The following is a 905,928-nucleotide window of genomic DNA, read 5'->3' as shown; positions in this document are numbered from 1 at the left end:
CTATCAGGCCAACAGTCCCGAGGTCGCCGTGGTGGTCGACCAGTTCTGGAACGACCCACGCGTGCAGCTCTTCGCGTTGCAGGACCGGATGCTGCGCGACCACATGCTCATGGGCGAGACGGCCCTGCAGATGCTCGTCGGTCCGCTGTCCGGGGTCACCCGGATCTCCCCGACCCCGGTCAGCCAGATCACCGACGTACGGCTCGCCGGCGGGAACCCGCTCTGGCCGGCGGAGCTCGTCTTCGGCGGCGGTGCCGGCGGAGGCCTGGCGCTGCCGGTCGTGGCGGTCAACGACTTGACCGGTCTGCGCGAGGGCAAGGTCATGTGGTGGCGGTCCTGGATGGCGTTGATGGACGACCTGCGCGGTGACCCGTTCCTCACCCCGATCCTGGACCACCTTGGCTCATACGACCAGGTGATCTCCAACCTGATCGACCGGACCGCCCTGGCCCGGTACCTCGTCTGGGACGTCACCGTCGAGGGCGACCAGACTGCCGTCGACGACTTCGTGAAGGCCCGGGGCGGGACACACGTCCCGCCGTCCGGGTCGGTCGAGGTCCACAACAAGTCCGTCAGCTGGGAGGCGAAGACCGCCCCGACCGGGGCGGACGAGGACTCCATCGCCGGCAAGAACGTGCTGACCCTCGTCGCCGGCGGCGCGGGCCTGGCGAAGACCTGGTTGGCCGAGCCGGACGGCGCGAACCGCGCCACCAGCTTGACGATGGCCGAGCCGGTGCGCCGCCGTGTCGGCGGGGTGCAGAAGCTGTGGCTCGGCTACCAGACCGAGTTGCTGCGCTTCGTCGTCGACCAGGCGGTGGCCGCGCGTCGGCTGCCGCAGATGGTCACCGCCCGCGACCCGCGCACCGGCCGGGAGTTCGCGATCCCGGCCGCGCAGTCGGTCACCGTCACCGGCCCGTCCATCAGCGCCTCCGACGCGGAGTTCACCGCCAAGATTCTCCTGAATTTGAGCACGGGCTTGGAGAAGCTCGTGCAGTCCGGGGTGCTGTCCAAGGAGGCCGCCCGGATCGCCGCGCGCAAGGCGTGGGAGGACTACATGGGCGTGCCGTACACGGCCGACCTGGACTCCCCGACCGCCGACCCGGGCGACGTCGCCACCGCCGTGGAGGAGAGCTGGCGCAGCACCGAGCGGGACAACTGGAACCCGCAGGATCACCCCCGCGACGATCGGGGCCGGTTCGCCGGGAAGTTCGGCGGGTTCGCCGCAGGCCTGGCCGACCGGCTGAAGCTGTCCGGCCGGATCTCCCTCGGCCTGGGCGAGTGGCTGATGGCCAGCGACCGGGCCCGGGGCATCGACCGGTCCGACGACATGCTCTTCGCAGTGATCGGTGGACCCGGCGGCCCGCGGCTGCGCCTCGGAGTGGTCTCGCCGGATGACGTCACCCGGTGGCGCGCCGGCGACGACGGCCGCACCGCCGAGTTCGGCCCCAACGGCTGGGACCGGCTCTACAACACCCTCGACGACGTCGACGACCGCGCGTCCCGGGGCGAACAGGTGTCGGGCATGGTGCTCGGTGAGGACTGGGGCGACGTCACGTACCGCGTCGACGACGACAACCGGTGGCGGCTGGCCCTCACCGTCCGCCCCAAGGGCGCGACCACCGACTGGTCGGCGTGGGTTGACTCGAAGGGCGGCGGCATCGTCTTCGAGCGGCCGCAGCTGCGCACGATGCTCACCCAGCTCCGGTCGCTGTGGACGGCCGCACGTCACCGCGGCGACCGGGAAGCGCGGGGCCGGCGCCGCGCCTATGACCCGGACCAGCCGCGCGACGACGACGGGAAGTGGACATCGGGGTACCAGGGGCGGCGACGCGGTCCCGACCCTGATGCGGGTCCGGCCGCCGCCACGCCTTCCGCCCAGCAGCTGATGGCCACCGCCGCTGGCGGCGACTACGACGCGTTGCAGAAGCAGTGGGCCACGGTCCTGGACGGCACGTACGCCGGTATCCGGGTCCGTACCAGCGGGGCCAGCGTCTTCCAGTGGAAGCCGGAAGGGTCCACCAGCCCGGTGGACGTGGCGGTGGGCAACGCCGACCTGATCAACGCCGACGGCGACAAGATCGGCACGGTCACCCGGGCCATCTCCCCGGACGGCGACGGCCAGCTGTACGCCGTGCACGCGTACCTGCAGATCGACGATCCGGACATGCAGGGCGGCGGGTTTGCCCGAGCCTTCAACGCTCACCTCGAACGGTGGTACCGGGAGGCCGGCATCGACCGGATTGAGCTGGAGGCCAACATCGACGTCGGCGGGTACGCCTGGGCCCGCTCCGGATACGACTTCAAGACCTCCACGGTCGCCATGAAGATCATGGGTCGGCTGGAGGACTATGTCGGCCGGGCCGAGCGGGGAGAGCTGGACATCCCCGCCGACCGCGTCGACGAGCAGATCGAGGCCGCCGAGGCCCTGCTGGAACGGACCCGCACCAGCGCGTTCGGCAGCGTCGACTACCCATCGGCGTACGAGGTGTCGCAGTTGGGTCGATGGCCCGGCGCGGGCCGTGAGGACGCGTGGATCGGGAAAGCTACGCTGCTGGGATCGAGCTGGGAGGCAGTGAAGCCGCTGTGAGCATGGACCCGGAGCGCCGCCGCCGTCTGGTCGCCCTCGGCGACTGGCACCGCGAGTGGGCCGACAAGCAGGACACCGCCGCCGCCTTCGACCCCTCGGGTCGACCGCCCGGCAGTGACTACAACCAGCACCACGTCGACGTCGACGCCACTGGCCCGGCGCAGGACGAATACCACACCAAGGCCCGCAAGATCATGGGCATCGACTCGTAGCACCCGCGCTCACCGCGCACCCACCGAACGCCTCTCGGCATTGCCGAGGGGCGTTCGTGCGTCCAGAGCACCAACCGAACTGGAGGACCCCATGTCCCTGACCCGCGAGCAGGCCGCGCAGGCCCTCGGCATGAAGACCCGCGAGGTCGTCGACGTTGTCCGCGACGGCGACGGCTACGTGGTGACCACCCACGACGGACAGCGCACGCCGGTGGCGCGGACCGGCGAGGTCGCCCGCCGGAGCCGGGTGAACGGAAACGACCGGACCACCCCCGCCGCCGGTACGCCGGTGACCCCGACCCCGACCCCGCCGCCGGCCGGTCCGGACTCGGCCGGGGCGGTGCCTGACGGCAGCGCCGCCGAGGTGATGACGTGGGTGGGCGTCGACGTCGACCGGGCCATCGTGGCCCTGGCCGTCGAGGAGGCCCGGGACAAGCCGCGATCCGGGCTGGTCGGCGACCTGCAGAAGGTCGTCCGCTCCGGCAGCGGGGAGTGACCGTCGCCGTCCGGGTCACCGAGGCGGCCCCGCCGGTGCCGGGCGGCTCGTGCATGGTCTGCCTCGACCTGGCCGACGACGTGGCCGCCGGCCTGGCGGTGCCGGGCGGGCTCCCCGCCGCCGAGCTGCACGTCACCCTCGCCTACCTCGGCAAGGCCCTCACCGACGCGCAGCGCGACCAGGTCGCCGCCATCACCGGTGAGGTCGCGGCCGCGCACCCGCCGCTGACCGGGCAGGTGGGTGGGCTCGGCCAGTTCCCGCCGGGTGATGACGGTGTGCCGGTGTGGTCGCCGGTCGACGTGCCGGGCCTGGCCGAGCTGCGTCACGACCTGGTCGCCCGACTGGCGGCCGCCGGCTTGCCGGTCAGCGGCGACCGGGGCTTCACCCCGCACATGACCCTGACCTACCTCGCCGACGGGGACACCCCGCCGGCACCGGTACCACCGACGACCGTGCGGTTCGACGCACTCACCTGGACGCACGGACCGGCCTGGACGGCGGTCCCGTTCGCCGCCCCGGCGGCGGACTCGAGGACGGAGAAACCAGCAGTGACCGAGAGCACCCACCGCGACCGGGTGCCCGGCCGAGTGATCGAGGCCAAGGGCGTCAACTCCGCCGGCGGCCGAGTCTTCCGGGTCCGGATCATCCGCGCCGGCGAAAGCAAGAACCGGCGCCGCTACCCGCACCAGGTGCTGGCGGCCGCCGCCCAGCTCTACGAGGGCGCCAAGGCGTACGACCACCACCGCACCGAGGACGAGCTGCGCAGCTCGACGATCGCCGGGCTGGTCGGCTCGTACCGCAACGTCGCGGTCGAGAGCGACGGCCTGTACGGCGATCTGCATTTGCTGCCCTCGGCGACGCACGCCGCCGAGGCCCTCGACGCCGCCCTGGCCGCGCAGGAGACCGGCCTGGAGCCCCTCGTCGGGATCAGCCACGACGTCCTCGCGACCTGGTCCACGCCGACCGGCGAGGGCGAGCAGCGCATGGAGGAAGCGACCTCCATCGTCCGCGTTTTCTCGGCGGACGTCGTCGCCGACCCGGCCGCCGGGGGCATGGCTACCCGGATGGTCGCCGGCGGCACCGACCGCACCACCGACACCCCGGGCGCACCGCCCGGTGGAGAGAGCAGGGAGTCCGACGTGACCGCACCACTGGATTCGGCCGCCGTGCTGGCCGCCCTCAAGGGCGCCAGCAGCGAGCAGCTCGCCGAGGTCGGCCTGGCCTGGGCCGGCCCGGCCGACACCACCGCCGGCACCGGTGCCGGCGGCACCACCGACACCGGCGGGACCGCGCCGGCCGCGGCCCCGCCGGCGAGCGGGGCGACGGAGAGCGTGCAGCGCAGCCTGGAAGCCGGCCAGCCGAAGACCAGCTTCCTGGGCCAGCTGATGATCCGGCACAAGGTCGAGGCCGCCGGCCTGCCGATCGCCGTGGTCGAGTCCGTGACCATGGCACTGCCCGAGCAGATCACCGAGAGCGTCGTCGACGCGCAGATCACCTCTATCAAGGCCGGTCTCGCCGTGGTCGAGCGCGCCGGCCTGGTGGGCACGGCCAGCATCGGCCCCGCCCAGGTCACCAAGGAGTCGGCCGAGAAGCGGGCCGCCGCGCTCGACAAGTTCTGGGACGGCGACTACACCGAGGGCTACAAGTCCCTCAAGGAGGCGTGGGCCGACATCACCGGCTACCGGCCGCAGGCATGGGGCGAGGACGTCAACCGGCGGATCCTGCGGGAGTGCTTCGGCGCCGGCTTCGACAGCGCGGTCCGGGGCAGCGAGTCGATGACGTCGGGGTCGTGGTCGCAGGTCCTGGGTGACAGCATCACCCGCCGGATGATCCGGCTGTACCGGCAGCCGGGCCTGCAGTCCTGGCGGAAGGTCGTCTCCGACATCGTCCCGGTCTCCGACTTCCGCGACCAGAAGCGCGTGCGGATCGGCGGGTACGGCACCCTGCCCGTGGTGAACGAGGGCGCCCCGTACCAGCCGCTGCAGTCCCCCGGGGACGAGGAGGCCGTCTACAAGGTGATCAAGCGGGGTGGGACCGACGACCTGACCCTGGAGATGATCGCCAACGACGACATCGGCGCGATCCGCAACATCCCCCGGCTGCTCGGCCTGGCCGCCGCCATCACGCTGTACCGGTTCGTGTGGGACCTGCTGCTGACCAACGTGGTCTGCACGTACGACTCCACCGCGCTGTTCCACACCAACCACGGCAACACCGACAACCCGCTGTCGCTCGGCTCCACCGGCCTGTCGACCGCCCGCCGGAAGATGCGCAAGCAGGCCGCCTACGGGGACACGACAAACATCCTGTCGATCACCCCGCAGCTGCTGATCGTCCCGCCGGAGCTGGAGGAGACCGCGTTCCAGCTCACCACCAGCGCGGTGGCGGTCACGTCCAACAGCGACGCGACGATCCCGAACATGCACCGGGGCCTGGACTTCGAGGTCCTGGACCACTGGGCGGACTCCAACGACTGGATCGCGGCCGCCGACCCGGCGATGGTCCCGATGATCGAGATGGGTTTCTACCAGGGCCGGCAGGAGCCGGAGCTGTTCACGCAGGCCGACCCGTCCACCGGAACGATGTTCAACGCGGACAAGTACACGTACAAGATTCGCCACACCTACTCCGGCACCCCGCTGGACCACCGCGGTTTCTACCGCGGCGCCAACGCCTGACCCCGCCCCGACGAGACGAACGGAGAACGACGTGGGTATCGAGTACCGCGAGCTGCGCGGCGACATGACGGTCAGCGCGCCGATCCCGCCCACGCTGGCCGGCACGGCCGTCGAGGTGCCGATCATCCGGTTGCCGTACGGGGCGCAGATCACCGGCGTCCTGTGGGTGCCCGGCGCGGCGATCACCGCCAACGGCTCCAACTTCTTCACCCTGACCGTCCGCAACCGGCAGGCCGGCGCGGGCACGGTGGTGGTGGCCACCCGGGCGTACAGCGCCGGCAACGGCGCGGCCAACACCCCGGAGACGCTGACCGTGTCCAGCACGGCGGCGGACCTGCAGCCGGCCGCCGGGGACGTGCTGACCGTGCACGTCACGCACACCGGCACCGGCCTGGCCGTCCCGGCCGGCCTGGTCCAGGTCACCTACCGGATCCGCTGATGGTCTCCGCCAGCGCGGTGGCCCTCACCGGCGACGACCAGCAGATCGCCACGGGACCGGCGATCTACCGGGGGTACGCGGTGCGCGCCACCACCGCGGCGGTGGTCCGGATCTGGGACGGCACCGAGGCCTCCGGCACGCTGCTCGATGTCGTCGCCCTGGACGTCGACGCCACCGCCGCCGGCTGGTACGGCGGCGGTGGCATCCGGGCCGGCACCGGCGTGCACGTCGAGGTCGTGTCCGGCACTGTCGAGGGGTCGGTGCGGATCGGATGAGCCTCATCCGGGTCGCCCGCACCGCCGCCGCGCCGCTCACCCATCTGTTCGGTGCCGGCGAGGAGCCGCTCGTCCCCGACGGCGAGGTGAGCGTCTCGGGTGCCGGACCGACCGGCGTGGTGTTCGCCGGCACCGCCACCCCCGACAACGGCGCGTACACCTACCAGATGCCCGGCCAGTCGCTGCTGCAGAGCATCGACGTGACCTGGACGGCCACCGTCGGCGGGACGACGGTCGTCGAGCACGACCAGGTCGAGATCGTCGGCGGGTTCCTGTTCACCTTGCGGCAGGCCCGCGACTCGGACGCGACCCTGCGGGACACGGTCAAGTACCCGACCACCGACCTGGTGCGCGTGCGCACCGAGGTCGAGCAGGAATGCGAGTGGATCTGCGACCAGGCGTGGGTGCCCCGGTACCGGCGGGTGGTGCTCGACGGCACCGGCACCCCCGACCTGGTCCTGCCCTCCGGCGGTGACCAGTGGCGGGCCGGGGTGCACATGCGCGGGGTCCGGGCCGTGCGGGCGGCGTCGATCGCGGCCCGGGTCGGGCAGGACCCGGTGCCGCTGACGCCCACCCAGCTGCAGGCCCTGGCGGTCCGCCCGGACGGGTCGCTGCGCCGCGTCGACGGGGCGGTGTGGACCGCCGGTGACGGCAACGTGGTCCTGGACTACGAGTACGGTGCCGACGCCCCGCCGGCCGACCTCGTCCGGGCCGCGCTCACCCGGCTCCGGGACCGGCTGAACTTCGACAAGAAGCAGGTCCCCGACCGGGCGGTGTCCTTCACCATCCAGGACCTGGGCACCTACCGCTTGAGCCTGCCGGACGCGTACCGGACCGGTCTGCCGGAGGTCGACGCCGCGTACGCCCGGTACTCCCGGCGGGTGTCCGACAGCACCGGCCCGGGTGGCCGGGCCGCGCCGGCGAGCCGGACCCTGGACTACAACCCGCAGTACCACTCGATCTTTCACGGTGGCCGCCGGTGAACCCCGAGGGGCTGCGCTGCAAGCGGGCGCTGTTCGACCGGCTGACCGCGCAGGCCGGGCCGGGTCTGCCGCTGGCCGGGGTGCAGGTGGCGTACGCCTGGCCCGGCGGCACCGCCCAGCGGGAGATGGTCTACGGCGGCGGGGTCCGGTTCACCCGCACCTCCGCCGGTCACAGCGGCACGGGGGAGCTGTGGCTGGAGACCGCCACGATCGGCCTCTACATCCGGGTGCGGACCCCGGGCGCGACGGTCGAGGAGACCGACGCCCGGGTGCAGGAGATCGCCGGAGCGGTCGAAGACCTGCTCGCCGCCGATCCGGAGCTGGCCGACGGCTTCACGTACTCGCAGATGTCCGGAGGCACCGCCGACTACGCCACCGACGACGAGGCCTCGGTCAGCGTCCTGGCGTACCAGGTGGCGTGTCAGTACTACCTCGACTGATCGGAAGGATCTTCTGTGGCAACCGTAGGAACGGGTGTCATCACCCGCGCGGCGTCGACGAGCGATCTGTCGCCGAACGCCGCCAGCGCGTCGGGGGACAAGTTCACCGCCGGCCACGACGTGTGGCTGTTTCTGGAGAACACCTCGGGTGCGCCGATCACCGTCACCGTGACCACCCCCGGCACCGTGCGCGGGCAGGCCATCGCCGACCTGACCATCAGCGTCCCGGCCGGCGGGTACGCCGTGCGCGGGCCCTGGCCGGCCGACACGTTCGGCGACGCCGGCGGGCTGGTGTCGTTGACCTACTCGACGCACACCGGCCTGTCCTTCGGCGCGTGGAAGGTCGGTGCGTGATGGCTCGCGCGAAGCTGACCGGCCCGCAGCCGGCCACCGACGAGCAGCACACCCCGCCGGCGGAGCCGGCCGTCGACGAGCAGCCGACCCCGACCGAGCCGCCGGCGGCTGCGCCGGTGGCCACCGAGCCGGGCTGCACGCACCCGCAGTGCGTGCTGGAGCACCCGCACGCCGGGCCGGCAGTCCTCGACACCCCGGCGGCCGTCGACGTCGACCAGGACCAGGCGCTGCGGCGGGTCGTCGACGCGCGGGCCGAGCTGGACGCCGCCACCGCGGCGGTGCTGCCCGCCGCCGGGTACGTCATCGCCACCGCCGCCCTGCACGTGCCCGGCGGTGCGCGGGCCCACGTGACCGGCGACCGGGTGCCGGTGGGCAACGTCGCCCGCAACGGGTGGGAGCACCTCGTGCGGCCGCCGGAGCCGGGCGAGTAGTGGCCTCGTCGGTCGAGGTCGTCGACGTCCACGTCGACCGGCACGAGGCCGCTCTGCTCGGTGACACCCCGGCCGCCGCTGACCTGGTCACCGACGTAGCCGAGGGCGTGGCGATGGACGCCCGCGCGCACGCGCTACGCCGCACCGGCCGGGGCGCGGCGTCGATCCAACCGTGGCCGGGCCGCGACGGACGCGGCCCGTACACCGACGTGTCCTGGGATCAAGATCACTTCTACATGTCGTTCCACGAGTTCGGCACGAGCATCCATCCGGCGCGGCCGGCGCTGGGGCCGGCGCTGGACCGCTACGTGCACCTGTGAGGAGAACAAGACCATGGTGAGTCCGAACAAGGGCCAGCTCGCGCTGGGCCCTGGGATCCTGCGAGAGGCCCCACTGGGCTCGCTGGAGCCCAGCGACCTGAGCACGCCGTGGGATCCGGCGTGGAACACGATGGGTTATACCAAGGACGGCTCGAAGATCAGCTACGAGCTGGACACCGGTGCGGTCGAGGTGGCCGAGGAGATCGACCCGATCCACATCGCCATCAATTCGAGGAAGTTGAAGGTCGCGTTCGCGCTGATGCAGCTCACCGCGACGAACCTGCGCACGGCGTGGAACGGCGGCACGATCACCGCCGGCACCGGCATCGTCATCTACGAGCCGCCGGAGCCGGGCGAGGAGGTCCGCCGGATGTTGGGCTTCGAGTCCAGCGACGGCACGGAGCGGTGGGTGTTTCGGGAGTGCCTGCAGGGCGGCAACGTCGAACTGGAGCGCAAGCGCGGTAGCGACGCCGCCAACATCGGCAACGAGTTCATGCTGGCCAAGCCGGCACCGACCATTCGCCCGTTCGCGGTGATCCTCGCGGCGCCGGCGAGGGCATGATGGGGCGCACCTACGTCAGCGCGGCCAAGCGGGCCGCCGCCACCCCGCCGCCGGCCGGGACGCTGGGCGAGGTTCTCGCCTGGGTCGACGGGCACACCGGTCGGGCCCGGCAGCTGCTCGCGCAGCTCGACGCGACGCCGGTCAACAGCGGCGACCAGGCGGCCGTGGCCGCCCGCAAGGAGCTGGTCGACGCCTTGCTCGCCGTCTTCCCGTCCTTCACTCTCGACGGTGAGACGTTCCGGGTGCTGGGCGAGCTGCAGCTGCTCGACCTGTGCGAGCTCATGCGCCTGAACAAGCGCGGGGTGAAGACCGTCGACCCGGTGGCCGTCGCCGCCCTGGCGGACTTCTTTCAGGGCGCGCTCGGTGCCGACGAGTACGAGCGGTTCCGCTCGTACTGCCGGGAACACGCGGTCGACCCGGATGTTCTCAGCGACATCATGGAGGGGGTCGCGGAGGACCTCACCGAGGTCCCTACGTCACGGCCCTCTCACTCTGTGGGTGGGCCGTCGAGTGCTGGCCATGGATCGAAGGTCGACTCGCCCTCGGCGCCGGCGCCGATGTCCTCGGACGGGTTCCAGGATTTTCTGCAGCGGCGTACCGAACCGGACCCGGGCCCACTGGGCATCTCGATGAGGGACCCGCAGCCGCCCCGGGAGTTCGTCTACTTCGGCTGACCGCGCGGGACGGTTTGCCGCTGCTGTACGGGCTGTGCGACGAGTGGACCGCCCGCCGGCACCTGCTCGCCGCGCTCAGCGGCGAACCGGACCCGCTCAACGACGCGCTCGACGTCGACCAGGACCACGACGGCGAGTCCGTCGACGAGCCGGCGGCGGCCGGCGGACCGTCTCCGGGGCGGCTCGCGGAGATCGCGGCGCTGTCGGCCGCGTGCGGCTGACCGGGAGCACACACAACTTCATAGGGGGTGTCCGTGGCGCGCACCATCGGGGAGGGCCTGGTCCGGGTCCGCCCGGACACCTCGCAGTTCGGCCCGGACGCGGAGCGGAGCATGGTCTCCGCCCTGCAGCGCACCGTGTCCCGGCTGGAGAGCGTGCTCAACCGGCTGGAGCCGATCGCGGCACGGGCCGGGCAGGCCGCCGGCCGCCGGTTCGCCTCCGGCGTCGACCGGGAGACGTCGCGGCTACGGCCGCTGCTGAACGGGCTGTTCCGGGTGTCCGGGGCGGCCGTGCTCGGCGGCGGCATGGCCTACGTAGCCGCGCAGGCCATCGCGTTGACCTCGGCGATCATCCCGGCGATCGGCACCATCCTCGGCCTGCCCGGGGCGGCGGTCACCGCGGCGGCCGGGCTCGGCGTGCTGGCGATCGCCACCCGAGGCCTCGGCGACGCACTCACCCAGGAGTCCGCCCGGGGCGGCGGCGCCGCGCAGGCTGGGGCGCGGGCGGTCGAGGCCGCCACCCGGGCGTACGAGGCCGCGCAGAAGCGCGTCGTGGCGGCTCAGCGCGACGCCACCCGCGCCGCCCGGGACCTGATCGAAGTACGGGAGGAAGAGGCCGAGCGGATCCGGCGCAACGCCCTCGATGTCGAGGGCGCCGCCCTGGCGGAGGAGGCTGCGGCCCGCCGCGTGAAGCAGGCGGAGACCGAGCTGGCGGCAGCCAAGGCCAAGAGCAAGCCAGACGCGGCCGAGATCGACGAGGCCGCGTTCGCCCTGAAAGAAGCCAACCACGCGCTCAAGGAGGCCAAGGCCCGGCACGAGGAACTCGCCGCAGAGCAGGCCGAGTCGGCGCGGGTCGGGGTCGAGGGCTCCGAGGCGGTGCAGGACGCCCTGGAGCGCCAGCGCGAGGCCGAGGCCGCCGTAGCCGAGGCCAAGAAGGAAGCCGCGGCCGCGCAGAAGGAGATCGCCCGCGCTGGCGAGTCCGCCGGTGGCGGCGGTGGCGTGTCCAAGGCGGCCGAGGCCTACGCCAAGCTCGCCCCGTCAGCGCAGGCCGTGGTCCGGGTGATCCGGGAGCTGCGGCCGGCGTGGGACCGGATGGCCCGGTCGGTGCAGCAACGGGTGTGGGCCGGCGTCGCCGGCGACGTCCGAGGCCTGTCCGACCGGTACCTGCCGGTCCTGACCAACCGTCTCGGCGACGTCGGCGGGGCGTGGAACACCGCGATCCGACAGAGCGCCAAGCTGGCCATGTCCAAGGGGTTCGTCCGCGACGTCGACACCACCCTGGGCAACGCCGCGGCGACGTCGGACCGGCTGGCGCGCGCGGTCGCGCCGGTCGTCTCCGGACTACGGCACATCGGGGTGGTCGGCTCGTCCGTGCTGCCCGGTCTCGCCGGCGACGCCCAGAACCTGGCCGAGCGGTTCGAGGCGTGGACCGCCCGCGCCCGCGAGTCCGGCCAGCTCGAACGCTGGCTACGCGGTGGCCTGGACGTGCTGCGGCAGCTCGGCACGATCGCCCTCAACGTCGGCGGCATCATCACCGCGATCTTCCGGGCCGGTGGTGCCGAGGCCGGCGGGGACATGCTCTCCGGCCTGGAAGCCGGCACCGCCCGACTACGCGCGTTCCTCAACAGCGCGGAGGGGCAGGAGCGGATCTCCACCGTCCTGAACGCCGTGCGCGACGTCGTCGAGGGCGTGGTGGCGTCGCTGCCCGCTCTCGTGTCCGGTGCGGAGACCCTCGCCCCGGCGCTGTCGCAGGCAGCCGGCGAGGGCGGCAGCTTCCGCGACACCCTGGCAGTCGGCGGCACCGTCGTCGGGTTCCTCGCTGACCACCTGGACACGCTGATCACGTTGCTGCCGTGGCTGGCTGCCGGGTTCGTGTTGGTCAAGGGCGCGCAGACCGCCGCGAACCTGGCAGCGGTGGCGATGGTCCCGATCAAGATCGCGGAGGTCGCCGCGAACTGGGGCCTGCGCGCCAGCATGAACGCGCACACCGCCGCGCTGGTGCAGAACACGGCAGTGACCCGGGCGGCCGCCGGCGCGCAGGCCGCCGAGACCGCCGCCACCAACGGGGGGATCATCGCCAAGGGTCGGGCGGTCGTGGCCACCACGGCGCAGCGGGTCGCCGCGGTTGCCGCGAACGTGGCCACCAAGGCCTGGGCCGCCGGTCAGTGGCTGCTCAACGCGGCCATGTCCGCGAACCCGCTGGGGCTCGTGCTGATCGCGATCGTCGCCCTCATCGCCGGGATCGTGCTGCTGTGGCGCAACAGCGAGACGTTCCGCACGATCGTCACCGCCGCGTTCAACGCGGTCTGGTCGGCGATCAAGTTCGTGTGGGACTGGGCGTCGGCGAACTGGCCGTTGCTGCTGGCGATCCTGACCGGCCCGATCGGCCTCGCGGTGCTGTTCATCGTCAAGCACTGGGACCAGATCAAGGCCTCGGCGGCCGCCATGTGGCGGTCGATCAGCGACGGCGCGACCAGCGCGAAAGACTGGATCGTCGGCAAATTCACCGCCGTCGTCTCGTTCTTCGACGGCCTGCCAGGCAAGATCGCCGCGAAGGCCCGGGGCCTGTTCGACGGCCCCGTCTCGGCGGCACGCGGCGGCATCAACATGATCATCGACGCCTGGAACCGGCTCGACTTCGGCATGTCGGTCCAGGTGCCCGACTGGGTGCCCGGGATCGGTGGGAAGGGCTTCTCCATCCCCGACCTGTTCCCGGACGTCCCGCGGCTGGCTGCGGGCGGTGTGGCGCGGGCCCGGCCGGGCGGGATCCTCGCCAACATCGCCGAGGGCGGCGAGGACGAGGCCGTCGCGCCGCTGTCCGCGCTCGCCGCGATGATCACCGCCGCCGTACGCGAGGCCGGCGGTGGTGGCCGTGGTGTCAACGTCGAAAAGCTCGAGGTCAAGGCGTTCACCGATCGGTTCTCGCTGCGTCAGGTCCAGGAGGAACTCGCCATGCACGGAGCACATTGATGGCGCTCAGCGAGGGCCAGGTGCAGCTGCGCGACCTGGTGATCGGACCGGGCACCCCGTACCGGTTCGTCAAGGGCAGCCACTTCAACCCCTTCAAACGCGACGTCCGGGCCGACCAGGGTGGTGCGCGGGCCTGGTCGGCCGGGTCGTGGTCCGGGGCGGAGTGGGCCGAGCAGGTGGCCATCGCCATGCGCCTGGTCGTGCTCGCCCGAGGCCCGGCCGAGTACGTCACCCTGATGTCCCGGCTGCTCGCCGCGTTCGCACCATCTGGTGGCGACGTCGATCTGCGGTTCGTCCTCGCCGGCGCCGAGTACCTGATGCGGGGCCGACCCCGCATGGTCGACCCGGAGTCCCGGCACCTCGACGGGCACACCTACGTCCAGGCCGCGTTCGTCGCGCTCGACCCGACGATCTACAGCGGCACCGAGCACGAGGTGCCGCTGAGCCTGCCGTCGACCGTCGGCGGGCTGACGGTGCCGCTGACCACGGCGGTGCTCGCCGCCGACGCGTTCGGCCGTACCGCGACGGACAGTTGGGGCACACCCGATGTCGGCCCGGCTTGGACGACGTCCGGTGGCGTGGCCGCCGACTACCAGGTGAGCGGTGGAGTCGGCACCCACCGCGTGGGCGCCGTCAACGCCTCCCGCTGGTCGATCCTCACCGGGGTCGCCGCCGCCGACGTCGAGATCAGGGGGGTTGTCTCCACCAACGCGTTGGCCAGCGGTGGCGGGCACTTCGAGGCCGTCGCCACCCGGTTCGCCGACCCGAACAACTGCTACCTGGCCCGGCTTGAGCTCGCGTCGAACCAGACGGTCATCCTGACGCTGCGCAAGAGGGTAGGCGGAACGGAGACGCAACTCGCCACCCACACCACCGGCCTGACCCACACGCCCGGCGGTAAATACACCGTGGTGCTGCAGACGGTCGGCCCTGTCGTGCGTGCCAGGGCCTGGCAGACCAGCGACCCGAACGTGTGGCACCTGCAGACAACCGACACGGACCTGACCGCAGCGGGTGCCGTGGCGATCAGATCGATCCTGTCCTCGACGAACACCAACCCCCTGCCGGTGACCGCGAGCTGGGACGACATCCAGGTCACCACGGTCGGCGGAGGTCTGACGGTGCCGGTCACCGTGGCGGCCGCCGTCACCTCCGGACGAGCGTCAATCACCAACACCGGCACCAAACCGGTCGGGCTGCGGATCCGCGTCGACGGGCCCGTGGTGGAGCCGCGGGCCTCGCTGCTGACACCGGACGGCACCGGCATCGTCCGGGTCTGGACGGACCTGACCGCCGGGCAGTGGCTGGACATCGACACCGCCGCCCGCACCGTCTACCTCAACGGCACCGCCAGCCGGCGGGGCGTCACGACCGTCACCGGGATCGGCTGGCCCGTCCTGCCACCCGGCACCCACGAGATCGCCTTCGACGCCTCCACCTACTCCGCCACCGCTACCGCCACCGTCCGCTGGCGTGACACCTGGCACTGAAAGGAACCTCATCATGGCCGATCCGCTGTGGATCAACGCGTCTGCCGGGTTACCGGCGTACTCCGCGAACGAACTGCGCCAGGCCATGGCGCTGGTGCTGGCCTACGGCGGCCGGGCGATGGGCGCCCGCGGCGGCGTCCGCCCGGGCGGCACTCAACTGCAGGTGTCCCTGGCCGGCAGCACCATCACCGTGCAGCCGGGTGTCGCGTGCGTCGACCCCGCGCTGACCAGCCCGCAGGGCCCGTACTGGGTGGCGCTGCCGGTCGCCGAGACCCCCGGACCGCTCGCGGCCGCCGACGCCACCAACCCGCGCAAGGACATCGTGATCCTGAGGGTGTACGACAACGACGAGGACTCCTCCGGGCTGCGCCTGGCCCGCTCGGAGTACCTCGTCGGTGTCGCCGCGGCGTCCCCGACGGAGCCGGCAGTCCCGGCCGGCGCGATTCGCCTGGCCACAATCGACGTGCCTGCCAGCCCCGGCGCGCCAGCGGTCACCGACCGGCGGCCGTTCGTCGTCGGGTCAGGCGGCATCCTGCCGGTGCGGGACCAGGCCGAACGCGACGCCCTGGCCCCGTACGGCGGGCTGCACGTGTGGCGGATGGACCTGCGGCGAGTCGAGGTCTACGACAGCGTCGGATGGCGCACGATCGCCGCGCAGACCCAGGTGTTCGCCACCGTGGGAGCGCCGCCGAGCGGCGGCGGGACCTGGTCCAAGCCGTTCGGCGCGCGCAGCGTGTGGGTGCGCTGCCAGGGCGGCGGCGGTGCCGGCGGCGGCGCGACCACGAACGCGGCCGGCGCGGCGTCCGTAGGCGGCGGCGGTGGTGGCGGCGCGTACGCCGAGGACATGATCGATGCTTCCACGCTGCCAGCCTCGGTGACCGTGACCGTCGGCGCGGGGGGTGCTGGTGGTGCTGGCGCAGCTGGTGGCACCGGTGGCACGTCCAGCTTCGCCACCTACGTCACCGCCCCCGGTGGAGCCGGTGGCCCCGTTCGCGCCACCTCGGCATCGTCGTTCGCCATCGAGGGCGGCGCCGGCGCGACCACCGGCACGGGCACCGTCTTCTGCGGCAGCGCTGGGGAGGGCGGCTGGGGAGAAGTGGCTCTCGGCTACAGCGGTGCCGGCGGCGCGTCGCACCTCGGCGGCGGTGGCCGCGGCTCCCGCACCGTCAACCAGCCGTCCTCCGTGTCGGGCACTGCGGGTAACCGCTACGGCGGTGGCGGCGGCGGAGCGGTTGTCGCCGGCACCGGCGCGGCCGCCGCCGGCGGCGCTGGCGGGCAGGGTGTCGTCATCGTCACCACCTACTTCTAGGAGCTGACGTGATCCTGTCCTGGCTCGGATGCGACCTGGTGACCGGCCGCATCGTCGAGGAACTGCCCGACCTGCGTCCCTCCGGCACCATCGCCAGCGTCCTGGGTGCCTACACCTCCGCCAGCTTCGCGCTACCGATTCCGCTGGCCGGGCACGGCGCCCCACCCCGCGACTGGCTCGGCGCGACCGAACCCGGCCGGTCGATGATCGTCGCGGTCCTGGGGGACACCCCGGTCTGGGCGGGGATCGTCCTGACCCGCCGTGGCGGCACCGGCGGCACCGTCGAGCTGGCCTGCGTCTCCCTGGAGGGATACCTGGACCGCCGCTACGTCCGTGACCACGAGTTCGTCCAGGTCGACGAGGCGCTCATCGCCGCGATCCTGGTCGACGACGCGAACATCGAGGGCATCAACCTGATCGTGGACGCGCCCGACACCGGCACCCTGCGGGACCGCACCTACCTCGACCAGGACGACAAGACCGTCTACTCCGCGTTGCGGGAGCTGATGGGCGTCATCGACGGCCCCGAGTGGACGATCCGGCTGGACTGGGCCGACGCCAGCCGGACGGCCGTGGTCGCGATCGTGCAGGTCCGCAAGCGCATCGGCTACGCCTCGTCCGAGCCGAACGCCATCTACACCACCGGCACCGCCAACGCGGTGCTGGCGTCGGCCGGCGCAGCCGAGGCCGCCTACACCTACAGCGAGGACTACACCTCCGGCAAGGGCGCCAACCACATCGTCGCCACATCCTCGGGCGAAGGCGACGCCCGCCCGCAGTCGACACCGGCCCGCGACGAGGATCTCTTCGCCGCAGGCTGGCCCCGCTGGGAGCACCGCTACAGCCCCTCGTCGTCAATCAGCGACATCTCGACCCTCGACGAGCACGCCCAGCAGGCACTGCTGCTGATGTCCCGAGGATCCCGCACCGTCACCATCACCGCCCGCGCCGACACCTACCCGCTGCTCGGCACCGACTGGAACGTGGGCGACGACATCGGATACGAGCTCACCGGCCACCGGCACCCGACCGGCCTCGTCGGCGTCGCCCGCGCCGTCGGGTGGGAACTGGACGCCACAGCCGGAACGGTCTCCCCGATCCTGCTCAACCCCGGAGAGGACCTCACCCAGTGATCCCATCCGACCAGATCCCCCCAGGCCAGGACTGGCTGGTCCGCCGTATCACCGACCTGGAACGGCAGGTCCGTGAACTGCTCGCCGGCCGCCGGCTGGCGTCGGCGAGCATCGGTGCCGGCGGCATCACCGTCAAGGGCGGAGAGGTCATCGTCGAGGCACCCGACGGCAGCATCATCGTCCGCCTCGGCCGAGTCCCGTTCGACACCGACACGAAACCGGGCCTGGTCGCCTACCGGTCCAGCGCTGAGGGCAGCGGCGTGGCCATGAGCCTCTTCGACGGCATCTGGGCCGTGTGGGACCGGCAGGGGCACATCGTCCTGTCCACCGACGAGGTCTCTGGGCAGGGCATCGCCCGTCCCTGGCTACCCGTCACCTGGGCCGGATCCGACTACACCCAGTGGCCTGGCACTACGGAATCCTCGTTCAGCCCGCTGGTGGAGACCGCCGTGCCCCGCCAACAGCCGCGCCTGTTCGTACGGCTGCGCCACACCACCGACGCGTCCGGCACCACCGGCGAGGTACGGCTGATGTGCGACGGCACCCAGCTTGGCCCCACCATCGCCGTCGGCTTCTCCGTGGGATTCACCGACATCGGACCGCTGCCGCTGCCAGCCGGCGACTTCGGCGAGATCCTCGGTATGAGCGTCGCCGGACGGCGCACCGCTGGCACGGGCGCCGTCCGGGCGATGGTCACCGCGTCGTGGACCCAGCAGTCCTAAGCCGGCGGTGACGGGCAGCGCGGGTTAATCCCGATCTCCTGCGGCAGGCACTGCATCGGCGGAGGCGGCGCCGTGGTCATCCGCGGCGGCGTCTCCGGGGCATCCGGCGTCGGCTCTTCCGTCGCCGCCGGCGGCGTGGTCGGCGGCGCGGTGGTCGGCTCGACCTCCGTCACGGTGCTCTTCCCGCTCTTCGTCACGGCCGCCGTCGACGACGTCGCCGACGGCGCGGGAGCCGTGGTGGCCACCGGCCCGGTCGCCGGCGTCGGGCTCCGCACCTCCGTGGTCGGCGCGACGTCGCCCTCATCCGACACGGTCCGCACCTGCTGAGCCGGCCGGTCGCCGCTCACCAACGACACCGCCGTCACCCCACCGATGACCCCGGCGGCCGCGAGCGCGACGAACCCGACAGCCAACTGCTTTCTCAGTCCATTCACGACGTTCAGTGTGCCCTACCCGAGCACGCCGACCGACCCGGCCCATCGACCCCTGACCAATACCCGACACCCACGCGACGGAGGAGAACCATGCCCGAGCCCGACCAGCCACGCATCGTCATCACCCCCGGCATCGACGAGGACCCGGACGAGATCAGCGGGGACGCCGTCGACGAGCGCGACGTCCTCGGCGAGTACGCCCCCCTCGCCGACCCGGCCGCACACCAGTACGGCAACGCCTGATGGCCCCGGCGTGGGCGCTGGTGGCGTGGATCATCCAGCTGCGGCGAGAGCTGGAGGAAATCGCGCCACGCCGAGACAAAACCAGCGACGGCACGATCGGCGACCAGGCACACCAGGACTCGAAGTCGGGGCACAACCCCGACGAGTCGGGCCGCTCGGAGCGCACGGACGCCGACAGCAAGAACGAGGTCAGAGCGTTCGACATCGACGCCGACCTCAACGTGCCCGGCCTAACGATGCAGATGCTCGTCGCGCACCTGGTCGGCCGGTGCCGAGCCGGCCTGGAACGCCGGCTGATCTACATCATCTACCGCGGCGTGATCTGGGCGGCGTCCTCCGGGTGGGAGGCCCGGACCTACGCCGGCAGCAACCCGCACAACGAGCACGCGCACCTGTCCGGACACCCGGACGGAGACGAAGACGGCCGCCCCTTCGGGCTTGCAGCACTCATGGAAGGAACGGCAATGACCCCCCAGCAATTCGTCAAGATCCTCCAGGACCCCACGGTGTCGAAGTTGATGCGCGCCCTGCCCTGGCAGTACACCGGCGGCGGCATCCCCGCTGGCCTGAGCACCCTCAACGTGCTCAACACGATCCTGTCCGGCGTGGCCGCCGACGACACCGACAAGGTGGTGGCCGAGATCCGCGCCCAGGGCGAGCAGACCCGACGCGAGACGCTCGCCTACCTCCAGCAGATCGCCCCGACCCTCGCCCAGGCCGTCGCCACGGAGCTGGGCCCCGAGGTCACCGCCACCGAGATCGGCGAGGCCCTCGCCCGCGAGTTCGCCCAGCTGCTCGGCCAGGCCGTCCCCGCCGCGAAGTAGGCCCTGTGGACACCGGCGTGCTGATCGCGGTGGTCACATCGGCTGGCGTGGTCGGTGCCGGTGCCACGGGCACCATCGTCGCGCACATCCTCGGCCGGCGGCTCCGCGCGGCGCAGATCAAGCAAACCGAGGCACAGGCCGAGCAGCTCAAGGTGCAGACCGCTCTCGTGAGGCAGGACATCTACCAGCAGCTCACCGATGATTTGCGGAACGAGTTGGCCCGCGTCAAGGCCGACCTAGACACCACCCGCGAATCGCTGCGAATCACCTCCGCCGAGGAAGAGCGGCTCCGCACCCGGGTGCTGGAACTGGAGTCCCGCGTCGCCGAGCTGGCCAGCGTCCGCGAAGAGAGGGACCGGCTCCGCATCGACCTGGCCGCCCGCGACGCCACGATCCAGGAGCTGCAGCGCCAGGTCGGCGACCTCAAGGTGCAGCTCGCCCTTACCAACAGCCCCACCACCTGATCGGAGGACCGATGGAGCCTACCCAAACCCGCCACCCGTGGCGGGCCACCGCCCGGACCGTGTTCGCCGCCGGCGTCGGCGCGCTGACCCTGCTGCCCACCGTGGCGGTCACCGCCGGCGTCGACACCGTCCCGGCCGTCGCCCAAAGCGTGACCGTCGCGGCCGCCGTCACCCGGGTGCTGGCGGTCCCCGGCGTCGATGCCTGGCTCCGTACGTACGTGCCGTGGCTCGCCGCCGCGCCGGCCCCATCGGCTGGCGACGACCGCACGTACTGACCGGCGTCCGAGCCGTGCCCCCGTCCTCCCACGGAAGGGCGGGGGCACGTCGTCGTGTTCGGACTACTTCGGCCCGGCGGCGCGCTTCCACCGGTTCGCGGTCGCCACGTGCACACCCGTCGCCTTCGCCAGGTCCCGGCCGAGCGGCGCGCGTCCGTGCTCGGCCACAAACCGGTCGTACGCCTCGGCCAGCCGAGCCGCCGTCCGGGGCGACACCGGCGGACGTCCGTCGCCGCCGGGCGCGTCGTCGAGGCCGGGTAACGGCGGCGCGTCGACCCTCTGCGCACCGGTCCGCGCATCCGGTGCATCCGTCTGCGCACAGTGCTGCGCAGCTTCCACCGGCGCAGGATGCGCAGCGGGCGCAGGGCGGCGCACGTGCGCAGGCTCGTGCGTCGCGTCAACGAGGTCCCACAACCCGCCCGCGCGCAGGTCGATCCACCGGCGTGGGTCGCGGTCGGCTGCCGCGATCCGGGCGGCGCCGGCACCGTACCGGTCACGGATGCCGCGCATCCTCTCGCGCACCTCGGCGCACGCCTGGATGTCCGGGTCGTCGAGGCTCACCGGCTCCGGCGTGGGCTCGGCTGGCGCAGCCTGGGCGCGCAAGTCCAGCCCGCGCAGCACGGCCAGGGCGGTGCGCAGCCGGCCGCCAGGCAGTGCGGCGAGGCGCGCGGCCCGCTCGGCGTGGTAGCCGGTCCACGCCTCGCGCGGGTCGCGCACGCTGTGCTCGATCGACCAGCGCTGCGCACGCCAGGTGCGGACAGGGAAGGCGCGCTTCCGCCGTCGGTCGAACGTTGCGCCGGTCTCGTCGCGCAGCTCCTGGCGCAGCAACTGCATGTCGTGTGCCCGGCGGGTGTGCAGGCCCCACAACCAGGGAGACAGCAACGACGCCATACCGCTGCCGACGGCGAACGGCGTTGGCGTCCAGCCCTCGTCGTCGAAATGGCTGTAGTTGACGACCGCCACCACGGCCGCGATGCCGTACGCGCGCCGGCGCATCGCCGCGGCGGTGCTCGGCGAGTCGTTGAGCAACGCGTCGTGCGCATGCCAGTTTACATAAAGCGAGATCGATTCCACGGTGGCGGCGTAGACGACCGCGACCAGCAGCCGCGCCAGCACCGGCCACGCCGCCGGCGTCCTGGTGAACCCATACGCTGCCTGACCACCGATGGCGGCGAGGTTGACCAGCAGCAGCGGCCCGACCGTGCGCACCACGCTGGCGAGCGCACGCCGGCGGGCACGGCGCTGCGCACGGGCCTTCGCCAGTGCCTTGCGCCTGCGCTTCTCGGCGCGGGCCCGATCGCGCTCGGCACGGCGTTCCTCGGCCCGGTCAGCGGCGGCCCGCTCACGCTGGAGCGCGTCGAGCTGGCGGGCCCGGTCGACGTCGGCGCGGACCTCGGCGGAGCGGGCGGCGGCGATCTCCTCGGCGGTCAGCCGGGGGCGGGTCAGCAGCTTCACCGCACGCCTCCGCCGTTCTGCTCGCCGCGGCACGGGCCGCAGTTGTGGAGGGGCTGCCCCTCGTGACCAGGCTTCTGGCACTTCGCCGTGCCGGTGGGCGGCGGGAGCGCAGCTCCTCGCCGCTCCGGGTACGACGGACGCTGAGACTCGGTCCTGGATCGCTTGAACTGCCACCAGGCCAGGCGGCCGTGCTCATCGCGAGGTGCGGACCCGGACCCCTTCCCCTTCAAACTCTCTTCACCACTTCGGGTGACAGCCAGGGTGGCACCCTCGGCGGCCGAATCTGACACCTCGGCGCGCTGGTTTGTCACCCCCGGGCCCGTGGTCGTCACCCCTCGGACGGCGGCGACGACGAGCCGGTACGTGCGGGTGGCGCGGCCGGCGACGTGGCGCCAGACGATCCGGCCGAGGTTGATGAGTCGGGCGATGGACCGTTGGACGGTGCGCTCGGAGCAGTCGGCGTACTCGGCGATCGTGGCGACCGACGGCCAGGCGTCGCCGGCCTTGTTCATGTGGGCGGCGATGGCGACCAGGACGCCGCGATCGGTCTTGCTGAGGCCCTTGCTGGCGAGCAGGGCCGCCTTGACGTGCTGGCTCACCGGGCACCCCCGGCGGTCAGCGCGGTGGCGACGGTCGGACGACCGAGGGCGGCGCTGGTCAGCAGGGCAGCCCGGAGCCCGGAGGCGGGGCCGGCGTAGCTGGCCACCCCACGCCGGGTCGGGGTGGTGTGCGCGCAGGAGCGCGCGTCAGCGATGATGTGCACGGGTCGACTCCTAGACAGTCGATCAAGGGCCCGGCCGGTGTTACCAGCACCGCGTCCGGGCCCGACTTGTTGTCGGGTGGGTGGGTCAGGCGTTACCGCTGCGCCGCAGCTCGCGCTCGATTCGGGCGTTCTCCCGGCGCAGCGCCTCCTCGACGTACGCGGTCATCGAGAACTTCTCACCGCGCAGCTCGGCGAGCTGGCGGCCGAGTTCCTCGGCGCGGTCCCAGGTGGCTCCGAGCCGGATGTTCCGCTTCGGCGTGACTCCGGTGGCCGGTCGGCCCCGACGCTTGGGCGGTTCCTGATCTCCCATGCCGAAACTGTACCACAAAAAACGTTCACCACAAGGCTTGCGTCGACACACTCGACCGCCCTATTATTGTGGTACACAAAGCGGCAAGGGTGAGGGGAAACGAGATGAGCAGGGACGAGATCAGCAACCGGATCGTCGAACTGTTGGTGCGCGGCCTCCGCTACCGGGACGCCCACATGCAGGCCCACCGGGAGGCCAACACCGCAGCCGCTAACGCCTGGCACGCCAGCCCCGCCGCCGAGTAGATCAACGGCCACCGCCCCCGCCGAGCTGGCGGGGGCGGTGCGGTGTCCGGGCCCGGACTGCCGGTGCCTGCCGACCGAGCCGCCCCACCGCCCCGCAGGTGTGGCCGGCGGCTGGAGGGTGACCGCGCCGACCTGGCCAGCGTGCCGGCCCCGCTTCCTCGAGGCAACCCGGCCGGGTCCGGTTGTGGATAACTTCCGACCTGTGGACAAGGCCCCACCGTCCGCCGCGCTGTGCTACCTGCCGGCGTAGACGTCCTCAAGGACCTCGCGAATCCGCGGAGCGAACTGCGCCGGCCGCACATGGTCGGCCGGCAGTTGCCCCACCGCCCTGATGACTGCGGACTCGACCTGCTCGCCGCTGTAGCCGTCCGGCAGCCGCAGGAACCACCGGTACCCGGTCGGCCGATCCGGGATACCGGCGTCACGCAGGTAGTCGTTGACCCCGTCGTCGATAACCTGCTGGTCCTCAGGGGACCGAGGCCGGACCGTCCGAGTGTCCCCGGCCGGGCCGGTGCACTCCTCGATGGTCATGTGGGGGAGACGGTCCGGGGACCGCACGAGCCGTCCTGCGCCACTCAACCACCCGATGAGGGCCCCCAGCCCGTTGTCGGTCAGCTCGTGGTAGCTGCCACCGGCGGGCGGGTCCGGCCAGGTGGGGACCTCGTCCCACCCGCTCATCGGGGTACCCGGCTGGCTGTTCACGCTGCCTCCCACGAGACGATGGGCCGGCGTCGACCGCGCCGACCCCGACCCATCATCCCAGCCCAGCCCGCCGATTAGGGGAAGTAACAGGGATTGGCGAGGTTGCTCGGGCACGTCCATTTCATCGTCCGCAGCGGCGCGGCGATGTAGAACGGGTACCCGGTGGGGATGAAGTTCGCGGTGACCTCAGCGAAGTAGGGGTTCGCGTTGTTCAGCTTGTTGCCAAGCACCGTGCCGGAGTTCCAGCGCCAGGTGCCGGCGCTGATGAGTGGCCCCCCGGCGTAGTGGTCACCGCAGTTGTTGTCCGGCAAGTTGTTCCGGTCCTCCCGGCACCGCACGTACACGTCGTTGAAGTCGAGGCTCGGCCCCGAATCCCAGATCAACGCGAGCCCGTGGTTGGCGTACCGGCCGTTCATGTTGGTGCGAATCACCAGGTCGTAGGTGCCGATCACGCCGGACTGGTTCCCGTACGCCGCGTTGCCCTTCGTCTCGGACGCACCCGAGTTGATCCAGCGACGGCAGATGCTCCCCGTCTCGCACCAGGTGTCCCAGTCGTCGGTCACGCCCTCGCCCGCCGTGGCGGCCGGCTCCGACGAGACGATCGGCTGTTCGATCGGCGTGTAGACGGGCGGTTGCGGCTCGCCCTGGTCATTCACGTCGACCTCCACCAGCATCTCGCTGGTGCAGGTCCAGATGTCCGCGCCTCGGCTCAACGCGAGACTGACACAAGCCTCGGGCTGCGGTTCGGTTGCCGGGGCCAGGCCGGCACTGGCGGGTGTAGGGGCGTGCAGGATGGCGATGGTCAGGGCGGCCAGTGCCGCTCCGATGGATCTGATGGCGCTCAAGTTGTCCTCCGTGACGGTGTGAACCGGGCTTGCTGCGCTGTGCCGGGTGGTGATCGCGGGTGAGCGGTACCGGACTCGGGGGGCCGCGGCACCGGTGGTCGCGGATGGCCGGCGTCATCGCGGCGCCCTCGACGAGTCAACCCGAGCCAGGTGGCGGCGCACCTTGCAGTCGGGCACCCGGCACACTCGGCACCGGCCGTCCCGGCCGGGCTGGTGGTACCGCACGGACAGCAGCAACCGGTTGCGGATCTGCGCCAGGGACAGGAACGGTGCGGTCATCACGCGACTCCCAGAGTGGTGGCCAGCCGGGTCACGGTCGGCGGGACGTCGGGGCAGCGCACCACCCTGGCCAGCACGTCCCGCGCGGCCGGCCGGTCCATCTCGGCCGGGGCGAGCCGGCCGGCGTCGACCAGGGCGCGACCAGCGGCGGCCGGATCGTCGGCTTGGAGGTAGGCGCGGGCGGCGTCGACGAGATGCCCGGCCCGGTGCTCGACTGGCAGGCACTGCCAGCCGTACTGCGTGGTCGCCTTCTCGTGCCAGGCGACCGCGTCACGTTCGCCCAGCTCGATCGCCGCCGTGACCCGGGCCAGGTCGACAGCCGTCGGCCCGAACGCGGTCCGGTGGTGGTCGTGGCCGTCGCCCACCCGGGCGGCCATGTCGGCGGCCTCGTCGATCAGCTCGACGGTGGTGCAGTCGTCCCCGTCGCGGGCGGCGGCCAGGGCGGCCTGTACCAGCAGCGTGCCGCAGAGGGACAGCTCGGGTGGAGTGCCGTACTCGATCACGGGCGGGGCGATCCGGTACGCGGCGGCCAGCACCGCCGACATCGCCGCCCGCCCCCGGCCGGCCGCGCGCAGGGCGTGGCCGAGCTGCACGGCCGCGGTGGCCACCAGCACCGGGTCGCCTGTGGCCACCGCCATGGCCCGGTCGGCGGCGAGCCACGCAAGGTCCGCCTCGCCGAGCTTTACCAGCAGGGAGGCGGTGATCCGGTACGCCTCCACCAGCGGCGCCCGGCCCGACACCGGACCGTGGGCGTGGGTGCGCTGCGCGGTGCCCAGCAGGTCCGGAAGCAGCGCGATCAGCTGGGGATACCGGGCACGCTGGTAGGTGATCCAGGCGTGCTCGACCCGGCCGGCCAGCTCGCCGGCGGGCACCACGGCGAGCGGCGCGCCCGGTCGGGCCAGCGCGACCTCGTACGTCGACAGCGCGGCCCGGATCCGGTCGACGGCGTCGACCCGCTCAGTGGCGCTGTCCGGCTGGGCGTCCCGGCCGAGCAGCACCGCGGTGTCGATGCGCAGGACGGCGGCGATGTCCTGGATGGTGGAGACCTTGTCGAGCGAGCGGACACCCCGCTCCACCTTATCGACCCAGCTCTTCGACTTGCCGAGCCTGTCGGCGAACACCTGCTGGGACATCTTGCGCCGCATGCGCCACTGGGCGACGCGCCGGCCGATGGGCAGTTCGTCAACGTCCACGGCGCCACCGCCGGTCGGGTACGGCCCGGGTCACGTCGTCAACGGGCACCCGGTCATCTTCGGCGAGTGCGAGGATCCGTTGCTTCGCCGCCTCACGTTCCGCCTGGTCGATCTGCTCGCCCCGGTTCGGTGCCGGGTTCTGCTGTGCGCCGTCCACCTGCGCCCCTCTGTGAGGGGGCGCGGCGGCGGGTGCTCTTGGAAGGACCGACCACCGCCGCGCCCGGCTGGCGGGCGCGACCGCGGCCATTACCACCGAAGCTGACGGAGATCGCCTGATCACGCCCTGTCACGGACGCTATCGGCGGTCAGGTGTAGTGGAGTGGGACAGGGCGTCCTAGTTGGACAGCAACCGGCCAGTCAGGCAGGTACCGGACGTCCTACCTAGGCACGCCCATGCGGTCGGCGAGGGCCGCCAGCCCGGGGAGCCGCTGCCGGTGCCGGCGCGGGAGCAGCTCGGCCACGATCGTGTGAGCGAGTGTCTGATGGAGCAGCAGCTCCGGCGTGAGTGCTTCGACCCGCCGGAGAGTGTCCACCGCGTCCTGGGATCGCCAGTCCATCGTCTGCGCCCACGCCACGTTGAGCAGGTACCGGGCGTGCATCGCGGTCGGAGCCGCCTCCGGGTGCTCCACCTGGTCGGCTAGCCGAATAGCGCGGCGCGGCTGGCCGCCCGAGACCGCCACGTCCACCGCCTTCATCCGAGCCACCGTCGGCCCGAACGCCCGGCCGACGTACCGCGTGGCCTGGTCGTGGCCCATCCGGGACGCCGCTGCGCCGACGAGGCCGAGTAGCTCGGTCGCCTCAGCCTGCCGCCCGGATCGGGCCACCGCTGTGGTGCCGTACCGGAGCAGCTCGCCCCACAGTGCAACCTGGTCGACGGATGACCGGGACAGCGTCGGCTCCACGGAGGCCGCAGCCGTAATCGCCACGTGTTCCGCCTCGGACCAGAGGCCCTGTCGGGACAGCACCCAGGACCGGGTGGCCTGTTGTGCGGCGTGGAGCAGGTGGTCCCCGCTGGCCTCGGCCGCGCGTCCGGCCTCAGTCAGCGCCAGATGGGCCAGGTCTTCATGCGCGAGGTGGGCGAGCAGGCTCCCAGTGAGCTGGAGGGCGCTGGCGAGCAGCGCGTGGTCGGCGGGCCGGCCGTCACGGGTGAGCGCGCGGGCCTGGTCGACACGGTCTGGCAGCTGTCGGGCGAGGTGCGCGTACCGCCCTGACCAGTACGCCGACCAGAGGTCGTCGATGGCGGCGGTCTGGGCTGCCCGGGTGGGCGGGTCCTGGTGGTCCGGGCGTAGACCGAGCACCGCCCGGCGGATCGCGCCGATCTCCCCGTCCTCCGCGCCGGCGGCCAGGCCGCGCGGCTTGCCGAGCAGCTCGGCGGGCGTGACGTCGAGCGCGTGAGCAAGCGCGGCCACGGACTCCAAGCGGGCGCTTTTCCTCTGGCCCTGCTCTAGCTTCGAGACCAGGTCGACGCTGACGCCGGCGGCGGCGGCCAGCTCGCGTTGCGACATGCCGCGTCTACCCCGGATCTTGGCGATCTGGCGGCCGAGACTGTCCATGGGGTTCCTCCCAGGTAGAGGGCTGGGCGGCGGCCCGCCGGCCTCTACCCCGGCGGGCCGCCACTTCGGACGGTACGTCGGAAAATCCGCTTGAGTGCAACGTCTTGGTGACCGTTTCGACCTGGTGGGCCGGGATCTCTTGCGCGATGCGTGAAATCAGTCAGCGGAGCGCGCTGCGAAGGGATTGCCAGTGATGTATCAGATTGATCACCGAGCGTGCGTCACTCCCGATCGTTGCGGCTTCGGTCCCGCAGCGGGTTTTCACGCTCTGTGTGTTCCATAGCGTGAAGATCGTGCATCGTCAACTAGTTGCGCGCTGGTCGAGGTGATGGCCCCCGCCAGTGGGGACGTGGCGGATCGGTACGGGTGTTTCAATGACTCACCGCTGTGAGTTGATCACTGTAAGGACTCATCCACCCAGGAGTGCGCCCATGCGTATCCATCCCTCCCCGCGTACCACAGGCATCGGCTGCATTGGAGCCGGCTGTCTGACTGCCGGCGTCACGGCCATCGAGGCAAGCCTCCTGGCCGCGATGGTGGCTGCCGCCCTCCTGCCAGTCGGCATGCTGCTCGTGGCTGTCGTCGATTCGTATGATCGCCGCCTTCGGGCGGTGCTGGACGAAGTGCGGCATCATCTCGGTGTGATCGACATGATGGCGGCGGACATTGAGGCAGACGAGGAGCGCCACGCCCTGGAGGTGAGGCAGGCATACCAGCGCGGAAGGGCCGAAGCCACTAGTCGGGCGCTGGTGGAGCAGGAGCGGGCGGTCCGTGAGGCCGAGGCGCGCGGCTACGTCGCCGGCGTCCGCAAGCGGTTGGCCGAGGTGTCCCGGATCCCTCGACGCTCGCGCCCGGGGCACCAGCGCGGCTGACTTCCCCTACCTGTCCCCTAAAGATCGTCAGGCCCGGTCCAAAGACCGGGCCTGACCTGCTTCAACGCTTACCAATCTCCAGCGGAGGATACGAGATTCGAACTCGTGAGGGTGTGAACCCAACACGCTTTCCAAGCGTGCGCCCTAGGCCTCTAGGCGAATCCTCCGTCGAACAGGATACAGGTCCCGTCCGGCTCGTTCACCCCACCACCCCCTGAAGATCGTCCGGGGGTCGGGTACGCTTGGTGCACCCCCCGTGCGGCGTGCATCTCGTGAACCTCCCCAGGGCCGGAAGGCAGCAAGGATAAGCGGGCTCTGACGGGTGCACGGGGGGCCTTTCTGTCTCCGGTGCCCGATAGCGTCTCCCTCCGATCGGCGTCCGGCCGGCGGGGTGGGTGGTCACCCGTGGCAGGCCGGCGCAGAATGGCTCGGTCGAGAGGAGGCGGGACGGGTGGCACTGGCGCTCTACCGCAAGTACCGGCCGCGCACGTTCGCGGAGGTCATCGGGCAGGAGCACGTGACCGAGCCGCTGTCGCAGGCGCTGCGCAGCGGTCGACTCAACCACGCGTACCTCTTCTCCGGCCCCCGGGGCTGCGGCAAGACCTCCAGCGCGCGGATCCTGGCCCGCTCGCTCAACTGCGAGCAGGGCCCCACCCCGGAGCCGTGCGGTCAGTGCGGCTCCTGCCGGTCGCTGACCAGCGACGGCGCCGGCTCGATCGACGTCATCGAGATCGACGCGGCCAGCCACGGCGGCGTGGACGACGCCCGCGAACTGCGCGAGAAGGCGTTCTTCGCCCCGGCCAACAGCCGCTTCAAGATCTACGTAATCGACGAGGCGCACATGGTCTCGTCGGCCGGCTTCAACGCCCTGCTCAAGCTGGTCGAGGAGCCCCCGGAGTACGTCAAGTTCATCTTCGCGACCACCGAGCCGGAGAAGGTCCTCGGCACGATCAAGTCGCGGACCCACCACTACCCGTTCCGGCTGATCCCGCCGAAGACGCTCCGGCCGTACCTGGAGCAGTTGTGCGAGTCGGAGGGGGTCACGGTCGACCCGGCGGTCTTCCCGCTGGTGGTGCGGGCCGGCGGTGGCAGCGCCCGGGACAGCCTCTCCGTGCTCGACCAGCTCATCGCCGGGGCGGGACCGGAGGGGGTCAGCTACGCCCGGGCCGCCGCCCTGCTCGGCGTCACCGACGCCGCGCTGATCGACGAGATGTGCGACGCCCTGGCGGCCGGGGACGGCGCGGCGGCGTACGCCACCGTCGACCGGGTGGCCGAGGCCGGGCACGACCCCCGTCGGTTCGCCTCGGACCTGCTCGAACGCCTCCGCGACCTGATCGTGCTCCAGCAGGTGCCGGACGCCGCCGACAAGGGCCTGATCGACGGCCCGGCCGACCAGATCGAGCGGATGACCGCCCAGGCCCAACGGCTCGGCCCGGCGACGCTGTCCCGATGTGCCGACATCGTGCACAACGGTCTGGTCGAGATGCGCGGCGCCACCGCCCCCCGGCTGCTGCTGGAGCTGATCTGCGCCCGGATGCTCCTGCCCGGTGTCGACGACTCCGCCGGTGGCCTGCTGCAACGCCTGGAGCGGATGGAACGCCGGCTCACCCTGGGTGTCCCCGCCTCCGGTCCGGCCGTCGACGTCGCGCCGGCCCACCCCGGGCCCACCGCGCCGGCCCGCCCGGAAGCCGCACCCGCCCCGGTGGCTCCGGTGACCGACCGGGGCGCACCTGCGCCGTCGCGGGGCACTGCTGCGGAACGCGTTCCGGCGGCTGGCGTCGACCGGGTGCCGACCACCGCCGCCCCTGAGCCGGCCGCGCCGCACCGGACGGTGCCACCGGAGGCGGTGATGCCGGATCCGGCCACCCCCGCCCCGCCTCGCCCCGACGCCCCGCCCTCCGGGACGGTCGACGCGGTCTCGGTCCGCCGGGTCTGGGGCGACGTCGTCGGCAAGGTCAACCGGAGCCACAAGAAGATCGCCGCGCTGATGCGCGACGCGGTCGTCCGTGACCTGGACGGTGACACCCTGGTGCTGACCGTGAAGTCGGCGGTCCTGGCCAGGATGTTGACCGACCACGCCCAGGTGATCGCCGACGCGCTCTACGAGGAACTGGGCGGACGCTGGCAGATCCGGTGCGAGGTGGCCGGTGAGCGGGGCGGTTCCCGGGCACCCGCCGCGCCGTCCCGGCCGGCTGCCGCACCGCCGCCCCCCGCCCGGCCCGCCGCGCCGCCACCGGCGGCCCGACCGGCTGCTCCGGAGCGGTCCGACGCGGCGTCACCCGCCCACCCCGCGGGGGCCGGCGGTGGGTCGGCGGCTGCTGCGGGACCTGGTGGCGACGACCGGGCCGAGGAGGACTGGCCGGAGCCGGCCCGCCCGGGTGGTGCCGCGCCCGGTGGGGCCGGGGACTGGCCGGAGCCCGCGCGTCCCGGTGGGACCGCCACGTCGCCGGACGCCCCGGCCGGGCGGCCCGAACCGGCCACCCCGGGTGGAACCGGCACGCCGCCGGCACCGTCCCGGACGACCGACGGCACCGCGCCGGCGGCCCGGTCCGCCGCGCCCGCGCCGACGCCCGCCGCACCGTCGGCTGGCGGCGCTCCGGTGAGCAGTGCGCTCGCCGCCGCGCGGGCCGCCGCAGCCGGACGGGGTACGCGCACCGAGGCACCGGCGCGGAAGACCGCGGACAGCGAGTTCGCCGGGGAGCCGCCCTACGATCCGGACTTCGACGGCCCGCTGCGCGGCGGCCGGGGGAGCGCGACGGCGGGCCGGGCGAACGGAACCGTCGGCCGGGGGGCGTCGGGGAGCGCCGTCGGGCAGCCGGCCGCCCCGAGCTTCGAGGGCTTCGATCCGGGGGACGAACCGCTCGACGACGTGATCGACGAGAAGACCGCCCGGCAGTCCAGTGAGGAGCAGGCGGTGCAGCTGCTCCGTGAGGTGTTCGGCGCGGAGAAGATCGACGAGGTCGACGCCCGGTAGGCGCGGCCCGCTAGGCCGTGTGTCATAAGTGCCCGTGGTCCTGGCTGTGAGGTAGATCGGCTGGGCGTGTCGGTGATCGATACGCGGTGAGGTCTCCGGTAGATGGGTTATCGACCAAGACAACCATCTGCACGGAGACCTCGTGGCCAGCGTAGCGGTGACGAGGCGGCACGACCTGACTGACGCGCAGTTTGCGGTGTTGGAGCCGCTGCTGCCCAGACCGAAGAAGGCAGGTCGACCGCCGAAGTGGAGCAAGCGGCAGCTCATTGACGGGATCAGGTGGCGGGTCCGCACGGGTGCGCCGTGGCGGGACGTGCCGGACTGCTACGGGCACTGGCGCACGGTGTACGGGCTGTACCGGCGCTGGCAGCGGGCCGGTGTGTGGGCGCGGATCCTGGCCGGGTTGCAGGGTAGGGCCGACGCGGTCGGGTTGATCACCTGGGACGTGAGCGTGGACTCCACGATCGCCCGGGCGCATCAGCACGCCGCCGGTGCCCGCCGGGACAGTCACACGCAGGTCGAGCCGCCGGGCGGCAGTGACGCCGTCGAGCCGGCCGATCACGCGCTGGGCCGCTCGCGTGGCGGTCTGACGACGAAGCTGCACCTGGCCTGCGAGCAGGGCCGCATGGTGCTGGCGTTTGTCATCACCGGTGGGCAGCGCGGCGACAGCCCGCAGTTCACCACGGTGCTGCACCGCATCCGGGTGCCTCGCCTCGGCGTCGGCCGACCCCGGTGCCGGCCGGACCGGGTCCTGGCCGACAAGGCGTACAGCAGCAAGGCCAACCGGAGCTACCTGCGCCGGCGCGGCATCGGCTGCGTCATCCCGGTCAAGGCCGACCAGGCCGCGAACCGACGCAAGAAGGGCTCGGCGGGTGGCCGTCCACCCGCCTTCGACCCCAGCGCATACCGGCAGCGTCACGCCGTGGAGTGCGGCATCAACCTGCTCAAACAGCACCGTGCCGTGGCCACCCGATACGACAAGCTCGCCGTGCGGTACGAAGCCACCGCCACCATCAGCATGATCGACATCTGGCTCCGACGCCTCGAACGGCACTTATGACACACGGCCTAGGGCAGCCAGGCGGGCAGGCCGTGCGGGTGGGCGTCGGCGAGCAGCCGTTCCGGCCGGTCGTCGAGCCGTACCCGCAGCTGGAAGCGGGCGGGGTCCGCCCGGCCCGGCTCGAACGACACGTGCGCGACCGGCGCGCCACCGCCGGCCAGCCGGTCGATCTCGGCGCTGACCCGCCGCCACTCGTCGGCCGGCACGTACTGCCGCATCACCGAGTGCCAGATCACGGTCAGCGTGCCCGGACGGGGATCGACACCGGCGAGGAAGTCGGCGGCACCGCTGGCCTCCACCCGCGCCGGTAGGCGTCCGGCCAGCTCCAGTGCGCCGGCCAGCCGCGTCGCGCGGGCGGTGTGCTCCGGCCAGAGGTACGCCCGCAGCGCGAGCGCGTCCGCCGGGTCGGCCGGGTCGAGCGGGTCGGGGTCGCAGCCCAGCCGTTCCACCACGGTCACCTCCGGGTACGCCCCGGCGGCGTCCCGGAGCCAGCCGGGCACCGGGCCCCGCCAGGCGTCGGGTAGCCGGACCGGGGAGTCGGCCGGTCCCCAGGCGAAGCCGTCCGCCTCCACCCGGAACCGGTCGGCGCGCAGGTTCAGCCCGCCGCTCGCGCCCAGCTCGACCAGGCGCACCGGCAGGGCGCCCCGCTCGCCGAGGGCGTACAGCAGACCGGTGAGCAGCAGGTTCGCCCGGCCGACCTCGTTGGTCTGCGGCGGGCGGCGCAGCCACTGCCGCAGCGGGCCCGGCGATCCGGCGACGATGTCCCGGAACGCCGCCCAGCAGGCGTCCGCGTCCCGGGGCCGGTACGCCCCACCGGCACTCGGGTAGTACCGGGCCAGCTCCGGGGCGGCCCCGGTGAGCACCAGGGCGTGCACCCCGCCGAGCAGGCGCACCGACACGAGCGCGTCAACGGGCGCGTCCTCGTACCCCCGGATGACGGTGGCGCACGGCCCGCCGGCCCGGACGTCGGCGGCAGCCCGGACGAGCAGGTCGGCGTAGAGCCCGGCGGCCATCCGCGCGCATGCGCGGGCCTGCTGTTCCATGGCTGCGGCGGCCTGCTCCCGGGACATCGGCGGGTCTCCTCTTGTCGACCTGGCGTGATGATCCTCCGGGACGCGCCGCGGGGCAAAGTACCGCGCGGGGCGACGCTGCTCACAGCGGTTAGGCTGGCGGCGGCCGAGTGGGACGAGTGCGAGAAGGAGCCATCCGTGCGCCCAGGTGGACAGCCGAACATGCAGCAGATGCTGAAGCAGGCGCAGAAGATGCAGCAGCAGATCGCCCAGGCCCAGGCCGAGCTGGCCGAGGCGGAGCTGACCGGCACTGCCGGCGGTGGCCTGGTCACCGCGACCGTCTCCGGCTCCGGTGAGCTCAAGGCGATCCGGATCGACCCGAAGGCGGTCGACCCGGAGGACGTGGAGACCCTGGAGGACCTCGTCGTCGCGGCCGTGCACAACGCCACCGAGGCCGCCCGGGAGCTGACCGAGCAGAAGATGGGCCCGGTCACCGGCGGCATGGGTGGCCTCGGCCTGCCCGGGTTCTGAGCCGCCGCGCATGTACGAGGGTGCCATCCAGGATCTGATCGACGAGCTGGGACGGCTGCCGGGCGTCGGCCCGAAGAGCGCCCAGCGGATCGCCTTCCATGTCCTCTCCGCGGACCCGGCCGACGTCAACCGGCTGGCCGGGGCGTTGCGGAAGGTCAAGGAGCTGGTGCGGTTCTGCACGAGCTGCTACAACGTCGCCGAGTCCGAGCAGTGCCGGATCTGCCGCGACCCGCGCCGTACCGACGAGGTGCTCTGCGTGGTCGAGGAGCCCAAGGACGTCGTGGCGATCGAGCGGACCGGTGAGTTCCGGGGCCGCTACCACGTGCTCGGCGGGGCGATCAACCCGCTGGAGGGGATCGGCCCCGACAACCTGCGTATCCGGGAGCTGCTGGCCCGGCTCGGCACCGGCACCGTCCGGGAGTTGATCCTCGCCACCGACCCGAACACGGAGGGTGAGGCGACCGCGACCTACCTCGCGCTGATGGTCAAGCCGATGGGTATCGCGGTGACCCGGTTGGCCAGCGGCCTCCCCGTCGGCGGTGACCTGGAGTACGCCGACGAGATCACCCTGGGGCGCGCGTTCGAGGGCCGTCGCGCCGTCTGAGACCGTCCGCCGTGGACCGGCGTCGCCCACCCCGGTGACGTCGGTCCACTGTGGCGGGACCGGTCCGTCCGGGTCTGACATGACCGGGATGGGCTCGACATTCGATGTAACAAATCCGCATAGGTGAACCGGGGCGAAACGCCACATTCCAGGGCGGAAAACCGGAGTATCCGGCGCGCGTCGCAGCGGTAAAGACACGATCCGGTACCAACAGCTTCGTCAATAGTTCCGGGGAAGTCCGAACGGCGGCTAAGGTCACCGCCATCGGTGACCCCTGTCACCAGGTTGTCCGTACCCCCTAGGACGAGGTGAAGCACCCATGCGTGCACCCAGGTCGAAGGCCGCGCTGGCGGCCGTCGCGGCCGCGGCCCTCGCGGTAGCAGGCTGCGCCGAGAGCGACCGCGGCGACGATTCCGGCGGTAGCAAGAAGGACACTCTCGTTTTCGGCGTCGCCGGAGACCCGAAGGTGCTCGAGCCCAGCTTTGCCAGCGACGGTGAGTCGCTGCGCATGGCGCGTCAGGTCTTCGAGACCCTGGTCCGTCCGGAGGAGGGCGGCACCAAGGTGACCCCCGGCCTGGCCGAGTCCTGGACCCCGGACGCGGCTGGCACGACCTGGACCTTCAAGCTCCGCTCTGGAGTGAAGTTCCATGACGGCACCGACTTCAACGCCGAGGCCGTCTGCGTCAACTTCAACCGCTGGTACAACTCCAAGGGTCTGATGCAGAGCCCGGACGTGACGCCGTACTGGCAGGACGTCATGGGCGGCTTTGCCAAGAACGAGGACCCGGAACTGCCGCCGAGCCTCTTCAAGTCCTGCACCGCCAAGGACGCCACCACGGTCGACCTGGCCTTCACCCGGGTCTCCAGCAAGATCCCGGCCGCCCTGATGCTGCCGTCGTTCTCCATGCACAGCCCCAAGGCGCTGGAGCAGTACGACGCGAGCAACGTCGGTGGCACCGCCGAGGACATCAAGTACCCCTCGTACGCGATGGAGCACCCGACCGGCACCGGTCCGTTCAAGTTCAAGTCCTGGGACGTCGCCAACAAGACGCTGACCCTGGAGCGCAACGAGGACTACGCCGGCAACAAGGCCAAGCTGAAGACCCTGATCTTCAAGACCATCTCCGACGAGAACGCGCGCAAGCAGGCGCTGCGCTCCGGCGACATCCAGGGCTACGACCTGGTCGGCCCGGCCGACGTCGAGCCGCTGAAGGGCGAGGGCTTCAACGTCCTGACCCGCCCGGCCTTCAACATCCTCTACCTGGCGATCAACCAGAAGGGGAACCCGAAGCTGGCCGACGTGAAGGTCCGGCAGGCCATCGCGCACGCCCTGAACCGGCAGGCGCTGGTCGACTCGAAGCTGCCCCCGGGCGCGAAGGTCGCGGAGAACTTCCTCCCGGACACCGTCGAGGGCTGGAACGGCAACGTCACCAAGTACGACTACAACCCGGAGAAGGCCAAGGCGCTGCTGGCCGAGGCGGGCGCGACGAACCTGACCCTGCGCTTCCACTACCCGACCGAGGTCACCCGGCCGTACATGCCGAACCCGAAGGACATCTTCGAGCTGCTCTCGGCGGACCTCCAGGCGGTCGGCATCACCGTCCAGCCGATCCCGCTGAAGTGGAGCCCGGACTACCTCAACGCCACCACCTCGGGCAGCGCGCACGACATCCACTTCCTCGGGTGGACCGGTGACTACGGCGACGCCTACAACTTCATCGGCACCTTCTTCGATCGGCCGAAGGACGACTGGGGCTTCACCAACAAGGCGCTGTTCGACAAGTTCCAGAAGGCCGACACCACCGTCGACATGGGCGCCCGGGTCGAGCTCTACAAGGAGCTGAACGCGGACATCATGACGTTCCTGCCGGGTGTGCCGATCTCGCACTCCCCGCCGGCGATCGTCTTCGGCAAGGACGTGACGGGCGTCAAGGCGAGCCCGCTCACCGACGAGCGGTACTCCACCGCCGAGTTCAAGTCCTGACCTGACGCAAGGAACGCGGGCGGGCGCTGGTCACAGCGCCCGCCCGCATCCCTCCGCACCCCTTCGAGGCCGCCGTGTTCCGGTTCATCGTCAGACGCCTGCTCCAGCTGATACCCACGCTGTTCGGGCTCTCCATCCTGCTCTTCATCTGGTTGCGCCGACTGCCCGGCGGTCCGGAGACCGCGATCCTCGGTGAGCGGGGCACACCCGAGATGCGCGCCGCGATCCGCCGCAACCTCGGTCTCGACGAGCCGATCCTGGTGCAGTACGGCACGTTCATCCGCCGCATGGTCCGGCTCGACCTCGGCACCTCGACCTCCACCAAGCGGGAGGTCACCACCGAGTTCCTCCAGCGCTTCCCCGGTACCGTCGAGCTGACCGTGATGGCCATGATCATCGCGATCGGCGTCGGCATCCCGCTGGGCTACCTGGCCGCCCGCCGTCGCGGCCGGCTCCTCGACCACCTGTCGGTCGGCGGCTCGCTGATCGGTATCTGCATCCCGGTCTTCTTCCTGGCCTACGTGCTCAAGGCGATCTTCGCGGAGAACCTGGGCTGGTTCCCCTCCAGCGGCCGGCAGGACCCGACCATCGAGGCGACCCGGATCACCAACTTCTTCGTCCTCGACGGACTGATGACCCGCGAGTGGGACGCCGCCGCGGACGCGCTCTGGCACCTGGTGCTCCCCGGTCTCGCGCTGGCGAGCATCCCGCTGGCCATCATCGTCCGGATCACCCGGGCCAGCGTCCTGGAGGTGCTCGGCGAGGACTTCGTCCGGACCGCCGAGGCCAAGGGCCTGACCGAGAACGTGGTCCGGCGGCGGCACGTGCTGCGTAACGCCATGCTCCCGGTGGCCACCTCGATCGGCCTGCTCGCCGGCGGTCTGCTCTCCGGTGCGGTGCTCACCGAGACCGTCTTCGCCTTCAGCGGCATCGGGGCGTTCGTCGCCGAGTCGATCAGCCAGCGCGACTACCCCGTACTCATGGGCTTCATCCTGATCATCGCGGTGGTGTACGTGCTGGTGAACCTGATAGTCGACCTCTCCTACAGCCTGATCGACCCGAGGGTGAGGGTGCGATGACCGTCACCACGGGCAAGAAGCGCGACAAGATCGACCGGCTCGCCGAACTCGCGGCCGTCCGCGACGACGAGCGTGGTGTCAGCCTCTGGCAGGAGGCGTTCCGGCGGCTGCGCCGCAACCCCGCCGCCATCGTCGGCGCGGTGATCCTGGCCCTCTTCGTCCTGGTCGCGGTCGTCGGGCCGTTCTTCGTGCCGTACGGGGCGACCGAGTCGATCGGCATCCGGGAGGGTGTGGTCAAGTCCGGGCAGGGCATCATCCCCGGCCCCTCCGGTGACCACTGGCTCGGCTACGACCACCAGGGTCGGGACGTGTTCAGCCGGATGGTCGTCGGCGCCCGGCAGACGTTGCTGGTCGGCGTGGTCTCCACGCTGATCGGGCTCGCGGTCGGCGCGCTGATCGGCGGCATCGCCGGGGCCTCCGCCGGCCTCGGCGGGCGCTGGGGCCGCTGGGTGGACAGCACCCTGATGCGCTTCGTCGACATGCTGCTGGCCCTGCCCAGCCTGCTGCTGGCGGTGAGCGTCGCCGCGCTGCTCGGGGCGAGCCTCACCACCGTGATGATCGCGGTCGGCGTGGTCTCGGTGCCGGTCTTCGCCCGGCTGCTGCGCGGCTCGATGATCTCCCAGTCCAACAGTGACTACGTGCTGGCGGCGACCTCCCTCGGGGTGAAGCGGTCGCGGATCGCGCTGACCCACGTGGTGCCGAACTCGCTCGCCCCGGTGATCGTCCAGGCCACGCTGACGCTGGCCACCGCGATCATCGAGGCCGCCGCACTCTCCTTCCTCGGCCTGGGCAACCCCGACTCGACGATCCCCGAGTGGGGGGTGATGCTCGCCGACGCGCAGCCGTACCTGGGCATCCGGCCGGCGCTGGCGATCTACCCGGCGGTCGGCATCATCGTCACCGCCCTCGGCTTCACCCTCCTCGGTGAGGCGATGCGCGAGGCACTCGACCCGAAGCTGCGGAAGTAGCGAGGTGGTTGACATGTGTGAAGCGCCGCGAGCCCCGCAGTCGCGAACGGGAGATCAATAATGGCACTGCTCGACGTGGACGACCTCAGCGTCACGTTCTCCCGTCGCGGCCAACGCACCGTGCACGCCGTCGACGGGGTCTCCTTCTCGGTCGACGCGGGCGAGGTGGTCGGCCTGGTCGGCGAGTCCGGCTGCGGCAAGAGCGTCACCTCGCTGGCGATCATGGGTCTGCTGCCGAAGCAGCGTGGCACCCGGATCGGTGGCAAGGCCGTCTTCGACGGCACCGACCTGATCCAGCTCGACGACCGGTCCCGGCGCGACATCCGGGGCCGGGACGTAGCGATGATCTTCCAGGACCCGCTCTCCTCGCTGAACCCGGTGATCCCGATCGGGCTCCAGGTGACCGAGGTGCTCACCCGGCACCGGGGCATGAAGGGGGACGCGGCGGCGAAGGAGGCCGCCGATCTGCTCGACCGGGTCGGCATCCCCGACCCGCGACGGCGGCTCAAGGAGTACCCGCACCAGCTCTCCGGCGGGATGCGTCAGCGTGCCCTGATCGCCATGGCGGTGGCCTGCAAGCCCCGGCTGCTGATCGCCGACGAGCCGACCACCGCCCTCGACGTGACGATCCAGGCGCAGATCCTGGAGTTGCTCAAGGAACTGGTCCGCGACTCGGGCACCGCACTGGTGATGATCACCCACGACCTCGGCGTGGTCGCCGGCATGTGCGACACGATCAACGTGCTCTACGGCGGTCGGGTGGTGGAGACCGCCCGCCGCCGGCCGCTGTTCGCCCAGCCCCGGCACCCGTACACGGTGGGTCTGCTCGGTTCGGTCCCGCGCCTGGACGCCGGGCGCGGCGAGCGTCTCACCCCCATCCCCGGCTCGGTCCGCGACCTGCTGCCCTGGCCGGATGGGTGCGCGTTCGCCCCACGCTGCGCCCGGCGGATCGACGCCTGCGTCGGGGAGCCGCCCGAGATGGTGCCGACCCACGACGGCCGTAGCTACCGTTGCGTCAACCCGGCCCCGCTGCCGGGCAGCGCACCGGCGGTGCCCGGCGACATCCGCCGCGAGGAGGACAAGGCGTGACCGAGAACGAGATCCTCGTCGAGGTACGCGACCTTAAGGTGCACTTCCCGATCACCAGGGGCGTGCTCTTCGACCGGGTGGTCGGCCACGTCAAGGCGGTCGACGGGGTCGACCTGGACATCCCCCGGGGCCGGACGTACGGGCTGGTGGGGGAGTCCGGCTGCGGCAAGTCCACGCTCGGTCGGGCGCTGCTCCAGCTCACCCCGCCCACCGGTGGCAAGGTGACCTTCGACGGCATCGACCTGACCCGGATGGCCCCGAACAAGCTGCGCGGCATGCGCCGCCGGATGCAGATGATCTTCCAGGATCCGATGTCGAGCCTGGATCCCCGGCAGAACGTCGAGTCGATCCTCACCGAGGGGCTGCACGCCCACGGCATCGGCGAGAGCCGGGACGAGCGCCGGCGGGTCATCAGCGAGACGCTGGACGCGGTGGGGCTGCCCCGGTGGGCGCTCTCCCGCTACCCGCACGAGTTCTCCGGTGGCCAGCGGCAGCGCATCGGCATCGCCCGGGCACTGGTGCTCGGTCCCGAGCTGATCGTCGCCGACGAGCCGGTCTCCGCCCTGGACGTCTCGATCCAGGCGCAGGTGGTGAACCTCCTCGACGAACTCCAGGACAACCTCGGCCTCACCTACCTGGTGATCGCGCACGACCTCGCGGTGGTGCGGCACATCTCCGACGTGGTGGGCGTGATGTACCTGGGCGCGCTGGTCGAGGAGGCGCCGAGCGACCGGCTCTACAGTGAGCCGCTGCACCCGTACACCCGGGCGCTGATGTCGGCGGTACCGGTGCCCGACCCGGACGTGGAGGACCGGCGGGAGCGGATCCTGCTCGCCGGTGACCTGCCCTCGCCGGCCAACCCGCCGTCCGGCTGCCGGTTCCACACCCGCTGTCCGTGGGCGCAGCCGACGCGGTGCGCCGAGGAACGTCCGGTGCTGCGGCAGATCGGCCGGAGCCGGGTCGCCTGCCACTGGGCGGAGCGGATCGCCAGTGGCGAGCTGCGCCCGCACCGGGTGGACGCCGAACTCGTCCGCCCGGCCGACGAGGGCGAGGCACCCGGGGTGGTCTCCGCTCCCACCGAGCCAGGCTCGTACGTGTGAGGCGGTGCTCGTACGTGTGAGGCGGTGCTCGGACGTGTGAGGCGGTGCTCGTACGTGTGAGGTGGTAGCAGGGGACCCTTGTTACCGTTTTCTGCGGAGGAAGGGTCCCCTGCAACCACCCGGCCGGCAAGCCGGCGGTGCGGCCGCGCAGCGCGTGACGGGCGAGTATTCAGCCCTCGGGTCGGTGGAGCAGCCCCACGGCGAGACCGTGCACGGCATCCAGCCCCGACACGTCCGGCAGCGCCACCCGGCCGCCGGTCACCGTGTACCACTCGTCGGCCTCCCGGTACTGCACCCGGAGGGTGACCTGACCGGCGGCGAACTCGGTGCGCAGGGTCAGCTCCCCGGTCACCACGCCCACCTCGTCGGTCATCACCCCGCCGGGGCCGGGCACGATGTCGGCGCTCCGGCTCTCCGGCGCACCACCCGCAGCCGCCGGGGCGGCGTCTGCCGCCTGAGCCGCCGGGACGGCGTCTGCCGCCGGAGCTCGGGTCGTCCCGTTCTCCGCCGGAACTGGTGGAGTCCCGTTCTCCGTCGTGGCCGCCGTCGTCCCGGCCTCGGTACCGGACCGCTCGCTCACACGCACTCCTCCAACATGTCCGCCAGGGCGGCCTTCTCGGCGCTGGTCACCGAGAGCTGCCAGTGGTGCTTGACCGTCACCCAGCTCTCGGCGTACTGGCACCAGTACGAACGGTTCGCCGGCTTCCACTGCGACGGGTCCTGGTCACCCTTTGCCCGGTTGGAGGAGGCCGAAACCGCGATGAGCTGCGGCCGGGTCAGGTCGTTGGCGAACTCGCCCCGCTGCGTGTCGTCCCACTCGGCCGCGCCCGAGCGCCACGCGTTCGCCAACGGCACCATGTGGTCGACGTCCACGTCGGACGGGTCGGTGAAGGCGCGGTTGTCGTACACGCTCTCCCAGCGGCCGGCGACCACGTTGCAGCCGGAGCGTTTGATGTCGCTGCCGTCCCGCTCGAGGACGCTGTCCCGGACGTCGCAGTTCTTGCCGGTGTCCCGCCAGTGCGGGAACCGTTCCCGGCTGTAGCCCCGCATCGAACCGGCCTTCGCCACGGTCAGGGTCTCCAGCTTCTCGCTGGCGTTGCCGCCGCTGCCGGGGGGCGGGGCGTCCGGTTCCGCCACGGTGCCGCAGCCGGCGGCGCCGAGAGCGAGCACCGCGACGAACGCGGTCGCCGCGAGGGCACGGGGTCCTGTTCTGGTACGTGGAGACGACACCCTTTTAGCTTGCGGGGTTTCCGGGGATCCGCACGGCAACGACGGTGCGGCTTCGGCGTTTCGTGGCAACTCTCATATCCGAGGAGGCAGATTGGAGACCTTGGCATCCTCCCCGCCCCGGAGGGCGGGGATCCTCCGGGCCGTCCCGGGGGTTCCTGCTTCGTCGCCGACCGCCCGTCCGGGAGGAGTCCCGTTGAGGTCCTACACCGGCTCCACAGGCAGCAGCCGCCAGAATGTCACGCGCCGCGTTGACGCCGCGGTCCTCCCAGCGCAGGGACACGACCCACCGCCCCGCGCTGTCGCGGGACACCGTCACGGTAAACGGGGTGAACTCGGCCGACACCCGCGAGCGCCCGTAGGAGGTTCCGTTGCCCTCCCTGGCCTGCTGGCCGGGGTACCCACGGGAGGGATTCGATGACCACCCCCACCCTGCGCACGGGCACTGCCGCCGGAAGGGGAACCCTGCTCGCCGCGATCCTCGCCTCCGGCATGGTCTTTCTGGACGCGACCGTGGTGAACGTGGCCCTGCCCCGGCTCGGTGAGGATCTCGGGGCGACCGTCGCCGATCTCCAATGGACGATAAACGGCTATGCGTTGATGCTGGCCGCGTTCGTCCTGCTCGGCGGGGCCCTCGGCGATCGCTTCGGACGCCGCAGGCTCTTCCTGTACGGCGTGGTCTGGTTCGCCGTCGCCTCGGCGCTCTGCGGCCTGGCCCAGGGCACCGGGTGGCTGGTCGTGGCCCGGATCCTCCAAGGGGCGGGTGGCGCGTTGCTCACCCCCGGCTCACTCTCGGTGCTCCAGGCGAGCTTCCATCCGGACGACCGGGGCCGGGCGATCGGCACCTGGGCCGGCCTCTCCGGCTTCTCCACCGCGCTCGGCCCGCTCGTCGGCGGATGGTTGATCGACACCCTCTCCTGGCGGTGGATCTTCCTGGTCAACGTGGTGCTCGCCGTGCCCCTGGTGCTGGTCGCGCTGCGGTGGATGCCGGAGAGCCGGGACGAGGACGTCTCCCGGCGCGGCGCGCCCGGAAAGCGCCACCGGTTCGACGTGCTCGGGGCGCTGCTCGGCGCGCTCGGCCTGGCCGGTGTCACGTACGCCCTGATCGACGCCCCCGGGCGTGGCCCGACCGCCGCGCCGGTACTGGGCGCGGCACTGGTGGGGGTGGTCGCCGCAGCGGCCTTCGTCCTCGTCGAGCGGCGACGCGGGGACGGGGCGATGCTCCCACCCACCCTGTTCCACAGCCGGCGCTTCACCGTGCTGAACGTGTTCACCGTGGCGGTGTACGCGGCGCTCGGTGGCTTCAGCTTCTTCCTCGCCGTCCACCTCCAGAACGTGGTCGGCTGGTCGGCGCTGCGGACCGGTCTGGCCACCCTGCCGCTGACCCTGCTGCTCCTGGTCGGCTCGGCGCGGGCCGGGGCGCTCGCCGGCCGGATCGGCCCCCGGCTGCCGTTGGCCGTCGGGCCGGTGCTCGCCGCCCTCGGTCTGCTGGTGCTGCGCGGGGTCGGGCCGGGTGCCTCGTACTGGACGGACGTGCTGCCCGGGGTGACCCTGTTCGGCCTGGGGCTCACCCTGGTCGTGGCGCCGCTGACCGCCTCGGTGCTGGCCGCGGTCGCCGACCGCTTCGCCGGGGTGGCCAGTGGCTTCAACAACGCCGCCTCCCGGGTCGGCGGGCTGCTGGCGGTGGCCGCGCTGCCGCTGCTGGTCGGCCTCTCCGGCACCGGCTACGAGCAGGCCGCCGAGCTGACCCATGCGTACCGGGGCGCACTGCTCTGGAGCGCGGGGCTGCTGGTGGCCGCCGCCCTGCTGGCCGGGCTCCTGCTGACCGGTGCCCCGGCCACCGGATCCGCCGCAGCCCCGGAGGGGAGGCGGGACTAGGTCCCGTCCCGCGGCATCCCGGCCGCCGGGGACGGGTGATGCCGAGCCCGACCACCGTGCTGGCGGGCCCCCGCGTGCTGGCGGGAGCCAGCCAGCAGCTCAGTGGCGGGCGCGGTTGACCGCGCCGGTCACCGCCTTCACCGAAGCGGTGACGATGTTCGCGTCCATGCCGACGCCCCAGACGGTCCGGCCGTCGACCTCGCACTCGACGTACGCGGCGGCCTGGGCGTCGCCACCGGAGGAGAGGGCGTGCTCGTGGTAGTCGAGCACACGCACCGCCACGCCGAGGGACTGCAACGCGTTGACGTACGCGTCGATCGGGCCGTTGCCGACCGCGGTCAGGGCCCGGCGCTCCCCGCCGAAGTCGACCTGCGCGGAGATCTCGACCTTGCCCTCGGTGGTGCCGATCGTGTAGTCGGCCAGAGCCACCACCGGCGCGGTCTGGTAGTCCACGAGGTAGTGGCCGGCGAAGATGTCCCACATCGTGGCAGGGTCGACTTCGCCACCGTCATGGTCGGTGACCTGCTGGACCACCCCGGAGAACTCGATCTGGAGCCGACGGGGCAGGTCGAGCTGGTGCTCGCTCTTCATGATGTACGCGACGCCGCCCTTGCCGGACTGCGAGTTGACCCGGATGACCGCCTCGTAGGTGCGGCCCAGGTCCTTCGGGTCGATCGGCAGGTACGGCACCGCCCAGGCGAAGTCGTCGACCGGCACTCCCGCCGCCGCCGCGTCCGCGTGCAGCGCGTCGAAGCCCTTCTTGATCGCGTCCTGGTGGGATCCGGAGAAGGCGGTGTAGACCAGGTCCCCGGCGTACGGGTGGCGCTCGTGCACCGGCAGCTGGTTGCAGTACTCGACGGCCCGCTTGATCTCGTCGATCCGGGAGAAGTCGATCTGCGGGTCGACGCCCTGCGAGAAGAGGTTCAGTCCCAGCGTCACCAGGTCGACGTTGCCGGTGCGCTCGCCGTTGCCGAAGAGGCAGCCCTCGACCCGGTCCGCGCCGGCCAGCAGGCCCAGTTCGGCGGCGGCCACGCCGGTGCCCCGGTCGTTGTGCGGGTGCAGGCTGAGCACCAGGCTGTCCCGCCGGGGCAGTCGGCGGTGCATCCACTCGATCGAGTCGGCGTACACGTTCGGGGTGGCCATCTCGACGGTGGCCGGCAGGTTGATGATCAGCGGTCGGGTCGGCGTCGGGTCGACCACCTCGATCACCGCCGCGCACACCTCCAGCGCGTATTCCAGTTCCGTGCCGGTGTACGACTCGGGGGAGTACTCGTAGAAGACGTCGGTGTCCGGGGTGTGGATCTCGGCGTACTTCCGGCAGAGCCGGGCGCCCTGCGTGGCGATGTCGGTGATGCCCGCCCGGTCCAGGCCGAACACCACCCGGCGCTGGAGCGTCGAGGTGGAGTTGTAGAAGTGCACGATCGCCCGCTTCGCGCCGCGCAGCGACTCGAAGGTCCGGTCGATCAGGTGTTCCCGGCACTGGGTGAGCACCTGGATGGTGACGTCGTCGGGAATCAGGTCCTGCTCGATGAGCTGCCGGACGAAGTCGTAGTCGGTCTGGCTCGCCGACGGGAAGCCGACCTCGATCTCCTTGTAGCCCATCTGGACCAGGAGCTGGAACATCCGACGCTTGCGCTCCGGGGACATCGGGTCGATCAGGGCCTGGTTGCCGTCGCGCAGGTCGACCGCGCACCAGCGCGGGGCGGCCTCGATGTGCCGACTCGGCCACTGCCGATCCGGCAGGTCGACCCGGAACTGCTGGTGGAACGGCTGGTAGCGGTGGTACGGCATGCGGCTGGGCTGCTGCCGGGCGATCGGGTCGGCGACGGTCGGGTCGGGGCCGGTCGGGTCGGTCGTGGCGGGGTCGACCGTCACCCGGTGCTCGGACTCGACGTCGTTGGTGCCTGCGGACTGGGCCATGGCGGAATGCTCCCGTTGATCATGTGACGTCAGCGTCGAAAGGTCGGCGACAGTGCCGACGAGCGGTGTCGGACCTGGATCGGTCCGGACGAATTCGGTGTGCTGGACGGCGCGCGTCAGACCCGCGACGAGGTGCCGGCCGGATGGGCCTCGTCGCGGCAAGGAAGGAGGAGGCTCGCCTGCCACATGATATTGGTGACCCTACGTGATCAGATCGGCTCGCGGAAATGACCTTCCGGACTTTGAGACGCAGCTGACAGCGCCAGCTCAGCCGAGCCTTCCCTGCCGCGTCACCCGCCCGAACGGAAGGGTGACAAGTCGTGGGCAACCGCACCCGTACCGTGATGGTTGCTCACGGTGTCGTGGTGGGTTCCGTGCCCGACTCGCCCGGGGTGGGGGCGGCGGCCTCGACCGGTTCGCCCTCGGTCACCGGGCCGGCCAACTGCACGGTCGCCGGGGCGGGACCGGGCGGGCCGGCCAACCGGAGCGTCCCGAGGGCCGTCCGGACGGCGGTCGGCGTGCCGTCCGTGTCGTAGCAGTAGATCCCCACGTCCAGCGGCGGATTCAGCGACGCCGAGGTGGACTCCACCGAGTAGCAGGTGCCGGTGGCACCGGGTAACGGCCGGCTGACCGAGACCGCGAGCGGAGCCTGGCGGTCGGTGAGGACGTCGAGCCAGTCGGTGAAGGGGTGCTGCACCCGGGGATCCAGACGCCGGGGGATCGTGTCGTCCGGGTCGCCGAGGCGTACGCAGCCGGCCGGCCCGGGGCGGGTCGCCGAGGGCAACGCGCATTGGAAGAACCCCTCGGCGGTGCTGACCAGCGCGACGTCCACCGTGCCGCCGAGCGCCCAACCCGGGACGTCGACCCGCCAACTGCCGTCGTTGGCGCTGGTCACGATGATCGTCCGGGTGGATCCGTCCTCGGCGGTGAGGGTGTACCGGGCGGTGAGGTGGCGGTCCTGCGCCGCTGCCGCGAGGGCGGCCAGGTCGTCGCGCGCGCCGTCCGCGCGGGCAGGTGTCGGGCTGCCCCCGGCGGGCTCGGGTGGTTCGGTCGGGGGCTCCTCCGAGGTGCAGCCCGCCAGGGAGACGCTGGTGGCGAGCAGGAGGGGGACGGCGAGCGCGAGCAGGACGGTCGGTCGGCGGCGCGCGGCGTGGAGGTGGACACCGGTAGGCACCCGCCCATTCTCCGGTCCTGCCCCGTCGTAGGGGACCCCGCAGGGCCATGGGGCGACGGCGTGTCGCGCGTGCGACCGATGTGGCGTGGGCCGCTCCCGGCCGGATCGTGGGATCACCTGACCTGCCGGAGAGGGCCGCCGGATACCCTGGGGAGGTCTGACCCGCGCCGCCGGCCACTCACCCGGCGGCGTCGGCACGCTCAGGGCTGCTGGGAGGGAGTGCGCCGTCGTGGCACTCGTGGTGCAGAAGTACGGCGGGTCCTCCGTCGCCAACGCGGAGCGGATCAAGCGGGTGGCCGAACGGATCGTCGCCGCGCGCAAGGCCGGCGACGACGTGGTCGTCGTGGTTTCCGCGATGGGGGACACCACCGATGAGTTGCTGGACCTGGCCAACCAGGTCAGTCCGCTCCCGCCGGGGCGGGAGCTGGACATGCTGCTGACCGCCGGGGAGCGGATCTCCATGGCACTGCTCGCCATGGCCATCCACAACCTCGGCTACGAAGCCCGCTCGTTCACCGGTTCGCAGGCCGGAGTGATCACCACCTCGGTGCACGGCAAGGCGCGGATCATCGACGTCACCCCGGGCCGGCTCAAGGGCGCGCTCGACGAGGGCGCGGTGGTGATCGTGGCCGGTTTCCAGGGCGTCTCCCAGGACACCAAGGACGTCACCACGCTCGGCCGGGGCGGCTCGGACACGACCGCCGTGGCGCTCGCCGCCGCACTCGCCGCCGACGTCTGCGAGATCTACACCGACGTCGACGGGGTCTACACCGCTGACCCGCGGATCGTGCCCAACGCCCGGCACATCACGCAGATCACGTACGAGGAGATGCTGGAACTGGCGGCCTGTGGGGCGAAGGTGCTCCACCTGCGCAGCGTGGAGTACGCCCGCCGGGCGGGGTTGCCGATCCATGTCCGTTCGTCATACTCGACCAATACCGGCACCATGGTCACCGGATCGATGGAGGACCTCTCTGTGGAGCAAGCACTGATCACCGGGGTCGCCCACGACCGCAGCGAGGCGAAGATCACTATCGTCGGGGTGCCGGACGAGCCGGGTGCGGCCGGCCGGATCTTCGACACCGTGGCCGGTGCCGAGATCAACATCGACATGATCGTGCAGAACGTCTCGACCGAGGGCACCGGGCGGACGGACATCTCGTTCACCCTGCCCAAGACGGACGGCCCGACCGCGATGGCCGCACTCAACAAGATCCAGGAGTCGGTCAAGTTCAAGGGCCTGCTCTACGACGACCACGTGGGCAAGGTGTCGCTGATCGGCGCGGGCATGCGCTCCCACCCGGGCGTCGCCGCCGGGTTCTTCGCCGCCCTCGGCGCGGCCGGGGTCAACATCGAAATGATCTCCACCTCCGAGATCCGGGTCTCCGTGGTCTGCCGGGACAGCGACCTCGACGTGGCCGTCCGGGCCATCCACGACACCTTCGAGCTCGGTGGCGAGGAAGAAGCCGTCGTGTACGCGGGAACGGGCCGGTAACGCCGATGGCGTCGCTGCCCACCCTCGCCGTGGTCGGGGCGACCGGTGCGGTCGGCACCGTGATGTGTGAACTGCTCTCGGCCCGCAAGAACGTCTGGGGCGAGATCCGGCTGATCGCCTCGGCGCGGTCCGCCGGGCGGCGGTTGCGCTGCCGGGGCGAGGAACTGGTCGTCCAGGCGTTGACGCCGGAGGCGTTCGACGGCGTCGACGTCGCCATGTTCGACGTGCCGGACGAGGTCTCCGCCGAGTGGGCACCGGTCGCGGTCAGCCGGGGCGCGGTCGCGGTCGACAACTCCGGGGCGTTCCGGATGGACCGCGACGTTCCGCTCGTGGTTCCCGAGATCAATCCGGAGCAGGTGCGGAACCGTCCCAAGGGGATCATCGCCAACGCGAACTGCACCACCCTCGCGATGATCGTCGCCGTCGCGCCGCTGCACCGTGAGTACGGCCTGCGCGAGCTGGTGCTCGCCTCGTACCAGGCGGTGTCGGGGGCGGGGCAGGCCGGCGTGGACACCCTGCACACCCAGCTCGGCAAGATCGCCGGGGACCGGGCGCTCGGCTCCCGTCCGGGCAACGTCCGCCAGGCGGTCGGGGACGAGCTGGGCCCGTTCCCCGCGCCGCTGGCGCTGAACGTGGTCCCCTGGGCCGGCTCGCTCGCCGACGGCGGCTGGTCGTCCGAGGAGATGAAGATCCGCAACGAGTCGCGCAAGATCCTCGGCCTGCCCGACCTCAAGGTCTCCGCCACCTGCGTACGGGTCCCGGTGGTGACCGGGCACTCGGTGGCCGTACACGCCGTCTTCGCCGCCGAGGTGGACGCCGAGGGTGCCCGCGAGGCGCTGCGCAACGCGCCCGGGGTGATCCTGGTCGACGATCCGGCCTCGGGTGAGTTCCCGATGCCGATCGACGCGGTCGGCACCGACCCCTCCTGGGTCGGCCGGATCCGTCGCGCCCTCGACGACCCCCGGGCCCTGGATCTCTTCGTCACCGGCGACAACCTGCGCAAGGGGGCCGCCCTGAACACCGCGCAGATCGCCGAGCTGCTCGCCGCTGAGTTCCGCACCCGCTGAGTTCCGCACCCGCTGAGTTCCGCACCCGCTCAGTTCCGCACCTGCTGAGCGGCGGCCGCCGCTCTGTCGGGTGGTAGCAGGGGACCCTTGTTACCGCTTTTTGATGAGCAGGGGTCCCCTGCTACCACCTCAGGCGTGCAGGTGCTCAGGCGTGCAGGTGCTCAGGTGCTCAGGCGGCGGCGAGTTGGACGCCGTCGCGCCCCCGGCGCTTGACCGCGTAGAGGGCCTGGTCGGCGCGGCGAAGCGTCGACTCGGGAGACTCCCCGCGCCGGGGCAGGGCGACCCCGACGCTGATCGTCCGGCCGATGCCCCGGGCCGCCTGGGCGAGCCGTTCGGCGATCCGGACCGCCTCGTCCGGACGGCTGACCTCGATCACCGCCACGAACTCGTCCCCGCCGACCCGGTACAGCTCGTCCCCCTGGCGCAGCGCGGCCTCCAGGGCCCGGGCGAGCCTGATCAGCACCCGGTCGCCCGCCTGGTGGCCGTACGTGTCGTTGACGCTCTTGAAACCGTCGACGTCGATCGCCAGCAGGGCGGTACGCCCCGGCGTGGCGGTGGCGATCCGCTCGCCGAACGGTCCCGTGTGCCGCAGCCCGGTGAGCGGGTCGGAGCTGGCCCGCTCGCGTAGCCGGGCCAGGGTGCGCAGCCGGTCCAGGCAGGTCCATGCCTGGCCGGCCAGCAACTCGATCAGGTTGACCGTGGTCGGGTCCGGCCGGAGCAGCCGTTCGTCGGCGACGAGCAGGACACCGCCGTCATCGGGCGGCCCGACCGGCGCGGTGATCAGCGTGCGGACCCCGGCCCGGGCCAGCGGCTGATGGTCCTCGACCGGCGGGTTTCCGGCCTCGCCCAGGGTGTAGCCGGCACCGTACCGGTGTGCCCGGCTCATCATGCGGCCCAGCGGCTCCGGACCCGCCTCGACCAGTTCGGCCCGCACCCGGTCCTCGAGGTCGCCCGGCGCGCGGGGCGGGGAACCTGCTCCCGGGGGAGCGTCATGCTCGTCCCGGCGCGGGTGGTCACGCCCGAGCCGGGGACCGTCCGGGCCGGGCAGGACCAGCACGGCCGCGGAGAGTGTGGAGACGTCCCGGGCCGCGTAGATCGCGGCGGTCGTCAGCTCCCACTCGGTGGGGGCGGCGGTCAGCGCGGCGGCGTGCCGGAGCATCTTCTCGCTGCGCGTCTCGGCCGGTGGACCGCCCAGTGCCACGATCCGCGCGCCGAGCCGGTTGGCGACCCGCTCGGCGGTCTCCCGCCACGGGCCCAGCTCCACCGGCTGGCACCACTGGAGGTCCAGCACGCCGAGCGGCTGGCCCGCCGGGCCGACCACCGGTACGCAGACCTCGGCGGTCACGTCCGGCCGGATGGGCAGGTAGTCCGGGTCGTCGGCGACCCGGGCCACGGTGACCCCGCTGCCCGAGGCGTAGACCCGGCCGACGATTCCGGCCTTCGGTGGCACGGTGGCGTAGACCTGCCAGGAGCCGGTCGCCGCGACGCAGCGCAGCCGGTCGTGGACCTGGAGCAGGACGGAGATGGTCGCCGGGGCGTACCGGGAGAGGGTGCTGACGGTCCACTGGCACGCCTCGACCGCGGTGGACGCCATCGGGAGGCGCACCGTGACGTCACGGATGACTCGGTCCAGGTCCACGGGGGCGTCGTTCCAGGTCGGGGGGCGGGTGAGCGGCCACGGGCCGTGCGACCAAGGGTACCCAGGAGGGGATGACCGCCCGGCTGCTCGTACACACGTTCTATCCACAGGCTGTGGACGCAGCCTGTGGACGCCGGCGGTGGTTACCGTGGGCGTACGGGGAGGTGTCGATGTCGTCGGACCTGGTGTGGTACGTCGCGTACGGCTCGAACCTGCACGCCGCCCGGCTCGGCTGCTACCTCGGCGGCGGGCGACCGCCCGGCGGGCTGCGGACGTACCCGGGATGCCGGGACCGGCGTCCGCCGCGCCGCAGCGTTCCGGTCCTCCTTGCCGGCGGGATCTACTTCACGGGCGAGTCGCGGGCCTGGACCGGTGGGATGGCCTTCTACGACCCGGAGCTGCCGGGCACGGTCGCCGCCCGGGCGTACCTCCTCACCGCCGGGCAGTTCGCCGACGTCGCCGCGCAGGAGATGTACCGCCCACCGGGCGCGGACCTGGCGCTGCTCGCCGCCGCCGTGAAACGGGGCGCGGTGGCGGTCGGTCCCGGCCGGTACGAGACCCTGGTCTGTGCCGGGGACCGGGAGGGGTACCCGCTGCTGACGTTCACCGCACCCGGGCGGGCCGGCGACGTCCCGTGGAACCCGCCCGCCGCGGCGTACCTCGGTGTGCTCGCCGCCGGGCTCGCCGAGTCGCACGGCTGGACCGCCGACCGGATCGTCGAGTACCTCGCGGCGCGACCCGGGGTGGCCGGCCACCGGGATCCGGCTGCCCTGGCCGGGACGGTCCGGTGCGCGACGGCCCGCCCCGGCGCCGGCCCGGTCCCACCGGCGGGCCCGCCATGGCCCGGCTGACCGTCGATGCCGTATCGTCGTTTCCTCGCGTGTCCACAGTCGACACACGTCGGCGACGTGGGCGCCATCGCACAGTCCGATGGCAGGAACCGCGTTGCGCGCGCGTACCGGCGGCGGGGGTGTTCCTGCCGGAATCACGGCGAGGATGCATCCACCTGCGCATTGTCCTGGGAATCGCGTACCCAAAACCGGTTCGCAAAGGTCGTCGGCGTGGTCACACCCGCCGCCCCGCCCCCTCTTTCCTGGCCGTCGACAGGCGCCCTGGCGGGGGTTTACCGGTGCCGACCTGCACGATCACCCTCAGTGCATAGGTGTGCGCCGATCACCTGTGTCATATGGGCCGTTCGGTTGCGGTTGATCAACCGCCTAGTTGTTAGTTGCCCTCGCAGCTTTCTTACTGTCCACGACTGGTATCACCATCGATAGCCTCAGGCATTCTCGCGGAAACGCGGGATCCCGTGCCGGCGGGAGCGTCGCCGGCCCTCGGAATGTGGGGGAATCGTGAACACCAGCCTGAACGACGAGAACCTTCCCATCAACAGGCGCATGCCTTCTGCGGGGCGTTGGGCGCTGCGCGACCTGGAAGCCCGCGACCAGCGGGACGCCGGCCGCTTCGGCCCGTCCGACGATGGCGGCGATCCCGTCATCGAGAACCCGGCCCGGCCGTACCGCGGCCCGGGCGGCAGCTACGCCTGCCGCTGACCTGGCGGAAGCCACCGCCGCGCCGGCTCTGACGGGAGGCCGGCGCGGCGGTCCCCACCCGAACCGGCGGTCACCGGAGGGGGAACCGCCGGTCACCCGAGGAGGAACCGGCGCAGTTCGACGGCGAGGTCGGCCGGAGGCACCTCGTGGTACCCGCCGGTCATGCTGAGCCGCCGGGCCCCGGGAACCGCATCGGCCGTGCGGTGGGCCGCCTCTCGTAGCCAGTCCGGGCTCGCCGTGCTGTCGACCACCAGGGTGGGCACCGTGACGGCGGCCAGCTCGTCCCGGGGAAGGGCACCGTCGGCGGTGATCGTGAGGTCGTACACCAGGGTGTGTGCCATCCGCTCCAGGAACGGCCAGCTCGGGTCGTTCCGCATGCCGGCCGCCTGTTCGGCCGACAACCCCACCGCCGAGGTCATGAAGAGTTCCACGGCCTCCGCGCGGCGGTCCGCCGCGATCAGCTCGGCCAGGGTGGTGGAGATGTCCGGTCGGGAACCGGCGTTCCCCTCCACCGCGAAGGGCGGCTCGAAGAGGGCGAGGCCGGTGACCGGCAGCCCCCGGGCGGTGGCCCGGGCGGCGAGGATCGCCCCCGACGAGAGCCCGTAGACGTACGCCGAGCCGCCGGCCGCCCCGATCAGTGCCGCGAGGTCGTCGACCTCCCGGTCGACCGCGTACGGCAGGGTGTCCCCGCTGTCGCCGCGCCCCCGACGGTCGTAGGCGTACGCGGTGAAGTGCGGTGCCAGGGCGGCGGCCAACGGCCGCGCGGTCGTCCGCTCGTTGAAGGCACCACCGACCAGGACGATCGGCGGCCCCTCCCCGGAGGTCTCGTAGGCGATCGTGGTGCCGTCGGCGGAGCGCACCGTCCGCACGGGCCGGTTCGTGGTGGTCACCCGCCCTTTCTACCGCGCCGGTACGACAACCGTCCGCGCCCGCCGCGCCGGCACCGCTCCCGCCGGCGTGCGGCAGCCCGCCGGTCGAGGGGGACAAGCCGGGGTCACCCGCCCGTCATGCCGGGACCGCCCGACCGACCGCCGGAGGTGGCCGAACGTATCCGTAGCTCCGCTGTACTCGACCGGTCGACCGATCGCGGCGCGGATGAGAGTCTGTCCCAACAGGACGGTGCTCCCAGTGCCACAACCTGCGAGCGACTACTGCAACGGTACGGATCAGGGCAGCCGGACAGCACCGCGACCGGCCCCACGCACCGATTCACGAGGAGTTCCATGTCCGTCTCCGGGATGCGCCGCCGGACCGCCCTCGGTCTGGCCGCGCTCACCGCGGCAGCGCTGAGCGCGGTCGCCGCGACCCCCACCCAGGCCCAGCCCGCCGGCCCGAAGCCGGTCGACGTCAAGCTGCTCGCCCTCAACGACTTCCACGGCAACCTCGAACCGCCGACCGGGTCCAGCGGCACCATCGCCGGACAGACCGCGGGCGGTGCCGAATTCCTGGCCACCTACCTCAAGCAGCTCAGCGAGGAGAGCAGGAAGCAGAAGAACACCATCACCGTCGCAGCCGGCGACCTGATCGGCGCGTCGCCGCTGCTCTCCGCCGCGTTCCACGACGAGCCGACCATCGAGGCGCTGTCCCTGGCCGGGCTCGACTACGCCAGCGTCGGCAACCACGAGTTCGACGAGGGCGCGGACGAGCTGCTCCGGATCCAGAACGGCGGCTGCCACCCGGTCGACGGCTGCGCCGACGGCACCCCGTACGAGGGGGCCGGCTTCCAGTACCTGTCGGCCAACGCCTTCACGACCGCCACCGGCCAGCCGCTGCTGGCGCCGTACGCCATCCACAAGGTCGACGGCGTCAAGATCGGCTTCATCGGCATGACGCTGGAGGGCACCCCCGACATCGTCAGCAAGGAGGGCGTCGCCGGCCTGACGTTCGCCGACGAGGCCCTGACCGCCAACCGGTACGCCGCCGAGCTGCGTCGCCGGGGCGTGGAGACCATCGTCGTGCTGCTGCACGAGGGCGGCAACCAGGCCGGTGCCGGTGGCATCAACGACTGCGTCGGCTTCACCGGCCCGGTCGTGGACATCGCCCAGCGGATGGACCCGTCGATCGACGTGATCGTCAGCGGCCACACCCACCAGGCGTACAACTGCCAGATCGCCGGCAAGCTGGTCACCAGCGCCAGCTCGTTCGGCCGGCTGGTCACCGACATCGACCTGAAGGTCGACCGGCGGACCGGCGACGTGCTCACCATGCAGGCGGAGAACGTGGTGGTCACCCGGGACGTCGCCAAGGATGCCGCGCAGACCGCGCTGATCACCCGCTACAAGGAGGTCCTCGGCCCGGTCGCCGGCCAGGTCGTCGGGAGCACCAGCGGTCCGCTGACCCGCGCCCAGGAGACCCTGTACGGGACGACGATGGGCGAGTCCACCATGGGCAACGTGATCGCCGACGCGCAGCTCGCCGCCACCGACAACGAGCAGAACGCGGTCGCCGCGTTCATGAACCCGGGCGGCGTCCGGGCCGACATCGACGCTGGTCAGGTCACGTACGAGGAGGCGTTCACGGTCCAGCCGTTCGCCAACAACCTGACCACGCTCGACCTGACCGGCGCGCAGCTCTACTGCCTGCTGGAGCAGCAGTTCACGGTCGGCCGCACGCTCTACCCGTCCGCGTCCGTCCGCTACGTCGTCGACCCGTCCGGCACCAGCGCGCCGGCCGGCGACCCGTGCGCCGGCAGCCGGGTCGTCCGGGGCAGCCTCACCATCGGCGGTACGGCGGTCGACACCGCCGCCACCTACCGGATCACGGTGAACAGCTTCCTGGCCGGCGGCGGCGACGGGTTCAGCGTCCTGCCGCAGGGCACCAACCGGGTCACCGGCATGATCGACCTGGACGCGCTGATCGCGTACCTGAAGGCGAACTCGCCGATCACCGCCCCGGCGCTGGACCGCATCTCGGTCGCCTGACTCTTCGTTCCACCAGACGGGCCCCGGAGCACCTGCTCCGGGGCCCGTCGCCCGTCCGCGTGCGGATCGGATCCTCACCAGACGCAGCCGAGTTCCTCACTGTCGTCGGCTGCGGGCCTGGCCTCGGAGAGGACGTGCTGGTAGTGGCGCGGTGAGGCGGCGTTCCAGGTCCGCCAGACCCGCTTCTGCCCCGGCGCGGTGCCGCACGTCATCAGCACCGCGTACGGGGTGCCCGTGAAGTCGCTGTCGACGGTGGGGGAGCCGGGCGGCACGGCCGAGTAGAACCCGTTCCGCGGTAGCCCCCGACACTGGGTGCCCCCCTTGGCGCAGGTGTAGTGGTAGACGAGGCGCGGGCTGGGGATCGCGGTGCCGACCGGGTACGCGGAGCCGTGCAGGACCGTTCCGACCGGAGCCCAGGGCGCGTACTGGACGGTCACGCGGGTGCCGAGCCGGGGCGTGCCGCCCGGCGGGTCCTGCGCGAGGACCACTCCGGGCGTGGGGTGCAGCACGGCGACCGGGTTGCACGCGAACCCGCTGGCGTTGATGGCGTTGCAGGCGGCGTCGGGGCCCTGCCCGCGGTAGTCCCCGAGGGGGCACTGGTCGCTGTAGTACGTCAACGTGATGCGGGTGCCCACGGGCAGCGGGTTGCCGGGAGCCGGGGCCTGACCGGACACCTCGCCGACCGCGTGGCCGGTCCCCCAGGCGCACTGCCCATCGGCCCGTACGCAGACGTGCCCCTGGGCCTCGATCGCCGACGGCCTGCTCCGGCGCGGCGCCGCCGCTGGCATCCTGGTCGCGCTCACCACCGACCGGTCCGGCTTCACGCACCGCCTCGGCAGTGCGGCGGCTACCCGGCTCGTCCTACGTCAGGCCGATCCCGACGACGTGGCGGTCTTCGGGGCCGACCCGCGCGCGATGCCGGGCACCATGCCGCCGGGGCGGGCGATGGCCGTACCGTCCGGGACGGAGGTGCAGCTCGCGATCCTCGCCCCCGACCCGAGCGGCGCGGCCCAGGCGGCGGCGGTGGAGGAGCTGGCCGGCCGGCTCGACGCCCGGCTGGGGGCGGCTCGACCCGCAGGTTCGCCCCCGGCGCGTCGACCGGCTCCCCACGTCGATCACCTCGGCCGAACTGGCCGGGTTGCGCGCCGCTGCGGTCCCCCGTACGCCAGCCACGTGCACCGTCGGCGCGGGCGGCAACGACCTGGGGCCGGTCGACGTCGACCTCGCGGACGCCGGTGCCGCCTTCCTGGTCGCCGGCCCACCGCGGTCCGGGCGCAGCACCGCGCTGGCGGCGATCGTGTCGTCGCTGGCCGGGCGCGGGACCGGCGGGTTCGGGGTGCTGCTCTGCTGCCCACGCCCGTCGCCCCTCATGGACCTGGTCGGCATGCCCGGCGTCGTCGGGGCGCTCTGCGGATCGCTGGACATGCAGATCGACGAGGCGCTCGCCGGTGCGCGTGGTCCCCTCGCGGTCGTGGTCGACGACGCCGAACGGCTCGGTGACGGCATCGCCGCCGACGTGCTCGACCGGTTCACCCGGACGGCACGGGACGACGGCAACCTCGTCGTCGCCGCCGGTACCACCCACGAGTTGGCGCTGCACAACTACCGGGGCTGGCTCGCCGCCGTGCGCCACGCTCGCACGGGCCTCCTGCTGAACCCGGCATCGTACGTGGACGGCGAGGTGCTGAGCGTGAAGCTCCCGCGCTCCACCAGCGGTGGCTGGCCACCCGGCCGCGCCCTCCTGGTGCAGCGGGGGCAGACCGTCGCGGTGCAGGTGCCACACGGGTAGTCACCCGGTCGGCGTCCAAAGAGCACCGGCCAACGTGCGCGGGGTTGGCGTCTCCCGGCTCCCGCGAGCCATACGCTGGCCCTAAGGCGCGGCCGCACCGGGTAGCGCCGGACCGATCGGAGGCAACGATGCGCAACACCGAGATGGCGAAGCTCGGCGGCCTCGTCGGCGAGTGGACGACGACGATTTCGGACGCCTGGTTCCTCGAACCGCCCGGCACCGAGGTGCCGGGCAACACCACCGTCACGTGGCTCGGGGAGTCGTTACTGGTCGTGCGGTCGGAGTTCGGCGGGAACGGCCAAGCGCATTCCGACATGAGTCTCGTCCTCGGACGCAGCGATGCGAACGATCGCTTCGTCGCGCTCTACCAGGACAACCGCGGCGTCTGCCGTGAGTTCGCGATGACCTTCGACGGCGGGCACTGGACGATGACCCGCCAGGATCCGGACTTCCACCAGCGTTTCGTCGCCGACGTCGAGCAGGACCGGATCCTCGGCCGTTGGGAGGCGTCCGAGGACGGGGGCGAGTCCTGGCGGAAGGACTTCGACCTCACGTTCACGCGCGCCTGAACGACGCGCCTGCCCCACTGCTTACTGCTCCTGGCCACTCAGTTGGTCACCCGGGACGCATTAGAGGGCATCCGTCGATCGGATGTGCCCTCTCACCTGGTCCGGGCGGCCGGGTTCGAACCGACGGCCTCTTCGTCCCGAACTGCCGGCGGGCCGGTCGGATCGGGTGTCATCCGAGGTCATCCGGCTTGCTGAGGCTCGTCCGGGTCGGGTGTGGTCGGCTCGGTTGCTGTACTCCGCTGCTGTACTTCCTCGGCGGTGCGGAGGACGTTGCGGGCGGCCGTCGCCACCGGGCAGCCTGCGGTTCGGCAGATCGGGCAGCGTCCGTCGGGTCCGGGTCGGTGGTGGCGGAGGATCGCTCGGGCGGTGAGGATCAACCGGTTGCGGATCTGCGCCAGGGACAGAAACGGCGCGGTCACCGCTCAGCCCACCCCGAGGGTGGCGGCGAGCTGGATGAGCGTCGCCGGGGCGGTGGGCTCTCTGGCGACCTGGGCGAGGATGTCTCGGCCGGCTGGTCGGTGGTGGATCTCGGCCGGCGCGATCCGGTCGGCCTCCATCAGGACTCGGCCGGCGTTGACCGGGTCGTCGGCTTGGAGGTACGCGCGGGCGGCGTCGATCAGGTGGGCGGCCCGATGTTCGGCGGGTAGCCACCGCCAGCCGTCCCGTGTGGTTGCCTTCTCGTGCCGGGCCGTAGCCTCGCGGGCTTCGCCCAACTCCATCGCTGTGGCGACCCGGGCCAGTTCCACGGCCGTTGGCCCGAATCCGGTGCGGTGGTGGTCATGCCCGTCGCCTACTCGGGCGGCCATGTCGGCGGCTTCGTCGATCAGGTCGGTAGCGGTGCGGTCGTCTCCGAGGCGGGCGGCGGCCAGGGCGGCCTGAATCAGCAGGGTTCCGCAGAGGGACAGCTCGGGTGGGGTGCCGTACTCGATCACGGGCGGCGCGATGCGGTACGCAGCGGCCAGCATCACTGACTTCGCCATCCTGGTTCGCCCTGACTCGCGCAGCACTTGGCCGAGCTGGACGGCAGCAGCAGCCACCAGCACCCGGTCACCCGTAGCGGCGATCATGGCCCGGTCGACGGCCAGCCACGCCACATCGGGGGCACCGAGCTTCACCAGCAGCGACGCCGTCACCCGGTACGCCTCTACCAGCGGCGCCCGCCCCGCCTCCGGATCGTGGGCGTGGGTGCGCTGCGCGTCGGCCACCAACTCCGGCACCAGGTCGATCACCTGCGGGTAGCGGGCGTGCTGGAAGGTCGTCCACACGTGCGCGGCCTCCCGCGTCAGCCTCTCGGCCGGCAGTACAGGTCGGCGGGCGGCCGGGCGCTCCAAGGCGATCTCGTACGCCGACAGAGCTACGCGGATCCGTTCCACACCCTCGACGCGTTCGACCAACCCCGCCGGCTGGGCGTCCCGACCGAGCAGTACCGCCGTGTCGATCCGCAGGACGGCGGCGATGTCCTGAAGCGTCGACACCTTGTCCAGCGACCGGACACCCCGCTCAACCTTGTCCACCCAACTCTTCGACTTACCCAGCCGATCGGCGAGCACCTGCTGAGAGAGCTTCCGTCGACCCCGCCAATACGCCACCCGCCGACCGACCGGCAGAAGATCAGTGCTGTCCACGACGCCACCGCCGGTCCGGTACGGCCCGGGTCGTCTCCTCGGCTGGTATTCGATCCGCCTCGGCCTGAGCGATGAGCCTTTGCCTTGCCGCTTCCCGTTCCGCCTGCTGGATCTGCTCGCCCCTGGGTTGGTCCGGAACGTCGCCGCTCATTCCCGCCTCCGCCGTAAGAGAGGGCGCGGCGACACTGCTCTTGGAAGGACCGATGCCGCCGCGCCCGGCTGTCGACGCAACCAGGCCCGGTTGTCACACCAGCCGCGCTGACCGCGTCTGGGATCTACTCTTGTGACCCCACGACTACGCTCGGAAGTGGCTCGATGCTTTCAGGACCTTTCACGGGGGCTCCGATGGATGACCTCGGCGCACAACTGAGGCAGGCTCGTACTGAGGCAGGCGCGACGCTGGCCTCCATCGCGGCCCGTACCTGCTACTCGGCTTCGCACCTGAGCAACGTCGAGTCGGGACGCCGGACCGCGACGCCGGACATCGTGCTCGCCTACGCGCGAGCGTTGGGAGACCCGGACGTGAGACGCAGGCACCTTCTCCAAGCCGCCACCATCGGCCCGATCGCCGCCAGCGAGCTGATCCGATCCGGCTTCACCGCCGCCCTCGCCGGCCGACGGGACAGCGAAGACCGCTGGCGTGACCGGGTCGACCAGTACGGCCGCGACTACATGGAGATCGGCGCGGACAGCCTTCAGACCAGGCTCGCCGGTGACCTCGTCGTCCTGCAACAGCAGCTGGACTCCCCGACGATGTGGGCGACCGCCGCCCGCGCACTCACCACCTACGGCAAGACGACCAAGGATCCGACCGAGGCGATCGGCTGGTACGACACCGCCCGGATCGCCGCCGACCGCTCCGACGACCTCGCTGTACGGGTCTGGGTACGCGGCCGGGCCGCCATCGCCCTAGCCTACGAAGGCGCAGCCCTACCCGTCGCCAAGCGGTACGCCGACGAAGCCATCGCCCTGTCCGACCGGCCATCCCTCGGACGCCTCCAAGCGTTGATGGCCCGCGCACACGTCGCCGCCGGACGAGGCGACATCACCGGAGCCATCGCCGCCGACGAAGACGCACGACGAGTCTTCGACCAGACTGCCTCACCAGACGGGGAGATCTCCGACGCCGCTGTACCCGCCTGGCGCATGGCCACCTTCCGGTCGATGCTCTACGCCCGACTCGGCATAACCCGCCCCGGCGAGCAGGCCCAGGCCGACGCCGACCGACTCCGACCGCCGTCACTGACCCGGTTCGCCACCCACGTCGAGCTACACCGCGCCCTTATGATGACCAAGTCCGGGGACCGATCCGGAGGACTCGCGTATGCCCGACGGGCCTGGGCAACACTGCCAGCAGACCGCCGCTCACAAACCCTCGGACTGGTGCTGCAAGAAGTCGAGAGAGCGGCACGCAAGCCAGCCTGACCCCCGCTGGGGGGATGCGGACACAAGTTGTCGGTCGCTGCCAGCTGGTGGCGGCCCACGTCAACGAGCAGGTGTCGAGCGTCGTTGGTTCACGTTCGAAGTCGGCCCGCCTCGATGCTCGCGCTGCCTTCTTGCTGCCTGACGCCTCGCTTACAACAACTCTCACCTCGTGCGAGCATGACCGCGCGTCTCCAATCTCTACGGCTGACCGACGACCCGCCCGAACGCCGACGCGAACCTGTCACCTTGATCTCCATATCTACCTTGACCTAGTGGGAAATGAGTGGTGGCAGCCAATTTCAGCGCTTGGTAGCGTGCTGGTCGCGCTCGTGGCCGTGCTCTCCTCTGCCGTGGTCGGTCTCCGCAGCGTGAAGCTGGCGGCAGAGCACGCAACCCAGGGCCGGCTGTGGGAGGAACGTGCGCAGTTGTACGTAGACCTACTCGCGGATCTCGACCGGATGTCTCGCCGAGTTGCCCGGATCCAAGAGGAAGCCACGGAGCTACCTGCCGACACCAGCGAGGCCGAACAGCGACTACTTTGGGCCCGCGCCGAAGCCTTCGCTTCGCTAGAGGTCCGCAAGTGTCTGGGTGAGGTGAACGAGAAGCTCGGCCTAGTTCTGGGCGCTCTGGCACGGGAGGTGACATCTCCTGAGAGCGAGCAAGCCTCCGTGCAGCGCCTTGCCGCAGTCTGGGACTTCGCCGACGCTCGGAATCAGTTTCGAGAGACAATCCGGACAGAACTGAACGGCCAGACCTCGATCTTGCATCGCCGCCGATCCGGACAGGGCCGCCAATGGCGGCAGCCCACTGAGCCATTCCGCGCAAGGGGCTGACTACTGGAGGTAGTCATGTTGTGCGGGTGTGCTCGATGTGGAGGATGACGAGGGCCGCGGCGACGATCTTTCCGATCCGCCATGGGTCCAGGCTGATGTTGCGTAGCGCCTTGAAGGTTGTCTTGAGCAGCGAGTTGCCGCGTTCGCCGATCGCGCGGACGCTGTTGTGGGCCTTGTTCAGCTGCTGTTGTGCCAGGGTGAGCTGGCCGCCTTTGGGTCTTTTGAACGCGACGGTGATCGTGTCGGACTCGCCCTCGTAGCCGAGGTCGCCGAGGGTGCGTAGGTCGTCGCCGGCGTTGGCCAGGGTCGGCAGGATCTCGGTGTGGGCGCGCAGCGCGGTGGTGTCATGTTCGCGGCCGGGCCGCACGGGCGAGGTCCAGATCGGCCAGCCGTCGCCGACGGTGACGACCTGGACGTTGCCGCCATGGTTGTCGTGTTTGCCGGACCACCAGAGGTCAACGCCGGGGGTGGGGCCTGGGGTGCGACACCGGTCGGTCTCGATCAGCATCCCGTCGATGTTGACGTGGCCGTGGCCGGCGGCTTTCGCGGCCAGCAGCGCTCCGTGCAGGCTCGGCGAGCGGGCCGCGAGCACGTCGATGCCTTCGTGGAGGTAGTCGTAGCCGGTTGACTTGCCGATGGCGTTGTCCTGGGCCAGTTGCCTCATCCGGGTGCCGTCCAGGAACCAGCGAAGGACCAGTATCGCCTGGTCTCGCACTGACAGTGAACGGGTGTTGGCGCGGGTGCCGCGCCGGACGCGTTCGTTCGTCAGCAGGTTGGCCAGAAAGCTCACGGTCTCCTCGCGTGCTGGCAGCACCGCGGTGTATGTGACACTCATCGTCGACGCAGAACCCTTATGAAGTTGATCTTTGGAAGGACCACCTTCATACCGGGGTTCTGCGTCTTCTCGTTGCACGACACCAGATCCGGCGTGTCACCGCCCCGGCCGACGGTCGGTTACCCAGCGCAACCCTTCGTTACGCGGAATGACTCACTGAGCAGGCAGGGAAGAATGCTGGTGACGCCAGGTAGCTGCCCTACTTGGCGTTGAACTGTTGCCGGGTGCCAGGCGAACCGGGCAAAGGATGCCCATCTATCACCTGAGCTGCGCAAGGCTAGGCATCGATTGTCACCGTTGGGCATCATTGGTCGACGTTCCACGGCCTGGCGACGGCCTAGACTTCTTGACCCCCAGGCAACCAACACGGGGCGCTGACCTGCGGCTCCGAAGCTGTGAGCTGCCAGGACGGTCTCGCAGCGTCCACGACAGTCCGTCGGTGTCCGTCCCGATCGTCACCCAAATAGTCACCCACCTGCGCTGGGAGACTGCAAGCGGACCGAAGGGGATTCGAACCCCCGGCGGGGCATGGCACGCCAGTGGCCCCACACGCTTCAAGCCGCCGCGCGTGCACGGCATTCGGCATCTCAGCGCTGCAATAACCCGGCTCTGCCACCGGTCCACCGACAGTCTGACCTGACACTGTCAGCTCGGGAATCGGTTTGATCTACACCGTGGGTAGCCGAACTGCATGACGATCGAGCACGGAGCGTTCATCTTGCGGCTGACAGGGCGGTTGCTGTGAGCCGGTGCTAACCCTTGCATCGGGCACGGCGGTCGCTTCGACTTGGACGCCGTACGTCCAACTCGTGTCCGGCTAATCATTAGCCCGATGCACTCCCGGCCGATTGACTAGACTGGCAAGAACAGCACGCGAGCCGGTCGGCGAGTCTCCAAAGACAGTCTTGTACAACCACTTCAGTGCAGACGTTGCGCCCAGTGAAGCGATAATCGCGGGAGTGAGAGGCACATTTGTCGCCTCCGCAGCACCGAAGGCCACCGCGCATCCGATCGACAGCTCGGCCACCTCTGTCGCCGACACTCCCCGCATCCTCGACGAGAGTTGTGTTTGCCGTTTCAACTCGTTCGCCCGAGGAATTAGCACATCACTCAGAATTTCGCGCGCCTCTAGCGCGAACCGCTTTTCCTCTCCGACGCTTGCCTCGATGGTTCGAATCGTATTGCGAAGGTCCGACCGCCACTCCTCAAACGATTCTTCATTAGTTCTAATATTCAGCAAGGTGGAAGTGTCTAGATTGCGAAAGAATGGCAGTGGCGCAGACGTCAGCGCTCTGTTAATTGCCATGTCGAAGTTTCTTCCGGGCAGTTGCCCAAGTTTCGCTTCGAACAGTCGCTGATCGGTGAGAGTCGTCGGAACGTATCTAGCGCCAAGAGTGTCCGCAATCGCAAGCGTGCGATTGAGAAAGTAGGAGGGGTCTTGCGCAACCGCCTTAATCTCGTCAGCCCCTCTCCATAGCCCAGAGTTAAGCTGGATCGGCGAAGCTCGAAACACGTCCGAAACCGCAGGAAGCTCGTCCATCGGATTGCGGGCAGATTCAACGAAATACGAGTCTCGCACGTCATGTCGAACAGCTGCCAAAATGGCCTGCTGACGCTGTCGCGCAATCTTCCAAGGCGCGACCGGGACAATCACACCCGAGCGGAAGAGTGGCGCAAGGTCCGCGCACACCGGAAGAAATGCCTCAAGAAGCGCACGTATTTCTCCATAATCTCTCGGGTCATTGCCTGCTAGCGCCAGCTGCATAACCTCCGATGAGCTGAACTCCCAACCATTCTTTGTCCTAGGTGGCGGAGGGAACAACAAATCGCCACGACGACGGTCTGCGCGAACGGCGAGGGGATCGTGAACAACAACGGATGGATAGTACAGCAAGGACGAAAAGAGATAGTCGCGCAGCTCCTGATTTAACCAAGCCGCAGCAACGCCCGTTCCGGAATAAAGCCGAAGACCCCCGCTGGGCATGGGGGTCGGCTCCCACGAATCATAGTAGTCATCAACATGGTCGAGGAATTCGTCTATTTCGATATCGGTGAGCGATTTGGCTCGCTCCGAAGACAAATCGCCTTGTAGGAAGTTCTCCATGACGTCGAGAACTGATACGTAATGCAACTTGTCTCCCCTCGTCAGGACCAACATCTAAAGCTACATCAGCGCGCCAGGCAGTCTCCGCGTGAGTGAGCGCCGCCCTTGCATTCAACAGCCCCTCGGCAACTCTCTGGTCACACATCCCGTCTGCTGTCGGCCCGCCATGTCAAGCGGGCCTTGACGCACGTACGGACGCTGCCGGAACAGACTGAGTCGGCTCTCGTGTCACGGACCGCGCCCCCGGCGGACACCGCCACAGTGGCGCAGTTGACCCAACCTCGCCCGGTACGGACCCGGCTCCCGGGGTCGGAGCTGGCCACCGGCGGCCACCCCTCCCCTCCCAGGTGAGCGGTTTGACCTGACCCTGAGCGGCTGTGAAGCCGGCTCCTGGACGACCGGCGTGCCGGCGTGCGGCCACCGCCCCCCATGCTTGGGGGCTTGCCGCGCGGACCCGGCGCACCCTTTCCTGCGCCACGCTGCTCAGGCGTGGCGCAGGGGCCGGCTGCCGGCGACGAACCTTGACCACTCTGCCCGCTATTCGGTCTGCTGCGGCCCCGGGCTCCCCGCTCTCCGCGCCAGCCGCCGGGCATCGGCGTGACGGCCGCAGAGCGACAGCGGCAGCGGCCGGCGCGCGCCCAGGCGGCGGTGCGTGCGGCCCGTCAAGGGCCGCCTTGATAGATGTACAGAAAGTCCTCCCACACCGGCCGGCAGCCGGCCGTCCGGACTCCCGGCTGCCGGATTCACGAGCGGTTGGCAGGACCGCTGCTACTCGGCCTCGGCCTGATAGCCGACGTGTGGTGACCCGGCCGCCGAGCGGACGGGGTAGCCCCACCGTCGCAGTGCCTGCGTCATCTTTGCCGCCCCGGCAGGATTCGCTGAGTGGATGTACACCACGCCGATATCGAACGGCTGGTCCTCGAACGCGGCTTGTTCCAGTACCTCGACGACCGGCCAGATGGTGTCGTCCTCGCCTAGGTCGTGGTCGAGCCACAGTTCGTCTAACCGCTGGCCGCGATACCGACCCAGAGCCTCGATTCCCGCCTTGCTCGTGCGCGCCACCTGCGCCACCCGGCCATCCGTGAACGAGCGCAGGTCGTCGACCAGCACGATTCGTCGGTGCTTCCCGGTCATCACGTCGCCATCCTTCGCGTCGCGGCCCAGCACCGCCACCGGGATTGGCACCGCCAGTCGATAGGCCATAGCCGGTTGACGTGTCAGTACCCGGTGCTACCGTGGTCTTCGTCGAGCACGCCAGTGCGGTTCTCTGGCCGGATCGCTGGTCTCGACTTCGGAGTTGCCGAGCGGCCTTCCTGCCGCTGGTGCGGGTTACGTCCCGCCGGCCCTCGATTGCACCGGCCGCTGTGCCGGTCCCGGAATCCGCTGAGCGGCCCAGCACGGCCTTTCCTGCCGTCCACGGTGGCCCGGATTCGCGTACCTCGACGGGTGGGGACCGCCTGCGGCGACCCACCGGATGCCGATGACCAGGCACCCCACCCGTCCCGGCATCACACCCACGATCCCCGAACCGGAAGGACGTTCCCCGATCGGCGGTCAGTGGCTCGGCCACGCTTCCGCCCTCCGGCGTCAGCCGCCCTCCACGGCGGTGCCAGGAGACACCACGAACACCACCGACGGACACCGCTCCGACAACCGGTGGCAGTTCGTACCCGTCCCCTGCCACCACCCCGAGGAGTGAACCGTGTCCACCCTGCTCGCTCTGCACCGCCCCGGCCTCGCCGCCGGGCGTGATGCCCAAGCCCTGCACCGTGCCAGCACGCCGGACTTCTTCGGCTGGTTGGAGCACACCCGCGCCGCCGCCGGCTGCACCCGCCCGGTACGCCTGACCGGCACCCTCAGCGCCGTCGAGCCCTGCACTGGCCGCCTGGTTGGAAAGCGGCACACCGACGAGTTGCCTGACCGGACGGTGTACAAGGCGTGCGGCAACCGCCGTGCCGCCCAGTGCCCCGACTGCGCCTGGGTCTACGCGGGCGACGCCTTCCAGGTCGTCCGCTGCGGCCTGACCGGCGGGAAGACCGTCTCCGCCACCGTCGCTGCGCATCCGGTCGTCTTCGCCACCTTCACCGCGCCGTCCTTCGGTCCGGTCCATCACCGGCACATCCCCCGGCACACCTGCACCAACCGGCGGCGCTGCGACTGCCGCCCGGCGCCCTGTCATGCCCGCCGCACTGTCGGCACCTGCCCGCATGGGCAGCCCGCGGCCTGCTTCGCCCGTCACGACGCCGATGATCCACAGCTTGGGCGGCCGTTGTGCCTGGACTGCTACGACCACGACCACCAGGTCGTGTGGAACGCCTTCTCCGGGGAGTTGTGGCGGCGCACCAAGCAGGCCATCGAACGTCACCTCGCCGTCCTGTGCCGGCGACGCGGCATCAGTCACGTCCAGGTCGTCACGAACTCCGGCAAGGTCCGCCGGGTGCCGCCGGTGCGGGTGTCGCACGGGAAGGTCGCCGAGATGCAGCGCCGGGGCGCGGTGCACTTCCACGTCCTGCTCCGCCTCGACGGCGTCGACCCCCACGACCTGCACGCCTTGGTCCCGCCGCCGGTCGGCATCACCGTCGACGACCTCGACGACGCCGTGCACGCCGCCGCCCGGCAGATCACCGTCACCACGCCTCCGCATCCCGACCGGCCGGAGGGCTGGTCGATCGCCTGGGGTGAGCAGGTCGACGTTCGTCGCATCGGTACCGGCGACGGGGATGTGACCGATGGGAAGGTCGCCGCCTACCTGGCCAAGTACGCCACGAAGTCCACCGAGGTCACCGGTCACTGCTCCACCCGACTCACCCCGGACACCATCGACGCCTACGCCGATCCGGAAGGCGACCACCTCGCCCGGCTCATCGACGCCTGCTGGCGACTCGGCCGCCCCACCCACACCCCGACCAGCAACACCGCCACCCCCACGGGCGTGCGTCAAGGCGACCTTGACAGCAGAGGGAACCCCTACGCCGGGTTGCGGCGCTGGGCGCACATGCTCGGCTACGGCGGCCACTTTCTCACCAAGGCCCGCCGCTACTCGGTCACCTTCGGCCTGCTCCGCGACACCCGCGCCACCTACCGCCGCACTGAGGACGACACCGCCGACACGATCACCGTCGGCACTCTGGCCTTCACCGGCTCCGGCTGGCTCACCAACGGGGATGCCCTGCTCGCCAACACCGCCGCCGCCCAACACCGCGAACGCAGCCGCATCGGCCGCGAGGAACTCGCCCACGAGACGTGGTCGGGGGTGGCGGCATGACCAGACACCTCACCCCGCGCTGGTACTCACCCACCGAGGTCGCCGTCCTGCTCGGCTTCGGCCTGTCCAAGGTCAAGATGAAGATCGCCACCGGCGAACTGCGCTCCATCAAGGACGGCAAGTACCGCCGCGTCCTCCCCGAATGGGTCGACGAGTACATCCGTGACCAGGTCGAACGGCAGGAGGCCGCCTGATGCCCGGACGCGCACGCGCCAACGGCGAAGGCTCGATCTTCCCCTACCGCAACGGCTTCGCCGCCTACGTCTGGGTCACCAAGCCGGACGGCAAACGCACCCGCAAGTACGTCTACGGCCAGACCCGTGACGCCGTCCACGACAAGTGGATCAAACTGCACCAGCAGGCCAAGGCCGGTCCGGTCGCCACCCGCGTGCCCACCCTCGGCGACTACCTGACGTACTGGCACCGAGAGGTCGTGCGGCCCAACCTCGCGCCGCTGACCTGCGCCACGTACGAGACGATCCTCCGGCTGTACGTGATCCCCGGCCTGGGCGGGAAGCGGCTCGACCGGCTCCAGGTGCGCGACGTACAGACCTGGATCAACGAGCTGGCCCGCACCTGCCAGTGCTGCGCCCAGGGCAAGGACGACCGCCGCCCTGAGCTGAGACGGCGATGCTGCGCGCTCGGCCGCTGCTGCGGCGACACGCCGTCCGCCCGCACCGTCAAGGACATCCGGGGGGTGCTGCGCTCGGCGCTCAACCACGCCGCCACCGAGGAACTGGTCACCCGCAACGCCGCCGCCCTGGTCAAGCTTCCACCGGTCCGCCGCCGTAGGGGCCGGGCCTGGAGCAGTGACGAGGCGCGTCGCTTCCTGGAGTCCGCACGGGTCGACCGGGATCCGCTGTACGCCGCGTACGTGCTGATCCTGGTCCTCGGCCTGCGCAAGGGCGAGGTGCTCGGCCTCACCGAGGACGCCGTCGACCTGGCGGCGGGGGAGTTGTCGATCGGCTGGCAGTTGCAGCGGGTCGGCGGCCAACTGCTGCACCGCGAGACCAAGACGCAGACCTCGGACGCCACGCTCCCACTTCCGGACATCTGCTCGGCGGCACTCGACCTGCGCCAGCAGGCGAGGAGAAACGACCGCGATCAGGCGGGCATCGCCTGGCAGGGCTCGCGGCTGCTGTTCACCACCCGCTACGGAACCCCCGTGGAGCCGCGCAACGTCAACCGTTCCTGGGACGCGCGCTGCGCCCGTGCCGGGGTCCGCAAGATCACCGTGCACGACGCCCGGCGTACCTGCGCGACGCTCCTCGTCGACCTGGACGTGCACCCGCGCGTCATCATGCAGGTGCTCCGGCACGCGGAGGTGTCGGTGACGATGGAGATCTACTCGCAGGCGTCCTCGGACGCCACCCGCGACGCACTCAAGCGCCTCGGTGAGAGCCTGCGCTGACCCACTGCTGTACTCGACTGCTGTACCAATGCACTGAGGGCACATCCGTCGATAGGATGTGCCCTCTTACCTGGTCGGGGTGGCCGGATTCGAACCGACGACCTCTTCGTCCCGAACGAAGCGCGCTACCAAGCTGCGCCACACCCCGAGGCGTGCGGACAAATACTAGCCCACCCGACCCGGGGATCAAACTCGGTACCCCCGCGCCGGCCCCGGCCTCTGAGCGGCGGCGACAGCGCGGGCATCGGCTCAGCGCGGGATCAGCGTGAGGATGCTCGCCTCCGGCGGGCAGGCGAACCGGATCGGGGCGGTCGGGTGGGTGCCCAGGCCGGCCGAGACGTGCAGCCAGGAGTCGGAGCCCGGCCAGCGGTGCAGGCCCTTCGCCATGGTGCGGGGCAGCTCGCAGTTGGTCACCAGCGCCCCGACCCCCGGTACGCAGACCTGCCCGCCGTGGGTGTGCCCGGCCAGCAGCAGGTCGAAGCCGTCGGCGGCCATCTCGTCCAGCACCCGGGGCTCGGGGGAGTGGGTCAGGCCGAGGGAGAGGTCGGCCTCCTCGGAGACCGCCCCGGCCACCAGCGAGTAGTCGTCCCGCTCGATGTGCGGGTCGTCGACCCCGACCAGTTCGACGAGCCGGCCACCGGCCTTGACCGTGGTACGGGCGTTGTTCAGGTCGGCCCAGCCGGCCCCGGTGAACACCGAGCGCAGTTCCTCGTAGGGGAGTGCGGCACCTTCGACGTACCCACGGTCGGGCAGGAAGTAGGTGAACGGGTTCTTCCAGACCGGCCCGGTGTAGTCGTTGGAGCCGAAGACGAAGGCACCGGGCAGGTCGAGCAGCGGCTGGAGGGCACGCAGCACACCGGGCACCGCTTCGGGGTGGGCCATGTTGTCCCCGGTCACCACCACCAGGTCCGGATCCAGGGCGGCCAGCGACGCCACCCAGCGCTGCTTGCGGTCCTGGTCAGGGGTCATGTGCAGGTCGGAGAGGTGCAGGATGCGCAGCGGTTCGGCGTCGGCCGGCAGCACCGGCACGTCGTACCGGCGGAGGGTGAACATGTTGCGCTCGACGAGCGAGGCGTACGCCAGGGTGGCCGCGCCGAGGGCGGCGGTGGCGGTCGCGAGCCGGAATAAGGTGCGCTTTCGCATGGCGTTCAGGGTAGTTTGACCGACCATGAGCACGCTTAAGGACCGCCTGACCGCCGACATGCGGGCCGCCCTGAAGGCCCGGGACGAGCTGACCACCTCCACCCTGCGGATGGCCCTCGCGGCCGTCGGCAACGCCGAGGTCGCGGGCAAGGCCAAGCGGGAGCTCTCCGACGACGAGGTGCTCGCCGTGCTGACCAAGGAGGCCAAGAAGCGCCGCGAGGCGGCGACCGCCTTCGCCGAGGCGGGTCGCACCGAGCAGGCCGGCAAGGAGACCGCCGAGGGCGAGGTGCTCGAGCGGTACCTGCCGAAGCAGCTCTCCGACGAGGAGTTGGCCGAGCTGGTCGGGGGCGCGCTTGCCGCGGGCGGGTTCGACGGTAAGGCCCAGATGGGCCCGGCCATGAAGGCAGCCCAGGCCGCGGTGGCCGGCCGCGCCGAGGGTGGCCGGGTGGCCGCCGAGGTACGCCGCCAGCTCGCCGTCTGACCGGTCGGTCGACGCCGGCCGGCCGTGACCGGCTCCCGAGCGGGTGGACCGGAACGACGAGGGCCCCTGCCGTCGCTGGTGTGCGACAGCAGGGGCCCTCGTCGTGTCCGACCGGTCAGCGGTTGGGACGGTCCGGGCCACCTCGGGGCGGACCGCCGGGCGGGGTGCCGCCGGGCGGCGTACCGCCGGGCGGCGTACCGCCGCCGTTGTCGCCCGGCGTGCCACCACCGTTGCCGTCGCTGAGCTGGATGGTGACCACGCCGCCCTTGATGGTGCGTCCCTCGGGGCTGGTGCCGGCGACGCTCCCCGCCGGGCAGCTCGACGAGATCTTGATGTCGCTGACCACGACCTCGAAGCCGGCACCCTTCAGCCGGTTGCGTGCGGTGTCGACGGACTCGCACCGGACGCGGGGAATGGAGCGCTGGTCACCGTTGATGATCTTGCCGCTCGGCGGCGTGAAGTTGATCCGGTCCTTGCCCTTCATCGCGTCGCGCAGCGTCTCGTACACCGGCGGGTTGATGCCGTCCTTCTCGCTGTGCTTCATCTTGACGTTGGTCTGCGGCCAGTCCGGGTCGGCCATGATGCCGGCCACCGCGTACTGCTTGGTCATCGCGACCAGCGAGGCGGTCTTCTCGGAGTCGGTGGTGCCGGACTTGCCGGCCACCGGCGCGTCGACGATGCCCTTGACGTTGCCTGCGGTGGCACCCGCGCAGCGGGAGGTCGACGAGCGGTCACCGACCGGGCAACGGGCGGCGTCGACGGCGGCGCGGGCCACCTCGGTGCTGATCCGCTGCTCGCAGCGCGGGTTGGCGATGTCCAGGGTCTTGCCGTCCGGGCCGGTGATCTTCTGCACCGGGATCGGCTCGCAGTACTTGCCGTCCGCGGCGAGGGTGGCGTACGCGTTCGCCAGCTCCAGCGGGGTGGTCTGCGAGACACCCAGGGTGAACGCACCCCACTGGTTCGCGGCCTGGTCGGTGGCGGCGAACGTGACGTCGTTGCTGGCCCGGAAGGTGATGCCGAGCTTCTGCGCCGCCTTGACCACGTTCTTCGCGCCGACCTGCTGCTGGAGCGGGACGAAGTAGGTGTTCACCGAGCGGCCGAAGGCGCTCCACATGTTGTGCGGGCCGGCCATGCTCTCCACCGAGTTGGTGGGGCAGTAGTTGTTCGTGCCCGGGCAGGCGGCCGGGGAGTTGCGCTCCACGATGTACTCGGACTTGAACTGCTTCGGCGCGTTGATCGTGTACTGGAGCGGGATGCCCTTCTCCAGCGCGGCCACGATGGTGAACATCTTGAACGTCGAGCCGGCCTGGTACCCGGTGATGCCGTCACCACCGCTGAGCAGCGGGTTCACCGTGTTCGGGTAGTTGCCACGCTTCTTGTTCTTGTTCCGCTGCACCGGGTCGCTGTGCGGCTTGTTCTGCGGCTTGTTCGGGTCGTCCAGTTTGTAGTTCCGGTTCACGGACAGCGCCCGGACCCGGCCGCTGCCCGGCTCGACCACGGCCACCATCGCGGCTTCCTTGCTGTTCACCGACTTGGCCTTGCGGACCGCCGTGTCCGCGCCCCGCTGGGCCTGAACGTCGAGGGTGGTGACGATGTTGTAGCCGCCGCTCTTGAGCCGCCGCTCCCGGTCGTACGTGGTGGAGCCGAACTCCTCCTGCTGGAGCCACCAGCGGTAGAAGTAGTCGCAGAAGAAGCCCCACTTGTTGTCCCGGGTCTGCACGCAGCCGTTCGGCGCCCGCTTCCCCTTGACGACCAGCTTGACCGCCTTGGCCTTCTCGCCCTCCTCCTTGGAGATGGCGCCGGTCTCCACCATGTTGTTGATCACATAGTTGCGGCGCTCGACGGCGAGCGGGTAGCCGCTCTTAGTGGTCGGGTCGAAGCTGGTCGGCGCCTTCACCATGCCGGCGAGCATCGCGGCCTCGTCGATGGTGAGCTTGGCCGGCGTCTTGTTGAAGTAGACCTGGCTGGCGGCGAAGACGCCGTACGCGCCGTTGCCGAAGGCCGCGATGTTGAGGTAGCGCTCCATGATCTCGTCCTTGGAGAACTTCTTCTCCACCTGGACGGCGTACTGCATCTCGCGGACCTTGCGGGCGGTGGTGTCCTCGGTTGCGGCCACCACGTCGGCCGGGTGGCTCGCCGAGTACGCGATCGCCAGTCGGACGTACTGCATGGTCAGCGTCGAGGCGCCCTGCTGGGAGGCTGCGCCGGAGCTGTTGTTGACGAACGCCCGGGCGACACCCTTGAAGTCGACGCCGTTGTGCTTGTAGAAGTCGTGGTCCTCGGCGGCGACGATGGCCTCCCGCATGACCTCCGCGACGTCCTTGAGCTTGACGTCGCGGCGGTTCTCGTCGTACATGGTCGCCAGCGGGGTCTTGTTGTCCGCGGCGAGCAGGTAGCTGATCTGCGGGGCCCGTTTGACGGTCAGGTCCGGCGGCAGCTTCCCGAGTGTCTCGGCGCCCGCCTTGGCGGCCAGCCCGGACATCGCCACGGCCGGGAACGCCGCAGCCGCCACCACCACCCCGGCCAGCAGGCCGCAGATCAGTAGCGATGCGGCGTTGGTCAGCAGATTGTGGTCACGTTTCCGCATCCAGGTCACCTCGACAGAGTACGTGAGTGGGGAGTGGGCGGCTCCGGGGCAGGTTTCCCCATTTCCTGCGTGCGCCGCCCTCGTTGTGCTAAACGCACGACCCCCGGTCCGGGGTTGCGCGGCGCGGCGGACGAGTGTCCCCGGAAGGCGGGGACACCGCAGGGTTTTCAGACGGTCGGCCGGGGTATGCGGCGGGCCGTAGCCCGAGACGCGCGAACTGTCCGAAATGATGGATTTGGCCGACAACGTTGCGTAATCGGACGACTACAGAGCATGATGGGGGCGGCGACAGCGCCAGATGTCGTCCGTGCCGCCTTGGGGAAGGTCGGGCGCGGATGACCGGGGGGAAATCCGGCTGACCCGCACGGAGTCGGTAGGTACTGCAAGGGGGGACGAGTACAGATGGGCATGATCACTGACTGGCCGTCGCTGGCGGCGTGTCAGAACGGAGACCCGGACGCACTGTTCGTACAGGGCGCTGAACAGAACGTGGCGAAGCGGATCTGCCGGAGCTGCCCAGTTCGGTACGAGTGCCTGGCCGACGCGCTCGACAACCGGATCGAGTTCGGCGTGTGGGGCGGCATGACGGAGCGGGAACGCCGTGCGCTGCTGCGCCGGCACCCCCAGGTGACGAGCTGGCGCAAGATGTTCGAGGCCGCCATGCGCAAGAACGCCAGGGAGAAGACGGGCAAGGACAAGATCCTGGTCAACGCGGGCTGACCCGCCGTCCGGTGCCGGCCGACCGGCGCCCGGCACCGGTCATGGACGGCTGATCGCCGCACCGATCGTCCGCAGCCCGTCGACGTCGTGCACGTCGGCGGGCTGCGCCGCGACCGCGACCGTCGGGACCGCCGGGAACGCCTCGGTGAAGGACGTCGCCACCTGCTGCTCGCGGACCGATTGCTGGAGCAGGGCGGCGTGGGCACGCAGCACGTCCACGGTGGCGTCGTGGCCACCCAGCTCCGCCAGCCGTTCCGCCGCGGCGAGGCTCTCCGTCGCGTCCGGAGTGGTCACTGCCGGCCGGTGCACCCGGTTGAGGACCAGCCCGGCCAGGGGCATCCGTTCCTCCCGCAGCCGCCCGGCGAAGTAGGCGGCCTCCCGGACCGCGTCCGGTTCCGGCGCCGCGACCAGCAGGAACGCCGTCTCCCGGGCCTGGAGGATCCGGTACGTCTGCTCCGCGCGCTGCCGGAAGCCCCCGAACATCGAGTCCAGTGCCGCGACGAACCCGGAGAGGTCGGTCAGCAGCTGCGCGCCGAGCACCTTCTGCACGACCTTCGAGAACATCCCGAACGAGGCGGTGACCAGGCTGAACATGCTCCGCCCCCCGGTGCGCGCCGGGGCGAGCAGCAGGCGCAGCATCCGGCCGTCGAGGAAGCGGGAGAGCCGGGCCGGCGCGTCGAGGAAGTCCAGCGCCGAGCGGGACGGCGGGGTGTCCACCACGATCAGGTCCCACTCGCCCCGGGCGTGGAGCTGCCCGAGCTTCTCCATCGCCATGTACTCCTGCGTGCCGGCGAAAGTCGAACTCATCGCCTGGTAGAAGGGGTTGGCGAAGATCTCCGCCGCCTTCGCCGGATCGGTGTGCTGGAGCACCACGTCGTCGAAGGTCCGCTTCATGTCCAGCATCATGGCGTGCAGCTCGCCGCCGCCGTCGGTGTCGATCCCCTTGACCTGGCGCGGAGTGTTGTCCAGCTCGGTCAGGCCGAGGGACTGGGCGAGCCGGCGGGCCGGGTCGATGGTGAGCACCACCGTACGACGGCGGTGTCGTTCCGCCGCCCGCAACGCGAGCGCCGCCGCGGTGGTCGTCTTCCCCACCCCGCCCGCGCCACAGCACACGACGATCCGCACGCCGGGGTCGGCGAGGATGTGGTCGACGTCCAGCAGCGGCGCCGCGTCTTCGGAAGGCACCAATCGAGCGTATCGGGCTCGTGCGGCTCTCCGCGCCGTGCCGGCGTCAGGTGTGAGTCAACCCGCCCTGACGAGCGCGGCGGCCAGCGCCTCCAGGCCGTCCCGGTCCACCCCCGTCGGGAGCAGCGGAAGCTCGACCAGTGGCCGGCCGATGTCGGTCAGCTCCGCGCGGAGCGTCTCCTCCAGCTCCCTCCGGACGGCCTGGTCGACCGCCTCGGTGTGCAGCCCGGCCACGGTGGCCCGGTCGGCCGGGAGCCCCGCGGCGAGCAGTCCCCGGCGTAGTTCGGCCTGGCTGGTCGCCCGACTGGCGGGCAGCGGGGGACGGGTCGCGTTGACGACGATCCGCCCCACCGGGAAACCGAACGAGGTCAGCTCGGCGACCGCGTCCAGCGTCTCCTGGACCGGCATCTCCTCCAGGAGCGTCACCACGTGCACCGCGGTGATCGGGGAGCGCAGCAGCGCGGCCACCCCCTCGCTCTGGGTCTTGATCGGTCCGACCTTGGCCAGCCGGGCGGTCTCCGCGGTGACGTTCAGGAACCGGCCGATCCGCCCGGTCGGCGGGGCGTCCAGCACCACCGCGTCGTACGTCCGGCGGTGCCCGGTGGTACGGGTGGTCGCCTCCTTGACCTTGCCGGTGAGCAGGACGTCCCGCAGACCGGGGGCGATGGTGGTGGCGAAGTCGATCGCGCCGAGCTTGCGCAGGGCACGTCCGGCGGCCCCGAGCTTGTAGAACATGTCGAGGTACTCCAGCAACGCCTCCTCGGCGTCCACCGCGAGTGCCCGGACCTCCCCACCGCCCGGCGCGTCGGTCAGGTGCCGCTCCTCGTACGGGAGCGGATCGGTGCCGAAGAGCTGCGCGATGCCCTGTCGCCCCTCCACCTCGACCAGCAGCGTGCGCCGGCCGTCCGCGGCCAGCCCCAGAGCCAGCGCCGCCGCCACGCTGGTCTTGCCCGTTCCGCCCTTGCCGGTCACCACGTGGAGGCGGGCCGGCCACCCGGGGCCGGCCGGATCGACCGCCTGCTCAGCTGCTCGCACCAGTCGAGCCTAACCACTGGTCGGGATCAGCCGACCTCGCAGACCCACCAGCCGGTCTCGCGGATCACGGTGAAGCGCAGCTCCTGTTCGGCGACCTTCTCGTCGGCGGTGGTCATGGTCACCTTGGTGGAGACGGTGGCCCGCTCCTCGGTCTGCTCGTCCACCTTCGGAGCGGTCCACCGGAACCGGGGCGTCTCGTGCTCGTCGACGTACTTCTTCACCTCCGCCACCTTGGCCTCGATCTTCTCCCGGTCGCGGGAGGAGGAGCAGACCAGCTCGGTCGCGCGAGTGGCGTTGCGGTCCTGGTAGACGGCGGTGAGGAACTTCTGTACCGCGGTCGTCGGCGCGTCCGCGCCCTCGGCGGAGTCGGCCCCGCGCAGCATGAAGAAGGCGGCGGCGCCACCGCCGCCGCAGAGCAGCAGGGCGACCACCACGACGATCGAGGCGATCAGCAGCCCGCGCTTCTTCCGGGGCGCGACCGGTGCCGGGTAACCGGGCGGGTAGGGGCCGCCGGCCGGGTAGGGGCCGCCGGCCGGTGCCGGGTAGCCGGGGGGCGGCGCCGGGAAGGACCCGTCCGCCGGGGGCACGGGTGCGCCGTACCCGGGCGGGGGCATCGGTGCGCCGGACACCGGCGGGGCTCCGTATCCGGGTGGCGGGGCCGGCGTGCCGGGCTGAGGCGGGTACCCCGGCGCGCCGCCGGGGTACGGGGCCGGGTTGGCCGTGCCGTACGGGGCGTCGGGCTGGGGCTGGCCGGCACCGAACGGCGGACCGCTCGGCGGCGGGAACGGGCCACCCTGCGGCGGTTGGGTCATCGTCTCCCCCGGGAGTGCGCTACACGGTCACCGGCGGCGGTGACGCTTCTGGCGGCGGGTCGGGAGCGCCGACCCGCCCGTGAGGGTAGCGGTCGCCGGGGCCGACGGGGGTCCCGGTGCGGTCGTCGCCGGGGGCTGATCCGCCCCGGCGTGGCCCGACCCGCCCGATGCCGGACGGCAGGCGCGGTCGCCTACCGGTGGGTAGGCCGGCGGCGGTATCCACAACCGGACCGTCGGGCTGTCGCATATATGACTGTCCGTGATGATCTGCGCGCGTCCGGTTGCCGACGGCGGATCCCGGGCCCTACGTTCGGGCCGACGCGGGGGAACGGGCCGGGCGGCGACGCCCGCCACGCAGACGGCACATCGGACAGGTACGACGCCCGGAGGCGGTTGCATGCGCGACGCGGAGAACACTCCCCGCACCCAGTTTCCCGACGGCGCCGCCAGGCCCGCGCGCCGGGGGGAGGTCGGGGATCCGGCGGTGGCGTCCCCGTGCAACGAGCGGCCGTACCGCCGGTCGTCCGACCAGCTCGAACCGCTGCGCCTGCGGGCCCGGCCGGTCGACCGTGCCCGGGACGACGACGAACCGGGGTACGTGATCCACCTGCCGGTCCGGGTGCTGGACCTGGCGACGGCCACCGCGCTGGCCGGTCGGGTCGCGGACTCCCTGGGCTTCCTGCCCGAGCTGGACGCCGGGGAGACCACCGTCTCCACGGCCGACGACCAGAACAACCGACGCCGGGTCTTCTGTGACCTGCTCCTGCCCGACCGGTCCCGCTGCCCCCAGCGCTACGGGCACCCGGGCCCCTGCGGGGAGGCGCCGCTGGCCCCGGAGCCGCGTCCCGTGCCCCGGCCGTCGACCGGGCCGTAGGCTGTCGGCGGAACATCCACCCCACGACAACGGGAGCCCGGCAACGATGCAGAAGTGGGAGTACGCCACCGTTCCGCTGCTGGTCCACGCGACCAAGCAGATCCTCGACAACTGGGGCGAGGACGGTTGGGAGCTCGTCTCGGTGATCCCGGGGCCGAACCCGGAGCAGCTCGTCGCCTACCTGAAGCGGCCCAAGGCATGACCGCCACGCCGTACGCCAAGCTCGCCGAGCTGGGGCTGGAGTTGCCCGAGGTGGCTCCTCCGGTGGCCAGCTACGTGCCGGCGGTGCAGTCCGGGCGGACCGTCTACGTCTCCGGGCAGCTGCCGATGGCCGAGGGGAAGCTCCTCGCCACCGGCAAGGTCGGTGCCGGGGTCTCCCCCGAGCAGGCGAAGGACCTCGCCCAGCGCTGCGCGCTGAACGCGCTCGCCGCGATCGAGGCGCTGGTCGGTCTGGAGAACGTGGTCAAGGTGGTGAAGCTGACCGGCTTCGTCGCCTCGGCCCCCGGCTTCACCGGTCAGCCCGGCGTGATCAACGGTGCCTCCGACCTGCTCGGCACGGTCTTCGGGGAGGCCGGTCGGCACGCCCGTAGCGCGGTCGGCGTGTCGGAGCTGCCGCTGGACGCCCCGGTCGAGGTCGACCTCATCGTCGAGGTCGCCTGACCGGTCCCGTTCGACGTGACCCCGCCCGGCGGGCTCCGGTCCGGCCGGGCGGGGTACGCGTCCCGCTGGCCGGAACGGCTTTCAAGATCGCGAGGAGTGGTCGGCCGGGTCGTACGATCGCAGCCATGACGGGGCACTTGACGACGCCGGCGGCCGCGCTGGCGGATGCGCTGCCGGACTGGGTGACGCTGCTACGCGCGCCGAACCCCGGCCCGATGACACTCGACGGCACCAACACCTGGCTGCTGCGCGCCCCGGGACGGGACGAGACGGTCGTGGTCGACCCCGGCCCCGCCGACGAGGAGCACCTGGCCCGGATCGCCGCCCACGCGCCGATCGGGTTCGTGTTGATCACCCACGGCCACCCGGACCACACCGACGGGTCCCGCCGCCTGGCCGAACTGCTCGGCGGGGTTCCGGTCCTCGCCGCCGACCCGGCGCACACCGTCGACGCCGAACCGCTCACCGAGCCGTGGGAGTCCTTCGGCGGCTCCGGTTTCCTGATCGACCTGGTCCCCACCCCCGGACACACCGCCGACTCGGTCTGCTTCCTCGTCGAGCACGAGGACGAGCGGGTCGTCCTCACCGGTGACACCATCCTCGGCCGGGGCACCACCGTGGTCGCCCACCCCGACGGTGATCTCGGCGAGTACCTGGTCAGCCTGGGGCGACTGTCGGCGTACCGGGGGGTGGTTGCCCTGCCGGGGCACGGCCCGGCGCTGGCCGACTGCGGCGCGGCCGCCGACTACTACCTCGCCCACCGGCGGGCCCGGCTCGACCAGGTCCGGGCCGCGGTCGCCGCCGGGGACACCACCGCCGCCGAGGTGGTCGCCCGGGTGTACGCGGACGTGGACCGCTCCCTGTGGTGGGCGGCCGAGTGGTCGGTCCGCGCCCAACTGGAGTACCTGGGGGTGACGCCCCGGGAATCCGGTGGCACAGAAGCGCGGTTGGACCAACCGTGACGTGCCCGGTGTGTGGAACCGTCGCCGTACCCGGTGCCCGGTTCTGTCACAACTGCGGGGCCGCGCTGCCGGCCGCCGCGACCCTGCCGGCGGCCGAGCGCCGGGTCGTCACCGTGCTCTTCGGTGACCTGTCCGACTTCACCTCCTGGTCGGAGGACCTCGACCCGGAGCGGGTCGGCGCGGTCACCGACCGGGTGCTCGCCGCGCTCGCCGGGGCGGTGAAGACGTTCGGCGGGCACGTCGACAAGCTGACCGGCGACGGCATCATGGCGGTCTTCGGCGCGCCGGTCGCCCACGAGGACGACGCCGAGCGGGCCGTGCGGGCCGCGCTCTCCATGCAACGGGCGGTCCGCCGGGTGCTCGACGACGAACGCGGTGGCGGTGCCCCGCTCGGCCTGCGGGTCGGGTTGAACACGGGGGACGTGATCGCCGGCATCCAGGCCGCCATCGAGTACACGGTCATCGGCGACACGGTGAACACGGCCGCCCGGTTGGCCGACGCCGCCGCCGTCGGCGCGGTGTACGCCGGGGCGCGCACCGCCGCCGCCACCCGGCACGTCGCCTCCTGGCGGGCGCTGCGCCCGCTGCGGTTGAAGGGCAAGCGCGAGCCGGTCGAGGCGTACGAACTGCTCGGGCTCCTGGACGCGCCGGGCACCCGCTCCGGGCTCGGCGACGAGGCCCCGTTCGTCGGCCGGGAGGCCGAGGTCGGTCGGATCGCCGGCCGGCTCGCCGAGGTGATCGACCGGGGCGAGCCGAGGGTGCTGCTGATGACCGCCGAGGCGGGCATCGGCAAGTCCCGGTTCGCCGCCGAGACCGAACGCCTCGCCGCCGGATACGACGTCGGTGCCGGCCGGTACGCCGCGCACACCGGCTCGCGGGTGCTCTCGGTACGCTGCGCGGCCTTCGGTGAGCGCCGCCGGCTCGCTCCCCTCGCCGACCTCGTGCGGGCCGCGGTGGGCCTGCCCGGCGACGCCGCGACCGCGGTGACCCGGGCCGCCGTGGAGGAGCGGCTGCGCCGCCTCGAACAGCGGCTCGCCCGGGTGCAGCCGGTGCCGCCGCCGCTCGCCACCGACCAGTTGCTGGCCCTGCTCGGTTACGTCGACCTGCCCGGTACGCACGGCGGGCCGACCGACGACGCCGAGTGGAACGCGAACAGCCCGCCGGACGCCGAGGCGGTGCCGACCGCCGTGGCGGGACTGCTCAGCGGCCTGGCCGCCGAGGCGCCTCTGGTGGTGGTCGTCGACGACCTGCACGACGCCACGCCGGAGACCATCCGGGCGCTCGGGGTCGCCCTGTCCCGGCTGGCCGGACCGGTGCTGGTGCTGCTGCTCGGCCGGCCCGAACTGGTCCGAACCGCCGGCACGTTGACCCGGCTCTCCGAGGCCGAGGTGCACGTGCTGCCCCCGCTGCGCGGCGCGGACGCCTCCCGGCTGCTCACCACCTACCTCGGCGGCGGGAAGCTGCCGCAGGCCGACGCCGACCGGTTGCTCGCCACCGCCCAGGGCAATCCGTTCTACCTGGCCGAACTGGTGACCCTGCTGATGGAGCGCGGGGCGCTGACCGCCGGGGCGGAGCGGGACGGCACCGGCGCGGCGACCTGGCGACTGGCCCCGGGCTCCCTCGGCAGCCGTCTGCTCTCCCGCGACCTCGCCGCCGTGCTGGCGGCCCGGATCGACGCGCTACCGGCCGAGGCCCGCTCGGTGCTGCGGGACGCGGCCGTGGTCGGCGACACCGTGCCCACGGGCACCCTGGAGGCGCTGCGTGAGCGGCGCACCGGGCGGGACGGACGGCCGGCCGCCGTGGTCGCGGTCGAGCTGGACCGGGCCGTGGAGGAACTGCTGCAACGCCGGATGCTGCACCGCACCCGGACCGGCTACTCCTTCGCCACCCCGTTGATGCGGGAGGCCGCCTACGCCGGGGTCAGCAAGGCGGACCTGGCCGACCGGCACGCCGCCCTCGCCCGCTGGGCCGCCCCGGCCGACAGCGCGGGCGGGCCGGTGCCGCCGGGCGGGTTCACCGAGGCAGCCCGGGACGAGTTCGTCGCCGAGCACGCCGAGCGGGCCAGCGCGCTCGCCGACGCGGTCGGGCTCCGTCCGGACGCGCCGGCCCGTACGGTGGCCCCGCTGGGCGTGGCCGCGCTGGACCGGGCCGCCCGTCGCTCGCTCGCCGCCGGGGAACCGGCGCTCGCCGTCGAGTACGCCGAACGCGCCGCCGAGCTGGCCCGGGACGGGCTGCCGGTGGCGGCCCGGGTGGTGCACGCCCGGGCGTTGCTCCAGGTCGGCCGGGCCGCCGACGCGCTGGCCTTCGCCGAGAAGATCGCGGCCAACGCCACCGACGACGGGGCGACCCGGGCCAACGCCCTGCTGCTGGCCGGGCAGGCGTACCAGAACCTCGGTGACCTGGGGCGGGCGGTGGCGAGCTGGCAGGAGGCGTTGCAGGTGGCCGCCGCCGCCGAGCTGCCCACGCTGCGCGCCTCGGCGATGCGCCGGCTCGGCATGGCCGACTTCGTCACCGGGCGGCTCGGGCAGGCCAGCAGCCGGCTCGCCGCCGCGTACCAGGTCAGCCTGGCCGCCCAGGACCCGCGTGGGCAGGCGTGGTCGTTGCAGAACCTCGCCTGGGTGACCACCACCCGGGGCGACTTCGCCGGCACCGACGCGGTGCTCGGCCGGGCCGCCCGGCTCTTCGCCGAGCTGAAGGACCCGTACGGGCGGGCCTGGCTGCGCGGCACGACGGCGTTCGCCCGGCTGCTCGCCGGCCGGCTGAACGAGGCGTACCGGCTGGCGCGGATCTTCCTGCCCTTCGGCGAGCGGATCGGCGAGGCGTGGGCGGTCGGCACGCTGCGGGCAGTCGAGGCGTTCGCCGCCGCCGAGCTGGGTGAGCTGGCCGAGGCGGACCGCTCGGCCCGGCGCGCGTACCGGGACTTCATCGCCGCCTCCGACGACTGGGGGCGCGGCTTCGCCCTGGTGGTGCGGGGTGCGATCGCCCGGGGCCTGGGCGAGCCGGAGCACGCGGCGGACCTGCTCTCCGACGCCCTCGACCACGCCGGGCGCACCACCCACCCGCTGCTCACCGGCATGGCCGGCACCCTGCGCGGCTTCGTCGCGCTGGACCTGGGCGACGGGGCGGCGGCCGAGCGGTACGCCCGCGCGGTGCTCACCGCCGTGGAGCCGCACAACCCGCAGGCGCCGGCCCAGGTGGCTCCCCGGGTGCTGCTGGCGATGGCCCGGTTGGCGGCCGGTGACCCGACCACGGCGGTGGGGCTGCTCGCCCCGGTGGCGACCGCCAGCAACACTCCGGCGCTGCTCATCTCCCGCCGGCAGACCCTGGCCCGGTACGCCTCGGCGCTGCTCGCCCTGGGCCAGCACGAGCAGGCGCTGGACTGGGCCCGCCGAGCGGTCGCCGCCCCGGCCGAGGACGTCCGCAGCCAGGTGGTCGCGGCGATGGTGCTCGCCGAGACGTCGAGCGCGTGCGGCCGTCCGGAGGAGGCGCTGGCCGCCGCCGAGGAGGCGGTCCGGTTGGCGTACGCCACGGAGCAGCGCAGCGAGCGGGCCGGCGCGGGGGCGCTGCGGGTCCGGCTGCTCGTGCCGGGTACGCCGGGCCCGGTCACCGGGACGCCGGCTCCGGCGACGGCGACTCCGGGTGCGCCGCCGGCGCCGGGCTCGGCCGGTTCGCCGGGATCTGCCGGTTCCGCCGATGACCGGAGGCTCCGCAGCGGCTAGCGTGGAGGGGCACAGCGGTGGTCCACAGCGACGGCCGTACCCACAGGAGGACCGTCATGAGGCTGCCGCGCTCCGCCGCCGGCTGGACCGTCGCGGTCTTCGGCGGGATGGCGCTGCTGAGCGGTGTGCTCGGGCTCCTCTGGCCGGCGGCCCTGCTCGGCCTGCTCGGTCTCGCCGCGCCGCCGATCCGGGCCTCCGGTGACCACACCGGCACCTTCGTGGTCGCGTCCTCCATGGCGGCGTTCAACATGGGGGTCTACTACCTCCTCGCCGCGGTCAGCGAGTGGCGCTCGTTCTTCCGGTTCACTGTGGTGTTCCGGCTGGTCACCGTCACGGTGTTCGTCCTCGTGGTGGTGGCGGAGATCGCCCCGGTCGGGTTCCTCGGGGTGGCCGCGTGGGAGGGCGTGGGAGCCCTGGCGACCGCGCTCGGGCTCCGCGCGGACGCCCGCCGGGACGCCGCCGGCCGCCCTGGCCGCTCCGGGGTGCCGTCCACCCTGGTCACCGGTGCGGGACTCTGAGCCGCCGGACGAGTTGGGTATTTTCGAGCTGTGACCGCCACCCCGCCCGGCGCCCTGCCGAAGCCAATCGTGCCCGGTCTGACTGATTTGCAGGTATTCGCCCGGGGTGGCTACGCCACCGTCTACCGTGCCGTCCAGATCTCCGTCGGGCGTGAGGTCGCGGTCAAGGTGGAGAACCGCACCCTGGACAGCGAGCGGGACCAGGCCCGCTTTCTGCGTGAGGCGCGGGCCGCCGGTCGGATGTCGTCCCACCCGCACGTGGTGGACCTCTTCGACGTCGGCGTCACCATCGACCAGCATCCGTATCTCATCATGGAGCTCTGCGACGGGTCGTACGCCGAGCGGATGCGGACCTCGCCCCTCGGCCCGGTCGAGGCGCGCGACCTCGGCGTCAAGATCGCGGACGCCCTGGCGCACTCGCACGCGGCCGGCGTGCTGCACCGCGACGTGAAGCCGGCCAACATCCTCCACTCGCACTTCAACTCGGCGGTGCTCGCCGACTTCGGGCTGGCCGTGCTGGCCGAGGTGCGCGACCCGACGGTCACCATGGAGGTGCTCACCCCGGCGTACGCGCCGCCGGAGATGTTCAACCACAGCCCGCCCTCGCCGGCCGTCGACGTCTACTCCCTCTGCGCCACCCTGTACGCGGTGATGCACGGCCGGCCGCCGCGCTGGCAGTCGGAGCGCAACCCGAGCCTGGTCACCGTACTGGAGATGTTCAACCATCCGATCCCGGGACTGCCCGAGGTGCCGGACGAGCTGGTCGAGGTGCTCCGGCTGGGCATGTCGAACGATCCGGCTGCCCGGCCCTCCGCGGTCGAGCTGCGTGGCCTGCTGGCCGGGCTGCCGCTGGGCACGACGGACCACCCGCACCACGGGGGGACCACCTTCGTCGGGCCCTGGCGGCACCCCGGCCCGGCCGAGCGCACCGGCGACGACCCGGCACGCGGGCACACCGGCCAGCCCACACCGCGTACCCCGATTGAGGAGAGCCACCCCACCGTGCCGGTGCCGGTGCGCCGCCGTCGGCGCTGGTTTCTCGGTGGGGCGGGCGTGCTCGCCCTGGTCGCGTCCGCGGGTGCCGGGGCCTGGGTGGCCGGCAGCGCCCGGACGCCGGACCCGTTGCCGTCCACGACCGCCGTCGCGGGCGTGCTCCCCGGCTGTGTGGACGGGGTCACCGAGCTGCCCACGGGTGGCCGCTGCGCCGACGAGTTGCAGTGCTTCGGCCCGGTCCGGATCCGCGGCACCCGGGGCCAGGCCGTCCGGGTCCGGTGTGACCGACGGCACACCTGGGAGAGCTACGCCGAGGGTGATCTCCCCGCCGAGCTGGTCGGCGCCGATCACGATGCGGTCAAAGCGGCCCCGTCGGTCCGGCAGGTCTGCAACCCCACGACCTTCCGGCTGACCAGCGGGCTGACCCAGGAAGACGGGTGGAAGCTGGAGGTGCTGCCGCCGGAGGACACCGACGCCGACCAGACGTACCGCTGTCTGGCCGGCCGTGGGGTCGACGGCCTGGCGATGCCGACCCTCAGCCTGCGCTGACGCGTCCGGTCGGTGCCGGCCCCCGGCTGGTGCGGTCAGCGGTCGCGGAGCCGGGTCCGTAGCGCCGCCACCATCATCGGATTGTCGAGGGTCTCCAGGGTGGGCGCGTCGATCCCGTGGAGGCCACCCGTGGCCTGCTGCGGGGGCGCGGCCGCGGTCGCCGGTCCGGTCGGCGGCTGGTGGCGCGCCGCGTCGACGGCGACCCCCGCGATCATCGCGAGCAGGACGACGAGGATGGCCAGCACCACGCCCAGGAAGTCGTCCCGGCGCAGGACGACCAGGGTGACCACGGCGGAGACCGCCGCGAGCACGGCGACCGCTGCCAGGATCCGGGCACGGGATCGGGATAGACGCGTCACCCGTCCAGCATCACCCGCCCGCCCGCGCTGTCAACCTCGGAGCCGTCCCCGGGCGGGTCGGACGCTCCCCGGATCCGCGCCGGTCGACGGCCGGTCACCCGGGGTGTCTGATTCGCGACTGGCGTCCATCGGGCCCGTCCGGAGCGGGTGCGGATTGGATTTGCCCGCTTACCCTGGGTGCCCTGCTGGTTCGATCCTTCGGGAGGCCGTCCATGAACATGCCGTCCCGACAGCAGCTCCGGGCGATCGCCACCGCGCTGGCGGTCACCCTGACGCTCTCCCTCGCGGCGGTCGCCGGTTGCGACAGCAGTCAGGAGCCGGAGTTCCCCTCCGTGCAGGAGAAACTGCGCGAGACACAGGTCCACGGCCAGCCGAAGCTGCGGATCGGAGTGGCGATCCTGGACCCGCTGCTGGACGAGGAGAAGAACGCCTTCGTCAACTTCGAGGCCAAGATCGCCCGGTACGTCGCCGCCTCGCTCGGCTACGAGGGGGACCAGCGCATCGACCTGGTGCCGCTGGCCACCGAGGACCGTATCCCCGCCCTCCAGAGCGGCCAGGTCGACCTGGTCGTCAGCAGCTTCTCGATGACCAGGGACCGGGAGAGTCAGGTCCTCTTCGCCGGTCCGTACTTCGTCACCACACAGGAGGTCCTGGTCCCGCTCCGGCTCAAGGACCGGGTCCGGACCATCGAGGACCTGCGTGACCCCGCGCTGCGGGTCTGCGCCAGCGGCGGATCGACCAGTGAGGCGGAACTGGAGGAACACGGCATCCGCCCCCGGGTGGTCAAGAACGTCTCCGACTGCGTCCGGGGCATCCGCGAGGGCCGGTACGACGTCGTCAGCTCCGACGAGGCCATCCTGGCCGGGTTCCGTTCCCAGTTCCCCACCGAGTTCCAGATCGTCGACATGCCCTTCGGCACCAGCGAGCGGATCGGCGTGGGAGTGCCGATCGGTGACCCGGCACTGCGCGACCTGGTCGCCTACTTTCTGGACAAGAGCTACCGACAGGGGCGCCGGGACGGCAGCAGTCCCTGGCTGACGGCGTACCACACGACGCTCGGCCCGTGGCTGAAGGCGGACCTGCCCCAGCCGCAGCCGTTGGACGTGCCGGACCTGGTGGACTTCGACGACAAGGCGCCGACGCGGTGAGCGGGGCCGGGCGGGACCGGGACGCCGGCCAGGCCGAGCGGCGGGACCGGGCGAGCCAGTCGTTCTGGACGCTCGTCGTCGGCGTACCGGCGGTCTTCTCGGTGCTGCGGCTCGCGGTGGAGGCCGGGGGTGAACTCCAGACCACGCTGCTGCTGGTGGCGAACGTCGGGCCGGTGAACCTGATCGCCGGCTTCCTCACCACCGCGGCCCAGCTGGTCTCCACCGTCCTGGTCGCCATCTTCGCCCTCGGTGCGGTCTTCGCCGTCAGCGCCGACGGGCCGGCCCCCGACGCCGACGGCCCCGTTCCGGCAGCCCGCCGGCCCCTCTTCGCCCGGTGGGCCGACATCACCCCGGCCTGGCTGGTGCTGACGAGCTTCCTGTTCGCCCTGGTCACCTGGGAGCTGCTCTACCTGCCCCTGCTGCTGCCCGCGGTCGCCGCCGCTTTCCAGATCACCCCGGAGCGGCTGCACGAGCGGCTGCTGCCCCGGCTGCTGCTCCTGACCGCCCTGCTGGCGGGGTACGGCTGGCTGACCCTGCCCACCGTGGCCGACGCCTGGGACCAGCGGGACGTGGTGGCGCTGCTGCTGCTCGGTGGGCCGCCGCTGCTCGCCTGCGCCGTCGCCGGACCGCTGCCCCGCGCGGTGCTCCGCCCGCTCGCCCCGGTCACCCAGGCCGCTGTGCTGGTCATCCTGGCCTGGGCCGCGCTGCCGGTGATCACCACTCCGGTGCTGCCGCTGACCGTCGTCACGATGAGTGCGACCGGGGGGAGCGAGGACGTGCGGGGGCACGTGGTGGCCGTCGACGACGTGCACATGACGATCCTGGAAGCCCGGGGCGGGGTGCGGTTCGTCCCGGTGGACCGGGTCGAGGCGCAGGTGCTCTGCCCGAACGAGGACGAGCTGCCCCGGCACCGGCTGCGGGCCCATGACTTCCACGTCGAGGACTCGCTGCTGGAGGGGCTGGGCCGGCGGGTACGGCCGGTGCACCGCATCGACGCCGCCTGCCGTACCCCGGGCTGACCGGTCGCGCCGCTCAGTACGACCGGTCCTGGCCGAGCACGTGCTGGGCCACGAAGTTGAGGATCATCTCCCGGCTGACCGGTGCGATCCGGCCGGCGCGGACCGCCCCGAGCAGGGTGGCGACGCCGTACTCGGTGGTCATGCCCGCCCCGCCGTGCACCTGGACGGCGGTGTCCACGGCGAGCGCCGCGGCCTCCCCGGCCGCGTACTTGGCCATGTTGGCGGAGATCCCGGCCTCGGAGTCCCGTCCGGCGTCGTAGAGGGTGGCCGCCTTGTAGATCATCAGTCGGGCCAGTTCCACCTGGATCGCCGCGTGCGCCAGCGGATGGGACACCCCCTGGTGCGCGCCGATGCTCCGCCCACCCCAGACCGCGCGGGTGGAGGTGTACTCCGAGGCGAGCTCGATCGCGTACCGACCGGTGCCGGCCCCCATCGCGGCGACGGTGATCCGCTCCGGGTTCAGGCCGGCGAAGAGCGCCGGCAGGCCGGCCTCGAGCGACCCGCCGACCAGCGCGTCGGCGGGCACCCGCACATCGTCGAGGTAGAGCAGGAACTGGTTCTCCGGGGAGACGATCTCCATGTCCAGCTTCGAGCGGGTCAGCCCGGCCGCGTCCGCCGGCACGACGAAGAGCGCCGGTTCGAGCCTCCCGGACCTGGCGTTCTCGGTCCGCGCCACCACCAGCACGTAGCCCGCCTCGTCGACGCCGGAGATGTAGCACTTGCGCCCCGAGAGCAGCCAGTCGTCGCCGTCGCGGCGGGCCACCGTACCGAGCCGGTGGAAGTTCGACCCGGCCTCCGGCTCGGTGATCGCGAAGACCACCTTCAACGAACCGTCGGCCAGTCCGGGCAGGAAACGCTCACGTTGCCCGTCGGTGCCGTGGCGGGCGATGACTGTGGCGGCGATGGCGGGGGAGACCACCAGCAGCAGCAGCGGGCAGCCGGCGGCGGCCAGTTCCTCGCAGACGATCGCCAGCTCGGTGATGCCACCGCCCCCGCCGCCGTACTCGGTGGGGATGTTGACCCCCAGGTAGCCGAGCCGGCCGGCCTCCTCCCACAGTTCGGTGGTGTGCTCGCCGGCCTTCGCCTTCGCCACGAAGTACCGGTGGCCGTACCGCCGGCCCAGCGCCCGGACGGCGTCGCGGAGCTGTTCCTGCTCGTCGGTGAGGTCGAAGTTCATCAGGCGTCCTCCTCGGTCGGATCGACCACGGCCAGCACGGCACCCGTCTCGACCTGCCCGCCGGTCGGCACCGGCAGGTCGGTGACGACGCCGTCGACCGGGGCGAGCACGGGGTGTTCGAGCTTCATCGCCTCCAGCGTCAGCAGCGGGTCACCGGCGGCGACCCGCGCACCGACCTCGACGTGCCGACGGGCGACCGTGCCGGGCAGCGGTGCCAGCAACGAGCCGGCCGCCAGCTCGGCGGTGGGCAGCGGGAGACGCGGCAGCCCGGTGAGGCTCGTCGCCCCGTCCGGGCCGTCCACGCAGACCTCCGACCCCACCCGGTGTACGCGGTACGTCCGCCGCTCCCCGTCGACGTCCAGCACGACCCGGTCGCCGGTGGCCCCGACGAGGGTGACGGACCGGTCGTCGGACGGGTCGGTGGACCACTCGGCGAGCCCGCCGGTGCGGTCCAGCCGGTACCGGACCTCGATCTCGCCGTCCGGCCCGGCAAAGCGGGTGACCTGGGGAAACGCCGCAACGTTCCGCCAACCGGACGGGAGGGAACCGAGCACCGGTGCATCGGCGCGGCGGGCGGCGGCCGAGGCGAGCGCGGCGGCGAGGGCGGTCAGCGGCAGCTCGGCGGCGGGCAGCAGCGGGACGAAGACCTCCGGGTGCCGGTCGAGGAAACCGGTGTCGACCTCGGCGGCGAGGAACTCCGGGCTGCGCAGCACCCGGACCAGCAGGTCGCGGTTGGTGGCCACCCCGTGCAGTTCGGCCCGCGCCAGTGCGCCGGCCAGCAGCCGGGCCGCCTGTGCGCGGGTCGGCCCCCAGGCGACGAGCTTCGTCAGCATCGAGTCGTAGTGCACGCCCACGGTGGAGCCGTCCGCCACGCCGGAGTCCAGCCGCAGACCCGGGCGCGTGAGGCCGCCGAACTCGACGGCCACCCCGGGCACGGCGAACCGGTGCAGGGTGCCGGTCGCCGGACGCCAGTCGCGCGGCGGGTCCTCGGCGCAGAGCCGTACCTCGATCGCGTGGCCGTCGACCGGTGGGGCCTGCGTGAACGGCAGCGGTTCGCCCTCGGCGACCAGCAGTTGCAGCCGGACGAGGTCCAGGCCGGTGGTGAGTTCGGTGACCGGGTGCTCGACCTGGAGACGGGTGTTCATCTCCAGGAAGAAGAACTCGCCGGTGGGGGCGAGCAGGAACTCCACCGTGCCCGCGCCGACGTAGCCGACCGTCCGCCCGGCGGCCACCGCGGCCTCGTGCAGCCGCTGCCGCAGTTCCGGCGGAAGGACTCCCGGGGCCTCCTCGACGAGCTTCTGGTGCCGACGCTGGATCGAGCACTCGCGTACGCCCTGCGCGGCGACCGTGCCGTGGGTGTCCCCGAAGATCTGCACCTCGACGTGGCGGCCACGTTCGACGTACCGCTCGACGAAGACCGTGCCGTCGCCGAACGCGCTGGCCGCCTCACGGCTCGCGGAGGCGACCGCCCCGGCGAGGCCGTCGGCGTCCCGGACGACACGCATGCCCCGCCCACCGCCGCCCGCGGACGCCTTGACCAGCACCGGGAAGTCGGTGACCTGGCCGGGGTCGGTCCAGGTCGGCAGCATCGGCACGCCAGCCGCCGCGAGCAGCGTCTTGGCCGCCACCTTGTCGCCCATCGCCGCGATGGCGGCGGCCGGTGGGCCGACCCAGGTCAGCCCGGCGTCGGCCACCGCCGCCGCGAAGTCGGCGTTCTCCGCGAGGAAGCCGTAGCCGGGGTGGACGGCGTCCGCGCCGCTGCGCCGGGCCGCGTCCAGGATCAGGTCGACCCGCAGGTACGTCTCGGCGGGTGTGTTGCCGGGCAGGCGTACCGCCCGGTCGGCCTCGCCCACGAAGGGCGCGTCGGCGTCCGCGTCGGAGTGCACGGCGACCGTCTCCACGCCGAGCGTCCGGCAGGTGGCGAAGATCCGGCGGGCGATCTCACCCCGGTTGGCCACGAGAAGTCTGGCGATCATCGGCAGCTGACCATGCCCTTCGTTCGCGACTGCGGGACTCCGCTTCGCTGCGTTCCTCGCGCTCACCGGAGTCACAACCGGAAGACGCCGAAGCCGTCCGCGCCCCGTACCGGTGCGCCGTGCACCGCCGACAGGCAGAGACCGAGGACGGTACGGGTGTCCCGGGGGTCGATGACCCCGTCGTCGTAGAGCCGGCCGGAGAGGAACAGCGCCCCGGACTGCGACTCGATCTGCTGCTCGACCATCATCCGCATCGCGGTGTCGGAGTCCTCGTCGTACTCGCGTCCCCGGGCCTCGGCGGCCTGCCGGGCCACGATGGACAGCACCCCGGCCAGCTGGGCCGGTCCCATCACCGCCGAGCGCGCGTTCGGCCAGGTGAACAGGAACCGTGGTTCGTACGCCCGCCCGCACATGCCGTAGTTCCCCGCGCCGTAGGACGCGCCCAGGTTGACCGTCAGGTGCGGCACGGTCGAGTTCGACACCGCATTGATCATCAGCGCGCCGTGCTTGATGATGCCGCGCTGCTCGTACTCGGTGCCGACCATGTAGCCGGTGGTGTTCTGGAGGAAGACCAGCGGGGTGTCGGTGGCGTTGGCGAGCTGGATGAACTGGGCCGCCTTCTGCGCCTCCTCGCTGAACAGCACGCCCCGGGCGTTGGCCAGCACGCCGACCGGGTACCCGTGCAGCTCGCCCCAGCCGGTGACCAGCGCGGTGCCGTAGGCCGGCTTGAACTCGTCGAACTCGCTGCCGTCCAGCATCCGTGCGAGGACCTCACGCGGGTCGAACGGCACCTTCAGGTCGGCGCTGACGATGCCGAGCAGCTCCTCCGGGTCGTACCGGGGTGGTGCGGGGTGCGGGGTGCGGGGCGGTGGGCCCTGCTTGCGCCAGTTGAGCCGGCGTACGCACCGCCGGGCCAGCCGGATGGCGTCCCGCTCGTCGGCGGCGAGGAAGTCGGCCAGCCCGGAACGGGTGGCGTGCATCACCGCCCCGCCCAGCGACTCGTCGTCGGCGTCCTCGCCGGTGGCCATCTTCACCAGTGGCGGCCCGGCCAGGTAGACCTGCGACCGGTCCCGGACCATGATCGTCTGGTCGGACATGCCCGGGATGTACGCCCCACCGGCGGTGGCGTTGCCGAAGACCACGCTGACCGTGGGGATCTTCGCGGCGCTGAGCCGGGTCAGGTCCCGGAACACCCGACCGCCCGGGATGAAGATCTCCGCCTGGGTGGGCAGGTCGGCCCCGGCCGACTCGACCAGGTTCACCATCGGCAGCCGGTTGGCCAGCGCGATCTCCCCGGCCCGCCGGGTCTTCCGCAACGACCACGGGTTGACCGCGCCACCGCGTACCGTCGGGTCGTTGGCGAGGATCAGGCACTCCACCCCCTCGACCACCCCGATGCCGGTCACCACGCTCGCCCCGACCGGGAAGTCCGTGCCGTACGCGGCCACCGGCGACAGCTCCAGGAACGGGCTGTCCGGGTCGAGCAGCAGCTCGATCCGCTCCCGGGGCAGGAGTTTGCCGCGCCGGTGGTGCCGGGCGACGTACTTCTCACCGCCGCCGGCCCGGGCGGCGTCCAGCGCCTCGTCCAGCTCGGCCAGCCGGGACAGCAGGGCCTCCCGGTTGGCCCGGTGGACTGCCGAGGTGGGATCGACGGTGCTGCGCAACGTGGTCACCGCCGGTCCTCCGCCCCGCCACGGACATCCGGCGGTGCCGACCGTGTCGTCCCCTCGGCCGGCAGCAGCTCCGCCGGCAGGTCCACGATCCGGGCCCGGAGCAGCTCACCGAGCGCCTTGGCCTGGGGGTCGAACCGGGTGGAGGCGGCCACCCCCTGGCCGAGCAGGCCCCGGATCACGAAGTTCACCGCGCGCAGGTCGGGCAGCTCGTACCGCTCGACGGTCAGCCCGGCGGTCTCCGGCAGCAACTCGCCGAGGCGTTCGACGGTCAGCCAGCCGCGCAGCCAGGCGTACGCCGGCTCGGAGCGCGCCCAGACCCCGAGGTTCGCGTCACCGCCCTTGTCGCCCGAGCGTGCCCCCACCAGCTTTCCGAGTGCCCCCCGCCTGAGGTGGTAGGAAGGGACCCCTACAGGTGATTTGTGCGCTGCCGGGGGCCCCTGCTCACACGTCAGCGGTGGGGGCGGGATCGGCACGCGTTCACCCGTGGGGAGCACGGCGACGTGGGCGACCGCGTCCTGCGGCACCGTGTCGGAGGTGAACACCCCGTACGGCGTCGCGTCGCCGGGCAGGGTGGTCAGCGTGCAGCCCGGGTAGGAGGCGAGGGCCAGTTCCACCGCGGCGGCCGAGAAGGCCCGCCCGGCCCGCGCCCGGTCGCCGTCCCGCAGGTGGACGTGCAGCAGCGCGCTCGCCGTCTCCGTGTCGTCCGCGTCGACGTGGTCGGTGCGGGCGAGCCGGAACTCCAGCCCCGCCGGCCCGACCGCCGCCTCGATCTGCTCGCGGACCAGCGCCGCCTTGGCCGGGACGTCCAGTCCGCAGAGGACGAAGGTCATCGAGTTGCGGAATCCGCCGAGGTTGTTGACGCCCACCTTCAGGGTGGCCGGCGGCGGGGTGCCCCGGGTGCCGCTGACCCGTACCCGGTCGGGACCATCCTGGTGCAGGGTCACCGTGTCGAGCCGGGTCACCACGTCCGGCCCGAGGTAGTCCGGCCCGCCGATCTCGTAGAGGAGTTGTGCGGTGACCGTCTCCACGGTGACCGCCCCGCCGGTGCCCGGGTGCTTGGTGATCACCGACGAGCCGTCCGGGTGCAGCTCGACGACGGGGAAGCCGGGACGCCGTCCGCCGTCCGGCAGCTCGGTGAAGAAGCTGAAGTTCCCGCCGGTCACCTGCGCCCCGCACTCGATCAGGTGCCCGGCGACGGTGGCCCCGGCGAGGGCGTCGAGGTCGTCCCGCCGCCACCCGAACCGGGCGATGCCCGGACCGACCACCAGGGAGGCGTCGGTGACCCGCCCGGTGACCACCACGTCCGCGCCCGCCTCCAGGCAGGCCGCGATGCCGAACGCGCCCAGGTACGCGTTCGCGGTGAGCGCGTCCGGCCGTGCCAGGGCGTCGCCCTCGACGTGTCCGACCCGGACGGTGAGACCGAGGCGGTCGGCGAGCGTCCCGATCGCGGCGGCCAGCCCGGCGGGATTGACGCCCCCGGCGTTGGTCACGATCCGTACGCCCCGCTCCAGCGCGGTGCCGAGGATGCCCTCCAGCTGCGTGAGGAACGTCTTCGCGTAGCCGAGGGAGGAGTCGCGCAGCCGGTCCCGGCCGAGGATCAACATGGACAGCTCGGCGAGGTAGTCGCCGGTGAGCACGTCGAGTTCGCCGCCGTCGAGCATCTCCCGCCAGGCGGTGGACCGATCACCGTAGAAGCCCGAGGCGTTGCCGATCCGGATCACGCGACCACCGTCGCGGGACGAACGGGCAGGTCCGACAGGACGACCATGGTTGCCTCCGGTCACGGGGTGAGCAGGGTGGCGAGCTGGCGTTTCCAGGTGTTCAGCAGGGCGGTGCGGCGGGCCGAGTCGTCGGTGAGCAGGTTGGCCACCCCGAGTCCCCGGAGCAGGTCGAGAGTGGCCTGCACCGCCTCGCGGACCCCGGGACGCCGTTCGTCGGCGTCGAGCAGCGCCACGGTGAGCCGGTGCATCTCCCGCCCGACCCGGGCCTCCAACGGCACCAGGGCCGCGCGTAGCTCCGGGTCGGTGCGGGCGGCCACCCAGAGTTCGAGGGCGGCGACGAAGAGCGGACCGGTGAAGGCGGCGGCGAGCATGTCGATCACCCGGTCGAACCGCCGGGGGCCGGCCGGCAGCGCCTCGGCCTCGGCGCGCAGTTCCGCCGCGCGACGCTCGGCCAGGTGGACCACGGCTGCGGTGACCAGGGCCGCCCGGGTGGGGTAGTGGTGCAGTTGGGCGCCCCGGGAGACCCCGGCGCGGGCGGCGACCACCGTGGTCGTGGTGCCGGACCAGCCGTACTCCACCAGGCAGTCGACGGTCGCCTCCAGTAGCCGCGCGCGGGTGGCACGGCTGCGCTCCTGCTGCGGGACGCGGCTCGGTGGGGCGGGCACGTCGCCAGCCTGCCGTCCGAGAAACAAACAGTCAAGCCTGACTTTTTTGGTCACCAGCGTTCGGCCGACGGGCGTGCGGGGACGGAGGCCCGGTGGGTGGAGCGCGGCGGGTGGCGGCCGGGAGCCGCTGCTGTCAGCGGCCGTCGCGGGGGCCGAAGACGGTCACCGCCTCGTCGTCGCGAAGGAATCGGGAGGGCCCACCGAGGGGCCCTCCCGGAAGACCTGGGTCAGACGCGTGCCCGGCGGGCGAGCCGCTCCGGGTCGAGGATGATGATGCTCTTGCCGTCCAGGCGCAGCCAGCCCCGGGACGCGAAGTCGGCCAGCGCCTTGTTGACCGTCTCCCGGGATGCGCCGACGAGCTGCGCGATCTCCTCCTGGGTGAGGTCGTGCGTCACCCGCAGCACGCCGCCGTCGCGGGTGCCGAACCGGCCGGCCATCTGGAGCAGGTTCTTGGCGACCCGGCCGGGCACGTCGGTGAAGATCAGGTCGGCCAGCGAGTCGTTCGTCCGCCGGAGCCGACGGGCCAGCACCCGGAGGAGCTGCTCGGCGATCTCGGGTCGGTTGTTCAGCCACGGCCGCAGCGCCTGCTTGCGCAGCCGGACCAGCCGGGTGTCGGTGACCGCGGTGGCCGTGGCCGTACGCGGACCCGGGTCGAAGAGCGACAACTCGCCGACCATGTCCGACGGACCCATCACCGCGATGAGGTTCTGTCGGCCGTCCGCGGCCCGCCGCCCCACCTTGATTTTGCCGGAAAGCAGGATGTAAAGGCTGTCGCCGGGCTCGCCCTCGTTGAAGACCACCTCGCCCTTGCGGACCTCGATAGTCTCCATCTCCTTGGCGAGCGCCTCGGCCGCCTCCGGGTCGACGCCCTGGAAGATCCCACTACGGGCCAGTACCTCGTCCATCGCGCACCTCCGCCTGCGCGTGCCGTCCGTCGGCTGGGTCCGCCGTCCGCTGATCCCGCGCGCGACGCCAGTCTAGGCGCACGTGAGCCGTTGTCAGAGGCGCACCCCTGGAAGTTGATCGTTGGACGGAACGAGATGGGCCTGATCAACGCCCATGATCCACCGATTCGACCCGGGGGGAGCGCTCCGCCGGGTGCCGGTCGTAGGGTCACCGGCGTGTTGAGCGAGCCCTTCCTGACCAGCCGGCCCGAGGACGGCCGGGACGTGCCACTGCTGTGCTGGCGCACCCACCGGCCGTTGTACGCGATCACGTCCGCCCCGCTCGGCGGAGGGATCGGGGTACGGCACTGGGTGGTCAACGCGACCGTGCCGATGACGTACCACCGGGACGACCCGGCCGACCACCTTGCCGGCCTGGCCCGCCAGCTCGACCTCGACGGACCCGGCGTCGGCCTGCTGACCGGCGTCGACGTCGCCGAGGTGGTGGCCCGCGCCGACGGTGGGGTCCGGGTCTGGGCGACGGTCGGGCTGGGCACCCCGGTCCAGGCCGCCGCCCCGGCGATCCCGGCCGCCGTGGAACCGGTCGGCACGGTCAACATCGTGGCCCTGGTGCCCGTCCGGCTCGGCGACGCCGCGCTGGTCAACGCCGTGGCCACCGCGACCGAGGCGAAGACCCAGGCGATCGTCGAACTGGGACTGCCGGCCACCGGCACCCCGACCGACGCGGTGACGGTGCTCTGTCCCACGGACGGCCCGGTCGATCCCTACGGCGGACCCCGCTCCCGTTGGGGTGCCCCGCTCGCCCGCGCGGTGCACGCGGCCGTGCTGGCCGGTGGCGCCCACGAGGTGGTGCCGTGGTCGGACCGGCTACGCCTGGAGGAGTCCCCCGGATCGGTGCTTTTCACCCGATCGGCCATCCCCGGCAGCGCTGCCGACCGGTAGGGTCCCGGACGATGTACGCCGCCGCCTCCTCAGACGCCCGCCGCCCACGCCGCCGCGCGGCCGCGCTGGGTGCGCTCCTCGTCCTGCTGGTCGCCGCCGGATGCGATTCGGCCGCGGAGAGCCCGGCCTGGCAGTCGCCGGAGGAGCGCACCGCCGCACCGGCTCCGGCGAGCCCGAGCGCGCCCCCGGCGGAGGAGGAGAACGTCATCTCGCTCTCCGCCACCGGCGACATCATCATGGGCAACGCGCCGGGCCGGCTGCCCCCCAACGGTGGCAAGGGCTTCTTCGACGGCGTCAGGACCGCGCTCGAGGCCGACCTGGTGATGGGCAACCTGGAGGAGCCGCTGACCGTCGACACCGGGACCGGCAAGTGCGGGGCGAACTCCACCCGCTGCTTCCAGTTCCGGGCCCCGCCGGAGTACGCCGCGCACCTCAAGGATGCCGGGTTCCACCTGCTCAACCAGGCCAACAACCACGGGTACGACTACGGCCCGGCCGGCTACGAGAACACCCAGAAGGCGCTGGAGAAGTACGACCTGAAGCATACCGGCGCGCCCGACCAGATCACCGTGGTCGACGTCAAGGGCGTCAAGGTCGCCGTCGCCGGCTTCTCGTCGTACGTCTGGTCGAACAGCCTGGTCGACATCGACGCCGCCGAGAAGGTGGTGCAGAAGGCGGCGACCATGGCCGACCTGGTCGTCGTGCAGGTGCACATGGGCGGCGAGGGGTCGGACAAGACCCGGGTGAAGCCGGGCACGGAGATGTTCCTCGGCGAGAACCGGGGCGACCCGGTCAAGTTCTCCCGCGCGATGATCGACGCCGGGGCGGACCTGATCGTCGGGCACGGCCCGCACGTGCTCCGGGCCATGGAGTTCTACCAGGGCCGGCTGATCGCCTACAGCCTCGGCAACTTCGCCGGGGGCGGCAAGTCGCTGAGCAACAACGGTCGGCTCGGCTGGGGTGGCGTGCTCAAGGTGTCGCTCACGGCGGACGGCACGTTCGTGGCGGGGTCGCTCGCCTCGACGTACATGAACGGGCTCGGCAAGCCGGTCCCCGACCCGGACGACCGGGGTCTCGGACTGGTCCGGACGCTCACCGGCCAGGACTTCCCGAAGACCGGGGCCCGGTTCGCCGCGGACGGGACGATCTCCGCCCCGGACGCCGGGTAGGCGGGACGGATGGTCGGCCCGGCGACGTAGGCTGGCCGGCGTGACCACCAGCTTTCCCAGCCTGTCCGAGACCGACCTGGGCCGGAAGCGGCGGGCCCGACGGATCGGCCGGGCGCTCACCGACGCCCACCCGGACGCGCACTGCGAACTCGACCACTCCACCGCGCTCGAACTGGCCGTCGCGACGATCCTCTCCGCCCAGTGCACGGACAAGCGGGTCAACGAGGTCACCCCGAAGCTCTTCGCCCGGTATCCCAGCGCGGCGGACTACGCCGGCGCCGACCGGACCGAGCTGGAGGAGCTGATCTGGCCGACCGGCTTCTTCCGGAACAAGACCGACTCCTTGATCAAGCTGGGTCAGGCCCTCGTCGAGCGGCACGACGGGCAGGTCCCCGGCACGTTGGCCGACCTGGTGACCCTGCCCGGGATCGGCCGCAAGACCGCCAATGTCATCCTCGGCAACGCCTTCGGGGTTCCCGGGATCACCGTCGACACGCACTTCCAGCGACTGGTGCACCGTTGGCGGCTCACCACCGAGACCGACCCGGTCAAGATCGAGCACGCGATCGGTGCGCTCTTCGAGAAGCGCGACTGGACCATGCTGTCGCACCGGGTGATCTTCCACGGGCGGCGGGTCTGCCATGCCCGCAAGCCCGCCTGCGGTGCCTGCACGTTGACGAAGCTCTGCCCGGCGTACGGGACCGGACCGACCGAGCCGGCCGCAGCGGCCACGTTGCTCAAGGGCCCCCGGGCACGGGACCTGGCGGCCGCCGCCGGGGTCGACCCCGAGCTGGTTCCCGCCCAGGCGGTCGTGGCGGAGGCGCCGTGAACCACCGCGTCGCCGCCGCTCTCCTGGCCCCGCTGCTGGCGGTCACCGGCTGCACCGCCGGGGAGGCCGACCGGACCGCCGCGTCGCCGGCCGCGTCCGGGGACTCACCCTTCGCCGACTGCGCCGCGCTGACCGCACCCCCCTCGGCTGCGCCCGCCGCGTCGACCGGCCCGACGGCGGCCACCTCGTCGGCCCCGGCCGCCGCGCCCACCACCTCGTCGGCCCCGGCCGCCGGGGGTTCGTCACCGGCCACCGTGTCGGGGGCGGGCCGAGGGCTGCCCGACCTGAGCTTCGCCTGCCTCACCGGGGGCGGCGAGGTCTCCCTGCGGGCGGTACGCGGACCAGCGGTGATCAACCTGTGGGCCTCCTGGTGCACGCCCTGTCGGAAGGAACTCCCCGCCTTCCAGCGTCTGCACGAGCGGATGGCCGGGCAGGTGCACGTGATCGGGGTGAACACCCGGGACGACCGGCCCCGGGCGGTCTCCGTCGGCGAGGACTTCGGCATCAGCTTCCCGACCCTGGTCGACACCGACCAGCGGTTGCAGCGGGAACTGGCGCCGAACGTCCTGCCGATCACCATTCTGGTGGACGCGCAGGGGCGGGTCCGGCACCAGGACGTCTCCGGCGCGCTCGACGACGCCCGCCTCGCCGACGTGGTCCGCCGCCACCTCGACCTGGACGTACCCGCATGACCCGTCCCCTTCCCCCGTGGATGGATCCGCTGCTCGCCCGGCTGGGCACGGCCCGCTCCGAGGACTTCACCCCGCTGCACACCCCGACCAGCGGCGGGCGGCAGAGCGCGGTGCTGGTGCTGCTCGCCGAGGAACCGGACGTCGGGCCGGACGTCCTCGTCCTGCAACGGGCCGCCACCCTGCGCAACCACGCCGGTCAGCCGGCCTTCCCCGGCGGGGCCGCCGATCCGGACGACGCCGACGCCACCGCGACCGCGCTGCGCGAGGCGAACGAGGAGGTCGGCCTCGACCCGGCCACCGTCACCGTCCTGGCCGAGCTGCCGAAACTCTGGATCCCGGTCAGCGACTTCGTGGTCACCCCCGTCCTCGGCTGGTGGCACCGGCCGCACCCGGTGCACCCCCGGGAGCCGGCCGAGGTCGCGCACGTCGCCCGACTTCCGGTCGCCGAGCTGGTCGACCCGGAGAACCGGATGCGGGTGCGCCATCCGAGCGGCTGGACGGGTCCGGCCTTCTCCGCCCGGGGCATGCTGGTCTGGGGGTTCACCGCAGGCGTGCTCGCCACCATCCTGGAGATGGGCGGCTGGGCCCGGCCCTGGCCCCGGAACCGGGTCCTCGACCTCCCGCCCGCCTCCGCCTCCCCGGCCCCCTCCGCCGGCACCGACCCCGCAGACGAGCTGGCCGGTCGCTGACCACGGCGGTCCGCTTCCGCGACGAGCGTCGTCGCCGCTGTCCGGTGCCCGTACGCTGAACGGGTGTCGGCCGTTGATCTCTTTTTGCTGCTGCTCATGCTCTTGTTCGCGATCAGCGGATACCGCCAGGGGTTCGTCATCGGGGCGCTCTCCTTCGCCGGCTTCTTCCTCGGGGCCCTGCTCGGTCTCCAGGTGGGTCCCCTGCTGGCGCAGCGATTCGCCGACAGCGCCGTCCGGGTGATCGTCGCGCTGGTCGCGGTGCTCGGACTGGCGGTGCTGGGTCAGACCCTCGCCGGCTGGCTCGGCTCGCACCTGCGTACGGCGATCACCAGCCGCGTCGGCCGCCGTGTCGACGACATCGGGGGCGCATTCGTCTCGCTCTTCGCGGTGATCATGGTGGCCTGGCTCGTCGCCGTTCCGCTCGGGTCGTCGTCGTTCCCCTGGCTGGCCTCCTCGGTCCGCAACAGCGCCCTGCTCACCGTGGCCGACCGGGTGATGCCGGACCAGGCCCAACGCTTCTCCGCCGCGCTGCGCGACACCGTGGACACCAACGGCTTCCCGGACGTCTTCGGTGACCTGGCACCCACCCGGGCCCGGCAGGTCGCACCCCCGGACCCGGCGCTCGCCGGCTCCCAGGTGGTCGCCAACGGCCAGCGTTCGGTGGTCAAGGTGCGGGGTTCCGCGCCGAGTTGCGGTCGCCGGATCGAGGGCTCCGGCTTCATCTACGCCGAGGACCGGGTGATGACCAACGCACACGTGGTCGCCGGCACCCGTGACGTCTCGGTGGAACGCAACGGCAAGCGGTACGACGGTCGCGTGGTGGTCTACGACCCGGATCGGGACCTGGCGGTGATCCACGTACCGGACCTGTCCGGTCCGGTCATGCGGTTCGCCACCGGCCGGGCAGCCAGCGGGGCGGACGCGATCGTCCTCGGATTCCCGCTGGACGGGCCGTACGACGCGCAGTCGGCCCGGGTGCGGGACGTCGACCGGATCACCGGCCCGGACATCTACTCCTCGGGGGACGTCACCCGGGAGGTCTACACGATCCGCGCGCTGGTGCGCAGCGGGAACTCCGGTGGTCCGCTGGTCGCGCCGAACGGCCTGGTGCTCGGGGTGATCTTCGCGGCGGCGGCGGACGACCCGAACACCGGGTTCGCGGTCACCGCCGAGGAGGCCCGCCCGGTGGCGTTGGCCGGTGCGGAGCGGACCCGCGCGGTCGACACCGGCGACTGCACCTGACCAAGTGCCCTACCTCGTCACCCGAGCCGGGGGAGGGGCGGTGGTCCACCCCTCCCCGGCTCCGGGTCGCGCGGGTCGCTCAGCCCAGGAACTTGTCCAGGGCGGCCTCGATGGCGCCGGTGTCCGGCGAGGCGTACGCCTTCATCGTGCTCTTGCTGTAGGTCACGAACGACGGGCAACGGACGGCCGGCGCGTTGATGGTGCCGCCGTCGCCGACCTTCTGCGCGGTCTTCGCCGCGTAGAAGGTGAGGGTGTACCGGGACGACACGTAGTCGATCGTGATGATCTTGTCCGAGCTGTCCTTGAGCTGGCACTTGCGGCCGGTGCCCTCGCTGCCCTCCTGGTACTTCAGGCAGCCCACGACGCTCACCTCGTCGAACTCGTCGCTCTTGGCGTAGTACGACTTGCCGTAGCCGGCGGAGCGGAGCATCCAGTTGCTCGGCCGGTCCACCGAGTTGTAGAAGGTGTACGCCTTGGAACCGGACGGGGTCGAGTACGCCTTGGCGTTGAGGATCGGGCTGCCCTCGCAGACCGCCTCGAAGTCGCTGGAGTACCGGGCGGTCACCGCGTTGTTGTTGTTCGGCGCGTCGTCGTCGGGCGTCTGCTCGGTCGACGGGGAGGCGCTCGGGTCGGTGTTGCCGCCGGGGGCCGAGGTGGCGGCCACCGGTGGAGTGGGGTCGTCGTCGTCACCGTTGGCGACGATGACGCCGACGCCGACACCGCAGAGCGCCAGCAGCGCCACCGTGGCGGCACCGATCCCGAGGCCGACCATCAGGCCCCGGTTCTTCTTCGGCGGCTGCACGGGGGCGGCGAACTGCGGCGGCGGATATCCGGGCTGCTGCTGGTAGCCGGGCTGACCGTACCCGTACGGGTCCGGCTGACCCGAGATCGGCTGACCGGGTGGCTGACCCCACGGCTGCCCGGAGACCGGCTGGCCCGGAGGCGGTCCCCACGGCTGCCCGGCGTTCGGATCGGACGGTCCTCCGTACGGAGGGTGACTGTCGCTCATCTTTGGCCCTTATCGCTGTCGGCGGTGCGCTGGCACCCGGATCACTGATCACGATAAACAGCGATGCAAATAGCCTGCTAACCGGCATCTCCTCTAGCTAGAGACCCGAAACAGCGAACTTAACGAACGTTCAGCAGAAAGTCGATCTGATTGCACGACAGTGGCTCAGCGTCATGATCACATCACGGCGACCGGTCGGGTGGGCCGCCGCGACGCTCCGGGCGACGGAACCGACGGGCCGCCAGGGCGGTCCCGGTGACCAGGATGACACCGAGGGCCACGCCACTCCACAGCCGTCCCGGGGCCACCTCCTCGGTGTCACCGGCCGCGCGGACCGTCCACCCGTCCCGTCGGGTGCCGGCGAGACCGAGCTGGTCGGCGTCGGTGCCGGACGTCTCGGCCGCGCCCGGTGCCCGCCCGAAGCCCACCTCGCCCGGAGAGGAGTGGTCGTCGAGCGGGTTGCGCGGCACCGTGGGGACGTCCCGGGTGAGCGCGGCGACCGGGTCGATCCGGCCGAAACCGAACCGGTCGTCCCGGCCGGCGGGGCCGAGGTCCCGAGCGGTGGTGATCAACCGGTTGACCACATCCCCGGCGGACATCTGCGGCCACCGGGCGCGTAGCAGCACGGCGGCGGCGGTCACCAGCGGAGCGGCGAAACTGGTCCCCTGCACCCGCCAGTAGCCGCCGGGCCGGGCCCCCACCAGCCCGGTCGCCGGGGCGGTCAGCACGGTCTCCGGGCCGGTGATCGAGCCGGACCAGAGGTCGGTGACGCCCCGTTCCAGACCAGCCACCGCGATCACCCCGGGCTCCCGGGCCGGGTACCAGACCCGGGTGCCGGAGGAGATTGCCAGGTTGCCGGTGCAGGCGATCACCACCACGTCGCGGGCGAAGGCGTAGTCCAGCGCCGCCGCCAGGGCCGCGCTGTCGCCGCCCCCACCCAGCGACAGGTTGATCACCCGTGCGCCGTTGTCGACCGCCCACCGGACGCCCTTGGCCACGACCAGCGCGTCGTCGTAGCGGTTCTCCTCGTCGAGCACCCGGATCGGCAGGACCTTCGCGTCCGGCGCGAGGCCGACCACTCCACGGTGGTCGTCCCGTCGGCCGGCGATCAGGGCCGCGACCGTGGTCCCGTGCCCCACCGGGTCCGGCTCGGCCGTCCCGTTCGGAGCAACCAGGTCGATCCCGGGAAGCACCTGGCCCACGAGGTCCGGATGCGTGGCGTCCACGCCGGAATCGATCACCGCGACGGTCACCCCACGCCCGGTGGACGTCCGCCAGGCCTTCTCCGCGTCGAGCACGTCGAGTTGCCACTGGTCGTCACGCACCTGGTCGGTACGGGCGGGGGCGCGGACCGGGTCGACGACGACGGGCCCGGGGCGCAGCGGCGTCCCGACCGCCGTGATCCCGCGGCCCGCCGGCAGCGCGGCGGCGTATCCGGCCGACGCGGCGTACCCGGCCGACGCGGCGGGCACGGTCGGTGGAAGCGGAACGGCGTGCGCGGGTGCCACGGTGAGCGGGACGGTCGTCGCGGCCAGGGCGAGCAGCGCACGACCGGCGAGCCGCCGGGCCCCGGTAGCGCATCGCCGCCGCACCGCAGTCACACCCTCAGCCCATTCGTCGTACCGGACACGTGATGGTCGGAGGTTACCCGTTTCCCGGTCCACTCCGACCCCTCTTCGCCGTAATCAGCGGCCCCGGTGGTCACATCGGAGGGAGGTACGCGAGTTGCACCAGCCGTACGCCCTCCCGACGGGTCACCAGCCGACCCCGTCCCGGTGGCAGCGGGCCGGGGCGGACCGGGCCGACCAACGCGCCCTCCTCCGGGCTGCCGGCCATCACCAGGCCGGCGGTGGACAGCTCCCGCAGCCGCTGGATGATCGGCTCGTACTGGGCCCGGGCCGCGCCGCCGGAGCGCCGCACCAGCACCAGGTGCAGCCCCACGTCCCGGGCCTGCGGGAGGTACTCCTCCAGGGCCCGCAACGGGTTCGCCGGACCGGTGGCGACCAGGTCGTAGTCGTCGACCAGCACGAACAGCTCCGGCCCGGACCACCAGGACCGGTCCCGCAGCTGCCCGGCGGTGACCTCCGGGCCGGGTATCCGGCGCTGCATGTAGCCGGCGACCGACTCGATCAGTTCGGCCGTGCCGGCCGCCGCGGTGCCGTAGCCGATCAGGTGGTCGGTCCCGATCGCGCCGAGCAGGCTGCGCCGGTAGTCGACCAGGATCACCCGGGCCTGCTCCGGGGTGAACCGGCGGGTGATCGACGTGGCCAGCGCGCGCAGGAACGACGACTTGCCGCACTCGGCGTCTCCGAAGACCACGAAGTGCGGCTCGGCGGCGAAGTCGAGCAGCACCGGGCGTAGGTCCGTCTCGGCGATGCCGACCGGCAGGCGCAGCCCGGTCGCCCCGGACAGGTCCAGCTCCGCATAGGACAGCACCGACGGGAGCAGCCGTACCGCCGGGGCGGCCGGACCGGCCCACGCTGCGGCGACCGCCTTCACCAGGTCGCCGGTGTCCCCGCCCGGGGCGGCCAGTCGCGGCACCGCGCCGAGGAAGTGCAGCCGTTCCGCGGTGATGCCCCGCCCCGGGGTGTTCTCCGGTACGTTCATCGCCGCCTGCCGGGCCACACCCGAGTCCGACGGGTCGCCGAGGCGCAATTCCAGCCGGGAACCGAACAGGTCCCGGATCGCCGGCCGGAAGTCCAGCCAGCGCAGCGCGGTCGCCACCACGTGCACGCCGTACGCCAGGCCCCGGCCGGCCAGGTCGGTGATCGGTCCCTCCAGGTCGTCGTACTCGCCGCGCAGGGTGGCCCAGCCGTCCACCACGAGGAAGACGTCGCCGAACGGGTCGGTCACCGGCTGCCCGGCGGCGGCCAGCGCCGCCCGCCGCTGCCGGTACGCGGCCATCGACTCCACGCCCAGCTCGGCGAAGCGCTGCTCCCGCCCGGCCAGCAGGGCGGCGACCTCCCCGACGGTACGGCGCACCGCGGTCGCCTCGGCGCGCCCGGCGACCCCGCCGACGTGCGGCAGGTCGCGCAGCGGGCCCAGCCCGCCGCCACCGAAGTCCAGGCAGTACACCTGCACCTCCCGCGGGGTGTGGGTAAGTGCGAGCGCGCAGATCAGCGTGCGCAGCAGACCGGACTTGCCACTGCGCGGCGCGCCGACCACCGCGACGTGCCCGGCCGCGCCGTCCAGCGCCAGCCAGAGCAGGTCACGACGCTGGTCGTACGGCTTGTCGACGAGGGCCACCGGCACCTGGAGCGCGCCGTGCAGCTCCGGGTTGCCGAAGGACAGGCCCCGCGCCGGGTCGACGCCGACCGGGCCGAGCAGGTCGTCCAAGGCCGGCGAGGTGTCCAGCGGGGGCAGCCACACCTGGTGGGCCGGGGGGCCCTGGCCGGTGATCCGGCCGACCAGCACGTCCAGCAGGGTCTCGCCGTCGTCCCGCTCCTCCTCGGCCGGTCGGGGCGACGGAACGGCCGGCTCCGGCACCGGGACGAGGTGGGTGGAGAAGGTGAGCAGCCGGGGCATGCCGGCGGTGCCGCGACCCGCGCCGCCACCGCGCCGACGGACCGCCCCGGAGACGTACGCGGCCCGGAACCGGACCAGCGGTTCGGTGCCGAAGCGGAGGAAACCGTGACCGGGGGAGCGAGGCAGCTCGTACGCGTCCGGTACGCCGAGCACCGTCCGGGACTCCAACGCGGAGAAGGTCCGCAACCCGATCCGGTACGACAGGTGGGTGTCCAGCCCGCGCAGCCGGCCCTCCTCCAGCCGCTGCGAGGCGAGCAGCAGGTGCACGCCGAGGGAGCGACCCAGCCGACCGATCTGCACGAACAGGTCGATGAAGTCCGGCTTGTGGAACAGCAGCTCGGAGAACTCGTCGCAGATCACCAGCAGGGACGGCAGCGGGGCGAGCGGCGTCCCCGCCGCGCGGGCCCGGTCGTAGTCCCGGAGGCTGGCGAAGTTCCCGGCCCGGCGCAGCAGTTCCTGGCGGCGGGTCAGTTCCCCGTTGAGCGCGTCGGCCATCCGGTCCACCAACGGGAGCGCGTCCTCCAGGTTGGTGATCACGGCGGCGGTGTGCGGCAGCCGGTCGAACGAGGCGAAGGTGGCCCCACCCTTGAAGTCGATCAGGACGAAGTTGAGCACCTCCGAGCTGTGCGTCGCGGCCAGCCCCAGCACCAGCGTGCGCAGCAGTTCCGACTTGCCGGAGCCGGTGGCGCCGATGAGCAGGCCGTGCGGGCCCATGCCGTCCTGTGCGGACTCCTTCAGGTCCAGCTCGATCGACCCGCCGTCGGTGCCGACGCCGATCGGCACCCGTAGCCGGTCTCGCGGGGCGCGGGGCGTCCAGCCCTGCTCGACCGAGAAGTTCTCCGGGTCACCGAGCCCGAGCAGCTCGGGCAGGCCCAGCTCGACCCGGACCGGCGCGTCCGACCCCTTGACCGTGGCCGCCAGCCGCAGCGGGGCGAGCCGGCGGGCCACCGCCTCGGCGTCGGTCGCCGGAAGCTGGTCGGCGGTGCCCACCTCGGCGTGCGTGTCGGCCGCGTACGAGTGCAGCCGCCCGTCACGTACCTCCAGCGCCAGGGTGCTCCGGTCGAGCAGGCGCGGTGGCGGGGTGTCCAGGTCGACCAGGGTGACCGCGTCGATGCCGCCGTCCGAGGTGAGGTGGGTGGCGCCGGTCAGGTCGGCGCCGTCGAGCACCACCACCACGTGCGGCCCGTCGGTGGCCGGTCCGGCCGGGCTGAACCGGGACCGGCTGCCGAGCACCTCGCCGAGGAGGTGTTCCAGGTCGGCTGCCGCGCTGGTGACCAGGCGCACCGGGCCGAGCGCGTCGGTCCGGGTGGGGTGGTGGGCGTGCGGCAGCCACTTGACCCACTCCCAGACGGCCCGCCGCTCCGGACCGGCGCAGACCGCGACGAGCAGCTCGTCCGGGGCGTGGAAGACCGCGAGCTGGGCCAGCATCGCCCGGGCCAGCGCCTGCGCCGACGGCGAGCCGGTCGCCCGGACTGCCGGATCACCGACGTCCCCGCGCAGGTGGACCCGGGCGAAGCTGCACAGCGAGAGGGCCACCGGCAGGTCCGGCACCACGGAGTACGCGTCGAGGAACCGGCGCAGCGCGCCCGCGGTCATCGGTTCCAGCTCCTCCAACGGCCGGGTGGTGGGCGGCCGCAGCGGGGTGGCCAGCGTCTGCGGCCCGACCGCGACCCGGACGACCGCGAAGTCCGAGTCGGTGGAACGGCGTTCCCAGACCCGGTGGCTGTCTACGGTGGACCAGAGCCGGGTCGGGTCGGGATGCCGGTAGTACAGGCCCGCGCGCTGCCGGCCGGCGGTGCGCCGGACCTGGCGGCGCAGCACGGAGAGGTGGCGCAGGTACTCCCGCCGGGCGGCCATCATCTCGGACCTCTTCGGGGTGCCGGCGGCGCTGCCCCAGGAGGTGACCAGCATGGCCAGCGAGGAGAGGCCGAACATGCCGCCGACCACGTACGAGTACGCCCCGCCACCCCGGCCGAACATCATCGCCATGGCCACCGTCCCGCCGAGCATCGGCAGGAGCATCAGCAGCTGCTGCCACCGGCCGCCGGTGACCTCGGGGATCTCCGGGGGCGCCTCGACCGGGAGCTCGCCGACCGGGATCTCCGGGGCCGGGCGTCGCGGCGGTCGCTTGATGACGACAGTGGACACTCATCCTCCCCATGCGCTCGGTAACCCGAGCCTGGCTCATGGTAGGTAAAGTGCTGCCGTCCGCGTGCGCCGGCTGACAGGGAGTGAGACGTCGATGACAACCGGGCTCGCCCGCGTCACGATCAGCGCGCCGCAGCGACGGTTGGACGTGGCGCTGCCGGAGCAGCTGCCGCTCGCCGAACTCCTTCCCGAGGTGCTCCGGCACGCCGGTGAAGGGCTCGCCGACGACGGTGAACGGCACGGCGGCTGGGTGCTGCGCCGCAGCGACGGGGCCGTCCTGGCGACCGGTCAGGCCCTGCACGCCCAGGGCGTCCGCGACGGCGAGGTGCTGCACCTCGTCCCGGCCCACGCACACTGGCCGGAGCTGGAGTACGACGACGTGGTGGAGGTGATCGCCGAGGGGGCGCGACGTCGGGGTGCCGCCTGGTCACCGGCCGCCACCCGGGTCGCCGCACTGTCCGGGGCCGGCGTGCCGCTCGCCGTCGGGCTGGTCGCGCTCGCCTCCGGCGGTCCGCACCACCCGGCGTACTGGCTGGTCGCGGCGGTGGTGGCCGTCCTGCTTGCGGTGGCCGGCGGCGTCGCCTCCCGGGCGTACGGGGACGCCACGGCGGGCGCCACCCTGGGCGGGTACGCCCTGCCGTACGCCTTCGCCGCCGCTGCGCTGCTGGTCAGCTCCGGCGACCCGGTGTCCCCGTTCGGCCCGCTGCGCTGGCTCGGCGCGCCCGAACTGCTGACCGGCTCGGTCGCGCTGCTCCTCGCCGCGGTGCTCGGCCTGTTCGGTGTCGCGGCCCGGCTGCGGGTCTTCGCCGCGGGCGCGACGGTCGGGCTGGCCGGCGCGGCCACCGCCCTGCTCGGCTTCGTCGTCGCCCCCGCCGGGGCCGCCGCCGTCCTGCTCAGCGTCCTGGTCCTCGCCGTCGGCGTGCTGCCCCTGCTCGCCATCCGCCTCGGCAAGGTGCCGCTCCCGCCGATCACCCTCCCGGTCGGGGCGGACACCGGTTCCCGTCCCGGCGTCCGCGACCTGCCGGACGCCGACCGGGTGCACGCGGCGGTGGCCCGCACCGAGGAGACGCTCACCGGCATGCTGCTCGGGCACGCGGTGCTGACCGTCGCCGCCGCGCTCGTGCTCACCGTGACCGGAGGGCTCGCCGGCCGGCTCCTGGTCGCCGTCGCCGGGGCGGTGCTGCTGCTGCGGGCACGCCTCTTCGTGGCGCTGCGGCAGCGGGTGCCCACCGTCGCCGCCGGACTGGCCGCCCTCGCGGTGCTGGGCGTCGCCCTGGTGGGCCGGGCCGCCCCGGTGACCCTGCTCGCGCTGGTCGCCGCCGGGGTGGTGCTCGCGCTGCTCACCGTGGTGGCCGGCACCACCTACGCGCAGCGTCCGGTCTCGCCGTACCTGGGTCGGGCGGCCGACCTCACCGACACGCTGCTGGTGGTCGCGGTGGTGCCGGTGGCCTGCGCGGTGCTCGACCTGTACGACCGGGCCCGGGGGCTGCTCGGCTGAGCGGCCCCCGGCCCGGTGTCACCGGATACGTCCGGTCACGGTCAGTGCGTGGCCTCGCCGCGCGCCACCGCCTCCTGGTGCCGCCGGTACGACGCCCGGATCTCCGCCTCGGCCTCGGTACGTCCCACCCAGGTCGCGCCCTCGACCGACTTGCCCGGCTCCAGGTCCTTGTAGACCTCGAAGAAGTGCTGGATCTCCAGCCGGTCGAACTCGCCCAGGTGGTGGATGTCGCGCAGGTGCTCCTGACGCGGGTCCTCGTAGGGCACGCAGAGGACCTTGTCGTCCCCGCCCTTCTCGTCGGTCATCCGGAACATGCCGATGGTGCGGCAGCGGATCAGGCAGCCCGGGAAGGTCGGCTCGGGCACCAGGACCAGGGCGTCCAGCGGGTCGCCGTCCTCACCCAGGGTGCCCTCGATGAAGCCGTAGTCCGCCGGGTACTGCGTGGACGTGAAGAGCGTGCGGTCCAGCCGGATCCGGCCGGTCGCGTGGTCCACCTCGTATTTGTTGCGGTGACCCTTGGGGATCTCAACCGTGACGTCGAAATCCATCTCACGCTCCCTACGTTTGCCGACGCTGGCTAACGAACAGTGACACCCCCGGACGGGGCGATGCGCACCCGCCGGCGTCGGGCGCCGCATAGTCTTCGGACCGAAGTAGTGTCGCCCAAGCCGTTTTTCGTGGGGGAGGAGGGGGCTGTGGGGAGGGAAGACTCACACTACCGCCCGGGAGGCGACCGTGCTCCGGGTCGTCCGGAGCGGGTCACCGGTCGGGTGGTGGTACCCGGAGCGCACGGTCCCGCGCAGGTGTCGCCCACGCCGGTCGACGATCGTCCCCGGGCGGACGCCCCCGGCACCGGGCGGCCGCCGCCCCCGGTCTACCGGCCGCCGGCCCGTCCCGCCGACACCACCCCTGCCGTGCACCCGGCCCGCCCCGCCGACCCGGCCCCTTCCGCGCACCCGGCCGTCCCGGTGGCCCCCGGTGTGCCGGCCGCGGCCGGATCCCCGCCGCCCGGCCCATCCGTCGCACCACCGACGGCTCCACAGGGCCCGCCGCCGGACGGCGCAACCACCCCGCGGCGGCGACGCACGCTGCTGACGGTGCTGGCGGCCGTCCTGCTGCTGGTCGTCGTCGGCACCGGGCTGGTCGTGGTCCGGCCCGGCCCGGTGGCCGGCTGGCTCGGCGGGGACGCCGGGCCGACGGCGGACGCCCGCGAACCCGAGGCCGCTCCCGTGCCCGTGCTGGGGCTGCCGTCCGGCACCGCTCCCGTCCCGACCCCGGAGGGGGTCCGGGCCGCGCTCGACCCGCTGGTCGGCGCAGCCGGCCTGGGCAGCCGGGTCAACGTCTCGGTCACCGACGTCACCACCGGCCAGGAGCTGTACGGCCGGGGCGCGGACGACGGCACCGTGCCCGCCTCGGTCACCAAGCTGGTCACCGGGGTGACCGTGCTGGCCGCGCGCGGCCCCGCATACCGGATCGGCACCCGGGCCGTGGCCGGCGCGACGCCGGGTGAGGTCGTGCTCGTCGGTGGGGGCGACCCTACGCTCGCCATCGACGCGAACGGCTTCTATCCCGGGGCGGCGCGCCTGGACGTCCTCGCCGAACAGGTGAAACAGGCCCTCGGCGGGACACCTCCCACCAAGGTGACGGTGGACTCGACGCTCTTCCCTGGCCCGGTCTACGAGCCGGGTTGGGACGCCGACATCCCCACCGGCGGGTACGGCGCGGCGATCACCGCCCTGATGACCGACGGGGCGCGCGTCGACCCGGACGCCGGGTCCAAGGGCGCCGAGCGGTACCGCACCCCCGACCTCACCGCCGGGCGGGCGTTCGCCCGGCTGCTCGGCCTGCCGGCCGGGACGAAGGTCGAGCGGGGCGGGGCCCCTGGTGGGGGCAGCGCCGGCCCCGCCGGGGCGCCCGCCCCCGGCACCGAGTTGGGCCGGGTCGAGTCGCCCCCGCTGATCCGGCTGGTCGACATCATGATCACCGACAGTGACAACGTGGTCGCCGAGGCGCTGGCCCGCCAGGTCGCCCTCGCCCGTAACCAGCCGGCGTCGTTCGTCGGAGCGGGTGCCGCGATGGACCAGGTGGCGGCCGAACTGGGGCTGCCCGCCGACGAACTCGCCCTGGCCGACGGGAGCGGGTTGTCGCGTACCAACCGGATCAGCCCGTCCCTGCTCACCGACCTGATCGCGCTCGCGGGCAACGGCACCCGACCCGAGCTGGCCGGCATCTTCGGCGGCCTGCCCGTGGGCGGCTGGTCGGGCACCCTCGACGACCGGTACGCCACGACGGCCACCCGGGCCGGCGCGGGCGTGGTGCGGGCCAAGACCGGGACGTTGACCGGGGTGCACGCGATCGCCGGGCTGGTCACCACCGCCGACGGCCGCCTGCTCAGCTTCGCGGTCCTCACCGACCGCACGCCTCCGACCACGCCGGACGCCACCCGGCTGGCCCTCGACCGGATCGGGGCGGCCCTGGCCGGCTGCGGCTGCCGCTGACCCCGCCCCCACCCACGACCGTTCCCGCCGCGGCACCCGCCCGGCGGGGACCTTCCCGTCGCCCGGCCCGGCCGGCGGCGACGCGAGCCGGGGTGGGGGTGTACCGGCGCGGGTACGGTGGGGTGCATGGCGCAGTTCGTGGACTGGGATCTGGCCGCCGCCACCGCGGGGGCACTGGGCAAGTCGGGGCCCCGGGTCTCGTACGCCGAGGCGACCGAGGTGGTGGGGGAGCTGCGGCGGCTGACCGACGAGGCGGCCGAACACGTGGCCGAGTACACCGGCCTGCGTGCGCAGGTCACGCACCCACCGGTGCGGGTGGTGGACCGCCGGGACTGGGCGGCCACCAACATCGCCGGACTGCGTGAGGTGATCACCCCGCTGGTCAGCCGACTCTCCGGCGACAAGCAGCCGGGCGCGCTCACCGAGGCAATCGGGTCGCGGCTGACCGGGGTGCAGGCCGGCGGTGTGCTGGCCTACCTCTCCGGCCGGGTGCTCGGCCAGTACGAGGTCTTCTCCGCCGACCCGGGCCAGCTGCTCCTGGTCGCCCCGAACATCGTCGAGGTCGAGCGGAAACTGGAGGCCGATCCGCGCGACTTCCGCCTCTGGGTCTGCCTGCACGAGGTGACCCACCGCACCCAGTTCACCGCCGTGCCGTGGATGCGGGCGTACTTCCTCGGCGAGGTCCAGGCCTTCGTCGACGCCTCCCAGGGCGGCGAACACCTGCTGGAACGGTTGCGACGGGGGATCGCCACCCTCTCTGACGCGATCAAGGACCCGGAGAGCCGGGCCAGCGTGCTGGACATCGTCCAGACGCCGGCCCAGCGTGCGGTGCTCGACCGGTTGACGGCGCTGATGACCCTGCTGGAAGGGCACGCCGAGTTCGTGATGGACGGCGTCGGCCCGGAGGTCATCCCGAGCGTGGAGCGGATCCGGGCCGGGTTCAACCGGCGCCGGGAGGCGGGCAACCCGCTGGAGAAGGCGATCCGCCGGCTGCTCGGGGTGGAGGTCAAGATGCGCCAGTACGCCGAGGGCCGCACGTTCGTGCACGGCGTGGTCGAACGGGTCGGCATGGCCGGCTTCAACCGGATCTTCAGCTCCCCGTTGACCCTGCCCCGTCTGGAGGAACTGGGCGACCCCGACGCCTGGGTGGCCCGGGTGCACGGTCCGGCCGGGCCGCTGCCGACGGTCTGATCCCGTCGGCCGTGGCCGTGCTCGCGCCGGCGGTAGCCGCGGTCCGGGTCGCCGTCCGGCGGGCACTGGTGGGCCTGCCGGGTTCCGGTCCGGTCCTGGTGGCCTGTTCGGGGGGTGCCGACTCGCTCGCCCTCGCCGCCGCCACCGCCTTCGTCGCACCCCGCCTGGGGCGCGCGGCCGGGCTGGTCACCGTCGACCACGGGCTCCAGACCGGCTCCGCCGAACGGGCCGCCGCCGTGGCCCGGTGGGCGGAACGGACCGGGCTCGGCCCGGTGGAGTCCGTCCGGGTGCGCGTCGCGGGCCGTCCCGGCGGTCCGGAGGCCGCCGCGCGGGAGGCCCGCTACCAGGCGTTGGCCGAGGCTGGTCGACGGTACGGCGCGAGCGCCCTGCTCACCGGTCACACCAGGGACGACCAGGCGGAGACGGTGCTGCTCGCCCTGGCCCGGGGCGCCGGGCCACGCGGCCTGGCCGGGATGCCACCCCGCCGGGACCTGTCCGGGGTGCCACTGCTGCGCCCGTTGCTGGACGTCAGCCGGGAGCAGACCCGCCGGGCGTGTGCGGCGCTCGGGCTCACGCCGTGGGAGGACCCGCACAACGTCGACCCGTCGTACGCCCGGGCCCGGGTCCGCAGTGACGTGCTGCCGGTGCTGGTCGCGGCGCTCGGCCCGGGGGTGCTGGACAACCTCGCCCGGACGGCCCGGCTGGTGGCCGCCGACACGGCCGTCCTCGACGACCTCGCCGCCGACGCGCTGGCCGCCGCCCGGGTGCCGACCGGCGGACCCGCCGGGGCCCGCGCGGAGGCGGGCGGGGACGGTCCGGGAGCGGGCGGGGCGGCCGGGGGCCGCCCGGACGGTGGCGGGCTGGTCGTGGCGGTGCTGGCCGGGCTCGCGCCCGCGGTCCGTACCCGGGTGCTGCACGCCTGGGCTCGCGAGGTGGGTGCCCCGGCGGCGGCGCTGTCGTACCGGCACGTCGCCGCGCTCGACGCGCTCGTCACCGACTGGCGTGGGCAGGGGGCCGTGCACCTGCCCGGCGCACTGCGGGTCACCCGCCGCGACGGGCACCTCGTACCGGCCTGACCTGCCCCTGCCCGACGCTGCCGGCTCTCAGTTGGTCAGAACGCGGTCCCGGAAGGTCGCCCGGTAGACCGCCGGGGTGGCCCCGACCCGGCGGGCGAAGTGGTGCCGCAGCGCGGCGGCGTCGCCGAACCCAACCTGCCCGGCCACCGCCTCCACGCTGAGCCGGGTCTCCTCCAGCAGCCGGCGGGCCAGCAGCACCCGCTGGTTGGTCAGCCAGTCGTGCGGGGTGGTGCCGGTCTCGGCGCGGAACCGCCGGGCGAAGGTACGGGCACTCATGCCGGCGCGTTCGGCCAGTTCCTCCACGGTCAGCGGTCGGTCCAGGTGCCCCATCAGCCAGGTGAGCACCGGTTCCAGGGTCGGTGCCTCCGGTGCCCTGGGGATCGGCGCCTCGACGTACTGCGCCTGCCCGCCGTCGCGGTGCGGCGGGACGACCATCCGGCGGGCGAGCCGGGTGGCCACCGCCGAGCCGTGCTCCTGCCGGACCAGGTGCAGGCAGGCGTCGATGCCGGCGGCGGTGCCCGCGCTGGTCAGCAGCGGACCGTCCTGCACGTAGAGCGCGTTGCACCGGACCCGGGCCAGGGGGTGGCGTTCCTGGAGGTCGTCGACGTACCGCCAGTGGGTCGTGCAGTCGCGGCCGTCGAGCAGTCCGGCCTGGCCGAGCACGAAGGCCCCGGAGCAGACGCTGAACACGTACGCGCCCCGGTCGGCGGCCCGACGCAGCGCGGCCAGCACCTCCGGTGGGACCTCCGCGTCGCTGGGGTGGGCCGGCACCGCGACCAGGTCGGCGTCGTCGACCGGCGCCAGGTCGGCCGACGGGAGCAGGGTGAACCCCGACGAGGTACGCACCGGAGCGCCGTCGACGCCGCACACGGCGAACCGGTAGCCGGGAAGACCGTCGGCCGTCCGGTCGGTGCCGAAGACCTCACAGAGCACACCCAGCTCGAACGGGGCGACGCGGTCCAGCGCGAGAACGGCGACGGTTCGCAGCATGTGACCAGGGTAACCGCAGGGGTGGCAGGAATTCGAGGTGCAGTGGCATCCCTGCCACTGTTCCTGATCCCTGGGCGGTCGCAGACTGGACCGGTCCGGTGCGCACCGGCGGCGGGAACGACGGACACCTCACGGAAAGCGAGCGCCGCCATGGAATTTCTCCTGCTCCTCCTCTTCCTCCTCGCCCTCACGGCCGGTTCGGCGCTCGGGATCACCGTCGACAGCCGGGACTCGGCCGACTGGAAACCGACCGAAGAGGGTCGCCGCTGGCGATCCCGGCCCTGCTGACGCTCCTGGTCGCCTGGGCTGCGGGGTCGGGGTGAGGGCCGGATCGGCCCAGTCGGACGGGTCGGACGGCGCCGGTGCCGGGGCGTCGGCGGGGACGCGCGAAAAGGGCGGCCCCGCCGACGGCGACCGAGCGGCGTACGGCAGGCTAGGGGGCATGGCTGACGGCTCCTGGTACGACGCCGACATCGACCACGTGATCATTTCCGAGGCGCAGATCCGCGAGAAGACCGCTGAGCTGGCCAAGCAGGTCTCGGCGGACTACGCCGACGTCGAGGACGGGCTGCTGCTGGTCTGCGTGCTCAAGGGCGCGGTCATGTTCATGGCCGACTTCGCCCGGGCGCTCGGGCGGCACGGTCCCCCCGCCGAGCTGGAGTTCATGGCCGTCTCCTCGTACGGCCAGGGCACCACCTCGTCCGGTGTGGTCCGGATCCTCAAGGACCTCGACCGCGACATCGCCGGCCGGCACGTGGTGGTGGTCGAGGACATCGTCGACTCCGGCCTCACCCTCTCCTGGCTGCTGCGCTACCTGGAGTCGCGTTCGGCCGCGAGCGTCGAGGTCGTGGCGCTGTTCCGCAAGCCCGACGCGGTCAAGGTCGAGGTTCCGGTGAAGTACGTCGGCTTCGACATCCCGACCGAGTTCGTCGTCGGCTACGGCCTCGACTTCGGCGAGCGTTACCGCGAGCTGCCCTACGTGGGCGTACTCAAGCCCCAGGTCTACGCCCGCTCCTGACCGTCCCGGGTCGGCCCCGCCCCGGTGGTCGACCCCGTCGCCGGTGGCCGCCGCCGCTGCCCGCAGCGCAGGCGATATCGGTGGACATCGAGTGGACGTACAGCGCGCTCCCAGGTATCGGGACTACCGTGGTGGTCCGGTGGCGTGGGAGCAGTCCCGCGACCGGGCCGTCGACCACCGGTCGGCGACCGGGAGCGGTGCCGACGTCACGCCGGCTCTCGCCCGGGACCCGGGTGGATGGTGAGGAGCTGACGGAGCCGTCGGTCACGCCGAGTCATGCCGGCGGTGCGCGACTGCGGCCCTCGCGAGCTCGCTCGTTGTCCGCACGGTGTACCGTCGAATGACCGCGACGCGGCGATTAGCGTCTCGGGGTCGAGGCCAGCCCGAAGAACGGCGGCTCCGGCCGCCGCCTCGGCGGCGAATAGCCATCAGACGGTCAGGACGTCGATCAGGAGGGTCCGGGCGCCTCGGCGCTCGACAACAGTATGGAACGTACGCGTTTCTTCCGCCGCCCGGTGGTCTGGATCATCCTGGTGATCGCCGGCGCGATTCTGCTCAGTCAGTTGTTCACCGGTGGCCCGAGCTACCACAAGGTCGACACGTCGGTCGCACTCGACCGGCTCAACACCGCGCAGATCGACAAGGTCGTCTTCCAGGACAAGGAGCAGACGCTCCGGATCGACCTGAAGGACAAGGCCAAGTTCGGTGACACCACCACCGACAAGATCGAGGCGCAGTTCCCGTACGAGGTCGGCGACCGCGTCTGGGAGCAGGTCCTCGCGGCCAAGGCGGCCAACCGGGTCACCGGTCCGGCCGACACCGAGGTGTCGTCGGACAGCGTCCTGGTCACCCTGCTGGTGAACCTGCTTCCGATCGCCCTGCTCGTGCTCCTGCTGCTGTTCTTCATGTCGCAGATGCAGGGTGGCGGCTCCCGGGTGCTCAACTTCGGCAAGTCCAAGGCGAAGATGATCACCAAGGACACCCCGAAGACCACGTTCGGGGACGTGGCCGGGGCCGAGGAGGCCGTCGAGGAGCTGCACGAGATCAAGGACTTCCTGCAGAACCCGACGAAGTACCAGGCCCTCGGTGCCAAGATCCCCAAGGGCGTGCTCCTGTTCGGGCCTCCCGGTACGGGTAAGACGCTGCTCGCCCGCGCCGTCGCCGGTGAGGCCGGGGTGCCGTTCTACTCGATCTCCGGTTCCGACTTCGTCGAGATGTTCGTCGGTGTCGGTGCCAGCCGCGTCCGTGACCTCTTCGAGCAGGCCAAGGCGAACGCCCCGGCGATCGTCTTCGTCGACGAGATCGACGCGGTCGGCCGGCACCGTGGTGCCGGCATGGGTGGCGGTCACGACGAACGCGAGCAGACGCTCAACCAGCTCCTCGTCGAGATGGACGGCTTCGACACCAAGGGCGGCGTCATCCTGATCGCCGCCACCAACCGGCCGGACATCCTCGACCCGGCACTGCTGCGTCCGGGCCGGTTCGACCGGCAGATCCCGGTGGACGCGCCCGACATGGAGGGACGCAAGGCGATCCTCCGGGTGCACGCCAAGGGCAAGCCCTTCACGCCCGACGTCGACCTCGACTCGGTCGCCCGCCGGACCCCCGGCTTCAGCGGCGCCGACCTGGCCAACGTCATCAACGAGGCCGCCCTGCTCACCGCGCGCAAGGAGGAGCGGGCGATCACGAACGACTCGCTCGAGGAGTCGATCGACCGGGTCATCGCCGGTCCGCAGCGGCGGACCCGGGTGATGGGCGACCAGGAGAAAAAGATCACCGCGTACCACGAGGGTGGGCACGCGCTGGTCGCCTGGGCGTTGCCGCACGCCGCTCCGGTGCACAAGGTGACGATCCTGTCCCGCGGCCGGACGCTGGGGCACACCCTGGTGCTGCCCACCGAAGACAAGTACACCCAGACCCGCGCCGAGATGATCGACACGCTCGCCTACGCACTCGGCGGCCGGGCTGCCGAGGAGCTGGTCTTCCACGAGCCGACCACCGGTGCCGGCAACGACATCGAGAAGGCCACCCAGCTCGCCCGCGCGATGATCACGCAGTACGGCATGAGTTCGAAGCTCGGTGCCATCAAGTACGGCACCAGTGGTGACGAGCCGTTCCTCGGGCGCAACATGGGCCACGAGCGGGACTACTCGGACGCGGTGGCCGCCGAGATCGACAGCGAGATGCGGGCACTGATCGAGCTGGCGCACGACGAGGCCTGGGAGATCCTGGTCGAGTACCGGGACGTCCTGGACGCCATGGTCCTCGAGCTGATCGAGAAGGAGACCCTCTCCACCGCCGACATGGCCCGGATCTGTCACCGGGTGGTGAAGCGTCCGCCGATGGCGCCGTACAACGGCTTCGGCAAGCGGCAGCCCTCCACCGAGCCGCCCGTGCTCACCCCCGCCGAGCAGGACGCGCTGAAGGCGCAGGCCGAGGCGGACGGTGTCCGGGCCGCGGTCGGCGGCGGCACCTCGCCGAACAACCTGGGCGCCTCCCCGAACAACCTCGGCACCGCCCCGCACAACCTCGGCGGCTCCGCGAACAGCTCGGACGGTACCCACTGAACCCGCGCGAACAGGCGGCCAGCCAGGACGATCCTGCGCTGGCCGCCTCGTCCACCGAGCCCGACGGTGACGAGGCACTGGACTACCTCGCCGCCCGCCTGATCAACGGCAAGCTCACCGGCCTCCCGGTGGAGAACGCCGTCGACCTCGGCCGGATCGAGAAGGCGGTACGCGAGATCCTGATCGCGGTCGGGGAGGACCCCGACCGCGACGGACTGCTCCAGACCCCCGCCCGGGTCGCCCGCGCGTACGCCGAACTCTTCGCCGGCCTCCGGGTCGACCCGAAGAAGGTGCTCACCACCACCTTCGAGGCCAACCACGAGGAGCTGGTGCTCGTCCGGGACATCGACGTGATGAGCCTCTGCGAGCACCACCTGCTCCCCTTCCGGGGCAGCGCGCACATCGGCTACATTCCCGGCCCGGACGGGCGGATCACCGGATTGTCGAAGCTGGCCCGGTTGGTCGAGGTCTTCGCCCGCAGGCCGCAGGTGCAGGAACGGCTCACCTCGCAGATCGCCGACCTGCTGATGGAGCGGCTCGCTCCGCGTGGCGTCATCGTGGTGCTCGAATGCGAGCACATGTGCATGGCGATGCGGGGCATCCAGAAGTCCGGCGCGGAGACGATCACCTCTGCGGTGCGCGGCACCCTCCAGCGCGACGCGAAGTCCCGCGCCGAGGCGATGGCCCTGATCATCCGCCGCTGACCGAGGGCCGCGCCACGACTCAACCGGTCAGCACGGCCACCAGGATCCCGGCGGTGCACAGCGCCGCCGGGACCCCGCACACCAGTACGCCGAAGCGGGGGGTGCGATCCAGTCGTCCGTCCGGACCCGGACGGAAGAAGCGGCCCACGCCCACCCAGCCCACCGCGAACGCCACCGCCGGCAGCACCAGGCCGAGCAGCACCGCCAGTGCGATCCGTGCCCCGGAACCGGTCAGCACGAGGACGACCTGGAGCAGCGGCCCCAGCACCGCCACCGGCCCGTAGACCAGAAGGTTCCGCAGCCGGTCCGGCCAGCCCTCCGGCCGGGAAGCGCGCCAGACCCCGACGACCGCCACCCACCCACGCGCGTCGAGCACGCCGTCGGCGGCGTCCGCGTACTCCCGGGCGGTCCGCAGCGCCGTCAGCACCGCCGCCGGCCCGGCCGCCATCGACCGGGCCGCAACCGTGACCTCGGGCGGGGACGGCACCAGCGCCATCGTCGGTACGCCCCGTTCGCGGAGGCGGGACTGCTGGGCCGCCAGGCGGGCCCGTACCACGGTCAGCTCCTCCCGGGCGGCCTGGACCGACCGGGCCTGCTCGCCCGCGGCGGTGGCCGCGCCACGTCGTACCCCGTCGAGCTGCCGCGCGGCGGCGAGATAGTCGGTCCACGCGGCGGCGACCGGATCGGAGGGGGGCGGCTCCTCCGGCGCGACCCGCTGCGTCGGCGTGCTCCTGACCTCGGTCATCCCGCTTCCCCGTCCCCGTCGGTGGCGAACGGGACCAGGACCGTGCCCGACCCGTCCGAGCCGTCCCAGAGCAGCGCCCGTCCGGGCCGGGGTGACCACTGCACCGGGCGCCCGACGATCGGTGTCAGCTGGTTGGCGGGCACGTCGACCACCACCACCGACGCCACCTTGCCGACCCCGTCATCCGGATCGAGCAGCGCACCGAAGGCCGACGCCGAACGCCACCAGCCCAGCACGTGCCGTCCGGTGGGTGGGCCGTCCCGCAGCAGGGCACGCAGCGGCCCGTCCGGCACCCCGCCCGGACCGTCCGCCCCGAACAGCACCAGGTAGCCGGGGTGCTCGTCGTCCAGGACGGCGAGCAGGCCGGACAGGTCGACCGTCTCGACGGTGTGTCGGGCGGCCAGCTCGGCGGCGAGAGCGGCGGCGACGTCCCCCGCGTTCCTGGTCAGCGCGGCGACGACGAACCGGGCGCTGCCCGACCCGTGGTGCGCGGCGACACTCCGGACAATGCTCGCCAGCAACGACGCGGACTCCGGGCCGGTGCCGAGGACCACCAGGTTGCGACCGGCCACCGGGACGAGCGGCACCGACACCGTCGAACGGGACACGTCCACCGCCCGACCGAGCAACGCGGCCGGCGTGCGGGCCCGCCCGGCCTCGGCGGCCCGGTAGCAGGGGTCGTTACGCAGCACCGGTCGGGCGTAACCGGCGAAGACCACGGGTGGGGACGACCCGGCGGGCCGGGCTGCCCAGAGGTCGCGCCGCAGCGCGGCGAGCGAGGCCGGATCGTCGAGCGGATCCGGGAAACGCACCATCCGCTCGTGCCCCCGGGTTGCCCCGCGCGGGCCGCCGAGCCCGCCCGCGGTGTTGACCACCGCGCTGCCCACCGCCAGACCGGCGGCGGCGTCGTTGGTCGGCTCGAGCACCGCGCCGCCGCCCGGTAACGCCACCCGTACCGGGAACTGGCCGAGCACGGAGTCCCGGGAGGCGGCTCCGGCGGCGAGACCGAGGTCACCCTCCCCGGCCAGGACCAGGTGGATCCCGTACGCCCGACCGGCGCGGGCCAGGGTCTCCAACCGTCCGGCCAGGTCGACGCCGAGCCGGTCACGCTGCCCCGGGCGGTGTCCGGGGCGGCCGTCCCGGAACAGCAGCGACACGTTGTCGATCACGCAGACGATCCGGGGCAGGGTTTGGTGCTGGCGCAGTTCGACGAAGCGCTGCCCACCGGCGCGGTGTCCGGCCTCCTCGCGCCGACGCAGTTCCGCTTCGAGGTGGCCGAAGAGTGACTGCACGTACTCCCGGTCGGCCGCGAGCGCGGCCGTCGCGACCTGCGGCACCCACGACCGGTCCCGCCGGGTCTGGAGAAACTCGGTGAACGACTCGCCGTCGGCCAGGTCCACCAGGTGCATGATCAGCTCGTCCGGTCCGTACCGGGCGGCCAGGCCGAACAGCACGTTGGTCAGGAAGTCCGCCCGTCCGCTGCCCGCCCGCCCGCTGATCAGCCAGTGCGGGGTCAGCTCGGTGAGGCCGAGGGTCACCGTCCGTCCGTCCGCGTCGCCTACCACCGTGGCGAGGCCGGTCGCGGAACTCGTCTCCCAGCGGGGCGCGTCGGCGGGGGGAAGGAGGGTGGCGAGTGTGAGCTGTGCACCGGCGGCCACCCGTCGGGCCAGCCGGCGGCAGACCGCCTCGACCAACCCGGCCGGCGGGTCGTCCTCGACGAGGACCGGAGAGTTCAGACCCGTCGGCGGATCCGCGCCGGGGCTGGCGAACGAGGTGCCGGGCGGGTCGCCCAGCAGGGCGTACGCGTTGCGGATCGCGATCTCCGTCGCGTGCGGCAGGGTCGCGGCCCCGGTGCGGCCCGCGTCCGGTGCGGTGGGGACGATGGCCGGGCCGGGTGCGCGGGACCGCGTCGTGCCGTCCCCGTTGGTGTTGGTGTTGGTGGCGCTCGCCAGCGGTGGGTGACCGGCCGCCGAGGGGGGCCAACCGGCGACGACCAGGTGCAGGCCGGCACGGTGGCCGCACCGCGCCAGTGCCTCGATCCGCGCCAGGTCGTGCGACTCGACTCCCGGCGGCAGTGCGGCGATCACCAGCAGCATGGTGCGGTCGTGCCGGCGTTGCCGGGCAGTACCGGAGGCCACCCACTGCTCGGCCTCGCTGAGCACCGCCCGCAGGCCGGCGGGATCCGTGGCGGGTGGTGGCAGCAGACCGGCATCGGCGAGCGGGGCGAAGCCGGCGAAGGTCTGGCTGGTCCGCTCCGCGACCGTTCCTGTGCCGCCGGAGTCGACCGGCGTCGGGATGCCACTGGAGCCACTCGGTGCTCGGGTACTGCCGCCGGCCGGGTCGACAGGCGCCGGGGCGCTGTCTCCTTCGGGCCCCGTCGACGCCCGGGCCCTGCCGTCGGCGGACTCGGTGGGTGCCGGGGGGCCGTCGTCGGCGGATCCGTCGGCCGTCGGTCCGGGCCCCCCGGTGACGCGCGGATCGGCCGTCGGCCCGGGTCGCCCCTCGGCGGGCGGGTGTGATGTCGCTCCGGGCGTTCCGGTGGCCAGCGTGTCCGCTGTGGCTGCGGTGGATGCCCTGGCCGACACGCGGGGCGGTGTTCCGGCAGGTGCCGTAGCCGACACGTGGGGCGGTGTGCCGGTGGCGCCGTCGACTGCGCGAACCAGTAGGGAACCGGCAGGCGAGGCAGCCAGCAGCCGGAGCAGAACGGCACGGAGGAGACCTGCGACGCGCGGGTCACTGACGTCGGTGTCGATGACCAGGTGGCCGGTGCCCGGCAGGGGCACCAGCGCGGGAAAACGCGCGTCGTCGAGCGGGGCGGCGGTACCGACCCGGACGAAAGGGGGCACCTCGTCACCGGGCGGTACGTCCGGGGTGAGCGAGTCCAGTGCGGCACCTGCCCAGCCTGGTGCCAACGCCTCCGCCGCCCGGCGGAGCCGGTCGGCCAGTTCGTACTGTCGACGTTGATCGGCGGGGACCGGACGGGTGTCGTCCAGGATGGTGGCGGCGGCGGCCGTGGTTGCGGCGGCCCGTCGGTGCAGGGCGGCGGCACGGCTGGCGGGCCCCTTGATGTTGGCCACCCGTCCACCTCTCTTCCCGAGGCCGGTCGAACCTCCCCGAGCAGAGACGGTATCCCAGGTCGGGGTGGCGGTCCGGGATGTGCGACGGCGGTGCGCGCAGCGAGATCGCGAACCGTGTCGATCCGGCGAAGCGGGACGAGTCAGGTGAAGATCGCCGGCTTCCGGGGCATTGGGTACGAGGCGTCCAGCCGATAGCCTCAGGGGGTGGAATCAGTGCAGCCCCCCGCCGGTTCCCAGGTGTCCCGCGTACCGGCGCAGCGGGCCCCGCAGGAGGATCTGGCGCCACCCCCGGCCCAGCCGGTTCCGGTGCCGCCGCGCCGTCGGCTGCGGACGGCCCTGACGGTGGCGGGTGTCGTACTTGCCGTGGTCTGTCTGAGCGCGGCCGTCACCGTCTACGTCCTCTACAGCCGCGCCAGCGCCCCGGACCGAACGTCGCCGGGAGTCGTAGTGGTGAACTACCTACAGGCATTTCTGGTCGACCGAAACGACGCACGAGCCAGGGAACACGCCTGTGAGGATTCTGCGGGCCTGGCTCCTATCGGGCGGTTCCGGGACCAGATTGTCAACCGTGAGCGAGAACTTGGAGTGACCTTCTCAATCAATGTCGAAGGGGTTGTTGTCTCCAAGGACGGACCCTCGGATGCGCTGGTGACAGCGGTGGTCAGGAGAAGCGCATCCATCGATGGTATCCAACAGAGCCTTACCGATGGGTGGCGCTTCGAGTTGCGGGAACATGACGGCTGGCGCGTCTGCCGCGCCGAGTTGTCCTGAACCGGTCTACTCGATCCAGAGCAGGTGGACGGGCACCTCGAGGGTGGTCGGGGGCAGGCCGCGCCAAGCCCAGCGGTACCAGTCCAGTTCGGCGGTCACCCGTACACAGATGTCCCAGTCAGGGCCGGAGTAAGGCTCGGTGACGGCGCGTAGATCACGGCGTTCGGCTGGACCGACCACGTGGACGACCCGTCGGCCCGTTACCGCATCGGCCTCGAAGACCGGAGTCGGCGGCCGACGCGACGGCCCATCCAGCGAGACCATGCGCGGTGTCGGGTCGCGTGGGGTATCGGCTGTGGGGCGGATTCCCAGGGTCTCCACCCAGACCCGTTCCACCGGAACCAGCGGCGCGAATACCTCCACCTGCTCGGACTCAGCTCGGTACCACTCGTTCTCGGGAATCACCGGAACGTACGTCCGACTGTTCTGCACCACCCGCTGATCGGCGCGGAGGTCCCCGCGCCACCCCGTGCCGGGCAGCCCGATCACGACCCGCCGTCCGCGTAGATCGACCAGCCCGGTAGCGGGCGCCAACCGGATCGGCCGGGGCGGAAGCGGGGCCCAGTCGGGTTGACCGGCGAAGGGGTCTGGGAGTGGACCGGTCATGGGACCCGACCCCTCACGCCGCGCCTTTCAGCGGGGCACCCCGCTCCTTCATGAACGGCACCGGGTTGATGGCGCCGCGACTGCTCCGGTCCTCGTTGACGTGCACCTCGTAGTGCAGGTGCGGACCGGAGGAGTTGCCGCTGCTGCCCACCTCCCCGATGACCTCGCCCGCCTCGACCATCTGCCCGGGAACGACGAGAGGCTTGTGGAGCATGTGGCAGTAACGGGTGATGTAGCCGCCGGCGTGCAGCATGTCGACGAACCAACCGCAGCCGCCCTTGTTCGGCCAGCCGTCCTCGTCGCAGCTGAGCCGCTCCCGGTTGTCGGGGTCGCACCTGGCGACCAGGACCCGTCCGCTGGCGGCAGCGCGGATCTTGGTCTCCTTGGGGGCGGCGATGTCCACGCCGTTGTGCTTGGGCCGCTCCGCAGTGCGGAATCCCGAACCGACCCCGCCGGGGATGGGCGCCGTCCAACCCGACGCGGCGATCTCACCGCCCGCCGCCGCATCGCAGACCTTCCTCCCGGAGATCTGGACCGTCCGGGCAGCTCCGCCGGCCAGCGCGTCCACGATCCTGCTGGCCAGTTCCTCGTGCTTGGCGTACGCGTCCGGGAAGGCGCTGATCTGTACCTTCTGGGCCGCCACCGTCAGCGGGAGCTGCTGCCAGTTGTCGACCTTGACCAGCTTCTCGTAGAACTTCCGGGCGGCGTAGGCGGGATCCATCCGCTGACGGACCGTGCCCCATCCGGCACGTTGCTGGAACAGGCCCAGCGAGTCGTGGTCCCAGCCGACCCCCTCATTGGGGATGTCGTTGGAACCCGCCACCGTACTGTTGGCCAGGTTCCGGAGCCCGGACTCCTGCATGGCGGTGGCGACGGCGATCACCCAGGCCCGTGGGGGTAGCTCCATGTCCTGTCCGACCTTGATGATGATGGCCGCGTTACGGAGCTGCCGCTCGCCGTACTCGGTGAACCGGGGCATGTCTCCGGTCACGTCGACGGTGTTCTCGGTACCACAGTTCAACGCCCCCGCATTGATCATCTGATCGGTCTCGCCACCGAGTTCGGTGAGGAAGAACGCGCCGGCTCCGCCCGTGCAGCAGAGCAACGCCATCGATGCGGTCAACGCTGCTGCCAGTGCCCCGACGCGCACCTGCCGTCGGGGCGAGGCCTTCCGGGTGGTGTCGCTCATTGGTGCACCCTTGTCTCACTCGAGCTGAGGTTGGTTCGAGTGCACCGGTGACCGTCGGGCCATCGCCCAGCTCGCTCGACCTTCGAGGTCCAGCATGAGTTCTGCGAGGCCCGGCGGCCCGGGACACCCCGACTGGCAACAGGGCTATGCGCCATCGAGCGCCGCTCAATGAGCGACCGGCAGTGGTGTCCCGGAACCGCCAGGTGCTTCCCCACTGGTAGCGCAGCGGAGAGGCAACTATGAGTGTGACCGACACCGCCGTGCCGGCGCGAGGCAACTCGGCCGGGGTGGACTGGGCCAAGGACGACTACGCGGTCTGCGTGGTCGACGCCGACGGTGAGCCGCTGGAGCGGCTGGCGCTGAAATACACCAGGACCGGCCTGAGACGGCTGATCGATCTGCTTGACCGGCATCGGGTGGACGCGGTCGGCATCGAACGTCCGGACGGGCCGATCGTAGATGCGTTGCTGGCCGCCGACACGACCGTGTACGTGATCCCACCCTCGCAGGTCAAGGCACTGCGCCGACGGTACGGCTCGGCCGGGAACAAGGACGACCGGTTTGACGCCTACGTCCTGGCCGACACCGTCCGCACCGACCGGCGCCGGCTGACCCCGCTCGTGCTGGACAGCGAGACAACCACCGGGCTGCGCAAGCTGTGCCGCGCTCGCAAAGACCTGGTCGCCCACCGCATCGCGGTCGCCAACCAGCTGCGCGCCCACCTGGCCACGACGCTGCCGGCCACTGTCGAGCTGTTCAACGAGATCGACTCGTCGATCAGCCGGCAGTTCCTGACCCGGTTCACCACCCAGGATGCCCTGGACTGGCTGTCGCCCAAGCGCCTGGCCGCCTGGCTGAAGAGCGCGAGCTACTGCGGCCGCACCGACCCAGCCGTGCTGCACGCCCGCATCAACGCCGCGCCTCGCGGCGCCACCGGAAACTACGGACAGACCCTGGCCGGCATCACCCGCGCCTACCTCGCCACCCTGGCCGCCATCGTGGCCCAGATCGACGCCCTGAACCAGCAGATCACCGAAGCCCTCGACCTGCACCCCGACCGGGACATCTTCACCAGCCTGCCCCGCTCCGGCACCGTCCGCGCCGCCCGGCTGCTCGCCGAGATCGGCGACGCCCGCGGCCGGTTCCCCACCCCGGCGTCCCTGGCCTGCCTCGCCGGCGTCGCACCCTCGACCCGCGAATCCGGCAAAGTCCGCATCGTGACCTTCCGCTGGGCCGTGGACAAACAACTGCGCGACGCCGTCTGCGACTTTGCCGGTGACAGCCGCCACGCCAACCCCTGGGCCGCCGACCTCTACCAACGAGCCCGAGCCCGCGGCCACGACCATCCCCACGCGGTCCGTATCCTGGCCCGCGCCTGGCTGGACATCATCTGGAAGTGCTGGACCACCAACACCCCCTACGACCCGGACCGCCACCGAGCCCTCCAACACCTGCTCAAACAAGATCATCAAGTGGCGGCTTGACACAGGGCAACTCATGCCCGCTCCCAGTCCACGACGTCAACCAGCCAGCGTCCCTCCGGTGCCACGAGTTCCAGCCGCAGCTGTCCGGTGTTTAGGGGAACCAGTGCCTCGACGAACGACTCGGTCCGTGGCCGGAGGGTGGTCGGACCGGTGGTCCGTTCCGCCGGTACTCCGGCCGGGTCCGCTCCGGTCAACTTCTCAACCAGAACGGGTGTGGCGAGCGGCCGGATCGTCGCCAGCCACTCCTCGCTGGTCATGTCGCGACCGCCGAGCCACGCTCTGACGAAACGGTCGGCGACTTCCTCCGGTCTCGGGGCGCCGGGGCGGGTGACCGGGGAGGGCGGTGCGGCCGTGGCGATCGCACCGTCGTCTCCCGCATTCGGGTCGACCGTGGTGATCGGCCGGTCCGGTCGGTTACTGAGCCCGGTGGACGGGTCGACCGGGCCGGAGACCAGCCGAGCCGCTCCGATTACCCCGAGAACCAGGATGCCGATGCCCAGCGCCACGCCGATTCGGGACCGGAGCACCCGGGTGAAAAGGAACTCGATCGCCCGTCGCACGTCCTCACCTCGCCTCGGTACGTACCCGAGGAGCCTGCGGGGTGGGAGCGGGGGTGCGCTCCGTCGAGCCGGGGCGGTAGATCACGAAGGAAGGGCTCTCCTCCGGCACGTCCGGCTCCGTCCAGGTGGTCTGTGCCCGGCGGGGACGCGGCGGCGTGGTGGTCCGCTCGGTACGACGCGGCTCGTCCCGGGCCACCGTCTCGTCCGCGCGTTCGCGACCGTCCGGGCGTTCCCGTGGTTCCGTTCCGGCGACCGCGAGGGTGTCGGTGCGCGTCGGGCCGTGCGCGGGGTCCTCCCGGCGTGACTCCGGCCGGAGCCGGGTCTGCTCGACCACTGCTCCCCGTTTCTGGCCCGGTGCCGAGTCCGCACGGTGGCCGGTCTCGGCCTCCTCCAGCCGGGCGGCCGTACGCATGTCCCGGAAGAACCGGCGATGCCAGGAACCACCGGGGCCGGACGCCTCGCCGCTCTCCTTCCCGCCGCCGAGTTGGGTGATCCGTCGGTACGGCCGCAGCAGCAGCCAGCCCACCACACCGCAGAGCCAGACCAGAACCACCTGGAGCCAGCCGGGCAGGGTGGGCGTGTTCATGATCAGGTCGACCGCGAAGAGATAGATGGCCGCGCCGGTGCCGAAGATGGCGATGTTGAACACCGCTGCGACGACAGCGTTGCCGAGACGTCGGAGACCCGCGCTCGCCGGACGCATCAGACCGATGGTGCCGAGGATCGGCGCCGCGATCACCGCCCACCGGAAGAGCAGGAAGCCGAGGAGGACCAGCAGGGAGGCGATCAGGTCGAACATGGCGAAGAGGGCGGCGGCGAGCACCGCGATGAAGCCCGCGCCCACCCGGTCCATGTCGCGGATCCCCTGGAGGTACTCGTAGGCCTCCGGGTCCTCCTTCTTGATCTGCTCAGCGACCTTCATCCATTGCTGCTTTTTGGCTTCGATGATTGAGGTGCGAGTGTCGGGGTTCGCCCGCATGGACTGGGCTTCCCCCCACGTCAGCGAGCGGGCGTCGTACAAGGCCGGTCCGTACTTCTTGGCCGTCTCGCTGTCTGCTGATCCGAGCAAACCTCGCAACCAGTTGCGGTAGAGCATCGTGTCAGTTGCGGTGTCACTGGCCCGCACGGCCGGTGAACGAAGATCCTTGCACCTGTTCGGATCGGGGTCGATGCAGCGTCCCGGAGCGGGTTCCTTCGATTGCGGCCCTACCGCGTCATGGACGACAGCCAGTGTCGTGACCAGGGTGCCGTCAGCGATACTGGCCGATTTCACCGGCCAGGCGGCCAGCGCGGTCACCGTCACCATTACCAGCAGCGCCCAACCGGCCGTGGTCATCGCGTTGCTCATGTCCGACTGTCGGGACCGCCAGAGCAGGTAGAGCCCGACCACGCAGAGGGTGACGATTCCGAAGACGCTGAACACCTTCTGGTAGACGGCCTTGGTGGCCTGTTCCACTAACGGGTCGGCCCAGCCCCACATGGCCTGTGGCCCCCAGGCCCGCTCCCGCAGAGCATTGGATGCTCCAATGATCGCTGTCGCGATCATGAACTCGCCGTTCGCAACCGTCGTGGTGAATTTGTAATCCGGGTGGAGGATGCTGGATGCACATCCGCCGTCCACGTCGTAGGTGGTGTAGCCGTAACCCGCGTAGCCGTACAGGCTGTAACGCCCGACTATGCCACTACCGGTATCAGCGCTTGGGGCACTGGCGAACCAGCCGGCCAGGCCAGCGTCGGGCGTGCCAGGTGTCGGTGGCGAGAGGCATTCCGCCCGTGCCTCGGTCACGTCCTGCAGCTTCGCTACGCAGGCGCGGAAGTCGGCCTGCCACTCCTGCGTGGTGCAGAGGTCGGCGCGGGCCTGGGCCGCCGGGGGTGGGGCCGCCGTCGCGCCGACCGCGGGCCAGACGATCGTGGCCATCGCGAGTACGCCGACGGCGAGGAGGAGTGCCGCGATCCGTGCCGGGGCCCTCGCCACCATGTCACGCCTCCAGGTCCGAGAGGATGCTCGGTAGGTTCGCGGCGTTCGTGGCGACCGCCGCAGGGGTGGTGTCGAGGTGCTCGAGCAGCCCGTCGACGTACGAGACGTCCACCCGGACCTTCTGCACCCGGCCGTCGACGTCGCGCATGACGAACTCCCGGAACCCGAGTCGGCTGGCCGACGACGCGTCGGCGGCCGACAGGGAGGCCAGAGTCGCCTCGTAGCCGTCGTTGACCGGCACCCGCAGCAGCCGGAGCGCCTCGGAGGCGATCTCGGCGTCCTCGGCGATCCGGCCCACGAAGACCGTGGAGACGAGGTTCTGCACGTCGAGTCCGAGGATGTCGCGTGGGTTCTGCGAGGCGACCAGCGCGGCGAGGTTCCACTTCCGGGAGTCGCGGGCCAGCCGGACCAGGAACGACCGGCCGGAGCGCCAGCCCTCCATGAAATGGGCCTCGTCCAGGCCGACCAGCTTCCGGGAGGACATGGAACCGCCGTAGCAGCGGCGGACCGCGAGCCGGTGGGCGGTGTGCAGCATCGGCAGGGCCAGCGACTCCTCGGCCGACCAGTACTCGCGCTCGATCTTGAGGTCGGGCAGGCGTAGCCCGGCCATGGTGATCACGGTGAGGGCGGCGTCCGCGCCGAGCAGCCCCTCCGGTGGCCGGCCGAAGAAGAGCAGCGCCAGCGGCATCTCGGCGGTGTCCAACAGGAGGTTGGCGAGTTCCTTGCCGGCGTCGTCGTCGAGCTGACCGAGGCAGGCGACCACGTCGTCCAGGGTGGACGTCTCCTCGGCCGGCACCTGGCGCACCGCGTGCCGGAACAGGGTGGCGGTGGAGGCCTCCCGGGCCACCTGGGGCGGCACCAGCATCATGCAGATGTCCTGCACCAGCATGCGCCGCTCGGCTCGGGCGTTGGTGACCGCGATCTCGAACTCCCGGTCGCCCGCCGGTCCGCTGACGAACTCCGTCCGCAGTGGGGTCGGGATGAGCGAGTACGGCGCGAGCGTGCCGTGCTCGGATCCGGTCAGGTTGAGCACCCGGGAGTACGGCCGCAGCTCGGGCATGTTGCACAACCGGGCCAGCGGGCCGGACGGGTCGAGCAGGGTCACCTGGACGCCCCGGCGGGCGGCCAGGTAGCCGAGCGCGCCCAGCAGGGTCGACTTGCCACCGCCCGGCTCGGCGACGAACACGGCCAGCCCGGAGCGTTCCCGTACCTCCATGGGGAAGTGCAGGTCGAGGAAGACCGGCCGGCGGCAGGTGCCGGCGGTCCGGCCGATCAGGTCGCCCCGACGGTCGCCGACCGTGGAGGCGGCCTGCGGCAGAGCGGCGGCGAGCAGGTTGACCGGCATCCGGCGGACGTACCCGGTGTTGGCGATCGGCTCGCCCGGGATGAACTCCCGGGCCAGCCAGTCCTGGTTCTTCGGGTGCTGAAGCGAGATGCGCAGCTCGCGCGAGTAGAGCTGGATGAGTCGGCGGGCCCGTTCCAGGCACTCCTCCCGGGTCCGGCCGCCGACGGCGATCCGGTGCCAGCCGTGGGCGCGGGCCGAGTCGACCGGCAGGCCGGTGGTCATCTCGTCACCGATCACCAGGGCCCGCTTGGCGAGTCGTTCCAGCTCGGGCGGGGCGTCGATGCCGTGCTCGGCGTAGTCGAGCTGTTGGGAGCGGATCATCCGCAGCCGGTGCTCCAGGTTCCGGAAGGAGTCGCCGGAGCCGAGGATGTCGACCCGGGTGGAGATCTCCATCGGCCAGGGCAGCCGCTCGTGGAAATGCAGCCACGGCTCGTGCTTCTCCGGGATCTCCAGCGGTTCCATCCGGCCGACCGCGAGCACGGCGACGTGCCGTTCCTCGCCGGTCATCCGGTTGACCAGCTTGACCGTGGAGCCGTACGGGGTGCGGTACCGCTCCACCTGCTCGGTCAGGGCGAGCAGATCACCGCGTTCCCAGTGTCCGTTGGTGACCGGGGACAGGGCCCCGGGCGGTGCCATGCAGAGCGCCACGGAGCGGTAGAGCAGCCACTCCAGTTCCTGGGCGGTGACGCGCCGGCCGCGCATGCCGAACGCGGCGAGCACCTCGTCGAACTGCTCGACGGTCCGGCCCAACTTGCGTCGCTCACCGTCGGCGGTGCCGCGGCCGAAGGCGCGCAGCAGGCGTTCGGTCAGCGAGTCGCCCAACGACCGGCGGGCGAAGGTCACCCCGAGGTACGTCTGCCCCTCGGCGTGGTTGACCGAGAGCAGGTGCCGTTGCGCGGCGACCAGGTGGTCGGCCCAGGCCGGGGTGCCGGGAACGTCCGGCAGGGGGTTGGACGTGTACGAGTCGATGGTGCGGGCCCACTCGTCGGCCGGGAACGGCCGGGTGGTGCGGCGCAGGTGGATCCGGAACCCGGCGAGGCCCGCGTACTGCTCGGAGATCGCCGAGAGCAGGGCCTCCCGCTCGGCGTCGGGACGGAACGCCCAGCGCACCTCGGGCAGCCAGTACCACGCGGTGACCGTGTTCGGGGTGAAGGTCAGGTGTCCGGCGATCTCGGTGATGGCCAGTTCGACGGAGGGGTCCCGGTCACCGAACTTGATCTTCGGCGGCCGGATCCGGGTCGGCCGGGTGGGCTTGGCCGACCTTTCGTGCTTCTCCCGCCGGCCCTCGACGGAACGCTGTCGGGGCGGGACCCGCCGGTGGCTCGACGGTGCCTCCCCGTCGGTGGCGTCCACCGGAGCGGCGGTCCGGGCCGGCTCTGCCGGTGGCCGGGCGACCGGCAGGCGTTCGGCCGGCTGCTCCGGTACGCGCGACAGCACCGCGGGCGGCTCGGGCTCGGTGAGCGCCGCCACCGGGGCGGTTGGTCCGGGCTCGGGAACCGGCACGGCCGGCGGAGCCGGTACGGGCATCTCGTCGACGGGTACGGCCCGGGTGGGGGGCGGCACCGGGAAAGCTCGGGGCGGCTCCGCGGCTGCCGGGGGAGTCCGGGGCGGCACCGGCTCCGCGGGCGGGGCGGCGGGCTGGTGCGGGATCGGCAGCGGATCGCGCCCGGGACGCCGCAGCGGGGTCAGGGGCTGCCGGGTTCCACCCGGCCGGGTGCCACCGAAGAGATCGAGGAACGGGGAGTCGATGTCCGGGCTCTCCGGGGCGGGACCCGCCGGGACGCTCTCCGGAGCCGGTGGCGTCGGCCGGCCCCGGACCGGCCGGGGGGCCTGGAAGACCCCGACCGCGCCGTGCCCGGGGGTGGTGGCCAGTGCCGGATCGATACTCACCTCGCCGGGCGGGTCGTCCTGAGGGTAGTCGAAGGAGCGCGCACGGTGACCGTGCGGGGCGGTCTGATGTCCAGCCGGGTGCTGCCCCGGCGTCGACGAGCGGTTCATTCGATCGCCTCACCCGGATCACTCGACCGTCTGTTCGGCGTACGCCCGGTCATGCCAGCTCCTCCCGGATCCTGATCCGGCTGCCGACCAGGCGCGGGTCGCGCAGTTCGGCCGCCGGCTCCCGGGTGCGCCGCCAGTCGGTCAGCGCGGTGCGGATCACCATCCGCGCCGGCCGGTCCGGATCGACGTGCCGGAAGATGAAAGAGGTCGTCACGATGGCGAGCGCGATCTCCCAGGCCGGGAAGAGCTCGACCTTCAGCGTGAACAACCAGTGAATGAACATGTAGAGGGGGACGAGCAGCATGAACAGGCCGTACTGTGCGTACGGCAGGTGAACGGGAAGGGTGTACCCGGGCGGGCCGAGGTAGACCAGGCGGGCCCGGTAGATGTCGTCGTCGGTGCGCAGCCGCATCTCGTGCCCGCGCCTATTCGAAGATCAGTTCGATCAGGTAGTCACCGACGAAGAAGAGCGTGGCGGCGCCGGCGATGAAGGCGAGCCCGACGATCGCGATGGCCGAACTGGTCAGCACCTTCGAGACCTCGCCCCGACTGGCCCGGCCGATGAAGATGACGCCCAGGACGGCGAGGAGGATGGGCGCGATCTTGCTAGCGAAGAAGGTGACGACACCGTCGGTGTCGATTCCCTTGGGGGCCGGCTCGGCGAGCGGGGTCGACGCCAGGGCGTGGACCATCGGGGCGACAGCTGTCGACACCGTGTCCACGAGCTCTGTGGCGATCACTGGAAACCTCCCCATGGCGCGGCCGGCGTAGCCGCTGCGGTACTCGGGTGAACCTGATGGGACTGTGTGGTCCGGCCGCGTCGTCGCTGACGCTGCGTCCGTGCTCCACCACGCTAAGTGGCAGGCTTTGGGCGGATTTCCCCGCTTTGGTCCTCCCTCCGGGCTTCGGTCGCCTCGGTGCCGAAGCAATTCCAAAGCGTACGGGCCGCCCCTCTTTGGAACAAGCGGCGAAGAGTATGCCCGCTTCGCACCTGTCGACCGATCGTACACGTGTTCCAATTCCCTCGTCATGGCCGTGTGGCCCGGGCCCGGCCCGCGCCCGGCTCACGGCGTGGCGGGTACGGTGCAGCGGTGACCGATCTGGTAGGGGCGGACGGCCCGGTGGTGATGGGCGTCCTGAACGTCACGCCCGACTCCTTCTCCGACGGCGGCCGGTACGCCGACGTCGACGCCGCCGTCCGGCACGGCGTGCGGCTGCACGCCACCGGCGCGCACCTGGTCGACGTGGGCGGCGAGTCGACCCGTCCCGGCGCGGACCGGGTCGACGCGGCGACCGAGACGGCCCGGGTGCTGCCGGTCGTCCGGGAACTCGCCGCCGCCGGGGTGCCGGTCAGCATCGACACCACCCGGGCCCGGGTCGCCGAGGCGGTGCTGGCCGCCGGTGCCGCCGTGGTCAACGACGTCTCCGGCGGCCTGGCCGACCCGGACATGGCAGGCGTGGTCCGGGACGCCGGCTGCCCCTGGGTGCTGATGCACTGGCGCGGCCACTCCCGGGGCATGGGCGACCTGGCCACCTACACCGACGTGGTGGCCGACGTCCGGGCCGAACTGGCCGGACGGGTCGAGGACGCGCTGCGGGCCGGGGTGGCGGCGGACCGGATCATCGTCGACCCCGGCCTCGGGTTCGCCAAGACGGCCGCCCACAACTGGGAACTCACCGCGCGCCTGCCCGAGCTGCTGAGCCTGGGTTTCCCACTGCTGTTCGGCGCGAGCCGGAAGTCGTACCTCGGTCGGCTGCTCGCCGGGCCGGACGGCGAACCCCGGCCGACCGGCGGCCGGGAGGCGGCGACCATCGCCACCAGCGTGCTCGCGGTGGCGGCCGGCGTTTGGGGGGTACGCGTGCACGACGTACGCGGCACGGTCGACGCGCTGGCCGTGTGGCAGGCCAGCGGTCGGCCCCGACTGGTCCCACCGGTGGGGCGCGGGTCGGACGGCACGAGCGCTCCGGAGCGCGGGGGAGAGGGAGCGGCATGAGCGACCGGATCACGCTGGCCGGGCTGCGGGCCCGGGGCCGGCACGGCGTCTACGACTTCGAGCGGGAGCAGGGGCAGGAGTTCGTGGTCGACGCCGTCCTCGAACTCGACCTCGCCCCGGCGGCCCGCTCCGACGCGGTGACCGACACCGTCCACTACGGCGAACTGGCCGGTCGGCTGGTCGCCGTGGTCACCGGCGAGCCGGTCAACCTGATCGAGACCCTCGCCGCCCGGCTGCTCGACGTCTGCCTGGCCGACCCCCGGGTCACCGCCGCCACGGTGACCGTGCACAAGCCCGAGGCGCCGGTGCCGCACACCTTCACCGACGTGGCGGTGACCATGACCCGGGTGCGTCCCCGGTGACCCGGGCCGTGCTCTCCCTGGGCAGCAACCTCGGCGACCGGCTGGCCCACCTGCGGGCCGCGGTGGCCCACCTCGGCGAGGCGGTCCGGGTGGTCTCCGGGGTCTACGAGACCCCGCCCTGGGGCGACACCGACCAGCCGGCGTACCTGAACGCGGTGCTGCTGGCGGAGGCCCCGACCGCCTCCGCCCGCGACTGGCTGGACCGGGCCCGGGACGCCGAGCGGGCGGCCGGGCGCCGTCGTGACCCGCAGCGCCGGTTCGGGCCCCGCACGCTGGACGTGGACGTGGTCGCCGTCTGGGACGACGCGGGCGAGCCGGTGCTCAGCGACGACCCCGAGCTGACCCTGCCCCACCCCCGCGCCCACCTGCGCGCGTTCGTGCTGCGCCCGTGGATCGACATCCAGCCCTACGGGCGGCTGCCGGGGCACGGCTGGCTCACCGACCTGCTCACCGCCGAGCCGGTCGCCGGGGACGCCCTGGAACTGCGTGCCCGACCGGAACTGACGTTAGAGTCGACGGCATGACCCAGCGGAGCCGGGCGGCATGACCGTGCCACAGTCCCCACCCCCGCGCGGGCCGGCCCCCGACCGGGACCGGATGGGCCCGACCCGACCCGCCACCCTGCTGGTGGCCGGGCTCGCCGCTGCCGCGCTGGCCTGGCTGCTGATCAGCTTCTTCTACGGCTCCCTGCCGGAGCTTCCCTGGCTGCCGGTGGTCACCCTGGCCGGGCTCGCCGTACTGGAGGGCTACGCGGCGGTCAACACCAGGGGACGGATCGAGCGCAGGCCCGGCCGGGACCCGGTCAACCCGCTCATGGTGGCCCGGTTCGTGGTGCTGGCGAAGGCGTCCGCGCTGGCCGGCGCGATCTTCGCCGGCTTCTACGCCGGACTGGCCGGTTGGCTCTTCGTGGAGAACACCCGCGCGGCGACCGAGGACCGGCCGGCTGCCCTGGCCGGGATTGCGGCCTCGTTGGCGCTGGTCGCGGCGGCTCTCTGGCTGGAACGCTCCTGCCGCGTGCCCGAGCGGCCGGACGACGAACGCGAGCCGGACGACCGGGAGAACCGGCACATCCATTGATCACGGGGTTACGTCTTCGCCCGGGCGCGGGTACGGTGCCTGCGACCGGATAGTCAAGGCCGACGCCGGTCCACGCGTTCCGGTACGCCCTGCGGCCGGGCCGGTCGGCCACCGTGGGAGGCGTGCGTCAATGGGGTACGACGAACCGGGCCGGGGTGAGTCCGTCGATCGGGACCGGTCCGGGCCGGCCACAACCGTCGTCCCCGAACCGCCGTGCGCGGCCGAGCCCGGCCCCGACCGGATCGCCGTGCACGTGGCCTGGGAGGTCGTCCTCGCAGGCGCGGTGGGCGTCCTCGGCCTGCTGCTCTGGCTCCAGGATCCGCAGGCCCTGCGCGGCGAGGGACTCCGCGAACTCCTCGTCGGCGTGGTCGGGCTCGGCCTGATCGCGCTCGCGGCCGGGCTGAGCCTGCGCACCGCCGCCCCGAACCTGGCGATCGGTCCGGCCGCGGTGGCCGCTGCCCTGCACTTCGCCGAGCAGGGCGACCGGGGGTTGACCGAGGCGGTCGTGCCGGCCGTGGTGACCGCCGCCCTCGGCGGGCTGGTCCTGGCGATGTTCGTGGCGCTGCTGCACGTGCCCGCCTGGGCGGCCAGCCTGGCCGCCGCGGCCGGGCTGGTGGTGTACATCGAGCGCCGGCAGGTTCCGGTGCTGGTCCAGGCCCACTACGACCCCCGGCACAGTGCCTTCCAACTCTTCGCCGGCTTCCTGGCGGTCGCCGTCCTCGGTGGCCTGTTCGGCGCGATCCGGTCGGTGCGCGGGCTGGTGGGCCGATTCCGGCCGGTCGAGGATCCGGCGCGGCGACGGGGAGTGGTCGCCGCCCTGGTCACCGGTGGCGCGCTGGTCGGGTCCACGGTGCTGGCGATGCTGGCCGGTGTGCTGCTCGCCGCGAACGGCGCCGACCGGGTCGTACCCGAACCCGGTCTGGACTGGACGGCACTCGGCGTCGGCATGGCCCTGCTCGGCGGGACGAGCGCGTTCGGCCGGCGCGGCGGGGTGAGCGGAACGATGCTGGTCGTCGTCCTGGCGGGTCTCTTCTTCGCGTACGTCGACGCGGTCGGCCACGAGATCAGCCGCTGGGCCGTGGCCGGGCCGGCGCTCGCGGTCGGCCTGGTCGTCACCCGAATGGTCGAGACGTACGGGCGAACACGGGCGGTGACCGAGGAGGGGGTCGAACCCGGCCCGGGCGGGGACCCCACGACCAGTTCGGGCTGGACCCTGCCGGGCCCGGGCACGGGTACGTACGGCAGTGCCTGGCCTCCAGTACTGCCGGCCCGCTCCACCGACGATCCGGTCGACCCGTGGGGGCGCTGGGACGGCGGGCGGGACCGGTGGCGCGGTGACCGTCGGTGACCCGACTCGATGCGCCGGTGCTGATCTCGCCGGTTAGGCTCGCCGCATGACCGAATCATCGTCGCCGGCTGCGGGCCGTTCCTTCGCCGAGTTGGACGCGCTCTCCACCGAGGAACTGCGTGAGCAGGCGTTCGCCCGGGCCAGGGAGCGCCGGGACGTCGCCTTCTTCTGGTCCGTCCTGCGGCACCTGCCCGATGCGGACGAGGCGGCGGTGCTCGACGGCGCGCCCAACTCGGTCGGGCCGACGATCGAGGAGGCGGCGGCGCTGTGGCGGGAGCTGACCGGCCACGGTTACGAGGAGTCCGCGCCGCTGCTGCGGGCCGCCTTCATCGACTACCTGATGAAGCACTGAGCCCACCCCGCCCGGTGAAGCGACCTGCCCTCAGGTTTGCCTTTCCCGGTCGACCGGGAACTGGTCGCGGCATGTCGTTGACCAGCCGATCCGGCCTCGACCGTCGCCGGAGCACCGCGACGGGCACCGGCACCCTCGCCGCGCTCGTCCTCGTCGCCGTCTGCGGCAGTCCCGCCTTCGGACGGTGGGCCGGGGAGAACACGGATCCGAACTCGGCCTCCGGCTGGTTCCTGCGCCTGCTCGCCTGGCCGAGCTGGCGATTCGACTCGGACCGTCCGGTGGAGACGCTCTTCACCGACGGGCTGCGGGCGCTGCTGCTGGTCGTGCTGGCCGCTACCCTGCTCTACCTGCTGCCGGGACCACAGACCGCGCCGGCGGCGGGACTGGTCAGTCAGCTTTTCTCCGGCTGGGGCGCGTACGTCTTCGCGGCCGGCTTCGCGGCACTGTTCAGTTCCCTGTTCGGGGCCGACTCGTCGCTGTTCACGGCGGTGCAGGCCGCCGGCACGGGGGCTGCGTACGGCTTCTTCGCCGGCTGGATCGTCGGCGTCGCCAGCCTCGGCGGCCGGGCCTGACCACGTTCCCGGCGGCCGGGCCTGACCACGGTGCCTGCGGCCGGGCCTGACCGCGGTCCCGACGGCCGGGCGGCCGGTCAGTGCTCCGGTCCGCCCAGGTCGAGCAGCTGCTGACGGCTCAGCACGCCGACCGGCCCCTCGTCGCCGACCACGACCACCCGGTCGGCGGCCGAGGTCAGCAGGACGGCCAGCGCGTCGTACGCCGAGCCGCCCAACCGGACCCGGGGCAGGTCCGCGCCGTCCTCGCCCGCCAGCGGGCGTAGCGTGCCGTGGGTGACCGGGGTGACCGCCAGCCGGCGGATGCCCCGGTCGGCCCCGACGAAGTCACGGACGAAGTCCGACGCCGGCCCGCCGAGCACCGCTGCCGGAGTGTCGTACTGCTCCAGCCGGCCGCCCTCGGAGAGCACCGCGATCCGGTCGCCGAGCCGGACGGCCTCGTCCAGGTCGTGGGTGACCAGCACGATGGTCTTGCGCACCTCGGCCTGCAACCGGAGGAACTCCTCCTGCAACCGAGTCCGCACGATCGGGTCCACGGCGGAGAACGGCTCGTCCATGAGCAGCACCACCGGGTCGGCGGCCAGCGCCCGGGCCACCCCGACCCGCTGCCGCTGCCCGCCGGAGAGTTCGTGCGGGTAGCGGTGGCCGAACTGCGCCGGGTCGAGCCCGACCAGCTCCAGCAACTCGTCGGTGCGGCGCCGGCTGCGCTCCTTGGACCAGCCGAGTAGCCGGGGCACGGTGCCGACGTTGGCGCGTACGGTCTGGTGCGGGAAGAGGCCGACGTTCTGGATCACGTAGCCGATCCGGCGGCGCAGTGCCACCGGGTCGACCCGGGTCACGTCGTCGTCGCCGAGGAGGACCCGACCGGAGGTCGGCTCGACCAGCCTGTTGATCATCCGGAGCACGGTCGACTTGCCGCAGCCCGAGGGGCCGATCAGCACCACGAGTTCGCCGGCCTGCACCTCCAGCCTCAGGTCGCGAACCGCCTCGGTGCCGTCCGGGTACCGCTTGCCGATCCCGTCCAGGGTGATCGACGCGGCACCGCCGGCCGGGTCGGTCGCGCGGTCGGCGACGGGCTCGGGGTCCGGGGTAACGTCCACGCATGTCCTTCCGCCTGAGCTACCGGGCCGATCCGGGTAACCCGTGGTTCTCCTGGCAGTACGTGCGGGACAACTCCGACACCATCGCCGCCGCGGTGGGGGAGCACGCCTCGCTGACCGCCCGCGCGGTGGTGATCGCCGCGCTGGTGGCCCTGCCACTGGCGGTGGCGGCGTACTGGTACCGGCCGCTCACCGGCCCGATTCTCGCACTCACCGGAGTGCTCTACACGATCCCGTCCCTGGCGCTGTTCGCCTTTCTCGCGCCGTACCTCGGGATCGGGGCGGTGACCGTACTCAGCGTGGTGGTGCTCTACGCGCTGCTGGTCATCGTGCGCAACGTGGTGGCCGGGCTCAACCAGGTGCCACCGGAGGTCCGGGAGGCCGCCCAGGGCATGGGGTACGGCCGCTGGGGGCGACTGTTCCGGGTGGAGCTGCCACTCGCGCTGCCCGGCATCCTCACCGGACTGCGACTCGCCACCGTCTCCACGGTCGCGCTGGTGACGGTGGGCGTGGTGGTCGGCCGGGGCGGGCTGGGCCAGCTGATCTTCGCCGGCTTCCAGAACAACTTCTACAAGGCACAGATCATGACCGGCACCCTGCTCTGCGTGCTGCTGGCGCTGGTGCTCGACCTGATGCTGGCCGGGGTCGGCCGGCTGCTCACCCCCTGGCTGCGGAGGACCATCCCATGAGCGCGATCGAGCAGGCGGTGCGCTGGCTCAACGACCCGCTCAACTGGACCAACCCGGGCGGTGTCCTGGACCGCCTCGGGGAGCATCTGACCATGTCGGCGGCGGCGGTCGTCCTCGGCTGCCTGGTGGCCTGGCCGATCGGCTTCTGGCTCGGGCACACCGCCCGGGGTGGTGGTGTGGTGGTGCTCGTCTCCAACGTGACGCTCGCCGTGCCGACGCTCGCCCTGCTGACCATCCTGCCGCTGACCTTCCTCGGCTTCGGACAGCCGGCGGTGGTGGTCGCGTTGGCCGTCTTCGCCGTGCCGCCGCTGCTGGCGAACGCGTACACCGGGATCCGGCAGGCCGATCCGGAGGCCCGTGACGCGGCCCGGGGCATGGGCTTCTCCGGCTGGCAGGTGCTGCGCCGGGTGGAGTTGCCGCTGGCGGTGCCGTACCTCGCGGCCGGGTTCCGCACCGCCGCCGTCCAGGTGGTCGCCACCGCCGCCCTGGCCTCCTTCGTCAACGGCGGCGGGCTGGGCCAGATCATCCGGGCCGGCTTCGGGCTGGACATCGCGGCCGGTGGCGGGCAGATCGTCGCCGGCGGCGTGCTGGTGGCCGGACTGGCGATCCTGGTCGAGCTGCTCCTGGCCCTGGTCGAACGGCTGGTCACCCCGCGCCCGCTGCGCCGGGCCCGTCGCCGGGCCGGCGGCCGTGCGGCGAGCGCCGTGGCCGGGGGCTGACCCCGCCTCGACGACCTCGGATCGGTCGATGGGTGACGATCCGGTGACAAAATCCGCCGCGCGGGTTGTCCCTCCGCCTCCGAAAGTGTTTCGTGGGACTTCTGCGAGTGAGCCTCGCGTGAATCCGCGAGGATGTCTCGTGGGGTTCCCGCGAGTGGGTGACTCGGGGGGGAAGACACACGGGCGGCAGGAGATCGCCCGTCGGACACGCGGCCGGCCCGGACGGGTCGCGCCGGGACACAGGAGGCGGGCTGATGATGCGCGCACGTACTCGACTGGCGATCGGCGCGGTGGGTGTGTTCGCCGCGGCCGGGTTCCTCACCGGTTGCGGTGACGCCGGTTCCTCCGGCACCGAAGCCCCGGAGGCGGGGGCCTCCGGGGCGGGCTGCGCCCCGGTCGCCGGTGACCAGTTGGTCGTCCTCGATGACGACAAGTTGCTCCAGAACACCGACAACGTCCTTCCGGCGATCAACGCGAAGGCGGCGAACCCGCAGCTCGTCGCCGCGCTCGACAAGGTCTCGGCGGCGCTGGACACGCCGAAGCTGATCGCCTTGAACAAGGCCGTCGACGTGGACCGCAAGACCCCCAAGGCGGCGGCCGAGGAGTTCGCCACGGCGAACAACCTCACCGAGGGCATCGCCAAGGGGCCGGGCGGCTCGATCGTGGTCGGGGCGGCCAACTTCAGCGAGAACCAGATCCTCGGCGAGCTGTACCGGATCGTGCTGACCGCTGCCGGGTACCAGGTGAAGGTGCAGCAGATCGGCAGCCGGGAGCTGTACGAGCCGGCCCTGGAGAAGGGCGAGATCCAGGTCGTCCCGGAGTACGCGGCGACCCTGGCGGAGTTCCTCAACACCAAGGCCAACGGCAAGGACGCCCAGCCGATCTCCTCGCCGGACCTGGCGAAGACCGTCGCTGCGCTCAAGGCCGTCGGGGAGAAGGCCGGCCTGACCTTCGGGACGCCCTCGGCCGCCCAGGACCAGAACGCCTTCGCCGTCACCAAGGCGTTCTCCGACAAGTACGGCGTGACCACCCTCACCCAGCTCGCGGAGAAGTGCTCGGGTGCCGACACGGTGCTCGCCGGTCCGCCGGAGTGCCCGCAGCGGCCGAAGTGCCAGGTCGGCCTGGTCGAGGTCTACAACTTCAAAGCCGGCTCGTTCAGCTCTCTGGACGCGGCCGGCCCGCAGACCAAGAACGCCCTGAAGACCGGCGCCGCCAGTGTGGGCCTGGTCCTCTCCTCCGACGGGGCGCTCGCGGGAAGCTGAGTCCACCCGCGCGCCGGCCGCCCGGCACGCGGATCCGTGCCATCGGCCGACGGTGCCCGGTTTCGGGTGCCGTCGGCCTTTTTCGTCCCGGGATCACTCGGTAGGCTGCACACCCATGCCTGCTCCGGTCTCCCTGGACGACAAGCCCGCCGCGTCGCGGCTGACCCTCCTGTTCCGGGCCGGCCTGGCGGTCGCCGCGCTCGCGGCGTTGCTGCTGCTGGTGGCCGACGGCAACGGCCTGCTGCGCGTCGCCGCCGTGCTGGCGATCGTCGCCGTGGCCATGATCAATACTCCGGTCGCGCTCCGCCCGGACACCGCCGCCGAGGTGCGGCAGCTCGCCGACGAGATCGACGAGTTGCGGGCCGAACTCGCCGCCGTCGCCCACTCCGCCCGTCCGGCCGCCGATCCGGCCCGTTGGCCCGTCGAGCCGGCGGCGGCCCGGAACGACGAGGCACCGGCCGCCGGGCAGCCCCGGGCGGGGCGGGCGAGGGTGCCGGTGGCCGGGACCGTACCGGTCCGGCCCGCCGCCGACGAGCCGGAGCTGGAGGACGCGGGACCGGTCCACGGCCCGCGCCGGGCCGCCGCGACCGACCACCGGCGGGCCGAGCCCGCGTCAGGTCGCCGCCGGGTCGGGGAGCCGGAGGACGACCGCGGGCCGGCGGAGTCGGAGCAGGAGCGCCGTCGGGTCGGGGAGCCGCAGGGCGGACGCCGCCGCACGGACGACCCGGAGGACGGTCGCCGCCGGACCTCGGAGCCGGCAGCGGGACGCCGCCGGGCGGCCGAGCCGGACGGGGAGCCGTTCCCCGACCACCGGACGGGCGGGGACTGGTACGCCGACCAGGAGCCGGTCGCCCGGCCCCGGGCCACCTCCCGGTACGCCTCCGAACGCGCGGCGGGCGGGGTGTACGGCGGGTCTGCCCGCTCCGACGGACCCGACGTCCGGCCCGGAGCCGCGCCCGGTCCGGAGGCACCGCCCCGTCCGGTCGGCGTGGTACGGCACACCGAGACCGTCCACGTGACCACCCGGCACACCGTCGTGGACGGCACCCCGGACCCGGGGCCGGGCGGTTACGGCCGGTGGACGTCTCGGGAGGAGCAGCCCTGGTCGGGGCATGCCCCGGAGCAGGCCGACCGGTGGGACGGCTACCCGTCACGGGAGGACCATCCCCGGCCGGACCCGGACTGGCGCACGTCGGCCGGAGGCCGGTGGGCGACCGTCCGCGACGACGAGCACGGCCGGGAACTGCGGATGGGCGAGCGGCGGGCGGCGCTGCACGCCGACGGCGACGGCACCGAACTGCGGGTGGAGGACCACTGGGCGGCCGTCCGGCGCCCCCGGCGCGGGCACCCGGACGACGGCTACGACCGGGACGAGCCGCACGGGGCCGGTCCGGAGTACCCGCGCCGGGACGGCCACCGGCCCGACCCGGACCGGGCCCTGCCGCCGGGCGGCGTTCCGGTGCCGGAGCAGTGGCGGCCCGTGCGGGGCGACCGTGCGGCGGACGGGCGGTCGACGCCGCACCGGTCCGGGGAGGGGACCGGCTGGCCGGCGCCCCCCGCCGAACCCGAGTGGTCGCCGCGCCGCGATCGGCGGCAGGACGACGACTGGCCGGAGCCCTCGCCCCGGGGCCGGCGGGCGGAACCCGAGCCGGGCCGGTACGGCCGGTCCCGCGAGCACGAGAGGAGCGTCGACGACGTTCCGGAACGCTGGCGCTGACCGGGCTCCCCGCCGGCTGCCTGCTCCCGCCGGGCCAGCTACCCGCTCCCGCCGGCTACTTGTCGATGTCGCCGACCACGAAGAACATCGAGCCGAGGATCGCCACCAGGTCGGGGACCAGGCAGCCGGGGAGCAGGGTGGCCAGCGCCTGCACGTTGGCGTACGACGCGGTGCGCAGCTTCAACCGCCACGGCGTCTTCTCGCCCCGCGAGACCAGGTAGTAGCCGTTGATGCCGAGCGGGTTCTCGGTCCAGGCGTAGGTGTGCCCCTCGGGGGCCTTGACGACCTTCGGCAGCCGGGTGTTGACCGGCCCGGTGAGCCGGTCCACCCGGTCCAGGCACTGCTGGGCGAGGTCGAGTGAGACGTACACCTGGTCGAGCAGCACCTCGAAGCGGGCATGGCAGTCCCCGGCGGTACGGGTGACCACCGGCACGTCCAGCTCGCCGTAGGCCAGGTAGGGCTCGTCCCGGCGCAGGTCGAGGTCGAGCCCGGAGGCGCGGGCCACCGGTCCGGACGCGCCGAACGCGGCGGCGTCGGCGGCGGAGAGCACCCCGACCCCGACGGTACGGGCCAGGAAGATCTCGTTGCGCCGGATCAGGTGGTCCAGGTCGGGCAGGCGGCGGCGTACCTCGTCGATGGCGGCCCGGGCGCGGCTGGTCCAGCCCGCCGGCACCTCCTCCTTGAGCCCGCCCACCCGGTTGAACATGTAGTGGATCCGGCCGCCGGAGACCTCCTCCAGCACCGTCTGGAGCGTCTCCCGTTCCCGGAAGGCGTAGAACATCGGGGTGATCGCGCCGATCTCCAGCGGGTACGAGCCCAGGAACATCAGGTGGTTGAGCACCCGGTTCAACTCGGCGAGCGCGGTACGCAGCCAGACGGCCCGCTCCGGCACCTCCAGCCCCATCAGTCGTTCGACGGCGAGCACCACGCCCAGCTCGTTGGCGAAGGCCGACAGCCAGTCGTGCCGGTTCGCCAGCACGATGATCTGCCGGTAGTCGCGGACCTCGAAGAGCTTCTCGGCCCCCCGGTGCATGTAACCGACGATCGGCTCGCAGGCCACCACCCGTTCGCCGTCGAGCACCAGCTTCAACCGGAGCACCCCGTGGGTGGACGGGTGCTGCGGGCCGATGTTGAGCACCATGTCGGCGGTGTCCAGACCGGTCCCGGTGCCGACGGTCAACTCACGCAGGCTCCCGGCGTCGGTGGTCATGCCGGACATCGTGCCACGGACGCGGGTCAGGGGGCCGGCGACGGGGCGGAGACGGCGGGTGCCAGCGGCGGCGCGGGGATGCCCACCGGTTGCAGCAGCCACCAGTGTCCGCCCAGCCCGGCCGGGTCGGTCAGCTCGGTGACCGCGGAGGCGGCGGCGAGGGCGCGGACGTACCCGGCCGGGTCGGTGGCGGCGAGGGCCAGCGGCGGTCGGCCGCCGTCGGCCCCGAGTGCCCGCAGCGCCTCCCGCTGGCGGAGCAGCGTGTACGGCGTACCGGCCACCGCCGAGCCGGCGACGCCGACCGCGTCCACGGCGACGTGTGCGGTGAGGTCGCAGGACCCGTCCGGCACCGGTGGCACCTGCCGCCCGGCCCGGTAACCGGTCAGCGTCCCGTCGAACGGGCGCCCGGAGCGCAGGTGACCGTAGTCGACGGCCAGGGCGAGTCCCCGGTCGACGGCGCGTACGGCCGCCGCCCAGGCAACGTCCCGGGTCCGCCCGATCTCGGCCCGCCCGCCGGGGGACGCCGGCCACCAGGTCGCCAGCCAGTCGGCGTCGGCGGGGTCCACCGGCCCGCCGACCGACTCGACGCCGGCCGGGTCGACCAGCACCGTACGCCAGCCGTCGTCGGTGGCCACCACGACGTCCAGCGGCACGTTGTCCAGCCACTCGGTGGCCAGCAGCAGTCCGGTGATCCCGTCCGGTACCCGGTCCCGCCAGTCGACGGTGGGCGACAGCCCGGCGGGCCGGGGGGCCACCTCGACCGCCGTCAGCCGGAGCCGGTCGACCAGCGCCGGCACGCGACCGCCATCTCCGGTCGAGTGGTCGTCCGTCGACAGGTCCCGGGGGGCGGCTGCCCGACGCGCGGGTCCGCCGCGGTCCGCTGCCCGGCCGGCGAGCTGGGCGAGGGTGGTGAGCAGTTCGCCCCGGCCCGCGCCGACGTCGACCACGTCCAGCCGGCCGGGATGGCCGAGCGCCGCGTCGACCCTCTCGACCAGGCGCAGCAGCGCCCCGCCGAACACCGGGGAGGCGTGCACGCTGGTCCGGAAGTGCGCCGCCGGGCCGGTGCCGGCCACGAAGAAGCCGGTGGGGCCGTAGAGCGCCGTGGTCGTAGCCGCCCGCCAACCGGTGCCCATCAGTCCGTCCGGGGTTCAGGTGGGGTCACCGGGCCGACCCTACGGGTCCATCGGTCCGTCCGTTCCGCACCCGGGACGGGCCGGACCGTGCCGGTGAACGTTTTCACACCTGTCTGTGCCGTCCGCTGACCACGGCGCATACTTGCGCTTGACCGGTACCCCACCTTCGAGGACTGGATCAACGCCATGAGCGCATCCCTGCGCCCGCGCCCCGGCGCGCCCACCGGCGCTGCCCCGTCGGGCTCCGTTCCCGTCTTTCCCCGTCACCTCACCGTCGGCGTGATCGGTGCCGGTCGGGTCGGTGCCGTCCTGGGCGCGGCACTCACCGCCGCGGGTCACCGGGTGGTCGCCGCCGCCGGTGTCTCCACCGCCTCCACCGCCCGGATCGCCCGGCTGCTGCCCGACGTCCCGCGCCGCCCGGTGCTGGCGGTCGCCCGGGCCGCCACCGACCTGCTGCTCGTCGCGGTCCCGGACGACGCGCTCACCGCCGTGGTGACCGGCCTCGCCGAGAGCGGCGTCCTCCGCCCCGGGCAGGTGGTCGCGCACACCTCCGGCGCGCACGGGCTGGACGCGCTCGCCCCGGCGGCCGAGGTGGGTGCCCGGCCGCTGGCGCTGCACCCCGCGATGACCTTCACCGGTACGCCCGACGACCTCGACCGCCTGCCCGGCGTCTCGTACGGGGTGACCGCGCCGCCGGAGCTGCGGGTGCTCGCTGCCCGGCTGGTCGCCGACCTCGGTGGCGTGCCGGAGTGGATCGCCGAGCCCGACCGGCCGCTCTACCACGCCTCCCTGGCCCACGGCGCGAACCATCTGGTCACCCTGGTCAACGAGGCGGCCGACCGGCTGCGTGACGCCGGGGTGGAGGAGCCGGCACGGGTGCTGGCCCCGCTGCTGCGGGCCGCCCTGGAGAACGCCCTGCGACTCGGGGACGACGCGTTGACCGGCCCGGTGTCGCGCGGTGACGCGGGCACCGTCGCGCGGCATCTCGACCGGTTGACGGCGACCGCCCCGGACTCGGTGGACGCGTACCTGGCCCTGGCCCGGCGCACCGCCGACCGGGCGATCGCCGCCGGGCGGCTCCGCCCGGTCGACGCGGAGTCGCTGCTCGGGGTGCTGGGCGGCATGCGACGGGAGGCGGTGGCGTGACCACGGTGGTGCCCACCCGCGCGGAACTGGCCGCGGCGCGGGCCGCCCTGACCGGCACGGTCGGGGTGGTGATGACCATGGGTGCGCTGCACTCCGGGCACGAGTCGCTGCTGCGGGCCGCCCGCGAGCAGGCCGATCACGTGCTGGTGACGGTCTTCGTCAACCCGTTGCAGTTCGGCCCGAACGAGGACTTCGACCGGTACCCGCGCACCCTCGACGAGGATCTCGAGGTGTGCCGGCGGGCCGGAGCGGACCTGGTCTTCGCCCCCTCGGTGGCGGACATGTACCCGGACGGGGCACCCGGGGTGCGTCTCGACCCGGGCCGGCTCGGCGGCGAGCTGGAGGGGGAGAGCCGTCCCGGCTTCTTCCACGGGGTGCTCACCGTGGTCCTGAAGCTGCTCCAGCTCACCCGGGCCGACCTCGCCTTCTTCGGCGAGAAGGACTACCAGCAGCTCACCCTGGTCCGGCGGATGGTCCGCGACCTCGACGTCCCGGTCCGGGTGGTCGGCGTGCCGACGGTCCGCGAGCCGGACGGGCTCGCCCTGTCCAGCCGTAACCGCTACCTTTCCCCGGCCGAGCGGGTCGCCGCGCGGAGCCTGTCGGCGGCGCTGCACGCGGGCTCGCTGGCCGCCTCCGACGGCGCGACCGCCACCGACGTGCTGGTCGCGGCCAACGCCGTCTTCGGCGACCGGTCGGACGTGGACCTGGACTACCTGGTCCTCACCGACCCGGATCTGGAACCGGGTCCGGTCGCCGGCCCGGCCCGGCTGCTGGTCGCGGCCCGGGTCGGCACGACGCGGCTCATCGACAACATGGCGATCCGGCTCGCCCCCCGATGACCACCCCTCCCGGGCCGGGCCGGTCCGGCGACGAGACGCGGGCCGGCACGGCCCCGAACCCCCACCCGGGCTGGTTCGCCCGGACCCGACCGTGAGAGGCAACCCGATGTACCGCACCATGCTGAAGTCGAAGATCCACCGGGCCACGGTGACCCAGGCCGATCTCCACTACGTCGGCTCGGTGACCGTGGACCAGGACCTCCTCGATGCCGCCGACCTGCTTCCCGGCGAGCAGGTGGCGATCGTGGACATCACCAACGGCGCGCGGCTGGAGACCTACGTCATCCCCGGCGAGCGGGGCAGCGGCGTGATCGGCATCAACGGGGCCGCCGCGCACCTGGTGCACCCGGGTGACCTGGTCATCCTCATCTCGTACGGGCAGATGGACGACGCCGAGGCGCGGACGTACCAGCCCCGGGTGGTGCACGTCGACGCCGACAACCGGATCATCGAGCTGGGTGCCGACCCGGCCGGGGTGGCCCCGGGGATGGTCGGCGACCCGGTGCGCGGGGACCTGGTGGCGGTCCGCTGACCACATCGGCCGTCCGGGCCGCACCGGGGCGGGTGTCCGGTTACGGCCCGCGCATCCGCTCTGTTACCGGAGGGTCATTTCTGGTTACCCTTACCGCGCGCCGTCGGGCGATGGCTGCTGGCTGGGGAGGCCGCGATGCGCCGTGCGAGGAGGAGCCTGGCCGCGTTGTCGTTGACGGCCACCCTGCTGGCCGGCTGTGCCGACGCGGGCGGGCTGGACGGCGACCTGGTCGACGACTGGGCGGCGCTGGCCGCGCCGGGGCCGTTCCTGCCGCCGGCCGGGGTCTGCCAGGTGGCCGACTTCGCCGACGTGGTGCCACTCGCCACCTTCGATCCGGTGGACTGCGGCGTGCCGCACCGGGTCGAGACCGCCCACGTGGGCACCTTCCCGCCGGCGGTCACCTCGGCTCCGGCCGTCGACTCACCGGCGATGCGGGCCGCGTTCGCCGACTGTGACACCCGCACCTCGGCGTACGTCGGTGACGAGTGGCGGGTGGGGCGGCTGCGGCTCAGCGTGGCGCTGCCGTCGAGGGGCGGCTGGGCGGCCGGTGCGCGCTGGTACCGGTGCGACGTGACCGAGGTCGACACCGTCGAACGGGCCGGCCGGACGGTGCAACGCACCGGGAACCTGCGGGACGCCCTGAAGGTGGCCTCCCCACTGCGGCTGGGCTGCCAGAACGCGCGTACCGGCGCGCAGTTGGGCGTGCAGACGGTCACCCCGACCGACTGCGCCAAGGCGCACAACGCGGAGTTCGTCGGGGTGTGGAAGGCCCCGGACACCCGGTACCCGGCGAAGGCCGCCGACTGGGCCCCGGTCTACACCGGCTGCCGGTCGGTCCTCGCCCGCTACGCCGGCCTGCCGGTCGACGACGACCTGCGGTTCCGCACCGACGTGGTGGTACGCCCACCCGGTGCGGCCCGCTGGAAGGCCGGTGACCGGGGCGTCCGCTGCTATCTCTGGCTCAGCGACCGCACGGTGACCCGCTCGCTCCGGGGGGCCGGTCCGGCCGGCCTGCCCGTCCGTACCCGCTGACCGTCCCCACGGCCCTGTAGACGGAGAGCTTGCGGCTGTCCGCCCCGATTGGTTTGCAGGGGTCCCCTGCTCGCGGCTTTTGTGTAGGAAGGGTCCCCTGCAACCACCGCAGCAACCACCGCAACCCGGCGCGCAACCACCGCAACCGCCCGCGAGTGCGCAGGTCGGGTGAAGGGTCGGCCGCGCCACTCGCGTCGGCCCCCGGTGCTGCGCGAACCGGGCCGGCGCGGTTGACTATGCCCATGGAGCTGTCGACCGTCGCGCTGCCCAGCGTCCCCGAGATGCTGGCCGCGCCCGCGCCCGGCTGGGTCGAGACCACCGACGTGATCGTGGTCGGGTCCGGGATCGCCGGGCTGACCGCCGCGCTGCACCTGCGGGAGGCGGGGCTGCACGTCACGGTCGTCACCAAGGTGGACATCGACGAGGGCTCGACCCGCTGGGCGCAGGGTGGCATCGCCGCGGTGCTCGACCCGGCGGACACTCCGGACGCGCACGCGTACGACACCGAGGTCGCCGGGGTGGGGCTCTGCGACCCGGCGGCGGTGCGGGTGCTGGTCAAGGAGGGGCCACCCCGGCTGCGGGAGCTGATGCGGATCGGGGCGGAGTTCGACCGGAACCCGGACGGCTCGGTGATGCTGACCCGTGAGGGCGGGCACCGGGCCGACCGGATCGTGCACGCCGGCGGGGACGCCACCGGCGCGGAGGTGCAGCGGGCGCTGCACGCCGCGGTCTGCCGCGACCCGTGGATCCGCCTGGTGGAGCACGCCCTGGTGCTGGATCTGCTCCGGGCCCCGGGGGACGGCCCCGGCGGGCTCGGTCGGGCCTGCGGGATCACCCTGCACGTGCTGGGCGAGGGGAGCGAGGACGGCGTCGGTGCGCTCCTGGCCCGCGCGGTCATCCTGGCCACCGGCGGCATGGGGCAGATCTTCGCGGCGACCACCAACCCGGCCGTGTCGACCGGGGACGGTGTCGCGCTGGCCCTGCGGGCCGGGGCAGCCGTGACGGACGTGGAGTTCGTCCAGTTCCACCCGACCGCGTTGATCGTCCCGGAGCACGCCCGCATGCCCGGGGCCGGGCACGCCCAGCAGCCGCTGGTCTCCGAGGCGCTGCGTGGCGAGGGCGCGTACCTGGTCGACGGGGACGGCAAGCGGTTCATGGTGGGGCAGCACGAGCTGGCCGAGCTGGCTCCCCGTGACGTGGTGGCCAAGGGCATCCACCGGGTGCTGCTGGCGACCGGCGCGGACCACGTCTACCTCGACGCCCGGCACCTGGGCGGCGCGCACCTGGCCCGCCGCTTCCCGACCATCGTGGCCTCCTGCCTGGCCATCGGCGTGGACCCGGCGACCGACCTGATCCCGGTCGCCCCGGCGGCCCACTACGCGTCCGGCGGTGTCCGCACGGACCTGCGCGGCCAGACCTCCATCCCCGGCCTGTACGCCTGCGGCGAGGTGGCCTGCACCGGAGTCCACGGGGCCAACCGGTTGGCCAGCAACTCGCTGCTGGAGGGGCTGGTCTTCTCCCGACGGATCGCCGAGGACATCGCCCGCGGCCTGCCCGAGCAGGCGCAGCCCGCACCGACCGGCGCGTGGCGGGGCGGGGGCGGCTGGGTCGTGCCGCCGGAGGTGACGCCGGTGCTGCAACGGGCGATGACCCGGGGGGCGGGGGTGCTCCGCTCGGCGGGGACCCTGGCCGCGACGGCGGAAACGCTGACCGAACTCGGCGCGGGCCGGGGCGAGCCCCGCACCGTGAGCTGGGAGGCGACGAATCTGGTCACGGTGGCGTCGACGCTGGTCGCCGCCGCGTACGCCCGTCGGGAGACCCGGGGTTGCCACTGGCGGGAGGACTTCCCGGCGGCCGACCAGACGTGGCGCGGCCACCTGGTCGGCTCGATCGCCGCGGGCGGTCGGCTGGCCCACCGGTGGGAGGAGTCCGGGTGAACACGCGGAGCGAGCCGATCCGGCGGACCCCACGGCCCGTGAACCGAGGAGTCCCCGTACGGAGTGAGCCCATCCTGCGAACCCCGCAGTCGCGAACCGAGGAGGCCCGATGAGGGAGTGGACGGAGCAGTCGCTGCGGGAGGCCGGGCTCAGCCCGGCGGAGGTCCGACGGGTCGTCGAGTCCGCCCTGCGTGAGGATCTCGGCGCCCAGTTCCGGGACGTCACGAGTCTTTCCACCATCCCGGCCGAGCAGGTCGACACGGCCGATCTGGTGGCCCGGGCGGACGGGGTGGTCGCCGGGCTGGCCGTCGCCGCGGCCGTGTTCGAGATGGTCGGCCCGGTGACCGGCGACCACCGTACGGTCGAGGTGTCCCTGGTGGCCGTCGACGGCGCGCGGGTGGCGCGCGGCGACGTGCTGGCCACGGTCACCGGCCCGACCCGCTCGCTGCTCACCGCCGAGCGGACGGCGCTCAACCTGCTCTGCCGGATGTCCGGGGTGGCCACCCACACCCGGGCCTGGGCGGACGCGCTGGCCGGCACGAAGGCGATGGTGCTGGACACCCGGAAGACCACCCCGGGGCTGCGGTCCCTGGAGAAGTACGCGGTGCGGGCCGGCGGTGGCACCAACAAGCGCATGGGCCTGCACGACGTCGCCATGATCAAGGACAACCACAAGTTCGCGGCCGGCGGGATAGCCGCCGCCTACCGTCGGGTCCGGGAGGCGTTCCCCGAGGTGCCGGTGCAGGTGGAGGTGGACACGCTGGCCGAGGCGGTGGAGGCGGTCGAGGCCGGCGCGGACTTCCTGCTGCTGGACAACATGACCCCGGCGACGCTGACCGAGGTGGTGGCCGCGGTGGGGGACCGGGCCGAACTGGAGGCGACCGGTGGCCTGACGCTGGACGTCGCCGCCGAGTACGCCGCCACCGGCGTCGACTATCTGTCGGTGGGCGCGTTGACGCACTCCTCGCCGATCCTGGACATCGCCCTGGACCTGCGGGCGGCGTGACCGCTTCCGGCGTTGTCTAGGCTGCGTGCGTGCTGCTCTGCATCGACATCGGAAACACCAACACCGTGCTGGCCACGTTCGACGGCGACCGGCTGGTGCACTCCTGGCGGATCAAGACCGACGCCCGGTCGACCGCCGACGAGCTGGGCCTGATGTTCCGGGGCCTGCTCGCCGGGGACGCGGTGGAGATCACCGGGGTCGCCGCCTGCTCCACGGTGCCGGCCGCGCTCCGCTCGCTGCGGACCATGCTGGCCCGTTACTACGGGGACCTGCCCAGTGTCGTCGTCGAGCCGGGAGTGCGCACCGGGGTGCAGCTGGCCATCGACAACCCCAAGGAGGTCGGCTCGGACCGGGTGGTCAACACGCTCGCCGCGTACACCCTCTACGGCGGGCCGTCGATCGTGGTGGACTTCGGCACCACCACCAACTTCGACGTGATCAGCGGTCGGGGCGAGTTCCTGGGCGGGGCGTTCGCCCCGGGTATCGAGATCTCGTTCGACGCCCTCGCGGCCCGGGCGGCCCAGCTGCGCAAGGTCGAGGCGACGAAGCCCCGGTCGGTGATCGGCAAGAACACCGTGGAGTGCCTCCAGTCCGGCCTCTACTTCGGCTTCGCCGGCCAGGTGGACCGGATCGTCGAGCGGATGACCGAGGAGTTGGGCGAGGTCAAGGCGGTGATCGCCACCGGCGGGCTGGCCTCGTTGGTGATCAACGAGTGCCGCACCATCACCCACCACGAACCGATGATCACCCTGATCGGTCTCCGGATGGTCTACGAGCGCAACGTCTGAGGTCGTCGAAGGACCGCCCGGCGGCACCGTAAGGGCCACCCGTCGCGGGGGCCGCCGACGCGTCCGTCGCGGGGGCCCGCCGACCTCAGTGCCGGCGCGCGCGGAGCACCAACGTCCGGTACGGCAGGACGAGGGTCTTCTGACCGGACAGGACGGCGTGGGAGCGGAGCAGTTCGCGTAGTTCCCGGTCGACCCGTCGCCGGTGCTCCGGCTCCGCGGTCAGGTAGTGCGAGCGGGTGCGGACCATTCCGCGGCGGCCGTGCCGAACGACAGCGCGTGGGTGGGATCGGCCATGGCGGCAGGTTATCGAGTGCCGGCCCCCGGAGGGGCTTGAGTAGGCTCGTGCCTTGGACCCACCCGATTTCTCCCGCTGAGGAAGCATGCCGTGACCGAGCAGAAGCCCGTGCCGATCGATCCCGCCGACGACCTTCCCGAGCAGATGAAGGTCCGCCGGGAGAAGCGTGACCGGATGCTCGCCGACGGCGTCGAGCCCTACCCGATCGGCTACCCCCGGACCAGCACCCTGGCCGTGGTCCGCGAGAAGTACGCCGACCTGCCCACCGACACCGCCACCGGCGACCGGGTCGGGGTCACCGGCCGGGTGATCTTCGTACGGAACACCGGCAAGCTCTGCTTCGCCACCCTGCGGGACGGGGACGGTACGGAGTTGCAGGCGATGCTCTCGCTCGACCGGGTCGGCGCCGAGCGGTTGGACGACTGGAAGCGCCAGGTCGACCTGGGTGACCTGGTCGGGGTCACCGGCGAGGTGATCACCAGCCGCCGGGGCGAGTTGTCCGTGCTCGTCGAGCAGTGGGCGGTGACCGCCAAGGCGCTGCGCCCGCTGCCGGTGGCGCACAAGCCGCTCAGCGAGGAGGCCCGGGTCCGGCAGCGGTACGTCGACCTGATCGTCCGACCGCAGGCCCGCCAGATGGTGCGGACGCGGGCGGCGACGGTGCGCAGCCTGCGCGACTCGCTGCACGGCAAGGGATTCATCGAGGTCGAGACCCCGATGCTCCAGCTCCTCCACGGTGGGGCTGCCGCGCGCCCATTCGTGACGCACAGCAATGCGTTGGGTACGGATCTCTATCTGCGAATCGCCCCGGAACTGTTTCTCAAGCGGGCGGTGGTGGGCGGCGTCGACCGGGTCTTCGAGATCAACCGTAACTTCCGTAATGAGGGCATCGACTCTTCGCACTCGCCCGAGTTCGCGATGCTCGAGGCGTACGAGGCGTACGGCGACTACGACACGATGGCCGCGCTCACCCGGAATCTGGTCCAGCAGGCGGCGATCGCGGTCGCCGGGTCGACCACGGTGACCCACGCCGACGGCCGGGAGTTCGACCTCGGCGGCGAGTGGCGCTCGGTGACGCTCTTCGGTGTTCTTTCCGAAGCGCTCGGTGAGGAGGTCACCGTCCGCACCGACCACCCCCGTCTGGTGCAGTACGCGGAGAAAGTCGGTCTCTCCGTCGACCCCAAGTGGGGTCCGGGCAAGCTCGCCGAGGAACTCTTCGAGGAACTGGTGGTGCCGGGCCTCCAGGAACCGACCTTCGTGCGGGACTACCCGGAGGAGACCAGCCCGCTCACCCGGGGCCACCGGGACGAGCCCGGCCTGGCCGAGAAGTGGGACCTCTACGTGCTCGGTTTCGAGCTGGCCACCGCCTACTCCGAGCTGGTGGACCCGGTTGTGCAGCGGGAACGGCTGGTCGCCCAGGCGGCGCTGGCGGCCCGGGGGGACGACGAGGCCATGCGGCTCGACGAGGACTTCCTGCGGGCCATGGAGTACGGAATGCCGCCGGCCGGGGGTATGGGAATGGGAATCGACCGGCTGTTGATGGCCCTGACGGGCCTGGGAATTCGGGAAACGATCCTCTTCCCCTTGGTGCGCCCGGAGTAGCGAGGCTACCCGTGTCGAATCCCCCGTCCTATTGACGGGGTGAGCATCATGCCCGCTATTGTGCTCTTGTTAGCAGGAGAACCTGCTCGAAAGGAATGGCACGTGGCCAAGCAGATCATTCACAAGCTGGTCGATGACCTGGACGGCGGAGACGCCGACGAGACCGTCAAGTTCGCGCTCGACGGCGTTCAGTACGAGATCGACCTCTCCAACAAGAACGCCGAGAAATTGCGGGAGCTATTCGCCCCCTACGTCGCGGCCGGCTCGAAGGTCGGTCGAGGGGGCGTGGTGGTGGGTGGCCGGGCCGCGCGCGGCCGGGGTGGCGCCACCGCGGACCGGGCGCAGAACAAGGCGATCCGGGACTGGGCGAAGCGGGAGGGGCGGGAGATCTCCGACCGGGGGCGTATCCCACAGGAGATCGTCGACGAGTTCCACGCGAAGGCCGGCCACTGACGCCGACCTCGACTCCAGCGACACCGACGCCGGCCCGGAGCACCCGCTCCGGGCCGGCGTCGGTTCGTCGTCCGACCTGCCCGTGGTGGGTCGGGGACCGCCGGGACGGGCGGTCCGTGCCGCTGGGAAGGAATCCGGCGGAACGGACGTTGTCCACAACCGGTGGAGGAGTTTTCCACAGCCTGTGGAGAGCCGTCCGGGGGCCTGAGGGCTTCTCCAACCCCTCCACCGGCCCGCAGAATTTCGCTCTGCGCGTACAGGGCAGGTGCCCGGAACACCTCCTGAGCGTGGACGGTTGGGTAAAACGACGCGTAACCGGCACCCGGCGGAGACACACGACCTCAGCGGAGTCGGCTCGCGGCGATAGAGTAAGGAGGCACGGACGCCCACCCCGGTCGTCCGCGCACCGGCCCCGCCAAGAATCTTGACCACCAAGATCGAGTGCGCACGGCACGTGAGGAGCACGAGGGCATGTTCGAGCGGTTCACCGACCGAGCGCGACGGGTTGTCGTCCTGGCCCAAGAAGAGGCCCGGATGCTCAACCACAACTACATCGGTACGGAGCACATCCTGCTGGGCCTGATCCACGAGGGTGAGGGTGTCGCGGCAAAGGCCCTGGAGAGCCTCGGCATCTCCCTGGAGGGCGTCCGTCAGCAGGTCGAGGAGATCATCGGCCAGGGCCAGCAGGCGCCGAGCGGGCACATCCCGTTCACGCCGCGGGCCAAGAAGGTGCTGGAGCTGTCGCTGCGCGAAGCGCTCCAGCTCGGCCACAACTACATCGGCACCGAGCACATCCTGCTCGGCCTGATCCGGGAGGGCGAGGGCGTCGCCGCCCAGGTGCTGGTCAAGCTCGGCGCCGACCTCAACCGGGTCCGCCAGCAGGTGATCCAGCTCCTCTCCGGCTACCAGGGCAAGGAACCCGCCGCCGCGGGCACCGCCACCGGCGAGGCCGCGCCGTCGACCAGTCTCGTGCTGGACCAGTTCGGCCGTAACCTCACCCAGGCCGCCCGCGAGGGCAAGCTCGACCCGGTGATCGGGCGCGAGAAGGAAATCGAGCGGGTCATGCAGGTGCTGTCCCGCCGTACCAAGAACAACCCGGTCCTGATCGGTGAGCCCGGCGTCGGCAAGACCGCCGTGGTGGAGGGGCTGTCCCAGAAGATCATCAAGGGCGAGGTGCCCGAGACGCTGAAGGACAAGCAGCTCTACACCCTCGACCTCGGTGCCCTGGTGGCCGGCTCCCGCTACCGCGGTGACTTCGAGGAGCGCCTCAAGAAGGTGCTCAAGGAGATCCGCACCCGCGGCGACATCATCCTCTTCATCGACGAGATTCACACCCTGGTGGGTGCGGGTGCCGCCGAGGGGGCGATCGACGCCGCCAGCATCCTCAAGCCGATGCTGGCCCGGGGTGAGCTCCAGACCATCGGTGCCACCACCCTCGACGAGTACCGCAAGCACCTGGAGAAGGACGCCGCGCTCGAGCGGCGGTTCCAGCCGATCCAGGTGGGTGAGCCCTCGCTGGCCCACACCATCGAGATCCTCAAGGGTCTGCGTGACCGGTACGAGGCGCACCACCGGGTGAGCATCACCGACGCCGCCCTGGTGGCCGCCGCCACCCTGGCCGACCGGTACATCTCCGACCGCTTCCTGCCGGACAAGGCGATCGACCTGATCGACGAGGCCGGCGCTCGGATGCGGATCCGCCGGATGACCGCGCCGCCGGACCTGCGCGACTTCGACGAGCGGATCGCCCAGGTCCGCCGGGACAAGGAGTCCGCGATCGACGCGCAGGACTTCGAGCGCGCCGCCCAGCTCCGCGACAAGGAGAAGCAGCTCCTTGGGCAGAAGGCCCAGCGGGAGAAGGAGTGGAAGGCGGGCGACCTGGACGTCGTCAGCGAGGTTGACGACGAGCAGATCGCCGAGGTCCTCGGCAACTGGACCGGCATCCCGGTCTACAAGCTGACCGAGGAGGAGACCTCCCGCCTGCTGCGCATGGAGGACGAGCTGCACAAGCGCGTCATCGGCCAGGAGGACGCGGTCAAGGCGGTCTCGAAGGCGATCCGGCGTACCCGGGCCGGCCTGAAGGACCCGAAGCGGCCGTCCGGCTCGTTCATCTTCGCCGGTCCGTCCGGTGTCGGTAAGACCGAGCTCTCCAAGGCGCTCGCCGAGTTCCTGTTCGGCAGCGAGGACGCGCTGATCCAGCTCGACATGTCCGAGTTCCACGACCGGTACACCGTCTCCCGGCTCGTCGGCGCGCCTCCCGGCTATGTCGGCTACGACGAGGGTGGGCAGCTGACCGAGAAGGTGCGGCGTCGGCCGTTCTCGGTGGTCCTCTTCGACGAGATCGAGAAGGCCCACCCGGACGTGTTCAACACGCTGCTCCAGATCCTGGAGGACGGTCGGCTCACCGACGGTCAGGGCCGGATCGTGGACTTCAAGAACACGGTCATCATCCTGACCACGAACCTCGGTACCCGGGACGTGGCCAAGGCGGTGTCACTCGGCTTCCAGGCGTCGGAGGACTCCGAGTCCAACTACGACCGGATGAAGCAGAAGGTCAACGACGAGCTGAAGCAGCACTTCCGGCCCGAGTTCCTCAACCGGATCGACGACACCATCGTCTTCCACCAGCTGCGCCAGCAGGAGATCCTCTCGATCGTGGACATCATGATCGCCCGGATCGAGACCCAGCTGCGCAACAAGGACATGGGCCTGGAGCTGACCGACAACGCCAAGAAGTACCTGGCCACCAAGGGCTTCGACCCGGTGCTCGGTGCCCGTCCGCTGCGTCGCACGATCCAGCGCGACATCGAGGACAACCTCTCCGAGCGGATCCTCTTCAACGAGCTGACCCCCGGTCAGATCGTGGTGGTGGACTGCGAGGGCGACCCGAACAACGTCGACAAGTCCAAGCTGGTCTTCCGTGGCGCGGACCGGCCGGTCGACGTGCCGGACGCTGTCCCGGCCGACCTCGGCGGCACTGCCGCCACGGGTGCGGACGAGGCGGCGTAACGGTCGGGTTCCCCGACGGGTCTCACCACCTGCGGAACCGGCGAACAACCGAAGCGAGGGCCCGGCGGCACAGCCGCCGGGCCCTCGCCCATGTCACCCCAGGTGTTTGCAGGGGTCCCCTGCTACCGCTTTTTTGATGAGCAGGGGTCCCCTGCTACCGCTCTGTGCGGAGCAAGGGCCCCCTGCAACCACGCCCGTCCGGCAGCACGTCGCCTGGCGACCGCTCTCCGGCAACGCCTCAGGTGAGCGGCTGGCCGGCCGGTGCGGGAGCGTCGCCGACGAGTCGGTAGGCCGCTTCGCCGGCCGGTTCCACCAGCCCGTCGGTGACCAGCCCGGCCAGTGCCCGCGACCGTTGCACGTCGTCGGCCCAGACCTGGTCGAGCCGGGGCCGGGGCACCGGGCCGGTGGCTTCCCGCAGCACTGCGAGCAGCAGCCCGCGTACCTGCCGGTCGGTGCCGGCGTACCGCTGCGGGCGGCGCGTCGGCCCGGTCGGTGCCTCCTGGCCCGAGGCGCGCCATGCGCAGACCGGTTCCACCGGGCAGACCGCGCAGCGCGGTGACCGGGCCGTGCAGACCACCGCCCCCAGTTCCATGAAGGCCGCGCTCGCCAGGGCGGCGGCGGCCGGCTCGACCGGCAGCAGTTCCTCCGTCGCCACCAGGTCGGCTGGGCGGGTGGTCGGGCCGGCGTCCGGCTCCCCGGCCACCGCCCGGGCCACCACCCGCCGGACGTTGGTGTCCACCACCGGGTGCCGCTGCCCGAACGCGAACGCCGCTACTGCCCGCGCGGTGTACGTCCCCACCCCGGGCAGGGCGAGCAACTGGTCCAGCCGGTCTGGCACCTCGCCACCGTGGCGGTCCACCAGGGCCACCGCGCACTCGTGCAGGCGCACCGCCCGGCGGGGGTAGCCCAGCCGTCCCCACATCCGGATCGCGTCCGCAGGGCTCTCGGCGGCCAGGGCGGCCGGCACCGGCCACCGGGCCAGCCACGCCTCCCAGACCGGCAGCACCCGTACCACCGGGGTCTGTTGCAGCATCACCTCGCTGACCAGGATCGCCCAGGGGCTCACGTCGGGGCCGCGCCACGGCAGGTCGCGGGCGTTCTGCTCGTACCACCGGCTGACCCGGTCGGCGAAACTCTGCTCTGTCATCGCGTCGCCGATGATGTCATGTCCGGCACGTCCCGCAGCGTGGGCGGTCGGGCGGTTGCCGCTTGGCCGTTTCCGCTGGTCGGGGAGAATGCCGGGATGAACGAGCTCGCGATCACCGTCATCGGCCAGGACCGGCCCGGCATCGTGGCCGACGTCGCGGAGGTGCTCTCCGGGCTCGGCGCGAACCTCACCGACTCGACGATGACCCGGTTGCGCGGTCACTTCGCGATGACCCTGGTCTGCGTCGGCCCGACCGCCGCCGAGGTCGAGGCCGCGCTCGGCCCGCTCGCCGCCGACGGTCAACTCCTGGCGAGCGTACGGACGGTCACCCCGGACGGCGTCACGGCTCCTCCCGGCGAGCCGTACGTGATGGCGGTACACGGGGCGGACCGGCTCGGCATCGTCGCGGCGACGACCCGGGCGTTGGCCGACGTCGGCGGCAACGTCACCGACCTGACCACCCGGTTGACCGGGGAGCTCTACGTGGTGGTCGCCGAGGTCGACCTGCCGCCCAACGCCGTGGACCAGTTGCGGGAGCGGCTCTCCCGTACGGCTGCCGACCTGGGCGTCGAGGTGACTCTCCGGCCGGCCGACCCGGATCTGCTGTGACCGCGCAGGTCACCGGCCTGGACGGCTGGACACCGGAGGCGCTCGGGGTGCCGGGTGAGGTACGGCCGGTGGTGGCCGCGCCGCACACGGTGCTCAGCCGGACGGGGGCGGAGGTCGACGCCACCTCCGACGAGGTGGTACGCCTCGCCGCCGATTTGGTCGCGACGATGCGGGTTTCGCCGGGCTGTGTCGGGCTGGCCGCGCCGCAGATCGGGGTCGGGGCCCAGGTGTTCGCCGTCGACGTGACCGGCCACCCGAAGTCGGTGACCGTGCACGGCACGTTCGTGCTCTGCAACGCCCGGGTGGTGGAGGCGAGCCGGTGGAAGGCCGGGCGGGAGGGGTGCATGTCGGTGCCCGACCTCACCGGTGACGTGAAGCGGGCCAGCCGGCTGGTGGTGGAGGGCACCCTGCCCGGCACGGGCCGTCAGGTGCGGATCGCCACCGACGGCTTCGAGGCCCGCGCCCTGCAACACGAGATCGACCACTGTGCCGGCCTGCTCTTCCTCGACCGGGTTGCCGGCGCGCACGCGGTCTACCAACGCAAGGTCTACCTCTGAAGGGCGAGGAGTTGGCACGGTGAGCCGCTGCCGTCCCGGCGCGTCGCGCCCGGTCGGGGAGCGCTGCGCCGCTACGGTGGGGACATCATGCGTCTGACGGTTGGCCCCCTGCCGCCCGCCGTGTACTGGCGGCGTCGTGCCGTCGTACTTGGAGCGGGGATCCTGTTCCTGATTGTCGTGCTCTACTCGTGCTCCGGGTCGAGCGACAAGACCGCGAGTCCGGAGCGGTCGCCCACCCCGACACCGTCGGCAGGTGACCCGACCGGTTCCGTGCTGACTCCTCAGTCAGGCGAGCCGCCAGCGTCCGCCGGGCCCGGCGCGCCGGGCGGTGGAGGCCCGGCCGGTGGCGGTCCGGGTGACGGTGGTGGTCCGGCGGCGACCAGTGGCGCGCCGGTGGGACCCGGGGACCCCATCGTGCCGGCGGGGGGTGCCGGTGCGTGCACCGACGCCGAGGTCTCGGTGACCCCGGTGGTGGCGCCCGCCTCGGTCCGCTCCGGCGGTACGGTCGACCTGCAACTCAGGATCAGGAACACCTCGGACCGGACGTGCACCCGGGACGTCGGCGCCGACCTCCAGGAACTCTTCGTCAAATCGGGCGCGGAGAAGGTGTGGTCCTCCGACACCTGCGGCACCGCCAAGGGCTCGGACGTGCAGTCCTTCACCCCCGGCTTCGAGCGGTCGTACCAGGTGACCTGGAACGGGCTGGACACCACGAAGTGCGCCAACGGCCTGGCGAGCGGAAAGCCGGCACCGCCCGGGACGTACCAGGTCTTCGGACGGCTCGACGCCAAGCTCAGCGCCCCGGTGAAGCTCACCGTCGTGGACTGATCCGGCCGGACGTTCTCAGCGGGTGGAGCTCCGGCCGAACGTCCTCGGCGGGTGGAGCGCAGGTCAGACGTAGCGCTCCAGGATCGACGCCTCGGCGAGCCGGGAGAGCCCCTCCCGCACGCCCCGGGCCCGGGCGTCGCCGACCCCCTCGACGGCCTGGAGGTCCTCCACCGTCGCGCCGAGCAGGCGCTGGAGGCTGCCGAAGTGCAGCACCAGCCGGTCGACGATGGAGACCGGCAGGCGGGGCACCTTGGCCAACAGCCGGAAGCCGCGCGGGCTGACCGCCGCGTCCAGCGCGTCGGACGCACCCGGGTAGCCGATGGCCTTCGCCACCGCGACCAGGTCGATCAGTTCGGTCGCCCCCAGCAGGTCCAGCTCGACCAGCGCTTCGTCCAGGGTGCGGGACTTGCGGCCGCTGGGGAGGTAGTCCCGGATGACCAGGGTGCGGTCGGCGTCCACTCCGGCCATCAGCTCGTCGAGCTGGAGGGCGAGCAGCCGGCCGTCGGTGCCCAGCTCGACCACGTAGCCGGCGATCTCGTCGGCGATCCGGCGGACCATCTCCAGCCGTTGCACCACCGCCACCGCGTCCCGGACGGTGACCAGATCCTCGATCTCCAGTGCCGAGAGGGTGCCGGAGACCTCGTCCAGCCGCAGCTTGTAGCGCTCCAGGGTGGCCAACGCCTGGTTGGCCCGGGAGAGGATGGCGGCCGAGTCGTCCAGTACGTGCCGCTGACCGTTGACGTAGAGGCTGATGATCCGCATCGACTGGCTGACCGAGATGACGGGGTAACCGGTCTGCCGGGCCACCCGCTCGGCGGTGCGGTGCCGGGTGCCCGACTCCTCCGTCGGGATGGACGGGTCGGGCATCAGGTGCACCGCCGCCCGGACGATCCGGGTGCCGTCGCTGGACAGCACCACGGCGCCGTCCATCTTGCAGAGTTCGCGGATGCGGGTGGCGGAGAACTCCACGTCGAGCGGGAAACCGCCGGTGCAGAGCGTCTCGACGACCTTGTCGTAACCCAGGACGATCAGCGCGCCGGTGCGGCCCCGCAGGATGCGCTCCAGGCCGTCGCGGAGCGCGGTGCCGGGCGCCATGAGGGCGAGGTTCGCCCGGAGCGGGTCACCCCCGGCCCCGACGGTGCTGGCGACGCCGGTCACGTTGACACTGATCGGTCGTGCCGGCGAGCCCAGGGGGCCGCTGCGGGCATGGGGCGTCGCGCCGGCTGGCTTGCTGGCATCGCGGTCGATCGGCACGCGGACAGTCTACGGACTGACGTGCGTTGGGTGCTCTCGTGGTTACTGTGATGTGTCACGGTGTCCGACTCCCCCCACCTGCGGAAGCGCTGCCCACCACCGGCCCGGCCGGTGGGTCACTCGGCCGAGGCACGGGCGGCGCACTGCAACGCCGCCCGGACGTCGGCGACCTCGATCACCTGCATGTTCTCCGGGGCGCTGACCCCCGAGGCACCGGGCCCGCAGCCGGTGGGCACCAGGGCCAGCCGGAACCCCAGCCGGGTCGCCTCGGCCAGCCGGCGGGGGACCGCGCCGACCCGGCGTACCTCGCCGGTCAGCCCGACCTCGCCGATCGCCACCAGGTGCGGGGCGATGGCCAGGTTGAGCCCACCGGAGGCGACCGCGAGCGCCACCGCCAGGTCGGCGGCCGGCTCGACCACCCGGATGCCCCCCACGGTCGCCGCGAAGACCTCGCGGTCGTGCAGGGTCAGCCGTTCGGTGCGGCGCTGGAGCACGGCGAGCACCATCGCCAGCCGGGCACCGTCCAACCCGGAGACGGTACGCCGGGGCGAGCCGGCCACCGTCGCCCCGATCAGCGCCTGGACCTCGGTGACCAGTGCGCGCCGCCCTTCCATCGCCACGGTCACGCAGGTGCCCGGCACGGGCTCGGCGTAGCGGGTCAGGAACAGCCCGGACGGGTCGGCGAGGCTGCTGATGCCCCGCTCGTGCATCTCGAAGCAGCCCACCTCGTCGGCCGCGCCGAAGCGGTTCTTCACGCCCCGGACCAGCCGCAGCGAGGAGTGCTTGTCGCCCTCGAAGTGCAGCACCACGTCGACCAGGTGCTCCAGCACGCGGGGGCCGGCGACCTGACCGTCCTTGGTGACGTGACCGACCAGGACGGTGGCGATGCCCCGCTCCTTGGCCACCGCGACCAGTGCGGCGGTGACCGCGCGCACCTGGGTCACCCCGCCGGGCACCCCGTCGGTGCCCGGTGTGGAGATGGTCTGCACCGAGTCGAGCACCAGCAGGCCGGGCTTGACCGCGTCGAGGTGTCCGAGCACCGCACCGAGGTCGTTCTCGGCGGCCAGGTAGAGCTGGTCGTGCAGGGCGTCCATCCGCTCGGCCCGGAGCCGGACCTGGCTCACCGACTCCTCGCCGCTGACCACCAGGGAGGGGCTGCCCGCACCGGCGGCCCACTGCTGGGCCACGTCGAGCAGCAGGGTGGACTTGCCGACTCCGGGCTCACCGGCGAGCAGCACCACCGCGCCTGGCACCAGCCCGCCACCGAGCACCCGGTCCAGCTCGGCCACCCCGGTCGGGCGGGCCTTCGCGGGAGCGGCGCTGATGGTGGCGATCGGTCGGGCCGGCTCGGCGGGCATCCGGGAGCTGACCAGCCGGCCGGAGACCGTCGGCCCGGTGAGCGTGCACTCGACCACGGAGCCCCACTCGCCACACTCCGGGCAGCGCCCCACCCATTTCGGCGGCTGGTGGCCGCAGGCGTCGCACTCGTACGCCGGGCGGGGCTCACGGGCCGCCCGGGAGCGGGCGGAACCGGCCGCGCCGCGCGGGGTCGCTCGGGAGGTCGTCACACCAGGACGTTAACCAACCCGTACGACGAGAACACCGCCGGCATGGCCTGCGCCACGCCGACGGTGTCGTCGGTGACTACCGGAGGGGCTCAGTGGCCGCCCTCTTCGCCGCCCTCGCCGCCGTGCCGCTCGATGATCGGCGACGGCGGAGCCTGGGGCGACAGCGGCACACCGACCGGGGCCGGGGTGGTGACCCGCTTGCCGTTGCCGAAGTCGAAGACGAGGTCGACCTGCTGGCCGGGGCGCAGCTCCTCGTTCAGGCCGACGAGCTGGAAGAACCGGCCGCCCTGCTGGTTGAGCTGGGCGTAGCCGAACGGCGGGATCTCGACGGTGGCCGGCGCGCCGGCCGGGGTCGTCTCGGTCGGCGACGGGCTGACCGGGTCGGTCGGCGACGGGCTCGCCGGGTCGGGCGAGGCCGGGCTGGCCGGGGCCGACCCGGAGGGGCTGGCCGGGGCGGAGGGGGTGGGCGTGGCCGACTCGCTCGGGCTCGCGGAGGGGGAGGTGTCGGCTCCGGCCAGCACGATCTGCCGCGCGCTGTCGGTGCTGACGGTGACCGTGACCGGATCCCGCGTGTCGTTGTAGAGCACCACGCTCAGCGGAGCGTTGCCACCGGCCGGGTAGCCCTCGCCGCCCGGGAAGTCGACCACCAGGCCGCGGACGAGGTAGCTGCCGTCCGGGGTGCCGGTGTTGATGCCCTGGACCGACGGCTCCTTGACGGCGGTCTCGGCGAGCTGCCCGGTCCCACAGCCGGACACCAGCAGGCCCGTCGCCACCGCACCGGCCAGCAGCACGGCAGCCCGTCGGGAGCCCCTGATCGAGCGCGTCACGTCGCGTCCTCCTCGTTGCGATCCCCACCGGGACGTACGCCCGGCGCGGTGGCCATACCCGCGCAGACCGCGCTCCAGCGTAGTTGGGCCTGATCGAGCCGTGCACGGCGACCCGGCAATGCCGGCCCGCCGACCGTTCTCAGAGCACCCGGCCGTTCGCCACCAGCAGCGCCACGTCGATCACCGCGACCAGGATCACCGCCCGGAACGCGCCGACCGGACGGGCTCCGGCGCGGGCCGCGCGGCGGCTGCCGTACCAGCTCAGCGGCGGGACCACGGCGGCGGCGGCGACCGCCGACAGGCCCGGCCAGGACGGTGGCCCGGCCGGCCCCAGGACCAGGACGACGGTGGCGGCGAGCAGCAGCCCGGCGGCGGCTGCCCCGCTGCCGGTGGCCCCGAGCCGGTGCGGTAGGCCGTGCACCCCGGTGCGGGCGTCGTCGGCCAGGTCCGGCAGGACGTTGGCGAAGTGCGCGCCCGCGCCGAGCAGCCCCCCCGCGGCGACCGGCCAGACCGGCGGGGTCGGCGCGCCCGGCAGGGCCAGCACCACGAACGCCGGCAGCGAGCCGAAGGAGACCGCGTACGGCAACACGGAGACCGGGGTGGACTTCAGCGGCCAGTTGTAGAGCAGGGCGGCGACCAGGCCGACCGCCGCGCACAACGCCGCCGTCGGGTTGGTGGTCAGCGCCACCAGCGGGGCCGCCAGCGCGGCCAGGACCGTGCCCCGGCCGAGCGTCCGGCGACTGACCGTCCCGGCCACCACCGGCTTGTCGGCCCGGCCGACCAGTTCGTCCCGGTCGGCGTCGAGCCGGTCGTTGGACCAGCCGACCGCGAGTTGGCTGGCGAGCACGGTGGCCACCACCGAGGCGACTCCGGCCGGGGCGTGCCCGACGCCCCAGGCGAGCAGCCCGGCCACCACGGTCACCGCGGCGGCCGGTTCCGGATGACATGCTCTGACCAGCCCTAACACCGTTCGCCACATAAGAGAAGTCTGGTCGTTACCGGCCGGTCGTGCCACGCTCGAACCATGCGAGATGGTTCGGCGCCGGTGTCCTCCCGCGAGTGTGCGCTTCCCCCCAACGACCCCCGGCAGTACGACGACCTGGCCGGCGAGTGGTGGCGTCCGGACGGGGTGTTCGCGATGCTGCACTGGCTCGCCGAGGCGCGCGCCGCACTGGTGCCGCCCGCCCGCCGGCCCGGCGCGCTCCTGGTCGACCTGGGCTGCGGGGCCGGACTGCTCGCGCCGCACCTGGCCGGCAAGGGTTACCGGCACGTGGGGGTGGACCTGACCCGCTCCGCGCTGGAGCAGGCCGCGGCGCACGGTGTCACGGTGGTCAACGCCGACGCCACGGCGGTGCCGCTGGCGGACGGCTGCGCGGACGTGGTGGCCGCCGGCGAGATCCTGGAGCACGTACCCGACTGGCGGCGGGCGGTGGCCGAGGCGTGCCGCCTGCTGCGCCCCGGCGGGCTGCTCGTGCTGGACACGCTCAACGACACGGCGCTCAGCCGTCTGGTCACGGTCCGCATCGGTGAGCGGCTGCCGGCCGTGCCGCGCGGCATCCACGACCCCCGTCTCTTCGTCGACGACCGCGAACTGGTGCGCGAGTGCGCGCGGCACGGCGTCGCGCTGCGGGTACGCGGCGTCCGTCCACAGACCGTCGGGATGGCCGCCTGGCTGCTCCGCCAGGCCGTGCCGGGGCTGGCCCCCCGTGCCCTGCGCGCCGCCCGGGCGCCCCGGATCGTGCCGACCCGGTCCGCCGCCGTGCTCTACCAGGGGCGGGGGATCCGCCAGGGGTAGCCGGCGCGGCGCAGGGGTAGAGGGGAAGCCGGGCGGACCGGGACGGCCGGGTTCCTCGTTGGTCCTCCAGGCAGCCGATGCGCGACGAGAGGTGGGAACATGGCCGTGCCGGTGATCGCGGGTCTCGGTACGGCGCAACCGTCGTCCGCCGCCCAGGACGAACTCTGGAACGGCTTCTTCGCCGGCCACTACTCCGGGGTCACCCGCGTGCTGGCCCGGCGGATCTTCGCGAACTCCGGCGTGAGCCGGCGGCAGGCGGCGGTCAGCCCGCTGCTGGAGGACGTCTCGGAGTGGCCGACCGAGCGGCGGATGCGCCGCTACCAGATCGAGGCGCTGCCGCTCGGCAAGGAGGCGGTCGGCCGGGCGCTCACCTCGGCCGGGCTCTCCGCGGGTGACATCGGGCTCTTCGTGGTCTGCTCCTGCACCGGGTACGCCACCCCGGGGCTGGACATCATGCTCGCCCGCGACCTCGGCATGGCACCGGACACCCAGCGCATGTTCGTCGGGCACATGGGCTGCTACGCGGCGCTGCCCGGGCTGGGCGCGGCCGGTGACTTCGTCGCCGCCCGTGGCCGGCCGGCGCTGCTGCTCTGCGCCGAACTGACCAGCCTGCACATCCAGCCCGCCACGTCCCGGTCGGACACCCAGCAGATCGTCTCCCACGCGCTCTTCTCGGACGCCGCGGTGGCCGCCGTGCTCGTGCCGGGCGGCCCGGGCTACGCGCTGCGCGAGGTGGCCGCCGTGACCGACACCTCCACCGCCGACCACATGACCTGGGAGGTCACCGACACCGGGTTCCGGATGGGACTCTCCCCGAAGGTCCCGCAGGTGCTCTCGACGCACGTCCGCGGGCTGGCCGACGGCCTGCTGGCCCGGCACGGGGCCGACCGGTCCGGGGTGGACGGCTGGGCGGTGCACCCCGGCGGCCCGCGCATCCTCAACGTGGTGGAGCGGGAACTGGCGCTGCCGGAGCAGGCCCTGGCCGCGTCCCGGGAGACGCTGGCCGAGCATGGCAACTGTTCCTCGCCGACGGTGCTGCTGATCCTGGACCGGCTGTTCCGGCGGCCCGCCCCGCCGCAGCGGGTCGTCATGCTCGCGTTCGGCCCCGGCCTGACGCTCTACGCCGCCCTGCTGGAACACCGGCGTTGAGGGCCGGTCGCGCTGTCGTGGACCGGCGTCCACGCCGGGCCGTCCGGACGACGACCGGCCGTGACCCCGGACGGGTGCGGTGCGCGGCGCCGCCGACGGTTAGGCTCGATCGATGGACTCCCACGTCGAGGGGCGGTCCGGATGGCTGGCCGGACTGACCGTGGTCGCGCTGCTCGCCGGCGCCGGCTGGTGGACCGCCGCCGACCCCCGGGCCACGCCGGGTGCCGCGATGGCACCGCGCGCCGACGTCGTCATGCGGGCGGCAGCCGCCTCCGGTGCCTCGGCGATCCCACCCGCAGTGCCCTGGACCGGCGGCGGCCGGACGGTACTGGTCGAACCGTCGACCGGCCGGACGGTCGACCTGTCCGGCGGCCGGACCGGCCCGGTGCCGGGCGCCTGGGTCGTCGTCGACCCCTCGTCGGGTCGGGGGCTCGGCGCGGGCCCGGATGGTCCCGGGGCTGGCGCGTCCCGGTTGGGCAGGGTCCTCTGGCAGGAGACCCGGCTGCTGACCGACAACGTCCGGGAACTGCGCCGGCAGGCCCACGGTGCGCCGGGCGTCCGGTACCAACTGCTGGTGATCTGCGACGGTGGGGGCGACCTGCTGGTCCGGCTGGGCAACGGCCGGCTCTGGACCGGCCGGCGGGTCAGCGGGTGCGACGGGACGCTGCACTCGATCGGTGTCACCGGGACCGGCGCCCCGCTCTCGGTGCGGATCACGCACCCGCAGGAGGGCGCGGTGGAACTCACCACCATGCTGGTCGCCCTCGGCTGACGGTGAGCCCCGCAGGCGGCGGCTCAGCCGGCCAGGCGGGTGAGTTCCCCCCGGTAGTCCTCCACCGAGCCGACCACCGGTACGACCCGGACGACGGTGCCGGTGCGGTCCACCAGGAGAGCACCGACCGTACCGGGGACGGGGGCGGTGTGCGTCAGGGCGCGCATCCCGCCGGCCGGGTCGGCGAGTCGGCGTACGCCGGGGACGGGGTCGGGGTCGGGGGAAGCGGGGACGGTGCCCCCGCCGACCACGGTGACCACCCGTACCCCCGGCGGGGCCGCGCCCGCCGCCTCGATCACCCGCTCCGGGCACGGGCAGGCGTCCACCAGCAGGATCACCGCCGGCAGGAGGCTGCGCACCGGCACCGGCGCCTCGGTCTCGTCGACCAGGTCCAGGGCGGGCAGCGGACGCCCGACCGGGTCGGCGGCCGGCTCGGCGGCCGGGGCGGACGGCCGGGTCGCCGGCCGCTCGGCCCGGGGCCAGGTGACGGTGACCAGCCCGGCCAGGGTGGTGAGGACCGCCACGATCAGGATCAGCAGGGGCAGGGTCAGGGTGCGCCGGAACGAGCGCAGTCGGGTGGCCCGACGCGCCTCGTGTAGCTCACGGCGGACCTGCGCGGCCTCCTGGGCGAGCGTGGAGGCGTCGTCCGGGACGACCACCCGTCCCCACTCGGGAGGCAGGTCGGGCAGGCCGTCGGTGGACCAGGGGCCGTTGGGGTCGGGCATGCCCATGAGACCTCCGGGAACCATGGTGGTGGTGGGGACGGCGGGGTGCCTCCAATGTCCTCCACCCGGCCGGCCTGGCGCTACACCTGGGCCCGCCCTTGTCCTGGCCGGTACCATCGAACGAGTGCATCCCCTGGACCCCGCCGCTCGCGGGACAATCCCGTGGCGGATGGCCCGGACACCCGCACCGGGACGTGTTCCAGTTGTTACGGAGCGTGTTCAAATCATCGGTTTGACTGGATGTCAAGCTGAAGAAATGCCTCTCACGTGGCCCCTGAGCTGCGCTTACGGTCAGGACTGCGGTGAGACATCGGTGCCTGAGCGTGTTACCCTAGACACAGCGAAAGGGGTTTCGAACCTATGGTTTTCAGTGTCGGCGAGACCGTTGTTTACCCCCACCACGGGGCCGCACTCATCGAGGCAATCGAGACCCGGGTCATCAAGGGTGAGCCTAAGCAGTACCTCGTCCTGAGGGTTGCGCAGGGTGACCTCACGGTCCGGGTGCCCGCTGAGAACGCCGAGATCGTGGGTGTGCGCGAGGTGGTCGGCGAAGAGGGCCTGGGCAAGGTCTTCGACGTCCTCCGCGCTCCGCACACCGAGGAGCCGACCAACTGGTCGCGGCGTTACAAGGCGAATCTGGAGAAGCTGGCCTCCGGTAACCCGCTGAAGGTGGCCGAGGTCGTCCGCGACCTGTGGCGGCGGGAGCGCGAGCGGGGTCTCTCCGCTGGCGAGAAGCGGATGCTGGCCAAGGCCCGGGACATTCTGGTCGGCGAGGTCGCGCTGGCCGAGAAGAGCACCAAGGACGAGGCCGAGACGCTGCTCGACAAGGTTCTGACCGAGGCCTAGTTCCACGGCATCGTCGTACCCACGCCGTAGCAGAGAAAAACGAGGACCGCGACGTGACCGCGCAGCTCAATCCGTGCGGTGACGTCGCGGTCCTCGTGCCTGCGGCGGGTTCCGGCATCCGGCTCGGCCCCGGCGCTCCCAAGGCGCTTCGGCCGCTCGCCGGTGAACCGCTGCTCGTGCACGCGGTACGCCGGATCGCCGCCGCCGGATCGGTCCACACGATCGTGGTGGCCGCCCCGGCCGCCGACGTCGCGGCCGTCGCGGAACTGCTCGCCCCGGTCGCCCCGGTCACCGTCGTCCCCGGCGGGGCGCAGCGGCAGGATTCGGTCGCCGCCGCGCTGGCCGCCGTACCGGAGGGTCCGGAGATCGTCCTGGTGCACGACGCGGCCCGTGCCCTCGTCCCCGCCGATCTCGTCGAGTCGGTCGCCGCGGCGGTCCGCTCCGGGCACGACGCGGTCATCCCGGTCCTGCCGGTGGTGGACACCATCAAGGAGGTCTCCGCCGACGAGGTCGTCCAGGGCACGGTGGACCGCTCCGTCCTGCGGGCCGTGCAGACGCCGCAGGGCTTCCGCCGTGCGGTGCTGGCCGCCGCGCACGCCGCCGCCGTCGGCCCGCTGACCGACGACGCCGGCCTCGTGGAGAAGCAGGGCGTCCCGGTGGTCTGCGTGCCCGGCTCCGAGTACGCCATGAAGATCACCCGCCCGTTCGACCTGGCGCTGGCCGAGCAGCTGCTGACCGTACGACCCTGACGCGTACCCTGGCTCCATGATCGTTCCCCGGGTGGCCGTCGGTACCGACATCCACGCCTTCGATCCCGGTCGCCCCTGCTGGCTGGCCGGGCTGCACTGGCCCGGCGAGGTCGGGCTGGCCGGTCATTCCGACGCCGACGTGGTCGCCCACGCTGCCTGCAACGCGCTCCTCTCCGCCGCCGGCCTCGGCGACCTGGGCGCCAACTACGGCGTCGCCGAACCGGAGTGGGCGGGCGCCTCCGGGATCGCGCTGCTCAGCGAGAGTGCCCGCCGGGTGCGCGCCGCCGGGTTCGGGATCGGCAACGTCTCGGTGCAGGTGATCGGGAACCGCCCGAAGATCGGCCCCCGGCGGGACGAGGCACAGCGGGTGCTCTCCGACGCGGTCGGTGCCCCGGTCTCGCTGACCGCCGCCACCACCGACGGGCTCGGCTTCACCGGTCGGGGTGAGGGGCTGGCCGGCGTCGCGGTGGCCCTGGTGTTCCCCCTCGACGCTGGCCGCGGAGGCGAGGAGGACCCGGCGTGACCGAGGAACCGGAGTCCCCGGACAGCTACCTCCAGCGGGCCCAGCTCCTCGCCGAACTGGGCCGCTACGACGAGGCGGGCGGTGAACTCGCCCACGTCCTCGCCCGGCATCCGATGCACGCTCCGGCCCTGACCATGCTGGCCTGGGTGCACCTGGCGAGCGGCCGGGCCGGCGAGGCGCTCACCGCGGCCGAGTCGGCCGCAGCCGCCGCGCCCGGCATGGTCGAGCCCCTGGTCGCGCGGGGCCTGGCCCTGACCGACCTGGAGCGGTACGCCGAGGCCGCCCGTACCGCCGACGAGATCCTGGCGCTCGGGCCGGACGACGCGTACGCCCAGCGCAGCGCGGCGGCGATCCTGGCCGGCGCGCGCAACGGACAGCCGGCGCTCAACGCGGCCTGGCGCGGGGTGGAACTGGCCCCGGAGGACCCGCAGGCACACCTCGTGCTCGGTCTGGTGTCGGCCCGGTTGGAGCTGTTCGACCTGGCCGAGCGGGCGTACTCCGAGGCGCTGCGGCTCGACCCGGAACTGGGTGAGGCGCAGCACGACATCGGCGTCATCCGGTTGGAGCAGCGGCGCTACGCCGAGGCGTTGGCGCACCTGGCCGACGCGGCGGCGGTCAGTCCCGGCCGGGTCGACTCGGGGCGGACCATCTCCGACGGCGTGCGCCAACTGGTGCTCTACGGTGCCGGCTGGTCACTGGTGGCCACCGTGCTGGTCGCCTGCCTGGCGGCCGGCAGCGGCGGATTGTCCCGGATGTTCGCGGCGGTCGCCGCGCTGGGCGGGGCGCTGGTGGTCTGGTGGTACGCGGCCAAGGTCCCCAACCTGACCAGCACCATCCTCCCCGGCCTGCTGCGCACCGACCGGACGCTGGCCGTGGCCGTGTACGCGGTGGCCGCCGCGCCCGCCCTGATCCTGCTCTACGCCCTGGTCGGCACACCCTGGCCGCTGGTGCTGGCGATCGTGGCGACGGCGGTCGCCGAGCTCGCCGCGTTCGTCCGGCCGGTGCGCTGAGGTGGTTGCAGGGGGCCCTTCCTCGACAAAAAGCGGTAACAGGGGTCCCCTGCTACCACCTCGGCCGGGTCAGGGCCGACGGGCCCAGGTCCAGGCGTAGCCCGGATCCTCGCACTCGGCTGCCGCGTCGCAGAGATCCAGCGGGCGGAAGGTGTCGACCATGACGGCGAGTTCGTCGAAGAAGTCGACGCCGAGGGACCGTTCCGCCGCGCCCGGCTGGGGGCCGTGCGTGAAGCCGGACGGGTGCAGCGAGATCGACCCCTGCTCGATGCCGGAGCCGCGGCGGGCCTCGTAGTTGCCGCCGGTGTAGAAGAGCATCTCGTCGGAGTCGACGTTGTGGTGGTGGTACGGCACCGGGATCGCCTCCGGGTGGTAGTCCACCTTCCGGGGCACGAACGAGCAGATCACGAAGTTCGGCCCCTGGAACGTCTGGTGCACCGGTGGCGGCTGGTGGATCCGGCCGGTGATCGGCTCGAAGTCGTGGATGGAGAACGCCCACGGGTAGAGGTGCCCGTCCCAGCCGACCACGTCGAACGGGTGGTGGGCATAGACATGACGCGTCCAGGCCGTGCCGCTGCCGTTCGGGCCTGCGGCTTGGGACCGGTGCCGGACCAGCACCTCCGCCTCCTCGCCGTCGACCAGCAGCGGCGCGTCCGGTCCCCGGACGTCGCGCTCGCAGTACGGCGAGTGCTCCAGGAACTGTCCGCGTACCGAGAGGTAGCGCTTGGGCGGGCCGACGTGCCCGGCCGCCTCGACCGCCAGCAACCGGGCCGGCTCGTCGCCGGTGGGCACCAGGCGGTGGATGGTGGAGGTGGGGATGACGACGTAGTCGCCGGCCACCGCGTCGAGCACGCCGAACGTCGACTCCACGCGCAGCGAGCCGGACTCGACGTAGAGGCAGTGGTCGCCGGTGGCGTCCCGGAACAGCGGGGACGGCCGGTCCGCGACCACGTACGCGATCCGCACGTCGTCGTTGGCGAGCAGGTACCGCCGGCCCAGCACCGGGTCGGCGGGACCGCCGTCGAGCTTGTGGGTGCGCAGGTGGCGGGGCTTGAGCGGCAGGTTCGGCACCCGGTTCACCGTGGCCGGGGCGAACTCCTCGGCGGCGACGATCGCGGTGGGCGCGTACCGGTGGTAGAGCAGGGACGAGTCGGAGGAGAAGCCCTCCTGACCCATCAGCTCCTCGGCGTACAGGCTGCCGTCGGGCTGGCGGAACTGGGTGTGGCGCTTGCGCGGCACCTCTCCGACGCTGCGGTAGTACGGCATCTCGCCTCCTGACCAGTCCCAGGCACCGGCCGAGTGTGTCCGATAGTCGGACGCTGTTGTCCGTTACTTGTAGCGTCCCGTAGATTCTTGTCTCGTGTCAACGCAGGTGCCCCGGTTCCTCACCGGACTCGTCGACGACGCCGCGGTTTTTCCGCCGGGCAGCGCGTCCCTGCCCGACGCCCTCGCCGCCCACGTGCGGCACCGTGCCTCCTGGTACGCCGACCTGGTCGGCCCGCTGCTCGTACCGGCGTCGGCCCTGCCCGACCTGGCCCGGCTCCTCGACGCGTCGGAGGGGAACTCCGCCGCACGGTTGGACGTCGGTGTGATCGGAGACGTCCCGCTCGACCGGCTCGGCGAAGCCCACGCGGCAGCCGATCCCCGGCTCCGGGTGCGGCAGGTGGAGGCGGCGGTCGCCCGGCGTGGCGAGGACCCGCTGCCCGGCCTCGCCGAACTGACCGCCCTCGCCGCCGGTCACCCCGACCTCGACGTGTACGCCGAGATCCCGCTGGCCTGGGGCCTGCTGAACGCCCTCGACGTGCTCGCCGAGCGGCGCCGTGCCGGCACCCGGATCGCGGCGAAGTTCCGCACCGGTGGACTGGCCGCCGAACTCTTCCCGACGCCCGGCGAACTGGCTGCGGTGGTCTGCGCCTGCCGCGACCGGGAACTGCCCTTCAAGCTCACCGCCGGGCTGCATCACGCGACCCGCCACCTCGACCCGGAGACCGGGTTCACCCACCACGGTTTCGTCAACGTGCTGGCCGCCGTGCGCGCCGCGGCCGAGGGCGCCGGGGTGAAGGCGGTCGCCGAGGTGCTGACCAGGACCGATCCGCGTCCGTTGCTCCAGCAGGTGGAGCCCGGACGCGACGAGACACGCCCACTGTGGGTGGGCTTCGGCTCGTGCAGCGTGCAGGAACCATTGACCGACCTGATCCGGCTGGGGCTGGTGGACGGAGGCGGACTTAGATGAGCTGGGTGACGGGTGCCGCAGGCTCGCCGTACGACGTGACGAACCTGCCGTACGGGGTGTTCCGGCACGGCGGGCGGGAGCCCCGGATCGGCGTGCGCGTCGCCGACCTCGTGTTCGACCTGGCCGGCGCGGAGGAGGCCGGGCGGGTACTGGCCGCCGGGGCGTTCGGCAGCCCGACGCTCAACGACTTCATGGCGCTCGGCCGCCCGCAGTGGACGGCGGTCCGGCGGCGCCTGGTCGAGCTGCTCACCGACCCGGAGCACCGGTCCGCGGTGGAGCCGCTGCTGGTGCCGCTGGCCGAGGTGGCGATGGCGCTGCCGTTCGAGGTCGCCGACTACGTCGACTTCTACTCGTCCGAGCACCACGCGTCGAACGTCGGGCAGATCTTCCGCCCCGGCCAGCCGCCGTTGCTGCCGAACTGGAAGCACCTGCCGGTCGGGTACCACGGTCGGGCCGGCACCGTGGTGGTCTCCGGTACGCCGGTGGTCCGTCCGTGCGGGCAGCGCGCCACCGCCGAGGGCCCGGTCTTCGGTCCCTCGGTACGCCTCGACATCGAGGCCGAGGTGGGCTTCGTGGTGGGTGTCGGGTCACCGTTGGGCCAGCGGGTCTCGGTCGACGACCTCGCCGATCACGTGTTCGGCGTGGTGCTGGTCAACGACTGGTCGGCGCGGGACATCCAGGCGTGGGAGTACCAACCCCTCGGCCCGTTCCTCGGCAAGTCCTTCGCCACCTCGATCTCGGCCTGGGTCACCCCGCTGGACGCGCTCGCCGACGCCTTCGTGCCGGCCCCGGAGCAGGACCCGGCCGTGCTCGACTACCTGCGGGCCGTCCCGCACCGGGGGCTGGACCTGCGGCTGAGGGTCGAGTGGAACGGCGAGCGGGTCAGCGAACCGCCCTTCGCCGGCATGTACTGGACCCCGGCCCAGCAGCTCGCCCACCTGACCGTCAACGGGGCGTCGCTGCGGACCGGCGACCTGTACGCCTCGGGCACGGTCTCCGGCCCGGAGCGCGACCAGGCCGGTTCGTTCCTGGAGCTGACCTGGGGTGGCGCCGAGCCGGTCCGCGTCGGCGAGGACACCCGCACCTTCCTGGAGGACGGGGACACCGTCACCATGACGGCCACCGCGCCCGGCCCGGACGGCACCGTCATCGGCCTCGGCGAGGTGACCGGCACCATCCTCCCCGCCAACTGACCTTCCACGCCGGTCGCACACCGCGTCCGACCGGCGTCCCGACCTCCTCCGTTGATCGTCCCGGATCCCGCCGCCCGTCGGGCGGCGGCAGTCGTGGGACGTCCCCACCGGACAGGGAGGTAAGCGAGATGAATGGTCTCGTCGGCGCCGTCTGGCGCAAGAGCAGCCGCTCCAACGACCAGGGGCTCTGCGTGGAGGTGGCGGACAACCTGGTCGGCGCGCTCGGTGTGGTCGGCGTACGCGACTCCAAGGACCTCACCGGCCCGACGCTGGCGGTCAGCCCGCCGGGGTGGTCGGCGTTCGTCACCGCGCTGCGGGAGGACCGGCTGCGGCCCTGAGCGGCTGCCGCCCCGAGCGGCGTCCACCCGGTGGGTGGAGGCGGCGGCGCCACCTCCGTCCGAGGGCAGGCGGAGGTGGGCCGTCGTGTCGCTGTGGAGCTGCCCCGTTCGTGCGGGCAGCTCCAGAGGACCCGGGACCGGTGCCCCACCTCCCCCCGACCGCCGGCTCGACCGGCCGGGCGCCACCTGCGCCGGAGCGGGACTCCGCCGGTGGGTAGGGTGCCGGGCGGAGGTGCGGCATGGGGATCCCGAAGGACCGGCGGCGGATCGTCGTCACGGTCGCGACGCTGCTCGTCGCCGGGTTGGCCGCCGCCACGGTGTACCGGGTGCTCGCCCCGGCCGAGGTGGTCACCGTCGCCCGTGGGGAACGCCCGCCGGCCGTGGACCCGGAGGTCGGCCCGATCGGACGGTTCTCCACCGCGCCGCTGATCGTCGACGGCCGGCTGCGGGTGTACGCGACGACCCGGCAGGTCTGGGCCGACGAACCGGTCGACGACCGCCAGCGCAACACCCCGTACTGGTCGTACCGGCGGTGGCCGGCCCAGCTCAGCGGGGTGCTGGCGGCCGGGACCACGGTGGTGAGCCGCTGGTCGGACGGGCGGCTCGTGGCCATCGACGCCGACACCGGTCGGGTCGCCTGGCGGGCGGACGCCCCGGCTCCCCAGGAGGGCTACACCGGTCGGCGTACCGGGGCGGAGACCGTCTGGCACCCGCACGGCCTGCACACCGCCACCGGGCCGGGCGGCGGGGCGGTGGTGGTGGTCGTCGGCGACCGGCAGGTGCAGGGGACCGACCTGACCTCCGGGCGACGGCTCTGGCGGGTCGACGTCGACCCCGGTTGCCGTACCGACGTCGGCACCACCGTCGCGGGTCGGCTCGCCACACTGGACCGGTGCGCGGGGGGCCCGGTCGTCGAGTTCCGCGACGTCGCCACCGGCACGGTCACCGAACGCTGGAGCCCGCCGGGGGCCGGCGCGGAGGTGACCGTCACCCCGACCGGTTGCGCGACCGCCCGCTCGGCCTGCGCCGGCCTGCACGTCGCCGAGACCGGAACCGCCGGCCAGAGGACCGGCGGCGCGGCCGGCGAGGACGGCGGCCGGGGCTGGCTGGTCGACGCCGGAGCGCCCGTGGCCGCCCTGGGGCTGGACCGCGCCGGCACGGTGTTGGCGGGGAGGACCGGCGTCGGGGTCTCCGCCGACGGGGTGGTGACGGGTCGGTCGGCGCTGACCGGAGACGAACTGTGGCGTCGGGCCGACCTCGGCCCGGGGACCCGGGTGGTCGCCGCCCAACCCGGCCGGGTGCACCTGTTGACCGCAGAGAAGGATCTGGTCACCCTGGACCCGGCCAGCGGTGCCGAGCGGTCCCGGTTCCGGTTCACCATCGGGCGGGACGGCACCGGCTGGACTCCGGGGTTGGGTTGGGCCGCCGACGGCTACCTGGCGCTGGAACGCCTCCGTACCCCGGTCGAGGAGGGCGCGGGCGACCAGCGCTACTACGCGATGGCCGAGCCGGTGGTGCTCGCTGCGCTGTGACATCCCCACTGGGTACCGGAACCCGAAGCTGCATCACGATCCGCCGCAAAAAGGTACGTTCGTCGTGAATGGCTCAGGGGAAGGAGGCCCGGGATGCTCGGCGCGGGAACCAGGTGGCTGGCGGGTGGAGTGCTCGTCGTCGCGGCGGCACTGCTGCTGCCTGCTCCGGCCGACGCGACGGTCCGGGCGTCCGTCGCGTCGACCGTACGGGCCGAACCGTCGGCGGGGACCGGGGTCACCTTCGAGGTGGTGCCGGCCCAACCCACGGTGGCACCGACCCAGCCGTCCGTCGCACCGACCCAGCCGGCACCCACCCACCCGGGTGGCGGGCTGCCGGTGACCGGATCCGGTCTGGGCCGGTGGGTCGGTCTGCTGGCGCTCGGGCTGACCCTGCTGGTGGTCGGCGGGTGGGCGGCTCGCCGCCGGCGTCCGGCCTGACCGGTGGCCGGCTCAGCGTCCGACCGGGATCCGCCGGCGGGACCGCCGGGCCAGCGTCGTCAGACCTGCGACGACCAGCACTCCCGCTGCCGCGATGGCCACGTTCCACCAGGTGGTCAGCCGGGAGAGGATCGTCCCCGGCTTACCGGTCTGGCCGGGGTCGGGGAACTCGATCCGTCCGGTGGCGGTCTTTTTCACCAGGCCACTCTCCAGGTCGACCCGGAGCGTCCACGGCCCGTTCGACAGTTCTGCCGGGAAGCGGGCGCTGACCTGTCCCGACTGCCCCGGTGCCAGGGTCGTTCCCTGCACCACGTCGAAGGGGCCGGCCTGCGTTCCGCCGGGCCCTTCGGTGAGGGCCACCTTTCCGGTCAGGTCGAGGGCCCGACCGCCGGTGTTCGTGACCCCGATGGCGACCGAGGGTTCTCCCTGCGGGCTACGGGCCGGGATCAGGTCCCCGATGGTGAAGTCGGAGGCCGGCTCGCCGCCGGGGCCGATGTCTAGGTACATCCGGACACCGACCCGGTGGACCTGGGTGACCTGGCCCCCCCGCCGGGGCAGTGAGGTGGTGGACGCCCAGATCACCCCGTACCGTTCGCCGGCCGACGCGGCGGGGGGCACCCGGATGGTCGCCCGTACCCGGGTCTCCGCTTCCGGACCCAGCTCGACCGTGGTGCGATCCAGGCTGATCCAGGAGGTGAGTTCGTTGGCGGCGCGTCCCTCGCCGAAGACAAACCTGCTCTCTTCGAGGGCCGCGGCAGCCGGGTAGACGTCGATCCGTCGCCGTTCGTCGGTGTGGTTGGTCACCAGGAGTTGCCGCGTTATCGTCTCGCCCGGCGGCAGGTGGTCGACGATGTAACGCCGTGCCCGGGGGTCGTCACGACGGTTGGTCGGTGCCTCCAGCAACCGGATGCCGATGCTGCCCTCGTCCGGGTCCGGCTCGGCCGCGCCGGCCGAGGTCGACAGACCCGGGCCGGCGAGGCAGAGCAGTGCCAGCGTGGCCGCAACGGCCGACCGGCCCCGGCGGCTACGCCACCGAATGCGTCACCGTCCCGGTGTAGACCCCCGCGACGCTGTCCAGCGGCACGTTGACGACCAGGGTGGGGTTCCAGGTGGCGGTGTTGCCGCCGGTGCCTCCGGTGTGGGTGAACGCGACGACCGGGGTGACGCTCGACAGCGGTTCGGCGTCGCCCGCGGTCGCCTGGCCGGGGGTGAACGTGCCGGTGCCGGTGGTCGCCGTGGCCGGGCCGGACCAGTAGTCGATCTCCTCCGGCAGGACCGTCTCGGGCGGGGTGCCGCCGCCGGTCTGGAACACCGACGCAGTCACCGTGGCGACCCAGGAGGCGTCCGTAGCGCCCCGCGAGTCGGTCACCGTGACCGGGCCGAGCTGGCCGGTGATGGTGCCGCCGGGTGCCCCGTCGCCCAGGTCGGCGGTGGTCGGGGCGTCGATGTCGAGGGTGCCTGCGAGGATCTCGAAGGTGACGGTCGTCGAGTCGGTGGGCGCGGCGACGGCCGACGCCGCGCCGAGCCCGACCGTCACGACCGCGGTGGCTCCCATGAGGCAGATCTTGGCAATGCGCACTGGTGTTTCCCCATCTCTCGAAGTGCCGGTGCCGTCCTGGCGGCGGTCACGCCGGCGGTACCCCGAAAGATAGGGGAGGAAAAGTGCAATCGTCCCTAAAACGGACTTATTCCTCGGTGGTCCTGTCGAGTGCCTCCTCGGCGATCGCCAGGAAGGCGTCGTTCTCCGCGGAAGTACCGATAGTCATCCGGACACCCTCACCGGGGAACGGACGGATGATCACGCCGCGCGCCTCGCACGCCTTGGCGAACGCGACCGCCCGGTCGCCCAGTGGCAGCCAGACGAAGTTGCCCTGGCTGGTCGGGATGTCGGGGAGGAACGCGCGCAGCGCCCCGGTGACCCGGTCCCGCTCGGCGACGATCAGGGCGCACCGGCGCTCGACCTCGTCGGCCTGCTCCAGCGCGGCCCGCGCGGCGGCCTGGGCGAGCAGGTTGATCGAGAACGGGGTGACCACCTTGCGCACGGCGGTGGCCACCGCCGGCTGGGCGACCATGACGCCGACCCGCAGCCCGGCCAGGCCCCACGCCTTGGAGAGGGTGCGCAGCACCGCCACGTTGGGTCGGTCGGCGTAGCCGAGCCCGTCCGGCACTTCCGGGTCGGTGACGAACTCGCGGTACGCCTCGTCGAGCACCACCAGCACGTCGTCCGGGACGGCGTCGAGGAAGTGCTCCAACTCGGGCCGGCGCAGGAAGGTGCCGGTGGGGTTGTTCGGGTTGCAGACCACCACCATCCGGGTCCGGTCGGTCACCGCCGCCGCCATCGCCGCCAGGTCGTGCCCGTGGTCCGGCAGGTTGGGCACCGGCACGCTGGTCGCCCCGCTGGTCGCCACGACGATCGGGTACGCCTCGAAGGAGCGCCACGAGTAGACCACCTCGTCACCGGGGAGGCAGGTGGCCCGGACCAGATGCTCGGCGAGCGCCACCGAACCGCAGCCGGTGACGATCCGGTCCGGCGTCACGCCGTACCGCTCGGCGAGAGCGGAGTGCAGCGCCACCACGCCCATGTCCGGGTACCGGTGCGCCCCGGCTGCGGCCTCGGCGATCGCCTCCACCACCCCCGGCAGCGGGCCGTAGGGCACCTCGTTGCTCGCCAGCTTGATGGCCTCCGGAATGCCCAGATCCCGGGCGAGGTCGGCCGGGCTGCGGCCGGGTACGTAGTTGGGCAGCGCGTCGAGGTCGGCGCGGGTGAGCCGGATCGGGGGCTCGTGGCGGCCGGTGTCGGTCATTCGGCATCTCCCTCTGGGCGGTCGTGCGCTTCGGCACGGGTGGGGGTGGGACGAGGCACCTGGACGACCACCGTCTGCGCGCGCTTGTCGTGCAGCGCCTGGCGCAGCGGATGGTCGAAGAGAGGGGACAGGGCGTCGAGAAGCTGGAGCAGCAGGCCCAGGCCGCAGCAGTACCAGAGCAGGGTGGGCAGGCCGAGGGTGTTCCAGCGCCGGAACGACCGGCCGAAGCCGAGCGGCTGGTCACCGGCGAGCGGCACCGCGCGGATGCCCATCACCCGCTTGCCGAAGGTCTGCCCTCCGCTGGCCATCGACGGGACCTCGTAGGCGAACCAGAGGGCGGTCGCGATCAGCAGGATCGCCACCTGGAGGCCGCCGGCCTGGTCGCCCGGCTGGGGCAGAGGTTCCATGGACGTGGAGCCGCTCGACACCCGGGCCCAGAACTCCCGCCAGACCGGCGACATCTCCTGCATGAACCGCCAGACGAACCAGCCGTTCACCACCGCGTTGAGGAGGAACACGATGCCGAAGTCGATCAGGCGGGCGAGGAAGCGGGGGCCGTAGCCGGCCAGGGCGAGGCCGTGCGGGCGCGGCTCGGGCGGCCGTACCGGCCAGCCGGGATGCGGCCAGCCGGGATGAGGGGCGTAACCGGGCGGGAAACCGTACGGCGGCGGGGGACGGTGACCGGGCGGGGGAGCGTACCCGTGTGGCGGCCACGGCCCCGCGGGGTACGGGCCGGGGGACGGGGGCGTGGTCGGCCGCCCGGCGGGACCGGGCCCGGGGACGCCGGTGGCCGGGGGCGGAACGGAGGTCGGCGTGGTCGGGCGCGGACCCGCGGCCGGGGTGGTGACCGGGGTCGGGGCGGGTGCCGGCGGTTCGGCCGGCGGCGGTCCCTCGGGTGGGGTGGCGTCGGCGGGTATCGGCGCGCCGATCCACCCCTCGCCATCCCAGTAGCGCTGGGTCTCGGGGTCGGCAGGGTCGACGTACCAGCCGGGTTGCACACTCACGCAGCTACCTTAACGACGCCTTCGTCGGCGGCCAGCCCACCTGTGGCGCGCGGTTCCGGCCGGTCGCCGTCGGTGGACGGCGACCGGCCCCGGACTCAGAGATTGCCGCGCTTCTCCTGCTCACGTTCGATGGCCTCGAAGAGGGCCTTGAAGTTGCCCTTGCCGAAGCCGAGCGAGCCGTGCCGCTCGATCAGCTCGAAGAAGACCGTCGGCCGGTCCTGCACCGGCTTGGTGAAGATCTGGAGCAGGTAGCCGTCCTCGTCCCGGTCGACGAGGATCTTGCGGGCCTTCAGCTCCTCGATCGGCACCCGTACGTTGCCGATCCGGGCGCGCAGCTCCGGGTCGTCGTAGTACGAGTCCGGAGTGTCCAGGAACTCGACGCCCGCGGCCCGCATCGCGTCGACGCTGGCCAGGATGTCGTTGGTGGCCACCGCGATGTGCTGCGCGCCCGGCCCCTGGTAGAACTCCAGGTACTCGTCGATCTGCGACTTCTTCCGGGCGACGGCCGGCTCGTTGAGCGGGAACTTGACCTTACGGGTGCCGTTGGCGACCACCTTGCTCATCAGCGCCGAGTAGTCGGTGGCGATGTCGTCGCCGATGAACTCCGCCATGTTGGTGAAGCCCATCACCCGCCGGTAGAACTCGACCCAATCGTCCATCCGGCCCAGCTCGACGTTGCCGACCACGTGGTCGACGGCCTGGAAGAAGCGCTTCGGCTGGACCCCGGCGTCGATCATGGGCCGCCGGTCGACGATCGGGGCACGGGCGACGAAGCCGGGCAGGAACGGGCCGGTGTAGCGGGACCGGTCGACCAGGGTGTGCCGGGTGTCGCCGTAGGTGGCGATCGCGGCGATCCGGACGGTGCCGTGCTCGTCGGTCAACTCGTGCGGCTCCAGCAGGCCGGTCGCGCCCTGGGCGGTGGCGTGCGCGTACGCCGCGTCGACGTCCGGGACCTCCAGGGCGATGTCGGCGACGCCGTCGCTGTGCTTGGCGACCAGGGCGGCGTCCGGCGCGTCGGGGCGGACCGCGCCCCGCAGGACGAACCGGGCCGAACCGCTGGTGAGCACGTACTCGGCGTAGTCCCGGTAGCCCTGCTCCGGCCCCCGGTAGGCGACGCAGGTCATCCCGAACGCGGTGGAGTAGTAGTGCGCGGCCTGCTTGGCGTTGCCCACCAGGAAGCTGACGTGGTCGAGCCCACGGACCGGGAACGGGTCGTGGGCGATGTCGTGGTCGACGGCGTCGACGAGCGCGTCGACGTCGACCTCTTCGGTCGACGTGGGTCGGTCGATCGCCTGGGTCATCGTGGACTCCCTCCGTACGGTGCCGCTCGTGTGGTCGCCGGCGGCGGTGTGACGTCGCACCGCGCGGTGCCCTGTGGCGAGGATCGCGGCCGGCGCACCGGTGGGCAACAGTCAGACGATCGGCTGGTCAGGTTGCGCATTCGGTATGGTCTCTACCTGTGACCAGTGGTCAGGTTGTCCAGCTCGATCAGCTCGACGCGCGCCTCATCGAGTTGCTTGCCGCCGAGCCGAGGATCGGGGTGCTGGAGTGCTCCCGCCGGCTGGGCGTGGCCCGGGGGACCGTCCAGGCCCGCCTCGACAAGCTGGTCGACCGGGGGGTGGTCGCCGGGTTCGGGCCGGACGTCTCCCCGGCGGCCATCGGGTTCGGGGTGACCTCCTTCGTCACCCTGGAGATCAGCCAGCGGCAGGGGCACGACCCGGTCACCGCCCACCTCGCCGCGATCCCCGAGGTGCTGGAGGCGCACACCATCACCGGCTCCAGCGACGTGCTCTGCCGGATCGTGGCCCGGTCGAACGCCGACCTCCAGCGGGTCATCGACCAGATCGTCTCCTGCGCGGGGATCACCCGGGCGTCGACCATCATCGCGCTGGCCGAGCAGATCCCGTACCGGGTGCTGCCGCTGGTGCGCTCGGCCGCCGTCAACCGTCCCTGACCCGGGCCAGGGCGTCGCCGAGCGGGGTGCGCGTGTAGCGGACCGCCCGCCCGGTGCGGGTGCGGGTGACCAGCCCGGCGTCGCGCAGCACCGCCAGGTGCCCGCCGACCCCGCCCAGCGTCAGGCCGAACTGCCGGACGAGGTGACTGGTGGTGGCGGGTACGGCCAGCGCCCGTAGCACCGCCGCCCGGGTGCGGCCGAGCAGCCGGTCCAGCGCGTCCGGCGGCCGGTCCGGGGCGGGCGGGCCGAGCAGGTCCACCACGCCGGCGGCCCGGTAGACGAGCGCGAACGGCCACGGTGGCTCCACGTAGTTGATCATTGTGCCGAAGACGGTCGGTACGAAGAGCAGACCCTTCCCGCCGAGCGAGTAGGTCGCCGGCTCCCGGTCGGCCACCACGATGGCGCCGAGGTGGCCGCCGGGCTCCCAGCTCAGGCGGGGGTCGAGACCGGCTACGGCGGCACCCCAGCCGTACGTGACCAGCCGCCCGGCGCGCTGCACGACGTCGCGTTCCAGGATGGTCCGCAGCCGGGGCCAGTCCGGCTCGACCAGGGCCGTCCAGACCACCTCGACGGCGTCCGCCAACCGGTCCACCACGTCCGGCGACCGGTAGATCCGCTGCGCGTACGCCGGTGCGGTACGGAGCCCGACGAGATTGCGGGCCAGTTCGTCGCGGGCCTGTGCCAGCGGGGTGGCCCGGACCACGGCGATCTCGTCGGCGAAGCTCCGCCCGGTGCCGGCCGGGGGCGGCTGGATGAAGTCGGCGTTGTAGCCGCCCCGGCGCAGCAGCGCCAGCAGCGCGCCCACCGCCGGCAGGTCGCGGCGCAGCCGCTCGTACACCGGCCGGACCCGGGCCACCCACGGGGCGAGGCCGGGCGCGCTGTGCTGGCCGGCGCAGAGCCGCAGCGCCGACACCGTCTCGCCCAGCGGCGAGATGGCGTACCGGCTCGCCGCGATGTCGGCCGGGGTCACCTGGATCCGCACGTCCCGGCCTACCTTTCGTCCTGGGGCGAAAGGATAGAGCGCCCGGCGCGGCCCGGACAGGATCCGCCCTGTGAAGTCCACCCGCACCACCGTCGCGCCGCCGGTCGCGGCGGAGCGCCCGGCCACCTTCCGGGACGTCTTCGCCGTCGCCGAGTTCCGTGTGCTCTTCGCCAGCTTCGGGGTCTTCCTGATCGGCGAGACGGTCAAGATGCTCGCCCTCTCCGTGCTGGTGTACGAACGCACCGGCTCCGGCCTGATCGCCGCCCTCGCGTACGTCACCGGGTTCCTGCCGCACGCGTTCGGCGGGGTGTTCCTGCTCGCCCTCGCCGACCGGTGGCCGCCGCGCGCCGTGATCGTCGGCTACGAACTGGTCCGGCTGGCCCTCGTCGCGGTGCTCGCCGTCGGGGTGCTCCCCCCGGCCGGCATGCTCGGGCTGGTCTTCGTCGTCGGCCTGTTCGGCCCGGTCAGCAGCGCCGCCCGCACCGCGCTGCTGCCGGAGATCCTGCACGGCGACGCGTACGTGCTGGGGCGCTCCCTGCTCACCATGGCGTCCGGCGGCACCCAGGTCGTCGGGTTCGCCGTGGGTGGTCTCCTGCTCGGTGCGGTCGGGCCGTACGGCGCGCTCTGGCTGACCGCCGCCACCTGCGCGCTCTCGGCCCTGCTGGCCCGGGTCGGGCTGCGGGCCCGTCCCGGGCGGAACCGCGGCGTGACCGGCACGGTGCGGCCCGGCCCGACCGGCCCGACCGGCCCGACCGGCCCGACCCGGACCGGCGCGGTGCGGGAGACCTGGCGGGGCAACCGGGAACTCCTCGCCGACCGGCGGATCCGGGGCCTGCTGCTGGCCCAGTGGCTGCCCGGTTCGATGCTGGTCGGGGCCGAGGCGGTCGCGGTGCCGTACGCCGCCGGACTCGGCCCGGGGGCGAGCGCGGGCGTGCTGCTGATGGCCGGCGCGTTCGGGATGCTCGTCGGGGACCTGGTGGTGGGGCGGTTCGTCCCGCCGGCAGCCCGGGAGCGGCTCAGCCCGTGGCTCGCGCTGCTGCTCGGCGTACCGGTGCTGGGGTTCCTGCTCCGGCCCGGCCTGGTCCTCGCCGCGCTGCTGTTCGCGGTGGCCGCCGCCGGCTTCGCCTACCAGCTCGGGCTGGCCCGCCGGTTTCTCGACGCGGTGCCCGAGGCCCGGCGTGGCCAGGCGTTCGGCCTGACCAGCACCGGGATGATGGCTGCCCAGGGGCTCGCAGCGGCCGGTGGCGGAGCGTCGAGCGAGGTGACCGGACCGGCGGTGGCGATGGCCCTCGCCGGGGTGGCCTCGCTCGCCGCCACCGGGGCGCTGTGGCGGGTCCTCACCCCGGAACCGCTGTCCGCCCGTCCGGAATAGTTCACCGACACGGCCGTACGGAGGGCATCAGGGCCGCGCCGACCTGGCTACCGTGTCCGTTGTGGCTCAGCAGGGCGGCCGGTGCGTCATTTGTTACGTGATCCTCGCGTTGATCGCGGTCGTGGTGCTGACCTTGACCGGCGTGTGGAACCCGTGGCCGGGGGTGTGGGACGCGGTGAACCGCAGTCGCCCCATCTCCGAACCCGACGTGGCCTGGCAGCGCCGCATCGGCGGCACCCCGAAGAGCGTCACCGTCGCGGGGGAGACCGTGGTGGTGGAGCAGCGGACCCGGGTGGAGGGGCTCAGCCTCGCCACCGGCGCGCCGCTCTGGGAGCGCAAGGCGGACTGGGCGGCGGTCGCCGGGGACGGCCGCGACGCGGTCGTCGCGGTCGGCAAGCTTCTGGTCAAGGGGTACGAGCTGCTTGACCCGGCGACCGGCGCGGTTCGCCGCCGGGACAACGAGGCGGTGGCCGTCTGGACGTACCGCAACATGCTGCTGGACGCCCGCTGCGCCCAGGCCACCGACTGCACGGTCAGCGCGTGGGACGTGCGCGGCAGCCGTCCGGTCTGGACGGCCTTCCTGCCCGGTGTGGAGAGCGGATTCTTCGCCGACAACCCGGAACTGCTCGGCACCCGGCGGCTGACCGGGCTCCGGATCGACTCCGGCGTGGCCGGTCCGGAGGCGGTGCCCGCCCTGCTCGGTTTCCCGGTCGACGGCCGGGTGCACGTCCTGGACACCGCGACCGGCCGGGTGGTGCGCGACGTCGAGCCCGGCCGGGAGGAACGGCTGGTCACCGTCGGTGGCCGGCTGCTGCGGATCGAGGCTCGGTCGGAGGACGGCACCTGCTACTTCACGCTCTCCGGCCGGGAGGCGACCACCGGGCGGGAGGTGTGGCGGCGGGCCGGGATCAACCTGCGCACCGCCGACAACGCCGGGTGTGTGCAGCGGGAGGATCCGCAGGGCGCGCGGAACGTGGTGGTCGGGGTGGCCCCGGACGCCCGGGAGACGGTGGTCGACGCGTACGACGGGCGGCTGCTCTGGGTCGGCGCGGCCGGGGAGAAGCTGCTCGCCGTCGACGACCGCCACCTGCTGGCCCGTTCTGCGGACAAGCGCTCGATCGTCGGGCGGGAACTCGGGGTCGACCGTCCGCGCTGGACCCGGCGGTCGGCCGAGAAGGCGGGCGGGGCGCTCACCCCGTACGCGGCGGTGCTCAGTGAGGACGGTCCCTCCCGGGTGGTCGCCCTCGACCCGCGGACCGGGCGGGAACTGGCGAACCTGCGGACCTCGGCGAACGTGCTGGCGGTCGGTCCCGCCGGCATGGTGATCGGCGAGGGACGGGAGATCGGATACGTCCGGTTCGCCGGTGCGGCCGGCGGCGCGCCACCGGCCGGCGAGGACGGCTCCGGCCGGAATCCCGGCGAGGACGGCTCCGGGCGGAATCCCGGCGACACTCCGGGAAAGGGCCCGGACCCGGCCGCGAGCTGCGGTCCGAAAGGTGAGAGCTGCCCGGAACCGGACGGCGGCAAGGACGGCTGAGCGGGGGTGGCCGCCCGGACGGGTGGGGGTGACCGGGACGGATGAGAGCGGTGTCGCACGACTCACCCGGCGGGTACGACGTCACGGCCCGACTGCCCTAGGCTTTCCGCTCATGAGCAGTGCCGCCGCGTTCACCTACGCCCCTTTGCTCCCGGTCGGTGCCGACCAGACCGAGTACCGGCTGGTCACCGATGAGGGCGTCGACGTCGTCAACGGTCCGGGTGGCCGTCGGTTCCTCACCGTGGACCCGGCCGCGCTCACCGCCCTGACCGCCGAGGCGATGCACGACATCGCGCACTACCTGCGCCCGGCCCACCTGGCCCAGCTCCGGTCGATCATCGACGACCCGGCGGCCTCGCCGAACGACCGCTTCGTCGCGCTGGACCTGCTGCGCAACGCGAACATCGCAGCTGGCGGGGTGCTGCCGATGTGCCAGGACACCGGTACCGCGATCGTGATGGGCAAGCGGGGCCGGCACGTGCTCACCGACGGCACCGACGCGGAGGCGATCTCCCGGGGCGTGTACCAGGCGTACACGAGACTGAACCTGCGCTACTCGCAGCTCGCCCCCCTGACCATGTGGGAGGAGCGGAACACCGGCAGCAACCTGCCGGCCCAGGTGGAGATCTACGCCGAGGACCCGGACGGCCACCCCGACGCGTACAAGTTCCTCTTCATGGCCAAGGGCGGCGGCTCGGCCAACAAGTCGTACCTCTACCAGGAGACCAAGGCGCTGCTGAACCCGACGCGGATGATGCAGTTCCTGGAGGAGAAGCTGCGGCTGATCGGCACCGCGGCGTGCCCGCCGTACCACCTGGCCATCGTGATCGGCGGCACCTCGGCCGAGTACGCGCTGAAGACCGCCAAGTACGCGTCCGCCAAGTACCTCGACGCGCTGCCCACCGAGGGTTCGATGACCGCGCACGGCTTCCGTGACCTGGAGCTGGAGGCGCAGGTGCTGGAGCTGACCCGTAACTTCGGCATCGGCGCGCAGTTCGGCGGCCGGTACTTCTGCCACGACGTGCGGGTGGTCCGGCTGCCCCGGCACGGCGCGTCCTGCCCGGTGGCGATCGCGGTCTCCTGCTCGGCCGACCGGCAGGCGGTCGCCAAGATCACCCCGTCGGGCGTGTGGCTGGAGCGCCTCGAAACCGACCCGGCCCGCTTCCTGCCCGACGTCACCGACGAGACCCTGGAGACCGAGGAGGTCGTCCGGGTCGACCTGAACCGGCCGATGGACGAGATCCGTGCCGAGCTGTCCCGGTACCCGGTGAAGACCCGGCTCTCGTTGACCGGCCCGCTGGTCGTCGCCCGGGACATCGCCCACGCCAAGATCGCCGAGCGGCTGGACGCGGGCGAGCCGATGCCGCAGTACCTGCGCGACCACGCCGTCTACTACGCCGGCCCGGCCAAGACCCCCGAGGGGTACGCTTCCGGCTCGTTCGGCCCGACCACCGCCGGCCGGATGGACGCCTACGTGGAGAAGTTCCAGGCGGCCGGCGGCTCGCTGGTGATGCTCGCCAAGGGCAACCGCTCCGCCCAGGTCACCCGCTCCTGCGACCAGCACGGCGGCTTCTACCTCGGCTCGATCGGCGGCCCCGCCGCCCGGCTCGCCCAGGACTGCATCAAGCACGTCGAGGTCCTGGAGTACCAGGAACTGGGCATGGAGGCGGTCTGGAAGATCGAGGTGGAGGACTTCCCGGCCTTCATCGTGGTCGACGACAAGGGCAACGACTTCTTCGCCGAGGTCACCAAGCCGGTCCTCACCGTCGGCCTCCGCTGACCCGCCGGCCTCTGTCGACGTCACGCGGACTTTCTAGTATCGCTGGATGGGCCGACCGACGTACCCGATCCGTACTGCGCGGCTCACCCTGCGCCCTGTCACGCTGAACGATCTCGACGATGTGTGCTCGTGGCAGCGCCGACCGGACGTCTTCCGCTGGACGCTCAGCGAGCCGCGTACCCGCGAGGAGTCGCGATCGTCGGTGATCGCCATGGCGGGTGAGGACGCGCTACGCGTCGAGGGAGACTGCTCGACTCTGGCCGTGGCCACCGACGCCGGGGTCATCGGGACGGTGGAACTCGTCTGGCGCAGTCAGACCGACCGCACGGCTGAACTCGGGTACGTCTTCCATCCCGACCACGGAGGTCGCGGACTGGCTACGGAAGCCGCCACGGCGCTGCTGGACTGGGGGTTCACCGAGTTCGGACTGCACCGGGTCTACGGCCGGTGCCACGGCCGCAATGCGGCGTCTGCCCGACTGATGGCCCGGCTCGGCATGCGTCAGGAGGCGCGCCACGTCGACAGCTACCTGTTCAATGGGGAGTGGGCCGACCAACTCGTCTACGCCATCCTGGCCCGCGAGTGGAGCCGACGCCCACTACGGGGCCAATGAAACTCCCGACGACTTCTTCGCCGAGGTCACCGAGCCGGTCCTCACCGTCGGCCGCCGTCGAATCTCGGAGGCTGGTCACTGGAAGCGTGGAACCCGGCGGCCCACCGTCCGGAGGACTGCCGGGTTCCCTTCCCGCAGCTACTGCCACAGGCTCCAATGAGGGCTGTCAGCCGACCTGCCTGCACCTCCGAAGTTCGTACAACGCCGACCTGCCGCGTCCGTCGTCGATCTCGGCCAGGATGAGGTCCCGGACGGGAACGGTGAACTCCTGCCCGCTTCCACCACTTCCGGCGTCCGCCCAAACCTCGACCACTCCATTCCCGGGTAGTTCGCGCGGCCCCACCACCAGAATCCTCGCCTGTCGAGACTCAGCCACGTCGGTTCCGTCCGCTTGAACCATCGGGGTCGAGCCGGGCCAGGACGGCGACCTGCTCCGGACGGTAGGGCGCCGGAGTGTGCGGGAGCCGGGCAGGTGAGGGTGTGTCCGGTGGAATCGTGCCTGGGAAACCTGTCATTGGGTGGCGGGCGACCTTGAGGCAGCGTCGGAGGCGTACCGAGTGGCGCTCCAGCGGGTGCAGGATGGGCTCGCGGAGGTCGCCTCGGCTCGTGCCGATGTTCCGAAAGTGCGCGAGCGGCTGGCTCTCGCCATCGTGACGGCGTACCGGGACGGCACGCGGGTAGGCGAGATCGCCCGGGTCACCGGTTACGGCCGCGAACAGGTCCGGCGAATCCTGCGAGCCGGCGGTGTGGAAGCCGGCGACTCCGGAGCTGTCGACGCTTGAACGTCAGGCCCTGGGTTTGGGGCTCCCAACTTCTGCGCCCCGCTGCGAGTGCCCGGTGGGCGCGGCAGGATGGAACGCGTGACGAATCCAGAGGCAGTGGGCTACCGGATCGAACGCGACTCGATGGGTGAGGTGGAGGTGCCCGCCGACGCGCTGTGGCGGGCGCAGACCCAGCGCGCGGTGCAGAACTTCCCCCTCTCAGGGCGGGGCATCGAGTCCGCCCAGATCCGGGCGCTGGCCCAGATCAAGGGGGCGGCGGCGCAGGTCAACGCCGAGGTGGGCGTGCTCGATGCCGAGGTGGCCGCCGCGATCGCCACCGCCGCCGCGCACGTCGCCGACGGCGGGTACGACGACCAGTTTCCGATCGACGTCTTCCAGACCGGCTCGGGCACCTCGTCCAACATGAACACCAACGAGGTGATCGCCACCCTGGCCAGCCGGGAACTGGGCCGGGACGTGCACCCGAACGACCACGTCAACGCCTCGCAGTCGAGCAACGACGTCTTCCCGTCCTCGATCCACCTGGCCGCGACCCAGGCGGTCGCGCACGACCTGCTGCCCGCGCTGGCCCACCTGGCGGAGGCGCTGGAGGCCAAGGCGGCGGAGTTCGAGACGGTGGTCAAGGCCGGGCGGACCCACCTGATGGACGCCACCCCGGTCACCCTCGGCCAGGAGTTCGGCGGGTACGCCGCGCAGATCCGCTACGGCATCGAACGGCTCGACTCGGCCCTGCCCCGCCTGGCCGAACTTCCCCTCGGCGGCACGGCGGTGGGCACCGGCATCAACACTCCGCTCGGCTTCGCGGGCCGGGTGGTCGAGAAGTTGCGCGAGTCGACCGGGCTGCCGGTGACCGAGGCGCGCAACCACTTCGAGGCGCAGGGCGCACGGGACGCGCTGGTGGAGACCTCGGGTCAGCTCCGTACCATCGCGGTCGGTTTCTACAAGATCGCCAACGACGTGCGATGGATGGGGTCGGGGCCCCGCGCCGGCCTGCGTGAGCTGCGCATCCCCGACCTCCAGCCCGGCTCGTCGATCATGCCGGGCAAGGTGAATCCGGTGGTCGCCGAGGCGGTCCGGCAGGTCTGCGCCCAGGTGATCGGGAACGACGCCACGGTCGCCTTCGCGGGTTCCCAGGGCGACTTCGAGCTGAACGTGATGCTCCCGGTGATGGCCCGCAACCTGCTGGAGTCGATCCGTCTGCTGGCCGCGTCGAGCCGACTCTTCGCCGACCGTTGCGTGGCCGGTCTCGGCGCGAACGCCGACGTCTGTCTGGCGTACGCGGAGGGCTCGCCGTCGATCGTCACCCCACTGAACCGCCACCTCGGGTACGACGAGGCCGCCTCGATCGCCAAGGAGGCCCTTGCCAAGGAGATCTCGATCCGGGAGGTGGTGCTCGCCCGGGGCCACGTGGACAGCGGCAGGCTCACCGAAGACCAGCTCGACGAGGCACTGGACGTGCTCCGGATGACCCACCCCTGAGCCGTCCGGCGCGGCCACGGCGCGGCGCGGACCCATGGAACCGCCGCAGGCACGGGGCTCGTCGCGGCTGCCGCCGCTGCCCGCCACTGGCAGCGGGGAAACGGGTGGCCGGTCGGTGGGTCGGTGGCGCATCCTGCCCGGCATGGTCGACGTACCCGGCCCCGACGGCGTCCTCCTGGAGACGGAGCGGCTGCGGCTGCGGCAGCTCACCAGGGCGGATCTCGATCACCTCGTCGCGCTGGACGGTGACCCGGAGGTCATGCGCTTTCTGACCAACGGTCGGCCGACCCCGCTCCCGGTGATCCGGGGCGAGGTGCTGCCCCGGCTGCTCCGCCAGTACGACGAGACGCCCGGTCTCGGCCGCTGGGCGGCGATCGACCGGGCCGGCGGTGACTTCCTGGGCTGGTTCGCCCTCGACCCACCCGGCGAGGACGTGGCCGGGAACGAGGCGGAACTGGGCTACCGGCTGCGGCGGGCGGCGTGGGGGCGCGGGCTGGCCACGGAGGGCTCCCGGGCCCTCGTCCGGTACGCGTTCGACGCCCTTGGGCTGCACCGGATCCGGGCGGAGACGATGGCGGCCAACACCCGCTCCCGGCGGGTGCTGGAGAAGAGTGGTCTCCGGTACGTCCGCACGTTCCATCTCACCTGGGACGACCCGATACCAGGCAGTGAGCACGGCGAGGTGGAGTACGAGGTCCGCCGCCAGGGATGCTAGGAAGGACATCCCACAGTGGATAGTTGGAGTTGGAGGCCCTTCCCATCATGATCAGAGCAGTGGTGTTCGACGCGGACGAGACGCTGCTGGATCTGCGACCGGCGGTGGCCGGCGGACTGCTGGCCGTACTGGAGGAGATGCGGCGGTTGACCCCGGCGGCGGGCGGAGTCTCCCTCGACGACCTGGAGTCGGACTGGGGTGCGGTCTTCCGTGCGCACGCCGCCGACCCGGTGCAGGAGATCCGCCGGGCGGCGCTGGCCCGGTCGCTGGGCCGCGCCGGGCTCGCGGAGCACCTAGAGAGCTTCGCCACCCTCTTCTACACCCGCCGGTTCGCGCTCACCCGGCCCTACCCGGACGTGTTGCCGGCCCTCGCCGAGCTGCGGCCCCGGTTCACCCTCGGGTACGCCACCAACGGCAACAGCCGGGCCGAGCAGTGCGGGCTGGCCGGTGAGTTCGCCTTCGAGCGGTACGCGCACGAGAACGGCCTGCCGAAGAAGCCCGCGCCGGAGTTCTTCGCGGAGGTGGCGGCGGCGGCCGGGTTGCCTCCGACCGAGGTGCTCTATGTCGGTGACTCGCTCGCCCTCGACGTGGTCGCGTCCCAGGCCGTCGGGATGCGGGCGGTCTGGCTCAACCGGGCCGGTACGCCCCGGCCCGACGACGTGCGACCGGATGCCGAGATCACCACGCTGGCCGACCTGCCGGCCGTGGTGCGGCTGCTCACCGCGCCGGTCACCGTAGGTGGCCGTCCGGTAGCGGACGCGTAGTGCCCACATGGTCGTTCAGCCCACGCTCCCGGTGGCCGCGGTCGATCAAACGCGGTCGATCAAGGTCTCTCACCGGGGAGTCCCATTGGGCTGGCCCGGCAACCCGTCCCGCCGGTGGAGCGCTCTGCGCCACCGGGGCCGACCGCTGCATCGGCCAGCAGTACCGGAAGTTCGACGATGCGACGACATTGACGCGGACCGTCGGACCCGGACGGTGGGGCCAGCTCAGGACAGGGCGCGGGCGATCGCGGCGGCGGCGGTGAGGACCTGCCCGCCGACGCTTCCGGCGTCCAGCGGGGCCAGCGCCACCACGCCGACGCTCGCCTCCAGGCCGGGTACGCCGAGCACCGGGGCGGCCACCCCGTACGCGCCGGGTTGCAGCTCCCCCTCGGTGGTCACCGGGCCGGCGGATCCGGTCCGACCGGCGAGGATGGCCCGGCCCGCCGCCCCGCGCTCCAGCGGGTGCCGGGAGCCGGTCCGGTACGCCACGTGGAACGACGTCCAGCTCGGCTCGACCACGGCCAGGGCGACGCCCTCGTCCCCCTCCACCACGGTCAGGTGCGCGGTCGCCCCGGCCTGCTCGGCCAGCCGGCGAAGCGCGGGCATCGCCCCCTCGGCGAGCAGCGGTTGGGCACGCCGGGCCAGGTGCAGCACCCCGGCACCGAGGCGCAGCCGGCCCGCCCGGTCGCGACGCAACATGCCGTGCCCGGTCAGTGCGCTGACCAGCCGGTAGACGGCCGCCCGGCCGATGCCGAGCCGGTGTGCGGCCTCGGTGACGGTCAGCCCGCCCTGCGCGTCCGCGACCAGGTGCAGCAGGCGCAGTCCCCGGTCCAGGGTCTGCGAGGTCTCCCCGGGTCGACCGGGTGTCGTGCCCCCGGCCGGCTCCGCGAACCCGTCACCGGGTCGTCCCGCCGTCTCCACAGCAGGCAGCGTACGGCCCGCGCCGGGCAGCTCCGAAGATGTGGGGACCGTTACCCTTGTACGGTGACGCTACGCCTGTATGACACCGCCACCCGTTCGGTCCGGGACTTCGTCCCGCGGGAAGCCGGCAAGGTGGGGGTCTACCTGTGTGGTCTCACCCTCCAGGCGCCCCCGCACATCGGTCATCTTCGCTCCGGCGTCAACTACGACGTGTTGCGCCGCTGGCTGCTGGCGAAGGGCTTCGAGGTCACCTTCATCCGCAACCTGACCGACATCGACGACAAGCTGCTGGTCAAGTCGTGCGAGCAGGACCGCCCGTTCTGGGCGATCGCGTACGCCAACGAGCAGATCCTGGCCGCCGCGTACCGGACGCTGAACGTGCTGTCGCCGACGTACGAACCCCGGGCCACCGGGCACGTCCCGGAGATGCACGAGCTGATCGCCACGCTGATCGAGCGGGGACACGCCTACCCGGCCACCGACGGCTCCGGCGACGTCTACTTCGACGTCGGCTCCTGGCCGGCGTACGGCACGCTCTCCGGCCAGTCGCCGGACGACATGCAGTCCGCCGGGGACGCCCCCGACCGGGGCAAGCGTGACCCACGTGACTTCGCGCTCTGGAAAGGCGCCAAGCCGGACGAGCCGGCGGACGCCTACTGGCCATCGCCCTGGGGACGGGGCCGCCCCGGCTGGCACATCGAGTGCTCGGCGATGTGCTGGCGTTACCTCGGTGCCGAGTTCGACATCCACGGCGGTGGGCTCGACCTGACCTTCCCGCACCACGAGAACGAGATCGCCCAGTCGACCGCCGCCGGCCTGCCGTTCGCCCGCTACTGGGTGCACCACGGCCTGCTCAGCCTCGATGGGGCGAAGATGGGCAAGTCGGCCGGCAACGCCCTCGACCTGGCCTACGTCGCCTCGCTCGGGGTGCGTCCAGTCGAGTTGCGCTACTACTTCGCCTCGGCGCACTACCGGTCCCGCATCGACTACACCGAGGACGCGCTGCGCGAGTCGGCGACCGCGTACCGGCGGATCGAGGGCTTCGTGCAGCGGGCCGCCGAGCGGGTCGGCGCGGGGCACCCCGGCGAGCTGCCGGCGGCGTTCACCGCCGCGATGGACGACGACCTGAACACCTCCGCCGCGCTGGCCGTCCTGCACGACGTCCTCCGCGACGGGAACACTGCGCTGGCCGGCGGGGACGATGTGACGGTCCGCACCGCGCTCGCCGCCGTCCGCGCGATGCTGGATATCCTCGGCGTCGACCCTCTGGACGCCGCCTGGACGGGCGGCGGTCGCGGCGACGACCTGCGCGGCGTGGTGGACTCCCTGGTCGCGCTGGCCCTGGAGCAGCGCGCCCAGGCGCGTGGTCGCAAGGACTGGGCCGCCGCCGACGCGGTACGCGACCAGCTCAAGCAGGCCGGGGTGATGGTCGAGGACACCCCCCAGGGACCCCGTTGGACTATTGGAGAGCAGGACTGATGCCCGGCAACTCACAGCGCCGAGGCCGGCGACTGGCCCCGAAGGCGGGAGCCCCGAAGGGCTCCGGCGGCAAGAACCGGGACGCCCTCGCCGGGCGGGGGAAGACCCTGCCTGCCGACGAGCGTCCCTGGCACAAGGCGTACTCGGGCACCGAGAAGCTGCCCCAGCGCACCGCCTGGAAGCAGGACAAGGAGCGGCGTGCCGCCGCCGAGGAGGGGCGTGCCCCCAAGATCGGCCAGCCCGGTAGCAAGGACACCACCTGGGGCAAGGGCGGGGGCCGGGGCGTCCCCGCCGCCAAGGGGCGTGGCGGCAAGCCGGCCGCCCGCAGTGGCCCCCGGGTCGCTCCGGGCCGCCGGTCGAACCCGGCGAAGGACAGCCCCGAGCTGCTGGTCGGCCGGAACCCGGTGCTGGAGTCGCTGCGGACGCACGTCCCGGCGACCGCGCTCTACACCGCCCAGGGCATCGACGCCGACGACCGGGTCAAGGAGATCATCCGGACGGCCGCCGACCGGGGCATCGCCATCCTGGAAATCAGCCGGGCCGAACTGGACCGGATGACCGGGGGCGTGCTGCACCAGGGCGTCGGTCTCCAGGTGCCGTCGTTCGCGTACGAGCCGTTCGAGGACCTGGTGGCGGCGGCGCTGGAGCAGACCGCCCCGCTGCTGGTGGCGCTGGACGGGGTCACCGACCCGCGCAACCTCGGGGCGGTGATCCGGTCGGCCGCCGCGTTCGGCGCGCAGGGTGTCTTCGTGCCGGAACGGCGGGCTGCGGGGATCACCGCGACCGCCTGGCGGACCAGTGCCGGCGCGGCGGCGCGGGTGCCGGTGGCGCAGGTGACGAACCTGACCCGATCCCTGAGGGCCTGCCAGGACGCCGGGTTCATGGTGGTCGGGCTGGACGCCGACGGCGAGACCGACCTCTACGACCTGGAGGCCGCGGTCGGCCCGCTGGTCGTGGTGGTCGGCTCGGAGGGGCGCGGCCTGTCCCGCCTGGTCGGCGAGACCTGCGACCTGACCGTGCGCATCCCGATGGTCTCCGATGTGGAGTCACTGAACGCCAGCGTCGCGGCGGCGGTCACCCTCGCCGAGGTGTCCCGGCGGCGTAGCGCCGGCTGAGGCCCGTATCGACGCCGAAAGGGGCGGTCCGCCGAAGCGGGCCGCCCCTTTCGCGGTACGTCAGATCCGGTTGCCGCTGGCGGCGTTGAAGACGTGGATCCGGCCGGTGTGCGGCTTGACGAACACGGTGTCACCCATGTTCGGCATGGCCCGACGGTCGGTACGGACGACGAACCGCTCGTTCGCGCCCTCCAGCGCGGCGTGGCCGTAGATGTTGGCGTCCGAGCCGAGGTCCTCGACCAGCTCGACGACGACCGGCATGCCGCCCTCGGTCGGGCTGACCAGCTCGCAGTCCTCCGGGCGGAAGCCCACGGTGACCTTGCCGTTGCCGCCCTCGGCGCGGGCCGCCTCGACCTGCTCGCGGGTGAGCGGGATGCTCATCTCGGCGAAGGTCGCGCCGTGCTCGCCCAGCGGAACGGTCTTGATGTTCATCGCCGGGGAGCCCATGAAACCGGCGACGAAGACGTTCGCCGGGGTGTCGTAGAGCGCCCGGGGGGTGTCCACCTGCTGGAGGACACCGTCGAGCATGACGGCCACCCGGTGGCCCATGGTCATCGCCTCGACCTGGTCGTGGGTGACGTAGACGGTGGTGACACCGAGCTTCGCCTGGAGCGACGCGATCTGGGTACGGGTCTGCACCCGGAGCTTGGCGTCGAGGTTCGACAGCGGCTCGTCCATGAGGAAGACCTGGGGCTCGCGGACGATGGCCCGGCCCATCGCGACCCGCTGGCGCTGGCCACCGGAGAGCGCCTTCGGCTTGCGGCTGAGGTACTCCTCGAGCTGGAGCAGCGCGGCCGCCTCCTTGACCCGCCGGTCGATCTCCGACTTGGGGGTCTTGCGGAGCTTGAGCGCGAACGCCATGTTCTCGTACACCGACATGTGCGGGTAGAGGGCGTAGTTCTGGAAGACCATCGCGATGTCGCGGGCCTTCGGGGGCAGGTGGGTGACGTCGCGCTGGTCGATGTAGATCGAGCCCTCGTCGACGTCCTCCAGGCCGGCGAGCATCCGCAGGCTGGTGGACTTGCCGCAACCGGAGGGGCCGACCAGGACGAGGAACTCCCCGTCGCCGATCTCCAGGTCGAGCTGGTTGACGGCGGGCCGCTCGGTGCCCGCGTAGATGCGGGACGCCTTGGCGTAGGTGACCGTGGCCATGGTGAAGCGCTTCCTTTCACCGGCAGGAACGTGCCGGACGATCCGAGTGAAGGAGCGACCGGCGCGTGGCCGCGCCGGCCCGTCGGCCGAATTCCCGTCACCCGGGGGTCACCGGAATGTCGTCCGCGTCACTGCACCGTAAACGGGATTCTGCCCGCTGCCAAGACGGTGAGCACCGGGTGGGACCGACGACATTCGCATACCGGTCAGTAGGGCACGCACAACCATCAATCGCCGGGACGTTGACTGCGTTGCGTGCACTGTAGGATCACAACCCGACCAGAAGGACACCGCCGGATCACGTTTCCGGTGCTGAGGGGCCTGGTGAGGGAGGAAATCCGGACGCCAGTCGCTATGCTGACCACGGACGCCCGCGCCCCTGTAGCTCAGCTGGCCAGAGCACTCGCCTTGTAAGCGAGATGTCGCCGGTTCGATCCCGGCCGGGGGCTCACATTCCCGTCGGTTCCGGGTCCGTTCCGCCACGGCACGGACCCGGACGACGGGCGTCCGGATCCGACCGTCCTGTCCGTCAGGCGGCTCAGCGCGCGGCCGGCGGGACCCCCGTGGTGTGGGCCAGCAGCGCACCGGCGAGCGGATCCAGCACCGCGGGTGCCAGTGCGTGCCCCATGCCGGGGATGCGGACCAGCGTGGCCGACGGAATCAGTCCGGCCAGGTGGGACGCGTGCGGCGGCGGGTTGATCGGATCCTCCGGTGCCTCGACGACCAGGAACGGCACGCGTACGGCGGCCAGCTCCGCGCCCCGGTCCAGTCCGTCCTGACCGGCGCGGGCGTGCGCGGCGGGGTTGCGGTGGGTGCCGGTGTGGTCGATGCAGGCCATTTCGAGCTCCCGGAAGGCGGTCTCGTCGAAGGGGATCACGTCGCCGTTGAGGAGCCGCCAGTGCGCCACCCGCCAGTCGAGTTCCGCCTCCCGGTCCCGCTCGTCGGTGAAGTGTTCCCAGAGGCGCAGCAGGCGCGGGTCCGGGTCCGGCAGGGGCGGTGCGTCGTCGCCGCCGGCCAGCCCGGCACCGAGCGCGGTGGTGCAGAACGCGGTGGCCGACAGCAGCCGTCCGGGGTGGTCGAGGGCGAGGAGCTGCACCAGGACGCCCCCCATCGACATGCCCACGACGTGCGCCCGCTCCACGCCGGCCGCGTCGAGCACGGCGACGGCGTCGTCGGCCAGGTCGGCCACCTGGTACGGGTGCTCGTCGAACGCCCAGGTGGAGCGGCCGGTGTCGCGGTGGTCGTAGACGATCACCCGGTGCCGGGTGGCGAGCCGGTCGACCAGCGCGGGCGGCCAGGTGAGGCCGCTGGCGTTGGCGCCCATGACCAGGAGCAGGGGCGGTGCGTCGACCGGGCCGACCGCCCGCGCCCAGAGCCGGTACGGGGGTGTGGTGTCGACCGGAAAGTCCATGGTCGACATTCTTCCGCAGTCGAGTCCGCCGAAACCTCCTGGCCGGCGGGCTGCCCGCCGACCGGGGGTGCCCTCGTAGGCTGGCGGGCGTGAGCCGTGCCGTCGAGCAGTCCAACCGGGCGATGCTGCGTGCCCGGGACGCCATGGACCGCTCGTACGCCGAGCCGCTGGACATCCCGTCCCTGGCCCGGATCGCCCACGTCTCCGAGGCGCACTTCATCCGTACCTTCCGGGCGACCTTCGGCGAGACCCCGCACCGCTATCTCCAGCGTCGGCGGGTCGAACGGGCGATGTCCCTGCTGCTGGAGTCGGACCGCGACGTCACCGAGATCTGCCTCGCGGTCGGCTTCGGCAGTCTCGGCACGTTCAGCCGTACCTTCTCCGAGATCGTCGGCGAGTCGCCGACCGCGTTCCGGAAGCGGCGGAGCCCGGCCGGCGCCGTGCCGAGCTGCTTCACCAAGTCCTGGACCAGACCCAGCAGTTTCGGATAAGCAGCAGGTCAGGGCCGGGTCGTAGCGTGGTGGCATGACGATGAACGCGATCACCCGCTCCCAGGTCTACGTCCTCGACCAGGACGAGGCCCTCGACTTCTACGTCGGCAAGCTCGGCCTGGAGGTCAGCACCGACCAGGATCTCGGCTTCATGCGTTGGCTGACGGTCCGGGTTCCGGGCGACCCGGGCCGGGAGATCCTGCTGGAGAAGCCCGGCCCGCCGGCCCTGGACCCGGCCACCGCCGAGCAGGTGCGGGAGCTGCTGACCAAGGGCGCGCTGGGCGGTTACCTCTTCATGACCACCGACGACGCGCACCGGACGTACGCGGACCTGGTGGCCAAGGGCGTGGACGTCACCGACGAGCCGACCGACCGCCCCTACGGCATCGACTTCGGCATCCGTGACCCCTTCGGCAACCGCATCCGCGTGGGCCAGATGCACTGAAACCTCCCGCCCGCGTGGGGCGGAGGCCCTGGATCGCCCCGACCTCGGGACCGGCCCGACGGGTTAGGGTCGGCGGGCCGGAAGGGCCGGGCGGGAGGGGGAACGGTGGAGGTTGGCGGACTGACCGTCCGGGTGACCGGGGTGGTGGCGACGGTGGAGATCAGTAATCCGCGCCGCCGGAACGCGATGACCCCGGACATGTGGCGGCAGCTGCCACCGCTGCTCGACCGGCTGGAGGCGGACCGGGCCGTCCGCGTCCTGGTGCTCACCGGGGCGGGGGAGACCTTCTGCGCCGGGGCCGACCTGGGTGACCTGGACGAGCTGCTGGCGGCCGGGGACCAGAGCGTGGCGGTGGCCGCCGAGGAACGGCTGGCCGCGTTCGCCAAGCCGACCGTCGCCGCGGTTCGCGGTGCCTGCGTCGGCGGCGGCTGTCAGCTCGCCGTCGCCTGTGACCTGCGGATCGCCGCCGCCGACGCCCGGTTCGGCGTCCCGCCGGCCAAGCTGGGGGTGGTCTACCCGACGTCGACCACCCGCCGTCTGGCGGCGCTGGTCGGGCCGGCCACCGCGAAGTACCTGATCTTCACCGGCGAGCTGGTGGACGCCGACCGGGCCGCGCGGGTCGGCCTGGTCGACGAGGTGGTGCCCGTCGACCGGTTCACCGGCCGGATCGCCGAGCTGACCGGCACCGTCGCCGTCCGCTCCCAGCTCAGCGTCGTCGCCGCCAAGGAGATCGTGGACGGTCGGGCCGACGCCGGGCGGGCAGCCTGGTGGCACCGGCAGGTCCGGGCCAGCGGCGAGGCGCGGGAGGGGGTGGTGGCGTTCCACGAGCGCCGCCCGGCCCGCTTCACCTGGACGATCCCGCCGACCGGTTGATTTCCCCGCCCGGCGGTGTCGATTCCGCTCGCGCTCGTTCGTGTAGTGGGTGAGCGTCGGCACCGGGCCGGCGACGGTAGGCGAGGAGGCACCTCATGTAGCAGTACCTGCTCAGTGTGGTCCAGCCGGACGGCCCCGCACCGGAGGCCGAGGTGCCGGAGAAGATCATGCGGGACGTGGGCGCGGTCGACGCGGAGATGCGGGCGGCCGGAGTCTGGGTCTTCGCCGGCGGACTGCACCCACCGAGCACGGCGACCGTGGTCCGGGTCACCGACGGGGAACTGCTGACGACCGACGGCCCGTACGCCGAGGGCAAGGAACACCTCGGTGGCTTCACCAGTCGGCGATCGCCCGGACGGAGAACACCGTCGAGCGGGAACTGCTGCGCCGCCGCCGGCAGGAGCTGCTCGGCCGGGCAGGCGGGTGAACGGCGTGCCTGCTCGCTGCGGAGCAGGTCGGTCAGGCGACGGGCGGCGACGGTGACCGACCAGGGGCGGTGAGCCCCAGCCCGCCGACCAGCTCACCGGAGTCGGCCAGGCCCCAGTGGATCTCCTCCATCTGGGCGTGCAGGGCCGCGACCTCCTCGTGCGACATCGGTGGCGGCGCGGGCCGCGTCGAGCGGCCGGTCCACGCACCTGGCCATCTGCGCCACCAGTTCACCGTGCAGCAGCGGCCGGTTGACCTCACCGGCGACCTGGAGCGCCGGACCGGAGAGCGCCCGCCAGATGGCGGCCAGCCCCGCGCCGAGGCCGAGCAGTGCGACCGCCGTCCGGGTGACCGGGGAGCCGGCGGCGGCGGTGGCGCTCACCCCGACCACCACCAGCAGGATCACCAGCAGCGGTACGAGCACCGGGTAGCAGATTCCGCGCGCCGCCTGCACCACCAGCCGGCGGTCCCGGATGATCAGGTTGCGGGCGACGATCGCGTAGTGCTCCTCGTCGAGCAGGTCCCGCGGGTGCAGCCCGCCGGTGAGCACGCTGCGCCACAGTTCGCCCTGGTCGCGCAGCTCGTCGGCGAGGTCGCGCAGCTCCGCCTCGTGCGGGTCGCCCGCCGCCGCCGCGCGGACCGCGGTCGTCCAGCTCTCCAGGGAGTGGCGCACCACCGGGGCCGCGTACGGTGGCAGCACGCTGGCCAGCTCGTCCAGCCAGCGGCGCAGCTGGTCCTGCCGGCCGCCGAACCGTTGGGGCAGCTCCTCGGTGTTGCACCGGCGGACGGTGTCGGCGAGGGAGCGACCGAGGCGGTACCCGATCCCGACCCGGTGGTCGCGGGCCATCGCCCAGCGCAGCACGTCCACGTTCAGCTCGTCCAGGGCGACCAGCATCGCGCCGACGTCACCGGGGCGGTCGTGGCCGGCGTCGCGGATGTGCGCGTGGGCGGCGGCGGTCGACGGGCCGTCCCCGCCGTGCCGGGTCAGCGCGGCGATCTGGCGGAGCGCCACCTCCACCGCGTCGAGGTACATCCGCATCCGCTGCCGCCCCGACATCTCCGTCAGGTTGGACAGCTTGGCGCGGGGAGCGACCGGCCGGCCAGGAGGACCGTCGTCCAGGCTCGCGGTCCGCGCGTGGTGGTACGCGTCCGCCATCCACCAGCCGAGCCGCAGCGCGGTCACCACGCACGCCCGTTCGTCGGCGTCCGGGCCGTCCTCGCGTCCGGGCTCGTCGAGACGGGTGCCCGGCTCCGCCTGGAGCTGCTGGTGGCGTGAATGCACGGTGTCCCCCGCTGGCTTCCGATCCGCCGCCCAGTCTATTCGTATACCAGTGCTAATTTCGTGAAACGGTCATTCCCGCCGGGGTGGCTCCGCCATGCCCGGCCTCGCTCCCCGCGCCAGCAGGCCCCGGAGGCGGACCGACCGGACCGGTTCGGCGGCCCCGCCCTCGGCGCGCAGGACGTGGTTCGCGGCGATGATCCCGGTCGCCGCCGCCCGCTCCATCAACGCGCTCGGGAAGTCCGTACGGATCCCGTCGCCGGCCAGGTGGAGCCCGGCCGCGTCGGTGCGTACCCCGGGCCGGGTCGCGTGGCCGCCCGGCGCGAACACCGGGGCCCGCGCCTCCACCCGGGCCCGCAGCTCGCGCACGCGCAGCCCGGCGACCTCCGGCCAGAGCGTGGCCAGCTCGGCGCGCATCCGCTCGGCCAGCACCCCGGCGGCCACCCCGGGCTCGCAGGCGTACGCGTGCAGCTCCACCACCGAGCCCCCGGTGTGCTCCGCCCAGCGGCGGGAACCGTGCTCCAGTCGGTGGTAGAGGGTCACCGAGTCCAGGGTGGGTTGCCGGGAGACCCCGCTGAACACCGCCCGTCCGGCGGCCACGTCCCCGTCCAGCCAGTACCGCGCGACCGCGTACGGCGGACCGGGCCGACCGAACGCGGGCACCCGCGCCACCAGGCCCGGGGCGACCGCCGCGAGCCCGGGTGAGTTCCCGACCAGCACGGCGAGTGCCGGCGGGTCGACGGCCAGCACCACGTGTCCACCCCGGTACGCCGTCCCGCCGCCGGTCTCCACCCACCAGCCGTTTGCGTCCCGACCCAACGCGGTGGCCGGCACTCCGGTCAGCACCCGGCCGCCGTGCCGCCGGACGTGGTCGGCCAGCGGCGCCCACACCGCTGTCGCGTAGTCCTCGTCCGGGGCGTCGAACGCCAACCCCTCGCCGTTGCCGAGCAGATAGAAGTGGAACTGCGCGACCATCTCGGCGGCGGACATCTCCGCCTCGTGGTTGAAGAACGAGTGCGAGAAGACCTCGAAGAGCATCGCCCGTGCCCGGTCCGGCAGCCGCAGCGAGTCGAGCAGCTCCTCGGCGCTCCGGCCGTCCAGTTCGGCGTAGGTGCGCTCCGGGTCGTACGTCAGCAGCGGGAGGGCCGCCTCCCGGTCCATTCCGCGCAGGTCGCGCAGGCGCAGGCTCGGGCTGCGCAGCAGCAGCGCGAGCAGGTTCGCCGGCGGGGCGGGCGGGAGCCGGCCGAATTCCTCGGTCGGCCACCGGGCACTGAGGATCGGATAACCCGGGACCGCTTTGAGGAAGCCGAGTGCCGGGTCGACCCGACGCAGGATCGACCGCCAGTTGTAGTACTGCCGGAAGAACGCGTGGAAGCCGTGCTCGACGACCTGCCGGCTGCCGTCGGCGAGGGTCTCCGGCCACGCGCCCAGCCGTCCGCCCAGGGTGGATGCGGCCTCCAGCACGGTCACCCGTACGCCCCGCTCGGCGAGCACCACCGCCGCCGACATGCCGGCGATGCCACCGCCGACGACCACCACGTCGACCGGGTGCGGCACGCGGGCCGCGCCGCCCCCGCCCGGGTCGACCAGGTGTTCGCGTACGCCGATCAACCGGCCGACCCGCTGTGACAGCATCATATGTCCGAGTTTGCCGCAGATTGTCGCCTGCGGTGCCCTGGTGGGTGCGGGGCGCGCTGGCCGAGGTGGCCGCGCATCGCGGGTGCCGAGTGGTTGCAGGGGCACCCTGCACGCATCGCGTGTGCCGAGTGGTTGCAGGGGCACCCTGCACGACAAAAAGCGGTAGCAGGGGACCCCTGCTACCACCTCACACGGTGGGCAGGCACCGGCGCGGCCGATCCGAGTCGGGCCAGACGTACTCCAGGTCGGGCGGGACGTCCCCGAAGACCGGGCGGTAGTGGTCGGGATCCTTGCGCAGCAGGGACGACTGGTGGCTCCGGTGCAGGTCCGGCCGGCCCAGCCAGGGTGGCAGTTCACCGGCTGCGGCCAGTTCGGCCTGACCGCGTACTCCGGTGATGCCGCAGGCGGCGGCGAGATCGGCGGTGAGCGTGGTCGCGCAGGTGTCCGCCCGCCCCGGCGCGCACCACACCGCGCAGACGTCCAGCCCGTACCGGACCAGCGCCTCCTCGTAGCCGGCCCACATCCTCACCGCCGGGTGGTTACGCCAGCCGTAACCGGGCCAGGTCAGCCCGCGCAGCACCTGGATCGCCTCCACCCGCTGCTTGCCCAGCCGCCGCTGGTCCAGCGCCCGTGCGCTGGCCGCGAAGTCCGGGTACGGCAGGAAGGTCTGCACGACCCCGCTCTACCCGCCCCGGGCCGGCACATGCCTGCCCGCGGTCGTGCGGCCGGGCCGGCGGCCGGCGCAGGGAAGCACGTGGGCCGGCATGAGGATCATGCGGACACCAACGGTTCGCCGGGACTGGCTACCATGCCGCACATGGCGGAGCCCCTGCTCGACCGTGCGTGGCGGGCCAGCCGGCGGTTACGGGCCAACGCGGGCTCCCGCCCCCACTACGTGGTCTGCGGGCACGACCCGCTCGCCTACTGGGTGGTGCGGGCGCTGCTCGCCGGCGAGGTGTCCACCGGCCGGATCCGGGTCACCCTGATCGTGCCCGAGCGGCGCCGCTCCGACGGGCCCGACGGCCGGGACCTCCACGGCATCGACGTGGTGCTGGCCGACCGGCTCGACGAGGCGACGTTCCGCCGAGCCGGGCTGGCCGGCGCGGACGGGCTGGCCCTGCTGCACCAGGACGACGTGGGCAACATGCATGCCGCGCTCTGTGCCCAGGAGGTCGAGCCGAGGCTGCGCCTGGTGGTCCGGATGTTCAACACCGGCCTGGCCAACGGCGTACGGCAGATCTTCCCCGACTCGGCGGTCCTCTCCGACGCCACCATGGCCGCCCCGGCGTTCGTGGCCGCCGCGCTGGGCGAGGTCGCCCCCACCCACTTCCGGCATGCCGGCCGCACCCTCTACGTCGCCCGCCGTGACGACGTCCGCCCGGAGGACGTCGTCTGCGCGGTGGCCGACACCCGCGATCCACGCGAGGTGCGGGTGCTCCCCGCCGACGAGGCCGGCGCGGACGTGGTGCTCGCCGAGGCGACCGGCCGGTTGCCGGGCACCGAACTGGCCGCGCGGCGACTGGCGCGGGCCCGACGCGACCGGCGTCGCCGTCGGCCGGTGACGGTGCTGCTCCGCGCGGTGCGCAGCTTCGCCAGCCGGAAGATCGGCATCGCCGTGTTGGCGGTGCTCGCGCTGATCGGGGTGCTCGGCTGGCTCAACGGCCGGGCCGCCCACCTCGACGGGATCGACGCGCTCTACCTCACCCTGGTCACCACGCTCAGCGGGCAGGATCCGGACGTCAACAAGCCCTTCGCCGAGCAGGTCATGCAGGTGGTGCTCAGCGTCGCCGGGCTGGCGCTGATCCCGCTGATCACCGCCGTGGTGGTCGACGGCGTCGTCCGGGCCCGGCTGGCCCTGCACTCCGGGCGGATCCAGCCGGACCGCTCCGGGCACGTGGTCGTCGTCGGCCTCGGCAACGTCGGGACGAGGGTGATGGCCCAGTTGCACGACTTCGGCGTCGAGGTCGTGGTGATCGACAAGCACCCCGAGCCGCGCGGCGCGTCCCTGGCCCGCCGGCTCGGGGTCTCGCTGATCGTCGGCGACGCGGCCCTGGAGGAAACCCTCCGCGCGGCGTCGGTGGGCACCTGCCAGGCGCTGGTGGTGGTCTCCACCGACGACGGCACCAACCTCCAGGCCGCGCTGAACGCGCGCGCGCTCAACGACGACCTGCGCGTGGTGCTGCGCCTCTTCGACGGGGACTTCGCCGAACGCGTCCAACGGGCCTTCGGCATCGGTATCTCGCGCAGCGTGTCGTACCTGGCCGCGCCGGCCTTCACCGCCGCGTTGCTGGAGCGCGCGATGATCGCCACCATCCCGGTCGGCCGGCACGCGTTGCTGGTCACCGAGGTGTCCGTGGCCGCCGGATCGCCGCTGGACGGTCGCGCTCTCGAGGCGGTCGGCCGCCCCGGCGGCGTACGGCTGCTCGCGCACGCCCGCGCCGGCCAGCCGCGCTTCGAGTGGAACCCGGACTCCCGCATGGTGATCACGGCCGGGGACCGGATGACCGTGCTGGCCCGGCGCGCCGGACTGAACGCCCTGCTCCGCGAGGTCGCCGCCCCCGGTGGTCCAACCCCGGCTCGCGGTGCCGTCCCGTCCGCCCGGGGCTCCGTTCCGCCCGCTGTCCGTGGCGCTCCGGCCCCCGGCGACACCTCGACCCCAGCCGGCGGACCGCCCCCGTCCGACCGTCCGTCGAGGCCGTCGGGCACGGCACCGGAACCAGCCGCCCACGCCGGGCCGCCGGCCCCGGTGGCGTCGCCGTCCACCGGGCCGGACGAGTCTGTCGTGTCCTGACGGTCGTCCGGCTGCTGATCGTGGTGGCTGTCGGCACCTCCGGGGGCCATCGGCCGCCACGATCAACCTGTCGGCCCGGTCAACCAGACCGTTGGGAGGCGAGGTGGTGGCGGACGGCGTACCAGATCGTGCCGAGGGCGAGGACGCCGAAGCCGGCGAGCACGCTCGACAGTGGCAGGTTGACCGCGAGCAGCAGACAGCCGACCAGTCCCGCCACCGCCAGCGCCCGCACCGGCAACCACCGGCCCGGCTCCCGCTCCAACGTCAGGGCCGACGCGTTGGTGATCGCGTAGTAGACCAGCACGGTGCAGCTCGAGAAGCCGATCGCCCCGCGTACGTCACCGAGCAGCACCACGACGATCACCACGGCGGCGACGGCCAGTTCGGCGCGGTGCGGCACCTGGTACCGGGGGTGCACGGCGGCGAGGGCGCCGGGCAGGTCGCGGCGGCGGGCCATCGCCAGTGTCGTCCGGCCGACCCCGGCGACCAGGGAGAGCAGCACCCCGGTCACCGCGACGGTCGCCCCGGCGCGGACCACCCAGGCCAGGTCGGGCAGCCCGGCGGCGGTGACCACGTCGGCCAGGGGCGCGACGGACGAGGCCAGCGCGTCGGCCCCGAGCACGCCGACCGCGACCATGCCCAGGGCCAGGTAGATCGCCAGCACGATGCCGAGCGCCAGCGGCACCGCCCGGGGGATGGTCCGTTCCGGGTCGCGGACCTCCTCGCCGAGGGTGGCGATCCGGGCGTACCCGGCGAAGGCGAAGAAGAGCAGCCCGGCGGCGGTGAGCACGCCCCGGCCGGTGCCGTCGAGGTCACCGAGCCGGTCGACCGAGACCGAGCCGACGCCGGTCACCGCGACCAGGGCCAGCACCGCCAGCACCACGCCGACCAGGACCTTCGTCGCGGTCGCGGTCTTGCCGATGCCGCGCAGGTTCACGCCGGTCACCGCCACGACCGCGGCGACCGCGACGAGCCGCGCCTGCCCCGGCCAGAGGTACGCCCCGATGGTCAGCGCCATCGCCGCGCAGCTCGCCGTCTTGCCGACGACGAATCCCCAGCCGGCGAGGAAACCGGCGTACGGGCCGAGCCGTTCCCGTCCGTACACATAGGTGCCGCCGGACTCGGGGTAGCGGGCGGCCAGCCGGGCCGAGCTGGTCGCGTTGCAGAACGCGATGAACCCGGCCAGGGCCAGGGCGAGCAGCAGACCCGCGCCGCCAGCTGCCGACGCGGCCGGCGCGAAGACCACGAAGACACCCGCGCCGAGCATCGAACCCAGTCCGATGACCACCGCATCGGGTACGCCCAAGCGCCGCGCCAGCCGTTCCACGAGGGCGACTCTAGTACCGCGACGGCACCGGGGTCGGCCGCGTGCGGCCGGCGTCCGTCAGGAGTTCAGGAGCGAAGCGAACCGGACCGGCCCGCTGGGGCGTCACCCGTGCGGCCTGTCGGGCCGTCGTGCGGTCGGCCGCCGCCCCGCCGAACGGACGTCGGCGGGGCGACAGATCTGATCGGCTGGTCAGAAGGCGCGGGTGTTGTACTCCTTGCCGCTGGTGAGCCGCGTCCAGCCCTGCATCCGCACCTGGTCGCTGCTGCTCGTCGGCAGGGCGTCGGTGTAGTTGCGGCCCCCCGCCTGGATCTTGCGTCGGCCGAGGTTCGACTGCCAGGTCTTGCCGCCGTCGGTGGTCTGGTTGATCCAGATCTCGTCACCGCTCTGGGCGTTGATCAGGCGTGTCCAGGCATGCTGTACGCCGTTGATGTCACCGACCCGGAACTCGAGCGTACGGCCCTCCACCACGGCCGACTCGACAGTCCGCTTGTCGGTGGCGTTGGTGGGGTCCACCAGCTTCTGGGACATCGAGACAGACATACTTTCTCCTCCCGTAGCTGTGACTGAACACCGTTCCCCCGATGGCTTCCCCACCCGTGAACCCGTGACGTGGCGCCGGGTGACCTCGAAGGTGGCGCTCCAGCCGGTCGGCACACGTCTTCCCGGCGGGTGCGGGGTTCATTCGTCGGACTCGAGGGTGCCGGCACCCGATACCCGACGACGCTCGCAGGCGTCTACCCGGCGTGCGGGACGAACGGTCCGGCCCACTTGCGCAGCCGCCCCGGCAGCGGCAGGTCGTTCCAGGGCATCCGGTGCAGGATGCGGTCCAGAAGCAGCCCGAGCAGCAGACCGGCCACCGAGTCGGTCAGCCAGTGCCAGCCCAGGTAGGTCGTGGTGAACATGACCACCACCGGCGGAACCACCCGGACCACGGTCACCAGCCGGGGTGACATGCTCCGGCCGTAGCTGCGCAGCAGTGGGGCGAGCAGCAGCGCCAGGACGCCGTACCAGACGATGGCGTTGGCCACGTGCCCCGACGGGTACGACTGGGCGTACTTGAAAGGCAGGTCGTCCTGGAAGAGGGGGAGCGTCTGCTCGGGCGGCAGGCACGGCTCCTTGATGCTGGCACTCGGCGCGGGTCGTGCGGTCCACACCTTCGCCGGGCCGATGGTGACGTTCGTCAGCGCGAAGGCCACCACGGTGGGCAGGAGCGGACGCAGCGAGTGGAGCCGGACCGCCAGCAGGAGCCCGAGCCCCGCCGTGAGCAGGGTCAGCGGGGTGCCCTGCCCGAGGTAGTTGAAGACCACCGCGACGCCGTACGCCACCGGGGGCCGGTGCGCCTCGGCCCAGTCGGCCACCGCCCGGTCGACGCCGAAGAGGTGGCGGTTGGCGAGCGCCACGGTGATCGCCACCAGCCCGGCCAGCAGCAGCGCGTCGCACCACCAGCCGGCGGGGCGGACCGGCCGCAGCCGCGCGTCCCGTCGTACCGTCGTCGGCTCCCGCACGGCGACCACGCTACCGGCCGCCGACGACGCCGCTCGGGTGCGGCCCGGGTGCACGTCGCTGTCCGTCGGGTGGTTGCAGGGGACCCCTGCTCGTCAGAATGCGGTAGGAAGGGTCCCCTGCAACCACCCGACCACCGTGCGCACCCCGACCAACGGTGCGACGGGACGTCGATGGCTGTGTGCCCAGCCACGAAGGGAAGCGCCGTACGGGCGGAGACGGCATGCTTGTCCCGTGCGGATCACTTCGGCTCTCGTCGACCCGGCGTTGCTCGACCTGCCCTGGGCGACCCCGTTGGAGGAGTGGCCTGCCGAGCACCTGGTGGCCCTCCCACAGGGCATCTCCCGGCACATCGTCCGGTTCGTCCGGCTCGGCGGTTACGTCTACGCGGTCAAGGAGACCGGTGAGCGGGTCGCCGAGCGGGAGTACGACCTGCTCCGGGCGCTGGAACGGATCGACTTCCCGGCCGTGGAGGCGGTGGCGATCGTCGCCGACCGGCACGCCCCGGACGGGCAGCCGCTGGACCCGGTGCTGATCACCCGGCACCTCCAGTTCTCCCTGCCGTACCGGGCGCTCTTCTCGCACACCCTGCGTCCGGAGACCCTGGAACGGCTCCTCGACGCGCTCGCCGCGCTGATCGTCCGGATGCACCTGACCGGGTTCTTCTGGGGCGACTGCTCGCTGTCGAACACGCTGTTCCGCCGGGACGCCGGTGCGTTCGCCGCGTACCTGGTGGACGCCGAGACCGGGGCCCTGCACAGTTCCCTCTCCAACGGCCAGCGGGGCGAGGACCTGGAGATCGCCCGGGTGAACATCTTCGGAGAGGCGCTGGACCTCCAGGCGGCCGGCCTGCTGCACGAGTCGGTCGACCCGGAGATGGTCTGCGAGGAGGTCGTGCAGCGGTACGAGCGGCTCTGGCACGAGATCACCTACGAGCAGCAGGTCGAGCGGGACGCCCGCCACGACATCGAGCGGCGGATCCGGCGTCTCAACGAGATGGGCTTCGACGTGGCCGAGGTGGCGCTCTCCACGATCGACAACGGGCGTTACCTCGTTCGTCCGAAGGTCGTCGACGCCGGCTACCACACCCGGCGGCTGCTCCGGCTGACCGGCCTGGACGCGGAGGAGAACCAGGCCCGCAAGCTCCTCAACGACCTGGACGCGTACCGGGCGGAGAGCGACCTGACCGACGAGCAGCAGGCCGCGCACCGCTGGCTGACCGAGGTGTTCGAGCCGGTGGTCCGGGCGGTCCCCGCCCACCTGCGGCGCAAGCTGGAACCGCAGGAGCTGTTCACCCAGATCGTCGAGCACAAGTGGCTGCTCTCCGAGCGGGCCGGCCGGGACGTCGGCATGGGACCGGCGGTCCAGTCCTTCCTGAGCGACGTGCTGGTGCACCGCCCGGACGAGCAGGCCGTCCTCGGCGTCGACGTGGACGCCGTCTGACCTCCGGCCCGCCACCCGCCGCTCAGTCCAGCCACTCACCGCCGCGCATCACCCGGACCACGGCGAGGTCGTCGTCGAGGACCACCAGGTCGGCGCGGAGGCCGACCTGCAACGCACCGAGGCGGTCGCCGAGACCGAGCGCACGGGCCGGGGTGGTGGCGGTCATCCGGCAGGCGTCGGACATCTCGATCCCGGCGGCCACCGCGTGCCGCAGTGCGGCATCCATGGTGAGGGTGCTTCCGGCGATCGCGCCGTCCCGGGTCAGCCGGGCCACCCCGTCGGCCACGGTGACCGACTGGCCACCCAGCTCGTACTCGCCGTCGGTCATGCCGGCGGCGGCCATCGCGTCGGTGATCAGGGCGGTCCGCTCGGGGCCGGCGACCGTGGTGGCGAAGGCGAGCATCCCGTCGTGCAGGTGCACTCCGTCGGCGACCAGCTCGCAGACCACGTTCGGCGCGGAGAGCAGGGCCACCGCCGGTCCCGGCTCGCGGTGGTGCACCGGGCGCATCCCGTTGAACAGGTGGGTGCCGACGCTGGCTCCGGCGGTGACCGCCGCCCGGGTCTGGTCGTAGCTGGCGTCGGTGTGCCCGATCGCCGCGACCACCCGGTTGCCGGCGAGCAGTTTGATCGCCTCCAGCGCGCCGGTCCGCTCCGGGGCCAGGGTGACCATCCGGACCGCGCCCTCGCCGAGGCGGATCAACTCGCTGAGCTCCTCGGTGGACGGGTCCCGCAGGAACTCCGGGTTCTGCGCCCCGCACCGGGCCGTCGACAGGTACGGACCCTCGAAGTGGATGCCGGCGAGCACCCCCTCCCGCACCAGCGGGGCGAACGCCGTGGTGGCCTCCCGCATCAGCGCGAACGGGGAGCTGACCAGGCTGGCCAGCAGGGTGGTGGTGCCGTGCCGCAGGTGGAACGCGGCGGCCCGCCGGGCGGCCTGCGGGTCGCCGGTGGTGAAGGTGTGCCCGCCGCCGCCGTGGGTGTGCATGTCCACGAAGCCGGGGACGATCCAGTGCCCGTCGCGCACCGACGGATACTCGGCGACTGCCCGGATCTTGCCGTCACCGATCTCCACGCACCCCTGGCGGATCACACCGGTCGGGGTCACCACCTTGCCGGTCACCCGTTGGGTCATCACGTCTCCCGGGAGTCGAGGGCGAGCAGGGCCGCACCGAGACAGCCGGCCTCGTCGCCGAGTGTGGCGGCGACCAGGCGCGGCTCCCGGTGGAAGGTCATCCGTTCCCGCACTGCGGTACGCAGCGGGTCGAGCAGATGCCGACCGGCCCGGACCAGGCCGCCGCCGAGCACGATGGTCTCCACGTCGAAGAGCGCCTGACCGGTGGCGAGGCCGTCGGCGAGCGCCTCGACGGCACTGCTCCACACCTCGCGGGCCAGTTCCTCGCCGGCCACCGCCCGCTCGACCACCTCGGCGGCGGTGCTTCCCGGCACACCGGACAGTTCGGCGTAACGGCGGCCGATCGCGGCGGCCGAGGCCACCGCCTCCAGGCAGCCGGTCCCTCCGCAGCCGCAGCGCGGACCGTTGGGGCGTACCAGGATGTGGCCGATCTCCCCGGCGGCGCCGTGCGCGCCGACGGCGGCCGAGCCGTCGACCACGTGGGCGGCGGCGATGCCGGTGCCGACCGCGACGAAGAGGACGTGCCGCGTGCCGCGCCCGGCACCCAGCCGGGCCTCGGCCAGGCCCCCGGCGCGCACGTCGTGGCCGAGCGCCGTGGGCAGCCCGAGCCGTTTGGCCGCCAGCTTCCGCAGCGGTACGTCCCGGAAGCCCAGGTTCGCCGACCAGACCGCCACCCCGGTGGCCTCGTCGATCACGCCGGGTACGGCGACGCCGAGCGCCTGCGGGGTGAACCCACCGGCGCGGGCGGTGTCGGCGAGTCCCCCGGCGACGTCCAGGATGGTCCCCGCCACCGCGTCCGGACCCCGGTCGGCCCCGGTCGGGTGCCGTTCGGCGTGCACGACGGAGCCGTCCGGGCGGACCAGGGCGCACTTCATCCCGGTTCCGCCGACGTCGAGCGCGACGACCACCGGGTCGCCGGCCGGGCCGGCGACGGGCGGTTCTGCGGTCACGCGAGGACCACGGAACGGGACAGGTGCCGGGGAGCGTCGGGGTCGAGGCCCCGGCAGGTGGCGAGCGCGACCGCGAACCGCTGCGCCAGGATCAGGTCGGCCATCGGGTCCACCGGGTTGCGCCCGGCGGCCCACCGTCCGAGCACGGTGCGGCAACCGTTGGTACGGCTGTGCACGAAGGCCGCGCCGGTGGCGGCGACGTCCTCGGCGAGCCCGTCCGGGATGTCGCCGAAGGCCCAGACCAGCCGCCCGGGGGCGGCGATCGAGATCGGCCCGTGCCGGTAGTCCATCGCCGGGTATGCCTCGGCCCAGTAGGTGGCCGCCTCCCGGCACTTGAGCGCGGCCTCCTGGGCCAGGCCGACGGTCCAGCCCCGACCGAGGAAGGTGGCCTGCTCGACCCGGGCCGGGTCGAGCGGCAGCGGCGCGCGGACGGCCACCTCGGCGTCGGCGGCCAGCGCGGGGACGTTGTCGCCGAGGTGGGCGCGGAGCAGGGCCAGGGCGGTGGTGGCGAAGCGGGTCTGCACCACCGAACGCTCGTCGGCGAAGGGCAGCGTGACGGCGGCGTCGGCGAGGCGGGCCGCGGGGGAGTCCGGGTCGCCGACGATCACCGTGGTCGGCAGTTGGCCGCGCAGCGCGGCGAGCAGGTCGGTGACCTCGGTGGTGGTGCCGGAGCGGGTGATCGCCACGAGCCGGTCGTAACGGCGACCGAGGGGGAATTCGGAAGCCTGGAAGGCGTCGGTCTCGCCGAGCCCGGCGGCTTCGCGGCGGGCCGCGTACGCGCTGCTCATGAACCAGGAGGTCCCGCAGCCGACGACGGCCACCCGCTCGCCGGGGTGGGGAAGCCGATCAGTGACGGTCGGGGCCAGGTTCGCCGCTTCCCGCCAGCAGTCGGGCTGGCTGGCGATCTCCGCGTCCACGTACGCCATGAGAACTCCTCACAGGGGAGACTGTGCGCAATACGGCTCGTTACAGGCATGTTTCGAGCGTCATTCTGCGCGAAGCTGGGGGGCCCTGGCAACCACTTGCGCGATCGAGCAACGCATTGCTTTGCGTACCCGCGTTTCGCGCACTACTGTGCACGCAATCAATCACGTTGCGTGCAGTCAGTGGAGGCTCCTGCGGTGGACCGGTACGCCCGATGGAACGCTCTGCTGGAGATGCTGACCGACGACGGTCGAGTCAGCGTCGAGGAGGCCGCCGCGCGGCTGGACGTCTCCCAGGCCACCATCCGTCGCGACTTCGACCAGCTCGCCCAACAGCAGATGATCACCCGCACCCGGGGTGGGGCGGTGGCCAACGGGGTCTCGTACGACCTGCCGCTGCGGTACAAGACCGCCAAGCACTCGGCCGAGAAGCAGCGGATCGGGGCGGCCGCCGCCGCGCTGGTCTCGCCCGGCACCGTGGTCGGCCTCAACGGCGGCACCACCAGCACCGAGGTCGCCCGGGCCCTCGCCGTCCGGCCCGACCTCAACACCAGCGCCGAGGGCGCCCAGCTCACCGTGGTCACCAACGCCCTGAACATCGCCAACGAACTGCTGGTCCGGTCCCGGATGAAGATCGTGGTGGCCGGCGGGGTGGTGCGGCCGAAGTCGTTCGAACTGGTCGGCCCGCTGGGCGGGGCGCTGCTGCGCGAGGTCACCCTGGACGTCGCCCTGCTCGGGGTGGACGCGATCGATCCGCATCTCGGGGCAGCCGCCCACCACGAGGGGGAGGCGGCGATGAACAACCTGATGGTGGCCCGGGCCCGACGGGTGGTGATCATCGCCGACTCGTCCAAGCTGGGCGGTCACGCCTTCGCCCGGATCTGCCCGGTGGACCGGGTGGAGACCCTGGTCACCGACTCCGGGGCCGATCCCACCGTGGTCGCCGAGTTCCGGGCTGCCGGGGTCACCGTCGTCTGTGCCTGAAAGGCCATCCCGAGTCGGAAAGCCGACAGTCGTGAACGGTGGTCGGCCAGGGGAGGACTGGAAGGGTGTCGGCGTGGCTCCCGGCCACGACCACCTTCCCTGGAGGTCATCAGATGTCAAAACTGAAGATCGGGCTCACCGCGATCTTCTTCACCGTCGGTAGCGTGCTCGCCGCCCCCGCAGGGCTCGCCGCTGCGGCGTCCGACACGGCGCCTCCGGTCGTGGAGGGCATCACGGTCACGCCCGACAGCGTCTCCGTCTCCGGCGTCGACCTGGTGCCGGTCACCGTCTCCGTCCACTCACCGACGAGTCCGGGGTCATAACCTCCACCGACATGGACGGGGTCCAACTGCCCTACGTCGTCCTCACGCGGGTGTCCGGCGGGCCGGCGGTCACCGAGGGCGCGGAACTCGCGCTCACCTCCGGCACCGCGCAGGACGGCGTGTGGAGCGCGACGATCCAGGTGCCGTCGACCTGGAACGGCCGGTGGGAGCCCAGCCGGCTGGTCGCGGTGGACGAGGGGTCCCGGCGCCTCGACGTCGACCCCCGGAACCTCTCGTCGGCGGCGACCCTCGACGTGGCGGGGACCCACCTGCCGGCGGTGACAATGGAGTTCGTGCCCGACCCACTGGTCGGCGACGGCCGGTTGACGATGCGGGGCAGGTTCTTCTACGAGGACACCGGAAAGGGCATCCCCCACCAGCCGATCTTCTTCGGTGAGGACAGCCTCTGGGTGGAGCACCCCGGGGTGCCGAACGGCAGAACCGCCGCCGACGGCAGCTTCTCCAAGGTGTATCCGTAGGGCGGGGTCTACCTGCGATGTGGCGGCATCCTGCGTCCGTCCACCATGGCGAGGTCGCCCGCCTTCATCGTCGGCGCGTCCCGTTTCCCTCGGGTCAGGCCGACCCTCACCGCCGAGGTCGACCGGGCCAGCGTCCCGCCGGGCACGGAGGTCGCCTTCACCGGCACGGTCGAACCGTCCAGCGCGAGCAGTCTGGAACTCCAGGAGCGGGTCGACGGGACCTGGCGCACCGTGGCCGACGGGATGATCGGGGACGACGGTCGCTGCACCCTCCGGGTCACGCCGAAGGGGGCCGGCGGCCACCAGTACCGGGTGATCGTCCCGAACCCCGACCCGGAACTGGTCGGGGCGTCTCGGACCGTCGTCGTCCGGGTGACCGCAGGGGGATCCGGCGGTGGGGACGGCTCCGGCACCCTGCCGATCACCGACTCCCCGCCGGTGGTGCCGATGGCCGGTGGCGCGTTGGCGCTGATCCTTGCCGGGGTCGGACTGACGCTGGCCGGCCGGCGACGCCGCGTGGTGACGGTGCCAGCCGAACACTGACCGTCCGGCCGCCCACCGGGATCCCCTCGGGTTGCGGGGCCGCTGGTGAACGCCGTCGTCGCGAAAAGTGGGCGCGACGACGGCGTTTCGGTTCCGCTATTGCGGATAACACAGTATTGTCGCTCCCGTCATAAACCCGAGCGGGGGAGGTCAACGTGCCCGCCGTGCTGGAGATAGAAGGTCTACGCAAGACGTACAAGAGTCGGAGGCGCGGCGAGCGGCACGCGCTGGACGGCTTCGACATGCGGGTCGACGCCGGGCAGGTACACGGCTTCCTCGGCCCGAACGGATCGGGCAAGACCACCACCCTCCGTACCCTGCTCGGCCTGATCCGGCCGAACGCCGGCCGGATGGCGCTGCTGGGTCGCGAGGTCCCGGCCGCGCTGCCCGAGGTGGCCGGTCAGGTCGGTGCGATCGTGGAAAGTCCACAGTTCTTCCCGCACTTCTCCGCGCGGGACACCCTCTCGCTGCTCGCCGGGGCCGGGGACGTCCCGCGCCACCGGGTCGACGAGGTGCTGGAACTGGTCGGGCTCCGCGACCGCGCCGGGGAACGGGTCAAGACGTACTCGCTGGGCATGAAGCAGCGCCTCGCGGTCGCCTCGGCGCTGCTCAAGAACCCCAAGCTGCTGATCCTCGACGAGCCGGCCAACGGCCTCGACCCGGGTGGCATCCGGGAGATGCGCACCCTCATGCGGGACCTGGCCGCCTCCGGGATGACCGTGGTGCTCTCCAGTCACATCCTGGGCGAGATCCAGCTCATCTGCGACTCGGTCACCATCATCTCGCTGGGCCGTCGGGTCGCCTTCGGGCCGGTCGACGACGTGCTCGCCCGCTACTCCGGTGGCGCGGTGCGGGTCCGGCTCGACGCGGTCACCGACCTGCCGCTCGCCGCCGAGACGCTGCGCCGGGCCAACGTGCAGGTCACCGGCTACGACGACCACCTGATGCTGGCCGGCGTCGACAAGCCGGCGACGGTCACCCGGCTGCTCGCCGAGAACGGCCTCTACGTCAGTGAACTCGCCCCGGTCACCGCCGACCTGGAGAGCGTCTTCCTGGAACTGACGGCCACCGCGCCGGTTCCCGGCCAGCACCGCCAGGTCGACCAGTCCCGCAAGGTCGGCGGCAGCACCCAGGGAGGACGGAGCGCATGAGCCTGTACGTCACCGAGCTGCGTCGTCTCGGCAAGCGCCGCTTCACCCGGTACATGGCCCTGATCGGCCTCCTGGTGCTCGTCGCCGTGGCGGTCGGCACGTTCGTCACCAACGAGCAGATCGGCCCGGAGCAGCGTGCCGCCGCCGAGCGCGAGGCCCAGACGCAGTACGAGGAGCAGATCCGGCACGCGGAGCGGGAACGCAACGCGTGCGAGCGGGCGAAGGCGACCGGGGAACAGAGCGAGGGCCGTTTCCCCGACGACTGTTCGGTCATCACCCCGCCGCCGCGCGAAGCGTTCGAGGCGCGGTGGTTCCTGCCGTCGACCTTCGACTTCCGGAACAGCTTCGGGGCCACCCTGGTCACGTACGCGGCCATCCTGGGGTTGATCACCTTCGTGGTCGGCGCCTCCTTCGTCGGGGCCGAGTGGAGCACCGGCGGAATGATGAACCTGCTGCTCTGGCGGCCGAAACGGCTCACCGTCCTGCTGACCAAACTGGCCGCCCTGCTCACCGGCGTGGCTACGGTGACCGTGCTCGGTCTGCTCGCCTGGACGGCGGCGTTCTGGGCGATCGGCAGCTTCCGCGGCACCACGGAGAAGATGACCTCGGGCGTCTGGCAGTCCTTCGCCCTCACCGGCCTGCGCGCGTTCGCGTTGGTGGTGGTCGCGGCCGTGATCGGGTTCGCGCTGGCCTCGCTGGGGCGGCACACCGCCTTCGCCCTGGGCGGCGTGCTCGCGGTGGGCGTCGTCGGGCAGTTCGGTCTCGGCGTGGTGCTGGCCCTGGCCGACGTGAAGTTCCCCGAGGCATGGCTGATCCCCACCTACGGCCTGGCCTGGATGGGGAAGGAGGTCACGTTGGAGAACTACGACGCCTGTAACTTCTCGACGTCCGGCGACTGCAAGCCCGACATCCTGACCATCACCTGGCAGCACTCGTCGGTGCTGCTCGTCACCGGACTGGTGCTCGCCCTCGGCGCGGCCCTCTGGGCGATGCGCCGCCGCGACATCGCCTGACACCGCCGGCCGCCGCCTTTCGTACCGGCCGCCGTCCTTCGTTGCCTGCCGCCGTCCTTCGTTGTCTGCAGGGGCCCCCTGTTCATCATTATTGATGAGGAGGGGGCCCCTGCCGGCACCTGGGGCGGTCGGACGCACCGGACGTGCGATGCGAGGCTGGCCGGGCCTGGTTACCCTGGGGTTCCCGGTTGGCGTCGCCCGGCCGGCCGTCTGCCCGAGGAGCGCCATGCAGCCGTCCGCCGACGCGTTCCCCGGCCGTGCCGACCGCGCGGAACCAGCGTCGTCGCCGTCCTCGCGTGGCGTGCCCCCGCCCCGGTCCGCTCCGGAGGTGGAGTCCAACGCGCCTGCCTCGGACCGCACGCCCGGGACACCGGCGGCACGGCCCGCTCCGGCCGACGCGGAGGCCGCCGCAGCGCGGACCACGATCCCCGACACGGACGCCGTCCCGTCGCCCCGGAACGCGGCTGGCCCGGACGCGCCGTCCCGGAACGCCGTTGGCCCGGACGCGCCGTCCCGGAACGCGGCTGACCCGGATGCGCCGCCCCGGAAGTCCGGTGGCGGGGCTGCCGCTGACCCGGGGGCGACGCCCGGGGACGCCGGTGCCGCGGACGGGCTGACCGAGCGCGAGCGGGGGATACTCGCCTTCGAACGGCACTGGTGGCGGCACGCCGGAGCCAAGGAACAGGCCATCCGGGACACCTTCGGTCTCTCCGCCACCCGGTACTACCAGCTCCTCAACGCGCTGCTGGACAATCCGGCCGCCCTCGCCGCCGAGCCGTTGCTGGTGGGCCGGCTCCGCCGGCTGCGCTCGTCCCGGGCCCGGAACCGCCGTCGCTGACCGGCTGGTGGTCCGCGTACGGCCGGCGGAACGTGACCGCCGGGTGCCGGCCTGATCCGGGGCATGTCGGCGGGCGGGACGGGTAGGCGGGTCCTGGTCCGGCTCGAGCGCGAACCGGGGGCGAGGAGGGGGAAGCGGGCATGGCGGCAGGCTGGTACGCCCACCGTCCGGCGCTGGTGCTGACCGCCGCCGTGCTGGCCGGGGCACTGGCGGGCTGGCTGGCCCGGTCCCGCGTGGCGCACCGGGGCGCGGGCGCACCGACCGTAGCGCCGCCGACCGTGGCGCGACCGGCCCGGACCGGGCCGACGCGGGGGCCGTCCCCGATGACGGAACCCGTGCCGTTCCCGGAGGGGGCGGCGGTCGACGCGCCGTACACCGCCGAGGAGCCCTACAGCGGGCGGCCCCGGTACTCCCCGGCGGCGCGTCCACGGCGAACCGACGTTCCCGGCGGCATGCCGCCGTGACGGACCATGCCCGGCCACCGACGGGGGGAGCAAGACCGATGATGCAGGTCAGATCCGCCTCCACGGCCTCGCCCGGCCGGCTGGAGAACGAGGACCTGGTCCTCCGCTTCGGGCCCCTGGTCGGGGTGCTCGACGGCGCGACCGTGCCCGACGGCTTCGACACCGGCTGTGTCCACGGTCCGGCCTGGTACGTCCGACATCTCGCCGCCCGGATCGGGTTCGCCGAGGCGACGCGCCCGGCCGCCACCCTGATGAGCAACCTCGCGGCGGCGATCCTGGCGGTCCGGGCCGACCACGGCGGCGTCTGCGACCTGGACCACCCCGGTACGCCGTCGGCGACCGTCTGCCTGCTCCGCGACGGTGGGGACCGGGCCGACTACCTGGTGCTCTGCGACAGTCCCCTGGTGCTGGACACCGGCCGGGTGGCGGTGGTCTCCGACGACCGGCTGGCTGCCGCCCTGGTCGAGCTGCGCGCGGTGGCGCACACCGTGCCGGCCGGCGCCGACGACCCGGCCACCCGGTTCCGCCGGGCGGTCGCCGTGCAGCGGGAACGGATGAACCGTACGCACGGCTACTGGGTGGCGGCCAGCGACCCGGATGCGGCGTACCACGCGGTGACCGGGTCGGTGCCGCTGCGCGGGCCGGACGCGTTGCGCCGGGCGGTGCTGCTCAGCGACGGTGCCTCCTGCGCGGTCGAGCAGTTCGGCCTGTTCGGCTGGGACGGTCTGCTGGATGTGGTCACCACCGAGGGGCCGGGCGCGCTGATCGAACGGGTCCGGACCGCCGAGCGGGAACAGCCGGACCGGCTGCGGCGGACCAAACGTGCCGACGACGCGTCGGTCGTCCTGTGCGAGTTCTCGGGACCGGCCGACGCCGGAGCGTGACCAGGAACACTCACCCCGGCCGACCGGCCGGTACCGGCCCGCCGGACCGGTGGTGCGCGGCGGAAGGGTGGACGCCGGTCGGGTGGGGCCGGCAGACTGCGGCACGTGGCAGGTGGGGTCCGGCTGGAGCCGGTGGACGAGCGGAACCTGGAGCCGCTGCTCTCGGTGGCCGCCGCCGAGGCGGAGCCGAGTGACGTGATGCCGCCGGTGGAGGCACCGGCCGGTTGGTCGGCGGCCCGTCGGGAGGCGTTCCGCGAGTTCCACCGTGCGCACTTCGGCGGCTTCGACGGTCCCACCGGCACGGTCATGTTCGCGATCCTGCTCGGTGGTGAGGTCGTCGGCATGATCCGGATGGCCCGCCGGACGGAGCCCGGCACCGTGGAGACCGGCATGTGGCTGGGGCTCTCGGCCCGGGGCCAGGGAATCGGCGCGGCGGCCCTGCGGGAACTGCTCAACGTCGCCGCCGCGCACGGCATGCGTACCGTGGTGGCCGAGACGACCGTCGACAACACCGGGGCGCTCGGTGTGCTCACCCGGTGCGGCGCGAAGCTACGCGAGGACGGGCGGAACGTACACGCGGAAATCTGTCTGGATTCCGCCCCGCCGGTGCCGTAACTCATTTCCTTCGCCTTTTTCGACGCTATGGGGTATTCGTTTCCGGATACCCGTCTGTCCGCTTCGACCTGGCCGTTCGGGGGCTGATCGTCCCTTTCGGGATGCTCCGGCTATGGCGTTCCGAGGTTTTGCCGGCAGGGGCCCGGGTATTGCCGACCCAGTCGGTTGAAACAGGACTGCCCGAATAAGCGCCCTTGTCGTTTTCAGGCCCCCGGAATTGTCACGACCTCGCGTATCGGGCTATTACGCCGCACCGGGGAGGTAAGGAGTGGACCATGAAGAGCGGGACACGAATCGGGCTCGCCGTCGGTCTCGGCTACGTCCTCGGCCGGCGTCGCCGGCTGCGTACCGCCCTGACCCTGGCCGCCGCCGTGGCGGCCGGACGGATGAGTCGGGACCCGGCCGGACTGCGCAAGCTCGGTGAGGTGGCGAAGGGGGCGCCGCACCTGCACAACCTGGGCCGCCTCGGCGGACCACTGGTGGGCGCCGGCCGCGCGGCGGCGACCGCTGCCGTCGGCAGCGGGATCGACGCGGTGAGCGGCAAGCTCCGGGATCGGGCCGAGGCGTTGCGCCGGAAGACCGGCGGCGACGGCGGTGAGGGCGGCAGTGGCGGAGCCGGTGGTGACGGCGGTGGGGAGCGCGACTCCGGCGACGGTGCCGGGCGGCGGGACGCCGCGTCCGAGGGTGCACGGGCCGGTGGGAACGGTGGCCGGGGGTCCGATGACGACGACGGCCCGAGCGGGAACGCCGCCGGGCAGCGGGGGTGGTGACCATGTCGGCACCCGCGAACCCGGGCCTGGACCTGCGCGGCAAGCTGCGCGACCAGTTGCTCCGCGACGTCCGGGACCTGGCCGCTGCGATCGGCGAGCGGGCCGTCTCCGCGGTGACCGAGCGGGTCACCGGCGCGACCGGCCGGCTCAGTGAGTACGCGAGACAGGGCGGCGGGCCGGGCCTGGTCGCGGCGGCGACGGGCACGCGGGCGCTCGCCGAGGGCAAGTCACCGGTACGGGCGATGGTCAGCGCCGGTCTGGCCGGCGGTAAGGAGAAGTTGATGGCGGCGGTCGGTGCCCGGGGCGGGAAGAACCGGGGCGGGAAGAAGCTCAAGGTCACCAACATCGTCGAGACGATCGAGGTGGGTGTCCCCGTGCGGGTCGCCTACAACCAGTGGACGCAGTTCGCCGACTTCCCGAGCTTCATGAAGAAGGTCGAGAACGTCGACCAGGAGTCCGACGAGAAGCTGACCTGGAAGGCGCAGGTCTTCTGGTCGCACCGGACCTGGGAGTCGACCATCGTCCAGCAGGTGCCGGACCGGCACATCCACTGGCGTTCCAAGGGGGAGAAGGGGGCGGTCGACGGGACGGTCAGCTTCCACGCGGTGGCACCGGACCTCACCCGGATCCTGGTCGTGCTGGAGTACCACCCGCAGGGCCTCTTCGAGCACACCGGCAACCTCTGGCGCGCCCAGGGCCGACGGGTTCGCCTCGAACTCAAGCACTTCGTCCGGCACGTGATGACCCAGGCCGTGCTGGAGCCGGACGAGGTCGAGGGCTGGCGTGGCGAGATCCGCGACTCCCGGGTGGTCAAGGACCACGAGACCGCGCTGCGGGAGGAGCGGGAACGCGCCGAGGCGGAATCGAAGGAGCCCGAGGAGGGCGAGGAGCCGGAGGAGGGCGAGGAGCCGGAGGAGGCCGAGCGGGAACGGCCCGGACGCGGCCGGCCCGCCGAGCGGGCCCGCCGCCGCCCGGCCCCGCGTCGCCGTCCCGCCGAGGAGGAGTACGAGGACGAGTACGACGAGTACGACGAGGAGCCGGAGGAGGAACCCGAGGAGGAGGAAGAAGCCCGCCGTCGACGTCCGGAGCGGGCGGGTCGTCCCCAGCCCCGCGAGGAGTCTCGTCCTCGTCCGGCTGTCCGGCGTCCCTCGGACGGGCCCCGCCGACCGGTGGTCCGGCGTCGACGTGAGGAGCGCGACGAGTGAGCGCCGCACCGGGCGGGAACGGCGTCTTGGACCGGGGCACCACGTCGAGCCTGGCGGACGTCGTCGAGACCGTTCTCGACAAGGGCGTGGTGATCGACGCCCAGGTCGTCGTGGGGGTGATCGGCATTCCCCTGCTGGAGATCAACGCTCGGGTGGTGGTGGCGAGCGTGGAGACGTACCTGCGCTTCGCCGAGGCGGTCGACCGGCTGGACATCACGTCGAGCAAGGGGCCGGGCCTGGGCGGGGTGGTGGAGGACGTCACCGACGCCGCCCAGGGCATCACCTCCGGGCTCGGCGGTACCGCCCGGGAGTTGGGCGGCACCGCCCGGGAGTTGGGCGGCACGGCCGGGAAACGCGACCGGCCCGCCCGCCGGAAAGAGGAACGCTGAGATGGCCGGGCAGAGAGGGACGTTCGTGTACGGCATCGTCCCCGCCGACGTGGAGCCGACCGAGGACGCCGTCGGGGTGGGCGATCCGCCGGGCGAGGTGACCGCCGTGGTCCACGGTGAGCTGGCCGCCCTGGTCAGCGAGGTGGACCTGGAGCAGCCGCTGGGTCGACCCGTGGACCTGACCGTGTACCAGGAACTGCTCGACGCCACGGCGGCGGTGGCCCCGGTCGTACCGGTGCGGTTCGGCACGGTGGTCACCGGGCCGGACGCGGTGCACGACCTGCTGGACGCCCACCGGGACCGCTTCCGGACCGCCCTGGAGGAGTTCGAGGGACGGACCCAGTACACCGTGCGGGGGCGGTTCCAGGAGGCGGAGCTGATCAAGGCGGTGCTCGCCGGGAACCCGGCCGCGGCGCAGCTCGCCGAGCAGGTGCGCGGGCAGCCCGAGGCGGTCAGCCGGGAACAGCGCATGCGGCTGGGCGAGATCATCAGTCAGGCGGTGGAACTGCGCCGTGAGGCGGAGACCCGGGAACTGGTCGACGTGCTCGGCCCGGTGACCGTGACCAGCACGGTCCGCCCACCCGGGCACGAACTGGACGCCCTGCACGTGGCGTTCCTGGTCGACAGCGAGCGGGTGGACGAGTTCGTGGCGGCGGCGGAGGACTTCGCCGGCCAGCGGCGGGAGCTGGTGCGGATGCGCCTGCTCGGCCCGCTCGCCCCGTACGACTTCGTCGACGCGCACCACCTGGCAGGGTGAGCGGTGGACATCCTGTGGGCGCTGCTGACCCTTCCGTACGCGCCGGTGCGCGGGCTGACCGCGGTGGTGAAGGTGTTGGCCCGGGAGGCGGAGGCCCGCCAGCACGACCCGGTCCACGTCCGCCGTGAGCTGGAGGAGATCGACGCGGCCGCGGCGGCCGGCGAGCTGACCACCGAGCAGCGGAACCGGGCGCAGCAGCAGGTCCTGGACCGGCTCGTCGGCGGAACCCGTCCCGGCCGGCGCGAGGGAGGTGAGCGAGGGTGAGGACGAACCGGAGCGGACCGGAGCCCCGGCGCGGGAGCCCGGGTCGGCGCGAGTCGACCGACGACCGGTACGCGGAGGACGACGACCGGTACCCGGAGGACGACGACCGGTACGACGACGAGGACGAGTCGTACGAGGAGGAGGTCGAGCCCATCCCCGCCGGTGAGGCGGCCCGGGAGGGACTGCGGCAGGCCAGCCAGCTCACCGGCCGGGACCCGTCCGGGGTGACCTCGGTGCAGCCCACCCAGGACGGCTGGCGGATCGGGGTGGAACTGGTGGAGGACCACCGCATCCCGGCGTCGACCGACCTGCTCGGCCTCTACGAGGTCGACCTGGACGCCGACGGTGAGGTGCTCTCCTTCCGGCGGGTCCGCCGCTACCAGCGGGGCAAGGGCGAGGTGGGCTGAGATGACCATGGGACAGGTTCCCTCGGTGGTGCAGAACTCGGGGCAGGTGCTGCCGGCCGGACACGAACCGGCGAACCTCGGCGACATCCTCGAACGGGTGCTCGACCGGGGCATCGTCATCGCCGGTGACATCCGGGTCAGCCTGCTCGACATCGAGCTGCTGACGTTGAAGCTGCGGCTGGTGATCGCCTCGGTCGACACCGCCCGGCAGATCGGCATCGACTGGTGGGAGCACGATCCGTGGCTCAGCTCCCGGGCCCGTCCGCCGATCGAGCCGGGACCGCGTGACCCGGAGGAGGTCGAGGCCGGGCGGCGGGCGCGGATCGCCGCGCGCAGCGACCGTCTGGAGGACCGGGATGGGGCCTGACCCGGTCGTCACGACGGCACCCGCCGGCACCTGGCTGCACGGCATCGTCCCGGCGTCCGTCGCCGGGGCGCTGGCCCCGGTGGCCGGTCTGGCCGACAGGCCGGTCCGAACGGTTTGCGGGGCCGGCCTGGCCGCCGTGTTCAGCGCCGTCCCGCTCGACGAGTACGGTGAGCAGCCGCTGCGCCGCAACCTGGAGGACCTGGGGTGGCTGGAGCGCACCGCCCGCGCACACCACCGGGTGGTCGACGCACTGGCCCGTACCGGTCCGGTGGTGCCCGCCCGGCTGGCCACCGTGCACACCGACGAACGCCGACTGGCGGCGCTGCTGCGCGACCGTGGGGCCGACCTGAGCGCCACCCTGGCCCGGCTCGCCGGCCACCAGGAGTGGGGCGTCAAGGGATACCTGCTGCCCGGTGGCCCGGCCCCCGGTGAAACCGGCCCGGCCCCCGGTGAAACCGGTCCGGCCGGACCGGGGACAACCGTCGGCGGTGCGGATGCACCGGTGGCCCGCGAGACCGGGGCGGGAGCGGCCTACCTGCGACGGCGTCGGGCCCAGTTGCAGGCCCGGGAGGACGGTCAGCAGGTCGCGGCGCGCAGCGCGGCGGCGGTGCACGCGGAACTGGCCGGCCAGGCGACCGAGTCCTGCCGGCACACGCCGCAGGACCGGCGGCTCTCCGGTGCGTCGCACCCGATGGTGCTCAACGGCGCGTACCTGGTGCCGGTCGAGGGGCTCGCCGGGTTCCGTGCGGCCGTCGCGGCGCTCGCCGCACGCTACCCGGCGCTTCGGCTGGAGCTGACCGGCCCCTGGCCGCCGTACTCCTTCATCGTCGGGCAGCCCGGGAGCTGACATGGGCATCACCCCGCTCGTGCCGAGCAGCGCCGACGACCCGCTGGCCTACCGTCCGGTCGCCCTGGTGGACCTGCTCGACCGGGTCCTGGCGACCGGGGTGGTGGTCAGCGGCGACATCACCATCTCCATCGCCGACGTCGACCTGGTGTACGTCTCGCTGCGTGCGCTGATCTCCTCGGTGGGCGCGCTCACCGCGCCGGAACCACCCGGCGGTGCCGGATGACCTCCCGGGACGAGGCCGCCGGACCGGACGCCCGCGACGAGGCCGCCGCGCTGGCTGCCGCCCTCGGTGGATCGCCGTGGCAGCCGCCCCGGGTGACGCCCCTGGACCGGCGGCTCGCGGTGGACCGGGACTCGGTGGAGAAGGGCCTCGCCAGCCTGGTGCTGACCGTGGTCGAGCTGCTGCGCCAGCTGATGGAACGGCAGGCGTTGCGCCGGGTCGAACTGGGTGACCTGACCGACGAGCAGATCGAGCGGATCGGGGTGACCCTGATGGCGCTGGAGGAGCAGATGGGCGGGCTGCGTGAGCACTTCGGCCTGGCTCCCGAGGACCTGAACCTGGACCTCGGTCCGCTCGGCCCGCTGCTGCCCACCGACAACCCGCCCCACTGACCCGACCGTCGATCAGCTCTGGCGTTCGGCGGCGTACGCGGCGAGCCAGGCGACCTGTGCCGGGTCCAGGGAGGGCCGCACCCGGGTCCGGGCCTGCTCGACGTGCGCGGCGGTGACCGTGGAGGCGGTCAGCGACTCCCGCATCGCGGCGAGCGCCGCCTCTCGGACGAGCGCGGCGCAGTCCGCCGCCGAGAAGCCGTCCAGCGACCCGGCCAGCCCGGCGAGGTCCACGTCGTCGGCCAGCGGCACGTTGCGGGCGGTGGCCCGCAGGATCTCCACCCGCGCGTCGGCGTCCGGCGGCGGGACGTAGACCAGCCGCTCCAGCCGTCCGGGCCGCAGCAGGGCCGGGTCGATCAGGTCCGGGCGGTTCGTCGCGCCCACCACGACCACGTTGCGCAGCGTCTCCACCCCGTCCAGTTCGGTCAGCAGCGCGGCGACCACCCGGTCGGTGGTGCCCCCGTCGGTGGCCTGGCCGCGTACCGGCGCGAGCGCGTCCACCTCGTCCAGGAAGATCAGCGTGGGAGCGGCCTCGCGGGCCCGGCGGAACAGCTCCCGGACGGCGCGTTCGCTCTCGCCGACCCACTTGGAGAGCAGCTCCGCGCCCTTGACCGAGAGCACGTTCGCCCGGCCCGAGCCGGCCAGCGCGGTGACCAGGTACGTCTTGCCGCAGCCCGGCGGGCCGTAGAGCAGCACCCCGCGCGGTGGCCGCACGCCGAGCCGGGCGAAGGTGTCCGGGTAGGTCAGCGGCCAGAGCACCGACTCGGTCAGCGTCTCCTTCACCTCGACCAGGTCGCCGACGTCCTCCAGGGTGACAGTGGCCAGTTCCAGCGTCGCGGAGGCCATCGAGGTCGGGCGGACCACCTCCAGGGCGGCGGTGAAGTCGGCCATCGCCACGGTCGGCGTCTCCGTCGACTTCTGCCGCAGCGCCGCCCGTACCCCCGCCTCCCGGACCAGCCCGGCCAGGTCGGCGGCGACGAAACCCGGCGTACGACCGGCGACCTCGTCCAGCCGTACGTCCCCGGCGAGTGGCATCCGCCGGGTCAGCGCGGCCAGCTGCTCCCGGCGCAGCGCCGCGTCGGGCAGCGGCACGGTGATCGGCAGGGAGAGCAGGTCGGGGGAGCGCAGTGCCGGGTCGACCGCCTCCGGACGGCTGGTCGTGCAGACCACCGCCGCCCCGGCCCGTACGGTCTCCGCGACCACCTGCCGGAAGACGGTGGCCAGCGGTCCGGGCTGGTCCGCCGGGGCGAGTGCGTCCACGTCGGTGACCAGGAGCACCGCCGGCCCGTCGGCGCCGGCGGCGGCGGCCGCGGCGCGCAGTCGTTCGGCGGCGGCCTGGTTGGTCAGCGCTGCCAGCTCCGGTGCCCAGACCGGGTGGAGCCGGGCCCGCACGGCGGCGGCGACCGCCCGGACCAGCGCCGACTTCCCCGATCCGGCCGGCCCGCTGAGCAGCACGCCGAGCGACACCGTGGTGTTCAGCCGGCCGAGCACCTCCCGGTGGTGGAAACCGAGGTCGAGCAGCTCGGTCAGCTCCTCGGCCTGGGTGCGCAGGCCGGGCAGTTCGTCGACGCCCGGCGCCTGGGCCGGGTCCGCCTCCCCGTCGGTTCCGACCGCGTCGTCGTGGTGGACACCCGCCCACCCGCCCGACGCACGGGAGTCGGGAGCGCGCGTCGCGAGGGAGCCGGGGTGGGAACCGTTCGCGGCGGGGACGCCGTGGGTGACCGGACCGTGTTCCCAGCCGACGACGGTGTCCGTGGTGACCAGCGATCCGGCTCCCGGCTCGACGGCGGCCACGGTGAGCAGGGCGCTGGTCCAGGCGTACCCGACGGTGTTGGCGAGGCTGCGACGCGCGGCCTCGACCAGCGGGCGGACCGGGGCGTCCGGGCTGACGTCCTGGGGCAGCAGCGAGACGTCGTCCCCGGCGGTGACCACCTTGCCCAGCAGGGCGAGCCGGAGCATCTCCGGCGAGACGACGGCGACGATCTCCACCGGGCCGCGCAACGTCACCCGGACGGCTGCGGTGAGCGACATCGGGCTGAGCGTGACCTGCCCGCCGTCCCGGACGCCCAGGTTGCCGAGGATGAGGTCGTCGGCGTGGAGCAGACCGGTGCCGGCACCCGGCTCGGCCAGCGCCACGATCCCGGCGGTCTGCCGCCGCCCGGTCAGCCGGACCGGGTCGCCGGGACGCAGGGCCAGCGCGGTGAGCACCTCCGGGTGCAGCCGGACGACGCCCCGACGGGCGTCCAGGGCTGCCGGCCGCAGGCTGGCGATCAGGGTGAGTTCGGGTTGGGCCACCCGCCCGAGGTTAGCCGCCGCCGCCCAGGTCGCCCCGGGTCGAGGCGGGGGACACGCGGCACTGCCGCCGGGACGAGGGGGTCGGAAGGTCGCCGGGTCGGTGGCGGTGCGGACCACCGATCCGGCGACCGGTCCGTGAGGCGCGGCGGATGGGGTCGGGCACGCGCCCGATCCGGTCCGGTGCACCGGACCGGAAATGTACCCGGAAGGCTGGGCGCGCTCTGCCCTCCGACCGGACCGTTCCGCCCGGATCCGCCCCGGCCGGTCGGAGTGTGACGTCCTGGACGCGCTTGGTGAGAAACGCGTGGTGGCATGGTGATGTCTCACGCTATTCCGGGGGAAGGTTCCGAATTCACGAGATGCGAATTCAATACGCCGGATTGCGTCGAGGGGTACGCGGTCGACCACGTCGGTTCGCCGATCGGGCGAGGCGGACGGCCGTACGGGGGATCCCAGCCAACGCTCAGGATCGACACCGTACCGTGATCCCATGCCAACCCTGTCGGTCGCGCGGCTCCGGCGTGCCCTCCCCACCGGTCGCCGGCTCGTCGCCGCCTCGGTGGCGACCGCGTTGGTCGCCGTCGCCGTCGGTTGGGCCGCGTGGCCGGAGCGTCCCGCCTACACGACGGAGTCCGCGCTGCTGACCGTCCGCTCCGGACCGTCCGGTGACGAGCCGGTCGACCTGGACACCACCTTCTACCTGCCCGAGGGCGCCTCGACCGACAGCCGGGTGCCGGCGGTGCTGCTGGCGCACGGCTTCGGCGGTACGAAGGAGACGGTCCGCGCCGACGCCGAGGAGATCGCCGCCCGGGGCTACGCGGTGCTGACCTGGACCGCGCGTGGCTTCGGTCGCAGCGGTGGGCAGATCCACCTGAACAGCCCCGACCACGAGGTACGCGACGCGCAGCGGCTGCTGGACTGGTTGGCCGCCCGTCCGCAGGTGCGCACCGACGCCGCCGGTGACCCGAGGGTCGGCGTGGTCGGCGGCTCGTACGGCGGCGGGCTGGCGCTGCTCCTGGCCGCCCAGGACCGGCGGGTCGACGCGATCGTGCCCATGATCACCTGGAACGACCTGCCCCGGGCGTTCCTGCCGGAGAGCACCGGCCGCCAGGCGACCGAGGGGGTCTTCAAGAAGGGCTGGGCCGGGATCTTCTTCGGCGGGGCGGGAGCCGCCCCCGCCGGCCTGACCGGCCCGCCCGGCGGCGGCGACGCCGAGGAGGAGAGCGGGGACGACGGCACCGGCCAGCCCGGCGAGCCGACTGGGAACACCCCGGGCGGGCCGACCGCGTCCGGCTCCCCGCCGGGTGGCGGGGACCCCGCCTGCGGCCGGTTCGCCGCCGACGTCTGCGCCGCGTACCTGCGTATCGCCGCGACCGGCCGGGGCGACCAGGCCGCCGTCGACCTGCTCCGCCGGTCCAGCCCGGCCACCGTGCTGGACCGGATCACGTCCCCGACCCTGCTGGTTCAGGGCACCGCGGACAGCCTCTTCCCGATCGCCGAGGCCGACGCCAACGCGCGCGGGATCGCGGCCAACGGCACCCCGGTCCGGGTCGCCTGGTTCACCGGCGGGCACGACGGCGGCGACGGCCCGGAGACCGACTCGGACCGGGTGAAGTTCCTGACCGTGCAGTGGCTCGACCACTACGTCGCCGGCAACGGTGCCGCCCCCGGCGACGACTTCACCTGGTCGCGGATCGCCGGGTTCGACGCGCTCGACCGGGGGCTGGTGGCCACCGGTTACCGCACCGGCGACTACCCGGGCGTCGGCGGCGACGGGCGGCGCGAGGTGACCGTGACCGGCCCGGCGCAGCCGATCGCCAACCCGCCCGCCGGCAACCCGGCGGCGATCTCCTCGTTGCCGCTCGCCGGGTCCTTCTCGTCCCTGCTCGACGGGGTCGCCGGGGACCTGCCCGGCCAGCACGCCCGCTTCGAGTCCGCGCCGCTGGGCCGGGCCGTCGACGTGGTCGGCGCACCCACCGTGAGCATCCGGGCCGCCGCCCCGACCGGGGAGGCCGTCCTCTTCGTCAAGCTCTACGACGTCGCCCCGGACGGCACCGCCACCCTCCCCAGCGGCCTGGTCGCCCCGGTCCGGCTGAGCGGGCTGCCGGCGACCATCGACCAGGCCCGGCCGGTCACCGTCACCCTGCCGGCGATCGTCCGCCGGATCGAGGCCGGTCACCGGCTGCGGGTCGTCGTCGCCACCAGCGACCAGGCGTACGCCACCCCGGCCGAACCGACCGTCCACACCGTCGCCATGGGAGACGGGCCGGTCGTGCTGCCCTCGGTGACCGGCGAGCCGATCCCCACCACGGCCACCGTCTGGCGCTGGGTGCTCGCCGGACTGCTCGCCACCATCGCGGTCGGGCTCGTCGTGCTCGTCGCCGTGCTCCGTCGCCGGCACCGCCGTCAGGACAGCTCCGTGCATCCGGCGTACGCGGGCACGCCGCTGGCCGTCCGGCAGCTCCGCAAGGAGTACGCCGACGGTTTCGTCGCCGTGTCGAACGTCGACTTCGAGGTGCACCCCGGGCAGGTGGTGGGGCTGCTCGGGCCGAACGGGGCGGGCAAGACCACCACCCTGCGGGTGCTGATGGGGCTGACCCAGCCCACCGCCGGGGAGATCTACGTCTTCGGGCACCGGCTGGTGCCCGGCTCACCGGTGCTCTCCCGGATCGGCGCGCTGGTCGAGGGGCCGGGCTTCCTGCCGCACCTCAGCGGCCTGGAGAACCTGAAGGCGTACTGGCGGGCCACCGGCCGACCGGAGGCCGAGGCGCACTTCGACGAGGCGCTGGAGATCGCCGGCCTCGGCGCGTCGGTGCACCGCCGGACCAACAACTACAGCCACGGTATGCGGCAGCGGCTCGCCATCGCCCAGGCCATGCTCGGCCTGCCCGAGCTGCTGGTGCTCGACGAGCCGACCGACGGCCTGGACCCGCCGCAGATCGCCGAGATGCGCCGGGTGCTCCAGCGGTACGCCACCGACGGCCGGGCCGTGCTGGTCTCCAGCCACCTCCTCGCCGAGGTGGAGCAGACCTGCACCCACGCCGTGGTGGTCAACAAGGGGCGGATCGTCGCCTCCGGCCCGGTCGAGGAGATCGTCGGCGAGTCGCCGAGCGTGCTGTTCGACGTCACCGATCCGGACGCCGCGCGCGAGGTGCTGGCCCGGCTGGACGGCGTACGGGTGCTGCCCGACTCCGACGGTCAACTCGTGGTGGACACCAACGGCACCGCGCGCAGCGAGGTGGTGGCCGAGCTGGTCCGGGCCGGGGTCGGGGTGGACCGGGTGGTGCCCCGGCGTCGCCTGGAGGACGCCTTCCTCGCCCTGGTCGGCGAGAACTCCCGGGGAAGCGGGGACCGGTGATGGAGTCCCAGGAAGGTGGGGGGCCGGCGGTGCAGTCGCGGGGAAGCGGGGGACCGGTGATGACGACGTCGTCCGCCACGGTGGGCGCGGCCCCCGGTTACCGCCCGTCGGCGACCCTGCCGTTCTGGGCGGAGTTCCGTCGGCAGGCGTCGCGGCGGCGTACCCAGCTCGCGCTCGGGTTCATGGTGCTGCTGCCGTTGATCATCCTGATCGCGTTCCAGTTCGACTCGGGTGACGACGACGGCAACGGTGGCGGCGAGTACGCCAGCCTGGTCGAGTTCGCCACCACCGGTGGACTGAACTTCACCCTCTTCACCATCTTCGTGTCGGCGTCCTTCCTGCTGGTCGTGGTGGTGGCGCTGTTCTGCGGGGACACCGTGGCCAGCGAGGCGAGCTGGGGGAGCCTGCGCTACCTGCTGGCCATCCCGGTGCCCCGGGCCCGGCTGCTGGCGGTGAAGCTGCTGGTCGCGCTCACCTACTCGGCGCTGGCGCTGCTCACGCTCGCCGGCACCGCCCTGCTGGTCGGCACCCTCCGGTACGGCTGGTCGCCGCTGCGCAGCCTGGTCGCCGCCGAACTGGCCCCGGGGGAGGGGTTGCTGCGGCTGCTGGCCGTCCTCGGCTACCTGGCGGTGGTGATGCTGGTCGTCGCCGGTCTGGCCTTCCTGCTGTCGGTGACCACGGACGCGGCGCTCGGCGCGGTCGGCGGCGCGGTGCTGCTCTGGATCCTGTCCAGCATCCTCGACCAGATCACCGCCCTCGGCGTGCTGCGCGAGTTCCTGCCCACCCACTACAGCAACGCCTGGCTGGGCCTGCTCTCCACGCCCGTGCAGACCGACGACGTGGTCCGTGGCTGCGTCTCGGCGATCTGCTACGCCACCCTCTTCTGGGGGCTCGCCTTCTGGCGTTTCACCCGCAAGGACGTCACGAGCTGACCGCCGGGCCCGTCGGCGCTCCCACTTCCGGTGGCCGGCAGGGACCGGCGTGCGCGGTTGGCAGGGGGCACCGGCCGCCGCCGGGCAGCCGGGCGTCGCACCAGACCCGGGTACGCATGCCCTGGTCGTCCTCCGCGCTGACCGTCACCTCGCCGAAGTCGAGCACGTCGACGTGCCCGAGGGAGTCGCGCAGCGCGGCGGCGAGCGCGACCACGGTGGCGAGGCTGGTCAGCGTGGTCGGCAGGTGGATCACCCAACGGGGATCGTCCACCGTGGTCACCGGCGCGGCGCGTGGTCGAACCGGCATCCGGCGTGTCGGGTCTGCCACTGCCGAAGCCCGTCCCGGATCCGGTCGGCCTGTTCGGTGGTGACGACCACCTCCCGGTGGAGCCGGTCCAGTTCGGCGGCGACCCGGTCGAGGTAGGCATGGACCTGCTCGGGCGCGAAACCAACCCACCGCCGGTCGAAGACGGCGTGGCGGATCTGGTACGGCCGTAGTCCGGTCCGTGCCAGGTAGACCACGCCGGACCGGTGCGCCGGGGGCACCGGGGCGGGCGGGGACGGCCGGCAGGCTCGCGCGCGCGTACCGACCGGAGCCCGGCACCCACCCCGGGCCGGTCCGGCGGCCCGTACCACGTCCGCCGCTGGCAGCGGCCCGTCCGGCGCGGACTCGACCGGCACCGGGAGCCGCCGGTCGGGGCAGGGCCAGGCCAGCCCGCAGGTGCACCGTCGCCACCAGGTACGCCAGTCGCGGCGGTGGCGTGGGGCGAGTGGTACGGGACGGTGCGACACGGGTGACCTCCTCCGACGTGGTGAACGGGAAGCGGGGCCGCCCTCCCGGTCCGATGGGACGGGCGGCCCCGACGACGGCCGGTGGCCCACCTCCGGCCGCGCGAACGGGGGAAGGCCGGCGATCCGCGGAGACGAGGCCACCTCGGGCGTGGCCGTCGGTGTACAGCCTGGAAGGCGCTGGGCGAGCGGGTGCACTACTCCAACAAGCACGTGAGCGCCGTGGAGAACGGGCTCAAGCCGCCGAAGCCCGACTTCCTCCGCGCGGTGGACGTGGCGCTCGACACCGACGGCCTGCTCCTCAACCTCTGGGAGGACCTGGTCAGAGACAGCGGGGCTCCGGTCTGGTTCCGCGACTGGATTCAGGTCGAGCGCGAGGCGGTGTCCCTCTGCTGGTACGAGATGGCAGTGGTGCCGGGGCTGTTGCAGACGGAGGCGTACGCCCGCGCCATCTTCGCGAGCGGCGGACTGTTGAAGGCGGACGAGATCGAGCGCCGGTTGGGGGCGCGCGTCGCCCGTCAGGACGTCCTCACCCGGGAGAACGCTCCGCAGTTCGTGGCAGTCCTGGACGAGAGCCTCCTGCGTCGGGCGGTCGGCGGCCCTGCGGTCATGCGGGAGCAGCTATTTCACCTGCTCGATCTTTCAAACGCGTTGCCGCATGTGCGTCTGCATGTCGTTCCGTCGATGGCTGGCGCGTACGCTGGTCTGAGTGGACCGTTCGTGCTGGCAACCCTTGCGGGTGGTGACGACGTCGCCTACCTGGACAACCAGTACCGGGGTCAGGTGGTCGACGACCCGTCCGCGTTGATCTGGCTCCGGCAGGCCTGGGAGTCAATCCGGGGTGAGGCCCTTCCGTACGGACAGTCAGCCAAGCTGATTATGGAGGTGGCTGAGCAATGGAACTGACCGGAACGGTCTGGCGCAAGAGCACGCGGAGTAGCCAGAACGGCGGTGCGTGTGTGGAGGTTTCCGACAGCGTTCGCGGTTGTGTCCTCGTCCGCGACTCGAAAGATCCCCACGGTGGCACCTTGGCCTTCTCCCCCGGGTCTTGGCGGATGTTCCTCGCCCGGGTGGCTCGGCACGCTGACGGACCCACCGCACGTGAATAATCGGCCATAGGGCCCGTCGGTCTGGACATGCGGTGGTTCCGTTGTCGGGCCTCGCGGTGGGGAAGTGGGTGTGCGAATTGTGCTGCTGATTCAAGAGAGGTAGGTAGGTAGGTAGGTAGGTAGGTAGGTAGGTAGGTAGGTAGGTAGGTAGGTAGGTAGCGTTTAGCTTCGCTGAATGTGTGGCCTAAGGGCCTTTCGGCCTTTCCGTCATCCGTTGGAGCTTTACGGCGGGCGGACGTCTGATCGTGCTTCATTTTGCTGTTGCTGATCGGCCGCATGGCTGCAGCGGATCAGTAGCAGACCCTTTGATATGTCCGCCTGGACGTTTTCCCACCAGGAAATCCCGGCGGCCGGTCAGTGGCAGGTGCCGGCGCCGCTGTCGGTGAAGGTCTGGTTCGCCACCGGCAGGAAACGCCACTGGTAGATCCCGGGGACCAGGGTCAGCTTGAGCACCCCGTAGGTGGTGCCGTTGCGGATCTCGCTGTTCGGCACGATGGTCCCGAAGTCCGGCTGGAGGGAACGACCGCCCGTACCGACCACGAACTGGCGGATGCCCTGCACGGGATCGTCCACCCGGGTCGGGGTCTGCGGGGCGAACCGCTCGTACTGGTGGGCGTGGCCGGTGAGGAGGAGCTCGACGTCCGCGTCGTAGAGCGCCTGGAAGAGCGGGAGCAGCTCCGCTCGTTCCCGGTCGCCGGAACTGAAGATCGGGTGGTGCCAGTACGCCAGGGTGCACCGCGCGGGGTTGGCGGCCAGATCAGCCTGGAGCCAGCGTTCCTGGGGCGAACCGACGTGACACCCGCCGACCTTGCTGCAGTTGGAGTTCAGCACGATGATGTGCCAGCCGCCCGCCGGCATGTCGTACGAGTACCAACCCTCGTCGGGCCGGCCGGCCGCGGCGCCGAAGTATCCGAAGTAGCCGGCTGCGTCGGCGGTGAGGTACTCGTGGTTGCCGACGGCGGGCTTGGTGCGGGCCTTGTGCCGCCCCCAGGTCGGCCCGTAGCAGTTGGCGAACTCGGCGGGAGTGCCCTGTTCGTACACCAGGTCGCCGAGGGCCGCCACCGTGCCGGGTTCCCGGTCGAGGATCCGCGCGGTCTGCTCGTCGGTGTCCCGGTCACAGGAGGCGATGTCACCGGCGGCCAGGAGGACGTTCTCGCCGGTGCCGGGGATACCGGTCTCCACGAGCAACTGCGGTGCGGTCGAACCGCTCTCCCGGTTGTCGTAGTAGGCGCCGTTGGCGTCGGCGGAGCTGATCCCGAAACTGACGATCCCGTTGTTGATCACCGCTGCGGTGACCTCGACGTCGTACCAGGTGTTGGCGGTCACCTGACCGTAGGCGCCGAGCGGCGAACCGATGAGGGCGGGACGGTTGGCGTAGGTCAGGCTCGTCTCCAGCCAGCCGGTTCCGCTCCGCTGCACGGTGCCGCCGGTGCGGCTGCCGGAGTCGGGGATGGTCGACACGTGGATGCGCAGCCGGGCGTGGATCACGGGGTCGAGGAGACCGGTGACCGAAAACTTGAGGTAGGAGATCCGCGTCGGGCTGCCGGCCACCGCCAGCACCGGTTGGTTGTCGAAGTTGCTGTTCGGCGCGCTCGCACTCACGTGGCTGTCGTTGGTGGGGTAGAAGACGAAGTTTCCGTTTGCCCGCACCGGAGGGGCGAAGGTGAGGGTTCCGGCCAGGATTGCTAGGACGAGCGCTGCGGCGTATCGGGATCTGGGCACCTGTCGTCACCCTTTCGTGGGCTCGGGATGCCAGTCCACTCCCGATCCGTCACGGACCGGGCACGAGGTGACGCCTCCTGGTTGATGGGGCATTGACGACCGCTGTGGTGCGCTCGGTGCCCGACCGAAGGCAGAACCACCATGAAGGTCCCCGGAATTCCCTTCGTCCAGGGCCGCAACGCCTACCGCGACCAGGACGGTCTGAAGTACGGCATCGCGATCCACGCCACGGCCAACGACGCCACCGCCGAGCAGGAGGCGGACTACGCCACCCGGCGCACCGACGGGGTCAGCTCGCACTTCTACGTCGACTCGAACTCCATCGTCCAGTCCCTGGACACCGACGCACGCGCCGGTCACGCCGGCTCAGGCACCGGCAACGAGAACGCCATCGCCGTTGAGATCACCGGCACCAGCGCCAGATCCCGACAGTGGTGGCTCGACAACGTGGCCTGGGACCGGCTCGCCGACGTGCTGGCCGTGGTCTGTCGCCGGCACGGTGTCGTGCCCCGCCGCGCCACTGTGGCCGAGATGAGTTCGAACCCGCGGGTCCGGGCCTTCTACGGCCACGACGACATGCGGCTGGCCTGGGGTGGCACCACCCACACCGATCCCGGCGCGAACTTCCCCTGGGACCACCTGCTGACCACGGTCGAGCAGGCCCTCAACCAGAGTGAGGACGATATGACCCCCGCACAGTTCCTGGCCATCCTCCAGGACCCTGCCGTCGCCCGGACCATGCGCGCCCTGCCGTGGCAGTACGTCGGTGGCGGCATCCCGACCGACTACTCCACCCTCCGGGTGCTCAACGAGACCTTCCTGAACGTCCGGGACCTGCTGGCCCGCAACCCCAGCGAGGAGATCGTCCGTGGGGTGCTGGCCACGCTGACCCCGGAGGCCATCGCCGCCGCGATCCCGCCCGACCTGGCGCAGAAGGTCTCCGCCGAACTCGCCCGTCGGCTCGCCGACTGATCGTCAGGCGGCGGCGTCGGTGTGGCTCACCTCGGCGAACCGGGTGCCGGAGAGGCGGTGGACGGCGGTCCGGCGGATGTCCAGCTCCGCCATGGCCGCGTCCGCCGACCGGGTGAGGTAGATGACGGTGGCCTTCCGGTCGGTGATCCGGATCGACTGTACCGGGGTACGGTCGCCGAGGTCGGTGACGGTGACGTAGCGCGGCTCGCCACCGACGTTGCGCCACACCACCAGGCTCCAGAAGCGTCCCGTCCCGCCCGTCTCCAGCATGACGGCGCCGACCGCGTCGGCCGCCCCGTCGCCGTCGAGGTCACCGATCGCGCAGGGCTCCTGGAGCAGGACGGTCGCGCCGTCCTCGCCGCTCCACCGGCCCTCGTGCAGCGGCAGGTGGTCCGGGTACCCCTGGTACCGCACCGTGCTGCTGCCCACCTGCGCGTCGCGGAGGTCCCCGCAGGTCAGCGCGCGTACCTTGCGTCGTGGCGTCGTGGTGGGGCTCGGGGTGGGGTCGACCGGTGCCTCGTCGTCCCGGTCGGTCGACGGGGTGACGACCTTCTTCGCGGAGGAACCGGCCGCCGGCCGGCTGTCCCGGGACCGCTTCTTCTTGCCGCTGCCACTGCCGCCACAGGCGGTCAGTACGCAGACCAGCACCAGTGCCACCACTGGCACGATCCTCCGACGCATCGTCCGCCACCTTTCCCTCGAACCGGTGAGCGGGACAGTACTGAATGGATGCCAGTGCCGGTCGAGGGCTGATCCGCAGGCCGTCGGACGGCGGGCTCAGAAGGCCGCGAGCGCCGGCCACCAGGTGACCGCCGGCACCGCCAGCAGCGCGCCGACCAGGAGCGCCGGCCCGAAGGGCATCGCCGTCCGCCAACCGACCCGGCGGGTGGCGAGGAGCACCAGCAGCACGGGGACGTTCACCACCCAGGGCAGCACCACGCCCAGGACCACCGCCTCCCACCCCAGCCAGCCGAGGTACCAGCCGAGCAGCGCGCCCACCTTCGCGTCACCGACGCCGAGGCCACCGCCGGGCAGCAGCACCATCCCGGTGAGGACCAGGCCGACCACCAGGCAGGCGAGCAGCCCTCGCCACCAGTCGTCCCACGCGCCGCTCCGGCCGGCGACGGCACCGAGCAGCACCGGAGTGGCCGCCAGTGCCGGCAGCACCACCTGGTCGGGCAGGCGCTGACAGGCGACGTCGACGACGCCGAGCAGCACGCCGAGCACCGTGAGGGCGAGGAAGATCGGCAGTACGGCCACCGGTCCCAGCGCCGCCCCGAGCAGCCCGCCGGCCGACCCGGCGACCGAAGCGGTCAGCCAGCGCGGCACCCCCAGCCGGTGTCCGTACCCGCACCGGGCCGCCACCCACCCGCGTGCCCCGGCCGCCAGCGGGGCACCGCATGCGGCGCAGTCCCGCCGGGCGGGCTGCCCGTACGGCACGGCGAGGCGGTACGCCACCGCCGGGACGAACGCCCCCGCCACCCCGCACCCCAGCGCAGCCGCCAACACCGCCGCACCCTATCCCTCCCGCCCCGGGCCCACCCGCCCGCCGGGGACCGGCGGGGGCGAGGTGGCTCACAGCGTGGGAAGGAGGGTCGGCAAAAGCGCAGGCTGCTCGTAGAATCTGCTGCACAACTGAATACCTCATCCAGAGGGGCTGAGGGATACGGCCCGACGACGCCCCGGCAACCACCCCGTGCGCTCAGAGCTGAGCGTCCGACGGGGCAGGTGCCAAGTCCGTCCCCGCCGCAGGGTGCGACGCGGGGAAAGATGAGAGGACCCTCGACATGACGTCGACGATCGTCGCCCCCGGTATCGACACCACCGCCAGCCCCGCCCGCGCCCTCGTCTGCCGCGCCTGTTCGGCCCGGTACCCGCTCGCCGCCCAGCACGCCTGCTACGAGTGTTTCGGCCCGCTCGAGGTCGACTACGACACCGCCGCGCTGGCGCGGGTCACCCGGGAGCAGATCGAGGCCGGCCCGCAGAACCTCTGGCGGTACGCCGCCCTCCTGCCCGCCGGCCAGGACCCGGCCACCCGGGTCACCCTCGACCCCGGGCTGACCCCGCTGGTCGCCGCCGGCAACCTCGCCGCCGAGCTGGGTATCACCGCCCCGCTCTGGATCAAGGACGACAGCGCCAACCCGACCCACTCGTTCAAGGACCGGGTGGTCTCGGTGGCGCTGACCGCCGCCCGCGCGCTCGGCTTCACCCGCTTCGCCTGCGCCTCGACGGGCAACCTGGCGAACTCCGTGGCCGCGCACGCCGCCCGGTCCGGCGTGCCCTCGGTGGTCTTCATCCCGGGTGACCTGGAACAGGGCAAGGTGATCACCACCGCCGTGTACGGCGGCGACCTGGTCGCCATCGACGGCTCGTACGACGACGTGAACCGCCTCTGCGGCGAGCTGGTCGAGACCGACGAGTTCGAGGACACCGCGTTCGTCAACGTGAACGTCCGTCCCTACTACGCCGAGGGGTCGAAGACCCTCGGGTACGAGGTGGCCGAACAGCTCGGGTGGCGGATCCCGGCTCAGGTGGTCATCCCGATGGCCAGCGGCGAACTGCTCACCAAGGTCGACAAGGCGTTCAGCGAGCTGGTCGAGATCGGGCTGGTCGAGGCCCCGGCCGGCGGCTGGAAGGTGTTCGGCGCGCAGTCGACCGGCTGCAACCCGATCGCCACCGCCCTGCACGCCGACACCGACACCATCACCCCGGTCAAGCCGACCGGCATCGCCAAGTCGTTGAACATCGGCGACCCGGCCGCCGGCCTCTACGCCCTGGAGGCGGTGCGCCGTACCGGTGGGTGGATGGACCACGCCGACGACGAGGAGATCCGCGCGGGGATCCGGCTGCTCGCCCGGACCACCGGGGTCTTCGCCGAGACGGCCGGTGGGGTGACCGTCGCGGTGCTGCGCAAGCTGGTCGCCTCCGGCCGGCTGGACCGGACCGCCGAGACGGTGGTCTTCAACACCGGCGAGGGTCTGAAGACCATCGACGCGGTCGCCGGCCAGGTCGGCCCGACGCACCGGATCAAGCCGTCGCTGCGTGCCGCCCGGGACGCTGGGCTGCTCGGCTGACCTGCGTACCGCCCCGACGGATCGGCCGAATCGCCCGAACGGGGGATCGGGCCGATCCGTCGGGTAACCGACCGTTCGCCCAGGGTGCAGAAACCACCCTCCGGGGACTTGACGCCAGTAACCGGTCAGGCGCAGGATGCTTCCTGCGGGAGGGCGATCGCCGAAGACTTTTCAAGCCTTGCGACCCAACGCCGGCGGCGTTGTGCGATCGTCCCTCCCGACCAGAGCTTCCGGGCCAGCGATTTAGGCCGTGTGTCATAAGTGCCGTTCGAGGCGTCGGAGCCAGATGTCGATCATGCTGATGGTGGCGGTGGCTTCGTACCGCACGGCGAGCTTGTCGTATCGGGTGGCCACGGCACGGTGCTGTTTGAGCAGGTTGATGCCGCACTCCACGGCGTGACGCTGCCGGTATGCGCTGGGGTCGAAGGCGGGTGGACGGCCACCCGCCGAGCCCTTCTTGCGTCGGTTCGCGGCCTGGTCGGCCTTGACCGGGATGACGCAGCCGATGCCGCGCCGGCGCAGGTAGCTCCGGTTGGCCTTGCTGCTGTACGCCTTGTCGGCCAGGACCCGGTCCGGCCGGCACCGGGGTCGGCCGACGCCGAGGCGAGGCACCCGGACGCGGTGCAGCACCGTGGTGAACTGCGGGCTGTCGCCGCGCTGCCCACCGGTGATGACGAACGCCAGCACCATGCGGCCCTGCTCGCAGGCCAGGTGCAGCTTCGTCGTCAGACCGCCACGCGAGCGGCCCAGCGCGTGATCGGCCGGCTCGACGGCGCCACTGCCGCCCGGCGGCTCGACCTGCGTGTGACTGTCCCGGCGGGCACCGGCGGCGTGCTGATGCGCCCGGGCGATCGTGGAGTCCACGCTCACGTCCCAGGTGATCAACCCGACCGCGTCGGCCCTACCCTGCAACCCGGCCAGGATCCGCGCCCACACACCGGCCCGCTGCCAGCGCCGGTACAGCCCGTACACCGTGCGCCAGTGCCCGTAGCAGTCCGGCACGTCCCGCCACGGCGCACCCGTGCGGACCCGCCACCTGATCCCGTCAATGAGCTGCCGCTTGCTCCACTTCGGCGGTCGACCTGCCTTCTTCGGTCTGGGCAGCAGCGGCTCCAACACCGCAAACTGCGCGTCAGTCAGGTCGTGCCGCCTCGTCACCGCTACGCTGGCCACGAGGTCTCCGTGCAGATGGTTGTCTTGGTCGATAACCCATCTACCGGAGACCTCACCGCATATCGATCACCGACACGCCCAGCCGATCAACCTCACAGCCAGGACCACGGGCACTTATGACACACGGCCTAATCGCTGGCCCGTTTCCGTGCCGGTCGCGCACGCTCGTTGGCATGAGCATCGTCATCGCGTCCTTCGACGAGTCCGACCAGGCGGCGATCGACGCGGCGTTCCAGGTGGCCGCCGCCGCGCAGGCCGTCGACCTGCCGGACTTCCCGGAGCTGTCCCGTCAGCAGTTCGAGGGCGGGATCCGGCACCCGATGCCGGGCAAGACACACCTGACCGCGTTGGCCACCCTGGACGACGTCCCGGTGGGCTACCTGAACCTGTACCTGTCGCACGTGGAGAACGTCGACAACGCGGGTGTCGACCTGGTCGTCCACCCGGCCCACCGGCGACGGGGCGTCGGGCGGGCGCTGTACCAGCACGCCGTGCGGGTGCTGCGCGAGCACGGCCGGAAGCGGATCATCGCGGCATCGGTCGGGCCGCTGCCGGAGGGGCCGGAACGACCGGCGGTCGGTGCGCGGTTCGCCGCCGCGCTCGGTGCGCAGCCGGCGCTGGGCGAGGTACGCCGCCGACTCGTGGTCGACCGGCTGGACCACGCCGCCCTCGGCGCGCTGCTGGCCGACGCGCGCGAGCGGGCCACCGGGTACCGCACGATCACCTGGCAGGCGGAGACCCCCGAGGCGTACGTCGCCGACGTCGGTTACCTCGACAGTCGGCTCGTGCTCGATTCCCCGACGGGAGACCTGGTGATCGAGCCGGACCACGTCGACGCGGACCGGGTCCGGGGCATCGAGCGCGCGCTGGCGGCCCGGGGCCGGGCCCCGTACCACTGCGGCGTGGTGCACGAGGAGAGTGGCCGGCTGGTCGCCTGGACGATGATCATCGTCCTGCCGTCCATCCCACGGCACGCCGATCAGCAGATCACCATCGTGGATCCGGAGCACCGTGGGCGCCGGCTCGGCCTGCTAGCCAAGATCGAAAACCTGCGGTACGTGCTGGCGCACGAGCCGGAGCTGCGGGAGATCGACACCTGGAACGCCGCCGACAACCGTCACATGATCGCCATCAACGAGCAGCTCGGGTTCCGTCCCGTCGACGCCTGGACGAACTGGCAGCTCGACCTCTGAGCGCGGCCTCCCCGCCCGGCCCCCGCCCGGCGGTGCCCTGGCCCGGCGCCGCAGGGCGCAGTGCCGCCGCCCAGGGGCGTAGGGTCGGCTCGGGGTATCCGCCGGCGGCCAGGCCGGCCCGCCGCTCGAAGACGTTGCCCGGACCGTAGCCGCCGGTCAACGCGTACGACCAGGCACAGGCGAGCCAGTACGCCGGCCAGAAGAGCGGCCCGAGCAGCGCGTACTGGCCGGTGTGCCGCCGCTCGTGGCCGAGCAGGTCGGCGCGGTCCGGGTGCAGCAGCCACTCGGGTGGGCGGCGGGTCAGCACCACCGCGCCGACCGTGAAGCACGCCTGCCTCGGCACCGGCAGCCGGTACCCCCCGGCGACGACCAGCCCGTCCGGCGTGCGCCGCCGGGTGGTGCGGGCCAGCACCGCCAGCGCCAGGCCGACCGGCGTGGTGCCGTTGAGCCAGGTGAGCGTGGTCCGCGTCCGCTGCCGCACGGCTCCAGGATGCGCCGTCGGGTCGAACGCGGCCACCCGGCGGCTCCTACCGACCGGTCCCGGGCTACGGCATGATGGCGGGCATGACGGAGACCCCGCATCCCCTGTACGCCACGCACGCCGACACCCTCGCCCGCGCGCTGACCGCGATCTCCGAGCGCGGGTACTGGTCCGCCTACCCCGAGTCCCCCAGTCCCCGCGTGTACGGCGAGACCGCCGCGGCCGACGGGCGGGCCGCCTTCGAGGCGTACCTGGACGGCGATTTCCCCCTCGACCAGCCGGGCACCGGCGAGCGGGTCGCCACCGAGGCGAGCCCGTTCGGGGTGCCGCTGGGCGTGCGCTACCCGCACGCCCGGGTCGACGAGCTGGTGACCGTCGCCTCCGCCGCCCTGCCCGCCTGGCGGGACGCCGGCCCGCAGGCCCGTGCCGGGGTCTGCCTGGAGATCCTGTCCCGCCTGCACAAGCGCATCTTCGAGCTGGCCAACGCGGTGCAGTACACCAGCGGGCAGGCCTTCGTGATGGCGTTCCAGGCCGGCGGGGCGCACGCGCTCGACCGGGCGCTGGAGGCGATCGCGTACGCGTACGCGGAAATGACCCGGCACCCGGCGACGGCCCGGTGGGAGAAGCCGGCCGGCAAGGGCGATCCGCTGCGGATGACCAAGACGTTCCACGTGGTGCCCCGCGGGGTCGCGCTGGTGATCGGCTGCAACACCTTCCCGACCTGGAACTCGTACCCCGGTCTCTTCGCCTCGCTGGTCACCGGCAACCCGGTGCTCGTGAAGCCGCACCCGCGCGCGGTGCTGCCGCTGGCGATCACCGTCCAGGTGGCCCGGGAGGTGCTCGCCGAGGCCGGGTTCGACCCGAACCTGGTGCTGCTCGCCGCGGAGGCCCCCGGCGAGAAGCTCGCCTCCGACCTGGCCCTGCACCCGGCCGTGAAGATCGTCGACTTCACCGGCTCCACCGAGTACGGCGACTGGCTGGAACAGCACGCCCGCCAGGCCTCGGTCTACACCGAGAAGGCCGGGCTGAACACGGTGGTGATCGACTCCACCGACGACTTCGCCGGCCTGTGCCGCAACCTCGGTTTCACGCTGACCCTGTACAGCGGCCAGATGTGCACCACTTCCCAGAACATCCTCGTCCCGGCCGGCGGTATCACCACCGACCAGGGGCACAAGAGCTTCGACGAGGTCGCCGCCGGGATCGCCGGGGCGGTCGGCAAGCTCACCGCCGACCCGGCCCGCGCCGTCGAGCTGACCGGCGCGATCGTCAACGACGGCGTGCTGGAGCGGCTGGACGAGGCGGCCAAGCTCGGTGACGTCGTGCTGGAGTCGCGTCCGTTGGCGCACCCGGCACACCCCGACGCGGTGGTCCGTACGCCGACCATCGTCAAGCTCGGCGCGGACGCGACCACGACCTACGGCCGGGAGTGGTTCGGTCCCATCTCGTTCGTGATCGCCACCGGCTCGACCGCGCAGAGCCTGGAGATCCTCCGCACCACGGTCGGACGGAAGGGCGCGCTGACCGCCGCCGTCTACTCCACCGACGAGGCGGTGCTCGACGCGGCCGAGGCGACGGCGGTCGAGGTCGGGGTGCACCTGTCCTGCAACCTGACCGGAGGGGTCTTCGTCAACCAGTCGGCGGCGTATTCCGACTTCCACGCCAGCGGCGCCAACCCGGCCGCCAACGCCGCCCTGACCGACGGCGCGTACGTGGCGAACCGGTTCCGCGTCGTGCAGAGCCGTCGCCACACCGCCTGACCGGGGTTGGTTGTTTGCAGGGGACCCTTCCTACCGTTTTTTGGTAGGAGGGGCTCCCTGCAACCACCTCAGGCGGCTCGGCGCGCTCCCTCAGGCGGGTCGGCGCATCTGGAGTTCGCGCATCGACGGGATCGTGGGGTGCGGTACGCGTACCCCGGTGTCGGTGAAGCCCAGCCGCAGGTACGACCGGTAGGCCCGGTCGTTGCCGATCACCACCTCCAGCATGAGTTCCGGGCGTCCGCACGCCCGGGACCAGGCCCCTACCCCGTCGATCAGGGCGGCGAGCAGCCCGGTGCCGCGCCAGGCGGGGGTGACGTAGACCCCGAACACCACGGTCAGGCCCGCCTCGTGCGGCGAGGCGACGCCCCCGGCGTGGCCGACCAGGCGACCGTCGGGATCGGCGACGAACTGCGCGGTGTGCGGGCCGGTCGAGGTGTACGCGATCCGGGCGGCGAACTCGCCGTGCGGACGGGCGGCGGCGTCCGCGAGGGTCTCCAGGAAGGCCAGCGGAGCGTCCGCGAGCATCTCCAGGCGCAGGGCCCGCATTCGTGCGGCGTCGGTCGGGCGGACCCGGCGGACGGCGGGTACGCGTGCTGTCGAACCGGCCGGATTCCGCGTCATGTCCGAATGCCTACCGCAATGATGGTCGCCAATGTGATTCCGGGTCGACAGCCGCCCGTTATGCCCCGTTTTGTGATCGTGCGCTGCGGTCACGCTTCGTGTAGCGTGCGATTTCGGTCACCGAACATCGGCCGCTCCGGGCCGGTGCGGAAAGCGGTGATCCCGATGCCGGTCGGGTCGGTGTCGGGGGTTGCGTGTCGCCCAGCGAAGTGAGGAAGTGCACCGTGGCGCAAGGCACCGTCAAGTGGTTCAACGCCGAAAAGGGCTACGGCTTCATCGCCGTCGACGGAGGGCAGGACGTCTTCGTCCACTTCTCCGCGATCGAGATGGACGGCTACAAGGCGCTGGACGACGGGCAGCGGGTCGAGTTCGAGATCGCTCAGGGGCAGAAGGGTCCGCAGGCCGAGCGGGTGCGCGTCATCGCCTGAGCCGACCACGTGGAGGCGACGCTGCCGTGCCGCCGCCACGACCGGGAACGCCACGCTGCTCCGGCGCGCAGTCTGCCGGCGGGGCCACGGTCGACCCGTCCCCTCCGGGCCTGCCCGGATCCGACCCTTCGGAGCCGGGCGCGCCCCCGTCCACCAATCCGTCTCGGCGGCTCGCTGAGTCGCCGACCCGACGTGAACTGCGGCATATCGGGGCGTCCCTCCGTGCGGACGCCCCGATGTGCGGCGGACCCCGGGCCTCTCGCGTCTTCCCGGCCTCTCGCGTCTCCCCGGCCTCTCGCGTCTCCCCGGCCTCTCGCGTCTCCCCGGCCTCTCGCGTCTCCCCGGCCTCTCGCGTCTCCCCGGGCCTCTCGGCTTCCCGGGCCTCGCTCGTCCGGGGTGTTCCGCCGTTGGGGTGTCCGCCCGTCCGGCGCCCTCCCCTCTTGCCCCTCGCCGCGTCGATCATGAACTGGACGTGTCCCGGAAAGTCGACCCGTTCGTCTGACTCATGGCCCTCTCGCGTCCGGCGCGGTGTGGGGCCGCCGGTGAGAGCGCCCGGCGGAGGCATCGTGCTTGCACTCGGCAGGGGAGAGTGCTAAACAAGTCATTGGCACTCGCATGGCGCGAGTGCCAATGGTCGGGGCGGTAGGGCCACGGTCACGCGGCATCGAGCAGCGTGGCACATGGCCGGTCGTCGCGGGCTATCCGGCCCGGCCGAGGAGACGTCGTCGTCGCCAGGTGGCGACGTCCCAAGGTGCGTACACCAGGCGGCCCATCCGGGACACACACTCGGGTGGCCCGTGAGTGTCCAGGAGGACAACGCCGTATGGCCAAGATGATCGCGTTCGACGAGGAGGCCCGTCGCGGCCTCGAGCGGGGCATGAACCAGCTCGCCGACGCCGTGAAGGTGACGCTCGGCCCCAAGGGCCGCAACGTCGTGCTCGAGAAGAAGTGGGGTGCCCCCACCATCACCAACGATGGTGTGAGCATCGCCAAGGAGATCGAGCTCGAGGACCCGTACGAGAAGATCGGCGCCGAGCTGGTCAAGGAGGTCGCCAAGAAGACCGACGACGTGGCCGGTGACGGCACGACGACGGCGACCGTCCTGGCCCAGGCCCTCGTCCGCGAGGGTCTGCGCAACGTGGCCGCCGGCGCCAACCCGATTGCCCTGAAGCGGGGTATCGAGGCCGCGGTCGCGAACGTCTCGGAGGAGCTGTCCAAGCTCGCCAAGGACGTGGAGACCAAGGAGCAGATCGCCTCCACCGCCTCCATCTCGGCTGGTGACACCAGCGTCGGCGAGATCATCGCCGAGGCGATGGACAAGGTCGGCAAGGAAGGTGTCATCACCGTCGAGGAGAGCAACACCTTCGGCCTGGAGCTTGAGCTCACCGAGGGCATGCGCTTCGACAAGGGCTACATCTCCGCGTACTTCATGACCGACCCGGAGCGTATGGAGGCCGTCTTCGACGACCCGTACATCCTGATCGTCAACAGCAAGATCTCGTCGGTGAAGGACCTGCTCCCGATCCTGGAGAAGGTCATGCAGGGCGGCAAGCCGCTGCTGATCATCGCCGAGGACATCGAGGGCGAGGCCCTGGCCACCCTCGTCGTCAACAAGGTCCGGGGCACCTTCAAGTCGGTCGCCGTCAAGGCGCCGGGCTTCGGTGACCGCCGCAAGGCCATGCTGGGCGACATCGCCATCCTCACCGGTGGCCAGGTCATCAGCGAGGAGGTCGGCCTCAAGCTGGACGCCGTCGGCGTCGACATGCTGGGCCGCGCCCGCAAGGTCGTGGTGACCAAGGACGAGACCACCATCGTCGACGGTGCCGGCGACGCCGAGCAGATCCAGGGCCGGGTCAACCAGATCCGGGCCGAGATCGACAAGAGCGACTCCGACTACGACCGCGAGAAGCTGCAGGAGCGGCTGGCCAAGCTGGCCGGTGGCGTTGCGGTGATCAAGGTCGGCGCGGCCACCGAGGTCGAGCTGAAGGAGCGCAAGCACCGCATCGAGGACGCCGTCCGTAACGCGAAGGCCGCCGTCGAGGAGGGCATCGTCCCGGGTGGTGGTGTCGCGCTGGTGCAGGCCGGCAAGACCGCCTTCGACAAGCTGGACCTGGTCGGCGACGAGGCGACCGGTGCGCAGATCGTCAAGATCGCGCTGGACGCCCCGCTGCGGCAGATCGCCGTCAACGCCGGCCTCGAGGGCGGCGTCGTGGTGGAGCGGGTCCGCAACCTCGACGCGGGTCACGGCCTCAACGCCGCGACCGGTGAGTACGTCGACCTGCTGGCGGCGGGCATCATCGACCCGGCCAAGGTGACCCGGTCGGCGCTGCAGAACGCCGCCTCGATCGCGGCGCTCTTCCTCACCACCGAGGCCGTCGTGGCCGACAAGCCGGAGAAGGCCCCGGCCGCCCCGGCTGGCCCGGGTGGCGGGGACATGGACTTCTGAGTCCGGTTCCGACACACGCCGAAGGGGCGGACCGCGTCAGCGGTCCGCCCCTTCCGCCTTGCCCGGCCCGGGTGTCCACCCGGCCGATCGTGCTCCTCGCCGCACCGGCCTCAAGTCCCGGTCCGGTCACGTCGGCAGGGGCCGTCGTCGGCCCGGACGGTCGTCCGGCGGGTCGGCCCCGAGGGGCGCGTCCACCATCTCCACCGGTTCCCCGGACGGCGGCTCGGCGGGGGCCGACATCTCCACCAGTTGTTCGGCGTCGCCGTAGTCCAGCCAGTCGAGCGGTAGGTGGCCGGGCGGGTCGCCGACGGGTGCCCAGACGAGCGGCGCGGTGTCGTCGGCAGGTTCGTCGTCCATCCTCATGACTGCCTCCTCCTGCCGAAACGGTAGGAGGTCCAGGGCGTGGCCCGGGGTGGAACGGGACTATTCGGATCCGTGCCTGTTGTTGGGGGCTTTAGGAGCTGATGTCCTTTCGGTAGAGCAGGAAGACCCGCTCGATCCGGGCACCGGCGCTACCCACGTAGAACGGCACCGGCCCCACCCAGCCGATCTGGGCGTGTGCGATCCCGGCGTCCCGCTGATCACGCAGGCACCGCCGCAGCAGCACGCCGCCGATCCCCGAACCGGCCGCCGTCGGATCGGTGCCCATCGGCCCGAACCAGCTCGGCCGGGACGACCCCCACGCGGCGAAACCGACCACGGTGCCGTCGCGCCACGCCGCATGACACCCCGCTCCGGTACGCCCCACCGAGCCGGCCAGCTCGACGTCCCAGACACCGCCGAAGGTGTCCCGGGCGAACCCGGTCAGCGCCGGCAGGTCCTCCGGCTGCGCCCGGCGTACCGTCACCCCCGCGGCGGCGAGCCGCTGCTCCGCCCCGGCGGTGGAGCGCAGCGCCGGCGAGTCGTCGTACGACAGGTCGACGGTCATGTTCCAGGCGGTCCGGTCCTGGCGGTAGCCCAGCGCCAGCGCGGCGCAGACCGCCGGGGTGTAGCGGACGTCAACGCCCGGCCAGGCGTAGTACGGCGGGTTTCCGGCGAGCAGCACCTCCCGCGCGCCCCACTCGGCGAGCCGTCGTTCGGCGTGCGCCAGCAGCGTCCGCCCGACGCCGCGTCGCCGCTCCTCCGGCGCAACCACCACCAGGTCCACGCACCCGTACGCCGCCGTCCCGGGCGGATCCGGCCGCTCGGGTACGGAACAGACCAGTGCGCCGACCAGCGTCCTACCGCGTACGGCCAGCAGCCCGACCACCGGCCGACCGACCCGCGCCCGCCGGTAGAGGGTGTCCACGATGGCCTCGGCCTCGACGGCATCCTCGGGGAGGTCCAGTCCCCGGCGGCAGAGCGCGACCACCTCGGGCAGCCGGTCGTCGGTCAGCTCGGTCACGCTGATCCGGTCGTCGTCCATGGTCGCCGACCCTAGGCCATGGCACGGCAGCACGTGAACGACTGCCGCGGCGACGGCTGCCGGCCGGGGTGGGTTGGGTGGTTGGGTTGGGTGGTTGCAGGGGGCCCTTCCTACACAAAAAGCGGTAACAAGGGACCCCTCCTTACACCCGGGCGGCGCGGACGGCGGCGTAGGCGTCGACCAGACCGGCTCCGGCGACGTTGGCGGTGCCGCCGCACGATCCGGTCTCCCCGCCCGGTTGCGGCGACGTCTCCACCGGGGTGGCGGTCTCCCGCAGGATGCTCCGGGTGCGGTCCAGGTCACCGACGAGCGCCGGATCGGCCGACCACATCAGCGCCACCACGCCGGCCACCTGCGGGGTCGCCATCGACGTGCCGTCCAGCACGGAGTACCCGCCGCCGGGCATCGCGGAGCGTACCGCCGCGCCCGGCGCGACCAGGTCCGGTTTGGCGACCCCCGGCACCGGTCCCCGGCTGGAGAAGTCGGTGACCCGGCGGGACCGGTCCACCGCGCCGACCGTGAACACGTCCGCGTAGGGTGCCGTCGGGTCGTCGATCGACCCGCAGTACGGGCCGGTGTTGCCGGCCGCGGCCACCACGAACACCCCGGCCGCGTCGAAGGCGGCGGTGGCCGGTCGCAGCACGTGCGGGTCGCAGCCCTCGATCGTCGGACAGCCCCACGAGTTGGTCAGCACGTGTGGGGCCCGCTCGGGCCGGCCGTCGGTGAACGGGTCACCGCCGGGCGGGAACGGGGCCAGCATGAACTGGAGGCAGTCCAGGTAACGTGCCGGGCTGCCGAGGTTGCGGTCGAGGTTCACGCAGCCGGTCCAGTTCGCGCCGGGCGCGACCCCGATGCCGTTCCGCCCCACCGCGCTGCCCATGGTGTGGGTGCCGTGCCCGCCCTTGTCCCGCGGGGACCGGCTGCCCTCCCACGGGTCGTACCAGGAGTCGTCGCCGCCCCGGAACCCGGCCTGAAGCGCCGGGTGGCCCGCGTCCACGCCCGAGTCCGAGCTGCCCACGGTGATACCGGAGCCGTCCACGTCCAGCTCCGACCAGACCCGGTCCGCCCCGATCAGACGGATGTTCCACTCGGGACCGGTGGGGCCGGCGGCGTCGCCCCGGCTGGTGCCGGCCGGCGCGGGAAGCGGACGCAACCGTTGGCTGACCAGCACCCGGTCCACCTCGGGGCGGCTCGCGAGCCAGGCCCGCACCGCTGGACCGCCGTCCACCTCGATCGCGTTGACCAGGTAGTACGGGGTGTGGGCCAGTCGCAACCGGTCCAGATCCTGGCGCAGGTCGGCCTGGGTATGGTCGGCGGTGTCGACCAGCCGGCGGTAGACCTCGCGGACCCGGGCGTCCCGCCCGGCCACGCCCGGGGTGGCGGGCACGTCCCGCAGGTCGGCCTGCTGCCGCAGCACCACCAGCAGGCGTTCGCCGTGCAGCCCCGGCTGGCCCGGGCCGGCGTACACCAGGGCGCCCGCCACCGCGAGGACCGCGACGGCGGCCACGGCGAACCGCCGCCCCGGCACGCGGCGCGGCAGCAGCACGCCGTACCCCACCGCGAGCACGAGCGCGACGGCCAGCCCGGTCCCGGCGCTGACCATCACCCAGAACGGCACGTCCCGGGTGGTGCTCAGCAGCAGGCTGACCTCCTCCGGGTCGGTGAAGGCCAGCGGACCGAACACACCCAGCCCGACCAGCCACCGCACCGGGGCGCGGCCGGTCGGCCGCCCGCGTGGGTCGGTGGGCACCTGGAGTGCGCCGAGCACGAAACCGGCAGGTGGGAGGGTCAGCAGCGGGGCGAGCTGCGCACCGGAGTGGCCGGTGCCGGCGACGAGCAGTAGCAGCGTCACCCCGGCGACCAGGCCGCCGCACAGCACCAGCAGCGCCGGGCGGGTGGGCCGACCGGCACCGAAGCGGGCCCAGAACCCGGCGTCGAGCAGGACCCCGGCGAGGAGACCGACCGCCGCCGCGGCCAGGGCGGCGAGCACCGTCTCCAGCAGCCCGCCGAGTGCGCCCACCCAGAGCCAGGGCAGCAGCAGGGCCAGGCCGGCGGCGACCGCGAGCGGGGTGACCCCGCCGGGGGATGGGCCGTCGGCGGGGGCCGGGGTGTCGGCGAGGGCCGGGGTGTCGCTGCGGAGCAGGCGGGCGGCGACCACGGCGGTCAGGGCGGCGACCAGGGCGAGCGCGGCGAGGTACGCCTCGTGGTGCACCGCCGGCACCATCCGGAGCAGCCCGAGCACGCCGAGCGCCACCGACCCGGCGAGCCAGGCCCGGCCGGTGGCGCGGACCGCCCCGGAGCGGGGCACCAGGGCCAGCAGCAGCGCGGGCACCCCGACCGCGACGAGGGTGACCAGGGAGACCACCGGCCAGAGCCAGACCGGCCGGTTGAGCCCGCTGGCGAGCAGCGCCTGCTCGGCACCCCACCCGACGACCTGGGGGAGCAGGACCACCGCGACCGTCCAGCAACCGGCCAGAACGGCCGCGACCACCGCCAACGGCCCGGGTGGGGCCGCCGCGAACGGGGGTACGGGAGGACCGGGCGGGTACACGGGCTGCATGCCCGTACGGTACGCAGGCGGGTCCGCGGCGTGCCGCCGACCGTCGGTCCCGGTTACCGTGAACGGGTGCGTGACCCCAACATCTCCCGTGCCGCCGCCGGTCAACTGTCGCCCGTCCGGCGGGCCGCCGACCTGCGCCGGCTTCGGGCCGAACGGTTCGACGTCCTGGTCATCGGGGGTGGGGTGACGGGTGCGGGTGCCGCGCTGGACGCCGCGTCCCGGGGCCTCAAGGTCGCCCTGGTCGAGGCGCGGGACTTCGCCGCCGGCACTTCCAGCCGGTCGAGCAAGCTGATCCACGGTGGCCTGCGCTACCTGGAGCAGTTGGAGTTCGGCCTGGTGCACGAGGCGCTCACCGAGCGGGGGCTGCTCGCCACCCGGCTCGCGCCGCACCTGGTCCGTCCGGTGCCGATCCTGGTGCCGCTGCCGGACGGCGGCGGGGTGCGCGACCTGCCGGCCCGCGCCTGGCGGCGGGCCTACTACGGCACCGGCGTGGCCGCGTACGACGTCTTCGCCGGCCTCTTCGGCGGCGGTCGGGGCATGCCGCTGCACCGGCACCTGACCCGGGAGGGCACCCGGCGGGTCTTCCCCAGCCTGCGGCCCGACAAGGTGGCCGGCGCGATCCGCTACTTCGACGGGCAGGTGGACGACGCCCGACTGGTGGTCACCCTGGCCCGCACCGCGGCGAGCCTCGGCGCGACGATGGTGACCAGCGCCCGCGCGGTCGGTCTGATCCGGCAGGCCCGGGAGGTGACCGGGGTGCGGGTCCGTGACCTGGAGGCACCGCCCGGCTCACCGGGCGCCGAGTTCGAGGTGCACGCCCGTACGGTCATCGCCGCCACCGGGGTGTGGAGCGACGACATGTCCCGGATGCTCAACGACGTGGGACTCCGCCCCGGGGTGCGGGTCCGCGCCTCCAAGGGGGTGCACCTGGTGGTGCCCCGCTCGGCGATCACCGGCGAGGCCGGGCTGATCCTGCGGACGCCGACGTCGGTGCTCTTCGTCATCCCGTGGGGCGGGCACTGGATCATCGGCACCACCGACACGGACTGGCGGCTGGACCGGTCCCACCCGGCCGCCTCCGCGCGCGACATCGAATACCTGCTGGAGCAGGTCAACCTGGTGCTGGACAAGCCGTTGACCACCGCCGACATCGAGGGCGTCTACGCCGGGCTGCGCCCGCTGCTCTCCGGCGAGGCGGATTCCACCTCGAAGCTCTCCCGCGAGCACGCCGTGGTCGAGCCGATGCTCGGGCTGCTGCTGGTGGCCGGTGGGAAGTACACGACGTACCGGGTGATGGCCGGCGACGTGGTCGACCGGGCCGCCCGCCGGCTCGGCAACGTCCGGCCCTCCCGCACCGCCGACCTGCCGCTGCTCGGCGCGGACGGGTACGCGGCGATGTGGCGGGACCGGGCCGACCTGGCCCGCCGCCACGGGGTGCCGGTCGGCGTGGTGGAACACCTGCTGGAGCGGTACGGCAGCCTCACCCTGGACCTGCTCGCCCTGATCGCGGCGGATCCGCTGCTCGCCGCCCCGCTCGCCGGTGCCCCCGAGTACCTGGCCGCCGAGGTCACCTACGCGGCCCAGGCGGAGGGCGCGCTGCACCTGGAGGACGTGCTGACCCGACGTACCCGGATCTCCTTCGAGACCAGCCACCGGGGGCTGGAGTCGGTGGAGCACACGGCCGAGCTGATGGGCGCGGTGCTGGGCTGGGACGCCGACGTGCGGGCCCGCGAGGTCGCGCACTACCGGGCCCGGGTGGAGGCGGAACGGCAGTCGCAGCGGATGCCGGACGACGCCACCGCCGACGCGGCCCGGCTCGGCGCGCCCGACGTCCGGGGCTTCGCCGCCGACCGGGGCACGGACAGCGACCTGAGCGGACTGCCCGCCCCGTACTGACCCTGCCGCGGGCCCCTGCGGTCAGAGCACCTTGCCCGGGTTGAACAGGCCGTCCGGGTCGAGCGCCGCCTTGATCGCGTGGTGCACCCGGACGCCGACCGGGCCGATCTCGCGGGCCAGCCACTCCCGCTTGAGCAGGCCCACCCCGTGCTCGCCGGTGCAGGTGCCGCCCAGTTCCAGGCCGAGCCGCATGATCTCGTCGAAGGCCCGGCGACCCCGCTCCAGGCTGGCCGGGTCGGCCCGGTCGACCACGATGTTGGGGTGCATGTTGCCGTCGCCGGCGTGCCCGACCACGCCGATCGGCACGTCACACTCGGCGGCGATCCGGGCCACCCCGTCGAGCAGCGCGGCGAGCGCGCCGCGCGGCACCGCCACGTCGTCGATCACCAGACCGCCGTTGCCCTCCGGGTACGACCGGGCGGCGAACGCCTCCATCGCCGGGTGCGCCAGTCGGCGGGCCTGGAGCAGCGCCGCCGCCTCCACGGCGTCGGTGGCGACGTACACCTCGGACGCGCCGGCTGCCTCGCAGATCTTCTCCAGCCGGGCCAGGTCCTCGGCGGCCCGGGGGCCGGTGTCGGCCGCCGCGAGCAGCAGCGCCTCGGCGTCGGTGCGCAGCCCCATCGGCTGGTACGCCTCGATCGCCTCGAGGTGGGTGCGGTCGAGCAGTTCCAGCAGGCTCGGGCTCAACCCCTGCGCGGCGATGCCGGCGACCGCCGTGCCGGCGTCGGCGGTGGAGTCGAAGACCGCCACCAGGGTCAGCGACTCCTCCGGGGCGGGGCGCAGCGCCAGGGTCACCTCGGTGATGATCCCGAGGGTCCCCTCCGAGCCGACGAAGAGGCGGGTCAGGTCGTACCCGGCGACGCCCTTGGCGGTGCGCCGCCCGGTGCGCAGCACCTCGCCGGTGGCGAGCACCACCTCCAGGCCGAGCACGTACTCGGTGGTCACGCCGTACTTCACGCAGCACATCCCACCGGCGTTGGTGGCGACGTTGCCGCCGATGGTGGACGACTCCCAGGAGCCCGGGTCGGGCGGGTAGTAGAGCCCCTCCCGGCGGACCGCGCCGGCCAGGGTGGCGTTGACCACCCCGGGCTGCACCACGGCGAGCCGGCTGACCGGGTCGATCTCCAGGATGGCGTCCATCGCCGAGGTGCTCAGCACCACCGCGCCGTCGACCGCGTTCGCCGCACCGGCCAGTCCGGTCCGTGCGCCCTGCGGCACCACCGGTACGCCGTGCCGCGCCGCCGCGCGGACCACCGCGACCACCCCTGCGGTGTCCCGCGGGCGGACCACGACCAGCGGGGTACCGGCGGCGCAGAGGTCGGCCTCGTCCCGCTGGTGCATCCGCAGCAGGTCCGGGTCGGTCAGCACGGCGGTCCCACCGAGCGCGGCGCGCAGTTCGTCGAGGAGAGGGGTGGCGGGCATGCAGGAGAGGTTAGCGTCGGCCCAGCTCGCAGACCACAGTGCGGCCAGCACCCGGACCGGCCCGCGCGGCGGACCGCAGGGCGGCCGGCGTCCCCCTCAGGCCCGTGCGGCGGACCGCAGGGCGACCAGCTCCCGGGTCAGGTTCGCCCGCGCCGCGGCCTCCCACCGCTGCGCCGGCTCGGGAAGACGGAACAGGGCCGGCAGGGCGAGCAGACCCGCCAGTACCCGGGCCCGGCCGGCCCGGAACGCCGGTTCGGGCACGTGCGCGTACTCCCGGCGGACGTGTGCGGCGTAATCGTCGTACCGCTGCGGGTCGGCCCCGAGGATCGCCAGGTCGGCGTCGCAGAGCAGGGCCCCGTCGCGGTCGTCGGGGGCGACCCCGTGCCCGGCGGTGAGCAGCACCAGCCGGCCGACCTCGGCCACCGCGCCGGCCGGCATCCCCAGAGCGGTGAGCAGGGTACCGGCCAGCGCGGCGCTGTCGCGCTCGTTGGCGTCCCCGGTGGCGTGCGGGTCGTAGACCGCGTCGTGGCACCAGGCGGCGAGCCGGACCAGGTCGGGCCGGTCGGCGTGCCCGGCGTACGCGTCGACCACGTCCAGCACGGCGGTCAGGTGCGTCACGGTGTGGTAGTGCCGTTGCGGCTCCCGCCACCGGGCGAGCAGTTCCTCCCCGGCCCGGGTCAACGCGTCCGTGTCCGGGGCACCCGCTCCCCGGGCCGCCGCCCGCCACCGTCGCACCAGCGTCTCCACGGATGCAGTGTGCCGTACGCCGAGATGTTTGCAGGGGCACGAGGTGTTTGCAGGGGCACCCTGCAATGCAGAAAGCGTGAGCAGGGTGCCCCTGCAAACACCCGGGGAGCGAGCGGCACCACCGCCGCCAGCGGCACGGTGGCAGGATTCACCCGCCCCGGCGCGGGTAGTCCCGCCCATGGCTGTTGCCCGTAACCGTCGCCGTGTCCTGAGGCATCGCACCGGGCGGCTACGGGACGGGCTGGTCGACGTCGACAGCGCCCGGATCGCCGGCGCCATGTCCGAGTTGCGGCACCGGGGGCACGCCACTCTCCGCGACCGGCTGCACCGGGTACGCAGCGCGATGGTGCTCGCCTTGCAGGCCGGGCTGGCGGCGGCGTTGGCCTGGCTGGCCGCGCACGAGCTGCTCGGCAACCCCGAACCGGTCTTCGCGCCGATCTCGGCGGTCGGCACGCTGGCCGCCTCGGTGGGCCAGCGGATGCGCCGGACGGTCGAGCTGATCCTCGGGGTGGCCATCGGGGTGCTCATCGGCGACGTGCTCATCTACTTCCTCGGGACCGGGCCCTGGCAGCTCGCCCTCGTGGTGATCCTCGCCGTCGTCCTCTCGACTTTCCTCGGTGGCAGCGCCGCGGTGGTCATCCAGGCGGCGGCGACGGCCGTGCTGATCGCCACGCTCAGCCCGTCCACCGAGAACCTGGAGATCCCCCGGTTCGTGGATGCCTTCGTCGGTGGTGGCATCGCGCTGCTGGTCACGGCGGTGCTGCTGCCGCTCAACCCACTCCGCGTGATCAACCGGGCCGCCCGCCCGGCCCTGGACCTGCTCGCCGACCAGCTCGACCGGGCGGCGCAGGGAATCCGGGACCGGGACCGGGACCGGTGCCAGGGGGCGCTGGAGCGGCTCCGGGCCAACCACGAGGAGCTGACCGCCTTCGCCGAGGCGATCGAGGGGGCGAAGGAGACCATCACCATCTCCCCGGCCCGCTGGCACCGGCGCGACGAGCTGGCCCACTACGCGGAGGCCGCCGTGCCGGTCGACCGGGCGATGCGCAACAGCGGCACGTTGATCCGCCGGGCGGTCACCATGATCGAGGACGGGGAACCGGTGCCCGACCCGCTGCCCGACGCGATCGGGCACCTCGCCGAGTCGGTCCGGCTGCTCCGGCACGAGTTCGCCGTCGGGGCGGAACCGCAGGACAGCCGGGAACGCTCCCTGCGCGCGGTCAGCGAGGCCGGCCGGGCGTACACGCAGGGGGTGGGCTTCTCCGGCAGCGTGGTGGTGGCGCAGGTGCGCACCACGGCCAGCGACCTGATGGTCGCCTCCGGCCTGGAACAGGAGGAGGCCAACCGACTGATCCGGGCCTCCTTCGGTGAACAGGAGAGCGCCGGGCGGCCCGCCCCGCCCCGGCCCGCCCCGCCCCCGCCGCCCTGACCACCGGGCTCCGGTGGCGCGGTGGCCACCCGCGTCCGACGGACGCGTCACCGGTACCGAATGCGCCCGGCCGGTCCGGTGCGGGGTGGCTACGCTGACCGCATGGCCGACACCCCGTCCGGCGGAGCCACCCCGGCTGCTCCCTCGCCGCCGAGCCCCGCCCTCACCCCGTTGGGCGGACCGCCCGGCGTGCCGCTGCCGTACCGGCGTCGCACCTGGTGGCGGTACGTGGTGCTGGCCGGCGCGATCCTGCTCATCGCCGCCTGCGCGGTCTTCATGCTGTTCACGCTCGGCGAGAGCCTGGGCGCGGAGGCGCTGCTGGTCGGCCTGGTCGCCGCGATCCTGCCGGTCCCGGTGCTGGTGACCTGTTTCCTGTGGCTCGACCGGTACGAGCCGGAGCCGCTGAAGTACCTTCTCTTCTGCTTCGCCTGGGGGGCGTTCGTCTCCACGGCGGCGTCGATCGAGGTCAACGGGTTCTTCGCCGACCGGTTCGCCGACTGGGGGCTGCCGGAAACCCTCACCGCCGTGTTCAGCGCCCCGTTCATCGAGGAACTGACCAAGGCCCTCGGGCCGATCCTGCTGCTGATCTTCCGGCGGCGGGAGTGGTCCGGCATCACCGACGGGCTGGTCTACTGCGGGCTCTCCGCGGTCGGGTTCGCCATGGTGGAGAACATCCTCTACCTGGGCGGGTACGGCTACCGCACCGGTGTCGAGGAGTACGGCCCGGCCACCGGCGCGCAGCAGGTCCTGCTGACCTTCATCGTCCGGATCCTGATTTTCGGGTTCGCCCACCCCCTCTTCACCGCGATGACCGGGGTGGGGCTGGGCATCGCCGCCCGGACCGCCGACCGTCGGGTCCGCGTGCTCGCCCCGATCGCCGGGCTGCTGCTGGCGATGATGCTGCACGGCGCCTGGAACTTCCTGCCGTCGCTGTCCCTGGCCATCGGGCAGCCCCTGGTCGCCCTCTACGGCTACATCGGCGTGATGGTGCCGATCTTCTTCGCCATGGTCGGGCTGGCGGTCTGGTTGCGGGCCTGGGAGGGCCGGCTGACCGAGCGCATCCTGCCCGACTACGTCCGTGCCGGTTGGCTCACCCCGCCCGAGGTGGCCGCGCTGGGCAGCCTCGGCCGCCGGCACGCGGCCCGGAGCTGGGCCCGCCGGGTCGGGGGCGACCGCGCGGTAAAGGCGATGCGGGAGTACCAGTTCTCCGCCACCCGGCTGGCCCTGCTGCGCGACGGCATGCGGCGGGGCCTGGACGCTCGTCCGGCCGACCGGCAGCGGGCCCTCGCCGAGGAGCGGCACCTGCTGGACACGATCAGCGCGTACCGGGCGTTCTTCGTGGGGCGGGATCCGTACGCCCCGGTCGGGATCTGGGACGGGGAGCGCTACCACCTGCGTTTCCCGGACGGCCAGCAGCGTCCGGTCGACCCGCCGGACGAGCCGGTGGTGCCGATCCCGGTGGTGCTCGCGCCACCGCCCCCGCCGGTCCACCTCCCCGGTCCTCCCGCCTGGTACGGCCCACCCCCGCCGGTCGCCCCCTGGCCGCCCCACCGCTGATCCGCCCCCGGGACGGCCTCGATCTGGTCGTCGGGGGCGGTGTCAGGTCAGCAGGCTGCTCAGGAAGTCGCCCAGGCCGGCGGCGATGGCCAGGAGGGCGACCCCGATGGCCTTGAACATCTCTGCCGCCCCCTGCGGCCGGAACGCCATGAAGTAGATCAGGAAGGCGACGCCTCCCCAGATCAGCAGCTTCTTCAGGAAAACCGGCATCGTCCCTCCCCGGGGCGTGGACGTGCCTGGCTTCCCGCCGTCGCAGGGCGCAAACGAGCACCGACCGGGCGGCTGCCCGGTCGGTGGGGGAGGACGTCGAGCTAGAGGTACAGGCCGGTCGAGTCGGGTTCGACCCGTTCGGCGGCGACGGCGTGCACGTCCCGCTCGCGGAGCAGGACGTAACCTCGGCCGTGCAGTTCGACCTCGGACCGGTCGTCGGGGTCGAAGAGCACGCGGTCGCCGGAGACGATGGACCGGACGTTGGGCCCGACGCCCACCGCGGTCGCCCAGGCGAGACGCTTGCCCACGGCCGCGGTCGCCGGGATCACGATGCCGGCGGTGGAGCGGCGCTCACCCTCGTTCCCCTCCAGCCGCACCAGCACGCGGTCGTGCAGGAGACGGATCGGCAGCCCGGGGTCACCATTCTGGTCAGCGGTCACGGGAGGAACGCTACCGTGTCCGGGCGTGCCCTCCCGCTGGTGGTTACCGGGTGCGGCGCGGGGGCAAGGTGTGGCGGACCGTGCCTACCGTGGCCTCGGCGACGGTTCCGGTTCAGTGGTTACCGTATGACAACAGTTGGTTACCTGGAGGTGCGCGTGAGCCGCTTGGAACGGGTACGCGGACGGCTCCGTCACGCGTACGAGTCGGGACGGGACGCGGTCCGGGCGGGTCGGGAACGCCACCGCGTCCGTGCCGACGCCGTCCCCGCCGCGCAGGGTGGACCGGAGTCGGGGGTCGCCTCGCCGGACAACCCGGGGCCGGTCGCCCCATCGTCGGCGGTGGTGGTCGGCGCGGAGACCCCGGCGGCACTGCACTCCTCCACCGCCAGCCGGGACGACGCGGACGTCCCGCACGCGCTGCGGATCGGGGCCGCCTGGTCGTGGCGGCTGCTCGTGGTCGGGCTGGTCGGCTGGGCACTGCTGAGGATCGTCAGCCAGATCCGCATCGTGATCATCCCGTTGGCCGTGGCGCTGCTGCTCTCGGCGCTGCTCGCCCCGGCCGTGGGCTGGCTGCTGCGGGCCCGCTTTCCCCGGTCGCTCGCGACGGCGGTGGTGCTGGTGGGCGGGGTGGCGGCGGTGGTCGGCACGCTGACCCTGGTGGTCAACGAGTTCATCAAGGGCGTCCCGGAACTGAGCAAGAAGTCGTCCCAGGGGGTCCGGCAGATCCAGGACTGGTTGAAGACCGGGCCGCTGCACATGAGCGACAGCCAGCTCGACCGCTACATCGACGAGGGTCAGCAGTGGGTGAACGACAACACCAACCAGCTGACCAGCGGCGCGCTCTCCACCGCCGCGACCGTCGCCGAGTTGCTCACCGGCACCCTGCTGGTGGTGTTCGCGACCTTCTTCTTTCTCCGGGACGGACGGGTCATCTGGCGTTTCCTGGTCCGGCTGCTGCCGGTCGCGGCCCGCTGGAAGGTCGACGACGCCGGCCAGGCGTCCTGGTCGACCCTGGTCGCCTACGTCCGTGCCACCGTGCTGGTGGCCTTCATCGACGCGGTCGGCATCGGCATCTTCCTCGTCGTCTTCGACGTCCCGTTCGCGTTCCCGCTGGCGGCGCTGGTCTTCCTCGGCGCGTTCATCCCGATCGTCGGCGCGACCCTCTCCGGGACGGTCGCGGTGTTGGTGGCCCTGGTCGACAGTGGAGTGGTCACCGCCCTGATCATCCTCGGCGTGGTGATCGGCGTGCAGCAGGTCGAGGGGCACATCCTCCAGCCGCTGATCATGGGGCGGGCGGTGGCCATCCACCCGCTCGCGGTGATCATCGGTATCGCCGCCGGTGTGGTGCTGGCCGGGATCACCGGTGCGCTGGTGTCGGTTCCGCTGATCGCGGTGCTGAACACCGCCGTGCGCCGGCTCGCCGCCCGGACGGTGCCGGACACCCCGCCGGACGCGGTGGTGGTCGCCGCCAAGGCCCCGTAGCCGCCCGCGCCGTAGCCGCCCGCGCCGCGAACCCGGGGCCGGCGTATCGCCTCGCCTCAGGAACGGCCGAGCCGCTCCAGGGCGCCCCGGGCGACCTCCGGGCGGGTGGTGTACCAGAACGGTGGCAGCGAACGGCGGAGGAAGGACCCGTACCCACGGGCCGTCTCCAACCGGGAGTCCAGCACGGCGACCACGCCCCGGTCACCGGTGGAGCGGATCAGCCGCCCGACGCCCTGGGCCAGCCGGATCGCGGCGATCGGCACGCTGACCGACGCGAAGCCGGACCCGCCCCCGGCGTCCACCGCCGCCGCCCGAGCCGCCGCGAGCGGTTCGTCCGGTCGGGGGAACGGCAGCCGGTCGATCACCACGAGCTGACAGGCGTCGCCCGGCACGTCCACCCCCTGCCAGAGCGACATCACCCCGAACAGGCAGCTGGACCGCTCCTCCTTGAACCGGCGTACCAGCAGGGGTAGGGACTCCTCACCCTGGAGCAGGACCGGCAGGTCGGTGCGGGCCCGCAGCAGCTCCGCCGCCTGCTGCGCGGCCCGTCGCGACGAGAAGAGCCCAAGGGTACGCCCACCGAGCGCGCCGACCAGCGCGAGCAGTTCCTCGCCGGCCGCCTCGGGCAGGCCGGAGACGCTGGGCCGGGGCAGGTGCGCGGCCACGTAGAGGATGCCCTGGCGGGCGTAGTCGAAGGGGGATCCCACGTCGAGCGACCGCCAGCCCGGCCCCTCGGTCGCCGGTTCGGCGGTGGCCGACGGGGCGTCCGCCGGGGCCCCCGCCCGGCCCGGAGCCGACCGGTCGGGCCGCTGGGTGGCGGTGGCCAGGGCGCTGGCCGCCGCCGACGGCGCGGTGGCCGGCGGGGCCTCCAGCCCGAGCGCCCGGGCCACCGTGTCGAACCGCCCGCCCAGGGTCAGGGTGGCCGAGGTGGCGACGACGGTGCGCTCCTCGTACAGGTGGGTGGCGAGGGTGCCGGCGACGGAGAGCGGCGCGACCACCAGGGCCCGCCGGTTGCCGTTCTCCGGCTTCTCCACCCAGGCCACGTCGTGGTCGGCCTCCTCCAGTAGCCGCTGCGCGGTGGTGGAGAGTTCGTCCAGCACCGCCTTGGCCTGCTGCTTGCGCACCGGGTCCGGGTCGTCGGCCTTGACGTCGCCGATCGCGTCCAGGGCGGCCCGGGTCGCCGCGTCCAGCAGGGTGCACGCCTCGCGCAGCGGCCCCGGCAGCCCGTTGGTGATCCGCCCCGCGGGTGCCTCGGTCAGCGCCACCGCCAGTGCGTCGCCGGCCTCGCCGAGCGCCTCGGCGGCCTCCGGCTTGAGGAGCGGCCGGGCCCGCCGGGCGGCCCGGTCGATCAGCTCGGGCACCAGCTCGGCCTGGGCCGCCGAGGAGACCCGGTCGGCCAGCTCGTGGGCCTCGTCCACGATCAGCAGCTTGTGCGGCGGCACGATGTGCCGCCCGGCCAGCATGTCCACCGCGAGCAGGCTGTGGTTGGTCACCACGATGTCCGCCTCCCGGGCCCGCGCCCGCGAGGCCTCGGCAAAGCACTCCGCGCCGAACGAACAACGGGAGGCGCCGACGCACTCCCGCGCCGGCATCGACACCAGCCGCCACGCCTGGTCGTCCACGCCCGGGTCGAGTTCGTCGCGGTCGCCGGTGTCGGTCTCCATCGCCCAGTCCCGCAGCCGCTGGATCTGCTTGCCGAGCCGCCCCGCCTCACCGAGCCAGCGGGTGCCACCGGAGCCCGCCGCCGGGGCGTCGAAGAGGGTGTCCACCGGCTCGTCCTCACTGGAGCTGTCCAGCCGCGCCAGGCAGAGGTAGTGGTGCCGTCCCTTGAGGACGGCGAAGGTCGGCTGGCGACCGAGCAGCGGCTCGACCGCCTCGGCGAGCCGGGGCAGGTCACGTTCGACGAGCTGCGACTGGAGGGCCAGGGTGGCGGTGGAGACCACCACCGGCCCGTCCACGGTCAGCGCCGGGGCGAGGTAGCCCAGGGACTTGCCGGTGCCGGTGCCGGCCTGCACCAGCAGGTGCTCCCGGGCGGCGACGCACTCCTCGATCGCGGTGACCATCTGCTGCTGCCCGGGCCGGGCCGACCCGCCGGGCACCGCGCCCACGGCCGCTTCGAGCAGCTCCGCGCCGCTCGGCCGGGCCCCCCGGCGCCGGGTGCGGGAGCTGGCGGAACTGGTGGCGGCGCGCGGCGGAGTCACCGTGCGACCGTACCCGTACCCGACGACACGGTTCGCGTCGATGACCTCGTGTCAGAGGTCACCGTCCGGAATCGGTCAGTGTCGGCGGGTTCCTTCCGTGGAGCGTCTCTTGGGGGGTACGGGATAGGCTGCCATTCATGGCGAGCGACGTTGTCCGTGTGATCTACCGGAAGTACGACGGCAGCGCCCACCGCGACTACCCGGCCCGGCGGCTCGCCGAGGACGACCTGGGCGTATGGCTCGGCGTCACCGCCGGCACCGCCTCGATCTACCACGGTCGCCCGTCGGTGGAGCAGATCCCCTTCGTCCTGCTGGTGCCGCACCACGCCTGGTGGACGGGGATGTTCAACCCGCCGCCGCGGACCAGCGAGGTCTACTGCGACATCGCCAGCCCGGCCCGGTGGGAGGGCACCGACACGGTCCACCTGGTCGACCTCGACCTGGACGTGGTGCGGCGGCGGGCCACCGGCCTGGTCGAGCTGCGCGACGAGGACGAGTTCGCCGAGCACCGGGTCCGGTTCGGCTACCCGGAGGACGTGGTGACGGCGGCGGAGGCCGCCGCACGCTGGCTGTTCGGGGCGCTGGGGGACGGCACCGAGCCGTTCGCCACGTCGTACCGCAAGTGGCTGGCCCTGGTGGTCTGAGCCGTCACAGCGGGGGCAAGGCGGTCAGCTTATCCGGGTTGAGCTGGTTGAACAGCCCGGTGATCCGACCCTCGTGTACGGCGAACGAGATCACTGTGCGGATCGTCCGGCCGTCGGAGTAGGGAACCTCGCCGTACAGGCCCACGGTGCCGTCGACCAGGACCGGCCGGAACCGCGTCCGGCCCGCGTACCGGCCGTCCGGGCCGAAGACGCCGAGCACGAAGCGGGCCACCGCGTCCGCGCCGAGGATCGGCCGCCGGGCCGCCGGGAAGTGGCCGCCGCTGTCGCCGACCAGCACCACGTCGGGCGCGAGCACCCGGAGCAGGCCGGCCAGCTCGCCGGACTCACTGGCGGCGAGGAACGCCTCGACCAGCCGGCGCTGTTCGGCCCGGTCGGCCCGGTGCCGTGGTACGCCGTCCGCGTCGACCGCCCGCCGCGCCCGGGACGCGAGCTGCCGGGCGGCGGCCGGGGTGGTCCCGAGCACCTCCGCGACCGCCTCGAACGGCACGGCGAAGACGTCGTGCAGCACCAGGGCCACCCGCTGCTCCGGGGTGAGCCGTTCCAGGACCACCAGCAGGGCGGTGCCGACCTGGTCGGCGCGGGTGACCCGCTCGACCGGGTCGGGTGCGAAGCCGTCGGCGAGCGGGGTCACCACGGGCTCGGGCAACCACTGCCCCGGGTAGGTCTCCCGCCGGTGCCGGGCGGAGCGGAGCACGTCCAGGCAGATCCGGGCGCAGACCGTGGTCAGCCAGGCGGGCAGCTCGTGGATCTGCGCGCGGGCGGCCGGGTCGGCGAGCGCGGCGGCGCACCGCAGCCAGGTCTCCTGGACGGCGTCCTCGGCCTCGGCGCGGCTGCCGAGCATCCGGTGCGCCAGCGCCGTCAGCCGTGCCCGTTCCGCCTCGAAACCGGTCGCCAGGTCGTCCACGTCGCCTCCTCGTCCCCGTCCGTCCCCACCCTGCCGTACCGGTGCCGCTCGCGGTCCGCCCGGGTGGCCGGCAACCGTACCGGCCGGGTCGTACGGGTGGCGGAGACGGCGCTCGACGGGCGGGCGGCGGCGGCCTGGGTGATGATCGCAGGATGAGCGCACCCGAAGTGTCCGACATCGTCCCTCCGGCCGGCGGTGCGATCCGGCAGCGGCTCCGGGTGGCGCCCGGTGGCGCCTCCCCGGTCGATCTCGCCGCGATCGATCCGCGCGCCACACCCGGCCTGCCCGGTCCCACGGTGACCGGTCCGGACCGCAAGTCGTGGTGCCGGGCGCAGGTGCGGCTGGTCGGCGCGGAGCTGGCGCGACAGCAGGAGATGCTCTTCGCCTCGGTCAAGGCCGACCCGGCCGACGACCGCCGGGTGCTGCTGGTGCTCCAGGCGATGGACTGCGGCGGCAAGGACGGCACGGTGAAGCGGGTGGCCGGCGCGATGAACCCGCTCGGGCTGCGGATCACCTCCTTCGGGCCGCCGACCGACGAGGAGTTGCAGCACCGCTTCCTGTGGCGGATCCGCCGGGCCCTGCCGCCCGCCGGACACGTCGGGATCTTCAACCGGTCGCACTACGAGGACGTGCTGATCGGCCGGGTCGAGACGCTGGCCCCGGAGGAGATCCTGCGGCAGCGCTACGACGAGATCAACGCCTTCGAGCAGGAGTCGGTCGCCGAGGGGGTGACCCTGGTCAAGGTGATGCTGCACATCTCGAAGGACGAGCAGCGTGAGCGACTGCTCCAGCGGCTGACCGACCCGAGCAAGCACTGGAAGTACGATCCCGCCGACACCGACGCCCGCGCCCGCTGGGACGACTACCAGGCCGCGTACGCCGAGGCGCTGACCCGCTGCGCGACCGACGCCGCCCCCTGGTACGTCGTCCCGGCGGACCGGAAGTGGTACCGCGACTGGGCGGTGGCCCATCTGTTACGTGAGACGTTCGCCACGCTCGACCTGGGGTATCCGCCGCCGACCGTCGATCTCGCGCGTGAGCGGGCGCGACTGCTGTCCGGGTGGGCGGATGAAGGTGAACGGCAGGTGAACGATGCATGAATGACGTCCGACCGGGGTGGGCCGGCATTTTCCGGCTCCTGAACCTTCCCTAGCATGCGCTGGGCAGTGCCTTTCCCCGGGCGCCCGTCACCCTTCCATCGACACGACGAGGTCCGTGCTGTGAAGTTTTCCTTCCGCCCTTCCGAGGGCGCCTTCTACGAGCTCTTCACCAGGGCCGCGCAGAACCTGGTGCGGGGTACGGAGCTGCTCAACGAGCTGGCCCTGCCGGGCGTCGACGTCCAGTCGGTCAGTGAGCGCCTGACCGAGGTGGAGCACGACAGCGACCAGATCACCCACGATCTGTACAAAAAGATCAACTCCACCTTCATCACCCCCTTCGACCGGGAGGACATCTACCGCCTCGGGTCGCTGCTGGACGACGTGATGGACCACCTGGAGGCGGTCGGCAACCTGCTCTACCTGTACGGCCTCACCAAACTGCCGTCGCTGCCGCGCGAGATGCACGAGCTGGTCAACGTCCTCGACCAGCAGGCCCGGCTGACCGCCGACGCGATGCCCCGACTCAAGTCGATGAAGGACCTCGAGGACTACTGGATCGAGTGCAACCGGCTGGAGAACGACGGCGACCAGGCGTACCGGATGCTGCTGGTCCGCCTCTTCTCCGGCGAGTACGACGCGCTGACCGTGCTGAAGATGAAGGAGGTCGCCGACGAGCTGGAGGCCGCCTGCGACGCCTTCGAGCACGTGGCCAACACCGTCGAGACCATCGCGGTCAAGGAGTCCTGATCCTGTGACTCCCGAACTCATCGCCGTGCTGGCGGTGATCGCGGTGGCCCTGGCGTTCGACTACACCAACGGCTTCCACGACGCCGCCAACGCGATCGCGACCAGCATCTCCACCCGGGCGCTGACACCCCGGGTCGCCCTGGCCATGGCCGCGGTCGGCAACTTCATCGGCGCCCACTTCGGCGCCGAGGTGGCCAAGACCGTCGGCAGCGGCCTGGTCAAGCTCCCCACCGGTACGGCCAGTCTCGGCATCGTCTTCGCCGGGGTGATCGGCGCGATCACCTGGAACCTGATCACCTGGTACTTCGGGCTCCCGTCGTCCTCCTCGCACGCGCTCATCGGTGGCCTGGTCGGCTCGACCATCGCCGCCTCCGGCACGGTGCTCTGGAGCGGCATCGGCGAGAGCGTGATCATCCCGATGGTGCTCTCCCCGATGATCGGCTTCCTGCTCGGCTACATCGTGATGATCGCGGTGCAGTGGATCTTCCGGAAGGGGCACCCGGGCAAGCTGAACCGGGGCTTCCGCTGGGCACAGACCGCCTCCGCCGCCGCGATGTCGGTCGGGCACGGCATGCAGGACGCCGCCAAGACCATCGGCATCGTGGTGCTCGCCCTCTACGTCGGTGGATACCAGGACGACCCCGGCTTCATCCCCGAGTGGGCGTTCTGGACGTCGGCGGCGGTGCTCGCCGCCGGTACGTACGCCGGTGGTTGGCGGATCATCCGTACCCTCGGTCGGAAGATCATCGACCTGAAGCCGCCGGAGGGCTTCGCCGCCGAGACCGTCGCCAGCGGCGTGCTCTACTTCAACGCCCTGGTGCTCGGCGCCCCGATCTCCACCACCCACACCATCACCTCGGCGATCATGGGTGTCGGCGCGACCAAGCGGCTCTCCGCCGTCCGCTGGGGCGTGGCCGGCAACATCGTCGGCGCCTGGATCCTCACCTTCCCGGCCGCCGGCAGCATCGGCGCCCTCATGTACTTCCTGGCCCGCCCCCTCTTCAGCTGAGGCCGCCGGGCACGGCTCGGGTGCTGCGACGCACGGCTCGGGTGTCTGCAGGGGCCCCTTCCTATCGCATTTTGATGAGGAGGGGGCCCCTGCAACCACCCGAGGAGGCTACGACCGGCCCGGATACACCACGCCGATCTGGGCGCGGACGTCGTCCAGCAGGCCCATCACCTCGAGCGTGGTCGCGTGCGGCACCAGCGGGCTCTCCAACAGCCCCTCGGCCAGGCAGCGCTGCACCTCGATCGCCTCGTACTGGTAGCCGTTGCCGACCAGCTCGGTGCGGATCGTCTCCGGCTCCCGACCGGACCGGTGCAGGGTCAGCGAGTCGGGACGGAAGAACAGCGACGGCAGCTCGATCCGGCCGGTGGTGCCGGTGATCGAAGCGGTCACCGCGCTCGCTCCGAGCAGACCGCAACTCAGCGTGGCGACCGCCCCGGAGTCGTACCCGAGGACGATGCCGGTGTTCTCGTCCACGCCCTCGGGACTGATCTTCGCCCAGGAGCGCACGTGGTCGGGCGCGCCGAGCAGCAGGTGCGCCAGGCTGACCGGGTAGATACCCACGTCCAGCAGAGCGCCGCCACCGAGCGCCAGGGCGCGCAGCCGGCTCTCCGGCGGGAACGGCCCCTCCATGCTGAAGTCGGCCCGGAGCCCGGTGACCGTACCGATCGCCCCCTCGGCGACCAGCTCCGCCATCCGCAGGATCAGCGGGTTGCACCGCATCCACATGGCCTCCATCAGGAAGACGCCACGGGAGCGCGCGGTCTCGACCAGTTCGGTGCTGTCCGCCAGGTCGAGGGTGAACGGCTTCTCCACCAGCACCGCGCGACCGGCGTCCAGGCAGGCCAGAGTCGCCTGGTGGTGCGCGGCGTGCGGCGTGGCGACGTACACCACGTCCAGGTCGGGATCGGCGGCCAGCTCCGCCCAGGAGCCGTACGCCCGGGCGACGCCGTGCTTCGCGGCGAAGCGCTCGGCGCCCTCGGCGGTGCGTGAGCCGACGGCGACCAGCTCGGCGTCCGGCACCAGCGTGAGGTCCTCGGCGAAGCGGGCGGCGATGTTTCCGGTGGCCAGGATGCCCCAACGTGTCATGCGACGGGACGCTAGCGCAGATCGGCCCCGGGCAGCACCGTCGATCCGTCCGCCGGGACGACGGCGCCCGCCCAGGCGGGGCGCTGGGGGTTTGGTGGTAGCAGGGGTCCCCTGCTACCGCTTTTTGAGGAGGAGGGGTCCCCTGCTACCACCCAGCGGTGGTCGTCGGGGCCGCGCGCGGGGAACTAGGCTCGCGCCATGACGATCGACAGCGGCAGCTTTCCCGCCCCGGCCGTGCTGGTCGAGCACGCCCGCCGGTTCCGCGCCGAGGGTGGCACCCCGGCGGTGCCCCGGGTTGCGGCCACCGTGCTGCTGCTGCGTCCGGCCACCGACGGCTTCCAGGTGTACGTGATCCGCCGGGTCGCCGCGATGGCCTTCGGCGGGGTGTACGCCTTCCCCGGCGGCGGCGTGGACCCGTCGGACGCGCAGGCGCACCCGGGCTGGGCCGGCCCCGACCCCGACGAGTGGGGCGGGCGGCTGGGGGTCGCGTCGGAGGCGGCCCAGGCGGTGGTCTGCGCCGCCGCCCGCGAGGCATTCGAGGAGGCGGGAGTGCTGCTCGCCGGCCCGGATCCGGCGACGGTGGTCGGGGACGTCAGCGGCGACGACTGGGAGGCTGCCCGGGTCGATCTGGAGAAGCGGCGGACGCACTTCGCCGAGTTCCTGACCGGCCGGGGGCTGACGCTGCGGTCGGATCTGCTGCTGCCGTGGAGCCGGTGGATCACTCCGGAGTTCGAGCCGCGCCGCTTCGACACGTACTTCTTCGTGGCCCTGTTGCCGGAGGGGCAGCGGACCCGGGACGTCTCGGGGGAGGCGGACCACACGATGTGGGTCCGCCCGGCGGACGCGCTGCGCCGGGCGGCGGCGGGGGAGTTGACCATGCTGCCGCCGACGCTGCTCACGTTGGAGCAGGTGGCGGCGGCCGGGGACCTGGACGGTGTGGCCCGTGCCGCAGCGGGTCGGGACGCCGCCACGCCGGTCACGCCCCGCCTGGCCGACCTCGACGGCGACACGCCCTACTTCACGCTGGACTGACGGGCGGGGACGAGCCGTACCGGCGGAGGCGGGCGCGGCCCAGCTGGCCGCTGCCCGGCCGGGGGCGGCAGGCGACTCCGGGTGCCGCCGTTGCCCGGCGCCGCCGCGCTCAGTGAGGGGGCATGGGACTCTCCCGCGACCTGCCGTGGGCGCGGACCGCGTCGGCGATGGCGACGCCCAGCAGGACGGCCAGGGCGGCGACGGTCGCCGTCAGCAGTGGCAGCCGGACCAGGATCGGGCTCATCGCGGCCAGGACGAGAATGCCGATGATCCGGGCGGGGGACACCCGCCCGAAGATGTCGTACTCGAAGCGGGCCCGGCCGGCCAGGAACAGCGCCGGTCCGCCGAGGACGGCGGCGAGCCACACCGGGTTCGCCATGTCGTACGGGTGGTCGATGACGAGTCCGTAGCCGACCGCGGTGGCGACGACGCCGACCACCATCGTCAGATGGGTGACGAATCCGTACGCGACGAGGCGGGCCGGCTGGGTGGCGGTGGCGACGGCGCTCTTCAACACCGTTCCCGCACGGTAGAAGTAGATGCGCCAGAGCAACGCCGTGGTGATGAAGGCGCATCCGAACGCCACCGTTCGTCCCGCACCGAACGGGTTGCTGCTGAAGGCCAGCCCGCTCAGCAGGATCGACTCGCCGAGGGCGATGATGAAGAACTGGCGGTAGCGGTCGGCCAGGTACTCGCCGACCAGGTCCCAGTCGTGGATGCGGCTGCGGCCCAGTCTCGGCGTGGGCCAGCCGAGGACCAGTCCGACGTACTCGATGGTCAGCCCGAGCGTCCACAGCCCGCCCCGGGCGAGGCCGGTGGGAGCGACCGCCCCGGCGATCCACGGCACGGCGGCGACCACGGACCAACAGAGGATCCGCGCCGGGATCGGCGGTGGGACGAGGGTCTGGTGGACGGGCCTGCGCTGAAAGAGCGCCAACGCCAGGGGACGGCCGACCTGGATCGCCACGTACGCGCCGACGAAGTAGCCGCCGTGCCCGTCGTACGCCGCTGGTGCCGAGACTCCCATCACGACGCTGCCGAAGGCGATGCAGAAGATCACCGCCTGGATCTCCGGGCACCGCGGGTCGAACCTGCTCGCCGACAACGCCGCGAAGAACCACACCAGCCACATGGCCAGGAACAGCAGCAGCACCTCGCCGACCCCGGGCAGGACGAGGTGCTGCTCGTCGGTCAGGTGGTGGATGGCCTCTTCGGCGATCCGGTTGAGCGCGAAGACGAAGACCAGGTCCAGGAGCAGATCCAGGATCGTGGACTCGTGTGGCCCCTCGCCCCCGCGCAGCGGCGTGCCCTGTCTAGGCGTCATCGGCCGCCCGTTCTGTCCGTCTTGTAACTTTCATGATAGGCGGGTCGGCTCGACCCGTCAGGTGGGCTCCTGGGAACGCTGGCACCGTGGTCGACCTGGCGGCGTGGTCCTGTGGACGGGGCAGCTCCGAAGGACGCGTGAGCCGCACCCTCCCGGCCCCACCGTTGCCGTCGTACCGCGTCGACTGGCTTTCCTGCCGACGGCGGGGGATGGTGGTCAGGACTGACGAATCGGCGGCCGGTACCCACCGGTCGACGACGAGCCTGGCGGGGGGAGAGAGCGATGGGTAGCCACCTGGAGCAGCTCGACCGGCTCTCCGGGCTCCTCGCCACGGTGAGCCGGGACGCGGCGGGCACCATCGGCCGGGCCAGTGTTGCCCTGCTCGACATCGACCCGGACCGGGCGCGGGCGGTGCTGGCCGAGGTCGCCGAGCGGGCGGCCACCCACCGCCGGATCGACGAGCTGGTGCCGCTGGCCCTCGTCCGGCAGCAGCCGGTCGCCTCCGATCTGCGGCTGGTGCTGTCCGCGCTGCGGATGAACACCGAACTGCACCGGATGGACGCGCTCGCCGCGCACATCGCGAAGCTCGTGCTCGCCCGCCACCCGGCACCCGTGGTCCCGCCGCCGGTCCGTCCGCTGATCGGCGCGATGGCGGAGACCACCGCGCGGATCGCCGACAAGGCCGCCCTGGTCCTGGTCACCCGGGACCGGCTCGACGCGATCCAGCTCGGCCTGGACGACGACGAACTCGACGTGCAGTACGAGCGGCTCTTCACGGTGCTCACCGACGCCTGGCCGTACGGGGTGCAGGCGGCGATCGACGTGGCGATGCTCGGGCGGTACTACGAACGCTTCGCCGACCACGCGGTCAACGTCGCCCGCCGGGTGGCGTACCTGGTCGGCGGCGACATGGCGCGCGGCGTCCTCTGACGACCACGGGTCGCGCCGGTGGTCGGGCGGCCGGACGCAGACGCCTCGATTCGTTCACATAGCGGACAACCGCGCCTCGGTCGACGGCAACATTCTCCTGGCGACCTGTTCACCTTCGGTTAACCAAGCTCCGGGGAACCGGCTACCTGGCCCGCTTAGCGTCGGCAGCGGTCAGGCCCCGAGAGGTCCGGCCCAACCCCAAGAGAGAGGCAATTCTGAGGTGAACCGCAACGTGCTCTCCCGGCGCGTCCTTGCCGGCGTCGCGCTCGCCGCGCTGGCTCTCACCGGCTGTGGCTCCAGCGACAACGACAACGACACCCCCGCCGCCGCCGGCAAGAGCGGCGGAAGCGAGTACGCGAGCCTTTCCGGTGAGCTGAAGGCCTCGGGTGCCAGTTTCCCGGACGCCTACTACCAGGAGGTCATCACCTCCTTCAAGGATGTCGCCCCGGACGTCACGGTCAACTACAACGCGACCGGCTCGGGCACCGGCAAGAAGCAGTTCGGGCAGAACCTGGTCGACTTCGCCGGCAGTGACAGCCTGGTGAAGGAGAGCGACGGGGTCGCCGCCGGCTCCTTCCTCTACGTGCCGACCGTCGCCGCCCCGATCACCGTCAGCTACAACCTGAAGGGCGTGGACAAGCTCCAGCTCAGCCCGGAGACGCTGGCCAAGATCTTCCAGGCCGACATCAAGACCTGGAACGACCCGGCGATCGCCACCGACAACCCCGGCGTGACCCTGCCGAACACCCCGATCACCGTCGCGCACCGCTCGGACGGCTCGGGCACCACCAACAACTTCACCAAGTACCTGGACGCCGCCGCCAAGGGCGTCTGGAAGCTCGGCAGCGGTGACACCGTGGCCTGGCCGTCGACCACCCAGGGCGGCGAGAAGAACACCGGTGTGGCCCAGATCGTCAAGCAGGCCAACGGCGGCATCGGCTACGTCGACCTGAGCGACGCCAAGGCCAGCCAGCTCACGTTCGCCGCGATCAAGAACAAGGACGGCCAGTTCGTCGTTCCCTCGCTGGAGGGCACGACCGCCGGCCTGGAGGGCGCGGAGATCAGGGAGGACCTGAGCTACAACCCGCTCAACGCCGCCGGCGCCGCCGCGTACCCGATCACCGCCCCGACCTACATCCTGGTGAAGACCAAGTACGACGACGCCAAGAAGGCCGAGCTGGTCAAGGGCTTCGTGAAGTACATCCTGACCGACGGCCAGGAGCTGGCCAAGGACGTCGACTTCGCGCCGCTGCCCACCTCGCTCAAGGACAAGGCGCTCGCCCAGCTCGACAAGATCCAGGGCTGATCCGAGCCGAGAAACGCACCGTCCACGCCGGGACGGGACCGGAACCCCGGTCCCGTCCCGCCGGGGTAGCCGCGCCGCCACTGGAGTTGAAGGTGACCATCACAGAGAACAAACCCGACACCCGGCCGACCCTGACGCCACAGCGGGGCGGCCTTCTCGCCGATCGCGCGTTCTCCTGGTGGACGCTCGGCACCGGTCTGCTCGTCCTGGCCATCCTCGCGCTCATCCTGGTGACCACGGTGCGGGAGGCCTGGCCGGCGTTCGCCGAGATGGGTTTCCGCTACGTCACCGAGGACACCTGGGACCCGAACCCGGGGGCCGGTGAGGCCGTCTTCGGCGCGCTGGCCTTCATGTACGGCACCGCGATCTCCTCGCTGATCGCGCTGGTCGTCGCCGTGCCGGTGTCGATCGGCATCGCGCTGTTCATCACCGAGCTGGCGCACCGCCGGCTGCGCGGCGCCGCGATCACCGTCATCGACCTGCTGGCCGCCGTACCGTCGGTGGTCTTCGGCCTGTGGGGCATCCTGGTCCTGGCACCCAAGCTGGTGCCGTTCTACCAGTGGCTGCACGACGTGTTCGGTGGCGTCCCGGTGCTCGGCAGTGTCTTCGGCGAGGCGGCCAGCGGCCGGAACTTCATGACCGCCGGCCTGATCCTGGCGATCATGGTCACCCCGATCATCACCTCGATCTGCCGTGAGGTCTTCGGCACCGTCCCGCAGGCCGACAAGGACGCCGCCCTGGCGCTCGGCGCGACCCGCTGGGAGATGATCCGGGGCGCGGTCTTCCCGCACAGCTTCGGCGGCATCGTCGGCGCGGTCATGCTCGGCCTGGGTCGCGCGATGGGCGAGACCATCGCCGTCGCGCTGGTCATCGGTGGAGCCACCAACATCTCCGCGAACCTCTTCGAGCCGGGCAACACCATGGCCGCCGTGATCGTGCAGCAGTTCGGCGAGTCCACCGGCACCTTCACCGCCGCTCTGATCGGGCTCGGCGTCGTCCTGTTCGCGATGACCGTCGCGATCAACCTCACCGCCCAGGCGATCGTCCGCCGGGCGGAGGCCCGCATGAGGGGAGGCGTGGCGTGACCGCCACCGTCGAGCCGGCCACCCGCACCCCGGTCGTCCCCGACCTGTCGGGGCGTGCCCTGTCCACCCGCCGCCGGATCGTCAACCACCTGGCCAGCGGCGGTATCTACCTGGCGGTGCTGCTCGCCGTGGTGCCGCTGGGTCTGGTCGCCTGGACGGTGATCAGCCGGGGCAGCGGGGTGATGAGCCTCGACTTCCTCACCGAGGACATTCCGAACTCGTATCGGCGCTCCGGGCCCGGCATGGGCCCGGCCATCGTCGGCACCCTGATCATCACCGGCATGGCGTCGCTGATGGCGATCCCGCTCGGGGTCTTCGGCGCGATCTACCTCAACGAGTACGGCAAGCAGAAGCCGCTCGCCCGGATCATCCGGATCATGGCGGACGTGATGACCGGCGTGCCGTCGATCGTCATGGGTCTGTTCATCTACATCGGCTGGGTGCTGCTGGTCGGCGAGCAGTCCGGCTTCGCCGGTGCGCTCGCGCTGGCCTGCCTGATGCTCCCCGTGGTGATCCGCAGCAGCGAGGAGATGCTCCGGCTCGTCCCGGACGAGCTGCGCCAGGCGAGCCTGGCGCTGGGCGCGCGTAAGTGGCGGACCATCCTCACCGTCGTGCTGCCCGCCGCGATCTCCGGCATCACCAGCGGCTCGCTGCTCGCGGTGGCCCGCGCCGCCGGGGAGACCGCGCCGATCATCATCGTCACCGGCATCACCTTCGCGAACAATCCGAACCTCTTCGAGGGCACGAACACCGCCCTGCCCGCGCAGATCTTCCGCAACGCCAGCCAGCCCTTCGTCGGTGCCCAGGACCGGGCCTGGGGGGCGGCTCTCACCCTGATCGTGATCGTCGTCCTGTTCACGGTCGTCGCCCGTCTCATCGCCAACCGCTTCGCCCTGAAGGAGCGCTGAACCATGGCCCAGCACCGCACCGTGAGCGACCACCGTCCGTCCGTCGCCATCAGCGCGCCCGGCGAGGGCTGGGGCGACGCCGGCCCGCACGCCGCCGGGGACACCACCGTCATGGAGCTGCGCGACGTCAGCGTCCACTACGGCAGCTACGAGGCCGTCCGGGGCACCACGATCCCGATCCGGCAGAACCAGATCACCGCGATGATCGGGCCGTCCGGCTGCGGCAAGTCGACCATCCTGCGTTCGCTGAACCGGATGAACGACCTGATCCCCGGTGCCCGGGTGACCGGCTCGGTGACGTACCACGGCCAGGACATCTACGCCAAGGGCGTCGACCCGATCCAGGTGCGCCGCCGGATCGGCATGGTCTTCCAGAAGCCCAACCCGTTCCCGAAGTCCATCTACGACAACGTGGCCTACGGGCTGCGGATCAACGGGATCAAGGGCAACCTCGACGACCAGGTCGAGGAGGCGCTGACCGGCGCGGCCCTCTGGGACGAGGTGAAGGACAAGCTCCGCAAGAGCGGCCTGGCCCTCTCCGGCGGCCAGCAGCAGCGGCTCTGCATCGCCCGGACGATTGCGGTGAAGCCGGACGTGATCCTGATGGACGAGCCCTGCTCGGCCCTCGACCCGATCGCGACCAGCAAGATCGAGGACCTGATGTACGAGCTGTCGAAGTCGTACACGATCGTCATCGTCACCCACAACATGCAGCAGGCCGCCCGGGTCAGCCACTACACGGCCTTCTTCACCGCCGAGGTGGACGAGCAGCAGGTGCGGCACGGCCGGCTGGTGGAGTTCGACCAGACCTCGAAGATCTTCACCAACCCGGGTGACAAGCGGACCGAGGACTACATCACCGGACGTTTCGGCTGACCGGCACCGTGCCGACCCGGGCTCCCCGGGCCGTCGGCCGGAACCGTCGATCCGAAGGAAGGTGATGTGGTCACTCACGACGTCGGCGCGGACCTCGTGCACATCGCCGTTCCGGTCGCGTACGTGCGCCACGTCGCCGCGCTCCTGGCGGAGCTGGACCGGCAGGGCGGCGACGTCCGCCTGCCGGCCCGGCCACCCGCCCGGCCGGCACCACCGGAACTCGCCGGCAAGTGGTCCGTGGCGGATCTGCGGCGGTTCGCGACCGGACGGTCGAAGAGTCACGACACCGTGCTCAAGGTCCTCGACCTACTCGCCGTGCGCCCCGGCGAGTGGTTCTCGGCGGAGGCGATCTGCGTGGAGGTGGGCGTCTCCCGGCACCGGTTCGGCGGCGCGCTGGCCGGGATGACCCGGATGCTCCGCGCCCACCCGACCTTCCGGGAACTCGGGCCGCCGATGAACCGGTACGTCACCGGCAGCCTCGACGACCGGGCCGGCACCTTCTACTGGATGACGTCGGAGCAGGCCGGGCAGTGGAAGCTGGCCCGAGCCGGCGAAGCGGTCAGGCCCGGTGGTAGTTGACGTGCGCGCACCAGTGGGCGAAACCGAGCCGCAGGTAGAGCGCCACCGCCGCGGTGTTCGACTCGTCCACGTAGAGCATCACCCGGTCCAGGCCCCGCCGCTCGCGCAGGTATGCCAGACCGGCGGCGGTGAGCACCCGGCCCAGCCCGCCCCGGTGCGCCGTCGGGTCCACCCCGAGCACGTAGACCTCCCCGATGGGGGTCGAGCCCGCCCGCTGGTGGACCTTGGTCCAGTGGAAACCGAGCAGGCGCCCGGTCGACTCCTCGACGGCGAGCAGGAAACCGGCCGGGTCGAACCACGGCTCGGCGAGGCGGAGCCGGAGGTCGTCGGCGGTCCACCGGCCCTGCTCGGGGTGGTCGGCGAAGGCCCGCGCGTTGAGCGCCAGCCAGGCGTCGTCGTCCGAGCCGGGTTGGAAGGCGCGTAGCGCCACCCCGTCGGGAAGCTGCGGTGCGGACGGCGACCCGGTCAGCGACCGGCGCATCTGCCACAGCACCCGGGCACGGACGAAGGCGAGGTCGACGGCGAGTGCCGCAGCGGCCGGATGGTCGCCGTGCGCCCAGGCCCGGACCGCCGCCCGGCCGACCGGGGCCGCCGCGTCCGCCTCGGACAGAGCCGCCGTGGCGAGCGTCCGGCCCAGTCCGCGCCGCCGGTACGCCGGGTGCACCACCAGGTCGAGGCCGGTCCCCTCGGCCGGCGCGGTGACGTCGAGGTGTGCGTACCCGACGAGCAGCCCCTCGGGCGTCCGCGCGGTCAGGTGCACGGCGGCGGCCTGCGGATCCCGCAGCCGGAGCAGCACCGCCTCGTCGAGCGGTTCCGCGCCGTCGGCGTCCCCGGCAATCCGTGCCAATGCCAGCACGTCGGCGATCCCGGTCGCGTCCAGTCGCACGTTCCGGTCCACCCGCGCGGTCGTCACCGCGTCACCCCGCACCCCGTCTGCCACCCCGCCACGGTAACGGTTCCTGCTCTCGCCCTCCGCCCCCGGCGGTAGGAGGGGCCCCCTGTTACCGCTTTTTGTCGAGGAAGGGCCCCCTGCAAACACCAAGCCCATGCCCAAGCCCAACCACCAACCACCAAGCCCCGGCGGGTTACAGGTCGGGGGGCAGGGCTACGACCTGGAAGCGGCTGGTGAGGTTGGGCAGGATCCGGTACAGCGCGTCCACGGTGCCCTGCCGGTCGCCCCCCGCGTCGTGCAGCAGCACGATCGAGCCGGGCACCGTGCCGGCGGTGACCGTGTCGGCGATGCTGGCCGCGCCCGGCTTCCGCCAGTCCGCCGGGTCGACCGTCCAGTGCAGCGACACCATGCCGAGGCTCCGGGCCACCGACACCACCGGGTACGTCCAGGCGCCGCCGGGCTGCCGGAAGTACGCGATCCGCGCCCCCGGCACAGCCGCCCGGATCGCCTCGTTGGTGCGCAGCAGGTCGGCCTGGATCGACTGGTACGAGCGGCTGCCGAGCAGCACGTCGTGGTTCCACGAGTGGTTGCAGAGGGTGTGCCCCTCGGCGGCGATCGCGCGTACCAGGTCGGGGTGGGCCCGCGCGTTCTCGCCCACCAGGCAGAAGGTCGCCGTCACCCCGTACGCGCGCAGTGCCGCGAGCGCCTGCGGGGTGTAGTCCGGGTCCGGTCCGTCGTCGAAGGTGAGCGCCACCTGCCCGGTGCCGGTGGTCGCCCGGGTGCCGTAGGGGCCGCCCTCGTCGGTGCCGTCGGGTGGTGGCTCGTCCACCGGCACCGTCGGGCCGGGGGTGCGTTGCGGAGGCACGTTGGTCGCGGGTGGCTGGTCGGCGACGTGCGGCTGGTCGCTCGGTGCGGTGACGTCCGGGGTGTCCACCGGCCCGATCAGGCTGCGTCCGAGGGCGTACGCCGAGCCGAGCAAGGCGGCGACCACCAGCACCACGATCCCCAGGGTGCGGGGCGGCGACACGGCGGGCATCAGGCGCCCCGGCCGGTCGGTGCGTCGGGACGACCCGACGGGCGGGGCGGGTTGCGCCCATCGGCGCAGGTGTCGACGACGACGCCACCTGTCGCTCGTACGGTCGTCGTGCGCACCCGTCGCCCCCTTCTTCGGCTGGTCCGCCAGTCACACTAGGACCGGCCAACCGAACAAGAGGGCTATTTGTCTACTAACCCCTAAAAGGGGGGAATATCGGTCATGCGGGCAAGGGTGCGTGCTCGGCGTCCGGCAGCGAACGCGACGGCGGGACGACGAACTTGTAGCCCACCTGGCGGACGGTGCCGATCATCGACTCGTACTCCGAGCCGAGCTTGGCGCGCAGTCGCCGGACGTGCACGTCGACCGTGCGGGTGCCGCCGAAGTAGTCGTATCCCCAGACCTCGCGCAGGAGCTGGTCGCGGGTGAACACGCGACCCGGGTGCTGGGCGAGGAACTTCAACAGCTCGAACTCCTTGTAGGTCAGGTCGAGCGGGCGTCCCTTGAGCTTGGCCGCGTAGGTGTCCGGGTCGATGGTCAGCTCGCCCGCCCGGATCGAACCCCCGGTTCCGGCGGTGGCGTTCCTCAACCGGCCGACCACCAGCCGCAGCCGGGCCTCGACCTCGGCCGGGCCTGCGGTGGCGAGGATGACGTCGTCGACCCCCCAGTCGGCGTTGAGCGCGATCAGCCCGGCCTCGGTGACCACCGCGACCAGCGGCACCCCCAGGCCGGTGGCGTGCAGCATCCGGCAGGTCGCCCGGGCCTCGCTCAGCTCGGTACGGGCGTCCACCAGGACCGCGTCCGGGCTCGGCCCGGCGACCAGGGTCCGCACGTCGCGCGGCGCGGTACGGACCGAGTGGGGCAGTAGGTCAAGTGCCGGCAGTACGGCGGATGGTTCACCTGCGCGTGCGGTCACCAGCAGCAGGATCTCCACACGATCACCTCCGTCCCGGCGGCGGTCAGCCGCAGGCGACCAGCGACGGCACCCAGGGCGGGGCGCGGCGCTGAGAACTCGTGGTCCCGGCGTCGCTGGCGGGCGGGTCAGGGCTCGAGCCTAACCGATCGCCCGTGGTCAGCCCCTGAGTCGTTTCCCCTTTGCCGGGGATGCCCACACTTGCGGCACAGGTTTTAACGTCCGTGAAACGGCGTCCGCCCCGCACGTGGTCGGGTCTGGCACGATCGTGTCGTGTTTGCCTCCGCGTCTCCCGCCGCCGGTCCCGACCCCTGGTCCGACGACGGCCCACCGGCCGGTTTCCCCCCGCCGCGGGTCGGGCCGGGCCTCGACGACCTGGTCGGCCCGCGCAAGCGGCGCGGCCCCCGCCGCTTCCGGCCCGGCGATCCGTTGGCACGTCGCCCGGACGACGAGGCCGACGACGAGATCGACGAGGAGGAGATCGAGCCGGTCGAGATCGACAAGCGGCTCTCGCTGACCATCGCCGGCTTCGCCGTGCTGCTCGGGCTCGGCCTGGTCCTCGCCGCGCAGACCTCCGGCCCCGGCCACCGGCTGCCCTTCGCCATCGTGATCTTCGGCGTGCAGCTCCTCTTCGTTCTGGCCTGGACGATGGCGACCCGTCCGCCGGCCCTGCTGGTGGTCGCCCTGGTCGGCGCGGCCACCGCCGGGGTGGCCGACACCGTCGCGCTACAGACGGCTGAAGCCCGGCTGATCCCGCTGCTCTACGTCGCCGCAGGCAATCTGGTGGTCGCCCTGCTCGGCCAGCTCGTCCGTCGGGTCGACCGGCGGCGGCTCACCGACTCGTTCGGCACCACCCTGCTCATCGTGGCCGGCGTGGCCGGTTTCGCCACCCTGTTGCCACTGAGCCGGATCCCGGCCGGCACCCAGACCATCACGGTCAGCCTCACCGCCACCGCGCTGGCGCTCACCGTGGCGCGGATCACCGACGCGGTGCTGCCCTGGCCCCGGCTCGCGCCCCAGGTGCCCCGGGGCGCGGCCGGCGTGGTGATCGGCGCGATGCTCGGCACCCTGGCCGGCAGCGTGCTCGGCAGCTTCCTGGTCGGCTTCACCCCGACCAGCGGCGCACTGGTCGGCCTGGTCACCGCGGCCACCGCCGTGCTGGCCGACCTCGCCGTCGGGTACGCCGAGGCGGGCCGGCTGATGGCCGGCGAGCCGCCCACCTTCTGGATCGCACGGCACATGCAGGGACCGCTCGGCGGCATCGCCCTCGCCGCACCGGCCGCCTATCTGGTGTGCGTACTGTTCCTCTGACCCGCGTCCTCTGCCGCACGGTTGAGGCGTGGGCCCATCGGGTACCACCGGTGTGCCCCCGAGGCGACACCGGACGTGAGAGTGGAGGCGGCGTGACCGAGGCCCACCCGGCTTACGACGAACGGCCCCGTCGGCGGGGCCGCAAGGTCCTCATCGGACTGCTGGTCCTGCTCCTGATACTGGTCGGACTGGTCGTGGTGGCCGACCGGATCGCCGCCGGGGTCGCCGAGGACGCCATCGCCGACCAGGTCCGCCAGGAACTGACCCAGCAGGACGCCAGCGCGCAACCGCCGAAGGTCGAGGTCGGTGGCTTCCCCTTCCTCACCCAGGTGCTCGGCGGGAAGTACGAGCGGATCACCATCCGGCTGCGCGACGTCCAGGGCACGGTCGAGGGCAACTCGGTCAACCTGCCGGAACTCGACGTGGACGCCCGGGGCGTCACCGCGTCGCTGGACACCATCCGCTCCGGTCAGGGTGACGTGGTGGCCGAGCGGGTCGACGGCACCGGAACGGTCAGCTACGACAGCCTGGCGGCGTTCCTCGACCGGCCCGGTCTCAAGCTCGGCGAGAAGGACGGCAAGCTGGCGGTCACCGCGCCGGTGGACATCCTCGGGCAGAAGCTGACGGTGACCGGAAACGCCGAGGTCAGCGTCAGCGAACAGGGCAAGGTGGCGCTGCGCTTCAGCGACCTGGACGCCGAGGGCCTGCCGAACGTGCCGATGGCCCGGGTCCTGCTCAACAACTACGCGCGCAGCATCTCGATCGACGTTCCCCTGCCCGACCTGCCGTTCCAGCTCACCGTGCGGGAGGTCCGACCGCTGCCGGAGGGGCTCGCGGTCACCGCCGACGCCCGGGACGTACCGATCAGTTCGGTCGGCTGAGTCGCCGCGCCGTGGCCGGTGCGGCCGGCCACGGCGGCCGTTGCCCGCGCCGCGCCGCGGCCGGCGGGGCCGGAAGGATCGCCGGGTGTGGTGCGAACCACGCCCGGAACGCCTGCTCAGGCGTCCCGGATGCTGGTCGGGCCGGTGGCGGGGCATGGGAACGCTGGTAGGCTCCCAGGTCATGGGGACGCTCCTCACCAAACGGCGCGCGGTCGACCTGTGCCGCGTGGCCACCTGCCTGTGTCGCTCCGTCATCTGACGGCGGAGCTGCAACCGGCTGTGTAGCGGCCACCGGCGGGTTTCCCTCCTCACCCCCGGTTCTCCTCGTTCGCCCGGCAGTGGCGCCGTCGCATCCAACCCGAGATCCGTCCATCCTGGGTCCCGCGCGCGGTGCGGCAGACACCGACCTTTCCCCGCGCGTCGACTCACCCGCAACCCTCACCAGGGAGTGATCCGATGAGTCGCGACACCGCGCTCGTCTCGGCCGAATGGGCCGAGAAGAACATCGACGCCCCGGGCGTCGTCTTCGTCGAGGTAGACGAGGACACCTCGGCGTACGACACCGGCCACATCGCCGGGGCGATCAAGCTCGACTGGAGGACCGACCTCCAGGACCCGGTCCGCCGGGACTTCGTCAACAAGAGCCAGTTCGAGGCGCTGCTCTCCGAGCGGGGCATCGCCAACGACGACACCGTCATCCTGTACGGCGGCAACAACAACTGGTTCGCCGCCTACGCGTACTGGTACTTCAAGCTCTACGGCCACGGCGACGTCAAGCTGCTCGACGGCGGTCGCAAGAAGTGGGAGCTGGACGCCCGGCCGCTGGTGACCGACAAGGTCGAGCGCCCGAAGACCCAGTACGTCGCGCAGGAGCCGGACAACTCCATCCGGGCCTTCCGCGACGAGATCGTGCCCGCGATCGGCACCAAGAACCTGGTCGACGTGCGCAGCCCCGACGAGTTCGCCGGCCGGCTGCTCGCCCCCGCCCACCTGCCGCAGGAGCAGGCGCAGCGGGCCGGGCACGTGCCCACCGCGATCAGCGTCCCGTGGTCGAAGGCGGCCAACGAGGACGGCACCTTCAAGTCCGACGACGAGCTGCGCAAGATCTACGCCGCCGCCGGGCTGGACGACGGCAAGGAGACCATCGCCTACTGCCGCATCGGCGAGCGCTCCTCGCACACCTGGTTCGTGCTGCAGGAGCTGCTCGGCCACCGCAACGTGAAGAACTACGACGGATCCTGGACCGAGTACGGCTCGCTGGTCGGCGTGCCGGTCGCGCTCGGCGACGAGCCCGGGGAGGCCTGAGCCATGACCGCACCCACCGCTGCCGGTTGCGCCGCACCGGACCAGGCGGCTCCGCTGCCCGCGAGCCTGGACCTGGAGAAGGAAACCGTCATCACCGGCGTCGTACGGTCCGAGGCGGGCGAGCTCGTGCCGGGCGCGTACGTCCGGCTGCTCGACTCGACCGGTGAGTTCACCGCCGAGGTGGTCACCTCGGCCGCCGGCCAGTTCCGGTTCTTCGCCGCGCCGGGCACGTGGACGCTGCGTGCCCTCTCCCGGCACGGCAACGGCGACACCCCCGTCGCCGCCGCCCGGGGCATCAACGAGGTCGCCGTGACGGTCGCCTGACCCGCGTCCTTCAGCTGCCGGAAGGGGTCTCCACTGTGCCCGGAGGCCCCTTCCGGCATGTGCGGCCCCTTCCGGCATGTGCGGCCCCGGGCGGGTCCGGGTGGCCGGCGCCGCTGGTACACCCCGGCGGACCGGTGGCGGCTCACGGCGGTAGCCGCAGGCGCGGGGTGCAGTCCTCCGCGTGCCCGGGGCGGAGCACACAGCGTCGTCGGTGCGGCAGCCGTCGGTCGCAGAAGACGGCCTGCTGCGCCGCAGGATCGCCCTCCTCGGAGACCGTCGTCTCGCCGAGCACGAGCTGTGGCAGGAACGCCAGGGACCGGGTGAGCGCGCGGGCCAGCAGGTGCGCGGCGGCCAGGTCGGCCGCCACGACCGTCAGGTGTACGACGAACCGCCGGTCGTCGTCGCTCACCGGTGCACCCGGGGCGCGAAGCGTGACTGCCAGTCCCGCAGCGACTGCTTGATGCGGGCGTTCTCGTTGCGGATCTGGTCCAGTTCCGCGTGCAGCGCGGCGAGGTCGTCGGCCACCCGGTGCAGGAAGGCGGTCACCTCGCCGGGGTCCAGGCCCCGCCGGACCAGCGGAAACTGTCGATCCCGAATCCGCCCCGCACACAGCGGCCGGTACGCCGATGAGCGGTAGTGCCGGCCGGGGTTGCTCGCGCCGACCGGGCGCACCGGAGCGGGTGGCCGGTGCCGGCCGGTCGCGGCTCTCGGACGGGACTTGCGGCGGAAGCGTCGGAACAGGTTGCGCACGGTCGGACCACCCTTTCCCGAGGGCCCCTGCTCAGGGGATGCGTCGCTGGGGTCGGGGCGGGCCGTCCTGCCGTTGCGCGGCCCGCCCCGACGGGGGGATTGAGTCCTGCCCGTTGCCACACGAGGAAGGCCTCATCGCCAACTTATGCGCATAATGCGCAAGGGTCAACCATGACGCACGGTGTTTTCTTGGTCGCTTGTCGATGGCGTGCTGGTCGTGATCAAATCGGACTGCCACGCGAGGAGCGCCATGCCTTCTATGTCCGATTATCTCCGCATATCCCACCAGATTATGGATGATGTTCGATCCGGTCGGCTCAATCCTGGTGACAAACTTCCCTCCATTGCCCAGCTCTGTGAGCACTACAAGGTCGGTGCCTCGACGATCCAGCAGGTCTACATCCGGCTCGAAGCGCTTGAGGTGATCGACCGTCGCCAGGGCAAGGGGGTCTTCGTTACCGATCCGGTTACGTGGATGCGGAAGCCGTGACGGTGGGGCGTCGAGGGTCCGCGACCGGGCACTCGTGGCCGGCTGGAGTGGAATCCGGTCGGCGTGTCGTGTAGCTGAGCTGCCAGGAACCCGCGGCGGGGATTCTCGCGGCGCGTGAGGCCTGGAGCCTGGGGGTGGTTACTCGATGCTCGGTTGCGGTGTGGTCGTGAGGATGAGGTCCAGGCCGCGTTCGAAGAGGTCGTCGTCGCTCCAGCGGTCCGTGTCGAGGTGGCCGGAGGAGTTGAGCGTCGGGTAGTCGGCAGGGTTCGCGGTGATGTGTCGCCGGGCTTGCGACTGTGCCTGGGGGTCCGCGCTCCGACGCCAGGTGGCCTCGGTGAGCGCCGCGCCGATCACGTAGTTGGCCAGCGCGCGGGTGGCCACGGTCAGTTCGGGGTCGGCGAGGCCGCCACGGGTCAGCGCCGATTGCAGGTACTCCGTGCGGGCGAGGACGTTCGGACCGAGCATCGGTCGGCCGATCAGGCCCGGAGCCCACGGGTGACGGAGCATCGCCGCGCGCCAGTCACGGATCAGGCTGCGGGCGTCGCCGCGCCAGTCTTCGGTGGCCGCCGGGAGCGGCACGTCGCCGAACACGTGGTCGAAGGCCAGGTCGAGCACGTCCTCCTTGGTCTTCACGTGCCAGTAGAGCGCGGTCGGGGTGACGTCGAGCAGATTGGCGAGCCGACGCATGGTCAGGCCGTCGATGCCGTGCCGGTCGAGCAGGGTCACCGCCGCGTCGACGATGCGCTCGCGGCTCAGCGGGGTCGGGCGGGACCGGGCGGGTTCCTCGCGCAGCCACACCGAGCCGGGGTCCGCGCGGCGGCGTTCCCCCGAAGTGCCGCCGTGCGGCTGGTCGAACTCGGTGTCGGTCACGCCAGGACTCCAGACAGGTGTGCGGGTGGAAATCTACGGCCGGCTCCGGGGCGGAACTGTCGGACCGGGGCCCGACCAATTTAACGTTGGTAAGTTACCTTAACGGCGTACGAGGATCCGGTGTGGAGGGGGAGGGCCATGCCTCTGATGCGGATCCAGTTGGAGAGCGACCGCACCACCGCCCGGCGGGTCATGGAGCTGCACCTGGCCGGCAAGATCCATCGGGAGTCCCGCGACGCCGCGCGGAAGGAGGTCTGGCGACGGGGGCGTACCCCGGCCGGTGAACCGGTCTTCGTCGGCGTCACGAACGGCGAACCCGTGCGACTGCTCTACGACGTGGAGGCCTACTGGGACACGACCCGTTGACGGCACGCGTGACCCGCGCCGCTGCGCTGGCCCGACTCGCGTTGTCCGGTCGAGGTCGGCCGAGATCCGCCGCTCCGGTCGGCTCCTTACCGACCGACGAAGTGCGTGCTGGGCATCGCAGGGCGGTGGTGTCCGATCGGGGTCCTTTCGAGCTGCCCCGTCCGTGCGGGCAGCTCTACAGCGTCCGCAGGGGCATGTCGCCGGGCCCGGAACTCGCCGTCCGGGCCGAGGGCAGGTCCCGTCGCCGGGCGGGGGTGAGCTGCCGGCCGAGAGCGGGTGGTGGGGCGCGGTGGTGCCGGCCGCGCCCCACACATGTTCAACCCGCGGACAACCCTCCGGGTCACGCCCGCGTGGCCGGGCCGGGGCGACGTGACACCATGGCCGCGTGACCGGTCCTGTCCAGACGGGGTACGCCCCACCCAGTGGTCCGCCCAGCCTGCCCGCGCGGGGGTGGCCCCGCTGGCTGATCGTCGCCACCCTGTTCTGGGCGCTGCTGCTGGCGGCGCTGACCTGGCTCTCCGTACGTGACGACGGGCCGACGGTCCGCGAGCAGCGCACCCTGGCCGAGGCCGGTCCGGTGGTGGACCGGGCGATCGGTGACCTGGTCGCCGCCGCCGGTCCGGAGGCACTCGTCGAGCTGGCGAAGCCGGTGGTCGAGCGTGGTTGCCGCGTCACGCCGTTCGCCGATGGCGGCACCCTGGAACGCGTGGTCGACGTCCGGGTCCCCGGCGAGGAGCCGCGCGCCCTGCTGGACCGGCTCGCCGGGGCGCTGCCGGACCGCTACCGCGCCGCCGTGCTGCTCACCCGGGAGGGCTCCCGATTGCGCGCCGACGCGGGGGATTTCGTCACGGTGCGGGGTCAGGAGACCGAGGAGGGCACCGTGCGGCTCACCGCCGACAGCGGGTGCCGCCCGCTCGGTTCCGGGTACGGGCCGACGCCGGTGACCGGCGCGGACGCCGAGGCCGGCGCGGTCGCCGCAGCCCTGCGGGCACTGGGCCGCCCGTCCGCCGGAGGGCCGGAGCTGGTCGCGGCGCCCTGCCCCGGCGGCGGCAGCGCCCGCACCGTGCGGGCCACCGCCGGCCCGGGGACCCCGACCTCGGCGGCGGCCGTGCTCGCCCCGCTGGCCGCCGGTGCCGCCCTGGTCGACACCCCTGATCTGTACGCCTACCGCGTCGGTCCGGTCACCGTGCAGGTCCACCCGGCTGCCGACCCGCTCGCGGTCACCGCCTCGACCCCGTGCCGCTGAGCCGGAGACCCCGGCCGGACCGTACGCGTCAGTCGGTGCGGCTGCGACCCAGCGCGGTCAGGTCGCGGTCGTAGCCGGCGAACGCTTCGGGCAGCCGGCCGTTGGAGTAGGTTGTACCGCCCCTGCGGTCCGGGCAGGTCAGGGCAGGATCGGCGGCCCGCTCGTCCGTCGGTGCCGCCCGGCGCGTGCGCGCCCACCCGGGCGGGCGGGGGCGGCCGGGCGGGCGGGGGCGGCCAGTGGGCGGGCTAGTAGACCAGCGCCTGGGCGCCCTCGGCCATCGCCTCCTCGACGAAGACCGCCGCCCCGGCGATCCGTACCCCCGGCAGCACGTCGCCGGGGCCGATGTCCCGACGGGCGGCGCACTGGGTGCAGGCGGTGACCTGCCCCGAGGTGAGGATCACGTGCAGCAGCTCGGCCAGCGGGGCGGAGTGGGGCAGCTCGAACTCCTGCGCCCGGCCGGGAAGGGCGAACCAGGTCGACTCGCCGGTCAGCCAGAGCGAGACCTCCACCCCGGCCGCCACCGCGGTGGCGGCGACCGTGAACGCCTGCGCACACCGCTCCGGGGCGTCCGCGCCCGCGGTCACCTTGACGACGAGAGAACGTGCCATGGGGGCCAGCATAGGATGACCGCCATGGTCACCGAGATCGGGTTCGTCAGCCTGCTGGTCGCGGGCCTCGGCGCGCTCGCCGGTGGCCTGGTCTACGTTGCCGTACGCATTTCGAGAGGTCATTGGTGAGCGCGAGGAGTGAGTCGGGTCTGCGAGCCCCGCAGTCGCGAACGAAGGTGGTCCGGTGAGCGACAGCGACAACCCCCTGGCCCCGCCGCCGTGGCTGAACGCGCCGCCGGTCGACCCGTACCCGTACGAGGAGAGCCACGACCTGCGGGTCGGGCCGAAGCTGCACCCCACGCTGGACGGCCTGCTGCCGTACGTCGGGGTGTGGCGGGGACGGGGCCGGGGCGGTTTCCCCAGCATCGAGGACTTCGACTTCGCCCAGGAGATCCGGATCAGCCACGACGGGCGGCCGTTCCTGTTCTACGAGTCCCGCGCCTGGATCCTCGACGAGCAGAGCCAGCCGGTGCGTCCGGCCGGTCGGGAGGTGGGCTGGTGGCGTCCGGTGCTCGACGGTGACCGGGTGACCGACGAGCTGGAGGCCCTGATGACCGTCCCGACCGGGGTCATGGAGCTGCACATCGGCAAGCGCCGGGGCACCCAGCTGGAGTTCGTCACCGACGCCGTGGTGCGCACCGCCACCGCCAAGGAGGTGACCGCCGGCCACCGCCTGTTCGGCATCGTCGAGGGCGCCCTGTTGTACGCCCAGGAGATGGCGGCCGTCGGCCACTCCCTCTCCCCCCACCTCTCCGCCCGCCTGACCCGGGTCGCGGGCTGACGCCCGGCCGGGGCCGGACGGTCGACGAACCGTCGGCGGCGCGGGGCTCAGGGATGGGGGAGGAGCTGCTGGAGCCGTCGGGTGTGCGGGGACGGGAAGGCGCGGTGCCCGGGGATGCCGTCCAGGGTGCGGATCTCGGCGACTCCCCGTACCGACGAGGTGAGCCAGGCGGCGTCGGCCTCCCGCAGGTCGCCGGGGCTGATCATCCGCTCCGCCGACGTGAACCCCAGCTCGTGCGCGTGTGCCAACAGCCAGGCGGCGGTGACGCCGGGCAGGATGCCGGTCCGGGTGGGCGGCACCGTGCAGAGGGTGTCGCCCTCCAGCCAGACCAGGTTCGCCGTCGGCCCTTCCAGGGCGTACCCGTCGGTGGAGACCCAGAGCACGTCGTCCACCCCGTGCGCGACCGCCCACCGGCGCGCGGCGCTGCTCAGCGCGTACGAGGTGGACTTGAACCCGGCCGGCAGCCAGTCCAGGCCGGCGCGGCCGTCGGCGGTCACGCCCAGCGGCAGCGTCGCCACCGCGATCCCGAGGTGACGGGCGCGCCGGGTCGGCTGCGGCACCTCGCCCAGCGTGGCGTAGACCGTCGGTGGGCCGACGCCCTCCGGCCCCCGGGTGCAGACCAGCCGGAGCGACCCCTCGACCCCGGTCGGCCAGTCCACGGTCACCGCCGCCAGCAGGTCGAGCAGCGCGGTGGCCGGCGGTAGCCGGAGGCCGAGCAGGCTCGCCGCCCGGGTCAGCCGGGCCAGGTGTTCGCCGACCAGCCACGGCCGCCCGTCCCACAGGTGCATGGTCTCGAACAGCCCGTCCCCGTGCAGCACCCCGAGGTCGTCGCCCCGCAGCACCGGCTCACCAGCCGGCACGAGTCCCCGGCCCAGCACCGCCACCCGGGGCGGTCCCGCCTGGTGCGTCAGTTCCGTCGTCCCGCTCAGTTCGGTCACGGATGCCGAGCGTAGCGGCGTACCGTCGCCGTGGGCCGGACCCACGCGGAGGCCGCACTATGATCGGACGGTGTCCGAAGCCTCCCTCGCCGAGCTGTTGCGCTCCCGCGGGCTGCGGCTGACCCCGCAGCGGCAGTTGGTCCTCCAGGCGGTGCTGGACCTGGGGCACGCCACACCGGAGCAGGTGCACCACGCCGTCCGCGAGGTGGCCGCCGGGGTCAACATCACCACGATCTACCGCACGCTGGAGCTGTTGGAGAAGCTGGGGCTGGTCAAGCACACCCACCTCTCCCACGGGTCGCCGACCTTCCACGCCGCCGGTGAGCACCAGCACGCCCACCTGGTCTGCCGGGAGTGCGGCAGGATCGACGAGGTGGAGCCGGAGCTGCTGCGCCCGGTCGCCGACCGGCTGGCCGCCGAGCGCGGCTTCCAGGCCGACATCGGGCACGTGGCGCTCTTCGGCGTCTGCGGGGAATGCGGGAACGCCGAGCACGGAAACGGGGAGCAGGAATGATCGAGATCGCGGGGGCCGTACCGGTCGAGGCCATCGACACCGAGACCCGGGACCAGCCCGATCCCGCCCACCGGGCGGCCGGGGTCCACGGTGTCGCCGCCCACTACGGCGACCCGCTGCGGGAGCAGCGCACCCTCGCCACCGGGGTCGGCCTGGTCGACCGTTCGCACCGGGGCGTGGTGGCGGTTCCCGGCGAGGAACGTGCCGGCTGGCTGCACACCCTCACCACCCAGCACCTGGCCGACCTGACCGCGGGCGAGGGCACCGAACTGCTCGTGCTCTCCCCGCACGGCCACGTCGAGCAGCATGCGATGGTCGCCGAGGACGGCGGGACCACCTGGCTGGACACCGAGCCGGGGGCCACCGCCGGCCTGCTCACGTACCTGGAGCGGATGCGCTTCTTCAGCAAGGTCGAGCCCCGCGACGCGACCGCCGAGCGGGCCCTGCTCTCCCTGGTCGGCCCGGACGCCGCCGAGGCGCTCGGCGCGCTCGGCCTGACCGGGCTCGCCGAACCGGACGCCCTCGCGGTGCCGGGCCCGAAGTTCCCCACCGGCTCCGTGCCGCCCCGCCCCACCGTCCGGTACGACGTCCGTCCGCTGCCCGCCGGTGGCTGGGCGCGGCGCGGGCCGCTCGGCGTGGACCTGCTCGTCGGCCGGGAGACCATGGACGACGTGGTCGCCACGCTGCGGGCCGCCGGGGTGCCGGTGGCCGGCCTGTGGGCGTACGAGGCGTTGCGGGTGGCCGCCCGGCGGGCCCGGGTCGGCGTGGACACCGACCACCGGACGATCCCCGCCGAGGTGGACCTCATCGGCCCGGCCGTGCACCTGGCGAAGGGCTGCTACCGGGGCCAGGAGACGGTGGCCCGGGTGCACAACCTGGGTCGTCCGCCGCGTCGTCTCGTCCTGCTGCACCTGGACGGGGTGACCAGCGACCAGCTCCCGGCCGCCGGCACCCCGGTGACCCAGTCCGACGGACGGGCGGTCGGCTTCCTCGGGACCGCCGTGCAGCACTTCGAGCTGGGGCAGGTCGCGCTCGCCGTGGTCAAGCGGAACGTGCCCGACGACGCCGCCCTCCTGGTGGGCGAGGCGGCCGCCGCCATCGACCCCACGCCGTAGTCGCAGTTGTCGACCCGGCCCGACCAGCGGTCTAGGATCGCCGGCATGACGACAGGGACGTTGATCACGGTTGCCCCGACCGGTGCCGAGTCGGCCAAGGCGGAGGTGCCGGCGCTGCCGGTGACCCTCGACGAACTGCTGCTGACCGCCAAGGAGTGCGAGGCGCTCGGCGCGGCCGTGATCCACGTCCACATCCGCGACGACGAGGCGAAGCCCACCCTCGACCCGGGGCGGCTGCGGGACACCGTCGCCGCGCTGCGGGAGAACACCGACCTGATCGTGCAGCTCTCCACCGGTGGCGCGGTGACCGACCCGGAGGCCGTCCGGCTGGCCGTGCTCGACGCCCGACCGGACATGGCCTCCTGCACCATGGGCACGGTCAACTTCGGCGACGACGTCTTCCTCAACCGTTGGGAGTTCATTGTCGACCTGCACACCCGGATGCAGGAGCGCGGCGTCGTCCCCGAGTACGAGATCTTCGACCTCGGCCACCTGACCGCCCTCCAGCGCCTGCTGGGCAGGTACGGCCTGCCGGCCGGCGGCCACGTGCACGTCGACTTCGTGATGGGCGTGCCGGGCGGTATGCCGGGCACCGCCGAGGCGCTGGTCGCGTGCCGCCAGGCGGTGCGGGACCTGCCGGAGGGCACCACCTTCTCGGCCACCGGCATCGGGCGCAGCACCATCCCGGTGATGCTGGCCTCGCTGGCCACCGGCGGTCACCTGCGGGTCGGCATGGAGGACACGGTGACCTACGCCAAGGGGCAGCCGGTCGAGTCCAACATGCAACTCGTCGCCCGCGCGGTCGCCGCCGCCCAGCTCGCCCAGCGCCCGCCGCTCACCCCGACCGGGGCCCGGCAGCTCCTCGGCGTGTAGTCCCAGGTGGGGGCCGGGTGGACGGAGGCCGGGACACCGGTACCGTTCCACCCCGTGAGGACGTACGCAGGTGGCGCGCTGCTCGCCGAGGTGGTCCGGTCGGGTTTCGTGGAGGGCCTCCACCGGGGCTCGGTGGTGGTGCTGGACGCGTCCGGCGCGGTCCTCGCCGCCGCCGGTGACGTCACCGCTCCGGTTTTCCCCCGGTCGGCGAGCAAGCCGATGCAGACCGTCGGCATGCTCCGGGCCGGGCTGCGGCTGACCGACCCGGCGGACCTGGCCCTGGTGTCGGCCAGCCACGCCGGGGAGGACTTCCACCTCGCCCGGGTGGCCGCGCTGCTCGCCTCCGCCGGGCTGGACAGGTCGGCGTTGGCCTGTCCGCCCGACCTGCCCCTGGACGAGGCCGCCCGGAACGCGGTGCTGCTGGCCGGCGGTGGCCCCGCCCGGATCGGGATGAACTGCTCCGGCAAGCACACCGGGATGCTGCTCACCTGTCTCGCGGCCGGCTGGCCCATCGAGGGGTACCCGCTTCCGGGGCACCCGCTGCAACAGCGGATCCGGGCCACCGTCGAGGAGTTCACCGGAGAGCCGGTCGCGGCGGTCGGGGTGGACGGCTGCGGTGCCCCGGTGCTGGCGGTGTCCCTGACCGGGCTGGCCCGGGCGTACCTGCGGCTGGTGCATGCGGAGCCGGGCACGCCGGAGCGCGGCGTCGCCGACGCGATGCGCGCCCACCCCGAGATCGTGGGCGGTACCGGGGCGGAGGACAGCCGACTGATGCGCGGCCTGCCGGGCACCCTCGCCAAGATCGGCGCGGAGGGGGTCATCGCCGCCGGCCTGCCCGGCGTGGGCGCGGTCGCCGTCAAGATCGACGATGGGGCGGCCCGCGCCCGGATGCCCGTGCTCGTGGCTGCCCTGCGCCGGCTCGGTCAGGACGCCCCGATCCTGCACGAGTACGCCCGACTTCCGCTGCTCGGTGGCGGCGTGCCGGTCGGCGTGGTCCGTCCGGCCTGGTAGCCGGCCCTACCTCCCGGCTTCCGCGAGGAAGTCGAGCAGGGCGGCGTTGACGGCGGCGGGCCGTTCCAGCGGGAGCAGGTGGGCGGCGTCCGGTACGTCGGCCAGGCGCGTCGCGTCCGGCGCGGTCGCGGCGACCAGGTCGGCGAGGCGGCCGATGTCCGGCAGGTCGGCCGCGCCGGCCGTGGCCAGAACCGGCATGCGCAGCTCGTGCAGACGTCCGATGGCCGGTGGCTCGGGTACGGCCACGTCGACCGCGCTGAGCGCGTGTTCGGTGGCGAGCGCCCGCTCGTCCATCTCGTGCGCGAAGCGCAGGAGGGCAGGATCGACGTCCTCCGGCCGCCGGTGTGGGCCGACCACCCAGAACCGCACCTCGGCGGCCGCGCCGGCCGCGTCGTCGTCCGGCTCGATCTCGCCGACCAGGGAGTCCCACAGGTCGTTCGTGTCGTCGGACCACTCGTGCCCGGTCACCGCGGTGCCGAGGAGTGCCAGCGCGGACACCCGGTCCGGGTGGGTCAGCGCGGTGTCGATCGCCACCGCTCCGCCGAACGAGCAGCCGACCAGGGCGGCCCGTTCGACGCCCAGCGCGTCGAGGAGGCCGACCACGTCCGTGTGGTGGGCGAAGGGGGTGGGGGGCAGCTCGGACTCGCCGTATCCGCGCAGATCGGGGGCGATCACCCGATGCCGGGTGGCGAGGGCGGGCACCTGCTCCCGCCACATCCGTCGATCCGCGATCCCCGCGTGCAACAGGAGGACCGGGGAGCCCTTGCCGGTGTCGTCGTACCCGAGTCGGGTGCCGTTCACTTCGATCATGGCCACCGGGGGACGTTACCGGACCGGCCCGCGCCGGTCGCGGGCGAGCGGCCCGTCCGCCCCGCGGAACGATCTGAGACGTCGCTAACTTTGGTTAGCGTTCTGCTTGCAGGAGCTAGCGCAAGGGGTTAGCGTCGGGGCATGGCCACCCCGAAGGACCTTCCCCGCGACGTCGGCGGATTCATCCGTGACCTGCGACGCAACGCGAAGATCTCGCTCCGGCAGCTCGCCGAGCAGGCCGGGGTGAGCAACCCGTACCTCAGCCAGATCGAGCGCGGTCTGCGTAAGCCCAGCGCCGAGGTGCTCCAGCAACTCGCCAGTGCGCTGCGGGTCTCCACCCCGGCGATGTACCTGCGGGCCGGACTGCTCGACGACCGCGAGGGGCAGGGGGTGCTCGCCGCGATCGCCGTCGACCCGGATCTGACGATGGCGCAGAAGCAGTCGCTCACCCAGATCTACGAGACGTTCCGCCGGGAGAACGTCCGGCTCGCCGAGGCGACCAGCGCCGCCGAGCAGAGTGCTCCGGCCGCGACCAGCGCCGCCGAGCCGGGCGCTCCCGCCGCGACCAACGCCGCCGAGCCGGGCGCTCCCGCCGCGACCAGCGTCGCCGAGCCGGGCGCTCCCGCCGCCACCGGCACCGGGGTGGCCTCCGACGCGGCGGCCACGGTCAACCTGGCGGCCACCGGCCCGACCACCGACAGCGGCACTCCGACCGAGGCGGTGCTGGAGTCGGTCGCCGTCACCGAGGCCGGGCCCGCCCCCGCCCCGGGCGACCGCCCGGCCCGACGGACCCGCGTACACGCCACCCCCCGGAAGACCACGAAGAAGGCGACCGCCCCGGCGGTCGAGGAGGAGGAGCCGTCATGAGCCAGCCGAAGACCAGTCGCATCCCTGCTCCGATCTACGCCGCCGCCGGTGCCGGCGACCTGGCGCTCGAGCAGCTCCGCAAGCTCCCGTCCGTGGTCGACGACCTCCGCGGCCGGGTGGTCAACGACCTCGGCGGCAAGGCCGTGGTGACCGGCTTCGAGCTGCGGCAGAAGGCCACCGAGACGCTGAAGACCGCCAACCTCACCGCCACCGGCCTCCGCGAGAAGGCGGTCCCGGGCGATCTCGACCTGGTCAAGCTGCGCGAGATCGCCGGCCGGAACGCCGCTGTCGTCCTGGCTGGCGCCCAGGCCGCCCAGGAGCGGGCGCTGGCCGCGTACGGCGCACTGGTCGCCCGGGGCGAGCGGGTCGTCGGTGCCGGTGTGCTGGAGGCCGCCGAGACCGTGAACGCCGACATCGAGACCACCGAGGCCAGCACCGCCACCGGATCCGGGGCGGCCCCCGCCGCGGCGCTCGGAGCGGCCACCGCCCCGGTCACCCAGGTGACCGCCGTCGAGGCGTCCGAGGTGACCGTCACGCCAGCCGACGTGGCCGAGGTGGTCGAGGCCAAGCCGGCCGCCGCCAAGCGGACCCGGGCCACCAGGGCGGGCAGCACCACCGACACCCCGTCGGCGAAGCTGCCGAAGGCGACGAAGCGGAGCCGCCCGGCCGTCGACTGATCCGGCGGCCCGCCCCGGCAACCCGCTGCGTACGGCACCCGGCGGCAACCGGACAGTTACTCCACCCGCGACCCCGGCCGTCCTGTCGGACGATTCCGGGGTCGCGGGCATAAGCTTGCCCACATGGCCAACGCCGCGCCGATCTTCTTCCTCGACGTCCGTTCCGTGATCGAGCTGATCCTGCTCGTGTTCGCGCTGATCCTGCAGGGCGTCGCGCTGGTGCACGCGATCACCCAGCGCGCCGACGCGTTCGCCGCGATCGGCACCCTGCCCAAGGGCGGGTGGATCGCCATCCTGGCCGTCTGCCTGGCGCTCACCCTGCTCGGCTTCGGCCCGCTCACCCTCTTCGGACTGGTCGGCATCGCCGCCGGGCTCATCTACCTGCTCGACGTCCGGACCGGGCTGCGTGACCTCTCCGACGGCAAGGGCTTCTGGTGAGGGATTTCCGCTGGCCACCGCCGCCCGACGGCGGGCCGCGGACGTGGGGGCCCGGTCCGGGCGGCCCGCGTACCGGCCGGCCGGCCCTGCCGGAGCCGGAGACGGAACTGGTCACCACCCCGCACGGCGTCCGGCTGGAGCGACTGGTGACCGGGGCGGGCGAACCGACCACGGTCTTCGCCCATGGCCTCGCCAACGGCATCGCCACCACCCGGCCCTTCGGCAGCGCGGTGGCCGGCCGCCGGGTCTTCTTCCAGTTCCGGGGCCACGGCCGCTCCGACACGCCGCCCGGTCCGTGGAGCTACCTCGACCTCGCCCGGGACCTGCGGGCCGTCGCCGACCTGAGCGGGGCGACCCGGGCGTTCGGGGTCAGTCTCGGGGCGGGGGCGCTCTGCCGGCTGCTGGTGGAGAGCCCGGAACGCTTCGAGCGGCTGGTCTTCTGCCTGCCGGCGGTGCTGGACCGGCCCCGGGACACGCGGGCCCGTCCGTGGCTGGCCGAGCTGCTGACGGCCGTCGAGAGCGGGGAGGCATCGGCCGTGGCGGACGTCGTCGCGGTCGAACTGCCCCCGGCCGTCCGCAACACCCCGGCCGGGTGGGCGTACCTGCGGCAGCGGCTGGACCACCTGCTCCGCGACGGCCTCGCGGCCGAGCTGGCCGGGCTGCTGGAGCAGGCCCCGCTACGGGACGCCGCAGCGCTCCGAGCGGTCACCGCCCCGGCGCTGGTCATCGGCTGCACCGGGGACGACCGGCACCCGGTCGAGGTCGCGGAGGCGCTGGCCGGCGCGTTGCCCGGGGCCACCCTGCACGTGTACGACCGTCCCGGCGTCCTCTGGACCGACCGGGCTGACCTCCGGGACCGGATCTCGACGTTCCTCAACGACTGACGATCATCGGGAAAAGGCGACTCCGGCTGTCAGGTACCGCTGACAGGGTCGGAGCATGACGAAACCGCTGACAGGGAAGACCGCGCTGGTCGCCGGGGCGACACGGGGCGCCGGCCGGCAGATCGCGGTGCAGCTCGGCGCGGCCGGGGCGACGGTCTACGCGACCGGCCGGAGCAGCCGCGCGGGCCGGTCGGAGCTGGACCGGCCGGAAACCATCGAGGAGACCGCCGACCTGGTCACCGCCGCCGGGGGCACCGGCATCGCCGTCCGCGTCGACCATCTCGTACCCGATCAGGTACGCGACCTGGTCGCCCGGATCGACGCCGAACAGGGCCGGCTCGACGTGCTGGTCAACGACGTCTGGGGCGCGGACCCGTTGATCACCTGGGACCGGCCGGTCTGGGAGCAGCCGCTCGACGCCGGCCTCCGTACGCTCCGGCTGGCGATCGACACGCACATCGTCACCAGCCACTTCGCGCTGCCCCTGCTGATCCGTCGGCCGGGCGGGCTGGTGGTGGAGATCGGAGACGGGACCACCGCGTACAACGACGGCAACTACCGGGTCTCGTTCTTCTACGACCTCGCCAAGACCGCCGTCAACCGGTTGGCGTTCGCACAGGCCCACGAGCTGAAGCCGCACGGTGCCACCGCGGTCGCGCTCACTCCGGGCTGGCTGCGGTCGGAGATGATGCTGGAGCACTACGGGGTCACCGAGGAGAACTGGCGGGACGCGCTGGCCCGGGAGCCGCACTTCGCCATCTCGGAGACACCGGCCCTCGTCGGGCGGGCCGTGGCGGCCCTGGCCGCCGACCCGGACCGGGCCCGCTGGAACGCAAGGTCCGTCTCCAGCGGCGAGTTGGCCCGGGTGTACGGCTTCACCGACGTCGACGGCAGCCAGCCGGACGCCTGGCGGTACATCGTGGAGGTGCAGGACGCCGGTAGGCCGGCCGACGTGACCGGCTACCGCTGACCGTCGTCCGGTCGCCCGGCGGGGTCACCGGTGACCGGGGCGGATCCGCCGTCGTCCGGCCGGAGGTCGTCGCGGTAGAGCGCGGCGAGCCGGTCGGCGGCGGCGGCCATCCGGGTCCGCAGGGCGGGCGGGTCGAGCACCTCCACCTCCGGCCCGAGCGCGAGCAGCATGTCGTACGCCACCTCGACGGACTCGACGGGCAGCCGGGTCACCACCCGGCCCTGCCCGTCCGGTTCGCCGGCACCGGCGACCGCCTCGTCGTACGCGAACGGGGCGTGTGCCACGTGCCGCAGCGCGCGCAGCCCCGCCGGGGTGAGCCGGACGGTCACCCGCTCGGCGAGCATCTGCCGGAGGAACACCTCGGCCTGCTCCCGCCAGTGTCCGCCCAGGTCGAAGCGCTCGTCCCGGTCGAAGGTGTCCCCGCCCACCACCACGTCGACCACCCGGTCCACCCGGTACGTCCGGTACCCGGTGCCGATCCGGCCGACGAGATACCAGGTGCCGCTCTTGAGCACCAGACCGTACGGCTGCACCGTGCGGGTGACCTCCCGGTCCCCGCGCCGGTACCGCAGCTGGACCACCCGGTCCCGCCACACCGCGCCGGCCAGCTCGGCCAGCCATGCCGGTGGTGCGGCGTGCCGGAACCAGCCGGGGACGTCGAGATGGAAGCGCTGCCCGGTCCGGGCCGACGCGTCCCGCAGCGCCGGGGGAAGGGCCGCCAGCACCTTCAGCTCGGCGGTGGCGACGGCGTCGGCCAGGCCCATGTCCCCGGCCGGTCCGCGCAGCCCGGCGAGGAAGAGCGCCTCCGCCTCCTGCCGGGTCAACCCGGTCAGCCGGGTCCGGTACCCGCCGAGCAGCCGGTACCCGCCGGTCCGGCCCCGGTCCGCGTAGATCGGCACCCCGGCGGCGGAGAGCGCCAGCACGTCCCGGTACACCGTCCGTTCGGAGACCTCCAGTTCCCGGGCCAGCTCGGCGGCGGTCATCGCCTCCCTCGACTGGAGCAGCAGGAGCAGTGAGATCAACCGGGACGCGCGCACCCGGCCATCCTGCCCCGCTGCGGCCGGAGGGCCACCGTGGACACCGGCGCGTCGGCCGCCCGGTGGACCCCGGTGCCGGCCGATAGGCTCCGGTGCGTGGACACGATGACGGTCGCCGCCCCGGCCACGGGCGCCGTGCGCCGGTTCTTCTCCGGGGCCGGGCTGCTCGTGCGCGGTCTCGGCCTGTACGCCCGCAACCCCGGGTTGATGCTGCTCGGCATCCTGCCCGCGTTGATCACCGGTGCGCTCTTCCTGGCCGCCTTCGGCGCACTGGCGTACTTCGTCGACGAGCTGGCCGCACTGGTCACCCCGTTCGCCGACGGCTGGTCGGACACCGCGCGCAACCTGGTGCGGGTGACGGCCGGGCTGGCGCTGCTGGGGATCGGCGGGCTGGTCGGGGTGCTCACCTTCACCGCGGTCACCCTGGTCGTCGGCGACCCGTTCTACGAGAAGATCTCCGAGCGGGTCGAGCAGCGGTACGGCGGCACCCCGGGCGAGGTGGAGGTGCCGTTCTGGCGTTCGCTGCGCCGCAGCCTCGTCGACTCGCTCCGGTTGGTCGCGATCTCGGTGCTGGTGGGCCTCCCGCTCTTCGCGGCCGGGTTCGTCCCGGTGGTCGGGCAGACGGTCGTCCCCGTGGTCGGCGCGGTCGTCGGCGGTTGGTTCCTCGTCCTGGAACTGGTCGGGGCCCCCTTCTACCGGCGTGGCATGCGACTGCCGGAGCGCCGTCGGGTGCTCCGGGCCGACCTGCCGACCTCGCTCGGCTTCGGGGTGGCGGTCTTCGTCTGTTTCCTGATCCCGCTCGGCGCGGTGCTCATCATGCCCGCCGCGGTGGCCGGCGCGGCGCTGCTGACCCGACGCCTCCTCGGCCAGCCCGTCCAGGAGGCACGCCCGTGAGGATCACCCTGGTCGAGGGGGACATCACCGGGCAGCGGGTCGACGCGATCGTCAACGCCGCGAACTCGTCCCTGCTCGGCGGCGGGGGCGTCGACGGCGCTATCCACCGCCGGGGCGGTCCGGCCGTCCTGGCGGAGTGCCGGGCGCTGCGTGCCTCCCGGTACGGCCGGGGCCTGCCGACCGGGCAGGCGGTCGCCACCACCGCCGGTGACCTGCCCGCCCGGTGGGTGATCCACACCGTCGGCCCGGTCTGGTCGCCCACCGAGGACCGTTCCGCGCTGCTGCGCGACTGCTACGCCAACAGTCTCCGGGTCGCCGACGACCTGGGTGCCACCGTGGTCGCCTTTCCGCTGATCTCCGCCGGCGTCTACGGCTGGCCGGTCGAGGACGCCGTCGGCCAGGCGCTGTCGGTGCTGCGCGCCGCGACCCCGGCCACCGTCACCGAGGCCCGGCTGGTGCTCTTCGGCGCGGACACCCTCCGCGCCGCCGAGCGGGTGGCCGTTCGAGGACCGTAACGGCCGTGGTCGTTTTCTCGTGCGACAGCCGCGCATACTCGCTGCCTTTGCCGTGCACCCGCCGGCCGCCGCCATCCGGGATCGCGGTGCACCACGGCCGCACTCAGGCCGACGCGAGAGCCGTGGTGATGGCGCGGGCCGCTCGAAGTACCGCGTTCACGCTCGCGGTGAGCACGGAGCGGTCCCGGCCACCCGCCCAATGCGTGCCGTTGGCATGACGGTACTCGATGAGCGTGAGCGCTTCGCTGTCGTTTCCCGTGGTGAGCGAGGTCTGGTGCAGGGAGACGATCTCGACGGCGATGCCGTGTTCGCGCAGCAACTCGGTCACGGCCTCGACCGGACCGACGCTGTCGTAGCTGCCTTGTCGATCGGTGTCGTCGATGCGGATGCCGACGCGTACGCGGGCGGTGCCGTCGTGGCTCCCGGTCTGCAACTCGATCAGCTCGATGCCGCCGCCGTCGGCGCGCAGATAGCTGTGTTCGAACAGCTCGAGTAGCTGCGGCGCGTCGATCTCGGCCCCGGTGACGTCGGTGTGCTGCTGGACGTGGCGGGCGAAGTCGATCTGGAGCCGGCGGGGCAGTTCGATGCCGTAGTCGGCCTCCAGCAGGTAGGCTATGCCGCCCTTGCCGGATTGCGAGTTGACGCGGATGACGGCGTCGTAACTGCGGCCGATGTCGGCGGGGTCGATGGGCAGATAGGGCACCCGCCACTCGATCTCGCTCGCAGGCCGCCCCTCAGCGGCGGACCGTGCGCGGTGTTCGGCGAATCCCTTCCTGATGGCGTCCTGATGGGTGCCGCTGAACGCGGTGTGGACGAGGTCTCCGACGTAGGGGTGCCGCGGGTGGATCTCGATCCGGTTGCTGTACTCGACCGTGCGGCGGATCTCGTCGATGTCGGAGAAGTCGATCATCGGGTCGATGCCCTGGGCGTGCATGTTCAGTGCCAGGGTGGCGATGTCGACGTTGCCGGTGCGCTCGCCGTTGCCGAAGATGCAGCCCTCGACCCGCTGGGCACCGGCAAGGACGGCCAGCTCGGCGCAGGCGATGCCGGTGCCCCGGTCGTTGTGCGGGTGCACGGAGAGGATCACGGCGTCGCGGCGGGCGAGGTTCCTGTGCATGTACTCGATCTGGTCGGCGTACACGTTCGGCGTCGAGATCTCGACCGTGGCCGGCAGGTTGATGATGACCGGCCGCTCGGGGACCGCGTCCCACAGCTCGGTCATGGCGTCGCAGATCTCGATGACGTAGTCGGGTTCGGTGAGGTTGAAGACCTCGGGACTGAACTGGAACCGCACATCGGGCAGATGCCCGGCGAGCTCGAGCACGTCCCGGCCGCCGGCGAGGATCAGCTCGCGCAGCTCGTCGCGTTCCTTGCCGAGCACGACGGTGCGCCAGATGGGCGCGGTGGCGGTGTACATGTGGACAACCACCGGGTTACGGATGCCCTTGATGGAGTCCACGGTGCGTTCGATGAGGTCGCGGCGCGCGGGGGTGAAGACGACGATCGTGACGTCCTCGGGCGCTGTGTCGCTCTCGGCGATCTGGCGGACGAAGTCGTAGTCGGTTTGCGAGGCGGAGGGGTAGCCGACCTCGATCTCCTTGTAGCCCATCTGGACCATCAGCGCGAAGAAGCGGCGCTTGCGCTGCGGGTCCATCGGCTCCGCGAGTGCCTGGTTGCCGTCGCGCAGGTCGACCGGCACCCACAGCGGGGCGGCGGTCAGGCGCCGGGTGGGCCAGTCGCGCTCGGTGAGCGGGACGTCGACGCGGGCGTACACGTCCTGGTAGCGGTGGGAGGGCATCTGCGAGTGCCGTTGCCGGTTCCAGGCTGGCGCGGCCGCGGGGATCGGGCCGGCCGGGGTGGAGATGCGGGCGAACATCGCGCTGGTCATGTCGGGGTCCTTCTTCGAGGAGGTGCTGGCAGACCGGCGCGGGTAGTGGCTCCACGTCGGGGAGCCGGTCTGGCTAGGCCCCGCCGTGGCAGCGAAGAAGGAGGAGTCCGAATGCGAACACGGGTAGAATCTACCACAACTCCTCAGACAAGTAGAGCGGTAGCGAGAGGAAGTGCGGCAGATGGTCCAGGTCAGTCGGGCCCCGTTGGCCGATCAGGCGGCGGAGCTGCTGTTGGAGCGCATCCGGGCCGGCGAATGGGCCTTGGGTGCGAAGCTGCCGGGAGAGACCACGTTGGCGCCGCAGCTCGGGGTGGGGCGTTCAACCGTCCGTGAGGCGATCCGTCAGCTCGCCGGCCGCGGTGTTCTCGCCTCACGGCAGGGTGCCGGCGTGTTCGTCACGGCCCTCGACGTGCCGGAGGACTGGGACGTGGTGCTGCGCCGAGCCGACATCACCGCGGTGATCGAGGCGCGCATCGCGATCGAGACCGAGGCCGCGGCCCTCGCCGCCCAGCGCCGCACGCCGGTCGAGCTGCGCGCCATGCGCCGCGCCCTGGCCGAGCGCGAGAGCTGTCGTTCCGGGATCGAGGAGCATGTCGACGCCGACACGGCCTTCCACCGCAGCATCGTCATCGCCGCGCACAACCCGATCCTCACCGAGCTGTTCGACGGCTTCACCCCACGAAGCAGACAGGCGATGATCGAGATGCTGCGCATCCGCGGCAGTTTCGGAGACGCCGCCGACCAAGCCACCCACGAACGCCTGCTGGACGCCGTCGCGGGCGGCGACGCCCAGGCGGCGGCCGAGCTCAGCCGCGCCCATCTCGTCGCGATGAAGGATGCGATGAGCTGACCGCCCCGGGAGATGCCGTCACCTCACGCCTTGCGGACCTGAGGTCCGAGTCGGGGCCGTCGACACCCTCTCGGCCAGCAACATTTGGCCAGCCGCCCGCCGTGGCCCCGCCCGCCGTGACCCTGCCCGCCGTGGCCCCGCCCGCCGTGGCCCCGCCCGCCACGTACCCGCCGCGCATCGCGTGGCCGGTTCAGCCCGTCGCCGGCAGGTCGCGCAGGCAGGACCAGAGCTTCGCGACCGGCCGGTAGCCGAGTCGCGCGTTGACCGCCAGCATCGGCGCGTTCGCCTCGTCGTTCGAGGTGTACGCGCGGGTCACGCCGGCCCTGTGGGCGCGGTGCAGGGCGGCCAGCTTCGCCAGGTGGGCCAGGCCCCGGCCCCGGTACGCCGGCAACGTCGCCGTCATGTCCGACCACATCCGGTCCCCGTCCCGCTTCACCAGGCTGAACGCGACCAGTTCACCGTCGACCTCGACGGCCGTGCTGGCCGTACGGTCCAGCCCGAGGTTGTCCCAGACCTCGTACCGCCAGTTCTCGTAGCCGAGGGCGTCGGCCGGCACGTCATCCGGCTCGTCGGCGCTGGCGGCCACGTGGGCGGCGTGCAGGCGGCGCGGTTCCAGCTCGGTCAACGGAAGCAGCCGTGCCCCGGCGGGGGCGGTGGCCGGTGTCCGGGGCGCGGTCCGCAGGTCGAGCACCGAGTACCGCACCGGGCGGCTGGGGTGGAAGCCGCGCTTCTCGGCGTACGGCAGCGAGTCGGTCGACACGAAGGCGCGAAGCTGCCGGACGCCCAGGGGGCGGAGGTGACCCAGGGCCGCGTCGAACAGCGAACCTCCGATCCCACGCCCCCGGTGCTCCGGGTGGACGTGCAGCATACTCACGTCGCCGAAGCCGGTCACCGAGGTCCGTCCGTGCCGGTACACCGACACCCAGCCCACCACCGTCCGGTCCACTTCGGCCACGAAGGCCGTCCAGTGCTCTCCCGGCGCTGGCTCGCTGATCATCTGGCGGGTCGACTCGACACCCCGTACCAGGTACGGGTGGACGACCGCGCGGAGCGCGACGACGGCTTCCGCGTCATCGGGGCAAGCGGTGCGTACGACGTGGGGATTTGCGGCCATGACCTGGACGGTAGGCGCGGCTCCTGCCAGCGGGCCACCGGTTTGCGGCCCGCCTCCGCCCGCCTCCGCCGTCGTTTCGCGGAAACGGGCCCACCCCCGTGCCCGGATCACCGCCCGATCGGCGAGACCGGTGTCGATCGGTCAGGCGGAGGCGCGCAGCACCAGTTCGGTGGGGAGGATCAAAGCGGGTTCGACGGTCTCGCCGGCGGCTATCCGCAGCACCTGGCGGGTGCCGGCCCGGCCGAGTTCCAGGATCGGCTGCCGGACGGTGGTCAGCGGCGGCTCGGTGTAGGCGGCCGTCTCGATGTCGTCGAAGCCGATCACGGCCACGTCCTGCGGTACCCGCCGTCCGGCCTCGCGGAGCGTCCGCAGGGCGGCGTGCGCCATCAGGTCGCTGGCGGCGAATACGGCGTCCAGGTCGGGGTGCTCGGTGAGCAGCTGCCGCATCGCCGCCGCCCCGGACTCCCGGGTGAAGTCGCCGTACGCCACCAGCTCGGGCAGGCCGGCGGCGACGACAGTGTCCCGGTAGCCGGTGAGGCGTTCGATACCGGCGACCATGTCCTGCGGGCCGGCGATGGTGGCGATCCGCCGCCGGCCGCTCTCGATCAGGTACCGCACCGCGCGGGTCACCCCGCCGACGTGGTCGACGTCGACGTACGGGACCGGGGAGTCGCCGAGCCCGCGCCCGCTGCACACCACCGGGATCCCCAGCCGGGCGAGGCGGGCGGGGAGCGGGTCGGCGCCGTGGAGCGAGGCGAAGAGCACCCCGTCGACGTGCCGGCCGCTGGTGTAGCGCTCCACCCGCTCCCGCCCGGCCGGCGAGCCGGCGAGCATCAGCACGAGCTGCTTGTCGGCGGCCTCCAGCTCCTGGCTGACCCCCCGGATGATGCCGGGGAAGACCTGGTCGTCGGAGAAGACCCGGGTGGCCGCCTCGGGCATGATCAACGCGATCGAGTCGGTCCGCTGGGTGACCAGGCTGCGGGCGGCCAGGTTCGGCACGTACCCCAGCTCGGCCACGGCCTGGTGCACCGCGGCGCGGATCGGCTCGGCGACCGTGGTGGAGCCGTTGACCACCCGTGACACGGTCGCCCGCGACACCCCGGCCCGTCGGGCCACCGCCTCCAGCGTGGGTCGCTGCGCCGTCGTCATCCCCGTCACCACCGCCTCGTCACAGCCCGTTCCGGGAGATCACCTCCTGGTACCACCGGGCGCTGGTCTTCGGGGTCCGCCGCTGGGTCAGGTAGTCGACGTGGACGATCCCGAACCGCTTCCGGTAGCCCTCGGCCCACTCGAAGTTGTCCAGCAGAGACCATACGAGATAGCCGCGCAGGTCCACTCCCCGGCTGATCGCCTCGTGCGCCGCCCGCAGGTGCCCGTCGAGGTAGGCGATCCGGTCGTCGTCGGCCACCCGGCCGTCCTCGGTGCGGGCGGTGTCGGCGAACGCGCCGCCGTTCTCCGTGATCATCAGTGGTACGCCGGGGTAGTCGGTGGCGATCCGCTCCAGCAGCCGGGCCAGCCCGGCCGGCTCGACCAGCCAGCCCATGTCGGTGACCGTGCCGGTCGGCGACAGGAACTCCACCACTCCCTCGGTGCCCGGGAACGTGCCGGCGTCCCCGACCGCGTCGGGCCGCCCGGCGACGTAGGTGGGCTGGTAGAAGTTCAGCCCGAGCAGGTCGATCGGGGCGGCGATGAGCTTTTCGTCGCCGTCGCGGATGAAGGCCGGCTCGACGAACCGGGCGATGTGGGCCAGCATGTCCTCCGGGTAGCCGGCGCGCAGCAGCGGGTCCAGGAAGATCCGGTTCTGCAACCCGTCGACGAGGCGTACCGCGGCGGCGTCGGCCGCGCTCTCCGGATCCGCCGGCTGGACGTCGGCCGGGTTGAGCGTGATCGAGATGGTCTCCGCACCGGCCGTGCGCAGCGCGCGGGCCGCCAGACCGTGCCCGAGCAGCAGGTGGTGCACGGCGGTGAAGGCGGCCCCCGGGTCCTGGACGCCAGGGGCGTGCACCCCGCTGCCGTAGCCGAGGTACGCCGAGCACCACGGCTCGTTGAGTGTGGTCCAGGTGCGCACCCGGTCACCGAGGCGGGCGTACACGGCGGTGGCGTACTCGGCGAAGTGCTCGGCGGTGTCCCGGTTGGTCCAGCCACCCCGGTCCTGGAGGGTCTGCGGCAGGTCCCAGTGGTAGAGCGTGACGATCGGGTCGATACCCCGCTCGGCGAGGGAGTCCACCAGCCGGTCGTAGAAGTCCAGGCCGCGCGGGTTGACCGGGCCGGTGCCGTCCGGGCGGATCCGGGGCCAGGCCACCGAGAACCGGTACGCCTTCAGCCCCAGCTCCGCCATCAGCGCCACGTCGTCGCGGTAGCGGTGGTAGTGGTCGCAGGCCACGTCGCCGGTGTGCCCCTGGAAGACCTTCCCCGGCGTACGGCTGAAGGTGTCCCAGATCGACGGGGTGCGACCGTCGTCGTGGGCCGCGCCCTCGATCTGGTACGCGGCGGTGGCCGCTCCCCAGACGAACCCTTCGGGAAATCGCAGCGTGTTCAAGCCTTGACCGCACCTTCCATGATCCCGCCGATGATCTGGCGGCCGAACAGGACGAAGACGAGCAGCAGGGGCAGGGTGGCGATGGCCGTCCCGGTGAACACCTGCGACATGTCCTGGTAATAGCCGTCCGACAGTGCTCGCAACGATAGTTGCACGGTCGGGTTCTCCGGGTCGTTGAGTACCGCGTACGGCCAGAGGAAGTCGTTCCAGGTGGTCATGAAGGTGAGCAGCCCCAGCACCGCGGCGGCCGGCCGGAGCGCGGGCAGCACCACGTTCCAGTAGATCCGGGCGGTGTTGCAGCCGTCCATCCGGGCCGCCTCGATCAGCTCGGTGCTGACCGCCTGGCCGGCGTACTGCCGCATCATGAAGACGCCGAAGCCGGTGACCAGGGCCGGGACGATCACCGCGGGCAGCCGGTCGTTCCAGTTCAGCTTCGTCATGAGCAGGTAGAGCGGGATGACGCCGAGCTGGGTGGGGACCATCATCGTCGCGACGATCACCAGCAGCAGCGCGTTGCGTCCCTTGAAGCGCAGCTTGGCGAAGGCGAACCCGGCCAGGGTGGAGAAGAAGACCACCGAGACGGTGACCGTGGTGGCCACGATCGCCGAGTTGATCAGACCGGCCAGGAAGTACGCGTCGGTGTTGTCGAAGAGCCGGGCGATGTTCGCCCCGAGGTTGCCCCCCGGGGTGACCGGGGGCGGTACCTGCCCCATCGCGTCGCTGGAGCGGCTCGCCACCACGAACATCCAGTAGATCGGGAAGATCGAGAGGAACCCGGCGACGATCAGCGCCGCGTAGGTGAGTCGGCTGGCCGACCAGAGCCGGTTCATCGGCCGCCCTCCTTCTTCCCGCCGCCGTCGGCCTTCTTCGGCCCGCCGCCGTCGGCCTTCTTCGGCCCGCCGCCGGCGAGCCGACGCAGCATCAGCACGTTGATCGCCGCCACGACCGCGATCAGCGCGAAGAGCAGCCAGGCCACCGCCGAGCCGTAGCCGAAGTTGTAGTGCGGGGCGAAGGCGTTCTCGAACATGTACATGGTCACCGTCTGTGACTCCCGCATCGGTCCGCCCCGGATCGGGTTGGTGCCGGAGTGGAAGAGGCGGGGCTCGGTGAACAGTTGCAGCCCGCCGATGGTGGAGATGATGACGGTGAAGATGATGGTCGGCTTGAGCAGCGGCACCGTGATCGACCAGAACTGCCGGACCCGGTTGGCCCCGTCGATCGCCGCCGACTCGTACAGGTCGCGGGGAATGGCCTGCATCGCGGCCAGGAAGATCAGCGCGTTGTAGCCGGTCCACCGCCAGTCGACCATGGTCGAGATGGCCACCCAGGAGGCGAACCGGTTGGACTTCCAGCCGATCGGGTCGACGCCGACCAGGTCGAGCAGCCAGTTGACCATGCCGAACTCGCGCCCGAAGATCACGCCGAAGACGATCGCCACGGCGGCGGTCGAGGTCACGTTCGGCACCAGCACCGCCATCCGGAACGTGGTCCGGGCCCGCAGCTGCCGGTTGAGCAGGTTCGCCAGCCAGAGTGCGGCGAGCAGCTGCGGGACGGTGGAGATGACGAAGATCCCCAGGGTGTTGACCACCGAGTGCCAGAAGTCGCTGTCGGCCATCAGGCGGCTGTAGTTCTCCAGGCCCACGAAGGTGTGCTCGGTGCCGAGCAGGTCCCAGTCGTGCAGCGACACCCAGAGGGTGTAGCCCAGCGGGTAGAGCCCGAACACCCCGAAGAGCAGGAAGAACGGCGCGATGTAGAGGTACGGTGACCAGCGCTGGTCGATCCGGCTGAGGCGTACCCCCTTCGGGGGCCGGGCCGGTGGGGGCGCCGGGGCCCCCACCGGTGGCCGCTGGAGTCCGACGGTCACTTGTCGGCGGCCTTCTTGGCGTTGTTCACCGCGTCCTTCCAGCCCTCCTCGGGGCTGCGCTGGCCGAGTTCGACGGTGCGGACGGCGTTCTCCACCTCGGTCCGGACCGCCTGGTTCTTCGGGCCCATGTAGACCGGCTTCAGGGTCTTGGCGCCCTCGGCGAAGATCTTTCCGACCGGGGCGTCGGAGAAGTACGGGTTCGTCGAGTCCACGATCGCCGGGTCGTCGAGGGCCTGCGGGGACGACGGCAGCGGGCCCTTGGCCTTGAAGGCGCCGATCTGCCCCTTGGCACTGGTCAGGAACTTGACGAGCTCGATCGCCTCGGCCTGGTGCTTGCTCTGCTTCGGCACGGCCAGGTGCGAGCCGCCCCAGTTGCCGCCCTCGCCGGGCACCCGCGCGATGTCCCACTTGCCCTTGGCGGCCGGACCGGCGTTGCCCTCGATCACTCCGGTCATCCAGGCCGGGCAGGCGATGGTGGCGAACTTGGCCTGCTTGAAGGCGGAGACCCACTCCTCGGACCAGGAGCCGTACTTCCCGGACAGGCCGGAGTCGACGATGTCCATGGTGGTGTCCCACGCCTGGCGGACGGCCGGGTTGCTGTCGACGACCAGCTTGTCGCTGGTGTCGTAGTAGTGGTGGCCCGGTCCGCTGCCGGCGGTCTGGAGCACGATGGTGTTGAAGATGTTGGTCGCCGCGTCGAGGAAGGAGGCGCCGGTGTTCTTCGCCTTGAACTGCTCACCCACCTTGACGTACTCCTGCCAGGTCGGCCAGAGCTTGGAGACCTCGTCCCGCTCGGTGGGCAGGCCGGCCTTGGCGAAGAGGTCCTTGCGGTAGCACATCGCCATGCCGCCCACGTCGGTGCCGAGGCCGATGAGGTGCTTGCCGTCGGCGGTGAGGCCCTGGTTCCACTTCCACTCCAGGAAGTTGCCCTTCAGCTCACCGGCGTCGTGGTCGAGCAGGTTGACGAAGTGGTCGGGGTTGGCCTTGTACTCGACCATCAACCCTTCCTCGATGGCGACCACGTCCCCGGCGCCCTTGCCGGCGGCCAGCCACTGGGTGAGCTTGGGGGAGTACTCGTCCAGGTTCCCGCCGGTACCCCGCTCGACGATCTTGACACCCTTGTGGGTGGCCTCGTACTCCCGGTACAGCTCCTCGTAGCCGAACTGGCCGAAGACGTCGACGGTCAGTGTGATCGGGCCGCCGCCGGCGGGCTCGTCACTCCCGCCGCAGGCGGTGGGGGCGATCAATGCGGTGGCCGCGACCAGGGCGATCGCCGCGAGGCGGCGGCGCGGAATGACACCCATCTGTCTCAGACCCCTCTCAGGTCGGTATGTGCTGCGGCGGGTGGCCGTGAGGCGGTGGTGGTGGTGATGGTGAGAGAGCGCTCTCTGGCAAGAGTGGTGGGTGTCGGGTGCAGTGTCAAGAGAGCGCTCTCAGAGGCTCGACGAAAAAGGCGGGGGCAACGCCCCCGCCTCGCCGTGGCGTTCAGGCCACCCGTAGTCCCGCCAGCAGGGAGCGGTCCCCGGTCACCTCCAGGGTGCCGAAGTCCACCCGTCCCCAGAGCGCCAGCAGCAGGTCGCTGGCGGTGCCCACCGCGTGCACCCGCGCGTGGTGGTCGTCGTGGTCGAGGATGGTGCCGGTGTCGAGCAGGGCCACCCCCTCCCCGCGCAGCCGCAGGAACCACTCCTGCCCCGCGTCGTTCGCCACCAGCTGCACCACCCCGCGCCACTGCCCCGGCGCCGGGCGTCGGCCGGCCGGCAGGAAGGTGTCCAGTACCTCGCTCACCCCGTCGGCGGCGAGCTTCGCCTCGATCGGCTCACCGGCCGCGATGGCGAGCTGCGCGTCCCAACGGTGGACAGCGGTGTCGTGTGCCGTCCGGCGCAGCCAGAAACCGGCCCGCTTCGGCTGCGGTGCCCAGTTCCACGCCGGCGCCTCCGGGTCCAGGCCGTCGAAGAGCGTTAGCAACCGCTCGTACGACTCCTGCCAGACCCGCGCGGGGGTCGAGCCGGCGGGCACCTCGGGCCGCTCCGGACGCGGTGCCGCCGGCGCGCCGGCGTGGCCCGCGGCGATGCGCTCCTGGGCGAACCGGTAGACCCCGGCGAGGTCCAACGCGAGGTCGGTGACCGTCCAACCGGGGCGGGAGAGGACAGGCGTCTCCGGCGGCGCCTCGGCCACGGCGGCGGCGAACGCCGGGCCCTCCGTCCGGAGCGCGCCGATCCAGAAATCCTTGCTGACGTGCATTCTGCTCATCGCGATCCTCCCGGGGTGACCGTGGCACCTGTGCCGTGTCACGGTTGTTCCCCAGCCTAGGGTGAAAGGCGTGCCAGACGTCTACGCCCAGCCGACAGCCGACACCGATTCCGCCGACGACCGTTCCCTGGCGAGATACACCACCCTGCGGCTCGGTGGGGCGGCGGATCGGCTCGTGACCGCTGCCAGCGCCGAGGAGATCGTACAGAGGGTCCAGGAGGCGCGCCGACGTGACGAGCCGGTGCTCCTCCTCGCGGGCGGCAGCAACGTGGTGATCGGCGACGTCGGGTTCGCCGGCACCGTCGTCCTCGTCCGCTCCCGGGGCTTCCGGATCGTCGCCGAGGACGCCGACACGGTGACGGTCCGGGTCGAGGCCGGCGAGCCCTGGGACGACCTGGTCGCCACCACGGTCGCCAACGGTTGGTCCGGGGTGGAGTGCCTCTCCGGCATCCCCGGCTCGGCCGGCGCCACCCCGATCCAGAACGTCGGCGCGTACGGCCAGGAGGTCGCCGAGACGGTCACCGGCGTCCAGGTGTACGACCGCCACGACGGCAGCCTCGGTCGGATCGACGCTTCCGACTGTGGGTTCGCGTACCGGTCCAGTGTCTTCCGGTACAGCGACCGCTGGGTGGTGCTCTCGGTCGACTTCCGGCTGCACCGCTCGCCGCTGTCCACCCCGGTCCGCTACGCCGAACTGGCCCGGGCCCTCGGTGTCGAGGTCGGCGACCGGGTGCCGCTGGCCGACGCCCGGGACACGGTTCGCCGGCTGCGGGCCGGCAAGGGCATGGTGCTCGACCCGGCCGACCCGGACACCCGCTCGGTGGGCTCCTTCTTCACCAACCCGGTGCTCGACCGCGCCGCGTACGAGATGCTCCGCGAGCGCGCCGCCGACCTCGGCGAGCCGCCGTCCTGGCCCGGCGCGGGGGACGTGGTCAAGGTCAGCGCCGCCTGGCTCATCGACAAGGCCGGCTTCGCCAAGGGGCACCCTGGGCCGGAGGGGGTCGCCATCTCCGGCAAGCACACCCTGGCGCTCACCAACCGGTCCGGCACGGCCCGCGCCGCCGCCCTGATCGAGCTGGCGCGGGAAATCCGGGACGGGGTGCACGACCGCTTCGGCGTCACCCTGCACCCGGAACCCGTCCTGGTGAACTGCACCGTCTGACGAGGCCGACGGGTCGAGGTGCGCCGGGTCCGATCGAGGTGCTCCGAGGTGGTAGCAGGGGACCCTTGTTACCGCTTTCTGATGAGCAGGGGTCCCCTGCAACCACCCGGCGGGAGGCTGTCAGCGGGGAGCAACGGCGGACCACGGGACGGTGAGTTCGCCGAGTCGCCAGCGGCGGGGACGGTCGAGCAGCGGCCAGCCCGCCTCCCGCAGCCCGGCCACCGTCCGCGTCCAGCGCTGCCGGGGGCCGAAGGGGGCGTACGCCGCCGCCGCCCGCCAACCGTCGTCGAGCGCCCGGAGCAGATCGTGCACCCGTTCACCGGGGACGTTGCGGTGGATCAGCGCCTTGGGCAGCCGCTCCGCCAGGGTGGCCGGGGTGTCCAGGGTGCCCAGCCGGGCGGCCAGGGTGAGCGAGCGTGGGCCGTCGGCGTCGAGCAGCACCCAGCCGCCGAGCCGGCCCAGCTCGTCGCAGGTCCCCTCGACCAGCAACCCGCCCGGGGCGAGCGCGGCGGTCATCGTCCGCCAGGCGGCGGCGACGTCGCGTTCGTCGTACTGGCGGAGCACGTTGAACGCGCGGACCAGGGCGGGTCGGAGTCCGGCCAGCTCGAACCCGCCCCGGGCGAAGGTGAGCCGGGGCGGGTCGGCGGCGGGCGCGGCGGCGGCCACCCGGGCCGGGTCGATCTCCAGGCCGACCAGCCGTACGTCGGAGCGGACGCCGGCCGCCAGCCGGGCCCGCAGTTCCACGGCGGTGACCGGTGCCGCGCCGTAACCCAGGTCGACCACCAGCGGGTCGGCCGCCGAGCGGAGCCGGTCACCGCAGGTCGCGACGATCCAGTTGTCCACCCGGCGGAGCCGGTTCGGGTTGGTCGTTCCCCGGGTGACCACGCCCTGGGGCCGCTGCGTCACTAGACCACCCGGTGCACCTTGTGCTGGGCGGCCTGCGCCAGCGGCCGGACCACCAGGCGGTCCACGTTGACGTGCCGGGGGCGGGTGGCGCACCAGGCGATGCAGTCCGCGACGTCCTCGGCGACCAACGGCTCGGCCACGCCGGCGTAGACCGCCGCCGCGCGCTCGGTGTCGCCGTCGAACCGGACGAGGGAGAACTCGTCGGTCCGTACCATGCCGGGATCGATCTCGATCACCCGGATCGGCCGGCCGCAGAGTTCCAGCCGGAGTGTTCCGGCGACCGCGGTCTGGGCGTGCTTCGCCGCGGTGTAGCCGCCCCCACCCTCGTAGACGCCGAGCCCGGCGGTGGAGCTGACGATGACGATGGTGCCGCCCCCGGAGGACTCCAGGGCGGGTAGGACCGCCTGCGTCACGCGGAGCGTGCCGAGCACGTTCACGTCGTACATCCACTGCCAGTCGCCGACCGAGCCGGACTCCACCGGGTCGAGCCCCCGGGCGCCCCCGGCGTTGTTGACCAGCAGGGTGACCGGCCCGGGGCCCCGCTCGGCGGCGGAGGCCAACCCGGCGACCGACTCGTCGGAGGTCACGTCGCAGGCGACGGCGGTGGCCGAACCGCCCGCGGCGGCGATGTCGGCGACCAGGTCGGCCAGCCGGTCGGTCCGCCGGGCGGCGGCGAGCACGTGGAAGCCCTCGGTGGCGAGGCGGCGGGCGGTGGCCGCGCCGATCCCGCTCGACGCTCCGGTGACGATGGCGACAGGGGTCATCAGGCCATTGTCGTCCCCGATCCGCCGCGCGCCCCGCGCGGCCCGGATCCGCCCGGCGGTGTCGGGATGACCTCCGTCACCGATGAGGTCCGTCACGCTCGCCGACCGCCACGACACATTTCCCGACGCTGATCGGGAAGATGGGATCCGGCGTGCGGGTTGATGCGAGAAGCGCCGGTAGTGCGGACGGCATTCACCGTGGGTTGAGGGAGCGGACGTGGCGGAGATGCACACCGGTGTCGGTCGTCAGCGCGGTGCCCGTCCGTGGCCCCGGCCCCGGCGTATCGCCACGATCTCCGTACACACCTCACCGCTGCACCAACCGGGCACCGGTGACGCGGGCGGGATGAACGTCTACGTCGTGGAGGTCGCCCGCCGGCTCGCCGCCGCCGGTGTCGAGGTCGACATCTTCACCCGGGCCACCTCCGGCGACCTGCCACCGGTGGTCGAGATGGCGCCCGGGGTGCACGTCCGGCACGTCACGTCCGGTCCGCTGGGGGGGCTCACCAAGGAGGAGCTTCCCGGCCAGCTCTGCGCCTTCACCGCCGGGGTGCTGCGTGCCGAGGCGGCCCGTCCGCCCGGCTGGTACGACCTCATCCACTCCCACTACTGGCTCTCGGGGCAGGTCGGCTGGCTGGCCAAGGAGCGCTGGGGGGTGCCGCTGGTGCACACCGCGCACACCCTGGCCAAGGTGAAGAACGCCCAGCTCGCCGCCGGGGACCGGCCCGAACCGAAGGCCCGGGTGATCGGCGAGGAACAGGTCGTCGCGGAGGCGGACCGACTGGTCGCCAACACCCGGGTCGAGGCCGGTGACCTGATCGACCGGTACGACGCCGCACCGGCCCGGGTCACCGTGGTAGAACCCGGCGTCGACCTGGACCGGTTCCGCCCCGCCACGGGCGACCCGGCCCTCGCCCGGCGCGCCGCCCGGCTCCGGCTCGGCCTGCCCACGGAGGGGTACGTGGTCGCCTTCGTCGGCCGGATCCAACCGTTGAAGGCGCCGGACGTGCTGGTGCGCGCGGTCGCCGCGTTGCGCGCCCGCGATCCGTTCCTCGCCGACCAGGTGACCGTGGCCATCGTGGGCGGCCCCAGCGGCAGTGGCCTGGACCGGCCCACCTCGTTGATCGAGCTGGCCGCCACCCTCGGGGTCACCGACCGGGTCCGCTTCCTGCCGCCGCGCACCGGGGACGATATGCCGGCCCTGTACCGGGCCGCCGACCTGGTCGCGGTGCCGTCGTACAACGAGTCTTTCGGCCTGGTGGCTTTGGAGGCGCAGGCCTGCGGTACGCCGGTGGTGGCGGCGGCCGTCGGCGGTCTGGTGACCGCGGTCCGCGACCAGGTCAGCGGGGTGCTGGTCGACGGCCACGACCCCGCCGCCTGGGCCGGTACGTTCGGCCAGCTGCTGCCGGACCGGCCCCGGCTGACGGCGCTGGCCCGGGGCGCGGTACGACACGCCGCGCACTTCTCCTGGGACCGGACGGTGCACGGGCTCCTCGCCGTCTACCGGGAGACGATCGCCGACTACCGGGACCGGCTCACCTCCGAGCTGGCCGCCGACTCGGCGGTGTTCTCCTGCGGCTGACCCGCCGTCCCCCGGTGGACCGGAGGGGCCGGGCGGTGAACGGGGCGGTGCCGGAGCTGCGGTCGTAGAGTGGGGTCGATGAGCGCGAAGAGCGAGGTTGCCGCCCTGATCGAGGCGTACTGCGCGGAACGGGAGCTGGAGTACGAGGCGACCGGCCCCGCGTCGTACGCGGTCACCCTGCCCGGCACCCACAAGCTGAAGACGATCTGCAACCTCATCGTGGGCGACCACGCGCTGCGCGTCGAGGCGTTCGTGATGCGCCAGCCGGACGAGCGGCGCGAGGAACTCTGGGCCTGGCTGCTGCAACGCAACGCCCGCATGTACGGGGTGTCCTTCTCCATCGACACCGTCGGCGACGTGTACCTGACCGGCCGGGTCAACCTCGCCGGGCTGGACGCCGACGAGCTGGACCGGCTCCTCGGCGCGGTGCTGACCTACGCGGACGAGTCGTTCGACACGATGCTGGAGATCGGCTTCGGCACGGCGATCCGCCGGGAGTGGGAGTGGCGGGTCAAGCGGGGCGAATCGACCCGGAACCTCGACGCGTTCGCGCACCTCTTCGCCCCGTCCGCCAGCACCGGTGAACCGTTACCCCCCGCCGGCGGCTGACGGCGAGGTCGCTCCACCAGGGCGCAGGTCCGGCGGTTCGGATCCGGTCTGACGGGTATGCCGCACCGCGGTGCGGCACGGGGACCCACCGCGATGACGGACTGTCGAGGAGCGTGAGCATCCCATGGCTCAGCGGAACAGCTCTGGTCGCGGGGGGGCCGCGACGACGACGAGGCGACGGGCGGGGGGTCGGCAGACCGCCGCGTCGGATGTCGCGCAGCTCCGGGTGGACGAGATCCGCAAGCGGCTGCGGGCGTACGGGGTCTCGGGTATCTCCCGGCTGCGCAAGCCGGAACTCGTGCAGGCGCTGGTGAAGGCGGAGCGGAGCGGCGGCGCCGGCAAGCGGAGCACCGGGCCGTCCGGACGGGCGGCCACGGGCGGCCGGCGGAGCGCGCCGGCACGGGCCGCGTCCACCCGCGCCAAGCAGGGCGGGCCGGAACGGACGACGCGGGCGGCGGCGACGCCGACCCGCGCGGCGACCCGTACCGGACGGGCCTCGTCCCGGTCGGTCCGGTCGTCCCAGCTGATCGAGTCGACCGCGGACCGGCCGGAGCGCCCCGGGCGCAGTCTGGTCACCGCCAACCACGAGGTGATCCAGCGTTGGGCGCGGGCGCGCGGAGCGAAGCCGGCCACCATCGCCGGTACAGAGCGCGACGGTCGGGCCGGGGTGCTGACGTTCGACTTCCCCGGCTACCGGGAGAGCCGGCGGCTGCGCCAGATCACCTGGAACGAGTGGTTCCGGACCTTCGACGAGCGGCGGCTCAACCTCATCTACCAGGAACAGTTGCGGGACGGCCGACCCAGCAACTTCTTCCGGACCGAGTCACCCGATCGGGAAGACGCGTGACTCGTTTACCGGAATGCGGGGCGGGTATGCCGATGTTGTCAACGGTGGAGTCAGGTAACCGGCTGTGACCGGTGAGACAGTCGGAAACGGTTGTCTTCGGAAACTGACCCAACTAGCTTTATTGCCCTACGCCACGCTTGGAAACGTTCGGGGGAGCGGCGGATCGAGCAGATCCGCGCACCAGGTGTGACGTAGGGGACGGGTGGAGCAACGCCGTTGGGGGACGGCGTCCACCTGTTGAACCGGCGGCGCGAGCGGGCGACGCTTACGGGGGTGAGTGTCGCCCGCCGCCGCCGGGTGACCACGCGGGCGTTCAATCCGACCAGGTCGGGCTGGACGCCCGCTGTCGCGTCCGGGGCCCCGCCGGGTCCAGCCGACCCCGCGGAGGCGGTCCAGCGCTTCAGGCCCCGCGGAGGCGGTCAAGGCGGCGGTCCAGCCGGTCCGACCCCGCGGAGGCGGTCCGGCCGGTCCGACCGCGCGGAGGCGGTCCTGCGGTCCCGGTCAGCGGGCGGTGGAGGGTTCGGCCGGGGCGGTCGCCGCCGCCTCCGCGGCCTGCGGGGCGGGTGGCACGAGGAGAGTGGCCGGCTCGGCCGGCGTGACGGCCGGCGGGCGCAACGCGACGGCCCGGCGTTCCCGGGCCGGCCCGGAGAGCAGGTGGGCGGCGGCGGTGACCCCGCCGATCGCGGCGCAGCCCAGCCAGAGCGTGACGTTGCCCGCCTCCTGCCGGACCAGGCCGCCGAGGATCGGCGCAGCGGCCCCGGCGATCTGCCAGGAGAGCGAGAACACGCCCTGGTAGCGGCCGCGCAGCTCGGCCGGGGAGAGTTCGGCGATCAGCGTGGAGTTCGACGGGGAGTTGAGCATCTCGCCGAGCGTCCAGATCAGCACGGTGAGCCCGTAGAACCAGGCCGCTTCGGCGAAGGCGGTCAGCCCGAAGCCGACGGCCATCACGACCGAGGCGAGGGCGAGCACGTGGGAGCGGCTGCGACCCCGGATCAGCCGGGGGACGAAGAGCTGCCCCGCCACGATCAGGACGCCGTTGAGCGCGATCACCGACCCGTACGTCGAGGTGGAGAGGCCGTCCTCGCCCATGGCGATCGGCAGCATCGAGATGTGCTGGAGGAAGACCAGTGCGCTGAGCAGGTTGAGCGCCACGAAGCCGAGGTAGATCCGGTCGGTGAGGATGGTGCGCAGGGCACCTCGGGACACGGTCGCGCCGTTGCTGGGCACGGCCACGCTCGGCTGCCGGGTCTCCCGTACCTTGACGAAGATGACCAGGGCGGTGGTCAGCGTGGTGGCGGCGTCGACCACGAAGAGCAGCAGGTAGTCGACCTCGGCGGCGAGCCCGGCGAGCACGGCGGCGCTGGCGAAGCCGAGGTTGATGGCCCAGTAGTTGAGCGAGAAGGCGCGTAGCCGGTCCCGCTCCGGCACCACGTCGATCATCATCGCCCCGAAGGCCGGCCGGGAGGCCTCGGCGAAGAGGCCGAGCAGGAGTGCCCCGGTGGCCATCGCCCACAGCGGGCGGGCGAAGCCCAGCGCCAGCATCATGCTGGCCGCGCCGACGTGGGCGGTGAGCAGGGTCGGCTTACGCCCCCAACGGTCGGTGAGCATCCCGCCGATGGTCGTGCCGACCGCGCCACCCACACCCCAGAGCCCCAGCACCAGGCCGGCCTGGAGTTCGGAGAAGCCGCGCTCCTGGGTCAGGTAGATCGCGAGGAAGATCAGGACGAACGAACCGAGCCGGTTGATCAGGGTGCCGGCCCAGAGATACCAGAAGGTGGCGGGTAGGCCGCCGGTCGTCTCCCGGAACCAGCCCCGTACCGTCCGCACGCTCGCGCCCCCCGATTTCGTAATGACCGTTCCCTCTGTGGTGCCTTACGCAACCTAGTCCCGCGTCCCCGCGCAGGTCATCCGCTTTTCCACGTGGTGGTCGTCACCGCCTCCCGCCGCGTGTCCGGCCCACGGTTCGGGCAGGATGATCCCCATGACTGCGAGCGAAGGGCCCACGGTCGGGACGCTGGTCCTGCTGCGGCACGGCGAGAGCGACTGGAACGCCAAGAACCTCTTCACCGGCTGGGTCGACGTCGACCTCACCGCCAAGGGTGAGGCCGAGGCGCGCCGCGGCGGCGAGCTGCTGCGCGAGCACGGCCTGCTCCCCGACGTCGTGCACACCAGCCTGCTGCGCCGGGCGATCCGTACCGCCGAGCTGGCGCTGCACGCCGCCGACCGGCACTGGATCGCGACGCGTCGGTCGTGGCGGCTCAACGAGCGCCACTACGGCGCCCTCCAGGGCAAGAACAAGAAGCAGACCCTCGACGAGTACGGCGAGGAGCAGTTCATGCTCTGGCGCCGCTCGTACGACACCCCGCCGCCGCCGATCGACGACGCCGACGAGTGGTCGCAGGTTGGCGACCCCCGGTACGCGCTGCTGCCCACCGAGCTGATGCCGCGCACCGAGTGCCTCAAGGACGTCGTCGAGCGCATGCTGCCGTACTGGTACGACTCGATCGTGCCGGACATCCTCGCCGGCCGGACGGTGCTGGTGGCGGCGCACGGCAACTCGCTGCGCGCCCTGGTCAAGCACCTGGACCAGGTCTCCGACGAGGCGATCGCCAAGCTGAACATCCCCACCGGGATCCCGCTGCGCTACGACCTCGACCCGCAGCTGCGTCCGCTCACGCTGGGTGGCACCTATCTCGACCCGACCGCCGCCAGGGACGCCGCTGCGGCTGTCGCCAACCAGGGCCGCTGACCGCTCCCGCAGCTCGACCCCGCTCGACGCCGCTCGCCTGGGTGGTAGCAGGGGTCCCTTGTTACCGCTTTTTGGGTAGCAGGGGGCCCCTGCAACCACCCGGGGCGGGCGGTGCTCAGACCGTCTCGCCGGTGACCAGGTAGACCACGTGCTCGCCGGCGTTCACCGCGTGGTCGGCGAAGCGCTCGTAGAACCGGCCCAGCAGCGTGGCGTCGATCGCCGTCTCGACCCCGTACGGCCAGGCATCGTCGAGCAGCACCCCGAAGAGGCTGCGGTGCAGGTCGTCCATGGCGTCGTCGTCGCGGTCCAGTTCGGCGGCGAGGTCCGCGTCCGGGTCCGCCAGCACCGAGCCGATCTTCCCGGCCATCCGGTCCGCGATCTCGGCCATGTCGGTGAAGATCGGTCGCAGTTCGGCGGGAACGGCGGGGGAGGGGTGCCGCCGCAGCGCGGTCTTGGCGACGTGGTCGGCGAGGTCACCCATCCGTTCCAGGTCGGCTGCGACGTGCAGCGCGGTGATCACCGCGCGCAGGTCCGAGGCGACCGGGGCCTGCCGGGCGAGCAACTCGCAGACCCGCTCCTCGACGTCCCGGTAGAGACCGTCGATCTCGGCGTCCCGCACGATCACGACCTCGGCGGCCCTCCGGTCGGCGGTGAGCAGCGCCCGGGTGGCCTGCCGCATGGCGGCGCGGATTCCCTCGGCCATGTCCACGAGCAGCTGGCCGACGCTCTGCAGGTCGGCGCGGAACTCGTCACGCATCGTCACGTCCCTGTGGTCTGATGCCGCCCCTGCGGTCGCGGCGGCGCGGGTGGGTGCGGCCAACCGTAGGGCCGGGGAGGCGGAGCCGAGGTGAACCTCGGTGAACGTCCACCGTCAGGACGGTGAACACTCCCGGAAGTGAGAGTGATTCGCCCCATTCTGCACGGTTGCCAGGTGAACAGTGACCCTACGATCGCCGGGTGGACTGGGCAACGACGGTCGGCGCGGTGCTGGCCCTGGTGATCGGGCTGGTCATCGGGCTCCTGCTGGCCCGGTACGCCCTTCGGCCGCGCGCCCCGCGCACGGGCGCCGCAGGACCCGGGTGGAACACGGCAGGGAGGACCGCGATGCCCGACGACCAGCAGGCAGGCCTCTCCGGGCTCGGCCGGAGAACGATCGACTCGCTCCGGGCCGGCGTGGTCGTGCTCGACGCCGACGACCAGCCGGTGCTGGTCAACCCGGCGGCCCGGGCGATGGGGCTGCTCCGGACCGGTACCACCCCAGGATCGATGGCGGCCCACCCGTTGATCCGTACCCTGGCGGGGCAGGTGCGGCGCACCGGCGTGCGCCGCGAAATCGAGCTCGACCTGCCCCGGGGTCGCCACAACGTCGGACCGGACCCGCTCGGGGTGCACCTGCGGGCGATGGGCATCGGCGGTGGTCACGTGGCCGTCGAGGCCGTCGACGTGACCGAGTCGCACCGCCTCGCCCGGGTCCGCCGCGACTTCGTGGCCAACGTCAGCCACGAGCTGAAGACCCCGATCGGCGCGCTGCAACTGCTCGCCGAGGCCCTGCTGGACGCCACCGAACCGGCTGGACCGAGCATCGCCGGAGCGGCCGGTCCGACCGACGCCGACCGTTCGGCGGACGTGGCGGCCGCCCGCCGGTTCGCCGAACGGATCCAGCACGAGTCGACCCGACTGGGGCGGCTGGTGCAGGAGCTGCTGGAGCTGACCCGGTTGCAGGGCGCCGAGCCGCAGCCCGCCCCCGAACCGGTGGCGGTGGACTGGGTCGTCGCCGAGGTGCTCGACCGGACGCGTACCACGGCCGCCGCCCGCCGGGTGGCCGTCGCCGTCGCGGGCGAGCGGGGCCTGACCGTGTACGGCAACGACAACCAGATCGCCACGGCCGTGGCGAACCTGGTGGAGAACGCGATCATCTACTCCGGCGAGGACACCACGGTCACCGTCACGGTCGGTAGCGGCGACGAGCACGTCCAGATCGCTGTCGCGGACCAGGGCATCGGTATCGCCCCGACCGACGTGGACCGGATCTTCGAACGGTTCTACCGTGCCGACCAGGCCCGTTCCCGCTCCACCGGTGGCACCGGCCTGGGTCTGGCCATCGTCAAGCACATCGCCAGCAACCATGGCGGACGGGTCGAGGTGTCGAGCACTCTTGGTGGTGGCTCGACGTTCACCCTCCGGCTGCCCGCCCGTCCGCCGGACGACCTGGCGGCGACACTCCAGTCCGCTGAGATCGAGGCCGGCCCGGCCGAGCTCCGGCAGGTCTGACCGTACCGAAAGGAAAACCCCTGGTGAGCCGCGTTCTGGTGGTCGAGGACGAGGAGTCCTTCTCCGACGCCCTGTCGTACATGCTCCGGAAGGAGGGCTTCGAGGTGTCGGTCGCCGCGACCGGGACGTCCGCCCTCACCGAGTTCGACCGGACGGGCGCGGACATCGTCCTGCTCGACCTGATGCTCCCGGAGATGTCCGGTACGGAGGTGTGCCGTCAGCTCCGCCAGCGGTCCCACGTGCCGATCATCATGGTCACCGCCCGGGACAGCGAGATCGACAAGGTGGTCGGCCTGGAGATCGGGGCGGACGACTACGTCACCAAGCCGTACTCGCCCCGGGAGCTGGTCGCCCGGATCCGGGCGGTGCTGCGGCGGCAGAGCGTCGAGGCCGCCGAGCCCGGTGGGCCGACGCTGGCCGCCGGCCCGGTCCGGATGGACATCGAACGGCACGTGGTGACCGTCGACGGTGCGCCGGTGCAGCTGCCGCTCAAGGAGTTCGAGCTGCTGGAGCTGCTGCTGCGTAACGCCGGCCGGGTGCTCACCCGGGGCCAGTTGATCGACCGGGTCTGGGGCGCGGACTACGTCGGCGACACCAAGACCCTCGACGTGCACGTCAAGCGGCTGCGCTCGAAGGTCGAGCCGGAGCCGTCCGCGCCGCGCTACATCATCACGGTGCGTGGCCTCGGCTACAAGTTCGAGCCGTAGACGGAACGGGTGAGGTGGCAGCAGGAGTGGTAGCAGGGGTCCCCTGCTCCTCAAAAAGCGGTAACAGGGGACCCCTGCTACCACCTCAGCAGCGCTCAGGCCGGGCTGGCCGGGTGGGGGGCGACCAGGCCCTGCCGATGGCGTGCCGCGCACAGTTCGGCGAGCCTCACGTATGCGGGCTCGCCGATCAGCGCGGTCAGCTCCGGCCCGTACGACAGGTACATCGGCTCGCCGCCGACGTGTGCCTCCGGCGACGAGGTGCACCACCAGTCCAGGTCGTGCCCGCCGGAGCCCCAGCCCCGCCGGTCGAACTCGGCCAGCGTGGTCACCAGCACCTTGGTGTTGTCCGGCCGCTTGCTCCACTCCTGGTCCCGCCGGATCGGCAGCTGCCAGCAGACGTCCGGCTTGTACTCCAGCGGATGCGCCCCGTCCCGCAGCGCCTGGGCGTGCAGCGCGCACCCGCCCCCGGCCGGGAAGTCGGCGTCGTTGAGGAAGACGCACGGGCCGTCGACGCTCCGGGTGGCGGTCCGCCGGGCCGGGTTGTCGCCGTCGATGGTGTCCACCTCGGTCCAGTTCTTGAACCCGCGCCGGTGGTGCTGCCAGGTCTGCGGCGTCAGCCGCTTCGCGGCGGCCCGCACCCGCTTCTCGTCGTCGGCGTCGGTGAAGAACGCGCCGTGCGAGCAGCATCCGTCCGCGGCCCGACCGGCGACGATGCCGTGACAGCCCCGGCCGAAGACACACGTCCAGCGGGAGAGCAGCCAGGTCAGGTCCGCACGGACGACGTGCCGGTCGTCGGCCGGGTCGACGAACTCGATCCACTCACGGGGGAAATCCAGCGGCACCTCCCGGCTGCGGGGGTCCACCGGGTCGTCCACCAGGACTCGGATCTCCATCCGGCCAGCCTACGCCGGGTGCGGCCAGCCGGCTGGCGAGCCGCGTCCGCGTACGGGCTTTAGGGTCATCACCATGCGACTGGGTGTCCTCGACGTCGGTTCCAACACGGTCCACCTGTTGGTGGTGGACGCGCACCGCGGTGCCCACCCGTGGCCGGCGCACTCCGAGAAGGTGGTGCTCCGCCTCGCCGAGCAGCTCGGGCCGGACGGGGCGCTGACCCGGGCCGGGGCGGACGCGCTGGTCGAGGCGGTCGAGGCGGCGCGCCAGGCGACCGCCGACCTGGCCACCGACGACCTGATCGCCTTCGCCACCTCCGCCGTCCGCGACGCCACCAACGCCACCGAGGTGCTGGCCCGGGTCCGGGACGAGGCCGGCGTACGCCTGGAGGTGCTGGCCGGGGCGGACGAGGCGCGGCTGACCTTCCTGGCGGTGCGGCGGTGGTTCGGCTGGTCCGCCGGCCGGCTGCTGGTGCTGGACATCGGCGGCGGCTCGCTGGAGGTGGCCGCCGGGATCGACGAGGACCCGGACGTGGCGGTGTCCCTGCCGCTCGGCGCGGGTCGGCTGACCCGTGAGCGGCTCGGAGTCGACCCGAGCACCGCCACCCCGCCCTCGCCCGAGGTCGTCGACGAGCTGCGGGAGTACGTCGACACGATGCTGGACCCGGTGGTCGAGCAGATGACGCGGGTGGGTTGGGAACGGCCGGTCGCCACCTCCAAGACGTTCCGGACCCTGGCCCGGCTGGCCGGGGCGGCCCCGTCCAGCGCCGGTCTCTGGGCACCCCGTCGGCTCACCCGTACCGGGCTGCGCCAGGTGCTCACCTTCATCCGGCACATCCCGCCGGTTCAGCTCGCCGGTGTGGAGGGGGTCAGCGCCGGCCGTTCGCACCAGCTCCTGGCCGGGGCGGTGGTGGCCGAGGCGGTGCTCCGCCGGCTGGACGTCGAGGCCCTGGACGTCTGCCCCTGGGCGCTGCGGGAGGGGGTCATCCTCCGCCGGCTGGATCAGCTCGAGTCAGTGTAATTTCGGACTTGGAATGTTACGAGTGATTTGCGACTGCTCGTCACGATGCCGCCGTCGGCGCGGGCTACCCTGGTTGACGTGACTTCCCGCGTCCCGGTGCTCCTCTCCAGCTCCTCGGTCTTCCCCGAGCCGACCGCGGCGGCGTTCCAGTTGGCTGCGGCGCTCGGCTACGACGGCGTCGAGGTGATGGTCTGGACGGATGCCGTCAGCCAGGACGCCGGTGCGCTGCGCGGTCTCGCGGCGCACTACGGCGTGCCGGTCCTGTCGGTGCACGCGCCCTGCCTCCTGGTCACCCAGCGGGTGTGGAGCCCCGACCCGTGGGAGCGGCTACGGAAGGCGGCCGAGCTGGCCGAGAGCCTGGAAGCCCCGACCGTGGTCGTCCACCCACCCTTCACCTGGCAGCGCGACTACGCCCGGGGCTTCGCCGACGGCATCGCGGAGATCGGCCAACGGCACGGCGGGCTGCGGTTCGCGGTGGAGAACATGTACCCGGTGCGGATGGCGGGACGGCAGTTCGTGCCGTACCTGCCCGGCTGGGACCCGACCGACACGGGGTACGACGCGTACACCCTCGACCTGTCGCACTGCGCCGCCTCGCACACCGACGCGCTGGCGATGGCCGACCGGATGGGTGACCGGCTGGCCCACGTCCACCTCGGCGACGGCACCGGCGAGGGGCGCGACGAGCACCTGGTGCCGGGGCGCGGCACCCAGCCCTGCGCCGGGCTGCTCTCCTCGCTGGCCGGCCGGGGCTTCACCGGTTCGGTGGCGGTGGAGGTGGCCACCCGGGGCGCGAAGAGTCGCGCGGTCCGCGAGGCCGACCTGCGTGCCGCCCTCGACTTCGCCCGCCAGCACCTCGCCGCCCCCTCTCCGGTCGACGCCTGACTCAGCCGGCCGCGCCCGAGCCGGCTGAGCCGCGCCGCGTAGCCGTGTCCGCGGGGTCTGGGCACGCCGGGTCTGGGCACGCCGGGCCTGGGCACGCCGGGCCTGGGCACGCCGGACCTGGACGTGGCGGGTCAGCTGACCGGCGTGAGGGGCTGCTCGACGGTGGCGGCGCGCTTGCGGGCCCGGTGGGCGGCCACGTGGGACCGGGTGGCGCAGCGCTCCGAGCAGAACCGCCGGCAGCAGTTGGACGACGTGTCCAGGTACACGTTGCCGCACCGCTCGTCGGCGCAGACTCCGAACCGGGCGCTGCCGTATTCGCAGAGCCACACCGCCAGCCCCCAGACCGCGCCGGCCAGGTAGTCGACGGCGACCGAGGCGCCCCGGCTCGCCGGGTGCATGTGCCAGTCGCTGGAATCGTGCCCGGAGATGTGCGGGTGCACCGGGTACGTCTCCAGCAGGGCGTTCAGCTCGGCGACGGCCTCGGCGTCCTGGCCGGAGGCGCCGTACTCGAAGACACCACGCAGCCGTTTCCGTGCCCGGCGGAAGGTCGCCAGATCCCGTTCCGTGATCTCTTCGCGCAGCCCCGCGTCGTCACCGGGGAGCAGGGATTGCAGGTCGTCGAGGTCGTCCAGGCGGGCGTTGACGAGGTCAACGCCGTTCCGGGCGTACGCGTCGAAGTTCACCCCCCAACGGTAGACGACTCGTCAGGTGCGTGGCGCATCGATGTAGTGGGGCAGGAACCGGGCGTAGCCGTCGGTGATCAGGCTCTCGCTCTCCCGGATGCCCGCGCCGGCCGACTCGCCGTCGACGATCCAGCTGCCCAGCACCACCCGGTTTCCGGCGAACTCCGGCAGTGCCCGGAACTCCTGGTAGCACCAGCCCTCGTCGCCGTAGATGCCCGGGTTGCTGATCTCGGCACCGCCGGCCGTGACGATCCGGACCGACCCACCCTCCCGGCCGAGCAGGGGCTTGACCACGTACTCGTCCATCCCCCGGGGCGAGTCGAGGTACGCCGGGAGCAGCAGCTCGTGCCCGGGGTACAGCTCCCAGAGGACGGCCAGCAGCGCCTTGTTGGAGAGCAGCAGCTTCCAGGCGGGCTCGATCCAGGTGGTCGGCGTGCCCGGCTCCAGGGCGAGCCGCCCGTACGGCTCGGCGACCATCCACTCCCAGGGGTAGAGCTTGAAACAGGTGGTGATCGGCCGGTCGAACCGGTCGACGAAGCGGCGGCCGTCCCAGCCGATCTCCTGGATCGGCATCAGCTCGGCCTTGAGCCCGGCCTGCCGGGCACACTCGGCGAGGTAGCCGGCGGTCATCTGGTCCTCGCCGGAGTCCTCCTCCCGCGACCAGAACACGTGCACGGTGGGGTCGTGCAGGCCCCGCCCGATCCGGTGCCAGGCGCCCACCAGCCGTTCGTGCAGGCTGTTCCACTGGTCCAGGTCGGGCCGGGTCTGCTCCAGCCAGTACCACTGGATGATGCCCGCCTCGACCAGGCTGGTGGGGGTGTCGGCGTTGTACTCCAGCAACTTCGGCGGCCAGGAGCCGTCGTACCAGAGGTCGAACCGGCCGTAGAGGCTGGGCGGTCGCTCGCGCAGCGACCGGGCCACCGCCTCGGCCGCCCACGCCGGGATGCCGAAGTCGGCGTACCGGTGGCGGGCCACCACGTGCTCGGCGGTGGCGACCGACATCCGGTGCAGCTCCTCGGTCGCCTCCTCCAGCCGGAGCACCTCGGCCAGGTCGAAGGCGTACGCCGCGGTCTCGTCCCAGTACGACATGAGTTCGCCGTCGGGCAGCTCGGTCTCGGCGTAGACCAGCCCCTGCTCGCGGATCGTCTCCCACCAGCCGGGCCGGGGCGCGCGGGTCTCCCGGCGCACGTCAACCGCCGCAGTCGGCCAGGTGGGTGCCAAAGCCGCCGCGCTCCGGGACGGCGCCCGCGACCGGCTCCGGGGCGGTCGCCCCGGTGACCGGGGCGGGCTTCTGGAGGGCCAGCGCCACCGTGCCGCCTCCGCCGCTCGGGCCGAGGGCGCAGTCGTCATCGTCGTCGTCCGAGGTCATGTTGCACCCGGAGAGGGCCAGCGCGAGCACGGTGAGCGTGCCGAGTTGCACGGTGGCCGACCGGAGCCGGCGAGGGGAGCGGTTTTCCACCCGTTCGTTGTAGCCGATGGTCGCCACCGCGTCGTCACCCGGTCGTGCAGAGGATCGGCCCTGGTCATCGCTTTTTCCGAGGGCGTTTTCAGGGCAAAGCAGACCGCTGGCCGAGGTGGCCGCTGCCCGGCGCGGCTTCCGGTCCGGGCGTTACGCTCGGCTCATGCTCCGTTCGGTCATCCTCGCCGCCGCCCGGTCATCCCGGGTCGAGCGGCTCGTCGAGACGGCTCCCTACACGCGGGACGTCGTCCGCCGGTTCGTCGCCGGCGCCGGTACCGACGACGCGTTGCGCGCAACCCGCGGGCTCGTCGCCGACGGCCTCACGGTCACCCTCGACTACCTGGGCGAGGACACCGTCAACCCCGAGCAGGCCAACGCCGCCCGGGACGAGTACCTCGCCCTGCTGGGGGGGCTGCGCGACGGCGGGCTCACCCCGGCCGCCGAGGTCAGCGTGAAGCTCTCCGCTCTCGGCCAGAAGTTCGACGAGCAGCTCGCCTACGACCACGCGCGGGCCATCTGTGTCGCCGCCGACGAGGCGGGCACCAGGGTCACCCTGGACATGGAGGAGCACACCACCACCGATTCGACGTTGGACATCCTGTCCAAGCTCCGCAAGGACCACCCCGGCACCGGGGCGGTGCTCCAGGCGTACCTGCGGCGGACCGAGGCGGACTGCCGGGACCTGGCCACCGCCGGTTCCCGGGTCCGGCTCTGCAAGGGCGCGTACCGGGAGCCGGAGTCGGTGGCGTACCAGTCGGCCCGGGACGTGGACCGCTCCTACGTGCGCTGCATGAACGTGCTGATGTCCGGCGACGGCTACCTGATGCTCGCCACCCACGACCCCCGCCTGATCGGGATCGGGGAGGACCGGGCGCGCTGGTTCGACCGGGGGCCGGACAGCTTCGAGTTCCAGATGCTCTACGGCATCCGGCCCGATGAGCAGACCCGGCTGGTCGCCGCCGGGTACACCGTTCGGACGTACGTGCCCTACGGCGACCAGTGGTACGGCTACCTCATGCGGCGGCTCGCCGAGCGCCCGGCCAACCTCGCCTTCTTCGGTCGCGCCCTGCTCTCCCGGAAGTGACCGGGCCGGCGGGCGTGGCGCGGGCCGGCGGAGACCCGTCGTCCGCCGGCCCGCGACCCACCGGGCGCCCGGTGGGGCCCGGGTGGGGGCGCCCGCCCGACCCACCGCCCCCGTTCTCCGGCGGGTCGACGGGCCGGGCGGCCGGCAGGGTCCGGCGGCCGACCGGCCGGGACCCGGCCGACGTGTCCGGCCGGCGAGCGCTCCCTGGAAACCTACCTAGCTAGACATTGACCGGTCTAGTTATCAGCTATTCTTTCGCCTGCTGCCAATGTGGCCCGGTAACTCTTGACCGGAGCCCGGCACCCCGGTCGTGCGGCTGGAACCGGGATTCGGGTGCAGGGCGGGCGGGGTCGCCTCGGGGCCCGCGTCACCCGACGGGCCGGCGACGGCCGCGCGGGCCACCCGTACCCCGTCGGGGGTGAGCCGGTAGTACCGGCGGCGCGGCCGGCCCTGGGCCTCGTGCGCGGCCGGGTCCTCCCAGAAGCTCTCCACCCAGCCGGCCAGCTCCAACCGGGCCAGGATCGGGTGCAGTGTGCCGGTCTTCAGCCGTGTCTGGCGGGCGATGTCCCGGCCGTACCGGGGCTGGTCCGGCGCGGCGAGGAACAGCCGCAGCACCTCGACCGTCTGCGGGGTGAGCCGGGGGCCGGTGGGAGCCATGACCGGAGTCTAGGTAAGTCGGAAGCCCTGACCAGCCGGCGCAAACGGCAGTCCGGACAGCCGAACGGCGTACTCTCCCGCCGTGGAGGACGAGCGGCACGGGTTGCGGCGGAGGCGGCGCGGGCTCCTCTGGGCGGCCGTCGCCGTGGTGGCCGTGGCGTTGGGCTGCCTCCTGCCTGCGGCGTTGGTGGCGGCGGTGGTCCGGGAGACGGCGGACCGGTCGGCCGGCGAGAGGGTGCCGCGTCCCGGCGGTCCGGCGAGCGGCCCGGTCGCCCGGCTGGCCGCCGCGATCGACACCCAGCTCGAGCGGCAGTCCGGGGCACTGTTGCGCGGCGACCGGGATGCCTTCCTCGCGGTCGCCGACCCGGCCGCACGGGCCGACCTCACCCGACGGTTCGCCTCCCTGCGCGCGTTGCGGGTCGCCGTCTGGCGGGCCGAGCCGAGCGGTCAGCCGGCCCCGGCACCCGGCCAGCCGGCCCCGGCACCCGGCCAGCCGGCCCCGGCACCCGGCCAGCCGGGCCAGTGGCGGCAACTGGTCACCTACCGGTACTGCCTGGTCGTGCCCGACTGCACCCCCAGCCCGGTGCTGGCCGCCACCCGGTGGCGGGAGGCACCCGACGGGCCCCGCCTGGTCGCCGTCGAGCCCTCCGTGTCCGCCGAGACCGGTACCCGGCCATGGGAGGTCAGCGAGCTGGTCAGCGCCGTCGGTCCGCGCACGGTGGTGGCCACCACCGTCGGTCTGCGGGCCCGTCTGCCCGGGTTGCTCGCCGAGGCCGAGGCGGCCGCGGCGGTCGCCGACGGGTACGCCGTGAACGGCATCCGGCCGGACCGGTACCGGATCTTCTACGCCGGCCGGGACGAGTGGCGGCGTTGGTACGGCGGCGGCCGGCCGGCGTGGACCGGCGGGTACGTGGTGACCGTGGGCGGCGGACACCACGAGGTGGTGCTGAACGCGGACGCGTTGCGGACGGGCGGCGTCGCCGACCTGCTCCGCCACGAGTTGACCCACGCCGCCTCGCTCCCCGCCGGGGGCTGGTCCGGCCGGCACGCCTGGTGGCTGGTGGAGGGGATGGCCGAGCTGGCCGGCGCGGGTGGCCGTCCGGTGGGCCGGTACGCCGGGCTGGACGACGTCCGGCGGCTGCTGGTCGGGGGCGGCTGGGACGGCCGGCTCGACACGCTCGCGCCTGCCGACGACGCTCCCGCCGACCGGGTCGCGGCCAGCTACGGCGTCGGTTACCTGGCGGTCCGGTACCTGGTAGACCGGTACGGCGGTCAGCGTCTGCTGGCTTTCTTCGCGGCGGTGGTGCACGACCGCCGGCCGGTGGCGGAGGCTGCCCGCACGGTGTACGGGGAGCCGTGGTCGGAGCTGCACGACGAGTGCGTCGCGCGGGTGCGGGCCGTGGCCGCTTGACCGGTTGCCCGCGCCGTCGGCGTTTCCGGCCCCAGCTCACCGCGGGGGCGGACGGTCATGATCGACCGCCGTCCAGGCCACCGGCCGGGTCTGAGACACTGTGCACGCTCCCAGTGCGGAGCCCCGGACCGTGTCCGCAAGCGGCCCGGGGCGCCCGCCCGGTGGCCCCGGTGGCGCCACCGGAGCCACCGGGCGCCTTCCGCCGCAGCTCACCAGGGACGGAAGCGTGCCCAACGCAAGATCAAATGCGCGAAGGGATCGCGCCGGTCACAGCCGTCCCGTTACCGTACTGGTAACACGCGCGTTGCCCTGGTGGCGGGACGAACCCGTCGCAGGCCGCGCTGGGCATGGGATGGGTCGGTGAGCCATGGCCGGGTCGCAGTCCGACGGACGGCTGTCGGAGGTCAAGTTCCTCACCGTCGCCGAGGTGGCGGCGGTCATGCGGGTGTCGAAGATGACGGTCTACCGGCTCGTGCACAGCGGTGAGCTGACCGCCGTGCGGGTCGGACGGTCGTTCCGGGTGCCCGAACACGCGGTGCACGAGTACCTGCGTGGAGCGTTCTCCGAGACGGCCTGACGATCGGCGGCGGGAGCCGCGGCGGCCCGACGGTCGTCCGCCGGAAGCGGTACGACGGCGCGGGCCGCAGCGACGTCCGGCGCTTCCCGGAGCGCGTGGTGACGGCCATCGACGGGGGCGCGTTGGTCCTGCTGATGGTCTCCGGCTACCCTGGATCCGACCGTGACCACCCGGCGGTGCGCCGTGATGCCCACCCACCAGGTCCGGTCCGTTGTCCGCAAGCGGTACCAGCACCATTTCGTGGTGCCTCCGGTCCGCCCCGCACGTTGCATCGAAAGGCTGTCGTATGGGCTCGGTGGTCAAGAAGCGCCGCAAGCGCATGGCTAAGAAGAAGCACCGCAAGCTGCTGCGCAAGACCCGCGTCCAGCGTCGCCGTCTCGGCAAGTGACCGGTGCCGGGCGTGACCCGGCACCGGCACCACTTGCCATCTGTCGACCCTCGGAGGCTCAGGTGAGAAGGCCGTGGACGTCCCGGCTCGCTGATCCGGCCTGCCGGGCAGGGTGCGCGACATGACCCCCGGTGGCACCCCAGGTGCTCCGGGGGTCGTCGTCGTGACCGGGGTCAGCCGCTACCTCGGCGCACACGTGGCCGCCCGGCTCGCCGCCGACCCCCGGATCGAACGGGTGATCGGCGTCGACCCGCCCGGTGCGGCGGAGCCGGCCGACCTGCTCGACCGGGTCGAGCGGGTGCGCGTCGACGCCGGCTCGGTCGGAGACCTCCTGGTCGACCTGGAGGTCGACGCGGTGGTCCACCTCGCGCTGGTCAGCGCCCCCGACCGGCAGCAGGGCGGCCGGGCGGCGATGAAGGAACAGAACGTCATCGGCACCATGCAGCTCCTCGCCGCCTGTCAGCGGGCGTCCCGGCTGCGCAAGGTCGTCGTCCGGTCGTCGACCGCCGCCTACGGGGTCTCCTTCCGTGATCCGGCCGTCTTCACCGAGGAGACCGAGCCGCGCGAGGTACCGCGCGGCGGGTTCGGCCGCGACATCCTGGACATCGAGGGGTACGTCCGCGGCTTCCGCCGTCGCCGCCCCGACGTCACCGCGACCGTGCTGCGCTTCGCGCCGTTCATCGGCTCCACCGCCGACACCACGCTGACCCGGTACTTCCGTCAGCCGGTCGTCCCCACCGTCCTCGGCCGGGACCCCCGGTTGCAGTTCCTCCACTTCGACGACGCGCTGGAGGTGCTGCACCGCTCGATCGTCGAGGACCATCCCGGCACCTACAACGTCGCCGGTCCGGGCGTGCTCTCGCTCTCGCAGGCGATCCGCCGGGCCGGTCGGCTCGAGGTGCCGGTGCTGGAACCCGGGCTCTCCGGGGCGGTCGCGCTCGCCCGTACCCTCGGGTACGGCCGACTCGGCCTCGACCAGGTCGACCTCTTCGTGCACGGCCGGGTGGTCGACACCAGCCGGCTCGTCGAGGAGTACGGCTTCACCCCGCGTTCCACCGCTGCCGCCTTCGACGACTTCATCCGCGCCCACCACGGTGGGGTCGTGGTGACCCGTGACCAGCTCGCCGCCGCCGAGCAGGCCGTCCTCGCCGGCATCCGGCAGGTCCGGGCGGCCGTGCGGGAGCAGTCGTGAGCCGGCCCGACGGGACCGAGCGGGACGTGCCGGTGGGGCGGCCGTTCCAGCCGCCGGACGCCACCGACCTGGCCCGACCAGCCCGCCGCAACGGCCACCACCCGGATCCCCCGGCCGTGCCGGGCCGCCCGCTCGACCAGTGGGACCGCCGGGTCGCCCAGGGCCTGGCCTTCCTGCGTCGCCGGCTCTCCGGCGACTACGAGATCGACGAGTTCGGCTTCGACCCGGATCTCACCGAGGCGGTCTTCCACCCGCTGCTGCGGGTGCTCTACCGGGACTGGTTCCGCACCGAGGTCACCGGGCTGGAGCACGTACCCGTCGACGGGGCCGGGCTGGTGGTCGGCAACCACTCCGGCACCGTCGCGTTGGACGCGTTGATCCTCTCCGCGGCCCTGCACGACCAGCACCCCGAGCGCCGGTTCCTCCGGCTGCTCGGCGCGGACCTGGTCTTCCGGATGCCGGTCGTCTCCGAGGTGGCCCGCAAGTCCGGCGGTACGGTCGCCTGTAACCCGGACGCCGAGCGGCTGCTGCGCAACGGTGAGCTGGTCGGCGTCTTCCCGGAGGGGTTCAAGGGCATCGGCAAGCTCTACTCCGACCGGTACAAGCTGCAACGCTTCGGCCGGGGCGGCTTCGTTTCGGCGGCGCTGCGTACCGGCACGCCGATCGTCCCGGTGGCCATCGTCGGCGCCGAGGAGACCTACCCGATGCTGGCCGACCTCAAGCCGCTCGCGCGCCTGCTCAAGCTCCCCTACTTCCCGGTCACCCCGACCTTCCCCTGGCTGGGGCCGCTGGGCCTGGTGCCGCTGCCGAGCAAGTGGATGATCCAGTTCTGCCCGCCGATCCCCACCGCGCACCTGACCGACTCGGCGGACGACCCGCTGGTCGTGTTCAACCTCGCCGACCAGGTCCGGGAGACCATCCAGCAGACCCTCCACCAGCTCCTGGAACGCCGTCCCGACCCGTTCGGCCCCTGACCCGCGAGCGCTGGCGCCCCCGTCGCCGGACCACGCGGCTGACATCGATCGGTTACGCTACGTCAGGCTGGTCGACGGTGGAGGGACGTGGCGGATGGACAACCGACGGAAAGCCACCTGGCGGCGCCTCTCGGCAGCGCTTGTCGCACTGCTCCTGGGGGCGGTTCTCCTGCCGGCACCCGCGCAGGCCGTCGACTACCCGGGCGGGCGACGTATCTACAGCGTCGCGCTCGGAGCCATCCCCGCCCAGGGTGCGCCCGCCACCGGTCCGGTCTGGGTCCGGCTGGCCACCTACTACTTCTTCGGCGACGGCACGGTCACCGAGAGCTTCTTCTACTGGAACCGGGCCACCGCCGTCGGGGCCGCCGGCACGGGCGTCCGGACGACCGGCTGCGCCGGCCACGACTGCGAGGTGCGTACGGCCGCCGGGTTCCAGCCCGGTGCCACCGTGAAGTCCCTCGCCGGCACGTACACCAACTCCGGTGACACCCTCACCATCACCTGGAGCGGGAACGTCCAGGAGACCTGGCGGGTCAGCCAGCCCGCCAGCGACCTCGCCCGGCTCGACTTCGTCAGCTCCAACTACGGGGTCACCGTCGGCTGGGGCTTCGGCAGCTCCGCCTCGAACGACGCGTACACGCCGGTCAGCAACATCCCGCTGGCCCAGTACACCGGCCGGTACGCCGGCTACAGCGGCAGCACCGGTGCCGCCGGCCCCAGCGGGATGGACCTCCGGTCGTTCGCCCGGTGCAACGGGAACTGCCTGAGCTGGCTCAGCCCACCGACCACCACCTGCTCGTCCTGCCCGAACGGCGCGACCTCCTCCCCGATCCGCTACTACCTCGCGGGATCGGGCCGGCGGAACTTCTACGAGCACTGGTGCACCTGCCTGACGTCGAGCACCTGCTACACCGGCGGGTCGCACCGCAAGCCGCAGCTCCAGGTGATCGGCGACAACGGGACGTTCCACGGGTGGGTCGGCGTGGAGGCGTCCAACTCCACGGCGAACACCGGCTACTTCGCGGTGCACTTCCACGTGAACGTCTGACCCGCTCAGGTCAGGGTGCGCAGGTCCAGGGTGTGCCAGCCGGTCGCCTCGCGCCCGCCACCGGACCACCAGAGCACGTCGCCCCGGCAGAGCACCAGATCCACCCCGTCGGCCACCACCAGCGTCCGCCGCCGGGTGACGTCGTACAGCCGTAGCTGCGATCCACCGCCGGGGGCTCCCGCCGGGTCGGTGCGCAGGAGTACCTCGAAACGGTCCCGCACCGCCACGTCGACCAGTGCGGCATGGGTGTCCCCGCCGGCCACCCGGTGCCGGTCCCGGCCGTCCGGGCGGAACAGGTCCAGCCGGCCCGCCCCCGCCCCGACCGGCACCAGCGCCCGGCACCAGACCGGGCCGCAGCTGAGCAGCTCCTCCGGGCCGGCGGGCACCGTGTGCTCCGTACCGTCGACGAGGTGGCGCAGCCGCACCGGTCCGGTGCCGCCGGTCGCCGCGCTCACCAGCCACGGCCACGCCGACAGCGTCCAGGCTCCCGGCTCGGTTCGCACCGCGACCCGGCCGCCGGCCAACGGCACCGAGCGCACCTCGGTCGCCGGAGCGGTGCCGGGGGCCGCCGCGACCCAGTGCAGCCGACCCGAGTCGATCACCAGGTCGTGCCGGGAGTTGAAGAAGAGGACGTCGCCGCCGTCCGTGCTCACCCGCCGGGCCGGCCGGTCCGACCCCGGCTCCACCGTCCACAGCTCGGTCCGCCCCCGGCCGTCCGGGCCGGTGGTGGTCTCCGCCCACGCCACGACCGTTCCGGAGCCGGTGAACCCGGCGTACTGCGGGCTCCCGGACTCGGGCAGCCGGCGCAGTTGACGGACCACGCCGTCGGCGGACCGCCGCAGCAGTCGCAGGTGACGTCCGTCGGGGCTGGGCGCGGTGCCGATCGAGGTGGCCGGGTCGAGGAACCAGACCGGGCTGTACGCCGTGCCGTCGGCGAGCCGGGCCGGCAGGTCCCGCCGTACCGCCCGGGGCCACTCCTGCTCCACCCCGGCGGGCGGCGGTGCCGGTTCGGCGGGTGGGGGACCGGCCTGCGGCAGCGTGACCAGCGCGGTGCCGGCGGTGATGGCCACGGCGAGCCCGGCCAGCCCGGGACGGTAGCGCCGGGCCGGGCCCGGCAGCCGTACCGCCACCGGCCACCGGCGCCGGGTCAACGGAGGTGCCGCCGACGGTGCAGAGCCACCCCGGCGCTGACCGCCCCGGCCAGCAGCCCGGCGGCGGCCGTCGACGGTACGGCGATCCGGGCCGCCCGGCGGCCGGTACGGAAGTCCCGGATCTCCCAGCCCCGCTCCCGGGCAGTACGCAGCAGCATCCCGTCCGGGTTGACCGCGACCGCCCGTCCGACCGCCGAGAGCATCGGCAGGTCGTTGGCGGAGTCGCTGTAGGCGACACAGCGCGACAGGATCAGCCCCTCCACGGCTGCGAGCTGGGTGACCGCCTCGGCCTTGGCTGCGCCGTGCATCAGGTCGCCGACCAGCCGCCCGGTGTACGCGCCGTCGACGATCTCGGCGACCGTGCCGATCGCCCCGGTCAGGCCGAGCCGGGTGGCGATCACCCGGCCGATCTCCACCGGCGCGGCACTGACCAGCCAGACCCGCATTCCCTCGTCGAGGTGGCGCAGGGCCAGCTTGCGGGTGCCGGCCCAGATCCGTGGGGCCATCAGCTCGTCGAAGATCTCCTCGGTGAGCCGTTCGACGTCGTCCACCCGCCAGCCCTCGACGAACGCGAGGGCGGCCTCCTTGGCGTGCGTCATGTCCCCGGCGTGCTCGGTCGCGAGCAGTCGGAACCGGAGCTGCCGCCAGGCGAACCGGGCCAGGTCGCCGGCGGTGAAGTACTTCCGGGCGGCGAGCCCCCGGGCGAACCAGTAGATCGAGGCGCCCTGCATCATCGTGTTGTCGACGTCGAAGAAGGCCGCGGCGGTCGGGTCGGGTTCGGGGCGACCGGGTGGCTCCAACTCGGTGGGAGCCCAACCCGCGGTGTGCCCGTGGGCGTCCGTACTGACGGTCACCTTTCGGCTCCGGGCCACGCAGGTACTCCCTCCGCTCGACGCACCGGCCGGCGCGGTGTGCGGCGGACCGGTCCGGCGCGACGCCCCGCCGCGAGCGGCACGACGTCTGCCACCCGCGAGACTAGCCAAGGAAGATCGCGGCTGACGGGCGCTGCGGCGTACCCGGGCGCCGGTCAGCGGTCGGTCGGGCAGGAGCCGGCGGTCGGGCCGAGGGCGTCGGTCGTACCCGTCTGCGGGGCACCGCAGGTCAGGGCCGCCCGCAGCGCGTCGGCACGCTGTCCCGCCGCGTCGAGCAGGGTCAGGGACCGCCGGGTCCGGTCCCGCTCGGCGCGGGACGCCCCGTCCAGCAGGGCGGCCACCGCCCGGCGCTGCCCGGTGACGAAGGTGTCGACGGCGTCCAGGCCGGCGGCGTCGGTGCGCTGCACCGCCGTGCTGGTCAGCAGTTGCACGCCCTGGCGGGTGTCCTCGTCCATGTCGTCGAGGATCGCCTCGAAAGCCGCCCGGTCACCCCGCACCTCGCTCGCCTCGGCGAGTCGGGTCCGGGCGAAGTCCAGGAAGAGCTGTCCCCGGCCCAGGTCCGAACTGGCCAGGGCGAGCTGGGCCCGTTCGGTGGACCGTTTCATGCCGTACAGGGCGTCGCCGGGGACGGCGTTCTCGCTCGCCGCCGAGATGCCCGAGACGGCCACGGCACCGACGGCGACCCCGACCAGGATGGCACCCCGGGCGCGGGCCCGGCGGGCGGTGACCGGGGGCAGGAGCGGACCGCGCGGGGACGGCCCGGCGGCCGTCCGCCGACCGGCCGGTCCGGCCCCGGCCGTCGGGGCGGCCGTGGTGCCGACGCCCTCACGTTCCACGGTGGCCACCAGCATCGCCCGTAGCCCGGTACGGAAGTCCGCGTCCACCTCGACCGGCGGGGCGGCGGCACCGAGCTGTCGGCCGAGACCGACCAGGTCGCCCAGGCGGTCGTCGACCCGGGAGCGTACGTGGTGCCGGCGGCCGCCGTTGGCCTCGTCGAGCAGTTGTGCGAAACGCTCGGCACGCCGACGGGAGAAGAGGTTGCTGTCCACCGCAGGCACTCCTCTCACTGGTCACGGTCGTCCGGCCGGTGTGGTCCCAACTGGGAGCCTGCCGAGGCGAACACCGGTCGCACCGGGAGAAACGGTCGGTACCGGGCCGTGGTTACGGGGCTGGGCACCCGGAATGGAGAGGAGTGATGGCCATCACTGTCTTCCGGCAGGTGTGAACCCGCCGGTGCAGACGTGGCGGCGGGGCTAGGGCTGGAAGCCGTCCGGCAGCAGGCGGGCCAGGGCGCGTACCGCGCGGTACTGGAGGGCCTTGATGGCGCCCTCGTTCTTGCCCATCGCCCTCGCCGTCTCCGCGACCGAGAACCCCTGGAGGAACCGGAGCACGATGCACTCCTGCTGCTCCGGGTTGAGCTGCTTGACGGCGGTCAGCAGGGCCACGTTGGTGATGTGCTCGACCACGGCCGCCTCCGGGCTCCCCTCGGGGCCCCGGTCCTCGCGGTCGGCGTCCATGACGTCGCCGGTGGTCACCTCCAGCCGGTACCGGCCGGACTTGAAGTGGTCGGCGACCAGGTTCCGGGCGATCGTCACCAGCCAGGCGCCGAGATCCCGCCCCTGCCAGGTGAAGCTGCCGATCCGCTTGAGTGCCCGCAGGAACGTGTCGGAGGTGAGGTCCTCGGCGAGCTGGCGGTTGCCGACCCGGAAGTAGACGAACCGGAAGACGGTGTCGACGTACCGGTCGTAGAGCAGTCCGAACGCCTCCGGCTCGCCGGCCTTGGCCCGCTCCACCAGCGACCAGACCTCGGTCGCCGGATCGGACGGGTCCGGACGGCTCGGCGGGACGGCCGGCGGCTCGGGCGGCGCGGTGGCGGCCGGGACCGCCGGCATGACCGCGGTCTCGGCGGCGGCCGGGTCCGCCTCGTCGCCGGGCCGGCGGCCCTGTGCCGGCATACTCGGCCGGGCCGGCACGGCTACCCGGCCCCCGGTCGACTTCGCGTTGCCGCCGGGCGGTGCGGGGCGGGAGGGGGGTTCGTTCGGGTGGGGTCGGTTGCGCGTCCGTCTGGCGGTTCCGTCGTCGCCCTCCCCGAGACCCCAGGTGTCGTCGACGCGGCGTAGCGGGGCCAGTCCCGTCGGTTGCTCGGCGTAACCGAACGTGGTCACCGGGCCTCCCTCCCGCCGGGGGGCACCGTCCGTCCGGCCCGCTGCGGGGTCGGCGAGGCGTTTTCGCCTCCGGTTCGGACGGTCGGCGCTGGTCCGGGCGCTGTCGGCTGACGGCCGACCCCGGTGGGGCGCTGGTCCAATACGGTCACAGGCACGGCGGCCTCCTCGGGCTGAGGGGTGTCGACTCACGGCAAATGGGGTGAGTCGACCCGAGTGATGATAGGGCCAACGTCACCCATGTGTGGCAAGTCCGTTACACAGAGCCGAAGTATTTCCCGCCTCGTCATACCGGTGTCGGACCCGTTGTGCGTTGGAGCCGGTTGACTTTCGTCCAGGAAGGTGGTTAGCGAAAAACCGCTGGTAGCTGGCCTGCCGTCGGCGTGGCGCACCCCGCTCGCCGGCCGACCGATCGATGGGCATGGTCTGCCACCCGCCCACTGTGCCAGACTCAGCGACCGTGCAGCAGCAGACAGCGGGAAGCTCCGCGCCGAACCTCGCCGACCGGGTACGCCGGGCGGCCGACCGTCGTCCCGACCGGGTCGCGCTGCACTGGCGCGACCAGACCCTGACCTGGTCCGAACTGGACGCGGCAGTGGACGGGGTGGCCCGCGCGCTCACCCGGGCCGTCCCGGCGACCGACCCGGCCTCCGGCCAGCCGCCGGCCCGGGTCGCCCTCGCCCTGCCCAACTCCCCGGACTTCGTGCTCGGCTATCTCGGCGCGCTCCGCGCGGGGCTGGTCGCCGTGCCGCTCAACCCCGGGCTCACCGGCCCCGAACTGCGTCACGTGCTGGCCGACTCCGGCGCCACCGTGCTGGTCGGCACCTCGGCCGTGGTCGAGCTGGTCGCCGGGATCGCGGCGGAACTGCCCGCCCTCACCGCCGTGCACACCACCCTGCCGACCGGGGCGACCGGGCCGGTGGCGTCCACCCGGGGCGGGGACGACCTCGCCGTCCTGCTCTACACCTCCGGCACGGAGGGTCGGCCCAAGGGGGCCATGCTGTCGCACCGCGCGCTGGCCGCCAACCACGAGCAGGTCGACCGGCTCACCCCGCCGGTGGTCGGGCCGGACGACACGGTGCTGCTGGCCCTGCCGCTGTTCCACGCGTACGGGCTGAACACCGGGCTCGGGTCGGTCGTGCACCACGGGGCCACCGGTGTGCTCGTCGACGAGTTCACCACCGTCGGGGCGCTCGACGAGATCGCCCGGCACCGGGTGAGCGTGCTGGTCGGCGTACCGTCGATGTTCCAGGCGTGGGCGGAGGCGGGCGGGACGGTCGCGACGGCGATGGCGTCGGTCCGGGCCGCGGTCTGTGGTGCGGCGCCGCTGGAGCCGGCGGTCGCGGCGCGCTTCGCGGCGGTCGCCGATCGGCCGGTGCACGTCGGGTACGGCCTCACCGAGACCGCCCCGGTGCTCACCTCGACCCTGGTCGCCGGGGCACCGAAGCCCGGCTCGATCGGGCGGGCGTTGCCCGGTGTCGGGCTGCGCCTGGTCGCGCCGGACGGGACGGACCTGTGGCGTGACGGCGTGTCCCCGCCGGAGGAGGACGCCGACGAGATGGACCTCGAGGTCTCCTCGCCCGGCACCGACCCGGGCCAGATCGTGGTCCGGGGCGAGAACCTCTTCGCCGGCTACTGGCCGGACGGACGCGGCGGACCGGACCCGGACGGCTGGTGGGCCACCGGGGACGTCGCCTACGCCGACGCCGACGGCGACCTCTTCCTGGTGGACCGCCTGCGCGAGGTGATCCTGGTCAACGGCTTCAACGTGTACCCGCACGAGGTGGAACTGGTGCTCCAGGCCCATCCGGCGGTGGCGGAGTCGGCGGTGCTGGGCGTGCCGCACCCGCGCACCGGCGAGACCGTCCGGGCGTACGTGGTGCCGAGGGCGGCCGGTACGGTGGACGCCGGGGAGTTGCTCACCCACTGTGCCCGGCACCTGGCCCGGTTCAAGTGCCCGACGTCGGTCGAGTTCGTCGACGCGTTGCCGCACTCGGCGATCGGCAAGGTGCGCAAGACCCTGCTCCGGCCGTCCGCCGCCGGTGACGCCCACGGAGGTTCCGATGTCCACTGACGCCCGGCTCACCCTGATCACCCGACCCGGCTGCCACCTCTGCGACGACGCCCGCGAAGCGCTCGCCCGGGTGGTCGGGGTCACCGGTGACCGGTGGACCGAACGCGACGTCACCGGGGACCTGGAACTGGAGCGTGAGTACGGCGACCGGCTGCCGGTGGTGCTCCTCGACGGCCGGGAGCACGGCTACTGGCGGGTCGAGGAGGAGCGGCTGCTGCGCGACCTCACCACCGGTCGGCTCTGACCGCCGCCGGGTGGCCCACCACGGCGCGGTGCTGACTATCGTGGCCGGATGACCCCTGCTCGCCCCCACCTGGTGTGGGACTGGAACGGCACCCTGCTCGACGACCTCAGCCTCGTGGTGGCCTGCACCAACGCGGCGTTCGCCAGCGTCGGCGGGCCGGCGGTCAGCGCCGACGAGCACCGGGTGCGCTTCCGCCGCCCGATCGCCGACTACTACGCCGAGATGCTCGGGCAGGCCGTCGACGACGAGGCGTTCGGCCGGCTGGACCGGGTCTTCCACGACGCGTACCGGGTCGGCCTGACCACCTGCGACCTGGCTGCGGACGCCCGCTCCGCGATCGCCGCCTGGCCCGGCGGCCAGTCGCTGCTCTCCATGTGGTTCCACGAGGAGCTGGTGCCGACCGTCCACACCTACGGGCTGGCCGGGCACTTCAGCCGGGTGGACGGGCTGCGGGCCCAGGTCGGCGGCGACCGTAAGGCGGAGTCGCTCGCGCGGCACCTCGACGAGCTGGGTGTCGACGGCGGTTCGGTGGTGCTGATCGGGGACTCGCTGGACGACGCCGACGCGGCCGAGGCGGTCGGCGCGCGGGCCGTCCTCTACACCGGCGGCTTCACCGACCCGGCCCGCCTGCGCGCCTCGCGGCACCCGGTGGCCGACACCCTCACCCAGGCCGTCCACCTGGCGGCCACCCTGCCCTGACCCGTTCCGGTCGGGTCGGGGTCAGGTGCGGAGGTAGGTGAGGACGGCCTGGACCCGGCGGTGCAGGTGGTGTGTGTCCGGGGGCAGGTCCAGCTTGGTGAAGATGTTGCGGACGTGCTTCTCCACCGCGCCGTCGCTGACCACCAGCGTCCGGGCGATGGCGGTGTTCGAGCGTCCCTCGGCCATCAGGGCCAGCACCTCGCGTTCGCGCGGGGTCAGCTCACGCAGCGGGTCGTCGCGCCGCCGCCGGACCAGCAGTTGCGCCACCACTTCCGGGTCCAGCACGGTGCCACCGGCGGCCACCCGGGCGAGCGCGTCCAGGAACTCGTCGATCGCGGCGACCCGGTCCTTGAGCAGGTAGCCGATCCCGCCGCCGGCACCGCCGGTGGTGGCGAGCAGGTCGTCGGCGTACGACACCTCGACGTACTGGGAGAGCACCAGGATCGGGGTACGCGGCACGAGCCGACGGGCGGTCACCGCCGCCCGTAGCCCCTCGTCGGTGTGGGACGGCGGCATCCGGACGTCGACGATCGAGACGTCGGGCCGGTGCGTCACCACCGCCTCCACGAGCGCGTCGCCGTCCCCGACCGCGGCCACCACCTGATGGCCGTTCTCGGTCACCAGCCGGATCAGCCCCTCCCGGAGCAGTACGGCGTCATCGGCGATCACCACCCGCATGGTCGGAATGTCTACCACGTCGACGGCCGTCGGGCCGTGGCCGCCTCACGGCAGTCGAACCCCGGTCGCCGCTCCGGCGGTCATTCCGGGAGGAGCGCGTGGACCTCGGTCGGGCCGCCGGCCGGACTGGTCACCGCCAGGGTGCCCCCGCCGGCCCGGACCCGGTCGGCGATGCCGGCCAGGCCGTGTCCCTTGGCCAGGTGCGCGCCGCCCTGCCCGTCGTCGGCCACGCTGATCCCCAGGTGCCCCTCCTGCCGGCCGACGGTCACCCGGCACTCGCTGGCGCGGGCGTGCTTGGCCACGTTGGTCAGCGCCTCGGCGACGACGAAGTAGGCGGCGTGCTCCACCGCCGGCTCGGGCCGACCGTCCGGGGTGCCGAGGTCCGGGTCGACCCGCAGCTCGATCGGGACCAGTCCGCGTCCGGCCAGGGCGGCCAGGGCGGCGGGCAGCCCCCGGTCCACCAGGATCGGCGGGGCGATGCCCCGGGACAGGCCGCGCAGCTCGGCCAGGGTCTCCCGGGTCTGGTCGAGGGCCTCGTCCAGGGTGCGACCGGCCGCCTCCGGGTCGTTGGCGAGCTGCTGCCGGGCCCGGCCGAGGTCCATGGCCAGTCGTACCAGCCGCTGCTGTGGGCCGTCGTGGATGTCCCGTTCCAGCCGGCGCAGTGCCGTCGCCTCGGCCGAGGCCGCGGCCCGCTTCTGCTCCTCCAGCACGGTGATCCGATCCCGCATCTCGGCCACCCCGGTCAGCATGGCCCGGCCGAAGCCGGCCTGGAGCAGCGCGCAACCCCGCACCACGACCGGCAGGGTGAGCAGGAAGAACAGCCCGATGGCGGTGTGCAGGCCGATCCGGATCGCGGTGGTGTCGCCGAGACCGATCAGCTCGTTCAGGTTGGTGTCGCCCGGGGCGCGGGGGATGGCCCAGTCGTACGTCCAGTAGAGGACACCCGTGGCGGCCACCGCCCACCAGACCAGGGTCAGCACGAAGGTGACGATCGCCACGGGGAGCCGGAGGATGCCGTGGGCGAGGTCGAGCCAGGACTGGACGTCGCGCATCGGCAGGAAGATCCGCCGCCAGGCGGTCGCGCCGGGTTCCGGGAGCCGGTAGCGCGGCCGGATCCGGGGCTGCCGGCGGACGGCGGCCAGTCGCAGCCGCTCGATGTCGGCCAGGCCCCGGGCCGCGTAGAGGGTCCCGGTGAGGACCGGCAGGCCGACCACCAGCACCAGCAGCCCCAGACCCAACACGAACCCCACCAGCAGCACCACGAAGCTGGCCACCGCGAGCGGCAGACCGAGCAGGACGTATCCGGAATCGGTGAGAAGACGTCGGGGAAGGCCCGGGGTGCGGGCCGTCACGGAGGGCGCGGGATTGGCCGTGGTCATGGGTCGAGGCTAGGTGCGCCGGGGGGTGCCGACCCATCCCGTACACCGCCCTACCGGAGGTGGGGCTGGCCCTACCTCGAAGGACACGGCGGGCGCGACCGGCGTAATTGGTCAGACAAGTCGTAATTAAGCAATAATCGCGACGCGGTGTCGCGGTGCCCGCTCAATGGCGGGTGCGAAACGGAGGGCCTGGTGTTGTCGCGTCGTGCATTCGCAAGATCGCGATTTGTGCACGTCTTCACAAGCGCCTACTCTGTAGTTCCGACGCGCCCTGCTAGCACAGCCGGCAAGATCGGTCGCCAGCGGGAGTCCCGAAACGGCCGGCGAGCGGAGCTGGTCCAGGATCGCACCGCACGGAGTCTCATGAGTCAGCACCGTCACCCAGGCGCGCCCGGCCGCGCCGGTGCCGTACCGGCGCTTCCGGATCTGCCGGAAGCGACCGTCGCGCGGCTCCCTGAGTATCTCCGTGCCCTCCATCACCTCGCCGAAACCGGTCACGAAACGGTCTCCAGCGAGGGGCTCGCCGCCGCCGCCGGGGTCAACTCCGCCAAGCTCCGCAAGGACCTCTCCCACCTCGGGTCGTACGGCACCCGGGGCGTCGGCTACGACGTCGGGCTGCTGATCGACCAGATCGAGTCGGTGCTCGGGCTCACCCAGCGGCGGGCGGTCGCCCTGGTCGGCGTCGGTAATCTCGGTCACGCCCTGGCCGGCTACGCCGGCTTCGCCAGCCGCAGCTTCCGGATCGCCGCCCTCTTCGACGCCGACCCGGGCCGGGTCGGCGAGGAGATCAACGGGCTGGTCGTGCGGCACATCGACGAACTGCCCCGGGTCGCGGTCGAGGAACAGCTGGCCATCGGCGTCATCGCCACCCCGGCCGGCGCCGCCCAGGCGGTGGCCGACCAGCTCGTCGCGGTCGGCGTGACGAGCATCCTGAACTTCGCGCCGTGTGTCCTGGCGGTGCCCGACGGGGTCGACGTGCGCAAGGTCGATCTCGCCATCGAGTTGCAGATCCTGTCCTTCCACGAGCATCGTAAGGCGTCGCTCACCGCCCTGCCGGGTACCGGCCCGTCCGCCCTCAGCACGCTCGCCGGCCGCGGCGCCACCACCGACCCCCAGGAGGCGATCGGCACGTGAAACTGCTCGCCGTCGGCGCGTCCTACCGCACCGCTCCGGTCGCTGTGCTGGAGCAGTTGGCGGTGGCCCCGGCCGAACTCACCCGGACCCTGGACCGCCTGGTCGCCCAGCCGTACGTCAGTGAGGCGGTGCTCGTCTCCACCTGTAACCGGGTGGAGGTGTACGCCGCCGTCTCCGGCTTCCACGGTGGTCTCGGCGACATCTGCGCGGTCCTCGCCGAGCAGGCCGGCGCGCCGCCCGCCGCCCTCGCCAACCACCTCTACGTGCACTACGACGCCGCCGCGGTCGACCACGTCTTCCGGGTCGCCGCCGGGCTGGACTCCATGGTCGTCGGCGAGGCGCAGATCTTGGGGCAGCTCCGGGACGCCTACCACTGGGCGGCCGGCGCCGACTCGGCCGGCCGGCTGCTCCACGAGCTGATGCAGCAGGCACTGCGGGTGGGTAAGCGCGCTCACGCCGAGACCGGGATCGACCGGGCCGGCCAGAGCGTGGTCAGCGCCGCGTTGAACCTGGCCGCCGAGCAGCTCGACGGCACCCTGGCGGGTCGGCCGGCACTGATCGTGGGCGCCGGCGCGATGGGCGCGCTCAGCGTGGCCACCCTCTCCCGGCTCGGTGCCGGGCCACTGACCGTGACCAACCGGGGGGCCGACCGCGCCGTGCGGCTGGCCGAGTCGTACGGGGCCAGCGCTGTTCCGATGGCCGAGCTGGCCGACGCGCTCTCCACAGTGGACATCGTAGTGGCCGCCACGGCGGCCACCGAACCGGTCCTCACCCACTCCGTGGTGCGCCGGGCACTCGCCGCGCGGGACCCCGACCGGGGCCCGTTGGTCCTGCTCGACCTGGCCGTCCCGCGCGACGTCGGGCCGGGCGTCGCCACGCTGCCCGGGGTCGAGGTGATCGACATCGACCGGATGGGCACCGTGCTGGCCGGCGGTCCGGCCGCCACCGACGCGGCGGCGGTCGACCGGATCGTCGCGGGCGAGGTCGAGTCCTTCCTGACCTGGCTGCGCGGGGCGGACGTCGCGCCGACCGTGGCCGCCCTGCGCGGACGCGCCGACGACGTGGTCGCCGCCGAGCTGAGCCGGCTGGCCCAGCGTCGCCCGGACCTCACCGACGACCAGCGGGCCGAGGTGGCCCGGACGGTCCACCGGGTGGTGCAGCGCCTGTTGCACCAGCCCACCGTGCGGGTCCGGCAGCTCGCCGCCGAACCCGGCGGTGACCAGTACGCCGCCCTGCTGCGGGAACTCTTCGACCTTCAGGTGCCGCAGACCTCCCCGGTCGACACGGTGCCCGACATCACTCCCGACGGAGGACAGCGATGACCGCCCCCCTGCGCCTCGGCACCCGGGGCAGCGCGTTGGCGATGGCCCAGTCCGGCCACGTCGCCGACGCGCTCACCGCCGCGACCGGCCGCCCGGTCGAGCTGGTCGAGATCGTCACGACCGGTGACCGGTCCTCGGAGCCGGTGCACCGGCTCGGGGTGGGGGTCTTCGTCTCCGCGCTGCGCGACGCGCTCACCGCCGGTGAGATCGACCTCGCCGTGCACTCGTACAAGGACCTGCCCACCGGTGAGTACGGTGGGCTGCACATCGCGGCGGTGCCACCCCGGCAGGACCCGCGGGACGCGCTCGTCGCCCGTGACGGTCGCACGCTCGCCGAACTGCCGTCCGGCGCCGCCGTCGGAACCGGCGCGCTGCGCCGTATCGCCCAGCTGCACGCACTCGGGATGCAGCTGACCGTCGTGCCGATCCGCGGCAACGTGGACACCCGCCTGAGCCGGGTGCTCGGGCCCGACGCCGATCTCGACGCGGTCGTTCTCGCCCGTGCCGGGGTGGCCCGGCTGGGCCGGACCGACGAGATCACCGAGACGCTCGACCCGATGCTCATGCTGCCCGCACCCGCCCAGGGCGCGCTGGCCGTGGAGTGCCGGGCCGACGATTCGGACCTGGTCGAGCTGCTCGCCGTACTCGACCATGCGCCGTCCCGGGCCGCGGTGACCGCGGAACGGGCGTTGCTGGCCACCCTGGAGGCCGGATGCTCCGCACCGGTCGCCGCTTATGCCGAGGTCGCCGAGGGCGACACCGGCGAGGAGATCTACCTGCGCGGGGCGGTGATCAGCCCGGACGGCACCCGAGACATCCGGCTGTCCCGCACCGGTACGCCCGCCGACGCGGCGGAGATCGGCAAGGCACTCGCCGCCGAACTCCTCGCCCGTGGCGCCGACTCGATCCTCGGCCAGCCAGAGCACGCCGGCCCGGGGACCCAGCAATTTGGGAGCACAGAATGACCCGCACCCGTAAGCCCGTAGGCCACATCGCGTTCGTCGGGGCCGGTCCCGGCGACCCGGGCCTGCTGACCCGTCGGGCGCACGACGCCCTGGTCGACGCGGACCAGGTGGTGTACGACCGGGGCGTACCCGAGTCGCTGCTCGACGCCGTCCGCGCCCAGGCCCGCTCCGACGCCCAGTTCACTCCGGCGGAGGGCGCGCCCGGTGACGTCGCGAAGGTGCTCATCTCGGCGGCCCGTTCCGGGCTGAACGCGGTGCACCTGGTCGCCGGTGACCCGTTCGGGCACGAGTCGGTGGTCAAGGAGGTGCAGGCGGTGGCGCGTACGGCCGCGCACTTCGAGGTGGTGCCCGGCGTGAGTCAGGCCGAGGGTGTCGCCACCTACGCCGGGGTGCCGCTGCCGGGCGTCCGGACCTCCGCCGACGTCGAGGACGTCACCACGCTGGACTTCGAGGCACTCGCCGCCGCCATCGGCCGGGGTTCGCTGGCACTGGCCGTGGACGCGGGCGACCTCGCCGCGATCCGGGACGGCCTGCTCGCCGCCGGGGTGGACGGCACCACCGCGGTCGGGGTGACCGGGGACGGCACCGGGGAGACCCAGTACACCACCACGTCGACCGTGGACTCCTTCGTCGCCGCCGCGCTCGGCTTCACCGGCCGGGTCGTGCTCACCCTCGGGGAGAGCGTCGGCCAGCGCGACCGGCTCAGCTGGTGGGAGAACCGCCCGCTGTACGGCTGGAAGGTGCTGGTCCCCCGGACCAAGGAGCAGGCCGGCGTGATGAGCGCGCGGCTGCGCGCGTACGGGGCGATCCCGTGCGAGGTGCCGACCATCGCGGTCGAGCCGCCGCGTACCCCCGCCCAGATGGAGCGGGCGGTCAAGGGCCTGGTCGACGGCCGGTACGCGTGGGTGATCTTCACCTCGGTCAACGCCGTCCGGGCGGTCTGGGAGAAGTTCGCCGAGCACGGCCTGGACGCCCGGCACTTCGGCGGCGTCAAGATCGCCTGTATCGGTGAGGCGACCGCCGACGCGGTCCGCGCGTTCGGTATCCAGCCGGAGCTGGTCCCGGCCGGGGAACAGTCCTCCGAGGGGCTGCTGGCCGAGTTCTCCCCGCACGACGAGATCCTCGACCCGGTGGGCCGGGTGCTGCTGCCGCGCGCCGACATCGCCACCGAGACGCTCGCCGCCGGGCTCACCGAGCGCGGCTGGGAGGTCGACGACGTGACCGCGTACCGGACGGTCCGGGCCGCGCCGCCGCCCGCCGAGATCCGGGACGCGATCAAGTCGGGTGGCTTCGACGCGGTCCTCTTCACGTCGTCCTCGACGGTCCGCAACCTGGTCGGCATCGCCGGCAAGCCGCACGCGCGTACCGTTGTCGCCGTGATCGGTCCCAAGACGGCCGAGACGGCGACCGAGTTCGGCCTCCGGGTCGACGTGCAGCCGGCGCACGCTTCGGTGCCGGACCTGGTCGAGGCGCTCGCCACCTACGCCGTCGAGTTGCGGGAGAAGCTGGCCGCGATGCCGGCCAAGCAGCGTCGCGGTTCGAAGGTGCAGGGGCCGACCGCCCTGCGGTTCCGCTAGCCGGCCCGCGGGTCCTCGGCCCGACCCCGTCCACACCCCCGCACAGGAGGCAGCAGTCATGCCGTACCCCGACATCCGGCCCCGCCGGCTGCGCCGCAACGCGGCCGTGCGGAGGCTGGTCGCCGAGACCCGGGTCATGCCGTCCGACCTGGTCGTGCCGATGTTCGTCAGGGAGGGCCTGACCGAGGCTCGGCCGGTCGCCTCCATGCCCGGGGTGGTCCAGCACTCCCGGGAGTCGCTGCGCAAGGCGGCGGCGGAGGCGGTCCAGGCCGGGGTCGGCGGGATCATGCTGTTCGGGGTGCCCGAGCGGCGGGACGCCACCGGCTCCGGTGGCATCGCCCCGGACGGCATCCTCAACCTCGCCATCCGGGACGTGGTGAGCGAGGTCGGCGACGCCACCGTGGTGATGAGCGACCTGTGCCTGGACGAGTTCACCTCGCACGGGCACTGCGGGCTCCTCACCCCCGGTGGTGAGGTGGACAACGACGCCACCCTGGCCGCGTACGCGGAGATGGCGGTGGCCCAGGCCGCCGCCGGGGTCGGCGTGGTCGGGCCATCCGGGATGATGGACGGCCAGGTCGGCGTGGTACGCCGGGCGCTCGACGCCGCCGGTCACCAGGACGTGGCGGTCCTGGCGTACGCCGTGAAGTACGCCTCGGCCTTCTTCGGCCCCTTCCGGGATGCGGTGGAGTCCGCCCTGGAGGGGGACCGGCGCACCTACCAGCAGGACCCGGCGAACCTGCGCGAGTCGCTGCGCGAGGTCGCGCTGGATGTGGCCGAGGGCGCCGACATGGTGATGGTCAAGCCGGCGCTGCCGTACCTGGACGTGGTCGCGGCGGTCCGGGCGGCGGTGGACGTGCCGGTCGCGGCCTACCAGGTCTCCGGCGAGTACGCGATGGTCGAGGCCGCCGCCGCGAACGGCTGGGTCGACCGGGAGCGGGTGATGCTGGAGACGCTCACCTCGATCCGGCGGGCGGGCGCCCAGGTCATCCTCACCTACTGGGCGGTCGAGGCGGCCGGCCTGCTGCGCGAGGGCTACTGACCCGGGCGGTGTCGAGGTCGGCCACCGGTCCGGGCCGTGCTGATGTCGGCCACCGGCGCGGATGCTGGTCCGGCTCCGGGGCGGATCTCCCGACGGTCACGGATGTCCCGCACCGTGCCGGCCGCCACGGCGTAGATCGGGGTGCCCTGGCTGTTGGCGATGTCCCATCCCAGGTGACCCGGCCGGGAGGCGGTCTTGTAGCCGGAGGTGAGGGTGCCGAGGCTGGGGTTGCTCCACCCGGTGACCGCCGCGCTCGCCGCCGTCGGCAGGCCGACGGCTCCGAGTCCGATGCCGACACCCAGCGCCGCGAAGACGGTGCGCCGGCTGACCGCCAGCTCGGACATCCCGACGGGACGATCGTTCTCCTGCATGGCCCATCCTTGGTTCGCGGGGGTGGCCGGTCCAGAGCGGGGTGACCGGTGGAGAGATCGTAGATCATGAATGTCGATCTGGCGACAGCCTGCGCCGACGGTGCCATCGCCGACACGGCGACGGCCCGCCGCCCAGGCAGGACACCCGGGCGACGGGCCGTGGCCGGCTCGCGACCGGTCAGTCGTCGTCGACGACGGTGCCGAACGCGATCGGGTCGGCGAGCAGCAGACCCGGCACGCCGCCCACCACCAGGGCGAACCGCTCGTCGGCCTCCGGCTTCCGGTCACCCCGGACGTCGACCGTGAACTCGACCGAGGGCTGCCCGGCGGGGAGCGTCCGGCAACCGGCGTACGACCGGAAGTCCGACCCGGGCTGCGCGGTCACGGCGAGCGTGCCGGCGCAGATCAGCACCGGCTGGGAGAGCGGCCGGGAGACCGTCACCGTGAAGGTGGCCCGGGTGTCGCCCCGGTCCCCCTCGACCACCCGGACGTCCGCCACGCTCAGCGACGCCCGGGAGGAGAAGCGGGCCACCTGCGGGTCGTGGTCGCTGGAGCCCCGCGACCCGTCCCCGGCGTGCTCGGCCGGCCAGTCGGCGTTGACGTGCGCCGCGCGCACCTGGACCAGGTCGGCGTGCAGCGCGTCGTTGACGAACAGGTGGTCCAGGGTCTGCGCGTGCCCCTCGAAGCTGTACGAGTACGCCGACGAGGGAACGTCCGCGACCAGGTCGTCCCAGAGGTTGCGCAGGCCCGCCTGGTACAGGGGGGCGAGCTGGTCCGACGGCGTCGGGTCCGCGCCGGTGGCGATCGGGTCGTCCGGGCGGGGGAAGACGTTCAGGTCACCGCCGTAGACCACCCGGGCGTACGGATCGGACGCCTCGATCGCGGTGACGATCGCCGCGCCGTACCGGGCCTGCTCGGTGCGCTGCCCGACCCGGCTGTCCGGCCCGGACGAGTAGTGGTTGCTCAGCGCCCAGAGGGTGTACGACTCGGCCCCACCCGGGGTCGCCCTCACGGTGAATTTCGCGAGCTGCGGAGCCCGGGTGAAGACGTTGTCGCCGTCCTTGCCGGTGGACGTGTCGACGTCCGGCGGCAGCAGCGCGTTGAGCGCCTTCGGGTTCTGCACGTCCGCGTTGGACGGCAGCCCCGCCGACCGGTAGACGACGGTGGGGGAGGCGCCGAGCAGCGGGTCGGCAGCGGTCGCCCCGGCCAGCGACAGCCGGTCGGTGCGGTAGAGGAACCCGGCGGTGATGCCCCGGGCGTCCGCTCCGGTGCGGTCGTACGCCGCGGCGTAGGCCGGGCCACCGGCGGCGGCCACCGCGAGCGCCAGCTCCTGGAGGGTGTCCGGCGCGCCGTCGGCGTCGTTGGTGTCGCCGCAGACCAGCGCGCCGCCGGAGACGGTGCAGATGTCCTGGTCCTCGGCCTCCTGCACCAGGATCAGGTCCGGTGCGTGCAGGTCGGTGACGATCTGGTCGGCGAGGTTGCCGAGCTGGTCGCGGTACTCCTGCTCACCGGCGGGCACGTAGTCGAACGGCGGGCGGACACCCGGGCAGCCGGCGTTGCCGGTGAAGTCGCAGCCGTCGAAGGGGTCGTCCCGGTGGTCGTAGAGGTTCTCCACGTTGTACGTGGCGATCGCGATCTCCTTCGACCGGTCGGCCGGGCGGGGCGGATCGTTCCTCGACGGGTCGGCCCCGGCCGTGAAGGCCGCCTGCTCGACCTGGACGCCGTACTTCTCGAAGGAGTAGTAGAGCGCGCCGTACGCGTCGTGAGCCAGCGTGTCGAAGGTCCGCGTCGGCGGGAGCATGGCGGTGCTGTCCCCGGCGGTGGCCTTGACGCCCATGCTGCCCAGCATGATCCGCTGACCGTTGCCGTCGTCGAAGAGTCGGGTCGGGTCGTTGTCCAGCGGGTGCGCGTCCCGGAACACCCGGCGGGCGTACGGGTCGACCCGGTCCAGCAGCGGGTCGTCCCGGTCGACCAGCCAGGTCTCCGCATCGGCGGTGGACGCGAAGACGTCCCGTCCGCTCACCGCGCCGCTGCCGGCCCGGACCCGCAGCCGGGCCCCCTCGTGCCGCTCCCAGAACCGCTGCGCGGCGGTGAGGTCGGTCGGCGGCACCGCGTCGGTGACCGTGACGACGCCGTTCACGTCCAGCCCGGAGGTGATCTTGCGGACCAGCGACGCCGAGGAGAGCTGGGTCTGGTTGAAGTACTCCGACACCCGGGCGCGGAGCACCACCTCGTCGCCGACGGTCGGCACGTAGCCGCCGATCAGCGAGGTGAACGAGCCCATGAAGACGAAGACGCCGTCCGAGCTGGTCGGGTCGCCGTCGGTGGCGTCGGCGCGGCTCTGGAGGAAGAAGCCGTGCTGCTCGGCGCCGGCCGAGGTCCGCGCCAGGGTGTGCTGGGTGACCACGCCCCGGACGTCGTACAGCGCGCTGCTGCTGCCGTTGCCCGAGGGCGGGGCGAGCGGGGACCGGTCGGCCGGGCCGGACTCGGCGTCGGTGGTCGGGCCCTGCACCTCGCCGACGGTCAGCTCGCGGGTCACCGTCACGGTCAGGGTGCAGGTGGCGGTGCCCCCGTCGGCGTCGGTCGCGGTCACCGTCACCGCGTACGCCCCGGCAGCCAGGTCGGCGCTGGCGGTCACGGTGGCCCGGGCGGTGCCGCCCACCGCGTCGGCGGCGGTGAACGCGGTCCGGGCGATCGTCCCGGCGGTCGGGGCCGGCGTGACCGTGGTGACCGCCAGGTCGGCGATCCGGTCGTCGGCGTCGACGGCGGTGACCTCCCGGCTCGCCGCCGTACCGGCCGGGGTGACCAGGGCCGGGCCGCAGGTGAGTACGGCCGGCTGGTCGACCGGCCCGCCCCCGTCGACCGTGTGCGTGCCGAGCCCGTCGGACGTGTCGGTGGCGAACCCGGCCCACTGGGCGGCCGGGTCGAAGGCGTCGGACGGGTCGGTGTCCCCGGCGGTCACCGTGGCCAGCCGGCGCAGGGTGTTGTTCTCGGTGCTGGTGACGCCGCTGCCCCATTCGGTGCCCGGGTCGACACCGACCTGGCCGATCGAGTCGAGCACGGTCGTGCCCCGGCGGAGCACGATCGCGTCGTCGCCGTTGAAGAGGCTCGCACCGGTGGTCTGGTCGGCCTGGGCGAGGATCGCCGCGTTGGCCGAGGAGCTGGCGAGGACGAAGACGTCCCCGGCGGCGACCGTGCCGGTCAGCGCCAGACTGGTCGGGGTGGTCGAGCCGTTGAAGTGGAACTGGAGCTGGTAACCGCCGCCGGTCAGGTCGACGGCGGCACCGGTGCCGTTGAACAGCTCGATCGCCTTGTTGTTCGACGAGCCCTCGACGTACTCCGAGATGAACAGGTCGGTGGGCGCGGCGCTGGCCGCAGTGGGTGCGACACCGATGGCCGCGACGGTGGTCACGGCGGTGGCTGTCGCGAGCGCGGCGAGAGTGCGGCGCGGGCGCATGGGGCCTCCACGAGGGATGGACGGGAACCACCGCACGTTAGGCGTCGATCCGGTACGGCGTCCATCCCCCACGGGTCGGGGCGGTGAACAACCGGTCAGCGGGCCAGCGCGTCCAACCGGTGTACCAGCTCCGCCACGTCGGCGCCGTACTCGCACCACTGGCGGTCGGGGCGGTACCCCAGCTCGGCGTTCACCGCCAGCATGGCCTCGTTGGCCTGGGCGTTCCAGGTCTGCACCTCGGTCAGCTCCGGCTCGGCGGCCCGCAGGTCGAGCAGCATCCGGGCCTTGATCGCCCGGTCGATGCCGTGGCCCCGGTGATCCGGTACGACGATGGTGTCGTACTGGTCGGCCCGGGTGGGGTGCTGGGCCGGCACGACCACCTCGGTCAGCCCGGCGACCTCGCCGGTGCGTTCGTGGATGGCGAAGACGACGTACGGCTTCATGCCCCGCCGGTGCAGGCAGTCCAGGCTGTCCCGGAGCCGTTGGGGGTCGTAGGAGCTGGGGCGCAGGTCGCCGTCCTCGACGTCGCGCGACTCGGCCTTGGCGCGGGCGTACGACTCGATCAGCTCGTCGGGCGGCCCGCCCGGACAGAACTCGATCCGGTAGCCCGTGCCGATCCCGGTGGCCATCGCCTCCAGCGCCGCCCAGTCCACCGTGCCGAGCCGGAGCACGCTGCGGGTCTCCACGTAGTCCTGGCCGAAGCCGAGCGCTTCGAAGAACGCCATGGCCGGCGTCCCGCCGACCACCTCGACCCCGACCGACCGGAAACCCTCCTGGTACGTGCGGCGCGCGGCCAGCCGGACCAGGTCACGGCCGAGGCCGGTGCGGCGCACGCTCGGGTGCACCAGCACCTCCAGCACCCCGATGTCACCGAGCAGGAGCACGTGCACGTGGCCGACGATCGCCCCCGGCGTGCCGTCGGCGGCCGGTTCGGTCCGGGCCACCCAGGAGATCCGCCGCTCACCGGGCATCACCTCGGAGAGGTACTCCCGCAGTGCGGTCTCCCGCCAGGGTGGGTCGTCGGGCAGGTCGGCTGCCAGGACCGCGTTCAGCGTTGCAAGCAGGGACGCCATCTCGGCGGACGACGCGGTCCGGGGATCCCACTCGCGCACCATCACCCGTACAGCTTGCCGGCATCCGCAGCCCGGGGGAAGTATCCAGTTCGTCCGGGACGGACGCGTCGGCTCAGCCGCGACTCGTCACGCCGTACGCGTTGGCCTTGTAGAACACGTCCTGTGCGTACCGGCGGACGTCGTTGTAGGACAGGATCGCGCCCCACCAGTCACCGGGGACGGTCATCTTCCGGCCGCCCTTGCAGAGGTAGCTGCCGGCGGCGAGCGCCGCGTCGTCCAGGTCGTGTGGGTTCTTCACGCCGTCGTTGTCCGCGTCCGCGCCGATCTCCTGCCAGGTGGTCGGGATGAACTGCATCGGACCGACCGCCCGGTCGTAGGTGAGGTCCCGGTCGAGGCGGCCCCGGTCGCTGTCGAGGATCCGCTGCCGCCCGCCGTTGCCGTCGAGTGGATCGCCGATGATCTCCGGCAGTGCCTGCCCGTCCGGCATCAGCTTCGCGCCGTTGGCCGCGCCGTGCCGCGACTCGACGTAGCCGATGGCGGCGAGGGTGGTCCAGCTCAACGAGCAGTTGGGCGTGGTCCGGGCGAGCACCAGCTCGGCGTAGCCGTACGCCTGCATGGCCACCTGCGGGATGCCGGCCTTCTCGCCGGTCACCCGGGCCCAGTCGGCGAGCGCGTCGGCCGGGCGACCGGTCGGCAGCGGGACGCCGCCGGGGTTGACCCCGCCGGGCAGAGGCGTCCCGGGCGGCACGACCCCACCGGGGAAGGACGGCACGGTGGTCGGTCCGACGGAGGCGTCCGGGCTGCCGCTCCCGGCGACCGGGCGCGGCGCGGGGGCGGTCGCCGGGACCAGCAGGGCACCGGCCGCCGCGGTGGCGGAGACCAGGCCGAGCAGGAAGGCCGCGGAGAGGGCGAACCGGCCGCTGGGGCGCTTCGACCAGGCCCGGGTGGCCCGGACCGCGCCGGCTGCGGCCTGCCGGGGCGGCGGCAGGCGTACGGCATGCGCGTACGGCACCCGGTACCGGCGGCGGGTAGCCCGTCCCGGCTCGCTCCCCGTGTCCGACGTGGTCGTGTCGTCCGGCCCGCTCTTCGCGTCCGGCCCGGTCGTGTCGTCCGGGTCGCTCTTCGCGTCCGGCCCGGTCTTGTCGTCCGGCCCGGTCTTGACGTCGGGCCCGGTCGTTGTCGTCGGGTCCGCGGTGGGCGCAACGGGCGCGGTGGTCTCCGCCGGTGCGGTGCCGGGCGGCGGGGAGTTGCCCGGTGCCGGGACGGTCGGGCGCAGCGCGTCCGGCGGCACCGGCGTCCGGGGGCGCGGCACCGCACCGGCGACGCGCGCGGGTTCGTCGGCGGCGCCCGACGTGGCGAGCGGCCCGTCGGGCGGCGCGGCCGGACGCAGGGGCCGACTCCGCAGGCTGTCCTCTCCGTCCACCACCCGTCGAGTATTACCCATGTCAGCGCCGACGTCAGGACCGGTCGTACCCTTGTGCCATGCCCCGGTACGAGTTCCGCTGCCGCGCATGCGGCGCCACCTTCGAGGTCAACCGGCCGATGGCCCAGGCTGGTGCGCCGGCCTCCTGCCCCCAGGGCCACGAGGACACCGTCAAGCTCCTCTCCACCGTCGCGGTGACCGGCCGGGGTGGTGCCGGACCGGCCGGCGGAGGAGGTGCCCCGGCTGGCGGCGGCTGTTGCGGCGGCGGTTGCGGCTGCTGATTCCCGCGCCCTCGTCGGTTGGTTGCGGTACTTTGCGGTCGATCCCGTCCGGCCGTTCTCACGATGCGTGACGGCTTCGACATAGGGCAGCATGGCCGGCGACGTCAGGGGCGGAGGTTCCACGCATGTCGCCACGGATCCGCCTCCCGAGCGGTTGGGTGACCTTCCTGTTCACCGACATCGAGGGCTCGACGCGCCTGGCCCGGATGCTTGGGGCGGGTTACCGGCCGGTACTGCACGAGCACCGTCGACTGCTGCGGCACACCCTGGTCGCGGCCGACGGCGCGGAACTGCTCACCGAGGGCGACTCGTTCTTCATCGCCTTCGCCGACGCCACGGTGGCGGTGGCCGCCTGCCTGGCCGCGCAACGGGCGCTGGCCGGGCACGACTGGCCGACCCCGGAGGCGACTCCCCGGGTCCGGATGGGACTGCACACCGGCTACGCGGAGCCGCGCGACGGTGAGTACGCCAGTCCGGAGGTGCACCGGGCGGCCCGGATCGCCGCCGCCGCCCACGGCGGCCAGGTGCTCTGCTCGGCGTCCACGGTGCGGCACGCCGAGCCGTTGCCCGCCGGGGCGTCCCTGCTCGACCTCGGGCTGCACCGGCTCCGCGGCTTCGACGACCGGGAACGGCTCTACCAGGTGCTCGCCCCCGGTCTGGAACGGGAATTCCCGCGTCCGCGTACCGCCGACGCCCCGCCGCACAACCTGCCCACCCGGGTCACCTCGTTCGTCGGGCGGGAGGCGGAGCGGATCGAGCTGCGGCGGCTGGTGGCCGGGCACCGTCTGGTCACCGTCGTCGGCGCGGGCGGCGCGGGTAAGACCCGGCTCGCGGTGGAGCTGTGCGCGGGGCTGGTCGAGGCGTACCCGGACGGGGTGTGGCTGGTCGATGTCGCCACGGTCACCGACCCGGGCCTGGTGCCGTTCGCGGTCGCCGCCGCCTTCGGCCTCCGGCCGGAGCCGGGTCGCCCGATCATGGACACTCTCGTCGAGTACGCGGCCACCCGGCGCACGCTGGTCGTGCTGGACACCTGTGACGCCCAGCCGGCGGCCACCGCCGAGGTGATCTCGCGTCTGCTGGCCGGCGCGCGGGGCGTGCGGGTGCTCGCCACCAGCCGGGAGTCGTTCGGTCTCCCCGGTGAGGTGGTGTGGCGGATCCCGCCGCTGTCGGTCGACCCGTCGCCGAACGGCGGTGAGAGCGACGCGGTGGCCCTGCTGCTCGACCGGACCACGGCCGCCCGGGGTGGGCGGCGTCCGGGGCCGGCCGAGGTGGCCGACCTGCGCCGGGTGGTGCACCGGCTGGACGGCCTCCCGCTCGCGATCGAGCTGGCCGCGGCCCGGCTGCGGGTGCTCTCGGCGGGGCAGCTCGCCGAGCGGCTGGCCGACGTGCTCGGTGCGCTGGACGCCGGACGGGACGAGCCGGATGTCCCCCGGCCCTGGTCGGGCGGGCAGGAGGACACCGTGGAACTCCGGACCGCCGGGCTGCCCGGGGACGGCATCCGGTCGACGGTGGAGCGGCACGCCACCATGCAGGCGACCGTCACCTGGTCGTACCGAACGCTCGGCCCCCGGTCGGCCCGACTGCTGCGCTGGCTGGCGGTCTTCGCCGGGCCGGTCGACCTGGCGGCGGTGGAGTGGCTGCTCGACGACGACCCGCTCGGTTCGCTCTCGGTGCTGGTGGACAAGTCGATGATCCTGGCGGAACCGAGCGCCTCGGGCTGCACGTACCGGATGCTCGACCCGATCCGGGCGTACGCGGCCCGCCGGCTGGCCGCGGCGGGGGAGGAGCAGGTCGCCCGGGACCGGCACGTGGCCTGGTCGCAGCACGTGCTGCGGCGGGCGTATCTCGGCCCGGACGGGCAGCCGGTGACCCTGTCGCTCTACTCGCTCGATCCGCTGGCCGGCGAGCTGAGGGCCGCGCTGCGCTGGTCGGCCACCGGGGGACGCGCCCGGGACGGCCTGCTCCTGGCCGGTGGCCTGGACCTGTGGTGGCGGGAGCGGGGGCTGGCCCGGGAGGGGCGGCTCTGGCTGTTCCGGCTCTACGGGCGGATCGCCGAGACCGGCGAACGGATTCCCGAGGCGGAGCTGGCTGCGGCGTACCACATGCACTCGCTGCACGCCGGGGCGGACGGTGAGTTCGCCGAGGAGCTGCGCTTCGCCCAGCGGGCCGAGGCGGCGGCGCGGCAGGCCGGGGACGCCGGTCTGCTGGCCCGGGTGCTCGCCGGCCGGGCCGCGCCCCTGGTCGACATGGCGCAGTTCGTCGAGGCGGAGCAGGTCTGTCGGGAGGTGATCGACTGGGCGCGGGACCGGGGGGTGGCCGCCGACGCGTTGCTCGCCGTCTACAGCCTGGCCGAGCTGCTGTGGCGGCGCGGTGCGCTGGACGAGGCGGCGGAGCTGCTCGGCGCGGCCCGGTCGGTGGAGGCGACCCGCCCGGTGGAGCGGGGGCAGCGTTCGGTGGACATGCTGCTGGGCATGGTGGCGCTGGCCCGGCGGGACCTGGTCGCCGCCCACGAGCACCTTCAGGTGGCGCTGCGGTCGCGGGTGAGCCACGGCTACCACGGCCGGGCCTGCGACACGGTGAACGCGCTCGCGGTGCGCTGCGCCGACGGGGACGATCCGCTCACCGCCGCGCGGCTCTTCGGCGCGGCCCAGGCGACCCGGGCCCGGATGCGGTTCACGCCGGGCCTGTTCGGGGCGTACTGGCTGCGGTGGCAGACGGAGGTCCGCCGCAGGCTGGGCGACGCGGCCTTCGACGCCGCGTACGGGGCCGGGGCGGAGTTGGGGCTGGAGGAGGCGGCGGCGGTGGCCCTGGCGGTCGAGCACCCGGACCTGTCCCCCGCCTCCCCCCGGTTCACGTCGAGCTGGTGAGGGCGGGTGCCGCTCAGCGCAGGGCGTCGGCCCGCTCGGCGTCGGCCTTCATCTTCGCCGCCCGGTCCAGGTCGGCCTGGCTGACCGCGGACGGCGAGCCGAAGGCCCGGACCGCCTGGTAGTACGTCCAGGCGAGGCTGTAGCAGGCCGGCTGGACGGTGCTGCTGTACCGGGCGCAGACCCGCTTCAGGTCCTCGTAGAAGGCGCTGTCGATGCGGGCCTTGTTGGTGCTGGTGAAGACGCTCATCGCCTTGTGGTTGCGGTAGCCGAAGTCGTGCCGGTAGCAGGACAGGTTGAACGTGAACCCGAGCGGGTTGTCCGGGCTGGACGAGCAGTAGTCGGTCGACCAGTTGAAGGCGTACGCCGACCAGGCGCCCTGGTTCAGCCGGGCCGAGTTCCAGGAGTTGTAGCTGGTGGCGCTGGTCTGCGTCCAGCTGTACATCACCGACAGCTTCTGGTCCCGGGTGACCGCGGCGGCCGGCGAGGCGACCCCGAGGAGGGCGAGCAGCGCGAGCGCGCTGGCGGCGAGCAGGGTGGTGAGGCGACGGTGCATCGGGTTCTCCTCCGGGGGTGGGGGTGAGGCGACCGGAATCGTGTCACCGGCGGGTTGCCGGTTGGAGAACAGTTTTTATCGATCTTGATGGATGTCAGGTGTCGTCTCGCTCTAATTTGCCGCCATCCGTCGAAACCGAAGAATGCCCCGAGGCGGATAGGCCGCCCCGGGGCATCCGGTGGTCGTCCGGTCAGCGCACGAAGCGCGCCGGGCTGGCCGGGCTCTCGTTGTGCAGCCGGTCCAGGGCCGTCACCAGGTAGGTGTACGACGTGCCCTGATCGGCGGTGGTGTCCACCCAGGACTGCACCGCGCCGGGGGTGGCCCGCACGGTGTCGACCAGGTGGGTCGCGTCGGCCAGGTCGCAGCCGGCGGGCAGCCGGTTGCCGTCCAGCCGGTAGATCGCGTAGGACGTCGCCGTACCCAGCGGCCCCACGCCGTCCGCCGGCTGCCGCCAGGTCAGCCGCACCCCGTCGTCGGTCCGCTGGGCGCCGGTGACCACCGGGAACAGCAGCGGCTTCGCCGGCAGGTGCGACATGGTCGGCACCAGCGCCGGCTTCGAGTAGTGCTCCTGGGCGTAGATGTCGGTCGCGCCGAGCCGGTTCGCCCGCACCTGCACCGCCGAGAAGTGCACGTTGCCGAGCACCTCCGGGTACGACCGGTTGAGCGTCAGGTGGTTCGACAGCTCCTTCGGGTTCATCCAGAACGAGCCGTACGCCGGGTCACCGCTCTTGTAGTCGGCCTGGCCGATGTAGAGCTGCACCTTTGTGCCGCGCACCGTCTCGGCCCACCACGGCACCAGCCGGGCGTAGTCGGCCGCCGGGTACTGCCCGATGTACCAGTAGAGCTGCGGCACGACGTAGTCGACCCACTCCTCCTTGACCCACTTGCGGGTGTCGGCGGAGATGATGTCGTACGACTGGCTGCCGGTGGTGTCCGAGCCGAGCGGGTCGGCCGACTTGTTCCGCCAGATGCCGAACGGGCTGACCCCGAATTTCACCCACGGCTTCGCCGCCTTGACCTTTTCGTTCATCTCCTTGACGAGCAGGTTGATGTTGTCCCGCCGCCAGTCGGCCTTGTCGGTGAAGCCCCGGTTGTGCGCGGCGAACGTCGCGTCGTCCGGCACCTGGTGGGTGCCGCTCGGGTACGGGTAGAAGTAGTCGTCGAAGTGCACGCCGTCGATGTCGTACCGCTGGACCGCGTCCATCATCGCGGTTTGGACGAACTCGCGGACCGCCGGGATGCCGGGGTTGTAGTAGAGCCGGCTGCCGGCGACCCCGGCCGGCGGGTACGCGAAGGTCCAGTCCGGATGCTGCCGGGCCGGGTGGTTCGGAGCGAGCTGGTTGACATCCGCGCCGGCGCCGCCCGGGGCCGGCATCGAGATCCGGTACGGGTTGAACCAGGCGTGGAACTCCAGGTTCCGCTCGTGCGACTCGGCGACCAGGAAGGCCAGCGGGTCCCAGCCCGGGTCCTGCCCCCGCACTCCGGTCAGGTACTCCGACCAGGGCTCGTGCGGCGACGGCCAGAACGCGTCGGCGGTCGGCCGGATCTGGACGACCACCGCGTTGTGGTTGAGCCGCTCGGCGAGGTCGAGCCAGCGCAGGTACTCGGCCTGCTGGGCGGCGACCCGGTTCGGGTCGGTCCAGGAGGCCCTGGTGGGCCAGTCGATGTTGGTCACCGACGCGATCCACATCGCCCGGAACTGGCGCTTGGGGGTGGCCGGGTCGGTGGTGCAGTCGGCGGCGGTGATGGTGGAGGTGGCAGCCGGGTCAGCGGCGTGCGCGGGCGTCGCGGCGACGAGAGCGCCGAGCAGCGCGACGGCCAGCCCGGCGGCTCTGAGCCGAGGTGCCTTCATCAGGTGGTCCCTTCGTGGGGGCTCGGCTGGCAGGGGAGCGGACGGCGGCTGGTCGGCAAGATTCGTCGCCAAAAATACGCCGTCAGAAGGAAATTTTCACAACCGGCCGCCCGACGCAAGACCCCACGGGAGATCAGCCGCCGGCCCGGGTCGCCGGTTCCGTCCGCCGTTACCGCCCCGGTACGCAACGTGGCGCTCTGCCGGACGGGCGGCGGGGTGGGGTGGGGTGGGGTGGGCGGTTGCTGGGTTGCAGGGGTCCCCTGCTACACAGAAAGCGGTAACAGGGGACCCCTCCTACCGCGTCTGGCGGTGCGGAAGCGGGTGGGGCTGGGGGGTTCCGGTGGGGCCCTTGACGACCGGGCGGCCGTCGCGCCAGACGACCTCGTCCAGCCAGGTCTGCCGTCCGGGGGAGACCGACCCCTCCTGCCCGGGTGGCCAGGCGTGGTAGAGCAGCCACGTCCGGCCGTCGGACTCGACCATGGAGGCGTGGCCGGGGCCGGAGGCCGCCGCGTTGCTCCGCAGGATCGGGTTCTCCGGCGCCTTGACGCAGGGGCCGGTGGGGCTTTCGCAGATCGCGTACCCCTCGGCGTACTCGGCCCGGTTGTAGGCGTTGGCGGCGAAGAAGAGGTACAACGTCCCGTCCCGCCGCCAGAAGAACGGCCCCTCGATGAGGCGTCCCTCCCACGGCTCGGTCTGCTTGAGCAGCTTCGTCGGCTCGCCGACCAACTCCAGCCCGTCGGCCGAGAGACGCTGCGACCAGAGCCAGGTGTCCCGGCCGACGGCGTTGCCGTCGTTCTTCCAGAGCAGCCAGAGAGTGCCGTCGGTGTCCCAGAACGGGCTGGCGTCGATCGCCCCGCCCCGCTCCGCCTGGCAGATCAACGGGCCGGACGAGTCGTCCCGGTACGGGCCCTGCGGCGCGCTGGCCACCGCCCGCCCGACGCACTGCCGGCCGGAGGACCGCCCGGCGACGGTGTAGTAGAGGACGAACCGGTCCGGCGCCAGCGCGATCGCCTCCGGTGCCCAGGTCTTGCCCGGGTTGGCCCAGGCCGGCAGTTCCGGCAGGGCGTCCCCGGCCGGCGTCCAGTCCACCAGGTCCGGCGAGGTGTGCACCGGGACGTTGCGGCCGTCGCCGTTGGTGTGGAAGAGGTACCAGGTGTCGCCGACCCGGATCGCGTGCGGGTCGGGGGAGTTGGTGGCGATGACCGGATTGGTGAACATGTCGGATCCCGTGGTCGTGGCGCTCGGTTCGTCGGGCGCGGTGCAGCCGGCGACGAGCAGCGCGGTCGCGAGCAGCCCGGCGACGAGCGGCGCGACGGCGGCACCTGCCGTCGCGCCGCGTCGCCGGATGGCGGGGGCGGTCATCCTTTCAGCCCGCTGCGCGACACGCCCTGGATGATGTGTCGCTGGGCCGCCACGAAAAGGACCAGCACCGGCACGCTGGCCAGCACCGCACCGGCCATGATCACCGGATAGTCGGTGACGTACGCGCCCTGGAGCAGGCCCAGTCCCGCGGGCAGGGTCAGGTTCTCCGGGCTGAACAGCACGTAGACCGGCCAGAGGAAGTCGTTCCAGTTGGAGAGGAACGACAACACCGCCAGCGTGGCCAGGGCCGGCTTCGACAACGGCAGCAGCACCTTCGTGAAGACCTGCCAGTGGTTCGCCCCGTCCAGGACGGCGGCCTCCTCCAGCTCGGCCGGGATGGAGAGGAAGAACTGCCGGAGGAAGAAGACCCCGAACGCGCTGGCCGCCCCCGGGACCACCACCACGGCGAGGGTGTCCACCCAGCCGAGCTGGTCGGCGATGACGAAGTTCGGGATGATCAGCGAGGTGGGCGGGATGAAGAGCGTCCCCACGATCAGCGCGAAGCCCACCGAGCGTCCCCGGAACCGCAGCCGGGCCAGGGCGTAGGCGGCCATCGACGCGGTCACCAGCACCAGCAGCGCGTGCAGCGTGGCGGCCAGCATGCTGTTGACGAACCAGCGCAGCACCGGGTTGGCGGTGTCGTTGAGGATGCGGTCGTAGCCGTACCCGGAGAAGGGGTTCGGCAGCCAGTCCGGCGGAATCCGCTGCGCGCCGTCGTAGGTCTTCAGCGAGGTGAGGAGCATCCAGATCAGCGGGGCGAGGAACACCAGGGTCAGGATCACCAGGACGGCGTAGCGTCCGGTACGGCGGAGTGTCGTCACGTCGTCCTCCTCAGTCTTCCCGGTACCGGAAGAACCGGAAGTTGACGATGCTGATCACGGCGAGGGCGAGCGCGAAGAGGATGCTCATCGCGGCGGCCCGGCCCGCGTCGTTGTCCCGTAGCCCCTCGTCGACGATCCGCCAGACCACCGTCCGGGTCTCCTCGCCGGGTGCGCCCTGGGTGATCAGGAAGGACTGGCCGAAGACGTTCGCCGAGGCGAGGATCGTCGTGGTCAGCACGAAGAGCATGACCGGGCGCAGTCCGGGGAGCGTGACGTTGCGGAACCGGTCCCAGGCGCTCGCGCCGTCCATCTTCGCCGCCTCGTACAGCTCGGGCGGGATGTCCTGGAGACCGGCCAGGTAGATCACCGCGTTGAACCCGGAGGTCCACCAGACGGTCACCCCGACCAGGGACACCCACGCCCACGGCACGTCGGTCACCCAGGGTGTGTCCGACGGCAACCCGACCGCGCCGAGCAGCCGGTTGACCAGGCCGAGGTTGGCGTCGAGCAGGAACCGCCAGAGCAGGCCGATCACCGCCACGCCGAGCACGTACGGGGCGAAGTAGACCGCCCGGAAGAACGTCCGGCCGGGGAACTGCTCGTTGAGCAGCAGCGCCAGCCCGAGCGGGACGACCATCAGCAGCGGCACCGAGAAGAGGGTGAAGATGCCGGTGGCCCGGACGCTGGACCACCAGTCCCCGTAGATCGCCGAGTCGCGGGAGAACAGGTCCTGGTAGTTGTCCAGCCCGACGAAGGGGCGGTTCGGCAGCTGGAGGTCCCACTGGTGCAGGCTAAGCCAGAGCCCGAACAGGACCGGGGCCAACCCGAAGACCAGGAACAGGAGGAGGTACGGCGCGAGGAAGAGGTACGGGGTGGTGGCCCGGCCGCGCCGGCCCGCCTCCCGGCGTCCCCGCCCGGCCGCCGGGGGCGGCGCGTCCGAACGCGCCGCCCCGACCGTGCCGATGCCGGCCACGGCCGCCTCAGTTCCCGTACTTCTTGCGGTTGTCCGCCAGCTGCTTGTCGGCCTTGGCGACGCCGTCGTCCAGCGCCTGCTTCGGCGACTTCTTGCCGAGCACCGCCTCGTTGAACGAGGAGTAGAAGGTGGTCAGCACCTCGCCGATACCCGGCGCGGCGGGCGGGAAGGCCGCGTACTCGATCTCGGGGGCGAGCGCGCCCACCTCGCTGAGCGCCTTGAAGCCGGCGTCCTCACGGACCGCCTTGCGGGCGGGCACCTGGCCCCCGGCGGCCCAGTCCAGCGAGTGCTGGCCCAGCCAGTTGATGAAGACCTTCGCCCCGGCCACCTTGTTGGCGTCGGTGCTGCGCTGCTTGACGATGGTGAAGTTGTGCGAGTTGGCCCAGGCCGCCGGCTTGCTGCCGATCTGGGGCAGGGGCGCGACCCCCCACTGCACGTCGGTGCTCTTCTTCAGGTCGTTGATCTGCCAGATGCCGTTCCAGTTGAAGGCGTTCTTGCCCGCCTTGAACGCCAGGTAGTCGGCGTCCTGGCCGACGTTGGCCGGGGAGTGCCCCTGCTTGATCATGTCGACCAGCCAGGTGCACGCCTCGACCGCCGGGTCGGAGTTGAAGGTGGCCTTCGCGACGTCGGCGTCGAAGAGCGTCCCGCCCAACTGGTGCAGCACGGAGTAGAAGGTCATGCCGCCGGTGAACTGGAACGGGCTGACCCAGAATCCCTGGACGCCGGACTTCTTCAACTCGGTCAGCGCGGCGGTGTAGTCGTCCCGCGTGGTCGGCGGCTTCTCCGGGTCGAGGCCCGCCTTCTGCAAGACGGCCTTGTTGTAGTAGAAGCCGAGCGGGTGCATGTCCAGCGGGATGCCGTACCGCTTCTTGTCGTAGAGGCCGCCGGCCCAGACCGTCGGGGCGAAGTCGGCGTCGGTCAGCTCCAGCGCCTTCGCCACGTCGTCCAGCTCGGCGATGACGCCCCGGGCGGCGAAGGTGGCGAGCTGGTCCATGTGCATCACCGCGATGTCCGGTCCGGAGCCGCTGGGGACCGCGCCGGGGAGCTTGCTGTAGTAGTCCTCCCACTGGTACGTGGTGACCGTCACCGCGATGTTCTTGTGCTCGGCATTGAACTTCTCGACGAGCTTCTTGAAGATGTCGCCGTCGCCGCCGGTGAAGCCGTTCCACAGCTTCAGGTCGACCTTCGGGCCGGTGTAGTCCTTGCCGCCGTTGCCCGAGGCCGTGGTGGAACCGTCGTCGCCGCCGCAGCCCGCCAGGGCGAGCGTGGCCGCGGTGCCGAGCCCGACACCGAGGCCGAGCAGGCGGCGTCGGCTCATCTCGTTGCGCATCATGGTGTTGTCTCCTTGGGGCGGAAATGGCCTGCTCCGGCGGAAACCGGCCCGGACCGTGGTCACAGCTCTGGTCCGGATCGGTGGTGGAGCTCGTCGAGGCCGGTGGTGGAGTTGGTCGGGGGTGGCGTGACGGACCCGGTCAGGACCGGGTGGCGAAGCGCAGCACGTTCCAGGAGACGGCGGGCAGCGCTACGGTGCACCGGCCGCCGTCGACGGTGGGGATGCTGGTCCCCCGGGGCGTGACCCGGTCGGGCTCGGCCTCGGTGTTGCACGCCGTCGGGTCGTCCATGGCGGCGAGGGTCAGGTGGGATCGACCGGAGGGCCGGGCCAGGCTGCGCAGGTCGAGGTCCAGCGCGAGGTCCGTATCGCCCCGGTTGACCGCGAACACGGTCAGCTCGCCCCGCTCCTCGTCGTGCACCGCAACGGTGTCCAGCACCGGCACGTCGCCGTAGCGGGCGGTGGAGTAGGTCGGGGCGACCGGCTCGGTGCGGAGCACCGTGCCACGGGCGTACCGGGCGGTGAGCGCGAACGGGTGGAAGATGCTCTGCCGCCAGGCCGGTCCACCGGTGCGGGTCCGGATCGGCGCGATCACGTTGGCCAGCTGCGCCTGGCAGGCCACACCGACCCGGTCGGCGTGGCGGAGCAGGGTGATCAGCAGGTCGCCGACGACCACCGCGTCCACGGCGGTGAAGGTGTCCTCGATCAGCGCCGGGGCCTCCACCCAGCCGCGTCGGTCCAGGTCGGCCTGGAGACGGGACTGGTACCAGACGTTCCACTCGTCGAAGGAGATCTTGAGCTTGCGCCGGTGGCGCTGCTTGGCCGCCACGTGGTCGGCGGTGGCGACCACCTCGCGGATGAAGTTGTCCATGTCGACCGCCGAGGCCAGGATGCTCGCCTGGTCGCCGTCGGACGGGTCGTAGTAGGTGTGCGCGGAGATGTAGTCGACGTGCTCGTAGGTGTGCTCCAGCACGGTCGCCTCCCAGGAGGCGAAGGTGGGCATCCCCCGGTTGGAGCTGCCGCAGGCGACCAGGCTGATCGAGGGGTCGACCAGCTTCATCGCGCGGGCGGTCTCGGCGGCCAGTCGGCCGTACTCGGCGGCGGTCTTGTGGCCGACCTGCCAGGGCCCGTCCAGCTCGTTGCCGAGACACCAGAGCCGCACCCCGTACGGCTGCTCCGCGCCGTGCTTGCGCCGCAGGTCGGACCAGGCCGTGCCGCCCGGGTGGTTGGTGTACTCCAGCAGGTCGCAGGCCTCCTGCACACCCCGGGTGCCGAGGTTGACCGCCATCATCGGCTCCACCTGGGCCCGCGCCGCCCAGGCCATGAACTCGTGGAGACCGAAGGCGTTGGTCTCGATCGTCTTCCAGGCCAGGTCGAGCCGGCGCGGCCGGTCGCCGGCCGGGCCGATGCCGTCCTCCCAGCGGTAACCGGAGACGAAGTTGCCGCCGGGGTAGCGGACCACCGAGACGCCCAGTTCGCGGGTGAGCGCCAGGACGTCGGTGCGGAACCCGTCGTCGTCGGCCTCGGGGTGACCGGGCTCGAAGACGCCCCCGTAGACGCAGCGCCCCATGTGCTCGACGAACGATCCGAAGAGTCGGCGGTCCGCCGCGCCGATCGCGAAGGCGGGATCGATCGTCACCTGAGCGGTCCGCAAGGGGGCCACCTTTCCTCGTCGCCTGACTTCCTGATCGCCTGACTGCGGGAAGTGACCGTGGTCACTCGCCTGTCCGACTTTCTACAACGTTGTAGGCAACGTTGTAAAGAGCTGGTGGCACGGTAAAGTGCCTCGCAGAACGGGGTCGGGAGGGTGGCGAGGTGCGGCACAGGCTCAAGGACGTGGCCGAGAAGGCCGGTGTGTCCGTGAAGACCGTATCCAATGTCGTCAACGGATACCAGCATGTCCGGCCAACCACCCGCGCCCGGGTCGAGCAGGCGATCGCGGAGCTGAACTACCGGCCCAACCTCTCCGCCCGCAACCTGCGCAAGGGGCGTACCGGAGTGATCGCCCTCGCCGTGCCGGAGCTGGACATCCCCTACTTCGCCGAGTTGGCCCGGCACGTCGTGGTCGCCGCCGCCGAGCAGGGCTGGACGGTGCTGATCGACCAGACCGGCGGTAGCCGGGAGCAGGAGCGGGTGGCCGCCAGCGGCATCGGCGACCACCTCATCGACGGGCTGATCTTCAGCCCTCTGGCCCTCACCGCCGAGGACCTCACCGGGCTGGACGGCACCCCGATGGTGCTGCTCGGTGAACGGGTGGACCACGGACCGGCCGACCACGTGATGATCGACAACGTGGCCGCCGCCCGGGAGATCACCGCCCACCTGGCCGGTCTCGGTCGCCGCCGGATCGCCGCGATCGGCTCGCAGCGCACCGTCGAGGGGGCCAGCGCCCGACTCCGGCTCGCCGGCTACCGCGCCGCGCTCACCGACGCCGGCCTCGGCTACGACGAGCGGCTGGTCGCCCCCGCGCCGGTCTGGCACCGCGCCGACGGCGCCGCCGCCATGCGGGACCTGCTCGCCTCGGGGATGCGTCCCGACGCGGTCTTCTGTTTCAACGACACGCTCGCCCTGGGCGCGCTGCGCGCCCTGCACGAGCACGGACTGCGGGCACCCGAGGACGTCGCGGTCGCCGGCTTCGACGACATCGAGGACGGCCGGTTCTCGGTCCCCACCCTGAGCACCATCGCGCCGGACAAGGAACGCATCGGCCGGCTCGCGGTGGAGTTGCTGGTCGGCCGGATCGAGGGCGACCGGAGTGCGCCGCCCCGGACGCTCACCGCCCCGTACCGGCTCGAACTCCGGGAGAGCACTCTCGGCCGGTGACTGCAGGGGCCCCTTGTTACCGCTTTCTGTCGAGCAGGGGACCCCTGCAGGCAGGCGACCTGCCCCGGCCGGCGGCTCCGGAGGCGGCACAGCGGCCCCGTCCTCCCGGGGTATCCGTCCGCCTAGTCGAAGAACCGGGCCAGGTGGGACGGCTCGGGGCCCGGCTCGTCGGCGGCGAGGGGCGTCAGGTCGGCGAAGATCGACGCCCCGTCACAGCCGACGTGCAACGGATACCAACGTGGCGTACCGGGCGGGCGCTGCCCGCAGATTCCCTTGATCGTCTGGACGTCGAGCAGCCGTACGTGGGTCGGGTCGGCGACCGCGTTCACATGCCGCCACCAGGGGCTCATCACGTGCAGGACGCCTCCGGGCCGGAGCACCCGGTGGCACTCGTCCACCAGCGGCAGGAAGTCGACCATGTGCTCCAGGATGTGCACCGCGAAGAGGACGTCGATCGAGTGGTCGGCCAGCGGCAGCGACCCGGAGAGGTCCGCCACCGCGTCCACGCCGGGAGCGGGGAGGATGTCCAGCCCGAGATTGCCCGGGTACTGCTTGGTGCCACCACAGCCCAGGTCGACGACGACCGGTGCCCGGCCGCCGACGGTGACCCGCGACCAGACCCCGAACACCCCGGCGAGCCGGCCGACCCGCTCGCGGACCAGCCGCAGGTCGGTTGCCGACGGCACCTCACCGGTCAGGTGGGCCACACCCCGGTCGAACCGTACGTCGACCGCCAGGTCGCGCAGGCGGTCGTCGTGCCGGGCCTGGTCCGTCCACGCCCCGGTGAGGAAGACGTCGATCGCCCTCAGCCGCTCGGCCGAGGGCGGTGCCTGTGCCAGCGCGACCATGCGGGCCACCTCCCGCCGCCCGTTACCCGCATCCGCGCCCGGTATGCACCGTCGCCATCGGGCCCGTCACGTGCCGGGTCAGCCGCTGATGCCGCGCCGGCCGCTCCGCCCGGCCCCGCGTACCCGCTGCCGGGGCGCGAGCGGTGCCTTCGGACGTTTGAGGTGGTAACGGTGCAGTTCGTGGTTGCCGGGCAGCGACGGGTCCTCGCTCATCGCCACCAGTTCCCAACCCTGGTCGCCGGCCCGGTTCAGGTGGGCCAGCGCGGTGTCGCCGTACGGCGTGACGTCGACCAGGGTGCCGTCCGGCCCGTACCAGTGGAAGGTGATCTCCCAGCCGATGTCGTCGCTGGCCGCCTGGCGCCGTCGCACCAGCAGTGCGTACTCCCACCTCAGCATGTATCGATTGTGACCCGCCGGTAGCCGGCCCGCACGGATCAGAGCTCGGCGATCCGTCCGCCGTCGGCGTGCAGCCGGCGGTTGGTCTCGATCGCCTCCAGCATCCGCCGGTCGTGGGTGACCAGGAGCAGCGTGCCGGGGTAATCCGCCAGCGCCGACTCCAACTGCTCGATCGCGGGCAGGTCGAGGTGGTTGGTCGGTTCGTCCAGCACGAGCAGGTTCACCCCGCGCCCCTGGAGCAGCGCGAGCGCCGCCCGGGTCCGCTCGCCGGGGGAGAGGGTGGCCGCCGGCCGCAGCACGTGGTCGGCACGCAGGCCGAACTTGGCCAGCAGGGTCCGCGCGTCCGCCGGGGACATCTCCGGTACGGCGGCCCGGAAGGCGTCCAGCAGCGGCTCGTCACCGACGAAGAGTCCCCGGGCCTGGTCGACCTCGCCGACCACCACCCCCGGCCCGAGCGAGGCGTGCCCGGACTCCAGCGGCACCCGGCCGAGCAGCGCCGCCAGCAGCGTCGACTTGCCCGACCCGTTCGCCCCGGTCACCGCCACCCGGTCGGCCCAGTCGATCTGGAGGTTCACCGGGCCGAGGGTGAAGCCGCCCCGGCGTACCACCGCGTCGCGGAGCGCGGCCACGACGGCGCCAGCGCGGGGCGCGGCGGCGATCTCCATCCGCAGTTCCCACTCCTTGCGCGGCTCCTCGACCACCTCCAGCCGCTCGATCAGCCGCTCGGTCTGCCGGGCCTTGGCAGCCTGCTTCTCGCTGGTCTGGCCCCGGAAGTGCTTGACGAACTTGTCCGGATCGGTGGCCTTGCGTCGGGCGTTGCGCACGCCCTTCTCTATCCAGGCGCGCTGGGTGCGGGCCCGTTCCTCCAGGCCGGCGCGGGTGTCGGCGTACTCCTCGTACTCGGCGCGGGCGTGCCGGCGGGCCACCTCGCGCTCCTCCAGGTACGCGGCGTACCCACCGCCGTAGTGCCTGACCTGCTGCTGGTGCAGGTCCAGCTCCAGGATCCGGGTGACCGTGCGGGTCAGGAACTCGCGGTCGTGGCTGACCAGCACCGTGCCGGCGCGCAGTCCGCTGACGAACTCCTCCAGCTTCGCCAGCCCGGCCAGGTCGAGGTCGTTGGTCGGCTCGTCGAGCAGGAAGACGTCGTACCGGCTGAGCAGCAGCGAGGCCAGCCCGGCGCGGGCCGCCTGCCCGCCGGAGAGCCCGGTCATCGGGTGCTCCAGGTCGACGCCGAGCCCCAGCTCGGCGGCCACCTGCTCGGCGCGTTCGGCCAGGTCGGCACCGCCGAGGGCGAGCCAGCGCTCCAACGCCTCGGCGTACGCGTCGTCGGCACCGGCCGCCCCGGCGGTGAGCGCCTCGGTCGCCTCGTCCAGCGCGGCCTGCGCGGCCGTCACGCCGGTACGACGGGCGAGGAAGTCGCGGACCGACTCGTCGGGGCGACGTTCCGGCTCCTGCGGCAGGTGTCCGACGTTCGCGGTGGGCGGGCTCAGCGTGACGCTGCCGGCCTCCACCGGCTGTAACCCGGCGAGGGTACGCAGCAGCGTCGACTTGCCGGCTCCGTTGGCCCCGACCAGGCCGATCACGTCGCCGGGAGCCACCACCAGGTCCAGCCCGGCGAAGAGCAGCCGGTCGCCGTGCCCGGCGGAGAGGTTCTTGACGATCATCGTGGCGCTCATCAGGAGCCGAAGCCTAGTCCTCCGATGTCCCATGAGCCGAGCGGATTAGGCAGACTGTCGGCCGTGGTGACCACGTTGGCGATCGACTGCGGTGGCGGCGGCATCAAGGGCACGGTGCTCGACGAGGCGGGGACGATGCGTGCCCGGCCGCTGCGGGTGCCCACGCCGTACCCACTGCCGCCGAGCCTCTTCGTCAAGACCCTGCTGGACCTGGCCGGGCGGTTGCCCACCGCCGACCGGCTGACCGTGGGCATGCCCGGGATGCTCCGGCACGGGGTGGTGGTGGCCACCCCGCACTACGTCACCCGCTCCGGACCCCGCTCCCGGGTCGACCCGGACCTGCTGGCCGAGTGGACCGGGTTCGACGTGCGTACCGCGCTCTCCGACGCCTTCGGCGTGCCGGCGCTGGTCCTCAACGACGCCGAGGTGCACGGTGCAGGGGTGGTGGCCGGCAGCGGGTGCGAGCTGGTGCTGACCCTCGGCACCGGGCTCGGCTGCGCCCTCTTCGACGGCGGGGCGCTCGCCCCGCACCTGGAGCTGTCCCAGGCCCCGGTGCGCTGGGGGATGACCTACGACACCTACATCGGCGAGCCGGAGCGCCGCCGGCTGGGCGACGGCTTCTGGTCCCGAAGGGTCCGACAGGTGGTGGACGGGCTGCGTCCGGTGTTCCGCTGGGACCGGCTCTACCTGGGAGGCGGCAACTCCCGACTGATCCGTCCCGAGCAGCTCGCGCGGATGGGCGAGGACGTGGTGGTCGTACCGAACACCGCCGCCCTGGTCGGTGGGGTCCGTGCCTGGCAGCTCACCCCGCCCCGTCCCGTCGACGGGCATCCGGCGGCCTGACCGGGCGGGAACACCCGCCACCCCTGCGGTGTTTGTGCCAGCGTCGGATGAGGACCGGACGGCGGGACACGAGGGGGTGGGTCGAATGGACCTTCTGGCGGAGTACCGGCGGGCGACCATGTTCTTCGAGGCCGGGGACCCGACCGGAGCGGCCCGGCTGTTGGAGCCGATCGTGGCGGCCGAGCCCGGCAACGCCTCCGTACGGCAGCTGCTGGCCCGCGCGTACTTCCAGTCGGCTCAGCTCGGCCGGGCCGAGGAGCAGCTCCGGGTGCTGGTCGACCAGGACCCGAGCGACCACTATGCCCACCACGTGCTGGGCCGCACCCTGGAGCGGCTGAACCGCCCGGCGGACGCGCTGCGGCACCTGCGCATCGCCGCGGCGATGTACTCGGCGAACGACGACTACCGCAGGGCGCTGGACCGGGTCGAGTCCCGGGTCGGCGGCAACGCGCGCTGATCCCGGGGCGGTGGGGTCGACCTACGATTGGTCGGCAGGAAGCCTGCCCGTCCGGCCGGGGTGTCCGCGAACACGGACACCCCGGCGGACGGACGGCACGACACTCGACCGGGGCGTGGCATGAAACTGAAGCTGGACCTGCACGACATCTTCAACAAGGGCCACGACATCGACCGCGCGCTGCGCGGGATCATGGACGAGGCGGTGGCGAAGAAGGCCACCCTGGTCGAGATCATCCCCGGCAAGGGCTCCGGCCAGCTCAAGAAGCGGGTGCTGCGGTTCCTCGACCAGAAGGACGTCAAACAGCTCTACCACCGGGTCGAGAAGGACTCCAAGAACTTCGGCCGCCTCTTCGTCCACTTCCGCTGGAAGTAGCTTCCACGATCTTGTTTACCGAGGGGCACAGGCCGATGGTACTACGGGCGGTACCACGCAGCCATGCTTCAAGGGGACACCTGTGCATACCAGCGCCAGGAGCATCCGCCGTCCATCCGGCATCACCCGGGCGAGGCGCGGGGTGAGCGCGCGGGGCGCGGCCGCGCGGGAGTGGGGAGTCCCGGGGGCTAGAGGTGGTGGGTTTGGGCTACGGCGAGCATTTCGGAGGTGTGGGAGCCGACCACGCCGACGTCCTTCGGACGGGGGCGGAAGCCGGGCAGGGCGGCCAGGCCGTCGCTGGCGTCCATGGCGCGCAGCGCCACCCGCTCCGCCTTCGGCGTGACGGTCAGCGTGATCTCCGCACCCTCCGGCGGCGGGGCGTGGAAGACGAGCCCGACATCCCACCGCTGCTCGCCAGCGATCCGGTCGAAGTGGACCGGCCGGCCGCCCACCACCATCGACTGCACGGTGGCCGTGTTCGCGTCCAGGTGCAGGGTGGCCAGGCGTACCTGCCGTTGCGGCGTGAGCCGCAGCCGCAGGGTGCGGGTGGTGCCGGCGCGGGTGTCGGCGAGCACCTCGACCTTCGGCGCGGGCAGGTCGGCCCGGGGAGCCGGGCCGGTCAGCAGTTCCGCGTCACCGAGGCCGGGGAAGTCGTCGTCGACGCGTTCCGTCCCGTCCACGTACCCGTCGGTCCAGGGTTGCGGGTCGGTCTCGTGGCTGAGCCAGCGGGCCTGCCCGGTGCCGGCGTCGAGCGCGTACATCAGATGGGTCGGAACCGGGTGCGCGGCGTCGAAGCGGTCCACGCTCAGGCCCACCGCGGCGAAGACCACCGCGGCGAGCGTCGCGGCGAGCGCGGGCAGCGCGCCCCGGCGGCGGGCCCGCGCGGCGGCCATGCCCCGGGCCCCGCCGGCCTGCGGGTGCAGCAGGTCCACCACGGGGAGCGCGGCGAGCCCGAGCATCGTCGTGAAGAGCGCGGCGACGGCACCCATGCCCATGCCGAGCGCCGGGAAGAGCAGCACCACCGTGGGGAGCAGCACCAGCACCCCCACCGCCGCCCCGGCGGTCACCGCGACCACCGGCCCGGGGCCGGCGATCCGGGTGGCCAGGGCGACCAGGCCGGCGACCGCGCCGGCCAGGGCGGGCAGGGTCGCCAGGTACGACCCGCCGGGCGCGACCAGGGCGAGCACCACGCCGACCAGGGCGAGCCAGCCCAGCCCGCCGACCGCCAGCGCGGCCGGACCGACGGCGCGACGGGTCAGCGCGTACCAGCCGAAGAGGACGGCGCCAGCGAGGGCCGCCACCGCGAGCCGGTACCACCCCGGGCGGTACGGGTCGAGCAGCTCGGCGTGGCCGGGGCGGACGGCGAGCACCGCCGCCCAGAGCAGCCAGGCAGCGAGCGGGGCGACCACGAGCGGCACCGCCGCCAGCCCGAAGCCGGCGGCGAGCCGGGGCAGGCTGGTCCGGCCGCGTCGGCGGGCCGCCCAGCCCAGCGCGGCGACGGCCAGCAGCCCGGCCAGGGCCAGCGGCCAGGTCAGCCAGCCGGGGTGGCGGACCAGGCCCCCGGGCACCGGGAAGTAGGTGGCGTCGTGCGCGGCGTCCAACGTGTCCAGGTCGGTCCGGCCGAACTCCCGGGCCAGCGCGAGCACGTTGTCGCCGTGGTGCTGGAGGCTGCCCCGGTCCATCGACTCCGGGGTGTCCAGCGGGGTGTGGTAGATCGCCCCGCCGTCCAGGTAGGCCGAGTTCAGCCCGACGAAGCCCTCCTGGAGGAAGGCGGTGAAGTCGGTGTCGTTGGGCAGCAGCCGGTAGACCTCCACGGCGAACGAGGTGCCCACCGGGTGCGGCGCGGCCCGGCCGAAGGTGCCCACCAGGGCAGCGTTGCGCCGGGAGGTCTCGAACATGATCACCGGGCGGTCCGGCCGCGTGCCTCCAGGTTGAGCACCACCCCGCCGTCGGCCGCGAGCGGATGCTCGGCGGCGAACGCGGCGGCCCCGCAGAGACACGCCTCCTCGGCGTCGGTCAGCACGAACACGACGTCGTTGCGGAGTCGGGGGCCGCTGGTCAGCGCGCGGGCCGCCTCCAGGATCGCCGAGGTGCCGGCGGCGTCGTCGTTGCCGCCCGGCCCGGACTGCACCGAGTCGTAGTGCGCCACCAGGAAGACTCGACCGGTCGGATCGGTGCCGGGGAGCCGGGCCACCACGTTGCGGACCCGGGCCATCGTGGTGCCGCCAGCGGACCCGCTGAGCTGCCCGGCCTCCGGCGCGACGGTGTCCTGCACCGACGTCTGGAGGCCGAGCCCGCGCAGGGTCCGCTCCAGGTGGGCGCGGACCCGGTCGTTGGCCGGGCTGCCGGCCGGGTGGGTCTCGGCGGCCACCACCTCGACGTGCTCGTACGCCCGGGGTGGCGCTGAACTCGGCGGCCGGAGCGTCGGCCGGGGCCGGTGCGGGCGTACGAAGGTCGAGCAGGGTGCCGGCGACGACCGCGACGAGCACGGCGAGCGCGGCCACGGCGGCGGCCGGTCGGCGACGCGGCCGGGCCAGCGCCCGGTCGGCGGCGGGGGTGGCAGGCGGTGCGCCCACTGGGGTCTCCTCGCGGGGGTGGGGCCGGGGTGGGATCATCCTGCCCCGCCCGGGCCCCGGCGGGAGAGGCGTGACCGTCCGGTTCGGTCGGAGCAGGGCGGTGTGGTCCGGTGGGAGCGGGCCCGGTCCGCCTGAGCAGGCCGTCGCCGACCGGCACGACGAGGGGTCGTTTTGTCCGCCGGTGCGCAGTGACGGAGTCCATCCCCGCCCATGCCGCAGCCGTCGTGTTGTGTGCGACCGTTGTCTAATACAGGATCAGCAGGGCACTCGGAAGGAGCCCGACATCAGTAGTGATCTTCCGCGTCTCGCGGCGGTGACCCGGTCCGTGCCGGGGACGGGGCTGTCCCGATCCACCGTCGCGCCGCTGGCGTACCCGCACGGCGGTCTCGGGCGGCACCCGACGCTGCCGCCGGGCGAGCGGTTGCGGGTCCTGCTGGTCGAGGACGACGAGGGCGACGCGTTCCTCGTCGGTGAGCTGCTCGCCGAGACCAACTCGATGATCGAGCTGCTGGTCGCCACGAGCCTGAGCGAGGCCCGGCAGCGGGTGCTCGGGGTCGACTGTGTCCTGCTGGATCTCGGCCTGCCCGACGCCCAGGGCCTCGACGGCCTGCGTCAGGTCCTCGACATGGCCGGCGGCGCCGCGGTCTGCGTGCTCACCGGCCGCTCCGACGAGCACCTGGGCATCGTCGCGGTCGCCGAGGGCGCACAGGACTACCTGGTCAAGGGCACGGTCGACGGCGTGTTGCTGACCCGCGCGCTGCGCTACGCGGTCGAGCGGAAGCGGGCCGACGAGAACGCCCGCCGACTCCGCGAGGTGGAACTGCGGCAGGCCGAGTCGGCCCGCCTGGAACGTGGCCTGCTGCCGACGCCGCTGCTGATGGAGCGCGACCGGATCGCCGTGCACACCTTCTACCGGCCGGGCCGGCACGCCGCCCTGATCGGCGGGGACTTCTACGACGTGGTGCAGACCCGACCGGGCCGGATCGACCTGATCGTCGGCGACGTCTGCGGACACGGCGTGGACGAGGCGGCGCTCGGCGTGGAGTTGCGGGTCGCCTGGCGTGCCCTGATCCTCGCCGGGGTGCCCGACGACGAGGTGCTGCCCGCCCTGGAGCAGGTGCTGATGAGCGAACGCCGGCTCCAGGAGATCTTCGCGACCGTCGCCACCGTCTGCCTGGACCTGGACGCCAACCGGGCCACCGTACGGTTGGCGGGGCACCCCCCGCCGCTGCTGATCGCGGGGGGTAGGGTCGCGCCGGTCCCTGCCCCGGGCGGCCTGCTCCTCGGCGTACGCCCCCGCCGGCCCGTTGCCTTCGACCTGGAGTTCTCCACCGATGACTGGTCCCTGCTGATGTACACCGACGGTCTGATCGAGGGACGCGTGGGTGACGGCGAGGAGCGACTCGACGTCCCGGGGCTGAGCGCACTGGTCGGTGATCCGGCCAACCAGTTGGTGCCCCTGCCCGAGCTGCCGGGCTGGCTGGTCGGCCGGGCCGAGGAGATCAACGGGGGCCCGCTCGCCGACGACGTGGCGATGCTGCTGGTGAGCCGGGGCGGTGGCCGGTGACGGCGGTCGGCCGGGGTTGGACGCTGCGGCAGCGGGTGGTCGGTCTCCTGGCGGTGGTCGGCGTGCTGCTGATCGGCCTGGCCGCCGCCGAGGCGACGGTGGCGGCCCGGAACCGGTCGCACACCGACGCGTTGCTGACCAGGACCGGCCCGCTGCGCGTCCAGGCGCAGGAACTGCTCAACGCGCTCCTCGACCAGGAGACCTCGGTCCGTGGGTACGCGGTCAGCGGCGACCGGCAGGATCTCGTGCCGTACGACGACGGCGTCAGGCAGGAACAGAAGCTGATCGAGTCGATCGGCCGGCTCGTCGACGACTACCCCGGCATCCGGCGGGAACTGGACGTCGTCCGCGCGCAGGCCGAGCAGTGGCGGCGAACGGTGGCCGTACCGGTCATCACCACGGTGCAGCGGGACGGGACCACCGCCGCGCAGGGTCTCATCGACGACCGGACCCGGCAGCAGTTCGACCAGGTGCGCGCCTCGGTCGCCCGGCTGGACGCCGGGATCATCGCCGAGCGGGAGGCCAACGCCCGGAGCATCCGGCAGACCGGCAACCTGCTGGTCGTCCTGCTCGTCATCGCGGCGCTGGTGGTGGTCGTGGCCGGCGCGCTCCTGCTGGTCTCGCTGGAACGGATGGTCGTCCGGCCGCTGACCGGCCTGGCCGACCAGGTGCGGGAGGTCGCCGAGGGCGACTACCAGCACCACATCAGCGGATCCGGGCCACCGGAGTTCCAACAGCTCGCCGACGACGTCGAGGCGATGCGGCGCAAGATCGCCAAGGACCTGACCGAGGTCCGGGAGGCCCGGGAACGGATCGAGTGGGTCAACACGCAGCTCCAGAAGCAGGCCGAGGAGCTGGTCCGCTCCAACCGCGACCTGGAGCAGTTCGCCTACGTGGCCTCGCACGACCTCCAGGAGCCGCTGCGCAAGGTGGCGAGCTTCTGCCAGCTGCTCCAGCGCCGCTACGCGGGGCAGCTCGACGACCGCGCCGACCAGTACATCGCCTTCGCGGTGGACGGTGCGCAGCGGATGCAGCGCCTGATCAACGACCTGCTCGCCTTCTCCCGGATCGGCCGCCTCACCACCGGCTTCACCGAGGTGGACATGAACAAGGTCATGGCGGACGTGGCGGGCCAGACCGAGGTGGCCCGGCAGCAGGCCGAAGCCGAGCTGACCTGGTCGGAGCTGCCCACCATCCGGGGTGAGGAACCCCTGCTGACCAACCTCCTGACCAACCTGGTGAGCAACTCGGTCAAGTTCCGCCGGCCGGACGTGCCGCCGAGGGTGCACGTCTCGGCGCGGCTGGTCGACGACGAGTGGGAGATCACCTGCCAGGACAACGGCATCGGGATCGAGCCGGAGTTCGCGGACAAGATCTTCGTTATCTTCCAGCGGCTGCACTCCAAGGACGCCTACCCCGGTACGGGCATCGGCCTGGCGATCGTCAAGAAGATCGTCGAGTACCACGGGGGCCGGGTCTGGGTCGACACCGACACCGAGGAGGGCACCGCCATCCGGTTCACCCTCCCGGCGCTGCCCGGAGACGTCGAGGCCGCACGGGCGGCGGCCGAGGAGCCGGACGGGGACACCGGGGCGACCGAGGGCGACGAGTCGCCCGGGAGCACCGACGCTGGGGAGGGCGTGCCCGCCCGTCCCACCGACATGGACGACACGGCAACGACCGGGCCGACCGCCGACACCGCTCGGGACGCTGACGACCAGCGTCCGGACCAGGCGACGAGCGGCAGGACGGATGGCGCGAGGGAGACAGTGGGATGACCGCTCCGGCGGACGGCAGGAGCCCGATCGAGGTCCTTCTCGTGGAGGACGACCCGGGCGACGTGTTGATGACCCAGGAGGCGTTCGAGGAGCACAAGCTCCGCAACCGGCTGACCGTCGTCTCCGACGGTGCCGAGGCGCTCGCCTACCTGCGGCGCGAGGGCCAGTACGCCGACGCGGTGACGCCGGACCTGATCCTGCTCGACCTGAACCTGCCCCGGCGGGACGGCCGGGAGGTGCTGGAGGAGATCAAGAAAGACGACGCGCTCTGCCGGATCCCGGTGGTCGTGCTCACCACCTCGCAGGCCGACGAGGACATCCTCCGCAGCTACCAGCTGCACGCCAACGCGTACGTGACCAAGCCGGTCGACTTCGAACGGTTCATCTCGGTGGTCCGGCAGATCGACGAGTTCTTCGTCAGCGTGGTCAAGTTGCCGCCGCGTGGCTGACGACGCCCTGCTCGACGCCGTCGGTGACCTCCTCCGCGAGACCGCCGAGCGGATCGTCGTGCCGCTGTTCCAGCGTCTCGACGACCACGAGATCACCGAGAAGGCCCCGGGCGAGGTGGTCACCGTAGCCGACCGGCGGGCCGAAAAGACGATCTCCGAGGAACTGCTCCGGTTGCGTCCCGGTTCGGTGGTGGTCGGCGAGGAGGCCGTCGCCGCCGACCCCGCGCTCCTGGAGCACGTGCGTGGTACGGGTGACGTCTGGCTGGTCGACCCGCTCGACGGCACCGCCAACTTCGCCGCCGGACGGCGACCGTTCGCCCTGATGGTGGCCCTGCTGACCGATGGCGAGCCGGTGGCGTCCTGGATCCTCGACCCGCTGGCCGACACCCTGGCCGTGTGCCGGGCCGGCGCGGGCGTACGCCTGGGCGACCGGGCGGTCGACACGACCGCGCCGGTGCCGTCCCCCGGTGAGCTGCGCGGTGCGGCGATGAGCCACTACCTGCCGCCGTCGATGCGGTCCCGGGTGACGGCCGGGGGCCAGCGGCTCGGCGAACTCCTGCCCGGCCTGCACTGCGCCGGCCGGGAGTACCTCGACGTGCTCGCCGGCACGCAGCACTTCGTCCTCTTCTGGCGGACGTTCCCCTGGGACCACGTGCCCGGCGCACTGCTGGTCCGGGAGGCCGGCGGGGTGGTCCGCCGGTTCGACGGCACCGACTACGATCCGGCCGTCGACGACCACGGGCTCCTGGTCGCCGCCAACGAGCGGATCTGGGACGAGGTGCACGCCGCGTTGCTCGCCGACTGACGGCATGCCCGGGTCCGCGACCCGGGCCGTCGCCGGCTCGGCCGGCGGCCGGCGGTCCGGTATTGTGACCGGCGGTCCCCGCCGGGGACGCACCCGGGGCCGGAGCCCCGCGTCCACCAGGCCCCGGCTGACGAGAGGACATCGACTTTCGTGCGCAGGACGGCTCTCCACCGGTGTCGTGGCCTCCGGTCACTGGTCGCGCTGCTCGCCGTGGTGGCGCTGGTGCTGGGTGGGCCCGCCCCGGCCCACGCCGAGCCCGGTGAGGGCGGCACCAAGGCGCTGCGGGACGCGTTGGAGGCCAGCGCCAAGGGGCATCTCGAGGCCACCGCCAAGCTGGAGAACTCCAAGAAGCGGCAGATCCTGCTGGCCGCTGAGGTGAAGAAGATCGAGTCGAGGCTGGTCGGGCTGACCGCCCAGGTGGCCGAGGTGGCCGTCCAGTCGTACAAGCAGGGGCGGCTGACCGCCACCGGGCTGCTGTTGCAGAGCAGCGCGCCGGAGGACTTCCTCCAGCGGGCCGCCGAACTCGACGTGATGGCGCAGCGCGACGCCCGGCGGGTGCGGGCGCTGACCGAGGAACGTAACCGGGCCGACCGGGCCAGACTGGCCATCGACGCCGAGGTCCGCGAGCAGCTCAAGCAGGTCAACCTGCTGGCCAAGAAGAAGCGGGAGGCCGAGCGGGCGCTCGCCGCGGTCAGCTCCGGCCCCAGCGGCGGGTTCGGCAGCGGCGGCTCCGCCTCGGCCCGGCCGGCGCCGCGCAACCCGGACGGCTCCTGGCCGTCGGAGTCCTGCTCGGTGAACGACCCGACCACCTCGGGCTGCATCACCCCGCGCACCCTCAACGCCCTCCAACAGGCCCAGTCGGCCGGCTACCGCCGGCATGTCTCCTGCTACCGCAGCGGCGGGTCCGGCGAGCACCCGAAGGGGCGGGCCTGCGACTTCTCCGCCGCGACGAACGGGTTCAAGGACGAGACGGCGACCGGCGGGGACAAGGACTACGGCGACCGGCTGGCCGCCTGGTACGTGCGCAACGCCAGCCGCCTCGGCGTGCTCTACGTGATCTGGTACCGGCAGATCTGGCACCCGGGCACCGGCTGGCGGGCGTACGGCGGCAGCGGCAGCCCGGCCGCCGACCACACGAACCACGTTCATCTCTCCATGTACTGACCGTTTTCACCAGGAACGCTGCGTACCATCGCAGCGGTGAGTTCCCCGAAGTCCCACGTCCACGTCGACGTCGCGCCGCCCGCGCCGGTCACCGGTCGCGCGCTGCCCAACGGCCTCGCCGCGTTCCTGGTCTTCTTCGCCAGCGGGGCGGTCCTGGTGCTGGAGACCGTGGCCCTGCGCCTGGTCGGCCCGTACGTGGGGGTCACGCTCCAGGTCACCAGCTCGGTGATCGGGATCGCGCTGGCCGCCATCGCGTACGGCGCGTGGACCGGCGGTTGGCTCGCCGACCGTCGGGACCCGCGTCCCCTGCTCGCCCCGGCGCTGGTGCTGGCCGGCATCGCCACCGCGGTCACCCTGCCGGTGGTCCGGTACGCCGGTGAGGTGCTGCGCGGCGGCGCGGCGAGCGCGATCCTGCTGCTCGTCGCGGCGGCCGTGTTCGTGCCGGCGGCGCTGCTGTCGGCGGTCAGCCCGCTGGTGGTGAAGCTCCAGCTCGCCGACCTGCGTCGGACCGGGCAGGTGGTCGGACGGCTCTCCGGGATCGGCACCCTCGGCGGGATCACCGCCACCCTCGCCACCGGGTTCGTCCTGGTGGCGGCCCTGCCCAGCTCGGTCATCATGGTCGGCCTGGCGGTGGCGCTCGGCCTGACCGGGGTCGCCCTCGGTGTCTACCTGCGCCGACAGGACCGCACCGGGCTGCCCGGTCCGGCCCGCGTCCGGGCCGCGGTGGCGGTGCTCGGGCTGGCCGGGGCGGGCCTGGCCGCCGTCGCGCCGGACCCGTGCGACGTCGAGACCGCGTACCACTGCGCGTCGGTCGAGGTGGACGACAGCCGGCCGAGCGGCCGGACGCTGCTGCTCAACTCCGCCCAGCACTCGTACGTCGACCTGGCCGACCCGACGCACCTGGAGTTCGAGTACACCCAGTGGATCGGGGCGGTCGCCGACGTGGCGGCCCCGGCCGGGCAGCGGTTGGACGTGTTGCACGTCGGCGGGGGTGGCTTCACCATGCCCCGGTACCTGGCCGCCACCCGGCCCGGCACGGACAACCTGGTCTTCGAGATCGACGGGGGACTGGTCGACCTGGGTCGGGCGGAGCTGGGGCTGCGGACCGGCCCGGAGCTGCGTGCCGAGGTGGGCGACGCCCGGATGCTGGTCGCCGGGGAGCCCGCCGCCAGTCGGGACCTCGTGGTGGGGGACGCCTTCGGCCACCTGGTGGTGCCGTGGCACCTGGCGACCCGGGAGATGGCCGCCGAGATCCACCGGGTGCTCCGGCCCGGCGGGATCTACGTGCAGAACGTCATCGACTACCCGCCGCTGCGCTTCATCCGTGCCGAGGTCGCCACCGTGGCCGCCGAGTTCCGGCACGTGGCGCTGATCGCCCCGCCGGCCGCGCTGCGGGGCGAGTACGGGGCCAACTTCCTCATCGTCGCCTCGGACGAGCCGCTGCCGCTGACCACGGTCGAGGAGCGGCTCGCCCCCCTCGACCAGCCGACCCGGCTGCTGTCCGGGGCCGACCTGACCGCGTTCGTCGGTGACGCACTGGTGCTGACCGACGACTACGCGCCGGTCGACCAGCTTCTCGCCACCGCCTGAGCGCAGCCGCCCGCCGCCCGGAGCGTCTCCGGTTGGTGACGATCCTGACCGATTTTGCCGGGCTCGGTGTAACTTTCCGCCCCGGCGGGCAACAGGTGTTGCCATGGGCGGAGGGGTCAGGAAAGGCGCGCAACTGCTGGGAGACCGGTACCGGCTGATCGAACAGATCGGCGCGGGTGGCATGTCGGTGGTCTGGCGCGGCTACGACGAGGTGCTCGGTCGCCAGGTGGCGGTGAAGGTGCTCGCCTCCCGGCTGGCCAGCGACCGGTCGTTCCGCCACCGGATCCGCACCGAGGCGCAGTCCGCCGCCCGGCTCGTCCACCCGCACATCACCAACGTCTACGACTACGGCGAGTCCGAGCAGGTCGGGCTGACCGTCCCGTACGTGGTCATGGAGCTGGTCGACGGTCCGCCGCTGACCGCCCGGCTGGGCCGGGACCGGAGCCTGCCCTGGCGGGAGGCACTGGCCATCGCCGCCGAGACGGCCGCCGCGCTCGCCACCGCGCACGCCCGGGGCGTGGTGCACCGGGACGTCACCCCGGGCAACGTGATGCTCACCGCGACCGGGGTGAAGGTCGTCGACTTCGGCATCTCCGCCCTGGTCGGCGAGAGCGAGAAGGGACCGGACGGCACGCTGCTCGGCACCCCGGCGTACCTCGCCCCGGAACGGCTGGAGAACGGTCAGGTCTCCCCGGCCACCGACGTGTACGCGGTGGGGCTGCTGCTGTACCGGATGCTGACCGGTCGGCTTCCCTGGGAGGCGAACACCACCACGCAGATGCTGCGTGCCCACATGCACACCGACCCGGAGCCGATGCCGCCGGTGCCCGGGCTCCCCGACGACGTGGTCGAGCTGGTGCGCCGCTGCCTGGCGAAGCGTCCCGAGGACCGGCCGTCCAGCGTGGAACTGGCCCGTACCCTCGCGGAGGCGGCCGGGGTGGCTGCCGTCGTACCGGTGTCGCCGGCCGGGCCGTCCGACCCGGGGCTGCTGGCGGCCGCCAACACCACGATCCTGCCCTGGTCGGCGGCGACCGACGCGCTGCCGCTGTCGGTGAGCCGGTCGCGACGCGTCGCGGGTCGGCGACGGCGGCAGGCGCAGGCGGGCGCGGTGGCGGCCGGACTGCTCGCGGTGACCGGCGTGGTGTGGGGGATGAGTGGCCAGCAGGCGGCCAACGGCGACCAGGTCACCCCGGACGAGGCCCGGCTGGGGCTCGACCGCCCGGCCCCCTGCACGGTCAGCTACGCGTTGCGGCGCGACGACGGCCGGACCTTCGCCGCCGACGTGACCCTGACCAACACCGGTTCGGCCGAGCTGCGGGACTGGACGATGCGCTTCACCCTGCCGGGCGACCAGACGGTCGCCGGCCCGAACCCGACAGTGGTGCGTCAGCAGGACCGGATCGTCGAGGTCCGGCCCGCCGCCGCAGGGGCCACGCTGGCCCCCGGTGCCGCCGAGAAGGTCACCCTGACCGGCCGGTACGCCGGGGCGAACCCGCTGCCGGTGCGGTTCCAGCTCGGCGAGGACACCTGCGAGGTGCAGGTCGCCGGGGTGGCCGGCACCTCGCCCACGCCCACCCCGCCCCCGGCGGTCACCCCGGCCGGCGGTGGCACGACCCGGTCCGGCGGTTCCACCACGACCGGCACCGGCACCGGCACCGGCACCGAGAAGCGGGAGAAGAGCGACAAGAGCAACAAGGGTGGAGAGACCGGCGGCGACAGCGGAAAGAGCGGTGGGGGAAAAAAAGAGCAGAGCCCGGAACCGGAGCCGTCCGTGACGGAGCCGGAACCGGAACCAAGCGCAACGCCAAGTCCTGACGACACCGGCGGTGACGGAGGAGACGACGGCGCTGGCGACGGCGACCAGAGTGGCGACGGCGGCGGCGACGAGAGCGGCGACCCGGCCGGGGGGTGAGGCCCCGGGAGCTTCCCGGTCGGCCTCAGGTCATCCCGGCGAAGCGTCCGACCTGCTCGATGCTGCCCTCGACGATGAGCAGAGAACCCTCGGTGAGCACCGTCGCCGGCGTGGCGTACTCGAACCGCTCTCCGGGCAGCTTGGCCCCGACCACCATGACGCCGAAGCGGTCGTCCGGCGCGACCTCGGCCAGGGCACGGCCGATCAGCGGCTGCGGCACCCGAACCTTGGCGATGGCGAAGTCGTCGCCGAACTCGATGAAGTCGAGCATCTTGCTGACGATCAGGTGGGCCACCCGCTCCCCGGTCTCCGCCTCGGGGAAGACCACGTGCTGCGCGCCGACCGCGGAGAGGATCCGGGCGTGTTTACGGGAGGTGGCACGGGCCCAGATCGTCGACCCGCCGACCTCGGTGACCGCGAGCACGGTGAGGACGCTCGCCTCCACCGCCGCCCCGATGCACACCACGACCCGCTCGTAGTCGGCGATGCCGAGCTGGCGCAGCGCGGTCTCGTCGGTCGAGTCGGCCTGCACCACCTGGTCCAGCTGGGACGACCACCGCTGCACGGTCTGCGGGTCGCGGTCGATGGCGAGCACCTCGTGACCGAGTTGGGTCAGGGAGGCGGCCAGGTAGGTGCCGAACCGGCCCAGCCCGACCACCACGACGCCGTGGCTCTTTCCGCCGTTGCCTCTAGCCGACAATGGGTTGCTCCTCCGGGTACCGGTACAGCCGTCTGCGGGTGTTCAACGCGATCGCCGAGCCGAGGGTGAGCGTGCCGACGCGGCCGATGTACATGAGCACGATCAGGGTGAGCTGACCGGCGGACGGGAGTGTCTGCGCGACGCCGGTGGAGAGCCCGGTGGTGCTGAACGCCGAGGTCACCTCGAACAGCGCCCGGTCGTAGCTCACCCCCTCGGTCAGCAGGATCAACGTCACCGTGCCGGCCACCACCAGCGCGACGCTGAGCAGGGCCACGGTGAGTGCCTGGCGTTGGCTCGCCGAGGCCAGCCGGCGTCGTCCGACGGTGACGTCCGGCTCGCCCCGCAGTTCGGCCCAGATGCAGAAGGCCAGCAGGAAGAAGGTGGCGACCTTGATACCTCCGGCGGTGCTGGCGCTGCCGCCCCCGACGAACATCAGGGCGATCAGCAGGGGGAAGCTCGCCTCGTCCAGCCCGTTGACGTCGACCGTGTTGAACCCGCCGGTGCGGATGTACGCGTCCTGGGTGAAGGCGGCCAGCGCCTTGCCCTCCCAGCCGAACGGGCCGAGCGTGCGCGGGTTGGCCCACTCGGCGGCCAGCAGGACGGCGAAGCCGACAAGCAGCAGCACCAGGCTGCCCCAGACGGTCAGCTTGGTGCTGACCGTCCAGCGGCCCGGCCGTCGCCAGCCCCGGGTGGCCTCGAACAGCGCGGGGAAGCCGAGCCCTCCGATGATCGTGCCGAAGGCCAACGGCAGCGTGACCCACCCGTCGTGCGCGAACCCGACCAGATTGTCGGAGTAGAGGGAGAAGCCGCCGTTGTTGAACGCCTGGACGGCGTGGAAGAAGCCGTACCAGATGGCCCGGCCCGCCGGGTAGTCGTAGCCGACGGCGAAGCGCAGGGCCAGGACCGCGGTCATCACGGCCTCGCAGACCAGCATGGTGAGACCGATCCTGAGCAGCACCCGCCGTACGTCACCGATGCCGAACTCGGCAGTCTCCGCCTGTACCAGCAGCCGGGTGCGCAGCCCCAGTTGCCGAGCCACCACCAGGACGACCAGCGTCCCGCCGGTGAGGATGCCCAGGCCGCCGAGCTGGGTCAGCACTGTGATCATCACCAGCCCGACCGGGGTCCAGTAGGTCGGGGTGTCCACCACGACCAGCCCGGTGACCGACACCGCCGAGGTGGCGGTGAACAGGGCGGTGACGAACGGGGTGTACCGGTGCTCCTCGGTCGCCGGAGGCAGCATCAGCACGCCGGTGCCGAGCAGGATCGCGACCAGGAAACCCAGGGGCACGATCCGCACGGGGTGACGGAGAAGCCGGCGCACCAGCCAATCTTCGTGGCCCACCCCGCTCCCGGGTGCGGAAACGGCCATCCCTGACATTCACCTGCCGGTCAGGCGGAGACCAACTCCCGGTCGTCCGTCGCCGCTTGGCTGGTCGCGATCCCCCTCGATGACAGGAGACGGCGTTGCGACGTACCCTTTCCGCCCTCGGTGTGGCCGGCGCGCTGCTCACGGTCGCGGTGGCCGTGCCCACCGCCACGGCCGTCGGGGCCGAACCGCAGGCCCGCCCGGACCGGTCGCGGGCCACCGACCGGCCGGTCGTGATCGCCCACCGTGGGGCGAGCGGCTACCGGCCCGAGCACACCCTGGAGGCGTACCGGCTGGCGATCCGGATGGGCGCGGACTACATCGAACCGGACCTCGTCCCGACCCGGGACGGCGTGCTGGTCGCCCGGCACGAGAACGAGATCTCCGGGACGACCGACGTGTCCGCCCGCCCCGAGTTCGCCGCCCGGAAGACCACCAAGACCATCGACGGCGTCGCGGTGACCGGCTGGTTCACCGAGGACTTCACCCTCGCCGAGCTGAAGACGCTGCGCGCCAAGGAGCGGTTGCCGCAGGTCCGGATGACCAACACCGCGTACGACGGCCGGTTCGAGGTGCCTACCCTCCAGGAGGTCGTCGACGTGGCCCGCGAGGAGGGGCGGAAGCGGGGACGGGTGATCGGCGTCGCCCCGGAGACCAAGCACCCCACCTACTTCGCCTCGATCGGGCTGCCCCTGGAGGAGCCGCTGGTCGAGGTGCTCCGGGCCAACAAGCTGACCAGGCCCAATTCGCCGGTGGTCATCCAGTCCTTCGAGACGGCCAACCTGCGCAAGCTGGACAAGATGGTCGACGTCAAGCTGGCCCAGCTCCTCGACGCGTCCGGCCGCCCGTACGACTTCACCGTCGCCGGGGACCCGCGCACCTACGCCGACCTGGTCACGCCGGCGGGCCTGCGCTGGATCGCCGGGTACGCCGACATCGTCGGCGCGCAGAAGAACCTGATCGTGCCCCGGGACGCGGCCGGCCGGCTGCTCGCGCCGACCACCATCGTCCGGGACGCGCACCGGGAGAAGCTGGACGTGCACGCCTGGACGTTCCGCGCGGAGAACCAGTTCCTCGCCGTCGACCACCGCATCGGCACCGACCCGAACGCCCGGGGCGACATCACCGCCGAGTACGAGCTGTTCTTCCGGCTGGGCCTGGACGGCGTCTTCGCCGACCACCCGGACACCGCCGTCGCCGCCCGCGCCGGCCTGTCCTGACCCGCCCGACCCGGCTTTCCTCCTGCTGGCCCGCCACCCGACCGCCCGGGTGGCGGCCCAGCCCCCGTCTTCACCTCCGACGTTTCGTCCTGGCCGTCGCCCGCAGCTCTGTGCCCCGTCGCTGCGGTTCGCCTCGGTGATGGTCTCCGCCGGCCGCCAGGGTGGGTATGCGGGTTGAACGCTGTGGAGCTGCCCCGTCTGTGCGACCAGGTCGCCGGGCCGATGCCTCACGGGAAAATCGTCCGAACACGCCACGTCACGCTTCCCATGCGTACTGATGTTCGACACGATGTGCTTCGAGGCAAGAGGAGGGTGTATGGCCGACAAGAGTGCGATCGAGTGGACGGAAGCCACCTGGAACCCCACCACCGGCTGCGACAGGATCTCTGCGGGTTGCGACAACTGCTATGCGTTGACGCTGGCCAAGCGGCTCAAGGCGATGGGGTCGGCCAAGTACCGAACCGATGGCGACCCGCGCACCTCCGGTCCGGGCTTCGGCGTTGCTCTTCATCCGGACGCCCTGGCTGTCCCACTGCGGTGGCGTGAGCCCCGCACGGTCTTCGTCAACTCGATGTCCGACCTCTTCCACGCGCGCATTCCTGTTACGTACGTCCGGCAGGTCTTCGACGTGATGCGGGAAACTCCTCGGCACACCTACCAGGTGCTCACCAAACGAGCAGCGCGGTTGGCGAGGCTCGCACCCCAACTCGAGTGGCCGTCGAACGTCTGGATGGGCGTCAGCGTCGAGGACGACAGCCAGCGCGACCGGCTCGACCATCTCCGTAAGGTGCCGGCGGCCGTGCGGTTCGTCTCGGCCGAACCGCTGCTCGGTTCGCTGCCCGGCCTCGACTTGGTCGGCATCGACTGGTTGATTGCCGGGGGCGAGTCCGGCCAGGGGTGCCGGCCGATGGATCCGGCGTGGGTCAGGGACCTGCGGGACCAGTGCGTCAGTGCGGGTACGGCCTTCTTCTTCAAGCAGTGGGGTGGGCGCACCCCGAAGGCGGGTGGCCGATCGCTGGACGGACGCACCTGGGACGAGATGCCTCAGCCTCGCCTGTTGGCGGAGTCCACCACCGTCGCGACCACCGTCCCGCCGGTCGTGTCGATCCGCACCTCACACGGTGCGGGCGGGGTCACCACGCCCTCGCCGAACGGGGCGCTCATCAGGTGGTTGACCGGGGCCATCGTCCAGTGCGGCGGCAGTGCGTCGCGCAGCTCGGCAGGGCTGCCCATGACCTTGACCCAGGTGCCCGGGGCGGTCAGGCGTCGGCCGAGGTCGTTCAGTACCGCCGCGTCGAGGCGGTGCAGCACGTAACGCACCCGGTGGCCGGGTCGTCCCACCTCGGAGAGATTGCTCGACAGTTTCGTGAACCACGAGGCACTCCCGGCCGTGAGTCAGGTGGGAGCACGTGGTTCCGGTACTAAGTTCCACGTCGCGCCCGGCTCGCCGATCACCGGGAGCTGTCCGCCGCATGTTCGCCAAGGAGGAATGATGCCCGCACTTGTCATTACCCGTGGCCTGCCCGGCTCTGGTAAGACCACCTACGCCAAGCGGTGGGTGGCCGAGGATCCTGAGCGCCGCTTCCGCGTGAACCGCGACGACCTGCGGGCCATGGGCCACGGCGGTAGGGCCGGTGTGCGGTGGCAGGAGGACGCGGTGACCACCGCGCAGAAAGCGCAGGTGCTCGCACTGCTGCGCGCCGGCCTGAGTGTGATCGCGGACGACACGAACTTGCCGGACGCGTCGGTGGAGCAGTGGCGGCAGCTTGCCGAGCAGGCCGGGGCGCACCTGGTGGCGGTCGACCTGCGGGAGGTGCCGGTGGAAACCTGCATCGCCCGAGATGCGGCCCGTGGTGCCGGCGGTGGCCGGCTGGTGGGTGGAGACGTCATCCGCCGGATAGCCGACGAGGGCCGGTGCCGGGTGCTCGACGCCGCGTAGCCGGCAGGGAGCCGGGGGCCGCCCGCGCGGCGGGACACACCCGCTGTTTCCGGCCGACGCCGCAGGGTAGGGCAGAGCAGGACCCGGCCGGCGAGCGCGAGGAGACGGCCGTGAGCGAGAACCAGTACACCCAGCAGGACCCGACCCAGCAGTACGCGCAGGGTCAGCCCGAGCAGCAGCAGTCCCCGCCGGGCACGACGCGACAGATGCGCCCGAAGCCGCCGACGCCCGCGATACGGTCCGGCTGATCGAGGAGGCCGGGCGGCGGGGCATCGCCGTACGGGGCGACATCACCGACGAGAGCGGCAAGACTCCCTGGTACCCGCTGGTGGACGAGGGCTGGGACCGCGGCCGGTGCCTGTTCCAGCTGCAACGCTGGTACGGCATCGACTGGCCCCGGTCGTGCTGCGTGGGCTTCCCTATTAGATCTTCGTGTGACGACTCCAAGTGTTGCCGCGTTGATCTCCCAGTGGTGCGTGCATTGGGTGCCGAGGAACGGCGCCGTAGTAGCAAGTGATCATCCTGTCCTCCAGCGGTGGACCGGCCTTGGTGAGCGTGAGGCCGCGTGCCGGATCGACCCCGGCGATGCCTTTGGTGGATCCCGAGCAGCGGGTGGACGCCCGGCTGACGTTGTACCTGACGCGGTCCTCCTTCGCCCGGCTGGCCCGCAGCAGGGGCCTCCGGCCGTCGGGGTAGGTTCGCCGACACAACGGTCTCGATGGGAAGATCAACGGGGAATGGACGCCAGGACCGAAGAACTTCGGGACGCGCATGACGTGCTCTCGGAGTGGTACGCCAAGAACCTGGTCGGGGTGCTCGAGAGCATGCCGATCGAGCGCGCGATGCTCGACCTGTTCGCCGAGATGACCTTGGCCGTGGGCCCGCAGATCGCCGACGTGGGCTGCGGCACCGGACGGCTTCTTCCCTACCTTGCGAGCCGGGGTCTGTCGCCTCGCGGCGTGGATCTCTCGCCCAAGATGATCGAGGTGGCACAACGGGAGAACCCCGGTTTCACATACGAAGTTGCCGATCTGCGCGATCTGCCGTTCGAGGACGCCTCGCTGGCTGGAGTGGTCTGCTGGTTCTCGCTGATCTACCTGGCACCAGACGCCAGGATCCCGGCCTTCGCCGAACTCGCCCGGGTAGTAAAGCCGGGCAATACCTGGTGACCGCCTTCAAGCACGGCGACGGCACCGGGCACCGTAACCCTCCCGGCAGCCGCGTCGAGAGCTTCGGCATCGACTTCGACCGCTACTGGCTCTCCGCTCGAGAAATGGAGGAACGCTTCGCCGCCGCCGGGTTCACCTTGATCTTCCAGGGCAGCACGCCACCCGAAGAACCGGAGCCCTCATACGGGTGCATGCTTGTCCGCAAGACTGACTTCGGAGGTGCGTAGCTGGCGAGTTTGTCGTCTCGGGTGGCGAGTCCCCGCCAGTGTTGCGCCGGTTGAAGCCACGTTCGACCTGGTTACGGCGCCGGTAGGCGACTGGGTCGAACGTCGGTGGTCGGCCGCCGCGTCGTCCTCGGACCCGGAAGCCCCCGGGCACGGCTGTCGGAGCGGGTGCGCCCCGGCAGCGGGCCCAGCCCCGACCCCAGGCCATCACCAGCTCCGGCAGGGTCGGGTCGCCGCCGCCGGGTGTGGGCATGTGCGTGGCCGGGGTGGGGCGGTCGGTCACCGGCGTGCGCCGGTCACTACGGCCGCTCGGCCACGTAGGTGCCACGCCCCGGCTGGCCGGTGATCAGCTCCCGGTCGTGCAGGAGCGAGAGCGCGCGCGAGGCCGTGTTCATGTGGACGCGGTACGCCTCGGCCAGCTCACGGGTGGAGGGGAGCTTGTCGCCGGGCTTCAACTCGCCGCTCTTGATTTTTGCGGCGATGTCGTTGGCGATCTGGCGGTATGGGGCTTGTGCTGTGGGCATGGTGAGGACTCCGGTTGGTTCGGCGTCATCGATCATGCCGGACCTGCACCAGTAACTGCAATAAGCAGTCGTGTCATGACTCTCCGGGGTCGACCTACACAAACATTTTGTGTAAGTTGCTGGGTGTCCGGCTCCGGTTGGTTCGGCAAACCCTCGGAGGTGGGCATTCGAGTGGGCTCCGAGGTCGTACCGCCGATGAGGGCTGCGGTCGCGGGGCCGGCGGTCCGGTCCGCGTTCCCCCTTTGTGCGGACCGGGCCGCCTTCCACGACGGAGGACGACTGGAGGAGTGATGAGAATCCTGGGACGGCTGTTCCGGTCGACGGAGCGGCCCCGGCACGGGCGGCCGGAGCAACACAGGCGGCGGTCGCCGAACGAGGGGTGGTACCGCTCGGCCACCTGCCGGTCCCTGACCGCCGGGCAGGTCCGCGACCGGCAGTTCCGCAGCGTGCGTCGAGGCGGGCTCGACCCGCTCGAGGTGTACGCGTTCCTGCAGCGGGTCGCCGGTGAGCTGGCCGCCGCCCGGCGTGAGCTGACCTACACGACCGAGGAGAACGTCCGGATCAAGCGGGCGCTGCGGAGCTGGCAGTCCCGGTTCGCGCCGAGGGCGCACCGGTGAGCGGGGGCGTGCCGGTGAACCGGGCACGGGAGCGCTTCGTGGTGCACCTGCCGGTGGTCGCCACCGACCTGGCCGGGGCGTTGCGCTTCGCCCGGTCGGTCACCCGGGCGGTGAGCTTCCTCGCCGACGTCGACCGGGGCGAGACGACGGTCTCCGCCGAGGACGCGCAGGGCGTACGGCACCGGGTGTTCTGCGACCGGTTGTTCGCGCGCGGCCGGCGCTGTCCACGGCCGGCTGGACACGACGGCGACTGTGGTGCCGAGCGACACCGGTAGGTGGCGGGAGTCGACACGATGGTCGGTGTCCCGGTGGCGGTGCCGGCCATCGACCGGAAACACCGGGGTGACCGATTGGCCCGACCGGCCACCCGGCCAGCGTTACTTGTGTGTTGCCGCCACATAGCCCGTGGGTGACGTCACTCCTAGCGTGAGCCGACAACGGATTTCCCTTCCTCCGAGTCCTCACGTGGAGTCGCAATGACGGTCCGGACGACGCGGCGCGCGGTCCTCGCCGCCGCCACCATGATGGCCGCGGCGGTCGCCGCGACCGCCTGTGGCAGCCCGCAGGAGACCGCCTCCGGTGGCGGTGACGACGCCGCCCCGGTCAAGGTCGGCCTGGTGTACTCCCAGTCGGGAGCGCTGGCCAGCTACGGCAAGCAGTACATCGAGGGGTTCCGGGCCGGCCTCGACTTCGCCACCGGCGGCACCGGCAAGGTCGACGGCCGCACCATCGAGGTGACCGAGGCCGACGACGCCGGTGACCCGGCCAAGGCGGTGTCGGCGGCGAAGGACCTGATCGGCAAGGGGCACAAGATCATCGCCGGGTCGACCGCCTCCGGGGTCGCGTTGCAGGTCGCCCCGATCGCCGCGCAGAACAAGGTCCTCTTCATCTCCGGTCCGGCCGCCACCGACGCGGTGACCGGCGCGAACCGCTACACGTTCCGGTCCGGCCGGCAGTCGTACCAGGACGTGGTGACCGCGAAGTCGTTCATCGGCGACCCGGCGGGCAAGAAGGTCGTGGTCTTCGCCCAGGACGGCGCGTTCGGCGACGCCAACGAGGCTGCCGTCAAGGCCGTCATCGGCGGTGCCGGCGCGACGGTCAGCAGCGTCCGGGCCCCGGCCAGCGCCACCGACTTCACCCCGTTCGCCAGCCAGATCACCGCCGCCAAGCCGGACCTGCTCCTCGTCGCCTGGGCCGGCACCACCGCCCCGGCCATGTGGCAGACCCTCGACCAGCAGGGCGTGCTGACCTCCACCACGGTCGTCACCGGCCTGGACATCCGCGCCTCCTGGGCGACCTTCGGCGCGGCCGGCAGCAAGATCTCGTTCCTGTCGCACTACTTCGACGGGGCCAGCGACACCGAGGCCGCCAAGGCCCTCAAGGCGAAGGTGACCGGCGGGGCGATCGACCTGTTCCACCCGGACGGCTTCGCCGCCGCCCAGATGGTCGTCCGCGCGGTCGCCGAGGGTGGCGACGACGTGGAGAAGATGGTCACCGCGCTGGAGGGCTGGAGCTTCGACGGGGTCAAGGGCGAGATGACGATCCGCAAGGAGGACCACGCCCTGCTCCAGCCGATGTACCAGGCGAAGCTGTCCGGCAGCGGCACCACGTTCACCGCAGCCGCCCGGAAGAGCCTCACCGGCGACGAGACCGCGCCGCCGGCCGTGGCAATGAAGGGCTGATCCGACGATGCTCGCCACCCGCGGTCTGACCTGGCGGATCGGTGAGGTCGCCATCGTCGACGACGTGCACCTCGACCTGGCGCCCGGGGAGTTCCTCGGCGTGATCGGGCCGAACGGCGCCGGCAAGACCTCACTGTTCAACCTGATCACCGGCCTGCGTCGCCCCACCGGGGGCACGGTCCTGCTGGACGGGAGGGACATCGGCACCCTCCCGCCGCACCGGCGGGCCCGGCTCGGGCTGGGGCGTACCTTCCAGGCGTCCTCGGTCTTCGGCTCGCTCAGCGTGCGGGAGAACGTGCGGCTCGCCGTCCAGGCGTACCGCGGGGGTTCGATGAAGCTGTGGCGGCGGGCAGCGGCCGACCGGGAGGTGGTCGCCGCCGCCGACGCGGCGCTCGACCGGGTCGGCCTCGCCCACCGGGATACGGCACTCGCCGGCACCCTCGCCCACGGCGAGAAGCGCAAGCTGGAGATCGCCCTGCTGCTCGCCGGCGAACCCCGGGTGATGCTGCTGGACGAGCCGATGGCCGGGGTCAGCGTCGAGGACGTCCCCGAGCTGGTCGCGGTGATCAAGTCGCTGACCGGGGACAACGGCCGGGCGGTGCTCATGGTCGAGCACCACATGGACGTGATCCTGGAGCTGGCCGACCGGATCGCCGTGATGCACCACGGCGCGTTGCTCGCCTGCGACACCCCGGAGACGGTGATGGCCAACGCCACCGTCCAGGAGGCGTACCTGGGGGAAGCCCTATGACCGCCGCGATCCTGACCGTCGAGGACCTGTCGGTCCGGATCTCCGGGCTGCACATCCTCCAGGGGGTGTCCTTCACGGTCGCCCCGGCCGGGGTCACCGTGCTGCTCGGCCGTAACGGTGTCGGCAAGACCACCACGCTCCGCGCGGTCGTCGGGCTCACCCCGGCCGGCGGCGAGGTGACCGGCCGGGTCCGGATGGGGGAGCGCAACCTGCTCGACCGCCCCACCCACCGGCTGGTCCGCGACGGCCTCGGTTACGTGCCCGAGGACCGCTGCGTCTTCGCCGGCCTCACCGTCGCCGAGAACCTGCGGCTCGCCGAACGGCGCGGCACCACCCCGGCGTACGACCAGGTGTTCGCGCTCTTCCCCGAGCTGGAGCGGCGCGGACGCCAACGGGCCGGATCGCTCTCCGGCGGCCAGCAGCAGATGCTCGCCATCGGCCGCGTGCTGCTCAACGACAACCGGCTGCTCCTGGTCGACGAGCCGACGAAGGGGCTCGCCCCGAAGGTGGTGACCGAGGTGGCCGAGGTGCTGGAACGGGTCGCCGAGACGGTGCCGGTGCTGCTCGTCGAGCAGAACCTCGCCGTGGTGCGCCGGCTCGCCACCGACGCGGTGGTGATCGATGCCGGGCGGGTCGCCTGGAGCGGCGACGCCCGGGACCTGCTGGCCGAGGCGGAGCTGACGACGTCCCTGCTCGGCGTCGGATCGGCGGAGGCGCACCCCCCGAGCCCCGCAGTCGCGAGGAAGGACCAGCTCACATGAGCACCGTCGTGCTGCTCACCCTGACCGGCCTCGGGCTGGCCGCGCTCTACTTCCTGGTCGCCTCCGGGCTCTCCCTGGTGTTCGGGCTGGCCGACGTGCTCAACTTCGCGCACGGGCTCTTCCTCGGCGTCGGGGCGTACGCGACCTGGTGGGCGGCGGGGCACCTGCCCGGCGCCGGCCCGGACGACCTCGGGTTCGTGGTGGCCGCCGCCTTCGGCGTGCTCACCGGCGCGCTGGTCGCGGTGCTGGTGGAACTGGTGTTGATCCGGCCGCTCTACTCCCGCACCATCGCGCAGGTCCTGGTGACCGTCGGGCTCTCGCTCGCCGGGGTGGCGCTGCTCCAGGCGGTGTGGGGAGCCGACCCGCGGCCGTTCCCGCGCCCGTCCTGGACCCGGGAGGTGACCCCGGTGTTCGGGGCGAAGGTGCCGAACGCCGGGCTGCTGCTGATCGTCGCCGCGGTGCTGGTGCTCGTCGCGCTGCTGGCCTTCCTCCGCTTCACCCGGTACGGCCTGGTGATCCGGGCGGGGGTGGAGAACCGGGAGATGGTGACCGCGCTCGGCATCGACGTCCGGAAGGCGTTCACCCTGGTCTTCGCGATCGGCGGGGCCGCCGCCGCGCTGGCCGGGGCGCTGGGCGGGGTCTACTTCGGCTCGGTCTCGCCCGGCCAGGGCAGCTCGCTGCTGATCTTCGCGTTCATCGTGGTGGTGATCGGCGGGATGGGCTCGGTGGTCGGCTCCGCGTACGCGGCCGTCGCGGTCGGGCTGCTGCAACAGTTCGTCAACTACTACGGCACCTCCGGCCTCGGCGACATCTGCGTCGTCGCGCTGCTGGCCGTGGTGCTGCTGCTCCGCCCGCAGGGCATCGCCGGAAAGGTGGCCACCGCATGACGAACTCCGTGGTCGACGGTGTGGTGGATCGGCCGACGGCAGCCGCCCCGGCGGAGCCCGGCCCGTCGGTGTGGCACCGCCTGCGGCCGTTCCTGCCGCTGGTGGCTCTGGCGGTCGCGGCGATCCTGCCGTACTCGACGGTGCACCTGCCGGGGATCTTCGAGGGGCCGCTGAACTCGCCCGGAACCCTGCAACTGCTCGCCATCTGCCTGATCTTCGGTGGGCTGGCCGCCGGCTACGACCTGCTGTTCGGGCGGACCGGGATGCTCTCCTTCGGGCATGCGCTCTACTTCGCCGCCGGGGTGTACGGCACGGACATCCTGGTCACCAAGGCCGGGTTGCCGCTGTGGCAGGCGGCGCTGCTCACCCTGACCGGCGGGACGATCCTCGCCGCGCTGCTCGGCGCGGTCGCGCTGCGGACCGTGGGCATCGCCTTCGCCATGGTCACCCTCGCCCTCGCCCAGGTCGGGGCGATCCTGGTCGCGCGGGACTTCGGCGGGCTGACCGGTGGTGAGGAGGGGCTGCCGCTGGACGTCTCCGGGCTGCCGGCGGCGCTCGTCGGCGTGACGAACACGGTCAACCTGTACTGGCTGGCGCTGGCGTACCTGGCGGTGGTGGTGCTGGTGGTGCACCGGGTCACCGCCTCGCCGACCGGGCGGGTGCTCGCCGGGCTGCGCGACGACGAGCGGCGGGTGGGGGTGCTCGGGCTGGACCCGTACCGGTTCAAGCTGGTGGCCTTCACCCTGGCCGGCGGGCTGGGGACGGCCGCCGGGACGGTCTACTGCCTGATCGTCGGCGGTGCCTCGCCGCACATCACCTCCAGCGAGCTGACGCTCTCCCTGCTGGTCATGGTGGTGCTCGGCGGACCGGGCACCCGTTGGGGCCCGGTGCTCGGCGGCATCCTCTACATGTACCTGGACCACCGGCTGACCGCCTTCGGGGCGTCCGACGCGGTGGACGCGCTGCCCGGCTGGCTCAGCGCCCCGCTCTCCCAGCCGCTGTTCGTGCTCGGCACGGTGTTCATCCTGGCGGTCTACTTCTTCCCCGGCGGCCTCGCCACCCTCACCCACCGCCTGACCCCCCTCCGCGCCGCCCTCACCCGCCGCCGCTCTCCTCGCTGACCATGCGGGCGGCGCGGTCCGCCACGCGCCGCCCGCCCATCCTGTGATCGACACCGGCCCGCCCCGGGGTGGCTGGTAGAAAGGGCGGATGGGGTGGGACCGGGCGGCGGTACGGGAGCGGGCCGAGGCGGTGCTCCGGCGGTTGGCCGGTGCGCACGCCCGGCTACGTGAGGACCAGTGGCGGGCGATCGAGGCGCTGGTCGTCGACCGTCGGCGGGTGCTCTGCGTCCAGCGCACCGGGTGGGGCAAGTCGGCCGTCTACTTCGTCGCCACCGCCCTGCTGCGGGAGCGGGACAGCGACACCGCCACCGACACCGCCCCCACCGGCGGTGTCGGGCCGACGGTGATCGTGTCGCCGCTGCTGGCGCTGATGCGCAACCAGGTCGAGGCGGCGGCTCGGGCCGGTATCCGGGCCCGCACCATCAACTCGGCGAACCTCGACGAGTGGGACGGGATCACCGCCGAGATCCACGCGGGCACGGTCGACGTCCTGCTGATCAGCCCGGAGCGGCTCAACAATCCGGACTTCCGGGACACCGTCCTGCCCCGCCTGGCCGCCACCACCGGGCTGCTCGTGGTCGACGAGGCGCACTGCGTCTCGGACTGGGGCCACGACTTCCGCCCCGACTACCGCCGGCTGCGGACGTTCCTGGCGAACCTGCCCGCGCGTACGCCGGTGCTCGCCACCACGGCCACCGCCAACGCCCGGGTCACCGCCGACGTCGCCGAACAGCTCGGCACCGGCCAGCCGGGCGATACTGCCGTCCGGGACGACGTCCTGGTGCTGCGGGGCGGCCTGGACCGGGAGTCGCTGCGGCTGGCCGTACTCGACCTGCCCAGCCCGGCGCACCGGCTCGGCTGGCTCGCCGACCACCTGGACCGCCTCCCCGGCTCGGGGATCGTCTACACGCTGACCGTGGCGGCGGCGGGGGAGACCGCCGAGTTCCTCCGGTCCCGCGGCTACCCGGTCGCCGCCTACACCGGGCAGGTCGAGGACGCCGACCGCCGGGCCGCCGAGCAGGACCTCCTCGACAACAAGATCAAGGCGCTGGTGGCGACCTCCGCGCTCGGCATGGGCTTCGACAAGCCCGACCTCGGCTTCGTCGTGCACCTCGGCGCACCACCCTCGCCGATCGCCTACTACCAGCAGGTCGGCCGGGCCGGGCGGGCCGTCGAGCACGCCGAGGTGCTGCTGCTGCCGGGTGCCGAGGACGCGGCGATCTGGCGGTACTTCGCCTCGCTCGCCTTCCCACCGGAGGAGCAGGTCAGGGCCGTGCTCGCCGCCCTGCGCACCGACCGGCCGCTCTCCACCCAGGCCCTCGAACCCGTGGTCGACCTGCGCCGGGCCCGCCTGGAGATGATGCTCAAGGTGCTCGACGTCGACGGTGCGGTCCGCCGGGTGCGCGGCGGCTGGCTCGCCACCGGCGAGCCCTGGACCTACGACGAGCCCCGGTTGCGCCGCGTCGCGCAGGCGCGCACCGCCGAGCAGCAGGCGATGCGCGAGTACGCCGGCACGCCCGGGTGCCGGATGCGTTACCTGCGGGACTGCCTGGACGACGACACGGCCACCGACTGCGGCCGGTGTGACCGGTGCGTCGGGCCGCTCTTCGACGCCACGGTCTCCGGGCCGGCGCTCACCGCCGCGCAGGCGTTCCTCGGCCGCCCCGGGGTGGACCTTCCGCCGAAGAAGCTCTGGCCCACCGGCCTGGACACGGTGGGCGTACCGCTGAAGGGGCGCATCCCCGCGACGGAGCAGGCGCTGCCGGGACGCGCGGTCGGGCGTCTCTCCGACCTCGGGTGGGGTGGGCGGTTGCGTGCCCTGGCGGGTCCGGACGCCGCCGACGCGCCGCTGCCGGACGACGTCGCCGGCGCCGTGGTCGAGGTGCTCAGAGCCTGGTCCCACGGGGACGACCCCTGGCCGCGTCGTCCGGTGGGAGTGGTGGCGGTCGGTTCCCGACGGCACCCCCGGCTGGTCGGCTCGCTCGCCGAGCGGATCGCCGCGATCGGCCGGCTGCCCCTGCTCGGCCAGGTCACGCCGACCGGCGCCGCCGGCCCGGACGGTCCGCGCGGCAACAGCGCCCAACGGGTACGCGTGCTGCACGACGCCTTCGCCGTACCGGACGAGCTGGCCGCCGCGCTCGCCGGACTGACCGGCCCGGTACTGCTGGTCGACGACCTGGTCGACTCCGGCTGGACGTTGACCCTGGTGGCGCGGTTGCTGCGCCGCCACGGCGCGCCGGACGTCCTGCCCCTGGCCCTGGCCGTCGCCGGCTGAGACCCGGGCCGCCCGGCCGGCGCGTCGGGGGACGGACCGGGTGGGAAAAGTTCCCGGCCAGGGCGGAATGCGACCGTTACCACCGCGTCGCCGTGGCCGCCCGGTGACCGGCCGTCCCGACGGTACCGTGAACCTCATGAACGACCAGTTCCCCGTCAGCACCCTCCGGCTGGCGCTGGTGGTGGCCGGGCTGGTCCTCTCGTTGATCGCCGGCTTCGGCATCGGGCGGCTCAACCCCCCTCCGTCGTCGGTGGCGGGGACGTCCACGACGGCCGGCGCCGAGCACACCCACCCGGCGGGCACCCCCGCGCACGCGCACCCCGACGGCCCAACGGCGGAGGTCGGCGGCCTGGCCGTGACCTCGGCGGGCTACACCCTCGTGCCGCTGGACGGGACGTTCACCGCAGGCCGGGCCGACGAGTTCCGCTTCCGGATCCAGGAGACGGGGCAGCGGCCGGTGACCCGGTTCGCGATCGTGCACGACAAGCCGATGCACCTGATCGTGGTGCGCCGGGACCTTTCCGGTTACCAGCACCTGCACCCGACGATGGCCACCGACGGCACCTGGTCGGTGCCGCTGACCCTGCCCGAGCCGGGGATCTGGCGGGCGTACGCCGACTTCGCCGCGCTGACCCCCGACGGCGCGCAGACGCCGGTGACCCTCGGGGTGGACCTGGTCGTGCCCGGCGCGTACGCCCCCCGGGAGCTGCCCCCGGTTGCCCGGACCGCCACCGTCGACCGGTTCACCGTCGACTTCCAGGGCGATCCCCGCATCGGCGTGGACGCGCCGATGGCGTTCCGGGTGCGCGTCGGGGACACCACGCCCACGCTGGAGCGCTACCTCGGCGCGTACGGACACCTGGTGGTGCTCCGCGAGGGCGACCTCGGCTACCTGCACGTGCATCCGGAGACGGAGCTGGCCGGGAGCGCGGTGATGTTCCGGCTCACCATGCCCGGCCCCGGTCGCTACCGGTTCTACCTCGACTTCCAGGTGGCCGGTGAGGTGCACACCGCCGAGTACACGGTGACGATGCCCTGACGGTGCGGGGCGGCGGGGCTCAGCCGGCTCGGCGGGCGGGCCGGTGGGCGAGGTACCGCAGCAGGTCCCGGATCTGGTGCTTCTCCTCGGCCGGCACGGTCGGGTCGGCCAGCCGGTCGAGGATCACCCGGACGTCCGCCTCGACCGGGGCGTCGTCGGCCCGGGGCCGGGCCGCCGGGGCGCCGTCGGGCAGGCCGAGCGCCCGGAACGCCGCGGTGACCGGCACGTCCAGGGCGGCGCAGAAACCCCGGACCTTGGCCAGTTCGGGGTAGTCCTGCCAGTCGCCGGCCAGCCAGCGGAAGATCGTGGACCGGCCCACCCCGGTGTGCGCGGCCAGGTCGGTGACGGTCCACCCGCGCTCCCGGCGGGCGTCGTCGATGGCCCGCCGGACGAAACGCGCGAAGGCCATCTGCGGCGAAACCTCTGCGGAGCCCATGGTCGGGTGTCCCTTTCCGGTGGGTTGCACCGGACGGTGCGTCTTCGAGGGTAATACCACCAGCGCGGCAGGGGACCGCCCGATCGTCGGGCCGTCACCCCGATCCGTCGTACGGCGGTCACTGCCGGGGTCGACCGGCCTCGCGGCGGCCGTCGCCGAGGAGCTTCTCCAGGCGGGGCGTGACCTGCCACTGCGCCACCAGGGCGCGGTAGTCGGCGTGCTGGTCGTCGCTGGCCGCCGTCGTGGTGCGTCGGGCGCGGATCAGCAGGTTCCGGGGGGTGTGGCGGGAGTCGACGAACTCCACCACCTCGGCCCGGTAGCCGTGCAACCGGAGCAGGCCGGCCCGGAGCGCGTCGGTGAGCACGTCGGCGAAGCGTTCCCGCAGGATGCCCTGCCGGGTGAGCAACTCGTACGGGGCCGGGGCGGGGCGGGCGCGCAGCTGCGCGGCGAGGTCGTGGTGGCAGCACGGGGCGGCGAGCACCCACCGGGCCCGCCACCGGACCGCCCGGGCCAGCGCCTCGTCGGTGGCCGTGTCGCAGGCGTGCAGCGCCAGCACCAGGTCGGGGGCCGGGTCGACCTCGGCGTCGAGGATGGTGCCGGCGACGAACCGGACCCGCCCGGCCCAGCCGAGCCGCTCGGCGAGACCGGTGTTGCGGTCCCGCTGGTCCTCCCGGACGTCCACGCCGACGAGTTCCACGTCGAGCCCGCGCCGGGTCAGGTAGCGGTACGCGGCGAAGGTGAGGTACGCGTTACCGCAGCCCAGGTCGACCACGCGCAGCGGCCCGGTCAGCTCGTCGGGGAGGGTGGCGGCGAGGGCCCGGAGGAAGGCGTCCACCTGTCGGCGCTTGGCCGCCGAACCACCGATCTCGGCGAAGATCGGGTCACCCGGGTCGAGCAGGTACTCCTTCTCCCGGTCGTGACCGTCGGACGCGGCGGCGGGGCGGGCGGCGGCGGCCCGGTGCACCTGCGCCTCGCCGGACTTGGTCACCCGGAGCTGGACGGTCGCGTCGGTGGTCTCCACGTGCCAGTTGCCGAACGGCTCGGCCAGCAGCGCGTCGACGGCCTCGTCCGCCTCCGGGCCGGGGGCGACGTTGCGGGTGTACGGGCGGTTCCCGTCGGAGGTGGAGATCTGGAGCCGGGGGCCGGCCTTCAGGGCCACCGGCCGCAGTTCGGCGCGCACCACCGAGGGGTGCTGCCCGCGGCGTCGTCCGGCGGCGACGGCCCTGGTCAGGGTGGGGCCGAGCAGCAGGGCCCGGAGGTCGGTGAGGGCGTCGTCGAGCGGTACGGGCATCGGTCCATCATCCTCGCCGGCCCACCGGTCCCACCCGGCGGCCCGTCCGCACGGATCGGCTGTCCCGCCGGTGCCCGGCTGGCGTGGGTTGGGTGCTCCCACCTGGCGGCCGGACGTGAACGTCCCCCGCACCGGCGGACCGGTGCGGGGGACGTGTCGGCGCGGGCCGGGTCAGTCCGCGACGGCCTCGGCGGGCGTCCCGGTGGTGGAGCCGGCGCCACTGCGGCGGCGACGCCGCCGTCGGGGCTTCGCCTCGCCCTCGGTGGCGGTGGCGCTGCCGGCGGTGTCGTCCGTGATCACGGCGGTCGGCGCACCATCGGTGATCACCTCTCCGGCCCGACGACGACGCCGACGGCGCGGGGTGCGGGAGGTCTCCTCCTCGCCCGCGACGGCCTCGCCCGCGACGGCCTCGCCCGCGACGGCCTCGGTCGCCGGCGCGGCCTCGGAGCCGCGCTCGCGGGATCGGCGCGGGCGGTCGTTGCCGCCGCGCCGGCCGGTCTCGCCCCGGCGGCGGCCACCGCCGAGGTCCTCCTCGATCTCGGCGGAGAGCCCGGCCCGGGTCCGCTCGGCGGTGGGCAGGGTGCCGGTCATCTCGGTGGAGATGCCCAGGTCGGTGTAGAGGTGGGCGGAGGTGTGGTACGTCTCCGGCGGCTCGGGCATGTCCAGCCCGAGGGTCTTGTCGATGATCCGCCAGCGCGGCATGTCGTCCCAGTCGACGAAGGTCACCGCCACCCCCGTCGCGCCGGCCCGGCCGGTCCGGCCGATCCGGTGGGTGTAGGTGTCCTGGTCCTCCGGACAGTCATAGTTGATCACGTGGGTGACGCCGCTGACGTCGATGCCGCGCGCGGCGACGTCGGTGGCGACCAACGTGTCGATCTTGCCGGCGCGGAACGCCCGCAGGGCCCGCTCCCGCGCGCCCTGTCCCAGGTCGCCGTGGACGGCGGCCACCGCGAAGCCCCGGAAGTCGAGGTCCTCGGCCACCCGGTCGGCGGCCCGCTTGGTCCGCGTGAAGATCATGGTCAGGCCGCGCCCCTCCGCCTGGAGGATCCGGGCCACGATCTCGATCTTGTTCATCGAGTGGGTGCGGTACGCGAGCTGCTGGGTCTGCGGCGACGGGCCGGTCTCGGCGGTGTGCCCGGCGTGGATCGTGACCGGCCGGCGCAGGAAGCGCCGGGAGAGGGTGACGATCGGGTCCGGCATGGTGGCCGAGAAGAGCATGGTCTGCCGGTCCTCCGGCAGCATCGACAGGATCTTCTCGACGTCGTCGAGGAAGCCCAGGTCGAGCATCCGGTCGGCCTCGTCCAGCACCAGGGCGTGCACCCGGTCGAGCCGGAGGTGCTTCTGCTTGGCCAGGTCGAGCAGGCGGCCCGGGGTGCCGACGAGAATCTCGACGCCCTTGCGCAGCGCGTCGATCTGCGGCTCGTACGCGACGCCGCCGTAGATCGGCAGCACCCGCACGTTCCGGGTGCGACCTGCGGCGGCGAGGTCCTTCGCCACCTGGATGCCCAGCTCACGGGTTGGTACGACGACCAGCGCCTGCGGCACGCCGTCGCTGCCCTCGCCGGGCGCGAAGACCCGCTCGAGCAGCGGGACGCCGAAGCCGAGGGTCTTGCCGGTGCCGGTCGGCGCCTGGCCGATCAGGTCGGTGCCGCGCAGCGCGATCGGCAGCGCGTACTCCTGGATGGCGAAGGCGCGGGTGATGCCGGCGGCGGCGAGCGCCTCGACGGTTTCCTGCCGCGCGCCCAGTTCGGCGAAGGTCGGTGCCTCCGGGCGGACCGGAGCCGTCGGGGCCAGTTCCTGGCCGTCGCTCACGAGGTCTGTGGGGGCCAGTTCCTGGCCGTCCGTGTGGAGATTCTGTTCGCTCATGTGGTGTTGGGGGTGCCCTCTCGTGGTGCGCCCCGTCATGTCCTCAGGGCGCGTTCGGTGTGGCGCGGGCCACACGGTCGGCGGCGGAACGCCGTGCCGGACCGGGCCGCACGCGCGCCGTGGGCAGGACGTCCAGCCGGATCGACGGCCGCACCTGCGGCGGGCGAACATCAGAACGGCGCCCACGGCAACTACCCCATACTAGCTGGTTAACCGGGATGTCGTCCTGATCTGCGCGGGCGGTGGCGCACTCGGGGGTCCGCCTTGTGGTCCAGGTCACAATAACTCCGGTTCGGGAATTCGTGATCGGCTGCCCCACGCCGCACTCCGCCGACGGGTAACCTGCGCTCGTGTCCGCCGCCCCCGCACCCCCGTCCGCCGTCGTCGATCTGCTCGGTCTGGTGGCCCTCGGCGAGCTGTTCGCCTTCGACCGGATGGCCGCCGACGCCCGGCTCGCCCCCGATCTGCGGCGCCGGGCGGAACTCAGCGCCATGGCCGCGGCGGAGATGAGCAACTACCGACGGATCGCCGACCGGCTCACCGAACTGGGCGTACTGCCCGACGACGCGATGGCGCCGTACGTGACGGCGTTGCAGGCGTACCACGACTCGACCGAGCCGAGGGACTGGCTGGAGGCGGTGACCAAGGCGTACGTCGGGGACGCCGTCGCCGACGACTTCATCCGGGAGATCGCCGAGGCGCTGGCCGAGCCGGACCGGCAGCTGGTCCTCGACGTGCTGCACGAGTCCCGGTACGCCGACTTCGCGGCCGCCGAGATCCGGGCGGCGATCGAGGTGGACCCCCGGGTCGCCAACCGGCTCTCCATGTGGGCGCGGCGGCTGGTGGGGGAGGGGCTCTCCCAGGCGGGCCGGGTGGCCGCCGCCGACCGGGGCGCGCTGACCGGCCTGATCGTCCGGGACGGGGACGGGGACGCGCAGAAGCTGTTCCGCCGGCTGACCGCCGCCCACACCGAGCGGATGACCGCGGTCGGACTCAACAACTGAGCGGCGGTGGTGCGTGGAATCGGGGCGGTACGGGGCCGGTCCGCGGCAGGTGAGCTTCCGGCACCTGCCGCGGCGACCCGGGTGGTCCGGCGGGCGGTGGACCCGACCGTCAGCGGACGGTGAACCCGACCGACCGCGGCGCGGCCTCGGCGATCTCCACGTAGGCGAGCTTGCTGACCGGCACGATGACCCGCCGGCCCTTCTCGTCGGTCAGCGAGAGCGTCCCGTCGCCGGCGATGGCGTCGGTCACGATCTGCTCGATCTCGGCCGGCGACTGCGCGCTCTCCATGACCAGCTCTCGGGGCGCGTACTGCACGCCGATCTTGACCTCCACTGTGCCTCCTCATCCGGGCGAAACGACCGCCCTCGGAAGGCTAGCCGATCCGGACGGGCGATGGTCACGGTGACTCGGTTTGCCCCGCCCCCGTCGCCGGCTCCCCCTGGAGCGGGAAGCTGGCGATGCCCCGCCAGGAGAGGGCGGCGAGCAGCGCCTCCGCCTCCGCCTTCGGCACCTGCCGCCCGCCGCCGAGCCAGAACTGCGCAGCGCTCTCCGCCGCCCCCACCAGCCCGGACGCGAGCAGCTCGGCGTGCGCCCGGCTGACCCCGGTGTCGGAGATGATCGTGTCGGTGATCGCCGCGATGCAGCCCTGCTCGACCCGCTCCACCCGCTGCCGGACGGCCGGGTCGTTGCGCAGGTCGGACTCGAAGACCAGGCGGAACGCCTCGCTCTCGTGGTCCATGAAGTCGAAGTACGCCCGGACCGCCCCGCCGACCCGCTCCTTGTTGTCGCTGGTCTCGCGCATCGCCTCGTGCACCTTGGCCACGATCGCGTCGCAGTGGGTGTCCAGCAGGGCGAGGTAGAGCTCGAGCTTGCCCGGGAAGTGCTGGTAGAGAACGGGCTTCGATACCCCGGCCCGCTCGGCGATGTCGTCCATCGCCGCCGCGTGGTAACCCTGCGCGACGAACACCTCCTGCGCCGCCGCGAGCAGCTGCCTGCGCCGCGCCGACCGGGGCAGGCGCGTGGGACGGCCGGCCGTCTGTGAGCCGTTCCCCACAGCTGTCATGGGAACCTCCGAGTTCGTCGTACGAGCTGGTACTTCCTACCCGAACCGGTCGGGTCACTCGCCCCGCCGTGGAATTTGGCCCGCCGCTGTAACTTATCGCCACTGTCACCACACGGTAGCCTCAGCGGGGGCGACCAAGGAGCGCGCGGTGGATGAAACAGGGCAACCCGGTGCCGCCACCCCGGGAGAGCACGGCGATGGGACGGGTCAGCAGGATGACCTGGCTCACTCGGCCAGCGCATGGGCGCCGTCGGGCGCCGGCTGGTCCCGTGCCGCCGACGGGTCCCGGGGGGAACCGGCCCGCACCCAGTGGCGTCCCGCCGACCCGGGCCACGGCTGGGCCACGTCGTCGTCACAGCACGGCGACCTGCCCACCCCGCTGCCCGGTGTCGACGAGGTGAGCGAACTGCCGAGCCGGGTCAACGGCCGGCGGCTCAACGGTCACACCCACCGCGACGAGGCTCCCGGCGCGCGGCAGGTGCCGGTCAGCGCGCCTCCCGGCCCGGCCGGGGAGCCGCGTGATCCCGACCACGGTCGGCTCGCCGTCCCGGCGCAGCGGCCCGCGCCCGCACGGGAGCAGACCGGCGAGCCGGGGCGGGAGTCCGCCGCCCTCCGCTATCCGACCGGCGGGCAGCCGGTGGTGCCCTCGGACGACACCGCCGTCCGCCACCCGACCGGCGGGCACCCGGTGCTTCCCCCGGAGGGCCGCTCGGCGCGGCACGCCTCGGACGAGCCATCCGCCACGCCTCCGGAGCGCCGGGTCGAGGGGGTACGCCCGACATCGGTGCCCCCGGCCGAGTCGCCCGTCGGGTTCGACGCACCGCCTCCGCCGCCGTCGCCGGTGGATCGCCCGGGTGACGGTCCGAGCCGGGGCGCCGCCCCGCCCGTCTCTCCGGCCTGGGGCGAGCCGGCCGACCCGTATCCGGCCGAGCCCGGGCCGGCTGGTCCGGCACCGTCCGACGTCGGTGTCGACGCCGAGCGCCGGCCCTGGACCTCGCACACCGAACCGGAGCGCCCGAGCTGGGCCGGGGGTGGCTGGGCGCCGCCGTGGTCCCGCGAGGGTGGCGGCGGCCGGCGTTCCCGCGCCGAGCGGCACCGCGAGAAGGACGAGCCGACCGGCCGGTGGCCCCGGGAGGAACGGCCCCGCGAGGACGTGCCACCGGCGTGGGCGCCCCCACCGTCCGAGGCCCGGGAGCCCGAGTCACGTCGCCTCCCCGACCCAACCCGAACACCGCCGACCGACCCCGCCGTCCCCGGGACGCCGTCGACCCACGGTCCGGCGACGCCGTCGACGGAGCCCGGCTCCGGTCGCGCGGCCCGGACCGAGTCCGGCCCGACACCCACGGCCGAGGCCGGTGGCGCGCGGCTGTCCCCACCGGACACCGGTGGGCCGTACCGGTCCGGGGGACGACGCTCCTACGAGCCGGAGGCGGAACCACGCCGGCCGTACCCGCCGGTGGACCAGACCGCGTGGGCGCCCGGGCGGCCGGCGTCCGCGCCGTTCAGCGCCCCGCCGGTGCCGTCCAGCGCCCCGCCCGCGCCCTCCCCGACCGACCCGACGGAGCCGTCCGGCGGCCGTCCCGAGAACCGCACCGTCCGGCCCTTCCGGCTCCGGCCCGAGGCGGCCGAGGCCGACCATCCCCCGTCGGCCCCGCCGCCCGGTCACCACCCGGACCGCCCCGGTGCCGGTTCCCTCGCGGCATCCGCCACGAGCGGCGCCGGGCGCGTCGACCCCATCCCATCCGCGCCCGCCCCGGCGAGCGCATCCCTGTACACGGCCCGTCGATCCGCGCCCGACCCGGTGTCCCCGGCTCCGCCCACCGCCGCCGACCGCCACCCGGGTGGCAGGCCGGTGGTGCTGCCCCAGCGCGTACCCGCCGAGCCGGACGTGCCCGTCGTGCCGGAGCCGCCAACCGTGGAGCCCCCCGCCCAGACCCCCGAACTCGCCCGCATCGCCACCCACCTGCGGCGGGAGGACGAACCGGCACCGCCCCCGCAGGAGCGACCCGAGGGGTTCGACGTCAACGCGATCCTCGACGCGGTCCGGGGCGTGGCGGGGGTGCGCGACGCGTCGCTGCGCCGTACCGCGGCCGGTGCGCACAGCCTCCGGCTCGATCTGGCGGACGGCGCGGACGCGGCCGAGGTGAGCCGCATGGTCGCCCGCCTGCTCCAGGAGCGGATGGGTCTGGCCGCCGCGCCACAGGACGTGCCCGGCACCGCGCCCATGCCCGAACCGCCGGTGCGCCGCAGGACCTCGCCCCCGCCGGAGGGCCGGGCCGAGGTGCCGGCCGACGTACGCCGTCGCCGCCGGCAACCCGGCACCCCCCGGGGGCGGGCCAGCGTGGAGGAACAGCCCACCCCGTGGGCCGCCTTCGGTGGCGCGGCCACCGGGAGCCCCGTGGCGGCCACCGGGAGCCCGGCGACGCTGGCCGCCTCGTACTCAGGGGCGCAGCGGACCACGACGGAGACCGCGCCGTCCCGGCCGCTGGACACCGGCGGGCCCCCCGGTCCCCGGGTGGTGATCGACCACGTGCAGGTCAGCACCTTCGGTCTCGACGCCGACGTCGAGGTACGCCTGCTGGCCGGCGCACGTAACGCCTCCGGGCGTGCCGTCGGGCCGGCCGTCGACGGGTACGTCCTGCGCCTCTGCGCGGTGGCCGCCGCGGCGGCCGTCGACGAGCTGCTCCGGGTGGCCGGCGCCGGGCGTGGACGGTGCTTCGTCGAGCACGCCGCCGTGGTGCCCTTCGGCACCTGCGAGGTGGCCACGGTGGTCGTCCTGCTGGTCTGTGACGGCTGGGTCGAGCAGCTCGCCGGTTCGGCGCTGGTCTCCGGCGGCGACCCCCGGCAGGCCGTGGTCCGGGCCGCTCTCGCGGCGGTCAACCGTCGATTGGAAGCGCTGCTGACCTGAGTGTCCGGGGGCAGACTGGAAGCATGAAGCCCGCGACGCTCGGCCCGGACGATCTTCTCCCGGCGGACCGGATCCCACCGCCGTGGCCCGGTCGGTCGGTGCTTCTCGACGGCACGAGGATCCACGTCCGGGACACCCCGGCGACCGCCCCGGACGCGGAACCGGCGCTCTACGTGCACGGCCTGGCCGGGTCGGCGCAGAACTGGACGGACCTGGCCGGGCTGCTCGCCGGACGCCTGGACGGTCAGGCCGTCGACCTGCCCGGCTTCGGTCTCAGCGACCCCGGCCACCGCTACACGATCGATGCCTTCGCGGACCGGATCGTCCGGTGGATCGAGGTCTCCGACCGTGGTCCGGTGCACCTGTTCGGCAACTCGCTGGGCGGAGCGGTGGCGGTCCAGGTGGCCGCGCTCCGGCCCGAGCTGGTCCGGACGCTGACGCTGATCTCGCCGGCCCTGCCCTTCCTCGACTTCCGCCGGTCGTTGCAGGGGCGGATGCTTCCCCTGCTGGCGATCCCCCGGGGCGAGCGGCTGGCCGCCTGGCGGCTGGCCCAGCTGGCCCCCGAGGCGATGGCCCAGCAGGTTATGGAGGCGTGCATCGCCGACCTGAGCCGGATCGGGGAGCAGCGACGCCGGGAGGCGCTGGAGGAGATCCGTCTCCGGCACCAGACCGAGCACCACGCCGCGGCGTACGTGCGGACGTTCCGCGGCATCGTCTCCTGTTTCCTGCGGTCGTACCTGCCGGGGTCGAGGTCACTGTGGCGGATGGCCCACGCGGTCCAGGCGCCGACCCTGGTGATCGGCGGGCGGCACGACCGGCTGGTCGACGTACGGGTGGCGCCGCAGACGGCCCGGGTGATCCCGGACAGCCGGCTGCTGATGCTCGACGCCGGGCACGTGGCGCAGATGGAGCTGCCCCGGACGGTGGCGCGCGCGGTGCTGGGACTTCTCGACGACGTGGCGCCCGTGCGCGACCCGGGGTGACGTGGCACGCTGAGCGGGATGTCCTCCCCGTTCTCCCGCCCCCGACGTCCACTGTGGAACGCCTACGCCCTGGCCGCGTCGGCGACCGCGGTCGTGGTCGCGGTCGTCACGGCCGTGCTGCCCGCCCGGTCCGGCACCCGGCCGGCCGGCACGGAGCCGGCCGGCACGACATCGGGCGGCTCCGTGCCGGCCGTGACCGGCTCGGCCACGGCCGGATCGGGCACCGCTCCGGCCGCCCCGCTCGCCGCGCCGGTTCCGTTCTCCTCCGTCACCGCGTCCCCGCCGCTGCTGCGGATGCCGGGCCCGGTGCCGTCGACCGGGCGGGGCACGTTCGGCTACGACGACCGCCCGGGTGAGCTGCTGGGCCGCGCGGGCACCCTGCGTCGCTACCGGGTGGCGGTGGAGGCGGGCTCCGGGGAGGACGCCCGGACGTTCGGCACCGAGGTGGAACAGGTGCTCGCCGCTCCGGGCAGCTGGATCGGCAGTGGGCGGCTCCGCCTGCAACGGGTGCCGGGGAACGCGCCACACGACTTCACCGTCTACCTGGCGACCCCCCGGACGGCGGGCACGATGTGCGCGGCGGGTGGGGTGAACATCCGGGTCGGTGGCCGGCCGTACACCTCCTGCCGGGCACCGGGAAAGGTGATCATCAACCTCGACCGGTGGCGGACGTCGGTGCCGCACTTCGTCGGTGCCGGGGTGCCGCTGACGACCTACCGGGCGTACGTGGTGAACCACGAGGTCGGTCACGAGCTGGGATACCGGCACGAGCGCTGCCCGAAGCCGGGGCGGCCGGCACCGGTGATGATGCAGCAGACGCTCTTCCTGAAGGGGTGTGTCGCGAACCCGTGGCCGTACCTCGACGGCCGGCGCTACGCGGGCCCCCGGCTCTGACCCGGCGGACCCGGTCGTCGGCGACCCACCTGTGAGGGGTTTTCGCGGAATCGGGGCACTCTGCCCGGTTGGCAGGGCACGCTGCTGGTATGCGACCCTCTGCCGCTTCCGACCGGCCCGGTCCACGCCGACGGGTCCGCCCCGTGGCGCTGGCCGCCCTGCTGGTGGCCGGGGTGGCGACGCTGGTCCTGGTCCGGTCCGCCACACCGACCGTTCCCGGCACGGTGGCCCCGACGGGCGGTGCCGGGGCGTACTCCGGCCCGGGGACGGGGGCGCACGGGCCGGTGCCCGAACCGCCGTCGGAGACGGACGGCCAGCGCTCGGACGCGCCCGTCGAGCGGGGATCCGGACGCTTCGTGGCGGTCGCGGGCGGATCGCCGGTGGCCGGTACGGGCGGTCCGCTCCACCGCTACCGGGTCGGCGTGGAGGCCGGCACCGGGCAGGACCCGACCGCCTTCGCCGCCGCCGTCGACGCGACGCTGTCCGATCCCCGAAGCTGGATCGCCTCCGGTGAACTGCGGGTGCAGCGGGTCGCCGGGGCGGAGGCCGCCGATTTCACCGTCTACCTGGCCACCTCCTTCACGTCGGAGCGGATGTGCGCCGAGGGGGGCCTGCACACCGCCGGCTACACCTCCTGCCGGCTGCCCGGCAAGGTGATCATCAACCTGGACCGGTGGCTCACCGCGGTGCCCGACTACGCCGCACCGCTGGCCGTCTACCGGGCGTACGTGATCAACCACGAGGTCGGGCACGAGTTCGGCGAGCTGCACGAGGCCTGCCCCGGCCCCGGCCGACCCGCCCCGGTGATGCAGCAGCAGACCTACGGCCTGACCGGCTGCGTCGCCAACGCCTGGCCGTACCTCGACGGCCGCCGGTACGCCGGTGACCTCGTCCCCTGATCCGCGACCGGCGGACCCAGGGACGGGATATTCCCGCTCCCGCATGTCGGGCGCGTGTCGCTCCTCATGGCCGACCGGCGGTCCGGCGAGCAACAATGGCGCGGCAACCACCGCCGATCCCGGGGAGTCCACCGTGTCGTTGCCCCCGCTCGTCGAGCCCGCCGCCGAGCTGACCGTTGACGAGATCCGCCGCTACTCGCGCCACCTGATCATCCCGGATGTCGGGGTGGAGGGGCAGAAGCGGCTGAAGAACGCCCGGGTGCTCTGTGTGGGCGCGGGCGGCCTGGGCTCGCCCGCCCTGATGTACCTGGCCGCGGCCGGCGTGGGGACCCTCGGCATCATCGACTTCGACACGGTGGACGAGTCCAACCTCCAGCGCCAGGTCATCCACGGCCAGTCCGACGTCGGCCGCTCCAAGGCCGAGTCCGCCGCGGCCACTGTCCGTGAGATCAACCCGCTGGTCACCGTCGAGATCCACAACACCGCGCTGGACCGGGAGAACGTCCGGGACATCTTCTCCCGGTACGACCTGATCGTCGACGGCACCGACAACTTCGCCACCCGCTACATGGTCAACGACGCGGCGGTGCTGCTCGGCAAGCCGTACGTCTGGGGGTCGATCTACCGGTTCGACGGCCAGGCGTCGGTGTTCTGGGCCGAGCACGGTCCCTGCTACCGCTGCCTCTACCCGGAGCCCCCGCCGCCCGGCATGGTCCCCTCCTGCGCCGAAGGCGGCGTGCTCGGCGTGCTCTGCGCGTCGATCGGCTCGATCCAGGTCAACGAGGCGATCAAGCTGCTCGCCGGCATCGGCGAGCCGCTGGTCGGCCGGCTGATGGTCTACGACGCCCTGGAGATGAGCTACCGCAAGATCAAGGTCCGGAAGGATCCGGACTGCGTCCTCTGCGGCGCGAACCCGACCGTCACCGACCTGCTGGAGGACTACGAGGACTTCTGCGGCGCGGTCTCGGTCGAGGCGCAGGAGGCGGTTGTCGACGCGACCATCACCGCGGTGGAGCTGAAGGAGTGGCAGGACGCCGGCAAGGACGTCTTCCTGGTCGACGTGCGGGAGCCGGCCGAGTACGAGATCGTCCGCATTCCCGGGGCCACCCTGGTCCCCAAGGGCGAGATCCTCTCCGGCGAGGCGCTGTCGAGGTTCCCGCAGGACCGGCAGATCGTGCTGCACTGCAAGTCCGGCGTCCGCTCCGCCGAGGCGCTCGCCGCGCTGAAGGCGGCCGGGTTCACCGACGCGGTGCACCTCCAGGGTGGCGTGCTCTCCTGGATCAGGCAGATCGATCCCTCGCTGCCCGCGTACTGAGTCGCCTAGAAGGGACCCCGCCCGGTGGCGGGGTCCCTTCTAACATGTCCGCCCCGGCCGGCGTACCCCCGTCAGCCGGGTTTCCTCGGCCGAGCTACCGAGGTGTAACCCGGCCGGGGCCGGTAACGTCGTCGTCGTGGTCGATCTGGACGCCGCCATCGGCTTCGTTATGGCGCACGGGGACGCGGTGGAGCGTGCCCGGCTCAGCTGGCTGTGCACCCGGACGCCCCCCGCGCCGGAGACCCTGGACTGGGCGGAGGCCGGCCAGGTGCCCGACGGCGGCTGGCCGGCGGTGTGGGCGGGCGGCGTCGCCTCGGTGGACGCGACCTGCTTCCGCCTCGGCGAGCTGGACGACCTCGGTGCGCTCGGGCGCCCGGCCGCCCGCAAGGCGCTGGACTGGCTCGCCGCCCGACAGCAGCGCGACGGCTGGTGGGAGGAGAACCCGGTGCTGGCCGACGCCGCACCGGACTGGGCCCGTCCCGGGGATCCGGAAGCGCGGTTCCACCTCACCGCCAGCGCCGCCTTCTGGCTCAGCGTCGCCGGTCTGGACGCCCAGGCCGCCGGCCCGCTCGACGACCGGATCGGCGGGGCGTACGCCGGCGTCGTGCACGCCGCCGCCCGCGCCCTGACCGACGGGCTCGCCCCCGACGGCACGTGGCCGTCGTACCTGCCGGCGGGCTGGCTCAGCGCCGCCGTACTGCACCTCCAGCAGTCGTACGACGAGGCGGCCCGGATCCGGGCGGTGCTCGACGAGCGGATGCGCGACCTGTCCCCGGCGGACGTGGCCTGGCTGGCGGCGACCCTGCGCCGGGTGGACGTGCCGGCCGCGGAGTGGACGCTGGTGGCAGCCCGCCACCGGCTCGCTGCCACCCAACGCACCGACGGCGGCTGGAACAGCGACGACGGCCAGAAGTTCGACGTGCACACCACGCTCGCGGTGATCCGCGCCTTCCGGTGAGCCCGGCCTGCTCACACCTCGGAGCCGACCGGCTCAGGGCCGGCGGGCCACCACCGCGCCGTTGGCCCCCGGCGCGTCGGATGGGTGTCGGGAACCCGAAAGCCGTGTCGGCGTTTCAACTGCCCGGACACTCTCCGTGAGGTGATCGTCCGTCACTGTTCTGCCCAGCGGCCCCGGTCGGGGCCGCTGTATCCGGTCGGGGCGGCTGTATCCGGTCGGGGCCGGCGCGCTGACGGCCCCGACCGGGTACGCGGTCAGGCGCGCAGGTGGCCGTCGCCGGTGACGACGTACTTGGTGCTGGTCAGCTCGGGCAGCCCCATCGGTCCCCGCGCGTGCAGCTTCTGCGTGGAGATGCCGATCTCCGCGCCGAAGCCGAACTCGCCCCCGTCGGTGAACCGGGTCGACGCGTTCACCATCACCGCCGCCGAGTCGACCCGGGCCACGAACTCCCGGGCCGCCGACTGCGAGTCGGTGACGATCGCCTCGGTGTGGCCGCTGCCGTACCGGCGGATGTGCGCGACCGCCGCGTCCAGCGAGTCGACGACGGCGGCCGAGATGTCGGCCGACAGGTACTCGGTGCCGAAGTCCTCGTCGGTGGCCGGCACCACGGCTTCCGAGTACGCCACCACCCGCGCGTCACCGTGCACGGTCACCCCGGCCTCGGCGAACGCCGCCAGCACCGGCGGCAGGAAGGCGTCGGCGACGTCGGCGTGCACCAGCAGCGACTCGGCGGTGTTGCAGGTGGAGAGGCGCTGGGTCTTGGCGTTCACGGTGATCGCGACGGCCTTGGCCAGGTCGGCGGCGGCATCCACGTACACGTGGCAGTTGCCCACCCCGGTCTCGATCACCGGCACCGTCGACTCCTCGACCACCGTCCGGATCAGCGACGCCCCGCCGCGCGGGATCAGCACGTCCACCAGGCCCCGCGCCCGCATCAGTTCCTTCACCGAGTCGCGGGAGGTGGCGTCGAGCAACTGCACCGCGTCGGCCGGCAGCCCGGCCGCGGCGACCGCGTCCCGCAGCACCGCGACCAGCGCCGCGTTCGAGTGCGCCGCCGAGGACGACCCGCGCAGCAGCGCGGCGTTGCCGGACTTCAGGCAGATCCCGGCGGCGTCCACGGTCACGTTCGGGCGGGCCTCGTAGATGATCCCGACCACCCCGAACGGCACCCGGATCTGCCGCAGTTCCAGTCCGTTCGGCAGGGTCGAGCCGCGCACCACCTCACCGACCGGGTCGGGCAGCGCCGCCATCTGCCGCAGCGCGTCGGCGATCGCGGCCACCCGGCCCGCGTCCAGCGCCAGCCGGTCCAGCACGGCCGCGCTCAGGCCGGCGTCCTGTCCGGCCGCCAGGTCCGCCGCGTTCGCGGCCAGGATCTCCGGCGTACGCGCCACCAGCGCGTCGGCCATCGCGTGCAGGGCGGCGTCCTTCGCGGTACGCGTCGCCACGGCCAACGCACCCGCCGCCTCCCGCGCCCGGCGGGCCTGCTCGGTAACGCTCATCGTTCACCTTCCTGATAGGAGGGGCCCCCTGTTACCGCTTTCTGTGGAGCAGGGGACCCCTGCAACCACCTCACCCCGGCGTACCCGTCCGTCGTCAAAGCAGCACCAGGTCGTCGCGGTGGACCACCTCACGTTCGTACGCCGGGCCGAGTGTCGCGGCGAGTTCGCCGGTGGAGCGCCCGAGCAGTCCGGGCAGCTCCACCGCGTCGTAGTTGACCAGCCCTCGGGCGACCGGCGCGCCCTGCGCGTCGACCAGGTCCACCGGGTCGCCGGCGGTGAACGCGCCGTCGACGGCGGTGATGCCCGCCGGGAGCAGGGACTTGCGCCAACCGACCACGGCCTGCACCGCACCGGGGTCGAGGTGCAGCCGGCCCCGGGGGGAGGTGGCGTGGGCCAGCCAGAAGAGGCGGGCGGTGGGCCGCTGGCGTACCGGGTGGAAGAAGGTGCCCACGGGCTCGCCGGCCAGCGCGGCGGCGGCCAGCGGCGCGGCGGTGAGTACCACCGGTATGCCGAAACCGGTGGCGATCCGGGCCGCCTCGACCTTCGTCACCATGCCGCCGGTGCCCACCCCGGCCCGGCCCGCCCCGCCGATCTCCACGCCGGTGAGGTCCTCCTCGCCGCGTACCTCGGTGATCCGGGTCGACTCCGGCCGGCGTGGGTCACCGGTCCAGAGCGCGTCGACGTCGGAGAGGAGCACCAGCAGGTCGGCGTGGACCAGGGCGGCCACCAGCGCGGCGAGCCGGTCGTTGTCGCCGAACCGGATCTCCTCGGTGGCCACCGTGTCGTTCTCGTTGACGATCGGCACCGCCCGTAGGTCGAGCAGCTTGCGCAGGGTCCGGTACGCGTTGCGGTAGTGCGCCCGGCGGGTGACGTCGTCGACGGTGAGCAGCACCTGCCCGACGGTCACCCCGTGCCGGGCGAAGCTGGCCGCGTACCGGCCGATCAACAGACCCTGCCCGACGCTCGCGGCCGCCTGCTGGGTGGCCAGGTCCCGTGGGCGGCGGGGCAGGCCGAGCGGGGCCAGTCCGGCGGCGATCGCGCCGGAGGAGACCAGGACCACCTCTCGTCCCTGTCCGGCCCGCGTGGCGAGGGCGTCCACCAGGGCCGTCACGCGGGCCTCGTCCAGCCCTCCGCCGGTGGTGGTCAGCGAGGAGGAGCCGATCTTGACGACGACGCGTCGGGCTGTGGTGACTGCTTCGCGCACCCGCCCATTCTGCGTGGTCGGTCCCGCTCCGCCCGCCGCCGTTCCCATATCGTGGCTGGCCATGACACCCGAGGAGTACGTCGAGGCGGTGCTGGATCTGGTCGAGCGGATCCCGCCGGGGCGGGTGATGTCGTACGGCGCGGTCGCCGACGCGCTGGCCGAGCGCTCCGGTCGTACCTCGGCCCGGCTGGTCGGATCGATCATGGCCCGGCACGGCGGCGGAGTGCCCTGGCACCGGGTGGTGAACGCGGCGGGTCGCCTCCCACCCGGCCACGAGCGGGAGGCCCGGGCCCGACTGCGCGCCGAGGGCACGCCGCTGCGCGGCGACCGGGTGGACATCGCCACCGCCGCCTGGCGGCCGGAGGATTGAGCGCTCTGCGGCTTGCGTGGTTGCAGGGGCCCCCTGCTCGACAAAAAGCGGTAGCAGGGGACCCCTGCATCCACCCGGCGCGACCACCCGGCGCGCGCCCAGGAGCATGACGGGCGACACAAAATGAGTATCATTCGGCTCCATGGACGCGCCGTCGGCTGAGCTGCCCCGTCGGGTGCACCTCGGCTACGCCCTCGGGTCCCTGGCGACCGGGGCCTTCGGCACGGTGCCGGGGCTGCTGCTGTTGCCGTACCTCACCGACACGATGGGCGTCGCGGCCGGCGTGGCCGCCCTGTTGGTGCTCCTGCCCAAGGCGTGGGACGTGCTGGTCAACCCGGTCGCCGGGCGGATCTCCGACCGGACCCGTTCCCGCTGGGGTGCGCGGCGGCCGTACCTGCTCCTCGCCGGGATGGCCCTCGCCGTGCTGTTCGCCGCGATCTTCGCCGCCCCCTTCGGCACCGGCCCGGCCGCCGCAGCGTACGTCGCGGTCGCCTTCCTGGCCACCGCGACCGCGTTCGCGTTCTTCCAGGTGCCGTACGTGGCGATGCCGGCCGAGCTGACCGGCGACTACGCCGAGCGGACCCGGCTGATGAGCTGGCGCATCGCCGTCCTGGCGGTGGCCATCCTGGTCTCCGGGGCGCTCGCGCCGCTGGTGGTCTCCGTCGGCGGTGACGGGGTTCCCGGACACCGCTGGATGGGACTGTTCGTCGCGGTCCTGATCGTGGTGGGCGCGCTCGGCGCGTTCCTCGGCACCCGGGGCGCCCCGGCCGGCGAGGTGGGCGAGAGCGAGCCGACCCTGCGCGGGCAGCTCGCCGTCGCCGGCCGTAACCGTCCGTTCCGGGTGCTGTTGATCTGCTTCGTGGTGCAGTCCGCCGGGGTGGCGACCATCCTCGCCGGGGTCAACTACTTCGCCGACCAGATCCTCGTCGCGCCGGAGACCGGGCCGACCCTGCTCTTCGCCTGCTTCGTCGGCCCCGCCCTGCTGGTCATGCCGCTGTGGACGCGGGTCGGCGCACGGGTGGGCAAGCGTGCCGCGCTGGTCGCCGCCTCGGTGCTCTTCGCGGCCGGCGCGTCGGCGCTGGCCGCCGCGCCGGTGCTGCCTCCGGCCGTGGTCTACCCGCTGGTCGCGGTGATCGGGTGCGGCTACGCCGGGCAGCAGGTCTTCGCGCTGGCCATGCTCCCCGACTGCATCGCGTACGACACCGCGCGTACCGGCCGTCGTCAGGCGGGCGTGTTCACCGGGCTCTGGACGGCGGGGGAGACCTTCGGGCTGGCCCTCGGTCCGGGTATCTACGGGCTGGTGCTCCAGCTCTCCGGGTACGTGTCCTCGGCGACCGGCTCGGCGGCCGTCCAGTCCGACAGCGCCCGGCTCGGCGTGCTGCTCGGCTTCACCGTGCTGCCGGCGCTGCTGGTCGGCCCGGCCGTGCTGCTGCTGCGCCGCTACGACCTGACCGCCGAGCGGCTCGCCGCCGCCGAGCGGGCCGCCGACCGCGTACAGAAGGGGGCCATCAGCCCATGACCGACGAGGCGAGGACGGCTGCGACCGGCCCGACGGGCGCGGTGCCTCCGGCGTTGCCGGCGCAGGGCGTACCGGCGGAGCAGGTGCTCGCGGAGATCCGGGCGCTGCGGGCCGCCGACCGGCCCACCCACGGCGGACGCCTCTTCGCCTACGTCTACGACCCGGCGGTGCCCGGCCTGGACGAGCTGACCAGCGCCGCCCACGCGGGCAGCGCGCACGTCAACGGGCTCGACCCGACCGCCTTCCCCTCCCTGCTGGCGATGGAGAACGCCCTGGTCGCAGCAGCGGTGCAGCTGCTCGGCGGTGGGCCGGGCACGGCCGCCCCGGACGCGGTGGGCAGTGTCACCAGCGGGGGTACCGAGTCGCTGATCCTGGCCGTGAAGGCGGCCCGGGACGCCCGCCCGGACACCGCCGAGCCGCGCGTGGTGGTGCCGGTCAGCGCGCACGCGGCGTTCGCCAAGGCGGCGCACTACCTGCGGGTGGCGCTCGACCCGGTGCCCGTCTCGCCGGAGACGCTGCGCCCGGAGGTGGCCGACGTGGCCGCCGCGATCCGCCCGGAGACGGTGCTGGTGGCCTGCTCCGCGCCCTCGTACGCGCACGGGGTCGTCGACCCGGTGGAGGGAATCGCCGAGGTGGCCGCCCGGTCCGGGGTGCGCTGCCACGTGGATGCCTGCTTCGGTGGCTGGACCCTGCCCTACCTGCGTCGGCTCGGCCTGCCGGTGCCCCGGTTCGACCTCTCCGTGCCCGGGGTCACCTCGATCTCGGTGGACCTGCACAAGTACGCGTACGCCCCGAAGGGGGTGTCGGTGCTCCTGCACCGGGACCCGGCGTTGCGCGCCCCGCAGTACTTCGCCTTCGCCGGCTGGCCGGGCTACACCATGATCAACCCGGGGATCGCCTCTACCCGTTCCGGCGGGCCGATCGCCGCCGCGTACGCCACCCTGCGGCACGTCGGCGACGCCGGTTACGTCGAGCTGGCCGCCCGTACCGTCGAGGCGGTCCGCGACCTGGCGGCGGCGGTGCGGGCGACCGAGGGGCTGCGGCTGATGGCCGAACCGGAGTCCACCGTCGTCTGCTTCACCAGCGAGGACCCGGGGCTCGACCTCTTCGTCCTGGTCGACGAGTTGACCGTCCGGGGCTGGCACACCCAACCCCAGATGGCGTACGGCGAGCTGCCCGCGAGCGTCCACCTGACGGTGACCGCCTCGGTGGCCCCGAGGGTGGCCGAGTTCCGCGAGGACCTCGCCGACGCGGTGGCGGCGACGCGGGCGACCGGCCCGGTCAGGTTGCCGGAGGAGCTGCTGGCGATGGCGTCCGGCCTGCCGCCCGAGGCGCTCACCCCGGACCTGGTCGCCGGGCTGGCCGCCAGCCTGGGCATGGGCGGCGGGACCGGGGCGCCGGACCGGATGGCGACGGTGAACACCCTGCTCAACGCCGCGCCGCCGGCCCTGCGGGAGCGACTGCTGATCGAGTTCGTCGGTCTGCTCCAGCGTCCGGCCCACTGAGTCACGCCGGGCGGCGCCCGCTGGACGGGGCGTCGCGCCGGTTGCCGGAGGAGACCGCCGGGGCGCTGTGGTTGACTGTCGGTGCGCAGGACACGGGAGGAGACCGGGGTGCAGCTGCCGGGAGTGCTCGGTGAGCCGATCCGCTTCGTGCTCAACTGGGGCCGCCGCTACTCGCTCTGGGTCTTCAACTTCGGGCTGGCCTGCTGCGCGATCGAGTTCATCGCCACCAGCATGGGCCGGCACGACTTCATGCGGCTCGGCGTGATCCCCTTCGCGCACGGCCCCCGGCAGGCGGACCTGATGGTGGTCTCCGGCACGGTCACCGACAAGATGGCCCCGGCGATCAAGCGCCTCTACGACCAGATGCCCGAGCCAAAGTACGTCATCTCGTTCGGGGCCTGCTCCAACTGCGGTGGGCCGTACTGGGACTCGTACTCGGTGACCAAGGGGGTCGACCAGCTCATCCCGGTCGACGTCTACGTGCCCGGCTGCCCGCCCCGACCGGAGGCGCTGCTGCACGGCATCCTGCGTCTCCAGGAGAAGATCGCCGCCGAGCAGTCCGGGATCGGCGGGGTCCCGCGCCCGGACCCGCTGGCATCCCCGGCGGACGCTCCGTCGCCGTCCCGCCCGGTCGAGTCGCTCACCGCGCCGGTCGTCCGCCCTCCGGACGAGCAGCACACCCGCTGACCCGCTCATCGGCCTGACGAGCTGCGCAACCTTCCCGTCTCGTCAACGATGAGGACTCCGTCGTCGTGGCCGGGATGCTCGGCGACGTAGCCGAACAGGTCCCCACGGACCGCGTCAGCCATCCGGCTATCTCTTCCGGTCACACAGCTACGGCTGAAGTGCTAACCGGCACGGTTTTGCTCTGCGAGCAGGCACGCTGTCGATCTGCGGCACCGTCGTGTTCGAGATGCGGGGCCTGGGTATTCGACTTGCGGGCCGGCAGGCGGTCGTTCCCGCAGCGGATAAGTCAGGTGGGCTCGTCGTCGGCGAGGTGCCGGTTGCGTCGGGCCGCGTACGCCCGGACCTCGGCGGCGTCCCAGATGCGGCCGACGCTGAGGGTGTCGATCGGGGCGGGGAAGTCGGGGCGGTCCACCAGGATCGCGGCGCGTTGACGCGAGACGCCCAGGTGGGCGGCGACTTCCGCTAGCGCCATGACTCGCACGGGCGGACCCTCCGGTGACATGAGTTGGCGAGTTGTCACCGGAGGGGGTGACGAGTCGTCAACTACCCGTCAGTGTGTCGGTGTGCCCACTCTCCGTAGAAGAAAACCCGTACCGCTGGCTCCTCGGCATCGGCGGACGTGGCGATCGTGGTGGCGGCGTTGCTCGTGTGGCCTGCCGGCACCCTGCCCGGACCGGTTCACCTCCCCGGCGGTCGGGGTGCGCCCGTACCGGCCCAGGAACGGGGGCCGGTGGTGAAGGGGGAACGGCCGATCAAGGGGGGTGACCTGCTGCACCTGACCCGGGCGGCGAGTGTGCAGTTCGTCCGCCCGATCGTGGTACGGGTAATCCGGCACTTGGCCGACCGGCCCACGTACGACGGTTGGGTCTGGATCGAGGCGTACGAGCTGGACGCCCGGGGTGAGGCGGTCGCCAAGCGTGAGTTCTTCGCGCAGCGCGAGGGGCTGCGGTGGCTCGACGCCCCGTCCGTGCCGGCGGCCCGCCGCCCGGCCCGGGGTGCCCGCGACGCACGGGTGCCGGGTGCCCGGGAGCGGGGATCACGGGTGCCGCGATGAGGTTCTGGCCGCATCTGCCGAGCCGTCCGACCTGGCGTTGCCGGGCGTGCGGAATCGCCTGGCCCTGCTCCCCGGCGAAGCTGCGGCTGCTCGGGGAGTTCCGGGGTGACCGGGTAGCGTTGGCGCTGCACCTGGCGGCGCTCCAGGCGGAGGCCGTCGAGCAGCTTGCCCAGCTCGACGGGGGTGCGCCGCCCGGCGACCTGACCGAACGCTTCGTCGGCTGGGTGCACGCCCGGGGGTAGTCGGGGACCGTGGTGGGCGGGGGCTAGCGTGGGCGTCCATGAGTCAGACCCTGGACCGCCGTTCCGCCCACATCGTCGACGTCCTGATCGAGGAGTTCGGGGCGTCGATGGCCCTCGACCCGGCGGCCTTCCGACGCAAGTTCCGCAAGATGGCCGCCTCGCCGTTCGCCTTCTACCGGGGCAGCGCCTCCCTCTTCTACGCCGACCAGGTCGGCGAGTACGCCGACGACCGCTTCCTCGACGAGCGGACCAGCCGGGTGTGGATCCACGGTGACCTGCACGCGGAGAATTTCGGCACCTACATGAACGCCTCCGGGCAGCTGGTGTTCAACGTCAACGACTTCGACGAGGCGTACGTCGGTCCGTTCTCCTGGGACCTCAAGCGGTTCGTGGCGAGCGTGGCGCTGATCGGGTACGCCAAGGCCCTCTCCGACCAGGTGATCACCGGCCTGGTGGAGACCTTCGCCCGGTCGTACCTGACCGAGCTGCGGGCCATCGCGCAGGGTGGGGACGACGCGATCGGCTCGATCACCCTGGAGAACGCCGACGGCGTGCTGCGCCACGTGCTCCAGCAGGCCCGGTTGAACACCCGGGTCGACCTGCTCGCCGCGCAGACCACCATCGACAACTACGAGCGCCGGTTCTCCCTCGGCGACGGGGTCTACGAGGTCGACGCGGCCACCCGGGAGGCGGTCTGCCAGGCGTTCCACCGGTACCTGGACACGCTGCCCGCCTCCAGTGCCCGGCTGCGCCCGGTCTCCGCGCACGTCAAGGACGTGGTGCTGCGCAAGGGCGTGGGTATCGGCTCGGCCGGGCTGCCGTCGTACAACCTCCTGCTGGAGGGGCACACCCAGGCGCTGGAGAACGACGTCGTCATCTACATGAAGCAGGCCCAGGTGCCCGCCGTGGCCCGGCACATCGACGACGAGGGCGTCCGTGCCTATTTCACGCACCAGGGGCACCGGACGGCCGAGTCGCAGCGGGCGCTCCAGGCCCACGCCGACCCGTGGCTGGGCTTCACCGAGCTGAACGGGGTGGGCCAGCTGGTCGCCGAGGTCTCGCCGTACGCCGCCGACCTGGACTGGGCCGACGTCAACGAGCCGGAGGAGCTGGCCGGGGTGGTCGCCGACCTGGGCCGGGCGGTCGCCCGGATGCACTCGGTCGCCGACGACGAGTCCAGCCACGACCTGGTCGACTACTCCACCGAGGAGGCGATCGTCGCCGCCGTCGAGGCCGACGAGCAGGGCTTTGTGACGTACCTGACGGAGTTCGCCCACGTGTACGGGCTCCAGGCCCGCCGGGACCACCAGCTCTTCGTCGACCTGTTCCGCAACGGCCAGCTGCCCGGCCTGTAGAACTCCGCCTGCTCCGCCGGCATCACCTGGGACAGCGACCCGCACGCCGAGGTCGTGACCGGCTGCTCCCGCCGGTCCGGCCCGCCGACCTGGGCCGACCGGTCGACGGGTCCGGCCCGCCGACCTGGGCCGACCGGTCAGCGGGCGAACTCCAGCACCACCTTGATGTCGTCCGGGCCGGGGCGGTACGCCTCGGCGTACGCCTCGACCGGGATGCGGCGGGTGACCAGGCTGCCGAGCCAGGACGGGTCGGCCCGGCCGAGGGCTTCGGCGGCCAGTTTCCAGTGCCGGCGGTTGGCGTTCACCGAGCCGAAGACGACGTGGTTCTCCAGCACCAGGGTCCGGTTCAGCGCGCCCGCGTCGAAGTTGATGATGCGTCCGCCGCTGGAGACGCCGGTGAGGCAGACGATGCCGACCGGGGCGGCCTTGCACATCACCTCCAGCACCACGCTCGGCGCGCCGGTGCACTCCAGGGCGATGTCGGGTTCGAAGTCCAGCTCGTTGACGGTGCCCGTGTGGTACGTCGCGCCGAGCGCCGCCACCAGCGCCGGTTTCGGTCCGGTCGGGGCGCGGTCCAGCACGTGCACGGTCAGCCCGCGCTGGCTGGCCAGCAGTGCGGCGAGCAGCCCGATCGGCCCCGCCCCGGCGACCAGGGCGGTCTGCGGCTGCCACTCGGCGCGCCGGCTGATCCGGTCGATGTGGTCCCACGCCTTGGCCACCACGCTGGCCGGTTCCAGGAGCATCCCGACGTGCGCCAGGTCGGGGTCCAGGCCGATCGCGAACTTCGGTGGGATCCGCCAGCGCTCCCGGGCGAAGCCGGACAGCGCCTTGATGCCGTGCTCGGTGTACTGGCCGTTGCGGCACATGTCCCACTCGTCGACGGCGCAGTTCGCGCAGGGCACCGGGTCGGGACGCCGGACGATCCCGGCGACCAGGTCGCCGGGGTGCAGGCTGCCGGTCGGGTCCTCCAGCACCCGGCCCAGCGACTCGTGCCCGATCACGAGGCGGTCGGTGTCCGGGGGGGCCTCGCCGAACTCCCCGGCGATGATCTCGTGGTCGGTGCCGCAGATGCCCACGGCGAGCGCCTCAACCAGGATCGCACCTTCCTCGGGGTGCGGTTCCGGCCACGCCTCGTCCAGCCGGAGAGAGTCCGCCACCCCGGGTGCCACCGTTATCGCCCGCACTCTCCGATCCTCCCCGTTCCCACCCTCACGTACACCGCGTTACCTCAGATGATCATGAAGTCGGTGGGGCGACCCGGGAGACGGGGCACCGTCACCGTCACGACGGACGAGTGGGGGTGAGGTGCGGAGCCGGGGCGGGCCATAGGATCGGGGCATGGAGGCGGAGGGGGTCGGGCGGCGGCTGGTCGAGCTGGTCGCGGACGAGGCGGCGGTCGCGGGCATCTCCGGCGGCCAGGCGTACGCCCGCGCGACCGTCGACGTGCCGCCGGCCCGCTGGCGGGACGCGCTGCGCGCGGCACGGGACGACGCCGAGCTGGCCTGCGACTTCTTCGACTGGCTCTCCGCCGTCGACGAGTTGGACGGCGGCTTCGACGTGGTGGCCCACCTCTGGTCGACCACACACCGGCACGGGCTCCTGGTGCGTACCCGGGTGCCCCGGGAGGCCGCCGAGGTGACGTCGGTGGTGGACGTCTATCCCGGCGCGGCCTGGCACGAGCGGGAGACGTACGAGATGTTCGGCATCGGGTTCGCCGGGCACGGGCCGCTCCGCCCGCTGCTGTTGCCACCGCAGTTCGAGGGGCATCCGCTGCGCAAGGAGTTCGTGCTCGCCTCCCGGGTGGCGAAACCCTGGCCCGGGGCGAAGGAACCGGGCGAGTCGGTGGCCGGCGGTGGCCGACGGGCGGTCCGCCCGCCGGGTGTCCCCGCACCCGGGGAGTGGGGCTCGACGCCAACCCCGGGCGGCGGGGGTACGGTCTGATGCCGCTCTGGCTGGAGCTGACCCTGCGGGTGGCCGGAGTGCTCGCCGCCTTCCTGGTCCTGCCGCTGGTGGTGGGGCAGGCCGAGCACAAGGTGATGGCCCACATGCAGGGTCGGCTCGGTCCGATGTACGCCGGTGGGTTCCACGGCTGGGCGCAACTCGTCGCCGACGGCATCAAGTTCGTGCAGAAGGAGGACGTCACCCCGCGCGAGGCGGACCGGCCGGTGTTCCGGCTGGCCCCGGTGGTGGCGCTGGTGCCGTACCTGCTGGCCCTGCTGGTGATCCCCCTCGGCCCCGGCGACCTGGTCGGCCAACCGCTGGACATCGGCCTCTTCTTCGTCCTGGCCGTGGTCGGGGTCGGGGTGGTGGCGGTGCTCATGTCGGCCTGGGCGTCGGCCAACAAGTACAGCCTCCTCGGCGGCCTGCGCGGCGCGGCCCAGCTGCTCGGCTACGAGCTGCCGCTGGTGCTGGCCGCCGCGTCGGTGGCGATGGCGGCCGGCACGCTCAGCCTCTCCGGCATCGTCGAGGCGTGGCGACCGTGGTGGCTGCTCTGGCAGGCCCCCGCGATGGTGGTGTTCTTCGTCGCCGGGCTCGCCGAGATCCGGCGGCCCCCCTTCGACATGCCGATCGCCGACTCCGAGCTGGTCTTCGGCTACATGACCGAGTACACCGGCCTGCGGTTCGCCTTCTTCCTCCTCGCCGAGTACGTCGGCATCGTGGTGATCGCCGCGCTCACCACCGTGCTCTTCCTCGGCGGCTGGCAGGGCCCCTTCGGCGACGCCTACCTCGGCTGGCTCTGGACGCTGCTGAAGGTCTTCGCCGTCTCGTTCGTGATCATCTGGCTCCGGGTGTCGTACCCACGGCTCCGCGAGGACCAGCTCCAGCGCCTCTGCTGGCTGGTCCTCGTGCCGGTCGCGCTCGGCCAGCTCGTCCTGACCGCCGCCGTCCGCGTCGTGACCTGACGCCCGGCCTGGGCACCAGCGGCACCACCCGGCCGGGCCGGTCGGACTCGACTCAGCGCAGGGGGGTGTGGGCGGGGTCGACCCGCTCGTCCGCCGGGGGCGGCGGGGGCGGGGTGCCCTCGCCGAACGGGCGTCCCCCCAGCTCCTCCCGCCCGTGCGGGGTGAGCCAGTTCGCGAGGTCCGGCCCGAGCGGCACCACCTGGGTCGGGTTGATGTCCCGGTGCACCTCGTAGTAGTGCCGCTTGATGTGGTCGAAGTCGATGGTGTCGCCGAAGCCGGGGGTCTGGAACAGGTCCCGTGCGTACGCCCACAGCACCGGCATCTCGGTCAGCTTCTGCCGGTTGCACTTGAAGTGGCCGTGGTAGACCGGATCGAAACGGACCAGCGTGGTGAAGAGCCGCACGTCGGCCTCGGTGACGGAGTCGCCGACCAGGTAGCGCTGGTTGGTCAACCGGTCGCTCAACCAGTCCAGCCGATCGAAGAGCCGGCGGTACGCCTTCTCGTACGCCTCCTGGCTGCCGGCGAAGCCGCACCGGTAGACGCCGTTGTTGACGTCGGCGAACACCAGCGCGTTGACCTCGTCGATCTCCGCGCGCAGCCGCTCCGGGTAGAGTTCCGGGGCTCCGTCGCGGTGGTACGCCGTCCACTCCGTCGACAGGTCCAGGCTCATCTGCGCGTAGTCGTTGGTGACCACCTGCCCGGTCGGCACGTCCACGAGCGCCGGCACGGTGATGCCCCGTTCGTAGCCGGGGAAGCGCGTGAAGTAGGACTCGGCCAGTCGTTCGACGCCGAGCACCGGGTCCCGGCCGTCCGGGTCCAGGTCGAAGGTCCAGCTCCGCTTGTCGTGGGTGGGGCCGGCCACCGCCATCGAGATGGCGTCCTCCAGTCCGAGCAGCCGCCGGACGATGATCAGCCGGTTCGCCCACGGGCAGGCCCGGCTCACCGCCAACCGGTACCGGCCCGGCTCCACCGGATAGCCGTCCCGCCCGTCGGCGGTGATCCGGGTGGCGATGTAGCGCTGGTCGCGGGTGAACTCACCACCCGGCTCGACGTACTTGCCCCCGGTCCGCTCCAGGACCTCGTCGTCGCTCGTCGCCGAGCCGCCGCCGGTGCTGTCGCTCACGTCGCCCCCTCGCGGTGCGCCAGATCGTGTCGCCCCCATCATGTCCGATTCCCGGACGGCCGGCCCCCCGACCGTTGCCACGGTCCGCCCACCGGCCAGGTGGTCACCGGCCCCGGGGTGTGATCCGGGAGATCGGCAGGTTCACCGGGAACGGCTCCCCGGTGTCGACGACCTTCGTCCAGCGTCCGGTCTCGGTGTAGACCTCGTCCACCGGGTCGATCCGGTGCGTGTAGACCACGATTGCGTCGTCCTCCACCTCGACCCGCCAGAGGTACGGGATGCCGGCCTGGGCGTAGAGCGCCGGCTTCAGCACCCGGTCGATCGAGCGGGTGCTCGGCGAGACGATCTCCACCGCCAGCACCACCTCGTGCGGCGCGTAGTGGGCGGGATTGCCGGCCGCGGCCTCGGCGGTGGTGACCAGCACGTCCGGGATGAACGACCGGGTGCGGTTGAGCCGCACCTCGACCGCCTGGGTCACGTCGTACTCGGCGGGACACGCCTCTTCGAGCGCGACGCCGAGCCGCATGGCGATGGTCTGGTGGAGCCGGGTGGGGGAGGGGGACACGAGCAACACTCCATCGAGCAGTTCACGGCGACGCCCGTCGTCGGGTAGCGCGTCCAGATCGTCGGTCGTCCACCCGCCCTCGGGCGGATCGCCGTCCCGCAGCGCGGCGGTCATCGGGCTGTCCTCTCGCGGTGCTTCCCGGTGTGGTCGTTCTCCCCACCGGTCACGGTAGCGCCGGCAACTGCCGGGTGGTGGTCGCGCGCGCCGGGGACACAGGGCAGGATGACTGCATGAGTGACAGCGGTGTGCCCGGAAGCGGACTGGCGAAGGGACTGGCGGTCACGTTGAAGACGATGACCCGCCGCTCGACCACCCAGCAGTACCCGGACGTGGCGCCCGAACTGCCGCCCCGCTCCCGTGGGGTGATCGCCCTGCTGGCCGAGAACTGCACGGTCTGCATGCTCTGCGCCCGGGAGTGCCCGGACTGGTGCATCTACATCGACTCGCACAAGGAGGAGGTGGCCGTGCCCGGCGCGGCCCGCCCCCGCCAGCGCAACATGCTCGACCGCTTCGACATCGACTTCTCGCTCTGCATGTACTGCGGCATCTGCGTCGAGGTCTGCCCGTTCGACGCGCTCTACTGGTCGCCCGAGTTCGAGTACGCCGAGTACGACATTCGCGACCTCCTGCACGACAAGGACCACCTCGGGCAGTGGATGGCCACCGTCCCGCCGCCGCCCGCGCACGACCCGAACGGTGAGCCGTCCAAGGAGGAGTCCACCGCCGCGCGCAAGGCCGCCGCCGGGTCCGGCCCCGCCGCCCGTCCGGTCACCTCCCGGGTACGCCCCACCGCCGCTCCGGGCGAGGGGACGGCGGAGTGACCGGTGCGGACGTGCTGCTGCTCGCGCTCGGCGCGGTGGCGGTCGGTGCCGGTGCCCTGGTGGTGACCACGCGCCACCTGGTCCGGGCCGGCCTCTACCTGGTGGTCTGCCTCGGCGCGCTGGCCGGGTCCTATCTCGTCCTCGCCGCCGAGCTGGTCGCCTGGGTGCAGGTGCTCATCTACGTCGGCGCGGTGGTGGTGCTGCTGCTGTTCGCGGTGATGCTCACCCGTGCTCCGATCGGCGCCTCCGACGACCTGGACCGGCCCGGTTGGGCCGCCGCCCTGGTCGGTGGCGGCACCGGCCTCGGGCTGAGCGTCCTGCTGGTCGACGCGTACCGGTGGTCGGCGGTGGAGCTGCCCGAGGCCGGCACCGCCGAGCGCCTCGGCGGGGAGATCTTCCGTAGCTGGGTCCTCCCGTTCGAGTTGCTCTCGGTGCTGCTGCTCGCCGCCCTGGTCGGAGCGGTCGTCATCTCCCGACCGGAGATCGGCTCCCGGCCGGTGGCCGGCGCGGGGCCGGACGGGTCGGCGGACGGGGACGCCCGATGAGACCGGTCATCCCCTACGTCACCGCCGCCCTGCTCTTCGGGCTCGGCGTCTACGGCGTGCTGCGGCGGCGCAACGCCGTGCTGGTGCTGATGGCCGTCGAGCTGATGCTGAACGCGGTCAACCTGATCCTGGTCACGGCCGACACCACCGTCCGGTCCACCCTGCCGCACGGCGGGCAGGTGTTCGCGCTGTTCGTGATCGTCCTCGCCGCCGCCGAGATCGGCGTGGGGCTGGCCATCGTGCTCCAGCTCTACCGGCTGCGGGCCAGCGTGGCGGTGGACGAGGTGCCGCTCACCGAGCGCCCCGAGCCAGCCGAGCGGGGCGAGCCGGGCGGGTCGGTCGAGCGTCCCGAGGAGGTCGCCCGGTGAACCGCGTCCAGGCCCTCGGCGCGCTGCTGCCGACCGTACCGCTGGTGGCGGGGCTGACCGGGCTGCTGTTGGCGCCCTCCGCGCATGGCCGGACCGACGGCGGGGAGCGGGCCCGGCGGGCGGCGATCGGCCTCGGTGTGGCCGGGGCGACCGGGGCGCTGCTGCTCGCGGTGGCCCTGCTGGTCACCCTCGACGGCCCGACCGACCACGCCCGGACCTGGATCGAGCTGGGCGACCTGCGGGTGACCCTCGGCGTCCGGCTGGACGGCGCGGCGGCGCTGGTCGCGGTCGCGGTGACCGCGGTGGCCCTCGCCGTGCAGGTCTACTCGGTGGCCTACCTGCGGCGCGGTCCGGACGACGACGTCGAGGTCGACCACCGCTACCCGCCCTACGCGGCGCAGATCAGTCTCTTCACCGGCGCGATGCTGCTGGTGGTGGTCTCCGGCGACCTGATCCCGCTGCTGGTCGGCTGGGAGGTGATGGGCATCTGCTCCTACCTGCTCATCGCCCACGACCGGCGGCTGCCGCAGGCCCCGGCCGCCGCGATGAAGGCGTTCCTGGTCACCCGGGTCGGCGACGTGGGCTTCCTGCTCGGCATCGCGTTGCTCGGGGTGAGCGCCGGCAGCTTCCGGATCGCCGACGTGCTCGCCCACGACCACGCCACCGGCACGCTCACCGCCGCCTGCCTGCTGCTGCTCGCCGGAGTGGCCGGCAAGAGCGCCCAGTTCCCGCTGCACACCTGGCTGCCGGACGCGATGGCCGGCCCCACCCCGATCTCCGCGCTGATCCACGCCGCGACCATGGTCGCGGCCGGCGTCTACGCGGTCACCCGCCTGTACCCGCTCTTTGCGGCTGCTCCGGTCGCGCTGGCGGTGCTCGGTGTCATGGGCGCGGTCACCCTGCTGCTCGGCGCGTTCGCCGCCACCGCCCAGGACGACCTGAAGCGGGTGCTCGCCTGGTCCACGGTCTCCCAGATCGGCTACATGACCGGCGCGCTGGCCGTCGGCTCCACCTCGGCTGCCCTGTTCCACCTGCTCACCCACGCCGCGTTCAAGGCGCTGCTCTTCCTCGCGGCCGGAGCGGTGATCCACGCGGTCGGCACCACGCTGATGTCCGGTATGGGCGGGCTGCGCCGGCAGATGCCGGTGACCTTCTGGTGCACCCTGGTCGGGCTCGGCGCGCTGGCCGGGGTACCGCCACTGGCCGGTTTCTTCAGCAAGGAGGGTGTGCTCGTCGCCGCCGAGCAGGCCGCCCGGCACGGCAGCGGCCCGGCCCCGGCCTGGGTGGGCTGGCTGGTCTGGCTCGCCGGCCTGGTCGGGGTCGCGGTCACCGCCTGGTACGCCACCCGACTGCTGCTGCGCACCTTCCTCGGTGCCAGGCGGGCCGAACTGGCCCACCCGCACGACCCGCCGGCCCTGATGCGCTGGCCGATCCTGCTGCTCACCGTGCCCGCCGCGCTGCTCGGCCTGGCCGGCTTCGACCGGGCCTTCGCCCACCGGCTGCTCCTCACCCCGACCACCACTTTGCCGGCCGGCGACCACACGCTCGTCCACCTCGGCCCCGAGGTGCTGCTGCCGGTGGGGTTGCTCCTGGTCGGGGCGGGACTCGCGTGGTGGCGGGACCCGGCCGTCGACCCGGCCACAACGCTAGGCCCGCTGCGGCCGGTGTTCGCCGCCGCGTTCTGGCTCGACGACGTCCAGCACGCCCTGGTGGTACGCCCGGTCGCCGTGCTGGCCCGCCTGGCACGTGCCGCGGACGAGCGGGTGGTGGACGGGGCGGTCGAGGGCAGCGGCCGCGCCGCCACCGGGCTCGGCGGCGGGCTGGGCGCGCTGCACCGGGCGGCCCTGCCCCGGGCGGTGGTGGCGGTGCTGGCCGGTGCCCTGCTCATCGGCCTCGCCGCCGCCCTGGTCGGAGGTGTCGCGTGACGGCCTGCCCGCTCTGTCCGCCCGGGGGTGCCGCATGACGGCCGGTCAGTTCCTGCTGGTGGCGGTGCTGGCGCTGCCCGCGCTCGGCGCGGCCCTGGCCGCCGTGCTACCCGGCGACCGGGCCGGTCGGCTGGCCGGTACGGTCGCCGCCGCGCTCACGCTGGTCGCGGCGGCGCTGCTCGCCACCGGCGACCGGACCTGGACGGCGTACACGGCGACCACGCCCGGGGTGCTCCCCTGGCACCGGCTCGACGTGGCCTGGGTGCCCGAGGTCGACCTGCGGTTCCACCTCGGGGTGGACGGCATCTCGTATCCGCTGGTCGTGCTGACCGCCCTGCTCACCCTGCTCTGCTGCGGGTACTCACTCTGGCGGGTGCCCGACGGCGGGCGGGGAAGCCTCCTGGTCGCCCTGCTGCTGGTGATCGAGGTGGGCATCCTCGGCACCTTCCTCGCCCTCGACCTGGTCCTCTTCTTCCTCTTCTTCGAGGTCGTCCTCCTGCCCATGTACGCGGTCATCGCCGGCTGGGGCGGCACGGGTGGGTCCGGTGGCCGCCCGGTGGACCGGGACGCGGCACGTGCGGCGGCCCGCAAGTTCGCCCTCTACACCCTCGCCGGGTCGGTGCTGCTGCTGGTCGGGGTCTACGTGGTGGTGTCGGCCGCCGGCACCGCCGACGTCGTCGCGCTGACCGGCGGGACGGGTCTGTCCCGGGGCACCCAGATCGCCGGGTTCACCCTGCTCGGGCTGGCCTTCGCGGTGAAGAGTCCACTCTGGCCGCTGCACAGCTGGCTGCCCGACGCGCACACCCGGGCCCCCACCGTCGGCAGCGTCGTCCTCGCCGGGGTGCTGCTCAAGATGGGCACGTACGGCCTGGTCCGGATCGCCGTCGGGGTGGCCCCGGAGGGGGCCCGCTGGGCCGCGCCGGTGCTCGGCGTGCTCGCCGTCGCGGCGATCCTCGTCGGCTCGCTGGTCTGCCTCGCCCAGGACGAGCTGAAGCGGCTGATCGCGTACTCCAGCGTGGGGCACATGGGCTTCGTGCTGCTCGGCATCGCCACGCTCACCGCCACCGGCATCCAGGCGGCCCTGATCGGCAACGTCGCGCACGGCGTGATCACCGGCCTGCTGTTCTTCCTCGCCGGGGCGGTCAAGGACCGTACCCACACCGGTGACCTGGCCGACCTGTCCGGGCTGCGGGAGACCGCGCCCCGCCTGGCCGGACTGCTCGCCTTCGCCGCGGTCGCGTCGCTCGGCCTGCCCGGCCTCGCCGGGTTCTGGGGCGAGGCGTTCGCCGTGGTGGCCGCGATCGAGGTCGGCGGGACGCTCTGGACCACGCTCGGCGTGCTCGCCGCGGTGGGCGGGGCGCTCACCGCCGCGTACCTGCTGCGGCTGCTTCGCCGGGTCACCCACGGCCGGCCCGGTCCGGCGGTGGCGGGCCTCTCCCCGGGCATCGCCGGGGCGGAACTCGCCGCCTGGGCCCCGCTGGTCCTGCTCGCCGTGGCGGTCGGCCTGGTGCCGACGCTGGTCCTCGGGGTCGCCGAGGCCCCGGTCACGGCTCTGCTGGAGGTGGTGCACCCGTGAGCCCGGTGACCAGCGTGGTGCAGTCCGTCGACCACGTGGCGCTGCTGCCGGGGTACCTGGCCGCCGGGACCGCCGTCCTCGTGCTCCTGGTCGACCTGCTGCTGGCCCGACCGCGCGCCACGGTGGCCGCCGGGGCGCTCGGTGCGACGGCCACCGCGTTCGCCGCGGCGCTCGTCGGCGCGGACGGTGACCGGGGCACGTTCTGCGTCGCCGACGGCTGTTCCTGGGTCGCCGACGACCGGGCGGGGCTGGTCGGGGCGGTCTTCGCCCTGCTCACCCTCGGGGTGCTGGCGCTGGCCGGTCCGCTGCTGCGCGGTGGGCGGGTGCCGGTGGGGGAGTTCTGCTTCCTGCTCGCCTGCTCGATGACCGGCGGCGTGGTGCTCGGCGCGGCCGGTGACCTGATCACCCTGATCGTGGCGCTGGAGACGCTGACCCTGCCGCTCTACGTGCTGGTCGGGCTGCGCCGGGGCAGCCTGGCCGGAGCCGAGGCGGCGGTGACCTTCTTCGTGGTCAGCGTGGTGGCCACCACGGTCACCCTGCTCGGCGCGGCGCTGCTCTACGCGGTCACCGGCCGGCTGCACCTGCGTCCGCTCGGTGCCGCCCTGAGCGAGGGCGCGGGCCTGCTCGACCTGCCCCTGACCTCGGTCGCGGTGACCCTGGTGGTGCTCGGGTTGGCGTTCAAGGTGGCGGCGGTGCCGTTCCACGCCTGGGCGCCGGCCACCTACGACGGCGCACCGGTGCCGGTGGCCGCGTACCTGTCGACCGCCTCGAAACTCGGCGGGGTGGTCGCGCTGCTCGCCGTCGTCCGGTACGCGCTGCCGGCGACCGTCACCGGCCCGGTGCTGGCCCTGCTCGCCGTGCTCACCATGACCGTCGGCAACCTGGTGGCGCTGCGGCAGCGGCGGATGGTCCGGCTGCTCGCCTGGTCCTCGGTGGCCCAGGCCGGCTACATCCTCGCCCCGCTGGGCGCGCTGGCGCTCGTCGCCGGGCGCACCACCGACGCCCGCGCGGCCGGCTACGCCGCCGCCGTCGCGTACGCGGTCTTCTTCGTGGTCCTGGAACTGGCCGCCTTCGCGGGCGTGGTGGCGTTACGCCCGGACGGGGCGGACGGCGGCACCGTCGAGGACTACCGGGGTGCGGCACGGCGGCACCGCTGGGCCGGGGCGGCGTTCGGGTTGGCCCTGGTCGGGTTGGCCGGAGTGCCGCCGGGGCTGGCCGGTCTGTTCGCGAAGGTGACCGTGGTCCGGTCGTTGGTGGCGGGCGGATCCGGCTGGCTGGCGCTGGTGGTGGCCCTCAACGCGGTGGTCGGCCTGGCGTACTACCTGCGGGTCGCCGCGACCCTGTACGGCTCCCCGACCAACCTGTCGACCACCCATCGGCCGTCACGCAGTGTCATCGCCGCGCTGACGGTTGCCACCGCCGTGGCGGTCGTGCTCGGTCTCGCCCCGCAGCTCCTGTTCGGTCTCGTGTAGCCGCCGCGTCCCGCTCGGGTGGTTGTCGGTGCCGCTGCGTGCCCTCTTCAGGTAACTCACAGTCATGAGAGGGGCGGTTGCGGGGAACCGGATTGTTGTCCCGGTTGACGGATCCGCCGGATCCGGGCACCGAAGGAGTGATCGTGCATCACAACCGTCTGAAGACCGCCGCTCTGCTCGGCCTGCTCACCTCGCTGATCGTCGCGGTGGGCTACTGGTTCGGCGGCAGCGGTGGAATGATCGTCGCCGTCGTGGTGTCCCTGGTCATGAACGGCGTCACCTACTTCTACTCCGACAAACTGGCGCTGCGCTCCATGCGGGCCCAGCCGGTCAGCGAGGCACAGTTCCCGGAGCTGTACCGGATGGTGCGCGAGCTGTCGACCGAGGCACGGCAGCCGATGCCACGGCTCTACGTCAGCCCCAGCGCCCAGCCCAACGCCTTCGCCACCGGCCGTAACCCGCAGCACGCGGCGGTCTGCGTCACCCAGGGGATCACCGAGATCCTCGACCGACGGGAGCTGCGGGGCGTCATCGGGCACGAGTTGTCCCACGTCTACAACCGGGACATCCTGATCTCCAGCGTGGCCGCCGGCCTGGCCGGCATCATCACCATGCTGGCGAACATCGCGTGGTTCGTCCCCCTCGGCGGCGGGGACGACGAGGACAGCCCGAACCCGGCCGTACTGCTGCTGACGATCATCCTGGGTCCGATCGCGGCCACGGTGATCCAGTTGGCGATCAGCCGGAACCGGGAGTTCCAGGCGGACGCCTCGGGTGCGCAGCTCACCCGGGACCCGCTCGCCCTGGCCAGCGCCCTCCGGAAGATCCACGTGGGTACTCAGCGTCGCCCGCTCCCCGCCCAGGGGCAGCTGACCAGCACCGCGCACCTCATGATCGACAACCCGTTCAAGGGGGGCGGGGTCGCCACCCTCTTCTCCACCCACCCGGGGATGGAGGAGCGGGTACGCCGGCTGGAGCAGCTGGCCGCCAACAGCGGGCCGGTGCAGTTCCAGCGCTGACCGTACCGCCGGGGCCGTACCGGCCCGCCACCAGGACCCCACCCGTCCCGCCGATTCTCCCTGCCCAGGCCGACAGGTTATGGTCGGAACCGTCCGGCGTCAGGGCCGTAGAGCCGTCTGCCCGTTACCGCGCCGCCACATACCGTCACCGCTCACCGCAGGCGCGAACGGCTGCGCCCGCAGCAGAGGAGGACCGTGGCCGGGCTGGGTCGGTACCAGGACGTCTGGCGGATTCCCGGAGCGCCGGTGCTGCTGATCATCGGCATCATCGGTCGGCTCGGGATCGGCATGACCTCGCTGGCGCTGCTGCTGCTGGTCGAGCAGACCACCGGAAGCTACGCGCTGGCCGCCGCCGCCGGGGCCGCGTACGCCGTCGCGGGTGCCGCGTGCAGCCCGGTCGCCGGCCGCGTCGCCGACCGGATCGGCCCCACCCCGGTCCTGCTCGCCACCGCGATCGCCCACCCGCTCGCCCTGGTCGGCCTGCTGCTGGCCGCCCGCGGCGGGGCCGAGTCGCTGCCCCTGATCTACGTGGCGTCCGGGCTGGCCGGTGCGACGTACCCGCCGCTCACCGCAGCGATCCGGGGCGCCTGGAACGACCTCACCACCATCGCCAGCGGTCGGTACCAGCTGCGCAGCACGGCGTTGGCCGCCGAGACCACCCTTCTCGAGGTCGTCTACGTCCTCGGCCCACTCCTGGTGGCCGGCTTCATGCTGGTCGCCGACGCCGGCGCCGCCCTGGTCGGGGCGGCCGTGGTCACCCTGGTCGGCACCAGCGTGGTCGGCCTCGGCCGGGTGATGCGCAACTGGCAGCCGCACCCCCGGCACGCCCACGCCAAAGGGCTCGGCCCACTACGGGCGCCCGGCTTCCCCGCCCTGCTGTTCTGCATCGCCCTGTTGGGCATCGCGTTCGGCGCGGCCGCGGTGACCGTGCCGGCGTACGCGACCGCCGCCACCGACGGCGACGCGGAGAGCCTCGCCGGTGTGCTGCTCGCCGTCTGGGCAGTGGGCAGCGCGGTCGGCGGCGTCTGGTTCGGCACCCGCCGCCCGGCGAAGAACCTGACCCGCCAGTTCGCCTGGCTGCTCGGCGGGGTGGGGGCCAGCTTCCTGGTCTTCGCGGCGATGCCCACCCCACTGGCGCTCGGCGTGGCGCTGGTGGTCGGGGGAGCGACCATCGCCCCCGCCCTCACCCTGGAGAACACCATGGTCGGCCGGGTCACCCCGGCCGGGATGCTCAACGAGGCGTACACCTGGGCGGTGACCGTGTCGGTCGGCGCGAGCGCCGCCGGCAGCGCGGCGGCCGGGCTGATCGTCGATCACGGCGGCGTCCCATGGGCCTTCGTTCTCTCCGGTGCGGCGGTCCTCGTCGCGGCCGGGGTCGCGGGCCGCCCCGGCGGCTCCATCGCCCGCGCCGAGGCCCAGGAAGGCCAGCATGGACGAGTGCGCCACCGTGGTCGCCATCGCTACCAGCCTGTGCACCGGCCAACTGCTCGCCGCCATCGCTTCCAGCCTGCGCACCGGCCAACCGCTCGCCGCCGACGCGGCCTGACCCGCTCGATCAGCCCCGCAGGTCGAGTACCCAGTGGTTGATGCGGAACAGTTGGTCGCGGAACGACATCTCCCGCTCGCCGGCCAGCGTGAAGCCCAGCCGTCGGCAGAGCCGGTTCGAGGGGGCGTTGTCGACGCCGGGGAAGGCGTGCACCACGCTCCACCGGCTGTCCCGGCGAGCCTCGTCCAGCACGCCCGACACCGCCCAGCGGGCGAGGCCCTGCCCCTGGTGCCCGGGGAGCACCATCCAGCCGATCTCCGCCGCCGCTGCCCCGTCGATCTCGTGCCGCCACAGGGCGACCGTGCCGGCGACCGTCTCCGGTACGGGCGAGTCCACCACGATCATCTTGACCATGCCGGCACCGCTGGCGACCAGCGCGAGGTCACGACCCACCTGGGACTCGGCCCGCTCCTCGGAGTACGGCCCGCCGAGGTGGGCCATCATCGCCGGGTCGCAGCGCATCCGCACGTACGCCGGACTGTCGCCCGGCTCGACGTCCCGTAACCGCATCCCCACGCCTTCCGGTCGTCGCAGGTCGGCCCGAAAGTCCCCTCCCGGTCGTCCTCGTCCGGATCCTTCGACGGCTGCCGCGTGACCCGGTCGGCCGGCACCTCCGGGTGCCGGCCGACCGGGTCGACGATCTGGTGCCGCGCGTCCTAGCGGTAGTTGGTGAACTGGAGGGCGACCCCGAAGTCCTCGGCCTTGAGCAGGGCGATGACCGCCTGGAGGTCGTCCTTCTTCTTGCCGGTGACGCGGAGCTGGTCGCCCTGGATCTGCGCCTGGACGCCCTTCGGCCCCTCGTCCCGGATCTTCTTGCTGATCGCCTTCGCCTTGTCGGAGTCGATGCCCTGGATCACCTTGCAGTCGATCTTGAAGACCTTGCCCGACGAACGCGGGTCCCCGGCGTCCAGCGACTTCATCGAGATGTTCCGCTTGACCAGCTTCTCCTTGAAGACGTCCAGCGCGGCGCGGACCCGCTCCTCGGTCTCCGCCTGGAGACTGATCGCCTCCTCGCCCGACCAGGAGATCTCCGCGCCGGTGCCCCGGAAGTCGAACCGCGTCGCGAGTTCCTTCTCCGCCTGACGGAGGGCGTTGTCGACCTCCTGACGGTCGACCTTGCTGACGATGTCGAACGACGGGTTCGCTGCCATGCTCATGCTCCTGCTTGTCCGGCTGGCTGACTCTGCTGCGGTCGAGCGGTACGACCCCCTGACCGTACCCGGTTGCACCGACCCGGGGTGGGGCCGCTATCCTTGCTCCGCTACCGCGTTACGACGCGGCGGCACGCCCTGGCGGGTTGCCCGAGCGGCCAATGGGAGCGGACTGTAAATCCGTCGCGAAAGCTACAGAGGTTCGAATCCTCTACCCGCCACCAGGTGCGAGAACGGCCCTTGACCAGCAGAGATGCCGGTCAAGGGCCGTTGTCGTAGGGTCTCGCTAAGTCTCACCTTGGGCCGCTGGATCTCGCTGGCTGTGTCGTATGTGTGTCGTCGGCCTCTTGCCGTGCTAGCCGAGGATGGTGGTCGTGGAGGTCCTTGCCCTCAGGGTCGATGCCTTGTCTCTGGAAGACATCCTTTCGGCGGCGGCACTTGTTGTCGGGCTGCTGGCGATCGTGGTGGGTGCTCTTGCTGCTCGGCGATGGGGTACGCGGAGGCGTCGGCTCATGTTCGATTGCACGGCTACTGCCCTAATTGCCGAAGGTAAGCTTGAGGGTTTCGCGAAGGGTGAGCTTAAGGTCACCTATCGCGGCGAGGAGATTAAGAATCCGTACTTGGTCCGAGTAGTTATCAAGAATGTTGGTCCGAGTGACGTCGGGAGCGCTCATTTTGACGGAGCTAGGCCCCTAACGGTCAGGCTGGAGTGCTCCTTCTTTGGCGTTATCGAGCAACCGGAGTCGGTGACCTCTGATTTTCATCCCAGCTACGGGGTGCTCATTACTTTCGAGCCTGCCTTGCTTCGGCGTCAAGAAGAGTGGGTCGTCGAAGCCATAGTTGGGGGTGTGCGTTTAGAACGTGATTACACCGGTAGGCCTGCCGCTCTACTGGCCGAACTTGGTTGTCCGTTGATCGATACGGATGTCACCAATCTGGCTGCTGAGCGGGTGAGGCGTGCGACGGAAGTTCCTATTCCTTAGCTCTGGGTTCCTCACTCTGCTGGTCTCTGCTGGTCAGTGCTGCTTCAATGCGGTCCCGCGCCGCCTTTTCTTGTCCATACAAGCACTTCGCGTAGACCCGCATGAGGACGTGCACGCTGTGCCCGGCCCACTCGGCGACCTGAGTAGCCGGCACCCCGGCGTTGAGCCACAGCGACACGGCGGCGTGCCGGAGGTCGTACGGACGCCGGGCCAGCGGTGAGCGTTGCTGGGCCGGCGTGAGCACCTTTGCCCGCGCGTCGCGCCATGCCTTGCCGTAGGTGTTGTTCGGGATCGGTTGACCTGCGGTCGGCACGTACCGTCCACCCGGGCCGCGCCGGGTGACGAATAGCTTGCCGTTCGATCCGGGCGGGTACTCCTTGAGGTGATGGTCGAGCAGCCGCACGAGCGGCGGCGGCACCGGCACATCCCGCGTGGCCGTCTTCGCTCGGTGCTTCAATCCGCGGTCCTCGGTGGTGTCGTTTCCGTCGCCCCAATCCCGGCCGATGGCCACCGTCGAGCCGGTCAGGTGCAGCACGCCCCACCCCCCTTGCTGGGCGGGCCGCTCGTATTCGTCTTCCCGTAGATGAAGCACTTCCTCGGGCCTGCAACGCGGCGTAGTACATGCATCCGAAGAACGCTTTTAACTCGGGCACGGTGCGCCCCACCTCGGCGATCAGCGCCCGTGCCTGATCGGGGTTGACCACCACCCGCCGGTCGACCTCGTCGGCGGTTTTCGGGGCGGTCCAACTCACGAGGGACATCGGGTGTGTGTCGAGTAGGCGCAGCTCGACGGCGTACTTGAGGGCACCGGAGAAGACGGCCCGTTTCCGGGCGATCGTGCTCGGTGAGGCGGGAGCGCCGTCCATCCGTAGGGCAAGGGTGTCGAGAGCCTTACGGACCAATGCGGCGTCGGTGAGCGCGGCCAGGTCGACGGTGTTGGCCTTGAGCCAGCGGACGGCGGCGGCGAGGTTGGCGGGCGGCTCCCCGGCGTCGCGCCGGGCCTTGTTGAACACCCACCCGTAAAGCGCGGCGCGTAGGGCCTTGTCGCTGGGTACGCCCCGGTCGGTCGCGAGCAGGGCAGGGGTGACCGTGGCCAGCGTTTCGGCAATTCCCTTGCGGTGCTTCGCCGATGCACGGGGCCACTTCATGTCGACGTACGCCACGGCGTGTTCGTACCAAGACCGGGCATTGAGCGCTCGTGCCATCGGCTCGGGTAGGCCGCTGGCCTCATCGAACGCGACGCCTTCCCGTTGGGCAACGACCAGCTTGGATCGGAAGCTCTCCGCCAGTGCGCGGGTGGCGAACGTGTCGCGGAACGGGCGACCGGCGACCTTCCACCGGACGGAGTACGAGTAGCCCTTGCTGAGCTGGTTCTTGAGGATGCTGTAGACCCGTACGTCATAGGTGCTCAAGCGGCCTCCTCGTGATCGTTGAGCCAGGCGTCGAGATCGCGGCGGCGGACGTACAGGCTGCCGTTCGGGTACTTGATGGTCTTCGGGGCGCGGCCGGTCGCCTTCCAGCGGAAGAAGGTCGAGCGGGGTACGCGGAGTTCGTCCAGGACTTCGGCGAGGGTGAGCAGGTTGCCGGTGGGGGTGGTGCGCTTCGGGCGGGCGGTCACGGGCGGCTGTCCTTCCTCGGGGTGGCGTCGAGGTAGATGCGGTGCCGGGTGGATGGGGGCCGGTCGGGGTAGGGCCGGCTGATGGTGCGAATGGTGAGAACGTGGGCGAGTGCGGTGAGAGCGGCGGCTGTCTCAGCGGGGGTGCCATGCAGCCTGATTCGCATGCAGAGCGCCTTCTACCGGCGGGTGTGCGGGTAGGGCGAACGGGGAGGTATAACCGCAGACCGGCGTAGAACGGCCCGCTGAGAGCGCCGTAGGGCCACGTTCCGGGGCGACCGGGTGTGAGGCTGTGGCCGGGTGCGGCTGAGGGCGTCTCAGCGGGCCGTTCTGATTGGGTCGGCTCCAGAGGGCGGCCGGTCGGGGTGTCCCGGTGGCCGGGGGGTATCCGTACCATCCGTACCAAGCTCGTTTTGCCTGGTCAGGGGCGGTACGGATTGGATCGAGGTACGGATTAATGCGTACCGGGGGCGGTGGTGAGGGTGCGTCGTGGTACGGATCGATCCGTACCAGCGGGGTAATCCGTACCGGGGATGACCTGCGGAAACGACGTTGGTACGGATGGTACGGATACCCCGGCCGAGGGGGTTTCGGGTGCGGGGCAGTAGCGCTGCCAGGCGTCGGTGAAGGCGTCGCGGTTGTAGCCCTTGGCCTGCCCGACCGGGAAGCGGAGCGTCTCGGAGCGGATGTCGAACTCTCGGAGCAGGTCGCCGAGTTTCTTGCCGGTGAGCCCGTTGGGGCCGCTGTCGGCCCACGGCGCTTCCGGGTCGCCGTTGAGCGCGGCGAGCAGGTCGGCGGTGGGCGCGGCGGGCGGGTCGCCGAGGGTGGTGAAGGCGGTGCGGATGTTGGCGAGCAGCCGTACCCGGTGGGAGACGTTGCCGGCTTCGTCTGCCTCAGCGGTCAGCGTGGTAACGGCCTGCCGGGCACGCTGGGGCCAGGTGCCCCCGGCCAGGTCGGCGACGGCCACCAGGGGTTCCCAGGTGTCGGCGGCCCGGTCCTCTACGGGCATGGGCGGCTCCGCGGCTTCGAGCGCGGTGAGGTGGGCGCGTAGCCATCCGGCGAGTTGCTGCGCGACGGCGCGGAGGGCGGGGCCGTCGCGGCGGTGCCGGTACGGGGCCACCGTCTCCCCGGGTGCCCGGCGGCGCATCCGGATCACCACGGCGCGATCCTCGATGGTGTCGGGCATCGCGCCGATACCGGCGAGTGCGGCCATGGCGAAGGTGGGGATCTTCTCCAGCTTCTGCGCGGAGGCGTCCCACCGGATCGCGGGTCGGTTGCGCTGGTGACCGGCGTTGAGCAGGCCGCGTAGGTCTTCGTTGGCGTCGGCGTTCTTCCCGCCAAACAGGGTGTCGGCTTCGTCTACGAGCAGGGTCGGCGGGTGGCCGGTGCCGATGGCCCGGTACACGGCGGCGGGTGAGGCGTTGACCGTGATCAGCGGGTCGTGGCAGCAGCCTTCGACCACGTCGAGCAGGCGGGATTTCCCGCACCGCTTTTCGGGTGCCCGGATCACCAGGCGGGGCGCGTGTGCCCACGCGGCTTGAGCGTGGGTGGCGGCGATCCACAGTGCGACGGCGTCGACGGCCTCGGGTGAGGGCAGGATGACGTACTTGGTGAGGCAGGTGTGCAGGGCGTCGAGGATCGCCGCGCCGTTGTGGGGCTGGTCGGTGATGCTGGTCGGGTTCATGCGGCGAGTCCTTCGGCGCGGAAGCCGCCGGTGATGGCGGCGCGGATGTCCCGGTCGGTCTGCTCAGCGGCGCGGCCGGCGGCGGTGAGGGCGGCTATCGCGTCGTCGCGAGTGATCGCGTCGGCGGCGACCATCCGAGCGACGCCACGGGCCGCGCCGTAGAGGGTCGTGCGGCGGCTGCCTTCCGGGGCCTCGGCGACGGTGTGCAGGTGCGCGGCGAGAAGCCGATCGGGGCAGGAGATGCCCCCCGCCGGGCGGGTGCTGGTCGGTTCGTGTGGCGTGGCCGGGGTCGGTGCCGGCGGGGCCGGTCGGCAGGCGTCAACCAGCGCGGGGGGCATCTCCTCCATCGCCCTGCCCGGTGCCCACCGGTAGGGGCGGCCGGTGCGCGGATGCACTGACGGCGGGAGCACGACGTACCCGCCGTCTGCCTTCACATCGATGCCGGGTCCCAACCCTTGGCCGGGCTTGCCCTGGCTGCACTGCACCGTGCCGCCGGGGTGCCGGTAGTACAGGTGCAGGCCACCGGACCCGGTCGCCACGTACGCGGTGGGCGGGAGCAGCCCACGGCCGATCAGCGTGTTCATGGTGTCCCGTCCACCGTGGCCGGGGTCGACGTCGACCACCACCGTGCCGGACGCCGCACCGGTCCGAAGAGCAAGCTGCCCGGTGGGCACGGCGTCGAGGATCGCGGCGACCCGGTCGGGGTCGGTGGTGGCGGCGTAGAAGCCGTGACAGGTCAGGCAAGGGCAGGCTTCCCGGTCATGGTCCGGGCCGGGGTCGGTGCAGGGCGGGCAGTTGGCGACGGGTCGTTTCGACCGGGCGAGCATGAAGACCGGCCACCCGTGGGTGGCGTAGTCGAGGGCGGCGGCGAGCAGCGGTGACGGGTTGGGCATGGGGCTCCTTTCCGGTGCGGGGATGGGGAGCGGGTTGGGTTCGGGTCGGCCGGCGAGAGCGGCCGGGGTGTGTGCGGGGCAGCGGGGGCCTTGGATGTAGCGGCGGACCCCGTCGGGGTTGTGGCAGTAGCGCCGGTCAACGCCGATCCAGTGCCCGCACCGGGTGCCGGTCGGGTTCATGCCGGGGCCCTTCCTTCCCGGTGTGGCGGTGGGTGGCCAGCGCCGGGCGGCGTCCGGCCACCAGGGGGTGAGCGCGCGGAGCGCGCCGCTCTGCCCTTCGGGTTAGCGGCGGTGGGTGAGCAGCGCCCACACGACGAAGCCGGCGACGGCGAGCACGAGCACGGCGGTGCCGGCGAGCCCGCCGAGGTCGCGCAGAAGCCAGCCGGTGACGCGGGCACGGGCAAGAGCGGCGTCGGCGTGCCAAGCAACCCGCTCGACGCGACGGCCGAGCGGTATACCGAGCGTGATGCCGAGGATGGTGCCGGCGGCGAGAGCGAGCAGGGCGACGGCGGCCAGGTTCATCGATCGACTCCTGTTGAGGGCAGGGCGGGGCGGCCGTGAATTTCACGTGTACTTCACGGCCGGTTTTTCTAGGTAGGGGGCCGTGTAATCGGCGTGAAGTTCACGGCAACTACACGGCCCCCGGGGTGGGTCGGTCAGGCGGTGCGCAGGATGCGGTAGCGGCCGTGACGGTTGACGGCCATCAGCAGCGGCCGGTCACCGACGGTGAGTTCCTTGAGTGCCTTGGTGAGCCACGGCGCGCCGTAGCCGGTCGCGGCGAGCACGTCGCCCAGGTCGGCCGGTCGTACCTCGGTCTGTCCCTGCTCGGCGAGCGCGGTGATGTGCTCCCGCAGGATCGTGCGGGCCTGTTCGGGGGTGGTCGGCTTGGGCAGGGCGAGGGAGAAACGGCGGGGCGTCGGGGTGGTGTCGAGTTCCTTGGAGGGGTCAACGTCGTCGGGCGGGTCGTTGGGGTTGACGCCGGGGCGGGTAGCCATGGCGGGTACCTCCTGCTCTGCGTCGCCCTCGACGGCCGGTGCCGGGGCCGGGGCCGCTCGGGGGTGGGGTGAGGGCTTGACGGTGTCGGTGGGCATGACGGGGGCCAGGGCTTTGGCCGTGACGGGGTCGAGTTGCTGGCGCACCTGTGCCCAGCCGGTGACGGCGGCGGCCAGGTCGCCGCGGTGGGCGAGTTCCGACCGGCAGGGGATGGGCCACCGGGCAGTGGGGATGCCCGGCGACTCGATGTACAGGTATCCGGGTTTGGTGCTGCCCCACGATTCGGGGGCCGCTCCGGCGTCGACGGTCTCGCTGGAGAGCGCCAACGACGGGTCATCGCGGCTGTCGATGCCGAAACAGACGTTCGTGGCGAACTGGCTGCGCAGCGACGTCGGCGCACGGTCATGCGTCCACCGCTGCTGAGACAGGACCAGGGAGATCCCCGCCGAGCGGGCGCGTTCGGCGACCTGAACGAGGGCGGGGTGGCCGGACCAGGCGGCGGATTCCTCCACCCACACCATCAGGTGCGACAGGGAACAGCCCGGCATCCACTCCGTCAGGTCCTCTTTGCCGAGGGCTTCGGTGCGGGCGGGGATGACCTTCTCGGCGAGGACGTCGAAGAACGCCTCAGCGTGCTCATCCTCGGTGACCAGCAGGGCAAGGCCGTCCTTGACCGGCTTGACCGTCTGGTCGCGCTTGACGGTGTCGACCACCACCAACGCCCCATCCGAGCGGGTCAGATAGTCCGTCATGACCACCAGGGCCCATTCGGTCTTACCCGACCCGGTCATGCCGGTCGCGCGGACGTGGGTGGCCGGGCGGACACCGGGCCGCCCGGTCAACCACAGCGCGACCGTCTCCCCGTCCTCGGCGACCCCGAACCGCAACGGGGCGTCCCCGACGGAGCGGCCGGGGGCCGACGGTCCGGCCCACGGGATGGTGTCGCGGAGCTGGTCGACCGGCACCACCTCGATACGGCCGGTGCGGACGCTGTCGGGGTCGCGGTGCACCCGCACCGCCGACGGGGCGACGTCGAGGGCCGAGGCGATCGATTCGCGGGAGCCTTCCACCTCCGACAGCGTTTCGCCGTGCGGCATGGTGATCGTGGCTTTGACCTTGGCGCCGTCGACCTTCGGCCGTCCGATCCGCGCGTCCTTGAGCGCGGCGACGGCCTCGGCGAGCCCGCCCCCGGTGGTGGCGGTGGTGGCCTGTTCGTCGCGGTTGGCCTTGGCCATCAGCCGCATCACCGCGACCGCGACGGATGCGGCGACGGTGCCACCAGCCCACAGGTCCAGCCACGGCCGTTCCCACGGCGCGCCGATGGTCGCGCCGAGCGCCCACGCCGAACCGGTAGCGGTCAGCAGCGTCGCCACGCGCTGACGGATGACGCCTCGGGCGCGGCCGGCGGCCCAGGTGAGGGCGGTCAGCCCGCCTCCGGCGGCGGTGATGCCGGCAGCGGCCCACGGGTTGGTGCCCCACCAGTGGTGCGACGCGGCGGCAGCCGGCCACGCCAGGGCGCACCCGGCGGGGCACACGAGGTAGGGCAGGGCAGCGGAGCGGAGGTCGATGCTGTAGGACATCGGCGACAGGCCACCGTTGCGGGGCATGCGGGAGGGGCGGGGCCGATTCATCGGCTACCACCGCCGTCGGTGAACCGGAAGTCGGTCTTGCGGGGGCGGTGGCCGACGGCTTCGAGTTCGGGGAGGTAGACGGCTTCGAAGCGGGTCGACGCGGTCACGATGTACTGCGACGCGACCACGAGGGCGTCGGAGGCGTGGGTGATGGGCTTGGCGACCTGGCGGGCGCGTGCCCGGCCGGTGAGTCCGCCGATGACCACCCCACCGGACACGGCCCGAAGGCGGGCGTCCAACTCAGAGGCGGTGACGCCGAGTTCGAGGGCGGCGGCGTGCAGGATGCGGCGGGTCTCGTTGAACCAGTGGGACAGGGCGACGTTGTCGGTGAGGGCGTCGGCACCGGTGAAGATGCCACGCTGATCGTTGATGCCTGCCATGCTGATGGTTCTCCTTCAAGGGGAGGGCCGGGCGCGGGTCGTTTCGAGGCGTGCCGCGCCCGGCGTAAAGCGGTGGGTGGGCCGGTCGGCCCCCGCACTCATCGGCCCGGCAGAGCGGGTCGACGGGCACGGCCGGGAGACCGGAGCTAGCCGAGGATCAGGGCGAGTAGGGCGGTGGCGGCGGTGCCGACCAGCCCGGCAAGCAGCAGGTCGACAGCCGTGCGAACCCTGCGGTACTTGGTCAAGGTGGCGGCGGACAGCCACACCAGGTATCGCGCCTGTTCCGCGCTGGCGATCAGGGGCGGCGCGGTGGCCTCGGTCATCAGGTCACCCGGCAGGGCGTTGGCGTAGCGGACCAGGCCGTGACTGCCGCCGAGGGACGGCCGGACGGCGTAGGCCAGCAGGGCGACCGCCGCGCCGACCAGCGCAACCGTGACCATCCCCGAGGCCAATGCCATCCGGGGCAGATCGGTGCGCGCGAGGACGGCCACACCGACCGTGAGGGCCGCACCGGCAACCGCCATCAGCATGGATGCCTTGCTGTCGACACGGACCAATTCGGCCCGCACTTCCGCCTGCCGGGCGGTGAACCATTCCGGGGCGGGTACTGGCACCATCAGAGGTGCCCTCCTCTCATCAAGGGGCGGGTGCAAGGCCGGCGGCACAGCGGGTTGTCTAGGCCGTGTGCTGTGCCGCCGGGCGGGGCTACTCGGTGGTCTTACGGCGGCCGGTGACCAGCAGCGCGGCCGAAGCCATGACCATCAGCCCATCGACCGCGAGAGGACCGATGGCGACGGTGAGCGGGTCTTCGCCGAAGTGCGCCAGCAGCCCGGACAGGTGCCGGTACGACACGACAGCGGCGACCACAGCCACCGGCAGGACACCGGAGACGCGGGCGATGAACGATCCGACGCTGTCGCCCCACGGGATGCGGGTCAGGATCTCCACCGCCACGAACAACGCGACCGGCCAGAACACCGACAGCGCCACCGCGAGCGGGGACGGCGACCACGACGGGTCCGGCACCCACCCGGCGGGCGCGTCCGGGGGCGGCTTCGGTAGGTAGGTGTGCGCGACGTTCGCCGCGATCGACACCACCCCTCCGAGGACCACCCCGACGTACGCCCAACCCCGACCCGCACCACGGGGTGCCGGCACGTCCGGCGCGATCTTCGCGCCCGGGTGTCTGACCGCCGTGACCTGCTTGGTCGGCGCGAAGGACCGGGGCGGGTTGGTGGCCGTCGGGGTGTGGTCGGTGTCGACGTGTGCCCGGGTGTCCGGGGCGGCGTCGACCAGGTCCCGGGCGACCGACCGGACGTAGTCGGTGGCCTCCGGGTTGTCGGCCACCCGGCGGGCCACCTCGGTGACGTCGACCGACGTGCCACCGGTACCGCCCCGCACCAGGTTGTAGGTGCGGGCCTGCTCGGTCCGGTCGTCGGCCGGGTCCGGGCCGATCGGCTCCGGAAAGTCGAACGCGACCGGGACCGGCTTGGCCGTGCGGGTATCGGGGCGGGTCAGTCGGCCGTCCCGTTCGGCGTGGTCGAGGTCCCGGCGGATGCCCTCGTTCATCAGCAGCGCGCGCAGGGCGTCGGCCTTGGGTGCGCCGATGTGGAACTCCCGCATCAGCCGGTTACGCGACGGCAGCTTCTGCCCCTCGGGCAGCTCCAACGCGCGGGCCGCCGGAAGCAGGTCTTCCACCGGCTGCGGGTAGCGGGTGCCGTTGATCGTGGGAGCGGTCATCAGGCCACCGCCACATCGGTCAGCGCGGTCACCGTGGCCGGGTTCAGCGGCGGCACGTCGACGGGCTCGACGGCGTCGGCGTAGATCTCCCAGCCGTGCCACGTGGGGTAGGCGTTCATGGACCGGACCGGTCGACCCTCGTGGTCAACGCGCTCCCGCTCGGCGGCGAGCAGGTCCGGAGCGTTCAGGCCGGCAGCGTCGAGCCAGGCGCGCAGTTCCGCGACCGTGGCGAACGTGAAGGCCATGGAACTGCCGTCGCTGTGCACGCGGATAGCGGTCGGAGCGGCGAGCAACAGCAGCTCAGCCATCACCGCGCGGTGGGGCTTGCGGGCGGTCATCGCAGGGTCTCCTTCATCCTCGGGGTCGGCTTGTTCAGGGCGTGGCCGATGGCGAACGGGGCGAGCATCACGGCCGGGCCGCCGAGCAGGATCAGCAGCAGAACCAGCAGGGTCATCGGGGGCCTCCGGGGGCGCAGTCGACGCACTCGCCGAGCGAGCGCGGAATGCAGTAGGGCTGCACGGTGCGGCACGTCGGGCACGTCTTGCGGGCCGTCAGCGCGGCGCGGACGGCGCGGAGTTGGGCGGGGGTGGCGGTGCGCTTCGGGCGGGCCAGGTCGACCCGGTACAGGTAGGCGGCGCGGATACCGCCGACGCCGCGCCAAAGGATCTGCGCGGCCACCGGCTGACCGGCGGGCCGCAGCCCGGCGGCGCGGAGTTGGCGGCGGGTGGCGTAGCCGGCGGGTGCGCCGTGCCACCAGTAGGTGGGGATGCCGTACCGCGACCCATCCGGGTCGTGGAACACGGCGCGGATGCGGGACATCAGGCCGCGCGAGGCAGGCCGGCCCGGCACCCGTCTTCGGTCCGGTGGAGGACCTGCTCACCACCACAGGCGTTGCACCGGACGATGTCGCAGCGGTAGCCGCAGCCGGTCGAGCCGACCACGTCCAGGCGGTGCGGCACGCAGCCGTCGGCGTGCCAGGGCGGGCGGACCCCCGTGGCGGCGGCGCGGGTGACGCGGGCCTCGGCGCGGCGCACCCGTCGCCAGTCCAGCGGGGACGGGCCGCCGTGGTCGACGGCGTAGAGCAGGCTGATCTCAGCGTCGAGCAGGTCCAACTCAGCCGCGATCAGCGGCCACTCGACGTCGATCGCGGCCAGGTCGACGGGCGACGGGCCGTGCTGGTCGTCGTGGTTCACTTCGCTCGATTCCTTCCGGTACGGCGAGAGCGCGACGGCTGCCGGCAGGGCCGGCAGTGACGCTCATCGGGGGCCAGCGGGGCGAGGTCTCCGCACCCGAGGCAGGCGCGCCACACGGCGCGGGACTTCGTCGTGACACGCACACACGCGGCGAGCACGGTCATAGCGGGATCACCTCTCCCCAGGTCAGATCAGGTGGGACAGCCACGGCCGGGAGCACGCCGGTTGGCGGCTGGCCGTGGCTGGTGAATGGGTGGCAGAAGCGATGCCGCGCGCCGGACCGGTCCACTCGACCCGCTCGCCCGGGACCTACCGGGGTCGGCCACCATGTGGCTCAAGGCGGGCATACCGCAGACGGATCTACGCGGCGCTCCTGCTCTGAAGTTGTCAATGAACCTGCGCCCGGCAGCCCGTACGCGAACGCCGCAGCCGAAGCCGCAACGCCGACGCCGTCAACCATCCGGCTTGTCGTTCCTGGCTAGCCAGGTGCGATGAAATGACGGTAGGGGTGCCTGGCTAGTCAGGTCAAGATGGCGCGGCAGACTTTCTTGGCTTGGCTAGTCAGCGGTACCGTGGGTGAGTGAGCGAGAACCTTGACTTCCTCGGCCAGCTAGACCCCGACGACCCGAAACAGGCGTCGCAGCAGATCGCCAACAAGCTGCGGGCCGCCATCCTCACGCGCCGACTCGCCCCCGGCGACAAGCTGCCGTCACAGCCCGAGCTAGCAGCGCGCTACGGCGTCGCACGGGAGACCGTCAAGCGGGCTCTGGACCTGCTCCGGGCAGAGCGGCTGATCGTGTCCCGGCAGGGCAGCGGCGCGTTCGTTCGCGCACAGACACAGCGGGCCGTCGAGCTGCGCCCGCACATTGAAGCCACGTTCGAGCGGCCTCACGTCACGATCGACTTCGCCGGCTTCTCTGGCGAGACCTTGCGCGACGCGCTCGCCGAAGCGCTCGACAAGGTGCGGGTCGGCCGGCTTGCACCGGAAACGATCGCGGTGCGAGTCCTGATCTCCGACATGACCGTACCGATGGCGCTACCCGCACGGGCCGAAACCCAGGCCGACGACCCAGCCGTACGCGAACGCGCCGAGCGGATCACCCGCCGGGCGGCGGACGGGATCATCGACCAGGTCACCGAGCTGGGCGACCTCGGCCTGATCCGGTCGGCCACCGTCGAAGTACGGATGCACCGGGCGTCTCCGCTGTTCAAGCTCTACATCCTCAACGGTGAGGAAGTCTTCTACGGCTTCTACCCGGTCGTTGAGCGCACCGTCTCCGTCAAGGGTGAGCCCATAGCGATCTACGACCTGATGGGCAAGGACGTGCCGCTGTTCCACTACGCGGTGACCGATGACGACGCCTCCCACGGCACGCAGTTCGTGGAAGCGTCCCGCCAGTGGTTCGACTCGGTGTGGTCGACCATCGCCTACCGGTACGACGGATGAACGCCGAGCTTGACCGGCTACTAGCCGGGGTCGGCGCGATCCTGCTCGACTTCGACGGGCCGGTGTGCAGCATTTTCGCCAATCACCCAGCGCCGAAGGTTGCCGCCGAACTGGCCAACGTGCTGCGGCGGCACGGGGTCGACGTGCCGCCCGACCTCGCCAGCGAACCGGACCCACTAGAGGTGCTACGCCGCACCGGCGCAACTGGCAACCAGGACGCCACGCGGGCCGTGGAGGATGCGCTTTGCGCGGCTGAGCGCCGGGCCGTCGAGACTGCCGAACCGACGCCGTACGGCCGGGAGGTCATTGTGTCTGCTCAGCAGGCCGGCATGCCGGTCGCGGTGGTCAGCAACAACTCTGCCGGCGCGATAACCGCCTACCTGGCAGCGCACCGGCTCGCCGGGCACGTGTCGCCAGTGGTCGGCCGAGCGTACGCCGACCCGACCCACATGAAGCCCAACCCCGCCCCGATCCTGCAAGCCGTGGGGGCCGTCGGCGAGCCGCCGAGCCGGTGCGTGCTGGTCGGTGACTCGCTCTCGGATATCGACGGGGCGCATGCCGCCGGGGTACGGGTGATCGGTTACGCGAACCGACCACGCAAGGTCGAAGCGTTCCGGGCAGCCGGGGCGGACGTAGTGATCACGAGCATGGGGGATCTTGCGTATGTCTTGCTCGGTGCCGAGGTGGACGAGATGCGCTAGAAGGTAAGGGTGGAGTTACCGGTAGTTCAACCCTCATCCCGGCCCGACGCTGCCATAGCGGTCACCCCTCTCCCAGCTACCGACAGTCCAGTGCCAGGGCTGCGGCTCTGGGGTATCCGCCGGTCAATCACTCTGGCTGTTGCAGCCGCATTGTTGCTGGTCGGGACCATGGTTGCCGCAGCACTTTGGTACGGAGGTTGGCCGAGTATCAAGCGTGACGCGACCGTTACACCGGCTACGCTGTTCGACCTCTTGAAGCTTGTCTTCGCCGTTGTGGCGGGCATTGGCGGCGTCGCCGCCTTGGTGGTCGCCTATCGCCGGCAGCGAGTTGCGGAGCACACGAGCGCGTTGGCCGAGTTTGCACATCAGTTGGCACACGCCGCTGACATGCGAGCCGAAGCCACTAAGGCCCTTGCTGAGGCGGCCGATGAACGGGCAAAGATAGAAACGGACCGCAACGGTGTCCGGTTGTTCAATGAGCGGTTCGCCAAAGCTTCGGAGCAACTGGGATCGGAGAAGGCTGCGGTACGCCTGGCTGGGGTGTACGCCATGGCTGGACTAGCTGACGACTGGCCCGAAGGTCGTCAGACCTGCATCGATGTTCTCTGCGCTTACCTGAGGATGCCGTACGAGCCGCCGCCTCCCCCCGTTAGAGACGTGCAATCGTTCGTTCCTATAGGCGCTTCGCCAGAAGTAGAGCAAAAGACTCTTTCTTCGCTGCAAGAGAAGGAAGTGCGCAAGACCGTTATCCGCACCATAGCGGCGCGTCTGCGCATGTCGAGGGGTGGCCCAAATTCGTGGAGAGGATGTGACCTCGACTTTACGGGTGCAATCCTAGACGAAGCTGACTTCAGTCGCGCCAAGTTTGAGGGCGGACATGTCTCCTTCAGCGGGGCCACCTTCGTGCTTGGAAAAGTCTCCTTTGCTGCCGCGCGTTTCGGTAAAGGGCTGGTGTCCTTTGAGGCGGCGAAATTCCTTACCACTTCAAGGGCCTCCTTTGAGGGGGCAACTTTCCAAGGAGGAATGGTTTCCTTTGATGAGTCGGAGTTTGCGGGAGGGGTGGTGTCCTTTGACGAGGCGACCTTCGACGGCTCAATTGTGACATTTGATGACGCTGACTTAACGGGTGGCTGGTTGTCGTTCGACGAGGCGCAATTTAAACATGGCTCGGTTTCCTTTGATGAGGTTGATTTCGGTTCGGGCTACGTGTCCTTCGACAACGCGGCCTTCATGGGCAGTAAGGTGACGTTCGAAAATGCGGCCTTCCGGGGTGGAAGGACCCATTTTCGAGAGGCGGAATTTAGTGGTGGTGCTTTGATCTTTGATGATGCGGAATTCACGGGCGCGGACGTTGCCTTCAGTGGCGCAAGGTTCTCTGGAGGCAGGGTGGATCTAGGTGGGGCCAGCTTTGGGCAGCCCCCGACTTTTGACCCCTGGGAGGGCGGTAGGCCACCGGAAGGGCTGATCCTGCCGTAGGCCGCTTGTGTCGCATCCGTGTCGCCGGATGGGGAGGGCGAGGCTAAATGCCTGGTCAGAGACTTGGGTGTGGCGCTCTGTAAATCCGTCGCGAAAGCTACAGAGGTTCGAATCCTCTACCCGCCACCAGGTGCGATTAAGGCCCTTGACCTGCGGAAACGCTGGGTTGAGGGCCTTCGCCGTCTGCGGCTCGTTTGACCCTGGTCGACCCCGCTGGACCCTCTGATCGGGCACGTAGCGGACACGTCCGTCGACTGATACCTCAGCGCGCTGATCGCGACCAGATCCGCCGGTGTGACCGCTCAGATGAGTCGATTCGCTCACCGCGCATGACCCGGCGCTTCCGGGCCTCGAACTCCTCGACGCTCAGGGCTCCCGAGGACCGCTGGTCGGCCAGCTGTCGGATCAGGGCGACCCGGTCGACCCCCGGCTTCCGTGGGCCGTCCGGCTCGGAGTCGGCCAGGTCGGCCTTGAGTGCGTCGTACTCCTCGCGCGTGAGCACTCTCATGCTCCGGAGAGCGTTCAGGACCTTCAGCCGGGACCAGGAATCGCTGCCGTCCGTCGGACCGCCCCGACGCGACGGTGCGCCGGTCCGGGCACCGCCCGTGGTCCGTCGTGAGCTGTTGCCGTCCCCACCCCGCTGCCGTACGAGCTGCACGACCCCGACGATCCCGACGACCAGGCCCATCGGAATGAACACCGCAGCCACAATGGATGCGCCGAGCCTCGCGTCCGGTGGCATCGACGGTTGGGTGAGCACCTTGACCAGCAGGGCGGCGCCGCCTCCGGCGAAGCCGACCGTCCACAGGACCTGCCCGGCGCCCGGGCCGGAGAAGTTTTGCTTGCTCACGATTATGCCCAGAATCCACATGATCGCGCCGGCCATCGACAGCCAGAACAAGCCCGTCGAGCCCTCAGGGCAGGGACGCGCGACCACATACGAACCACCCGACGAGCAACTGCCGATGTCGAGCACCTGATTCAACCCGATGCCCAGCAGCACGATGCCGATCAAGCCGGTCACCAGGCTCGCGATCTGACGCGCCACGGTCTTCATCCACGCTCCCAGGGACGATCGAGGCCGCGACTATCGCACGATTCACCGAGGGTGGTGGCATCACGGTGAGCGGCATCCTATCCGGAAGCAGACCTGGCGGCGTCCGGCATGCGCGGCCACCGACAACGCCTCTGTACCCGACCGCACCGGCCCGGTTCATGTCGTACCGACCCGCCCGTGCCGTCGGCACTCTCCGCCTCGCCGGAAGCGGTCGAGGACACCCGGCAATCGTGTCGCCGCCCGGCAAGTCGGGGAGGCCGGCGAGCGGCTACCGGGCGACCGGCCGGCGGGTGAGTACGACCCCCGACGAGGACCAGGCCGACACCGACCAGGATCGCGCCGGTGACGGGCTCGTCCACCACGAGCCACCCGAGCAGTACGGCGACGATCGGAAGCAGGTACGCGACCACGGAGGCGGCGGTGGGACCCTCGTCGCTGATGATGCGGTAGTTCAGCACGTACGCCACGCCGGTGCCGAGCACACCGAGTACGAGCAGGCTGAACACGGCGTCGACCCGCCAGACCGGCGGCTCCAGTCCGGCGAACGGCATGGCCAGGGCGAGTAGTGCGGTGGCCGCGCCGAGCTGGCTAGCCGACAGCACGATCGGACTGATCCCCCGACCGGTCAGGTAGCGTCCCAAGTAGACGTAGCTGACCCCGTAACTGGCGGCGGCGGCGAGGCAGGCCAGGCCACCCCAGCTCGCGATCTCGTTGGCGGACTCCCAGGGCGAGAAGATCACCACGACCCCGACCGTCGAGCGCCTCGCCGCACTCGCCGCCGGTGGCCGGGCGTTGGAGTTCGCCATCGGCACCGGCCGGGTGGCCGTCCCGCTCGCCGGCCGGGGAGTGCCCGTCGCCGGCATCGAGCTGTCCCGCCCGATGCTCGACCAGCTGCGGACGAAGGCGGACGAGGCGACGATCCCCGTGGTCGTCGGCGACATGGCGACCACCGTCGCGCCCGGTGCGTTCTCGCTGGTCTACCTCGTCCTCAACACGATCTCCAACCTGCTCACCCAGGCCGAGCAGGTCGCGTGCTTCCGTAACGCGGCCCGTCACCTCACCCCCGGCTGCCGGTTCGTCATCGAGCTGTGGGTGCCCGAGCTGCGCAAGCTCCCGCCGGGCCAGCAGGCCGTGGTCTGGCACTGCGAGCCCGACTACATCGGCCTGGACACCTACGACGTGCTGCGCCAGCACGTGGTCTCGCACCACTTCCGCTTCGGCGAGGGCCGGCAGGCGACGCTCGGCCGCAGCCCGCACCGCTACATCTGGCCGGCGGAACTGGACCTCATGGCCCAACTGGCCGGGTTCGAGCTGGAGAGCCGGCACGCGGACTGGGACGCCTCCGAGTTCACCGCCGACTCCCGGTCCCACGTCTCGGTCTACCGCCTCCCGACGAGGACCAGGGCGGAATGGTCACCAGGTGCCCTGCGGGGCGCCGGTCAGCGGGCGTCGTAGCGGGCTCGGGCGGCCTCGATCTCGCCCAGGTGCCCGGTCGCCCACGCCTCCAGCCCGGCGACCAGGTCGACCAGGCTGCGGCCAAGGTCGGTCAACTCGTAGTCGACCCGGGGCGGAACGGTGGCGTGCGCGGTACGGCTGACCAGCCCGTCGCGTTCCAGGCCGCGCAGCGTCTGGGTGAGCATCTTCTGGCTGACGCCGTCGATGCGCTGGGCCAGTTCGCCGTAGCGCTTCCCGCCGTGGGCGAGGGTGAGCACGACGAGCACGCTCCATCGGTCGCCGATCCGGTCGAGGACCTGCCGGCTGCCGCAGTTCCGCTGGTAGGGATCCGGTTCCACGTCCTGACTCTCTCTCAGAAAGTAACTCACTTCAAGGTGCCTACTCTCCAACGGGAAGTACGGCGGAAGTCTTCCCGTTGGTTCAGGTGACACACGTCAGACCCGGGATCCCAGAGGAGAAACACCATGTCCATCGTCGTCACCGGTGCCACCGGTCACCTCGGCCGCCTCGCCGTCGAGTCGCTGGTGCGACGCGGCGTCCCGGCCGACCGGGTCGTCGCCCTCGGCCGGAACGTGTCCCGCCTCGCCGACCTCGAAGCGCGCGGCGTGGTGGTGTCGGCGGCCGACTACGACGACCCCGCGTCGCTGCGGACCGCGTTCGCCGGCGCGGAGAAGCTGCTGTTCGTCTCCGGCAGTGAGGTCGGGCGGCGGGGGGCCCAGCACCACAACGTGGTCGCCGCCGCCCGGGAGGCCGGCGTCGGGCTGGTCGCCTACACCAGCATCGTGAAGGCCGACACCTCCGGTCTCCTGCTCGCCGCCGAACACCTGGCCACCGAGCGGGAGCTGGACGCGTCCGGCCTGCCGTACGTGCTGCTGCGCAACGGTTGGTACCTGGAGAACTACACCAGCCAGCTCGCCACGTACCTCCAGCACGGGGTCCTCGGATCCGCCGGCGACGGCCGGGTCAGCGCGGCCGCCCGCGCCGACTATGCCGAGGCCGCCGCCGCCGTGCTGACCGCCGAGGGGCACGCCGGCCGGGTGTACGAGCTGGGCAGCGCGCCGTTCAGCATGACCGACCTGGCCGCCGAGGTGGCCCGGCAGAGTGGGCGGGACGTCGGCTACACCGACCTGCCGGTGGAGAAGTACACCGAGATCCTGGTCGGCGCGGGCGTGCCCGAGCCGTACGCGGCGGTTCTCGCCGACGCCGACCGGGGGCTGTCCCTCGGCGACCTGTACGTCGAGGGCGACGACCTGCGGGCGCTGATCGGTCGGGAACCGACCTCGCTCGCCGAGGCGGTCCGGGCCGCCTTGCCGGCGGCGCGGTAGTGCACCGTGGCCACCTCGTTCCCGCCGACGGGGTGGCCACACCGCCCACTGTGGTGGCGTCGGGACCGGACGTGTTGCCGTCGTTGAGTTTGCCGGCGCGGCGGCATTTGCCGGGGCAGTTCCCGCTACCCCCATTCCCGTCGTTCGGCATCTCTCTATTTATGTCGGTCTCTCGGTCTAGGGTGAAGGTGCATCCTGGCAGGTGGGGGCCGGTGGGCGGGTCGAGGCGATCTTGGGGATTGATGACGAATCACGTACTGCGGCAACATGAGCGGGAAGGTGCACATGGTGAGATGAACGCCGAAATCAGGGGTAGCTATTCGGAGTCGGGGTAGGTACGAACGGTCCGAACCCCCCGATCCCCGGTGTGCCCGTTCCCACGCCCCTTTGCTCGATCGGACCTCTGTGGCACGATCGTGGAACCTCCTCCATCCGTCTTCTCCCCCCCACCCCTGTTGACAGGAGCGCAGTGATGTCTGGTCGGAAGCCCTTCCGGTTCGCCGCAGTCATGGCGCTGATGGCCTTTGCCGTGCTCGCCGCCGGCTTCCTCGGCACCGACAGCGCCGGACCGCAGTCTGATTTCGAGTGGAGTGCCCCGGTGTCGGCGGTCTCCGTCCTCGTCCCCTGAGGTCGTCGAGAGGTCGCTGGTTGGAGGCCCGTTCGAGGCACGAGTAACGAGGGAGCCGGATGACGAGCGCTCGCCCGTCGTCGCGCAGATCGACCGACCAGGCCTGGCTGATCACCGGTCCGCTGGCCCTGTTCGCCGTGGTCTGCTCGGTCGCCCTGGCTCTCGTGTCGGACCCGTCCCCGGGTAACCCGGTACTGACGTTCGCCCTGCTGGTCGTGATGGTCGCCGCCGTCAGCCAGGTACTGCACTTCGTCATCGGCCGGCAGGGACTGACCTTCACCATCAACGAGATCCCGCTCGTTCTCGCCTTCTTCTGGCTGCCGCCGCTGACGGTCGTCGTGCTGAGCGTGGCGGCGGTGCTCGTCGTGCAGTTCAGTCGCCGCACCTCGCCCACCAAGCTGTGGTTCAACGTCGCCAAGGCCGGTGCCTCGATGTCGTTGGCCGGGCTGGTGCTGGTCGCCCTGCCACCGCTGGACGGCGTCGGCCCGCGCACCTGGCTGACCCTGTTCGGCGCGGTCATCCTGAACACGCTGGCCTCCCTGGCGGCGGTCGGTGGCGTCATCAGCCTGATGCACGGCTGGCAGGCCGGGCGGGAGGTGATCCGCACGGCGGGGCCGCCGCTGCTGACGTCGGGGATAAACGTGGTCATCGGCCTGGTGGTCCTGATCACGATCGAGACGAACTGGTGGGCCCTGGTGCTCATCGTGGTGCTGGCCTTCGCGGTGGTGCTGGTCTACCGCTCCTACGCGCAGTTCTTCCGCCAGCACCGCACCCTCGGCGACATGTACGAGCTGACCCGGGCGATGACCACCAGCGGGCAGGACGGCACCCTGGTCGACGTCCTGCTCGCCCGGATCCGCAAGCTCATGCAGGCCGAGTACGCCACTCTCTGGCTGCCCGCCCAGGGGCGGCACTCCGAGGTCATGCTCACCGCGCGGGTGGACGCTCCGGGCCTGCTCGACGTCCCGCCCACCCCGGTGGTGGTGCGGGAGGAGGCCCGCCGGGAGCGGCGCACCCTGGCCTGGGGCGCCCGGCTGGACGGCGACGACCAGCTCGGTGCCGCCCTGCGCGGCACCGGGGTCAAGGACGTCATCGCGGTGCCGCTGCGCTCCGGCCAGGCGGTGATCGGCACGCTCGAGGTGGTCAACCGGCTCAGTGACGCGGGTCACTTCACCCCGGACGACATTCCCGTCTTCGAGACGGTGGCCGCGCACGCCGCGATCGCCCTGGAGAACTCCCGGCTGGTGGACCGGCTCCGGCACGACGCCTACCACGACGGGCTGACGAAGCTGCCGAACCGGCGGCGGATCGCCGACGCGCTCGGCGAGGCGGTCCGGATCCGCGCCCCGGGCGAGGTGGTCGCCGTCCTCCTCTTCGACGTCGACGGGCTGCGCCAGGTCAACGAGTCCCTCGGCCACGTCGCCGGGGACAAGGTCCTCGCCGAGGTCGCCGAGCGGCTGCGCGCGTCGGCCCCGTCCTCGGCCCTGGTCGGTCGGCTCGGCGGAGACGAGTTCCTGCTCACCCTCCGGGTGGAGAGCGCCGAGGCGGCCCTGGAACTGGCCGCCCGGCTGCGCGAGCAGATCCGCGACGAGATGGTCTTCGAGCCGCTCACCCTGGACGTGGACACCGCCGTCGGGGTCGCCGTCCACCCGGACCACGGCAGCGACGCGGCCACCCTGCTGCAACGGGTGGAGCTGGCGGCGACGGCGGCGAAGTCGACGCCGGGCAGCATCCAGCTGTTCAGTCCGGCGCTGGAGTCCCGGTCGCTGCGCCGCCTCGGCATCGCCGGTGACCTGCGGCAGGCCCTCGACGAGGGCGGGGTCGAGGTCTACTACCAGCCGAAGGTAACCCTGCGCGACCGGCGACTGGTCGGGGTGGAGTGCCTGGCCCGCTGGGAGCACCCGGCGCACGGCGCGGTCACGCCGGAGGACTTCGTCGCGGTGGCCGAGCACACCGGTCAGCTCGGCCGGCTCACCGAACTGGTGCTCCGGGAGGGGCTGCGACGCAGCCGGGACTGGACGCACGCCGAGCAGCCGCTCTCCGTCGCGGTCAATCTCTCCGCGCGTACGCTCACCGACCGGCACTTCCCCGACCAGGTACGCGAGCTGCTGGACGAGTACGGTGTGCCGCCGCAGCGCGTCACCTTCGAGATCAGGGAGACCGGGGTGCTGGACGGCACCGACCGCCCCATCCCGACCCTGCGACGCCTGCGCGACCTCGGTGTCCGCCTGTCGGTGGACGACTTCGGCACCGGCTCCTTCTCCCTGGCCTACCTGCGCCGACTGCCGGTGCACGAGGTGAAGGTGGACCGTTCCTTCGTGCAGGGCATGGCGACGGATCCGGGCGACCTGGCGATCGTCAACGCCGTGGTGACCCTCTCCCAGCAGTTCGGCCTGGCCGTGGTGGCCGAGGGGGTGGAGAGCGAGCTGACCCTGGAGCTGCTCCAGGACATCGGTTGCGACATCGGGCAGGGCTTCCTGTTCAGCCGTCCGCTGCCGTACGAGCGGCTGGAGGCGTGGTTCGGGGCCCAGGCGGAGGTCGAGTCGGTGCCCGGCCCGGACGTGCGACGCCTCCGCGTGGTGCCCTGACCTGCGCCGACGCGCGCCACGGCGGGGGAGGGGGGATCCGATTTCACCTCCGGGTATCCGCCGTGTACTGTTACCCCTGCGCGACACCTCCCGGGGTGATCGGGTAGGCCCCCTTAGCTCAGTCGGCAGAGCGTCTCCATGGTAAGGAGAAGGTCTACGGTTCGATTCCGTAAGGGGGCTCAGAGGGTCCGGCTGGACCCGCCTGCGGCGGTGTAGCTCAGATGGCAGAGCAAGCGGCTCATAATCGCTGTGTCGCCGGTTCAAGTCCGGCCACCGCTACTCTCGTCCTCCGGGCCGGTGTCCGGTGGTCGGTGGAACGGGCGCCAATGGCGCCCACTTTGCGTGTCCGCGTAGTCAGCGCATAAGCTGCTACGCCGTAGTTGATCCTTAGCGAGGAAGGCACTCCGCCGTGGCGAAGGCGACCGATGTCCGGCCGAAGATCACTTTGGCGTGTGTGGAGTGCAAGGAGCGCAACTACATCACGCGCAAGAACCGTCGTAACGACCCGGACCGCATCGAGCTGAAGAAGTTCTGCCCCCGGGACGGCAAGCACACCGTCCACCGCGAGACCCGCTGACCCGGCGGCCGCTCCACTCAGCTCCCGACGCCGATCCGGCGCGCAGGGCACGGCATCCGCCGCCCGTGCGTACCGGATCGGCGTTTTTCGTCCGTGTAGGTTCTCGGCATGTCACTGGACCCGTCCTTCGTCGGCCGGAGCTACCCGCCGACCGCCCCCTACCAGGTGGGCCGAGAGAAGATCCGTGAGTTCGCCACGGCGATCGGCGCCACCGACGCCGCGTACCACGACCCGGAGGCCGCCCGGGCCCTCGGTCACCGCGACGTGGTCGCCCCGCCGACCTTCCCGGTGACGATCACCATGGCGGCGAGCCGCCAGATCGTCGACGACCCCGACCTCGGGGTGGACTACAGCCGGGTCGTCCACGGCGACCAGCGGTTCGCCTACACCCGCCCGGTGGTCGCCGGGGACGAGCTGGTCTGCGTCAACCATGTCGAGGCGATCGACAACCGGGGCGGGCACGGCTTCCTGACCATCCGGACCGAGGTCTCCACGGTGGCCGACGAGCCCGTGGTCACCGCCTGGTCGAAGCTCGTCGTACGCGGGGAGGACTGACATGGCCACGGCCACCGACGCGGCGACGGCCCCGATCGAGCTGCCCACCAGGACGTACCGGATCACCCGGGCCGACCTGGTCCGCTACGCGGGTGCCTCCGGCGACTTCAACCCCATCCACTGGAGCGACCGTTTCGCCACCGGCGTGGGGCTGCCCGGGGTGATCGCGCACGGGATGTTCACCATGGCGCTGGTCGGGCGGGCGGTCACCGAGTGGGCCGGCGCGCCGGACGCGGTGGTCGACTACAACGTCCGCTTCACCCGTCCGGTCGTCGTGCCGGACGACGACGAGGGGGCCGAGATCGAGGTCGCCGCGAAGGTGCGGGAGATCACCGAGGACGGGCTGATCCGCCTCGACCTGACCGCCACCTGCGGTGGGGAGAAGATCCTCGCCCAGGCCCGGGCGGTCATCCGGCCACCCCGCTGAGCTGCGTTTCGACCCGCGAGGGGCGGACCGGTTGGGAAAGTGGACCCACTACCCGTACACTGGTCCGCCGTGGGGCAAGTGACCCCTGCACCGTCCTGCGTGTCGGTGCGGGGAGAGCGCGCCGCACAGGGGTGTAGCTCAATTGGCAGAGCAGCGGTCTCCAAAACCGCAGGCTGCAGGTTCAAGTCCTGTCACCCCTGCGCCTCAGGCCTGACCGTCCCGTGGGTCGCGCCGCCTGCCGGCGGCGTTCGGCCCGTGGTGGTGGTATCGGCTGGGTGGCTCCGAGGCATCGGGCCCTTCGGCTGATCCGCCGGCCGCGGCCCGTCGCGGGACGGTTGGTCCGGCCGGCGTGACCAGCGCCGCGCACGTCCGACAACGTGCGACCCGACATCCGCGACGGAGGGCGAAGTGGCCGACAACAAGCGGCGCGGCGAGGACGCCGGCGACGACCGTCTCGACGACGAGGTCGTCGAGAGCGTGGCCGACGACGACGCCACCGACGCCGAGGAGCCGGTATCTCGGGGCGGCACCGCGACCCGGTCGCGGACCAAGGCCGAATCGGCCGACAGCAAGCCGAAGACCAAGTCGGACGACAAGGTCGGATTGTTCGGGCGCATCGCGCGGTTCATCCGCGAGGTCGTGGCCGAACTGCGTAAGGTCATCTGGCCGACCCGCAAGGAGCTGCTGACCTACACCGCGGTGGTGGTCGCGTTCGTGACGGTGGTCACCGCGCTCGTCGTCGGACTCGACTTCGTGTTCGCCAAGGGCGCGCTGCTGGTCTTCGGTGGATCCAGCTGACCAAGCGATAGTGACGGAAGTGAGCGAGCGTGCCTGAGTACGACGAGACCGCCGGACCCGCGGACGAGCAGTCCTCGGTGGTGACGGCGGCGGGTGACGAGTCGGTCGAGGCCGCCAGCGAGCCGGAGTTCGCGCTGACCGAGCCGGAGCCGGAGCCGGAGTTCGACCCGGTTGCCGAGCTGCGCCAGAAGCTGCGTTACGCACCGGGTGACTGGTACGTGGTGCACTCCTACGCGGGCTACGAGAACAAGGTCAAGACCAACCTCGAGACCCGGATCACCAGCCTCGACATGGAGGACTACATCTACCAGGTCGAGGTGCCGACCCGGGAAGAGGTAGAGGTCAAGAACGGCAAGCGCCTCCAGGTCCAGAACAAGGTCTTCCCGGGTTACATCCTGGTCCGGATGGAGCTGACCCCCGAGTCGTACTCCTGCGTCCGCAACACCCCGGGCGTCACCGGTTTCGTGGGGGCGACCGACCGGGCCGACCGGCCGGCCCCGCTCTCCCTCGACGAGGTCCTGAAGTGGCTGGCCCCGGCGGTGGAGACCGAGCAGAAGAAGGCGAAGCCCGAAATCAAGGTCCTCGACTTCGAGGTCGGCGACTCGGTCACCGTCACCGACGGCGCGTTCGCCTCGCTGCCGGCCACGATCAGCGAGATCAACGCCGACCAGCAGAAGCTCAAGGTGCTGGTGTCGATCTTCGGCCGGGAGACCCCGGTGGAGCTCAACTTCAACCAGGTCACCAAGATCTGACGTAGCGTCCGGGGCGGTGGGCGAGGCCCGCCGCCCCGACCCGTACACAGGTCCGGCGGCCCTCGCTGAGGGGTTGCGGCGGCCTGCGCTACCCTTGAATGTCGCTCCCGCCTGTCGTGCTGACCGTGCGCGCATCAAGCGGGACGCGCCAGCATCACTTTTCCCGTTCCAAGCCCCAGGAAGAGACATGCCTCCGAAGAAGAAGCTCGTCAAGACGTTCACGCTTCAGCTGCCGGCGGGCCAGGCCACCCCGGCGCCGCCGGTCGGCCCCGCGCTCGGCCAGCACGGCGTGAACATCATGGAGTTCTGCAAGTCCTACAACGCGCAGACCGAGTCGCAGCGGGGCGACATCGTCCCCGCCCAGATCAGCGTGTACGAGGACCGGACCTTCACCTTCGTGCTGAAGACCCCGCCCGCCGCCCGGCTGCTGATCAAGGCCGCCGGTGTGCAGAAGGGCTCCGGGGTGCCGCAGAAGGACAAGGTCGGCTCGGTCACCCGCGCCCAGCTGCGTGAGATCGCCGAGAAGAAGATGGCCGACCTCAACGCCAACGACCTCGACCAGGCTGAGAAGATCATCGCCGGCACCGCCCGGTCGATGGGCATCGTCGTCAACGACTGACCTCGGCGACCAGACACCAGACCCGTTCGTGGGAGGGCGCGTGACGCACGGCGCCCGCCAGAGACCACAGGAGTAGTCAGAACATGCAGCGCAGCAAGAGCTACCGTAAGGCCGCCGAGGTCATCGACCGGTCGAAGCTGTACAGCCCGGCCGAGGCGGTCAAGCTCGCCAAGGAGACCACCAACGTCAAGTTCGACGCCACGGTCGAGGTCGCCATGCGCCTCGGCGTCGACCCCCGGAAGGCGGACCAGATGGTCCGCGGCACGGTCAACCTGCCGCACGGCACCGGTAAGACCGCCCGCGTGATCGTCTTCGCTGCCGGCGCGAAGGCCGAGGAGGCCGCCGCCGCCGGAGCCGACGAGGTGGGCACCGACGAGCTGGTCGCCCGGATCCAGGAGGGCTGGCTGGACTTCGACGCGGCGATCGCCACCCCGGACCAGATGGCCAAGATCGGTCGGATCGCGCGGATCCTGGGCCCGCGCGGTCTCATGCCGAACCCGAAGACGGGCACGGTGACCATGGACGTCGCCAAGGCCGTCACGGACATCAAGGGCGGCAAGATCGCCTTCCGGGTGGACAAGCACTCGAACCTGCACCTGATCATCGGCAAGGCGTCCTTCTCCGAGACGCAGCTGATCGACAACTACGCGGCCGTCCTCGACGAGGTGCTGCGGGTCAAGCCGTCGGCCGCCAAGGGCAAGTACCTCAAGAAGGTCACCCTCACCACCACGATGGGCCCGGGCGTCCCGGTCGACCCGAACCTGGTGAAGAACCTGAACGAGGCTCCGTCCGAGGGCTGACGAACGGAACAACCCGTCGGGGCGTCGTCACCGTTGGTGGCGGCGCCCCGATCCGTCTCTCCTGTGGCAGGCTCGTCACATGCGGCTGGAGAACGTCTCGGTGCGGTACCACCGGCGGGGGCCGTGGGTGCTGCGACAGGCGGACGCAGAGGTCGGGCCGGGTGAGGTGGCGGTCGTTCTCGGCCGTAACGGGGCTGGCAAGTCCACCCTGCTCCAGGTGACGGCCGGGGTGCTCCGCCCCACCCGGGGACGGGTCGTCGACCGTCCCCGCCACGTCGGCTGGGTGCCGGAGCGGTTCCCCGCCGACCAGCCGTTCACCGTGGCGTACTACCTCACCGCGATGGCCCGGGTGGCCGGGCTCTCCGCCGCCGAGGCGGACCGGGCGGTCGACGAGTGGACGTCCCGCCTGGGCATCGCCGGGTTCCGCCGGGTCCGTCTGGCGGACCTGTCGAAGGGGACGGCGCAGAAGGTCGGCCTGGCGCAGGCGATGCTCCGACCGCCCGGCCTGCTGGTGCTCGACGAACCCTGGGAGGGCCTGGACGCCGCCGCCCGCGACCTGGTGCCGCTGGTGGTCGACGAGGTGCTCGCCGCCGGCGGTCGGGTGCTGGTCAGCGACCACCGCAACGAAACGGTCCGGCTGCCCGGAGCGCGGCGCTGGACGGTCGCCGAGGGCACGGTGACCGAGACCGGGCCGGACGAACCGGAGGACGTGGCGGTGGTCGAGGTGGCGGTGCCCGCCGCGCGGGTCGCCGGCACGGTCGCCCGGCTGCGCGCCGCCGGCCACCAGGTGCTGCGGGTACGCGCCGCCGGGCGGGCCAGGGACGGAGCGACTCCCGGGGTGGGGCCGCGCCCACCGGCGGCCGACGACACCGCGCTCCCGGACGAGGTGGCCCGGTGACCGCGCTGGTCCGGCTCCGGCTGGCCGGGTTCCTGCGTACCGGCCGGGTCCTCGGGCCACTCCTCGCCGGCCTGGTCGTGCTCGGGGTCCTCTACGGCGGCGGTCGCGCCCAGCCGGCGGAGGCGTACGGCGTCTCGGCGGTGGTCCTCTTCCCGGTGCTGGCCTGGCAGGCCAAGCTGCTGCTGGACGTGGAGCCGGACGTGCAGCGTCGAATGGCGGTGGTGGCGGTCGGCAGCCGTCGCCGGGAACAGCTGGCCGGTCTGCTGGCCGCGACCGTGGTGGTGCTCGGCACGGTGACGCTGGCGCTGGTGCTGCCGTGGCCGCTGGGTGGGCTGGCCACTCCGGTGGCCGTCGACGACCGGTCGGTGCCGGTGGGGATCGCGCTCGGGCTCTGGGCCCACCTGCTCGCCGTGCCCGCCGCCGTGGCGCTGGGCGCGCTGGCCAGCCGTGCCTGCGCCGGCAGCACCGGGTACGGCGTCGCGGTGCTCGCGGTCGGTACGGTCGTCGCGCTGGTGTTCGGCCGTTCCGGCTCGGTCCTGCCGTGGCTCGCGCCCCCGGTCCTGCCGACCGCGCGGGCCACCGCGGCGGGGGTGGCGGTGCCGGTGGCGCTCCTGTTGACGGGTTGGGCGGTGCTCTGGAGCAGCGCGGTGCTGGCCGGTTACGCCTGGCGTCGCCGGCTGCGGGGCTGAGGCCACCGGGGTCGTCCCGGGCGGCGCTGCCGTGCCGTCCGGTCGGGTGGTGGCGACCCGGTCGGGGTGACCGGGCACACGTCGGGGTGGATTTGGCGGTGGGGGAGAGGTCGCGTAGTCTTTCGACGTCATCCAATGTAGTTTTGGATGTGGTACCACCCAGAGACCGCTGGTCACCGTGCTCCGGCACGGTCGAAGGTCCCGCGAACGACGGGCGACCCGCGTAGGGCGGCAAGCGAAAATCGGCTCATTGGCACGTGGTCCGCCGACTACGTTCCCGATCGGCCGGCCCTCGCCCCGTGCGCCCTGCGCCGGGGCTTTTCTCGTTACCCGCGATTCCTCCGCCACCACCGACGCCTCCCGGCTTCGTTGGTGACCAGCCTGGCGCAACGAGAGAGGAGGGACATGGCGGACAAGCCGATCCGGGCCGACAAGGCCACGGCCGTCGCCGAGCTGACCGAGCAGTTCCGGGGCGCCGGCGCCACCGTGCTGACCGAGTACCGCGGCCTGACGGTCGCCCAGCTGACCCAGCTGCGGCGCTCGCTGGGCCAGGAGACGACCTACACGGTTGCCAAGAACACGCTGGCCAAGCGCGCTGCGACGGACGCCGGCATCGCCGGCCTCGACGAGCTGTTCACCGGTCCTACCGCGCTGACTTTCGTTTCGGGCGACGTCGTCGAGGCGGCGAAGGGACTTCGCGACTTCGCGAAGGCCAACCCGAAGCTCGTCATCAAGGGCGGTGTCTTCGAGGGCAGGGCCATCTCCGCGGCCGAGGTCACGAAGCTCGCCGACCTGGAGTCCCGTGAGGTGCTGCTGGCCAAGCTGGCCGGCGCGATGAAGGGCAACCTGAGCAAGGCCGCGGCCCTGTTCCAGGCCCCGCTGTCGAAGACCGCCCGTCTGGCGGCTGCTCTGCAGGACAAGCGCGAGAAGGAGGGCGCCGAGCAGGCCTGACGGCCTCCCGGCACCCCGGTTCGATCTTCCGTAGATTAGGAAAGGACGCCAGCTATGGCGAAGCTCAGCACCGACGAGCTGCTCGACGCGTTCAAGGAGATGACGCTGATCGAGCTCTCCGAGTTCGTGAAGCAGTTCGAGGAGACCTTCGAGGTCACCGCCGCAGCCCCGGCCGCGATGATGGTCGCCCAGGGTGGCGGCGGCGGCGCGGCTGCCGAGGCCGAGCCGGAGAAGGACGAGTTCGACGTCGTCCTCGAGGCCGACGGCGGCAAGAAGATCCAGGTCATCAAGGTCGTGCGTGAGCTGACCGGCTTGGGCCTGAAGGAGGCCAAGGACGCCGTCGAGAGCGCTCCGAAGGCCATCCTGGAGAAGGTCAACAAGGAGACGGCCGAGAAGGCCAAGGCCAAGCTCGAGGGCGAGGGCGCCAAGGTCACCCTCAAGTGACCCGAGCCTGCCTCGACGGTGTCCGGCTCACGTGAGCTGAGGCATACGACGGCTGACGACGGGCGGTGATCCCTTGAGGGGGGTCACCGCCCGTCGTCGTCCCGTCACCTGCTGACAGTGCGCGTGAGCTGGGAATTGGCTCTGGCGTCCGGTGACGCAGCGGTGTCGTACGGTCGCACGGCGGTGGGAAAGAGCCCTCCGGAAGGTGATCAGCCCTTGACGCGACCCCGCCCGGACAGGCACGCTGACACCTGCAAGACCTTCCACGCTTGCGACGGCCACGCCCGGGGTAAGGGCAGCGGCGGCACCATGCCGCAGCAACTCGGGTGGTCCAGCGGGAGCGCCGCGTTCCGAGCGGCCCGGTAGACCCCGTTTCGGGGGTCCCGAGGCACGTTCCGCGGCGACCTGCGGGGTGGGCTGGACAGCGGTTAGCCTCTCGGCTACACTGCTAGTTTGCGCTGCCTTCCGATCTCGACCCCTGCTCGGAATGTCCGATTGAGGATATTTCAAGTGGGGTCATTGGAGTGCACGCGTACCAGCCGTTCTGCAGCACCGGTCCTCGGAAGGACGCATCTTGGCAGCTTCCCGCCCTGCGAAGACCAGTCGTACGTCGAGCGCTTTCGCTCCCCGCCGTGTCTCATTCGGCAGGATCACCGAACATCTCGAGGTCCCCAACCTCCTCGCCATCCAGAACGAGTCCTTCGACTGGCTCGTCGGGAACGAGGCCTGGCAGGGCCGGTCGGCTGACGACCCGCACGCACGCTCGGGTCTCGCGGAGATCCTCGAAGAGATCAGTCCCATTGAGGACTTCTCCGGCACCATGTCGCTCTCCTTCTCGGCGCCGCGCTTCGACGAGGTCAAGGCCTCGATCGAGGAGTGCAAGGAGAAGGACCTGACCTACTGCGCGCCGCTCTTCGTGACCGCGGAGTTCACCAACAACACCACCGGCGAGATCAAGAGCCAGACGGTGTTCATGGGTGACTTCCCGATGATGACGCCGAAGGGCACCTTCATCATCAACGGCACCGAGCGCGTCGTGGTCAGCCAGCTCGTCCGCTCGCCGGGCGTCTACTTCGACAAGCAGCCGGACAAGACCTCCGACCGCGACCTCTCCAGCGTCAAGGTGATCCCGAGCCGGGGTGCCTGGCTGGAGTTCGACATCGACAAGCGCGACACCGTCGGCGTCCGGATCGACCGCAAGCGCCGCCAGGCCGTCACCGTCCTGCTCAAGGCGATCGGGTGGTCGGCCGAGCAGATCCGCGAGCGGTTCGGCTGGTCCGAGCTGATGATGACCACCCTGGAGAAGGACCACATCGCCGGCCAGGACGAGGCGCTACTCGACATCTACCGGAAGCTGCGCCCTGGCGAGCCCCCGACCCGGGAGAACGCCCAGACCCTGCTCGACAACCTCTTCTTCAACCCGAAGCGGTACGACGTCGCCAAGGTCGGTCGGTACAAGTTCAACAAGAAGCTCGAACTCAGCGTGCCGATCACCACCGGCACGCTGACCGAGGACGACATCGTCGCCACCGTCGAGTACCTCTGCCGGCTGCACGCCGGTGAGGAGGGCTACGAGGCCGACGACATCGACCACTTCGGCAACCGTCGCCTGCGCACCGTCGGCGAGCTGATCCAGAACCAGGTCCGGGTCGGCCTCTCCCGGATGGAGCGGGTCGTCCGCGAGCGGATGACCACCCAGGACGTCGAGGCGATCACGCCGCAGACCCTGATCAACATCCGCCCGGTGGTGGCGGCGATCAAGGAGTTCTTCGGTACGTCGCAGCTGTCCCAGTTCATGGACCAGACCAACCCGCTGGCGGGCCTGACCCACCGGCGTCGGCTGAGCGCGCTCGGCCCGGGTGGTCTGTCCCGGGAGCGGGCCGGCTTCGAGGTCCGGGACGTGCACCCGTCGCACTACGGTCGGATGTGCCCGATCGAGACGCCGGAAGGCCCGAACATCGGCCTGATCGGCGCGCTCTCCACCTTCGCCCGGGTCAACCCGTTCGGCTTCATCGAGACGCCGTACCGGAAGGTCGTCGACGGTCGGGTCACCGACCAGATCGACTACCTGACCGCGGACGAGGAGGACCGGTTCGTCAAGGCCCAGGCGAACGCGCCGCTGCTGGCAGACGGCACCTTCGCCGAGGACCGGGTCCTGGTCCGCCGTAAGGGTGGCGAGACCGAGGACGTGGCGCCGTCGGCCGTGGACTACATGGACGTCTCGCCGCGTCAGATGACCTCGGTCGCGACCGCGATGATCCCGTTCCTCGAGCACGACGACGCCAACCGGGCCCTGATGGGCGCGAACATGCAGCGGCAGGCCGTGCCGCTGGTCAAGGCGGAGTCGCCGCTGGTCGGCACCGGCATGGAGTACCGTGCCGCAGTCGACGCCGGTGACGTCGTGGTGGCCGAGGTCGGTGGTGTGATCGAGGACCTCTGCGCCGACTACATCACCATCCACCAGGACGACGGCCACCGCCGGACGTATCTGCTGCACAAGTTCCGCCGCTCCAACGCCGGCTCCTGCGTCAACCAGAAGCCGGTGGTCTTCGAGGGCGACCGCGTCGAGGCCGGCCAGGTCATCGCCGACGGTCCGTGCACCGACGAGGGCGAGATGGCGCTCGGGCGCAACCTGCTCGTGGCGTTCATGACCTGGGAGGGCCACAACTACGAGGACGCGATCATCCTGTCGCAGCGTCTCGTGCAGCAGGACGTGCTCACCTCGATCCACATCGAGGAGCACGAGGTCGACGCCCGGGACACCAAGCTCGGCCCGGAGGAGATCACCCGCGACATCCCGAACGTCAGCGAGGAGATGCTCGCCGACCTCGACGAGCGCGGCATCATCCGGATCGGCGCCGAGGTCGTCCCCGGCGACATCCTGGTCGGCAAGGTCACCCCGAAGGGTGAGACCGAGCTGACCCCGGAGGAGCGGCTGCTCCGCGCGATCTTCGGCGAGAAGGCGCGTGAGGTCCGGGACACCTCGCTGAAGGTGCCGCACGGCGAGACCGGCACGGTCATCGGCGTACGGACCTTCTCCCGCGAGGACGGCGACGAGCTGCCGCCGGGCGTCAACGAGCTGGTCCGGGTCTACGTCGCCCAGAAGCGGAAGATCCAGGACGGTGACAAGCTCGCCGGCCGGCACGGCAACAAGGGCGTCATCTCCAAGATCCTGCCGGTCGAGGACATGCCGTTCCTGGAGGACGGCACCCCGGTCGACATCGTGCTCAACCCGCTCGGCGTGCCGGGCCGGATGAACATCGGCCAGGTCCTGGAGACGCACCTCGGCTGGGTCGCCAAGACCGGCTGGAACGTCGAGGGCGACGACGCCGACTGGAAGCGGGCGCTGCGTTCGATCGAGGCCGCCGAGGCCGAGCCGGACACCAACGTGGCCACTCCGGTCTTCGACGGTGCCCGCGAGGAGGAGATCTCCGGTCTGCTCGCGTCGACCCTGCCCAACCGGGACGGCAAGCAGCTCATCGGCTCCAGCGGCAAGGCGCAGCTGTTCGACGGTCGCTCCGGCGAGCCGCTGCCCGACCCGATCGCGGTGGGCTACATCTACATCCTGAAGCTGAACCACCTGGTCGACGACAAGATCCACGCCCGGTCGACCGGTCCGTACTCGATGATCACGCAGCAGCCGCTGGGTGGTAAGGCGCAGTTCGGTGGCCAGCGGTTCGGCGAGATGGAGTGCTGGGCCATGCAGGCCTACGGCGCGGCGTACGCGCTCCAGGAGCTGCTGACCATCAAGTCCGACGACGTCCTGGGCCGGGTGAAGGTCTACGAGGCGATCGTCAAGGGCGAGAACATCCCCGAACCGGGCATCCCCGAGTCGTTCAAGGTGTTGCTCAAGGAGCTCCAGTCGCTCTGTCTCAACGTCGAAGTGCTCTCCAGCGACGGTGTCGCCCTGGAGATGCGCGAGACCGACGACGAGGTGTTCCGCGCGGCGGAGGAACTCGGCATCGACCTCTCCCGCCGGCCCAACGAGGGTGTGAGCAGCGTCGACGAAGTCTGATCGGGCCGGGTGCGGCGGCGCGCGACACCATCGCCGCCGCACCCGCTCCCGCCGAACCATCAACCGAGCTGACTTGATGTGAGGGATAACCAAGTGCTCGACGTCAACTTCTTCGACGAGCTGCGCATCGGCCTCGCCACCGCCGACGACATCCGTCAGTGGTCCCACGGCGAGGTCAAGAAGCCTGAGACGATCAACTACCGCACCCTGAAGCCGGAGAAGGACGGGCTCTTCTGCGAGAAGATCTTCGGTCCGCAACGGGACTGGGAGTGCTACTGCGGCAAGTACAAGCGGGTCCGGTTCAAGGGCATCATCTGTGAGCGCTGCGGCGTCGAGGTGACCCGCTCCAAGGTGCGTCGTGAGCGCATGGGGCACATCGAGCTGGCCGCCCCGGTGACCCACATCTGGTACTTCAAGGGCGTGCCGAGCCGGCTGGGCTACCTGCTGGACCTCGCCCCCAAGGACCTCGAAAAGATCATCTACTTCGCCTCGTACGTGGTGACGAGCGTGGACGCCGAGTCGCGTCACCGTGACCTCTCCACCATCGAGAACGAGATCCTCGCCGAGAAGCGGCAGGCCGAGAACAGCCGCGACTCGGAGATCGAGAAGCGGGCCGCCAAGCTCGAGGCCGACCTGGCCGAGCTGGAGGCCGAGGGTGCCAAGGCGGACGTCCGGCGCAAGGTCAAGGAGGGCGGAGAGCGCGAGATGCGCCAGATCCGCGACCGGGCCCAGCGCGAGATCGACCGCCTGGACGAGGTGCTCGACACCTTCCGCAAGCTGGAGCCGAAGCAGCTGGTCACCGACGAGCTGCTCTACCGCGAGCTGCGGGACCGGTTCGGCGAGTACTTCACCGGTGGCATGGGTGCCGAGGCGATCAAGGCGCTGGTCCAGAACATGGACCTCGACGCCGAGGCGGAGAACCTCCGCGAGATCATCCGTTCCGGCAAGGGGCAGCGGAAGATCCGGGCGCTCAAGCGGCTCAAGGTCGTCGCCGCGTTCCTGAACACCCGCAACTCGCCGCTCGGCATGGTGCTCGACTGCGTCCCGGTGATCCCGCCGGACCTGCGTCCGATGGTGCAGCTCGACGGTGGCCGCTTCGCGACCTCCGACCTGAACGACCTGTACCGTCGGGTGATCAACCGGAACAACCGCCTCAAGCGGCTGATCGACCTCGGCGCTCCCGAGATCATCGTCAACAACGAGAAGCGGATGCTCCAGGAGGCCGTCGACGCGCTCTTCGACAACGGCCGTCGTGGCCGTCCGGTCACCGGGCCGGGTAACCGGCCGCTGAAGTCGCTCTCCGACATGCTCAAGGGCAAGCAGGGCCGGTTCCGGCAGAACCTGCTCGGCAAGCGGGTCGACTACTCCGGCCGTTCCGTCATCGTCGTGGGCCCGAAGCTGAAGCTGCACCAGTGCGGCCTGCCCAAGCAGATGGCGCTGGAGCTGTTCAAGCCGTTCGTGATGAAGCGGCTGGTCGACCTCAACCACGCGCAGAACATCAAGTCCGCCAAGCGGATGGTCGAGCGGCAGCGCCCGGTCGTGTGGGACGTGCTGGAAGAGGTCATCGGCGAGCACCCGGTGCTGCTCAACCGGGCGCCCACCCTGCACCGGCTGGGCATCCAGGCGTTCGAGCCGCAGCTGGTCGAGGGCAAGGCGATCCAGATCCACCCGCTGGTCTGCACCGCCTTCAACGCCGACTTCGACGGTGACCAGATGGCGGTGCACGTGCCGCTCTCCGCCGAGGCGCAGGCCGAGGCGCGGATCCTGATGCTGTCGTCGAACAACATCCTCAAGCCGGCCGACGGCAAGCCGGTGACCATGCCCACCCAGGACATGATCATCGGTCTGTACCACCTCACCCACTACACCCCGGGTGGCAAGGGCGAGGGCCGGGCGTTCAGCTCGGACGCCGAGGCGCGGATGGCCTTCGACAACGGCGAGCTGCACCTCCAGTCGCCGGTGCGGATCCGGCTGCGCGGGATCACCGGTGTCGACAACGGCGCCGGGGCCGAGCCGTGGGTCGCGCCGGAGGGCTGGGTCGAGGGCGAGCCGCTCATCGTCGACACCACCCTCGGTCGGGTGCTGTTCAACGAGACCATGCCGGTCGGCTACCGCTTCGTGAACTACGAGGTGCGCAAGGGGCAGCTCTCCGCGATCGTCAACGACCTCGCCGAGCGGTTCCCGAAGGTGGCCCTCGCCGCCACCCTCGACGGGCTCAAGGAGGCCGGTTTCCACTGGGCCACCTGGTCCGGCGTGACCATCGGCATGGAGGACGTCGTCACCCCGCCGAGCAAGCGGGAGATCCTGGCCCGGTACGAGAAGGAAGCCGACCGGATCGACAAGCAGTACCAGCGTGGTCTCATGACCGGTGAGGAGCGCCGCGGCGAGCTCATCGAGATCTGGACCAAGGCCACCAACGAGGTCGCCAAGAACCTGGAGACCTCGCTGCCCCGGGAGAACCCGCTGTGGAAGATGATCCACTCGGGCGCCCGCGGTAACCTGCTCCAGCTCCGGCAGATCGCCGCGATCCGGGGCCTGGTGGCCAACCCGAAGGGCGAGATCATCCCCCGGCCGATCAAGTCGAGCTACCGGGAGGGTCTGTCCGTACTGGAGTACTTCATCTCCACGCACGGCGCCCGGAAGGGTCTCGCGGACACCGCGCTGCGGACCGCCGACTCGGGTTACCTGACCCGTCGTCTGGTGGACGTGTCGCAGGACGTCATCATCCGCGAGGAGGACTGCGGCACCGACCGGGCGATCCCGATGCAGATCGGCGAGCGGATCGACGGCAAGCTGGTGGTGCACGAGCACGCCGAGACCGGCGTGCACGCCCGGACCCTGGCCGACGACATCAAGGGGCCGGACGGCACCATCGTCGTCGAGCGGGGCGCGGACCTGAACTCGATCCTGGTCGACAAGATCGTCGCGGCCGGGGTGGAGCAGGTCCGGGTGCGCAGCGTACTGACCTGCGAGTCGAAGCTGGGCGTCTGCGGTGCCTGCTACGGCCGCTCGCTGCCGACCGGCAAGACCGTGGACATCGGCGAGGCCGTCGGCATCATCGCCGCGCAGTCCATCGGTGAGCCGGGTACGCAGCTCACGATGCGTACCTTCCACACCGGTGGTGTCGCGGGTGAGGACATCACCCAGGGTCTGCCGCGTGTCACGGAGATCTTCGAGGCCCGGGTCCCGAAGGGCAAGGCGCCGATCGCCGACACCCCCGGCCGGATCCGGATCGAGGACGGCGAGCGCTCGCGGAAGATCATCGTGGTGCCGGACGACGGCAGCGACGAGATCGTCTACGACAAGATCTCGAAGCGGGTCCGGCTGCGTCCGGGCGTGCACGACGGGGCGCACGTCGAGGTCGGCGAGAAGCTCACCGAGGGCACCATCGACCCGCACGAGCTGCTGCGCATCCTCGGCCCGCGTGCGGTCCAGGTCCACCTGACCCAGGAGGTCCAGGAGGTCTACCGCTCGCAGGGTGTGCTCATCCACGACAAGCACATCGAGATCATCATCCGCCAGATGCTCAAGCGGGTGACGGTCATCGACTCCGGCTCGACCGAGTTCCTGCCGGGTGTGCTGGTCGACCGGGCGCTGTTCGAGTCGGAGAACCGCCGACTCGTCTCCGAGGGCGGCGAGCCCGCCGCGGGCCGTCCGGTGCTGATGGGTATCACCAAGGCGTCGCTGGCCACCGACTCGTGGCTGTCGGCGGCCTCCTTCCAGGAGACCACCCGGGTGCTGACGGACGCGGCGATCCACGCCCGCAGCGACTCGCTGATCGGCCTGAAGGAGAACGTGATCATCGGTAAGCTCATCCCGGCCGGTACGGGCATCAGCAAGTACCGCAACGTCCGGGTCGAGCCGACCGAGGAGGCGAAGGCCAAGGTCTACTCGATGACCGGCTACCCGGAGACCGACTACGGCTTCGGTCCGGCCAGCGGCCAGGCGGTGCCGCTGGACGACTTCGACTTCGGGTCGTACCGCTAAGTAGTGCCCTGACGAGGCCCCCGGCAGCGCGCCGGGGGCCTCGTCGCGTGTCGGGCTCGGCCCTCCGCCGACACCCCGACGGCCGGGCCGGGGCATGATGGAGGGCATGACGACGGCGCCCGGGCAGCCACCCGCCGTGCGTCAGGGCCTGCGCCATCCGCTCGACCCTGACCCGGCCCGCTCGACGAAGGCCCAGGCGGTCTTCGCCCTCGGGCTGGTCGCCGCGCTCACCGGTCTCTTCGTCGGGGGTGTCGTACCGGCGACCGTGGCGCTCCAGCTCTCCCGGCAGGCGCGCCGCGAGGCGTACGCCTCGGGGGGTTTCCTGACCGGCGCGGCCTGGCTGCGCCAGGGGGAGCGGCTGGCCTGGATCGGTCTGGGTCTGGCCACGGTCACCGTGGTGCTCGCCGTGGTGTACGGCGTGGTCCGGCTCGCGGAGGCGCCCTACACCCAGGACTTCGCCCCGGACGTCAACTGACCCGGCCGTGCCGGGCGGTAGCCTGACCCCGGTGCCCGCCGCGCGGCGGTGGCCGGCGCCCGTCGACAGGAGGACCCATTGACCGAACCGGTGCGGCGTGCGGACGCCCCGGCGCAGCCGGCGGTGCCCCCGGAGCCTGGCCAGTTCACCAGCCCGGCACCGCCCTTGGCAGCCCCGGCTCCGTTCCCGGCCCCGCCCCCGTTCCCGGCACCGGCACCGGAGCCGGCATCGCCGGCCGGCGCCGCGGCGACGACCGCCACCCAGCCGACGGGCTCGCCGACTCCGACCGGCCAGCCCACGACAAGCGCCGGCCCGTCGGAGTCGCCCACCGCGCAGCCGGGGGCGCCCGCCGGTCCGTCGGAGTCACCCGTCGCGCACCCGGCGACCGCGGGTCGGCCGCCGCAGCCGCCCGCGCCGGGATCGGTGCTCCCGGCACCGGGCCCGGGGGGCGGGGGACCGGTCCTGCCGCCGGGTCACGGTGGCCTTCCGCTGCGGCCCGACGGCAGGCCCGTGCCGCCTCCGCCCCGGGAGGCGGTGCTGCCGCCGAAGCGGATCGACCCCGTCCCCGGTACGCCGTTCGGCGTGGCGCACCTGGAGGTGCCGCCGATCACCTCGGGTCTCGCGGTGGGCTCGCTGGTCGCCGGCATCATCTCGGTTCTGGTCTCCCTGGTGGTCGGCTGCTTCGGCCTGGCCGGTGCCGCCGCGGGCTGGGGGGCCTGGGCGGCCGGAGCGTTCACCCTGCTGGGCGTCCTCACCGGGGCCGGTGCGGTGGTGGCCGGCCTGCTCGGCACCCGGCAGATCCGCCGGCCGGCGGTGCCGCCGGCGGTCCGGTTCACCGGTCGGGGACTGGCCGTCGCGGGGATCAGCTGCGGTGCGACCGGGTTGGCGCTCTGCCTGCTCGGGCTGGGGGCGGCGGTGCTCGTCCAGTTCGCCTGAGGCTGGCCCGGGGTCGCCGGGCCGGGACACGGGGTAGCCGTTACACTTGTAACCCGTAGCTGTCCGACGCGGACGGGCAGGTCGATCGGGAGCCGGGAGAGCGGGTTACACATTCCTACCGGACCACCCCGTTTTGACCTGCACGCTTGTGGTAGGTAGTCTTCCCCCTTGTGCCCGGCCATCCCGGGCGACTCGTGTGTGCGCTGGATCCGGCGACTCGGTCGTCGAACAGCATCACCACACAGCCACAACACCTGGCGAGCGGGCGACCGTGTGCCAGGGACACACCCGGTGCGGCGTACGCGTCGGCACCGGAAACCGTGAGCTGGGCGACACGCCCGACCGCGGGTGCCGGGACCTCCGTGAGGTGGCCCTGGTCGGAATGTAGGAGAGTCGTCCATCAGGGCGGCTACGAGCAGACGGCGCGGCCGCGTGAAGCGGCCGAAGGGAGCGGAGAAACCCGGTGCCCACGATCCAGCAGCTGGTCCGCAAGGGCCGCCAGGCCAAGACGAGTAAGACCAAGACCCCGGCGCTGAAGGGTTCCCCCCAGCGTCGTGGCGTGTGCACCCGCGTGTACACCACCACCCCCAAGAAGCCGAACTCGGCGCTGCGCAAGGTCGCTCGTGTCAAGCTCAGCAGCCAGATCGAGGTGACCGCCTACATCCCGGGCGTGGGTCACAACCTGCAGGAGCACTCGATCGTGCTCGTCCGTGGTGGCCGGGTGAAGGACCTCCCCGGCGTGCGGTACAAGATCGTTCGCGGTTCGCTGGACACCCAGGGCGTCCGGAAGCGCAAGCAGGCGCGCAGCCGCTACGGCGCGAAGAAGGAGAAGAGCTGAGATGCCGCGTAAGGGACCCGCTCCGCGGCGACCGCTGGTCGCTGACCCGGTGTACAACTCGCCGCTGGTCACCCAGCTCGTGAACAAGATCCTGCTGCGCGGCAAGCGCCAGCTCGCCGAGCGCATCGTGTACGCGGCCCTGGAGGGCTGCCGCGAGAAGTCCGGCACCGACCCCGTCGTCACCCTCAAGCGGGCGATGGACAACGTCAAGCCGACCCTCGAGGTGCGCAGCCGTCGGGTCGGTGGCGCCACCTACCAGGTCCCGGTGGAGGTGCGGCCGGCGCGGGCGACCACGCTCGGGCTGCGCTGGCTGGTGACCTACTCCCGCGCGCGGCGTGAGAAGACCATGGTCGAGCGGCTGATGAACGAGCTGCTGGACGCCAGCAACGGCCTCGGCGCCGCTGTCAAGCGGCGTGAGGACACGCACAAGATGGCCGAGTCCAACAAGGCCTTCGCGCACTACCGCTGGTAACACATCGGGTTCCGGTGCCCTCCGGGGCACCGGAACCGCCACCAGTTGAGTCGAGACGACGATAAGTAGGGATTGAAGTGGCCGCCGCAGACGCGCTCGCCAACGTACGCAACATCGGCATCATGGCGCACATCGATGCCGGTAAGACCACGACCACCGAGCGGATCCTGTTCTACACCGGCATCACGTACAAGATCGGTGAGGTCCACGAGGGCGCTGCCGTCATGGACTGGATGGAGCAGGAGCAGGAGCGGGGGATCACCATCACCTCCGCCGCCACCAAGTGTGAGTGGAAGGGCCACACGATCCAGATCATCGACACGCCCGGCCACGTCGACTTCACGGTCGAGGTCGAGCGGTCGTTGCGGGTGCTGGACGGTGCGGTGGCTGTCTACGACGGTGTCGCCGGCGTGGAGCCCCAGACGGAGAACGTCTGGCGCCAGGCCGACAAGTACAACGTCCCCCGGATGTGCTTCGTCAACAAGCTCGACCGGACCGGTGCCGACTTCTTCCGCTGCGTGCAGATGATGATCGACCGGCTCAACGCCACTCCGCTGGTGCTCCAGATCCCGATCGGTGCCGAGAGCGACTTCATCGGCGTGGTCGACCTGGTCGAGATGCGTGCCCTCACCTGGCGCGGGGAGACCCAGAAGGGCGAGGACTACGCGATCGAGGAGATCCCGGCCGACCTGGCCGACTCCGCGGCCGAGTGGCGCGAGAAGCTGATGGAGACCCTGGCCGACGTCGACGACGCGGTGATGGAGAAGTACCTGGAGGGCGAGGAGATCTCCGTCGAGGAGATCAAGGCCGCCATCCGCCGGGCCACCATCGCCGGCAAGGCCAACCCGGTCCTCACCGGTACCGCCTTCAAGAACAAGGGCATCCAGCCGATGCTCGACGCGGTGGTTGCCTACCTGCCGTCGCCGCTGGACATCCCGGCCATCGAGGGCACCGCGACCGACGGCGAGACCCCGTTGCAGCGGAAGCCGTCGAAGTCGGAGCCGTTCTCCGCGCTGGCCTTCAAGATCCAGACGGACAAGCACCTCGGCAAGCTCACCTACGTGCGGATCTACTCCGGCACGCTCGAGTCCGGCTCCCAGGTGGTCAACTCCACCAAGGACCGCAAGGAGCGGATCGGCAAGATCTACCAGATGCACGCCAACAAGCGGGAAGAGCGCAGCTCGGCCCAGGCTGGCGACATCATCGCGGTGCAGGGTCTGAAGCAGACCACCACCGGTGACACGCTGTGCGACCCGGCGAACCCGGTCATCCTGGAGTCGATGACCTTCCCGGAGCCGGTCATCGAGGTCGCCATCGAGCCGAAGACCAAGGCCGACCAGGAGAAGCTCAGCACCGCCATCCAGCGGCTCGCGGAGGAGGACCCGACCTTCCGCGTGAAGCTGGACGACCAGACCGGTCAGACGGTCATCTCCGGCATGGGCGAGCTGCACCTGGACATCCTGGTCGACCGGATGCGCCGCGAGTTCAACGTCGAGGCCAACATCGGCAAGCCGCAGGTGGCGTACCGTGAGACCATCCGCCGCAAGGTGGAGAAGATCGAGTACACCCACAAGAAGCAGACCGGTGGTTCCGGCCAGTACGCCCGCGTGATCATCAGCGTGGAGCCGCTGCCGCTGGGCAACGACGCGCCGACCTACGAGTTCGCCAACGCGGTGACCGGTGGCCGCATCCCCCGGGAGTTCATCCCCTCGGTGGACGCGGGTGCGCAGGACGCCATGCAGTACGGCATCCTCGCCGGCTTCCCGCTGGTGGGCGTCAAGCTCACCCTGGTGGACGGCCAGTACCACGAGGTCGACTCGTCGGAAATGGCATTCAAGATCGCCGGCTCGATGGCGATGAAGGAGGCGGCCCGCAAGGCCGACCCCGCTCTCCTCGAGCCGATGATGGCCGTTGAGGTCACCACTCCTGAGGAGAACATGGGTGACGTCATCGGCGACCTCAACTCCCGTCGTGGCATCATCCAGGCGATGGAGGAGCGCGGCGGTGCCCGCGTCGTCCGTGCCCTGGTGCCGCTGTCGGAGATGTTCGGCTACGTCGGCGACCTGCGGTCGAAGACCCAGGGCCGGGCTAGCTACAGCATGCAGTTCGACTCCTACGCCGAGGTTCCGACCAACGTGGCGAAGGAGATCATCGCGAAGGCCACGGGCGAGTAGTTTCTCGCCTGCGGCCTCCGCGGGGCTGCATGAGACCGGGCCTGTAGGCTTCACCGCCGCAAGTCCCACAAGCTCTCCGACCGTCTGGTCGGAAAGGCTGTCGACAGAGTCCTAAGCGCCGAATGGCGCGCCGGGCGTACGAACCAAGAAGTCCACAGGAGGACACCAGTGGCGAAGGCGAAGTTCGAGCGGACTAAGCCGCACGTCAACATCGGCACCATTGGTCACATCGACCACGGTAAGACGACGCTGACGGCGGCCATCACCAAGGTCCTGCACGACCAGTACCCCGACCTGAACCCCTACACGCCGTTCGACGAGATCGACAAGGCGCCGGAGGAGAAGGCCCGCGGTATCACCATCTCCATCGCGCACGTCGAGTACCAGACCGAGAACCGGCACTACGCGCACGTCGACTGTCCCGGGCACGCCGACTACATCAAGAACATGATCACCGGTGCCGCGCAGATGGACGGCGCGATCCTGGTGGTGGCGGCGACCGACGGTCCGATGCCGCAGACCCGCGAGCACGTGCTGCTGGCCCGCCAGGTCGGCGTGCCGTACATCGTCGTGGCGCTCAACAAGAGCGACATGGTCGACGACGAGGAGCTCCTGGAGCTCGTCGAGCTCGAGGTCCGTGAGCTGCTCTCGAACCAGGAGTACCCGGGCGACGACCTGCCGGTGGTCCGGGTCTCGGCGCTGAAGGCCCTCGAGGGTGACCCCGAGTGGACCCAGCGTCTGCTCGACCTGATGAGCGCTGTCGACACCGCGATCCCGCAGCCGGAGCGCGAGACCGAGAAGCCGTTCCTCATGCCGATCGAGGACGTCTTCACGATCACCGGTCGTGGCACCGTCGTCACCGGTCGCGCCGAGCGCGGCATCCTCAAGCCGAACGAGGAGGTGGAGATCGTCGGCATCAAGGAGAAGTCGATGAAGACGGTCTGCACCGGCATCGAGATGTTCCGCAAGCTGCTCGACGAGGCCCGCGCGGGCGAGAACGTCGGTCTGCTGCTGCGGGGCATCAAGCGCGAGGACGTCGAGCGCGGCATGGTGGTCGTCAAGCCGGGCACCTCGACCCCGCACACGGAGTTCGAGGCGACCGTCTACATCCTCTCCAAGGAGGAGGGCGGCCGGCACACCCCGTTCTTCCAGAACTACCGTCCGCAGTTCTACTTCCGGACCACGGACGTCACCGGTGTCGTCACGCTGCCCGAGGGCACCGAGATGGTCATGCCGGGCGACAACACCACGATGACCGTGAAGCTGATCCAGCCCATCGCGATGGAGGACAACCTCAAGTTCGCGATCCGGGAGGGTGGCCGTACGGTCGGTGCTGGTCGGGTAACCAAGATCATCAAGTGAGCTGGGTAACCCCGATTAGGCCCGCCGCCGGTCGTGCGGCATACTAGTCAGGTTGCGTAACGACAGTTCGTCGCCTGCGTTCGGATTTCGCCGAACCTCCGGGTGGGAGAACAGTCGGGCGTAGGGTGGTTGACGGCCTGCCGTCAACCACCCTCGCACGGCGTTCAGGTCGCGGTAGTGCGATCGGCGCCTTGACCCACCGCGCGGTCAGTACCGCTCCGGCATCCCGGGGCGGAGCCTGGCCCGAGGGCGCGACACGCCCGACCGCGGGGGTCGGCGGAAGTGGGCCTGTGCCAGCCGGTGCAGGCGCCCGCAACACAGCGGCATCGAGAGAAGGAACAGAAGCCACCATGGCGGGACAGAAGATCCGCATCCGGCTCAAGGCCTATGACCACGAGGTCGTCGACTCCTCGGCTCGGAAGATCGTCGAGACGGTGACGCGCACCGGGGCGCAGGTCGCGGGCCCGGTGCCGCTGCCCACGGAGATCAACCGTTTCTGCGTTATCCGCTCGCCGCACAAGTACAAGGACTCGCGCGAGCACTTCGAGATGCGCACGCACAAGCGGCTGATCGACATCATCGACCCGACCCCCAAGACGGTCGACTCGCTCATGCGCCTCGACCTGCCGGCTGGCGTCGACATCGAGATCAAGCTGTAGGGACCGGACAAATGGACAGGCAAGTAAAGGGGATCCTGGGCGCAAAGCTCGGCATGACCCAGGTCTGGGACAACAACAAGGTTGTTCCCGTGACCGTGGTGCAGGCCGGCCCGTGCGTCGTCAGCCAGGTTCGTAGCGCCGAGAAGGACGGTTACTCCGCGATCCAGCTGGCCTACGGCGCGATCGACCCGCGCAAGGTCAAGAAGCCGATCAGCGGACACTACGCGAAGGCCGATGTGGCACCGCGCCGGCACATCGTCGAGCTGCGCACCACTGACGCCGGCGAGTACTCCCTCGGCCAGGAGGTCACCGTCTCCGAGTTCGCCCCCGGCGTCTCGATCGACGTGACCGGCAAGACCAAGGGCAAGGGCTACGCCGGTCCGATGAAGCGGCACGGCTTCCACGGTCTGCGGGCCAGCCACGGTGTCGAGCGCAAGCACCGCTCGCCCGGCTCGATCGGCGCCTGCGCCACCCCGGGTCGCGTCTTCAAGGGCACCCGGATGGCCGGCCGGATGGGTGGCGTGCGCTACACCGTCCAGAACCTGACCGTCCAGGCGGTCGACACCGAGAACAACCTCCTGCTCGTCCGTGGCGCCATTCCCGGCCCCAAGGGCGCGCTGGTCCTGGTCCGTACCGCGGCCAAGGCCAAGGTGAAGAAGGGCGGTGTGGCGAAGTGACCACGGTTGACGTGCTCACCGTCGACGGCAGCAAGAAGGGCTCCGTCGAGCTGCCGGCCGACATCTTCGACGTGCAGGCCAACGTGGCGCTGATGCACCAGGTCGTGGTGGCCCAGCTTGCGGCCGCCCGCCAGGGCACCCACAAGGTCAAGACCCGCGGCGAGGTCTCCGGTGGAGGCAAGAAGCCGTACAAGCAGAAGGGCACCGGCCGGGCCCGCCAGGGTTCGACCCGGGCGCCGCAGTTCGCCGGTGGTGGCGTCGTGCACGGCCCCGTCCCGCGCGACTACAGCCAGCGGACCCCCAAGAAGATGAAGGCCGCCGCGCTGCGGGGTGCCCTCTCCGACCGGGCCCGCGCCGGCCAGGTGCACGTCGTCGAGGCCTTCGTCTCCGGCGAGAAGCCGTCCACCAAGGCGGCCCTGGCCACGCTGGCGAAGCTGACCGAGGCCCGTCGGGTCCTGGTCGTGCTGACCGGCACCGACGAGCTGAACTGGGTGTCGCTGCGCAACGAGCCGCGGGTGCACCTGATCGAGGCCGGCCAGCTCAACACGTACGACGTGCTGGTGGCCGACGACGTGGTCTTCACCAAGGACGCCCTGGACGAGTTCCTCGGCGTGCCCGCCGAGACCACCGAGGAGGGTGGCAAGTGAGCACGATCGCCGACCCGCGCGACATCATCGTGGCGCCGGTCGTCTCGGAGAAGAGCTACAGCGAGCTGAACCGCAACTGGTACACCTTCCTGGTGCACCCGGACGCGAACAAGACCGAGATCAAGATCGCTATCCAGCAGATCTTCAACGTCCGCGTCCTGACGGTCAACACGCTCAACCGCGAGGGCAAGCGCAAGCGGACCAAGACTGGGTTCGGCCAGCGCAAGGCCACCAAGCGCGCGATGGTGAAGCTGGCTGACGGTGACCGTATCGAGGCCTTCGGCGGCCCGGTCAGCTGAGGGGTGTAGACAATGGCTATCCGTAAGTACAAGCCGACGACGCCGGGCCGGCGTGGCTCCAGCGTCGCCGACTTCGCCGAGATCACCCGGTCGACCCCGGAGAAGTCGCTGCTGGCTCCGCTGCCGAAGAAGGGCGGTCGCAACGCCCACGGCCGGATCACCGCCCGGCACCAGGGCGGCGGGCACAAGCGCCAGTACCGTCTGATCGACTTCAAGCGGGTCGACAAGGACGGCGTGCCGGCGAAGGTCGCCCACATCGAGTACGACCCGAACCGCACCGCGCGCATCGCGCTGCTGCACTACGCCGACGGCGAGAAGCGCTACATCCTCGCGCCGAAGGACCTGAAGCAGGGCGACGCCGTCGAGTCGGGTCCGGGCGCGGACATCAAGCCGGGCAACAACCTGCCGCTGCGGAACATCCCGGTGGGTACCACCATCCACAGCGTGGAGCTGCGTCCGGGTGGCGGTGCCAAGCTGGCCCGTTCGGCCGGCGTCGGCATCCAGCTGCTCGGCCGGGAGGGCGCGTACGCCACCCTCCGGATGCCGTCCGGCGAGATCCGGCGGGTCGACGTCCGCTGCCGCGCGAGCGTCGGCGAGATCGGCAACGCCGACCAGTCGAACATCAACTGGGGCAAGGCCGGCCGGATGCGGTGGAAGGGCAAGCGTCCCACCGTCCGTGGTGTGGCGATGAACCCGGTGGACCACCCGCACGGTGGTGGTGAGGGTAAGACCTCCGGTGGTCGCCACCCGGTCAACCCGAAGGGTAAGCCCGAGGGCCGTACCCGCCGTAAGGGCCAGCCGAGCGACCGGCTGATCGTCCGCCGCCGCTACGCCACGCGTAAGCGCGGCTGAGGGAGATAGAAGATGCCTCGCAGCCTGAAGAAGGGCCCGTTCATCGACGACCACCTGCTCAAGAAGGTGGAAGTGCAGAACGAGAAGGGCTCCAAGAACGTCATCAAGACCTGGTCGCGGCGCTCGACGATCATCCCGGAGATGCTCGGGCACACGATCGCCGTGCACGACGGACGCAAGCACGTCCCGGTGTTCGTCACCGAGGCGATGGTCGGGCACAAGCTCGGCGAGTTCGCGCTGACCCGCACGTTCAAGGGTCACGAGAAGGACGACCGCAAGAGCCGCCGCCGCTAGGCGAGCCACGGATAGAGGAACAAGGGGTTGCAGCGATGCCAGGAAAGGGCGACGCTCCGGTGCTTCCGGGCGCGCGGGCGATTGCGCGACACGTGCGCATCTCGCCGATGAAGGCGCGCCGGGTGGTCAACCTCGTCCGCGGCCTGCCCGCGAAGGAGGCGCTCACGGTGCTGCAGTTCGCGCCGCAGGCTGCGAGCGAGCAGGTGTACAAGGTGCTCGCCAGCGCGATCGCCAACGCGGAGAACAACGAGCGGCTGGACCCCGACGCGCTGCTCGTCAGCGAGGCGTTCGTCGACGAGGGCCCGACCATGAAGCGGTTCCGGCCGCGGGCGCAGGGCCGGGCGTACCGGATCCGCAAGCGCACGTGCCACATCACCGTGGCGGTCGAGGCGGTCGCGCCGGCCGCGCCGAAGAAGTCCGCGGCGGCGAAGAAGTCGGCCCCGGCGAAGCAGGCCGAGCCGACTGAGACGCAGAGCAAGACGGAGGGCGCCGAGTAATGGGTCAGAAGGTTCACCCGCACGGGTTCCGGCTCGGCATCTCGACCGACTGGAAGTCCCGCTGGTTCGCGGACAAGCTCTACAAGGACTACATCGGCGAGGACGTCAAGATCCGCCGCATGATGTCCAAGGGGCTGGAGCGGGCCGGCATCTCCAAGGTCGACATCGAGCGGACCCGTGACCGGGTCCGGGTCGACATCCACACCGCCCGTCCGGGCATCGTCATCGGCCGTAAGGGTGCCGAGGCGGACCGGATCCGTGGCGAGCTGGAGAAGCTCACCGGCAAGCAGGTGCAGCTCAACATCATCGAGGTGAAGAGCCCCGAGTCGGACGCGCAGCTCGTCGCGCAGGGCGTGGCCGAGCAGCTCTCCAGCCGGGTCAGCTTCCGTCGGGCGATGCGCAAGGCCATGCAGTCCGCGATGAAGAACCCGGTCTGCAAGGGCATCCGGGTCCAGGTCTCGGGCCGGCTCGGCGGCGCCGAGATGAGCCGGACCGAGTTCTACCGTGAGGGTCGGGTTCCGCTGCACACGCTGCGGGCCAACATCGAGTACGGCTTCTTCGAGGCCCGTACCACCTTCGGCCGGATCGGCGTGAAGGTCTGGATCTACAAGGGCGACGCGGTTCCGGGCCGGGAGGCTCCCGCCGAGGCCCCGTCCCGCCCGCGCCGTGAGCGTGGCGACCGTCCCGACCGTCCGCGCCGTGGTCGTTCCGGTTCCGCCGGCACGACTTCCGGTGGCACCGAGGCCGGCCGGGCTGCCGCGACCACCGTCGCTCAGCAGGCCGAGACGCCGAGTGGCGAGCCGGTGGACGCTGGTGCTGTCGCCGCGACCGCGACCGCTCCGGCCGCCACTCAGCCGGCAGAAACGCAGCAGGAGGGCTGACAGATGCTGATGCCGCGCAAGCCCCCGAAGGGCTTCCGCAAGCCGCACCACCCGGACCGCAGTGGCGCGTCCAAGGGTGGTAACCGGGTGGTGTTCGGCGAGTTCGGGATCCAGGCTCTCGAGCCGGCGTACGTCACGAACCGGCAGATCGAGTCGGCTCGTATCGCGATGACCCGCCACATCAAGCGTGGCGGCAAGGTCTGGATCACGATCTTCCCGGACCAGGCGCTGACCAAGAAGCCGGCGGAAACCCGGATGGGTTCCGGTAAGGGCTCGCCCGAGTGGTGGGTGGCCAACGTGAAGCCGGGGCGGGTTCTCTTCGAGATGTCCTTCCCCAACGAGCAGATCGCGCGAGAGGCGATGCGTCGCGCGATCCACAAGCTCCCGATGAAGTGCCGCATTGTGACGCGCGAAGTGGGTGAATCCTGATGGCAGCGGGCGTTAAGGCCGCCGAGCTGCGTGAGCTCTCCGACGAGGAGCTGGTCACGAAGCTGCGGGAGGCCAAGGCGGAGCTGTTCAACCTCCGCGTGCAGGCCGCCACCGGTCAGCTCGACAACAACCGGCGGCTCCAGGTCATCCGTCGGGAGATCGCCCGGATCTACACGATCATGCGTGAGCGCGAGCTGGGGCTCTCGGTCGCGCCGACTGAGGTGACTGCATCATGAGCGAGACCGAGAACACCGCCGCCACCGTGCGGGCCCGCCGCAAGGTCCGTGAGGGCCTCGTGGTCAGCGACAAGATGGACAAGACCGTCGTCGTCGAGGTCGAGGACCGGGTCAAGCACGCGCTGTACGGCAAGATCATGCGCCGGACCCGCAAGCTGAAGGTGCACGACGAGCAGAACGCCGCCGGCATCGGCGACCGAGTCCTGATCATGGAGACCCGGCCGCTGTCGGCCACCAAGCGGTGGCGGATCGTGGAAATCCAGGAAAAGGCCAAGTAGCGAAGGCTCGAGCTCGCCCGGCGTCAGCCGGGCGCAGGTTCCGCCAGGCTCCGGCCGCGGGCAGCGGCCGGAGAACCGGCAGACATAGGAGATAGACGTGATTCAGCAGGAGTCGCGACTGCGCGTCGCCGACAACACGGGTGCCCGGGAGATCCTGTGCATCCGGGTTCTCGGGGGCTCCGGTCGGCGCTACGCGAGCATCGGCGACGTCATCGTGGCCACCGTCAAGGACGCGATCCCGGGTGCCGGTGTGAAGAAGGGCGACGTCGTCAAGGCCGTCGTCGTTCGCACCGCCAAGGAGAGGCGGCGGCCGGACGGCTCGTACATCCGCTTCGACGAGAACGCCGCCGTCATCATCAAGGACGGTGGGGACCCGCGCGGTACCCGTATCTTCGGCCCGGTCGGTCGGGAGCTGCGGGACAAGCGGTTCATGAAGATCATCTCTCTCGCGCCGGAGGTGTTGTGACCGTGAAGGTCAAGAAGGGCGACACGGTCGTCGTCATCGCCGGCAAGGACAAGGGTGCCAAGGGCAAGGTCATCGCGGCCTACCCGCGGCAGGACAAGGTCCTGGTCGAGGGCGTGAACCGCGTCAAGAAGCACACCCGCATCCGCACCACCCAGCGTGGCGCCAAGACCGGTGGCATCGTCACCCAGGAGGCCCCGATCCACGTTTCCAACGTGCAGGTCCTGGACTCCGAGGGAAAGCCGACCCGCATCGGGTACCGGTTCGACGACAACGGCCAGAAGGTCCGCATCGCGCGTAGCACCGGTAAGGACCTGTGATGACCACGGCTACCGAAACCAAGACCCTGCCGCGCCTCAAGGAGCGGTACCGCAACGAGATCGTGGCCAAGCTGCAGGAGCAGCACAACTACGCGAACCCCATGCAGGTTCCGCGGTTGGTCAAGATCGTCGTCAACATGGGTGTGGGCGAGGCCGCCCGCGACGCCAAGCTGATCGACGGCGCGGTCCGCGACCTGGCCACCATCACCGGCCAGAAGCCGCAGGTGCGGCGGGCCACCAAGTCCATCGCGCAGTTCAAGCTCCGCGAGGGCATGCCGATCGGCGCGAAGGTGACCCTGCGCGGCGACCGGATGTGGGAGTTCCTGGACCGGCTGCTCTCCATCGCGCTGCCGCGTATCCGGGACTTCCGCGGTCTGGACGGGCGCAAGCTCGACGGGCACGGCAACTACACGTTCGGTCTGACCGAGCAGTCGGTGTTCCACGAGATCGACCAGGACAGGATCGATCGCCAGCGGGGCATGGACATCACGGTGGTCACGACCGCCACGACCGACGACGAGGGCCGGGCGCTGCTCAAGCTCCTGGGCTTCCCGTTCAAGGAGAACTGAGATGGCCAAGAAGGCGCTGATTCTCAAGGCGGCCGCGAAGCCGAAGTTCTCGGTTCGCGCGTACACCCGCTGCCAGCGGTGCGGGCGTCCGAAGGCGGTCTACCGCAAGTTCGGTCTCTGCCGGGTGTGCATCCGGGAGATGGCCCACCGCGGTGAGCTGCCCGGCGTGTCCAAGGCTTCCTGGTAATGGCCCGGCGCGCTCCGCGCGTCAGCTGCACTGTCTCTTCGCCGTAGGCCCCCGGGCGTACCCGCGGGAACCCCGGCGAGAAAGGTAGACGAAATCCATGACGATGACCGACCCGATCGCAGACATGCTCACGCGTCTGCGTAACGCCAACCAGGCGTACCACGACCGGGTGACGATGCCCTACTCCAAGATCAAGGCGAACATCGCCGAGGTCCTGAAGGCCGAGGGTTACATCGCCACCTGGTCGGCCGAGGAGCCCGAGGAGGGCGCCGTCGGCAAGCGACTGGTCGTCGAGCTGAAGTACGGCCAGAACCGGGAGCGGAGCCTGGCCGGCATCAAGCGTGTGTCCAAGCCCGGTCTCCGGGTGTACGCCAAGTCGGATGGGCTCCCGCGGGTGCTCGGCGGCCTCGGCGTGGCGATCATTTCGACGTCCCAGGGGCTGCTCACCGACCGGCAGGCCCGCAAGCGGAGCGTTGGCGGGGAAGTCCTCGCCTTCGTCTGGTAACGGGAGACAGGTAGAAATGTCGCGTATTGGACGTAAGTCGATCTCGGTGCCAGCCGGCGTCGATGTCACGATCGACGGCCAGACCGTCAAGGTCAAGGGCCCCAAGGGCGAGCTGTCGCACACCGTCTCCGAGCCGATCACGGTGGAGAAGGCGGAGAACGGCGAGCTGCAGGTCAACCGCCCGAACGATGAGCGGAAGGCCAAGGAGCTGCACGGCCTGAGCCGTACCCTGGTGGCGAACATGATCATCGGGGTCACCGAGGGCTACCGCAAGAGCCTGGAGATCGCCGGCACCGGTTACCGGGTGACCGCCAAGGGCAAGGACCTCGAGTTCGCGCTCGGGTTCTCACACCCGGTTCTGGTCCCCGCCCCGGACGGCATCACCTTCACCGTCGAGAAGCCGACGCTGTTCCACGTGGCCGGCATCGACAAGCAGCTCGTCGGTGAGGTCGCCGCCAACATCCGGAAGATCCGCCCGCCGGAGCCCTACAAGGGCAAGGGTGTGAAGTACCAGGGCGAGGTCATCCGCCGTAAGGCTGGAAAGGCGGGCAAGAAGTGACCGCCATCGCTAGCACCAGGGCGAGGTCATCCGCCGGCCGTAAGGCCATCCGAAAGGCAGGTAAGAAGTGAGCGCCACGCTGCTCAAGCGCCGCCGCGGCGTCGCCGCCAAGCGTGCCGTCGGGCGTGCGCGTCGGCACTTCCGGGTGCGCAAGAACGTCAACGGCACCGCCGAGCGTCCCCGCCTGGTCGTCACCCGGTCGCTGCGTCACATCGTGGCCCAGATCGTCGACGACACCAAGGGTCACACCCTGGCGTCGGCCTCGACCCTGGATGCCTCGCTGCGTGGCACCGAGGGCGACAAGAGCGCCTTGGCCGGCAAGGTCGGCGCCCTGCTCGCCGAGCGGGCCAAGGCCGCCGGCGTCTCGAAGGTCGTCTTCGACCGTGGTGGCAACCGGTACGCGGGGCGGGTCGCCGCGCTGGCCGACGCCGCTCGCGAAGCCGGACTCGAGTTCTAACAACCCCGTCACGAGAGAGAAGGAAGGCTGCTGATGCCAGGTCAACAGCGCCGTGGCGGCGGGTCCGGTGGCAACGAGGGTGGTCGCCGCGACAACCGCCGTGAGGGCGGCCGCGGAAACGCGCCCGTCGAGAAGACCCCGCACCTCGAGCGGGTCGTCGCGATCAACCGCGTCGCCAAGGTCGTGAAGGGTGGTCGTCGCTTCAGCTTCACCGCCCTGGTGATCGTGGGCGACGGCGACGGCACCGTCGGCGTGGGCTACGGAAAGGCCAAGGAGGTGCCCGCGGCGATCGCCAAGGGCGTCGAGGTGGCCAAGAAGCACTTCTTCAAGGTGCCGCGGATCGGCGCCTCGATCCCGCACCCGGTGCTGGGCGAGGACGCCGCCGGTGTGGTGCTGCTCAAGCCGGCCTCCGCCGGTACGGGCGTCATCGCCGGTGGCCCGGTGCGTGCCGTGCTGGAGTGCGCAGGTATCCACGACGTGCTCTCCAAGAGCCTCGGCTCGTCGAACCCGATCAACATCGTGCACGCCACGGTGGCGGCCCTGAAGGGGCTGGAGTCCCCGGAGCAGGTCGCAGCCCGTCGTGGCCTGCCGGTCGAGGATGTCGCGCCGGCCGCGATGCTGGCCGCGCGGGCGGGGGTGGCGTCCTGATGGCACGCCTGAAGGTCACCCAGGTCCGGTCCGGGATCGGGACCAAGCACAACCAGCGTGAGTCGCTGCGTTCGCTCGGTCTCAAGCGGATCAACGACGTGGTGGTCAAGGAGGACCGGCCCGAGATTCGGGGCATGATCTTCGCGGTCAACCACCTCGTGAAGGTCGAGGAGGTCGAGTAATGACGATCAAGGTCCACCACCTGCGCCCGGCGCCCGGTGCCAAGACTGCCAAGACCCGGGTGGGTCGTGGTGAGGGCTCCAAGGGCAAGACCGCCGGTCGCGGTACGAAGGGCTCGAAGGCCCGTAAGAACATCTCGCCGGCGTTCGAGGGTGGGCAGATGCCCATCCACATGCGCCTGCCGAAGATGAAGGGCTTCAAGAACAAGTTCAAGGTGGTCTTCCAGGTGGTCAACCTGGACCGGCTCGCCGAACTCTTCCCCGACGGCGGCCAGATCGGCCCCGACGAGCTGGTCGAGGCCGGGGCGGTCCGCAAGGGCCACCCGGTGAAGGTTCTCGGCAGCGGGGATCTCGGTGGGGTGGCGCTCCAGGTGTCGGCACACGCGTTCAGCGCGTCGGCCAAGGAGAAGATCACCGCCGCCGGTGGTTCGGTCACCGAGCTGTAAGGCACCCAGGACCGTGGCGCTCGTTCAGTTGTCGACAACTGGCGGGCGCCACGGTCTACTGCCTGTCAGTGTTCTACTGCGTGTCAGTGTTCCGAATCACATCGTTACCGGTATATGTTCCCGGGCAAGCCTGCCCGGACAGCGGTCGGGCTGTTAGAGTCCGTTCCCAGCTATGGATATCGGGCGCTCGCCCGACCGCACCCCGCCCCGTCCCCGCCAGGGTTCCACCGGCGGCCCGCCTCGCGCAGGAGGAAGAAGTTGCTGTCCGCCTTTCTCAGTGCGTTCCGTACGCCTGACCTGCGCAAGAAGCTGCTGTTCACAGTCGGCATCATCGCGGTCTACCGGCTCGGTGCGACGCTGCCCAGCCCTGGCGTCTCGTACGCGAACGTGCAGAAGTGCATCGACAGCCTGGAAGGGGGGTCGAACGGGGTCTTCAACCTGCTCAACCTCTTCTCCGGCGGCGCGCTGCTGTCGCTCTCGGTCTTCGCGCTGGGCATCATGCCCTACATCACCGCGTCGATCATCCTGCAGCTGCTGACGGTGGTTATCCCGCGCCTGGAGCAGCTCCGCAAGGAGGGCCAGGCCGGCCAGGCGAAGATCACCCAGTACACCCGGTACCTGACCCTCGGGCTGGGTGTCCTCCAGGCGTCGGCCTTCGTCGCGCTGGCCCGCTCCGGTCAGCTCTTCAACAACCAGTGCGACCAGTTCCCGATCATCCCCGAGGGCACCGGCATCCCGGACTGGCTGACCCTGACCATCCTGGTCATGACCATGACCGCCGGTACCGGCATGGTGATGTGGCTCGGTGAGCTGATCACGGACCGGGGCGTCGGCAACGGCATGTCCGTCCTGATCTTCACCTCGATCGCCGCCCGCCTCCCCAGCGAGGGTTGGCAGATCAAGATCAGCAAGGGCTGGGGCTGGTTCGCTCTCGTCATCGCGCTGGTCCTGCTGGTCATCACCGCGGTCGTCTTCATCGAGCAGGCGCAGCGCCGGATCCCGGTGCAGTACGCCAAGCGCATGATCGGCCGGCGGATGTACGGCGGCACCTCCACCTACATCCCGCTGAAGGTCAACCAGGCGGGTGTCATCCCGGTCATCTTCGGTTCGTCGCTGCTCTACCTGCCGCAGTTGGCGCTCCAGTTCTTCGACCAGACCGACCCGGGCAAGACCCAGGCGTGGATCCAGAACAACCTGGCCGACCCGACCAGCCCGATCTACATCACGGTCTACTTCCTGCTGATCATCTTCTTCACGTACTTCTACGTCTCGATCACGTTCAACCCGACCGAGGTCGCGGACAACATGAAGAAGTACGGCGGCTTCGTCCCGGGCATCCGTCCCGGTAAGCCGACCGCCGAGTACCTCGACTTCATCCTCAGCCGGATCACCCTGCCGGGTGCGCTCTACCTCGCGGCCATCTCGGTCCTGCCGAACTTCTTCTTCATCTGGCTGGACAGCCAGGCATACGTGAACTTCCCATTCGGCGGCACTGCCGTGCTGATCATGGTCGGCGTGGGTCTGGAGACCGTGAAACAGATCGAGAGCCAACTCATGCAGCGGAACTACGAAGGGTTCCTGCGGTAGATGAGACTCGTTCTGGTTGGCCCGCCGGGTGCGGGCAAGGGCACACAGGCGGAGTTCATCGCCGCGCACCTGTCGGTTCCGAAGATCTCGACCGGGGACATCTTCCGGGCGAACGTCTCGCAGGGCACCCCGCTCGGGGTCGAGGCCAAGCGCTACATGGACGCCGGCAAGCTGGTCCCGGACGAGGTGACCATCAACATGGTCCGGGACCGGCTCGCCGAGCCGGACGCCGCCGAGGGTTTCCTGCTCGACGGCTTCCCGCGGACGACGCCGCAGGCAGCCGCCCTGGACAAGCTCCTCGCCGACCTCGGGACCGCGCTCGAACTGGTGCTGGAGCTGGTCGTGGACGACGACGAGGTGATCCGGCGGCTCTCCGGCCGGCGTACCTGCCGGGGCTGCGGCAAGATCTGGCACGTCGAGTTCGACGCGACCACCCGGGACGACATCTGCGACCGTTGCGGCGCGGAGCTGTTCCAGCGCGACGACGACAAGCCGGAGACCATCGCCGCGCGCCTGCGTGAGTACGCCGAGAAGACCGCACCCCTGGTCGACTACTACGGCGCCCAGGGCAAGCTGGTCGGGATCGACGCGACCGGACCGGTCGAGGACGTCACCGTCCGGGCGATCGACGCTCTGCGCTCCTACGGCGGCTGACGTCCCGCGCTCCCACGGCTGGGGGCCCTGCGGTCCTACGGCGGCTGGGGCCATGCGTCGCGCGGCGGCTAGAGTGCGGGGAGTGCGAGCGCGTCCGTCGTGCCCCCGCCTCCCCGTTGACGAAAGGTAACCGCGTCATGCGCCGTCCCCAGCTGGACATCCAGCTGAAGACCCCCGAGCAGATCGAGAAGATGCGGGCCGCCGGCCTGGTGGTGGCCGCCGCCCTCCAGCGGATGCGTGAGGCGGTGGCCCCGGGGGTCAGCACCGCCGACCTCGACGCGATCGCCGAGTCGGTGATCCGGGGCGCGGGCGCGGTTCCCTCGTTCAAGGGCTACCACGGATTCCCCGCCTCGATCTGCTCCTCGGTCAACGAGCAGGTCGTGCACGCCATCCCCTCGCCCGACCAGGTCCTGCGGGAGGGCGACCTGATCTCGATCGACTGCGGGGCCGTCCTGGACGGCTGGCACGGGGACGCAGCGATCACGGTCGGGGTCGGTGCGGCCGACCCCGCCCTGCTGCGGATGGCCGAGGTCGCGGAGGACGCCATGTGGGCCGGGATCGCCGCCGCGGCCCGGGGTGCGGCGAGCGGCAAGGGCCGGCTCACCGACATCTCCCACGCGGTGGAGACCGCGGTCCGTCGGGGCGGCCGGTACGGCATCGTCGACGGGTACGGCGGGCACGGCATCGGCACCGAGATGCACCAGGACCCGCATGTGCTCAACCACGGCCGCCCGGGGCGCGGACCGCGCCTGGTGCCGGGGATCGCGCTCGCCATCGAACCCATGATCACCATGGGTTCGCCGCGTACCGTCGAACTCGCCGACGGCTGGACGGTGGTGACCCGGGACAGGTCGGTCGCCGCGCACGTCGAGCACTCCATGGCGCTGTTGGAGGACGGTGTCTGGGTGCTCACCGCCCCGGACGGCGGCCGGGCCCGCCTGGGCGACCTGGTGACCTCCCGCCAGCCCGCCGACTCGCCCGCAGTCTGATCTCCGCCGGTCCCGCCCGACCGGGGGCGGGGTCGTCAGCGGTGTCGAAAGGTCGGCCCAGTCCGGGCTTTTCGTCCCAATTTCGAGTGACCGGGGTGGCCGGTTTGGCGTGCACCGGTCAGCCCGCGTACACTTTCAGATCGGCGCACAGCGTCCACTCCGGCATGCCCACCCTGCGCTTCGGTGGCGGTCGGAGCCGCGGCTGGCTCGAACACCCTGATGACCATCAGGCGTTCGTGTAAGACGTTGTGGGCCGTCCGGAGTAACCGACGTCAGGACAGCGGAGGACATGCCGAAAAAAGACGGAGCCATCGAGATCGAGGGTCGAGTCATCGAGCCCCTGCCGAACGCCATGTTCCGGGTGGAGCTCGCGAACGGTCACAAGGTGCTGGCTCACATCAGCGGCAAGATGCGGCAGCACTACATCCGCATCCTGCCGGAGGACCGGGTCGTCGTCGAACTCTCGCCGTACGACCTGACCCGCGGGCGCATCGTCTACCGCTACAAGTAACCACGCCTGACGACGGCCGGGTAGTCCCCGTGTCCGTCTTCGACGTCCGGCGTCGCGCTTCGTCGCGTCTCCGGGCCAGATGGGAAGTAAGGCAACCGTGAAGGTCAAGCCGAGCGTCAAGAGGATCTGCAACAAGTGCCGGGTCATCCGCCGGCACGGCCGGGTCATGGTCATCTGCTCCGACCCGCGTCACAAGCAGCGCCAGGGCTGAACCAGGGCTGACCGACCGTGGAGACGGTCGGTCCATCTGGTTCGGGCCGCGGATCCCGACACCACATCATCAGCTCGTCCCAGCCGCGAGCGGTACGCATCGCGTACTCCCACGTGGCTGACCCCCGGTCGGAGGCCGGGGCCCGTTCGGGCAACGACCGCCCCCGGTCGCGACGCGTCACGACGCGTCCGGTCGGTGACGTGGTCGGAACGGGGTGGGGCGGGCTCAGACCTCCGCCAGAACACCACAAGGGAGTACGCCCGCACATGGCACGTCTAGTCGGCGTCGACCTCCCCCGCGAAAAGCGGATGGAGATCGCGCTCACCTACATCTTCGGCGTGGGCCGCACCCGCGCCCTGGAGACGCTCGCCGCCACCGGCATCTCGCCGGACAAGCGCGCTCGGGACCTCACGGACGAGGAGCTGGTCCAGCTCCGCGACCACATCGAGGCGAACTACAAGGTAGAAGGCGACCTGCGCCGCGAGGTCGCCGCTGACATCCGCCGCAAGGTCGAGATCGGCTGCTACGCCGGCATCCGGCACCGCCGGGGTCTGCCCGTGCGCGGGCAGCGGACCAGGACCAACGCGCGGACCCGGAAGGGCCCGAAGCGGACCGTCGCCGGCAAGAAGAAGCCCGGCAAGAAGTAACTAGGAGCGCACAGACTTATGCCACCGAAGGCTCGTGCCGGAGCCGCCGTCAAGAAGGTCCGGCGCAAGGAACGCAAGAACGTCGCCCACGGGCAGGCGCACATCAAGAGCACCTTCAACAACACGATCGTGTCCATCACGGACCCGACCGGTGCGGTCATCTCCTGGGCCTCCGCCGGTCAGGTCGGCTTCAAGGGCTCGCGCAAGTCGACCCCGTTCGCCGCGCAGCTGGCCGCCGAGGCCGCCGCGCGCCGGGCGATGGAGCACGGCATGCGCAAGGTCGACGTATTCGTGAAGGGCCCCGGCTCCGGCCGGGAGACCGCGATCCGTTCGCTGCAGGCCGTCGGGCTGGAGGTCGGCCAGATCGCCGACGTCACCCCGCAGCCGCACAACGGATGCCGTCCGCCGAAGCGTCGCCGGGTCTGAGAGGTAGAGAGAGATGGCTCGTTACACCGGTGCTGACTGCCGCCGTTGCCGGCGGGAGAAGATGAAGCTGTTCCTCAAGGGCAGCAAGTGCGATGGCCCGAAGTGCCCGTTCGAGTCCCGGCCGTTCCCGCCCGGACAGCACGGCCGGGGTCGCACCAAGGAGACGGAGTACCTGCTCCAGCTCCGTGAGAAGCAGAAGGCCCGCCGCGTCTACGGCGTGCTGGAGAAGCAGTTCCGCGGTTACTACGAGGAGGCCGTGGCCAAGCAGGCCAAGACCGGTGAGGTCCTCCTGCAGATCCTCGAGTCGCGGCTGGACAACGTGGTCTACCGGGCCGGCTACGCCAAGTCCCGGGACATGGCCCGTCAGCTGGTCAAGCACGGCCACTTCACGGTGAACGGCAAGAAGGTCGACATCCCGTCGTTCCGCGTGAAGGAGCACGACATCATCGAGGTTCGGGGCAAGAGCAAGGAGCTCACCCCGTTCATCGTGGCGCAGGCCGAGGCCGGCTCGAAGACGGTGCCGGCCTGGCTCGAGGCCATCCCCAGCCAGATGAAGATCCTGGTGCACTCGCTCCCGGCCCGGCAGGTCATCGACACGCAGGTCCAGGAGCAGCTGATCGTCGAGCTCTACTCGAAGTAGTCGGAGCTCGCCTCCGGTGGTCCGCCCCTCACCGGGGCGGACCACCGGAACAGTTTGTCGTGGGCGTCATATAGCGGGCGTCCCGGAAGAGAAGAGAAGACATGCTCATCAGCCAGCGACCGACCCTCTCCGAAGAGTCGATCAACGAGACCCGGTCCCGGTTCACCATCGAGCCGCTGGAGCCCGGCTTCGGTTACACCCTGGGCAACTCGCTGCGGCGTACGCTGCTGTCGTCCATCCCGGGTGCGGCGGTGACCTCGATCAAGATCGACGGCGTGCTGCACGAGTTCACCACGATCCCCGGTGTCAAGGAGGACGTGGTCGAGCTCGTCATGAACATCAAGGAGCTCTGCGTCAGCTCCGAGCACGACGAGCCGGTCAGCATGTACCTGCGCAAGCAGGGTCCGGGCGACGTGACCGCGGGTGACATCCAGCCCCCGGCCGGCGTCTCGGTGCACAACCCGGACCTGAAGCTCGCCACCCTCAACGGCAAGGGCCGGCTCGACATGGAGCTGACCGTCGAGCGGGGTCGCGGCTACGTCACCGCGGCGCAGAACAAGCAGGCCGGCGCGGAGATCGGCCGGATCCCGGTCGACTCGATCTACTCGCCGGTCCTGAAGGTCACCTACCGCGTCGAGGCGACCCGGGTCGAGCAGCGGACCGACTTCGACCGGCTGATCATCGACGTCGAGACCAAGCCGTCGATGGGGCCGCGTACCGCGCTGGCCTCCGCCGGTTCGACGCTGGTGGAGCTCTTCGGCCTGGCTCGGGAGCTGGACGAGACCGCCGAGGGCATCGACATCGGGCCGTCCCCGCAGGACGCCCAGCTCGCGGCGGACCTGGCCCTGCCGATCGAGGAGCTGGACCTCACCGTCCGCTCCTACAACTGCCTCAAGCGCGAGGGCATCAACACCGTTGGTGAGCTGATCGGGCGCACCGAGGCCGACCTTCTCGACATCCGCAATTTCGGTCAGAAGTCGATCGACGAGGTCAAGATGAAGCTCGCCGGGATGGGGCTGGGCCTGAAGGACTCCGCGCCCAACTTCGACCCGGCGCACGTCGTGGACACCTTCGGCGAGGCTGACTACGACACCGACGACTACCGCGAGACCGAGCAGCTGTAACCGCGGCTGAGCATCTAAACGAGGAGCACCAACCATGCCCACGCCCACCAAGGGCCCCCGCCTCGGCGGCAGCCCCGCGCACGAGCGGCTGATGCTGGCCAACCTGGCCACCGCGCTGTTCCAGCACGGCAAGATCCAGACCACCGAGACGAAGGCCCGGCGGCTGCGCCCGCTGGCCGAGCAGCTCATCACCAAGGCCAAGCGCGGTGACCTGGCCTCGCGGCGGCGGGTGCTGGGTGTCGTCAAGGACAAGGACGTGGTCTACGCCCTGTTCGACCAGATCGCGCCCCGGTACGCCAACCGGAACGGTGGCTACACCCGGATCGTGAAGACCGGTCCGCGCAAGGGTGACGCCGCGCCGATGGCGATCATCGAGCTGGTCGAGGAGCTTCAGGTCGCCGAGGCCAAGGCGAACCGGAAGACCGCCGCCCGCAAGGCCGCGCAGCAGGACAAGGTCGAGGCGCTCGCCCCGGCCGAGGAGGCCCCGCAGGGCAAGGACGCCGACCAGGACGCCGAGCCGCCGGTGTCGGCTTCCGGGGACACCGCAGCCGCCCGTGAGGACAGCGACGAGGCCGGCGAGAACGACAAGGCCTGAGCATGAGGCCACCATCGGGCCCGGCACCCTTCGGGGTGCCGGGCCCGATGCATGACGCGGAGGTACGAGTGGAGGAGCGGATCCGGCTCCGGCTGGACGTCGCGTACGACGGCACCGGTTTTTCCGGGTGGGCCGCACAGCCGGAGCGGCGGACGGTGGCCGGGGTGCTCGCCGCGACCCTGGACCTGGTCCTCGGCGCGGGCACCGCGACCGGACTGACCGTGGCCGGTCGGACCGACGCCGGGGTGCACGCCTCCGGGCAGGTCTGTCACCTCGACCTGCCCGGCGATGTCTGGCGGGCGCACCAGGGTGCGCTGCTGCGCCGGCTGGCCCGGCTGCTCCCGCCGGACGTGCGGGTCCGGGCGCTGACCGAGGTGCCGGCCGACTTCGACGCCCGGTTCTCGGCCACCTTCCGCCGCTACGAGTACCGGGTGACCGACGCCCCGTGGGGTGCGGAGCCGCTGCGCCGGCACGAGGTGCTGGCCTGGCCGCGCCCGCTGGACCCGGCCGCGTTGAACGCCGCCGCGGCCGGGCTGGTGGGGGAGCACGACTTCGCCGCGTACTGCAAGCGCAAGGAGAACGCCACCACGCTGCGCGAGGTGACCCGGCTGGACTGGCGGCGGGAGCCGGACGGGCTGCTGGTCGCCACCGTGCAGGCGGACGCGTTCTGCCAGGCGATGGTGCGCAGCCTGGTCGGGGCGATGCTGGTCGCCGGAGACGGCCGACGACCGGTCGACTGGCCGGCGAGCCTGCTCACCCGGCGGGAACGGTCGAGCGAGGTGACCGTGGCGCCCGCGCACGGGCTGACCCTGGTCGCGGTCGGCTACCCCGTCGACCCGACAGAGTACGCCCGCCGCGCGGATCTCACCCGTCGCCTGCGGGTGCCGAGCACGTCCTGACCGAGGTCCACGTGCCGTTCGATCCGGCAGGCTGGCCCGACGCCCGACGCCCGACGCCCGACGCCCGACGCCCGACGCCCGACGCCCGACGCCCGACGCCCGACGCCCGACGCCCGGCCGCGGCGACCTCGACCGGGCCGGGCGTCTCCGGGGCCGGCTCAGTCGTCGTCGGAGCCGGACGGGTCCGTCCGGAGGGTCCCGGTCGAGTTCGGGTCCGGCTGGACGAGGTCGCCGTCGGTCCGGCGCTCCAGCACCGTCCGGTCGAGGTGGAGCTGGACCATCTCGTTGAGCACCTGCTTCGCCTTCGGGTCGTTCGTGTCGATCGGCTGGCCGTCGGCCCGGACCACGAGGCAGTAGGCGATGTAGTGGCCGCGTACCTGCCAGGCCACCCGGGCCGCCGCGGTGGTCAGCGCCTTGGTCTCGTCGCCGGCCTCCAGGGCCAGGAACCGGCCCTGCTGGTGCTGGAGGATCTGCCGGATCCGCTCCCGGGCCCGCTCGGCGCTGGCCAGGTCGGTGAGGTTGAGCAAGCCGGCGGTGGCCAGGTGCCCGCCGTCCGGTGCTCGTACCGTGCCCCGGACGACCTGGTTGCAGCCGAGCCGGACCAGTAGGTCGGCGATGTCGTCGGTGGCCGCCACCGCGCAGCTCGCGCTGGAGTGGGTCTTGAGAACCTGGTACGCCGGTTGCCCGTCGGCGAGGACCAGCTGGCGACCCGGGAAGACCTCCCTCGCGGTCAGCGGCAGCGGGTCGGTGTCGCGGGAGTCCAGGTCGGTCCGGACCGGCCCGTCGGTGTGCACCGCGCCGGGCGGGGCGGACGGAGGACTCTGCGGATTGGGTGACGACTCCCGTTCCAGCAGCACGGCAGCGGTGCCGAGGCCGCAGATGGCCAGCAGCACCAGGACCGCCGCACCGCCCACCACCATCTGCCAGAGCCGGCCACCCATCGGGGCCACGCGTGCGGTCGGGTACCCCACGGCGGGCGCGGGGTCCGTCGGGTACCCCACGGCGGGCGCGGGGTCCGTCGGGTACCCCACGGCGGGCGCGGGGTCCGTCGGGTACCCCACGGCGGGCGCGGGGTCCGTCGGGTACCCCACGGCGGGCGCGGGGTCCGGCTGCGGTGCGGCCGCCGGCTCGGCGGGCTGCGTCCGGGTCGGGGTGGCGGCTGCCGGGGCGCTCTCCTCGGGTACCGGCGTGGCCGGGGGTGGCGCCGGGACGACGGCCCGGGCCTGCGCGGTGGCTGCCCGGGGGGCCGGGGGCAGGTCCGGCGTCGGGAAGCGGGAGGGCGAGGGGCCGGCGGGGGCGCGTCGCGCGCCGGCCGCCGACGAGTCGGCTCCGGGTTGCGGAAGCCCGTGCAGTGCGTCCTCATCGGACTCGTACCGGTACACCATGTGCCATAGATTAAGGGCATTACTCCTTTCAGGGGGTAAAACGGGAAATTGCTCCCACGGATGTCCCGTGCCGGACCGCCGACCGCCGTGCCGGTGCCGCCACCCCGGTACGCGAGAATGCGGACGTGACCGGCGACCACTACTTCAGCTCCCGTCCCGCGAGCCTGCCCCAGCCGCGGCAGGTCGAGTTCTCCGTCGCCGGGCGCGACTACACCCTGGACTCCGCCGGCGGGGTCTTCTCCGCCGACCGCCTCGACGCGGGCACCGCCGTTCTGCTCCGCAAGGCCGAGCTGCCCGCGCCGGAGACCGCCGGGGCGCTGCTCGACCTGGGCTGCGGATTCGGAGCGATCGCCTGCGTCCTCGCCACGCACGCCCCGGCGGCGACGGTCTGGGCGGTCGACGTCAACGAACGCGCCCGCGAACTCACCGCCGGCAACGCCGTCCGGGTCGGGGCTGCCGGCCGGGTGCGGGTGGCCGACCCGGACGACGTGCCCGACGGGGTCACCTTCACCCAGCTCTGGTCCAACCCGCCGATCCGGATCGGCAAGGAGGGGCTCCACACCCTGCTGCGCCGCTGGCTGCCCCGCCTCACCCCGGACGGGGTCGCCTGGCTGGTGGTCGCCCGGCACCTCGGCGGTGACTCGCTGCACGGCTGGCTCGCCGACCAGGGCTGGCAGGTCGTCCGGCACGCGAGCCAGAAGGGCTACCGGGTGCTCCGCGTCACCCGGTAAATGGATGTCCCCGGCCCGCGCCGCTCGGGCAGGATGCCCGGGTGGGATACGTGGACGTGGCCGGGGTGGCGCACACCCTGCCGGACGGTCGGGAGCTCTTCGCCGACGTGTCGTTCCGGGTCGGCGAGGGGGCCAAGGTCGCCCTGGTCGGACCGAACGGTGCGGGCAAGACGACCCTGCTGCGGATGGTCGCCGGTGACCTGCCGGTCGCCGTGGGCGGCGTCGCCCGCTCCGGAGGACTCGGCGTCATGCGGCAGTTCATCGGCATGATCGGCGACGACTCCACTCTCGCCGACCTGGCGCTCGGCCTGGCCCCGCCCGCGCTGCGCGACGCCGGGCGCCGGCTGGTCGAGACCGAGGCGGCGATGCGGGCCGCCGAGGTACGCGGAAAGTACAGCACCGCCGCCGGCAAGGCGCAGCTCGCGTACGCGGACGCGCTGGCCGCCTGGGGCGAGGCCGGTGGGTACGACGCCGAGGTGCTCTTCGACACCGTCGCGACCATCGTGCTCGACCTGCCCTGGGAGACCGCCCGGGACCGTCCGGTCCGGACGCTCTCCGGCGGCCAGCAGAAACGCTTCGCCCTGGAACTGCTGCTGCGCGGCCCCGACGAGGTGCTCCTGCTCGACGAGCCGGACAACTTCCTCGACGTGCCCGGTAAACGCTGGCTGGAGGCGCGGCTGCGCGAGTCCACCAAGTCGGTGCTGTACGTCTCGCACGACCGGGAACTGCTCGCCCAGACCGCCGACCGGGTGGTCGCGGTGGAGGGCGGCAGCGCCTGGGTGCATCCGGGCGGCTTCGCGACCTGGTACGACGCCCGGGTGGCCCGGCACGCCCGACTCGACGAGCAGCGCCGCCGGTGGGACGAGGAACACCAGAAGCTGCGCGAGCTGATGCTGATGTACAAGCAGAAGGCCGCGTACAACGACGGGCTGGCCTCCCGTTACCAGGCCGCGCAGACCCGGTTGCGCAAGTTCGAGGAGGCCGGGCCGCCGCCCGTACCCCCGAAGGACCAGGACATCCGGATGCGCCTGACCGGCGGACGGACCGGCAAGCGCGCGGTGATCTGCGAGTCTCTGGAGCTGGACGGCCTGACCTACCCCTTCGACCTGGAGATCTGGTACGGCGACCGGGTCGCGGTGCTCGGCGCGAACGGCACCGGCAAGTCGCATTTCCTGCGGCTGCTGGCCCGGGGCGGCACCGACCCGGACCCGGCGAACGGCCCGGTGGACGGGGCGGCCGCCCTCGCCCCGGTCGCCCACGACGGGAGGGTGCGCCTCGGTGCCCGGGTCCGGCCGGGGCACTTCTCCCAGACCCACGACCGACCGGAGCTGATGGCGAAGACCCTCGTCGAGATCCTTTGGCGGGGCGACGAGCACCGGGCCGGCATGGACCGGCACACCGCGATGGCCGCGCTCGGCCGCTACGAGCTGGCCGGCCAGGGCGACCAGCGCTTCGGCACGCTGTCCGGTGGACAGCAGGCGCGGTTCCTGGTGCTGCTGCTGGAGCTGTCCGGAGCGACCCTGCTGCTGCTCGACGAGCCCACCGACAACCTCGACCTGGCCAGCGCGGAGGCGCTGGAGGAGGGGCTGAAGGCGTTCGCCGGCACGGTGGTCGCGGTCACCCACGATCGCTGGTTCACCCGTTCCTTCGACCGCTTCGTCCTCTTCGCGGGCGACGGCGAGGTCCGCGAGACCCCCGAACCGGTCTGGGACGTCGGCTGAGGTGGTAGCAGGTTGAGGTGGTAGCAGGTTGAGGTGGTAGCAGGGGCCCCTTGTTACCGCTTTTTGAGTAGCAGGGGACCCCTGCAACCACCGCGGCATAGAGTTGATCTCGTGACTGAGATGACCTTCCGCCGACTGGGCGACTCGGGGCTCGTGGTATCCGTGGTCGGTGTCGGCTGCAACAACTTCGGCCGCAAACTCGACCTGGCCGGGACCCGGGCGGTGGTGGAGGCCGCTCTGGACGCCGGCATCAACTTCTTCGACACGGCCGACATCTACGGGCAGCCGCAGGGTGGCTCCGAGGAACTGCTCGGTGCGGCCCTGCGTGGACGGCGCGACGACGTGGTGGTGGCCACCAAGTTCGGCATGGACATGCACGGCATGAACGGCCCGGACCACGGCGCGCGTGGCGCCCGCCGGTACGTCGCCCGGGCGGTGGAGGCGTCGCTGCGGCGGCTCGGCACCGACCATATCGACCTCTACCAGCTGCACGAGCCGGACCCGGGCACGCCGATCGAGGAGACCCTCGCCGCCCTGGACGATCTGGTCCGCGCGGGCAAGGTGCGTTACCTGGGCAACTCCAACTTCAGTGGCTGGCAGATCGCCGACGCCGACTGGATCGCCCGGACCGCCGGCACGACCCGGTTCGTCAGCGCCCAGAACCACTACAGCCTGTTGGAACGCGCGGTGGAGACCGAGGTGGTGCCGGCGTGTGAGCGCTTCGGACTCGGGCTGCTGCCGTTCTTCCCGCTCGCCGACGGCCTGCTCACCGGCAAGTACCGGCGCGGGGAGCAGCCTCCGGCGGGCAGCCGGCTCGCCGGTGCGGGCCGGTACGCGCAGCGGTTCGCCACCGCCGACTGGGACACCATCGAGGCCATCGGGTCGTACGCCGACCAGCGAGGGCTCACCATGCTCCAGGTGGCCATCGGTGGATTGGCCGCCCAGCCGGCGGTCACCTCGGTGATCGCCGGGGCCACCACGCCGGAGCAGGTACGGGCCAACGCCGCAGCCGGTGCCTGGCAACCGGACGACGACGACCTGGCCGCCCTGCGCGCGCTTCTCTGACCACCGGCCTCTCTGACCACTGGCGGATTCGTCCGCCGCCGGGAGCCCGGCCTCTGCGCCACCGGGCTTCCGGCGGTCGGCTCAGACCAGACCGTTGATCCGGTTCGCGGAACGTCCCCGCAGCGCGGCGGCCACCATCCGGGCTGTCCGGGTGGGGTGGCGGAGCACGTCGTCGGAGGTGCAGCGGACCAACCGCCAGCCCGCCGCGCGGAATGCGTGGAACCGGGTCGCCTGCCGGCGGAGCAGCGTCGGGTCCCGGGGCGGGCCGGGTTCGTACTCGACCGCCACCCGGCGGGCGGGGTAGGCGAGGTCGACCCGGCCGACGTACTGGCCCCCGGCATCGCGCACCTCGTGCCGGACGGCTGGCGTGGGCAACCCGGCGTCGAGCAGGAGCAGGCGTAGCCGGGTCTCCATCGGTGACCCGGCAGACGGATCGACCAGGGCGAGCACCTCCCGCAGCAGGGGCAGCCCGGGCCAGCCGGCGCGACCGGCCGCGTACCCGCGCAGTGCGGGCAGGTCCACCACGCGGTGGTGCAGCAGCGCGTCGAGGGCGACCACCGCGTCGGTGCGTGGCGGCCGGCGACCGAGGTCGAAGGCCGTGCGGAGCGCGGTGGTGACCGGTAGCCCGGTGTGGACGGTCAGGTCGGCTTCCGACAGGACCGATCGGGTGACGGCCACCCGGGTGTGCGGGCGCATCCGGGCCGCGCGGGGCAGCACGACGGTGACCGGCGCGTTCGGCGGCAGGAGCCCGGCGCCCCGCAGGTACGCCGCGCTCAGTCCGGCGATCGCGGCGCCGGTGGGAAGCACCAGCGCCACGGCCTCGCACCACATGCGATGGTCCTCGGGTCGGTGGGCCGCCCGGTGCACGTAGACGTCGGGCAGTATTCGCTGCCAGGCACGCCCGCGCAGCATCGTCCAGGTGAGGAGGCCGTGGGCCACGGCGGTGCTGCCGCGGAAGGGCCGGGACTCGAGACCGGGCGGGACCTGGGGTGAGCGCGGCATCAGGACAGCATGCCGTGACCGGACGGTCACGCGCTGCCCCCGATCGTCGATTGTGAGATTTTCTCCACTGGCGTAGTCGCTGTCGAAACCTCACGACTTGCGGAAAACGGACACACCACCCTTGGCGGATCCCCCGATCCGTCGTACGGTGTGCCACGCAAGTAACCCACGGGAGCCCGGTGGACCGGGCTGAGAGGGGGGCTGGGAGCCCCCGACCGTCGAACCTGATCCGGGTAATGCCGGCGCAGGGAGGAGAGTTGCCGTGCCGTCTCTGGGACGACTGCATCTTGTCACCGACACCCGCCCCGGGCGCGATCCGCTCACCGTGGTCCGGGCCGCCCTCGGCGTCGCCGGCCCCGAGCTGGTGGTGCAGGTCCGGGTCGAGGACTCCGCCACCGACCGTGAGGCGTACGACCTGACCGGCCGGATCCTCGAACTGTGCGCGCCGGTCGGCGCGACGTGCCTGGTCAACGACCGGTTGCACGTGGCGCTCGCGGCCGGCGCGGCGGGCGGACATGTCGGCGCGGACGATCTGCCGGTCGCCGCCGCCCGCCGGGTGCTCGGCCCGGATGCGGTGCTCGGCGCGACCGCCCGGGAGCCGCTCGCCGCCGCGCGGGCGGTCGCCGCGGGGGCGGGCTACCTGGGCGTCGGCCCGTGCCATGCGACCACCACGAAGGACGGGCTACCGGCACCGATCGGTCCGGACGGGGTACGCGCGGTGGTCGACGCGGTGCCGGTGCCGGTGATCGCCATCGGCGGGGTGACCGCGGCGACGGTGCCGGCGCTGCGCGCCGCCGGGGCGTACGGGGTGGCGGTGGTCGGGGCGCTCTCCGGCGTCGCCGATCCGGCCCGCGCGACCGCCGGGCTGCTCGGAGCCCTCGGGTGGTAGCAGGGGGCCCTTCCTCATCAAAAAGCGGTAACAGGGGTCCCCTCCTTGCACCGGATGTGGTGGTGGTGGGGGGTGGGGTCGTCGGATGGGCGGTGGCCTGGCGGTGTGCCGCGCGGGGCCTGTCGGTGACCGTGCGCGACCCGGCACCCGGCTCGGGAGCCTCCACCGTGGCCGCCGGGATGCTCGCCCCGGTCGCCGAGGCGTACTTCGGGGAGACCGCGCTGACCGGGCTGCTCGTCGCGTCCGCTGCCCGCTGGCCCGCGTTCGCCGCCGAGCTGACCACCGCCAGCGGCGTCGACCTCGGGTACCGCACCGAGGGCACCCTGGTCGTCGGGCTCACCGGCGACGACCTGGCCGAGGCGGGGCGGCTCTGGGCGTACCAGCGGGAGTTGGGCCTGCCGATCACCCCGCTGCGCCCCAGCGCGCTGCGGGACCGGGAGCCGGCGCTCGCACCCCGGGTGCGCGGCGGCGCGTTCGCCCCCGGCGACCACCAGGTCGACCCCCGGCGTCTGCTGGTGGCGTTGCGCACCGCCGCCGAGCGGGCCGGCGCGGTGCTGGTCGCCGCCCCGGTCGGGCGGGTCGACGAGCTGGCCGCGTCGGCCGTCGTGGTGGCCGCCGGCTGCGGCACCGCCGCGCTGACCGGCCTGCCGGTTCGGCCGGTGAAGGGGCAGATCCTCCGGCTCCGCGCGCCCGGCGGCGGCCCGCCGGGCTTCCGGCACGTCGTCCGGGGGTACGCCGACGGCGAGCCGGTCTACGTCGTGCCCCGCGCCGACGGGGAGGTGGTGGTCGGGGCGACCGTCGAGGAGCGGACCGACCCGGCGGTCACCGCCGGGGCGGTGCTGCGACTGCTCCGCGCCGCCGTCGACCTCCTGCCCGAGCTGGCCGAGTACGACCTCGTCGAGACGGCTGTCGGGTTCCGCCCCGGCACCCCGGACAACGCGCCGGTCATCGGCGCGCTCCCCGACCGACCGGGAGTGCTCGTCGCGGCGGGCCACCACCGGCACGGCATCGTGCTCACCCCGGTCACCGCCGATCTGGTCGCCGACCTGGTCGCCACCGGCACTCCCGACGCGATGCTCGCCCCCTTCACTCCGGGCCGGTTCGGCCCGGTCACCCGGGCGGCGACCGGTGGGTGACCCACCACGGCAGACGAGTACGTGAACCCGACGAAAGGACGACAGGTGGAACTGACGGTCAACGGCGTCGGGCGGAGTCTGCCCGACGCGGCCACGGTGGCGGACCTGGTCGGCGAGGTCACCGCCGACCGGCGCGGGGTGGCGGTCGCGGTCAACGGCGAGGTGGTGCCGCGTACCGGCTGGCCGGGCACGACGCTGCGCGACGGCGACCGGGTCGAGGTGCTGAGCGCGGCGCAGGGCGGGTGAGCGCGGTGACCTTCGTCCTTGACGGTACGACGTTCACCTCCCGGCTGATCCTCGGCACCGGCGGCGCGGCCAACCTGCACGTGCTGGAAGGGGCGATCCGGGCCTCCGGCACCGAACTGGTCACCCTGGCGCTACGCCGGGTCGACCCGGCCGGCGGCCACGGCGGCCTGCTGGACCTGCTCGACCGGTGCGGGGTGCGGCTGCTGCCCAACACGGCCGGCTGCTACACCGCACGGGACGCGGTCAAAGTCGCCCACCTGGCCCGGGACGCGTTCGACACCGACTGGGTGAAGCTGGAGGTGATCGGCGACGAGCGGACCCTCCTGCCCGACGGGGTGGAGTTGCTGCGCGCCGCCGAACAGCTCGTCGACGAGGGCTTCACCGTCCTGCCGTACACCTCGGACGACCCGGTGCTGGCGCGCCGGCTGGTCGACGTGGGCTGCGCGGCGGTGATGCCGGCCGGAGCGCCGATCGGGTCCGGCCTGGGCGTCAACAACCCGCACCACATCCGGCTGATCCGGCAGGAGGTCGACGTGCCGGTGATCCTGGACGCCGGCATCGGCACCGCCAGTGACGCCGCGCTCGCCATGGAACTCGGCTGCGACGCGGTGCTGCTGGCCAGCGCGGTCACCCGGGCCGCGGACCCGGAGACGATGGCCACCGCGATGCGCCACGCGGTCGAGGCGGGGCGGCTCGCGTACCGGGCCGGCCGGATTCCGCGCCGCTTCCACGCGCTGGCCTCCACTCCGGACGAGGGACGGCCGGAGCTGTGACCGCGTCGGCCGTCCGTGCGGGTCGCGGTACGGGAGGACTCCGCCCACGCCCGCCCGCCACCACGACCAGGGCCGACGTCCCCACCGGGATCGTCGCGTTCACCGATCGCCGGGTGGCCCGGCGGCCACTGCCGGAGGTCGTCGCGGCGGCGGTGGCCGGGGGAGTGCGGTGGGTGGTGCTGCGGGAGAAGGACCTGCCCCGCGTCGAGCGGGCCGCCCTCGCCGCCGACCTGCGGGCGGTCCTGGCCGGTACGGGCGGCACGCTGGTCGTCGCCGGCCCCGACCCGCTCGACGGGACCGCCGTCCACCTGTCCGCCGCCGGTCCGTACCCGCCGCCGGATGTGCCACTGGTGGGTCGTTCCTGCCACGACCCAATCGAGGTGGGCCGGCTCACCACCGAGGACTACGCCACCTGCTCACCGGTCTACCCGACCCGTACCAAACCCGGCTACGGCCCACCCCTGGGCCCCGGCGGGCTGGCCGACCTGGTGCGGGCCAGCCCGGTGCCGGTTCTCGCCCTCGGCGGCGTGGAGGCCCCGGAGCAGGTGCACGCCTGCGTCGGGGCGGGCGCCGTCGGCGTGGCGGTGCTCGGCGCCCTCATGCGGGCCGGCGACCCCGCCACCGTCGCGGCCACCCTCGTCGGAGCCTTCACCGCAGCCGGCGGAGGCGAACGGTGACCCCGACGACCGTGCTCACCGTCGCCGGCTCCGACTCGGGCGGTGGCGCGGGCATCCAGGCCGACCTGAAGGTGTTCGCCGCGCTCGGCGCGTACGGCACCAGCGTGGTCACCGCCGTGACCGCGCAGAACACCCGGGGCGTGGACGCCGTCCTGCCGATGCCGCCGCGCACGGTCGCCGAACAACTCGACAGCGTGCTCGGTGACTTCCGGGTGCGGGCGGTCAAGACCGGGATGCTCGGCACCCCGGCGGTCGCCGACGCGGTGGCCGGGGCGGCCCGGGCGGGACGACTGCCGAACCTCGTCGTCGACCCGGTGCTCGTCGCCACCAGCGGACACCGGCTCGGTGTGGTGGAGGCGGTCGAGCGGCTGCTGCCGTACGCGCTGGTGGCGACGCCGAACCGCGCGGAGGCGGAGGCCCTAACCGGAGCGCCGGTGACCACGGTCGGGGAGATGGTCGCCGCCGCCGGGGCGCTCGCGGCCGGCGGCCCGGCCTACGTGGTGGTCACCGGCGGCGACGTGGACGCCGACGGCGAGGCGGTCGACGTGCTGGTCGGCGGCGGTACGACGACCGTGCTCCGCGCGCCCCGGGTGGACACCCGGCACCACCACGGCACCGGCTGTTCGTTCTCGGCGGCGATCGCCGTGCGGCTGGCGGCGGGGGACGCGGTGCCGACGGCGGTGGCGACCGCCAAGGAGTACGTCACCCGCGCGCTGACCGGCGCGCGGGACTGGGAACTGGGCGCGGGCCGTGGCCCGCTGGACCACTTCGGATGGTCCTGACGACCAGCAGGGAGGCTGTCATGCAGGCACGACGCAAGGTCTACGTGGAGGGGGCGCGGCCGGACGTCCGGGTGCCCTTCGCCGAGGTGACGCTGACCGGGGACAACCCACCGGTGCGGCTCTACGACACGTCCGGCCCCGGCTCCGACCCGGAGGTCGGGCTGCCACCGCTGCGCGGTCCGTGGATCGCCGAGCGGGGCGACGTCGCCCCGGTGCGCGGGGCCGGCACCCCGTTGGCGGGCGTGGCCGGCAGACGGCCGACCCAGCTCGCGTACGCCCGGGCGGGCGTGGTGACCCCGGAGATGGAGTTCGTGGCGATCCGGGAGGGCGTGACCCCGGAGTTCGTCCGGGCCGAGATCGCCGCAGGCCGGGCGGTGCTGCCGCTCAACGTCAACCACCCGGAGTGCGAGCCGGCGATCATCGGGAAGGCGTTCCTGGTCAAGGTGAACGCCAACATCGGCACCTCGGCGGTCACCTCCTCGGTCGCCGAGGAGGTGGAGAAGCTGACCTGGGCGACCCGGTGGGGCGCGGACACCGTGATGGACCTGTCCACCGGCCGGCGGATCCACGAGACCCGGGAGGCGATCGTCCGCAACTCGCCGGTGCCGATCGGCACGGTGCCGATCTACCAGGCGTTGGAGAAGGTCGGCGGTGACCCGGTCGAGCTGAGCTGGGAGGTGTTCCGGGACACCGTGATCGAGCAGGCCGAGCAGGGCGTGGACTACATGACCGTGCACGCCGGGGTGCTCCTGCCGTACGTGCCGCTGGCCGTCGACCGGGTGACCGGGATCGTGTCGCGGGGCGGGTCCATCATGGCGGCCTGGTGCCTGGCGCACCACGAGGAGAACTTCCTCTACACCCACTTCGCCGAGCTGTGCGAGATCCTCGCCCGCTACGACGTGACCTTCTCGCTCGGGGACGGCCTGCGGCCGGGGTCCATCGCGGACGCCAACGACGAGGCGCAGTTCGCCGAGCTACGGACGCTCGGGGAGCTGACCGGCGTCGCCTGGGAGCACGACGTGCAGGTGATGATCGAGGGCCCGGGACACGTGCCGATGCACAAGATCAAGGAGAACGTGGATCTCCAGCAGGAGCTGTGCCACGAGGCCCCCTTCTACACGCTCGGCCCGCTGACCACCGACATCGCGCCCGCGTACGACCACATCACCTCGGCGATCGGCGCGGCCATGATCGGCATGTTCGGCACCGCGATGCTCTGCTACGTCACGCCCAAGGAGCACCTGGGCCTGCCGGACCGGGACGACGTCAAGGCGGGCGTGATCGCTTACAAGATCGCGGCGCACGCGGCCGACCTGGCCAAGGGGCACCCCGGCGCGCAGGCCCGGGACGACGCGCTGTCGAAGGCGCGGTTCGAATTCCGTTGGGAGGATCAGTTCAACCTCTCGCTGGACCCGGAGACCGCGCGGGCGTACCACGACGCGACGCTGCCCGCCGCACCGGCGAAGACCGCCCACTTCTGCTCGATGTGCGGGCCGAAGTTCTGCTCGATGAAGATCACGCAGGAGTTGAAGGAGTACGCGGCCCGGGGCATGCGGGACAAGTCCGAGGAGTTCGTCGCCTCGGGGAGCCGGGTCTACCTGCCGTTGGCCTGACCGGGGCGGCCTGACCTGGCGCGCGGCCCGGCTGGAGACCGGCCCGCGACCGGGGCGATCGGCGACGGCCGTTCAGTCGCGCTGGTGCCGCCCGGTGGAGCGAAGGGTGCGCCGTTCGCCGGGGTCCGGAAAGGTGGTGGTGTCCGGCGTCGGTTGGCCCAGTTGGGCGACCCAGTCGACGTACTCCTCGTCCTGCGGGGGGAGGGTGGGCTCATCCCGCTCGCGCCCGCTGGCCCCGTCCGATCGGCTGCCGCCGGTCGCGCCGGCCCCGGCCCGGTCGCGTCGGAGCAGGTCCCGCAGCTTCCGGAACCCCCCGGTTGCCGGGACGTCGATGGCGGGTCCGGTCCCGTCGGTCGTCGCGTCGCCGTCCACCACCGACCCGGTGGCGGTCGTCCGGTCGGTGTCCTCCGGTGGGCCGCCGTCATCCGCCGTGCCGGTCTGTCCGACGCCGGGCAGTCCGCGGCCGAGGTGGACCGGGTCCGGCACCGCGCCGTCAGTGCGGTCCGGCCCGGCACCGCCGGTGGACCGGTCCGGAGTCGGGAGCGACCAGTCCAGAGCTGCGGTGGACACGGTCTCCGCCGTGCCCGGCGGACTCGGCCAGTCCCACGTTCCCGTCGGGCTCCGGTCGGCGCCGGTGGGCTGGGGGAGCTGCCACGGGAGTCGTCCGATCGGCTGGGGACCGACGCTGCCCGGCGACTCCCCGGACACACCCTCGGCGTCGTCGGCCGGGTGGGCCGGTGACGGGACCGGCGGCAGCCCGGTACCGGCCGGAAGGGGACGCAGGATGTCGGTCGGCTCGATGGCGTCGCTCCGGGACCGGCCTCCGGCCAGCGGCGGCCAGCGCAGCAGGGTGGCGGCGGACAGCGGGGGGCGACGCAGCCAGGCGGCGGCGACCGACCCGAGCGCCCCGGTCAGCACCGCCAGCAGCGCGGCCCGGTAGGGCGTGGACTGGTAGCCGTCGTCGCCCCGCCCCGGACCGGCGAGCAGGTAGGCGACCGCGACCACCATCGGGGTCGTCACCCCGCTGAGGCCACCGAGCAGCGGGGGCTGGCCGCGCCAGCGGGCCACCCCGGCCACGGCCGCCCCGACGAGCAGGGCCAGTCCGGGCAGGATCAGCATGGCCAGGCGTCCGGCCGGGTCCGGCGCGAGCCAGACCGGGTCCAGCGCGCCGAGGCGTACGGTCGGCGGCGGCTCGGCCGCACCGAGTGACGGTACGACCGACAGCAGCGCGAGGAGCCCGAGTGCGGCGGTGGACACGGCGGCGTTCCACCTCATCGGGGCGTACCGGAGTACGGCGACCGCGGCGACCGTGCCGGCCAGCGCGCCGAAGAGGGCGCTGACCGCGACGGACAGCACCGGGTCCACCGCGGGCACCTGCGCGTTGCGCGCCGGCAGCATGCACAGCGGTGCGACGACCGTCGCGCCCAGCGTGGCGGCCACCGCGATGGTGACCTGCACGACGGTGGTGACCGGGAGGTCGTTGCGGCGGGCGTACCGCTCGGCGAGTACGGCACCGAGCACGGTGGCGCCGACGGCGAACCAACCCACCCAGACGAGCTGCGCCGGCCAGTGGTCGGGCGCGTCGGCGAAGGTCGGGGTGAACCGGAGGATGCCGAGACCGTACGCGATGCCGAGCTGGCCCGCCCCGGCCAGTACGCCCACACCCAGCGCCACCAGCAGAGATCTGCCCCAGGTCCGTATGGCCATGTGCGGCACGTTACGGCCCGTCGACCCCGACCGCCACCAAAACAAGGCATCACGCGGCGACGCGCCGTCCTCGATGCCCGAAGGTGACGGCGACTCAAGTACCTGTGGGGGAACTACGCCCGTCCGGCGGGGACGGATACTCAATCCCCCGGGGCTGACTACTTCAGTTCGACCAGCCGCGCGAGGTACGTCGTGTCGCCGACGTTGGTGAGCATGTGAACGGCGCCGGGGTCCCGGTAGACCACTCCACCGGTCGGCTCGTCGGCGTCGATCCGCGTCCCGTCGACGGTCTGGATGACGTTCTTCGCTCCCTGCACCGCGATGACCAGGTACGGGTGGTCGTGGCGGTGCAGCGGCTGCTGCTCGCCCGGTTCGAGGCGGATGTGCCAGACCCGGACCTTGTCGTTCTCCAGGACGATCTCCTGGCCCACCGGGGCCAGTTCCTTGCTCATCGGGCCTCCAGTTGGGGCAGCACCTCGGCGGCGATCAGTTCGAGGTGGTCCGGGTCGTCGAGTTCGATCAGGCGCAGGTGGACCCGGGTGGTGCCGATCGCGGCGAACTCGCCGAGCCGGTCGACGAGTTGGGCGGGCGAACCGACCACCGGACTGGTAGTGGTCGGCCCGGAAGAACCCCTCGAACCCCGTCTCCTCCACCCGGCGGGCGAACCGGAGCTGGTCGTCGTAGGTGGCTCCCCGGTGCGGCTCGACGAAGACGCACACCCGCACGGTCATCGTTCCTTCGCCCCGGCCGGCGCAGGCTCCTCCCGCTCCATGAGCAGTTCGTGCAGGTCGGCGCTGACCCGGGCGACGTCGGCGAGGTGCGCGTTGCGCCCCAGGCCGCGGGGCCGGGGGATGTCGACGTCGACCACCTTGCGGATGCGGCCGGGCCGCGGACTGAGCACGACCACCCGGTCGGCGAGGAGCACCGCCTCGTCGATGGAGTGGGTGACGAACACGATGGTGGACTGGTTCTGCATGTGCACCCGTTGCAGCTCCACGGAGAGTTCCTCGCGGGTGAGCGCGTCGAGGGCGGAGAACGGCTCGTCCATCAGCAGCACGCGCGGTTCGGCGATCAGCGAGCGGCAGAGCGAGACCCGCTGTTGCATGCCGCCGGAGAGTTCGTGCGGCAGCCGCTTCTCGAAGCCGGCCAGCCCGGCCACGTCGAGCAGGTCACGGGCCCGTTGCCGGTGCTTGGACCGGCTCCAGCCGAAGATCTCCACCGGGAGCAGGACGTTGTCCAGCACGCTGCGCCAGGGCAGCAGCGCCGGACGTTGGAACAGCATCGCGATGTCCTGGCGGGGGCGGGTGATCGGCTTGCCGTCGACCTCGATCTCGCCGGCGGTGACCGGGAGCAGCCCGGCGATCAGCCGGAGCAGGGTGGACTTGCCACAGCCGGACCGCCCGAGCACCGCGACGAACTCGCCTTCGGCGACGTCCAGGTCGATGTGGCGCAACGCCTCGACCTGACCGGAGCGACCGGTGAAGGTGCGGGACACCCCCGACAGTCGTATCATCCGGCGTTCTCCCATCCACGGTATTCGCGAGCGACGCAAGGCTAACGGGATTACATCCGGTTCACACCGTCCAGGGTGGACAACAATCTGTTGTCGTTCCGTAACCGGATCCACCTGGCGTCGCGAAGGTGACTCTCTCGTACGCTGTGCCGGCGAAGAGTCCCCCCGCGACGGTGACGCCGGTCCCACCCCCTCTCACCACGGCGTCATCTGGTTCGACAACTCCTCCGGTGGCCGATCGCCGCCGGCCTGGAAAGGACATGGTGCACAACATGAGAAGGTTGACCCGCACTGTCGCCGTGGCTGTGTTGGCCACGGCCCTGGCTCTGGCTTCCGCTTGCAGCAGTGACTCCGACTCCGGCAATGGCGACGGCGCTTCGTTGCGCAAAGTGACGTATCTCACCTCGTTCGGTAACTTTGGCCGGGATTCCTACGCGTGGGTAGCGAAGGACAAGGGCTTCTTCAAGGAGGCCGGCTTCGACGTCGACATCAAGCCGGGCCAGGGCACCGGTGGTGTCATCCAGACCATCGTCGGTGGACAGGCCGACTTCGGTCCGATCGACCTGACCGGCGGCATCCTCCAGCTCGGCGGCGGGGACGACAAGCCCAAGGACTTCGTCGCCGTGGCGGCCATCCAGCAGCGCACCATGGCGGCGATCGTGACCACCCAGGACAAGGGCATCGCGTCCCCGAAGGACCTGGAGGGCAGGACCCTCGCCGACACCCCGGTCTCCGTCGTGCGCAACCTCTTCCCGACCTACGCCAAGCTCGCCGGCATCGACAACAGCAAGGTGACGTGGGTCAACGGCGAGGCGCAGACCCTGATGGCGACGCTCGCCACCGGCAAGGTCGACGGCATCGGTCAGTTCGTCGTGGGTGCGCCCACGGTCCGGGCGGTCGCCAAGAAGGAGCCGGTCGTGCTCCCGTACAGCAACGTGATGACCGACCTCTACGGCAACGCGCTGATCACCTCCAAGAAGCTCGCCAAGGAGGAGCCGGAGATGGTGAAGCGCTTCACCGGCGCGCTGCTCAAGGGCCTGGAGTACAGCCTGGCCAACCCGAAGGAGGCGGGCGAGATCCTGAAGAAGAACGTCGCCGAGGCCAACCCGGTCTCCGCCGCCGCCGAGCTGGAACTGATGGCCGGCTACGTCCGGTCCAGCAACTCCGGCACCGCCATCGGCGCGCTGGACAGCGGCCGGGTCGCCAAGAGCATCGCGATCCTCCAGGGCGCCGGGGCGCTCAAGCAGAACATCACCCCGGAGCAGGTCGTCGACTTCAACCTCGCGCCGAAGGCCTGACCGATCCATCCCGGGGGGTGTGTTCCGCCACGACCGGCGGAGCGCACCCCCGATCGCGCTCCGACCGCCGGAGCGGGAAAGGCTTCCACCCGTGGCCCGGGGGACCGCCGCGCGACGGACCGAGAAGGAAGAGAACATGACGGAGTTGCAGGAGCGGGCGGAGCCCGCGACAACGAAGCCGGCCCCGGCTCGGGCGAATTACCGTCGCCTCGGTCCCGGGTCGGCGGCCATCGGCCTGCCGCTGCTCGGCGTCCTCATCGCGATGGTCGCGTGGTGGCTGGTCACCTCGGCGTTCCACCTGGTCCACCCGGCTTCGCTGCCCCCGCCGGAGGACGTCTTCCAGGCCCTGGTCGAGAACCGGTCGGTGCTGCTGGAGGCGGCCGGGGCGACCACCCTGTCCACCGTCGTCGGCTTCCTGCTGTCGACGGTGGCCGGTGTCCTGATCGGCCTGGCGCTGGCCGCGTCCCGGCGGGTGGAGCGGATGTTCTCACCGCTGCTGGTGGCGGTCAACGCGGTCCCGAAGATCGCGCTCGGTCCGCTGCTGGTGGTCTCCCTCGGTTGGGGACAGAAGCCCATCCTGACGATGGTGTTCCTGCTCTGCTTCTTCCCGATCGTGCTCTCCACCGCGACCGGGTTGACCACCACGCCGGCCGACCTCGCCGAACTGGCCCGATCCCTGAACGCCTCGTGGTGGCAGGCCTTCCGCAAGGTGCGCTTTCCGGCGGCGCTGCCCCAGATCTTCGTCGGGCTCAAGGTCGCCATGCCGTTGGCCGCGATCGGGGCGGTGATCGGGGAGTTCCAGGCCGGTGAAGCCGGCCTCGGCTACCAGATCCTCCAGTTCAACGGAGTCGGGTCCTACTCCACCTCGTGGGCCGCGATCGTCCTGATCGCGGCCATGAGCATCCTGCTCTACTTCGCGCTGGTGCTGCTGGAGCGGCTGGCTCTGCCCTGGGTCCGCGCCACCACCTCCAGCCGCTGACCGCCCGCCGGCGACCAGCAGGCGGAACCCCGTCGACCGCCGGCGAACGGAACCCACGCCGACCGGCAACCCCACCTCGACCGTGGGCTTTACGTCGACCGTGGACCCCTCAGCACACCGCAGTTGGCCCCCGCCCCGTCCGGCGCAGGGACCAAGCCTGACCGCCCGGAGCCGGGCGGGGCGGGGGCCAACCAACCCACCTACCCGGCGAGCCGCCACCGGCCGCCCTGGGCGACCAGGGTGGTCAGGGCCTGGGGCATCAGACCGGAGTGGTTGTCCGGCGTCATCCGGATCGGTCCGGAGAGGCCGTCCATCTGGGAGGTCTCCAGCACGTCGCGCAGGCCCTCCCGGTCGACCCGGCCGGGCTCGCCGCCGGCGCGCAGTTCGGCGTCCGCGATCAGCTGCACGGCGTCCGCGGCGAACGAGGAGAAGCCGTTGTACCCGCCGAAGCGGGCGGTGTAGTCCCGGAACCACTGCCGGCGGGCGGCCTTGGCCGGCGTGGTGGCGATCACGTCGTCGATCACCATGGTCTGGGTGAACACCAGGGTGGCCTGTTCGACAGAACGGGCCGACGTGCCGAGGAAGAGCTCGCCCGCAGCCGCCGCGTCGAGGAACAGCGCGCCCTTGAACTTCGCCTTCTGGGCCGCGGTCGCGGCGAGCATCGCCTGCTCGGACGGGGTCCAGAGCACCAGGGCGTCGGGCTTCTCCTCGGTCAGCGTCTCCACCGGTGCGGTGACGTCGGTGTCGGTGCTCTTGACCGGCCGGACGGCCGTCAACTTGATCTTCGCCTTGGCGAACTCGCCCTTGAGGGCGTCGAGTCCCTCGCGTCCGTAGTCGTCGTCGCTGTGCAGCAGTGCCGCCTCCTTGACCCCGCGCCGGGTCAGTTCGGCGGTGAGGGCGTCCGCGCTGTCCTTGGCGTTCGGTGCCAGCTTGAACACGTACGAGTCCTGCTGACGGGACGAGGACGTGATCGCGCCCGACGCGGCCAGCGCGATGGTCGGCACCCGCTTGTCGTTGATGGTGCGGACCGCGCTGACCGCGCACTCGTTGCAGCCGCCCATGATCACTGCGGTGACCGAGGCGTCGTTGCCGAAGTCGCCGATGTTGCGCTGGGACTCGGCGGCGTCGGAGCGGTTGTCCCTGACCTTGAGTTCGACCCGGCGGTCGCCCAGGGCACCGGAGGCGTTCAACTGGTCGCGCTTGAGTTCCAGGGCGCGCTGGTACGCCTTGCCGACGGCCGCCTGCGGGCCGGAGAGTTCGAGGTCGACGCCGATGACGATGGGGCTGGTGTCCTGGGGTTCCTCGCCGAACTGGCAGCCGGTGAGCGTGGTGGCCAGGACGGCCGATGCGAGCGCCGCGGTGGTCACGGAGCGGAAGGGGCTCAACTTGGTCCTCCAGAAGGCGGGTGGGCGGTGCCCGATCCCCGCTATATCCGTCCTCGGTGGAGAGACGGGATGGGTCTGCCGTACGGTGTGCGCGAAGCCTGCAAAACCTTGCCAATGCCGGGCCCCCGTGGTCAAGCGCGGGTGGCCGGGGCGTTTCGGGATGGCCGTCCCACATGGTGGTGGCCCCGGAGGTTTGCAAATGCTCACTTAGCAGAAGCGGACGAATACTGTGGATCATTTGCCCTGATCAGGGCCTCGTGGAAATGAAGGTAATAGTTGACCAGTTCAGCGGTTTGGCGCTCTCCTAACGTTTCCTGCCTCACTGCGGCTTCCCAAATCCGATCTTCTCTGATGCAATCGCGGCCGTGCCGCGCGTGGCGCTGTCCGCTGCACCAGGCGCGGGTCGGCGGGTCATACGTGGAAGAATCGACGGAGGCGATGTCGTGAGCACCGCACCTACGACCCTGCCCGAGAGCGGTCAGCCCACCCAGGAGAAGCGACGGCGCCGGCTACCCCGGCTGCGCGACGCGCGGATCCGGTCCAAACTGGCGCTGATCCTCGTCGTACCGGTCGCCGCGGTCGTCGCGCTGGCCACCGTACGCCTCATCTCGGTCGGTGAGGGCGCCTACGAGGCCAACCAGGCCCGCTCGTTGACCGCGCTCTCGGTCGACATTTCGGCGCTCACCCAGGACCTGCACCGCGAGCGGATGGCGGCGGCCACCTACCTCGCCTCGCCCACCGCCAAGCCGGACTCGTTCAACCTCCACGTGCGCCGTACCGACCAGCGGGTCTCGCAGTACAACGCCCAGCGGCGTGAGCTGGGCGAGGTGCCCTCGGCGGTCCGTGACCGGCTCCGCATCGTCGACGACCACCTGGCCACCCTCAACGCGACCCGGCAGGAGGTGGTGGACCGCCGCCAGATGCCGGTCTCCGCGGCCGTGCTGCGGTACGGCGTGGCCCTGGCCGACCTGGTCGGCTACGGCGACGCGCTGGCCCAGCTCCCCGGTGACGGCGCGCTCGCCGACAGCCGGCGGGCGGTCGCCGCGTTCAGCCGCGCCAAGTCGGCCGTGGCCGAGGAGGAGGCGGTCGCCTTCGCCGCGCTCGCGGCCAACCGGATCGACGAGGAGCAGTTCTCCTCCTTCGTCGCCACGCTCACCAGCCAGCAGGAAGCCCTGCTCACGTTCTCGCTCGCCGCGGACCCGACCCAGCAGGCACTGGTGGACGGCACGGTGACCGGTGACGCGGTGGTCCTCGCCGACCGGGTCGCCGCCGACATCACCCGTTCCGTCGGGCAGACGCCGGCCCTGGTCCCGGCCGAGGACGCGACCTTCGCCATCGGCGCGGTCAACGACCTGATGCGCTGGACCGAGGTGCAGCTCCAGGACCGGCTGCTCAGCCAGACCGACGACGCCCGTACGGCGGTCATCCGGCAGGCCGTGGTCGAGGCGCTGCTGGTGCTGCTCACCTTCGTCGTCGCCATCACCCTCGCCATCGTGCTCGCCCGGTCGCTCAACCACTCGCTGCGCCGGCTGCGGGAGGGTGCGCTCTCGGTGGCGAACCACGACCTCCCGGAGGCGGTCAAGCGCCTGCAGAGCATGGGCAGCGCCGGTGACGGTGGTGTGGAGGAGGTCGTCAACGAGGTCCGCGACCCGATCAAGTTGACCAACAAGGACGAGGTCGGCCAGGTCGCGCTCGCGTTCAACGTCGTCCACCGGGAGGCGGTCCGGATCGCGGCCGAGCAGGCCGCCCTGCGGGCCAGCGTCTCGGCGATGTTCCTCAACCTGGCCCGCCGTAGTCAGACCCTGGTCGACCGGATGATCGGCGAGCTGGACGCCATCGAGCGTGGGGAGGAGGACCCGAAGCGGCTCGCCCAGCTCTTCGAGCTGGACCACCTGGCCACCCGGATGCGCCGCAACGACGAGAACCTGCTGGTGCTCGCCGGTGCCGACTCGGCCGTGCCGCGTCGCGACGACGCGCTCCTGGTCGACGTGCTGCGCGCCGCGCAGTCCGAGGTCGAGCTCTACAACCGGATCGAGTTCGGCACCGTCGACACCGACATCTCGGTCGCCGCGCACGCCGTCAACGACGTGGTCCGGCTCGTCGCCGAACTGCTGGACAACGCCACCCGGTTCTCCCCGCCGACCACGACGGTGGTCGCCGACGGCCGGCGGATCCGCGACTACGTGCTGATCCAGATCGAGGACCGGGGTCTCGGCCTCACCGACGAGCAGCTCGACTCGCTGAACCGGCGACTGGCCGCTCCGTCGACGGTGGACGTCGCCGCGTTCCGGCTGATGGGTCTCGCCGTGGTCAGCCGGCTGGCGTCCCGCTACGGCATCCGGGTCGAACTGCGGCGCAACGTGGAGGGCGGCACCGTCGCCCAGGTCACCCTGCCCAACTCGACCGTGGTGCTGCCGCAGGGACGTGGTGGCGGTGGCCGGGACCCCCTGCCCCGGCAGCGTCAGCCGCTCGCCGTCGAGCCGGCCCCGTTCGGCGAGTCGCTGGCCGGTGCCGGGCGGACCTCGGCGGCCACCCTCACCACCGACCAGTGGCGTACCAACCCGTCGCCGACCCCGTGGCCGGCCTCCAACGAGGCCCGCGACACCGGGTCGACGGTGAACGTGGGTGGCCCGACCACGGCGTCGCCGACGCTGGCCACGTCGGCGTCCACCCCGACGACCCCGGCCGCCGGCACCGGACTGAGGGGCACGCCGACGACCGCGTTCCCCACGCTCAACCCGCTGCCGCAGCGGAGTCCCGGGGGCGATCGGCAACCGTCGACACAGCCCCCGCTGCCCGCCGGCCCGGTGGCCGGTCCGGTCGCCACCCCGTCGCCGTCCGTCGCCCCGCTCCCCACGCCCGCCGTGCCGCCCCGGCCGGCTGAGCCGGCCGAGGCACCGATCTTCCGGGAGATGGAGACCGCCTGGTTCCGTACCCACGGCAACGACGCGACGGCCATCTTCGCCCGCCCGCAGTTCGACCAGCCGCCGACTGCGGCCGCGTCGTCGGCGGCCACCGCCCCGACGACCGAGGTGCCACAGCTGCCGAAGCTGCCCGGCCGTACGCCGGGTGCCACGGTCGTCCCGTCCGCGGCGCAGCCGGTGACGCAGCCGCCGCCTCCGTCGTACACGCCGCCGGCCGCACCGACGCCGCCGCCGGCCCCGGAGCCGGTCGCCGCCATCCCGCCGGCCCCGGCCCCGGCCCCGACCCCGGCGGCCGCACCGACGCCGATTCCCGCCCCGGTGGCCCAGGCCGAGCCGACGCCGGCACCGCCGACGACCGGCGCGGAAAGCTGGCGTACGGCGGCGGACGAGGGCTGGTCCCGGGCGGTGAAGGCCGCCGAGCCGCCCGCCGCGGGCACCACCCGCTCCGGGCTGCCCAAGCGGGTGCCCCAGGCGCAGCTCGTCCCCGGCGGCGTGGAGCCCAAGGGCAGCCGGGCCAGCACCCGGCGCACCCCTGACGAAGTACGCGGTCTGCTGTCGGCCTACCACCGCGGTGTGCAGCGCGGTCGGACGGCCGGTGCGGACCTGAACAGCAATTCGACCAAGGAGACGAGCCGATGAACAGGCCAGCGGCTATGCAGGACATGGGTTGGCTGCTCACGAACTTCGCCGACAGCGTGGCGGGTATCGCCCACGTCGTCGCGGTGTCCGCGGACGGGCTGCTGCTCGCCTCCTCCCGCGACCTGCCGGCGGACCGCGCCGACCAGCTCGCCGCGATCACCTCCGGTGTGGTCAGCCTGACCGAGGGCGCGGCCCGGATGTTCAGCGCCGGTGGCGTGCTCCAGACGGTCATCGAGATGGACAGCGGGTACCTCTTCCTGATGTCCATCAGCGACGGCTCGTCGATGGCGGTGCTCGCGGCCCGCAGCTGTGACGTCGGCCAGGTCGGATACGAGATGGCGCTGCTGGTGGAGCGGGTCGGGGCGGCGCTCGTGCCGCTGCCCCGGGAGGCCGTGGTCCGGTAGCGGTCAAGACGAGCAGAAACTGTCACCCGGTGCCGACGGACGGCGCCGGCGGAAGGAGGTGATCGCGAATGGACCGGAGGCGAGAGGACCCACGCGGCGCGTTGGTGCGTCCGTACGCGGTCACCCGGGGACGAACCGAGCCGCGCCAGGCCATCGCCCTGGAAGCGGTGATGACGGCGAGCCCCACCGCCGTCGCCGAGTCCCGATTCGCCGGCCACGACAAGCATCGCATCGCCACGATCTGCGAGGGGCGTCCCCAGTCCCTGGCGGAGATCGCCGCGTACACCCGAATGCCGCTGGGCGTGGCCCGGGTACTGGTCGCCGACATGGTGGCCGAGGGTCTGCTGACGCTACACACTGCCGCTCCCGCCGAGGCGTACGAGGAGCGGATGAAACTGCTTGAGAGGGTGCTAAGTGGACTTCGCAGGCTATGACCCCGCCGGGGCACGCCGTAACCGGGGTATCACCTCCGCGAAGATCGTGGTCGCGGGCGGGTTCGGGGTGGGCAAGACAACCCTGGTCGGCGCGGTCTCGGAGATCACCCCGCTGACCACCGAGGCGGTGATGACGGCGGCGGGTGTCGGCATCGACGACCCGTCCAAGGTGCCGGGGAAGCAGACCACCACGGTCGCCATGGACTTCGGCCGGATCACCATGGCCGAGGACCTGATCCTCTACCTCTTCGGCACCCCCGGCCAGACCCGGTTCTGGTTCATGTGGGACGAGATCATCAAGGGTGCGGTGGGTGCCGCCGTGCTGGTGGACACCCGTCGGATCACCGACGCGTTCGCGCCGCTGGACTACTTCGAGAACCGCAAGCTGCCGTACGTGGTGGCGCTGAACCACTTCGACGGCGCACCGCGCTACGACCTGGAAGAGGTCCGGGAGGCACTGGCGATCTCGCCGCAGGTGCCGCTGATCCTGACCGACGCCCGGCACCGGGAGGCGGTCAAGCAGGTGCTGGTGACCGTGGTCGAGCACGCCATGCTCCGCCTCCAGGCCGAGCACGGCCGCGGTCGCGGCTACCCCGCCCCGGTCGGCTGACGCCGGGTGTGGTTGCAGGTTGGTTGCAGGGGCCCCTTACTACCGCTTTTTGAGCAGCAGGGGACCCCTGCAACCACTCCGGACTCCCCCGCCACCCCCAGTGCGCCCCGGTGACACCCGCCCCCGTCGATCATGGAGTTGTGGTGCCCGTTCGGCGGCTTTTGTAGGGGTTAGTCCGGTGCCCCAACTCCATGATCGACGGGGTGGCATGGTGTGGTCCGCTGCGTCGAGTCCACCAGCTTCGGCACCCGGCGGCGCCCGTACGCCGCACCGGCACCGAGCATCCCCATCCAGGCATGGGACGGATGACGGTTGCAGGTAGTATGCCGACGATTGTCGGCAGGGCGTCTCCCCGTGTCAGGGCTCCCGCATCCAGAGCGCCGGGTCGTTGACGAAGACCCCCTTGCCCTGCTGTCGCCGGATCACCCGTAGCGCTTCCAGCCGGGCGTAGGCCATCTGCACTGTCCCATGACTGACGCCGTAAGTCTCGCGGAGATCGGCGATCGAGGGCAGTTTGGCCCCTGGCTTCAACTTCTCTGACCTGACGTCGGCGATCACATCATCGGCGATGCGCCAGTAATCCGGCACTTCTCGCATGGTTGGCACTCCTCGCGTGGCAACCCGATTCGATCACACCGCGACGCACTCAACAAGCCGAGTTGACTCATCTGACTTGTCTAGATATGTTGATTGGGAGTCGCTCCTCGTGTGGCAACGGGATCGGCTCACTCCCCCTGGTCGGGGTGGGTTACACGTGCCTGCCCCGACCCTTGGACCGCTCTGTCTCCGTACCGCTGATGAGAGCTGCGGTGACAGGGCCGGGCGGGTCGGCGCAGGCCGGCGTGCGGCGACCCGCCCTTCCTCCCGCACCAACCGCACCAACCGCACGGACCCTCCGCTCTCCCTGCCGTGGAGAGGAACGACGTGTCTCCCTGCCCGGAAAGGACCGACGTGGCCCAGGTGTATCGCTCCGGACAGCCCTACGGCACCGGCCTGCCGCACCGTCTGACTCCGCACAAAATATGCACCCGCGAGTTCAGCTCGCGTCGGCGCGGTGTCGATGCCGACGAGGTACGCGCGTTCCTGGTCGACCTCGCCGACGAGGTGGCCGACCTGTACCGCAGGCTGCACCTGCTCGACCAGGAGAACGAGCGGCTCAAGCGGGCGCTGCGCGACTGGCAGACCCTGCACGCACGGGAGTGCCGGCCCAACCGGGGGCACTGGTAGCGATGCCACCCAAGCCCGGCGACCTGCTGCGGGTCGACGGTTGCGCGTCGGTGCAGTTCGGCGGCGAACGGGCGCTGACGCTGAGGGTGGTGGCCGTGCACCTCGACCGGCCCACCTTCGACGGCTGGATCTGGCTGACCGGTTACGCGCTCGACGCCGCCGGCCTCGCCACCACCAAGCGGGAGCTCTTCGTCCAGGTCGCCGGCCTGCATCCACTCCGACACGTGCTCCCGCCCACCGGTCAGTCCACCCGGAGACGGTAGCCGCGTTTGACCACCGTCTGCACGATCTGGGGAGCCTCCAGGCTGGCGCGGATCCGGGCCACCGCCATCTCGACCGCGTGCTCGTCCGCGCCGCGTGGCAGGGTGCGCAGCAGGGCGGTCCGGGAGAACACCCGGCCGGGGGAGCGGGCCAGCGCCCGGAGCACCGCCATCGGCGCGGGGGCCAGCGGGCGCAGCTCACCGTCGATCACCGCCGCGTGGCCGCGCAGGCTGAGCTGGTGGCCGGCGGCACTCAGGGTCACCGTACGGCGGGGCAGTTCGTCGACGAGGTGCCGGACCAGCGCGCCGAGCCGGGCCCGGGCGGGCATGCTGACCGGTACGCCCCGGCGGTGCATCGGCTCGGCGGTCACCGCCCCGACGCAGCTGGCCAGCACGTCGCTGCGGAACGCCCCGAGCACCGCCTCGGCCCGGTCCCCGGCGGCCCGCAGCAGCGCCTCCGCCGCGGGTGCCGAGGTGAAGGTGACCGCGTCGACCAGCCGGGAGGCGACCAGGTCGATGAGGCGGTGTAGGGGAGCGGAGTCGGTGGGCGGGGCCCACCGGTAGACCGGCACCTCGATCACCGTCGCCCCGGCCGCCTCCAGCGCCATGGTGCACTCCGGCTGCCGGTCGCCGTGCAGCTGCATGGCGATCACCTGACCGGCCACGCCGCGTCGGCGCAGGTGCTCGACCACCTCCTCGCAGCTCTCCGAGTCCGGCGACCACTGGTCGTGCAGGCCGGCGGCGCGGATCGCACCGCGTGCCTTGGGCCCCCGGGTCACCACGTACGTGTCGGCGAGCACGGAGCGCAGCGACTCGGCCAGCCCCCACCCCTCGGCCGCCTCCAGCCAGCCGCGCATGCCGATGCCGGTGTTGGCCATCAGGATGTCCGGTGGCCGTTGGAGGCAGGTGCGGGTGGCATCGCGCAGGTCGCTGTCGTCGGCGAGCGGCACGATCCGCAGCGCCGGGGCGAGCACCACCCGTGCGCCGCGTCGTTCCAGCATCGCCGCGAGTTCGTCGCGTCGCCGGTCGGCGGTCACGCCGATGGTGAAGCCGGCCAGCTCGTCAGCCACCGTGCCCCCCGCGGATCGCCCCGGCCCCGGCACCGGCGCGGTCGTCCGCGCCGGCCCGATCAGCTCCCCGGTCGTCCGCGCCGGCCCGATCAGCTCCCCGGTCGTCCGCGCCGGCCCGATCAGCTCCCCGGTCGTCGGCACGGTGTCCCGCCGGCTCGTGCAGCCGTACCTCGACCACGCCGTCGCGGCAGCGCACCCCGTGTACGGCTACGGCCGCCGCGGGCCGGTCCAGGCACGCGCCGGTACGCAGGTCGTACACCTGCTTGTGCAACGGCGAGGCGAGGATGGGGACCCCGTCGCGGCTGCCCACGAGGCCCCGAGAGAGCACGTACGCGCCGGAGACCGGGTCGCGGTTGTCGAGCGCGAACAGTCCGTCGACGGTGCGGAACAGTGCCACCTGCACCCCGTCGACCAGGGCGGCGACGCCCCGGTCCGGCTCCAACCGGTCGTACCCGCAGACCGGGGTCCAGACGTCCGGCCCGGGGACCGGGGTCCACCCGTCCAACCCGCTCATCGGCGCACCTCCGGCAGGCCCAGGGTGACCGGCTGCCGGCCGGCCACCGCCGGCACCGGCTGACCCCGCTCCACGGCGAAGGTGATCGACGGGTCGGGGACGTCCGGCGCGTTCACGAAGGAGGAGAAGCGGCGCAGCCGGTTCGGGTCGGCGAGGGTGTCCCGCCACTCGTCGGAGTACGACCCGACGTGCCGGGCCATCGCCGCGTCGAGTTCGGCGGCGAGCCCGAGCGAGTCGTCCACGATCACCGCGCGGAGGTGGTCGATGCCGCCGTCCATCGCCTCGATCCAGGCGGCGGTGCGTTGCAGCCGGTCGGCGGTGCGGACGTAGAACATCAGGAACCGGTCGACGTAGGTGACCAGTTCCTCGGTGGTCAGGTCGGTGGCGAAGAGGTCGGCGTGCCGGGGACGGAAGCCGCCGTTGCCCCCGACGTAGAGGTTCCAGCCGGTCTCGGTGGCGATGATGCCGAAGTCCTTGCTGCGGGCCTCGGCGCACTCGCGGGCACACCCGGAGACCGCCGACTTGATCTTGTGTGGGGCGCGGAGACCCCGGTAGCGCAGCTCCAGCGCGATGGCGAGCCCGACCGAGTCCTGCACCCCGTACCGGCACCAGGTCTCGCCGACGCAGGACTTCACCGTGCGCAGCGCCTTGCCGTACGCGTGACCGGACTCGAAGCCCGCGTCGACCAGCCGCCGCCAGATCGCCGGCAACTGGTCCACCCGTGCGCCGAACAGGTCGATCCGCTGCCCGCCGGTGATCTTGGTGTAGAGGTGGAAGTCCCGGGCCACCTCGCCGATCACGATCAGCTTCTCCGGGGTGATCTCCCCGCCGGGGATCCGGGGCACCACCGAGTAGCTGCCGTCGCGTTGCAGGTTGGCCAGGAAGTGGTCGTTGGTGTCCTGCAACGACGCCTGCTCGCCGTCGAGCACGTACCCGTTGTGCAGCGAGGCCAGGATCGAAGCCACCGTCGGCTTGCAGATGTCGCAGCCCCGGCCGCGCCCGTGCTCGGCGATGAGCTGCGAGAAGGTCCGGATGCCCCGGACCCGGACGATTTCGAACAGCTCCTTGCGGCTGACGTCGAAGTGCTCGCAGAGCGCCCGCGACTGCACCACGCCCGCCGCGTCGAGCAGTTGCTTCAGCAGCGGCACGCAGGAGCCGCAGCTCGTGCCGGCCCGGGTGCACGCCTTCAGCGCGGGCACGTCGGCGCAGCCGTCCGCGATAGCCGCGTCCACCTGCTCCCGGGTCACCGCGTTGCACGAGCAGACCTGGGCGGTGGCGGGCAGCGTGGCCACCCCGCCGGCCGCGGCCTCCCCGGCCGGCGCGAGCAGCGCCAGCGGCGGGGCCGGCAGCGGTCCGCCGACACTCGCGCGCAGCGTCGGGTACGCGCTCGCGTCGCCGACCAGCACCCCGCCGAGCAGGGTGCGCGCGTCGTCGGAGAGGACCAGCTTGGCGTAGACCCGGGTGGCCGGGTCGGTGAACGTCACGTCCAGGCAGCCCGGGGTGACCCCGTGCGCGTCGCCGAACGACGCCACGTCCACCCCGAGCAGCTTCAGCTTCGTCGCGGTGTCCGCCCCGGGGAATACGGCCGCCCCACCGAGCAGCCGGTCGGCCACCACCTCGGCCATCGCGTAGCCAGGGGCGACCAGGCCGAAGCAGGTGCCGTCGACCGCCGCGCACTCGCCGACCGCCCAGACCCGGGTGTCCTCCGTACGGCAGGTCTCGTCGACCAGCACACCGCCGCGCGGTCCGACCGGCAGCCCGGCGGCGCGGGCCAGCTCGTCCCGGGGACGAATGCCGGCGGCGACCACCACCAGCTCCGCGTCGACCGTCGTGGCGTCGGAGAGGACCAGGCCGGCGACCGTGCCGTCCGGGCCGGGACGCAGCGCGGTGGTGGCGACCCCGAGGTGGGTACGGACGCCCAGTTCGTCGACGTAGCGCCGGAGCATCGCCCCGCCCGCCTCGTCCACCTGCACCGGCATCAACCGGGGTGCGAACTCGACCACGTGGGTCTCCAGGCCGAGCAGGCGCAGCGCGTTCGCCGCCTCCAGCCCGAGCAGCCCGCCGCCGATCACCGCACCGACCCGTCGACCCCGGGCGTGATCCCGGATCGCCTCCAGGTCGGTGAGCGTCCGGTAGACGAAGACCCCGGGCAGGTCCGTCCCGTCCACCGGCGGCACGAAGGCGTACGAGCCGGTGGCCAGCACCAGCGCGTCGTACGGGTACTCGCCCCCGGCCGTGGTCACCACCCGCCGGGCCCGGTCGACCGCCGTGACCGGCTCGCCGAGTCGCAGGTCGATCCCGTCGTCCGGGGTGTGCAGGGTCAACTCGTCGGCGTCGGCCCCGTCGAAGAACGCCGAGAGCCGCACCCGGTCGTACGCCGGCCGGTCCTCCTCGGCGAGCACCGTCACCTGCCAGCGTCCGGCGGTGTTCCGGGCCCGTAGCGCCTCTACGAGACGCTGACCCACCATCCCGTTGCCGACCACCACCAGCCGGCCGCCGGTCGTCCCGTCGTCGTCCATTTCGTCCCCTGTGTCCGTCGGGTCAGTTGCACTCACCGCGTCACCTCCACCGGGTCCACCCCGGACAGCCACTCGACGATCCCGGCGACCGCGTCCCGGCAGCTGCCGCAGCCGGTGCCGGCCCGGGTGGCGGTGACCACCTCGGCCACCGACCGTGCGCCGGCCCGCCAGCAGCCGACCAGGTCCGCCTTGCTGACCGCGTTGCACCGGCAGACCGTCGTGGCGTCCGGCATCAGTGCCGGCGACGCCACCGGTTCCGCCCCGCCGGCCGGCCCGTCGACCGTCCGGCCGAGCAGCAGCGCCCGCCGGTCGGCCGGGACCGGGGTACCCCGGTCGAAGAGCTGGACCACCGTGCCGACGGCCGGGTTGTCGCCGAGCAGGATCGCGCCGGTCAGCCGGTCGTCGACGATCCGCAACCGGGCGTACGTGCCCCGGGCCGGGTCGGCGAAGGTCAGCTCCTCGCACCGGGCCGCGACCGGTCCGCCGCCCCCGGCCGGCGGCCCCTCCACCTGCGTTCCGCCGGCCTGCGTTCCGCTCGCCGGTGTTCCGCCGGCCTGCGTTCCGCTCGCCTGTGTTCCGCTTGCTGGCGTTCCGCTGGCCGGGGCGGGCAGCTCGCCCATCGCGGCCAGGTCGATGCCGGCCGCCTTCAGCCGGGTCACCCCGGGTGGCGGCCGGTACCGGTCGTGCGCGTCCTCGCCGGTCAGCAGCCGGGCCACCACCCGCGCCTGGGCCCACGCCGGGGCGACCAGGCCGCCGACCACACCGTCGTACTGGGCGCAGTCGCCGATCGCGGAGACGTGCGGGTCGTCGGTGCGCAGCCGGTCGTCCACCACGACGCCCCGCTCGACCCTGAGCCCGGCCGCGGCGGCGAGGGCGGTGTCCGGGCGTACCCCGCAGGCCAGCACCAGCAGGTCGGCGTCGAGCGAGCGGCCGTCGGCCAGATCGAGGCGGACCCCGTCGGCCCGGGCGGCGACCCCGGCCGCCGACGTCGCCAGGTGGGTACGCACCCCCAGCCGGGCCAGGGTGTCGGCGAGCACCGCTCCGGCAGCCGGGTCGAGCTGGCGTTCCATGAGGTGTCCGGTCGGGTGCACCACGTGTGCGTCCAGTCCCCGGGCGGCCAGTCCCCGGGCCGCCTCCAGCCCGAGCAGCCCGCCCCCGAGCACCAGCACGGTCCGTGCGTCCCGGGTGGCGGCCAGGATCCGCCGGCAGTCGTCCAGGGTGCGGAACGGCACCACCCGGTCCGGGAGCCGGTCGGGGTCCAGCCCGGCCAGTGGCGGCACCACGGCCCGGCTGCCGGTGGCGAGGACGAGGTGGTCGTACCCGATCTGCTCGCCGGTGGCGGTGCGGACCGTGCGGGCGGCCCGGTCGATCGCGGTGACCGCCACTCCGGCCCGGACGTCCACCCCCTGCCCGGCCAGCTCGGTCAGCTCCACGTCGCACTCGTCGACCTTCCCGGCGAGCAGCGTGGAGAGCATGATCCGGTTGTACGCCCGGTGCGGCTCCGCCCCGAGCACGGTGACCTTGCGGTCGCCCGGCCGGGCATGCAGTTCGGTGGCGAGGCGCGCACCGGCCATGCCGTACCCGACGATCACGATCCGTCCGTTCACGGTGTCACCCTCTCCACCCGCACCGCGCAGACCTTGAACTCCGGCATCCGGGAGACCGGGTCGAGGGCGTCGTTGGTCACCGAGTTGACCCGCCCCGTCCCGCCCCAGTGGAACGGCGCGAAGAGGGTGTCCGGGCGGATCGTGGCGGTGATCCGGGCCGGCGCGCGCAGCTCGCCCCGGCGGGAGGTGACCCGCAGTTCCTCCCCGTCGCCGACGCCCAGGCGGGCGGCCAGGTCGGGGTGCAGCTCGACGAAGGGCTCGGGCGCGGCCCGGCGCAGCGCGCCGACCCGGCGGGTCTGGGTGCCGGACTGGTACTGCGCCAGCACCCGCCCGGTGGTCAGGTACAGCGGGTACTCGGCGCACACCTCCTCGGCCGCCGGGCGGTGTTCGACCGGGTGGAACCGGGCCCGACCGCTCGGCGTGGCGAAGCGCTCGGTGAACAGTCGTGGCGTGTCCGGCCCGTCGGTGTCCGGGCAGGGCCAGAAGACCCCGTCGGCGGCGTCGATCCGCTCCCAGGTGACCCCGGCGTAGTCGGCCGGCCCACCGGCCGACGCCCGCCGCAACTCCGCGAACACCACCCGGGGATCCGCACCGTCCTGTCGCGCGCCGTCCTGCTCCGCGCCGGTTGGTTGCGCGCCGTCCGCCGCCGCGTCGAGTGGTTGCAGGGGGCCCTTGCTCGACAAAAAGCGGTAGGAGGGGGCCCCTGCAACCAACGCGGCGGTGAGATCGGCCAGGACGCGCAGGTCGGTGCGGACGTCCGGCGGCGGTTCGCGCAGCGCCCGCCGACGCAGCACCCGACCCTCCAGGTTGGTCATCGTGCCGTCCTCCTCGGCCCACTGGGCGGTGGGCAGCACCACGTCGGCGATGGCCGCCGTCTCCGAGAGCAGGAAGTCGGCCACCACCAGCAGGTCCAGGTCGCGCAGCCGGCGTTCGATCCGGGCCGCCCGGGGTGCGGAGACCACCGGGTTGGAGCCGAAGACGAGCAGCGTCCGGGGACCGGTCGGGGTCCCGAGGGCGTCGAGCAGCTCGTACGCGGACACTCCGGGGCCGGGCAGCTCGTCGGGGTGCACCCCCCAGATCGCGGCCACGTGTGCCCGGGCGGACGGGTCGTCGATCTTCCGGTACCCGGGCAGCTGGTCGGCCTTCTGCCCGTGCTCGCGTCCGCCCTGGCCGTTGCCCTGCCCGGTCAGGCAGCCGTACCCGGAGCCGGGGCGGCCGGGCAGGCCGAGGGCGAGGGCGAGGTTGACGAAGGCGGTGACCGTGTCGACCCCCTTGGCGTGCTGTTCCGCGCCCCGGGCGGTCAGGATGACCGCGTTCCGCGCGGTGGCCAGGGCCCGCGCCGTCGCCTCCAGGTCCGCCACGGGTACGCCGGAGAGCCGCTCGGCGCGGGCCGGCCACCAGCCCGCCGCGATCCGGCGGACCGCGTCGAAGCCCTCGGTGCGGGTCGCCACGTACTCCCGGTCCACCCAGCCCTCGGTCAGGGCGATGTGCAGCAGCGCGTTCGCCACCGCCAGGTCGGTGCCGGGCAGCGGTTGCAGGTGCAGGTCGGCCAGGCGGGCGGTGGCGGTGGCCCGGGGGTCGACGACGATCAGTTGCCCGCCGCGTTCCCGTAGCTCGGTGAGGTACCGGGCCAGCGGGGGCATGGTCTCGGCCGGGTTCGCCCCGACCAGCAGCAGGGTGTCCGCGTGGCCCAGGTCGGCCAGGGGGAAGGGCAGGCCCCGGTCGATCCCGAAGGCACGCATCCCGGCCGCCGCCGCCGAGGACATGCAGAAGCGTCCGTTGTAGTCGATCATGCGGGTGCGCAACGCGACCCGGGCGAACCGCCCGAGCGCGTACGCCTTCTCGTTGGTCAGCCCGCCGCCGCCGAAGACCGCGACCGCGTCCGGGCCGTGCGTGGCCTGCGTGTCGCGGATACCGGCGACGATCCGGGCGTACGCCTCGGCCCAGGTGGCCGGGGCCAACCGGCCGTCCGGGCCGCGCAGCAGCGGGGTGGTCAGCCGTTCCGGGTGGTCGAGCAGCTCGGCGGCGGTCCAGCCCTTCTGGCACAGGCCGCCACGGTTGGTGGGGAAGTCGCGGGGCAGGACCTCGACCTGCCCGTCACGCTCGCGCAGGAGCATTCCACACTGGAGAGCGCAGTACGGGCAGTGCGTGGCCGCCTCGTGGGGCGTCCGCTCCGGCGTGGTCGCGGCTCGTGCACCGTCTGTCATGTCGGCAAAGCGTGCCGGCGGGCGGTTTCCGCGCCGGGTCCCGTTTGTTTCGGCCCTGTCAAGAGCCGCTCACACCGCGCCGGGGCAGCAGATCGGTGCCGGTCGACGCCCGACGCGCCTCACCGCAGCTCCCCGTGGTCCGTGCGCTGCCCGTATCCGTGACGACGCGGAACGGGCACCGACGGGTAACTGCCGCCGCCTAGCGTCCCTGAGCGTCCCGCCCCGAGATGAGAAGGAGCCGCGGCGTGAGCACTCTCAGCACCACCGCACCGGTCACCGACACCGCTGCGCGACCGGGCCGCCGGCACCGGCTCGACGACTGGCGGCCGGAGGACCCGGAGTTCTGGCGTACCACGGGGGCGCGGATCGCCCGCCGCAACCTGTGGGTGTCGATCCTCGCCGAGCACGTGGGCTTCTCGGTGTGGAGCCTCTGGTCGGTCACCGTGCTGTTCCTCGGTCCCGAGTACGGCATCGACCCGGCCGGGAAGTTCCTGCTCACCGCCGTACCGGCCGCGCTGGGCGCGACGCTGCGCCTGCCGTACACCCTGGCGGTGGCCCGCTTCGGCGGGCGGAACTGGACCATCGTCAGCGCGCTGCTGCTGCTGGTGCCGGCGGTGCCGATGACGGTGCTGCTCGAACCGGGCGTGTCGTACGCCACGCTGATGGTGCTCGCCTGCCTCACCGGCGTCGGCGGCGGCAACTTCGCCTCCTCGATGGCGAACATCAACCTCTTCTTCCCGGAGCGGCTGAAGGGAAAGGCGCTCGGCCTCAACGCCGGCGGCGGCAACCTGGGCGTGCCCGCGGTACAGCTGGTCGGACTGGCGGTGCTGGCCACCGCCGGGGCCGGGTACCCCCGCCTGGTGCCGGCGGTCTACCTGCCGCTGATCGTGCTGGCGGCGCTGGCGGCGGCGCGGTGGCTGGACAACGTGCCGGCGGCGCGCAACGAACCGGGGGCGCTGCGGGAGGTCGCCCGGGAACCGCACACCTGGGTGATGTCCCTGCTCTACATCGGCACCTTCGGCTCGTTCATCGGTTTCGGTTTCGCCTTCGGCCAGGTGCTCCAGATCGAGTTCGCCGACCGTTTCGCCACTCCGGTCGACGCGGCCTGGCTCACCTTCCTCGGCCCGCTGGTCGGCTCCCTGATCCGGCCGGTCGGCGGCCACCTCGCCGACCGTTACGGCGGGGCCCGGGTGACGTTCTGGAACTTCGTCGCGATGGCTGGCGGCGCGTCGCTGGTGCTGTACGCGGCCCGCGAGCGGTCGCTGGCGCTGTACCTGACCGGGTTCCTGGCCCTCTTCGTGACCAGCGGAATCGGCAACGGTTCGACGTACAAGATGATCCCGGCGATCTTCCGGGCGCGGGTGGCGGCCGAGGTGGCCGGTGGGCGGCTCGACCCGACCGACGCCGAGCGCCGGGCACGCCGGCTGACCGGGGCGCTGATCGGCGTCGCCGGGGCGGTGGGCGCCTCCGGCGGGGTGCTGGTGAACATCGCCTTCCGGCAGTCGTTCCTGACCTGGCGGAGCGCGGACGCCGCGTACCTGGCGTTCATCGGCTGTTACGCCGTGTGCCTGCTGGTGACCTGGCTGGTCTACCTGCGTCCGGGGAGCCGACGGCTCGCCGGGGTGTGATTCACGCCACGTGCCTGCCGGTTGTCGCGCGGCACCGACCCCGTTTTGACCCGCGTGCCGGCCGCCGGGTATCGTTGCCTGCTGTTGTACGACATTCAGCGGCGTACCGCTTCAGGTACGCTTGGTCGTTCGTGCGCGCTGGTCCGGCCTGGAACCCCTGGTCACCTCGGCGCGCGACCCCAGACCGACGACGAGACAAGGTAGACCTGTGCGTACGTACAGCCCGAAGCCGGGTGAGATCGAGCGTCAGTGGCACGTCATCGACGCCTCTGATGTCGTGCTGGGCCGCCTGGCCACCCACGCCGCCACGTTGCTGCGTGGTAAGCACAAGCCGACTTTCGCGCCGCACGTCGACACGGGCGACTTCGTCGTCATCGTCAACGCCGGCAAGGTCGCGTTGACCGGCAACAAGCGGCAGCAGAAGGTCGCCTACCGCCACTCCGGCTACCCCGGTGGTCTGAAGCAGGTCGGTTACGAGGAGCTGCTGACCAAGCGTCCGGAGCGTGCCATCGAACTGGCCGTCAAGGGCATGCTGCCGCACAACAAGCTCGGCCGTCAGCTGATCAAGAAGCTGAAGGTCTACGCCGGTGCCGAGCACCCGCACGCCGCGCAGCAGCCGGTGCCGTTCGAGATCAAGCAGATCGCGCAGTGAGCGCGGGCGAAGGAAGCAGCATGACCGACATCACCGAGACCGAGGTTGGCGTCGAAGCCACCGAGGCGCCGGCGCCCGTCGCCCGCGCGCCCCGCGGTGACCGCCCGATCCAGACCGTGGGCCGCCGCAAGGAGGCCATCGTCCGGGTGCGGATCGTCCCCGGCAGCGGCAAGATCACCTGCAACGGCCGCGACCTCGAGGCCTACTTCCCGAGCAAGGTGCACCAGCAGCTCATCAAGGACCCGCTGGTCACCGCCGAGAAGCCCGAGGCCTTCGACGTGATCGCCAACCTGCGGGGCGGCGGCACCACCGGCCAGGCCGGTGCGCTGCGCCTGGCCATCGCCCGGGCCCTGATCGTCAACGAGCCGGACGACCGCCCGGCGCTGAAGAAGGCCGGCTTCCTCACCCGGGACGCCCGGGTCAAGGAGAGCAAGAAGTACGGTCTCAAGAAGGCCCGTAAGGCTCCGCAGTACTCGAAGCGCTGATCAGCGTCAACACCTTGTACGTCTGACGGACGGCCGGTCCGCCTCCCCTCGAATCCGGGGAGGTGGACCGGCCGTTCCGCTTTCTGGTATGAACCGTTTCCTGGAGGTTGACGGGTATGGGTCGGTTGTTCGGCACGGACGGCGTACGCGGGCGGGCGAATGTCGACCTCACACCTGAACTGGCACTGGCGGTGGCGGTTGCCGCCGCGCACACGCTCGCCGAGTCGGATCGCAGTCATCCGCCGCTGGCCGTGGTGGGTCGGGACCCACGGGCCAGCGGCGAGATGCTGGAGGCCGCGGTGGTGGCCGGGCTGACCAGCGCCGGCGCCAACGTGGTGCGGGTCGGCGTGCTGCCCACCCCGGCGGTGGCGTACCTGACCGCCGAGGCCAAGGCCGACCTGGGTGTGATGCTCTCCGCGTCGCACAACCCGATGCCGGACAACGGCATCAAGCTCTTCGCGGCCGGCGGGCACAAGCTGCCCGACGAGATCGAGATCCAGATCGAGGGCGCGGTCGAGGCGAACGCCACCACCGCCTGGGACCGGCCGACCGGCGCCGGGATCGGGCGGGTGCACGACCTGCTGGACGGGGCCGACCACTACGTGCAGCACCTGATCGGCACGGTGCCGCACCGGCTCGACGGGATCAAGGTCGTCGTCGACTGCGCCAACGGCGCGGCGGCCGACGTCGCCCCGGTCGCGTACCGGGAGGCGGGTGCCGAGGTCGTCGCGATCAACGCCGAGCCGGACGGACTCAACATCAACGACGAGTGTGGCTCGAACCACATCGACGCGTTGCGTGCCGCCGTGGTCGAGCACGGCGCGCACCTGGGCATCGCCCACGACGGCGACGCCGACCGCTGCGTCGCGGTCAGCGCCGACGGTGACGAGGTCGACGGCGACCAGATCATGGCGATCCTCGCGCTCGCCATGCGGGACGCGGGCACGCTCACCCAGGACACCCTGGTCGCCACGGTGATGAGCAACCTCGGCCTGCGTCTGGCCATGTCCGCCGAGGGCATCCGGCTGATCGAGACCAAGGTCGGCGACCGGTACGTCCTGGAGGAGCTGCGCGCCTCGGGCCTCGCCCTCGGCGGGGAGCAGAGCGGGCACATCGTCATGCCGGCGTACGCGACCACCGGCGACGGCGTGCTGACCGGGCTGCACCTGATGTCCCGGATGGCCGCGACCAACCGGAGCCTGGCCGAGCTGGCCTCGGCGGTGACCAAGCTGCCGCAGGTGCTGATCAACGTGCCGGTGGGTGACCGGACGGTCGGCGCGGGCGCGCCGGCCGTGCTCGCCGAGGTCGAGCGGGCCGAGGCGGAGCTGGGCGGCACCGGCCGGGTGCTGCTGCGGCCCTCCGGCACGGAGCCGCTGGTGCGGGTGATGGTCGAGGCCGCCACCCAGCAGGCCGCGCAGGCGGTCGCCGAGCGTATCGCCGCCGAGGTCCGCACCGCCAGCCCCACCACCTGACCGTCCGCCGCCGGTCCGGTGGTCGACGTGGAGTCCGCCGGCCCGCCGGTGGTCCACGTGGAATGCGGTGTGTCGGGGTGTTCCGTCGACCGGAAGCCCCGACATGCCGCAGACCAGTCCCGGCCGGGACCCGCCCGGTCTAGCCGGTCGGGGTGGCGAGGGTGCGCAGGCGGCTGACCGCCTCGGTGAGCACCTCGGGCCGCTTGCAGAAGGCGAACCGGATCAACGGGCGACCGGCGGCGACGTCGTCGTAGAAGACCTGGGTGGGAACGGCCACCACGCCGCAGCGCTCCGGCAAGAGGCGGCAGAACTCCACACCGTCGGTCCCGCCCAGCGGGGTGATGTCGGCGGTGACGAAGTACGTCCCCTCCGGGGTGAGCACGTCGAAGCCCGCCCCGGCGAGCCCGCCGACGAGCTGGTCGCGGCGTTGCCGCAGGTCCTCGGCGAATCCCGTGAAGTAGCTGTCCGGCAGGGCCAGCGCCACCGCCACCGCCGGTTGCAGCGGGGCGGCGTTGACGAAGGTGAGGAACTGCTTCACCCGTAGCAGCGCCGACACCAGTGCGGCCGGGCCGCTCGCCCAGCCGACCTTCCAGCCGGTGCAGGAGAACGTCTTGCCGGCCGAGGAGATCCGCAGCGTACGCTCCCGCATCCCGGGCAGGGTGGCCAAGGGGACGTGCCCGGTGCCGGTGAAGACGAGATGCTCGTAGACCTCGTCGGTCACCGCGTACGCGCCGTGTTCCTGGCACAGCTCGGCGACCAGGCGCAGTTCGTCGGGGGTGAAGACCTTGCCGGTGGGGTTGTGCGGGGAGTTGAGCAGGACCAGCCGGGTCCGGGGGCCGAACGCGGCGCGCAGCGCGTCCGGGTCGAAGGCGTACCGGCCGTCGGTGTCCGGGCGCAGGGTCACCGGCCGGCGGACCGCCCCGGCCAGCGCGATCGACGCGGCGTACGAGTCGTAGTACGGCTCGAAGCAGACCACCTCGTCACCGGGCTCGCAGAGGGCGAGGATCGCCGCCGCGACCGCCTCGGTGGCGCCGGCGGTGACCACGATCTCGCCGTCCGGGTCGTACTCCAGTCCCCAGAAGCGGCGCTGGTGGGCGGCGATCGCGGTGCGCAGCGCCGGGATGCCCGGACCGGGCGGGTACTGGTTCTGGCCACCGCGCAGCGCGTCGACGGCGGCGGCGAGCATCTCCGGGGGGCCGTCGCTGTCCGGGAAGCCCTGTCCGAGGTTGACCGCGCCGGTCCGCACCGCCAGGGCGGACATCTCGGCGAAGATGGTGGTGCCGAACGGACGCATCCGGGCCACCAGGGGATCCGTGGGCACGTCGGCATTCGTGGTCGTCGTCACGGCGGTCAGCCTACGGGCTGCCCACGACGCCTCACGTCCCCGTGCGGGGGCAGGGCCGGTGCCCTGATCTGTCCCCACCGTCCCGCGATGCGGCCGGATCGCTCAAGTTCGGTGAGCGATAACCCCCGTTCCGCGCAGGCATGGTGAGCGAAACTGGGTTAGGCTGCGGTCCATGTGTGGAATCGTGGGTTACGCCGGCGCGCGCCCGGCGCTCGGCATCGTGCTCGACGGGCTGCGGCGGCTGGAGTACCGCGGCTACGACTCGGCAGGCGTCGCCGTCGTGTGCGGGGAGGAACTGCTGACCGAGAAGAAGGCCGGCAAGCTGGCCAATCTGGAGAAAGTCCTGGCCGAACGGGCCAGCGCGGACCCGACCGGCTGCCGGGCGGCCGGCATCGGCGACGGCACGACCGGCATCGGGCACACCCGCTGGGCCACCCACGGCGGGCCGACCGACCGCAACGCCCACCCGCACCTCTCCCCGGACAACGGGGTCGCGGTGATCCACAACGGCATCATCGAGAACTTCGCCAAGCTCCGCACCGAGCTGGAGAACGACGGGGTCACGTTCGCCAGCGACACCGACACCGAGTGCGCCGCCCACCTGCTGGCCGCCGCGCTGGCCGAACTCCGCGCCGCCGGTGAGCCGGACGGACCGGCGCTGCTGGCCGCCGCCATGCGAGCGGTCTGCCAGCGCCTGGAGGGGGCGTTCACGCTGCTCGCCGTCGACGCCCGGGTGCCCGGCGCGGTGGTCGGCGCCCGGCGCAACTCGCCCCTGGTGGTCGGCCGGGGCGACGGGGAGAACTACCTGGCCAGTGACGTCGCCGCGTTCATCGAGCACACCCGGGAGGCGGTCGAGCTGGGGCAGGACCAGATCGTCCTGATCACTCCGGACAGCATCGAGATCACCGACTTCGAGGGGCGGCCGGCCAGCGGCAAGGACTTCCACATCGACTGGGACTCCTCCGCCGCCGAGAAGGGCGGCTACGACTGGTTCATGCTCAAGGAGATCGAGGAGCAGCCGCAGGCGGTCGCCGACACCCTGCTCGGCCGGCTCACCGAGACCGGCGAGATCATGCTCGACGAGGTACGCCTCAGCGACCAGGACCTCCGCGACGTCGACAAGATCTTCATCGTCGCCTGTGGCACCGCCTACCACTCCGGTCTCGTCGCCAAGTACGCCATCGAGCACTGGACCCGGATCCCCTGCGAGGTGGAGCTGGCCAGCGAGTTCCGCTACCGCGACCCGGTCCTCGACCGGTCCACGCTGATCGTGGTGATCTCGCAGTCCGGCGAGACCATGGACACCCTGATGGCGCTGCGGCACGCCAAGGAGCAGAAGGCCCGCGTGCTGGCCATCTGCAACACCAACGGCTCCACCATCCCGCGCGAGTCCGACGCGGTGCTCTACACCCACGGGGGGCCGGAGATCGCGGTCGCCTCCACCAAGGCGTTCCTCACCCAGCTCGTCGCCTGCTACCTGATCGGCCTGCACCTGGCCCAGGTGCGCGGGGTCAAGTTCGCCGACGAGGTGGCCGCCGTGGTGGACCAGCTCCACCAGATGCCCGGCAAGCTGCGCGAGCTGCTCGGCCGGATCGAGCCGGTCCGGGAGTTGGCCCGCGACCTGAAGGCGGAGCCGACCGTGCTGTTCATCGGCCGGCACGTCGGCTACCCGGTCGCCCTGGAGGGTGCGCTCAAGCTCAAGGAGCTGGCGTACATGCACGCCGAGGGGTTCGCCGCCGGTGAGCTGAAGCACGGCCCGATCGCGCTGATCGACAAGGGCACCCCGGTGATCTGCATCGTGCCGTCCCCGGTCGGCCGGGGCATGCTGCACGACAAGGTCGTCTCGAACATCCAGGAGGTTCGCGCCCGCGGGGCCCGGACCATCGTGATCGCGGAGGAGGGCGACCACGCCGTCGTCCCGTACGCCGACCATCTGATCTACGTGCCGCGCACCCCGACGCTGCTGGCGCCGCTGGTCACCACCGTCCCGTTGCAGGTGCTCGCCGCCGAGATCGCCGCCGCCCGGGGACACGACGTCGACCAGCCGCGGAACCTGGCCAAGTCGGTCACCGTCGAGTAGCGACCACGACGCCCGTCCGGCCCTCTTCCGCCCGCGCGGGAGGGGGCCGGACGTCGTCCCCGCCTGTGTGTGAGGGCCGGCGGCTCACCGTCCCAGCACGACCCGGGCCATGCCGTCCAGGGCCGGGTTGGCCGGATCCCAGTAGCCGGTGTGGCCGTACCGGCCGCTGGGGAAGGTGCGCCCGCCGAAGCCCGGGTCGGTCGGATCGCGACCGAACCAGAGGTCGTCGTCGGGCCGCCCGACCACGTCCCCGGCCAACCAGGGCAGGGCCGCGCCGACCGCCGCCCGCCCGGCCAGCTCGACCGGCGGCCGGACCAGGCCGATCACGTCGTCGGCGGCGGTGCTCGCCCAGACCTGACCGGGCGGCATGCGCAGGTCGGCGGCGTGGTCCACCCCGACACCGGGGGAGCCGACGAAGACCAGGGCGTCGGCGGCCAAGCCGTGTTCCCGGGCGGCGGTGCCGACCACCAGCGAGCCGTAGCTGTGCCCGAGAACGGTCTGCCGGGCCGGCGGCCCCTCGTGGGTCACCCGCAGCCCCTCCTGGAACCGGTGCAGCCCGGCGGTGGCGTCCTCGGCCTGCCCGGCCCGGTACGCCTCGTGGACGAAGTCCGGGGCGTCGTAGTCCAGCCAGAGCACCGCCGAGGTCTCCCCGCCCGGGTCGAGCGCGGTGGCGCGGGCCGCGACCCGGGCCGCTCGCCCCAGTTCGCCGTCGGCGTCGGCCAGGTCGGCGGTCATCCCCGGCACGTAGGTGAGCACCCGGTCGGCCCGGTCCGGGTTGCCGAGCGCGACCACCGTCCGCCCGTCGCCGGTCGGATCCAGCCCGAGCAGGTACGCCCGTGGCGCGTCGCCCGTGCCGGGCGCGGCCAGCCGGTCGGTGAGCGTGGCGAGCCCGGCCAGCACCGCGTCGAGCCGGGCCACCCCGGCCAGCTCCGCCGGCCCCCGGGGCACCCGGCGCAGCAGCTCCCGTCGCCGGGCCAGCAGCCGTTCCCGGTGGTCGTCGAGGAGCAGCCGGTTCGCCTGGTCCCGCGCGGCCGCGGGCACCCCGTCCAACCGGCCGATCCGGGCCGGCTCATACACCACCAGCCAGCGGCGCTGGGCCGGGGTCAGCCCGTCCCACCAGCGTCGGACCAGCGCCGGCTCGGCACCCGGCGACGGCCGGTACGCCGGTGGCGGCGTCACCCAACCGGCGCGTGCGGCGGCGGTCAGCTCGCCGAGCCGGGCGGTCGCCTCCCGGTCGGCCGCCTCGGCCAGGGCGAGCGCGTCGCCGATCTCGGTCGAGAGCCGCGCCGCCTCGGCCGCCCGGTCCACCGGTCGGGTGACCCGAGCCGGGGCCGGCCCGGCCTCCCGTCCCACGGTCGCACCCGGCGGGACGGATGCGGTGGCGGGCACGGTGACCCGCCCGTTCCGGTCGATCCCGAGCCCCGCCGCGTCGATCCGGGCCACCGCGCCGGCCAGTCGTGCCCGTGCCCGCCGGAGCCGGGTGGCGAACTCGGTGAGGACCTGATCCACCTCGATCGGCACCGGGGAGACCGAGACCAGTTCCGCCCGCAGGCTGGCGAGCCGGTCGCCGGCCGCCCCGGCGGCGGTGCCGGCCCAGGCGTCCCGGAGCCCGGCGGCCCCGGCCGAGAGCCCGGCGGCGCGGCGGTCCACCAGGGCGTCCACACCGCGCCAGGCGGCTCCGGTCCGCTCCCAGGCTGCCGGGTCGGTCGTCCAGAGCCGGACGTAGCCGTTCACCGGGCCGGGGTGGGCAGCCGGCGGGCGGCCCGCTCGTCGGTCGTGGCGTACCGGTCGGCGGCGGTGCTGACCGCCGTGGCCGTGTCGGCCAACCGGCCGCCGAGCGCCCCGAACCAGGTGTGCACCGCCGACTCCAGCTCGGACAGTGCCTGTGCGTTGTGCCACCGGGGTTCGGTCAGGGCCAGCCCGGGCACCCCGGCCAGCCCGTGTCCCAACGGGTACGCCTCGGCGGCGAGCCGGCCGGCGACGGTGCGCAGCGCCGGCAGGTCGACGGTCAGGGGCGCTCCGCCCGATCCACGTGCTCCGTCCACGAGGCAACCTCCCGCTCGACGACCCCGATGCGCCCTGACGCTAGGGCCGGCGGGACAGTCGCGGAACCGGCTGTGGACAACCGGTGCCGGCGGGACCCGGGCTCTGTCCACAGGTATTGCCCGCAGTGGGACCGACGGTTACCCTCCGCGCCGCTAGGGTTGGTTGCTGATCGTGCGCTGACCAGAGCGCACTGGAAGGTGACGGTGCGGATGAGACCGGTGTGGCGGGTCGGCGACGTACGGGCGGCGGAGGCGGGGCTGATGGCCACCCTGCCGGCGGGCACTCTGATGGCGCGGGCCGCCGCCGGGCTGGCCCGCCGCTGCGCGCTGCTCCTCGCCGACCGGGGCGGGGTGTACGGCGGGCGGGTGCTGCTGCTGGTCGGCAGCGGCGACAACGGCGGCGACGCCCTTTTCGCCGGAGCGCACCTGGCCCGTCGGGGCGCGGCGGTCGAGGCACTGCTGCTCAGCCCCGGACAGGCGCATGCGGACGGACGTGCCGCACTCCGGGCCGCTGGTGGCCGGACCGTCGACGACCTGCCCGCCCGGGCCGACCTGGTGCTCGACGGCATCGTCGGCATCGGCGGGAGCGGCGGGCTCCGGGAGCCGGCGGCGCGGCTGGTGCAGCGGCTCGGAAACCTCCGTGGCCGGGACGGCGGGCGGGCCACCGTGGTCGCGGTGGACGTGCCCAGCGGGGTGGCGGTCGACACCGGCCACGTGCCGCACGACACCGCCGGCCGCCCGGGCGCGCTGCGCGCCGACGTGACGGTGGCCTTCGGCGCGCTCAAGCCGGCCCTGGTGGTCGGGGACGCGGCGGCGTACGCCGGCCAGGTCGAGCTGGTCGACATCGGGTTGGGTCCCTGGCTGCGCGGTACTCCGGTGCTGCACGTCACCGAGTTCTCCGACGTGGTGGACGACTGGCCCCGGCTCGGCCCGAGGTCGGAGAAGTACACCCGGGGGGTGGTGGGGGTGGCCACCGGATCGGCGACCTACCCGGGCGCGGCGGTGCTCTCCGTCGCCGGTGCGCTCGCCGGGCCGACCGGTCTGGTCCGGTACGCCGGCACCGCCGCCGCCGAGGTGCTCCACCGCCATCCGTCCGTGATCGCCACCGGGCGGGTGGCCGACGCCGGGCGGGTACAGGCGTGGGTCTGTGGTTCCGGGCTCGGCACGGGTGCGGAGGCTGCGGCGGAGCTGCGTACCGTGCTCGCCGCACCGGTGCCGGTCGTGCTCGACGCGGACGCGCTGACCATGCTGGTCGACGGCTCGATGGCGGATCGGCTGCGGGACCGGGACGCCCCGATCGTGGTGACCCCGCACGACCGGGAGTACGCCCGGCTCTGCGGGGAGGAGCCGGGTGCCGACCGGGTCGGCGCGGCCCTGCGGCTGGCCGCCTGGATGAACGCGGTGGTGCTGCTCAAGGGGGACCGCACGGTGATCGGTACGCCGGCCGGGCGGGCGTACGTCAACCCGACCGGCACCCCGGTCCTGGCCACCGGTGGCACCGGCGACGTGCTGGCCGGACTGCTCGGCTCGCTGCTCGCCGCCGGCCTGCCGGCCGAGCGGGCCGCCGCGCTGGCCGCGTACCTGCACGGGCTGGCCGGTCGGGAGGCGGCCCGGCACGGCCCGGTGACCGCGCCCGACGTGGCCGCCGCGCTCCGCCCGGTGCTGGCCGGACTCGGCTGACCCGGTGGTGCCCCGGCCGGAACTCCTTCGGCGGCGCTGGAGCACGTCGATCACCGTGGTCAGTAGGCTGGGGCCATGTGGCAGGCCGAGGTACGGGTTGATCTTGACGCCATCCGGGAGAACGTGGCGCGGCTGCGCTCCGGCACCAGCGCCGAGCTGATGGCGGTGGTCAAGGCCGACGGGTACGGGCACGGCATGCTCCCGGCGGCCCGCGCGGCGCTCGACGCCGGGGCGACCTGGCTCGGGGTCTGCACCCTGGACGAGGCGCTCACCCTGCGCCGGGCCGGGATCACCGCGCCGGTGCTGGCCTGGCTGCTCAGCCCCGGACTGCCGCTGCACGAGGGGGTGGCCGCCGACGTCGACCTCTCCGCGGCCAGCGTCAACCAGCTCGACGAGATGACCGCCGCCGCCCGGCGGGTGGAGCGACCGGTCCGGCTGCATCTCAAGATCGACACTGGGCTCTCCCGGAACGGCGCGACCGTCGCCGACTGGCCGGCGCTGCTGGAGGCCGCCGCCAAGGCACAGGCCGACGGCCTCGTCGAGCTGGTCGGTGTGTGGAGCCACTTCGCCTACGCCGACTCACCCGGCCACCCGACCATCGATCGGCAGATCACGGTCTTCCACGAGGGGCTGGACATGGTCGAACGGGCGGGACTGCGCCCCCGGTACCGGCACCTGGCCAACTCGGCGGCCACCCTGACCCGTCCCGACACCCACTTCGACCTGGTCCGTCCCGGCCTGGCGGTCTACGGCCTCTCCCCGGTGCCCGGCGAGCGGTACGGCCTGCGTCCCGCCATGACCGCCCGGGCCCGGGTGACGCTCACCAAGCGGGTTCCCGCCGGGACCGGTGTCTCGTACGGCCACACCTACACCACCGACCGGGAGACCACGCTGGCCCTGGTGCCGGTCGGCTACGCCGACGGGGTGCCCCGGCACGCCTCGAACACCGGCCCGGTCCGGCTGGCCGGGCGGAACCGGACCATCGCCGGCCGGGTCTGCATGGACCAGATCATGATCGACTGTGGCGACGACCCGGTCGCGGCGGGCGACGTGGCGGTCCTCTTCGGCAGCGGCGCCGACGGCGAGCCCACCGCCGACGACTGGGCCGAGGCGGTCGGCACCATCAACTACGAGATCGTCACCCGGTTCGGCGGCTGCCGGGTCGCCCGGGTGTACGACGGCGAGCGGACATGACCTCCCTGCTCGGCCGGGTGCCCCGGCCGCGTACCGCCGCCGGGAAGGCCGCCGGCCTGGTCGGCGCGGCCGTCGGGGTGGCCGCCGCCGGGCTCGCGGCCGGGGTGGCCACCCAACGGGTACTGGTCCGCCGGTACAAGGCCGACCCCACCAACCGGTACGCCGACGAGATCTTCGGCCAGCAGCGGTCCGACGAGTCGTTCCGGATGGAACTGCCCGACGGCACCGACCTGCACGTGGAGGTGGTCGAGCCCACCGCGCCGGCCGCCGGGCGGCCCACCGTCGTCCTGGTGCACGGGTTCTGCCTGGACATGGGGACCTTCCACTTCCAGCGCAAGCTGCTCGCCCAGCGGGGCGAGCACCGGATCGTCGCGTACGACCAGCCCGGTCACGGCCGCTCCGGCAAGCTGGAGAGCGGCGAGTACGACCTCACCGCGCTCGGCCACGCGCTGCGGCGGGTGATCGACCGGACCACCCCGGACGGGCCGCTGGTGCTGGTCGGGCACTCGATGGGCGGCATGACCATCATGGCGTTCGCCGAGCTGTACCCGGAGATGTTCGGTGACCGGGTGATCGGGACGGTGCTGATGGCCACCTCCGGCGGACTGCTCGCCGAGACCAAGCTGGTCGCCCCGGCGTTGCTCGGCCGGGTCGGCCCGCCGGTGCTCTACATGGTCAACACCACCACCCGGTACGGCGGCACCATCATCGACAAGGCCCGCCGCTCCACCTCGAACGTGGCCTGGCTGCTCACCCGCCGGTACGGCTTCGGCACCCCGAAACCGAGCCCGGCCCTGGTGTCGTACGTGGAGGAGATGAACTCGCACACCTCGGCCGACACGGTCACCCGCTACCTGCGTACCCTGGCCACCCACGCCCGCCACCCGGCGCTCGCCGCGCTGGCCGGCACCCCGGTGCTCGTGGTGGCGGGCGAGAAGGACATGATCACGCCGGTGACCCACTCGGAGGAGATCGTGCGTCGCCTGCCGCACGCCGAGTTCGTCCGGATCCCGGACAGCGGGCACGTGGTGATGCTGGAGCACGCGGACGAGGTCAACGCCGCCCTGATGGACTTCCTGGAGCGACTTTGACTTTTTCCCCCGCCTAAAGTCGGGGGATCCCCACCCTCACGGGCAGGGGTTCCTGGTTCACGGCGGACCGCACGGAAGGAGGATCTTCGTGTCTGACGTCCGCTCCGCAGGCGTTTCGTGTCTCGACCAGCCCGGCCGCGACGGCGATGTTCTGGGCGGCGTTGACGTCCCGGTCGTGCCGGGTGCCGCAGGACGGACACCGCCAGTGGCGGGTGCCCAGGGAAAGGGTGGCAAGCAGGTGCCCGCACGCCGAGCAGGTCTTGCTGGACGGGTACCAGCGGTCGACCACCGCCAGATGCCGGCCGGCGCGCTGCGCCTTGTAGGCGAGCAGGGTACGGAACTCGGCCCAGCCGGTGCGGGAGATCGCCTTCGCCATGAACCGGTTGCGGACCATGTTGCCGACAGCGAGGTCTTCCACGGCGATAGCGTCGAATCGGCGCACCAGAGCAGTGCTGGTCCGGTGCAGGAAGTCCCGGCGCGCGTCCCGCACCCGCGAATGAGCGCGCGCCACTTTCCGTCTGGCCTTGGCCCGGTTCGCGGAGCCCTTCCGCCGGCGGGCCATCATCCGCTGGTAGCGTTTCAGACGGCGCTCCCGCCGCTCCATGTGCCTCGGGTGGGGGACGCGTTCACCGGTGGACAGCACCGCGAAGTCCGTCAGACCAAGGTCCACACCCACCACCCGGCCAGTCGGCTCGGGTGCGGTGGGGGTCTCGACGTCTACGGCGAAGGTCACGAACCAGCGGCCGTCCGGGTCACGAGACATCGTCACCATCGTCGGATCCAACCCGGCCGGGTCGATGTCGGGCCACGACCACACGAACGCCAGCGTTCCTGGTGTCTTCCCCAGAGACAGCGTGCCGTCGCGCAGGCGGAACGCCGACCGGGTGAAGGAAGCGGACTGCCGGCCGTGCCGGGACTTGAAACGCGGATACCGGGCCCGCTCTTGGAAGAACGCGGTCATGGCGGTGTGTTGGTGCCGCAGCGTCTGCTGCAACGGCACCGAACTGACCTCGCCCAGGAACTTCAGGTCGGGCTGTTTCTTCAGCTCCGTCAGCGCCCGGTCGGTCTCGGCGTACGAGGTCGACACGTGGTCGGTGCGCCAGCGGGCGGTCCGGGCGGCCAGGGTGCGGTTCCAGACGAAGCGGACGCATCCGAACGTGCGGTTCAATACCGCCGCCTGTTCCGGGGTGGGGTACGCCCGACACCGGTACGCCGTCCGCATAGGACAAACCTACCCGAAAGGTTGATCATGATTGGCAGTGGGACCGCCATTCCCTCCCGCCCTGAAGAACGGGGCATTCTGGCGGCGATCCGGTGAGCGGTGTGCGCGGTGAAGAAACTGTGACGGTCGTCGTGACGCTGCCCACCCTGGCCGACACGCACGCCTTCGGCCGCCGGCTCGCCGGGCTGCTCCGCGCCGGTGACCTGGTCCTGCTCACCGGACCGCTGGGGGCCGGCAAGACCGCGCTCACCCAGGGCATCGGCGCGGGTCTCGGGGTACTGGGCGACATCACCTCGCCCACCTTCGTGATCGCCCGGGCGCACCGGCCCGATCCGGCGCGCGGCGGGACGATCGGCCTGGTGCACGCCGACGCGTACCGCCTGGGTGACGCCACCGACCCGCGCGCCGAGATCGACGACCTCGACCTGGACGCCTCGCTGGACGACTCGGTCACCGTGGTCGAGTGGGGGGAGGGCCTGGCCGAGCATCTGACCGAGTCGCACCTGCACATCCGCCTCGACCGCCACGACGACGACACCCGCACCGCCGAACTGATCGCCGTCGGCGGCACCTGGCCTGACCGACTTACCCGACTCCGGCTCTGAACGCGCCGCCGGACGGACTCAGCGCAGCAGGTCGAGGAACTCCGCCGGGGTCAGACCGGGCCTGGCGGAGTATCGAGGCCAGGGTGCCCCGCTTGATCGTGCCGTGCTGCGGGACCACGACCACGTTGCCGGCGGGATTCCGGTAGACGGCATGACTGCCCTTGGTCCGTACATGATCGAACCCAGCCTGCTTCAGCGCGTCCAGCACCTTGCGAAGCGGAAGGTCGGCGAGGGGGGACTCACGCAGCCCTTCCCACCTGGAAGGACGTCACCAGGGGCGTTGCCTCGATCGTTGGTTGGGACACCTCGTCCAGGTAGACCTCGACGGCCTCGCGCAGATTCGTCAGCGCCTCCTCGAGCGTTCCGCCCTGACTGGCCACGTCGAGTTCCAGGCAGCGGGCGACGTACCAGTCTTCTTCCTGGTGAACCGCCGCCGTGAGGGTCCGACCCATCACGCCTCCAGAAGTAACGCTATGACAGGACTACTTTACGGATGTCGGCACCGGTGCCCAGCCCAACGACGTTCCGCCGTACAGCGCGAACCTGACTCGCGCGGACCCGACCTGCGCTCGAAACCGAGGACGACACAGGGTGCCCGCGAGTGGCTCTGCCCGCGCCGTCCTACGTCTTCGGCATGTCCTCCGTCGGCTGATGCCCGACACCGGGGCCCACCCGACGTTCGACATGCCTGTGTAAGCATCGACACGACTGGAGGTCAACTACGGTGGCTCGCACGCTCCTGTATCTGGTCCGCCATGGTGAGCAGGACCCAGCGCTCGGTCATTCGACAGATGGCGGCCTCTCCGAACGGGGCCGTCGGCAGGCGGATCGGCTCGGCCGGCGGCTGGCGGACATGACGTTCTCGACTATGCACCACAGCCCGCTGCCCCGGGCAGTCGAGACCGCTGAGGTGCTCGCTGACTACCTGCCGGATGCCCCTCGGCACGCCTGCGACTTCGCCATGGACCGAACGCCCGTACCCTCCGTCGAACACCGGAACGAGTACCCCGAACCTCTTCTCCGCTGGCTGGACCGGGTTCCGAATCAGGAGCGCGACGAGGACGCTCTCGGCCTACGGGCCGCTGTAGACCACTTCGGTGCCGACAGCGCCGAGGACCGGTATGAACTCGTGGTCACGCATAACTTCGTGATCGGTTGGTTCGTCCGGCACGTCCTGGACGCTCCCACGTGGCGCTGGATGAGCCTCAACCAGGAGAACTGCGGGTTGACGATCGTGCGGTGGGACACCAACCGACCTCCCGCCCTGGTCTGCTTCAACGACATCGGGCACCTCTGATCCAATCCCCGGTGCCCGTCGTCGCCCGGATGGAGGGCGGCGGGCACGCGTAGGCGGAAACCTTCGTCCGGACCGGGACCGGCGAGCGTTAACTGAAGCCTGATAAGGCGGGTCGGGACGTGGCCGTCATAAGGCGGGTCGGGACGTGGCCGTCGTCAACTCCGTGGTTGCCGGAGTGAGGCGGGGCGGCCGGTGCCGGTCAGCGCAGCAGGTCGCGGAAGCGTGGTCAGGTGGGGCTGGCCGCCCGGACGGTAGCCCCACCCTCGCGGCGGGACGCCTCAGGCGGGGTCGTCGAAGTAGCCGATCTCCACGAGGCTGTTCCCGTCGAGCTGGTACACGGAGGTACGGCGGACCACGTCCACCGTCGACGACGGGTCGTCGGGGCGCTTCAGGAACTCCACCCTCGCCCGCCCGGCACTGATCGTCACCTTCTCGATCGGGGTCCGGTCCCCGATGTCGACCATGGTCAGGTACGCCGGCCTGCCGTCGACGTTGCGGAACATCGCGAGCTGCCAGAACTTGCCCGTGCCGCCGCCGTCCATCAGCACCGGGACCACGGCGTCGGCGGCGCCGTCGCCGGTCAGCTCGCCGATCGCGCACGGCCACTGCAACTGGACGACCACGCCGTCCTCGCCGGACCAGAGCCCGTCGAGCAGCGGGATCGGGTCGCGGTAACCGTTGTACGGCTGGGCCGCGCTGCCGAGCCGCGCGGTCTCCAATTGCTTGCAGGTGAGCGGTTTGGCCTGCGTCGGCGGCTTACTGCTCGTGCTCGGCGTACTGCTCGGCCCGGCGGCCGGGGTGGCGTCGACGGCGTCGTTGTCGTCGTCCGGCTGGGGTGCGCTGGTCGCCCGGTCGGCGCCTTTCGTCCCGCTGCTGGAGCCGGTCTCGCCGCCAAAGCCGCAGGCCAGCCCGGTGAACAGGGTGACGGCCAGGAGGGGCAGCAGGGTTTTGCGCATCAAGGATCCTTTCGTGAGGTGGCCGCAGCGTAGTGCGCCACCGCCACGGGGCGAATCCGCCCGAACCGGGCAGGGCTGGACCGGCCGGTGGGATGGCCTCGGGCTCTGCCGGGCCGGCCGGGTGGGATCGCGTCCGGCTCTGCCGGGCCGGCCGGGTGGGAACTGTCGGTGCGGACTGGTAGAAGTAGCGATCTGGTCGGTGTTCAGAGCCGACCGCTCGACGAAAGGTGGCCCATGCCCGCGGACGTGCCGACCCTCGCCCTGCTCGACCTGCTGCCGGAGGCGTGGCGTGGCGTGCTCACCCCGCACCTCGACCCGGCCCGGACGGCCGCGCTCGGGGAGTTCGTCGCCCGGGAGTACGCCACCCAGACGGTCTTCCCGCCGGTCGAGGACCTCTTCTCGGCGTACCGGCTCTGCGCGCCGCAGGACTGCCGGGTGCTGATCCTCGGGCAGGACCCGTACCACAAGGCCGGGCAGGCGCACGGGCTCAGCTTCAGCGTCCGGGACGGGGTGGCCGTGCCGCCGTCGCTGCGCAACGTCTTCAAGGAGCTGAGCGAGGATCTCGGCGTGGCGAAGCCGCGCAGCGGCAACCTCGACGGCTGGGCGGCGCAGGGGGTGCTGCTGCTCAACGCGGTGCTGACCGTCCGGCAGGCGACGCCGGGCTCGCACGGCAACAAGGGGTGGGAGGAGTTCACCGACGCCACCATCCGGGCCCTCGACGCGCTGGACCACCGGGTGGTCTTCCTGCTCTGGGGCGGGTACGCCCGCAAGAAGGCCGCGCTGGTCACCAACCCGCAGCACGTGGTGCTGGAGTCCGGCCACCCCAGCCCGATGAACCCGCGCGGCTTCCTGGGCAGCCGTCCGTTCAGCGCGGCGAACAAGGCCCTCGCCGACGCCGGCCTGCCCACGGTCGACTGGGAGCGGTCGGCCGGCTGAACCGCCGCACCCGCGTCGGGCGCGTCCGTCGCCGCCCGGCCGGTGGTGGCCGGGGCGACGGCGGGCTGCGACCGAGTCGCCGGAGGGCCGGTGGTGGGCCCGGCTAGGGTGGGCACGTGCTCGTACTGGTGGTGGACTCCTCGACCCCGGCGGTGACCGCCGCGCTGGCGGAGATCGGGCCGGACGGCGTCACGCTCCGGGCGGAGCGTCACGCCGTCGACGGCCGGGCCCACGGCGAGCTGCTCGCGCCGCAGGTCGCGGCGGTGCTCGCCGAGGTGGGCGCCCGTCCCGTCGACCTGGGGGCGATCGTCGCCGGGCTCGGGCCCGGCCCGTTCACCGGGCTGCGGGTCGGCCTGGTCACCGCCGCCAGCATGGGCCAGGCGCTCGGCGTCCCCACGTACGGGGTCTGCTCGCTGGATGCGGTCGGCTACCCGGCGGCCGCCGGGGAACCGGTGCTGGCCGCCACCGACGCGCGCCGCCGGGAGGTCTACTGGGCGGTGTACGACGCCGTCGGTGAGCGGATCGCCGGCCCGGACGTCGACGTGCCGGCCGTCGTCGCCGGACGGGCCCGCGACCTCGGGGCCACCGCCATGGTCGGCGACGGCGCGTACCGCTACGCCGACGTGCTCGGCCTGCCGCTGCGGGCCGAGCCGCGCTATCCGTCGGCCGTCGCGCTGGCCGGACTGGCCGCCGAGCGGATCCTCACCGCCGCCCCCGGCGAGCGGCTCACCCCGCTCTACCTGCGCCGGCCGGACGCGGTGGCGGCCACCGCCCGCAAGCCGGTGCTGCCGTGACCGCAGCCGACGCGACCGGCGACAGGTCGGTCCGCATCGACCGGTTCCGCTGGTGGCACATCGACGCGGTACTGCCGATCGAGGCCGACCTCTTCGGCGTCGAGCAGTGGTCGCCAGCGATGTTCTGGAACGAGTTGGCCAACCGGCACCACTACCTGGTCGCCACCGAGTCCGGTCGGGCCGTCGGCTCCGCGGCCGACGACGTGCTCGGCTACGCCGGGCTCGCCGTGGCGGCCCCGGACGAGGCGTGGGTGCAGAACATCGCGGTCCGGCGGGACGCCCAGCGGCGCGGGGTCGGCCGGGCCCTGCTGGAGGCGCTGCTCGCCGAGGCGGACGCCCGGGGGACCCGCGACGTGCTGCTGGAGGTCGCGGTGGACAACGCCCCGGCCCAGAAGCTCTACGCCGGGTACGACTTCGAGCCGATCGGCATCCGCCGTGGCTACTACCAACCGACCAACACCGACGCGCTGGTCATGCGGCGCACCAGGGACTGACGACACGCGATGGCTGACGAACCGCTGATCCTCGGCATCGAGACCTCCTGCGACGAGACCGGTGTGGGCATCGTCCGGGGCCACACCCTGCTGGCCGACGCGCTCGCCTCCAGCGTGGAGCAGCACGCCCGGTTCGGTGGCGTGGTGCCCGAGGTGGCCAGCCGCGCCCACCTGGAGGCGATCGTGCCCACCATGGACCGGGCGCTCGCCGGGGCGGGCGTGACCCTCGCCGACATCGACGCGATCGCGGTCACCTCCGGCCCCGGCCTGGCCGGGGCGCTGCTGGTCGGCGTGGCCGCCGCCAAGGGTTACGCGCTGGCCGCCGAGAAGCCGGTGTACGGCGTGAACCACCTCGCCGCACACGTCGCGGTGGACACCCTGGAGCACGGCCCGCTGCCCGAACCGGCGGTCGCCCTGCTGGTCTCCGGCGGTCACTCGTCCCTGCTGCTGGTCGACGACCTGGCCCGGGGGGTGACGCCGCTCGGCGCGACCATCGACGACGCCGCCGGAGAGGCGTTCGACAAGGTGGCCCGCCTGCTCGGCCTGCCCTTTCCCGGTGGCCCGTACGTCGACCGGGAGGCCCGTGCCGGCGATCCGGCCGCGATCGCCTTCCCGCGTGGCCTCACCGCCGCCAAGGACCTCGCCGCCCACCGGTACGACTTCTCCTTCTCCGGGCTGAAGACGGCGGTGGCCCGCTGGGTGGAGGCCCGGCAGCGAGCCGGCGAGCCGGTGCCGGTCGCCGACGTGGCGGCCTCGTTCCAGGAGGCGGTCTGCGACGTGCTGGTCACCAAGGCGCTGGACGCCTGCCGGACGCACGGCGTGGAGACGCTGGTCATCGGTGGGGGGGTGGCCGCCAACTCGCGGCTGCGGGCGATGGCGGAGCAGCGCGCCGCCAGGCACGGCGTCCGGGTCCGGGTGCCCCGGCCGCAGCTGTGCACGGACAACGGCGCGATGGTCGCCGCGCTCGGCTCGCACCTGGTCGCCGCCGGGGTCGCGCCGAGCCGGCTCGACCTGCCTGCCGATTCGGCCATGCCGCTGACCACGGTCAGCCGGTAACCTTCGCAGACGGGGCGGAGGCAGGCGCCGTCAGCAGCGGCGAGGCGGAGGGTGGGCGGACGACGTGATCGTACGGATGTGGGAGGCCCGCGCCGAGCCGTACGGCTTCGACGACCTGCTGGCCTGGGTCTGCGACATCGGGCTGCGGGAGTTCGAGCACGACCCGCTGCACGTGTCGAGCGAGGTCTTCACCTCCACCGACCACCGGGTGGTGGTCGTCTCGAAGTGGCGCAACACGCCCCGCTCGTTGCCCGATCCTCCGCCGACCCTGCTCGCCGGACCCGCCCACTCCTGGGACTTCACGCAGGTCGATCGCTGACACGCCGGCCCTCCGGTGGGTGACGTGACGGGCGCGTTCCGTGTCCGTCGCCTAGGTTTTGTCCTGTCATGCGTTCCCTACCGGCCGGCGATCCCGGCATCCCCGACCCCCGGTCGGCCACCCGCTTCCTGGTCTGGCTGGCCAACCAGAGCCGCCCCACCCTGGTCGCCGGGATCGTGCTCGGCGTCGTCTGGATGGTGGCCCAGGCGCTCGCCCCGGCGGCCATCGGCCGGGCGATCGACGCCGGCCTCACCGCCCGTGACCCCGGCGCGCTGGTCACCTGGGGACTGGTGCTGCTCGGGCTCGGGGTGCTCCAGGCGGTCGCCGGCGTGCTGCGACACCGCTGCGCGGTCCACAACTGGCTCGCCGCCGCGTACCGCACCGTGCAGCTCACCGTCGAGGCGGCGAACCGGCTCGGCGCGACCCTGCCCCGGCGGGTCGCCGCCGGTGAGCTGGTCAGCATCGGCACGTCGGACATCGGGCAGATCGGCTCCGCGATGGAGATCCTGGCCCGGGGCAGCGGCGCGGTGGTCGCCCTCGTCACCATCACGGTGATCCTGTTGACCGCCTCGCTGCCGCTGGGCCTCGTCGTGGTGCTCGGGGTGCCGGTGCTGATGACGGCGGTCGGGCTGCTCATCCGGCCGCTGCACCGCCGGCAGCGCACCTACCGCGACCAGGAGGGCAGACTCACCACCCGGGTCGGGGACATCGTGCGCGGACTGCGGGTGCTGCGTGGCGTCGGGGGCGAGCAGATGGTCGCGGCGCGTTACCGGGTCGAGTCCCAGGCGCTGCGCGCCGAGGGGGTACGGGTGGCCCGGGTCGACTCGTTGCTGGCGGCGGTGCAGATCCTGCTGCCCGGTCTCTTCCTCGCCCTGGTCACCTGGCTCGGGGCCCGGTTCGCGCTGCGGGGGGAGATCAGCGCCGGCCAGCTCGTCGCCTTCTACGGTTACACCGCGTTCCTGGTCACCCCGCTGCGCACGATCACCGAGACGATCGACCAGTTGACCCGGGGGCACGTGGCGGCCCGCCGGGTGGTCGACCTGCTCCGGCTGACCCCGGAGCTGGCGGACCCGGCCCGCCCGGTGCGGCTGCCCGACGGCCCCGGGGAGCTGGTCGACCCCTGCTCGGGGGTGGTGGTGCGTCCCGGCCGGTTCACCGCACTGGCGACGGCGGAACCGGCCGACGCCGTCGCGATCACCGACCGGCTCGGCCGGTACGTGGACTCGGACGCGACGCTGCACGGCGTACCGCTGCGGGACGTGGCGCTGGCGACGGTGCGGGAGCGGATCCTGGTGGTCGACAACGACGCGCATCTCTTCACCGGGGTGCTCCGCGCCGAGCTGGACCCGCACGACGTCGCCGACGACGCCACGATCGCCGAAGCCCTGGCGACGGCGAGCGCGACCGACATCGTCGAGGCGCTGCCGGACGGGCTGGACAGCCCGGTGGCCGAGCGGGGCCGGGAGTTCTCCGGCGGGCAGCAGCAGCGCCTGCGGCTGGCGCGGGCGCTGGTCGCCGACCCGGAGATCCTGCTCCTGGTGGAGCCGACCAGCGCGGTGGACGCGCACACCGAGGCGCGGATCGCCGCCCGCCTGGGGCCGGCGCGGGCCGGTCGCACCACCCTGGTCTGCACCACCAGCCCGCTGGTGCTGCGGGCCGCCGACCACGTGATCGTCATGGAGGACGGCAAGGTGGTCGCCGAGGGGCGGCACGAAGACCTGCTCGGCACCGAGCCCCGGTACGCCGCGACGGTCAGCCGGGCGGAGAACTGATGGCCACCGCCCTGCCGGTCGCGGACGCGGCGCAGGTCCGCCGGTACGCCCGCGCCCTGACCCGCCGCCATCCGGGCGCGCTGGCCTGCGCTCTCGCCCTGCACGCGCTGGCCGCCGCGGCGGGGCTGGCCGGACCGCGCCTGCTCGGCGACCTGGTCGAGGGGGTCTCCCGGGGCGACCGGAGCACACCGGTGGACGCGATCGTGCTGGCCATCGCCGGTTTCGTGGTGGCCCAGGCGGTGCTGCTCCGCTTCGCGCACATCGCCTCGGCGCGGCTGGGCGAACGGGTGCTCGCCGCGCTACGGGAGGAATTCGTCGACCGGATCCTGGCCCTGCCACTGGCCACGGTGGAGCGGGCCGGCACCGGCGACCTGCTGACCCGGACGACCCGGGACGTCTCCGCCCTGTCCCGCACGGTCCGGCTGGCGGTGCCCGAGACCCTGATCGCGGTGGTCACCGCCCTGTTCGTCCTCGGAGCCCTGCTGCTGGTCGGGCCGCTGCTGGTCCTGCCCTGCCTGGTCGCCGTACCGGTGCTCGTCGTCGGCACCCGCTGGTACCTGCGCCGGGCCACCGACGGTTACCTGCGGGAGAACGCTGCCTACTCGGACATCACCGACGGGATCAGCGAGGCCGTCGAGGGTTCGCGGACCACCGAGGCGTTGCGGCAGCAGGCGCGGCGGCGGGCCCGCACCGACGCCGACATCCGCCGGTCGTACGCGGCCGAGCGGTACACCCTGTGGCTGCGGACGGTCTTCTTTCCGCTCACCGAGATCGGGTACCTGGTGCCGGTGGTGGCGACCCTGGTCGTCGGCGGCTGGTTCTACCTGGAGGGCTGGGTGAACCTCGGCCAGGTCACCGCCGCGACCCTCTACACGCAGCAGCTCATCGAGCCGGTCGACCGGCTGCTCGCCTGGCTGGACGAACTCCAGGTCGGCGGGGCGTCGCTGGCCCGGCTGCTCGGCGTGGCCACCCCGGACGGGCCGGACGCGGCCCGGTCCGCGCCGGACGGGTCCAGGCCGTCCCCGGTCGACGCGCCGTCCCCGGTCGACGCGCCGTCCCCGGTCGACGCGCCGTCCCCGGTCGACGGGGCGGACCCGACGGGCGGACCGGACCCGACCGGCGGGGAGACCGAGCGGCCCGGCACCGGGCGGGTCGCCGTCCGGGACGTGACGTTCGCCTACCGGGAGGGGCGGGACGTGCTGCACGGCGTGACCCTGGTCCCGGAGCCGGGGGAGAAGCTGGCCATGGTCGGCCCGTCCGGGGCGGGAAAGTCCACGCTGGGCCGGCTCCTGGCCGGGGTGCACACCCCGCGCACCGGTTCGGTCACGGTCGACGGGCGGCCCCTGACCGGGCTGCCCCTGACCGAGCTGCGCCGGCACGTCGCCCTGGTCACCCAGGAGCACCACGTCTTCATCGGCACGCTGCGGGAGAACGTGGCGATGGTCCGCCCGTCCGCCGCCGACGCCGACGTCCGCGCGGCGCTGGCCGCGGTCGACGCGCTGGACTGGGCCGAGGCCCTGCCCGACGGCCTCGGGACGCGGGTCGGCGCGGGCGGACATCCGCTCACCGCCGCGCAGGCGCAGCAGTTGGCCCTGGCCCGACTGGTGCTGGCCGACCCGCACACCCTGGTGCTGGACGAGGCGACCTCGCTGATCGACCCGCGCGCGGCCCGGCACCTGGAACGGTCGCTCGCGGCCGTACTGGAGGGCCGTACGGTGATCGCGATCGCGCACCGGCTCTTCTCCGCGCACGACGCCGACCGGGTGGCGGTGGTGGAGGACGGCCGGATCACCGAACTCGGTTCGCACGCCGACCTGCTCGCTCGCGGCGGCTCGTACGCGGACCTCTGGCGCTCCTGGCACGGTCCGCCTCCCTGACCCGCCGCCGCCCGGCCGGAGCTGGCGACGGATCCTGGGCGGGCCGGGCAGCGGTCCGGGGCGGGCTGGTCAGCCGCCCAGGGCCAGGCAGACGTTCTCCTGCTCGACGCCGCCACGGTGCGCCGGCTCCGGGCGGTGGCCGAGGAAGAGCCGGACGTGGCCGAGCGGGTGCTGACCGAGACCCGGACCTTCCGGTCTGCCCTGCGGGCCACGCTGCTGACTGCTGGCGACACCGCAGCCTTCGAGGTCGTCGCCGGAGTAGCCGAGCGGGCGGCCGCCGCCTCCCGGCTCCGCGCCGACGCGGAGGGGGCCCTGCGGTGGACCCTCGACGAGGAGGCGGGGCTGGCCCTGCCACTGCTCGCCTGCGGCCGGGCCGCCGCCGATCTGCTCACCACGGCGGACCGGCGCCGGGTGCGGGCCTGTCCCGGCGACGACTGCGGCTGGCTCTTCCTCGACCCGCGTGGCCGGCGGCGCTGGTGCAGCATGACGGTCTGCGGCAACCGCGGGAAGGTCCGCGCGTACGCCACCCGCCACCGACGGCCCGGCCCCGGTTCCCGGGTGGGGGATCACCACCTGGGAACAGCCGACGTTCTGATGATTGACGAGCACCCGTGCCCCGAAGGACACGGGTGCTCGTTCACGGGTGCCCGCATGGAGGCCGTCGTCGATTCCGAGTCCGGCAACGTCCTGCCAGTGCGGTGGTGGTCGCTCTCAGCCCCGCGCGCCCCAGCGGCGCGCGGGGGGCTTGCACAGCCGTCAGCTGTGCGAGAACGTGTAGTAGGCCGACCAGACCGAGCTGCCGTAGGTCCGGAACACGTTGTGCTCGCCCGTCCTGATCGTCTTCGAGCCGATGAAGACCTTCGCGCCGTTGCCGTGGGCATACACGTTCACCGGCTCGGTGCTGCCGGCGGCGAGCGTGATGCTCCAACACTTGCCCGGCCCCACCACGTAGCTGGTGAACCCGCCACGCCAGGGGAACTCCACGGTCGAGGAGTAGCCGGTTCCCTTGTTGCAGAGTCCGGTCCGGTTGGTGGTCGCCGCCGCTGCCGGCGTCGCGGCGGTGGTCAACCCGGCCAGGACCAGGGCGCCGACCACGGCCGGTCGCCACGCCTTGCGCACACGAGTCAAAGCTGCCATTTGGGCTCCTAGGGCCTTGTAGTGGATTGTTGACGTGGACCAGTCCAGACACCCGCGTAACGCGCTCGTCTACGGGAGACACGGATGCGTCCGGTGGGTTGGTTCACGGAACTTCCACATTCGGCCCCCACGCCTGTGCGGCAACCCGGCCGGGCGACCGGCTCGGCAACGGGGCGACCCGATGCGGTGGAACTGCCGCGGGGCCGGTTCGGGGTCAGACGTCGAGGGGATCGGCGAGCAGTCGCTCGAAGGCCAGCTCGGCCGCGCCGATCAGGGGTGCCTCGTCGCCCAACTTCGGGGTGCGCAGCCGGACCTGCTCCCGGCAGGCGGCCAGCGCCATCGAGTTGAGCCGGCTGCGCACCTGGGCCGCTGCGGCGAGGTAGAGGTCCCGCATGGTGCCGCCGAAGACGACCATCTCCGGGTTGAGGATGTTGACCAGGTTGGCGACGCCGAAGCCGAGCCAGTCGCCGGCCTGGCGGACCGCGGCCTGGGCGCTGGCGTCCCCGCGTGCCGCCGGGTCCACCACGGACAGGATGGCGTCCTGCCCCTCCACACCGTCGCGGCCGGCGGCCCGCAGCAGCGCGGGCCCGCCGATCTCGGTCTCCCAGCAGCCCCGGGAACCGCAGCCGCAGGGCTGCCCGTGGGGGTTGACGACCATGTGGCCGACCTCGCCGCCGTAGCCGTCGTGCCCGGTGACGCGCCGCCCACCGGCGATGATGCCCGCCCCGACCCCCGCGTCGCCGTGCAGGTAGATGACGTTGTCGCAGCCCACCGCCACGCCTCGGACGTGCTCGGCGAGCATGGCCAGGTCGGCGACGTTGCCGACCGCGACCGGGTGTCCGGTACCCAGCCCGGCGCGGAGCAGCTCGCCGAGCGGTTCGTCGACCCAGCCGGTGGTGGGACTGGACCGGACCAGGCCGTCGGTGCGGCGGACCATGCCCACCACCGCCACGCCCGCGCCGACGCAGACCGCGCCGGTCGAGGTGCCCTGCTCCATCTCCTTGACCAGAGCGGTGAGCAGCGGTGCCGCCTCCGCCGCCGTCGAACCGTGCGCCCGGGGCACGTCCCGGCGGTCGAGCAGCTCGCCGCCGAGCCCGACCCGCGCGGCCCGCAGCCGGTCCACCTCGACGCTGAACGCGTACGCGAAGACCCGCTCCGACTCGGGCCGGACGACCAGCGAGGGTCGCCCGGCCCGGCCGGTCTCCTTCGGGGCGCCCTCGCTGACCAGGCCCGCGCCGGCCAGGTCGGCGGTGAGTGCGCCGATGGTGCTGCGGTTCAACCCGAGGGCGGTGGTGAGTTCCGCCCGTGAGGTCGCGCCGTGCACGTGGACGTAGCGGAGCAGCGCGCCGAGATTCTGCCGGCGGATCTCGTCCTGGCTGGGTCCTGTGCGCATGCTCCTGGTACTCCGGTCGAGGGGTGGTCAGCGGGTGCCGGTGGCGGCGGCCCGTCGTCGGGAGAACGCGTCGACGCTCGCGGCGAGCAGCAGCACCACCCCGGTGACCACGTACTTGACCCCCGAGCTGTAGCCCATCAGGCCCATGCCGTTGTCGATCACCGCGACCACCGCGCCGCCGAGCACCGCGTCGAGCACCCGTCCCTTGCCGCCGAAGAGGCTGGTCCCGCCGATCACCGCCGCGCCGACGGCGTAGAGCAGTACGTTACTGCCCCCGGTGTTCGGGTCGACCGAGTTGGCCCGGCTGGCGGCGACGATGCCCCCGATCGCGGCCATCGTCGAGCAGATCACGAAGACCGAGATCCGGATCCGGTCGACGTTGATGCCGGCCCGGCGGGCGGCCTCCTTGTTGCCACCGACCGCGTAGACGTGTCGGCCGTAGGCGGTGCGCTGGAGGACGAAGGTCCAGAGCACCAGCAGCGCGGCGATGATCGGCACCACGATCGGCACACCCTTGAGCGAGCTGATCAGGACGTTGCGGCTGCGCTCCAGGTTGAGGATGTAGACCGCGACGCCGAGGATGACCGCCAGCCCGCCGATCCGGGCCAGCACCACCGGGAACGGGTCGGTGACCAGGCCACGGCGGATCCGCTTACGGTGGCGCAGCAGTTGGGTCGCCGCGTATCCGCCGACCACGACGGCGAAGAAGAGCCAACCGAGCACCGGCGGGAGGTTGCGGTTGGCGATCGCCACCAGCACCTTGTCCCGGACGGAGATGTTGCTGCCGCCGCTGATCAGCAGCAGCACGATGCCCTGGAACGCGAGGAAGGCGGCGAGGGTCACCACGAAGGACGGAATGCCCACCTTCGCCACCAGGAAGCCCAGGGCGAGTCCGATGACCAGGCCGGTGAGGATGGCCGCCAGCACCGCCACGTACCAGGGGTAGCCGGCGACGGTGACGATGTTCGCCAGGACGGCGGCACAGACCCCGCTGGCGAAACCGGCGGAGAGGTCGATCTCGCCCAGCAGCAGCACGAAGACCAGACCCATCGCGATCAGCGTGACCGCCGCGCCCTGGGTGAAGAGGTTGGCGAAGTTCACCGCCGAGAGGAACGACGGTCGCATGACGGAGAAGACCGTGCAGAGCACGAGCAGCCCGAGGACGGCCGGCAGGGCCCCGATGTCGCCACCGCGTACCCGGCTGACGTAGTTGCGGAGGTGGTTACCCACGGTCGACGGCGCGGTGGCCTTCACCGGACCGACCTTGCGCACGGCGGTGCTGGTCATCGCAGGGCTCCTGGGGTGCTGTCGACGGACCCGCCGCCGATGTCGGGGTAGGGCGTCCCGTTGCCGGTCATCAGGCCGACCGTGCCGGAGCGGCCGGCGGTGATCAGCTCGACCACCTGGGCGTGCGTGATGTCGCTGGTCTTCACCTGGGCGACCATCTGGCCGAGGTAGAGCGCGGCGATCCGGTCGGAGACCGCGAAGACGTCGTTCATGTTGTGCGAGATGAGGACGACGGCCAGCCCGTTGTCCGCGAGCCGGCGGACCAGTTCGAGCACCTGGGCGGTCTGCGCGACGCCGAGCGCGGCGGTCGGCTCGTCCAGGATCACCAGCCGGCTGTTCCAGAGCACGGCCTTGGCGATGGCCACGGTCTGCCGTTGGCCGCCGGAGAGGCTGGAGACGTGCTGGCGCAGCGACGTGACCGTCCGGACGCTCAGCCCGGCCAGAGTCTGCGCGGCCATCTGCTCCATGGTCGGCTCGTCGAGCACGATGCCGCTGCGCTTCTCCCGGCCCAGGAACATGTTCTGCACGATGTCGAGGTTGTCGCAGAGCGCCAGATCCTGGTAGACGACCTCGATACCCAGGGCGGCGGCGTCCCGGGGGCTGTTGATGGTGACCGGCCGGCCGTCGAAGAGGAACCGGCCGGCGTCCGTCGGATAGATGCCGCTGATGCACTTGACCAGCGTCGACTTGCCGGCGCCGTTGTCGCCGACCAGAGCCGTCACCTCCCCCGGGTGGGCGGAGAAGGCCACGTCACGCAGGACCTGGACCGGGCCGAAGCTCTTGTCGATCCCACGCAGTTCCAGCAGGGGGGTGGTGGACACGGGTCTCCCTCACGTTTGTCGAGCCGCCGGGGGGCGGGCGTCACCGCGGGTTGCGGTCCTCAGGTGACGCCCGCGCTCCGGTGGGGGGGGGCACCGGAAACCGGTACGGCTCAGCTGATCCCGGCCTCGGTGCAGAGCTTGGCGTACTCGGCGGTGCAGAGCGCCTCCTTGGCGACGAAGCCGTCCGCCACCACGTCCTTGACGTTCTCCTTGAAGATCAGCTTCGGGGTGAGCAGGACCGACGACACGTCCCGGCCGCCCTCCGGGTCCTTCACCGTCTGCCCGGTCTCCTTGCGCTCGCCCTTGGCCAGCCCGATGGCCAGTTCGGCGGCGGCGTCGGCCTCCTGCTTGATCGCCTTGTAGACGGTCATGCACTGGTCACCGGCGAGAATGTTCTGCAGCCCCTGCACGTCGGCGTCCTGCCCGGTCACCGGGACCTTGCCGTTGAGCTTGTTCTTCTTGAGCACCGAGATGGCCGCGTTGCCGAGCCCGTCGTTCGCGGCGAGCACACCGTCGATGTTGCCGCCGGTCTGGGTCAGCATCTGCTCGAACAGCGTGGCGCCCTGCGCGTTGTCCCAGGCCGGGACGGACTGCTCCGGACCCTTGACGTACTCACCCGAGTCGAACTTGGGCTTGAGCACCGAGTCGTAGCCGTTCTTGAACAGGGTGGCGTTGTTGTCGGTGGGGGAGCCGTTCAGGTACGCGACCACGGGCTTCTCGACGCCCTTGTCGGTCAGGCACTTCGACAGGCCCTCGCCCTGGAGCTTGCCGACCGCCTCGTTGTCGAAGCTGACGTAGTACTCGGCGCTGCCGCCGAGGGTGAGCCGGTCGTAGTCGATGGTCGCCACACCCTGCGACTTCGCCTTGTCCAGGACCGCCTTGCCGGTGCCGGAGTCCAGGTTGACGATCATCAGGGCGGTCACCCCACCGGTGATCATCTGGTCGGCGATGGTCTGGAACTGGTTCTTGTCGTCCTGGGCGTTCTGGATGTCGTAGTCGACGCCGGCCTTCTTGAAGGCCGCCTCCAGGAACTTGCGGTCCGCGTTCTCCCACCGGCCGGAGGACTTGCTGTCCGGCAGGATCACGCCGATCTTGGGCTTCTTGTCGGAACCGGCGTCGTTGTCGCTGCCCGAGTCGTCGCCGCAGGCGGTCACGCCGCCGGTGACGAGCAGGCCCACGGTCGCGATGGTGAGGATCCCTCTGCGCATGTGCGGGGTTCCTTTCGGGGGTGGGGGTGTGTTGTTTTGTTGTGTCCGGCAACGTATTCCGCGTCACACCGACAGCGCAAGACTGTCGAGGTCATGGATTTGTTGGCTGCGGTAACAATTCAGCAACGCCGACGAAACCCGCAGGTCGGATGGCCGTTACCGGCATCGGTGGGAACGAAGATGATCAACGCGTTGCCCGACGGCGTCGCCCGACGGCGTCGCCCGACGGCGTCGCCCGACGGCGTCGCCCGACGGCGTCGGCCGCCGGTGGCGGACCGCCGTTCAGCGGGTGGCGATCGGCGCGGTGGTCGCCCCGGTCAGCGCGACCAGGTCCGCCGGGGCGAGTTGGAGCTGGAGCCCGCGCCGCCCGGCCGAGACGTAGATCGTCGGGAAGTCCAGGGCCGAGGCGTCCAGCACCGTCGGCAGCCGTCGGCGCTGACCGAGCGGGCTGATGCCGCCCCGCACGTGACCGGTGACGCGTTCGGCGACGGCCCGGTCGGCGAGGACGGCCCGCTTCCCGCCGGCCGCACCCGCGAGCGCCTTGAGGTCCAGTTCGCCGGTGACCGGGACGACCGCCACGGTCAGCGCGCCGTCCACCTCGGTGACGAGGGTCTTGAACACCCGGTCGGCCGGTACGCCGAGTGCCGCGGCGACCTCGGCGCCGTAGTTCGGGGTGTCCGGGGTGACGTCGTACGGGTGGACGCTGTGCCCGACCCCGCGCTTGACCAGCAGCGCTGTCGCCGGTGTTCCCCGTCCCGCCACCGGGCCAATCTAGCCGGTCGGCTGGCAGACCAGCACGGTCGGCGCCCCGGCGACCCGGGTGAGCACCACACTCGCCGCCTGGTCGCCGGCGAGCCGCAGGTCGCGCCGGAGCCGCTCGGGCTCCAGCGCCGAGCCGCGCTTGAGGATCTCCACCCGCCCCACCCGCCGGTCGCGCAGCAGCGCGCGCAGCCGCTTCAGCGAGAACGGCAGCACGTCGGTGACCTCCAGACAGCGGGCGAAGGGGGTGCCGGTGGGGGTGTCCGCGTACAGGTAGGCGATGCTCGGATCGGCGATCGTCGCGCCCAGCGTGGTGGCGAGTTCGGCGACCAGGTGCGCGCGGACCACCGCCGGGTCCGGGTCGTACAGGTACCGCCGGACCGGACCGACCGCCGCCTCCTCGGCACCCGAGCCGGTGAGCTGATGCACGGCTCCGGCCCGCAGCACGGTGGCCCGGCGGGGCAGGTCGGCCAGCCGGCCGCACCAGAGCGCCGCCTCCACCAGGTCGCCGTCGACGCTGACCCACTCGGCCTCCGCGCCGGCCGGGATCAGCGCGTGGTCCAGCCCCGGGGCCACCTTCACCACCGTGTGCGGCACCCGTGCGGCGAGGTCGGTCACGAAGTCCCACGGGGGTGAGTACGCCTTCGGGTCGAAGATCCGCCGCCCGGTGCCGGTGCTGCGGCGGGCCGGGTCGCAGAAGACCCCGTCCACCCGGGACACGTCGAACGCGGTCGCGTCGCCGCGCTCCACCGTGAACGATCCGGTCAGTCCGGCCGCCTCGGCGTTCGTGGCGGCCATCGCGGCGGTCAGCGCATCGGCCTCCACCCCGTACACCCGGAGGCCGGCGCGGGCGGCGGCGAGGGCGTCCGCGCCGAGACCGCACCCCAGGTCGGCGAGGGTGCGTACCCCGGCGGCGCGCAACCGTGCGGCGCGCCGGTCGGCCACCACCCGCCGGGTCGCCTGCTCCAGGCCGGCGCGGGTGAGGAACATCCCGGCCGCCTCGGGGCCGAACTTGGCGGTCGCGCGTCGCCGCAGCTCGGCCTGGGTGAGCGCGGCGGCGGCCAGACCGGCCGGAATGCCGGCCGAGCGGAGGGTGGCCGCCGCGGTCAGCGGGTCGCCGCCGGCCACCCGCGTCGCCGCGTCGAGCGCGGCCGACCCCTCGGGGGTACGCAGGGCGGCGAACTGGTCGAGGTCCACCCGCCCCATTCTGGACGGCCCCCACCGCCGCCCGTCGACCACCTCGGCAACCCGCCGGCCCTGGTCGTGTGGCGGGGGCGGTTCGGGAGGTAGCAGGGGTCCCCTGTTACCGCTTTTTGTCGAACAGGGGTCCCCTGCATGCACCCGGAAGCCGCCCGGTCAGGGCAGTGACCGGAGGAACGGGCCGTGGTGCAGGCGGAACTCCCACGCGTAGAACCGGTCCCAGTTGATCGACCAGGTCATCAGGCCCCGGAAGGCCGGGTTGGTGCCGCTGCGCGGCGCGTACGATCCGCAGCTCTGCCCGCTGACCAAACAGGTGACCGCGGCCTGCACCCCGGTGGGGGCCAGGTAGCCGTTGCCGGCGCTGGGGGAGGAAGGCGCCCCGAAGGCCACCTGGTCCTCGCGCAGCGCGGGGAAGAACCGGTCGGGGTTGCCGGCGACCGGGAAGCCGGCCAGCAGCATGTCGGTCATCGCGACGTGGTGCCGTTCCACGAACGGTTGGTGAAGGTGTGCCGCTGGCCGGCGCTGCTGAGCGTGGCGTCCCAGTAGGAGCCGAGCGTGGTGCCCGCCGGCAGGCTGAAGACGACCTGCCAGCCGGTGATGGTGGCCGGGCCACCGTTGGTGATGGTGTAGCGCCCCTCCCACCCGGTGCCCCAGTCGGCGGTCCTGACGAAGGTGGCGGTCGGGCCAGCGGCCTGTGCCGGGGTGGCCATGACGAGGGTCGTGGCGGTGATGGCGGCGAGGGCCGACACGGCGGCCAGCAGCGGTCTGGGGGCAGGGCGACGCATCCGGACCTCCCGGTAGGAGAGCCGTCTGATCGACGGATGTCTAATTATTGGGATTATTAACTTTAATTGTCCAGGTGTGTCGGGGGATCCGCCGACACGCTCGTCCGCGTAGGTGGCCGGAACCTGCGCCGGGGCTGTGCGGCAGGGTGCGTGACGGGCGGTCCGGGGGCGGGGGTCGGACACCGTCGCGGGGCCCGGACCGGCGCGATGCGCCCCGCCGTCGTTGGCACTCTCCTTGACGGAGTGCTAGCGGAGGCCTAATCTGCGATTAGCACTCTCCCATCGAGGGTGCCAGCTTCCGGGCCCGGCCCGGAGGTTCAACGCCAGGCGGACCGGCACCCGCGACGACGGCCCCGCCCGGTGGCATGTGGCAGATTGACGCTGGTCGGCCCCGCCGACCGGTTACGAAACCAGTACCCCAGGAGGGTATGCCCGTGACTACCGCGACCAAGGTTGCGATCAAGCCGCTCGAGGACCGGATCCTGGTCCAGGCGAACGAGGCTGAGACCACCACGGCGTCGGGCATCGTGATCCCCGACACCGCCAAGGAGAAGCCGCAGGAGGGCACCGTCCTCGCTGTCGGCCCGGGCCGCGTCGACGACAAGGGCAACCGGATCCCGGTTGACGTGCAGGTCGGCGACACCGTCATCTACTCGAAGTACGGCGGCACCGAGGTCAAGTACGCCGGCGAGGAGTACCTGGTGCTCTCCGCCCGCGACGTCCTCGCGGTCATCGAGAAGTAAGCAACCGATCAGTGTCGCTGCCCCGGTCCGGCTCGCCGGGCCGGGGCAGCAACGCTTGAAGGGATATCCATGGCGAAGATCCTGAGCTTCTCGGACGACGCCCGGCACCTGCTCGAGCACGGTGTCAACGCCCTCGCGGACGCGGTCAAGGTCACTCTCGGCCCACGCGGGCGCAACGTCGTCCTGGACAAGAAATTCGGTGTGCCGACGATCACCAACGATGGGGTCACCATCGCCAAGGAGATCGAGCTCACCAACCCCTACGAGAACCTCGGTGCGCAGCTGGTCAAGGAGGTGGCGACCAAGACCAACGACGTCGCCGGCGACGGGACCACCACCGCCACCGTGCTGGCCCAGGCCATGGTCCGCGAGGGCCTGCGCAACGTGACCGCCGGTGCCAACCCGGCCGGTCTCAAGCGCGGTATCGACGCGGCGGCGGCCAAGGTCTCCGAGGCCCTGCTCGACCGGGCCGTCGAGGTGGCCGACAAGAAGTCGATCGCCCACGTGGCGACGATCTCGGCGCAGGACGCCACCATCGGCGAGCTGATCGCCGAGGCGATGGAGAAGGTCGGCCGCGACGGTGTCATCACCGTCGAGGAGGGCTCCGCCCTGCACACCGAGCTGGACGTGACCGAGGGTCTCCAGTTCGACAAGGGCTTCATCTCGCCGAACTTCGTGACCGACCTGGAGTCGCAGGAAGCGGTCCTGGAGAACCCGTACATCCTGATCACCACGCAGAAGATCTCCGCGATCGAGGAGCTGCTGCCGCTGCTGGAGAAGGTCCTCGCCGACAGCAAGCCGCTGCTGATCGTGGCCGAGGACGTCGACGGCCAGGCGCTCTCCACGCTGGTGGTCAACTCGCTGCGCAAGACCCTGAAGGTCTGCGCGGTGAAGGCGCCGGGCTTCGGTGACCGCCGCAAGGCGATGCTCCAGGACATGGCGATCCAGACCGGCGCCGAGCTGGTCGCCCCGGAGCTGGGGTACAAGCTCGACCAGGTCGGGCTGGACGTGCTCGGCACCGCCCGCCGGGTGGTCGTCGACAAGGAGAACACCACCATCGTCGACGGTGGTGGCCGGGACACCGAGGTCGCCGACCGGGTCGTGCAGATCCGCAAGGAGATCGAGGCCTCGGACTCCGAGTGGGACCGGGAGAAGCTGGCCGAGCGGCTGGCGAAGCTCTCCGGCGGCGTCGCGGTCATCAAGGTGGGCGCGGCGACCGAGGTCGAGATGAAGGAGCGCAAGCACCGCATCGAGGACGCCATCGCGGCGACCAAGGCCGCGGTCGAGGAGGGCACGGTGCCCGGCGGCGGTGCCGCCCTCGCGCAGATCCTCCCGACGCTCGACGACGACCTCGGCTTCACCGGGGACGAGAAGGTCGGCGTCTCGATCGTGCGCAAGGCGCTGGTCGAGCCGCTGCGCTGGATTGCGCAGAACGCCGGCCACGACGGCTACGTCGTCGTGCAGAAGGTCACCGGCAAGGACTGGGGCCACGGCCTCGACGCGGCTGCCGGCGAGTACGTCGACCTGGTCGGCAAGGGCATCATCGACCCGGTGAAGGTGACCCGTAACGCGGTCACCAACGCCGCGTCCATCGCCGGCCTGCTGCTGACCACCGAGAGCCTGGTGGTGGAGAAGCCGGAGAAGGCCGAGCCGGCTGCCGGTGGACACGGCCACTCCCACGGTCACGGCCACAGCCACCAGCACGGCCCCGGTTTCTGACCGAACCGCGACACCCACGTCGGGCGTTCCGCTCCCCCGGAACGCCCGGCGGCACGACGACGCGGGGCACGCCGTCCACCCCGACGGTGTGCCCCGCGTCGTCGTTCCGCCGGTCCACGGTGTACCAGTCCGACGTCGTCGCCAGGCGGAGGAAGGACCATCGGCCTCCCGCGGGGTGGGTCTCCGTCGTCTGGAACCGGCGGGCCAGGGCGACCGGCTCCTCGAACGCCTGCCCGCCGCCAGTCCACCAGCGCGGACATGCTTCCGGACAGCACACTGCCGCGCCCGGCAGGGACGCGGCAGCGGTGATCGTGGTCGGCGGGTGCGTCAGGCGACGTTGCGCTGCGCGGGCATCGTCGACTTGTGCGGGCGGCCGAGGCGGGCCTCCAGGCGGGCGACGTCCACCCGGCTGCGTCGCCGGTCGGCCAGGTCCTCCCAGCCGATGGCGAGCAGTCGGAGGCGCTCGGACTCGCTGAATCCGCCCCAGACCCCGTACGGCTCACGGACGGAGAGGGCGTGCGCGGCGCACTCGGCGCGTACCGGGCAGGCCCGGCAGACCGCCTTGGCTCCCGACTCGCGGCGCAGGCGGGAGGAACCGCGTTCGCCGTCCGGGTGGAAGAACTGGGCGCTGTCGCGGCCCCGGCAGGCACCGAGCCGCTGCCAGTCCCAGAGGTCGACGATGGGTCCGGGCAGTCTACGTACGTTCGACATCAGCACCCCTCCTCCCGCGCGGCACCGCCGCGATGGTCCGTTAGGCCGGTCCCGGGCAGCGGATCGCGCGAGTACGCCGTGTCCGGCCCGGCCCCTCGGTACCCTGCCGTCCCTCCGCTCACACGTGTGTGATCGAAAAGTTCCGGCAACTCGCGGCAAAGAACCTATATGTCGGAAAAGTCTAGAGAATTGCCCGGAACGCCCTCATGATCAGCGCCGCCCATGGTCTCCTTCCTGACGGAGAGGAGACCCCACTGTGCGTACGGTTCTCGTCTGCGTCCGAACCCCGTTGGCGGCGCAGCACCTGTCTTCCGCAGCGGCCAGGCTGGGCCTGTCCGCCGTCGTCCGTACCGCCGTCTCCGATCCCGAGGTGATGCTGCGCCTCGCCGAGCAGCCGCCCGACGTGGTGCTCGCCGACACCGCGCTGACCCGGCCGGACAGCGCGGGTTTCGTCCGGCGCGTCCTGGCCCGGGCACCCCAGGCGGCGGTGCTGCTGCTCGGCGCGGAGGAGTCCAACGCGGCGGCGGCCACCATCAGCGCCGGGGCGCGCGGGCTCATCCAGGGCGTCGACCAGGACCTGACCAGCGCGGTCGCGAAGGCACTCCTGCTGCTCACCGCCCCGGGGCGGTCGTCCCGTCGCCGGATCGCCGATCCGGCCCTGGACACCGCGGCCGTGGTCGGCGCGACCGGCCGGCCGGGCGGGCGTACCCCGGCCGCCACGGCGGCGGACTGGCCGGACGAGATGCCGGGCGGCCCGGCGATGGTTCCGGTGCAGCGCGGCGACGACGAGCCGGACGACGGCGCCGAGCCGGAGACCGCCGGGGCGACGCCGGAGCGTCGCCGGGCCGAACCGGCCGGACGCGGGCGGGGCGAACCGGCCGGGCGCGGACGGGGTGGGATCGGGCTCACCGAGCGGGAACTCCAGGTGCTGCTCGGCATGGCGGAGGGGAAGAGCAACGCCGAGATCGGCCGTGAGCTGTTCGTCTCGGAGGACACCGTCAAGACACACGCCCGCCGGCTCTTCCGCAAGCTCGGTGCCCGGGACCGGGCGCACGCCGTCGCCGCGGGCTTCCGCGCCGGCCTGGTCGCCTGAGCTGAGGCCGGCCCGGCTGCCCGGCCGGGTCAGGCGCTCGGGGAGTCGGTGTCGTCCTCGCCGGACTCGGTCAGGGTGTCGTGCACCCCGTCGGCGTAGCCACGGGCGTAGTCCCAGGTGACGTAGTGGTCGGGATCCGGGTCGTAGGCCGGCTCGTGCACCCGGGGTCGTCCGGAGCTGAGCAGGTGGCGCAGGTTGCCGCGGAGCAGGTCCCAGTCGAAGTAGTGCGGCTCGTGGCAGTCCTCGCACTCGATCACCAACCCGCGGACCCCGATCGGCGCCAGCAGCGCCTGGTAGATCTCCAGATCCGCCAGGTCCTCCAGGACGTCCTGCCGCTCGACGTCGGTCAGCGGTTCCAGCCCGGTGTCGTCGCCGGGATCGTGCAGGCCGGCGGCCGGGTCGGCCGGGTCGCCGTTAAACGGGTCGATGGGCTCGTCGTGCACCCCCTCACCGTAGACCCAAGCCCGTCCGCCCGCCTGCCCCAGCCCGCCCGTCACCGCACTGCGCCGCCGCCCGGGGCCGCCCAGCTCAATGGGTACGATGAGGTGACGCGCCCGCGTTCGGCGGCGTGTTCCGGTGCCGCGCACCACCTCACTGAAGCCCGTTCGAGCAGCTCAGGAGAGCAATCGTGGATATTTCGCCCAGCGCCGATCGTCCGACGGGTGCCGAGCCCGGCGAGCTGGGCGGCCACCTGCCGGAACTGCCCGCCGGCTCGGCGCGGGTGGTCCCGCTCGGCCTGACCTTCGACGACGTGCTGCTCCAGCCCGGTGAGTCGGACGTCGTGCCGAGCCGGGTCAACACGGTCACCCGGATGACCCGTAACGTCACCCTCTCCGTGCCACTGCTCTCCAGTGCGATGGACACGGTGACCGAGGCGCGGATGGCCATCGCCATGGCGCGGCAGGGCGGCATCGGCGTGCTGCACCGCAACCTCTCCCTGGAGGACCAGGCGCTCCAGGTCGACCTGGTCAAGCGCTCCGAGTCCGGCATGATCACCAACCCGGTGACGGCCAGCCCGGACGACACCCTCCGCGACGTCGACGCGCTCTGCGGGCGGTACCGCATCTCCGGCGTGCCGGTGGTGGACGCCGACGGCCAGCTCGTCGGCATCGTCACCAACCGGGACATGCGCTTCGTCACCGAGCCGGGCACCCCGGTCCGCGAGATCATGACCCGGACCCCGCTGGTCACCGCCCCGGTCGGGGTCAGCAAGGACGAGGCGCTGGCCCTGCTGCGCCGGCACAAGGTGGAGAAGCTGCCGATCGTCGACGACGCGGGCCGGCTGCGCGGGCTGATCACCGTCAAGGACTTCACCAAGAGCGAGCAGTACCCGAACGCCACCAAGGACGACGCCGGCCGGCTCCGGGTCGCCGCCGCCGTCGGGGTCGGCGAGGACGCGTACAAGCGCGCCCGGACCCTGGTCGACGCGGGCGTGGACGTGCTGATCGTGGACACCGCGCACGGCCACCAGCGGGCCGTGCTGGACATGGTCCGCCAGCTCAAGAAGGACACCGCGGTCGACGTCGTCGGCGGCAACGTGGCCACGTACGCCGGGGCGAAGGCGCTGGTCGACGCGGGTGCCGACGGCGTCAAGGTCGGGGTCGGGCCGGGTGCGATCTGCACCACCCGGATCGTCGCCGGGGTGGGCGTGCCGCAGATCACCGCGATCATGGAGGCGGCCCGGGCCGCCGGCCCGGCCGGCGTGCCGGTGATCGGCGACGGCGGCATCCAGTACTCCGGCGACATCGCCAAGGCGCTGGTCGCCGGGGCCGACACGGTGATGCTCGGCAGCCTGCTCGCCGGCTGCGAGGAGAGCCCGGGGGAGTTGCTCTTCATCAACGGCAAGCAGTTCAAGTCGTACCGGGGGATGGGCTCGCTCGGCGCGATGCAGTCGCGCGGCCAGGCCCGCTCCTACTCCAAGGACCGCTACTTCCAGCAGGACGTCCTCGCCGAGGACAAGCTGGTCCCCGAGGGCGTCGAGGGTCAGGTGCCCTACCGCGGCCCGCTCTCCGCGGTCGCCCACCAGCTCATCGGCGGGCTGCGCGCCGCGATGGGGTACGTCGGCGCGGAGAGCATTCCCGAGCTGCACCGCCGTGGCCAGCTCATCCGGATCACCGCGGCCGGCCTCAAGGAGAGCCACCCGCACGACATCCAGATGACCGTCGAGGCGCCGAACTACCACACCCGCTGACCATCCCCTGCGACAACTGGAGACCCTCATGCGTGACGTGGTCGAGATCGGGCTGGGCAAGACCGCGCAGCGCGGTTACCACCTGGACGACATCGCCATCGTGCCGAGCCGCCGGACCCGGGACGTCGACGACGTCTCGACCGCCTGGCGGCTCGACGCGTACCAGTTCGGCATCCCCTGTGTCGCGCACCCGTCCGACGCGACGATGAGCCCGGCGTCCGCCGTCCGGCTCGGCCAGCTCGGCGGGCTGGGCGTGCTCAACGTCGAGGGCCTCTGGACCCGGTACGAGAACCCGGCCAAGGTGTTGGAGGAGCTGGCCGCGCTCGGCGAGGACGCCCGAGCCACCAAGCGCCTCCAGGAGGTGTACGCCGAGCCGATCCGCCCGGACCTGATCGCCGAGCGGGTCCGCGAGCTGCGTGCCGGGGGCGGCACGGTGGCCGTCCGGGTCTCCCCGCAGCACACCCTGGCGCTCGCCCCGGTGATCCTGGACGCCGGGGTCGACATCCTGGTCATCCAGGGCACCATCGTCTCCGCCGAGCACGTCTCGACCACCGATGAGCCGCTGAACCTCAAGGAGTTCATCGCCGACCTCGACCTGCCGGTGATCGTCGGCGGCTGCACCGACTACAAGACGGCGCTGCACCTGATGCGTACCGGCGCGGCCGGGGTGATCGTCGGTATCGGCGGCGACGGCTGGTCGACCACCGAGTCGGTGCTCGGCATCCGGGTGCCCATGGCGACCGCCATCGCGGACGCGGCGGCGGCCCGGCGGGACTACCTCGACGAGACCGGTGGCCGGTACGTGCACCTGATCGCCGACGGCGACGTGCAGACCTCCGGCGACATCGCCAAGGCGCTCGGCTGCGGCGCGGACGCGGTGATGCTCGGCGAGCCGCTCTCGCTCTGCGAGGAGGCCCCGGCCGGCGGTGCCTGGTGGCACTCGGCGGCCAGCCACCCTTCGCTACCCCGGGGGGCGTTCGAGGTGGCCGGTGAGCCGCTCGGCTCCATGGAGCGGCTGCTCTTCGGCCCGGCCGACGAGCCGGACGGCCAGCTCAACCTCTTCGGCGGCCTGCGTCGGGCGATGGCCAAGTGCGGCTACCGCGACCTCAAGGAGTTCCAGAAGGTCGGTCTGGTCCTGGACCGCTGAGCCCACCGTCTCACCCGCGACGCCTTGGGTGTGGGTCGCGAACCGGCGGTTCGCGACCCACACCGCTTATCCGGCGAACGCCTGCACCCGCTACGGGAGCAGGAAGCACAAGAGACGGCCATCACCGGCACCCTTCCGAGTGCGTGACGTTGCTGTACGTGATGATATGACAGGAGTAGCCTGATCAGTATGACAAAGCGTCGCGTGACCGTCTCCGTGCCCGAGGACGTGGCCGAGACCCTGGAGCAGCAGCCCAACGCCTCCGCGTACGTCGCCCAGGCCGTCCGCGACCGCAGGCGCATGGACGAGTTCCGTGCGCTGATGGCCGATGCCGGGGTGCAGCTCACCGAGCAAGGCATGGCCGAGGCCCGCGCCCGCCGGCTACAGGTGCAGGCCCAATGGCCCCACGAGCGCTACGACGCCGTACGCGACCGGGTGCGCCAACACATGCAGGATGAGGCGGACGACGCCAGCCGGCCGGCCGCGTGAGCAGCGAGGACGAGCAGCGTCCGGTCGCGCTGGTGCTGGACCGCTCAGCGCTGCTGGCCTACCCGTACTCGATCCACGTCGGGGAACCCATCGGTGAGGTCATCACCGATGGCCAGCGCTTCGGCGTCACCGCCGTTACTGCCGCTGAGGCCCTGGAGCTGGCCGGCGACGCCAAGCACCGAAAGCACCTGTACCGGCTGCTCAGCCACGACTCCTGTGCACGGCTGCCCACCCGGGGCGAGTCGTGGCAGGAACTGTCCTACTGGCGTGGGCTCACCGGCCGCGTCGACCTGGCCGCGACGGTGATGGCCGCCCTGGAGCACCGAGCATCGATCCTGACCAGCGAGGGCAACCGGTACGGGCCCGAGGGGCACCTGCCGGTCATCCACATGCCTGCGTAACCGTAGGCCGCAGCGAGCCAGCATCAAAGGAAGCACCCGTGCCCCCGGCAACTCGGGGGACACGGGTGCTCTCGTTGGCTCGATGTCGACCAGGAGGCGGCGCTGGGAGACGCCGGACCGTCCGCCCGCCAGATCAGCCTCTCGGCCGACGACCGCGCGGTCGGTCCGCAGGGCAGGTGAGCATCCAGAGCCGCCACCGCCACCTCGGAGCGGGTAATGCGGCCACCCAGCGACCGAGGACCTACGCCAATCTGCTGCTGGACCACCCGACCAGGGGTGTCCATCACCTGCAACTCGCCGGCCGAAGGCCGGATCGGCAACTGCACTCTGCGTACCTTTGCCGCCGTGCCCCGCTGCGCTGAGGTGCGCCACGGGAACGGCTCACCCGCGTCCGCTCAGCCTCCGATGACGCGCTGCATCCGTACCTTGACCGTCAGGCGCCGGCGACGTGCACCACCTGACGATCATGGTTGTCCCCCTATCGGAGGGACGCAGGGATTACGCGGGACGGCCGAGGCTCGAGTTCGCCGATGTCACGGGCAGTCCGGTGAGCCGGATTCCGGCGTGCGTCTTGTAGCGCCGGTTGACACCGACCAACAACGCGGTGATCCGTTCACAGATACCGCTCATGTCCAGGGGGCCGCAGTCGACCGCGCGTAATCCGTGGATGCTTTCGATGAGACCAGCTGCGACAGCCTTGTCGGCGCTCTTGTCGCCGCAGATCAACACGTCCTCGTCGAGGCGCTGTCCGAGGTCCTGCAGGATGGCGGCGCTGACCGTCTGCATCGCGGAGACGACCGAGACGCCGGCCGGAAGCAGGTCTTGGGCCTGCTCGGCAGCTGAGCCCGCCCACGGCGTGATGGGCCGAAGGCCTCGGCGCCCTGGCACCATCGGCGCGGTCGTGTCGATCAGCAGCTGCCCCGGCTGGATGACCTTGGCGAGCGACCGCAGAGTCTCGACGTGGGCGCTGAACGGGACCGCGATGACGACGACTGGCGCTCCATCGATCATCACGGCGTTCTCACCGCCGGACGCTCGTGGTAGCTGCGTAGCAACGGCCTGCGCGGCGTCCGCGCGGCGAGAACCGATGCGGACATCGATACCGGCGTGCGCCCACCGCCTCGCGAGTCCGAGCCCGAGGGCACCGGTGCCGCCGACGATAGCGACGGTGCCGACGCGCTGGGACGACTCGTCGAGCCGTGGCGCGGGCTGAGGGGATGTCATGGGAGCTCCTTCGATCTCGGCCTGGTGGTTCATTCGCTGAGCGGGTGGTCTTGGCCGTTTCGCGCAGGCCCGACCCAGACGCTCTTGACGTTGGTGAACTGCCGGATCCCGAAGACACCCAGCTCACGCCCGTAGCCGCTGCGCTTGACGCCGCCGAAGGGCAGGCGCGGGTCGGACGCGACGATGCCGTTGACGAACACGGCGCCTGCGTCGATGCGGGGCACGAGGAGCTCCGCGCGGTCGAGGTCTGACGTCCACAGGGCCGCACCGAGACCGAACTCGGTGGCGTTGGCGATGCCAACGGCGTCGAGCGCGTCCTTCGCCCGGACGACCGCGGCGACCGGTCCGAAGGTCTCCTCAGCCGCCACGGCCATCCCGGGGGTGACGTTGTCGAGAACGGCGGGCCGGAAGTAGAAGCCCGGTCCCTCCGGCACCGTGCCGCCGGTGACGATCCTGGCGCCCGCTGAGACGCTGCGGCGCACCTGGTCGAGCACGTCCGCGCGGATGCTCGCCCTGGCCAACGGGCCGATCCGCATGTCGCGGTCGAAGGGGTCGCCGACGGTCAGCGCGGCGACGCCTGCGGCGAACGCTTCGGTGAACTCCTCGGCGACCGCGTCCTCGACGATGAAACGCTTGCCCGAGATGCAGCTCTGCCCGGCGTTGAGCATCCGCGCCGTGACGGCGGCGGCCGCGGCGGCGGGGATGTCGGCGTCCGCGAGGACGATGAACGGGTCGGAGCCGCCGAGCTCGAGCACCTGCGGCTTGAGGTGCGCGGCGGCCATGGCCGCGACCTGCGCGCCGACCTCGGTCGAGCCGGTGAGGGTCAGGGCGCGGACGCGGTCGTCGGCGATGAGGCTCGGCACGGCATCCGGACCGACCAGCAGCGTGGTGAACAGCCCGGTCGGGCAGCCCGCCTGCTCCCAGACCTCGGCGATCGCGAGGGCGCAGCGCGGGACGTTCGACGCGTGCTTCAGCACGGCGCCGTTGCCCGCGAGCAGCGCGGGCGGCGCGAACCGGAACACCTGCCACAGTGGGAAGTTCCACGGCATCACGGCGAGCACCAGACCCAGCGGGTCGTAGGCGATGTGGCTGCGCGTGGCGGCGGTCTCGACCGACTCGCGGGCGAGCATCGCCGGACCGTGCTCGGCGTAGTACTCGCAGCACCAGGCGGACTTCTCGACCTCGGCTTCCGCCTCGGCGATGGGCTTGCCCATCTCCTCGGTGATCAGCGTGGCGAGCCTGTCCCGGTCGGCGCGCATGATGGCGGCGGCGCGATGGAGGTGCTCGGCGCGGACCTCGATCGGAGTGGACCGCCACTGGGCGGCCGCGCCGGCCGCCCGGGCGAGGGCCGCCTCGATCTGGTCCGGGGTGTGCGGGTCGAAGCGACCCAGGACTTCTTCGGTCGCGGGGTTGACGGAGGTGATCTGACGAACGGACATTGTGGTGTCCTTCTCGGGTCAACGGGGAACGCGGTGGAATCACGGTGGCTCGACCTGGACGTCGCGCCACTGGGGGGGAAAAGATCAGGCGACGGCCTGACGGCTGACGAGCTCGGGGTCCGGCCCGCTCCACAGCACGTCGTCGGCGGCGACGCGCTCGTGCGCGGCGGTCGACTCGAGCGCGTCGAGCACCTCGCGGGCCACGCGCAGGTACCAGTCCGCGACCTCGGCGGGGTAGTCGGCGTAGCTGCCGTTCTCCCGCAGCACCGGGCCCTCGACGGTGGGGATGTCGGTGTGGCCGTCGTAGTCAACCGCGTACGGCTTGCCGAGCTTGGAGGCGGTGGGCGCGTCGATCGTGGCGTCGAGCTTGACCCACCGGCCGTCGACGAACGCCTCTCCGAGCGAGTGCCACGGCAGCGGGCGCCCGACCGGCCCGCCCCACAGCATGCGGACCTCGGGCGAGAGGAACTCCATCTCGGGGGCGTCCAGCGCCTGGAAGGCGACGCGCGCCGGGATGCTGGCGGCGCGGGCCAGCGCGACGAACGAGCTGGCCTTGCCCATGCAGAACGCAACGCCGTTCTCGAGGACGTCGCTGGCCGCCGTCTGCCCCTTCGCGAGGTAACGGAACGAGGCGAGGATGTCGTAGGGCAGGTCACGGACATAGTGGTAGATGCGGCCCAGACGCTCGACGTCGGTCGTGGCGCCCTCGGTGATCCGGCGGGCAGTCTCGACGACGGTCGGGTGGTCGGAGTCGATGTACTTGGTCGGACGGAGGTACTCCTCACCAGCGGTCTCGGTCGACCGGGAGGTCACATCGGAGGTCATCGTGCGGCTCGCTTTCAGCAGGTGTGTGCGGAGGTCAGGCGGGGCTGGGGGCGCGGGTGGTGCCGAGGTGCGGAAGGATCTGCTCGCCCACCACGTCGAGGTAGTCGGAGTCGGCCACGTCCGGGATCGTGAACAGGAAGTGGTTGATCCCAGCAGCCCGGTACTCGCGAATCCGCTCGAGGCAGGCGTCGGCGGAGCCGGTGATGAGGCCGCTCTCCGGGATCGACTTGAACCGCGCGCGCAGCTGCTGCTGGACCGTGGGCGACGCGGTGGGTGCGAGCAGCGTCGTCACCGACAGTTCGAGGGTCGAGGGATCACGGTCGATCGCCTCGCACTCCCGATCGAGCAGCGCCCGGCGCTCAGCGCACTTCTCGGCCGGCCACCACCGGACGTTGACGCCGTTCGCGTGCCGGACAGCGATGCGGTTGACCCGCAGCCCCTCGCCGCCGATCCACAGCGGCGGGTGCGGCTTCTGGACGGGCGGCGGGTCGCAGATCGCACCGTCGATCGTGTAGAAGTCGCCGCTGAACCGGGGGTTGGCCTCGGTCCAGACGCTGCGCATCACCTGCAGCGACTCGGCGAGCGCCGAGACGCGGTCGCCGGTCGACGGGAACGGGATCCCGTACGCCTCGAACTCCTGCTGGAACCAGCCTGCCCCCAGCCCCAGGTCCACGCGCCCGCCCGAGATCACGTCGAGGGTCGCGGCCATCTTGGCGAGGACGGCGGGATAGCGGTACGAGTTGCACAGCACGCTGGTGCCCAGCCGCAGCGAGGTCGTGTCACGCGACAGCGCCGACAGCGCCGTCCAGCACTCCAGGAGCGGGATCGACGACGGACCCTGCGCCGCCGGCGCGTCACCGTTCGCGTCGTCGGTGATCCCGGCGTCGCGGACGTAGTCGTCGGGGCTGAGGGTCAGGAAGTGGTCGCACAGCCACACCGAGTCGAATCCGTGGGACTCCGCCGTCTGCGCGACGCGGGTCATGTCCGGGTAGTTGCCCACGGACAGGCCGCGGATGGTGAGGGCGAGGATCAGCCCGACGTGCGGGCTTCCCCTGCCGGCGTGCCCTGGCGTGCCGGGATCGGCGTTCGTCATGGACGCAACCTTTCTGTTCGCTCTGTCATGCCGACCGTCTCGTTCGCGATGACGCGGGGAAGCGTCACCGAGAAGCCGTAGCGATCCGGCCGGTAGTGGAAGACCACGACCTCCAGAGGCCGGTTGTCGTGGTCGAAGCTGACGCGATCGAGGACGAGGACCGGTGCGCCCTCGTCGACGCCCAGCGCCGCCGCGACGTCCGCGGACGCGCCTGCGGCGTGGATCTCGTGCCGGGCCTCCGCGATGCGCGTGCCCAGCCGTTGCTCCCACATCGTGTAGGTGGTCTCGGTGGCCGGTTCGGCCAGACGCAACGGCTCGGCGGCATCGATCACCCGGGTCGGGAGGTGGATCGTCACCAACGCCACGGGCTGCTCACCGTCGCCGTAGCGGCGGCGGACGGTGAGCACCTCACGCTCCCCCAGCGTACGCGCGACGTACGCCGACGCGGGCTCGACTCCGAAGCTCATCACCTCGATCTGCGGCGTGACACCGCGGTCGAGCAGCACCTCCGTGATCGTGCGGACCCCGGACGACAACTCCTGGTCCAGTGGTTCGGACACGAACGTGCCCAGCCCTTGCTTGCGCACGACCCAGCCCTGACTCTCGAGGGCGCCCACTGCGGCGCGGACGGTGATCCGACTCAGACCGGACTCCGCCATCAGCTCCTTTTCCGTGGGCAGCCGTGCGCCCGGGGGCAGTTGCTGCTTGACGATCAACGCCTTGATCTGTTCGGCCAGCTGTGCCGTAGCCGAGGTTCGACCGCGCTGGATCCGCAGGTCAGCGCCCGTCAGGTCGAGGCGTGGTTCGGAGTCTTCAGGGGATGTCATACCCGCCCTGCCCCGACATGCCTGCGAGATCAGGCGCCGGCTGAACTGCCTGCGTTTCCTTGACAATGTTCATAAGACGTTTTATAACGTATTACCTGTGGGGACGCAAGAGGCACCCCGCCGTAACCGACTGGAGACATCATGGCCGACGGGCACCCTGTGACCGTGATCGCTCGCTTCACCCCGACGCCCGAGAGCGCCGGCCGACTGCAGGCACTGCTCGAGGGGATGGTGGCTCCGACGCGCGCCGAGGCGGGCTGCCACTTCTACAACCTGTTCGTCACCCAGGGAGACGGTCCGGAGTTCGTGCTCCTCGAGTGCTACGAGGACTCCTCTGCACTGGAGGCTCACCGCGCGTCGACGCACTACAAGAACTACCGCGCCCAGCTGCCGGACTTGCTTGCGTCGCCGATCAGCGTCACCGTTCTTGCCCCGATCGACGCGCTCAACTGATTACCGAGATGTCGAGTCTTCAGCTCAGAGGAGAGCACTGTGTCCGACTTGGAGAGCTCCGTACCGCCGCCTGACACCCACAATCGACCCGCGACCCTGCGCAGCATCGATAAGACCAGCCGCCACGCACTCGGAGCGTCGTGGCTCGGATGGACATTCGACGGGTTCGAGACCTACGCACTCGTCCTCGCGGGTTCGGCCGCTGTCGCCAGCGTCGGGACCAGCGACCAGATCGAACGGCTTCCCGCTTACGTCGGCGCACTGGTCGCCGCGACGCTCCTGGGCTGGGCCCTAGGCGGGATCCTCGCCGGCTTCGCCGCCGACTACCTCGGCCGTCGACGCACCCTGATGATCTCAATTCTCTGGTACGCGGTGTTCACAGGCCTGACCGCGTTCGCGCCCGACTACTGGTGGCTACTGGCCTTGCGCTTCATCACCGGCATGGGCCTGGGCGCCGAGTGGGGCAGCGCGACGGCCCTCATCGGCGAACTGTGGCCCGACCGCTCCCGCGGACGGGCAGCCGCCGTATTGCAGTCCGGGTTCGGGGTCGGCGCCGTGCTCGCGGCCCTGACCTGGTTTCTCCTTCAGCCGGTGGGAACCGAGGCCTGGCGGTATCTGTTCCTCGTCGGCGCCCTGCCCGCACTGATCGTGCTCTACGTGCGCCGAGCCGTCCACGACCCGGAGATGTGGACAGAGATCCGCGACCGCAGGCGCAAGGCCAAGGCCACCGCGGCAGGCGGTGGACAGGTCAGCCCAGCGGACCGAGAGCTCCTGCGGTCTACGTTCACGTCGGTGTTCAGCCAGCCGCACCTGCGTCAGCGGGCTCTACGACTTCTCCTGATCACCGTGGTGTCGGTCGTCGGCCTCTACAGCGTGTCGGCCTGGATCCCGCAGTACACCGGCCAGCTCGCGAAGAGCATGGGACTGCCCGCCGGCACGTGGGCCGCGAACGCGGGCCTGGTGTTCAATGCCGCGTCCGTGCCGGGGTACCTACTGTTGGGCTACCTTGCCGACAAGTGGGGCCGCAAACCCACCATGCTCGTCTACTACGCGGGTTCGGCGTTGATCCTCCCGATCCTGTTCTTCGCCGTTTCGACGCCGGGGGCTGCCCTCGTCGCCGCAGGCGTCGCCGGGTTCTTCATCCTGGGGCAGTTCGCGTGGATGCCGATCTACATGCCTGAGCTGTTCCCCACGGCGGGACGGGCGACCGCGATCTCGACGGTGTTCAACTCTGCCCGGATCGCAGGCGCGATCTTCACGCTCGCCACCGGTCTGCTCATCAGCGTGCTCGGGAGCATCTCGACGGCGGCGACGACGGTCGGTGTGGCGTCCTACGTTATCGCACTCGGCCTGGTCTGGTTCGTCGGACCGGAGACCAAAGGACAGCCTCTCCCCCGATGACCCCACCCGTTCCGTGGCGGCGTGGGGCGGCCGGTAGGTCGCCCCACGCGTCCCACCGTCGGTGGGAGCGTCCCGGAGTCCCCAGGGGCGTATGTGATCATCGGAACGCCAGGCAGCACGGCTGCGGTGGATCGAACCAGCCTCGGCACCGGGTCGGCCGGGGCGGACGTCCCGCGGGGGAGACGGGGTCGGCCCCGGTCACCCCGCCGGCCTCGGGAGGTAGCGATGACACAGGTACGGCCCACGACCGCCCGCCGCGCCGCACTGCTGCTCGGGGCGGGACTGCTGGTGGTGGCCGGCTGCGAGTCGTCGCCGCCCGAGCCGGAGCCCACCGGGCAGTCGTCCGCCTCGCCGACCGTCCGCAGGTTCGCCCCCGGCCAGCCCGGGGCGGGGGACGCCTACTTCCCCACCTACGGCAACGGCGGCTACGACGTCCGCGAGTACACGATCAAGGTCCGCTACGACCCCGCGCGGGATCGGCTCGACGGCGTGGTCACCGTCCGGGCGACCGCCACCACCGACCTGTCCCGGCTCAACCTCGACCTGGCCGGGCTGACCGTCCGGGCGGTGAGTGTGGACGGCGAACCCGCCACCCACGAGCACAGCGGTGCCGAGCTGACCGTCGCCCCCGTCGCCGGCCTGCCCGCCGGCAACGGCTTCGAGGTCGAGGTGCGCTACGACGGCGAACCCGCGCCGCTGGAGAACGAGTCCCTCGGCGAGGGCGGGTTCCTGCACACCGAGGACGGGGCGATCGCCCTCGGCCAACCGGAGTCGGCCAGCACCTGGTTCCCGGTCAACGACCACCCCTCGGACAAGGCGACGTACGACATCGACGTCACCGTGCCGGACGGGCTGGTCGCGGTGAGCAACGGTGTGCCGGCCGGCCGGACCAGCGCCGACGGCTGGACCACCTGGAACTGGGCCGAGCGCACCCCGATGGCGAGCTACCTGAGCACGCTGGTCATCGGCGACTACCGGATGGAGACCGGCGAGCACCGGGGACGACCGGTGGTCACCGCGGTCAGCGACCGGGTGCCCCGGGGAGCGGCCGACACGTCGATGGCGCGGACCCTCGAGGTGGCCGACTACCTGGAGAGCGTCCTCGGGCCGTACCCGTTCGGGGCGTACGGCGGGGTGATCGTCTCGGACAGCCGGATCCGGTACGCCCTGGAGACGCAGAGCCGGCCGGTCTACTCCGCCGGGTTCTTCCGGGCGGGCGAGAACACCGGCATCGTGGCCCACGAGATCGCGCACCAGTGGTTCGGCAACAGCGTGTCGCTCCAGCGCTGGCAGGACATCTGGCTCAACGAGGGCCTCGCCACGTACGCCGAGTGGCTCTGGGCGGAACACCAGGGCGACCAGACCGCCCAGCAGGCGTTCGACGCCGCGTACTCCGGTGCCGGGCCGCAGCTCTGGCGCGTCCCGCCGGGGAACCCGGGAGCGGACGAGCTGTTCAGCGCGTCGGTCTACCAGCGGGGCGCGATGACCGTGCACGCGTTGCGGGTCACCGTCGGCGACGAGACGTTCTTCCGGCTGTTGCGGACCTGGGTCGCCGAGAAACGCGACGGCAACGCCACGACCAAGGAATTCGTGCTGATGGCCGAGCAGCTCTCCGGTCGCCAGCTGGACGGTCTCTTCGACGCGTGGCTCTTCGGCCGGGAGCGGCCGGACCGCCCGCGCTGATCAGTGGGTGACAAAAGTGCCCCTGGCGCGTGGGTTACCGATCGGTAGATGATGCGTCCATGCGGTACGACGTGGTGGTCGTCGGCTCCGGTTTCGGGGGCAGCGTCGCGGCCCTGCGGCTGGCCGAGAAGGGCTGGTCCGTCGGTGTGCTGGAGGCGGGCCGCAGGTTCGGCGACCACGAGTTCCCGCAGACCTCCTGGCGCCTGCGGCGGTTCCTCTGGGCGCCCCGGCTGGGCTGCTACGGCATCCAGCGGATCAGCCTGCTCAGAGCGGCCGACCGGAAGGCCGGTGGGGGAGTGCTGGTGCTCTCCGGGGCCGGGGTGGGTGGCGGTTCCCTGGTCTACGCGAACACCCTCTACGAACCCCTGGACGCCTTCTACGCCGACCCCCAGTGGCAGGACGTCGTTGACCACGGTGACCTCGGTCCGACCCGCGCCCGGCGGCGGCTACCGGGTGGAGACCGTCCGGACCGGGGCCCGGCTGCGCCGGCGGCGGCAGGTCTTCGAGGCCGACCAGGTGGTGTTCGCGGCCGGCGCGCTCGGCACCCAGCGGCTGCTGCACGAGATGCGGGCCACCGGGGCGCTCCCCGGGCTCTCGCCCCGCCTCGGCGAGCTGACCCGGACCAACTCCGAGGCGATCCTCGGCGCGGCGGTGCCCCGCCGCGTGGCCCGGGCGCGGGGGCTGGACTTCACCGAGGGGGTGGCGATCACCAGCTCGTTCCATCCGGACGCGCAGACGCACATCGAGCCGGTCCGCTACGGGCGCGGCTCCAACGCCATGGGGCTGCTCCAGTCCCTGCTGGTCGACGGTGGCCCGCACCGGCTCCGCCGCTGGCTCGGCATCCTGCTCCGGCAGCCGGGTCTCGCGGCCCGGATGCTGTCGGTGCGCGGCTGGTCGGAGCGGACGGTGATCGCGCTGGTCATGCAGTCGGCGGACAACTCGCTGACCACCCGGCTGCGGCGTGGTCCGTTCGGCCGGCGGCTGGTCTCCGGGCCGGGCCACGGCACGCCGAACCCGACCTGGATCCCGGCCGGCAACGAGGCGGCCCGGCTGCTCGCCGAGGAGATCGGCGGGGTGCCGGGCGGTTCGCTGACCGAGCCGTTCGACATCCCGATGACCGCGCACATCCTCGGTGGCGCGGTGATCGGCGCCGACCCGGCCGGCGGGGTCATCGACCCGTACCACCGGGTCTTCGGCCACCCGGGTCTGCACGTGCTGGACGGCGCGGCGGTCTCGGCGAACCTGGGGGTCAACCCGTCGCTGACCATCGCCGCGCAGGCGGAACGGGCGATGGCGTTCTGGCCGAACAAGGGTGAGGAGGACCCGCGACCGCCGCTCGGCGCGCCCTACCGGCGGATCGCTCCCCTGCCACCCCACCACCCGGCCGTTCCCGCCGATGCGCCGGCCGCACTCCGGCACTCTTCGTGAGCGCTGACACGTTGCCACGAGTTGGGTGGTCGCGGTGACCGAGGTGGTTGCAGGGGGCCCTTCCTACCGTTTTCTGTCGAGGAAGGGTCCCCTGCAACCACCTCACCCGGCCCGCCAACCGGGCAGGGCCGGCCGCTGGCGGGACCCGGGGTGACTGTCGGTAGGCTTTCTGGGCATGAGCACGCCTCGCCCTGTCCTCGTGGTGGACTTCGGAGCCCAGTACGCCCAGCTCATCGCGCGTCGGGTGCGTGAGGCGAGGGTCTACTCCGAGATCGTGCCGCACTCGATGCCGGTCGCCGAGATGCTGGCGAAGGACCCGGCGGCGATCATCCTGTCCGGCGGCCCGTCGAGCGTCTACGAACCGGGGGCGCCGCAGATCGACGCCGGGCTGTTCACCGCCGACGTGCCGGTCTTCGGCATCTGCTACGGCTTCCAGGCGATGGCGCGGGCCCTGGGGGGCACCGTCGCCCGCACCGGCAACCGCGAGTACGGCGGCACACCGCTGCGTCCCCGGGTGGACGCCGGGGTGCTGTTGCGGGAGCTGCCGGCCGAGCTGCCGGTCTGGATGAGCCACGGTGACTGCGTGACCGAGGCGCCGGAGGGCTTCTCGGTGACCGCCGAGTCGGCCGGCGCGCCGGTCGCCGCCTTCGAGGACGTGGCCGGTCGCCGGGCCGGGGTGCAGTTCCACCCCGAGGTCGGGCACACGGCGCACGGGCAGGAGATGCTCCAGCGCTTCCTCTACGACATCGCCGGCATCGAGCCCACCTGGACCCCGGCGAACATCATCGACGAGCAGGTCGAGCGGATCCGCGCCCAGGTCGGCGACAAGGAGGTCATCTGCGGCCTCAGCGGCGGGGTGGACTCTGCGGTCGCCGCCGCCCTGGTGCACCGGGCGGTCGGTGACCAGCTCACCTGCGTCTTCGTCGACCACGGTCTGCTGCGCGCCGGCGAGGCGGAGCAGGTCGAGAAGGACTACGTGGCGGCCACCGGCATCAAGCTGAAGGTGGTCGACGCGCAGGAGCGGTTCCTCGGCGCGCTCGCCGGGGTGACCGACCCGGAGCAGAAGCGGAAGATCATCGGCCGGGAGTTCATCCGGGTCTTCGAGGCCGCCGCCCGGGAGATCGCCGCGCACGGCGACGTCGAGTTCCTGGTCCAGGGCACCCTCTACCCGGACGTGGTGGAGTCCGGTGGCGGCACCGGCACCGCCAACATCAAGAGCCACCACAACGTCGGCGGGCTGCCGGAGGACCTGAGGTTCGCCCTGGTGGAGCCGCTGCGCACGCTCTTCAAGGACGAGGTCCGGGCGCTCGGGCTGGAGCTGGGACTGCCCGAGGCGATGGTCTGGCGGCACCCGTTCCCGGGGCCGGGCCTGGCCATCCGGATCATCGGCGCGGTCGACCGGGAGCGGCTGGACCTGCTCCGCCAGGCCGACCTGATCGCCCGCGAGGAGTTGACCGCGGCCGGGCTGGACCGGGACGTGTGGCAGTTCCCGGTGGTCCTCCTCGCCGACGTGCGCAGCGTCGGGGTGCAGGGGGACGGGCGCACCTACGGCCACCCGGTGGTCCTCCGTCCGGTCTCCAGCGAGGACGCGATGACTGCCGACTGGTCCCGGCTGCCGTACGACGTGATCGCCCGGATCTCCACCCGGATCACCAACGAGGTGGCCGAGGTCAACCGGGTGGTGCTGGACGTGACCAGCAAGCCCCCGGGCACCATCGAGTGGGAGTGACGCCGCCGCACGGGTGGGCGGGGCGCACCGACCGGCTCACCGGGGTGGCGCGACCCGCGTCGGATGCGGCCAGGCCGGCGCGTCCGGCGGCTCCTCGGGCATCAGGAACCACATCACCGGGTACGCCAGCAGCGTGACCCCGGCGGTGAGGAGCACGGACACGGCGAAGACCACGCGGACCAGGGTCGGGTCGACGTCGAAGTAGCGGCCGAGGCCGCTGGCCACCCCGGCCACCATACGGTCGGTGGTGGGGCGACGGAGCTGCTTGTACGGGGCCTGGGTCGAGGGGGGCGTCCATGTCATGCCTCCACCGTGCGCCGGCCGGTGCGCGGCCGCCTCGGTGGAGGCCCGGATTGATACCCTGATCGATCCCTGAGGGGGAAGTATTCAGTCAGGAATCTGACTGTTTTTCGATGTCGTCGCAGGTCAGGGGGAGAATTCAGCCCCGTGACCACCATGCTGGAGCCGCTCCGCAGGATCGCGGCATACGCAATCTGTGCCGACTCGGTCGGCCGGGTGTTGCTGGTCCGCGCATCGGAGCGCTCCGGCACCCCCGGCACGTGGTCCCTGCCCGGCGGGGCGGTCGACCACGGTGAGGACCCGAACCACACCGTCGTCCGGGAGACCGCCGCCGAGACCGGGCTCTCGGTCGCCGTCTCCGGCCTGGAGGACGTCCTCGCCGACATGCGGGCCCTGCCCGAACGGGGCATCACCATCCACACCGACCGCCTCATCTACCGGGTCGCCGTCCGGGGCGGGACGCTCACCGACCGGGTCGACCGTCCGACCGACCTGGCCCGCTGGTTCACCCTGGACGAGGCGCGCGGGCTGCCGCTGCGCGCGTTCACCGCACAGGCCCTGGGCCTGCCGGCCGGGGCCGCCGACGTGGTGCCGGACGAGGCGCCGGAGTTCCCCTCCTTCTACGCGGTGCCCGGTCCGGACGGGCTGCACCGGGCGCAGCGCTTCGCCGCGTACGCGGTGGCCACCGACCCGGAGGGACGGGTGCTGCTCACCCGGGTCGCCGACGGCTACCCGGGCGCGGGCTGCTGGCACCTGCCCGGCGGGGGCACCGACTACGGCGAGCAGCCGGGCGCGGCGCTGACCCGGGAACTGGTCGAGGAGACCGGCCAGACCGGTCGTCTGGTCGGGCTGCTCGGGGTGGCGAGCCACCGGGACGCCGCCTCCCTCGGCCCCGAGGGCTATCCGATCGACTGGCACGGCGTCCGTGCCTTCTACCGGGTGGTGGTCGACCGGCCGGCCCCACCCACCGTGGCCGATGTCGGCGGTTCCACCTGCGAGGCCCGCTGGTTCGCCCGCGACGAGCTGGAGGCCCTCCCCGCCGACCGGCTCACCGAGGTGACCGCCGAAGCCGTCCGGGCCGCCCGCCTCACCTGACCTCCTCCGCCCGCCCGTCACACGATCATGACCTTGATGGTGCGACACTCCGGTACGGGCGCGGCTAACCTCATGATCAGCGGGGCGGAGCGAACGGGGGAGCGGTCGTGGGGGAACTGGCGCGACGGCGCAGGGTCGGGGCGTACGGGCTGTTGACCGGGGCGGACGGACGGGTGCTGCTGGCCCGGGGCTCCGTACTGGCCGACTTCCCCGGCGTCTGGCAGCTGCCCGGTGGCGGGCTGGAACACGCCGAGCATCCGGCGGTCGCGGTGGTCCGCGAGTTCGCCGAGGAGACCGGCCTGGTCGTCGAGACCGCCGGGCTGGCGGCGGTGGTGGCCGACGTCATCCGACTCCCCGACCTCGGGGTCGCGTTGCACACCGACCGGATCATCTATCACGTAAAGGGCGTGTCCGGCACGCTCCGCCACGAAGCAGACGGAACGACCGACCTGGTGGCGTGGATCACGCCCGCGGAAGCGGCCGGTCTGCCCCTGATGCCGTTCACCGCCGACCTGCTCGGGCTGCCCGTCACCCCGCTTCCCGAGGACGTGCCGCCGGCGGCTCCCCGCGTCCCGTACGACCCGCCGTCGCCGGACCGGCGGCAGCGCTTCGGGGCGTACGGGCTGGTCACCGACCCGGAGGACCGGGTTCTGCTCACCCAGATCGCGGACGGCTACCCGGGGGCCGGCCGGTGGCACCTGCCCGGAGGTGGGACCGACCACGGTGAGCAGCCGGTCACCGCACTGCTGCGGGAGATCGTCGAGGAGTCCGGCCAACTCGGTCGGGTGACCGCGCTGCTCGACGCGAGCAGCCTGCACAATCCCGCGGCGCTGGGCCCGGAGGGCCGGCCGCTGGACTGGCACGGCGTCCGGGTGCTCTACCGGGTGGTGGTGGAGGCGCCGACCGTGCCCGAGGTGACCGAGCTGGCCGGCGGTTCCACCGCGCGGGCCGCCTGGTTCGACCGCCGCGCCGCCGTCGACCTGCCATTGACCGACATCGCCGCGCGGGCCCTCCGGTTGATCGAACAGCCGATCGCTCGCCGAGCCGGGATCGACCCGCTCCGGTAGAGTCGGCAGTTGAGATTGGCGGAGAAAAGGGCGCTCAGCCCGCGATGGGAATAACGGGCCGATTCACGCGGTTTGTAGGAGATGAGTACCGCCGGCAGCTATCGCCAAGTCCCATACCACTGTGCAATGGTGTACTCCGCTTTGACGGCTGCCGGGCCAGAAGCGGCCCGGCACGAGAGAGCCGGACCCCCGCCCGCGAGGCGGTGAGCCGATCCGGTGATGGAGGAAACGTGCCGAGAGCCCCATGGCGCCGGCGTCGTACGTCTGACAGTCCGCGCCCCGCAGGCCGCCGCTGGGCGGGGCCGCTGCGTCGCAGCAGTACGTTCGCCCGCCAGGTGCTGCTGGTCCGGGTGGGACGCCGGGACGGCGACCCCCGCCACACGACCGACGTGGCCCTGCCCGAGCACCGCAACGCCGACCGGCTGCGCCGGCGGTACGCCTCGGACCGGTTGAACCGGGCCGAGATCGAGGCCGTCATGCCGGTCAGCCCGGCGCTCGCCCCGACGACAGCGGTGGACGACACCCCGGCGCGGTCGATCCCGCTGCTCCCCGGTGAGCGTACGGTCGCCCGACGGGCGAAGTTCGCCCTGGTCAACGGGTGTACAGTCGCCAGCCTGATGCTCGGCGTCACCGCCATCCTCCTGGCCATGCAGGGCGACGTACGCCTCGCGGCACTGCTCCTGATCGCCTGCGTCGCGTTCGACGGGCTCGACGGCGCGCTGGCCCGCAAGCTCAACGTGGCCAGCCCGTTCGGCGCGCAGATGGACTCGCTGGCCGACATGTGCTCGTTCGGCCTCGCCGCCCCGGTGGTGGTCTACGCCTCACTCGCCGGCACGCTGCCCACCGCCGCCGCGCTGGCCTGTGCGCTCGTCGCGGCCTGCGCCGCGATCCGGCTGGCCCGGTTCAATGTCTCGCCGAAGGACGGCCGGTTCTTCTGCGGCGTGCCCACCACCATGGCCGCCATGGTGTTGGCGCTCGCCGTCGTGATCGACCTGCCGGTGCCCCCGGTGGTCCAGGTCGCCGGGGTGGCCCTGCTCGCCTTCGCCATGGTCTCCAGCTTCCCGTACGCCAAGCTGGCCCGGCTGATCAAGCTGCCGGCGTGGCTGTGGCTGGCTCCGGTGGTCGGTGCCCTGGTCGACCCGCGACTCACCTTCGCCCTGGTCGTGGTCGCCTACCTGGCCAGCGGACCGCTGCTCTGGTTGCATCAGCGCCGGACCGCCTGACCTGATCCACGAGAGAGGGGCGCCGCCAACCAGCGCGGCGCCCCTCTCTCGTGGGCTCAGCGCCAGCGGGCGATGACCGAGGAGCCGCCGACCACCTTGTCGCCCGGCCCCACCAGCGGGTCCGCCGCGTCCGCCGGCAGGTAGACGTCCGTCCGCGAGCCGAACCGGATCAGACCGAAGCGCTCGCCCCGGGCGAGCAGCGATCCGACCGGGGCACGCTGCACGATGCGCCGGGCGATCAGGCCGGTACGCTGCGCGACCACCACGCGGCCGTGCTCGGTGTCCAGCACCGTGTACGCGGCGACGTTGTGCTCGGCCGCCGGCTTCATCGCGTTGGCGAAACCGCCGTCCGCGACGAAGTGGTCGACCACCTTGCCCGCCACCGGGGACCGGTTGACGTGCACGTCGAGCACCGACAGGAAGACCGCGACGCGCAGCCACTCGCCGGCGCCGAACCGCTCGTCGTGCAGCCGCTGCACGGAGAGCACCCGGCCGTCGGCGGCGGCGACCACGGCCGACGGGTCCTCCGGGACGTCCCGTTCGGGGTCGCGGAAGAACGCCGCCACCGGGGCCGCGGCGAGCGCCGGCACCAGCCAGAGCTTCGACTTCGGCCGGGCCACCCGGGCCAGCGCCGCCAAGCCGAGGGCGATCCCCGCGGCGGCCACCCCGTTGGAGTCGATGTGCATGTCGCGGGTCAGCGGCACGCTCGAAGGCCGGTACGCCGGGGCGAGCCGGGCCGCCTTCGCCGGGCTGACCGAGGTGAACCGGAGCCGGTACACCCGTACCGGCGGTTGGTTGCGCAGCACCAGGTCCACCCCGACGCCGTGCAGCGCACCCTGCCGGTCGAGTTCTGCCGCCGCACCCGTGGTCCGGCCCGGCCCGGCCGGCGTCGCCACGCTCAGCACACCGCCCTCGGTGAGGTACTTGGTCAGGCCGTCCAGCGTGGCGCGGGCCTCCTCACCGGTGCCGGCGAGCGCCTCGCCGACGATCATCACGTCGGCGGCGTCGGCCTCGGCCAGGGTGTCGACGACGTGGACCCGGTCCGCCACCCAGCTGCCCAGCGTCGACACGTGCCGGCGCAGCTCGGTGGAGCTGGTCGACCCGGCCGGCACCACGGTGAGGCGGTCCCCGGGCAGCAGTGCCTCGATCGCCACGGCGAGGAGTGGGGCGTCCGGCGTCGCGCCGACCAGCAGGGCGGCCTTGCGGTCGTCGCACCGGGCGAGTTCGGCGGCGAGGGTACGCGCGGCGCGCTCACCGATGCGGACCTCACCGAACCGGGCAAGGCTGCGCACGGCGGGGGACTCAGTCATGTCGGACGGGCTCCTAGCAGCATCGGGACGGAAATCGCAACGGACGGGCCGCGACGGCGCGGGCGGGGCGTGCCGGCGGCGGGAGCGAAGTCTCCACGGCCAGCATATGCGGCCCGCGCCGGCGGTCGCACCGACGCGGGCGACGGCTCCGGTCGTCCCGGCGCCGTCGCCCCGGCGGGCTCAGTCACCATGGTCTCCCCGCTCCTCCGACGACCGGTCGGAGCCGGGCCGCCTCCCGGCCGGGGGGACGGGCGGAGCCGGGGAGCCGCCGGCCGGACCGTTCGCCGCCGACCGGGCCGCGCGCAGCGCGCCCAGCAGACCCAGCGCGCCGACCACGACGAGCGCGCCGGCCAGGAACCAGCCGATCGGCACCACCAGGCCGAGCAGCTGCGCCAGCAGCCACCAGGCCGCGGCGGCCAGGAACAGCAGCCCGAAGGTCAGGGAGAGCAGGTCGGTCCGGTGCGCTTTCACCGGGTCACCTCCAACACGCCGGCGTTGACCTGGACGTACAACCGGAGTGTGCCCCCGCCCGGGCCGTCGGCGCCCAGGTCGGTGGACTTGTGTACCTGACGGTTCGGGCCACCGGAACGGGTACCGAAGATGGTCGCCTCACTGGCGTGCACCTCGGCGTGGACGATCACGTCGACGTTCGGCGGCAGCAGCACGGTCGCGTCCCCGAAGGAGATGACGACGGTGGTCCGGGTGTCCCGCTGGTCGAAGTTCACCGCGCGGAGATCCAGCACCGGGTTGCCGAAGCTGTTCTCGTACCGGGGGGCAAGATCCTCGTAGCTCGCCGGGGTCCAGGTCACGTTCCCGTTCACGCTGCGCCAGTCCGCGAACGACTCCGCCGCGGTGGCGAAGCCGAGCGCTGCCGAGGTCACCAACCCCAGCGCGATCAACCAGCGCGCCCGGCCGAACCAGGTGCCCACCAGCAGCCCGAGCCCGATGGTGGCCAGGGCCGCCGCGAAGTACGCCGAGGCGTCGACCCGGACCACTCCGAGCAGGTCGAGCACGGCGACGATCCCGCAGGCGAGGAAGACCAGGGAGAACGTCACCGCGCCGAGTGGTGAGCGCTCCCGGGGGCGCTTCGGTGCCCGGCCCGGCGCGGGCGGTGGGGGCGGCAGGGCAGGACCGGACCGGGCGTACGGACCGTGTGGGGCGAAGGGCGGACGGTAGCCGGGTGGGGCGCTCGCCGTGGCGACCGGTGGCGGGGGTCCGACCGGAGTCGGCGGGGCCGGTGACAGCGGGCCGGCGGTCGGCTCGCGGACCGGCCACCCGCCGGCCGTCTCGGGGAACACCGGCTCCGGGGCCGGCCACGGGGCGGCGGGGGCCGGTACGGGCACCGGTGTCTCCGGCCGGGTCGCCGTGGGCGGTGCCGGCACCGGGGCAGGGTAGGCCGCCGGGGGAATCGGTCCCGGCGGGGACGTCGGTGGCCCGACGGGCGGCGGGGTGGGGCTGGAGCGGTCGCGGGCGGGGTGGTCCCGGTTCAGCAGCAGCGCGCCGCCGATCAGGATCGCCGCGCCGAGCAGCACCGCCCGGAAGGCGTCGGTCACGATGTAGCCGAAGCTCACCGCGACCAGGATGCTCAGCACGATTACCGTGATCGGCGACATGCTCGACCGGCCCCGGCCCAGCATCGACTCCACCGGGGAGGCGCTGTCCCCCTCGCCGGAGATGATCAGCCACGCCGAGACGTAGATCAGGATTCCGATGCCGCCGAAGAAGCCGAGGACGGCGAGGAGCACCCGCCACAGCACCGGGTCGGTGTTGGTGGCCCGCCCGACCGCCGCGCACACCCCGGCCAGGTAGCGACCCTCCCGGGGGCGGACCAGGCCGTACCGGGAGGTGAAACCGACCCCGGGGGCGGCGTCCGGCGCGTACCCCGCAGGTGGTGGCCCGGCGTCCGGCGGCGCGGACGTCGCGGTCCCGCCCTCGGTCGGCGGCGGAACGCCCGGCTGGGTCGCCTCCGGGCGGGGCGACCGGGCGGATTCCTCGGTCATACCGGTAGATCCTGCTAGGTGCCGGGACGGGTCGTCGTCGGGACCCACCCTGAGCGCACCCTGAGATCCGGCGATCCGGAACCTCGGGGGCGTCCCCGTGGCTCCGCTACCGTGACCCGTGTGACGATCGGTGACGACGCCACCGCGGACGCACCGGCGTCGGCCGTCGCGACCAGGGAGCCCGCGATCAGTACCGTGACCCAGCCACCCCGTCTCTACCGGGCCCGCGAGCACCGGATGGCCGTCGGCGTGGCCGCCGGCATCGCCGAGCACATCGGTGTCTCGGTGGTGCGGGTGCGGATCGCCTTCATGGTGCTGCTCGGCCTCAGCGGGCTCGGCCTGCTCCTCTACGCCGCGTTCTGGGCGGTGGTCCCGGTGCGGCCGGGGGATACCGCCACGCCGCCCCGACGGGACATCGCGCAGCTGCTGCCGTTCGTGGTGATCGGTCTGGCCGTGCTGCTGGCGCAGATGCGGCTCTTCGACTCGGTCGGCGTCGCCGGCACCGCCGGCTGGCTGGTCGCCATCATCGCGGTCGGCGCGGGTGTCATCTGGCACCAGTCCCCGGAACGTCGTGGCCAGGCCAACGGCTCCCTGCCGCTGCCCTGGCTGAGCGCCGTGGTGGAGGAGACCGACCGGCGGGCCTTCGTGCTCCGCTTCATCGGCGGCGGGGTGCTGGTCGCGGTCGGCATCATCGGCGTCGCGGCGGTCTACTCGCCGGTGCAGAACGTCGACGCGGTCATCAACGGGGTGATCTTCGCGTTGGTCGGGCTGGCCGGTGTCGGGGTGGTGGCCGCGCCGCTGCTCTGGCGGACCTTCAACCAGCTCCGTTCGGAGCGGGAGGGCCGGATCCGGGAACAGGAACGCGCCGAGCTGGCCGCCATGATCCACGACCAGGTCCTGCACACCCTCGCCCTGATCCAGCGCAACGCCGCCGACGCCAAGACGGTGCAACGACTCGCCCGGGGCCAGGAGCGGACGCTGCGTAGCTGGCTCTACAAGCCGACCGCCTCCCCCACCGAGCGCTTCGCCGCCGCGTTGGAACAGGCGGCGGCCGAGGTGGAGGACACCTTCGGGATCACCGTGGAGGCGGTGGTGGTGGGCGACCGGGAGACCGACGAGCGGGTGGGCGCGCTGGTCGCCGCCGCCCGGGAGGCGATGGTGAACGCGGCCAGACACGCCCGGGTGCAGACCGTCTCGCTCTACGCCGAGGTGGAACCGGACCAGGTCAGCGTCTTCGTCCGGGACCGGGGGGTCGGGTTCGACCAGGAGACGGTGGATGATCATCGACACGGGGTACGGGGATCCATCATCGGGCGGATGAAGCGGCACGGCGGCCGGGCGGAGATCCGTTCCGGGCCGGGGGACGGGACCGAGGTCCGGTTGACCCTGCCGGTCTCCGGGAACGGTGCCACGGCGGAAAGGGACAAGTGACCATGACCGAGCAGGTCGAGCAGGCGGACGTCCGCGACGAGCGGTTGCGGGTCTTCCTCGTCGACGACCACGCGATGTTCCGCGCCGGCGTCCGGGCCGAGCTGGGCGCGCACGTCGAGGTGGTCGGGGAGGCGAGCACGGTCGCCGAGGCGGTCGCCCGGATCCCGGCGGCCCGTCCCGACGTGGTGCTGCTGGACGTGCACATGCCCGAGGGAGGTGGCCGGGCGGTGCTGGAGACGGTGCGGCGCGCCCACCCCCAGGTGCGGTTCCTGGCGCTGAGCGTCTCCGACGCGGCCGAGGACGTGATCGGCCTGATCCGGGCCGGTGCCCGGGGCTACGTGACCAAGACGATCTCCCCGGACGAGCTGGCCGCGGCGATCCGCCGGGTGGCCGACGGCGACGCGGTCTTCAGCCCCCGGCTGGCCGGGTTCGTGCTGGACGCCTTCGCGGCCCGGCCGGACACCCCGGTCGCCGACCCGGAACTGGACCAGCTCACCAACCGGGAACGTGAGGTGCTGCGGCTGCTGGCCCGGGGGTACGCGTACAAGGAGATCGCCAAGGAGCTGTTCATCTCCATCAAGACGGTGGAGACCCACGTCTCGAACGTGTTGCGCAAGCTCCAGATGTCCAACCGGTACGAGCTGTCCCGCTGGGCGGCCGACCGCCGGCTGGTGTGACCGGCTGCCCACCCGGCCCGGCCACGGGCTCGAACGCCCGTAATTCAGCTGACGAACGGGTCCGCGTGGTGGATGATCCGCTGGCGTGCGGGGTACGTACCGTCGCCTCGGCACCCTCGTCCGACCAGGGGCAGAGGGTGCCCGCACAGCCGAATCGACCATCATCCGCACGGGTGGAAACAGCGAGCTTCCGTGGCGCTGCGGAGGGTGACGGTGCTCACCCGGAATGGCGCGGTGGCGTCGACGTTGCGGGTGGTGGCGCCCCGCTGAGCAGCGCTGGGCAATCGGTCAGAGAGCGGTAATCGACGCGGATCACGGCACGGTGGCGATCGATGTCGGCACCGTCCCGGCCGGGTATCGGCTTGATAACACCGCTTTCCGCTGTGGCGCATCGGGTGTCACAGTGGCAACCACCTCACAACCCCCTCGTGAGCCGAGCGCCCTGAGGAGGCACTCCCATGCGCGGGAAATTCCTGAAGGTGGCGGTCGCTGCGACCGCCACCGCGATGTTGGCTACCGCATGCAGCGGTGGTGGCGATGACAACTCGGACGATCCGGGCAAGAGCGGTGGCGAGCTCCGCGTCTACGCGTCGGAGCCGGCGTTCCTGCTGCCATCCGCCGCCGACGACGAGCCGTCGCTGTACGTGGTCCGTCAGATCTACCGTGGCCTGGTCAAGTACAACGCCGAGACCGGTGCCCCGGAGAACGACCTGGCTGAGTCGGTCGAGTCCCAGGACCAGAAGCTCTGGACGATCAAGATCAAGGACGGCTACACCTTCGACAACGGTGAGAAGGTCAACGCCGACGCCTTCATCCGGTCGTGGAACTACGCCGCGTACGGGCCGAACGCCCAGAACAACGGGTACTTCATGAAGCGGATCGCCGGGATCAAGGACGTCTCGTCCGAGGACCCGGACGGCGACGGCCCCAAGAAGGCCCCGGAGCCGAAGGCCAAGGAGCTCTCCGGCCTGAAGAAGGTCGACGACCTGACCTTCACCGTCGAGCTGACCGAGCCGTTCTCCGGGTTCCCGACCACGATCGGCTACCCGGGCTTCTCCCCGATGGCCGAGGCGTGCATCGCGGACACCGCGAAGTGCAACGAGACCCCGATCGGCAACGGCCCTTACAAGATCGAGGGCAGCTGGCAGCACAACGTCGGCATCACCGTCGTCCGCAGCGACAGCTGGAAGGGCGACCCGGGCAAGCCGGACAAGATCAACTACCGGATCTTCGCCGACATCGACGCCGGTTACGCCGCCTTCCAGGCCGGTGAGCTCGACGTGCTGTACACCCTGCCGCCGGCGCGGTACAAGGAGGCGAAGGCCACCTACGGCGACCGCCTCCACGAGCAGCCGGGCGACAACTTCACCTACGTCGGCATGCCGATCTACAACGAGAACTTCAAGGACAAGCGGATCCGCCAGGCCATCTCGATGGTCATCGACCGCCAGTCGATCATCGACGCGGTGTTCAACGGCCGGTTCACCCCGGCCAGCGGTTACATCGCGCCGTCCTTTGAGGGTGCGCGGGAGAACGCCTGCCAGTACTGCAAGAAGGACGTCGAGAAGGCCAAGCAGCTCCTCGCCGAGGCGGGTGGCTGGAAGGGCGGCAAGCTCCAGCTCTGGGCCAACGCCGGCGCCGGCCACGACGCCTGGCTCCAGGCCGTTGGTGACCAGGTCAAGGCTGCTCTCGGCATCGACTACGAGCTGAAGGTCAACCTGCAGTTCGCCGAGTACCTCGAGACCGCGGACAACCGGAAGTTCACCGGCCCGTTCCGGCTCGGCTGGAGTGCGGACTACCCGTACCTGGAGGGCTACCTCGCTCCGGTGTACAGCACCGGCGCGGACAGCAACAACTCCACCTACGCGAACCCCGAGTTCGACGCCCTGCTGAAGCAGGGTGACGCCGCCAACTCGATCCAGGAGGCGATCCCCTTCTACCAGAAGGCGGAGGACATGATCCTGGAGGACCTGCCGGTCATCCCGATGTGGTGGGGCAAGGTGGGCGCGGTCTACAGCGAGAACGTCGACAAGTTCGTCTGGAACGCCGTCGCGGACGCTGACTACGGCCAGATGACGATGAAGCAGAACTGAGCTTCACTTCCCTGATCCAGCCGTATGACGACGTGGCGGCAGCGGTCTCCCGACAAGGGGGAACGTTGCCGCCACGTCAGCGCCGAGAGGAGAAACAGACATGGGGCGCTACGTCGTCCGACGGTTGCTCCAGTTCATACCCACCGTGCTGGGCACCATGTTCCTGCTGCACTACCTCACCTCGCTGGCGGTCCAGTTCAGCGGGAACCCGGTCCGGGCGCTGTTCGGCGACCGGACGCCGCCGGAGTCGATCCTGACCGCTCTGACCGAGCGACTCGGCTACGACGACCCGTGTCTCAGCCAACGGGGCAACCCCTGCTTCGGGCTGTTCGGCGAGCGGATGGAGAACATCTTCCTCCACCTCGACTTCGGGATCAATCTCCGCCAGCGCGAGGTGACCGACCTGGTCGCCGACGCCATGCCGTACACCGTGAAGCTCGTCCTCATCGCCATCGTCTTCGAGGCCGTCGTCGGCATCATCGCCGGTGTGCTGGCCGGTCTGCGGGGCGGCAGCTTCACCGACTACCTGGTGAAGATCTCCACGGTCTTCCTGATCTCGGTGCCGATCTTCGTGCTCGGCGTCCTGATCCGGGAGTACGTCGGGGTCAAGTTCGGCAACATGCTGCGCGACCAGGACTGGGTGCCCGAGGTGATTGCCAACGGCGTCTTCAGTCCCGGCTTCAAGCCCGACTACCCCTGGGCCAGCCTGATCATCCCCGGCCTGGTGCTGGGCGCGATCTCACTGGCCACCACGGCCCGGCTCACCCGGACCAGCATCATGGAGAACGTCCGGGCCGACTTCGTCCGGACGGCCAAGGCCAAGGGCCTGACGAACAAGCGGGTCGTCGGCGTGCACACGCTCCGCAACTCGCTCATCCCCGTGATCACCTACCTCGGTGTCGACATCGGCACCCTCCTCGGCGGCGCGGTGGTCACCGAGACCATCTTCAACGTGCCGGGCATCGGCCGGCTGGTCACCCAGGCCGCCCGGACCGGCGAGTCGTCGGTGGTGGTCGGCGTGGTCACCATGCTCGCCCTGGTCTTCCTGATCGCCAACCTGCTGGTCGACGTCCTCTACGCCGTCCTCGACCCGAGGATCCGGTATGAGTGACCGGCGGCAGGACACGCAGCGGACCGTTCCGGTCCGGTCGGACGGCAGGTCGAAGCGAAACGAGGTGTGCAGATGAGCGACTTGAGCAGCGCCGGCGCCGCCATGAGCGGTGACTCCTCGGCCGCCGCCGCCGTGGCCGGCGCGCCGGTGCCGGACAAGGGCGGCAAGGAGCGCAGCGCGAGCCTCTGGGCCGACGCCCGGCGGCAGTTGGTCCGCGACCCGATCTTCATGATCTCGGCGCTCTACGTCCTCGTGGTCAGCTCCATGGCGCTCTTCCCCAAGCTGTGGACGAGCCAGGACCCCCGGGACTGCGACACCGGCCGGTCCCGGGTCTCCCCGAGCGGCGAACACCCGTTCGGTTACGACATCCTCGGCTGCGACTACTACTCGCACGCCATCTACGGCGCCCGGCCCTCGATGCAGATCGCGGTCTACGCCACCGTCGGCATCGTGCTGATCGGCGGTTTCTTCGGTCTGCTCGCCGGCTACTACGGCGGCTGGGTCGACGCGATCATCTCCCGGGTGATGGACATCTTCTTCTCGCTGCCGTTCCTGCTCGGCGCGATCGTGTTCCTCACCGTCATCAAGCGGCAGAACGTCACGACGCTCACCATCGTCCTGGTGCTGCTCGGGTGGCCCACCATCGCCCGGATCATCCGGGGCAGCGTGATCTCCTCGAAGGACCTGGACTACGTGCACGCGGCGAAGGCGGTGGGTGCGAGCAACGGTCGGCTGATGTTCCGGCACATCCTGCCGAACGCCATCGCGCCGATGCTGGTCTACGCGACGATCGTGCTCGGCCAGTTCGTCGCCGCCGAGGCGACCCTGACCTTCCTCGGTGTTGGCCTCCAGCCGCCGGCCCAGTCCTGGGGCATCATGATCAACGCCCACCAGGTCTACTTCCTGGAGGACCCGTGGCTGCTGTTCTTCCCCTGCGGGCTGCTGGTCGGCACGGTGCTGTCCTTCATCCTCATGGGTGACGCCCTGCGTGACGCCCTCGACCCGAAGTTCCGGTGAGCAGCATGAGTTCTGACGTCAACGTCAAGATGGACGCTCTGCCCGGCCTCGACCCCAACGCGATGCCGTTGCAGGTCAAGAACCTCCAGGTCGAGTTCCGCACCCGTAACGGCATCGCCAAGGCGGTCAACGGGGTCAGCTTCGACGTGGCTCCCGGCGAGACCCGGGCCATCCTCGGCGAGTCCGGCTGCGGCAAGAGCGTGACCGCCCAGGCGATCATGGGCATCCTGGACACCCCGCCCGGCTTCATCACCGGCGGTCAGATCCTCTACCGCGGCGTGGACCTGCTCAAGCTCCCGGAGGAGCAGCGGCGCAAGGTCCGGGCCAACCGGATCGCGATGATCTTCCAGGACGCGCTGTCGGCGTTGAACCCGGTCTTCACCGTCGGGTTCCAGCTCGCCGAGCTGTACCGCAAGCACCGGGGCATGTCCCGCAAGGACGCCAAGGCGCGCGCGGTCGAACTGCTCGACCTGGTCAAGATCCCGGCGGCGAAGCAGCGGGTGAACGACTACCCGCACCAGTTCTCCGGCGGCATGCGGCAGCGCGTCATGATCGCCATGGCGCTGGCCCTCGACCCCGAGGTGCTGATCGCCGACGAGCCGACCACGGCGCTCGACGTGACCGTCCAGGCCCAGATCATGGCCCTGCTGGCCGAACTGCAGCAGGAACGGAACATGGGCCTGGTGCTCATCACGCACGACATGGGCGTGGTGGCCGACGTGGCGGACCGCATCTCCGTCATGTACGCCGGGCGGGTCATCGAAGAGGCCGGCGTCAACGAGATCTACGAAAGCCCGGCGCACCCGTACACCAAGGGCCTGCTGGAGTCGATCCCGCGGCTCGACCTCAAGGGCCAGGAGCTCAGCGCCATCAAGGGGCTCCCGCCGATGCTGACGAACATCCCGCCGGGCTGCTCGTTCAACCCGCGGTGTCGGTACGTGCAGGACGTCTGCCGGAAGGACCCCGCGCCGCCGCTGTACACGGTGTCGTCGGACCGGACGGCTGCCTGCCACTTCTGGAAGGAGGTCAAGGGCGATGAGTGACCTCGTCCTCGAGACCCGCGACCTGGTGAAGCACTTCCCGCTGACCAAGGGCATCGTCTTCAAGAAGCAGATCGGCGCGGTCCGTGCGGTCGACGGGATCAACATCGAGCTGCGTCGGGGCGAGACCCTGGGCATCGTCGGTGAGTCGGGCTGCGGCAAGTCGACCCTGGCCCGGCTCCTGGTCGGTCTGGAGACCCCCACCTCGGGCGACCTGTTCGTCCAGGGCCGGAACATGTCCAAGGTCGGTGCCAACGAGCGCCGGAAGGGTCGACGCAACATCCAGCTCGTCATGCAGGACCCGTACACCTCGCTGAACCCCCGGATGACCGTCGGCGACATCGTCGGCGAGCCGTTCGAGGTGCACCCGGACGTGGTGCCGAAGGGCAAGCGGCGGGCCCGGGTGCAGGAGCTGATCGACCTGGTCGGCCTCAACCCCGACCACATCAACCGGTACCCGCACCAGTTCTCCGGCGGCCAGCGGCAGCGGATCGGCATCGCCCGGGCGCTGGCGCTCAACCCGGAGATCATCCTCTGCGACGAGCCGGTCTCGGCCCTGGACGTGTCGATCCAGGCCCAGGTGGTCAACCTGCTGGAGAAGCTCCAGGCCGAGCTGGGGCTGTCGTACATCTTCATCGCGCACGACCTGTCGGTGGTCCGGCACATCGCCGACCGGGTCGCGGTGATGTACCTCGGCAAGATCGTCGAGATCGGCACCGAGGACGAGATCTACGAGAACCCGACCCACCCGTACACCCAGGCGCTGCTCTCGGCGGTGCCGGTCCCCGACCCGAGGCTCCGTGGGCTGCGGGACCAGATCGTCCTGACCGGCGACGTGCCGTCGCCGGCCAACCCTCCGTCGGGCTGCCGGTTCCGCACCCGGTGCTGGAAGGCGCAGGACATCTGCGCCGAGCAGGTGCCGGCCCTGGAGGCACGTGAACATTCCGCTCACCCGAGCGCCTGCCACTTCGCGGAACCGCGCGACGTGGTCCACGCGGTCGAGTAGCGCCCCAGGCGCCGCTGATCCGGCCACCCGTACCCGGCCAGCGGTGAAAGGAAGTGCCTCCTCAGTATCCGGGGCGTCGGTCGTCAGACCGGCGCCCCGGATCTGTGTCGACCGGTGCCCGCCCCCGACGGGAGCGGCCCGGCGGCCGGCCGGTCAGAGTGGTCCACGACCGGCCCGGAGCAGCAGGAGGGCGAGCTGCACGCCGTCGGCCCCCAGCGCCGTCCGGAACCTCTCCAGGATGGCCTGCTCCCGGGAGAGCACCAGCCGGGTCCCACCGGAGGCGATCCGGGTCCTGCCGACGTGCTGCGACAGGCTGGCCCGCTCCTGCCAGAGTTCGATCAACCGCTGGTCGATCTCGTCGATCCGCTCCCGGATGGCGACGATCCGGGCCGCCGCGTCCGGCTCCTGCGTGCCCGTCTGTGCCTCCGGCGGACCCTCCTGGGCGTCCGGTCGCGTCGTTCCGGCCGACTCGCCGTTCTGCTCCACCACGTCTGTCATCATCGGGTACCTCTCGCACGGTGGTGCCCGCTGCCCGGATCCCGGGACGGAAAAGGCCCCGGACTCCAGGAGCCCGGGGCCTTCGTAGGTCTGATCGATCAGGCGCGACCTGCGGCTGCCGGACTCCCGGAGCCGTAGTAAAAGGAGAGACGCTGACCGAACACGCCGTCGAGTATGCCCATCTGGCGGCCCGGGGCGCAAGCGTTCCGTTGAATCGGCCGTACCGCCACCAGGAGCGGGACGTCCGCGCCCGCGTGGATGCAGGGGTCCCCTGCTAGGCAAAAAGCGGTAGCAGGGGACCCCTGCATCCCGCTAGGCCGGGCCTGCGCCCGACGGGCCGGGGACGCACCGCGGGCGGAAGTGTCGGCCGGGCGGCATAGACTCGCCGGGCGATGCATGCTCTCTTCGAAATCCCGCCGTCCCAGTCCGCGTCGGAGTCCCCGTCCGCCGTGCCCCGTCGCGCGGGCTCCGGCCCGGCCCGGCCCGATCCGGGGGAGCTGCTGGCCGGGCTGAACGGGCCACAACACGAGGCGGTCACCCACGCCGGGTCACCGCTGCTGATCGTGGCCGGGGCCGGCTCGGGCAAGACCCGGGTGCTGACCAACCGGATCGCCTACCTGCTCGCCGCGCGGGACGTGCACCCCGGCGAGATCATCGCGATCACCTTCACCAACAAGGCCGCCGGGGAGATGAAGGAGCGGGTGACCGCCCTGGTCGGCCCGCGTGCCCGGCTGATGTGGGTCTCGACCTTCCACTCCGCCTGCGTGCGCATCCTGCGGGCCGAGCACGAGCACGCCGGGCTGAAGTCGAGCTTCTCCATCTACGACGCCGACGACTCCCGCCGGCTGATGCAGCTCGTCGCCCGCGAACTGGACCTCGACCCGAAGCGCTACCCGGCCCGCGGACTGGCCGCCCAGGTCTCCAACCTCAAGAACGAACTGGTCGACCCGGAGGCCTTCGCCGACCGGGCCAAGGGGCCCAACGAGCGGGCGCTCGCCGAGGCGTACACGCTCTACCAGCGGCGGCTGCGGGAGGCTCACGCGCTGGACTTCGACGACCTGATCATGACGACGGTGCACCTGTTCCAGTCGCACCCGCACGTCGCGGAGAGCTACCGTCGCCGGTTCCGGCACGTGCTGGTCGACGAGTACCAGGACACCAACCACGCCCAGTACGTGCTGATCAAGGAGTTGGTCTCCGGCACCGAGGGGATCGCGCCGGCCGAACTGTGCGTGGTCGGCGACGCCGACCAGTCGATCTACGCGTTCCGGGGCGCGACGATCCGCAACATCCTCGAGTTCGAGCGGGACTTCACCGACGCCCGGACGATCCTGCTGGAGCAGAACTACCGCTCCACCCAGACCATCCTGAGCGCGGCCAACGCGGTCATCGACCGGAACACCTCCCGCAAGCCGAAGCGGCTGTGGAGCGACGCCGGTGCCGGCGAGCAGATCGTCGGGTACGTCGCCGACACCGAGCACGCCGAGGCGGACTGGGTGGCCCGCGAGATCGACCGGCTGGTCGACGAGGGGGGGACCCGCCCCGGCGACGTGGCGGTCTTCTACCGCACCAACGCCCAGTCCCGGGTCTTCGAGGAGGTCTTCATCCGGGTCGGCCTGCCCTACAAGGTGGTCGGCGGGGTGCGCTTCTACGAGCGCAAGGAGGTCCGCGACGCGCTGGCGTACCTGCGCGCGGTGGTCAACGGTGACGACACGGTCAGCCTGCGCCGGATCCTCAACACCCCGCGCCGGGGCATCGGCGACCGGGCCGAGGCGTGCGTGGAGGCACTCGCCGCGCGGGACCGGATCTCCTTCGGCGCCGCGCTGCGACGGGTGAAGGACGCACCGGGCATCTCCACCCGGGCGGCGAATGCGATCACCGAGTTCGTGGCGCTGCTCGACGGGGTACGGGAGCTGGCCGCCACCGGCACCCCGGAGGAGGCGCTGGAGGCGCTGCTGACCCGCTCGGGCTATCTGGCCGAGCTGGAGGAGAGCCTGGACCCGCAGGACGCCGGCCGGGTGGACAACCTCCAGGAGCTGGTCAGCGTCGCCCGGGAGTACACCGAGCGGGTCGAGGCGCTCGGCGCGGAGGGGGAGCGGGCCACGGTGGCAGGCTTCCTGGAGCAGGTCGCGCTGGTCGCCGACGCCGACCAGATTCCCAGCGACGACCCGGACCATCAGGGTGTGGTCACCCTGATGACCCTGCACACCGCCAAGGGCCTCGAGTTCCCGGTGGTCTTCCTCACCGGCCTGGAGGACGGCGTCTTCCCGCACCTGCGTTCGCTCGGCGACACCCGGGAGCTGGAGGAGGAGCGACGGCTCGCGTACGTCGGCATCACCCGGGCCCGGCAGCGTCTCTACCTCTCCCGGGCGGTCACCCGCACGGCCTGGGGGCAGCCGGCCTACAATCCGCCGTCCCGGTTCATGGAGGAGCTGCCCACCGAACTGGTCCGCTGGGAGCGGACCGAGGGCTCGTACACCTCCTGGGCCGGCGGGGGCGGCGGGGTCGGCGGCCGGGCGGGCTCCGGGGACCGGCTCGGAGCCGCGCGGGGCGGCGGCTTCACCGGTGGTACGCCGCGTGCGGCACAGCTCGCCAAGCGACTCGGGGTGGACGGCAGCCGCCTCGCCACCGCCAGCGAACTGCCGCAGGCGCCGAAGGTGGCGGTCGGCGACCGGGTCAACCACCAGCGCTACGGGCTGGGCCGGGTGACCGCGGTCGAGGGGCACGGGCCGGGTGCCCGGGCGCAGATCGACTTCGGCGACCAGCGACTCTGGCTGGTGCTCCGGCACGCTCCGATCGAGAAACTCTGACCCCTCCTCGGGTGCCGGCCGCCCGGCCGGCACCCGAGGGCGGGCTCAGCAACCCAGGTCGACGCCGCGGGCCCGCATGAACGGGGCCGGGTCGATCTGGTTCCACATGCCGCCCTGGTGCACCTCGAAGTGCAGGTGCGGGCCGGTGGAGTCGCCGGTGGAGCCCTCCCGGCCGATGGTGGTGGCGGCGGCGACCTTCGACCCGACGGACACCGAGGTCGAGTTCAGGTGGGCGTACTGGGTCAGGTAGCCGTTGCCGTGGTCGACGAAGACCGAGATGCCGTACCCGTCACCGGCGTCGCCGGCCTTCACCACGGTCCCGGCGGCCACGGCCCGGACCGGCGTGCCGGCCGGAAGGGCCAGGTCGATACCGGCGTGCAGGGTGCCCCAGCGGGGCCCGTAGCAGGACGTGACCGCCGCGCCGGGCATCGGGTTGACCCAGGCGGCCTTCGGCTTGCTGGTGGCCTTCCGGGTGGGCTTCGGGGCGCTGGTGGCCTTCCGTGTGGCCCGGGGCTTCGGGGTCGCGCTGGGCTCGGGGCTGGCCGAGGTCGGGGCCGGTGTCGGGCTGGTCGCGGTCGCCGAGGGGGTGGCCGGCGGACGGTCCGCGCGGCCGGCCCGGCGGGCGGCCTCGGCGCGGTCCTCGGCGTCCAGGGCGACCGGGGCCGGGGCGGGGGAGTCGTCGGAGCCGGTGGCGATCACGGTGGCGCCGGTCAGACCGAGACCGACCAGGGCCGCCGTGCCTGCCACGAGGTACCGGGTCCGGAGCCGGTGCCACCACGGGCGTCCGACGCCGGGTTCCGTGGCCTGGTGACGGGTGTCCTGGTTCTGGCTGAAGCTGTCTTCCTGCACGGTGACCTTCACAGTCGTAAGGGCTACGGGACACGGAAATCCTCGGTCGGCCTGACGGCGGAGGTGGTGCGGGGTTCGGCCACGAGCCGGGGAGGGAACGGCGTCGCTGCCCGACTATGTCCTCGTACGATGCCGTGCGTCCCGAAAAATGATCATGCCTTCCAGTGGGACCGGTCACACCTGGGTGCGTGACGCAGCACACTTTGGGTCGTTCGGAGGCACAGAAAACCGCCCGGATCGTGCGATCCGGGCGGTGATCGGTCGTTGCGTTACGTCAGGACGCGGTGACGTCGCTGTAGATTGCCTCGACTTGTAGCTTGATGTCCGCTCCGCGCTGCTGGAGCCACGGCACCGGGTCGCGTGGCTCGCCCTTGACGTGGATCTCAAGGTGCAGGTGCGAGCCGTAGGAGTGGCCGGTGTTGCCGACAAGGCCGAGCTGGTCGCCCGCCTTGACCTGCTGCCCCTCCTTGACGCTGAGCTGGGAGGAGTGGCCGTAGATGGCCTCGGTGCCGTCAGCGTGCCGGACGATCACGGTGTAGCCGTACCCGCCGAACCAGCCGGCCTTGGTGACCGTGCCGTCGTGGATGGAGACGTACGGGGTGCCCTCCGGGGCGACCAGGTCGACGCCGGTGTGCAGTTCGCCCCCGCGCATGCCGTACGGGGTGGTGAACTCGTAGCCCTCGGCGAGGGGGAGCAGCCAGACCTCGGGCTCGGCGGCGTCGTCGGCGGCCAGGCGGGTGGAGTCCCGGGTGGCGCGCTCGGCGTCGACGCTCCGGTCGGCGAGATCCTGGCTGGTGACCGAGGCCTGACGCAGCTCGTCGAGGACCGAGGGGTTGACGCCCTTGGCGTCGGGCATCGCGCTGGCGCCGAGGGCGACGACACCCGCGCCGACGAAGGCGGTGGTGACGACGGCGGCGTAACGGCTGCGGGGCGGGGTGGGTACACGGCGTCGGCCGCGATATCTATCGGGCTCATCCAACAGCTGCTGGCGCACGCACACCCTCCGTTGTCGGGTTTCCGATGCGGTCCGGTCGGGTTCGTGACGCTCGGATGAACTCCGGCTGGCCGCGTCGTCACCCGTCCGTGGACCTGATGACAACCGTGGACACGGTAGCCAACCCCCGGACACCCCACAAGCCGGAGCGCCACATTGGAGTTTTATTTTGTCCGGTTGAGTGACGAGTTATAGGCTTTCGTTACCTTTGCTATTCGCCCTCGTTACCGCCCTTTCGTAGCTCTGTGTCATCACTACGCTGCGCATGTCCGGCTGACGTGAGGCATGCCACCCGTCGATGGATCGTCGGCCGGATTTCCCGGCCGGGGCCCGTCGGTTACCGTTCGTTCAGGTGATCTGCCGCCGAGCCTGTGGAACCGCTGAGCCTGTGAGAGGTGTGCGCTGATGAGCTCTCGAATTCGGGTCGTCGTCGCCAAGCCGGGCCTGGACGGGCACGACCGGGGCGCCAAGGTGGTCGCGCGGGCGCTGCGCGACGCCGGCATGGAGGTCATCTACACCGGGCTGCACCAGACGCCGGAGCAGATCGTGGAGACGGCGATCCAGGAGGACGCCGACGCGGTCGGGCTCTCCGTGCTCTCCGGCGCGCACATGACGCTCTTCCGCCGGGTGCTGGAGCTGCTCGCCGAGCGGGACGCCCGCGACGTCGTCGTCTTCGGCGGCGGGATCATCCCCGAGGCCGACATCCCCGAGTTGGAGCAGATCGGCGTGGCCAAGATCTTCACTCCGGGCGCCACCACCCAGGCGATCGTCGAGTGGGTCCGGGACAACATCGCCCAGCCGGTCGGCTGACCCCCGGCGAGCGCCGCCGGCCCGGCTGCGACACCGGGCCGGGGCCCGACCGGGGAGAACCGGAGGCCGCTCGGGTGGAGTCGGTGGAAAACGGGGGGAGGGACCGGACGCACCCCTCACACGTCCGGCCCCTCTATGCACGATGCCCCGCCGCCACCCCTCGACCGACAGGGCATCGGCCGTCTCCCGTCATCGCGCTGACCAGCGCTCCGACACTTCTCTCAACGACCCCCGGCACCAGGGGTTACGCCCCGTCGCGGCGAGTTTCGCCCCGGCTGCGGACCAAAGGGACTGCTCCCCGACCCGCCCGCGCGGACTCCGGCGTTCCGCACGTCGCTGTGCGTTTCGGCACACCACGCACCCGCTCGGTTGCCGGTGGTGTCCTTCTCGTTAGGCTGCCGCAAACGGCCTGTCATCTGTGACGGCAGGCGTCAAGCTTTTTCCAACGCTGGTGGCGGCGCGACGGCGCGCCGCGGAGACGGGACGGGACGCGCAATCGTGGACCTGTACGAGTACCAGGGGCGGGACCTGTTCGAGCGACACGGACTGCCCGTGCTCGCCGGCGGCGTCGCGACGACCCCGGAGGAGGCACGCGCGATCGCCGAGCGCCTTGGCGGACGGGTGGTCGTGAAGGCCCAGGTGAAGGTCGGTGGCCGAGGCAAGGCCGGCGGCGTCAAGTTGGCGGAGGGCACGGAGGAGACGGTGGCTCGGGCCACCGACATCCTCGGCATGGACATCAAGGGTCACACCGTCCACAAGGTGATGATCACGGTGACCGCGGACATCGCCGAGGAGTACTACTTCTCGTACCTGCTCGACCGGGCGAACCGCACCTTCCTGTGCATCGCCAGCGTGGCCGGCGGCATGGACATCGAACAGGTCGCCGCCGAGAGCCCGGACAAGGTCGTCAAGACCCCGATCGACGCCAACACCGGCGTGGACGAGGCCACGGCGCGGGAGATCGTCACCGCCGCCGGGTTCCCGGCCGAGGTCGCCGACCAGGTCGTCGGGATCGCGGTACAGCTCTGGCAGGCCTTCGTGGCCGAGGACGCCACCCTGGTCGAGGTGAACCCGCTGGCCCGTACGGCAGACGGCAACGTGCTGCTGCTCGACGCCAAGGTGACCCTGGACGAGAACGCCGCGTTCCGGCACCCGGACCACGAGGCCCTGGTCGACCAGGCGGCGGTGGACCCGCTGGAGCAGCGGGCCAAGGAGAAGGACCTCAACTACGTCAAGCTCGACGGCGAGGTCGGCATCATCGGCAACGGCGCCGGCCTGGTCATGTCGACCCTCGACGTGGTGGCGTACGCCGGTGAGCGGCACGGCAACGTCAAGCCGGCGAACTTCCTCGACATCGGTGGTGGCGCGAGCGCCGCGGTGATGGCGAACGGGCTGGAGATCGTCCTGTCCGACCCGTCGGTCAAGAGCGTCTTCGTGAACGTCTTCGGCGGCATCACCGCCTGCGACGAGGTCGCCAACGGCATCATCCAGGCGCTGGCCCTGCTCGAGCAGCGCGGCGAGCAGGTGACCAAGCCGCTCGTGGTCCGTCTCGACGGCAACAACGCGGAGGCCGGTCGGGCGATCCTCGACGGCGCGAAGAACCCGCTCGTGCAGCGGGTCGACACCATGGACGGCGCGGCCGAGCGGGCCGCCGAGCTGGCGGCTGCGGGGGTCTGACAAATGGCAATCTGGCTGACCAAGGACTCGAAGGTCATCGTCCAGGGGATGACCGGTTCCGAGGGTTCCAAGCACACCCGGCGGATGCTCGCCGCCGGCACCAACGTCGTTGGTGGCGTGAACCCGCGCAAGGCCGGACAGACCGTCGACTTCGACGGCACCGAGCTGCCGGTCTTCGCCAACGTGGCCGACGCCATGGCGCAGACCGGTGCCGACGTCACGGTGATCTTCGTACCGCCGCAGTTCACCAAGGGCGCGGTGGTCGAGGCGATCGACGCGGGCATCCCGCTGGCCGTGGTGATCACCGAAGGCGTCCCGGTGCACGACACCGCCGCCTTCTGGGCGTACAACACCACCCAGGGGGAGCGCACCCGGATCATCGGCCCGAACTGCCCGGGCATCGCCTCGCCGGGGGCCTCCAACGCCGGCATCATCCCGGCCGACATCACCGGCTCCGGCCGGATCGGTCTGGTCAGCAAGAGCGGCACGCTGACCTACCAGATGATGTACGAGCTGCGCGACATCGGCTTCTCGACCTGCGTCGGCATCGGTGGCGACCCGATCATCGGCACCACCCACATCGACGCGCTGGCCGCCTTCGAGGCCGACCCGGACACCGACGCCATCGTCATGATCGGTGAGATCGGCGGTGACGCCGAGGAGCGGGCCGCCGACTTCATCAAGGCGAACGTGACCAAGCCGGTGGTCGGCTACATCGCCGGCTTCACCGCCCCGCCCGGCAAGACCATGGGGCACGCCGGCGCGATCATCTCCGGCTCGGCGGGCACCGCCGAGGCGAAGAAGGAGGCGCTGGAGGCGGTCGGCGTCAAGGTCGGCAAGACGCCGACCGAGACCGCCAAGCTGATGCGGGAGATCATGTCGGCCGGCTGAGCCGAGAGCACGCATGCCGGAGGGAGACGACCACGTGGTCGTCTCCCTCCGCGTAGCGGTTGGTGCCCGGTCACAGGCCGTCGATCGGGTAGTTCCCGGTGGCCCGCAGGACCGCGCTGCCGATGATGTTGATCACGCTGAGCGCGATGGCCAGCCAGCCCAGCACCTGCGACTGGCCGTACCGCCGGGCGTCCCGGATCGACAGCCAGCCGAAGACGATTCCGAGGATGCCACAGCAGAGCAGGCCGAGGACGATACCGAGCACGCCCCAGAGGGTGGTCCGGTCCTTGCCGGCGGCGGATGGTGGTGGCGGGGCGTAGGGAGCGGACACGGCTTCCTCCGGGCGGTCGGGGCCGCGACCGCGGAAGGCCGCGCCTGGGCCGAGGTTAGACCGGGTGTACCGTCCCGGGCGGAAGGATCACCGAACTCGACCGTGATCCGCCGGGTTATCGGACTGCCCCCGTTCGTCCGGCGTGCCAGAGTAGAACCCGATGACCTCCGTCACCCCTGATCAGCCCCGCCGTCCCGCTGGCGTCGATCCCGACGACCGGCCGACCGGTCGTACCGGCCCCGTGCCCCGGCCGCGGCCCCGGCGTCCCGACGCGCCCGACCGGGCGGACGGACGCCGCCGCCAGCGGGCCCCGCTCGCCGTCGCCGCCGGGGTAGCCGCCGGCTGGGCCGCCCTCACCTCGTACCTGCCGGTCGTCGTGGTGCTCGGGTTGATGCAGCTCAGCGAGGACGCGGCGTCGGTGCCCGGCGCGCTGCGCGCCGGGCTGGCCGGCTGGCTGCTCGGCCACGGTGTGCCGCTGGACACCGGCGCCGGCCCGCTCGGCCTCACCCCGCTGGCCCTGACCGCCCTGGTCGTCTGGCGGCTTACCCGGGCCGGGGTGCACACCACCCGGGCACTGGGCGCGCGGGGCACCCGGGAGGTCCGACCGGCGCTCGTCGCGGCGGGTGCCGTCGGCCTCGGGTACGCGCTGCTCGGCGTGCTCGCCGCAGCCGCCGCCGGCACCGACGGGATGCGGCTGCACCCGGCGCGGGCCGGGATGACCCTCGGTCTCGTCGGCGTGGCCGCCGCCCTGGTGGGCGCGCTGCGGACCACCGGCCTCCCGGACGGACTGCTCCGGCGGGTGCCCGCCGCCCTGCACGACGGGGTCCGCACCGGCCTGGTCGCCGGGCTGCTCCTGACCGGGGCGGGCGCGGGGGCCGCCGGGCTGGCCATCGCCACCGGTGGTGGCGATGCCGCCGACATGATCGGCGCCTACCGGACCGGGGTGGCCGGCCAGGCCGGGATCACCCTGGTCAGCCTCGCCTACGCGCCGAACGCCGCGATCTGGGCCACCAGCTACCTGCTCGGACCCGGGTTCGCGGTGGGCACCGACACGGCCGTACGCACCAGCGAGGTCTCCGTCGGCGCGCTGCCGGCCGTACCGCTGCTCGCCGGCCTGCCGCGCGGACCGGTCGACGGGTTCGGCGCGCTGCTGCTCGCGGTGCCGGTCCTGATCGGGATGGCGGCGGGCTGGCTGCTCGCCCGTCGGCTGCTCCGGTCGGCCGCCGACGACCGGACGCCCCTGGCCTGGGGGCCGTTGCTCGGTACGGCGGTGCTCGCCGGGCCGGTGGCCGGTCTGCTGGTGGGCGCGGCGGCAGCGGTCTCCGGTGGTTCGCTCGGCGGCGGCCGGCTCGCCGAGGTGGGCCCGGTCGCCTGGCAGGTGACCGCCGTGACCAGCGCGGTCGTGGCGGTCGGCGCGCTGCTCGGGGCCGCCGCCTCCCGCGCCTTCACCCGCCCCTGAGCCCCTGACGTCCCCTCCGCGCCCCACGCGTCCCGCCGCCGGCCGGACCGCAGGAGGCTGGCCCGGACGGCAACGGGGCGTCCGGAGGACTCCGGACGCCCCGCCTGCGGGCCGTGGTCGCTGGTCAGGACACGTTGAACGTGTTCAGGTTCAGCGCGACACCGAGGATCGCGTTCGCCAGCCCGAGGACGGTGCCCACCGCGCCGGTGATCAGAGCGGTCGTGGCCTGGCCCTTGTTGTTGGCCAGCCCCTGGTCTGCCTTCTTCTGGCCCATCACGCCCAGCACCACGCCGGCGATGCCGAGGATGATGCCGAGGAACGCGCAGCAGATCGCGAAGACGATCGAGGTGATACCGACGATCATCCCGATCAGGCCGAGGTTGTTGTTCTGCGGGGCCGCAGCGAACTGGCCGTACTGCCCGCCCGGGTAGCCCGGCGCCGCGCCGTACGGCTGCTGCTGCGCGTACGGGTCCCCGTACGGCTGACCGGAGGCGGGTTGCCCGTACGGCTGGCCCGAAATCGGCTGCCCGTAGGGCTGACCGGAGGTCGGCTGCCCGTACGGCTGGCCCGAGGTCGGCTGCCCGTACGGCTGGCCCGAGGCCGGCGGCTGCCCGTACGGATCCTGCGGCTGCTGACCGTACGGGTCGTGCGACGGCTGGCCGTAGGACGGCTGCGGCGGCTGACCGTACGGGTCGGAGTACTGCGGCGAGGTGGGATCCGAGGGCGGCTGCTGGCCGTACGGGTCCTGGCCGGGGTTGTCGGGCTGCACGGACTGCGCTCCTTGCTGTGCGGCGTTGGGAGGGTCAGACGGTCGTGTCGGTGCCCATCAGCGACCCGAGGCCACCCAGCAGGCAGCAGATCAGGACGATGACGTACCACGAGAGGCCGACGATGAGGGCCCACTTCGACCACTTCTTGCTCTCCGCCGCAGCGGCCTGGGCCGCCGCGTAGTTACCCTGCTGCACCAGCGGGTTGACCTTGGAGGCGTTGATCAGCGCGGGGATGGCGAGGGGCCAGAAGAGGAAGATGGCCACGATCGACATGGTCATGTTGTTGTCGATCTGCTGCGGCGGCTGCTGGGGGTATCCGGGCTGCATGGGGTGAACTCCTTGTTCGGGTGACCGCGAACCGGCCGCCCGTGGCGGGGGTGGGCCGTTCGCGCGTCGAGTATCGAGCGGGGGCAGAGTACCTGTTCGGGGCGACGCGCGGGGTGACCGGCGGGGCGTGGTCCCACGGTGAGGACCGGCTGGTGGAGGGTCCGGCCAGCGGAAGGGGGCCGACTCCCGCCCGATAGGGTGGCCCGGTGACCGAGCCCGCGTCCGCCGCCCGCATCGTCGTCCTCGTCTCCGGGTCCGGCAGCAACCTCCAGGCCCTGCTGGATGCCAGCACGGATCCGGCGTACGGAGCCCGGGTGGTCGCGGTCGGCGCCGACCGGGAGGGCATCGCCGGTCTGGACCGGGCCGCTGCCGCCGGAGTGCCGACGTTCGTGGAGCGGCTGAAGGACCACCCCACCCGTGAGGAGTGGGACCGGGCGCTCACCGCCCGGGTCGCCGAACACCGGCCCGACCTGGTCGTCTCCGCCGGTTTCCTGAAGCTCGTCGGCCCGCACTTCCTGGCCGCCTTCGCCGACCGCTACCTCAACACCCACAACACCCTGCTGCCGGCGTTCCCCGGCATCCACGGCCCCCGGGACGCCCTCGCCTACGGCGTGAAGATCACCGGGGCGACGCTCTTCTTCGTCGACGCGGGCATGGACACCGGTCCGATCGTCGCCCAGGTCGCGGTGCCGGTCCTCGACGACGACGACGAGGAGACGCTCACCGAGCGCATCAAGGAAGCCGAGCGGCGGCAGCTCGTCGAGCAGGTCGGCCGCCTCGTCCGTCAAGGTTGGACGATCACCGGAAGAAAGGTCACCACTGGCGTGAGCACCCCCGATGACGGGCGCCGGCCGATCCGGCGCGCGCTGGTCAGCGTCTACGACAAGAGCGGCCTGGTCGAGCTGGCCCGCGCCCTGCACGACGCCGGGGTCGAGATCGTCTCGACCGGCAGCACCGCGTCGACGATCGCCGGCGCCGGTGTGCCGGTGACCGCCGTCGAGACGGTGACCGGTTTCCCGGAGATCCTCGACGGGCGGGTCAAGACCCTGCACCCGAAGATCCACGGCGGCCTCCTGGCCGACCTGCGCAAGGAGTCGCACGCCGCCCAGCTCGACGAGCACGGCATCGCCGGCATCGACCTGCTGGTCTCCAACCTCTACCCGTTCCAGGCCACGGTCGCCTCGGGCGCCAGCGTCGACGAGTGCGTCGAGCAGATCGACATCGGTGGGCCGGCGATGGTCCGGGCCGCCGCCAAGAACCACGCCTCGGTCGCCGTGGTGACCGACCCGGCGGCGTACGCGGCGGTGGTCACCGCCCTCGGCGCGGGCGGCTTCACGCTGGCGCAGCGGCGCGCGCTCGCCGCCCGCGCCTTCGCCGACATCGCCGAGTACGACATCGCCGTGGCGAACTGGTGCGCCGCGCAGCTCGACCCGGAGCAGGCGGACTGGCCGGTCTTCGCCGGTCTGGGGCTGCGCGCCCAGCGGGCGCTGCGCTACGGCGAGAACCCGCACCAGCAGGCCGCCCTCTACACCGACCCGGACGCCCCGGTCGGGCTGGCCCAGGCCGAGCAGCTGCACGGCAAGGAGATGTCCTACAACAACTACGTCGACGCGGACGCCGCCTGGCGGGCGGCGAACGACTTCACCGACCAGCCGGCCGTCGCGGTCATCAAGCACGCCAACCCGTGCGGCATCGCGGTCGGCGGGGACGTGGCCGACGCGCACCGCAAGGCGCACGCCTGCGACCCGGTCTCCGCGTACGGCGGGGTGATCGCGGTCAACCGGCCGGTCACCGTCGAGCTGGCCAAGCAGGTCGCGGAGATCTTCACCGAGGTCCTGGTGGCTCCGGAGTTCGAGGCGGGCGCGGTCGAGGTGCTCCAGGCCAAGAAGAACCTGCGCCTGCTGCGCGCCCCCGCCTGGGCCCCGCCGCCCGCCGAGTGGCGGCAGGTCGGCGGCGGTGTGCTGGTGCAGACCGCCGACCGGGTGGACGCCCCCGGCGACGACCCGGCCGCCTGGCGGCTGGTGGCGGGCGAACCGGCCGACGACGACCTCCTGCGGGACCTGGCCTTCGCCTGGCGGGCGGTTCGCTCGGTCAAGAGCAACGCCATCCTGCTGGCCGCCGACGGCGCGACCGTCGGGGTCGGCATGGGGCAGGTCAACCGGGTCGACTCGGCGCATCTCGCGGTGAACCGGGCCGGTGCCGACCGGGCCCGGGGCGCGGTCGCCGCCTCGGACGCGTTCTTCCCGTTCGCCGACGGGCTCAGGGTGCTCATCGACGCGGGCGTCCGGGCCGTCGTGCAGCCGGGCGGTTCGATCCGGGACGACGAGGTGATCGCCGCCGCCACCGAGGCCGGCGTCACCATGTACCTCACCGACACCCGTCACTTCTTCCACTGACGACCCACCAGCGCCGTCGGCTGCCCCCGGCGCCGCACCGGCGGGGGCGCGTTCCTCGGGTGCCTGCAGGGGTCCCCTGCTACCGGATTCTGTGTAGCAGGGGATCCCTGCAACCAGCCGACCCCCACACCCCGCACGGGAGGGGTAGGGCGCGGGTCGGCGGAACGGCGGGGGCCGGTCGTGAGACGATCGGGGCGTGACGGCGACGATCCTGGACGGCAAGGCGACCGCAGCGGAGATCAAGGACGAGCTGCGGGTACGGGTCAAGGCACTGGCGGAGCGGGGTGTCATCCCGGGACTGGGCACGGTCCTGGTCGGCGCGGACCCGGGCTCCCAGGCGTACGTCAACGGCAAGCACCGCGACTGCGCGGAGGTGGGCATCGCCTCGATCCGGCGCGAGCTGCCGGCCGACGCCACCCAGGAGCAGGTGGACGCGGTGCTCGCCGAGTTGAACGCGGATCCGGCCTGCCACGGCTACATCGTCCAGTTGCCGTTGCCGGCCCACCTCGACACCCAGCGCGCGCTGGAGATGATCGACCCGGCCAAGGACGCCGACGGCCTGCACCCGGTCAACCTCGGTCGGCTGGTGCTCGGCTACGACGGGCCGCTGCCCTGCACCCCGCGCGGCATCGTGGAGCTGCTGCGGCGACACGACGTGCCGCTGCGCGGGGCGAACGTCGCCGTGGTCGGCCGGGGCAACACGGTCGGCCGTCCGCTGGGCCTGCTGCTCACCCGCCGCAGCGAGAACGCCACCGTGACGCTCTGCCACACCGGCACCCTCGACCTGGCCGCGCACACCCGGGCCGCGGACATCGTGATCGTGGCCGCCGGGGTGCCGGGCCTGCTCACCGCCGACATGGTCCGGCCCGGTGCGGTGGTGGTCGACGTCGGCATCACCCGGGTGATCGGCGCGGACGGCAAGGGTCGCTACACCGGTGACGTCGACCCCGAGGTCGCCAGCACGGCCGGTGCCCTGGTCCCGATGCCCGGCGGGGTGGGGCCGATGACCCGGGCGATGCTGCTGACGAACGTGGTCGAGCGGGCCGAGCGGGAGACGGCGATCACGTCATAACCGTCCGACCCTGGCCTGTTCGGTGCCACGATGACTGATACGGTCCGGGAAACCGACTGGTAGCAGGGAGTGGGACGACCATGGGTAAGAAGGTCACTGTCGTCGGGGCCGGCTTCTACGGCTCCACCACCGCGCAGCGTCTGGCCGAGTACGACATCTTCGACACCGTCGTGATCACCGACATCGTCGAGGGGAAGCCCGCCGGGCTCGCCCTCGACCTCAACCAGTCGCGGGCGATCGAGGGCTTCGAGACCAAGATCATCGGTGCCACCACCGGCCCGAACGGCGAGGGCTACGAGGCGATCGAGGGTTCGGACGTCGTCGTGGTCACCGCCGGTCTGCCCCGTAAGCCGGGCATGAGCCGGATGGACCTGCTGGAGACGAACGCCAAGATCGTCCGCCAGGTCTCCGAGAACGTCGCCCGCTTCGCCCCGAACGCCGTGTTCATCGTCGTCTCCAACCCGCTCGACGAGATGACCGCGCTGGCCCAGATCGCCACCGGGTTCCCCAAGAACCGGGTGCTCGGCCAGGCCGGCATGCTCGACACCGCCCGGTTCAGCAACTTCGTCGCCGAGGCGCTCGGCGTACCGGTGAAGTCGGTGAAGACCCTCACCCTCGGCTCGCACGGCGACACCATGGTCCCGGTCCCGTCGCGCAGCAGCGTCGACGGCAAGCCGCTGCGCGACGTGCTGCCGGCCGAGCAGATCGAGGAGCTGGTGGTCAAGACCCGTAACGGTGGGGCCGAGGTGGTCGCCCTGCTCAAGACCGGTTCGGCCTACTACGCCCCGTCGGCCGCCGCCGCCCGGATGGCCAAGGCGGTCGCCGAGGACTCCGGCGAGGTCATGCCGGTCTGCGCCTGGGTCGACGGCGAGTTCGGCATCTCCGGCGTCTACCTCGGCGTCGAGGCGGAGCTGGGCGCCGAGGGCGTGAAGCGGGTCGTCACCACCGAGCTGGACGACGACGAGCTGGCCAGCCTGAAGGAGGCCGCCGAGGCGGTCCGGGCCAAGCAGGCCGACGTCGCCAACATGTGACGTCCGACGCGGCCGTCCGGGTCCGGGACGCACCGACCGACCGTCGGCGAGTCCCGACCCGGGGCCGTGACCCGGCCGCCGCCGTTCCCGGTGCCCCGGTCGACGCGCTGATCCTCCGGGCACCGTCGCCAGCCGACCGTCGACCACCGCGGCGGGCCGGAGGATCGTTGCGCGTGCGGCGGAGTGGAGGGCCAGCTGCGAGGGACCGGGCAAGTTCCAGTACGCTCGTACTGCTTGAGCATGTGTCCCCCGAGAGGAGCGCCGGCCGATGGCGAAGATCAAGGTAAACAACCCGGTCGTGGAGCTCGACGGCGACGAGATGACCCGGATCATCTGGAAGCAGATCCGGGAGCAGCTGATCCTGCCCTACCTCGACGTCGACCTGCACTACTACGACCTTTCGATCCAGTACCGCGACGAGACCGACGACCAGGTCACCGTCGACGCCGCCAACGCCATCAAGGAGCACGGCGTCGGTGTCAAGTGCGCCACCATCACCCCCGACGAGGCCCGCGTCGAGGAGTTCGGCCTGAAGAAGATGTGGCGTTCGCCGAACGGCACCATCCGGAACATCCTCGGTGGCGTCGTCTTCCGCGAGCCGATCATCATGTCCAACGTGCCGCGGCTGGTGCCGGGCTGGACCAAGCCGATCATCATCGGCCGGCACGCCCACGGTGACCAGTACAAGGCCACCGACTTCGTCGTCCCCGGTCCGGGCACGGTGACCATCACCTACACCCCGACCGACGGCGGTGCCCCGGTCGAGATGGAGGTCGCCAACTTCACCGGCGGCGGCGTCGCGATGGGCATGTACAACTTCGACGAGTCGATCCGGGACTTCGCCCGCGCCTCGATGCGCTACGGCCTCGACCGCGGGTACCCGGTCTACCTGTCGACCAAGAACACCATCCTCAAGGCGTACGACGGCCGGTTCAAGGACATCTTCGCCGAGGTCTTCGAGAACGAGTTCAAGGCCGAGTTCGACGCCGCCGGCATCACCTACGAGCACCGGCTGATCGACGACATGGTCGCCGCCGCGCTGAAGTGGGAGGGTGGCTTCGTCTGGGCCTGCAAGAACTACGACGGTGACGTGCAGTCCGACACCGTGGCCCAGGGCTTCGGCTCGCTCGGCCTGATGACCTCGGTCCTGATGACCCCGGACGGCCGGACCGTCGAGGCGGAGGCCGCGCACGGCACCGTCACCCGGCACTACCGGCAGTGGCAGAAGGGCGAGAAGACCTCGACCAACCCGATCGCGTCGATCTTCGCCTGGACCCGGGGCCTGGCGCACCGGGGCAAGCTGGACGGCACGCCCGCGGTCACCGAGTTCGCCAACACCCTCGAGCAGGTCTGCATCGACACCGTCGAGGGCGGCCAGATGACCAAGGACCTCGCGCTGCTCATCTCGCGCGACGCTCCGTGGCTGACCACCGACGAGTTCATGAACGCCCTGGACGAGAACCTGGCGCGCCGCCTGGGCGCCTGATCGTTCCCGCCCGTCCCGGAGCCCGCCGGTCCAGCCGGCGGGCTCCGTGCGTCGACCCGGTCGGTGGGGCCGTCGTCCCACCGGCGCCACGTGGCGGCAGCCCGCGCGGTGCCGCCGCGTCACCGGACGGGGCGTCCGGTCGTTGACAGGGTGGACGTGATGCCAGTCGCGTCCAGGAAGGTTGACCACGGTCGCATGCGGCACGTGAGCGCCGATCAGCCAGCCTTCCCGGCTGTCGCGTACAGCCAGCCGTCCCTTCCCAGCGGGGGGCCCTGTCCCGGGCCCCCCGCGCCCTGTCCCGGCGTCTTCCGGTGGACCGCACGGCCCGGCAGCCGTGCCGCGGCACGGGCCGGCGAGCGGTGTCTCAAACCTCGCGCAGCAACTGCGCGGCACGCTCCGGGGCGACGTCGCTGATGAACACGCCCATCCCCGACTCCGTTCCGGCGAGGTACTTCAGCTTGTCCGCCGCCCGGCGGATGCTGAACAGCTGTAGGTGCAGGTGGGCCAGTTCGCGGTCGACGCGGACCGGGGCCTGGTGCCAGGCCGCGACGTACGGCATCGGCATGTCGAACAGCCCGTCGAAGCGGCGCAGCACGTCCAGGTAGAGCGGACCGAAGGCGTCCCGCTCCGCGTCGTCGAGCGCCGGGATGTCCGGCACCGGTCGGTGCGGGGCCAGGTGCACCTCGAACGGCCAGCGTGCCGCCGCCGGTACGTACGCCGTCCAGTGCTCGTTCGTCGCCACCACCCGTTCCCCGGCGGTCCGCTCGGCGGCGAGCACGTCGGCGTAGAGGTTGCCGCCGGTGCGCTCGGCGTGCCGGCGCGCGGCGGCCAGCATCGTCCGGGTCCGGGGCGTGACGAACGGGAACGCGTAGACCTGGCCGTGCGGGTGGTGCAGGGTCACCCCGATCTCCACGCCCCGGTTCTCGAAGCAGAAGACCTGCTCGACTCCGGGCAGCTCGGCGAGGGCGGCGGTCCGGTCGGCGAGCGCGTCGAGGACGGTCCGCACCCGGCCGGGGGGCAGGTCGACGAAGGCGGCGTGGTGGTCGTCGGTGAAGCAGACCACCTCGCAGCGGCCCAACCCCGGCCGGATCTCGGTGAACGGGGTGACGCCCGGCGGCTCGTCGGCGATCCGCTGGCTGAGCGCGGGGAAGCGGTTCTCGAAGACCACCACGTCGTACCCGGAGGCGGGGATCTCGCTGTGCCGGTCGCCCCGGGAGGGGCAGAGGGGGCACTGGTCGGCCGGGGGGAGGAAGGTCCGGGCCTGCCGGTGCACGGCGACCGCCACCCACTCGTCCAGCAGCGGGTCGTAGCGCAGCTGTGACGCGGGTGGGGGAGGGGGAAGCTCCCGGCGGTCGGGCTCGTCCCGGACGACGTCGTCCCGCTCGTCGAAGTAGATCAGCTCGCGGCCGTCGGCCAGCCTGGTGACCGTACGCTTCATGCCGGTGTCCCTTCTGCCGCCGCGCGGCCGTCCGTCGACCGTTCCACGACGATCAGTTCCGCCACCTGTTCGGACAGCACCCGGCGGCCCTCCTCGGGCAGCCGGTCGTCGACCACCACCACGTCCGCGCAGCCCAGCTCGCCGATCGAGCAGAGGCCGACCAGTCCCCACTTGGTGTGGTCGGCGAGCACCACCAGTCGGTCGGCGGAGGCCATCAGCGCCTGGTTGGTCTCCGCCTCCATCAGGTTCGGCGTGGTGAAGCCGGCCCGCTCGCTGATCCCGTGCACCCCGAGGAAGAGCACGTCCAGGTGCAGCGAGCGGATCGCCGCCACCGCCAGTGGCCCGACCAGCGCATCCGAGGGGGTCCGTACACCGCCGGTGAGGATCACCGCCTGGTCCGACCGTCCGGCGGTGTGGAAGACCTCCGCCACCGGCAACGAGTTGGTCACCACGGTCAGTCCCGGCACGTCCACCAGGCGCCGCGCCAGCGCGGCGGTGGTCGTACCGGCGGAGAGGGCCACGGCCGCGCCGGGGCGGACCAGCCGCGCGGCGTGCGCGGCGATCAGTGCCTTCTCGGCCGGCTGCCGCACCGACTTGGCGTCGAAGCCGGGTTCGTCGGCTGCCGACGGGTCGGCCACCGTCGCCCCGCCGTGCACCTTGGCCAGCAGTCCCTGGGCGGCCAGCGCGTCCAGGTCGCGACGGATGGTCATGTCGGAGACGCCGAACTCGGCGGCCAGCTCGCTGACCCGTACCCCGCCGGTCGCCCGGACCCGCTCCAGGATGGCCGCTTGTCGCTGCCGCGCCAGCATCTCCGACCTCCGCTTCCCGTGCGGTCGCTTCCGTTCGTGCGCTTCCCCGCCGTCGACGTTCTCGAACGTGTTCCAACAAATATGAACATTAGCGCGACGAGGGCAGGGTACGGAAGCCGAGCCGGCCGGGGCGATACGGGGCCGGGGCCGGCCGGGCCGGGTCGAAACGGGGCGGGTCGGGCCGGGTCGAAACGCGGCGGTGCCGGGCGGGCCGGGTCGAAACGCGGCGGGGCGGGGCCGGGCGGGGTCAGGCCGGCAACAGGCGGGGTTCGATCCACCCGGTCTCGGTCAGCAGGTGCAGCACCCGCTGCACCGCCTCCTCGATCGAGATGTCCGAGGTGTCCACCACCAGGTCCGCGTCGGTCGGCGTCTCGTACGGGTCGTCGACACCGGTCATCCCGGTGAGCAGCCCGGCCCGGGCCCGGGCGTAGAGGCCCTTGCGGTCCCGCTGCTCGCAGACCGCCAGTGGAGTGGCGACGTGGACCAGCACGAAACCCGCACCGGCCGCCGCCGCCATCTCCCGGGCGGTCGCCCGCGCCTGGGCGTACGGGGCGATCGGGCAGCAGATCGCCACCCCCCGGTGCCGGGCGATCTCGGCGGCGACCCAGCCGATGCGCCGCACGTTGAGGTCCCGGTCCGCCCGGCTGAACGTCAGGCCGGCGGAGAGTTCCCGCCGCACCACGTCCCCGTCGAGCAGGGTGATCGTCCGGTCCCCGGCCTCCCGCAGCGCGTCGGCCAGCCCGCTGGCGATCGTCGACTTGCCCGAGCCGGAGAGCCCGGTCAGGAAGACCACCAGACCCCGGTGCCGCAGCGGCGGCCGGGCCCGGGTCAGTTCCTTCGCCACCGCCGGTGGGGTGTGCCACTCCGGCAGCGGGAAGCCCCGGTCCAGGTGGTCGTCGATCTCCTCCTGGGTGAGCGCCAGCCGCCGGTTGCGCGGTGGGATGTCGTCCCGCCAGCGCCACTGTCCGTCCCGGTTGTCGTAGGCCAGCTCCCGGGGCACCAGTACCCGCAGTCCGGCCCCGGAGAGCGTCTCCTCGGTGGAGAGCAGGTGGGTCACCCCGTAGGCGGCGGAGACCCGGGCGCGCAGCAGCGCGTCGCTGATCTCGTCCCGCCGACGGGCCAGCGGCACCGTGATCAGGGTCGCCGGGGGCATCCGGTCCCGGGCGGCGAAGACCGCGCGGACCAGGGCCTCGGGCGGCAGACCCCCGGTAGCCTCCTCGCCCACCGGGATCATCACCAGCAGGTGCGCGCCGAGCGTACGGGTCGCGTGCGCGATCTGGGCGAGCTGCGGCCGGTGCAGCGGCCGGTCGGCGATCACCCCGAGCACCCGCCCGGGAGGCAGCAGCGCCCGGACCTCCTCCGGGGTACGTCGCAGCCGCTGGAACGGGGCGTGGCCGCCGTCACCGAGCCGGTGGACGGGGCCCCCCAGCCCGGCGGTGCCGTCCCGGCCGGACCAGACGTCCTGCACGTCGAGCGCGGCGAGTGGAGCGCCCTCGCCGTCGGTGAGCACCAGCACCCGGCCCGCCGGATCGTCCGACCGCAACCCCTCGGCCACCGCCGTCGGCACCTGGAGGGTCACCGGCACCGGCCAGGGCGTCCCGTCGGCGAGCCGGCCCCGACGACTGAGCGAGGTCAGATCGGCCCGCGTCATGAAGCCGGTCAGTGGCGCGTACGCCCCGCTGAGCAGCAGTTCCAGGTCGGCGAGTTCACCTGGACGCGGTGTGAACACCGGCGCGTCCCGGAGCACGTCGTCGGGCAGCACCCAGCCGTTGCTCATCACACCCCCCACTCGCTGACCGGCACACAGTTTCTCAGCCCACCGGCGATCGGTCGAGAGCGCCACCCACCATCGTGGCCCACGGATCAGCGCACGGCCTCCAGCGGAGCCGCCCCGAAGGAGACCGCGAACCGCTTGCACCAGACAGAGACGCTGGTCAGTCCGGTGAGGTCGGTGCCGGCGGGGATCCGGTACGCCTGGTCGCCCCGGTTTCCCTTCAACCGACCGAGTTCCACCCAGCGGCCGTCGTCGAAGACCCGCCAGGCCGCCACACCGGTGCGGACCGGTCGATCGGTCAGCCACACCCGCAGGTCCGGTCCGTTCGAGGTGTCCAGGCCGACCAGTTCCAGGCGGTACGCCCATCCGGGAACCGGACGATCCGGGCCCGGCCCGAGGTCTCGTGCTCGTGGGTGACGAAGCTTCCCTGACGTACCACGACGGGACCGGCCGGTGCCGCCGACGGTGACCCGCCCGGCGTGCCCGCGCCCGGCGTGCCCGACGGTACGGGCGTGGTGGTCGGCACCGTGGCCAGGTTCTCCCGGACCTCGGTGTCGGTGACCAGCTTCCACGGCTGGAACCAGAACAGGCCCAGCGTCGCGCCCGCGGCGAGGACGGTGACGGCGACCCAGGCCGCCGGAGTACGCCACAGGCGGAGGAACATGGGTGGGATTCTGCCCGAGCCGCCGCTGTGCCCACCACCGGCGCCCGCCGGTGCGTCCGGAGGAACCACCGGCCGTCCCCTAGTGGACGATGCCGCCGAGATCAGGGGCGCGCCGGGTGTCCCGGAGGTGCGTCGCCTCCCTAGGCTGGGCGACGTGACACTGCTCGCGACCGAGTCGCTGACCAAGACCTACGGCGGACGGGTCACGGCGCTGGCCGACCTGACCGTCGCGGTCGAACCGGGAATCGTCGGGCTGGTCGGTGCCAACGGCGCCGGCAAGTCCACCCTCATCAAGATCCTGCTTGGCCTGCTCGCCCCGACCAGCGGCCGGGTCCGGGTGCTTGGTCTCGACCCGACCACCGACCCGGCCGGCGTCCGGGCCCGGGTCGGTTACATGCCCGAACACGACTGCCTCCCGCCCGACCTCTCCGCCGCCGAGTTCGTCACCCACCTCGGCCGGATCAGCGGGCTGCCCCGCACCGTGGCCCGGGAGCGGGCCTCCGAGGCGCTGCGTCACGTCGGCCTCTACGAGGAGCGGTACCGGCCGGTCGGCGGCTACTCCACCGGCATGAAACAGCGGGTCAAGCTGGCCCAGGCGCTGGTACACGACCCGGACCTGCTCCTGCTCGACGAGCCGACCAACGGCCTCGACCCGGCCGGTCGGGACGCGATGCTCAACCTCGTCCACCGCATCGGCACCGAGTTCGGCATCTCCGTGGTGGTCTGCTCGCACCTGCTCGGCGAGGTCGAGCGGATCTGCGACACCCTGGTCGCCATCGACGGCGGGCGGCTGCTGCGCGCCGACCGGATCTCCGCGATGACCTCCGCGACCGACATCCTCGCCGTCGAGGTCAGCGAGGGTACGGAGCAACTCGCCACCCGCCTCGCCGCGCTCGACCTCCCGGTGGGGCGGGACGGCCGGATGCTGCTCGTCCCGCTCGCCGACGAGGGGACCTACGACCTGATCCTCGGCGCGGTCGCCGAGCTGGACCTGCCGCTGCACCGGCTCGACCAGCGCCGGCACCGGGTGGCCGAACTCTTCGCACCGAGGGAGTCGATCAATGCCTGAGCCGACCGGGGTCATCCACGACATCGGCTACCAGCGCTACACCGGCCCCCGCCTCGGCCGCCGGGAGGTCTTCGGCGCGCTCTACGGGCACGGTCTGCGGACCGCGTTCGGCCTCGGCCGCAGCGCCAAGGCCAAGATCTTCCCCTGGCTGATCGTGGCGATCGTCGTCGTGGTCGCCGCCGGGGCGACCGCGGTACGTACCCAGATCGGCGAGGTCGTGCTGACGTACGCCCAGTTCGCCGACGCGATGAGCTGGCTGGTGATCTTCTTCGTCGCGGTGGTCGCGCCCGAGCTGGTCTCCCGGGACCTGCGCAGCGGCGTGCTCCCGCTCTACTTCTCCCGGCCGCTGCCCCGCTCCGACTACCCACTGGCCAAGCTCGCCGCCCTGGTGACCGCGCTCTGGCTGCTGCTCGGCGCACCGCAACTGCTGATGTTCATCGGGGCCGCGTTCACCACCGGCAAGGGCTGGCGGGGTGCCTGGGACGAACTGCTCGACCTGCTGCCCGGGCTGCTCTACGCCGGGCTGTGGGCGGTGGTCTTCGCCTCGGTCGGGCTGCTGGTCGCCTCGCTCACCGGCAAGCGGGCGTTCGCCGCCGGTGGCGTGGTCGCGGTGTTCCTGATGACGACTCCGATCGTCGGCACGCTCCAGGTGATGCCGTCGAACACGGTCAACGAGCTGGCCTTCCTGGCGTCCCCGTCCACCCTGGTGCAGGCGATCGGCGGCTGGGCCCTCGGTGACCTGCTCTCCTCGCCCGGCGGCGGCTCGACGGACCTCCCGATCGGCGGATTCGGCCCGCTCTACGCCGTGGCCGCCGTGGTCCTGGTGGCCGCCTCCGTCGCGCTGCTGCTCGTCCGTTACCGGAAGGTCGCCTCCGCATGAGTGAAATGACCCTGGCCGGCGTCTCCCGCTGGTACGGCAACGTGGTGGCGGTCAACGACGTCACCATGTCCCTCGGCCCGGGGGTGACCGGCCTGCTCGGTCCGAACGGGGCCGGCAAGACCACCCTGCTGCACATGATGGCCGGGTTCCTGTCCCCGTCCCGGGGCACGGTCACCCTCGACGGCACGCCCACCTGGCGCAACCCGGACGTGTACCGGCGGCTCGGTCTGGTCAGCGAGCGCGAGGCGGTGCAGACCTTCCTCACCGCGTACGAGTTCGTCCTGGCCAGTGCCAAGCTGCACAAGCTGCCCGACCCGGAGGCGGCGGCCCGGCGGGCGATCGGCCTGGTCGAGATGGAGAGCGCGCAGGGGCGCCGGATCGGCACCTACTCCAAGGGCATGCGGCAACGCACCCGGGTGGCCGCCGCGCTGGTGCACGACCCGCAGGTGCTCCTGCTCGACGAGCCCTTCAACGGCATGGACCCGCGCCAGCGGCTGCACATGATGCAACTGCTGCACAGCCTCGGCGACGCCGGCCGGACCATCCTGTTCAGCTCGCACATCCTGGAGGAGGTCGAGCAGGTCTCCGGCACCGTCCAGGTGATGGTGGCCGGGCGGCTGGCCGCCTCCGGCGACTTCCGCACGATCCGCCGGCTGATGACGAACCGGCCGCACGTCTTCGCGGTCCAGTCCACCGACGACCGGGCGCTGGCCGTGGCGCTGATGGGCGAGCCGTCGGTCAACGGGGTCGAACTGGACCGTTCCGGGTTGACCGTACGGGCGGGCGACTACGGGGCGTTCACCCGCGCGTTGCCCCGGATCGCGCTCGACCGGGGCATCCGGGTGCGGCGACTGCTGCCCGAGGACGAGTCCCTGGAGAGCGTCTTCTCCTACCTGGTGGAGGCATGACTGTGCGGGCGAGGAATGAACGAGCGCAGCGAGTGAGTCCCGCAGTCACGCACGGAAGAGGCTGACATGTCGACCGTCACCTGGATCACCGCCCGGGGCCTCTTCGGCCGCCGCCGGTTCCTGATGCTCATCCCGCTGCCGTTGATCGTGGTGGGGCTGGCGGTGCTCTCCCGGGCGCTCGGGGTCGACCCCGGCCAGTGGGGGCCGCCGGTGCTGGTCGGGCTGGGCCTGGCCGTGGTGCTGCCGGTGGTCGCCCTGATCGTCGGCACCGGCGTGCTCGGTGCCGAGATCGACGACGGCACCGTGGTGCACATCCTGACCAAGCCGCTGCCCCGCTGGCAGATCGTGCTGCCGAAACTCGGGGTGGCGGCCGTGGTCACCGCGGTCTCCTGCGCCGTGCCGCTCTACGTCGCGGGCGTGCTCGCCCACTCGGTCCGCTTCGGCCTGGCGCTGGCGCTCGCGTCGGCGGTCGGCGCGCTGGCGTACTCGGCCCTGTTCGTGGCGCTCAGCCTGGTCACCCGGCGACCGGTGCTGCTCGGTCTGGTCTACGTGCTGATCTGGGAGGGGCTGCTCGGCAACTTCGTCAGCGGCACCAAGGTGCTCTCCATCCAGCAGTACGTGATCGCGCTCGCCGACCGGATCGCCCCCACCGCACTGCTCTCCACCACGGTGTCCGTGCCGGTGTCGGCGGTGATGACCACGCTGGCCGTCCTCGGCTTCACCGCCCTGGCGGTCCGCCGTCTCCGATCCTTCAGCGTCGCCGGCGAGACCAGCTGAGGTGGTGGCAGGGGACCCCTCCTCCTCATCAGGTGGTAGCAGGGGTCCCCTGCTCATCAAAATGCGGTAACAGGGGTCCCCTGCTACCACCAAACACGCACCGCCACCACCACGTCAGAACGCGCAGGCGATGACGAGTTCGGTGGTGCGATCGGGGACCGGGTCCAGGGTGGTGATCCGGCCGGCGGCACGCAGGTCGTCGGCGACCAGGGCGAGCTGGTCGAGCACGGCGGCCGGGGCGAGCGCCTCGGCCAACGGCACCGGTGTCCGCATCGAGAGCTTCCGCTCCGACTTGGCCCGCCGCACCTGGCTCAACGCGTCCCCGGCCAGCCGCAGCAGCGCCGGGTCACCGGTGCCCCGGACGGCCCCCTGGACCTCGTGCGTGGTGGGCCAGGGCGCCCGGTGCACCGAGCCGTACCGCCACCACGACCAGACCTCCTCGGTCACGTACGGCAGCACCGGCGCGAAGAGGCGCAACTGCGCCGACAGCGCGGTGGCGAGCGCCGCGCGGGCCGAGTCCGCCCCGGGCCCGGTGCCGTAGGCGCGTTCCTTCACCAGTTCGATGTAGTCGTCGCAGAACCGCCAGAAGAACGCCTCGGTCGCCTGGAGGGCGGCCGTGTGGTCGTACCCGTCGAAGGCGGTGGTCGCCGTCGCGACCACGCCGGAGAGTTCGGCGAGCATGGCGGTGTCCAGCGGTTCCGTCGCCGGGGCGCGCAACGCGTCGGCGGCGCCCAGCCCGAGGGCGAACTTCGACGCGTTGAGCAGCTTGGTGGCCAGCCGCCGTCCGATGCGGATCTGCGCCGGGTCGAAGGCCAGGTCCATGCCGGGCTTGCCGCTGGCAGCCCAGTACCGGACGGCGTCCGAGCCGTGCTCGGTCAGCAGCGCCATCGGGGTCACCACGTTCCCCTTGGACTTGGACATCTTCTTCCGGTCCGGGTCGAGGATCCAGCCGGAGAGGACCGCGTCCCGCCAGGGCAGCACCCCGTGTTCGGCGTGCGCGCGGACCACCGTGGAGAAGAGCCAGGTACGGATGATCTCCTGCCCCTGCGGGCGCAGGTCCATCGGGAAGACCCGGGCGAACAGGTCCGGGTCGGTCTCCCAGCCGCCGACGATCTGCGGGGTCAGCGACGAGGTGGCCCAAGTGTCCAGTACGTCCGGGTCTCCGACGAAGCCGCCCGGTCGATTGCGGTGCGACTCGTCGAAGCCGGGAGCCGGCTCGCTGGACGGGTCGACCGGGAGCGTGGACTCGTCCGGTGTGAGAGGCTGGGACCAGACCGGCTCGCCAGCGTCGTCGAGCCGGTACCACACCGGCACCGGCACGCCGAAGAACCGCTGCCGACTGACCAGCCAGTCGCCGGTCAGGCCGCCCACCCAGTGCTCGTAGCGGTGGCGCATGTGTGCCGGCACCCAGTTCAACTCCGCGCCCCGGGCCAGCAGGTCCGCGCGGAGTTCCGCGTCCCGGCCGCCGTTGCGCAGGTACCACTGCCGGGTGGAGACGATCTCCAGCGGCCGGTCGCCCCGCTCGTAGAACTTCACCGGGTGGGTGATCGGACGTGCCTCGCCGACCAGGTCACCCGCCTCGGTCAGCAGGTCCACCACCGCCCGGCGGGCACCGTTGACGGTCTGCCCGGCCAACGCCGCGTAGGGCCCGGCCGGCACCCCGTCCGGCGGCTCCGGCAGCAGCCGCCCGTCCCGGCCGACCACCACCCGGGTGTCCAGGTCCAGGTCCCGCCACCAGGTCACGTCGGTCAGGTCGCCGAAGGTGCAGACCATGGCGACGCCGGTGCCCTTGGCCGGGTCCGCCAGCGGGTGCGCGCGCACCGGCACCTCGACCCCGAAGACCGGGGTACGCACCGAGCCGCCGACCAGGTCGGCGTAGCGCTCGTCGTCCGGATGGCAGACCAGCGCCACACAGGCCGGCAGCAACTCCGGCCGGGTGGTGTCGATCAGCACCTCCCGCCCGCCGGGGGCGTGGAACCGCAGCCGGTGGTACGCGCCCGGCCGCTCCCGGTCCTCCAGCTCCGCCTGGGCCACGGCGGTGGCGAAGCCGACGTCCCAGAGGGTCGGGGCCTCCGCCTGGTACGCCTCCCCGCGTGCCAGGTTGCGCAGGAACGCCCGCTGCGAGGTGGCCCGCGCCGCCCGCCCGATCGTGGTGTACGTCAGCGACCAGTCCACCGACAGCCCGAGCCGCCGCCACAGCGCCTCGAAGACCTGCTCGTCGATGGCGGTCAGCGTCTCGCACAGTTCCACGAAGTTGCGCCGGGAGATCGGTGTCGGGTCCCTGCGGGCCGCGTCGTCCACCGGGGCGTCCGGCGGCGTCCAGTCCGGGTCGTACGGCAGCGACGGGTCGCAGCGCACCCCGTACACGTTCTGCACCCGGCGCTCGGTCGGCAGGCCGTTGTCGTCCCAGCCCATCGGGTAGAAGACCGCCTTGCCGCGCATCCGCTGGAAGCGGGCCACCGTGTCGGTGTGCGTGTACGAGAAGACGTGTCCCATGTGCAGCTCGCCGGATACGGTCGGCGGCGGGGTGTCGATCGCGTATACGTCCGCCCGCTCCTTCGAGCGGTCGAACGCGTACGTGCCCTCCTCCTGCCAGCGGCGCGCCCAGGTCTCCTCGATGCCGTCCAGGGTCGGACGCTCGGGGACTCCGGCGCGCGCCGTCCTCGCCGTATCAGTCATCGGTCGATCGTAGAACCGGCCGCCGCCGCGGCGCTCCGCGTTATCGGTCCGGCCCCGCCGGCAGCCGGCTCCGGAAGTCGGACAGGCCGGCGGGGAACGGGGACGCGGCCACTGTGACAGCATCGGCGTTCCGAACGCGGGGGAGGCGTGCCATGGGCGACGGTTCGAGCATCCGACCAACAGGTCCGCCGACGACCCGCCGGGTCCCGGGTGGCATGGAAACACTGGTAGCGGCGGTCGCGGCGGCTGCCGTCGGGGCGGTCTTCGTGGCCGCGCTCCCGTCCCTGGTGGTGTCGACCGGCTTCACCGACCTGGTCCCGGCCGCGCCGGTCCGGGTCGGTGTGCTGGGCCCGGACGCGCTCGCGCTCGCCGCGGCGGTGACCCTGGCGCTGTACCGGGTGTCCGGATGGCTGGTCGCCGTCGCCGGGCTGCTGCTGGCCACCGTCGCCGACCGGGCCGCGGACGCGGCGCTGCTGGTCCCGGTGGGCGCGCCCGCGCCGGGGCAGCTGGTGGCGCACCTCGGCGCGGCGGTCGGCGGGGGGGTTGGCGCTCGGCGGGGTGCTGCTCGCGGTCGGCCAGGCCGCCCGTCCGGCACGCGCGCCGGTGGCCGTCGGGCTCGCCGTCGGCCTGGCCTGCCAACCGGCGTACGCGGCTGTGGTCCGGTCCGCCGTGGCGGAGCGCGGTCCGATCCCGTCGTTCCCGGTGCAGCTCTGGCTGGCCCTCGGGGTCACCGTGGTCGCCGCGCTGCTCGCGTACCGGCGGCGGGGTGCCGCACCGCGGCCCGTGCCCTCGCCGCTGCGCTGGACGCCGGTGATCGTGGTCGTCCTCGCCGGCCTCCTCGTGCTCGGCGGTCTCCTGGTGCGCTCGTGGATGGTCCGGGCGTTCCGGGTCAGTCCGGACGGCCTCGCCGGGCCGCGCCGGGAGCAGGCCGTGGAGACGCTCGCCAACCACTCGACCGTCGCCATCGCGGTGGTGGCGGGGCTGGTCCTGCTCTGGTACGCCCACCGCGCGGTCGGCCTGGTCGGGGCGCGCTGGGTGGTGCTCGGCTTCGCGGCGGCCCCGGTGAGCCTGGTGGCCTGGGCGCTCGACCTCGCCACCTCGCCCCGACGGGTGCTGCTGGTGGCGGTGACGGGCCTCGTCGCGGTGTCGGCCGGTGCGCTGCTCGCGCGGCACGCGGCGCGGGTCCTGCCGTGGGACGCCCTCGGCGTCGCCCTGGCGGCCGTCGCGCTTCCCCTGGCCGCCCCGGCGGTACGCGCCGAACTTCCCTCCGCGCTCACCGTCGGGCCGGTGCTCGCCGCCCTCGGGCTGGGCCTGGCTCTCGGGTTCGGGCTGACCTTCCCGGCCACCCGCGACCCCGACGAGGAGGACGGCAGCGGGGCCGTCGACCCCGGCATTGAACGGGGGTGGCTCCCGGCGGCGCTGGTGCTCGGCTTCGTCGCCTGGACGCTCACCGCCCAGGCGTTGTCACCGGTCGCGGTCCGGGCGCAGTTCCAGAACGTCCGGTCGGAGCCCACGTTCACGCTGCCGGTGCTCGTCGGCACCGCCGCCCTGCTGCTGGCGCTCCTCTTCGCCTTCGGCCGGGTGGTCGACCGCCTCCGGGACCTGGACACCCCGACCCGACCGGGCACCCCGACCGCACCTGGCATCCCCGGCTGATCCGCTCCCGGTCCCGGGAGCGGAGACCGGACCGGGGCGGTCGGGCCCGGGCGGCTCAGGCCAGGGAGTCGCGCCACTGCCGGTGCAGGGCGGCGTACCGGCCACCGTCGCTGACCAGGTCGGCGGGCGTGCCGTCCTCGACGATCCGGCCGCCGTCGAGCACCAGAACCCGGTCGGCGATCCGTACCGTGGAGAGCCGGTGCGCGATCACCAGCGCGGTCCGGTCGCGCAGGATGGTGCCGAGCGCGTGCTGCACCACCCGTTCGGTGGGCGCGTCCAGGCACGAGGTCGCCTCGTCGAGGATCAGCACCCTCGGGTCGGCCAGGAACGCCCGGGCGAACGCGACGAGCTGCCGTTGCCCGGCGGAGAGCCGCCCACCGCGCCGGTGCACCTCGGTGGCGTACCCGTCGGGGAGCGCGGCGATGAAGTCGTGCGCCCCGACCGCCCGCGCGGCCGCCCGCACCGCCGCGTCGTCCGCGTCCGGTCGGCCGAACCGGATGTTCTCCGCCACCGTGCCGCTGAACAGGTGGTTCTCCTGGGTGACCAGCACCACCGTCCGGCGCAGGTCGGCGTCGGACGTGTCGCGCAGGTCCACCCCGTCCAGGCTGACCGTACCGGCGTCCGGATCGTGGAACCGGGCGAGCAGCTTCGCCACCGTGGACTTGCCCGCCCCGGTCGCCCCCACCAGGGCGACGGTCTGTCCGGCCGGCACCTCCAGGTCGAGGTCGGTGAGGACCGGTGTCCCCGTCCGGTAGCCGAAGCTCACCGAACGGAACCGCACCGCGCCCCGGACCCCGCCGGCCGGCAGCGGTTCCGGGCGGGTCGGCTCCGCGACTTCGGGCCGCTCGTCGAGCACCCCGGCGAGCTTCTCCAGCCCCGCCGTGGCGGACTGCAACGCGTTGTAGAACTGGCTCAGCTCCTGCATGGGCTCGAAGAAGCGGCGCAGGTAGAGCAGGAACGCGGCGAGTACGCCGAGGTCGAGCCGGCCGCCGAGTACCCGCCACCCGCCGTAGGTCAGCACCCCGGCCACGGTGACGTTGCCGACCAGCTTGATGCCCGGCGAGTACACCGCGATCAACTGGAACGCGTGCACGCTGGAGCGCCGGTAGTCGTCGTTCACCGCCTCGAAGATGCGCTGGTTGCGGGCCTCCCGCCGGTACGCCTGCACGGCCCGGATCCCGCGCAGCGACTCCACCAGGTGGATGATCACCAGCGCCGCCGCCTCCCGGGTGCGCCGGTACGCGGCGGTCGACGCCCGCGCGAACCAGCGGGACAGCCAGAACAGCAGCGGGAAGGCGAGCAGGGTCACCGCAGCCAGCGGCGGATCCAGCCAGAGCAGTACGCCGGCCACCGAGAGGATCGACAGCACGGCGAGTACGAGGTTGTCCACACCTCCGTCGAGCAGCTCCGCGATCGAGTCCAGGTCGCTGGTGAGCCGGGAGACCATCCGTCCCGAGGTGTACCGCTCGTGGAAGGCCACGGGCAGGCGCAGGAAGTGCCCGTACACCCGCTGGCGCAGGTCGAGCAGGACGGCCTGGCCGATCCGCGCGGAGAGGGTGAGGAAGCCGCGCTTGCTCGCGTACTCGACGACGGCGGCCACCCCGAAGGCCGCCGCGACGGTCACCAGCGGTCCCGGATCGTCGGCGCGCAGCGGCCCGATCGCATGGTCGATGCCGTACATCACCAGGAACGGTCCGGCCAGTCCGGCGGCGTTCTGCGCCAGCAGCAGCGAGACGGCCAGCGCGAGCCGGCCCCGGTGCGGCCGCAGCAGGTCTCCCAGGAGGGCCCGGCTGCGGGCCCGCAGCCGCGCGACCGCCTCCGGACCGTCCTCCTCGGCCCGGCTCCAGTCGGCGTCCGGATCGGTGCCGCGCCCCCGCCAACGTCCCAGGTCCACCGGATCCGCTCCGTCGGACCGCGCTGCTGCGGCCGGCTGTTCCGTACCGGCTGCGGTGATGTGCGCTGCTGCGGCCGGCTGTTCCGTTCCGGTGGTGCGGTCCGTTCCGGTCGGCTGCTCCGTCCGCACGGGTTCCGGGGCCGTCACGGGGAGACCGCCCGGTCCACCGGCTCCGCCCCGGCCGCGAGCCCGACCAACCCGCCGCCCGCCACCACGATCGGCCGCTCCTCCACCGTCGTCGTTCGCGCGGTCGTCGGTCCGTCCGGCGGGACGGCTGTCGTCCGGGCCACCGCCGTCGGTCCCTGCGCCGCGACCGTCGCCTGCGTCGCTGTCGTCGGCTCCGGACAGAGCAGCGCACGGTACGCCGGCTCGGTCGAGAGCAGTTCGGCGTGGGTGCCGACGGCGGTGATCCGCCCCCGGTCGAGCAGGGCCACCCGGTCGGCCAGGGCGACCGTCGAGGGGCGGTGCGCCACCAGCAGTGCCGTGGTGTCCCGCAGCACCCGGCGCAGCGCCTGCTCGACCAGCGCCTCGGTGTGTACGTCCAGCGCGGAGAGCGGGTCGTCCAGCACCAGCACGGCCGGGCGGCCGAGCACCGCCCGGGCCAGGGCGAGCCGCTGCCGCTGCCCACCGGAGAGGGAGAGCCCCTGTTCGCCGACCCGGGTGGACAGTCCCCACGGCAGGCCGTACGCGAAGTCGGCCTGTGCCAGCGCGAGCGCCGCGCGCACCTCGTCGGCGTCGGCGTCGGGATGGCCGAGGGTGAGGTTCTCCCAGACCGACATGCTGAACAGGGCCGGCTCCTCGAAGGCCACCCCGACCAACCGGCGTAGCGAGGCGAGTCGCAGGTCGCGCAGGTCGTGCCCGTCCAGGGTGATCCGTCCGGTCCCCACCTCGTGCAGCCGGGCGACGAGGGAGAGCAGCGTGCTCTTGCCCGAGCCGGTCGCGCCGACCAGGGCGAGCGTCTCGCCCGGTTCGACGGTCAACTCGACGTCCCGCAGCACCGGGGCTGCGCTGCCCGGGTAACCGAAGCCGACCCGCTCGAAGCGCAGCCGTCCGCGTACCTCGTTGCGGGCCGGCGTCACCGCGTACGGCCGGTCCGTGATCGCCGGTGGGGTGTCCAGCACCTCCTGGATCCGGTCGGCGGCGGTCGCCGCCTCCTGCCCGTTGGCGATGATCCAACCCAGCGAGTTGACCGGCCAGATCAGCATCAGTTGCAGGCTGACGAAGGCGACCAGCTCGCCGACCGTGAGGGTGCCCCGCGCGGCGGCGGCCACCCCGGTGACCAGCACCACGCCCAGGGTCAGGTTCGGCACCAGGTCGAACAGGGCCGAGGTGCGGGCCAGTAGCCGGCTCTTGCCGACGGCGGTGTCGTGCAGGGCCCGCGCACCGGCCCCGAACCGGGTGGCCAGCTCCGGGCCCCGGCCGAACGCGCGGGCCGTCCGGATCCCCTGGGCGGTCTCCTCGACCAGCGTCGCGACGTCGCCCTGCTGGTCACGCATCCGGCGGGCGGCGGCGTGGTACGCGCGGGCGAACCGGCGGCTGATCAGGACCAGCGGTACGGCGCTCGCCGCGACCAGGAGCCCGAGTGACGGGTGCAGCCGGAGCAGCAGCACCACCACGGCCAGGTAGGTGACCAGGTTGAGAATCAGGAAGAGCAGCCCGAAGGAGAGGAAGCGGCGGATCATCGACAGGTCGCCGGTGGCGCGCGCGATGAGCTGCCCGGACTGCCACCGGTCGTGGAAGCTCGCTGGCAGGCGTTGCAGGTGGGCGTAGAGGTCGGCCCGGATGGCCGCCTCCATGCCCACCGACGACGACGCCTGGGTCCACCGTCGGACGAAGATCAACACCGCCTCGACCAGGCCGAGCAGCAGGACAAGCGTGCCGAGCTGCACCAGCCCGGCCGGGTCGCGTCGGGCCAGCGGGCCGTCGACCACCCGCTGGACCAGTAGCGGCACGGCGAGGCCGGCTGCGGTGGCCGTCAGCCCGGCGACCAGCAGCCAGCAGAACTCGCTGACGTGCGGGCGCAGGTAGCTGCGCAGCCGCCACAGGTTGTGCATGCTCCCCCTGGTGGCGGGAACGCGGTCACCGTCCGCAGCCACTCCCCGACGGTATCGGTAAGCGTGACTTCCATGACGGTCAACTTGCCGTCAACCGCCGCTCGTGACCGAGAAGCCACTTTTTCACGTCCAGCCCCCATCGGTAGCCGCCGAGGCTCCCGTCGGTGCGCAACACCCGGTGGCAGGGGACGAAGAGGGCGGCGGCGTTGCGCGCGCAGGCCGCCGCCGCCGCGCGTACCGCCGCCGGGCGGCCGGCGAGCGCCGCGTACGTGGTGTACGTGACCGGGTCGCCGGGTTTGACGTCGCGCAGCACCTGCCAGGCGTGCGCCATGAAGACCCCGCCGGTGTGCTGCTCGACCGGCACCGTGTCGATCGCGGCGAGGTCCCCGTCGAGGTAGGCGGCCACGGCCACGGTCACCGCCCCCACTTCGGGCCGGCTGCGCAGGTCCCCGCGCAGGGTCGGGTGGACCAGGCCGAGTAGCCCGTCCGGGTCACCGGTGAACCCGGCGGCCCGGACCGCCCCGTCGGGCGTGACCAGGACACTGAACGGTCCGGCCGGGGTGTCCACCGTGCTGCTGTCGATCGTGCTCGTTCCGGTCATGCTGCTGCTCTCCAGAGTCGGACCACCGCGTACGAACGCCAGGGACGCCAGCGTTCGGCGTGCGCGTCGAGGGTCAACGGGTCGTCGGGAAGGCCGAGGGCGCGGGCGCCCCGGCGGACCGCGAGGTCGGTGGGAAGGAAGACGTCCGGGTCGCCGAGCCCCCGCATGGCGACGTAACCGGCGGTCCAGGGGCCGATCCCCGGCAACGCCAGCAGCTGCCGGCGGGTCTGGGACCACTCCCCGTCCAGGGACACTTCCCCGTCGGCCACCGACCGCGCGAGTGCCCGGATCGCCTCCCGCCGCCCCGTCGGCCCCCGGAACCCCTCGTCCGCAACCGCCGCCACCTCCCGTGCCCCCGGAAACCCGCGCAGCCCGTCCCGTCGGGGGTGCTCCCCGAGACCGGCATCCCGGCCGATTTCACGATCGACGGGAGGAACCTCGGGCGGGCAGTGGGTGAGGAGGAGGGAGAGGAGTGGGCGGGCACTGCGGAGTGAGATCTGCTGGGTGAGGATGGCGCGCACGGCCGCCTCGAAGGCGCCGTCCGGGGTGCGGGGGAGTCGGACGCCGGGCTCCGCCGCGACCGGTCCGGCCAGGGCCGGGTCCGCCGCCAGGGTGGCGTCGACCGCCACCGGATCGGCGTCCAGGTCCAGCAGGCGGCGGCACCGGGCCACCGCCGGGGCGAGGTCGCGCAGGTCGGCCAGGCGGAGCGTGGCCGAGACGTACCCGGCCGTCGGGGTCAGCGCCGCCTCGCCGGGACCGTGCGGGAGGGACAACCCCCGTTGGTACGTCCCGTCGTGCACCTCCTCGACGCCGGGGACCGCCCGTAGCGCCAGGAACTCCAGCAGGGACCCGACGTGCAGGGGCGGCCGGTACGCCAGCCGTACCGTGATGGTGCCCGCGCCCCCGGCCACCGGCCCCCGCCCCTGGGTGGCGCGCAACTCGGACGGGGCGAGTGCGAAGACCTCGCGTACCGTGTCGTTGAACTGCCGGACGCTGCCGAACCCGGCGGCGAAGGCGATCTCCGCCATGCCCAGTCCGGTGGTCTCGATCAGCACCCGGGCGGTCTGCGCGCGTTGCGCACGGGCCAGGGCCAGGGGGCCGGCACCCAGTTCGGCGCGGAGCATCCGGTGCAGGTGCCGTTCGGTGTAGCCGAGTCGCGCGGCCAGTCCGGGCACGCCGTCCCGGTCGACCACTCCGTCGGCGATCAGGCGCATCGCCCGCCCCACCACGTCGGCCCGGACGTCCCACTCCGGCGAGCCGGGCGCGGCGTCGGGCCGGCACCGGCGACAGGCACGCAGGCCGGCGCCCTGGGCGGCGGCGGCCGACGGGAAGAACCGGACGTTCTCCCGTTTCGGCGTCATTGCCGGGCAGGACGGTCGGCAGTAGATCCCGGTCGAGGTCACGCCGGTGTAGAACCAGCCGTCGAACCGCTGGTCACGACTGTCGACCGCCCGATAGCACCGCTCGAAATCCAGCTCCACGCCACCGATCCTGCCCCGCCGACCGGCCCGCCGGCTCGCGGAAAACGGACCTGGCCCACCTCACTTTGTTTGCCGGGGCACCTTGTTACCGCTTTCTGTCGTGCAGGGTGCCCCTGCAACCCTTTCGGGCCGGCCGGCGCGGAAAGTGTCGGAGGGAGCGGGTACCGTCCGGGGCCAACTCAAGAAGGGGTGCGTCGATGGGGAGCGTGGCCGGGCCGGGACGGGTGGAGGCATGGTCGGCGCGACCCGGGCTCGATCGGGCGGTGGTGCAGGGGTTCTACGACCGGATGCGGGCGGTCGCCCCGGCGGCGGTCGGCGCGATCGAACGGGACCGCGCCGGCGATCCGGGTCGCAGGTTCGCCGACACCGCCTGTGGCCGACTCGTCCGGTCGCTCGACGATGCCGGGCTGCGGGCGTTGGGCATGTGGACGCACCACTGGTGCCTGCGGTTCTACGACGACGACACCCGGGTCGGTCGCCGGCTGATCGGGGAGATCGCCGGTCGCGCCGGGCTCGGCTGGACGGTCGACGAGGTGCGCTGGATGCTCGGCGAGTCGTACGCCGCCCCGCCCACCGCCGGTGACCGGTTCGCGCTGCCCAGGTCTGCTGCCGGTGAGCTGGACGCGGCCGACCTGCCCGAGTTCGACGCCGGCCCGCCAGGCGCGCCGACCGGATACGACGCCGTCGGCTGAGTGGCCGCCGGAGGCTGAGTGGTCACCGGAGGCTGAGTGGTCACCGGGGGCTGAGTGGTCACCGGAGGCTGAGTGGCCGCCGGGGGTTGAGTGGTCGCCGGAGGCTGACCAGCGGAGGAGGCCGAGGGCTGGTCACCGGCAGGGATCGGGCAGCCGAGTGGTGGGGGAGGCGGGGTCTGGTCAGCGGAGGGCGCCGGGGGCCGGGCACCGGGCCGTGGTGCGAGTTGCCCGGCGACGGTGGCGGCGACGGCGACGGCGAACCCGGCCTGCTGCACCGGGGTGAGCGCCTGGTCCAGCACGAGCCAGCCCAGCACGGCGGCGGTGAGCGGGCTCAACGCGCCGAGCAGGGAGACCTGGGTGACCGCGAGCCGGGCCGCGCCCCGGAACCAGAGCGCGTACGCCAGCGCCGTCCCGACCAACCCCAGCCAGGCGTATCCGAGCACGGCCGGGGCGTCCGGGACCGGTGGTGGGCCCTCGTCGACCAGGGCGAGAGGCGCCACCAGCAGTCCGCCCACGGTGAGCTGCCAGGCGGTGACGGCGAGGGTGCCGGCGCCGGCCGGGCGTCCCCAGCGGCGGGTGAGGACGAGGCCGGTGCCCATCGCCAGGGTGGCGGCCAGCCCGGCGGCCACCCCCAGGGGGTCCAGCGCGGCGTCGGGGCGGAGCACCACCAGGGCCACCCCGAGCGGCGCGGCGACGGCGGCGACCAGCGCGCGGGGTCGGGGGCGCTCACCCAGCACCAGGACGGTCAGTCCGGCGACCAGGAGCGGCTGGATGGTGCCCAGCACGGCGGCGGTGCCGCCGGGCAGGTGGTACGCCGAGTAGAAGAGCAGCGGGAAGAACGCGCCGATGTTCAGGGCGCCGAGCACCGCCGAGCGCCACCACCACGATCCGTGCGGCAGTTGACGGGTGACGGCGAGCAGGAGCAGTCCGGCGGGGAGGGCGCGTAGCGTCCCGGACCACAGCGGCCGGTCCGGCGGCAGCAGTTCGGTGGTGACCAGGTAGGTGGTGCCCCAGGCGACGGGAGCGAGGGCGGTCAGGGCGGTGTCGGTCCAGCGGCGGATCATCGGAAACTCCTCTCACCACCAAATAGCTTAGCGCTAAGATACTTGCCGGTGAGATTGATGTGGGATGCGGCACCACCGGGTCGGTCGGCAGGGCCGCCCGGCGCGTGGCCGGCGGTGGGTGCCGGGGAGAATCCGGGGGTGGCTGAGCGGACGACCCCCGACGACGTGGACGTCATCGTCGAGCAGTGGCGCCGGGAGCGCCCCGACATGCGTCCCGAGCCGATGGCCGTCTTCGGCCGCGTCTACCGGCTGGCCCGGCTCGTCGGTGACGCGCAAGAGCAGGTCTACGCCCGCTGGGGGATCACCCGTGGCGAGTTCGACGTGCTGGCCTCGCTGCGGCGGGCCGGTGCTCCGTACACCCTCTCGCCGAAGGCGCTCACCGCGGCGCTGATGCTCACCTCCGGCGGTATGACCGGTCGCCTCGACAAGCTGGAACGCGCGGGACTGCTGCGGCGCTCGCCGGACCCGGCGGACCGGCGCGCTCTCCAGGTCACCCTCACCGACGCCGGCCGTCGGGTGGTCGAGGAGGCCGTCGACGCCGGACTGGAGGTGCAGCGCCGGATCCTCGACGCGCTCCCCGCCGACGACCAGGCCCGCCTCGCCGACCTGCTCCGGGACCTGCTCGCCGCGGTGGAACCCGAGCGTCCCTGACCGCCCCCGTACCGGGTACCCCCGATCAGTCGTGGGCGGCGGCGTGCGGTGCCTGCAGGGGTCCCCTGCTACCGCTTTTTGACGAGGAGGGGGCCCCTGCAGGCACCTCAGGCGACGGCCCCGGGCCGGCGGACGCGGCGGGCGACGGCGGTCGGTGCCGGTACGGCAGGATGGGGCGGGTCCCGGTAAGCCGGACCGGAAGGGGAGCCCGTGCCCGCCAGCGAACCCACCATCCTCGCCACCAGCATCGGTTTCTTCAGCCGTCGCCGTGGCCCCTGGGACTGGCGACCCGGCCCGGTCTTCGAGCTGGCCGCCGAGCTGGCCGAGGCCGGCCCGGCACCGAGGATGTGCTTTCTCGGGCAGGCCGAGGGGGACCAGCCGACCACGCTGACCGCCCTCTACGGAGCGTTCGCCGGCACCCGGTTCCGCCTCTCCCACCTCAACCTGTTCCCGATGCCCAACGTCGAGGACGTCCGGGCCCACCTGCTCGCCCAGGACGTCGTCTGGGTCGGCGGCGGTAGCGTCGCCAACCTGCTCGCCGTCTGGCGGGTGCACGGGCTCGACGAGATCCTCCGCGAGTGCTGGGCGGCCGGGGTGGTGCTGGGCGGGGTCTCCGCCGGCTCGATCTGCTGGCACGTCGGCGGGGCCACCGACAGCTACGGCCCGACACTGCGCCCGTTCACCGCCGGACTGGGCTTCCTCCCGTACGGCAACGGGGTGCACTACAACAGCGAGGACCAGCGCCGGCCGCTGATCCACCAGCTGGTCGGCGACGGCACCCTGCCCACCGCCCACTGCACCGACGACGGCGTCGGCCTGGTCTACCGGGGGACCACGCTGGTCGAGGCGGTCGCCGACCGCGAGGGGGCGTCCGCGTACGAGGTGAGCCGCAACGCCGACGGCACGGTCACCGAGACCCCGATCATCCCTCGTCTGCTGGGCTGAGCCCGCGCCGTTGCCGGGACCGGCGGAGGGCGTCGAACACCTGGGCCAGCTCGGCGGCGTCCTCGCCGGCGTGGTGGGTGTGCGACAAGTGGGTCAGCCCCAGTTCCCGCTTCGCCGTGCTCTTGTGGCTGCGGGACCACTCCCGGCCGGTCAGCCCCATGTAGTAGCTGCGCAGGTCCACCCCGGAGCCGGTCGCCCCGAACGGGCTGCGGCCGACGAACCGGACGAAGTACCAGTGCACGAACATGCCGTCCCAGACGGCGGGAGCGGCGAGGAACACCGGCCTACCGATCCGCCGCAGCCCCTCCACCCAGCGGGCGGCGGCGGCCATCGCGACCTCCGGCGCGGGTGCCTCCCGCCGCAGCCGCTCCCGGTCCAGCCCGGAGACGGCGAGCGCCTCGGAGACGTACTCGTCCGAGATCGGCCTCAGCTCGGTGTAGAAGGTCAGCCGGGGGTGGCCGGCGACCGCCAGGCCGAGCGACAACATACTGTACGGGCCGGGGATCGGCCCGTCGGCCTCCACGTCCGCCGCGACGTACAGCTCGGGCAGCTGTGCCGGGACAACTCGCTGGGCCATCGTGCCTCCCCGTAGATCTTCGGCAGCGCAGGGTAACAACGGCCCGTCGTCCCCGGCACCCGTTTTCCGGGTACGCCCGTTCGCCGCGCGCCCGCGACCCCGTCGACCTGGACGCGCCGCCCGACGTGAACGGCCGGCGGTCGGCGCGTAAGCTGGCTCGTCGTGAGTCTGAGCATCGGGATCGTCGGCCTGCCCAACGTCGGCAAGAGCACCCTGTTCAACGCGCTGACCAAGAACGACGTGCTCGCGGCGAACTACCCGTTCGCCACCATCGAGCCGAACGTCGGCGTGGTCGGCCTGCCCGACGAGCGGCTGCACAAGCTGGCCGAGATCTTCGACTCGCAGAAGGTGCTCCCCGCGCCGGTGTCGTTCGTCGACATCGCCGGCCTGGTCCGGGGCGCGTCCAAGGGGCAGGGCCGGGGCAACGCGTTCCTGGCCAACATCCGGGACGCCTCGGCGATCTGCCAGGTGGTGCGCGCCTTCTCCGACCCGAACGTGGTGCACGTCGACGGCAAGGTCTCCCCGGCCGACGACATCGAGACGATCAACACCGAGCTGATCCTCGCCGACCTCCAGACCCTGGAGAAGGCGCTGCCGCGACTGGAGAAGGAGGCCAAGCTCCGCAAGGACCGGGCCGCCGCCGTCGCCGCCGCCAAGCAGGCGGTCGAGGTCCTCGACTCCGGTACGACGCTCTACGCCGGTGCGAAGGACGCCGGCATCGAGCTGGAGCACCTGCGTGAGCTGCACCTGCTCACGACCAAGCCGTTCCTCTACGTCTTCAACGTCGACGAGGAGGAGCTGGCCAACGCCGGGTTCCTCGACGAGCTGCGCGCCCTGGTCGCCCCCGCCGAGGCGGTCTTCATGGACGCCAAGATCGAGTCGGAGCTGGTGGACCTGCCCGAGGAGGAGGCCCGCGAGCTGCTGGAGTCGATCGGGCAGTCCGAGCCGGGCCTCGACCAGCTCGTCCGGGTCGGCTTCCGCACGCTCGGGCTCCAGACGTACCTGACCGCCGGGCCGAAGGAGGCGCGGGCCTGGACGATCCCGGTCGGCGCGACCGCGCCGGAGGCCGCCGGGGTGATCCACTCCGACTTCCAGCGCGGCTTCATCAAGGCCGAGGTGGTCTCCTTCGGCGACCTGGTCGCGGCCGGATCGATGGCCGCCGCGAAGGCGGCCGGCAAGGTCCGGATCGAGGGCAAGGAGTACGTCATGCAGGACGGCGACGTCGTCGAGTTCCGGTTCAACGTCTGAGACTGCGGCTCCCATGTCCAGCGACGTCACGGTCGATCTCATCCGCTCGTTGATCGAGGCCATGAACGAACCCTCGTTGGGCAGCACCGTGCAGGGACCGGTGGAGGACTGGGAATCGCTGGCCATCGTTCTGGAGTTCGGCGACGGTTATCGCAGCGCGTCCGGATACGCGTACCTGCCTGAAGGCGCGGTCGCGCCGGTGGCCTGTAGGTGGTCGAGCATCCGACCGGCTGTGGATGCCTACCTGGGGAGCTACTACGAGCCTGGTGATCTGCTGCCGGTGAAGATGCTCGTGCAGTTCGACCGGACGACCGGAAAGTACGAGGTGACATTCGAGGAGACGAACGAGGACCGCTGGAAGACGCGACCGACGAACTACCGGCAGATGCGAGAAGAGTTGCGCCCGAGGTTGGACGGAGTGCGCAATGTCTAGCGGCACGAAGTGAGCGGTCCGCCGAACGTCGGCCGGAAGGGCGACGGTCTGCCCCTGGTGGCGATCCACGGCAACGGAGTGGACCACCCGCTGCTGCTCGCGCTCGACGACTGCCCGGCGGAGCCAGGTTGTGGGGAGCGGATCTATCTCGACCTGCCTGGCTTCGGCGGGACCCCGCCGTTGGACGGAACAGGTGGTCTGCCGGCACTACCCATGTGCGACCTTCGTGGCGCTCGACGGAGCAGGGCCAACGTGCATCTGGAACAGCCGGACATCGTCCACGCCCTCCTGCGGGAGTGGTCGGGGAGGGTCCGATCGACGATCGGCGGTGACCCGGGTGAAGTCCGCTTCGGCGTCTGAGCACGGCTGGGAGTGGGACGAGTCCCTGTTCGCCGGCAGCGCGCCCTACTACTCGCGGGGCCGGCTGCCCTACGCCGCCAACCTCCCCGAGGTGCTGGAGCAGGCCCTCGACCTGGACGGCTCCGGGCGCCTGCTCGACGTCGATTGCGGACCGGGCACCGTCGTCCTGCCGCTCGCCCCGCTGTTCGAGGCGGCGGTGGGAGTCGACCCGGACGCGGGAATGCTGGCCGAGGCGCGCCGACGGGGCGAGCAGGCCGGCGTGCGGAACGTCCGATGGGTACGGGCGCGAGCCGAGGAGCTGCCCGCCGGCCTCGGTACCTTCCGGGTGGCCGTCTTCGCGCAGTCCTTCCACTGGATGGACCAGGCGCAGGTGGCGGGTACGGTCCGCCGGATGCTCGACCCGGACGGGGCGTTCGTCCACATCAGCGACGCCAAGGAGCCGCTGCCCCCGGACGGGCTCCCGCACCCGCTTCCTCCCGCCCATGGCATACGGGAACTCGTACGGCGTCACCTGGGCCCGGTGCGCCGGGCGGGTCAGGGCGTGCTGCCGCACGGCACCCCCGGCGGGGAGGCCGCCGTGCTGGCGCAGGCCGGCTTCGCCGGCCCCGAGCGGCTGAGGGTGCCGGTCGACCTGGCACTGGAGCGGACCGTCGACGACGTCGTCGCCTTCGTGTACTCCCGCTCGGACTCGGCACCCCACCTCTTCGGACCGGGGCTGGCCGAGTTCGACGGTGAGCTGCGGAGCCTGCTGACCGAGGCGTCCGACGACGGTCGGTTCTCCGAGCGGGTACCGGACACCGAAGTGTTCGTGTGGCGTCCGTCCCGACCGTGACCCCGACCGTCCCGGGTGGACGGAGCGCCGCAGGTGACGGGCGGTATGGTGACGCGATTGTCGTCATACACCACGGGGGTTTCCATGACGATCCGCCGGTACGTCTGTGCCGTGAGCGCCACACTCCTCGCGGCTGGACTCGCCGCCACACCCGCCGCAGCCGCCCCGGATCCGAGCGCGTCGGACCCGGCGAAGCTCGCCGCCGGCACGTTGAAGGACCCGGAGACGGGCAAGAACCGTAAGTACCTGGTCGGTCAGGGCGAGGCCGTGCCGGTCGTACTCGGCGTGACGAACGTCGGCGACGCGCCGGTTGACGGCCTCGTCCTTTAGGTCCGCGTCCTCAACGACCTCGACCTCACCACGAAGTACGAGAACTGCTGGTACGCCGTCGACAGCAACCAGGAGACGGCCTGGTGCGAGTTCGACGCCGAGCTGGCGCCCGGCGCCAGCCTGGCCGTGACGGGGGCGGGGATCTCCACCAGCCCGGACGCCCGTGCCGAGAACATCTCCTCCGTCGTGTACATGTGGTTCAAAAGACGCATGCCGACGCGCAGGGCGGCATCCAGGCGCTGGCCGACAAGTGGGCCGGGCAGGGCACCAAGGCGGTCCGGGGCACGGGTGACACGCTGCCGACGGCCACTCCGTGGGGCGAACTCGGGGGAATCGGGGGGCCGATCGGCTTCGCCGGTGTCGGCCTCACCACGCCGCCCACCGCGACGCCGACCCCGTCGAGCACGGCGAGTGCCACGCCCAGCGCCACCCCGACCGGCGCGCCGACCGCCGCTCCCTCCGCCAGCGCGGGTGCCGGTGGCGAGGGCGGCGGTCTGCCGGTGACCGGTGCCGGCACCGCGACCGTGGCCGGCGTGGGCGGTGTGCTCCTGCTCCTCGGGGGTGCCGGCTACCTGATCGCCCGCAGGCGTCGTACCCGTTTCGTGGCGTAGCCCCATTCCGATCTCCAGCGCTCACCGACGTGCCCGAGGGCCAGTGACAAGACCCCGTCACTGGCCCTCGTCGTTGTCCGCCGCTGACCCTCCTACGCTCTGTTCGGGATGAGTCGCTCGGCGGTCTGCGCGACAAGGCGGAGCTGCTCGTACCCAGCACCGTCACGGGCTTGCACGGACATCCCTTGGATCAAGGCGGCCAGTGTCCGAGCGAGTGCGTTGGTGTCGACTCCCTCCGGGAGTTCACCAGCCGTCACGGCATGGGTGAAGCGCTCGCGGAGCATCTCGACAGCGCGCTCACGCTCAGCCCGCACAACGTCAGCCGCGAAGCGGGCGTCCGGGCTCGTCGCCAGCATCCCCGTGGACACCAGGCACCCGCGACCGGGCAGCGTGGTGAACTCTCGTGCGGCTCGGTCGAGGTAGTCGCCGACCGCCGCCACGAGGGGAAGGTCGTCACGGATCCCGAACCCGTACCGCTCCTGATACCGCTGAACAGCCAGTTCGAAGAGGCGCTCCTTCGACCCGAACGCTCGATACCAGGCGGGAGCGGTCAGCCCCGTCGCCTCCTGCAGCCGGGCAAGGCTTGTCCCCTCGTACCCGTGCTCCCAGAACAGCAGAAGAGCCGCCTCCAGGGCGGTGTCCGGATCGAACGAGCGGGGGCGACCCCGCGGCCGCGTCTTCATTTCCATAGCGACTGCTACGATATCCCGAACATGATTTCGTAGCGATCACTACGGAGGAACCTTGCCCCGCTCGACCGCTCTCATCACCGGCGCCTCCCGTGGCATCGGCGCCGCCATTGCACGTGGACTCGCCCGCGACGGGATCAGGCTGGTCGGCATCCACTACGGCCACGACCGTGCCGCCGCAGAGGACACCGCCACCCGGATCCGCGCAGGGGGTGCAACCCCCGTGCTCATCCAAGCCGACCTGGCCCGGGGTGCGGCGGCTGCCGCGCAGGTTGCCGCGCAGTGGAAGGATGCCGTCGCGCTCCACGGGCATACGGGCACCGACGTGCTCGTGAGCAACGCAGGCATCAATGGAGCGCAATCTATTGGTCAGCTCGACACCGCCACCTACGATCGCGTCCTGGCCGTGAACCTCGCCGCGCCGACGTTCCTCCTCCACCACCTCACCGATCACCTGAACGACAACGGCCGTGTCGTCGCCATCTCGACCGGCTACACCCGCATCGCGGCACCCACCCACATTGCCTACACGGCATCGAAAGCCGGACTCGAAGGCGTCATCAGGGCAGTCGCGCCCGAACTGGCCAAGCGAGGAATCACTGCCAACTCCGTCGCGCCCGGAGTGGTGGACACCGACATCAACGCCGACTGGATCGACGCACCAGGCGCACGTGAACACGCCGAATCACTCTCGGCCTTCGGTCGGTTGGGCACCTCCGAGGACATCGCCGACGTCGTCCGCTACCTGGCCGGCGACGGAGGGCGGTGGATCACCGGGCAGACCATCGACGCCACCGGCGGCACCCGCCTCTAAGGGCCGTTGACAGAGTGGCGCGCCTGCCTGGATGCCCCGGGGGCTCTGGCGGCACGTCGCGCGGTGGCTGGCTCGCCGGGCGATGGCCGGATCATGACGCATGTTGTCGATCTGGCCACTGGTCCGGCCTCGCTCATGAGGGGATGTTGGACCTGCGCAGCCGCGCATGCGGCCAATGCGACAGGTGAGGAGCGAAGTGACAACCAGTTCAGCGCGAGTGCCGGCACGGATGCTCGCCGTCAGTCAGGACGTGGGCGGGCCGCCCGACGTCCTGAAGATCATCGAGATGGACCGCCCGGTCCCGACCGTCGGCGAGGTTCTCGTCCGGGTCCACGCCGCCGGGGTCAACCCCACCGACTGGAAGACCCGGGCTCGCGGGCAGTTCGCCACCGGCGCCGTCCCGCCGTTCGTTCTGGGCTTCGACGTCTCAGCTTCCCCTGCCCCTTGCGGGGCCGCCGTGGGGCGGGAAAATGGTGCCGCTCGTCCGGGTCGAGGTCGAACCGTCACTGATGCCTGAAGCTCGTGTCTCAGCTTGACCCTGGCAGCCGCGTACTTCGGGAGTCGTGGATTGTTGCCGTAAGAGCACGAGTACCAGATTCTTTGCCTCCCGCAGCTGCCGGCTCGGACGGCTATGTGATGTCGCGAGGGGAAGGAGACGGCAGGCCGTGGATGTGCTGCATGATCGTTGTGCCGGGTTGGACATCAGCAAGCGGGACGTGAAGGCGTGCCTGCGGACCCCGGGAACACGGCGTAACCAGCGGCGAAGCGAGGTACGTACGTTCGCCACGACCACCAACGACCTGCTGGCGCTGCGGGACTGGCTGGTCGCCGAGCAGGTCAGCCTGGTCGTCATGGAAGGCACCGGCGACTACTGGCGGGCCCCGTACTGCCTGCTCGAAGACGCCCTGAACGTGGAGTTGGTCAACGCTCGGCAGGTCAAGGCGATGCCCGGACGCAAGACCGATGTGGCCGATGCGGTGTGGCTGGCACAACTGGCCGAGTGCGGGTTGCTACGGGCCAGCTTCGTGCCGCCCGAGCCGATCCGCCAGCTTCGCGATCTGACGCGGTACCGCACGGTACTGACCGAAGAGCGTACCCGGGAGGCCCAGCGGCTGGAGAAGGAGTTGGAGGACGCCGGGATCAAGCTGTCCAGCTTCGCCACCGACATCCTCGGTATCTCCGGGCGCGCCATGTTGGAAGCGCTCATCCGTGGAGAGCGCGACGCGCAGGTATTGGCGGAGATGGCGCGAGGCCGGATGCGGTCCAAGATCCCTGACCTGGCCCAGGCGATGATCGGCCGCTTCGGTGATCACCACGCGTTCCTGTGCCGGATGCATCTGGACCGCATCGATGCCATCAGCCGGGACATCGCCACGTTGAGCACCCGGATCGAGCGGGTGATGGCACCCTTTCGTGACCAGCTGACCCGGTTGGATGGCATTCCCGGGATCAGCCTCCGGGTCGCTGAGGTGATCATCGCGGAGACCGGTGGGGACATGTCCCGGTTCCCCACCGCCGGGCATCTGGCCTCCTGGGCCGGGGTGTCGCCCGGTAACCACGAATCCGGCGGCAAACGCAAGTCCGGCAAGACCACCAAAGGCAACCGGTGGCTGCGCGACGCCCTCGGCACCGCCGCGATGGCCGCGGCCCGTTCCAAGAACACCTACCTCGGCGCCCAGTACACCCGCCTCGTACGCCGACTCGGCAGCAAACCCAAGGCCCTGGTCGCCTTGGAACACTCCATCCTGACCTCCGTATGGCACATGCCCACCGACGGAACCGGCTACCAGGACCTCGGCGCCGACCACTTCCTACGCCGCGACCCCGAACGCGAACGCCGCCGCGCGATCGCCGCACTGAACAAGCTCGGCTACACCGTCACCCTCAACCCGATCGAACCCACCACGAAAGCCGCGTGAACAGGTAAGACGATCAGTCACGGTCGTTATTTTCGTACCAGGGGTCGTCGAAGAGGTCGGGCCCGGGGTGACTCTCTTCTCGCCGGGCGACGAGGTGTTCGGCATGCCGCGCTTCCCGCACCCGGCGGGGGCGTACGCGGAGTTCGTGACCGCTCCCGCCCGTCACCTCGTCCGCAAGCCGGCGAACATCGACCACACGGCCGCTGCGGCGTTGCCCCTGGCGGCGCTGACCGCCTGGCAGGCTCTGGTCGACACCGCCGACATCCAGCGGGGCCAGCGCGTCCTTGTCCATGCTGCTGCGGGAGGGGTGGGGCATCTGGCTGTCCAGATCGCCAAGGCGCGTGGCGCACGGGTTGTCGGTACCGCGAGTGCCGCCAAGCACGACCTCCTTCGGAGGCTGGGTGCGGACGAGCTGATCGACTACAGGACAGCAGATTTCGGTGCCCTCCGTGACATCGACGCCGTGCTCGACACCATCGGCGGGGACTACACTCCGCGTTCCCTCCGGACCCTGCGGAAGGGCGGGATTCTCGTCTCGCTTCTGCCCATGGACCCGGGCTTCCCCGCCGGCCTGGCCGAGGAACTCGACGTGCGTGCCACCCGAATCCTCGTCGAGCCGGACCACGCAGGCATGCAGGCGGTCGCAGATCTGGTCGCTCGCGGCCAGTTGCGGGCGCTCATCGACACCACCCTTCCGCTGGGGGAAGCAGCTCAGGCGCACAAGCGCGGCGAGACGAACAGCGCCACGGGAAAGATCGTCCTCTCAGTCGTCGCCTGAGCCGTCCTGGTGATCGCACACGATGGCCTACCCGGCCACATCCAACAGAAATGGAGTTCCACCCGCATGAGCAGTGCAACGTCAACCAGCACGGCTGCCGTCGTCGAGTCCTTCTTCACGCGTTTCGCCGCTGGTGATGTACCTGGCCTGATCGACCTCTTCGCCGACGAGCTCGACTTCGTGGTCGAAGGGTCCCCTCGCATCCCGTGGTCGGGGCGCCGTTCCTCTCCGGCTGAGCTGGAGGCGTTCTTCGCATCGTTCGGTCAGGTCCTCGGGCCGGCCAAGGAGTACAACGTCACGGCGACGGTCATCGACGGGGACAACGCGGTGGTGATCGGGCACAACTCGTTCGAGGTTCTCGCCACGGGGAAGGTCTTCGACAACCACTTCGCACTGCACATGGTTGTCGAGGACGGCAAGATCACGACCTATCGCATGTACGAGGACAGCTACGCGATCAACGCCGCATTCGCGGACTGAGCCGCTGGTGGGACGCCCAAGGCTGAAGCGTGCGGTGACCGTGACCGATCACCGGTTCTGGTCACCGCACGGTGCCCCGACGCCTGCCCCGCACGCCCTGTCGTACGGGTCGCCTACGCTCCCACCATGATCACAGAGCTGCCCCGGCTGCTCGCCGCCTCGCCGGCGGGGACGCTCCCGCCCGGTCGGCCGGTCACGCCGGAGGACGGCGGGCCGCCGCCGTACTGGCTGAGTGACGACCCGGCCGAGTTGACCTCCTGGGCCCGACTGCGGGCCCGGCACCACGAGACCGGGCTGTGGCCGCTGCTGCTGAGCGGCCTGTCGTGCCAGGAAGACCGGCCGTGGATCGTCGGTGAGGTGAGCCCGGCGCGGATGTCGTCGCCGGACCGCTACGACGCGGCGGAGCTGCTGGCCGAGGGGTGGGCGGGCGGGCAGCCCGACGAGGACGACCCGGAGGCGCAGGAGATCACGCTGCCGTTCGGCACCCGCTGGCCCGGCCTGGCCGCCCCCGGTGAGTCGACCGATCCACCTGACGATTTCGCCGACGAGTGCGCCGAGTTCGTCGCGGACGGCCGGGCGCGGCTCGGCCTGGTGCCGGCCGCCCGGGGCGCGGACACGCTGGCGTCGATCGGCTGGACCGGCCCGATGAACATCACCGGCGACTCGGGGAAGATCGCGTCGGTCGTCCGGAGCTGGGAGGACCGCTTCGGGGCCCGGGTGATCGGCGTCGGGTTCGACACCCTGCGCCTCAGCGTCGCCGCCCCACCGACCACGACCGAGCACGCGCTGCGGGTCGCCGCCGAGCACTTCGCCTTCTGCCCCGACAACGTCTGGCAGGGCAGCGGCACGCTCGCCGACTACGCCGACGAGATCATCGGTGCGAACATGTGGGTGTTCTGGTGGGACTGACCGCGCCGGTGCCCGACGACGCACCCGTCCCGGACTTCCTGGCCACCACCCGCGCCGGGTACGACACGATCGCCGCCGACTACGCCGAGCACTTCCGCGCCGAGTGGGCCGACCTGCCCCTGGAGCGGGGCATGTACGGCGCCTTCGCCGAGCTGGTCCGGGCCGCCGGCTCCGGGCTGGTCGCCGACGTGGGCTGCGGTCCGGGGCAGCTGACCGCGCACCTGCACACGCTGGGCCTCGACGTCCTCGGCATCGACCTGTCGGCGGGAATGGTGGCCGTGGCCCGCCGCGACCACCCCGACCTGCGGTTCCACCTCGGCTCGATGACGGCGCTGCCGATCGCCGACGGCGTCCTCGGCGGCCTGGTGGCGAACTACTCGATCATCCACATCCCGCCGGAGGTGCTGCCGACGGTGTTCGCCGAGTTCCGGCGGGTGCTGGCACCCGGCGGTCACCTGCTGGTCGCCTTCCAGGTGGGGGAGGACATCCTGCACCTGAGCAGCGCCTTCGGCCGGGACATCGCACTGGATTTCCGCCGCCTGATGCCGGAGCGGGTGGTCGAGCTGCTGGAGCGGGCCGGGCTGTCGGTCCAGGCCCGCCTGCGGCGCGAGCCCCGCCCCCACGAGCGCTCACCACAGGCCATGCTGCTCGCCCGCCGGTCGAGTGGGCGGCGAGAATGACACACCGCTCGTCACCGGTTCGTCCACGGCCCGGTCAGCGAGGCGGTCAGAACCGGTAGACCTCCCGGCGGGTGGCCCAGGTGAACAACGAGCACCAGCAGCACCGAGTCGTCGACCGTGTAGACGATCCGGTAGTCGCCGACCCTGACCCTCAGCAGTCCGGCATGACCGGCGAGGCTGATCGCACCCTCGGGCCGTGGGGCCACGCTCAGCGCGGCGATCGCCACGACGAGCCGTGCCTGTACCGACGGGTCAAGCTTGCGGAGCAGCTTTGCCGCCGCTCGATCGAGCTTGACCTCGTACCGTCCGGGACCGCTCACAGGCCCAACTCGGCGCGCAGATCGGCCAACGAGATCGGCTCGTCGCCCGCGTCGATGCGGGCCAGTGCCTCCCGCGCGGCGGCCACGTCCTCGGCGTCCTCCGCCCGTTCGATCGCTTCCGCTACCTCGACCGGCACGATGGCCGCCATCCGCTGGCCGCGTCGGGTGACATAGGTGATTCGACCGGCGTACGCGGCGCGGGACACCACATCGGCCAGGTGATCACGAGCATCGGAGATCGAGAGATCGCGCGCAGGTTCGGTCACGTACGGATCGTACAACTCGTACGACTGCTCCTGCCCCGCCTGGCCGACGTCGGCCCAGGCGCGCACCGAGCTACAGCAGGCGGGCGACATTGAATTCAGGGCCGCCACGGTCCGGGCGGGCGGGCTCGGCGCGAGAATGACACACCGCTCGTCACCGGTTCGTCAAAATGTCACAGCCTGCCGATTGTTCGAACTGAATTGGTCGTGACCGGGCAATCCGCGCACCGTGGAGACGCGTCGGCACGGAACCCGAATGTGAGGTCGCGCCCGCGTTCTCGCCCGGGGCACGGTTTCCCGGAAGCGAGTCGCATTCGAACGTGACACGTTCTCGCGGATCCGTGGGCCGGCGCAGCGAAGGCTGTCGCCTCACCACGGGAGTTGGCATGACCACGAAATGCTTCACCTGGACCCGCACCCTCAGTCGGGGAGCCACCGGCAACGACGTGAAACAACTCCAGATCCGCATCGCCGGCTGGGTCGCCTACGGCGAGACCCTCGCGATCGACGGCGTCTTCGGCCCGGCCACCGCCGCCGCCGTCAAGCGCTTCAAGGCCGGCTACGACCTTGCGGACACGTCGGAGACCGCCGGCCCGTCGACCTTCAACCTGATCTACTCCATCCAGGACGACGACTGCACCCCACGCCACTTCGCGTATTCCGAGTTTGACGGTGGTTGTGGCCAAGCCGGCTTTTCCGGTGGTGCGGTCGACGCCGCCACCGTACGGGAGAACCTGTTGCGGGTCATGTGGCAACTGGAGGCATTGCGGCACAAGCTCGGTGACCGGCCGATCGTCATCTCCTCCGGATTCCGGAGTATCTCCTGCAACAGCAAGGTCGGCGGGGCGTCCGGCAGCCTGCACACGTACGGCAAGGCCGCCGACCTGGGCACGTCGAGCGGGCCGAGTCTCTGCGAGATGTGGCGGATGGCCCGGTACTGCGGTTTCAAGGAGATTCTGGGGCCGGGTTACCCCGACCACGACGACCACGTCCACGTCGGCAACAAGTCCAGCCAGTTCTGGCGCGCCCCGAACTGCTGAAACGGCGTCCTGATACCCCGCCGTCAGCTGCCCCCGCGCCGCCGTCGATCTGCCGCTGACGCAGGGCACTACTCGGTCGGGTCGTACGTGGGAACAGGGACAGGACGATGCAAGACACTACGACGCAAAGGATCACCCCCGCGTGCGCGGGGAACAGCCCCCCGCCCCCTGCCCGGCGACGACCGGACCGGGATCACCCCCGCGTGCGCGGGGAACAGGCGGAACGCGTGAGGTTGCAGCGCCTCGGCGAGGGATCACCCCCGCGTGCGCGGGGAACAGGAGAGAGCAGGTACGAGAGCCGTGGATCTTTGGGGATCACCCCGCGTGCGCGGGGAACAGTGGACCAGGCCGCGCCCCTGATACTCGGCAACCGGATCACCCCCGCGTGCGCGGGGAACAGCTCCGGGACGTCGACGACGTGGCCGACGCCATCTGGATCACCTCCGCGTGCGCGGGGAACAGGCGAGATAGCGCAGGGTGGCCCGGATCGTCGCCGGATCATCCCCGCGTGCGCGGGGAACAGGTGACAAAGTCGACCAGGGCGTCAATGTCGTCGGGATCACCCCGCGTGCGCGGGGAACAGTACCGGCGGACCTGCTGCTCCCCACACAGATCCGGATCAATCCCGCGTGCGCGGGGAACAGCGGCTGGGCCATGTGATCATGGCGTGGCGCTACGGATCACCCCCGCGTGCGCGGGGAACAGGGGCACTGCACCCTGACCTTCACGCTGCTCTCCGGATCACCCCCGGTGCGCGGGGAACAGGTTGACCCGTCAGGTCGGGTGAAGGTGACCTCGGGATCACCCCCGCGTGCGCGGGGAACAGTTCGAGCTGGCCGCCAGCGTCGGCATGTCGTTGGGATCACCCCCGCGTGCGCGGGGAACAGGCGACCGCGAAGACTGCGGCCCCGGTGAGTGAGGGATCACCCCCGCGTGCGCGGGGAACAGGCGGTCGCCGCGAGGATGGACGTCTGCGCCAGGGGATCACCCCCGCGTGCGCGGGGAACAGAAGGGGACGCTGACCGACATCACCCCCTTCACGGGATCACTCCCGCGTGCGCGGGGAACAGGAGCACGTGGCCGACCATGCCGACGTCGACCTGGGATCACCCCCGCGTGCGCGGGAAACAGGCGGTTCTGTCACGTGACGTTATGCCTGGAACGGGATCACCCCCGCGTGCGCGGGGAACAGGCCTCGGCCTCGGCCTGTAGCTCGGCGTGTCGCGGATCAACCCCGCGTGCGCGGGGAACAGAGGGCCTGCGGGGCTGCGCCACCACGCCCACCAGGATCACCCCCGCGTGCGCGGGGAACAGTCGCCCACGATGTCGGGCAGCTGCTTGTGGATGGGATCACCCCCGCGTGCGCGGGGAACAGGGCCTCGCCGTCGTCGGCGAGCGCGGACCCGAAGGATCACCCCCGCGTGCGCGGGGAACAGGCTCGGAAAGCAATCGACGGACGATCGAGACGAGGATCACCCCCGCGTGCGCGGGGAACAGGACACCTCGCCGTTCTTCCAACGCCGGATCGTCGGATCACCCCCGCGTGCGCGGGGAACAGGGGACGTGATGGCCCACGGCCGTCGCTGGAGGGGGATCACCCCCGCGTGCGCGGGAAACAGGACCCCAGGACCCGCATAAGAGGTCGCGCGGAATGGTGGGTTGATCGGCGCGCCTGAACGGATGCAGGCACAGAACTGGTGATCATGAAGTTGCTGACGCTCCGTGATCACGGGAGGTTCTGTGCCTGCCATCCCAGCATGGCTGATCGAGCCGTTGTGGGTCCAGTTCGCCGCGCTGCTCCCCGATCGGCCGACCTACCAACCGACACATCCGCTGGGCTGTCACCGCAAGCGGATCGATGACCGCATCGTGTTCGACAAGCTGGTCCAGGTGTTGCGGTTCGGCTGCGCCTACGAGGCGATCGCCGATGCCACCTGTTCGGCCACCACGATCCGCGGCCGCCGTGACGAGTGGATAGAGCTTGGGGTGTTCGCCCAGCTCAAACAGATCGCCCTGGACGCCTACGACCGGCTCGTCGGCCTGGTCCTCGACGACATCGCCGTGGACGGCTGCATCACCAAGGCTCCCGGCGGCGGCGAGGCCGCCGGACGCTCACCGGTCGACCGGGGCAAGCAGGGCATGAAACGCTCGTTGATGGTCGACGGCTACGGCATCCCCCTCGGCCGGGTCCTGGCCGCCGCGAACCGACACGACTCACCCCTGCTCGGCCCCACCCTCGACCACCTCGACGACCTCGGCCCACTACCCCAGGCCATCACGGTGCACCTCGACGCCGGATACGACTCCCAGGTCACCCGCGCCCTGCTGGCCGAGCGCGGCCTGACCGGTGAGATCGCCCACAAGGGCGACAAGGCGCCCATCCAGGCGAGCCAACGGTGGCACGTCGAACGGACGAACAGCTGGCACAACGCGTTCAACCGGCTGCAACGCTGCTACGAACGAACAGAGAAGGTCATCGACGCCTTCTTCGACCTCGCCGACGCGATCATCACCGTCCGCAGCCTCATCCGGCGTGCATGGACCCTCTACCGGTGGAACAACCGACCCGCCCGCCGCCGATGATCAACAACCATTCCGCGCGACCTCTAAGGTCCGACTTCGTGGGATCACCCCCGCGTGCGCGGGGAACAGAGTTCCTTTCTCTGCACGTCAGGAGTCCTTTCAGGATCACCCCCGCGTGCGCGGGGAACAGCTGGCGGTGATCGACAAATTCGGGGGCTACAAGGGATCACCCCCGCGTGCGCGGGGAACAGGGGCGCAGGTCGGCCAGCCACCGGAGGGGAGCAGGATCACCCCCGCGTGCGCGGGGAACAGGTCATCGCGTTGATCGTCCAGCGGTCCGAGCCGGGATCACCCCCGCGTGCGCGGGGAACAGGTGCCACGCCACATCAGCAAGTCCACCACCTACGGATCACCCCCGCGTGCGCGGGGAACAGGCGAAGGTGATCCGGTCCGCCTCACGCTTGGCCGGATCACCCCCGCGTGCGCGGGGAACAGGCCCACCGCCGGGAGCATGCCGCCGGTCAGCAGGGATCACCCCCGCGTGCGCGGGGAACAGCTGAGCATCTCGCTGTAGGCGCGCTTGGTGCGCGGATCACCCCCGCGTGCGCGGGGAACAGACTGACCCGTCAACGCCCGCCGCCCTCACCAACGGATCACCCCCGCGTGCGCGGGGAACAGGCCGACATCATGGAGGGTGTCGCGGTCGGCAAGGGATCACCCCCGCGTGCGCGGGGAACAGGGGATCGTGGGAGTCATGGACGCCGCGCAGACCGGATCACCCCCGCGTGCGCGGGGAACAGCCTCGACAACCCGCATGGCGGGTACCTGCTCGGGGATCACCCCCGCGTGCGCGGGGAACAGACCGCCGCGAGGGTCCGCTGCCGGGTATTGCCGGGATCACCCCCGCGTGCGCGGGGAACAGATTCCGTCCGTGGTCCGCAGGTAGCCGCGCCGGGGATCACCCCCGCGTGCGCGGGGAACAGACCGCCTGGAGCAGTTGGAACCCCAGCACCGACGGATCACCCCCGCGTGCGCGGGGAACAGGTCTGCCCGGTCGCCACGATCATGTCGGACCAGGGATCACCCCCGCGTGCGCGGGGAACAGATCGGCCAGCTCGCCGCGAACGCGCGGCCATTCGGATCACCCCCGCGTGCGCGGGGAACAGCCGGTGCGGACCGATGAGGTCGTCTTCGACGTCGGATCACCCCCGCGTGCGCGGGGAACAGTCATGCGTGACGGACGCGGCTGGGCTGCCGTGGGGATCACCCCCGCGTGCGCGGGGAACAGGAACCGCCGGGGGAACTGACGGCCTTGGGTCGTGGATCACCCCCGCGTGCGCGGGGAACAGGCCCCGGTGGTCCGCGAGTTGGCGCCGGTGGTGGGATCACCCCCGCGTGCGCGGGGAACAGATCGCCGGCCCGGACGGCAAGGTCGCCCTCGAAGGATCACCCCCGCGTGCGCGGGGAACAGCGAACGCCTGTGGACCGTCAGCGACGTCTCGGCGGATCACCCCCGCGTGCGCGGGGAACAGGTGGACCAGGCCCCTCAGTTGGTATTCGGCCACGGATCACCCCCGCGTGCGCGGGGAACAGGCTTTCGCAGGTTCTGCGGGATGCGTCGTCGCGGGATCACCCCCGCGTGCGCGGGGAACAGGCGTCCCACCACGCCTTGATGAAGGCGCGCATCGGATCACCCCCGCGTGCGCGGGGAACAGGTCACGGGTCCGGTCCAGCCACACCAGCAGCCGGGATCACCCCCGCGTGCGCGGGGAACAGGCGAGGCTGGTTCCGGGCGCGGGGGACACGTAGGGATCACCCCCGCGTGCGCGGGGAACAGTGGACACCCGGCGCCGGCACCCTGGCAACCCGAGGATCACCCCCGCGTGCGCGGGGAACAGGGGCCGGTAAGGCGGGGCTCGGCTGGAACCTGCGGATCACCCCCGCGTGCGCGGGGAACAGGCGTCCTGACCTGGTGCGCTAAAGATCAACTAGGCCAATTTTCTTCACTTTGGTTGGCATGACGCTCCACCGGGGCAAGGTGACGGGCTCACGTCGAACACAGCGCACCCGATGTTAGTTGTCAGGTTGAGGGTGGGCCGCCGCGTATCCCGGTTCCTGTACCGCTGATAGGCCGGGCGCGCTCGCCAGCGGTGTCATCGTCGTAGCTGCGGCGGGGTTCGCCTGCCTGCACCCGTTCGGGGCGAGGCGAGGCAGCAACGGGGGCTGAGTCTGACCCTGCGCGTCGATCGAGCCGGTCGGGACGTCCGGCTCGGGCGCTTCCCGAGGGAGGCGACCATCTTGGACCTGCGGCGTCTGGGGATGGTGGATGACGAGGTCAACAAGCCGGGCCCATCAGGTCCACGGCTGGAAGAAGGCATCCGAGGCGTTTGCCGGAATCGTCGAGACGGATCCTTCCGCAGGCTGAACTCACCGGGCTCGGGCGGCGGGTACTGATGGTGGGGCCAGGCCGAGGGCGCCCGTGGTCAGGCCGTCGCCGATCTCGCTGGCCAGGGCAGCTCCGGCCGCTGCCGCCTGGTCCAGAGCGGCGCGGAACTCCACGAGCTGGCGGAACGCCCTGCCGTATGCCTGCTGTTGGTCGAGTGGCACCACGGGGATGGCGAGACGCCGGATGTCGATGCGTAGTGCCCCGTTGGCGGTGCTGGAGGCGCGGCCGGCGATCCGCGCGTTGTCCGGGCGCGACATGACACCGGCGACGAACCACGGATCGAAGCGGTCGGTGTCGACGCGGATCAACTGGACGCTGGGCCCGAGTGTGGCTCCGATCTGCGCCGGGGTGGCAACCCGAGCACTGATCTTCCGGCCGATGACGGGAACGAGGATGTCGCCCGCAGCTACCTGCGGCCCCGGGTCGTCGTTTGCGCTGCGGGCCGCCGAACCGGTGGCCGGGCTGCCAGCTAGGACGTCGGCAGCGGTCAGTACGGCGACGCTGGAGGTGACACCGGTTGTCCGGCTGCGGATGGCGGTGCGCTGGACGGTGATGCTGCCGGATCGAATCAGGTCGGCGAGGTCGGCTTGGGGAGCCTCGCGTAGCGGCGCTGCCGATGTCTCGCGTACTGCGGGCAGGATGCGCCGCATGTCGTCGAGGAGCCGGTCGAACTCGTTCATTCTGGCGATGATCTGTGCCGGTGTGGCGACGAGTTCGCTGGCCTGCGGTAGGTGGCGTTGCGGTGTCAGGTCGACCTGGTCGTCGAGCAGTTCGATGGCGGGAACGGTGCGGTGGACGCCGGGCAGTTCCGCGCGGTCGTCGGACTGGTGGGCACGCCATGCGGTGCCGACGATTTCGGCGAGGGGCCGGGTGGCGGATTCCGTGGTGGTGTCGACCACGAGCAGGTCGGCAGCGTGTGGCTGGTGCGGATCAGACGGGGTGAGGACCCAGACGTGCAGTCCGATGCCGGCTGGCGGCATCAGGCCGGCGGGGAGCGCGATGATCGCGCGTAGTGCGCCGCGGCGGATCAGTTCTGCGCGAACCCGGCGGCCTGCGGGGCGCGCCGCGGCAGCCGGGGGCATGAGGACGACGACGGTGCCGCCGGGGGAGAGATGCGCCAGCGCGTGTTGCACCCAGGCAAGTTCGGGTTCGGTACGCGGGGGAAGCCCGTACGTCCAGCGGGGGTCGTACGCGAGACGGTCGTGACCCCAGTCGTGAATTCCGAACGGAAAGTTCGCCACGACGACGTCGGCCTGCAGGTCGGGTAGGGCGTCTCCGAGCAGGCTGTCGCCGATTCGTACGACGGGCGGCTCCACGTCGTGCCCGGTGTGCCGGGCACGCAGGTGCACGAACCACAGCCGCAGCAGGGTGATCACCGCGTACTGCCGGTTGATCTCCTGCGCATAGCACCGGGTGGGCGTGCCGTTCCGCAGGGCCCGGTCGGCGGCCATTCGCAGGAGCGACCCGGTACCGCTGGTGAAGTCGAAGGTGCGGGCTCCGGAGCCGGCGAGGGTCAGCATCACGTCGGCGACGACGTCCGGTGTGCCGGCGAGGCCGGACAGTGAGTGGGCTGAGGACACGTACTGGTTGTGCAGGTGCTCGAAGGCGGCTTCGGGGCCCTGTTCCGCCCCGAGTTGGTCGACTGTGCGAAGCAGCGTGGTGAGCTGCGCGGTCCACTGTCCCGGAAGGACGCCACCGATGAGCTCGGCCAGTCCGGGATCGAGGACGTGCAGGTGATTGACGAGCTGCCTCGGCGTGGGCAGGTCGGTGTCGGTGGTCGTGGTCTGGTCGGCGCGGACGAGCAGTAGCGCGCCGGCGACCCCGAGGATGTCGCTGATCTGCGTCGCGGGCTGGTAGCTCTCGATGTGTCGCCAGGCCCATTGTTCGGTGCCGGCGTGGTGCAGCCGGCCGTGGCGGCGCAGCCAGTGCTCGACTTCCCGCGCGTCGAACGACGGACTCGTCGGCGTGCCGCCCACGGGTGCTGGGAAGTCGGCGTACCGGCGGCGCCAGTTGCTGACCGCGGCCCTGCCGACGCTGGCCAGTCGCGCGATGCCACTTGCGGTCAGGGTGGCCTCGTTCGGGGCCATGATCGGCTCATCTGTCACTCGTGAACGCTAGCATGACCCAACAGCTTGTGTATACGGTTCACAGCGTCTATGTTCCTTGGTGTTCCGGCCAACCATGCCTTTGGAGGCGCAAATGCCGCGTCGTGGACGTAGTACGACCATCGGAAAGATCGGAAAGGTCCACCAGGACCGTCGAGTCTCCGAGATCAGGGTGCTCGGCGAACTGCTGCGGCGGGAGCAGGCCGCCACGCCGGGCGAGGCTGCGCCGCCGCAGGACAGGTGGACGAACGCGGAAGTTCACTGACCGGACCGACCCGTACCGACGTCTGAAGGAGGACCATGAACACCTTTGCTCGTATCTGGACTGCCGAACACGCTGTCCCCGCGCTTCCCACCGGTGGCGTACGTTCGCCACGGCACCGCGCGGTACGGCTCGACGGACATCACCACACCCCAGGCGTACGCGCGAGTGCGCCTTGATCCCGTCGTCGGTGCGGCCATCGCGGACGCCTACCTGGCGGCGCCGATCCGGGACGACCGGGCCTATCCCGCCTACGCCGCCTTCTGCCGGGAGACGGTCCGGCAGTACCACTTCATGGTGGGCCGGGCGGAGTTCGGTGGCCTGGGCGTCGAGGTGCGGGTCGTCGACGTCGACCCGTACCCGGACGTCGCGTCGATGGTCGACGACGTACGGCGGCGTCGGCTGAAGGTGTGGGCCAGCGCGGCCAGTGGCAACCCGCACCCGTTCCTCGGCGACGGGGAGAACGACATGTTCCGGGCGGTCCACGACGTGTTCGGACACGCGGCCACCGGTCGTGGCTTCGACCGGCACGGCGAGGAGGCGGCGTGGTTGAAACACGCCACCATGTACTCGCCGCTGGCCCGGCGGGCCCTGGCGACCGAGACGCGTGGTCAGAACTGCGCGCGGATCTTCCGCTGTGGCGGTGACCGCTTCCCGGAGCAGAAGGCGGTGTTGCTGCCTCGGCTGTTCAGTGATCCGCGCTCGGTGTCGGTCAGGAGGGCTGACGCGGAGCTGGGGGTGAGGACTCCTCGCTGAGGCGCGCGATTTCCTGGCGCAGGCGCAGCACCGCCGGATGCTCCGGCCCCTCCGCCCGAGCCCGGTCCTCCAGGAGTTCCTGGAACAGTCGCGACGCCCGGCTGTGTTCGCCGAGCGCGCGGTGGGCGCGAGCGACCCCGAGCCGGAAGTCGAACACCAGCGGGTCGTCGTCGCCGTGCTGCCGTGCGTGCTGGGCGGCCAGGTGCCGCCACTGCCGTGCGGCAGCCCGGTACTCGCCTGCGGCGTGCAGCTGTTCCGCCTGCTTGGCGGCCAGTCTCACGTCGAGAGGGGTCGGCTCGGCGGTGTCCGTCGCGGTGGGGCGGGTGTGCGGGGGTACCCGTCCCACGATCGCGGCGTAGGCCCGTACCGCCCCGGCGGTGTCGGTGAGCACGCCGGGAATCGGCGGCAGGTCGTGGCAGAACGGTGCCAGCACCGCGTAGACGTCGGCGGCGGTGGCGGGCCGGTCTCGGGGATCGATCGCCAACAGCGTGTGCACCAGGTCGTCGAGTTCGTCGGGGATGCCGGGTCGTAGCTGGGTGGGGCGCGGCGGAGGACCGTCGATCTGACGCCGCAGCGTGGTCGTGGTGGTCACCTCGTCGAAGGGCGGAGAGCCGGTGAGCAGGTCGAAGAGCGTGGCCCCCAGGCCGTACAGGTCGGTGCGGTGGTCGGTGGGCTCCCCGAGGACCTGCTCCGGCGCCATGTAGCCCACCGTGCCGAGAGCGTGCCCGGTCAGGGTGATCCTGGAGTAGCGGTCGTCGTCCCGTACGACCGCCAGGCCGAAGTCGAGCACCTTCACCGCGCCGCTCGTGTCCAGCATGACGTTGCTCGGCTTGATGTCCCGGTGCACCAGGCCGATCTGCCGTGCGGCGAGCAGGACGGCGCAGACCTGCGCCCCGATGGCGGCGGCCCACCCCGGCGGGAGCGGCCCCTGTTCGCCGATCAGGTCGGTGAGCGTGATTCCGTCGATCTTCTGGAGGACGACGTACGGCTGGCCGGCATGCTCGCCGAGGTCGTAGATGGCGGGTACGCCGGGGTGGTCGAGCCGTGCGGTCAGCAGTGCCTCCCGTCGGAAGCGGCGCACCAGGTCCACGTCCGGCCTGGCGGCGTTGACGAACTTCACGATGACGGCACGGTCGAGCAAGGTGTCCTGGCCGGGCCAGACCTCACCCATGCCCTTGTGAGCCAACGGAAACCGGCCCAGCCGGTACCTGTCCTTGAGGCTCGTACCGGGGACCACGTGGCTCAGCATATCGGCCGAACCGCTGGAGCCCTCGCCGCATCCGTCCGGTTCGGCGCGCACTATCTGGTGAACTTGATGCACCAATATCGGCTTGCAAGCGGAGTTCACAAAGTGCTCTAATGTGGAAGCGGCGTGAGCAGCTTCTTCGACTACGCCGCTCTCCCATGCTGCGAGATCGGCCCGGTCGACCGTGTCCGACTCGCGACAGTTCCACCTTCCGCGCTCCGGTGCCGGCCGAGCGCCACCGACAGGGGATGGCATGCCTGAGTTGGCCCTCGGCCGGGACTTCCTTCCTGCCTACGCCAAGCTGCAAACCCGCGTGCAACGCGCCGTGATTGCCGCCATCGCCAAGTTCGCCGAGCACACCCACGCGGGCCTGCACCTGGAGAAGCTGACCGGGGCCCGGGACCCGAACGTCCGCACCATCCGTATCGACAGGTTCTATCGGGGAGTCGTCCTCGCGCTCGGCGACGAGAGGTACGCGCTGCTCAACGTCCTGCCGCACGACGACGCCATCGACTTCGCGCTGAGCCGTCGGTTCACCGTCAACCAGACCCTCGGCGTGCTGGAGATGCGTGACCAGGCGGGCATCGAGGAGTTCGCCCGCACCGAACCCGTGAGCACGCACGGCGGACTGTTCGACCACGTCTCGGCCGCCGACTTCGTCCGGCTCGGCATCGACGAGGACCTGGTGCCCCTGCTCCGCGTCATCACCACCGACCAGCAGTTGAAGAGCCTCGCCGGACGCCTGCCGGAGACCCAGCTCGGCACGCTCAACGATCTGGCCACCGGGATGACCGTGGCGGAGGTCTGGGCGGAGCTGGCCGACCGGGTCGTGTCGGGTGTCGACACCGACGACCTGCTGACCGCGGCACGCCGGACGCCCGAGCGGATCGCCTTCGTCTCCGGCCCGGTGGAACTCGCCGCCATCCTCGCCCACCCGTTCGACGTGTGGCGAACCTTCCTGCACCCGACCCAGCGCGACGTCGCCTACCGCGAGACCTACAGCGGCCCCGCGCTGGTGACCGGCAGCGCCGGGACCGGCAAGACGGTGACCGGCCTGCACCGGGCGGTGTTCCTCGCCGAGCGGCTGCCCGACGGCGAGAAGGTCCTGCTGACCACGTTCACCCGCGCGCTCGCCAACGCCCTCACCAGACAGTTGTACCGGCTCACCGCCGACCCGGCGGTCCGCGCGCGGATCGACGTGATCAGTGTCGACAAGCTCGCCCACGACATCGTCACCCGGCACAGCGGGAAGGTCTCGGTCGCCGAGAGGGAGATCCTCGACCACCTGTGGGAAACCGCTGCGAAGGCCGGGCCCACCTACGTGAACCGCGCCGGCCAGGTCACCGGCGTCAGCGCCGCCTTCCTCCGGCGCGAGTGGGAGCAGGTCGTCCTGGCGCAGCAACTGACCACCCTGGACGAATACCTCGGCACCACACGTAAGGGCCGTGGCGCTGCTCTGCGCGCGACCCAACGCGCCCAGGTGTGGACCGCTGTCGACAGCGTGGCGCGGGAGTTGGCGAAGCGACGTCTGCGTACCCACACCCAGCTCGCCGACGACGCGGCCGCGATCCTCCGCCGGTCGTCGGCCCGATACCGGCACGTCGTCGTCGACGAGGGACAGGACCTGCACCCGGCGCAGTGGCGGCTGCTGCGCGCGCTCGTCCCACCCGGACCGAACGACATGTTCCTCCTCGCCGACCCGCACCAGCGCATCTACGACAGCCACGTCTCACTGACCCAACTCGGAATCGAGGTCCGGGGCCGGACCCGGCGGCTCACCGTCAACTACCGGACCACCCACGAGATCCTGAACCTGTCGGTCAGGGTCCTCAGCGGCGACGCCGCCACCGGCCTGGATGGCCAGGAGGACACGTTGCGCGGCTACCGCTCGATCACCCGGGGCGGGGCTCCCGACCTCGTCGCCCACCCCAGCCGCGACGACGAGCACGAGGCGCTCGTCGAACGGGTCGGGACCTGGCTGGACCAGGGGGTGGAGGAGCACGCCATCGGTGTCGCCGCCCGGACCGGACAGCTGGTCAGGACCATCAGCCGGATCCTGGGTGAGGCGCACATCCCCGTCGCCGACGACAAACGCGGCGTCGACGGGGTGCGCGTGGCCACCATGCACCAGATGAAGGGGCTGGAGTTCCAATGTCTCGCGGTGGTCGGGCTGGACGCCGGCATCCTGCCGGCGCCGAACGCCCTCACCTCGGCCGCCGAGGACCCGCACGCCCACCGGCAGGATCTGCAACGGGAACGCTGCCTGCTGTTCGTCGCCCTGACCCGGGCCCGCGACGTGCTGTACCTGTCCCACGCCGGCACGCCCAGCCCGCTGCTGCCGGCGGGCCGATGAGCGCCGCCACCGCCGGAGGCGGTCCGGAACTGGGCGACGCGGCCCGCTCCGTCTGGGGCAAGACCGACCGCCGGGGCACCTCGCCGGTCGGGTGGCTGCCGCTGTGGCGGCACCTGGCCGACACCGCCGACGTGGCCGGGCACCTGTGGGACCACTGGCTGGGCCGGGCGGTCCGCCGGCGCATCGCCGACGAGCTGCCCGGTGGTGAGCGGGACGGCCGTACCCTCGCGGTCTGGATCGCCGGTGTGCACGACGTCGGTAAGGCCACCCCGGCCTTCGCCTGCCAGGCGTACGCGCTGGCGGACCGGATGCGCGACCACGGGCTCGGATTCCATCGGGACCTGGTCCGCGCCGACCGCCGGTACGCCCCGCACGCCACGGCCGGACAGCTCGTGTTGGCGGACTGGCTGCACCAGCAGGACTGGACCGACCCCCACCCGTACGCCGTCATCGTCGGCGGCCACCACGGCGTCCCGCCGACCGACGAGGGGCTCCGCAACGCGCAGGTGCGCCCGTACCTGCTCGGTGACCCGGCCTGGCAGCAGGTGCAGCAGGAGTTGCTGACCTGGATGACCGAGCGGTCGGGCGCGGCGCAGCGACTCGGCGAGTGGCGCGACGTGCCGCTGTCCCAGCCCGTCCAGGCCGCGCTCACCGGTCTCGTCATCGTCGCCGACTGGATCGCCAGCAACGAGGAGTTCTTCCCGTACGTCCTCGGCGGCACGGACGGGGAGAGACTGCGGTCCGGCTGGGAACTGCTGGACCTGCCCGTCCCGTGGCAGCCCGCCGCGCCGCCACCGAGCGTGGACGAGCTGTTCGGGGCGCGGTTCGCGCTTCCCGTCGGCGCGGTGCCCCGCCCGGTGCAGCGCACCGTCACCGAGCTGGCCGAAACCATGCCCGTGCCCGGCATGATGATCGTCGAGGCGGCGATGGGCGAGGGGAAGACCGAGGCGGCCCTTGCCGCGGTGGAGATCCTGGCCCGCCGCACCGGCGCGTCCGGCTGCTACCTGGCACTGCCCACCCGGGCTACCAGCGACGCCATGTTCGGCCGGATGCTGGCCTGGTTGCGCCGGTTGCCCGACGCCCAGGTCGGCCGGGGTGACCGGGACGTGCGGCTGGCTCACGGCAAGGCGGCGCTCGACCCCGACTACGACCGGCTGCGGACGACGTCCTTGCCGAGCGGAATCGCCGTGGACGCCGGTGGTGCCGACGTCGGCGTGCACGTCTGGCTGGCCGGACCCAAGCGGAGCCTGCTGTCCAGTTTCGTCGTGGGGACCATCGACCAGCTGCTCTTCGCGGCGTTGCGCGGCAAGCACCTCGTGCTGCGTCACCTCGGCCTGGCCGGCAAGATCGTCGTCATCGACGAGGCCCACGCCTACGACGTCTACATGGGGCGGTTCCTCGACCGGGCGTTGGAGTGGCTCGGCGCGTACGGCGTCCCGGTTGTCGTCCTGTCGGCGACCCTGCCGGCACACCGGCGGGCCGCGCTGATGCGGGCGTACGACGCGGGCCGGCTCGGACCGCTGCCCAAGCCCACCTGGCGCGACCGGGGTAAGCCGCGTGTCGACCCGTACGCGCCACTCCGCACCGACCTGCGCTACCCCCTGGTCACGGTCTCCACCGCCGACCGGGGCGCCACCGCCACCACCTGCGCCGACTCCGGCCGGGGCAACGAGGTCACGGTGCGACCCCTGGCCGACGACCTGCCGGCCCTGGTCGAGCTTTTCCGCGGCCGGCTGGCCGGCGGGGGGTGCGCGCTCGTGGTCCGCAACACCGTGGCCCGCGTCCAGGAGACCGCCGCCGCGTTGCGTACGGCCCTCGGACCGGACACCCCCGTGTCGGTGGCGCACTCCCGGTTCATGGCCCTCGACCGCGCGGCCAAGGACCGTTGGCTGCGCGACACGTTCGGCCCACCCGGCACCGGCAACCGCCCGGACCGGTATGTCGTGGTGGCCAGCCAGATCGCCGAGCAGTCCCTCGACATCGACTTCGACCTGCTCGTCACCGACCTCGCCCCGGTCGACCTCGTGCTGCAACGCATCGGCCGGCTTCACCGGCACCCGCGCGACGACCGTCCCGCCCGGCTGGAGACACCGACGTGCTGGATCACCGGTGCGGACTGGACGACCGAACCGCCGCAGCCGGTCAGCGGCTCCCGCCGTGTCTACCAGCCGGCCACCCTGCTGCGCAGTGCGGCGGTGCTGCTGCCGTACCTGGACGGGACGCCGCTGCGGGTTCCGTCGGACATCGCGCCGATCACCCAGGCCGCCTACGGCGACGCGCCCGTGGGCCCGTCGTCCTGGCAGCCCGTGATGGCCGAGGCGGAGGCGAAACAGCGGGACGCGTTCGAGGCCAAGGAACTCAAGGCCGACGGGTTCCGCCTGGCCGCCGTCGGGGAGCCCGGGGTGCCCCTGATCGGCTGGCTATCCGGTGGCGTCGGCGACGCGGACGACCGCACGGCACGAGGTCACGTCCGCGACACCGACGGCGAGTCACTCGAGGTGCTGCTGCTGGTACGCACCCCAGCCGGCCTGGTCGTCCCCCCATGGGTCGCTGGGGGTGGAGAGGTGGTGCCCCTCGGCTCGACCCCGCGTTGGCGACTGGCCCGTTCCGTCGCCCGGTGCACCCTGCCCCTGCCCCGCGCGATGACCTCCGCCGACGTCATCGACGACGTGCTCGCCGAGCTGGAGAGTCGGCACGACCTCAGTGCCTGGCAGGACAGTCCCTGGCTCGCCGGTGAACTCGTCCTGGAAATCGACGGTGACGGCCGGGCCCGCGTGGGCCCCTTCGATCTGCACTACGACCTCCATACGGGCCTCGATGTTGTCCGAGCAGACTGATGTGGGAGCTGAGTTGACAAACCTCGATCACGGATCTGGGTTCTCGCTGGTGGACGAGGAGTGGATTCCGGTGCTGGACGCGGCGGGCCAGCGGCGCGACGTGTCGCTGACCGGCCTCTTCGCGCAGGCCGCCGAGCTGCGGATGATCGCCTGCGAGCTGCCCACGCAGTCCTTCGCGATCCTCCGGCTCGCCCTGGCGATCCTGCACCGCACCACCGGCGGCCCACCTGGTGAGGCGGCCTGGCGGGCGCTGTGGCGGGACCGGGAACTACCGACCGGGGAGGTCGCCGACTACCTCGGGGAGTTCCGGGACCGGTTCGACCTGCTCCACCCGGAGCACCCGTTCTACCAGGTCGCCGACCTGCGCGCGGCGAAGGACAACACGTACGGCCTGGAACGCCTCATCGCCGACGTGCCGAACGGCATGCCCTTCCTGACCACCCGTGCCGGGCCGGGAATGGACTCGATCACGCTGGCCGAGGCGGCCCGCTGGCTGGTGCACTGTCAGGCGTACGACCCCTCCGGCATCAAGACCGGTGCGGTCGGTGACCCGCAGGCCAGGAACGGCAAGGGCTACCCGATGGGCCCCGGCTCGCTCGGATCGCTGGGCGGCGTCCACCTCGAAGGCCAGACCCTGCGGGAGACCCTGCTGCTCAACCTGGTGCCCGTCGCGCCCGAATGGCAGGTGGCCGACGAGCGCGATCTGCCGGTGTGGGAGCGCGATCCGCAGACCGCCGCTGAGGAGGCCACCTCCACCCGGGGCCCGTACGGCGTGCTCAGCCTCTACACCTGGCAGTCGCGTCGGATCCGGCTCTTCGTCGAGGCGGGCCGCGTCACCGGCGCGATGATCTCCAACGGTGACCGGTTGGACTGGCAGGACCGGCACCTGCGGGAACCGATGAGCGTCTGGGGACGCAGCGGGCCACGCGAGCGCGAACAGAAGCGGACCCCGATCTACCTGCCCCGGCCACACGACCACAGCCGGGCGCTCTGGCGCGGCCTGCAAACCCTGCTGCCCGCGCCGCCACCGCCCAACGCCGAGCCACCGCAGCGGCTGCCGCCGATGGTGGTGCAGTGGCTGGCCCGGCTGACCGTCACCGGTGTCGTCGGGTCGGACTTCCGGGCCCGGACCCGGGCACGAGCGTCACCTACGGCACCCAGCAGGCGGTCGTCGACGAGGTGTTCACCGACGCGCTCACCCTGAACGTGCTGCTGCTGGTCGAGGACTCCGCGTTGCGTACCACGGCGGTCGACGCCGCCGCCGACGCGGAGGCCGCGGTGACGGTGCTCCGCCGGCTCGCCACCAACCTGGCCCGCGCCGCCGGCAGCCGGGACACCGACAGCGGCGTGGCCGACCGGGCGGCCGAGCACGCGTACGGCCTGCTGGACCGCGCGTTCCGCGACTGGCTGGCCCGGCTCGGACCGGACAGCGACCCGACGGCCGAGCGGGTGGCCTGGCAGCGCCGGCTCCGCCGGGCCGTCGAGCGGCTCGGTTTCGAACTGGTCAGGAATGCCGGCCCGAACGCCTGGACCGGTCGCACGATCACCGACCAGAACGGCCGGGACGTGCACTACTCAAGCTGGCAGGCCGAGGCGTGGTTCCGCGACGGCCTGGCCAAGGCGCTGCCGATGGCAACGGACCGTTCGCACCAGAGGCAGGAGGAAGCAGCATGACCGTGGTGGAGACCGCCCAGCCGGACGGCTCGGCACGAAAGCAGTGGGGGCGGCGGCGCGCAGCACTCGGTGATCACGTCGCCCGCACGGTCGGCGCCCTCCAGGCGAGGGTGTTGCGCACCGCCCCGGTGCCCGAGGCGGTCAGCGCGCTGGCCCGGCTGCGCCGGGGCATCGGCCGAACGCCGGGCTTCGACTACACCCTGGAGCACTACCTCCAGGTGCCGGACGAGCTGCTGGGGTGGCGGTCGCCCGCCGACGACGAGCCCACCGACGCCGAGTACGCCGTGCACGACGCGGTGACCCTGTACGCGCTGCACCAACAGTCCCGTCGGGAGCGGATGCACGTCGACGGGCGCGGACTCGGTCAGGCCCTGGCCCAACTCGTGAACACCTCCCGCAGCCCGGAGGGCGTACGCCGCCGCTTCGCCGCGCTCGGCACCGGCAGCACCTACCACGAGAGCACCTACCACCTGCGCAGCCTGATCACGATGCTGCGCGAGCACCAGATCCCCCTCGACTACGGCCTGCTCGCCGACGACCTGAAAACGCTCCGTCGACCTGCCGACCGTCCCAGGATCCAGGCCATCTGGGGTCGCGAGTTCTTCCGTAGCCGACCCCGCACCGACGTCGACACCCCCGACACCGACTCGCCCGAGGAGAACTGATCATGAGCCGCGCCATCATCGACGTCTACGCGCTCCACACCGTGCCGCCGAGCAACCTCAACCGCGACGACACCGGCTCGCCGAAGACCGCCGTCTACGGCGGCGTACGCCGGGCGCGCGTCTCCAGCCAGGCGTGGAAGCGGGCGATCCGGCTGGCGTTCGCCGACCTGCTCGACCGCTCCCAGCTCGGTGAGCGGACCAAGCGGGTGGGCGAGTCGCTCGCGGTGCGGATCAGGGACCTCGACCCGAGCCTCACCGACGAGGCCGCATCCGCCCTGGCCGCCGACGTGTTCGTGGCCGGCGGTCTCGCCAAGCCCAGCAAGAAGAAGGGGGACGCGAAGGACGTCGAGTCCGACTACCTGCTGTTCCTCAGCCACCGACAGGTGGACAACCTGGCCGCCGCCGCCCTGGACGCTTTCCGCAGTGGCACCGCCCTCAACAAGGCCCGGTTCAAGGAACTGGTCAGCTCGGACCACTCCGTCGACATCGCGATGTTCGGGCGGATGGTGGCTGACATGTCGGATATCAACGTCGACGCCGCATGCCAGGTGTCCCACGCCATCAGCGTTCACGCCGTCGACAACGAGTTCGACTACTTCACCGCCGTCGACGACCGCAAGGCCGACGCCGCCGAAACCGGGGCCGGCATGATCGGTACGGTCGAGTTCAACTCGTCCACGCTGTACCGGTACGCCACCGTCGACGTCAACGCGCTGCACCGGACGCTCGGCGACGCGGGCGCGACCCGAGCCGCCGTCGAAGCCTTCCTGACCGCGTTCGCACGCAGCATGCCGACCGGCAAGCAGAACACCTTCGCGCACCGGACGCTGCCCGACGCCGTGCTGGTGCGGGTGCGCGACACCCAGCCGATCAACCTGGTCGGAGCCTTCGAGACGCCCATCCGCGAGACGGACGCCGCCGGACGGATCGAACAGGCCGCGACCGCCCTGGCAGAGCACGCTGTGGCGGTGGAGAACGCCTACGGGGATCGGCCGGTCGCCAGCTGGGTCACCCACGTCGGGCAGAAGACCGCAGTGCTGGCCGACCTCGGCAAGGCGGTCAGCCTCAGCGAACTGGTCACCGCGGCGGGGGAGCAGGTCACCACGGCACTCGGACAGCCAGCATGAGTGTGCTGGTGCTCAGGCTGGCCGGTCCACTCCAGTCGTGGGGTTCGTCCAGCCGCTTCGCCCGCCGGGGAACCGAGATCGCACCCACCAAGAGCGGCATCATCGGCCTGCTCGCCGCCGCCCGGGGCATGCGCCGCACCGAGCCGCTCACCGACCTGCTCGGGCTGGAGTTCGGGGTACGGCTGGACCAGCCCGGGCAGATCCTGCGGGACTTCCAGACCGCCCGCAGCCTCGACGGTCGCCACAGCGCACCCCTGACCTACCGCTTCTACCTGTCCGACGCGGCCTTCCTCGCCGGCGTCAGTGGTACACCGGAGCTACTGCACGGGCTGGCGGAGGCGTTGCGCCGGCCACAGTTTCCCCTCTACCTCGGGCGGCGGTCGTGCCCACCTGTCGGGCCGGTCAGCCTGGGCGTGCACGACGGGACCTTGGACGACGTACTGACCGGGTGGCCGTGGCTGGCCGCCGAGTGGCACCGCCGCAAAGCGGCCCGCACCGTCCGGCTGGAGATCATCCGGGACGCCCGGCCGGGGGAGCCGGTCACCGAAACCCTGCCCGACGAGCCGATCAGCTTCGACCCGGCGCATCGGCAGCACACCTGGCGGTCCGTGCTGCGGCGGCACGTCGACGTCACCAACGACCTCGCGGAGCGGGCCGCCGTCGCCGAGCACGACCCGCTGAGTCTGCTGGGAGGCTGAGCATGTACCTCACCCGGTTCCAGATCAACCCGGCCCGTCGGAACGCACGGAAGCTGCTCTCCTCGCCGCAGGCCATGCACGCGGCGGTCCGCGCGGCCTTTCCCGTCGCGGAGGACCATGCACGCGGCGACACCCGTACGCTGTGGCGCCTCGACACCGTCGGCACCACGACCGTCTACCTCTACGTCGTCAGCCCCGGCCGACCCGATCTCACCCACCTCGTCGAACAGGTCGGCTGGCCGACCAGCACCGCCGAGCCCTGGGTGACCCGGGACTACGACGGGTTGCTCGGCTCGCTACGCTCCGGAGAGCGATGGGCGTTCCGGCTGACCGCCAACCCCACCCACAGCGGACGCAAGACCGCCGACGCCAAGGACACGCAGCGCTTCGGCCACCTGCGGGAACACGAGCAGGTGGAATGGCTCACCAGCCGCGCCGAGCGGAACGGCTTCGCCATCGCCAGCCAGCAGGACGGTCGCCCCAACCTGCGGCTGCACCGCCGCCAGACGCAGACGTTCAGACGCGGGATGGGCACCGTCACCCTCACCACCGCGACGTACGACGGCATCCTCCAGGTCACCGACGCGGACGCCCTGCGTCGGGCCATGACCAGCGGCATCGGACACGCCAAGGCGTACGGCTGCGGTCTGCTGACCCTCGCCCCCGCGCAGGCCGAGCCGTGAAGATCCCCGGTGTTCCCCCGGCCGAGCTGGCGGAACTCAACCGTGCACAGGACCGGCTCAGCTTCGTCTACCTTGAACGCTGCGTCATCCACCGGGACAGCAACGCGATCACCGCGACGGACGACAAGGGTGTGCTCCACATTCCGGCGGCCACCCTCGGCGTCCTCATGCTCGGCCCCGGCACCAGCGTCACCCAGCAGGCGATGATGCTGCTCGCCGACAACGGTGCCACGGCGGTGTGGGTCGGTGAACAGGGCGTCCGCTACTACGCGCACGGGCGGTCACTGGCCCGGTCGAGTCGGCTGATCGTCGCCCAGGCCGCCGCCGTGTCGCACCGTGACCGGCGACTCGACGTGGCTCGTGCGATGTACCGGATGCGGTTCCCCGACGAGGACACCCACAACCTCACGATGCAGCAGCTACGCGGCAAGGAAGGAGCACGGGTACGACGCTGCTACCGGGAACACGCCCGGCGGACCGGCATCGTCTGGACCAACCGGGACTACAACCCGGACGACTTCACCAGCGGAGACCCGGTAAACCAAGCCCTGTCCGCAGCGCACGCCTGCCTGTACGGCATCGTGCACGCCGTCATCGTCGCCATCGGCGCCTCACCGGCACTCGGGTTCGTCCACACCGGGCACGAACGATCCTTCGTGTACGACATCGCGGACCTCTACAAGGCCGAGATCACCATCCCGGTCGCCTTCGACATCGCTGCCAGCGAGTCGACCGACATCGGCGCGGACACCCGTCGCGCCGTCCGGGACAGGGTGAACGGCGGCGCGCTGCTGGACCGCTGCGTCCGGGACATCCGGAACCTGTTGCTGCGGCCCGCCTGCTCAGGGCCGATCGACGACGAGTGGGTCGACGAGGACACTGGCGACGACACCATCCGGCTCTGGGACGCAGACGGGCCGGAACTCGTCGGCGGGCGCAACTACGGCAGCGAGCTGGACTTCTGATGACCGTCATCATCCTCACCGCCTGCCCCGAGGGGCTTCGAGGGCATCTGACGCAGTGGTTGTTGGAGATCTCCGCAGGCGTGTACGTAGGACACGTCAACAGCCGGATCCGGCAGCGGCTCTGGGGCAAGGTGATCGAGATGGCCGGGCCGGGCCGGGCCCTGCTCGTCTACCAGGCACCCGGCGAGCAGCGGCTCTCCTTCAGCGTGCACGACCACCACTGGAAGCCGGTGGACCTCGACGGTGTCACACTGATCCGCCGCCCCACCGAACGGAAGATGTTCAACCCCGCCCTGCCGAGAGGCTGGAGCAAGGCGTCGAAACGCCGTCGGTTCGGCCGGAGGTCACCGGACTCCGCCGTCCCAGCGGCTCCGAATCAAAGTGAACAAAAAACCGAAAGTTGATCTCCAGAGCCGCAGGTCAGGAAGCCCGCTCCCCGCGCACGCGGGGGTGATCCTGCCGGTCGGCGCGTGCGGGTTGACCGGGCGACCCGCTCCCCGCGCACGCGGGGGTGATCCCCGGTCCCCGGCGATGAGCGCGCTCGACCAACTCCGCTCCCCGCGCACGCGGGGGTGATCCAAAGCGCCTCGCGTCGGACGCTCGGCTGCCGCGCCGCTCCCCGCGCACGCGGGGGTGATCCCTGACCCCGGGAGGGACACCATGACCACCACCGCCGCTCCCCGCGCACGCGGGGGTGATCCCGACTTCCCGCCGGCCCTTGTTCTTGACCTTCCCCGCTCCCCGCGCACGCGGGGGTGATCCGCCAGCCGGCGGCGGGCACGAGATGCAGGGACTCCGCTCCCCGCGCACGCGGGGGTGATCCGTTGACCTAAGTCCGACCGGCTACGGTGTCGGCCCGCTCCCCGCGCACGCGGGGGTGATCCGGAGCAAGGCATGAGCAAGGAACAGCGCGACCACCGCTCCCCGCGCACGCGGGGGTGATCCGCTGACGGCGACCGTGACGTCGGTGTCGGATATCCGCTCCCCGCGCACGCGGGGGTGATCCGGAGACGCAGTGAGCACCCGCCGGACGCCGTACCCGCTCCCCGCGCACGCGGGGGTGATCCGGTTTCCGATATGGACAATCGCGGAAACCGTTGCCGCTCCCCGCGCACGCGGGGGTGATCCCTTGCCCAGCATGCCTACGATTCGGTTTACAGCCCGCTCCCCGCGCACGCGGGGGTGATCCCCTGCCCTCGTCGACGTCGAGACCGACCTTGACCCGCTCCCCGCGCACGCGGGGGTGATCCCGCGACCCAGACCCGCCACCCCTGGCGGGCGACCCGCTCCCCGCGCACGCGGGGGTGATCCCGGCTGCACCCGCTGATCCGGCACGCTCGCCGGCCGCTCCCCGCGCACGCGGGGGTGATCCGTTCTCCAGGTTCGGTCCGGCCTTCGAGAACCGCCGCTCCCCGCGCACGCGGGGGTGATCCCAGCTTCACCGGGCCACCTCCCGCTCGGCCGGGCCGCTCCCCGCGCACGCGGGGGTGATCCGGCGGATCATCAGGCGGACTGGCGGGAGCGCACCCGCTCCCCGCGCACGCGGGGGTGATCCGGGCAGTGACCGGTGATGCGCCGCCTCGACCAGCCGCTCCCCGCGCACGCGGGGGTGATCCCAGGACGTTGAGCTGGTACGTGGTGGTGCGTGACCGCTCCCCGCGCACGCGGGGGTGATCCGATCGCCATGTGCGCGACGAGCCGGAACGACGTCCGCTCCCCGCGCACGCGGGGGTGATCCCAGTCGTTCGGCAGGCCAGGCCGTTCGGACGACCCGCTCCCCGCGCACGCGGGGGTGATCCCCCGCCGAGGTACGACATCAATGAGCCGAAGCACCCGCTCCCCGCGCACGCGGGGGTGATCCCCACGCGCGACAGTCGTCGCGGATGGCGCGCGACCGCTCCCCGCGCACGCGGGGGTGATCCCGGCCACGCGACGTCGCGGACCATCTGCTTGAGCCGCTCCCCGCGCACGCGGGGGTGATCCGGATCGTCGGTCGACTGTCTTGATAGGACAGAACCGCTCCCCGCGCACGCGGGGATGATCCGTCCGGCAACCCGATCCCGGTGCTCTGGTCGCACCGCTCCCCGCGCACGCGGGGGTGATCCGCTCAAGCGCAGCACGCTTGAACGGCAGCGGTTCCGCTCCCCGCGCACGCGGGGGTGATCCGTGCCGACCCGGCCCGGTTCGATGAGGTGGAATCCGCTCCCCGCGCACGCGGGGTGATCCGAACTTGATGTCCTTCGGGTCTTTGATGCCCTTCCGCTCCCCGCGCACGCGGGGGTGATCCCCAGGACCAGGAGGACACGCTGCGGGAGGCCATCCGCTCCCCGCGCACGCGGGGGTGATCCCTCGTCCAGCACCACGGCTCGGAAGCTGTTAGGCCGCTCCCCGCGCACGCGGGGGTGATCCCGCCCGCTCCATCTGCGACTTTGACGGGATGCCCCGCTCCCCGCGCACGCGGGGGTGATCCCAGCTCAAGGCGCAGACCGCATTGGTCCGGCAGCCGCTCCCCGCGCACGCGGGGGTGATCCGCTCAGCCATGGTGTCCTCGTAGGTGCGGTCGTCCGCTCCCCGCACACGCGGGGGTGATCCTCGCCTACGGGGATGACCTTCTCCAGGGTGAGCACCGCTCCCCGCGCACGCGGGGGTGATCCCGGCCCGTTCACTCCGAGCGGATCGATGCGCAACCGCTCCCCGCGCACGCGGGGGTGATCCCCACCACCGGCCCGGACTTCCACGGCCGCGTACCCGCTCCCCGCGCACGCGGGGGTGATCCCGTGCGGTAAATCGCTTGCCAAGAAGAGTTTTCCCGCTCCCCGCGCACGCGGGGGTGATCCTCGCACACACCGCCGCGAACGGCCCGTGGACCCCGCTTCCCGCGCACGCGGGGGTGATCCGCGAGCGCATCGGTCAGGGCGCGGACGGCCTGCCCGCTCCCCGCGCACGCGGGGGTGATCCCGAGGGCGCCGACGTCGATCGCTCGGTTTGCTCCCGCTCCCCGCGCACGCGGGGGTGATCCCCACGTCGTTTTCGTGGCGATCAAGACGATGATCCGCTCCCCGCGCACGCGGGGGTGATCCTGTCCGGATTCATGTTGTGCGTTCCGTGACTCTCCGCTCCCCGCGCACGCGGGGGTGATCCCGTCCACCAGGACGGCGCGTGCCCGCAGCAGGCCTGCTCCCCGCGCACGCGGGGGTGATCCGCCGTCGACCAGGCCGGACAGGACTTCTACGACCTGCTCCCCGCGCACGCGGGGGTGATCCCACCTCCGTCGTCGGCGCCACGGTCAAGAGGATCTGCTCCCCGCGCACGCGCGGGTGAGCCTCACAGAACAACCCTGTTGACTGACGCTCCCACCTGCTCCCCGCGCACGCGGGGGTGATCCCCGGCCCGTCACGCTCACCGTCGACCTGGCCACCTGCTCCCCGCGCACGCGGGGGTGATCCCAACGAGCTGCTTGAGTGGGTCAAGCAGATGCGCTGCTCCCCGCGCACGCGGGGGCGATCCACAGACTCATGCCCGGCGGGCACGTCGACCAACTGTTTCCCGCGTACGCGGGGGTGATCCGTAAGGCTGTGCGACGGCGCAAGCGCTCCGTGTCTGCTCCTCGCGCACGCGAGGATGAGCCTGCGGGGATCGCGGCCCGGGTGGTCGAGATCCACTGCTCCCTGCGCACGGGGGTGATCGGCACCGGGACACCCACGAGGCGACCGGCGCTCCCCGCGTCCCCGGGGATGGTCCCCGGATCGACGTTGACGCGCCGTCTCGCATCGACTGTTCCCCGCGCAGCGGGGACGATTCGAGGTGCCCGCGTCCATGTGGCCTGGCTACTGGGACTGTTCTCCGCGCACGGCCGGGGTTTGCCCGTTTGGCCGGGCCCCGCAACCGCCCGCGCCGAGCCATTAGCAACTACAGCTCCTCGGGTGGCTGCTCCCTTGTCCTTGGCCCCGGACAGGGGCAGTCAGGGACGGATCAGCTCGGTTTGGTCGCCGGGGAGGACGTAAACTTCGCCCTTCGGGCCTCGGATTTCGATCACGGGTACGCCCTCGTCCAGATCCATCTCGCGCCGCTCCCGGCTGGAGGGCATGCGAGCGATCGCCGAGCTGCCGGGCGTCAGCTCGATGTGTTCGCGCTGAAGCGCTTCTCGTACCCAGGTGCCGCGACCTCGGCTCGTCCTGATCAACCCCTCGGAACGCAGGAGTGCTACCGCCATGCGGACGCTCTCCCTGCCGATCTGGTGTTCCTGGCTGAGTTGCAGTTCGCTCGGAAGCGTGGAGCCTGGAGCGAACTCCCCAGATTCGATCTTCTCCCGAAGCAGGTCTGCGAGCTGGATGTAGATCGGCGTGTGCGAGCGGGGATCGATCCTCATATCGCTGAAGCCTTGTCGCCCTGTGGGCACGTAGGAATGCGCCCCTATCCGGACGGCGAACGTGCCCCTGTCCCACAAGGGTTGTGCGGATGTCCGGATGTTTGTAGTCTCGCAGTCACAACCCGTGTGCGGGTGTGAATGGCTGCTCGGCGTGCTGCCGTTCAGCCCATCGGGTTACTGGTTGGCCCTGGTGCCGTACCGCTGATAGGAGCTGCGGCGGCAGGGCGGGGTGGTCCGCCCGTGCGCGGCGGCGGGCGGGCTGCCCCTTCCAGGTCCGGGCGTCACGGGAGCATCCTCCCGGCCCGGTGTGACGGAGCGCGACACAGAGAGGCGGAACGGGCATGAGGTTCTTCCCCCGGCGGGCCGGCGACAACCGGCGGCCGACCGGCGGCGGTAGCCACCAGCGGACCGGCGGCGGCAGCCACCGGCCGGGCGGTGGTGAGCCGGCGGCGACGCGTCCGCCGGGGCCGGGCGTCTACCGCTCCCGGGCGTACGCCCCGCTGCGCTCCTGGCAGGTGCGGCGGCGACGGTTCCGCACGGTCGGCCTGTTCCGGCGAGGGCTGGACCCAGCGGACGTGCGGGAGTTCCTCGACCGGGTCGCCGACGACCTGGCCGACCTCTACGACGAGCTGAACCAGAGCCGGGAGGAGACCAGCCGGATCAAGGATGCGCTGCGGCGCTGGCAGTCCGAGTACGCCTCCCGGGTCAACGAGCGGACGTACCGGTGACGCGCGGGCGGGAGCGGTTCGTGATCCACCTGCCGGTGCTGGCCGGGGACCTGACCGGCGCGGTGCGCCTGGCCCGGGTGGTGGCCCGGTGGGCGAGCATCCTGCCGTACACCGACCCGGGGGAGGCCACCGTGTCGTACGAGGACGAGCAGGGCGTCCACCATCGGGTCTTCTGCGACACCCGGCTGCCCGGCGGGCAGCGCTGCCTGCTCCGGGCCGGTCACGACGGCCCGTGCACCCGTCGGCTGCTCCGGTAGCCGGTAGCCGGTAGCCGGTAGCCGGTCGGCGGTCGGCGGTCGGCGGATCGGCGGTCGGCGGCCGTGCCCCGTCTGTGCGGGCAGCTCCAAAGGACGCCGGTACCTTACGTTGCCCGGCGGCGGCCAGCCGGTGAGCCGGTCGTCCCGATCAGGCCGGAGGTCGCTGGGCGGGCGGTCGACGCTGGGCCGGCCGTCACGCCGAGCAGGGCGTCAGCCGGCGAGCAGGGCGTCGTCGACGCCGGTCTCGCGGCGGCCGAGGTGGGCCGGGTCGCGGCCGGAGAGGACGTCCAGCACGGGCCTTCACGGCGGCACCGTGCTCACGGCTGGAGCTGATCCGCCAGGTTCGCTCGTACGCGCGGGCGGTCTCGTCGCCGACCCCGTTGGCGTCGACGCCGAGGCGCCGGCACACCGTCACCGCGCGCGGCAGGTGGAAGGACTGGGTCACCACGGTGGCCCGGTCCACGCCGAAGATCCGCTTGGCCCGGGCGCACGAGTCGTACGTGTCCAGGCCGGCGTGGTCGCGTACCACCTTGTTCGCCGGCACGCCGCGCTCGACCAGCCAGCGTCGCATCGCGGTCGGCTCGTCGTACTCGGGATCGACGTTGTCGCCGGAGACCAGGATCGCGCCGACCTTGCCGGCGGCGAAGAGCTGCCGGGCGATCTCCAGGCGGGCGGCGAGGAACGGCGACGGCGTGCCGTCCGGCTGGACCTTGGTGCCGAGCACCAGGGCCACCGGTGCCTCCGGCACGCTCGCCGTGGTGAAGAGACGCCCCTCCGCGCCCCGCTGGATCCAGTTCACGCTGGCCACCGTGCCGGCGGTCAGCAGCACCGCGCCGACGAACCCCAGACCGACGGCGAGGCGTAGCCACCGGGGGACGGCCCCGACCGCCGCGCGCCACGTCCCGATCGTCCTCGCCAGCCGTCGCCCCATGCCGACCAGTATTTCAGCGGCCGGCGAAACCTGATCTTGCCGAGGACGCGGTCCGGGCGCGCGGTCCGGCGACGGGTCAGGAGATGTAGTGCAGGACCACGTTGTGGACGTGGTGGGCCTTGTCCGAGCCACGGAACTCGACCTCGTACGTGTGCGTGCCGACGTGGATCGCGATCGCCCCGGTGGAGAAGAACTGCCCGCCCCAGGACTTGTTGCTGACCACGCTCACGCTGGTGATCTTCGAGTACGGGATGCTGGTGATCGCGAACCGCTTCCCGACGAAGGAGCGGTCCTGGATGATCACCCGCCGGTCGGTGAGGCCGATGAAGCCGGTGCCGGTGCCGATGGCGTCGTAGACGGCGATGATCTGCTCGCCCTGGAGCAGGCCGCTCGCGATCTGGTTGTACTGCTCTTTCCGGTCGTACGTCGCGTTCGCCATGAATGCCACGGTAGGCGGGGCGTGCCAGTGCGCGCGCCGGCGCTCAGTCGTCGGCCAGCATCAACCAGAACACGACCAGCAGCCAGAAGTACGGGCGGGACGTGTCGTGGACGATGGAGAACCTGCCCCGGGCGGTCGCCAGCAGCACCAGGGCCAACATCAGCACGAGCAGTAGGGGCACCACCACGTCCACGCGCATCGGACGAGTATGGCCGCTGTCCCTCGTGGAGCTTGCGGCGGGCGGCGAAGGGCCCCGCCGGTCGACCACGGGGAGGCTGTGGTCGTCGACGGGGCCCTGAGCCGCCGGGGGTCAGCGGCTGGTACGGGGGTCGTTGTCGCGGGTGCGGCTGCCGGCCTTGGCCAGCCCGCGGCTGACCATGTAACCGATGGTCAGCAGGGTGATGTACCACCACGCCTTGTCGGCGGCGAAGATGTCACCGGCGCTGCCGCCGGAGTCGCCCACCGACGCCGAGGCGATCAGCACGCCGAGGACCGAGAGCACGTAGATGGCCAGCTCGGTGGTCTTCCACGACGGTTTCGTCTCGTCACCGCGGTGGACGTGCCGGACGTCGCGGTCCATGTGACCGACGTGGCCGTGGTGCCCGTTGTGGTCGACGTGGCCGACGTGGTCGGTCATGCGGTTCGTGGTCGAGGTCATTCCAGTGGGGGCGGTCATGATCAGCTCCTACGGTTTGACGCGCTATGAGACATTGGTTCGTTAGGCGGGGCTTGTCTGTCCCCGTGCCGCTTTAGCTACCCGTCAGGCCTTCCGGCCCAAACACTTGTCGTGCGGCAATGTCTCATTGAGTGCGTGACCCGCCGGTGCTCCTGGTGGGATGCCCGACCGCCGGGCGCGCGGGTGCCGCCGGGCGAGCGGGGGTGGACGCGACCGGGCGCGCAGGGGTGGTGTGACCGGGCGTGCTCAGGAGCCGGTGACCGCGCGGTACGCGTCCTCGATCCGCGCGGCCAGCAGGACCTCGCCCTCGCTGAGCGGCTCGTCGTCGCCGTGTCCGACCCGGATCAGGGTGCGGTCGGCCGAGCGGCTGATCTCGGGGCGCAGGTGCAGGGCGTCGGCGACGACCTTGACGCGTTCGGTCAGCGCGGCGTGCTGGCAGTCGTCGATCACGAGGGTGCGCCGGATCTGCTCCCCCTCACGGGTCCATCCGGAGAGTAGGGCGAGGGCGTCGCTGAGGTAGTCGCGCTTGGTTCGACCGCGGAACAGCGCGCGCATTACCGCACCTCCCAGGCGTCGTTGCCGGCTCGTGGCCAGATCGTCGCCGTCCTGTGTCCCTGTTGGTGTTCCCTAGTCTGTCGTCACATCGGGGATGTGTCCACGCCCACACTTCCCTCTCTTGCTGGCCTAGCGGTCGGCGACGGTATCCAAACCGCCGATTGATCTGGCACGCTGGTCAGCCGTGCGGACCGAACGGATTAGCGGTGACGGGCCGGCCGAACGCCGGGACGTGAAGGTGGTCGTGGGCGCGGCCATCGTCGTCGGCGGGCGGGTGCTGGCCTGTGCCCGGTCCGCCCCGCCGGAGGTCGCCGGCCGGTGGGAGTTCCCGGGCGGCAAGGTCGAGCCCGGGGAGAGCGAGACCGCCGCCCTGGTCCGCGAGTGCGCCGAGGAACTCGCCGTACGCGTCGAGGTCGGCGACCGGGTCGGGCGGGACGTCCGGATGGCGCACGGCCGGTCCGTGCTGAGGGTGTACGCGGCCCGGCTCGTCGGCGACGACCAGCCGAGGGCGCTGGAGCACGCCGAGCTGCGGTGGCTCTCCGCCGACGAACTCGACACGGTCGACTGGCTCCCTGCGGACGTTCCCATCGTGGCTGCGCTCCGCCCCCTTCTCGCCCGGCTCTGACCGCCGGTACCCACCGCCGACCTACCGCCGCGTGCCGCCGCCTGCTCCGGGTGGTTGCAGGGGGCCCTTCTTCGACAAAAAGCGGTAACAGGGGACCCCTGCTACCACCCCACAGCGTCGGGGTGCGGGCAGCTGTCACGGCAGAAACCGTTGTCCCCACGCGAAACGGGGGCCGTGCGGCGCGCGCCGCACGACCCCCGTTGCCGTTCGCTGTGTCGCTCAGTGCTGCTTCTTCTGGTCCTGCTCCGGGTGCGCGTAGTTCAGGTGCCCGGCCGGGATCGGGAACGTCACGTCGTCACCGAACGGCGACGGCGCGGCGGCCCGGTTGAAGGTGAGCTCGCTCAGCGGCAGCTTGCCCCGGTCGTCCACGGCCGGAGCGGTCGGCTTGGGCACCTCGCGGTTCCAGTTGAGACCGCGCTGCGCCTGCGCCTCGGCTGCCGGGTCGTGCGAGCCACCGGCGTGCGAGTGCAGGCCGTGGTGCACGCCGACCTGCGGCCGGAAACCGGGCTGGGTGGACTCGTCCTGACCCCGACGGAAGATCTTGCTACCAAGCCACACGAGGGGATCATACTTGCGATCCACCACCCGTTCCTTCATCGGGATGATCCCGTTGTCGGTGATCTTGATGTGCTCGGGGCACACCTCGGTGCAGCACTTGGTGATGTTGCAGAAGCCCAGGCCCTGCTCGGCCTGCGCGTACTCCTTGCGGTCGGTCTTGGTGTCGAGCGGGTGCATGTCCAGCTCGGCGGCCCGGATGAAGTACCGGGGACCGGAGAACGCCTGCTTGTTCTCCTCGTGGTCCCGGATCACGTGGCAGACCGTCTGGCACAGGAAGCACTCGATGCACTTGCGGAACTCCTGCGAGCGCTCGACGTCGACCTGCTGCATCCGGTAGTCGCCCGGGGCCACGTCCTCCGGGGGCGCGAAGGCCGGGGTCTCCCGCGCCTTCTCGTAGTTGAACGAGACGTCGGTGACCAGGTCCCGGATCACCGGGAAGGTCCGCAGCGGGGTGACCGTGACGGTCTCGTTCTCCTCGAAGGTCGACATCCGCGTCATGCAGCCCAGCCGCGGCTTGCCGTTGATCTCCATCGAGCAGGAGCCGCACTTGCCGGCCTTGCAGTTCCACCGGCAGGCCAGGTCGGGCGCGTCGGTGGCCTGGAGGCGGTGGATGACGTCGAGGACGACCTCGCCCTCGTTCACCTCGACCGTGTAGTCCTGGAGGTCGCCGCCGTTCTCGTCGCCCCGCCAGATCCGGAATTGGCGCTTGCCGCCCATTACTTGCCCGCCTCCTCGGTCTTGGCGTCGGCGACGAGGGCGTCGAAGTCGGCCAGCTCCTCGTCGGTCAGGTACTTGGCCAGCTCCGCCCGGTCGAAGAGCCCGATCAGCTCCGCCCGCATCTTCGGCAGCGGCTTGTGCTCCAGGCGTACGGTGTCGCCGTCGAGCGAGCAGACCAGGTTCACCCGGCGCCACTTCGGGTCCATCCCCGGGAAGTCCTCCCGGGTGTGGCCGCCCCGCGACTCCTGCCGCTCCAGCGCCGCCTTCGCGGTGCACTCCGAGACGACCAGCATGTTGCGCAGGTCCAGGGCCAGGTGCCAGCCCGGGTTGTAGCGGCGGCCGCCGGCCGCGCTGACCTTCGCCACCCGCTCGCGCAGCTCGGCGAGGCGGACCAGCGCGTCGGCCAGCTCACCCTCACGCCGGATGATGCCGACCAGGTCGCCCATCACCGCCTGGAGGTCCTGCTGGAGGGCGTACGGGTTCTCGCCGGTGTCCCGCTGGAGCGGGGCGAGGGCGGTCTCCACCGCGGCCTCGACCGCGTCCACCGACACCTTGGGACGGGCGGTGAGCTGGTCGGCGTAGGTCGCCGCGTGCCCACCGGCCCGCTTGCCGAAGACCAGCAGGTCCGACAGGGAGTTACCGCCCAGCCGGTTTGAGCCGTGCATGCCGCCGGAGACCTCACCCGCGGCGAAGAGCCCCTGCACGGTGCCGTACGCGGCCCCGCTGTCCGGCTCGACCTCGACACCACCCATCACGTAGTGGCAGGTCGGCCCGACCTCCATCGGCTCCTTGGTGATGTCGACGTCGGCCAGCTCCTTGAACTGGTGGTACATCGACGGGAGGCGACGGCGGATCTCCTCGGCCGGCAGCCGGGAGGCGATGTCCAGGTAGACGCCGCCGGCGGGCGTACCGCGACCGGCCTTGACCTCGCTGTTGATCGCGCGGGCGACCTCGTCGCGGGGGAGCAGCTCCGGCGGACGCCGGTTGTTGTCCGGATCGGAGTACCAGCGGTCCGCCTCGGCCTCGTTGTCCGCGTACTGCTTGCGGAACACGTCCGGCACGTAGTCGAACATGAACCGCTTGCCCTCGGAGTTCTTGAGGACGCCGCCGTCACCCCGGACCGACTCGGTGACCAGGATGCCCTTCACCGAGGGCGGCCAGACCATGCCGGTCGGGTGGAACTGGAGGAACTCCATGTTGATCAGCGTCGCCCCGGCGCGCAGCGCCAGCGCGTGCCCGTCCCCGGTGTACTCCCAGGAGTTCGAGGTGACCTTGTACGACCGGCCGACGCCGCCGGTGGCGAGCACCACGGCCGGGGCCTCGAAGAGGACGAACTCGCCGGACTCCCGGTAGTAGCCGAACGCGCCGGCCACCCGGTCGCCGTCCAGCAGCAGCTCGGTGATCGTGGTCTCCGCGAAGACCTTGATCCGCGCGTCGTAGTTGCCGAACTCCTTCTTGTCCTCCTGCTGGAGGGAGACGATCTTCTGCTGGAGGGTGCGGATCAGCTCCAGGCCGGTCCGGTCACCGACGTGCGCCAGCCGGGGGTACTCGTGCCCGCCGAAGTTGCGCTGCGAGATCTTGCCGTCCTTGGTGCGGTCGAAGAGCGCACCGTACGTCTCCAGCTCCCAGATCCGCTGCGGCGACTCCTTCGCGTGCAGCTCGGCCATCCGGAAGTTGTTGAGGAACTTGCCGCCGCGCATGGTGTCGCGGAAGTGCACCTGCCAGTTGTCCCGGCTGTTCACGTTCCCCATGGCGGCGGCCGCGCCGCCCTCGGCCATGACCGTGTGCGCCTTGCCGAAGAGCGACTTCGAGATGATCGCGGTCTTCTTGCCGGCCAGTCGGGCCTCGATCGCCGCCCGCAGACCGGCTCCACCGGCCCCGATCACGACGACGTCGTAGTGGTGTCGTTCGATTCGCGTAGTCATCTGTGTCCGGGCCCTTTAGTTGATGAACCGCAGGTCGCTGAACCAGCCGGCGGCCAGCGCCATCACGTAGAAGTCGGTCAGCGCCAGGGTGCCGAGGGTGATCCAGGCGAGCTGCATGTGGCGGACGTTCAGCCACGACACGCCCGTCCAGGCGCGGTAGCGCAGCGGGTTCTTGGAGAAGTGCTTCAGCCGCCCGCCGATGATGTGCCGGCAGGAGTGGCAGGAGATCGTGTACGCCCAGAGCATGATCACGTTGCCGAGCAGGATCACGTTGCCCAGGCCGAAGCCGAAGCCGTCCGGGGAGTGGAAGGCGAGGATCGCGTCCCAGGTGTTGATCAGGGAGATGATCGCGGCCGCGTAGAAGGCGTACCGGTGCAGGTTCTGGCCGAGCAGCGGGAAGCGGGTCTCGCCGGAGTAGCTCTTGTGCCCGTCCGGCACGGCGCAGGCCGGCGGCGAGAGCCAGAACGACCGGTAGTACGCCTTGCGGTAGTAGTAGCAGGTCAACCGGAACAGCAGCAGGAAGGGCAGGGTCATCGCGGCGTCCGGGATGATCCACCAACCGGGCAGGAAGCGGCCGAAGTGCGCCGCCTCCGGCACGCACGCCTCGGTCACGCACGGCGAGTAGAACGGGGTCAGGTAGTGGTAGTCGTCGACCCAGTACCACTTGTGCATGAAGACCCGGACCGTCGCGTACGTGACCCACGAGCCGAGGCCGATGACCGTGATCAGCGGCGCCAACCACCAGCGGTCGGTACGCAACGTCTTCGCCGCGATGGCGGCGCGCGCTCGCGCACCCCGCGGCCTCGTTGCCGTTGAAGTCATTCCAGTTGTCTCCCTGACGGGGCCCTCGCGGGCACGGATCGGTTCCGGCCGGGCACGCGGGCCGGCGCACCGCCCCCGCAAGCCACGTCCCCTGCGCACACCCACAACCACGCCGGGGCGTACCGACGCAGCTAAGTGACACACGTTACGCCGCTCGCCGCGAGCCGTTCGCGCAGGGAGTGTCGCCCGAATATCCCCGGTTGGGAAAGCTGTGGCCCTCCGATCGCTGTCCGATGTTAAGAACCTCACGTCGGGGGACGATCCGGGCCCATGGGGGTCAACGAATCAGCGACCGGGGCAGCTCACCCGGAGGCGCCACCGGTGAAGTTCCACTCGGCCAGGCGCAGCGGCGGTGCGCTCCACCAGGTGTCCGCGGTCCGGTCCGGCTGGCGGAGGGCGACCCGACCCACCCCGAGCACCGCGCCGGGCGCCAGCGCGCGCGGGTACGCCTGGGTGAAGCGCAGGTCCCGGACGGGGCGGGTGACCACGCCGTCCTCGATCAGCCAGACGCCGTTGCGGGTCAGCCCGGTCACCGTCAGCGCCTTCGGGTCGAGCACCCGGGTGTACCAGAGGTCGCAGACCAGCAGCCCCCGCCCGACGCCCGCCACCAGGGCGGCGGTGTCCGGGTCGACCACCGCGCCGGCCGCCGTGTCCGCCGCCGGTGCCGCCCCGGCGGCGCCCAGCAGCCGGACGGTGCGCGGGAACGGGCCGAAGGTGGGCGAGTCGAGGGACCCGTGCCCGGTCGAGGCGGCCCCGGTGGCGGCAGCCGTGCGCCGGTCGTGCGTCACCGCGCCGGTCGTGCCGGCGGTCACCAGGGGCAGCGCGTGCCGGGCGGTGCCCTCGGTGTCGACGGGCAGCCCGGAGGCGGCGAGCGGATCGTCGAGCAGGGACACCGCCCGGTCGAACTGGGCCGCACCCAACTCGGCGAAGGACTTCCGTTCGGCGTACGCCTTGCCGTTGAAGCCGTACATGGCGAGGTTCGCCAGCAGGTCGGCGACGGCGGCCGGCTCGAAGACCACCTCGTACCGCCCCGGCGGCAGCTCGACCGGGTCGACGCCGGAGCGCGCCCTTCCCGCCGCCCGCGCGCCGAGGGCCGCGCCGTCCAGGTCGGCCAGCCGGTCGGCGGCGAGCCGGGCCATCCCGTCCACCCCACCGGCGCGCGCGATGCCGTCCATGGCCGCCTCGGCCATCCGCCCCCACGCGGTGTGCCCGGCGGTGTTGGCGAACGCGGCGGCCTGGTGGGAGGTGCGGCAGTAGCCGGCCGTCTCGAGCCCGCCGGCCGCGTCGACGAAGGCACGGACCCGCGCGGCCCGCTCGTCCGGTTCCGCGTACGCGGTGGCCTCGTCGGGCGTCGGGGCGGCCGGTGTCGGGGTGGGCGGGACCAGCCCCGGCCAGCCCGGGTCGGGCGGGCAGAGCCGGGCCGCGACCAGGGTCCGCTCGACCAGCTCCCGGAGCCCGTCCGGGCTGGTCAGGCTGCCGCTGCCGGTGGCCGTCCGCCCGTCGGTGTGCAGCCGTAGCCGGATCGACACGGTCGACTCGGCGACGTTCTGGTGGATGAACGAGTTGGCGAACCGGGTCAGCGCCGCGTCCGTCCGGGTCACCGTCACCTCGGCCTGCGCGGCCGGGTCGGCGAGGCGGCCCACCAGCTCGACCACCTGCCCGGCGATCTCCGTCTCGCGCCCGCTCACGCGGCGACCCCCTTGTTCGCGACGGTGGGAACCGCGTTCACGCGGAAACCCCCACCCGGACGTTGCGGAAGCGGGCCGGGGCGGCCGGATGGCCGGTGTGCCCGACCTGGCCCGGCTGGCCCTTGCCACAGTTGGGCGTGCCCCAGGGGACGATCTCGGAGGAGAGCATGTCCATGGAGCGCCAGAAGACCGGCCCGATCCCGGTGTAGGTGGGGTTGCGCAGCATCCGGCCGCGCCGCCCCTTTTTGATCTCCCACCCGATCTCGCAACCGAACTGGAAGTTGAGACGCTTGTCGTCGATGGACCAGGAGCGGTTGACGTCCATCAGCACGCCGTCGTCGGTCGCGGCGACGATCTCGGCCAGGGTGTGCGGCCCCGGCTCCAGGCCGACGTTGGTCATCCGCACCATCGGCAGCCGGGCCCAGCCGTCGGCGCGGACGCTGCCGCCGTAGCCCAGGCCGGCGACGGCGGCCGAGTCCCGGCCGGCGAGCACCCCCACCCAGCGTCCGGCGCGGACCGCGTCCCGGCGGACCGCCGGGGAGCCCTCGTCGTCGAAGCCGAAACTGCCCAGCGCGCCCGGGATGGTCGGGTCGATGGTGATGTTCATCAGGTCGGAGCCGTAGCGCAGCGAGCCGAGCTGTCGCAGGTCGAGCCAGGAGGTGCCGGCGAACGCCGCCTCCCAGCCGAGGATCCGGTCCAGCTCGATGGCGTGCCCGACCGACTCGTGGATCTGCAACGCCAGCTGCTCGCCGCCGAGGATCAGGTCGGTCTCACCGGCCGGGCAGAGCGGGGCGGTGAGCAGTGCCCGCGACTCCTCGGCCATCCGGGCGGCGTTGCCGACCAGGTCGAGTGAGTCGACCAGCTCCCAGCCGGTGGTGCCGTACTGGCCGCGGTAGCTGGGCCAGGACCGGCGCTGGGTCTCGCCGTCGCCGATGGAGGTGGCCGAGATGCCCGCACCGCACTCGCGGACGTGCTGGTCGATGCGGTGCCCCTCGCTGGAGACGAACCACTTGCCGGTGTCCCAGACCTGGTAGAGCCCCTCGGCGAGGTCGGCCCCGTGCTCGGCCATCGTCGCGGTCGCGGCGACCAGCAGGTCGCCCTTGCTGCTCAGCGGCACGCCGAGCGGGTCGACCCGGCAGGGGGAGGTCCAGGAGGCGGTGGTGGGCGTGGCCGGCACCAGCTCGACCGGCGGGCCGGAGACCCGGGCGCTCGCCGCGGCGATCCGCGCGGCGCGGTGGCCGGCGTCGCGGGCGGCGGCGTCGGCCAGATCGGGTACGGCGTAGAAGCCCCAGCTCGACCCGACCAGGGCGCGCACCCCGAGCCCGAGGTCGGAGTCCTGGGTCAGCTCCTCGATCTCGCCGTTGCGGGCCGACATCGACTCGTAGCGGCGGTGCATCACCCGGACGTCGGCGTACCGTGCACCGGCGTCGAGCGCGGCCTGCACGGCGAGGGTCGCCGCGTCGAACTCCGTCATGGGCCCGACCCTAGGCGAGCCCCCCGACACTTGTCAGTCCAGCAACGTCTCCGGCCGGATCGTCACGTGCACCGGCTCGGTCAGCTTCAGCACCCCACCCGGGCCGGCGGTCGAGTGCTCCACGTAGTGGCCGCCCTGTAGTTGGTACAGCTGGGCGACGAGGCTCTTCTGCTCGACCAGCAGATACCACGCGATCCCGGCAGCTGCGTAGTAGTGCATCTTCAGCACCTTGTCCGTGGCGGCGTTGTCAGGCGAGATGATCTCGCAGGCCAGTCGTACGTCGCCCGCGTCGACGTAGGGGTCGTCGAGGTCGATCGGATCGGTGACGACGAGGTCCGGAATCGAAATGCGGTCCGGGCGGAGCCGGACGTTCACCCCCTCCAGCACGCGCAGTCCGGCCTCGCGGACCGGTCGGCGCAGGGCGGCGCGGAGTTCACCGGAGATGTTCTGGTGCTGGGGCGTGGAGGCAGGGGTCACGTGGAGGCTCCCGTCGAAGAGTTCGACGCGCTGGTGCGTCTCGCCGAGGGCGAGGTACTCCTCCTCCGTCCACGGTCCGTCGTGGTCGAACACCACTGCGGTCATGGTCACCTCCACCTCGATCCGGCGGGAATCCTCTCGTGATCGCCTGCCCCATCGTCGCACCTCCGGTGCGCCGATCCGGGCTCATCAGCCACCACGTCGCGCGGTCAGTCGCCGTCGACCGGAAGGGGCATGGTCCGGCAGATCCGCGCGATGTCCCGGTCCGCGCCGAGGTCTGGCACCCTGCTGCCGGCGCAGCCCGTTCGGCGTGCGGCCTCGGCGGGACCGCCGGGGGCGAGCTGCTCGTCGGCGCGTCGTGGGGTGTCCGGGGCGGTGATGCCGACTCGTTACGGGACCGACGGCTGACAGGACGGCGCCTGTAGCTTATTTTCACCCTCTGGGAACCGCTGCAAGTTCTCTTCGTCAACCAGGGGGGGCGGTCGGTCGTGAAGAGAGCCGAGTCGATGCCGGCCGAGAAGCCGGACGACCACCGCGCCGCGCCGGGGGAGCATGGCGCGGGTGGGCCGTACCTGCGGGTGACCGATCTGCGGGTGCAGTTCGCCACCGAGGACGGCGTGGTGCGGGCGGTGGACGGGGTGTCGTTCGCGGTGGAACGCGGCCGGACCCTGGGGATCGTCGGCGAGTCCGGGTCGGGCAAGAGCGTGACGTCCCTGGCCGTCCTGGGCCTGCACGACCCGCGCCGGGCCACGGTGACCGGGGAGATCCGGGTCGGCGACCACCAGTTGATCGGCATGCCCGAGGAGCGGGCCCGCCGGCTGCGCGGCCGGGACGTCGCGATGATCTTCCAGGACCCGCTCTCCGCCCTGCACCCGTTCTATCCGGTCGGACGGCAGATCGCGGAGGCCTACCGGGTGCACCATCCGGGGGCGGGACGCCGCGCGGCGTGGACGCGGGCGGTGGAGATGCTGGACCGGGTCGGGATTCCGCAGCCGGGGCGGCGGGCCGAGCAGTACCCACACGAGTTCTCCGGCGGTATGCGGCAGCGGGCCATGATCGCGATGGCCCTGGTCAACGACCCGCAGCTGCTGATCGCCGACGAGCCGACCACCGCCCTGGACGTGACGGTGCAGGCGCAGATCCTGGACCTGTTGACCGATCTCCAGCAGGAGTTCGGCTCGGCGATCGTGTTGATCACCCACGATCTCGGCGTGGTCAGCCAGGTGGCGGACGAGGTGCTGGTGATGTACGGGGGCCGGGCGGTGGAGTACGGCGACGTCACGGAGGTGCTGCGGTCACCGGCGCACCCGTACACCTGGGGGCTGCTCGGTAGCGTGCCCTCGTTGCACGGGGACGCTGACGCGGACCTCCGGCCGATCGCCGGCAACCCGCCGAGTCTGATCGACCTGCCGCCGGGGTGCGCCTTCCACCCCCGGTGCCGGTGGGCGGACCGGACCGACGGCCGCTCCCGGACGCAGGTGCCGGAGCTGGTGCCGGTGGGCGACACGGGGCACCGGGTGGCGTGTCACCTGCCGGCGGACGAGCGGGCACGGATCTGGGCCGACGAGGCCGAGCGGGTGGGGGTGGCCCGGTGAGCGCCCCGATGACCGGCTCCGTGGAGCCGCTGCTGAGCGTCCGGGGGCTGACCAAGCACTTCCCGGTGCGGGAGGGACTGCGCCGGTCGGGACTGGTGCGGGCGGTCGACGGCGTGGACTTCGACGTCGAGGCGGGGCAGACCGTGGGCCTGGTGGGGGAGTCCGGGTGCGGCAAGACCACCACCGGCCGGATGCTGGTACGCCTGATGGAGCCCACCGCCGGCACCGTGACCTTCGCCGGGCAGGAGATCACCCGGGCGCGGGGCCGGGACCTGCGTCGACTCCGACAGGACCTCCAGATCATCTTCCAGGACCCGTACGCCTCGCTGAACCCCCGGCACACCGTGGGGCGGATCGTGGCGATGCCGCTGGAGGTCAACGGCATCACCCCGCCCGGCGGGGTCCGCAACCGGGTCCGGGAGTTGCTGGAACTGGTCGGGTTGAACCCGGAGCACTACAACCGGTACCCGCACGAGTTCTCCGGCGGCCAGCGGCAGCGCATCGGCATCGCCCGCGCGCTCGCCCTCGACCCGAAGCTGATCGTGGCCGACGAGCCGGTCTCGGCGCTGGACGTCTCGATCCAGGCGCAGGTGGTCAACCTGCTGCGCCGGCTGCAACGCGACCTGGGGCTGGCGTTCGTGTTCATCGCCCACGACCTGGCGGTGGTGCGGCACTTCAGCCAGCGGGTCGCGGTGATGTACCTCGGCCGGATCGTGGAGATCGGCGACCGGGACGACATCTACCAGCGCCCGCAGCACCCGTACACCCGCGCATTGCTGTCGGCGGTGCCGGACGTGACCGGCCAGGGGGCGGAGGGGCGGATCCGGCTCGTCGGGGACGTGCCCACGCCGCTGGACCCGCCGTCGGGCTGCCGGTTCCGCACCCGCTGCTGGAAGGCCACCGACCGGTGTGCGACCGAGACCCCCGCCCTCGTCCCGAGGGAGGGCGGTCGGCAGGCCACCGCCTGCCACCACCCCGAGACCGGGCCGCTGGCGTCGACCGGCGACGTGGTGGCCGTACCGAATGAGGTGTCGCGATGAGCCTGTCCCCGGTGGAGGGTGAGGTCCGGGCGGAGATCGCCCCGGCGACCGACGGCGGCGGCGTCGCGAGACGCGAGGTCGTCGGCCGGTCGCCGGGGCAGCTCGCCTGGGTCCGGCTGCGCCGCGACCGGACGGCGGTGGTCACCGGCGTGGTGCTGCTGGTGCTGATGCTGGTCGCGCTCGCCGCCCCGTTGATCTCGAAGCTGTACGGCGTCGGCCCGAACGAGCAGTTCCAGGAGCTGCTGGACGGCAACGGCATGCCGCTCGGCTACGTCGGCGGGGTCAGCGGCGACCACTGGTTCGGGCTGGAACCCCGGCTCGGCCGGGACATCTTCATCCGGATGGTGTACGGGCTGCGCACCTCGCTGTTCATCGCGTTCGCCGCCGCCGTGGTGACCACGGCGATCGGCGTGGTCGCCGGTATCCTCGCCGGCTACCTGGGCGGAATGGTCGACACGGTGATCAGCTGGATCACCGACGTGGCGCTGGCCCTGCCGTTCCTGATCTTCGCGCTGGCCGTGGTGCCGACCGTGGCGCTGCGCTTCTACGGCCCGCGCGAGGAGGTGCCGCCCTGGTTCCAGGTGGCCGTGCTGATCGGGGTGTTCGCCGCGTTCAGCTGGACCAGCACCGCCCGGCTGGTCCGGGGCCAGGTCGTGTCGCTGCGCGAACGGGAGTTCGTGGAGGCGGCCCGGACCAGTGGCGCAGGGCTGGGGCACATCATGTTCCGGCAGCTCCTGCCGAACCTCTGGGCGCCGATCCTGGTGGCGTTCTCGCTCGCCGTGGCGCAGTACATCGCCGGTGAGGCGGCGCTGTCGTTCCTCGGTATCGGCGTCCTCGAACCCACCGCCGACTTCGGCCGGATGATCTTCCAGAGCATCCCGTACCTCCAGACCGACCCCGCCTACGTCTTCTTCCCGGGCATCACGATCTTCGCGCTGGTGCTCGCGTTCAACCTGTTCGGTGACTCGCTGCGCGACGCGCTCGATCCGAAGTCGTCCCGGTGAGGAGCCCCTTATGACGCGATTCCTGGTCCGCCGGCTGCTCAGCGCCGTCCTCACCCTCTTCGCGGTGAGCGTGCTCAGCTTCCTGATGTTCTTCGCCCTGCCCAGGGACCCGGTCAGCGGCATGTGCCCGAAGAACTGCAACGCCGAGCGGCTCGAACGGGTCCGCGACGAGCTGGGCCTGAACGACCCGCTGGTGCAGCAGTACGCGAACTACATGAAGGGCATCGTCGCCGGGCGGGACCTGGGCAGCGCCCAGGGCGGCCGGTGTGACGCCCCCTGCCTCGGCTGGTCGTACGTGAACAACGAGGCGGTCACCGACACCCTGGTCCGGGTGCTGCCGGTGACGTTGAGCATCGTGCTGCCGGCGGCGATCCTCTGGCTGGTGGTCGGGGTCGGCCTGGGCATGGTCTCCGCACTGCGCCGGGGCACCTGGCTGGACAAGGCGGCGATCGGCTTCTCGCTGGCCGGTGCGTCGATGCAGCTCTACTTCGTCGGCGCGGTCCTGCTGCTGATCTTCACCTATCAGCTGCGGCTGACCCCGGTGCCGGGGTACACGTCGATGTTCGACGATCCGGTGGAGTGGGCCAGCGGGCTGGTGCTCGCCTGGGTGTCGCTGGCCTTCCTCTTCTCCGCGATCTACGCCCGGCTCTCCCGGGCGCAGATGCTGGAGACGCTCTCCGAGGACTTCGTTCGTACCGCCCGCGCCAAGGGCCTGCCGAAACGCACCGTGTACGGGCGGCACGCGCTGCGCGCCGCGATCACGCCGGTGGTCACCATCGCCGGGCTGGACGTGGGCGGCGCGCTCGGCGGCACGGTGATCACCGAGACGACCTTCGGCATCCAAGGGCTCGGCCGGACCGCCGTCGACGCGGTCCGCTCCGGCGACCTGCCCACGATCATGGCCACGGTGCTGATCTCGGCGGTCTTCATCGTGCTGGCGAACGTCGTCGTCGACCTGCTCTACGCGGCCATCGACCCCCGGGTGCGGTTGCGATAAGGCATCGACCCCGTTCCACCCGTGGAAAAGTATCCATCGGTTCTGTTAGACCACTCGTAAATTTCTTACAGGCAGGGGAGGAGGGCGCGACATGCGCCTGAAGAGGGCAGCCGCCGCAGGCGGAGCGCTCGCACTGCTCGCGGCCATGGCGGCGTGCAGCGAGAACAAGGGCACCGAGGGCACCGTCGACTCCGACCGGGTGCAGAGCGGGTCGATCGCCACCGACCCGAAGGACTCGATGGGACCGGCCCCCGAGGTGCCGGGCGCGGCGAAGGGCGGGACCTTCCGGGTGATCCGGGAGAACAAGATCTCGCACATGGACCCGCAGCGGATCTACTCGTTCGCCGGGCTGATGAACGCCCCGCTCTACAGCCGTTTCCTGACCACGTTCTCCGACGACGGCTCGGGCAAGGTCACCCTGGTCGGCGACCTGGCCGAGACGCCGGGCAAGGACGTCAACTCCGACTGCAAGGTCTGGGAGTTCAAGATCAAGGACGGGGTGAAGTTCGAGGACGGCAGCCCGATCACCTCGAAGGAGATCGCCTACGGCATCGCCCGCTCCTTCGCCCCCGACCTGACCGGCGGCCCGACCTACCTCCAGGAATGGCTCGCCGACACCCCCCAGTACGACACCAAGTGGAACTTCAAGGCCAACAAGACCTCGCTGCCGCCTGGCCTGACCACCCCGGACGCGAAGACTCTGCGCTTCGAGTTCGCGAAGGCGCACTGCGACCTGCCGTTCGCCGCGTCGCTGCCGTACACCGCGCCGCTCAAGCCGGAGAAGGACACCGGGGTCAACCTGGACAACCATCCCTTCTCCTCCGGGCCGTACAAGATCACCAAGAACACCGCCGGCGTCGAGCTGGTGATGGAGCGCAACGAGCACTGGGACGCGAAGACCGACCCGGTGCGGCACGCGTACCCGGACCGGATCGTCTGGAACTTCGGGCCGGACCCGGAGGCGGGAGCCAACCGGGTGATCGCCGACAACGGTGACGACCAGGCCGCGCTGGCTTTCAACGGCGTCCCGGCCGCGCTGGTCGCCCGGGTCGCCGGAGACGCCGCCCTGAAGCCGCGCACCATCCAGGGGCCGACGCCGAGCCTCTGGCGGCTGACCATCAACACCAGCCGGGTCACCGACCTGGCGGTCCGGCAGGCGCTCAACTACGCCATCGACCGCGACGGCTTCATCAAGGCGTACGGCGGTGAGTCCTCCGCCCGCGCGGTGACCACCCTGCTGCCGCCCTCGACCATCGGCTACCAGAAGCACGACGTCTACCCGGCGGGGCCGAACGGCGACATGGCCAAGGCCAAGGAACTGCTCGCCGGCAAGACCCCGGAGCTGGTGCTCGGGATCGGTGACGACTACACCGAACTGGCCACCCAGCTCAAGGGCAACCTGGAGAAGGCCGGCTTCAAGATCACGGTGAAGGTCATCCCGGCCGACGCCAAGCTCGACGAGGTCGGCAAGAAGGACAACCCCTGGGACATCTGGATCGACCAGTGGGCGGCGGACTGGCCGAGCGGCGCGGCGATCCTGCCGGTGCTCTTCGACGGCCGCACCATCAAGGCCACCAACAACAGCAACACGTCGTACGTCAACAACGACGCGATGAACGCCGAGTTCGACCGGGTGCTCGCGCTGCCGGTGGCCGAGCAGGGCGCCGAGTGGGCCAAGCTGGACGAGCGGATCATGAAGGAGCTGGCCCCGGCCGTGCCGCTGTTCGTGGAGAACGGCTTCTACGTGCACGGCTCCAAGGTCGGTGGCGTCTTCATCGACAGCATCTTCGGCTACCCGTCCTTCGTCAACGTGCACGTCAAGCAGTGACCGACCGGCTCGGCTGAGGCCGAGGTGGTAGCAGGGGTCCCCGGTTCGCGCTCTCCGCCGAGCAGGGGACCCCTGCTCACAGGTGGGTACGGAGGAAGTCCAGCTCCAACCGGAGCAGCCGTTCGGCGGTGCCACCGGCGGCCATGTGGGTCGCCCCGGTCAGCGGCAGCACCGCGTGCGGACGGCCGGTGGCCAGCAGCGCCGCCGACAGGCGCAACGTGTGCGCGGCCACCACGTTGTCGTCGGCCAGGCCGTGCACCAGCAGCAGCGGCCGGACGTCGTCCGTGCGGGCCGGCGGCTCGGCGGCCAGCTCGACCAGGTTGTGGTGGCCGTAGACGTCCGAGCCCTCGTCCGGCAGGCCCAGGTACCGCTCGCTGTACGCGGTGTCGTAGAGCGCCCAGTCCGACACCGGCGCCCCGGCGATCCCGCAGCGGAACCGCTCCGGGTGCCGGAGCACCGCCAACGCCGCGAGCCACCCCCCGAACGACCAGCCGCGCACCGCCACCCGCCCCAGGTCGAGGTCGGGGTGCTTCTCGGCCAGCGCGGTCAGCGCGTCGAGCTGGTCGGCGAGGACCACATCCGCCACCCGCCGGTGGATCACCTTCTCGAACGACGGCGAGACGCCCGGCGTACCCCGGTTGTCGACGGTCACCACCGCGAAGCCCGCGTCCGCCCACCACTGCCGTTCCAGCCAGGCCCCCCGGGCGGCCACCACCTCCTGGTGCCCCGGGCCGCCGTAGACGTCCAGCAACACCGGCAGCCGGCGTCCGGCGACGTGGTTGCCCGGGTAGACGACCGCGGCGGGCAACTGCCGGTCGGTCACCCGTTCCAGGGCCGGTCGGGGTGCCCAGGGCGGGGTGGCGGCGTGCGAGCGCAGCGTGGCGACCTCCTCGTCGCCCCGGCGCACCGTCCAGCGGACCCCCGGATGGTCCAGCGAGGCGTACCCGACCACCAGCACGTCCCCGCCGACGACGGCGGTGTGCCAGCCCTCGTCCAGGGTCAGCCGGCGGGCGTCCACCCCGCCCCCGATCACCGTCCGGACCCGGAACAGGTGCCGCTGGCTCGGCTCGCCGTCGCTCGCCTCCACCAGCAGGTCGGCCGGGCCGTTGCCGGCCGTGAGCCGGCCGACCACCCGGCGTACGTAGAGCGAGGGCGGGGTGAGCAGGGTGCCGTCGGCGAAGAGGCACCGGGCGTCGTACCCGTCGTGGGCCAGTTCACCGCCGACCAGCACCCGGCCGTCCGGCAGGTGCGCGGGGGTGCCCGGGATCGGGTCCACCCAGCGCGGGTCGGCCAGCTCGGCGTGCACCTGCGTCTCGCCGGTGCGCGGATCGACCGCCAGCACCAGGCCGTGCTGCTGTGACCGGCGCAGCACCGTGATCAACGGCCCGCCGTCGACCCAGTCCACCGCGACCAGGTATGGGTAGGTCTCGCGGTCCCAGTGCACGTCGACCCAGCCGCCGTCGAGGTCGAGCAGGTGCAGGCTCACCTCCGCGTTCGGGCCACCGGCCACCGGGTACGCGACGCTCACCGGGGGGCTCGCCGGGTCGGCGGGGTCGTGCAGGTGCCAGCGGGTCAACCGGGACTCGTCGACCCGGGCGGCCAGGATCGACCGGCCGTCCGGTGCCCACCAGTAGCCCCGGAACCGGTCGAACTCCTCGGCGGCGATGTGCTCGGCCAGCCCCCAGGTCACGCGGGAGTCCTCACCGGCGAGCATGGTGTCCGACCCGTCCGGCTCGATCACCCGCAGCTCGCCGCGGCGGGTCGTGGCCCCGGCGTCGGTGACGTACGCCAGTCGCTGGCCGGTCGGATCCGGGCGCGGGTCGATCGCCGGACCGGCGGTGGCCACCTCGACCACGTCGCCGTGCACCAGGTCGGCCCGGAACAACCGACCGGCGAGGGTGAAGACGGCCACCCGGGCGGCCGGGTCGGTCGCGTACGAGCCGATGCCGCCGGCGCTGAGCCGCAGCCGTTCGCGCAACGCCCGCTCGGTGGCCGGCAGGTCGCCGGCTGCTCCCTCGCCGCCGAGCAACGCGGTGGGGTCGGCCACCAGGCGCTCCTCGCCGGAGGCGACGTCGAGCAGCCAGAGCGCGTCGGTCGGATCCTGCGGACCGCCCGAGCGCAGGAAGACCACCCGCGATCCGTCGTCGGCCACGGTGACGGCGCGCGGCGCCCCGTGGCTGAACCGTCGGGTGCGCGCGGCCAGCTCCGGATAGTCCACACGGCCGATCGTAGAGGCGGACCGGGGGCGATGTGGCCGACCTGCCGGTACGCGTCGGGAGCCGCCGCCGGCCCGTGCGGTACGCGTGGAGAACCGCCACCGGTCGCCGCGACGGTTAGAGTGGCCGGCGTGACGACGCTGCCCGACCGCCGGCTCCTGCTGGTCCATGCCCACCCCGACGACGAGTCGATCGGCACCGGGTCGACGATGGCGCACTACGCCGCGACCGGTGCCCACGTCACGCTGGTGACCTGCACCCTCGGCGAGGAGGGCGAGATCCACGTGCCGGAGCTGGCCGGGCTCGCCGCCGCCGAGGCCGACCAGCTCGGCGGGTACCGGATCGCGGAACTGGCCGCCGCCTGCGCGGCGCTCGGCGTCACCGACCACCGCTTCCTCGGCGGCGCGGGTCGCTACCGTGACTCCGGCATGATGGGCCTGGCCACGAACGAGCACCCCCGCGCCTTCTGGCAGGCCGACCTGGACACCGCCGCCGGGTACCTGGTGGAGATCATGCGGGAGGTACGTCCGCAGGTCCTGGTCACCTACGACGAGAACGGGTTCTACGGGCACCCGGACCACATCCAGGCGCACCGGGTGGCGATGCGTGCCGTCGAGCTGGCCCGGGCCGAGGGCTTCGCCCCCGCCAAGGTCTACTGGACGGCGATGCCGATCAGCGTGCTGGAAGCCGGCCTGACCCACTTCGCCGACTCCGCGGACAACCCGTTCGCCGACGTCACCGACCTCTCCGAGCTGCCCTTCGGCACTCCCGACAAGGACATCGCGGCGCGGATCGACGCCACCGACCAGCACGCCGCGAAGGAGGCGGCGATGCGGGCCCACGCCACGCAGATCCCGGACAACTCGTGGCTGTACTCGATCGCCGGCAACTTCGGCAGCGAGTTCATGGGCGTGGAGTACTTCTTCCTCGCGGTCGGCGAGAAGGGGCCCGGCAGCGGCCCGTACGGCTGGGAGGACGATCTCTTCGCCGGGTTGGACGCGGCAGCGCCGAGGGACGCCGCCACGGCGGCCGGTCACCGGTGACCCTGCCCACCGCGTCGATGTCGGTCACCCCGGAGCCGGAGCAGGCCGCGCCGCCGTCGTCACCCGGGCGGGCGGTACGGGTGCTCGACCTGGCGCTGCGGGTGGCCGGCGGCGCGCTCGCCGTCTTCGGGGGCGCGCTGACCGCGGTGGTGGAGCTGGTGCTCGCCGGGGTCCGGGTGGGCGGTCAGCTCATCGGCGTGTCGGTGCTGGTGGCGATCGTGGCGAACGTCGTGCTGGGCTGGTTCGCCCACGTCACCGTGGGACGCCGTTGGGCGGTGGTGCTGCCGGCGGTGCCCTGGTTCGCGATGATGGTCGTGGCGGCGGGCCGCACGGACGAGGGGGACGTGCTGCTCTCCGGGAACAACTGGGTGGGCCTGGCGATGATCGTGGCGGGTGCCATGACGTTCGCCGTGGCGGGTTTCCGGCTGATGCTGGCCCCGCCGACCCGAACGGCCAAGTGACGCTGGCCCCACCCTGGTGGTAGATATTCCTGCCAGGAAGCCCGCCGCCGGGGCGGGCGGTACGGCGGGAGGCGTGCGATGAGGGACCAGTGGCGACCGGTCGGCGTGCTGGCGGGCGTGCTGTTCGCGGTCAACGTGGTCGCCCGGCTGGTGGCCCGGTTCGCCTTCGACGAGGATCCGGTCGCCGCCGACCGGGTCTCGCTGGCCATGTTCCTGGTGATCGGGGCGATCCTCGCGGCCGTCACCTTCAACTGGGCACAGCGCAGCGCGGTGGCCCGGTGGGGTGGTGACCTCGCCGCCGCCGTGGGCGTGGCGATGCTGCTGACCGTCCTGGTCGGCCCGCTGCTGGTCGGCAACGACCCGTTCGCCGGCAACGCGGGCACCTTCTTCGCCCAGATCGGGCTCTACCTGCTGGCCACCGGAGCCGGCATCCTGACCGGCTACCTGATCGCCACGGCGCTCGGCGTCGACCACCGCTCCCAGCAGCTCAAGCGGTACGCCGAGGTGAAGAGCGCCAAGCCCCGCCGCCCGGTCCGCCGCTGACCCGGCCCCGCGCCGGCCGGGTCAGGCGGGGGCGACCCGGGTCAGGTACGTGTGGTGGGTGGTGAAGCCGAGGCTCCGGTAGAGGGTGACAGCCGGCGTGTTGCGCTGCTCCACCTGGAGGAAGACGTCGGTGGCACCGGAGTCGGCACCCCAGTCGGCGAGTGCCCGGACCACCTGGCGGGCCAGCCCCCGGCCCCGGAACCCGGGCACCACCTCGATCAGGCTCAGCCCCAGCCAGCGGCCCTCTCCGGTGACCGTCCCCCGGCCGACCGCGACCAGCGCGCCGTCGGCGTACAGGTGGGCGAAGCGGAGTCGGTCCACGGCGGTGAGCACGTGACGCGCGGCGTCGGGGAGGCCGCCCTTGCGCCCGGCGGCGACGGCGAGCCACTGCGCCGACGGGGCGGCCCTCAACTCCACCGTGGGCCCGGGAGCCGGCAGCGTGGCCCGCAGCCGGTCCAGGGCCACGGTCTGCACCAGCGTGGGCGGCCGGGCGCCCCAGCCGCGCGCGTCCAGCTCCGCTCCCACGGGTGTGGCCAGCGGTAGCGGGGTGTTGACCATCGCGGGCTGTCCCTGGTCGGCGTACCAACGTTCGACGGCGTCGACGGCGGCCGGCAGGGGCCGGTCGGGGTCGCCGATCGGCAGCGCCGTGTTCGCGCGTCCGGTCCAGCCGGCGGCGCTGCGTAGCAGCCAGTCACCGAGGTGCCCGCGTACCGGGGCGGGCCAGGACTCGTCGGCGGCGAGTTCCAGCGCGACCACCGCGGCGGCGGTCGGCCGCCGGGCCGCCGGCACCCGCTTGGCCCGGTGCACCTCGTCCCGGGGGACCTGGACCCGGCCCTGGTCGGTGGCGAGGGTGATGTGGGTCTCATCCAGCTCGACCAATTCGCCCAACGCGTCCGAGAAGAGGGGGCGGCCCTCACGAATCCCCACAATCCGACGGACCACGATCCGATGTCCCACATCCTGCTGTCGGAGCACGATCGACCTCCTCCCCGGCGAGATACTAGGCTCTTACCGTCGCGGCGGATCGCGACGCGTCTTGCGGAGGAGAAGACCGGTGACCTACATCATCGCCGAGCCGTGCGTGGATGTACTCGACAAGGCATGCATCGAGGAGTGCCCGGTCGACTGCATCTACGAGGGCAACCGGATGCTCTACATCCACCCCGACGAGTGCGTCGACTGCGGTGCCTGTGAGCCGGTCTGCCCGGTCGAGGCGATCTTCTACGAGGACGACGTCCCGGAGAACTGGAAGGACTACACCTCGGCGAACTACGAGTTCTTCGAGGACCTCGGCTCTCCGGGCGGTGCCTCGAAGATCGGCAAGATCGAGAAGGACACGCCGTTCGTCGCCGCCCAGCCGCCACGCGGAGAGGGCCACTGAACCGGCCCGCGCCGGTCTCGTCGCGGCTGCCCGAGTTCACCTGGGACGCCCTGGACGCCGCGGCCGCCCTGGCCGCGGCGCACCCGGACGGGATGATCAACCTGTCCATCGGCACCCCGGTCGACCCGGTGCCCCAGGTGGTCCGTCGGGCGCTGGCGGACGCGTCCGACACACCCGGGTATCCGCTCACCGCGGGCACGCCCGCGTTGCGCGAGGCCATCGCGACCTGGGTGCGGCGCACCTGCGGGGCGACCGCCGACGGGTTCGGCGTGCTGCCGACGATCGGCTCCAAGGAGCTGGTCGCCTGGCTGCCGACCCTGCTCGGCATCGGTCCGGGTGACGTGGTCGTGGTGCCGTCGGTCTGTTACCCCACCTACTCCGACGGGGTCCGACTGGCCGGCGCCACCGAGGTGCGGACCGACTCGCTGACCGCGGTCGGGCCGACCCCCCGGGTCCGCCTCGTCTGGGTGAACTCGCCGGCCAACCCGACCGGCCGGGTGCTGCCCGCCGCGCACCTGCGCAAGGTGGTCGACTGGGCGCGCGAGCGGGGCGCCGTGGTGGCCAGCGACGAGTGCTACCTGCCGCTGGGCTGGTCGGCCGACGCCGAACCGGTGTCGGTGCTCTCGCCCGAGGTCTGCGGCGGCTCGTACGAGGGCGTCCTCGCCGTGCACTCGCTCTCCAAGCGCTCGAACCTCGCCGGGTACCGGGCCGGGCTGGTCGCCGGGGACCCGACCCTGGTCGCCGAGCTGCTCAAGGTCCGTAAGCACGCCGGCATGATCGTGCCCGCACCGGTGCAGGCGGCGATGGTGGCCGCGTTGACCGACGACCGGCACGCCGACGAGCAGCGGGAACGCTACCGGGCCCGGCGGGAGGCGCTGCTCGCCGCGTTCACCGGGGCCGGGTTCACCGTCGAGCACTCCGAGGCGGGGCTCTACCTCTGGCTCAGCCGGGGTGGCGAGGAGTGCTGGCAGACCGTCGACTGGCTGGCCCGGCGGGGCATCCTGGCCGCCGCGGGGGCGCTCTACGGGCCCGGCGGCAGCCACCACGTCCGGATCGCGTTCACCGCCTCGGACGAGCAGGTCGCGGCGGTGCCCGGCCGACTCGCCCGCTAGCGGCTTCCGCCGGGAGCGCCAGGAAAGACCGGCCCTGGTCGTACCTCGCCGTCGGGGCCTTCGAGCGCCTGCGGCGGGAGGTCGGCACGACCGCTTACCGACTGCGGGTGGGCCGTCCGCGTGCTGGTCGTGGGCGGCGCGGCCGTCCGCGTCGGGCCGTGCAGGGGATATCCTCGGCGCTCGAACGGGTCGGTTGGGACCCGCACCGAGCGGAACCCGAGGTAGGGAAGATGGCGGCAAGCTCCGGGGCGCGGGTTCGGGCGGCGGTGGTCGGTACCGGCCTGATCGGTGGCTCGGTCCTGCTCCGGCTGCACCGGGCCGGCCTCGACGTGACCGGGTGGGACCCGGACCCGGCGACCCGCCTGGCGGCCCGTGGTAGTGGGGTCACCTGCCCCGACGAGCTGACCGAGGCGGTCGTCGGCCGGAACGTGGTCTTCCTCTGCGGGCCGTTGCCGACCCTGCCGCAGACCCTGCCGACGGTCGCGGCGGCGACCGGCGAGGAGTGCATCCTCACCGACGTGGGCAGCACCAAGTCGGGTCTGGCCGCCCTCGCCGCCGCGCACGGCCTGACCCACCGCTTCGTACCGGGGCACCCGATGGCCGGCACCGACCGGGCCGGGATCGGCGCCGCCGAACCGGACCTCTTCGCCGGTGCCGCCTGGGTGCTCTGCCCCTCGGCGGGGCCGGGGCTCGCCTCGTTCCGGAGGCTGGCCGCGCTGATCCTGGAGGTCTTCCGGGCGCGGGTGGTGCCGATGGCGGCCGACGGGCACGACGCGGTGGTGGCGCTCTCCTCGCATGTGCCGCACCTGCTGGCCGGGGCCCTGGCCGGCGCCGCCGGCCGTTCCACGCTGCGTGACGCGGTGCTGGCGTTGGCCGCCGGGAGCTTCCGGGACGGCAGCCGGGTGGCCGGTGCGCCGGCCGAGCGGACCGCCAACATGCTGCTCGACAACCGGGAGTACGTACTGCGGGAACTGGCCGGTGTCCGGTCCTTCCTGGACGAGTTGGCCGGCGCGCTCGCCGACGCCGACGCCGGTGCGCTCACCGCCGCCTGCCGGGAGGCCCGAACGGCGCGGTCCGCCCTGCTCGGCCGGACCTTCACCGAGTTCCGGCGCACCTTCCCGACCGTTCCCGGCGACCGCCCCGGGGCGGTCGCCGGTGCTCCGGCGGCCGGCGGGCCGGGTGGGCCTGCGGGCAGCCCGGACGAGCTGGGGTTCCTGCTCGCGCTCGGTTCGGCCGGCGGGCACCTCGGTGGGTGCCGGGTGAGCGGTACGACGGTCGAGTACACCGCGCACAAGCCGGCGGGGTAGGCGGAGCGCGGTTAGGGTGAGCTCATGGTGGACGGACCGGTGGTGACGGTACGCGGCGAAGCGTACCGGGAGGTGGCGCCCGAGATCGCCCGCTTCACGGTGACCGCGATGGCCCGTGACCGGGACCGCGAGGTGACCCTGACCCGGCTGGCCGAGCGGGCCGCCGCGATCCGGGTGCTGCTCGACGGCTACGGTCCGGCGGTGGACCGCCGGGAGACCGGTGAGCTGCGGGTCCGGCCCGAGTTGAAGCGTTCCGGCGAGCGGGTGGTCGCGTACCACGGCAGCGTCACCACCACGGTCACGGTCACCGACTTCGCCGCCCTCGGCGAGCTGATGCTCCGGCTGGCCGACCAGGACCAGGTCTCGGTCGCCGGCCCGTGGTGGTCGCTGCGGCCGGACAGCCCGGTGCACCGCCAGGCGCGGCAGGCCGCCATCGCCGAGGCGCTCAACCGGGCCCGGGAGTACGCCGAGGCGCTCGGTGCCCGGGTGACCGGCCTGATCGAACTCTCCGATTCGGGGATGGCCGCCCAGCCGATGACGTTCCGGGCGGCCGGCTTCACGGGCGTGGCGGAGTCAGCCGGGGCCCCGGAGATCGACCTCGACCCGCAGCAGCAGACCGTCCAGGCCGCCGTCGAGGCACGGTTCGCGATCAGCGAGCCGGTTCTGGGCTGATGCCCCGGCCGTCCGCGCCCGGTCCCGTGCCGGCCCGGGAGTGCCCGGTCGACGAGCTGGTGGCCCGGGCCCGGGAGCTGGCCGTCGCCGGGCCCCGGCAGCTGCTCGGCATCGCCGGGGCTCCCGGTGCGGGGAAGTCGACCCTCGCCGAGCGGATCGTCGCCGAGGTCGGGCCGACCGCCCGGCTGGTGCCGATGGACGGCTTCCACCTCGCCCAGGCGGAGCTGGACCGGCTCGGTCTGGCCGACCGCAAGGGCGCGGTGGAGACCTTCGACGCGTACGGCTTCGCGGCGTTGCTGCGCCGGCTGCACCGGCTGGAGCCGGTCGCCGTGTACGCGCCGGCCTTCCACCGCGAGATCGAGGAACCCGTCGCCGGGTCGATCGCGGTGCCGCCCTGGGTCACGCTCGTGGTGACCGAGGGCAACTACCTCCTCCTTCCCGACGACCCCTGGGACGAGGTCCGCACCCTGCTGCACGACGCCTGGTTCCTCGACCTGGACGCCGGGCTGCGGCGGCGCCGGCTCACCGCCCGGCACGTCGCGTACGGCCGGTCGCCGGCCGAGGCGGAGCGCTGGGCGCGCGGGTCCGACGAGGCGAACGCGGCCCTGGTGGCCGGCACCGCGCACCGCGCCGACCTGGTGGTCCGGCTAGCCGACCCCCTCCCGGGGTGACGGGACGGTCCCGCGCAGCAGCCCCGCCACCCGCTCCCGCTCGACGAGGAACTCCGGGGACTCCGGGTACCCGCCGTGGTTGCGGATCGGCGGGTCGACGACCTCGCCGCCGGTCGGGTGCAGCCCCTCCGGGTCCCGCACGCTGACCTGACGGTGGGCGGCGGGCACCGGCCAGCCCAACGGGTCGGTCTCCCGCCAGAAGTTCGTCCAGCCGGTGCGACCGTGCCGGTCGGTGAGCGCGTCGGCCAGCACCGGCAACCGGTGGGGGCCGAAGTACGCCGGGAAGACCCGCCCGTAGAGCCGGGTCAGCTGGCAGCCGTACGAGAAGAACCGGACCCGGCGCCGCCAGCGGGCCGGCAACTGGAGGAGCACGGCCGCGCAGATCACCGCGCCCTGGCTGTGCCCGGAGAGGATGATGCCCGCCACCCCGCGCGGGTCGTCCTCGGGCAGCGCCAGCAGGCCGGCGGTGCGGGTCTGCAACTCCGGTACGGCGCGTTCGGCGTAGCTGGGCGGGGCGAACGGGTGGGCGGACCGGGGCCAGAACGTGCCGACGTCCCAGATCACGCCGACGGACCGGCGGACGGTGTCGTTGCGGTACACCAGCAGGCCCAGCGTCGCGACCACCACGGGCAGCAAGCCGAGGAGCCGGTCTCCGGCGTCGGCCGCCCCGTCGACCAGTGCCGCCCAGCCGCTGTCCGGCGCACGGTGGGGACCGGTCCCGGAGAGCGCGGCGACGCAGCCGAGCGCGGCGAGGGCGAGCAGTGCCGCGCCGCACCACCCGCCGAGCCGGATCGCGTGTTCGCCGACGAGTCGGTGCAGGGCACGGAACGTGCTCACGTCCCGGCAGCGGCGCAGGTCGTGGGCGGAGAGCCGGCGGCCGGGCAGGCTGAGGTGCTGGTACTCCTGCCGGCGCAGCCGGGCGAAGAGCATCCCGGCATGGACGGCGCTGACGAGGACGACCAGCAGCGATCCGCCGAACACCAGCCCGGCCCAGGTCACCGGCACGGGCGGGACGACGCCGACCCGGTCGTCGGGGTTGAGCCGGTTGCCGACCCAGTAGACCACCCCCGTGCAGTACGCGACGGCGAGCAGCCAGCCGAGCCCGGCGATCAGCATCGGGCCCCGACCACCCCAGGCCAGCCCGGTGTGCCCCGTCCCGGGCGGGTCGACCGGGGCGGCGCGGGGGAGGAGGAGCCCGGTGCCGGCCACCGCGACCGCCGAGCCCACCAGCATCCACAGGTCGGGGCCCTCGGGTGGCGCGGACGCCCCGGGCAGCCAGCCGGACGTCCAGGCGACCGCGGCCACCAGGGCGAGCCCCGCGCCGGCCGGTACGACGAGCGCCCGCCGCCCCGAGCGGGCGACCGCGCCGATCGCGACCAGCAGGAACAGCTGCCCGACGCCCCACCCGGCGATCACCCCGTCGTAGCCGGGCAGGGAACGGTCGGCCCGGCAGCCGGCGGCGTCCGGTGTGGCGACGCAGCCGTGCGGCGGGCGCAGCTCGGCGAGGGGCACGCCGGCCGGGCCGTCGGGCAGGAGCAGGAGCGCGAAGGTGCCGGCCAATCCGCCCAGCGTGCTGACCACGACCAGGGCGCTGTACGGCCCGAGCGGGGTCCGGCCACCGCGTCGGGTGAGGTACGGCCGACCGAGGGCCACCACGGCGACCGTCACCGGGAGCACCAGCAGGGCCACGGTGAGCCCGGCGAGGACGGCCCGTGGTCCGGCCGGCGGGTCCATCACCAGTACCGCGCCGAGCGGTACCGCCGCCGCGACGGCCGTACCGGTGCACAGGTGCAGCACGGCGGCCCGCCGTAGCTGCCCCTCGCCGCACCAGAAGGTGGGGTCCTGCAACGGGTTGACCATCGGCACCCCGACCGGGGGGACGACGCCCGGTCCGACCGGCATCTCCGCCTCGTACTGGTAGGTACGCCAGCTGAGCAGCCCGACCAGCGCGATCAGGGCGAGTGGCACCAGCAGCCCGACGGCGAGCGCGTGCGCGTCCTGGCTCCACCAGCCGTGCCCGAGGAACTCCCAGGGGCCGGGCAGCCGGCGCAGGCAGCTCCGGTCCACGCACTGCCAGCCGATCAGGTCGACCCCGATTCCGGTGGCGGTGAGGACCAGGGTGCCGGTCAGGCTGAGACAGAACAGCCGGATCAGCCAGCCGACGATGCCGGCACGGCAGGACCACCGTTCCCGCTCCGGGTCGGCGGGGATCTCCGGCCGGGCGTGCAGGGCGACGTTGGCGAGGGTGAACGGGAGCAGCACCGTCCAGAGTGCGCGTTCGACGTCCCGCGCGGTCCGCGCGCCCGAGGTCAGCCGACCCCAGCTGTACGCCTCGACCGTGACCCGCTCGTCCTGGTCGGACCCGGGGCGACGGTAGAAGCCGGTGACCTCGTCACCGGCGACGAGCCACGGCTGCGGGGGTGGTCCGTCCGGTTCCGGGAGCAGGCCCAGCAGCTCGTCCGGTGGCGTATTGGACACGCCGTGCACGCGTAGTTCGAGCACTCGACCAGCCATCCCTGCCTCCCGGTGACGGCGTCACTACCCAGAGTGCTCCGATGGGGGCGGGTGGGGCCAGTAGTTCTATCCGTTTTTGCAGCTCAGATGGATCCGAGGCGGTCAGCCGAAAGTGCGGACCGCGCGGGCGGGGTTACCGACGGCCACTACGTTCGGTGGCAGGTCCCGGGTGACCACCGCGCCCGCGCCCACCACGGTGTTGTCCCCGATGGTGACCCCGGGGAGCACGATCACGCCACCGCCGAGCCAGACGTTGTCGCCGATGGTGATCGGGCGGGCCGCCTCCCACTTGTCCCGGCGGGGCTCCGGTTCGACCGGGTGGGTGGCGGTGAGCAGTTGCACGTTCGGCCCGATCTGCGCGTCGGCGCCGATGGTGATCGGGGCGACGTCCAGGAAGACCGCGTTGACGTTGACGAACCCGCGTGGCCCGATGGTGATCCGGGAGCCGTAGTCGCAGTGGAACGGTGGCCGGACCCAGGTGCCCTCGCCGACTGAGCCGAGCAGCTCCCGGAGGGTGGCGAGCCGGCCCTCGGGGTCGTCCGCGCGACTGCCGTTGAACCGCTCCATCGCGAGGGCGGCCCAGTCCAGTTCGGCGAGGATCTCCGGGTCGTCCGCCCGGTACAGATCCCCGGCGAGCATGCGTTCCCTCATCGACGTCACCCCGTCGAGCATGCCGCAGGGACGGCCGGCAGGCCAGGAAGGTTGCATATGGTTCCGGGTTTTCTGGTCGGATCAAGGACATTTTGTGGAGATCTGATATGGAAACGTGGGGCGGGCCGTGTCGATGTGATCAGCATCGACGAGAACGCTCCTCAAGGAGGTCGCGTGCCATGAACAGGGAAATCCGTGGGTGTCGGGCTGGTCCTGGGTCTGCTGCTCGGCGCGGCCACGGCCGTACCGCCCGCGTCGTCCGCTCCGGCCGCGACCGGCCCCGGACCGGCCGTCACCCCGGCAACGGCCACGGGTGCCGGACGTCCGGTAACGGTCACACTGATCACCGGGGACCGGGTCACGGTCACCGGGGGCACCGCGGTCAGCGTCCGCCCGGGTTCCGGGCGGGCCGGCATGACGTTCGTGACCCGCCGGACCGGGGACCACCTCTCCGTCCTGCCCTGGGACGCGGTGCACCTGGTCCGGTCCGGTCGGGTGGACCAGCGGCTCTTCGACGTCACCGAACTGGTCTCCGCCGGGTACGACGACGCGCGGCGGGACACCCTGCCGCTGCTGGTGCGGTACCGGGGCGGGGCGGAACGGAAGGCCCCTCCCGTCGGCACCCGCGTCACCCGGGACCTGCCCGCCATCGGCGGCGCGGCGGTCGCGGCCACGAAGGACCGGGCCGCCGCCGTCTGGGCGGCGCTCACCACCGGTACGGCCGGCAACCGGGTCGACACGACGGGGGGCGTCGACCGGATCTGGCTGGACGGCCGGCGTCGGGTGAACCTGGACCGGAGCGTGGCCCAGATCGGCGCGCCCGAGGCGCACCGCGACGGGTGGACCGGTCGGGGCGTACGGGTGGCGGTGCTCGACACCGGCGTCGACGCGACGCATCCGGACCTGGCCGGACGGGTCGCGGAGAGCCGCAACTTCGCCGAGACCGCCGACGGAGACGACACGGTCGGGCACGGCACCCACGTCGCGTCGATCATCGCCGGCAGCGGAGCCGCCGCCGACGGCCGGTACCGCGGGGTCGCGCCGGACGCCACCCTGCTCTCCGGCAAGGTGTGCGAGAGCGAGTTCTGCACCGAGTCGGCGATCCTGGCCGGCATGCAGTGGGCCACGGTCGAGCAGCGGGCCGCGGTGGTCAACCTGAGCCTGGGTGGCCCGGACACCCCGCAGGTCGACCCGTTGGAGGAGGCGGTCGGAAAGCTCACCGCGCAGACCGGTGCGCTCTTCGTGATCGCCGCCGGCAACGACGGCTCCGACGCCTCGGTCAGCTCCCCGGGCAGCGCGGACGCGGCGTTGACCGTCGGCGCCGTGGACCGCGCGGACGACCTCGCCGAGTTCTCCAGCCGGGGCCCCCGCCCGTACGACGAGGGAATCAAGCCCGACGTCACCGCACCGGGTGTCGGCATCGTCGCGGCACGGGCCGCCAGGGGACAGATCGGCGACCCGGTCGGGGAACGCCACGTGAGCCTCTCCGGCACCTCGATGGCCGCCCCGCAGGTGGCCGGCGCGGCGGCGCTCCTGGCCCAGCAGCGTCCCGGGGCGGACGCGGGTCAGCTCAAGGCCCTCCTGATGGCCTCGGCGCGGGCGCACCCGGAGCAAACCGTCTTCCAGCAGGGCGCGGGCCGGGTCGACGTGGCCGCCGCCGTCGACCAGCGGGTCACCAGCGACCCGCCCAGCGTCTCGTTCGGCCGGACCATGTGGCCGCACCACGACGATGCCCCGGTCGTCCGGTCGGTGGCGTACCGCAACCCCGGCGGCAGTCCGGTGACCCTGCACCTGACCCTGGTGGTCACCGGCCCCGACGGCGCGCCCGCGCCGGCCGGCATGTTCCGGCTCGGCGCGGACCGGGTGACCGTCCCGGCCGGTGGTCGGGCGGAGGTGCCGGTCGCCGCTGACACCAGCGTGGCCGGGCCCGACGGGTACTACACCGGCCGGCTCGTGGCCCGCTCCGACGCCGGCACGGTGGCGACCCCGCTGACCGTGCACCGGGAGGTAGAGAGCTACCAGTTGACCGTCGAGATCCTCGACGGGACCGGGGCGCGCGCGAACGACCACTGGACCCAGCTCTACGGCCTCGACCAGTGGTACGTGCAGGAGCTCCACGGTGCCGGCGACGTGATCACGGTCCGGGTCCCGAAGGGCCGCTACGGGCTGGCCAGTGCCCTCTTCACCGAGGCCCAAGGCGGCTTCGCCCTGCTCGCCCAGCCGGAACTGACCCTCGACGGGGACACCCGGGTCACCGTCGACGCACGGCGGACCGGGCCGGTCCGGATGGCCGTGCCCGACGATTCGGCGGTGCCGGGGATGGTGAACGTCACCGTGCACTTCACCGCCGACCACGGCTCCTACGGCTTCGGCGTGGGGGGCGACGACTTCACCGGCGTCCGGACCGGCCGGGTCGGCGGAAGTGTCCCGGCGGAGCGGTTCGTCAGCTCGATCTCCAGTCAGTGGGTCCACCGCGAGGCGGAGGTCAGCCCGTACCTGTACGCGCTGAGCGAGACGTTCGGCGGCACGGTGCCGACCGGGTTCGTCCGGGACTACCGTCACCGTGACCTGGCCGCCGTCCATCAACGGTTCCTCGGTGACCCCACGGTGGAAGCGGACCGGGTGGTCTTCCCGCGGCAGGAGGGGGTCGGCTTCGCGTACGCGGTCGCGCTGCCCACCGCCCTGCCCGGCAGCCGGGTCGAGTACGTCAACGCCGCCGCCGGGCTGCGCTGGTGGTCGATCCTGGGGACCGGGGAACGCGCCGACGGCGGGTGGTTGGAGAGCCGCACGACGCACTTCTCGGAACCGGTCGCCTACCCGGCGGGGCGCTCCCACCGGGACGAGTGGAACGGCGCGCCGTCGGGGCCGGCCCTTCCCGCGCCGGACTCCGGCATCACCCGGTACGGCGACACGATCCTGGTGGACATCCCGGTGTTCAGCGACGCCCGCGGCCATGCCGGAATCTCGTTCGCCGACACCGAGCGGACGGTCCTGTACCGCAACGGCGAGCTGGTCGGGGAGAGCCCCTCCGCCGGGTCCGGTCTGTTCGTCGTCCCACCGGAGGCCGCCGAGTACCGGCTGGAGGTGTTCGCCGCCCGGGACTTCACCGACCTGAGCACCGAAGTGGCCGCGAGTTGGACGTTCCGCTCCGCCCGCGTGCCGGGGGACGCCCCGGTCGGGCAGCCCGCGATGGCGGTCCGCTTCGCGCCGGGGCTGGACGGGACCGGCACCGCCCCGGCCGGGCGGGTCGCGACGATCCCGGTGACGGTGCAACGGCCACCGGGAACACCGGCGGCCACGGTGACCGCGCTGACCGTGGACGTCTCGTACGACGGGGGCGACAGTTGGCAGCCGGCGCGAGTGCGGAAGCAGGGCTCCGGCTGGGTGGCCACGGTACGGCACCCGTCCGGGCCGGGCTGGGTGTCGTTACGGGCCAGCGCCACCGGCAGTGACGGCAGCGTGGTCACCCAGAGGATCATGCAGGCGTACCGGTTGGGGTGAGGCGCGTCGGCGTCCCGGCCCGTGGGCTCGCCACGGGCCGGGACGGGCCGGGTCAGTCGTTGGCGTGCAGGGCGGCGTTCAGGGTGATGCCCTGGCCGGTGCGCGGCCGGGCCTCCAGCGCGCCGGTGACCGAGTTGCGCAGGAACAGCAGCCCGTCGACGCCGGACAGCTCGCGGGCCTTGACCACCCGGCCGTCCGGCAGGGTGATCTTCGCCGCGGCGGTGACGTAGCAGCCGGCCTCGACCACGCAGTCGTCACCGAGGGAGATGCCGACCCCGGCGTTCGCCCCGATCAGGCTGCGCTCGCCGATGCTGATCCGGTCGGTGCCGCCGCCGGAGAGGGTGCCCATGATCGACGCGCCGCCGCCGATGTCGGAGCCGTCGCCGACCACCACACCCTGGACGATCCGCCCCTCCACCATCGAGGTGCCGAGCGTACCGGCGTTGAAGTTGACGAAGCCCTCGTGCATGACGGTGGTGCCCGAGGCGAGGTGCGCGCCGAGCCGGACCCGGTCGGCGTCGGCGATCCGCACCCCGGAGGGAACCACGTAGTCGGTCATCCGGGGGAACTTGTCCACCCCGTACACGGCCAGGTGGCGGCCGGCGGCCCGCTCGATCACCCGCAGCTCGTCCACCCGCTCCGGCGGGCACGGCCCGGCCGACGTCCAGGCCACGTTCGCCAGCTTGCCGAAGATGCCGTCGAGGTTGAGGCCGTTCGGCCGCACCAGGCGGTGGGAGAGCAGGTGCAGCCGCAGGTACGCGTCCGAGGTGTCCTTGATCGGGTCGTCCAGCGAGCCGATCACGGTGACCACCTCGACGGTACGCAGACCCGGCAGGGCCCGCTCGCCGACCGCCCCCGGCGGCAGGTCGAGCACGTCCGCCTTCTCCTCGCCGGGAACCAGGGGCAGCTCGCCGAGGCCGAGCTTGCCGGTCGGGTACCAGGTGTCGAGGACCTGGTCGTCGGCGGTGACGGTGGCCACGCCGATACCCCAGGCAGACTGTGCGGACGTCACGGTTTCACCCTTCGTTCACGGCCGGCGGGCGCGCACGCTCACTGCCGGCTCCTACCGCCCTGACGGTACCGTGCGAACCATGGAGAACCCGCTGACCCCCGAGGTCCTCGCCGATCCGGTGGCGTTGACCCGTGCCCTGGTGGACATCGAGTCCGTGTCCCTGAACGAGAAGGCGATCGCCGACTGTGTCGAGCAGGTGCTCCGGGCGGTCCCGCACCTGACCACCCACCGGTACGGCAACACCGTGATGGCCCGTACCGAGCTGGGCCGCGCGCAGCGGGTGGTGCTCGCCGGCCACCTGGACACCGTCCCGCTGAACGGCAACTTCCCGTCCAGCATGCGCGGCGACCTGATGTACGGCTGCGGCACCTCCGACATGAAGTCCGGCGTGGCGTACGCGCTGCACCTGGCGGTCACCCTGCCCGACCCCCGGTACGACGTCACGTACTTCTTCTACGAGGGCGAGGAGATCGAGCAGAAGTACAACGGCCTGCACCTGGTCGCCGCGGCACACCCGGAGTGGCTCCGGGCGGACTTCGCCGTGCTGCTCGAACCGACCTACGGCATCGTGGAGGCGGGCTGCCAGGGCACCATGCGGGCGGTCGTCACCACGGTCGGCGAGCGCGCCCACGCGGCCCGGTCCTGGAATGGGGTGAACGCGATCCACGGGGCCGGCGAGGTGCTGCGCCGGCTGGCCACGTACGAGGCCCGTCGGGTCACCATCGACGGCTGCGCGTACCGGGAGGGGATGAACGCGGTCCGGATCTCCGGCGGGGTGGCGGGCAACGTCGTTCCGGACCGGTGCGACATCGAGGTCAACTACCGGTTCGCGCCGGACCGGGACCCGGCGGCGGCCGAGGCGCACCTGCGTGCGGTCCTCGACGGCTTCGAGCTGACCGTGACCGACGTGGCCGCCGGGGCGGCCCCGGGGCTGGACGCGCCGGTGGCGCAGGAGTTCCTGGCGGCGGTCGGCGCGGCACCGATCGGCAAGCTGGGCTGGACGGACGTGGCCCGCTTCGCGGCGATGGGCATCCCCGCGCTGAACTTCGGCCCCGGCGACCCGAACCTGGCGCACCACAAGGACGAGCACGTCGAGATCTCCAAGATCCGCGACGGGGCGGCGACCCTGCACCGGTGGTTGGCCCCGGCCTGACCCACCGCCGGCCGGCCCGACCGGCGACCCGCCCGGGGTGACCAGGAGACGACCTGGCCACCCGGGCGGCCGAGGCTGTCGCGCGCGGTCACCCCCCCGGTGCGCGCGGACAGCCGTCGTGCGGTCGGTCAGCTGTTGCTCAGTGCGGGCACGTCGACGTCCGCCCGCGTTTCGGTCTCGCCGGCCAGCTCGATGGTCTGCATCTGGCGGGCGCGACGGCGCTCGGCCACCACGTCCCGGATCCGTCGCTGCATCTGCCGCCGGATCCGGATCCTCTCGTTGTTGCTGATCACGCTGCTCCTCCCCCGAAGGCGCGCCGGGGGCGTCCCCCGTGTGTGAATAGTAGGACGCACGTGCGACCGAATAAGTTGCGTTCCGATGGCGGGAGTTCGTCTCCCGGTCGACCGGACGTCCCGTCCGCCGGTGGCCGCGAGTTCTCGGACGACCCTCCCGACCTGCGGCGCGGCACTCCACTACGGTGGCTTGCATGAGCCAGAGCAACGGACGGGACACCGGACACGGTCTGTCCGAGGTACGACACCGGGGCGCGGTGACGCTGCGCCGCCGGGCCCTGCCGACCAGCACCGCCGACGAGCGGCTGCTGGACTCGCGGGGCCGGGCCGACTGGAAGACCCGCGACGCCTGGCGTGCGCTGCGGATCCTCTCCGAGTTCGTCGAGGGGTTCGACACGCTGGCCGACCTGCCGTCGGCGGTGAGCGTCTTCGGTTCGGCCCGGAGCAAGCCGGACAGTCCGGAGTGCCAGCTGGCCGAGCAGGTGGGGGCGGCGCTGGCCCGGGCCGGGTACGCGGTCATCACCGGCGGGGGGCCGGGGGTGATGGAGGCGGCGAACCGGGGGGCCAGTGAGGCCGGTGGGCTCTCCGTCGGCCTCGGCATCGAGCTTCCCTTCGAGCAGGGCCTCAACGAATGGGTCGACCTGGCCATCGACTTCCGCTACTTCTTCGCCCGCAAGACCATGTTCGTCAAGTACGCCCAGGCGTTCGTCGTCCTGCCCGGTGGATTCGGCACCATGGACGAACTCTTCGAGGCGCTGACCCTGGTGCAGACCGGCAAGGTGACCCGGTTCCCGGTGGTGCTGATGGGCACGGACTACTGGCGGGGGCTGCTGTACTGGTTGCGCGACACGATGGCCGCCGATGGCAAGATCGGTCCGGTGGACCTGGAACTGATCTGCCTCACCGACGACGTGGACGCGGCCGTCCGGCACATCGTCGAGGCCGAGGCGCAGCTCTCCGCCGAGCAGGAAGCGGTACGCGAGGAGGCGGTGGCCCGTACCGCCGCCGACCAGAGGGCCGCGGCCGACGAGCGTCGGGAGGGCTGAGCCGGTGGCCGCGATCGGCGTGTTCTGCGCCTCCTCCCGGACCCTCGACCGGCGCTGGCTCGACCTCGCCTTCGACACGGGGGCGGAGCTGGCCCGGCGGGGGCACACGCTGGTCAGCGGAGGCGGTTGCGTCGGCATGATGGGGGCGCTGGCCGACGGCGCGCGTTCCGGGGGCGCGCGGACCGTCGGGGTGATCCCGCAGGCGCTGGTCGACCTGGAGGTTGCCGACCTGGCCTCCGACGAACTGCTGGTCACCGACTCGATGGCCAGCCGCAAGACGGTGCTGATCGAGCGCTCGGACGCCTTCCTCACCCTGCCCGGCGGGCTCGGCACGCTGGACGAACTCTTCGAGGTGTGGACCACGGCGACCCTGGCGATGCACGACAAGCCGATGGTGCTGCTCGACACGGACGGCTTCTACCGCCCCCTGCTGGACTGGCTCACCACCCTGACCGACCAGCACTTCGTCAAGCCCGCCGGGCAGGATCTCCTCCTGGTGGCGCACACCCTCGCCGAGGCCCTGGACACCATCGACTCCCGCCTCCCCCTGACCCGCCGACCCGCCTGACCACCGGCGGTGGTGGGGACGGGGTGTCGGGGGCGCGTGGTGTGATGGTCGGATGCAGACGTACCGGTTGGTGCGCCGGCCCGAGGGACTGACCTGGGCAGACGGTCCCACCCCGGCAGCGCCGGGGTGGCGGGGGGATCCCCGGCAGGCGGAGGTCGTCGCCCACACCGACGGGCCGATGCTGGTGCTCGGCGGTCCCGGCACCGGAAAGACGGGCACCCTCGTCGAGGCGGTCGCGGCGCGGGTGGCCGAGGGCGTCGACCCGGAGCGGGTGCTGGTGCTCACCTTCGGGCGGCGGGCCGCCACCGCGCTGCGCCACCGGATCGAGGCCCGGGTCGCCGTCGGCAACCGCGTGGTCCGCGAGCCGCTGGTGCGGACCTTCCCGGCGTACGCCTTCGGCCTGCTGCGCCGGGCCGCCGCCGTGCGCGGCGAGCCGTCTCCCCGGCTGCTCACCGGCCCGGAGCAGGATCTGATCATCCGGGAACTGCTCGACGTCGTGGGGGAGAGCCCCGAGGACGACCCGGTGGACTGGCCCGAGGACCTGCGCCCCGCGCTGCGCACCCGGGCGTTCGCCGGCCAGCTGCGCGACCTGCTGATGCGCGCCGCCGAACGCGGGGTGGGGCCGGGGGAGCTGGCCCGGCTGGGCGAGCGGCTGGGCCGCTCCGACTGGCCGGCCGCCGCGCGCTTCCTCCGGGAGTACGTCTCCGTGCTCGCGCTCCGCGACGTCAGCAACCGGGGCTCGGTGGCGTACGACCCGGCCGAGCTGGTCCGGGCCGCCACCGGGCTGCTGCTCGACGACCCGGAGCTGCTGGAGGCCGAGCGCCGCCGGCTGGCCCACGTGTACGTCGACGAGCTGGCCGACACCGACCCCGCCCAGTACGACCTGCTCGCCGTGGTGGCCGGTGGCGGCAAGTCCCTGGTCGCCTTCGGTGACCCCGACTCCTCCACGTACGCCTTCCGGGGTGCCGACCCGTCCGGCGTGACGGCCTTCCCGCACCGGTTCCGGACCGCCTCCGGGGCACCGGCGGCGCAGGTGGTGCTCACCACCTCGCACCGGGCGGGGACGGAGCTGCTGGCCGCGGCGGGACGGCTGGCCCGGCGACTGCGCGGCCCGGTCACCCACCGGCGGCTGGAACCGGTCCCCGACGCGCCACCGGGCGTGGTCGAGGTCCGCACCTTCCGGTCGGCCACGAGCGAGTCCGCGTACCTGGCCCACGCGCTGCGCACCGCGCACCTGCTCGACGGGGTGCCCTGGTCCCGGATGGCGGTGCTGGTCCGGTCGACCACCCTCCAACTGCCCACCCTGCGCCGGGCGCTGCACACCGCCGGGGTGCCGACCGTGGTGCACGGCGAGGACCTGCCGCTGCACCTGCAACCGGCGGTGGCTCCGCTGCTGCTCCTGCTCCGCTGCGCCCTCGAACCGGAGCGGTTGGACGAGGAGGCTGCGGTCGCGTTGCTGCACTCCCCGCTCGGCGGGGCCGATCCGCTGGCCGAGCGGCGACTGCGCCAGGGCCTGCGGGCGCTGGCGCTGGCCACCGGCGACCGCCGCCCCTCCGGTGACCTGGTCGTCGAGGCGCTGCGCGACCCGGACGCCCTGGCCGGCGTCGAGCGGCGCTGGGCCGAGCCGGCCCAGACGGTGGCCGGGCTGCTCGCCACCGCCCGCGAGACGGCGGCCCGACCGGGCACCACCGTGGAGGACGTGCTCTGGGCGGTCTGGGCGGCCAGCGGCCTGGCCGAGCGCTGGTCGACGGCGATCGAGGGAGGGAACGCCACCGGGGAGGGCGAGACCGCCCGGCGCTGGCGGGCCGACGCGGCCGACCGCGACCTGGACGCCGTCCTGGTGCTCTTCGACGCGGCGGCCCGGTTCGTCGACCGGCTGCCCGGTGCCCGGACCGAGGTCTTCCTCGACCACGTGCTCGGGCAGGACCTCCCCGCCGACACCATCGCCCCGACCGCCGACCGGGGGGACGCCGTCCGGCTGCTCACCGCGCACGCCGCCAAGGGTCTGGAGTGGGACGTGGTGGCGGTCGCCGGGGTGCAGGAGGGGATCTGGCCGGACCTGCGCCTGCGGGGCAGCCTGCTCGGCTCGGAGCGGCTGGTGGACGTGCTCGCCGGCCGGGGCGACGGCGCGGGCACCGCCGCCGTCCTGGCCGGGCAGACCTCCGCGCTGCTCGACGAGGAGCGACGGCTGTTCTACGTGGCGGTCACCCGGGCCCAGCGTCGACTGCTGGTCAGCGCGGTCTCCTCCGCCTCGGTGGGGGGCGACGACCACGAGGAACAGCCGAGCCGCTTCCTGTACGAACTCGGCGCCGCCGAGCCGCCGAGGGGGGACGGCGGCACGCCGCGCGACCCGGTGCCGCCGCCGGTGGACGGTGCCGGGCGCGACGCCGTGGCCCCGTCCGACGAGGACGGCGGAGGCGCGGACGGCGTCGAGCCGGCCGGCGAAGGCGTGGACGGTGCGGCGGCGGACGCCGGGCGGGCCGGGGAGCTGCCAGTCGGCCGGCCGCCCCGGGCGCTGACCCTGCCCGCCCTGGTCGCGGAGTTGCGTACCGCGGCGGCCGACCCGGCGGCATCGGCGGCCCGGCGGCGTGCCGCGGCGGCCGAACTGGCTCGGCTCGCCGCCGCCGGGGTGCCCGGCGCGCACCCGGACGACTGGTGGGGGCTGCGCGGACTCACCGACGACCGGCCGCTGGTCGACGACGGCGAGCCGGTGCGGGTCACCCCGTCGGCGATGGAGAGCGCGTTGCGGTGCAGCCTGCGCTGGCTGCTGGAACGGCACGGCGGCGGGGCGCCACCGAGCACCGCCCAGAGCGTGGGCAACCTGGTGCACGCCGCCGCGATGCTCGCCGAGAACGCCAGCGTCGACCGTTCCACCCTGCTGGAGTACGTCACCGCGCGGTTCGACGCGATCGAGCTGGCCGCCCGGTGGATGGCCGGCCCCGAGCAGGCCCGTGCCCACGCCATGGTGGACAAGCTGCTCCGCTGGCTGGCCGTCAATCCGCGTCGGCTGCTCGCCATCGAGCACGAGTTCGCCGTCCGGCTGGACGACCCGCACCGCCCGGTCGACCTGGTCGGGCGGGTGGACCGCCTGGAGATCGACGCGGACGGCCGGCTGGTCGTGGTCGACCTGAAGACCGGCCGGTCCACCACGGTCGGCACGGAACTGGCCGAACACCCGCAGCTCGGGGCGTACCAGGCGGCGGTCGAGGCGGGAGCGTTCGCCGAGTACGGCGACTCCTCGGGCGGGGCGGCCCTGGTGCAGCTCGGCACCGGGTCGAAGGAGGCGCGGGAACAGGGCCAGGCGCCGGCGGGCCAGGGGCCGGAGGCCGGCTGGGCGACCGCGCTGGTCCGGCGCACCGCCGATACGATGGCCGCCGCCACCTTCGCCGCCGTCGCCAACTCGAAGTGCCGGGTCTGCCCGGTCCGCACGAGCTGCCCGGTCTCCGGCAAGGGGCGCCAGGTCGTCGAACCGCCGAGCACCCGTGACCCGGAGTTGTCTTGACCCAGCCCGCGCTCTTCGGCACCAGCCCCGCGCCGTCGCCGCGCGCGGCCGATTCCGGTCCCCGGTACACCCCGGTGGAGCTGGCCCGGCTGCTGCGGCTGCCGGCGCCCACCCGTGAGCAGGCGGCCATCATCGCCGCGCCGGTGGAGCCGCTGCTGGTGGTCGCGGGCGCGGGTTCGGGCAAGACCGAGACGATGGCCGCCCGGGTGGTCTGGCTGGTCGCCAACTCGTACGTCCGGCCCGAGCAGATCCTCGGGCTCACCTTCACCCGGAAGGCGGCCGGTGAGCTGGCGCACCGGGTGCGTACCCGGCTCGACCAGCTGATCCGCCGGCTCGGGCGGCCGGGGCACGACCCGCTCGACGACCCGCTGGCCGGCGAGCCGACGGTGGCGACCTACCACTCGTACGCGGCCCGGATCGTCACCGAGCACGGGTTGCGCTCCGGCTACGAACCCTCCACCCGGCTGCTCACCGAGGCGTCCCGCTGGCAGATGGTGGACCTGCTGGTGCGCAACCACGACGGGGACCTCTCCGAACTCCAGCGGACGCCGAGCACGGTCACCGACGCGGTACTGGCGCTCGCCGCCGAACTGGACGAGCACCTGGTCGACCCGGACGACCTGGCCGCCTGGACCGGCCGGTTCTTCGCCGAGGTCCAGTCCCGCCCCGGCAAGGTCTACGCCGACGTCCGCAAGGCGCTCGGCGTCCAGCAGAACCGGCTGCGGCTGCTGCCGCTGGTGCGGGCGTACGCCGGGCGCAAGGCGGACTTCGAGGCCATGGACTTCGCCGACCAGCTGGCCCGGGCCGCCCGGGTGGCCCGCGACCACCCGGAGGTCGGCCGGATCGAACGGGACCGGTTCCGGGTGGTGCTCCTCGACGAGTACCAGGACACCAGCCACGCGCAGGTGGTGCTGCTGCACTCGCTCTTCGGGGATGGACACCCGGTCACCGCGGTCGGTGACCCGTGCCAGTCCATCTACGGCTGGCGCGGGGCGAGCGCCGGCACCCTGGAGCGCTTCCCGAGCGGGTTCACCCGCGTCGACGGGGAGCCGGCCCGGGTGCTCGGGCTGACCACCAGCTGGCGGAACCGCCCCGAGATCCTCGGCGTGGCCAACGCGTTCGCCACCCCGTTGCGGGCCGCCGGGGCACGGGTGCCGGAGCTGCGGGCCGCCTCGACCGTCGCCGACCCGATCCCGCACCGTACGCCCCGGGGGGCGGCCGGCGGCACGGTGCACTGCGCGCTGCTGCCCACGTACGCCGAGGAGGCCGGGTGGATCGCCGACAGCGTCCTCGCCGCCTGGCGCGGTGCGGCCCGGATGCCCGGCGCGCTGCCCGAGCACATCCCGGTGCCCCGGCGTCCCACCACCGCCGTGCTGGTCCGGGTCCGCAGCCAGATCCCGGCGATCGAGTCGGCGCTGCGCGACCGGGGGCTGCCGGTCGAGGTGGTCGGGCTGGGCGGACTGCTGGACACCCCGGAGGTCCGGGACGTGGTCTGCACGCTGCGGGTGCTCGCCGACCCGACCGACGGGGCGGCGCTGCTGCGGCTGCTCACCGGGGCGCGCTGGCGGATCGGCCCCCGGGACCTGGTGGCCCTGCACCGGCGGGCCCGGCAGATCGCCGCCGCTCGGCGGGAGCTGGCCGGCGGGGCGTCCATCCCGGACGGGGTCGACGTGCTCGACGAGGCGACCCTGGTCGAGGCGCTGGCCGACCTCGGTCCGGCGCAGGCGTACTCGGCGGAGGGGTACGCGCGGCTGAAGGCGTACGCCCGGGAGCTGGCCCTGCTCCGCTACCGGCTGGACCAGTCCCTGCCGGAGCTGGTCGCGGACGTGGAGCGGACCACCGGTCTGGACGTGGAGGTGGCCGTCCGGGCCGGTCGGGACGGTGCCGGTGACGCCGGCCTGGCCCGGGGGCACCTGGACGCCCTCGGTGACGTGGCCGCCCGCTTCAGCGGGGAGACGCCGGGGGCGACCCTCGCCGGCTTCCTGGCCTTCCTCGCCGCCGCCGAGGACGAGGAGCGGGGGCTCACCCCGGGTGAGGTCGAGGTGGTGGAGGGCGCGGTGCAGGTGCTCACCGCGCACGCCGCGAAGGGACTCGAGTGGGACGTCGTGGCGGTCGCCGGGCTGACCCGGGGGGCGTGGCCGGGACAGGTCCGCAACTCCGACCACTACCTGGGCGGGTTGGGTGTGCTGCCGTTCCCGCTGCGCGGGGACGCCGACGGCCTGCCCGACCTGGCCCTGGACGAGGCGGTCGACCAGCGTGGGGTGGCGCGGGGGCTGGCCGACTTCGTCGACGACTGGCGGGCGCACGACGAGCGGGAGGAGCGGCGGCTGGCGTACGTGGCGGTGACCCGGCCGCGCCGGCTGCTGCTCTGCTCCGGCTACTGGTGGGGGGAGGGGACGAAGCGTCCCCGGGGTCCCTCGGTCTTCCTCCGGGAGGTGCACGACGCGTGCCTGGACGCCCGGGACGGGCACGTGGTCGACACGTGGGCGCCCGAGCCGGCCGGGGACGCGGTCAACCCGACCACCGAGGTGGTGCTCCGCGCCGAGTGGCCGGCCGACCCGCTGGGGGCCCGCCGTCCGGTGCTCGCCGAGGCGGCGGCCCTGGTCCGGGGGTTCCTGGCCGGCGACGATCCGGTGGACGGCCCGCCCCGGGCGGCGGTGGACCAGCCTGCCGGCGGGCCGGTGGCGCAGCCGACGGGTGGGTCGGCGGACACTCCGGTCGACGGGCCGTCCGCGGCCGACGACCCGGAGGCGGTCCGCTGGCGGCGGGAGGCCGACCTGCTGCTGGCCGAGCGGGCCGAGGCGCTGCGCGGGGCCGGGACGGTCGAGGTGACGCTGCCGGAGCACCTGTCGGTCTCCCAGCTGGTCGCGCTGCGGCGTGACCCGGAGGCGCTGGCCCGTGCGCTGCGCCGTCCGCTGCCGACCCCACCCAGCCCGTACGCCCGCCGGGGCACCGCCTTCCACACCTGGCTGGAGCAGCGCTTCGGCGCGGACCGGCTGCTCGACGTGGACGAGCTGCCCGGCGCGGCGGACGCCGACGCCGCCCCGGACGGCGAGCTGCTCGCCCTCCAGGAGCGCTTCCTGACCAGCGAGTGGGCCGACCGGGTGCCGCTGGAGGTGGAGGTGCCGTTCGCCACGGTGATCGCCGGTGTGGTGGTCCGGGGCCGGATGGACGCGGTCTTCACCCGCCCCGGCGGCCGGTACGACGTGGTCGACTGGAAGACCGGCCGGCAGCCGGCCGGGGCGGAGGCCGACGCGGCGGCGGTGCAGCTAGCGGTGTACCGGCTGGCCTGGGCGGAGCTGGCCGGGCTGCCGGTCGAGCAGGTGGGCGCGGCGTTCCACTACGTCCGGGACGGGGTGACCGTCCGCCCGGCGGACCTGCTGGACGTCGCGGGGCTGACCGCGCTGGTGGCCGGGGCGACGGAGGTGTCGGACGGCACCGGATCGGAGAAACCAGGTGCCACCGAGCCGGATCCGTGATAGCTTGGTTTCGTTGCAGTTTTGGTTACCAGAGACTCTGTGTGCGCCTGGTGAATTGTGGCCCCAGGCGCTCTTTGTTGTGTCCGGAGTTCTCCGGGCGGGGCGACCAGCAGCGACAGGCGAGCCGTGCACGCGGCGCGCTCCCTATCGAGTCCGCAACAGGTGCGGGCCCGACGTTCCGTCAAGGAGACGAAACACATGGCAATTGGTACCGTCAAGTGGTTCAACGCTGACAAGGGCTTCGGCTTCATCACCCCGGATGGCGGGGGCCCCGACGTCTTCGCCCACTTCTCGGCGATCCAGTCCTCCGGCTACCGGAGCCTGGACGAGAACCAGCGGGTCGAGTTCGAGGTGACCCAGGGCCAGAAGGGCCCGCAGGCCGAGAACATCCGTCCGCTCTGATCCTCCGGGATCCCAGCGACACCCACCGCGCCCTCCGGGTGTGGTGACGCGGCCGGTCCGCAGCGTATCCGCGCGGACCGGCCGCGTACCCCTTCGGTTCGTGCTTGTGACGACCGCTGCGCGCCCTTTCCACCGGCCGCGCCGGTGCAGCGCCGTTCGTCGGCGCCCTTCCTCGACACGTGCCGCGTCGAGGAAGGCTTTTCCATGACCACCGTCGTTCCCTCGTTCGCCGACATCGGCCTCCGGCCGGAACTGCTCGCCGAACTCTCCGTACAGGGCATCGACCTGCCGTTCCCGATCCAGGCGGCCACCCTGCCCGACTCGCTCGCCGGCCGGGACGTGCTCGGCCGGGGCCGAACCGGTTCCGGCAAGACCCTCGCCTTCGGGCTGCCGACGTTGCACCGCATCGCCGGCCACCGGGCCCGGTCGGGCCGGCCGAAGGCGCTCGTGCTGGTGCCCACCCGGGAACTCGCCCAGCAGGTCACCACCGCGCTCACCCCGTACGCGAACGCGCTCGGGCTGCGCTGCGCGACCGTGGTCGGCGGGCTCTCCCTGCAACGGCAGGCGGACGCCCTGCGGGCCGGGGCCGAGCTGGTCGTGGCCACCCCGGGCCGGCTGCACGACCTGATCGACCGGGGTGACGTCCGGCTCGGCGAGGTGCGGGTCACCGTCCTCGACGAGGCCGACCGGATGGCCGACATGGGCTTCCTGCCGCAGGTCACCAAGCTGCTGGAGCAGGTTGCTCCGGACGGCCAGCGGATGCTGTTCTCCGCCACCCTGGACGGGGGCGTGGACCGGTTGGTGCGCCGCTTCCTGACCAACCCGGTCTCCCACTCGGTCGACCCCGGCACCGCCACGGTGACCGCGATGACCCACCACGTGCTGCACGTCGACGCGGACGACAAGCCCGGCACGCTGGCCCAGATCGCGGCCCGCGAGGGCCGCACCATCCTCTTCATGGGCACGAAGCACCGCGCCGACCGGCTCGCCCGGCAACTGCTCGCCCGCGGGGTACGCGCGGCCGCGCTGCACGGTGGCAAGTCGCAGCCGCAGCGCACCCGGATCCTGGAGCAGTTCAAGACCGGGGCGGTCACCGCGCTGGTCGCCACCGACGTGGCCGCCCGGGGCATCCACGTGGACGGGCTCGACCTGGTGGTGAACGTGGACCCGCCGGCCGAGGCGAAGGACTACCTGCACCGGGGCGGGCGTACCGCGCGGGCCGGGGAGTCCGGCACGGTGGTCACCCTGGTCCTGCCGGAGCAGCGCCGGGACGTCGTCAAGCTGATGAGCGTGGCCGGCATCAAACCGCACGTGGTCGCGGTGCGTCCCGGTGACGAGGCGCTGGTCCGGGTGACCGGTGCCCGCGAGCCCTCCGGTGTTCCGGTCACCATCCCCGTACCGGCCGCCGCCGCCCGGGTCTCCGCCCCGGTGGCCAAGGCCGGCGCGGGTGCGGGGCCCGGTGCGCCGGCCGGTGGGCGTAGCCCGCACCGGTCCTCGGGGCGCTCCCGCCGCTCCCGCCGCCCCCGCGCCTCCTGACCCGAACCGACGCGCCCCGGTCTCCGCGACCGGGGCGCGTCGGCGTCCTGTCGGATCCGACCGGTAGTTTCCTCCCGTCGACCGTCGAATTCCGTCGCTGAGTCGGGGATCAGCAAGGGGAACGTCGGTTGGCCGACAGCACCGGTCGGTCGGGGGGCCGATGGTGGCGTCGGGGGAGCGGGTCGGTGGGGACCGACCCGCGTCGGATCCGGGCTGATGGGGATCGGCCCGTGTCAGAAGGGGTGACGATGGGGGTTCCTGTCGGGGCGGTGCGCGAACTGCTGGTGGTGCTCGTGGTGGCCGGAACCGGCGTGCTGCTCGCCCTGCTGGCGGCGTTCGGTCCCTGGCATCCCGGCGTGGGTGACCGGCACCCGGCCGTGGTGGTCGAGTTGCACAGCCCGACCCGGCCGATGGGCACGGGCGGTGTCGCCGAGCACGCCGGCTGACCGCAGGGTCCCGCCGGGCAACCGGACCGGCTGCCCGGCGGGACCTTCCGGGGGCTTTCGGTGTGCGTCGCCGGGCCGAGGTTACCGGCGGGCCGGGTCGGCGGGGTGGCGTTCGCCGGTGAGCAGATCGGCGAGCGTGGTCCGGTCGACGACCTGCTCGACCGCCCCGAGTACGGCGAGCCAGACGTCCCGGAGCCCGGTCGCCACCCCCTGGTAGCCGGCGCTCACGGCGGGCAGGCCCCGGACGGTGGTCAGGGTGCCGCCGACGGCACGCAGCACGTCCCCGACGGTGATCCGGTCGGCGGGACGGCTCAGGGTGTAGCCACCCTCCGTGCCGCGGTGGCTGACCAGCAGGTCGGCGCGGCGCAGGTCGAGCAGGATCCCGTGCAGCACGCTGAGCGGGATCTGCTGGGCCTCCGCCAGGAGGGCGGCCTTGACCAGCTCGCCACCGCCGAGGTCGGCGATGGCGAGCACGGCGCGGAGGGCGTAGTCGGCGCGGGCGGAGACGTGCACAGCGTCAGACGCTCCCCTGGTCCAGGACGCCCCACCGGCGGCGGATCGCCTTGTCGGCCGCGCCGAACGCGGCGTCCACGACCAGTCCGACGACCAGGATCACGATCATCGTGGCGAGCAGCCAGGGGGCGTCCGACAGCTCGCGTGAGTAGGTGAGCTGCGCGCCCAGCGACGTCTGGGAGATGCCCACCACGATCAGCTCACCGGCCATCAGGCTGCGCCAGGAGAACGCCCAGCCCTGCTTGAGCCCGGCGACGATGGCGGGCAGGGCGGCCGGCGCGATCACGTACCGGTAGAGGTTCAGGCCCCGCGCGCCGAGGTTGCGCCCGGCCCGCAGCAGCAGCGGCGGCACGTAGTCGACCCCGGCGATCACGCCGTTGGCGATCGACGGCGCGGCACCGAGCACCACCACGAAGAAGATCGCCTTCTCGCTCAGCTCGAACAGCAGGATCGCCAGCGGGAACCAGGCGATCGACGGCATGGTCTGCAACGCCGTGATCATCGAGCCGATGGCGGCGCGGAGCACCCGGGAACGGGCCACCGCCAGGCCGACCAGCAGGCCCACCGCGACGGAGAAGACGTACCCGACGGCGGCCCGCCGCAGGGTGGTCACCATGCCGTCCCAGAGTTGGGGACCGCCGACCTGGCGCAGCAGCTCCTGCCCGACGGTGACCGGCCCGGGCAGCGAGTACTCCGGCTTCCAGCCCGTCCAGACCACCACCTGCCACGCGCCGACGGCGATGGCGAGCGCGGCGAGCTTCGGCCAGGTGGCCGACCAGAACCGGCTGGCCCGGGACCGGGCCTTCTCCTGCCCGGCGATCTCCAGCGCGTCCAGCCCGGAGATCTCCGCGTCGGTACGCGTACCGCTGGCGAGCGTGTCACCGGCCATGACGTCCCACCTCCGCTCGCAGTCGGTCGGTGACCTCGGCGGCGATCTCGGCGACCTCGGGGGAGTCGATGCGCCGGGGCCGGGGCACGTCGACGCGGGTGGACCAGATGATCCGGCCGGGCCGGCTGGAGAGCAGGATGATCCGGTCGGCGAGCCGGGCCGCCTCGCGGACGTTGTGGGTCACGAAGAGCACGGTCAGCGTCCGCTCGGACCAGATCCGTTCCAGCTCGTCGTGCAGGATGTCCCGGGTCATCGCGTCGAGCGCGCCGAACGGCTCGTCCATCAGCAGCACCGGGGTCTGGAGGGCGAGGGTGCGGGCCAGCGCCACCCGCTGCCGCATACCGCCGGAGAGTTCGTGTGGGCGCTTGCCGGCGAAGTCGCCCAGGTGCACGGTGCGCAGCAGTTCGGCGACCCGCTCCCTCCGTCGCGCCCGGGGCAGCCCGCGCAGCTTCAGCGGCACCTCGACGTTGCCCTCCACGGTCAGCCAGGGGAACAGCGCCGACTCCTGGAACATCAGTCCCGGCTCGACACCCGGGCCGAGGTCGATCTCGCCGCCGCTGACCCGGTCCAGGCCGGCGACCAGGTTGAGCAGGGTGCTCTTGCCGCAGCCGGACGCGCCGACGAGGCAGACGAACTCACCCGGGGCGACGTCGAGGGTGACCCCGTCCAGGGCGAGGACCGCACCGTCCCCGCGTCCGTACACCTTGGTCACCCCGCGCAGCGCGACCGCACCGGTCGCGCTGCGCGGGGTCGTCGTGGCCGACGTCACGGCTGGCCCACCCCGGGCTCGCCCTGGGCCTTGAGCACCTCGTTGAGGTACGTCAGGTCGTAGAGCCCGTCCAGGCTGACCGGCTGGGTCAGCCCGACCGCGACGGCGTGGTCCAGCCCGGTCCTCAGCGACGAGGCGATCGGGTCGTTGGTGAACTCCAACGTCGGCCAGGCCTGTTTGATCAGCTTGAGGTCCAGCGGCTTGCCGGTGATCTTGCCGATGTGGTCGGAGATGGCCTGGTGCGCCTGGTCCGGGTTGGCGGTGACGAAGGCGTTCGCGGCCACCTGCGCCTCGACCAGCTTCTTGACCACGTCCGGGTGGGCCTTGAGGAACTTCGTGCTGACGATCAGGTTGGTGATCACGAACTTCCGGTCCGGCCAGAGGTCCCGCTCGTCGACGAGGACCTTGCCGCCGGCGTTGACCAGGCGGGAGACGAACGGTTCGGGCACCCAGGCACCGTCGATCGCGCCGCTGCCGAAGGTCTCGACGGTCTGTGCGTTCTCCTGCGGCACGATCTTGACGTCACCACCACCCTCCTTGGTGGTGGTGATGCCCTTCTCCTTGAGCCAGAACCGCAGCGCGACGTCCTGGGTGTTGCCGAGCTGCGGGGTGGCGATCTTCTTGCCCCTGAGCTGCTCGACCGAGGTGATCTCGGGCTTGACGACCAGCGCGACCCCGCCGGAGGCGGCACCGGAGATCACCCGGACGGCCTCGCCCTTGCTCTTGGAGTGCGCGTTCACCGTGGGGTTCGGTCCGATGTACGTCGCGTCCAGCGCGCCGGAGAAGATCGCCTCGATGGCGGCCGGGCCGGCGTTGAAGGTCTTGGTCTCCAGCTTGACGTCGCTGCCGAGCTTCTCGGCGAAGATGCCCTTTTCCACACCGACCACGGCCGGTGCGTGGGTGATGTTGGGGAAGTAGCCGAGGCGCAGCGTCGTCGGCCCGGAGGAGTCCCCGCCCGCGTCGTCCTCGCCCCCGCAGGCGGCCAGGCTCGCCAGGCCGACGATCGCCAGGGCCGCCAGGGCCGCCGTCCGACGGTAGGGGTGCCGTCTCATCCCACAGTCCAATCCTTGGTTTTCCTACTTGGTTGGTAGGAAGACTGGACTAGCGTCGGGGTGGCGTCAACGGCCGACCGGATGGCCGGAAAGCGCCGTCAGGGCTATCCCGCTTTTCCCATGTATTTGATAGGTGATCCGGTCGCCGGTGGTCCGGCCGGTGCGGGCCCGCACCGGCCGGACCACCCGGGTGCGCCGTCGCGCCGGGGCGCTGCCACTGGTCACACCCCCGAGGGGTGCCGCGCGTGGAGGCCACGACACGCTAGGGTCGACGCGTGGCGGCGCGGAGATCCAGAATCCCAGCGACGAAGTACCCGGTGGAGCGGTTCACCCTCGACAACGGACTGCGGGTGGTGCTCAGCCCCGACCGCAGCGCCCCGGTGGTCGGGGTCGCCGTCGTCTACGACGTCGGCATCCGCTCCGAGCCGGAGGGGCGCACCGGCTTCGCCCACCTCTTCGAGCACCTGATGTTCCAGGGTTCGGAGAACCTGGAGAAGCTGGCCCACTTCCGGCACGTGCAGGGCGCGGGGGGCACCTTCAACGGCTCCACCCACCTGGACTACACCGACTACTACGAGTACCTCCCGGCGAACGCGCTGGAACGCGCGCTCTTCCTGGAGGCCGACCGGATGCGCGGTCCCCGGCTGACCGAGGAGAACCTGCGCAACCAGGTCGACGTGGTCAAGGAGGAGATCCGGGTCAACGTGCTCAACCGCCCGTACGGCGGCTTCCCCTGGCTGACCCTGTCGCCGGTGATGTTCGACACCTTCCCCAACGCCCACGACGGGTACGGATCCTTCGACGACCTCGAGTCGGCGACCGTCGACGAGGCGGTCGACTTCTTCCACCGCTTCTACGCCAGCGGCAACGCCGTCCTCGCCGTCAGCGGCGACATCGACGTGGCCGAGGCCACCACGCTGGTCGAGCGGCACTTCGGCGACGTGCCGGCCCGCCCCGCGCCGGCCCGCCCCGACTTCGGCGAACCCGACCTGACCGTCGAACGGCGCACCTCGTACACCGACCGGCTGGCTCCGATGCCGGCGGTGGCCAGCGCCTGGCGGGTGCCGGATCCGCTCACCGACCTCACCGGCTACCTGGCGTACGTGGTGCTCGCCGAGGTGCTCACCGACGGCGACGCGTCCCGGCTGGTGGAGCGGCTGGTGCAGCGGGACCGGACGGTCACCAGCATCGGCGGGTACCTCAACTTCATGGGCGACCCGTTCGACGTCCGCGACCCGACCGTGCTGGTGCTCCAGCACCACCTGCCGCCCGGCGGCGACGTGGACCGGGTGCTCCGTACCGTCGACGAGGAACTGGACCGGCTCGCCGCCGACGGGCTCACCGAGGGCGAGCTGGCCCGGACCCAGGCCCGGATGGCCACCCACCTGCTGCGCGACACCGACGCGGTGCTCGGCCGGGCGCTGCGGATGGCGGTGCTGGAGCAGCAGCGCGACGAGCCCGGCCTGCTCAACGAACTGCCCCGGCTGGTCGGCGAGGTCACCGAGGAGCAGGTCCGCGCCGCCGCCGCCATGCTGCGGCCCGAACGCCGCGCGTCGATCGAGGTCATTCCCGGAGGTGCCCGGTGACGACGGAGACCCGGACCGCGACCCGGCCGCTGCCGCCGCTCGGCCCGGTCCGCCGACTCAAACTGCCCCGCCAGGCCGAGCGGACGCTCGACAACGGTCTCACCGTGATCGTGGTACGCCGGCCGGCGGTGCCCCTGGTCGAGCTGCGGCTCGGCGTGCCGTTCGGCCGCGCCCACCTGGCCCGGGGCACGCTGCTCGCGCAGACGCTGCTGGCCGGCACCGAGCGGATGTCCAGCAACCGGATCGCGGCCGAGTTGCAGGCGGTCGGCGGCGGGCTCTCCGCCGGGGTCGACCCGGACCGGCTGATGGTCTCCGGGTTCGGTCTGGTCACCGGGCTGGACCGGATGCTGGAGATCCTCGCCGACGTGCTGACCGGGGCGACGTACCCGGCCGACGAGGTGGCCACCGAACGGGCGCACACGGTCGACCGGATCGAGATGGCACAGAGCCAGCCGGCGCACCTGGCCCGGGTCGCGCTGCTGAAGCGGCTCTACGGCCGCCACCCGTACGCGGTGCAGACCCCCGGGCCGGGGCAGCTCCGCGCGGTCCGGCCGGCCGCGTTGCGCACGCTGCACGCCGAACGGGTGCACCCCACCGGCGCGGTACTGGTGCTGGTGGGTGACGTGCAGCCGGAGCGGGCGCTGGACGCCGCCGAGCGGGCGCTCGGCGGGTGGCGGGGGGACGGCCGGCCGGTGGAACTGCCGCCCACGCCACCGCTTCAGCCGGGACCGGTCCGCCTGGTCGACCGGCCCGGTTCCGTGCAGTCGTCGTTGCGGATCGCGCTGCCGGCGGTCACCCGCACCCATCCGGACCATGCCGCCCTGCAACTGGCGAACCTGGTCTTCGGCGGCTACTTCTCCTCCCGCTGGGTGGAGAACATCCGGGAGGACAAGGGCTACACCTACGGCCCGCACTCGGTGGTGGAGCACTCGGCCGCCGGCTCGGTGCTGGTCGCCGGGGCCGACGTGGCGACCGAGGTGACCGGCGCGGCGCTGCTGGAGACCACCTACGAGCTGGGCCGGCTGGCCTCGCTGCCGCCCGGCGGGGAGGAGTTGGAGCAGGCCCGGCGGTACGCGCTGGGCAGCCTCCAGCTCGGCATGGCCACCCAGGCCGGCCTCGCCTCGTTGACCAGCGCGTACGCCGGCAGCGGGCTGCGGCTGGACTTCCTCGCCGAGCACGCCGCCCGGCTGGCGAAGGCGACCGTCGACGACGTCGCCGAGGCGGCGGCCCGCTACCTCGCCCCCGCGGGGGCGGTCACCGTCGTGCTCGGGGACGCCGAGCGGATCGCCCCGGGGCTGGCGGTGCTCGGGCCGGTGGAGACGGAGCCGGCGTCGACATGACCCGTACCGGGGGTGCGGGTGCGGAGCCGGCCCGGGAGGCTCCGGCGCTGCCACCGCTGGCCCGGGCCGTCCTCGACCGGGCAGCGCACCGGCGTACCGACCCGGTGTGGCTGGCGGAGGCCTGGCGGCGGGGCCTGGTGCTGGTGGTGGACACGGCTGCCGGTGGCCGGACCCTGGTGACCGTGGACCGCACCCCGCCCGCGCTGCGGCTGCTCGATCCCGGGCAGGCCCCGGACGGGCCGCCGATGTTCCTGGGGGTCGGCGTGGACGGGGTGCCGCTCTTCGCGGTGGACGCGACCCTGCCCACGATCCCGGAGACCCGCGCCGGGTCGCTGCGGGAGGTCGGGCACCTGCTCGACGACCGGGACGCCGGGCTGTTCATCACGGCGGTCGCGCTCGCCAACTGGCACCGGCGGCACCGTTTCTCGGCGACCACCGGCGAGCCGACCACCCCGGACGAGGGCGGCTGGTCGCGGCTGGACGCGCACGGCGACCGGGTCTGGCCCCGGACCGACCCGGCGATGATCGTGCTGGTGCACGACGGGGTGTCCGGCCCGGACGGCCGCTGCCTGCTCGGCAACAACACGACCTGGCCGGCGACCCCCGGTGCGCGTCGCTTCTCCTGCCTCGCCGGCTACGTCGAGCCGGGTGAGTCGGCGGAGACGGCCGTCGCCCGGGAGGTGACCGAGGAGGTCGGGCTCACCGTCTCCGGGATCCGGTACGCCGGCAGCCAGCCCTGGCCGTTTCCCGGTTCGCTGATGCTGGGGTTCCTGGCCCGGGCCGATCCGGCGCAGCCGCTGCACCTCGACCCGGCCGAGATCGCGTACGCCCGCTGGTTCTCCCGGCGGGAGATCGCCGAGGCGGTCGCCGACGGTGCGGTGGACGTGGGGGACGGGGAACGCCTGTTGCTGCCGCCGCCGCTGTCGATCGCGCACTTCCTGATCGGCCGCTGGTTGGCGGACACGGAGCCCGGTCCTGGCCCGTGACCGTCGTTGCCGCGACGGTCACGGGCCAGGAAGCGGCCCGTCGAGGTCGGTGGAAGGTGTGGAGCGCGGCGGGGGAGCGCCGCCTGCGACTGCGACGGGCGTCAGGTGGTCCGGGTGGTGGTGCGGCCCCGGCGGGCGGGGCGGATGGTGCGGGGCGGGACGACCGGCAGCACCTTGACCCGCTGCCGGCCGGCGCGGACCCGACCCACCCCGGCGAGGGCCCGGGCCAGCCGCAGGGCGGCGTCCCGGTCGTCGGCGTGCAGGACCTGCCGGCGTGGCTCGGGCGCGGTGGTCTCGTCGCGGAGGCCACCGGCGGACCAGGCGGCGGCGAGGTCGGCGTCGTCTGCGGTACGGATGTCGGTGCGAACGATCAGGAACCGCATGGGTGTCTCCCGATGCGCTGACGGATGGCGAGGTGCGTCACGGGTGTGGGCCGCGCCCGGAGCGCGGCGGTGTTCGCCGGAGCCGGTGGCCGGTGGGCAGGCCAGGGCCGGTGGTCCGACCGTGAGGTGGAACTTTCACGTGAACTCTCGCCGTCATGTTACGCCGAGGTCTCGCTCCGGCAAGGGAAACGCGGCGGTCGATGTGGGTACCGACTGATCGGCCGATGTCCGCCTCGAACCCCCGGTTGGTCCCGGGCGCACGACGGGGCCGCCGGCCCATGACGGATACCGGCGGCCCCGTGACCTCTCGTCGGGGTCAGTGCCCGGCGAACTCCCCGTTGCGGGTGCCGGTGAGGAAGTCCCGCCACTGCTGGCGCCGGAACAGCAGCACCGGTCCGCCCCGGTCCTTGCTGTCCCGGAGGGCCACCGCGGCGGGACCGGCCGGCAGCGGGGCGACCTCGACGCAGTTGGAGGTCTGGCTGCGCGAGCTGGTACGCCACGCGGCGCCGGTCAGCGCGACGGTGCCGACGGACAGGGTGTCGGGGATCTGGTTCATGGTTCTGGCTCCTGCTCTGGTCTCTGGCGATGGGACGAGTGGCGGGCCGTCCCGGCACGGCGGACCCGCCTCACCGCTCCGTCAGTCGCCCGGAGACGCCGCGGCGTTGGGCTGGCGTCGTTGGCGACCCGTACGCCGCCGGGGGCGGTGCCGCCGTCTCGGTCGCCTCGATCAGCCAGGCGAGGGAGTCCGATGGGGAGCGCGCCGCCGCGCACAGCCACTCGAAGACCATTTTATAGCGATTCAAGGCATTTACGTCGTGTGACACGACGTCGGTGAAGCCGCCTTCGATCGCCAGCGTCTCCGGGTCCGCCGGATCCGGGAACCGGTAGAGCGAGAACGCGGTCGGTGGGAGGTACCAGTCGCCGATGGTGGCATCGCGGGGCAGCACCTGGATCGTCACCTTCGGCCACGCGGCCAGCTCGCAGAGCTGGGTGAGCTGCTCCCGGATCACCTCCGGGGGCCCGGCCCGTCGGCTCAGCGCCCCCTCCTCCAGCACCGCCGTGTAGCGGGGCGCGTCGGCCGGTTGCAGCAGCGCCTGCCGGGCCAGCCGCGCGTCCACCTCGGTCTCGACGGCGTGTGGGTCGGCGTCGGACTCGGCGAGGCGGGCCGAGACGATGCGCACCCGGGCGTACGCGGCGGTCTGCAACAGGCCCGGCACCAGGACCGGGTTGTACTCGCGGATCTCGGCGCAGCCCGCCTCCAGTTCGGCGTAGCTGCGCTGGTGCTCGGTCATCGCCCCGTACGACTTCAGCCAGGCCCGGATGTCCCCCGCCTCCCGGGTGATGGCGGTCAGTTCGGCGCGGGTCTCGTCGTCCGCGCCGTAGAGGTCGAGCAGGGCGCGGATGTCCCCCGGGTCGGGGCGGCTGCGTCCGTTCTCCAGGCGGGAGAGCTTGGACGCCGAGGCCCAGCCGACCCGCTCGATGACCTGTTCCCCGGTGAGGCCGGACGCCTCGCGCAGGCTGCGTAGTTCGGTGCCGAGCCGGCGACGTCGCAGGATCGGGCTGGGTACGGCAGGAGGCACGTCGACCTCTTCTCCGTCGGGCCGTCGCGGACGCGACGGTAACTGTATGAAACTGGCCCCCCACGGCCAGTATGGACGGCGCGGCCCGCGCCGGACGTCCCCCGGCGGGCGTGTCTCGAAAAGGAGGACGTCGGTACGACTCCGCCCGCTCCGTGCGACCCGGTCGGCGAATCCCCCGACCGGACCCCATCCCGCGGAAGGATCCCGATGTACACCGTCCTGCGCCGCCCCGACTTCCGACTGCTCTTCGGCGCGCTGTTGGCGAGCATGACCGCCGAGTCGATCCTGATGCTCGCCCTGGCGATCTGGGTGAAGGACCTGACCGGTTCCGACCGGATGGCCGCTGCGGTGATCTTCGCGGTGGTCGCGCCGAAGATCCTCGCGCCGCTGATGGGGTGGGTCGTCGACCGGTACCGCCGCCGGCCCTTCTTCCTGGCCGCGAACGTGGTCACCGCCGCGCTGCTCACCCCACTGCTGACCGTCCGCGACTCCGGCGACGTGTGGATCGTCTACCTGGTCGGCGCGTTGTACGGCCTGTCGTCGATCGCGCTCGGCGCGGCGCTCAGCGGGCTGCTGCGCACCCTGCTCCCGCTCGGGCTGCTGGCCGAGGCGAACGCCGCCCTGCAGGCCGTACGCCAGACCCTGCGGCTGGGTGGCCCGCTGGTCGGGGCGGCGCTCTACGCCGTGGCCGGCGGCTGGGCGCTCACCGTCGTCGGCGTCAGCGGGTTCGTCACCGCCGCCGCCGTGGTGGGCCTGCTCCGGGTGGCCGAGCCCGCGCGGCCGCACCGGCTGGCGTGTGGCCTGACCGAACTGGGCGCCGGGCTGCGTCACCTCGGCACCGAGCCGGTGCTGCGCCGGGCCCTGCTCGGGTACGGCGCGGCCGCACTGGTGATCGGGTTCAGCGAGGCGCTGCTCTTCGCCTACGTCGAGCGGGGGCTGGCACGGCCCCCCACCTTCGTGGGCGTCCTGTTCAGCGTGCAGGGGGTGGGGGGCCTGGTCGGTGCGCTGCTCTCCCCGGTCGTGGTACGTCGCTTCGGTGAGGTCGGCTCGCTCGCCGCCGGGGTGGCGCTCTTCGGGACGGCGGCGCTGACCCTGACGTACCCGCGTCTCTGGCTCGCCGTCGCGGCGCTGCTGTTGGCCGGGCTGTCCCTCCCGCTGAGCTGGGTCGGGCTGCACACGCTGGTGCAGCGGCGGACCGGACCCGGCCTGCTCGGCCGGGCGACCGCCGCGACGGACGCACTGGTCAGCGGGCCGCAGGCGATCTCCATCGGCACCGGGGCGCTGCTGGTCGCGGTGCTCGACTACCGGCTGCTGTTCGCCCTCGTGGGCGTGGTGATGCTGGCCGCCGGGGCGTACCTGTGGCGGGCCCGGAGGTTCGCCCCGGCCCCGGCGGATCCGGCCCCGGCCCGGCCGGTCGTGCCCGCCCGGCGTCGCCCTCTGGCCGGTCCGGGTCGCTCCCGCCCGGCCCTGGACGTCGACCACGGCGTGGTCGCCTCGACCCGGGACGGGTGACGGCGGGCCCGGTGCCGGCGGCGCGGGACGGCGGAGCCGTCCCGCGCCGGTGCGCTCAGGCGCCGGCCAGGCTCGCGAGGTGCTGCTTGACCTGGTTGATCGAGGGGTTGGTGAGGGCGGAGCCGTCGGCGAAGCGCAGCGTGGGCACCGTCTGGTTGCCGCCGTTGACCTTCATCACGAACTCGGCCGCCGCCGGATCCTGCTCGATGTCCACCACCTGGTAGGCGATGCCCTCCCGGTCGAGCTGCGACTTCAACCGGTGGCAGTAGCCGCACCACGGCGTGGAATACATCGTCAACATCAGTCAGAACCTCCATCGGTCCACGGTCGGGCGGCTTCGCCCGCACAGGGTATCGGCTGCAACGTCCGGCGCGGCTGGGATGATTCCTCGTTGTGGGGGTGCACTCAGCGGCGGAACAGGTGCTGGCCGGGCTCGACCCCGAGCAGCGGACGGCGGTGACCGCGCCCGCCGGGCCGGTCTGCGTCCTGGCCGGCGCGGGCACCGGGAAGACCCGGGCGGTCACCTCCCGGATCGCGCACCGGGCGCTGACCGGGGCGATCTCGCCCCGGCACGTGCTCGCGGTGACCTTCACCGCGCGGGCCGCCGCCGAGATGCGCGCCCGGTTGACCGCGTTGGGCGTCGCGGGGGTGCAGGCGCGCACCTTCCACGCCGCCGCGCTGCGCCAGATGCGCTACTTCGCCCCCCGGCTGCTGCACGGCCGGGCCCTGCCCGAACTGCTGGACAGCAAGGTCCGGCTGGTCACCCTGGCCGCCGCCCGCGCCGGGCTGCGCACCGACCGGGCCGCCGCCCGGGACCTGGCCGGCGAGATCGAGTGGGCCAAGTCGTCCCTGGTCGAGCCGGGGGAGTACGTCGTCGCCGCGGCCAAGGCGCAGCGCGACACCCCGCACGAGCCGGCGAAGGTCGCCGAGGTCTTCGCCGCCTACGAGACGGTCAAGCGGGCCAACGGGGTGATCGACTTCGAGGACCTGCTCCGGGCCGCCGTCTGGGGGATCGAGGAGCACCCGGACGTCGCCGAACAGATCCGGGCCCAGTACCGGCACTTCGTGGTCGACGAGTACCAGGACGTGAACCCGTTGCAGCAGCGGCTGCTGGACGCGTGGCTGGGCGGCCGGGACGACCTCACCGTGGTCGGCGACGCCAGCCAGACCATCTACTCGTTCACCGGGGCCACGTCGGCGTACCTGGTCGACTTCCCCCGCCGCCACCGGGGCGCGACGGTGGTCCGGCTGGTCCGCGACTACCGCTCCACCCCGCAGGTGGTCGGACTGGCCAACGCGGTGATCGCCCAGGCGCGCGGCAGCGAGGCCCGGCTCCGGCTGGAACTGGTCGGACAGCGCCCGACCGGTCCCGAGCCGGAGCTGCGGATCTTCACCGACGAGCCGACCGAGGCGACGGCGGTCGCCACCCGCTGCCGGCAGCTCGTCGCCGCCGGCACGCCGGCCCGGGAGATCGCGGTGCTGTTCCGCACCAACGCGCAGTCCGAGGCGTACGAGAAGTCGCTCACCGAGGCCGGCGTCCCGTACGTGGTGCAGGGGGCGGAACGGTTCTTCGAGCGGGTCGAGGTGCGGCAGGCGATGGTGGCGCTGCGGGCGGCCACCCGCTCGATCCCCGGGGAGACCCCGCTGCCGGCCGCCGTGGTCGAGGCGCTCGCCGCGGTGGGCTGGGCCCCGGACGCCCCCCCGGCCGGCGGCGCGGTGCGGGAACGCTGGGAGGCGCTGGCCGCCCTGGTCCAGCTCGCCGAGGAGTACGCGGCCACCCCCCCGGTGCTGCCGATCGGCGAGGGCGCGGCGGTCGAACGGCCGGTCACCCTCGCCGCCTTCACCGAGGAACTGCACCGGCGGGCCGCCCAGCAGCACGTGCCCACCGTCGACGGGGTCACGTTGGCCTCCCTGCACTCGGCCAAGGGACTGGAGTGGGACGCGGTCTTCCTGGTCGGGCTCGCCGAGGGCACGCTGCCGACCGGGTACGCGAAGACCCCCGAGCAGGTCGAGGAGGAGCGGCGGCTGCTGTACGTCGGGATCACCCGGGCCCGGCAGTGGCTCTGGCTGTCGTACGCCTCGGCCCGCTCGCCGGGCGGGCGGAACCGGCGTCCCTCACGTTTCCTGCCGCAGCTCGACCGCACCGGCGGATCCGAACGGGCCGGCGCCGGCCCGGTTCCGCGCGCCGAGCGTCGCCGGAACGTGGTGGTCTCCTGCCGGATCTGCGGGGCGACCCTGCTCGCCGGTGGCGACCGCAAGCTCGGTCGCTGTCCGACGTGTCCGTCCGACGTGGACGAGGACCTGCTGGAACGGCTCCGGGACTGGCGGCAGCGGGTGGCCGGCACGCAACGGGTACCGGCGTACGTGGTTTTCACCGATGCGACCCTGACCGCCCTGGCCGAACGGCGGCCGGGCCGCCCCGAAGAGTTGATCGCTATCGCCGGGATCGGCCCCCGCAAACTGGGCCTCTACGGTGAGTCCGTGCTGGCCCTGGTGGGTGGCGCGACGGTCGACGCGATCTGCCCGAAAGAAAGTTTGGAAAACCCGTCGTAATTCGTTTGCCCTCGCGCCCGGAGGCGGCATAGCCTCAGAACACACCTCGCGGGCGGCCCATCGTGGCTGCTCACGGGGCGAGACCGAGTCGACAACGAGTGTGAGTGAAGGAGGTGGCACCGATGGAGAGCTTCGTCTACGAGCGTCCGGCGGCGCTGCCTGCTGCCCTCGCTCCGCTGTCGGCTGTCCGGGCCGCCCTGACCGTCGGGCTCCCGGTTCCGCAGGCGCACCAGACCCAGGATCAGGCCGAGCTGATTCTGACCGTCGCGCCGATCGGAAACGAGGGGACCAGTGGGTTCACGGGCAAGGGCGTCAAGGTCGCCATGAAGCGGCGTCTGGACGTCCGCGGTGTTCCACCTCGAGGGAGACCGGTCTGATCATCAGACCACCGGCTCACCTCGAGGCCGCGGAACCCGCTACCGGGATCCGCGGCCTCAGTTTTTTGTCCCGCCGAAGTACGTCGGAAATGCGATCCCCGGGATCGAAGTGAGAGAGAGGTGACCGGGCGATGAGTCTGGTGTTGGCCCCCCTCGACGTGAGCGTCGAGATGGAGGCGAACCTGCCCTGCCGGAAGTTCGACCCCGACCTGTGGTTCTCCGACTCGCCCACCGAACTGGAGCTGGCCAAGTCGCTCTGCGGGGACTGCCCGCTGCGCGTCGAGTGCCTCGCCGGTGCGGCCGAGCGGGCCGAGCCCTGGGGCGTCTGGGGTGGCGAGATCTTCGAGCGTGGCGCGGTCGTCCCGCGCAAGCGGCCCCGTGGTCGCCCGCGCAAGGAGGACGTAGCCCGGGATGCCGCGCTCCGGGTCGAGGCCGAGGCGCGGCTGGCGGCCAGTGGGCTGGCCACGTCCCGCAACACGGTCCGGCTGGCGGCCTGACATGAACCCGACCCGCGCTCGTGCCGGTGGCGCACCGGCAGCCAGCGAACTGATGAACCCGCACGTCCTGAACGGAGTCGCCGAGATGCAACTACTTCACGAAGCGTTGTCCAGGGCTCGAATGCGTCGGCCTCAGGCCGGTCGTACCACCACGAGCACTGAGGCAGCCCGATCCGCCCGTACCGTCGCCATGGCCAGCCGTCAGCGGTCGGCCCGCGAGTTGGGCGTTCTGTAACCACACCGAACCGCAGGGGGCGGTGGGCCGGCACCGGCCCACCGCCCCCCTGCGTCGTCGCTAGGCCGCCGGGGCGAACCCGGGGAGCCACCGTTCGAGGATGCCCCGGTAGGGGGCCTTCGCCTCCAGCTGGCAGAGCACCCCGATGGAGCCGAGCGTCACCCGGTGGATGAGCAGGTACGACGGGGGCAGATTGAGCTGCCGGCCCAACTGGTAGGCCGGTGACCGGGGGTTGGCGATCCGGGCCGCCTCCGCACGCAGCCAGGCCCGGGTGAACTGGAACTCCTCGGTCGCCACCGGCTCCAGCATCGGCCGGACGAAGTCCAGCACCGCCTGCGCGTCGATCGGCACGTTCGCCGGGACGAAGCCCTCCGTCCGTAGCCCTTCCACCACCGCGTCGGCCTCGCCGCGCAGGGAGAGCCCGGCGAGCCGGCCGATCGGCTCCGGCGTCCCTTCCGGCATCCGGGCCACCGCACCGAAGTCGATCACACCGAGCCGGCCGTCGGACAGCATCCGGAAGTTGCCCGGGTGCGGGTCGGCGTGCAGCAACCCGGCCCGCGCCGGGGCGGAGAGGTGCAGGACGGCCATCAGCCGGCCGGCCCGGTCGCGCTCCTGGGGGGTGCCCTCGCGGATGATCTGCGCCAGCGGGGTGCCCTCCACCCACTCGGTGACCAGCACCCGGGGCGCGGCGGCGACGACCGCCGGGATGAAGATCTCCGGGTCGTCCGCGTACGCCGCGGCGAAGGCCCGCTGCGACTCGGCCTCCAGCTCGTAGTCGAGTTCCTCGGTGATCCGTTCACGCAGCTCGGTGAGGAGGGGCTTGACATCCAGGCCGGGCTGGATGGCCCGGAACATGGCACCCAGCCGGGAGAGCTGCTTCAGATCGGCCAGGAGGGCGTCCCCGGCGCCCGGGTACTGGATCTTCACCGCGACGGACCGCCCGGTCGGGGTGGCCGACCTGCGTCGTCCGGTGGTCGGCTCCCGCCAGACCGCCCGGTGCACCTGGCCGATGCTGGCCGCCGCGGCGGGGGTGTCGTCGAACTCCAGGAACCGGTCCCGCCAGTCCGGCCCGAGCTGCTCGGCGAGCACCTTGTGCACGGTGGCCGCGGGCAGCGGCGGAGCCGCCTCCTGCAACTTGGTCAACGCCTGCCGGTACGGCGCGGCAACCTCCTCCGGCAGGGCGGCCTCGAACACCGACAGCGCCTGGCCGAACTTCATCGCCCCGCCCTTGAGCTGCCCGAGAACGCTGAACAGCTGTTCGGCGGTGCGTTGCTGGATCTCGGCGGAAATCACCTCGGAGGCGAGCCCTGTGACGCGCTTTCCCATGCCGAGGACGGTCCGCCCGGCGAAACCGAGCGGCAGTGCGGCGAGCTTGGCGGTCCGGGACACGGCCCGGCGCGGGATATCGGTCACCCGGCCATTGTTACCGACCGGACCGCCCCGCTGCTGCTCTGCGGCCGGGCCGGGGCCCGTGGGGTGGGTCTCCCCGGTCGCCGAGGCACCCACAGTCCGGATGTGGCGGCCAAACCCGCCGTCGGAAGCGACCGGCCCCGCCGACCTCGACGGCCGCGCCGACCGTCTCGGGAGTCCCGCCGTCGACATGGCTGAGCGCCTCCGCCGTGGCCAGGGCGACGGCGGCGAGGAGGGTGGCGACCCCACAGGCGGGGGTCGGGTCGTCGCCGGCGAGCTGGGCGGCGAGCCCGGGCCAGGCCGGATCCCGGTCCAGTCGGTGCCGGTCGAGGCAGTTGAGGCACGGCCCGGCCGGTGGCCGGACCAGGGGGCCGATCACCGGTACGCCGTCGCGCAGCGAGAGCATCAGGTGCGGCTGCCGGCGGCGGGCGAACCCGGCGGCGAGCAGCGCGGCCGGCCGGTCGACGCCCACCTGGACCACCAGGTCGGCGCGACGGCGTCGGACCGGACTGGTGACGGTGCCGGCTGCGGTACGGGCGATGGCGTCGGCCACCGCCTCGGCGGTGTGCCGCCCGACGTCACCGGGGAGGAGGCCGGTGCCGACCAGGTCGGCCGGGCGCACCCGACCGCCCAGATCGGGGTCGACGTGCCCGACGCCGGCCTGGGCCAGGGCCACGGCGACCGGACCACCGAGCCGCCCGGAGCCGGTGACCACCACCCGGGCGGCCCGCCGGCGCCGGAGCACCTGGGCGGGAGTGCCGGGCAGGTCGCCGGCGCCGAGGGCGAGCGCGCCCGCCTCGTCGCTCAGCCGCGCGCGGTCCGGGTCGGCGAGGCCGGTGGGGAGCAGGGTGTGCGCGGCGACCACCAGCCCGGCGGCGCGGAGCGTCTCCAGCAGGCTACGCGCGTCGTCGCGGTCGACCCGGATCCGGGTGGCGTGGTCGAGGATGTGTCGTTCGCTGTGCGCGCCGTCGAGCAGGTCGAGCAACCGGACGGCACGCGGGTTGGCCACCTCGAGCAGGACGGCTCGGGCGGGATCCAGGCCCAGTTGCAGCGTGTGCCGGTCGCGCCAGAGCCGGGTGAGGCCGGGCAGCAGCGTCGGGCGGAGAAGGGTGGCACGGGTCATGGTGACCAATGGTGACCGTATCCGGACGATCCGTCGATCGTTGTCCACAGCCCTGCGGCGCTTCCTCCAGGGTTATCCACAGGATGTGGTTGGTTGTCCACAGCCTGTTGGTGGCGCCGGCCCGTAACCGACGGCTGCGGTGCGGGGCCGGGTCACGGCGGGGAGGGGGCGACCCGCAGGGCCGCCCCCTCCCCGGTCGGTCTGATGGTCAGACCTTCGCCTTGCCGAGAATCCGGTTCACTGTTGTGCCGCAGACCGGGCACTTGCCCTTGGCCATGTTCATGCCGGTCTTGGAAACCTCGACCTTGCCCTCGAAGTCGCGCTTCTCCTTGCACTTGACGCAGTAACCGTTGTAGGTCTGGGCCTGGTCGGCCACGGTGCCCTCCTCGTTTCGTCCGCCGGTCGATGCCGGCGGCTACCCGGCGGCGGGCCTCGGCGGCTCCGGCGCTGGGGTCTTCTGCGCGGTCACGCTCGTAACCGCTGGTCCGGCGGACCCTACCCAGGTGCGGGTGGTTCCATGTCAGAGATCCATCGACACTGTGAGCTAGTCGACGTCGAGAGTGTGCATGGCGAATAAGGTCGGATAAGTGAGTTTGGCGGGGACACGCCGGGCGAACCGCCCCGAAGTGGCCGATGGGCACCCCTGGTGCAGCCGTCGCACCGAAGATCTCCTAACGTGGAGAGCCGCTCCGCGTCCGTCCAAGTCGCCACCCAGGGTGCTCGGATCGCCGTCCAGACCAGGAGCGGAGGGCCATCGGGACGGGTCCGCAAACATTTTTTTCGGACTGGACGCCATCAACCCGGAGTTTCCGGGCGCGTGTCGGTGGGTTGACCCTTGCGGACCCCTGGTCAGAACGCATTAGCTTTCCCATGTGGCAGGAACACGAGGCTGCGCAGGCCAGTGATGGCAGGCGCGCGGAAGCCCGTCGTCGAAGTGCGGCGCAGTCAGCGTCGGCGACGCACGGTGTCCGCGTACCGGGACGGGGAACGGGTGGTCGTCCTGATCCCCGACCAGTTCTCCCGGGCCGAGGAGACCGAGTGGGTCGACCGGATGCTCGCCCGACTCGCCGCGCGTGAGGGCAGACCGGTCCGCACCGACGCCGAGCTGCTCCAGCGAGCCGCCCGCCTGATCGACCTCTACCTGGCGGAACACGGCCCGGCAGCGGTTCCCGCGAGCGTCCGGTGGGTGACCAACCAGAACGGCCGCTGGGGGTCCTGCACCCCCGCCGACCGGACCATCCGCATCTCGCACCGGCTTCAGGACATGCCGGACTGGGTGATCGACTACGTACTTCTGCACGAGTTGGCCCACCTCATCGTGCCGAGCCACAACGCGTCCTTCTGGTCGTTGGTCTGCCGCTATCCCAAGGCCGAACGGGCCCGTGGCTACCTGGAGGGGGTCGCCTCGATGGCCGGGGTACCCCTGACCGACTGACCGTCTGCGCACCGCCGGTCGCGCCCTGCGCGCGGAGCACCGGACCCGGGCCGGCGGTGTCGGACCCGGCCCGGCACTGTCGGACACCCGGCCCGGCGGGTCGACGTCCTCGCGTGGATCACCGCCGGACCGGGGAACGTTAGGGTCGGACCGTGACCCGACGAGTGGTGGTGGCGTTGCTCGCCCCGGTGGCCTGGTCGCCGCCGGGTATCGACCCGGCCGACTGGCGACGTGCCCTGGCCGAGGACGTGGTGGACCTCCTCGCCACGCTCCAGGAAGTGGAGACCGCGGTCGCGGTGACGCCCGCGGACCGGCGGTTGGCCGACGCGGTGGTCTGGCCGGGTACCCCGGTGGTCGAGGTGCCGACACCGAGCGTCGGTGCGGTGCTCGCCGCGCTGGACGGGTACGACCAGGCCGCCGTGATCGCCGCCGACGCGCCGGACCTGCCGGGGCTCACCGTCGGCAAGCTGCTGCGCCCGTTGACCACCCGACCCGTCGCGGTGGCCCCGGTCGAGGGGGCCGGACCGGGACTGCTCGGTCTCGCCGCCCGGCTGCCGGCACCGGAGTGGCTGCCCGAGGTCGACCTGGACAGCGCCGTGCCCGCCGCGATCCGGGCCGTCGCCCCGCGCCCCGCCGACCTCGCCGTCACCGCCCCCTGGCGTCGGGTACGCGGCCCGGCCGACCTCGCCACCCTCGACCCGGCGGTGGAGGGGTGGGAGGCGACCCGGGCGCTGCTCACCACGGGAAACCACGCGGTCTGACCGCTCCAGGTGGTTGCAGGGGTCCCCTGCTCGACAAAAAGCGACTGCAAGGGGCCCCTGCTACCACCCAGCGGGGCGGCCCCGGACAGCACTCCGCCGGCCGGGCCGGGAGCGGGTGCCCCGGCGGCCGGCCGGCGGAAGAGGTGACCGGCCCGGTCAGGGGCGGTCGGTGTCCTGCGGCGGCGTCGCGTCGCCGCCCGGGGGCTGCTCCTCCGGGCCACCGGGCGCGGTGAAGTCGAACTCGTCCAGCTCGGCGAAGTCGAGCTGCGAGCGGGCGAAGGCCACTGGGTCGGCGAAGTCCTCGCCCGAGGGGAGCAGGTCGGGGTGCCCCCAGAGGGCGTCCCGGCCGGCGATGCCCCGGTGCTCGGTCAGCGCCGCCCAGAGTGCCGCCGCCTCGCGTAGCCGGCGCGGACGCAACTCCAGCCCGACCAGGGCGGCGAAGGTCTGTTCCGCCGGCCCACCGGCCGCTCGCCGCCGACGGAACGCCTCGCCGAGGGCGACCACGTCCGGCAGCCGGCCGCCGGCCGCGTCGTCGACCACGTGGCAGACCCATCCCTCGACCAGGGCCAGGGCGGTCTCCAGGCGGGCCAGGGACGCCTTCTGCGCCGGGGTGTCCTCCGGCGTGAAGATGCCCTCCAGGGCGATCGCCCGCATCGACTCCGGGTCGGTCGGGTCGACCCGGCCCATCGCCTCCTCGATCGCCTCCCGGTTGACCCGGATGCCGGCGGCGTACGTCTCGACGGAGCTGAGCACGTGCCCGCGCAGCCACGGGACGTGCTGGAAGAGGCGCTGGTGGGCGGCCTCGCGCAGGGCGACGTAGAGGCGTACCTCGTCCTCGGGCAGCTCCAGGCCCTCGCCGTACTGCTTGATGTTGGCCGGGATGAGGGCGGCCGTGCCGGCCGGACCGAGCGGGAGACCGATGTCGCCGGCGGAGAGCACCTCGGCGGCCAGCGAGCCGAGTGCCTGACCGAGCTGCCCACCGAAGAGCGCCCCGCCCAGCGTGGCGACCATCGACTGCATCGGGCCGAGCTGGGCGCGCGCCTCCGGTGGCACGAGGTCGCCCATCGCACCCACCATCCGGCTGGCCACCGGGTCGCAGAGCTTGCGCCAGACGTCGAGGGTCTTGTAGATCCACTCGTTGCGGTTCCAGGCGACCGGGGTCTGGATGCCCGACGGCCACGACGAGGCCGGCTCCAGCCAGAGGTCCGCCAGGCGCAGCGCCTCCTCGACGGCGTTGCGTTCGTACGGCGTGACGGCCGGGTCGCCGGCGGCGGCGAGCTGGCTGGCCGCCACCTGACGGGCCAGGTCCCAGTTGACCGGCCCACTGCCCGGCGCCGAGAGCAGGTGCTGCAGCTGGCTCATGAACTGCTGCATCTGCGCGGGGTCGTTGGGGTCTGGTGGTTGCCCACCCGGGAGCGCGAAGCCGAACGGAATATCAGGCACGGGTCTACGGTACGCGCGGGGTGCCCCTGGTCGCCGGCACCGGCGTTGCGCTGAGGGCGAAGTCGGCAGGCGGAATCCGCCCGCTCGTCCGCCCCGGCCGGTCGCCGACCGGTCGGTACGCTCTGCCGCATGAGACGTCGCGGTGTCACGGTTCTGCTCGGTGCTCTGCTCACCACCCTGCTCAGCATCGGAGTACTCGCGGCGCCGATCCCGTACGTGGTGCTCGGCCCGGGGCCGACCGTCGACACCCTCGGTACGCAGGACGGCGAGGAGATCATCAAGGTCGACGGCCGGGAGACCTCCACCTCGGCGGGACAGCTCCGGCTGACCACCGTGGGTGTGCAGCCGTCGGTGAAGCTGCGGTCGGCGATCGCCGGCTGGTTCTCGCCGGAACGGGCGGTGGTGCCCCGGGAACTGGTCTACCCGCCGGGGCAGAGCCGTGAGCAGGTCGAGGAACGTAACGCCGAGGAGTTCACCGCGTCGCAGACCAGCGCCGAGACCGCCGCGCTGCGGGAACTGGGCTACCCGGTCCAGGTGGTCGTCCGGACGGTGACCGCGGACGGTCCCTCCGCGGGGCGGCTCCAGGCCGGCGATCTGATCAGTTCGGTGGACGGCAAGCCGGTGACCAGCGCGAACGGGCTGACCGAGCTGATCCGCGCCCGTCCGGCCGGCTCGACGCTCGCCATCGGCTACAGCCGGGGCGGGGCCACCGGCACGGCCACCGTGACCAGCCGGGAGCAGGACGGCCGTCCGCGCATCGGGATCGAGATCGAGCAGCGGCAGCCGCACCCGTTCACCCTGGAGATCGACCTCGGGGACATCGGCGGGCCGAGCGCCGGACTGATGTTCGCGCTGGGGATCGTGGACAAGCTGGACCCCGACGACCTGACCGGCGGTCGGGTCATCGCCGGCACCGGCACCATCGACGACGAGGGCCGGGTGGGCGCGATCGGCGGCATCGCCCAGAAACTGGTGGGCGCCAAACAGGCCGGGGCGGCGGTCTTCCTGGTGCCGGAGGAGAACTGCGCCGAGGCGCTGAGCAACCCCCAGCCCGGGTTGCCGCTGGTCAAGGTGGGCAGTCTGGACGAGGCGCTGACCGCCCTGGAGACGCTGCGCGCCGGAGGTGAGCCGACCCGCTGCTGACCGTCGGTCGTCGGTGGGGCCGAGGGACGTCGACCGGACCGGGGACGTCCGGCCGAACCGTGACCGTCAGCGCCGCGACCTTGACCGGAAGTGTCCAGGAACACCACGTACTCTTGTGGCCTGGTCGGATCCGGTCACAACGAGCGTGCGGAGCCAAACAGTGGTCAAGCGTAGTGCCCCCCTGCCCAGGATGAGCCGACGCGGGCGCGTCACGATCGGGGTCCTGATCGGGGTGTTCGTACTCTTCACCCTGCTCGGCTGGGGTGTCCAGGCGTGGACGGACTGGCTCTGGTTCGACGAGGTCGACTACACCCAGGTCTTCACCGGCGTGCTGGTCACCCGGCTGCTGCTCTTCCTCGCCGTCGGCCTGGGCATGGCGGCGGTGGTCGGCGGCAACCTGTGGCTGGCCCACCGGCTGCGCCCCGGGCTGCGACCGCACTCCGCCGAGCAGGCCACCCTGGAGCGGTACCGGATGGTCCTCGGGCCGCGCATCGGCACCTGGATCCTGGCGGTCAGCGCCGTGGTGGCGCTCTTCGCCGGGCTCTCGGCGCAGAGCCGGTGGAGCCAGTGGCTGCTCTTCCGTAACGGCGGGGACTTCGGCGTCAAGGACCCGGAGTTCGGGGTCGACGTCGGCTTCTACGTCTTCCAGCTGCCGTTCCTGCGGTACCTGCTCGGGGTGGGCTTCACCGCCGTGGTGCTGGCGGTGATCGGCGCGCTGGCCGTGCACTACGTCTTCGGCGGCGTGCGGCTCCAGGGCGTCGGCGACCGGATGGCCAACGGCGCCCGAGCCCACCTGACCACCCTGGTCGCGGTCTTCGTCCTGCTCAAAGCAGCCGCGTACGTGCTGGACCGGCGGGCGATGCTGCTGGAGTACAACGACAGCGCCAAGCTCTACGGCGCCGGGTACGCCGACGTCAACGCGCTGCTGCCGGCCAAGGAGATCCTCGCCTACATCTCGATCGTGGTGGCCATCGCGATCATCGTCTTCTCCAACGCGGTGATGCGGAACCTGGTCTGGCCGGGCGTCTCGCTCGCCCTGCTGGGCCTGTCGGCGGTGGCGATCGGCGGCATCTACCCCTGGGCGGTGCAGACCTTCGAGGTCAAGCCGAGCGCCCGGGACAAGGAGGCCCCGTACATCCAGCGCAGCATCGACGCGACCCGGACGGCGTTCAGCCTGAACGACACGAAGACCACGCCGTACGGGGCGAACAACCTCACCCCGCCGGCCACGCTCGCCACCGACAAGGCCGTGGTGCCGAACGCCCGGCTGCTCGACCCGCAGCTGGTCTCCGAGACGTACACCCAGTTGCAGCAGGTGCGAGGCTTCTACGACTTCGGCCCGAAGCTCGACATCGACCGGTACACGGTGGGCGGCCAGACCCGGGACTACGTGGTCGGCATCCGTGAGATCAACTACGGCGAGCTGACCGACCAGCAGAGCAACTGGATCAACCGGCACACCGTTTACACCCACGGTTTCGGGCTGGTCGGGGCCCCGGCCAACCAGGTCGTCTGTGGTGGGCAGCCGTTCTTCGTCTCCGGCTTCCTCGGGGAGAAGGAGCAGGAGCGCTGCTCCGCGCAGACCGACCAGATCCCGACCGAGCAGCCCCGGATCTACTACGGCGAGCGGATGACCGCCGACGACTACGCGATCGTCGGGCAGACCGACGAGGGCCGTAACGCCGAGTTCGACCGGCCGACCCCGACCACCGGTGGCGAGCAGTACTACACGTACACCGGCTCCGGCGGGGTGGAGATCGGTTCGTTCACCCGCCGGCTGCTCTACGCGATCAAGGAGCAGGAGTCGAACTTCCTCCTCTCCGAGGCAGTCAACGAGAACTCGAAGCTGCTCTACGTCCGCAACCCCCGGGACCGGGTGGAGAAGGTCGCCCCGTTCCTCACCATCGACGGCGACCCGTACCCGGCGGTGGTCGGCGGGCGGGTCCAGTGGATCATCGACGCCTACACCACGTCGGCCACCTATCCGTACGCCGAGCGGGTGAACCTGCAACGGGAGACCACCGACGAGCTGACCGGCCGGGGCACGTTCCAGCTCGCCCGGGAGAACGTCAACTACATCCGCAACTCGGTCAAGGCGACCGTCGACGCGTACGACGGCACGGTCCGGCTCTACGAGTTCGACGAGTCCGACCCGGTGCTGAAGGCGTGGAACAAGGCGTTCGGCGGTGACCTGGTGACGCCGAAGTCGGAGATCCCGGCCGAGCTGGCGGCACACTTCCGCTACCCGGCGGACCTGTTCAAGGTGCAGCGCAACCTGCTGACCCGCTTCCACGTCACCGACCCGGGCGACTTCTACTCCGGCCAGGACTTCTGGCAGGTGCCGAACGTGCCGGACAACCCGGACAGTGAGCAGAAGCAGCCCCCGTACTACCTCTACACCCAGCTTCCCGAGCAGGACGCGCCGCGCTTCCAGCTCACCTCGGCGGTCACCCCGAACGGCCGGCAGAACCTCGCCGCGCTGATCTCCGGTTCCTACGTCGACGGGCAGCCCCGGCTGGAGGTCCTGGAGCTGCCGGACCAGACCCGGGTCTCCGGTCCGGTCCAGGTGCACCAGCAGATGACCAACAACGCGACCATCCGTACCGAGCTGAACCTGCTCACCTCGAACCAGGCGCAGGTGCAGTACGGCAACCTGCTCTCACTGCCCTTCGGCAACGGGATGCTCTACGTCGAGCCGGTCTACGTGAAGAGCAACCAGGAGGACGCGTACCCGCTGTTGCAGAAGGTGCTCCTCTCCTACGGTGACGGCGGCTCGTACGTGGTGCTCGCCAACACCCTGGAGGACGGCATCAAACAGCTCGTCGAGCAGGGCAAGAAGGCGACTCCGGGCACCCCGCCGCCGGCCGGGGACGGCGGGAGTCCGCCTCCGCCGTCCGGTGGCGAAACCCCGCCTGCGCCGAGCGGCGAACTGGCCGAGGCCGCGCAGCGGGTGCAGACCGCCATCGCGGAGGTGCGGGCCGCGCAGACCTCCGGCGACTTCGAGCGGTACGGCCGGGCGCTGAAGGCCCTGGACGAGGCGATCACCGCCTTCCAGCGGGCACAGCAGGCGGCGGCCCCGGCCTCGCCCGCGCCGGGCGCCAGTCCGTCCGCCCCGGCACCGAGCGGCAGCCCGTCCCCCTCGACGCCACCGAGCCCGACCGGCTGATCCGTCGGCCGCCGGCGACCCGATGGTGGCAGGGGCACCTTCCGACCGTTTCGTGCGGAGGAGGGTGCCCCTGCAACCATGAGGGGGCCGTTTTGCGGGTTCGCGCCGGCTTGCGCTAGGGTTAGTGAGTCGACGCGGGGTGGAGCAGCTCGGTAGCTCGCTGGGCTCATAACCCAGAGGTCGCAGGTTCAAATCCTGTCCCCGCTACCACGACGAACGGCCCTCCGGTACTCACCGGAGGGCCGTTCGGGTTTTCGGCCGCGCTCGCCCGGCTTTCTGGCCACGCTGTCCGGTCTCCTGCCTCTGCGCTCCGGTGCCGTCCGAGGCCGGCTCGGCCAGGCTCCGGATCTGCCCGGGCCCCGCTGCCGCAGCGTGGGTCATCCGGTGCCTGACCTGGCGGAAGCGGCCGGTGCGGACCCCGCCGGATGCGAGGGTCGGGCATGCGATAGAGTGGTCGTACCGACGCGGGGTGGAGCAGCTCGGTAGCTCGCTGGGCTCATAACCCAGAGGTCGCAGGTTCAAATCCTGTCCCCGCTACCACGAAAGAAGGACCCTCGGACAGCTTCCGAGGGTCCTTCTTCATGTCGGCCCCTGCCCTGCCCCTGCACCGGCGAGGCGATCGACGTGCCGTTCTTGCCCTCCTCGGCGAGGATGGGGGCATGTCTTCCTGGAACAGATGGTGGGGCCGGCTCAGTGCCGTCCTCGGTGCGGTGGTGCTCTCCGTGTTCGTGCCGGTCGCCGCCTGGGCGTCCACCGGCCCCGGTGAGCTGGTCGTGGAGGCCGCGCGGCGGCGGTCCCGCGGCGGTGGTGGGTTCGGTCTGATCGGCCTGCTCTGCTGCCTCGTGGTGGCGGCAGTGGTCGTGCTGCTGCTGATCAGGATGATGCGCGGCCGGCGCGGCCCCGGCCCTCGCTGAGCCGGCTCGGGCGGGCCGCGCGGCGGCCCGCCCGCCGGTGATGTGCCGCCACGGCGGCAGGTCAGGCCGCCAACGCGGCGGCGGCCTGCGCCACGAACAGCCAGGCGGCGGCGCGGATGGTCGACCGCCCGGACTGTACGGACTCGGCGGCGGTGACCAGCAGGCCGCGGATCCGGGCGTGCCCGGTCGGCGGGGGCGGTGGTGCGGTGCCGAACGTGTCGGCCACGCTGAGCTCGAAGGTCGCCGAGGTCCGGACCGAGGTGTCCCGGATGGTCGGCTCCACGAACTTGCGGATGTTGAGGTGCGGGCTGAGACCCCGGTCGTAGCCGAGCACCCGGCCGGCGTCCACGTTCGTGGTGAGGAAGTTGATCACGTCGGCCACCACGTCCGGGTGACGGGTGCCCCGGAAGCCCGCCCAGTACATCGAGGCCCGCGCCCACTGCGCGGCCGCCGGGCCGGGGCAGCTGACGATGCCCAGCTCGTCCCGGCTGTGGCGCTGGAGTTCGACCAGCTGGTTCGACCAGGCGAACGAGGCGGCGGTGTGCCCGGTGACCACGAGCTGGCGGGCCGGTTCGCCGCCGTTCGCCTGCTGCACCAGCGCCGCGCTCGGGGTGGCCCGGGCGGCCCGTGCCCGCTGCCACAACTCGAACCAGTCGATCAGCTCGGGGGAGTCGAACCCGAGCTTGCGCCCCTGGTAGAACTCGTTGCCCCGGGACCTCAACCAGAGCCAGAGTGCCCGGTGGTCACCGGAGGGGTCCATGGTGCCGGCGACCCTGCCGTCACTGGCCCGGGTCACCCGGGCCGCCCAGGTGAGGTATTCCGGGTAGCTCATCCCGCTGCGCGGCGCGGGCTCGCCCAGCCCGCGCAGCAGGGTCCGGTTGAAGACCAGCCCGGCCGAGTTCTGCGCGGCGGCCACCGCCATGGTGCGTCCCGCGACCTGGCCGTACCGGACGAGCCCCTCGGGCAGGCCGCTCAGGTCGAGCCGACGGTCGGCGGCGTACCCGGTCAGGTCCAGCAGGATGTCGCGCCGCGCGTACTCGGTGAGGAAGGTGTCGTCGATCTGGAACAGGTCCGGGACGTTGCCCCCCACCGCCTGGGTGGCGAGCCGCTCGTAGTAGCCGTCGAGGCCCTGCCAGGTCACCCGGAAGGTCACCCGGGGGTTCCGGTCGGAGTAGAGCCGTAGCGCCTGCTCGGTCAACTGGGCGCGGCGTGCGCTGCCCCACCAGAACACCGACAGCTCGACCGGGCCGCTCTCGACCAGGGCCGCCGGTTCGCTCCGGCAGCCGGTCAGCCCGCCGGTCGCGACGACCGGGAGGCCGAGCAGGCCGGCGAGCACCCGCCGTCGCCCCGGGTCGACGCCGGGGCGACGGGCGGTCGGGTACGGGGCTGCGGGCACGGTCGACTCCTGGACGCCGGGTTGGATTCGGATCATTCACCCAGGTGACGCGGGGAGGTGTCAACGTCCGGCGGGACCGGACCTCCGGCCCGGAAAGCCGGGGTGCCGAGCGGTGACCGGTACGGCCCACGGTGTGTGGTGCGGCGGACGGGGGCACGGGGCGCCTGACGCCGCGTGGTCTACTAGGCCGCGTGGAACTACTGCACTCCGGCAAGGTACGGGACGTCTACGCCGACGGGGACGCCCTCGTCCTCGTCGCCTCGGACCGGATCTCCGTCTACGACGTGGTGCTGCCGACCCCCATCCCCGACAAGGGACGGCTGCTCACCGCGCTCTCGGTCTGGTGGTTCGAGCAACTCGCGGACATCGTCCCGAACCACGTCGTCTCCACCACGGACGTGCCGGCCGAGTTCGCCGGGCGGGCGATCCGCTGCCGCCGGCTGGACATGGTCCCGGTCGAGTGCGTCGCCCGGGGTTACCTGACCGGGGGCGGCCTGGCCGAGTACGAGCGCACCGGCGCCGTCTCCGGGGTCGCGCTGCCCCGCGGGCTGGTGGAGGCGTCGATCCTGCCCGAGCCGATCTTCACGCCGTCGACCAAGGCGCCGATGGGGGAGCACGACGAGCCGATCACCTACGAGCAGGTGGCGGCGAAGGTCGGGCCGGAGACCGCCGAGCGGCTGCGGCAGATCACCATCGACGTCTACCGCCGGGGCGCGGAGATCGCCGCCGACCGGGGGATCCTGGTCGCCGACACCAAGATCGAGCTGGGCTGGGCGCCGGACGGCACCCTCGTCCTCGCCGACGAGGTGCTCACCTCGGACTCGTCGCGGTTCTGGCCGGCCGAGTCGTACCAGCCGGGCCGGCCCCAGTTCTCCTACGACAAGCAGTACGTCCGGGACTGGGCGGCCGGCAGCGGCTGGAACAAGCAGGCTCCGGCCCCCGAGGTGCCGGCCGAGGTGGTAGAGGCGACCCGGGCCCGCTATGTGGACGTCTACGAGAAGCTGACCGGCAACCGCTGGCAGTGACGTCGACGCGCGCGGGGTGCGCCCCACGCGGATCGACCGGCCGGTGCGCGGCGGACGCGGACCGGCCAGCGGGAAAGCGCTCGGCCGGCGGGTGCTCAGTCGACCCAGTCGAGGGTGCGCTGCACGGCCTTGTGCCAGTTGCGCAGCTCCCGCTCGCGGTGGTCGGCGTCCATGCCGGGCGTCCACTGCGCGTCGGAGCGCCACTGCCCGCGCAGGGTGGCCAGGTCCGGCCAGAAGCCGACCGCCAGGCCGGCCGCGTACGCGGCGCCGAGGCAGGTGGTCTCGGTGATCCGGGAGCGCACCACCGGTACGTCCAGCACGTCGGCGAGGAACTGCATGAGCAGCGCGTTGCCGGTCATCCCGCCGTCCACCCGCAGCCGGCGCAACGCCACGTCGGAGTCGGCGTTCATCGCGTCCACCACGTCCCGGGTCTGCCAGGCGGACGCCTCCAGCACCGCCCGGGCCAGGTGCCCCTTGGTGATGTAGCCGGTCAGCCCGGCGACGACCCCCCGGGCGTCGCTGCGCCAGTACGGCGCGAACAGCCCGGAGAAGGCCGGGACGACGTAGCAGCCGCCGTTGTCGTCGACGGTGCGGGCCAGTTCCTCCACCTGGGGAGCGGTGGAGATCAGCCCGAGGTTGTCCCGGAGCCACTGCACCAGTGACCCGGTGACCGCGATCGCCCCCTCCAGCGCGTACGCCGCCGGCTGCTCGCCGATGCGGTAGGCGACCGTGGTGAGGAGACCGTGGCCCGACGGCACCGGGCTGGCTCCGGTGTTGAGCAGCAGGAAGCTGCCGGTGCCGTAGGTGCACTTGGCCTCGCCGGGCTGGAAGCAGGTCTGCCCGAACAGGGCGGCCTGTTGGTCGCCGAGGGCACTGGCCACCGGCACCCCGGCGAGGACGCCGGTGGCGGTGCCGTACACCTCGGCGGAGGAGCGGATCTCGGGCAGCACGCCGCCCGGTACGCCCAGCGCGTCGAGCAGTTCCGGATCCCAGTCGAGGGTGGTGAGGTCCATCAGCATGGTCCGGCTGGCATTGGTCACGTCGGTGACGTGCCGGCCGGTGAGCTTCCAGATCAGCCAGCTGTCCATGGTGCCGAAGAGCACCTCACCGGCCACGGCGCGGTCCCGCAGCCCGTCGATGTGGTCGAGCAGCCAGCGCAGCTTCGGCCCGGCGAAGTAGGTGGCCAGCGGCAGGCCGGTGCGGGAGCGGAACAGCTCCTCGTCCAGCTTCCGCAGGATCGGCTCGGTGCGGGTGTCCTGCCAGACGATCGCGTTGGCGACCGGACGACCGGTGGCGCGGTCCCAGACGAGGGTGGTCTCCCGCTGGTTGGTGATGCCGACCGCGGCGAGCCCGTCCGGGCCGATGCCGGCCGCCGCGAGCGCCTCGCCGACCACCCGCTCGACGTTGGCCCAGATCTCCTCGGCGTCGTGCTCCACCCAGCCGGGCCGGGGGAAGACCTGCCGGTGCTCGCGCTGGGCGACGGCGACGATCCCGCCGGCCCGGTCGAAGACGATGCACCGGGAGGAGGTGGTGCCCTGATCGATGGCGGCGACGTGTTGCGGGGTCACCCGGAGCACCGTACCCGGGCCGGGCCGGCCGCGTCAGTCCCCGTGGCCGGTGGGCTGCGGGGACTGGAGGGCGGTGCTGATCCGTACGGTGGTGCCGGCCGTGCCGGTCTCCACCTGCATGGTGTCGCTCAGTTCCCGGGCCAGCCAGAGTCCCCAGCCCCCGGCGGTCTCCGGCGCGGGTCGACGCCGGTCGTGCAGGCGCTGGGCGCTGATCCCCTGACCGTGGTCGGAGACCTCGCAGAGCATGCTCTCCGCCTGCCGCCACAGCCGCAGCCAGCCCTGGCCGCCACCGTGCCGGACGGCATTGGTGATCAGTTCGTTGACCGCGAGCACGAAGTCGTCCAGGCGTTGGCCGGACAGTCCGGCGGCATGCGCGCAGGAGGTGACGGAGTGTCGCAACTCCGTCACCTGGGCCTGGGCGAAGGCTTCGGCGATCAGCAGGGAACGTTCGATGGGCACCACCGTACGCGGTGCGGAGCGTTCGGCGTTCGTCATGGCCCGTACCGCCGCTGAGTTCTCGAGGTTTTTCGTGGTATTTCTACCCTACGTGATGGTATGACGTGGGGCTCGTCACCAGTCCGATGGCGGTGCTCCGCCGGTGTGGCATCCTGCTGCCCATGCCGACCCCGCCCGGCGGGCTGGAGGTGCCGCTCTGGCGGGCCATCGCCGTCTACCGCGTCGCCGCCCTGGGGTACGCCTGCGTGGTCGTCCTGCGCGACCTCCACCGGTACGACCACCCGCTGGCCGCATGGCCGGTGTTGGCGGCGATGGCCGGCTGGACGGCGACCACCGCGTACGCGTACGCCCGGCCGACCTGGCGGGGGTGGCCGCTGCTCCTGGCCGACCTCGGCGTCGTCCTCGGAATCCTGCTGCTCAGCCCCTGGGTGGTCGGGCGCGAGGCGCTGACCGCCGGGGTGCCCGCCCTCGCCGTCGCCTGGCTCGGCGGCCCGGTGCTGGCGTGGGCGGTCTCCGGCGGCCGGCGGCGGGGTGTGGTGGCCGCGCTGGCGCTCGGCGCCGGTGACCTCCTGGTCCGTGGCTGGATCACCCCGTCGGCGCTGAACGGCGCGGTTCTGCTGCTGCTCGCCGGGGTGGTGGTGGGGCACGTGGCCCGGCTGGCCGTGACCGCCGGGGAACGGTTGCAACGGGCGGTCGAGATCGAGGCGGCGAGCCGGGAGCGGGAACGGCTCGCCCGGAACATCCACGACTCGGTGCTCCAGGTGCTCGCCCTGGTGCAGCGGCGCGGTGCGCACCTCGACGGCGAGGCCGGCGAACTCGCCCGGCTCGCCGGTGAGCAGGAGGCGGCCCTGCGCACCCTGATCGCCACCGGCCCGCCGGCTGCCCGGCCGTCCTCCGCCCCACCGGCCGCCCGGTCGTCCTCCGAGCCGTTGGTGCGCGACCTGCGGGACCTGCTCCGCCGATTCGCCGGGCCGACGGTGTCGTTGGCCGCCCCGGCCACGCCGGTGCCGCTGCCGGCGCACGCCGCGAAGGAGGTGGCCGCCGCCGTAACGGCGGCCCTGGACAACGTCGCCCGGCATGCCGGCGGCCGGGCCTGGGTGCTGCTGGAGGACGAAGGGGCGCTGGTGCGGGTCTCGATCCGCGACGCCGGACCGGGTATTCCCGCCGGCCGGCTGGACGAGGCCGCCGCCCAGGGTCGCCTCGGCGTGGCCCAGTCCATCCGGGGACGCCTCGCCGACCTCGGTGGGACCACCACGATCACCTCCGTCCCCGGTGAGGGCACCGAGATCGAGTTGGTGCTGCCGCGCCCGTGAGACACACCCGTCCGGTCGGCCCGGTGCGGCGGGCCGACCGGACGGGGCGCTGTCCCGGACGGCGGCCTAGGGTGGCGGGATGAGCGAGGTCGAGGCGGTCCGGGTGATGGTTGTCGACGACCATCCGATGTGGCGGGACGGGGTGGCGCGGGACCTCACCGAGGCCGGTCACCTCGTGGTGGCCACCACCGGCGAGGGACACCAGGCCGTCCGGATCGCACCCGCCGCCCGACCCGACGTCGTCGTCCTCGACCTGCACCTGCCCGACGCGGGTGGGGTGGAGGTGATCCGGGGCCTGCGGGCCGCGCTGCCCGAGGTGCGGGTGCTGATGCTCTCCGCCAGCGGTGAGGAGCAGGACGTGCTGGAGGCGGTGAAGGCCGGCGCCACGGGGTACCTGCTCAAGTCGGCCGCGGCGGGGGAGTTCCTGGACGCGGTCCGGCGCACCGCCCTCGGCGAGGCCGTCTTCACGCCGGGTCTCGCCGGCCTGGTGCTCGGCGAGTACCGCCGGCTGGCCGCCGGGCCCGGGGCACCGGCCGACGACGACGGCGCACCCCGGCTCACCGAACGGGAGACCGAGGTGCTGCGCCTGGTGGCCAAGGGCCTGTCGTACAAGCAGATCGCCGCGCGGCTGGGCCTGTCGCACCGTACGGTGCAGAACCACGTGCAGAACACGCTGGGCAAGCTGCACCTGCACAACCGGGTCGAGCTGACCCGGTACGCCATCGCCCGGGGCCTCGACGACTGAGCCCGGGCGACGGCGGCGGGCCTGTGGTCAGTGCGCCTCCGGCGGGCGGGTCTCGTGGATGGCCAGTTCCTCGGCGCTCGCCCCGCCCCCGGCCGCCCCGGCGTCGTACGCCACGGAATCGCTCTCGCTGTCGCTGCGTACCCCCTCGTCCGGCTCGACCAGCCGGCCGACCTGGGCGTCGGCGACACTGCCGAGCTGCCCGTGGTCGTAGAGGGAGACCGGGGAGTGCGGGTCGGAGGTGGGGCCGGGTTCCATCACGTCGGCATCGAGCTGGGCCTGCGCGGCGGCCTCCTCGCTGTCCGCCTCGGCCGCGATGTCCGGGTCGACCGGGCCGGCCAGCGGGTCGTCCGCCGGACGCTCGTACTGTTCCCGGTCGAGCTTGTAGTCCAGCGACTCGCCGTCCCGCTGCTCCTCGGCGGTGGACCCGAACCGGTCCACGGCCACCGGCGTACGGTCACCGGGCAGCTGGGCCGGCTCCGGACCGTCCGCCTCGCGACCGGTCTCGACGTCGTCGTTGGCGGTGGAGTCGTCGTCGGCGGTGTCGGGCAGGCCCTCCGCCTCGGGGTCGGACACGGGGGTCGGGTACTCGTCGTCGCGCATGGTTGATCCCTACCCGCTGCCCACCCGGCGTAACCGCGCCCGGCCCGCCGACACGGACCCGGAAGGGGACTTAGCCGGCCAGAGCGGCCTCGTCCTCCCCGTCCAGGACGGCCCAGACCAGTTTTCCCTCCGGTAGCGGCGTGCAACCCCAGCGGCGCGACACGGTGTCGATCAGCAGCAGTCCCCGGCCGCCGGCCGACGTCAGCGGGGCGACCCCGGAGAACCGGGGCGTGTGCGGGGAGTGGTCCCGGACGGCCAGCCGCAGCACGTGGTGGCCGGGAGCGAGCCGTACCGTCATCGGGGTCCGGGCGTGGGCCACCACGTTGTTGACCATCTCGGTGACCGCGATGGCCCCCGGTTCGATCAGGTCGGGCAGACCCCACCGGGCGCAGCCGTCGGCGACCAGCTCGCGGGCCTGTCGGGCCGCGCCGACCGAGGGCGGCAGGTCGGCGGTGACCGCGCCGTCGGAGGGCAGCCCGGCGAGTGCCACCTCCGGACTCGGCCAGACCGGCGCCCCGTCGACCGTCCAGCCGCCGGCCGGATCGCAGACCAGCAGGTCCGCCGCGGGCCAGTCGGCGACCGCCCGGCGGACCTCGCTGAAGACCGCGCGGGCGGTGGGGTCGGTGATCCGGAGTTCGGAGAGGTCCACCACCACCGGGCCGGCGTGGTCGCCGAGCCGGGTGAGGAGGGCGGACCGGACCGTTTCCGCGTTGGTGTGGTCGAGCCACCCGGTCAGCCGGACCAGTGCGGATCCGTCCGTCTCCACCTGGCACTGCGCGTCCCTCGGCATAGTCGCCCTATTGTGCACGCCCCCAATGGGACGCGCATGTGGTCGGTCCGGCGGTGAACTCACGGCTCTGACCGGGCACGGCGGGTCAGGACGGCCACGGTGCCGGCGGCCAGGCCGAGCGCGGTACCCACCCGGACCAGGTGCCGGCGGCGACCGTGCCAGCCGCCCTCCAGCTCGGCCGAGGCGTCGGCCCGGAACACGTTGCCGCTGTCGTCGGGGTGCGTCGCCGGCCCGAGCTGGGCGCGGGCGGCATACCAGCCGAGGGCCCGTTCCGCCAGCGCCGGGGCCAGCCGCCACTGGAGGCCGAGCAGGCGGGCGGCCCCGCCCGCGTACGCCTCCCGCCGGGGTCGGCGGATCAGCCGGACGATCGTCTCCGCCACCAGGTCGGGCGGATAGACCGGCGGGGGCGGGGTCAGCTTTCGGCCGGTGTGGTTGGCCGCGTGCGCGAAGAACGGGGTGTCGATGCTGGCCGGCAGCACCGTGCAGATCGAGACGACGTGCCGCCCGGTGACCCGCAGCTCCTGCCGTACCGTGTCGGCGAACCCCCGGATGCCGTGTTTCGTGGCGTTGTACGCCGACTGGTACGGCATCGCCACCTCGGCCAGCACGGACGCGTTGTTGACCACCACCCCGCCGCCGCCCGCGAGCAGGTGCGGCAGCGCGGCCCGGGTGCCGTGCACCACGCCGAGCAGGTTGACCTCGACCACCCGGCGGAACTCGTCGACCGGGATCTCGTCGAACAGCCCCACCGCGCTGACCGCCGCGTTGTTCACCCAGGCGTCGATCCCGCCGAACTCCGCCGCCGCGCGGGCGGCGAGGTGCCCGACCCGCACCGGGTCGGTGACGTCGGTGGGGACGGCCAACGCTCGCGCCCCCAGCCGCCGGCAGCGTTCGGCCACCTGTTCCAGGGCGTCCGCGCTGCGCGCGGCGAGCACCACGCCCGCGCCCCGGCGGGCCAGGGCGCAGGCGGTCGCCGCGCCGATGCCGCTGGAGGCACCGGTGACCACCACTGTCGAATCATCGAGGCTGCGGGTGAGAGGCATCTTCAGCCGGTACCCCCGCCGACCGGTTGCATACCTGTCCGCAGCGATTCTTCCGCTTTGCGGGTTTGGTCTGACCCATCCGGGCGGGGGTAGCGGGGTGCCGGCGGGTGACGCGGCCTCCGGCGGCGACGGTGCCGGTCCGACCGATCCTGATCTGCCAGGTTTCGGCTCCTTGGCCCCAGGTTAATGGGACCCTCTGACCGGAGGACCGTAGCTCGTGTGATCGCATGGAGGTGACCATGCGCGTCGGCCTAGTCTGCGCGCACGCCGGGCCGGCCCGGTGTGCCGACGGTCCTGTCGTCGGCACCCACCAGCACATCGCCCGGATCGCCGCCGAACTGGCAGCCCGGGGCCACCACGTCCGGGTCTACGAACGACGCGACGACCCCGACGCACCCCCGTCCGTGGACCGGGACGGCTACCGGCTGGAGCTGGTTCCGGTCGGGCCGCCCGCGCCCACCCCCACCGCCCGGCTGGTGCCGTACGTGGCCGAGTTCGGGCGGTGGCTGGCCGACCGGTGGACCGGCGACTGGCGCCCGGACGTGATCCACGGCCACTACTGGGTCGGCGGGCTGGCCGCCGCCCACGCGGCCCGGGGCACCGACGTGCCGGTGGTGCAGACCTTCCACTCCCTCGGCATCGAGCAGCTGCGTCACCTCGGCCGCGAGTACGCCGGCCCGGGAGAGCGGATCCCGCTGGAGCGGGCCCTGACCCGCGCGGTGGACATGGCCGTCGCACAGTGCAACGACGAGGTCGACGAGCTGACCCGGATGGGACTGCAACGGGCCTCGGTGGCGCTGGTGCCGACCGGGGTGGACACCGCGCAGTTCCACCCCGACGGGGAGGCCGCGCCCCGGGAGCAACGGGCCCGGATCCTCACCGTCGGCGGCCTGACCCCGTCCAGCGGCCACGACGACCTGATCCGGGCGATGCGCCTGGTCGGCGACGCGGAACTGGTGATCGCCGGGGGGCCACCGGCCGAGCAGCTCGGTGGGCACACGGAGGCCCGCCGGCTGCGCGAACTGGCCGAACGGGCCGGCGTCGCCGAGCAGGTACGCCTGGTCGGCGCGGTGCCGCACGACCAGATGGCCACCTGGTACCGGTCGGCTGACGTCGTCGCCTGCACCCCGCACTACGCCTCCGCCGGGCGCGTCCCGCTGGAGGCGATGGCGTGCGGCGTGCCGGTGGTCGGGTACGCCATGGGTGGCATCGCCGACGCGGTGGTGGACGAGGTCACCGGCAAGTTGGTGCCGCCCGGGGACGTCCGCACCCTGGGAGTGGCCCTGCGTCGTCTCCTCGCCGACCACGCCGGGCGGTTCGCCTACGGGCACGCGGCGGTGGACCGGGTGCGGTGCAGCTACACCTGGGAACGGACCGCCGGTGCGCTGGAACGGCTCTACGAGCGGGTGGTCGGCCGCCGCAAGCCGGTGGAGGCGTGAGCGGCGTTGACGTGAGAGGCGTCGACGTGGTTGGCGTGGTTGTGGTGTACGGGGTTGGCGTGCGCGGTGTGCCGGGGTGGTTGCAGGGGACCCCGGCTACCGCCTGGTGATGAGGAAGGGCCCCCTGCAACCACCACCCCGGCACCCGAGCCGCCCCCGGCACCCGAGCCGCCCCCGGCACCCACACCGGCGGCACCCGAGCCGCCCCCGGGCACCCGGGCCGCCGGGAGCACCCGACGGCTGTGACGGTCGACGGCGGGCCGGTGGTGCTGTGGCTCGGCGTACCGGGTCAGGCCGATCACCGCGACCAGGGTGCCCAGGAAGCCGACGGCGGCCAGCCACTCCCGACCGGGCCAGATCTTGTCGTTGAGCAGCAACAGCCCGACGATCGCGGCGGGCACCGCCCCGGCGGCGTCCATCGCGGCCACCGCCGCCGTCGTCGACCCGCGCTGCATGGCCAGACCGAGCAGGAGCTGCCCGACCACCGAGTGCGCGATCAGCAGGTAGAGCAGCGGGTCGCGGAGGAACGCCTCCCCCGAGTGCACCGACGCCAACGGCCGGGCGGCCACCGCGGCGGCGGAGAAGGCCAGCCCCGCCAGGGAACCCAGCGCCACCGAACCTGGTGCGCCGTGCAGGCGTACCGCGAAGAAGCCGAGCAGCGCGACGGCGGCCAGGGCGACCGTCAGGCCGATCAGCCCGGCCGTGCCGAGCTGCTTGGACGGCGCGGGGCGGGCGGCCAGCACCAGCGCGGTGATCCCGCCGAAGAGCAGACCGAGCAGCGCCACCTCCGCCCTCGGCAGCCGCCACTTCAACACCAGCACGCCGAGCACCGCGGTGACCCCCAGCCCGGCCGCCACGCTGGCCTGGACCAGGAACAGCGGCAGGTCCCGCCGGGCCAGGAAGGCCAGCACGAACCCGGCCACCTGACAGGTGAGTCCGACCAGGTAGGTGGGGTGGCAGGCCAGCCGCAGCAGCAGGCCCGGGTGGAAGGTGTGGTGCACGGTGGTGCGCGCCGCGGCGACGGACTGGAGGAGGTTGGCGATGCCGTACGCGACGATCATCGCCGCGAGAAAACACCAACCGGAGGTAGACACCCGGCGAGGATAGATGGTGCCCCGGCTCAGCGCTCGGCAGGCCGACCCAGCCGACCGAGGATCTCGGGGTGCAGGTGGCCGTTGGTCGCCACCGAGCTACCGGCGCCGGGAGCGGGGGCGCCGGCCAGGTCGGTGAGGGTGCCGCCCGCCTCGGTGACGATGGGCACCAGCGCGGCGATGTCCCACAGCGACAGCTCCGGCTCGACCATCACGTCCAGGGCGCCCTCGGCGAGCAGCATGTAGCCGTAGAAGTCGCCGTACGCCCGGCTGCGCCAGCTGTCCCGCATGATCTGGAGCATCGCCGCCAGTCGTCCGGTGACCTCCCAGCCGTCCAGCGAGGCGTAGCAGAAGCTCGCGTCGGCAAGGCTGCCCACACCGGAGACCCGGATCGGCTCGCCGTGTGCCGCGTCCGGACCGGCGTACGCGCCCGTGCCGGTCGCCGCCCACCATCGTCGGCCCAACGCCGGGGCGGAGACCAGCCCGAGCACCGGCCGGTCACCCTCCAGTAGCGCGATCAGGGTGGCCCAGATCGGCACCCCCCGGACGAAGTTCTTGGTGCCGTCGATCGGGTCCACCACCCAGCGCCGTCCCCCCGGGCCGGTGGCGGGCTGCTCGCCGTACTCCTCGCCGAGCAGGCCGTCGGCGGGCCGGTGCGTGGCGAGCAGCGCGCGCATCTCCCGCTCCACGGCGGTGTCCGCGTCGGAGACCGGGGTCAGGTCGGGCTTCGACTCCACCCGCAGGTCGAGCGCGCGGAAGCGGGCGGTCGACACGGCGTCGGCGGCGTCGGCGAGCCGGTGGGCGAGGGCGAGGTCGTCGGCGTACCCGGTCATGGGGGAGACGGTACCGACGCCCGCGTCACGCCGCGCCGTGCGGGTCGGCCTCCGTCCGCAGGTCGGTCTCCCCGGCCCGCGAGGCGAGCAACCGGCGGTACGACGCCAGCCGGCGCGGATCCGCCTTCCCGGCGGCCACCCAGGCGTCCAGCGCGCAGCCCTCCTGGTCGGCGGTGTGCTCGCAGTTGGCCGGGCAGTCGGCGGTCGCCTCCACCAGGTCGGGGAAGCCGTGCAGCAGGCTCTCCGCCGACACGTGCGCCAGCCCGAAGCTGCGCACCCCGGGAGTGTCCACGATCCAGCCCGGGTCGGTGTCGGTGTCGGGCACCGGGGGCAGGCGCAGCGCCACCGCGCTGGTCGAGGTGTGTCGGCCCCGGCCGATCGCGCTGACCGTGCCCACCGCCCGGTCGGCCGCCGGCACCAGCCGGTTGACCAGGGTCGACTTGCCCACGCCGGAGTGCCCGACCAGGACCGATATCCGCCCGGCGAGCAACGCGCGCAGCTCGGTCAGGTCGGAGTCCGGCCGGACCAGCACGTGCCGCAGGTCCAGCTCGGCGTAGTAGTCTTCGACGGCCTCCGGCCCGGCGAGGTCGGCCTTGGTCAGGCAGAGCAGCGGTTCGACGCCCGCGTCGTACGCCGCCACCAGGCAGCGGTCGATGAAGCCGGTGCGCGGCGGCGGGTCCGACAGCGAGCCGACGATCACCAGCTGGTCGGCGTTGGCCACCACGACCCGCTCCAACCGCCCCTCGGGGGTGGTCTCGTCGTCGTCGGCGGTGCGTCGCAGCACCGACCGGCGCTCGTCGATCCGGACGATCCGGGCCAGCGCGCCGTCCGCGCCGGAGGTGTCACCGACCAGCCCGACCCGGTCGCCGACCACCACCGACCGGCGGCCCAGCTCGCGGGCGCGCATCGCGGTGACGGTGGGCGTCTCCGGCTCGTCGTCGGGGAGGACGCAGGTGTACCGGCCCCGGTCGACGGCGACCACGAAGCCCTCGACGGCGTCGGCGTGCTGAGGGCGGGTGCGGGTACGCGGGCGCGAGGACCGGCCGGGCCGGACCCGGACGTCCTCCTCGTCGTACTCGCGTCGTCTGGTCGCCAGGACCGCCCCCTGTCCGTCAGTTCCCGCCGGTCACCATCCCCGACCATAGTGCCGGGAACTCCGGCATGGTCTTGGAGGTGCACGACACGTCGTCGAGTTCGACGCCCGGCACGGCCAGACCGGTCACCGCGGCGGCGTGCGCCATCCGGTGGTCGTGGTACGTGCGGAACACCCCGCCGCGCAGCGGCCGGGGACGGATCTCCAGCCCGTCGGGGGACTCGGTGACGTCCGCGCCGAGCCCGGTGAACTCCCGGGCCAGGGCGGCGATCCGGTCGGTCTCGTGGCCCCGGATGTGCCCGACGCCGGTGAACACCGACGGGGAGTCGGCGAGCATGGCGAGCGCGGTCAGCACCGGGGTCAGCTCGCTGACGTCGGCGAGGTCGGCGGTGATGCCGTGCACCGTGCCGGTGCCCCGGACGGTCAGCCCGGCCGTGGAGAGGCTCACCTGCCCGCCCATCTCGTGCAGCAGCGAGCGGAGCCGCTCGACCGGCTGGGCGCTGCTGCGCGGCCAGCCACGCAGGGTGACCTCACCCCCGGTGACCAGCGCGGCGGCGAAGAACGGAACCGCACCGGAGAGGTCCGGTTCGATCTCCCAGACCCGGCCGCTGAGCGGACCGGGCTCGACCGTCCAGACGTCCGGCGTGCCGTCGTCCACGGCCGCGCCCGCGGCCCGGAGCATCTGCACGGTCATCCGCAGGTGCGGCGCGGACGGGACCGGCGGACCCACGTGCCGGACCACCACGCCCCGGTCGAAGCGCGGGGCGGCGAGCAGTAGCCCGGAGACGAGCTGACTGGAGGCGGAGGCGTCGATCACCACCTCGCCGCCGGTCACCCGGCCGGTGCCGAGCACGGTCAGCGGCAGGCTCCCCGGGCCGGTGACGTCGATCCGGACGCCGAGCGAGCGCAGCGCCCCGACCAGCGGGCCGAGCGGGCGGGTCCGGGCCGCCGGGTCGCCGTCGAAGGTGACCCGGCCGTCGGTGAGTCCGGCCACCGGCGGGACGAAGCGCATCACCGTGCCGGCCAGGCCGACGTCCACGTGTGCCGGCCCGACCAGGCGGTGCGGCCGGACCAGCCACCGGTCGTCGTCGGCGATCGACATGTGCGCGCCCATCGCCCGCAGCGCGCCGGCCATCAGCTCGGTGTCCCGGGCGCGGAGCGCCCCCAGCAGGGTGGACGGCCCGCTGGCCAGGGCACCGAGCACCAGGGCCCGCGCGGTCAGCGACTTGGAGCCGGGCAGTCGGAGCGTCGCCGAGACCGGGTCGCTGGCGGTCGGCGCGGTCCACGGCTGCAACGGACGGGTCGCGGTCAGATTCCCCACGGTCACATTCTGCCGGGTTTCCGGTCCTGGTGGACCAGGCGGTCACGTCGCCTCCCGGTGGGCGGGACGACCGTCCGTCGTCCGCGGGACGGTGGGGGTCGGACCGGCGGGTTAGCGTGTCGGCATGTGCGGCAGGTACGCGACCACTCGCAGTTCCGGGACGCTGAGCCAGCTCTTCGAGGCGTACGACGACACCGACGGCCGACTGCGGCCGGACTGGAACGTCGCGCCGACGAAACCGGTACCGATGGTCCGGGTCGACGGCGAGGGGGCGCGGGCGGTGTCCCTGGCCCGATGGGGGCTGCTGCCGCCGTGGGCGACGTCCCCGTCGGCCGGGGCGCGCATGATCAACGCCCGCGTCGAGACGGTGGCGACCAGCCGGGCGTACGCCGCCCCGTTCGCCCGCCGGCGCTGTCTGGTGCCCGCCGACGGGTGGTACGAGTGGACCCGCACCGACGGTGGCAAGCAGCCGTACTACCTGACCCGGGCCGACGGCGGCGTCCTCGCCCTCGCCGGGATCTGGTCGGTGTGGCGGGGGCCGGACGGTCCCTGGCTCACCTGTAGCGTGCTCACCACCGCCGCCGTGGGCGTGCTGACCGGCGTGCACGACCGGATGCCCGTGCTCCTTCCGCCGCAGCGGTGGGGCCGCTGGCTCGCCCCCACCGCCGACCCGACCGCCCTGCTCGGCGCGGACGAGGAGTGGCTGGCCGGGCTGGAGATCCGTCCGGTCGGACCGGAGGTGGGCAACGTCCGCAACGGCGGGCCGGAGCTGACCGACCGGGTGCCCGGTGTGCCGGCGCCGCGTCCCCGTCCGCCCGTGGCGGAGGCGGCCGACGAAATGACGTTGTTCTGAACCGGGTCAGTGCATTGTCGGGTGCTGATTTGCCAGAGTTGCGGGCGAATCGTCGTGCGAATATTCGCCCAATTTTCGGCAGACCCTTGTCCCGGTGTGTCCAAGTGCGATAGAACACAGCGCCGGTAGTGGGTGTCGATCGTACGGTGCGATCGACCATCGCCGATTTAGCCGGTCCCACGGGGGAGGTGGGTTGATGACACGGGCGCGAATGCCCCGCCCGCACGAAGTGGCCGCCGCGCGCCGCGATCCGCGACTGTTGCGGGCCCTGCGCGAGCGACGCCAGGACGACGCGTGGCGCACCAAGGGAACCTGCCGCAGCGTGGACCCGGAGACGTTCTTTCCGGCGCCGAACGAACCGGCCGACGCGGCCGTCGCGCTCTGCCGCACATGTGAGGTGCAGGGGTCCTGCCTGGCCTGGGCCCTGGAGGCCGGGGACTACCACGGTGTGTGGGGTGGCACCACACCCCGTGAGCGGCGGGCGATGCTGGTCGCCTGGCGCAGTGAGGTCCAACCGGATCCGGACGCGGCCGACGAGGCCGGCCCGCCGGTCCGCGACCGCCTGCTCGCGCTGGTGCCGCTCTCCTGACGTCCGCCGGGCGGACGCTGGCCGTCGCGACTGCGGCGCAGAATGGGCCGGTGCGGCACCGCGTGGAGGTCGAGACGCCCCGGGGTCCGGCGTGGCTGGACGTCGATCCGCCGACCGGTCCGGCGGCGAGCCTGCTCGTGCTCGGGCACGGTGCCGGCGGCGGGGTGGACGCACCGGACCTGGTCGCGCTCCGGGACGCGGCGGTGGCGGCCGGGGTGCTCGTCGTCCGGGTCACCCAGCCCTACCGCGTCGCCGGCCGGCGCGCCCCGGCCCCCGCCGGTCACCTCGACGAGTCCTGGACGGCCGTGCTGGCCGACCTGCGCCACCGCCATCCCACCGTGCCGGCGCTGCTGGTCGGAGGACGGTCCAGCGGCGCGCGGGTGGCCTGTCGGACGGCCCGCGCGGCCGGCGCGGTGGGCGTGGTCGCCCTGGCGTTCCCGCTGCACCCGCCGGGCCGGCCAGAGCGTTCGCGGGCGGCGGAACTCGACACCGGGCTGCCGACGTTGGTCGTCAACGGCGAACTGGACCCGTTCGGGGTGCCGGAGGCCGGAGCGGCGGTACGGGTGGTGGTCCGACCGGGGGAGCGCCACGACCTGCGCCGCGATCCGGCGGGAACCGCCGATGCGGTCATCGACTGGTTGCGCGCCCGGGGCTGGGCCCGTCGTCCCGGGGGCGACCGCGCCGTCCGGCCGTGACCTCGCCGGCCGCGCCGCCGCGTCGTGCCGTGCGACGACGGCCACGCGTCCGGCCGTGACCCCCGGCGACGACGGTTCGTTGCATCGATTGGTGCCGGCCCCCGCGGCGGGCACCGCCCTCCCAGGCCCTTCCTGGTCCCAGCGTCCACCCCCCGGTGCCGCTGGGGCCGGGAACGGGGGCGGAATGCGTCGCCGGTGGGGCGGTGTTGCACCCGCTGGACGGGTTGCGAACGACCGAGGGGGGTGACCGGTGCCGACCGGGACACAGAGCCGGGAACGGGACGAGCGGGACGCGCGTCGGCTGCGCCGGCTGCTGGACGGGCCACCGTGGCCCGCAGTGGCGGCGCCGGTCGGGCACGGGGTGAGCACGAGCACACCGGCGGAAAGTGAATCTACGAACAGGTCCGTGCGCGTATTCTCGGCGGGAAGGCATCCGACGCGAGGGGATGTGCGGTTGACCACCGAAAAGACGGACGAGCGCCGGGCGCGCTTCGAGCGCGACGCGCTGCCCTTCGTCGACCAGCTCTACGCGGCCGCGCTGCGGATGACCCGCAACCCGGCCGACGCGGAGGACCTGCTCCAGGAGACCTTCCTGAAGGCGTACGCCGCCTTCCACCAGTTCGAGCAGGGGACGAACCTCAAGGCCTGGCTCTACCGGATCCTGACCAACACCTACATCAACTCCTACCGGAAGCGGCAGCGGCAGCCGATCCAGGCGCCGACCGAGGAGATCACCGACTGGCAGCTCGCCGAGGCCGAGTCGCACACCTCCAGCGGTCTGCGCTCCGCCGAGACCGAGGCGCTGGACCGGCTCCCGGACAGCGACGTCAAGGAGGCGCTGCAACAGCTTCCCGAGGAGTTCCGGCTGGCCGTCTACCTCACCGACGTCGAGGGCTTCCCCTACAAGGAGGTCGCCGACATCATGGGTACGCCCATCGGTACGGTGATGTCCCGACTGCACCGGGGTCGACGTAATCTGCGGAAGCTGCTGGAGCGCTACGCGGCCGAGCGCGGATTCTCCGCGGCCCGCTCCTCCGGTGGGTCGACCACCGCCGCCGGCCGGGAGGTGTGACGTGAGCTGTGGGGAGCCCCACGAGACGGACTGCCGCGAGGTGCTCGCGGAGGTCTACCTCTACCTGGATCTGGAGTGCGCGGAGGCCCGTCGCCAGTTGATCCGCGACCACCTGGACGAGTGCAGTCCCTGCCTGCGCGAGTACGGCATCGAGCAGGAGGTCAAGGCGCTGGTGGCCCGCTGCTGCGGCAACGAGACCGCGCCGGCGGACCTGCGCGAGCGGCTCCGGGTCAAGCTCAGCGAACTGGTCGTCTTCGAGACGTCCGAGTCCCGCGAACTGGCCGACTGACCGCACCCCTGGGCGCGACCGGTCGCGGGTCGGCGCTCCGCTGGCGGCGCGTGCCGTGGGAACGAACGGACGTACACGACGGTGGCCCGGGTCGGAAATCCGACCCGGGCCACCGTCGTCCTGACGCGGCCGGCGCCCGGCCAGCCTCGCTGATCAGGAGTTGGGGCGCTTGCCGTGGTTGGCGGCGCTCTTCTTACGGGCCCTCTTCCTACGAGCCTTCTTCGCCATGGTGACCTCCTCGTGACGAGTCCTGGTCGGCCGCTGCGCGACCGGGGAGCCGGTCGCACCGGTCTCTCGACGCCTGCGGTCCGACCCGCTGATGCTAGTGCCGCCGGCCCTCGTCGCACCGGCTGGGGCGGTATCCGGCGGAACATGTCGCCGCGCGGGGGACCGGTACGTGATTGGATACCGTTCGCAAGCAACCCGTGGAGAGGGAGGGCCGTCCGATGGCCGAGGAGATCCGTGCCGAGATGGTGGCCAACGTCTGGAAGGTCGTCGCGTCGGCCGGCGACACCGTGTCCGAGGGCGACACGTTGGTGATCCTGGAGTCGATGAAGATGGAGATCCCGGTCGTTGCCGAGTGCGACGGTGTGGTCAAGCAACTCGCGGTGAACGAGGGTGACGTCGTCCAGGACGGCGACCTGATCGCGGTGATCGACTGACGTTGACTCCCGTCGATGGGAATGTCAGGCTCGACGCGTCCACCGAACAGAGAACGGAGCTGTCATGCGCATGTTCCGCAAGGCTCTCGCGGTCACCGCCGTCGCCGGGGCGTTCACGGTGTCGCTGCTGGCCGGTGCCGCCCCGGCGTCCGCCGAGGGCACGAACGCATCGGGCTGGTACACCGGTTACGGGTCGAGCTCCATCGACTGGGTGGCCCTGCAGTGGGCCGAGAACGACGCCAGGTGGAGGGCGGATCTGGCGGGTTTCAACACGTACACGGACTGCCACGTCTCCTCCCGCCACGTCACGAAACTCGGGGAGTTCTCCTACAGCGCGACCGTCGAGCTCTACTGCTACAACTTCAGCTGACGGCTCCCGTTCTCCGGGCCAGCCACGCGCGGCGCGCTCCTCGGGGTACCGGGGGCGCGCCGTCGTACGTGTGGTTGTGCCCGGTGTCACCCGGTCCACCGGGGCAATCCTCGGCGGCCCCTGGCCTCCGGCGCGTAGGCTGACCGACCGGTCGGTACGACGGTCGGTCACGCACCCGGGGGAGCCCATGAGCCAGACCAGCAAGCCTGTCGCCGGGCCGCCGAACCTCCGGTTCGTCCTCGTGGCCCTGATGATCGCCATGATGCTGGCGATGCTCGACAACATGATCGTCAGTACCGCGCTGCCGCGCATCGTCGGCGAGTTCGGCGGACTCGACCACTTCACCTGGGTGGTGACCGCGTACGTCCTCGGCACCACGGTGTCCACGCCGATCTGGGGAAAGCTGGGCGACCTGTACGGCCGCAAGGCCGTCTTCCTCAGCTCGGTCGGCATCTTCCTGTTCGGCTCGGCCCTCTGCGGCATGGCCGGCTCGACGCTGCTGGGCGGAACGGACGGCGGGATGACCCAGCTCATCGCCTTCCGCGCGGTGCAGGGCCTGGGGGCCGGTGGCCTGATGGTCGGCGTCATGGCGATCATCGGTGACCTCGTCCCGCCCCGGGATCGGGGCCGCTACCAGGGCCTCTTCGCCGGCATCATGGCGATCGCCATGGTCGCCGGTCCGCTCGTCGGCGGCTTCATCACCGACCACCTCTCCTGGCGGTGGGCCTTCTACGTCAACCTTCCGCTCGGCGGCGTGGCCTTGGTGCTGCTGATGGTCACCCTGCGACTGCCCCGGTACCGCACCGAGCACCGGATCGACTGGCTGGGCGCGGCGCTGCTGTCGGCCGGCATCACCGCGCTGGTGCTGATCACCACGTGGGGCGGCAACGAGTACGACTGGCTCTCCCCGCAGATCCTCGGGCTGGCCGCTGTCGCGCTGCTCACTCTCGGCGCCTTCACCGTGGTCGAGCGGCGGGTCTCCGAGCCGATCCTGCCGCTGGGCCTGTTCGTGAACCGGAACTTCGCGCTGGTCTCGGTGGTGGGATTCCTCCTGGGCTTCGCGATGTTCGGGGCGATGAACTTCCTGCCGCTGTACCAGCAGACCGTGCAGGGTGCCTCGGCCACCGAGAGCGGACTGCTCCTGCTGCCCCTGATGTTCGGCATGCTGGTGGTGTCGCTGGTCGTCGGCCGCGCCATCACCCGCACCGGCCGGTACCGGATCTTCCCGGTCGTCGGCGGTGTGGTGATGACCGTGGGCTTGGCCCTCTTCACCCTGCTGGACGCCGACACCAGCCGGGCCGAGGCCGGTGCCTACATGGTCGTGTTCGGGGCCGGCATGGGTTTCCTCATGCAGACCACCATGCTGATCGCGCAGAACAGCGTCGAGCAGCGGGACCTCGGCGCGGCCAGTGGCGCGGCCACCTTCTTCCGTTCCATCGGCGGATCCTTCGGCATCTCCCTCTTCGGCGCGGTCTTCGCCAACCGTCTCGCCGACTCCCCGGCCGGGCCGGCGGTCAGCGGTGCCGCCGACGGGCAGGGGGTGGACCCGGCCGCCCTGAACGCGCTCCCCGAGCAGCTACGGGCGGCCGTGCTCGGTGGCCTGGCCGACTCCATCGCGCACGTCTTCGTCTGGGCGGTGGTCTTCGCCGTGGCGATTCCCGTGGTCGCCTGGTTCATCCGGGAGATCCCGCTCCGCTCCGGCCCCGAGATCGCACTCGGCGACGGTGCCGGAACCGTGTCCCCCGACGGCGACGGCGACGGTGCCGGAACCGTGTCCCCCGACGGCGACGGCGACGGCGACGGTGCCGGGACCGTGTCCCCCGACGGTGCCGGGACCGGGCAGTCGGCGGGATCCGGGACCGGGCAGTCAGCGCCGGCGGAAGCGGCCCGCTAACCGGCGCCAGAGCCGGCGCAGCGGGTTCCCGGCCGGCGGCTCGCCGACCACCCGGGCGGCCAGCAGGGTGCTCGCCTCGTCCAGGTCGGGTGTGACGAGTGCCAGATGGGCCAGGGAGCCGAGGATCGGCACCGGACGCTCCCGGCCCACCGCGATCGCGTCGGCGAGTCGCGTGGCCATCATCTGGGCCACGTCGGGGCGGACCGTCGGATCCACCCAGGCGGCGGTGACCAGCGCGAAGAGGGCGGCCTCGGTGGTCCAGTCCTCCACGCCCCAGACCAGGTCGAGCAGTATCCGGCGACGGGTCGAGCCGGCCCACGGCTCGTCGGTGCGGTGGTGCAGCAGCCCCAGGCAGGCCCAGACCTGCACGCACCGTACCCAGAGCGACGGGTCCTGACCGAGCACCATGCCGAGCGCGGTGGCCGGGGCGGCCGGTGGATGCGCCAGCAGGGCGATCAGATCAGCACCGTCCAACGTGGCCAGTCCGACCGCCGCGTCGTACGCCGCCGGTGGGTGCGGCCAGGCCGGGTGGGCGAGCTGCCGGATCCGCTCCACCGCCTCGGCTGACGGGGTCGGCACCAGCGGTACGACGCCGTCGCCGGTGTACCGCCACAGTGGCCGGACGCCGGCCCGCCGGGGCGTGCGGGGATCCGGTCCGGTCACCTCGGCGGCGGCCACCCGCAGGCCGGGACGGCTCGTGGCCAGGATCCGCAACGCGCTCGGCGGTGGCGGGGCGGGCAACCGCAGGGGCGGCCCGCCGCTGACCCGTTCGGTGGCGGTGAGCTGGCGCAACGCCTCCACCGCCGGCCCGCCGGCCGGGGTGAGCTGGCCGAGCCACGGTCGCCCCCGGCAGCACTCGGCGAGGTCGCCGTGCTCGTGGGAGTCGTCGGGGTGGTCCCGGATGAAGTCGGCGAGTGCCACCAGGTGGCCGACCCGCCCGTCCCGCTGGTGCCGTAGCCGGTGGGCGGTGTGCACCGCGCAGTCGAAGGTCGGATCGCGGGCCAACGCCCGGTCGACCCAGGTCAGGGCCTCGTCCAGGCGACCGTTGTCGGCCAGGGTGCCGGCGATGTCGGCGTAGACCGCGAGGTCGTCGGGGTCGTGTTCGACGGCGCGGCCGAGCGCGGCGAGCGCCTCCCGGGTACGGCCGGCGCTGCGGTACGCGTACCCGAGCCACACCTCGCCGAGTTTGGACGGCTGCGCGCGGACGCCCCGGGCGGCCCAGCGGATCGCCAGCTCGGCCTCGCCGACCCGCCGGGCCAGCGCGGACGCCGCCCCCAGCAGCAGGCCGTGCTCGGCGTGCGCGGTGACCGCGTGCCGGGCAAGGGTGAGGTACGGCCGCAGCGGCGCGCGGGCGGCCCTCGGCACCGGGTCGGGTACAGCCGCGCAGACCTGCATGAGGATCCGGGCGCCCCGTTCCGGGTCGAGCCGTTCGGCCAGCTCGGGCGCGGTGACCCAGGGCACCCCGGCCCAGTCTGCCTGCGGGGCGTGCCCGGTCGCGGCGGCGAGCAGTTCCAGCCCCTCACCGGGGCGGCCGGCGGCGGCGAGCAGGTGCGCGCGGGCGACCACCGCTCCGACGAAGACGTGCTGCTCGATGGGGAAGAGGTCGATGCCGCCGCCGCTGACCGCGGCGATCCGGGCCAGCGTCTCGTGCACTTCGGGCATGGTCGGGGCGTACGCGATCGCGCCCGCGACGTGGCCGGCGGCATGCCGCAGATCGCCCTGGTCGAGTGCGAGACGGGCCAGGGCGAGCTCGCCCTCGGCGGAAAGGCGGGGGTCGTCCTCTCCCTCGGACACGGTGCCCTTTCACTCGGCGTGGTTCTCGGGTGCGGTCAGCGTAGGGGATGACGGGCTTTCGGTGACCCCCTTGCGCGTTCATGCTCGTTGCGTTGCCTGGACGTGGCAAAAGATGCAAGACTGAGCACGAAGCGCGCGGTAACGCGCAGGAGGGGGAGGTTACCGGTGACGGGTCCAGGGGCTGGCATGACCACCGACATCGGAGAGCAGCCGGCGGGGTTCGCCCGGCTGCTCTCCGCCGAACACGCCGGACCGATCGCCCGGGTGGCCGAGGTGATCGCCCGGCGGCGGCCACGGCACGTGGTCTTCACCGCCCGCGGCACCTCCGACCACGCCGCCCTCTACGGTGCGTACCTCACCGAGATCCGCCTCGGCATCCCCGCCGGGCTCGCCTCGCCGAGCACGATCACCGTTTTCGGCGCCCGGCCGGACCTCTCCGACGCCCTCGTGGTCGGGGTCAGCCAGAGCGGCGGCTCGCCGGACCTGGTGGAGGTGATCCGGGTGGCCCGTGCCAGCGGTGCGCTCACCCTCGCCGTCACCAACGCTCCGCAGTCGCCGCTGGCCCGGGCCGCCGAGTTGAGTGTCGACATCGCCGCCGGGCACGAGCGGGCCGTCGCCGCCACCAAGACGTACACCGCCGAACTGCTGGCCCTGCTGCTGCTGGTCGAGGGCATCCGCAACGGCGACGGCAGCCTGCCGGCCGTCGAGCGCGCCGCGCTCGACGCCCTTCCGGACCTCGCCGCGCGCACTCTCGCCGACCCCACGCCGACCCAGCTCGCCGCCCGTTACCGGTTCGCCGCGCGCCTGGTCACCACCGGTCGCGGGTACGCCTACCCGACGGCGCGGGAGGCGGCGCTGAAGCTGATGGAGACGTCCTACCTGCCGGCGCTCGCCTTCTCCGGGGCGGACCTGCTGCACGGCCCGCTCGCGATGACCGACCCGGACGTGCCGGTGCTGGCCGTGGTCGGCTCCGGTCTCGGCGGGCGCTCGATGCGCGAGGTGCTGCCCCGGCTCGGCGAACGCCGTGCCGACGTGGTCGTGGTCGGCTCCGCGGACGTCGAGGGAGCCACCCGGATGGCCGTCCCCGACGTCGACGAGCGGTACGCGCCACTGCTCGACATCCTGCCGTTGCAGCGGCTGGCGCTCAGCCTGGCGCTCGCCCGGGGCGAGGACCCGGACGCCCCGCGCGGATTGAAGAAGGTCACCTCGACCATGTGACCGTGCCGCCCGTGCGGTGGCCGACCGGGCGGGGTGAGATCCGGCGTGGCAGGCTGTCCAGGTGTCCACGCTGCGCGAACTCGCCGAGGAGCACACCCAGCTCCGTCCGGCCGACGTCGACCACCTGCACCGGATCGCCGGCGACTGGCAGCTCCTGTCCGACCTGTCCTTCGCCGACCTGCTGCTCTGGGTGCCCGTGGACGGCGACGAGAGCTTCCTCTGCGTCGCCCAGGTCCGCCCGACGACCGCCCCGACCGCATACCTGGACGACCAGGTGGGACGGATCGTCGGCGGGCCGGAGGTGGCCCACCTGGCCATCGCGTACAGCCAGGGCCGGATTTGGCGGGAGGGCGACCCGGTCTGGTACGGCGACGTCCCGGCCCGGCACGAGGCCATCCCGGTGCGGCTCCGCACCGCCGACGGCGAGGCCGGTGAGGTGATCGCCGTGGTGGGGCGGGACACCAACCTCTCCACCGCCCGCACGCCCAGCCAGCTGGAACTGAACTACCTGACCACCGCCGACGACCTGGCCCAGATGCTCGCCGACGGCACCTTCCCGCCGCCCCGCCATCCGGGCGAGACCACCTCCGCGCCCCGGGTCGGCGACGGGCTGGTCCGGCTCGACGCCAGCGGGAAGGTCACCTACGCCAGCCCGAACGCCCAGTCGGCGTACCGGCGGCTCGGGTTCGCCTCCCACCTGGTCGGTGAGGACCTGGCGGTGCTGCACCGCCGGCTCGCCACCGACCCGCTGGAGGGCACCGACGCGGCCAACGGCATCCTCGCCGCGCTCCGGGGCGAGGCCCCGCCCCGCCGCGAGATCGACGCCCGGGGGGCGACCATGCTCACCCGGGCGCTGCCGCTGATGCCGGCCGGCGTGCCGATCGGCGCGCTGGTGCTGGTCCGGGACATCACCGAGGTCCGTCGCCGCGACCGGGCGCTGATCACCAAGGACGCCACCATCCGGGAGATCCACCACCGGGTGAAGAACAACCTCCAGACCGTGGCGGCGCTGCTGCGGCTCCAGGCCCGCCGGGTCGGTATCCCCGCCGCCCGGGCCGCGCTGGAGGAATCGGTACGCCGGGTCGCCTCGATCGCGCTGGTCCACGAGACCCTCTCCATGTCCAGCGACGAGGCGGTCGAGTTCGACGGGATCGTCGACCGGGTGGCCCGCGCGGCGGCCGAGGTCGCCGCCACCGACACCCCGGTGCGGATGCGCCGGGAGGGCAGTTTCGGCGTCCTGCCCGCCGAGATCGCCACCTCGCTGGTGATGGTCCTCAACGAACTGTTGCTCAACGCCGTGGAGCACGGCTTTCCGCCCAGCGACTCCGCCCCCGAGCCGGGCACCGTGTCCGCCGGGGCGGAGGTGGTGGTCTCCGCGCACCGCTTCCGCAAGCAACTGCACGTCACCGTCGACGACAACGGTCGGGGGCTGCCCGTCGACTTCGACGCCGAACGCGGCGGCAACCTGGGCCTCCAGATCGTCCGGGCCCTGGCCACCGGGGAGTTGCGCGGCAGCATCGAGCTGCGTAACCGCGTCGGTGGCGGCACCGAGGCGGTGCTGGTCGTTCCGCTCGCCGCGCCCCGCCCCCGCTGAGCTGGTTGCGGGCTGAGGTGGATGCAGGGGACCCTTCCTACCGCTTTTTGAGTAGCAGGGGTCCCCTGCATCCACCTCAGCCCGGCCGGGTGAGCAGAGCGACGGTGATGCCCGGCGCCGTCGCGCGGCTGGTGGTGGCGAAGCCGTCGAGCGCCTCCCGCTTCGCCGCCGGCAGCGCGGCCACCGGATCGGCCCGGTGGCCGGCCACCACCAGCCACACCCGGTCCACCCCGGCCAGGCAGCGGGCCGGTCGCGCGCACTCGGCGGCACGCAGGTCACCGGCCCGGCGCGGGTCGCGTACCGCCAGCACGTCGCGGGGACGCTCGTCGCCCAGGTGGTACGCCAGGCCGAGGTCGAGGAAGAGGAAGCCGTCGCGGGAGCCGTAGACGACCCCGTCGCCGGGGCGCTGCCCGGCGGCGACGATCCGGGCCGCCGCCCGGTAGTCGACCTGGGCGGAGCGGGGCCAGTCGTGGGTACGCCGCAGGTCGAGCTGGGCGGGTGCGCCGAGGACGGCGGTCAGGCCGACCACCGCCAGGGCGGGCCCCAGGCGCACCGAGGCGAGCAGCGCTCCGGCGGGCAGGCAGAGGAACGGCGTGGTGAAGACGAGGTAGCGCGGCACCCAGACGGCGGTCACCAGCCCGGCGGCGAAGAGCAGTGCGGCCGGGACGGCCACCGCCGCCAGCATGAGCCAGCCCCACCGCCGGTCGGCCATCGCCCGTCCCACCGTCCCATCGTCGGCCGCCGGCCGGGGGGCGTCGGTGTCGGCCGGGGCGCCCCCGAGCGCTCGGAGGGCGTCGGCCCCGGACGGAGCGTCGCCGGCCGGCCGGGCGGCGCCGACCACGGCCAGTCCGACCAGCATGCCACCCACCACGGCGCTGGCGGTGAGCGAGCCGGGCAGTCCGGCCAGGTCGCCGAGGCGGGCCGGATCCACCCAGCTCAACTGGCGGGACTGCTGCCGCCGGGCGAGCAGCACCAGCGGGATCGCCACGGCGGTCGCCGGCACCACGGCGAGCAGCCAGCGGCGGACCGTGCCCCGCACCGCCAGGGCGTGCGCCGCGAGCAGGGTCAGCGCGACCAGGTGCGCCAGGCCGAGGGCGGCCACCACCCCGGCGTACGCGACCCACCGGCCCCGGCCCGGCCGCTGCGTCGCCGCCACCAGCAGCACCGTCGCGGCCACCGCGAGCAGGGTGGCCAGCGCGTACGGCCGGGCCTCCTGCCCGTACCGGGAGGTGCTTGGCAGCACCGCGAAGAGCAGCCCGCCCCACCGGCCGGCCCGGACGCCGAACAGGCGCTCCCCGAGGACGGCGGTGAGGGCGGCCGCCCCGCCCATGGCCAGCACGGACGGGACCCGCAGCGCTGTCACCGAGTCGCCGAGAAGCGCCACCTGGCCATGCGCGAGCAGGTAGTACGGGGCGAGGGTGGCGTCGACGCTGGCCGCCATCCGGGCCAGGTCGGGCAGCGGACGGGTGGCGGCGCTCCAGGTGGCCAGCTCGTCCCGCCAGGGTTGGGCCCGGCCGAGTCCGGCGGAGGCGATGGCGAGGGTCAGCAGAGTCGGCCAGAGCCAGACCGGGCGGCCGGCGCGTCGGACCCGGTCCCGCCAGCCGCCTGGTACGTCGGATCCGCCGACCACCCCCGAAGCGTCGCACGCGTCGGTAGCCGCCGACGGGGTGATCGGGACAGGTCGATCGGTTCGGCCCGGTTCGCAGGCGCGTGTTCCGAGGTCGCCCGTGATGTGGGATGGCGCACCGGGACCTTGGCCGGGTTCTCGCGGGTGTGGCAGCATGGGCGACATGACCGCCGCTGTCGAGCGCCGCTTCGTGGCCCGCCGCCACGTCGACTACGGTCGCGTCCGCAGTGCCATCTGTCCGGCCCACTGACGACGCCCGACTCATTCGTCTCGGGCGCGCATCCGCGCCGGCTCCCCGACACCGTTGTCTCTTCGCCCGGTATTCCGGGCTGGCCGGCGCGTCCCGCGCTCGCACCGACGCGATCACCAGACAACGGAGGACGCCGCGATGGCCGTCAACAGCACCCCGGACCGGCCCGAGCGCCCGGTGGCGACCGCCGCCCGGGCCCCCCGCCGACCCCGGGGTGAGGGGCAGTGGGCGCTCGGGCACCGGGAGCCGCTCAACCCGAACGAGCGGATGAAGAAGGACGACGACCCGCTCAACGTCCGCGCCCGGATCGAGAACATCTACGCGCACGGGGGCTTCGCCTCGATCGACCCGCAGGACCTGCGTGGCCGGTTCCGCTGGTGGGGCCTCTACACCCAGCGCAAGGCCGGGATCGACGGTGGGCGGACCGCCGTGCTGGAGCCGCACGAGCTGGAGGACGAGTTCTTCATGCTCCGGGTGCGGGTCGACGGTGGGCAGCTCAGCCTGGCGCAGCTGCGGGTGGTCGCCGACATCTCCCGGGAGTTCGCCCGGGACACCGCCGACATCACCGACCGGCAGAACATCCAGTACCACTGGATCCGGGTCGAGGACATGCCGGAGATCTGGCGGCGGCTGGAGTCGGTCGGCCTCCAGACCACCGAGGCGTGCGGGGACTGCCCCCGGATCGTGCTCGGCAGTCCGGTCGCCGGCGTGGCGAGGGACGAACTGGTCGACCCGACCCCGGCGATCGACGAGATCGTCCGGCGGTACGTCGGCGACAAGCAGTACTCCAACCTGCCCCGCAAGTTCAAGTCCTCGATCTCCTGGCTGGTTGACACCCCGTACGAGGCGAACGACATCGCCTTCCTCGGGGTGGACCACCCCGACCACGGCCCCGGGTTCGACGTCTGGGTCGGTGGCGGGCTCGCCACCAATCCCATGCTCGCCAAGCGGCTCGGGGCGTGGGTGCCGTTGGCCGAGGTCCCCGACGTGTGGGCCGGGGTGGTGGGCATCTTCCGTGACTACGGCTACCGCCGGTTGCGCAACCGGGCCCGGTTGAAGTTCCTGGTCGCCGACTGGGGCGTGGAGAAGTTCCGCGAGGTGCTGGAGAAGGAGTACCTGGGCCGGGCGCTGCTGGACGGTCCGGCCCCGGAGCTGCCGTCCCGCCCGATCGACCACGTCGGGGTGCACGAGCAGGCCGACGGGCGGTACTACGTCGGGGCGGCCCCGGTCGTCGGGCGGGTCTCCGGCACCCAGCTCGCCCGGCTCGCCGACGTGGTCGCCGCGCACGGCAGCGACCGGGTGCGCCTCACCCCGTACCAGAAGCTGCTGGTGCTGGACGTCGCGCCGGAGCGGACCGACTCGCTGGTGGCGGCGTTGCGCGGCATCGGTCTGGAGGCCCGGCCGTCGGCGTGGCGGCGCGGCACGATGGCCTGTACCGGCATCGAGTACTGCAAGCTCGCGATCGTCGAGACCAAGGCCCGGGGCGAGGAGCTGGTGGCCCGGCTGGAGGAGCGGTTGCGTGAGTTCGACGCGGACATCTCCATCCACATCAACGGCTGCCCGAACGCCTGCGCCCGGACGCAGGTCGCCGACATCGGCCTGAAGGGCCAGCTCGTGGTCGGCCCGGACGGCCGCCAGGTCGAGGGCTTCCAGGTGCACCTGGGCGGCGGGCTCGGCATGGCCCACGGCCAGACCGCCGGCTTCGGCCGCAAGCTGCGCGGCCTGAAGACCACGGCCGAGGAACTGCCCGGGTACGTGGAACGGGTGGCCCGGCGCTACCTCGCCAGCCGCACCGAGGGGGAGAGGTTCGCCAACTGGGTGATCCGGGTCGACGAGGAGGAACTCCGGTGAACGAGCGATTCGACGTGGGATCCCGTCGCGGTGGGGGGACACGATGAGCGATACCCGTTCGGTGCCGCTGTACTGCCCGTACTGCGGCGAGGAGGATCTACGCCCGAGCGAGGCCGGCCACGGCGTGTGGGAGTGCCACGCCTGCGTCCGGGTCTTCACGGTGAAGTTCAACGGGCTGCTCTCCCGAGCGGCTTCCCGGCCGACGGTGGGTACGGCTTCCCGGCCGGCACCCGACGCGGCCGCCCGGCCGGCGGTCGACGGGACGGTGCCGCGATGAGCGGCCTGGTGTCGGCGGCTGGGTTCGGGCTGGTCGGTCCCGGCCGCCCCGACCCGGCCGAGCCGGACCGGCGTAGCCCGGACGAGCTGCGGGAGCTGGCCACCCGGGCCGGACGGGACCTCGAGGGCGCTGGGGCCCTGGAGATCGCCCGCTGGGCGGCGGAGACCTTCGGCGACCGGTTCTGCGTCACCAGTTCGATGGCGGACGCCGTCCTGGCCCACCTGGTCTCCCGGGTCGCGCCCGGCGTCGACGTGGTCTTCCTGGACACCGGCCTGCACTTCCCGGAGACCCTGCGGATCCGCGACGAGGTGGCCCGCACGCTGCCGGTGAACGTCCGCTCGATCCGTCCCCGGCTGACCGTGGGCCAGCAGGACGGCGAGTACGGGCCCCGGCTGTTCAACAAGTCGCCGGACGACTGCTGCCAGCTGCGCAAGGTCGAACCGTTGGAGCGGGCGCTGTCCGGGTACGACGCCTGGGCGGCCGGGCTGCGCCGGGACGAGTCGCCGACCCGGGCGAACACCCCGGTGGTCGGATTCGACGAGCGGCGCGGCAAGGTGAAGGTCAACCCCATCGCGGCCTGGACCCAGGCGGACGTGGACGCCTACGTCGCCCGGCACCGGGTGCCGGTGAACGACCTGTTCCGGCAGGGCTACGGCTCGATCGGGTGCTGGCCCTGCACCCGGCGGACGAAGGCGGGGGAGGACCCCCGCGCCGGCCGTTGGGCGATGTTCGAGAAGACCGAGTGCGGACTGCACGTCTGACCCCCGGAACACCGGCGCGGCCTCCCGCGGCCGGTCCGGCGGCGGTGGCCGGGGTCGATCCGGTCGTCCTGGTCGCCCATGGCAGCCGGGATCCCCGCGCCGCCGCCGCGACCCGGGCGTTGGCCGGGGCGGTCGCCGCCGCCCGTCCCGGTTCGGTGGTCCTGCCGAGCTGGTTGGACCACACCGAGCCCACGCTGGTCGAGGTGCTGCGGGGACTGGCCGCCGCCGGTCATCCCCGGGCGGTCCTGGTGCCGTTGCTGTTGACCGCCGCCTACCACCGGCGGGTGGACGTGCCGGCGGCGGTGGCGGAGGCGGGCGCCGCCGGACCCCCGATGGCGGTACGGGTGACCGACGTGCTCGGTCCGGTCGGGGCGGTGGTGGACGACACACTGTTGGCCGGGCTGCGGCAGCGACTGGCCGAGGCGGAACCGGACCGGTTCGACGCGCTGGTGCTGGCGGCGGCGGGCACCCGGGACGTGCGGGCCCGTGCCTCGGTGGGACGGGTGGCCGTCGCGCTCGGGGAGAGCTACGGGGTGCCCTGCCGGGTCGCGTACGCCTCGGCCGCCGCGCCGTCCACCGGTGCGGCGGTGGCCCGGTTCCGGGCGGCGGGGGCCGGACGGGTGGCGGTGTCGGCGTACTTCCTGGCACCGGGGCTGTTCCACGACGCCGTGACGGCGGCGGCCCGGGAGGCCGGCGCCGTCGCGGTCTCCGCCCCGCTCGGCGACACTCCCGACCTGGTCCGCCTGCTCCTGAGCCGCGTCACCCCGGGGGAGAAAGGCGAACGCCCCGCCAGCGGGCTGGCGGGGCGTTCGGTGGTGTGTGGTCAGGCGGAGTGAGCGCGCAGCACCCGGAGACCGCCGCGACGCTTCACGGCGCGACGCTCCTCCTCGCTCATTCCGCCCCAGACGCCGGCGTCCTGACCGGACTCCAGTGCCCACTTCAGGCACTCGTCGGTCACGGAGCACCGCCGGCAGACGGCCTTGGCCTGCTCGACCTGCAGCAGAGCCGGCCCGGACGTCCCGATCGGGAAGAACAGCTCCGGGTCCTCGTCGCGGCAGGCAGCATGGTGGCGCCAGTCCATGGCGGCAACACTCCTCATTCTGAGATGGGTGGCAGTTCTTGCTTTTCCGTTTTCCTATTCGCATCCGCAGTGCCGATGGTGACGGTTCGCGTTCGTCGAATCAGCATTGCGTGAGCAGGCCGTTAGCCCTGGGGCAGCGAGGAACAGCTCATCATGCCGAGCTTATCCGCGCAATGTCCCGGTAACTCAAGTCCGCTTGTGAATACTTTCACGAACAACTGGAATGTCAAGGGTGACGCTCCGAAAAACTTCTCGGCGGTGAGCAAGCTCACGACCTATTTGCCCGGTTTCCAGGGCTGGCCCCACCGCGCCGCCCCGTAGCCGAGGATCAATATAGTACAGCCCGCACGACATTGCAGGCATATCTGGCGCGTCGCCCTCCGGCGCGTCACCCGCCGCGCCAACCGAGGGTGGTACCCCAGACTCAGCAGATTACTCTCAGTGCGGCCGGTACGGATGTGAATCTAACTTTCTCCCGCTCTCCAAGGTAGTCCCCGTCGAGTTGGAACGCCTGCGGTCGGCTAGCGACCAAGGTGAACTCGGCCACGTCGTGAAGGCGGAGTACCTGTCGTCCACGGGGGTCCGGGTGCCGGGAGAACATCTGGGTGACCGTACGTGACGTGCTCGCCACCCTTAGCTGACGAAGCGCCATCACGTCAAGGCCGAGGTCGAATGATGCGTCCGGGTTGGGGTTGATTTCCCGATCACCGAGGTACGTCCAAGGGGCCGTGTTCTGGATGATGGCCGTCGCCAACTCGCCTTCCGACTCCTCTCCCGGACGCTCCAACCGGATCATCGGATGCCGTCGGTCGGAGCCGAGGAAGTACTGATTCACCGCAGCGCGAAGATATAGCGACGGAGTGGAAACACGGCCCCGCTTCCGTGCCATTTCCACGCGATGCACGACCGCCGCGTCGAGCCCGAAGCCGGCGCAGAAGGTGAAGTAGCGGTCGTCGGCGCGGCCCAACCCGATCGTCCGGGAGCGACCCAGTCGGAGCCCTTCCAGGATCATGCTGGTGCCGTCGGGCCATTCCCGGGGCAGACCCAGTGCCCGCGCGAAGACGTTCGTCGAGCCGCCGGGCACCGTGGCGAGCGCGGGCAGCCGGTCCGCCGACGTGCCGCCGGTGACCGTCGGCGGCTCGGCGGTCATCAAGCCGTTCACCACCTCGTTGACCGTGCCGTCACCACCGAGGGTGACGACCAGGTCGACGCCCTCCTCGGCCGCCTCCCGCGCGAGGTCGGTGGCGTGCCCACGGCGACGGGTGTACCGCACCGCGAGGTCCACCTCACTGCGCAGCGCCCGGACCAGCACGTCCCGGCTGCGCTCGCTCGTGGTGGTGGCCTTCGGGTTGACTACCAGGACGGCCCGCATGCGCGGACTGTACCGCGATCCCGCGCGGGTATCGTGTCGCCGTGACGATCGACTCCGCCCCGGTGCCCACCACACTGAGTACGGCGGTCCGCCTGCTGAGGGGAGAGGCGGTCGCCCTCGGGCTGGTCGCGGTCTGGCTGGTCTACGAGAACCTGACCTCGGACGCGGTCGACCTTGCCTCGGCGGTGCTCATCACCGTCTTCGCGGCCGGCGGCGCGCTCACGCTCTGGGCGGTCGGCGCCGCCCTCGCGCGCCGCCGGGCCGGTGCCCGCGCCCCGGCGATCGTGCTTCAGCTCATGCTCCTGCCGATCGGTTGGTACATGATCCAGGGCGGGCTGGGTTGGCTCGGGGTGCCGCTGATGGCGCTCGGCGCGGGCGTGTGCGCGCTCCTGGTCGCCCCGGCCACCACCCGGGCACTCGGCCTGCTGGACTGACGCCGTCCGGGGGCCGGGCACGGCCCGACGGGGACGGCGGTCGGACGAAGCGGGCGACGGCCCACGGTGCGGTCGAGAAACGGGTGACGCCCCCGGCGGCGTCAGTGCGCGGCGCGGCGGGTGAGCAGCGAGATGGTGGCCCGGCCGTCGGCGGCGGTCGCGGCGGCCGACGTGGTCAGCGCGGTGAGCACCTTCCAGGCGAAGGAGGACTCGGCCGGCAGCTTCGCGCCCCGGACCGTCGGCACGGTCACCTCGACGGTCAGCGCGTCCTCGGTGACCGTGAAGGAACACTCCAGCTCGGCGTCGCGGGTGGTGATCGCGAGCAGCATGGCGCAGGCCTCGTCGACCGCGATCCGCAGGTCCTCGATCTCGTCGAGGGCGAACTGGAGACGCGCGGCGAGGCCCGCGGTCGCGGTCCGCAGCACGCTGAGGTAGCCGCCGTCCGCGGGCACGGTCAGGTGTACGACGTCCTCGTCAGCCGTCGTCCGCCCGGTCAGTTGAGTCACGCTCATCCCCCCGGTCGCGGACTCTACCCGGTCGGACCGGATGCCGCTTCGTCAACGGTGGCCTGTGCCGCCAGCCGCCGCAGCGCCGCCCCGTCCAGCCGGTACGGCACCCAGTCGTCGATGGTGCGGGCGTCGATCGCCCGGTAGAAGCCGGCGGCGGGATTCCAGTCGAGCATCATCCACTCCAGCCGCCGGTAGCCCCGTTCGAGGCAGAGCGCGGCGAGGGCCGCCAGCAGCAGCCGTCCCGCCCCGGTGCCGCGGGCGGCTGGCCGGACGTAGAGGTCCTCCAGGTGGATGCCGTGGGTTCCCTCCCAGGTGGAGAAGGTGAGGAACCAGAGGGCGAACCCGACCGGCTGGTCGGTGGCGTCGACCGCCACGTGACCGAAGAGGGCCGGTGCCGGGCCGAACAGCGCCGCCTCGAGCTGCCCGGCGGTGAGGTGACAGCGGTCGGCGGCCCGCTCGTAGTCGGCCAGCTCGTGCACCATGGCGACGACGGCCGGTACGTCCCCGGGACGTACCGGCCGGATCGTCGGTGCGGTGACGCCGAGGGTCACGCCTGCTTGGTCTCCCAGAAGATCTTGGAGATCTCGTCGATCTTCTGGAGCAGCTCGTCGGCCTTGGCGGGGTCGATGGTGCCCTTGGCGCCGTTGGCACCGGCCAGCTTGGTGGCCTCGTTGAACAGCGTGTGCAGGTTCGGGTACTTCTCGAAGTGCGCGGGCTTGAAGTAGTCCGTCCACAGCACCCACAGGTGGTGCTTGACCAGCTCGGAGCGCTGCTCCTTGATGATCAGGGCGCGGGTGCGGAACTCCGGGTCGGTGTTCGCCTGGTACTTCTCGCAGATCGCCTTGACCGACTCGGCCTCGATCCGGGCCTGCGCCGGGTCGTAGACGCCGCACGGCAGGTCGCAGTGGGCGCTGACGGTCACGCGCGGCGTGAAGATGCGGGGAAGACGCATCGGGATCCTCCATGGGACGTTTGCGATGATCCGACATGACATTACTCCTGGAGTTGCTCCCCGACGGTGCGGAGGTGAAACCCGGTGACCGCTGGTGGCGGCGGTACGCCCCGGCCGCGCGGGCCGCTGGCCGCCGTGCTGGTGGCCGGGCCCTCCATGGTCCCGACGTTGCGGCACGGGGACGCGCTGCTGGTCCGGACCGGTGGTCGCGCCGTGCGTGCGGGTGACATCGTCGTCGCGGTCTTCCGCAGCCGGCCGGACCTGCTCGTGGTCAAGCGCGCGGTCCGCCCGGCGGACGGCGGCTGGTGGGTACGCGGTGACAACGAGTTCGTCACCGACGACTCCCGCGTCCACGGCGTGGCCGACGTGTGGGGACGGGTGGTGGCGCGCTACTGGCCGCGACCTCGGCGATTCAGTGAGCGGCTGTTATGACCCTACTCACATTCGAGTTTCATGCCGGACACTATGCTCGGGCAGTGCCCGGGTGACCCCCGCACCGCGCGCCGCCCGCTGCCGCTGACCACGTGGCCCGGCTGGCCGGTCCATCTGCTCGACAGATCTTGGAGTCACCATGTCATCGCCTTCTGCGGATCCCGCTGATCCCGTCTTCCGGCTGCACGTCGGCGGCAAGATGGCCGTCACCTCGACGGTGCCGCTGACCAGCCGCGAGGATCTCTCCCTCGCCTACACCCCGGGCGTCGCCCGAGTCTGTGAGGCCATCGCCGCCGACCCCGCCCTGGTGGACGAGTACACCTGGGTGTCGCACACCGTCGCGGTGGTCACCGACGGCTCCGCCGTGCTCGGCCTGGGCAACATCGGCCCCCGCGCCGCGATGCCGGTCATGGAGGGCAAGGCGGTGCTGTTCAAGCAGTTCGGCGGCGTGGACGCTGTGCCGATCTGCCTGGACACCCAGGACGTGGACGAGATCGTCACGGCGGTGACGGCGCTCGCCCCGTCGTTCGGTGGGATCAACCTGGAGGACATCAGCGCGCCGCGCTGCTTCGAGATCGAGCGCCGCCTCGACGAGGCCCTCGGCATCCCGGTCTTCCACGACGACCAGCACGGCACCGCCATCGTCGTGCTCGCCGCCCTGCGCAACGCGTCCCGGCTGCTCAACCGCAAGCTCGGTGACCTGCGGGTCGCGGTCAGCGGTGCCGGCGCGGCCGGGATCGCGGTGACCAAGATGCTGATCGCCGGGGGCGTCGACCCGGACGAGGTGGTGGTCTGCGACTCGCGGGGCATCATCGGCCGGGACCGCACCGACCTCACCGCGACCAAGGCCGAACTGGCCGCCATCACCAACGCCGCCGGGCGGCGCGGGGACATGACCGAGGCGCTGCGTGACGCCGACGTCCTGATCGGGGTTTCCGGCGGTCAGATCCCGGAGGCGGCGGTGGCCGGGATGGCCTCGGGTGGCATCGTCTTCGCCCTGGCCAACCCCAGCCCGGAGGTGCACCCCGAGGTGGCCGCCCGGCACGTCGCGGTGGTCGCCACCGGGCGCAGCGACTACCCCAACCAGATCAACAACGTGCTCGCCTTCCCCGGCGTGTTCCGGGGCGCGCTGGACGCCCGGGCCACCCGGATCACCGAGAACATGAAGGTGGCGGCGGCCGACGCGATCGCCGGGGTGGTCAGCGAGACGTTGACCGCGGACGCGATCGTGCCCTCGCCGCTCGACCCCCGGGTCGCCCCGGCCGTTGCCGAGGCGGTCGCGGAGGCGGCCCGCGCGGACGGCGTCGCCCGCGCCTGAACCGTCGGAACTCCGAAAAGGGGCCCACCCGCCGCCCGCCGGCCCGGGGCCCCTTTTCTGGCAGAGCCGGACGGGACGGACGAAGCATCGCCCCGGCGTGGACACGGCGCAGCGGCGTGGTGGCCGAGGGTCACCTCCTTCGGGGGCTGCGCCGCTGCCGTCATCCTTGTTACCGTGCCGACCATGCGTGCCGCCTTCGCCTCCCGTTTCGACGACGCCGACCCGCTCGCCGCGCTGACCGTGGGAGAGCGGCCCGAGCCGACCCCCTGGGACGACGACTGGGTGACCGTCCAGGTCCTGGCCAGCTCGCTCAACCACCACGACCTCTGGTCGCTGCGCGGCGTCGGCCTGGGCGCGGACCGCCTGCCGATGATCCTCGGCTGCGACGCGGTGGGCGTCGACCCGGACGGCAACGAGGTCGTCGTCTACCCGGTGATCGCCGACAAGGGCGACCCGCGCGGCATCTCCCTCCTCTCCGAGCACGCCCAGGGCACCCTCGCCGAGCGGGTGGCCGTGCCCCGGTCGAACCTGCTGCCGCTGCCCGCTGGGCTCTCCGCCACCGACGCCGCCTGCCTGCCCACCGCCTGGCTCACCGCCTGGCGGATGCTCACCACCGTCGGGCGGGTCGACGAGGGCGACGCGGTGCTCGTGCAGGGCGCCGGTGGTGGGGTCGCCACGGCGGCCGTGGCGCTCGCCCTGGCGATGGGAAAGCGGGTCTACGCGGCCAGCCGGGACGCGGCCAAGCGGGAGCGGATCGCCGCGCTGGGCGCGACCGCCGTGGAGCCGGGAGCCCGGCTGCCGGAGCGGGTCGACGTGGTCATCGAGACGGTCGGCGCGGCCACCTTCGACCACTCCCTGAAGTCGGCCGCGCCGATGGCCCGGATCGTCGTCTCCGGTGCGACCGCCGGGCACGAGCCGAAGGTCAACCTGCGCCGGATCTTCGCCATGCAGTTGCAGATCCTCGGCACCTCGATGGGCACCCCGGAGGACATGGCGCAGCTGCTCGCCTTCTGCGCCGGACACGGGGTGCGCCCGGTCGTCGACAGCGTGCACCCGTTCAGCCAGGTCGAGGAGGCGTTCGCCCGGCTGCACTCCGGTGACGTCTTCGGCAAGGTCGTCGTCGACCACACCCGCTGATCCGGCGGCGTCCCGCACCACGACGGTCGCGGGGCGTCCGCGCGCAGCGGCGGGTACGCGCGCCCCGGCGACGGCTCAGAGCCGGTTGTCGAGGGTGGCGAGACCGCCCCGTGCCGCGTCGGCCGGCAGCCGGCGCTTGGCCGTGTCGTCGCCGTAGAGGCTCCAGCGCAGGAACTCGACGGTGGTGTCCGCGACGACCCGCAGGGACGCGCCGTCGGCGAGCAGGGCCCGCCCGTGGTCTCCCCGGGGCAGGCTCAGCATCGCCTTGGGCCAGGGAACCCGGTCGTAGGCCGCCCTGCCGGCGGAGTAGTCGACCACTTCGTCGAGTTCACCGTGCACGAAGAGCTGCGGGGCGGCGGTTCCGGCGAAGGCGCTGCCCACGCCGAGTGCGGTGCCGGCGAGGACCACCCCGGAGCCGAGCCGCTCGTCCCGGCCCAGGGTGAACAGGCCGATGGTGGTCACCCCGCCGGCGGAGTGCCCGGCGGCGGCCACCCGGTCGGTGGCCAGTCGCCCGCGCAGCGGGTCGCCGGCCCGCCCGTCCAGGGCCAGGACCTCGGTGAGCACGTACGACACGTCGGCCGGCTGGTTGAGCACGTCGAGCGGGTTGACCTGGGCGGCGCCACGGCTGGTGTTCGGGAACGTCGGAGCGGCCACCACGAAGCCCGCCGCCGCCCACCGGGTGAGCAGGGCGGCGTAGTCGGCTGGCCGGGCGCTGAGGCCGTGGCTGAACACCACCACCGGGAAGCGGCCCCCGGCGGCGGGTGCCGACCGTTTCGCCGTGCCGCCGGACTCGCCCCGGGCCGGGTACCAGAGCGTCACCGGCAGGGGCCGGTCGCCGTCCCGGTTGAGCGTGAGCTGGCGTACGCCGATCGCGAACGCCTTCTCCGGCGCCCGCCCCCGGGGGGCCTCCGCGGCGGGCGTGGCGGTCGTCGACGGTTCGGCCGCCGGGGACCAGGTGGCCGGGGCGGCGTCGGTCGAGCACGCGGCGAGTCCCAGGGTGAGCAGCGTGGTGGCGACGAGCGCGGGGGTACGGCGGCGGGACATGTCCTCGATTGTGCCTCGCCTCCCGGCTCGGCCGGACGGCTCAGTGGGGGATGCCGAGGCGGTCCTCGAAGCTGGTCACCCCGGCCAGCCGCGCGCCCGCCGCGATCCGTCGTCCGGCCGCCGGGTCGTCGTAGAGCCGCCAGCGCAGCAGGTCGGTGGTGGCGGCGAGGACCTGTGCGAATCCGGGCCGGTCAGGGGTCAGGTACTCGCCGTGCCCCTGGCCGGGCAGGGTGAGGAACGCCCGGGGCCAGTCCGTGCGGTCGTATCCGGCCCGGCCGACGTGCCACGGCACGATCTGGTCGGCTCCGCCGTGCACGAAGAGCAGGGCGGCCGGCGGTCCGGCGAAGCTGCCCGCCATGCCCCCGGCGGCGATGATGACGCCTGCCCGCAGTCGTGCCGGGTGACCCGAGGTGAACATGCCGGCGGTGGTGAACCCGCCGGCCGAGTGTCCGGCAGCGGCGACCCGGCCGGTCTCCAGGTGACCGGCGAGCAGGTCGCCGGGGGTGCCGTCCAACCGGATGACGTGTCGGACCACACGCCAGGCGTCCGCCGGCTGGTTGCGGACGTCGGCGCGGTTGAACCGGGCCGAGCGGAGGTTGGTGTTCGGGTAGGTGGGCGCGGCCACCACGAAGCCCGCCGCCGCCCACCGGGTGGTCAACGCGGCGTGCAGTGCGGGCACGCTGCGCAGCCCGTGGCTGTACAGCACCACCGGGAACCGACCCGGCGCGGCCGACCGGCCGGCTGCCGGGTACCAGACGGTCACCGGCAGCGGGCGGGCCGACCCGGGCTCGACGGTCAGCGTCCGCACGCCGACGGCGTACGCCTCCCGGGGTGCCGGGCGGGGCGGTGGGGCGGTACCAGGCGCGGCGGTGGCCGTGCCGCAGCCGGCCAGCAGCACCGTCAGCAGCAGCGCGGCGAGCAGGCGAGGGGGTTTCATGTCCTGACGGTAGGTGCCCCCGAGGCGGTGCGCTCCCGCCTTCCGGATCGGGTGCGCCCGCCACCCGGCCGATCCGTTTCCGCCACCCGGCCGGGAGGCGTTCCGGGGAGACCGTCGACGGACGCGGGCGTGCGGGTGCGCCGGCTCACCACGGGTTGCGCGGCTTCGCTACCCTCGTCGGCATGGCTGACGACTCCGTCGACCCGGGTGGGACCATCGAGTCGTATCGTGCCTTCGTGCCCGCTCCGGAGCTGGCCAGCCCGACCGGCCCGCCGGTGCCCGAGTCGTCGAAGCCGTCGCTGATCGGTGCGGTGGTGGTGGCCGCGCTGCTGCTCGCCCTGGCCTTCTGGATCGCCCTGAGCTGACCCGCGCGGGTCAGCCGGCGGCGACCACCGCGCGGGCCGCCCGGGCGATCTCCCGTTCCTCGTCCGTGCCGACCACGCAGACCGTGACCTCGGAGCCGTCCGGGGAGATCACCCGGTCCTCCCCGCCGCCGGTGGCGTTGCGCGCCGGGTCGACGCTGATCCCCAGCCGTTCCAGCCCGGCCAGCGCGGCGGCGCGGACCGGCGCGGCGTGCTCGCCCACCCCGGCGGTGAAGGTGATCGCGTCGACCCGCCCGAGCAGGGCGTAGTACGCCCCCACGTAGCCGGTGATCCGTCGGCAGTACACGTCGAAGGCGAGCGTCGCCGCCGGGTCGCCGTCGGCGCGGCGGGCCAGCACCTCCCGCATGTCGTTCGCCCCGGCCAGTCCACGCAGGCCACTGCGGTGGTTGAGCAGGTCGTCGAGCGCGTCCACCCCGAAGCCGGCCTCGCGGTGCAGGTGGAAGAGGATCGCCGGGTCGAGGTCACCGCTGCGGGTGCCCATCACCAGGCCCTCCAGCGGCGACATCCCCATCGAGGTGGCGACGCTGCGTCCACCGGCCACCGCGCAGGCGCTCGCCCCGTTCCCGAGGTGCAGGGTGATGGTGTTGGTCTCCCCGTACGCCCGGCCGAGCAGCTCGGCGGTACGCCGGGAGACGTACGCGTGCGAGGTGCCGTGGAAGCCGTACCGCCGGACGCCGTACCGCCGGGCGGTCTCCCGGTCCACGGCGTAGGTGGCGGCGGCCTCGGGCAGGGTGTGGTGGAACGCGGTGTCGAAGACCGCGACCTGCGGGGTGTCCGGCAGCAGCTTCCGGGTCACCTCGATGCCGGCCAGGTTCGCCGGGTTGTGCAGCGGCGCGAGCGGGAACAGGTCGCGGATGGCGGTGAGCACCCCGTCGTCGACCCGCACCGGCTCGGTGAAGCGCTGGCCGCCGTGCACCACCCGGTGCCCGACCGCGACCAGGTCGGTCAGGTCCAGCCCGGCGAGGATCTCCCGGACCGCGCCGGAGTGGTCCGCCGGGCCCCCGCCCGGCTCGCCGATCCGCTCGACGGTGCCCCTGGCGTCCACCGTGTCGCCAGCGTAGAGGCGGTACTTGACCGAGGACGAACCGCAGTTGAGCACCAGCACCCGGTCGGTCACGACGGCTCCCCGGCGGCCTGGATGGCGGTGATCGCCACGGTGTTGACGATGTCGGCGACGCCTGCGCCCCGGGACAGGTCGTTGACCGGCCGGCGGAGACCCTGCATCACCGGGCCGACCGCGACCGCGCCGGCCGAGCGCTGCACCGCCTTGTACGTGTTGTTGCCGGTGTTCAGGTCCGGGAAGATGAAGACCGTGGCCCGCCCGGCGACCGGGCTCTCCGGCAGCTTGGTGGCGGCCACCTGGGGGTCGATCGCCGCGTCGTACTGGATCGGCCCCTCGACCAGGAGGTCCGGCCGGCGCTCCCGGACCAGTTTCGTGGCCGCCGCGACCTTCTCCACGTCCGCGCCCGCCCCGGAGCTGCCGGTGGAGTAGGACAGCATGGCGACGCGGGGTTCGATGCCGAACCGGGCGGCGGTGTCGGCCGAGGAGATCGCGATGTCGGCGAGCTGGGCGGCGTCCGGGTCGGGGTTGACCGCGCAGTCGCCGTAGACCAGCACCCGGTCGGCGAGCAGCATGAAGAAGACACTGGAGGCCACCGAGACCCCCGGCACGTTCCGGATGATCTCGAAGGCCGGGCGGATGGTGGCGGCGGTGGTGTGCGTCGCCCCGGAGACCATGCCGTCGGCGTGCCCGGTCTGCACCATCATCGTGCCGAAGTAGTTCGGCTGCGCCATGATGTCGTGCGCCAGTTCGACCGTCATGCCCCGGTGCCGGCGCAGGTCGGCGTAGCGCTCGGCGAACTCGTCCCGCCACTCGCTGGTGACCGGGTCGACCACCTGCGCGTCGCCGATGTCGATGCCCAGCTCGCGGGTGCGCCGGGCGATGTCGTCGGGGCGGCCCAGGAGGGTCAGCGCGGCCACGCCCCGGCGCAGCAGCACCTCCGCCGCCCGGAGGATCCGCTCCTCGGTGCCCTCGGGCAGCACCAGCCGCCGCTGCCGCGAGCGGGCCCGGTCGATCAGGTCGTACTCGAACATCAGCGGGGTGACCCGCTCGGAGCGGCTGACCTCCAGCCGGCGGGCCAGGTCGACGGTGTCCACGCAGCTCTCGAACGCGCCGAGCGCGGCCTCCACCTTGCGCGGGTGGGCCGGGCTGGGCCGTCCCTCGATCCGGTTCGACGCGGAGATCGTGTCGTAGCTGTCGCTCGGCACCGACAGCACCGCGAGGCCGGTGTTCATCCGCTCGACCAGCCGCATCGCCCGGGGGTCGGGCCGCTCGCCGAGGGTCAGCACCAGCCCGGCCAGCGAGACCTGCCCGGCCACGTGCGCGGCGCTCGCCGCCACCAGCAGGTCGTCCCGGTCCCCGGGGGTGATCACCAGGCAGCCGTCGGTCAGGTGCTCCAGCAGGGTCGGCACGTGCGCCGCGCCGACCACGTAGTCGAGCACGTCCCGGCCGAGCGTGGCGTCGTCCCCGGTGAGCAGGGTGGCGCCGAGCGCCGCCGCCACCTCGGCCACCGTCGGCGCCGACACGGTCGGCACCTCCGGGATGGCGTACGCCGGCACGGGCAGGTCCGGCAGCGTCATCGGCCCGGACACCCGGTTGGCGATCACCGCCAGCACCGTCGCGCCCAGGTCCGCCAGATCGTGGTACGCCCCACGCGCCGCCGCCGCCACCGCCTCCGGCTCCTGCCCGAAGCCGTCCACGACGGGCACCACCACGCTGCCGAACTCGGTGGCCAGCCGGGCGTTGAAGGCCAGCGCGCGGGGGTTGCCCGGGTCACCGGTGTCGTCGAGGTCGCTGCCCACCACCACCATCGCCGGGCAGCGCCGCTCCACCGCGCGGTACCGCTCGACGATCCGGCTGACCAGTTCCTCCCGCCTGCCGTCCCCGACCAGCCGGGCCGCCTCCGCGTACGTGGTGCCGTGCAGATCCGCCACCGGCGGTTCGATGCGGTACCGGTCGCCGAGCAGGGCGAGGATCGGGTCGGGCGTGGAGCCGGCGACCAGCGGCCGGAACGCGCCGATCCGCTCGACCTGACGGGAGAGGAGTTCGGCGAGACCGAGCGCGATGGTCGACTTGCCACCGCCCGAGCCCACGCTGGTGAGGTAGACACTGCGCGCCACGCCCTCACGCTACAAGATCGCACTCGGGCCCGCCCGGGTCCTTGGTCCCGGGCCGGGGCTCAGGACACGGCCGGCTCGGCCGGGCGGGGCGTCTCCTCCCGGGGCGGGTGGGCGGCCCGGAAGATCGCGTCGCTGCGGGCCAGCCACGCCGCGCCGAAGGCGAACACCGCGACCGCCTCGCACCACAGCACCGGCCGGAGCGTGTCGCGGACGTCGTCGGGCAGGACGTTGCTGGCCACGGCGAGCACGATCGCCGCGATGATCACGTACCCGCAGGTGCGGTAGAACCCGTTGCCGGGCACCGGGTCGGGGCGGACCGTCGGGTCGGTCCGGGTGAACAGGACCAGGCAGAAGACGGCGAGCAGCAGGAACAGCACGGCCGCGCAGACCTGGTGCACCACGCCGACGACGCGCTCGGTGCCGCTCGGGTCGCCAGGCGCGGTCGGGAAGAGCGCCACCCCGATCGCCAGCACCCCGGCGATCGTGCTGATCAGGTCGTCGGGCCGCCGGTGCCGGTAGCTGATCAGGAACACACCGATCGCGCACATGCTGCCGACGAAGACGTCCCGCATCGGGCTGTGGTAATACCCGCTGAGCGAGTCGAGCAGCGCGGGGCGGCCGGTGACGAGGGCGTATCCGGCGGTCAGCACGATCGGTAGGGCGATGCCGACGGCACCGACGCTGACCCGGAGCCGGCGTACGGTCACCGCGTCCTGGGGTGGCTTGGGGGTTTCGGGGCTCATGTCCGCCTCCCTGGGCCGGGCGGCGTACGGTCCGGCCGGACGAACCGGACCGTGGACGCTGCCTCCCAGTGCACCCGACGGTGACGCTGGGTGTCAATGACCCCGTCCGGTGGACGTCAGTCGTCGTCCTCGTCGTCGAGCCGGGCCAGCCACGTGGCGAACCGCTCGATCGGCGTCTCGAACTCCGGGTTCAGGTCGACGAAGTCGCGCAGCCGCTCGCCCAGCCACTCGACCGACACGGTCTCCTCTCCGCGCCGCTCAACCAGCTCCTCGATACCTCGGTCGGTGAAGTACATGTGCTCTCCTCGAACATGCCGCTGGGGCAGGCCCGGCCGGTGTCGGCGGACACTGCCCCAGCGTGGGACGGGATCAGGGACGGGGCAGGGCCGCTTCGATGAGCGCGGTCTGCTCGACGTCGTGCATCTTCGCCGAGCCGACGGCCGGAGCCGCCGCGGCGGGCCGGGAGATCCGACGCAGCCGGACGTCGTCCAGGTGCTCCAGGAGGTTGAGCGCGACGAAGCTCCAGGCACCCTGGTTGGCCGGCTCCTCCTGCACCCAGGCGAAGTCCTCGGCGTTCGGGTACGCGGCCAGGGCCGCCCGGATCTCCTCCACCGGCAGCGGGTAGAGCTGCTCGATTCGGATGATCGCGGTGTCCGTGACGCCCCGCTCGGCGCGGGCCTGGAACAGGTCGTAGTAGACCTTGCCCGAGCAGAGCATCACCCGCTTCACCTGCTCCGGCGCCGGCGCGGCACCGTCGGGCAGCACCGGCTGGAAGGTGCCCGAGGTGAACTCCTCCACCTGCGAGATGCAGAGCTTGTGCCGCAGTAGCGACTTCGGCGTGAAGACCACCAGCGGCTTGCGCTTCGGCGACAGCGCCTGGCGGCGCAGCAGGTGGAAGTAGTTCGCCGGGGTGGTCGGAATGGCCACCCGCATGTTGTCCTCGGCGCACATCTGGAGGAACCGCTCCGGGCGGCCGGAGGTGTGGTCCGGGCCTTGGCCCTCGTGGCCGTGCGGCAGCAGCAGGGTGACCGCGGAACGCTGGCCCCACTTCACCTCGCCGGAGGAGATGAACTCGTCGATCACCGACTGGGCACCGTTGACGAAGTCACCGAACTGGGCCTCCCAGCAGACCAGCGCGTTGACGTTCTCCACCGAGTAGCCGTACTCGAAGCCCATCGTGGCGTACTCGCTGAGCAGCGAGTCGTGCACGAAGAAGCGGGATCGCTCGCCGTCGGCGGTGAGCGACTTCAGGGGAAGGTAGTCGTCGCCGGTCTTCGCGTCGACGACCGCCGCGTGCCGCTGCACGAAGGTGCCCCGGCGGGAGTCCTGGCCGGCGAGCCGGACGGTGACCCCGTCGTGCAGCAGCGCGCCGAAGGCGACGATCTCGCCGAAGCCCCAGTCGATGCCGCCCTCGACGGACATCTTCGCCCGCCGGTCGAGCAGTTGCTGGATCCGCTTGTGCGGGGTGAAGCCCTCGGGGAGGTTGACGTGCGCGTCCCCGACCGCCTTGACCACGGCGGCGTCGGTGGCGGTCTGCACCTGCGGCTCCGGCTCGTCCTCGCGGCGCGGCCGGGCGTGCTGCTTCGGGGTCGACGCGGCGTCCCGGGTGGCCTTGAAGACCCGCTCCAGCTGGGCCTGGTAGTCGCGGAGCAGCTCCTCCGCGTCCTCCACGGTGATGTCGCCCCGACCGATCAGCTCCTCGGTGTAGAGCTTCCGCACCGAGCGCTTCGGGTCAATGATCTTGTACATCTGGGGGTTGGACATCGACGGGTCGTCGCCCTCGTTGTGCCCGCGCCGCCGGTAGCAGACCATGTCGATGACGACGTCCTTGTTGAACGCCTGGCGGTACTCGAAGGCCAGCCGGGCGACCCGGACCACGGCCTCGGGGTCGTCGCCGTTGACGTGGAAGATCGGCGCCTGGATCATCCGGGCCACGTCGGTGCTGTAGAGGCTCGACCGCGAGTACTCCGGGGCGGTGGTGAAGCCGACCTGGTTGTTGACCACCACGTGCACGGTGCCACCGGTGCGGTAGCCGCGCAGCTGGGAGAGGTTGAGCGTCTCGGCGACCACACCCTGGCCGGCGAAGGCGGCGTCACCGTGCACCGCCAGCGGCAGCACGGTGTAGCCCTCCAGCTTCAGGTCGATCCGGTCCTGCTTGGCCCGGACGATGCCCTCCAGCACCGGGTCGACCGCCTCCAGGTGCGACGGGTTCGCCACCACCGAGACCTTGACCGAGTGTTCGCCGTCCGGGGTGGTGAACTTGCCGTTCTGGCCGAGGTGGTACTTGACGTCACCGGAGCCCTGGGTCGAGCGCGGGTCGAGGTGCCCCTCGAACTCCGAGAAGATCTTCTCGTACGGCTTGCCGACGATGTTGGCCAGCACGTTCAGCCGGCCCCGGTGGGCCATGCCGATGACGACCTCGTCCAGGCCCGCCTCGGCGGAGGACTCCAGCACCTCGCCGAGGAGCGGGATCAGCGACTCGCCGCCCTCCAGCGAGAAGCGCTTCTGCCCGACGTACTTGGTCTGGAGGAAGGTCTCGAACGCCTCGGCCGCGTTGAGCCGGTTGAGTACGTGCTTCTGCTCGTCGGCGGTCGGCTTCTCGTACTGGCGCTCGATCCGCTCCTGGATCCAGCGCCGCTCCTCCGGGTCCTGGATGTGCATGTACTCCACGCCGACCCGGCGGCAGTAGGAGTCCCGCAGCACGCCGAGGATCTCGCGCAGCTTCATCCGCTGCCGGCCGGCGAAGCCGTTGACCGGGAACTCGCGGTCCAGGTCCCACAGGGTCAGCCCGTGCTGGAGCACGTCCAGGTCGGGGTGCTTGCGGATCTTGAACTCCAGCGGGTCGGTGTCGGCCATCAGGTGGCCGCGCACCCGGTACGCGTGGATCAACTCGTGCACGCGGGCGGTCTTGTTGATCTGGCCCTCGTTGTTCACCGCGACGTCGCGCACCCAGCGCACCGGCTCGTACGGAATGCGCAGCGAGGTGAAGATCTGGTCGTAGAAGCCGTGCTCGCCCAGCAGCAGCTCGTGCATGACCTTGAGGAACTCGCCGGACTGCGCGCCCTGGATGATCCGGTGGTCGTACGTGCTGGTCAGCGTGATGACCTTGCTGACCGCCAGCTCGGCCAGGGTGACCTCGCTCATGCCCTGGTACGGCGCCGGGTACTCCATCGCGCCGACGCCGATGATCGCGCTCTGCCCGGTCATCAGTCGCGGCATCGAGTGCACCGTGCCGATGCCGCCCGGGTTGGTCAGCGAGATCGTGGTGCCGGCGTAGTCGTCCATGGTCAGCTCGTTGCGGCGGGCGCGCCGGACCACGTCCTCGTACGCCTGCCAGAACTGCCGGAAGTCCATCTGCTCGCAGGCCTTGATGGAGGGGACCACCAGGTTGCGGGTGCCGTCCGGCTTGGTCAGGTCGATCGCGATGCCGAGGTTGACGTGCTCGGGCGTGACCATCGCCGGCTTGCCGTCGACCTCGGCGAAGGAGTTGTTCATCTCCGGGTGCTGGACCAGCGCCCGGACCATCGCGTACCCGATCAGGTGCGTGAAGCTGACCTTGCCACCCCGGCCCCGGGCCAGGTGGTTGTTGATCACGATGCGGTTGTCCACCAGGAGCTTCGCCGGCACGGCCCGGACGCTCGTCGCGGTCGGCACGTTCAGCGAGGCGTCCATGTTCTGGACGATGCGCGCGGCCACGCCGCGCAGCGGGGTGGTGCGGGGGCCACCCGGCGACGGTGCGGCGGCGGCCTTGGCGGGCGCGGCCTTGGTGGCCGGCTTGGCCGGGGCGGCCTTCTCCGGGGCGGGCCTGGCCGGAGCCGGCGCGGCGGCGGCCTTCGCCTGCGGCGCGGCCGTCCGGCCGTTCTCCGGCTGCCCGGCGGCCGGGCGGTCACCGTCGGGCTGGGCGACGGCGGCGGCGGGTTCCTGCTGCCCGGCCGGCTCCGCCGTGGCGGCGGGCGGCGTCTTCTTCGGCGCCGTCGCCGGGGTGCCGGCGCCCGGACCGGGTCGGTAGTCGGCGAAGAAGTCGTGCCAGGCCGAATCGACGCTGTTGGGATCGGCGAGGTAGCGCTGGTACATCTCCTCGACGATCCACTCGTTAGGGCCGAAACCCGCCAGTGGGTTCTCCTGCGAAGTCTGCTGGGTCGACACGGCCGGTAATCGCCTCTTTCACGCGGGTTGGTGTCTCGCGGCGTCCGCGGGCAGTCCCCCAGCGGACGGACGGCTCCCAGGCTACGCCGTGCGGGTGCCGGACGCATTTCCGCCTCCGGCCCGTGTTGCGTTTCACAGAAGATGCCAGAAATTCACCAACTGGCGCGTACGGCGTCGCCTCCTTGCTAGGCGGTCTCCCCAGGTGGGGGCGGCACGACGTGCCACCCCCACCCGTTCCGCCAGCGACCCGGCGTCAGGAGATGTCCCGACGACGGGTGATCAGGATGCCGGCCAGGCCGGAGACGATCGCGTACGCGACCAGCACCAGTGCGCCCGTCCACCACGGCGGCAGCATCGGCGAGTCGATGCCGCTGATCATGACCGAAGAGGCGATCGCCGGCCAGACCACCTGCCACTCCAGGATGGCCTCGGAGTCCAGCAGGTTGGACAGGAGCAGGAAGAGCAGCCCCACGACCTGGGTGCCGACCAGGTAGACCACCGAGGCGGTGATCACCGCACCGAGCTGGTTGGTGATCAGCGTGCCGAGCCCCACGCCGAGGATCGTCCAGATCGCGTACGCCAGCAGGTTGAGCAGCAGGGCCCGGTGGACCTCCCACTCGCCGAGCTGGGTGCCGAAGTCGTTGACGGACATGAAGATCACGCCAGCGGCCAGGGCGATCACGGTGGTGACCAGCCAGAACACGAAGCCCATCAGGGACGCCGCGATCAGCTTGCTCGCGATCACCGAGGTGCGTCGGGGCGTGCAGAGGAAGGTGGTGGTGGCCGTCTGGTGGAAGAACTCGTTGGTCACCATCAGGATGCCGATCAGCATCACCAGGAGCAGGCCGAAGAACTGCCCCGAGGTGTAGAGGTTCGCCGCCTGTCCGGCCGCGTCGGCCTGGGCCGCCGCCTCCTCCGGGGAGATGCCGAGGTCGGCCGGGTCCCCGGTGAGCGAGACGTGGGTGATCCAGGCGTTGAACGCGAACGCGATCGCCGTCGCGACGAAGGCCCCGATCGCCAGCAGCCACCAGGTGCTGGTGGTCCGGATCTTGAGCAGTTCGGAGCGGACCAGGTTCATCATCGGATGTCCGCCTTTCCGGCCGTCAGGTCCAGGAAGACCCGTTCCAGGTCGGGTCGTTCCGGGGTCAGTTCGTGCAGTTCGATCCCGGCGGCCAGCGCGGCCCGACCGACCGCCGCCGCGTCCACCCCGGTGACCAGGAGCGCGCCGTGCTCGTCCGGCTCGACGGTGGCGGAGAGCTCAGCCAGCGCCGAGACCAGCGCCTCGGACTGCGGGGTCCGTACCCGCACCCGCGCACCCTGGGTCATCGACCCGAGGACCTCCTCGACCGGCCCCTGCCGCACCAGCCGACCGGCGGCGATGATCACCACGTCGTCGGCGAGCAGCTGCATCTCGGAGAGCAGGTGGCTGGAGACCAGCACCGTCTTCCCCTGGTGGGCCAGGCCCTTGAGGAAGCCCCGCATCCAGCGGATCCCCTCCGGGTCGAGGCCGTTCGCCGGCTCGTCCAGGACCAGCACCCGTGGGTCGCCCAGCATCGCCGCGGCGATGCCGAGCCGCTGCTTCATGCCGAGCGAGTAGCCCTTGAACTTGCGCTTCGCCGCCGGTGTCAGGCCGACCATGGCCAGCGCCTCGTCGGCCCGCTGCATCGGCAGGCCGGCCGCCGCGCAGATCACCCGGAGGTGGTTGACCCCGGTACGCCCCTTGTGGGCGCTGGACGCCTCCAGGACCGCCCCGACGTGCCGGAGCGGTTGCGCCAGGTCGGCGTAGCGCGCCCCGCTGATGGTGGCCGTCCCCGAGGTCGGGGTGACCAGGTTCAGCAGCATCCGCAACGTGGTGGTCTTACCCGCCCCGTTCGGCCCGAGGAAGCCGGTGACTCTCCCCGGCTGCACGGTGAACGACAGGTTGTCGACCGCTCGCACGGTGCGGTACTGCTTGGTCAGGCCGGACACCACGATCCGACCCTGGTCGGCGGGGCTCCGCTGCCCGTCAGACATCTTTCTCCTCCCCTGGCGCCGAGAAGCGCCGTCACACAGCGTGACGGCTGGGCCGGTCCAGGTCAATAACGCTGCGCTCCGAGATGCGTCTCCACCTCAGGCAGGAGCGGGTCCTACCGGAGAACGAGAACATCACCCTCGGTGTCCGTCAGGTCACCGTGGCGATCCAGGTGGCGCGGGCGTGGGCCAGGAGGGTGCCGTCGGGGGCGTACAGGCTGGAGTGCACCAGCGCCTTGCGTCCCTCTCCGCCGGTCGCCGCACCGGTCACCACGCACTCGTCGCCCGGTCGGGGCAGCGCCACCACGCGCACCGCGATCCGGCCGAGCACGTACGGGCGGCCGGGGGCGATCACCGCCCAGCCACCGGGGCAGTCCAGCGCCGCCCAGACGGTCTCCGGGCGGACCTCGGCCGGCACCCGGAACGGGGCCGCCGTCCGGCCGTCGGGGAGCCGGCCGGGGAAGATCCGCAGACCGTCGGCGTGCTCCGGGCCGCAGACGTAGCAGCCGGGGAAGGGGTGACCGGTGAAGCCGGGATAGTCGGCGGAGGCGGTCCGCGCGGTGGTCAGGTCCACCGCCGGCACGGTCGGGGCGAACTCCGCCACCCGCGCCACCTGGGCGACCACGGTCCCGTCCGGGTCGTGGACCTCGTGCCGGCCGGGCTGGTCGGCGGAGGGCACCGCGCGCAGCGGCACCCCCAGCGGCGGAGGCCGGCGCAGGGTCACCTCGACCGCCCCCGGGGTGCCGACAACGGCTCCGGCGTCCCCGCCGACCGCGGTGGCGAAGACCCCGGCGCTCCAGCCGCCGTTGCCGGAGCCGGGTGGCCCGTTGTAACGCGCCTCGATGATCATCCGGTAGGTCCTCCGTCGCCACCGCCCGGCGGCGGTGCCGGGCCAGAAGGGCAGCCTGCCACGTCCCCGGGCCCGCCGACAGGCCACCGTCGGCGCCAGGCGTTCACCGGATCGACACCCGCCGACCCGGTACCCGGCAACCCCGGTCGCCTACACAGTGCTCATGGCCGTTCCGCACCCCGCTGGCACCCCCTTGACGACCAGCCGATACACCCTGCACATCGCCGACGACCCGGCCGAGGTGGCGGCCGCCCAGCGGCTGCGGCACGAGGTGTTCGGCACCGAACTCGGTGCCACCCTGCGCCCCGGCACCGCCGGTCTGGACGCCGACGACCTCGACCCCTGGTGCGACCACCTGATCGTCCGGCAGGAGCGGACCGGGGCGGTGGTCGGCACGTACCGGCTGCTGCCGCCGGGTCGCACCGACCGCCGGTACGCCGAGCAGGAGTTCGACCTGACCGCCCTCGACCCGCTCCGCGACGACCTGGTCGAGGTGGGCCGCTCCTGCGTGCACCCGGACCACCGCTCCGGTGCGGTGATCAACCTGATGTGGGCCGGCATCGCCCGCTACCTGCACCTGCGGGGACGCCGCTGGCTGGGCGGCTGCGCCTCGGTGCCGGTGGCCGACGGCGGGCGTACCGCCGCCGGGGTGTGGGAGCGGGTGCGGGCCGGGCACCTCGCGCCTCCGCTCCTGCGGGTCCGGCCGCACCGCCCCTGGTTCGCCGAGGCGGCTGCCCAGCCGTCGACGCCCGCCGCTGAAGGCCCGGCGACCGTCGCGCCCGATCCCGGGACCGCCGCCCGCCCGGGGCCGGCGACCGACGACACCGGGCGGACGGAGCTGCCGCCCCTGCTGCGCGGGTACCTGCGGCTGGGCGCGTGGGTCTGTGGCGAGCCCGCCTACGACCCGGACTTCGCGGTGGCCGACTTCTACGTGCTGCTCAGCCTGGACCGGATGAACCCGCGCTACCTGCGGCACTTCCTCGGCGAGCCGGCGACCGCCCCGGCCGTGTCCCGCAGGGCCGGGGCGACGGCGTGAGCACCGTCGGGTACGACCTGTGGCGTCCGCTCTCCGCGTGTGGCGCGGACTGCCTGCCGGTCGACGGTCACCTGCCGGCCGTACCGGTCGGCCGGCGGGCGACCCGGCTGCTGGCCGTACTCGGAATGCTGCTGGCCGGAGCCGCGCTGGCCGGCGCGCTGCCGCTGCTGCCCGCGCCCGCCCGACGGGCCGCGTGCCGGGTCTGGGCGCGTGGCACGGCGCGGGCGTTCGGCGTGCGGCTGGTGGTCCGGGGCCGGCCGCCGCGTGGCCGGGCACTGCTGGTCGCCAACCACGTCTCCTGGCTGGACGTGGTGGCGCTGCTCGCGGTCGCCCCGGCCCGGATGCTGGCCAAGCGGGAGGTGCGGGCCTGGCCCCTGGTCGGCCTGCTCGCCCGGGGAGCCGGCACGGTCTTCGTCGACCGCTCGCGCCCCCGGGCGCTGCCGGCGACCGTGCGCCGGGTGGCCGACCTGCTCCGCTCGGGCCGGCAGGTCGCGGTCTACCCGGAGGGGACCACCTGGTGCGGTACGGTCGACCCGGTCCACGTCCGGCCCCGGCCGGGTTTCCGGCCGGCCGTGTTCCAGGCGGCGGTCGACACCGGCGCGCTGGTCGTGCCGGTCCGGATCGGCTACCGCTGCGCCTCGACCGGCGTCGACACCACCGCCCCGGCCTTCCTCGGCGAGGAGAACCTCTGGCGCTCGGTACGGCGGGTGCTCGCCACCCGGGACCTGGTGGTGTCGGTGACCGTCGGCGCGGCGCTGCACCCCGCGCCCGGGGCGGACCGGCGTGGCCTGGCCCGGACGGCGGAGTCCGCGCTACGGCTGATGCCGGTGTGGAAGAGTGGTACCTGAGTCCGGTTTGACCGGGCCGCCGGGGCTTTCAGGTTTTTTGCAGCAAGCGTCCAGCCCGGGCGCAGCGGCGTCGCGGATGATGGCCACATGGCCCCTACCCAGACCGAGGCGCGACTGCTCGTCGTCGAGGACGACCCGAACATCCTCGAACTCCTCTCCGCGAGCCTGCGTTTCGCCGGCTTCGACGTGGCGACGGCGACCAGCGGCAGCGCGGCGTTGAGCGCCGCCAAGGATCATCGCCCCGACCTGGTCGTCCTCGACGTGATGCTGCCCGACCTGGACGGCTTCGAGGTGATCCGGATGCTCCGCGAGGGCGGTACCCGGACACCGGTGGTCTTCCTGACCGCGCGGGACGCCACCGACGACAAGATCCGGGGCCTGACCCTGGGCGGCGACGACTACGTCACCAAGCCGTTCAGCCTGGAGGAGCTGACCGCCCGGATCCGGGCGGTGCTGCGGCGCACGGTCACCGGGGAGCACTCGCCGTCCCGGCTCACCTTCGCCGACCTGGAACTGGACGAGGAGACCCACGAGGTGCACCGCGCCGGGCAGCGGGTGCAGCTCTCGCCGACCGAGTTCAAGCTGCTGCGCTACCTGATGCTCAACGCCAACCGGGTGCTGTCCAAGGCGCAGATCCTCGACCACGTCTGGAACTACGACTTCCGGGGCGACGACAACATCGTCGAGTCGTACATCTCGTACCTGCGCCGGAAGGTGGACAACACCCAGCCCCGTCTGATCCACACCCTCCGCGGGGTCGGCTACGTGCTGCGCAAGCCGGCGGCGTGAACGCCGTCGACCAGGCGAAGGGGCGACTGCGGGCGGTACCGCTCCGGGTCAAGCTGGTCACGGCCGTACTCGCCCTGGTCGCCGCCGCCCTCGTCGTGATCAGTTCGCTGACCACCTTCTTCCTCCGCAGCTACCTGGTCGACCAGGTGGACGCGGAGCTGCGTAGCAACGAGGCATCCATCCGGGGGGCGGTCAGTCGCCTGTTGTTCGAGGGGAACCCACAGCAAACGGACCTCCCGACCGACTACATGGTCGCGGTGATCGGCGCCAACGGGGTCGGTTCGGTGAAGTACGACACCAGGAACCTGGACCCTGCGGACCTGCCCGTGTTGTCGGACACCTTCGCCGAGGCACAGGAGCGCGTCGGTGAGCCGTCCACGGTGCCTTCCCAGGACGGCGGAGTCCGCTGGCGGGTGCTCTACATCCAGCTCCCCGACGGCCCGGTGCTCGCCATCGGGCAGCACCTCACCGACGTCGACCGGGCGGTCAAGCAACTCGTCTGGATAGACCTGCTGGTCGGCGGCGCGGTGCTGATCCTGCTCGCCTCGATCGGCGCGGCGATCGTGCGGACCAGCCTGAAACCGCTGGTCGACATCGAGCGGACGGCCGCCGCGATCGCCGGTGGCGACCTGACCCGAAGGGTGCCCGACCCGGAACAGGGCAACGAGTGCCCCACCTCCGAACTGGGCCGGCTCTCCCGGGCGCTGAACTCGATGCTCACCCAGATCGAGGCGGCCTTCACCGCCCGTGCCGCGTCCGAGGCGTCGGCGCGGTGGGCGGAGGCCGCGGCCCGGGACGCCGCCGAGGCGGCCCGGGCGTCCGAGGCCCGGGCGATCCGTTCCGAGGAGCGGATGCGGCAGTTCGTCGCGGACGCGTCGCACGAGCTGCGCACTCCGCTGACCACCATCCGGGGCTTCGCCGAGCTGTACCGGCAGGGCGCGGCCCGGGAGCCGGAGGAGACCGCCGGCCTGCTGCGCCGGATCGAGGACGAGGCCGCCCGGATGGGGCTGCTCGTGGAGGACCTGCTGCTGCTGGCCCGTCTGGACCGGGAACGGCCGCTCTCGCTGGCCCCGGTCGAGCTGCCGGTGCTCGCCGCCGACGCGGTCCAGGCCGCCCGGGTGGTCGCCCCGGACCGCCGGATCGGCCTGGACATCGGCCCGAACTCCGGGCCGCTGGTCGTCCGGGGGACGACGCCCGGCTGCGGCAGGTCATCGGCAACCTGATGACCAACGCGTTGACCCACACCCCGCCGGACGCCTCGGTGACCCTGCGGCTGCGGGCCGAGGAGGCGATGGCCGTGGTGGAGGTGGCAGACACCGGGCCGGGGCTCTCCGAGGAGCAGGCCGAACGGGTCTTCGAGCGGTTCTACCGGGCCGACGCCGCGCGGAGCCGACGGGCCGGTGGGGCCAACGGGACAGGGCTGGGACTGGCCATCGTCGCCGCCCTGGTCGCCGTCCACCAGGGCACCGTCGAGGTGGACTCCACCCCGGGTGGTGGGGCGACCTTCCGGGTACGGCTGCCGTTGGCACCGGAGGAGCCGGGTGACTCCCCGGGCGAGCCCGCGCGCGACGCGCGGTGATTTTCAGGCAACATTCAGGCGGGTTCCAGGCTGGACGCAGCCCTCGAAGGCAAGGTGGAGACATGACCGAGTACGAGACCGACCCGCAGCGGCGACCGGCCGACACCGAGCCGGTACATCCCACCGCCGAGCTGCCCCGCGCCGAGCAGGCGCCGTCGCCGTACGCCGCGGACGCCACGGCGGCGTCCGCCGACCGTCCCGGAGCCGACGCGCCCCCGGCGACGCCCCCCACCACCGACGTGCCGGCAGCCGGGACCGCCGCCCCGGCCGACACCGCCGCCCCGGCCGACACCGCCGCCCCGGCCGTCACCGCCGCATCCGCCACCCCGCAGGGTGTTCCGACCCCGCAGGGCGTTCCGACCCCGCAGGGCGCCCCCGGGCCGTCCCCCGCGGGCACGCCGCAGGGCTGGCGCCCGGCCGAGCCGACGCCCCCCTCCGCCGCGCCCTACCCGGGCCATCTGTCCGGGCAGCCCGGTCACCCGTCGCCCGGCGGCCCGTACCCGAACGGTCCCTGGTACCCCGGGAACCAGGGCGGTTGGCACGCCGGGCACCCGGGGCAGCCGGGACCGTCCGGGCCCGTGCCGCCCGTCGGGCCGGTGCCGCCGTGGGCGCAGGGTCCGGCTCCCCGCCCCCACACCCCGCCGGGCCGGGCGGCCAAGTTCGCCGCCGCCGGGGTCGCCGTGCTGGCCCTGATGTTCGGCTCCGGGGTCGGTGGCGGCGCGGTCGCGCTCGCCCTGTTCGACGACACCGGCGACACCCGCACCTACTCCGCCGCTCCGGTGCTCAACAGCGCCGACCTGCCGAAGATCGCCGCTGCCGTGCAGGACAGCGTGGTCTCCATCCAGGCCGGCAGCGGCGAGGGCTCCGGCGTCGTCCTCAGCGCCGACGGGTTCGTGCTGACCAACAACCACGTGGTCGCCTCCGCCGGTGGTGAGACCGTGCAGGTGGTCTTCGCCAACGGCAGAACCGCCGCCGCGGAGGTGGTCGGCACCGACCCCAGGACCGACCTCGCGGTGGTGAAGGCGTCCGGGGTCTCCGGTCTCCAGCCGGCCAAGCTCGGCGACAGCGACGCGATGCAGGTCGGTGACCAGGTGCTCGCCCTGGGCAGCCCGCTGGGCCTCCAGGGATCGGTGACCGCCGGCATCATCAGCGCCCGGGACCGGACCATCCGGGCCGGCAGCCAGCAGGACCCGCAGGCCGGGGCCAGCTCCATCTCCGGCCTGCTCCAGACCGATGCCCCGATCAACCCGGGCAACTCCGGCGGCGCGCTGGTGAACACCCGGGGCGAGGTGATCGGCATCAACACCGCGATCGCCACCAGCGGCCAGAGCAGCGGCAACATCGGCGTCGGCTTCGCCATCCCGAGCAACAAGGCCAAGCTCGTCGCCGAGCAGCTCCAGCGGGGCGACAAGGTCAGCCACCCGTCCCTCGGGGTCAGCGTCACCGGTGCCGAGGACGGTGGAGCCCTGGTCTCCACGGTCACCCCGGGCAGCGCCGCCGAGAAGGCCGGACTGCGCAAGGGCGACGTGATCACCAAGTTCGGCGACAAGGTCATCAAGGACTCGAACGACCTGGTGGCGGCCGTGCAGGCCGGCAAGGTCGGCGACCGGGTGGAGGTCGAGTACCGCCGCAACGGCGCCACCGCCACCGCCACCGCGACGCTCGCCGAGGCGTCCTGACCGGGGCTGTCTCCTCCCCACTGACGGCGGGCGGCGGAACCGAGGGGGTCGGTTCCTCCGCCCGCCGTCCGTTCGTGGCCACCCGTACCGGGTGACCCGACCTCACCCCGACCACCGGCAGCATCGACAGCATCCGCGGCGGCAGGGGAGGGAAGCGGCATGACCACGACGGCGGGACGACGCAGCGACAGGCAGATCCAGCAGGACGTGTCCGAGGAACTGCTCTGGGAGCCCCGCATCCCGTCGACCGGGGTCGGCGTGACCGTCCAGGAGGGGGTGGTCACACTGACCGGGCAGGTGGGCAGCTACGCGGAGCGGTGGGCCGCCGAGCGCAGCGCGCAGCGGGTGCGCGGGGTCCGGGCGGTCGCCGACGAGCTGGAGGTGCGGCTCGGCGTCGACGCCGAGCGCACCGACGCCGAGGTGGCGCTCGCCGTGGTCCGGGCGCTGGAGTGGGACAGCTTCGTGCCGGCCGAGCGGCTGGACGTCACCGTCGCCGACGGCTGGGTGATGCTCCGGGGCCAGGTCGAGTTCGGCTTCCAGCGCCGTGCCGCCGAGCGCGAGCTGCGCCGGCTGCGCGGCGTGCGGGGGATCACCAACCTGGTCCGGGTCGGCCCCCGTGGCGCGTCCACCGGTCAGGAGCTGCGTCGGCGGATCCAGGGGACGCTGCTGCGCCGGGTCGGGACGGAGGGGGTCACCGTGGAGGTGGCCGGGGACGCCGTGCTGCTCGCCGGCACGGTGCGGACCCTGGCCGACCGGGACGAGGCGGAACGTGTCGCGTGGTCGACGCCGGGGGTCTGTGTGGTGCGCACCGAGGTGGCCGTCGCCGGCTGACCCGGCGGCCTGCGGTTTACCCCTGGCGGTGGCGGGAAGCCGCCAACCGGGACCTGACAGGGGAGGCGTCGTCGTCGTGAACCAGTCGTCCGCCACGCGCGAGGGGCCGTTGCGGATCGCCATGGTGGTGCCCCCCTGGTACCCGGTGCCCCCGTCCGGCTACGGCGGCCTCGAACAGGTGGTGGCCGGTCTGGTCGACGGTCTGGTCGACCGGGGGCACCGGGTGACGCTCTTCGGCGCTGGTCCCGCCCACGGCACGGACGCCGCGTACGTCCCGACGGTCGGCGAACTCCAGCATGAGCGGCTCGGCGAGTCCCTGCCGGAGCTTGCCCACCTGGCCCGGGTGCACCGTTCGCTCGACCCGGCCCGCTTCGACGTGGTGCACGACCACACCACGATCGGGCCGCTGCTGGCCGAGCGGCGCGCCCTGCCCACGGTCGCCACCGTGCACGGCAACCCGGTCGGCGAGTACGGCGAGGTGCTCAGCCAGGTGCCCGACACGGTCGGCCTGGTCGCCATCTCGCACGCCCAGCGTCGGCTGAACCCGGGTCTGCCCTGGGCCGGGACGGTGCACAACGCCCTGGAGACCGGGGTCTTCCCGCGCAAGCGTGCGCCCGGCACCGGTCCGGTGCTCTGGTTGGCCCGGTTCAGCCCGGACAAGGGGCCGGAGGTGGCCCTCGCGGCCTGCCGGGCGGCGGGATTGCCGCTGGTGCTGGCCGGAAAGTGCAACGAGCCGGGGGAGCGTCGCCACTACGCGGAGGTGGTCGAGCCGCTGCTCGGGCCGGACGTGCGGGTGGTGTTCGACGCCGACCGGGAGACCTGCCTGCGGCTGCTGGTGGAGGCCCGCTGCCTGATCATGCCGATCCAGTGGGACGAGCCGTTCGGCATGGTGATGGTCGAGGCGATGGCAACCGGCACGCCGGTGGTCGCGTTGAACCGGGGCGCCGTGCCCGAGGTGGTCCGGCCCGGGGTGACCGGGCTGGTCCTCGACCGGCCGGAGGAACTGCCGGCCGCGCTGCGCGAGGTGGACCGTCTGCGGCCGGAGGACTGCGTGGCGCATGTGGCGGAGCACTTCTCCACCGCCGGCATGGCGCGCGGGTACGAGGCCGTCTACCGCCGGCTGGTCGCCCGCCCGCACTCCGTCCGCGCCGAGGTGGTCGGGACGCGCGTCCGCTGACGGGTCGGCCCAACGTTGGCTGGCTCCACAGCACCCCCGCCGGGCAACACGATTGACGGCGGGATCGTGCGCTGACTAGGGTCGCTCCGTGTCCAGCCCTGAGGCGTCCAGACGCTAGCCACCGGTCTTCGGTGGCGGGCTCGTGGTGATGTCGCTCTGAAGCGCTGTCGAATCTGAGACGGCGCTCTCCTGCCATGCCTGTCACCGGACCGCCGTGGGCTGTCCCTCGCGGAGGGTCGCACCTGGGCGACGCCACCGTCTCCGTCGCCTCCGTGAGATCGCACCCCGGGTTTCCCTCGCGCGGTGGTCCCGTGCGCCCGGCTGGACGCGTGATCCGTCGCCACGTCCAGCCGTGGCCGTCGTGACTCGACCGCGTCCTTCACCCAGTCGCGTCGAGAATTGTGGGTCTGGTACGAAAATAACGACCGTGACTGATCGTCTTACCTGTTCACGCGGCTTTCGTGGTGGGTTCGATCGGGTTGAGGGTGACGGTGTAGCCGAGCTTGTTCAGTGCGGCGATCGCGCGGCGGCGTTCGCGTTCGGGGTCGCGGCGTAGGAAGTGGTCGGCGCCGAGGTCCTGGTAGCCGGTTCCGTCGGTGAGCATGTGCCATACGGAGGTCAGGATGGAGTGTTCCAAGGCGACCAGGGCCTTGGGTTTGCTGCCGAGTCGGCGTACGAGGCGGGTGTACTGGGCGCCGAGGTAGGTGTTCTTGGAACGGGCCGCGGCCATCGCGGCGGTGCCGAGGGCGTCGCGCAGCCACCGGTTGCCTTTGGTGGTCTTGCCGGACTTGCGTTTGCCGCCGGATTCGTGGTTACCGGGCGACACCCCGGCCCAGGAGGCCAGATGCCCGGCGGTGGGGAACCGGGACATGTCCCCACCGGTCTCCGCGATGATCACCTCAGCGACCCGGAGGCTGATCCCGGGAATGCCATCCAACCGGGTCAGCTGGTCACGAAAGGGTGCCATCACCCGCTCGATCCGGGTGCTCAACGTGGCGATGTCCCGGCTGATGGCATCGATGCGGTCCAGATGCATCCGGCACAGGAACGCGTGGTGATCACCGAAGCGGCCGATCATCGCCTGGGCCAGGTCAGGAATCTTGGACCGCATCCGGCCTCGCGCCATCTCCGCCAATACCTGCGCGTCGCGCTCTCCACGGATGAGCGCTTCCAACATGGCGCGCCCGGAGATACCGAGGATGTCGGTGGCGAAGCTGGACAGCTTGATCCCGGCGTCCTCCAACTCCTTCTCCAGCCGCTGGGCCTCCCGGGTACGCTCTTCGGTCATTACCGTGCGGTACCGCGTCAGATCGCGAAGCTGGCGGATCGGCTCGGGCGGCACGAAGCTGGCCCGTAGCAACCCGCACTCGGCCAGTTGTGCCAGCCACACCGCATCGGCCACATCGGTCTTGCGTCCGGGCATCGCCTTGACCTGCCGAGCGTTGACCAACTCCACGTTCAGGGCGTCTTCGAGCAGGTAGTACGGGGCCCGCCAGTAGTCGCCGGTGCCTTCCATGACGACCAGGCTGACCTGCTCGGCGACCAGCCAGTCCCGCAGCGCTAGCAGGTCGTTGGTGGTCGTGGCGAACGTACGTACCTCGCTTCGCCGCTGGTTACGCCGTGTTCCCGGGGTCCGCAGGCACGCCTTCACGTCCCGCTTGCTGATGTCCAACCCGGCACAACGATCATGCAGCACATCCACGGCCTGCCGTCTCCTTCCCCTCGCGACATCACATAGCCGTCCGAGCCGGCAGCTGCGGGAGGCAAAGAATCTGGTACTCGTGCTCTTACGGCAACAATCCACGACTCCCGAAGTACGCGGCTGCCAGGGTCAAGCTGAGACACGAGCTTCAGGCATCAGTGACGGTTCGACCTCGACCCGGACGAGCGGCACCATTTTCCCGCCCCACGGCGGCCCCGCAAGGGGCAGGGGAAGCTGAGTCGAAAATGAACCTCAGGTGACTGGGGTTATGACCGCCTGGTAGCCGAGTTGATGGAGTTGGCCGAGGAGGCGGCGGGCTTGTCGGGCTGGGTCGGTGCGGGTCAGGAAGTACGCGGCGCCGAGGTCGTTGTAGTCGGTGTCGTTGCTGATCATGTGCCAGATCGCGGTGAGGATGCTATGTCCGACCGCGACGAGCGCTCGTTTCTTGCCGCGTCGGCTGGCGATTCGTCGATATCGGGCTTGAAGGTAGGTGTCTTTGCTGCGTGCGGCTCCGGCTCCAGCCTCGCCGAGTGCGCCGCGGAGCCAGGAGTCGCCTTTGCGGGTTGCTCCGCCGTGGTGTTTGCCGGCGGACTCGTGGTTACCGGGACACATCCCTGCCCATGAGGCGAGGTGGCCTGGGGTGGGGAACCGACTCATGTCGACGCCGATCTCGGCAATGAGGACCTGGGCGGAGCGCTGACATCGGCCTTCGCCGGGGGAATGATCATCGGAGCGCCCCTGACGGCCACCCTCAGCCTGCGTTGGCCACGACGACGGGCGCTGCTGGTCTTCCTGGTCGTCTTCATCCTGGTGCACGTCGTCGGGGCGGTCACCACCGACTTCGACGTCCTGCTGGCCAGCCGGGGCGTCGCGGCGCTGGCGTACGCCGGGTTCCTGGCCGTCGGCCTGGCCACGGCGACCGGAATGGCCGGGCCCGACGCCCGTGGCCGGGCCGCCTCCGTCCTGCTCGGTGGCATCACCCTGGCCTGCGTCGCCGGGGTGCCGGCCGGTGCCCTGCTCGGTCAGCTCTGGGGCTGGCGTTCGGCGTTCTGGGCAGTCGCCGTCGTCTCGGTGCCCGCCGTCGTCGCCATCCTGCGCTCGGTTCCGGCCGGCGCACCGGATGCGGCCGCCCCCGGCGCCCGGCGGGAACTGCGGGCGCTGCGCCGTCCCCGGTTGCTCGGGTACCTGCTCCTGGGTGCCCTGGTGAACGGCGCGACCTTCTGCACCTTCACGTACCTGGCTCCACTGGTCACCGACGTCACCGGGTACGGCACGGATCGGGTGCCCGTCCTGCTGGCCCTCTTCGGCCTGGGATCGTTCGCCGGCGTGACCCTCGGGGGCCGCCTGTCGGACTCCCAGCCGATGCGACTCCTCGTCCCCGGCGGCCTGGCCCTGCTCGCCGGCTGGCTGCTGTTCGCGGTGGCGGCGGAGCACGCGTCCGTGGTGTTCCTGCTCGTCTTCGTCCAGGGGACCCTCTCGTTCGCCGTCGGATCCACGCTCGTCGCCCGGGCGCTGTACGCGGCCGTCGACGCGCCGTCCCTGGGCGGCTCGTTCGCGACCGCCGCCCTCAACGCGGGCGCGGCCGTCGGCCCCCTGCTCGGCGGTGCCGCCATCGGTGCGGGACTCGGCTACCGGTCCCCGCTGTGGGTCAGCGCGCTGCTGGTCGCGGGGGCGTCCTGGCAGCGGGACTCGCCTGGACGGTGCGCGGCCGGGTCCGGACCGACCCGCCCGGGGAGGTGGTCGCCTCCTAGTGCGGGCCGGGGACGTCGGGTGGGATACCCCTAGGTCCGCGCGGCGGCGAGGCGTTGCAGGGCGGTGTCGAGCTGGCGGGCGTACCCGGGGGGTGATCGCACCCTCGCTGACCCGGCGCGCGACCTTCTCCCGCCGCTGGGCCACCGACCGCGTCACGTCGTGCTGGCCGCCGGAAGCTTCGGCGGTCAGGTTGCGTAGGTGGTTGTCCAGGTCGAGGCCGACGTCCTCGCGGATCTCGCCGGCCGTGACGCCGGCATCGATGAGCTGGTCTAGCCGACCCACCGCGCTCTCCAGGGTCTCCCCGCCCGGGTTGGCCGCCGGGCGCGACGGCGTGGCCGCCGGAGGCCGGGACGGGCGTTCCACGGCCGTGCCGGCCGGGGCGGGCGACTCACCGGTGGGCGCGACCGCCGGCCCGGTGGTCGGCTGGACCTGGACCGGTGGTGGGGTCGTCCCGGGGTCGTCCGGCCAGGCCAGCACGACCGGGACGAGCACCACGAGCGCCCCGGCGGCCAGACCGAGTGCCCACCGGCCCCGTCCCCGGTCCGTGGGCGCACCCGCCCGGACCTGGTCGGCCGGTGTCCGGCCGGCCGGCGGCGCGGGTGCCGGCCCGACCGTCACGGGCACCGGGGCGGGCTCGCCCGGTGGCAGCGGCACGGTCTGCGCGGGAGCCGGCTCGGCCGCCAGCTGTCGCCCCAGCGCCTCGGCGACCTGCCGCGCGGTGGGGCGTTCGGCCGGATCCCGCGCCAGGCACCGCAGACAGGTCCGCGCGACCAGGGGCGGCAGGTCCGGTACGCCGGCCAGCGTCGGCGCATCGCGGGTCTCCAACGCCACGCCGAGCTGTTCCCAGGTGTCCGCCGGGTACGGCACCCGCCCGGTCAACGTCTCGTAGAGCAGTACGCCGAGGGAGTAGACGTCGGTCGACGGCTGGGCGGGTGCCCCGTCGAGACGTTCCGGCGCGACGTACGCGGGGGTGCCGAACGTGCCGCCGTCCTCGTCCTCGTCCGGGGCACCGACCCGGGTGGCGATGCCGAAGTCGAGGACCTTCGCGCCGACCGGGGTCATCATCACGTTGGCCGGGGTGATGTCCCGGTGCACGATGCCGAGCCGGTGCGCGGCGGCGAGGGCGTCAGCCACCTGCACGCCGATCCCGACCGCCTTGGCCCAGGGCAGCGGTCCCTCGGTGAGCCGGCCCTCCAGTTCCTCCCCGTTGAGCAGTTCCATCACTACGAAGGAGGTGATCGTGCCGTCCGGGGCGATCGCCTCGCCGTAGTCGTGCACCGAGGTGACGTGCGGGTGAACGAGCTGCGCGGCGGACCGCGCCTCCTCCCGGACCATGTTCCGGAAGCGGGCGTCGGCGGCCAGCGACGGGGCGAGCACCTTCACCGCGACGATGCGGTCGAGCACCTCGTCGCGGGCCCGCCAGATCACCGACATGCCGCCGGAGCCGATCCGGTCGAGCCACCGGCCACCGGCCACCGGCCACCGGGCGTGGACGTGCCAGGATTGACGCCATGGCTGGCGGTCCGGTGGCGTTCGTGCTGGGTGGCGGGGGAGTGCTGGGCGCGGTCGAGGTCGGCATGCTGCGCGCCCTCTTCCGCGCCGGGATACGCCCCGATCTGGTGCTGGGCACCTCGATCGGGGCGGTCAACGGAGCGCTGGTAGCCGCCGACCCGACCGAGGCGGTGACCGACCGGCTGGTCCGGCTCTGGGCCTCGCCCGAGGCGAGCGAGGTGTACGGCGACTCGGTGGCCCGGCAGTTGCGCCGGTTCGCCGCCCGGACCCATCTGCACTCGCCCCGCCCGTTGCGCCGGCTCCTGGAGGTCGAACTCGGCGCGGAGACCACCTTCGCCGACCTGAGGATCCCCTTCCGGTGCTGTGCGGCGAGCATCGAACGCGCCGCCGAGCACTGGTTCAGCACCGGCCCGGTGGTGCCCGCCGTGGTCGCCTCGGCCTCGGTGCCGGGGTTGCTCCCCCCGGCGGAGATCGACGGTGAGCACTACGTGGACGGTGGCATCGTCAACTCGATCCCGATCGGTGAGGCGGTCACGCTCGGCGCGCGGCGGGTCTTCGTCCTCCAGGTGGGACGGATCGAACGCGTACTGACCCCGCCCCGGCGGCCCTGGGAGGTCGCCCAGGTCGCGTTCGAGATCGCCCGCCGGCACCGGTTCGCCCGGGAACTGGCGGCGCTGCCCGACGGGGTCGAGGTGCACGTCCTGCCGACCGGAGGGCTGGAACCCCGGGACGACTCGCCGTGGGCCTACCGGGACATGGCCGCGGTGGGCCGGCGGATCAGCCGCGCGTACATCGCCTCGCGGGACTATCTCGCCGCGCTGGAGAACTGATGCCGTTGCCGCCGAGGTGGGTCCGCCGGGTGCTGCTCGCCCCGGCGGTGGTGTTCCTCGCCTTCACGGTGGTCACCACGCTGCCGGTCTGGCTGCTGGTCGCGGCGGCCCTGTCACCGTTCGTACCCGGCCGGCTGCGCCCGTTGCGTCTGGTCTGGATCGGCGTGGTCTACCTGGTCTGGGACGCCGCCGCGCTGCTGGCCCTGTTCGGGCTCTGGATCGCCGCCGGCTTCGGCTGGCGTACCCGCGCCCCGGCCTTCCAACGCGTGCACTACCTGCTCGCCGGCTGGTTCCTGCGGGTGCTCTTCTGGCAGGCCCGCTGGACGCTACGGCTGACCATCGACGTGGCCGGCACCGACCCGGACACCGCCCTGCCCGGCCGGCCGGAACTGGTGCTCTGCCGGCACGCCGGCCCGGGCGACTCGTTCATCCTGATCCACGCGCTGGTCAACTGGTTCTACCGGGAACCGAGGATCGTCCTGAAGGACACCCTCCAGTGGGACCCGGCGATCGACGTCCTGCTCAACCGGCTGCCCACCCGTTTCCTCGCCCCCGGCAGCCGGCGCGACGGCACGGTGTTCGACCAGATCGGGCACCTCGCCACCGGGCTGGACGACAACGACGCGTTCGTCATCTTCCCGGAGGGCGGCAACTTCACCCCCCGGCGGCGGCTGCGGGCCATCGACCGGCTCCGCTCGCGGGGCCTGGAGGGGATGGCGCTGCGCGCCGAGCGGATGCGGCACGTGCTCGCGCCCCAGCCGGGCGGAGTGCTCGCCGCCCTCGACGCCGCCCCCGAAGCCGGCGTCATCTTCGTGGCGCACACCGGGCTCGACAAGATGCTGACCGTGGCGGACGTCTGGCGGGAACTGCCGATGGACAAGCGGATCGTCATGCGGTTCTGGTCGGTCCCGCCGGAGGAGGTCCCCGCCGGGCGGCAGGAGCGCATCGACTGGCTCTTCGACTGGTGGGCGCGGATCGACCAGTGGATCGAGGCCAACCGCGACGGTACGGCCGCGCTGAACGGTGACGGGCCGGTCGACGCGTAGGGTGCGCTGCGTGGAGCAGATCTGCGTGGTGACGACCGTGGTGGACGCGCGCTCGGTCGCGGACGTGCTGGCGGCGACCGCCGTGGCCGGACGGCTGGCGGCCTGTGCCCAGGTGGGCGGTCAGGTGGACAGCACCTACTGGTGGCAGTCCGCGATGGAGACCAGCGTCGAGTGGTCGGTGCAGTTCAAGACCGCCCCGGACCGGGTGGACGCCCTCGTCGACCAGATCCGCGCGAGCCACCCGTACGAGGTGCCGGAGATCCTGGTCAGCCGGGTGGCGAGCGGCAACCCGGACTACTCGACCTGGGTGCACGAGCAGACCCGGCCCTGAGTACGCGCACTCTGGGGCGGTGTTGTCCGGCCAGGCGAGGATGATCGCGTGCAGACCATCGGCTATCCCTGTCCCGTGTGCGCGGCACCGGCCGACCTGACCGTCGGCTGCCGGGCCTGCGGCCGGGGGCCCGACCCGACCGCCGCCGAGGTGGTCCGGCTCGACGCCGAGATCACCGTGCTCACCGGGCGGGTGGAACAGGCGCGGCGGGCGTACCTGGACCTCGGCGCGGCGCTGGGGGCGGTCCAGCAGCGCCGGGCCGACCTGGCGGCGCGGGTCCGGGCGAGCCGGGCGGTCCCGGCGCAGGCCACGGCCGTCCCGCCGCACGTCCGTCCGCCCCGGCCGGTGGTGGCCCCGACCCCGTCGGCTCCGGTCGCCACCGGCCCGGTGGTGACCAGCGCGGTACTCGGTCCGACTCCGGTCCGGCCGGTCGCCGCCGGCCCGGTTCCGGTCGGCCCGGCGGCGGTGGGGGGCACCGCCGCCGGGCAGCGGGAGACCTCGACCCGGACGGTGCAGGGGGTGCTCTTCGTCCTCGGCGGGCTGCTGCTCGGCACCGCGGCGATCGTCTTCACCGCGGTCGCCTGGGCGTCGGTGGGCGTCGTGGGCCGGGCGGCGATCCTGGCGGCGGTCACCGCGCTCGCGCTGGCCGTGCCGGCGGTCGTGGTCCGGCGGGGACTGCGGGGCACCGCGGAGACCGTCGCCGCCGTCGGGCTGCTGCTGGTGATCCTCGACGGGTACGCCGCGTGGTCGGTCGACCTGGGCGGGGTCGCCGGTTGGCCGACGACCCGGTACACCGCGCTGGTCGGGGGGGCCAGCGTGCTGATCGCCACCGGGTATGCGCTGCTCACCCGCCTGGCGGCGCCCTGGTTCGCGGCGCTGGTCGTCGCGCAGCCGGTGCTGCCGCTGCTCGCCGTCGAGGCCCGACCGGGCGTCGCCGGGTGGGCGCTGGTCTTCACCGGGGTCGCCCTGGTCGACCTGACCGTGGTCGCCGTGCTGTCGGGCCGGCTCGGCCCCGCCCGGCCGCGCGACAACCGGGCCGGAGCCGATCCGACCGGCCCTGTCCCGGCGGTGGCCGATCCGACCGGCCCTGTCCCGGCGGTGGCCGATCCGACCGGCCCTGTCCCGACGGGCGTTGCGCCAGTGGGCCCGACCGGTCCCGTGCCCTCGGGCGGGGCGCTGGCCGTCGCGGGGCGGATCACGGCCTGGATCGGTCACGCCCTGGCCCTGATCCCGGCGGCGGTCTGCGCGGTGGCTGCCCTGGCGTGGGGGGAGGCCTTCGGCACGCCGCTCGCCGCCGGGCTGCCGCTGCTGGTGGTGGTGCTGGTCCTGGCCGTGGCCGCGCTGGTTACCGGCAGTCCGGTCCTCCGGGCGGTCGCCGCCGCGCTGCTGGTCGTCGTCTCGGCCCCGGCGGTGCTCCGGCCGGTGGCCGAGCTGCGCCCCTCGGTCCTGCACGTCACCTCGGCGGTGGTGGTGCTCGTGCTGGCCGCTGCCGTCCGGGCACTGCCCACCCGGCTCCGCAGCGGCCCCCGGGCCGGGGCGCTCGTCGTGGCCGGGGTGATGGTGTCCGCGGTCCTGGCGCCGACCGGTTGGCTGGCTGCCGCCGCGGTGCTCCGATCCGTCCCGCCGTGGCAGGGCGCGGTGGCCGGCCCGGACCTGCCCTGGGGCTGGCAGCTCCCGGTTTCCGCGCTGCTGACCGCCGGGGCGGGCCTGCTCCTGCTGCCCCGGGCCGCCCGGTTCCCGGTCGCCCTCGTCGCCGGCGTGGTCGCGGTGCTCGCCGCGCCGGCCGTACGGCCCGTGTCCTGGCCGGTGGTGGTGGCCCTCGGGCTGGTCGCCGGGACGGCCCTGCTGCTGGTGGCGGTGTTCCGGTCGGCGGACCGGGCGTACCAGCCGCTGCTCACCGCCGCCGCCGGCGTGGTCCTGACCGGGCACGCCCTGCTCGTCGGCCTCGCCGCGCCGGTGGGTGCCGGCGCGGCCCTGGTCGGGGTGCTGCTCACCGGGTTGGTGGTGGCCGGCCGGGCACGGCGGCTCGGTGGACCGGTCCGGCATCTGGCCGGCCCGGCGCTGACGGTGGCGCTGCTCGCCGTCCCGGCCCTGGTGGTGGTGACCCAGATCGAGGTGGGCCCACCGCTGCCGTGGCGGCTCCGGGGGCCGGCCGTCGCCGTCGGGCTGCTGCCCGTCGCGCTGGTCGCGGTCCGTCGCCACTGGCCCGATCTCCAGCGGTACGCCGGTGCTGCGCTGGCCGGAGCGCTGCCGGTGGCCGGTCTCGCGCCGGTGGTCGTACCGGCCGGCGAGTCGGTGCCGGTCTACCTGGCGGCGGCGGTGTTGGTGGCGGCGGTGGGGGCCGCCGTGGTCCGCCCGTACGGCGGCCTGCGGGTGGTCGGCGTCGCGCTGGCGGTGGCGACCGGCGTGGTGCTCGTCCCGGCCGCCTTCCGGGTGCTGGTCGTCCCGTACGGCTGGCTCGGGTCGGTCTGGTCCGGTGCTCCGGACGGGGTCGGGCTGGCCCCCGGGACGACCCCGGCGCGGATCTCCGCAGGGGTGGCGTTCCTGCTGCTGCTGGGTGCCGTGGCGGTGGCTGGTCGGTTCACCCCGTTCGGCCGTGGCCGGGCGCTGCTGCCTGCCGTGCCGGTCGGCGCGGTGGCCGTCCCGGTGCTCCTCGGCGCGGCCGGCGTGCCCTGGCCGGTGCTGCCGGCGTCCTCGCTGCTGCTCGGTGCGGCCGGCGTGCTGGTCGCCACGCTCACCACCGCTCCCGCCCTCGGGGAACCCGCGCCGCCGGCCGGCGTCCTGCCGTCCGCCGGCCCGGTGGCCGCGCCGACCGGACCGGGTCCGGCGTCCGCCATCGTTGCGTCCGCACCGGCGCCTCCGTCCGTGCGCCGGCTGGTACTGCCGGTGCTGGCCGGTACCGGGCTGCCCCTGGGCGCGGCCGGGTTGGCCGGGCTGTTGCCGACCCGCGCCGGCACGCTCGCCGGGCTGGGCCTGGTCCTGGTGGTCGCGGTCGTGGTCGGGGTCGCCGGGCGGCTCGCCGCCGTCCGTCCGGTCGGCTGGGCGGGGGCTGCCCTCACCGCCACCGGCTTCGCGGTCACCGCCACGCTCGCCGCGGACCTTCCACTGCGTACGGCCGGATCCGCCGTGCTCGCGGTGGCCGTGCTCGTGCTGGGCGTCGCCGCCCTGTTGGCCCGTCGCCGGCCGGGGGAGGGGCTGGTGCTGGACGCCGCCGCCCAGGCGGTCGCCCTCACGGCGTTCCTGCTCACCGTGGGGTCGCGCCGGCACGCCGCCGTGGTCTGTGTGCTCTGGGGCACGGCCGTCGCGCTGCGGGCACTGCGTCCGGGCGAGCCGGTCGGCCGACGGTGGGTCTTCGCGGCCATCGCCGGGGGCAGTGAGCTGCTCGGGGCGTGGCTGCTGCTCGCCGTCGCCGACATCGCGCTGCTGGAGGCGTACACCCTGCCGGCGGCCGGGCTTGCGCTGCTCGCCGGGCTGGTCGCGCTGCGTACCCGGACGGGGTTGACGAGCTGGACCGCCCTCGGCCCGGGGCTCGCCGCGGCGCTGCTGCCGAGCCTGGTCGCCGTCCTGGTGGGCGCGGATCCGCAACCGTGGCGGCGGCTGCTGCTCGGTGCCGGGGCGCTCGGCGTGGTGTTGTTCGGGGCGGTCCGGCGCTGGCAGGCGCCGGTCGTACTCGGCGGGGTCAGCCTCGTCCCGCTCGCCCTGCACGAGATGGTCCGGAGCTGGGACCTGGTGCCCCGGTGGATCTTCCTCGCCGTCGGTGGTCTCGCGTTGATCGGACTCGCCACCACCTACGAGCGTCGCCGTCGGGATCTGGCCCGGCTACGGTTTGCGGTGAAGCGAATGGGGTAAGGCCTTCCCTACCCGAGATGCGGGGGTTCGCCGGGTTCCTCAGCGTAGCCGTCGCTCGGAGACTGGACCCGGACCGCCAGCCGGCGGCCGGACCACCCGAGGAGACAGGGGCGCACATGACGGTGGATTCCGTGGTCGATCCTCCGCTGCGGCGGGGCAGTGACTACGCACGGTTGTCCCGACAGGTCAGCGAGGCCGGCCTGCTGGCGCGGCGGCCCGGCTGGTACGTGGTGAGCGGGGCACTGACCGTGGCCCTCTTCCTCGGCGGGTGGGCGGTGTTCGTCGCGGTGGGCGACAGTTGGGCGCAGCTCGGCGTCGCCGTGCTGCTCGCCGTGGCCACCACCCAGGTCGCCTTCCTCGGGCACGACGCCGGGCACCGGCAGATGTTCCGCCGACGCGGCCCGAGCGAGGTGGTCGGGCTGCTCGCCGGCAACCTGGCGGTCGGGCTCAGCTACGGCTGGTGGGTGGACAAGCACAACCGGCACCACGCCAACCCCAACCACGAGGGGGAGGACCCCGACGTCGGCGCGGGTGCGCTGGTCTGGACCCACGAGCAGGCGGCGGCGACCCGGGGCTTCGGTCGGTGGCTGGCCCGGTGGCAGGCGTGGCTGTTCTTCCCGATGCTGCTGCTGGAGGGGTTCGCGTTGCACGTGGCGGCGGTACGCGCCGTCGTCGGGCGTACCCCGGACGGCCGGTTCCGTACGCCGATCCGGCGCCGGGCGGTGGAGGGACTGCTCCTGGCCGTGCACGTCGTCGGCTACCTCGCGCTGGTGGGGACCGTCCTGTCGCCGGGGCGGGCGTTGGCGTTCGTCGCCGTCCACCAGGGACTCTGGGGGCTCTACATGGGCTGCTCCTTCGCCCCGAACCACAAGGGCATGGCGATGCCGAGCGCCTCCGACGACCTCGACTTCCTGCGTCGGCAGGTGCTCACCTCACGCAACGTGCGGGGCAACCGGCTGGTCGACGTCGCGCTCGGCGGCCTGAACTACCAGATCGAGCACCACCTGTTCCCGAACATGCCCCGGGGCAACCTGCGCCGGGCCCGGCCGATCGTCCGCGCGTACTGCGCCGAGCAGGGCATCCCGTACGCCGAGACCGGCCTGTTCGACTCGTACCGGCAGGCGCTGGCGCACCTGCACGAGGCCGGCCGCCCGGTGCGGCGCTGACCGTCCCGCCGCCGGCCGCTGCCGTGTCTGGTGGTAGCAGGGGACCCCTGCACGACAAAAACGAGTAGCAAGGGGCCCCTGCTTCCATCCGGGCACCCGCCGTATCCGTCCGGGAGCGGAGCAGTGACGGTTCCCGCTGGGCGGCTTTCGGGTCGGGCGGTGGCCGGCACCGCCCCGGTAGGGTGCTGACCATGGCAGAGGTGCTCACCGCGGAGGCGGTACGAGACAAGCTGGCCGCGTTGGCGGACTGGACGGGCGACCCTGCCGGCATCAGTCGCACCGTCCAGCTCAACAGTTTCCCCGAGGCGATCACGGTCGTCGACCGGGTCGCGGAGGTCGCCGAGGAACGGGACCACCACCCCGACATCGACATCCGGTGGCGGACGGTCACGTTCCGCTGCACCACCCACTCCGTCGGCGGTGTCACCGAGCGTGACATCGATCTGGCCCGGCGGATCGACGAGATCGTCCGGAGCGCGCGATGAGATTCGAGATCAGCAAGGTGCTGGACGCGATCGAGGGACGCGTCTGCACCGACCCCGCCCTGGCCCGTGCGGTCGTCGACCTGGCCGAGGTGATCCGCTACCAGGACCTGGACGCCGGTCGGCCGGCGAGCATGCTGCGCCTCGGCATGGTCATCGACGCGCTGGCCCGTCGGTTGGAGGAGGACAGCGTCCCGGTGTACGCGGTCGTGCACCGGGCGCTGCTCTCCGACGCCGACCTGACCTCGAACGAGCGGATGGTGGTCCGCCGCTGGGCCGACGACGGCCTGGTGGAGGTGCTGGACCAGCCGAATGACCGGATCCTGGAGGTCGCCGATCTGCTCGGCCTGCCGGTGCTCAGCCGGGCCCGCTTCGACGGGCTGCGCGGACGCTATCCCTGGGTGGTCGAGCAGCCGGGCCGGGTGGTCGCGCCGGTGCCGGGACAGGGCGGCCCGACGTTCGTCGCGCACGTCGGCTCGGGTACGACCCCGGTGGCCGGTGAGCCGTCACCGGTCGGGACGAAGCTGCTCTCCCGGCTGTGGCGCTGCCCCGAGCCGGGTTGTGCGCTCTTCGGCTCCGGGGGCGGTGGGGGTGCGTTCGCCGACCTGGCCCCCCGGACGGAGCGGAGTCCGGCCGCCCAGCCGCCGCCCACGTTGCGGACCGGCGCGCCGACCTGCCCCCGGCACAACACCCGCCTCGGTGACGCCGGGGCCCGGCCCCGGACCGAGGTCCTCGCGGTCCGGATCGGCGGGCTGGTCCGGCGTCGGTTCGTGCTCACCGCGGACGAGCCGGTGCTGGTCGGCCGCGCACCGGACCAGTCCAGCGGGATCGTGCTCGGTCAGTGGCTCAACGACGAGGCCCGGCGCTGGATCAGCCGCAGCCACGTCAAGTTCGAGCTGCGGGCCGGCACGGTGGTGGTCACCGACGTGAGCACCAACGGCAGCGGCATCCGTCCGGGCGGTTCGATGGCCGAGGCGGAGCGCATCGCGTTGGCCCCGAAGCAGTCCCGGGTGCTGGACCCGGGTGACATGGTCGAGCTGTACCCGGGGGTGCAGATCGGCCACCCCGGCGCGTTGCCCGCCGGTGCCCCGTACACCCCCGCCTCGGTGATGGCCGAAGCTCCCACCATGGCCATGCGTCTTCCCCGCGCCTGATCCCCGCCCCACCCGCCCTCGTCACCGGCCGGGGGCGGGTGGGGTCCAGGGCTCAGGAGGTGGGGTCGAGAACGGCGGTGAGCTGGGCGAGCGCGTGGTCGATCTCCTCGGCGGTGATGACCAGGGGCGGGGCCAGGCGGATCGTGGAGCCGTGGGTGTCCTTGGCGAGGACCCCCCGCTCCATCAGCCGCTCACACGCCTGACGGCCGGTCATCAGCGCCGGGTCGATGTCCAGGCCGGACCAGAGACCCCGGCCTCGGACAGCGACCAGGCCCCGGCCGATCAGCTCCCGCAGCCCGGCGTGCAGCCGCTCGCCCAGCTTGGCGGAGCGTTGCTGGAACTCGCCGGTGGCCAGCAGCCGGACCACCTCGGTGGCGACGGCGCAGGCCAGCGGGTTGCCGCCGAAGGTGGAGCCGTGTTGGCCGGGCTTGAGCACGCCCAGCACGTCGGCGTTCGCGACGACGGCGGAGACCGGCACGATCCCGCCGCCGAGCGCCTTGCCGAGCAGGTACATGTCCGGCACGACGCCCTCGTTGTCACAGGCGAAGGTCTCACCGGTACGGCCGAGGCCGGACTGGATCTCGTCGGCCAGGAAGAGCACGTTGCGCTCGGTGCACACCCGGCGTACACCCGGCAGGTAGCCCTCCGGGGGCACCACCACGCCCTGCTCGCCCTGAATGGGCTCGATCAGCACCGCGACCGTGTCGTCGTCGATGGCGGCGGCCAGCGCGTCCAGGTCGCCGTAGGGGACCAGGGTGAACCCCGGGGTGTACGGCCCGAAGTCGTCCCGGGCGTCCGCGTCGGTGGAGAAGCTGACGATGGTGGTCGTCCGGCCGTGGAAGTTGCCCTCGGCGACGACGATGTTCGCCTGCCCGGCCGGTACGCCCTTGACCTGGTAGCCCCACTTGCGGGCGACCTTGATCGCGGTCTCCACCGCCTCCGCGCCGGTGTTCATCGGCAGCACCAGCTCCTTGCCGCAGAGCTGGGCCAGCTCACGGCAGAAGTCGGCGAACTGGTCGTGGATGAACGCCCGGCTGGTCAGGGTCAGCTTGTCGAGCTGGGCGTGCGCGGCGGCGACGAGCTGCGGGTGTCGGTGGCCGAAGTTGAGCGCGGAGTAGCCGGCCAGACAGTCGAGGTAGCGCCGCCCGTCCACGTCGGTGAGCCAGGCACCCTCGGCGGACGAGATCACCACCGGCAGCGGGTGGTAGTTGTGCGCGGTCCACCGCTCGGCGTCCCGGACCGCGTCCGGGGTCCGCAGCATGTCGTCGACGATCACTTGCCTGCCTTTCCCTGACGGAGTCGCAACGTGCAGCACTTCGGGCCGCCGCCGGCCTTGCGCAGCTCGGACAGGTCGACACCGATGGTCTCGTAACCCCGGTCACGCAGCTTCGCGGCGAGGTCGGTGGCCTGGGCGGGCAGCACCACGTGCCGGCCGTCGCTGACCGCGTTCAGCCCCAGCACCTCGGCGTCGGCCATGGTCGCGTGCACCGCGTCCGGGAAGAGCCGGCGCAGCGCGGCCCGGCTGCCCGGCGAGAACGCCTCGGGCAGGTACGCCACGGTCCGCTCGTCGAGCACGGTGAGTGCGGTGTCCAGGTGGTAGAAGCGGGGGTCGACCAGCTGGAGGGTGATCACCGGGTACCCGAAGACCTCCTGCAACTGGGCGTGCGAGGCGTGCGCGGTGCGGAACCCGGTGCCGGCGAGCAGCAGGTCACCGACGAGCAGGATGTCGCCCTCGCCCTCGTTGACGTGCTTCGGGTCGTACATCTCGAAGCCGGCGGCCTCGAACCAGGCCCGGTAGGCGGGGGCCTCGTCGGCGCGCTGCGGGTCGCGGAACTGCACCGCCATCGCCCTGCCGTCGATCACGGTGCCGCCGTTGGCGGCGAAGACCATGTCGGGCAGGCCGGGCACCGGAGTGATCTCCTCGACGGTGTGGCCGAGTTCGCGGTAGGTCTGCCGCAGCTGCTCCCACTGCCGGATGGCCAGGTCGGCGTCGACCGGCGCGGTCGGGTCCATCCAGGGGTTGATCGCGTAGTCGACGGCGAAGTACGTCGGCCGGCACATGAGGAAGCGCTGGCTGGAGGCGTCCATCGTCATTGTCCTGCTCCCGGGGGTCGGGCGCGCCCGGCCACTCGCGGCCTGCGGGCTGGCGCCGTTGCTCCAACGCTATGCGCCCGGCAGCGGCGGTATCCACCCGTGAGGATTGCGTGAAGCGCATGTTCATTGCGTCTGTACGGCAGTGGACGCGCGATTCGTTGCGTGCTGGAGCGGCGGCGGACGGTCGACCAGGGTCGCCGCCGTTCTCCCGGGCGGCGGGTGGGGAGTCAGAGGCGTGTGGCCACGCGGACCAGGCCGGCGAGCGCCCGGGAGCGGCTGTGCGGTGGCCAGGCGATGACCGTCGTGACGGCCGGCGCGTCCAGGACCGGCACGGCGGCCAGGCCGGCCAGCAGGTTGGCGCGGCAGGACTCGGGCAGGACCACCGTGGTGCGGCCCAGTGCGATCAGTTGGAAGAGCTGCGTCTGGTTGCGAACCTCCGCGCCGGGGCCGTCGGGGTAGGTGCCGCCGGGGCCGGGCCAGCGAGCTGCCGGGAGTTCGGGCAGCGAGGTGACGTCCGCCAACCGGACGTGGGACCGGCTGGCGAGCGGATGTGAGGTGGGGAGGACGGCGACCTGTCCCTCGGTGCTCAATATTTCGGTGTCGAGTCCGGCGGTCGAGTCGAAGGGTTGGTGCAGGAGTGCCACGTCGGCCTGCCCGTCATGCAGTAGCTGCTGCGGGTGGGATTCGCAGAGCAGCAGATCGACTGCGGTGGCACCCGGTTCGGCGGCGTACGCGTCGAGTAGTTTCGCCAGCAGTTCGCCGGAGGCGCCGGCCTTGGTGGCCAGTACGAGCGAGGGCTGACTCGTCGCGGCCCGCCGGGCGCGTCGCTCGGCTGCGGCCAGCGCGCCGAGGATCGGTCGGGCCTCGGCCAGCAGCACCGACCCGGCCTCGGTGAGCGTGACCCTGCGGCTGGTCCGTTGCAGTAGCGCGACCCCGAGCCGTTGTTCCAGTTGGCTGATCGTGCGCGACAGCGGCGGCTGGGCGATGCCGAGGCGCTGAGCGGCCCGGCCGAAATGCAGTTCTTCGGCGACCGCGACGAAGTACCGCAGCTCTCGCATCTCCACCTGTCGAGACTACCGCCCGATCAATACCGGCTGGGTATCGTTGCGTGACTCAAGCGGTGTTGGTTCCGCGTCGGCGCGCCGCCACGATTGCCGGCATGAGCGAGAAGACGATCGCGCTGGTCACCGGCGCGAACAAGGGAATCGGGTACGAGATCGCAGCGGGGCTCGGTGCGCTGGGCTGCAGTGTCGGCGTCGGGGCCCGGGACGAGCAGCGCCGGGAGGATGCCGTGGCGAAGCTGCGCGCGGCCGGCGTCGACGCTTTCGGGGTGCCCCTGGACGTGACCGACGACGCGAGTGTGGCGGCCGCCGCCGCGCTGATCGAGGAGCGCGCCGGGAGGCTCGACGTGCTGGTCAACAACGCCGCGACCGCCGGGGCGTGGCCGGCAGAGCCCTCGACCGTGACGCCGGAGGGTATGCGGGCGGTGGTGGAGACCAACGTGATCGGCGTCATCCGGGTCATCAACGCGATGCTGCCGCTGCTGCGCCGCTCGGAGCATCCGCGGATCGTCAACCAGTCCAGCCACGTCGGTTCCCTCACCCTGCAGACCACGCCGGGTGTCGACCTCGGCGGAGTCAGCGGGGCGTATTCGCCGTCGAAGACGTTCCTCAACGCGGTCAGCATCCAGTACGCCAAGGAGTTGAGCGGCACCACCATCAAAATCAACAACGCCTGCCCCGGCTACGTCGCGACCGATCTCAACGGCTTCCGCGGAACCCGCACGCCCGCGGAAGGCGCCCGGATCGCCATTCGGCTCGCCACGCTGCCGGACGACGGCCCGACCGGAGGGCTGTTCGACGACGCCGGGACTGTCCCCTGGTGACGGAGATCCTCCCACCCGCCATGGCATCCGGCCCCGGACATGCTTCAGGGGCGGCGAACCGCCGCCCCTGAAGGAATGTCGCCCCCCGCTGGTGAACCACCAGTTGGCCCGGGCTCGACCGGTGCATCACCGGTGCCGCCAACAGTGCCCGTCAGAACCGGTCGGCAAACTGTGAGTCAAGCCACTCCCGGAGGCGGTTGACCCAGTCGCCGTCGGTGGTCGGCCAGTCGAACTGGCCGGTCATCGCGAGCACGCCGAGCACCACGGCGGCGAGCCCGGCGAGGATGCCGAGCAGCGCGTCGGTCTTGCCCGCGACGTGCCGGCGGCGGGTGGCGATCAGACCGAACACGGAGAGCACCGCGCCGAGGGCGCCGACGGCGATGCCGTACCCGGCGAGCGTGCCGGTGAGCACGAAGAGCAGCCCGACCACGCCGACGACCAGCCCCAGCGTGGCGAGCAGGCTGGCCCGGGGCTTCTTCCCGGCCACCACCGTCGGCTCCGGGGCACGCCGGTCGACGATGTCCCGGTCGAGGTCCGGGTGGTGCCGGTCGATCAGCCGTTCCCGGGACTCCCGGTCCAGGTCGATGGTCCGTTCCATGGTCGTCGAGTCGTGACCCGGTCGGGCGGGGGGCCGGTCCGCATCCGGGTCCGCCGGACGGGCGGTGGCGGCCCGCGCGGTCGCCGCCCGGGCCTCGGCCCGTCGCTCCGCCTCGGCGTCCCGGGGGTCACGGATCCGGTCGTCCACGGACGGCGGGTCGGTCCGGTGGTCGCGGCCGTCGACCGTCGCGGCGGCGCTGCGGTACGTGGTCCGGTCGCCGCCCCGGTCGGTGGCCACCGGGGCGGCGATCCGACCGTCGCCGTCGGCCGGCACGGTCGCCGGGTCCCGGTCGCCCGCGCCGACGGTCTCCACGGTGTCCTCGTTTCCGTCGTGGGTGGCCGGTTCGCTCCGGCGCGACAGCAGGGGAATCTTCATGACGAGCACCTCCTGATCGGTGCGTGGAGACCTCGGACGCGCCAGCGGCTGCCACGCGGTGGTACCCGGGAGGTACCCAGGGCCGACTTCCGGCACACCTGTCACCTCCGGCAACGCTTGGTGGACGTGCAGGTGAACGGGGGTCGACAGCTTCCGCGACGAGCCCCGGGGCGGAGAGGAACGGCCGTAGGATCCTCAGCCGTGACCGGTGCGGGCAGAGACGACGACCATGCCCCCGGCGGTGCCCGGGGGCGCGTGGTGATGCTGGTCGACAACGCGGTGCACGGCGACTCGCGGGTGCAGAAGGCAGCCCGGTCGGCCGCCGCCGCAGGCTGGGACGTGACGCTGCTCGGGCGCTCGCCGGACGGCGTACCGCACCGCTGGCGGCTCGACCGTGCCGAGGTGCGGCTGCTGCCGATGGGCGGCGGCCCGGGAACGGGGGCGCAGGCGCGCCGACGGCGAGCGGTGGCGGCGCTCGGCGGGCTGCGCAAGCCGGTCGAGTCGGCGTACACCCGGTTCTGGTCGGTGGCCATGCGGGAGCGGGCCTGGCGACGGCTGGAACCGTCGCTCTGGCAGTACGAGCGGGCGTACGGCCCGGTGGTGGACGCGCTCGACCCGGACCTGATCCACGCCCACGACTTCCGGATGCTGGGGGTCGGCGCGCGGGCCAAGGCACGGGCCGGTGACCGGGGTCGGTCGGTCAAGCTGCTCTGGGACGCGCACGAGTTCCTCCCCGGCATCAAGCCCTGGCGGGACGACGTCCGCTGGCTGCCCGCCCACCGGGCGCACGAGCGGGAGTACGCCCCGTACGCCGACGCGGTGGTGACCGTCTCCGACGAGCTGGCCCGGCTGTTGCAGGCCGAGCACGGCCTCGCCGCGCGCCCGGCGGTGGTACTCAACGCCCCGGACCTGCCGGACGCCGCGCCGGAGTCGGAGTCGTTGCGTCAGCGGTGCGGCATCGGGCCGGAGGTGCCGCTGGTGGTCTACAGCGGGGCGGCGGCGCCGCAGCGCGGGCTGCGCGTGCTGGTCGAGGCGCTGCCCGACCTGCCCGGCACACACGTCGCGTTCGTGGTGAACCGGCCGGACGGCGACCACGTCCGGAGCCTGGTCGCGCGGGCGACGGAACTCGGCGTGGCCGACCGGCTGCACGTCGGCGGGTACGTCGCCGCCGACCGGGTGGTGCCGCTGCTCGCCGGGGCGGATGTCGGGGTGATCCCGATCGAGCACTGGCCGAACCACGAGATCGCCCTGATCACGAAGTTCTTCGAGTACTCGCACGCGCGGCTGCCGATCGTGGTCAGCGACGTGCGGACCATGGCGGAGACGGTCCGCCGCACCGGCCAGGGCGAGGTGTTCCGGGCCGTGGACGCCGCCGACCTGGCCCACGCCGTGCGGGCGGTGCTCGCCGACCCGGCCCGCTACCGGGCCGCGTACGAGACACCGGGCCTGCTGGAGTCGTGGTCCTGGCCGGCCCAGGCCCAGGTGCTGGACCGGGTCTACACGGCCCTGCTGCCCGCCGACCGTCCGGACGGAAATGGGACGATCATGGCGTGACCGTGTTCCTGCCACCCGAGCAGATCGCCGACCGGAGCGCCCGCGCCGTCGACGCGGCCGTCCACGCCGGGCGTGGTCTCGGGCTCACCGTGACCGACCCGAGGGTGCTGTACGACGTGTTCTCCGTGGTCGTGCACCTCGCGCCGTCGCCCGTCGTGGCCCGGGTGCCCACGGTCCTGCCGCACCACGTGGACCTCGACAGCCTGGCGGGCCGGCAGCGGGCGGAGCTGGACGTGACCCGGTGGCTCGCCGACCGGGGCGTCCCGGTCATCCCGCCCAGCCCGCTCGTGCCCCGGGAACCGGTCCAGCACGACGGTTTCTCGATGACGTTCTGGCAGTTCGTCGACGTGGCCCCGGACGTTGAACCCGACTACCTGGCCAATGCGGGCCTCGTCGTCGATCTGCACGCCGCCCTGCGCGACTACCCGGGTGACCTGGCGTTCCTGTCCGCGGCCGAACCCCGGTTCATCGAGGACGGCATCGCCCTGCTCGACGGTCGTGCCGACCTCGTCGATCCGGCCGACCTGGACCGCGCACGTCGCGAGTGGCGGATCCTGGCGCCGGTCGTGCGGTCCCGCGCGACGTTCGAGCGCACGTTCCCGGGGATCGACCTCCAGCCCGTGCACGGGGACTGCCCGGCGGTGAACATCGTCCCCGGGGTGCGCGGGCCCCTGTACGCCGACTTCGAGCTGGTCACGCTGGGGCCTGTCGAGTGGGACCTCGCCGGTCTCGGCCCCGACTGCGAGGCCGCCTACGACCGCGCAGCGCAGCGCCGGGGCATGCGGCGCTTGGACCGGGACGTCATGAGCTTCGTCAACGCGGTGGGGATGCTGCGGGGCGTCGCCTGCCTCGCCCTCGCGCCGCAACTGCCCCTGCTGGTGGACGCCATCCGGCCGCTTGTCGAGCGGTGGCGCTCGATGCCCTTCGCCGGTGGGCTGACCGGCTGACGGCGGTCGGAGACCCGGACGTCACGGCGACGGCTGGCGACGTCATCCGTGGTCGGCCGTACGCCGTGGCTGCGTCGTCCGGTGCTGCGGGGTGGCCGCTGGCAGCCCGACCGGGCCGCGATTCCGGCGCCCGAGGATGTCCCGTGGCGCGGCGCGTAGCGTCGTGGCGTCGATCCCCGGAAGCCGCAGCGGCACTTGTTCGGTGAAGGGATCGTTGCGGCCTGGCGTCCCGATGACCGTTCGCCACCGCGCCGGTGACTGGCTGCGTCTGGCGGGTTCGGGTGGTCTGTTGAGTGGGCGCGTGGGCGTGGGGCCGGAACGGCTGTAGTGCGGCCTCGGAGCTGCAGTGTTGCTCCCCGGGCAGTGCGGTACCGCATGGTACAGTTCGGTGCATGACGAGGATTACGCTGCGGGAGTTCCGCGATGGCGCGGGTCGGGTACTGGACGGAGTCGAGCGCACCGGGGAGCCGGTCATCATCACCAAGTACGAGCGGCCCGTCGCCGTCCTGGTTGGCATCGACGAGTGGGAGGAGATCGAGGCGTTCCGGGACCGTCGGGACGCTGCGGTGATCGCTCGTTCTCGTGCCGACGGTCAGTTCGTGCCGCTGTCGGCGGCCCTGGAGTCGCTCGGGGTTGATCCTCGTGAGGTGGAGGCGCTGCTGGCTGAGCGGGCCGGCGGTGCAGCGGCGTGAAGGTTCAGATCGACCGGGATGTGCTGGTCTGGCTGCATAAGCAGCCCCGCAACGTCTTCCTGACCGTCCTGAGCGCGATCCTCGGCCTGGTCTCCGACCCGGTCCCGCAGAACTCGACCGAGATGCGCGATGGATCCGGGCGTCGTCTGCGAGTCGGTGACTACCGGGTCCTCTACCGCCTTGACGGCGACGAGTTGACGGTCCACGACGTCGGGCATCGCAAGGACGTCTGCTCGTAAGCCGCGCAGTTCCGGCGGCGTTGTCCGGCCGCAATGGGGTCAAGGTCACGAAAGGCCGGGAGCCACCGACCGGGCGGTCCGTCCGAGGCCACGTTGCGCCCCTGGCATGGACGCGTCGCCCGGTGCGCCAGCGGCGCCGAGTTCTCGGTCGGCTCGCCGTCGATCCACCGGTGATGATCCTGATCAACGGGGTCGAGGAGTGAATCGGAAAGCACCGCCCCCACCTGACCGATCCCGACGAGGACGAGGCGACGACGCCGTGGGCCGGACCGGGCGGGTCCACGTCGGGCAACGCTGACTACGCTTGGTGGCCGTGCCCGAGGGACATAGCATCCACCGTCTGGCCGCTCGGCACGCCGAGTTGTTCGCCGGGGAGAAGCCGCAGGTCAGCAGCCCGCAGGGCCGGTTCGCCGAGGGGGCCGCGCTGATCTCCGGCAGCCTGCTGGAGAGCACCGAGGCGTACGGCAAGCACCTGCTGCACCACTACGCCGCAGACCTGACGCTGCACATCCACCTCGGGCTCTACGGAAAGTTCACCGACGGGCCGGGGGAGCCGCCAGCCCCGGTCGGGCAGGTGCGGCTACGGATGGTCGGCGACCGGCACTGGCTGGACCTGCGCGGCCCCACCGCGTGCGAACTGCTCACCCCCGGCGAGGTCGCGGCGCTGCGTGCCCGGCTCGGCCCCGATCCGCTGCGCGCCGACGCCGACCCGACGCGGGCGTACGCCCGGATCTCCCGCAGCCCGACGCCGCTCGCCGCGCTCCTGCTCGACCAGTCGGTGGTGGCCGGCACCGGGTTGATCTTCGTAACCGAGGCGCTGTTCCGGGCCGGACTGCCGCCGCTGCTGCCCGGCCGGCAGTTGACCCCGGCGGGCTGGCGGGCACTCTGGGCCGACCTGGTCGAGCTGATGACGCTCGCCGTCGAGCGGGGCCGGATCGACACCGTCCGCGCGGCCCACCTGCCCGAGGCGATGGGCCGCGCCCCGCGTGTCGACCGGCACGGCGGTGAGGTGTACGTCTACCGCCGCAGCGGCGACTCCTGCCACGTCTGCGGTACGGCGGTCAGCCGGGGTGAGCTGGGCGGACGCAACCTCTACTGGTGCGCCGCCTGCCAGGCCGGCTGACCCGGCCGATGCCGCGGCCCGACGACGGCCGAGCCGACTGTTCGTGTCCAGCCCGACCAGCGTCGCCGCTCAGACCAGCCGGCGGATGTCGCCGTACGCGCGGTAGAACCCGCCCCGCCCGGCCTCGCGGACCTCGGTGACCAGGTAGCGGGCCCCCCGCTCGCGGATGCCCTTGGGGAACTGCACCGACCAGTCCCGGTGGAACCCGTCGGAGATCACCTGGACGCGCAGCCGCCCACGATCCTCGATGCACTGCACCACCACCCCGCCTGCGGCGCTGTGGACCACCTCGACCGTGGTCGACGGGGCGGTGGCCGCCATCCGGGGCGGGGCCTTGACGTCCACCACCTGCGGGACGCTGCCGCCCTCGGCCGCCCGGATCGCCTGCTCGCTGGCGTCGATGCAGGCCAGGTAGCCGCCGGTGGTGACCACGTAGAGGCGGTCCTCGTGGTACTGCATGGAGTACGCCGAACCGCAGCCGGTGCCGAGCTTCCAGAGCCGGTTGCCGGCCTCGTCGAAGCAGTAGATCGAGGAGTGGTTGTCCCCGGCGAAGACGTACCGGCCGTTCTCGGTGGCCGCGCAGGAGAAGACCGGAGCGTCGCAGTGGTACGTGATGTCGGCCCGGCCGCGCTTGGTCAGGCGGACGACCTGGCGGGTGCCGGTGCCGGCGAAGACGTGGTCGCGTTCCTGCCAGCCGAACAGGACCGAGCCGGTGCGGGTGTTCCACAGCTCCTGGCCGGTCCGCCAGTCGTAGCCGGTGACCCCCGCCGAGTGGCCGTGGTAGATCGCGTCGTCGTCGCAGCGCACCATCCACGCCGACGAGCCGCGCCCCGGCCGCCGCCAGAGGAACTCGTCCTCGTGGTCGACGGCGGAGATCCCGCCGCCCGCGTCGGAGACACCGAGCACGCCGTCGTGGATGTCCAGCCAGTAGATGTCGATCTCCGGTGCGATGGTGTACGCCACCCGGGGCACCTTGCCGGAGAGGTCGTACACGTTGCCGTCGTCGCAACCGGCGTAGATCCAGGCGTCGTCGGCGACGATGCACTTCACCCCGTCCGGCAGCCGGACCTGGCTGAGCACCTGCGCGTCGTGGCCGAGGGTGGTGATCACCCCGTGCTCGTTGCCCACCATGCAGTGCTGCCCGTCGACGAAGATGCCGAAGGCCGGGGCACCGGAGTGGTACCGCCACAGCACCGGGGCGGTCCGCGCGGTCGAGTGGGTGCTGACGATCTGGCGGCGGCTGACCGCGCGCTTCTGGCGGACGCCGCGCACCGCCGGGGCGTACCCCTTGCGGACCTTCTCCCCGATCTTCTTCGCGGCGGCGGCGCGGGCCTTCGCGTTGTCCGCGAAACTGGTGGTCTTGACCTGCCCCTGGTCACCGATCCGGCCGTAGCGGACGGTCAGCTCGGAGCCGTCCACGACGGTCTCGTAGAACTTGTGCGCTCCACCGTCCGCTTCGGACAGTTCGAGGTACGTCGTCTCCTGCGGCATGGGGAATCCTCCGGGGGCGGGCGACCGGTGGGACCGGTACGTCGACAGCGCGCACACCGTAACCCTCGCCCCTGACAAGGCCACCGGACGGCGCCTGACCTGCGGATCAGTCGCCGTCGAGCAGCCAGCGCACCACCTCGACCTGCCGGGGGAAGACCTGCCCCTCGCCGATGCTCCAGGCCAGCGTCTGGCCGATCGTCCAACCCCGCACGCGCTTCCGGTCCAGCCCCAGCTCGGCGGTGAGCCGGTCCAGCCGGTGGCGTACCGCCGCCGGTGAGTGGCCCAGTTCCGCGCCGCGCACCAGCGGCACCACGCTGAATTCGCGTTCACCGACCAGCGGCTTCGGGTCGATCACCAGCCATGGCTCGCGGCCCGCGCGCAGCACGTTCCCGGCGTGCAGGTCCTGGTTGACCAGCACCTGGTCACCCTGGGTGGGAACCAGGTCGGCGAGCAGGTCGCGGGCGGCGTCGAGCAGCCGCCGCTCGTACGGCCGACCGGCCCGCTCCCAGTTGCCCGGCAGACGTTCCACCCAGCCGGCGGCCTCGTCGGCCAGCGACGTGAAGGGGGCACCCGCCGGCCGCCAGAGGCGGGGGAGCAGGTCCACCACCACCCCGAGCGCCTCCTCGGCCGGGCGGCCGGACAGCGGATCGCCGGGCACGCACCGCTCGATCAGCAGGGCCCGCCACGCCGGCGCGTGCGCCAGCAACCGGACCGCGCCGTCGCCGGCCCAGGTCGCCAGCGCCGCCGCCTCGTGCTCGCTGTCCCCGTCGGGATACTGGAGCTTGAGCACGGCCGGCGTCCCGTCCGGCAGTTCGGCGGCGAGCACCAGCGAGACGAGCGATCGCGGGTACACCGGGCCGAGCCGCAGCGACCAGCGTTCCACGCACGCGGCCAGCCGCTCGGGCAGCACCGCCAGCCACTCCCGCCCGGCGGGCACCCGCCGCAGCCAGTCCAGCGCCTCGGGGATCTCCGCGTCCACGGTCATCCCGCCATCCTCGCCGCCCCGGCCACGGCAGGGCGGTCACTCCTCAAGCGCGTCGACCGCCTTGCGGGCGGCGATGAGCACCGGGTCCCAGACCGGGGCGTACGGCGGCGCGTAGCCGAGATCGAGGCCGGTCATCGCGTCCACCGTCATGCCGTTCCACAGCGCCACGGCCAGCGTGTCGATCCGCTTGGCCGCCTCGGACCAGCCGACGATCTGCGCGCCGAGCAGCCGCCCGCCGGGCTTCTCGGCAATCAGCTTGACCGACATGGTGCGGGCCCCGGGGTAGTAGCCGGCCCGGTTGGTCGACTCGGCGACCACCGAGACGAACTGGAAGCCGGCGGCGGTGGCGTCGGACTCCCGCAGGCCGGTCCGTCCCACCTCCAGGTCGCAGACCTTGGTGACCGCCGTGCCGATCACGCCGGGGAAGGTGGCGTACCCGCCGCCGATGTTGATCCCGGCGACCCGGCCCTGCTTGTTGGCGTGCGTACCGAGGGGAATGGTGACCGGCTGACCGCTGACCCGGTGCAGGGTCTCCACGCAGTCCCCGGCCGCCCACACCCCGTCCACCCCGACCACCCGCATCCGGCGGTCCACCCGGATGCCGCCGGACGGGCCGACCGGCAGGCCGGCCGCCTCGCCGAGCGCGGTGTTCGGACGCACCCCGAGACCGAGGACGACGACGTCGGCCGGGAACTCCCCGGCGTCCGTGCACACCCCGGTGACGCGACCGTCGTGGGTTTCCAGCCCGGTGACCGTCACCCCGGTACGGACGTCGATGCCGAGCCCGCGCATCGCCTCGGCCACCAGTCCGGCCATGTCCGGGTCCACGGTGGACATCGGCTGGTCGGCCTGCTCGACGAGGGTCACCGACAGCCCGCGCACGATCAGCGCCTCGGCCATCTCCACGCCGATGTAGCCACCGCCGACGACCACCGCGCGCCGGGGCGCCGGGTCGCGTTCGAGCCAGTCGCGTAGCGCGTCGCCGTCGTCGAGGGTCTGCACCCCGAACACGCCGGCCGCCTCGGTGCGGGCCCACTCCGGGTGCACCGGGGTCGCGCCGGTGGCGTACACCAGGGTGTCGAACCGCTCGCGGACCTCGCCGCCACCGGCCAGGTCCCGGGCGACCACCTCGCGCCGGTCGAGGTCGATGGCGGTGACCTCGTGCCGGAGCCGGACGTCCACGTGGTACTCGTCGCGGAAGGTGGCCGGGTCCCGGGCGACCAGGTCGTCCCGCTCGTCGACCAGCCCGCTGATCCAGTACGGGATGCCGCAGGCCGAGTACGACGTGAAACGCCCCCGGTCGAACGCCACGATCTCCAGGTCGTCCCGTCCGCGCCGCCGCCGGGCCTGGGACGCCGCCGCCATGCCCCCGGCGTCGGCGCCCACCACGATCAACCGTTCCGCCATCGGATCAGTCTGTCACCGTCGGCGAACCCCCGCGCGTCTGTCGCGCCACGTCCTCCACCACGTCGACGAGGCGACCGGTACGGGCGTACACCGCGCGCTGCCGCTCGGCTCCGGTGCCGTGCCGGCGTACCCCGGCGAGCAGGTCGTCGACCCGGTCGGCGTCGCCGTGCCGGACCAGTTCGGGACGGACCCGCTCGACCAGGCGGTCCAGCAGGTCCCACGCCGGCCCCACCTCGCCGGTGTGCGGGTCGACCGCTTTGCCGGTCAGTCCGTCGTGGGCGGCCCGCCAGTGCGCCGCGACCAGCAGGTGGTGGTCGACCCGGGGCGCCGGACGGTCGGCGGCGATGTCGGCCAGCGCGGTGCCGACCAGGGCGCGGACCAGCGCGGCCACCAGGATCGTGTCGTCCAGCGACGGGCAGACGTCGCCGATGCGGATCTCCACGGTCGGGTACTTCGCGGACAGCCGGGCGTACCAGTAGAGCATCCCCTCGTCCAGCATCACGCCGCTGTCGATGAGCTGCCGGATCAGCCGCTGGTAGTGCGCGTGCGAGTCGAGCCAGGGGGTCGGGGCCACCGACGGCCAGTGTTCCCACTCGACCGAGCGCCAGCTCGCGTACCCGGTGTCCTCCCCGGCGGAGAAGGGAGAGTTGGTGGTGAGCGCGTGCAGGACCGGCAGCCAGGGCCGGACGTGGTTGAGCACCCGCACACCGGTGTCCGGGTCGGGGATTCCGACGTGCACGTGCACGCCGTTGTTGCCCGGACCGGGTGCGAGCAGTCGGAACCGCTCGACCATCCGGTCGAAACGCGGCTTGTCCACCACCGGCGGCACCGGCCCCTCGACCGGGCCGGTGCCGATGGCGAGCAGTCGGACGCCGGCCCGCTCGGCGGCGTCGGCGAGCCCGGCGCGCAGCAATCCGAGGGAGTGCCGGATCGCCCCGAGGTCCAGCCCGGGTGGGCTGCCGATCTCGATCTGACTGGTCTGGAACTCCCGCTCGACCTGGCCGCCCAGCTCGGGGGGCACCTGCTCCATCACCAGGTCGACGGCGGGCACGGCCACGCCGGTGTGCGGGTCGACGAGAAGGAACTCCTCCTCGACGCCGACGGTGAGGAGATCGGGTCCGTCCGGCGTGCTCGTCACGTCCTGCTTCGCCACCTGGCCGGTCACGGCCTTCACCACCTTCTTTCCGGCCCGCGTCGCCCGCGGGTGCTGGGCTCTCAGGGCTACCCAGCCGTACGCGGCGGGAAAACGTTGTCCCGGCGTGTCGGGTCCGGTTCGCCGAGGTCGGGAACGTGACAGCGGGTCCTAGGCTGGGCACGTGCCGGCTCCGCTGTCGTTGGCGATCTGGGTCTGGGCGTCCGCGCTCGGCCAGGTCGTGGTGCTCGCCGACCGCCCGGTCGAGCTGCTCGCCGGTGCGGCGGTCGGCGTCGCGCTGCTGCTCGCCACGACGGTGGCCGTCCTGGTCACGGTGGTCGGCGCGGCCGGGCCGCAGGCCGTCCGCCGGGCCCGGTCCCTGCGTGAACGGGCCCGCCGCCGTCGGGTGCCCCGGCAGCTCGACCCGGACGCGCCGGGCCGACCCCGCCCCCGCGCGCCGGGGGGACGCCCCGCGACCGCGTGACGCGTCGCCGGGTCCCGCCGGCACCTCCACCCGCCGTCCGTCGACCGATCGGCCCGCACCTGCGGGTCCGCCGGTCCGCACCGTCGGCTCCGCGCACGCGGTCGATTCCGCCCGTCACCCGTCCGTCGAGGACATCCGACCGGAATCGCACCGAGGGGTACGTCCATGCTCGCCTTCGCGCCACTCGACGCCGCTGTCGGCGTCGCGTCCCACGCCGTCTCCGCGCTCGCCACCGTGCTCGCGCCACTGTCCGGCGGGGCGGCCACCGCCGTCGCCATCGTCGGGTTCACCGTCGCGGTCCGGCTGTTGATCGCACCGCTCACCGTCGCCCAGGTCCGTGGGGAGCGCCGTCGTGCCGCTCTCGCCCCACAGGTCGGCGAGCTGAGTCGCCGGTACGCCGACGACCCGGCCAGGTTGCAGCGGGAACTGCTCGACCTGTACCGCTCCGCCGGGGCGAGCCCGCTGGCGGGCTGCCTGCCGGCCCTGCTCCAGGCACCGTTCTTCCTGGTCATGTACCGCCTCTTCACCGCCGGCGACCAGTCGCCGCTGACCGGGCGGCTGGCCGGGGTGCCGCTGGGGCACGAGCTGGGCGACGGCCTTGCCGGAGCAGCGGGACCGGTCTGGGGCGTACTCCTGGCGGCGCTGCTGGCCCTGGCCTGGCTGGCGTCGCGCCGGATGCGACGGACCATGGCCACCGCACCGGCGTCGTCCGGCGGATCGGCGTCGTCCGGCGGATCGGCGTCGTCCGGCGGATCGGCGTCGTCCGGCGGGCCGCTCCCGTCGGGCGGGCCGGCGGCGGTCGGTGGAGTGGCCGGTGACGTGGGAGCGACCGTCGGTCGGATCCTGCCGCTGCTGCCGTACGCGACGCTGCCGGTCGCGCTGGTGGTGCCGCTGGCGGGCGTGCTCTACCTGGTCACCACCACCGCCTTCACCGCACTGGAGCACACCGTGCTGCGTCGTGGCCGACCGACCTCGCCCCCCACCCTGGACATAAACAGTTAACTTTCTTCATAATTAACCGACCTGTTGACATCCATGGATGCCCGCTCGGGCCTGGAGGGTCGTATGAAGCGTTCCCGATTTCTTGTCCTCTCCCTGGTCGCCGCACGGTGGCGACCCTCGGCGCGGCCTGGGTGGCGATGCCCGCGTTCGCCGCCGGAGCCAGCGCGACCTTCGCGAAGACCGCCGACGGGGGCACCGGCTGGGAGGGGAAGTACACCATCACCAACGGTGGCGGCAGCACCGTCAACGGCTGGAGCCTCACCTTCGACCTGCCGACCGGCACCAGCGTCGGCACCTACTGGGACGCCCTGCTCACCTCATCCGGCCAGCGGTACACCTTCACCAACCGCTCCTGGAACGGCAGTATCGCCCCGGGCGCGTCGGTGTCCTTCGGCTTCGTCGCCACCGGTTCCGGCGCACCGGGCAACTGCACCCTCAACGGCGCGCCCTGCGGCGGCACCACCCCGACCACACCGCCGCCCACCACCACCACACCGCCGCCGACGACCCCGCCGCCCACCACCCCGCCCCCGACGACCCCGCCACCCACCTCCGGCCTGGCCAAGCACGTGCTCACCGGCTACTGGCACAACTTCGACAACCCGGCCGTCGAGCTGCCGCTGCGCGACGTGCCGAGCGAGTACGACGTGGTCGCGGTCGCCTTCGCCGAGGCGACGGCCACCCCCGGCGCGGTCACCTTCGCCGTTGATCCGGGCCTGTCGGCGGCCCTTGGCGGATACACCGACGCCGACTTCCGGGCGGACGTGCAGACCCTCCGCTCGCGGGGCAAGAAGGTGATCATCTCGGTCGGCGGCGAGACCGGCCGGGTGGCGGTCAACGACGCGGCCAGCGCCAGCGCCTTCGCCGACAGCGTGCACGCGCTCATCGGGCGGTACGGCTTCGACGGGGTCGACATCGACCTGGAGAACGGCCTGAACCCGACCTACATGGGGCAGGCGCTGCGCTCGCTGCGGGCGAAGGTCGGCGCGAACCTGATCATCACCATGGCCCCGCAGACCATCGACATGCAGTCCCCGGCGGGCAGCTACTTCAAGCTCGCCCTGGACATCCGGGACATCCTCACCGTCGTGCACACCCAGTACTACAACTCCGGGGCGATGCTCGGCTGCGACCAGAACGCCGCGTACCCGCAGGGCACGGTGAACTTCATCGTCGCGCTCGCCTGCATCCAGTTGGAGGCCGGGCTCCGCCCCGACCAGGTGGCGCTCGGGCTGCCCGCCGGTCCGGGCGCGGCCGGCGGCGGGAGCGTCCCGCCCAGTGTGGTCAACGCCGCGATGGACTGCCGGGCGAAGGGCACCAACTGCGGCAGCTTCCGGCCGCCGCGCACCTACCCGGGCCTGCGCGGCGCGATGACGTGGTCGATCAACTGGGACGTCAGCAACGGCAACGGCTTCGCCCGTACGGTGAAGCCGCACCTGGCGACGCTGCCCTGAGCCGACGTCGCGGGCGCGGTCAGCGGCCGGCGGTCACCGACTGCCGGTCGCGCCGCGCCCGGCGGCGACGCGCCTTCTTCACCGCCCAGCTGGCGATCAGGAAGGCGAAGACGGCGAGGATGCCGTAGTCGAACCAGGAGCTGTACTTGTCGATCTGCTGCCAGCGCGAACCGAGGGCGTACCCGAGCCCGACGAAGATCGCGTTCCAGATCCCGCTGCCCAGCGTGGTCAGCAGGCTGAACTCCATCAGCGGCATCCGGTTCGCGCCGGCCGGGATCGACACCAGGCTGCGCACCACCGGTGCCATCCGGCCGAACAGCACCGCCCAGCGGCCGTGCCGCTCGAACCAGCGGTCGGCGCGTTCCAGGTCGTCGCGGTCCACCAGGGGGAGCCGGTCCAGCCAGCGCTTGAGCCGGTCCTCGCCCAGCACCGCGCCGACCCAGTAGAGGACGAGCGCGCCGACCAGGGAACCGACGGTGGCGGCCAGCCAGACCACCACCACGTTGAACCGGCCCTCGCCGGCCAGGTAGCCGGCCAGCGCCAGGACGATCTCGCTGGGAATCGGCGGGATGATGCTCTCCAGGGCGACGAGCAGGGCCACCCCGGGTGCGCCCATCGCCTCGATGACGCCGGCCACCCAGCCGGTCAGCCCGCCGAGTTGAGCCGGGTCGACGTTGTCGGCGAGTGCCATGGGTATCCTTCCGCCGGGAGTCCATCGATCCGATGGTCCTACCCGGTAGGGCGCCGGCCACACCTGTTCGTGTCGCCCGCCACCGGCAGCCCCGGACCAGCAGCCGGCACCACGGGGCGGTGGGACCGTCCGCAGCGGCCGTCGGCTCAGTCGTGCAGGGCGGCGTCGGCCGGGCCGCGACGCCAGCCGGTGAAGCGTACGGTGAGCCCGCCCCGCGTCGGTGAACAGCAGAACGGGCCGGCGGTGGCCGCCGCCGTCGGAGCCAGCGGGGCCAGGCGGACCAGCCGCCACGGCTGCCCGGCCACCCGGGCGCGGACGGTCAGCGCGTCGCCGGCCCGACTCGCCCGCACCGTCACCTCCCGGCCGACCCACTCCGGCACCGGTGCGACCGACCAGTCCGAGACGCCCCGGGTGACCACCGCGCCGAGCTGAGGATGCCCGTCGGAGACCTCGACGCCGGCCTTGGTCCAGTGCTCCTCGTCCACCCGGACCAGCACGCCGGCCTGGTCGAACTGCTCGGTGTAGTCGAGCCGGAAGCTCACCTCGACCGCGCTGCCGGTGGGGAACGGCGCGAGCAGGGCCGGGGCGTCGTCGTGCACGAATCCGTAGCTGGTGTGCCGCCACAGGTCGCTGCCGGCGGCGGGTTCGACGAGGAGTCCACCGTCCGGGGCCGCCTCGACCCGTACCGGCGGGCGCAGCCAGCTTCCCTCGGCCCAGTCCACCGGCTGCGGCCCGTCCTCACGCTCCACGCCCGCCAGGCTACCCGCCCGGCCGAGGTGTGCTCGTGTTTGCCGTGGTGGTCGACGGGAGAAGGTACGACGGCATGGGTGACAGGTGGTACTCCGAGGCCGTCGTCTACTGCCTCGACATCGACACGTACGCGGACTCCGACGGCGACGGGGTCGGTGACATCCGGGGCCTCATCGGTCGGCTCGACTACCTGGCCCGGCTGGGGGTGACCTGCCTCTGGCTGCACCCGATCCACCCGTCGCCGAACAAGGACGACGGCTACGACGTCACCGACTTCTACAACGTCGATCCGCGCTTCGGCACCCTGGGCGACTTCGCCGAACTGCTGCACCAGGCGGCGAACCGGGGCATCCGGGTGATCATCGACCTGGTGGTGAACCACACCTCGGACGAGCACCCCTGGTTCCAGTCGGCCCGGTCGTCGCCGGACTCGCCGTACCGGGACTGGTACGTCTGGTCCGAGCAGGAGCCGGCGGACCGCTTCCAGGGCATGGTCTTCCCGGGCGAACAGCACGAGACCTGGTCCTACGACCGGACCGCGAAGGCCTGGTTCTACCACCGGTTCTACAAGTACCAACCGGATCTCAACATGGCCAACCCGGAGGTCCGGAACGAGGTCAAGAAGATCATGTCGTTCTGGCTCCAACTCGGTGTCTCCGGGTTCCGGATGGACGCCGTGCCGTTCATCATCGAGCTGACCGAACCGGGGAACGCCAACTCGCCGAAGGACTTCGAGTTCCTCACGGAGTTGCGCCAGCACGTGCAGTGGCGGCGGGGCGACGCGGTCCTGCTCGCCGAGGCCAACGTGGAGCCGGACGAGCTGCCGCAGTTCTTCGGGGACGGTGCAGGCTCGGCCAACCGGGTGCACATGCTCTTCGACTTCATGCTCAACGGGCGGCTGATGCTCGCCCTGGCCCGCCAGGACCCGGAACCGGTGATCGACGCGCTGCGGGACACCCCGGCCCTGCCGCACGGCGCGCAGTGGGCCACCTTCCTGCGCAACCACGACGAGATCGACCTCTCCCGGCTCACCGCCGAGCAGCGTGAGCAGGTGTACGCGCAGTTCGGCCCGGACAAGGAGATGCGCATCTACGACCGGGGCATCCGCCGCCGCTTCGCCCCGATGCTCGGCAACGACCGTCGCCGCATCGAGCTGGCGTACGCCCTCCAGTTCTCCCTGCGCGGCACGCCGGTGCTCCGCTACGGCGAGGAGATCGGGATGGGCGAGGACCTCTCCCTGCCCGGCCGGCAGGCGATCCGTACCCCGATGCAGTGGTCGTACCAGCCGAACGCCGGCTTCTCCACGGCGGACCCGGAGAAGCTGGTCCGCCCGGTGATCGACAAGGGGGAGTTCGGCTACGAGAAGGTCAACGTCACCGAGCAGCGCCGGGACCGCAACTCGCTGCTGGCCTGGTTCGAGCGCATGATCCGGACGCTGCGTGAGGCCCCCGAGACCGGCTCCGGTTCCACCACCCACATCGACGTGCCGATGCCGCCCGGCGTGCTCGCCCACCGGGCCGACGGCGTGACCGGCACCATGCTCTTCCTGCACAACCTGGGTACGCGGGACGCGACGGTGGACCTCAGCATGCTGGAACCCGAGGCCGACCTCCCGGTCGACGTGCTCACCGACCGGGACTACGGGGGGACCGGCAAGCTCGACGCGCTGCGGATCGCCGGCTACGGCTACCGCTGGATCCGGCTGCGTCGCGCCTGGTCCTCCTGACCCCGTACCGCCGCTGCGGATCCTGCTTCCCGCGCGGTCCGTGCGCCTGCTCTTCCCGTCGGTCCGCGCGCCTGCCTCTCCCGCGCGGTCCGCGCGCCTGCTCTTCCCGCGTTGCAGGGGCCCCTTGTTACCGCATTCTGTGTAGCAGGGGACCCCTGCTACCACCTCAGCCCGAGCGGCGTCGCCACCCTCCCGCGCGACCGCACCGCGCTTCCCGCGCAGGGGTCCGCGTGGTGTGGTCACGAGGGGTAGGGTGCGGAGGTCGCCTTGTTACTGGGAGGTAGGTATGGCCGAGGGGCAACGGGTCGCGATCGTCACGGGAGGCGCGCGGGGGATCGGCGCGGCCACCGCCCGCCGGTTGGCCGCCGACGGCCTGGCGGTCGCCGTGGTCGACATCGAGGAGTCCGCCACGAAGGAGACCGTCGAGGCGATCGGCGCGGCCGGCGGCCGGGCACTCGGCGTCGGCGCGGACGTGTCCGACCGGAGTCAGGTGGCGGCGGCGGTGGAGCGGGTCGCCGCCGAGTTGGGCGCGCCGACCGTCCTGGTCAACAACGCCGGGGTGCTCCGCGACAACCTGTTGTTCAAGATGACCGATGCCGACTGGGACACGGTCATGGGGGTGCACCTGCGCGGCGCGTTCCTGTTCAGCCAGGCCGCCCAGAAACACATGGTCGACCAGAAGTGGGGGCGCATCGTCAACCTCTCCAGCACCTCGGCGCTGGGCAACCGGGGGCAGGCGAACTACGCCGCCGCCAAGGCAGGTCTCCAGGGTTTCACCAAGACGTTGGCGATCGAACTGGGTCCGTTCGGGGTGACGGTCAACGCGGTCGCGCCCGGCTTCATCGTCACCGACATGACCGCGGCGACGGCCGCCCGGATGAAGGTGGACTTCGAGGACCTCCAGAAGCACGCCACCGCCGAGATCCCGGTCCGCCGGGTCGGTCGGCCGGAGGACGTGGCGCACACCATCTCGTTCCTGGTCAGTGAGGGGGCCGGCTTCGTCTCCGGTCAGGTCGTCTACGTCGCCGGTGGCCCCCGCGACTGATCCGTGTCCCGCTGACTCCCTGCCCGCAGCCGCCGCTCGGGCGGGGAGTCAGGCGTGGGTCAGGTCCGCTCGTGCCGGGTGCGGTGGAGCCAGAGCAGGCCGAGCACCGGCAGCACCAGCGGGACGTAGCCGTAGCCGCTGCCGAACCCGGACCAGACCGTGTCGTCCGGGAAGAGTGCCGGGTCGACCAGGCTGAGCGCGCCCACCCCGAGCACCCCGACCAGTTCGATCGTGCAGCAGGCCAGGGCGGTGCGGCGACCGGCGCGCCCGCCCCGGGCCAACCCGACGGTCGCCACGATGTAGATGACCGCGGCCAGCGCGGAGAGCAGGTACGCCAGCGGGGCCTCGTCGAACCTCGTGAGGATCTGGAGTCCGGCCCGCGAGGTCGCCGCGATGGCGAAGAGCAGGTAGACGGCGATCAGCAGCCGTCCCGGCCCCCGGCTGGTGGCACGTTCCGGCGTCCGGGCGGACGTCACCGCCGACGGGGCTGCCGGTCGGTCCGCCGCTGGTGGTTTCTCCGGTCGGTCAGCCACCGACGACCGCCCAGGTCTGCTGGAGCCGGACCACCACCACCGGGAGCACCAGGCAGACCACGCCGATGATCGCCGCGCCCCAGCGGGTGGGCTCCATCCTGGCCAGCACGCCCGCCAGCGGCGGCAGGAAGACCAGCGTCACGAGGTAGCCGGCGAACGCGCCCGGCTCGCCCGGCCGGTCGCCCCCGCCGAGCGCCACCAGGGCGACCACGGTCAGCGCCAGCAGCGCGATCTCCAGCACGGCCAGGCCGAGCAGGTGGGTGCGGTCCGGTGGCCGGTTGCGGGCCGCCGTCACCAGGCTCCACGCCGCGAGTACGAGCGACAGCACGATCGTGACGGTCGCGAGGACCCCGTCCACGGGTGAGCCGGCTGCGGCGGCACTGGTCATCGGGGCCACCCCGTCGCTACCTCGGTCACCGGGACAGCGTACTCAGGGTTCCGGTCGCCTTCGGGGCACCCTGCGGCTCGGCTGCGTCCGCCTGACGGGCGCACTAGCGTAGGGCGCGGGCCGGACCACCGGTCGGGACGCACGAGCGATGGGGGTGCGGGTTGCTGAGGTTCGGGCTGTTCGGCACCGGTCACTGGGCGGCGGAGACGCACGCGGCGGCACTGTCCGCGCATCCACGCGCCGAGCTGGCCGGGGTGTGGGGGCGTACCCCGGAGAAGGCCGCCGCGCTGGCGCGGCGGCACGGCGTGCCCACGTACGACGAGGTGGACGCGCTGATCGACGCGGTGGACGCGGTCGCCGTGGCCCTACCGCCGGACGTGCAGGCGGAGATCGCGGTCCGCGCCGCCACCGCCGGCCGGCACCTGCTGCTGGACAAGCCGTTGGCGCTGGACCTGGCCGACGCCGACCGGGTGGTCGCCGCCGCCGAGCAGTCCGGCGTCGCCTCGATCGTCTTCTTCACCCAACGTTTCCACCCGAACGTGGTGGGCTTCCTCGGCGCGACCGCCGCCGCAGGCGGCTGGCACCACGCGCGGGCCACCCTGTTCTCCTCGATCTTCGAGCCGGAGACGCCGTACGCGGACTCGGCCTGGCGGCGGGAGCACGGCGCACTCTGGGACATCGGCCCGCACGCGCTCTCCCAGATCCTGCCGGTGCTCGGCCGGGTGACCCGGGTGACCACCACGGACGGGCCGCGTGGGCTGGTGCACCTGCTGCTCACCCATGACGGCGGGGCCACCAGCGCGATGTCGTTGACCCTGGACGCACCGCCGGAGGCGGTGACCCGGGACGTGGTCTTCTTCGGTGAGAACGGCGTCGCGGTCCTGCCGCCCGGGGACGGCCGCCCGGTCGCCGCCTTCGGCATCGCCGTCGACCAACTGGTCGAGGAGATCGACGCGGGTACCCGGGACCACCACTGCGACGTCCGCTTCGGCCGCGAGGTGGTCGCCGTCCTCGCCGCCGCCGAACAGTCCCGTGCCACCTCGCGGACCATCGTCCTCTCCTGACGCCCGGGGCCACCCACCCGCGTCACGGCGACCCATCGGCCGGGCTGCTCGCCTATTCAGTAGTCCGGCAGGGTGAACGGACCCGTCCCCTGCACCCGGCGCGACCTTCGGACGGCTGCGCGGGGACGAAAAAGGGAAGGCGGAGGGGACAGGGCGGGGGCTACGGTGCGGGCATGATCACGCATGCCCTGATCGACGTGGCCGCGATGCCGGCCGCGTGGGGCCAGCTCCTGACGGCCCGCCCGCGAGTCCGGCGTCCGGCCCTGGCCGGCCGGTACGCCCGCCACGCCTGACCGCTCCACGTCCGAGTTGACGCGGTCCTGAACCGCACGGCCGCGTACGCGCAGGCCGCGCGGTGGCACCGCAGTGCGGTCGTCTCCCACCGTCACACCCTGCCGCCGTGCGGGGTGGGTTGGTAGCAGGGGACCCCTGCACGACAAAAAGCGGTAACAGGGGTCCCCTGCATGCACCTCAGCGGGTGGGGCTGGTGTCGCGTGTTCCGCCGTTGCCCAGGGTCGTCCGAGTCCCGATCCGCCCGGACAGGTCCCGCTCCGCGCTGCCTGTCCGCATCGCCGCCGTCCGGCGGCAGACAGGACGAACCCGTGGCGCCCCGCCGAACTCGTACCACCGCACGCGACCGCTCCCGTCGCGTACTGTCCCAGAACTCCCTCACCGACCCGGCCGCCGTCGCGCGGTTCGTCCGGGCAGCCCGCCCCGACCCGGACGACCTGCTGCTGGAGGTGGGTGCCGGTCGGGGTCAGCTGACCCGGCCGCTGGCCGCCCACTGCCGGCGACTCGTCGCGTACGAGGTCGACCCGACCGTCACCGCCGACCTGGCTGCGGTCTGCGCGGCGCTGCCCGGGGTCGACCACCGGCCGGTGGACTTCCTCACGGTGGCACCGCCGGAGGAGCCGTTCGCCGTGGTCGGCAACATCCCCTGGTCGCTGACGGCCGCCGTGGTGCGCTGGTGCCTCGCCGCGCCGGGGCTGCGCTCCGCGACCCTGCTCACCCAGCTCGAATACGCCCGTAAACGCAGCGGGAACTACGGCAGGTGGACCCGGCTGACCGTCTCGACCTGGCCCGAGTTCTCCTGGCGGCTGGCCGGTCGGGTGCCCCGGACGGCGTTCCGCCCGGTGCCCCGGGTCGACGCCGGGATCCTGCGCCTGGGACGACGGCCGGAGCCGCTGCTGCCGACGGTGGCGCTGCCGGCGTACCGGAGGATGGTGGAGCTGGGTTTCGGCGGGGTCGGCGGCTCGCTCGCGGCCTCGCTTCGGGCGGCGCACCCGAGGCCCCGGGTCGACGCGGCGCTGCGCGCGGTCCGGCTCGACCCGGCGACCCCGGTCGGCGCGGTCTGGCCGGAGCAGTGGCTGGTGCTGTTCCGGCTGCTGCACGCCCGACGGGCCTGACCGGCGCCTGCACGCCCGACGGGGCTGACCGGCACCGACGTTCCGGCGTTCCGGCGTTCCGGCGGTCAGGCGAGGGTGGCCAGTGCGTCGGTCAGCTCGTCGGCCGAGGCGAACTCCCCGACCGGCAACGCCCGGAGGGCCTGGAGCAGTTCGGTGCCCGCGCCGACCTCCTGGGCCCGACGGACCAGGTCCTCCCGGGAAACCGGGTAGTCCAGTCCGGTCAGGTACTCCCACCACTGCCCGTCGGTGACCGTCATGGACGCCGGCTACCCGCTGGCGGTCGGCGCACACCCCGGGTTTGCGCCGACCCGCCTCGGGTAGCCGCGGACATGCTGGTCCAGCGGCTCGGCGCACCGAGCGACTTCGACCCGTTGCTGGCGCGTGTCGCCGACGCCCGGATCGTCATGCTCGGCGAGGCGACGCACGGCACCTACGACTACTACCGGCTACGGGAGCAGCTCACCCGCCGCCTGATCGCGGAGTGCGGTTTCTCCTTCGTGGCGGTGGAGGGGGACTGGCCGGACTGCGACCGGGTGCACCGCTCGGTCACCGCCGCCCCGCGCGCTGCTGCCGACCCCCTGGTCGCACTGGAACGCTTCGAGCGCTGGCCGACCTGGATGTGGGCGAACGCCGAGGTGGCCCGCTTCTGCCGTTGGCTGCGCGCGTGGAACGTGGACCGGGGGCAGGCGGGCCGCGCCGGCTTCCACGGTCTGGACGTCTACAGCCTCTGGGAGTCGATGCAGGCCATCTTCGACTATCTGGGCGAGGAGGACCCGGCGTCGTTGGAGGCCGCGCAGGAGGCGTACCGCTGCTTCGAGCCGTACGGCAAACGACCCGAGGAGTACGGGCTGGCCAGCCGGTTCGTCTCGGCGCGCTGCGAGGAGGAGGTGGTGCGCCTGTTGGCGCGTACCCGGGAACAGGCCACCGCCGACGGCGCGGACCGCTTCTCGGCCTGGCAGAACGCCGAGGTGGTGGCGGGCGCGGAGCGGTACTACCGGGTCATGGTGGCCGGTGGGGAGGAGTCCTGGAACGTCCGCGACATCCACATGGCGGACACCCTGGACCGCCTGCTGGACCGGTACGGACCCGGCTCCCGCGGTGTGGTCTGGGCGCACAACACCCATGTCGGCGACGCCCGGGCCACCGACATGGCCCGCGCCGGCCTGGTCAACCTCGGGCAACTCGCCCGCGAACGGCACGGTGACGCGGCGGTGGTGCTGGTCGGGTTCGGCAGCTACCGGGGCGGCCTGGTGGCCGCGCCGCGCTGGGGATCGGCGGCCGAGACGATGACCGCCCCGCCGGCTCGCCCGGGCTCGCTGGAACACCGGCTGCACGAGCTGCTGCCGGAGCGGGCGGTGCTGGTCTTCGACGGTGCGGACCAGCCGGACTGGGTCACCGACACCGTCGACCACCGGGCGATCGGGGTGGTCTACGACCCGTCCCTGGAGTCGCGGTCCAACTACGTGCCCACCCGGCTGGGCGAGCGCTACGACGCCTTCGTCTGGTGCGACGAGACCAGCGCCCTGCACCCGCTGCCGGCCCTGACCACCCCGGGCGAACTGGAAACGTACCCGGCCGGCACCTGAGTCGTCCCGGGCCGGCGGCCGGTCGGGGTGGATGCAGGGGACCCCTGTTACCGCTTTTTGTACTGCAGGGGGCCCCTGCATCCACCTCACCCCGGCCCGGTGTCAGGGCGGGGTGAGGTGGCGGCTGGAAGGTCAGCGGGCGCCGGCCGTGACCTTCTCGTCGAGATGGGCGCGGAGCCCCTCGCCCTCGATGTCGACGTTCGGCAGGGTCCGCTGGAACCAGCGGGGCAACCACCACGCCGTGTCGCCGAGGAGCGACATCACCGCCGGGACGATGGTCATCCGCACCACGAAGGCGTCGATGGCGACACCGACGGCGAGTGCGAAGCCCATCGACTTGATCACCGGGTCGTCGAGGAAGACGAAGCCCCCGAAGACCGAGATCATGATCAGGGCGGCGGCGGTGACCACGCGGGCCCCGTGGCCCATTCCGTTGATGGTGGCCTGGGCGGCGGTGTCCCCGTGTACGAAGTCCTCCCGCATCCTGGAGACCAGGAAGACCTCGTAGTCCATGGCCAGCCCGAACAGGATGCCGATGAGCAGGATCGGCAGGAAGCTGATCAGCGGCCCGGGGGTGTCCAACCCGACCAGGTCGGCCAGCGTGCCCTGCTGGAAGACCGCCACGGTGATGCCGAAGGTCGCCGCGACGGTCAGCAGGAAGCCCAGGGCCGCCTTGACCGGCACCAGGATCGAGCGGAACACCAGCATCAGCAGCAGGACGGAGAGGCCGACGACGAGCAGCAGGTAGACCGGGAGCGCGTCGGCGAGCTTCTCCGACACGTCGATGCCGATCGCGGTGACGCCGGTCAGCAGCACGTCGACGCCGTCGATCCCGCCGACCGCGCCCCGGATGTCGTGGACCATCGTCTCGGTCGCCTGATCGGTCGGGCCGGTCTTCGGGATGACCGCGAGCAGCGCGGTCCGGCCGTCCGGGGCGAGTTGCGGCGGGGCCACCCCGAGCACACCCTCGGTGCCCTGGATCTCCTGGCTGACCCGGGGCAGCGCGGCGGCGGTCCGCTCGGCGGAGTCACCGGAGACCACCACCACCAGGCGGCCGGTGAAGCCCGGCCCGAAGCCCTCGGTGATCAGGTCGTTGGAGGTCCGGGCCGGCGAGCCGACCGGAGCGGTGCCGGCGTCCGGCAGGGCCAGCCGCATGTCGGTGGTGGGGAGGGCGAGCAGCCCCAGCCCGAGCAGGCCGACCAGGATGACCGGGATCCGCAGCCGGGTGACCCACCGGGCCCAGCGGAACCCGAAGCCGGAGCGGTCCTCGGCCGCGGCGGCTGCCTCAGCGCCCACCTCAGCCGACGTGCCCACGCTAGCCGACGTGCCCACGCCAGCGGACGTGCCCACGCCAGCGGACGTGCCCACGCCAGCGGACGTGCCCACGCCAGCCGACGTGCCCACGCCAGCCGACGTGGCCACCGTGGCCGGGACGGCGGCACGTAGCTTGCGGGGCAGCACCCGGTTGCCGGCGAAGCCGAGCAGCGCCGGTTGCAGGGTGATCGCCACCAGCACGGCGACGGTGACCGTGCCGGCGGCGGCAAGACCCATCACGGTCAGGAACGGAATGTTGACCACGGCGAGCCCGGCGAGCGCGATGACCACGGTCGCCCCGGCGAAGACGACGGCCGAGCCGGCGGTGCCGACCGCCCGGCCGACCGCCTCCTCCGGCGAGAGCCCGGAGAGCAGGTTCTGCCGGTACCGGGAGGTGATGAAGAGGGAGTAGTCGATGCCGACCGCCAGGCCGAGCATCAGTGCCAGGATGGGGGCGGTGCTGGTCAGGTCGATCACGGCGCTGAGCGCGTAGAGCCCGGCCATGCCCGCGCCGACGCCGATCAGCGCGTTGAGCATGGTCATCCCGGCCGCGACCAGCGAGCCGAAGGTCACCACCAGCACGATCAGGGCGACCAGCACACCGAGTGCCTCGGTCGAGCCGACCTCCGGCTCGGCGTTGAGCACCTCGCCGCCGGGGGCGATCTGGTAACCCTGGCTCGCGGCCCGTTCGCCGACCTTCTCGTACGCTTCGCGCTGCTCGTCGGTGATCTCGTCCGCGCCACCGGAGAACTGCACCTGGATCAGGGCGTACCGGGCGTTCGGCGAGACCGCGCCGGCCTGGAACGGGTCGACCGCGCCGACCGTGCCGGGCAGGCTGCTGGCTTCCTGCACCAGTTCCCGGACCACGGCCTGCCCCTGCGGGGTGCCGAGCTGTCCGTCGGCGGGTGCCTTGACCGCGATGGTGCCGGTGGCGCCGCTGGCCGCCGGGAACTCCTTCGCCAGCAGGTCGAGAGCATCCTGTGACTCGGTGCCCCGCATGGTGAAGTCGCTCGACGTGGGGCCGCGGAACAATGCTGCGGCTCCACCGAGCCCGATGAGTGCGACGAGCCAGAGGGTGACGACGAGTCGCCGTCGCCGTAGCGCGCCCCGGCCGAGCCGGTACAACAGGGTCGCCATGCTGGGTTTCCTTGTCCTCGGGGTCGTAAATCAAAAACAGATGCCGGTGGTGGGTCAGTCGAGGGGCCCGAGGGCCCGGCGGGCGACGGCCAGCAGCGCGGCACGCAGCTCGTCGTCGTCCAGGTCGGGGAACTGCGCGCAGGCGGCGGCGATCCCGGCGAGCACGATCAGCGCGCCCACCCGGGCCTCGGCTCCGGTGGATCCGCCGGCCAGGGCGTCGCGGATCCGGTCGGAGCAGCGCTGGATGTGCGCGAAGGCGGGGTGCTGGAGCAGGTCGGGAAACTCGCCGTGCAACAGGGCGACCTCCCGACGGAAGCGCAGCGACAGCCCGACGATGCCCTCGAGGGCGTCGCGTTGCGCGGCCTGCCCGGTCGCGCCGAGCAGCCGCTCGTCGAGGGCGAACAGCATGCTGAACGCCGGGGCCATCAGCTCGGTGAGGATGGTCTCCTTGTTAACGAAGTGGTAGAGCACCGTCGCCTTGGAGCACCCCACGTCCCGGGCGATGTCCTGCAACGACGTGCCCTTGTAACCGATCACCGCGAACCGCTTCGCGGCTGCGGCGAGAATCTCGTCCCGGGTCTCTGGTGCCGACCGTGCCAACCTGGCCACCTCCTTCACCAAGGATGCCTGACCGATCGGCCAGGATCTGACCGATCGGTCAGATCGGGACCGTGGTGTTCGCCACATCCCGCCCGGATCGGCCGAGACGGGGCGAAGCGTCACCGGGGCCGCGTCGGCGAGAGACGGCCCGGGCGGGACACCGCTGCCCACCCGGGCGTACGCCGGGTCGGCCGTTCCGGTTGCGCGCCGGGCGGCCGACCGGGAGGGTGGGCTGATGGCGGTTGCGGACGAGGTACGCGACGGTGTCCCCCTGACCAACCTGGACCAGCCGCTCCTCGCCGGCTCCGACCTCACCAAGCGGGACCTGGTCGACTATCTCGACGCCGTCCGGGACCGGCTCCTTCCGGAACTGCGGAACCGGCCGCTCTCGGTGGTCCGGGCACTCCGTGGCCAGGACCCCTTCATGCAGAAGAACCTGCCCCGGTACACCCCCGACTGGGTACGGCGGGTGGCGCTGTGGGCGGAGGCGTCCCACCGCGAGGTGTCGTACGCGCTCTGCGACGACCGGCGGACCCTGCTCTGGTTCGCCAACCAGCGTTCGGTGGAGTACCACCCGACCCTCGCCACCGCCGACGACCCGCAGCGGCCCACCCACCTCGTGCTCGACCTCGACCCGCCCGATCCGGACGCCTTCGGGCTGGCCGTGGCCGCCGCCGGGCTGGTCCGGCAGGCGCTCGCCGACGTGGGTCTCACCGGCGCGGTCAAGACCAGCGGGGCCAAGGGGGTGCACGTCTTCGTCCCGGTGGACCCGGGCACCGATCCGGCGGACACCGCCGCCGCCACCCGGGCCCTCGCCGCCCGCGCGGCCCGGATCGACCCGGCGCTGGCGACCACCGCGTTCATCCGCGAGGACCGGGGTGGACGCGTCTTCGTCGACTCCACCCGGTCCGGCGGGGCGACCGTGGTCGCCGCGTACAGTCCCCGGCTGCGACCCGGCGTGCCGGTCTCCTTCCCGGTCGACTGGGCCGACCTCGCCGACGTCACCCCGGCCGACTTCACCCTCCGGACCGTGCCGGCGCTGGTCGCCGCGCACGATCCGTGGTCGGCCGGGATGCCCGCGCCGCAGCGGCTACCGGCGGACCTGGTGGCCGAGGGGCACACCATCCCGGTGGCCCGGGTCCAGGCCATGCACGAGGGGAAACGGAGGGCCCGGGCCCGCCGGGCCGCCGGAGCGGAAGCCGGCGGGACCGGCTAGCCCCGGGCAGCGACCGGCGCCACCCGGTGGGAGCCGCCGCGAGCCGCCCGGGTGCGGGTGGCTCCGCTGATCAGCCGGACAGCGGCTGACCCGTCTCACGTGGGAAGAGCTGCGACGACGGCGTGGGAGGCCGTGAGACAGCCCGTGACACAGTTGGGTCCGATACTCGCCCCGCAGGCGGGGCGTGCTGGACGAGGTGGGGCCGACCGGGAGGCACCACCGTTGGCGGAAGGACCGAGCCGGTGACCCCAGACGACGCCGGACGGGCGGCTCGTGACGAGGCCGCCCGCGCCGAACACCGACGGCTCCGGGAGCGCGGGGAGGCGTGGCGTCTGGTCCGCGCCGTCGACGGGGAACTACGCCTGTACCGGCCGGAGGAGGTCGGCTTCGTCTCGGGCGGATCAGGCGTCACGGTGCGTACCGTGGGCGGGCTGCGGGTCCTCGCCGGCGTGTTCACCGCGTTCACCGTGGCCCTGGTGCTGGCGTTGTCCGTCTCGTGGGGGCAGGGCCGGCCCTTCTGGGGAGCCGTCCCGCTGGCGCTGATGTCCGCGGCGTTCACCTGGTACACCGTGGCCCTCATCCGCAAGGAGAAGCGGGCGGTCGAGCTGCGGCGCCAGCGCGGCGTTCCGGCCCCGGCCCGTCACCCGTACTGAGCCGGTCTGGCCCGGCGACCCTAGTTGCCGCCGCGGTTCAGCCAGGCGCGGACCGTGCCGGCCCGGTCGACGACCAGGTAGTCGGCCTTCCCGTCGCCGCTGATGTCGGCGAACTGGATGTACGGGCGGGGGTGGTTGGACTTGTGGGCCCAGCCGTAGCGGGCCTGGAAGCTGCCGTTGCCCCCGCCGCCACGGTTGAGGAAGGCGTGCACCGCACCGCCGTCGACGCCGACCTGGAGGTAGTCGGCCTTCCCGTCACCGTCGCCGTCGGCGAACCGGACCGCCTCCAGCGACGAGCCCCGGGTGCCGCCGGCCCAGTTGAGCCACAGCCGCCAGGCCGGCGGCCGGGGCTTGCCCGCCTGGCGTTCGGTGGCGGGGTCCCACATGTTCCGGTACGCGTGCACCGCGCCCTTCGCGCCGACCCGTAGCAGGTCGTCACGCCCGTCCCCGGTGACGTCGGCGAAGCGCAGGTTGTTCCGGTTGAAGGACGTGACGTCGAAGACGATCCCCCACGGGACGAACGCGAGCGCGTCACCCGGGCCGTCGACGTTGAGGTACGCCCGCACCACACTGGTGGAACCGACCACGAGGTAGTCGTCGCGCCCGTCCCCGTTGAGGTCGGCGAACCGCACCTCGTCGCCGCGGACCGTCAGCTGGGCCGCGGGGGCGTACCTGCCCACGTCCACCCAGTCGGGCTTCCCGGGCGCGCCGACCGTGTTCGCCGAGGCGCGGAAGCTGCCGTCCGGGTAGACCTGGAGGTAGTCGGCCCGCTTGTCGCCGTTCAGCTCGGCGATGATCGTACGGCCGGGGGTGCCGCCGTAGCCGGGGGCGATCACGCCCAGCGTGCGCCACCCCGCACCGAGTGCCGGGTCGTCGGAGCCTCCGGGTGAGCAGGCGGTGGGGGCGTTCTCCGGCAGCGGAGCCTGGATCCAGCCCCTGCGGTTCGCCTCGAGCAGACTCTCGTACCAGGCGGTGGCCATCTTGGCGTAGCCCTCGTCGTTCGGGTGGGCGTCGTTCTGCAGACCGTCGGCGACCGGCACCCTGCTCATGTCCACCACCAGTACGTGCTTGCCGGCGTCTTGCAGGTCCCGCACCACGGCGGGTAGCGCCGCGTTGTACGCGTCGATGCGCTGCTGCAACCCGGCCTTGCCGCTCGGGATGAGCTGGGCGACCAGCACCGTGGCCCGTGGGGAGTCGGCCAGCGTCTGGTCGACCAGGTTCCTGAGCCGGGTGGGGGCGGACGACAGCGCGGAGTTCTGGCTGATGTCGTTGGTGCCGGCATGCAGCGTGACGACGTTCGGCTGATACCGCGGCACGCTACAGTCGGCGATGCCCGCGATTTCGTCGATCCGGTCGCCGCGGTGGCCCTCGTGGTCGTTGTCCTTCATCGACCCGGTCTTCGCCGATCCGACGAAGTTGACGTTCCGCGCGCTGACCTTCAGGTAGTCGTACAACTCGTCGCGGTAGCCGTTCCCGTCGGAACTCTCCACGCCTTGGGTGATCGAGTCACCGAGCGGCATCAGGCGGATGTCCAGGTTGCTCAGCGCAGCGCCGCCCTCGGTGGGCACCACTGCGGTGAGCTGCTTCTTCGTGTCTTCGCAGTCCGGCCCCCCGTCGACGTCGGAGTGGCACGGAGCCGGCACGGCGTCCGCGTCCCGGAACGCCGCGACACCGACCGCGGTCAACGACAGCGCCGCGACGACCGAGATCAGCCACGCGATGTGCGCTTTCCGTCGAGGAGACATGGACGCCCCTTCCGTGGGGGGTTCGACAGGTGCCGAGATGGTAGAGCGCTGATGCGTATCAGGAGAAGCACCGATCTGCTCGCCGTGAACGCCGAACCGCGACCCGTGAACCTTCAGCCGCCTCCGGTGCGTGCAGAGAGCGTGACCCACGACGACGACACGGGTATGTGCTCACGAGGCGGGAGCTGACGTGATGTTCGCACGTTCTGACCGGACTGACCAGCGGCAGGTCTCGCGGCTCGGCGTCGCGCGGGTGGCGGTGGTCGCGGTCGTCGCCGCAGCCGCAGCCTTCGCGTTCTCGGCGGGCGACGCCGCCGAGATCCCGGACGCGACGCCGCTCGACGCGCCCCCCGCCCTGGTGCTGGCGAACGCGACCCCGGCGACCCACGAGGCGGTCAGGCCGGCACCGGCGCCAGCACCGGCGGCCGACCGGACCCGGCCGCCGACGGTGCGGATGCCGATGAGCAAGGTCGCGCCGGTGTTCTCGTTCAATGGTTTCCGCGACGACGCCGACCTGCGGCTCAACGGGTCGGCGACCGTCGCGGACGGGCGGCTGGTGCTGGCGTCCGGTCGGGACCGGGCGGGCAGCGCGTGGGCGACCACCAGGATCGACCCGTCGCGCTCCTTCAGCACCGGGTTCTCCTTCGAGATCAGCAAGATCAGCGACGGGATCGCGTTCGTGGTTCAGGGCCGATCCGGCACCGCGCGGGGGAGCAGCGGTGAGGGGCTCGGGTACGGTGCCCGGCCGGACACCGGCCGGCCGAGGATCCAGCCGAGCCTGGCGGTCGAGTTCGACACGTGGCCCAACCGGTTCGACCCCGTCGACCGCCAGCACGTCGCGGTGACCAGGAACGGTGACGTCACCCGGCACCTCGTGTGGAAGGAGCCGGGCTTCAGCCTGTACGGCAGGGGCGTCGTCAACGTGTGGATCGACTACGACGCCCGGCTGCACCGACTGCGGGTCTACGTGAGCAGGACGTCCGGCTTCCGTCCGGCCCGGCCGCTCCTGACGACCTCGGTCGACCTGCGCCGGATCGTCGGCACCGGGCAGGCCCACGTCGGGCTCACCGGCGGCACCGGCATCACGACGGTGGCTGACCCGGTGGAGGCGGTGACGGCCTGGAACCTGAAGCTGCGATAGCGGTGACCGTGGCCGGCTGCGGAGTCTGCGGGCCCGGCCGTCGCACCACGTGATGTCATGGTCGACCGTGACAACGCCGTGCCGATACGCCACTGTATTGGGGGATCACGAGATCACCGGTGTCGAGGTCGGGAGGCGAGCCATGGACGTTGCGGTGGCTGACGACGGCGCGCTGTTCCGGGAGGGCCTGCAACTGCTGCTGTCCGCGGCCGGGCACACGGTGGTCGGCTGCGTGGAGGACGGCGACCGGCTGCTGGAGTTGATGGCCCGTACCCCGGTCGACGTGGCCATCATGGACATCCGGATGCCACCGGGCGCGGACGGCGGACTGGACACCGCCCAGCGCGTACGGGCGGGATTCCCCGACGTCGGGTTGCTGCTGCTGTCCCAGCACGCCGAGGCGCACTACCTGTTCCGGCTGCTGGAGATCGGCACCGAGCGGATCGGGTACCGACTCAAGGACCAGGTGGCCGGGGTGGCAGTACTCGCCGACACGCTGGTGCGCATCGCCGCCGGTGAGATCGTGATCGAGCCGGTCCTGGCCGCCAACCTGGTGGACCGGCCGAGCCCTCCGGTGCGGAGCCTGCTGGCCGATCTCACCGAGCAGGAGCGTGCCGTGCTGCGACTCATGGCGGAAGGACGGTCGAACTCCGGGATCGCGGCCGAGCTGTTCCTCTCCGTCAAGACGGTCGAGAAACGGATCGCCAGCATCTTCACCAAGCTGAACCTGCCGGCCGAGTCGGCAGTGCACCACCGCCGGGTCCTGGCGGTGCTCGCGTACATGCGCTCGAACCAGACGGCGGACTAGAGCCGTGCTTCGGGCCACCGGCGTCGAGCGGGCGCATCCATCCCGTCCAGGCGGGTCGTTCTCCGCCCTGGTCCAGCTGGCGTCCTCGGGTGCGCTGCCCGCGCCGGCCGGGCCGCAGGACCCGCTGGGCGGGTACCGGCCGGTTCTGCGTGCGCTGCTGCGGGAACTCGCCCAGGCGCACACGGTGCGCTACGCGGCCCTGTGGCTGCCGGCGGAGACGGCATCCGGCACCAGCGGCCCACCCTGGGCACCCGCCGTCGCCTGGCAGTCCCGGCGCTGGGGGCGGGGCACGCTGCCGAATCCGGTAGCCGACCCGGACCTGCTGCTGGACGCGTCCGGGGTGGTCGCGACGGCGGACGTGACCGACGGCGGGGGCCGGTACGGGGTGCTGGTGCTGGCACACCCGGAGGACCCCCGGTATTCGCTGGCCGGGACGGCGTCGCTGGGCCAGACGGCGGTCTGCGTCGGCCTGCTGCTGCGCCAGGCCCGCCACCGCGCGGCGTGCGTCGCCGTGCGGGCCCGGGTCGACCAGGCGGTACAGCGGGTCGACGCGACCCGGCTGGAGCTGCTCACGGTGCAGGCGGTGGAGCGCGACCGGCTCGCCACCGCGGTCACCGCGACACCCGGCCGGCAGCTGCAGGCGATCCTGGACCGCACCACGGACCTGAAGCGGGCGCTGCGCGCCGGCTCCCCGGAGGCCACGGCGATCGTCGGTGACATCCGGGCGGGGCTGGGCGAGATGATCGAGCAGTTCCGGGCCGTCGTCCGCGGGGTGTACCCGCAGGTGCTGCGCAGTACCGGCGTGCGCGCGGCGCTGGAGGAGGTCACCGCGACGCTGCCCGTGCCGGTCGTGTTCAGCGGCGAACTGGGCCGGCGTCAGGGCTGGGAGGTCGAGTCCGGGCTCTTCCAGGCGGGCGCGTCCGCGGCGGCGGCGCTGGGCGCCAGCGGCGGCGAGCAGCCGGTGACCCTGGAACTGGGCCGGTCCGGCGGCGTGCTGACGATCCGCGTGCAGCGGGCTGGCACCGAGCCGGCCGAGGTCGCCCTGGCGCTGCGGGACGACTCCCGGCGGCTGGCCGCGCTGGGCGGCCGGCTGCGGGTGGAGCGGGCCGGCCGGGACGAGCCGACCGTGGTGGACATCCTGCTGCCGGAGCGGCTCGGCGGCGACTGGCCGGAGCCCGGGCGTACCGCCGAGTCGCAGTCGACCGAGCCGCAGCCGGGCGAACCGCAGCCGACCGAGTCGCAGTCGACCGAGCCGCAGCCGACCGAGTCGCAGCCGGGCGAGGCCGACGCCGCCGCATCCGAGCTGTTGGCCGGTGTTTCCGTGCGTCGCCTGCTGACCCTGCTCGTGACCAGCCGGGAGGCGTCGGTGGACAGCCCGCCGTTACGGGTCGCGGTCGACCGGCAGGACGGTAGGGCCAGAGTGGCGGTGGTCGGGGCCCCGGCGTCCGAGCTGCTGTCGGCGCTGTGCGGGCCGGCCGGTACCGGCCGGTGGGAGCCACCGGCCGGAGTGGTCGCGCCGACCGGATACCAGTACCAGTCGCACCCGCGGATCACGCTGGACCCGGCTCGCGGGGCACCACCGTGGCGGCCCGTCCGGCTGTCCGACTCGTCCGGTGCCGCGTGGCCGGACGCGGCGGCCGGGGCGGAGCGGATCCTGGTGGAGGGGCCGGTGGACGCGCTGCGCGGGCTGCGGCTGCTGCACCACCGCGACGACGTCGACGCCGACCTCGCGGCCCGGCTGCGCTGCTGGACGGGAACCGCCGACGGGCCCCCCGACGCGGTCGTGCTGGTGCTGTCCGGGCCGCCCAGCGCGGCGGAGTCGGAGTTCCTGACCGCCCTGCGGTCGCCGTACGGGGAAGGGTTCCCCCCGGTGGTGATCTGCGCGCTGCGCGCGGGCACCTCCGCGACGGCCGGCTCACCGCCGGAACCGGGGTCGTTGTGCGACGAGGTCGTGGACTGGCGTGCGGCCCCGGACGGCGGTACCGAGATCGAGGCGGCGCTGCGCACCCGGGTACACGCCCGGACCGGGGTGCTGGCCGCCCGGTGGGCACTGCGCGCACTGGTGGCCTGCCTGACCACGGGGCAGTTGGACGACCAGTTCGCCCGGGCGGTGGAGGCGGCCGTCGCGGGCGCGCACGAGATACCCGAGCTGGACCTGTTGCAGGCGTTGCAGGGCGGGCGGATCCGGCTGCCGCGCGGGCACGACGAGGCGGTGCGTCTGCTCGGCGCTCATGGTCCGGACGCGCGGTCCCGGCTCGGCCTGGCCAATGACGTGGACCCGGGGGAGGTGACCCGGGCCGCGAACCGGGCACTGGCGTTCTGGCGGGCCCAGGCCCTCCGGCCGGACACGGGACTGGCCGGACGTAGTGCGTGCGCGCTGCTGGTACGGACGTGCGAGCGGCTGCTCACCGACGGCGTCGAGTGACGGCGTCCGGCACGGGCGGGCGGTGCCGGTGGTCCGGCTCAGATCGCCACGAGCCCGCTGATCCGGGTGCCGGTGGTCGGGCTCGACCGCACCGTCAGCGTGCCGTCGACCGAGGCGAGGCGGGCGGCGAGCTGGCGCAGCGGCATCCGGCCCTCGGTGTCGAAACCCGGCCCGGTGTCGTCCACCTCGAAGCTGAGGCCCCGGCGGGAGGTACGTAGCGTCAACGTCACCGCGGCGCCCGGGGCGTGCTTGTGCGCGTTGCTGACCGCCTCCAGGCAGGCCAGGTAGACGGCGGCCTCCACCTCGGGCAGGTACCGGTAACCGATCAGTTCCGGGTCGATGTCCAGGGTGACGGTGTCGAGCGCCTCCAGCCGGGTCGTCAACGCGGCCACCAGACCGTGGTCGGTCAACGGTGCCAGCAGGCCGGTGGCGGTGGTGTGCAGCACCTCCTCGGTGCTGGCCAGCAGCTCACGCAGCCGGTCGAGGTGCTGGCCCGCCTCGGCGGCGTTGCCGGCGTCGAGCTGGTGCTCCACCATTGCCAGCGACATCTGCAACGCGACCATGTGGTGCTGGGCGCCGTCGTGCAGGTCGCGCTCCAGCTGGTACCGCTGGTGTTCCATCTCGCCCGCGGCCCGCAGCCGGGTGTCGGCCAGCAGCAGGGTGCTCTCACCGATCAGCCGTTCGGCGCCAGCGGTGATCAACTGGGCCTGGATGTCGCTGACCAGCAGGCGGGTCACCGCGTGCAGCTCGGGCCACCGGCGCAGCCGATCGGCCGCTGCCGGCGGTTCGACCACGAGGTCGGCCAGGACCTGCTCGCCGTCGCACAGCCGCATCGGCGTCGCACCGGTCCCGGTTGCCGCCGCCTCGGCGTCGGCGGCCGGCCAGTGATACTCCTCGACGGTGTGTTCGGCCGCCGCGTCGGTGTCGTGGTCCGTCGGCAGGGGCAGCCACAGGGCGACGGTGACCGTGGTGGCCCCCAGGCATCCGCCCAGCGCCCGGGCCAGGGCTTCGGCCTGCACTCCCGGCAGGGGACGACCCGGCAGGCCGTGCACCGCGTCGATCACCCGGACCACGTCTTCCGGTGTGCCCGGGGACGGCCCGTCGGTGTGCTGCGTCGAGTGGCGCATGTCCCCTACTGTAGGCGGCTCCGGTCGGGCCGGTGTGCCCGGCTGGTGGGCCGCGACGGCCTTACGCCACCGACGTGCCCAGCGGCTCATGCGGCGCAGAGCACGTGACCCGTCGTCGCCTTGCGGGCCGCCCGCAGCGCGTAGTGCAACCGGCTCTTGACCGTGCCGACCGGCACCCCGAGCGACGCGCTGATCTCGGCCGCGGTCCGGCCGTTCAGGTACGTCTCCACCAGCGCGGCCCGGTGCTCCGGCCACAGCCCACGCAGCACCTGCTCGACCAGCAGGGAGTCCACCACGCCGGCCATCGGGTCCGCCGTCGACACCTCGGCGGCGTTCTCGATGTCCACCTCGGTCGGCCGGGCCTTCTTCATGCGGTACCCGTCCATCACCAGGTTGTGCACCACCCGGCGCAGCCAGCCCAGCACCGACCCGCGGTCGGCGGTGAGCTGGTCCAGGTGCCGCCACGCCCGCAGGAACGCCTCCTGCACCACGTCCTCGGCGCGTCCGGTGTCGCCGTCGGTCAGTCGCTGCGCGTAGCGCAGCAGCGGCTGCTGGTAGGTGTCCATCAGTTCGCGGAGGCGGGAATCGCTCTCCAGCGCGCTGCCCTGTCGCCTGCTCTGTGTCTGTTCACCCATGCCCTAGAGACTGCCGCCCCGGGCCGGTCGCCCGACATGGTGCGGCCCCTGCTCCTGGGGGTGCCACCCCGCGAGTTGGAGAGGGTTATCCCTACGCCCCGCCCTGGACCAGCGGCTACGTCACGCCGGGCGACGGCTCGCGGAACGACCGGTGAACCCGACGGTGCCGTGGTGCCGTGACCCACGTGGGCGCCCTCGCACCGGCGGTGGCACGGGCAGGCGGCGTGGTCGTCCGGCACCGTCTCGACGACCGGTACGACGGCCGGGCGGTGGCGACCCCGAGCGACGGCGCCGTGGCGCCCCGACCGAAGAGGTGGGCATGGAGGATACGGACTTCCCGACGGTGGGCATCGGGGTCACGACGCACAACCGGGGTGCCGTGCTGCGTACCGCCCTGGAGGCGATCCGCAAGTACGCGCCGAGCGGCGCCGCGATCGTCGTGGTCGACGACGCCAGCGACGAGCCGGTGGAGGAGGCGACGTTCCGTTTCGACACCAACGCCGGTATCGCCCGGGCCAAGAACAAGTGCCTGGAGCTGCTGGTGGAGCGGGGCTGCACGCACCTGTTCCTGTTCGACGACGACTGCTGGCCGATCGTGGACGGCTGGGAACGGCCGTACATCGAGAGTGCCGAGCCGCATCTGATGTACATGTTCACCGACACCCCACTCGGTCGCCTGTCCGACGCGGTGGAGATCTACCGGGACGCGGAGATCCGGGCGTACACCCATCCGCGTGGCTGCATGCTCTACTTCGACCGGCGCGTGCTGGACCGGGTGGGCGGGTACGACACCCGGTACGGCCGGTGGGGATACGAGCACCTGGACCTCTCCAACCGGATCTACAACGCCGGCCTGACCTCGTTCCGGTTCGCCGACGTGGTCGGCAGCGGAGACCTCATCTTCAGTTGCGACGAACGCACCAGGGTCGGCTCCAGCGTGTCCGACTTCGAGCGCTTCACCCTGGTGCGCAATCTCAAGGCCCGGTCGGAGGCCAGCTACACCTCGACCGAGTACCGCGAGTTCCGTACCGTCCCGGTCGGTGCGGCGGCGACGCGGAACGTGGTGCTGACCACGTACCTCACCGCGCAGCCCGACCCGCAGCGCGGTGTCACCTGGACGCCGAACTACGCCGACCTGGCCGAGTTGCGCAGCTCGGTCGAGCGGCACGGGCAGCGGCTGGTGGTGCTGCACGACTGTTTCGACGACGAGCCGGACACCGACCTGGTCACGCACGTGCGGGTGACGCCGGGCGGGGATGGCGGCTCGCCGTACTTCCAACGCTGGCTGTGCTGCTGGCGGTACCTGCGTGAGCACCCCGAGATCGAGCAGGTGTGGTGCGTCGACGGCACCGACGTGGAGATGCTGCGCGATCCGTTCCCGGAGATGGACGATCGGCTGTACGTGGGCGACGAACCGGCGCCGCTGTGCATCCCGTGGATGGTGTACCAGCACGGCGGCAGTGCCAAACTGGTGCAGTTCCTGTCCGACAACCGGGGTGCCCAGTTGCTCAACTGCGGGCTCGTCGGCGGCCGGCGGGAGACGGTGCTGGAGTTCTGCCGGGACATGTTCGAGTTCTGCGTCACCAATGCCCGGGAGGCCGGCCCACTCGACATGGGGCCGTTCAACTATGTGGCCCGCACCTGGTATGCAGGGATGATCGTGAACGGCCGCCAGGTCTGTACGGAGTTTCGCAAGGAGGATCGGAGCAGCACCGAGTCGTGGTGGCGGCACAAATAGGCGAATCCGGTCTGCGGCAGGCGTGAACCCTGCTGGGGCGCGGGGCGTGCCACAAATGAACCCTGGACCGGCGAAGGAGGGTGGTGACCGTGAACGTGGACACGGACCTGGACGTGGCACCGGAGGTGACACGGGACGACGCACGTGACGAGTCGATGCACGCGTTGCTGCTGCGGTTGGCCGGCTCGCTGCCGGACCGGGTGCTGACCGACGCGCGGGACGCGCTGGCCGCCGGTCGGCGGCTGGAGGTCGTACAGGCGGTCGCCTTCGAGGCGGTCTCCCAGCCGCTGCAACTCGACGCCGACGAGATCGCGGCGCTGCGCGAGGAACTGGCACTCAGCGGCGGGGACATCGACCTCGGTCTGGCGCTGGAGGAGCTGCGCGGGGAGCGTCCACCGACCCCGTGGCAGTTCCTGTCCGACCTGCCGACCACCCAGGAAGAGCTGGTCTCGATGGTGCTCCCGCAGGACCGCACCGCCGACCCGGTCGACCTTCTCGACCCGATCGACCAGGCGCTGCTGGCTGCGGCGTCGGCGATCCCGACGGTACGCGCGGTGTGGCGGGCGTGGCGGATGCCGTCCACCGCCCGCCCCTGGCAGGACCCGTTACGGGTGGTCGTGGTCAGCGTGGACGACACCTCGGACGCCCTTCCCGCCACCAGCGCCCAGCTACGACAGGCCATGGTCGAGGCCGGGGACGACGAGGCCCAGGTCGAGGTCTGCTGGGCCGGGGTGGAGGCGCCGCACTACCAGACCCTGGCCCGTTCGTCCGGCTCCCTGCTGTGGGCGGCGCGGCCGGCCACGCCGGTGGCCACCGCCCGGCTCTTCGACGGCGTCGATCCGGTACGCGGCCCGTGGTTCGCCACCAACCGGCCGGTGGTCTCCGATGCCACCGAACGCGACAACCTGCTCGACGCACTGCGCGGGGGAGTGGTCATCGCGTGGAGCAGCGCCGCGATGCCCGACATCCTGGCCCCGGACCGGGGCGACGTGGTGCCGATGCACCTGCGTACCGACGGGACCTGGCTGTGGAGCGAGGCGGTCGGTTACTACCTGGAACACTACGGCCTGGAGCCGGACCCGCAGCTGGTCGCGCACCTGACCGGGGGCGGGCCCGTCGAGCCCCTGGACGAGATCTCCGTGCACCGTGCCCTGGTGCACCTGTGCCGACCCGACCCCGACGCGGTCGTCTGGTCGCCGTCCGGTGCCGACGACGACCCGGTGGCACCGGCCGACGCCACGTCCCCCGACGCCGTAGCGCCGCCGGACCCGGAGCTGACACCCGGGGCCGGACCGGAAGGCGGTACGCGCCGGTCGGTGTTGACGTGACCGACCTGCTCGCCCCTCGACAGCGGCGGCCCTTGCCGTCATCCTGGAGATTCTCTCCGCCAGCCAAGGCCGTGCCGGCCGGGCAGCATGTGGGAGGCGTGGGCGTGAAGTGGCTCGGAGTACGGTACCTGCGACAGGCGTCGCAGGCGGTGGGCGCCGCCGTGTCGCGCGTCCTGCCGGACGCCGGTGCGCGGGTGCCGGTGCTCGGTCCGGGGCCGTGGGAGGCACCGGGATCGGTCACCCCCGGCCCGGCGGGTTGGTTCGCGCTCGCGGTCGAGGCCGACCGGTCCGGCTTCCGGCTGGACGGCCGGCCGGTGGCCCCCGCCGACCTGGCCCAGGCGATCTGGCACTGCCCCCGCTGGCGGGGCCGGCCGGTGCTGCTGGTCACCCAGCGGTCCGCGCCGGCCGACGGGGTCGGACCGGTGCTGCACCAGCTCGCGGCCGGCCTGGGGGCACCGGTCTACGCCTCGGACTCCGGGATCCGCTTCACCTTCGGGCGCGCCTCCGCGAACGGGCTGTTCTGGTGCTGGCGTCCGGGCGGCGGGGACGAGCCGGAGCCGGCGGGCAACGTGCTGCCCCCGCTGGGACCGGTACGCCTCCGTCCCACCCCGACCGGCCGCAACCACCAGTCGCGGTCTCCGGTGCCGTCGCTCGCGACCCCCGATCGGGGGTCCGCCCTGGCGCCCACCGCCCCGGCAGAGGCCACGTCACCCGCTGCGGCACCGGAATCCGGGCCCGAGCTGCCTGCGCCGGTGGAAGCGGCGTTCGAGGTGCACAGCCTGGTACTTCCGGTGATCGAGCTGCCCCGGCCCGACCTCGGCGTCCAGCGCATGGTGCTGACGGAATTCGACGTGCCCCGGCTGGAGCTGGACACCTGCCGGCCGCTGATCGCCGACCCGGATGCCGCCAGCCCGACCGTCCCGGCACCGGCCACCCTGACGGCGTCCGTGCCGCCGCCGGCCACCCTGACGGCGTCCGTGCCGACGCCGGCCACTCTGACGGCGTCCGTCCCGCCTGCGGTCACCCTGGCGACGTCCGTGCCGGCTGCGGCCGGCCTGACCGCGGCCACGCCGGACGCCCCGCCGACCGGCGCGGAGAGTACCGGTGCCCCGGCGGACGGCGCGGGCGGTCCGCCGCCGGTGTCACCCGCCGACCGGGGCGCGCCGTGGTTCGGGGTACGGGCCCACACCGACGAGGCGGACCGGGAGCGGCTGCGTACCGTGCTGGGCTGGAAGTTCCAGGCCCACTCCCGGACGGTGGCCCGGGCGCTGTCGCTGCACCCGGGGCTGCGCAGTGCGGTCGGTGCGCACGACGTGACGGCCGGGCTGATCACGGTGCTGGCTCTGCTCGACGGGGTGGGCGCGCGGGTCAACGACGCGTTGCGCGGTGGAGGCACGCCCGACGAGGACGTCCAGTTGCTGGCCCGGTGCGCCCGCGCCGGTCTGGAGCAACTGCCGGCCGTCGGGGGACCCGTCTTCGCCGCGGTACCCGCCGGACTGGACGTCGGCCGGTACCGGGCCGGGGACCCGGTGGTGGAGCCGGCGTTCACCACCGTGGCATGCCACGGTGGCACCGAGGGCGACGCGGGCCGGTACGCGATCTGGTCGGCCACCGCGCGGCGGCTGGACCAACTGGGTATCGCCGACGGACCCGGTGTCCGCGCCGGGCGGGCCATGTTCGCCGCCGGTTCCCGCTTCGCCGTGCTCGGCGTCGACGAGGGGCCGGAGGGCGCGCCGTACGTGCTGCTGCGGGAGGTCGTCTCCGGGCACCGTGACGGCGCACTCGACGAGCGGGTGGCCGGCAAGCTGCGCGACGCGCTCGCCGCCCAACCGCAACGCGCGGCGCCCGCGCCGCTGCCGTGGCCGCTCGGCTTCGCGGCCGGCGACCGCCCGTTCGCGCTCGAACCCGGACCGGGCGGCGCGTGATGAACGAGGAGACGATCCACGGATTCCTCCGGTCCGACCCCGGCGGCCCGGCCCGGTCCGGCCCGCCCCGCGCCGGCACCATTCCCGGCGGCGACACCCCCGGCGGCGACAGTCAGCAAGGAGCGAATCCGTGACCACCAGCGTGCTGTCGGTGTCGGCCAGGGACACCGGATGCCTCACCGACATCTCCCGGGCACTGGAGTCGGCGGCGCCCGGCGACACCGTCGCGGTACGCCCTGGCGTGTACCGCGAGGCGCCACTGTTCCGCCGGAACGTCGTCCTGGTCGCCGAGGACGGACCGGGCACCGTCACCATCGAGGTGCCCCCGGGCGGGGCCATCCTGGCCGCCGGGGGCGAGATCCTGATCCAGGACATCGCCATCCGTGGCAGCGACGAGCGGATGCCGCTGCTCCAGGTGGCGGCCGGCCGGGTCCGTCTGGAGGCGTGCACCGTCGACGCCACGGCGGCGGCCGCGATCCACGTGCGCGGGGGCACCGTGGAGATGCGCGGCGGCACGATCAGCAACTCCGGCGGGGCCGGCGTCGTCCACGAGGCCGGCGCGGGCGAGTACACCCGCGTACGGATGAGCGGCATCGCCAAGTGCGCGATCATGACGGCCGGGTCGAGCGCCCCGGTGTTCCGGAACTGCACGTTCACCGGGATCGGGGAGGCGGCGCTCCTGGCCGTGGGCGCCAGCGCCCCGCGCCTGGAGGACTGCCGCATCGACGAGGTCGGCCAGTACGCCGTCGTCGCGCAGCAGACCGCCCGGCCGTACCTGACCGGGACCACGGTGGCCGGCGGCGAGGTCGGGCTGCTCGTCAGCGACCGGGCGACCCCGGTGCTGGAGCGCTGCGAGATCCAGGACGCCCGGGTGCACGCCGTGGTGACCATGGGGCAGGCCGCGCCCGCGCTCTCCGACACGCGCGTCATCCGGGCCCGGGGCCACGGCCTCGACTGCCGGGACATCTCCGCGCCGCAGCTGACCAACTGCGAGGTGCGTGACTGCGGCGCGGCCGGGGTGGTGGTCAACGGCACGGCGACGCCGCACCTCACCGGGGGTACCGTGGCGGACTGCGCCGACGCCGGGGTGTTCCTGACCGGCCGGTCGAAGGCGCGGCTGAACGGTGTAGTGGTTCGCGACGTCCCCATCGGCGTGGCGATCGAGCAGGAAGCCGACCCGCACCTGCACGGCCTGACCATCGAGGGCGTCCGCTACGGCCTGCACGCGACCGGCGGAGCCGGCCGGTTCTCCAACGGTCAGGTCACCGGGGCGCGGACCGCCGGGGCGAAGCTCGCCGACGGCGCGACCACCGTGCTGTCCAACTCCCGGATCACCGGCTGCCGGGTCGGCGTGGAGGTGGCCGGGAACGCCCGGCCCACCCTGTCCTCGATGGCCGTGGAGGAGTCGGGTGGGGCGGGCGTGCGCACCGGCGGCCCCAGCACGGCCACCCTGTCCCGCAGCCGGATCAGCGGCAGTCGCGGCCCGGGGATCCGGGCCGGCGCCGGCAGCTCCGTCACCGCCACGGACTGCGAGATCGTCGGCAACCAGGGGCCGGGTGTCGTGGTGGAGACCGACGCACCGGTGCGGCTCCACGGCGGCGTGGTGCGTGGCAACGGCGGCGTCGCCGTGGACGCGCCGAGCCCGACCGCCGCGGTCGAGTTGTCCGGAGTGGACACCGGCCACAACGGACGCCCGGTCTCCCTCCCGCCGCTCGGGGCCGGGCGGCCGGACGCACCGGTGGCCGACGCCCCGAAGTCCGCTCCCGCCCCGACCGGAGGCACCGGCTCGGACGTCACCCCGCCCGGGAAGCTGACCGGGTCCCGCCCGTCGGGCCCCGCGCCGTCCGACGTCGGATCACCCGCTCCGGCGGTGCCCGCCGGCGGCGGCTCCGGCCCCGGTGACGGGCCGCCGAGTGGCGGCGCGACGGGCGGCGGCGGGGAACCGGAGGGGCCGGTGGCCGCGCTGCTGCGCGAACTGGACGGACTGGTCGGCCTGGCCGGCGTCAAGCACGAGGTGGCCACCCTGGTCGGGCTCAACCAGATCGCCAAGCGTCGCCGGGAGGCCGGGCTGCACGTACCGCCCATGTCCCGGCACCTGGTCTTCGCCGGGCCGCCCGGCACCGGTAAGACCACCGTGGCCCGCATCTTCGCCCGGATCCTGGCCACCCTCGGGGTGCTCGCCACCGGGCAACTGGTCGAGGTGTCCCGTAGCGACCTGGTCGCCGAGCACGTCGGCGGCACCGCCGTGAAGACCACCGCCCGGTTCGAGGAGGCCCTGGGCGGGGTGCTGTTCATCGACGAGGCGTACACGCTCTCGGCCGGCGGGGGCGGTGGCCACGACTTCGGCCGGGAAGCCATCGACACCCTGGTCAAGCTGATGGAGGACCACCGGGACGAGGTGGTCGTGGTGGTCGCCGGCTACACCCCGAACATGCGTACCTTCCTGGCCGCCAACCCGGGTCTGGAGTCCCGTTTCGCCCGTACCATCCAGTTCGACAGCTACTCGGACGACGAACTCGCCGAGATCGTCGAGCGGCTCTGCCGTGCCCACCACTACGCGCTGGAGTACGAGACGCGGCAGGCCCTGGTGCGTCACTTCAGCGACATGCCCCGCAACGAGACCTTCGGCAACGCCCGCGTGGCGCGCCAGGTCTTCGAGGACATGCTGGGGCGTCAGGCGTACCGGCTGTCGAACAACCCGCAGGCCCCGGACCTCGAACTGGCCCGGCTGCTGCCGGAGGACCTGGGCGAGCAGGCGGCTGCGCCGTCGGCGGCGGCCGGCGTGGCGCAGGTCGTCCAGGACCTGCTCGGGAAGCTGAACGCGATGGTCGGCCTGGACGCGGTCAAGCGCGAGGTGACCGACGTCATCGACCTGATCGCCTCCACCGAGGCCCGGACCCGGGCCGGCCTGCCCGCCCCGACGATCTCCCGGCACCTGGTCTTCGCCGGGGCGCCGGGCACCGGCAAGACCAGCGTGGCCCGACTGTACGGGCAGCTGCTCAACGCGATGGGTGTGCTGCGCACCGGGCAGCTCGTCGAGGTGTCCCGGGCCGACCTGGTCGGCGAGTACGTCGGGCACACCGCCGTCAAGACCACCGACGTGTTCAACCGGGCGCGCGGCGGCGTGCTCTTCATCGACGAGGCGTACGCGCTGGCCGGCCAGGGCAACGACTTCGGCCGGGAGGCCATCGACACGCTGGTGAAGCTGATGGAGGACCACCGGGACGACATCGTGGTGATCGCGGCCGGGTACACCGGGGACATGCGCCGGTTCCTGGCCAACAACGTTGGCCTGGCCTCCCGGTTCAGCCGGCAGGTCCCGTTCGAGTCGTACACCGCCTCGGAACTGGTGTCCATCGTGCAGACGCTGGCCCGCGACAGCGGCTTCGACTTCAGCAACGACTGCCTCCCGGTGCTGTCGGAGCACTTCGACAGCCTGACCCGGGACGAGACCTTCGGCAACGGCCGGTACGCCCGCCAGCTGCTCGAACGCACCATCACCAAGCAGGCCAACCGGCTGCGCCGCGCGACCGCACCGACGGTCGACGACATGCGCCAGCTGTACGCGGCCGACGTACGGGCAGCCCTGGCCGCCTGATCCAGTAGCGACGAGAGAAGGTGCCCGGATATGCCGGCAGTGAGTATGAGCGGTACGTGGCGGATCACGGTGGTGGGCAAGGAGTCCCTCTACCGGCAGCGGCTGGTGTTCTCCGGCGACGTCCAGAAGATCCTCGAACTGGAGGTCGGGACGTCGGCGTCCGCAAGCGGGCGGCGCTGGCGGCTGCGGTTCGAACACCACCGTGGGGACGGCGTCTGGCGGCCGAACGTCTCGGTGGAGGCGGGTGCCATCGTCCGGTGCGGCAACGAGTTCCAGCGGTCGATCGCGACCAAGGACGTGTACTGGAACGGTGACCGTGGACACGACGACCTGAAGCTGCTGCTCACCCGGCCGGCGTCGGCGGGTGACCCGGAGGAGGAAGCGGCCGGGGTGCCCTTCGCCGTCGACGTCAACCTGCACGGGCTGCCGGACATGCCGGTGCTCCCGGCGATGGACGGCGCCGACGCTACGCCGGAGCGGCTGCGGTCGTACGGTCGGCCGGGGCCGGCGGGAACTCCCCTGCGGAGACGGTCCTTCTGATCGCCCGCGGGCCCGGCCCGCCCCGCCCGGCCGACGGCGTCTCCGCAGTCTCGCGGTGCAAACAGTATTGATCCCGGTCCCGGTCAACCCTTTCCGGCTCGCAGCCGTGTAACGGATGTGAGCACCAGACCTTTCCGGCGGCCGGCCCGCCGCAACGGACCCGAGCTACCGCACGGCGAGATCACCCTGCAGGAGCCGCCGGTCGTCCCGGAGGTCCAGCCCGCCGGGTTCCGCTCGCTCGGGATGATCCTGCCGAGCCTGCTGATGACCGGCGGGTTCATGTTCATGATGATGAGCAACTCGCTCAGAGGCCCGATGGGCTTGATCATGCTGGTCATGATGGGCGGCGGCATGCTGGCCATGGCCGTGTTCCAGATGACGATGACCGGCGGAAACCGCAAGCAGCAGATCAACGGCGACCGGCGCGACTACTTCCGCTACCTGTCCCAGACCAGGGCGCAGATCCGCCAGTACGCGGCGGAACAGCAGGACGCGCTGGCCTGGCGGCACCCCGACCCGGAGTCGCTGTGGTCGCTGGCGATGACCAGTCGGCTGTGGGAGCGCCGACCGACACATCCGGACTTCGGCGAGATCCGGGTCGGCACCGGCGCCCAGCGGCTCGCGGTGCGGATGACCCCGCTGGACACCAAGCCGGTGGAGGACCTGGAACCGGTGTGCGCCAAGGCGTTGCGCCGGTTCATCAAGGCCTACACGACCGTGCCCGACCAGCCCGTCGCGCTGTGCCTGCCCGGCTTCGCGCACGTGCGGATCAGTGGCGACCGGGACGTGGCGCGGGGCATGGTGCGCGCCATGCTCGCCCAGTTGGCCACCTTCCACGCCCCGGACGAGCTGCGGGTGGCCCTGTGCGTCGGCGCCGAGCAGGCCGAACAGTGGGAGTGGGCCAAGTGGCTGCCGCACGCCAAGCACGCCACCGACGTCGACGTGGCCGGGCCGGTACGGCTCTTCGGCACCACGCTGGAAGAGGTGGAACGGCTGCTGGGCGGGGAGTTCGCGGGCCGCTCCCGGTACGACGGCGATGCCCAGCCCTCCCGCGAGGAACCGTTCGTCCTGGTGGTCTGCGACGGCGGCGTCATCCCGCCGGGCGCCCGGCTGACCGTCTCCGGGTACCGCAACGCCGTCCTCGTCGACTTCGACGGCAGTGGCCTCGCCGACGGGGACAACGTGCTCAACCTGGAGGTGTCCGCCACCGACGTGGACATGATCGAGAAGGACCACGTGGGCCGGGAGGTGCGCACCCGGCTCGCCGCCCCCGACCACCTGGACCTGCCCCGGCTGCGGACGCTGGCCCGGATCATGGCCCGGCACGCCACCAAGGTCACCGGCGAGCAGCCGGCCAGCGGGCTCAACGCCGTCCTCGACCTGCCCGACCTGCTGGACATCCCCGACCTGGACACCTTCGACCCGCGCGCCCGCTGGGAGGCCCGCTCGCCCGCCGACCGGCTGCGGGTGCCCATCGGGGTGGCCGCCGACGGCTCCCCGATCGAGCTGGACATCAAGGAGTCCGCCGAGGGCGGGATGGGGCCGCACGGCATGCTGATCGGCGCCACCGGCTCGGGCAAGAGCGAGCTGCTGCGCACCCTGGTGCTGGCCCTGGCGGCCACGCACTCCTCGGAGACTCTCAACTTCGTGCTGGTGGACTTCAAGGGCGGCGCCACCTTCGTCGGGCTGGACCGGCTGCCGCACGTCTCCGCGCTCATCACCAACCTGGCCGACGAGGCCGCGCTGGTCGACCGGATGCAGACCACCCTCCAGGGGGAACTGGTACGCCGGCAGGAACTGCTGCGCAGCGCCGGCAACTTCACCTCGGCGCGCGACTACGAGAAGGCCCGCGCCCAGGGCGCCGAACTCGACCCGCTGCCCACCCTCTTCGTGGTGGTGGACGAGTTCAGCGAGCTGATCGCGGCCAACCCCGAGTTCATCCAGCTGTTCGTGATGATCGGTCGGCTCGGCCGTTCGCTCGCGGTGCACCTGCTGCTGGCCTCCCAGCGCCTGGAGGACGGGCGCATCCACCAGTTGGAGGGCCACCTGTCGTACCGGATCGGGCTGCGGACCTTCTCCGCGATGGAGTCGCGGGCCGTCATCGGCGTACCCGACGCGTACGAGCTGCCGGGCGATCCGGGCAACGGATACCTGCGCTCCAGCGTCACCAGCATCACCCGGTTCCGGGCCGCGTACGTGTCCGGCCCGCACCGGGTGCGCAGCACCGGGCTGCACCGCGAGGTGATCGCCAGCCAGGTGGTCCCGTTCACCGCCGGGGCCGCCGCGCCCGCCGTCCCGGCGCCGCGCCCGCCCTCGGAGCCGGCGCCGGACGAGTCGACCGACACCGGCACCATCGTGCTGCACGCGCTGGTCGACCGGCTGGTCGACCAGGGTCCGCCGGCACACCAGGTGTGGATGGCGCCGCTGGAGGACGCGCCGACCCTGGACGACGTGCTGCCGCCGCTGCTGCCCGACCCCGAGCACGGGCTGCGTCCGATCGACGTCGGCCAGGGGTACCTGCGGGTGCCGGTCGGTCTCATCGACAAGCCGTTCGAGCAGGTGCGCGACCTGCTCGTGGTGGACCTGTCCGGGGTCGGTGGGCACGTGGGCGTGGCCGGCGGACCGCAGAGCGGCAAGAGCACCCTGCTGCGGTCGCTGGTGTGCGGGCTGGCCCTGACCCACTCGCCGCGACAGGTGCAGTTCTACTGCCTCGACTTCGGCGGCGGTTCGCTGACCGGGTTGACCGGCCTGCCGCACGTCGGCGGGGTCGCCGGCCGGCACGAACCGGAGCGGGTGGGCCGCACGGTGGCCGAGGTCCGCTCGATCCTGATCGAGCGGGAACGGCGCTGCGCTGACCTGGGCATCCACGGCCGGGACGCCTACCGGCAGGCGCAGGCCGACGGGCGCATCCCGGAGGACCGGTTCGGCGACGTGTTCCTGGTCGTGGACGGGTGGTTCGTGCTGCGCCAGGAGTTCGAGCCGGCCGAGGAGATGGCCCGGGACATCGCGGCCCGTGGCCTGAACTACGGGGTCCACGTGATGATCACCATGGGCCGCTGGTCGGAGCTGCACATGTCGATGCGGGACAAGATCGGGACCCGCCTCGAACTGCGCCTGGGTGACCCGGTGGAGTCCGGGATCGACCTGCGTGCGGCGGCCCAGGTGCCCCGCCGCCCCGGGCACGGGCTGACCGACGCGAAGCTGCACTTCCTCGGCGCGCTGCCGCGCATCGACGGCGTCCAGTCGGCCGAGGGGCTCGCCGCGGCCACCGAGCACCTGGTGTCCGCCGTGGCGGACAACTGGTCCGGGGAACGTGCCGCCGCGGTACGCACCCTGCCGGCCTCGCTGCCGATGGCCGAGCTGCCGGCGCCGCAGGGTGCCCGCATCGCGCTCGGCGTGGACGAGGACCAGCTCGCGCCGGTGTGGCACGACTTCCGGCTGATGCCGCACCTGACCGTGCTGGGGGACACCGAGAGCGGCAAGACGAACATGCTGCGCCTCCTCGCCCACGCGATCGTCGCCAGCCACACTCCGGCCCAGGCGCGCATCATGGCCGTCGACTACCGGCGGCAGCTCTTCGACGACGTACCGGCCGAGTACCGGCTCGGCTACTCGGTCTCGGCGGACAGCACCCGGGACACCGCCGCCGAGGCACTGGCCGGCCTCCGGCCCCGGGTTCCCGGCCCCGACATCACCCCCGAGCAGCTACGCGCCCGCGACTGGTGGTCCGGCCCGTCACTGTACGTCCTGGTCGACGACTACGAACTGCTCGCCGGGCCCGACAACCCGCTGGCCCACCTGATCCCGTTGCTGCCCCAGGGCGGCGACATCGGGCTGCACGTGGTCGTCGCGCGGGCCGCGGCCGGGGCGATGCGGTTGTCGATGGACCCGCTGCTGCGGCGCATCCAGGAACTGAACACTCCGGACGTGGCGCTGTCCTGCCCGCCGACGGAGGGTCCGCTGCTGGGCAACATCAAGCCGCGTCCGCTGCCCCCGGGTCGGGCGCTGCTGTGCACCCGGCGCGGCGGCCGGTTGATCCAGACGGCACTGGTACCCGGGCCCGTGGTGTCCACCGGGGCCGACCGATGACCCGCACCGCCACTCGCCGGCGCCGTACGCCCACCCCACCGGCCCGCCCCGGCAGGCCGGTCGCGGCGGCCGAGCCGGTCGAGCCCGCTGAACCGGCCGGGCCCGCTGCGGCGTACGCGGCGGCCGAGGAGCTGGCCCGGCGGCTACGGACCCTGGCCTGCCTGCCGGGACCGTCGGCCGCGCCGACCGCGTGGCCCTGCGACACGGGGCTGCTGGACTGGCTGCGCCGGATGACCTACCCCGCCCTGTACACCTGGGCGGCCGAGGAGAACCTGGCGCGCCGCTGGATCGGCGGCGACGTCTTCGGCTCCCGCCGGCTGTCGCCGGCACCGGAGTTCCTCGCCGGCACCGACGTACGCCGTCTCGCCCCGCACCTGGTCGCGCCGCTGTTGCGGCGGGTGAGCATGACCCGTCCGGCCCCGAGCGCCGCCGACCTGGAGCCGGCGGCCCTCGCCGCCGACGCCGGCCGGGTCAGCACGTTCCGGCGCGCCGGGACCGCCCGGCTCTGGGGCCAACCGGAGCACACGCCACCGCTTCCCGACACCACCGCCATCCCGCACGTCGTGCACGGCATCTGGCTCGGCCGCCCGCTGCCCGAGTCGAACGGCTTCTGGGCCAACTACGGCGCGGCGGCCGACAGCTACGCCGGCCAGGTCGACTTCGTGCTGTGGACGGACATCCCACGGGCCCGCTTCGACGCGGCCCGCGCCACCCCACCCGCCCCGGCCGGCCGACCCGATCCGCTGGCCCCGGTACGCGCCCTGCTGACCTGGGCCGACACCCACGGCATCCACCTGGTGAGCGTGGCCGAACTGTTCCCCGCGAACGCGCCGATGACCCTGCACAGCCCGTACGCCCTGGAGCTGAACCGGGGGTTGCCGCAGGGTTTCGCGGCGGCCAGCGACCACCTGCGGGTCGAGGTGGTGCACCGGTTCGGCGGCCTGTACGCCGACGGTGACCTGCACTTCCTTCCCGACGCCGCGCTCCCGTCGGCCGAGCCGGCCGACAGCCCGGAGGGTCCGGGTGCCGGCAATCCGACGGACCAGGGGGCCGAGGGCGGTGGGTACCGGTTGTTCCGTGGCCGGTGGCACGGGCAGCCGGAGGCCGACGGGCCGGCCCGGTTGCCGGAGCTGTTCGACCGGGTGGCCGCGTCGACGCACGGGTTCACGCTGCACGCGCTCACCGACGAGATCGTCCTCAACGACGTCATCCTGGCCCCGGCCGGGCATCCCGCGCTGGCGCTGTGGCTGGAGGGCGCGCGGTACAACTACCTGCGCGACCCGCGCGACCTGTACGCCGCCGACACCCCCCAGCCGGCCGGCTCGGACCCACCGGCCGGCTCGGACCCACCGGCCGGCTCGGATCCGCCGCCCCCGTCGGACCCGGGGGCCGGGACCGGGCCGCCGGTCGCGGGGGCGTCCGGGTGGCGGGGGGAGCCGGCCTCCTGGACCTGGGCGGTCACCGCCATGCGTACCGGGCGGGTGCACCACTGGCTGCTGGCCCGGCTGGGCATCGGCGCGGCCGACCTGGTCAAGCCGGCGCCGGCGGTACGCGGGCACAGCGAGCTGAGCTGGTTGCCGCCGGTCGACGGCCAGCCGCCGGTCGCCTGCCCCGACCCGGACCCGCTGCCGACCCTGGTCGCCTGCGTGGACCTGCTGCGCTGGCAGCACCTGTCACGCTCCGGGGACCTGTGCCTCACCGCGGTCGCCCCGTTGGTACGTGGGCTGCCCGATCCGGACACCGCGTGGACGGCGCTGCTGCTCGCGTTCGGGCACCTCTCCACCGACCTCGGCCCGGTCACGTCGGTCACCGATCGGCGACGCAACCAGGACCAGACCCTCGACGTGGTGGTACTGCCGCCCGAGGCGGAGGCGCTGCTGGACCGTGCCGCGACACCCGCCACCTGGTTCGGTTCCGGTGCCCACTCCGGCGACGCCGAGGCAGCCGGACCGGAGGCCGCCGGCCGGGAGTACTGGTTCCTGGGCGAGCGCACGGTTCCGGCCCGGCTGCTGCCGCCGCGGCCCGACCCGCCGGACGGACGCGGCGGGCGCGACCACGTCACGGACCTTCCGGCGACGCGCGCCGGATGACGAGCAAGGAGAGTCATGGCAGAGCAACAGTACGGGTACGTCACGCAAGGCAACACACTCCCGATCGTCGCCGACGAGGCGACCATCACCGGCATGGTCATGGCGTTCACTCAGGCCCAGACCGAGGCCAGGGACAGCCACTCGAACGTCGTGGCCGCCAACCAGGCGCTGGCCGCCTCGTGGGCGAGCGACGCGGCCGCGCCGAAGTTCCAGCAGGCCGTCGACAACTGGCTGGCCGGCTTCCAGAAGGTCCAGCAGGGCCTGAACATGCTCAACCTGAACATGCAGCAGTACGCGCGACTGACCACCACGACCGAAGACGACAACGCCATGCAGGCCGGCAGTTGGGCCACGCCGGCCGGCGGCGAACAGCCTCTCCCCGGCCAACTCAGGAGCGGCATGGTTGTCCAGAAGCCGTTCGCCCCGGTCGGACGGACCGAAGGTGAGTGACCGTCAATTGGCTCGCTAACCGCAGGCATTGCCTGAGCTGACTGGCATTGCGCCTTTGCGGCGACTTGTCCGTCTTCCGCTGGGCCGGCACCGGCCCAGCGGAAGACGTAAGTCCGCGACGTACTACTACTTTGCGCTGTGCCGCGATGACGGCACCGACCAGGTGATCCATGATCTGCTGCGCTGCCGGGCGCGGGAGAAGGCGGGCCGTGCGGAGGACCCGACTGCGGTGGTGCTGGACACCCAGTCGATCCGGGCGGCCACCCACGTCCCGGCCGCCACGACCGGCAAGGACGCCGCGAAGAAGGTACCGGGCCGTAACCGGGGCCTGGCGGTCGACGCCCTGGGGATGATCATCGCGGTGGTGGTCACCGCCGCGTCGGTCACCGACAACGCGATCGGCGTGCGATTGCTGGACAACGTGGTGACACACACTCCGACGGTGGTCAAGGCGTGGGTCGACGCCGGGTTCGAAGATGACGTGCAGATCCACGGCACGGTGAACGGTATCGACGTCGAGCAGGGCAAACGGTCCGACCCGACGGCCGGGTTCGTGCCGGTTGCACGGTCCCGGCCCGGCTGCTGCCCGCCGCCCCGGGAGGTAGCAATCGGTGCGGCCGAAAAACTTGTGAACTCCCGTGACCGTGCACACGTGTTCGGGATATGAGCGCCGAGCGCGGGGAACTTTGCCGACTGCTGGTCGTCGGACCGACCAGTCAGGTCGACGTGAGTCTGCCCACCCACATCCCGTTGGCCGACATGATGCCGGCCCTGTTGAGCGCGCTCGGACCGGACCTCGCCGATCGTGGGCTGGAGCACAGCGGCTGGATCGTGCAGCGGCTGGGTGGACCGGCCTTCGACGAGTCGCGCACCGTCGGCGATCTCGACCTGCTCGACGGCGAGGTCGTGCACGTACGCCCGCGTACCGACCAGATCCCGCCGCTGGCCTACGACGACCTGGTCGACGGCGTCTCGGCGGGCATCCGCAAGCGGTCCGGGCTGTGGCGTCCGCAGACCACGAGGGTCACCGCCCTGCTGCTGTTGGCCGTCTGGCTGACCGTCTGGCTGGCCGCCGCGCGGTTGTGGCCGGCCGAGTCCCGGAACCCGGCGCTGCTCGCCGCGATGGCGGGGATGTGCTTCGTCGCGGGCTTCGCGGTGGTGCGCAAGCTGGCCGACCGGGCTACGGCCGGAGTCCTGGGGGCCGCCTGTGTGGTCGGTACGGTGGTCGCCACGCTGGAGGCGGTCGCCGGTGTCGCCGTACCCCGGTTGATCTTCTTGGCTGCCACCGCCGGCACCGTCGCCGCGTTGCTGGTGGCCGCGTTCGTCTTCCCGCGCACCGGCTGGCGGCAGGTCACCGTCGGCCTGCTGGCGGCATGGCTGCTGGTCGTCGCCGCGTTCGCCCTGCACACCAGGGCCACGCTGGACTGGACCACGATCGCCGCGATCACGGTCGTCGTGACCACGGCGCTGCGCCCGGCGATACCGCCGGCCGCCTTCAAGCTCGCCGGGTTCGCCCTGCCGGAGATGCCCGTCGAGCCGGCGGACCTGCAGAAGGACATCGACCCGGAACCGGCCGCCGCGGTGCTCACCCGGGCCGCCGCCGCCGACCAGTTCATGACCGCTCTGTACGCGGCGCTCGGACTGGTCTCCGGGGCCGCGATGGTGTGGCTGGCGACGGCACCCGGCTGGGCCGCACCGCTGGCCGCCTGGCTGACCGCCGTCGCCCAGATCCTGGTCACCCGCCCCATGACGAGCATCTGGCACCGGGCGGCGCTGGCCGGTCCGGCGTTGGTCGCCATGGCGGCCTGGTGCCTGACCGCCCCCACGGACCGGAGTCCGCTCGCCGCCCAACTGGCCATCGGCTGCTGCCTGGTCCTGGCGGTGGCGTGCGGGGTGGCCGCGCGGATCCCGGTCGGCCGGCGGTTCAACCCGATCTGGGGCCGGATGGGCGACCTGGCGCACACCGCGATGGTGGCCGCCCTCGGGCCGACCGTCGTGGTCATCACCGGCCTGATCGACGTGATCCGGGCGCGGGTGGGTTGACATGTCGTCGCGTCGTGACCAGGTGGACGCCCAGCGGTACATGATGACCCGGGTGACCGGCGCGCTGGTGCGGGCCGAGCCGGAGACCGCCGAGTCCCCGACCCGCCGGGACCGCACCGGCACGATCGCCGGTCTCGTGCTCGGGATCCTGGTACTGGCCGGGGTCGCGATCTGGGCCCTCCTGCCGGGATCGGGCTCGACCAGTTGGCAGCAGCCGCGGATGCTGGTGGTGGACGCCTCGACCGGCGCGCGGTACGTGCTGGTCGACGGCCAGCTGCGCATGGTCAACGACGTGGCGACGGCCACCCTGCTGGCCGGCGGTCGACTCACCCCGGTCACCGTGTCCTCAGCCAAACTCGCCAAGGTGCCGCAGGGCCCCGCGGTGGGCATCCCGGCCGGGCCGCAGGTGCTGCCGGCGGCCAACCGGGTCAACCAGGGCGTGTGGCGGGCCTGTAGCCGGGACACCGGCCGGGTCGTGCTCGACGTCGACGTGCCGGCGGCTCCCGATCCGCTCGCCGACGGGCAGGCACTGCCGGTCACCGCGGGCGGCAAGACCTACCTGCTGTGGGGCGGGCGACGGCTGCTCCTTCCCCAGCCGTGGATGGCCGACGTGCTGGGGCTGGGGCTGCTCGCTCCGGTACCGGTGGCGACCGCCTGGCTGGAGTCGATACCGCTGGGCGGCACGGTCGGCCCGCCGAAGGTGGCTCGGGCCGGCGGCGCAGGCCCGAAGGTGGCCGGCCGGCCGACGTCGATCGGCCAGATGTTCGCCGTGGACATGGGCAACGGCACGGTCGGTCACTACCTGATGACCGCCGACGGACTGGCCCCGCTGACCGAGACCGAGTACCGGTTGCGGCGGGCCACGCCGGGCGCGGCCACGGAGACCGCCATCAGCGCGGCCGATCTGGCCGTCGCCGGCCAGCGCAGCCCGGTGCGCCCACTGACCACGCTGCCGGCCACCCCGCCGGCACCACCGTCCATGCCCGAGGACGCCGCGGTCTGCGTGGAGTACGCGGGCCAGGTCGGCGAGAAGCCGACGGTAGTCGTGGCCAGTGGGACCGGCATGCCGACCGGCGGCAGCGGCGGGAAGACCGCCGTGACGGTACGGGTGCCGTCGGGCGGGGGAGCGCTGCTGATGCCCCCGGCTGACGCCGACACCGACCGGTGGCGGCAGCAGGGCCTGCTGGTCAACGAGCGGGGGGTCGCCTACCCGATCATGGGCGGCGACGTCACCACCCTGGGCTACTCCCTCAACCAGGCGGTGGTCATGCCCACCGCGCTGGTCGCCATGTTGCCTGCCGGGCCGGCGCTGGTCCGGCCGGAAGGGAGGTGATGCCGCAGGGGTACCCGAACGTCCCGCCAAGCGGCCCGCCCCTCCGGGCGGACGAGGCGGATACGAGCACACGTCCCACCTATCGCAACAACACGACCGATAGAAGACAAGGAGAGTCATGCCAATCAACATGCAGGGAATTGTCGCCGATGAGGCGACCATCAAGGGCATGGTCATGGCGTTCGGCCAGGCGCAGGCCGAGGCCAAGAACAGCCAGGCCAACGTCACGGCCGCCAGCAGCAACCTGTCCGCCCAGTGGCAGAGCGACTCGGCCGCGCCGCGGTTCCAGCAGGCCGTCCAGCAGTGGCTGAACGGCTTCCAGAAGGTCCAGCAGGGCCTGGACATGCTCAACCAGCACATGCAGCAGTACTCGCAGGTGACCACCACGACCGAAGACGACAGCGCCCTGCTGTCCGGCAAATGGGCCGTCGGCTGACCGCCGAGCCCTTACCTGTAAAAGCCGGGCCGACGAAACCCGGACCGACGAACGACAAGGAGGCCGAGAATGGCCAACTACAGCATCAACCCCGCCGCGGTTCAGACCGTCGCCGACGAAATGGCGAGGGAGACCCGCGAGCTCGACCAGTCGCTGGCGACCCTCCAGGCCTCGGTGGATAGGTTCACCGCGGCCAACAACGGTCAGGCGCCGGAGGCCTACAAGGCCGCCCAGGCGCTGTGGAACCAGGGTCAGCAGGAGATGAGGGCGGCCCTGGCCCTGGGGCAGGCGCGCCTTCAGGAGATCAACGTCAACTACCAGCACGGCGACAACCGGGGCGCGGCCATCTTCAGCTAGTACCCCGCCGAACCTGACCTCGCACGAGGTCGGGACGGCAGTTCCGCCGAGCCGATACCGGGTCAGGCGCGCTGGTCCGCCGCACCGCCGGGTGGACCAGCGCGTCTGACCCACCGCTGTCCACGGGCTCGTCCGGATTCCGGATTCATCGGGTCCGGACAGCCGAGTCCCGCTGGCCCGTCTCCATTCGAGAGGAAACACGATGAAGAACATCGTCATCAACGAGAGCTACCTGCGGAAGCTGCACGGCACCTACACCAAGCAGGTCGACGAGATCGATCTGATGCACGGCAAGGTCTACCCGTACGGCTCCCTGCCGGATTCGACGGTCGACATCACGAAGCCGTTCAAGCTGCGCCTCGGCGGAAAGGGCTTCACCGAGGCGGAGGAGCTGACGGCGGTGATCGACGTCGTCCGGGCGGGCCTGTCCAACCGGTTCAAGGGCGCGCGAACCGAGATCAACAACCTGGAGCACGGCATCAAGTTCCTGCTGGCCGACTCCGACGCCGTCGAGCAGACGAGCACGCTGAGCGCCGAGCAGTTCGAGTACTTCATGCCCAAAGCCGGGGGTTAGTCATGGCGAACACCGCGACGTTCGAGGATGCCCTGGCGAGCATTCTGGGGCTGGTGCTCGGCGGTGGAGAGGGCGGGGAAAAGGCTTCCATCAACGACAACTTCCGACCGCGGAGCATCAAGGGGCCCGGTTACTGGCTGATCACCCAGACGAGCACCCTCAAGAACTCCGAACCCGGCGGGTGGATGCCGGAGTACAACAAGGACGCGGTCACCTTCTACAAGTGGAGGCAGAGCGGGGCGACCAAGTACATCACCCGGGTGACGGTGTGGGTGGGGGTGACCAGCAGGGACGACACCCAGGGGCAGAAGTACAACTCCACCGACCCGGGGAACTCGACCAACGCCGACGGTAATCCGGTCGTCTCGCTCGGCAACGCGTGGGAGCGGATGATCGCCGACCTGCCCAAGGTGGCCGGGCCGAACAAGACGTTCGACCCGGACTCGATCGGGTCGGTCCGCGAGATCCTGGCCAACCTGACCACCCACGCGCTGGGGATCTCGGGCGAGCTGACCGATCAGGTCAAGTCGGTGAACGCCAAGAGCCCCGACTTCAAGGGCTCCGCCGAATCGGCCTGGCGGCACCGGGTGCAGGAGGCGAACAAGTACCTCGCCGACATCATGCCCCAGGCCAAGCAGTGGGACACCACGCTGGCCCAGGTCGAGCAGGCCATGAGGGACTTCATCACGGCGGTGGCCGACACCTTCGAGAAGTGGTCCTCGATCCACCCGGCCGGCATCTGGCAGCACCCGTACCGGGTCATCGCCCAGATGTTCAACGAGAGCACTCTTGAACTCGGTGACCTGCACGACGGCCAGTCGAACGCCTGGGACCTGGGCCAGCAGTACGCCGACACCGGGGAGCAGTCGAACCAGGGAAAACGGGTCGGCGGACGAGACGGAAGTTTGCCCATCATGTGGACGCCGCCGGCATGGGTAAAATATCACCCATTCGACGCGTTCAGCATCCCCGAGTGGAATAAGCTGGACCAGCATCTGCGCCAGATGTGGGCCGACAACGCCCTCAAGACCTTCGAGCCGGCGGTGCTCGCGGCGAAGAAGTTGGTGTCGGTGTTCGCCGAGGCGCGCAACCCGATGAGCATCACCGACCCGAAGCCGGTGCCGCCCAATCCGATGCCCAACGACGTGGGGATGCCCAACGGCGCATTCCCCAACAACCCGTTCGGGAACATGGGTAACCCCTTCGCCAACTGGGGCGACCCGTTCGCGAACATGGGTAACCCCTTCGCGAACATGGGCAATCCGTTCGCGAACGTGGGTAACCCCTTCGCGAACATGGGCAATCCGTTCGCGAACGTGGGTAACCCGTTCGCGAACGCGGGAGCGAACTTCGGCAACCCGTTCCCCAACGGCGGCGGCGTGGGTAACCCGTTCGCCAACGGCGGCTTGGGTAACCCGTTCGCCAACGGCACCGGTGGCGGTGCTTTCATGCCCGCCAGCCTGATGCCCAACTCGGGCGCCGGTGGTGGTGCGGGCAATCCGTTCGCCAATGGCTTGGGTGGTTCCTTCGGTGGTGGCGCGGAGAATCCGTTCGGTGGTGGCGCCGGTGGCGGCCTTCCCACCGACCTGAAGGTCAAGTCGGGCATGCCGTCCGAGGGCGGTGGTGCGGGTAATCCGTTCGCCAATGGCTTGGGTGGTTCCTTTGGTGGTGGCGCCGGCGGCGACCTTCCCGCCAGCCTGATGCCCAACTCGGGCGCCGGTGGTGGTGCGGGTAATCCGTTCGCCAATGGCTTGGGTGGTTCCTTTGGTGGTGGCGCCGGCGGCGACCTTCCCGCCAGCCTGATGCCCAACTCGGGCGCCGGTGGTGGTGCGGGTAATCCGTTCGCCAATGGCGTGGATGGTTCCTTTGGTGGTGGCGCGGAGAATCCGTTCGGTGGTGGCGTCGGCGGCGGCCTTCCCACCGACCTGAAGGTCAAGTCGGGCATGCCGTCCGAGGGCGGTGGCGCGGGCAATCCGTTCGCCAACGGCGGCTTGGACGCTGCGGTTGGCGGCGGTGGCGCGAACGGGCTTCCCCCCATTCCGACCCCCAAACCGCTCACCCCGTCTGCCGGCGGTGGCCTGGAGAATCCGTTCACCGGCGGTGGCGCGGGCAGTTCCCTGCCGACCAGCAATCTCGGGCTCAACCGCAAGCCGTCCGGGCCGCAGTCGTTGGGTGACCTGACGCCGTCCCAGTTGGAGCAACTGGACAAGGCCGGGCTGCTGGACGATGTGCCGCTGACGGCTGAGCAGGCTGACCACCTGCGGAAGAACGGTCTGTCGCCGGGCGGTGCGACGAGTCTCGGTCAGCTCAGCCCGGATCAGCTCGACGCGTTGGATCGCGGCGGGCTGCTGGACGAGACCCCCCTTACCAACGACCAGCGGGCGAAGCTCGGCCTGAACGGGCCGCAGTCGTTGGGTGACCTGACGCCGTCCCAGTTGCAGCGGCTGGACGGGGCGGGGCTGCTGGACGACGTGCCGCTGACGGCTGAGCAGGCTGACCACCTGCGGAAGAACGGTCTGTCGCCGGGCGGTGCGACGAGTCTCGGTCAGCTCAATCCGGATCAGCTCGACGCGCTGCAACGCGGCGGCCTGCTGGACGATGTCCCGCTGTCGCCGGAAGAGCGGGCGAAACTCGGGCTGCCGCCCAACCCGTCGGGGAGTTCCGGCGGGGGTGGGTCCGTGCCGGGCCTGGACGCGGGCAGGTTGCCGTGGCCCGACACCGGGCCGTCGGCACCAATCGACCGGAGTGCGTTCCCGACCACGGTCGACGGTAAGGACGTGTCGCCGAAGCCGGGTATGACCGGGGGCATCACCGCCCCTCCGGCATTCGGTGACGTCACGAGACCCGGCTCGGCCAGCTTCCCGCACGTTCCCGGGGTGCAGGTCGGCACCGGGGGTCTGTCGGCGGTGCCGGGCGTATCCGGCTCGCCCGGGGCGCTGAACCCGGACAAGCTGGGGGTGCCCGTCGGAGGCCCGGTCGGGACCAACCTGAATACAGGCGCGGGTGCCGGTCCTGGTCTCCCGCAGCCCGGCGGGGGCGGTATGCCGGGCGGTGGGATGCCGGGCGGCGGTACGCCGGGCGGTGGGATGCCGTTCATGCCCCCGATGATGCCGGGCATGGGTGGCGCACCCCAGCAAGGGCAGGACCGTGACCGCCAGCGCAGCACCTGGCTGAAGGAGGACGAGAAGGTCTGGGGCACCGACCCCGACTGTGCGCCCGCGGTGATCGGCCGGCGCGGTCGGGACACCCGGGTCGAGGAGGACGAGTTCGGCATGCCGACCGACGAGCGTCCCGGCAGCCAGGACGAACGCCGCCGGTACCGGGGCCGTTGACACTGTTGCCCCGGCCGTTCAACACTATTGCACCGATGTAAACCCGGTGCCGCAGATCACCCGTGGGATAGAAGAGGAGGTAGTCGGGATGAGCTTGTTGGGCGATGAGGAACTGTTGGCCGAGATGCGTGCGGCCCTGAAGGACGTCGACGAGGCGGCCGACCGGGTACGCCGGCGCGTGGCCCGGGCGCAGACCACCGTGGAGGACAAGAAGAAGCTGCTGTCGGTGACCGTGGGTGGCCACGGCGAGCTGACCCGGATCACTTTCAACGGGGACGCCTACCGGCGACTCGCGCCAGCCGAGCTGGCCGACCTGATCGTGACGACGGCACGTACCGCCCGCGAGAAGGCCCAGCGCAAGACGATGGCCGGCACCGCCGAGCTGACGCGTCACCTCACCGGCCTCGACGACGCCGCGCAGTCGGCCGGGAGCATCGAGGAACTTGTCGAGGGCATCGCCAGCATGGTTTCCGGCGGTGCCGACCGGCGGACCGGGCCGGCGGCGTCATGAGCGGCTCACGGATCGAGTTCAACGGGGATGCCCTGGCCCAGCAGGTGCCGTTGGTGGGCCAGTTCAAGGACCACCTGATCGGCACGGTGGACCCGGTGCGCCAGATCGCCGAGTGCCGGTGGGCGGCCGGCGTCCCCGCGGACGACGAACTGAGCCTGCAGGCCCGCGCGGCCGTGCAGCAAGTGCTCGCGGGCATCGTGCTCGCGGCGTACGCCAAGCTGGCTCACGCCGCCGGATTCCAGGGCGAGAAGTTGGACCTGGTTCGCCGTGTCGGGGAGAACACCGAGGCCACCGGTACCGAAATGATCCCGGACATGAGCGGTGGCACGCGGGGTTGATCCGCGGAGACGAGATGACCGTGGGCCGGGGCGGTGGTCTGCGCCGCTGAGTGATTCGCACTGAGCGACCAGGGGCAGGGAACGGAGGCGTTGCGCGATGGGTGAGGTCGCCGTTCCTTCCGTGGGGCTCTCTGAGTCGTCGAAGCAGGCCCTGGAAAATTTCACCGGGATGCGGTTGCACCGGTCGAATCTGCCGATGTTGGCGTACGACCTGAACGCGTTGGAGGTGCTGGCGGATCGGGTGCGGACCCTGTTGGTTCCGGAGCTGATCCAGGCGATCAAGGCGGTTCGGGCGGCGGGGGAGGGTGAGGTCTACGACCGGTTCGTGGCGCAGACCGCTCCGTTCGTGGAGTTGTTGGACGGGGTCGCCGATCTGAAGGTGAACGCGGCCCAGGCGATGCGGGGCTTCCTGAACCAGATGGAGCTGACGGATCGTCAGGCGCTGGTCATGTTCATCTTCATGATGACGGAGTTGGCGGTCGCGTTCGCGATGGCGTTCTTCCTGCCGGTGGAGGCGGCGGCGCACATCGTGAAGACCCGGACGATCATCCAGACGATCCTGCGGTCGTCGATGGTGCGGTCGGCGGCGAGCAGCACGGCGATCCAGATGTTGTTCATGCCGGGGTCGTCGTTGTTGGCGCAGATCAGCATGCTGGCTGATGGTCTGATGCCGGGGGTCGACTGGGCGCAGGTCGGCAAGCAGGCGTTGTACGGGTTGGCGGTGGCGGGTGTCACCACGGCGGCCGGGCCGGCGTTGGGCCGGTTCGCCGGTGCCGTGGGTGGTGGTCTGGCGCACCTCGGGGTGTCGGGTTCCACGCGTGACCTGTTGACCAGTCTGATGATGGTGCCGGTGTCGGAAGTCGGCATGGAGGTGGTCGGCGGTGCCGCCGCCGGCTTGATGGTCGACGGGTACTACGACACGGGCAGTGTCGGGCCGGACGCGCTTTCCGGGGCGTTGTCGGGGTCGGGTGAGTTGGCCGGGACGGCGGCCGGGATGGGTGCGCGTCGTGGCGCGGTCGGTTTGGGGTTCAACCCGACCCGGCCCCGGTGGAACATGCCCGGTGGCACCGGGTTCACCGCCGACGGTAGGCCGGTGGCGCCGGTGCCGCCGCCCATCCCGGTCACTGCGGACCCGTCGGCGTATCAGCCGGAGGTCGGCGATCCGGCCGGTGCGGGCTCCGGCGGGCCGGCGCCGGTGCCTGTCCCGCTGGTGTCGGCACCGTCGCTGTCGGCACCGGCGCCAGTGGCGCCTGAGCCGGTGCCGCCGGTGCCGTCGTGGTCGCCGCCGGACCTGTCCGTGCCGTCGTGGTCGGTGCCGGACCTGCCGGTGCCGTCGTGGTCGGTGCCGGACCTGCCGGTGCCGTCGTGGTCGGTGCCGGACGTGCCCGTGCCGGCTGCGCCGACGGTGCCGGTGGTACCGGTGCCGGAGTGGGTCGTGGCCGCCGGTGCGCCGGTGGTGGAGCAGTGGCAGCGGTTCCAGCGGGAACTGGTGGACCAGTACGGTGGGCTGCTGGCCGGGACGGGGCAGGCGCGGCAGTTCCTGGCCGCGCTTCCCGTGCCGGTCGAGCAGGTCTTCACCGAGTGGGCCGACGCCCGGCAGAACGACCCGACCGTTCCCGCTTTCCTGTCCCGGATCGGCCTACCCGCCACCGCGCTCACCGAGCAGTACCTGTTCGGGGTCCGGGACCAGGCCGTCGCCCGCATCACCGAAGCCCTCGCGGGGCAGATCCCGGCGGGCGGGCAGATCCCGGCGGTGGTACGGCCGGAGCAGGTCGTCGCCGCGTTGCCGGCGGAGTTCGACCGGCAGGCGTTGCGCTCGGCCGTGCATCTGGCCGCCCAGCACCACATCGACCAGTACCTCACCACCGGCACACCGACGCCCGTCACCCTGCAAGGCGGACTGGTCCTGCCCGGGGCCGTTCAGGTGCCGGGGGCGGGTGGCGTGCCGGGCGGTGCTGCCGTGCCGGCGGTCGTCGGTACGCCGGGGACCGCTGGTGTGCCGGTTGGCGCGGGCGTGCCGGGGGCCGCCGGGGCGGCGGCGGTGCCGTCGGACGCCGTGCGCGCGGAGGTCGCGCGTCACGTGGACCGGAGCCTCGACGCGATCCTCGGCACCAACCCGCTACCCACCGCACCACTCACCATGCCGTCCACCGTGCCGTCGGCTGCGGTGGCCGGTCCGGACGCCGCGCAGGTCAACGCCGTGGCGGACGTGGTCCGACAGGTGGTCACCGACCTACCCGCCCGCTTCACGGCCGCGGTCATCCCCGACACCACCGCACCGGAGGCCACCCCGGCCGGCACGGACACCCGGGCAGACGGGCGCACCGACGTACCGACGGTGCCGGTGACCCCGGAGCAGCACACCGCAGCAGCGACCAGCCTGGCGGAAACCCAGTTCACCGCCCTGGCCAGGAAGCACGGCGTCGAACCGGCCAGCGACGACACCCTCGCCGGATCCTTCCGACAGGACTGGGTCAACGGATACCACCAGGTACTCGCCCAGGCCACCGCCACCCCCGGCACGGCGGGTATGCCCAGCGCGCCGGCCACGCCCAGCACGCCCAGCACGCCCGGCGTGCCGGCCACGCCCAGCGTGCCGGCCACGCCCAGCACGCCCGGTGCGCCCGGCACTCCGGGCACGCCGGATGCGGCCGGCGTCCGCGGTACGGTGCCGGGTGGTGTCGTCCCCCGCACCGACGGCACGCCGGACCACCACGACGCCAGCGACCAGACGTCGGTCACTGAACTCTCCGTCCCCAGCGACGGCATCTTCAGCCGCGACAGCAGCTTCAACGACACCATGACGGTCAGTGACCTCTCCTCGCAGGACGATCAGGCCAACCGCGACGATATCATGACGGTCAGTGACCTCTCCTCGCAGGACGGTCGGACCGACCGCGACGAGATCATGACGGTCAGCGATCTCTCCTCGTGGGACGAGCCGACCAGCCGCGACCCGGTCAAACGCGACGTCATCGACGGGGATTCGGTCAGTGGCGTCTCGTCCCTCGACGAGTCGGACAATGGTGAGGCGGCCAAGCGCGAATTCAGGGACACGGACCCGTTCAGGGACGCCTCCTCGCGGGACGGGTTGATCAGCGGCGGCCCGGTCGGGCGCGATGTCGGCGGCAGGGATTCGTTCAGCAACGTGTCCTCGCTGGACGAGCCGGTCGGTGGCGACCCGGGCGGACGCCGCGAGCCGGCCAACACGGCACCGGAGCCGGCGGTCGCGGCAACCGGGCAGCCCGTCGCGGCAATGGGGCAGTCCGTCGAGGCGGCCGAGTCCGCGCGGCGGGTCGCCGACTGGATCGAGCAGACCCCGGTGGGCCCCGACAACAGCCGCGACCCGTGGTGGTGGTGCGTGCAGGCCACCCTCGACGCCTACACCACCGCCTACGGACGGCCCGGCAACCGGGCGGTCCTCGACGACCGGAACATGGGACCCGACGGCCGACTCGCACCCACCACGACCTGGCCGCAACTCCTGGACATCCTCGACGCGACACCCGAGCGCGTCGCCCACCCCGACGGAGTCACCCCGGAGGACGTGCTCGCCGCGCTGCGGGCGGCACCGGGCTCGATGGTCGTGGTCAGGGCCGCACCACCCAACGAGCCACAACACGTCTTCGCCCTCCACAGCCAGCCACAACCATCCGGACCACCGACGATCAAGGTGCGCGACGGCCTGGTGCCCGGCGCCGAGGACCGACCCGAACCGACCGACCCGCTACGCGACCCCTGGCTCCGGCACCTGTTCGCCTCGAGCACCCGGCTCGCCGCGTTCGACAGCACCGGGCGACCCACCACGATCGCCGACCTACTTCCCGACCCCACCACCGCGCACCCGCAGCCGACCACCACGACCAGCATCGACCCCAACGCCATCCTGCTCGCCTCCACCACCCCGCCACGCGGCCCGTCCCAGGCGATGCAGGCGGACGCCGCCTCCCCCGGGCAGCCGTTTGACCCGGCGGAGATGGACGATGCGCCTGGCACCGGCCCGGCGTTTGTTGGTCTGGGCTTCCAAGACGTGGACCCGGATCTGAGCGGGCTGAATCTGAGCACACCGCCGGCGGTGCTCCCGGAGGGCTGGGCGCCGCCGGGGGCTGTCGATCCGGTCGAGTCGGACCTGTTGTCAGGAGGGGAATCACCGGCGTCCGACATGGACGGGGAAACGCCGAGGGGCGCCGAGCCGGTCGACCCCTCGGATCCGCTGGCGGAGATGGACGACGCGCCTGGCAGCGGCCCGGAGTTTGTTGATCTGGGATTCCAAGACGCGCACCCGGATCTGAGCGGGCTGAATCTGAGCACACCGCCGGCGGTGCTCCCGGAGGGCTGGGCGCCGCCGGGGGCTGTCGATCCGGTCGAGTCGGACCTGTTGTCAGGAGGGGAATCACCGGCGTCCGACATGGACGGGGAAACGCCGAGGGGCGCCGAGCCGGTCGACCCCTCGGATCCGCTGGCGGAGATGGACGACGCGCCTGGCAGCGGCCCGGAGTTTGTTGATCTGGGATTCCAAGACGCGCACCCGGATCTGAGCGGGCTGAATCTGAGCACACCGCCGGCGGTGCTCCCGGAGGGCTGGGCGCCGCCGGGGGCTGTCGATCCGGTCGAGTCGGACCTGTTGTCAGGAGGGGAATCACCGGCGTCCGACATGGACGGGGAAACGCCGAGGGGCGCCGAGCCGGTCGACCCCTCGGATCCGCTGGCATCGCAGTCCCGCGCCGGTTGGCTGGCGGATGCCGACCTGAACAACCCCTGGGAGCCGCTGGACGGGTTGTCTGGCGTCGATTGGCGGGCGGAGTCCGGCCAGGTCGACTATTGGGATCCGCTGGCGTTGGTCGATTCGCCGGCACCGGTGTCCGACGTCGATCGGCTGGCTGAACCCGAACAGGTCGAGTCGGACGTGCCGGCAGGGGTCGATTCACCGACGTCCGAGGACGGGGAGCCGCCGGCGGGTACCGGCCCGGTCGACTCCGGGAGTCCGTGGGCGGAGATTCCTATGCAGGCATCGGTGGCTGGCACCCCCTGGCTGGCGGATGCCGACCCGCGCCGAGCCGTGCAGCTGCTGGCAGTGTGGGACCAGCAGGATTTGGCGCGCGATTTCGGGACCCTGCCGGAGAACCCCGCACGAATCGGGCCGGACCCGGGGTCGAGTGGGGCACCGGCGGTCGGTGGGGCCGGGGCTGTCTCGCAGGACTGGAAGCGGACCGTGGCTTCGGCGATCGCGCAGTTGTCGGCCGTGGGAACCCGTGGTGAGGCGGGTGGAGTCCGCGATGTCGCGGCGGAGTTCGTGCAGTGGACGCGCGACGTGCTCGGGGTCGATCTCTCGGCTGACCTTCCGAGGCCGAACGACTTCTACGACGCGGTGTTGCTTCGCTTCGACGAGAAGTTGAAGGCTGCGGGGGTCGATCGCAGCGTTTCTGGGCTGCGCGCGTGGGTGGCCCGCGAGTTGGCCGCTGATCTTCGCCGGGGTGGCGAGTCGGAGTTCAGCGGGTTGCTTCCGTATCCGGAGGTCATGTCCGAGCAGCGACGGGAGGACCTGCACCGGCAATGGCTCAACAAGATCGTGCGCGACCAGACCGGCGACTTCGACGTTGCGCATGTGGTTCCGCACGTCATCGCTTCGCGGTTGTCCCTGTCGATGCGGATCCACCATTTGTTCGGTGCTCCGCATGACATCGGCCCGGAGCCCCGTGCTGGGGTCGACACCCCCGAGGCGGACCCGGCCACCGGCGACATCCGGTATCCGGTCGTGTTCCACAAGGGCGTTTACTACCTCGGCCAGCTACCTGACCCGGCAGATGTCGAACGCGCTCGCCGCATCGCTGAGGGTTTCCCTCGGACAGAGGTATCCGAAGACGAGCAGCGGCATCTCGATCGACTGTTCGCCGATGCACGCGATCTGCTGCGGGCGGAGATCGCGGAGGCGGAGAACAACCCCCATCCGACCAACTCCGATCGGTGGCCCGTCCTGCGGGAGACCTTTCACCGCCAACTTGCGGTCATCCGTCAACATCCCGACTCTCCCCACCACAAAAAGGCCCGGGAACTCGCTGACCACGTCCAGCACCTTCGGAGACTCATCACTGCCGGCAGATGGGAGTCCGGGAACCGGCAGAACCTGGAAAACCAGTTCACCATCCACCTGCCCGTCTCCGTCGAGGCAGGGCGCGCGGGTTACCGGTATTTGCGCGTATGGTTGGGCAACAGCAAATTGGCCGGCGTTGGTGTCGATCGGATGGCTGTCCCGGGCGATTTGGTCGCTGTCCATTTCGGCAAGGTCGGCGGAGTGGGCACCGGCTTTGTTGAAGTCTCGTACACCTCGGCTGACGGCACCGAAGTCCACTCTCGCCGAGAGATCGGCCGCAATCTGAACGACTCGGAGCTGGCCAGGCTGAGGAGCAAGGCGGTCGGCAACGTGTGGGACGTTGACCGTCCGCCACTGGTGCGCGATTTCTACACGACGACGTCCGTGCAACACAACGGGGGATTGGGCGTGGGGCTGGGCCAATCTGCCCCCGGCCAGGATGTCCCGATGCCGAGGATCCCGACGGCCCCGGTGGTCGGCGGACTCCCGCCCGTTCTCACCAGGGAGCTGAACGAGACCCGGCTTCTGCTCGGGTATGCCCGGGACGGCGGCCGACCCACTGCCATCGTGGAAGCACCGGCCGGGAAGAACGTCAAAGGTCAGCCCCTGTACCTGGAATTGTCCAAACCTGCCACCACTCGATCCGACGTCGAGCGGCTGCGCAAGAAAGCACTGTGGGAACCGAATGATCGGTGGGCTCTTTCCGAGCAGATATCCTTCGATGGCGTGTTGCAGCAGGGAGCGACTCGCCCTGGGGTATTGTCGATTCGTGCCGCGTCGGGTCCATTGTCCATCGAGGTCAGGGTTAGTGGTCGGGCCAGGACCTTGGACGGGGCGGAGGTGGACCTCTCGCCGGGGACATCGGTCACCGTGTCCGTGGGGAAGTGGCCGGGGCAGGGGGAGGACGAAACGGGTGTCGCCGGCACCATTCCTGTCGTGGTCCGCGCGCCATTGGTCGACGGGACCGGACACGTCTACCGGCTCTTCGACACCGGTGTGGACAACGAGCGCTTTTACGACCTGACAAGCGAGATCAGCGCGGCCCCGCCGGAAGTGCGGGAGGTTTCGAGGTGGACTCAGGCGCCGGCGGTAGGTAGGTCCGGCGGTGTTCCGAAGGGCTGGACGCTGACCGTGGCTTCGGCGATCGCGCAGTTGTCGGCCGTGGGAACCCGTGGTGAGGCGGGTGGAGTCCGCGATGTCGCGGCGGAGTTCGTGCAGTGGACGCGCGACGTGCTCGGGGTCAGTCTCTCGGCTCGCCTTCCGAGGCCGAACGACTTCTACGACGCGGTGTTGCTTCGCTTCGACGAGAAGTTGAAGGCTGCGGGGGTCGATCGCAGCGTTTCTGGGCTGCGCGCGTGGGTGGCCCGCGAGTTGGCCGCTGATCTTCGCCGGGGTGGCGAGTCGGAGTTCAGCGGGTTGCTTCCGTATCCGGAGGTCATGTCCGAGCAGCGACGGGAGGACCTGCACCGGCAATGGCTCAACAAGATTGCGAGCCACAAGTCCGGCCATGACGACGTTGCGCATGTGGTTCCGTACGTCATCGCTTCGCGGTTGTCCCTGTCGATGCGGATCCACCATTTGTTCGGTGCTCCGCATGACATCGGCCCGGAGCCCCGTGCTGGGGTCGACACCCCCGAGGCGGACCCGGCCACCGTCGACATCCGGTATCCGGTCGTGTTCCACAAGGGCGCTTACTACCTCGGCCAGCTACCTGACCCGGCAGATGTCGAACGCGCTCGCCGCATCGCTGAGGGTTTCCCTCGGACAGAGGTATCCGAAGACGAGCAGCGGCGACTGGATCGACTGTTCGCCGATGCACGCGATCTGCTGCGGGCGAGGATCGCGGAGGCGGAGAACAACCCCCATCCGACCAACTCCAAGCACTGGCCCGTCCTGCGGGAAACGCTTCAGCGTGAGCTCGCGGTCATCCGTCGTGAACACCCCGACTATCCGCACAACAGGAAAGCCCAGGAACTCGAACTTCTCGCATACCGCCGATACATCGAGCACCTCCGTGCGGATCCTCGATGGAAGGAAGAAACGACGGACTTCCGTCACCAATTCACGCTCGACATCGGTGCCAAGCGACCAAAGGATGATAAGCAGCTGGAGCTGAGCGTGCTGCTGGACGGCAGAACCGTAGTTATGGGTATCGGCCGAGTGGCCGAGCGGGGCGACCGGCTTCCTGTTCATTTCGGGGCAAGAGGCGAAGAAGGCATCGCTTTTGCGGAATTCCGGTATACCGACGCGACCGACGGCACCGACAGGATCGTCTACCGAGAACTCGGACGCAAATTCAGCGACGGTGAACTGCTCGAGTTGAGGGTGAAGGCAGCCGGCCGCGTGTGGGACCTTCACCACCGGCCGCTGTCGAACGACCACTATCAGGTGACATTGCCTGTATTGGGACGCGGGATTTTTGGCGGTAGCTACGGCGGCCCGGCGGCCCCGAGGCACGACAGACAGATCTTTGTTCCACACGTCCCGGTGGTCGGCGGGCTTCCGCCTGTCCTCTACGCCGAGCTGAACGGCCGTCTCATCCTCGGGTACGCCGAGGACGGTCGACCCACTGCGGTCGTGGTAGCGCCGGCCGAGAAGAACGTCACAGGACTGCCCCTCTACCTGGAATTGGGCAAGCCCGCCCTCGTCGTCGACGACATCAAGCGCCTGCGCAAGGACGCGCTGTGGGAACCGGAGGATCGGTGGGCTCTCTCCGAGCGGATGTCTTTCGAAGTCCTACTGGAGCAGGGGAAATGGACGCCCGGTCCGCTGCCCATCGCGGTCGGCGGTCCTGACTCGGCCAGGACGTTGGCCGAGGCGGAGGTGGATCTCTCTCCGGGGACATCGGTCACCCTGTCGGTGGGGCAGTGGCAGGGGCGGGTCGGGGCGGATGTCGCCGGCACCATTCCTGTCGTGGTCCGTGCGCCGTTGGTCGACGGGTCCGGACACGTCTACCGGCTCCTTGACACGGGTGTGGACAACGAGCGCTTCGACGACCTGAAACGCGACATCACCGAGGCGCTGACAAAGCCGGGGTCGGTTGCGGCGATGCTGGCGGAGAGGGCCGACGATGCGGCGCGGGGCTTGGCGGAGGCGAACCTTGTAACGTTGGGCTCGCTGCCGGCGATGGTTGGCACGGCGGTCGAGCAGTTGTCAGCCGTGGGCAACCTCGACGAGCAGAACTTCGTGCGGTGGACGGGCGAGGCGTTCGGACTCGATCTCACGCGAGCGAGACCGGAAAACTTCTACGAATCGGTTTTCAGCACCTTCAGTGAGCAGTTTGCGGACTTGGGGATCAACAGTCAGGGACTGCGCGGATGGACGGCCACAAGCCTGGCCGCCGATCTCCGTCTGGGTGACGCGTCGGAGTTTCGGCGTTTGCTTCCGTACCCGGAGGGCGTGTCC

Annotated in this window: 842 protein-coding genes, 10 tRNA genes, 1 other RNA gene, 23 pseudogenes, 4 CRISPR repeat arrays and 2 riboswitches (2 of these 882 cut by a window edge); of the genes and pseudogenes, 553 read left to right on the top strand and 323 right to left on the bottom strand. The window is 72.5% G+C overall.

Going from position 1 to position 905,928, the window contains the following annotated elements; translation table 11 throughout:
* From GA0074694_RS31440 to GA0074694_RS31415, 24 genes are all read left to right on the top strand, one after another.
* Positions 1–2,587 carry the 3' portion of a hypothetical protein gene (locus GA0074694_RS31440; protein ID WP_176737785.1) on the top strand. 281 nt of this gene lie to the left of the window's left edge, so only the last 2,587 of its 2,868 coding nucleotides appear in the window; its start codon lies off the left edge, out of view; it ends in the stop codon at positions 2,585–2,587.
* Between the two features lie 2 nt (positions 2,588–2,589).
* A complete protein-coding gene (locus tag GA0074694_RS05090; RefSeq protein WP_091453193.1) occupies positions 2,590–2,799 on the top strand; it encodes a hypothetical protein in 210 nt (69 codons plus the stop codon).
* 91 nt (positions 2,800–2,890) lie between these two features.
* On the top strand, positions 2,891–3,295 hold the full coding sequence (locus GA0074694_RS05085) for a hypothetical protein (protein ID WP_091453189.1): 405 nt from the start codon (positions 2,891–2,893) through the stop codon (positions 3,293–3,295).
* Positions 3,292–5,973 (top strand): 2'-5' RNA ligase family protein, encoded by a 2,682-nt coding sequence (locus GA0074694_RS05080; protein ID WP_091453186.1) that lies wholly within the window; start codon positions 3,292–3,294, stop codon positions 5,971–5,973. Before GA0074694_RS05085 ends, GA0074694_RS05080 begins: the two co-directional genes overlap by 4 nt.
* Positions 5,974–6,004: 31 nt before the next feature.
* Entirely contained in the window at positions 6,005–6,412 is a 408-nt protein-coding gene (locus tag GA0074694_RS05075; protein ID WP_091453184.1) for a hypothetical protein, read from the top strand.
* The gene (locus GA0074694_RS31435; RefSeq protein WP_091453181.1) at positions 6,412–6,687 is read left to right on the top strand and encodes a hypothetical protein; all 276 of its coding nucleotides are present in this window, start codon (positions 6,412–6,414) and stop codon (positions 6,685–6,687) included. The genes GA0074694_RS05075 and GA0074694_RS31435 overlap by 1 nt, the downstream gene beginning before the upstream one ends.
* On the top strand, positions 6,684–7,670 hold the full coding sequence (locus tag GA0074694_RS05065) for a hypothetical protein (protein WP_091453179.1): 987 nt from the start codon (positions 6,684–6,686) through the stop codon (positions 7,668–7,670). The genes GA0074694_RS31435 and GA0074694_RS05065 overlap by 4 nt, the downstream gene beginning before the upstream one ends.
* A complete protein-coding gene (locus GA0074694_RS05060; RefSeq protein ID WP_091453175.1) occupies positions 7,667–8,110 on the top strand; it encodes a hypothetical protein in 444 nt (147 codons plus the stop codon). Before GA0074694_RS05065 ends, GA0074694_RS05060 begins: the two co-directional genes overlap by 4 nt.
* A 15-nt stretch (positions 8,111–8,125) precedes the next feature.
* On the top strand, positions 8,126–8,464 hold the full coding sequence (locus GA0074694_RS05055) for a hypothetical protein (protein ID WP_091453171.1): 339 nt from the start codon (positions 8,126–8,128) through the stop codon (positions 8,462–8,464).
* Positions 8,464–8,895, top strand: a complete 432-nt coding sequence (locus tag GA0074694_RS05050; protein WP_091453168.1) for a hypothetical protein — start codon at positions 8,464–8,466, stop codon at positions 8,893–8,895. The genes GA0074694_RS05055 and GA0074694_RS05050 overlap by 1 nt, the downstream gene beginning before the upstream one ends.
* A complete protein-coding gene (locus GA0074694_RS05045) occupies positions 8,895–9,215 on the top strand; it encodes an HK97-gp10 family putative phage morphogenesis protein (RefSeq protein ID WP_091453165.1) in 321 nt (106 codons plus the stop codon). Before GA0074694_RS05050 ends, GA0074694_RS05045 begins: the two co-directional genes overlap by 1 nt.
* A gap of 13 nt (positions 9,216–9,228) precedes the next feature.
* A complete protein-coding gene (locus tag GA0074694_RS05040) occupies positions 9,229–9,777 on the top strand; it encodes a phage tail tube protein (protein WP_091453161.1) in 549 nt (182 codons plus the stop codon).
* On the top strand, positions 9,777–10,451 hold the full coding sequence (locus GA0074694_RS05035) for a chorismate mutase family protein (RefSeq protein ID WP_091453157.1): 675 nt from the start codon (positions 9,777–9,779) through the stop codon (positions 10,449–10,451). The genes GA0074694_RS05040 and GA0074694_RS05035 overlap by 1 nt, the downstream gene beginning before the upstream one ends.
* Before the next feature lie 14 nt (positions 10,452–10,465).
* Positions 10,466–10,672: a hypothetical protein gene (locus GA0074694_RS05030; RefSeq protein WP_091453155.1), complete on the top strand. Its 207-nt coding sequence runs from the start codon at positions 10,466–10,468 to the stop codon at positions 10,670–10,672.
* Between the two features lie 33 nt (positions 10,673–10,705).
* Complete coding sequence (locus tag GA0074694_RS05025; RefSeq protein ID WP_141713963.1) at positions 10,706–13,639, top strand: phage tail family protein; 2,934 nt, start codon at positions 10,706–10,708, stop codon at positions 13,637–13,639.
* Positions 13,639–15,129 carry a phage distal tail protein gene (locus GA0074694_RS05020; protein ID WP_091453149.1) on the top strand — a complete coding sequence of 497 codons (1,491 nt, stop codon included), beginning with the start codon at positions 13,639–13,641 and terminating at the stop codon, positions 15,127–15,129. Before GA0074694_RS05025 ends, GA0074694_RS05020 begins: the two co-directional genes overlap by 1 nt.
* 13 nt (positions 15,130–15,142) lie before the next feature.
* Positions 15,143–16,438, top strand: a complete 1,296-nt coding sequence (locus GA0074694_RS31430; RefSeq protein ID WP_091453145.1) for a glycine-rich domain-containing protein — start codon at positions 15,143–15,145, stop codon at positions 16,436–16,438.
* Positions 16,439–16,446: 8 nt separating this feature from the next.
* A complete protein-coding gene (locus GA0074694_RS31425) occupies positions 16,447–17,571 on the top strand; it encodes a hypothetical protein (protein ID WP_091453141.1) in 1,125 nt (374 codons plus the stop codon).
* Positions 17,568–18,293: a hypothetical protein gene (locus GA0074694_RS05005; protein ID WP_091453137.1), complete on the top strand. Its 726-nt coding sequence runs from the start codon at positions 17,568–17,570 to the stop codon at positions 18,291–18,293. The genes GA0074694_RS31425 and GA0074694_RS05005 overlap by 4 nt, the downstream gene beginning before the upstream one ends.
* Positions 18,294–18,365: 72 nt before the next feature.
* Positions 18,366–18,620, top strand: coding sequence for a hypothetical protein (locus GA0074694_RS05000; protein ID WP_091453135.1), 255 nt, complete (start codon positions 18,366–18,368; stop codon positions 18,618–18,620).
* A gap of 197 nt (positions 18,621–18,817) precedes the next feature.
* Positions 18,818–18,970 carry a hypothetical protein gene (locus GA0074694_RS31420; RefSeq protein WP_176737784.1) on the top strand — a complete coding sequence of 51 codons (153 nt, stop codon included), beginning with the start codon at positions 18,818–18,820 and terminating at the stop codon, positions 18,968–18,970.
* Complete coding sequence (locus tag GA0074694_RS04995; protein ID WP_091453131.1) at positions 18,970–19,794, top strand: hypothetical protein; 825 nt, start codon at positions 18,970–18,972, stop codon at positions 19,792–19,794. The genes GA0074694_RS31420 and GA0074694_RS04995 overlap by 1 nt, the downstream gene beginning before the upstream one ends.
* Before the next feature lie 5 nt (positions 19,795–19,799).
* On the top strand, positions 19,800–20,258 hold the full coding sequence (locus GA0074694_RS04990; protein WP_091453129.1) for a hypothetical protein: 459 nt from the start codon (positions 19,800–19,802) through the stop codon (positions 20,256–20,258).
* Between the two features lie 11 nt (positions 20,259–20,269).
* Positions 20,270–20,533 (top strand): hypothetical protein, encoded by a 264-nt coding sequence (locus GA0074694_RS31415; RefSeq protein ID WP_176737783.1) that lies wholly within the window; start codon positions 20,270–20,272, stop codon positions 20,531–20,533.
* Between the two features lie 63 nt (positions 20,534–20,596).
* On the opposite strand, the gene GA0074694_RS04980 is transcribed toward GA0074694_RS31415, so the two are convergent.
* The 4 genes from GA0074694_RS04980 to GA0074694_RS04970 form a co-directional block, all read right to left on the bottom strand.
* Positions 20,597–21,988 carry a hypothetical protein gene (locus tag GA0074694_RS04980; protein ID WP_091453123.1) on the bottom strand — a complete coding sequence of 464 codons (1,392 nt, stop codon included), beginning with the start codon at positions 21,986–21,988 and terminating at the stop codon, positions 20,597–20,599.
* Complete coding sequence (locus GA0074694_RS04975) at positions 21,985–22,587, bottom strand: helix-turn-helix domain-containing protein (RefSeq protein WP_176737782.1); 603 nt, start codon at positions 22,585–22,587, stop codon at positions 21,985–21,987. Before GA0074694_RS04975 ends, GA0074694_RS04980 begins: the two co-directional genes overlap by 4 nt.
* Complete coding sequence (locus tag GA0074694_RS31410; RefSeq protein WP_176737781.1) at positions 22,584–22,751, bottom strand: hypothetical protein; 168 nt, start codon at positions 22,749–22,751, stop codon at positions 22,584–22,586. Before GA0074694_RS31410 ends, GA0074694_RS04975 begins: the two co-directional genes overlap by 4 nt.
* Before the next feature lie 85 nt (positions 22,752–22,836).
* A complete protein-coding gene (locus tag GA0074694_RS04970) occupies positions 22,837–23,061 on the bottom strand; it encodes a hypothetical protein (RefSeq protein WP_091453118.1) in 225 nt (74 codons plus the stop codon).
* A gap of 104 nt (positions 23,062–23,165) precedes the next feature.
* On the opposite strand from GA0074694_RS04970, the gene GA0074694_RS31405 reads away from it, so the two are divergent.
* Positions 23,166–23,306 (top strand): hypothetical protein, encoded by a 141-nt coding sequence (locus tag GA0074694_RS31405; RefSeq protein ID WP_176737780.1) that lies wholly within the window; start codon positions 23,166–23,168, stop codon positions 23,304–23,306.
* 234 nt (positions 23,307–23,540) lie between these two features.
* Here GA0074694_RS31405 and GA0074694_RS04965 read toward each other — a convergent pair whose 3' ends face one another.
* The 6 genes from GA0074694_RS04965 to GA0074694_RS04950 all read right to left on the bottom strand — a co-directional run bounded on the left by GA0074694_RS04965 (position 23,541) and on the right by GA0074694_RS04950 (position 27,878).
* A complete protein-coding gene (locus GA0074694_RS04965; protein WP_091453115.1) occupies positions 23,541–24,008 on the bottom strand; it encodes a DUF5956 family protein in 468 nt (155 codons plus the stop codon).
* A 74-nt stretch (positions 24,009–24,082) separates the two neighbouring features.
* Positions 24,083–24,853: a hypothetical protein gene (locus tag GA0074694_RS04960; RefSeq protein ID WP_091453112.1), complete on the bottom strand. Its 771-nt coding sequence runs from the start codon at positions 24,851–24,853 to the stop codon at positions 24,083–24,085.
* Between the two features lie 114 nt (positions 24,854–24,967).
* Complete coding sequence (locus GA0074694_RS31400) at positions 24,968–25,132, bottom strand: hypothetical protein (RefSeq protein WP_176737722.1); 165 nt, start codon at positions 25,130–25,132, stop codon at positions 24,968–24,970.
* Positions 25,132–26,325 (bottom strand): helix-turn-helix domain-containing protein, encoded by a 1,194-nt coding sequence (locus tag GA0074694_RS04955; protein WP_176737779.1) that lies wholly within the window; start codon positions 26,323–26,325, stop codon positions 25,132–25,134. Before GA0074694_RS04955 ends, GA0074694_RS31400 begins: the two co-directional genes overlap by 1 nt.
* Positions 26,315–26,482, bottom strand: a complete 168-nt coding sequence (locus GA0074694_RS31395) for a hypothetical protein (RefSeq protein WP_176737778.1) — start codon at positions 26,480–26,482, stop codon at positions 26,315–26,317. The genes GA0074694_RS04955 and GA0074694_RS31395 overlap by 11 nt, the downstream gene beginning before the upstream one ends.
* 220 nt (positions 26,483–26,702) lie before the next feature.
* Positions 26,703–27,878 (bottom strand): helix-turn-helix domain-containing protein, encoded by a 1,176-nt coding sequence (locus GA0074694_RS04950; protein ID WP_091453108.1) that lies wholly within the window; start codon positions 27,876–27,878, stop codon positions 26,703–26,705.
* Positions 27,879–28,309: 431 nt separating this feature from the next.
* On the opposite strand from GA0074694_RS04950, the gene GA0074694_RS04945 reads away from it, so the two are divergent.
* Positions 28,310–28,750, top strand: a complete 441-nt coding sequence (locus GA0074694_RS04945; RefSeq protein ID WP_091453105.1) for a hypothetical protein — start codon at positions 28,310–28,312, stop codon at positions 28,748–28,750.
* An 82-nt stretch (positions 28,751–28,832) separates the two neighbouring features.
* On the opposite strand, the gene GA0074694_RS04940 is transcribed toward GA0074694_RS04945, so the two are convergent.
* A tRNA-Ser gene (locus GA0074694_RS04940) sits at positions 28,833–28,917 on the bottom strand.
* Positions 28,918–28,998: 81 nt separating this feature from the next.
* Between GA0074694_RS04940 and ffs the strand changes: the two genes are divergently transcribed.
* From ffs to GA0074694_RS04925, 3 genes are all read left to right on the top strand, one after another.
* Positions 28,999–29,089, top strand: an RNA gene (gene ffs, locus GA0074694_RS04935) — signal recognition particle sRNA small type.
* Between the two features lie 112 nt (positions 29,090–29,201).
* Entirely contained in the window at positions 29,202–31,724 is a 2,523-nt protein-coding gene (locus tag GA0074694_RS04930; RefSeq protein ID WP_091453102.1) for a DNA polymerase III subunit gamma and tau, read from the top strand.
* Positions 31,725–31,866: 142 nt separating this feature from the next.
* The gene (locus tag GA0074694_RS04925; protein WP_091453098.1) at positions 31,867–32,784 is read left to right on the top strand and encodes an IS5 family transposase; all 918 of its coding nucleotides are present in this window, start codon (positions 31,867–31,869) and stop codon (positions 32,782–32,784) included.
* Positions 32,785–32,792: 8 nt separating this feature from the next.
* Here the strand turns inward: GA0074694_RS04925 and GA0074694_RS04920 are convergent, their stop codons facing one another.
* A complete protein-coding gene (locus tag GA0074694_RS04920; protein WP_091453095.1) occupies positions 32,793–33,854 on the bottom strand; it encodes a DUF2332 domain-containing protein in 1,062 nt (353 codons plus the stop codon).
* Positions 33,855–34,016: 162 nt separating this feature from the next.
* On the opposite strand from GA0074694_RS04920, the gene GA0074694_RS04915 reads away from it, so the two are divergent.
* From GA0074694_RS04915 to GA0074694_RS04885, 7 genes are all read left to right on the top strand, one after another.
* On the top strand, positions 34,017–34,325 hold the full coding sequence (locus GA0074694_RS04915) for a YbaB/EbfC family nucleoid-associated protein (protein ID WP_218105696.1): 309 nt from the start codon (positions 34,017–34,019) through the stop codon (positions 34,323–34,325).
* 10 nt (positions 34,326–34,335) lie between these two features.
* Positions 34,336–34,929: a recombination mediator RecR gene (gene recR / locus GA0074694_RS04910; RefSeq protein WP_088981675.1), complete on the top strand. Its 594-nt coding sequence runs from the start codon at positions 34,336–34,338 to the stop codon at positions 34,927–34,929.
* Between the two features lie 319 nt (positions 34,930–35,248).
* Positions 35,249–36,913, top strand: a complete 1,665-nt coding sequence (locus tag GA0074694_RS04905) for an ABC transporter substrate-binding protein (RefSeq protein ID WP_091453089.1) — start codon at positions 35,249–35,251, stop codon at positions 36,911–36,913.
* Between the two features lie 74 nt (positions 36,914–36,987).
* On the top strand, positions 36,988–37,992 hold the full coding sequence (locus GA0074694_RS04900) for an ABC transporter permease (protein ID WP_091453085.1): 1,005 nt from the start codon (positions 36,988–36,990) through the stop codon (positions 37,990–37,992).
* On the top strand, positions 37,989–38,960 hold the full coding sequence (locus tag GA0074694_RS04895) for an ABC transporter permease (protein ID WP_091453083.1): 972 nt from the start codon (positions 37,989–37,991) through the stop codon (positions 38,958–38,960). Before GA0074694_RS04900 ends, GA0074694_RS04895 begins: the two co-directional genes overlap by 4 nt.
* A 60-nt stretch (positions 38,961–39,020) precedes the next feature.
* Positions 39,021–40,049, top strand: coding sequence for an ABC transporter ATP-binding protein (locus tag GA0074694_RS04890; protein ID WP_091453080.1), 1,029 nt, complete (start codon positions 39,021–39,023; stop codon positions 40,047–40,049).
* Positions 40,046–41,149: an ABC transporter ATP-binding protein gene (locus GA0074694_RS04885; RefSeq protein ID WP_091453076.1), complete on the top strand. Its 1,104-nt coding sequence runs from the start codon at positions 40,046–40,048 to the stop codon at positions 41,147–41,149. The genes GA0074694_RS04890 and GA0074694_RS04885 overlap by 4 nt, the downstream gene beginning before the upstream one ends.
* Before the next feature lie 169 nt (positions 41,150–41,318).
* On the opposite strand, the gene GA0074694_RS32580 is transcribed toward GA0074694_RS04885, so the two are convergent.
* A complete protein-coding gene (locus GA0074694_RS32580; protein ID WP_342670917.1) occupies positions 41,319–41,729 on the bottom strand; it encodes a hypothetical protein in 411 nt (136 codons plus the stop codon).
* Complete coding sequence (locus tag GA0074694_RS04875; protein WP_091453073.1) at positions 41,726–42,379, bottom strand: HNH endonuclease family protein; 654 nt, start codon at positions 42,377–42,379, stop codon at positions 41,726–41,728. Before GA0074694_RS04875 ends, GA0074694_RS32580 begins: the two co-directional genes overlap by 4 nt.
* Positions 42,380–42,793: 414 nt before the next feature.
* Here GA0074694_RS04875 and GA0074694_RS04865 point away from each other — a divergent pair, with 414 nt between their 5' ends.
* Positions 42,794–44,254, top strand: a complete 1,461-nt coding sequence (locus GA0074694_RS04865; RefSeq protein ID WP_091453066.1) for an MFS transporter — start codon at positions 42,794–42,796, stop codon at positions 44,252–44,254.
* A gap of 99 nt (positions 44,255–44,353) precedes the next feature.
* Here GA0074694_RS04865 and leuA read toward each other — a convergent pair whose 3' ends face one another.
* Both leuA and GA0074694_RS04855 read right to left on the bottom strand, forming a co-directional pair.
* Positions 44,354–46,045 (bottom strand): 2-isopropylmalate synthase, encoded by a 1,692-nt coding sequence (gene leuA / locus GA0074694_RS04860; RefSeq protein ID WP_245714715.1) that lies wholly within the window; start codon positions 46,043–46,045, stop codon positions 44,354–44,356.
* Between the two features lie 481 nt (positions 46,046–46,526).
* Complete coding sequence (locus GA0074694_RS04855; RefSeq protein WP_176737777.1) at positions 46,527–47,348, bottom strand: hypothetical protein; 822 nt, start codon at positions 47,346–47,348, stop codon at positions 46,527–46,529.
* A gap of 229 nt (positions 47,349–47,577) precedes the next feature.
* Here GA0074694_RS04855 and GA0074694_RS04850 point away from each other — a divergent pair, with 229 nt between their 5' ends.
* Together GA0074694_RS04850 and GA0074694_RS04845 are read left to right on the top strand one after the other, a co-directional pair.
* Positions 47,578–48,843 (top strand): aspartate kinase, encoded by a 1,266-nt coding sequence (locus GA0074694_RS04850; protein ID WP_091453063.1) that lies wholly within the window; start codon positions 47,578–47,580, stop codon positions 48,841–48,843.
* Positions 48,844–48,848: 5 nt separating this feature from the next.
* Positions 48,849–49,910 carry an aspartate-semialdehyde dehydrogenase gene (locus tag GA0074694_RS04845; RefSeq protein WP_091453060.1) on the top strand — a complete coding sequence of 354 codons (1,062 nt, stop codon included), beginning with the start codon at positions 48,849–48,851 and terminating at the stop codon, positions 49,908–49,910.
* Between the two features lie 169 nt (positions 49,911–50,079).
* Here the strand turns inward: GA0074694_RS04845 and GA0074694_RS04840 are convergent, their stop codons facing one another.
* The gene (locus GA0074694_RS04840) at positions 50,080–51,504 is read right to left on the bottom strand and encodes a GGDEF domain-containing protein (protein WP_176737776.1); all 1,425 of its coding nucleotides are present in this window, start codon (positions 51,502–51,504) and stop codon (positions 50,080–50,082) included.
* Positions 51,505–51,719: 215 nt separating this feature from the next.
* On the opposite strand from GA0074694_RS04840, the gene GA0074694_RS04835 reads away from it, so the two are divergent.
* Both GA0074694_RS04835 and GA0074694_RS04830 read left to right on the top strand, forming a co-directional pair.
* Positions 51,720–52,400 carry a histone deacetylase gene (locus GA0074694_RS04835; RefSeq protein WP_245714542.1) on the top strand — a complete coding sequence of 227 codons (681 nt, stop codon included), beginning with the start codon at positions 51,720–51,722 and terminating at the stop codon, positions 52,398–52,400.
* Positions 52,401–52,901: 501 nt separating this feature from the next.
* The gene (locus GA0074694_RS04830) at positions 52,902–53,102 is read left to right on the top strand and encodes a hypothetical protein (protein WP_091453054.1); all 201 of its coding nucleotides are present in this window, start codon (positions 52,902–52,904) and stop codon (positions 53,100–53,102) included.
* A gap of 92 nt (positions 53,103–53,194) precedes the next feature.
* On the opposite strand, the gene GA0074694_RS04825 is transcribed toward GA0074694_RS04830, so the two are convergent.
* Positions 53,195–53,992 carry an alpha/beta fold hydrolase gene (locus GA0074694_RS04825; RefSeq protein WP_218105638.1) on the bottom strand — a complete coding sequence of 266 codons (798 nt, stop codon included), beginning with the start codon at positions 53,990–53,992 and terminating at the stop codon, positions 53,195–53,197.
* Positions 53,993–54,325: 333 nt separating this feature from the next.
* Between GA0074694_RS04825 and GA0074694_RS04820 the strand changes: the two genes are divergently transcribed.
* Positions 54,326–56,023 (top strand): bifunctional metallophosphatase/5'-nucleotidase, encoded by a 1,698-nt coding sequence (locus GA0074694_RS04820; protein WP_091453050.1) that lies wholly within the window; start codon positions 54,326–54,328, stop codon positions 56,021–56,023.
* A 74-nt stretch (positions 56,024–56,097) separates the two neighbouring features.
* Here GA0074694_RS04820 and GA0074694_RS04815 read toward each other — a convergent pair whose 3' ends face one another.
* Positions 56,098–56,826, bottom strand: coding sequence for a hypothetical protein (locus tag GA0074694_RS04815; protein WP_141713960.1), 729 nt, complete (start codon positions 56,824–56,826; stop codon positions 56,098–56,100).
* A 335-nt stretch (positions 56,827–57,161) separates the two neighbouring features.
* On the opposite strand from GA0074694_RS04815, the gene GA0074694_RS04810 reads away from it, so the two are divergent.
* A complete protein-coding gene (locus tag GA0074694_RS04810; RefSeq protein WP_091453043.1) occupies positions 57,162–57,812 on the top strand; it encodes a hypothetical protein in 651 nt (216 codons plus the stop codon).
* A gap of 128 nt (positions 57,813–57,940) precedes the next feature.
* On the top strand, positions 57,941–58,381 hold the full coding sequence (locus GA0074694_RS04805) for a hypothetical protein (RefSeq protein ID WP_091453040.1): 441 nt from the start codon (positions 57,941–57,943) through the stop codon (positions 58,379–58,381).
* Between the two features lie 422 nt (positions 58,382–58,803).
* Here the strand turns inward: GA0074694_RS04805 and GA0074694_RS04795 are convergent, their stop codons facing one another.
* The gene (locus GA0074694_RS04795; RefSeq protein WP_245714541.1) at positions 58,804–60,006 is read right to left on the bottom strand and encodes a helix-turn-helix domain-containing protein; all 1,203 of its coding nucleotides are present in this window, start codon (positions 60,004–60,006) and stop codon (positions 58,804–58,806) included.
* A gap of 345 nt (positions 60,007–60,351) precedes the next feature.
* Between GA0074694_RS04795 and GA0074694_RS04790 the strand changes: the two genes are divergently transcribed.
* Together GA0074694_RS04790 and GA0074694_RS04785 are read left to right on the top strand one after the other, a co-directional pair.
* Complete coding sequence (locus GA0074694_RS04790; protein ID WP_091453030.1) at positions 60,352–61,431, top strand: helix-turn-helix domain-containing protein; 1,080 nt, start codon at positions 60,352–60,354, stop codon at positions 61,429–61,431.
* A gap of 272 nt (positions 61,432–61,703) precedes the next feature.
* Positions 61,704–62,264 carry a hypothetical protein gene (locus GA0074694_RS04785; RefSeq protein ID WP_141713959.1) on the top strand — a complete coding sequence of 187 codons (561 nt, stop codon included), beginning with the start codon at positions 61,704–61,706 and terminating at the stop codon, positions 62,262–62,264.
* Between the two features lie 13 nt (positions 62,265–62,277).
* Here the strand turns inward: GA0074694_RS04785 and GA0074694_RS04780 are convergent, their stop codons facing one another.
* The 4 genes from GA0074694_RS04780 to GA0074694_RS04775 all read right to left on the bottom strand — a co-directional run bounded on the left by GA0074694_RS04780 (position 62,278) and on the right by GA0074694_RS04775 (position 66,337).
* Complete coding sequence (locus tag GA0074694_RS04780) at positions 62,278–63,099, bottom strand: transposase family protein (RefSeq protein ID WP_091453025.1); 822 nt, start codon at positions 63,097–63,099, stop codon at positions 62,278–62,280.
* 495 nt (positions 63,100–63,594) lie between these two features.
* A tRNA-OTHER gene (locus GA0074694_RS31390) sits at positions 63,595–63,721 on the bottom strand.
* A 195-nt stretch (positions 63,722–63,916) separates the two neighbouring features.
* Positions 63,917–65,257, bottom strand: coding sequence for a hypothetical protein (locus tag GA0074694_RS30660; RefSeq protein WP_141713958.1), 1,341 nt, complete (start codon positions 65,255–65,257; stop codon positions 63,917–63,919).
* A gap of 714 nt (positions 65,258–65,971) precedes the next feature.
* Positions 65,972–66,337 (bottom strand): cyclic-phosphate processing receiver domain-containing protein, encoded by a 366-nt coding sequence (locus GA0074694_RS04775; RefSeq protein WP_091458663.1) that lies wholly within the window; start codon positions 66,335–66,337, stop codon positions 65,972–65,974.
* A gap of 568 nt (positions 66,338–66,905) precedes the next feature.
* On the opposite strand from GA0074694_RS04775, the gene GA0074694_RS04770 reads away from it, so the two are divergent.
* From GA0074694_RS04770 to GA0074694_RS04760, 3 genes are read left to right on the top strand one after another with little or no spacing between them, the layout of a single operon-like run.
* Entirely contained in the window at positions 66,906–68,468 is a 1,563-nt protein-coding gene (locus tag GA0074694_RS04770) for a replication initiator (protein WP_091453021.1), read from the top strand.
* Positions 68,465–68,662 (top strand): excisionase family DNA-binding protein, encoded by a 198-nt coding sequence (locus GA0074694_RS04765; RefSeq protein WP_091458661.1) that lies wholly within the window; start codon positions 68,465–68,467, stop codon positions 68,660–68,662. The genes GA0074694_RS04770 and GA0074694_RS04765 overlap by 4 nt, the downstream gene beginning before the upstream one ends.
* On the top strand, positions 68,662–69,879 hold the full coding sequence (locus GA0074694_RS04760) for a tyrosine-type recombinase/integrase (protein ID WP_091453017.1): 1,218 nt from the start codon (positions 68,662–68,664) through the stop codon (positions 69,877–69,879). Before GA0074694_RS04765 ends, GA0074694_RS04760 begins: the two co-directional genes overlap by 1 nt.
* 71 nt (positions 69,880–69,950) lie before the next feature.
* Here the strand turns inward: GA0074694_RS04760 and GA0074694_RS04755 are convergent.
* Both GA0074694_RS04755 and GA0074694_RS04750 read right to left on the bottom strand, forming a co-directional pair.
* Positions 69,951–70,027, bottom strand: a tRNA-Pro gene (locus GA0074694_RS04755).
* A 101-nt stretch (positions 70,028–70,128) separates the two neighbouring features.
* On the bottom strand, positions 70,129–71,022 hold the full coding sequence (locus GA0074694_RS04750; RefSeq protein WP_091453013.1) for a metallophosphoesterase: 894 nt from the start codon (positions 71,020–71,022) through the stop codon (positions 70,129–70,131).
* 25 nt (positions 71,023–71,047) lie between these two features.
* Here GA0074694_RS04750 and GA0074694_RS04745 point away from each other — a divergent pair, with 25 nt between their 5' ends.
* Positions 71,048–71,503: a GatB/YqeY domain-containing protein gene (locus GA0074694_RS04745; RefSeq protein ID WP_091453009.1), complete on the top strand. Its 456-nt coding sequence runs from the start codon at positions 71,048–71,050 to the stop codon at positions 71,501–71,503.
* A 115-nt stretch (positions 71,504–71,618) separates the two neighbouring features.
* Here the strand turns inward: GA0074694_RS04745 and GA0074694_RS04740 are convergent, their stop codons facing one another.
* Entirely contained in the window at positions 71,619–74,090 is a 2,472-nt protein-coding gene (locus GA0074694_RS04740) for a penicillin-binding protein (protein WP_091458659.1), read from the bottom strand.
* A 402-nt stretch (positions 74,091–74,492) separates the two neighbouring features.
* Here GA0074694_RS04740 and GA0074694_RS04735 point away from each other — a divergent pair, with 402 nt between their 5' ends.
* Positions 74,493–74,810 (top strand): WhiB family transcriptional regulator, encoded by a 318-nt coding sequence (locus tag GA0074694_RS04735; RefSeq protein WP_091453004.1) that lies wholly within the window; start codon positions 74,493–74,495, stop codon positions 74,808–74,810.
* 39 nt (positions 74,811–74,849) lie between these two features.
* On the opposite strand, the gene bagB is transcribed toward GA0074694_RS04735, so the two are convergent.
* Genes bagB through GA0074694_RS04720 form a run of 3 tightly spaced genes read right to left on the bottom strand, consistent with a single transcriptional unit; the run spans position 74,850 to position 77,644 of the window.
* The gene (bagB, locus tag GA0074694_RS04730; RefSeq protein ID WP_176737775.1) at positions 74,850–75,998 is read right to left on the bottom strand and encodes an ArsA family ATPase; all 1,149 of its coding nucleotides are present in this window, start codon (positions 75,996–75,998) and stop codon (positions 74,850–74,852) included.
* A gap of 54 nt (positions 75,999–76,052) precedes the next feature.
* On the bottom strand, positions 76,053–77,030 hold the full coding sequence (gene bagA, locus GA0074694_RS04725; protein WP_091453001.1) for an ATPase BagA: 978 nt from the start codon (positions 77,028–77,030) through the stop codon (positions 76,053–76,055).
* Between the two features lie 26 nt (positions 77,031–77,056).
* Complete coding sequence (locus GA0074694_RS04720) at positions 77,057–77,644, bottom strand: Rv0361 family membrane protein (protein WP_091458657.1); 588 nt, start codon at positions 77,642–77,644, stop codon at positions 77,057–77,059.
* Positions 77,645–78,239: 595 nt separating this feature from the next.
* On the opposite strand from GA0074694_RS04720, the gene GA0074694_RS04715 reads away from it, so the two are divergent.
* The 7 genes and pseudogenes from GA0074694_RS04715 to GA0074694_RS04685 all read left to right on the top strand — a co-directional run bounded on the left by GA0074694_RS04715 (position 78,240) and on the right by GA0074694_RS04685 (position 86,117).
* Positions 78,240–78,716, top strand: coding sequence for a hypothetical protein (locus GA0074694_RS04715; RefSeq protein WP_091452997.1), 477 nt, complete (start codon positions 78,240–78,242; stop codon positions 78,714–78,716).
* A gap of 46 nt (positions 78,717–78,762) precedes the next feature.
* A complete protein-coding gene (gene sp36 / locus GA0074694_RS04710; RefSeq protein ID WP_091452994.1) occupies positions 78,763–78,918 on the top strand; it encodes a Sp36 family protein in 156 nt (51 codons plus the stop codon).
* Positions 78,915–79,376, top strand: a complete 462-nt coding sequence (locus tag GA0074694_RS04705) for a RidA family protein (RefSeq protein WP_091452988.1) — start codon at positions 78,915–78,917, stop codon at positions 79,374–79,376. Before sp36 ends, GA0074694_RS04705 begins: the two co-directional genes overlap by 4 nt.
* Before the next feature lie 125 nt (positions 79,377–79,501).
* A complete protein-coding gene (locus GA0074694_RS04700; protein ID WP_091452986.1) occupies positions 79,502–80,338 on the top strand; it encodes an MBL fold metallo-hydrolase in 837 nt (278 codons plus the stop codon).
* A pseudogene (locus GA0074694_RS04695) lies at positions 80,335–83,916 on the top strand (adenylate/guanylate cyclase domain-containing protein); the annotation flags it as partial. The gene GA0074694_RS04700 and the pseudogene GA0074694_RS04695, both read left to right, overlap by 4 nt.
* A 197-nt stretch (positions 83,917–84,113) precedes the next feature.
* Positions 84,114–84,575, top strand: a complete 462-nt coding sequence (locus GA0074694_RS04690; protein WP_091452978.1) for a hypothetical protein — start codon at positions 84,114–84,116, stop codon at positions 84,573–84,575.
* 30 nt (positions 84,576–84,605) lie between these two features.
* On the top strand, positions 84,606–86,117 hold the full coding sequence (locus GA0074694_RS04685) for a serine/threonine-protein kinase (RefSeq protein ID WP_091452974.1): 1,512 nt from the start codon (positions 84,606–84,608) through the stop codon (positions 86,115–86,117).
* Between the two features lie 35 nt (positions 86,118–86,152).
* Here GA0074694_RS04685 and GA0074694_RS04680 read toward each other — a convergent pair whose 3' ends face one another.
* Positions 86,153–86,476 carry a hypothetical protein gene (locus GA0074694_RS04680; RefSeq protein ID WP_141713957.1) on the bottom strand — a complete coding sequence of 108 codons (324 nt, stop codon included), beginning with the start codon at positions 86,474–86,476 and terminating at the stop codon, positions 86,153–86,155.
* 212 nt (positions 86,477–86,688) lie between these two features.
* On the opposite strand from GA0074694_RS04680, the gene GA0074694_RS04675 reads away from it, so the two are divergent.
* Positions 86,689–87,624, top strand: coding sequence for a transporter substrate-binding domain-containing protein (locus tag GA0074694_RS04675; RefSeq protein ID WP_091452968.1), 936 nt, complete (start codon positions 86,689–86,691; stop codon positions 87,622–87,624).
* Positions 87,621–88,643 carry a hypothetical protein gene (locus GA0074694_RS04670; protein ID WP_091452964.1) on the top strand — a complete coding sequence of 341 codons (1,023 nt, stop codon included), beginning with the start codon at positions 87,621–87,623 and terminating at the stop codon, positions 88,641–88,643. The genes GA0074694_RS04675 and GA0074694_RS04670 overlap by 4 nt, the downstream gene beginning before the upstream one ends.
* A gap of 13 nt (positions 88,644–88,656) precedes the next feature.
* Here GA0074694_RS04670 and GA0074694_RS04665 read toward each other — a convergent pair whose 3' ends face one another.
* The 6 genes from GA0074694_RS04665 to GA0074694_RS04640 form a co-directional block, all read right to left on the bottom strand.
* Positions 88,657–89,820 carry an acyl-CoA dehydrogenase family protein gene (locus tag GA0074694_RS04665; protein ID WP_091452961.1) on the bottom strand — a complete coding sequence of 388 codons (1,164 nt, stop codon included), beginning with the start codon at positions 89,818–89,820 and terminating at the stop codon, positions 88,657–88,659.
* Entirely contained in the window at positions 89,820–91,796 is a 1,977-nt protein-coding gene (locus GA0074694_RS04660) for an acetyl/propionyl/methylcrotonyl-CoA carboxylase subunit alpha (protein WP_091452958.1), read from the bottom strand. Before GA0074694_RS04660 ends, GA0074694_RS04665 begins: the two co-directional genes overlap by 1 nt.
* A 71-nt stretch (positions 91,797–91,867) precedes the next feature.
* Entirely contained in the window at positions 91,868–93,469 is a 1,602-nt protein-coding gene (locus GA0074694_RS04655; RefSeq protein WP_091452954.1) for an acyl-CoA carboxylase subunit beta, read from the bottom strand.
* The gene (locus GA0074694_RS04650) at positions 93,466–95,130 is read right to left on the bottom strand and encodes an acyclic terpene utilization AtuA family protein (RefSeq protein WP_245714714.1); all 1,665 of its coding nucleotides are present in this window, start codon (positions 95,128–95,130) and stop codon (positions 93,466–93,468) included. The genes GA0074694_RS04655 and GA0074694_RS04650 overlap by 4 nt, the downstream gene beginning before the upstream one ends.
* A 119-nt stretch (positions 95,131–95,249) precedes the next feature.
* On the bottom strand, positions 95,250–95,855 hold the full coding sequence (locus GA0074694_RS04645) for a TetR/AcrR family transcriptional regulator (RefSeq protein WP_091452947.1): 606 nt from the start codon (positions 95,853–95,855) through the stop codon (positions 95,250–95,252).
* A gap of 227 nt (positions 95,856–96,082) precedes the next feature.
* Positions 96,083–96,760: a Crp/Fnr family transcriptional regulator gene (locus GA0074694_RS04640; RefSeq protein WP_007073398.1), complete on the bottom strand. Its 678-nt coding sequence runs from the start codon at positions 96,758–96,760 to the stop codon at positions 96,083–96,085.
* Between the two features lie 216 nt (positions 96,761–96,976).
* Here GA0074694_RS04640 and GA0074694_RS04635 point away from each other — a divergent pair, with 216 nt between their 5' ends.
* The 6 genes from GA0074694_RS04635 to GA0074694_RS04610 all read left to right on the top strand — a co-directional run bounded on the left by GA0074694_RS04635 (position 96,977) and on the right by GA0074694_RS04610 (position 102,323).
* Entirely contained in the window at positions 96,977–97,702 is a 726-nt protein-coding gene (locus GA0074694_RS04635; protein WP_091452943.1) for an adenosylcobinamide amidohydrolase, read from the top strand.
* A gap of 11 nt (positions 97,703–97,713) precedes the next feature.
* Positions 97,714–98,871: a CapA family protein gene (locus tag GA0074694_RS04630; RefSeq protein ID WP_091452940.1), complete on the top strand. Its 1,158-nt coding sequence runs from the start codon at positions 97,714–97,716 to the stop codon at positions 98,869–98,871.
* A 40-nt stretch (positions 98,872–98,911) separates the two neighbouring features.
* Positions 98,912–99,700 carry an endonuclease III gene (nth, locus tag GA0074694_RS04625; protein ID WP_091452937.1) on the top strand — a complete coding sequence of 263 codons (789 nt, stop codon included), beginning with the start codon at positions 98,912–98,914 and terminating at the stop codon, positions 99,698–99,700.
* Complete coding sequence (locus GA0074694_RS04620; protein ID WP_091452933.1) at positions 99,697–100,392, top strand: TlpA family protein disulfide reductase; 696 nt, start codon at positions 99,697–99,699, stop codon at positions 100,390–100,392. Before nth ends, GA0074694_RS04620 begins: the two co-directional genes overlap by 4 nt.
* Entirely contained in the window at positions 100,389–101,081 is a 693-nt protein-coding gene (locus GA0074694_RS04615; RefSeq protein ID WP_091452930.1) for an NUDIX hydrolase, read from the top strand. Before GA0074694_RS04620 ends, GA0074694_RS04615 begins: the two co-directional genes overlap by 4 nt.
* Before the next feature lie 63 nt (positions 101,082–101,144).
* Positions 101,145–102,323 carry a MarP family serine protease gene (locus GA0074694_RS04610; RefSeq protein WP_091452927.1) on the top strand — a complete coding sequence of 393 codons (1,179 nt, stop codon included), beginning with the start codon at positions 101,145–101,147 and terminating at the stop codon, positions 102,321–102,323.
* Positions 102,324–102,402: 79 nt separating this feature from the next.
* Here the strand turns inward: GA0074694_RS04610 and GA0074694_RS04605 are convergent, their stop codons facing one another.
* The 3 genes from GA0074694_RS04605 to eccCa (GA0074694_RS04595) all read right to left on the bottom strand — a co-directional run bounded on the left by GA0074694_RS04605 (position 102,403) and on the right by eccCa (GA0074694_RS04595) (position 109,005).
* Positions 102,403–103,332, bottom strand: a complete 930-nt coding sequence (locus tag GA0074694_RS04605; protein WP_091452923.1) for a hypothetical protein — start codon at positions 103,330–103,332, stop codon at positions 102,403–102,405.
* 182 nt (positions 103,333–103,514) lie between these two features.
* Positions 103,515–104,933, bottom strand: coding sequence for a type VII secretion-associated serine protease mycosin (gene mycP, locus GA0074694_RS04600; RefSeq protein ID WP_091452920.1), 1,419 nt, complete (start codon positions 104,931–104,933; stop codon positions 103,515–103,517).
* Between the two features lie 100 nt (positions 104,934–105,033).
* Positions 105,034–109,005, bottom strand: a complete 3,972-nt coding sequence (gene eccCa, locus GA0074694_RS04595; RefSeq protein ID WP_091452915.1) for a type VII secretion protein EccCa — start codon at positions 109,003–109,005, stop codon at positions 105,034–105,036.
* 94 nt (positions 109,006–109,099) lie between these two features.
* On the opposite strand from eccCa (GA0074694_RS04595), the gene eccD (GA0074694_RS04590) reads away from it, so the two are divergent.
* Positions 109,100–110,503 carry a type VII secretion integral membrane protein EccD gene (gene eccD, locus GA0074694_RS04590; RefSeq protein WP_091452912.1) on the top strand — a complete coding sequence of 468 codons (1,404 nt, stop codon included), beginning with the start codon at positions 109,100–109,102 and terminating at the stop codon, positions 110,501–110,503.
* Between the two features lie 41 nt (positions 110,504–110,544).
* Here eccD (GA0074694_RS04590) and GA0074694_RS04585 read toward each other — a convergent pair whose 3' ends face one another.
* Positions 110,545–111,051 carry an inorganic diphosphatase gene (locus GA0074694_RS04585; protein WP_088981731.1) on the bottom strand — a complete coding sequence of 169 codons (507 nt, stop codon included), beginning with the start codon at positions 111,049–111,051 and terminating at the stop codon, positions 110,545–110,547.
* A 549-nt stretch (positions 111,052–111,600) separates the two neighbouring features.
* Between GA0074694_RS04585 and dacB the strand changes: the two genes are divergently transcribed.
* The 3 genes from dacB to tilS all read left to right on the top strand — a co-directional run bounded on the left by dacB (position 111,601) and on the right by tilS (position 115,268).
* Positions 111,601–113,001 (top strand): D-alanyl-D-alanine carboxypeptidase/D-alanyl-D-alanine endopeptidase, encoded by a 1,401-nt coding sequence (gene dacB, locus GA0074694_RS04580; RefSeq protein ID WP_425413603.1) that lies wholly within the window; start codon positions 111,601–111,603, stop codon positions 112,999–113,001.
* Positions 113,002–113,127: 126 nt separating this feature from the next.
* A complete protein-coding gene (locus tag GA0074694_RS04575) occupies positions 113,128–114,192 on the top strand; it encodes a zinc-dependent metalloprotease (protein ID WP_091452905.1) in 1,065 nt (354 codons plus the stop codon).
* A gap of 11 nt (positions 114,193–114,203) precedes the next feature.
* A complete protein-coding gene (tilS, locus tag GA0074694_RS04570) occupies positions 114,204–115,268 on the top strand; it encodes a tRNA lysidine(34) synthetase TilS (RefSeq protein WP_091452902.1) in 1,065 nt (354 codons plus the stop codon).
* A 27-nt stretch (positions 115,269–115,295) separates the two neighbouring features.
* Here tilS and GA0074694_RS04565 read toward each other — a convergent pair whose 3' ends face one another.
* Positions 115,296–116,258 (bottom strand): GlxA family transcriptional regulator, encoded by a 963-nt coding sequence (locus tag GA0074694_RS04565; protein WP_091452899.1) that lies wholly within the window; start codon positions 116,256–116,258, stop codon positions 115,296–115,298.
* A gap of 150 nt (positions 116,259–116,408) precedes the next feature.
* Here GA0074694_RS04565 and GA0074694_RS31385 point away from each other — a divergent pair, with 150 nt between their 5' ends.
* The 4 genes from GA0074694_RS31385 to folE all read left to right on the top strand — a co-directional run bounded on the left by GA0074694_RS31385 (position 116,409) and on the right by folE (position 120,547).
* Positions 116,409–116,546: a hypothetical protein gene (locus tag GA0074694_RS31385; protein WP_176737774.1), complete on the top strand. Its 138-nt coding sequence runs from the start codon at positions 116,409–116,411 to the stop codon at positions 116,544–116,546.
* Positions 116,547–116,700: 154 nt separating this feature from the next.
* Positions 116,701–117,276 (top strand): hypoxanthine phosphoribosyltransferase, encoded by a 576-nt coding sequence (gene hpt / locus GA0074694_RS04560; protein ID WP_088981737.1) that lies wholly within the window; start codon positions 116,701–116,703, stop codon positions 117,274–117,276.
* Between the two features lie 485 nt (positions 117,277–117,761).
* Positions 117,762–119,843 carry an ATP-dependent zinc metalloprotease FtsH gene (gene ftsH / locus GA0074694_RS04555; RefSeq protein WP_245714540.1) on the top strand — a complete coding sequence of 694 codons (2,082 nt, stop codon included), beginning with the start codon at positions 117,762–117,764 and terminating at the stop codon, positions 119,841–119,843.
* Between the two features lie 38 nt (positions 119,844–119,881).
* Positions 119,882–120,547: a GTP cyclohydrolase I FolE gene (gene folE, locus GA0074694_RS04550; protein WP_091452896.1), complete on the top strand. Its 666-nt coding sequence runs from the start codon at positions 119,882–119,884 to the stop codon at positions 120,545–120,547.
* A gap of 19 nt (positions 120,548–120,566) precedes the next feature.
* On the opposite strand, the gene GA0074694_RS04545 is transcribed toward folE, so the two are convergent.
* Positions 120,567–121,361 (bottom strand): hypothetical protein, encoded by a 795-nt coding sequence (locus GA0074694_RS04545; RefSeq protein WP_425413602.1) that lies wholly within the window; start codon positions 121,359–121,361, stop codon positions 120,567–120,569.
* Entirely contained in the window at positions 121,289–124,369 is a 3,081-nt protein-coding gene (locus GA0074694_RS04540) for an FtsK/SpoIIIE domain-containing protein (RefSeq protein ID WP_245714539.1), read from the bottom strand. Before GA0074694_RS04540 ends, GA0074694_RS04545 begins: the two co-directional genes overlap by 73 nt.
* Before the next feature lie 450 nt (positions 124,370–124,819).
* On the opposite strand from GA0074694_RS04540, the gene GA0074694_RS32570 reads away from it, so the two are divergent.
* On the top strand, positions 124,820–125,140 hold the full coding sequence (locus GA0074694_RS32570; protein WP_245714538.1) for a hypothetical protein: 321 nt from the start codon (positions 124,820–124,822) through the stop codon (positions 125,138–125,140).
* A gap of 6 nt (positions 125,141–125,146) precedes the next feature.
* Here GA0074694_RS32570 and GA0074694_RS04530 read toward each other — a convergent pair whose 3' ends face one another.
* Both GA0074694_RS04530 and GA0074694_RS04525 read right to left on the bottom strand, forming a co-directional pair.
* Positions 125,147–125,746, bottom strand: coding sequence for a hypothetical protein (locus GA0074694_RS04530; protein WP_091452885.1), 600 nt, complete (start codon positions 125,744–125,746; stop codon positions 125,147–125,149).
* Positions 125,747–125,759: 13 nt separating this feature from the next.
* Positions 125,760–126,935 (bottom strand): M23 family metallopeptidase, encoded by a 1,176-nt coding sequence (locus tag GA0074694_RS04525; protein ID WP_091452882.1) that lies wholly within the window; start codon positions 126,933–126,935, stop codon positions 125,760–125,762.
* Between the two features lie 239 nt (positions 126,936–127,174).
* Between GA0074694_RS04525 and GA0074694_RS04520 the strand changes: the two genes are divergently transcribed.
* Positions 127,175–128,419, top strand: a complete 1,245-nt coding sequence (locus GA0074694_RS04520) for an IS110 family RNA-guided transposase (protein ID WP_091452879.1) — start codon at positions 127,175–127,177, stop codon at positions 128,417–128,419.
* A gap of 11 nt (positions 128,420–128,430) precedes the next feature.
* On the opposite strand, the gene GA0074694_RS04515 is transcribed toward GA0074694_RS04520, so the two are convergent.
* From GA0074694_RS04515 to GA0074694_RS04495, 5 genes are read right to left on the bottom strand one after another with little or no spacing between them, the layout of a single operon-like run.
* Entirely contained in the window at positions 128,431–128,979 is a 549-nt protein-coding gene (locus GA0074694_RS04515; protein ID WP_091452875.1) for a hypothetical protein, read from the bottom strand.
* Between the two features lie 4 nt (positions 128,980–128,983).
* On the bottom strand, positions 128,984–130,954 hold the full coding sequence (locus GA0074694_RS04510) for a hypothetical protein (protein ID WP_091458655.1): 1,971 nt from the start codon (positions 130,952–130,954) through the stop codon (positions 128,984–128,986).
* Positions 130,955–130,958: 4 nt separating this feature from the next.
* On the bottom strand, positions 130,959–134,300 hold the full coding sequence (locus GA0074694_RS04505) for an ATP-binding protein (protein WP_091452872.1): 3,342 nt from the start codon (positions 134,298–134,300) through the stop codon (positions 130,959–130,961).
* 49 nt (positions 134,301–134,349) lie between these two features.
* Positions 134,350–134,712, bottom strand: coding sequence for a hypothetical protein (locus GA0074694_RS04500; protein ID WP_091452869.1), 363 nt, complete (start codon positions 134,710–134,712; stop codon positions 134,350–134,352).
* Positions 134,713–134,725: 13 nt separating this feature from the next.
* On the bottom strand, positions 134,726–134,992 hold the full coding sequence (locus GA0074694_RS04495; protein WP_377464929.1) for a hypothetical protein: 267 nt from the start codon (positions 134,990–134,992) through the stop codon (positions 134,726–134,728).
* 399 nt (positions 134,993–135,391) lie between these two features.
* On the opposite strand from GA0074694_RS04495, the gene folP reads away from it, so the two are divergent.
* The 7 genes from folP (at position 135,392) to GA0074694_RS04460 (ending at position 140,005) form a co-directional block, all read left to right on the top strand.
* The gene (folP, locus tag GA0074694_RS04490) at positions 135,392–136,294 is read left to right on the top strand and encodes a dihydropteroate synthase (protein WP_091452863.1); all 903 of its coding nucleotides are present in this window, start codon (positions 135,392–135,394) and stop codon (positions 136,292–136,294) included.
* Entirely contained in the window at positions 136,291–136,656 is a 366-nt protein-coding gene (gene folB, locus GA0074694_RS04485; protein WP_091452860.1) for a dihydroneopterin aldolase, read from the top strand. Before folP ends, folB begins: the two co-directional genes overlap by 4 nt.
* Positions 136,653–137,180, top strand: coding sequence for a 2-amino-4-hydroxy-6-hydroxymethyldihydropteridine diphosphokinase (gene folK, locus GA0074694_RS04480; RefSeq protein WP_091452857.1), 528 nt, complete (start codon positions 136,653–136,655; stop codon positions 137,178–137,180). The genes folB and folK overlap by 4 nt, the downstream gene beginning before the upstream one ends.
* A 19-nt stretch (positions 137,181–137,199) precedes the next feature.
* On the top strand, positions 137,200–137,733 hold the full coding sequence (locus tag GA0074694_RS04475) for a DUF3180 domain-containing protein (RefSeq protein ID WP_091452854.1): 534 nt from the start codon (positions 137,200–137,202) through the stop codon (positions 137,731–137,733).
* Positions 137,734–137,863: 130 nt separating this feature from the next.
* The gene (locus GA0074694_RS04470) at positions 137,864–139,081 is read left to right on the top strand and encodes an ABC transporter permease (RefSeq protein ID WP_091452850.1); all 1,218 of its coding nucleotides are present in this window, start codon (positions 137,864–137,866) and stop codon (positions 139,079–139,081) included.
* Between the two features lie 46 nt (positions 139,082–139,127).
* A complete protein-coding gene (locus GA0074694_RS04465; RefSeq protein ID WP_091452847.1) occupies positions 139,128–139,433 on the top strand; it encodes a hypothetical protein in 306 nt (101 codons plus the stop codon).
* A 71-nt stretch (positions 139,434–139,504) separates the two neighbouring features.
* Entirely contained in the window at positions 139,505–140,005 is a 501-nt protein-coding gene (locus tag GA0074694_RS04460) for a hypothetical protein (protein WP_091452843.1), read from the top strand.
* Positions 140,006–140,082: 77 nt separating this feature from the next.
* Here the strand turns inward: GA0074694_RS04460 and GA0074694_RS04455 are convergent, their stop codons facing one another.
* Entirely contained in the window at positions 140,083–141,102 is a 1,020-nt protein-coding gene (locus GA0074694_RS04455) for an ABC transporter ATP-binding protein (protein ID WP_091452839.1), read from the bottom strand.
* Positions 141,103–141,104: 2 nt separating this feature from the next.
* On the opposite strand from GA0074694_RS04455, the gene GA0074694_RS04450 reads away from it, so the two are divergent.
* The 4 genes from GA0074694_RS04450 to GA0074694_RS04435 all read left to right on the top strand — a co-directional run bounded on the left by GA0074694_RS04450 (position 141,105) and on the right by GA0074694_RS04435 (position 145,489).
* Positions 141,105–141,791, top strand: coding sequence for an ABC transporter permease (locus GA0074694_RS04450; protein ID WP_091452835.1), 687 nt, complete (start codon positions 141,105–141,107; stop codon positions 141,789–141,791).
* Complete coding sequence (locus GA0074694_RS04445) at positions 141,788–142,510, top strand: ABC transporter permease (RefSeq protein ID WP_091452832.1); 723 nt, start codon at positions 141,788–141,790, stop codon at positions 142,508–142,510. The genes GA0074694_RS04450 and GA0074694_RS04445 overlap by 4 nt, the downstream gene beginning before the upstream one ends.
* 257 nt (positions 142,511–142,767) lie before the next feature.
* A complete protein-coding gene (locus GA0074694_RS04440) occupies positions 142,768–143,772 on the top strand; it encodes a glycine betaine ABC transporter substrate-binding protein (RefSeq protein ID WP_091458654.1) in 1,005 nt (334 codons plus the stop codon).
* A 115-nt stretch (positions 143,773–143,887) separates the two neighbouring features.
* Positions 143,888–145,489: a hypothetical protein gene (locus GA0074694_RS04435; RefSeq protein ID WP_091452829.1), complete on the top strand. Its 1,602-nt coding sequence runs from the start codon at positions 143,888–143,890 to the stop codon at positions 145,487–145,489.
* Positions 145,490–145,544: 55 nt separating this feature from the next.
* Here the strand turns inward: GA0074694_RS04435 and GA0074694_RS04430 are convergent, their stop codons facing one another.
* On the bottom strand, positions 145,545–146,708 hold the full coding sequence (locus GA0074694_RS04430) for an NADH-quinone oxidoreductase subunit D (protein WP_176737772.1): 1,164 nt from the start codon (positions 146,706–146,708) through the stop codon (positions 145,545–145,547).
* Positions 146,709–146,725: 17 nt separating this feature from the next.
* On the bottom strand, positions 146,726–147,832 hold the full coding sequence (locus tag GA0074694_RS04425; RefSeq protein WP_091452825.1) for an SAM-dependent methyltransferase: 1,107 nt from the start codon (positions 147,830–147,832) through the stop codon (positions 146,726–146,728).
* A 186-nt stretch (positions 147,833–148,018) separates the two neighbouring features.
* On the opposite strand from GA0074694_RS04425, the gene GA0074694_RS04420 reads away from it, so the two are divergent.
* The 7 genes from GA0074694_RS04420 (at position 148,019) to GA0074694_RS04390 (ending at position 155,112) form a co-directional block, all read left to right on the top strand.
* Positions 148,019–148,978 (top strand): Rossmann-like and DUF2520 domain-containing protein, encoded by a 960-nt coding sequence (locus GA0074694_RS04420; RefSeq protein ID WP_091452821.1) that lies wholly within the window; start codon positions 148,019–148,021, stop codon positions 148,976–148,978.
* A complete protein-coding gene (panC, locus tag GA0074694_RS04415) occupies positions 148,975–149,817 on the top strand; it encodes a pantoate--beta-alanine ligase (protein ID WP_091452818.1) in 843 nt (280 codons plus the stop codon). The genes GA0074694_RS04420 and panC overlap by 4 nt, the downstream gene beginning before the upstream one ends.
* 106 nt (positions 149,818–149,923) lie before the next feature.
* Positions 149,924–150,349: an aspartate 1-decarboxylase gene (panD, locus tag GA0074694_RS04410; protein ID WP_091452815.1), complete on the top strand. Its 426-nt coding sequence runs from the start codon at positions 149,924–149,926 to the stop codon at positions 150,347–150,349.
* Positions 150,350–150,484: 135 nt separating this feature from the next.
* A complete protein-coding gene (locus tag GA0074694_RS04405; RefSeq protein WP_091452812.1) occupies positions 150,485–151,381 on the top strand; it encodes a septum formation family protein in 897 nt (298 codons plus the stop codon).
* Between the two features lie 242 nt (positions 151,382–151,623).
* Positions 151,624–153,318: an L-aspartate oxidase gene (locus GA0074694_RS04400; protein WP_091452808.1), complete on the top strand. Its 1,695-nt coding sequence runs from the start codon at positions 151,624–151,626 to the stop codon at positions 153,316–153,318.
* A 109-nt stretch (positions 153,319–153,427) separates the two neighbouring features.
* Positions 153,428–154,324: a carboxylating nicotinate-nucleotide diphosphorylase gene (gene nadC, locus GA0074694_RS04395; protein WP_091452805.1), complete on the top strand. Its 897-nt coding sequence runs from the start codon at positions 153,428–153,430 to the stop codon at positions 154,322–154,324.
* Positions 154,325–154,353: 29 nt separating this feature from the next.
* Positions 154,354–155,112, top strand: coding sequence for a type III pantothenate kinase (locus GA0074694_RS04390; protein ID WP_091452801.1), 759 nt, complete (start codon positions 154,354–154,356; stop codon positions 155,110–155,112).
* A gap of 85 nt (positions 155,113–155,197) precedes the next feature.
* Here the strand turns inward: GA0074694_RS04390 and GA0074694_RS31375 are convergent, their stop codons facing one another.
* A complete protein-coding gene (locus tag GA0074694_RS31375; protein ID WP_176737771.1) occupies positions 155,198–155,359 on the bottom strand; it encodes a hypothetical protein in 162 nt (53 codons plus the stop codon).
* Between the two features lie 138 nt (positions 155,360–155,497).
* Between GA0074694_RS31375 and lysS the strand changes: the two genes are divergently transcribed.
* The 3 genes from lysS (at position 155,498) to GA0074694_RS04375 (ending at position 160,468) form a co-directional block, all read left to right on the top strand.
* Positions 155,498–157,006 (top strand): lysine--tRNA ligase, encoded by a 1,509-nt coding sequence (gene lysS, locus GA0074694_RS04385; protein ID WP_091452798.1) that lies wholly within the window; start codon positions 155,498–155,500, stop codon positions 157,004–157,006.
* A gap of 102 nt (positions 157,007–157,108) precedes the next feature.
* On the top strand, positions 157,109–157,459 hold the full coding sequence (locus tag GA0074694_RS04380) for a histone-like nucleoid-structuring protein Lsr2 (protein ID WP_091452795.1): 351 nt from the start codon (positions 157,109–157,111) through the stop codon (positions 157,457–157,459).
* Positions 157,460–157,930: 471 nt separating this feature from the next.
* Positions 157,931–160,468 carry an ATP-dependent Clp protease ATP-binding subunit gene (locus tag GA0074694_RS04375; RefSeq protein ID WP_091452791.1) on the top strand — a complete coding sequence of 846 codons (2,538 nt, stop codon included), beginning with the start codon at positions 157,931–157,933 and terminating at the stop codon, positions 160,466–160,468.
* A gap of 238 nt (positions 160,469–160,706) precedes the next feature.
* Here GA0074694_RS04375 and GA0074694_RS04370 read toward each other — a convergent pair whose 3' ends face one another.
* The gene (locus GA0074694_RS04370) at positions 160,707–161,615 is read right to left on the bottom strand and encodes an HhH-GPD family protein (RefSeq protein WP_091452789.1); all 909 of its coding nucleotides are present in this window, start codon (positions 161,613–161,615) and stop codon (positions 160,707–160,709) included.
* 96 nt (positions 161,616–161,711) lie between these two features.
* On the opposite strand from GA0074694_RS04370, the gene GA0074694_RS04365 reads away from it, so the two are divergent.
* From GA0074694_RS04365 to GA0074694_RS04355, 3 genes are all read left to right on the top strand, one after another.
* Entirely contained in the window at positions 161,712–162,224 is a 513-nt protein-coding gene (locus GA0074694_RS04365) for a glycine cleavage system transcriptional repressor (RefSeq protein ID WP_091458652.1), read from the top strand.
* Positions 162,221–162,781, top strand: a complete 561-nt coding sequence (locus GA0074694_RS04360; protein ID WP_091452786.1) for a peptide deformylase — start codon at positions 162,221–162,223, stop codon at positions 162,779–162,781. The genes GA0074694_RS04365 and GA0074694_RS04360 overlap by 4 nt, the downstream gene beginning before the upstream one ends.
* A gap of 87 nt (positions 162,782–162,868) precedes the next feature.
* Entirely contained in the window at positions 162,869–163,609 is a 741-nt protein-coding gene (locus GA0074694_RS04355) for a hypothetical protein (protein ID WP_091452781.1), read from the top strand.
* A 63-nt stretch (positions 163,610–163,672) separates the two neighbouring features.
* On the opposite strand, the gene disA is transcribed toward GA0074694_RS04355, so the two are convergent.
* The 4 genes from disA to GA0074694_RS04335 all read right to left on the bottom strand — a co-directional run bounded on the left by disA (position 163,673) and on the right by GA0074694_RS04335 (position 168,237).
* A complete protein-coding gene (disA, locus tag GA0074694_RS04350) occupies positions 163,673–164,863 on the bottom strand; it encodes a DNA integrity scanning diadenylate cyclase DisA (protein ID WP_091452778.1) in 1,191 nt (396 codons plus the stop codon).
* 116 nt (positions 164,864–164,979) lie between these two features.
* Complete coding sequence (gene radA, locus GA0074694_RS04345; protein ID WP_091452775.1) at positions 164,980–166,431, bottom strand: DNA repair protein RadA; 1,452 nt, start codon at positions 166,429–166,431, stop codon at positions 164,980–164,982.
* A gap of 89 nt (positions 166,432–166,520) precedes the next feature.
* Entirely contained in the window at positions 166,521–167,258 is a 738-nt protein-coding gene (locus GA0074694_RS31370) for a hypothetical protein (protein WP_091452771.1), read from the bottom strand.
* Positions 167,259–167,397: 139 nt separating this feature from the next.
* A complete protein-coding gene (locus GA0074694_RS04335) occupies positions 167,398–168,237 on the bottom strand; it encodes a UbiA family prenyltransferase (protein WP_091452767.1) in 840 nt (279 codons plus the stop codon).
* Positions 168,238–168,282: 45 nt separating this feature from the next.
* Between GA0074694_RS04335 and GA0074694_RS04330 the strand changes: the two genes are divergently transcribed.
* From GA0074694_RS04330 to GA0074694_RS04320, 3 genes are all read left to right on the top strand, one after another.
* Positions 168,283–169,053 carry a methyltransferase domain-containing protein gene (locus tag GA0074694_RS04330; protein ID WP_091452764.1) on the top strand — a complete coding sequence of 257 codons (771 nt, stop codon included), beginning with the start codon at positions 168,283–168,285 and terminating at the stop codon, positions 169,051–169,053.
* A 99-nt stretch (positions 169,054–169,152) separates the two neighbouring features.
* Positions 169,153–170,202: a type III polyketide synthase gene (locus tag GA0074694_RS04325; RefSeq protein WP_091452760.1), complete on the top strand. Its 1,050-nt coding sequence runs from the start codon at positions 169,153–169,155 to the stop codon at positions 170,200–170,202.
* A gap of 112 nt (positions 170,203–170,314) precedes the next feature.
* Complete coding sequence (locus GA0074694_RS04320; RefSeq protein WP_091452756.1) at positions 170,315–170,974, top strand: hypothetical protein; 660 nt, start codon at positions 170,315–170,317, stop codon at positions 170,972–170,974.
* 23 nt (positions 170,975–170,997) lie between these two features.
* On the opposite strand, the gene GA0074694_RS04315 is transcribed toward GA0074694_RS04320, so the two are convergent.
* A complete protein-coding gene (locus GA0074694_RS04315; RefSeq protein WP_091452752.1) occupies positions 170,998–171,705 on the bottom strand; it encodes a hypothetical protein in 708 nt (235 codons plus the stop codon).
* Positions 171,706–172,059: 354 nt separating this feature from the next.
* Between GA0074694_RS04315 and GA0074694_RS04310 the strand changes: the two genes are divergently transcribed.
* From GA0074694_RS04310 to GA0074694_RS04295, 4 genes are read left to right on the top strand one after another with little or no spacing between them, the layout of a single operon-like run.
* The gene (locus GA0074694_RS04310; RefSeq protein ID WP_007073334.1) at positions 172,060–172,545 is read left to right on the top strand and encodes a CarD family transcriptional regulator; all 486 of its coding nucleotides are present in this window, start codon (positions 172,060–172,062) and stop codon (positions 172,543–172,545) included.
* 53 nt (positions 172,546–172,598) lie between these two features.
* Positions 172,599–173,294, top strand: coding sequence for a 2-C-methyl-D-erythritol 4-phosphate cytidylyltransferase (ispD, locus tag GA0074694_RS04305; RefSeq protein ID WP_091452748.1), 696 nt, complete (start codon positions 172,599–172,601; stop codon positions 173,292–173,294).
* 16 nt (positions 173,295–173,310) lie between these two features.
* Positions 173,311–173,817: a 2-C-methyl-D-erythritol 2,4-cyclodiphosphate synthase gene (ispF, locus tag GA0074694_RS04300; protein ID WP_091452745.1), complete on the top strand. Its 507-nt coding sequence runs from the start codon at positions 173,311–173,313 to the stop codon at positions 173,815–173,817.
* The gene (locus tag GA0074694_RS04295; RefSeq protein WP_091452741.1) at positions 173,814–174,827 is read left to right on the top strand and encodes a tetratricopeptide repeat protein; all 1,014 of its coding nucleotides are present in this window, start codon (positions 173,814–173,816) and stop codon (positions 174,825–174,827) included. The genes ispF and GA0074694_RS04295 overlap by 4 nt, the downstream gene beginning before the upstream one ends.
* A gap of 69 nt (positions 174,828–174,896) precedes the next feature.
* Here the strand turns inward: GA0074694_RS04295 and GA0074694_RS04290 are convergent, their stop codons facing one another.
* Positions 174,897–176,093, bottom strand: coding sequence for a homogentisate 1,2-dioxygenase (locus GA0074694_RS04290; protein ID WP_091452738.1), 1,197 nt, complete (start codon positions 176,091–176,093; stop codon positions 174,897–174,899).
* A 94-nt stretch (positions 176,094–176,187) separates the two neighbouring features.
* On the opposite strand from GA0074694_RS04290, the gene GA0074694_RS04285 reads away from it, so the two are divergent.
* The 5 genes from GA0074694_RS04285 to GA0074694_RS04265 all read left to right on the top strand — a co-directional run bounded on the left by GA0074694_RS04285 (position 176,188) and on the right by GA0074694_RS04265 (position 180,561).
* Positions 176,188–177,060 carry a hypothetical protein gene (locus GA0074694_RS04285; protein ID WP_091452734.1) on the top strand — a complete coding sequence of 291 codons (873 nt, stop codon included), beginning with the start codon at positions 176,188–176,190 and terminating at the stop codon, positions 177,058–177,060.
* On the top strand, positions 177,057–178,253 hold the full coding sequence (gene fahA / locus GA0074694_RS04280) for a fumarylacetoacetase (RefSeq protein WP_091452729.1): 1,197 nt from the start codon (positions 177,057–177,059) through the stop codon (positions 178,251–178,253). Before GA0074694_RS04285 ends, fahA begins: the two co-directional genes overlap by 4 nt.
* Positions 178,254–178,381: 128 nt before the next feature.
* Positions 178,382–178,591 carry a DUF397 domain-containing protein gene (locus tag GA0074694_RS04275; protein ID WP_091452726.1) on the top strand — a complete coding sequence of 70 codons (210 nt, stop codon included), beginning with the start codon at positions 178,382–178,384 and terminating at the stop codon, positions 178,589–178,591.
* A 239-nt stretch (positions 178,592–178,830) separates the two neighbouring features.
* Positions 178,831–180,123 carry an outer membrane protein assembly factor BamB family protein gene (locus GA0074694_RS04270; protein ID WP_091452721.1) on the top strand — a complete coding sequence of 431 codons (1,293 nt, stop codon included), beginning with the start codon at positions 178,831–178,833 and terminating at the stop codon, positions 180,121–180,123.
* 93 nt (positions 180,124–180,216) lie between these two features.
* Positions 180,217–180,561: a hypothetical protein gene (locus GA0074694_RS04265; protein WP_091452717.1), complete on the top strand. Its 345-nt coding sequence runs from the start codon at positions 180,217–180,219 to the stop codon at positions 180,559–180,561.
* Between the two features lie 12 nt (positions 180,562–180,573).
* Here the strand turns inward: GA0074694_RS04265 and GA0074694_RS04260 are convergent, their stop codons facing one another.
* The 5 genes from GA0074694_RS04260 to hppD all read right to left on the bottom strand — a co-directional run bounded on the left by GA0074694_RS04260 (position 180,574) and on the right by hppD (position 185,670).
* A complete protein-coding gene (locus GA0074694_RS04260) occupies positions 180,574–181,464 on the bottom strand; it encodes a hypothetical protein (protein WP_091452715.1) in 891 nt (296 codons plus the stop codon).
* 121 nt (positions 181,465–181,585) lie between these two features.
* Positions 181,586–182,116, bottom strand: coding sequence for a hypothetical protein (locus GA0074694_RS04255; RefSeq protein WP_091458651.1), 531 nt, complete (start codon positions 182,114–182,116; stop codon positions 181,586–181,588).
* Between the two features lie 130 nt (positions 182,117–182,246).
* Entirely contained in the window at positions 182,247–183,365 is a 1,119-nt protein-coding gene (gene hisC / locus GA0074694_RS04250; RefSeq protein ID WP_091452711.1) for a histidinol-phosphate transaminase, read from the bottom strand.
* Positions 183,362–184,369, bottom strand: coding sequence for an RDD family protein (locus GA0074694_RS04245; RefSeq protein WP_091452709.1), 1,008 nt, complete (start codon positions 184,367–184,369; stop codon positions 183,362–183,364). Before GA0074694_RS04245 ends, hisC begins: the two co-directional genes overlap by 4 nt.
* Positions 184,370–184,464: 95 nt before the next feature.
* Positions 184,465–185,670, bottom strand: a complete 1,206-nt coding sequence (gene hppD / locus GA0074694_RS04240; protein ID WP_091458650.1) for a 4-hydroxyphenylpyruvate dioxygenase — start codon at positions 185,668–185,670, stop codon at positions 184,465–184,467.
* A 158-nt stretch (positions 185,671–185,828) separates the two neighbouring features.
* Between hppD and GA0074694_RS04235 the strand changes: the two genes are divergently transcribed.
* Positions 185,829–186,323 carry an Lrp/AsnC family transcriptional regulator gene (locus tag GA0074694_RS04235; protein ID WP_091452706.1) on the top strand — a complete coding sequence of 165 codons (495 nt, stop codon included), beginning with the start codon at positions 185,829–185,831 and terminating at the stop codon, positions 186,321–186,323.
* On the opposite strand, the gene GA0074694_RS04230 is transcribed toward GA0074694_RS04235, so the two are convergent.
* A complete protein-coding gene (locus GA0074694_RS04230) occupies positions 186,310–187,305 on the bottom strand; it encodes an ArsR/SmtB family transcription factor (RefSeq protein WP_091458649.1) in 996 nt (331 codons plus the stop codon). The two genes, GA0074694_RS04235 and GA0074694_RS04230, sit on opposite strands and share 14 nt — an antisense overlap.
* Before the next feature lie 70 nt (positions 187,306–187,375).
* Between GA0074694_RS04230 and GA0074694_RS04225 the strand changes: the two genes are divergently transcribed.
* The 8 genes from GA0074694_RS04225 (at position 187,376) to GA0074694_RS04195 (ending at position 196,347) form a co-directional block, all read left to right on the top strand.
* A complete protein-coding gene (locus tag GA0074694_RS04225; RefSeq protein ID WP_091452702.1) occupies positions 187,376–188,677 on the top strand; it encodes an MFS transporter in 1,302 nt (433 codons plus the stop codon).
* A gap of 112 nt (positions 188,678–188,789) precedes the next feature.
* A complete protein-coding gene (locus GA0074694_RS04220; protein WP_091458647.1) occupies positions 188,790–190,214 on the top strand; it encodes an outer membrane protein assembly factor BamB family protein in 1,425 nt (474 codons plus the stop codon).
* A gap of 112 nt (positions 190,215–190,326) precedes the next feature.
* Positions 190,327–191,994 (top strand): fumarate hydratase, encoded by a 1,668-nt coding sequence (locus tag GA0074694_RS04215; RefSeq protein WP_091452699.1) that lies wholly within the window; start codon positions 190,327–190,329, stop codon positions 191,992–191,994.
* A 46-nt stretch (positions 191,995–192,040) separates the two neighbouring features.
* Positions 192,041–192,607, top strand: coding sequence for a GNAT family N-acetyltransferase (locus GA0074694_RS04210; RefSeq protein ID WP_091452696.1), 567 nt, complete (start codon positions 192,041–192,043; stop codon positions 192,605–192,607).
* Between the two features lie 557 nt (positions 192,608–193,164).
* Positions 193,165–193,389, top strand: coding sequence for a hypothetical protein (locus tag GA0074694_RS30650; protein WP_141713956.1), 225 nt, complete (start codon positions 193,165–193,167; stop codon positions 193,387–193,389).
* Between the two features lie 78 nt (positions 193,390–193,467).
* The gene (locus GA0074694_RS04205) at positions 193,468–194,868 is read left to right on the top strand and encodes a class II fumarate hydratase (RefSeq protein ID WP_091452693.1); all 1,401 of its coding nucleotides are present in this window, start codon (positions 193,468–193,470) and stop codon (positions 194,866–194,868) included.
* Between the two features lie 142 nt (positions 194,869–195,010).
* The gene (locus GA0074694_RS04200) at positions 195,011–195,583 is read left to right on the top strand and encodes a GNAT family N-acetyltransferase (protein ID WP_091458645.1); all 573 of its coding nucleotides are present in this window, start codon (positions 195,011–195,013) and stop codon (positions 195,581–195,583) included.
* A 47-nt stretch (positions 195,584–195,630) separates the two neighbouring features.
* Positions 195,631–196,347: an HAD family hydrolase gene (locus tag GA0074694_RS04195; protein WP_091458643.1), complete on the top strand. Its 717-nt coding sequence runs from the start codon at positions 195,631–195,633 to the stop codon at positions 196,345–196,347.
* Between the two features lie 225 nt (positions 196,348–196,572).
* On the opposite strand, the gene GA0074694_RS04190 is transcribed toward GA0074694_RS04195, so the two are convergent.
* Complete coding sequence (locus tag GA0074694_RS04190; RefSeq protein WP_091452690.1) at positions 196,573–197,268, bottom strand: IclR family transcriptional regulator; 696 nt, start codon at positions 197,266–197,268, stop codon at positions 196,573–196,575.
* Positions 197,269–197,331: 63 nt separating this feature from the next.
* Between GA0074694_RS04190 and cysS the strand changes: the two genes are divergently transcribed.
* Entirely contained in the window at positions 197,332–198,747 is a 1,416-nt protein-coding gene (cysS, locus tag GA0074694_RS04185) for a cysteine--tRNA ligase (RefSeq protein ID WP_091452687.1), read from the top strand.
* Positions 198,747–199,862: a 23S rRNA (guanosine(2251)-2'-O)-methyltransferase RlmB gene (gene rlmB, locus GA0074694_RS04180; RefSeq protein WP_091452684.1), complete on the top strand. Its 1,116-nt coding sequence runs from the start codon at positions 198,747–198,749 to the stop codon at positions 199,860–199,862. Before cysS ends, rlmB begins: the two co-directional genes overlap by 1 nt.
* Before the next feature lie 60 nt (positions 199,863–199,922).
* Here rlmB and GA0074694_RS04175 read toward each other — a convergent pair whose 3' ends face one another.
* Positions 199,923–201,014: an ABC transporter ATP-binding protein gene (locus GA0074694_RS04175; RefSeq protein WP_091452681.1), complete on the bottom strand. Its 1,092-nt coding sequence runs from the start codon at positions 201,012–201,014 to the stop codon at positions 199,923–199,925.
* 375 nt (positions 201,015–201,389) lie between these two features.
* Between GA0074694_RS04175 and GA0074694_RS04170 the strand changes: the two genes are divergently transcribed.
* Positions 201,390–201,463 (top strand) — tRNA-Thr (locus tag GA0074694_RS04170).
* Between the two features lie 89 nt (positions 201,464–201,552).
* Here GA0074694_RS04170 and GA0074694_RS04165 read toward each other — a convergent pair.
* Positions 201,553–202,425: an alpha/beta fold hydrolase gene (locus GA0074694_RS04165; RefSeq protein WP_091458640.1), complete on the bottom strand. Its 873-nt coding sequence runs from the start codon at positions 202,423–202,425 to the stop codon at positions 201,553–201,555.
* 89 nt (positions 202,426–202,514) lie between these two features.
* On the opposite strand from GA0074694_RS04165, the gene GA0074694_RS04160 reads away from it, so the two are divergent.
* From GA0074694_RS04160 to GA0074694_RS04145, 4 genes are all read left to right on the top strand, one after another.
* A complete protein-coding gene (locus tag GA0074694_RS04160) occupies positions 202,515–202,916 on the top strand; it encodes a helix-turn-helix domain-containing protein (protein ID WP_091452679.1) in 402 nt (133 codons plus the stop codon).
* 34 nt (positions 202,917–202,950) lie between these two features.
* Positions 202,951–203,361 (top strand): VOC family protein, encoded by a 411-nt coding sequence (locus GA0074694_RS04155; protein WP_091452676.1) that lies wholly within the window; start codon positions 202,951–202,953, stop codon positions 203,359–203,361.
* Positions 203,362–203,466: 105 nt separating this feature from the next.
* Complete coding sequence (locus GA0074694_RS04150) at positions 203,467–204,234, top strand: enoyl-CoA hydratase/isomerase family protein (RefSeq protein ID WP_245714537.1); 768 nt, start codon at positions 203,467–203,469, stop codon at positions 204,232–204,234.
* Positions 204,235–204,350: 116 nt separating this feature from the next.
* Positions 204,351–204,734 carry a YciI family protein gene (locus tag GA0074694_RS04145; RefSeq protein ID WP_218105637.1) on the top strand — a complete coding sequence of 128 codons (384 nt, stop codon included), beginning with the start codon at positions 204,351–204,353 and terminating at the stop codon, positions 204,732–204,734.
* A gap of 20 nt (positions 204,735–204,754) precedes the next feature.
* Here the strand turns inward: GA0074694_RS04145 and GA0074694_RS04140 are convergent, their stop codons facing one another.
* The 3 genes from GA0074694_RS04140 to GA0074694_RS04130 form a co-directional block, all read right to left on the bottom strand.
* Complete coding sequence (locus tag GA0074694_RS04140; RefSeq protein WP_176737769.1) at positions 204,755–205,942, bottom strand: hypothetical protein; 1,188 nt, start codon at positions 205,940–205,942, stop codon at positions 204,755–204,757.
* Between the two features lie 69 nt (positions 205,943–206,011).
* Complete coding sequence (locus GA0074694_RS04135) at positions 206,012–207,577, bottom strand: FAD-dependent oxidoreductase (protein WP_091452674.1); 1,566 nt, start codon at positions 207,575–207,577, stop codon at positions 206,012–206,014.
* Between the two features lie 187 nt (positions 207,578–207,764).
* Complete coding sequence (locus GA0074694_RS04130; RefSeq protein ID WP_091452671.1) at positions 207,765–208,250, bottom strand: MSMEG_6728 family protein; 486 nt, start codon at positions 208,248–208,250, stop codon at positions 207,765–207,767.
* A gap of 135 nt (positions 208,251–208,385) precedes the next feature.
* Between GA0074694_RS04130 and GA0074694_RS04125 the strand changes: the two genes are divergently transcribed.
* Positions 208,386–210,368, top strand: coding sequence for a potassium channel protein (locus GA0074694_RS04125; RefSeq protein ID WP_176737768.1), 1,983 nt, complete (start codon positions 208,386–208,388; stop codon positions 210,366–210,368).
* Between the two features lie 79 nt (positions 210,369–210,447).
* On the opposite strand, the gene GA0074694_RS04120 is transcribed toward GA0074694_RS04125, so the two are convergent.
* The 3 genes from GA0074694_RS04120 to GA0074694_RS04110 form a co-directional block, all read right to left on the bottom strand.
* Positions 210,448–211,695 (bottom strand): APC family permease, encoded by a 1,248-nt coding sequence (locus tag GA0074694_RS04120; RefSeq protein WP_091452668.1) that lies wholly within the window; start codon positions 211,693–211,695, stop codon positions 210,448–210,450.
* 189 nt (positions 211,696–211,884) lie between these two features.
* Entirely contained in the window at positions 211,885–212,235 is a 351-nt protein-coding gene (locus tag GA0074694_RS04115; RefSeq protein ID WP_141713955.1) for a hypothetical protein, read from the bottom strand.
* A gap of 194 nt (positions 212,236–212,429) precedes the next feature.
* The gene (locus GA0074694_RS04110) at positions 212,430–213,209 is read right to left on the bottom strand and encodes a phosphatase PAP2 family protein (RefSeq protein ID WP_176737924.1); all 780 of its coding nucleotides are present in this window, start codon (positions 213,207–213,209) and stop codon (positions 212,430–212,432) included.
* Between the two features lie 223 nt (positions 213,210–213,432).
* Between GA0074694_RS04110 and GA0074694_RS04105 the strand changes: the two genes are divergently transcribed.
* Positions 213,433–214,641, top strand: coding sequence for a DUF4032 domain-containing protein (locus tag GA0074694_RS04105; RefSeq protein WP_091452661.1), 1,209 nt, complete (start codon positions 213,433–213,435; stop codon positions 214,639–214,641).
* Between the two features lie 22 nt (positions 214,642–214,663).
* On the opposite strand, the gene nagA is transcribed toward GA0074694_RS04105, so the two are convergent.
* The 3 genes from nagA to GA0074694_RS04090 are packed head-to-tail and all read right to left on the bottom strand — an operon-like array spanning position 214,664 to position 217,649.
* On the bottom strand, positions 214,664–215,773 hold the full coding sequence (gene nagA, locus GA0074694_RS04100) for an N-acetylglucosamine-6-phosphate deacetylase (RefSeq protein ID WP_091452657.1): 1,110 nt from the start codon (positions 215,771–215,773) through the stop codon (positions 214,664–214,666).
* A complete protein-coding gene (locus GA0074694_RS04095; protein WP_281189643.1) occupies positions 215,773–216,723 on the bottom strand; it encodes an ROK family protein in 951 nt (316 codons plus the stop codon). Before GA0074694_RS04095 ends, nagA begins: the two co-directional genes overlap by 1 nt.
* Positions 216,720–217,649 (bottom strand): SIS domain-containing protein, encoded by a 930-nt coding sequence (locus GA0074694_RS04090; protein ID WP_091452654.1) that lies wholly within the window; start codon positions 217,647–217,649, stop codon positions 216,720–216,722. The genes GA0074694_RS04095 and GA0074694_RS04090 overlap by 4 nt, the downstream gene beginning before the upstream one ends.
* A 195-nt stretch (positions 217,650–217,844) precedes the next feature.
* On the opposite strand from GA0074694_RS04090, the gene GA0074694_RS04085 reads away from it, so the two are divergent.
* The 20 genes from GA0074694_RS04085 (at position 217,845) to GA0074694_RS03990 (ending at position 230,561) form a co-directional block, all read left to right on the top strand.
* Complete coding sequence (locus GA0074694_RS04085; RefSeq protein WP_091452650.1) at positions 217,845–218,630, top strand: DeoR/GlpR family DNA-binding transcription regulator; 786 nt, start codon at positions 217,845–217,847, stop codon at positions 218,628–218,630.
* A gap of 113 nt (positions 218,631–218,743) precedes the next feature.
* Positions 218,744–218,953 (top strand): hypothetical protein, encoded by a 210-nt coding sequence (locus GA0074694_RS04080; protein ID WP_091452645.1) that lies wholly within the window; start codon positions 218,744–218,746, stop codon positions 218,951–218,953.
* Positions 218,954–218,964: 11 nt separating this feature from the next.
* Positions 218,965–219,432, top strand: a complete 468-nt coding sequence (locus tag GA0074694_RS04075; RefSeq protein ID WP_091452641.1) for a hypothetical protein — start codon at positions 218,965–218,967, stop codon at positions 219,430–219,432.
* A 45-nt stretch (positions 219,433–219,477) separates the two neighbouring features.
* Positions 219,478–219,975, top strand: coding sequence for a hypothetical protein (locus GA0074694_RS04070; RefSeq protein ID WP_091452637.1), 498 nt, complete (start codon positions 219,478–219,480; stop codon positions 219,973–219,975).
* Positions 219,976–220,130: 155 nt separating this feature from the next.
* A complete protein-coding gene (locus GA0074694_RS04065) occupies positions 220,131–221,126 on the top strand; it encodes an ATP-binding cassette domain-containing protein (RefSeq protein WP_091452634.1) in 996 nt (331 codons plus the stop codon).
* Positions 221,123–222,139 carry an ABC transporter permease subunit gene (locus GA0074694_RS04060; RefSeq protein WP_091452630.1) on the top strand — a complete coding sequence of 339 codons (1,017 nt, stop codon included), beginning with the start codon at positions 221,123–221,125 and terminating at the stop codon, positions 222,137–222,139. Before GA0074694_RS04065 ends, GA0074694_RS04060 begins: the two co-directional genes overlap by 4 nt.
* Positions 222,140–222,563: 424 nt before the next feature.
* The gene (locus GA0074694_RS04055) at positions 222,564–222,977 is read left to right on the top strand and encodes a DUF3263 domain-containing protein (protein ID WP_245714711.1); all 414 of its coding nucleotides are present in this window, start codon (positions 222,564–222,566) and stop codon (positions 222,975–222,977) included.
* 140 nt (positions 222,978–223,117) lie between these two features.
* Positions 223,118–223,441 carry a hypothetical protein gene (locus tag GA0074694_RS04050; protein ID WP_091452622.1) on the top strand — a complete coding sequence of 108 codons (324 nt, stop codon included), beginning with the start codon at positions 223,118–223,120 and terminating at the stop codon, positions 223,439–223,441.
* A 38-nt stretch (positions 223,442–223,479) separates the two neighbouring features.
* Positions 223,480–224,325, top strand: coding sequence for a hypothetical protein (locus GA0074694_RS04045; protein WP_091452619.1), 846 nt, complete (start codon positions 223,480–223,482; stop codon positions 224,323–224,325).
* A gap of 105 nt (positions 224,326–224,430) precedes the next feature.
* Positions 224,431–224,940, top strand: coding sequence for a GNAT family N-acetyltransferase (locus GA0074694_RS04040; protein ID WP_091452615.1), 510 nt, complete (start codon positions 224,431–224,433; stop codon positions 224,938–224,940).
* A 275-nt stretch (positions 224,941–225,215) separates the two neighbouring features.
* Entirely contained in the window at positions 225,216–225,710 is a 495-nt protein-coding gene (locus tag GA0074694_RS04035; protein ID WP_091452611.1) for a hypothetical protein, read from the top strand.
* A 2-nt stretch (positions 225,711–225,712) separates the two neighbouring features.
* A complete protein-coding gene (locus GA0074694_RS04030; protein WP_091458620.1) occupies positions 225,713–226,915 on the top strand; it encodes an SRPBCC family protein in 1,203 nt (400 codons plus the stop codon).
* Positions 226,912–227,304, top strand: a complete 393-nt coding sequence (gene gvpJ, locus GA0074694_RS34080) for a gas vesicle protein GvpJ (RefSeq protein WP_091452606.1) — start codon at positions 226,912–226,914, stop codon at positions 227,302–227,304. The genes GA0074694_RS04030 and gvpJ (GA0074694_RS34080) overlap by 4 nt, the downstream gene beginning before the upstream one ends.
* A gap of 1 nt (position 227,305) precedes the next feature.
* Complete coding sequence (locus tag GA0074694_RS04020; RefSeq protein ID WP_091452603.1) at positions 227,306–228,061, top strand: GvpL/GvpF family gas vesicle protein; 756 nt, start codon at positions 227,306–227,308, stop codon at positions 228,059–228,061.
* Between the two features lie 3 nt (positions 228,062–228,064).
* Positions 228,065–228,325 (top strand): gas vesicle protein GvpG, encoded by a 261-nt coding sequence (locus GA0074694_RS04015; protein WP_091452599.1) that lies wholly within the window; start codon positions 228,065–228,067, stop codon positions 228,323–228,325.
* Entirely contained in the window at positions 228,322–228,732 is a 411-nt protein-coding gene (locus GA0074694_RS04010) for a gas vesicle protein GvpO (protein ID WP_091452596.1), read from the top strand. Before GA0074694_RS04015 ends, GA0074694_RS04010 begins: the two co-directional genes overlap by 4 nt.
* A 1-nt stretch (position 228,733) precedes the next feature.
* A complete protein-coding gene (gene gvpJ, locus GA0074694_RS04005) occupies positions 228,734–229,099 on the top strand; it encodes a gas vesicle protein GvpJ (protein WP_091452593.1) in 366 nt (121 codons plus the stop codon).
* Positions 229,089–229,946: a GvpL/GvpF family gas vesicle protein gene (locus GA0074694_RS04000; RefSeq protein ID WP_091452590.1), complete on the top strand. Its 858-nt coding sequence runs from the start codon at positions 229,089–229,091 to the stop codon at positions 229,944–229,946. The genes gvpJ (GA0074694_RS04005) and GA0074694_RS04000 overlap by 11 nt, the downstream gene beginning before the upstream one ends.
* A gap of 1 nt (position 229,947) precedes the next feature.
* Positions 229,948–230,172, top strand: a complete 225-nt coding sequence (locus GA0074694_RS03995) for a gas vesicle protein (RefSeq protein WP_091452587.1) — start codon at positions 229,948–229,950, stop codon at positions 230,170–230,172.
* Positions 230,169–230,561: a gas vesicle protein K gene (locus GA0074694_RS03990; protein ID WP_091452584.1), complete on the top strand. Its 393-nt coding sequence runs from the start codon at positions 230,169–230,171 to the stop codon at positions 230,559–230,561. The genes GA0074694_RS03995 and GA0074694_RS03990 overlap by 4 nt, the downstream gene beginning before the upstream one ends.
* A gap of 12 nt (positions 230,562–230,573) precedes the next feature.
* Here GA0074694_RS03990 and GA0074694_RS03985 read toward each other — a convergent pair whose 3' ends face one another.
* The gene (locus tag GA0074694_RS03985; protein WP_091452581.1) at positions 230,574–232,853 is read right to left on the bottom strand and encodes an AAA family ATPase; all 2,280 of its coding nucleotides are present in this window, start codon (positions 232,851–232,853) and stop codon (positions 230,574–230,576) included.
* 490 nt (positions 232,854–233,343) lie between these two features.
* On the opposite strand from GA0074694_RS03985, the gene GA0074694_RS03980 reads away from it, so the two are divergent.
* On the top strand, positions 233,344–236,211 hold the full coding sequence (locus GA0074694_RS03980; RefSeq protein ID WP_091452578.1) for an alpha/beta fold hydrolase: 2,868 nt from the start codon (positions 233,344–233,346) through the stop codon (positions 236,209–236,211).
* Positions 236,212–236,270: 59 nt separating this feature from the next.
* The gene (locus tag GA0074694_RS03975) at positions 236,271–237,143 is read left to right on the top strand and encodes an ABC transporter permease (protein WP_091452573.1); all 873 of its coding nucleotides are present in this window, start codon (positions 236,271–236,273) and stop codon (positions 237,141–237,143) included.
* On the opposite strand, the gene GA0074694_RS03970 is transcribed toward GA0074694_RS03975, so the two are convergent.
* Together GA0074694_RS03970 and GA0074694_RS32565 are read right to left on the bottom strand one after the other, a co-directional pair.
* On the bottom strand, positions 237,133–237,414 hold the full coding sequence (locus GA0074694_RS03970; RefSeq protein ID WP_091458617.1) for a hypothetical protein: 282 nt from the start codon (positions 237,412–237,414) through the stop codon (positions 237,133–237,135). The two genes, GA0074694_RS03975 and GA0074694_RS03970, sit on opposite strands and share 11 nt — an antisense overlap.
* 5 nt (positions 237,415–237,419) lie before the next feature.
* Entirely contained in the window at positions 237,420–237,935 is a 516-nt protein-coding gene (locus GA0074694_RS32565) for a DivIVA domain-containing protein (RefSeq protein WP_245714536.1), read from the bottom strand.
* A 210-nt stretch (positions 237,936–238,145) separates the two neighbouring features.
* On the opposite strand from GA0074694_RS32565, the gene GA0074694_RS03960 reads away from it, so the two are divergent.
* Positions 238,146–238,838, top strand: a complete 693-nt coding sequence (locus GA0074694_RS03960) for a DUF5753 domain-containing protein (protein ID WP_245714535.1) — start codon at positions 238,146–238,148, stop codon at positions 238,836–238,838.
* Positions 238,829–239,041 carry a DUF397 domain-containing protein gene (locus GA0074694_RS03955; protein ID WP_091452566.1) on the top strand — a complete coding sequence of 71 codons (213 nt, stop codon included), beginning with the start codon at positions 238,829–238,831 and terminating at the stop codon, positions 239,039–239,041. The genes GA0074694_RS03960 and GA0074694_RS03955 overlap by 10 nt, the downstream gene beginning before the upstream one ends.
* A gap of 354 nt (positions 239,042–239,395) precedes the next feature.
* Here the strand turns inward: GA0074694_RS03955 and GA0074694_RS03950 are convergent, their stop codons facing one another.
* Positions 239,396–240,763, bottom strand: a complete 1,368-nt coding sequence (locus tag GA0074694_RS03950) for a CBM96 family carbohydrate-binding protein (protein ID WP_091452563.1) — start codon at positions 240,761–240,763, stop codon at positions 239,396–239,398.
* Between the two features lie 141 nt (positions 240,764–240,904).
* Between GA0074694_RS03950 and GA0074694_RS03945 the strand changes: the two genes are divergently transcribed.
* Positions 240,905–241,735 (top strand): peptidoglycan recognition protein family protein, encoded by an 831-nt coding sequence (locus tag GA0074694_RS03945; protein WP_091452559.1) that lies wholly within the window; start codon positions 240,905–240,907, stop codon positions 241,733–241,735.
* A 3-nt stretch (positions 241,736–241,738) separates the two neighbouring features.
* Here GA0074694_RS03945 and GA0074694_RS03940 read toward each other — a convergent pair whose 3' ends face one another.
* Together GA0074694_RS03940 and GA0074694_RS03935 are read right to left on the bottom strand one after the other, a co-directional pair.
* Complete coding sequence (locus GA0074694_RS03940; protein WP_141713954.1) at positions 241,739–242,416, bottom strand: hypothetical protein; 678 nt, start codon at positions 242,414–242,416, stop codon at positions 241,739–241,741.
* A 96-nt stretch (positions 242,417–242,512) separates the two neighbouring features.
* Positions 242,513–243,244, bottom strand: a complete 732-nt coding sequence (locus GA0074694_RS03935) for an A24 family peptidase (RefSeq protein WP_141713953.1) — start codon at positions 243,242–243,244, stop codon at positions 242,513–242,515.
* A 132-nt stretch (positions 243,245–243,376) separates the two neighbouring features.
* Positions 243,377–243,512, top strand: a riboswitch (SAM riboswitch).
* Positions 243,513–243,522: 10 nt separating this feature from the next.
* On the opposite strand from GA0074694_RS03935, the gene thrC reads away from it, so the two are divergent.
* The gene (gene thrC, locus GA0074694_RS03930) at positions 243,523–244,809 is read left to right on the top strand and encodes a threonine synthase (protein WP_091452548.1); all 1,287 of its coding nucleotides are present in this window, start codon (positions 243,523–243,525) and stop codon (positions 244,807–244,809) included.
* A 255-nt stretch (positions 244,810–245,064) separates the two neighbouring features.
* Here thrC and GA0074694_RS03925 read toward each other — a convergent pair whose 3' ends face one another.
* A complete protein-coding gene (locus GA0074694_RS03925; RefSeq protein ID WP_425413601.1) occupies positions 245,065–245,967 on the bottom strand; it encodes an IS5 family transposase in 903 nt (300 codons plus the stop codon).
* Between the two features lie 188 nt (positions 245,968–246,155).
* Here GA0074694_RS03925 and GA0074694_RS03920 point away from each other — a divergent pair, with 188 nt between their 5' ends.
* Complete coding sequence (locus GA0074694_RS03920) at positions 246,156–247,175, top strand: GNAT family N-acetyltransferase (RefSeq protein ID WP_091452542.1); 1,020 nt, start codon at positions 246,156–246,158, stop codon at positions 247,173–247,175.
* Here the strand turns inward: GA0074694_RS03920 and GA0074694_RS03915 are convergent.
* A complete protein-coding gene (locus GA0074694_RS03915; protein WP_176737767.1) occupies positions 247,114–247,656 on the bottom strand; it encodes a hypothetical protein in 543 nt (180 codons plus the stop codon). The genes GA0074694_RS03920 and GA0074694_RS03915 overlap by 62 nt on opposite strands.
* An 83-nt stretch (positions 247,657–247,739) precedes the next feature.
* On the opposite strand from GA0074694_RS03915, the gene paaN reads away from it, so the two are divergent.
* Entirely contained in the window at positions 247,740–249,416 is a 1,677-nt protein-coding gene (gene paaN / locus GA0074694_RS03910) for a phenylacetic acid degradation protein PaaN (RefSeq protein ID WP_176737766.1), read from the top strand.
* A 90-nt stretch (positions 249,417–249,506) separates the two neighbouring features.
* Here paaN and GA0074694_RS03905 read toward each other — a convergent pair whose 3' ends face one another.
* Complete coding sequence (locus tag GA0074694_RS03905; protein ID WP_091452536.1) at positions 249,507–250,037, bottom strand: GNAT family N-acetyltransferase; 531 nt, start codon at positions 250,035–250,037, stop codon at positions 249,507–249,509.
* Positions 250,038–250,261: 224 nt separating this feature from the next.
* Here GA0074694_RS03905 and GA0074694_RS03900 point away from each other — a divergent pair, with 224 nt between their 5' ends.
* Together GA0074694_RS03900 and groL (GA0074694_RS03895) are read left to right on the top strand one after the other, a co-directional pair.
* Positions 250,262–250,465 carry a cold-shock protein gene (locus GA0074694_RS03900; RefSeq protein ID WP_013288855.1) on the top strand — a complete coding sequence of 68 codons (204 nt, stop codon included), beginning with the start codon at positions 250,262–250,264 and terminating at the stop codon, positions 250,463–250,465.
* A gap of 823 nt (positions 250,466–251,288) precedes the next feature.
* Positions 251,289–252,911 (top strand): chaperonin GroEL, encoded by a 1,623-nt coding sequence (gene groL / locus GA0074694_RS03895; protein ID WP_091452533.1) that lies wholly within the window; start codon positions 251,289–251,291, stop codon positions 252,909–252,911.
* A 126-nt stretch (positions 252,912–253,037) separates the two neighbouring features.
* On the opposite strand, the gene GA0074694_RS03890 is transcribed toward groL (GA0074694_RS03895), so the two are convergent.
* The 3 genes from GA0074694_RS03890 to GA0074694_RS03880 form a co-directional block, all read right to left on the bottom strand.
* A complete protein-coding gene (locus GA0074694_RS03890; protein ID WP_377464921.1) occupies positions 253,038–253,274 on the bottom strand; it encodes a hypothetical protein in 237 nt (78 codons plus the stop codon).
* Positions 253,275–253,365: 91 nt separating this feature from the next.
* Complete coding sequence (locus tag GA0074694_RS03885) at positions 253,366–254,316, bottom strand: GNAT family N-acetyltransferase (protein WP_091452526.1); 951 nt, start codon at positions 254,314–254,316, stop codon at positions 253,366–253,368.
* 142 nt (positions 254,317–254,458) lie between these two features.
* Positions 254,459–256,876: a S8 family serine peptidase gene (locus GA0074694_RS03880; protein ID WP_091452523.1), complete on the bottom strand. Its 2,418-nt coding sequence runs from the start codon at positions 256,874–256,876 to the stop codon at positions 254,459–254,461.
* An 81-nt stretch (positions 256,877–256,957) separates the two neighbouring features.
* On the opposite strand from GA0074694_RS03880, the gene GA0074694_RS03875 reads away from it, so the two are divergent.
* A complete protein-coding gene (locus tag GA0074694_RS03875) occupies positions 256,958–258,772 on the top strand; it encodes a glycerol-3-phosphate dehydrogenase/oxidase (RefSeq protein WP_091458613.1) in 1,815 nt (604 codons plus the stop codon).
* A gap of 21 nt (positions 258,773–258,793) precedes the next feature.
* Here the strand turns inward: GA0074694_RS03875 and GA0074694_RS03870 are convergent, their stop codons facing one another.
* Both GA0074694_RS03870 and GA0074694_RS03865 read right to left on the bottom strand, forming a co-directional pair.
* Positions 258,794–260,194 (bottom strand): FAD-binding oxidoreductase, encoded by a 1,401-nt coding sequence (locus tag GA0074694_RS03870; RefSeq protein WP_091452520.1) that lies wholly within the window; start codon positions 260,192–260,194, stop codon positions 258,794–258,796.
* Positions 260,195–260,290: 96 nt separating this feature from the next.
* Positions 260,291–260,941, bottom strand: a complete 651-nt coding sequence (locus GA0074694_RS03865; RefSeq protein ID WP_091452517.1) for an HD domain-containing protein — start codon at positions 260,939–260,941, stop codon at positions 260,291–260,293.
* A 178-nt stretch (positions 260,942–261,119) separates the two neighbouring features.
* Here GA0074694_RS03865 and GA0074694_RS03860 point away from each other — a divergent pair, with 178 nt between their 5' ends.
* Together GA0074694_RS03860 and GA0074694_RS03855 are read left to right on the top strand one after the other, a co-directional pair.
* Positions 261,120–262,370, top strand: a complete 1,251-nt coding sequence (locus GA0074694_RS03860; RefSeq protein WP_091452514.1) for an FUSC family protein — start codon at positions 261,120–261,122, stop codon at positions 262,368–262,370.
* Positions 262,371–262,430: 60 nt separating this feature from the next.
* Positions 262,431–263,943: pseudogene (locus GA0074694_RS03855) on the top strand (PrsW family intramembrane metalloprotease); the annotation flags it as partial.
* Between the two features lie 26 nt (positions 263,944–263,969).
* Here the strand turns inward: GA0074694_RS03855 and GA0074694_RS31365 are convergent.
* Complete coding sequence (locus GA0074694_RS31365; protein WP_176737765.1) at positions 263,970–264,137, bottom strand: hypothetical protein; 168 nt, start codon at positions 264,135–264,137, stop codon at positions 263,970–263,972.
* Between the two features lie 101 nt (positions 264,138–264,238).
* Positions 264,239–264,577: a GroES family chaperonin gene (locus GA0074694_RS03850; RefSeq protein ID WP_091452508.1), complete on the bottom strand. Its 339-nt coding sequence runs from the start codon at positions 264,575–264,577 to the stop codon at positions 264,239–264,241.
* 126 nt (positions 264,578–264,703) lie between these two features.
* On the opposite strand from GA0074694_RS03850, the gene GA0074694_RS03845 reads away from it, so the two are divergent.
* Complete coding sequence (locus tag GA0074694_RS03845; protein WP_091452506.1) at positions 264,704–266,059, top strand: AI-2E family transporter; 1,356 nt, start codon at positions 264,704–264,706, stop codon at positions 266,057–266,059.
* A gap of 56 nt (positions 266,060–266,115) precedes the next feature.
* Here GA0074694_RS03845 and GA0074694_RS03840 read toward each other — a convergent pair whose 3' ends face one another.
* Positions 266,116–268,260, bottom strand: a complete 2,145-nt coding sequence (locus GA0074694_RS03840) for an ATP-dependent DNA helicase (protein ID WP_091452503.1) — start codon at positions 268,258–268,260, stop codon at positions 266,116–266,118.
* Between the two features lie 137 nt (positions 268,261–268,397).
* On the opposite strand from GA0074694_RS03840, the gene GA0074694_RS03835 reads away from it, so the two are divergent.
* Positions 268,398–268,904 (top strand): DUF402 domain-containing protein, encoded by a 507-nt coding sequence (locus tag GA0074694_RS03835; protein WP_091452500.1) that lies wholly within the window; start codon positions 268,398–268,400, stop codon positions 268,902–268,904.
* A gap of 4 nt (positions 268,905–268,908) precedes the next feature.
* Here the strand turns inward: GA0074694_RS03835 and sigJ are convergent, their stop codons facing one another.
* Positions 268,909–269,829, bottom strand: coding sequence for an RNA polymerase sigma factor SigJ (sigJ, locus tag GA0074694_RS03830; protein ID WP_091452497.1), 921 nt, complete (start codon positions 269,827–269,829; stop codon positions 268,909–268,911).
* A 152-nt stretch (positions 269,830–269,981) separates the two neighbouring features.
* On the opposite strand from sigJ, the gene GA0074694_RS03825 reads away from it, so the two are divergent.
* The 3 genes from GA0074694_RS03825 (at position 269,982) to GA0074694_RS03815 (ending at position 272,685) form a co-directional block, all read left to right on the top strand.
* A complete protein-coding gene (locus GA0074694_RS03825; protein WP_176737764.1) occupies positions 269,982–270,929 on the top strand; it encodes a PPK2 family polyphosphate kinase in 948 nt (315 codons plus the stop codon).
* A 120-nt stretch (positions 270,930–271,049) separates the two neighbouring features.
* Positions 271,050–271,676 carry a DUF47 domain-containing protein gene (locus GA0074694_RS03820; RefSeq protein ID WP_091452489.1) on the top strand — a complete coding sequence of 209 codons (627 nt, stop codon included), beginning with the start codon at positions 271,050–271,052 and terminating at the stop codon, positions 271,674–271,676.
* Positions 271,677–271,680: 4 nt separating this feature from the next.
* Positions 271,681–272,685, top strand: a complete 1,005-nt coding sequence (locus tag GA0074694_RS03815; RefSeq protein WP_091452486.1) for an inorganic phosphate transporter — start codon at positions 271,681–271,683, stop codon at positions 272,683–272,685.
* A gap of 108 nt (positions 272,686–272,793) precedes the next feature.
* On the opposite strand, the gene GA0074694_RS03810 is transcribed toward GA0074694_RS03815, so the two are convergent.
* Positions 272,794–273,771, bottom strand: coding sequence for a Gfo/Idh/MocA family protein (locus tag GA0074694_RS03810; RefSeq protein ID WP_091452484.1), 978 nt, complete (start codon positions 273,769–273,771; stop codon positions 272,794–272,796).
* A gap of 198 nt (positions 273,772–273,969) precedes the next feature.
* Here GA0074694_RS03810 and GA0074694_RS03805 point away from each other — a divergent pair, with 198 nt between their 5' ends.
* On the top strand, positions 273,970–274,803 hold the full coding sequence (locus GA0074694_RS03805; protein ID WP_091452481.1) for an NUDIX hydrolase: 834 nt from the start codon (positions 273,970–273,972) through the stop codon (positions 274,801–274,803).
* A 109-nt stretch (positions 274,804–274,912) separates the two neighbouring features.
* Here GA0074694_RS03805 and GA0074694_RS03800 read toward each other — a convergent pair whose 3' ends face one another.
* Positions 274,913–276,127 carry a low temperature requirement protein A gene (locus GA0074694_RS03800; RefSeq protein ID WP_091452478.1) on the bottom strand — a complete coding sequence of 405 codons (1,215 nt, stop codon included), beginning with the start codon at positions 276,125–276,127 and terminating at the stop codon, positions 274,913–274,915.
* 282 nt (positions 276,128–276,409) lie between these two features.
* On the opposite strand from GA0074694_RS03800, the gene GA0074694_RS03795 reads away from it, so the two are divergent.
* From GA0074694_RS03795 to GA0074694_RS03770, 6 genes are all read left to right on the top strand, one after another.
* Positions 276,410–277,057, top strand: coding sequence for a phosphate signaling complex PhoU family protein (locus GA0074694_RS03795; protein ID WP_091452474.1), 648 nt, complete (start codon positions 276,410–276,412; stop codon positions 277,055–277,057).
* A gap of 220 nt (positions 277,058–277,277) precedes the next feature.
* Positions 277,278–278,363, top strand: a complete 1,086-nt coding sequence (gene pstS / locus GA0074694_RS03790) for a phosphate ABC transporter substrate-binding protein PstS (RefSeq protein ID WP_091452471.1) — start codon at positions 277,278–277,280, stop codon at positions 278,361–278,363.
* A 92-nt stretch (positions 278,364–278,455) separates the two neighbouring features.
* Positions 278,456–279,448 carry a phosphate ABC transporter permease subunit PstC gene (gene pstC / locus GA0074694_RS03785; protein ID WP_245714534.1) on the top strand — a complete coding sequence of 331 codons (993 nt, stop codon included), beginning with the start codon at positions 278,456–278,458 and terminating at the stop codon, positions 279,446–279,448.
* Positions 279,445–280,356 carry a phosphate ABC transporter permease PstA gene (gene pstA / locus GA0074694_RS03780; RefSeq protein ID WP_091452464.1) on the top strand — a complete coding sequence of 304 codons (912 nt, stop codon included), beginning with the start codon at positions 279,445–279,447 and terminating at the stop codon, positions 280,354–280,356. The genes pstC and pstA overlap by 4 nt, the downstream gene beginning before the upstream one ends.
* 111 nt (positions 280,357–280,467) lie before the next feature.
* Entirely contained in the window at positions 280,468–281,232 is a 765-nt protein-coding gene (gene pstB / locus GA0074694_RS03775; RefSeq protein ID WP_232625059.1) for a phosphate ABC transporter ATP-binding protein PstB, read from the top strand.
* A 66-nt stretch (positions 281,233–281,298) separates the two neighbouring features.
* Complete coding sequence (locus tag GA0074694_RS03770; RefSeq protein WP_091452456.1) at positions 281,299–281,811, top strand: hypothetical protein; 513 nt, start codon at positions 281,299–281,301, stop codon at positions 281,809–281,811.
* Here the strand turns inward: GA0074694_RS03770 and mshD are convergent.
* The 3 genes from mshD to GA0074694_RS03755 all read right to left on the bottom strand — a co-directional run bounded on the left by mshD (position 281,792) and on the right by GA0074694_RS03755 (position 284,670).
* A complete protein-coding gene (mshD, locus tag GA0074694_RS03765) occupies positions 281,792–282,739 on the bottom strand; it encodes a mycothiol synthase (protein WP_425413600.1) in 948 nt (315 codons plus the stop codon). The two genes, GA0074694_RS03770 and mshD, sit on opposite strands and share 20 nt — an antisense overlap.
* A 157-nt stretch (positions 282,740–282,896) precedes the next feature.
* Positions 282,897–283,739: a polysaccharide deacetylase family protein gene (locus GA0074694_RS03760; RefSeq protein ID WP_091452447.1), complete on the bottom strand. Its 843-nt coding sequence runs from the start codon at positions 283,737–283,739 to the stop codon at positions 282,897–282,899.
* Between the two features lie 217 nt (positions 283,740–283,956).
* Positions 283,957–284,670, bottom strand: coding sequence for a winged helix-turn-helix transcriptional regulator (locus GA0074694_RS03755; RefSeq protein WP_091452444.1), 714 nt, complete (start codon positions 284,668–284,670; stop codon positions 283,957–283,959).
* Between the two features lie 252 nt (positions 284,671–284,922).
* Between GA0074694_RS03755 and GA0074694_RS03750 the strand changes: the two genes are divergently transcribed.
* From GA0074694_RS03750 to GA0074694_RS03735, 5 genes are all read left to right on the top strand, one after another.
* Positions 284,923–285,960 (top strand): hypothetical protein, encoded by a 1,038-nt coding sequence (locus GA0074694_RS03750; protein WP_091452442.1) that lies wholly within the window; start codon positions 284,923–284,925, stop codon positions 285,958–285,960.
* 92 nt (positions 285,961–286,052) lie between these two features.
* On the top strand, positions 286,053–286,841 hold the full coding sequence (locus GA0074694_RS03745) for an LmeA family phospholipid-binding protein (RefSeq protein ID WP_091452439.1): 789 nt from the start codon (positions 286,053–286,055) through the stop codon (positions 286,839–286,841).
* Between the two features lie 154 nt (positions 286,842–286,995).
* Positions 286,996–287,100, top strand: a complete 105-nt coding sequence (locus tag GA0074694_RS33875) for an Ms5788A family Cys-rich leader peptide (protein ID WP_342670916.1) — start codon at positions 286,996–286,998, stop codon at positions 287,098–287,100.
* 197 nt (positions 287,101–287,297) lie between these two features.
* Positions 287,298–288,146, top strand: coding sequence for a sulfurtransferase (locus GA0074694_RS03740; protein ID WP_091452436.1), 849 nt, complete (start codon positions 287,298–287,300; stop codon positions 288,144–288,146).
* A gap of 3 nt (positions 288,147–288,149) precedes the next feature.
* Complete coding sequence (locus GA0074694_RS03735) at positions 288,150–288,470, top strand: DUF1416 domain-containing protein (RefSeq protein ID WP_091452432.1); 321 nt, start codon at positions 288,150–288,152, stop codon at positions 288,468–288,470.
* A gap of 142 nt (positions 288,471–288,612) precedes the next feature.
* On the opposite strand, the gene GA0074694_RS03730 is transcribed toward GA0074694_RS03735, so the two are convergent.
* On the bottom strand, positions 288,613–288,879 hold the full coding sequence (locus GA0074694_RS03730; RefSeq protein ID WP_091452428.1) for a hypothetical protein: 267 nt from the start codon (positions 288,877–288,879) through the stop codon (positions 288,613–288,615).
* Positions 288,876–289,220 (bottom strand): DivIVA domain-containing protein, encoded by a 345-nt coding sequence (locus GA0074694_RS03725; RefSeq protein WP_091452423.1) that lies wholly within the window; start codon positions 289,218–289,220, stop codon positions 288,876–288,878. Before GA0074694_RS03725 ends, GA0074694_RS03730 begins: the two co-directional genes overlap by 4 nt.
* Positions 289,221–289,470: 250 nt before the next feature.
* Between GA0074694_RS03725 and GA0074694_RS03720 the strand changes: the two genes are divergently transcribed.
* On the top strand, positions 289,471–289,710 hold the full coding sequence (locus GA0074694_RS03720; protein WP_091458605.1) for a winged helix-turn-helix domain-containing protein: 240 nt from the start codon (positions 289,471–289,473) through the stop codon (positions 289,708–289,710).
* A gap of 138 nt (positions 289,711–289,848) precedes the next feature.
* Here the strand turns inward: GA0074694_RS03720 and GA0074694_RS03715 are convergent, their stop codons facing one another.
* A complete protein-coding gene (locus GA0074694_RS03715; RefSeq protein ID WP_245714533.1) occupies positions 289,849–290,580 on the bottom strand; it encodes a TetR/AcrR family transcriptional regulator in 732 nt (243 codons plus the stop codon).
* A gap of 138 nt (positions 290,581–290,718) precedes the next feature.
* Here GA0074694_RS03715 and GA0074694_RS03710 point away from each other — a divergent pair, with 138 nt between their 5' ends.
* Positions 290,719–290,946: a hypothetical protein gene (locus GA0074694_RS03710; RefSeq protein WP_091452420.1), complete on the top strand. Its 228-nt coding sequence runs from the start codon at positions 290,719–290,721 to the stop codon at positions 290,944–290,946.
* A 385-nt stretch (positions 290,947–291,331) separates the two neighbouring features.
* Positions 291,332–292,192, top strand: a complete 861-nt coding sequence (locus GA0074694_RS03705) for a hypothetical protein (RefSeq protein WP_091452417.1) — start codon at positions 291,332–291,334, stop codon at positions 292,190–292,192.
* A gap of 245 nt (positions 292,193–292,437) precedes the next feature.
* Here GA0074694_RS03705 and GA0074694_RS03700 read toward each other — a convergent pair whose 3' ends face one another.
* Positions 292,438–292,812, bottom strand: a complete 375-nt coding sequence (locus tag GA0074694_RS03700; RefSeq protein ID WP_091452416.1) for a DsrE family protein — start codon at positions 292,810–292,812, stop codon at positions 292,438–292,440.
* 12 nt (positions 292,813–292,824) lie between these two features.
* Between GA0074694_RS03700 and mtfM the strand changes: the two genes are divergently transcribed.
* Positions 292,825–292,929 carry a small membrane protein MtfM gene (mtfM, locus tag GA0074694_RS33535; protein ID WP_269148487.1) on the top strand — a complete coding sequence of 35 codons (105 nt, stop codon included), beginning with the start codon at positions 292,825–292,827 and terminating at the stop codon, positions 292,927–292,929.
* 55 nt (positions 292,930–292,984) lie between these two features.
* Positions 292,985–293,581 carry a heme-binding beta-barrel domain-containing protein gene (locus GA0074694_RS03695; RefSeq protein ID WP_091452413.1) on the top strand — a complete coding sequence of 199 codons (597 nt, stop codon included), beginning with the start codon at positions 292,985–292,987 and terminating at the stop codon, positions 293,579–293,581.
* Between the two features lie 47 nt (positions 293,582–293,628).
* Here the strand turns inward: GA0074694_RS03695 and GA0074694_RS03690 are convergent, their stop codons facing one another.
* Positions 293,629–294,519 carry an aminotransferase class IV gene (locus GA0074694_RS03690; RefSeq protein ID WP_245714532.1) on the bottom strand — a complete coding sequence of 297 codons (891 nt, stop codon included), beginning with the start codon at positions 294,517–294,519 and terminating at the stop codon, positions 293,629–293,631.
* A gap of 70 nt (positions 294,520–294,589) precedes the next feature.
* Here GA0074694_RS03690 and GA0074694_RS03685 point away from each other — a divergent pair, with 70 nt between their 5' ends.
* From GA0074694_RS03685 to GA0074694_RS03670, 4 genes are read left to right on the top strand one after another with little or no spacing between them, the layout of a single operon-like run.
* Positions 294,590–295,033: a Fur family transcriptional regulator gene (locus GA0074694_RS03685; protein WP_091452410.1), complete on the top strand. Its 444-nt coding sequence runs from the start codon at positions 294,590–294,592 to the stop codon at positions 295,031–295,033.
* Positions 295,030–296,148, top strand: a complete 1,119-nt coding sequence (ygfZ, locus tag GA0074694_RS03680; RefSeq protein WP_091452407.1) for a CAF17-like 4Fe-4S cluster assembly/insertion protein YgfZ — start codon at positions 295,030–295,032, stop codon at positions 296,146–296,148. The genes GA0074694_RS03685 and ygfZ overlap by 4 nt, the downstream gene beginning before the upstream one ends.
* 45 nt (positions 296,149–296,193) lie before the next feature.
* Entirely contained in the window at positions 296,194–297,021 is an 828-nt protein-coding gene (locus GA0074694_RS03675; RefSeq protein ID WP_091452404.1) for a beta-keto acid cleavage family enzyme, read from the top strand.
* Between the two features lie 54 nt (positions 297,022–297,075).
* A complete protein-coding gene (locus GA0074694_RS03670; protein WP_245714531.1) occupies positions 297,076–298,032 on the top strand; it encodes an asparaginase in 957 nt (318 codons plus the stop codon).
* A 6-nt stretch (positions 298,033–298,038) separates the two neighbouring features.
* Here GA0074694_RS03670 and GA0074694_RS03665 read toward each other — a convergent pair whose 3' ends face one another.
* Positions 298,039–298,842 carry an alpha/beta fold hydrolase gene (locus GA0074694_RS03665; RefSeq protein WP_091458599.1) on the bottom strand — a complete coding sequence of 268 codons (804 nt, stop codon included), beginning with the start codon at positions 298,840–298,842 and terminating at the stop codon, positions 298,039–298,041.
* 141 nt (positions 298,843–298,983) lie between these two features.
* On the opposite strand from GA0074694_RS03665, the pseudogene GA0074694_RS03660 reads away from it, so the two are divergent.
* The 5 genes and pseudogenes from GA0074694_RS03660 to GA0074694_RS03640 all read left to right on the top strand — a co-directional run.
* Positions 298,984–299,367, top strand: a pseudogene (locus GA0074694_RS03660) (helix-turn-helix domain-containing protein); the annotation flags it as partial.
* A 338-nt stretch (positions 299,368–299,705) separates the two neighbouring features.
* Entirely contained in the window at positions 299,706–300,386 is a 681-nt protein-coding gene (locus tag GA0074694_RS03655) for a hypothetical protein (protein WP_091452396.1), read from the top strand.
* Between the two features lie 123 nt (positions 300,387–300,509).
* On the top strand, positions 300,510–300,824 hold the full coding sequence (locus tag GA0074694_RS03650; protein ID WP_091452393.1) for a DUF2516 family protein: 315 nt from the start codon (positions 300,510–300,512) through the stop codon (positions 300,822–300,824).
* Complete coding sequence (locus GA0074694_RS03645) at positions 300,821–301,708, top strand: alpha/beta fold hydrolase (RefSeq protein ID WP_091452390.1); 888 nt, start codon at positions 300,821–300,823, stop codon at positions 301,706–301,708. The genes GA0074694_RS03650 and GA0074694_RS03645 overlap by 4 nt, the downstream gene beginning before the upstream one ends.
* A gap of 55 nt (positions 301,709–301,763) precedes the next feature.
* Positions 301,764–302,678, top strand: a complete 915-nt coding sequence (locus GA0074694_RS03640; protein WP_091452387.1) for an SDR family oxidoreductase — start codon at positions 301,764–301,766, stop codon at positions 302,676–302,678.
* On the opposite strand, the gene GA0074694_RS03635 is transcribed toward GA0074694_RS03640, so the two are convergent.
* Positions 302,669–303,715: a helix-turn-helix transcriptional regulator gene (locus tag GA0074694_RS03635; protein WP_091452384.1), complete on the bottom strand. Its 1,047-nt coding sequence runs from the start codon at positions 303,713–303,715 to the stop codon at positions 302,669–302,671. The genes GA0074694_RS03640 and GA0074694_RS03635 overlap by 10 nt on opposite strands.
* Before the next feature lie 105 nt (positions 303,716–303,820).
* Here GA0074694_RS03635 and GA0074694_RS03630 point away from each other — a divergent pair, with 105 nt between their 5' ends.
* Positions 303,821–304,609: an EI24 domain-containing protein gene (locus GA0074694_RS03630; RefSeq protein ID WP_091458597.1), complete on the top strand. Its 789-nt coding sequence runs from the start codon at positions 303,821–303,823 to the stop codon at positions 304,607–304,609.
* Positions 304,606–305,124: an O-acetyl-ADP-ribose deacetylase gene (locus GA0074694_RS03625; RefSeq protein WP_091452380.1), complete on the top strand. Its 519-nt coding sequence runs from the start codon at positions 304,606–304,608 to the stop codon at positions 305,122–305,124. The genes GA0074694_RS03630 and GA0074694_RS03625 overlap by 4 nt, the downstream gene beginning before the upstream one ends.
* 103 nt (positions 305,125–305,227) lie before the next feature.
* On the opposite strand, the gene GA0074694_RS03620 is transcribed toward GA0074694_RS03625, so the two are convergent.
* Positions 305,228–307,012 (bottom strand): 2-isopropylmalate synthase, encoded by a 1,785-nt coding sequence (locus GA0074694_RS03620; protein WP_091452377.1) that lies wholly within the window; start codon positions 307,010–307,012, stop codon positions 305,228–305,230.
* 181 nt (positions 307,013–307,193) lie between these two features.
* Between GA0074694_RS03620 and GA0074694_RS03615 the strand changes: the two genes are divergently transcribed.
* Entirely contained in the window at positions 307,194–307,862 is a 669-nt protein-coding gene (locus tag GA0074694_RS03615) for a FadR/GntR family transcriptional regulator (protein ID WP_091458595.1), read from the top strand.
* A 190-nt stretch (positions 307,863–308,052) separates the two neighbouring features.
* Here the strand turns inward: GA0074694_RS03615 and GA0074694_RS03610 are convergent, their stop codons facing one another.
* The 7 genes from GA0074694_RS03610 to GA0074694_RS03580 all read right to left on the bottom strand — a co-directional run bounded on the left by GA0074694_RS03610 (position 308,053) and on the right by GA0074694_RS03580 (position 315,629).
* Positions 308,053–308,976 carry a GNAT family N-acetyltransferase gene (locus tag GA0074694_RS03610; protein WP_091452374.1) on the bottom strand — a complete coding sequence of 308 codons (924 nt, stop codon included), beginning with the start codon at positions 308,974–308,976 and terminating at the stop codon, positions 308,053–308,055.
* A 141-nt stretch (positions 308,977–309,117) separates the two neighbouring features.
* Positions 309,118–310,125, bottom strand: coding sequence for a LacI family DNA-binding transcriptional regulator (locus GA0074694_RS03605; RefSeq protein ID WP_091452370.1), 1,008 nt, complete (start codon positions 310,123–310,125; stop codon positions 309,118–309,120).
* A 19-nt stretch (positions 310,126–310,144) separates the two neighbouring features.
* Positions 310,145–311,515: a GH1 family beta-glucosidase gene (locus GA0074694_RS03600; RefSeq protein ID WP_091452367.1), complete on the bottom strand. Its 1,371-nt coding sequence runs from the start codon at positions 311,513–311,515 to the stop codon at positions 310,145–310,147.
* Positions 311,512–312,345 carry a carbohydrate ABC transporter permease gene (locus GA0074694_RS03595; RefSeq protein WP_091452364.1) on the bottom strand — a complete coding sequence of 278 codons (834 nt, stop codon included), beginning with the start codon at positions 312,343–312,345 and terminating at the stop codon, positions 311,512–311,514. The genes GA0074694_RS03600 and GA0074694_RS03595 overlap by 4 nt, the downstream gene beginning before the upstream one ends.
* Positions 312,342–313,379: a carbohydrate ABC transporter permease gene (locus tag GA0074694_RS03590; RefSeq protein ID WP_091452361.1), complete on the bottom strand. Its 1,038-nt coding sequence runs from the start codon at positions 313,377–313,379 to the stop codon at positions 312,342–312,344. The genes GA0074694_RS03595 and GA0074694_RS03590 overlap by 4 nt, the downstream gene beginning before the upstream one ends.
* Complete coding sequence (locus GA0074694_RS03585; RefSeq protein ID WP_091452358.1) at positions 313,376–314,683, bottom strand: ABC transporter substrate-binding protein; 1,308 nt, start codon at positions 314,681–314,683, stop codon at positions 313,376–313,378. Before GA0074694_RS03585 ends, GA0074694_RS03590 begins: the two co-directional genes overlap by 4 nt.
* 181 nt (positions 314,684–314,864) lie before the next feature.
* Positions 314,865–315,629 carry a maleylpyruvate isomerase N-terminal domain-containing protein gene (locus GA0074694_RS03580; RefSeq protein WP_091452355.1) on the bottom strand — a complete coding sequence of 255 codons (765 nt, stop codon included), beginning with the start codon at positions 315,627–315,629 and terminating at the stop codon, positions 314,865–314,867.
* A 70-nt stretch (positions 315,630–315,699) separates the two neighbouring features.
* On the opposite strand from GA0074694_RS03580, the gene GA0074694_RS03575 reads away from it, so the two are divergent.
* On the top strand, positions 315,700–316,791 hold the full coding sequence (locus GA0074694_RS03575; RefSeq protein ID WP_091452352.1) for a UDP-N-acetylmuramate dehydrogenase: 1,092 nt from the start codon (positions 315,700–315,702) through the stop codon (positions 316,789–316,791).
* Between the two features lie 120 nt (positions 316,792–316,911).
* On the opposite strand, the gene GA0074694_RS03570 is transcribed toward GA0074694_RS03575, so the two are convergent.
* The gene (locus tag GA0074694_RS03570; protein ID WP_091452349.1) at positions 316,912–317,697 is read right to left on the bottom strand and encodes an SAM-dependent methyltransferase; all 786 of its coding nucleotides are present in this window, start codon (positions 317,695–317,697) and stop codon (positions 316,912–316,914) included.
* Positions 317,697–318,461 (bottom strand): SDR family oxidoreductase, encoded by a 765-nt coding sequence (locus tag GA0074694_RS03565; RefSeq protein ID WP_091458594.1) that lies wholly within the window; start codon positions 318,459–318,461, stop codon positions 317,697–317,699. The genes GA0074694_RS03570 and GA0074694_RS03565 overlap by 1 nt, the downstream gene beginning before the upstream one ends.
* A gap of 217 nt (positions 318,462–318,678) precedes the next feature.
* Between GA0074694_RS03565 and mshA the strand changes: the two genes are divergently transcribed.
* The 3 genes from mshA to GA0074694_RS03550 all read left to right on the top strand — a co-directional run bounded on the left by mshA (position 318,679) and on the right by GA0074694_RS03550 (position 321,499).
* Entirely contained in the window at positions 318,679–320,043 is a 1,365-nt protein-coding gene (mshA, locus tag GA0074694_RS03560; RefSeq protein WP_091452346.1) for a D-inositol-3-phosphate glycosyltransferase, read from the top strand.
* A 78-nt stretch (positions 320,044–320,121) separates the two neighbouring features.
* On the top strand, positions 320,122–320,652 hold the full coding sequence (locus GA0074694_RS03555) for a type III secretion system chaperone family protein (protein WP_091452344.1): 531 nt from the start codon (positions 320,122–320,124) through the stop codon (positions 320,650–320,652).
* Positions 320,653–320,776: 124 nt separating this feature from the next.
* Complete coding sequence (locus GA0074694_RS03550) at positions 320,777–321,499, top strand: hypothetical protein (protein WP_091452340.1); 723 nt, start codon at positions 320,777–320,779, stop codon at positions 321,497–321,499.
* Between the two features lie 501 nt (positions 321,500–322,000).
* Here GA0074694_RS03550 and GA0074694_RS03545 read toward each other — a convergent pair.
* On the bottom strand, positions 322,001–323,326 hold the full coding sequence (locus GA0074694_RS03545; protein ID WP_091452337.1) for an MDR family MFS transporter: 1,326 nt from the start codon (positions 323,324–323,326) through the stop codon (positions 322,001–322,003).
* Positions 323,327–323,480: 154 nt separating this feature from the next.
* On the opposite strand from GA0074694_RS03545, the gene GA0074694_RS03540 reads away from it, so the two are divergent.
* Positions 323,481–324,248: a phosphoglyceromutase gene (locus GA0074694_RS03540; RefSeq protein WP_091452333.1), complete on the top strand. Its 768-nt coding sequence runs from the start codon at positions 323,481–323,483 to the stop codon at positions 324,246–324,248.
* Positions 324,249–324,363: 115 nt separating this feature from the next.
* Here GA0074694_RS03540 and phoU read toward each other — a convergent pair whose 3' ends face one another.
* Positions 324,364–325,005 (bottom strand): phosphate signaling complex protein PhoU, encoded by a 642-nt coding sequence (phoU, locus tag GA0074694_RS03535; RefSeq protein ID WP_091452330.1) that lies wholly within the window; start codon positions 325,003–325,005, stop codon positions 324,364–324,366.
* A 200-nt stretch (positions 325,006–325,205) separates the two neighbouring features.
* On the opposite strand from phoU, the gene GA0074694_RS03530 reads away from it, so the two are divergent.
* Positions 325,206–326,519, top strand: a complete 1,314-nt coding sequence (locus tag GA0074694_RS03530; protein WP_176737763.1) for a sensor histidine kinase — start codon at positions 325,206–325,208, stop codon at positions 326,517–326,519.
* Between the two features lie 23 nt (positions 326,520–326,542).
* On the top strand, positions 326,543–327,226 hold the full coding sequence (locus GA0074694_RS03525) for a response regulator transcription factor (protein WP_091452327.1): 684 nt from the start codon (positions 326,543–326,545) through the stop codon (positions 327,224–327,226).
* Between the two features lie 95 nt (positions 327,227–327,321).
* Here the strand turns inward: GA0074694_RS03525 and GA0074694_RS03520 are convergent, their stop codons facing one another.
* Positions 327,322–328,119 carry a DUF3109 family protein gene (locus tag GA0074694_RS03520; RefSeq protein ID WP_091452323.1) on the bottom strand — a complete coding sequence of 266 codons (798 nt, stop codon included), beginning with the start codon at positions 328,117–328,119 and terminating at the stop codon, positions 327,322–327,324.
* Between the two features lie 73 nt (positions 328,120–328,192).
* Here GA0074694_RS03520 and GA0074694_RS03515 point away from each other — a divergent pair, with 73 nt between their 5' ends.
* A complete protein-coding gene (locus GA0074694_RS03515; RefSeq protein ID WP_091452320.1) occupies positions 328,193–329,137 on the top strand; it encodes a Ppx/GppA phosphatase family protein in 945 nt (314 codons plus the stop codon).
* 78 nt (positions 329,138–329,215) lie between these two features.
* Positions 329,216–330,022 (top strand): sugar phosphate isomerase/epimerase family protein, encoded by an 807-nt coding sequence (locus tag GA0074694_RS03510; protein WP_176737762.1) that lies wholly within the window; start codon positions 329,216–329,218, stop codon positions 330,020–330,022.
* Between the two features lie 131 nt (positions 330,023–330,153).
* Here the strand turns inward: GA0074694_RS03510 and GA0074694_RS03505 are convergent, their stop codons facing one another.
* Genes GA0074694_RS03505 through GA0074694_RS03495 form a run of 3 tightly spaced genes read right to left on the bottom strand, consistent with a single transcriptional unit; the run spans position 330,154 to position 332,191 of the window.
* The gene (locus GA0074694_RS03505) at positions 330,154–330,705 is read right to left on the bottom strand and encodes a CGNR zinc finger domain-containing protein (protein ID WP_091452317.1); all 552 of its coding nucleotides are present in this window, start codon (positions 330,703–330,705) and stop codon (positions 330,154–330,156) included.
* 21 nt (positions 330,706–330,726) lie between these two features.
* Positions 330,727–331,893 (bottom strand): glutathionylspermidine synthase family protein, encoded by a 1,167-nt coding sequence (locus GA0074694_RS03500; RefSeq protein ID WP_091452315.1) that lies wholly within the window; start codon positions 331,891–331,893, stop codon positions 330,727–330,729.
* Between the two features lies 1 nt (position 331,894).
* Positions 331,895–332,191 (bottom strand): hypothetical protein, encoded by a 297-nt coding sequence (locus GA0074694_RS03495; RefSeq protein ID WP_245714530.1) that lies wholly within the window; start codon positions 332,189–332,191, stop codon positions 331,895–331,897.
* Between the two features lie 136 nt (positions 332,192–332,327).
* On the opposite strand from GA0074694_RS03495, the gene GA0074694_RS03490 reads away from it, so the two are divergent.
* Positions 332,328–333,248, top strand: a complete 921-nt coding sequence (locus tag GA0074694_RS03490) for a proline dehydrogenase family protein (protein WP_091452311.1) — start codon at positions 332,328–332,330, stop codon at positions 333,246–333,248.
* A 243-nt stretch (positions 333,249–333,491) separates the two neighbouring features.
* Here the strand turns inward: GA0074694_RS03490 and GA0074694_RS03485 are convergent, their stop codons facing one another.
* The gene (locus tag GA0074694_RS03485; protein WP_091452307.1) at positions 333,492–333,905 is read right to left on the bottom strand and encodes a PadR family transcriptional regulator; all 414 of its coding nucleotides are present in this window, start codon (positions 333,903–333,905) and stop codon (positions 333,492–333,494) included.
* A gap of 82 nt (positions 333,906–333,987) precedes the next feature.
* Here GA0074694_RS03485 and GA0074694_RS31360 point away from each other — a divergent pair, with 82 nt between their 5' ends.
* The 6 genes from GA0074694_RS31360 (at position 333,988) to GA0074694_RS03455 (ending at position 339,495) form a co-directional block, all read left to right on the top strand.
* The gene (locus GA0074694_RS31360) at positions 333,988–335,316 is read left to right on the top strand and encodes a hypothetical protein (protein ID WP_091452303.1); all 1,329 of its coding nucleotides are present in this window, start codon (positions 333,988–333,990) and stop codon (positions 335,314–335,316) included.
* Positions 335,317–335,683: 367 nt separating this feature from the next.
* Positions 335,684–335,893 (top strand): helix-turn-helix domain-containing protein, encoded by a 210-nt coding sequence (locus GA0074694_RS03475; RefSeq protein WP_088981934.1) that lies wholly within the window; start codon positions 335,684–335,686, stop codon positions 335,891–335,893.
* Positions 335,894–336,179: 286 nt separating this feature from the next.
* Positions 336,180–336,281 (top strand): 30S ribosomal protein bS22, encoded by a 102-nt coding sequence (locus GA0074694_RS03470; protein WP_007465623.1) that lies wholly within the window; start codon positions 336,180–336,182, stop codon positions 336,279–336,281.
* 121 nt (positions 336,282–336,402) lie between these two features.
* A complete protein-coding gene (locus tag GA0074694_RS03465) occupies positions 336,403–337,473 on the top strand; it encodes an NAD-dependent epimerase/dehydratase family protein (protein WP_091458583.1) in 1,071 nt (356 codons plus the stop codon).
* 116 nt (positions 337,474–337,589) lie between these two features.
* Complete coding sequence (locus GA0074694_RS03460; RefSeq protein ID WP_176737923.1) at positions 337,590–338,447, top strand: lysophospholipid acyltransferase family protein; 858 nt, start codon at positions 337,590–337,592, stop codon at positions 338,445–338,447.
* A gap of 94 nt (positions 338,448–338,541) precedes the next feature.
* Positions 338,542–339,495, top strand: a complete 954-nt coding sequence (locus GA0074694_RS03455; RefSeq protein WP_091452300.1) for a hypothetical protein — start codon at positions 338,542–338,544, stop codon at positions 339,493–339,495.
* 5 nt (positions 339,496–339,500) lie between these two features.
* Here the strand turns inward: GA0074694_RS03455 and GA0074694_RS03450 are convergent, their stop codons facing one another.
* The 4 genes from GA0074694_RS03450 to GA0074694_RS03435 all read right to left on the bottom strand — a co-directional run bounded on the left by GA0074694_RS03450 (position 339,501) and on the right by GA0074694_RS03435 (position 343,683).
* Positions 339,501–340,625: a hypothetical protein gene (locus GA0074694_RS03450; protein WP_091452297.1), complete on the bottom strand. Its 1,125-nt coding sequence runs from the start codon at positions 340,623–340,625 to the stop codon at positions 339,501–339,503.
* Positions 340,626–340,642: 17 nt separating this feature from the next.
* The gene (locus GA0074694_RS03445) at positions 340,643–341,518 is read right to left on the bottom strand and encodes an HAD family hydrolase (protein WP_091452294.1); all 876 of its coding nucleotides are present in this window, start codon (positions 341,516–341,518) and stop codon (positions 340,643–340,645) included.
* 155 nt (positions 341,519–341,673) lie between these two features.
* On the bottom strand, positions 341,674–342,567 hold the full coding sequence (locus tag GA0074694_RS03440) for a DUF5667 domain-containing protein (RefSeq protein WP_091452290.1): 894 nt from the start codon (positions 342,565–342,567) through the stop codon (positions 341,674–341,676).
* A gap of 204 nt (positions 342,568–342,771) precedes the next feature.
* Positions 342,772–343,683, bottom strand: a complete 912-nt coding sequence (locus tag GA0074694_RS03435; protein ID WP_091452287.1) for an ECF subfamily RNA polymerase sigma factor, BldN family — start codon at positions 343,681–343,683, stop codon at positions 342,772–342,774.
* A 412-nt stretch (positions 343,684–344,095) separates the two neighbouring features.
* On the opposite strand from GA0074694_RS03435, the gene GA0074694_RS03430 reads away from it, so the two are divergent.
* The 3 genes from GA0074694_RS03430 to GA0074694_RS03420 are packed head-to-tail and all read left to right on the top strand — an operon-like array spanning position 344,096 to position 346,697.
* Positions 344,096–345,754 carry an AMP-binding protein gene (locus tag GA0074694_RS03430; protein WP_091452285.1) on the top strand — a complete coding sequence of 553 codons (1,659 nt, stop codon included), beginning with the start codon at positions 344,096–344,098 and terminating at the stop codon, positions 345,752–345,754.
* Positions 345,744–345,998 (top strand): glutaredoxin family protein, encoded by a 255-nt coding sequence (locus tag GA0074694_RS03425; RefSeq protein ID WP_091452281.1) that lies wholly within the window; start codon positions 345,744–345,746, stop codon positions 345,996–345,998. The genes GA0074694_RS03430 and GA0074694_RS03425 overlap by 11 nt, the downstream gene beginning before the upstream one ends.
* A 48-nt stretch (positions 345,999–346,046) precedes the next feature.
* A complete protein-coding gene (locus tag GA0074694_RS03420; protein ID WP_091452278.1) occupies positions 346,047–346,697 on the top strand; it encodes an HAD family hydrolase in 651 nt (216 codons plus the stop codon).
* A 21-nt stretch (positions 346,698–346,718) separates the two neighbouring features.
* On the opposite strand, the gene GA0074694_RS03415 is transcribed toward GA0074694_RS03420, so the two are convergent.
* Positions 346,719–347,375 (bottom strand): response regulator transcription factor, encoded by a 657-nt coding sequence (locus tag GA0074694_RS03415; protein WP_091452274.1) that lies wholly within the window; start codon positions 347,373–347,375, stop codon positions 346,719–346,721.
* 80 nt (positions 347,376–347,455) lie between these two features.
* On the bottom strand, positions 347,456–348,754 hold the full coding sequence (locus GA0074694_RS03410; protein WP_091452272.1) for a sensor histidine kinase: 1,299 nt from the start codon (positions 348,752–348,754) through the stop codon (positions 347,456–347,458).
* Positions 348,755–349,117: 363 nt separating this feature from the next.
* Here GA0074694_RS03410 and GA0074694_RS03405 point away from each other — a divergent pair, with 363 nt between their 5' ends.
* Genes GA0074694_RS03405 through hemB form a run of 5 tightly spaced genes read left to right on the top strand, consistent with a single transcriptional unit; the run spans position 349,118 to position 354,794 of the window.
* Positions 349,118–349,888, top strand: coding sequence for a redox-sensing transcriptional repressor Rex (locus GA0074694_RS03405; protein WP_091452269.1), 771 nt, complete (start codon positions 349,118–349,120; stop codon positions 349,886–349,888).
* Positions 349,885–351,210: a glutamyl-tRNA reductase gene (locus tag GA0074694_RS03400; protein ID WP_091452265.1), complete on the top strand. Its 1,326-nt coding sequence runs from the start codon at positions 349,885–349,887 to the stop codon at positions 351,208–351,210. Before GA0074694_RS03405 ends, GA0074694_RS03400 begins: the two co-directional genes overlap by 4 nt.
* The gene (hemC, locus tag GA0074694_RS03395) at positions 351,207–352,175 is read left to right on the top strand and encodes a hydroxymethylbilane synthase (protein ID WP_091452259.1); all 969 of its coding nucleotides are present in this window, start codon (positions 351,207–351,209) and stop codon (positions 352,173–352,175) included. The genes GA0074694_RS03400 and hemC overlap by 4 nt, the downstream gene beginning before the upstream one ends.
* Positions 352,172–353,752 carry a bifunctional uroporphyrinogen-III C-methyltransferase/uroporphyrinogen-III synthase gene (locus GA0074694_RS03390; protein ID WP_091452256.1) on the top strand — a complete coding sequence of 527 codons (1,581 nt, stop codon included), beginning with the start codon at positions 352,172–352,174 and terminating at the stop codon, positions 353,750–353,752. The genes hemC and GA0074694_RS03390 overlap by 4 nt, the downstream gene beginning before the upstream one ends.
* A gap of 58 nt (positions 353,753–353,810) precedes the next feature.
* Positions 353,811–354,794, top strand: coding sequence for a porphobilinogen synthase (gene hemB / locus GA0074694_RS03385; RefSeq protein ID WP_091452252.1), 984 nt, complete (start codon positions 353,811–353,813; stop codon positions 354,792–354,794).
* Here hemB and GA0074694_RS03380 read toward each other — a convergent pair.
* From GA0074694_RS03380 to GA0074694_RS03365, 4 genes are all read right to left on the bottom strand, one after another.
* Positions 354,788–355,165, bottom strand: a complete 378-nt coding sequence (locus GA0074694_RS03380; RefSeq protein WP_091452248.1) for a M23 family metallopeptidase — start codon at positions 355,163–355,165, stop codon at positions 354,788–354,790. The genes hemB and GA0074694_RS03380 overlap by 7 nt on opposite strands.
* Positions 355,166–355,343: 178 nt before the next feature.
* Positions 355,344–358,622: a lamin tail domain-containing protein gene (locus GA0074694_RS03375; RefSeq protein ID WP_091452243.1), complete on the bottom strand. Its 3,279-nt coding sequence runs from the start codon at positions 358,620–358,622 to the stop codon at positions 355,344–355,346.
* A 95-nt stretch (positions 358,623–358,717) separates the two neighbouring features.
* Positions 358,718–359,737, bottom strand: coding sequence for a GNAT family N-acetyltransferase (locus GA0074694_RS03370; RefSeq protein ID WP_091458581.1), 1,020 nt, complete (start codon positions 359,735–359,737; stop codon positions 358,718–358,720).
* Between the two features lie 70 nt (positions 359,738–359,807).
* The gene (locus tag GA0074694_RS03365; protein ID WP_091452239.1) at positions 359,808–361,121 is read right to left on the bottom strand and encodes a lytic transglycosylase domain-containing protein; all 1,314 of its coding nucleotides are present in this window, start codon (positions 361,119–361,121) and stop codon (positions 359,808–359,810) included.
* 56 nt (positions 361,122–361,177) lie between these two features.
* Between GA0074694_RS03365 and GA0074694_RS03360 the strand changes: the two genes are divergently transcribed.
* Both GA0074694_RS03360 and GA0074694_RS03355 read left to right on the top strand, forming a co-directional pair.
* Positions 361,178–361,399 carry an FmdB family zinc ribbon protein gene (locus GA0074694_RS03360; RefSeq protein ID WP_091452237.1) on the top strand — a complete coding sequence of 74 codons (222 nt, stop codon included), beginning with the start codon at positions 361,178–361,180 and terminating at the stop codon, positions 361,397–361,399.
* Between the two features lie 125 nt (positions 361,400–361,524).
* Entirely contained in the window at positions 361,525–364,266 is a 2,742-nt protein-coding gene (locus GA0074694_RS03355) for an ATP-binding protein (RefSeq protein ID WP_091452234.1), read from the top strand.
* Positions 364,267–364,279: 13 nt separating this feature from the next.
* Here the strand turns inward: GA0074694_RS03355 and GA0074694_RS03350 are convergent, their stop codons facing one another.
* From GA0074694_RS03350 to arfA, 7 genes are all read right to left on the bottom strand, one after another.
* On the bottom strand, positions 364,280–364,819 hold the full coding sequence (locus GA0074694_RS03350; RefSeq protein ID WP_091452230.1) for a phospholipase: 540 nt from the start codon (positions 364,817–364,819) through the stop codon (positions 364,280–364,282).
* 190 nt (positions 364,820–365,009) lie between these two features.
* A complete protein-coding gene (locus GA0074694_RS03345; protein ID WP_091452227.1) occupies positions 365,010–366,671 on the bottom strand; it encodes a glycoside hydrolase family 10-like protein in 1,662 nt (553 codons plus the stop codon).
* A 294-nt stretch (positions 366,672–366,965) separates the two neighbouring features.
* Positions 366,966–368,033, bottom strand: a complete 1,068-nt coding sequence (locus GA0074694_RS03340; RefSeq protein ID WP_091452224.1) for a glycoside hydrolase family 43 protein — start codon at positions 368,031–368,033, stop codon at positions 366,966–366,968.
* On the bottom strand, positions 368,030–368,854 hold the full coding sequence (locus GA0074694_RS03335) for a carbohydrate ABC transporter permease (RefSeq protein ID WP_245714528.1): 825 nt from the start codon (positions 368,852–368,854) through the stop codon (positions 368,030–368,032). Before GA0074694_RS03335 ends, GA0074694_RS03340 begins: the two co-directional genes overlap by 4 nt.
* A gap of 10 nt (positions 368,855–368,864) precedes the next feature.
* A complete protein-coding gene (locus GA0074694_RS03330) occupies positions 368,865–369,827 on the bottom strand; it encodes a carbohydrate ABC transporter permease (RefSeq protein ID WP_091452220.1) in 963 nt (320 codons plus the stop codon).
* A 7-nt stretch (positions 369,828–369,834) separates the two neighbouring features.
* A complete protein-coding gene (locus GA0074694_RS03325) occupies positions 369,835–371,160 on the bottom strand; it encodes an ABC transporter substrate-binding protein (protein WP_091452217.1) in 1,326 nt (441 codons plus the stop codon).
* A 139-nt stretch (positions 371,161–371,299) separates the two neighbouring features.
* Positions 371,300–372,811 carry an arabinosylfuranosidase ArfA gene (gene arfA / locus GA0074694_RS03320; RefSeq protein ID WP_091452214.1) on the bottom strand — a complete coding sequence of 504 codons (1,512 nt, stop codon included), beginning with the start codon at positions 372,809–372,811 and terminating at the stop codon, positions 371,300–371,302.
* A gap of 161 nt (positions 372,812–372,972) precedes the next feature.
* Between arfA and GA0074694_RS03315 the strand changes: the two genes are divergently transcribed.
* The gene (locus GA0074694_RS03315) at positions 372,973–373,980 is read left to right on the top strand and encodes a LacI family DNA-binding transcriptional regulator (protein ID WP_091452211.1); all 1,008 of its coding nucleotides are present in this window, start codon (positions 372,973–372,975) and stop codon (positions 373,978–373,980) included.
* Between the two features lie 122 nt (positions 373,981–374,102).
* Here the strand turns inward: GA0074694_RS03315 and GA0074694_RS03310 are convergent, their stop codons facing one another.
* The 3 genes and pseudogenes from GA0074694_RS03310 to GA0074694_RS03300 form a co-directional block, all read right to left on the bottom strand.
* The gene (locus tag GA0074694_RS03310) at positions 374,103–374,828 is read right to left on the bottom strand and encodes a methyltransferase domain-containing protein (RefSeq protein ID WP_091452207.1); all 726 of its coding nucleotides are present in this window, start codon (positions 374,826–374,828) and stop codon (positions 374,103–374,105) included.
* A gap of 150 nt (positions 374,829–374,978) precedes the next feature.
* A pseudogene (locus tag GA0074694_RS03305) lies at positions 374,979–375,224 on the bottom strand (hypothetical protein); the annotation flags it as partial.
* A 38-nt stretch (positions 375,225–375,262) separates the two neighbouring features.
* Entirely contained in the window at positions 375,263–376,900 is a 1,638-nt protein-coding gene (locus tag GA0074694_RS03300; protein WP_091452202.1) for an ABC-F family ATP-binding cassette domain-containing protein, read from the bottom strand.
* Between the two features lie 63 nt (positions 376,901–376,963).
* On the opposite strand from GA0074694_RS03300, the gene GA0074694_RS03295 reads away from it, so the two are divergent.
* The 3 genes from GA0074694_RS03295 to GA0074694_RS03285 all read left to right on the top strand — a co-directional run bounded on the left by GA0074694_RS03295 (position 376,964) and on the right by GA0074694_RS03285 (position 378,575).
* Positions 376,964–377,743, top strand: a complete 780-nt coding sequence (locus tag GA0074694_RS03295) for an ROK family protein (protein ID WP_091452198.1) — start codon at positions 376,964–376,966, stop codon at positions 377,741–377,743.
* An 85-nt stretch (positions 377,744–377,828) separates the two neighbouring features.
* A complete protein-coding gene (locus tag GA0074694_RS03290) occupies positions 377,829–378,200 on the top strand; it encodes a tetratricopeptide repeat protein (RefSeq protein ID WP_091452195.1) in 372 nt (123 codons plus the stop codon).
* A gap of 120 nt (positions 378,201–378,320) precedes the next feature.
* On the top strand, positions 378,321–378,575 hold the full coding sequence (locus tag GA0074694_RS03285) for a Smr/MutS family protein (protein ID WP_013736060.1): 255 nt from the start codon (positions 378,321–378,323) through the stop codon (positions 378,573–378,575).
* A gap of 188 nt (positions 378,576–378,763) precedes the next feature.
* On the opposite strand, the pseudogene GA0074694_RS03280 reads toward GA0074694_RS03285, so the two are convergent.
* A pseudogene (locus GA0074694_RS03280) lies at positions 378,764–381,151 on the bottom strand (M28 family peptidase).
* A gap of 313 nt (positions 381,152–381,464) precedes the next feature.
* Between GA0074694_RS03280 and GA0074694_RS03275 the strand changes: the two are divergent.
* From GA0074694_RS03275 to GA0074694_RS03245, 7 genes are all read left to right on the top strand, one after another.
* Positions 381,465–382,718, top strand: a complete 1,254-nt coding sequence (locus GA0074694_RS03275; protein WP_176737760.1) for a PP2C family protein-serine/threonine phosphatase — start codon at positions 381,465–381,467, stop codon at positions 382,716–382,718.
* Positions 382,715–384,496: a sensor histidine kinase gene (locus GA0074694_RS03270; RefSeq protein WP_091452192.1), complete on the top strand. Its 1,782-nt coding sequence runs from the start codon at positions 382,715–382,717 to the stop codon at positions 384,494–384,496. The genes GA0074694_RS03275 and GA0074694_RS03270 overlap by 4 nt, the downstream gene beginning before the upstream one ends.
* Positions 384,493–384,945, top strand: coding sequence for a response regulator (locus GA0074694_RS03265; protein WP_091452189.1), 453 nt, complete (start codon positions 384,493–384,495; stop codon positions 384,943–384,945). The genes GA0074694_RS03270 and GA0074694_RS03265 overlap by 4 nt, the downstream gene beginning before the upstream one ends.
* The gene (locus GA0074694_RS03260) at positions 384,938–385,750 is read left to right on the top strand and encodes an inositol monophosphatase family protein (RefSeq protein WP_091452183.1); all 813 of its coding nucleotides are present in this window, start codon (positions 384,938–384,940) and stop codon (positions 385,748–385,750) included. Before GA0074694_RS03265 ends, GA0074694_RS03260 begins: the two co-directional genes overlap by 8 nt.
* Before the next feature lie 150 nt (positions 385,751–385,900).
* Positions 385,901–386,914 carry a coiled-coil domain-containing protein gene (locus GA0074694_RS03255; protein WP_091452180.1) on the top strand — a complete coding sequence of 338 codons (1,014 nt, stop codon included), beginning with the start codon at positions 385,901–385,903 and terminating at the stop codon, positions 386,912–386,914.
* Between the two features lie 36 nt (positions 386,915–386,950).
* Positions 386,951–388,504, top strand: a complete 1,554-nt coding sequence (locus GA0074694_RS03250; RefSeq protein ID WP_091452177.1) for a fused MFS/spermidine synthase — start codon at positions 386,951–386,953, stop codon at positions 388,502–388,504.
* A 103-nt stretch (positions 388,505–388,607) separates the two neighbouring features.
* Complete coding sequence (locus GA0074694_RS03245; protein WP_091452176.1) at positions 388,608–390,416, top strand: serine/threonine-protein kinase; 1,809 nt, start codon at positions 388,608–388,610, stop codon at positions 390,414–390,416.
* 25 nt (positions 390,417–390,441) lie between these two features.
* Here GA0074694_RS03245 and GA0074694_RS03240 read toward each other — a convergent pair whose 3' ends face one another.
* Positions 390,442–391,116 carry a potassium channel family protein gene (locus GA0074694_RS03240; RefSeq protein WP_091452173.1) on the bottom strand — a complete coding sequence of 225 codons (675 nt, stop codon included), beginning with the start codon at positions 391,114–391,116 and terminating at the stop codon, positions 390,442–390,444.
* Positions 391,106–392,488 (bottom strand): TrkH family potassium uptake protein, encoded by a 1,383-nt coding sequence (locus GA0074694_RS03235; protein WP_342670915.1) that lies wholly within the window; start codon positions 392,486–392,488, stop codon positions 391,106–391,108. Before GA0074694_RS03235 ends, GA0074694_RS03240 begins: the two co-directional genes overlap by 11 nt.
* 95 nt (positions 392,489–392,583) lie before the next feature.
* Here GA0074694_RS03235 and GA0074694_RS03230 point away from each other — a divergent pair, with 95 nt between their 5' ends.
* The 5 genes and pseudogenes from GA0074694_RS03230 to GA0074694_RS03205 all read left to right on the top strand — a co-directional run bounded on the left by GA0074694_RS03230 (position 392,584) and on the right by GA0074694_RS03205 (position 397,040).
* The gene (locus tag GA0074694_RS03230; protein WP_091452166.1) at positions 392,584–393,705 is read left to right on the top strand and encodes a glycerophosphodiester phosphodiesterase; all 1,122 of its coding nucleotides are present in this window, start codon (positions 392,584–392,586) and stop codon (positions 393,703–393,705) included.
* Positions 393,706–393,982: 277 nt separating this feature from the next.
* Positions 393,983–395,020 (top strand): DUF5131 family protein, encoded by a 1,038-nt coding sequence (locus GA0074694_RS03225; protein WP_425413577.1) that lies wholly within the window; start codon positions 393,983–393,985, stop codon positions 395,018–395,020.
* Between the two features lie 177 nt (positions 395,021–395,197).
* Positions 395,198–395,644: an AAA family ATPase gene (locus tag GA0074694_RS03220; protein WP_176737759.1), complete on the top strand. Its 447-nt coding sequence runs from the start codon at positions 395,198–395,200 to the stop codon at positions 395,642–395,644.
* Between the two features lie 110 nt (positions 395,645–395,754).
* Complete coding sequence (locus tag GA0074694_RS03215) at positions 395,755–395,892, top strand: hypothetical protein (protein ID WP_245714526.1); 138 nt, start codon at positions 395,755–395,757, stop codon at positions 395,890–395,892.
* A gap of 489 nt (positions 395,893–396,381) precedes the next feature.
* A pseudogene (locus GA0074694_RS03205) lies at positions 396,382–397,040 on the top strand (class I SAM-dependent methyltransferase).
* A gap of 296 nt (positions 397,041–397,336) precedes the next feature.
* Here GA0074694_RS03205 and GA0074694_RS03200 read toward each other — a convergent pair.
* Complete coding sequence (locus GA0074694_RS03200; RefSeq protein WP_091458574.1) at positions 397,337–397,561, bottom strand: GntR family transcriptional regulator; 225 nt, start codon at positions 397,559–397,561, stop codon at positions 397,337–397,339.
* A 290-nt stretch (positions 397,562–397,851) separates the two neighbouring features.
* On the opposite strand from GA0074694_RS03200, the gene GA0074694_RS03195 reads away from it, so the two are divergent.
* From GA0074694_RS03195 to GA0074694_RS03155, 9 genes are all read left to right on the top strand, one after another.
* A complete protein-coding gene (locus tag GA0074694_RS03195) occupies positions 397,852–398,178 on the top strand; it encodes a DivIVA domain-containing protein (protein WP_091452156.1) in 327 nt (108 codons plus the stop codon).
* Positions 398,175–398,453: a hypothetical protein gene (locus GA0074694_RS03190; RefSeq protein ID WP_245714525.1), complete on the top strand. Its 279-nt coding sequence runs from the start codon at positions 398,175–398,177 to the stop codon at positions 398,451–398,453. Before GA0074694_RS03195 ends, GA0074694_RS03190 begins: the two co-directional genes overlap by 4 nt.
* A gap of 201 nt (positions 398,454–398,654) precedes the next feature.
* Positions 398,655–399,860, top strand: coding sequence for a substrate-binding domain-containing protein (locus tag GA0074694_RS03185; protein WP_091452153.1), 1,206 nt, complete (start codon positions 398,655–398,657; stop codon positions 399,858–399,860).
* A gap of 7 nt (positions 399,861–399,867) precedes the next feature.
* On the top strand, positions 399,868–400,611 hold the full coding sequence (locus GA0074694_RS03180) for an ABC transporter ATP-binding protein (RefSeq protein WP_091452150.1): 744 nt from the start codon (positions 399,868–399,870) through the stop codon (positions 400,609–400,611).
* Positions 400,608–401,372 (top strand): ABC transporter ATP-binding protein, encoded by a 765-nt coding sequence (locus GA0074694_RS03175; RefSeq protein WP_091452145.1) that lies wholly within the window; start codon positions 400,608–400,610, stop codon positions 401,370–401,372. Before GA0074694_RS03180 ends, GA0074694_RS03175 begins: the two co-directional genes overlap by 4 nt.
* On the top strand, positions 401,369–402,259 hold the full coding sequence (locus GA0074694_RS03170) for a branched-chain amino acid ABC transporter permease (RefSeq protein ID WP_091452142.1): 891 nt from the start codon (positions 401,369–401,371) through the stop codon (positions 402,257–402,259). Before GA0074694_RS03175 ends, GA0074694_RS03170 begins: the two co-directional genes overlap by 4 nt.
* The gene (locus GA0074694_RS03165; protein WP_091452139.1) at positions 402,256–403,380 is read left to right on the top strand and encodes a branched-chain amino acid ABC transporter permease; all 1,125 of its coding nucleotides are present in this window, start codon (positions 402,256–402,258) and stop codon (positions 403,378–403,380) included. Before GA0074694_RS03170 ends, GA0074694_RS03165 begins: the two co-directional genes overlap by 4 nt.
* Positions 403,381–403,468: 88 nt before the next feature.
* Positions 403,469–405,655, top strand: coding sequence for a RecQ family ATP-dependent DNA helicase (locus tag GA0074694_RS03160; protein WP_091452136.1), 2,187 nt, complete (start codon positions 403,469–403,471; stop codon positions 405,653–405,655).
* 136 nt (positions 405,656–405,791) lie between these two features.
* Positions 405,792–406,694 (top strand): hypothetical protein, encoded by a 903-nt coding sequence (locus tag GA0074694_RS03155; RefSeq protein WP_091458569.1) that lies wholly within the window; start codon positions 405,792–405,794, stop codon positions 406,692–406,694.
* Positions 406,695–406,713: 19 nt separating this feature from the next.
* Here the strand turns inward: GA0074694_RS03155 and GA0074694_RS03150 are convergent, their stop codons facing one another.
* The 3 genes from GA0074694_RS03150 to GA0074694_RS03140 all read right to left on the bottom strand — a co-directional run bounded on the left by GA0074694_RS03150 (position 406,714) and on the right by GA0074694_RS03140 (position 410,287).
* Complete coding sequence (locus tag GA0074694_RS03150; RefSeq protein ID WP_091452134.1) at positions 406,714–407,130, bottom strand: helix-turn-helix domain-containing protein; 417 nt, start codon at positions 407,128–407,130, stop codon at positions 406,714–406,716.
* A gap of 118 nt (positions 407,131–407,248) precedes the next feature.
* Positions 407,249–408,421: a class I SAM-dependent methyltransferase gene (locus GA0074694_RS03145; protein WP_091452130.1), complete on the bottom strand. Its 1,173-nt coding sequence runs from the start codon at positions 408,419–408,421 to the stop codon at positions 407,249–407,251.
* A 171-nt stretch (positions 408,422–408,592) separates the two neighbouring features.
* On the bottom strand, positions 408,593–410,287 hold the full coding sequence (locus tag GA0074694_RS03140; RefSeq protein WP_091452126.1) for a DEAD/DEAH box helicase: 1,695 nt from the start codon (positions 410,285–410,287) through the stop codon (positions 408,593–408,595).
* Between the two features lie 350 nt (positions 410,288–410,637).
* On the opposite strand from GA0074694_RS03140, the gene GA0074694_RS03135 reads away from it, so the two are divergent.
* Positions 410,638–411,291, top strand: coding sequence for a ferritin-like fold-containing protein (locus tag GA0074694_RS03135; protein WP_091452123.1), 654 nt, complete (start codon positions 410,638–410,640; stop codon positions 411,289–411,291).
* Positions 411,292–411,400: 109 nt separating this feature from the next.
* Here the strand turns inward: GA0074694_RS03135 and GA0074694_RS03130 are convergent, their stop codons facing one another.
* Both GA0074694_RS03130 and GA0074694_RS03125 read right to left on the bottom strand, forming a co-directional pair.
* Positions 411,401–411,625, bottom strand: a complete 225-nt coding sequence (locus GA0074694_RS03130; protein ID WP_091452120.1) for a DUF3107 domain-containing protein — start codon at positions 411,623–411,625, stop codon at positions 411,401–411,403.
* A 64-nt stretch (positions 411,626–411,689) separates the two neighbouring features.
* A complete protein-coding gene (locus GA0074694_RS03125; protein ID WP_091452117.1) occupies positions 411,690–412,355 on the bottom strand; it encodes a TetR/AcrR family transcriptional regulator in 666 nt (221 codons plus the stop codon).
* A 1,153-nt stretch (positions 412,356–413,508) separates the two neighbouring features.
* Here GA0074694_RS03125 and GA0074694_RS32555 point away from each other — a divergent pair.
* From GA0074694_RS32555 to GA0074694_RS03095, 6 genes and pseudogenes are all read left to right on the top strand, one after another.
* Positions 413,509–415,263 (top strand): hypothetical protein, encoded by a 1,755-nt coding sequence (locus tag GA0074694_RS32555; protein WP_245714708.1) that lies wholly within the window; start codon positions 413,509–413,511, stop codon positions 415,261–415,263.
* A 23-nt stretch (positions 415,264–415,286) separates the two neighbouring features.
* The gene (locus GA0074694_RS03115; protein ID WP_091452110.1) at positions 415,287–416,246 is read left to right on the top strand and encodes an alpha/beta fold hydrolase; all 960 of its coding nucleotides are present in this window, start codon (positions 415,287–415,289) and stop codon (positions 416,244–416,246) included.
* A gap of 18 nt (positions 416,247–416,264) precedes the next feature.
* Complete coding sequence (locus GA0074694_RS03110) at positions 416,265–417,140, top strand: DUF3152 domain-containing protein (protein WP_091452107.1); 876 nt, start codon at positions 416,265–416,267, stop codon at positions 417,138–417,140.
* Positions 417,141–417,229: 89 nt separating this feature from the next.
* Positions 417,230–418,039: a DUF3152 domain-containing protein gene (locus tag GA0074694_RS03105; protein WP_091452103.1), complete on the top strand. Its 810-nt coding sequence runs from the start codon at positions 417,230–417,232 to the stop codon at positions 418,037–418,039.
* A gap of 66 nt (positions 418,040–418,105) precedes the next feature.
* Positions 418,106–419,354: pseudogene (moeZ, locus tag GA0074694_RS03100) on the top strand (adenylyltransferase/sulfurtransferase MoeZ).
* A gap of 136 nt (positions 419,355–419,490) precedes the next feature.
* Positions 419,491–420,312, top strand: a complete 822-nt coding sequence (locus tag GA0074694_RS03095) for a prenyltransferase/squalene oxidase repeat-containing protein (protein WP_091452098.1) — start codon at positions 419,491–419,493, stop codon at positions 420,310–420,312.
* A gap of 254 nt (positions 420,313–420,566) precedes the next feature.
* Here the strand turns inward: GA0074694_RS03095 and GA0074694_RS03090 are convergent, their stop codons facing one another.
* Positions 420,567–421,811, bottom strand: a complete 1,245-nt coding sequence (locus GA0074694_RS03090) for a glutamate-5-semialdehyde dehydrogenase (RefSeq protein WP_091452095.1) — start codon at positions 421,809–421,811, stop codon at positions 420,567–420,569.
* Between the two features lie 94 nt (positions 421,812–421,905).
* Entirely contained in the window at positions 421,906–423,063 is a 1,158-nt protein-coding gene (gene proB, locus GA0074694_RS03085; RefSeq protein ID WP_091452093.1) for a glutamate 5-kinase, read from the bottom strand.
* Between the two features lie 13 nt (positions 423,064–423,076).
* Between proB and GA0074694_RS03080 the strand changes: the two genes are divergently transcribed.
* From GA0074694_RS03080 to GA0074694_RS03065, 4 genes are all read left to right on the top strand, one after another.
* Positions 423,077–423,385: an MGMT family protein gene (locus GA0074694_RS03080; RefSeq protein WP_091452090.1), complete on the top strand. Its 309-nt coding sequence runs from the start codon at positions 423,077–423,079 to the stop codon at positions 423,383–423,385.
* 142 nt (positions 423,386–423,527) lie between these two features.
* Positions 423,528–424,904, top strand: a complete 1,377-nt coding sequence (locus GA0074694_RS03075) for an MFS transporter (RefSeq protein ID WP_091452086.1) — start codon at positions 423,528–423,530, stop codon at positions 424,902–424,904.
* Complete coding sequence (locus tag GA0074694_RS03070; protein WP_091452082.1) at positions 424,901–426,409, top strand: pyridoxal phosphate-dependent decarboxylase family protein; 1,509 nt, start codon at positions 424,901–424,903, stop codon at positions 426,407–426,409. The genes GA0074694_RS03075 and GA0074694_RS03070 overlap by 4 nt, the downstream gene beginning before the upstream one ends.
* A 108-nt stretch (positions 426,410–426,517) precedes the next feature.
* On the top strand, positions 426,518–427,096 hold the full coding sequence (locus GA0074694_RS03065; protein ID WP_091452079.1) for an NADH-quinone oxidoreductase subunit B: 579 nt from the start codon (positions 426,518–426,520) through the stop codon (positions 427,094–427,096).
* A 286-nt stretch (positions 427,097–427,382) separates the two neighbouring features.
* Here the strand turns inward: GA0074694_RS03065 and GA0074694_RS03060 are convergent, their stop codons facing one another.
* Positions 427,383–427,568, bottom strand: a complete 186-nt coding sequence (locus GA0074694_RS03060) for a helix-turn-helix transcriptional regulator (RefSeq protein ID WP_245714524.1) — start codon at positions 427,566–427,568, stop codon at positions 427,383–427,385.
* A gap of 147 nt (positions 427,569–427,715) precedes the next feature.
* On the opposite strand from GA0074694_RS03060, the gene GA0074694_RS03055 reads away from it, so the two are divergent.
* From GA0074694_RS03055 to GA0074694_RS03045, 3 genes are read left to right on the top strand one after another with little or no spacing between them, the layout of a single operon-like run.
* Entirely contained in the window at positions 427,716–428,150 is a 435-nt protein-coding gene (locus tag GA0074694_RS03055) for a hypothetical protein (protein ID WP_425413576.1), read from the top strand.
* A complete protein-coding gene (locus tag GA0074694_RS03050) occupies positions 428,147–428,392 on the top strand; it encodes a flavin reductase (RefSeq protein ID WP_091452074.1) in 246 nt (81 codons plus the stop codon). Before GA0074694_RS03055 ends, GA0074694_RS03050 begins: the two co-directional genes overlap by 4 nt.
* 38 nt (positions 428,393–428,430) lie before the next feature.
* The gene (locus tag GA0074694_RS03045; RefSeq protein WP_091452072.1) at positions 428,431–429,747 is read left to right on the top strand and encodes a DUF2252 domain-containing protein; all 1,317 of its coding nucleotides are present in this window, start codon (positions 428,431–428,433) and stop codon (positions 429,745–429,747) included.
* A 137-nt stretch (positions 429,748–429,884) separates the two neighbouring features.
* Here the strand turns inward: GA0074694_RS03045 and GA0074694_RS03040 are convergent, their stop codons facing one another.
* Positions 429,885–430,931: a glucose 1-dehydrogenase gene (locus GA0074694_RS03040; RefSeq protein WP_091452069.1), complete on the bottom strand. Its 1,047-nt coding sequence runs from the start codon at positions 430,929–430,931 to the stop codon at positions 429,885–429,887.
* A 154-nt stretch (positions 430,932–431,085) separates the two neighbouring features.
* Between GA0074694_RS03040 and GA0074694_RS03035 the strand changes: the two genes are divergently transcribed.
* Both GA0074694_RS03035 and nuoH read left to right on the top strand, forming a co-directional pair.
* Positions 431,086–431,688, top strand: a complete 603-nt coding sequence (locus GA0074694_RS03035) for an NADH-quinone oxidoreductase subunit C (protein ID WP_091452066.1) — start codon at positions 431,086–431,088, stop codon at positions 431,686–431,688.
* On the top strand, positions 431,688–432,650 hold the full coding sequence (gene nuoH, locus GA0074694_RS03030) for an NADH-quinone oxidoreductase subunit NuoH (protein ID WP_091458567.1): 963 nt from the start codon (positions 431,688–431,690) through the stop codon (positions 432,648–432,650). Before GA0074694_RS03035 ends, nuoH begins: the two co-directional genes overlap by 1 nt.
* 52 nt (positions 432,651–432,702) lie before the next feature.
* Here nuoH and GA0074694_RS03025 read toward each other — a convergent pair whose 3' ends face one another.
* Both GA0074694_RS03025 and GA0074694_RS03020 read right to left on the bottom strand, forming a co-directional pair.
* Positions 432,703–433,773 carry a glutathione S-transferase family protein gene (locus tag GA0074694_RS03025; RefSeq protein WP_425413575.1) on the bottom strand — a complete coding sequence of 357 codons (1,071 nt, stop codon included), beginning with the start codon at positions 433,771–433,773 and terminating at the stop codon, positions 432,703–432,705.
* A gap of 103 nt (positions 433,774–433,876) precedes the next feature.
* Positions 433,877–434,452: a Uma2 family endonuclease gene (locus GA0074694_RS03020; RefSeq protein WP_091452062.1), complete on the bottom strand. Its 576-nt coding sequence runs from the start codon at positions 434,450–434,452 to the stop codon at positions 433,877–433,879.
* A 116-nt stretch (positions 434,453–434,568) separates the two neighbouring features.
* Here GA0074694_RS03020 and GA0074694_RS03015 point away from each other — a divergent pair, with 116 nt between their 5' ends.
* The 8 genes from GA0074694_RS03015 (at position 434,569) to GA0074694_RS02980 (ending at position 443,651) form a co-directional block, all read left to right on the top strand.
* On the top strand, positions 434,569–435,159 hold the full coding sequence (locus GA0074694_RS03015) for a NuoI/complex I 23 kDa subunit family protein (RefSeq protein WP_091452059.1): 591 nt from the start codon (positions 434,569–434,571) through the stop codon (positions 435,157–435,159).
* Entirely contained in the window at positions 435,156–435,704 is a 549-nt protein-coding gene (locus GA0074694_RS03010; RefSeq protein ID WP_091452056.1) for an NADH-quinone oxidoreductase subunit J family protein, read from the top strand. The genes GA0074694_RS03015 and GA0074694_RS03010 overlap by 4 nt, the downstream gene beginning before the upstream one ends.
* Positions 435,701–436,072, top strand: coding sequence for an NADH-quinone oxidoreductase subunit NuoK (gene nuoK, locus GA0074694_RS03005; protein WP_091452053.1), 372 nt, complete (start codon positions 435,701–435,703; stop codon positions 436,070–436,072). Before GA0074694_RS03010 ends, nuoK begins: the two co-directional genes overlap by 4 nt.
* On the top strand, positions 436,069–437,997 hold the full coding sequence (locus GA0074694_RS03000) for an NADH-quinone oxidoreductase subunit 5 family protein (protein WP_091452050.1): 1,929 nt from the start codon (positions 436,069–436,071) through the stop codon (positions 437,995–437,997). Before nuoK ends, GA0074694_RS03000 begins: the two co-directional genes overlap by 4 nt.
* 34 nt (positions 437,998–438,031) lie before the next feature.
* The gene (locus GA0074694_RS02995; protein WP_091452044.1) at positions 438,032–439,573 is read left to right on the top strand and encodes a complex I subunit 4 family protein; all 1,542 of its coding nucleotides are present in this window, start codon (positions 438,032–438,034) and stop codon (positions 439,571–439,573) included.
* A complete protein-coding gene (locus tag GA0074694_RS02990) occupies positions 439,570–441,045 on the top strand; it encodes an NADH-quinone oxidoreductase subunit N (protein ID WP_245714523.1) in 1,476 nt (491 codons plus the stop codon). Before GA0074694_RS02995 ends, GA0074694_RS02990 begins: the two co-directional genes overlap by 4 nt.
* Before the next feature lie 143 nt (positions 441,046–441,188).
* The gene (gene htpX / locus GA0074694_RS02985; protein ID WP_091458560.1) at positions 441,189–442,064 is read left to right on the top strand and encodes a zinc metalloprotease HtpX; all 876 of its coding nucleotides are present in this window, start codon (positions 441,189–441,191) and stop codon (positions 442,062–442,064) included.
* Positions 442,065–442,259: 195 nt separating this feature from the next.
* On the top strand, positions 442,260–443,651 hold the full coding sequence (locus GA0074694_RS02980; protein WP_141713950.1) for an MFS transporter: 1,392 nt from the start codon (positions 442,260–442,262) through the stop codon (positions 443,649–443,651).
* On the opposite strand, the gene GA0074694_RS02975 is transcribed toward GA0074694_RS02980, so the two are convergent.
* Together GA0074694_RS02975 and GA0074694_RS02970 are read right to left on the bottom strand one after the other, a co-directional pair.
* The gene (locus GA0074694_RS02975) at positions 443,620–444,120 is read right to left on the bottom strand and encodes a GNAT family N-acetyltransferase (protein ID WP_091452040.1); all 501 of its coding nucleotides are present in this window, start codon (positions 444,118–444,120) and stop codon (positions 443,620–443,622) included. The two genes, GA0074694_RS02980 and GA0074694_RS02975, sit on opposite strands and share 32 nt — an antisense overlap.
* 146 nt (positions 444,121–444,266) lie before the next feature.
* Positions 444,267–444,761: a YajQ family cyclic di-GMP-binding protein gene (locus GA0074694_RS02970; protein WP_088985513.1), complete on the bottom strand. Its 495-nt coding sequence runs from the start codon at positions 444,759–444,761 to the stop codon at positions 444,267–444,269.
* Between the two features lie 140 nt (positions 444,762–444,901).
* Here GA0074694_RS02970 and GA0074694_RS02965 point away from each other — a divergent pair.
* Positions 444,902–444,985 (top strand) — tRNA-Tyr (locus GA0074694_RS02965).
* A gap of 150 nt (positions 444,986–445,135) precedes the next feature.
* Positions 445,136–445,744 carry a hypothetical protein gene (locus GA0074694_RS30630; RefSeq protein WP_141713949.1) on the top strand — a complete coding sequence of 203 codons (609 nt, stop codon included), beginning with the start codon at positions 445,136–445,138 and terminating at the stop codon, positions 445,742–445,744.
* Here GA0074694_RS30630 and GA0074694_RS02960 read toward each other — a convergent pair.
* The 13 genes and pseudogenes from GA0074694_RS02960 to GA0074694_RS02905 all read right to left on the bottom strand — a co-directional run bounded on the left by GA0074694_RS02960 (position 445,734) and on the right by GA0074694_RS02905 (position 455,873).
* A pseudogene (locus GA0074694_RS02960) lies at positions 445,734–447,156 on the bottom strand (tyrosine-type recombinase/integrase). The gene GA0074694_RS30630 and the pseudogene GA0074694_RS02960 sit on opposite strands and share 11 nt — an antisense overlap.
* A complete protein-coding gene (locus tag GA0074694_RS02955; RefSeq protein ID WP_091452037.1) occupies positions 447,153–447,362 on the bottom strand; it encodes a helix-turn-helix transcriptional regulator in 210 nt (69 codons plus the stop codon). Before GA0074694_RS02955 ends, GA0074694_RS02960 begins: the two are co-directional and overlap by 4 nt.
* On the bottom strand, positions 447,359–447,526 hold the full coding sequence (locus GA0074694_RS31355; protein WP_176737757.1) for a hypothetical protein: 168 nt from the start codon (positions 447,524–447,526) through the stop codon (positions 447,359–447,361). The genes GA0074694_RS02955 and GA0074694_RS31355 overlap by 4 nt, the downstream gene beginning before the upstream one ends.
* A 287-nt stretch (positions 447,527–447,813) precedes the next feature.
* Positions 447,814–449,043: a DUF3631 domain-containing protein gene (locus tag GA0074694_RS02950; protein WP_091452034.1), complete on the bottom strand. Its 1,230-nt coding sequence runs from the start codon at positions 449,041–449,043 to the stop codon at positions 447,814–447,816.
* Complete coding sequence (locus GA0074694_RS02945; protein WP_091452031.1) at positions 449,040–449,936, bottom strand: bifunctional DNA primase/polymerase; 897 nt, start codon at positions 449,934–449,936, stop codon at positions 449,040–449,042. The genes GA0074694_RS02950 and GA0074694_RS02945 overlap by 4 nt, the downstream gene beginning before the upstream one ends.
* Before the next feature lie 282 nt (positions 449,937–450,218).
* Positions 450,219–450,458 (bottom strand): hypothetical protein, encoded by a 240-nt coding sequence (locus GA0074694_RS02940; RefSeq protein ID WP_091452028.1) that lies wholly within the window; start codon positions 450,456–450,458, stop codon positions 450,219–450,221.
* A 134-nt stretch (positions 450,459–450,592) separates the two neighbouring features.
* Entirely contained in the window at positions 450,593–452,560 is a 1,968-nt protein-coding gene (locus GA0074694_RS02935; protein WP_245714522.1) for an FtsK/SpoIIIE domain-containing protein, read from the bottom strand.
* Positions 452,557–452,940, bottom strand: coding sequence for a hypothetical protein (locus tag GA0074694_RS02930; RefSeq protein WP_091452025.1), 384 nt, complete (start codon positions 452,938–452,940; stop codon positions 452,557–452,559). The genes GA0074694_RS02935 and GA0074694_RS02930 overlap by 4 nt, the downstream gene beginning before the upstream one ends.
* 146 nt (positions 452,941–453,086) lie before the next feature.
* Positions 453,087–453,557: a Pycsar system effector family protein gene (locus GA0074694_RS02925; protein ID WP_091452022.1), complete on the bottom strand. Its 471-nt coding sequence runs from the start codon at positions 453,555–453,557 to the stop codon at positions 453,087–453,089.
* An 88-nt stretch (positions 453,558–453,645) separates the two neighbouring features.
* Positions 453,646–454,680 carry a DUF2637 domain-containing protein gene (locus GA0074694_RS02920; protein WP_091452020.1) on the bottom strand — a complete coding sequence of 345 codons (1,035 nt, stop codon included), beginning with the start codon at positions 454,678–454,680 and terminating at the stop codon, positions 453,646–453,648.
* Entirely contained in the window at positions 454,680–455,018 is a 339-nt protein-coding gene (locus GA0074694_RS02915) for a hypothetical protein (RefSeq protein WP_245714521.1), read from the bottom strand. The genes GA0074694_RS02920 and GA0074694_RS02915 overlap by 1 nt, the downstream gene beginning before the upstream one ends.
* 112 nt (positions 455,019–455,130) lie before the next feature.
* A complete protein-coding gene (locus GA0074694_RS02910; protein WP_091458554.1) occupies positions 455,131–455,499 on the bottom strand; it encodes an RRQRL motif-containing zinc-binding protein in 369 nt (122 codons plus the stop codon).
* Complete coding sequence (locus tag GA0074694_RS02905) at positions 455,499–455,873, bottom strand: DUF6284 family protein (RefSeq protein ID WP_091452016.1); 375 nt, start codon at positions 455,871–455,873, stop codon at positions 455,499–455,501. Before GA0074694_RS02905 ends, GA0074694_RS02910 begins: the two co-directional genes overlap by 1 nt.
* Before the next feature lie 580 nt (positions 455,874–456,453).
* Between GA0074694_RS02905 and GA0074694_RS02900 the strand changes: the two genes are divergently transcribed.
* The 3 genes from GA0074694_RS02900 to GA0074694_RS02890 all read left to right on the top strand — a co-directional run bounded on the left by GA0074694_RS02900 (position 456,454) and on the right by GA0074694_RS02890 (position 459,497).
* Positions 456,454–457,320 (top strand): GntR family transcriptional regulator, encoded by an 867-nt coding sequence (locus tag GA0074694_RS02900; protein ID WP_091452013.1) that lies wholly within the window; start codon positions 456,454–456,456, stop codon positions 457,318–457,320.
* A complete protein-coding gene (locus GA0074694_RS02895) occupies positions 457,317–458,021 on the top strand; it encodes an HAD family hydrolase (protein ID WP_091452010.1) in 705 nt (234 codons plus the stop codon). Before GA0074694_RS02900 ends, GA0074694_RS02895 begins: the two co-directional genes overlap by 4 nt.
* A 90-nt stretch (positions 458,022–458,111) precedes the next feature.
* Entirely contained in the window at positions 458,112–459,497 is a 1,386-nt protein-coding gene (locus tag GA0074694_RS02890) for a pentapeptide repeat-containing protein (protein ID WP_141713948.1), read from the top strand.
* 262 nt (positions 459,498–459,759) lie between these two features.
* On the opposite strand, the gene GA0074694_RS02885 is transcribed toward GA0074694_RS02890, so the two are convergent.
* Both GA0074694_RS02885 and GA0074694_RS02880 read right to left on the bottom strand, forming a co-directional pair.
* Complete coding sequence (locus GA0074694_RS02885) at positions 459,760–460,554, bottom strand: SHOCT domain-containing protein (RefSeq protein ID WP_091452005.1); 795 nt, start codon at positions 460,552–460,554, stop codon at positions 459,760–459,762.
* Positions 460,555–460,631: 77 nt separating this feature from the next.
* Complete coding sequence (locus GA0074694_RS02880) at positions 460,632–461,297, bottom strand: DMT family transporter (protein WP_176737756.1); 666 nt, start codon at positions 461,295–461,297, stop codon at positions 460,632–460,634.
* On the opposite strand from GA0074694_RS02880, the gene GA0074694_RS02875 reads away from it, so the two are divergent.
* Entirely contained in the window at positions 461,266–462,009 is a 744-nt protein-coding gene (locus GA0074694_RS02875) for a class I SAM-dependent methyltransferase (RefSeq protein WP_245714520.1), read from the top strand. The genes GA0074694_RS02880 and GA0074694_RS02875 overlap by 32 nt on opposite strands.
* Here the strand turns inward: GA0074694_RS02875 and GA0074694_RS02870 are convergent.
* On the bottom strand, positions 461,994–462,347 hold the full coding sequence (locus GA0074694_RS02870) for a winged helix-turn-helix transcriptional regulator (protein WP_091451998.1): 354 nt from the start codon (positions 462,345–462,347) through the stop codon (positions 461,994–461,996). The two genes, GA0074694_RS02875 and GA0074694_RS02870, sit on opposite strands and share 16 nt — an antisense overlap.
* Positions 462,348–462,473: 126 nt before the next feature.
* Here GA0074694_RS02870 and GA0074694_RS02865 point away from each other — a divergent pair, with 126 nt between their 5' ends.
* The 57 genes from GA0074694_RS02865 to truA all read left to right on the top strand — a co-directional run bounded on the left by GA0074694_RS02865 (position 462,474) and on the right by truA (position 506,684).
* Positions 462,474–463,334: an SDR family oxidoreductase gene (locus GA0074694_RS02865; RefSeq protein ID WP_091451994.1), complete on the top strand. Its 861-nt coding sequence runs from the start codon at positions 462,474–462,476 to the stop codon at positions 463,332–463,334.
* A 472-nt stretch (positions 463,335–463,806) separates the two neighbouring features.
* Positions 463,807–463,962 carry a hypothetical protein gene (locus GA0074694_RS31350; RefSeq protein WP_176737755.1) on the top strand — a complete coding sequence of 52 codons (156 nt, stop codon included), beginning with the start codon at positions 463,807–463,809 and terminating at the stop codon, positions 463,960–463,962.
* A 59-nt stretch (positions 463,963–464,021) separates the two neighbouring features.
* Positions 464,022–466,550 carry a putative bifunctional diguanylate cyclase/phosphodiesterase gene (locus tag GA0074694_RS02860; RefSeq protein ID WP_091451991.1) on the top strand — a complete coding sequence of 843 codons (2,529 nt, stop codon included), beginning with the start codon at positions 464,022–464,024 and terminating at the stop codon, positions 466,548–466,550.
* Positions 466,551–466,657: 107 nt separating this feature from the next.
* Positions 466,658–466,730: transfer RNA gene (locus tag GA0074694_RS02855), tRNA-Thr, on the top strand.
* Positions 466,731–466,756: 26 nt separating this feature from the next.
* A tRNA-Met gene (locus GA0074694_RS02850) sits at positions 466,757–466,829 on the top strand.
* A 130-nt stretch (positions 466,830–466,959) separates the two neighbouring features.
* Positions 466,960–467,127, top strand: coding sequence for a 50S ribosomal protein L33 (rpmG, locus tag GA0074694_RS02845; RefSeq protein ID WP_013288652.1), 168 nt, complete (start codon positions 466,960–466,962; stop codon positions 467,125–467,127).
* Positions 467,128–467,235: 108 nt separating this feature from the next.
* Entirely contained in the window at positions 467,236–467,682 is a 447-nt protein-coding gene (locus tag GA0074694_RS02840) for a MaoC family dehydratase N-terminal domain-containing protein (protein WP_091451988.1), read from the top strand.
* Positions 467,683–467,716: 34 nt separating this feature from the next.
* Entirely contained in the window at positions 467,717–468,109 is a 393-nt protein-coding gene (locus tag GA0074694_RS02835) for a MaoC family dehydratase (protein WP_091458550.1), read from the top strand.
* 127 nt (positions 468,110–468,236) lie between these two features.
* Positions 468,237–468,309, top strand: a tRNA-Trp gene (locus tag GA0074694_RS02830).
* Between the two features lie 208 nt (positions 468,310–468,517).
* Entirely contained in the window at positions 468,518–468,907 is a 390-nt protein-coding gene (secE, locus tag GA0074694_RS02825; protein ID WP_091451984.1) for a preprotein translocase subunit SecE, read from the top strand.
* A 29-nt stretch (positions 468,908–468,936) separates the two neighbouring features.
* On the top strand, positions 468,937–469,659 hold the full coding sequence (gene nusG, locus GA0074694_RS02820; RefSeq protein WP_091451980.1) for a transcription termination/antitermination protein NusG: 723 nt from the start codon (positions 468,937–468,939) through the stop codon (positions 469,657–469,659).
* 187 nt (positions 469,660–469,846) lie between these two features.
* A complete protein-coding gene (gene rplK, locus GA0074694_RS02815) occupies positions 469,847–470,278 on the top strand; it encodes a 50S ribosomal protein L11 (protein ID WP_091451977.1) in 432 nt (143 codons plus the stop codon).
* Between the two features lie 83 nt (positions 470,279–470,361).
* Positions 470,362–471,078 carry a 50S ribosomal protein L1 gene (gene rplA / locus GA0074694_RS02810; protein WP_091451974.1) on the top strand — a complete coding sequence of 239 codons (717 nt, stop codon included), beginning with the start codon at positions 470,362–470,364 and terminating at the stop codon, positions 471,076–471,078.
* 79 nt (positions 471,079–471,157) lie between these two features.
* Positions 471,158–471,976, top strand: a complete 819-nt coding sequence (locus GA0074694_RS02805; protein WP_091451971.1) for an ATP-binding cassette domain-containing protein — start codon at positions 471,158–471,160, stop codon at positions 471,974–471,976.
* The gene (locus GA0074694_RS02800; RefSeq protein ID WP_091451969.1) at positions 471,973–472,665 is read left to right on the top strand and encodes a hypothetical protein; all 693 of its coding nucleotides are present in this window, start codon (positions 471,973–471,975) and stop codon (positions 472,663–472,665) included. The genes GA0074694_RS02805 and GA0074694_RS02800 overlap by 4 nt, the downstream gene beginning before the upstream one ends.
* 405 nt (positions 472,666–473,070) lie before the next feature.
* Complete coding sequence (gene rplJ, locus GA0074694_RS02795; protein ID WP_091451966.1) at positions 473,071–473,616, top strand: 50S ribosomal protein L10; 546 nt, start codon at positions 473,071–473,073, stop codon at positions 473,614–473,616.
* Positions 473,617–473,670: 54 nt separating this feature from the next.
* A complete protein-coding gene (gene rplL, locus GA0074694_RS02790) occupies positions 473,671–474,060 on the top strand; it encodes a 50S ribosomal protein L7/L12 (protein ID WP_091451963.1) in 390 nt (129 codons plus the stop codon).
* Positions 474,061–474,634: 574 nt separating this feature from the next.
* A complete protein-coding gene (gene rpoB / locus GA0074694_RS02785) occupies positions 474,635–478,075 on the top strand; it encodes a DNA-directed RNA polymerase subunit beta (RefSeq protein WP_091451960.1) in 3,441 nt (1,146 codons plus the stop codon).
* A gap of 93 nt (positions 478,076–478,168) precedes the next feature.
* The gene (locus GA0074694_RS02780; RefSeq protein ID WP_091451957.1) at positions 478,169–482,062 is read left to right on the top strand and encodes a DNA-directed RNA polymerase subunit beta'; all 3,894 of its coding nucleotides are present in this window, start codon (positions 478,169–478,171) and stop codon (positions 482,060–482,062) included.
* A gap of 106 nt (positions 482,063–482,168) precedes the next feature.
* A complete protein-coding gene (locus GA0074694_RS02775) occupies positions 482,169–482,537 on the top strand; it encodes a hypothetical protein (protein ID WP_091451955.1) in 369 nt (122 codons plus the stop codon).
* A gap of 510 nt (positions 482,538–483,047) precedes the next feature.
* The gene (locus tag GA0074694_RS02770) at positions 483,048–483,473 is read left to right on the top strand and encodes a hypothetical protein (protein ID WP_091458548.1); all 426 of its coding nucleotides are present in this window, start codon (positions 483,048–483,050) and stop codon (positions 483,471–483,473) included.
* 463 nt (positions 483,474–483,936) lie between these two features.
* A complete protein-coding gene (gene rpsL, locus GA0074694_RS02765) occupies positions 483,937–484,311 on the top strand; it encodes a 30S ribosomal protein S12 (RefSeq protein ID WP_091451951.1) in 375 nt (124 codons plus the stop codon).
* A gap of 1 nt (position 484,312) precedes the next feature.
* Entirely contained in the window at positions 484,313–484,783 is a 471-nt protein-coding gene (gene rpsG / locus GA0074694_RS02760) for a 30S ribosomal protein S7 (RefSeq protein ID WP_046567226.1), read from the top strand.
* Positions 484,784–484,860: 77 nt separating this feature from the next.
* Positions 484,861–486,957 carry an elongation factor G gene (gene fusA / locus GA0074694_RS02755; protein WP_091451947.1) on the top strand — a complete coding sequence of 699 codons (2,097 nt, stop codon included), beginning with the start codon at positions 484,861–484,863 and terminating at the stop codon, positions 486,955–486,957.
* 168 nt (positions 486,958–487,125) lie between these two features.
* The gene (gene tuf, locus GA0074694_RS02750; RefSeq protein ID WP_091451943.1) at positions 487,126–488,319 is read left to right on the top strand and encodes an elongation factor Tu; all 1,194 of its coding nucleotides are present in this window, start codon (positions 487,126–487,128) and stop codon (positions 488,317–488,319) included.
* Positions 488,320–488,669: 350 nt separating this feature from the next.
* Positions 488,670–488,978 (top strand): 30S ribosomal protein S10, encoded by a 309-nt coding sequence (gene rpsJ / locus GA0074694_RS02745; protein ID WP_007073037.1) that lies wholly within the window; start codon positions 488,670–488,672, stop codon positions 488,976–488,978.
* A gap of 11 nt (positions 488,979–488,989) precedes the next feature.
* Positions 488,990–489,655: a 50S ribosomal protein L3 gene (gene rplC, locus GA0074694_RS02740; protein ID WP_091451939.1), complete on the top strand. Its 666-nt coding sequence runs from the start codon at positions 488,990–488,992 to the stop codon at positions 489,653–489,655.
* Positions 489,652–490,302, top strand: a complete 651-nt coding sequence (rplD, locus tag GA0074694_RS02735; RefSeq protein WP_091451935.1) for a 50S ribosomal protein L4 — start codon at positions 489,652–489,654, stop codon at positions 490,300–490,302. The genes rplC and rplD overlap by 4 nt, the downstream gene beginning before the upstream one ends.
* Positions 490,299–490,601 (top strand): 50S ribosomal protein L23, encoded by a 303-nt coding sequence (gene rplW, locus GA0074694_RS02730; RefSeq protein ID WP_088982052.1) that lies wholly within the window; start codon positions 490,299–490,301, stop codon positions 490,599–490,601. The genes rplD and rplW overlap by 4 nt, the downstream gene beginning before the upstream one ends.
* 12 nt (positions 490,602–490,613) lie before the next feature.
* A complete protein-coding gene (gene rplB / locus GA0074694_RS02725) occupies positions 490,614–491,453 on the top strand; it encodes a 50S ribosomal protein L2 (protein WP_091451932.1) in 840 nt (279 codons plus the stop codon).
* Between the two features lie 12 nt (positions 491,454–491,465).
* Positions 491,466–491,747: a 30S ribosomal protein S19 gene (gene rpsS, locus GA0074694_RS02720; protein WP_020520478.1), complete on the top strand. Its 282-nt coding sequence runs from the start codon at positions 491,466–491,468 to the stop codon at positions 491,745–491,747.
* Between the two features lie 35 nt (positions 491,748–491,782).
* Positions 491,783–492,244 (top strand): 50S ribosomal protein L22, encoded by a 462-nt coding sequence (rplV, locus tag GA0074694_RS02715; protein ID WP_091451929.1) that lies wholly within the window; start codon positions 491,783–491,785, stop codon positions 492,242–492,244.
* On the top strand, positions 492,244–493,125 hold the full coding sequence (rpsC, locus tag GA0074694_RS02710) for a 30S ribosomal protein S3 (protein WP_091451926.1): 882 nt from the start codon (positions 492,244–492,246) through the stop codon (positions 493,123–493,125). The genes rplV and rpsC overlap by 1 nt, the downstream gene beginning before the upstream one ends.
* Before the next feature lie 3 nt (positions 493,126–493,128).
* A complete protein-coding gene (gene rplP, locus GA0074694_RS02705) occupies positions 493,129–493,554 on the top strand; it encodes a 50S ribosomal protein L16 (RefSeq protein WP_007465292.1) in 426 nt (141 codons plus the stop codon).
* Positions 493,554–493,790: a 50S ribosomal protein L29 gene (gene rpmC / locus GA0074694_RS02700; RefSeq protein ID WP_091451921.1), complete on the top strand. Its 237-nt coding sequence runs from the start codon at positions 493,554–493,556 to the stop codon at positions 493,788–493,790. Before rplP ends, rpmC begins: the two co-directional genes overlap by 1 nt.
* Positions 493,787–494,068 (top strand): 30S ribosomal protein S17, encoded by a 282-nt coding sequence (gene rpsQ, locus GA0074694_RS02695; protein ID WP_091451917.1) that lies wholly within the window; start codon positions 493,787–493,789, stop codon positions 494,066–494,068. The genes rpmC and rpsQ overlap by 4 nt, the downstream gene beginning before the upstream one ends.
* Before the next feature lie 97 nt (positions 494,069–494,165).
* Positions 494,166–494,534, top strand: coding sequence for a 50S ribosomal protein L14 (rplN, locus tag GA0074694_RS02690; RefSeq protein ID WP_007465279.1), 369 nt, complete (start codon positions 494,166–494,168; stop codon positions 494,532–494,534).
* On the top strand, positions 494,531–494,851 hold the full coding sequence (rplX, locus tag GA0074694_RS02685; protein ID WP_176737754.1) for a 50S ribosomal protein L24: 321 nt from the start codon (positions 494,531–494,533) through the stop codon (positions 494,849–494,851). Before rplN ends, rplX begins: the two co-directional genes overlap by 4 nt.
* Complete coding sequence (gene rplE / locus GA0074694_RS02680) at positions 494,851–495,420, top strand: 50S ribosomal protein L5 (protein ID WP_091451914.1); 570 nt, start codon at positions 494,851–494,853, stop codon at positions 495,418–495,420. Before rplX ends, rplE begins: the two co-directional genes overlap by 1 nt.
* A gap of 1 nt (position 495,421) precedes the next feature.
* Positions 495,422–495,607 (top strand): type Z 30S ribosomal protein S14, encoded by a 186-nt coding sequence (locus GA0074694_RS02675; RefSeq protein ID WP_007073023.1) that lies wholly within the window; start codon positions 495,422–495,424, stop codon positions 495,605–495,607.
* 97 nt (positions 495,608–495,704) lie between these two features.
* Entirely contained in the window at positions 495,705–496,112 is a 408-nt protein-coding gene (gene rpsH / locus GA0074694_RS02670; protein WP_091451909.1) for a 30S ribosomal protein S8, read from the top strand.
* A gap of 16 nt (positions 496,113–496,128) precedes the next feature.
* A complete protein-coding gene (rplF, locus tag GA0074694_RS02665) occupies positions 496,129–496,671 on the top strand; it encodes a 50S ribosomal protein L6 (RefSeq protein ID WP_091451903.1) in 543 nt (180 codons plus the stop codon).
* Between the two features lie 67 nt (positions 496,672–496,738).
* On the top strand, positions 496,739–497,128 hold the full coding sequence (gene rplR, locus GA0074694_RS02660; protein ID WP_091451900.1) for a 50S ribosomal protein L18: 390 nt from the start codon (positions 496,739–496,741) through the stop codon (positions 497,126–497,128).
* Positions 497,129–497,161: 33 nt separating this feature from the next.
* Positions 497,162–497,776 carry a 30S ribosomal protein S5 gene (rpsE, locus tag GA0074694_RS02655; RefSeq protein ID WP_091451894.1) on the top strand — a complete coding sequence of 205 codons (615 nt, stop codon included), beginning with the start codon at positions 497,162–497,164 and terminating at the stop codon, positions 497,774–497,776.
* Complete coding sequence (gene rpmD / locus GA0074694_RS02650; protein ID WP_088982062.1) at positions 497,776–497,958, top strand: 50S ribosomal protein L30; 183 nt, start codon at positions 497,776–497,778, stop codon at positions 497,956–497,958. The genes rpsE and rpmD overlap by 1 nt, the downstream gene beginning before the upstream one ends.
* Positions 497,958–498,401, top strand: coding sequence for a 50S ribosomal protein L15 (gene rplO, locus GA0074694_RS02645; protein WP_091451890.1), 444 nt, complete (start codon positions 497,958–497,960; stop codon positions 498,399–498,401). The genes rpmD and rplO overlap by 1 nt, the downstream gene beginning before the upstream one ends.
* Positions 498,402–498,659: 258 nt before the next feature.
* Complete coding sequence (gene secY / locus GA0074694_RS02640) at positions 498,660–499,988, top strand: preprotein translocase subunit SecY (protein ID WP_091451886.1); 1,329 nt, start codon at positions 498,660–498,662, stop codon at positions 499,986–499,988.
* Positions 499,989–500,642: an adenylate kinase gene (locus GA0074694_RS02635; protein WP_091451883.1), complete on the top strand. Its 654-nt coding sequence runs from the start codon at positions 499,989–499,991 to the stop codon at positions 500,640–500,642.
* Between the two features lie 137 nt (positions 500,643–500,779).
* The gene (map, locus tag GA0074694_RS02630) at positions 500,780–501,631 is read left to right on the top strand and encodes a type I methionyl aminopeptidase (protein ID WP_091451878.1); all 852 of its coding nucleotides are present in this window, start codon (positions 500,780–500,782) and stop codon (positions 501,629–501,631) included.
* A 289-nt stretch (positions 501,632–501,920) separates the two neighbouring features.
* Positions 501,921–502,142 (top strand): translation initiation factor IF-1, encoded by a 222-nt coding sequence (infA, locus tag GA0074694_RS02625; protein WP_007073013.1) that lies wholly within the window; start codon positions 501,921–501,923, stop codon positions 502,140–502,142.
* A 97-nt stretch (positions 502,143–502,239) separates the two neighbouring features.
* Positions 502,240–502,353, top strand: a complete 114-nt coding sequence (rpmJ, locus tag GA0074694_RS02620; protein ID WP_043965539.1) for a 50S ribosomal protein L36 — start codon at positions 502,240–502,242, stop codon at positions 502,351–502,353.
* A gap of 266 nt (positions 502,354–502,619) precedes the next feature.
* The gene (gene rpsM / locus GA0074694_RS02615) at positions 502,620–503,000 is read left to right on the top strand and encodes a 30S ribosomal protein S13 (protein WP_007073012.1); all 381 of its coding nucleotides are present in this window, start codon (positions 502,620–502,622) and stop codon (positions 502,998–503,000) included.
* An 18-nt stretch (positions 503,001–503,018) separates the two neighbouring features.
* Positions 503,019–503,426 carry a 30S ribosomal protein S11 gene (gene rpsK / locus GA0074694_RS02610; RefSeq protein ID WP_030329919.1) on the top strand — a complete coding sequence of 136 codons (408 nt, stop codon included), beginning with the start codon at positions 503,019–503,021 and terminating at the stop codon, positions 503,424–503,426.
* 13 nt (positions 503,427–503,439) lie between these two features.
* Entirely contained in the window at positions 503,440–504,066 is a 627-nt protein-coding gene (gene rpsD, locus GA0074694_RS02605) for a 30S ribosomal protein S4 (protein WP_091451874.1), read from the top strand.
* Positions 504,067–504,167: 101 nt separating this feature from the next.
* A complete protein-coding gene (locus GA0074694_RS02600) occupies positions 504,168–505,190 on the top strand; it encodes a DNA-directed RNA polymerase subunit alpha (RefSeq protein ID WP_076466647.1) in 1,023 nt (340 codons plus the stop codon).
* A 34-nt stretch (positions 505,191–505,224) separates the two neighbouring features.
* The gene (rplQ, locus tag GA0074694_RS02595; RefSeq protein WP_091451870.1) at positions 505,225–505,785 is read left to right on the top strand and encodes a 50S ribosomal protein L17; all 561 of its coding nucleotides are present in this window, start codon (positions 505,225–505,227) and stop codon (positions 505,783–505,785) included.
* 68 nt (positions 505,786–505,853) lie between these two features.
* Positions 505,854–506,684 carry a tRNA pseudouridine(38-40) synthase TruA gene (truA, locus tag GA0074694_RS02590; RefSeq protein ID WP_091451865.1) on the top strand — a complete coding sequence of 277 codons (831 nt, stop codon included), beginning with the start codon at positions 505,854–505,856 and terminating at the stop codon, positions 506,682–506,684.
* A 158-nt stretch (positions 506,685–506,842) separates the two neighbouring features.
* Here truA and GA0074694_RS02585 read toward each other — a convergent pair whose 3' ends face one another.
* Positions 506,843–508,069 carry a hypothetical protein gene (locus tag GA0074694_RS02585; protein ID WP_091451861.1) on the bottom strand — a complete coding sequence of 409 codons (1,227 nt, stop codon included), beginning with the start codon at positions 508,067–508,069 and terminating at the stop codon, positions 506,843–506,845.
* Between the two features lie 125 nt (positions 508,070–508,194).
* On the opposite strand from GA0074694_RS02585, the gene GA0074694_RS02580 reads away from it, so the two are divergent.
* The 3 genes from GA0074694_RS02580 (at position 508,195) to GA0074694_RS02570 (ending at position 511,586) form a co-directional block, all read left to right on the top strand.
* Entirely contained in the window at positions 508,195–508,800 is a 606-nt protein-coding gene (locus tag GA0074694_RS02580; protein WP_091451858.1) for a class I SAM-dependent methyltransferase, read from the top strand.
* Between the two features lie 41 nt (positions 508,801–508,841).
* Positions 508,842–510,521: an ABC-F family ATP-binding cassette domain-containing protein gene (locus GA0074694_RS02575; RefSeq protein WP_091451855.1), complete on the top strand. Its 1,680-nt coding sequence runs from the start codon at positions 508,842–508,844 to the stop codon at positions 510,519–510,521.
* Between the two features lie 120 nt (positions 510,522–510,641).
* Positions 510,642–511,586 carry an aldo/keto reductase gene (locus GA0074694_RS02570; RefSeq protein WP_091451851.1) on the top strand — a complete coding sequence of 315 codons (945 nt, stop codon included), beginning with the start codon at positions 510,642–510,644 and terminating at the stop codon, positions 511,584–511,586.
* Between the two features lie 81 nt (positions 511,587–511,667).
* On the opposite strand, the gene GA0074694_RS02565 is transcribed toward GA0074694_RS02570, so the two are convergent.
* On the bottom strand, positions 511,668–512,588 hold the full coding sequence (locus GA0074694_RS02565) for a hypothetical protein (protein ID WP_141713946.1): 921 nt from the start codon (positions 512,586–512,588) through the stop codon (positions 511,668–511,670).
* Positions 512,589–512,746: 158 nt separating this feature from the next.
* Positions 512,747–512,856, top strand: a riboswitch (TPP riboswitch).
* Between GA0074694_RS02565 and GA0074694_RS02560 the strand changes: the two genes are divergently transcribed.
* The 7 genes from GA0074694_RS02560 (at position 512,851) to thiC (ending at position 518,704) form a co-directional block, all read left to right on the top strand.
* A complete protein-coding gene (locus GA0074694_RS02560) occupies positions 512,851–513,477 on the top strand; it encodes a thiamine phosphate synthase (RefSeq protein WP_091451843.1) in 627 nt (208 codons plus the stop codon). Its footprint overlaps the riboswitch before it by 6 nt.
* A complete protein-coding gene (gene thiO, locus GA0074694_RS02555) occupies positions 513,471–514,613 on the top strand; it encodes a glycine oxidase ThiO (RefSeq protein ID WP_176737753.1) in 1,143 nt (380 codons plus the stop codon). Before GA0074694_RS02560 ends, thiO begins: the two co-directional genes overlap by 7 nt.
* Before the next feature lie 45 nt (positions 514,614–514,658).
* Positions 514,659–514,859: a sulfur carrier protein ThiS gene (gene thiS, locus GA0074694_RS02550; protein WP_091451835.1), complete on the top strand. Its 201-nt coding sequence runs from the start codon at positions 514,659–514,661 to the stop codon at positions 514,857–514,859.
* On the top strand, positions 514,856–515,632 hold the full coding sequence (locus tag GA0074694_RS02545) for a thiazole synthase (RefSeq protein ID WP_091451832.1): 777 nt from the start codon (positions 514,856–514,858) through the stop codon (positions 515,630–515,632). The genes thiS and GA0074694_RS02545 overlap by 4 nt, the downstream gene beginning before the upstream one ends.
* Positions 515,633–515,721: 89 nt before the next feature.
* Positions 515,722–516,309 (top strand): thiamine phosphate synthase, encoded by a 588-nt coding sequence (locus GA0074694_RS02540; protein WP_245714705.1) that lies wholly within the window; start codon positions 515,722–515,724, stop codon positions 516,307–516,309.
* On the top strand, positions 516,306–517,091 hold the full coding sequence (gene thiD / locus GA0074694_RS02535) for a bifunctional hydroxymethylpyrimidine kinase/phosphomethylpyrimidine kinase (RefSeq protein ID WP_091451826.1): 786 nt from the start codon (positions 516,306–516,308) through the stop codon (positions 517,089–517,091). The genes GA0074694_RS02540 and thiD overlap by 4 nt, the downstream gene beginning before the upstream one ends.
* A gap of 20 nt (positions 517,092–517,111) precedes the next feature.
* The gene (gene thiC / locus GA0074694_RS02530) at positions 517,112–518,704 is read left to right on the top strand and encodes a phosphomethylpyrimidine synthase ThiC (RefSeq protein WP_091458544.1); all 1,593 of its coding nucleotides are present in this window, start codon (positions 517,112–517,114) and stop codon (positions 518,702–518,704) included.
* 72 nt (positions 518,705–518,776) lie between these two features.
* Here the strand turns inward: thiC and GA0074694_RS02525 are convergent, their stop codons facing one another.
* From GA0074694_RS02525 to GA0074694_RS02515, 4 genes and pseudogenes are all read right to left on the bottom strand, one after another.
* Entirely contained in the window at positions 518,777–520,411 is a 1,635-nt protein-coding gene (locus GA0074694_RS02525) for a hypothetical protein (protein WP_141713945.1), read from the bottom strand.
* 158 nt (positions 520,412–520,569) lie between these two features.
* Positions 520,570–520,863 carry a cupin domain-containing protein gene (locus GA0074694_RS02520; protein ID WP_091451821.1) on the bottom strand — a complete coding sequence of 98 codons (294 nt, stop codon included), beginning with the start codon at positions 520,861–520,863 and terminating at the stop codon, positions 520,570–520,572.
* Positions 520,860–521,012 (bottom strand): annotated as a pseudogene (locus GA0074694_RS34075) (LLM class F420-dependent oxidoreductase); the annotation flags it as partial. The gene GA0074694_RS02520 and the pseudogene GA0074694_RS34075, both read right to left, overlap by 4 nt.
* A 126-nt stretch (positions 521,013–521,138) precedes the next feature.
* Entirely contained in the window at positions 521,139–521,924 is a 786-nt protein-coding gene (locus GA0074694_RS02515; RefSeq protein ID WP_091451818.1) for an ABC transporter ATP-binding protein, read from the bottom strand.
* Positions 521,925–522,196: 272 nt separating this feature from the next.
* On the opposite strand from GA0074694_RS02515, the gene GA0074694_RS02510 reads away from it, so the two are divergent.
* On the top strand, positions 522,197–523,222 hold the full coding sequence (locus tag GA0074694_RS02510) for an ABC transporter substrate-binding protein (protein WP_091458542.1): 1,026 nt from the start codon (positions 522,197–522,199) through the stop codon (positions 523,220–523,222).
* A gap of 136 nt (positions 523,223–523,358) precedes the next feature.
* Positions 523,359–524,201, top strand: a complete 843-nt coding sequence (locus GA0074694_RS02505; protein WP_091451815.1) for an ABC transporter permease — start codon at positions 523,359–523,361, stop codon at positions 524,199–524,201.
* 200 nt (positions 524,202–524,401) lie between these two features.
* Here the strand turns inward: GA0074694_RS02505 and GA0074694_RS02500 are convergent, their stop codons facing one another.
* Positions 524,402–525,586: an ABC transporter substrate-binding protein gene (locus GA0074694_RS02500; protein ID WP_091451812.1), complete on the bottom strand. Its 1,185-nt coding sequence runs from the start codon at positions 525,584–525,586 to the stop codon at positions 524,402–524,404.
* A gap of 443 nt (positions 525,587–526,029) precedes the next feature.
* Here GA0074694_RS02500 and GA0074694_RS02495 point away from each other — a divergent pair, with 443 nt between their 5' ends.
* The 4 genes from GA0074694_RS02495 (at position 526,030) to GA0074694_RS02480 (ending at position 530,597) form a co-directional block, all read left to right on the top strand.
* Entirely contained in the window at positions 526,030–529,149 is a 3,120-nt protein-coding gene (locus GA0074694_RS02495) for a sensor histidine kinase (protein WP_091451809.1), read from the top strand.
* Positions 529,146–529,553, top strand: coding sequence for a roadblock/LC7 domain-containing protein (locus tag GA0074694_RS02490; RefSeq protein WP_088982086.1), 408 nt, complete (start codon positions 529,146–529,148; stop codon positions 529,551–529,553). The genes GA0074694_RS02495 and GA0074694_RS02490 overlap by 4 nt, the downstream gene beginning before the upstream one ends.
* A 68-nt stretch (positions 529,554–529,621) precedes the next feature.
* A complete protein-coding gene (locus GA0074694_RS02485) occupies positions 529,622–529,987 on the top strand; it encodes a DUF742 domain-containing protein (protein ID WP_091451807.1) in 366 nt (121 codons plus the stop codon).
* A complete protein-coding gene (locus tag GA0074694_RS02480) occupies positions 529,968–530,597 on the top strand; it encodes a GTP-binding protein (RefSeq protein WP_091451804.1) in 630 nt (209 codons plus the stop codon). Before GA0074694_RS02485 ends, GA0074694_RS02480 begins: the two co-directional genes overlap by 20 nt.
* A gap of 357 nt (positions 530,598–530,954) precedes the next feature.
* On the opposite strand, the gene GA0074694_RS02475 is transcribed toward GA0074694_RS02480, so the two are convergent.
* The gene (locus GA0074694_RS02475) at positions 530,955–531,194 is read right to left on the bottom strand and encodes a winged helix-turn-helix domain-containing protein (RefSeq protein WP_091451801.1); all 240 of its coding nucleotides are present in this window, start codon (positions 531,192–531,194) and stop codon (positions 530,955–530,957) included.
* Between the two features lie 354 nt (positions 531,195–531,548).
* Between GA0074694_RS02475 and GA0074694_RS02470 the strand changes: the two genes are divergently transcribed.
* Entirely contained in the window at positions 531,549–531,824 is a 276-nt protein-coding gene (locus GA0074694_RS02470) for a DivIVA domain-containing protein (RefSeq protein WP_245714519.1), read from the top strand.
* Positions 531,825–531,826: 2 nt separating this feature from the next.
* Entirely contained in the window at positions 531,827–532,087 is a 261-nt protein-coding gene (locus GA0074694_RS02465) for a hypothetical protein (protein ID WP_091451796.1), read from the top strand.
* Here the strand turns inward: GA0074694_RS02465 and GA0074694_RS02460 are convergent.
* The 5 genes and pseudogenes from GA0074694_RS02460 to GA0074694_RS02440 all read right to left on the bottom strand — a co-directional run bounded on the left by GA0074694_RS02460 (position 532,066) and on the right by GA0074694_RS02440 (position 540,001).
* Positions 532,066–533,154 carry a uroporphyrinogen-III synthase gene (locus GA0074694_RS02460; RefSeq protein WP_091458537.1) on the bottom strand — a complete coding sequence of 363 codons (1,089 nt, stop codon included), beginning with the start codon at positions 533,152–533,154 and terminating at the stop codon, positions 532,066–532,068. The genes GA0074694_RS02465 and GA0074694_RS02460 overlap by 22 nt on opposite strands.
* A 148-nt stretch (positions 533,155–533,302) precedes the next feature.
* A pseudogene (nirD, locus tag GA0074694_RS02455) lies at positions 533,303–533,668 on the bottom strand (nitrite reductase small subunit NirD); the annotation flags it as partial.
* Positions 533,665–536,187 carry a nitrite reductase large subunit NirB gene (nirB, locus tag GA0074694_RS02450; RefSeq protein ID WP_091451789.1) on the bottom strand — a complete coding sequence of 841 codons (2,523 nt, stop codon included), beginning with the start codon at positions 536,185–536,187 and terminating at the stop codon, positions 533,665–533,667. The pseudogene nirD and the gene nirB, both read right to left, overlap by 4 nt.
* Positions 536,188–536,219: 32 nt before the next feature.
* Positions 536,220–537,794 carry an FAD-dependent oxidoreductase gene (locus GA0074694_RS02445; RefSeq protein ID WP_091451785.1) on the bottom strand — a complete coding sequence of 525 codons (1,575 nt, stop codon included), beginning with the start codon at positions 537,792–537,794 and terminating at the stop codon, positions 536,220–536,222.
* Positions 537,791–540,001: a molybdopterin oxidoreductase family protein gene (locus GA0074694_RS02440; RefSeq protein ID WP_091451781.1), complete on the bottom strand. Its 2,211-nt coding sequence runs from the start codon at positions 539,999–540,001 to the stop codon at positions 537,791–537,793. Before GA0074694_RS02440 ends, GA0074694_RS02445 begins: the two co-directional genes overlap by 4 nt.
* Positions 540,002–540,246: 245 nt before the next feature.
* Here GA0074694_RS02440 and GA0074694_RS02435 point away from each other — a divergent pair, with 245 nt between their 5' ends.
* The 4 genes from GA0074694_RS02435 (at position 540,247) to glmM (ending at position 544,238) form a co-directional block, all read left to right on the top strand.
* Complete coding sequence (locus GA0074694_RS02435) at positions 540,247–541,629, top strand: MFS transporter (protein WP_245714518.1); 1,383 nt, start codon at positions 540,247–540,249, stop codon at positions 541,627–541,629.
* A gap of 208 nt (positions 541,630–541,837) precedes the next feature.
* Entirely contained in the window at positions 541,838–542,281 is a 444-nt protein-coding gene (gene rplM, locus GA0074694_RS02430; protein WP_091451773.1) for a 50S ribosomal protein L13, read from the top strand.
* Between the two features lie 20 nt (positions 542,282–542,301).
* A complete protein-coding gene (rpsI, locus tag GA0074694_RS02425; RefSeq protein ID WP_091451770.1) occupies positions 542,302–542,766 on the top strand; it encodes a 30S ribosomal protein S9 in 465 nt (154 codons plus the stop codon).
* Between the two features lie 116 nt (positions 542,767–542,882).
* Positions 542,883–544,238: a phosphoglucosamine mutase gene (gene glmM / locus GA0074694_RS02420; RefSeq protein ID WP_091451767.1), complete on the top strand. Its 1,356-nt coding sequence runs from the start codon at positions 542,883–542,885 to the stop codon at positions 544,236–544,238.
* Between the two features lie 139 nt (positions 544,239–544,377).
* Here the strand turns inward: glmM and GA0074694_RS02415 are convergent, their stop codons facing one another.
* Positions 544,378–545,583: a pyridoxal phosphate-dependent aminotransferase gene (locus GA0074694_RS02415; protein WP_281189591.1), complete on the bottom strand. Its 1,206-nt coding sequence runs from the start codon at positions 545,581–545,583 to the stop codon at positions 544,378–544,380.
* Positions 545,584–545,755: 172 nt separating this feature from the next.
* On the opposite strand from GA0074694_RS02415, the gene glmS reads away from it, so the two are divergent.
* Complete coding sequence (gene glmS, locus GA0074694_RS02410; protein ID WP_091451758.1) at positions 545,756–547,663, top strand: glutamine--fructose-6-phosphate transaminase (isomerizing); 1,908 nt, start codon at positions 545,756–545,758, stop codon at positions 547,661–547,663.
* An 84-nt stretch (positions 547,664–547,747) separates the two neighbouring features.
* On the opposite strand, the gene GA0074694_RS33530 is transcribed toward glmS, so the two are convergent.
* Positions 547,748–549,397: an alpha/beta hydrolase gene (locus GA0074694_RS33530; protein WP_091451753.1), complete on the bottom strand. Its 1,650-nt coding sequence runs from the start codon at positions 549,395–549,397 to the stop codon at positions 547,748–547,750.
* Positions 549,394–549,708 carry a hypothetical protein gene (locus GA0074694_RS02400; RefSeq protein ID WP_245714517.1) on the bottom strand — a complete coding sequence of 105 codons (315 nt, stop codon included), beginning with the start codon at positions 549,706–549,708 and terminating at the stop codon, positions 549,394–549,396. Before GA0074694_RS02400 ends, GA0074694_RS33530 begins: the two co-directional genes overlap by 4 nt.
* A 210-nt stretch (positions 549,709–549,918) precedes the next feature.
* On the opposite strand from GA0074694_RS02400, the gene GA0074694_RS02395 reads away from it, so the two are divergent.
* From GA0074694_RS02395 to GA0074694_RS02385, 3 genes are all read left to right on the top strand, one after another.
* A complete protein-coding gene (locus tag GA0074694_RS02395) occupies positions 549,919–551,388 on the top strand; it encodes an NAD(P)H-hydrate dehydratase (RefSeq protein WP_091451748.1) in 1,470 nt (489 codons plus the stop codon).
* A 75-nt stretch (positions 551,389–551,463) separates the two neighbouring features.
* Positions 551,464–552,582 (top strand): alanine racemase, encoded by a 1,119-nt coding sequence (alr, locus tag GA0074694_RS02390; protein WP_091451744.1) that lies wholly within the window; start codon positions 551,464–551,466, stop codon positions 552,580–552,582.
* Positions 552,579–553,673, top strand: coding sequence for an alpha/beta fold hydrolase (locus tag GA0074694_RS02385; protein WP_091451740.1), 1,095 nt, complete (start codon positions 552,579–552,581; stop codon positions 553,671–553,673). Before alr ends, GA0074694_RS02385 begins: the two co-directional genes overlap by 4 nt.
* A 13-nt stretch (positions 553,674–553,686) precedes the next feature.
* Here the strand turns inward: GA0074694_RS02385 and GA0074694_RS02380 are convergent, their stop codons facing one another.
* On the bottom strand, positions 553,687–554,895 hold the full coding sequence (locus tag GA0074694_RS02380; protein WP_091451736.1) for an RNA-guided endonuclease InsQ/TnpB family protein: 1,209 nt from the start codon (positions 554,893–554,895) through the stop codon (positions 553,687–553,689).
* Positions 554,896–555,014: 119 nt separating this feature from the next.
* Here GA0074694_RS02380 and tsaE point away from each other — a divergent pair, with 119 nt between their 5' ends.
* On the top strand, positions 555,015–555,500 hold the full coding sequence (gene tsaE, locus GA0074694_RS02375; RefSeq protein ID WP_091451732.1) for a tRNA (adenosine(37)-N6)-threonylcarbamoyltransferase complex ATPase subunit type 1 TsaE: 486 nt from the start codon (positions 555,015–555,017) through the stop codon (positions 555,498–555,500).
* Here tsaE and GA0074694_RS34070 read toward each other — a convergent pair.
* Both GA0074694_RS34070 and GA0074694_RS02365 read right to left on the bottom strand, forming a co-directional pair.
* Positions 555,481–555,708 carry a type II toxin-antitoxin system HicA family toxin gene (locus GA0074694_RS34070; RefSeq protein WP_218105636.1) on the bottom strand — a complete coding sequence of 76 codons (228 nt, stop codon included), beginning with the start codon at positions 555,706–555,708 and terminating at the stop codon, positions 555,481–555,483. The two genes, tsaE and GA0074694_RS34070, sit on opposite strands and share 20 nt — an antisense overlap.
* Before the next feature lie 31 nt (positions 555,709–555,739).
* Positions 555,740–555,952, bottom strand: coding sequence for a type II toxin-antitoxin system HicB family antitoxin (locus GA0074694_RS02365; protein WP_091451722.1), 213 nt, complete (start codon positions 555,950–555,952; stop codon positions 555,740–555,742).
* Between the two features lie 272 nt (positions 555,953–556,224).
* Between GA0074694_RS02365 and GA0074694_RS02360 the strand changes: the two genes are divergently transcribed.
* Positions 556,225–556,797: a histidine phosphatase family protein gene (locus tag GA0074694_RS02360; protein ID WP_091451718.1), complete on the top strand. Its 573-nt coding sequence runs from the start codon at positions 556,225–556,227 to the stop codon at positions 556,795–556,797.
* 278 nt (positions 556,798–557,075) lie between these two features.
* Here the strand turns inward: GA0074694_RS02360 and GA0074694_RS02355 are convergent, their stop codons facing one another.
* Complete coding sequence (locus GA0074694_RS02355; protein ID WP_091451716.1) at positions 557,076–557,753, bottom strand: hypothetical protein; 678 nt, start codon at positions 557,751–557,753, stop codon at positions 557,076–557,078.
* 234 nt (positions 557,754–557,987) lie between these two features.
* On the opposite strand from GA0074694_RS02355, the gene ung reads away from it, so the two are divergent.
* The 8 genes and pseudogenes from ung to GA0074694_RS33870 all read left to right on the top strand — a co-directional run.
* Positions 557,988–558,689, top strand: a complete 702-nt coding sequence (gene ung, locus GA0074694_RS02350) for a uracil-DNA glycosylase (protein ID WP_091451713.1) — start codon at positions 557,988–557,990, stop codon at positions 558,687–558,689.
* Between the two features lie 116 nt (positions 558,690–558,805).
* The gene (tsaB, locus tag GA0074694_RS02345) at positions 558,806–559,483 is read left to right on the top strand and encodes a tRNA (adenosine(37)-N6)-threonylcarbamoyltransferase complex dimerization subunit type 1 TsaB (RefSeq protein WP_091451710.1); all 678 of its coding nucleotides are present in this window, start codon (positions 558,806–558,808) and stop codon (positions 559,481–559,483) included.
* The gene (gene rimI, locus GA0074694_RS02340) at positions 559,480–559,977 is read left to right on the top strand and encodes a ribosomal protein S18-alanine N-acetyltransferase (protein WP_091451707.1); all 498 of its coding nucleotides are present in this window, start codon (positions 559,480–559,482) and stop codon (positions 559,975–559,977) included. The genes tsaB and rimI overlap by 4 nt, the downstream gene beginning before the upstream one ends.
* A 9-nt stretch (positions 559,978–559,986) precedes the next feature.
* Positions 559,987–561,033, top strand: coding sequence for a tRNA (adenosine(37)-N6)-threonylcarbamoyltransferase complex transferase subunit TsaD (tsaD, locus tag GA0074694_RS02335; RefSeq protein WP_091451703.1), 1,047 nt, complete (start codon positions 559,987–559,989; stop codon positions 561,031–561,033).
* A gap of 64 nt (positions 561,034–561,097) precedes the next feature.
* Complete coding sequence (locus GA0074694_RS02330; RefSeq protein WP_091451700.1) at positions 561,098–561,352, top strand: hypothetical protein; 255 nt, start codon at positions 561,098–561,100, stop codon at positions 561,350–561,352.
* Between the two features lie 68 nt (positions 561,353–561,420).
* Positions 561,421–563,124, top strand: coding sequence for an ABC transporter ATP-binding protein (locus GA0074694_RS02325; protein ID WP_091451697.1), 1,704 nt, complete (start codon positions 561,421–561,423; stop codon positions 563,122–563,124).
* On the top strand, positions 563,124–565,001 hold the full coding sequence (locus GA0074694_RS02320; protein ID WP_091451693.1) for an ABC transporter ATP-binding protein: 1,878 nt from the start codon (positions 563,124–563,126) through the stop codon (positions 564,999–565,001). The genes GA0074694_RS02325 and GA0074694_RS02320 overlap by 1 nt, the downstream gene beginning before the upstream one ends.
* Before the next feature lie 117 nt (positions 565,002–565,118).
* Positions 565,119–565,475 (top strand): annotated as a pseudogene (locus GA0074694_RS33870) (CGNR zinc finger domain-containing protein); the annotation flags it as partial.
* 282 nt (positions 565,476–565,757) lie between these two features.
* On the opposite strand, the gene GA0074694_RS32530 reads toward GA0074694_RS33870, so the two are convergent.
* The 9 genes and pseudogenes from GA0074694_RS32530 to GA0074694_RS32145 form a co-directional block, all read right to left on the bottom strand.
* Positions 565,758–566,138 (bottom strand): hypothetical protein, encoded by a 381-nt coding sequence (locus GA0074694_RS32530; RefSeq protein ID WP_245714756.1) that lies wholly within the window; start codon positions 566,136–566,138, stop codon positions 565,758–565,760.
* A 214-nt stretch (positions 566,139–566,352) separates the two neighbouring features.
* Positions 566,353–567,531 (bottom strand): ROK family protein, encoded by a 1,179-nt coding sequence (locus GA0074694_RS02310; RefSeq protein ID WP_091451686.1) that lies wholly within the window; start codon positions 567,529–567,531, stop codon positions 566,353–566,355.
* Positions 567,532–567,558: 27 nt separating this feature from the next.
* Complete coding sequence (locus GA0074694_RS02305; RefSeq protein ID WP_091451681.1) at positions 567,559–568,818, bottom strand: sugar ABC transporter permease; 1,260 nt, start codon at positions 568,816–568,818, stop codon at positions 567,559–567,561.
* Positions 568,815–569,639, bottom strand: a complete 825-nt coding sequence (locus GA0074694_RS02300; protein ID WP_091451677.1) for an ATP-binding cassette domain-containing protein — start codon at positions 569,637–569,639, stop codon at positions 568,815–568,817. The genes GA0074694_RS02305 and GA0074694_RS02300 overlap by 4 nt, the downstream gene beginning before the upstream one ends.
* Before the next feature lie 110 nt (positions 569,640–569,749).
* Complete coding sequence (locus GA0074694_RS02295; RefSeq protein ID WP_091451674.1) at positions 569,750–570,847, bottom strand: sugar ABC transporter substrate-binding protein; 1,098 nt, start codon at positions 570,845–570,847, stop codon at positions 569,750–569,752.
* Positions 570,848–571,129: 282 nt separating this feature from the next.
* Positions 571,130–571,609 (bottom strand): Cys-tRNA(Pro) deacylase, encoded by a 480-nt coding sequence (ybaK, locus tag GA0074694_RS02290; protein WP_091451671.1) that lies wholly within the window; start codon positions 571,607–571,609, stop codon positions 571,130–571,132.
* A gap of 9 nt (positions 571,610–571,618) precedes the next feature.
* Positions 571,619–572,803 (bottom strand): THUMP-like domain-containing protein, encoded by a 1,185-nt coding sequence (locus GA0074694_RS02285; protein ID WP_091458534.1) that lies wholly within the window; start codon positions 572,801–572,803, stop codon positions 571,619–571,621.
* Between the two features lie 159 nt (positions 572,804–572,962).
* On the bottom strand, positions 572,963–573,274 hold the full coding sequence (locus tag GA0074694_RS32150; protein ID WP_245714516.1) for a hypothetical protein: 312 nt from the start codon (positions 573,272–573,274) through the stop codon (positions 572,963–572,965).
* Between the two features lie 8 nt (positions 573,275–573,282).
* A pseudogene (locus GA0074694_RS32145) lies at positions 573,283–573,513 on the bottom strand (cellulose binding domain-containing protein); the annotation flags it as partial.
* A gap of 506 nt (positions 573,514–574,019) precedes the next feature.
* Between GA0074694_RS32145 and groES the strand changes: the two are divergent.
* Positions 574,020–574,334, top strand: a complete 315-nt coding sequence (gene groES, locus GA0074694_RS02275; protein WP_088976050.1) for a co-chaperone GroES — start codon at positions 574,020–574,022, stop codon at positions 574,332–574,334.
* 69 nt (positions 574,335–574,403) lie between these two features.
* Positions 574,404–576,053, top strand: a complete 1,650-nt coding sequence (groL, locus tag GA0074694_RS02270) for a chaperonin GroEL (RefSeq protein ID WP_091451667.1) — start codon at positions 574,404–574,406, stop codon at positions 576,051–576,053.
* Positions 576,054–576,380: 327 nt separating this feature from the next.
* Here groL (GA0074694_RS02270) and GA0074694_RS02265 read toward each other — a convergent pair whose 3' ends face one another.
* Complete coding sequence (locus GA0074694_RS02265; RefSeq protein WP_091458531.1) at positions 576,381–576,764, bottom strand: WhiB family transcriptional regulator; 384 nt, start codon at positions 576,762–576,764, stop codon at positions 576,381–576,383.
* A gap of 256 nt (positions 576,765–577,020) precedes the next feature.
* On the opposite strand from GA0074694_RS02265, the gene GA0074694_RS02260 reads away from it, so the two are divergent.
* Complete coding sequence (locus tag GA0074694_RS02260) at positions 577,021–577,857, top strand: helix-turn-helix transcriptional regulator (protein ID WP_091451664.1); 837 nt, start codon at positions 577,021–577,023, stop codon at positions 577,855–577,857.
* 29 nt (positions 577,858–577,886) lie between these two features.
* Here GA0074694_RS02260 and GA0074694_RS02255 read toward each other — a convergent pair whose 3' ends face one another.
* Entirely contained in the window at positions 577,887–578,300 is a 414-nt protein-coding gene (locus GA0074694_RS02255; RefSeq protein WP_091458529.1) for a DUF5319 domain-containing protein, read from the bottom strand.
* A gap of 185 nt (positions 578,301–578,485) precedes the next feature.
* Here GA0074694_RS02255 and guaB point away from each other — a divergent pair, with 185 nt between their 5' ends.
* The 4 genes from guaB to GA0074694_RS02235 all read left to right on the top strand — a co-directional run bounded on the left by guaB (position 578,486) and on the right by GA0074694_RS02235 (position 582,085).
* A complete protein-coding gene (guaB, locus tag GA0074694_RS02250; RefSeq protein ID WP_091451661.1) occupies positions 578,486–580,048 on the top strand; it encodes an IMP dehydrogenase in 1,563 nt (520 codons plus the stop codon).
* Positions 580,049–580,076: 28 nt separating this feature from the next.
* Positions 580,077–581,195 (top strand): GuaB3 family IMP dehydrogenase-related protein, encoded by a 1,119-nt coding sequence (locus tag GA0074694_RS02245; RefSeq protein WP_091451657.1) that lies wholly within the window; start codon positions 580,077–580,079, stop codon positions 581,193–581,195.
* Positions 581,196–581,384: 189 nt separating this feature from the next.
* Positions 581,385–581,684 (top strand): hypothetical protein, encoded by a 300-nt coding sequence (locus tag GA0074694_RS02240; RefSeq protein ID WP_091094489.1) that lies wholly within the window; start codon positions 581,385–581,387, stop codon positions 581,682–581,684.
* A complete protein-coding gene (locus tag GA0074694_RS02235) occupies positions 581,681–582,085 on the top strand; it encodes a hypothetical protein (RefSeq protein ID WP_091451653.1) in 405 nt (134 codons plus the stop codon). Before GA0074694_RS02240 ends, GA0074694_RS02235 begins: the two co-directional genes overlap by 4 nt.
* A gap of 498 nt (positions 582,086–582,583) precedes the next feature.
* Here the strand turns inward: GA0074694_RS02235 and npdG are convergent, their stop codons facing one another.
* The 5 genes from npdG to GA0074694_RS02205 all read right to left on the bottom strand — a co-directional run bounded on the left by npdG (position 582,584) and on the right by GA0074694_RS02205 (position 587,493).
* Positions 582,584–583,309, bottom strand: coding sequence for an NADPH-dependent F420 reductase (gene npdG / locus GA0074694_RS02225; protein WP_091451649.1), 726 nt, complete (start codon positions 583,307–583,309; stop codon positions 582,584–582,586).
* A 29-nt stretch (positions 583,310–583,338) separates the two neighbouring features.
* Positions 583,339–584,748 carry an NAD-dependent succinate-semialdehyde dehydrogenase gene (locus tag GA0074694_RS02220; protein WP_091451645.1) on the bottom strand — a complete coding sequence of 470 codons (1,410 nt, stop codon included), beginning with the start codon at positions 584,746–584,748 and terminating at the stop codon, positions 583,339–583,341.
* An 84-nt stretch (positions 584,749–584,832) separates the two neighbouring features.
* Positions 584,833–585,573: a transglutaminase-like domain-containing protein gene (locus GA0074694_RS02215; RefSeq protein ID WP_091451642.1), complete on the bottom strand. Its 741-nt coding sequence runs from the start codon at positions 585,571–585,573 to the stop codon at positions 584,833–584,835.
* A gap of 34 nt (positions 585,574–585,607) precedes the next feature.
* Positions 585,608–586,666: a TIGR03619 family F420-dependent LLM class oxidoreductase gene (locus GA0074694_RS02210; protein ID WP_091451639.1), complete on the bottom strand. Its 1,059-nt coding sequence runs from the start codon at positions 586,664–586,666 to the stop codon at positions 585,608–585,610.
* Positions 586,663–587,493, bottom strand: a complete 831-nt coding sequence (locus tag GA0074694_RS02205) for an Rv0792c family HTH-type transcriptional regulator (protein WP_091451636.1) — start codon at positions 587,491–587,493, stop codon at positions 586,663–586,665. The genes GA0074694_RS02210 and GA0074694_RS02205 overlap by 4 nt, the downstream gene beginning before the upstream one ends.
* A 141-nt stretch (positions 587,494–587,634) precedes the next feature.
* On the opposite strand from GA0074694_RS02205, the gene GA0074694_RS02200 reads away from it, so the two are divergent.
* The 5 genes and pseudogenes from GA0074694_RS02200 (at position 587,635) to guaA (ending at position 594,187) form a co-directional block, all read left to right on the top strand.
* Positions 587,635–587,946 (top strand): putative quinol monooxygenase, encoded by a 312-nt coding sequence (locus GA0074694_RS02200; RefSeq protein WP_091451633.1) that lies wholly within the window; start codon positions 587,635–587,637, stop codon positions 587,944–587,946.
* 39 nt (positions 587,947–587,985) lie between these two features.
* Entirely contained in the window at positions 587,986–589,347 is a 1,362-nt protein-coding gene (locus GA0074694_RS02195; RefSeq protein ID WP_091451629.1) for an MFS transporter, read from the top strand.
* A gap of 225 nt (positions 589,348–589,572) precedes the next feature.
* Positions 589,573–591,030 carry a M1 family metallopeptidase gene (locus GA0074694_RS02190; protein ID WP_091451626.1) on the top strand — a complete coding sequence of 486 codons (1,458 nt, stop codon included), beginning with the start codon at positions 589,573–589,575 and terminating at the stop codon, positions 591,028–591,030.
* 59 nt (positions 591,031–591,089) lie between these two features.
* Positions 591,090–592,458: pseudogene (locus GA0074694_RS02185) on the top strand (FAD-dependent oxidoreductase).
* Between the two features lie 175 nt (positions 592,459–592,633).
* On the top strand, positions 592,634–594,187 hold the full coding sequence (gene guaA, locus GA0074694_RS02180; RefSeq protein WP_091451620.1) for a glutamine-hydrolyzing GMP synthase: 1,554 nt from the start codon (positions 592,634–592,636) through the stop codon (positions 594,185–594,187).
* Between the two features lie 36 nt (positions 594,188–594,223).
* Here the strand turns inward: guaA and GA0074694_RS02175 are convergent, their stop codons facing one another.
* The gene (locus tag GA0074694_RS02175) at positions 594,224–594,490 is read right to left on the bottom strand and encodes a PspC domain-containing protein (RefSeq protein ID WP_091451618.1); all 267 of its coding nucleotides are present in this window, start codon (positions 594,488–594,490) and stop codon (positions 594,224–594,226) included.
* Positions 594,491–594,634: 144 nt separating this feature from the next.
* Between GA0074694_RS02175 and GA0074694_RS02170 the strand changes: the two genes are divergently transcribed.
* From GA0074694_RS02170 to pssA, 3 genes are all read left to right on the top strand, one after another.
* A complete protein-coding gene (locus GA0074694_RS02170; RefSeq protein ID WP_091451613.1) occupies positions 594,635–595,582 on the top strand; it encodes an NUDIX hydrolase in 948 nt (315 codons plus the stop codon).
* Between the two features lie 116 nt (positions 595,583–595,698).
* On the top strand, positions 595,699–596,649 hold the full coding sequence (locus GA0074694_RS02165) for an NUDIX hydrolase (protein ID WP_091458527.1): 951 nt from the start codon (positions 595,699–595,701) through the stop codon (positions 596,647–596,649).
* Between the two features lie 305 nt (positions 596,650–596,954).
* Positions 596,955–597,872, top strand: coding sequence for a CDP-diacylglycerol--serine O-phosphatidyltransferase (gene pssA, locus GA0074694_RS02160; RefSeq protein WP_091458525.1), 918 nt, complete (start codon positions 596,955–596,957; stop codon positions 597,870–597,872).
* Between the two features lie 56 nt (positions 597,873–597,928).
* On the opposite strand, the gene GA0074694_RS02155 is transcribed toward pssA, so the two are convergent.
* The 3 genes from GA0074694_RS02155 to GA0074694_RS02145 form a co-directional block, all read right to left on the bottom strand.
* Positions 597,929–599,182 (bottom strand): phosphatidylserine decarboxylase, encoded by a 1,254-nt coding sequence (locus GA0074694_RS02155; protein WP_091451611.1) that lies wholly within the window; start codon positions 599,180–599,182, stop codon positions 597,929–597,931.
* A 180-nt stretch (positions 599,183–599,362) separates the two neighbouring features.
* Positions 599,363–599,653: a hypothetical protein gene (locus GA0074694_RS33865; protein ID WP_342670914.1), complete on the bottom strand. Its 291-nt coding sequence runs from the start codon at positions 599,651–599,653 to the stop codon at positions 599,363–599,365.
* Positions 599,650–601,182, bottom strand: coding sequence for a PspC domain-containing protein (locus tag GA0074694_RS02145; RefSeq protein WP_091451608.1), 1,533 nt, complete (start codon positions 601,180–601,182; stop codon positions 599,650–599,652). The genes GA0074694_RS33865 and GA0074694_RS02145 overlap by 4 nt, the downstream gene beginning before the upstream one ends.
* Positions 601,183–601,377: 195 nt before the next feature.
* Between GA0074694_RS02145 and GA0074694_RS02140 the strand changes: the two genes are divergently transcribed.
* From GA0074694_RS02140 to GA0074694_RS02110, 7 genes are all read left to right on the top strand, one after another.
* Positions 601,378–602,613 (top strand): ATP-binding protein, encoded by a 1,236-nt coding sequence (locus GA0074694_RS02140; protein WP_091458523.1) that lies wholly within the window; start codon positions 601,378–601,380, stop codon positions 602,611–602,613.
* 2 nt (positions 602,614–602,615) lie between these two features.
* Positions 602,616–603,290, top strand: a complete 675-nt coding sequence (locus tag GA0074694_RS02135; RefSeq protein WP_091451605.1) for a response regulator — start codon at positions 602,616–602,618, stop codon at positions 603,288–603,290.
* Between the two features lie 458 nt (positions 603,291–603,748).
* Entirely contained in the window at positions 603,749–605,383 is a 1,635-nt protein-coding gene (locus GA0074694_RS02130) for a peptide ABC transporter substrate-binding protein (RefSeq protein WP_091451603.1), read from the top strand.
* Positions 605,384–605,483: 100 nt separating this feature from the next.
* Positions 605,484–606,494 (top strand): ABC transporter permease, encoded by a 1,011-nt coding sequence (locus tag GA0074694_RS02125; RefSeq protein ID WP_091451600.1) that lies wholly within the window; start codon positions 605,484–605,486, stop codon positions 606,492–606,494.
* Positions 606,495–606,596: 102 nt separating this feature from the next.
* Complete coding sequence (locus GA0074694_RS02120; RefSeq protein WP_091458521.1) at positions 606,597–607,511, top strand: ABC transporter permease; 915 nt, start codon at positions 606,597–606,599, stop codon at positions 607,509–607,511.
* 5 nt (positions 607,512–607,516) lie between these two features.
* Entirely contained in the window at positions 607,517–608,554 is a 1,038-nt protein-coding gene (locus tag GA0074694_RS02115) for an ABC transporter ATP-binding protein (protein ID WP_091458519.1), read from the top strand.
* A complete protein-coding gene (locus GA0074694_RS02110) occupies positions 608,547–609,557 on the top strand; it encodes an ABC transporter ATP-binding protein (protein ID WP_091451596.1) in 1,011 nt (336 codons plus the stop codon). The genes GA0074694_RS02115 and GA0074694_RS02110 overlap by 8 nt, the downstream gene beginning before the upstream one ends.
* Positions 609,558–609,710: 153 nt before the next feature.
* On the opposite strand, the gene GA0074694_RS02105 is transcribed toward GA0074694_RS02110, so the two are convergent.
* Complete coding sequence (locus GA0074694_RS02105; RefSeq protein WP_091451593.1) at positions 609,711–610,058, bottom strand: chorismate mutase; 348 nt, start codon at positions 610,056–610,058, stop codon at positions 609,711–609,713.
* Positions 610,059–610,447: 389 nt separating this feature from the next.
* Here GA0074694_RS02105 and pcrA point away from each other — a divergent pair, with 389 nt between their 5' ends.
* Positions 610,448–612,865: a DNA helicase PcrA gene (pcrA, locus tag GA0074694_RS02100; protein WP_091451588.1), complete on the top strand. Its 2,418-nt coding sequence runs from the start codon at positions 610,448–610,450 to the stop codon at positions 612,863–612,865.
* Between the two features lie 45 nt (positions 612,866–612,910).
* On the opposite strand, the gene GA0074694_RS02095 is transcribed toward pcrA, so the two are convergent.
* Both GA0074694_RS02095 and GA0074694_RS02090 read right to left on the bottom strand, forming a co-directional pair.
* Positions 612,911–613,726, bottom strand: a complete 816-nt coding sequence (locus GA0074694_RS02095) for a M23 family metallopeptidase (protein WP_245714515.1) — start codon at positions 613,724–613,726, stop codon at positions 612,911–612,913.
* Between the two features lie 262 nt (positions 613,727–613,988).
* Positions 613,989–614,708 (bottom strand): M23 family metallopeptidase, encoded by a 720-nt coding sequence (locus tag GA0074694_RS02090; RefSeq protein ID WP_091451585.1) that lies wholly within the window; start codon positions 614,706–614,708, stop codon positions 613,989–613,991.
* 405 nt (positions 614,709–615,113) lie between these two features.
* Between GA0074694_RS02090 and icmB the strand changes: the two genes are divergently transcribed.
* The 3 genes from icmB (at position 615,114) to sucD (ending at position 618,086) form a co-directional block, all read left to right on the top strand.
* Positions 615,114–615,518, top strand: a complete 405-nt coding sequence (gene icmB, locus GA0074694_RS02085; protein WP_091451582.1) for a coenzyme B12-dependent isobutyryl CoA mutase small subunit — start codon at positions 615,114–615,116, stop codon at positions 615,516–615,518.
* A 498-nt stretch (positions 615,519–616,016) separates the two neighbouring features.
* A complete protein-coding gene (gene sucC, locus GA0074694_RS02080) occupies positions 616,017–617,195 on the top strand; it encodes an ADP-forming succinate--CoA ligase subunit beta (RefSeq protein WP_091451579.1) in 1,179 nt (392 codons plus the stop codon).
* A gap of 3 nt (positions 617,196–617,198) precedes the next feature.
* Positions 617,199–618,086, top strand: coding sequence for a succinate--CoA ligase subunit alpha (gene sucD, locus GA0074694_RS02075; protein WP_091451576.1), 888 nt, complete (start codon positions 617,199–617,201; stop codon positions 618,084–618,086).
* Positions 618,087–618,156: 70 nt separating this feature from the next.
* Here the strand turns inward: sucD and GA0074694_RS02070 are convergent, their stop codons facing one another.
* Positions 618,157–618,417 carry a hypothetical protein gene (locus GA0074694_RS02070; protein ID WP_091451572.1) on the bottom strand — a complete coding sequence of 87 codons (261 nt, stop codon included), beginning with the start codon at positions 618,415–618,417 and terminating at the stop codon, positions 618,157–618,159.
* 160 nt (positions 618,418–618,577) lie between these two features.
* Here GA0074694_RS02070 and GA0074694_RS02065 point away from each other — a divergent pair, with 160 nt between their 5' ends.
* On the top strand, positions 618,578–619,876 hold the full coding sequence (locus GA0074694_RS02065; protein ID WP_091451568.1) for a cell division protein PerM: 1,299 nt from the start codon (positions 618,578–618,580) through the stop codon (positions 619,874–619,876).
* Between the two features lie 124 nt (positions 619,877–620,000).
* Here the strand turns inward: GA0074694_RS02065 and GA0074694_RS02060 are convergent, their stop codons facing one another.
* Together GA0074694_RS02060 and GA0074694_RS02055 are read right to left on the bottom strand one after the other, a co-directional pair.
* A complete protein-coding gene (locus GA0074694_RS02060; protein ID WP_091451565.1) occupies positions 620,001–620,645 on the bottom strand; it encodes a DUF4190 domain-containing protein in 645 nt (214 codons plus the stop codon).
* Between the two features lie 34 nt (positions 620,646–620,679).
* Positions 620,680–620,973 carry a CD225/dispanin family protein gene (locus GA0074694_RS02055; RefSeq protein ID WP_088982147.1) on the bottom strand — a complete coding sequence of 98 codons (294 nt, stop codon included), beginning with the start codon at positions 620,971–620,973 and terminating at the stop codon, positions 620,680–620,682.
* 206 nt (positions 620,974–621,179) lie between these two features.
* Here GA0074694_RS02055 and purN point away from each other — a divergent pair.
* The 5 genes and pseudogenes from purN to GA0074694_RS02035 all read left to right on the top strand — a co-directional run.
* Positions 621,180–621,797 (top strand): annotated as a pseudogene (purN, locus tag GA0074694_RS32140) (phosphoribosylglycinamide formyltransferase); the annotation flags it as partial.
* Positions 621,798–623,369, top strand: coding sequence for a bifunctional phosphoribosylaminoimidazolecarboxamide formyltransferase/IMP cyclohydrolase (purH, locus tag GA0074694_RS02050; RefSeq protein ID WP_218105693.1), 1,572 nt, complete (start codon positions 621,798–621,800; stop codon positions 623,367–623,369). It begins immediately after the preceding pseudogene.
* 196 nt (positions 623,370–623,565) lie between these two features.
* Complete coding sequence (locus GA0074694_RS02045) at positions 623,566–624,441, top strand: bifunctional methylenetetrahydrofolate dehydrogenase/methenyltetrahydrofolate cyclohydrolase (RefSeq protein WP_091451558.1); 876 nt, start codon at positions 623,566–623,568, stop codon at positions 624,439–624,441.
* Positions 624,442–624,521: 80 nt separating this feature from the next.
* Positions 624,522–625,472, top strand: coding sequence for a malate dehydrogenase (mdh, locus tag GA0074694_RS02040; protein WP_091451554.1), 951 nt, complete (start codon positions 624,522–624,524; stop codon positions 625,470–625,472).
* Between the two features lie 268 nt (positions 625,473–625,740).
* Positions 625,741–626,958, top strand: a complete 1,218-nt coding sequence (locus GA0074694_RS02035) for an NADP-dependent isocitrate dehydrogenase (RefSeq protein WP_091451550.1) — start codon at positions 625,741–625,743, stop codon at positions 626,956–626,958.
* A 364-nt stretch (positions 626,959–627,322) separates the two neighbouring features.
* Here GA0074694_RS02035 and galT read toward each other — a convergent pair whose 3' ends face one another.
* From galT to GA0074694_RS02015, 4 genes and pseudogenes are all read right to left on the bottom strand, one after another.
* Positions 627,323–628,396, bottom strand: a complete 1,074-nt coding sequence (galT, locus tag GA0074694_RS02030) for a galactose-1-phosphate uridylyltransferase (RefSeq protein WP_091451547.1) — start codon at positions 628,394–628,396, stop codon at positions 627,323–627,325.
* Positions 628,393–629,205, bottom strand: a complete 813-nt coding sequence (locus tag GA0074694_RS02025) for a DeoR/GlpR family DNA-binding transcription regulator (RefSeq protein ID WP_091451543.1) — start codon at positions 629,203–629,205, stop codon at positions 628,393–628,395. The genes galT and GA0074694_RS02025 overlap by 4 nt, the downstream gene beginning before the upstream one ends.
* 247 nt (positions 629,206–629,452) lie before the next feature.
* Entirely contained in the window at positions 629,453–630,982 is a 1,530-nt protein-coding gene (gene cysC / locus GA0074694_RS02020) for an adenylyl-sulfate kinase (RefSeq protein ID WP_091451540.1), read from the bottom strand.
* A gap of 86 nt (positions 630,983–631,068) precedes the next feature.
* Positions 631,069–631,643 (bottom strand): annotated as a pseudogene (locus tag GA0074694_RS02015) (DM13 domain-containing protein).
* Positions 631,644–631,797: 154 nt separating this feature from the next.
* On the opposite strand from GA0074694_RS02015, the gene GA0074694_RS02010 reads away from it, so the two are divergent.
* The 4 genes from GA0074694_RS02010 to GA0074694_RS01995 all read left to right on the top strand — a co-directional run bounded on the left by GA0074694_RS02010 (position 631,798) and on the right by GA0074694_RS01995 (position 635,277).
* The gene (locus tag GA0074694_RS02010; protein ID WP_091451537.1) at positions 631,798–632,712 is read left to right on the top strand and encodes an ABC transporter ATP-binding protein; all 915 of its coding nucleotides are present in this window, start codon (positions 631,798–631,800) and stop codon (positions 632,710–632,712) included.
* Positions 632,705–633,592 (top strand): ABC transporter permease, encoded by an 888-nt coding sequence (locus GA0074694_RS02005; protein WP_091451534.1) that lies wholly within the window; start codon positions 632,705–632,707, stop codon positions 633,590–633,592. Before GA0074694_RS02010 ends, GA0074694_RS02005 begins: the two co-directional genes overlap by 8 nt.
* The gene (locus GA0074694_RS02000; protein WP_091451530.1) at positions 633,589–634,500 is read left to right on the top strand and encodes an ABC transporter ATP-binding protein; all 912 of its coding nucleotides are present in this window, start codon (positions 633,589–633,591) and stop codon (positions 634,498–634,500) included. Before GA0074694_RS02005 ends, GA0074694_RS02000 begins: the two co-directional genes overlap by 4 nt.
* A gap of 66 nt (positions 634,501–634,566) precedes the next feature.
* Positions 634,567–635,277 carry an ABC transporter permease gene (locus GA0074694_RS01995; protein WP_091451527.1) on the top strand — a complete coding sequence of 237 codons (711 nt, stop codon included), beginning with the start codon at positions 634,567–634,569 and terminating at the stop codon, positions 635,275–635,277.
* Between the two features lie 114 nt (positions 635,278–635,391).
* Here GA0074694_RS01995 and valS read toward each other — a convergent pair whose 3' ends face one another.
* Positions 635,392–637,956 carry a valine--tRNA ligase gene (gene valS / locus GA0074694_RS01990; protein WP_091451524.1) on the bottom strand — a complete coding sequence of 855 codons (2,565 nt, stop codon included), beginning with the start codon at positions 637,954–637,956 and terminating at the stop codon, positions 635,392–635,394.
* A 543-nt stretch (positions 637,957–638,499) separates the two neighbouring features.
* Between valS and GA0074694_RS01980 the strand changes: the two genes are divergently transcribed.
* Positions 638,500–639,612 carry a hypothetical protein gene (locus tag GA0074694_RS01980; RefSeq protein ID WP_091451517.1) on the top strand — a complete coding sequence of 371 codons (1,113 nt, stop codon included), beginning with the start codon at positions 638,500–638,502 and terminating at the stop codon, positions 639,610–639,612.
* Between the two features lie 55 nt (positions 639,613–639,667).
* Here the strand turns inward: GA0074694_RS01980 and GA0074694_RS01975 are convergent, their stop codons facing one another.
* The 4 genes and pseudogenes from GA0074694_RS01975 to GA0074694_RS01960 form a co-directional block, all read right to left on the bottom strand.
* A complete protein-coding gene (locus GA0074694_RS01975; protein WP_091458516.1) occupies positions 639,668–641,566 on the bottom strand; it encodes an ABC transporter ATP-binding protein in 1,899 nt (632 codons plus the stop codon).
* Between the two features lie 275 nt (positions 641,567–641,841).
* Positions 641,842–643,560 (bottom strand): annotated as a pseudogene (locus GA0074694_RS01970) (ABC transporter ATP-binding protein); the annotation flags it as partial.
* Positions 643,561–643,639: 79 nt separating this feature from the next.
* Positions 643,640–644,161 carry a methylated-DNA--[protein]-cysteine S-methyltransferase gene (locus GA0074694_RS01965; RefSeq protein ID WP_091451509.1) on the bottom strand — a complete coding sequence of 174 codons (522 nt, stop codon included), beginning with the start codon at positions 644,159–644,161 and terminating at the stop codon, positions 643,640–643,642.
* On the bottom strand, positions 644,158–645,642 hold the full coding sequence (locus tag GA0074694_RS01960) for a DNA-3-methyladenine glycosylase 2 family protein (protein ID WP_091451505.1): 1,485 nt from the start codon (positions 645,640–645,642) through the stop codon (positions 644,158–644,160). Before GA0074694_RS01960 ends, GA0074694_RS01965 begins: the two co-directional genes overlap by 4 nt.
* 197 nt (positions 645,643–645,839) lie before the next feature.
* Here GA0074694_RS01960 and GA0074694_RS32525 point away from each other — a divergent pair, with 197 nt between their 5' ends.
* Positions 645,840–646,334, top strand: a complete 495-nt coding sequence (locus GA0074694_RS32525; RefSeq protein WP_245714513.1) for a hypothetical protein — start codon at positions 645,840–645,842, stop codon at positions 646,332–646,334.
* A 293-nt stretch (positions 646,335–646,627) separates the two neighbouring features.
* On the opposite strand, the pseudogene GA0074694_RS32520 reads toward GA0074694_RS32525, so the two are convergent.
* Positions 646,628–647,398: pseudogene (locus tag GA0074694_RS32520) on the bottom strand (EamA family transporter); the annotation flags it as partial.
* Between the two features lie 138 nt (positions 647,399–647,536).
* Here GA0074694_RS32520 and GA0074694_RS01950 point away from each other — a divergent pair.
* Positions 647,537–648,049: a MarR family winged helix-turn-helix transcriptional regulator gene (locus GA0074694_RS01950; protein WP_245714512.1), complete on the top strand. Its 513-nt coding sequence runs from the start codon at positions 647,537–647,539 to the stop codon at positions 648,047–648,049.
* 210 nt (positions 648,050–648,259) lie between these two features.
* Complete coding sequence (locus GA0074694_RS01945) at positions 648,260–648,994, top strand: Type 1 glutamine amidotransferase-like domain-containing protein (protein ID WP_091451494.1); 735 nt, start codon at positions 648,260–648,262, stop codon at positions 648,992–648,994.
* On the opposite strand, the gene GA0074694_RS01940 is transcribed toward GA0074694_RS01945, so the two are convergent.
* Positions 648,972–649,571: an exonuclease gene (locus GA0074694_RS01940; protein WP_091451490.1), complete on the bottom strand. Its 600-nt coding sequence runs from the start codon at positions 649,569–649,571 to the stop codon at positions 648,972–648,974. The genes GA0074694_RS01945 and GA0074694_RS01940 overlap by 23 nt on opposite strands.
* Before the next feature lie 162 nt (positions 649,572–649,733).
* Here GA0074694_RS01940 and ychF point away from each other — a divergent pair, with 162 nt between their 5' ends.
* The 5 genes from ychF (at position 649,734) to GA0074694_RS01915 (ending at position 652,774) form a co-directional block, all read left to right on the top strand.
* On the top strand, positions 649,734–650,819 hold the full coding sequence (ychF, locus tag GA0074694_RS01935) for a redox-regulated ATPase YchF (protein WP_091451486.1): 1,086 nt from the start codon (positions 649,734–649,736) through the stop codon (positions 650,817–650,819).
* A gap of 13 nt (positions 650,820–650,832) precedes the next feature.
* Complete coding sequence (locus GA0074694_RS01930; protein ID WP_091451483.1) at positions 650,833–651,252, top strand: hypothetical protein; 420 nt, start codon at positions 650,833–650,835, stop codon at positions 651,250–651,252.
* A 9-nt stretch (positions 651,253–651,261) separates the two neighbouring features.
* Positions 651,262–651,612: a hypothetical protein gene (locus GA0074694_RS31345; protein WP_176737751.1), complete on the top strand. Its 351-nt coding sequence runs from the start codon at positions 651,262–651,264 to the stop codon at positions 651,610–651,612.
* Positions 651,590–652,444, top strand: a complete 855-nt coding sequence (locus GA0074694_RS01920; protein ID WP_091458514.1) for a class I SAM-dependent methyltransferase — start codon at positions 651,590–651,592, stop codon at positions 652,442–652,444. The genes GA0074694_RS31345 and GA0074694_RS01920 overlap by 23 nt, the downstream gene beginning before the upstream one ends.
* Positions 652,445–652,555: 111 nt before the next feature.
* Positions 652,556–652,774 (top strand): hypothetical protein, encoded by a 219-nt coding sequence (locus tag GA0074694_RS01915; RefSeq protein WP_141713944.1) that lies wholly within the window; start codon positions 652,556–652,558, stop codon positions 652,772–652,774.
* Here GA0074694_RS01915 and GA0074694_RS32515 read toward each other — a convergent pair.
* Entirely contained in the window at positions 652,771–652,968 is a 198-nt protein-coding gene (locus tag GA0074694_RS32515) for a hypothetical protein (RefSeq protein ID WP_091451471.1), read from the bottom strand. The genes GA0074694_RS01915 and GA0074694_RS32515 overlap by 4 nt on opposite strands.
* A gap of 186 nt (positions 652,969–653,154) precedes the next feature.
* On the opposite strand from GA0074694_RS32515, the pseudogene GA0074694_RS32510 reads away from it, so the two are divergent.
* Positions 653,155–653,385, top strand: a pseudogene (locus tag GA0074694_RS32510) (LPXTG cell wall anchor domain-containing protein); the annotation flags it as partial.
* Positions 653,386–653,477: 92 nt separating this feature from the next.
* On the opposite strand, the gene GA0074694_RS01900 reads toward GA0074694_RS32510, so the two are convergent.
* The gene (locus tag GA0074694_RS01900) at positions 653,478–654,074 is read right to left on the bottom strand and encodes a TetR/AcrR family transcriptional regulator (RefSeq protein ID WP_218105634.1); all 597 of its coding nucleotides are present in this window, start codon (positions 654,072–654,074) and stop codon (positions 653,478–653,480) included.
* Positions 654,075–654,129: 55 nt separating this feature from the next.
* On the opposite strand from GA0074694_RS01900, the gene GA0074694_RS01895 reads away from it, so the two are divergent.
* The 7 genes from GA0074694_RS01895 (at position 654,130) to GA0074694_RS01865 (ending at position 659,654) form a co-directional block, all read left to right on the top strand.
* Positions 654,130–654,888, top strand: a complete 759-nt coding sequence (locus tag GA0074694_RS01895) for an SDR family oxidoreductase (protein WP_091451468.1) — start codon at positions 654,130–654,132, stop codon at positions 654,886–654,888.
* 196 nt (positions 654,889–655,084) lie between these two features.
* A complete protein-coding gene (locus tag GA0074694_RS33525) occupies positions 655,085–655,405 on the top strand; it encodes an alcohol dehydrogenase catalytic domain-containing protein (protein ID WP_176737750.1) in 321 nt (106 codons plus the stop codon).
* A gap of 148 nt (positions 655,406–655,553) precedes the next feature.
* Positions 655,554–656,807, top strand: a complete 1,254-nt coding sequence (locus GA0074694_RS01885) for an IS110 family RNA-guided transposase (RefSeq protein ID WP_091451465.1) — start codon at positions 655,554–655,556, stop codon at positions 656,805–656,807.
* A gap of 67 nt (positions 656,808–656,874) precedes the next feature.
* Complete coding sequence (locus tag GA0074694_RS01880) at positions 656,875–657,585, top strand: NADP-dependent oxidoreductase (protein WP_245714511.1); 711 nt, start codon at positions 656,875–656,877, stop codon at positions 657,583–657,585.
* A gap of 66 nt (positions 657,586–657,651) precedes the next feature.
* Positions 657,652–658,065 carry a nuclear transport factor 2 family protein gene (locus GA0074694_RS01875; RefSeq protein ID WP_091451462.1) on the top strand — a complete coding sequence of 138 codons (414 nt, stop codon included), beginning with the start codon at positions 657,652–657,654 and terminating at the stop codon, positions 658,063–658,065.
* A 126-nt stretch (positions 658,066–658,191) separates the two neighbouring features.
* A complete protein-coding gene (locus GA0074694_RS01870) occupies positions 658,192–658,974 on the top strand; it encodes a DUF4253 domain-containing protein (protein ID WP_091451459.1) in 783 nt (260 codons plus the stop codon).
* Complete coding sequence (locus tag GA0074694_RS01865) at positions 658,965–659,654, top strand: class I SAM-dependent methyltransferase (RefSeq protein WP_245714510.1); 690 nt, start codon at positions 658,965–658,967, stop codon at positions 659,652–659,654. The genes GA0074694_RS01870 and GA0074694_RS01865 overlap by 10 nt, the downstream gene beginning before the upstream one ends.
* Before the next feature lie 11 nt (positions 659,655–659,665).
* Here GA0074694_RS01865 and GA0074694_RS01860 read toward each other — a convergent pair whose 3' ends face one another.
* Positions 659,666–659,974, bottom strand: coding sequence for a type II toxin-antitoxin system RelE family toxin (locus tag GA0074694_RS01860; protein ID WP_091451456.1), 309 nt, complete (start codon positions 659,972–659,974; stop codon positions 659,666–659,668).
* Positions 659,971–660,306, bottom strand: a complete 336-nt coding sequence (locus tag GA0074694_RS01855) for a type II toxin-antitoxin system prevent-host-death family antitoxin (protein WP_245714509.1) — start codon at positions 660,304–660,306, stop codon at positions 659,971–659,973. Before GA0074694_RS01855 ends, GA0074694_RS01860 begins: the two co-directional genes overlap by 4 nt.
* A gap of 317 nt (positions 660,307–660,623) precedes the next feature.
* Here GA0074694_RS01855 and GA0074694_RS01850 point away from each other — a divergent pair, with 317 nt between their 5' ends.
* A complete protein-coding gene (locus tag GA0074694_RS01850; protein ID WP_091451449.1) occupies positions 660,624–661,277 on the top strand; it encodes a M15 family metallopeptidase in 654 nt (217 codons plus the stop codon).
* Positions 661,278–662,074: 797 nt separating this feature from the next.
* Positions 662,075–662,896: a CRISPR direct-repeat array (repeat unit 28 nt; unit sequence GGATCACCCCCGCGTGCGCGGGGAACAG).
* A 121-nt stretch (positions 662,897–663,017) separates the two neighbouring features.
* Positions 663,018–663,860 carry an IS5 family transposase gene (locus GA0074694_RS01845; protein ID WP_091451445.1) on the top strand — a complete coding sequence of 281 codons (843 nt, stop codon included), beginning with the start codon at positions 663,018–663,020 and terminating at the stop codon, positions 663,858–663,860.
* Positions 663,861–663,900: 40 nt separating this feature from the next.
* A CRISPR array of direct repeats spans positions 663,901–665,759; the repeat unit is 28 nt; unit sequence GGATCACCCCCGCGTGCGCGGGGAACAG.
* 468 nt (positions 665,760–666,227) lie between these two features.
* Here the strand turns inward: GA0074694_RS01845 and GA0074694_RS01840 are convergent.
* Complete coding sequence (locus GA0074694_RS01840; protein ID WP_091451441.1) at positions 666,228–668,351, bottom strand: N-6 DNA methylase; 2,124 nt, start codon at positions 668,349–668,351, stop codon at positions 666,228–666,230.
* Positions 668,352–668,445: 94 nt separating this feature from the next.
* Here GA0074694_RS01840 and GA0074694_RS31340 point away from each other — a divergent pair, with 94 nt between their 5' ends.
* Both GA0074694_RS31340 and GA0074694_RS01835 read left to right on the top strand, forming a co-directional pair.
* On the top strand, positions 668,446–668,616 hold the full coding sequence (locus GA0074694_RS31340) for a hypothetical protein (protein WP_176737749.1): 171 nt from the start codon (positions 668,446–668,448) through the stop codon (positions 668,614–668,616).
* A 45-nt stretch (positions 668,617–668,661) separates the two neighbouring features.
* Positions 668,662–669,369 (top strand): hypothetical protein, encoded by a 708-nt coding sequence (locus tag GA0074694_RS01835; protein ID WP_245714508.1) that lies wholly within the window; start codon positions 668,662–668,664, stop codon positions 669,367–669,369.
* On the opposite strand, the gene GA0074694_RS01830 is transcribed toward GA0074694_RS01835, so the two are convergent.
* The gene (locus GA0074694_RS01830; protein ID WP_245714507.1) at positions 669,326–670,606 is read right to left on the bottom strand and encodes a serine/threonine-protein kinase; all 1,281 of its coding nucleotides are present in this window, start codon (positions 670,604–670,606) and stop codon (positions 669,326–669,328) included. The two genes, GA0074694_RS01835 and GA0074694_RS01830, sit on opposite strands and share 44 nt — an antisense overlap.
* Positions 670,607–670,868: 262 nt before the next feature.
* Here GA0074694_RS01830 and GA0074694_RS01825 point away from each other — a divergent pair, with 262 nt between their 5' ends.
* From GA0074694_RS01825 to cas2e, 10 genes are read left to right on the top strand one after another with little or no spacing between them, the layout of a single operon-like run.
* Positions 670,869–672,968, top strand: a complete 2,100-nt coding sequence (locus GA0074694_RS01825; RefSeq protein WP_091451435.1) for a UvrD-helicase domain-containing protein — start codon at positions 670,869–670,871, stop codon at positions 672,966–672,968.
* The gene (locus GA0074694_RS01820) at positions 672,965–675,805 is read left to right on the top strand and encodes a CRISPR-associated endonuclease Cas3'' (protein WP_091451431.1); all 2,841 of its coding nucleotides are present in this window, start codon (positions 672,965–672,967) and stop codon (positions 675,803–675,805) included. Before GA0074694_RS01825 ends, GA0074694_RS01820 begins: the two co-directional genes overlap by 4 nt.
* Positions 675,806–675,818: 13 nt before the next feature.
* Positions 675,819–677,009, top strand: a complete 1,191-nt coding sequence (casA, locus tag GA0074694_RS01815) for a type I-E CRISPR-associated protein Cse1/CasA (protein ID WP_281189571.1) — start codon at positions 675,819–675,821, stop codon at positions 677,007–677,009.
* The gene (locus GA0074694_RS33520; protein ID WP_281189570.1) at positions 676,985–677,479 is read left to right on the top strand and encodes a type I-E CRISPR-associated protein Cse1/CasA; all 495 of its coding nucleotides are present in this window, start codon (positions 676,985–676,987) and stop codon (positions 677,477–677,479) included. The genes casA and GA0074694_RS33520 overlap by 25 nt, the downstream gene beginning before the upstream one ends.
* Entirely contained in the window at positions 677,476–678,144 is a 669-nt protein-coding gene (gene casB, locus GA0074694_RS01810) for a type I-E CRISPR-associated protein Cse2/CasB (RefSeq protein WP_091451429.1), read from the top strand. The genes GA0074694_RS33520 and casB overlap by 4 nt, the downstream gene beginning before the upstream one ends.
* A 2-nt stretch (positions 678,145–678,146) precedes the next feature.
* Positions 678,147–679,271, top strand: coding sequence for a type I-E CRISPR-associated protein Cas7/Cse4/CasC (gene cas7e, locus GA0074694_RS01805; RefSeq protein ID WP_091451425.1), 1,125 nt, complete (start codon positions 678,147–678,149; stop codon positions 679,269–679,271).
* Positions 679,268–679,969: a type I-E CRISPR-associated protein Cas5/CasD gene (gene cas5e, locus GA0074694_RS01800; protein ID WP_091451423.1), complete on the top strand. Its 702-nt coding sequence runs from the start codon at positions 679,268–679,270 to the stop codon at positions 679,967–679,969. Before cas7e ends, cas5e begins: the two co-directional genes overlap by 4 nt.
* A gap of 2 nt (positions 679,970–679,971) precedes the next feature.
* Positions 679,972–680,652: a type I-E CRISPR-associated protein Cas6/Cse3/CasE gene (gene cas6e, locus GA0074694_RS01795; protein WP_091451420.1), complete on the top strand. Its 681-nt coding sequence runs from the start codon at positions 679,972–679,974 to the stop codon at positions 680,650–680,652.
* Complete coding sequence (gene cas1e / locus GA0074694_RS01790; RefSeq protein ID WP_091451416.1) at positions 680,649–681,617, top strand: type I-E CRISPR-associated endonuclease Cas1e; 969 nt, start codon at positions 680,649–680,651, stop codon at positions 681,615–681,617. The genes cas6e and cas1e overlap by 4 nt, the downstream gene beginning before the upstream one ends.
* On the top strand, positions 681,617–682,021 hold the full coding sequence (gene cas2e, locus GA0074694_RS01785) for a type I-E CRISPR-associated endoribonuclease Cas2e (RefSeq protein ID WP_091451413.1): 405 nt from the start codon (positions 681,617–681,619) through the stop codon (positions 682,019–682,021). Before cas1e ends, cas2e begins: the two co-directional genes overlap by 1 nt.
* A gap of 25 nt (positions 682,022–682,046) precedes the next feature.
* Positions 682,047–683,783: a CRISPR direct-repeat array (repeat unit 28 nt; unit sequence CCGCTCCCCGCGCACGCGGGGGTGATCC).
* Positions 683,784–683,875: 92 nt separating this feature from the next.
* Positions 683,876–685,245: direct repeats of the CRISPR family, unit length 28 nt; unit sequence CCGCTCCCCGCGCACGCGGGGGTGATCC.
* A 333-nt stretch (positions 685,246–685,578) separates the two neighbouring features.
* Here cas2e and GA0074694_RS01780 read toward each other — a convergent pair.
* Positions 685,579–685,986 carry a GntR family transcriptional regulator gene (locus GA0074694_RS01780; RefSeq protein ID WP_091458502.1) on the bottom strand — a complete coding sequence of 136 codons (408 nt, stop codon included), beginning with the start codon at positions 685,984–685,986 and terminating at the stop codon, positions 685,579–685,581.
* A 341-nt stretch (positions 685,987–686,327) separates the two neighbouring features.
* Here GA0074694_RS01780 and GA0074694_RS01775 point away from each other — a divergent pair, with 341 nt between their 5' ends.
* Entirely contained in the window at positions 686,328–686,714 is a 387-nt protein-coding gene (locus tag GA0074694_RS01775) for a DivIVA domain-containing protein (protein ID WP_091451409.1), read from the top strand.
* A complete protein-coding gene (locus tag GA0074694_RS01770) occupies positions 686,711–686,971 on the top strand; it encodes a hypothetical protein (RefSeq protein WP_091451401.1) in 261 nt (86 codons plus the stop codon). Before GA0074694_RS01775 ends, GA0074694_RS01770 begins: the two co-directional genes overlap by 4 nt.
* A gap of 193 nt (positions 686,972–687,164) precedes the next feature.
* On the opposite strand, the gene GA0074694_RS01765 is transcribed toward GA0074694_RS01770, so the two are convergent.
* The 5 genes from GA0074694_RS01765 to GA0074694_RS01750 form a co-directional block, all read right to left on the bottom strand.
* Positions 687,165–687,902 carry a SanA/YdcF family protein gene (locus GA0074694_RS01765; protein WP_425413574.1) on the bottom strand — a complete coding sequence of 246 codons (738 nt, stop codon included), beginning with the start codon at positions 687,900–687,902 and terminating at the stop codon, positions 687,165–687,167.
* Positions 687,903–687,978: 76 nt separating this feature from the next.
* Positions 687,979–688,341, bottom strand: a complete 363-nt coding sequence (locus GA0074694_RS01760; RefSeq protein WP_091451398.1) for a PH domain-containing protein — start codon at positions 688,339–688,341, stop codon at positions 687,979–687,981.
* Between the two features lie 43 nt (positions 688,342–688,384).
* Entirely contained in the window at positions 688,385–688,540 is a 156-nt protein-coding gene (locus GA0074694_RS31335; RefSeq protein WP_176737748.1) for a hypothetical protein, read from the bottom strand.
* A gap of 111 nt (positions 688,541–688,651) precedes the next feature.
* Entirely contained in the window at positions 688,652–689,017 is a 366-nt protein-coding gene (locus GA0074694_RS01755; RefSeq protein WP_245714506.1) for a hypothetical protein, read from the bottom strand.
* Between the two features lie 246 nt (positions 689,018–689,263).
* Entirely contained in the window at positions 689,264–689,572 is a 309-nt protein-coding gene (locus GA0074694_RS01750) for a 4a-hydroxytetrahydrobiopterin dehydratase (protein ID WP_091451395.1), read from the bottom strand.
* 184 nt (positions 689,573–689,756) lie between these two features.
* Here GA0074694_RS01750 and GA0074694_RS01745 point away from each other — a divergent pair, with 184 nt between their 5' ends.
* Complete coding sequence (locus tag GA0074694_RS01745; RefSeq protein WP_091451392.1) at positions 689,757–690,197, top strand: (deoxy)nucleoside triphosphate pyrophosphohydrolase; 441 nt, start codon at positions 689,757–689,759, stop codon at positions 690,195–690,197.
* 219 nt (positions 690,198–690,416) lie between these two features.
* Here GA0074694_RS01745 and GA0074694_RS01740 read toward each other — a convergent pair whose 3' ends face one another.
* The 6 genes from GA0074694_RS01740 to GA0074694_RS01715 all read right to left on the bottom strand — a co-directional run bounded on the left by GA0074694_RS01740 (position 690,417) and on the right by GA0074694_RS01715 (position 697,963).
* A complete protein-coding gene (locus GA0074694_RS01740) occupies positions 690,417–691,472 on the bottom strand; it encodes a succinate dehydrogenase/fumarate reductase iron-sulfur subunit (protein ID WP_091451388.1) in 1,056 nt (351 codons plus the stop codon).
* Positions 691,472–693,397 carry a fumarate reductase/succinate dehydrogenase flavoprotein subunit gene (locus GA0074694_RS01735; protein WP_091451386.1) on the bottom strand — a complete coding sequence of 642 codons (1,926 nt, stop codon included), beginning with the start codon at positions 693,395–693,397 and terminating at the stop codon, positions 691,472–691,474. The genes GA0074694_RS01740 and GA0074694_RS01735 overlap by 1 nt, the downstream gene beginning before the upstream one ends.
* Positions 693,398–693,412: 15 nt before the next feature.
* Complete coding sequence (locus GA0074694_RS01730; protein ID WP_091451382.1) at positions 693,413–694,219, bottom strand: hypothetical protein; 807 nt, start codon at positions 694,217–694,219, stop codon at positions 693,413–693,415.
* Between the two features lie 302 nt (positions 694,220–694,521).
* On the bottom strand, positions 694,522–695,907 hold the full coding sequence (locus GA0074694_RS01725; protein ID WP_245714505.1) for a metallopeptidase TldD-related protein: 1,386 nt from the start codon (positions 695,905–695,907) through the stop codon (positions 694,522–694,524).
* A 37-nt stretch (positions 695,908–695,944) separates the two neighbouring features.
* Complete coding sequence (locus GA0074694_RS01720; RefSeq protein ID WP_091451379.1) at positions 695,945–697,381, bottom strand: TldD/PmbA family protein; 1,437 nt, start codon at positions 697,379–697,381, stop codon at positions 695,945–695,947.
* Positions 697,382–697,414: 33 nt separating this feature from the next.
* Positions 697,415–697,963: a Uma2 family endonuclease gene (locus GA0074694_RS01715; RefSeq protein ID WP_091458496.1), complete on the bottom strand. Its 549-nt coding sequence runs from the start codon at positions 697,961–697,963 to the stop codon at positions 697,415–697,417.
* 401 nt (positions 697,964–698,364) lie between these two features.
* On the opposite strand from GA0074694_RS01715, the gene GA0074694_RS01710 reads away from it, so the two are divergent.
* The 5 genes from GA0074694_RS01710 (at position 698,365) to GA0074694_RS01690 (ending at position 704,322) form a co-directional block, all read left to right on the top strand.
* Positions 698,365–699,453 carry an ABC transporter ATP-binding protein gene (locus GA0074694_RS01710; RefSeq protein ID WP_091451376.1) on the top strand — a complete coding sequence of 363 codons (1,089 nt, stop codon included), beginning with the start codon at positions 698,365–698,367 and terminating at the stop codon, positions 699,451–699,453.
* Positions 699,454–699,461: 8 nt separating this feature from the next.
* The gene (locus GA0074694_RS01705; RefSeq protein WP_091458495.1) at positions 699,462–700,493 is read left to right on the top strand and encodes an ABC transporter ATP-binding protein; all 1,032 of its coding nucleotides are present in this window, start codon (positions 699,462–699,464) and stop codon (positions 700,491–700,493) included.
* Positions 700,490–701,497 carry an ABC transporter permease gene (locus tag GA0074694_RS01700; protein ID WP_091451372.1) on the top strand — a complete coding sequence of 336 codons (1,008 nt, stop codon included), beginning with the start codon at positions 700,490–700,492 and terminating at the stop codon, positions 701,495–701,497. The genes GA0074694_RS01705 and GA0074694_RS01700 overlap by 4 nt, the downstream gene beginning before the upstream one ends.
* A gap of 10 nt (positions 701,498–701,507) precedes the next feature.
* Positions 701,508–702,494: an ABC transporter permease gene (locus GA0074694_RS01695; RefSeq protein ID WP_091451367.1), complete on the top strand. Its 987-nt coding sequence runs from the start codon at positions 701,508–701,510 to the stop codon at positions 702,492–702,494.
* 91 nt (positions 702,495–702,585) lie between these two features.
* Positions 702,586–704,322, top strand: coding sequence for an ABC transporter substrate-binding protein (locus GA0074694_RS01690; RefSeq protein WP_091451363.1), 1,737 nt, complete (start codon positions 702,586–702,588; stop codon positions 704,320–704,322).
* 76 nt (positions 704,323–704,398) lie between these two features.
* Here GA0074694_RS01690 and GA0074694_RS01685 read toward each other — a convergent pair whose 3' ends face one another.
* Complete coding sequence (locus tag GA0074694_RS01685; protein ID WP_091451360.1) at positions 704,399–706,540, bottom strand: S9 family peptidase; 2,142 nt, start codon at positions 706,538–706,540, stop codon at positions 704,399–704,401.
* A gap of 120 nt (positions 706,541–706,660) precedes the next feature.
* Between GA0074694_RS01685 and mshB the strand changes: the two genes are divergently transcribed.
* The 3 genes from mshB to GA0074694_RS01670 all read left to right on the top strand — a co-directional run bounded on the left by mshB (position 706,661) and on the right by GA0074694_RS01670 (position 708,585).
* Positions 706,661–707,581 (top strand): N-acetyl-1-D-myo-inositol-2-amino-2-deoxy-alpha-D-glucopyranoside deacetylase, encoded by a 921-nt coding sequence (gene mshB / locus GA0074694_RS01680; protein ID WP_091451355.1) that lies wholly within the window; start codon positions 706,661–706,663, stop codon positions 707,579–707,581.
* A gap of 17 nt (positions 707,582–707,598) precedes the next feature.
* Positions 707,599–708,042, top strand: a complete 444-nt coding sequence (locus tag GA0074694_RS01675; RefSeq protein ID WP_091458492.1) for a hypothetical protein — start codon at positions 707,599–707,601, stop codon at positions 708,040–708,042.
* A gap of 78 nt (positions 708,043–708,120) precedes the next feature.
* The gene (locus tag GA0074694_RS01670; protein ID WP_091451351.1) at positions 708,121–708,585 is read left to right on the top strand and encodes a hypothetical protein; all 465 of its coding nucleotides are present in this window, start codon (positions 708,121–708,123) and stop codon (positions 708,583–708,585) included.
* Between the two features lie 21 nt (positions 708,586–708,606).
* Here GA0074694_RS01670 and GA0074694_RS01665 read toward each other — a convergent pair whose 3' ends face one another.
* Positions 708,607–709,560 carry a GNAT family N-acetyltransferase gene (locus tag GA0074694_RS01665; protein ID WP_091451348.1) on the bottom strand — a complete coding sequence of 318 codons (954 nt, stop codon included), beginning with the start codon at positions 709,558–709,560 and terminating at the stop codon, positions 708,607–708,609.
* Positions 709,561–709,639: 79 nt separating this feature from the next.
* Here GA0074694_RS01665 and fdxA point away from each other — a divergent pair, with 79 nt between their 5' ends.
* From fdxA to GA0074694_RS01640, 5 genes are all read left to right on the top strand, one after another.
* Positions 709,640–709,966, top strand: coding sequence for a ferredoxin (gene fdxA, locus GA0074694_RS01660; protein WP_176737747.1), 327 nt, complete (start codon positions 709,640–709,642; stop codon positions 709,964–709,966).
* Positions 709,963–711,078, top strand: coding sequence for a succinyldiaminopimelate transaminase (gene dapC, locus GA0074694_RS01655; RefSeq protein WP_176737916.1), 1,116 nt, complete (start codon positions 709,963–709,965; stop codon positions 711,076–711,078). Before fdxA ends, dapC begins: the two co-directional genes overlap by 4 nt.
* A gap of 230 nt (positions 711,079–711,308) precedes the next feature.
* A complete protein-coding gene (locus tag GA0074694_RS01650; protein WP_091451339.1) occupies positions 711,309–712,385 on the top strand; it encodes a prephenate dehydrogenase in 1,077 nt (358 codons plus the stop codon).
* Positions 712,386–712,409: 24 nt separating this feature from the next.
* Positions 712,410–713,057: an SIMPL domain-containing protein gene (locus GA0074694_RS01645; RefSeq protein ID WP_091451335.1), complete on the top strand. Its 648-nt coding sequence runs from the start codon at positions 712,410–712,412 to the stop codon at positions 713,055–713,057.
* Positions 713,057–713,728: a nucleoside/nucleotide kinase family protein gene (locus GA0074694_RS01640; RefSeq protein ID WP_091451331.1), complete on the top strand. Its 672-nt coding sequence runs from the start codon at positions 713,057–713,059 to the stop codon at positions 713,726–713,728. The genes GA0074694_RS01645 and GA0074694_RS01640 overlap by 1 nt, the downstream gene beginning before the upstream one ends.
* Here the strand turns inward: GA0074694_RS01640 and GA0074694_RS01635 are convergent.
* Both GA0074694_RS01635 and GA0074694_RS01630 read right to left on the bottom strand, forming a co-directional pair.
* The gene (locus GA0074694_RS01635; RefSeq protein ID WP_091451328.1) at positions 713,705–716,242 is read right to left on the bottom strand and encodes a hypothetical protein; all 2,538 of its coding nucleotides are present in this window, start codon (positions 716,240–716,242) and stop codon (positions 713,705–713,707) included. The genes GA0074694_RS01640 and GA0074694_RS01635 overlap by 24 nt on opposite strands.
* Before the next feature lie 102 nt (positions 716,243–716,344).
* A complete protein-coding gene (locus GA0074694_RS01630) occupies positions 716,345–716,902 on the bottom strand; it encodes a sugar O-acetyltransferase (RefSeq protein ID WP_091458491.1) in 558 nt (185 codons plus the stop codon).
* 186 nt (positions 716,903–717,088) lie between these two features.
* Between GA0074694_RS01630 and GA0074694_RS01625 the strand changes: the two genes are divergently transcribed.
* Positions 717,089–720,394 (top strand): S8 family serine peptidase, encoded by a 3,306-nt coding sequence (locus tag GA0074694_RS01625; protein ID WP_091451325.1) that lies wholly within the window; start codon positions 717,089–717,091, stop codon positions 720,392–720,394.
* Positions 720,395–720,446: 52 nt separating this feature from the next.
* On the opposite strand, the gene dapD is transcribed toward GA0074694_RS01625, so the two are convergent.
* Complete coding sequence (gene dapD, locus GA0074694_RS01620; RefSeq protein ID WP_091451321.1) at positions 720,447–721,406, bottom strand: 2,3,4,5-tetrahydropyridine-2,6-dicarboxylate N-succinyltransferase; 960 nt, start codon at positions 721,404–721,406, stop codon at positions 720,447–720,449.
* Between the two features lie 79 nt (positions 721,407–721,485).
* Here dapD and dapE point away from each other — a divergent pair, with 79 nt between their 5' ends.
* The gene (gene dapE / locus GA0074694_RS01615) at positions 721,486–722,559 is read left to right on the top strand and encodes a succinyl-diaminopimelate desuccinylase (RefSeq protein WP_091451318.1); all 1,074 of its coding nucleotides are present in this window, start codon (positions 721,486–721,488) and stop codon (positions 722,557–722,559) included.
* 128 nt (positions 722,560–722,687) lie between these two features.
* On the opposite strand, the gene GA0074694_RS31330 is transcribed toward dapE, so the two are convergent.
* Positions 722,688–722,852, bottom strand: a complete 165-nt coding sequence (locus GA0074694_RS31330; protein WP_176737746.1) for a hypothetical protein — start codon at positions 722,850–722,852, stop codon at positions 722,688–722,690.
* Positions 722,853–723,046: 194 nt separating this feature from the next.
* On the opposite strand from GA0074694_RS31330, the gene GA0074694_RS01610 reads away from it, so the two are divergent.
* The 7 genes from GA0074694_RS01610 (at position 723,047) to GA0074694_RS01580 (ending at position 733,831) form a co-directional block, all read left to right on the top strand.
* A complete protein-coding gene (locus tag GA0074694_RS01610) occupies positions 723,047–723,898 on the top strand; it encodes an LOG family protein (protein ID WP_091451314.1) in 852 nt (283 codons plus the stop codon).
* 4 nt (positions 723,899–723,902) lie between these two features.
* Positions 723,903–724,466 (top strand): LOG family protein, encoded by a 564-nt coding sequence (locus GA0074694_RS01605; protein ID WP_091451310.1) that lies wholly within the window; start codon positions 723,903–723,905, stop codon positions 724,464–724,466.
* Positions 724,467–724,518: 52 nt separating this feature from the next.
* On the top strand, positions 724,519–727,968 hold the full coding sequence (locus GA0074694_RS01600; RefSeq protein ID WP_091451307.1) for an ATP-dependent helicase: 3,450 nt from the start codon (positions 724,519–724,521) through the stop codon (positions 727,966–727,968).
* Complete coding sequence (locus tag GA0074694_RS01595; protein ID WP_091451304.1) at positions 727,965–731,447, top strand: ATP-dependent helicase; 3,483 nt, start codon at positions 727,965–727,967, stop codon at positions 731,445–731,447. The genes GA0074694_RS01600 and GA0074694_RS01595 overlap by 4 nt, the downstream gene beginning before the upstream one ends.
* 198 nt (positions 731,448–731,645) lie before the next feature.
* Positions 731,646–731,849: a cold-shock protein gene (locus tag GA0074694_RS01590; RefSeq protein WP_088982211.1), complete on the top strand. Its 204-nt coding sequence runs from the start codon at positions 731,646–731,648 to the stop codon at positions 731,847–731,849.
* 204 nt (positions 731,850–732,053) lie between these two features.
* Positions 732,054–733,385 (top strand): DEAD/DEAH box helicase, encoded by a 1,332-nt coding sequence (locus GA0074694_RS01585; RefSeq protein ID WP_091451300.1) that lies wholly within the window; start codon positions 732,054–732,056, stop codon positions 733,383–733,385.
* Positions 733,386–733,633: 248 nt separating this feature from the next.
* A complete protein-coding gene (locus GA0074694_RS01580; RefSeq protein ID WP_091451297.1) occupies positions 733,634–733,831 on the top strand; it encodes a hypothetical protein in 198 nt (65 codons plus the stop codon).
* Positions 733,832–733,912: 81 nt separating this feature from the next.
* Here GA0074694_RS01580 and GA0074694_RS01575 read toward each other — a convergent pair whose 3' ends face one another.
* The 4 genes from GA0074694_RS01575 to GA0074694_RS01560 are packed head-to-tail and all read right to left on the bottom strand — an operon-like array spanning position 733,913 to position 737,054.
* Positions 733,913–734,344: an RrF2 family transcriptional regulator gene (locus tag GA0074694_RS01575; RefSeq protein WP_091451292.1), complete on the bottom strand. Its 432-nt coding sequence runs from the start codon at positions 734,342–734,344 to the stop codon at positions 733,913–733,915.
* Between the two features lie 4 nt (positions 734,345–734,348).
* Positions 734,349–735,233, bottom strand: coding sequence for an ABC transporter permease (locus GA0074694_RS01570; RefSeq protein WP_091451289.1), 885 nt, complete (start codon positions 735,231–735,233; stop codon positions 734,349–734,351).
* Positions 735,223–736,002 (bottom strand): ABC transporter ATP-binding protein, encoded by a 780-nt coding sequence (locus tag GA0074694_RS01565; protein WP_091451286.1) that lies wholly within the window; start codon positions 736,000–736,002, stop codon positions 735,223–735,225. Before GA0074694_RS01565 ends, GA0074694_RS01570 begins: the two co-directional genes overlap by 11 nt.
* Positions 735,999–737,054 carry an ABC transporter substrate-binding protein gene (locus GA0074694_RS01560; RefSeq protein WP_091451283.1) on the bottom strand — a complete coding sequence of 352 codons (1,056 nt, stop codon included), beginning with the start codon at positions 737,052–737,054 and terminating at the stop codon, positions 735,999–736,001. The genes GA0074694_RS01565 and GA0074694_RS01560 overlap by 4 nt, the downstream gene beginning before the upstream one ends.
* 275 nt (positions 737,055–737,329) lie before the next feature.
* Between GA0074694_RS01560 and GA0074694_RS01555 the strand changes: the two genes are divergently transcribed.
* The 3 genes from GA0074694_RS01555 to nudC are packed head-to-tail and all read left to right on the top strand — an operon-like array spanning position 737,330 to position 740,966.
* Complete coding sequence (locus GA0074694_RS01555) at positions 737,330–738,640, top strand: M16 family metallopeptidase (protein WP_091451280.1); 1,311 nt, start codon at positions 737,330–737,332, stop codon at positions 738,638–738,640.
* On the top strand, positions 738,637–739,980 hold the full coding sequence (locus GA0074694_RS01550) for a M16 family metallopeptidase (protein WP_091451277.1): 1,344 nt from the start codon (positions 738,637–738,639) through the stop codon (positions 739,978–739,980). The genes GA0074694_RS01555 and GA0074694_RS01550 overlap by 4 nt, the downstream gene beginning before the upstream one ends.
* The gene (nudC, locus tag GA0074694_RS01545) at positions 739,977–740,966 is read left to right on the top strand and encodes an NAD(+) diphosphatase (RefSeq protein WP_091451274.1); all 990 of its coding nucleotides are present in this window, start codon (positions 739,977–739,979) and stop codon (positions 740,964–740,966) included. Before GA0074694_RS01550 ends, nudC begins: the two co-directional genes overlap by 4 nt.
* Positions 740,967–741,067: 101 nt before the next feature.
* On the opposite strand, the gene GA0074694_RS01540 is transcribed toward nudC, so the two are convergent.
* The 3 genes from GA0074694_RS01540 to GA0074694_RS01530 all read right to left on the bottom strand — a co-directional run bounded on the left by GA0074694_RS01540 (position 741,068) and on the right by GA0074694_RS01530 (position 742,929).
* Positions 741,068–741,349, bottom strand: coding sequence for a hypothetical protein (locus GA0074694_RS01540; RefSeq protein ID WP_091451271.1), 282 nt, complete (start codon positions 741,347–741,349; stop codon positions 741,068–741,070).
* A 316-nt stretch (positions 741,350–741,665) separates the two neighbouring features.
* Positions 741,666–741,905: a DUF397 domain-containing protein gene (locus GA0074694_RS01535; protein WP_091451266.1), complete on the bottom strand. Its 240-nt coding sequence runs from the start codon at positions 741,903–741,905 to the stop codon at positions 741,666–741,668.
* Positions 741,906–741,975: 70 nt separating this feature from the next.
* The gene (locus GA0074694_RS01530) at positions 741,976–742,929 is read right to left on the bottom strand and encodes a helix-turn-helix domain-containing protein (protein ID WP_091451263.1); all 954 of its coding nucleotides are present in this window, start codon (positions 742,927–742,929) and stop codon (positions 741,976–741,978) included.
* Between the two features lie 207 nt (positions 742,930–743,136).
* On the opposite strand from GA0074694_RS01530, the gene GA0074694_RS01525 reads away from it, so the two are divergent.
* The gene (locus tag GA0074694_RS01525; protein ID WP_091451260.1) at positions 743,137–744,441 is read left to right on the top strand and encodes an MFS transporter; all 1,305 of its coding nucleotides are present in this window, start codon (positions 743,137–743,139) and stop codon (positions 744,439–744,441) included.
* A gap of 55 nt (positions 744,442–744,496) precedes the next feature.
* Here the strand turns inward: GA0074694_RS01525 and GA0074694_RS01520 are convergent, their stop codons facing one another.
* Positions 744,497–744,742, bottom strand: coding sequence for a mycoredoxin (locus tag GA0074694_RS01520; protein ID WP_091451256.1), 246 nt, complete (start codon positions 744,740–744,742; stop codon positions 744,497–744,499).
* A 92-nt stretch (positions 744,743–744,834) separates the two neighbouring features.
* Between GA0074694_RS01520 and GA0074694_RS01515 the strand changes: the two genes are divergently transcribed.
* From GA0074694_RS01515 to GA0074694_RS01505, 3 genes are all read left to right on the top strand, one after another.
* Complete coding sequence (locus GA0074694_RS01515) at positions 744,835–746,994, top strand: ATP-dependent DNA helicase UvrD2 (RefSeq protein ID WP_091451253.1); 2,160 nt, start codon at positions 744,835–744,837, stop codon at positions 746,992–746,994.
* Positions 746,995–747,116: 122 nt separating this feature from the next.
* Positions 747,117–747,371: a hypothetical protein gene (locus tag GA0074694_RS01510; protein WP_091458489.1), complete on the top strand. Its 255-nt coding sequence runs from the start codon at positions 747,117–747,119 to the stop codon at positions 747,369–747,371.
* 131 nt (positions 747,372–747,502) lie between these two features.
* Positions 747,503–747,868, top strand: a complete 366-nt coding sequence (locus tag GA0074694_RS01505; protein ID WP_091451250.1) for a WhiB family transcriptional regulator — start codon at positions 747,503–747,505, stop codon at positions 747,866–747,868.
* A gap of 295 nt (positions 747,869–748,163) precedes the next feature.
* Here GA0074694_RS01505 and GA0074694_RS01495 read toward each other — a convergent pair whose 3' ends face one another.
* From GA0074694_RS01495 to GA0074694_RS31325, 3 genes are all read right to left on the bottom strand, one after another.
* The gene (locus tag GA0074694_RS01495) at positions 748,164–749,516 is read right to left on the bottom strand and encodes an ABC1 kinase family protein (protein WP_091458485.1); all 1,353 of its coding nucleotides are present in this window, start codon (positions 749,514–749,516) and stop codon (positions 748,164–748,166) included.
* Positions 749,517–749,526: 10 nt separating this feature from the next.
* On the bottom strand, positions 749,527–750,636 hold the full coding sequence (locus GA0074694_RS01490; protein ID WP_091458487.1) for a TOMM precursor leader peptide-binding protein: 1,110 nt from the start codon (positions 750,634–750,636) through the stop codon (positions 749,527–749,529).
* Positions 750,637–750,844: 208 nt separating this feature from the next.
* Positions 750,845–751,012, bottom strand: a complete 168-nt coding sequence (locus GA0074694_RS31325) for a DUF5679 domain-containing protein (RefSeq protein ID WP_170107818.1) — start codon at positions 751,010–751,012, stop codon at positions 750,845–750,847.
* Between the two features lie 528 nt (positions 751,013–751,540).
* On the opposite strand from GA0074694_RS31325, the gene GA0074694_RS01485 reads away from it, so the two are divergent.
* Together GA0074694_RS01485 and GA0074694_RS01480 are read left to right on the top strand one after the other, a co-directional pair.
* Entirely contained in the window at positions 751,541–752,071 is a 531-nt protein-coding gene (locus GA0074694_RS01485; RefSeq protein WP_091451243.1) for a M48 metallopeptidase family protein, read from the top strand.
* A 152-nt stretch (positions 752,072–752,223) separates the two neighbouring features.
* Positions 752,224–752,832 carry a hypothetical protein gene (locus tag GA0074694_RS01480; protein ID WP_091451240.1) on the top strand — a complete coding sequence of 203 codons (609 nt, stop codon included), beginning with the start codon at positions 752,224–752,226 and terminating at the stop codon, positions 752,830–752,832.
* A 156-nt stretch (positions 752,833–752,988) separates the two neighbouring features.
* Here GA0074694_RS01480 and GA0074694_RS01475 read toward each other — a convergent pair whose 3' ends face one another.
* On the bottom strand, positions 752,989–754,206 hold the full coding sequence (locus GA0074694_RS01475; RefSeq protein ID WP_091451236.1) for a zinc-dependent metalloprotease: 1,218 nt from the start codon (positions 754,204–754,206) through the stop codon (positions 752,989–752,991).
* Positions 754,207–754,404: 198 nt separating this feature from the next.
* Here GA0074694_RS01475 and GA0074694_RS01470 point away from each other — a divergent pair, with 198 nt between their 5' ends.
* The 5 genes from GA0074694_RS01470 (at position 754,405) to GA0074694_RS01450 (ending at position 759,498) form a co-directional block, all read left to right on the top strand.
* Positions 754,405–755,418 carry a YlbL family protein gene (locus GA0074694_RS01470; RefSeq protein ID WP_091451233.1) on the top strand — a complete coding sequence of 338 codons (1,014 nt, stop codon included), beginning with the start codon at positions 754,405–754,407 and terminating at the stop codon, positions 755,416–755,418.
* A gap of 160 nt (positions 755,419–755,578) precedes the next feature.
* Positions 755,579–758,584: a UPF0182 family membrane protein gene (locus GA0074694_RS01465; protein ID WP_091451231.1), complete on the top strand. Its 3,006-nt coding sequence runs from the start codon at positions 755,579–755,581 to the stop codon at positions 758,582–758,584.
* 133 nt (positions 758,585–758,717) lie between these two features.
* Positions 758,718–758,794, top strand: a tRNA-Met gene (locus tag GA0074694_RS01460).
* Between the two features lie 253 nt (positions 758,795–759,047).
* A tRNA-Met gene (locus GA0074694_RS01455) sits at positions 759,048–759,124 on the top strand.
* A 119-nt stretch (positions 759,125–759,243) separates the two neighbouring features.
* Positions 759,244–759,498: a hypothetical protein gene (locus GA0074694_RS01450; protein WP_091451229.1), complete on the top strand. Its 255-nt coding sequence runs from the start codon at positions 759,244–759,246 to the stop codon at positions 759,496–759,498.
* Positions 759,499–759,559: 61 nt separating this feature from the next.
* On the opposite strand, the gene GA0074694_RS01445 is transcribed toward GA0074694_RS01450, so the two are convergent.
* Positions 759,560–760,930 (bottom strand): ABC transporter substrate-binding protein, encoded by a 1,371-nt coding sequence (locus GA0074694_RS01445; RefSeq protein WP_091451226.1) that lies wholly within the window; start codon positions 760,928–760,930, stop codon positions 759,560–759,562.
* A 155-nt stretch (positions 760,931–761,085) separates the two neighbouring features.
* Here GA0074694_RS01445 and GA0074694_RS01440 point away from each other — a divergent pair, with 155 nt between their 5' ends.
* Positions 761,086–761,919, top strand: a complete 834-nt coding sequence (locus tag GA0074694_RS01440; protein ID WP_091451223.1) for a phosphoribosylaminoimidazolesuccinocarboxamide synthase — start codon at positions 761,086–761,088, stop codon at positions 761,917–761,919.
* Between the two features lie 95 nt (positions 761,920–762,014).
* Here GA0074694_RS01440 and glpK read toward each other — a convergent pair whose 3' ends face one another.
* Entirely contained in the window at positions 762,015–763,487 is a 1,473-nt protein-coding gene (gene glpK / locus GA0074694_RS01435; protein WP_091451219.1) for a glycerol kinase GlpK, read from the bottom strand.
* 33 nt (positions 763,488–763,520) lie between these two features.
* On the bottom strand, positions 763,521–763,982 hold the full coding sequence (locus tag GA0074694_RS01430) for an ATP-binding protein (protein ID WP_091451215.1): 462 nt from the start codon (positions 763,980–763,982) through the stop codon (positions 763,521–763,523).
* Between the two features lie 122 nt (positions 763,983–764,104).
* On the opposite strand from GA0074694_RS01430, the gene macS reads away from it, so the two are divergent.
* Both macS and GA0074694_RS01420 read left to right on the top strand, forming a co-directional pair.
* Entirely contained in the window at positions 764,105–765,256 is a 1,152-nt protein-coding gene (gene macS / locus GA0074694_RS01425) for a MacS family sensor histidine kinase (protein ID WP_091458483.1), read from the top strand.
* A 79-nt stretch (positions 765,257–765,335) separates the two neighbouring features.
* Positions 765,336–766,001, top strand: coding sequence for a response regulator (locus GA0074694_RS01420; RefSeq protein WP_091451213.1), 666 nt, complete (start codon positions 765,336–765,338; stop codon positions 765,999–766,001).
* A 27-nt stretch (positions 766,002–766,028) separates the two neighbouring features.
* Here the strand turns inward: GA0074694_RS01420 and GA0074694_RS01415 are convergent, their stop codons facing one another.
* The 3 genes from GA0074694_RS01415 to GA0074694_RS01405 all read right to left on the bottom strand — a co-directional run bounded on the left by GA0074694_RS01415 (position 766,029) and on the right by GA0074694_RS01405 (position 768,434).
* A complete protein-coding gene (locus tag GA0074694_RS01415; RefSeq protein WP_091451210.1) occupies positions 766,029–766,601 on the bottom strand; it encodes a DUF5709 domain-containing protein in 573 nt (190 codons plus the stop codon).
* 70 nt (positions 766,602–766,671) lie between these two features.
* The gene (locus tag GA0074694_RS01410) at positions 766,672–767,391 is read right to left on the bottom strand and encodes an ATP-binding protein (RefSeq protein WP_091451207.1); all 720 of its coding nucleotides are present in this window, start codon (positions 767,389–767,391) and stop codon (positions 766,672–766,674) included.
* Between the two features lie 59 nt (positions 767,392–767,450).
* The gene (locus GA0074694_RS01405) at positions 767,451–768,434 is read right to left on the bottom strand and encodes an SDR family oxidoreductase (RefSeq protein ID WP_091451205.1); all 984 of its coding nucleotides are present in this window, start codon (positions 768,432–768,434) and stop codon (positions 767,451–767,453) included.
* Between the two features lie 239 nt (positions 768,435–768,673).
* Between GA0074694_RS01405 and GA0074694_RS01400 the strand changes: the two genes are divergently transcribed.
* Positions 768,674–769,873, top strand: coding sequence for a glycosyltransferase (locus tag GA0074694_RS01400; protein WP_091458481.1), 1,200 nt, complete (start codon positions 768,674–768,676; stop codon positions 769,871–769,873).
* A gap of 262 nt (positions 769,874–770,135) precedes the next feature.
* Here the strand turns inward: GA0074694_RS01400 and GA0074694_RS01395 are convergent.
* From GA0074694_RS01395 to aroA, 4 genes and pseudogenes are all read right to left on the bottom strand, one after another.
* Positions 770,136–770,934 (bottom strand): annotated as a pseudogene (locus GA0074694_RS01395) (hypothetical protein); the annotation flags it as partial.
* Positions 770,935–770,993: 59 nt separating this feature from the next.
* Positions 770,994–771,797 (bottom strand): histidinol-phosphatase, encoded by an 804-nt coding sequence (hisN, locus tag GA0074694_RS01390; protein WP_091451202.1) that lies wholly within the window; start codon positions 771,795–771,797, stop codon positions 770,994–770,996.
* Positions 771,798–771,822: 25 nt separating this feature from the next.
* Positions 771,823–772,893, bottom strand: a complete 1,071-nt coding sequence (gene rsgA, locus GA0074694_RS01385; protein ID WP_091451199.1) for a ribosome small subunit-dependent GTPase A — start codon at positions 772,891–772,893, stop codon at positions 771,823–771,825.
* Between the two features lie 16 nt (positions 772,894–772,909).
* Positions 772,910–774,211 (bottom strand): 3-phosphoshikimate 1-carboxyvinyltransferase, encoded by a 1,302-nt coding sequence (gene aroA, locus GA0074694_RS01380; RefSeq protein WP_091458479.1) that lies wholly within the window; start codon positions 774,209–774,211, stop codon positions 772,910–772,912.
* Positions 774,212–774,335: 124 nt separating this feature from the next.
* On the opposite strand from aroA, the gene GA0074694_RS01375 reads away from it, so the two are divergent.
* The 5 genes from GA0074694_RS01375 (at position 774,336) to rsrA (ending at position 777,709) form a co-directional block, all read left to right on the top strand.
* Positions 774,336–775,064: an SOS response-associated peptidase gene (locus tag GA0074694_RS01375; protein WP_091451196.1), complete on the top strand. Its 729-nt coding sequence runs from the start codon at positions 774,336–774,338 to the stop codon at positions 775,062–775,064.
* A gap of 196 nt (positions 775,065–775,260) precedes the next feature.
* Positions 775,261–775,653, top strand: coding sequence for a WhiB family transcriptional regulator (locus GA0074694_RS01370; protein WP_091451194.1), 393 nt, complete (start codon positions 775,261–775,263; stop codon positions 775,651–775,653).
* 50 nt (positions 775,654–775,703) lie between these two features.
* Positions 775,704–776,348 carry an alpha/beta hydrolase family protein gene (locus GA0074694_RS01365; protein ID WP_091451191.1) on the top strand — a complete coding sequence of 215 codons (645 nt, stop codon included), beginning with the start codon at positions 775,704–775,706 and terminating at the stop codon, positions 776,346–776,348.
* A 250-nt stretch (positions 776,349–776,598) separates the two neighbouring features.
* Positions 776,599–777,420 carry a sigma-70 family RNA polymerase sigma factor gene (locus GA0074694_RS01360; RefSeq protein ID WP_091451188.1) on the top strand — a complete coding sequence of 274 codons (822 nt, stop codon included), beginning with the start codon at positions 776,599–776,601 and terminating at the stop codon, positions 777,418–777,420.
* A 1-nt stretch (position 777,421) separates the two neighbouring features.
* Complete coding sequence (gene rsrA, locus GA0074694_RS01355; protein ID WP_091451185.1) at positions 777,422–777,709, top strand: mycothiol system anti-sigma-R factor; 288 nt, start codon at positions 777,422–777,424, stop codon at positions 777,707–777,709.
* 153 nt (positions 777,710–777,862) lie between these two features.
* On the opposite strand, the gene GA0074694_RS34065 is transcribed toward rsrA, so the two are convergent.
* Positions 777,863–777,937, bottom strand: a complete 75-nt coding sequence (locus tag GA0074694_RS34065) for a 50S ribosomal protein bL37 (protein WP_373684233.1) — start codon at positions 777,935–777,937, stop codon at positions 777,863–777,865.
* Between the two features lie 218 nt (positions 777,938–778,155).
* Between GA0074694_RS34065 and GA0074694_RS01350 the strand changes: the two genes are divergently transcribed.
* The 3 genes and pseudogenes from GA0074694_RS01350 to GA0074694_RS01340 form a co-directional block, all read left to right on the top strand.
* Positions 778,156–778,371: a biotin/lipoyl-binding carrier protein gene (locus tag GA0074694_RS01350; RefSeq protein WP_088982253.1), complete on the top strand. Its 216-nt coding sequence runs from the start codon at positions 778,156–778,158 to the stop codon at positions 778,369–778,371.
* A gap of 64 nt (positions 778,372–778,435) precedes the next feature.
* On the top strand, positions 778,436–778,741 hold the full coding sequence (locus GA0074694_RS01345) for a hypothetical protein (RefSeq protein ID WP_091451182.1): 306 nt from the start codon (positions 778,436–778,438) through the stop codon (positions 778,739–778,741).
* Between the two features lie 187 nt (positions 778,742–778,928).
* Positions 778,929–780,440: pseudogene (locus GA0074694_RS01340) on the top strand (MDR family MFS transporter); the annotation flags it as partial.
* A gap of 168 nt (positions 780,441–780,608) precedes the next feature.
* Here the strand turns inward: GA0074694_RS01340 and GA0074694_RS01335 are convergent.
* Entirely contained in the window at positions 780,609–782,429 is a 1,821-nt protein-coding gene (locus tag GA0074694_RS01335) for a tetratricopeptide repeat protein (protein WP_245714501.1), read from the bottom strand.
* 186 nt (positions 782,430–782,615) lie between these two features.
* On the opposite strand from GA0074694_RS01335, the gene GA0074694_RS01330 reads away from it, so the two are divergent.
* Together GA0074694_RS01330 and GA0074694_RS01325 are read left to right on the top strand one after the other, a co-directional pair.
* Positions 782,616–783,647: an SIS domain-containing protein gene (locus GA0074694_RS01330; protein ID WP_091451176.1), complete on the top strand. Its 1,032-nt coding sequence runs from the start codon at positions 782,616–782,618 to the stop codon at positions 783,645–783,647.
* Between the two features lie 61 nt (positions 783,648–783,708).
* Positions 783,709–785,241 carry a PAS domain-containing sensor histidine kinase gene (locus tag GA0074694_RS01325; RefSeq protein WP_091451173.1) on the top strand — a complete coding sequence of 511 codons (1,533 nt, stop codon included), beginning with the start codon at positions 783,709–783,711 and terminating at the stop codon, positions 785,239–785,241.
* 76 nt (positions 785,242–785,317) lie between these two features.
* Here GA0074694_RS01325 and GA0074694_RS01320 read toward each other — a convergent pair whose 3' ends face one another.
* On the bottom strand, positions 785,318–786,871 hold the full coding sequence (locus GA0074694_RS01320; protein ID WP_245714500.1) for a glycosyltransferase family 39 protein: 1,554 nt from the start codon (positions 786,869–786,871) through the stop codon (positions 785,318–785,320).
* A 385-nt stretch (positions 786,872–787,256) separates the two neighbouring features.
* On the opposite strand from GA0074694_RS01320, the gene GA0074694_RS01315 reads away from it, so the two are divergent.
* Genes GA0074694_RS01315 through GA0074694_RS01300 form a run of 4 tightly spaced genes read left to right on the top strand, consistent with a single transcriptional unit; the run spans position 787,257 to position 790,843 of the window.
* Positions 787,257–788,969 carry a nitrite/sulfite reductase gene (locus tag GA0074694_RS01315; protein ID WP_091451167.1) on the top strand — a complete coding sequence of 571 codons (1,713 nt, stop codon included), beginning with the start codon at positions 787,257–787,259 and terminating at the stop codon, positions 788,967–788,969.
* A gap of 43 nt (positions 788,970–789,012) precedes the next feature.
* Positions 789,013–789,246 carry a hypothetical protein gene (locus GA0074694_RS01310; RefSeq protein WP_091451164.1) on the top strand — a complete coding sequence of 78 codons (234 nt, stop codon included), beginning with the start codon at positions 789,013–789,015 and terminating at the stop codon, positions 789,244–789,246.
* Positions 789,243–790,007, top strand: coding sequence for a phosphoadenylyl-sulfate reductase (locus GA0074694_RS01305; protein ID WP_091451158.1), 765 nt, complete (start codon positions 789,243–789,245; stop codon positions 790,005–790,007). Before GA0074694_RS01310 ends, GA0074694_RS01305 begins: the two co-directional genes overlap by 4 nt.
* A 44-nt stretch (positions 790,008–790,051) precedes the next feature.
* On the top strand, positions 790,052–790,843 hold the full coding sequence (locus GA0074694_RS01300) for a sirohydrochlorin chelatase (protein WP_245714701.1): 792 nt from the start codon (positions 790,052–790,054) through the stop codon (positions 790,841–790,843).
* On the opposite strand, the gene GA0074694_RS01295 is transcribed toward GA0074694_RS01300, so the two are convergent.
* Both GA0074694_RS01295 and GA0074694_RS01290 read right to left on the bottom strand, forming a co-directional pair.
* Positions 790,831–791,088 (bottom strand): WhiB family transcriptional regulator, encoded by a 258-nt coding sequence (locus tag GA0074694_RS01295; protein ID WP_088982262.1) that lies wholly within the window; start codon positions 791,086–791,088, stop codon positions 790,831–790,833. The genes GA0074694_RS01300 and GA0074694_RS01295 overlap by 13 nt on opposite strands.
* A 424-nt stretch (positions 791,089–791,512) precedes the next feature.
* Complete coding sequence (locus tag GA0074694_RS01290; protein WP_091451149.1) at positions 791,513–792,460, bottom strand: diacylglycerol/lipid kinase family protein; 948 nt, start codon at positions 792,458–792,460, stop codon at positions 791,513–791,515.
* A 41-nt stretch (positions 792,461–792,501) separates the two neighbouring features.
* On the opposite strand from GA0074694_RS01290, the gene GA0074694_RS01285 reads away from it, so the two are divergent.
* Entirely contained in the window at positions 792,502–792,894 is a 393-nt protein-coding gene (locus tag GA0074694_RS01285) for a hypothetical protein (protein WP_091451144.1), read from the top strand.
* 101 nt (positions 792,895–792,995) lie between these two features.
* Here GA0074694_RS01285 and GA0074694_RS01280 read toward each other — a convergent pair whose 3' ends face one another.
* The 3 genes from GA0074694_RS01280 to sodN all read right to left on the bottom strand — a co-directional run bounded on the left by GA0074694_RS01280 (position 792,996) and on the right by sodN (position 794,355).
* On the bottom strand, positions 792,996–793,406 hold the full coding sequence (locus tag GA0074694_RS01280) for an ATP-binding protein (RefSeq protein ID WP_425413573.1): 411 nt from the start codon (positions 793,404–793,406) through the stop codon (positions 792,996–792,998).
* A gap of 17 nt (positions 793,407–793,423) precedes the next feature.
* Positions 793,424–793,885 carry a GNAT family N-acetyltransferase gene (locus GA0074694_RS01275; protein WP_091458473.1) on the bottom strand — a complete coding sequence of 154 codons (462 nt, stop codon included), beginning with the start codon at positions 793,883–793,885 and terminating at the stop codon, positions 793,424–793,426.
* A 65-nt stretch (positions 793,886–793,950) separates the two neighbouring features.
* Positions 793,951–794,355: a superoxide dismutase, Ni gene (gene sodN / locus GA0074694_RS01270; RefSeq protein ID WP_091451141.1), complete on the bottom strand. Its 405-nt coding sequence runs from the start codon at positions 794,353–794,355 to the stop codon at positions 793,951–793,953.
* Positions 794,356–794,439: 84 nt separating this feature from the next.
* Between sodN and GA0074694_RS01265 the strand changes: the two genes are divergently transcribed.
* The 3 genes from GA0074694_RS01265 (at position 794,440) to GA0074694_RS01255 (ending at position 797,242) form a co-directional block, all read left to right on the top strand.
* Positions 794,440–794,787 carry a S24/S26 family peptidase gene (locus GA0074694_RS01265; RefSeq protein WP_245714498.1) on the top strand — a complete coding sequence of 116 codons (348 nt, stop codon included), beginning with the start codon at positions 794,440–794,442 and terminating at the stop codon, positions 794,785–794,787.
* A 139-nt stretch (positions 794,788–794,926) separates the two neighbouring features.
* Complete coding sequence (locus GA0074694_RS01260; protein WP_091451138.1) at positions 794,927–796,105, top strand: NAD(P)-dependent malic enzyme; 1,179 nt, start codon at positions 794,927–794,929, stop codon at positions 796,103–796,105.
* A 174-nt stretch (positions 796,106–796,279) separates the two neighbouring features.
* Entirely contained in the window at positions 796,280–797,242 is a 963-nt protein-coding gene (locus tag GA0074694_RS01255) for a zinc-binding dehydrogenase (protein ID WP_176737745.1), read from the top strand.
* Between the two features lie 75 nt (positions 797,243–797,317).
* Here the strand turns inward: GA0074694_RS01255 and GA0074694_RS01250 are convergent, their stop codons facing one another.
* Together GA0074694_RS01250 and GA0074694_RS01245 are read right to left on the bottom strand one after the other, a co-directional pair.
* Positions 797,318–798,286 (bottom strand): alpha/beta hydrolase family protein, encoded by a 969-nt coding sequence (locus GA0074694_RS01250; RefSeq protein WP_091451131.1) that lies wholly within the window; start codon positions 798,284–798,286, stop codon positions 797,318–797,320.
* A gap of 40 nt (positions 798,287–798,326) precedes the next feature.
* Positions 798,327–799,223, bottom strand: coding sequence for an alpha/beta hydrolase family protein (locus tag GA0074694_RS01245; RefSeq protein ID WP_091451129.1), 897 nt, complete (start codon positions 799,221–799,223; stop codon positions 798,327–798,329).
* Between the two features lie 182 nt (positions 799,224–799,405).
* Here GA0074694_RS01245 and GA0074694_RS01240 point away from each other — a divergent pair, with 182 nt between their 5' ends.
* Entirely contained in the window at positions 799,406–799,588 is a 183-nt protein-coding gene (locus tag GA0074694_RS01240; protein ID WP_141713942.1) for a hypothetical protein, read from the top strand.
* A gap of 10 nt (positions 799,589–799,598) precedes the next feature.
* Here the strand turns inward: GA0074694_RS01240 and GA0074694_RS01235 are convergent, their stop codons facing one another.
* From GA0074694_RS01235 to GA0074694_RS01200, 8 genes are all read right to left on the bottom strand, one after another.
* The gene (locus tag GA0074694_RS01235; RefSeq protein WP_091451121.1) at positions 799,599–800,723 is read right to left on the bottom strand and encodes an acetate/propionate family kinase; all 1,125 of its coding nucleotides are present in this window, start codon (positions 800,721–800,723) and stop codon (positions 799,599–799,601) included.
* Complete coding sequence (pta, locus tag GA0074694_RS01230; RefSeq protein WP_091451117.1) at positions 800,720–802,786, bottom strand: phosphate acetyltransferase; 2,067 nt, start codon at positions 802,784–802,786, stop codon at positions 800,720–800,722. The genes GA0074694_RS01235 and pta overlap by 4 nt, the downstream gene beginning before the upstream one ends.
* Before the next feature lie 59 nt (positions 802,787–802,845).
* Positions 802,846–803,529: a DUF998 domain-containing protein gene (locus tag GA0074694_RS01225; RefSeq protein WP_176737744.1), complete on the bottom strand. Its 684-nt coding sequence runs from the start codon at positions 803,527–803,529 to the stop codon at positions 802,846–802,848.
* 116 nt (positions 803,530–803,645) lie between these two features.
* Positions 803,646–803,825, bottom strand: a complete 180-nt coding sequence (locus GA0074694_RS01220; protein WP_091451114.1) for a DUF6104 family protein — start codon at positions 803,823–803,825, stop codon at positions 803,646–803,648.
* A gap of 73 nt (positions 803,826–803,898) precedes the next feature.
* Positions 803,899–807,675 carry a multifunctional oxoglutarate decarboxylase/oxoglutarate dehydrogenase thiamine pyrophosphate-binding subunit/dihydrolipoyllysine-residue succinyltransferase subunit gene (locus GA0074694_RS01215; protein ID WP_091451111.1) on the bottom strand — a complete coding sequence of 1,259 codons (3,777 nt, stop codon included), beginning with the start codon at positions 807,673–807,675 and terminating at the stop codon, positions 803,899–803,901.
* Positions 807,676–807,928: 253 nt separating this feature from the next.
* Positions 807,929–808,756 carry an ABC transporter permease gene (locus GA0074694_RS01210; RefSeq protein WP_091451109.1) on the bottom strand — a complete coding sequence of 276 codons (828 nt, stop codon included), beginning with the start codon at positions 808,754–808,756 and terminating at the stop codon, positions 807,929–807,931.
* Complete coding sequence (locus GA0074694_RS01205) at positions 808,753–809,688, bottom strand: ABC transporter ATP-binding protein (RefSeq protein ID WP_091451106.1); 936 nt, start codon at positions 809,686–809,688, stop codon at positions 808,753–808,755. Before GA0074694_RS01205 ends, GA0074694_RS01210 begins: the two co-directional genes overlap by 4 nt.
* A gap of 148 nt (positions 809,689–809,836) precedes the next feature.
* Positions 809,837–810,535 carry a hotdog family protein gene (locus tag GA0074694_RS01200; RefSeq protein ID WP_091451103.1) on the bottom strand — a complete coding sequence of 233 codons (699 nt, stop codon included), beginning with the start codon at positions 810,533–810,535 and terminating at the stop codon, positions 809,837–809,839.
* A gap of 163 nt (positions 810,536–810,698) precedes the next feature.
* Here GA0074694_RS01200 and GA0074694_RS01195 point away from each other — a divergent pair, with 163 nt between their 5' ends.
* The 8 genes from GA0074694_RS01195 (at position 810,699) to GA0074694_RS01165 (ending at position 818,474) form a co-directional block, all read left to right on the top strand.
* Positions 810,699–811,571, top strand: a complete 873-nt coding sequence (locus GA0074694_RS01195; protein WP_091458469.1) for a GNAT family N-acetyltransferase — start codon at positions 810,699–810,701, stop codon at positions 811,569–811,571.
* Positions 811,568–812,419 (top strand): lysophospholipid acyltransferase family protein, encoded by an 852-nt coding sequence (locus tag GA0074694_RS01190; RefSeq protein ID WP_091451100.1) that lies wholly within the window; start codon positions 811,568–811,570, stop codon positions 812,417–812,419. Before GA0074694_RS01195 ends, GA0074694_RS01190 begins: the two co-directional genes overlap by 4 nt.
* 87 nt (positions 812,420–812,506) lie before the next feature.
* Positions 812,507–813,208, top strand: a complete 702-nt coding sequence (locus GA0074694_RS01185) for a response regulator transcription factor (RefSeq protein ID WP_088982280.1) — start codon at positions 812,507–812,509, stop codon at positions 813,206–813,208.
* The gene (locus tag GA0074694_RS01180) at positions 813,205–814,431 is read left to right on the top strand and encodes a sensor histidine kinase (protein ID WP_425413572.1); all 1,227 of its coding nucleotides are present in this window, start codon (positions 813,205–813,207) and stop codon (positions 814,429–814,431) included. The genes GA0074694_RS01185 and GA0074694_RS01180 overlap by 4 nt, the downstream gene beginning before the upstream one ends.
* Positions 814,431–814,787 (top strand): sensor histidine kinase, encoded by a 357-nt coding sequence (locus GA0074694_RS34060; RefSeq protein WP_425413571.1) that lies wholly within the window; start codon positions 814,431–814,433, stop codon positions 814,785–814,787. Before GA0074694_RS01180 ends, GA0074694_RS34060 begins: the two co-directional genes overlap by 1 nt.
* 62 nt (positions 814,788–814,849) lie before the next feature.
* A complete protein-coding gene (locus GA0074694_RS01175) occupies positions 814,850–816,466 on the top strand; it encodes a trypsin-like peptidase domain-containing protein (protein WP_091451097.1) in 1,617 nt (538 codons plus the stop codon).
* A gap of 159 nt (positions 816,467–816,625) precedes the next feature.
* On the top strand, positions 816,626–817,297 hold the full coding sequence (locus tag GA0074694_RS01170; RefSeq protein ID WP_091451094.1) for a BON domain-containing protein: 672 nt from the start codon (positions 816,626–816,628) through the stop codon (positions 817,295–817,297).
* Positions 817,298–817,325: 28 nt separating this feature from the next.
* Positions 817,326–818,474, top strand: coding sequence for a glycosyltransferase family 4 protein (locus GA0074694_RS01165; protein WP_425413570.1), 1,149 nt, complete (start codon positions 817,326–817,328; stop codon positions 818,472–818,474).
* Positions 818,475–818,922: 448 nt separating this feature from the next.
* Here GA0074694_RS01165 and GA0074694_RS01160 read toward each other — a convergent pair whose 3' ends face one another.
* Complete coding sequence (locus tag GA0074694_RS01160) at positions 818,923–820,176, bottom strand: IS110 family RNA-guided transposase (protein ID WP_091451091.1); 1,254 nt, start codon at positions 820,174–820,176, stop codon at positions 818,923–818,925.
* Between the two features lie 252 nt (positions 820,177–820,428).
* The gene (locus tag GA0074694_RS01155) at positions 820,429–820,833 is read right to left on the bottom strand and encodes a transposase (RefSeq protein WP_218105633.1); all 405 of its coding nucleotides are present in this window, start codon (positions 820,831–820,833) and stop codon (positions 820,429–820,431) included.
* Here GA0074694_RS01155 and GA0074694_RS01150 point away from each other — a divergent pair.
* Positions 820,807–821,961, top strand: a complete 1,155-nt coding sequence (locus GA0074694_RS01150) for a Cmx/CmrA family chloramphenicol efflux MFS transporter (protein ID WP_091451087.1) — start codon at positions 820,807–820,809, stop codon at positions 821,959–821,961. The two genes, GA0074694_RS01155 and GA0074694_RS01150, sit on opposite strands and share 27 nt — an antisense overlap.
* Positions 821,962–822,681: 720 nt before the next feature.
* Here the strand turns inward: GA0074694_RS01150 and GA0074694_RS32500 are convergent.
* Positions 822,682–823,362, bottom strand: a pseudogene (locus tag GA0074694_RS32500) (serine/threonine-protein kinase); the annotation flags it as partial.
* A 77-nt stretch (positions 823,363–823,439) separates the two neighbouring features.
* Here GA0074694_RS32500 and GA0074694_RS01140 point away from each other — a divergent pair.
* From GA0074694_RS01140 to GA0074694_RS01110, 7 genes are all read left to right on the top strand, one after another.
* Positions 823,440–824,270, top strand: a complete 831-nt coding sequence (locus GA0074694_RS01140; RefSeq protein ID WP_091451084.1) for a patatin-like phospholipase family protein — start codon at positions 823,440–823,442, stop codon at positions 824,268–824,270.
* Entirely contained in the window at positions 824,270–825,316 is a 1,047-nt protein-coding gene (locus GA0074694_RS01135) for a 1-acyl-sn-glycerol-3-phosphate acyltransferase (RefSeq protein ID WP_091451081.1), read from the top strand. The genes GA0074694_RS01140 and GA0074694_RS01135 overlap by 1 nt, the downstream gene beginning before the upstream one ends.
* Positions 825,317–825,326: 10 nt before the next feature.
* On the top strand, positions 825,327–825,647 hold the full coding sequence (gene cutA / locus GA0074694_RS01130) for a divalent-cation tolerance protein CutA (RefSeq protein ID WP_091458465.1): 321 nt from the start codon (positions 825,327–825,329) through the stop codon (positions 825,645–825,647).
* 48 nt (positions 825,648–825,695) lie between these two features.
* A complete protein-coding gene (locus GA0074694_RS01125) occupies positions 825,696–829,496 on the top strand; it encodes an SCO7613 C-terminal domain-containing membrane protein (protein ID WP_091451078.1) in 3,801 nt (1,266 codons plus the stop codon).
* A 116-nt stretch (positions 829,497–829,612) separates the two neighbouring features.
* A complete protein-coding gene (locus tag GA0074694_RS01120; RefSeq protein ID WP_091451074.1) occupies positions 829,613–830,662 on the top strand; it encodes a fatty acid desaturase family protein in 1,050 nt (349 codons plus the stop codon).
* A gap of 191 nt (positions 830,663–830,853) precedes the next feature.
* The gene (locus tag GA0074694_RS01115) at positions 830,854–831,147 is read left to right on the top strand and encodes a 4a-hydroxytetrahydrobiopterin dehydratase (protein WP_091458463.1); all 294 of its coding nucleotides are present in this window, start codon (positions 830,854–830,856) and stop codon (positions 831,145–831,147) included.
* Entirely contained in the window at positions 831,144–832,298 is a 1,155-nt protein-coding gene (locus GA0074694_RS01110) for an FHA domain-containing protein (RefSeq protein WP_091451071.1), read from the top strand. Before GA0074694_RS01115 ends, GA0074694_RS01110 begins: the two co-directional genes overlap by 4 nt.
* Before the next feature lie 52 nt (positions 832,299–832,350).
* On the opposite strand, the gene rocD is transcribed toward GA0074694_RS01110, so the two are convergent.
* The 3 genes from rocD to GA0074694_RS01095 all read right to left on the bottom strand — a co-directional run bounded on the left by rocD (position 832,351) and on the right by GA0074694_RS01095 (position 835,456).
* Positions 832,351–833,571 carry an ornithine--oxo-acid transaminase gene (rocD, locus tag GA0074694_RS01105; protein WP_176737914.1) on the bottom strand — a complete coding sequence of 407 codons (1,221 nt, stop codon included), beginning with the start codon at positions 833,569–833,571 and terminating at the stop codon, positions 832,351–832,353.
* Positions 833,571–834,386, bottom strand: a complete 816-nt coding sequence (gene ddaH / locus GA0074694_RS01100) for a dimethylargininase (protein ID WP_176737913.1) — start codon at positions 834,384–834,386, stop codon at positions 833,571–833,573. Before ddaH ends, rocD begins: the two co-directional genes overlap by 1 nt.
* 233 nt (positions 834,387–834,619) lie before the next feature.
* Positions 834,620–835,456 carry a LysR family transcriptional regulator gene (locus GA0074694_RS01095; RefSeq protein WP_091451064.1) on the bottom strand — a complete coding sequence of 279 codons (837 nt, stop codon included), beginning with the start codon at positions 835,454–835,456 and terminating at the stop codon, positions 834,620–834,622.
* Positions 835,457–835,551: 95 nt separating this feature from the next.
* On the opposite strand from GA0074694_RS01095, the gene GA0074694_RS01090 reads away from it, so the two are divergent.
* Complete coding sequence (locus tag GA0074694_RS01090) at positions 835,552–836,277, top strand: SDR family oxidoreductase (RefSeq protein ID WP_091451062.1); 726 nt, start codon at positions 835,552–835,554, stop codon at positions 836,275–836,277.
* A 151-nt stretch (positions 836,278–836,428) separates the two neighbouring features.
* Here GA0074694_RS01090 and GA0074694_RS01085 read toward each other — a convergent pair whose 3' ends face one another.
* Positions 836,429–837,250, bottom strand: coding sequence for a DUF308 domain-containing protein (locus tag GA0074694_RS01085; RefSeq protein WP_141713941.1), 822 nt, complete (start codon positions 837,248–837,250; stop codon positions 836,429–836,431).
* A 261-nt stretch (positions 837,251–837,511) separates the two neighbouring features.
* Between GA0074694_RS01085 and GA0074694_RS01080 the strand changes: the two genes are divergently transcribed.
* The 5 genes from GA0074694_RS01080 to GA0074694_RS01060 all read left to right on the top strand — a co-directional run bounded on the left by GA0074694_RS01080 (position 837,512) and on the right by GA0074694_RS01060 (position 841,805).
* Positions 837,512–838,804, top strand: a complete 1,293-nt coding sequence (locus tag GA0074694_RS01080) for a glycosyltransferase family 4 protein (protein WP_091458459.1) — start codon at positions 837,512–837,514, stop codon at positions 838,802–838,804.
* Positions 838,801–839,751: a phosphotransferase gene (locus GA0074694_RS01075; protein ID WP_091451054.1), complete on the top strand. Its 951-nt coding sequence runs from the start codon at positions 838,801–838,803 to the stop codon at positions 839,749–839,751. Before GA0074694_RS01080 ends, GA0074694_RS01075 begins: the two co-directional genes overlap by 4 nt.
* A 392-nt stretch (positions 839,752–840,143) precedes the next feature.
* Entirely contained in the window at positions 840,144–840,443 is a 300-nt protein-coding gene (locus GA0074694_RS01070; protein WP_176737743.1) for a type II toxin-antitoxin system Phd/YefM family antitoxin, read from the top strand.
* Complete coding sequence (locus tag GA0074694_RS01065) at positions 840,440–840,682, top strand: type II toxin-antitoxin system RelE family toxin (protein WP_091451050.1); 243 nt, start codon at positions 840,440–840,442, stop codon at positions 840,680–840,682. Before GA0074694_RS01070 ends, GA0074694_RS01065 begins: the two co-directional genes overlap by 4 nt.
* Positions 840,683–840,995: 313 nt before the next feature.
* Positions 840,996–841,805, top strand: a complete 810-nt coding sequence (locus GA0074694_RS01060) for an Fpg/Nei family DNA glycosylase (RefSeq protein ID WP_091458456.1) — start codon at positions 840,996–840,998, stop codon at positions 841,803–841,805.
* A gap of 69 nt (positions 841,806–841,874) precedes the next feature.
* Here the strand turns inward: GA0074694_RS01060 and GA0074694_RS01055 are convergent, their stop codons facing one another.
* The 4 genes from GA0074694_RS01055 to GA0074694_RS01040 form a co-directional block, all read right to left on the bottom strand.
* Positions 841,875–843,296, bottom strand: a complete 1,422-nt coding sequence (locus GA0074694_RS01055; protein WP_091451047.1) for a WGR domain-containing protein — start codon at positions 843,294–843,296, stop codon at positions 841,875–841,877.
* A 106-nt stretch (positions 843,297–843,402) separates the two neighbouring features.
* The gene (locus GA0074694_RS01050; RefSeq protein WP_176737742.1) at positions 843,403–844,281 is read right to left on the bottom strand and encodes an aminoglycoside phosphotransferase family protein; all 879 of its coding nucleotides are present in this window, start codon (positions 844,279–844,281) and stop codon (positions 843,403–843,405) included.
* A 36-nt stretch (positions 844,282–844,317) separates the two neighbouring features.
* On the bottom strand, positions 844,318–845,688 hold the full coding sequence (locus GA0074694_RS01045) for an FAD-dependent oxidoreductase (RefSeq protein WP_091451044.1): 1,371 nt from the start codon (positions 845,686–845,688) through the stop codon (positions 844,318–844,320).
* Positions 845,689–845,692: 4 nt separating this feature from the next.
* Complete coding sequence (locus tag GA0074694_RS01040; RefSeq protein WP_425413569.1) at positions 845,693–846,853, bottom strand: carboxylate-amine ligase; 1,161 nt, start codon at positions 846,851–846,853, stop codon at positions 845,693–845,695.
* Positions 846,854–847,004: 151 nt separating this feature from the next.
* Here GA0074694_RS01040 and GA0074694_RS01035 point away from each other — a divergent pair, with 151 nt between their 5' ends.
* The 3 genes and pseudogenes from GA0074694_RS01035 (at position 847,005) to GA0074694_RS01025 (ending at position 849,760) form a co-directional block, all read left to right on the top strand.
* Positions 847,005–847,304 carry a DUF6412 domain-containing protein gene (locus GA0074694_RS01035; RefSeq protein ID WP_176737741.1) on the top strand — a complete coding sequence of 100 codons (300 nt, stop codon included), beginning with the start codon at positions 847,005–847,007 and terminating at the stop codon, positions 847,302–847,304.
* A 165-nt stretch (positions 847,305–847,469) separates the two neighbouring features.
* Complete coding sequence (locus tag GA0074694_RS01030) at positions 847,470–848,306, top strand: YidC/Oxa1 family membrane protein insertase (RefSeq protein WP_091451036.1); 837 nt, start codon at positions 847,470–847,472, stop codon at positions 848,304–848,306.
* Positions 848,307–848,369: 63 nt separating this feature from the next.
* Positions 848,370–849,760, top strand: a pseudogene (locus GA0074694_RS01025) (chitinase).
* A 19-nt stretch (positions 849,761–849,779) separates the two neighbouring features.
* On the opposite strand, the gene GA0074694_RS01020 reads toward GA0074694_RS01025, so the two are convergent.
* Both GA0074694_RS01020 and GA0074694_RS01015 read right to left on the bottom strand, forming a co-directional pair.
* Positions 849,780–850,451 carry a DedA family protein gene (locus GA0074694_RS01020; RefSeq protein ID WP_091451033.1) on the bottom strand — a complete coding sequence of 224 codons (672 nt, stop codon included), beginning with the start codon at positions 850,449–850,451 and terminating at the stop codon, positions 849,780–849,782.
* Positions 850,452–850,597: 146 nt separating this feature from the next.
* Positions 850,598–851,200 carry a DUF1349 domain-containing protein gene (locus GA0074694_RS01015; RefSeq protein ID WP_176737740.1) on the bottom strand — a complete coding sequence of 201 codons (603 nt, stop codon included), beginning with the start codon at positions 851,198–851,200 and terminating at the stop codon, positions 850,598–850,600.
* Positions 851,201–851,274: 74 nt separating this feature from the next.
* On the opposite strand from GA0074694_RS01015, the gene GA0074694_RS01010 reads away from it, so the two are divergent.
* Both GA0074694_RS01010 and fabG read left to right on the top strand, forming a co-directional pair.
* Positions 851,275–852,927 (top strand): alpha-amylase family protein, encoded by a 1,653-nt coding sequence (locus GA0074694_RS01010; protein ID WP_091451029.1) that lies wholly within the window; start codon positions 851,275–851,277, stop codon positions 852,925–852,927.
* Between the two features lie 286 nt (positions 852,928–853,213).
* A complete protein-coding gene (gene fabG / locus GA0074694_RS01005) occupies positions 853,214–853,972 on the top strand; it encodes a 3-oxoacyl-ACP reductase FabG (RefSeq protein ID WP_091451025.1) in 759 nt (252 codons plus the stop codon).
* A gap of 59 nt (positions 853,973–854,031) precedes the next feature.
* On the opposite strand, the gene GA0074694_RS01000 is transcribed toward fabG, so the two are convergent.
* The gene (locus GA0074694_RS01000; RefSeq protein WP_091451021.1) at positions 854,032–854,448 is read right to left on the bottom strand and encodes a hypothetical protein; all 417 of its coding nucleotides are present in this window, start codon (positions 854,446–854,448) and stop codon (positions 854,032–854,034) included.
* A gap of 49 nt (positions 854,449–854,497) precedes the next feature.
* Positions 854,498–854,893 carry a hypothetical protein gene (locus GA0074694_RS00995; protein ID WP_091458449.1) on the bottom strand — a complete coding sequence of 132 codons (396 nt, stop codon included), beginning with the start codon at positions 854,891–854,893 and terminating at the stop codon, positions 854,498–854,500.
* Between the two features lie 161 nt (positions 854,894–855,054).
* Here GA0074694_RS00995 and GA0074694_RS00990 point away from each other — a divergent pair, with 161 nt between their 5' ends.
* Together GA0074694_RS00990 and erm are read left to right on the top strand one after the other, a co-directional pair.
* Positions 855,055–855,957, top strand: coding sequence for a Gfo/Idh/MocA family protein (locus tag GA0074694_RS00990; protein WP_176737739.1), 903 nt, complete (start codon positions 855,055–855,057; stop codon positions 855,955–855,957).
* A 602-nt stretch (positions 855,958–856,559) separates the two neighbouring features.
* The gene (erm, locus tag GA0074694_RS00985; protein WP_091451017.1) at positions 856,560–857,363 is read left to right on the top strand and encodes an ErmE/ErmH/ErmO/ErmR family 23S rRNA (adenine(2058)-N(6))-methyltransferase; all 804 of its coding nucleotides are present in this window, start codon (positions 856,560–856,562) and stop codon (positions 857,361–857,363) included.
* Between the two features lie 65 nt (positions 857,364–857,428).
* Here erm and GA0074694_RS00980 read toward each other — a convergent pair whose 3' ends face one another.
* Positions 857,429–857,620 (bottom strand): DUF2795 domain-containing protein, encoded by a 192-nt coding sequence (locus GA0074694_RS00980; RefSeq protein ID WP_091451014.1) that lies wholly within the window; start codon positions 857,618–857,620, stop codon positions 857,429–857,431.
* A 72-nt stretch (positions 857,621–857,692) separates the two neighbouring features.
* On the opposite strand from GA0074694_RS00980, the gene GA0074694_RS00975 reads away from it, so the two are divergent.
* The gene (locus GA0074694_RS00975; protein WP_091451011.1) at positions 857,693–858,949 is read left to right on the top strand and encodes an erythromycin esterase family protein; all 1,257 of its coding nucleotides are present in this window, start codon (positions 857,693–857,695) and stop codon (positions 858,947–858,949) included.
* A 132-nt stretch (positions 858,950–859,081) separates the two neighbouring features.
* Here the strand turns inward: GA0074694_RS00975 and GA0074694_RS00970 are convergent, their stop codons facing one another.
* Together GA0074694_RS00970 and GA0074694_RS00965 are read right to left on the bottom strand one after the other, a co-directional pair.
* Positions 859,082–861,400, bottom strand: coding sequence for an MMPL family transporter (locus GA0074694_RS00970; protein ID WP_091451008.1), 2,319 nt, complete (start codon positions 861,398–861,400; stop codon positions 859,082–859,084).
* A 54-nt stretch (positions 861,401–861,454) separates the two neighbouring features.
* Positions 861,455–862,000, bottom strand: coding sequence for a TetR/AcrR family transcriptional regulator (locus GA0074694_RS00965; RefSeq protein WP_176737912.1), 546 nt, complete (start codon positions 861,998–862,000; stop codon positions 861,455–861,457).
* A 235-nt stretch (positions 862,001–862,235) separates the two neighbouring features.
* On the opposite strand from GA0074694_RS00965, the gene GA0074694_RS00960 reads away from it, so the two are divergent.
* Complete coding sequence (locus GA0074694_RS00960; protein WP_091451001.1) at positions 862,236–863,216, top strand: DNA polymerase domain-containing protein; 981 nt, start codon at positions 862,236–862,238, stop codon at positions 863,214–863,216.
* 242 nt (positions 863,217–863,458) lie between these two features.
* Entirely contained in the window at positions 863,459–863,869 is a 411-nt protein-coding gene (locus GA0074694_RS00955) for a hypothetical protein (protein ID WP_091450999.1), read from the top strand.
* A 20-nt stretch (positions 863,870–863,889) separates the two neighbouring features.
* Here the strand turns inward: GA0074694_RS00955 and GA0074694_RS00950 are convergent, their stop codons facing one another.
* Positions 863,890–865,614: a GDSL-type esterase/lipase family protein gene (locus tag GA0074694_RS00950; RefSeq protein ID WP_091450996.1), complete on the bottom strand. Its 1,725-nt coding sequence runs from the start codon at positions 865,612–865,614 to the stop codon at positions 863,890–863,892.
* 193 nt (positions 865,615–865,807) lie between these two features.
* Between GA0074694_RS00950 and GA0074694_RS00945 the strand changes: the two genes are divergently transcribed.
* The 3 genes from GA0074694_RS00945 (at position 865,808) to GA0074694_RS00935 (ending at position 869,988) form a co-directional block, all read left to right on the top strand.
* Entirely contained in the window at positions 865,808–866,755 is a 948-nt protein-coding gene (locus GA0074694_RS00945; protein WP_091450993.1) for an L-type lectin family protein, read from the top strand.
* A 142-nt stretch (positions 866,756–866,897) separates the two neighbouring features.
* Positions 866,898–867,563 carry a response regulator transcription factor gene (locus GA0074694_RS00940; RefSeq protein ID WP_091450990.1) on the top strand — a complete coding sequence of 222 codons (666 nt, stop codon included), beginning with the start codon at positions 866,898–866,900 and terminating at the stop codon, positions 867,561–867,563.
* Positions 867,564–867,567: 4 nt separating this feature from the next.
* A complete protein-coding gene (locus GA0074694_RS00935; RefSeq protein WP_091450987.1) occupies positions 867,568–869,988 on the top strand; it encodes a sensor histidine kinase in 2,421 nt (806 codons plus the stop codon).
* A gap of 38 nt (positions 869,989–870,026) precedes the next feature.
* Here the strand turns inward: GA0074694_RS00935 and GA0074694_RS00930 are convergent, their stop codons facing one another.
* Both GA0074694_RS00930 and GA0074694_RS00925 read right to left on the bottom strand, forming a co-directional pair.
* Positions 870,027–871,115 carry a sensor histidine kinase gene (locus GA0074694_RS00930; RefSeq protein WP_091450984.1) on the bottom strand — a complete coding sequence of 363 codons (1,089 nt, stop codon included), beginning with the start codon at positions 871,113–871,115 and terminating at the stop codon, positions 870,027–870,029.
* Positions 871,116–871,201: 86 nt separating this feature from the next.
* A complete protein-coding gene (locus GA0074694_RS00925; protein WP_245714496.1) occupies positions 871,202–871,750 on the bottom strand; it encodes a sigma-70 family RNA polymerase sigma factor in 549 nt (182 codons plus the stop codon).
* Between the two features lie 319 nt (positions 871,751–872,069).
* Between GA0074694_RS00925 and GA0074694_RS00920 the strand changes: the two genes are divergently transcribed.
* The 14 genes and pseudogenes from GA0074694_RS00920 (at position 872,070) to GA0074694_RS00855 (ending at position 892,251) form a co-directional block, all read left to right on the top strand.
* A complete protein-coding gene (locus GA0074694_RS00920) occupies positions 872,070–873,488 on the top strand; it encodes a glycosyltransferase family 2 protein (protein ID WP_091450976.1) in 1,419 nt (472 codons plus the stop codon).
* Positions 873,489–873,577: 89 nt separating this feature from the next.
* Positions 873,578–874,816, top strand: a complete 1,239-nt coding sequence (locus tag GA0074694_RS00915; protein ID WP_141713940.1) for a hypothetical protein — start codon at positions 873,578–873,580, stop codon at positions 874,814–874,816.
* A 104-nt stretch (positions 874,817–874,920) separates the two neighbouring features.
* Positions 874,921–876,741 carry a hypothetical protein gene (locus tag GA0074694_RS00910; RefSeq protein ID WP_141713939.1) on the top strand — a complete coding sequence of 607 codons (1,821 nt, stop codon included), beginning with the start codon at positions 874,921–874,923 and terminating at the stop codon, positions 876,739–876,741.
* Between the two features lie 130 nt (positions 876,742–876,871).
* Complete coding sequence (locus tag GA0074694_RS00905) at positions 876,872–880,339, top strand: right-handed parallel beta-helix repeat-containing protein (RefSeq protein WP_091450967.1); 3,468 nt, start codon at positions 876,872–876,874, stop codon at positions 880,337–880,339.
* Between the two features lie 30 nt (positions 880,340–880,369).
* A complete protein-coding gene (locus GA0074694_RS00900; RefSeq protein ID WP_176737738.1) occupies positions 880,370–880,879 on the top strand; it encodes a hypothetical protein in 510 nt (169 codons plus the stop codon).
* 117 nt (positions 880,880–880,996) lie between these two features.
* On the top strand, positions 880,997–884,968 hold the full coding sequence (eccCa, locus tag GA0074694_RS00895) for a type VII secretion protein EccCa (RefSeq protein WP_091450961.1): 3,972 nt from the start codon (positions 880,997–880,999) through the stop codon (positions 884,966–884,968).
* A complete protein-coding gene (locus tag GA0074694_RS00890) occupies positions 884,965–887,058 on the top strand; it encodes a hypothetical protein (RefSeq protein ID WP_141713938.1) in 2,094 nt (697 codons plus the stop codon). The genes eccCa (GA0074694_RS00895) and GA0074694_RS00890 overlap by 4 nt, the downstream gene beginning before the upstream one ends.
* A 15-nt stretch (positions 887,059–887,073) precedes the next feature.
* A complete protein-coding gene (locus GA0074694_RS00885; protein WP_091450955.1) occupies positions 887,074–887,508 on the top strand; it encodes a hypothetical protein in 435 nt (144 codons plus the stop codon).
* Between the two features lie 109 nt (positions 887,509–887,617).
* Positions 887,618–888,076: pseudogene (locus tag GA0074694_RS00880) on the top strand (transposase); the annotation flags it as partial.
* 95 nt (positions 888,077–888,171) lie between these two features.
* Entirely contained in the window at positions 888,172–889,551 is a 1,380-nt protein-coding gene (gene eccD / locus GA0074694_RS00875) for a type VII secretion integral membrane protein EccD (RefSeq protein WP_091450951.1), read from the top strand.
* A gap of 1 nt (position 889,552) precedes the next feature.
* Entirely contained in the window at positions 889,553–890,884 is a 1,332-nt protein-coding gene (gene eccB / locus GA0074694_RS00870; protein ID WP_091450948.1) for a type VII secretion protein EccB, read from the top strand.
* Positions 890,885–891,002: 118 nt separating this feature from the next.
* Positions 891,003–891,320, top strand: a complete 318-nt coding sequence (locus GA0074694_RS00865) for a WXG100 family type VII secretion target (RefSeq protein ID WP_091450942.1) — start codon at positions 891,003–891,005, stop codon at positions 891,318–891,320.
* A gap of 69 nt (positions 891,321–891,389) precedes the next feature.
* On the top strand, positions 891,390–891,677 hold the full coding sequence (locus tag GA0074694_RS00860; protein ID WP_091450939.1) for a WXG100 family type VII secretion target: 288 nt from the start codon (positions 891,390–891,392) through the stop codon (positions 891,675–891,677).
* A gap of 202 nt (positions 891,678–891,879) precedes the next feature.
* A complete protein-coding gene (locus tag GA0074694_RS00855; protein WP_091450935.1) occupies positions 891,880–892,251 on the top strand; it encodes a hypothetical protein in 372 nt (123 codons plus the stop codon).
* 217 nt (positions 892,252–892,468) lie between these two features.
* Here the strand turns inward: GA0074694_RS00855 and GA0074694_RS33515 are convergent, their stop codons facing one another.
* On the bottom strand, positions 892,469–892,594 hold the full coding sequence (locus tag GA0074694_RS33515) for a hypothetical protein (RefSeq protein WP_281189537.1): 126 nt from the start codon (positions 892,592–892,594) through the stop codon (positions 892,469–892,471).
* 46 nt (positions 892,595–892,640) lie between these two features.
* On the opposite strand from GA0074694_RS33515, the gene GA0074694_RS00850 reads away from it, so the two are divergent.
* The 4 genes from GA0074694_RS00850 to GA0074694_RS00835 form a co-directional block, all read left to right on the top strand.
* Complete coding sequence (locus tag GA0074694_RS00850) at positions 892,641–895,583, top strand: hypothetical protein (RefSeq protein WP_141713937.1); 2,943 nt, start codon at positions 892,641–892,643, stop codon at positions 895,581–895,583.
* 88 nt (positions 895,584–895,671) lie between these two features.
* The gene (locus GA0074694_RS00845; protein ID WP_091450928.1) at positions 895,672–896,094 is read left to right on the top strand and encodes a YbaB/EbfC family nucleoid-associated protein; all 423 of its coding nucleotides are present in this window, start codon (positions 895,672–895,674) and stop codon (positions 896,092–896,094) included.
* On the top strand, positions 896,091–896,432 hold the full coding sequence (locus tag GA0074694_RS00840) for a hypothetical protein (RefSeq protein ID WP_091450925.1): 342 nt from the start codon (positions 896,091–896,093) through the stop codon (positions 896,430–896,432). The genes GA0074694_RS00845 and GA0074694_RS00840 overlap by 4 nt, the downstream gene beginning before the upstream one ends.
* A 97-nt stretch (positions 896,433–896,529) precedes the next feature.
* Positions 896,530–905,928, top strand: the 5' portion of a protein-coding gene (locus GA0074694_RS00835; protein ID WP_091450922.1) for a toxin glutamine deamidase domain-containing protein. It continues 47,931 nt past the right edge of the window; only the first 9,399 of its 57,330 coding nucleotides appear in the window; the start codon lies at positions 896,530–896,532; its stop codon lies off the right edge, out of view.

The organism is Micromonospora inyonensis (assembly GCF_900091415.1).
GTDB lineage: Bacteria > Actinomycetota > Actinomycetes > Mycobacteriales > Micromonosporaceae > Micromonospora > Micromonospora inyonensis.
The sequence above is the reverse complement of the archived record's forward strand: the minus strand, read 5'-3'. Positions and strand labels throughout refer to the sequence as shown.

Coding starts and splice junctions, on each gene's coding strand:
- hisN (WP_091451202.1), bottom strand. CDS start 771,797: ATGACCGGGTACGCCGACGACCTCGCCCTCGCCCACCGGCTCGCCGAC.
- hemB (WP_091452252.1), top strand. CDS start 353,811: ATGCCGTACCCCGACATCCGGCCCCGCCGGCTGCGCCGCAACGCGGCC.
- GA0074694_RS03325 (WP_091452217.1), bottom strand. CDS start 371,160: ATGATGCGCAACGAGATGAGCCGACGCCGCCTGCTCGGCCTCGGTGTC.
- GA0074694_RS00950 (WP_091450996.1), bottom strand. CDS start 865,614: ATGTCTCCTCGACGGAAAGCGCACATCGCGTGGCTGATCTCGGTCGTC.
- GA0074694_RS04575 (WP_091452905.1), top strand. CDS start 113,128: ATGGCGCAGTTCGTGGACTGGGATCTGGCCGCCGCCACCGCGGGGGCA.
- nuoH (WP_091458567.1), top strand. CDS start 431,688: ATGCCGCTCTGGCTGGAGCTGACCCTGCGGGTGGCCGGAGTGCTCGCC.
- GA0074694_RS04445 (WP_091452832.1), top strand. CDS start 141,788: ATGAGCGCGATCGAGCAGGCGGTGCGCTGGCTCAACGACCCGCTCAAC.
- GA0074694_RS03580 (WP_091452355.1), bottom strand. CDS start 315,629: ATGAGCAGAATGCACGTCAGCAAGGATTTCTGGATCGGCGCGCTCCGG.
- GA0074694_RS03650 (WP_091452393.1), top strand. CDS start 300,510: ATGGCCAACGCCGCGCCGATCTTCTTCCTCGACGTCCGTTCCGTGATC.
- GA0074694_RS01535 (WP_091451266.1), bottom strand. CDS start 741,905: ATGAACCAGATCCCCGACACCCTGTCCGTCGGCACCGTCGCGCTGACC.
- GA0074694_RS04890 (WP_091453080.1), top strand. CDS start 39,021: ATGGCACTGCTCGACGTGGACGACCTCAGCGTCACGTTCTCCCGTCGC.
- GA0074694_RS01485 (WP_091451243.1), top strand. CDS start 751,541: ATGGCAGGCGCGCGGAAGCCCGTCGTCGAAGTGCGGCGCAGTCAGCGT.
- nadC (WP_091452805.1), top strand. CDS start 153,428: ATGAGGGAGTGGACGGAGCAGTCGCTGCGGGAGGCCGGGCTCAGCCCG.
- GA0074694_RS03870 (WP_091452520.1), bottom strand. CDS start 260,194: ATGCCCGCCACCCCTCTCCTCGACGAACTGCGCGCCGCGCTCGGTGGG.
- GA0074694_RS03595 (WP_091452364.1), bottom strand. CDS start 312,345: ATGAACCGGCTCTGGTCGGCCAGCCGACTCACCTACGCGGCGCTGATC.
- GA0074694_RS03310 (WP_091452207.1), bottom strand. CDS start 374,828: ATGGTCGCGCTGGCACAGGCACCGCCCTCGGCCGAGCGGCTGAGGGCG.
- GA0074694_RS02465 (WP_091451796.1), top strand. CDS start 531,827: ATGCCACCCAAGCCCGGCGACCTGCTGCGGGTCGACGGTTGCGCGTCG.
- GA0074694_RS04660 (WP_091452958.1), bottom strand. CDS start 91,796: ATGATCGCCAGACTTCTCGTGGCCAACCGGGGTGAGATCGCCCGCCGG.
- GA0074694_RS02385 (WP_091451740.1), top strand. CDS start 552,579: ATGACCTCCCTGCTCGGCCGGGTGCCCCGGCCGCGTACCGCCGCCGGG.
- tsaD (WP_091451703.1), top strand. CDS start 559,987: ATGGCTGACGAACCGCTGATCCTCGGCATCGAGACCTCCTGCGACGAG.
- GA0074694_RS02635 (WP_091451883.1), top strand. CDS start 499,989: ATGAGACTCGTTCTGGTTGGCCCGCCGGGTGCGGGCAAGGGCACACAG.
- GA0074694_RS03665 (WP_091458599.1), bottom strand. CDS start 298,842: ATGATCGAAGTGAACGGCACCCGACTCGGGTACGACGACACCGGCAAG.
- panD (WP_091452815.1), top strand. CDS start 149,924: ATGTACCGCACCATGCTGAAGTCGAAGATCCACCGGGCCACGGTGACC.
- GA0074694_RS03475 (WP_088981934.1), top strand. CDS start 335,684: ATGGCCGGGTCGCAGTCCGACGGACGGCTGTCGGAGGTCAAGTTCCTC.
- GA0074694_RS02940 (WP_091452028.1), bottom strand. CDS start 450,458: ATGAACCTGGCCGCCGTCGCCCTGCTCGCTCTCGCCGCCGGCACCATC.
- GA0074694_RS03300 (WP_091452202.1), bottom strand. CDS start 376,900: ATGAGCGCCACGATGATCGTCAAGAACCTCTCCGCCGGGCACGGCGAC.
- GA0074694_RS03975 (WP_091452573.1), top strand. CDS start 236,271: ATGACGACGTCGTCCGCCACGGTGGGCGCGGCCCCCGGTTACCGCCCG.
- GA0074694_RS03245 (WP_091452176.1), top strand. CDS start 388,608: ATGGGCGGAGGGGTCAGGAAAGGCGCGCAACTGCTGGGAGACCGGTAC.
- GA0074694_RS03630 (WP_091458597.1), top strand. CDS start 303,821: ATGACGGTCGCCGCCCCGGCCACGGGCGCCGTGCGCCGGTTCTTCTCC.
- rplK (WP_091451977.1), top strand. CDS start 469,847: ATGCCTCCGAAGAAGAAGCTCGTCAAGACGTTCACGCTTCAGCTGCCG.
- GA0074694_RS04505 (WP_091452872.1), bottom strand. CDS start 134,300: ATGAACCGCTCGTCGACGCCGGGGCAGCACCCGGCTGGACATCAGACC.
- GA0074694_RS01730 (WP_091451382.1), bottom strand. CDS start 694,219: ATGACTTCAACGGCAACGAGGCCGCGGGGTGCGCGAGCGCGCGCCGCC.
- GA0074694_RS03355 (WP_091452234.1), top strand. CDS start 361,525: ATGTCGCCACGGATCCGCCTCCCGAGCGGTTGGGTGACCTTCCTGTTC.
- GA0074694_RS04845 (WP_091453060.1), top strand. CDS start 48,849: ATGGCGTCGCTGCCCACCCTCGCCGTGGTCGGGGCGACCGGTGCGGTC.
- rpsH (WP_091451909.1), top strand. CDS start 495,705: ATGACGATGACCGACCCGATCGCAGACATGCTCACGCGTCTGCGTAAC.
- GA0074694_RS31400 (WP_176737722.1), bottom strand. CDS start 25,132: ATGACCGCACCGTTCCTGTCCCTGGCGCAGATCCGCAACCGGTTGCTG.
- GA0074694_RS01445 (WP_091451226.1), bottom strand. CDS start 760,930: ATGATCCGAATCCAACCCGGCGTCCAGGAGTCGACCGTGCCCGCAGCC.
- GA0074694_RS01010 (WP_091451029.1), top strand. CDS start 851,275: ATGGGTGACAGGTGGTACTCCGAGGCCGTCGTCTACTGCCTCGACATC.
- GA0074694_RS04500 (WP_091452869.1), bottom strand. CDS start 134,712: ATGCGGCTGCGCACCGACGACGACATCTACCGGGCCCGCCTGGTCTAC.
- GA0074694_RS01345 (WP_091451182.1), top strand. CDS start 778,436: ATGCGCATGTTCCGCAAGGCTCTCGCGGTCACCGCCGTCGCCGGGGCG.
- GA0074694_RS04035 (WP_091452611.1), top strand. CDS start 225,216: ATGAAGAGCGGGACACGAATCGGGCTCGCCGTCGGTCTCGGCTACGTC.
- GA0074694_RS00840 (WP_091450925.1), top strand. CDS start 896,091: ATGAGCGGCTCACGGATCGAGTTCAACGGGGATGCCCTGGCCCAGCAG.
- GA0074694_RS03140 (WP_091452126.1), bottom strand. CDS start 410,287: ATGAGCGAACAGAATCTCCACACGGACGGCCAGGAACTGGCCCCCACA.
- rpsD (WP_091451874.1), top strand. CDS start 503,440: ATGGCTCGTTACACCGGTGCTGACTGCCGCCGTTGCCGGCGGGAGAAG.
- GA0074694_RS04125 (WP_176737768.1), top strand. CDS start 208,386: ATGCCGCACATGGCGGAGCCCCTGCTCGACCGTGCGTGGCGGGCCAGC.
- npdG (WP_091451649.1), bottom strand. CDS start 583,309: ATGACATCCCCTCAGCCCGCGCCACGGCTCGACGAGTCGTCCCAGCGC.
- GA0074694_RS04335 (WP_091452767.1), bottom strand. CDS start 168,237: ATGTGGCGAACGGTGTTAGGGCTGGTCAGAGCATGTCATCCGGAACCG.
- GA0074694_RS01175 (WP_091451097.1), top strand. CDS start 814,850: ATGACCGAGTACGAGACCGACCCGCAGCGGCGACCGGCCGACACCGAG.
- GA0074694_RS04215 (WP_091452699.1), top strand. CDS start 190,327: ATGAGCAGTGCCGCCGCGTTCACCTACGCCCCTTTGCTCCCGGTCGGT.
- GA0074694_RS04405 (WP_091452812.1), top strand. CDS start 150,485: ATGCGCCGTGCGAGGAGGAGCCTGGCCGCGTTGTCGTTGACGGCCACC.
- rplV (WP_091451929.1), top strand. CDS start 491,783: ATGCCAGGAAAGGGCGACGCTCCGGTGCTTCCGGGCGCGCGGGCGATT.
- GA0074694_RS00900 (WP_176737738.1), top strand. CDS start 880,370: ATGCCGGCAGTGAGTATGAGCGGTACGTGGCGGATCACGGTGGTGGGC.
- GA0074694_RS02860 (WP_091451991.1), top strand. CDS start 464,022: ATGACGAGCGCTCGCCCGTCGTCGCGCAGATCGACCGACCAGGCCTGG.
- GA0074694_RS04020 (WP_091452603.1), top strand. CDS start 227,306: ATGGCCGGGCAGAGAGGGACGTTCGTGTACGGCATCGTCCCCGCCGAC.
- GA0074694_RS03880 (WP_091452523.1), bottom strand. CDS start 256,876: ATGCAGCCCGTGTACCCGCCCGGTCCTCCCGTACCCCCGTTCGCGGCG.
- GA0074694_RS02945 (WP_091452031.1), bottom strand. CDS start 449,936: ATGCCCAACCCGTCACCGCTGCTCGCCGCCGCCCTCGACTACGCCACC.
- GA0074694_RS02320 (WP_091451693.1), top strand. CDS start 563,124: ATGGCCACCGCCCTGCCGGTCGCGGACGCGGCGCAGGTCCGCCGGTAC.
- GA0074694_RS04425 (WP_091452825.1), bottom strand. CDS start 147,832: ATGGGCACCGGTTGGCGGGCGGCTACGACCACGGCGCTCTACGGCCCC.
- GA0074694_RS02035 (WP_091451550.1), top strand. CDS start 625,741: ATGGCGAAGATCAAGGTAAACAACCCGGTCGTGGAGCTCGACGGCGAC.
- GA0074694_RS01085 (WP_141713941.1), bottom strand. CDS start 837,250: ATGAAGATTCCCCTGCTGTCGCGCCGGAGCGAACCGGCCACCCACGAC.
- GA0074694_RS03885 (WP_091452526.1), bottom strand. CDS start 254,316: ATGGACGACGACCGGATCAGCGTGACCGAGCTGACCGACGACCGGCTG.
- GA0074694_RS02600 (WP_076466647.1), top strand. CDS start 504,168: ATGCTCATCAGCCAGCGACCGACCCTCTCCGAAGAGTCGATCAACGAG.
- GA0074694_RS03980 (WP_091452578.1), top strand. CDS start 233,344: ATGCCAACCCTGTCGGTCGCGCGGCTCCGGCGTGCCCTCCCCACCGGT.
- GA0074694_RS02840 (WP_091451988.1), top strand. CDS start 467,236: ATGTCACTGGACCCGTCCTTCGTCGGCCGGAGCTACCCGCCGACCGCC.
- GA0074694_RS01115 (WP_091458463.1), top strand. CDS start 830,854: ATGGCAGAGGTGCTCACCGCGGAGGCGGTACGAGACAAGCTGGCCGCG.
- GA0074694_RS05050 (WP_091453168.1), top strand. CDS start 8,464: ATGGCTCGCGCGAAGCTGACCGGCCCGCAGCCGGCCACCGACGAGCAG.
- GA0074694_RS01820 (WP_091451431.1), top strand. CDS start 672,965: ATGAGCGCCGCCACCGCCGGAGGCGGTCCGGAACTGGGCGACGCGGCC.
- GA0074694_RS04195 (WP_091458643.1), top strand. CDS start 195,631: ATGATCAGAGCAGTGGTGTTCGACGCGGACGAGACGCTGCTGGATCTG.
- GA0074694_RS04030 (WP_091458620.1), top strand. CDS start 225,713: ATGTCGGCACCCGCGAACCCGGGCCTGGACCTGCGCGGCAAGCTGCGC.
- proB (WP_091452093.1), bottom strand. CDS start 423,063: ATGGGAACGGCGGCGGGCGGAGCGGGACCGACCACGCAGAATGGGCGG.
- GA0074694_RS03845 (WP_091452506.1), top strand. CDS start 264,704: ATGACAACAGTTGGTTACCTGGAGGTGCGCGTGAGCCGCTTGGAACGG.
- GA0074694_RS04665 (WP_091452961.1), bottom strand. CDS start 89,820: ATGAACTTCGACCTCACCGACGAGCAGGAACAGCTCCGCGACGCCGTC.
- GA0074694_RS03155 (WP_091458569.1), top strand. CDS start 405,792: ATGAACGACCAGTTCCCCGTCAGCACCCTCCGGCTGGCGCTGGTGGTG.
- GA0074694_RS02265 (WP_091458531.1), bottom strand. CDS start 576,764: ATGTCGAACGTACGTAGACTGCCCGGACCCATCGTCGACCTCTGGGAC.
- GA0074694_RS04520 (WP_091452879.1), top strand. CDS start 127,175: ATGAGTGTGACCGACACCGCCGTGCCGGCGCGAGGCAACTCGGCCGGG.
- GA0074694_RS02110 (WP_091451596.1), top strand. CDS start 608,547: ATGAGTGACCTCGTCCTCGAGACCCGCGACCTGGTGAAGCACTTCCCG.
- GA0074694_RS03420 (WP_091452278.1), top strand. CDS start 346,047: ATGACCCCTGCTCGCCCCCACCTGGTGTGGGACTGGAACGGCACCCTG.
- GA0074694_RS31405 (WP_176737780.1), top strand. CDS start 23,166: ATGAGCAGGGACGAGATCAGCAACCGGATCGTCGAACTGTTGGTGCGC.
- GA0074694_RS03070 (WP_091452082.1), top strand. CDS start 424,901: ATGACCGACGAGGCGAGGACGGCTGCGACCGGCCCGACGGGCGCGGTG.
- GA0074694_RS03640 (WP_091452387.1), top strand. CDS start 301,764: ATGACGAAACCGCTGACAGGGAAGACCGCGCTGGTCGCCGGGGCGACA.
- cas7e (WP_091451425.1), top strand. CDS start 678,147: ATGAGCCGCGCCATCATCGACGTCTACGCGCTCCACACCGTGCCGCCG.
- GA0074694_RS02935 (WP_245714522.1), bottom strand. CDS start 452,560: ATGAATCGGCCCCGCCCCTCCCGCATGCCCCGCAACGGTGGCCTGTCG.
- guaA (WP_091451620.1), top strand. CDS start 592,634: ATGAGCACGCCTCGCCCTGTCCTCGTGGTGGACTTCGGAGCCCAGTAC.
- GA0074694_RS01560 (WP_091451283.1), bottom strand. CDS start 737,054: ATGAGACGGCACCCCTACCGTCGGACGGCGGCCCTGGCGGCCCTGGCG.
- GA0074694_RS01050 (WP_176737742.1), bottom strand. CDS start 844,281: ATGACCGTGGACGCGGAGATCCCCGAGGCGCTGGACTGGCTGCGGCGG.
- GA0074694_RS31375 (WP_176737771.1), bottom strand. CDS start 155,359: ATGGTCCGCACCCGCTCGCACTACCTGACCGCGGAGCCGGAGCACCGG.
- GA0074694_RS02245 (WP_091451657.1), top strand. CDS start 580,077: ATGCGTGACGTGGTCGAGATCGGGCTGGGCAAGACCGCGCAGCGCGGT.
- GA0074694_RS04175 (WP_091452681.1), bottom strand. CDS start 201,014: ATGGCCACGGTCACCTACGCCAAGGCGTCCCGCATCTACGCGGGCACC.
- GA0074694_RS04420 (WP_091452821.1), top strand. CDS start 148,019: ATGAGCGCATCCCTGCGCCCGCGCCCCGGCGCGCCCACCGGCGCTGCC.
- GA0074694_RS03720 (WP_091458605.1), top strand. CDS start 289,471: ATGCCTTCTATGTCCGATTATCTCCGCATATCCCACCAGATTATGGAT.
- GA0074694_RS02395 (WP_091451748.1), top strand. CDS start 549,919: ATGAGACCGGTGTGGCGGGTCGGCGACGTACGGGCGGCGGAGGCGGGG.
- GA0074694_RS04495 (WP_377464929.1), bottom strand. CDS start 134,992: ATGGTCCACGCCCTGGCGTCGACCCCGCTCGCCGAGCCGGCCCCCAAG.
- GA0074694_RS03370 (WP_091458581.1), bottom strand. CDS start 359,737: ATGGTGCGCGAGTGGGATCCCCGGACCGCGTCGTCCGCCGAGATGGCG.
- GA0074694_RS01675 (WP_091458492.1), top strand. CDS start 707,599: ATGTCGGTCACCCCGGAGCCGGAGCAGGCCGCGCCGCCGTCGTCACCC.
- GA0074694_RS00930 (WP_091450984.1), bottom strand. CDS start 871,115: ATGCGCCACTCGACGCAGCACACCGACGGGCCGTCCCCGGGCACACCG.
- GA0074694_RS31420 (WP_176737784.1), top strand. CDS start 18,818: ATGCCCGAGCCCGACCAGCCACGCATCGTCATCACCCCCGGCATCGAC.
- GA0074694_RS03940 (WP_141713954.1), bottom strand. CDS start 242,416: ATGCGTCGGAGGATCGTGCCAGTGGTGGCACTGGTGCTGGTCTGCGTA.
- GA0074694_RS03180 (WP_091452150.1), top strand. CDS start 399,868: ATGCTCGCCACCCGCGGTCTGACCTGGCGGATCGGTGAGGTCGCCATC.
- GA0074694_RS00855 (WP_091450935.1), top strand. CDS start 891,880: ATGAAGAACATCGTCATCAACGAGAGCTACCTGCGGAAGCTGCACGGC.
- GA0074694_RS01750 (WP_091451395.1), bottom strand. CDS start 689,572: ATGCGCGCGCTGTTCCGCGGTCGAACCAAGCGCGACTACCTCAGCGAC.
- GA0074694_RS02310 (WP_091451686.1), bottom strand. CDS start 567,531: ATGCGCACAGGACCCAGCCAGGACGAGATCCGCCGGCAGAATCTCGGC.
- GA0074694_RS04775 (WP_091458663.1), bottom strand. CDS start 66,337: ATGACCGGGAAGCACCGACGAATCGTGCTGGTCGACGACCTGCGCTCG.
- GA0074694_RS01690 (WP_091451363.1), top strand. CDS start 702,586: ATGCGCCTGAAGAGGGCAGCCGCCGCAGGCGGAGCGCTCGCACTGCTC.
- GA0074694_RS32525 (WP_245714513.1), top strand. CDS start 645,840: ATGGGGAGCGTGGCCGGGCCGGGACGGGTGGAGGCATGGTCGGCGCGA.
- GA0074694_RS01590 (WP_088982211.1), top strand. CDS start 731,646: ATGGCAATTGGTACCGTCAAGTGGTTCAACGCTGACAAGGGCTTCGGC.
- GA0074694_RS01275 (WP_091458473.1), bottom strand. CDS start 793,885: ATGGTGCACGAGCTGGCCGACTACGAGCGGGCCGCCGACCGCTGTCAC.
- GA0074694_RS03340 (WP_091452224.1), bottom strand. CDS start 368,033: ATGACCGCCCCCGCCATCCGGCGACGCGGCGCGACGGCAGGTGCCGCC.
- GA0074694_RS02365 (WP_091451722.1), bottom strand. CDS start 555,952: ATGGGTCGGACCCTCACGGCGGCGGTTCACCAGGAAGAAGACTGGTAC.
- GA0074694_RS01170 (WP_091451094.1), top strand. CDS start 816,626: ATGACCACGACGGCGGGACGACGCAGCGACAGGCAGATCCAGCAGGAC.
- GA0074694_RS02975 (WP_091452040.1), bottom strand. CDS start 444,120: ATGCGGTTACGGGACGTCGAGCCGGGCGACAGTCCGGCGTACGTGCGG.
- GA0074694_RS05035 (WP_091453157.1), top strand. CDS start 9,777: ATGGGGCGCACCTACGTCAGCGCGGCCAAGCGGGCCGCCGCCACCCCG.
- GA0074694_RS04375 (WP_091452791.1), top strand. CDS start 157,931: ATGTTCGAGCGGTTCACCGACCGAGCGCGACGGGTTGTCGTCCTGGCC.
- rplO (WP_091451890.1), top strand. CDS start 497,958: ATGACGATCAAGGTCCACCACCTGCGCCCGGCGCCCGGTGCCAAGACT.
- GA0074694_RS04200 (WP_091458645.1), top strand. CDS start 195,011: ATGGTCGACGTACCCGGCCCCGACGGCGTCCTCCTGGAGACGGAGCGG.
- GA0074694_RS04460 (WP_091452843.1), top strand. CDS start 139,505: ATGTCGTTGACCAGCCGATCCGGCCTCGACCGTCGCCGGAGCACCGCG.
- galT (WP_091451547.1), bottom strand. CDS start 628,396: ATGAAGCGTACGGTCACCAGGCTGGCCGACGGCCGCGAGCTGATCTAC.
- GA0074694_RS02205 (WP_091451636.1), bottom strand. CDS start 587,493: ATGACATCCCCTGAAGACTCCGAACCACGCCTCGACCTGACGGGCGCT.
- GA0074694_RS04700 (WP_091452986.1), top strand. CDS start 79,502: ATGACGGGGCACTTGACGACGCCGGCGGCCGCGCTGGCGGATGCGCTG.
- GA0074694_RS01825 (WP_091451435.1), top strand. CDS start 670,869: ATGCCTGAGTTGGCCCTCGGCCGGGACTTCCTTCCTGCCTACGCCAAG.
- GA0074694_RS04400 (WP_091452808.1), top strand. CDS start 151,624: ATGGAGCTGTCGACCGTCGCGCTGCCCAGCGTCCCCGAGATGCTGGCC.
- GA0074694_RS02135 (WP_091451605.1), top strand. CDS start 602,616: ATGACCGAGCAGGTCGAGCAGGCGGACGTCCGCGACGAGCGGTTGCGG.
- GA0074694_RS02525 (WP_141713945.1), bottom strand. CDS start 520,411: ATGGCCATACGGACCTGGGGCAGATCTCTGCTGGTGGCGCTGGGTGTG.
- GA0074694_RS03225 (WP_425413577.1), top strand. CDS start 393,983: ATGTTCGACACGATGTGCTTCGAGGCAAGAGGAGGGTGTATGGCCGAC.
- GA0074694_RS02055 (WP_088982147.1), bottom strand. CDS start 620,973: ATGCAGCCCGGATACCCCCAGCAGCCGCCGCAGCAGATCGACAACAAC.
- rplA (WP_091451974.1), top strand. CDS start 470,362: ATGCAGCGCAGCAAGAGCTACCGTAAGGCCGCCGAGGTCATCGACCGG.
- GA0074694_RS03700 (WP_091452416.1), bottom strand. CDS start 292,812: ATGCTGGCCCCCATGGCACGTTCTCTCGTCGTCAAGGTGACCGCGGGC.
- GA0074694_RS01305 (WP_091451158.1), top strand. CDS start 789,243: ATGAGCGGCCTGGTGTCGGCGGCTGGGTTCGGGCTGGTCGGTCCCGGC.
- rplJ (WP_091451966.1), top strand. CDS start 473,071: ATGGCGGACAAGCCGATCCGGGCCGACAAGGCCACGGCCGTCGCCGAG.
- GA0074694_RS01765 (WP_425413574.1), bottom strand. CDS start 687,902: ATGGGGCGACGGCTGGCGAGGACGATCGGGACGTGGCGCGCGGCGGTC.
- GA0074694_RS03405 (WP_091452269.1), top strand. CDS start 349,118: ATGAGTCAGCACCGTCACCCAGGCGCGCCCGGCCGCGCCGGTGCCGTA.
- GA0074694_RS04715 (WP_091452997.1), top strand. CDS start 78,240: ATGCGCGACGCGGAGAACACTCCCCGCACCCAGTTTCCCGACGGCGCC.
- GA0074694_RS04155 (WP_091452676.1), top strand. CDS start 202,951: ATGACGATGAACGCGATCACCCGCTCCCAGGTCTACGTCCTCGACCAG.
- GA0074694_RS02000 (WP_091451530.1), top strand. CDS start 633,589: ATGAGTGAAATGACCCTGGCCGGCGTCTCCCGCTGGTACGGCAACGTG.
- GA0074694_RS02930 (WP_091452025.1), bottom strand. CDS start 452,940: ATGGCAGGCATCAACGATCAGCGTGGCATCTTCACCGGTGCCGACGCC.
- GA0074694_RS04565 (WP_091452899.1), bottom strand. CDS start 116,258: ATGCTGCGAACCGTCGCCGTTCTCGCGCTGGACCGCGTCGCCCCGTTC.
- GA0074694_RS04000 (WP_091452590.1), top strand. CDS start 229,089: ATGGGGCCTGACCCGGTCGTCACGACGGCACCCGCCGGCACCTGGCTG.
- GA0074694_RS04090 (WP_091452654.1), bottom strand. CDS start 217,649: ATGGCGTACGTGGACGCGGAGATCGCCAGCCAGCCCGACTGCTGGCGG.
- GA0074694_RS01120 (WP_091451074.1), top strand. CDS start 829,613: ATGACGGTGGATTCCGTGGTCGATCCTCCGCTGCGGCGGGGCAGTGAC.
- GA0074694_RS03810 (WP_091452484.1), bottom strand. CDS start 273,771: ATGACACGTTGGGGCATCCTGGCCACCGGAAACATCGCCGCCCGCTTC.
- GA0074694_RS03735 (WP_091452432.1), top strand. CDS start 288,150: ATGACCGCACCCACCGCTGCCGGTTGCGCCGCACCGGACCAGGCGGCT.
- alr (WP_091451744.1), top strand. CDS start 551,464: ATGTGGCAGGCCGAGGTACGGGTTGATCTTGACGCCATCCGGGAGAAC.
- GA0074694_RS04265 (WP_091452717.1), top strand. CDS start 180,217: ATGCTCGGCGCGGGAACCAGGTGGCTGGCGGGTGGAGTGCTCGTCGTC.
- GA0074694_RS01020 (WP_091451033.1), bottom strand. CDS start 850,451: ATGGCACTCGCCGACAACGTCGACCCGGCTCAACTCGGCGGGCTGACC.
- cysC (WP_091451540.1), bottom strand. CDS start 630,982: ATGAGCAACGGCTGGGTGCTGCCCGACGACGTGCTCCGGGACGCGCCG.
- GA0074694_RS00960 (WP_091451001.1), top strand. CDS start 862,236: ATGGCGGTTGCGGACGAGGTACGCGACGGTGTCCCCCTGACCAACCTG.
- GA0074694_RS02995 (WP_091452044.1), top strand. CDS start 438,032: ATGACGGCCGGTCAGTTCCTGCTGGTGGCGGTGCTGGCGCTGCCCGCG.
- GA0074694_RS02475 (WP_091451801.1), bottom strand. CDS start 531,194: ATGCGAGAAGTGCCGGATTACTGGCGCATCGCCGATGATGTGATCGCC.
- rplB (WP_091451932.1), top strand. CDS start 490,614: ATGGCTATCCGTAAGTACAAGCCGACGACGCCGGGCCGGCGTGGCTCC.
- GA0074694_RS31435 (WP_091453181.1), top strand. CDS start 6,412: ATGGTCTCCGCCAGCGCGGTGGCCCTCACCGGCGACGACCAGCAGATC.
- GA0074694_RS01470 (WP_091451233.1), top strand. CDS start 754,405: ATGAGACGTCGCGGTGTCACGGTTCTGCTCGGTGCTCTGCTCACCACC.
- GA0074694_RS01525 (WP_091451260.1), top strand. CDS start 743,137: ATGTACACCGTCCTGCGCCGCCCCGACTTCCGACTGCTCTTCGGCGCG.
- cas5e (WP_091451423.1), top strand. CDS start 679,268: ATGAGTGTGCTGGTGCTCAGGCTGGCCGGTCCACTCCAGTCGTGGGGT.
- GA0074694_RS02325 (WP_091451697.1), top strand. CDS start 561,421: ATGCGTTCCCTACCGGCCGGCGATCCCGGCATCCCCGACCCCCGGTCG.
- rpsJ (WP_007073037.1), top strand. CDS start 488,670: ATGGCGGGACAGAAGATCCGCATCCGGCTCAAGGCCTATGACCACGAG.
- GA0074694_RS03360 (WP_091452237.1), top strand. CDS start 361,178: ATGCCCCGGTACGAGTTCCGCTGCCGCGCATGCGGCGCCACCTTCGAG.
- GA0074694_RS01195 (WP_091458469.1), top strand. CDS start 810,699: ATGGCCGTTCCGCACCCCGCTGGCACCCCCTTGACGACCAGCCGATAC.
- GA0074694_RS04310 (WP_007073334.1), top strand. CDS start 172,060: ATGGTTTTCAGTGTCGGCGAGACCGTTGTTTACCCCCACCACGGGGCC.
- GA0074694_RS01140 (WP_091451084.1), top strand. CDS start 823,440: ATGGCTGGCGGTCCGGTGGCGTTCGTGCTGGGTGGCGGGGGAGTGCTG.
- GA0074694_RS31415 (WP_176737783.1), top strand. CDS start 20,270: ATGGAGCCTACCCAAACCCGCCACCCGTGGCGGGCCACCGCCCGGACC.
- GA0074694_RS04720 (WP_091458657.1), bottom strand. CDS start 77,644: ATGCCCCCGCCCGGGTACGGCGCACCCGTGCCCCCGGCGGACGGGTCC.
- cas6e (WP_091451420.1), top strand. CDS start 679,972: ATGTACCTCACCCGGTTCCAGATCAACCCGGCCCGTCGGAACGCACGG.
- GA0074694_RS04330 (WP_091452764.1), top strand. CDS start 168,283: ATGCGAGATGGTTCGGCGCCGGTGTCCTCCCGCGAGTGTGCGCTTCCC.
- GA0074694_RS03105 (WP_091452103.1), top strand. CDS start 417,230: ATGCGACCCTCTGCCGCTTCCGACCGGCCCGGTCCACGCCGACGGGTC.
- GA0074694_RS02515 (WP_091451818.1), bottom strand. CDS start 521,924: ATGATACGACTGTCGGGGGTGTCCCGCACCTTCACCGGTCGCTCCGGT.
- GA0074694_RS01760 (WP_091451398.1), bottom strand. CDS start 688,341: ATGGCGAACGCGACGTACGACCGGAAAGAGCAGTACAACCAGATCGCG.
- icmB (WP_091451582.1), top strand. CDS start 615,114: ATGAGCTCTCGAATTCGGGTCGTCGTCGCCAAGCCGGGCCTGGACGGG.
- GA0074694_RS03345 (WP_091452227.1), bottom strand. CDS start 366,671: ATGAAGGCACCTCGGCTCAGAGCCGCCGGGCTGGCCGTCGCGCTGCTC.
- rpsK (WP_030329919.1), top strand. CDS start 503,019: ATGCCACCGAAGGCTCGTGCCGGAGCCGCCGTCAAGAAGGTCCGGCGC.
- rplC (WP_091451939.1), top strand. CDS start 488,990: ATGGACAGGCAAGTAAAGGGGATCCTGGGCGCAAAGCTCGGCATGACC.
- GA0074694_RS01430 (WP_091451215.1), bottom strand. CDS start 763,982: ATGACGAACGCCGAACGCTCCGCACCGCGTACGGTGGTGCCCATCGAA.
- GA0074694_RS05040 (WP_091453161.1), top strand. CDS start 9,229: ATGGTGAGTCCGAACAAGGGCCAGCTCGCGCTGGGCCCTGGGATCCTG.
- rlmB (WP_091452684.1), top strand. CDS start 198,747: ATGCCCGGCAACTCACAGCGCCGAGGCCGGCGACTGGCCCCGAAGGCG.
- GA0074694_RS01510 (WP_091458489.1), top strand. CDS start 747,117: ATGGAGAGCTTCGTCTACGAGCGTCCGGCGGCGCTGCCTGCTGCCCTC.
- GA0074694_RS01585 (WP_091451300.1), top strand. CDS start 732,054: ATGACCACCGTCGTTCCCTCGTTCGCCGACATCGGCCTCCGGCCGGAA.
- GA0074694_RS03760 (WP_091452447.1), bottom strand. CDS start 283,739: ATGCCCGCCGTGTCGCCGCCCCGCACCCTGGGGATCGTGGTGCTGGTG.
- GA0074694_RS02145 (WP_091451608.1), bottom strand. CDS start 601,182: ATGACCGAGGAATCCGCCCGGTCGCCCCGCCCGGAGGCGACCCAGCCG.
- GA0074694_RS00890 (WP_141713938.1), top strand. CDS start 884,965: ATGACCCGCACCGCCACTCGCCGGCGCCGTACGCCCACCCCACCGGCC.
- GA0074694_RS01610 (WP_091451314.1), top strand. CDS start 723,047: ATGAGCCAGAGCAACGGACGGGACACCGGACACGGTCTGTCCGAGGTA.
- GA0074694_RS03185 (WP_091452153.1), top strand. CDS start 398,655: ATGACGGTCCGGACGACGCGGCGCGCGGTCCTCGCCGCCGCCACCATG.
- GA0074694_RS04705 (WP_091452988.1), top strand. CDS start 78,915: ATGACCGCCACGCCGTACGCCAAGCTCGCCGAGCTGGGGCTGGAGTTG.
- GA0074694_RS04920 (WP_091453095.1), bottom strand. CDS start 33,854: ATGTCCCGGGAGCAGGCCGCCGCAGCCATGGAACAGCAGGCCCGCGCA.
- sp36 (WP_091452994.1), top strand. CDS start 78,763: ATGCAGAAGTGGGAGTACGCCACCGTTCCGCTGCTGGTCCACGCGACC.
- GA0074694_RS03285 (WP_013736060.1), top strand. CDS start 378,321: ATGAAACTGAAGCTGGACCTGCACGACATCTTCAACAAGGGCCACGAC.
- GA0074694_RS01940 (WP_091451490.1), bottom strand. CDS start 649,571: ATGGCCCAGCGAGTTGTCCCGGCACAGCTGCCCGAGCTGTACGTCGCG.
- GA0074694_RS00845 (WP_091450928.1), top strand. CDS start 895,672: ATGAGCTTGTTGGGCGATGAGGAACTGTTGGCCGAGATGCGTGCGGCC.
- GA0074694_RS04765 (WP_091458661.1), top strand. CDS start 68,465: ATGACCAGACACCTCACCCCGCGCTGGTACTCACCCACCGAGGTCGCC.
- GA0074694_RS03955 (WP_091452566.1), top strand. CDS start 238,829: ATGGAACTGACCGGAACGGTCTGGCGCAAGAGCACGCGGAGTAGCCAG.
- GA0074694_RS02440 (WP_091451781.1), bottom strand. CDS start 540,001: ATGACAGACGGTGCACGAGCCGCGACCACGCCGGAGCGGACGCCCCAC.
- GA0074694_RS01245 (WP_091451129.1), bottom strand. CDS start 799,223: ATGAAACCCCCTCGCCTGCTCGCCGCGCTGCTGCTGACGGTGCTGCTG.
- GA0074694_RS04255 (WP_091458651.1), bottom strand. CDS start 182,116: ATGGGAGCCACCGCGGTCGTGACGGTCGGGCTCGGCGCGGCGTCGGCC.
- GA0074694_RS01540 (WP_091451271.1), bottom strand. CDS start 741,349: ATGCGGTTCCTGATCGTTCGCACCGACATCCGTACCGCAGACGACGCC.
- GA0074694_RS01400 (WP_091458481.1), top strand. CDS start 768,674: ATGCGCGTCGGCCTAGTCTGCGCGCACGCCGGGCCGGCCCGGTGTGCC.
- GA0074694_RS02175 (WP_091451618.1), bottom strand. CDS start 594,490: ATGACATGGACGCCCCCCTCGACCCAGGCCCCGTACAAGCAGCTCCGT.
- GA0074694_RS01070 (WP_176737743.1), top strand. CDS start 840,144: ATGACGAGGATTACGCTGCGGGAGTTCCGCGATGGCGCGGGTCGGGTA.
- GA0074694_RS01870 (WP_091451459.1), top strand. CDS start 658,192: ATGATCACAGAGCTGCCCCGGCTGCTCGCCGCCTCGCCGGCGGGGACG.
- GA0074694_RS02065 (WP_091451568.1), top strand. CDS start 618,578: ATGACCTCCGTCACCCCTGATCAGCCCCGCCGTCCCGCTGGCGTCGAT.
- GA0074694_RS00980 (WP_091451014.1), bottom strand. CDS start 857,620: ATGACGGTCACCGACGGGCAGTGGTGGGAGTACCTGACCGGACTGGAC.
- GA0074694_RS01700 (WP_091451372.1), top strand. CDS start 700,490: ATGAGCCTGTCCCCGGTGGAGGGTGAGGTCCGGGCGGAGATCGCCCCG.
- GA0074694_RS01505 (WP_091451250.1), top strand. CDS start 747,503: ATGAGTCTGGTGTTGGCCCCCCTCGACGTGAGCGTCGAGATGGAGGCG.
- GA0074694_RS02970 (WP_088985513.1), bottom strand. CDS start 444,761: ATGGCAGCGAACCCGTCGTTCGACATCGTCAGCAAGGTCGACCGTCAG.
- GA0074694_RS04070 (WP_091452637.1), top strand. CDS start 219,478: ATGGCGAGGTCGCCCGCCTTCATCGTCGGCGCGTCCCGTTTCCCTCGG.
- GA0074694_RS03605 (WP_091452370.1), bottom strand. CDS start 310,125: ATGACGACGGCGCAGCGACCCACGCTGGAGGCGGTGGCCCGACGGGCC.
- GA0074694_RS01405 (WP_091451205.1), bottom strand. CDS start 768,434: ATGCCTCTCACCCGCAGCCTCGATGATTCGACAGTGGTGGTCACCGGT.
- GA0074694_RS03390 (WP_091452256.1), top strand. CDS start 352,172: ATGACCCGCACCCGTAAGCCCGTAGGCCACATCGCGTTCGTCGGGGCC.
- GA0074694_RS03160 (WP_091452136.1), top strand. CDS start 403,469: ATGGGGTGGGACCGGGCGGCGGTACGGGAGCGGGCCGAGGCGGTGCTC.
- GA0074694_RS04640 (WP_007073398.1), bottom strand. CDS start 96,760: ATGGACGAGGTACTGGCCCGTAGTGGGATCTTCCAGGGCGTCGACCCG.
- GA0074694_RS31385 (WP_176737774.1), top strand. CDS start 116,409: ATGGAATTTCTCCTGCTCCTCCTCTTCCTCCTCGCCCTCACGGCCGGT.
- map (WP_091451878.1), top strand. CDS start 500,780: ATGCGCCGTCCCCAGCTGGACATCCAGCTGAAGACCCCCGAGCAGATC.
- eccB (WP_091450948.1), top strand. CDS start 889,553: ATGTCGTCGCGTCGTGACCAGGTGGACGCCCAGCGGTACATGATGACC.
- GA0074694_RS01250 (WP_091451131.1), bottom strand. CDS start 798,286: ATGTCCCGCCGCCGTACCCCCGCGCTCGTCGCCACCACGCTGCTCACC.
- GA0074694_RS04945 (WP_091453105.1), top strand. CDS start 28,310: ATGCGTATCCATCCCTCCCCGCGTACCACAGGCATCGGCTGCATTGGA.
- GA0074694_RS02005 (WP_091451534.1), top strand. CDS start 632,705: ATGCCTGAGCCGACCGGGGTCATCCACGACATCGGCTACCAGCGCTAC.
- GA0074694_RS02105 (WP_091451593.1), bottom strand. CDS start 610,058: ATGATGACAGACGTGGTGGAGCAGAACGGCGAGTCGGCCGGAACGACG.
- GA0074694_RS01995 (WP_091451527.1), top strand. CDS start 634,567: ATGTCGACCGTCACCTGGATCACCGCCCGGGGCCTCTTCGGCCGCCGC.
- GA0074694_RS03110 (WP_091452107.1), top strand. CDS start 416,265: ATGTCCTCCCCGTTCTCCCGCCCCCGACGTCCACTGTGGAACGCCTAC.
- GA0074694_RS34060 (WP_425413571.1), top strand. CDS start 814,431: ATGACCAACGCGTTGACCCACACCCCGCCGGACGCCTCGGTGACCCTG.
- GA0074694_RS04355 (WP_091452781.1), top strand. CDS start 162,869: ATGCGTCTGACGGTTGGCCCCCTGCCGCCCGCCGTGTACTGGCGGCGT.
- GA0074694_RS03080 (WP_091452090.1), top strand. CDS start 423,077: ATGACACCCGAGGAGTACGTCGAGGCGGTGCTGGATCTGGTCGAGCGG.
- GA0074694_RS03555 (WP_091452344.1), top strand. CDS start 320,122: ATGAGCGCGAAGAGCGAGGTTGCCGCCCTGATCGAGGCGTACTGCGCG.
- GA0074694_RS04905 (WP_091453089.1), top strand. CDS start 35,249: ATGCGTGCACCCAGGTCGAAGGCCGCGCTGGCGGCCGTCGCGGCCGCG.
- GA0074694_RS00995 (WP_091458449.1), bottom strand. CDS start 854,893: ATGACCAGTGCCGCCGCAGCCGGCTCACCCGTGGACGGGGTCCTCGCG.
- GA0074694_RS03150 (WP_091452134.1), bottom strand. CDS start 407,130: ATGGGCTCCGCAGAGGTTTCGCCGCAGATGGCCTTCGCGCGTTTCGTC.
- GA0074694_RS03060 (WP_245714524.1), bottom strand. CDS start 427,568: ATGGCGCTAGCGGAAGTCGCCGCCCACCTGGGCGTCTCGCGTCAACGC.
- GA0074694_RS01210 (WP_091451109.1), bottom strand. CDS start 808,756: ATGATGAACCTGGTCCGCTCCGAACTGCTCAAGATCCGGACCACCAGC.
- GA0074694_RS31430 (WP_091453145.1), top strand. CDS start 15,143: ATGGCCGATCCGCTGTGGATCAACGCGTCTGCCGGGTTACCGGCGTAC.
- GA0074694_RS03520 (WP_091452323.1), bottom strand. CDS start 328,119: ATGGAGATCCGAGTCCTGGTGGACGACCCGGTGGACCCCCGCAGCCGG.
- ftsH (WP_245714540.1), top strand. CDS start 117,762: ATGGAACGTACGCGTTTCTTCCGCCGCCCGGTGGTCTGGATCATCCTG.
- GA0074694_RS01415 (WP_091451210.1), bottom strand. CDS start 766,601: ATGCGCGACGACGAGTACCCGACCCCCGTGTCCGACCCCGAGGCGGAG.
- GA0074694_RS01520 (WP_091451256.1), bottom strand. CDS start 744,742: ATGTTGACGATGTATTCCACGCCGTGGTGCGGCTACTGCCACCGGTTG.
- GA0074694_RS03050 (WP_091452074.1), top strand. CDS start 428,147: ATGAGGTTCTGGCCGCATCTGCCGAGCCGTCCGACCTGGCGTTGCCGG.
- GA0074694_RS01780 (WP_091458502.1), bottom strand. CDS start 685,986: ATGAGGATCGATCCCCGCTCGCACACGCCGATCTACATCCAGCTCGCA.
- GA0074694_RS02570 (WP_091451851.1), top strand. CDS start 510,642: ATGACCTTCCGCCGACTGGGCGACTCGGGGCTCGTGGTATCCGTGGTC.
- GA0074694_RS02950 (WP_091452034.1), bottom strand. CDS start 449,043: ATGAACCCGACCAGCATCACCGACCAGCCCCACAACGGCGCGGCGATC.
- GA0074694_RS04760 (WP_091453017.1), top strand. CDS start 68,662: ATGCCCGGACGCGCACGCGCCAACGGCGAAGGCTCGATCTTCCCCTAC.
- GA0074694_RS05090 (WP_091453193.1), top strand. CDS start 2,590: ATGGACCCGGAGCGCCGCCGCCGTCTGGTCGCCCTCGGCGACTGGCAC.
- ung (WP_091451713.1), top strand. CDS start 557,988: ATGCCCGCGGACGTGCCGACCCTCGCCCTGCTCGACCTGCTGCCGGAG.
- GA0074694_RS03415 (WP_091452274.1), bottom strand. CDS start 347,375: ATGCGGGTGGTGATCGCCGATGACGCCGTACTGCTCCGGGAGGGGCTG.
- GA0074694_RS03485 (WP_091452307.1), bottom strand. CDS start 333,905: ATGGCTCCCACCGGCCCCCGGCTCACCCCGCAGACGGTCGAGGTGCTG.
- GA0074694_RS01330 (WP_091451176.1), top strand. CDS start 782,616: ATGACCACCGACATCGGAGAGCAGCCGGCGGGGTTCGCCCGGCTGCTC.
- GA0074694_RS04750 (WP_091453013.1), bottom strand. CDS start 71,022: ATGCGAAAGCGCACCTTATTCCGGCTCGCGACCGCCACCGCCGCCCTC.
- GA0074694_RS01205 (WP_091451106.1), bottom strand. CDS start 809,688: ATGTCTGACGGGCAGCGGAGCCCCGCCGACCAGGGTCGGATCGTGGTG.
- glmM (WP_091451767.1), top strand. CDS start 542,883: ATGGGTCGGTTGTTCGGCACGGACGGCGTACGCGGGCGGGCGAATGTC.
- ygfZ (WP_091452407.1), top strand. CDS start 295,030: ATGATCGAGATCGCGGGGGCCGTACCGGTCGAGGCCATCGACACCGAG.
- GA0074694_RS04275 (WP_091452726.1), top strand. CDS start 178,382: ATGAATGGTCTCGTCGGCGCCGTCTGGCGCAAGAGCAGCCGCTCCAAC.
- GA0074694_RS01930 (WP_091451483.1), top strand. CDS start 650,833: ATGTCCAGCGACGTCACGGTCGATCTCATCCGCTCGTTGATCGAGGCC.
- paaN (WP_176737766.1), top strand. CDS start 247,740: ATGACGGAGACCCCGCATCCCCTGTACGCCACGCACGCCGACACCCTC.
- GA0074694_RS03220 (WP_176737759.1), top strand. CDS start 395,198: ATGCCCGCACTTGTCATTACCCGTGGCCTGCCCGGCTCTGGTAAGACC.
- groES (WP_088976050.1), top strand. CDS start 574,020: ATGCCCGTGACTACCGCGACCAAGGTTGCGATCAAGCCGCTCGAGGAC.
- GA0074694_RS04820 (WP_091453050.1), top strand. CDS start 54,326: ATGTCCGTCTCCGGGATGCGCCGCCGGACCGCCCTCGGTCTGGCCGCG.
- eccD (WP_091452912.1), top strand. CDS start 109,100: ATGACAACCGGGCTCGCCCGCGTCACGATCAGCGCGCCGCAGCGACGG.
- rpsI (WP_091451770.1), top strand. CDS start 542,302: ATGACCGACATCACCGAGACCGAGGTTGGCGTCGAAGCCACCGAGGCG.
- GA0074694_RS01635 (WP_091451328.1), bottom strand. CDS start 716,242: ATGGCTGGTCGAGTGCTCGAACTACGCGTGCACGGCGTGTCCAATACG.
- GA0074694_RS04435 (WP_091452829.1), top strand. CDS start 143,888: ATGCCTGCTCCGGTCTCCCTGGACGACAAGCCCGCCGCGTCGCGGCTG.
- GA0074694_RS04060 (WP_091452630.1), top strand. CDS start 221,123: ATGAGCCTGTACGTCACCGAGCTGCGTCGTCTCGGCAAGCGCCGCTTC.
- GA0074694_RS01650 (WP_091451339.1), top strand. CDS start 711,309: ATGGCGGCAAGCTCCGGGGCGCGGGTTCGGGCGGCGGTGGTCGGTACC.
- GA0074694_RS02920 (WP_091452020.1), bottom strand. CDS start 454,680: ATGACCGCTCCCACGATCAACGGCACCCGCTACCCGCAGCCGGTGGAA.
- GA0074694_RS02490 (WP_088982086.1), top strand. CDS start 529,146: ATGAACAGGCCAGCGGCTATGCAGGACATGGGTTGGCTGCTCACGAAC.
- GA0074694_RS03380 (WP_091452248.1), bottom strand. CDS start 355,165: ATGCAGGAGAACGATCGTCCCGTCGGGATGTCCGAGCTGGCGGTCAGC.
- GA0074694_RS02240 (WP_091094489.1), top strand. CDS start 581,385: ATGACAAAGCGTCGCGTGACCGTCTCCGTGCCCGAGGACGTGGCCGAG.
- GA0074694_RS04450 (WP_091452835.1), top strand. CDS start 141,105: ATGTCCTTCCGCCTGAGCTACCGGGCCGATCCGGGTAACCCGTGGTTC.
- GA0074694_RS03490 (WP_091452311.1), top strand. CDS start 332,328: ATGCTCCGTTCGGTCATCCTCGCCGCCGCCCGGTCATCCCGGGTCGAG.
- GA0074694_RS01045 (WP_091451044.1), bottom strand. CDS start 845,688: ATGGCGGAACGGTTGATCGTGGTGGGCGCCGACGCCGGGGGCATGGCG.
- GA0074694_RS01110 (WP_091451071.1), top strand. CDS start 831,144: ATGAGATTCGAGATCAGCAAGGTGCTGGACGCGATCGAGGGACGCGTC.
- GA0074694_RS01450 (WP_091451229.1), top strand. CDS start 759,244: ATGTCTTCCTGGAACAGATGGTGGGGCCGGCTCAGTGCCGTCCTCGGT.
- GA0074694_RS01570 (WP_091451289.1), bottom strand. CDS start 735,233: ATGGCCGGTGACACGCTCGCCAGCGGTACGCGTACCGACGCGGAGATC.
- groL (WP_091452533.1), top strand. CDS start 251,289: ATGGCCAAGATGATCGCGTTCGACGAGGAGGCCCGTCGCGGCCTCGAG.
- GA0074694_RS02155 (WP_091451611.1), bottom strand. CDS start 599,182: ATGACTGAGTCCCCCGCCGTGCGCAGCCTTGCCCGGTTCGGTGAGGTC.
- GA0074694_RS03945 (WP_091452559.1), top strand. CDS start 240,905: ATGAAGGTCCCCGGAATTCCCTTCGTCCAGGGCCGCAACGCCTACCGC.
- GA0074694_RS31350 (WP_176737755.1), top strand. CDS start 463,807: ATGTCTGGTCGGAAGCCCTTCCGGTTCGCCGCAGTCATGGCGCTGATG.
- GA0074694_RS01055 (WP_091451047.1), bottom strand. CDS start 843,296: ATGCCGCAGGAGACGACGTACCTCGAACTGTCCGAAGCGGACGGTGGA.
- GA0074694_RS01715 (WP_091458496.1), bottom strand. CDS start 697,963: ATGACCGCAGTGGTGTTCGACCACGACGGACCGTGGACGGAGGAGGAG.
- GA0074694_RS02565 (WP_141713946.1), bottom strand. CDS start 512,588: ATGCCGCGCTCACCCCAGGTCCCGCCCGGTCTCGAGTCCCGGCCCTTC.
- GA0074694_RS04530 (WP_091452885.1), bottom strand. CDS start 125,746: ATGACCGGTCCACTCCCAGACCCCTTCGCCGGTCAACCCGACTGGGCC.
- GA0074694_RS04470 (WP_091452850.1), top strand. CDS start 137,864: ATGGGGTACGACGAACCGGGCCGGGGTGAGTCCGTCGATCGGGACCGG.
- GA0074694_RS02520 (WP_091451821.1), bottom strand. CDS start 520,863: ATGAGCAAGGAACTGGCCCCGGTGGGCCAGGAGATCGTCCTGGAGAAC.
- macS (WP_091458483.1), top strand. CDS start 764,105: ATGCCGACCCCGCCCGGCGGGCTGGAGGTGCCGCTCTGGCGGGCCATC.
- leuA (WP_245714715.1), bottom strand. CDS start 46,045: ATGCCGTACCACCGCTACCAGCCGTTCCACCAGCAGTTCCGGGTCGAC.
- GA0074694_RS02485 (WP_091451807.1), top strand. CDS start 529,622: ATGGACCGGAGGCGAGAGGACCCACGCGGCGCGTTGGTGCGTCCGTAC.
- hppD (WP_091458650.1), bottom strand. CDS start 185,670: ATGACCCAGGCGATCGACCGACCCACGTCGACCGAAGAGGTCGACGTC.
- GA0074694_RS04270 (WP_091452721.1), top strand. CDS start 178,831: ATGGGGATCCCGAAGGACCGGCGGCGGATCGTCGTCACGGTCGCGACG.
- GA0074694_RS01600 (WP_091451307.1), top strand. CDS start 724,519: ATGCAGACGTACCGGTTGGTGCGCCGGCCCGAGGGACTGACCTGGGCA.
- GA0074694_RS03015 (WP_091452059.1), top strand. CDS start 434,569: ATGAGTGACAGCGGTGTGCCCGGAAGCGGACTGGCGAAGGGACTGGCG.
- rplP (WP_007465292.1), top strand. CDS start 493,129: ATGCTGATGCCGCGCAAGCCCCCGAAGGGCTTCCGCAAGCCGCACCAC.
- GA0074694_RS01705 (WP_091458495.1), top strand. CDS start 699,462: ATGACCGGCTCCGTGGAGCCGCTGCTGAGCGTCCGGGGGCTGACCAAG.
- GA0074694_RS04950 (WP_091453108.1), bottom strand. CDS start 27,878: ATGGACAGTCTCGGCCGCCAGATCGCCAAGATCCGGGGTAGACGCGGC.
- fahA (WP_091452729.1), top strand. CDS start 177,057: ATGAGCTGGGTGACGGGTGCCGCAGGCTCGCCGTACGACGTGACGAAC.
- GA0074694_RS04675 (WP_091452968.1), top strand. CDS start 86,689: ATGAACATGCCGTCCCGACAGCAGCTCCGGGCGATCGCCACCGCGCTG.
- GA0074694_RS03860 (WP_091452514.1), top strand. CDS start 261,120: ATGGCTGTTGCCCGTAACCGTCGCCGTGTCCTGAGGCATCGCACCGGG.
- GA0074694_RS00925 (WP_245714496.1), bottom strand. CDS start 871,750: ATGGGTGAACAGACACAGAGCAGGCGACAGGGCAGCGCGCTGGAGAGC.
- GA0074694_RS04970 (WP_091453118.1), bottom strand. CDS start 23,061: ATGGGAGATCAGGAACCGCCCAAGCGTCGGGGCCGACCGGCCACCGGA.
- GA0074694_RS01375 (WP_091451196.1), top strand. CDS start 774,336: ATGTGCGGCAGGTACGCGACCACTCGCAGTTCCGGGACGCTGAGCCAG.
- rplL (WP_091451963.1), top strand. CDS start 473,671: ATGGCGAAGCTCAGCACCGACGAGCTGCTCGACGCGTTCAAGGAGATG.
- GA0074694_RS04370 (WP_091452789.1), bottom strand. CDS start 161,615: ATGACAGAGCAGAGTTTCGCCGACCGGGTCAGCCGGTGGTACGAGCAG.
- mdh (WP_091451554.1), top strand. CDS start 624,522: ATGGGTAAGAAGGTCACTGTCGTCGGGGCCGGCTTCTACGGCTCCACC.
- GA0074694_RS03235 (WP_342670915.1), bottom strand. CDS start 392,488: ATGGCCGTTTCCGCACCCGGGAGCGGGGTGGGCCACGAAGATTGGCTG.
- folB (WP_091452860.1), top strand. CDS start 136,291: ATGAGCGACCGGATCACGCTGGCCGGGCTGCGGGCCCGGGGCCGGCAC.
- groL (WP_091451667.1), top strand. CDS start 574,404: ATGGCGAAGATCCTGAGCTTCTCGGACGACGCCCGGCACCTGCTCGAG.
- GA0074694_RS04115 (WP_141713955.1), bottom strand. CDS start 212,235: ATGTCTGTCTCGATGTCCCAGAAGCTGGTGGACCCCACCAACGCCACC.
- GA0074694_RS03175 (WP_091452145.1), top strand. CDS start 400,608: ATGACCGCCGCGATCCTGACCGTCGAGGACCTGTCGGTCCGGATCTCC.
- GA0074694_RS02220 (WP_091451645.1), bottom strand. CDS start 584,748: ATGTCCGTTCGTCAGATCACCTCCGTCAACCCCGCGACCGAAGAAGTC.
- GA0074694_RS01720 (WP_091451379.1), bottom strand. CDS start 697,381: ATGACGGAGTTCGACGCGGCGACCCTCGCCGTGCAGGCCGCGCTCGAC.
- pstB (WP_232625059.1), top strand. CDS start 280,468: ATGGAGCTGCGCGACGTCAGCGTCCACTACGGCAGCTACGAGGCCGTC.
- ddaH (WP_176737913.1), bottom strand. CDS start 834,386: ATGGACGCCTCCAGCCAGCGCTTCCTCATGTGCCGGCCGACGTACTTC.
- GA0074694_RS05065 (WP_091453179.1), top strand. CDS start 6,684: ATGAGCCTCATCCGGGTCGCCCGCACCGCCGCCGCGCCGCTCACCCAT.
- GA0074694_RS01135 (WP_091451081.1), top strand. CDS start 824,270: ATGCCGTTGCCGCCGAGGTGGGTCCGCCGGGTGCTGCTCGCCCCGGCG.
- GA0074694_RS01775 (WP_091451409.1), top strand. CDS start 686,328: ATGAGGTTCTTCCCCCGGCGGGCCGGCGACAACCGGCGGCCGACCGGC.
- GA0074694_RS03540 (WP_091452333.1), top strand. CDS start 323,481: ATGACTGCGAGCGAAGGGCCCACGGTCGGGACGCTGGTCCTGCTGCGG.
- GA0074694_RS04365 (WP_091458652.1), top strand. CDS start 161,712: ATGAACGAGCTCGCGATCACCGTCATCGGCCAGGACCGGCCCGGCATC.
- nagA (WP_091452657.1), bottom strand. CDS start 215,773: ATGACCCAACGGGTGACCGGCAAGGTGGTGACCCCGACCGGTGTGATC.
- GA0074694_RS03995 (WP_091452587.1), top strand. CDS start 229,948: ATGGGCATCACCCCGCTCGTGCCGAGCAGCGCCGACGACCCGCTGGCC.
- GA0074694_RS02915 (WP_245714521.1), bottom strand. CDS start 455,018: ATGACCGCCCGCAAGCCCCACCGCGCGGTGATGGCTGAGCTGCTGTTG.
- GA0074694_RS03075 (WP_091452086.1), top strand. CDS start 423,528: ATGGACGCGCCGTCGGCTGAGCTGCCCCGTCGGGTGCACCTCGGCTAC.
- GA0074694_RS02120 (WP_091458521.1), top strand. CDS start 606,597: ATGAGCGGTGACTCCTCGGCCGCCGCCGCCGTGGCCGGCGCGCCGGTG.
- GA0074694_RS32515 (WP_091451471.1), bottom strand. CDS start 652,968: ATGTACACGACGGAGGAGATGTTCTCGGCACGGGCGTCCGGGCTGGTG.
- GA0074694_RS02115 (WP_091458519.1), top strand. CDS start 607,517: ATGAGTTCTGACGTCAACGTCAAGATGGACGCTCTGCCCGGCCTCGAC.
- GA0074694_RS03020 (WP_091452062.1), bottom strand. CDS start 434,452: ATGACCGCCGCGCTGCGGGACGGCGATCCGCCCGAGGGCGGGTGGACG.
- thiC (WP_091458544.1), top strand. CDS start 517,112: ATGCAGGCACGACGCAAGGTCTACGTGGAGGGGGCGCGGCCGGACGTC.
- fabG (WP_091451025.1), top strand. CDS start 853,214: ATGGCCGAGGGGCAACGGGTCGCGATCGTCACGGGAGGCGCGCGGGGG.
- GA0074694_RS01965 (WP_091451509.1), bottom strand. CDS start 644,161: ATGACCGGAACGAGCACGATCGACAGCAGCACGGTGGACACCCCGGCC.
- GA0074694_RS03740 (WP_091452436.1), top strand. CDS start 287,298: ATGAGTCGCGACACCGCGCTCGTCTCGGCCGAATGGGCCGAGAAGAAC.
- GA0074694_RS01645 (WP_091451335.1), top strand. CDS start 712,410: ATGGTGGACGGACCGGTGGTGACGGTACGCGGCGAAGCGTACCGGGAG.
- GA0074694_RS01295 (WP_088982262.1), bottom strand. CDS start 791,088: ATGGACTGGCGCCACCATGCTGCCTGCCGCGACGAGGACCCGGAGCTG.
- nudC (WP_091451274.1), top strand. CDS start 739,977: ATGACCCGTACCGGGGGTGCGGGTGCGGAGCCGGCCCGGGAGGCTCCG.
- rpsS (WP_020520478.1), top strand. CDS start 491,466: ATGCCTCGCAGCCTGAAGAAGGGCCCGTTCATCGACGACCACCTGCTC.
- GA0074694_RS01080 (WP_091458459.1), top strand. CDS start 837,512: ATGCTGGTCGACAACGCGGTGCACGGCGACTCGCGGGTGCAGAAGGCA.
- rpsG (WP_046567226.1), top strand. CDS start 484,313: ATGCCGCGTAAGGGACCCGCTCCGCGGCGACCGCTGGTCGCTGACCCG.
- GA0074694_RS01200 (WP_091451103.1), bottom strand. CDS start 810,535: ATGATCATCGAGGCGCGTTACAACGGGCCACCCGGCTCCGGCAACGGC.
- hpt (WP_088981737.1), top strand. CDS start 116,701: ATGGCTGACGGCTCCTGGTACGACGCCGACATCGACCACGTGATCATT.
- GA0074694_RS03425 (WP_091452281.1), top strand. CDS start 345,744: ATGTCCACTGACGCCCGGCTCACCCTGATCACCCGACCCGGCTGCCAC.
- GA0074694_RS02885 (WP_091452005.1), bottom strand. CDS start 460,554: ATGAAGACCGTGGCGCGTCAGATCGCGAGCCTGGTGACCGGCTTGATC.
- GA0074694_RS05020 (WP_091453149.1), top strand. CDS start 13,639: ATGGCGCTCAGCGAGGGCCAGGTGCAGCTGCGCGACCTGGTGATCGGA.
- GA0074694_RS03125 (WP_091452117.1), bottom strand. CDS start 412,355: ATGACAGCTGTGGGGAACGGCTCACAGACGGCCGGCCGTCCCACGCGC.
- GA0074694_RS03035 (WP_091452066.1), top strand. CDS start 431,086: ATGGAGGCGGAGGGGGTCGGGCGGCGGCTGGTCGAGCTGGTCGCGGAC.
- GA0074694_RS04050 (WP_091452622.1), top strand. CDS start 223,118: ATGGCGGCAGGCTGGTACGCCCACCGTCCGGCGCTGGTGCTGACCGCC.
- GA0074694_RS01185 (WP_088982280.1), top strand. CDS start 812,507: ATGGCCCCTACCCAGACCGAGGCGCGACTGCTCGTCGTCGAGGACGAC.
- GA0074694_RS04525 (WP_091452882.1), bottom strand. CDS start 126,935: ATGAGCGACACCACCCGGAAGGCCTCGCCCCGACGGCAGGTGCGCGTC.
- GA0074694_RS04915 (WP_218105696.1), top strand. CDS start 34,017: ATGCAGCAGATGCTGAAGCAGGCGCAGAAGATGCAGCAGCAGATCGCC.
- GA0074694_RS00850 (WP_141713937.1), top strand. CDS start 892,641: ATGATCGCCGACCTGCCCAAGGTGGCCGGGCCGAACAAGACGTTCGAC.
- GA0074694_RS04290 (WP_091452738.1), bottom strand. CDS start 176,093: ATGCCGTACTACCGCAGCGTCGGAGAGGTGCCGCGCAAGCGCCACACC.
- GA0074694_RS02585 (WP_091451861.1), bottom strand. CDS start 508,069: ATGGTGTACCGGTACGAGTCCGATGAGGACGCACTGCACGGGCTTCCG.
- GA0074694_RS01710 (WP_091451376.1), top strand. CDS start 698,365: ATGCCGGCCGAGAAGCCGGACGACCACCGCGCCGCGCCGGGGGAGCAT.
- GA0074694_RS03470 (WP_007465623.1), top strand. CDS start 336,180: ATGGGCTCGGTGGTCAAGAAGCGCCGCAAGCGCATGGCTAAGAAGAAG.
- GA0074694_RS02805 (WP_091451971.1), top strand. CDS start 471,158: ATGCGGCTGGAGAACGTCTCGGTGCGGTACCACCGGCGGGGGCCGTGG.
- GA0074694_RS00945 (WP_091450993.1), top strand. CDS start 865,808: ATGTTCGCACGTTCTGACCGGACTGACCAGCGGCAGGTCTCGCGGCTC.
- GA0074694_RS01640 (WP_091451331.1), top strand. CDS start 713,057: ATGCCCCGGCCGTCCGCGCCCGGTCCCGTGCCGGCCCGGGAGTGCCCG.
- GA0074694_RS32150 (WP_245714516.1), bottom strand. CDS start 573,274: ATGACCGACATGCTGCTGGCCGGCTTCCCGGTCGCCGGCAACCCCGAC.
- GA0074694_RS02125 (WP_091451600.1), top strand. CDS start 605,484: ATGGGGCGCTACGTCGTCCGACGGTTGCTCCAGTTCATACCCACCGTG.
- GA0074694_RS31340 (WP_176737749.1), top strand. CDS start 668,446: ATGCCGCGTCGTGGACGTAGTACGACCATCGGAAAGATCGGAAAGGTC.
- thrC (WP_091452548.1), top strand. CDS start 243,523: ATGACGTCGACGATCGTCGCCCCCGGTATCGACACCACCGCCAGCCCC.
- gvpJ (WP_091452593.1), top strand. CDS start 228,734: ATGACCATGGGACAGGTTCCCTCGGTGGTGCAGAACTCGGGGCAGGTG.
- GA0074694_RS03585 (WP_091452358.1), bottom strand. CDS start 314,683: ATGGGTGTCATTCCGCGCCGCCGCCTCGCGGCGATCGCCCTGGTCGCG.
- GA0074694_RS00970 (WP_091451008.1), bottom strand. CDS start 861,400: ATGGCGACCCTGTTGTACCGGCTCGGCCGGGGCGCGCTACGGCGACGG.
- GA0074694_RS04630 (WP_091452940.1), top strand. CDS start 97,714: ATGTACGCCGCCGCCTCCTCAGACGCCCGCCGCCCACGCCGCCGCGCG.
- casB (WP_091451429.1), top strand. CDS start 677,476: ATGACCGTGGTGGAGACCGCCCAGCCGGACGGCTCGGCACGAAAGCAG.
- GA0074694_RS03920 (WP_091452542.1), top strand. CDS start 246,156: ATGAGCATCGTCATCGCGTCCTTCGACGAGTCCGACCAGGCGGCGATC.
- sucD (WP_091451576.1), top strand. CDS start 617,199: ATGGCAATCTGGCTGACCAAGGACTCGAAGGTCATCGTCCAGGGGATG.
- pcrA (WP_091451588.1), top strand. CDS start 610,448: ATGCATGCTCTCTTCGAAATCCCGCCGTCCCAGTCCGCGTCGGAGTCC.
- GA0074694_RS03610 (WP_091452374.1), bottom strand. CDS start 308,976: ATGGCCGCAAATCCCCACGTCGTACGCACCGCTTGCCCCGATGACGCG.
- GA0074694_RS01420 (WP_091451213.1), top strand. CDS start 765,336: ATGAGCGAGGTCGAGGCGGTCCGGGTGATGGTTGTCGACGACCATCCG.
- GA0074694_RS01290 (WP_091451149.1), bottom strand. CDS start 792,460: ATGCGGGCCGTCCTGGTAGTCAACCCGAAGGCCACCACCACGAGCGAG.
- GA0074694_RS04835 (WP_245714542.1), top strand. CDS start 51,720: ATGTCGTCGGACCTGGTGTGGTACGTCGCGTACGGCTCGAACCTGCAC.
- GA0074694_RS03825 (WP_176737764.1), top strand. CDS start 269,982: ATGAGCGCACCCGAAGTGTCCGACATCGTCCCTCCGGCCGGCGGTGCG.
- GA0074694_RS02925 (WP_091452022.1), bottom strand. CDS start 453,557: ATGGTGCCAGTACCCGCCCCGGAATGGTTCACCGCCCGGCAGGCGGAA.
- GA0074694_RS04690 (WP_091452978.1), top strand. CDS start 84,114: ATGAGGCTGCCGCGCTCCGCCGCCGGCTGGACCGTCGCGGTCTTCGGC.
- GA0074694_RS03165 (WP_091452139.1), top strand. CDS start 402,256: ATGACGAACTCCGTGGTCGACGGTGTGGTGGATCGGCCGACGGCAGCC.
- GA0074694_RS03170 (WP_091452142.1), top strand. CDS start 401,369: ATGAGCACCGTCGTGCTGCTCACCCTGACCGGCCTCGGGCTGGCCGCG.
- GA0074694_RS01220 (WP_091451114.1), bottom strand. CDS start 803,825: ATGTACTTCACCGACCGAGGTATCGAGGAGCTGGTTGAGCGGCGCGGA.
- hisC (WP_091452711.1), bottom strand. CDS start 183,365: ATGACCGACACCGGCCGCCACGAGCCCCCGATCCGGCTCACCCGCGCC.
- GA0074694_RS04840 (WP_176737776.1), bottom strand. CDS start 51,504: ATGGCGTCCACCGCGGTCGAGGCGTGCCAGTGGACCGTCAGCACCCTC.
- GA0074694_RS03835 (WP_091452500.1), top strand. CDS start 268,398: ATGGCGAGCGACGTTGTCCGTGTGATCTACCGGAAGTACGACGGCAGC.
- GA0074694_RS04585 (WP_088981731.1), bottom strand. CDS start 111,051: ATGGATTTCGACGTCACGGTTGAGATCCCCAAGGGTCACCGCAACAAA.
- GA0074694_RS04045 (WP_091452619.1), top strand. CDS start 223,480: ATGATGCAGGTCAGATCCGCCTCCACGGCCTCGCCCGGCCGGCTGGAG.
- GA0074694_RS03905 (WP_091452536.1), bottom strand. CDS start 250,037: ATGACGCGGAATCCGGCCGGTTCGACAGCACGCGTACCCGCCGTCCGC.
- rpmC (WP_091451921.1), top strand. CDS start 493,554: ATGGCAGCGGGCGTTAAGGCCGCCGAGCTGCGTGAGCTCTCCGACGAG.
- GA0074694_RS32530 (WP_245714756.1), bottom strand. CDS start 566,138: ATGGCAGCTTTGACTCGTGTGCGCAAGGCGTGGCGACCGGCCGTGGTC.
- GA0074694_RS02895 (WP_091452010.1), top strand. CDS start 457,317: ATGAACGCCGAGCTTGACCGGCTACTAGCCGGGGTCGGCGCGATCCTG.
- GA0074694_RS01315 (WP_091451167.1), top strand. CDS start 787,257: ATGGCCGTCAACAGCACCCCGGACCGGCCCGAGCGCCCGGTGGCGACC.
- GA0074694_RS00865 (WP_091450942.1), top strand. CDS start 891,003: ATGCCAATCAACATGCAGGGAATTGTCGCCGATGAGGCGACCATCAAG.
- GA0074694_RS04740 (WP_091458659.1), bottom strand. CDS start 74,090: ATGCGGAAACGTGACCACAATCTGCTGACCAACGCCGCATCGCTACTG.
- GA0074694_RS02295 (WP_091451674.1), bottom strand. CDS start 570,847: ATGCGCAGAGGGATCCTCACCATCGCGACCGTGGGCCTGCTCGTCACC.
- GA0074694_RS01310 (WP_091451164.1), top strand. CDS start 789,013: ATGAGCGATACCCGTTCGGTGCCGCTGTACTGCCCGTACTGCGGCGAG.
- valS (WP_091451524.1), bottom strand. CDS start 637,956: ATGACTGATACGGCGAGGACGGCGCGCGCCGGAGTCCCCGAGCGTCCG.
- GA0074694_RS04440 (WP_091458654.1), top strand. CDS start 142,768: ATGCGCGCACGTACTCGACTGGCGATCGGCGCGGTGGGTGTGTTCGCC.
- GA0074694_RS31335 (WP_176737748.1), bottom strand. CDS start 688,540: ATGCGCGTGGACGTGGTGGTGCCCCTACTGCTCGTGCTGATGTTGGCC.
- GA0074694_RS01695 (WP_091451367.1), top strand. CDS start 701,508: ATGACGCGATTCCTGGTCCGCCGGCTGCTCAGCGCCGTCCTCACCCTC.
- GA0074694_RS04430 (WP_176737772.1), bottom strand. CDS start 146,708: ATGTCCGGCATGACCACCGACGCCGGGAGCCTGCGTGAGTTGACCGTC.
- glmS (WP_091451758.1), top strand. CDS start 545,756: ATGTGTGGAATCGTGGGTTACGCCGGCGCGCGCCCGGCGCTCGGCATC.
- GA0074694_RS02510 (WP_091458542.1), top strand. CDS start 522,197: ATGAGAAGGTTGACCCGCACTGTCGCCGTGGCTGTGTTGGCCACGGCC.
- GA0074694_RS04075 (WP_091452641.1), top strand. CDS start 218,965: ATGGACGGGGTCCAACTGCCCTACGTCGTCCTCACGCGGGTGTCCGGC.
- phoU (WP_091452330.1), bottom strand. CDS start 325,005: ATGCGTGACGAGTTCCGCGCCGACCTGCAGAGCGTCGGCCAGCTGCTC.
- rpsM (WP_007073012.1), top strand. CDS start 502,620: ATGGCACGTCTAGTCGGCGTCGACCTCCCCCGCGAAAAGCGGATGGAG.
- rplQ (WP_091451870.1), top strand. CDS start 505,225: ATGCCCACGCCCACCAAGGGCCCCCGCCTCGGCGGCAGCCCCGCGCAC.
- GA0074694_RS03565 (WP_091458594.1), bottom strand. CDS start 318,461: ATGACCCCTGTCGCCATCGTCACCGGAGCGTCGAGCGGGATCGGCGCG.
- GA0074694_RS03990 (WP_091452584.1), top strand. CDS start 230,169: ATGACCTCCCGGGACGAGGCCGCCGGACCGGACGCCCGCGACGAGGCC.
- GA0074694_RS04080 (WP_091452645.1), top strand. CDS start 218,744: ATGTCAAAACTGAAGATCGGGCTCACCGCGATCTTCTTCACCGTCGGT.
- GA0074694_RS04475 (WP_091452854.1), top strand. CDS start 137,200: ATGACCGTGCCACAGTCCCCACCCCCGCGCGGGCCGGCCCCCGACCGG.
- GA0074694_RS01670 (WP_091451351.1), top strand. CDS start 708,121: ATGAGGGACCAGTGGCGACCGGTCGGCGTGCTGGCGGGCGTGCTGTTC.
- GA0074694_RS02025 (WP_091451543.1), bottom strand. CDS start 629,205: ATGCTGGCGCGGCAGCGACAAGCGGCCATCCTGGAGCGGGTCCGGGCG.
- GA0074694_RS03455 (WP_091452300.1), top strand. CDS start 338,542: ATGGACAACCGACGGAAAGCCACCTGGCGGCGCCTCTCGGCAGCGCTT.
- cas2e (WP_091451413.1), top strand. CDS start 681,617: ATGACCGTCATCATCCTCACCGCCTGCCCCGAGGGGCTTCGAGGGCAT.
- GA0074694_RS02210 (WP_091451639.1), bottom strand. CDS start 586,666: ATGACGAACGCCGATCCCGGCACGCCAGGGCACGCCGGCAGGGGAAGC.
- GA0074694_RS03145 (WP_091452130.1), bottom strand. CDS start 408,421: ATGCCCGTACCGCTCGACGACGCCCTCACCGACCTCCGGGCCCTGCTG.
- GA0074694_RS03115 (WP_091452110.1), top strand. CDS start 415,287: ATGAAGCCCGCGACGCTCGGCCCGGACGATCTTCTCCCGGCGGACCGG.
- GA0074694_RS04315 (WP_091452752.1), bottom strand. CDS start 171,705: ATGGGCATGCCCGACCCCAACGGCCCCTGGTCCACCGACGGCCTGCCC.
- GA0074694_RS01475 (WP_091451236.1), bottom strand. CDS start 754,206: ATGCAGCAGTTCATGAGCCAGCTGCAGCACCTGCTCTCGGCGCCGGGC.
- GA0074694_RS04320 (WP_091452756.1), top strand. CDS start 170,315: ATGGACTCCCACGTCGAGGGGCGGTCCGGATGGCTGGCCGGACTGACC.
- GA0074694_RS03795 (WP_091452474.1), top strand. CDS start 276,410: ATGGGTAGCCACCTGGAGCAGCTCGACCGGCTCTCCGGGCTCCTCGCC.
- GA0074694_RS02865 (WP_091451994.1), top strand. CDS start 462,474: ATGTCCATCGTCGTCACCGGTGCCACCGGTCACCTCGGCCGCCTCGCC.
- GA0074694_RS03195 (WP_091452156.1), top strand. CDS start 397,852: ATGAGAATCCTGGGACGGCTGTTCCGGTCGACGGAGCGGCCCCGGCAC.
- GA0074694_RS01090 (WP_091451062.1), top strand. CDS start 835,552: ATGAGCGAGAAGACGATCGCGCTGGTCACCGGCGCGAACAAGGGAATC.
- GA0074694_RS04615 (WP_091452930.1), top strand. CDS start 100,389: ATGACCCGTCCCCTTCCCCCGTGGATGGATCCGCTGCTCGCCCGGCTG.
- GA0074694_RS30660 (WP_141713958.1), bottom strand. CDS start 65,257: ATGTTGGTCCTGACGAGGGGAGACAAGTTGCATTACGTATCAGTTCTC.
- GA0074694_RS01755 (WP_245714506.1), bottom strand. CDS start 689,017: ATGACCGCCCCCACTGGAATGACCTCGACCACGAACCGCATGACCGAC.
- rpsC (WP_091451926.1), top strand. CDS start 492,244: ATGGGTCAGAAGGTTCACCCGCACGGGTTCCGGCTCGGCATCTCGACC.
- GA0074694_RS04735 (WP_091453004.1), top strand. CDS start 74,493: ATGGGCATGATCACTGACTGGCCGTCGCTGGCGGCGTGTCAGAACGGA.
- GA0074694_RS00860 (WP_091450939.1), top strand. CDS start 891,390: ATGGCCAACTACAGCATCAACCCCGCCGCGGTTCAGACCGTCGCCGAC.
- GA0074694_RS31365 (WP_176737765.1), bottom strand. CDS start 264,137: ATGCCGGTTTTCCTGAAGAAGCTGCTGATCTGGGGAGGCGTCGCCTTC.
- GA0074694_RS04605 (WP_091452923.1), bottom strand. CDS start 103,332: ATGAGCGACAGTCACCCTCCGTACGGAGGACCGTCCGATCCGAACGCC.
- GA0074694_RS03710 (WP_091452420.1), top strand. CDS start 290,719: ATGCCTCTGATGCGGATCCAGTTGGAGAGCGACCGCACCACCGCCCGG.
- rplE (WP_091451914.1), top strand. CDS start 494,851: ATGACCACGGCTACCGAAACCAAGACCCTGCCGCGCCTCAAGGAGCGG.
- GA0074694_RS01240 (WP_141713942.1), top strand. CDS start 799,406: ATGGCTGACGACTCCGTCGACCCGGGTGGGACCATCGAGTCGTATCGT.
- GA0074694_RS03045 (WP_091452072.1), top strand. CDS start 428,431: ATGAGTCAGACCCTGGACCGCCGTTCCGCCCACATCGTCGACGTCCTG.
- GA0074694_RS04790 (WP_091453030.1), top strand. CDS start 60,352: ATGGATGACCTCGGCGCACAACTGAGGCAGGCTCGTACTGAGGCAGGC.
- GA0074694_RS00885 (WP_091450955.1), top strand. CDS start 887,074: ATGGCAGAGCAACAGTACGGGTACGTCACGCAAGGCAACACACTCCCG.
- GA0074694_RS03350 (WP_091452230.1), bottom strand. CDS start 364,819: ATGCACCGTCGCCTCACCACCCTGCTCGCCGCCAGCGCGCTCGCGCTG.
- GA0074694_RS02775 (WP_091451955.1), top strand. CDS start 482,169: ATGACGACGGCGCCCGGGCAGCCACCCGCCGTGCGTCAGGGCCTGCGC.
- GA0074694_RS03200 (WP_091458574.1), bottom strand. CDS start 397,561: ATGCCCACAGCACAAGCCCCATACCGCCAGATCGCCAACGACATCGCC.
- GA0074694_RS01155 (WP_218105633.1), bottom strand. CDS start 820,833: ATGAGTCGGTTCCCCACCCCAGGCCACCTCGCCTCATGGGCAGGGATG.
- GA0074694_RS04650 (WP_245714714.1), bottom strand. CDS start 95,130: ATGCTCGACGGCGGCGAACTCGACGTGCTCACCGGCGACTACCTCGCC.
- GA0074694_RS01225 (WP_176737744.1), bottom strand. CDS start 803,529: ATGAGCCCCGAAACCCCCAAGCCACCCCAGGACGCGGTGACCGTACGC.
- GA0074694_RS04865 (WP_091453066.1), top strand. CDS start 42,794: ATGACCACCCCCACCCTGCGCACGGGCACTGCCGCCGGAAGGGGAACC.
- GA0074694_RS03515 (WP_091452320.1), top strand. CDS start 328,193: ATGCGACTGGGTGTCCTCGACGTCGGTTCCAACACGGTCCACCTGTTG.
- nirB (WP_091451789.1), bottom strand. CDS start 536,187: ATGGACGACGACGGGACGACCGGCGGCCGGCTGGTGGTGGTCGGCAAC.
- GA0074694_RS02305 (WP_091451681.1), bottom strand. CDS start 568,818: ATGACCAGCACCGCCGTGCGCAAGGTCGGTCCGGTGAAGGCCACCGCG.
- GA0074694_RS03550 (WP_091452340.1), top strand. CDS start 320,777: ATGGCTCAGCGGAACAGCTCTGGTCGCGGGGGGGCCGCGACGACGACG.
- GA0074694_RS01735 (WP_091451386.1), bottom strand. CDS start 693,397: ATGACTACGCGAATCGAACGACACCACTACGACGTCGTCGTGATCGGG.
- GA0074694_RS02910 (WP_091458554.1), bottom strand. CDS start 455,499: ATGTCCCGCATCCGCGCCGTGTTCCACGACCCGGATGGGTCGCGGTAC.
- GA0074694_RS03290 (WP_091452195.1), top strand. CDS start 377,829: ATGGACCTTCTGGCGGAGTACCGGCGGGCGACCATGTTCTTCGAGGCC.
- GA0074694_RS02505 (WP_091451815.1), top strand. CDS start 523,359: ATGACGGAGTTGCAGGAGCGGGCGGAGCCCGCGACAACGAAGCCGGCC.
- GA0074694_RS04780 (WP_091453025.1), bottom strand. CDS start 63,099: ATGAGTGTCACATACACCGCGGTGCTGCCAGCACGCGAGGAGACCGTG.
- ispF (WP_091452745.1), top strand. CDS start 173,311: ATGATCGTTCCCCGGGTGGCCGTCGGTACCGACATCCACGCCTTCGAT.
- recR (WP_088981675.1), top strand. CDS start 34,336: ATGTACGAGGGTGCCATCCAGGATCTGATCGACGAGCTGGGACGGCTG.
- GA0074694_RS01850 (WP_091451449.1), top strand. CDS start 660,624: ATGACCACGAAATGCTTCACCTGGACCCGCACCCTCAGTCGGGGAGCC.
- sodN (WP_091451141.1), bottom strand. CDS start 794,355: ATGCGTCTTCCCCGCATCTTCACGCCGCGCGTGACCGTCAGCGCCCAC.
- GA0074694_RS03805 (WP_091452481.1), top strand. CDS start 273,970: ATGACGATCGACAGCGGCAGCTTTCCCGCCCCGGCCGTGCTGGTCGAG.
- GA0074694_RS04995 (WP_091453131.1), top strand. CDS start 18,970: ATGGCCCCGGCGTGGGCGCTGGTGGCGTGGATCATCCAGCTGCGGCGA.
- GA0074694_RS01900 (WP_218105634.1), bottom strand. CDS start 654,074: ATGGAAATGAAGACGCGGCCGCGGGGTCGCCCCCGCTCGTTCGATCCG.
- GA0074694_RS04165 (WP_091458640.1), bottom strand. CDS start 202,425: ATGGACTTTCCGGTCGACACCACACCCCCGTACCGGCTCTGGGCGCGG.
- eccD (WP_091450951.1), top strand. CDS start 888,172: ATGAGCGCCGAGCGCGGGGAACTTTGCCGACTGCTGGTCGTCGGACCG.
- GA0074694_RS04895 (WP_091453083.1), top strand. CDS start 37,989: ATGACCGTCACCACGGGCAAGAAGCGCGACAAGATCGACCGGCTCGCC.
- GA0074694_RS03430 (WP_091452285.1), top strand. CDS start 344,096: ATGGGCATGGTCTGCCACCCGCCCACTGTGCCAGACTCAGCGACCGTG.
- GA0074694_RS03620 (WP_091452377.1), bottom strand. CDS start 307,012: ATGACCAGCGCGATGTTCGCCCGCATCTCCACCCCGGCCGGCCCGATC.
- infA (WP_007073013.1), top strand. CDS start 501,921: ATGCCGAAAAAAGACGGAGCCATCGAGATCGAGGGTCGAGTCATCGAG.
- GA0074694_RS04210 (WP_091452696.1), top strand. CDS start 192,041: ATGGGCCGACCGACGTACCCGATCCGTACTGCGCGGCTCACCCTGCGC.
- GA0074694_RS04325 (WP_091452760.1), top strand. CDS start 169,153: ATGGCCGTGCCGGTGATCGCGGGTCTCGGTACGGCGCAACCGTCGTCC.
- GA0074694_RS03675 (WP_091452404.1), top strand. CDS start 296,194: ATGACGACAGGGACGTTGATCACGGTTGCCCCGACCGGTGCCGAGTCG.
- GA0074694_RS01740 (WP_091451388.1), bottom strand. CDS start 691,472: ATGGGCGGCAAGCGCCAATTCCGGATCTGGCGGGGCGACGAGAACGGC.
- GA0074694_RS00920 (WP_091450976.1), top strand. CDS start 872,070: ATGGAGGATACGGACTTCCCGACGGTGGGCATCGGGGTCACGACGCAC.
- GA0074694_RS03375 (WP_091452243.1), bottom strand. CDS start 358,622: ATGCGCCCGCGCCGCACTCTCGCCGCGCTCGCGACAGCCACCGCCGTG.
- GA0074694_RS03615 (WP_091458595.1), top strand. CDS start 307,194: ATGGTCCAGGTCAGTCGGGCCCCGTTGGCCGATCAGGCGGCGGAGCTG.
- GA0074694_RS05085 (WP_091453189.1), top strand. CDS start 2,891: ATGTCCCTGACCCGCGAGCAGGCCGCGCAGGCCCTCGGCATGAAGACC.
- GA0074694_RS00940 (WP_091450990.1), top strand. CDS start 866,898: ATGGACGTTGCGGTGGCTGACGACGGCGCGCTGTTCCGGGAGGGCCTG.
- GA0074694_RS02215 (WP_091451642.1), bottom strand. CDS start 585,573: ATGACCTCCGATGTGACCTCCCGGTCGACCGAGACCGCTGGTGAGGAG.
- GA0074694_RS02355 (WP_091451716.1), bottom strand. CDS start 557,753: ATGCGCAAAACCCTGCTGCCCCTCCTGGCCGTCACCCTGTTCACCGGG.
- GA0074694_RS01350 (WP_088982253.1), top strand. CDS start 778,156: ATGGCCGAGGAGATCCGTGCCGAGATGGTGGCCAACGTCTGGAAGGTC.
- rpsQ (WP_091451917.1), top strand. CDS start 493,787: ATGAGCGAGACCGAGAACACCGCCGCCACCGTGCGGGCCCGCCGCAAG.
- GA0074694_RS03800 (WP_091452478.1), bottom strand. CDS start 276,127: ATGACGCCTAGACAGGGCACGCCGCTGCGCGGGGGCGAGGGGCCACAC.
- GA0074694_RS02380 (WP_091451736.1), bottom strand. CDS start 554,895: ATGCGGACGGCGTACCGGTGTCGGGCGTACCCCACCCCGGAACAGGCG.
- GA0074694_RS01260 (WP_091451138.1), top strand. CDS start 794,927: ATGTCATCGCCTTCTGCGGATCCCGCTGATCCCGTCTTCCGGCTGCAC.
- GA0074694_RS04135 (WP_091452674.1), bottom strand. CDS start 207,577: ATGATGCTGTCACAGCGGGTCGGCCGGTTGATCGGCGTACGCGAACAC.
- nuoK (WP_091452053.1), top strand. CDS start 435,701: ATGAGACCGGTCATCCCCTACGTCACCGCCGCCCTGCTCTTCGGGCTC.
- dapE (WP_091451318.1), top strand. CDS start 721,486: ATGGAGAACCCGCTGACCCCCGAGGTCCTCGCCGATCCGGTGGCGTTG.
- GA0074694_RS01875 (WP_091451462.1), top strand. CDS start 657,652: ATGAGCAGTGCAACGTCAACCAGCACGGCTGCCGTCGTCGAGTCCTTC.
- hemC (WP_091452259.1), top strand. CDS start 351,207: ATGACCGCCCCCCTGCGCCTCGGCACCCGGGGCAGCGCGTTGGCGATG.
- GA0074694_RS01370 (WP_091451194.1), top strand. CDS start 775,261: ATGACACGGGCGCGAATGCCCCGCCCGCACGAAGTGGCCGCCGCGCGC.
- GA0074694_RS04745 (WP_091453009.1), top strand. CDS start 71,048: ATGAGCACGCTTAAGGACCGCCTGACCGCCGACATGCGGGCCGCCCTG.
- GA0074694_RS02200 (WP_091451633.1), top strand. CDS start 587,635: ATGGCCGACGGGCACCCTGTGACCGTGATCGCTCGCTTCACCCCGACG.
- GA0074694_RS03090 (WP_091452095.1), bottom strand. CDS start 421,811: ATGAGCGTTACCGAGCAGGCCCGCCGGGCGCGGGAGGCGGCGGGTGCG.
- GA0074694_RS04465 (WP_091452847.1), top strand. CDS start 139,128: ATGACCGAATCATCGTCGCCGGCTGCGGGCCGTTCCTTCGCCGAGTTG.
- rplF (WP_091451903.1), top strand. CDS start 496,129: ATGTCGCGTATTGGACGTAAGTCGATCTCGGTGCCAGCCGGCGTCGAT.
- GA0074694_RS02130 (WP_091451603.1), top strand. CDS start 603,749: ATGCGCGGGAAATTCCTGAAGGTGGCGGTCGCTGCGACCGCCACCGCG.
- GA0074694_RS03410 (WP_091452272.1), bottom strand. CDS start 348,754: ATGACCACGGCCAATCCCGCGCCCTCCGTGACGGCCCGCACCCCGGGC.
- GA0074694_RS04805 (WP_091453040.1), top strand. CDS start 57,941: ATGCGCAACACCGAGATGGCGAAGCTCGGCGGCCTCGTCGGCGAGTGG.
- GA0074694_RS01580 (WP_091451297.1), top strand. CDS start 733,634: ATGGGGGTTCCTGTCGGGGCGGTGCGCGAACTGCTGGTGGTGCTCGTG.
- GA0074694_RS02190 (WP_091451626.1), top strand. CDS start 589,573: ATGACACAGGTACGGCCCACGACCGCCCGCCGCGCCGCACTGCTGCTC.
- rpsE (WP_091451894.1), top strand. CDS start 497,162: ATGCCAGGTCAACAGCGCCGTGGCGGCGGGTCCGGTGGCAACGAGGGT.
- GA0074694_RS03655 (WP_091452396.1), top strand. CDS start 299,706: ATGAGCCAGCCGAAGACCAGTCGCATCCCTGCTCCGATCTACGCCGCC.
- mtfM (WP_269148487.1), top strand. CDS start 292,825: ATGGTCACCGAGATCGGGTTCGTCAGCCTGCTGGTCGCGGGCCTCGGC.
- GA0074694_RS03265 (WP_091452189.1), top strand. CDS start 384,493: ATGACCGCTCCGGCGGACGGCAGGAGCCCGATCGAGGTCCTTCTCGTG.
- GA0074694_RS02675 (WP_007073023.1), top strand. CDS start 495,422: ATGGCCAAGAAGGCGCTGATTCTCAAGGCGGCCGCGAAGCCGAAGTTC.
- GA0074694_RS01410 (WP_091451207.1), bottom strand. CDS start 767,391: ATGCCGAGGGACGCGCAGTGCCAGGTGGAGACGGACGGATCCGCACTG.
- GA0074694_RS33875 (WP_342670916.1), top strand. CDS start 286,996: ATGGGAACGCTGGTAGGCTCCCAGGTCATGGGGACGCTCCTCACCAAA.
- GA0074694_RS03465 (WP_091458583.1), top strand. CDS start 336,403: ATGACCCCCGGTGGCACCCCAGGTGCTCCGGGGGTCGTCGTCGTGACC.
- GA0074694_RS01280 (WP_425413573.1), bottom strand. CDS start 793,406: ATGAGCGTGACTCAACTGACCGGGCGGACGACGGCTGACGAGGACGTC.
- GA0074694_RS00975 (WP_091451011.1), top strand. CDS start 857,693: ATGCTGGTCCAGCGGCTCGGCGCACCGAGCGACTTCGACCCGTTGCTG.
- rpmD (WP_088982062.1), top strand. CDS start 497,776: ATGGCACGCCTGAAGGTCACCCAGGTCCGGTCCGGGATCGGGACCAAG.
- GA0074694_RS01030 (WP_091451036.1), top strand. CDS start 847,470: ATGCTCGCCTTCGCGCCACTCGACGCCGCTGTCGGCGTCGCGTCCCAC.
- GA0074694_RS03890 (WP_377464921.1), bottom strand. CDS start 253,274: ATGAGGATGGACGACGAACCTGCCGACGACACCGCGCCGCTCGTCTGG.
- GA0074694_RS01490 (WP_091458487.1), bottom strand. CDS start 750,636: ATGACCCGTGCCACCCTTCTCCGCCCGACGCTGCTGCCCGGCCTCACC.
- GA0074694_RS31355 (WP_176737757.1), bottom strand. CDS start 447,526: ATGCGAATCAGGCTGCATGGCACCCCCGCTGAGACAGCCGCCGCTCTC.